At 68.7% G+C, this 888372-nt stretch carries 823 protein-coding genes, 27 tRNA genes, 6 rRNA genes, 1 other RNA gene, 9 pseudogenes and 2 riboswitches (2 of these 868 running past the window's edge); of the genes and pseudogenes, 474 read left to right on the top strand and 392 right to left on the bottom strand.

All coding sequences use genetic code 11. The annotated features are described in order from the left end of the window. From SK095_RS13950 to SK095_RS13890, 13 genes are all read left to right on the top strand, one after another. Nucleotides 1–568, top strand: partial view of an IclR family transcriptional regulator C-terminal domain-containing protein gene (locus SK095_RS13950; protein ID WP_136490328.1) — the 3' portion only. 281 nt of this gene lie to the left of the window's left edge; only the last 568 of its 849 coding nucleotides appear in the window; its start codon lies off the left edge, out of view; the stop codon is at nt 566–568. Nucleotides 569–778: 210 nt separating this feature from the next. After that, a complete protein-coding gene (locus SK095_RS13945) occupies nt 779–1732 on the top strand; it encodes an AraC family transcriptional regulator (RefSeq protein ID WP_136490329.1) in 954 nt (317 codons plus the stop codon). A 205-nt stretch (nt 1733–1937) separates the two neighbouring features. Beyond that, nucleotides 1938–3302, top strand: coding sequence for a benzoate 1,2-dioxygenase large subunit (gene benA, locus SK095_RS13940; RefSeq protein WP_136490330.1), 1365 nt, complete (start codon nt 1938–1940; stop codon nt 3300–3302). Beyond that, nucleotides 3299–3787, top strand: a complete 489-nt coding sequence (gene benB / locus SK095_RS13935; RefSeq protein WP_136490331.1) for a benzoate 1,2-dioxygenase small subunit — start codon at nt 3299–3301, stop codon at nt 3785–3787. Before benA ends, benB begins: the two co-directional genes overlap by 4 nt. 104 nt (nt 3788–3891) lie before the next feature. Then, on the top strand, nt 3892–4902 hold the full coding sequence (benC, locus tag SK095_RS13930) for a benzoate 1,2-dioxygenase electron transfer component BenC (RefSeq protein ID WP_136490332.1): 1011 nt from the start codon (nt 3892–3894) through the stop codon (nt 4900–4902). Nucleotides 4903–4965: 63 nt separating this feature from the next. Continuing rightward, a complete protein-coding gene (locus tag SK095_RS13925) occupies nt 4966–5745 on the top strand; it encodes a 1,6-dihydroxycyclohexa-2,4-diene-1-carboxylate dehydrogenase (protein WP_201485540.1) in 780 nt (259 codons plus the stop codon). Nucleotides 5746–5823: 78 nt separating this feature from the next. Next, complete coding sequence (locus tag SK095_RS13920) at nt 5824–7158, top strand: MFS transporter (RefSeq protein ID WP_136490334.1); 1335 nt, start codon at nt 5824–5826, stop codon at nt 7156–7158. Nucleotides 7159–7585: 427 nt separating this feature from the next. Beyond that, the gene (locus SK095_RS13915) at nt 7586–8851 is read left to right on the top strand and encodes an OprD family porin (RefSeq protein ID WP_414153851.1); all 1266 of its coding nucleotides are present in this window, start codon (nt 7586–7588) and stop codon (nt 8849–8851) included. A 254-nt stretch (nt 8852–9105) separates the two neighbouring features. Beyond that, nucleotides 9106–10329, top strand: a complete 1224-nt coding sequence (locus SK095_RS13910; RefSeq protein WP_320546619.1) for an ABC transporter substrate-binding protein — start codon at nt 9106–9108, stop codon at nt 10327–10329. 123 nt (nt 10330–10452) lie between these two features. Further along, nucleotides 10453–11313 carry a branched-chain amino acid ABC transporter permease gene (locus tag SK095_RS13905; protein ID WP_236574613.1) on the top strand — a complete coding sequence of 287 codons (861 nt, stop codon included), beginning with the start codon at nt 10453–10455 and terminating at the stop codon, nt 11311–11313. Nucleotides 11314–11326: 13 nt separating this feature from the next. Continuing rightward, entirely contained in the window at nt 11327–12358 is a 1032-nt protein-coding gene (locus SK095_RS13900; protein ID WP_320546618.1) for a branched-chain amino acid ABC transporter permease, read from the top strand. Beyond that, entirely contained in the window at nt 12355–13113 is a 759-nt protein-coding gene (locus tag SK095_RS13895; protein ID WP_320546617.1) for an ABC transporter ATP-binding protein, read from the top strand. Before SK095_RS13900 ends, SK095_RS13895 begins: the two co-directional genes overlap by 4 nt. Continuing rightward, a complete protein-coding gene (locus tag SK095_RS13890) occupies nt 13113–13862 on the top strand; it encodes an ABC transporter ATP-binding protein (protein WP_320546616.1) in 750 nt (249 codons plus the stop codon). The genes SK095_RS13895 and SK095_RS13890 overlap by 1 nt, the downstream gene beginning before the upstream one ends. A gap of 90 nt (nt 13863–13952) precedes the next feature. On the opposite strand, the gene SK095_RS13885 is transcribed toward SK095_RS13890, so the two are convergent. After that, a complete protein-coding gene (locus SK095_RS13885) occupies nt 13953–15008 on the bottom strand; it encodes a TRAP transporter substrate-binding protein (protein ID WP_320546615.1) in 1056 nt (351 codons plus the stop codon). 258 nt (nt 15009–15266) lie between these two features. On the opposite strand from SK095_RS13885, the gene SK095_RS13880 reads away from it, so the two are divergent. Further along, on the top strand, nt 15267–17624 hold the full coding sequence (locus tag SK095_RS13880) for a penicillin acylase family protein (protein WP_320548902.1): 2358 nt from the start codon (nt 15267–15269) through the stop codon (nt 17622–17624). 50 nt (nt 17625–17674) lie between these two features. Further along, nucleotides 17675–18211 (top strand): DUF3087 domain-containing protein, encoded by a 537-nt coding sequence (locus tag SK095_RS13875; protein WP_320546614.1) that lies wholly within the window; start codon nt 17675–17677, stop codon nt 18209–18211. Between the two features lie 10 nt (nt 18212–18221). On the opposite strand, the gene wrbA (SK095_RS13870) is transcribed toward SK095_RS13875, so the two are convergent. Together wrbA (SK095_RS13870) and SK095_RS13865 are read right to left on the bottom strand one after the other, a co-directional pair. Beyond that, on the bottom strand, nt 18222–18818 hold the full coding sequence (wrbA, locus tag SK095_RS13870; protein WP_136490785.1) for an NAD(P)H:quinone oxidoreductase: 597 nt from the start codon (nt 18816–18818) through the stop codon (nt 18222–18224). 47 nt (nt 18819–18865) lie between these two features. Next, nucleotides 18866–21532 (bottom strand): EAL domain-containing protein, encoded by a 2667-nt coding sequence (locus SK095_RS13865; protein ID WP_320546613.1) that lies wholly within the window; start codon nt 21530–21532, stop codon nt 18866–18868. Nucleotides 21533–21717: 185 nt separating this feature from the next. Here SK095_RS13865 and SK095_RS13860 point away from each other — a divergent pair, with 185 nt between their 5' ends. The 5 genes from SK095_RS13860 to SK095_RS13840 all read left to right on the top strand — a co-directional run bounded on the left by SK095_RS13860 (nt 21718) and on the right by SK095_RS13840 (nt 27237). Then, on the top strand, nt 21718–22947 hold the full coding sequence (locus SK095_RS13860; RefSeq protein ID WP_320546612.1) for a nucleoside recognition domain-containing protein: 1230 nt from the start codon (nt 21718–21720) through the stop codon (nt 22945–22947). Nucleotides 22948–23026: 79 nt separating this feature from the next. Beyond that, entirely contained in the window at nt 23027–24049 is a 1023-nt protein-coding gene (locus SK095_RS13855; protein WP_320546611.1) for an AraC family transcriptional regulator, read from the top strand. Nucleotides 24050–24182: 133 nt separating this feature from the next. Continuing rightward, the gene (locus SK095_RS13850; RefSeq protein WP_320546610.1) at nt 24183–25223 is read left to right on the top strand and encodes a TRAP transporter substrate-binding protein; all 1041 of its coding nucleotides are present in this window, start codon (nt 24183–24185) and stop codon (nt 25221–25223) included. Between the two features lie 34 nt (nt 25224–25257). Beyond that, a complete protein-coding gene (locus tag SK095_RS13845; RefSeq protein WP_320546609.1) occupies nt 25258–26022 on the top strand; it encodes a class II aldolase/adducin family protein in 765 nt (254 codons plus the stop codon). A 222-nt stretch (nt 26023–26244) separates the two neighbouring features. Further along, the gene (locus tag SK095_RS13840; protein ID WP_320546608.1) at nt 26245–27237 is read left to right on the top strand and encodes a 2-dehydropantoate 2-reductase; all 993 of its coding nucleotides are present in this window, start codon (nt 26245–26247) and stop codon (nt 27235–27237) included. Nucleotides 27238–27321: 84 nt separating this feature from the next. Here the strand turns inward: SK095_RS13840 and SK095_RS13835 are convergent, their stop codons facing one another. The 7 genes from SK095_RS13835 to SK095_RS13805 all read right to left on the bottom strand — a co-directional run bounded on the left by SK095_RS13835 (nt 27322) and on the right by SK095_RS13805 (nt 32420). Then, nucleotides 27322–28098: a MetQ/NlpA family ABC transporter substrate-binding protein gene (locus SK095_RS13835; protein ID WP_136490791.1), complete on the bottom strand. Its 777-nt coding sequence runs from the start codon at nt 28096–28098 to the stop codon at nt 27322–27324. Nucleotides 28099–28154: 56 nt separating this feature from the next. Continuing rightward, nucleotides 28155–28823 (bottom strand): methionine ABC transporter permease, encoded by a 669-nt coding sequence (locus SK095_RS13830; protein WP_201485551.1) that lies wholly within the window; start codon nt 28821–28823, stop codon nt 28155–28157. Then, nucleotides 28823–29830 (bottom strand): methionine ABC transporter ATP-binding protein, encoded by a 1008-nt coding sequence (locus tag SK095_RS13825; RefSeq protein WP_320546607.1) that lies wholly within the window; start codon nt 29828–29830, stop codon nt 28823–28825. The genes SK095_RS13830 and SK095_RS13825 overlap by 1 nt, the downstream gene beginning before the upstream one ends. A gap of 112 nt (nt 29831–29942) precedes the next feature. After that, the gene (locus tag SK095_RS13820; protein WP_136490794.1) at nt 29943–30338 is read right to left on the bottom strand and encodes a hypothetical protein; all 396 of its coding nucleotides are present in this window, start codon (nt 30336–30338) and stop codon (nt 29943–29945) included. A gap of 36 nt (nt 30339–30374) precedes the next feature. After that, nucleotides 30375–31163, bottom strand: a complete 789-nt coding sequence (gene znuB / locus SK095_RS13815) for a zinc ABC transporter permease subunit ZnuB (protein ID WP_136490795.1) — start codon at nt 31161–31163, stop codon at nt 30375–30377. A 1-nt stretch (nt 31164) separates the two neighbouring features. Continuing rightward, a complete protein-coding gene (gene znuC, locus SK095_RS13810; RefSeq protein ID WP_136490796.1) occupies nt 31165–31938 on the bottom strand; it encodes a zinc ABC transporter ATP-binding protein ZnuC in 774 nt (257 codons plus the stop codon). Beyond that, nucleotides 31935–32420 carry a Fur family transcriptional regulator gene (locus SK095_RS13805; protein WP_201485554.1) on the bottom strand — a complete coding sequence of 162 codons (486 nt, stop codon included), beginning with the start codon at nt 32418–32420 and terminating at the stop codon, nt 31935–31937. Before SK095_RS13805 ends, znuC begins: the two co-directional genes overlap by 4 nt. 65 nt (nt 32421–32485) lie before the next feature. On the opposite strand from SK095_RS13805, the gene znuA reads away from it, so the two are divergent. The 4 genes from znuA to SK095_RS13785 all read left to right on the top strand — a co-directional run bounded on the left by znuA (nt 32486) and on the right by SK095_RS13785 (nt 35409). After that, nucleotides 32486–33463 (top strand): zinc ABC transporter substrate-binding protein ZnuA, encoded by a 978-nt coding sequence (gene znuA, locus SK095_RS13800; RefSeq protein ID WP_320546606.1) that lies wholly within the window; start codon nt 32486–32488, stop codon nt 33461–33463. A 100-nt stretch (nt 33464–33563) separates the two neighbouring features. After that, a complete protein-coding gene (gene ribA, locus SK095_RS13795; RefSeq protein ID WP_136490799.1) occupies nt 33564–34181 on the top strand; it encodes a GTP cyclohydrolase II in 618 nt (205 codons plus the stop codon). Further along, nucleotides 34178–34600 (top strand): MFS transporter, encoded by a 423-nt coding sequence (locus tag SK095_RS13790; RefSeq protein ID WP_136490800.1) that lies wholly within the window; start codon nt 34178–34180, stop codon nt 34598–34600. Before ribA ends, SK095_RS13790 begins: the two co-directional genes overlap by 4 nt. Continuing rightward, the gene (locus tag SK095_RS13785) at nt 34600–35409 is read left to right on the top strand and encodes a cobalamin-binding protein (RefSeq protein ID WP_136490801.1); all 810 of its coding nucleotides are present in this window, start codon (nt 34600–34602) and stop codon (nt 35407–35409) included. Before SK095_RS13790 ends, SK095_RS13785 begins: the two co-directional genes overlap by 1 nt. 63 nt (nt 35410–35472) lie before the next feature. On the opposite strand, the gene SK095_RS13780 is transcribed toward SK095_RS13785, so the two are convergent. From SK095_RS13780 to SK095_RS13725, 12 genes are all read right to left on the bottom strand, one after another. Further along, nucleotides 35473–37371: a TonB-dependent receptor gene (locus tag SK095_RS13780; RefSeq protein ID WP_201485556.1), complete on the bottom strand. Its 1899-nt coding sequence runs from the start codon at nt 37369–37371 to the stop codon at nt 35473–35475. Nucleotides 37372–37471: 100 nt separating this feature from the next. Beyond that, nucleotides 37472–37679, bottom strand: a riboswitch (cobalamin riboswitch). Nucleotides 37680–37721: 42 nt separating this feature from the next. After that, nucleotides 37722–39632, bottom strand: a complete 1911-nt coding sequence (gene dxs, locus SK095_RS13775) for a 1-deoxy-D-xylulose-5-phosphate synthase (protein WP_201485557.1) — start codon at nt 39630–39632, stop codon at nt 37722–37724. A gap of 164 nt (nt 39633–39796) precedes the next feature. Beyond that, complete coding sequence (gene ispA, locus SK095_RS13770; protein ID WP_201485558.1) at nt 39797–40687, bottom strand: (2E,6E)-farnesyl diphosphate synthase; 891 nt, start codon at nt 40685–40687, stop codon at nt 39797–39799. Then, nucleotides 40684–40923 (bottom strand): exodeoxyribonuclease VII small subunit, encoded by a 240-nt coding sequence (locus SK095_RS13765; RefSeq protein ID WP_136490805.1) that lies wholly within the window; start codon nt 40921–40923, stop codon nt 40684–40686. Before SK095_RS13765 ends, ispA begins: the two co-directional genes overlap by 4 nt. A gap of 161 nt (nt 40924–41084) precedes the next feature. Then, nucleotides 41085–41855: a sulfite exporter TauE/SafE family protein gene (locus tag SK095_RS13760; protein WP_320546605.1), complete on the bottom strand. Its 771-nt coding sequence runs from the start codon at nt 41853–41855 to the stop codon at nt 41085–41087. A 70-nt stretch (nt 41856–41925) separates the two neighbouring features. Beyond that, complete coding sequence (locus tag SK095_RS13755) at nt 41926–43791, bottom strand: putative bifunctional diguanylate cyclase/phosphodiesterase (protein WP_320546604.1); 1866 nt, start codon at nt 43789–43791, stop codon at nt 41926–41928. Nucleotides 43792–43917: 126 nt separating this feature from the next. Continuing rightward, nucleotides 43918–44445, bottom strand: coding sequence for an inorganic diphosphatase (gene ppa / locus SK095_RS13750; protein ID WP_136491751.1), 528 nt, complete (start codon nt 44443–44445; stop codon nt 43918–43920). Nucleotides 44446–44533: 88 nt separating this feature from the next. Further along, nucleotides 44534–46441 carry a sensor domain-containing diguanylate cyclase gene (locus SK095_RS13745; protein ID WP_320546603.1) on the bottom strand — a complete coding sequence of 636 codons (1908 nt, stop codon included), beginning with the start codon at nt 46439–46441 and terminating at the stop codon, nt 44534–44536. Between the two features lie 63 nt (nt 46442–46504). Further along, nucleotides 46505–47353 (bottom strand): M90 family metallopeptidase, encoded by an 849-nt coding sequence (locus SK095_RS13740; RefSeq protein WP_320546602.1) that lies wholly within the window; start codon nt 47351–47353, stop codon nt 46505–46507. 94 nt (nt 47354–47447) lie between these two features. Continuing rightward, on the bottom strand, nt 47448–47792 hold the full coding sequence (locus tag SK095_RS13735; RefSeq protein ID WP_320546601.1) for a YdbL family protein: 345 nt from the start codon (nt 47790–47792) through the stop codon (nt 47448–47450). A gap of 10 nt (nt 47793–47802) precedes the next feature. Next, a complete protein-coding gene (locus SK095_RS13730; RefSeq protein WP_136491755.1) occupies nt 47803–48003 on the bottom strand; it encodes a YnbE family lipoprotein in 201 nt (66 codons plus the stop codon). A 16-nt stretch (nt 48004–48019) separates the two neighbouring features. Next, nucleotides 48020–50266, bottom strand: a complete 2247-nt coding sequence (locus SK095_RS13725; RefSeq protein ID WP_320546600.1) for a YdbH domain-containing protein — start codon at nt 50264–50266, stop codon at nt 48020–48022. Between the two features lie 168 nt (nt 50267–50434). Here SK095_RS13725 and mpl point away from each other — a divergent pair, with 168 nt between their 5' ends. Genes mpl through SK095_RS13710 form a run of 3 tightly spaced genes read left to right on the top strand, consistent with a single transcriptional unit; the run spans nt 50435 to nt 52766 of the window. Continuing rightward, complete coding sequence (mpl, locus tag SK095_RS13720) at nt 50435–51787, top strand: UDP-N-acetylmuramate:L-alanyl-gamma-D-glutamyl-meso-diaminopimelate ligase (RefSeq protein ID WP_320546599.1); 1353 nt, start codon at nt 50435–50437, stop codon at nt 51785–51787. Between the two features lie 12 nt (nt 51788–51799). Beyond that, nucleotides 51800–52432: a flavin prenyltransferase UbiX gene (ubiX, locus tag SK095_RS13715; protein WP_136491417.1), complete on the top strand. Its 633-nt coding sequence runs from the start codon at nt 51800–51802 to the stop codon at nt 52430–52432. Continuing rightward, entirely contained in the window at nt 52425–52766 is a 342-nt protein-coding gene (locus tag SK095_RS13710; RefSeq protein WP_320546598.1) for a YceK/YidQ family lipoprotein, read from the top strand. The genes ubiX and SK095_RS13710 overlap by 8 nt, the downstream gene beginning before the upstream one ends. Nucleotides 52767–52787: 21 nt before the next feature. Here the strand turns inward: SK095_RS13710 and SK095_RS13705 are convergent, their stop codons facing one another. The 5 genes from SK095_RS13705 to SK095_RS13685 all read right to left on the bottom strand — a co-directional run bounded on the left by SK095_RS13705 (nt 52788) and on the right by SK095_RS13685 (nt 59378). Beyond that, nucleotides 52788–53654, bottom strand: a complete 867-nt coding sequence (locus SK095_RS13705) for an MBL fold metallo-hydrolase (RefSeq protein WP_320546597.1) — start codon at nt 53652–53654, stop codon at nt 52788–52790. Between the two features lie 134 nt (nt 53655–53788). Next, on the bottom strand, nt 53789–55570 hold the full coding sequence (locus SK095_RS13700) for an acyl-CoA dehydrogenase C-terminal domain-containing protein (protein WP_320546596.1): 1782 nt from the start codon (nt 55568–55570) through the stop codon (nt 53789–53791). 92 nt (nt 55571–55662) lie between these two features. After that, entirely contained in the window at nt 55663–57330 is a 1668-nt protein-coding gene (locus SK095_RS13695; protein ID WP_136491421.1) for a cation acetate symporter, read from the bottom strand. Beyond that, entirely contained in the window at nt 57327–57656 is a 330-nt protein-coding gene (locus SK095_RS13690; protein WP_136491422.1) for a DUF485 domain-containing protein, read from the bottom strand. Before SK095_RS13690 ends, SK095_RS13695 begins: the two co-directional genes overlap by 4 nt. 102 nt (nt 57657–57758) lie before the next feature. Continuing rightward, nucleotides 57759–59378: an acyl-CoA synthetase gene (locus SK095_RS13685; protein ID WP_320546595.1), complete on the bottom strand. Its 1620-nt coding sequence runs from the start codon at nt 59376–59378 to the stop codon at nt 57759–57761. 197 nt (nt 59379–59575) lie between these two features. Here SK095_RS13685 and SK095_RS13680 point away from each other — a divergent pair, with 197 nt between their 5' ends. From SK095_RS13680 to azu, 3 genes are all read left to right on the top strand, one after another. Next, a complete protein-coding gene (locus tag SK095_RS13680; RefSeq protein ID WP_414153850.1) occupies nt 59576–61888 on the top strand; it encodes a PAS domain S-box protein in 2313 nt (770 codons plus the stop codon). A gap of 3 nt (nt 61889–61891) precedes the next feature. Further along, the gene (locus SK095_RS13675) at nt 61892–62575 is read left to right on the top strand and encodes a response regulator transcription factor (protein WP_136491729.1); all 684 of its coding nucleotides are present in this window, start codon (nt 61892–61894) and stop codon (nt 62573–62575) included. A gap of 230 nt (nt 62576–62805) precedes the next feature. Then, nucleotides 62806–63237, top strand: coding sequence for an azurin (gene azu / locus SK095_RS13670; protein ID WP_136491731.1), 432 nt, complete (start codon nt 62806–62808; stop codon nt 63235–63237). Nucleotides 63238–63259: 22 nt separating this feature from the next. On the opposite strand, the gene SK095_RS13665 is transcribed toward azu, so the two are convergent. The 11 genes from SK095_RS13665 to SK095_RS13615 form a co-directional block, all read right to left on the bottom strand. Continuing rightward, complete coding sequence (locus SK095_RS13665) at nt 63260–65275, bottom strand: response regulator (protein WP_414153849.1); 2016 nt, start codon at nt 65273–65275, stop codon at nt 63260–63262. Nucleotides 65276–65449: 174 nt separating this feature from the next. Continuing rightward, nucleotides 65450–66742, bottom strand: coding sequence for a phosphoribosylamine--glycine ligase (gene purD / locus SK095_RS13660; protein WP_201485567.1), 1293 nt, complete (start codon nt 66740–66742; stop codon nt 65450–65452). A gap of 137 nt (nt 66743–66879) precedes the next feature. Then, entirely contained in the window at nt 66880–68487 is a 1608-nt protein-coding gene (gene purH / locus SK095_RS13655) for a bifunctional phosphoribosylaminoimidazolecarboxamide formyltransferase/IMP cyclohydrolase (RefSeq protein WP_201485568.1), read from the bottom strand. A 73-nt stretch (nt 68488–68560) separates the two neighbouring features. Then, nucleotides 68561–68881, bottom strand: coding sequence for a DNA-binding transcriptional regulator Fis (gene fis / locus SK095_RS13650; RefSeq protein ID WP_136491717.1), 321 nt, complete (start codon nt 68879–68881; stop codon nt 68561–68563). Further along, entirely contained in the window at nt 68878–69876 is a 999-nt protein-coding gene (gene dusB / locus SK095_RS13645; RefSeq protein ID WP_201485569.1) for a tRNA dihydrouridine synthase DusB, read from the bottom strand. The genes fis and dusB overlap by 4 nt, the downstream gene beginning before the upstream one ends. Before the next feature lie 116 nt (nt 69877–69992). Next, nucleotides 69993–71435: a DUF3426 domain-containing protein gene (locus tag SK095_RS13640; protein WP_320546594.1), complete on the bottom strand. Its 1443-nt coding sequence runs from the start codon at nt 71433–71435 to the stop codon at nt 69993–69995. A 74-nt stretch (nt 71436–71509) separates the two neighbouring features. Continuing rightward, complete coding sequence (prmA, locus tag SK095_RS13635) at nt 71510–72388, bottom strand: 50S ribosomal protein L11 methyltransferase (protein ID WP_320546593.1); 879 nt, start codon at nt 72386–72388, stop codon at nt 71510–71512. A gap of 191 nt (nt 72389–72579) precedes the next feature. Beyond that, nucleotides 72580–73929 (bottom strand): acetyl-CoA carboxylase biotin carboxylase subunit, encoded by a 1350-nt coding sequence (accC, locus tag SK095_RS13630; protein WP_136491808.1) that lies wholly within the window; start codon nt 73927–73929, stop codon nt 72580–72582. A 17-nt stretch (nt 73930–73946) separates the two neighbouring features. Further along, on the bottom strand, nt 73947–74408 hold the full coding sequence (accB, locus tag SK095_RS13625) for an acetyl-CoA carboxylase biotin carboxyl carrier protein (RefSeq protein ID WP_201487424.1): 462 nt from the start codon (nt 74406–74408) through the stop codon (nt 73947–73949). A 22-nt stretch (nt 74409–74430) separates the two neighbouring features. Further along, nucleotides 74431–74874, bottom strand: coding sequence for a type II 3-dehydroquinate dehydratase (gene aroQ, locus SK095_RS13620; protein WP_136490963.1), 444 nt, complete (start codon nt 74872–74874; stop codon nt 74431–74433). Nucleotides 74875–75006: 132 nt separating this feature from the next. Further along, entirely contained in the window at nt 75007–76827 is a 1821-nt protein-coding gene (locus SK095_RS13615) for a protein-disulfide reductase DsbD (protein ID WP_320546592.1), read from the bottom strand. A gap of 181 nt (nt 76828–77008) precedes the next feature. Between SK095_RS13615 and SK095_RS13610 the strand changes: the two genes are divergently transcribed. The 3 genes from SK095_RS13610 to speA all read left to right on the top strand — a co-directional run bounded on the left by SK095_RS13610 (nt 77009) and on the right by speA (nt 80432). Further along, a complete protein-coding gene (locus tag SK095_RS13610; protein WP_136490965.1) occupies nt 77009–78058 on the top strand; it encodes a DUF2333 family protein in 1050 nt (349 codons plus the stop codon). A 10-nt stretch (nt 78059–78068) separates the two neighbouring features. Next, nucleotides 78069–78440, top strand: coding sequence for a translation initiation factor Sui1 (locus SK095_RS13605; RefSeq protein ID WP_136490966.1), 372 nt, complete (start codon nt 78069–78071; stop codon nt 78438–78440). 81 nt (nt 78441–78521) lie between these two features. Continuing rightward, complete coding sequence (gene speA / locus SK095_RS13600) at nt 78522–80432, top strand: arginine decarboxylase (protein WP_320546591.1); 1911 nt, start codon at nt 78522–78524, stop codon at nt 80430–80432. A 61-nt stretch (nt 80433–80493) separates the two neighbouring features. On the opposite strand, the gene ilvD is transcribed toward speA, so the two are convergent. Then, nucleotides 80494–82332 (bottom strand): dihydroxy-acid dehydratase, encoded by a 1839-nt coding sequence (gene ilvD / locus SK095_RS13595; RefSeq protein WP_320546590.1) that lies wholly within the window; start codon nt 82330–82332, stop codon nt 80494–80496. A gap of 148 nt (nt 82333–82480) precedes the next feature. Beyond that, a complete protein-coding gene (locus SK095_RS13590) occupies nt 82481–83674 on the bottom strand; it encodes a class I SAM-dependent rRNA methyltransferase (protein WP_320546589.1) in 1194 nt (397 codons plus the stop codon). A 133-nt stretch (nt 83675–83807) separates the two neighbouring features. Between SK095_RS13590 and mutM the strand changes: the two genes are divergently transcribed. The 3 genes from mutM to SK095_RS13575 all read left to right on the top strand — a co-directional run bounded on the left by mutM (nt 83808) and on the right by SK095_RS13575 (nt 87115). After that, nucleotides 83808–84620, top strand: a complete 813-nt coding sequence (gene mutM / locus SK095_RS13585) for a bifunctional DNA-formamidopyrimidine glycosylase/DNA-(apurinic or apyrimidinic site) lyase (RefSeq protein WP_320546588.1) — start codon at nt 83808–83810, stop codon at nt 84618–84620. Nucleotides 84621–84727: 107 nt separating this feature from the next. Further along, entirely contained in the window at nt 84728–85078 is a 351-nt protein-coding gene (locus SK095_RS13580; RefSeq protein WP_136490972.1) for a multidrug transporter, read from the top strand. Nucleotides 85079–85246: 168 nt separating this feature from the next. Then, on the top strand, nt 85247–87115 hold the full coding sequence (locus SK095_RS13575; protein ID WP_320546587.1) for a Na/Pi symporter: 1869 nt from the start codon (nt 85247–85249) through the stop codon (nt 87113–87115). Between the two features lie 52 nt (nt 87116–87167). Here SK095_RS13575 and SK095_RS13570 read toward each other — a convergent pair whose 3' ends face one another. The 6 genes from SK095_RS13570 to SK095_RS13545 form a co-directional block, all read right to left on the bottom strand. After that, nucleotides 87168–87419, bottom strand: a complete 252-nt coding sequence (locus SK095_RS13570) for a YfhL family 4Fe-4S dicluster ferredoxin (protein WP_136490974.1) — start codon at nt 87417–87419, stop codon at nt 87168–87170. A gap of 74 nt (nt 87420–87493) precedes the next feature. Beyond that, a complete protein-coding gene (gene coaD / locus SK095_RS13565; protein WP_136490975.1) occupies nt 87494–87973 on the bottom strand; it encodes a pantetheine-phosphate adenylyltransferase in 480 nt (159 codons plus the stop codon). A gap of 85 nt (nt 87974–88058) precedes the next feature. Then, nucleotides 88059–90860, bottom strand: a complete 2802-nt coding sequence (locus SK095_RS13560; protein ID WP_320546586.1) for a diguanylate cyclase — start codon at nt 90858–90860, stop codon at nt 88059–88061. A gap of 143 nt (nt 90861–91003) precedes the next feature. Then, a complete protein-coding gene (rsmD, locus tag SK095_RS13555; RefSeq protein WP_320546585.1) occupies nt 91004–91627 on the bottom strand; it encodes a 16S rRNA (guanine(966)-N(2))-methyltransferase RsmD in 624 nt (207 codons plus the stop codon). After that, nucleotides 91627–93120 carry a pitrilysin family protein gene (locus SK095_RS13550; protein WP_320546584.1) on the bottom strand — a complete coding sequence of 498 codons (1494 nt, stop codon included), beginning with the start codon at nt 93118–93120 and terminating at the stop codon, nt 91627–91629. The genes rsmD and SK095_RS13550 overlap by 1 nt, the downstream gene beginning before the upstream one ends. Next, on the bottom strand, nt 93113–94480 hold the full coding sequence (locus SK095_RS13545) for a pitrilysin family protein (RefSeq protein ID WP_320546583.1): 1368 nt from the start codon (nt 94478–94480) through the stop codon (nt 93113–93115). The genes SK095_RS13550 and SK095_RS13545 overlap by 8 nt, the downstream gene beginning before the upstream one ends. Nucleotides 94481–94605: 125 nt before the next feature. On the opposite strand from SK095_RS13545, the gene ftsY reads away from it, so the two are divergent. The 4 genes from ftsY to rpoH all read left to right on the top strand — a co-directional run bounded on the left by ftsY (nt 94606) and on the right by rpoH (nt 98552). Next, nucleotides 94606–95883: a signal recognition particle-docking protein FtsY gene (ftsY, locus tag SK095_RS13540; RefSeq protein ID WP_320546582.1), complete on the top strand. Its 1278-nt coding sequence runs from the start codon at nt 94606–94608 to the stop codon at nt 95881–95883. Beyond that, nucleotides 95880–96548, top strand: coding sequence for a cell division ATP-binding protein FtsE (gene ftsE / locus SK095_RS13535; protein WP_320546581.1), 669 nt, complete (start codon nt 95880–95882; stop codon nt 96546–96548). Before ftsY ends, ftsE begins: the two co-directional genes overlap by 4 nt. After that, on the top strand, nt 96548–97558 hold the full coding sequence (gene ftsX, locus SK095_RS13530; protein ID WP_136490438.1) for a permease-like cell division protein FtsX: 1011 nt from the start codon (nt 96548–96550) through the stop codon (nt 97556–97558). The genes ftsE and ftsX overlap by 1 nt, the downstream gene beginning before the upstream one ends. Nucleotides 97559–97697: 139 nt before the next feature. Beyond that, nucleotides 97698–98552, top strand: a complete 855-nt coding sequence (gene rpoH, locus SK095_RS13525) for an RNA polymerase sigma factor RpoH (protein WP_136490439.1) — start codon at nt 97698–97700, stop codon at nt 98550–98552. A 62-nt stretch (nt 98553–98614) separates the two neighbouring features. On the opposite strand, the gene mtgA is transcribed toward rpoH, so the two are convergent. Next, nucleotides 98615–99319 (bottom strand): monofunctional biosynthetic peptidoglycan transglycosylase, encoded by a 705-nt coding sequence (gene mtgA / locus SK095_RS13520; protein WP_136490440.1) that lies wholly within the window; start codon nt 99317–99319, stop codon nt 98615–98617. Between the two features lie 142 nt (nt 99320–99461). On the opposite strand from mtgA, the gene SK095_RS13515 reads away from it, so the two are divergent. From SK095_RS13515 to trmB, 4 genes are all read left to right on the top strand, one after another. After that, nucleotides 99462–99842, top strand: a complete 381-nt coding sequence (locus SK095_RS13515) for a DUF423 domain-containing protein (RefSeq protein ID WP_136490441.1) — start codon at nt 99462–99464, stop codon at nt 99840–99842. An 80-nt stretch (nt 99843–99922) separates the two neighbouring features. Next, nucleotides 99923–100123 carry a sulfur carrier protein ThiS gene (gene thiS, locus SK095_RS13510; protein WP_320546580.1) on the top strand — a complete coding sequence of 67 codons (201 nt, stop codon included), beginning with the start codon at nt 99923–99925 and terminating at the stop codon, nt 100121–100123. 51 nt (nt 100124–100174) lie between these two features. Further along, nucleotides 100175–100972, top strand: a complete 798-nt coding sequence (locus SK095_RS13505) for a thiazole synthase (RefSeq protein ID WP_320546579.1) — start codon at nt 100175–100177, stop codon at nt 100970–100972. 135 nt (nt 100973–101107) lie between these two features. Continuing rightward, the gene (gene trmB / locus SK095_RS13500) at nt 101108–101779 is read left to right on the top strand and encodes a tRNA (guanosine(46)-N7)-methyltransferase TrmB (RefSeq protein WP_218569059.1); all 672 of its coding nucleotides are present in this window, start codon (nt 101108–101110) and stop codon (nt 101777–101779) included. 63 nt (nt 101780–101842) lie between these two features. On the opposite strand, the gene SK095_RS13495 is transcribed toward trmB, so the two are convergent. From SK095_RS13495 to SK095_RS13450, 10 genes are all read right to left on the bottom strand, one after another. After that, nucleotides 101843–102166: a DUF3392 domain-containing protein gene (locus tag SK095_RS13495; RefSeq protein ID WP_136490445.1), complete on the bottom strand. Its 324-nt coding sequence runs from the start codon at nt 102164–102166 to the stop codon at nt 101843–101845. Nucleotides 102167–102283: 117 nt separating this feature from the next. Next, entirely contained in the window at nt 102284–103405 is a 1122-nt protein-coding gene (gene hemW, locus SK095_RS13490; protein WP_414153890.1) for a radical SAM family heme chaperone HemW, read from the bottom strand. A 20-nt stretch (nt 103406–103425) separates the two neighbouring features. After that, entirely contained in the window at nt 103426–104022 is a 597-nt protein-coding gene (rdgB, locus tag SK095_RS13485; protein ID WP_320546577.1) for an RdgB/HAM1 family non-canonical purine NTP pyrophosphatase, read from the bottom strand. Beyond that, a complete protein-coding gene (locus tag SK095_RS13480; protein ID WP_136490448.1) occupies nt 104019–104450 on the bottom strand; it encodes a DUF4426 domain-containing protein in 432 nt (143 codons plus the stop codon). Before SK095_RS13480 ends, rdgB begins: the two co-directional genes overlap by 4 nt. A 14-nt stretch (nt 104451–104464) precedes the next feature. Next, entirely contained in the window at nt 104465–105055 is a 591-nt protein-coding gene (metW, locus tag SK095_RS13475; protein WP_320546576.1) for a methionine biosynthesis protein MetW, read from the bottom strand. 15 nt (nt 105056–105070) lie between these two features. Then, complete coding sequence (metX, locus tag SK095_RS13470) at nt 105071–106210, bottom strand: homoserine O-succinyltransferase MetX (protein ID WP_320546575.1); 1140 nt, start codon at nt 106208–106210, stop codon at nt 105071–105073. 130 nt (nt 106211–106340) lie between these two features. Next, nucleotides 106341–106646, bottom strand: coding sequence for a DUF167 domain-containing protein (locus SK095_RS13465; protein WP_320546574.1), 306 nt, complete (start codon nt 106644–106646; stop codon nt 106341–106343). Then, the gene (locus tag SK095_RS13460) at nt 106646–107239 is read right to left on the bottom strand and encodes a YggT family protein (RefSeq protein WP_320546573.1); all 594 of its coding nucleotides are present in this window, start codon (nt 107237–107239) and stop codon (nt 106646–106648) included. Before SK095_RS13460 ends, SK095_RS13465 begins: the two co-directional genes overlap by 1 nt. Before the next feature lie 9 nt (nt 107240–107248). Continuing rightward, the gene (gene proC / locus SK095_RS13455) at nt 107249–108067 is read right to left on the bottom strand and encodes a pyrroline-5-carboxylate reductase (protein ID WP_320546572.1); all 819 of its coding nucleotides are present in this window, start codon (nt 108065–108067) and stop codon (nt 107249–107251) included. Nucleotides 108068–108102: 35 nt separating this feature from the next. After that, on the bottom strand, nt 108103–108810 hold the full coding sequence (locus SK095_RS13450; protein ID WP_320546571.1) for a YggS family pyridoxal phosphate-dependent enzyme: 708 nt from the start codon (nt 108808–108810) through the stop codon (nt 108103–108105). 71 nt (nt 108811–108881) lie between these two features. Between SK095_RS13450 and SK095_RS13445 the strand changes: the two genes are divergently transcribed. The 3 genes from SK095_RS13445 (at nt 108882) to SK095_RS13435 (ending at nt 111609) form a co-directional block, all read left to right on the top strand. Further along, nucleotides 108882–109916, top strand: coding sequence for a type IV pilus twitching motility protein PilT (locus SK095_RS13445; RefSeq protein WP_136490455.1), 1035 nt, complete (start codon nt 108882–108884; stop codon nt 109914–109916). A gap of 49 nt (nt 109917–109965) precedes the next feature. Then, complete coding sequence (locus SK095_RS13440; protein ID WP_136490456.1) at nt 109966–111114, top strand: PilT/PilU family type 4a pilus ATPase; 1149 nt, start codon at nt 109966–109968, stop codon at nt 111112–111114. Between the two features lie 90 nt (nt 111115–111204). Beyond that, nucleotides 111205–111609 carry an NINE protein gene (locus tag SK095_RS13435; RefSeq protein WP_136490457.1) on the top strand — a complete coding sequence of 135 codons (405 nt, stop codon included), beginning with the start codon at nt 111205–111207 and terminating at the stop codon, nt 111607–111609. 60 nt (nt 111610–111669) lie between these two features. Here the strand turns inward: SK095_RS13435 and SK095_RS13430 are convergent, their stop codons facing one another. The 7 genes from SK095_RS13430 to gshB all read right to left on the bottom strand — a co-directional run bounded on the left by SK095_RS13430 (nt 111670) and on the right by gshB (nt 117509). Then, the gene (locus tag SK095_RS13430) at nt 111670–112941 is read right to left on the bottom strand and encodes a dihydroorotase (protein WP_136490458.1); all 1272 of its coding nucleotides are present in this window, start codon (nt 112939–112941) and stop codon (nt 111670–111672) included. Continuing rightward, entirely contained in the window at nt 112938–113942 is a 1005-nt protein-coding gene (locus SK095_RS13425; protein WP_136490459.1) for an aspartate carbamoyltransferase catalytic subunit, read from the bottom strand. The genes SK095_RS13430 and SK095_RS13425 overlap by 4 nt, the downstream gene beginning before the upstream one ends. Before the next feature lie 11 nt (nt 113943–113953). Then, nucleotides 113954–114469, bottom strand: coding sequence for a bifunctional pyr operon transcriptional regulator/uracil phosphoribosyltransferase PyrR (pyrR, locus tag SK095_RS13420; protein ID WP_136490460.1), 516 nt, complete (start codon nt 114467–114469; stop codon nt 113954–113956). Nucleotides 114470–114486: 17 nt separating this feature from the next. Beyond that, the gene (ruvX, locus tag SK095_RS13415; RefSeq protein WP_136490461.1) at nt 114487–114921 is read right to left on the bottom strand and encodes a Holliday junction resolvase RuvX; all 435 of its coding nucleotides are present in this window, start codon (nt 114919–114921) and stop codon (nt 114487–114489) included. Then, nucleotides 114918–115484, bottom strand: a complete 567-nt coding sequence (locus SK095_RS13410; protein ID WP_320546570.1) for a YqgE/AlgH family protein — start codon at nt 115482–115484, stop codon at nt 114918–114920. Before SK095_RS13410 ends, ruvX begins: the two co-directional genes overlap by 4 nt. Before the next feature lie 63 nt (nt 115485–115547). Further along, entirely contained in the window at nt 115548–116441 is an 894-nt protein-coding gene (locus tag SK095_RS13405) for an energy transducer TonB (protein ID WP_201487409.1), read from the bottom strand. Nucleotides 116442–116549: 108 nt separating this feature from the next. Continuing rightward, entirely contained in the window at nt 116550–117509 is a 960-nt protein-coding gene (gene gshB, locus SK095_RS13400) for a glutathione synthase (RefSeq protein ID WP_136490464.1), read from the bottom strand. A 243-nt stretch (nt 117510–117752) separates the two neighbouring features. Here gshB and pilG point away from each other — a divergent pair, with 243 nt between their 5' ends. From pilG to SK095_RS13360, 8 genes are all read left to right on the top strand, one after another. Continuing rightward, nucleotides 117753–118163 carry a twitching motility response regulator PilG gene (gene pilG, locus SK095_RS13395; protein ID WP_136490465.1) on the top strand — a complete coding sequence of 137 codons (411 nt, stop codon included), beginning with the start codon at nt 117753–117755 and terminating at the stop codon, nt 118161–118163. Between the two features lie 47 nt (nt 118164–118210). Then, complete coding sequence (gene pilH, locus SK095_RS13390) at nt 118211–118576, top strand: twitching motility response regulator PilH (protein WP_136490466.1); 366 nt, start codon at nt 118211–118213, stop codon at nt 118574–118576. A gap of 46 nt (nt 118577–118622) precedes the next feature. Further along, a complete protein-coding gene (locus SK095_RS13385) occupies nt 118623–119159 on the top strand; it encodes a chemotaxis protein CheW (RefSeq protein ID WP_136490467.1) in 537 nt (178 codons plus the stop codon). A 94-nt stretch (nt 119160–119253) separates the two neighbouring features. Beyond that, nucleotides 119254–121302 (top strand): methyl-accepting chemotaxis protein, encoded by a 2049-nt coding sequence (locus tag SK095_RS13380; protein WP_136490468.1) that lies wholly within the window; start codon nt 119254–119256, stop codon nt 121300–121302. Between the two features lie 62 nt (nt 121303–121364). Then, nucleotides 121365–122231: a CheR family methyltransferase gene (locus SK095_RS13375; RefSeq protein WP_136490469.1), complete on the top strand. Its 867-nt coding sequence runs from the start codon at nt 121365–121367 to the stop codon at nt 122229–122231. Between the two features lie 24 nt (nt 122232–122255). Further along, entirely contained in the window at nt 122256–130130 is a 7875-nt protein-coding gene (locus tag SK095_RS13370) for an Hpt domain-containing protein (protein WP_320546569.1), read from the top strand. Then, entirely contained in the window at nt 130123–131145 is a 1023-nt protein-coding gene (locus SK095_RS13365; RefSeq protein ID WP_136491535.1) for a chemotaxis protein CheB, read from the top strand. Before SK095_RS13370 ends, SK095_RS13365 begins: the two co-directional genes overlap by 8 nt. A 13-nt stretch (nt 131146–131158) precedes the next feature. After that, nucleotides 131159–131641 carry a chemotaxis protein CheW gene (locus SK095_RS13360; RefSeq protein WP_320546568.1) on the top strand — a complete coding sequence of 161 codons (483 nt, stop codon included), beginning with the start codon at nt 131159–131161 and terminating at the stop codon, nt 131639–131641. Between the two features lie 63 nt (nt 131642–131704). Here SK095_RS13360 and SK095_RS13355 read toward each other — a convergent pair whose 3' ends face one another. Beyond that, entirely contained in the window at nt 131705–132424 is a 720-nt protein-coding gene (locus SK095_RS13355; RefSeq protein ID WP_320546567.1) for a 16S rRNA (uracil(1498)-N(3))-methyltransferase, read from the bottom strand. Nucleotides 132425–132490: 66 nt separating this feature from the next. Beyond that, entirely contained in the window at nt 132491–133897 is a 1407-nt protein-coding gene (locus SK095_RS13350) for an adenosylmethionine--8-amino-7-oxononanoate transaminase (protein ID WP_320546566.1), read from the bottom strand. 170 nt (nt 133898–134067) lie between these two features. On the opposite strand from SK095_RS13350, the gene SK095_RS13345 reads away from it, so the two are divergent. Then, nucleotides 134068–134619 (top strand): cytochrome b, encoded by a 552-nt coding sequence (locus SK095_RS13345; RefSeq protein WP_136491539.1) that lies wholly within the window; start codon nt 134068–134070, stop codon nt 134617–134619. A gap of 26 nt (nt 134620–134645) precedes the next feature. Then, a complete protein-coding gene (locus SK095_RS13340; RefSeq protein ID WP_136491540.1) occupies nt 134646–135221 on the top strand; it encodes a YceI family protein in 576 nt (191 codons plus the stop codon). Nucleotides 135222–135307: 86 nt separating this feature from the next. Here SK095_RS13340 and SK095_RS13335 read toward each other — a convergent pair whose 3' ends face one another. The 3 genes from SK095_RS13335 to ahcY all read right to left on the bottom strand — a co-directional run bounded on the left by SK095_RS13335 (nt 135308) and on the right by ahcY (nt 139828). Continuing rightward, entirely contained in the window at nt 135308–137236 is a 1929-nt protein-coding gene (locus tag SK095_RS13335; RefSeq protein WP_320546565.1) for a DEAD/DEAH box helicase, read from the bottom strand. A 238-nt stretch (nt 137237–137474) separates the two neighbouring features. Beyond that, nucleotides 137475–138320, bottom strand: a complete 846-nt coding sequence (metF, locus tag SK095_RS13330) for a methylenetetrahydrofolate reductase [NAD(P)H] (protein ID WP_136491722.1) — start codon at nt 138318–138320, stop codon at nt 137475–137477. A gap of 104 nt (nt 138321–138424) precedes the next feature. Further along, nucleotides 138425–139828 carry an adenosylhomocysteinase gene (ahcY, locus tag SK095_RS13325; RefSeq protein WP_320546564.1) on the bottom strand — a complete coding sequence of 468 codons (1404 nt, stop codon included), beginning with the start codon at nt 139826–139828 and terminating at the stop codon, nt 138425–138427. 8 nt (nt 139829–139836) lie between these two features. Continuing rightward, a riboswitch (S-adenosyl-L-homocysteine riboswitch) is annotated at nt 139837–139961 on the bottom strand. Between the two features lie 167 nt (nt 139962–140128). Between ahcY and SK095_RS13320 the strand changes: the two genes are divergently transcribed. After that, nucleotides 140129–140575 (top strand): cytochrome c, encoded by a 447-nt coding sequence (locus SK095_RS13320; protein ID WP_320546563.1) that lies wholly within the window; start codon nt 140129–140131, stop codon nt 140573–140575. On the opposite strand, the gene ligB is transcribed toward SK095_RS13320, so the two are convergent. The 9 genes from ligB to SK095_RS13275 form a co-directional block, all read right to left on the bottom strand. Continuing rightward, complete coding sequence (ligB, locus tag SK095_RS13315) at nt 140569–142263, bottom strand: NAD-dependent DNA ligase LigB (RefSeq protein WP_320546562.1); 1695 nt, start codon at nt 142261–142263, stop codon at nt 140569–140571. The genes SK095_RS13320 and ligB overlap by 7 nt on opposite strands. A 156-nt stretch (nt 142264–142419) precedes the next feature. Continuing rightward, nucleotides 142420–143703 carry a C4-dicarboxylate TRAP transporter large permease protein DctM gene (dctM, locus tag SK095_RS13310; protein WP_136491065.1) on the bottom strand — a complete coding sequence of 428 codons (1284 nt, stop codon included), beginning with the start codon at nt 143701–143703 and terminating at the stop codon, nt 142420–142422. Further along, nucleotides 143700–144332: a TRAP transporter small permease gene (locus tag SK095_RS13305; protein WP_136491064.1), complete on the bottom strand. Its 633-nt coding sequence runs from the start codon at nt 144330–144332 to the stop codon at nt 143700–143702. The genes dctM and SK095_RS13305 overlap by 4 nt, the downstream gene beginning before the upstream one ends. 102 nt (nt 144333–144434) lie before the next feature. Next, nucleotides 144435–145442, bottom strand: coding sequence for a C4-dicarboxylate TRAP substrate-binding protein DctP (gene dctP / locus SK095_RS13300; protein WP_136491063.1), 1008 nt, complete (start codon nt 145440–145442; stop codon nt 144435–144437). A gap of 318 nt (nt 145443–145760) precedes the next feature. After that, the gene (locus tag SK095_RS13295; RefSeq protein ID WP_136491062.1) at nt 145761–147143 is read right to left on the bottom strand and encodes a sigma-54-dependent transcriptional regulator; all 1383 of its coding nucleotides are present in this window, start codon (nt 147141–147143) and stop codon (nt 145761–145763) included. Then, a complete protein-coding gene (locus SK095_RS13290; protein WP_136491061.1) occupies nt 147140–148954 on the bottom strand; it encodes a sensor histidine kinase in 1815 nt (604 codons plus the stop codon). The genes SK095_RS13295 and SK095_RS13290 overlap by 4 nt, the downstream gene beginning before the upstream one ends. A 29-nt stretch (nt 148955–148983) precedes the next feature. Beyond that, nucleotides 148984–149853: a dTDP-4-dehydrorhamnose reductase gene (gene rfbD / locus SK095_RS13285; protein ID WP_320546561.1), complete on the bottom strand. Its 870-nt coding sequence runs from the start codon at nt 149851–149853 to the stop codon at nt 148984–148986. Continuing rightward, nucleotides 149850–150398: a dTDP-4-dehydrorhamnose 3,5-epimerase gene (rfbC, locus tag SK095_RS13280; RefSeq protein ID WP_136491059.1), complete on the bottom strand. Its 549-nt coding sequence runs from the start codon at nt 150396–150398 to the stop codon at nt 149850–149852. The genes rfbD and rfbC overlap by 4 nt, the downstream gene beginning before the upstream one ends. Further along, on the bottom strand, nt 150395–150571 hold the full coding sequence (locus SK095_RS13275; RefSeq protein WP_136491058.1) for an SDR family oxidoreductase: 177 nt from the start codon (nt 150569–150571) through the stop codon (nt 150395–150397). The genes rfbC and SK095_RS13275 overlap by 4 nt, the downstream gene beginning before the upstream one ends. Nucleotides 150572–150701: 130 nt before the next feature. Between SK095_RS13275 and SK095_RS13270 the strand changes: the two genes are divergently transcribed. Continuing rightward, nucleotides 150702–151529, top strand: coding sequence for a TlpA disulfide reductase family protein (locus SK095_RS13270; RefSeq protein ID WP_320546560.1), 828 nt, complete (start codon nt 150702–150704; stop codon nt 151527–151529). A 61-nt stretch (nt 151530–151590) separates the two neighbouring features. Beyond that, nucleotides 151591–151666: transfer RNA gene (locus SK095_RS13265), tRNA-Thr, on the top strand. A 134-nt stretch (nt 151667–151800) separates the two neighbouring features. Here SK095_RS13265 and SK095_RS13260 read toward each other — a convergent pair. From SK095_RS13260 to SK095_RS13245, 4 genes are all read right to left on the bottom strand, one after another. Continuing rightward, nucleotides 151801–152097, bottom strand: a complete 297-nt coding sequence (locus tag SK095_RS13260; protein WP_320546559.1) for a hypothetical protein — start codon at nt 152095–152097, stop codon at nt 151801–151803. 219 nt (nt 152098–152316) lie between these two features. After that, a complete protein-coding gene (locus tag SK095_RS13255) occupies nt 152317–154074 on the bottom strand; it encodes a DUF927 domain-containing protein (protein WP_320546558.1) in 1758 nt (585 codons plus the stop codon). Beyond that, nucleotides 154071–154949 carry a toprim domain-containing protein gene (locus SK095_RS13250; RefSeq protein WP_320546557.1) on the bottom strand — a complete coding sequence of 293 codons (879 nt, stop codon included), beginning with the start codon at nt 154947–154949 and terminating at the stop codon, nt 154071–154073. Before SK095_RS13250 ends, SK095_RS13255 begins: the two co-directional genes overlap by 4 nt. Beyond that, on the bottom strand, nt 154942–155199 hold the full coding sequence (locus SK095_RS13245) for a helix-turn-helix domain-containing protein (protein WP_320546556.1): 258 nt from the start codon (nt 155197–155199) through the stop codon (nt 154942–154944). Before SK095_RS13245 ends, SK095_RS13250 begins: the two co-directional genes overlap by 8 nt. Nucleotides 155200–155370: 171 nt before the next feature. Here SK095_RS13245 and SK095_RS13240 point away from each other — a divergent pair. Next, a pseudogene (locus SK095_RS13240) lies at nt 155371–155481 on the top strand (recombinase family protein); the annotation flags it as partial. Between the two features lie 407 nt (nt 155482–155888). Here SK095_RS13240 and SK095_RS13235 read toward each other — a convergent pair. From SK095_RS13235 to dcm, 4 genes are all read right to left on the bottom strand, one after another. Continuing rightward, nucleotides 155889–156281, bottom strand: a complete 393-nt coding sequence (locus tag SK095_RS13235) for a DNA mismatch endonuclease Vsr (protein WP_320546555.1) — start codon at nt 156279–156281, stop codon at nt 155889–155891. Continuing rightward, a complete protein-coding gene (locus SK095_RS13230) occupies nt 156278–158398 on the bottom strand; it encodes an MvaI/BcnI family restriction endonuclease (protein WP_320548900.1) in 2121 nt (706 codons plus the stop codon). Before SK095_RS13230 ends, SK095_RS13235 begins: the two co-directional genes overlap by 4 nt. Before the next feature lie 428 nt (nt 158399–158826). Next, the gene (locus SK095_RS13225) at nt 158827–159255 is read right to left on the bottom strand and encodes a very short patch repair endonuclease (protein ID WP_320546554.1); all 429 of its coding nucleotides are present in this window, start codon (nt 159253–159255) and stop codon (nt 158827–158829) included. Continuing rightward, nucleotides 159252–160547, bottom strand: a complete 1296-nt coding sequence (gene dcm, locus SK095_RS13220; protein WP_320546553.1) for a DNA (cytosine-5-)-methyltransferase — start codon at nt 160545–160547, stop codon at nt 159252–159254. The genes SK095_RS13225 and dcm overlap by 4 nt, the downstream gene beginning before the upstream one ends. Before the next feature lie 109 nt (nt 160548–160656). On the opposite strand from dcm, the gene SK095_RS13215 reads away from it, so the two are divergent. The 7 genes from SK095_RS13215 to SK095_RS13185 all read left to right on the top strand — a co-directional run bounded on the left by SK095_RS13215 (nt 160657) and on the right by SK095_RS13185 (nt 171120). Beyond that, complete coding sequence (locus SK095_RS13215; protein WP_320546552.1) at nt 160657–161208, top strand: hypothetical protein; 552 nt, start codon at nt 160657–160659, stop codon at nt 161206–161208. A 52-nt stretch (nt 161209–161260) separates the two neighbouring features. Continuing rightward, nucleotides 161261–162667 carry a type II restriction endonuclease gene (locus tag SK095_RS13210; RefSeq protein ID WP_320546551.1) on the top strand — a complete coding sequence of 469 codons (1407 nt, stop codon included), beginning with the start codon at nt 161261–161263 and terminating at the stop codon, nt 162665–162667. A 413-nt stretch (nt 162668–163080) separates the two neighbouring features. Continuing rightward, nucleotides 163081–164595 carry an ATP-binding protein gene (locus SK095_RS13205; protein WP_320546550.1) on the top strand — a complete coding sequence of 505 codons (1515 nt, stop codon included), beginning with the start codon at nt 163081–163083 and terminating at the stop codon, nt 164593–164595. Next, a complete protein-coding gene (locus SK095_RS13200) occupies nt 164592–167336 on the top strand; it encodes a Z1 domain-containing protein (protein WP_320546549.1) in 2745 nt (914 codons plus the stop codon). Before SK095_RS13205 ends, SK095_RS13200 begins: the two co-directional genes overlap by 4 nt. Continuing rightward, nucleotides 167326–168297, top strand: a complete 972-nt coding sequence (locus tag SK095_RS13195) for a PD-(D/E)XK motif protein (protein ID WP_320548899.1) — start codon at nt 167326–167328, stop codon at nt 168295–168297. The genes SK095_RS13200 and SK095_RS13195 overlap by 11 nt, the downstream gene beginning before the upstream one ends. After that, complete coding sequence (locus SK095_RS13190) at nt 168294–170390, top strand: AIPR family protein (protein ID WP_320546548.1); 2097 nt, start codon at nt 168294–168296, stop codon at nt 170388–170390. The genes SK095_RS13195 and SK095_RS13190 overlap by 4 nt, the downstream gene beginning before the upstream one ends. Before the next feature lie 517 nt (nt 170391–170907). Then, entirely contained in the window at nt 170908–171120 is a 213-nt protein-coding gene (locus tag SK095_RS13185; RefSeq protein ID WP_320546547.1) for a hypothetical protein, read from the top strand. A gap of 56 nt (nt 171121–171176) precedes the next feature. On the opposite strand, the gene mobI is transcribed toward SK095_RS13185, so the two are convergent. The 6 genes and pseudogenes from mobI to SK095_RS13155 all read right to left on the bottom strand — a co-directional run bounded on the left by mobI (nt 171177) and on the right by SK095_RS13155 (nt 179701). Further along, on the bottom strand, nt 171177–171761 hold the full coding sequence (gene mobI / locus SK095_RS13180; RefSeq protein WP_320546546.1) for a conjugative transfer protein MobI(A/C): 585 nt from the start codon (nt 171759–171761) through the stop codon (nt 171177–171179). Between the two features lie 135 nt (nt 171762–171896). Further along, on the bottom strand, nt 171897–173237 hold the full coding sequence (locus SK095_RS13175; RefSeq protein ID WP_320546545.1) for a tyrosine-type recombinase/integrase: 1341 nt from the start codon (nt 173235–173237) through the stop codon (nt 171897–171899). A 275-nt stretch (nt 173238–173512) separates the two neighbouring features. Beyond that, nucleotides 173513–173836: a DNA-binding protein gene (locus SK095_RS13170; protein WP_136490235.1), complete on the bottom strand. Its 324-nt coding sequence runs from the start codon at nt 173834–173836 to the stop codon at nt 173513–173515. A gap of 12 nt (nt 173837–173848) precedes the next feature. Then, nucleotides 173849–174181, bottom strand: a pseudogene (locus tag SK095_RS13165) (type II toxin-antitoxin system RelE/ParE family toxin). A 270-nt stretch (nt 174182–174451) separates the two neighbouring features. Beyond that, nucleotides 174452–175705, bottom strand: a complete 1254-nt coding sequence (locus tag SK095_RS13160; protein WP_320546544.1) for an MFS transporter — start codon at nt 175703–175705, stop codon at nt 174452–174454. Nucleotides 175706–175879: 174 nt separating this feature from the next. Further along, nucleotides 175880–179701, bottom strand: coding sequence for a DUF3427 domain-containing protein (locus SK095_RS13155; RefSeq protein WP_320546543.1), 3822 nt, complete (start codon nt 179699–179701; stop codon nt 175880–175882). Nucleotides 179702–180028: 327 nt separating this feature from the next. Here SK095_RS13155 and SK095_RS13150 point away from each other — a divergent pair, with 327 nt between their 5' ends. The 3 genes from SK095_RS13150 to SK095_RS13140 all read left to right on the top strand — a co-directional run bounded on the left by SK095_RS13150 (nt 180029) and on the right by SK095_RS13140 (nt 182687). Further along, on the top strand, nt 180029–181426 hold the full coding sequence (locus SK095_RS13150; protein ID WP_320546542.1) for a DUF3300 domain-containing protein: 1398 nt from the start codon (nt 180029–180031) through the stop codon (nt 181424–181426). Between the two features lie 14 nt (nt 181427–181440). After that, nucleotides 181441–182337 carry a DUF2950 domain-containing protein gene (locus SK095_RS13145; protein ID WP_320546541.1) on the top strand — a complete coding sequence of 299 codons (897 nt, stop codon included), beginning with the start codon at nt 181441–181443 and terminating at the stop codon, nt 182335–182337. Between the two features lie 65 nt (nt 182338–182402). Then, nucleotides 182403–182687: a hypothetical protein gene (locus tag SK095_RS13140; protein WP_320546540.1), complete on the top strand. Its 285-nt coding sequence runs from the start codon at nt 182403–182405 to the stop codon at nt 182685–182687. On the opposite strand, the gene SK095_RS13135 is transcribed toward SK095_RS13140, so the two are convergent. Together SK095_RS13135 and SK095_RS13130 are read right to left on the bottom strand one after the other, a co-directional pair. After that, the gene (locus tag SK095_RS13135) at nt 182684–183130 is read right to left on the bottom strand and encodes a hypothetical protein (RefSeq protein ID WP_320546539.1); all 447 of its coding nucleotides are present in this window, start codon (nt 183128–183130) and stop codon (nt 182684–182686) included. The genes SK095_RS13140 and SK095_RS13135 overlap by 4 nt on opposite strands. Before the next feature lie 67 nt (nt 183131–183197). Continuing rightward, nucleotides 183198–183797 carry a LysE family translocator gene (locus tag SK095_RS13130; RefSeq protein ID WP_136491764.1) on the bottom strand — a complete coding sequence of 200 codons (600 nt, stop codon included), beginning with the start codon at nt 183795–183797 and terminating at the stop codon, nt 183198–183200. 154 nt (nt 183798–183951) lie between these two features. Between SK095_RS13130 and SK095_RS13125 the strand changes: the two genes are divergently transcribed. Then, nucleotides 183952–185403 carry a PLP-dependent aminotransferase family protein gene (locus tag SK095_RS13125; RefSeq protein WP_320546538.1) on the top strand — a complete coding sequence of 484 codons (1452 nt, stop codon included), beginning with the start codon at nt 183952–183954 and terminating at the stop codon, nt 185401–185403. 33 nt (nt 185404–185436) lie between these two features. Here SK095_RS13125 and SK095_RS13120 read toward each other — a convergent pair whose 3' ends face one another. From SK095_RS13120 to SK095_RS13100, 5 genes are all read right to left on the bottom strand, one after another. Continuing rightward, nucleotides 185437–185697, bottom strand: a complete 261-nt coding sequence (locus SK095_RS13120; RefSeq protein ID WP_320546537.1) for a DUF2790 domain-containing protein — start codon at nt 185695–185697, stop codon at nt 185437–185439. 221 nt (nt 185698–185918) lie between these two features. Then, nucleotides 185919–186440 (bottom strand): hypothetical protein, encoded by a 522-nt coding sequence (locus tag SK095_RS13115; protein ID WP_320546536.1) that lies wholly within the window; start codon nt 186438–186440, stop codon nt 185919–185921. Between the two features lie 216 nt (nt 186441–186656). Further along, nucleotides 186657–187103 (bottom strand): thioesterase family protein, encoded by a 447-nt coding sequence (locus SK095_RS13110; RefSeq protein WP_320546535.1) that lies wholly within the window; start codon nt 187101–187103, stop codon nt 186657–186659. A gap of 85 nt (nt 187104–187188) precedes the next feature. Further along, on the bottom strand, nt 187189–187488 hold the full coding sequence (locus SK095_RS13105; protein WP_320546534.1) for a hypothetical protein: 300 nt from the start codon (nt 187486–187488) through the stop codon (nt 187189–187191). Between the two features lie 65 nt (nt 187489–187553). Next, entirely contained in the window at nt 187554–188537 is a 984-nt protein-coding gene (locus SK095_RS13100) for a LysR family transcriptional regulator (RefSeq protein ID WP_136491739.1), read from the bottom strand. A 236-nt stretch (nt 188538–188773) separates the two neighbouring features. Here SK095_RS13100 and SK095_RS13095 point away from each other — a divergent pair, with 236 nt between their 5' ends. The 4 genes from SK095_RS13095 to SK095_RS13080 are packed head-to-tail and all read left to right on the top strand — an operon-like array spanning nt 188774 to nt 193598. Continuing rightward, nucleotides 188774–190285, top strand: a complete 1512-nt coding sequence (locus tag SK095_RS13095; protein WP_320546533.1) for an efflux transporter outer membrane subunit — start codon at nt 188774–188776, stop codon at nt 190283–190285. 10 nt (nt 190286–190295) lie between these two features. After that, a complete protein-coding gene (locus SK095_RS13090; protein ID WP_320546532.1) occupies nt 190296–192452 on the top strand; it encodes an FUSC family protein in 2157 nt (718 codons plus the stop codon). 29 nt (nt 192453–192481) lie between these two features. Then, nucleotides 192482–192682, top strand: coding sequence for a DUF1656 domain-containing protein (locus SK095_RS13085; RefSeq protein WP_136491463.1), 201 nt, complete (start codon nt 192482–192484; stop codon nt 192680–192682). A 22-nt stretch (nt 192683–192704) separates the two neighbouring features. Continuing rightward, nucleotides 192705–193598: an HlyD family secretion protein gene (locus SK095_RS13080; RefSeq protein WP_320546531.1), complete on the top strand. Its 894-nt coding sequence runs from the start codon at nt 192705–192707 to the stop codon at nt 193596–193598. Nucleotides 193599–193611: 13 nt separating this feature from the next. On the opposite strand, the gene SK095_RS13075 is transcribed toward SK095_RS13080, so the two are convergent. Further along, nucleotides 193612–194856: an OprD family porin gene (locus tag SK095_RS13075; RefSeq protein ID WP_320546530.1), complete on the bottom strand. Its 1245-nt coding sequence runs from the start codon at nt 194854–194856 to the stop codon at nt 193612–193614. Between the two features lie 364 nt (nt 194857–195220). Between SK095_RS13075 and SK095_RS13070 the strand changes: the two genes are divergently transcribed. Then, nucleotides 195221–195469, top strand: a complete 249-nt coding sequence (locus tag SK095_RS13070; protein WP_320548898.1) for a DUF2790 domain-containing protein — start codon at nt 195221–195223, stop codon at nt 195467–195469. A 159-nt stretch (nt 195470–195628) separates the two neighbouring features. Here SK095_RS13070 and SK095_RS13065 read toward each other — a convergent pair whose 3' ends face one another. The 9 genes from SK095_RS13065 to SK095_RS13025 form a co-directional block, all read right to left on the bottom strand. Continuing rightward, on the bottom strand, nt 195629–196009 hold the full coding sequence (locus tag SK095_RS13065; RefSeq protein WP_320546529.1) for a carboxymuconolactone decarboxylase family protein: 381 nt from the start codon (nt 196007–196009) through the stop codon (nt 195629–195631). Between the two features lie 46 nt (nt 196010–196055). Then, on the bottom strand, nt 196056–196457 hold the full coding sequence (locus SK095_RS13060; protein ID WP_136491467.1) for a MerR family transcriptional regulator: 402 nt from the start codon (nt 196455–196457) through the stop codon (nt 196056–196058). Nucleotides 196458–196749: 292 nt separating this feature from the next. Then, the gene (locus SK095_RS13055; RefSeq protein WP_320546528.1) at nt 196750–197379 is read right to left on the bottom strand and encodes a CoA transferase subunit B; all 630 of its coding nucleotides are present in this window, start codon (nt 197377–197379) and stop codon (nt 196750–196752) included. A 3-nt stretch (nt 197380–197382) separates the two neighbouring features. Next, nucleotides 197383–198093: a CoA transferase subunit A gene (locus SK095_RS13050; protein WP_320546527.1), complete on the bottom strand. Its 711-nt coding sequence runs from the start codon at nt 198091–198093 to the stop codon at nt 197383–197385. 82 nt (nt 198094–198175) lie between these two features. Further along, nucleotides 198176–199075 (bottom strand): hydroxymethylglutaryl-CoA lyase, encoded by a 900-nt coding sequence (locus SK095_RS13045; RefSeq protein WP_320548897.1) that lies wholly within the window; start codon nt 199073–199075, stop codon nt 198176–198178. 147 nt (nt 199076–199222) lie between these two features. Beyond that, nucleotides 199223–201175, bottom strand: coding sequence for an acetyl/propionyl/methylcrotonyl-CoA carboxylase subunit alpha (locus SK095_RS13040; RefSeq protein WP_320546526.1), 1953 nt, complete (start codon nt 201173–201175; stop codon nt 199223–199225). Then, nucleotides 201172–201972 carry a gamma-carboxygeranoyl-CoA hydratase gene (locus tag SK095_RS13035; protein ID WP_320546525.1) on the bottom strand — a complete coding sequence of 267 codons (801 nt, stop codon included), beginning with the start codon at nt 201970–201972 and terminating at the stop codon, nt 201172–201174. Before SK095_RS13035 ends, SK095_RS13040 begins: the two co-directional genes overlap by 4 nt. Nucleotides 201973–201983: 11 nt before the next feature. Then, nucleotides 201984–203591, bottom strand: a complete 1608-nt coding sequence (locus tag SK095_RS13030; RefSeq protein WP_320546524.1) for a carboxyl transferase domain-containing protein — start codon at nt 203589–203591, stop codon at nt 201984–201986. A 112-nt stretch (nt 203592–203703) separates the two neighbouring features. Continuing rightward, a complete protein-coding gene (locus SK095_RS13025) occupies nt 203704–204867 on the bottom strand; it encodes an isovaleryl-CoA dehydrogenase (RefSeq protein ID WP_320546523.1) in 1164 nt (387 codons plus the stop codon). Nucleotides 204868–205107: 240 nt separating this feature from the next. Here SK095_RS13025 and SK095_RS13020 point away from each other — a divergent pair, with 240 nt between their 5' ends. From SK095_RS13020 to SK095_RS12975, 10 genes are all read left to right on the top strand, one after another. After that, nucleotides 205108–206787: an AMP-binding protein gene (locus SK095_RS13020; RefSeq protein ID WP_320546522.1), complete on the top strand. Its 1680-nt coding sequence runs from the start codon at nt 205108–205110 to the stop codon at nt 206785–206787. A gap of 182 nt (nt 206788–206969) precedes the next feature. Then, nucleotides 206970–207563 (top strand): peroxidase-related enzyme, encoded by a 594-nt coding sequence (locus SK095_RS13015; RefSeq protein WP_320546521.1) that lies wholly within the window; start codon nt 206970–206972, stop codon nt 207561–207563. 131 nt (nt 207564–207694) lie between these two features. After that, complete coding sequence (locus SK095_RS13010) at nt 207695–208468, top strand: ABC transporter ATP-binding protein (protein WP_136491042.1); 774 nt, start codon at nt 207695–207697, stop codon at nt 208466–208468. Next, nucleotides 208465–209190 carry an ABC transporter ATP-binding protein gene (locus SK095_RS13005; protein WP_201487332.1) on the top strand — a complete coding sequence of 242 codons (726 nt, stop codon included), beginning with the start codon at nt 208465–208467 and terminating at the stop codon, nt 209188–209190. The genes SK095_RS13010 and SK095_RS13005 overlap by 4 nt, the downstream gene beginning before the upstream one ends. A gap of 106 nt (nt 209191–209296) precedes the next feature. Continuing rightward, the gene (locus tag SK095_RS13000; RefSeq protein ID WP_320546520.1) at nt 209297–210523 is read left to right on the top strand and encodes an ABC transporter substrate-binding protein; all 1227 of its coding nucleotides are present in this window, start codon (nt 209297–209299) and stop codon (nt 210521–210523) included. Between the two features lie 98 nt (nt 210524–210621). After that, nucleotides 210622–211509, top strand: a complete 888-nt coding sequence (locus tag SK095_RS12995) for a branched-chain amino acid ABC transporter permease (RefSeq protein WP_201487330.1) — start codon at nt 210622–210624, stop codon at nt 211507–211509. A gap of 2 nt (nt 211510–211511) precedes the next feature. Next, nucleotides 211512–212522 (top strand): branched-chain amino acid ABC transporter permease, encoded by a 1011-nt coding sequence (locus SK095_RS12990; protein ID WP_136491051.1) that lies wholly within the window; start codon nt 211512–211514, stop codon nt 212520–212522. A gap of 16 nt (nt 212523–212538) precedes the next feature. Next, nucleotides 212539–213288, top strand: coding sequence for an electron transfer flavoprotein subunit beta/FixA family protein (locus SK095_RS12985; RefSeq protein WP_320546519.1), 750 nt, complete (start codon nt 212539–212541; stop codon nt 213286–213288). Further along, entirely contained in the window at nt 213288–214217 is a 930-nt protein-coding gene (locus SK095_RS12980; protein ID WP_320546518.1) for an electron transfer flavoprotein subunit alpha/FixB family protein, read from the top strand. Before SK095_RS12985 ends, SK095_RS12980 begins: the two co-directional genes overlap by 1 nt. 121 nt (nt 214218–214338) lie before the next feature. Continuing rightward, on the top strand, nt 214339–215757 hold the full coding sequence (locus SK095_RS12975; protein ID WP_320546517.1) for a homospermidine synthase: 1419 nt from the start codon (nt 214339–214341) through the stop codon (nt 215755–215757). Between the two features lie 52 nt (nt 215758–215809). Here the strand turns inward: SK095_RS12975 and SK095_RS12970 are convergent, their stop codons facing one another. From SK095_RS12970 to SK095_RS12940, 7 genes are all read right to left on the bottom strand, one after another. Then, nucleotides 215810–216523: an ABC transporter ATP-binding protein gene (locus SK095_RS12970; protein ID WP_320546516.1), complete on the bottom strand. Its 714-nt coding sequence runs from the start codon at nt 216521–216523 to the stop codon at nt 215810–215812. Beyond that, on the bottom strand, nt 216516–217736 hold the full coding sequence (locus SK095_RS12965) for an ABC transporter permease (protein WP_136491050.1): 1221 nt from the start codon (nt 217734–217736) through the stop codon (nt 216516–216518). The genes SK095_RS12970 and SK095_RS12965 overlap by 8 nt, the downstream gene beginning before the upstream one ends. 4 nt (nt 217737–217740) lie before the next feature. After that, entirely contained in the window at nt 217741–218925 is a 1185-nt protein-coding gene (locus SK095_RS12960; protein ID WP_320546515.1) for an efflux RND transporter periplasmic adaptor subunit, read from the bottom strand. A gap of 189 nt (nt 218926–219114) precedes the next feature. Further along, nucleotides 219115–219486 carry a histone-like nucleoid-structuring protein, MvaT/MvaU family gene (locus SK095_RS12955; RefSeq protein WP_136491227.1) on the bottom strand — a complete coding sequence of 124 codons (372 nt, stop codon included), beginning with the start codon at nt 219484–219486 and terminating at the stop codon, nt 219115–219117. A 270-nt stretch (nt 219487–219756) separates the two neighbouring features. After that, nucleotides 219757–220443 carry a UPF0149 family protein gene (locus SK095_RS12950; RefSeq protein ID WP_136491226.1) on the bottom strand — a complete coding sequence of 229 codons (687 nt, stop codon included), beginning with the start codon at nt 220441–220443 and terminating at the stop codon, nt 219757–219759. A 108-nt stretch (nt 220444–220551) separates the two neighbouring features. Beyond that, the gene (locus SK095_RS12945) at nt 220552–220902 is read right to left on the bottom strand and encodes a YajD family HNH nuclease (protein ID WP_136491225.1); all 351 of its coding nucleotides are present in this window, start codon (nt 220900–220902) and stop codon (nt 220552–220554) included. A gap of 115 nt (nt 220903–221017) precedes the next feature. Continuing rightward, nucleotides 221018–221887 carry a helix-turn-helix transcriptional regulator gene (locus SK095_RS12940; RefSeq protein WP_320546514.1) on the bottom strand — a complete coding sequence of 290 codons (870 nt, stop codon included), beginning with the start codon at nt 221885–221887 and terminating at the stop codon, nt 221018–221020. A 120-nt stretch (nt 221888–222007) separates the two neighbouring features. Here SK095_RS12940 and SK095_RS12935 point away from each other — a divergent pair, with 120 nt between their 5' ends. Then, nucleotides 222008–222679: an HD domain-containing protein gene (locus SK095_RS12935; protein WP_218569068.1), complete on the top strand. Its 672-nt coding sequence runs from the start codon at nt 222008–222010 to the stop codon at nt 222677–222679. Between the two features lie 6 nt (nt 222680–222685). On the opposite strand, the gene SK095_RS12930 is transcribed toward SK095_RS12935, so the two are convergent. Next, nucleotides 222686–223327: a TetR family transcriptional regulator gene (locus SK095_RS12930; RefSeq protein WP_136491223.1), complete on the bottom strand. Its 642-nt coding sequence runs from the start codon at nt 223325–223327 to the stop codon at nt 222686–222688. 244 nt (nt 223328–223571) lie between these two features. Between SK095_RS12930 and SK095_RS12925 the strand changes: the two genes are divergently transcribed. The 3 genes from SK095_RS12925 to adeC are packed head-to-tail and all read left to right on the top strand — an operon-like array spanning nt 223572 to nt 229285. Next, entirely contained in the window at nt 223572–224738 is a 1167-nt protein-coding gene (locus SK095_RS12925; RefSeq protein ID WP_320546513.1) for an efflux RND transporter periplasmic adaptor subunit, read from the top strand. Between the two features lie 12 nt (nt 224739–224750). Continuing rightward, nucleotides 224751–227891 carry an efflux RND transporter permease subunit gene (locus SK095_RS12920; protein ID WP_320546512.1) on the top strand — a complete coding sequence of 1047 codons (3141 nt, stop codon included), beginning with the start codon at nt 224751–224753 and terminating at the stop codon, nt 227889–227891. Then, nucleotides 227888–229285 (top strand): AdeC/AdeK/OprM family multidrug efflux complex outer membrane factor, encoded by a 1398-nt coding sequence (gene adeC / locus SK095_RS12915; protein WP_320546511.1) that lies wholly within the window; start codon nt 227888–227890, stop codon nt 229283–229285. The genes SK095_RS12920 and adeC overlap by 4 nt, the downstream gene beginning before the upstream one ends. A gap of 218 nt (nt 229286–229503) precedes the next feature. Here adeC and SK095_RS12910 read toward each other — a convergent pair whose 3' ends face one another. The 8 genes from SK095_RS12910 to SK095_RS12875 all read right to left on the bottom strand — a co-directional run bounded on the left by SK095_RS12910 (nt 229504) and on the right by SK095_RS12875 (nt 237650). Next, nucleotides 229504–230715, bottom strand: coding sequence for a methyltransferase (locus SK095_RS12910; protein ID WP_320546510.1), 1212 nt, complete (start codon nt 230713–230715; stop codon nt 229504–229506). Between the two features lie 122 nt (nt 230716–230837). After that, nucleotides 230838–231530, bottom strand: a complete 693-nt coding sequence (locus SK095_RS12905) for an ABC transporter permease (protein WP_136491219.1) — start codon at nt 231528–231530, stop codon at nt 230838–230840. Then, entirely contained in the window at nt 231527–232222 is a 696-nt protein-coding gene (locus SK095_RS12900; protein ID WP_136491218.1) for an ABC transporter permease, read from the bottom strand. The genes SK095_RS12905 and SK095_RS12900 overlap by 4 nt, the downstream gene beginning before the upstream one ends. Before the next feature lie 47 nt (nt 232223–232269). After that, nucleotides 232270–233022, bottom strand: a complete 753-nt coding sequence (locus tag SK095_RS12895) for an ABC transporter substrate-binding protein (RefSeq protein ID WP_136491217.1) — start codon at nt 233020–233022, stop codon at nt 232270–232272. 63 nt (nt 233023–233085) lie between these two features. After that, a complete protein-coding gene (locus SK095_RS12890; RefSeq protein WP_320546509.1) occupies nt 233086–233859 on the bottom strand; it encodes an ABC transporter ATP-binding protein in 774 nt (257 codons plus the stop codon). Between the two features lie 112 nt (nt 233860–233971). Further along, nucleotides 233972–235057, bottom strand: coding sequence for a tRNA (uridine(54)-C5)-methyltransferase TrmA (gene trmA, locus SK095_RS12885; RefSeq protein ID WP_320546508.1), 1086 nt, complete (start codon nt 235055–235057; stop codon nt 233972–233974). Nucleotides 235058–235087: 30 nt separating this feature from the next. Further along, nucleotides 235088–236380, bottom strand: coding sequence for an NCS2 family permease (locus SK095_RS12880; RefSeq protein WP_136489930.1), 1293 nt, complete (start codon nt 236378–236380; stop codon nt 235088–235090). A gap of 142 nt (nt 236381–236522) precedes the next feature. After that, entirely contained in the window at nt 236523–237650 is a 1128-nt protein-coding gene (locus SK095_RS12875) for a methyltransferase (RefSeq protein WP_136489931.1), read from the bottom strand. A 63-nt stretch (nt 237651–237713) separates the two neighbouring features. On the opposite strand from SK095_RS12875, the gene SK095_RS12870 reads away from it, so the two are divergent. Both SK095_RS12870 and SK095_RS12865 read left to right on the top strand, forming a co-directional pair. Continuing rightward, nucleotides 237714–238490: a ferredoxin--NADP reductase gene (locus SK095_RS12870; protein WP_136489932.1), complete on the top strand. Its 777-nt coding sequence runs from the start codon at nt 237714–237716 to the stop codon at nt 238488–238490. A gap of 270 nt (nt 238491–238760) precedes the next feature. Beyond that, a complete protein-coding gene (locus SK095_RS12865) occupies nt 238761–240329 on the top strand; it encodes a TerC family protein (RefSeq protein ID WP_136489933.1) in 1569 nt (522 codons plus the stop codon). 258 nt (nt 240330–240587) lie between these two features. Here the strand turns inward: SK095_RS12865 and mscL are convergent, their stop codons facing one another. The 3 genes from mscL to SK095_RS12850 all read right to left on the bottom strand — a co-directional run bounded on the left by mscL (nt 240588) and on the right by SK095_RS12850 (nt 241890). Next, nucleotides 240588–240998, bottom strand: coding sequence for a large-conductance mechanosensitive channel protein MscL (gene mscL / locus SK095_RS12860; RefSeq protein ID WP_136489934.1), 411 nt, complete (start codon nt 240996–240998; stop codon nt 240588–240590). 76 nt (nt 240999–241074) lie between these two features. Beyond that, nucleotides 241075–241326: a YdcH family protein gene (locus tag SK095_RS12855; protein WP_136489935.1), complete on the bottom strand. Its 252-nt coding sequence runs from the start codon at nt 241324–241326 to the stop codon at nt 241075–241077. Between the two features lie 69 nt (nt 241327–241395). Then, complete coding sequence (locus tag SK095_RS12850; protein ID WP_136489936.1) at nt 241396–241890, bottom strand: GNAT family N-acetyltransferase; 495 nt, start codon at nt 241888–241890, stop codon at nt 241396–241398. A 61-nt stretch (nt 241891–241951) separates the two neighbouring features. On the opposite strand from SK095_RS12850, the gene radA reads away from it, so the two are divergent. Then, complete coding sequence (gene radA, locus SK095_RS12845) at nt 241952–243313, top strand: DNA repair protein RadA (RefSeq protein ID WP_136489937.1); 1362 nt, start codon at nt 241952–241954, stop codon at nt 243311–243313. Between the two features lie 6 nt (nt 243314–243319). Here the strand turns inward: radA and SK095_RS12840 are convergent, their stop codons facing one another. Beyond that, nucleotides 243320–243688 carry a PilZ domain-containing protein gene (locus tag SK095_RS12840; protein ID WP_136489938.1) on the bottom strand — a complete coding sequence of 123 codons (369 nt, stop codon included), beginning with the start codon at nt 243686–243688 and terminating at the stop codon, nt 243320–243322. Between the two features lie 118 nt (nt 243689–243806). Further along, the gene (gene glyA / locus SK095_RS12835) at nt 243807–245063 is read right to left on the bottom strand and encodes a serine hydroxymethyltransferase (RefSeq protein WP_136489939.1); all 1257 of its coding nucleotides are present in this window, start codon (nt 245061–245063) and stop codon (nt 243807–243809) included. Nucleotides 245064–245314: 251 nt separating this feature from the next. On the opposite strand from glyA, the gene ettA reads away from it, so the two are divergent. Further along, nucleotides 245315–246979: an energy-dependent translational throttle protein EttA gene (ettA, locus tag SK095_RS12830; RefSeq protein WP_136489940.1), complete on the top strand. Its 1665-nt coding sequence runs from the start codon at nt 245315–245317 to the stop codon at nt 246977–246979. Between the two features lie 79 nt (nt 246980–247058). Here the strand turns inward: ettA and SK095_RS12825 are convergent, their stop codons facing one another. Then, nucleotides 247059–248726, bottom strand: a complete 1668-nt coding sequence (locus tag SK095_RS12825; RefSeq protein WP_320546507.1) for a diguanylate cyclase — start codon at nt 248724–248726, stop codon at nt 247059–247061. 463 nt (nt 248727–249189) lie between these two features. Here SK095_RS12825 and SK095_RS12820 point away from each other — a divergent pair, with 463 nt between their 5' ends. The 6 genes from SK095_RS12820 (at nt 249190) to SK095_RS12795 (ending at nt 255425) form a co-directional block, all read left to right on the top strand. Then, nucleotides 249190–251661, top strand: coding sequence for a Lon protease family protein (locus tag SK095_RS12820; protein ID WP_136489942.1), 2472 nt, complete (start codon nt 249190–249192; stop codon nt 251659–251661). 186 nt (nt 251662–251847) lie between these two features. Beyond that, nucleotides 251848–252183: a hypothetical protein gene (locus SK095_RS12815; protein ID WP_136489943.1), complete on the top strand. Its 336-nt coding sequence runs from the start codon at nt 251848–251850 to the stop codon at nt 252181–252183. A 173-nt stretch (nt 252184–252356) separates the two neighbouring features. Continuing rightward, nucleotides 252357–252845: a TIGR00645 family protein gene (locus SK095_RS12810; RefSeq protein WP_136489944.1), complete on the top strand. Its 489-nt coding sequence runs from the start codon at nt 252357–252359 to the stop codon at nt 252843–252845. A gap of 206 nt (nt 252846–253051) precedes the next feature. Then, nucleotides 253052–254587 (top strand): cryptochrome/photolyase family protein, encoded by a 1536-nt coding sequence (locus tag SK095_RS12805; protein WP_320546506.1) that lies wholly within the window; start codon nt 253052–253054, stop codon nt 254585–254587. Further along, entirely contained in the window at nt 254584–254727 is a 144-nt protein-coding gene (locus SK095_RS12800) for a DUF2256 domain-containing protein (protein ID WP_320546505.1), read from the top strand. The genes SK095_RS12805 and SK095_RS12800 overlap by 4 nt, the downstream gene beginning before the upstream one ends. An 80-nt stretch (nt 254728–254807) precedes the next feature. Beyond that, nucleotides 254808–255425 carry an FKBP-type peptidyl-prolyl cis-trans isomerase gene (locus SK095_RS12795; protein ID WP_201487310.1) on the top strand — a complete coding sequence of 206 codons (618 nt, stop codon included), beginning with the start codon at nt 254808–254810 and terminating at the stop codon, nt 255423–255425. Nucleotides 255426–255633: 208 nt separating this feature from the next. On the opposite strand, the gene SK095_RS12790 is transcribed toward SK095_RS12795, so the two are convergent. After that, entirely contained in the window at nt 255634–256602 is a 969-nt protein-coding gene (locus SK095_RS12790) for a polyprenyl synthetase family protein (RefSeq protein WP_136489948.1), read from the bottom strand. Nucleotides 256603–256842: 240 nt separating this feature from the next. Here SK095_RS12790 and rplU point away from each other — a divergent pair, with 240 nt between their 5' ends. The 5 genes from rplU to SK095_RS12765 all read left to right on the top strand — a co-directional run bounded on the left by rplU (nt 256843) and on the right by SK095_RS12765 (nt 260470). Then, nucleotides 256843–257154, top strand: a complete 312-nt coding sequence (gene rplU, locus SK095_RS12785; protein WP_136489950.1) for a 50S ribosomal protein L21 — start codon at nt 256843–256845, stop codon at nt 257152–257154. Nucleotides 257155–257182: 28 nt separating this feature from the next. Then, a complete protein-coding gene (gene rpmA, locus SK095_RS12780; RefSeq protein ID WP_136489951.1) occupies nt 257183–257440 on the top strand; it encodes a 50S ribosomal protein L27 in 258 nt (85 codons plus the stop codon). A gap of 96 nt (nt 257441–257536) precedes the next feature. After that, complete coding sequence (gene cgtA / locus SK095_RS12775) at nt 257537–258757, top strand: Obg family GTPase CgtA (RefSeq protein ID WP_320546504.1); 1221 nt, start codon at nt 257537–257539, stop codon at nt 258755–258757. 109 nt (nt 258758–258866) lie between these two features. After that, entirely contained in the window at nt 258867–259985 is a 1119-nt protein-coding gene (gene proB / locus SK095_RS12770; RefSeq protein WP_201487309.1) for a glutamate 5-kinase, read from the top strand. An 8-nt stretch (nt 259986–259993) separates the two neighbouring features. After that, a complete protein-coding gene (locus SK095_RS12765) occupies nt 259994–260470 on the top strand; it encodes a CreA family protein (RefSeq protein ID WP_320548896.1) in 477 nt (158 codons plus the stop codon). 30 nt (nt 260471–260500) lie between these two features. Here the strand turns inward: SK095_RS12765 and kdpE are convergent, their stop codons facing one another. The 24 genes from kdpE to SK095_RS12645 form a co-directional block, all read right to left on the bottom strand. Beyond that, nucleotides 260501–261193: a two-component system response regulator KdpE gene (gene kdpE / locus SK095_RS12760; RefSeq protein WP_320546503.1), complete on the bottom strand. Its 693-nt coding sequence runs from the start codon at nt 261191–261193 to the stop codon at nt 260501–260503. Then, nucleotides 261190–263919, bottom strand: a complete 2730-nt coding sequence (locus tag SK095_RS12755; protein ID WP_320546502.1) for a DUF4118 domain-containing protein — start codon at nt 263917–263919, stop codon at nt 261190–261192. The genes kdpE and SK095_RS12755 overlap by 4 nt, the downstream gene beginning before the upstream one ends. 4 nt (nt 263920–263923) lie before the next feature. Next, on the bottom strand, nt 263924–264562 hold the full coding sequence (gene kdpC, locus SK095_RS12750; protein ID WP_320546501.1) for a potassium-transporting ATPase subunit KdpC: 639 nt from the start codon (nt 264560–264562) through the stop codon (nt 263924–263926). Nucleotides 264563–264577: 15 nt separating this feature from the next. Continuing rightward, nucleotides 264578–266641, bottom strand: a complete 2064-nt coding sequence (gene kdpB / locus SK095_RS12745; RefSeq protein ID WP_320546500.1) for a potassium-transporting ATPase subunit KdpB — start codon at nt 266639–266641, stop codon at nt 264578–264580. Beyond that, nucleotides 266638–268434 carry a potassium-transporting ATPase subunit KdpA gene (gene kdpA / locus SK095_RS12740; RefSeq protein WP_320546499.1) on the bottom strand — a complete coding sequence of 599 codons (1797 nt, stop codon included), beginning with the start codon at nt 268432–268434 and terminating at the stop codon, nt 266638–266640. The genes kdpB and kdpA overlap by 4 nt, the downstream gene beginning before the upstream one ends. Then, nucleotides 268431–268523, bottom strand: a complete 93-nt coding sequence (kdpF, locus tag SK095_RS12735; RefSeq protein WP_320546498.1) for a K(+)-transporting ATPase subunit F — start codon at nt 268521–268523, stop codon at nt 268431–268433. Before kdpF ends, kdpA begins: the two co-directional genes overlap by 4 nt. A 347-nt stretch (nt 268524–268870) precedes the next feature. After that, on the bottom strand, nt 268871–270328 hold the full coding sequence (nuoN, locus tag SK095_RS12730; protein ID WP_320546497.1) for an NADH-quinone oxidoreductase subunit NuoN: 1458 nt from the start codon (nt 270326–270328) through the stop codon (nt 268871–268873). An 8-nt stretch (nt 270329–270336) separates the two neighbouring features. Beyond that, a complete protein-coding gene (gene nuoM, locus SK095_RS12725; RefSeq protein ID WP_320546496.1) occupies nt 270337–271866 on the bottom strand; it encodes an NADH-quinone oxidoreductase subunit M in 1530 nt (509 codons plus the stop codon). A 15-nt stretch (nt 271867–271881) separates the two neighbouring features. Beyond that, entirely contained in the window at nt 271882–273732 is a 1851-nt protein-coding gene (gene nuoL / locus SK095_RS12720; protein ID WP_136489957.1) for an NADH-quinone oxidoreductase subunit L, read from the bottom strand. Next, nucleotides 273729–274037: an NADH-quinone oxidoreductase subunit NuoK gene (gene nuoK, locus SK095_RS12715; protein WP_136489958.1), complete on the bottom strand. Its 309-nt coding sequence runs from the start codon at nt 274035–274037 to the stop codon at nt 273729–273731. The genes nuoL and nuoK overlap by 4 nt, the downstream gene beginning before the upstream one ends. Further along, entirely contained in the window at nt 274034–274543 is a 510-nt protein-coding gene (gene nuoJ, locus SK095_RS12710; protein ID WP_136489959.1) for an NADH-quinone oxidoreductase subunit J, read from the bottom strand. Before nuoJ ends, nuoK begins: the two co-directional genes overlap by 4 nt. Before the next feature lie 14 nt (nt 274544–274557). Further along, entirely contained in the window at nt 274558–275106 is a 549-nt protein-coding gene (nuoI, locus tag SK095_RS12705; protein ID WP_201487303.1) for an NADH-quinone oxidoreductase subunit NuoI, read from the bottom strand. A gap of 14 nt (nt 275107–275120) precedes the next feature. After that, nucleotides 275121–276110, bottom strand: coding sequence for an NADH-quinone oxidoreductase subunit NuoH (gene nuoH, locus SK095_RS12700; RefSeq protein ID WP_201487302.1), 990 nt, complete (start codon nt 276108–276110; stop codon nt 275121–275123). Further along, nucleotides 276107–278815 carry an NADH-quinone oxidoreductase subunit NuoG gene (gene nuoG, locus SK095_RS12695; RefSeq protein ID WP_320546495.1) on the bottom strand — a complete coding sequence of 903 codons (2709 nt, stop codon included), beginning with the start codon at nt 278813–278815 and terminating at the stop codon, nt 276107–276109. Before nuoG ends, nuoH begins: the two co-directional genes overlap by 4 nt. A gap of 149 nt (nt 278816–278964) precedes the next feature. Next, a complete protein-coding gene (nuoF, locus tag SK095_RS12690; RefSeq protein WP_320546494.1) occupies nt 278965–280317 on the bottom strand; it encodes an NADH-quinone oxidoreductase subunit NuoF in 1353 nt (450 codons plus the stop codon). Next, nucleotides 280314–280829, bottom strand: coding sequence for an NADH-quinone oxidoreductase subunit NuoE (nuoE, locus tag SK095_RS12685; protein ID WP_320546493.1), 516 nt, complete (start codon nt 280827–280829; stop codon nt 280314–280316). The genes nuoF and nuoE overlap by 4 nt, the downstream gene beginning before the upstream one ends. A 2-nt stretch (nt 280830–280831) precedes the next feature. Continuing rightward, on the bottom strand, nt 280832–282613 hold the full coding sequence (gene nuoC / locus SK095_RS12680) for an NADH-quinone oxidoreductase subunit C/D (protein WP_201487299.1): 1782 nt from the start codon (nt 282611–282613) through the stop codon (nt 280832–280834). A gap of 55 nt (nt 282614–282668) precedes the next feature. Continuing rightward, nucleotides 282669–283346: an NADH-quinone oxidoreductase subunit B gene (locus SK095_RS12675; RefSeq protein WP_090351601.1), complete on the bottom strand. Its 678-nt coding sequence runs from the start codon at nt 283344–283346 to the stop codon at nt 282669–282671. 10 nt (nt 283347–283356) lie between these two features. Further along, on the bottom strand, nt 283357–283770 hold the full coding sequence (locus tag SK095_RS12670) for an NADH-quinone oxidoreductase subunit A (RefSeq protein ID WP_090351603.1): 414 nt from the start codon (nt 283768–283770) through the stop codon (nt 283357–283359). A 261-nt stretch (nt 283771–284031) separates the two neighbouring features. Next, the gene (locus SK095_RS12665) at nt 284032–286854 is read right to left on the bottom strand and encodes an FAD-binding and (Fe-S)-binding domain-containing protein (RefSeq protein WP_320546492.1); all 2823 of its coding nucleotides are present in this window, start codon (nt 286852–286854) and stop codon (nt 284032–284034) included. Continuing rightward, nucleotides 286851–287522 (bottom strand): LutC/YkgG family protein, encoded by a 672-nt coding sequence (locus SK095_RS12660; RefSeq protein WP_320546491.1) that lies wholly within the window; start codon nt 287520–287522, stop codon nt 286851–286853. Before SK095_RS12660 ends, SK095_RS12665 begins: the two co-directional genes overlap by 4 nt. Continuing rightward, on the bottom strand, nt 287522–288970 hold the full coding sequence (locus SK095_RS12655; protein WP_320546490.1) for a LutB/LldF family L-lactate oxidation iron-sulfur protein: 1449 nt from the start codon (nt 288968–288970) through the stop codon (nt 287522–287524). Before SK095_RS12655 ends, SK095_RS12660 begins: the two co-directional genes overlap by 1 nt. After that, nucleotides 288967–289791, bottom strand: coding sequence for a (Fe-S)-binding protein (locus tag SK095_RS12650; protein WP_136490494.1), 825 nt, complete (start codon nt 289789–289791; stop codon nt 288967–288969). The genes SK095_RS12655 and SK095_RS12650 overlap by 4 nt, the downstream gene beginning before the upstream one ends. Before the next feature lie 103 nt (nt 289792–289894). After that, entirely contained in the window at nt 289895–291592 is a 1698-nt protein-coding gene (locus tag SK095_RS12645) for an L-lactate permease (protein WP_136490493.1), read from the bottom strand. 298 nt (nt 291593–291890) lie between these two features. Here SK095_RS12645 and SK095_RS12640 point away from each other — a divergent pair, with 298 nt between their 5' ends. Then, nucleotides 291891–292667, top strand: a complete 777-nt coding sequence (locus SK095_RS12640) for a GntR family transcriptional regulator (protein WP_136490492.1) — start codon at nt 291891–291893, stop codon at nt 292665–292667. Nucleotides 292668–292706: 39 nt separating this feature from the next. On the opposite strand, the gene smpB is transcribed toward SK095_RS12640, so the two are convergent. Then, a complete protein-coding gene (gene smpB, locus SK095_RS12635; protein ID WP_136490491.1) occupies nt 292707–293189 on the bottom strand; it encodes an SsrA-binding protein SmpB in 483 nt (160 codons plus the stop codon). Between the two features lie 116 nt (nt 293190–293305). Between smpB and SK095_RS12630 the strand changes: the two genes are divergently transcribed. Both SK095_RS12630 and SK095_RS12625 read left to right on the top strand, forming a co-directional pair. Continuing rightward, nucleotides 293306–293740, top strand: a complete 435-nt coding sequence (locus SK095_RS12630; protein WP_136490490.1) for a type II toxin-antitoxin system RatA family toxin — start codon at nt 293306–293308, stop codon at nt 293738–293740. Next, the gene (locus tag SK095_RS12625; protein WP_136490489.1) at nt 293733–294053 is read left to right on the top strand and encodes an RnfH family protein; all 321 of its coding nucleotides are present in this window, start codon (nt 293733–293735) and stop codon (nt 294051–294053) included. The genes SK095_RS12630 and SK095_RS12625 overlap by 8 nt, the downstream gene beginning before the upstream one ends. A gap of 61 nt (nt 294054–294114) precedes the next feature. Here SK095_RS12625 and SK095_RS12620 read toward each other — a convergent pair whose 3' ends face one another. Beyond that, nucleotides 294115–294657 carry an outer membrane protein assembly factor BamE gene (locus SK095_RS12620; protein ID WP_320546489.1) on the bottom strand — a complete coding sequence of 181 codons (543 nt, stop codon included), beginning with the start codon at nt 294655–294657 and terminating at the stop codon, nt 294115–294117. Between the two features lie 96 nt (nt 294658–294753). Here SK095_RS12620 and fur point away from each other — a divergent pair, with 96 nt between their 5' ends. Next, nucleotides 294754–295158, top strand: a complete 405-nt coding sequence (gene fur / locus SK095_RS12615) for a ferric iron uptake transcriptional regulator (RefSeq protein WP_136490487.1) — start codon at nt 294754–294756, stop codon at nt 295156–295158. A gap of 64 nt (nt 295159–295222) precedes the next feature. Here the strand turns inward: fur and recN are convergent, their stop codons facing one another. Further along, complete coding sequence (gene recN, locus SK095_RS12610; protein WP_320546488.1) at nt 295223–296896, bottom strand: DNA repair protein RecN; 1674 nt, start codon at nt 296894–296896, stop codon at nt 295223–295225. A 165-nt stretch (nt 296897–297061) separates the two neighbouring features. Between recN and grpE the strand changes: the two genes are divergently transcribed. The 8 genes from grpE to SK095_RS12570 all read left to right on the top strand — a co-directional run bounded on the left by grpE (nt 297062) and on the right by SK095_RS12570 (nt 307256). Continuing rightward, on the top strand, nt 297062–297607 hold the full coding sequence (grpE, locus tag SK095_RS12605; protein ID WP_320546487.1) for a nucleotide exchange factor GrpE: 546 nt from the start codon (nt 297062–297064) through the stop codon (nt 297605–297607). A gap of 120 nt (nt 297608–297727) precedes the next feature. Continuing rightward, nucleotides 297728–299647 carry a molecular chaperone DnaK gene (gene dnaK, locus SK095_RS12600; RefSeq protein WP_136490484.1) on the top strand — a complete coding sequence of 640 codons (1920 nt, stop codon included), beginning with the start codon at nt 297728–297730 and terminating at the stop codon, nt 299645–299647. Between the two features lie 118 nt (nt 299648–299765). Further along, nucleotides 299766–300893: a molecular chaperone DnaJ gene (gene dnaJ / locus SK095_RS12595; protein WP_320546486.1), complete on the top strand. Its 1128-nt coding sequence runs from the start codon at nt 299766–299768 to the stop codon at nt 300891–300893. 42 nt (nt 300894–300935) lie between these two features. Beyond that, on the top strand, nt 300936–301739 hold the full coding sequence (gene dapB / locus SK095_RS12590) for a 4-hydroxy-tetrahydrodipicolinate reductase (RefSeq protein ID WP_320546485.1): 804 nt from the start codon (nt 300936–300938) through the stop codon (nt 301737–301739). 231 nt (nt 301740–301970) lie between these two features. Beyond that, entirely contained in the window at nt 301971–303107 is a 1137-nt protein-coding gene (carA, locus tag SK095_RS12585; protein ID WP_320546484.1) for a glutamine-hydrolyzing carbamoyl-phosphate synthase small subunit, read from the top strand. Between the two features lie 36 nt (nt 303108–303143). Then, on the top strand, nt 303144–306365 hold the full coding sequence (gene carB / locus SK095_RS12580) for a carbamoyl-phosphate synthase large subunit (RefSeq protein ID WP_136490480.1): 3222 nt from the start codon (nt 303144–303146) through the stop codon (nt 306363–306365). Next, entirely contained in the window at nt 306362–306838 is a 477-nt protein-coding gene (gene greA / locus SK095_RS12575) for a transcription elongation factor GreA (protein WP_136490479.1), read from the top strand. Before carB ends, greA begins: the two co-directional genes overlap by 4 nt. 16 nt (nt 306839–306854) lie before the next feature. After that, complete coding sequence (locus SK095_RS12570; protein ID WP_136490478.1) at nt 306855–307256, top strand: DUF4149 domain-containing protein; 402 nt, start codon at nt 306855–306857, stop codon at nt 307254–307256. Nucleotides 307257–307293: 37 nt separating this feature from the next. On the opposite strand, the gene yhbY is transcribed toward SK095_RS12570, so the two are convergent. Further along, nucleotides 307294–307605, bottom strand: a complete 312-nt coding sequence (gene yhbY / locus SK095_RS12565) for a ribosome assembly RNA-binding protein YhbY (protein ID WP_136490477.1) — start codon at nt 307603–307605, stop codon at nt 307294–307296. A gap of 83 nt (nt 307606–307688) precedes the next feature. On the opposite strand from yhbY, the pseudogene SK095_RS12560 reads away from it, so the two are divergent. From SK095_RS12560 to pnp, 15 genes and pseudogenes are all read left to right on the top strand, one after another. Beyond that, a pseudogene (locus SK095_RS12560) lies at nt 307689–307796 on the top strand (23S rRNA methyltransferase); the annotation flags it as partial. Nucleotides 307797–307975: 179 nt separating this feature from the next. Next, nucleotides 307976–309889 (top strand): ATP-dependent zinc metalloprotease FtsH, encoded by a 1914-nt coding sequence (gene ftsH / locus SK095_RS12555; protein WP_168772529.1) that lies wholly within the window; start codon nt 307976–307978, stop codon nt 309887–309889. 7 nt (nt 309890–309896) lie between these two features. Beyond that, nucleotides 309897–310748 (top strand): dihydropteroate synthase, encoded by an 852-nt coding sequence (gene folP, locus SK095_RS12550; protein WP_136490475.1) that lies wholly within the window; start codon nt 309897–309899, stop codon nt 310746–310748. A 24-nt stretch (nt 310749–310772) separates the two neighbouring features. Continuing rightward, a complete protein-coding gene (glmM, locus tag SK095_RS12545; protein WP_136490474.1) occupies nt 310773–312116 on the top strand; it encodes a phosphoglucosamine mutase in 1344 nt (447 codons plus the stop codon). A gap of 65 nt (nt 312117–312181) precedes the next feature. Continuing rightward, a complete protein-coding gene (gene tpiA / locus SK095_RS12540) occupies nt 312182–312937 on the top strand; it encodes a triose-phosphate isomerase (RefSeq protein WP_201487289.1) in 756 nt (251 codons plus the stop codon). Nucleotides 312938–312939: 2 nt separating this feature from the next. Then, complete coding sequence (secG, locus tag SK095_RS12535; RefSeq protein ID WP_136490472.1) at nt 312940–313317, top strand: preprotein translocase subunit SecG; 378 nt, start codon at nt 312940–312942, stop codon at nt 313315–313317. Between the two features lie 25 nt (nt 313318–313342). Further along, nucleotides 313343–313428 (top strand) — tRNA-Leu (locus SK095_RS12530). Nucleotides 313429–313519: 91 nt separating this feature from the next. Continuing rightward, nucleotides 313520–313596, top strand: a tRNA-Met gene (locus SK095_RS12525). A 135-nt stretch (nt 313597–313731) separates the two neighbouring features. Next, nucleotides 313732–314190 (top strand): ribosome maturation factor RimP, encoded by a 459-nt coding sequence (gene rimP, locus SK095_RS12520; protein ID WP_136490471.1) that lies wholly within the window; start codon nt 313732–313734, stop codon nt 314188–314190. A 48-nt stretch (nt 314191–314238) separates the two neighbouring features. Continuing rightward, nucleotides 314239–315720, top strand: coding sequence for a transcription termination factor NusA (gene nusA / locus SK095_RS12515; RefSeq protein WP_136490470.1), 1482 nt, complete (start codon nt 314239–314241; stop codon nt 315718–315720). Between the two features lie 27 nt (nt 315721–315747). Continuing rightward, nucleotides 315748–318285: a translation initiation factor IF-2 gene (infB, locus tag SK095_RS12510; RefSeq protein ID WP_320546483.1), complete on the top strand. Its 2538-nt coding sequence runs from the start codon at nt 315748–315750 to the stop codon at nt 318283–318285. Between the two features lie 95 nt (nt 318286–318380). Beyond that, on the top strand, nt 318381–318770 hold the full coding sequence (rbfA, locus tag SK095_RS12505) for a 30S ribosome-binding factor RbfA (RefSeq protein WP_136489966.1): 390 nt from the start codon (nt 318381–318383) through the stop codon (nt 318768–318770). 3 nt (nt 318771–318773) lie between these two features. Beyond that, on the top strand, nt 318774–319688 hold the full coding sequence (gene truB, locus SK095_RS12500; RefSeq protein WP_136489967.1) for a tRNA pseudouridine(55) synthase TruB: 915 nt from the start codon (nt 318774–318776) through the stop codon (nt 319686–319688). Between the two features lie 96 nt (nt 319689–319784). Then, the gene (rpsO, locus tag SK095_RS12495) at nt 319785–320054 is read left to right on the top strand and encodes a 30S ribosomal protein S15 (protein ID WP_136489968.1); all 270 of its coding nucleotides are present in this window, start codon (nt 319785–319787) and stop codon (nt 320052–320054) included. Nucleotides 320055–320266: 212 nt separating this feature from the next. Next, nucleotides 320267–322372: a polyribonucleotide nucleotidyltransferase gene (gene pnp / locus SK095_RS12490; protein WP_136489969.1), complete on the top strand. Its 2106-nt coding sequence runs from the start codon at nt 320267–320269 to the stop codon at nt 322370–322372. 71 nt (nt 322373–322443) lie between these two features. Here the strand turns inward: pnp and SK095_RS12485 are convergent, their stop codons facing one another. The 15 genes from SK095_RS12485 to dksA form a co-directional block, all read right to left on the bottom strand. Further along, nucleotides 322444–322749, bottom strand: coding sequence for a DUF2845 domain-containing protein (locus SK095_RS12485; RefSeq protein WP_136489970.1), 306 nt, complete (start codon nt 322747–322749; stop codon nt 322444–322446). 70 nt (nt 322750–322819) lie between these two features. Next, nucleotides 322820–325954 carry a DUF748 domain-containing protein gene (locus tag SK095_RS12480; protein WP_320546482.1) on the bottom strand — a complete coding sequence of 1045 codons (3135 nt, stop codon included), beginning with the start codon at nt 325952–325954 and terminating at the stop codon, nt 322820–322822. A gap of 111 nt (nt 325955–326065) precedes the next feature. Further along, nucleotides 326066–327082 (bottom strand): class I SAM-dependent rRNA methyltransferase, encoded by a 1017-nt coding sequence (locus SK095_RS12475; RefSeq protein ID WP_320546481.1) that lies wholly within the window; start codon nt 327080–327082, stop codon nt 326066–326068. A gap of 84 nt (nt 327083–327166) precedes the next feature. Beyond that, the gene (gene acs, locus SK095_RS12470; RefSeq protein WP_320546480.1) at nt 327167–329104 is read right to left on the bottom strand and encodes an acetate--CoA ligase; all 1938 of its coding nucleotides are present in this window, start codon (nt 329102–329104) and stop codon (nt 327167–327169) included. A 99-nt stretch (nt 329105–329203) separates the two neighbouring features. Next, a complete protein-coding gene (pgi, locus tag SK095_RS12465; RefSeq protein ID WP_320546479.1) occupies nt 329204–330868 on the bottom strand; it encodes a glucose-6-phosphate isomerase in 1665 nt (554 codons plus the stop codon). 85 nt (nt 330869–330953) lie between these two features. Beyond that, nucleotides 330954–331334 carry an aspartate 1-decarboxylase gene (gene panD / locus SK095_RS12460; RefSeq protein ID WP_136489975.1) on the bottom strand — a complete coding sequence of 127 codons (381 nt, stop codon included), beginning with the start codon at nt 331332–331334 and terminating at the stop codon, nt 330954–330956. 13 nt (nt 331335–331347) lie between these two features. Then, on the bottom strand, nt 331348–332208 hold the full coding sequence (panC, locus tag SK095_RS12455; RefSeq protein ID WP_136489976.1) for a pantoate--beta-alanine ligase: 861 nt from the start codon (nt 332206–332208) through the stop codon (nt 331348–331350). Beyond that, a complete protein-coding gene (gene panB, locus SK095_RS12450; RefSeq protein WP_136489977.1) occupies nt 332205–332999 on the bottom strand; it encodes a 3-methyl-2-oxobutanoate hydroxymethyltransferase in 795 nt (264 codons plus the stop codon). Before panB ends, panC begins: the two co-directional genes overlap by 4 nt. 74 nt (nt 333000–333073) lie before the next feature. Continuing rightward, nucleotides 333074–333595, bottom strand: coding sequence for a 2-amino-4-hydroxy-6-hydroxymethyldihydropteridine diphosphokinase (gene folK, locus SK095_RS12445; RefSeq protein WP_320546478.1), 522 nt, complete (start codon nt 333593–333595; stop codon nt 333074–333076). A gap of 7 nt (nt 333596–333602) precedes the next feature. Next, the gene (locus tag SK095_RS12440) at nt 333603–335000 is read right to left on the bottom strand and encodes a polynucleotide adenylyltransferase PcnB (RefSeq protein ID WP_136489979.1); all 1398 of its coding nucleotides are present in this window, start codon (nt 334998–335000) and stop codon (nt 333603–333605) included. A gap of 136 nt (nt 335001–335136) precedes the next feature. Further along, complete coding sequence (locus SK095_RS12435; RefSeq protein ID WP_320546477.1) at nt 335137–336543, bottom strand: sigma-54 dependent transcriptional regulator; 1407 nt, start codon at nt 336541–336543, stop codon at nt 335137–335139. A gap of 137 nt (nt 336544–336680) precedes the next feature. Then, nucleotides 336681–339635 carry a sensor histidine kinase gene (locus SK095_RS12430; RefSeq protein ID WP_320546476.1) on the bottom strand — a complete coding sequence of 985 codons (2955 nt, stop codon included), beginning with the start codon at nt 339633–339635 and terminating at the stop codon, nt 336681–336683. Continuing rightward, nucleotides 339619–339795: a hypothetical protein gene (locus SK095_RS12425; protein ID WP_136489982.1), complete on the bottom strand. Its 177-nt coding sequence runs from the start codon at nt 339793–339795 to the stop codon at nt 339619–339621. The genes SK095_RS12430 and SK095_RS12425 overlap by 17 nt, the downstream gene beginning before the upstream one ends. A gap of 79 nt (nt 339796–339874) precedes the next feature. Beyond that, a complete protein-coding gene (gluQRS, locus tag SK095_RS12420; protein WP_320546475.1) occupies nt 339875–340762 on the bottom strand; it encodes a tRNA glutamyl-Q(34) synthetase GluQRS in 888 nt (295 codons plus the stop codon). Between the two features lie 101 nt (nt 340763–340863). Then, nucleotides 340864–341304, bottom strand: a complete 441-nt coding sequence (gene dksA, locus SK095_RS12415) for an RNA polymerase-binding protein DksA (RefSeq protein ID WP_136489984.1) — start codon at nt 341302–341304, stop codon at nt 340864–340866. Between the two features lie 194 nt (nt 341305–341498). On the opposite strand from dksA, the gene SK095_RS12410 reads away from it, so the two are divergent. Together SK095_RS12410 and sfsA are read left to right on the top strand one after the other, a co-directional pair. Then, nucleotides 341499–342680, top strand: coding sequence for a pyridoxal phosphate-dependent aminotransferase (locus tag SK095_RS12410; protein ID WP_320546474.1), 1182 nt, complete (start codon nt 341499–341501; stop codon nt 342678–342680). Continuing rightward, nucleotides 342670–343377, top strand: a complete 708-nt coding sequence (sfsA, locus tag SK095_RS12405) for a DNA/RNA nuclease SfsA (RefSeq protein WP_320546473.1) — start codon at nt 342670–342672, stop codon at nt 343375–343377. Before SK095_RS12410 ends, sfsA begins: the two co-directional genes overlap by 11 nt. 7 nt (nt 343378–343384) lie before the next feature. On the opposite strand, the gene SK095_RS12400 is transcribed toward sfsA, so the two are convergent. Further along, nucleotides 343385–343708 (bottom strand): Rieske (2Fe-2S) protein, encoded by a 324-nt coding sequence (locus SK095_RS12400; protein ID WP_320546472.1) that lies wholly within the window; start codon nt 343706–343708, stop codon nt 343385–343387. Between the two features lie 125 nt (nt 343709–343833). Between SK095_RS12400 and SK095_RS12395 the strand changes: the two genes are divergently transcribed. From SK095_RS12395 to SK095_RS12385, 3 genes are read left to right on the top strand one after another with little or no spacing between them, the layout of a single operon-like run. Beyond that, nucleotides 343834–344871, top strand: coding sequence for an iron ABC transporter permease (locus SK095_RS12395; protein ID WP_320546471.1), 1038 nt, complete (start codon nt 343834–343836; stop codon nt 344869–344871). Continuing rightward, the gene (locus tag SK095_RS12390; protein WP_320546470.1) at nt 344871–345638 is read left to right on the top strand and encodes a heme ABC transporter ATP-binding protein; all 768 of its coding nucleotides are present in this window, start codon (nt 344871–344873) and stop codon (nt 345636–345638) included. The genes SK095_RS12395 and SK095_RS12390 overlap by 1 nt, the downstream gene beginning before the upstream one ends. Before the next feature lie 12 nt (nt 345639–345650). Further along, complete coding sequence (locus tag SK095_RS12385; RefSeq protein ID WP_320546469.1) at nt 345651–346544, top strand: ChaN family lipoprotein; 894 nt, start codon at nt 345651–345653, stop codon at nt 346542–346544. Nucleotides 346545–346789: 245 nt separating this feature from the next. On the opposite strand, the gene SK095_RS12380 is transcribed toward SK095_RS12385, so the two are convergent. The 3 genes from SK095_RS12380 to SK095_RS12370 form a co-directional block, all read right to left on the bottom strand. Continuing rightward, complete coding sequence (locus SK095_RS12380; protein WP_320546468.1) at nt 346790–347587, bottom strand: cyclic nucleotide-binding domain-containing protein; 798 nt, start codon at nt 347585–347587, stop codon at nt 346790–346792. A gap of 103 nt (nt 347588–347690) precedes the next feature. Continuing rightward, on the bottom strand, nt 347691–347963 hold the full coding sequence (locus SK095_RS12375; RefSeq protein ID WP_136489992.1) for a TfoX/Sxy family protein: 273 nt from the start codon (nt 347961–347963) through the stop codon (nt 347691–347693). A 140-nt stretch (nt 347964–348103) separates the two neighbouring features. Beyond that, nucleotides 348104–349645, bottom strand: a complete 1542-nt coding sequence (locus SK095_RS12370; RefSeq protein ID WP_320546467.1) for an AAA family ATPase — start codon at nt 349643–349645, stop codon at nt 348104–348106. A 115-nt stretch (nt 349646–349760) separates the two neighbouring features. Here SK095_RS12370 and mrcB point away from each other — a divergent pair, with 115 nt between their 5' ends. The 3 genes from mrcB to SK095_RS12355 all read left to right on the top strand — a co-directional run bounded on the left by mrcB (nt 349761) and on the right by SK095_RS12355 (nt 353201). Beyond that, on the top strand, nt 349761–352112 hold the full coding sequence (gene mrcB / locus SK095_RS12365) for a penicillin-binding protein 1B (RefSeq protein ID WP_320546466.1): 2352 nt from the start codon (nt 349761–349763) through the stop codon (nt 352110–352112). An 88-nt stretch (nt 352113–352200) separates the two neighbouring features. Next, nucleotides 352201–352872, top strand: coding sequence for a tetratricopeptide repeat protein (locus SK095_RS12360; protein ID WP_320546465.1), 672 nt, complete (start codon nt 352201–352203; stop codon nt 352870–352872). Continuing rightward, nucleotides 352872–353201: a YqcC family protein gene (locus SK095_RS12355; protein WP_320546464.1), complete on the top strand. Its 330-nt coding sequence runs from the start codon at nt 352872–352874 to the stop codon at nt 353199–353201. Before SK095_RS12360 ends, SK095_RS12355 begins: the two co-directional genes overlap by 1 nt. A 4-nt stretch (nt 353202–353205) precedes the next feature. Here the strand turns inward: SK095_RS12355 and SK095_RS12350 are convergent, their stop codons facing one another. Continuing rightward, a complete protein-coding gene (locus tag SK095_RS12350) occupies nt 353206–353640 on the bottom strand; it encodes a DUF4124 domain-containing protein (RefSeq protein WP_320546463.1) in 435 nt (144 codons plus the stop codon). A 400-nt stretch (nt 353641–354040) separates the two neighbouring features. Here SK095_RS12350 and SK095_RS12345 point away from each other — a divergent pair, with 400 nt between their 5' ends. The 4 genes from SK095_RS12345 to pssA all read left to right on the top strand — a co-directional run bounded on the left by SK095_RS12345 (nt 354041) and on the right by pssA (nt 358287). Beyond that, the gene (locus SK095_RS12345) at nt 354041–355765 is read left to right on the top strand and encodes an acetolactate synthase 3 large subunit (RefSeq protein ID WP_201487268.1); all 1725 of its coding nucleotides are present in this window, start codon (nt 354041–354043) and stop codon (nt 355763–355765) included. Nucleotides 355766–355767: 2 nt separating this feature from the next. After that, nucleotides 355768–356259: an acetolactate synthase small subunit gene (gene ilvN, locus SK095_RS12340; RefSeq protein ID WP_136489999.1), complete on the top strand. Its 492-nt coding sequence runs from the start codon at nt 355768–355770 to the stop codon at nt 356257–356259. A gap of 44 nt (nt 356260–356303) precedes the next feature. Next, the gene (gene ilvC, locus SK095_RS12335) at nt 356304–357320 is read left to right on the top strand and encodes a ketol-acid reductoisomerase (RefSeq protein WP_136490000.1); all 1017 of its coding nucleotides are present in this window, start codon (nt 356304–356306) and stop codon (nt 357318–357320) included. A 139-nt stretch (nt 357321–357459) separates the two neighbouring features. Continuing rightward, nucleotides 357460–358287, top strand: a complete 828-nt coding sequence (gene pssA, locus SK095_RS12330) for a CDP-diacylglycerol--serine O-phosphatidyltransferase (protein ID WP_136490001.1) — start codon at nt 357460–357462, stop codon at nt 358285–358287. 76 nt (nt 358288–358363) lie between these two features. On the opposite strand, the gene SK095_RS12325 is transcribed toward pssA, so the two are convergent. Then, entirely contained in the window at nt 358364–359566 is a 1203-nt protein-coding gene (locus SK095_RS12325; protein ID WP_320546462.1) for an ISL3 family transposase, read from the bottom strand. Nucleotides 359567–360182: 616 nt separating this feature from the next. Here SK095_RS12325 and SK095_RS12320 point away from each other — a divergent pair. The 13 genes from SK095_RS12320 to SK095_RS12260 all read left to right on the top strand — a co-directional run bounded on the left by SK095_RS12320 (nt 360183) and on the right by SK095_RS12260 (nt 374402). After that, a 16S ribosomal RNA gene (locus SK095_RS12320) occupies nt 360183–361719 on the top strand. A 66-nt stretch (nt 361720–361785) separates the two neighbouring features. Continuing rightward, nucleotides 361786–361862 (top strand) — tRNA-Ile (locus SK095_RS12315). Nucleotides 361863–361893: 31 nt separating this feature from the next. After that, nucleotides 361894–361969: transfer RNA gene (locus tag SK095_RS12310), tRNA-Ala, on the top strand. A 247-nt stretch (nt 361970–362216) separates the two neighbouring features. Next, nucleotides 362217–365107: ribosomal RNA gene (locus SK095_RS12305) — 23S ribosomal RNA — on the top strand. Nucleotides 365108–365248: 141 nt separating this feature from the next. After that, nucleotides 365249–365364: ribosomal RNA gene (rrf, locus tag SK095_RS12300) — 5S ribosomal RNA — on the top strand. Together the 16S, 23S and 5S rRNA genes with 2 tRNA genes alongside form the textbook arrangement of a ribosomal RNA operon. A 119-nt stretch (nt 365365–365483) precedes the next feature. Further along, complete coding sequence (locus SK095_RS12295; protein ID WP_320546461.1) at nt 365484–366146, top strand: paraquat-inducible protein A; 663 nt, start codon at nt 365484–365486, stop codon at nt 366144–366146. Next, on the top strand, nt 366133–366753 hold the full coding sequence (locus tag SK095_RS12290) for a paraquat-inducible protein A (RefSeq protein WP_320546460.1): 621 nt from the start codon (nt 366133–366135) through the stop codon (nt 366751–366753). The genes SK095_RS12295 and SK095_RS12290 overlap by 14 nt, the downstream gene beginning before the upstream one ends. Then, nucleotides 366746–369028, top strand: coding sequence for a PqiB family protein (locus SK095_RS12285; protein ID WP_320546459.1), 2283 nt, complete (start codon nt 366746–366748; stop codon nt 369026–369028). The genes SK095_RS12290 and SK095_RS12285 overlap by 8 nt, the downstream gene beginning before the upstream one ends. A 113-nt stretch (nt 369029–369141) precedes the next feature. After that, entirely contained in the window at nt 369142–370689 is a 1548-nt protein-coding gene (locus tag SK095_RS12280; RefSeq protein WP_320546458.1) for a 2-isopropylmalate synthase, read from the top strand. Beyond that, nucleotides 370686–371483 carry a hypothetical protein gene (locus SK095_RS12275; protein ID WP_320546457.1) on the top strand — a complete coding sequence of 266 codons (798 nt, stop codon included), beginning with the start codon at nt 370686–370688 and terminating at the stop codon, nt 371481–371483. The genes SK095_RS12280 and SK095_RS12275 overlap by 4 nt, the downstream gene beginning before the upstream one ends. Then, nucleotides 371480–371932, top strand: a complete 453-nt coding sequence (rimI, locus tag SK095_RS12270) for a ribosomal protein S18-alanine N-acetyltransferase (RefSeq protein WP_320546456.1) — start codon at nt 371480–371482, stop codon at nt 371930–371932. The genes SK095_RS12275 and rimI overlap by 4 nt, the downstream gene beginning before the upstream one ends. Nucleotides 371933–371999: 67 nt before the next feature. Beyond that, nucleotides 372000–373325, top strand: a complete 1326-nt coding sequence (locus SK095_RS12265; protein WP_320546455.1) for an NAD(P)/FAD-dependent oxidoreductase — start codon at nt 372000–372002, stop codon at nt 373323–373325. A 159-nt stretch (nt 373326–373484) separates the two neighbouring features. Next, nucleotides 373485–374402, top strand: coding sequence for a DMT family transporter (locus SK095_RS12260; protein ID WP_320546454.1), 918 nt, complete (start codon nt 373485–373487; stop codon nt 374400–374402). Here the strand turns inward: SK095_RS12260 and SK095_RS12255 are convergent. From SK095_RS12255 to SK095_RS12140, 24 genes are all read right to left on the bottom strand, one after another. Further along, a complete protein-coding gene (locus SK095_RS12255; RefSeq protein ID WP_320546453.1) occupies nt 374384–374863 on the bottom strand; it encodes a hypothetical protein in 480 nt (159 codons plus the stop codon). The genes SK095_RS12260 and SK095_RS12255 overlap by 19 nt on opposite strands. Before the next feature lie 1814 nt (nt 374864–376677). Continuing rightward, complete coding sequence (locus tag SK095_RS12250) at nt 376678–377235, bottom strand: recombinase family protein (protein ID WP_201487819.1); 558 nt, start codon at nt 377233–377235, stop codon at nt 376678–376680. A gap of 556 nt (nt 377236–377791) precedes the next feature. After that, the gene (locus SK095_RS12245) at nt 377792–378448 is read right to left on the bottom strand and encodes a hypothetical protein (RefSeq protein ID WP_320546452.1); all 657 of its coding nucleotides are present in this window, start codon (nt 378446–378448) and stop codon (nt 377792–377794) included. A gap of 86 nt (nt 378449–378534) precedes the next feature. Next, on the bottom strand, nt 378535–381498 hold the full coding sequence (locus SK095_RS12240) for a DUF927 domain-containing protein (RefSeq protein WP_320546451.1): 2964 nt from the start codon (nt 381496–381498) through the stop codon (nt 378535–378537). Beyond that, complete coding sequence (locus SK095_RS12235) at nt 381495–381740, bottom strand: hypothetical protein (protein ID WP_320546450.1); 246 nt, start codon at nt 381738–381740, stop codon at nt 381495–381497. Before SK095_RS12235 ends, SK095_RS12240 begins: the two co-directional genes overlap by 4 nt. Next, a complete protein-coding gene (locus SK095_RS12230; RefSeq protein WP_320546449.1) occupies nt 381737–382156 on the bottom strand; it encodes a hypothetical protein in 420 nt (139 codons plus the stop codon). Before SK095_RS12230 ends, SK095_RS12235 begins: the two co-directional genes overlap by 4 nt. Further along, nucleotides 382153–382398 carry a hypothetical protein gene (locus tag SK095_RS12225; protein WP_201487824.1) on the bottom strand — a complete coding sequence of 82 codons (246 nt, stop codon included), beginning with the start codon at nt 382396–382398 and terminating at the stop codon, nt 382153–382155. Before SK095_RS12225 ends, SK095_RS12230 begins: the two co-directional genes overlap by 4 nt. Nucleotides 382399–382401: 3 nt before the next feature. Beyond that, on the bottom strand, nt 382402–382740 hold the full coding sequence (locus SK095_RS12220; RefSeq protein ID WP_320546448.1) for a hypothetical protein: 339 nt from the start codon (nt 382738–382740) through the stop codon (nt 382402–382404). Continuing rightward, nucleotides 382737–383003, bottom strand: a complete 267-nt coding sequence (locus tag SK095_RS12215) for a hypothetical protein (RefSeq protein WP_201487826.1) — start codon at nt 383001–383003, stop codon at nt 382737–382739. The genes SK095_RS12220 and SK095_RS12215 overlap by 4 nt, the downstream gene beginning before the upstream one ends. Then, nucleotides 383000–383230 carry a hypothetical protein gene (locus SK095_RS12210; RefSeq protein ID WP_320546447.1) on the bottom strand — a complete coding sequence of 77 codons (231 nt, stop codon included), beginning with the start codon at nt 383228–383230 and terminating at the stop codon, nt 383000–383002. Before SK095_RS12210 ends, SK095_RS12215 begins: the two co-directional genes overlap by 4 nt. Then, complete coding sequence (locus SK095_RS12205) at nt 383227–383544, bottom strand: hypothetical protein (RefSeq protein WP_320548940.1); 318 nt, start codon at nt 383542–383544, stop codon at nt 383227–383229. The genes SK095_RS12210 and SK095_RS12205 overlap by 4 nt, the downstream gene beginning before the upstream one ends. 386 nt (nt 383545–383930) lie before the next feature. After that, nucleotides 383931–384281 carry a hypothetical protein gene (locus SK095_RS12200; RefSeq protein ID WP_320548895.1) on the bottom strand — a complete coding sequence of 117 codons (351 nt, stop codon included), beginning with the start codon at nt 384279–384281 and terminating at the stop codon, nt 383931–383933. Continuing rightward, entirely contained in the window at nt 384281–384949 is a 669-nt protein-coding gene (locus SK095_RS12195) for a hypothetical protein (protein ID WP_320546446.1), read from the bottom strand. Before SK095_RS12195 ends, SK095_RS12200 begins: the two co-directional genes overlap by 1 nt. Further along, entirely contained in the window at nt 384946–385659 is a 714-nt protein-coding gene (locus tag SK095_RS12190) for a KilA-N domain-containing protein (protein ID WP_320546445.1), read from the bottom strand. Before SK095_RS12190 ends, SK095_RS12195 begins: the two co-directional genes overlap by 4 nt. After that, nucleotides 385656–385943, bottom strand: coding sequence for a helix-turn-helix transcriptional regulator (locus SK095_RS12185; protein ID WP_414153889.1), 288 nt, complete (start codon nt 385941–385943; stop codon nt 385656–385658). The genes SK095_RS12190 and SK095_RS12185 overlap by 4 nt, the downstream gene beginning before the upstream one ends. A 74-nt stretch (nt 385944–386017) precedes the next feature. After that, on the bottom strand, nt 386018–386290 hold the full coding sequence (locus tag SK095_RS12180; RefSeq protein WP_320546444.1) for a helix-turn-helix domain-containing protein: 273 nt from the start codon (nt 386288–386290) through the stop codon (nt 386018–386020). 1087 nt (nt 386291–387377) lie between these two features. Next, nucleotides 387378–388619 carry a tyrosine-type recombinase/integrase gene (locus SK095_RS12175; RefSeq protein WP_320546443.1) on the bottom strand — a complete coding sequence of 414 codons (1242 nt, stop codon included), beginning with the start codon at nt 388617–388619 and terminating at the stop codon, nt 387378–387380. A gap of 166 nt (nt 388620–388785) precedes the next feature. Continuing rightward, nucleotides 388786–388862 (bottom strand) — tRNA-Met (locus tag SK095_RS12170). A 139-nt stretch (nt 388863–389001) separates the two neighbouring features. Next, nucleotides 389002–389493: an Lrp/AsnC family transcriptional regulator gene (locus SK095_RS12165; RefSeq protein WP_320546442.1), complete on the bottom strand. Its 492-nt coding sequence runs from the start codon at nt 389491–389493 to the stop codon at nt 389002–389004. 4 nt (nt 389494–389497) lie between these two features. Continuing rightward, nucleotides 389498–390259: an ABC transporter ATP-binding protein gene (locus tag SK095_RS12160; protein ID WP_320548893.1), complete on the bottom strand. Its 762-nt coding sequence runs from the start codon at nt 390257–390259 to the stop codon at nt 389498–389500. Between the two features lie 92 nt (nt 390260–390351). Then, the gene (locus SK095_RS12155) at nt 390352–391071 is read right to left on the bottom strand and encodes an ABC transporter permease (RefSeq protein WP_320546441.1); all 720 of its coding nucleotides are present in this window, start codon (nt 391069–391071) and stop codon (nt 390352–390354) included. Next, nucleotides 391068–391796, bottom strand: coding sequence for an ABC transporter permease (locus SK095_RS12150; RefSeq protein WP_320548892.1), 729 nt, complete (start codon nt 391794–391796; stop codon nt 391068–391070). The genes SK095_RS12155 and SK095_RS12150 overlap by 4 nt, the downstream gene beginning before the upstream one ends. A gap of 69 nt (nt 391797–391865) precedes the next feature. Next, nucleotides 391866–392645, bottom strand: coding sequence for an ABC transporter substrate-binding protein (locus SK095_RS12145; RefSeq protein WP_201487833.1), 780 nt, complete (start codon nt 392643–392645; stop codon nt 391866–391868). A 245-nt stretch (nt 392646–392890) separates the two neighbouring features. Then, nucleotides 392891–393322, bottom strand: coding sequence for an Lrp/AsnC family transcriptional regulator (locus SK095_RS12140; RefSeq protein ID WP_136490203.1), 432 nt, complete (start codon nt 393320–393322; stop codon nt 392891–392893). Between the two features lie 160 nt (nt 393323–393482). Between SK095_RS12140 and rocF the strand changes: the two genes are divergently transcribed. Next, nucleotides 393483–394430 (top strand): arginase, encoded by a 948-nt coding sequence (gene rocF, locus SK095_RS12135; RefSeq protein ID WP_320546440.1) that lies wholly within the window; start codon nt 393483–393485, stop codon nt 394428–394430. Nucleotides 394431–394587: 157 nt separating this feature from the next. Here the strand turns inward: rocF and SK095_RS12130 are convergent, their stop codons facing one another. The 10 genes and pseudogenes from SK095_RS12130 to SK095_RS12085 form a co-directional block, all read right to left on the bottom strand. Continuing rightward, on the bottom strand, nt 394588–395634 hold the full coding sequence (locus SK095_RS12130; protein WP_136490202.1) for an ornithine cyclodeaminase: 1047 nt from the start codon (nt 395632–395634) through the stop codon (nt 394588–394590). Nucleotides 395635–395922: 288 nt separating this feature from the next. Continuing rightward, the gene (gene ychF, locus SK095_RS12125) at nt 395923–397023 is read right to left on the bottom strand and encodes a redox-regulated ATPase YchF (protein WP_320546439.1); all 1101 of its coding nucleotides are present in this window, start codon (nt 397021–397023) and stop codon (nt 395923–395925) included. A gap of 46 nt (nt 397024–397069) precedes the next feature. Beyond that, nucleotides 397070–397654, bottom strand: coding sequence for an aminoacyl-tRNA hydrolase (pth, locus tag SK095_RS12120; RefSeq protein WP_320546438.1), 585 nt, complete (start codon nt 397652–397654; stop codon nt 397070–397072). 38 nt (nt 397655–397692) lie between these two features. Continuing rightward, nucleotides 397693–397980, bottom strand: a pseudogene (rplY, locus tag SK095_RS12115) (50S ribosomal protein L25); the annotation flags it as partial. 105 nt (nt 397981–398085) lie between these two features. Then, a complete protein-coding gene (locus SK095_RS12110) occupies nt 398086–399027 on the bottom strand; it encodes a ribose-phosphate pyrophosphokinase (RefSeq protein ID WP_136490198.1) in 942 nt (313 codons plus the stop codon). Between the two features lie 97 nt (nt 399028–399124). After that, nucleotides 399125–399199 (bottom strand) — tRNA-Gln (locus tag SK095_RS12105). A gap of 49 nt (nt 399200–399248) precedes the next feature. Beyond that, nucleotides 399249–399323 (bottom strand) — tRNA-Gln (locus SK095_RS12100). A gap of 26 nt (nt 399324–399349) precedes the next feature. Continuing rightward, nucleotides 399350–400207, bottom strand: a complete 858-nt coding sequence (ispE, locus tag SK095_RS12095) for a 4-(cytidine 5'-diphospho)-2-C-methyl-D-erythritol kinase (RefSeq protein ID WP_320548891.1) — start codon at nt 400205–400207, stop codon at nt 399350–399352. 22 nt (nt 400208–400229) lie between these two features. Then, nucleotides 400230–400844 (bottom strand): lipoprotein insertase outer membrane protein LolB, encoded by a 615-nt coding sequence (gene lolB / locus SK095_RS12090; protein ID WP_320546437.1) that lies wholly within the window; start codon nt 400842–400844, stop codon nt 400230–400232. After that, the gene (locus tag SK095_RS12085; RefSeq protein ID WP_320546436.1) at nt 400841–402568 is read right to left on the bottom strand and encodes a tetratricopeptide repeat protein; all 1728 of its coding nucleotides are present in this window, start codon (nt 402566–402568) and stop codon (nt 400841–400843) included. The genes lolB and SK095_RS12085 overlap by 4 nt, the downstream gene beginning before the upstream one ends. Nucleotides 402569–402734: 166 nt before the next feature. On the opposite strand from SK095_RS12085, the gene hemA reads away from it, so the two are divergent. From hemA to SK095_RS12055, 6 genes are all read left to right on the top strand, one after another. Continuing rightward, complete coding sequence (hemA, locus tag SK095_RS12080) at nt 402735–404000, top strand: glutamyl-tRNA reductase (protein WP_320546435.1); 1266 nt, start codon at nt 402735–402737, stop codon at nt 403998–404000. A gap of 53 nt (nt 404001–404053) precedes the next feature. Further along, nucleotides 404054–405136: a peptide chain release factor 1 gene (gene prfA, locus SK095_RS12075; RefSeq protein ID WP_136490194.1), complete on the top strand. Its 1083-nt coding sequence runs from the start codon at nt 404054–404056 to the stop codon at nt 405134–405136. Between the two features lie 122 nt (nt 405137–405258). Then, on the top strand, nt 405259–406104 hold the full coding sequence (gene prmC / locus SK095_RS12070; protein ID WP_320546434.1) for a peptide chain release factor N(5)-glutamine methyltransferase: 846 nt from the start codon (nt 405259–405261) through the stop codon (nt 406102–406104). Beyond that, nucleotides 406094–406852, top strand: a complete 759-nt coding sequence (gene moeB / locus SK095_RS12065; RefSeq protein WP_320546433.1) for a molybdopterin-synthase adenylyltransferase MoeB — start codon at nt 406094–406096, stop codon at nt 406850–406852. The genes prmC and moeB overlap by 11 nt, the downstream gene beginning before the upstream one ends. After that, the gene (gene murI / locus SK095_RS12060) at nt 406842–407636 is read left to right on the top strand and encodes a glutamate racemase (RefSeq protein WP_320546432.1); all 795 of its coding nucleotides are present in this window, start codon (nt 406842–406844) and stop codon (nt 407634–407636) included. The genes moeB and murI overlap by 11 nt, the downstream gene beginning before the upstream one ends. A 134-nt stretch (nt 407637–407770) precedes the next feature. Then, complete coding sequence (locus tag SK095_RS12055; RefSeq protein WP_136490853.1) at nt 407771–408283, top strand: acyloxyacyl hydrolase; 513 nt, start codon at nt 407771–407773, stop codon at nt 408281–408283. Between the two features lie 33 nt (nt 408284–408316). On the opposite strand, the gene phrB is transcribed toward SK095_RS12055, so the two are convergent. From phrB to SK095_RS12040, 3 genes are all read right to left on the bottom strand, one after another. After that, a complete protein-coding gene (phrB, locus tag SK095_RS12050; protein WP_320546431.1) occupies nt 408317–409753 on the bottom strand; it encodes a deoxyribodipyrimidine photo-lyase in 1437 nt (478 codons plus the stop codon). A gap of 88 nt (nt 409754–409841) precedes the next feature. Beyond that, nucleotides 409842–410807, bottom strand: coding sequence for a YbgA family protein (locus SK095_RS12045; RefSeq protein ID WP_136490851.1), 966 nt, complete (start codon nt 410805–410807; stop codon nt 409842–409844). A 243-nt stretch (nt 410808–411050) separates the two neighbouring features. Continuing rightward, complete coding sequence (locus SK095_RS12040; RefSeq protein ID WP_320546430.1) at nt 411051–412040, bottom strand: NAD(P)/FAD-dependent oxidoreductase; 990 nt, start codon at nt 412038–412040, stop codon at nt 411051–411053. 195 nt (nt 412041–412235) lie between these two features. Between SK095_RS12040 and SK095_RS12035 the strand changes: the two genes are divergently transcribed. Further along, nucleotides 412236–413138, top strand: a complete 903-nt coding sequence (locus SK095_RS12035; protein ID WP_320546429.1) for a TIGR01777 family oxidoreductase — start codon at nt 412236–412238, stop codon at nt 413136–413138. 12 nt (nt 413139–413150) lie between these two features. Next, on the top strand, nt 413151–414176 hold the full coding sequence (gene hemH, locus SK095_RS12030) for a ferrochelatase (RefSeq protein WP_320546428.1): 1026 nt from the start codon (nt 413151–413153) through the stop codon (nt 414174–414176). 60 nt (nt 414177–414236) lie between these two features. On the opposite strand, the gene SK095_RS12025 is transcribed toward hemH, so the two are convergent. Then, entirely contained in the window at nt 414237–415562 is a 1326-nt protein-coding gene (locus SK095_RS12025) for a lytic murein transglycosylase (protein WP_320546427.1), read from the bottom strand. Between the two features lie 117 nt (nt 415563–415679). Next, entirely contained in the window at nt 415680–416087 is a 408-nt protein-coding gene (gene cueR / locus SK095_RS12020) for a Cu(I)-responsive transcriptional regulator (RefSeq protein WP_136490846.1), read from the bottom strand. A 162-nt stretch (nt 416088–416249) separates the two neighbouring features. On the opposite strand from cueR, the gene SK095_RS12015 reads away from it, so the two are divergent. Next, nucleotides 416250–416450 (top strand): heavy-metal-associated domain-containing protein, encoded by a 201-nt coding sequence (locus tag SK095_RS12015; RefSeq protein WP_136490845.1) that lies wholly within the window; start codon nt 416250–416252, stop codon nt 416448–416450. On the opposite strand, the gene SK095_RS12010 is transcribed toward SK095_RS12015, so the two are convergent. From SK095_RS12010 to SK095_RS11990, 5 genes are all read right to left on the bottom strand, one after another. Continuing rightward, nucleotides 416447–417304, bottom strand: coding sequence for a response regulator transcription factor (locus SK095_RS12010; RefSeq protein WP_320546426.1), 858 nt, complete (start codon nt 417302–417304; stop codon nt 416447–416449). The two genes, SK095_RS12015 and SK095_RS12010, sit on opposite strands and share 4 nt — an antisense overlap. Before the next feature lie 177 nt (nt 417305–417481). Continuing rightward, entirely contained in the window at nt 417482–418819 is a 1338-nt protein-coding gene (gdhA, locus tag SK095_RS12005) for an NADP-specific glutamate dehydrogenase (protein ID WP_136490843.1), read from the bottom strand. A 367-nt stretch (nt 418820–419186) separates the two neighbouring features. Continuing rightward, the gene (locus SK095_RS12000) at nt 419187–420536 is read right to left on the bottom strand and encodes a sigma-54-dependent transcriptional regulator (protein ID WP_136490842.1); all 1350 of its coding nucleotides are present in this window, start codon (nt 420534–420536) and stop codon (nt 419187–419189) included. 2 nt (nt 420537–420538) lie between these two features. Beyond that, a complete protein-coding gene (locus SK095_RS11995) occupies nt 420539–422134 on the bottom strand; it encodes a sensor histidine kinase (RefSeq protein ID WP_136490854.1) in 1596 nt (531 codons plus the stop codon). Continuing rightward, nucleotides 422121–422351 (bottom strand): PP0621 family protein, encoded by a 231-nt coding sequence (locus SK095_RS11990; protein WP_136490841.1) that lies wholly within the window; start codon nt 422349–422351, stop codon nt 422121–422123. Before SK095_RS11990 ends, SK095_RS11995 begins: the two co-directional genes overlap by 14 nt. A 183-nt stretch (nt 422352–422534) precedes the next feature. Here SK095_RS11990 and SK095_RS11985 point away from each other — a divergent pair, with 183 nt between their 5' ends. Further along, the gene (locus tag SK095_RS11985) at nt 422535–424169 is read left to right on the top strand and encodes an NAD+ synthase (protein ID WP_136490840.1); all 1635 of its coding nucleotides are present in this window, start codon (nt 422535–422537) and stop codon (nt 424167–424169) included. Between the two features lie 66 nt (nt 424170–424235). Here SK095_RS11985 and SK095_RS11980 read toward each other — a convergent pair whose 3' ends face one another. Continuing rightward, nucleotides 424236–425243 carry an outer membrane protein assembly factor BamD gene (locus tag SK095_RS11980; RefSeq protein WP_136490839.1) on the bottom strand — a complete coding sequence of 336 codons (1008 nt, stop codon included), beginning with the start codon at nt 425241–425243 and terminating at the stop codon, nt 424236–424238. 143 nt (nt 425244–425386) lie between these two features. Here SK095_RS11980 and rluD point away from each other — a divergent pair, with 143 nt between their 5' ends. The 3 genes from rluD to clpB all read left to right on the top strand — a co-directional run bounded on the left by rluD (nt 425387) and on the right by clpB (nt 429819). Next, entirely contained in the window at nt 425387–426349 is a 963-nt protein-coding gene (gene rluD / locus SK095_RS11975; RefSeq protein ID WP_136490838.1) for a 23S rRNA pseudouridine(1911/1915/1917) synthase RluD, read from the top strand. Beyond that, the gene (gene pgeF, locus SK095_RS11970) at nt 426346–427089 is read left to right on the top strand and encodes a peptidoglycan editing factor PgeF (protein WP_136490837.1); all 744 of its coding nucleotides are present in this window, start codon (nt 426346–426348) and stop codon (nt 427087–427089) included. The genes rluD and pgeF overlap by 4 nt, the downstream gene beginning before the upstream one ends. 165 nt (nt 427090–427254) lie before the next feature. Next, complete coding sequence (clpB, locus tag SK095_RS11965; protein ID WP_320546425.1) at nt 427255–429819, top strand: ATP-dependent chaperone ClpB; 2565 nt, start codon at nt 427255–427257, stop codon at nt 429817–429819. A 90-nt stretch (nt 429820–429909) separates the two neighbouring features. Here the strand turns inward: clpB and SK095_RS11960 are convergent, their stop codons facing one another. Then, nucleotides 429910–432186, bottom strand: a complete 2277-nt coding sequence (locus tag SK095_RS11960; RefSeq protein WP_201487850.1) for a DUF1631 domain-containing protein — start codon at nt 432184–432186, stop codon at nt 429910–429912. Nucleotides 432187–432378: 192 nt separating this feature from the next. Between SK095_RS11960 and SK095_RS11955 the strand changes: the two genes are divergently transcribed. The 3 genes from SK095_RS11955 (at nt 432379) to SK095_RS11945 (ending at nt 432620) form a co-directional block, all read left to right on the top strand. After that, nucleotides 432379–432454 (top strand) — tRNA-Asn (locus SK095_RS11955). Between the two features lie 9 nt (nt 432455–432463). Beyond that, nucleotides 432464–432540 (top strand) — tRNA-Pro (locus SK095_RS11950). Nucleotides 432541–432545: 5 nt separating this feature from the next. Beyond that, a tRNA-Lys gene (locus tag SK095_RS11945) sits at nt 432546–432620 on the top strand. Nucleotides 432621–432747: 127 nt separating this feature from the next. On the opposite strand, the gene SK095_RS11940 is transcribed toward SK095_RS11945, so the two are convergent. The 3 genes from SK095_RS11940 to SK095_RS11930 all read right to left on the bottom strand — a co-directional run bounded on the left by SK095_RS11940 (nt 432748) and on the right by SK095_RS11930 (nt 435007). After that, nucleotides 432748–434046 carry an NAD(P)/FAD-dependent oxidoreductase gene (locus SK095_RS11940; RefSeq protein ID WP_320546424.1) on the bottom strand — a complete coding sequence of 433 codons (1299 nt, stop codon included), beginning with the start codon at nt 434044–434046 and terminating at the stop codon, nt 432748–432750. A gap of 63 nt (nt 434047–434109) precedes the next feature. After that, on the bottom strand, nt 434110–434283 hold the full coding sequence (locus SK095_RS11935) for a DUF3094 family protein (RefSeq protein ID WP_136491394.1): 174 nt from the start codon (nt 434281–434283) through the stop codon (nt 434110–434112). 94 nt (nt 434284–434377) lie between these two features. After that, nucleotides 434378–435007 carry a DUF1780 domain-containing protein gene (locus SK095_RS11930; RefSeq protein ID WP_136491395.1) on the bottom strand — a complete coding sequence of 210 codons (630 nt, stop codon included), beginning with the start codon at nt 435005–435007 and terminating at the stop codon, nt 434378–434380. A 99-nt stretch (nt 435008–435106) separates the two neighbouring features. On the opposite strand from SK095_RS11930, the gene SK095_RS11925 reads away from it, so the two are divergent. The 3 genes from SK095_RS11925 to SK095_RS11915 are packed head-to-tail and all read left to right on the top strand — an operon-like array spanning nt 435107 to nt 436703. After that, nucleotides 435107–435532 (top strand): GNAT family N-acetyltransferase, encoded by a 426-nt coding sequence (locus SK095_RS11925; protein ID WP_320546423.1) that lies wholly within the window; start codon nt 435107–435109, stop codon nt 435530–435532. Continuing rightward, nucleotides 435529–435996 (top strand): FAD/FMN-containing dehydrogenase, encoded by a 468-nt coding sequence (locus tag SK095_RS11920; protein ID WP_136491397.1) that lies wholly within the window; start codon nt 435529–435531, stop codon nt 435994–435996. Before SK095_RS11925 ends, SK095_RS11920 begins: the two co-directional genes overlap by 4 nt. Continuing rightward, nucleotides 435993–436703 carry an energy-coupling factor ABC transporter permease gene (locus SK095_RS11915; RefSeq protein ID WP_320546422.1) on the top strand — a complete coding sequence of 237 codons (711 nt, stop codon included), beginning with the start codon at nt 435993–435995 and terminating at the stop codon, nt 436701–436703. The genes SK095_RS11920 and SK095_RS11915 overlap by 4 nt, the downstream gene beginning before the upstream one ends. 3 nt (nt 436704–436706) lie before the next feature. On the opposite strand, the gene arfA is transcribed toward SK095_RS11915, so the two are convergent. The 5 genes from arfA to SK095_RS11890 form a co-directional block, all read right to left on the bottom strand. Then, entirely contained in the window at nt 436707–436883 is a 177-nt protein-coding gene (gene arfA / locus SK095_RS11910; protein ID WP_136491399.1) for an alternative ribosome rescue factor ArfA, read from the bottom strand. 98 nt (nt 436884–436981) lie between these two features. After that, nucleotides 436982–438019 carry a DNA polymerase III subunit delta gene (holA, locus tag SK095_RS11905; RefSeq protein ID WP_320546421.1) on the bottom strand — a complete coding sequence of 346 codons (1038 nt, stop codon included), beginning with the start codon at nt 438017–438019 and terminating at the stop codon, nt 436982–436984. A 37-nt stretch (nt 438020–438056) separates the two neighbouring features. Further along, entirely contained in the window at nt 438057–438644 is a 588-nt protein-coding gene (gene lptE, locus SK095_RS11900; protein ID WP_320546420.1) for an LPS assembly lipoprotein LptE, read from the bottom strand. 61 nt (nt 438645–438705) lie between these two features. Then, nucleotides 438706–441324 carry a leucine--tRNA ligase gene (leuS, locus tag SK095_RS11895; RefSeq protein ID WP_320546419.1) on the bottom strand — a complete coding sequence of 873 codons (2619 nt, stop codon included), beginning with the start codon at nt 441322–441324 and terminating at the stop codon, nt 438706–438708. A 97-nt stretch (nt 441325–441421) separates the two neighbouring features. Further along, nucleotides 441422–441865 carry a thioesterase family protein gene (locus SK095_RS11890; protein WP_320546418.1) on the bottom strand — a complete coding sequence of 148 codons (444 nt, stop codon included), beginning with the start codon at nt 441863–441865 and terminating at the stop codon, nt 441422–441424. A gap of 110 nt (nt 441866–441975) precedes the next feature. Between SK095_RS11890 and SK095_RS11885 the strand changes: the two genes are divergently transcribed. Beyond that, on the top strand, nt 441976–442737 hold the full coding sequence (locus tag SK095_RS11885; RefSeq protein ID WP_320546417.1) for a YdcF family protein: 762 nt from the start codon (nt 441976–441978) through the stop codon (nt 442735–442737). Here the strand turns inward: SK095_RS11885 and queG are convergent, their stop codons facing one another. After that, a complete protein-coding gene (gene queG, locus SK095_RS11880; RefSeq protein WP_320546416.1) occupies nt 442738–443802 on the bottom strand; it encodes a tRNA epoxyqueuosine(34) reductase QueG in 1065 nt (354 codons plus the stop codon). A gap of 62 nt (nt 443803–443864) precedes the next feature. Between queG and SK095_RS11875 the strand changes: the two genes are divergently transcribed. The 12 genes from SK095_RS11875 to SK095_RS11820 all read left to right on the top strand — a co-directional run bounded on the left by SK095_RS11875 (nt 443865) and on the right by SK095_RS11820 (nt 456886). Beyond that, entirely contained in the window at nt 443865–445367 is a 1503-nt protein-coding gene (locus SK095_RS11875) for an NAD(P)H-hydrate dehydratase (RefSeq protein WP_320546415.1), read from the top strand. Continuing rightward, complete coding sequence (tsaE, locus tag SK095_RS11870; protein WP_320546414.1) at nt 445355–445828, top strand: tRNA (adenosine(37)-N6)-threonylcarbamoyltransferase complex ATPase subunit type 1 TsaE; 474 nt, start codon at nt 445355–445357, stop codon at nt 445826–445828. The genes SK095_RS11875 and tsaE overlap by 13 nt, the downstream gene beginning before the upstream one ends. Nucleotides 445829–445830: 2 nt before the next feature. Beyond that, nucleotides 445831–447321 carry an N-acetylmuramoyl-L-alanine amidase gene (locus SK095_RS11865; protein ID WP_320546413.1) on the top strand — a complete coding sequence of 497 codons (1491 nt, stop codon included), beginning with the start codon at nt 445831–445833 and terminating at the stop codon, nt 447319–447321. After that, nucleotides 447318–449213, top strand: a complete 1896-nt coding sequence (gene mutL / locus SK095_RS11860; RefSeq protein ID WP_320546412.1) for a DNA mismatch repair endonuclease MutL — start codon at nt 447318–447320, stop codon at nt 449211–449213. The genes SK095_RS11865 and mutL overlap by 4 nt, the downstream gene beginning before the upstream one ends. Before the next feature lie 38 nt (nt 449214–449251). Further along, nucleotides 449252–450226: a tRNA (adenosine(37)-N6)-dimethylallyltransferase MiaA gene (gene miaA, locus SK095_RS11855; RefSeq protein ID WP_320546411.1), complete on the top strand. Its 975-nt coding sequence runs from the start codon at nt 449252–449254 to the stop codon at nt 450224–450226. A 110-nt stretch (nt 450227–450336) separates the two neighbouring features. Next, on the top strand, nt 450337–450585 hold the full coding sequence (gene hfq, locus SK095_RS11850) for an RNA chaperone Hfq (RefSeq protein WP_136491409.1): 249 nt from the start codon (nt 450337–450339) through the stop codon (nt 450583–450585). Nucleotides 450586–450600: 15 nt separating this feature from the next. Then, nucleotides 450601–451902, top strand: a complete 1302-nt coding sequence (gene hflX / locus SK095_RS11845; protein ID WP_201487863.1) for a ribosome rescue GTPase HflX — start codon at nt 450601–450603, stop codon at nt 451900–451902. Between the two features lie 99 nt (nt 451903–452001). Continuing rightward, complete coding sequence (hflK, locus tag SK095_RS11840; protein ID WP_320546410.1) at nt 452002–453156, top strand: FtsH protease activity modulator HflK; 1155 nt, start codon at nt 452002–452004, stop codon at nt 453154–453156. Continuing rightward, nucleotides 453156–454025: a protease modulator HflC gene (hflC, locus tag SK095_RS11835; protein ID WP_136491406.1), complete on the top strand. Its 870-nt coding sequence runs from the start codon at nt 453156–453158 to the stop codon at nt 454023–454025. The genes hflK and hflC overlap by 1 nt, the downstream gene beginning before the upstream one ends. A 106-nt stretch (nt 454026–454131) precedes the next feature. Further along, nucleotides 454132–454317: a DUF2065 domain-containing protein gene (locus tag SK095_RS11830; protein WP_136491415.1), complete on the top strand. Its 186-nt coding sequence runs from the start codon at nt 454132–454134 to the stop codon at nt 454315–454317. Between the two features lie 32 nt (nt 454318–454349). Beyond that, nucleotides 454350–455537, top strand: a complete 1188-nt coding sequence (locus SK095_RS11825) for an ATP phosphoribosyltransferase regulatory subunit (protein ID WP_201487865.1) — start codon at nt 454350–454352, stop codon at nt 455535–455537. Nucleotides 455538–455590: 53 nt separating this feature from the next. After that, nucleotides 455591–456886 carry an adenylosuccinate synthase gene (locus tag SK095_RS11820; protein WP_320546409.1) on the top strand — a complete coding sequence of 432 codons (1296 nt, stop codon included), beginning with the start codon at nt 455591–455593 and terminating at the stop codon, nt 456884–456886. A gap of 145 nt (nt 456887–457031) precedes the next feature. Here the strand turns inward: SK095_RS11820 and SK095_RS11815 are convergent. From SK095_RS11815 to SK095_RS11805, 3 genes are all read right to left on the bottom strand, one after another. Continuing rightward, nucleotides 457032–457118: transfer RNA gene (locus SK095_RS11815), tRNA-Leu, on the bottom strand. A 74-nt stretch (nt 457119–457192) separates the two neighbouring features. Beyond that, a tRNA-Leu gene (locus SK095_RS11810) sits at nt 457193–457279 on the bottom strand. A gap of 74 nt (nt 457280–457353) precedes the next feature. Next, a tRNA-Leu gene (locus SK095_RS11805) sits at nt 457354–457440 on the bottom strand. A 210-nt stretch (nt 457441–457650) separates the two neighbouring features. Between SK095_RS11805 and rnr the strand changes: the two genes are divergently transcribed. The 9 genes from rnr to SK095_RS11760 all read left to right on the top strand — a co-directional run bounded on the left by rnr (nt 457651) and on the right by SK095_RS11760 (nt 468355). Continuing rightward, on the top strand, nt 457651–460350 hold the full coding sequence (rnr, locus tag SK095_RS11800) for a ribonuclease R (protein ID WP_320546408.1): 2700 nt from the start codon (nt 457651–457653) through the stop codon (nt 460348–460350). Continuing rightward, a complete protein-coding gene (gene rlmB / locus SK095_RS11795) occupies nt 460347–461099 on the top strand; it encodes a 23S rRNA (guanosine(2251)-2'-O)-methyltransferase RlmB (protein WP_136491143.1) in 753 nt (250 codons plus the stop codon). Before rnr ends, rlmB begins: the two co-directional genes overlap by 4 nt. A 167-nt stretch (nt 461100–461266) precedes the next feature. Further along, nucleotides 461267–461677, top strand: coding sequence for a 30S ribosomal protein S6 (rpsF, locus tag SK095_RS11790; protein ID WP_136491142.1), 411 nt, complete (start codon nt 461267–461269; stop codon nt 461675–461677). A gap of 30 nt (nt 461678–461707) precedes the next feature. Then, the gene (rpsR, locus tag SK095_RS11785; RefSeq protein WP_136491141.1) at nt 461708–461938 is read left to right on the top strand and encodes a 30S ribosomal protein S18; all 231 of its coding nucleotides are present in this window, start codon (nt 461708–461710) and stop codon (nt 461936–461938) included. Between the two features lie 34 nt (nt 461939–461972). Further along, on the top strand, nt 461973–462863 hold the full coding sequence (locus SK095_RS11780; RefSeq protein ID WP_320546407.1) for a hypothetical protein: 891 nt from the start codon (nt 461973–461975) through the stop codon (nt 462861–462863). Nucleotides 462864–462884: 21 nt separating this feature from the next. Further along, the gene (rplI, locus tag SK095_RS11775) at nt 462885–463331 is read left to right on the top strand and encodes a 50S ribosomal protein L9 (protein WP_090351833.1); all 447 of its coding nucleotides are present in this window, start codon (nt 462885–462887) and stop codon (nt 463329–463331) included. A gap of 115 nt (nt 463332–463446) precedes the next feature. Continuing rightward, complete coding sequence (gene dnaB / locus SK095_RS11770) at nt 463447–464841, top strand: replicative DNA helicase (RefSeq protein ID WP_136491139.1); 1395 nt, start codon at nt 463447–463449, stop codon at nt 464839–464841. Between the two features lie 81 nt (nt 464842–464922). Next, nucleotides 464923–465996: an alanine racemase gene (gene alr / locus SK095_RS11765; protein ID WP_320546406.1), complete on the top strand. Its 1074-nt coding sequence runs from the start codon at nt 464923–464925 to the stop codon at nt 465994–465996. Nucleotides 465997–466090: 94 nt separating this feature from the next. Continuing rightward, nucleotides 466091–468355, top strand: coding sequence for a YgiQ family radical SAM protein (locus SK095_RS11760; protein WP_320546405.1), 2265 nt, complete (start codon nt 466091–466093; stop codon nt 468353–468355). A gap of 87 nt (nt 468356–468442) precedes the next feature. Here SK095_RS11760 and SK095_RS11755 read toward each other — a convergent pair whose 3' ends face one another. Both SK095_RS11755 and SK095_RS11750 read right to left on the bottom strand, forming a co-directional pair. After that, a complete protein-coding gene (locus SK095_RS11755; RefSeq protein WP_320546404.1) occupies nt 468443–468826 on the bottom strand; it encodes a hypothetical protein in 384 nt (127 codons plus the stop codon). A 106-nt stretch (nt 468827–468932) separates the two neighbouring features. Next, entirely contained in the window at nt 468933–469580 is a 648-nt protein-coding gene (locus SK095_RS11750) for an oxidoreductase (RefSeq protein ID WP_136491135.1), read from the bottom strand. 156 nt (nt 469581–469736) lie between these two features. On the opposite strand from SK095_RS11750, the gene SK095_RS11745 reads away from it, so the two are divergent. Beyond that, nucleotides 469737–470099 carry a CidA/LrgA family protein gene (locus SK095_RS11745; protein ID WP_136491134.1) on the top strand — a complete coding sequence of 121 codons (363 nt, stop codon included), beginning with the start codon at nt 469737–469739 and terminating at the stop codon, nt 470097–470099. After that, nucleotides 470096–470812 (top strand): LrgB family protein, encoded by a 717-nt coding sequence (locus tag SK095_RS11740; protein ID WP_136491133.1) that lies wholly within the window; start codon nt 470096–470098, stop codon nt 470810–470812. Before SK095_RS11745 ends, SK095_RS11740 begins: the two co-directional genes overlap by 4 nt. A 1-nt stretch (nt 470813) precedes the next feature. Here the strand turns inward: SK095_RS11740 and SK095_RS11735 are convergent, their stop codons facing one another. After that, a complete protein-coding gene (locus tag SK095_RS11735; RefSeq protein WP_320546403.1) occupies nt 470814–472130 on the bottom strand; it encodes a bifunctional DedA family/phosphatase PAP2 family protein in 1317 nt (438 codons plus the stop codon). Then, nucleotides 472127–472846, bottom strand: coding sequence for a DNA-3-methyladenine glycosylase (locus SK095_RS11730; RefSeq protein ID WP_201487871.1), 720 nt, complete (start codon nt 472844–472846; stop codon nt 472127–472129). The genes SK095_RS11735 and SK095_RS11730 overlap by 4 nt, the downstream gene beginning before the upstream one ends. Nucleotides 472847–472992: 146 nt before the next feature. Here SK095_RS11730 and SK095_RS11725 point away from each other — a divergent pair, with 146 nt between their 5' ends. The 12 genes from SK095_RS11725 to lipA all read left to right on the top strand — a co-directional run bounded on the left by SK095_RS11725 (nt 472993) and on the right by lipA (nt 484106). After that, complete coding sequence (locus SK095_RS11725) at nt 472993–474258, top strand: glutamate-5-semialdehyde dehydrogenase (protein ID WP_201487872.1); 1266 nt, start codon at nt 472993–472995, stop codon at nt 474256–474258. Continuing rightward, complete coding sequence (gene nadD, locus SK095_RS11720) at nt 474258–474914, top strand: nicotinate-nucleotide adenylyltransferase (protein ID WP_201487873.1); 657 nt, start codon at nt 474258–474260, stop codon at nt 474912–474914. Before SK095_RS11725 ends, nadD begins: the two co-directional genes overlap by 1 nt. 10 nt (nt 474915–474924) lie before the next feature. Beyond that, nucleotides 474925–475278: a ribosome silencing factor gene (gene rsfS, locus SK095_RS11715; RefSeq protein WP_201487874.1), complete on the top strand. Its 354-nt coding sequence runs from the start codon at nt 474925–474927 to the stop codon at nt 475276–475278. A gap of 8 nt (nt 475279–475286) precedes the next feature. Then, entirely contained in the window at nt 475287–475754 is a 468-nt protein-coding gene (gene rlmH, locus SK095_RS11710; RefSeq protein ID WP_320546402.1) for a 23S rRNA (pseudouridine(1915)-N(3))-methyltransferase RlmH, read from the top strand. Nucleotides 475755–475764: 10 nt separating this feature from the next. Next, a complete protein-coding gene (gene mrdA, locus SK095_RS11705; RefSeq protein ID WP_136490743.1) occupies nt 475765–477684 on the top strand; it encodes a penicillin-binding protein 2 in 1920 nt (639 codons plus the stop codon). Nucleotides 477685–477721: 37 nt separating this feature from the next. After that, nucleotides 477722–478825 carry a rod shape-determining protein RodA gene (rodA, locus tag SK095_RS11700; RefSeq protein WP_168772539.1) on the top strand — a complete coding sequence of 368 codons (1104 nt, stop codon included), beginning with the start codon at nt 477722–477724 and terminating at the stop codon, nt 478823–478825. Nucleotides 478826–478845: 20 nt separating this feature from the next. Then, the gene (mltB, locus tag SK095_RS11695) at nt 478846–479856 is read left to right on the top strand and encodes a lytic murein transglycosylase B (protein ID WP_136490745.1); all 1011 of its coding nucleotides are present in this window, start codon (nt 478846–478848) and stop codon (nt 479854–479856) included. A 1-nt stretch (nt 479857) separates the two neighbouring features. Beyond that, complete coding sequence (locus SK095_RS11690; protein ID WP_136490746.1) at nt 479858–480889, top strand: septal ring lytic transglycosylase RlpA family protein; 1032 nt, start codon at nt 479858–479860, stop codon at nt 480887–480889. 66 nt (nt 480890–480955) lie between these two features. Then, on the top strand, nt 480956–482116 hold the full coding sequence (locus tag SK095_RS11685) for a D-alanyl-D-alanine carboxypeptidase family protein (RefSeq protein ID WP_201487876.1): 1161 nt from the start codon (nt 480956–480958) through the stop codon (nt 482114–482116). A 69-nt stretch (nt 482117–482185) separates the two neighbouring features. Beyond that, nucleotides 482186–482479, top strand: coding sequence for a DUF493 domain-containing protein (locus SK095_RS11680; protein WP_136490748.1), 294 nt, complete (start codon nt 482186–482188; stop codon nt 482477–482479). Continuing rightward, nucleotides 482479–483132 (top strand): lipoyl(octanoyl) transferase LipB, encoded by a 654-nt coding sequence (gene lipB / locus SK095_RS11675; protein ID WP_414153848.1) that lies wholly within the window; start codon nt 482479–482481, stop codon nt 483130–483132. The genes SK095_RS11680 and lipB overlap by 1 nt, the downstream gene beginning before the upstream one ends. After that, a complete protein-coding gene (gene lipA, locus SK095_RS11670; protein WP_090349475.1) occupies nt 483129–484106 on the top strand; it encodes a lipoyl synthase in 978 nt (325 codons plus the stop codon). The genes lipB and lipA overlap by 4 nt, the downstream gene beginning before the upstream one ends. Nucleotides 484107–484212: 106 nt before the next feature. Here lipA and lnt read toward each other — a convergent pair whose 3' ends face one another. The 5 genes from lnt to miaB all read right to left on the bottom strand — a co-directional run bounded on the left by lnt (nt 484213) and on the right by miaB (nt 489663). Next, on the bottom strand, nt 484213–485748 hold the full coding sequence (gene lnt, locus SK095_RS11665) for an apolipoprotein N-acyltransferase (protein WP_320546401.1): 1536 nt from the start codon (nt 485746–485748) through the stop codon (nt 484213–484215). 125 nt (nt 485749–485873) lie between these two features. Further along, nucleotides 485874–486713 (bottom strand): HlyC/CorC family transporter, encoded by an 840-nt coding sequence (locus tag SK095_RS11660; RefSeq protein WP_136490751.1) that lies wholly within the window; start codon nt 486711–486713, stop codon nt 485874–485876. 6 nt (nt 486714–486719) lie between these two features. Next, nucleotides 486720–487184, bottom strand: coding sequence for an rRNA maturation RNase YbeY (ybeY, locus tag SK095_RS11655; RefSeq protein WP_201487879.1), 465 nt, complete (start codon nt 487182–487184; stop codon nt 486720–486722). Then, the gene (locus SK095_RS11650) at nt 487174–488184 is read right to left on the bottom strand and encodes a PhoH family protein (RefSeq protein WP_320546400.1); all 1011 of its coding nucleotides are present in this window, start codon (nt 488182–488184) and stop codon (nt 487174–487176) included. The genes ybeY and SK095_RS11650 overlap by 11 nt, the downstream gene beginning before the upstream one ends. Nucleotides 488185–488322: 138 nt before the next feature. Then, a complete protein-coding gene (gene miaB / locus SK095_RS11645) occupies nt 488323–489663 on the bottom strand; it encodes a tRNA (N6-isopentenyl adenosine(37)-C2)-methylthiotransferase MiaB (RefSeq protein WP_320546399.1) in 1341 nt (446 codons plus the stop codon). A 124-nt stretch (nt 489664–489787) separates the two neighbouring features. Here miaB and SK095_RS11640 point away from each other — a divergent pair, with 124 nt between their 5' ends. After that, the gene (locus SK095_RS11640) at nt 489788–490114 is read left to right on the top strand and encodes a DUF1820 family protein (RefSeq protein WP_201487882.1); all 327 of its coding nucleotides are present in this window, start codon (nt 489788–489790) and stop codon (nt 490112–490114) included. 128 nt (nt 490115–490242) lie between these two features. Here the strand turns inward: SK095_RS11640 and SK095_RS11635 are convergent, their stop codons facing one another. From SK095_RS11635 to SK095_RS11620, 4 genes are all read right to left on the bottom strand, one after another. Beyond that, on the bottom strand, nt 490243–490788 hold the full coding sequence (locus SK095_RS11635; RefSeq protein WP_136490756.1) for a tetratricopeptide repeat protein: 546 nt from the start codon (nt 490786–490788) through the stop codon (nt 490243–490245). Between the two features lie 186 nt (nt 490789–490974). After that, a complete protein-coding gene (gene hemL, locus SK095_RS11630) occupies nt 490975–492261 on the bottom strand; it encodes a glutamate-1-semialdehyde 2,1-aminomutase (RefSeq protein ID WP_320546398.1) in 1287 nt (428 codons plus the stop codon). Between the two features lie 24 nt (nt 492262–492285). Then, nucleotides 492286–492918, bottom strand: coding sequence for a thiamine phosphate synthase (thiE, locus tag SK095_RS11625; RefSeq protein WP_320546397.1), 633 nt, complete (start codon nt 492916–492918; stop codon nt 492286–492288). Nucleotides 492919–492943: 25 nt separating this feature from the next. Next, nucleotides 492944–493741, bottom strand: a complete 798-nt coding sequence (locus SK095_RS11620; RefSeq protein ID WP_201487885.1) for a hydroxymethylpyrimidine/phosphomethylpyrimidine kinase — start codon at nt 493739–493741, stop codon at nt 492944–492946. 94 nt (nt 493742–493835) lie between these two features. On the opposite strand from SK095_RS11620, the gene SK095_RS11615 reads away from it, so the two are divergent. The 3 genes from SK095_RS11615 to SK095_RS11605 all read left to right on the top strand — a co-directional run bounded on the left by SK095_RS11615 (nt 493836) and on the right by SK095_RS11605 (nt 496790). After that, entirely contained in the window at nt 493836–495485 is a 1650-nt protein-coding gene (locus SK095_RS11615) for an acyl-CoA dehydrogenase family protein (protein WP_320546396.1), read from the top strand. Between the two features lie 94 nt (nt 495486–495579). Continuing rightward, nucleotides 495580–496146, top strand: coding sequence for an SEC-C domain-containing protein (locus tag SK095_RS11610; protein WP_320546395.1), 567 nt, complete (start codon nt 495580–495582; stop codon nt 496144–496146). After that, the gene (locus SK095_RS11605; RefSeq protein ID WP_320546394.1) at nt 496146–496790 is read left to right on the top strand and encodes a pseudouridine synthase; all 645 of its coding nucleotides are present in this window, start codon (nt 496146–496148) and stop codon (nt 496788–496790) included. The genes SK095_RS11610 and SK095_RS11605 overlap by 1 nt, the downstream gene beginning before the upstream one ends. A 66-nt stretch (nt 496791–496856) precedes the next feature. On the opposite strand, the gene SK095_RS11600 is transcribed toward SK095_RS11605, so the two are convergent. The 5 genes from SK095_RS11600 to SK095_RS11580 all read right to left on the bottom strand — a co-directional run bounded on the left by SK095_RS11600 (nt 496857) and on the right by SK095_RS11580 (nt 499808). Continuing rightward, nucleotides 496857–497249, bottom strand: a complete 393-nt coding sequence (locus tag SK095_RS11600; protein WP_136491737.1) for a globin — start codon at nt 497247–497249, stop codon at nt 496857–496859. Nucleotides 497250–497329: 80 nt separating this feature from the next. Continuing rightward, nucleotides 497330–497533 carry a DUF2788 domain-containing protein gene (locus SK095_RS11595; RefSeq protein ID WP_136491736.1) on the bottom strand — a complete coding sequence of 68 codons (204 nt, stop codon included), beginning with the start codon at nt 497531–497533 and terminating at the stop codon, nt 497330–497332. Between the two features lie 174 nt (nt 497534–497707). Further along, nucleotides 497708–498184 (bottom strand): Lrp/AsnC family transcriptional regulator, encoded by a 477-nt coding sequence (locus SK095_RS11590; RefSeq protein ID WP_136491735.1) that lies wholly within the window; start codon nt 498182–498184, stop codon nt 497708–497710. 323 nt (nt 498185–498507) lie between these two features. Further along, nucleotides 498508–499380 carry a cation diffusion facilitator family transporter gene (locus SK095_RS11585; protein ID WP_320546393.1) on the bottom strand — a complete coding sequence of 291 codons (873 nt, stop codon included), beginning with the start codon at nt 499378–499380 and terminating at the stop codon, nt 498508–498510. Between the two features lie 11 nt (nt 499381–499391). Further along, on the bottom strand, nt 499392–499808 hold the full coding sequence (locus tag SK095_RS11580; RefSeq protein WP_320546392.1) for a polyribonucleotide nucleotidyltransferase: 417 nt from the start codon (nt 499806–499808) through the stop codon (nt 499392–499394). 126 nt (nt 499809–499934) lie between these two features. Between SK095_RS11580 and hrpB the strand changes: the two genes are divergently transcribed. From hrpB to SK095_RS11550, 6 genes are all read left to right on the top strand, one after another. Next, a complete protein-coding gene (gene hrpB, locus SK095_RS11575) occupies nt 499935–502499 on the top strand; it encodes an ATP-dependent helicase HrpB (RefSeq protein ID WP_320546391.1) in 2565 nt (854 codons plus the stop codon). A gap of 200 nt (nt 502500–502699) precedes the next feature. Further along, nucleotides 502700–503446 carry a sulfite exporter TauE/SafE family protein gene (locus SK095_RS11570; protein ID WP_136489640.1) on the top strand — a complete coding sequence of 249 codons (747 nt, stop codon included), beginning with the start codon at nt 502700–502702 and terminating at the stop codon, nt 503444–503446. Nucleotides 503447–503558: 112 nt separating this feature from the next. Continuing rightward, complete coding sequence (locus tag SK095_RS11565; RefSeq protein WP_201487889.1) at nt 503559–503798, top strand: CDGSH iron-sulfur domain-containing protein; 240 nt, start codon at nt 503559–503561, stop codon at nt 503796–503798. 31 nt (nt 503799–503829) lie between these two features. After that, nucleotides 503830–504669, top strand: a complete 840-nt coding sequence (locus SK095_RS11560) for an SDR family oxidoreductase (protein WP_320546390.1) — start codon at nt 503830–503832, stop codon at nt 504667–504669. Nucleotides 504670–504775: 106 nt separating this feature from the next. Then, nucleotides 504776–505252, top strand: coding sequence for an NYN domain-containing protein (locus tag SK095_RS11555; RefSeq protein ID WP_236574830.1), 477 nt, complete (start codon nt 504776–504778; stop codon nt 505250–505252). 68 nt (nt 505253–505320) lie between these two features. Continuing rightward, entirely contained in the window at nt 505321–506655 is a 1335-nt protein-coding gene (locus SK095_RS11550) for a DEAD/DEAH box helicase (protein WP_320546389.1), read from the top strand. Between the two features lie 3 nt (nt 506656–506658). Here SK095_RS11550 and SK095_RS11545 read toward each other — a convergent pair whose 3' ends face one another. Continuing rightward, nucleotides 506659–507699, bottom strand: coding sequence for a double zinc ribbon domain-containing protein (locus SK095_RS11545; RefSeq protein WP_201487893.1), 1041 nt, complete (start codon nt 507697–507699; stop codon nt 506659–506661). A 158-nt stretch (nt 507700–507857) separates the two neighbouring features. Between SK095_RS11545 and SK095_RS11540 the strand changes: the two genes are divergently transcribed. Further along, a complete protein-coding gene (locus SK095_RS11540; protein WP_320546388.1) occupies nt 507858–509006 on the top strand; it encodes a pyridoxal phosphate-dependent aminotransferase in 1149 nt (382 codons plus the stop codon). Between the two features lie 89 nt (nt 509007–509095). Continuing rightward, a complete protein-coding gene (locus tag SK095_RS11535; protein ID WP_320546387.1) occupies nt 509096–509890 on the top strand; it encodes an amidohydrolase in 795 nt (264 codons plus the stop codon). A 113-nt stretch (nt 509891–510003) separates the two neighbouring features. On the opposite strand, the gene SK095_RS11530 is transcribed toward SK095_RS11535, so the two are convergent. Continuing rightward, entirely contained in the window at nt 510004–510192 is a 189-nt protein-coding gene (locus SK095_RS11530) for a hypothetical protein (protein ID WP_320546386.1), read from the bottom strand. A gap of 65 nt (nt 510193–510257) precedes the next feature. Here SK095_RS11530 and SK095_RS11525 point away from each other — a divergent pair, with 65 nt between their 5' ends. Then, nucleotides 510258–510791, top strand: coding sequence for a flavin reductase family protein (locus tag SK095_RS11525; RefSeq protein ID WP_320546385.1), 534 nt, complete (start codon nt 510258–510260; stop codon nt 510789–510791). On the opposite strand, the gene SK095_RS11520 is transcribed toward SK095_RS11525, so the two are convergent. From SK095_RS11520 to SK095_RS11510, 3 genes are all read right to left on the bottom strand, one after another. Next, entirely contained in the window at nt 510788–511156 is a 369-nt protein-coding gene (locus SK095_RS11520) for a DUF2784 domain-containing protein (protein ID WP_320546384.1), read from the bottom strand. The two genes, SK095_RS11525 and SK095_RS11520, sit on opposite strands and share 4 nt — an antisense overlap. A 2-nt stretch (nt 511157–511158) precedes the next feature. Continuing rightward, nucleotides 511159–511518 carry a cupin domain-containing protein gene (locus tag SK095_RS11515; RefSeq protein ID WP_136489629.1) on the bottom strand — a complete coding sequence of 120 codons (360 nt, stop codon included), beginning with the start codon at nt 511516–511518 and terminating at the stop codon, nt 511159–511161. A 112-nt stretch (nt 511519–511630) separates the two neighbouring features. After that, nucleotides 511631–512809, bottom strand: coding sequence for an MFS transporter (locus SK095_RS11510; RefSeq protein ID WP_320546383.1), 1179 nt, complete (start codon nt 512807–512809; stop codon nt 511631–511633). Between the two features lie 170 nt (nt 512810–512979). Here SK095_RS11510 and SK095_RS11505 point away from each other — a divergent pair, with 170 nt between their 5' ends. Further along, a complete protein-coding gene (locus tag SK095_RS11505) occupies nt 512980–514365 on the top strand; it encodes an IS4 family transposase (protein ID WP_320546382.1) in 1386 nt (461 codons plus the stop codon). A gap of 100 nt (nt 514366–514465) precedes the next feature. Here SK095_RS11505 and SK095_RS11500 read toward each other — a convergent pair whose 3' ends face one another. Continuing rightward, the gene (locus SK095_RS11500) at nt 514466–515077 is read right to left on the bottom strand and encodes a DUF2238 domain-containing protein (RefSeq protein ID WP_320546381.1); all 612 of its coding nucleotides are present in this window, start codon (nt 515075–515077) and stop codon (nt 514466–514468) included. An 83-nt stretch (nt 515078–515160) separates the two neighbouring features. After that, entirely contained in the window at nt 515161–515877 is a 717-nt protein-coding gene (locus tag SK095_RS11495; RefSeq protein WP_320546380.1) for an endonuclease I family protein, read from the bottom strand. 209 nt (nt 515878–516086) lie between these two features. On the opposite strand from SK095_RS11495, the gene arfB reads away from it, so the two are divergent. Continuing rightward, on the top strand, nt 516087–516500 hold the full coding sequence (gene arfB, locus SK095_RS11490) for an alternative ribosome rescue aminoacyl-tRNA hydrolase ArfB (protein ID WP_136489625.1): 414 nt from the start codon (nt 516087–516089) through the stop codon (nt 516498–516500). A gap of 70 nt (nt 516501–516570) precedes the next feature. Here arfB and leuA read toward each other — a convergent pair whose 3' ends face one another. Further along, nucleotides 516571–518241, bottom strand: coding sequence for a 2-isopropylmalate synthase (gene leuA / locus SK095_RS11485; RefSeq protein WP_201486681.1), 1671 nt, complete (start codon nt 518239–518241; stop codon nt 516571–516573). Between the two features lie 143 nt (nt 518242–518384). Beyond that, complete coding sequence (locus SK095_RS11480) at nt 518385–518663, bottom strand: hypothetical protein (RefSeq protein WP_320546379.1); 279 nt, start codon at nt 518661–518663, stop codon at nt 518385–518387. 3 nt (nt 518664–518666) lie between these two features. Here SK095_RS11480 and SK095_RS11475 point away from each other — a divergent pair, with 3 nt between their 5' ends. Together SK095_RS11475 and SK095_RS11470 are read left to right on the top strand one after the other, a co-directional pair. Continuing rightward, complete coding sequence (locus tag SK095_RS11475; RefSeq protein ID WP_136489622.1) at nt 518667–519044, top strand: DUF2946 domain-containing protein; 378 nt, start codon at nt 518667–518669, stop codon at nt 519042–519044. Between the two features lie 89 nt (nt 519045–519133). Beyond that, a complete protein-coding gene (locus SK095_RS11470) occupies nt 519134–521455 on the top strand; it encodes a TonB-dependent receptor (RefSeq protein ID WP_320546378.1) in 2322 nt (773 codons plus the stop codon). 123 nt (nt 521456–521578) lie between these two features. Here the strand turns inward: SK095_RS11470 and SK095_RS11465 are convergent, their stop codons facing one another. The 5 genes from SK095_RS11465 to SK095_RS11445 form a co-directional block, all read right to left on the bottom strand. Next, the gene (locus tag SK095_RS11465) at nt 521579–522835 is read right to left on the bottom strand and encodes a mechanosensitive ion channel family protein (RefSeq protein WP_201486678.1); all 1257 of its coding nucleotides are present in this window, start codon (nt 522833–522835) and stop codon (nt 521579–521581) included. Nucleotides 522836–522968: 133 nt separating this feature from the next. Further along, nucleotides 522969–524240 carry a mechanosensitive ion channel family protein gene (locus SK095_RS11460; protein WP_201486677.1) on the bottom strand — a complete coding sequence of 424 codons (1272 nt, stop codon included), beginning with the start codon at nt 524238–524240 and terminating at the stop codon, nt 522969–522971. 123 nt (nt 524241–524363) lie between these two features. After that, entirely contained in the window at nt 524364–525200 is an 837-nt protein-coding gene (locus SK095_RS11455; RefSeq protein ID WP_320546377.1) for a peptidoglycan DD-metalloendopeptidase family protein, read from the bottom strand. A gap of 52 nt (nt 525201–525252) precedes the next feature. After that, on the bottom strand, nt 525253–526761 hold the full coding sequence (rhlB, locus tag SK095_RS11450; RefSeq protein WP_136489643.1) for an ATP-dependent RNA helicase RhlB: 1509 nt from the start codon (nt 526759–526761) through the stop codon (nt 525253–525255). A 97-nt stretch (nt 526762–526858) separates the two neighbouring features. Next, the gene (locus tag SK095_RS11445) at nt 526859–527524 is read right to left on the bottom strand and encodes an alpha/beta hydrolase (RefSeq protein ID WP_320546376.1); all 666 of its coding nucleotides are present in this window, start codon (nt 527522–527524) and stop codon (nt 526859–526861) included. 146 nt (nt 527525–527670) lie between these two features. On the opposite strand from SK095_RS11445, the gene SK095_RS11440 reads away from it, so the two are divergent. Next, nucleotides 527671–527949, top strand: coding sequence for a GIY-YIG nuclease family protein (locus tag SK095_RS11440; RefSeq protein ID WP_320546375.1), 279 nt, complete (start codon nt 527671–527673; stop codon nt 527947–527949). A gap of 132 nt (nt 527950–528081) precedes the next feature. Here SK095_RS11440 and SK095_RS11435 read toward each other — a convergent pair whose 3' ends face one another. Continuing rightward, complete coding sequence (locus SK095_RS11435; protein ID WP_320546374.1) at nt 528082–528900, bottom strand: hypothetical protein; 819 nt, start codon at nt 528898–528900, stop codon at nt 528082–528084. 5 nt (nt 528901–528905) lie between these two features. Continuing rightward, nucleotides 528906–529913 carry a nucleoid-associated protein YejK gene (gene yejK / locus SK095_RS11430; RefSeq protein ID WP_320546373.1) on the bottom strand — a complete coding sequence of 336 codons (1008 nt, stop codon included), beginning with the start codon at nt 529911–529913 and terminating at the stop codon, nt 528906–528908. A gap of 113 nt (nt 529914–530026) precedes the next feature. Here yejK and SK095_RS11425 point away from each other — a divergent pair, with 113 nt between their 5' ends. Together SK095_RS11425 and SK095_RS11420 are read left to right on the top strand one after the other, a co-directional pair. Next, nucleotides 530027–531232, top strand: a complete 1206-nt coding sequence (locus tag SK095_RS11425) for an MFS transporter (protein ID WP_320546372.1) — start codon at nt 530027–530029, stop codon at nt 531230–531232. After that, nucleotides 531232–531354, top strand: a complete 123-nt coding sequence (locus tag SK095_RS11420; RefSeq protein ID WP_268932788.1) for a hypothetical protein — start codon at nt 531232–531234, stop codon at nt 531352–531354. Before SK095_RS11425 ends, SK095_RS11420 begins: the two co-directional genes overlap by 1 nt. Nucleotides 531355–531364: 10 nt before the next feature. Here SK095_RS11420 and SK095_RS11415 read toward each other — a convergent pair whose 3' ends face one another. The 4 genes from SK095_RS11415 to SK095_RS11400 are packed head-to-tail and all read right to left on the bottom strand — an operon-like array spanning nt 531365 to nt 535045. After that, on the bottom strand, nt 531365–532156 hold the full coding sequence (locus tag SK095_RS11415) for an ABC transporter permease (protein ID WP_250009368.1): 792 nt from the start codon (nt 532154–532156) through the stop codon (nt 531365–531367). Beyond that, the gene (locus tag SK095_RS11410; RefSeq protein ID WP_320546371.1) at nt 532153–532875 is read right to left on the bottom strand and encodes an ABC transporter ATP-binding protein; all 723 of its coding nucleotides are present in this window, start codon (nt 532873–532875) and stop codon (nt 532153–532155) included. Before SK095_RS11410 ends, SK095_RS11415 begins: the two co-directional genes overlap by 4 nt. Then, nucleotides 532872–533840, bottom strand: coding sequence for a YVTN family beta-propeller repeat protein (locus SK095_RS11405; RefSeq protein WP_320546370.1), 969 nt, complete (start codon nt 533838–533840; stop codon nt 532872–532874). The genes SK095_RS11410 and SK095_RS11405 overlap by 4 nt, the downstream gene beginning before the upstream one ends. Nucleotides 533841–533878: 38 nt before the next feature. Continuing rightward, nucleotides 533879–535045, bottom strand: coding sequence for an ABC transporter substrate-binding protein (locus SK095_RS11400; RefSeq protein WP_320546369.1), 1167 nt, complete (start codon nt 535043–535045; stop codon nt 533879–533881). Nucleotides 535046–535201: 156 nt separating this feature from the next. Here SK095_RS11400 and SK095_RS11395 point away from each other — a divergent pair, with 156 nt between their 5' ends. The 3 genes from SK095_RS11395 to SK095_RS11385 all read left to right on the top strand — a co-directional run bounded on the left by SK095_RS11395 (nt 535202) and on the right by SK095_RS11385 (nt 537708). Next, nucleotides 535202–535639, top strand: coding sequence for a copper-binding protein (locus tag SK095_RS11395; RefSeq protein WP_136489608.1), 438 nt, complete (start codon nt 535202–535204; stop codon nt 535637–535639). A gap of 162 nt (nt 535640–535801) precedes the next feature. Further along, nucleotides 535802–537076, top strand: coding sequence for a sensor histidine kinase (locus SK095_RS11390; RefSeq protein WP_201486665.1), 1275 nt, complete (start codon nt 535802–535804; stop codon nt 537074–537076). Next, nucleotides 537064–537708 carry a response regulator transcription factor gene (locus SK095_RS11385; protein WP_201486664.1) on the top strand — a complete coding sequence of 215 codons (645 nt, stop codon included), beginning with the start codon at nt 537064–537066 and terminating at the stop codon, nt 537706–537708. The genes SK095_RS11390 and SK095_RS11385 overlap by 13 nt, the downstream gene beginning before the upstream one ends. 140 nt (nt 537709–537848) lie before the next feature. On the opposite strand, the gene SK095_RS11380 is transcribed toward SK095_RS11385, so the two are convergent. After that, nucleotides 537849–538499, bottom strand: a complete 651-nt coding sequence (locus SK095_RS11380) for a pentapeptide repeat-containing protein (RefSeq protein WP_320546368.1) — start codon at nt 538497–538499, stop codon at nt 537849–537851. A gap of 157 nt (nt 538500–538656) precedes the next feature. Continuing rightward, a complete protein-coding gene (gene exaA, locus SK095_RS11375) occupies nt 538657–540531 on the bottom strand; it encodes a quinoprotein ethanol dehydrogenase (protein ID WP_320546367.1) in 1875 nt (624 codons plus the stop codon). Between the two features lie 322 nt (nt 540532–540853). Here exaA and pedF point away from each other — a divergent pair, with 322 nt between their 5' ends. The 18 genes from pedF to SK095_RS11285 all read left to right on the top strand — a co-directional run bounded on the left by pedF (nt 540854) and on the right by SK095_RS11285 (nt 562208). Continuing rightward, the gene (gene pedF, locus SK095_RS11370; RefSeq protein ID WP_136489603.1) at nt 540854–541291 is read left to right on the top strand and encodes a cytochrome c-550 PedF; all 438 of its coding nucleotides are present in this window, start codon (nt 540854–540856) and stop codon (nt 541289–541291) included. A gap of 6 nt (nt 541292–541297) precedes the next feature. Then, a complete protein-coding gene (locus SK095_RS11365; protein WP_320546366.1) occupies nt 541298–542203 on the top strand; it encodes a substrate-binding periplasmic protein in 906 nt (301 codons plus the stop codon). 148 nt (nt 542204–542351) lie between these two features. Then, on the top strand, nt 542352–543092 hold the full coding sequence (locus SK095_RS11360; protein ID WP_372239872.1) for a quinoprotein dehydrogenase-associated SoxYZ-like carrier: 741 nt from the start codon (nt 542352–542354) through the stop codon (nt 543090–543092). A gap of 108 nt (nt 543093–543200) precedes the next feature. Further along, nucleotides 543201–544139 (top strand): quinoprotein relay system zinc metallohydrolase 1, encoded by a 939-nt coding sequence (locus tag SK095_RS11355; RefSeq protein ID WP_320546365.1) that lies wholly within the window; start codon nt 543201–543203, stop codon nt 544137–544139. Between the two features lie 195 nt (nt 544140–544334). Further along, a complete protein-coding gene (locus SK095_RS11350; protein ID WP_320546364.1) occupies nt 544335–544634 on the top strand; it encodes a hypothetical protein in 300 nt (99 codons plus the stop codon). Nucleotides 544635–544782: 148 nt separating this feature from the next. Continuing rightward, nucleotides 544783–546672, top strand: a complete 1890-nt coding sequence (locus tag SK095_RS11345; protein WP_320546363.1) for an SLC13 family permease — start codon at nt 544783–544785, stop codon at nt 546670–546672. A 171-nt stretch (nt 546673–546843) separates the two neighbouring features. Next, the gene (locus SK095_RS11340; protein WP_136489597.1) at nt 546844–548628 is read left to right on the top strand and encodes a PQQ-dependent methanol/ethanol family dehydrogenase; all 1785 of its coding nucleotides are present in this window, start codon (nt 546844–546846) and stop codon (nt 548626–548628) included. Between the two features lie 189 nt (nt 548629–548817). Beyond that, nucleotides 548818–550473, top strand: a complete 1656-nt coding sequence (locus tag SK095_RS11335) for a methyl-accepting chemotaxis protein (RefSeq protein ID WP_414153847.1) — start codon at nt 548818–548820, stop codon at nt 550471–550473. A 196-nt stretch (nt 550474–550669) separates the two neighbouring features. Beyond that, nucleotides 550670–552190: an aldehyde dehydrogenase family protein gene (locus SK095_RS11330; protein ID WP_320548890.1), complete on the top strand. Its 1521-nt coding sequence runs from the start codon at nt 550670–550672 to the stop codon at nt 552188–552190. Nucleotides 552191–552513: 323 nt separating this feature from the next. Further along, nucleotides 552514–552585: a pyrroloquinoline quinone precursor peptide PqqA gene (gene pqqA / locus SK095_RS11325; RefSeq protein WP_003253598.1), complete on the top strand. Its 72-nt coding sequence runs from the start codon at nt 552514–552516 to the stop codon at nt 552583–552585. Nucleotides 552586–552633: 48 nt separating this feature from the next. Continuing rightward, nucleotides 552634–553545, top strand: a complete 912-nt coding sequence (gene pqqB, locus SK095_RS11320; RefSeq protein WP_136491773.1) for a pyrroloquinoline quinone biosynthesis protein PqqB — start codon at nt 552634–552636, stop codon at nt 553543–553545. 128 nt (nt 553546–553673) lie between these two features. Further along, a complete protein-coding gene (pqqC, locus tag SK095_RS11315; protein ID WP_090214703.1) occupies nt 553674–554426 on the top strand; it encodes a pyrroloquinoline-quinone synthase PqqC in 753 nt (250 codons plus the stop codon). 124 nt (nt 554427–554550) lie between these two features. Beyond that, nucleotides 554551–554829, top strand: a complete 279-nt coding sequence (gene pqqD, locus SK095_RS11310; protein WP_136491774.1) for a pyrroloquinoline quinone biosynthesis peptide chaperone PqqD — start codon at nt 554551–554553, stop codon at nt 554827–554829. Next, nucleotides 554801–555955: a pyrroloquinoline quinone biosynthesis protein PqqE gene (gene pqqE, locus SK095_RS11305; RefSeq protein WP_136491775.1), complete on the top strand. Its 1155-nt coding sequence runs from the start codon at nt 554801–554803 to the stop codon at nt 555953–555955. Before pqqD ends, pqqE begins: the two co-directional genes overlap by 29 nt. 106 nt (nt 555956–556061) lie before the next feature. Next, nucleotides 556062–558050, top strand: coding sequence for a S9 family peptidase (locus SK095_RS11300; protein ID WP_320546361.1), 1989 nt, complete (start codon nt 556062–556064; stop codon nt 558048–558050). 119 nt (nt 558051–558169) lie between these two features. Beyond that, complete coding sequence (gene ercA / locus SK095_RS11295; RefSeq protein ID WP_136491161.1) at nt 558170–559327, top strand: alcohol dehydrogenase-like regulatory protein ErcA; 1158 nt, start codon at nt 558170–558172, stop codon at nt 559325–559327. Further along, on the top strand, nt 559311–561032 hold the full coding sequence (locus tag SK095_RS11290) for a NahK/ErcS family hybrid sensor histidine kinase/response regulator (protein WP_320546360.1): 1722 nt from the start codon (nt 559311–559313) through the stop codon (nt 561030–561032). Before ercA ends, SK095_RS11290 begins: the two co-directional genes overlap by 17 nt. A 126-nt stretch (nt 561033–561158) precedes the next feature. Then, the gene (locus tag SK095_RS11285; protein WP_320546359.1) at nt 561159–562208 is read left to right on the top strand and encodes an extracellular solute-binding protein; all 1050 of its coding nucleotides are present in this window, start codon (nt 561159–561161) and stop codon (nt 562206–562208) included. On the opposite strand, the gene SK095_RS11280 is transcribed toward SK095_RS11285, so the two are convergent. Beyond that, nucleotides 562198–563139, bottom strand: coding sequence for an acyltransferase (locus tag SK095_RS11280; RefSeq protein ID WP_320546358.1), 942 nt, complete (start codon nt 563137–563139; stop codon nt 562198–562200). The genes SK095_RS11285 and SK095_RS11280 overlap by 11 nt on opposite strands. Before the next feature lie 200 nt (nt 563140–563339). On the opposite strand from SK095_RS11280, the gene SK095_RS11275 reads away from it, so the two are divergent. Both SK095_RS11275 and SK095_RS11270 read left to right on the top strand, forming a co-directional pair. After that, nucleotides 563340–563825: a peptidylprolyl isomerase gene (locus SK095_RS11275; protein WP_320546357.1), complete on the top strand. Its 486-nt coding sequence runs from the start codon at nt 563340–563342 to the stop codon at nt 563823–563825. A 113-nt stretch (nt 563826–563938) separates the two neighbouring features. Continuing rightward, nucleotides 563939–564433, top strand: a complete 495-nt coding sequence (locus SK095_RS11270) for a glutathione peroxidase (RefSeq protein WP_136491156.1) — start codon at nt 563939–563941, stop codon at nt 564431–564433. Between the two features lie 49 nt (nt 564434–564482). On the opposite strand, the gene cysZ is transcribed toward SK095_RS11270, so the two are convergent. The 6 genes from cysZ to folM form a co-directional block, all read right to left on the bottom strand. After that, on the bottom strand, nt 564483–565238 hold the full coding sequence (gene cysZ, locus SK095_RS11265) for a sulfate transporter CysZ (protein WP_136491155.1): 756 nt from the start codon (nt 565236–565238) through the stop codon (nt 564483–564485). Nucleotides 565239–565386: 148 nt separating this feature from the next. Then, complete coding sequence (locus tag SK095_RS11260) at nt 565387–565728, bottom strand: HopJ type III effector protein (RefSeq protein ID WP_320546356.1); 342 nt, start codon at nt 565726–565728, stop codon at nt 565387–565389. Continuing rightward, the gene (locus SK095_RS11255) at nt 565725–566018 is read right to left on the bottom strand and encodes a DUF1244 domain-containing protein (RefSeq protein WP_320546355.1); all 294 of its coding nucleotides are present in this window, start codon (nt 566016–566018) and stop codon (nt 565725–565727) included. The genes SK095_RS11260 and SK095_RS11255 overlap by 4 nt, the downstream gene beginning before the upstream one ends. An 82-nt stretch (nt 566019–566100) precedes the next feature. Beyond that, entirely contained in the window at nt 566101–566472 is a 372-nt protein-coding gene (gene folX / locus SK095_RS11250; protein WP_136491152.1) for a dihydroneopterin triphosphate 2'-epimerase, read from the bottom strand. After that, nucleotides 566473–567042 carry a GTP cyclohydrolase I FolE gene (folE, locus tag SK095_RS11245; RefSeq protein ID WP_136491151.1) on the bottom strand — a complete coding sequence of 190 codons (570 nt, stop codon included), beginning with the start codon at nt 567040–567042 and terminating at the stop codon, nt 566473–566475. 26 nt (nt 567043–567068) lie between these two features. Then, entirely contained in the window at nt 567069–567779 is a 711-nt protein-coding gene (gene folM, locus SK095_RS11240) for a dihydromonapterin reductase (protein WP_320546354.1), read from the bottom strand. A 376-nt stretch (nt 567780–568155) separates the two neighbouring features. On the opposite strand from folM, the gene SK095_RS11235 reads away from it, so the two are divergent. The 15 genes and pseudogenes from SK095_RS11235 to SK095_RS11165 all read left to right on the top strand — a co-directional run bounded on the left by SK095_RS11235 (nt 568156) and on the right by SK095_RS11165 (nt 579512). Next, complete coding sequence (locus SK095_RS11235; protein ID WP_201486653.1) at nt 568156–568608, top strand: flavodoxin domain-containing protein; 453 nt, start codon at nt 568156–568158, stop codon at nt 568606–568608. Nucleotides 568609–568802: 194 nt separating this feature from the next. Beyond that, nucleotides 568803–569825, top strand: a complete 1023-nt coding sequence (locus tag SK095_RS11230) for a Leu/Phe/Val dehydrogenase (RefSeq protein ID WP_201486652.1) — start codon at nt 568803–568805, stop codon at nt 569823–569825. 70 nt (nt 569826–569895) lie between these two features. After that, nucleotides 569896–570993 carry a pyruvate dehydrogenase (acetyl-transferring) E1 component subunit alpha gene (pdhA, locus tag SK095_RS11225; RefSeq protein WP_320546353.1) on the top strand — a complete coding sequence of 366 codons (1098 nt, stop codon included), beginning with the start codon at nt 569896–569898 and terminating at the stop codon, nt 570991–570993. Continuing rightward, nucleotides 570986–571972, top strand: coding sequence for an alpha-ketoacid dehydrogenase subunit beta (locus tag SK095_RS11220; protein ID WP_201486650.1), 987 nt, complete (start codon nt 570986–570988; stop codon nt 571970–571972). The genes pdhA and SK095_RS11220 overlap by 8 nt, the downstream gene beginning before the upstream one ends. A gap of 117 nt (nt 571973–572089) precedes the next feature. After that, the gene (locus SK095_RS11215; RefSeq protein ID WP_320546352.1) at nt 572090–573202 is read left to right on the top strand and encodes a dihydrolipoamide acetyltransferase family protein; all 1113 of its coding nucleotides are present in this window, start codon (nt 572090–572092) and stop codon (nt 573200–573202) included. Nucleotides 573203–573304: 102 nt separating this feature from the next. Continuing rightward, nucleotides 573305–573880 (top strand): annotated as a pseudogene (mobA, locus tag SK095_RS11210) (molybdenum cofactor guanylyltransferase MobA); the annotation flags it as partial. Nucleotides 573881–573937: 57 nt separating this feature from the next. Beyond that, nucleotides 573938–574414 (top strand): cyclic pyranopterin monophosphate synthase MoaC, encoded by a 477-nt coding sequence (gene moaC, locus SK095_RS11205; RefSeq protein WP_136491631.1) that lies wholly within the window; start codon nt 573938–573940, stop codon nt 574412–574414. Continuing rightward, nucleotides 574411–574659 (top strand): MoaD/ThiS family protein, encoded by a 249-nt coding sequence (locus tag SK095_RS11200; protein WP_136491628.1) that lies wholly within the window; start codon nt 574411–574413, stop codon nt 574657–574659. Before moaC ends, SK095_RS11200 begins: the two co-directional genes overlap by 4 nt. Nucleotide 574660: 1 nt before the next feature. Beyond that, a complete protein-coding gene (gene moaE, locus SK095_RS11195; RefSeq protein ID WP_136491627.1) occupies nt 574661–575110 on the top strand; it encodes a molybdopterin synthase catalytic subunit MoaE in 450 nt (149 codons plus the stop codon). A gap of 223 nt (nt 575111–575333) precedes the next feature. After that, a complete protein-coding gene (moaA, locus tag SK095_RS11190; RefSeq protein ID WP_414153888.1) occupies nt 575334–576317 on the top strand; it encodes a GTP 3',8-cyclase MoaA in 984 nt (327 codons plus the stop codon). Nucleotides 576318–576423: 106 nt separating this feature from the next. Further along, nucleotides 576424–576765, top strand: a complete 342-nt coding sequence (locus SK095_RS11185) for an ArsR/SmtB family transcription factor (RefSeq protein ID WP_136491626.1) — start codon at nt 576424–576426, stop codon at nt 576763–576765. 115 nt (nt 576766–576880) lie between these two features. Further along, on the top strand, nt 576881–578140 hold the full coding sequence (locus tag SK095_RS11180) for an OmpP1/FadL family transporter (RefSeq protein WP_320546350.1): 1260 nt from the start codon (nt 576881–576883) through the stop codon (nt 578138–578140). Nucleotides 578141–578246: 106 nt separating this feature from the next. Further along, nucleotides 578247–578720, top strand: a complete 474-nt coding sequence (locus SK095_RS11175) for a hypothetical protein (protein ID WP_201486644.1) — start codon at nt 578247–578249, stop codon at nt 578718–578720. Nucleotides 578721–578757: 37 nt separating this feature from the next. After that, nucleotides 578758–579195 (top strand): YqaA family protein, encoded by a 438-nt coding sequence (locus SK095_RS11170; protein WP_136491623.1) that lies wholly within the window; start codon nt 578758–578760, stop codon nt 579193–579195. Nucleotides 579196–579275: 80 nt separating this feature from the next. After that, nucleotides 579276–579512, top strand: a complete 237-nt coding sequence (locus SK095_RS11165; protein WP_136491622.1) for a DUF2789 domain-containing protein — start codon at nt 579276–579278, stop codon at nt 579510–579512. Nucleotides 579513–579575: 63 nt separating this feature from the next. On the opposite strand, the gene ahpF is transcribed toward SK095_RS11165, so the two are convergent. Both ahpF and ahpC read right to left on the bottom strand, forming a co-directional pair. After that, complete coding sequence (gene ahpF, locus SK095_RS11160; protein ID WP_320546349.1) at nt 579576–581132, bottom strand: alkyl hydroperoxide reductase subunit F; 1557 nt, start codon at nt 581130–581132, stop codon at nt 579576–579578. 122 nt (nt 581133–581254) lie between these two features. Further along, complete coding sequence (gene ahpC, locus SK095_RS11155) at nt 581255–581818, bottom strand: alkyl hydroperoxide reductase subunit C (protein ID WP_092432055.1); 564 nt, start codon at nt 581816–581818, stop codon at nt 581255–581257. 228 nt (nt 581819–582046) lie between these two features. Here ahpC and ssrA point away from each other — a divergent pair. Next, nucleotides 582047–582404: a transfer-messenger RNA gene (gene ssrA / locus SK095_RS11150) on the top strand. A 618-nt stretch (nt 582405–583022) separates the two neighbouring features. Here ssrA and SK095_RS11145 read toward each other — a convergent pair. From SK095_RS11145 to SK095_RS11125, 5 genes and pseudogenes are all read right to left on the bottom strand, one after another. Beyond that, nucleotides 583023–583215, bottom strand: a pseudogene (locus SK095_RS11145) (toxin-antitoxin system HicB family antitoxin); the annotation flags it as partial. Nucleotides 583216–583330: 115 nt separating this feature from the next. Then, nucleotides 583331–583846 (bottom strand): type II toxin-antitoxin system YhaV family toxin, encoded by a 516-nt coding sequence (locus SK095_RS11140; protein ID WP_320546348.1) that lies wholly within the window; start codon nt 583844–583846, stop codon nt 583331–583333. Further along, nucleotides 583843–584172: a type II toxin-antitoxin system PrlF family antitoxin gene (locus tag SK095_RS11135; RefSeq protein WP_320546347.1), complete on the bottom strand. Its 330-nt coding sequence runs from the start codon at nt 584170–584172 to the stop codon at nt 583843–583845. The genes SK095_RS11140 and SK095_RS11135 overlap by 4 nt, the downstream gene beginning before the upstream one ends. A 408-nt stretch (nt 584173–584580) precedes the next feature. Continuing rightward, nucleotides 584581–585585: an ArsJ-associated glyceraldehyde-3-phosphate dehydrogenase gene (locus SK095_RS11130; RefSeq protein ID WP_320546346.1), complete on the bottom strand. Its 1005-nt coding sequence runs from the start codon at nt 585583–585585 to the stop codon at nt 584581–584583. A 315-nt stretch (nt 585586–585900) separates the two neighbouring features. After that, entirely contained in the window at nt 585901–586350 is a 450-nt protein-coding gene (locus SK095_RS11125) for a bacteriohemerythrin (protein WP_136489127.1), read from the bottom strand. 288 nt (nt 586351–586638) lie between these two features. On the opposite strand from SK095_RS11125, the gene SK095_RS11120 reads away from it, so the two are divergent. Then, on the top strand, nt 586639–587118 hold the full coding sequence (locus tag SK095_RS11120; RefSeq protein WP_178084048.1) for an LEA type 2 family protein: 480 nt from the start codon (nt 586639–586641) through the stop codon (nt 587116–587118). A 4-nt stretch (nt 587119–587122) separates the two neighbouring features. On the opposite strand, the gene SK095_RS11115 is transcribed toward SK095_RS11120, so the two are convergent. Next, nucleotides 587123–587314, bottom strand: coding sequence for a hypothetical protein (locus SK095_RS11115; protein ID WP_136489129.1), 192 nt, complete (start codon nt 587312–587314; stop codon nt 587123–587125). A gap of 176 nt (nt 587315–587490) precedes the next feature. On the opposite strand from SK095_RS11115, the gene SK095_RS11110 reads away from it, so the two are divergent. After that, complete coding sequence (locus tag SK095_RS11110; RefSeq protein WP_136489130.1) at nt 587491–588693, top strand: multidrug effflux MFS transporter; 1203 nt, start codon at nt 587491–587493, stop codon at nt 588691–588693. Between the two features lie 91 nt (nt 588694–588784). On the opposite strand, the gene rpsT is transcribed toward SK095_RS11110, so the two are convergent. After that, entirely contained in the window at nt 588785–589054 is a 270-nt protein-coding gene (gene rpsT, locus SK095_RS11105; RefSeq protein ID WP_090211787.1) for a 30S ribosomal protein S20, read from the bottom strand. 161 nt (nt 589055–589215) lie between these two features. Here rpsT and murJ point away from each other — a divergent pair, with 161 nt between their 5' ends. The 6 genes from murJ to ispH all read left to right on the top strand — a co-directional run bounded on the left by murJ (nt 589216) and on the right by ispH (nt 596593). Further along, a complete protein-coding gene (gene murJ / locus SK095_RS11100; protein WP_320546345.1) occupies nt 589216–590763 on the top strand; it encodes a murein biosynthesis integral membrane protein MurJ in 1548 nt (515 codons plus the stop codon). A gap of 75 nt (nt 590764–590838) precedes the next feature. Then, nucleotides 590839–591786: a bifunctional riboflavin kinase/FAD synthetase gene (gene ribF / locus SK095_RS11095; protein WP_136489132.1), complete on the top strand. Its 948-nt coding sequence runs from the start codon at nt 590839–590841 to the stop codon at nt 591784–591786. Continuing rightward, nucleotides 591783–594614: an isoleucine--tRNA ligase gene (ileS, locus tag SK095_RS11090; RefSeq protein ID WP_320546344.1), complete on the top strand. Its 2832-nt coding sequence runs from the start codon at nt 591783–591785 to the stop codon at nt 594612–594614. The genes ribF and ileS overlap by 4 nt, the downstream gene beginning before the upstream one ends. After that, entirely contained in the window at nt 594607–595119 is a 513-nt protein-coding gene (lspA, locus tag SK095_RS11085) for a signal peptidase II (protein ID WP_136489134.1), read from the top strand. The genes ileS and lspA overlap by 8 nt, the downstream gene beginning before the upstream one ends. Then, entirely contained in the window at nt 595112–595549 is a 438-nt protein-coding gene (fkpB, locus tag SK095_RS11080; protein ID WP_320546343.1) for an FKBP-type peptidyl-prolyl cis-trans isomerase, read from the top strand. Before lspA ends, fkpB begins: the two co-directional genes overlap by 8 nt. Nucleotides 595550–595648: 99 nt before the next feature. Then, entirely contained in the window at nt 595649–596593 is a 945-nt protein-coding gene (ispH, locus tag SK095_RS11075) for a 4-hydroxy-3-methylbut-2-enyl diphosphate reductase (RefSeq protein ID WP_320546342.1), read from the top strand. Between the two features lie 47 nt (nt 596594–596640). Here the strand turns inward: ispH and SK095_RS11070 are convergent, their stop codons facing one another. From SK095_RS11070 to SK095_RS11040, 7 genes are all read right to left on the bottom strand, one after another. Beyond that, nucleotides 596641–597063, bottom strand: a complete 423-nt coding sequence (locus SK095_RS11070; protein WP_320546341.1) for a type IV pilin protein — start codon at nt 597061–597063, stop codon at nt 596641–596643. 58 nt (nt 597064–597121) lie between these two features. After that, nucleotides 597122–601870: a PilC/PilY family type IV pilus protein gene (locus tag SK095_RS11065; RefSeq protein ID WP_320546340.1), complete on the bottom strand. Its 4749-nt coding sequence runs from the start codon at nt 601868–601870 to the stop codon at nt 597122–597124. A gap of 20 nt (nt 601871–601890) precedes the next feature. Further along, a complete protein-coding gene (locus SK095_RS11060; protein ID WP_320546339.1) occupies nt 601891–602340 on the bottom strand; it encodes a pilus assembly PilX N-terminal domain-containing protein in 450 nt (149 codons plus the stop codon). Nucleotides 602341–602366: 26 nt separating this feature from the next. Then, complete coding sequence (locus SK095_RS11055) at nt 602367–603008, bottom strand: PilW family protein (protein WP_320546338.1); 642 nt, start codon at nt 603006–603008, stop codon at nt 602367–602369. Then, complete coding sequence (pilV, locus tag SK095_RS11050) at nt 603005–603487, bottom strand: type IV pilus modification protein PilV (protein ID WP_320546337.1); 483 nt, start codon at nt 603485–603487, stop codon at nt 603005–603007. Before pilV ends, SK095_RS11055 begins: the two co-directional genes overlap by 4 nt. Then, entirely contained in the window at nt 603484–603957 is a 474-nt protein-coding gene (locus tag SK095_RS11045) for a GspH/FimT family protein (protein WP_320546336.1), read from the bottom strand. Before SK095_RS11045 ends, pilV begins: the two co-directional genes overlap by 4 nt. Before the next feature lie 123 nt (nt 603958–604080). After that, nucleotides 604081–604596, bottom strand: coding sequence for a GspH/FimT family pseudopilin (locus SK095_RS11040; protein WP_320546335.1), 516 nt, complete (start codon nt 604594–604596; stop codon nt 604081–604083). 230 nt (nt 604597–604826) lie between these two features. On the opposite strand from SK095_RS11040, the gene thiO reads away from it, so the two are divergent. Continuing rightward, nucleotides 604827–605930: a glycine oxidase ThiO gene (thiO, locus tag SK095_RS11035; protein WP_320546334.1), complete on the top strand. Its 1104-nt coding sequence runs from the start codon at nt 604827–604829 to the stop codon at nt 605928–605930. Between the two features lie 22 nt (nt 605931–605952). Continuing rightward, a tRNA-Thr gene (locus tag SK095_RS11030) sits at nt 605953–606028 on the top strand. A 73-nt stretch (nt 606029–606101) separates the two neighbouring features. Here SK095_RS11030 and nadC read toward each other — a convergent pair. Further along, complete coding sequence (gene nadC / locus SK095_RS11025; protein ID WP_136489160.1) at nt 606102–606950, bottom strand: carboxylating nicotinate-nucleotide diphosphorylase; 849 nt, start codon at nt 606948–606950, stop codon at nt 606102–606104. A gap of 319 nt (nt 606951–607269) precedes the next feature. On the opposite strand from nadC, the gene SK095_RS11020 reads away from it, so the two are divergent. The 3 genes from SK095_RS11020 (at nt 607270) to ampE (ending at nt 611171) form a co-directional block, all read left to right on the top strand. Beyond that, nucleotides 607270–609723 (top strand): DUF1631 family protein, encoded by a 2454-nt coding sequence (locus tag SK095_RS11020; protein ID WP_320546333.1) that lies wholly within the window; start codon nt 607270–607272, stop codon nt 609721–609723. Between the two features lie 63 nt (nt 609724–609786). Beyond that, nucleotides 609787–610347, top strand: a complete 561-nt coding sequence (gene ampD / locus SK095_RS11015) for a 1,6-anhydro-N-acetylmuramyl-L-alanine amidase AmpD (protein ID WP_320546332.1) — start codon at nt 609787–609789, stop codon at nt 610345–610347. Then, the gene (gene ampE, locus SK095_RS11010) at nt 610344–611171 is read left to right on the top strand and encodes a regulatory signaling modulator protein AmpE (protein WP_320546331.1); all 828 of its coding nucleotides are present in this window, start codon (nt 610344–610346) and stop codon (nt 611169–611171) included. Before ampD ends, ampE begins: the two co-directional genes overlap by 4 nt. A gap of 4 nt (nt 611172–611175) precedes the next feature. On the opposite strand, the gene SK095_RS11005 is transcribed toward ampE, so the two are convergent. Both SK095_RS11005 and SK095_RS11000 read right to left on the bottom strand, forming a co-directional pair. Beyond that, nucleotides 611176–611955, bottom strand: coding sequence for a TatD family hydrolase (locus tag SK095_RS11005; protein WP_320546330.1), 780 nt, complete (start codon nt 611953–611955; stop codon nt 611176–611178). A 60-nt stretch (nt 611956–612015) separates the two neighbouring features. Beyond that, a complete protein-coding gene (locus SK095_RS11000; RefSeq protein WP_320546329.1) occupies nt 612016–613599 on the bottom strand; it encodes a peptide chain release factor 3 in 1584 nt (527 codons plus the stop codon). Between the two features lie 378 nt (nt 613600–613977). On the opposite strand from SK095_RS11000, the gene SK095_RS10995 reads away from it, so the two are divergent. From SK095_RS10995 to SK095_RS10975, 5 genes are all read left to right on the top strand, one after another. Continuing rightward, a complete protein-coding gene (locus SK095_RS10995) occupies nt 613978–615144 on the top strand; it encodes a type III PLP-dependent enzyme (RefSeq protein WP_136489166.1) in 1167 nt (388 codons plus the stop codon). Nucleotides 615145–615363: 219 nt separating this feature from the next. Next, nucleotides 615364–616476 (top strand): alpha-hydroxy acid oxidase, encoded by a 1113-nt coding sequence (locus tag SK095_RS10990; protein ID WP_320546328.1) that lies wholly within the window; start codon nt 615364–615366, stop codon nt 616474–616476. A 146-nt stretch (nt 616477–616622) separates the two neighbouring features. Then, nucleotides 616623–618827: a TonB-dependent siderophore receptor gene (locus tag SK095_RS10985; protein WP_320546327.1), complete on the top strand. Its 2205-nt coding sequence runs from the start codon at nt 616623–616625 to the stop codon at nt 618825–618827. Nucleotides 618828–618887: 60 nt separating this feature from the next. Next, a complete protein-coding gene (locus SK095_RS10980) occupies nt 618888–619568 on the top strand; it encodes a Fe2+-dependent dioxygenase (protein WP_201487922.1) in 681 nt (226 codons plus the stop codon). A gap of 168 nt (nt 619569–619736) precedes the next feature. After that, nucleotides 619737–622118, top strand: a complete 2382-nt coding sequence (locus SK095_RS10975) for a sulfite reductase flavoprotein subunit alpha (RefSeq protein ID WP_320546326.1) — start codon at nt 619737–619739, stop codon at nt 622116–622118. 93 nt (nt 622119–622211) lie between these two features. Here SK095_RS10975 and xseA read toward each other — a convergent pair whose 3' ends face one another. Both xseA and SK095_RS10965 read right to left on the bottom strand, forming a co-directional pair. Continuing rightward, complete coding sequence (gene xseA / locus SK095_RS10970) at nt 622212–623591, bottom strand: exodeoxyribonuclease VII large subunit (protein WP_320546325.1); 1380 nt, start codon at nt 623589–623591, stop codon at nt 622212–622214. A 43-nt stretch (nt 623592–623634) separates the two neighbouring features. Further along, complete coding sequence (locus tag SK095_RS10965) at nt 623635–624549, bottom strand: LysR family transcriptional regulator (protein WP_320546324.1); 915 nt, start codon at nt 624547–624549, stop codon at nt 623635–623637. A gap of 88 nt (nt 624550–624637) precedes the next feature. Between SK095_RS10965 and SK095_RS10960 the strand changes: the two genes are divergently transcribed. The 7 genes from SK095_RS10960 to SK095_RS10930 all read left to right on the top strand — a co-directional run bounded on the left by SK095_RS10960 (nt 624638) and on the right by SK095_RS10930 (nt 631331). After that, the gene (locus SK095_RS10960; RefSeq protein WP_320546323.1) at nt 624638–625105 is read left to right on the top strand and encodes a multidrug/biocide efflux PACE transporter; all 468 of its coding nucleotides are present in this window, start codon (nt 624638–624640) and stop codon (nt 625103–625105) included. A 54-nt stretch (nt 625106–625159) separates the two neighbouring features. Next, entirely contained in the window at nt 625160–625708 is a 549-nt protein-coding gene (locus SK095_RS10955) for a sugar ABC transporter ATPase (RefSeq protein WP_320546322.1), read from the top strand. Nucleotides 625709–625798: 90 nt separating this feature from the next. Further along, nucleotides 625799–626380, top strand: coding sequence for a DJ-1/PfpI family protein (locus SK095_RS10950; RefSeq protein WP_320546321.1), 582 nt, complete (start codon nt 625799–625801; stop codon nt 626378–626380). 58 nt (nt 626381–626438) lie between these two features. Further along, on the top strand, nt 626439–626762 hold the full coding sequence (locus tag SK095_RS10945) for a ribbon-helix-helix domain-containing protein (protein WP_201487926.1): 324 nt from the start codon (nt 626439–626441) through the stop codon (nt 626760–626762). 63 nt (nt 626763–626825) lie between these two features. Then, on the top strand, nt 626826–628295 hold the full coding sequence (guaB, locus tag SK095_RS10940) for an IMP dehydrogenase (RefSeq protein ID WP_136489181.1): 1470 nt from the start codon (nt 626826–626828) through the stop codon (nt 628293–628295). A gap of 79 nt (nt 628296–628374) precedes the next feature. Continuing rightward, complete coding sequence (guaA, locus tag SK095_RS10935; protein WP_201487927.1) at nt 628375–629955, top strand: glutamine-hydrolyzing GMP synthase; 1581 nt, start codon at nt 628375–628377, stop codon at nt 629953–629955. A gap of 104 nt (nt 629956–630059) precedes the next feature. Further along, a complete protein-coding gene (locus SK095_RS10930; RefSeq protein WP_320546320.1) occupies nt 630060–631331 on the top strand; it encodes a DUF445 domain-containing protein in 1272 nt (423 codons plus the stop codon). Nucleotides 631332–631337: 6 nt separating this feature from the next. On the opposite strand, the gene SK095_RS10925 is transcribed toward SK095_RS10930, so the two are convergent. Then, the gene (locus tag SK095_RS10925; protein ID WP_320546319.1) at nt 631338–632237 is read right to left on the bottom strand and encodes a c-type cytochrome domain-containing protein; all 900 of its coding nucleotides are present in this window, start codon (nt 632235–632237) and stop codon (nt 631338–631340) included. 183 nt (nt 632238–632420) lie between these two features. Between SK095_RS10925 and SK095_RS10920 the strand changes: the two genes are divergently transcribed. Then, nucleotides 632421–633794: a multicopper oxidase family protein gene (locus SK095_RS10920; protein WP_320546318.1), complete on the top strand. Its 1374-nt coding sequence runs from the start codon at nt 632421–632423 to the stop codon at nt 633792–633794. A 174-nt stretch (nt 633795–633968) separates the two neighbouring features. Continuing rightward, nucleotides 633969–634451 (top strand): tRNA adenosine(34) deaminase TadA, encoded by a 483-nt coding sequence (gene tadA / locus SK095_RS10915; protein WP_136489763.1) that lies wholly within the window; start codon nt 633969–633971, stop codon nt 634449–634451. 8 nt (nt 634452–634459) lie between these two features. Here the strand turns inward: tadA and mltF are convergent, their stop codons facing one another. Beyond that, nucleotides 634460–635917 (bottom strand): membrane-bound lytic murein transglycosylase MltF, encoded by a 1458-nt coding sequence (mltF, locus tag SK095_RS10910; protein WP_320546317.1) that lies wholly within the window; start codon nt 635915–635917, stop codon nt 634460–634462. Between the two features lie 147 nt (nt 635918–636064). On the opposite strand from mltF, the gene purL reads away from it, so the two are divergent. Together purL and SK095_RS10900 are read left to right on the top strand one after the other, a co-directional pair. Continuing rightward, nucleotides 636065–639961 (top strand): phosphoribosylformylglycinamidine synthase, encoded by a 3897-nt coding sequence (purL, locus tag SK095_RS10905; protein ID WP_320546316.1) that lies wholly within the window; start codon nt 636065–636067, stop codon nt 639959–639961. Between the two features lie 239 nt (nt 639962–640200). Continuing rightward, nucleotides 640201–640518, top strand: coding sequence for a YqfO family protein (locus SK095_RS10900; protein ID WP_136489766.1), 318 nt, complete (start codon nt 640201–640203; stop codon nt 640516–640518). A 64-nt stretch (nt 640519–640582) separates the two neighbouring features. On the opposite strand, the gene SK095_RS10895 is transcribed toward SK095_RS10900, so the two are convergent. Next, complete coding sequence (locus SK095_RS10895; RefSeq protein ID WP_320546315.1) at nt 640583–641089, bottom strand: L,D-transpeptidase family protein; 507 nt, start codon at nt 641087–641089, stop codon at nt 640583–640585. A 261-nt stretch (nt 641090–641350) separates the two neighbouring features. Here SK095_RS10895 and SK095_RS10890 point away from each other — a divergent pair, with 261 nt between their 5' ends. Genes SK095_RS10890 through purT form a run of 4 tightly spaced genes read left to right on the top strand, consistent with a single transcriptional unit; the run spans nt 641351 to nt 643891 of the window. Continuing rightward, nucleotides 641351–641953 (top strand): CoA pyrophosphatase, encoded by a 603-nt coding sequence (locus tag SK095_RS10890; protein WP_136489768.1) that lies wholly within the window; start codon nt 641351–641353, stop codon nt 641951–641953. 20 nt (nt 641954–641973) lie between these two features. After that, entirely contained in the window at nt 641974–642498 is a 525-nt protein-coding gene (locus SK095_RS10885) for a gamma carbonic anhydrase family protein (RefSeq protein WP_136489769.1), read from the top strand. Further along, nucleotides 642498–642698 (top strand): DUF1289 domain-containing protein, encoded by a 201-nt coding sequence (locus SK095_RS10880; RefSeq protein WP_136489770.1) that lies wholly within the window; start codon nt 642498–642500, stop codon nt 642696–642698. Before SK095_RS10885 ends, SK095_RS10880 begins: the two co-directional genes overlap by 1 nt. Before the next feature lie 11 nt (nt 642699–642709). Then, nucleotides 642710–643891 (top strand): formate-dependent phosphoribosylglycinamide formyltransferase, encoded by a 1182-nt coding sequence (gene purT / locus SK095_RS10875; protein ID WP_136489771.1) that lies wholly within the window; start codon nt 642710–642712, stop codon nt 643889–643891. 75 nt (nt 643892–643966) lie between these two features. Here purT and SK095_RS10870 read toward each other — a convergent pair whose 3' ends face one another. Then, nucleotides 643967–645244 (bottom strand): HlyC/CorC family transporter, encoded by a 1278-nt coding sequence (locus SK095_RS10870; RefSeq protein WP_136489772.1) that lies wholly within the window; start codon nt 645242–645244, stop codon nt 643967–643969. 13 nt (nt 645245–645257) lie between these two features. Continuing rightward, nucleotides 645258–646055, bottom strand: coding sequence for an inner membrane protein YpjD (locus tag SK095_RS10865; RefSeq protein WP_136489773.1), 798 nt, complete (start codon nt 646053–646055; stop codon nt 645258–645260). A gap of 143 nt (nt 646056–646198) precedes the next feature. On the opposite strand from SK095_RS10865, the gene ffh reads away from it, so the two are divergent. The 6 genes from ffh (at nt 646199) to SK095_RS10835 (ending at nt 650993) form a co-directional block, all read left to right on the top strand. Beyond that, the gene (ffh, locus tag SK095_RS10860; protein ID WP_136489774.1) at nt 646199–647572 is read left to right on the top strand and encodes a signal recognition particle protein; all 1374 of its coding nucleotides are present in this window, start codon (nt 646199–646201) and stop codon (nt 647570–647572) included. A gap of 222 nt (nt 647573–647794) precedes the next feature. Beyond that, complete coding sequence (gene rpsP / locus SK095_RS10855) at nt 647795–648043, top strand: 30S ribosomal protein S16 (RefSeq protein ID WP_136489775.1); 249 nt, start codon at nt 647795–647797, stop codon at nt 648041–648043. Nucleotides 648044–648053: 10 nt separating this feature from the next. Then, the gene (gene rimM / locus SK095_RS10850; RefSeq protein WP_136489799.1) at nt 648054–648590 is read left to right on the top strand and encodes a ribosome maturation factor RimM; all 537 of its coding nucleotides are present in this window, start codon (nt 648054–648056) and stop codon (nt 648588–648590) included. A gap of 3 nt (nt 648591–648593) precedes the next feature. Continuing rightward, the gene (trmD, locus tag SK095_RS10845; protein ID WP_320546314.1) at nt 648594–649337 is read left to right on the top strand and encodes a tRNA (guanosine(37)-N1)-methyltransferase TrmD; all 744 of its coding nucleotides are present in this window, start codon (nt 648594–648596) and stop codon (nt 649335–649337) included. Nucleotides 649338–649378: 41 nt separating this feature from the next. Beyond that, entirely contained in the window at nt 649379–649735 is a 357-nt protein-coding gene (gene rplS, locus SK095_RS10840) for a 50S ribosomal protein L19 (RefSeq protein WP_136489777.1), read from the top strand. Nucleotides 649736–649886: 151 nt separating this feature from the next. Further along, nucleotides 649887–650993: a glycoside hydrolase family 5 protein gene (locus SK095_RS10835; protein WP_320546313.1), complete on the top strand. Its 1107-nt coding sequence runs from the start codon at nt 649887–649889 to the stop codon at nt 650991–650993. On the opposite strand, the gene SK095_RS10830 is transcribed toward SK095_RS10835, so the two are convergent. Then, entirely contained in the window at nt 650979–652745 is a 1767-nt protein-coding gene (locus tag SK095_RS10830; protein WP_320546312.1) for an ABC transporter ATP-binding protein/permease, read from the bottom strand. The two genes, SK095_RS10835 and SK095_RS10830, sit on opposite strands and share 15 nt — an antisense overlap. A gap of 4 nt (nt 652746–652749) precedes the next feature. Continuing rightward, on the bottom strand, nt 652750–653709 hold the full coding sequence (locus SK095_RS10825) for a glucokinase (protein ID WP_168772507.1): 960 nt from the start codon (nt 653707–653709) through the stop codon (nt 652750–652752). A 353-nt stretch (nt 653710–654062) separates the two neighbouring features. On the opposite strand from SK095_RS10825, the gene oscA reads away from it, so the two are divergent. The 10 genes from oscA (at nt 654063) to rmuC (ending at nt 664808) form a co-directional block, all read left to right on the top strand. Next, entirely contained in the window at nt 654063–654248 is a 186-nt protein-coding gene (oscA, locus tag SK095_RS10820) for a sulfur starvation response protein OscA (RefSeq protein ID WP_136489781.1), read from the top strand. Nucleotides 654249–654445: 197 nt separating this feature from the next. Next, nucleotides 654446–655441 (top strand): sulfate ABC transporter substrate-binding protein, encoded by a 996-nt coding sequence (locus SK095_RS10815; protein ID WP_320546311.1) that lies wholly within the window; start codon nt 654446–654448, stop codon nt 655439–655441. 98 nt (nt 655442–655539) lie between these two features. Continuing rightward, entirely contained in the window at nt 655540–656358 is an 819-nt protein-coding gene (cysT, locus tag SK095_RS10810; RefSeq protein WP_320546310.1) for a sulfate ABC transporter permease subunit CysT, read from the top strand. A gap of 12 nt (nt 656359–656370) precedes the next feature. Next, complete coding sequence (gene cysW / locus SK095_RS10805; protein WP_320546309.1) at nt 656371–657240, top strand: sulfate ABC transporter permease subunit CysW; 870 nt, start codon at nt 656371–656373, stop codon at nt 657238–657240. A gap of 3 nt (nt 657241–657243) precedes the next feature. Continuing rightward, nucleotides 657244–658233, top strand: a complete 990-nt coding sequence (locus tag SK095_RS10800) for a sulfate ABC transporter ATP-binding protein (RefSeq protein WP_320546308.1) — start codon at nt 657244–657246, stop codon at nt 658231–658233. Nucleotides 658234–658322: 89 nt separating this feature from the next. Then, entirely contained in the window at nt 658323–659213 is an 891-nt protein-coding gene (gene xerD / locus SK095_RS10795) for a site-specific tyrosine recombinase XerD (protein ID WP_136489786.1), read from the top strand. A gap of 94 nt (nt 659214–659307) precedes the next feature. Continuing rightward, nucleotides 659308–660042, top strand: a complete 735-nt coding sequence (locus SK095_RS10790; protein ID WP_136489787.1) for a disulfide isomerase DsbC N-terminal domain-containing protein — start codon at nt 659308–659310, stop codon at nt 660040–660042. A 109-nt stretch (nt 660043–660151) separates the two neighbouring features. Further along, nucleotides 660152–661456: a homoserine dehydrogenase gene (locus SK095_RS10785; RefSeq protein WP_136489788.1), complete on the top strand. Its 1305-nt coding sequence runs from the start codon at nt 660152–660154 to the stop codon at nt 661454–661456. A gap of 54 nt (nt 661457–661510) precedes the next feature. Beyond that, nucleotides 661511–662920 carry a threonine synthase gene (gene thrC, locus SK095_RS10780; RefSeq protein ID WP_136489789.1) on the top strand — a complete coding sequence of 470 codons (1410 nt, stop codon included), beginning with the start codon at nt 661511–661513 and terminating at the stop codon, nt 662918–662920. 406 nt (nt 662921–663326) lie between these two features. Continuing rightward, nucleotides 663327–664808 carry a DNA recombination protein RmuC gene (gene rmuC, locus SK095_RS10775; RefSeq protein ID WP_136489790.1) on the top strand — a complete coding sequence of 494 codons (1482 nt, stop codon included), beginning with the start codon at nt 663327–663329 and terminating at the stop codon, nt 664806–664808. A 2-nt stretch (nt 664809–664810) separates the two neighbouring features. Here rmuC and SK095_RS10770 read toward each other — a convergent pair whose 3' ends face one another. The 4 genes and pseudogenes from SK095_RS10770 to SK095_RS21755 all read right to left on the bottom strand — a co-directional run. After that, nucleotides 664811–666916, bottom strand: coding sequence for a putative bifunctional diguanylate cyclase/phosphodiesterase (locus tag SK095_RS10770; protein WP_136489791.1), 2106 nt, complete (start codon nt 666914–666916; stop codon nt 664811–664813). 28 nt (nt 666917–666944) lie between these two features. After that, nucleotides 666945–670133, bottom strand: coding sequence for an MHYT domain-containing protein (locus SK095_RS10765; protein WP_320546307.1), 3189 nt, complete (start codon nt 670131–670133; stop codon nt 666945–666947). Nucleotides 670134–670344: 211 nt separating this feature from the next. After that, nucleotides 670345–671004: pseudogene (locus SK095_RS21760) on the bottom strand (methyl-accepting chemotaxis protein); the annotation flags it as partial. Nucleotides 671005–671265: 261 nt separating this feature from the next. After that, a pseudogene (locus tag SK095_RS21755) lies at nt 671266–672063 on the bottom strand (PAS domain-containing protein); the annotation flags it as partial. Nucleotides 672064–672182: 119 nt separating this feature from the next. Here SK095_RS21755 and SK095_RS10755 point away from each other — a divergent pair. After that, the gene (locus SK095_RS10755) at nt 672183–672371 is read left to right on the top strand and encodes a hypothetical protein (RefSeq protein WP_320546305.1); all 189 of its coding nucleotides are present in this window, start codon (nt 672183–672185) and stop codon (nt 672369–672371) included. A 771-nt stretch (nt 672372–673142) separates the two neighbouring features. On the opposite strand, the gene SK095_RS10750 is transcribed toward SK095_RS10755, so the two are convergent. The 8 genes from SK095_RS10750 to SK095_RS10715 all read right to left on the bottom strand — a co-directional run bounded on the left by SK095_RS10750 (nt 673143) and on the right by SK095_RS10715 (nt 684019). Further along, nucleotides 673143–673943 carry a response regulator gene (locus tag SK095_RS10750; protein WP_136489795.1) on the bottom strand — a complete coding sequence of 267 codons (801 nt, stop codon included), beginning with the start codon at nt 673941–673943 and terminating at the stop codon, nt 673143–673145. A 324-nt stretch (nt 673944–674267) separates the two neighbouring features. Next, complete coding sequence (locus SK095_RS10745; protein ID WP_136489796.1) at nt 674268–674921, bottom strand: protein phosphatase CheZ; 654 nt, start codon at nt 674919–674921, stop codon at nt 674268–674270. A gap of 271 nt (nt 674922–675192) precedes the next feature. Continuing rightward, complete coding sequence (locus SK095_RS10740; RefSeq protein WP_320548854.1) at nt 675193–676464, bottom strand: MgtC/SapB family protein; 1272 nt, start codon at nt 676462–676464, stop codon at nt 675193–675195. Nucleotides 676465–676558: 94 nt separating this feature from the next. Further along, complete coding sequence (locus tag SK095_RS10735; protein ID WP_320548853.1) at nt 676559–680041, bottom strand: PAS domain-containing hybrid sensor histidine kinase/response regulator; 3483 nt, start codon at nt 680039–680041, stop codon at nt 676559–676561. 186 nt (nt 680042–680227) lie between these two features. Beyond that, nucleotides 680228–680968, bottom strand: coding sequence for a YciK family oxidoreductase (locus tag SK095_RS10730; RefSeq protein WP_320548852.1), 741 nt, complete (start codon nt 680966–680968; stop codon nt 680228–680230). 210 nt (nt 680969–681178) lie between these two features. After that, complete coding sequence (mupP, locus tag SK095_RS10725) at nt 681179–681850, bottom strand: N-acetylmuramic acid 6-phosphate phosphatase MupP (protein WP_320548851.1); 672 nt, start codon at nt 681848–681850, stop codon at nt 681179–681181. Between the two features lie 4 nt (nt 681851–681854). Further along, nucleotides 681855–682553: a bifunctional 2-polyprenyl-6-hydroxyphenol methylase/3-demethylubiquinol 3-O-methyltransferase UbiG gene (gene ubiG, locus SK095_RS10720; protein WP_320548850.1), complete on the bottom strand. Its 699-nt coding sequence runs from the start codon at nt 682551–682553 to the stop codon at nt 681855–681857. A 140-nt stretch (nt 682554–682693) separates the two neighbouring features. Further along, the gene (locus SK095_RS10715) at nt 682694–684019 is read right to left on the bottom strand and encodes a TRZ/ATZ family hydrolase (protein ID WP_320548849.1); all 1326 of its coding nucleotides are present in this window, start codon (nt 684017–684019) and stop codon (nt 682694–682696) included. 126 nt (nt 684020–684145) lie between these two features. On the opposite strand from SK095_RS10715, the gene mtnA reads away from it, so the two are divergent. From mtnA to rpsA, 8 genes are all read left to right on the top strand, one after another. Next, nucleotides 684146–685222 (top strand): S-methyl-5-thioribose-1-phosphate isomerase, encoded by a 1077-nt coding sequence (gene mtnA / locus SK095_RS10710; protein ID WP_136490586.1) that lies wholly within the window; start codon nt 684146–684148, stop codon nt 685220–685222. Nucleotides 685223–685460: 238 nt separating this feature from the next. Then, nucleotides 685461–688178, top strand: coding sequence for a DNA gyrase subunit A (gyrA, locus tag SK095_RS10705; protein ID WP_320548848.1), 2718 nt, complete (start codon nt 685461–685463; stop codon nt 688176–688178). A gap of 108 nt (nt 688179–688286) precedes the next feature. Further along, the gene (serC, locus tag SK095_RS10700) at nt 688287–689372 is read left to right on the top strand and encodes a 3-phosphoserine/phosphohydroxythreonine transaminase (protein ID WP_201487947.1); all 1086 of its coding nucleotides are present in this window, start codon (nt 688287–688289) and stop codon (nt 689370–689372) included. Continuing rightward, on the top strand, nt 689372–690469 hold the full coding sequence (pheA, locus tag SK095_RS10695; protein ID WP_320548847.1) for a prephenate dehydratase: 1098 nt from the start codon (nt 689372–689374) through the stop codon (nt 690467–690469). Before serC ends, pheA begins: the two co-directional genes overlap by 1 nt. A gap of 67 nt (nt 690470–690536) precedes the next feature. Then, entirely contained in the window at nt 690537–691649 is a 1113-nt protein-coding gene (gene hisC / locus SK095_RS10690; RefSeq protein ID WP_320548846.1) for a histidinol-phosphate transaminase, read from the top strand. Beyond that, complete coding sequence (locus SK095_RS10685; RefSeq protein ID WP_320548845.1) at nt 691642–693873, top strand: bifunctional prephenate dehydrogenase/3-phosphoshikimate 1-carboxyvinyltransferase; 2232 nt, start codon at nt 691642–691644, stop codon at nt 693871–693873. Before hisC ends, SK095_RS10685 begins: the two co-directional genes overlap by 8 nt. Then, nucleotides 693870–694562: a (d)CMP kinase gene (cmk, locus tag SK095_RS10680; RefSeq protein WP_136490580.1), complete on the top strand. Its 693-nt coding sequence runs from the start codon at nt 693870–693872 to the stop codon at nt 694560–694562. The genes SK095_RS10685 and cmk overlap by 4 nt, the downstream gene beginning before the upstream one ends. Nucleotides 694563–694680: 118 nt before the next feature. Beyond that, nucleotides 694681–696357, top strand: coding sequence for a 30S ribosomal protein S1 (rpsA, locus tag SK095_RS10675; RefSeq protein WP_136490579.1), 1677 nt, complete (start codon nt 694681–694683; stop codon nt 696355–696357). 169 nt (nt 696358–696526) lie between these two features. Here rpsA and SK095_RS10670 read toward each other — a convergent pair whose 3' ends face one another. The 5 genes from SK095_RS10670 to SK095_RS10650 all read right to left on the bottom strand — a co-directional run bounded on the left by SK095_RS10670 (nt 696527) and on the right by SK095_RS10650 (nt 701512). Then, nucleotides 696527–697228 (bottom strand): ABC transporter ATP-binding protein, encoded by a 702-nt coding sequence (locus SK095_RS10670; RefSeq protein ID WP_320548844.1) that lies wholly within the window; start codon nt 697226–697228, stop codon nt 696527–696529. A gap of 3 nt (nt 697229–697231) precedes the next feature. After that, nucleotides 697232–697999, bottom strand: coding sequence for a high-affinity branched-chain amino acid ABC transporter ATP-binding protein LivG (gene livG, locus SK095_RS10665; RefSeq protein WP_320548843.1), 768 nt, complete (start codon nt 697997–697999; stop codon nt 697232–697234). Beyond that, nucleotides 697996–699252: a high-affinity branched-chain amino acid ABC transporter permease LivM gene (locus tag SK095_RS10660; protein ID WP_201487953.1), complete on the bottom strand. Its 1257-nt coding sequence runs from the start codon at nt 699250–699252 to the stop codon at nt 697996–697998. The genes livG and SK095_RS10660 overlap by 4 nt, the downstream gene beginning before the upstream one ends. After that, entirely contained in the window at nt 699249–700172 is a 924-nt protein-coding gene (livH, locus tag SK095_RS10655) for a high-affinity branched-chain amino acid ABC transporter permease LivH (RefSeq protein WP_320548842.1), read from the bottom strand. The genes SK095_RS10660 and livH overlap by 4 nt, the downstream gene beginning before the upstream one ends. A gap of 218 nt (nt 700173–700390) precedes the next feature. Then, complete coding sequence (locus SK095_RS10650; RefSeq protein ID WP_136490574.1) at nt 700391–701512, bottom strand: branched-chain amino acid ABC transporter substrate-binding protein; 1122 nt, start codon at nt 701510–701512, stop codon at nt 700391–700393. Between the two features lie 245 nt (nt 701513–701757). On the opposite strand from SK095_RS10650, the gene SK095_RS10645 reads away from it, so the two are divergent. Both SK095_RS10645 and SK095_RS10640 read left to right on the top strand, forming a co-directional pair. Then, complete coding sequence (locus SK095_RS10645) at nt 701758–702084, top strand: DUF2288 domain-containing protein (protein ID WP_320548841.1); 327 nt, start codon at nt 701758–701760, stop codon at nt 702082–702084. A gap of 68 nt (nt 702085–702152) precedes the next feature. Next, entirely contained in the window at nt 702153–702518 is a 366-nt protein-coding gene (locus SK095_RS10640; RefSeq protein ID WP_201487955.1) for a DUF5064 family protein, read from the top strand. A 6-nt stretch (nt 702519–702524) separates the two neighbouring features. Here the strand turns inward: SK095_RS10640 and phnE are convergent, their stop codons facing one another. Genes phnE through SK095_RS10620 form a run of 4 tightly spaced genes read right to left on the bottom strand, consistent with a single transcriptional unit; the run spans nt 702525 to nt 705788 of the window. Next, nucleotides 702525–703292, bottom strand: coding sequence for a phosphonate ABC transporter, permease protein PhnE (gene phnE, locus SK095_RS10635; protein WP_320548840.1), 768 nt, complete (start codon nt 703290–703292; stop codon nt 702525–702527). Further along, nucleotides 703289–704140 carry an ABC transporter permease gene (locus tag SK095_RS10630; RefSeq protein WP_320548839.1) on the bottom strand — a complete coding sequence of 284 codons (852 nt, stop codon included), beginning with the start codon at nt 704138–704140 and terminating at the stop codon, nt 703289–703291. The genes phnE and SK095_RS10630 overlap by 4 nt, the downstream gene beginning before the upstream one ends. Next, nucleotides 704134–704940: a phosphonate ABC transporter ATP-binding protein gene (locus SK095_RS10625; RefSeq protein ID WP_320548838.1), complete on the bottom strand. Its 807-nt coding sequence runs from the start codon at nt 704938–704940 to the stop codon at nt 704134–704136. Before SK095_RS10625 ends, SK095_RS10630 begins: the two co-directional genes overlap by 7 nt. Next, nucleotides 704937–705788 carry a putative selenate ABC transporter substrate-binding protein gene (locus SK095_RS10620; RefSeq protein ID WP_320548837.1) on the bottom strand — a complete coding sequence of 284 codons (852 nt, stop codon included), beginning with the start codon at nt 705786–705788 and terminating at the stop codon, nt 704937–704939. Before SK095_RS10620 ends, SK095_RS10625 begins: the two co-directional genes overlap by 4 nt. A 164-nt stretch (nt 705789–705952) precedes the next feature. Here SK095_RS10620 and SK095_RS10615 point away from each other — a divergent pair, with 164 nt between their 5' ends. Further along, nucleotides 705953–706846, top strand: a complete 894-nt coding sequence (locus tag SK095_RS10615) for an NAD(P)-dependent oxidoreductase (RefSeq protein ID WP_320548836.1) — start codon at nt 705953–705955, stop codon at nt 706844–706846. After that, nucleotides 706843–707625: a hydroxypyruvate isomerase family protein gene (locus tag SK095_RS10610; protein ID WP_320548835.1), complete on the top strand. Its 783-nt coding sequence runs from the start codon at nt 706843–706845 to the stop codon at nt 707623–707625. Before SK095_RS10615 ends, SK095_RS10610 begins: the two co-directional genes overlap by 4 nt. A gap of 77 nt (nt 707626–707702) precedes the next feature. Here SK095_RS10610 and rapA read toward each other — a convergent pair whose 3' ends face one another. Then, nucleotides 707703–710552, bottom strand: a complete 2850-nt coding sequence (gene rapA, locus SK095_RS10605; protein WP_320548834.1) for an RNA polymerase-associated protein RapA — start codon at nt 710550–710552, stop codon at nt 707703–707705. A 139-nt stretch (nt 710553–710691) separates the two neighbouring features. Here rapA and SK095_RS10600 point away from each other — a divergent pair, with 139 nt between their 5' ends. Both SK095_RS10600 and ccoM read left to right on the top strand, forming a co-directional pair. Further along, complete coding sequence (locus SK095_RS10600) at nt 710692–710853, top strand: hypothetical protein (RefSeq protein ID WP_168772537.1); 162 nt, start codon at nt 710692–710694, stop codon at nt 710851–710853. A 248-nt stretch (nt 710854–711101) separates the two neighbouring features. Continuing rightward, nucleotides 711102–711218 carry a cytochrome c oxidase subunit CcoM gene (gene ccoM, locus SK095_RS10595; protein WP_280142154.1) on the top strand — a complete coding sequence of 39 codons (117 nt, stop codon included), beginning with the start codon at nt 711102–711104 and terminating at the stop codon, nt 711216–711218. A 119-nt stretch (nt 711219–711337) separates the two neighbouring features. Here ccoM and SK095_RS10590 read toward each other — a convergent pair whose 3' ends face one another. Next, entirely contained in the window at nt 711338–711808 is a 471-nt protein-coding gene (locus SK095_RS10590; RefSeq protein ID WP_201487962.1) for a MaoC family dehydratase, read from the bottom strand. A 233-nt stretch (nt 711809–712041) separates the two neighbouring features. Here SK095_RS10590 and fadD1 point away from each other — a divergent pair, with 233 nt between their 5' ends. Continuing rightward, nucleotides 712042–713730 (top strand): long-chain-fatty-acid--CoA ligase FadD1, encoded by a 1689-nt coding sequence (gene fadD1 / locus SK095_RS10585; protein ID WP_320548833.1) that lies wholly within the window; start codon nt 712042–712044, stop codon nt 713728–713730. 1 nt (nt 713731) lies between these two features. On the opposite strand, the gene SK095_RS10580 is transcribed toward fadD1, so the two are convergent. After that, nucleotides 713732–714622: a LysR family transcriptional regulator gene (locus SK095_RS10580; protein ID WP_320548832.1), complete on the bottom strand. Its 891-nt coding sequence runs from the start codon at nt 714620–714622 to the stop codon at nt 713732–713734. Nucleotides 714623–714725: 103 nt separating this feature from the next. On the opposite strand from SK095_RS10580, the gene SK095_RS10575 reads away from it, so the two are divergent. From SK095_RS10575 to SK095_RS10565, 3 genes are all read left to right on the top strand, one after another. Then, nucleotides 714726–715928, top strand: a complete 1203-nt coding sequence (locus SK095_RS10575) for an MFS transporter (RefSeq protein WP_320548831.1) — start codon at nt 714726–714728, stop codon at nt 715926–715928. A gap of 60 nt (nt 715929–715988) precedes the next feature. Further along, nucleotides 715989–720014, top strand: a complete 4026-nt coding sequence (gene hrpA / locus SK095_RS10570) for an ATP-dependent RNA helicase HrpA (protein WP_320548830.1) — start codon at nt 715989–715991, stop codon at nt 720012–720014. A gap of 177 nt (nt 720015–720191) precedes the next feature. Then, on the top strand, nt 720192–720800 hold the full coding sequence (locus SK095_RS10565) for a lipid-binding SYLF domain-containing protein (protein WP_320548829.1): 609 nt from the start codon (nt 720192–720194) through the stop codon (nt 720798–720800). A 52-nt stretch (nt 720801–720852) separates the two neighbouring features. On the opposite strand, the gene SK095_RS10560 is transcribed toward SK095_RS10565, so the two are convergent. From SK095_RS10560 to SK095_RS10550, 3 genes are all read right to left on the bottom strand, one after another. Continuing rightward, nucleotides 720853–721380 (bottom strand): hypothetical protein, encoded by a 528-nt coding sequence (locus tag SK095_RS10560; RefSeq protein ID WP_320548828.1) that lies wholly within the window; start codon nt 721378–721380, stop codon nt 720853–720855. Nucleotides 721381–721447: 67 nt separating this feature from the next. Beyond that, complete coding sequence (locus tag SK095_RS10555) at nt 721448–723418, bottom strand: alkaline phosphatase D family protein (protein ID WP_320548827.1); 1971 nt, start codon at nt 723416–723418, stop codon at nt 721448–721450. A gap of 54 nt (nt 723419–723472) precedes the next feature. After that, on the bottom strand, nt 723473–723847 hold the full coding sequence (locus SK095_RS10550; RefSeq protein WP_136490730.1) for a hypothetical protein: 375 nt from the start codon (nt 723845–723847) through the stop codon (nt 723473–723475). A gap of 225 nt (nt 723848–724072) precedes the next feature. On the opposite strand from SK095_RS10550, the gene SK095_RS10545 reads away from it, so the two are divergent. Then, nucleotides 724073–725368: an OprO/OprP family phosphate-selective porin gene (locus SK095_RS10545; RefSeq protein ID WP_320548826.1), complete on the top strand. Its 1296-nt coding sequence runs from the start codon at nt 724073–724075 to the stop codon at nt 725366–725368. Nucleotides 725369–725456: 88 nt separating this feature from the next. Beyond that, nucleotides 725457–726584, top strand: coding sequence for a GNAT family N-acetyltransferase (locus tag SK095_RS10540; RefSeq protein ID WP_320548825.1), 1128 nt, complete (start codon nt 725457–725459; stop codon nt 726582–726584). A gap of 65 nt (nt 726585–726649) precedes the next feature. Here SK095_RS10540 and SK095_RS10535 read toward each other — a convergent pair whose 3' ends face one another. Next, nucleotides 726650–727204 carry a peptidylprolyl isomerase gene (locus SK095_RS10535; RefSeq protein ID WP_320548824.1) on the bottom strand — a complete coding sequence of 185 codons (555 nt, stop codon included), beginning with the start codon at nt 727202–727204 and terminating at the stop codon, nt 726650–726652. Nucleotides 727205–727262: 58 nt separating this feature from the next. Beyond that, nucleotides 727263–728162 carry a LysR family transcriptional regulator gene (locus SK095_RS10530; protein ID WP_320548823.1) on the bottom strand — a complete coding sequence of 300 codons (900 nt, stop codon included), beginning with the start codon at nt 728160–728162 and terminating at the stop codon, nt 727263–727265. A gap of 255 nt (nt 728163–728417) precedes the next feature. Between SK095_RS10530 and SK095_RS10525 the strand changes: the two genes are divergently transcribed. The 6 genes from SK095_RS10525 to rrf (SK095_RS10500) all read left to right on the top strand — a co-directional run bounded on the left by SK095_RS10525 (nt 728418) and on the right by rrf (SK095_RS10500) (nt 735463). Next, nucleotides 728418–729752: a DEAD/DEAH box helicase gene (locus SK095_RS10525; RefSeq protein WP_320548822.1), complete on the top strand. Its 1335-nt coding sequence runs from the start codon at nt 728418–728420 to the stop codon at nt 729750–729752. Between the two features lie 529 nt (nt 729753–730281). Further along, nucleotides 730282–731818, top strand: a 16S ribosomal RNA gene (locus SK095_RS10520). A 66-nt stretch (nt 731819–731884) separates the two neighbouring features. Beyond that, nucleotides 731885–731961, top strand: a tRNA-Ile gene (locus tag SK095_RS10515). A gap of 31 nt (nt 731962–731992) precedes the next feature. Next, nucleotides 731993–732068: transfer RNA gene (locus SK095_RS10510), tRNA-Ala, on the top strand. Nucleotides 732069–732315: 247 nt separating this feature from the next. Then, nucleotides 732316–735206, top strand: a 23S ribosomal RNA gene (locus tag SK095_RS10505). A gap of 141 nt (nt 735207–735347) precedes the next feature. Beyond that, nucleotides 735348–735463: ribosomal RNA gene (rrf, locus tag SK095_RS10500) — 5S ribosomal RNA — on the top strand. Between the two features lie 186 nt (nt 735464–735649). Here rrf (SK095_RS10500) and fdxA read toward each other — a convergent pair. Beyond that, nucleotides 735650–735973, bottom strand: a complete 324-nt coding sequence (fdxA, locus tag SK095_RS10495; RefSeq protein WP_136489457.1) for a ferredoxin FdxA — start codon at nt 735971–735973, stop codon at nt 735650–735652. Nucleotides 735974–736051: 78 nt separating this feature from the next. Continuing rightward, nucleotides 736052–738631 (bottom strand): DNA mismatch repair protein MutS, encoded by a 2580-nt coding sequence (gene mutS / locus SK095_RS10490; RefSeq protein ID WP_320548821.1) that lies wholly within the window; start codon nt 738629–738631, stop codon nt 736052–736054. Between the two features lie 74 nt (nt 738632–738705). Between mutS and SK095_RS10485 the strand changes: the two genes are divergently transcribed. The 3 genes from SK095_RS10485 to recX all read left to right on the top strand — a co-directional run bounded on the left by SK095_RS10485 (nt 738706) and on the right by recX (nt 740809). Then, nucleotides 738706–739206 carry a CinA family protein gene (locus SK095_RS10485; RefSeq protein ID WP_136489456.1) on the top strand — a complete coding sequence of 167 codons (501 nt, stop codon included), beginning with the start codon at nt 738706–738708 and terminating at the stop codon, nt 739204–739206. Between the two features lie 85 nt (nt 739207–739291). Next, nucleotides 739292–740341 (top strand): recombinase RecA, encoded by a 1050-nt coding sequence (gene recA, locus SK095_RS10480; protein ID WP_136489455.1) that lies wholly within the window; start codon nt 739292–739294, stop codon nt 740339–740341. A gap of 6 nt (nt 740342–740347) precedes the next feature. Next, entirely contained in the window at nt 740348–740809 is a 462-nt protein-coding gene (gene recX / locus SK095_RS10475) for a recombination regulator RecX (RefSeq protein ID WP_201487185.1), read from the top strand. A 70-nt stretch (nt 740810–740879) separates the two neighbouring features. Here recX and SK095_RS10470 read toward each other — a convergent pair whose 3' ends face one another. Together SK095_RS10470 and SK095_RS10465 are read right to left on the bottom strand one after the other, a co-directional pair. Beyond that, on the bottom strand, nt 740880–741974 hold the full coding sequence (locus tag SK095_RS10470) for an LOG family protein (RefSeq protein WP_136489453.1): 1095 nt from the start codon (nt 741972–741974) through the stop codon (nt 740880–740882). A 27-nt stretch (nt 741975–742001) separates the two neighbouring features. Beyond that, complete coding sequence (locus tag SK095_RS10465; protein ID WP_201487187.1) at nt 742002–743405, bottom strand: MBL fold metallo-hydrolase RNA specificity domain-containing protein; 1404 nt, start codon at nt 743403–743405, stop codon at nt 742002–742004. A gap of 122 nt (nt 743406–743527) precedes the next feature. On the opposite strand from SK095_RS10465, the gene SK095_RS10460 reads away from it, so the two are divergent. Then, nucleotides 743528–745933 carry a xylulose 5-phosphate 3-epimerase gene (locus SK095_RS10460; RefSeq protein WP_320548820.1) on the top strand — a complete coding sequence of 802 codons (2406 nt, stop codon included), beginning with the start codon at nt 743528–743530 and terminating at the stop codon, nt 745931–745933. Between the two features lie 52 nt (nt 745934–745985). Here the strand turns inward: SK095_RS10460 and SK095_RS10455 are convergent, their stop codons facing one another. Next, nucleotides 745986–746390 (bottom strand): quorum-sensing-regulated virulence factor family protein, encoded by a 405-nt coding sequence (locus tag SK095_RS10455; protein WP_201487191.1) that lies wholly within the window; start codon nt 746388–746390, stop codon nt 745986–745988. Nucleotides 746391–746585: 195 nt separating this feature from the next. On the opposite strand from SK095_RS10455, the gene SK095_RS10450 reads away from it, so the two are divergent. Then, nucleotides 746586–747299, top strand: a complete 714-nt coding sequence (locus tag SK095_RS10450) for a tRNA-uridine aminocarboxypropyltransferase (RefSeq protein ID WP_320548819.1) — start codon at nt 746586–746588, stop codon at nt 747297–747299. Here the strand turns inward: SK095_RS10450 and SK095_RS10445 are convergent. Next, on the bottom strand, nt 747272–748177 hold the full coding sequence (locus tag SK095_RS10445; RefSeq protein WP_320548818.1) for a DMT family transporter: 906 nt from the start codon (nt 748175–748177) through the stop codon (nt 747272–747274). The two genes, SK095_RS10450 and SK095_RS10445, sit on opposite strands and share 28 nt — an antisense overlap. Nucleotides 748178–748369: 192 nt before the next feature. Between SK095_RS10445 and erdR the strand changes: the two genes are divergently transcribed. Together erdR and SK095_RS10435 are read left to right on the top strand one after the other, a co-directional pair. After that, nucleotides 748370–749020, top strand: a complete 651-nt coding sequence (gene erdR, locus SK095_RS10440; protein ID WP_136489447.1) for a response regulator transcription factor ErdR — start codon at nt 748370–748372, stop codon at nt 749018–749020. Nucleotides 749021–749088: 68 nt separating this feature from the next. Continuing rightward, nucleotides 749089–749457 carry a diacylglycerol kinase gene (locus SK095_RS10435; RefSeq protein WP_201487197.1) on the top strand — a complete coding sequence of 123 codons (369 nt, stop codon included), beginning with the start codon at nt 749089–749091 and terminating at the stop codon, nt 749455–749457. A 16-nt stretch (nt 749458–749473) separates the two neighbouring features. On the opposite strand, the gene SK095_RS10430 is transcribed toward SK095_RS10435, so the two are convergent. Continuing rightward, nucleotides 749474–750400, bottom strand: a complete 927-nt coding sequence (locus SK095_RS10430) for a LysR family transcriptional regulator (protein WP_320548817.1) — start codon at nt 750398–750400, stop codon at nt 749474–749476. A gap of 122 nt (nt 750401–750522) precedes the next feature. Between SK095_RS10430 and fpr the strand changes: the two genes are divergently transcribed. After that, nucleotides 750523–751299 carry a ferredoxin-NADP reductase gene (gene fpr / locus SK095_RS10425; protein WP_320548816.1) on the top strand — a complete coding sequence of 259 codons (777 nt, stop codon included), beginning with the start codon at nt 750523–750525 and terminating at the stop codon, nt 751297–751299. A 129-nt stretch (nt 751300–751428) separates the two neighbouring features. On the opposite strand, the gene tsaA is transcribed toward fpr, so the two are convergent. The 4 genes from tsaA to rimO all read right to left on the bottom strand — a co-directional run bounded on the left by tsaA (nt 751429) and on the right by rimO (nt 755830). Then, complete coding sequence (gene tsaA, locus SK095_RS10420) at nt 751429–752127, bottom strand: tRNA (N6-threonylcarbamoyladenosine(37)-N6)-methyltransferase TrmO (protein WP_136489443.1); 699 nt, start codon at nt 752125–752127, stop codon at nt 751429–751431. Between the two features lie 98 nt (nt 752128–752225). After that, on the bottom strand, nt 752226–753434 hold the full coding sequence (gene trpB / locus SK095_RS10415) for a tryptophan synthase subunit beta (RefSeq protein ID WP_320548815.1): 1209 nt from the start codon (nt 753432–753434) through the stop codon (nt 752226–752228). Between the two features lie 250 nt (nt 753435–753684). Next, the gene (locus SK095_RS10410) at nt 753685–754398 is read right to left on the bottom strand and encodes a divalent cation transporter (RefSeq protein WP_320548814.1); all 714 of its coding nucleotides are present in this window, start codon (nt 754396–754398) and stop codon (nt 753685–753687) included. A gap of 106 nt (nt 754399–754504) precedes the next feature. Next, nucleotides 754505–755830, bottom strand: a complete 1326-nt coding sequence (gene rimO, locus SK095_RS10405; RefSeq protein ID WP_320548813.1) for a 30S ribosomal protein S12 methylthiotransferase RimO — start codon at nt 755828–755830, stop codon at nt 754505–754507. Nucleotides 755831–755847: 17 nt separating this feature from the next. Here rimO and SK095_RS10400 point away from each other — a divergent pair, with 17 nt between their 5' ends. The 12 genes from SK095_RS10400 (at nt 755848) to SK095_RS10345 (ending at nt 763744) form a co-directional block, all read left to right on the top strand. Next, nucleotides 755848–757476 carry a recombinase family protein gene (locus tag SK095_RS10400; RefSeq protein WP_320548812.1) on the top strand — a complete coding sequence of 543 codons (1629 nt, stop codon included), beginning with the start codon at nt 755848–755850 and terminating at the stop codon, nt 757474–757476. A gap of 185 nt (nt 757477–757661) precedes the next feature. Continuing rightward, complete coding sequence (locus SK095_RS10395) at nt 757662–757916, top strand: DUF1654 domain-containing protein (RefSeq protein WP_320548811.1); 255 nt, start codon at nt 757662–757664, stop codon at nt 757914–757916. A 136-nt stretch (nt 757917–758052) separates the two neighbouring features. Continuing rightward, nucleotides 758053–758586: a hypothetical protein gene (locus SK095_RS10390; RefSeq protein WP_320548810.1), complete on the top strand. Its 534-nt coding sequence runs from the start codon at nt 758053–758055 to the stop codon at nt 758584–758586. A 10-nt stretch (nt 758587–758596) separates the two neighbouring features. Next, on the top strand, nt 758597–759079 hold the full coding sequence (locus SK095_RS10385; protein WP_320548809.1) for a hypothetical protein: 483 nt from the start codon (nt 758597–758599) through the stop codon (nt 759077–759079). After that, nucleotides 759072–760091 (top strand): hypothetical protein, encoded by a 1020-nt coding sequence (locus tag SK095_RS10380; protein ID WP_320548808.1) that lies wholly within the window; start codon nt 759072–759074, stop codon nt 760089–760091. The genes SK095_RS10385 and SK095_RS10380 overlap by 8 nt, the downstream gene beginning before the upstream one ends. 15 nt (nt 760092–760106) lie before the next feature. Beyond that, nucleotides 760107–760325 carry a hypothetical protein gene (locus tag SK095_RS10375; RefSeq protein WP_320548807.1) on the top strand — a complete coding sequence of 73 codons (219 nt, stop codon included), beginning with the start codon at nt 760107–760109 and terminating at the stop codon, nt 760323–760325. After that, complete coding sequence (locus tag SK095_RS10370; RefSeq protein WP_320548889.1) at nt 760325–760621, top strand: hypothetical protein; 297 nt, start codon at nt 760325–760327, stop codon at nt 760619–760621. The genes SK095_RS10375 and SK095_RS10370 overlap by 1 nt, the downstream gene beginning before the upstream one ends. A gap of 49 nt (nt 760622–760670) precedes the next feature. After that, complete coding sequence (rdgC, locus tag SK095_RS10365) at nt 760671–761585, top strand: recombination-associated protein RdgC (RefSeq protein WP_320548806.1); 915 nt, start codon at nt 760671–760673, stop codon at nt 761583–761585. Between the two features lie 92 nt (nt 761586–761677). Next, the gene (locus tag SK095_RS10360) at nt 761678–761890 is read left to right on the top strand and encodes a hypothetical protein (RefSeq protein WP_320548805.1); all 213 of its coding nucleotides are present in this window, start codon (nt 761678–761680) and stop codon (nt 761888–761890) included. Nucleotides 761891–761901: 11 nt separating this feature from the next. Then, entirely contained in the window at nt 761902–762036 is a 135-nt protein-coding gene (locus SK095_RS10355) for a hypothetical protein (protein ID WP_320548804.1), read from the top strand. A 14-nt stretch (nt 762037–762050) separates the two neighbouring features. Then, nucleotides 762051–762959, top strand: a complete 909-nt coding sequence (locus tag SK095_RS10350; RefSeq protein WP_320548803.1) for a hypothetical protein — start codon at nt 762051–762053, stop codon at nt 762957–762959. Beyond that, nucleotides 762959–763744 carry a hypothetical protein gene (locus SK095_RS10345; RefSeq protein WP_320548802.1) on the top strand — a complete coding sequence of 262 codons (786 nt, stop codon included), beginning with the start codon at nt 762959–762961 and terminating at the stop codon, nt 763742–763744. Before SK095_RS10350 ends, SK095_RS10345 begins: the two co-directional genes overlap by 1 nt. Before the next feature lie 57 nt (nt 763745–763801). On the opposite strand, the gene SK095_RS10340 is transcribed toward SK095_RS10345, so the two are convergent. The 3 genes from SK095_RS10340 to SK095_RS10330 are packed head-to-tail and all read right to left on the bottom strand — an operon-like array spanning nt 763802 to nt 765206. Further along, complete coding sequence (locus SK095_RS10340; protein ID WP_320548801.1) at nt 763802–763981, bottom strand: hypothetical protein; 180 nt, start codon at nt 763979–763981, stop codon at nt 763802–763804. After that, nucleotides 763981–764472, bottom strand: a complete 492-nt coding sequence (locus SK095_RS10335) for a BRCT domain-containing protein (protein ID WP_320548800.1) — start codon at nt 764470–764472, stop codon at nt 763981–763983. Before SK095_RS10335 ends, SK095_RS10340 begins: the two co-directional genes overlap by 1 nt. A gap of 20 nt (nt 764473–764492) precedes the next feature. Beyond that, nucleotides 764493–765206 (bottom strand): XRE family transcriptional regulator, encoded by a 714-nt coding sequence (locus SK095_RS10330; RefSeq protein ID WP_320548799.1) that lies wholly within the window; start codon nt 765204–765206, stop codon nt 764493–764495. 104 nt (nt 765207–765310) lie between these two features. Here SK095_RS10330 and SK095_RS10325 point away from each other — a divergent pair, with 104 nt between their 5' ends. The 3 genes from SK095_RS10325 (at nt 765311) to SK095_RS10315 (ending at nt 767049) form a co-directional block, all read left to right on the top strand. Then, complete coding sequence (locus SK095_RS10325) at nt 765311–765511, top strand: Cro/CI family transcriptional regulator (protein ID WP_320548798.1); 201 nt, start codon at nt 765311–765313, stop codon at nt 765509–765511. A gap of 105 nt (nt 765512–765616) precedes the next feature. Continuing rightward, nucleotides 765617–766219, top strand: coding sequence for a hypothetical protein (locus tag SK095_RS10320; RefSeq protein ID WP_320548797.1), 603 nt, complete (start codon nt 765617–765619; stop codon nt 766217–766219). A 128-nt stretch (nt 766220–766347) separates the two neighbouring features. Further along, nucleotides 766348–767049 (top strand): hypothetical protein, encoded by a 702-nt coding sequence (locus SK095_RS10315; protein WP_320548796.1) that lies wholly within the window; start codon nt 766348–766350, stop codon nt 767047–767049. Nucleotides 767050–767961: 912 nt separating this feature from the next. Here the strand turns inward: SK095_RS10315 and SK095_RS10310 are convergent. Together SK095_RS10310 and SK095_RS10305 are read right to left on the bottom strand one after the other, a co-directional pair. After that, entirely contained in the window at nt 767962–769029 is a 1068-nt protein-coding gene (locus tag SK095_RS10310) for a phage portal protein (RefSeq protein WP_320548795.1), read from the bottom strand. Beyond that, nucleotides 769029–770795: a terminase ATPase subunit family protein gene (locus SK095_RS10305; RefSeq protein ID WP_320548794.1), complete on the bottom strand. Its 1767-nt coding sequence runs from the start codon at nt 770793–770795 to the stop codon at nt 769029–769031. Before SK095_RS10305 ends, SK095_RS10310 begins: the two co-directional genes overlap by 1 nt. A 153-nt stretch (nt 770796–770948) precedes the next feature. Between SK095_RS10305 and SK095_RS10300 the strand changes: the two genes are divergently transcribed. From SK095_RS10300 to SK095_RS10155, 30 genes are all read left to right on the top strand, one after another. Continuing rightward, the gene (locus SK095_RS10300; RefSeq protein WP_320548793.1) at nt 770949–771785 is read left to right on the top strand and encodes a GPO family capsid scaffolding protein; all 837 of its coding nucleotides are present in this window, start codon (nt 770949–770951) and stop codon (nt 771783–771785) included. A 16-nt stretch (nt 771786–771801) separates the two neighbouring features. Further along, entirely contained in the window at nt 771802–772809 is a 1008-nt protein-coding gene (locus SK095_RS10295; RefSeq protein WP_320548792.1) for a phage major capsid protein, P2 family, read from the top strand. Between the two features lie 8 nt (nt 772810–772817). Next, nucleotides 772818–773555, top strand: a complete 738-nt coding sequence (gpM, locus tag SK095_RS10290) for a phage terminase small subunit (RefSeq protein WP_320548791.1) — start codon at nt 772818–772820, stop codon at nt 773553–773555. 94 nt (nt 773556–773649) lie between these two features. Then, nucleotides 773650–774111 carry a head completion/stabilization protein gene (locus SK095_RS10285; protein WP_320548790.1) on the top strand — a complete coding sequence of 154 codons (462 nt, stop codon included), beginning with the start codon at nt 773650–773652 and terminating at the stop codon, nt 774109–774111. Then, a complete protein-coding gene (locus SK095_RS10280) occupies nt 774111–774320 on the top strand; it encodes a tail protein X (protein ID WP_320548789.1) in 210 nt (69 codons plus the stop codon). The genes SK095_RS10285 and SK095_RS10280 overlap by 1 nt, the downstream gene beginning before the upstream one ends. Before the next feature lie 17 nt (nt 774321–774337). Then, on the top strand, nt 774338–774550 hold the full coding sequence (locus SK095_RS10275; RefSeq protein WP_320548788.1) for a hypothetical protein: 213 nt from the start codon (nt 774338–774340) through the stop codon (nt 774548–774550). Next, on the top strand, nt 774547–775050 hold the full coding sequence (locus tag SK095_RS10270; RefSeq protein ID WP_320548787.1) for a hypothetical protein: 504 nt from the start codon (nt 774547–774549) through the stop codon (nt 775048–775050). Before SK095_RS10275 ends, SK095_RS10270 begins: the two co-directional genes overlap by 4 nt. Further along, nucleotides 775047–775220: a hypothetical protein gene (locus SK095_RS10265; RefSeq protein WP_320548786.1), complete on the top strand. Its 174-nt coding sequence runs from the start codon at nt 775047–775049 to the stop codon at nt 775218–775220. Before SK095_RS10270 ends, SK095_RS10265 begins: the two co-directional genes overlap by 4 nt. Beyond that, nucleotides 775217–776554 (top strand): DNA-methyltransferase, encoded by a 1338-nt coding sequence (locus SK095_RS10260; protein ID WP_320548785.1) that lies wholly within the window; start codon nt 775217–775219, stop codon nt 776552–776554. Before SK095_RS10265 ends, SK095_RS10260 begins: the two co-directional genes overlap by 4 nt. Further along, nucleotides 776551–777096 (top strand): phage tail protein, encoded by a 546-nt coding sequence (locus SK095_RS10255; protein WP_320548784.1) that lies wholly within the window; start codon nt 776551–776553, stop codon nt 777094–777096. Before SK095_RS10260 ends, SK095_RS10255 begins: the two co-directional genes overlap by 4 nt. Beyond that, entirely contained in the window at nt 777083–777544 is a 462-nt protein-coding gene (locus SK095_RS10250) for a phage virion morphogenesis protein (protein ID WP_320548783.1), read from the top strand. Before SK095_RS10255 ends, SK095_RS10250 begins: the two co-directional genes overlap by 14 nt. A 74-nt stretch (nt 777545–777618) precedes the next feature. After that, a complete protein-coding gene (locus SK095_RS10245) occupies nt 777619–778149 on the top strand; it encodes a phage baseplate assembly protein V (protein WP_320548782.1) in 531 nt (176 codons plus the stop codon). After that, nucleotides 778146–778496: a GPW/gp25 family protein gene (locus SK095_RS10240; protein WP_414153875.1), complete on the top strand. Its 351-nt coding sequence runs from the start codon at nt 778146–778148 to the stop codon at nt 778494–778496. Before SK095_RS10245 ends, SK095_RS10240 begins: the two co-directional genes overlap by 4 nt. Beyond that, entirely contained in the window at nt 778493–779413 is a 921-nt protein-coding gene (locus tag SK095_RS10235; protein ID WP_320548781.1) for a baseplate J/gp47 family protein, read from the top strand. The genes SK095_RS10240 and SK095_RS10235 overlap by 4 nt, the downstream gene beginning before the upstream one ends. Next, a complete protein-coding gene (locus SK095_RS10230; RefSeq protein ID WP_320548780.1) occupies nt 779406–780071 on the top strand; it encodes a phage tail protein I in 666 nt (221 codons plus the stop codon). The genes SK095_RS10235 and SK095_RS10230 overlap by 8 nt, the downstream gene beginning before the upstream one ends. A 4-nt stretch (nt 780072–780075) precedes the next feature. Then, entirely contained in the window at nt 780076–780639 is a 564-nt protein-coding gene (locus SK095_RS10225) for a hypothetical protein (protein WP_320548779.1), read from the top strand. A gap of 10 nt (nt 780640–780649) precedes the next feature. Then, entirely contained in the window at nt 780650–781513 is an 864-nt protein-coding gene (locus tag SK095_RS10220; protein WP_320548778.1) for a hypothetical protein, read from the top strand. A 10-nt stretch (nt 781514–781523) separates the two neighbouring features. Next, nucleotides 781524–783428: a ubiquitin-activating E1 FCCH domain-containing protein gene (locus SK095_RS10215; protein ID WP_320548777.1), complete on the top strand. Its 1905-nt coding sequence runs from the start codon at nt 781524–781526 to the stop codon at nt 783426–783428. 74 nt (nt 783429–783502) lie between these two features. After that, the gene (locus tag SK095_RS10210; RefSeq protein ID WP_320548776.1) at nt 783503–783898 is read left to right on the top strand and encodes a hypothetical protein; all 396 of its coding nucleotides are present in this window, start codon (nt 783503–783505) and stop codon (nt 783896–783898) included. Then, complete coding sequence (locus SK095_RS10205) at nt 783895–784023, top strand: hypothetical protein (RefSeq protein WP_320548775.1); 129 nt, start codon at nt 783895–783897, stop codon at nt 784021–784023. Before SK095_RS10210 ends, SK095_RS10205 begins: the two co-directional genes overlap by 4 nt. Next, nucleotides 784017–784355 carry a transglutaminase-like cysteine peptidase gene (locus SK095_RS10200; protein ID WP_320548774.1) on the top strand — a complete coding sequence of 113 codons (339 nt, stop codon included), beginning with the start codon at nt 784017–784019 and terminating at the stop codon, nt 784353–784355. The genes SK095_RS10205 and SK095_RS10200 overlap by 7 nt, the downstream gene beginning before the upstream one ends. 12 nt (nt 784356–784367) lie before the next feature. After that, complete coding sequence (locus SK095_RS10195; protein WP_320548773.1) at nt 784368–785903, top strand: phage tail protein; 1536 nt, start codon at nt 784368–784370, stop codon at nt 785901–785903. A 10-nt stretch (nt 785904–785913) separates the two neighbouring features. Beyond that, on the top strand, nt 785914–786189 hold the full coding sequence (locus SK095_RS10190; protein ID WP_320548772.1) for a phage tail protein: 276 nt from the start codon (nt 785914–785916) through the stop codon (nt 786187–786189). A 105-nt stretch (nt 786190–786294) separates the two neighbouring features. After that, entirely contained in the window at nt 786295–787467 is a 1173-nt protein-coding gene (locus SK095_RS10185; RefSeq protein ID WP_320548771.1) for a phage tail sheath protein, read from the top strand. Between the two features lie 12 nt (nt 787468–787479). Continuing rightward, on the top strand, nt 787480–787995 hold the full coding sequence (locus SK095_RS10180; RefSeq protein ID WP_320548770.1) for a phage major tail tube protein: 516 nt from the start codon (nt 787480–787482) through the stop codon (nt 787993–787995). 81 nt (nt 787996–788076) lie between these two features. Continuing rightward, nucleotides 788077–788373, top strand: coding sequence for a phage tail assembly protein (locus SK095_RS10175; protein WP_320548769.1), 297 nt, complete (start codon nt 788077–788079; stop codon nt 788371–788373). A gap of 8 nt (nt 788374–788381) precedes the next feature. Then, nucleotides 788382–788516 (top strand): GpE family phage tail protein, encoded by a 135-nt coding sequence (locus SK095_RS10170; RefSeq protein WP_320548768.1) that lies wholly within the window; start codon nt 788382–788384, stop codon nt 788514–788516. Then, nucleotides 788494–790986, top strand: a complete 2493-nt coding sequence (locus tag SK095_RS10165; protein ID WP_320548767.1) for a phage tail tape measure protein — start codon at nt 788494–788496, stop codon at nt 790984–790986. Before SK095_RS10170 ends, SK095_RS10165 begins: the two co-directional genes overlap by 23 nt. 19 nt (nt 790987–791005) lie before the next feature. Beyond that, nucleotides 791006–791413: a phage tail protein gene (locus tag SK095_RS10160; protein ID WP_320548766.1), complete on the top strand. Its 408-nt coding sequence runs from the start codon at nt 791006–791008 to the stop codon at nt 791411–791413. Continuing rightward, entirely contained in the window at nt 791410–792417 is a 1008-nt protein-coding gene (locus tag SK095_RS10155; protein ID WP_320548765.1) for a phage late control D family protein, read from the top strand. Before SK095_RS10160 ends, SK095_RS10155 begins: the two co-directional genes overlap by 4 nt. Nucleotides 792418–792468: 51 nt before the next feature. Here SK095_RS10155 and SK095_RS10150 read toward each other — a convergent pair whose 3' ends face one another. The 4 genes from SK095_RS10150 to SK095_RS10135 all read right to left on the bottom strand — a co-directional run bounded on the left by SK095_RS10150 (nt 792469) and on the right by SK095_RS10135 (nt 794053). Next, nucleotides 792469–792768: an ogr/Delta-like zinc finger family protein gene (locus SK095_RS10150; protein WP_320548764.1), complete on the bottom strand. Its 300-nt coding sequence runs from the start codon at nt 792766–792768 to the stop codon at nt 792469–792471. A gap of 311 nt (nt 792769–793079) precedes the next feature. Continuing rightward, nucleotides 793080–793622 carry a cytochrome b gene (locus SK095_RS10145; protein WP_136489439.1) on the bottom strand — a complete coding sequence of 181 codons (543 nt, stop codon included), beginning with the start codon at nt 793620–793622 and terminating at the stop codon, nt 793080–793082. Between the two features lie 144 nt (nt 793623–793766). Then, nucleotides 793767–793843, bottom strand: a tRNA-Met gene (locus tag SK095_RS10140). A gap of 133 nt (nt 793844–793976) precedes the next feature. Further along, nucleotides 793977–794053 (bottom strand) — tRNA-Met (locus SK095_RS10135). Between the two features lie 218 nt (nt 794054–794271). On the opposite strand from SK095_RS10135, the gene dinB reads away from it, so the two are divergent. Beyond that, nucleotides 794272–795324: a DNA polymerase IV gene (gene dinB / locus SK095_RS10130; protein ID WP_320548763.1), complete on the top strand. Its 1053-nt coding sequence runs from the start codon at nt 794272–794274 to the stop codon at nt 795322–795324. 1 nt (nt 795325) lies between these two features. Here dinB and SK095_RS10125 read toward each other — a convergent pair whose 3' ends face one another. Genes SK095_RS10125 through SK095_RS10110 form a run of 4 tightly spaced genes read right to left on the bottom strand, consistent with a single transcriptional unit; the run spans nt 795326 to nt 799997 of the window. After that, on the bottom strand, nt 795326–795730 hold the full coding sequence (locus SK095_RS10125; RefSeq protein WP_320548762.1) for an META domain-containing protein: 405 nt from the start codon (nt 795728–795730) through the stop codon (nt 795326–795328). Beyond that, the gene (locus tag SK095_RS10120; RefSeq protein ID WP_136489436.1) at nt 795730–796167 is read right to left on the bottom strand and encodes a hypothetical protein; all 438 of its coding nucleotides are present in this window, start codon (nt 796165–796167) and stop codon (nt 795730–795732) included. Before SK095_RS10120 ends, SK095_RS10125 begins: the two co-directional genes overlap by 1 nt. A 47-nt stretch (nt 796168–796214) precedes the next feature. After that, a complete protein-coding gene (locus SK095_RS10115; RefSeq protein WP_320548761.1) occupies nt 796215–797201 on the bottom strand; it encodes a 2-hydroxyacid dehydrogenase in 987 nt (328 codons plus the stop codon). A 12-nt stretch (nt 797202–797213) separates the two neighbouring features. Further along, nucleotides 797214–799997: a response regulator gene (locus SK095_RS10110; RefSeq protein ID WP_320548760.1), complete on the bottom strand. Its 2784-nt coding sequence runs from the start codon at nt 799995–799997 to the stop codon at nt 797214–797216. A 176-nt stretch (nt 799998–800173) separates the two neighbouring features. Here SK095_RS10110 and cysM point away from each other — a divergent pair, with 176 nt between their 5' ends. From cysM to SK095_RS10085, 5 genes are all read left to right on the top strand, one after another. Beyond that, on the top strand, nt 800174–801079 hold the full coding sequence (gene cysM / locus SK095_RS10105) for a cysteine synthase CysM (protein ID WP_136489433.1): 906 nt from the start codon (nt 800174–800176) through the stop codon (nt 801077–801079). Nucleotides 801080–801148: 69 nt separating this feature from the next. After that, nucleotides 801149–802513, top strand: a complete 1365-nt coding sequence (rlmD, locus tag SK095_RS10100; RefSeq protein ID WP_320548759.1) for a 23S rRNA (uracil(1939)-C(5))-methyltransferase RlmD — start codon at nt 801149–801151, stop codon at nt 802511–802513. Between the two features lie 100 nt (nt 802514–802613). Next, nucleotides 802614–804860, top strand: a complete 2247-nt coding sequence (relA, locus tag SK095_RS10095) for a GTP diphosphokinase (protein WP_136489431.1) — start codon at nt 802614–802616, stop codon at nt 804858–804860. Nucleotides 804861–804867: 7 nt separating this feature from the next. Then, nucleotides 804868–805701, top strand: a complete 834-nt coding sequence (gene mazG, locus SK095_RS10090; RefSeq protein ID WP_320548887.1) for a nucleoside triphosphate pyrophosphohydrolase — start codon at nt 804868–804870, stop codon at nt 805699–805701. Between the two features lie 79 nt (nt 805702–805780). Then, on the top strand, nt 805781–806323 hold the full coding sequence (locus tag SK095_RS10085; protein ID WP_136489430.1) for a DUF2058 domain-containing protein: 543 nt from the start codon (nt 805781–805783) through the stop codon (nt 806321–806323). A gap of 9 nt (nt 806324–806332) precedes the next feature. On the opposite strand, the gene SK095_RS10080 is transcribed toward SK095_RS10085, so the two are convergent. The 4 genes from SK095_RS10080 to purM form a co-directional block, all read right to left on the bottom strand. Beyond that, a complete protein-coding gene (locus SK095_RS10080; protein ID WP_320548758.1) occupies nt 806333–806599 on the bottom strand; it encodes a Rho-binding antiterminator in 267 nt (88 codons plus the stop codon). A 105-nt stretch (nt 806600–806704) separates the two neighbouring features. Continuing rightward, entirely contained in the window at nt 806705–807415 is a 711-nt protein-coding gene (locus tag SK095_RS10075) for a DUF3108 domain-containing protein (RefSeq protein ID WP_136489428.1), read from the bottom strand. Between the two features lie 36 nt (nt 807416–807451). Next, nucleotides 807452–808117, bottom strand: coding sequence for a phosphoribosylglycinamide formyltransferase (gene purN / locus SK095_RS10070; RefSeq protein ID WP_136489427.1), 666 nt, complete (start codon nt 808115–808117; stop codon nt 807452–807454). After that, a complete protein-coding gene (gene purM, locus SK095_RS10065) occupies nt 808117–809175 on the bottom strand; it encodes a phosphoribosylformylglycinamidine cyclo-ligase (RefSeq protein WP_136489426.1) in 1059 nt (352 codons plus the stop codon). Before purM ends, purN begins: the two co-directional genes overlap by 1 nt. 160 nt (nt 809176–809335) lie before the next feature. Between purM and SK095_RS10060 the strand changes: the two genes are divergently transcribed. The 3 genes from SK095_RS10060 to hda are packed head-to-tail and all read left to right on the top strand — an operon-like array spanning nt 809336 to nt 812213. Further along, nucleotides 809336–810379, top strand: a complete 1044-nt coding sequence (locus SK095_RS10060; protein WP_320548757.1) for a DUF2066 domain-containing protein — start codon at nt 809336–809338, stop codon at nt 810377–810379. A gap of 38 nt (nt 810380–810417) precedes the next feature. Further along, nucleotides 810418–811512, top strand: a complete 1095-nt coding sequence (locus SK095_RS10055) for an AI-2E family transporter (RefSeq protein ID WP_320548756.1) — start codon at nt 810418–810420, stop codon at nt 811510–811512. After that, a complete protein-coding gene (gene hda / locus SK095_RS10050) occupies nt 811509–812213 on the top strand; it encodes a DnaA regulatory inactivator Hda (RefSeq protein WP_136489423.1) in 705 nt (234 codons plus the stop codon). Before SK095_RS10055 ends, hda begins: the two co-directional genes overlap by 4 nt. A gap of 58 nt (nt 812214–812271) precedes the next feature. Here the strand turns inward: hda and SK095_RS10045 are convergent, their stop codons facing one another. Genes SK095_RS10045 through arsC form a run of 3 tightly spaced genes read right to left on the bottom strand, consistent with a single transcriptional unit; the run spans nt 812272 to nt 813627 of the window. After that, nucleotides 812272–812679, bottom strand: a complete 408-nt coding sequence (locus SK095_RS10045) for a DUF2069 domain-containing protein (protein WP_320548755.1) — start codon at nt 812677–812679, stop codon at nt 812272–812274. A gap of 1 nt (nt 812680) precedes the next feature. Next, the gene (gene wrbA, locus SK095_RS10040) at nt 812681–813277 is read right to left on the bottom strand and encodes an NAD(P)H:quinone oxidoreductase (RefSeq protein WP_136489421.1); all 597 of its coding nucleotides are present in this window, start codon (nt 813275–813277) and stop codon (nt 812681–812683) included. Next, nucleotides 813274–813627, bottom strand: a complete 354-nt coding sequence (arsC, locus tag SK095_RS10035; RefSeq protein ID WP_320548754.1) for an arsenate reductase (glutaredoxin) — start codon at nt 813625–813627, stop codon at nt 813274–813276. The genes wrbA (SK095_RS10040) and arsC overlap by 4 nt, the downstream gene beginning before the upstream one ends. Before the next feature lie 106 nt (nt 813628–813733). On the opposite strand from arsC, the gene SK095_RS10030 reads away from it, so the two are divergent. Next, a complete protein-coding gene (locus SK095_RS10030) occupies nt 813734–814969 on the top strand; it encodes a YihY family inner membrane protein (protein WP_136489419.1) in 1236 nt (411 codons plus the stop codon). Nucleotides 814970–814972: 3 nt separating this feature from the next. Here the strand turns inward: SK095_RS10030 and SK095_RS10025 are convergent, their stop codons facing one another. Then, nucleotides 814973–815344 carry a hypothetical protein gene (locus SK095_RS10025; RefSeq protein WP_320548753.1) on the bottom strand — a complete coding sequence of 124 codons (372 nt, stop codon included), beginning with the start codon at nt 815342–815344 and terminating at the stop codon, nt 814973–814975. A gap of 198 nt (nt 815345–815542) precedes the next feature. Between SK095_RS10025 and SK095_RS10020 the strand changes: the two genes are divergently transcribed. Beyond that, on the top strand, nt 815543–816016 hold the full coding sequence (locus SK095_RS10020) for a TlpA disulfide reductase family protein (protein WP_320548886.1): 474 nt from the start codon (nt 815543–815545) through the stop codon (nt 816014–816016). Nucleotides 816017–816145: 129 nt separating this feature from the next. Then, entirely contained in the window at nt 816146–817486 is a 1341-nt protein-coding gene (locus SK095_RS10015) for a diguanylate cyclase domain-containing protein (RefSeq protein WP_320548752.1), read from the top strand. Here the strand turns inward: SK095_RS10015 and SK095_RS10010 are convergent, their stop codons facing one another. The 3 genes from SK095_RS10010 to SK095_RS10000 all read right to left on the bottom strand — a co-directional run bounded on the left by SK095_RS10010 (nt 817487) and on the right by SK095_RS10000 (nt 821628). Continuing rightward, nucleotides 817487–818440: a hypothetical protein gene (locus tag SK095_RS10010; RefSeq protein WP_320548751.1), complete on the bottom strand. Its 954-nt coding sequence runs from the start codon at nt 818438–818440 to the stop codon at nt 817487–817489. An 8-nt stretch (nt 818441–818448) separates the two neighbouring features. Then, nucleotides 818449–820164, bottom strand: a complete 1716-nt coding sequence (locus tag SK095_RS10005) for a proline--tRNA ligase (protein ID WP_320548750.1) — start codon at nt 820162–820164, stop codon at nt 818449–818451. Between the two features lie 156 nt (nt 820165–820320). Next, complete coding sequence (locus SK095_RS10000) at nt 820321–821628, bottom strand: OprD family porin (RefSeq protein WP_320548749.1); 1308 nt, start codon at nt 821626–821628, stop codon at nt 820321–820323. 258 nt (nt 821629–821886) lie between these two features. Here SK095_RS10000 and SK095_RS09995 point away from each other — a divergent pair, with 258 nt between their 5' ends. From SK095_RS09995 to SK095_RS09955, 9 genes are all read left to right on the top strand, one after another. Continuing rightward, entirely contained in the window at nt 821887–822585 is a 699-nt protein-coding gene (locus SK095_RS09995) for a thermostable hemolysin (protein WP_178084051.1), read from the top strand. After that, nucleotides 822569–824050, top strand: a complete 1482-nt coding sequence (locus tag SK095_RS09990) for an AMP-binding protein (protein ID WP_320548748.1) — start codon at nt 822569–822571, stop codon at nt 824048–824050. Before SK095_RS09995 ends, SK095_RS09990 begins: the two co-directional genes overlap by 17 nt. Beyond that, entirely contained in the window at nt 824047–824721 is a 675-nt protein-coding gene (locus tag SK095_RS09985; RefSeq protein ID WP_320548747.1) for an iron-containing redox enzyme family protein, read from the top strand. The genes SK095_RS09990 and SK095_RS09985 overlap by 4 nt, the downstream gene beginning before the upstream one ends. Continuing rightward, nucleotides 824708–825499, top strand: a complete 792-nt coding sequence (locus SK095_RS09980; protein ID WP_320548746.1) for an SDR family oxidoreductase — start codon at nt 824708–824710, stop codon at nt 825497–825499. The genes SK095_RS09985 and SK095_RS09980 overlap by 14 nt, the downstream gene beginning before the upstream one ends. Nucleotides 825500–825615: 116 nt before the next feature. Next, on the top strand, nt 825616–826272 hold the full coding sequence (locus tag SK095_RS09975) for a TRAP transporter TatT component family protein (protein ID WP_136489410.1): 657 nt from the start codon (nt 825616–825618) through the stop codon (nt 826270–826272). A 100-nt stretch (nt 826273–826372) separates the two neighbouring features. Continuing rightward, the gene (locus tag SK095_RS09970) at nt 826373–827032 is read left to right on the top strand and encodes a response regulator (protein ID WP_136489409.1); all 660 of its coding nucleotides are present in this window, start codon (nt 826373–826375) and stop codon (nt 827030–827032) included. Next, complete coding sequence (locus tag SK095_RS09965) at nt 827029–828495, top strand: ATP-binding protein (protein WP_320548745.1); 1467 nt, start codon at nt 827029–827031, stop codon at nt 828493–828495. Before SK095_RS09970 ends, SK095_RS09965 begins: the two co-directional genes overlap by 4 nt. 57 nt (nt 828496–828552) lie before the next feature. Next, the gene (locus SK095_RS09960; protein WP_320548744.1) at nt 828553–828987 is read left to right on the top strand and encodes an HIT domain-containing protein; all 435 of its coding nucleotides are present in this window, start codon (nt 828553–828555) and stop codon (nt 828985–828987) included. Then, the gene (locus SK095_RS09955; protein WP_136489407.1) at nt 828984–829190 is read left to right on the top strand and encodes a SlyX family protein; all 207 of its coding nucleotides are present in this window, start codon (nt 828984–828986) and stop codon (nt 829188–829190) included. The genes SK095_RS09960 and SK095_RS09955 overlap by 4 nt, the downstream gene beginning before the upstream one ends. Nucleotides 829191–829292: 102 nt before the next feature. Here the strand turns inward: SK095_RS09955 and SK095_RS21750 are convergent, their stop codons facing one another. Then, nucleotides 829293–829484, bottom strand: a complete 192-nt coding sequence (locus SK095_RS21750) for a cold-shock protein (protein ID WP_136489458.1) — start codon at nt 829482–829484, stop codon at nt 829293–829295. Nucleotides 829485–829691: 207 nt separating this feature from the next. After that, nucleotides 829692–829967, bottom strand: a pseudogene (locus tag SK095_RS21745) (cold shock domain-containing protein membrane protein); the annotation flags it as partial. 542 nt (nt 829968–830509) lie between these two features. Here SK095_RS21745 and aspS point away from each other — a divergent pair. From aspS to nadA, 17 genes are all read left to right on the top strand, one after another. Then, complete coding sequence (aspS, locus tag SK095_RS09945) at nt 830510–832285, top strand: aspartate--tRNA ligase (RefSeq protein ID WP_320548743.1); 1776 nt, start codon at nt 830510–830512, stop codon at nt 832283–832285. An 88-nt stretch (nt 832286–832373) separates the two neighbouring features. After that, nucleotides 832374–833123 carry a YebC/PmpR family DNA-binding transcriptional regulator gene (locus SK095_RS09940; RefSeq protein WP_136489833.1) on the top strand — a complete coding sequence of 250 codons (750 nt, stop codon included), beginning with the start codon at nt 832374–832376 and terminating at the stop codon, nt 833121–833123. A 176-nt stretch (nt 833124–833299) separates the two neighbouring features. Then, nucleotides 833300–833824: a crossover junction endodeoxyribonuclease RuvC gene (ruvC, locus tag SK095_RS09935; RefSeq protein ID WP_320548742.1), complete on the top strand. Its 525-nt coding sequence runs from the start codon at nt 833300–833302 to the stop codon at nt 833822–833824. A 15-nt stretch (nt 833825–833839) separates the two neighbouring features. Further along, nucleotides 833840–834445 carry a Holliday junction branch migration protein RuvA gene (gene ruvA, locus SK095_RS09930; protein ID WP_201485603.1) on the top strand — a complete coding sequence of 202 codons (606 nt, stop codon included), beginning with the start codon at nt 833840–833842 and terminating at the stop codon, nt 834443–834445. 18 nt (nt 834446–834463) lie between these two features. Then, on the top strand, nt 834464–835513 hold the full coding sequence (ruvB, locus tag SK095_RS09925) for a Holliday junction branch migration DNA helicase RuvB (RefSeq protein WP_201485604.1): 1050 nt from the start codon (nt 834464–834466) through the stop codon (nt 835511–835513). Between the two features lie 53 nt (nt 835514–835566). Beyond that, the gene (gene ybgC / locus SK095_RS09920) at nt 835567–836010 is read left to right on the top strand and encodes a tol-pal system-associated acyl-CoA thioesterase (RefSeq protein ID WP_136489837.1); all 444 of its coding nucleotides are present in this window, start codon (nt 835567–835569) and stop codon (nt 836008–836010) included. 2 nt (nt 836011–836012) lie between these two features. Next, nucleotides 836013–836708: a protein TolQ gene (gene tolQ / locus SK095_RS09915; protein ID WP_136489838.1), complete on the top strand. Its 696-nt coding sequence runs from the start codon at nt 836013–836015 to the stop codon at nt 836706–836708. 67 nt (nt 836709–836775) lie between these two features. Next, nucleotides 836776–837228, top strand: coding sequence for a protein TolR (gene tolR / locus SK095_RS09910; RefSeq protein ID WP_136489839.1), 453 nt, complete (start codon nt 836776–836778; stop codon nt 837226–837228). Beyond that, nucleotides 837225–838304, top strand: a complete 1080-nt coding sequence (gene tolA / locus SK095_RS09905) for a cell envelope integrity protein TolA (RefSeq protein ID WP_414153887.1) — start codon at nt 837225–837227, stop codon at nt 838302–838304. The genes tolR and tolA overlap by 4 nt, the downstream gene beginning before the upstream one ends. Beyond that, the gene (gene tolB / locus SK095_RS09900) at nt 838301–839602 is read left to right on the top strand and encodes a Tol-Pal system beta propeller repeat protein TolB (protein WP_201485608.1); all 1302 of its coding nucleotides are present in this window, start codon (nt 838301–838303) and stop codon (nt 839600–839602) included. The genes tolA and tolB overlap by 4 nt, the downstream gene beginning before the upstream one ends. Nucleotides 839603–839676: 74 nt before the next feature. Beyond that, nucleotides 839677–840177 (top strand): peptidoglycan-associated lipoprotein Pal, encoded by a 501-nt coding sequence (gene pal / locus SK095_RS09895; protein ID WP_136489842.1) that lies wholly within the window; start codon nt 839677–839679, stop codon nt 840175–840177. Between the two features lie 6 nt (nt 840178–840183). Next, a complete protein-coding gene (ybgF, locus tag SK095_RS09890) occupies nt 840184–840978 on the top strand; it encodes a tol-pal system protein YbgF (protein WP_320548740.1) in 795 nt (264 codons plus the stop codon). 118 nt (nt 840979–841096) lie between these two features. Continuing rightward, nucleotides 841097–841744, top strand: coding sequence for a 7-carboxy-7-deazaguanine synthase QueE (gene queE, locus SK095_RS09885; protein ID WP_320548739.1), 648 nt, complete (start codon nt 841097–841099; stop codon nt 841742–841744). A gap of 2 nt (nt 841745–841746) precedes the next feature. After that, nucleotides 841747–842421, top strand: a complete 675-nt coding sequence (gene queC, locus SK095_RS09880) for a 7-cyano-7-deazaguanine synthase QueC (RefSeq protein ID WP_320548738.1) — start codon at nt 841747–841749, stop codon at nt 842419–842421. A gap of 57 nt (nt 842422–842478) precedes the next feature. Beyond that, nucleotides 842479–842553 (top strand) — tRNA-Lys (locus SK095_RS09875). A gap of 73 nt (nt 842554–842626) precedes the next feature. Then, nucleotides 842627–842701, top strand: a tRNA-Lys gene (locus tag SK095_RS09870). A gap of 106 nt (nt 842702–842807) precedes the next feature. Further along, a complete protein-coding gene (gene nadA / locus SK095_RS09865) occupies nt 842808–843866 on the top strand; it encodes a quinolinate synthase NadA (protein ID WP_320548737.1) in 1059 nt (352 codons plus the stop codon). A 62-nt stretch (nt 843867–843928) separates the two neighbouring features. Here the strand turns inward: nadA and SK095_RS09860 are convergent, their stop codons facing one another. After that, nucleotides 843929–845362, bottom strand: a complete 1434-nt coding sequence (locus SK095_RS09860) for a M48 family metalloprotease (RefSeq protein ID WP_201485613.1) — start codon at nt 845360–845362, stop codon at nt 843929–843931. A gap of 105 nt (nt 845363–845467) precedes the next feature. Here SK095_RS09860 and SK095_RS09855 point away from each other — a divergent pair, with 105 nt between their 5' ends. Next, nucleotides 845468–845719 (top strand): sulfurtransferase TusA family protein, encoded by a 252-nt coding sequence (locus SK095_RS09855; RefSeq protein WP_136489848.1) that lies wholly within the window; start codon nt 845468–845470, stop codon nt 845717–845719. A 22-nt stretch (nt 845720–845741) separates the two neighbouring features. Here SK095_RS09855 and SK095_RS09850 read toward each other — a convergent pair whose 3' ends face one another. Both SK095_RS09850 and SK095_RS09845 read right to left on the bottom strand, forming a co-directional pair. After that, nucleotides 845742–846215, bottom strand: coding sequence for a peroxiredoxin (locus SK095_RS09850; RefSeq protein ID WP_320548736.1), 474 nt, complete (start codon nt 846213–846215; stop codon nt 845742–845744). 24 nt (nt 846216–846239) lie between these two features. Further along, nucleotides 846240–846797, bottom strand: a complete 558-nt coding sequence (locus SK095_RS09845) for a glycine cleavage system protein R (RefSeq protein ID WP_136489850.1) — start codon at nt 846795–846797, stop codon at nt 846240–846242. A gap of 170 nt (nt 846798–846967) precedes the next feature. Here SK095_RS09845 and dapA point away from each other — a divergent pair, with 170 nt between their 5' ends. From dapA to SK095_RS09820, 5 genes are all read left to right on the top strand, one after another. Continuing rightward, complete coding sequence (dapA, locus tag SK095_RS09840) at nt 846968–847846, top strand: 4-hydroxy-tetrahydrodipicolinate synthase (protein ID WP_136489851.1); 879 nt, start codon at nt 846968–846970, stop codon at nt 847844–847846. A gap of 21 nt (nt 847847–847867) precedes the next feature. Then, nucleotides 847868–848584: an outer membrane protein assembly factor BamC gene (gene bamC / locus SK095_RS09835; protein WP_136489852.1), complete on the top strand. Its 717-nt coding sequence runs from the start codon at nt 847868–847870 to the stop codon at nt 848582–848584. Between the two features lie 89 nt (nt 848585–848673). After that, on the top strand, nt 848674–849543 hold the full coding sequence (locus SK095_RS09830; RefSeq protein ID WP_136489853.1) for a phosphoribosylaminoimidazolesuccinocarboxamide synthase: 870 nt from the start codon (nt 848674–848676) through the stop codon (nt 849541–849543). A gap of 98 nt (nt 849544–849641) precedes the next feature. Next, a tRNA-Ser gene (locus SK095_RS09825) sits at nt 849642–849731 on the top strand. Nucleotides 849732–849983: 252 nt separating this feature from the next. Continuing rightward, nucleotides 849984–851039: an extracellular solute-binding protein gene (locus tag SK095_RS09820; RefSeq protein ID WP_320548735.1), complete on the top strand. Its 1056-nt coding sequence runs from the start codon at nt 849984–849986 to the stop codon at nt 851037–851039. Nucleotides 851040–851133: 94 nt separating this feature from the next. Here SK095_RS09820 and SK095_RS09815 read toward each other — a convergent pair whose 3' ends face one another. Together SK095_RS09815 and SK095_RS09810 are read right to left on the bottom strand one after the other, a co-directional pair. Further along, nucleotides 851134–852717, bottom strand: coding sequence for a beta (1-6) glucans synthase (locus SK095_RS09815; RefSeq protein WP_320548734.1), 1584 nt, complete (start codon nt 852715–852717; stop codon nt 851134–851136). Between the two features lie 106 nt (nt 852718–852823). Beyond that, on the bottom strand, nt 852824–853048 hold the full coding sequence (locus tag SK095_RS09810) for a DUF2061 domain-containing protein (protein WP_136489856.1): 225 nt from the start codon (nt 853046–853048) through the stop codon (nt 852824–852826). Between the two features lie 272 nt (nt 853049–853320). On the opposite strand from SK095_RS09810, the gene SK095_RS09805 reads away from it, so the two are divergent. The 3 genes from SK095_RS09805 (at nt 853321) to SK095_RS09795 (ending at nt 855875) form a co-directional block, all read left to right on the top strand. Then, entirely contained in the window at nt 853321–853635 is a 315-nt protein-coding gene (locus SK095_RS09805; protein WP_168772511.1) for a DUF485 domain-containing protein, read from the top strand. Continuing rightward, nucleotides 853635–855293, top strand: coding sequence for a cation acetate symporter (locus SK095_RS09800; protein WP_136489857.1), 1659 nt, complete (start codon nt 853635–853637; stop codon nt 855291–855293). The genes SK095_RS09805 and SK095_RS09800 overlap by 1 nt, the downstream gene beginning before the upstream one ends. A 153-nt stretch (nt 855294–855446) precedes the next feature. After that, nucleotides 855447–855875, top strand: a complete 429-nt coding sequence (locus tag SK095_RS09795) for a hypothetical protein (RefSeq protein ID WP_136489858.1) — start codon at nt 855447–855449, stop codon at nt 855873–855875. 25 nt (nt 855876–855900) lie between these two features. Here the strand turns inward: SK095_RS09795 and SK095_RS09790 are convergent, their stop codons facing one another. The 4 genes from SK095_RS09790 to mnmC form a co-directional block, all read right to left on the bottom strand. Next, the gene (locus tag SK095_RS09790; protein ID WP_320548733.1) at nt 855901–856128 is read right to left on the bottom strand and encodes a YheU family protein; all 228 of its coding nucleotides are present in this window, start codon (nt 856126–856128) and stop codon (nt 855901–855903) included. A gap of 55 nt (nt 856129–856183) precedes the next feature. Beyond that, nucleotides 856184–856450, bottom strand: a complete 267-nt coding sequence (locus tag SK095_RS09785; protein WP_136489860.1) for a metal-sensing transcriptional repressor — start codon at nt 856448–856450, stop codon at nt 856184–856186. Beyond that, entirely contained in the window at nt 856443–857000 is a 558-nt protein-coding gene (locus SK095_RS09780) for a DUF3365 domain-containing protein (RefSeq protein WP_136489861.1), read from the bottom strand. The genes SK095_RS09785 and SK095_RS09780 overlap by 8 nt, the downstream gene beginning before the upstream one ends. 112 nt (nt 857001–857112) lie before the next feature. Continuing rightward, nucleotides 857113–859074 carry a bifunctional tRNA (5-methylaminomethyl-2-thiouridine)(34)-methyltransferase MnmD/FAD-dependent 5-carboxymethylaminomethyl-2-thiouridine(34) oxidoreductase MnmC gene (mnmC, locus tag SK095_RS09775; protein WP_320548732.1) on the bottom strand — a complete coding sequence of 654 codons (1962 nt, stop codon included), beginning with the start codon at nt 859072–859074 and terminating at the stop codon, nt 857113–857115. A 123-nt stretch (nt 859075–859197) separates the two neighbouring features. Between mnmC and pap the strand changes: the two genes are divergently transcribed. Beyond that, nucleotides 859198–860688: a polyphosphate:AMP phosphotransferase gene (gene pap, locus SK095_RS09770; RefSeq protein WP_320548731.1), complete on the top strand. Its 1491-nt coding sequence runs from the start codon at nt 859198–859200 to the stop codon at nt 860686–860688. 10 nt (nt 860689–860698) lie between these two features. On the opposite strand, the gene SK095_RS09765 is transcribed toward pap, so the two are convergent. Beyond that, nucleotides 860699–860893, bottom strand: coding sequence for a DUF6316 family protein (locus tag SK095_RS09765; protein WP_136489864.1), 195 nt, complete (start codon nt 860891–860893; stop codon nt 860699–860701). A gap of 153 nt (nt 860894–861046) precedes the next feature. On the opposite strand from SK095_RS09765, the gene SK095_RS09760 reads away from it, so the two are divergent. Next, the gene (locus SK095_RS09760; protein WP_320548730.1) at nt 861047–861985 is read left to right on the top strand and encodes a DMT family transporter; all 939 of its coding nucleotides are present in this window, start codon (nt 861047–861049) and stop codon (nt 861983–861985) included. Nucleotides 861986–861988: 3 nt separating this feature from the next. On the opposite strand, the gene SK095_RS09755 is transcribed toward SK095_RS09760, so the two are convergent. Next, on the bottom strand, nt 861989–863383 hold the full coding sequence (locus tag SK095_RS09755) for a class II fumarate hydratase (RefSeq protein WP_320548729.1): 1395 nt from the start codon (nt 863381–863383) through the stop codon (nt 861989–861991). A 167-nt stretch (nt 863384–863550) separates the two neighbouring features. Between SK095_RS09755 and SK095_RS09750 the strand changes: the two genes are divergently transcribed. The 21 genes from SK095_RS09750 to mgtE all read left to right on the top strand — a co-directional run bounded on the left by SK095_RS09750 (nt 863551) and on the right by mgtE (nt 884473). Further along, a complete protein-coding gene (locus SK095_RS09750; protein WP_136489867.1) occupies nt 863551–863862 on the top strand; it encodes a BolA family protein in 312 nt (103 codons plus the stop codon). Between the two features lie 187 nt (nt 863863–864049). After that, nucleotides 864050–864685 carry a DsbA family protein gene (locus tag SK095_RS09745; RefSeq protein WP_320548728.1) on the top strand — a complete coding sequence of 212 codons (636 nt, stop codon included), beginning with the start codon at nt 864050–864052 and terminating at the stop codon, nt 864683–864685. Then, nucleotides 864678–866471, top strand: a complete 1794-nt coding sequence (locus tag SK095_RS09740; protein ID WP_320548727.1) for an ABC transporter ATP-binding protein — start codon at nt 864678–864680, stop codon at nt 866469–866471. The genes SK095_RS09745 and SK095_RS09740 overlap by 8 nt, the downstream gene beginning before the upstream one ends. A gap of 41 nt (nt 866472–866512) precedes the next feature. Further along, complete coding sequence (locus SK095_RS09735; RefSeq protein WP_201485625.1) at nt 866513–866818, top strand: antibiotic biosynthesis monooxygenase family protein; 306 nt, start codon at nt 866513–866515, stop codon at nt 866816–866818. A 350-nt stretch (nt 866819–867168) separates the two neighbouring features. Continuing rightward, nucleotides 867169–868671, top strand: coding sequence for a malate dehydrogenase (quinone) (gene mqo, locus SK095_RS09730; RefSeq protein WP_320548726.1), 1503 nt, complete (start codon nt 867169–867171; stop codon nt 868669–868671). Between the two features lie 313 nt (nt 868672–868984). Beyond that, on the top strand, nt 868985–869959 hold the full coding sequence (locus SK095_RS09725; protein WP_136489872.1) for a GlxA family transcriptional regulator: 975 nt from the start codon (nt 868985–868987) through the stop codon (nt 869957–869959). A gap of 206 nt (nt 869960–870165) precedes the next feature. Next, nucleotides 870166–871386, top strand: coding sequence for an aspartate aminotransferase family protein (locus SK095_RS09720; protein WP_320548725.1), 1221 nt, complete (start codon nt 870166–870168; stop codon nt 871384–871386). Nucleotides 871387–871417: 31 nt separating this feature from the next. Continuing rightward, nucleotides 871418–872434 carry an arginine/ornithine succinyltransferase subunit alpha gene (aruF, locus tag SK095_RS09715; protein ID WP_320548724.1) on the top strand — a complete coding sequence of 339 codons (1017 nt, stop codon included), beginning with the start codon at nt 871418–871420 and terminating at the stop codon, nt 872432–872434. A 97-nt stretch (nt 872435–872531) separates the two neighbouring features. After that, entirely contained in the window at nt 872532–873560 is a 1029-nt protein-coding gene (gene astA, locus SK095_RS09710; protein ID WP_136489875.1) for an arginine N-succinyltransferase, read from the top strand. Beyond that, nucleotides 873557–875017 (top strand): succinylglutamate-semialdehyde dehydrogenase, encoded by a 1461-nt coding sequence (astD, locus tag SK095_RS09705; RefSeq protein ID WP_320548723.1) that lies wholly within the window; start codon nt 873557–873559, stop codon nt 875015–875017. Before astA ends, astD begins: the two co-directional genes overlap by 4 nt. After that, nucleotides 875014–876360 (top strand): N-succinylarginine dihydrolase, encoded by a 1347-nt coding sequence (gene astB, locus SK095_RS09700; protein ID WP_320548722.1) that lies wholly within the window; start codon nt 875014–875016, stop codon nt 876358–876360. The genes astD and astB overlap by 4 nt, the downstream gene beginning before the upstream one ends. Nucleotides 876361–876373: 13 nt before the next feature. Then, nucleotides 876374–876652 carry a GTPase gene (locus SK095_RS09695; protein WP_320548721.1) on the top strand — a complete coding sequence of 93 codons (279 nt, stop codon included), beginning with the start codon at nt 876374–876376 and terminating at the stop codon, nt 876650–876652. A gap of 59 nt (nt 876653–876711) precedes the next feature. Continuing rightward, nucleotides 876712–877716 (top strand): succinylglutamate desuccinylase, encoded by a 1005-nt coding sequence (astE, locus tag SK095_RS09690; protein ID WP_320548720.1) that lies wholly within the window; start codon nt 876712–876714, stop codon nt 877714–877716. Between the two features lie 144 nt (nt 877717–877860). Further along, nucleotides 877861–880485, top strand: a complete 2625-nt coding sequence (gene alaS, locus SK095_RS09685; RefSeq protein WP_320548719.1) for an alanine--tRNA ligase — start codon at nt 877861–877863, stop codon at nt 880483–880485. A gap of 100 nt (nt 880486–880585) precedes the next feature. Then, a complete protein-coding gene (locus tag SK095_RS09680; RefSeq protein WP_320548718.1) occupies nt 880586–881821 on the top strand; it encodes an aspartate kinase in 1236 nt (411 codons plus the stop codon). 180 nt (nt 881822–882001) lie between these two features. After that, nucleotides 882002–882187 carry a carbon storage regulator CsrA gene (gene csrA / locus SK095_RS09675; protein ID WP_090312814.1) on the top strand — a complete coding sequence of 62 codons (186 nt, stop codon included), beginning with the start codon at nt 882002–882004 and terminating at the stop codon, nt 882185–882187. Nucleotides 882188–882259: 72 nt separating this feature from the next. Continuing rightward, nucleotides 882260–882350, top strand: a tRNA-Ser gene (locus SK095_RS09670). Nucleotides 882351–882412: 62 nt separating this feature from the next. After that, a tRNA-Arg gene (locus SK095_RS09665) sits at nt 882413–882489 on the top strand. 65 nt (nt 882490–882554) lie between these two features. Beyond that, nucleotides 882555–882631, top strand: a tRNA-Arg gene (locus SK095_RS09660). Nucleotides 882632–882696: 65 nt separating this feature from the next. Continuing rightward, nucleotides 882697–882773 (top strand) — tRNA-Arg (locus SK095_RS09655). A 257-nt stretch (nt 882774–883030) separates the two neighbouring features. After that, entirely contained in the window at nt 883031–884473 is a 1443-nt protein-coding gene (gene mgtE / locus SK095_RS09650) for a magnesium transporter (RefSeq protein ID WP_136489294.1), read from the top strand. 75 nt (nt 884474–884548) lie between these two features. Here mgtE and SK095_RS09645 read toward each other — a convergent pair whose 3' ends face one another. Continuing rightward, nucleotides 884549–884857 carry an Arc family DNA-binding protein gene (locus SK095_RS09645; protein ID WP_320548717.1) on the bottom strand — a complete coding sequence of 103 codons (309 nt, stop codon included), beginning with the start codon at nt 884855–884857 and terminating at the stop codon, nt 884549–884551. A gap of 286 nt (nt 884858–885143) precedes the next feature. On the opposite strand from SK095_RS09645, the gene SK095_RS09640 reads away from it, so the two are divergent. Beyond that, nucleotides 885144–885220, top strand: a tRNA-Arg gene (locus SK095_RS09640). 216 nt (nt 885221–885436) lie between these two features. Further along, nucleotides 885437–888372, top strand: the 5' portion of a protein-coding gene (locus tag SK095_RS09635) for an EAL domain-containing protein (RefSeq protein WP_320548716.1). It continues 595 nt past the right edge of the window; the window shows 2936 of its 3531 coding nt (coding positions 1–2936); its start codon is at nt 885437–885439; its stop codon lies off the right edge, out of view.

Below are 888372 nucleotides of genomic sequence, written 5' to 3'. Positions count from 1 at the left end.
GCTGCCCAAGGTGCTCACCCTCGGCCACGCCTACCTGTCGTCGACGCCGCTGGCGGTCAGCGCCCAGCCGTTCCTCGACCGCCTCAGCGAGCAGCTGCGCGAGGCCTGCAGCCTGGCCACCCTGGAGGGCAGCGAGGTGCTCTACCTGGCCTGCACCGCCACCGCGCAGCGCTTCCTGTCGGTGGAGATCCGCGTCGGCACCCGCCTGCCGGCCTACTGCACCTCGCTGGGCCAGGTGCTGCTCGCCGCGCTGGACGAGGCCTGCCTGGACGAGTACCTGGCCGGCGCCACCCTGGCGGCGCGCACCAGCCGCACCCTCTGCGAGCCGCAGGCGCTGCGCGAACGGCTGGCCGAGGTGCGCGCGCAGGGCTGGTGCTTCATCGACCAGGAGCTGGAGGCCGGGCTGCGCTCGATCGCCGTGCCGGTGCACGACGGCGAGGGCCGGGTGCTGGCGGCGATGAGCGTCAGCGGCCATGCCTCGCGGGTGTCCCGCGCCGAGCTGGAGGGCCGCTACCTGCCGGCCCTGCAGGCGGCCAGCCGCGAGCTGGGAGCGCAGCTGCTGCGCTGAAAAGTGGGCGATTACCGCCCGCGGCTCTGTCCGGCGCCCGGGCAATCCCTTAGTGTGCGCGCGGTCTTTGCCGGTCGTCGCGCGCGACGCCATGCGACCTCCGTGGTGGTTGTCGCCGCGGCCGGCTTGTGGATCAATGCAGAATCAAGGGCGGCCCCGTGGTCCCAACCGCCCAGCGTCACCATAAAAACTACAAGAGCACCGTGAGCCATGGACTGTCGTCTGCTGAACGAGAAGAGTCTGGTTTTCGCCCAGGCCGATCCCCATGCGGTGTCGGACTACGTCAACCAGCATGTCGGTTCCCACCGCATCTGCCTGCCGCGCAGCGGTCACCCCGAGGCGAGTCTCAACCACCGTGCCTTCGGCAGTCTGGACCTGTGCCAGATCAGCTACGGCAGCCGCGTGCAGGTCACCTCGCCGGCGCTGGAGACCCTCTATCACCTGCAGATCCTCCTGCGCGGCCACTGCCTGTGGCGCGGGCGCGGCGAGGAGCACTACTTCACCCCCGGCGAGCTGCTGCTGATCAATCCCGACGATCCGGTCGACCTGACCTACTCGGACGACTGCGAGAAGTTCATCGTCAAGCTGCCGGCCACCTTCCTCGACAAGGCCTGCAGCGAGAACCAGTGGCACCACGGCGGCGCGGGCGTGCGCTTCACCCCGCGCCATCGCCTCGAGCAGCTCGACGGCTTCATCAACCTGCTGAGCCTGGTCTGCCAGGAGGCCGAGGCCGAGCAGAGCATCCCCCAGGTGCAGGAGCACTACGCCAAGATCATCGCCAGCAAGCTGCTCGGCCTGCCCGGCAGCAACGTCAGCCGCGAGCCGATCGCGGCCGGCTGCCCGTCGTTCGAGCGGCTGGTCGAGTTCATCGAGCGCAACCTCAAGCAGGACATCACCCTCGAGCAACTGGCCGAGCTGGCGCACATGAGCCAGCGCTCGCTGTACGCGCTGTTCGACCGCCATGCCGGCACCACGCCCAAGCACTTCATCCGCCAGCGCAAGCTGGAGCAGATCCACGCGCGGCTGAGCGACCCGCGTGCCGCGGTGCGCAACGTCACCGAGATCGCCCTCGACTACGGCTTCCTGCACCTCGGCCGCTTCTCCGAGTGCTACAAGAGCACCTTCGGCGAGCTGCCCTCCGACACCCTGCGCCGCCGCAACTGAGTCCCCGCCCCGCGGCGGGTGCCTGCCCGCCGCGTCCTCCTCCCGTCCTCCTGCTGCTGCGCCGCCCTGCGCGGCCCGCCGCCGTCCGTTTCCCGCACGCCGTGCAGAAAGCGGATAGCGATCATGCAGAAAGCGGATATTGCCCCGACCCGCCGGGGCTTAGCCTGCACTCCACAGTACAAAAACAACAACGGAGAGCGCAGACATGTCCGTGGGACCCGAGTACCTGAATTCCCTGCTGGAAGAAGACCAGGAAAAGGGCATCTACCGCTGCAAGCGGGAGATGTTCACCGATCCGGTGCTGTTCGAGATGGAGATGAAGCACATCTTCGAAGGCAACTGGATCTACCTGGCGCACGAGAGCCAGATTCCCGAGAAGAACGACTACTACACCGTGACCATGGGCCGTCAGCCCGTGTTCATCGCCCGCAACCGCGCCGGCGAACTCAACGCCTTCATCAACGCCTGCAGCCACCGCGGCGCCACCCTGTGCCGCTTCAAGAGCGGCAACAAGGCCACCTACACCTGCCCGTTCCACGGCTGGACCTTCGACACCAACGGCAAGCTGCTCAAGGTCAAGGATCCGATCGAGGCCGGCTACCCGGACAGCTTCAACTGCAGCGGCTCCCACGACCTGAAGAAGATCGCCCGCTTCGAGTCGTACCGCGGTTTCCTGTTCGGCAGCCTGAACGCCGACGTGGTGCCGCTGGTCGAGCACCTCGGCGAGTCGGCGAAGATCATCGACATGATCGTCGACCAGTCGCCGGAAGGCCTGGAAGTGCTGCGTGGCTCGAGCACCTACGTGTTCGAGGGCAACTGGAAGCTGCAGGCCGAGAACGGCGCCGACGGCTACCACGTCACCGCCACCCACTGGAACTACGCGGCCACCCAGGGCAACCGCAAGGAAAAGGATGCCGGCGACGACATCCGCGCCATGAGCGCCGGCGGCTGGGCCAAGAAGGGCGGCGGCTTCTACTCCTTCGAGAATGGCCACCTGCTGCTGTGGACCCGCTGGGACAACCCGGAAGACCGTCCGCTGTACGAGCGCCGCGAGCAGCTGGCCGCGGACGTCGGCCAGGCCCGCGCCGACTGGATGATCCAGAACTCGCGCAACCTGTGCCTGTACCCGAACCTGTACCTGATGGACCAGTTCAGCTCGCAGCTGCGCATCGCCCGGCCGATCGCCGTCGACAAGACCGAAGTCACCATCTACTGCATCGCGCCCAAGGGCGAGAGCGCCGAGGCCCGCGCCCACCGCATCCGCCAGTACGAGGACTTTTTCAACGTCAGCGGCATGGCCACCCCGGACGACCTCGAGGAATTCCGCGCCTGCCAGGAAGGCTTCAACGGCCGCGCCGCGCCGTGGAACGACATGTCCCGCGGGGCCAAGCACTGGATCGAGGGCGCCGACGAGGCCGCCAGGGAAATCCAGCTCAAGCCGCTGCTCAGCGGTGCGCGCGCCGAGGACGAAGGCCTGTTCGTGGTCCAGCACCGTCACTGGCTGGCCACCATGCAGAAAGCCGTCGAACAAGAACAACAGAACCTGATCCACGTGGAGGCCGGGCAATGAGCATCTCCTACGAAGCCGTACGCGATTTCCTCTACCAGGAAGCCCGCTTCCTCGACGACAAGGACTGGGACAGCTGGCTCGAGCTGTACGCCGAGGACGCCAGCTTCTGGGTGCCGGCCTGGGACGACAACGACCAGCTGACCGAGGATCCGCAGAAGGAAATCTCGCTGATCTGGTACGGCCGCCGCGCCGGCCTGGAAGACCGCATCTTCCGCATCCGTACCGAGCGTTCCAGCGCGAGCATCCCGGACACCCGCACCTCGCACAACATCAACAACATCGAGATCGTCGAGCAGGGCGAGGGCTACTGCAAGGTGCGCTTCAACTGGCACACCCTGAGCTTCCGCTACAAGACCGTGGACCAGTACTACGGCACCAGTTTCTACACCCTCGACACCCGCGGCCCGAACCCGCTGGTCAAGGAGAAGAAGGTGGTGCTGAAGAACGACTACGTCCGCCACGTGATGGACATCTACCACATCTAAGGAGAAGCGCGCGGGCCGCCCTCGCGGCCCGCAGCGCTCGGCAGCAACCTGCGTGCGCGCACGGCCGAGGCCGGCGCGGAATACCGCTCCAAGCGAGGTGCAGCATGTCGCACAAGATCGCACTGAATTTCGAAGACGGGGTCACCCGCTTCATCGACGCCAACGCCAGCGAAACCGTGGCCGACGCCGCCTACCGCCAGGGCATCAACATTCCGCTGGACTGCCGGGTCGGCGCCTGCGGCGCCTGCAAGTGCCAGGTCGAGTCCGGCAAGTACGAACTCGGCGAGGACTTCATCGACGACGCCCTCAGCGCCGAGGAGGCCGCCCAGGGCCTGGCGCTGACCTGCCAGATGCGCGCGCAGAGCGACTGCGTGGTGCGCGTGCCGATGTCCTCCAGCGCCTGCCGCATCAAGCAGGGCAGCTTCCGCGCGGCGATCCGCGAGGTGCGTGCGCTGTCCGACAGCACCCTCAGCCTGACCGTCGAGGGCGACGAGCTGGGCAAGCTGGCGTTCCTGCCCGGCCAGTACGTCAACCTGCAGGTGCCGGGCAGCGAGCAGACCCGCGCCTACTCGTTCAGCTCGATGCCGCAGGACGGCAAGGTGTCGTTCCTGATCCGCAACGTGCCGGGCGGGCTGATGAGCGGCTACCTCACCGGCGCGGCCAAGGCCGGCGACCTGATGACCATGACCGGTCCGCTGGGCAGCTTCTATCTGCGCGAGGTACAGCGTCCGCTGCTGCTGCTGGCCGGCGGCACCGGCCTGGCGCCGTTCCTGGCCATGCTCGAGAAGCTCGAGGCCGCTGCCAGCGAGCAGCCGGTGCACCTGATCTACGGCGTCACCAACGACTTCGACCTGGTCGAGCTGGACAAGCTGGAGGCCTTCGCCCGACGCCTGCCCAACTTCACCTACGGCGCCTGCGTGGCCAGTCCGGACAGCGCGTACCCCAACAAGGGCTACGTGACCCAGCACATCGCGCCGGGCCAGCTGAACGACGGCGACGTCGACATCTACCTCTGCGGTCCGCCGCCGATGGTCGAGGCGGTCAACCAGGATCTGCGCCAGCGCGGAATCCAGCCGGCGAACTTCTACTACGAGAAGTTCGCGGCCAGTGCCTGACAGTCCCTTGGGCCCGTGGTCCGGCCGAGCCGCACGGGCTATTTTTTTCACGGATGCCATGCCATGCACACGAAACGATTTGAACAGAAGGTGGCGGTGATCACCGGCGCCGCCCAGGGCATCGGTCGCCGGGTGGCCGAGCGGATGGCCGCCGAAGGCGGCCGCCTGCTGCTGGTCGACCGCTCCGAACTGGTCCACGAACTGGCCGACGAACTGGGGGGCAGCGCCGAGGTGCTGACCCTCACCGCCGACCTCGAGCAGGCCGCCGACTGCCGGCGGGTGATGGCCGCCGCGGTGGAGCGCTTCGGTCGCCTCGACATCCTCATCAACAACGTCGGCGGCACCATCTGGGCCAAGCCGTTCGAGCACTACCAGGAGCACGAGATCGAGGCCGAAGTGCGCCGCTCGCTGTTCCCCACCCTGTGGTGCTGCCACGCGGCGCTGCCGCAGATGCTCGAGCAGGGCAGCGGCGCCATCGTCAACGTCTCCTCGGTGGCCACCCGTGGCGTCAACCGGGTGCCCTACGGCGCGGCCAAGGGCGGCGTCAACGCGCTGACCGCCTGCCTGGCCTTCGAGAACGCCGAGCGCGGCATCCGCGTCAACGCCACCGCGCCGGGCGGCACCGAGGCGCCGCCGCGGCGCATCCCGCGCAACGCCGCCGAGCAGAGCGAGCAGGAGAAGGTCTGGTACCAGCAGATCGTCGACCAGACCATCGACAGCAGCCTGATGAAGCGCTACGGCAGCATCGACGAGCAGGCCGCGGCGATCCTGTTCCTCGCCTCCGACGAGGCCTCCTACATCACCGGCGTGACCCTGCCGGTCGGTGGTGGCGACCTCGGCTGATCGCGATCCTCCCCCCACCCGCTGCGGCCGCCCGCAGCGGGTTTTTTCCGTGCTGCAAATAAGAACAAGAGAAAAGCCATGAAAAAGATCGACGTCCACCAGATCATCGACAACGCGCCCTTCACCCGCTTCCACTGGATGGTGATGTGCCTGTGCGCCCTGCTGCTCATCTTCGACGGCTACGACCTGTTCATCTACGGTGTGGTGCTGCCGGTGCTGATGAAGGAGTGGGGGCTGACCCCGCTGCAGGCCGGCGCACTGGGCAGCTACGCGCTGTTCGGCATGATGTTCGGCGCCCTGGCCTTCGGCACCCTGGCCGACAAGATCGGCCGCAAGAAGGGCATCGCCATCTGCTTCGTGCTGTTCAGCGGCGCCACCGTGCTCAACGGCTTCGCCAGCGGACCGACCGAGTTCGGCATCCTGCGCTTCGTCGCCGGCCTCGGCTGCGGCGGGCTGATGCCCAACGCGGTGGCGCTGATGAACGAGTACGCGCCCAAGCGCCTGCGCAGCACCCTGGTCGCCATCATGTTCAGCGGCTATGCGGTGGGCGGCATGCTCTCCGCCGGCATCGGCATCTACATGCTGCCGGCCTTCGGCTGGCAGGCGATGTTCTTCGCCGCCGCCGTGCCGCTGCTGCTGCTGCCGGTGATCATGCTGTTCCTGCCCGAGTCGGTCGGCTTCCTGGTGCGCCAGGGCCGCAGCGCCGAAGCCCGCGCGCTGCTCGAGCGCGTCGATCCGGCGCGCAAGCTGCAAGGCGACGACGTGCTGGAAATGACCGACGTCAAGGGCAAGGGCGTCGCCGCGCTGGAGCTGTTCCGCGAGGGCCGCGCGGTGCGCACCCTGTCGATCTGGGTGGCGTTCTTCTGCTGCCTGCTGATGGTCTACGCGCTGAGCTCCTGGCTGCCCAAGCTGATGGCCAACGCCGGCTACAGCCTGGGCTCGAGCCTGTCGTTCCTGGTCGCGCTCAACTGCGGCTCGGTGTTCGGCGCCATCTTCGGCGGCTGGCTGGGCGACCGCATGAACCTGCCGCGCGTGCTGATCGCCTTCTTCGTGATCGCCGCGGTGTCGATCAGCCTGCTCGGCTTCAAGAGCCCGACGCCGGTGCTCTACGGGCTGATCGCCGTGGCCGGCGCCACCACCATCGGCACGCAGATCCTGCTCTACGCCCTGGCCGCGCAGTTCTATGGCCTGTCGATCCGCTCCACCGGCCTCGGCTGGGCCTCGGGCATCGGCCGCAACGGCGCCATCGTCGGCCCGCTGCTGGGCGGCGCGCTGCTCGGCATCAACCTGCCGCTGCAGCTCAACTTCATGGCCTTCGCCATCCCCGGCGCCATCGCCGCGATCGCCATGGTGGTCTTCTCCCTCGCTGGCCGCGAGCCGGCGGCGGCGCGCCTGGCCGATCCGGCCGTCTGACCGGCAGTGCCGGGTGGCGCGATCCGCGCCGCCCGGCCGCTGGCCGGACAGGACGGGAGACGACGCGCAACCGCGGATACCTGTCGTGGAGTGCTTTCCGGGCAATTGCCCGGAAAGGATTTCTGCTGCCCGTATTCCGCGCGTCAGTTTTCAATTCGCTATTTCCCGGTAGTTGGCAAGTGTGCGATTAGCGCACAGATAAGTCGCAGCGATGTTGTGTTATTCGGGAAAAGATAGAAGATTGATCGCAAGTTGTTGCGCGTTATCTTCAGGGTGGCGCGGCATTGATTGTCCGCGAGTTGTCGATTCGGAAATGGCTTGAACAAGGTCTTTTCGGCATTGCGCCGAAGTGGCATCGCCTGTCCGGTCGTTGCGTGGCGGCGGTGTTTACCGGCAATAGAATCCCAATAATAAAAAGAGTGAGCACATGAAGAAGAAAGCAGAGTTTCCCCTCCTGGTGATGGCCTGCAGCGGCCTGGCCCTGCCGACCCTGGCAGTCGCCGGCGGCTTCGTCGAGGACTCCACCGCGACCCTGACGGCGCGCAACTACTACTTCAGCCGCGACTTCCGCGACGTGCCGGCCGCCGCCCAGTCCAAGCAGGAGGAGTGGGCCCAGGGCTTCATCCTCAACGTCAAGTCCGGCTACACCCCGGGCCCGGTCGGCTTCGGCGTCGACGCCATCGGCCTGCTCGGCATCAAGCTCGACGGCAGCGCGGACCGCGCCGGCGCGCTGGGCACCGGCCTGATGCCGCGCCAGCAGGACGGCGAGCCGGCCGACGAGTACAGCCGCGCGGGGGCGGCGCTCAAGGTCAGGCTGTCGAAGACCGAGCTGAAGGTCGGCGAGCTGCAGCCCAACCTGCCGGTGCTGGTGTTCTCCGACATCCGCCTGCTGCCGCCGACCTTCCAGGGCGCCAGCATCGTCTCCCAGGAGTTCGCCGGGCTGACCCTGCAGGGCGGCCAGATGCGCTCGATGAGCCAGCGCGACGAGGCCGGCGACGGCCCGATGTCGCCGTGGATCGGCCGCCGCGCGGTGCTGGCGGTGACCAGCGACCGCTTCAACTACGCCGGCGCCGACTACGCCTTCAACCAGAACCGCACCAGCGTGGGCGCCTGGTACGCCCAGCTGGAGGACGTCTACAACCAGCGCTTCTTCAGCCTCAAGCACAGCGAGCCGGTGGGCAGCTGGACCCTGGGCGCCAACCTCGGCTATTTCGACTCCAGCGAGGACGGCGACGAGCTGGCCGGCGCCATCGACAACCAGACCTTCTACACCATGCTGTCGGCCAAGCGCGGCGGCCACACCTTCCAGGTCGGCTACCAGAACCTGTCCGGCGACCACGGCATGGTGCGCGTCTTCGGCAACGTGACGCCGCTGGCCAACGAGCTGCCGACCTTCGACTTCGCCTCCACCGACGAGCGTTCCTGGCAGGCGCGCTACGACTACGACTTCGCCGCCCTGGGCATTCCGGGCCTGGTCAGCACCGTGCGCTACGTGAAGGGCGACAACGTCGACACCGGCACCGCCGAGGAAGGCAAGGACTGGGAGCGCGACCTGGATCTCGGCTACACCGTGCAGAGCGGTCCGCTGAAGAACGTCAGCGTGCGCGTGCGCAACGTCACCGCGCGTTCCAACTATCGCGCCAGCATCGACGAGAACCGGCTGATCATCAGCTACAACCTGGCGATCTTCTGATTCGGCGCCGGTCCGGCGCACTACCGAGTTTTACGGGGCTTGCCCGCCGCAAGGCGGGCCTTTTTAGCCTGGAACATGAATGGCCTTGTTTGCAGTTCCGCCCGCTAATTGTCCGGGTCGCAGAATTCGGCACGGTCACGCCCGCAGAAAGACAAGTTGAAGTTTCATCTCGATTTAAAGCAAGGAATTAAGCAGCGCCTGATTTTCTGAAAGTAGTTTCATCCACTGTCATCTGGCTGGTTCTGGAGAACGCAATGCACAACAACAAGAAAGCATTTCCGATCCGCGCAACTTCCCCGCGCAAGCTGTTTGCCACCCGTGCCCTGACCCTGGCGCTGACCACGGCGCTCGCCGGCCTCGCCCAGGCCGCCGAGCCGGTCAAGGTCGGCATCCTGCTGCCGTTCACCGGCACCTTCGCCGCCCTCGGCGAGGCCACCCACAACGGCCTCAAGCTGGCCATCGAGCAGCAGGGCGGCAAGCTCGGCGGCCGCGAGGTCGAGTTCGTGGTGGTCGACAGCGAGGCCGACCCGGGCAAGGCGGTGCAGAACATGCAGAAGCTGGTGTCCGGCGCCAAGGTCGACGTGGTGGTCGGCCCGGTGCACTCCGGCGTCGGCATGGGCGCGGTCAAGGTCGCCCGCGAGACCGGCGTGCCGCTGATCATCCCCAACGCCGGCTTCAACGCCGCCACCGGCCAGCTGTGCGCGGCCAACGTCTTCCGCACCTCGTTCACCTCCTGGCAGACCGCCTTCCCGATGGGCAAGATCGCTGCCGCCAAGGGCTACAAGAACATCGTCACCGTGGCCTGGCGCTACGGCTTCGGCACCGAGTCGGTGGACGGCTTCAAGGAAGGCTTCGAGCAGGCCGGCGGCAAGGTGACCAAGGAAATCTACCTGCCGTTCCCCGAGGTCGAGTTCCAGTCGCAGCTGACCGAGATCGCCGCGCTCAAGCCCGATGCGGTGTTCGTGTTCTTCGCCGGCGGCGGCGCCGCCAAGTTCGTCCAGGACTACGCCGCGGCCGGCCTCAAGGGCAAGATCCCGCTGCTCGGCTCGGGCTTCCTCACCGAGGGCACCCTCGCCGCCCAGGGCCAGGCCGCCGAGGGCCTGCTGACCACCCTGCACTACGCCGACTCGCTGGAGACCGAGCAGAACGCCAAGTTCCGCGGCGACTACAAGCAGCAGTTCGGCAAGGAGGCCGACCTCTACGCGGTGCAGGGCTACGACACCGGCCTGCTGCTCGCCCAGTCGCTGGCCGCGGTGGCCGGCAACACCGGGGACCGCGCCGCCTGGATCCAGGCCATGGAGAACGCGCGCATCGCCAGCCCGCGCGGCGAGTGGACCTTCTCCAAGGCGCACAACCCGGTGCAGAACGTCTACCTGCGCGAGGTGCGCAACGGCGCCAACGTGGTGGTCGACGTCGCCAGCGCCGCGCTCAGCGACCCGGCGCCGGGCTGCAAGCTCGAGCAGGTCGCCAAGCGCTGAGTGACCGCGTCCCGGGCGGTCGGCGCCCGGGACGCCGGTGTTCGCCCCCGGGCGCCGGCGGCTCCTGTCCCCTGGCCGCCGGCGTCCGGGCCTCCCGCATTGCATCGCGTGGATCGCTATCCCATGGACTTCGCCAACATCCTCATCCAGACCATGAACGGTCTGCAGTACGGGCTGCTGCTGTTTCTGATCGCCAGCGGCCTGACCCTGATCTTCGGCATCATGCACATCATCAACCTGGCCCACGGCGCGCTGTACATGGTCGGCGCCTACCTGGCCTGGTGGCTGACCGCGCTGGTCGGCCAGCTGTTCCTCGCCATCCTCCTCGCCATCCCGCTGGCGGTCGCCATTGGCGTGCTCATCGAGCGCTTCCTGATGCAGGCGCTGTACAAGCGCAACCACCTCGACCAGGTGCTGCTGACCTTCGGCCTGATCCTGGTGTTCGACGCCCTGCAGGGCATCCTCTGGGGCAACGACGTGCACAGCGTGGCGATCCCGGCGTTCCTGTCCGGCTCCATCGCCCTCACCGACACCCTCGACTATCCGGTGTACCGGCTGTTCGTCTCGGCGCTGTGCGGCCTGATCGCCCTGGCCATGTACCTGATCCTGCAGCGCACCCGCTTAGGGATGATCATCCGCGGCGGCGCCAGCAACCGCGAGATGGTCCAGGGCCTGGGCATCGACATCCGCCGCATCTACACCCTGGTGTTCGCCGCCGGCGCGGCGCTGACCGCCTTCGCCGGGATGATCGCCGCGCCGCTGTCCTCGGTGTACCCGGGGATGGGCAACCAGGTGCTGATCATCGCCTTCGTGGTGGTGGTGATCGGCGGGCTCGGCTCGATCCGCGGCGCCTTCCTCGGCGCCCTGCTGGTCGGCCTGACCGCCACCTGGGGCGCCGTGCTGGTGCCCGACTTCGCCGGCATGGTGGTCTACGTGCTGATGGCCGCGGTGCTGCTGTTCAAGCCGCGCGGCCTGTTCGCCTGAGGAGAGTTTCGACATGCGTATCCTGCCCACGCCGATCCGCCTGCTGCTGGCGCTCGGCACCCTGCTGCTCGCCCTCTACCCGCTGCTGGGCGCCGCCCTGGCCGGCGAGCAGCACGACTTCTACCTGCAGAAGCTCACCAGCATCATGCTCCTCGCCATAGTCGCGCTGAGCCTCGACCTGCTGGTCGGCATCGGCGGCATGGTCAGCCTGGCCCAGGCGGCCTTCTTCGGCATCGCCGGCTACACCCTGGTGCTGGTCGCCCCCGAGTACGAGGCGATCAGCATCTGGGTCGCCCTGCCGCTGTGCCTGGGCGTCAGCGCGCTGGCCGCGCTGGTCATGGGCCTGCTGATCATCCGCACCTCGGGGATCTTCTTCATCATGGCGACCATCGCCTTCTCGCAGATGCTCTACTACCTGTTCCACGACAGCGCCTTCGCCGGCGGCTCGGACGGCGCCTACCTGTTCATGAAGCCCGCGGTGAGCATCGCCGGCGTGCAGCTGCTCGACCTGGACAACCGCCAGACCCTGTTCTACGTGGCGCTGGCCTCCCTGGTCGGGGTGTTCCTGCTGCTGCGCACCTTCCTGCGCGCGCCCTTCGGCCAGGTGCTGCTGGGCATCCGCGAGAACGAGTCGCGCATCCGCGCCATGGGCTACAACCCGCTGTACTACAAGCTCGCCGCCTTCGTCATCGCCGGCACCCTGGCCGGCTACGCCGGCATGCTGTCGGCCACCCAGTACGGCTTCGTCAGCCCCAGCCAGGTCGGCTGGGAACTGTCGGCGCACGCCCTGGTGATGGTCATCCTCGGCGGCATGGGCAGCCTGTTCGGCGCCATCCTCGGTGCCTTCGCCTTCGAGGGCCTGCACCACGGCTTCGCCGCGCTGACCCCGCACTGGGAGCTGCTGATGGGCCTGGTGGTGATCGGCATGGTGCTGCTGCTGCCGCGGGGCCTGGCCGGGCTGCTGCTGCAGCTGTGCGAACGCAAGCAGGCGAACGACAAGGCCGCTGCCGCGGCCGGCAAGATGCAAGAGGAGGCGGCACGATGAGCGCGATCATTCTGGAAACCCGCGGCCTGACCAAGACCTTCGGCGGTCTCACCGCGGTCAACGGCGTCAACCTGCAGGTCGGCGAGCGCGAGGTGCACGCCATCATCGGCCCCAACGGCGCCGGCAAGAGCACCATGGTCAACCTGCTGTCCGGGCACCTGCCGCCCTGCGACGGGCAGATCCTGTTCCGCGGCCAGGACATCACCGGCACGCCGCCGCAGCGCATCTCGCACCTGGGCATGGGCCGCAGCTTCCAGCGCACCAACATCTTCCCGACCTTCACCTGCCTGGACAACTGCTGGCTGGCGGCGCAGTCGCGGCTGAAGAACTCGTTCCGCTTCTTCCGCCGCAGCGAGAGCTACGCGGCGGTGCGCGAGCGCGCCGAGCGGGGCCTGGAGCTGTGCGGGCTGTCCGCCAAGCGCGACCGCATCGCCGGCACCATGAGCTACGGCGAGCAGCGCCAGCTGGAGATCGGCATGGTGCTGGCCACCGAGCCGAGCTTCCTGCTGCTCGACGAGCCGATGGCGGGGATGGGCAAGGACGAGTCGAGCCGGGTGGTCGAGCTGCTCGCCAGGCTGTCGAAGGAGTACTCGCTGGTGCTGGTCGAGCACGACATGGACGCGGTGTTCAGCATCGCCCACAAGCTCACCGTGATGGTCAACGGCCAGATGCTGGCCAGCGGCCCGCTGGAGGCGGTGCGCAACGACCCGGCGGTACAGGAAGCCTATCTGGGCGACGGCGAGGAGAACTTCTGATGAGCGCAGCACACGCCATGGCCACCCGCATCGAGCCGGCCACCCCGCTGGTCGAGGCCCGCGGACTGCACACCTACTACGGCAACAGCCACGTCCTGCACGGCGTCGACCTGCACATCGCGCCGGGCGAGACCCTGGCGCTGCTCGGCCGCAACGGTATGGGCAAGAGCACCACCATCCGCTCGATCCTCGGCCTCACCGCGCCACGCCGCGGCGAGGTGCGCATCAAGGGCGAGCTGATGACCGGCCAGCCGACCTGCCGGATCATCCGCCGCGGCATCGGCTTCGTCCCCGAGGGACGCGGCATGTTCCCCAACCTCACCGTGCGCGAGAGCCTGGTGATGGCCGCGCGGCCCGGCGTCGACGGCCGCCGCGACTGGACCCTGGAGCGGGTGCTGGCGACTTTCCCGCGCCTCACCGAGCGCTACGGCCACCTGACTGGCAACCTGTCCGGCGGCGAGCAGCAGATGGTCGCCATCGGCCGCGCGCTGATGACCAACCCCGAGCTGATGATCCTCGACGAGGCCACCGAGGGCCTGGCGCCGCTGATCCGCAAGGAGATCTGGCAGGTGATCCGCGCCATCAGGGACAGCGGCATCGCCACCCTGGTGGTCGACAAGAACGTCGGCGTGCTGCTCGACCTGACCGAGCGCAGCATGATCATGGTCAAGGGCCGGGTGGTCTACGACGGACCGAGCAGCGATCTCAAGCAGCGCCCCGAGCTGCTGCAGGAGCATATCGGCCTGTGAAGCATCCGCTCCGCTTCCCGCGTGCGGGAGCCGGAGCGGCGTCCCCCGGCGGCCGACGCAGGCGGAACCTGCGCCGGCCGCTGCATCGTTTCAGCGCACCGCCTGGCCGCTGTACTGGCTGACCCGCTGGCGCGCTTCCCGGAGCAGGCCGGCGCCGTCGCGGTAGCCCTGGCGCTCCAGCTCGCTCACCCACTCGCCGTCCAGGCTGCGCGCCGCGTCCATCCAGCGCTGCTGCTCCTCGGCGGCGAGGAAGTGGATCTGGTTACCGCGCTGGTGGGCCAGCTCGCGGCCGGTGTCCACCACCCGGGTATCCCACAGGCGGCCGGCATGCGCCGACAGCGCCCGCCCGCTGTTGGCGTCGATGATCCTGCGCAGGTCCTCCGGCAGGCTGTCGTAGCGCGCCTGGTTCATCGCCAGCACCAGCGCCGCGTGCATCAGCTTGGGCATGCCCTCGGCCGTCTCGGTGTGGTGCTGGACCCGCTCCTGCAGCTTCACCGAGGTGACCACGTCCCACGGCACCGCGGCGCCGTCGAGCAGGCCGCGGGCCAGCGCCGCCGGCACCGGATTGATCGGCATGGCCTGCGGCGCGCCGCCGAACAGCTCGATCAGCCGGCTCTGCACCGGGTTGGCGGTGCGCAGGCGCAGGCCGGCGAAGTCGGCCATGCTGCGGATCGGCTGCTTGCGGGTGTGCAGCAGCACGCTGTCGGTGAGGTGGGTGGCGAGCAGGTGGACGCCCTGGTACTCGCGCTGGCCGTGGGCCTGCAGGAAGTCCCACAGCGCCTGGCTGCCGGCCTCGGCGGAGCGGTTCATGAACGGCAGCTCGAACACCCCGGTCAGCGGGTAGCGGCCGCTGGCGTAGCCGGGCAGCGCCCAGACGATGTCCGCGGTGCCGTCGCGCGCCTGGTCGAGCAGTTGCGCCGGCTTGCCGCCGAGCTGCATCGCCGGGAAGAAGTGGAAGCGGATGCGCCCGCCGGACTCCTGGCTGATCCTGTCGGCCCAGGGCTGGATGAACTCGCGCTGGGTGAAGGAATCGTGCGGCATGAAGTGGTGCACCTTGAGGGTGACCTTGGTCTCCTGGGCGGCGAGCGCCGTCAGGCTGGCGCCCATGCAGAGCGCGGCGAGGGTGGTGCGTAGTGGTTTCACCATGACTGTCCTTGTTGTTGTTCGGGCTTGGACGGTCCGCGGGCTGCGGTCCGCGGCCTATGCTGGGCGGCGGCCGGGCGGCGGACAATCGGCGCCGGCGGCTTGTGGGCGATAGGCGCACACAAAGTGCGGGCAAGCCCGGCGCTCGGCCGGCGGTCTTCCGCTGGCGTTGCGCCGGCGCCCGAGGGCGTAGAATGGCCGCCCTTTGGTTGCCGGAGTCCCGCCGTGTCGAATGCCCAGCCGTCCCCCCCGCGCCGCCGCCTGCGCCGCGTCCTGGCCGCCCTGAGCGGGCTGCTGGTGCTGGGCGCGACCGGCGGCAGCTTCTACCTGAACGAGCAGCGGCCGCAGCGCGCCGGCGAGCTGGCGTTGCCCGGCCTCGCCGCGCCGGTGGCGGTGCGCTTCGACGCCCAGGGCGTGCCGCACGTCCGTGCGCAGAACGAGGCCGACCTGTATCGCGCGCTGGGCTACCTGCACGCCCAGGAGCGGCTGTTCCAGATGGAGCTGCTGCGCCGTCTGGCGCGCGGCGAGCTGGCCGAGGTGCTCGGCGCCGGGCTGGTCGACACCGACCGCCTGTTCCGCACCTTGCGCCTGGGCGAGCGGGCCGCCGCCATGGCCGCCGCCGAGGACAAGACGGCGCCGGCCTGGCAAGCGCTGCAGGCCTACCTCGCCGGCATCAACCACTACCAGGCCAGCCGCGCCCTGCCGCTGGAGTTCGACCTGCTCGGCATCCGCCCGCGGCCGTTCAGCGCCGAGGACAGCTTCGCGGTGATCGGCTACATGGCCTACAGCTTCGCCGCCGCCCTGCGCAGCGAGCCGCTGCTGACTCATATCCGCGACCGGCTCGGCGCCGGCTACCTGGACATCTTCGGCCTCGCCGGCGCCGCGGCCGGTCCCGCGCCGGTGCTGGCCGGCGCCGACTGGCGCGGCCTGCACGCGCTGGCGCAGCTGGCCGACGCCGCTCCGGGGCGCGGTCTCAGCCAGTTCGAGGGCAGCAACGCCTGGGCGCTGAGTGGCGCGCGCACCGCCAGCGGCAAGCCGCTGCTGGCCGGCGACCCGCACATCCGCTTCAGCGTGCCGCAGGTCTGGTACAGCGCCCACCTGTCGGCGCCCGGCTTCGAGCTGTACGGCCAGCACCACGCGCTGATCCCCTTCGCCCTGCTCGGCCACAACCGCGAGTTCGGCTGGTCGCTGACCATGTTCCAGAACGACGACCTCGACCTGATCGCCGAGCGGGTCGATCCGGCCCATCCCGGCCAGGTCCGCTTCCAGGGCCGCTGGGTGGATCTGGAGAACCGCCGCGAAGTCATCCGGGTGAAGGACGGCGCCGACGTCGAGCTGACCCTGCAGCGCTCGCCGCACGGGCCGATCGTCAACGCCGCCCTCGGCGAGCTGGCCGGGCCGACGCCGATCGCCCTGCGCTGGGTGTTCCACGAGGCGCACAATCCGATCCTCGGCGCCTTCCACCGCCTCAACCGCGCGGCCAGCCTGGCCGAGGCGCGTGCCGCCGCCGCCGGCATCGCGGCGCCGGGGCTGAACATCGTCTGGGCCTCGGCCTCCGGCGACATCGCCTGGTGGGCGGCCGGGCGCCTGCTCGAGCGGCCGGCCGGCGCCCATGCGGCCTTCGTCCTCGACGGCGGCAGCGCGCAGGCGGCGGCGCCGCGCTACCTGTCGTTCGCCGCCAACCCGCACGAGGAGAACCCGGCGCGCGGCTACGTGCTGTCGGCCAACCAGGCGCCGGCCGGCTTCGCCGTGCCCGGCTACTACAACCCGGACGGGCGCTACCGGCGCCTGCGCGAGCGTCTCGACGCCCCCGGGGTGCGCTGGGACGTGGACAACAGCCAGGCGCTGCAGCTCGACGGCGGCAGCGACCTGGCGCAGCGCCTGCTGGCGCCGCTGCTCGGCGAACTGCGCGCCGCGCTGCACGGCGAGGAACTGGCGCTGCTCGAGGAGCTGGCCGCCTGGGACGGCGAGCACCGCCTCGACTCGCGCCCGGCGGTGCTGTTCAACCAGCTGCTCTACCAGCTGGCCCGCGAGGCCATGGCCGACGAGCTGGGCGGGGACTTCTTCGCCGCGCTGCTCGGCACCCGGCGAGTCACCCCGGCGCTGGTGGCGCTGGCCGCCGACCCCGGCTCGCCCTGGTGGGACGACCGCGCCACGCCTGAGCGCGAGGGCCGCGCGCAGATCGCCGCGCGCGCCTGGCGCGCCGGCCTGGCGCACCTGCGCGGCGTGCTCGGCGCCGATCCGGCGCAGTGGCAGTGGGGACGGGCGCACACCCTGACCTTCGCCCATCCGCTGGGCCGCGTCGCGCCGCTGGACCGCCTGCTCAACGTCGGCGAGTTCGCCGCGCCGGGCAGCCACGAGGTGCCCAACAACCTGGCGCACAAGTTCGGCCCGGCGCCCTGGCCGGTGGAGTACGGGCCGTCGATCCGCCGCCTGGTCGACTTCGCCGCGCCGCAGCAGGGGCTGGCCAGCGCTCCGCTGGGACAGAGCGGGGTGCCCTTCGACGACCACTACGCCGACCAGGCGCAGGACTACCTGGCCGGCGCCTACCGGCCGATGGCGCTGGACGCGGAAGAGATCGCCGCCCAGACGCGCGGCGTGCTGTGGCTGCGGCCGTGAGCCGGCCGGGCGATAATGCGCCGCCTGCCATCCGTCCAACGAGGGAACCCATGTTCGAGATCAAGCCGATCGGCCCGGAAGCCTACCGCCGGCAGACCCGCCGCAGCACCCTGACCATCCTGCTGGTGTTCGCGCCGCTGGCCATGCTGCTGTCCGGCCTGGCGGTGCTGCTGTTCGGCGAGCCCGGCGGCGACAACTTCCGCTGGAACCTCGGCGGGGTGATCGCCGGCCTGCTGCTCACCGTGCTGCTGGTGCGCCGGGTGTTCTGGACCCAGCCGTGGATGGCCGCGGCGGTGTACGGCTGGCAGCTCAAGCGCAGCCTGATGAGCGTCACCAACGTCATGCACCACGTGCAGGCCGGGGTGGCGGCCGGCGACCCGACCGCCATGAAGCTGCTGCGCTTCTACCACCTGGGCGTGACGCAGATGCACCAGCTGGACGGCAACTCCAGCGGCCTCAGCCAGATGGTCCGCGAGATCGACGCGCACCAGGCGGCCATGGTGGCGCAGGGGCTGGACCCCGAGCAGCCGCGTCTCGACCCGGCCTGGCTCGAGGCGGTGAAGCGCCACGCCGCGCCGCGGCGCTAGGGCCCGCGGTCTACTGCAGGCGCACCGCCAGCCTGGCCACGTGCTCGCCCTGGAAGCGCGCCAGGGCCAGCTCCTTGGCGCTGGGCTGGCGCGAGCCGTCGCCGCCGGCGATGGTCGCCGCGCCGTAGGGCGAGCCGCCGCGCAGCTCGCTGACGTCGCTCAGCTCCGGGGCGCTGTAGGGCAGGCCGACGATCAGCATGCCGTGGTGGGCCAGGGTGTGCCAGAACGAGGTGATGGTGGTTTCCCCACCGCCGCCGGTGCCGGTGGAGGTGAACACGCTGGCCAGCTTGCCGATCAGCGCGCCCTTGACCCACAGGCCGCCGGTCTGGTCGAGGAAGTTGCGCATCTGCGCGGCCATGTTGCCGAAGCGGGTCGGCGTGCCGAACAGGATGGCGTCGTAGTCGGCCAGCTCCTGCGGCGTGGCCACCGCCGCCTGCTGGTCGAGCTTGGCGCCGGCCTTGCGCGCGAGGTCCTCGGGCATGGTCTCCGGCACGCGCTTGAGGGTCACCGCGACCCCCGGCACGCTGGCGGCGCCGGCCGCCACCGCCTCGGCCATCTGCTCGATGTGCCCGTACATCGAGTAGTACAGCACCAGGATCTTCTTCATCGGCCGCTCTCCAGGCAGGGGGAATGCCCGTTCAGCCTAGCAGGCGCTCAGGATTGCGCGACCAGGCGCCGCGAGGCGGCCTGGGCCTGCCAGTCGCGCAGCCAGGCGGGCAACTGCTCGGCCGGCATCGGCCGGGCGATGCCGTAACCCTGGGCGAGGCGGCAGCCGAGGCGCTGCAGGGCCAGGCCGTGCTCGATGGTTTCCACGCCCTCGGCGATCACGTGGCGGTTGAAGGCGGCGGCCAGGCGGATCACGCCGTCGACGATGGCGCGGTCGTCGGGGTCGACCAGCATGTCGCGCACGAAGCTCTGGTCGATCTTCAGGGTGTCCACCGGCAGCTTGCGCAGGTAGGTCAGCGAGGAGTAGCCGGTGCCGAAGTCGTCGAGGGCGAAGCGCACGCCCAGCGCGGCGCAGCGCTGCATGACGGCGATGGCGCGCGGCAGGTCGGTGAGCGCCGCGGTCTCGAGGATCTCCAGCTCCAGGCGCTCGCGCGGCACCTGCGGATGACGCTCGAGCAGGCGCTGGAGGTCGTCGACGAAATCGGCGTGCATCAGCTGGTGGGCGCTGATGTTGACGCTGACGCTGAACTGCAGGCCGGCGTGCAGCCACTGCTCGAGCTGCGCCAGGGCGCTGGCCAGCACCCAGTCGCCGAGCGCGCGCTCCATGGCCTCGACGGCCTCGATGTAGGGCAGGAAGGCGCCGGGGGCGAGCAGGCCGCGCTCGGGGTCCTGCCAGCGGATCAGCGCCTCGACGCCGATCACCCGGCCATCGCCGAGGTCGACCTTGGGCTGGTAGTGGAGGACGAACTCGCCGCGCGCCAGGGCCAGGCGCAGGCGCTCCAGCTGGCGGCGCTGGCACTGGGCCTTGCGGTCACTCTCCGGGTCGAACAGGTGGAAGCGGTTCTTGCCGGCTTCCTTGGCGAGGAACATCGCCTGGTCGGCATGGCGCAGCAGGGTGTCGCCGTCGGCGTTGTCCTCGGGGTACAGGCTGACGCCGATGCTCGCCGTGGCGTGCAACTGGCTGCCGGCGACGGTCAGCGGGGTGGCGATGGCCGCCTGCACGCGGTCGAGGAGCGCCGGGCAGCCCTGCGCGGCGTCGATGTCGGTGAGCAGCAGGGCGAAGCTGTCGCCGCCGAGATGGGCCAGGGTATCGTCGGCGCGCAGCGCCGCCTTCAGATTGTCGGCCACCGCGCGCAGCAGCTGGTCGCCGGCGGCGTGGCCGTGGCGCTCGTTGATCTGGCGGAAGTCGTCGAGGTCGAACTGGCAGACCGCCAGGGTCTTGCCGGAGCGCGCCGCGCGGGCGATGGCCTGCTCCAGGCGGTCGCCGAGCAGGCGGCGGTTGGGCAGGCCGGTCAGCGGGTCGTAGTGCGCCGCGCGGTCCAGCTCGGCCTGGTGGTTCTTCAGTGGGCTGATGTCGGAGAACAGCCCGACGTAGTGGCGCACGCTGCCGTCGTCGTCGCGCACCACCGACAGCGACAGCAGCTGGGCGTAGCGCTCGCCGTTCTTGCGCCGGCTCCACACCTCGCCGCTCCAGAAGCCCTGCGTCTGCAGGCTGCGCCACGGGGTGTCGTCGCTGCTGGTGGTGTCGGCGGCCAGCCACACCGGCTGCTGGCCGAGCGCCTCGGCCGGGCTGTAGCCGGTGATCCGGGTGAACGCCGGATTGACGCGGACGATGTGTCGCTCGCCGTCGAGGACCATGATGCCCTCGTAGCTGGACTCGAACAGCGCCGCCGCTTCGCGCTGGGCCAGCTCGATGCGCTGGCGCTCGGTGATGTCGCGGGCGATGCCGAACAGCCCGGAGACGGCGCCGGTCTCGTCGAGCAGCGGCCCCCTGCTGACCGAGAACACCAGGCGGCGGCCCTGCTCGCTTTCCAGCGCCTCGTCACAGGTGCGCACCTGGCCGCTGGCGATCACCTCGGCGTCGTGCCGGGCGATCAGTTCGGCGCTGACTGGCGAGAACAGCTCGGCATCGCGCTTGCCGACGAAGTCGTCGAGCGCGCGGCCGACGAAGGCGGCGGCGGCCCGGTTGCCGAGCAGGTAGCGGCCGGCGCGGTCCTTGACGAAGATGGCGTCGTCGCTGCCGGAGACGATGGCATCGAGCAGGCGGCGGTTGAAGTCCAGGCCCTCGCGGGTGCGTCTGAGCTGCTCGATGATCACGCTGAGCGCGGCGCCGATCAGCACGAAGAAGAACAGCTGCAGGCGCTCGGCCTGGGAGTCGACGGCCGGTTCGCCAGTCGGGGCGAGGAACAGGAAGGCCATGCCGAGCGCGGCAGTCAGGGTGGCCAGCAGGCCGGAGCGCAGGCCGCCGAGCAGGGCGCTGAGGGCGACCGGCAGGATGAACAGGATCATCAGCGGGCGGCCGTCGAGCAGGCCGTCGAGGCTCTGCCGCAGGCCCAGGGTGGCCAGGGTGAGGGCCACGGCGAACAGGCAGGCGACGCAGCCCCGCCGCCGTGGCGTCGCGGCGACGGCCAGGCGGTCGAGCTGCGCGGCGACGCCATCGGCCGTCGGCGATGGCACCGCGCGCAGGGCGAGGTACAGCAGCACTGTGGTGGTCAGCACGAACAGTCCGCCCTTCCAGCTCGAGGCGAGCAGGAGGGCGTCGCGGTCGGTGAACAGCGCCAGCAGGTTGTCGGACAGGAATATCCAGCCGAGTCCCAGCAGGCAGTAGGTCAGCGTCACCAGACGAATGAACGGCGTGCGCGCCAGCTTGGCCATGAGGGACTCTCCGCATCCAGTGGGGCGATGGTGCCACAGTGTCGGGGGACCGACCACGCACGGAACGCAAGGTCTTTGCGCCGGGGCGGCCGGACCCGCGCCCTGGCGCCGGGCTGGCGCTGGGCGGGTGACCCTGGCCGCTGCGGGCCGCTATCATCGGTCGCCTGATCCGGGGGAGATTCACCATGCTCAACGGCCTGTGGCTGGGCTTTTTCGTCATCGCGGCCGTCGCCGCCTTCGGTCGCTGGCTGGTCGGCGACGACGCCGGCGTGTTCGCCGCCATGGTCGAGAGCCTGTTCGCCATGGCCAAGCTGTCGGTCGAGGTGATGATCGTGCTGTTCGGCACCCTGACCCTGTGGCTGGGCTTCCTGCGCATCGCCGAGCGCGCCGGGCTGGTCGAGCGCCTCGCCGTGCTGCTGGCGCCGCTGTTCCGCCGGCTGATGCCGGAGGTGCCATCCGGCCATCCGGCGCTCGGCCTGATCACCCTCAACTTCACCGCCAACGCCCTGGGCCTGGACAACGCGGCGACGCCCATCGGCCTCAAGGCCATGCGCGCCCTGCAGGAGCTCAACCCCAGCCAGACCACGGCGAGCAACGCGCAGATCCTGTTCCTGGTGCTCAACGCCTCGTCGCTGACCCTGCTGCCGGTGTCGATCTTCATGTACCGCGTGCAGCAGGGCGCCGCGGACCCCACCCTGGTGTTCCTGCCAATCCTGCTGGCCACCAGCGCCTCGACCCTCGCCGGCCTGCTGTCGGTGGCCTTCATGCAGCGCCTGCGCCTGTTTGATCCGGTGGTGCTGGCCTGGCTGGGTGGCGCCGCCTTGGCGCTGGGCGCATTCATGACCTTCCTCGCCGGGCTGTCGGCCACGGCGCTGGCGTCGCTGTCCTCGCTGCTCGGCAACCTGACCCTGTTCGGCCTGATCCTCGCCTTCCTGCTGTTCGGCGCGTTCAAGCGGGTGCCGGTGTACGAGGCGTTCGTGGAAGGAGCGAAGGAAGGCTTCGAGGTGGCGAAAAACCTGCTGCCCTACCTGGTCGCCATGCTCTGCGCGGTGGGTGTGCTGCGCGCCTCCGGGGCGCTGGAGTTCGGCCTCGACGGCATCCGATGGCTGATCGAGGCGCTCGGCTGGGACACCCGCTTCGTCGATGCCCTGCCCACCGCGCTGGTCAAGCCGTTCTCCGGCAGCGCGGCGCGCGCCATGCTGATCGAGACCATGCAGAGCCACGGCGTCGACAGCTTCCCGGCGCTGGTCGCCGCCACCATGCAGGGCAGCACCGAGACCACCTTCTATGTGCTCGCCGTGTACTTCGGCGCGGTCGGCATCCAGCGCGCCCGCCATGCGGTGGGCTGCGCGCTGCTCGCCGACCTGGCCGGGGTGCTGGCGTCGATCGGCGTGTGCTACTGGTTCTTCGGTTGAGGGCACGACGGCCGGCGGCTTGGCGTGCGGCGGGCTGCGTGCTAGAGATGGCAGGCACGTTCGCCGGAGTTCGCCGCCCATGACGCCCCCTGCCACCCCCGCGCTGCCCCTCGCCGAGCTGGACAGCCTGAGCCAGCGCGCCGAGCAGCTGCGCCAGGCGGCGCAGTGGCGGCTGAGCACCCGCGACCTCGAGCAGGCCTCGAGCGGCCTGCACGAGAGTTACAGCCCGCACCGCATGCGCCTGCACGGCGACCCGGCGGCCTTCGAGATGCGCCTGGCGCGTCAGCCGCTGGGCAGCCTGGAACTGAGCTGCCTGTCGTTCGGCACCGAGGTCGAGCTGGAGCAGGCCTGGACCACCGACTTCGTGCTGGTGACCACCCAGCTGTGCGGCCACTCGCAGGTCCGCACCCGCGCCGACGAGGTGCAGGGCGCCGCCGGGCTGATCGTCGTCGACTCGCCGGAGGCGCCGGTCACCAAGCGCTTCAGCCCGGACAGCTGGCGTCTCAACCTGCGCATCGGCCGCCCGGCCATCGAACGCCTGTTCGAGCGCCTCTACGAGCGGCCCCTGCACGGGCCGATGCACTTCCATCCCGCCATCGCCCAGGACAGCGCCCTGCACGAGCGCTGGCTGGCACTGCTGCGCCTGGTGACCAGTCAGTTGGGCACGTCCTCGGCGCCGGCGCTGCTCGGCCCGCTGGAGGAGATGGCGATGCTCCTGCTGCTCACCGAGCAGCCGCACAACCACGCGAACCTGGCGCAGGCCGCCCCGCCGTTGCCGGCGCCCCGCCATGTGCGCCGCGCCGAGGAGTTCATGCGCGCCAATCTCGGCGAGCCGCTGACCCTCGCGGCCATCGCCGCGGCCAGCGGCACCAGCATCCGCAGCCTCACCGCGGGCTTCCGCCAGTTCCGCCAGACCACGCCGATGCGCTGGCTGCACGAGCAGCGCCTGCAGGCGGTGCGCCGCCACCTGCAGCAGGCCCGCGCCGACGAGAGCGTGTCGAGCATCGCCCTGCACTGGGGCTTCGGCCATCTCGGCCGCTTCGCCGGCGACTACCTGCGCCGCTTCGGCGAGGCGCCCTCGGCGACCCTGCGCCGCCCCTGAGCGATTCCCGCCCGATCCGGACAGCCCCGGCCGGATGCGGATAGTCCTGTTCGCACTCGTCGGCCAGGATAAGCCTGCCTGACCGCCGCGCCCCGCGCGGCGCCTACAAGAACAACAATCTGCGAGGTTCCCCATGAAGCCCGTGCTCACGCGCCTGGCCGTGTCCCTGGCGCTGTCCTGCGCGGCCGGTTCCGCCCTGGCCGCTCCCGTCACCCTCAAGGTCGCGCATTTCCTGCCCAGTACCTCCAGCGCCCAGCAGAAGGTCATCCAGCCCTGGTGCGACGAACTCGAGCAGGCCTCGGCCGGCCGCCTGGTCTGCCAGATCTATCCGTCCATGCAGCTGGGCGGCACCCCGGCCAAGCTGGCCGACCAGGTCCGCCAGGGGGTGGCCGACGTGGTGTGGACGGCGCCGGGCTATGCCGCCGGGCGCTTCCCGAAGACCGAGGCACTGGAGCTGCCGGGCGTGCTGCCGCAGGGCGGTCTGGCCGCCGGGCGGGTGATCTGGAATTTCTACCAGCAGCAGCTGACCGACGAGTACGCGGCCTACAAGGTGCTCGCCCTGCACGGCGACGGCGGCATGAACCTGCACACCACCAGCCGCCCGCTGCGCAGCTCGGCCGACCTGCAGGGCCTGCGCCTGCGCGCGCCCAACCGCACCATCTCGCGCACCCTCGAGGCGCTCGGCGTGGTGCCGGTGGCGATGCCGCCGGCGCTGGTCACCGAGTCGCTGTCCAAGGGCGTGGTGGATGGCGCCTCGGCGGTCTGGGAGGTGCTGGCGCCGACCAAGATGGACGAGATCACCCGTCACCACCTCGACACCCCTGCCGACCAGCCGGTGCTGGGCGCCACCGTGCTGGCGATGCTGATGAACCAGCGCACCTACGACCGCCTGCCGGCCGACCTGCGCGCGATCGTCGACCAGCACAGCGGGCTGGCCCTGGTCGAGCGCTTCGGCCGGGTGTGGGACGAGGCCGGCGAGGCGACGCGGCAGAAGGTCATCAAGGAGGGCCACGAGGTCCATCGCCTGGCCGAGGACGACTACCGCCAGGTGCTCGAGCGCCTGCGCCCGGTCGAGCAGCAGTGGGTCGCCGAGGCGGCGGCCAAGGGCATCGACGGCCAGGCGCTGCTCGACGCCGCGCGCGCCCTGACGGCGCAGGCCCAGGCTGCGCGCTGAACCCCCGACAAGACCCTTTCAGGAGGAGAGAAGCATGAGCAACAACTACTACGAGCGTCCGCAGCGCTTCAGTGAAGCGGAGTGGCAGGCGCGGGTCAAACTGGCCGCCGCCTACCGGATCTTCGACCATCTCGGCTGGTCCGAGTCGATCTACAACCACATCTCCCTGCGCGTGCCGGGCCCGGACAAGCACTTCCTGACCAATCCCTTCGGCCTGCACTACTCCGAGGTGTGCGCCTCGAACCTGGTCAAGGTCGACGTGCAGGGCAACGTCATCGGCCACTCGGACTGGCCGATCAACCCGGCCGGCTTCACCTTCCACGGGGTGATCCACGATCGGGTGGCCGATGGCCACTGCGTGATGCACGTGCACACCACGCCGACCATGGGCGTCTGCTGCCTGGAGGAAGGCCTGGAGTTCAGCAACTTCTACGCCGCGCAGCTGTTCGGCAAGATCGCCTACCACGAGTTCGAGGGCATCACCGTGCATGCCGGCGAGGGCGAACGCATCCTCGACAGTGCCCAGGGCAAGCCGGTGCTGCTGCTGCGCAACCACGGCCCGGTGGTCATCGGCGCGACCCTGGCGCAGGCCTTCTCGCTGATGTGGCTGGTGCAGCGCGCCTGCGAGGTGCAGCTGGCGACCCGCTCGATGGGCAAGGCGCGGATGATCCCCGAGCAGGTGCTGCGCAAGTGCGTGGCCGACTCGCTGAACTTCGATCCGAAGTACGGCGCCGGCGAGGATGCCTTCTGCGCGTTCACCCGGCTGATCGAGCGCGTCGATCCGAGCTATCGCCACTGAGCGGCGACGAGCCGCTCTTGTAGGGGCGAATTCATTCGCCAAGGGGCGCGAAGCACCCCCGGAGCCATCAAGGGCAGGCCATCGGCCTGCTTGGCGAATAAATTCGCCCCTACGCCACGCGATTGCTCCGGATTTTCGGCCAAGGTCTTGTCTGGACGCTTCGCGGAGTTCTTCAATGGGCGTTCAGATGAGCCCTCCCCGGGCCTCACAGGAGAATCGAGCATGAAGGTCTGTATTGTCGGCGCCGGCGCGATCGGCGGTTTCCTCGGCAGCAAGCTCGCCGCGGCGGGCGCCAGCGTCAGCGCCCTGGCGCGCGGCGCCACCCTGGAGGCGCTGCGCCGCCACGGCTGGCGCCTGCAAACCGGCGAGGGCCTGCTGCAGGCGCCGCTGGCGGCGGCCGAGGAGCAGGCCGAGGCGCTCGGCGTGCAGGATCTGCTGATCATCGCGGTCAAGGGTCAGGCACTGGCCGATCTGGCGCCGCGCCTCGCGCCGCTGATCGGGCCCGAGACGCTGGTGCTGCCGGCGATGAACGGTGTGCCCTGGTGGTTCTGCCAGGGCCTGCCGGGCTTCGAGGCGCCGCTGGCCAGCGTCGATCCGAGCGGCGCCATCGCGCGGACCATCCCGCTGGAGCGGGTCGTCGGCTGCGTGGTGCACGCCAGCTGCACCGCTCCGGAACCGGGGCTGGTGCGCCACGTGATGGGCAACGGGCTGATCGTCGGCGAGCCGGCCGGCGGCGCCTCCGCGCGGGTGCAGCAACTGGCCGGTTTGCTGGAAAGGGCCGGCTTCGCCGTCACCGTCAGTGCCGATATCCGCTACGACATCTGGTACAAGCTGTGGGGCAACCTGACCATGAATCCGGTCTCGGCGATCACCGGCGCCACCATCGATCGCCTGCTGGACGACGAGCTGGTGCGCCAGTTCTGCTCGGCGGCTATGCGCGAGGCGGCCGCCATCGGCCGGCTGATCGGCTGCGAGGTGACCCAGAGCCCCGACGAGCGCCATGCGGTGACCCGCAAGCTGGGCGCGTTCAAGACCTCGATGCTGCAGGACGCCGAGGCGGGACGCGCCATCGAGCTGGACGGCATCGTCGGCGCGGTGCAGGAGATCGGCCGGCGCGTGGGCGTCGAGACACCGAACATCGATGCCCTGCTCGGCCTGACGCGGCTGTTCGCGCGGGTGCATGGCCTGTATCCGCAGGCCGCGCCTCAGGGCTGAGGACTTCGGTCGGTTCAGGCCACAAACGCGAAGCCCCCGCAGGTGCGGGGGCTTCGTTCATTGCAGGGGCTGCCTAGGCGGCGCTCAGAACGCCGGCACCACCGCGCCCTTGTACTTGTCGGCGATGAAGGCCTTCACCTCGTCGCTGTGCAGGGCCTTGGCCAGCTTCTGCATGGCTTCGCTGTCCTTGTTGTCGGCACGGCTGACCAGGATGTTGACGTAGGGCGAGTCGTTGCCCTCGATGGCCAGGGCGTCCTTGGTCGGGGTCAGGCCGGCTTCCAGGGCGTAGTTGGTGTTGATCAGCGCCAGGTCGACCTGCTTGAGCACGCGCGGCAGGGTGGCCGCTTCCAGTTCGCGCACCTGGATCTGCTTCGGATTGGCGGCGATGTCCTTGGGCGTGGCGGTGATGCCGGCGCCGTCCTTGAGGGTGATCACCCCGGCCTTGGCCAGCAGCAGCAGGGCACGGCCGCCGTTGGTGGCGTCGTTGGGGATGGCCACGCTGGCGCCCTCGGGCAGCTCGTCGAGCTTCTTGAACTTGCTGGAGTAGGCGCCGAACGGCTCGATGTGCACGCCGGTCACGCTGACCAGCGAGGTCTTGCGGCTGGCGTTGAACTCGTCGAGGTAGGGCTGGTGCTGGAAGAAGTTGGCGTCGAGGTTGCCCTGCTGCACCTGCAGGTTGGGCTGCACGTAGTCGGTGAACACGCGCACCTTCAGTTCCACCCCCTGCTTGGCCAGCATCGGCTTGACCACTTCGAGGATCTCCGCGTGCGGCACCGGGGTGGCGGCGACGTTGAGGGTCTGCGCCTGGGCGGTGGCGGAGAAGGCGGCGAACAGGGTCGCGGCAGCCAGCAGTTTTTTCATTGTTGAGCTCCTTGTGGGATGGAACGCCGGGCCGGCGGATGGCCGGCCCGGTCGGATTACTTGCGCGAGAAGCGCATCACCAGGCGGTCGCCGGCGCTCTGCAGCACCTGCACCAGCACCAGCAGGAGGATCACGGTGACCGCCATGACGTCGGGCTGGTAGCGCTGGTAACCGTAGCGCACGGCGAGATCGCCGAGGCCGCCGCCGCCGATCAGGCCGGACATGGCGGTGTAGGACACCAGGGTGATGGCGGTGACGGTGACCGCGGCGAGCAGGCCGGGGCGCGCCTCGGGCAGCAGCGCGGCGAGGATGATCTGCCGGGTGCTGGCGCCCATCGCCTGGGTCGCCTCGATGATGCCGCGGTCGACCTCGCGCAACGCGGTCTCGGCCAGGCGGGCGAACAGCGGGGTGGCGCCGACCACCAGCGGCGGGATGGCGCCGACGGCGCCCAGCGAGGTGCCGACGATCAGCTCGGTCAGCGGGATCATCAGGATCAGCAGGATGACGAAGGGCACCGAGCGCAGCACGTTGACCACCAGCGACAGCAGGCGGTACAGCGGCGGGTTGTCGAACAGCTGGCGCGGGCCGCTGAGGAACAGCAGCACGCCGAGCGGCAGGCCGAGCAGCACGGTGAACAGCAAGGATCCGCCGAGCATCGCCAGGGTATCGAGGCTGGCCTGCCAGATCTCCGGCCAGAACACGTTGGGCAGCAGTTTCTCCAGCATCAGCGCAGTACCTCGACATGCACGTCGGCGGCATCGAGGCGCGCCAGGGCGGCGTCCAGGTCGCCGCCGGTGAGGGCCAGGGTCAGCTGGCCGTAGGGGGTCTCGCGGATGCGGTCGATGCGTCCGGCGAGGATGCTGTAGTCGACCCCGGTGTCGCGCGCGACCTGGCCGAGCAGCGGGGCGTAGGTGGCCTCGCCGCGGAAGGTCAGGCGCAGGATGCGCCCGGGCACGTGGGCGAAGTCGTCCTGCTGGGCGTCTGCGTCGACGTGCTCGTCCTCCAGCACGAAGCGCTTGGTGGTCGGGTGCTGCGGATGGAGGAACACGTCGGCCACCGCGCCCTGCTCGACGATCACCCCGCCGTCCATCACCGCCACGCGGTCGCAGACGCGGCGGATCACGTCCATCTCGTGGGTGATCAGCACGATGGTCAGCTTCAGCTCGCGGTTGATCTCGGCCAGCAGCTGCAGCACCTGGCCGGTGGTCTGCGGGTCGAGGGCGCTGGTGGCCTCGTCGCACAGCAGGATCTTCGGCTCCAGGGCCAGCGCGCGGGCGATGCCGACGCGCTGCTTCTGGCCGCCGGAGAGCTGCGCCGGGTACTTGTGCGCGTGCTCGGCGAGGCCGACGCGGGCCAGCAGCTCGGCGACGCGGGCGTCGATGGCCGCGGCCGGCAGCTCGCCGGCCAGCCTGAGCGGCAGGGCGACGTTGTCGGCGACGGTCTTCGAGGCCAGCAGGTTGAAGTGCTGGAAGATCATGCCGATGCGCTGGCGCAGGCGGCGCAGGTCGGCGGCGTCGAGGGCGGTGGCGTCGGTGCCGTCGATCAGGATGCGCCCGCCGGAGGGCTCCTCGAGGCGGTTGATCAGGCGCAGCAGGGTGCTCTTGCCGGCGCCGGAGTGGCCGATCAGGCCGAAGATCTCGCCGGCGCCGACCTGCAGGGAGGTGGGCTGCAGGGCGGGAATGTCGCGGCCATTGACCCGGTACGCCTTGTGGACGTTGTCGAAGTGGATCACGGGAAAACCTTGTGGGTGAGGGAACGGGCCCTGGCGGCAGAGTCTAGCGGCCCGCTTTTAGTGCGGAAAATGCTTTGAAAGACTATCGATATAGCTGATCGAACGGGAGTCTCTATTCGGCGATCTCGCCGCCGACATCCGCCGGCGGCGTCGGCTGCAGCGCGCCACCCAGGCCGTTGGTCAGCGCCGGCGCCTTGGGCATCAGCGCGCGGGCCCGCGCCAGGGCGGTGGTGGCGGCGTTCAGGTCGCCGCGCTCGAGGGCCTGCTGGCTGCGCTGCAGCCAGGCGTCGGCGAGCAGGCGCTGGTAGTGCTCGACCTGTGCCGCATCGCGGGCGCGCAGGTGGCCGAGGGTGACTCCGGCGGCCTCCAGTTCGCCGGCGCCGAGCAGGCGCTCGAACTGCTGGCGCTCGCGGGCCTGGGCGCGCGCGTCCTCGCTCCACGGCAGGCTCTGGCAGGCGCCGAGCAGCAGCAGGGCGAGCAGCGGCAGGCAGCGAAGGGCACGGGTCATGGCTCAGGCCTCGGACTGTTCAGAAAGTAGGCAATTCTACACCGCCCGGCGCGGCAGCAGGAAGCTCAGCAGGAACAGGCCGGCGGCGCTGACCACGATGGACGGTCCGGCCGGGGTGTCCTGGTACCAGGATAGCGCCAGGCCGGCGCACACCGCGAGCAGGCCGACCAGGCTGGCGCCGGCGGCCATCTGCTCGGGGCTGCGCGCATGACGCTGCGCCGCGGCGGCGGGGATGATCAGCAGCGAGGTGATCAGCAGCACGCCGACGATCTTCATCGCCACGGCGATCACCACGGCGATCAGCAGCATCAGTGCCAGGCGCAGGGCGCCGACCGGCAGGCCTTCGACCCGGGCCAGCTCCTCGTGCACGGTGAGCGCCAACAGCGGACGCCACAGCCAGGCCAGCACGCCGAGCACCAGCGCGCTGCCGGCGACCATCCACAGCAGGTCCGCCGTGCCCACCGCCAGCAGGTCGCCGAACAGGTAGGCCATCAGGTCGACGCGCACCTCGTCGAGCAGGCTGACGGTGACCAGGCCGAGCGACAGGGTGCTGTGGGCGAGGATGCCGAGCAGGGTGTCGGCGGCCAGCGGCTGGCGCTGCTGCAGGGCCACCAGCAGCACGGCGAGGACGATGCAGCCGACGGTCACCGCCAGGGTCGGGCTGATGTCGAGCAGGAAGCCCAGCGCCACGCCGAGCAGCGCGGCGTGGGCCAGGGTGTCGCCGAAGTAGGCCATGCGCCGCCAGACCACGAAGGAGCCGAGCGGGCCGGCGACCAGCGCCAGGGCGAGCCCGGCGAGCAGGGCGTTGAGCAGGAATTCGGGCATGTCAGTGCTTGCAGTGGGGGCCGTGGACGTGGGGTTGCCTGGGCAGCACCACGCTGCCGTGCAGGTCGTGCTGGTGGTCGTGCTGGTGGTGGTAGATCGCCAGGTTGCGCGCGTCGTTGCCGAACAGCTCGCGGAACACCGGGTCGCTGCTGACCTGCTCGGGATGCCCGGAGCAGCACACATGGTGGTTCAGGCAGACCACCCGGTCGGTGGCGCTCATCACCAGGTGCAGGTCGTGGGAGACCATCAGCACGCCGCAGCCGTAGCGCTGGCGCAGGCGGCCGATCAGGCGGTACAGCTCGCTCTGCCCGGCGATGTCGACGCCCTGCACCGGCTCGTCGAGCACCAGCAGCTCGGGCTTGCGCAGCAGGGCGCGGGCCAGCAGCACGCGCTGCAGTTCGCCGCCGGAGATCTTCTGCAGCGGGCTGTCGATCACCTTGGCCGCGCCCACCTCGCCGAGCGCCTCCAGGGCGCGGGCGCGGTCGACTCCCGGCACCAGGCGCAGGAAGCGCAGCACCGACAGCGGCAGGGTCGGCTCGACGTGCAGCTTCTGCGGCATGTAGCCGATGCGCAGCCGCTCGCGCCGCCACAGGCTGCCCGTGTGCGGGGCGAGCAGGCCGAGCACCACGCGCACCAGGGTGGTCTTGCCGGCGCCGTTGGGGCCGATCAGGGTGACGATCTCGCCGGACTTCAGCTCCAGCTGCACGTCCTGCAGCACGGCGTTGCCGGCGAACTCGACGCCGACCCCGTCGAGGCGGAGCAGCGCCTCGCTCATGCCGCCTCCCGGCAGCGCGCGCACAGGCCGACCACCTCGACCATCTGCCCCTCCACGGCGAAGCCCACCTCGGTGGCCGCGGCCTGGATGGCCGCGCCGATGGCCGGCTGCTCCACCTCGATGGCGGCGTTGCACTGGCGGCAGATCAGGAAGTGGCCTTGGTGGCTGTGCCCCGGATGGTTGCAGCCGATGTAGGCGTTGAGCGAGGCGAGGCGGTGGATCAGGCCGTGCTCGAGGAGGAAGTCCAGCGCGCGGTACACGGTGGGCGGCGCGGCGCGGCGGCCGTCCTCGGCGCTGAGCACGCCGAGGATGTCGTAGGCGCCGAGCGGCTGGTGGCTGGCCCAGACCAGCTCGAGCACACGGCGGCGCAGGGCGGTGAGGCGCGCGCCGCTGCGCGCGCACAGGGCGTCGGCGGCGGCCAGCGCCGCGCTCACGCAGTGGCTGTGGTCGTGGGGATGGCAGGCCAGCGGCGTGGAAGACATGGCGACACTCCCGGGCAAAGGGACGTTATTATATAACCATTCAGTTTCCCCGGAGAGAGCTTCCCGTGCCCCGTCTGTCTTCTTTGCTGCCCGCCGCCCTGCTGGCGGCCCTGCTGGCCAGCCCGGCGCTGGCCGAAGTGCGCGTGCTGACCAGCATCAAGCCGCTGCAGCTGATCGCCGCCGCCGTGCAGGACGGCGCCGGCACGCCCGAGGTGCTGCTGCCGCCGGGCGCCTCGCCACACCACTACGCGCTGCGTCCCTCGGATATCCGCCGGGTGCACGAGGCCGCGCTGGTCTACTGGATCGGCCCCGACCTCGAAGTGTTCCTGTCGCACGTGCTGGAAGGGCGCGAGGCGCCCAGCCTGGCCGTGCAGTCGCTGTCCGGCCTGCACCTGCGCCGTTTCGGCGAGGAGCACCGGCACGCGGACGAGGAGCACGCCGCGCACGGGGAACACGATGAGCACGGACACGACGGGCATGCCGCCCGTGATGACCAGGGCCACGACCACGCCCATCGCCCCGGCACGCTGGACGCCCACCTGTGGCTGCTGCCGGCCAACGCGCGGGTGATCGCCGCGCGCATGGCCGCCGACCTGGCCCGGGTCGACCCGGCCAACGCCGCGCGCTACCGGTCCAACCTGGCCGCCTTCGAGCAGCGCCTGGCCGCCACCGACGACAAGCTCAGGGCGCGGATGGCGCCGCTCAAGGGCAAGCCGTTCTTCGTCTTCCACGAGGCCTTCGACTACTTCGAGGAAGCCTACGGCCTGCAGCACGCCGGGGTGTTCGCGGTGAGCGCCGAGGTGCAGCCGGGCGCCCGCCACGTCGCCGCCATGCGCGAGCAGCTCAAGGCCGCCGGGCCGAGCTGCGTGTTCAGCGAGCCGCCGCTGCGTCCGCGCCTGGCGCAGACCCTCAGCGACGGCCTGCCGGTGCGTCTCGCCGAACTGGATGCGCTGGGCTTCGACCTCGAGGCCGGGGCCGGCGGCTACGAGCGCCTGCTGGAGAACCTCGGCGCCGGCCTGGCGGGCTGCCTGGAGCAGCTCTGAGCGCGGGCCGGGCGGGCGACGGCGGCGGCCAATCCCGACTGGCCGCCTCGGCCATGCTTGCTGCTACAATCGGTGCCCTACGTCCCGCAGGAGTGTCCCGGTGTCCGTCGTCTTTGTCGCCGCCTCGAAGCTGCCAACCCCGTTTGGCGTGTTCACCATGCATGGCTTTCTCGATGAGGCCACCGGCAAGGAGCACGTGGCCCTGACCTTGGGCGACGTCGCCGACGGTCGCCCGGTGCTCGGCCGCCTGCATTCCGAATGCCTGACCGGCGATGCGCTGTTCAGCCTGCGCTGCGACTGCGGCGCCCAGCTCGAGGCGGCGCTGCGCGCCATCGCCGCCGAAGGCCGCGGCGTGCTGCTCTACCTGCGCCAGGAAGGTCGCGGCATCGGCCTGCTCAACAAGATCCGCGCCTACGAGCTGCAGGACGCCGGCGCCGACACCGTCGAGGCCAACGAGCGCCTGGGCTTCGGCGCCGACCAGCGCGACTACGCCATGTGCCGGCCGATGCTCGACCACCTCGGCATCCACGAGCTCAAGCTGATGACCAACAACCCGCGCAAGCTCAAGGCGCTGGAAACCTACGGCATCCGCCTGGCCGAGCGCGTGCCGCTGCACAGCGGCCTCAACCCGCACAACAGGCACTATCTGGCGACCAAGGCCGGCAAGCTCGGCCACCTGCTCGGCAACCTGCACCAGGCCGAGAACGAAGGCGAATGAGTGCGGTGGCGCTGCAGCGGCCGGCGTTCGCCCGCCGCTGGTGGGGCATGCTGGCCCTGGCCTGGCTGCCGCTGATCCTGCTCGGCGCCTTCGGCCCGGAGCGTGCGCTGCTGCCGGACAGCCTGGCCATGCCGCTGTTCGTCGCCGCGCTGCTGTCGATGTTCGTCGGCCTGCCGCTGTTCCGCCGCTTCAAGCATGGCCTGATCGCCACCGCCCGCGCCCTCGACACTCCCGATGAGGATGCGGCCTGGGCCGTGTTCGCCCGGACCCAGCGCCACGGCCTGCTCGGCGCCCTGCTGCCGGCCTGGATCGCCGCTGTCGGCCGGCTGGCCGACCTGCACGCGGTGCCGGTGCTGCTGCTGGCGTTCGCCAGCCTGGTGATCGCGCTGCTCTATCGCCTGCCACGCCAGCTCGGCTGATGCGCCGCCTGCTGCTCGCCGTCCTGCTGCTCGGCGCCGCCCTGGCGCAGGCCACGGAGCCGGACGCGCGGCGGGTGGTGGCGCTGGCGCCCTCGCTCAGCGAGATCATGGTCGAGCTGGGCGCCGCCGAGCGTCTGGTCGGCGTGCTCGACGGCGGCCCGCGCCTGCCGGCGCTGGCCCACCTGCCATCCCTCGGCCGCCACGGCCAGCTCAACCTGGAGGTGCTGCTCAGCCTGCAGCCGGACCTGGTCCTGCTCTGGCCGGACAGCGTCGGCCCGGCCATGCATGCGCAGCTCAGGACCCTCGGCATCCCGCTGATCGAGGCGCAGCCGCACGACCTCGACGAGTTGGCCGGCCAACTGGCGGCGATCGGCGCCGCGGTCGGCCATGGCGCGGAGGGCGAGCGCCTCGCCGCGCGCATGCGCGCAGGCATCGCCGCGCTGCGGGCGCGCTACGCGGGCAGCGCGCCGCTGGCAGTGTTCTACCAAGTGTGGGACCGGCCCATGTACACCCTCGGCGGCCGGCAGATCATCAGCGACGCCCTGCGCCTGTGCGGCGCGCGCAACGTGTTCGAGGACCTTGCCCTGCCGGCGCCGCAGGTCGGCGTCGAGTCGGTGCTGGCCCGCGACCCGGCGGTGATCCTGGTCGGCGAGCCGGGCCAGGCCGGCGCCTGGCAGGCCTGGCCGCAACTGACCGCGGTGCGCCGTGGCCAGGTGTGGGAGGTGCCGGACGAGGGCATCGAGCGGCCCAGCTTCCAGATGCTCGCCGCCACGGCGAAGCTGTGCGAGCTGCTGGACAGGGCGCGCTGAGTCTGCGCGGCTGAAACGACGAGGCCCCGCTTAGGCGGGGCCTCGTCGTTTCCGGCGTCCGGATCAGAAGCGGTAGCCGACGCTCAGCTGCACGTCCTCTTCCGGCGCCGGGTAGCGGCCGAAGGGGTTGGCATAGGTGTCGTACTGCTTGCCGGTCAGGTTGTTGATCCGCAGCCTGGCGGTGAGCTGGCGGTAGTCGTAGCTCAGTGCGGCGTTGAGCAGGGTGTAGCCGCCCTCGCGCGGCTGGCTGTGGGCGTCGTCGCTGTACAGGTAGTAGCCGCCGGTGTACAGGGCCTCCAGGCGGCCGTTGAGTCCCGGCAGGAGCAGGTAGTCGAGGTGGGCGCTGGCGCTGTGGCGCGATACGCCGGGCACCTCGTTGCCCGCGAAGGGGCCGGTGCGGTACTCGGAGTCGGTGAAGCTGTACTGGCCGCCGAGGGCGAGGCGCTCGGTCAGCTGGCGGCGGGCCTCGAGCAGCAGGCCATCGCGGCGGGTCTTGTCCAGGTTGACGTTGGCGCCGGTGCCGGGACCGAAGGGGCCCGTGGCCGTGGCGTCGTACATCAGCTCGTCGTCCAGATCGAGGCGGTAGACGCTCAGCTGGTAGCGCTGCGCGCCGTCGTCCCATTCCACGCCGCCTTCCCAGGATGCGCCGGTCTGCGGCTTGAGGAACTCGACGCCGGGGCCGACGAAGCCGTTCTCGTCGACGTTGGCCCAGCGCAGCACGTCCTCGCGCTTGAGGAACACGCGGGTCTGCGCGTCGGCCTGCCAGGACAGGCCGACGCTGCTGCTGCCCTCGCGGTCGGTGTGGTTGCTGCCGGCGCTGTGGTCGCGGTCCTCGGCCTCGCTGGCGCGGTAGCCGAGGCTCAGCGTCAGGTCGTGGCCGAGCGGCTGGCTGAATTGGGTGTACCAGTCGCGCAGGGTCTGGCGGAAGTCGCTGCCCCAGGAGGCCTGGTAGTCGCTGGTGATGTGGTCGTGGCCCAGCAGCCATTCGCTGTGGCCGCGCGCCGTGTCCCAGCGGGCGGTCAGGCGCGGGCTGAAGCTTTCGATGCGAGTGCCTTGGCTGAAGCCGCCTCCGAAGAACGAGCCCACGCCATCCTGGTCGCTGTGGCTGTAGTCGAAGTTGGCGGTCCAGATCTCGTCGAGGCGCTGCTCGACGGCGAAGCGGTGCACCTGGGTATTGCTGTCGTTCCAGTCCGTGGACTGGCTCTGCTTGCGGTCGCTGCGGCGTTGGGCGAGGCTCAGCGCGCCCGGATAGAGCAGCTCGTCGTCCACCGTCTGGTACTCGTACAGCGCCCAGCCGCGGGCGTGGTCGTAGCGCAGGCGGCCGAAGGCGTTGCCGTAGTCGGCGGCGTTGTGGTCGCGGTAGTTGTCGGTGTGGCGGGCCTCGCCGCTGGCGTACACCGAGAAGCCGCCGCCGAGCTGCTGGAAGACATGGCCGCGATAGGCTTCCAGGTCGTGGCTGCCGCGGCTGGTCTCCACGTAGGCCTCGTTGCGCCGCGGCGTGCGGGTGACGATGTTGATCACCCCGCCGACCGCCTGGTCGCCGTACAGCACGGTGCCGGCGCCGCGCAGGATCTCGATGCGCTCGATGTTGGCCAGCGGCACGCTGTTGAGGTCGGCGCCGGCCATCGCCGGCTGGTTGAGGCGGCGGCCGTCGACCAGGATCAGCGTGTTGTTCACCGCGTTCTCGCCGAAGCCGCGCAGGCTGGGCGTGGCGCGGCTGCCGTCGCCGATGATGTCGCGCAGCTGCACGCCGGCCTGGCCGCGCAGCACGTCGATCAGGTTGTGGGCGCCGCTGCGCTCGATCTCGGCGCGCTTGATCACCCGCACGCTGGCCGGCGCCGGCTGCTCCAGCGGAGTGGCGCGGGTGATGACCAGGGGCGCGATGTCGTCGCTGGCCGGCTCGGCGGCCAGGGTCAGGCTCGGGGCGAGGGCCACGGCCAGCGCCAGACGGGAAAGCTTCATCAGGAAATCCTCAAAAGTGAAGGCAGACTTTCGAGGAGGGCAGAAGACAGAAACGCGCCCACAGGACGGGCGCGCGACTGACGGTGCGGCCCTCCGCAACACCTGTCGAATCCGTCGGGGCCGGTCTCCGGGCTGTCGACGCGCCGGTTCGCCTTCCCGGGACATTCCCAGTGGCTGTTGAACGGGCGTGCAGACCGAGGTCTGCGGTCGATTACCGTTGCGGGGGCAGCGCCGGCCTTGTCCGAGGACGCACCGGCTTCCCGTTTAACGCAGGCCCTAGCCTGCGCACCCTGACGAAAAGCAAAACGCCGCGCACCTTAGTGCGCGGCGTGGTGAAACTCAAGCAGCTTTCAGACGACTCGGGATGAGTTTTTCTCAAGCAGCGCCAGGCGCGCGCGCACCGCGGACTCGATGCCGGCGGCATCCAGGCCGCATTCGGCGAGCATCTCGGTCGGCTTGGCGTGCTCGACGTAGCGGTCGGGCAGGCCGAGCTGCAGCAGCGGCATGACGATGCCCTCGGCGGCGAGGAATTCGGCCACCGCGCTGCCGGCGCCGCCCATCACCGCGTTCTCCTCGACGCTCACCAGCAGCGCGTGGCTGGCGGCCAGCTCGCGTATCAGTGCGGCGTCGAGCGGCTTGACGAAGCGCATGTCGACCACCGTGGCATCGAGCTTCTCGGCCACCTCCAGCGCGGCGGCCAGCTGCACGCCGAACACCAGCAGGGCGACCTGGCCGGCGCCGTGACGACGGACCACGCCCTTGCCGATCTCGACTGCCTCCAGCGCCGGAGAGATCGGAGCGTTGGGGCCGCTGCCGCGCGGGTAGCGTACCGCCGCCGGGCCGACATGCCGGTAGCCGGTGGTCAGCAGCAGGCGCAGCTCGTTCTCGTCGCTGGGGGTCATGACGACCATGTCGGGGATGCAGCGCAGGTAGGAGAGGTCGAAGCTGCCGGCGTGGGTCGGGCCGTCCTCGCCGACCAGGCCGGCGCGGTCGATGGCGAACAGCACGTCGAGGTCCTGTACCGCGACGTCGTGGATCAGCTGGTCGTAGGCGCGCTGCAGGAAGGTCGAGTAGATCGCCACCACCGGCTTGGCGCCCTCGCAGGCCAGGCCGGCGGCGAGGGTCACCGCGTGCTGCTCGGCGATGGCGACGTCGAAGTAGCGTTCCGGGAAGCGCTCGGCGAAGGCCACCAGGTCGGAGCCTTCCTTCATCGCCGGGGTGATGCCGATCAGGCGCTCGTCGACGGCCGCCATGTCGCACAGCCACTGGCCGAACACCTCGCAGTATTTCGGTCCGCTGGCCTTGGGCGCGGCGCTGCTGCCGACCTCCAGCTTGCCGATGGCGTGATAGCCGATCGGGTCTTCCTCGGCCGGGGCGAAGCCCTTGCCCTTCTTGGTCACCACGTGGAGGAACTGCGGGCCCTTGAGTTCGCGCATCTTGCGCAGGGTGGCGATCAGGGTCGGCAGGTCGTGGCCGTCGATGGGGCCGATGTAGTTCCAGCCCAGCTCCTCGAACAGGGTGCCGGGCACCAGCATGCCCTTGGCGTGCTCCTCGGTGCGGCGGGCGATCTCCCAGGCGCCGGGGATGCGCGAGAGGATCTTCTTGCTGCCCTCGCGCATGCTGGCGTAGGTGCGGCTGGAGAGGATCTTGGTCAGGTAGTTGTTCAGGCCGCCGACGTTGCGCGAGATCGACATGTCGTTGTCGTTGAGCACCACCAGCATGTCGGCGGCGGTTTCCGAGGCGTGGTTGAGCGCCTCGAAGGCCATGCCGGCGGTCAGTGCGCCGTCGCCGATCACCGCCACGGTGCGCCGCTCGCTGCCCTGCAGACGGTTGGCCAGGGCCATGCCCAGCGCGGCGCTGATCGAGGTGCTGGAGTGGCCGACGCCGAAGGTGTCGTACGCGCTCTCACTGCGCCGCGGGAAGGCGGCCAGGCCGCCCTTCTGGCGCAGGGTCGCCATCCGCTCGCGGCGGCCGGTGAGGATCTTGTGCGGGTAGGCCTGGTGGCCGACGTCCCACACCAGACGGTCCTCGGGGGTGTGGTAGACGTGGTGCAGGGCGATGGTCAGCTCGACCACGCCCAGACCGGCGCCGAAGTGCCCGCCGGTACGCCCCACCGTGTAGAGCAGGTACTGGCGCAGCTCGTCGGCCAGGGTGTCCAGCTCGGCCTCGCTGAGGTCGCGCAGCGCGGCGGGGCTGTCGATGCGGTCGAGCAGGGGCGTGTCGGGCCGCTGGCGGGGAAACTCGTGCAGCGTCTTGGGCATCGGACGGGTTCGGCAGTCGGAAAAAGATGGGCGAGTTTACCCGAAGCGGCCGGGGTGCCCAAGCAAGCGAAGGTCGAGTGGAGCCGGCGCAGGGGGGATGGCCACCCCGTGGAAAATTCGCGCCGCGATTTTCCGCCGTGGCGGCCGGGTCCGGACCGGGGAACTCAGTGCGTGCGTGCGACTATGTAGCAGGCCAGCTGGCGCAGGGCGTCGGCGCGCTCGTCGAATGGCTGCAGGGCCGCCAGCGCCAGATCGCGCAGTTCCAGGGCGTAGGCCTTGGCGGCGTCGAGGCCGAGCAGCGCCGGGTAGGTCGGCTTGTCGTGGGCCTGGTCCTTGCCCTGGGTCTTGCCCAGGGTGGCGGTGTCGCTCTCCACGTCGAGGATGTCGTCCTGCACCTGGAAGGCCAGGCCGATGGCGCGGGCGTAGTCCTGCAGCGCGGCGAGGCTGCTGGCGTCGCTGCCGCCGCTGGCCAGGGCGCCGAGGCGCACGCTGGCCTCGATCAGCGCACCGGTCTTGTGCCGGTGCATGGTCTCCAGGGCGGTCTGGTCGAGCTGCACGCCGACCGAGCCGAGGTCGATGGCCTGGCCGCCGACCATGCCGGCCGGTCCGGCGGCGCGGGCCAGGCTGACGACCATGTCCAGGCGGGTGGCGGCATCGGCGGGGTTGCGCCCGGCGTCGGCGAGCACCTCGAAGGCCAGCGCCTGCAGGCCGTCGCCGGCGAGGATGGCGCAGGCCTCGTCGAAGGCGATGTGGGTGGTCGGCTGGCCGCGGCGCAGCTCGTCGTCGTCCATCGCCGGCAGGTCGTCGTGGACCAGCGAGTAGGCATGGATCAGCTCCACCGCGCAGGCCGCGCCGTCGGCCCGTTCGGCCGCGCCGCCGAGGGTCTCGCAGGCGGCGTAGGCGAGCAGCGGGCGCACGCGCTTGCCGCCGTTGATCACGCTGTAGCGCATGGCCCGGTAGAGGCGCTCGAGTTCGGGACGGGGAGCGACGAACAGGGCGTCGAGGGCGGCGTCGACGCGTGCCTGGCAGGCGGCCTGGTACTGCTGGAGACTCATTGCGCCTCGCCCTCCGCGTCGAAGGGGGCGGTCTGGCCGTCCTGGCCGAGGAGGATCTGCACCTTCTGCTCGGCCTGGCCCAGCGCACCCTGGCACTCGCGGGTCAGGCGGATGCCCTGCTCGAAGGCGGCCAGCGAGTCCTCGAGGGACAGCTCGCCGCTCTCCAGGCGCTCGACCAGGGTCTGCAGCTCGCTCAGCGACTGCTCGAAATCGGGGGCGGTTTTCTTGCGGGCCATGGCGGCGCTCTCGGACGGCGGAAAAACGGGCGCGACACTAGCAGAGCCGCGGCGTGTGGGCAAACGCCATCCAGGCGGCTGGGGCGCCTGTCCCGGTGCGCATGGCGCACCCTACGGAGACGGTGCGATGCGTAGGGTGCGCCGTGCGCACCATGGGCCGCTCAGCGCCCGTAGGTGGCCCAGAAGTAGTAGAGGGTCATGCCGCTGCCGACGACGATCACCAAGGCGCGCAGCCAGCGCGCCGGCAGGCGCTGGCCGAGCGCGCCGCCGGCGTAGCCGCCGAGGGTGGCGCCGGCGAGCAGCACGGCCAGTTCCGCCCAACTGACCCGGCCGGCGACGACGAAGGTCAGGCTGGCGACGCTGTAGATCACCGCCGAGATCAGGTTCTTCAGCGCGTTGGCGCGGGCCAGGGCGTGGCCCTCGATGGCGAAGGCGGCCAGCTGCAGGATGCCCATGCCGGCGCCGAAGTAGCCGCCGTAGATCGATACCAGCGAGTGGGCGCCGAGCGACAGCGGGCCGTGCGGCGGCACCGCGCTGGCGGTGCCGCGGCGGGCGGCGAGCAGGCGGCTCAGCCAGGGGCTGGCGGCGAACAGCGCAGTGGCGGCCAGCAGCAGCCAGGGAATCAGCACGCGGAATACCTCGTCGCCGCCGGCCAGCAGCAGCAGGCCGCCGCCCAGGCCGCCGGCGAGGCCGGCGGCGAGCAGCGGCCGCAGGTAGCTGCCCAGCGGGCGCAGCGAACCGCGCGCCGCCCAGGCCCCGGCGATGCTCGCTGGCCACAGGGCCACGGCGTTGGTGGCGTTGGCGGTGACCGGCGGCAGGCCGGCGGCCAGCAGTGCCGGGAAGGAGAAGAAGGTGCCGCCGCCGGCCAGGGCGTTCATGCCGCCGGCGGCCAGGCCGGCGAGCAGCAGCAGGATCAGGTCGGACAGGGGCATGGCGGGCTCCGCACAAAAATGGTGCACCAGCTTAGCAGGTAGCGGCGGTGCGGGGAGAGCGGCGCCGGGCTCAGGCGCGGGCCGGCGACTCCGCGGCGGCGCAGGCGTCGGCCGGCTGCGGGCGGCCGAACAGGTAGCCCTGCAGGCGGTGACAGCCGTTGCGGCGCAGGAAGTCGGCCTGGCGCTGGTTCTCCACGCCCTCGGCGACCACCTGCATGCCGAGCTGTTCGGCGATCACCAGGATGCCGCGCACCAGCGCCACCGACTGGCGGCAGTCGGGCAGACCGCTGACGAACTGGCGGTCGATCTTCACCCCGTCGAAGGGGAAGAACTGCAGGTAGGCCAGCGAGGCGTAGCCGGTGCCGAAGTCGTCGAGGAACAGGGTCAGGCCGGCCTGCTTGAGGGCATGCAGGGTGTCCTGCACCTGCTGGTCGGCATCCAGCAGGGTGGTCTCGGTGATCTCCAGCTCCAGGCGCTGCACCGGCGGGCGTTCCTCGGCGAGGATCGCCAGCAGCGTGCCGGCCAGGTCGGCCTGGCGGAAGTCCAGCGGCGACAGGTTGACCGCGATGCCCCAGTCGCGCCCCTCGTCCTGCCACTGGCGCAGTTGGCGGCAGGCCTGGCGGAAGATCCAGCGGGTGGCGTCGAGGATCAGCCCGGTCTCCTCCAGCACCGGCATGAACTGCGCCGAGCTGACCAGCCCGCGTTGCGGCGAGCGCCAGCGCAGCAGCGCCTCGAAGCTGTGCCGGCGGCCCTGGCGGTCGAGCTGCGGCTGGTAGTACAGCTCGAACTCGCCGCGCGTCAGGGCGTTGCGCAGCTCGGCCTCCAGCCGGTGGCGCTGCTCGGCCTCCTCGGCCAGGCGCCGGTCGAAGTGGGCCAGGCGGTTGCGGCCGCGGCCCTTGGCCTGGTAGAGGGCGAGGTCGGCTTCCTTGAGCAGCTGCGCGGCGCTGGCCTGGCCGCCGTGCTGGTGGGCGATGCCGATGCTCGGGCTGCTGAACAGCTCGTACTGGCGCACCTGGAACGGCTGGCGGAAGGCCTGCAGCAGGCGCTCGGCGAGGGTGTCGGCCTGGCCGGCGAGTTCGCCGGGCAGCAGCAGGATGAACTCGTCGCCGCCGAGGCGGGCGAGCATGGCGCCGGGCGGCGCGCACTGGCGCAGCCGCTCGGCCACTGCGCACAGCAGCTGGTCGCCGATCTCGTGGCCGAGGGTGTCGTTGATCCGCTTGAAGTGGTCGAGGTCGATGAACAGCAGGGCCTGCGCCTCGCCGCACTGCAGGCCGAGTTCGATGCGTGCCTGCAGCTGGGTGCGGTTGGCCGCGCCGGTCAGGGTGTCGAAGTGGGCCTGGTAGTGCAGGCGGTTCTCGGCGGCCTTGCGGTCGCCGATGTCGCGCGCCAGCAGCAGCTGCAGCGGCTGGCCGCCGCGCTGGAAGGGCGTGCAGGAAGCCTCCAGCGGGAAGCTGCCGGTGCCGCGGCGGGCGGCGAATTCGAGGTTGCGGTTGGGCTGGGCGAGCAGCCGGCTCCAGCCGTCGCCGATCAGCAGCTCGTCGATCCGGCGCCCGCACAGGGTCGCCGGCGGGCAGTCGAACAGCGCCCCGGCGGCCGGGTTGGCCGAGTCGACCCGGCCCTGGGCGTCGAGCACCAGCATGCCCACCGGGGCGGCCTCGATCAGGCTGCGCAGCTGCTGCTCGCTGCCCTGCAGGGCGCGGCGCTCGTCGGCGAGCTGGCCGAGCATGCGGTTGAGGTGCCGGGCCAACTGGCCGGCGCAATCCTCGCCGGGCGCGGCGCGGGCCAGGCTGTCGCCGGCGGTGAAGGCCTCGGCCACCGCACCGAGGGCGGCCAGGCGGCGGCGCAGGCGGCGCTGGCGGGCGATCAGCAGGATGCCGCCGACCGCCGGCAGCAGGCCGAGCAGCGCGAAGAGGCCGGGCAAGGGGTCGAGGGGCATGGCGCGGACGAGTCCTGCTGTGAAGCCCGACACATTAGCGGAAAGGGTCGCACAGGAAAATCCCGCTTAAAACGACAGGCAATAAAAAGCCCGCCTTGTGGGCGGGCTTTCCGAAGCGGGTCCGGCTTACTTCTGGTAAGCCGCCACCGCCTTGAGAATCAGCTGGCGGGCCTCTTCGGCGTCGCCCCAGCCTTCGACCTTCACCCACTTGCCCTTCTCGAGATCCTTGTAGTTCTCGAAGAAGTGCTTGACCTGCTCGATCAGCAGGGCCGGCAGGTCGGTGTAGTTCTGCACGTCCTTGTACAGGACGGTCAGCTTGTCGTGCGGTACGGCGATCAGCTTGGCGTCGCCGCCAGCCTCGTCGCTCATGTTCAGCACGCCGACCGGACGGGCGCGGATCACCGAGCCCGGCGCGACCGGGTAGGGGGTCACTACCAGCACGTCGAGGGGGTCGCCGTCGTCGGCCAGGGTGTGCGGGATGAAGCCGTAGTTGGCCGGGTAGAACATCGGGGTGGCCATGAAGCGGTCGACGAACAGGCAGTCGCTGTCGTGATCGATCTCGTACTTGATCGGCGCGTGATTGGCCGGGATCTCGATGGCGACGTAGATGTCGTTCGGCAGGTCCTTGCCGGCCGGGATCTTGCTGTAGCTCATGGGTGACTCCGAGGGTCAGGGCCAAAAATTGGCGCGGATTATAGGCGTATTCGGGCGGATGCGCCATGTTGCCGCAGCCTGCCGTGCGTCAGTCGGTCAGGGTCCGCTGTCGCTGGTCATGGAAGGCGTAGCGGTTGCGGCCGTTGTCCTTGGCCCGGTACATGGCGGCATCGGCCTTGCGTACCAGTTCGGCGGCGTCGCTGCCGTCGTCGGGATACAGGGCGATGCCGATGCTGGTGCCGATGTGCAGCATGTGGCCGTCGATCGGGAAGGGCTGCTGCAGCGCCTCGACCAGGCGGCCGGCGATCCGTTCGGCCATGGCGACGTCGTCGAGATCCTCGAGGACGATCAGGAACTCGTCGCCGCCCAGGCGCGCCACGGTGTCGCTGTCGCGCACGGTCTGCGCCAGGCGCTCGGCGACGGCGCGCAGCAGCAGGTCGCCGACGGCATGGCCGAAGGTGTCGTTGACCGGCTTGAAGCGGTCGAGGTCGAGGAACAGCACGGCCAGCAGGCTGCCCTGGCGCCTGGCCTGGCGCAGCGCCTGGGTCAGGCGGTCGCGAACCAGGCTGCGGTTGGGCAGCCCGGTGAGGCGGTCGTGGTAGGCCATCTGCAGGATGCGTTCCTGCTCCTCCTTGGCGGCGCTGATGTCGGTGAACAGGCCGGTGAAGTGGCTCGGCCGGCGCTGCTCGTCGTAGATCGCGGCCAGCGACAGCCAGGCGCTGAAGGCCTCGCCGTCGCCACGCAGCAGGGTGACCTCGCTCTGCCAGCTGCCGGTTCGGCTGACCTGGGCCCACATGGCGGCACAGTCCGCTTCGCTGGTGTCGAGCAGCAGGGCCTCGCAGGCGCGCCGGCCTTCCAGCTCGGCGAGCCGGCAGCGCAGCAGACGGCTGCCGGCGGGGTTGAGGCCGATGATGCGCTGTCGCTCGTCGAGCAGCAGGATGCCCTCGTTGCTGTGCTCGAACACGCTGGCCGCGAGGCCGAGGCTCTGCGACTGCTCGAGCATGCGCTGCAGCAGCGGGCGCGCCAGCATGAAGATCAGCCCGCCGCCGGCGAGGCCCAGCAGGAGGATGCCGAGCAGCGGCCAGAGCAGTTCCGCGCGGGCGCCGGCGTACAGCACGTCGCGCGGCGAGAGCAGGGCGATGGCCCAGTCGCCGTGCTCCGGCAGCGGGCGGGCGAAGGCGACCAGGGCGCCGAGGCGCTCGTGCTCGGGCAGCCGCACGGCATGCAGCGGCAGGTCGCTCGCCTGGCGCAGGGCCGCGAACAGCGGATGCCAGTCCGGCGTCGCCAGCAGCGCGGTGTCGGCATCGTGGACATGCACGGCGCGCCGTTCGGCCACGTTGATCAGGTGGATCTGCATGTCGCCGCTGTACCCGTCGGTCATCGGCAGCAGGTCGCGCAGCCTGTCCAGGGTGAAGGCGGCGATGTCGGTGCCGGCACGGCGGCCGTCGGGGGAGAGGATGGGGGCGCCGACCAGCAGCACCGGGGTGTCGCCGATCAGCAGCGGCCCCACCAGGCGGGGCAGCTGCTCATCGGCGGCGGGGATCGGCCAGTGCTCCCTGGGCACGGGCTGGCGCAGGGCGAGTACCGGCTGCCCGCGGGCGTCCAGGCGCACCAGGCCGAGCACGTCCGCCGCCTGCGCCAGGGGTTCGCGCAGGCGCGGTGCGGTGAACGCCTGCAGCTCGGCGAGCTCGATCTCGCCGGCGTTGTAGCGCTCGAGCATGCGGCGGATTTCCGAGCGCGAGGTGAGCTGCATGGCGGTATCGGCCATGTGTTCGAGCAGATGGCTGCTGGCCAGCGCGCGGACCTGCACGTCGAGTTCGGCGTGCAGGTCGATCTTGTTGCTCAGCTGGAGGTACATCGGCAGGCTGGTGGCCAGGCCGACCAGGCAGGTGGTGGCCGCCACCCCGATGGCGAGCAGGCGCTGCAGCCGGCGCTGCAGGCGGGGGATGGACTGGCCTTGTGGGCGAGCGAGTTGGTCTGCCGTGCGGTTGGGCAATCTGGGGCTCCTTCGGGCGGGCAGTCGCCGAACCCGCGTCGGCTGCTCGGGGTGGCGTGAGGGTCAGTGGCGCGGTGCCCGGCTGTCGGGCAGGCCGTGCGGGCAGGCGCTCCCGTTCGGCGCGGACAGATCCTGCAGGCGCTCGCCCAGGCGCGCCAGCGGATCCTGGCGATAGAACAGGCGCAACTGCGCGTAGACCGCCGGGAAGGCGGCGTCGAGCAGGTCGGGGGCGCTGAAGAAGTACTCGCTGGCCACGGCGAAGAACTCGGCCGGGCTCTCGGCGGCGTAGGGATCGATGGCGGTCTCGGCGTCGGGGTCGCGGTCCAGTTCGGCGTTCAGCGCATCGAAGGCCTGCTGCATGGCGTCGGCCCATTCGGCGATGCGCATGTCGGCGTGCAGCGGCGGCAGGCCGTTGGCGTCGCCGTTGAGCATGTCCAGCTTGTGCGCCAGCTCGTGGATCGGCAGGTTGTAGCCGTCCAGGGTGCCGCTGGCCTGCACCCCCGGCCAGGCGAGGATCACCGGCCCCTGCTGCCAGGCCTCGCCGCTGCGCTCGTCGTCCCAGACGTGCTCGACCCCGGCCTCGTCGCGGTGGCGCTGCGGGCTGAGGAAGTCGTCGGGATACAGCAGCAACTGGTGGAAGCCCTGGTACCAGTCGAGGTCGGGCAGGTGCAGCAGCGGCAGGCAGGCCTGGGCGGCCAGGCGCAGGCGCGCGGCATCGTCCAGCTCGACGCCGGGCAGGCAGGTCAGCTGCTTGTCGTGGAGCAGCAGCAGGCACAGCTCGCCGAGGCGCTGGCGCTCGCCGGCGTCGAGGCCGGCGAGCAGCGGCAGGTCGGCGCACACCGCGGCCCACAGTTGCGGGTCGAGGGGATGGCGGGCGAGCAGACGGCGGCGGCGCCAGTTGCGGAAGAACACGGCAGAGACTCCCTCGGGCGGCAGGCGATGGCCGATTGTAAGCCATCGCCGCCGGGGTGCGGGGCCCGGAGCCACCTCGCGGGAGGGGGGCGGGCTACTTGCGCCGCCACTGGCCGTCGAGGCGGATGAACTGGCCGGGCGGGGTCTTCTCCACCGCCTTCTTGCCGGCCATGACCTCGACGTCGCTCAGGCGGATGCCGTTCTGGGTGGCCAGGCGCTGGTACTCGGCGCGGCGCGCCTGGTTGATCAGGCGGGCGATCTCGGCCGCCTGGCCGCCGGGAGCGACCACGCCGAGATAGCCGTCGGTCTGCTCGCCGAGCTGGCCGGCGGCCTTGGCGGCGGGCAGCGCGGTCATCGCCCCGGGCAGGTCGAGGGCCAGGGCCGAGAGGCTGAAGCCGAAGGCGAGCAGCAGGGTGGCGATGCGCTTGGGAAGGGTCATGTCGGGCTCCTCAGAACAGGCCGCTGGATTCGTCGAGGATGTTGTCCAGCGCCTTGTCCACCTTGATGTAGATCTCGTGCTCGATCTTCACGTTGAGGTTGATGTTGATCGGCTCCTTGGGGGCGGCCAGTTGCACCGTGGGGGTGCAGGCGCCCAGCAGGCCGAGCAGCAGGCTCGCCGTCAGGAGGGTGGCGAGGTGGCGCAGGCGCATGGTGCGGTCTCCCGTGTCAGTCGCGCCGCTGCAGCTGTTGCTGCACGCGGCGCTGGATGGCTTCGTTGACCCGCCCGGAGAGCTGCAGGCTGGTCAGCAGGCTGGGCACGTTCTCTTCCAGGTTGATGGCGAGATTCACCGGCCGGCCGCCCTCCAGCGCCGGGTTCTGGCCGTGCAGGCGCAGGGCCAGCAGCAGCTGGCCGCGGGGCGCGTAGTCGACCTCGCTTTCCAGGCGATCGTAGCGGAAATCCTCCAGCGCCGTGGCGGCCAGTTGCAACGCGGGGTTGCTGCGGGCGAAGGCGCGGATGCGCTCCGAGCGCAGCTGCAGCGCGCCGCCCGGGGCGCGCGCGGCGATCCGTCCCTCGACGATGTGCAGGCCCTCGGCGTCGAGGCGCAGCGGCAGGCGGCCGTCCAGGGTGCCGCGGCCGGAGAGTCCCTCTGCGGGGTAGACCCGCAGCAGTTCGGCCAGTTCCAGGCCGCGGACCTGCACGGCGAGGCGCTGCGGCGGGCGGGCCAGGTCGAGGCGCGCCGGCTCGGCCGCCAGCTGGCCGCCGAGCAGCCCGGCCTCGGCCTGCCACAGCTGCAGGCGCCCGGCCAGCGGCGCCGCCTGCGCGGCCTGGTAGCTGGCGCGCAGCTGCAACGGGCCGAGGGGAATGCCCGGATTGAGGCGCTGCAGGCGCAGGGCGGGCAGCTCCACGGCGAGCTGCCGCTCGTGCAGTTCGGCGTGCAGGCGGCCGTCCAGGCCGAGCAGTTCGCTGCGCTCGAGGATGCCGCCGACGGCCTTCAGCTGCAGCTCGAGTTCGCCGCGCGGCGCGGCCTTGCCCGCGGGCAGCTGCAGGTCGGCGTGGGCGGCGAGGTGGCCGCTGGTCAGTTCCAGCGGCGCCGGCCAGGCGGCCAGGGTCGCGGCCAGCGGGTTGCCGGCGGCCAGGTCGAGTTCCGCCAGGCGGCCGCGCAGAGCCAGGCTGCCGTCGGCCGGGCGCTGCAGCTGCAGGTCGAGCACCAGGCCGGCGTCGTTGTCCAGGCGGCCGTCGAGACGCAGCGCCTGCGCGTTCGCCTCGACGCGGCCCTGCCAGCGCCAGCCCTGCGGCTGCAGGGCGGCCTGCTGCAGGCGGGCGCCGTGCAGGCTCAGCGGGCCGGCCAGCTGCACGCTGCCGTCCGCCTCGCGGCGCAGCTGCAGGCCGGCCAGCCCGAGGCGCGGGGCGTCGAGGCGCAGGCCGTCGGCGCCGCTCAGGCGGCGCGCGGCGAGGTGCGCATCCGCCGCGAACTCCAGTTGCAGCGCCTCCTCCTGCCACTGGCCGGCCAGCGCCAGGTCGGCGCGGACCTCGTGCAGTTCGAGCGACTCCAGGCGCAGGCGCGGCAGCCGGGCCTGCAGGCGCGCCTGCTGCAGGTTGGCCGCGGCCGGCAGGCCGTCCTGCGGGCGCCAGCCGGCCGGCAGCTGCAGGGTCCAGTCGGCGTCGAGCTGCAGGTCGTCCGGCAGGCGGGCCAGCGGCTCGGCGGCGGCGCCGAACATCGACGCCAGCCACTGCCGCAGCCAGGGCGCCGGGGGTCGCGGCGGCAGCTGCAGGCTGCCCTGCAGGCTGCGCTGGCCGGCCGCGTCGCCGAGCCGGGCGGCGAGGGCGAGGTGCGGCTGCCCGTCCAGTTCCAGCGCCAGCTGCAGGCGGGCGTCGTCCGCGCGGCCGTCCAGGCTGCCGGCCAGCCGCAGGCGGTGCTCGCCTTCCTCCAGGTCCAGCCGCAGGCTGGCCGGCAGCAGGACGGCGCCGGGCTGCTGCAGGGCGAGGCTGCCGCGCAGCCGGCAGGGAGCGGCGGGGCAGGGCAGGCGGGCATCGATGCGCTGCACCTGCAGCTCGCGCGGCAGCCAGGCGAGCAGGCCGGCCAGCGCGTCGGCGCTGGGCAGGCGGCTGGCCTCGCCGCCGGGCGCGGCCGGCGCCTGCCAGTCGAGCTGCAGATGCGCGACGTGCAGGCGTTCGAGGTATGACGCGGTGCGCTGCAGCCGCCAGTCGAGCTGCACGGTGTCGGCGGCGAGCTGCAGGCGGCGGCCGTCGGCGGCCAGCTGCTGCAGCTCCAGGCGTTCGAGGCGCAGGCCGTGGCGGGACACCTGCAGCCCGTGCCAGTCGAGGCCGACGATGCCCTGTTCCTGCTGCACCTGCAGCCACCACTGCCAGGCGTAGCCGGCCGCGGCCAGTGCGGCAGCCAGCGCGGCGAGCGGCAGGGCGAGCGCCATCCGGCGCAGGGTGCGGCGCCAGCGGGGCGGGCGTGCCGTCATCGGACGGTCCTCGGGTCGGTTGCGCATGCCGGCAAGGGTGGCCCGCCGGCGCCGCGGGGGCAAGGCAGTGGTTCGCGGAATTGCCGGCCGCGCCTGTGGTCCACCGGGGGCTGTGCTAACCTGCGCGACAGTTTTCCGGGCCCTGCCCGCCCGTATTCGAGGACACCCATGCATATCCACATTCTCGGCATCTGCGGCACCTTCATGGGCTCGCTGGCGGTGCTGGCCAAGGAACTCGGCCACCGCGTCACCGGCTCCGACGCCAACGTCTACCCGCCGATGAGCACCCAGCTCGAGGCCCAGGGCATCGAACTCATGCAGGGCTACGATCCGGCGCACCTCGACCCGGCGCCGGACCTGGTGGTGATCGGCAACGCCCTGTCGCGCGGCAACCCGGCGGTGGAGCACGTGCTCAACGCCGGCCTGCCCTACGTCAGCGGCCCGCAGTGGCTGGCCGACCACGTGCTGCAGGGGCGCTGGGTGCTGGCGGTGGCCGGCACCCACGGCAAGACCACCACCAGCAGCATGCTGGCCTGGGTGCTGGAGGACGCCGGGATGAGCCCGGGCTTCCTGATCGGCGGGGTGCCGCAGAACTTCGGCGTGTCGGCGCGCCTGGGCGGCACGCCGTTCTTCGTGGTCGAGGCCGACGAGTACGACAGCGCCTTCTTCGACAAGCGCAGCAAGTTCGTCCACTACCGGCCGCGCACCGCCATCCTCAACAACCTCGAATTCGACCACGCGGACATCTTCCCGGATCTGGCGGCCATCGAGCGGCAGTTCCACCACCTGGTGCGCACCGTGCCGGGCGAGGGCCTGATCATCCGTCCGGCCGCCGAGGAGGCGCTCGGCCGGGTGCTGGAGATGGGCTGCTGGACCCCGGTGCAGACCACCGGCCACGGCGGCCAGTGGCAGGCCCACCTGCTCGCCGAGGACGGCTCGCGCTTCGAGGTGCTGTTCGAGGGCGCCGTGCAGGGCACGGTGGAGTGGGAGCTGACCGGCCGCCACAACGTCGCCAATGCCCTGGCCACCCTGGCCGCGGCGCGCCACGTCGGCGTCACCCCGGCGCAGGGCTGCGCGGCGCTGTCGAGCTTCAGGAGCGTCAAGCGGCGCATGGAAAAGGTCGCCGAGGTCAGGGGCGTCACCCTCTATGACGACTTCGCCCACCATCCGACCGCCATCGCCACCACCCTCGACGGCCTGCGCAAGCGCGTCGGCAGCGCGCCGATCATCGCGGTGATCGAGCCGCGCTCCAACTCGATGAAGCTCGGCGCCCACCGCGAGGGGCTGGCGGACTCGGTGAGCCAGGCCGACCGCGCCATCTGGTACGCGCCGGCCAGCCTCGGCTGGGACCTGGCCGCCACGGTGGCCGGCTCCACGGTGCCGAGCACCGTGTGCGACTCGCTGGAGGGCATCATCGCCGCGGTCAAGGGCAGCGCCACCCCGGGCACCCAGGTGGTGATCATGAGCAACGGCGGCTTCGGCGGCCTGCACGGCAAGCTGGCCAAGGCGCTGGCCGAATAAGGAGAGACGGCGATGAGCGGCCCGGAACGCATCACCCTGGCGATGACTGGCGCGTCAGGTTCGCAGTACGGCCTGCGCCTGCTCGACTGCCTGGTGCAGGAGGAGCGCGAGGTGCACTTCCTGATCTCCAGGGCGGCGCAGCTGGTGATGGCCACCGAGACCGACGTCGCCCTGCCGCCGCGGCCGCGGGCGATGCAGGCGTTCCTCACCGAGTACACCGGTGCCGCACCCGGGCAGATCCGCGTGTTCGGCCAGGACGACTGGATGGCGCCGCCGGCCTCCGGCTCCAGCGCCCCGGCGGCCATGGTGGTGGTGCCCTGCTCCACCGGCAGCCTGTCGGCCATTGCCACGGGGGCCTGCAACAACCTGATCGAGCGCGCCGCCGACGTGGCGCTCAAGGAGCGCCGCCAGCTGATCCTGGTGCCGCGCGAGGCGCCGTTCTCCACCATCCACCTGGAGAACATGCTCAGGCTGTCCAACATGGGCGCGGTGATCCTGCCTGCCGCGCCGGGCTTCTACCACCAGCCGCAGACCATCGACGACCTGGTCGATTTCGTGGTGGCGCGCATCCTCAACCAGCTGAACATCCCCCAGGACATGCTGCCGCGCTGGGGCGAGCACCACCGGGTGAGCCCCGATGAGTGAACCTGTAGGGGCGAATTCATTCGCCGGCCTCGCCGCGAAGGCGAACAGATTCGCCCCCGCGCTCCTGCTGCTGGCGCCTTTGCTGCTGAGCGGCTGCGCCAGCGTGCGCACCCTCGATGCCGCCAAGCCTGGCGCGCCGCTGATCTATTCCGGCACCCGCCTGGACTGGTACGCCCTCAACGGCGGCTGCTGCCCGCTGGACCGCTTCGGCGCCGAGGCGCCGAAGCATCCCGGCCTCGACCTGCCGGCCAGCGCGCTGCTGGACACCCTGCTGCTGCCGCTGTCGATCGCGGCGGAGCTGGGTCTGGGGTTGCAGGTGGTTGGCGGCAACTGAGGCGGCGTCAGGCGCGATCGGTCACTCCACCAGCCCCACCACCTCCGCACAGCTCTCGCTCAACCCGTACTTGCCCTTTGAATCGCGCACCACCCGGCCCATCGCCACCTGGGGGTCGTGGGTGAACACCAGCCGGCCATTGCGCGCCAGCAGGTCCTCGAGCAGCGCGGTCTTCTCCTCGATCAGCCCTTCCGGGAAGCGGTCGTAGCCCATGGTGATCGGCAGGTGCACCCAGGGTGCGCCGGGGATCAGGTCACCGGCGAACACCACCGGGCCGCCGGGCATCTGCACCTCGGGGAGGAACTGGCCGGGGGTGTGGCCGTCGCTGACGTGGAAGCGCCAGTCCGCGCCGAGGGTCGGCGAGGTCTCGCCGTCGTCGAGCAGTTCCAGGCGGCCGCTGTTCTCCAGCAGTTCGAGCAGCTCGGGGATGTAGGAGGCGCGGTCGCGGGCGTGCGGCGCCACGGCGCGCTGCCACTGGCGGCGGCCGGTGACGAAGCGCGCGTGGGGGAACAGCAGGCGCGGCGGCTGGCCCTCGGCCCAGGGCGCGAGCAGGCCGCCGGCGTGGTCGAAGTGCAGGTGGGTGAGCACCACCACGTCGATGTCGGCGTCGGACAGGCCCAGCTTCGCCAGGTTGTCGAGCAGCACGTGGCGGCTTTCCTGCACGCCGAAGCGTTCCTTCAGTTCGGGGCTGAAGAAGGCGCCGATGCCGGTTTCCACCAGCACGTTGTGCTCGTCCTCGCGCACCAGCAGGGCGCGGCAGCCGAGATCGATGCGGTGCAGTGCGTCGGCCGGCATCCAGCGCTCCCACAGGGCGCGCGGGGCATTGCCGAACATGGCGCCGCCGTCGAGTTTCTGGCTGTTGCCGGACAGGGTGGTCAGGGTACGCATGGGGGCTCCTTGTTGTTGTTTTGCTGCGCGCAGCGGCGCGGCAGGCAGTCAGGCTGCCACGCGGAAGAAAAAAGCGCGACGGCCGCAGGACGGCACGCCGCGCAAAGTGGCTCACGGGAAAGCGGGAAGGCGGTTCAGAACTGCGCGTCGTCGAGTCCGTACAGCGGCGCGCTGCCGGCGCGGATGCTCGCCTCCAGGCTGTGGATGCGCGGCAGCAGCTTGCGGAAGTAGAACTGCGCGGTGGCCAGCTTGGCGGCGTAGAAGGCCTCGTCGGCGGCGCGGTTGGCCTGGGCCACCGCGGCCATGCGCGCCCACATGTAGGCGTAGGCGACGTAGCCGAACAGCTGCAGGTAGTCGACCGCGGCGGCGCCGACTTCCGCGGGGTTGGCCGCGGCCTGCTGGCGCAGCCAGTCGCCGCAGTGCTCCAGGCAGTCGAGGGCGGCGAGCAGTTCGCCGGAGAACGGCTGGGCGCTGCCGGCCGGGCTGTCGACGAAGGCGCGGATCTCGCCGGCGAACAGGCGCAGGCCGGCGCCGTCGCCGCCCAGCACCTTGCGGCCGAGCAGGTCGTGGGCCTGGATGCCGTTGGTGCCCTCGTAGATCTGCGCGATGCGCACGTCGCGCACCAGTTGCTCCTGGCCCCACTCGCGGATGTAGCCGTGGCCGCCGAACACCTGCTGGCCGTGCACGCAGCTCTCCAGGCCGGTGTCGGTGAAGAACGCCTTGGCCACCGGGGTGAGCAGGGCGACCAGCGCCTCGGCGTCGCGCCGCTCCTGCGCGTCGCTGGCGAACTTGGCCAGGTCGAGCTGCTGGCCGACCCAGCAGGCGAAGGCGCGGCCGCCCTCGGTGAGCGCCTTCATGGTCAGCAGCATGCGCCGCACGTCGGGCTGGGCGAGGATCGGGTCGGCGCTCTTCTCGGGCGCCACGGCGCCGCCCGGCGCGCGGCCCTGCAGGCGCTCGCGGGCGTAGGCCACGGCGCTCTGGTAGGAGGCCTCGGCGCAGCCGATGCCCTGGATGCCGATCGACAGGCGCTCGTAGTTCATCATGGTGAACATCGCCGCCAGACCGCGGTTCGGTTCGCCGACCAGCCAGCCGCGGGCGCCGTCGAAGTTCATCACGCAGGTGGCCGAGGCCTTGATGCCCATCTTGTGCTCGATGGAGCCGCAGCTCACCGGGTTGCGCGCGCCGAGGCTGCCGTCGGCTTCGACCAGGAACTTGGGCACCAGGAACAGCGAGATGCCGCGCGAACCGGCCGGGGCGTCGGGCAGGCGCGCCAGCACCAGGTGGACGATGTTGGCGGTGAGGTCCTGCTCGCCACCGGTGATGAAGATCTTGGTGCCGCTGATCGCGTAGCTGCCATCGGCCTGCGGCTCGGCGCGGGCGCGCAACAGGCCGAGGTCGCTGCCGGCATGGGGCTCGGTCAGGCACATGGTGCCGGCCCATTCGCCGCTGTACAGGCGCGGCAGGTAGGTCTGCTTGAGCTGCTCGCTGGCGTGGGCGTCGATGGCCAGACAGGCGCCGGAGGTCAGCGCCGAGTACAGGGCGAAGCTGGAGCCGGCGGCGTAGAGCATCTCCTCGAACTGCACGGCGAGCATCTTGGGCATGCCCAGGCCGCCGTACTCGGGGTTGCCGGACAGGCCGACCCAGCCGCCGTCGATGTAGGTGGCGTAGGCCTCGCGGAAGCCGGCCGGGGTGGCCACCGCGCCGTTGTCGAAGCGCGCGCCTTCCTCGTCGCCGCTGCGGTTGAGCGGGGCGAGCAACTGGCCGGTGACCTTGGCGGCCTCCTCGAGGATGGCGTCGGCGGTGTCGGCGTCGATGCTCTCGCTGAGCGCCGGCAGGCGAGCCCACAGGGCCGGGGCGGCGAAGACTTCATGGAGGACGAAGCGCATGTCGCGCAGGGGGGCGTTGAACTCGGGCATGTCGGAACCTCGATGGATCAGGGCGCGCGGGCGCCCGCTGATTCGTGCGCCCCGGCCCATCCGCGGACGGCCGGGGCGCTGTTGCTATGGGGTCAGTGGGCGACCGCGGCGGCCGAGCCGAGGCCGGTCTGCGCGCGCACGAACTGGTCGTCGAAGGCGGCGCGCTCGCGCATCGCGCGGGCGCTGCGGTCCAGCCTGGAGACCACCACGATGACCAGGAAGGCCAGCGGCATGGAGATCAGCGCCGGGTGGTCGTAGGGGAAGATCGCCTTGGCGTTGCCCAGCACGGTGACCCACACCGCCGGCGACAGGATCACCAGCAGCATGGCGCTGACCAGGCCGGCGATGCCGCCGCACAGGGCGCCGCGGGTGGTCAGGCCCTTCCAGTACATGGCCATGATCAGCACCGGGAAGTTGGTCGAGGCGGCGACGCCGAAGGTCAGGCCGACCAGGAAGGCGACGTTCTGCTTCTCGAACAGGATGCCCAGCAGGATGGCGACGATACCCAGGCCGACGGTGGCGATGCGGGTCACGCGCATCTCGTCCCGCTCGCTGGCCTGGCCCTTCTTCAGCACGGTGGCGTAGAGGTCGTGGGAGATCGCCGAGGCGCCGGCCAGGGCCAGGCCGGCGACCACGGCGAGGATGGTGGCGAAGGCCACGGCGGAGAGGAAGCCGAGGAACAGGTTGCCACCGACCGCCTTGGCCAGGTGCATGGCCACCATGTTGCCGCCGCCGACCAGCGCGCCCTTGGTGTCGCCGCCGACGAAGTACTGCGGGTCGCTGCCGACGATGACGATGGCGGAGAAGCCGAGGGTGGCGACCACCAGGAAGAAGAAACCGATGAAGCCGGTGGCGAAGAACACCGACTTGCGCGCTTCCTTGGCGTTGGGCACGGTGAAGAAGCGCATCAGGATGTGCGGCAGGCCGGCGATGCCGAACACCAGGCCGAGCGACATCGAGGCGGCGTTGAACGGGTCGGCGAGCATGCTGCCCGGGCCCATGATCGCCTTGCCGATGGCGTGGGTGTCGATGGCGCGCTCGGCCAGCGCCGAGTAGCTGAAGCCGAACTCGGCCATGGCCAGGAACGCCAGGGTGGTGCCGCCGGCGAGCAGCAGCACCGCCTTGATGATCTGCACCCAGGTGGTGGCGATCATGCCGCCGAAGATCACGTAGACCAGCATCAGCAGGCCGACCACCACCACCGCCACCGGGTAGTCGAGGCCGAACAGCAGCTTGATCAGCTGGCCGGCGCCGACCATCTGCACCACCAGGTAGCAGCACACCACGGTCAGCGAGCCGAACGCGGCGAAGGTGCGGATGCGCGTCTGGTCGAGGCGGTAGGAGACGATGTCGGCGAAGGTGAAGCGGCCGAGGTTGCGCAGGCGCTCGGCCATCAGGAAGGTGATCAGCGGCCAGCCGACGAAGAACGCCACGGTGTAGACGAAGCCGTCGTAGCCCTTGGCGAACATCAGGCTGGACAGGCCGAGCAGGGTGGCGGCGGACATGTAGTCGCCGGCGATCGCCAGGCCGTTCTGGAAGCCGCTGATGCCGCCGCCGGCGGTGTAGAAGTCGGACGTCGAGCGGGTCTGCCGCGCTGCCCACCAGGTGATCGCCAGGGTGCCGAGGACGAAGACGAAGAACATGCCGATGGCGTGCAGGTTGAGCGGCTGCTTCTCGGCCGCGGCGACGCCGGGGCCGGCGAGGGCGGCGGCGGGCAGCAGGGCGAGGGCGGCGAGGCCGAGGGTGCGCAGTGCGTTCATTGCCGGCTCTCCTCGATCAGTTCGGCGTTGAGGGCGTCGAAGCGGGTGTTGGCACAGCGCACGTACCAGCCGGTGAGCAGCCAGGACAGCACGATCACCGCGGCGCCGACCGGCAGGCCGACGGTCAGCGGGCTGCCCTCGGCCAGCGGCCGGTGCAGCAGTTCGGGGGCGAAGGCCACGGTGGCCATGAACAGGAAGTAGGTGCCGAGCACCGCGGCGCTCAGCGACCAGGCCAGGCGCGAACGGCTCTGCGCCAGCTGGCGGAACTTGGGGTTGTTGCGGATCTGGTCGTAACTCTGGGCATGACGGGTAACGCTGAGGTCCATGAGCGGGCTCCGAGTTGTTGTTGTAGCCGTACCCTGCACGGCGGCGCGCGAGGCGCCGCCGCGTGGTGATCCTGGGCGGGGAGGGGCGGGCCGGAGGGCGGGCTAGAGCGCCCGCGCCCAGTCGCGCAGCACGTACTTCTGGATCTTGCCGGTGGAGGTCTTCGGCAGGGCGTCGAACACCACGGTCTTCGGCACCTTGAAGTGCGCCAGGTGCTCGCGGCAGAAGGTGACGATTTCCGCCTGGCTGGCCGCGTGGCCCTGCTTGAGGGTGACGAAGGCGCAGGGCGTCTCGCCCCACTTCTCGTCCGGGCGGGCCACCACCGCGGCCTCCAGCACCGCCGGGTGGCGGTACAGCACGCCCTCCACCTCGATGGTGGAGATGTTCTCGCCGCCGGAGATGATGATGTCCTTGAGGCGGTCCTTGATCTCCACGTAGCCGTCCGGGTGGCACACGGCCAGGTCGCCGGTGTGGAACCAGCCGCCGGCGAAGGCTTCCTCGGTGGCGGTCGGGTTCTTCAGGTAGCCCTTCATCACCGTGTTGCCGCGCATGAAGATCTCGCCGAGGGTCTCGCCGTCGCGCGGTACCGGCTCGAGGGTCTTCGGGTCGCCGACCATCACCCCTTCCAGGGTCGGGTAGCGCACGCCCTGGCGCGCCTTGATGCGTGCCCGCTCGTCCAGCGACAGGGCGTCCCACTCCTCGTGCCAGGCGCACACGGTGACCGGGCCGTAGACCTCGGTGAGGCCGTAGACGTGGGTGACCTTGATGCCCATCTCCTCCACCGCGCCGATCACCTTGGCCGGCGGCGCGGCGCCGGCGACCATGGCGTTGACCGGGTGGTCGATGGCGGCCTTGGCCGAGTCGGGCATGTTGACCAGCGCGTTGAGGACGATGGGCGCGCCGCACAGGTGGGTGACGCGGTGCTCGCGGATCAGGGTGAGGATCTTCTGCGGGTCGACCCGGCGCAGGAGCACGTGGGTGCCGGCCAGCGCGGTGATGGTCCACGGGAAGCACCAGCCGTTGCAGTGGAACATCGGCAGGGTCCACAGGTAGACCGGGTGATGGCCCATCGCCCAGGTCATCTGGTTGCCCATGGCGTTGAGGAAGGCGCCGCGGTGATGGTAGACCACCCCCTTGGGATTGCCGGTGGTGCCGGAGGTGTAGTTGAGGCTGATCGCCTGCCACTCGTCGTCCGGGCCCTGCCAGGCGAACTGCGGGTCGCCCTCGGCGAGGAAGGCCTCGTAGTCGAGTTCGCTGGTCGGCTGGCCCTCGCCGTACTCGGGGTCGTCGACGTCGATCACCAGCAGCGGCCGGCCGAGCATGCCGACCGCGGCATGCACCACCTCGTGGAATTCGCGGTCGGCGATCAGCACCTTGGCCTCGCCGTGCTGCAGCATGAAGGCGATGGCCTCGGCGTCCAGGCGCACGTTGAGGGTGTTGAGCACCGCGCCGACCATCGGCACGCCGAAGTGCGCCTCGAGCATGGCCGGGATGTTGGGCAGCATCACCGCCACGGTGTCGCCCTGGCCGATGCCGCGCCCGGCCAGCGCCGAGGCCAGGCGCCGGCAGCGCCGGTAGGTCTCGCGCCAGTCGCGGCGGATGGCGCCGTGGATCACGGCGAGGCGGTCGGGGTAGATGCTGGCGGTGCGCTCGATGAAGCTGAGCGGGGAGAGGGCGACGTGGTTCACGGGGGCGGGCGCGAGGCCCTGCTCGTAGATCGACATGACAGTATCCGCTGGCTGATTGTTAGCTCTGTTCTTGTTCGTGCATCGACGCGGCGCGGCCGGATCGACGACCTGCGGCACCACGTCCCTGTGATGACTTGCCCCGAGCATAGATCGTATTTTCGGAAATGTGTATAGGTTTTTATCTGTAGGTATATAGTACAAATACCATATCAGGCGGGAGAGGCCCGGAGACCATGGCGTTGATCGACACTCAGGGGGGCGGGGTGCCGCGCGAAATGCGCGAGCTGCTGCGCCTGGCCGGCGAGAGCGTGGCGCGCGACGAGCTGGCCGACGCCCTGCTGCGCCTGGCGCAGGCGCGGCCCGAGGTGGCGCAGGCCTACTACCTGGCCTGGCAGCCGGCGGCCGGCACCTACGCCGAGCTGGGCAGCACGCGGCGCCTGCCGCCGGGGGCGGGCGATCCGGCGGGGGCCAGCGATGCCGAGCTGCTCGCCGCGCTGGCGGCGCGCCGCGAACTGGACGTCGCGACCCTGCGCGCGCTGCCCTGCTGGCTGGCCGGCCGCCTGCGCCGCGCCGGCATCCGCGATGGCGTGGCCCTGGCCCTGGAGCTGGCCCCTGGCGAGCCCGGCCTGCTGCTGCTGGTGCTCGCCGAGGGTGTCGCGCCGGGGCTGGCGGCCTGGCTCGGCGAGCTGCTCGCTGCGCTGCTCGGCCTGGCCCGCCAGCAGCTGCGTCCGGCGCCGCTGCTGCAGGCCGACGATGCGCCGGGCCTGCTGCTCGACGCCGAGGGTGGCGTGCTCGACCTCAACCGCGCCGCCCACCGCCTGCAGCAGGACTGTGCGGCCAACTCCACGGCGGCGCTGCTGCCGGTCAACCATCGCCAGCTGGTGCAGGCCTGTCGCGGCCAGCAGCGCGCGGTGGGGCCGGTGGCCGCCGAGGTCGGCGGGCGCAGCCTGCTCTGGCAGTTCGTCCCGGTGGACGGCGGCCGCGTGCTGGCGCGCGGCCGCGACGCCAGCGAGCAGCTGCGCGGCGAGCGCGAGGCGGCGCGGGCGCGCCGGCTGTACCGGGTGATCACCGAGAACACCACCGACCTGATCTCCCGGCACACCCCGGACGGCCGCTTCCTCGACGCCTCGCCGGCGTCCTGGACCCTGCTCGGCTACTGGCCGGAGCAGCTGCGTGGGCTGCGCGTGCGCGAGCTGCTGCATCCGGGCGACCTCGGCCAGATGCGCCAGGCCCGCGAGCAGCTCGAGCGCCTCGGCTACCACACCATGAGCTACCGCCTGCGCCACCGCGATGGCCGCTACCTGTGGTTCGAGACCGCCGCGCGGGCGATCCGCGAGACCTACACCGGCACGGTGGTGGAGATCGTCAGCGTGTCGCGCGACATCACCGCGCGGGTGCAGGGCGAGGAGGCGCGCCGGCGGCTGGCCGAGGTGATCGAGGCGACCACCGACCTGGTGCTGTTCATCGACCGCGGCGGCAATCTCACCTACCTCAACCAGTCGGCGCGGCGCACCCTGGGCCTCGCCGAGGGCGCGGCGGCGCCGCCGCTGGCCGCGCTGCTGGAGCCCGCCGAGCTGGCGCGCCTGCTCGACGACGGGCTGGCCTGCGCCGAGCAGCACGGCGTGTGGAAGAGCGACATGCGCCTGCACGCCCCGGACGGTACGGCGTCCCTGCCGGTGTCGCTGGTGCTGCTGGCGCATGCCGGCGCCGACGGCGGCCGCTACTTCTCGCTGGTGGCGCGCGACATGACCGAGCGCGAGCTGCGCGAGAGCCAGCTGCGCCGCCACCAGGACGAGCTGGCGCACACCGCGCGGCTGGTCACCCTCGGCGAGCTGGCCTCGGGGATCGCCCACGAGATCAACCAGCCGCTGGCCGCGGTGGTCAACTACGCCGGCGCCAGCCAGCGCTACCTGCGCAGCGTCGGCCAGGACCCGCAGGCGGTCGAGCGGGTGGCCCAGGGTCTGGAGCGGATCACCGCCCACGCCAACCACGCCGCCGAGGTGATCCGCCGCCTGCGCGCCTTCCTGCGCAAGGGCCAGCGGCGCATGCAGGCGCTCGACGCCGCGGCGGTGGCGCGCGAGGCGGTGCGCCTGTGCGCCTGGGAGGCGGCGCAGGCGCAGGTGGCGATCGACGAGGATCTGCCGGACAATCTGCCGCCGGTGTACGCCGACCGCGTGCTGCTCGAACAGGTGCTGCTCAACCTGCTGCGCAACGCCATCGAGGCCAACCGCGAGGCGCACCCCGGCACGCCCTCGCGCATCCGCCTGACGGCGGGCCTGGAGGACGGCGGCCAGCGCCTGTGCATCGGCGTCGAGGACCAGGGGCCGGGCGTCGGCGAGGCGGAGCTGGAGCACATCTTCACGCCCTTCTACACCAGCAAGGCCGAAGGCCTGGGCCTGGGGCTGTCGATGAGCCGCTCGATCGTCGAGGGCTTCGGCGGCGAGCTGGGCGCCAGCCGCCGGGCCGAGGGGCTGCGGCTGACCTGCAGCCTGCCGCTGGCCGGGCGCGGCGAGGGCGATGCGGGGCAACGGGAACGACAGGAGTGAGCGATGGCGGTGGTGCAGGAACAGGTGGTGTACGTGGTCGACGACGACCGGGGCATGCTCGACTCGACCGTGTGGCTGCTCGAGTCGGTGGGAATCAGTGCCCTGCCGTTCACCAACGGGCGGGACTTTCTGGCGGCCTGCGACCCGGCGCGACCGGGCTGCGTGCTGCTCGACGTGCGCATGCCGGGGATGGGCGGGCTGAACGTGCAGGAGGAGATGCGCGCGCGCGGCCTCGAGCTGCCGGTGATCTTCGTCAGCGGCCACGCCGACGTGCCCATCGTGGTGCGCGCCTTCAAGGCCGGCGCCTGCGATTTCCTCGAGAAGCCGTGCAACGAGCAGCAGCTGCTCGACAGCGTGCAGCAGGCGCTGCGTCGTCACGCCGAGCGGCTGGCCCGCGAGGGCGGCGCGGCGGCGCTGCGCGCGCGGCTGGACAGCCTGACGCCGCGCGAGCGCGACGTGCTGCTGCCGCTGGTGCAGGGCTACACCAGCCGCGAGATCGCCGAGCAGCTCGACATCAGCGTGAAGACCGTCGACCTGTACCGCGCGCGGGTGATGAAGCGCATGCAGGCCGAGCGCCTCAGCGACCTGGTCGGCATGGCCTGCGTCGCCGGGCTGATCGATCCGCTCGATCCGCGCGGCGACGCCGCCGGTCAGTCGGCGCAGCCGCCGCAGCAGCAGCCGGCGTAGGCGGCGTAGGCGTCAAGAATGCGCTCGAGCAGTGCGTGGATGTCCATGCTGGCGTCCTCCGTGGGGTGGGACCCATTGTCCGCCGCCGGCCGCGCGCCGGCTGCTTGAATCCCTCTATGGCAACGATAGCCGACCGCTGGCAGGAACTAGCGCGGCGAGGGCACGGTCTTCTGGCTTGAATTTCCGATGTTCCAAGCGAGGAGCTCCCTTTCGTGACCCGCCAATTCCTGATGGGGGGCCTGCTGGCCCTGCTCGCCATGCCGCTGTGGGCGGCGGAGTGCAGCGTCGACATCGAGGCCAGCGACCGCATCGCCTTCGACACCGACCTCATCGAGGTCGACCGCAGTTGTCGGGAGTTCACCGTCCACCTGCACCACACCGGGCGCCTGGAACACACCCGCATGGGCCACAACTGGGTGCTGGCGCGCGCCGGCGAGCAGCAGGCGGTGGCCAATGCCGGCCTGCTCGGCGGCCTCGGCCACAGCTTCGTGCGCCCCGGCGATGCGCGGGTGATCGCCAGCACCCGCCTGCTCGGCGGCGGCGAGTCGGACTCGGTGACCTTCCCGGTTAGCCTGCTCGAGGACGGCGAGGACTACCGGTTCTTCTGCTCCTTCCCCGGCCATGCGCCGTTGATGCGCGGCACCCTGCGCCTGGCCGACTGAGCCGTCCGGCGCCCGCCGCCGTTCAGAGCGAGCGCGCCGCGCGCTGGGCCTGCTGCTGCTCCTTGTGGGCGAGCCAGTGCTCGACCAGCTCGCGCAGCTGCGACAGCTCCACCGGCTTGGCCACGTGGCCGTCCATGCCGGCCTTGAGGGCGCGCTCCTTGTGCTCGCCGAGGATGTGCGCGGTCAGCGCCACCACCGGCGTGCGCGGCCGCTGGCGCGCGGCCTCCCAGGCGCGCAGCTGCTCGGTGGCGGCGAAGCCGTCGAGCACCGGCATCTCGCAGTCCATCAGCACCAGGTCGTACTGCTGGTTCTGCATGGCGCGCAGCGCGTCGCGGCCGTTGCTGACCAGGTCGGGCTCGAGGTCGAGCTTGCCGAGCATGCCCTGGATCACCTTGGTGGAGATGCTGTTGTCCTCGGCGACCAGCACGCGGAAGTCGGCCGGCATCTGGCGCGCCGCGGCGGGCCGGCTGCCCGGCGGCCCGGCCAGGCCGCGACGGACGCGGCCCAGCTCCTCGGCGAGGGTGGACTTGAGGGTATAGCCGGCCACCGGCTTGGCGAGGATGCGGCAGATCCCGGCGTTGCGCGCCACCAGCTTGCTCGGCGCCTGGTTCTGCCCGCCGAGCATGATCAGCAGCAGGTCGTGGTTGAGGTAGGCGTCGGCCTTGATCTTCGCCGCCAGCTGCAGGCCGTTCATGTCCGGCATGTCGTAGTCGAGGATCACCGCGTCGAAGTATTCGCCCAGGTTGGCCTTGCTGCGCAGCTGCGCCAGCGCCGCCTTGCCGTGGGCGGCGCCCTCGGCCAGCAGGCCCCAGCTGGTGCACTGCTGGATCAGCACCTTGCGGCAGGTCTCGTTGTCGTCGACCACCAGCACCCGCGCCTCGCGCAGCTGCAGGTCGGGGTCGAGGGCGGCCTGGGCGAGGCAGGCCGGGTCCAGCGGCAGGCTGAACCACAGGGTCGAGCCCTGCTGCTGGCCGCTCTCGATGCCGAACTCGCCGTGCATCAGGGCGATCAGCTGGCGGCTGATGGCCAGGCCGAAATGTCCCTCGCCATGGCGCGGCGGCATGTAGTCGCGGCTGTTCAGCGGCGTGCGCTCCAGCGCCTCGCGCTGCTCCGGACTCAGCGGCCGGCCGCTGTCCTGCACGGCGATGCGCAGGCGCGGCCTGTCGCTGTCGCGCTCCAGGGCGGCGACCAGCATCACCTCGCCCTCGTCGGTCTGCTGGAAGGCGTGGTCGAGCAGGTTGAGCAGGGTCTGGCGCAGGCGCGCCGGGTCGCCGCTGAGGGTGCGCGGCACCTGCGGCTGGACGAAGCCGATCAGCTCGAGGCCCTGGCGCTCGGCGCGGGCGCGGAAGATGTCGAGGCATTCCTCGATCAGCGCGTGCAGGTCGAACTGCACCTCCTCCAGCTCGATCTCCCCAGACTCCAGGGCGGACAGGTCGAGGATCTCGTTGATCAGCAGCAGCAGCTCGTTGCCCGAGTTGTGGATGGTCTGCACGTAGTCGCGCTGCTTGGCCGACAGCGGCGTGCCGAGCAGCAGCTCGGTCATGCCCAGCACGCCGTTCATCGGGGTGCGGATGTCGTGGCTGATGCGCGCCAGCAGCTGCGCCTTGGCTTCCTGTTCGGCGCGGCTGGTGGCCTCGGCGCGGCTGGCGCTGGCACGGGCGTGCAGCTGCGCGCGCTGGGTCAGGCGCAGGCGCACGCTGTAGAAGAACAGACCGAGGGTGGCGGCGCAGAGCAGGCCGGCATTGGCCAGCAGCGGCAGATCGGGCCACAGGCCAGCGATGCCGAGGCCCACCGGCAGCAGGCAGAGCGCCGACTGCAGGAGATTGCGCGGATCGCGGCCATGGGCGAAGCGGATCAGGTGGTAGGCGGCGAGCATCAGCAGCACGCCGCCCATGGCGCCGAGCAGCAGCGCCGGCTCGAGCGTCGCCGGCAGCCAGGAGGGCGGGCCTCCGGCCTCTTCCCGCGGCGCCAGCAGGAGCATGGGCAGCGCCAGCAGCAGGCTGGCGACCAGGGTGATGGCAATCCGAAGCCAGCGCACGATCAGGCGTCCCTTTCTGGGTGGGGTAGGCAGAGTATTACGGAAAAGCGGAGGGGCGTAACCCCGACCGGCAAGTATATGGCAGCCCGTTGCAGGCTGCGCTCCGGCCTGATGGGCGGGCCGCGCGGGCGGGTCCGGCCGCCGCGCCGGGCGGCGGCCGGAGGGGGAGCGGCATCAGCCCTCGCCGCGCTCGCGGGCGATGGCGCGGTAGCCGATGTCGTGGCGGTAGAACATGCCGTTCCAGCGGATCTGCTCGGCCAGGCGGTAGGCCTGCTGCTGGGCGTCGGACACGCTGGCACCGATGGCGGTGGCGCACAGCACGCGGCCGCCGGCGGTGACCACCTGGCCCTGGGCGTTCAGCGCGGTGCCGGCGTGGAACACCTTGCCGTCGATCTTCGCCGCCGCGTCGAGGCCCTCGATCACGTCGCCCTTGGCGTAGTCGCCCGGGTAGCCGCCGGCGGCCAGCACCACGCCCACGGTCGGCCGCGGGTCCCAGGTCGCCTCGACCTTGTCCAGCGCCTTGGCCAGCGCGGCCTCGACCAGCAGCACCAGCGAGGACTCCAGGCGGACCATGATCGGCTGGGTTTCCGGGTCGCCGAAGCGGCAGTTGAACTCGATGACCTTGGGCGCGCCGCTCTTGTCGATCATCAGGCCGGCGTACAGGAAGCCGGTGTAGACGTTGCCCTCGGCCGCCATGCCGCGCACGGTCGGGTAGATGATCTCGTCCATCACCCGCTGGTGCACCTCGGCGGTGACCACCGGAGCCGGCGAGTAGGCGCCCATGCCGCCGGTGTTCGGGCCGCTGTCGCCGTCGCCGACGCGCTTGTGGTCCTGGCTGGTGGCCATCGGCAGCACGTGCTCGCCGTCGACCATGACGATGAAGCTGGCCTCCTCGCCGTCGAGGAACTCCTCGATCACCACGCGCGCGCCGGCGTCGCCGAAGGCGTTGCCGGAGAGCATGTCGCGCACCGCTTCCTCGGCTTCTTCCAGGGTCATGGCGACGATCACGCCCTTGCCGGCGGCCAGGCCGTCGGCCTTGACCACGATCGGCGCGCCCTGCTCGCGCAGGTAGGCCAGCGCCGGCTCGACTTCGGTGAAGTTCTGGTAGGCGGCAGTGGGGATGTTCTGGCGCGCCAGGAAGTCCTTGGTGAAGGCCTTGGAGCCTTCCAGCTGGGCGGCGGCGGCGGTCGGGCCGAAGATGTCCAGGCCGCGGGCGCGGAACAGGTCGACCACGCCCTTCACCAGCGGCGCCTCGGGGCCGACGATGGTCAGCTGCACGTTGGCGGCGGCGAAGTCGGCCAACTGCTCGATGGCCAGCACGTCGATGGCGACGTTCTCGCACTTGGCCTCGGTGGCGGTGCCGGCGTTGCCGGGGGCGACGAAGACCTTCTCGACGCGCGGATCCTGTGCGACTTTCCAGGCCAGGGCGTGTTCGCGGCCGCCGCTGCCGATGATCAGTACGTTCATGTTTCAAGCCTCATGTTGATCGTTCCCACGCTCTGCGTGGGAGCGGTGCTGTGGACGCTCGGCGTCCGCGGCATGGGACGCCGAGCGTCCCGGGCTGCATCCCCACGCGGAGCGTGGGGACGATCGGCGATCGGTTCTCAGTGACGGAAGTGGCGCATGCCGGTGAACACCATGGCCATGCCGGCCTCGTCGGCGGCGGCGATCACCTCGGCGTCGCGCATCGAGCCACCCGGCTGGATCACCGCGGTGATGCCGGCCTTGGCGGCGTTGTCGATGCCGTCGCGGAACGGGAAGAAGGCGTCGCTCGCCATCACCGCGCCCTCGACCGCAAGGCCGGCGTGCTCGGCCTTGATCGCGGCGATGCGCGCGGAGTTGACGCGGCTCATCTGGCCGGCACCGACGCCGACGGTCTGGCGGTTCTTGGCGTAGACGATGGCGTTGGACTTGACGAACTTGGCCACCTTCCAGGCGAAGATCAGGTCGTGCAGCTCCTGCTCGCTCGGCGCGCGCTGGGTGACGACCTTGAGGTCGGCCTCGGTGATCATGCCGATGTCGCGGCTCTGCACCAGCAGGCCGCCGTTGACGCGCTTGTAGTCCAGGCCATTGATGCGCTCGGCCGGCCACTGGCCGCACTCGAGCAGGCGCACGTTGGCCTTGGCGGCCACCACTTCGCGGGCCTCGGCGGACACGCTCGGGGCGATGATCACCTCGACGAACTGGCGCTCGACGATGGCCTTGGCGGTCTCGCCGTCCAGCTCGCGGTTGAAGGCGATGATGCCGCCGAAGGCGGATTCGGTATCGGTGGCCCAGGCCAGGTCGTAGGCCTTGCGGATGCCGCCGTCGGCTTCCGGGACCACGGCCACGCCGCACGGGTTGGCGTGCTTGACGATCACGCAGGCCGGCTTGGTGAAGCTCTTCACGCACTCCAGCGCGGCGTCGGTGTCGGCCACGTTGTTGAACGACAGCTCCTTGCCCTGCAGCTGGCGGGCGGTGGCCACCGAAGCCTCGGCCGGGTTGGCCTCGACGTAGAAGGCCGCGCTCTGGTGCGGGTTCTCGCCGTAGCGCATGTCCTGGGCCTTGACGAACTGGCTGTTGAAGGTGCGCGGGAACGCGGCGCGGCCTTCGGTGGACAGGGTCTCGGCGGCCTGGTCGATGGTGCCCAGGTAGTTGGCGATCATGCCGTCGTAGGCAGCGGTGTGCTCGAAGGCCTTCAGCGCCAGGTCGAAGCGCTGGGCGTAGGTCAGGCCGCCGGCCTTGAGGCCCTCGACGATGCCGGCGTAGTCGCCGGCGTTGACCACGATGGCGACGTCCTTGTGGTTCTTGGCCGCCGAACGGACCATGGTCGGGCCGCCGATGTCGATGTTCTCGATGGCGTCGGGCAGGGTGCAGCCGGCCTTGGCCACGGTGGCGGCGAACGGGTAGAGGTTGACCGCGACCAGGTCGATCGGCTGGATGCCGTGCTCGACCATCACCGCGCCGTCGAGATCGCGACGGCCGAGGATGCCGCCGTGGATCTTCGGATGCAGGGTCTTCACCCGGCCGTCCATCATTTCCGGGAAGCCGGTGTAGTCGGCCACTTCCACGGCGGCGATGCCGTTGTCACGCAGCAGCTTGAAGGTGCCGCCGGTGGAGAGGATCTCGACGCCGAGGGCGGCGAGTTCGCGGGCGAAGTCGACGACGCCGGTCTTGTCGGACACGCTGATCAGCGCGCGGCGGACGGGAAGGCGGGTGGTCTGGTCGGTCATCTCGGATTCCATCAGGACAGGATTGGACTGAAGGGCGCGCGGCCGGACCGCGCGTCCCTCGGGCGAAATCGGGTTACAGCAGGTCGTACTGCTTGAGCTTCTTGCGCAGGGTGCCGCGGTTCAGGCCGAGCAGCTCGGAGGCCTTGGTCTGGTTGCCCTTGACGTAGCGCATCACGGTTTCCAGCAACGGCGCCTCCACTTCCGACAGCACCAGATTGTAGACGTCGGTCACCGGCTGGCCGTCGAGGTGGGCGAAGTAGTTGTGCAGCGCCTGTTCCACGCTGTCGCGCAGGGTCTGCCGCTCCACGCTGGGGGCGATCAGGTGCTGTTTCAGGTTGGCGTTGTCGCTCACGGCAGTCGTTCCACTCACAAAATGCTCGTTCAGGTTGGTCATGCGGCCGTCCCGCTGCAGGTGTCGTGCTGCCCGGCGAAGAAGCGGCGCACGTGCTCGTGCTGCGCGGCGGGGCAGTCCAGACGGTTGAATTCGCTACGGAAGGCGGTGGCGCCGGGCAGGGTCGCCAGGTACCAGCCGACGTGCTTGCGGGCGATGCGCACGCCCTGCTCGGCTCCGTAGAAGGCATGCAGTTCGGCCAGGTGGCCGAGGAGGATGCGCTCGACTTCGGCGAGCGCGGGGGCGGGCAGCAGCTCGCCGGTGCGCAGGAAATGCTCGATCTCGCGGAAGATCCACGGCCGGCCCTGGGCGGCGCGGCCGATCATCACCGCGTCGGCGCCGGTGGCCTCGAGCACGGCGCGGGCCTTCTCGGGCGAGTCGATGTCGCCGTTGGCGAACAGCGGCAGGTCCACCGCCTCGCGGATCGCGGCGATGGTGGCGTACTCGGCCTCGCCGGTGTACAGGTCGGCGCGGGTGCGGCCGTGCACCGAGAGGGCGGCGATGCCGGCCTGCTCGGCGATGCGCGCGATGGCCACCCCGTTGCGGTTGTCGCGGTCCCAGCCGGTGCGGATCTTCAGGGTCACCGGCACGTCGACGGCGGCGACCACCGCGTCGAGGATCTGCCCGACCAGCTGCTCGTCCTTCATCAGCGCCGAGCCGGCGGCCTTGTTGCACACCTTCTTGGCCGGGCAGCCCATGTTGATGTCGATGATCTGCGCGCCCAGCTCGACGTTGCGGCGCGCCGCCTCGGCGAGCATCTGCGGGTCGCCGCCGGCGATCTGCACCGAGCGCGGCTCGGGATCGCCGTCGTGGAGCATGCGCAGGCGCGACTTGCGGCTGTGCCACAGGCGCACGTCGCTGGTGAGCATTTCGGCCACCACCAGGCCGGCGCCGAGGCGGCGGCAGAGCTGGCGGAACGGGCGATCGGTGACGCCGGCCATGGGGGCCAGGATCACGCGATTGGGGAGGGTGTAGGGGCCGATGCGAACCACCGACATGGGGTATCCCTGCCGCAGGGGCAAATCAGCTGCTGGAAAAGGGTGGCGATGATACCCGCTCCCGCCGGATGGATAAAGGCTGTTCTGAGTATTTTTTGAACAGCCGGCGGCGCGGCTTAGTCCGGCGAGTGGAAGGCCAGCCGGTAGTTCACCGCCCGGGTGCCCGGGTCGATGATCTCCAGGGCGATGTGGATCGGCGTCTGCGGCGGCATGTCGCTCTGCCCGGCCAGCTCGCCGGCCAGGTACTCGCCGGGCTTGAAGCTGCGGCTGGCCAGCGGCTGGCCGTTGATGTCCTCGAAGCGCAGTTCGAGCAGCGGGAAGGGCTGGGCGAAGTCGGCGCGGTTGTAGAGGATGGCGTCGACGGTCAGCGCGCCGGGGTGGCTCGGATGGTTGCGCACGGTGAGGTTGCTGCTCTTCACCAGGCTGACGTCGACCCGCGGCGGCAGCTGGCAGCCGAGCAGCGGGCACAGCCGCTCGAACCAGGGGCGCAGCTGCTCCTGGCGGGCCAGCTGCTCGAAGTTGTAGTAGACGTACTGGCCGGCCAGGCCGCCGAGGGCCAGCAGGATCAGCAGCGACCACAGCAGGCGGCGCGCCCAGCTGGGCCGGGGCGGCTGCCAGTCGAGCTGCAGCGGCTCGTCGCTGAGGCTGAGCAGGCCCTCGTCGCGCAGGCGCGGTTCGCTGCGACGGGGACCGTCGGTGGCGGCCGCTGCGGCGGCACCGGCGGCGGCCAGGCTGGCGGCGGCGGCGCTGACCGAAATGGGCTCGTCGCGCTCGGCGACCAGGGCGCCGGGGGCGTGGCGCTCGGCTTCCTCGGCGTCGTCGTCGAGCTCGGGGAAGTCGGGGTCGACGTCCTCCAGCTCCAGCGGCGGCTCGTCGATCAGTCGCGGCGCGGCGCCGGCCGGCGGGGCGGCGGGAGCGGCCGGGACGACGGGCTCGTTGAGCAGGGCTTCCACCCAGCTCTCGTCGTGGGGATCGGGTTTGCTGTCCTGGGCCGGGCCGAAGGGGGCATGGGTGGGTTGCAGGTCGCGGAACTCGCTGCTCAGCTCGAGCCCGTCGAGCTCCAGCCTGGCCAGTTCCTCGTCGAGGTCGAGGTTGTCCAGGTCCAGGTCGTCGTGGATCCACAGGGTGTCGTCCGCCGCCTTGCCGGCGAGCGGTGCGGCGGGCGTCTCGGCTTCCCCGGCGGGCGCCAGCGGCGGGGCGGGCGTGTAGCCGGCCGGCTGCAGCGTGGCGGTGGTCGCCGCCGCGGCGCCGGTGTCAGGGCTGGCGAGCGTCGCCGGGGGCGTCTGCTCGGCGGCGGGGGCCGCCTGGACGGCCGCTGCCAGGCCGCCTGCCGCACCGGCGGCCAGCGCACCGCCGACGGCGGCGCGCAGCTGCTCGCGGTCGACCGCCGGCACCGGCGCGGCCTGCGGCGGCAGCTCGTCGGCCAGCTGTTCGGCGGCGTTGAACACCTGCAGGCAGGCGCCGCAGCGCACGGCGCCGCGGGCCATGCCGAGCTGCGCGCGGGAGACGCGGAAGCGGGTCTGGCAATGGGGGCACTGGGTGACGAACGACTCGGTCATGCTGGCGGCAATCCGGAACAGGTCAGATGGTCATTCTAGCGCAGCGCCGTGCGCCCCGGCAGCGGGCCGACCGTTCAGCGGCGCACGCCGCTGATGCGTACCCAGCCGTCCTTCTCGGCGGTGGGGTCGAGGTCGAAGGCGCCTGCGTAGGCGGCGCGCACTTCCTCGGCCTGCTCGGCGAGGATGCCGGACAGCGCCAGGCGCCCGCCGTTCTTGACCAGCGCGGTGATGGTCGGCGCCAGCTGCACCAGCGGGCCGGCGAGGATGTTGGCGACCACCACGTCGGCCGGCTGCGGCGGCAGGTCGGTCGGCAGGTAGACCGGGAAGCGCGCCGGGTCGATGCCGTTGCGGTCGGCGTTGTCGCGCGAGGCCTCCAGCGCCTGCGGGTCGATGTCGGTGCCCACCGCCTGCGGCGCGCCGAGCAGCAGCGCGGCGATGGCGAGGATGCCCGAGCCGCAGCCGAAGTCGAGCACGGTGCAGCCGGCGAGGTCCTGGCCGTCCAGCCACTCCAGGCACAGCGCGGTGGTCGGGTGGGTGCCGGTGCCGAAGGCCAGGCCGGGGTCGAGCAGCAGGTTGACCGCGTCGGGTTCGGGCGCCTCGTGCCAGCTCGGCACGATCCACAGGCGCTGGCCGAAGCGCATCGGCTGGAAGTTGTCCATCCAACTGCGCTCCCAGTCCTGGTCCTCGATGCGCTCGACCTGATGCTCGGGCAGCTCGCCGCCGCGCAGCAGCCTGAGGTGGGCGAGCACCGCGTCGCCGTCGGTGCCGTCCTCGAACAGGGCGAGCAGGTGGGTGTGGCTCCACAGCGGGGTGGTGCCGAGGTCCGGTTCGAAGATCGGCTGGTCCTCGGCGTCCATGAAGGTCACCGAGACGGCGCCCAGTTCCAGCAGCTGGTCTTCCAGCTCGGCGGCCTGGTCGGGGGTGATGGCGAGTCGGACTTGCAGCCAGGGCATGGGGGAGGCCTCTTCGGGAATGGGCGGGAAAGGCGGGCAAGCTTACTGGAGGGGCGGTTGCGCGGCCAGTGCGGGGTAGGGTGCGCCGGTGCGCACCGCCAGGCCACGGCGCCGTCACGGTGCGCTACGGAAAGCGCAAACGACAGGGGCCGCCCGAAGGCAGCCCCTGTGGTTCAGCGCCGAGCCGGGGCTCAGTGCTTGTCCATACCCAGTTTCTTTTCCAGGTAGTGGATGTTGACGCCGCCCTTGCAGAAGCCGGCATCGCGGGTCAGGTCGCGGTGCAGCGGGGCGTTGGTCTTGATGCCGTCGACGATCAGCTCGTCCAGGGCGTTGCGCATGCGGCCCATGGCTTCGTCGCGGCTGGCGCCGAAGGTGATCAGCTTGGCGATCAGCGAATCGTAGTACGGCGGTACCGCGTAGCCGTCGTACAGGTGCGAGTCGACGCGCACACCGTTGCCGCCCGGGGCATGGTAGTGCTTGACCTTGCCGGGGCTCGGCATGAAGGTGCGCGGGTCTTCGGCGTTGATCCGGCACTCGATGGCGTGACCGCGGATCACCACGTCTTCCTGCCTGATCGACAGCTTCTCGCCGCCGCCGATGCGCAGCATCTCCTTGACGATGTCGATGCCGGTGACCATCTCGGTGACCGGGTGCTCGACCTGCACGCGGGTGTTCATCTCGATGAAGTAGAAGTTGCCGTCTTCATAGAGGAACTCGAAGGTGCCGGCGCCGCGGTAGCCGATGTCGATGCACGCCTGCACGCAGTGGGCCTGGACCTTGCGGCGGGCGTCCTCGTCGATCAGCGGGGCGGGCGCTTCCTCGATCACCTTCTGGTGGCGGCGCTGCAGCGAGCAGTCGCGGTCGCCCAGGTGGATGGCGTTGCCCTGGCCGTCGGCCAGCACCTGGATCTCCACGTGGCGCGGGTTGACCAGGAACTTCTCCAGGTAAACCATCGGGTTGCCGAAGGCGGCGCCGGCCTCGGTGCGGGTCAGCTTGGCCGAGGCAATCAGGTCCTCTTCCTTGTGCACCACGCGCATGCCGCGACCACCGCCGCCGCCGGCGGCCTTGATGATCACCGGATAGCCCACTTCGCGGGCGATCTTCAGTGCTTCCTGCTCGTCTTCCGGCAGCGGGCCGTCGGAACCCGGCACGGTCGGCACGCCGGCCTTCTTCATGGCGTTCTTGGCCGAGACCTTGTCGCCCATCAGGCGGATCACGTCGGCGGTCGGACCGATGAAGGTGAAGCCGGATTTCTCCACCTGCTCGGCGAAGTCGGCGTTCTCGGCGAGGAAGCCGTAGCCCGGGTGGATGCCGTCGGCACCGGTGACCTCGGCGGCGGCGATGATCGCCGGGATGCTCAGGTAGGACTGGGCGGAAGCCGCCGGGCCGATGCACACGGACTCATCGGCCAGCGAGACATGCATCAGATCGCGGTCGGCAGTCGAGTGCACCGCCACGGTCTTGATGCCCAGTTCCTTGCACGCGCGCAGGACGCGCAGGGCGATCTCGCCGCGGTTGGCAATCAGGACTTTTTGCAACATCGCAGGTACTCCGCGTGTCAGACGATGGTGAACAGCGGCTGGTCGAATTCAACCGGATGGCCGTTCTCGACCAGGACCTGGCCGATGGTGCCGCTGGCTTCGGCCTCGATGTGGTTCATCATCTTCATCGCTTCGACGATGCACAGGATGTCGCCCTTCTTGACGCTCTGGCCGACTTCGACGAACGGCTTGGCGTCCGGCGAGGAGGCGCGGTAGAAGGTGCCGACCATCGGCGAGCGCACCACGTTGCCGGTCAGCGCCGGGGCGGCCGGAGCGGCGGCAGCGGCCGGAGCGGCCGCCGGGGCGGCGACCGGAGCCGGGGCCGGAGCGGCGGCGTAGACCGGCTGGGCGGCGTACTGCGGCTGCTTGTTGCTGTGGCGGCTGATGCGCACGGACTCTTCGCCTTCGCAGATTTCCAGCTCGTCGATACCGGACTCTTCCAGCAGCTCGATCAGTTTCTTGACTTTACGAATGTCCATCAGGGGCACTCCAGAAATGTGGTCAGGGTCGTTGCAGTTGTTCGATGGCGGCTTCGAGGGCCAGGCGGTAGCCGCTGGCGCCGAGGCCGCAGATCACCCCCACCGCCACGTCCGAGAAGTAGGAGTGGTGGCGGAAGGGTTCACGTTTGTGCACGTTCGACAGGTGAACTTCGATGAATGGGATGCTCACCGCCAGCAATGCGTCACGCAATGCGACGCTGGTATGGGTGAAAGCCGCCGGATTGATGATGATGAAGTCGATGCCCTCGCCGCGCGCGGCATGGATGCGCTCGATCAGCTCGTACTCGGCGTTGCTCTGCAGGTGCAGCAGGTGGTGGCCGGCGGCGCGGGCGCGCGCCTCCAGGTCGGCATCGATGTCGGCGAGGGTGGTGGCGCCGTAGACGCCCGGCTCGCGGGTGCCCAGCAGGTTCAGGTTGGGGCCGTGCAGCACCAGGAAGGTGGCCATGCGTGCAGTCCTGTCAGCGATGGGGGCAGAAAAGTTGCGGGAATATGCCGGAAAAACCGGGCGACTGTCCAGCGCCGCGGTTTTTTGCCGTAGATGGCCGCAAGATGGCTGACGATGGCCGGAATCGGCCGGTCAGAAGCGCGCTGCGGCCTGTTCCAGACGGGCGGCGAAGGCGGCGGCGTCGATTTCGCCGACCACCCGCAGGTCCTGCCACTCGCTGCCGTCGGCGGCGAACAGCAGGATGGCCGGCGGGCCGAACAGCCGGTAGCGGTCGAGCAGGGCGCGCTGCTCGGGGCGGCTTTCGGTGATGTCGAAGCGCACCAGCTGCCAGGCGGCCAGCTGCGGGGCGACCTGCGGCGCCTCGAGTACCTCGCGCTCGATCACCTTGCAGCTGATGCACCAGTCGGCGTACCAGTCGAGCAGCAGCGGCCGGCCGGCGGCTTTCGCCGCGGCGAAGGCGGCGTCCAGTTCGGCGGGCGTGCTGACGGTCTGCCAGTCGGCGTGGGCGGCCGGGACGGCCCCCGGAGCGACCTGGGCCAGCGCCGGACGACCGAGCGGGCGCAGCGGGTCGCTCTCGCCGCGCAGCGCGCCGACCCAGGCGGTCAGCGCGTAGACCAGCAGGAGCAGGCCGAACAGCTGGGCGACGCGTTGGCGGTGGGTCTTGGGCACCATCTCCAGGGCGCCGAGATTGAGCGCCACGCCGCCGGCCAGCAGGCCCCACAGCGCCAGGCTGAGCTGGCCCGGCAGCACGCGCTCGAGCAGCCAGATCGCCACGGCCAGCAGCAACACGCCGAAGGCGTTGCGCACGCTGGTCATCCACACCCCCGAGCGCGGCAGCAGGGCACCGCCGCCCACGGCGAACAGCACCAGCGGCGCGCCCATGCCCAGGCCCAGGGCGAACAGCTTGAGGCCGCCGCCGAGGGCGTCGCCGCTGGCGCTGATGTACAGCAGGGCGCCGGCCAGCGGCGCGGAGACACAGGGCGACACCAGCAGGCTGGAGAACACGCCGAGCAGCGCCGCGCCGAGAATCGAGCCGCCGCGCGCGTGGCCGGCCATGCGGTCGAGCGGCTCGCGGACGAAGGCCGGCAGGCGCAGCTCGTAGACGCCGAACATGGCCAGCGCGAAGGCGGCGAAGAACAGCGCGAAGGGTGCCAGCACCCAGGGCGACTGCAGGCGCGCCTGCAGGTTGAGCTCGGCGCCGAACAGCCCCATCAGTGCGCCGAGCACGGCGAAGCAGGCGGCCATCGGCAGCACGTAGGCCAGCGACAGCACCAGCCCGCGCATGCCGCCGACCTGGCCGCGCAGCACCACCCCGGAGAGGATCGGCAGCATCGGCAGCACGCAGGGGGTGAAGGTCAGGCCGAGGCCGGCGAGGAAGAACAGCGCCAGCTCGCGCCAGTTCCAGGCGGCCGGCGCGGCGCCCGCCGCAGCCACACCGGCAGCGGCGGTGGTCGCCGGCACGCTGGCGGCGCTCGCTGCGCCGCCGATCTGCAGGGTCGCGGTTTCCGGCGGGTAGCACAGGCCCTGGTCGGCGCAGCCCTGGTAGGTGACGCGCAGGGTGAAGGGCTGGCCGGACGGATTGGCCAGCGGCAGCTCGACGTCGGTCACCCCGTAGTACACCTCGACGTCGCCGAAGTACTCGTCGTGCTTGGCCTGGCCCGCCGGCAACCGTGCCTCGCCGGCGAGCAGGCCGTCCGGCTCGCTGCGGAACTGGAAACGGTGGCGGTACAGGTAGTAGCCCTCGGCATTGACGAAGCGCAGCTTCACCCGCCGGTCATCGGCCTCCACCAGACTGAGGCGGAAGGCCTCGGCTACCGGCAGGAAGTCGCTGCTGTTGTTCAGCGGTGCGCTCAGCGGCGCGCTGCCCGGCACGGGGGCGGGGCGGGCGTCGAACAGGCCGGCGCTGGCGGGCAGGGTGAACAGCAGCAGGAGCAGGAGCAGCAGACGAGGCATCACGGTCTCTCGTTCGGGGACGCCGGCATGATAGCGGAAAGGGGCTGCGGCGGGACTGCGGCAGATGGCCGTGCTTTTCTGCCGACGTGCGGCGCGGCCATGCTTTATAGTGCAAGGCAATCTGCGGCCCCGCGAGCGGGTCGCCGGCGCAAATCGTTTCTCGGGGAGTAAGGACCAAGCCATGCTGGACTGGAAGAACAAGGTCGGCGCCATGCGCGACAGCGTCGACGATTCGGTGGAGGGCGCGCGCAGCTACTTCGGCGGCATCTGGGCCAGCCGCGCGGTCGGCGGCGTGCTCGGCGTCTACCTGCTCGGCGCCCTTGTGGTGGGCTGGTACTGGAGCCTCGAGCCCGACCTGCTGCCGGTGCAGCAGCAGGCACAGGCCGCGGCGGAGAAGGCCCAGGTACAGCTGGTGCCCGGCTTCACCACGGTGGAGACCCTGAAGAACGTGACCGGCGTGCTGCTCGACAAGCCGGGCGGCTACCTGTCCAACGACGTCGCGCCGCCCGGCCTGTGGCTGGACAACATGCCCAACTGGGAATACGGCGTGCTGGTGCAGGTGCGCGACCTGGCCCGCGCCCTGCGCAAGGACTTCGCCCGCTCGCAGTCGCAGTCCACCGAGGATGCCGACCTGGCCAAGGCCGAGCCGAAGCTGCACTTCGACAGCAACAGCTGGGCACTGCCGGCCAGCGAGCAGGAATACCGCGACGCCATCCGTTCGCTGACCCGCTTCCAGAAGCGCCTGTCCGATCCGGCGCAGACCCAGGCGCAGTTCTATGCCCGCGCCGACAACCTGCGCAACTGGCTGACCGACGTCGAGACCCGCCTCGGCTCGTTGTCGCAGCGGCTGTCCGCCAGCGTCGGCCAGATGCGCCTGAACACCGACGTCAGCGGCGCCATCCCCGCCGGCAGCGAGGAAATCGTCAAGACCCCCTGGCTGCAGATCGACAACGTGTTCTACGAGGCGCGCGGTCAGGCCTGGGCGCTGTCGCACTTCCTGCGCGCCATCGAGGTCGACTTCGCCGACGTGCTGGCCAAGAAGAACGCCACGGTCAGCGTGCGGCAGATCATCCGCGAGCTGGAGGCGGCGCAGGAGCCGCTGTGGAGCCCGATGGTGCTCAACGGCGACGGCTTCGGCGTGCTGGCCAACCACTCGCTGGTGATGGCCAACTACATCTCGCGCGCCAACGCGGCGATCATCGACCTGCGCCAGCTGCTCGAGCAGGGTTGAGGGGGCGGGCGTGAGCAAGAAGATGTCCTCCTTCGCCGCCCTCGGCGGCCTGGTCTACTCCACCGACGCCGGCCGCCACTGCCCGGACTGCGGCCAGCCGGTGGCCGGGTGCATCTGCGGCCAGCCGCAGGTCCCGGCCGGCGACGGCATCGCCCGGGTGCGCCGCGAGAGCAAGGGGCGCGGCGGCAAGACGGTGACCACCATCAGCGGCGTGCCGCTGGCCGGCGAGCCGCTCAAGGAGCTGGCCAGCGCACTGAAGAAGCGCTGCGGCACCGGCGGCGCCCTCAAGGACGGGGTGATCGAGATCCAGGGCGAGCACGTCGAGCTGTTGATCGCCGAGCTGGAGAAGCGCGGCTTCAAGGCGAAGAAATCCGGCGGCTGAGCGCCGCCCCGCGCCCGCTCGGCGGGCGCCATCTTTCCAGCGCGGCCGGTGTGCCGGTCGCCAGCACAGGGAGAACCGCGCATGGCCCGAGCCCCCCGCAAGGACAACGAGAGCCCCTGGAGCGTCGCCGACAGCCGCCGCGTCTACGGCATCCGCCACTGGGGCGCCGGCTACTACGCGATCAGCGACGCCGGCACCGTCGAGGTGCGCCCGCAGGGCCCCGACGGTGCGCCCATCGACCTGCACGCGCTGGTCGGCCAGCTGCGCGCCTCCGGCCTGTCGCTGCCGCTGCTGGTGCGCTTCCCCGGCATCCTCCAGGACCGCGTGCGCCAGCTCACCGGCGCCTTCGACGCCAGCATCGCCCGCCAGGGCTATCAGAACCGCTACACCGCGCTGTACCCGATCAAGGTCAACCAGCAGGAGGCGGTGGTGGAGAACATCATCGCCACCGACGATGTCGCCATCGGCCTGGAGGCCGGCTCCAAGCCGGAGCTGATGGCGGTGCTGGCGCTGGCGCCCAGGGGCGGCACCATCGTCTGCAACGGCTACAAGGACCGCGAGTTCATCCACCTGGCGCTGATCGGCCAGAAGCTCGGCCACAACCTGTTCGTGGTGATCGAGAAGGAGTCCGAGGTGGCGCTGCTGATCGAGGAGGCCGCCGCCCTCGGCGTGCAGCCGCAGATCGGCCTGCGCGTGCGGCTGTCCTCGCTGGCCTCGAGCAAGTGGGCCGACACCGGCGGCGAGAAGTCCAAGTTCGGCCTGTCCGCCGCGCAGATCCTGCGCGTGGTCGAGCGCCTGCGCGCGGCGGGGCTCGACCAGGGCATCCGCCTGCTGCACTTCCACATGGGCTCGCAGATCGCCAACCTGGCCGACTACCGCAAGGGCTTCCGCGAGGCGATCCGCTACTACGGCGAGCTGCGCGGCCTCGGCCTGCCGGTCGACCACGTCGACGTCGGCGGCGGCCTGGGCGTCGACTACGACGGCACCCACTCGCGCAACGCCAGCTCGATCAACTACGACATGGCCGACTACGCCGCCACCGTGGTCGACATGCTCCGCGAGTTCTGCGACCGCCAGGAGCTGCCGCACCCGCACATCTTCTCCGAAAGCGGCCGGGCGATGACCGCGCACCACGCGGTGCTGGTGGTGCAGGTCACCGACGTCGAGCGCCACGACGACAGCGCACCGCAGTTCGATCCGGCGGCCGAGCGCCCGGAGACCCTGCAGGCGCTGTTCGACCTGCTCGGCGACAGCGACCCGGAGATGGTCGCCGAGAGCTACTGGCGCGCCACCCACCTGATCGGCGAGGTGGCCGGGCAGTACTCGGCCGGCAAGCTCGGCCTGCGCGACAAGGCGCTGGCCGAGCAGTGCTACTTCGCCATCTGCCGGCGCCTGTACGACCAGCTGCAGGCGCGCCAGCGCTCGCACCGCCAGCTGATCGACGAGCTCAACGACAAGCTGGCCGACAAGTACATCTGCAACTTCTCGGTGTTCCAGAGCCTGCCCGACACCTGGGCCATCGAGCAGATCCTGCCGATCGCGCCGCTGCAGCGCCTCGACGAGCAGCCGACCCGCCGCGCGGTGCTGCAGGACCTGACCTGCGACTCCGACGGCAAGATCCGCCAGTACGTCGACGAGCAGAGCATCGAGACCAGCCTGCCGGTGCATGCGCTGCGCGAGGGCGAGGACTACCTGCTCGGCGTGTTCCTGGTCGGCGCCTACCAGGAGATCCTCGGCGACATGCACAACCTGTTCGGCGACACCGACTCGGTGAACGTCTACCAGCGCCCGGATGGCAGCGTGTTCCACGCCGGCATCGAGACCCACGACACCATCGAGGACCTGCTGCGCTACGTGCACCTGGAGCCGGCCGAGCTGATGTCGCTGTACCGCGAGAAGGTCGCCGTGGCCAGCCTGTCCGCCGCCGAGCGCGCACGCTTCCTCGACGCCCTGCGCCTGGGGCTGACCCGCTCGTCGTACCTGGCGCCCTGAGCGGGCACGCAAAGAAGAACGCCCCGCAGGGCGGGGCGTTCGTCGTGGCTCCGGGGCGGACTCAGTCCTCCAGCAGCGCCTTGTTGCGCACCGCGCCCTTGTCGGCGCTGGTGGCGAGCAGGGCGTAGGCCTTCAGCGCGGTGCTGACCTTGCGCGCGCGCGGCGCGGCCGGCTTCCAGCCCTTGTGGTCCTGGTGCAGGCGGCGGGCCTTCAGTTCGTCGTCGCCGACCAGCAGGCTGATGCTGCGGTTGGGGATGTCGATGAGGATCTTGTCGCCTTCCTCGACCAGGCCGATGGCGCCGCCGGCGGCGGCTTCCGGCGAGACGTGGCCGATCGACAGGCCTGAGGTGCCGCCGGAGAAGCGGCCGTCGGTGAGCAGGGCGCACTGCTTGCCCAGGCCCTTGGACTTCAGGTAGCTGGTCGGGTAGAGCATTTCCTGCATGCCCGGACCGCCCTTCGGACCTTCGTAGCGGATCACCACGATGTCGCCCGGCTTCACCTCGTCGGCGAGGATGCCCTTCACCGCGGCGTCCTGGCTCTCGTAGATGCGCGCGGTGCCCTCGAACACGTGGATCGACTCGTCGACGCCGGCGGTCTTCACCACGCAGCCGTCCAGGGCGATGTTGCCGTACAGCACGGCCAGGCCGCCTTCCTGGGAGTAGGCGTTCGCCACGCTGCGGATGCAGCCCTCGAAGCGGTCGGTGTCCAGGCTCGGCCAGCGGGTGCTCTGGCTGAACGCGGTCTGGCTGGGGATGCCGGCCGGGCCCGCCTTGAAGAAGGTGTGCACGGCCTCGTCGTCGGTCTGGGTGATGTCCCAGGCGGCGATGGCGTCGGCCATGGTCGGGCTGTGCACGGTCGGCACGTCGGTGTGCAGCAGGCCGCCGCGGGCCAGCTCGCCGAGGATGCTGATGATGCCGCCGGCGCGGTGCACGTCCTCCATGTGGTACTTCTGGATGTTCGGTGCGACCTTGCACAGCTGCGGCACGCGACGCGACAGCTGGTCGATGTGGCGCAGGTTGAAGTCGACCTCGGCCTCCTGGGCGGCGGCCAAGAGGTGCAGGATGGTGTTGGTCGAGCCGCCCATGGCGATGTCCAGGGTCATGGCGTTCTCGAACGCCTTGAAGCTGGCGATCGAGCGCGGCAGCACCGACTCGTCGCCCTCGCCGTAGTAGCGCTGGCACAGCTCGACGATCAGGCGGCCGGCGCGCAGGAACAGCTGCTCGCGATCGCTGTGGGTGGCCAGGGTGGTGCCGTTGCCCGGCAGCGACAGGCCGAGGGCCTCGGTCAGGCAGTTCATCGAGTTGGCGGTGAACATGCCCGAGCAGCTGCCGCAGGTCGGGCAGGCGCTGCGCTCGTACTCGGCGACGGTCTCGTCGGAGCAGGAGTCGTCGGCGGCGGCGACCATGGCGTCGACCAGGTCGAGGCCGTGGCTGGCCAGCTTGGTCTTGCCGGCTTCCATCGGCCCGCCGGAGACGAACACCACCGGGATGTTCAGGCGCAGGGCGGCCATCAGCATGCCGGGGGTGATCTTGTCGCAGTTGGAGATGCACACCAGGGCGTCGGCGCAGTGGGCGTTGACCATGTACTCGACGGAGTCGGCGATGATCTCGCGGCTCGGCAGCGAGTAGAGCATGCCGTCGTGGCCCATGGCGATGCCGTCGTCGACGGCGATGGTGTCGAATTCCTTGGCCACGCCGCCGGCCTTCTCGATCTCGCGGGCGACCAACTGACCGAGGTCCTTCAGGTGCACGTGGCCGGGCACGAACTGGGTGAAGGAGTTGGCGACGGCGATGATCGGCTTCTTGAAGTCCTCGTCCTTCATCCCGGTGGCGCGCCACAGCGCGCGGGCGCCGGCCATGTTGCGGCCGAAGGTGGAGGTTTTCGAGCGATAGTCAGGCATGGCGGGTTCCCGGAATGCAGGCGGATACTGAGCTTTCCAGAATACCAGCGATTGGCGGGCGGGTGCAGCGGGGCGGATGGGGTGCGCGCGGCGCACCCTACGCAGGCCCGGGCGTAGGGTGCGCCGTGCGCACCAGAAGGATGCCGCCTCAGTTCGGCAGGATGCGGCAGGTCAGGCTCTTGATGTAGCGGGTCTCGTTGATCGCCGGGTGCACCGGGTGGTCCGGGCCCTGGCCGCCGCGCTCGAGCAGCTGGATGTGGCGGTCGAGGTGACGGGCGCTGGAGAGCAGGATGTTCTGCAGGTCGTCCTCGGGCAGGTGCATCGAGCAGCTGGCGCTGACCAGGATGCCGTCCTTGCTCAGCAGGCGCATGGCCTGTTCGTTGAGGCGGCGGTAGGCGGCTTCGCCGTTCTTGAGGTCCTTCTTGCGCTTGATGAAGGCGGGCGGGTCGGCGACGATCACGTCGAAGCGCTCCTCGGCGGCCTTCAGCTCCTTGAGCGCCTCGAACACGTCGCCCTCGACGCAGGCCATCTTCTCGCCCACGCCGTTCAGCGCGGCGTTGCGCTCGACGCCGTCCAGCGCCAGCGCCGAGCCGTCCACGCACATCACCTCGGAGGCGCCGAACACCGCGGCCTGCACGCCCCAGCCGCCGACGTAGCTGAACAGGTCGAGCACGCGCTTGCCCTTGACGTAGGGCGCCAGGCGCGCGCGGTTGAGGCGGTGGTCATAGAACCAGCCGGTCTTCTGGCCGCCCTGCACCGGCGCCTCGAACTTCACGCCGTTCTCCTCCAGGGCCACCCACTCCGGCATCACGCCGAAGGCGGTTTCCACGTAGCGTTGCAGGCCCTCGGCGTCGCGGGCGCTGGAGTCGTTCTTGAACAGGATGCCGGCCGGCTTGAGCACCTGCACCAGCGCCTCGACCACGGCGTCCTTGTGGCGCTCCATGGTCGCCGAGGCCAGCTGCACCACCAGGTGGTCGCCGAAGCGGTCGACCACCAGGCCCGGCAGCAGGTCGGAGTCGCCGTACACCAGGCGGTAGCAGGGCGCGTCGAACAGGCGCTCGCGCAGGGACAGGGCGACGTTGATGCGGTGCACCAGCAGCGACTTGTCCAGCACGTGCTTGGTGTCGCGGGAGATCAGCCGGGCGCAGATCAGGTTCTGCGGGCTGATCGCGACTATGCCCAGCGGCTTGCCGCCCGCCATCTCGAGGATGGCCTGGTCGCCCGGCTGGAACAGGCTGAGCGGGGTGGCCGCCACGTCCACCTCGTTGCTGTAGACCCACAGGTGGCCGGCGCGCAGGCGGCGCTCGGCGTTGGCTTTCAGTCGCAGGCTGGGCAGGGACATGGGGCACTCTCGCAAAAAGCGCGGAGTATAGCGGAAGGCAGGGCTTCAGGCGCCTGCCGGCGGGCGCGCGAGGGTGAGCGGGGCCGGCAATCCTGCTATGTTGGCGCCCCCTGTTTTGCCCGTGTCAGCCGCCATGCCCGAACTGCCCGAAGTCGAAACCACCCGCCGCGGCATCGCCCCGCATCTGGAGGGCCACCGCGTGACCCGCGTGATCGTCCGCGAGCGCCGCCTGCGCTGGCCGATCCCCGAGGATCTCGACGTGCGCCTGTCCGGCCAGCGCATCGAGCGGGTCGGCCGGCGCGCCAAGTACCTGCTGATCGAGGCCGAGTGCGGCACCCTGATCGGCCACCTGGGCATGTCCGGCAGCCTGCGCCTGATCGAGGCCGGCCTGCCGGCGGCCAGGCACGAGCACGTCGACATCGAGCTGGATTCGGGGCTGGCGCTGCGCTACACCGACCCGCGGCGCTTCGGCGCGCTGCTGTGGAGCCTCGACCCGCTCAATCACGAGCTGCTGCGCAAGCTCGGCCCGGAGCCGCTGGGCGACGAGTTCGACGGCGAGCGCCTGTACCAGCTGTCGCGCGGCAAGCAGGTGGCGGTCAAGCCGTTCATCATGGACAACGCGGTGGTGGTCGGCGTCGGCAACATCTACGCGACCGAGGCGCTGTTCGCCGCCGGCATCGACCCGCGGCGCGCGGCCGGCTCGATCTCGCGGGCGCGCTACCTGAAGCTGGCCGAGGAGATCAAGCGCATCCTCGCCCAGGCCATCGACTGCGGCGGCACCACCCTGCGCGATTTCGTCGGCGGCGACGGCAAGCCCGGCTACTTCCAGCAGACGCTGCTGGCCTACGGCCGCGGCGGCGAATTCTGCAAGGTCTGCGGCGCCACCCTGCGCGAGGTCAAGCTCGGCCAGCGTGCCAGCGTGTACTGTCCGCGCTGCCAGAGCTGAGCGCCGCTTGCGGTCCTGGTACGGGCGATTGACGGCGTTCACGCTGGCGCCGGACGATTGGCTGGTATAGTTATCCCCACGTGCAACGCGGCAAAAGGACCCTGCGCATGAAACTGTTCCGTTCCACCGCCCTAGGCCTGATCCTGACCACCGGACTGGCCGCCCTCCCGCTGTCCGCGTCGGCTACCCAGGACAATGTCAGCGGCGACCCGCACTACACCGTGGAGGCGCCCAAGGCCTTCTCCATGGTCGGCGACCTGCTGATCGCCCGTCCGCTGCTGATCGCCGGCACGGTGATCGGTGCGGGAGTCTTCGTGGTGACCCTGCCGTTCTCGGCGCTGGGCGGCAACGTCGAGGAAGCCGGCCAGGCGCTGGTGATCGAGCCGGGCCGCGAGGCCTTCGTGCGCTGCCTGGGCTGCACCAGCTCCTGGGCCGCGGACGAGCAGTACGCCCGCTAAGCCGGTCGCGGGCGCCTGCCGGGCGCCCGTTCGCTCTCCCCCCCGCCCCCTTTCCCCGCGCATTTCGGGCAGAATGCCCGACGGCCGCCATTGGCCGGTCTCGGGGCGCCTGCCGCCCCCCGTTCGCCGAGCATGCCGCCTTCGGCAAGCCGATTCCCGGGAGAAGCCTTGTCCATCAACAAGAACAACAAGCTCAACGCAGCCGCGCTGTGGCTGCTGGTGGCGGCGCTGGCCGTGTCGTTCTGGTTCAGCCCGGGGTGGACTCGCCTGGCCGGCGGCCTGGCGCTGTTCCTGTTCGGCATGCAGTGCCTGGAGGAAGGGCTGCGCCAGCTGGCCGGCAGCGAGCTGGAGCGCATCCTCGGCAAGGCCACCGACCGCGCCTGGAAAAGCCTCGGCTTCGGCATCTTCGCCACCGTCATGGTGCAGTCGAGCACCCTGGTGTCGCTGCTGGCCATCGCCTTCCTCGGCACCGGGCTGATCGGCCTGGCGGCCGGCCTGTGCATCGTCTTCGGCGCCAACCTGGGCACCACCAGCGGCATCTGGCTGCTGGCGATGATCGGACAGAGCGCCAGCCTCGGCAGCCTGGCCCTGCCGCTGGCGGTGTTCGGCATCCTGCTCGGTTTCAACGGGCCGAGATCCAGGGGCGCCGGGCGGGTGCTGCTGGGCGTGTGCTTCCTGTTCCTCGGCATCGACCTGATGAAGGGCGGCTTCAGCGATGCCACCGCCATGTTCGATCCGGCCCGCTTCAAGGTGGAGGGCGTGCTCGGCATCCTGCTGTTCACCGGCATCGGCGCGCTGGTCACCGCGGTGGTGCAGTCCAGCCACGCCAGCCTGATGCTGGTGCTGACCGCGCTGGCCTCGGGGCAGATCGACTCCAGCCAGGGCTTCGCCCTGGCCATCGGCACCAATGTCGGCGGCGTGCTGACCGCAGTCATCGGTTCGCTGGGCGGCGCCCGCGCCGGCCAGCGGCTGGCGCTGGCCAACGTGATCTTCAACTGGTCGCTCGCGCTGCTCGCCCTGCTGTTCCTGCAGCCGCTGACGGCGCTGGTACTGCTGCTGGCGGAGCGCCTGGGCTTCGCCGGCAATGCGCTGCTCGAGCTGGCGCTGTTCCACAGCCTGTTCAACGGCCTGGGCCTGCTGCTGTTCATACCCTGGCACGGCCGCCTGGCGCTCTGGCTGGAGCGCCTGCTGCCCGAGCCGGCCGAGCCGCACGTGCTGATCGCCGAGGTGGGCAACGGCCAGGCCCCGCAGGCGCTGCCGCAGACCCGCGCCCGCTATCTGGACGAGAACGCCCTGGGCTCGGCGGGGGCCGCGGTGCAGGCGGTGGCCCGCGAGCTGCAGCACCTGGCGCGCCTGAGCCTGGAAGTGATCTGCCACGCCCTGTACCTGCCGGTCGACCAGCTGAACAGCCGGCAGATCGACGACACGGTGTTGCGCAGTTCGGCGCAGATGGCCGGGCATGCGCTGGATGCCGAGCAGCTCTACCAGCGCCACATCAAGGGCGTGTATGCCGACCTGCTGAGCTACATGGGCCGCCTGGAGGCCAGCCTGGACGAAGCGCACAACCGCGCCTGGATCGCCAGCCAGCTGGTGGCGCTGCAGCTGGTGGATGCGGTGAAGGACGCCAAGCACCTGCAGAAGAACCTCAGCCGCCTGCTGGTCAACGGCGAGCCGGCGGTCAGCGCGGCCTACGCCGACCTGCGCCGCCACCTGCTCTGGGTGCTGCGCGAGATGCGCGCGATCAGCCTGCTGGACCTGCCGGCCGAGGCCCTGCGCTCGCGCCTGGATCTGTTCGACAATCAGGCGGCGAGCTTCGACACGGCCTTCCGCGAGCGGCTGTTCGCCGCGGTGCGCGAGCAGCGCCTGGACGGCCTGCGCGCCAGTTCGCTGATGAACGACCTGGGCTACGCCAGCCGCATCGGCCAGAGCCTGCGCAACGTGCTGCTGCTCGGCCTCGGCGACGGCCGCGAGGTGATGCCGCAGCTGCCGTTCCGCAGCGAGAGCGACGAGCCGCTGATCCAGCTGGAGAGCAAATGAAAACGCCGGCCCACAGGGGCCGGCGTCGGTCGACAGCGGGGGGGGCGGGGGATCAGGCCTTGCCGCTGATGATCAGGTACTTCTGCATCAGCTCGTCGCGGGTTTCCGCGTGGTTGGGGTCGAGCGGGATGCAGTCCACCGGGCAGACCTGCTGGCACTGCGGTTCGTCGTAGTGGCCGACGCATTCGGTGCACAGGTTGGGGTCGATCTCGTAGATCTCCTCCCCTTGGGAAATGGCGCCGTTCGGGCACTCCGGTTCGCAGACGTCGCAGTTGATGCAGTCGTCGGTGATCATAAGGGACATGGGGCAACTCCAGGAGCAGGTACAGTCAACGATCTTTATTGTGCCGCAAGCGCAGGCGCGCCGCACCCGCCGCGTCAGCCGGCGAAGCGCTCGCGCAGGGCCTGGGCGACCACCGGGTGGACGAACTTGCCGATGTCGCCGCCGAGCGCGGCGATTTCCCGCACCAGGGTCGAAGAGATGTAGGAGTACTGTTCCGAGGGGGTGAGGAACAGGCTCTCCACCTGCGGCGCCAGCTGGCGGTTCATGTTGGCCAGCTGGAACTCGTACTCGAAGTCCGACACCGCGCGCAGGCCGCGGATCAGGATGTTGGCCTGTTGCTGCTGGGCGAACTGGGCGAGCAGGTTGGAGAAGCCGATCACCCGCACGTTGGGTAGATGGGCGCTGACTGCCTCGGCCAGCTCGACGCGCTTGTCCAGGCTGAACAGCGGGTTCTTCTTCGGGCTGGCCGCCACGGCGATGATCACCTCGTCGAACAGCCGCGCGGCGCGCTCGAGCAGGTCGCTGTGACCTTTGGTGATGGGGTCGAAAGTGCCCGGGTAAAGCGCTCGGTTCATCCTGTTGTCCTGTTGGCAGGGAGCGTCGGAGGCCCGGATGGTAGCGCAGCGCCCACCGGGCGGCCAAGCCGAACCTGAAGCCGGCTCAGGCGGGCACCGCCTCGGCCTCGCTGCACACCCGGTTGCGACCGCCGTTCTTGGCCGCATACAGCGCCTGGTCGGCGCGCTGCAGCAGGCTCTCGCGGCTGTCGCCGGGGCGCGCGCTGCTGACCCCGAAACTGGCGGTGACCCGGCCGACTTCGGCGAAGGGGCTGTCCTGCAGCAGCCGGCGCAGGCTCTCGGCCAGGTGGCTCGCCTGGTCGGCGTCGGTCTCCGGGCAGATGACGATGAACTCCTCGCCGCCCAGGCGGCAGAGGCTGTCGATGCGCCGCAGGCGCGCGCCGATGCGCCGGCACAGTTCCTGGAGCACGCGATCGCCGGCGTCGTGGCCGAAGCCGTCGTTGATCCACTTGAAATGGTCGATGTCCAGCATGATCAGGCTGAGCGGGCGCCGGGTGCGGCTGCGCCGTTCCAGCTCGCCGGCGAGCTGGTCGAGGAAGTAGCGACGGTTGTGGATGCCGGTCAGCGGGTCGGTGATGGTCAGGGTGCGCAGCTCTTCCTCCACCTGCTTGAGGCTGCTGATGTCGGTGATGAAACCGTGCCAGAGCACCGAACCGTCGGCCAGCGGCTCCGGCATCGCCTCGCCGTGCAGCCAGCGCTGGCCGCGCTGCGGCAGCTGCACGCGGTAGTCCTGCTGCCAGCGGGTGAGGGTCAGTGCCGACTGGCGGATCGAGTCGATGACCCGCTCGCGGTCCTCGGGGTGGATGCGCTGGATCGCCGGGCCGGCCTCGCTGCGTACCTCCTCCGGCGTGACCTCGTAGACCTCGCGGATGCCGGCGCTGGCGTAGGGGAAGCAGCCGCGCCCGTCGGGGTACAGACGGTACTGGTAGATGGTGCCGGGGATCTGCGCGCCGAGCTTCTCCAGCAGGCGGCTGCGCTCCTCCAGGGCCTGGCGGGTGCGCAGGCGCTCGCCGATGTCGAGGGCGATCAGCAGGTAGCCGCCGAGCCGTCCGTCGGCTTCGAGGATGGCCGACAGCATCAGGGTGACGTGCAGCGGCTCGCGGTTGCGGTGCAGCAGCACGGTGTCCAGCTCGCGGTGCTGGCGGGGCGCGAGCAGGGCGGCGAGCAGCGCCGGGGCGCTGTCGGGGACCTCCGCCAGGCCGGCGGCGGCGGCCAGTCGCGGGGCGTCGAGCAGCGGGTCGAGGAGCTGGCCATGCAGGCTGCCGCGCTCGTGGCCCAGCAGGCGCTCGGCGCCGGTGTTGAAGGTGCGGATGCGGCCGTCGGCGGTGACGCCGATGATCGCCACCTGGGTAGCGGCCTCGAGCAGCCCCTGCAGGCGCGCGTGGCTCTGGCGCAGCTCCAGCTCCAGCGCCTTGCGTACCGAGATGTCGACGTGGGTGCCGATGATCCGTGCAGGCTGGCCGTCGGGCAGGCGTTCGACCACCTTGCCGCGCGCCAGCAGCCACAGCCAGCTGCCGTCCTTGCGGCGCAGGCGCTTCTCGCAGCGGTACATGGGCGTGCGCCCGGCCAGGTGCTCGTGCAGGGCCTGCTGGCAGCGCGCGGCGTCTTCCGGGTGCAGGCGGCCGCGCCATTCCTCGGGCGTGTCGCCGATCTCGTCCTCGGCGTGGCCGAGCAGGGACTTCCACATCGGCGAGAAGTAGATGCGGTCGCGGATCAGGTCCCAGTCCCACACCCCGTCGCCGATGCCGTCGAGGGCCAGGGTCCAGCGTTCCTCGCTGATGCGCAGCGCCTCGCGGCTTTCCTGCAGCTCGGTGGTGCGCCGCTCGACCAGCGCCAGGGCGCGCTGGCGCTGGCTGAGCAGGACGAACAGCAGGGTGCCGAGCAGCAGGCTGAGCGCTACGCCCGGCATGGCGACGCTCCAGACGGGCAGGAGCGGGTGCTGGGCCAGGAAGCTGGCGGTGGGGCGGAGCAGCAGGCGGTAGTGGTGGCGCGCGGCGCGCAGGTCGCGGCTGGCCTGCAGCGTGCTGTCCGGCGCCGGGGTGCCCAGGCGGTACAGCGGTGCGCTGCCGGGCTGGCCGAGGTCGTGCAGCTCCAGGGCCAGGTTGCTCAGGGTCTGTACGGTCTGCCCTTGCTCCAGCAGCTGGTGCAGGCTGATCGAGCTGAACAGTGCGCCGCGCAGCGGCGCTTCGTTCCGTCCGGCGTGCTGGAGGATGGCGGCGTCGCGTACCGGGGCGACCAGCAGCAGGCCGAGGCGGTCGCTTTCGGCGCCGCTGGTGAAGCGCAGGATGGCGCTGCGGCTGATGCGGTCGTCGCGCAGGGCCTGCTCCAGGGCTTCGCCGCGGGGGCCGGGCGAGGCCATGTCCTGGCCCAGCGGCAGATCGCTGACGCTGCGCGACAGGCTGAACAGCAGCGGGAGGTAGCGCTCGCGGGGCTGCAGCGGATGCAGCTGGCCGGCGGCATCGGCCTCGCGCAGCTGGAAGCGGCTGCCGACCTGGGTTTCGGCGCGGCGGGCGAAGGCTTCCAGCTGCTCCTCGCGCCGCTCGGCGTCGATCGGCAGTAGCGGCGCCCAGGACAGCACCAGATGGTCGTCCAGCAGCGGACGGACGAACTGCTCGAACTCGCTGCGGGTCACTTCGCCCGAGCTTTCGAAGAAGCGGCGCACGCTGTCGAGGTCGCGCTGGCGCACCTGCAGGCGTTCCTCCAGGCGGTTGAAGTGCTCCTCGGCCTGGTGCTCGAACTGCTGGCGGTGCAGGGCCTGGCTGTCGTGCCACAGCTGGCGGGTGAGCAGCGCGGTCAGGGCCAGGCCGGTCAGGGTCAGCAGGCCGCACAGCAGCAGCTGGCAGCGGCGTTGGCAGCGGCCGGACGTGGCATCGCGGGGGGCGGGCATGGGGCTCCTTGTCCGCCGCGGGAGGGCAGGGAGGCGGGCGGACGACGGTGCCTAGGATACCGTTCGGCTTGTCGGTTTTGCAGCAATGTGATGGGGTCGACAGTTTGCTGTGTGACGAAATCGACGGTTTTTCGCCGCGGGAGTCAGTCCGGCGTCGCTGGCTGGCGCTGCCACAGGGCGTAGTGCACCTGGCCGGTGTGCTTCTCGCGGTGCAGGCGCCAGTTGCCCGGCAGGCCGAGGGTCGAGGGCGCGCTCTCGCTTTCCGTGTAGATCCAGGCGTCGGCCGCCAGCCAGCCGCGGCCCTCCAGCTGGGCGCAGGCGGGGGCGAGCAGGTCCCTGTGGAATGGCGGATCGAGGAACACCAGATCGAAGGGCTCGGTGCTCGCGCCCTGCAGGTGCTGCAGGGCATCGGCCTGGCGCACCTCGGCGTTGCCGGCGCGCAGCAGCTCGAGGTTGCCGCGCAGGGCGCTGGCGGCGGCCGGGCTGAGCTCCAGCGCCAGGCCGCGGCTGGCGCCGCGCGACAGGGCCTCCAGCAGCAGGGCGCCGCTGCCGGCGAAGGGGTCGAGCACGCGGGCGCCTTCCACGTAGGGCGCCAGCCAGTTGAACAGGGTCTCGCGCACGCGATCCGGCGTCGGCCGCAGGCCGGGAGCGTCGGGGAAGCTCAGGCGCCGCGAGCGCCACTCGCCGCCGATGATGCGCAGCTGGCCCTGCCCCTGGGGCTGGCTGGCGGAGGGCTTGCGGGCGGGCTTGGTGCTGGGACGGGCCATCAGTGCTCCGGTACGCCGGCATTCTGCGCGGCGGGACGTTCGACGGGAGGCGGCAGCGGCTGCTGCGCGACGGTGGGGCCGCTGGAGACCACCACGAAGGCATCGGCATCGAGGTGGCGGGCCATGGCCGCGCGCACCTGCTCCACGCTGAGCTGCTGCACCTGGTTCATGAAGTCTTCCAGCTGGGTGCTCGGCAGGTCGTAGAAGCCGATGGCGGCCAGTTGGCCGACGATGTCGGCGTTGCTGGCCGTGGACAGCGGGAAGCTGCCGGCCAGCTCGCGCTTGGCCTGCTTGAGTTCCTCCTCGGTCGGCCCCTGGGCGACGAAGTCGCGCACCAGCGAGCGCACCAGCTCGAGGGTGGCCTCGCTCAGTTCGGCACGGGTCTGCACGTTGATCATGAACGGCCCGGCCACCTGCATCGGGGTGAAGCCGGAGTAGATGCCGTAGGTCAGGCCGCGCTTCTCGCGCACCTCCTCCATCAGCCGGGTGCCGAAGCCGCCGCCGCCGAGGATCTGGTTGCCGACGTAGAGCGCGGCGTGGTCCGGGTTGCGGCGGTCGATGCCGAGCTGGGCGAGCATCAGGTGGGTCTGCTGCGAGGGGAACTCGATGTGCTGGCGCTTGGCCGCGGGCGCCGCGGGCGCGGGCGGCGGCGGCAGCGCCGGCCCCTTGGGCAGGGCGGCGGACAGCCGGGCGGCGATCGCTTCGGCCTCGGCGCGGGAGAGGTCGCCGACCAGGGCGATCACCGCGTTGCCGGCGGCGTAGGCGCGGGCGTGGAAGGTGGCCAGCTGCGCGCGGTCGAGGGCGGGGATGCTCTCCAGGGTGCCGTCGCTCGGCCGGGCGTAGGGGTGCGCACCGTACAGCTGCTGGAACAGGGCGATGCTGGCCAGCTTGCCGGGGTTCTGCTTCTGCTGCTCGAGGCCGGCGAGGATCTGGTTCTTCAGCCGCGCCAGGGCGCCTTCCGGGAAGGTCGGCGCGCCGACCACCCGGGCGAACAGCGCCAGCGCCGGCTCGCGCTGCTCGGCGGCGGACAGGCTGCGCAGCGAGGCCACCGCCATGTCGCGGTAGGCGCCGTTGCCGAACTCGGCGCCGAGGCCCTCGAAGCCGGCGGCGATGGCGGTGGTGTCCTGGCCCTCGATGCCCTCGTTGAGCATGGCGTTGGTCAGCATGGCCAGGCCGGGATGCTCGCCGTCCTGGCTGCTGCCGGCGGCGAAGGTCAGGCGCAGGTCGAACATCGGCAGTTCGCGGGCCTCGACGAACAGCACGCGGGCGCCCTCGGCGGTGTTCCAGCGCTGGATGTCCAGGGCGCGGCGCGCCGGCGCCTGGCCGTTGAGCTTGGCCAGCGAGGCGATCGCCGGTGCCGCGGCCGGCGCGCTGCCGGTGGCGGGCGTCGCCGGGGCCGGGCTGTCCGGTCCGGCCGCCGGGCGGCTGATCAGCAGGAGCAGGCCGAGCAGGCCGAGCAGTGCGACTATCAGCAGCAGGTGGCGCTTATTCATGGCGGGTCTCCTTGGCCTGCTCCAGCGGCAGCACCAGGGCCAGGGTCAGTCGTTCGCGCTGGAACAGGCGCCGCGCGGCGGCCTGGATATCGGCGGGGGTGACCGCCCTGAGGGCTTCGAGATCCTGGTCGAGCAGTTGCCAGGACAGGCCGACGGTCTGCAGCTGGCCGATGCTGGTGGCCTGGCTGGCGATGGAGTCGCGCTCGTAGACCAGGCCGGCGATCACCTGGGCCTGCACGCGTGCCAGCTCCTCGGCGCTCGGCGCCTGGGTCTTGAGGGTCTCCAGCTCCTGCCACAGACCGACCTCGACCTGTTCGAGGGTCTTGCCCTGCTGCACGTTGGGCCGCGCCGACAGCACGAACAGGCTGTCGCCGCGGGTGAAGGGGTTGTACCAGGCCGAGGCGCCGGTCACCAGTTCCTGCTCGCGCTCCAGGCGGCTGGACAGGCGCGCGCTGTAGCCGCCGTCGAGCAGCGCGGCGATCAGGCGCAGGGCATGCACTTCGCGCGGGTTGTCGCTGCTGGCCAGGCCCGGCACGTTGAAGCCCATCAGCAGGCTGGGCAGCTGGGTCTTGACCCGCAGGGTCAGACGCCGCTCGCCGAGGGCCGGCAGTTCCAGCGGCGCCTTGGCGGCCGGCAGCGGGCGCGCCGGGATGGCGGCGAAGTGGCGCTGGGCGAGGGTCTTCACCTCGTCGGCGGTGACGTCGCCGACCACCACCAGGGTGGCGTTGTTCGGGCTGTACCAGTCGTTGTGCCAGGCGCGCAGGTCGTCCACCGACATGCGCTCGAGATCGCTCATCCAGCCGATGGTCGGGTTGCGGTAGCCAGTGGCCGGGTAGGCGGCGGTCTTGAAGCGCTCGAAGGCCAGCGAGGCGGGGTTGTCCTCGGTGCGCAGGCGGCGCTCCTCCTTGATCACCTCGATCTCGCGGGCGAACTCGTCGGCCGGCAGGCGCAGGCCAGCCAGGCGGTCGGCTTCCATTTCCAGGGCGACTTCCAGGCGGTCGCGCGCCAGTACCTGGTAGTAGGCGGTGTAGTCGTCGCTGGTGAAGGCGTTCTCCTCGGCGCCCAGCTCGCGCAGGATGCGCGAGGATTCGCCGGGGCCGAGCTTGCTGCTGCCCTTGAACATCATGTGCTCGAGGGCGTGGGACAGGCCGGTGAAACCGGGGCGCTCGTAGCTGGAGCCGACCTGGTACCACAGCTGGGACACCACCACCGGGGCGCGGTGGTCCTCGCGCACGATCACGGTCAGGCCGTTGTCCAGGCGGAACTGGTGGGTCGGCTGCGGCACGGCGGCCTGGGCGGCCGGCGGCAGGCCCAGGGCAACCAGCAACAAGCCGGCTAGGCGGCGTGTGAATGCGTTCATCATCAGTGACCTGTCAGACTGCCGGCCGGTTTTGGCGCCGGCGGGCGAGGAGGTGCTAGGATACCCAACCGATTTCCTGGCGGCCACGTCAGTGCGCAGCCGCCCACTTGAGATGCAAGCCGTCCATGTTTGGTTCCAAAGACGACAAGAAGACTCCGGATGCCGGAGAAAAGAAAGGCCTGTTCGGCTGGTTCCGCAAGAAGGCGCAACCTGAGGCCGTCGAGCAGCCGGTGGCCGAACTCGAGCCGGCTGCAGCTGAGCCGTCGGGGGCGGTGCCGGCGTCTGAGCCCGCAGCGGCAGTGACCGCAGCCGAGCCGGCCGCCTCCCCCAGCGTGGCTCCGGTCCAGGCCGAAGCCCCGGTCGCCGCCCCGTCCGCCCCGGTTGCCGTGCCGCCGCCGGCACCCGCTGCCAGGCCCGAGCCGCTGGCGGAGCCCGTGGCCGCGGCCCCGGTGGCCGCGGAGAAGCCTGCCAAGCTCGGCTTCTTCGCCCGTCTCAAGCAGGGCCTGGCCAAGACCAGCGCCAGCATCGGCGAGGGCATGGCCAGCCTGTTCCTCGGCAAGAAGGCCATCGACGACGACCTGCTCGACGAGCTGGAGACCCGCCTGCTGACCGCCGACGTCGGCGTCGAGGCGACCAGCGCGATCATGCAGAGCCTGACCAGGCGCGTGTCGCGCAAGGAGCTGGCCGACAGCGACGCGCTGTACCAGGCGCTGCAGGAGGAGCTGGCCGCCATCCTGCGCCCGGTCGAGCAGCCGCTGGCGATCGAGGCCGGCCGCAAGCCCTACGTGATCCTGGTGGTCGGCGTGAACGGCGCCGGCAAGACCACCACCATCGGCAAGCTGGCCAAGAAGCTGCAGGACGAGGGCAAGAAGGTCATGCTCGCCGCCGGCGACACCTTCCGCGCCGCCGCCGTCGAGCAGCTGCAGGTGTGGGGCGAGCGCAACGGCATCCCGGTGATCGCCCAGCACACCGGCGCCGATTCCGCCTCGGTGATCTTCGACGCGGTGCAGGCCGCCCAGGCGCGCGGCATCGACGTGCTGATCGCCGACACCGCCGGCCGCCTGCACACCAAGGACAACCTGATGGAGGAGCTGAAGAAGGTCCGTCGGGTGATCGGCAAGCTCGACGAGAGCGCGCCGCACGAGACCCTGCTGGTGCTGGATGCCGGCACCGGACAGAACGCCCTCAGCCAGGCGCGCCTGTTCCACCAGGCGGTCAGCCTCAGTGGCCTGGCGCTGACCAAGCTGGACGGCACCGCCAAGGGCGGGGTGATCTTCGCCCTGGCCAAGCAGATGGCGCTGCCGATCCGCTACGTTGGCGTCGGCGAGGGCATCGACGACCTGCGTCCGTTCGAGGCCGAGGCCTTCGTCAAGGCGCTGTTCGCAGGACAGGAGAGCGCATGATCCGTTTCGAGCAGGTGGGCAAGCGGTATCCCAACGGCCACGTCGGCCTGCACGAACTGAGCTTCCGCGCCCGGCGCGGCGAGTTCCTCTTCGTTACCGGGCACTCGGGAGCCGGCAAGAGCACCCTGCTGCGCCTGCTGCTGGCGCTGGAGCGGCCGACCAGCGGCAAGCTGCTGCTGGCCGGCCAGGACATCGGCGCCATCGGCAATTCCGAGATTCCCTTCCTGCGCCGGCAGATCGGCGTGGTGTTCCAGAACCACCACCTGCTGTTCGACCGCAGCGTGTTCGACAACGTCGCCCTGCCGCTGCAGATCCTCGGCCTGCCGCGCGCCGAGATCGAGCAGCGGGTCGGCGAGGCGCTGGAGCGGGTATCGCTGAAGGACATGGGCGAGGCGCTGCCCGCCGACCTGTCCAGCGGCCAGCAGCAGCGCGTCGGCATCGCCCGTGCGGTGGTGCACCAGCCGGCCCTGCTGCTCGCCGACGAGCCCACCGGCAACCTCGACCCGCGCCTGGCGGCCGAGATCATGGGCGTGTTCGAGGACATCAACCGTATGGGGACCACCGTGCTGATCGCCAGCCATGACCTTGCCCTGATCGCGCGCATGCGCCATCGCCTGCTGACCCTGCAACGCGGTCGCCTGATCGGCGACGGGGAGCCGGGCTGATGGGGGCCAGCAAGCAACTGCCGCGCGGCGCCGAGGAAGGCGCCCCGGAGCAGCGCCAGCGCCGCCTGCAGGAGGCCGAGACCACCGACTGGGGTGGCCTGCTGCGTGCCTACCTGGACAGTCATCGCGCCAGCCTGGCCGACAGCCTGCGTCGCCTGGCCCGCCAGCCGTTCGGCAGCTTCCTCACCTGCCTGGTGATGGGCATCGCCCTGGCGCTGCCGATGGGCCTGTCCCTGCTGCTGGACAGCGTCGAGCGCCTCGGCGGCTCCTGGCAGCGCGCCGCGCAGATCTCGGTGTTCCTCGACCTGGAGGTGGCCGACGTCGAAGGCCAGGCGCTGCGCGAGCAGATCGCCGGGATGGACGGCGTGCTCGCCGCCGAGTGGATCAGCCGCGAGCAGGGGCTCGAGCAGCTGCAGCAGCACTCCGGCCTCGGCGATGCGCTCAGGGAACTGCCGGACAACCCGCTGCCGGCGGTGGTGCTGGTCACCCCGCAGGAGGTCGACAAGGCCGGCCTGGAGGCACTGCGCGCGCGCCTGGCGGAGCTGCCCGGCGTCGAGCAGGCGCAGCTCGACCTGCTGTGGGTCGAGCGCTTGGGCGCCATCCTCCACCTCGGCGAGCGCTTCATCTTCGGTCTGGCCGTGGTGCTGATCCTCGCCCTGCTGCTGGTGATCGGCAACACCATCCGCCTGCACATCGAGAACCGCCGCGCCGAGATCGAGGTGATCAAGCTGGTCGGCGGCACCGACGGCTACGTGCGCCGGCCGTTCCTGTACACCGGCGCCTTCTACGGCATCGGCGCCGGCCTGCTGGCCTGGGGCGTGCTGGAGTACGGGCTGAACTGGCTGAACCAGTCGGTGGTCGGCCTGGCCGGGCTGTACGACAGCGACTTCGCCCTCGGCGGCGTGCCGGCCGAGGACGGCCTGTCGTTGCTGGTCGGTGCATTGCTGCTCGGCTGGGTCGGTGCCTGGCTGGCGGTGGCGCGCCACCTGCGCCAGCTCGCCCCGCAGTGAGACGAAGCGTCGTTACTCCGTTGTAAGTTATTGTTTTGTAAGGGTTTTCCGGCTTGTAAGGGAACTTTTCGCGGGCATTCACAGTCTTATCGGCACAGTGCTATAGTCACCAGCCGATTCGGTAACCTGGAGGATGTCCATGTCCACCTCTCTGCAGCCTGTCTATGCCCTGGCTCCCGGCGCCAACCTGGAGGCCTACGTGCATTCGGTCAACAGCATCCCGTTGCTGTCGGCCGAGCAGGAGCGCGAGCTGGCCGGGCGTCTGTACTACGAGCAGGATCTCGAGGCTGCGCGGCAGATGGTGCTCGCGCACCTGCGCTTCGTCGTGCACATCGCCCGCAGCTACTCCGGCTACGGCCTGGCCCAGGCCGACCTGATCCAGGAAGGCAACGTCGGCCTGATGAAGGCGGTCAAGCGCTTCAACCCGGAAATGGGCGTGCGCCTGGTGTCCTTCGCCGTGCACTGGATTCGCGCCGAGATCCACGAGTTCATCCTGCGCAACTGGCGCATCGTCAAGGTCGCCACCACCAAGGCGCAGCGCAAGCTGTTCTTCAACCTGCGCAGCCAGAAGAAGCGCCTGGCCTGGCTGAGCAACGCCGAGGTCGAGGCAGTGGCCGAGAGCCTCGGCGTCGAGGCGCGCGAAGTGCGCGAGATGGAGAGCCGGCTGACCGGTCAGGACATGGCCTTCGATCCGGCCAGCGACGCCGACGACGACACCGCCTTCCAGGCTCCGGCCCACTACCTGGAAGACAACCGCTACGACCCGGCCCGCCAGCTGGAGGAGGCCGACTGGAGCGACAGCGCCAACGCCAGCCTGCACGACGCGCTGGACGGTCTCGACGAGCGCAGCCGCGACATCCTCCACCAGCGCTGGCTGGCCGAGGAGAAGGCCACGCTGCACGAGCTGGCGGCCAAGTACAACGTCTCCGCCGAGCGCATCCGCCAGCTGGAGAAGAACGCCATGACCAAGCTCAAGGGGCGCCTGCTGGCCTGACCGGCAAGCGCCGCGCAACGCGAAAGCCGCATCCCCGGGTGCGGCTTTCGCGTTTCTGCGCGCTACAGACGCTGGAGGTAGTGGCTGCCGCCCAGCTGCCACATCTGCTGGCGGATCCAGTTCGCCCGGCGGCTGACGTAGGCGCTCGGCCGGCCGGCGCTCCAGGTGCGCGGGCTGGGCAGCACGGCGGCGAGCAGGCTGGCCTGCTGGCGCGACAGGTAGGGGGCGCCCCGGCCGAAGTGGTGGCGCGCCGCCGCCTCGGCGCCGAACACGCCGTTGCCCCACTCGGCGCTGTTGAGGTAGACCTCGAGGATGCGCTGCTTGGGCCACAGGGTCTCGATCAGCAGGGTGAACCAGGCCTCCAGGCCCTTGCGCAGCCAGCTGCGCCCGGACCACAGGAACAGGTTCTTGGCCACCTGCTGGCTGAGCGTGCTGGCGCCGCGCAGGCTGCCGCCGCGCTCGTTGTGCGCCAGGGCGGCGCGGATCGCGGCCGTGTCGAAGCCCCAGTGCTCGGCGAACTTCTGGTCCTCGGCGGCGATCACCGCCACCTTGAGGTCGTCCGGCAGCTCGGTCCACGGCCGCCAGGTGCGCTGCAGGTCGATCGGCTCGCCCGTGAACCACGATTCCAGCTTGCGCTCGACCATCAGCGCCGTGCCCGGCGGCGGCAGCCAGCGCAGCAGCAGCACGACGAGGACGCTGGCGAGCAGGGCGCCGAGCAGTGTGCGGGCGGCGAGGGCGGACAGGCGGCGGAGCGGGAGGCGACGCATGGCGGACCGGGGCAGGGCGGACGAAGGCGCCAGTATAGCGGCCCGCCCGCAGCGCTGCCGGCAGTCCGTCGCGCCGGCGGGTTTGCCAGCGCCGGCGGGGGCGGCGATCATGTGCCGCTGTCGCCCCCGCCGGAAGCCTGCCATGTCCCGCCTGTTCGTCCTGTTCGCCGCCGTCTTCGGTCTCGCCGGGGTCGGCCTCGGCGCCTTCGCCGCCCATGGCCTGCGTGGCCGTCTCAGCCCCGAGTACCTGGCGGTATTCCAGACCGGGGTGCTCTACCAGCTGGTCCACGCCCTGGCCCTGCTCGGCGTCGGCGCGCTCGCCCTGCACTGGCGCTCGCGCCTGCTGGCGGCGTCCGGCGGCCTGTTTGCCGCCGGCATCCTGCTGTTCTCCGGCAGCCTGTACCTGCTGACCCTGAGCGGCCTCAGGGTCGGCATGGTCACCCCGCTGGGCGGCGTCTGCTTCCTCGCCGGCTGGCTGTGCCTGGCGCTGGCCGCCTGGCGGGCCCGGCCGCAGGCCGGCTGAGCCGCCTGGCCGGCGCCTTGGTCATCCCCTGCGATCGGCGCTAGAATGCCGGCTTTCCCTGAGTTTGCGAGCGGATACCCATGCGCATTCAGCTGAATGGCGAAGCTCTCGATCTGCCCGACGGCCTGTCCGTCGCCGACCTGCTGAGCCACCTCGACCTGGCCGGCAAGCGCGTGGCGGTCGAGCTCAACCTCGATATCGTGCCGCGCAGCCAGCACGCCGTCACCCGGCTCGGCGACGGCGACCGGGTCGAGGTGGTGCATGCCATCGGCGGTGGCTAGCGTCCGGAGCCCGTCCGTCCCCCGTTTCCGCCCGTTCGAATGGAGCCTCCCATGACCCAGTCCTCCCGCACCGACAAGCCGCTGGTTCTCGCCGGCCGCACCTACAACTCGCGCCTGCTGGTCGGTACCGGCAAGTACAAGGATCTCGACGAGACCCGCCGCGCCATCGAGGCTTCCGGCGCGGAGATCGTCACCGTCGCCGTGCGCCGCACCAACATCGGCCAGAATCCCGGCGAGCCGAATCTGCTCGACGTGATCAGCCCGGACAAGTACACCATCCTGCCCAACACCGCTGGCTGCTACGACGCGGTGGAGGCGGTGCGCACCTGCCGCCTGGCCCGCGAGCTGCTCGACGGTCACAATCTGGTCAAGCTGGAAGTGCTGGCCGACCAGAAGACCCTGTTCCCCAACGTCATCGAGACCCTCAAGGCCGCCGAAGTGCTGGTCAGGGACGGTTTCGACGTGATGGTCTACACCAGCGACGATCCGATCATCGCCCGCCAGCTGGCCGAGATCGGCTGCATCGCGGTGATGCCGCTGGCCGGCCTGATCGGCACGGGCCTGGGCATCTGCAACCCGTACAACCTGCGCATCATCCTCGAGGAGGCCAGCGTGCCGGTGCTGGTGGATGCCGGCGTGGGCACCGCCTCCGACGCCACCATCGCCATGGAGCTGGGCTGCGAGGCGGTGCTGATGAACAGCGCCATCGCCCACGCCCAGGATCCGGTGCTGATGGCCGAGGCGATGAAGCACGCCATCGTCGCCGGCCGCCTGGCCTACCTGGCCGGGCGCATGCCGAAGAAGCTGTACGCCAGCGCCTCGTCGCCGCTGGAAGGCTTGATCCGTTAATCGTCCGGACGGCGCCCGGCGCCGTCCTCCCCACACGCGAGCCCTGCCCTGCGGCAGGGCTCGTTCGTCTTTCAGGAAGGGTTCATGACCGACGAAATCCAACAAGCGCCGGACACCGCCGGCGAAGCGCGGCGGATGCGCACCATCAAGAGCTTCGTGATGCGCGCCGGGCGCATGACGGAAGGGCAGCAGCGCGGCCTCGAGCTGGGCTGGCCGAAGTTCGGCCTGCAGCTGGAGGACGGCCTGCGCGACTTCGACCAGCTGTTCGGACGCACCGCGCCGCGCACCTTCGAGATCGGCTTCGGCATGGGCCACGCGACCCTGGAGATGGCCGCCGCGGCGCCGGAGCAGGACTTCATCGGCGTCGAGGTGCACAGGCCGGGCGTCGGCGCCCTGCTCAGCGGCGCCCTGGCGCAGGACCTGACCAACATCCGCGTGTACAGCTGCGATGCGCTGGACGTGCTGCGCCAGTGCGTGGCCGACGCCAGCCTGGATCGCGTGCTGCTGTTCTTCCCCGATCCCTGGCACAAGGCCAAGCACAACAAGCGCCGCATCGTGCAGCCGGCGTTCGCCGAGCTGGTGCGGCAGAAGCTCAGGGTCGGTGGCGTGCTGCACATGGCCACCGACTGGCAGCCCTATGCCGAGCACATGCTCGAGGTGATGAGCGCGGCGCCCGGCTACCGCAACCTGGCGGCGGACGGCGGCTACGTGCCGCGCCCGGAGGAGCGCCCGGTCACCAAGTTCGAGCGTCGCGGCGAGCGCCTCGGCCACGGCGTGTGGGACCTCAAGTTCCAGCGCGTCGACTGATCGAGATCGCGCAAGCCGGGCATCGCCCGGCTTGCGCGTTGCCGGCCACCCGGCAGGCGGGCCTCAGTTGCGCTCGGCCAGCATGCCGATGGCGACCAGGGTGGTGACCAGCACCGGCGCCAGGGTGTAGTTGTTCAGCTGCTCCAGCCCCCTGACCAGCCAGGGCGGCAGGTAGACGATGGCAGCGCCATACACTGCGGCGCAGAGGGCAACGAACATCAGGGTGCGCAGCACGAAGTTCATGCTGCCGACTCTCTGTTGCGTCCATGCCTTGAAGCTGGGGCCCAGTACGACCAGCAGGGCGGCCATCAGGCCCAGCGCGATCTCGTCGAGATGACCACGGCACCAGCGCGAAGCGGTGACGAAAAGCTCGAGCATGGCTTCCATGCAGACTCCTTGTCGGCGATCACAGAATTGACGCGCAGTCTATCAGGTTTTTGCGTGCTGCCAGCCGGGGGGCGGCAGCGGATGGTCGTAGCCCCGCGAACGGGGCTGGACGTCCTTTCAGGGCAGGAAGTGCTGCAGCAGGTCGTTGAGGAACAGCTGGCCGCGGGCGGTGGGCCTGAGCCACTGCGGATCGCTGTCCAGCAGCCCGGCCGCGCGCGCCGCGGCGCAGCCCTCGGCGAGGGTGGCCAGCGGCAGGCCGGTGCGCTGCTCGAACAGCGCGGCCGGCACGCCCGCGGTGAGGCGCAGGGCGTTCATCAGGAACTCGAAGGGCAGCTCGCTCGCCTCCAGTACCCGCTCGCCGGCCTGGAAGCGCTTGGCCGGGTCGAGATAGTCCCTGGGCAGGCGGGTCTTCCAGCTGCGGCGGATGCGCCCGTCCGGCTCGCTCAGCTTGGCGTGGGCGCCGGCGCCGATGCCGAGGAAGTCGCCGAAGGTCCAGTAGTTGAGGTTGTGCCGGGCGCGGCGACCATCGCGGGCGTAGGCCGAGGTCTCGTACTGGGCGAAGCCCTCGGCGGCGAGCAGCGCCTGGCCGGCCTCCTGGATGTCCCAGAGGATGTCGTCCTCGGGGATCTCCGGCGGCTGGCTCCAGAACAGCGTGTTCGGCTCCAGAGTCAGCTGGTACCAGGACAGGTGGGTCGGCCCCAGGTCGATGGCCTGGCGCAGGTCGGCCAGCGCGCCTTCGACGTCCTGGCCGGGCAGGCCGTGCATCAGGTCGAGGTTGAAGTTGTCGAAGCCGGCCGCGCGGGCCATCCCGGCGGCGCGCACCGCCTCGAGGCCGTCGTGGATGCGCCCCAGTGCCTTGAGCTGCTCGGTCTGGAAGCTCTGCACGCCGATCGACAGGCGGTTGATGCCGAGGCTGCGGTAGTCGCGGAACTTGGCCTGCTCGAAGGTGCCGGGATTGGCCTCGAGGGTGATCTCGATGTCGCGGGCGAAGCCCAGGCGCCGCTCGACACCCTGCAGCAGGCTGTCGAGGGCGCGCGCCGAGAACAGGCTGGGTGTGCCGCCGCCGAAGAAGATCGAGCCCAGCTCGCGGCCGTGGGCGGCGGGAAGGTCAAGGTCGAGGTCGGCGAGCAGGGCGTCGACGTAGGCCTCCTCCGGCAGCTCGGGGCCGGCGGCATGGGAGTTGAAGTCGCAGTACGGACACTTGCGCACGCACCACGGGATGTGCACGTACAGCGCCAGCGGCGGCAGCTGGAACAGGCTCAAGCGAGCCCCAGCCGCTGCTTGAGCTGGGCCATGGCACGGGCGCGGTGGCTCAGGCGGTTCTTCTCGGCGGCGGGCAGCTCGGCGCTGGCGCAGTCGCATTCGGGCACCCAGAACAGCGGGTCGTAGCCGAAGCCGTGCTCGCCGCGCGCCTCATGCAGGATGCGACCGTGCCAGAGGCCCTCGCAGAGGATCGGCAGCGGGTCGTCGGCATGGCGGACCAAGGCTAGGGCGCAGACGAACTGGGCGCCGCGCTCGGCGTCCGGCACGTCCGCCAGTTCGGCGAGCAGCTTGGCGTTGTTGGCCGCGTCGTCCTTGCCGCCGGCGTAGCGCGCCGAGTAGATGCCCGGCGCGCCGCCGAGGGCGTCCACGGCGAGGCCGGAGTCGTCGGCCAGCGCCGGCAGGCCTGACACCCGGGCGGCGTGGCGGGCCTTGAGAATGGCGTTCTCGACGAACGACAGGCCGGTCTCTTCCGGTTCGACGGTGCTGAACTCGGCGACCGAGCGCACGCGCACGGCGTCGCCCAGCATGGCCTGCAGTTCCTTGAGCTTGCCGGCGTTGTGGCTGGCCAGCACCAGTTCGGTCAGGGCTTTCATTCGTCGGGGAACACTTCCTGGTTGAAGGTGAGGTTGTGGGTGGCGCCGCCTTCCTGCACCTTGAGGTCGAAGGTCAGCACCTCGCGCTCGGTCACCGGGAACTGCGCCAGGTGGTAGACCGCCTGCTTGTCGCCTTCACCCTCGCTGACGCGCTGGAAGGCCAGCGGCTTGCTCTGGCCGAGCAGGTTCTTCACCGTGCCGCTGACCGCGGCGGCCGGCACCGCCTTGCCGGCGCGCATCACGGCGACGTTGACCACGCCCTGGGTCTTGCTGCGGGTCAGCCCGGAGGCGGCGGCGATGTCCGGCTGCAGGAAGCTGGAGTTGAACACGTTGTAGTGCACCTCGAGGTCGCCGAAGCGTTGCAGACGCTCGGCGGCGGCCGGCAGGGCCAGGCTCAGGGTGAGCAGCATGAGAGCTAGACGACGCATGGGCAGTTCTCCTTTCAGCGGGTAACGCGGTAGATGCCGATCTCACCCAACAGATTAGGCCACAGCCGGGCGAGCGCACGCAGGCGGTGGTCGCGGTCCACGGCCAGGCGGTCGAGCACGCGCAGCTGCTGCTCGCGGCACAGCGCCTCGAAGTCGCGGAAGGTGCAGAAGTGGATGTTCGGTGTGTTGTACCAGGTGTAGGGCAGGAAATCGGAGCGCGGCATCTCGCCGCGGCGCGCCAGGTACCAGCGGCAGCGCCAGTGGCCGAAGTTGGGGAAGGTGATGATGCAGGTCTTGCCCACGCGCAGCATGTCGCGCAGCAGGCGGTCGGGGTAGTGCACGGCCTGCAGGGTCTGGGTCATCACCACCACGTCGAAGCTGTCGTCGCCGAAGTGGTCGAGGCCCTGGTCCAGGTCCTGCTCGATGACGTTGACGCCGCGGTCCAGGCACTGGGCGATCTTGTCCGGATCGCGCTCCAGGCCGTAGCCGTGCACCTGCTTGTGGTCGCGGAGGAAGGCCAGCAGCTCGCCGCCGCCGCAGCCGAGGTCGAGGACCCGGCTGCCGGAGGGGATCCATTCCTGAATGATTTCCAGATCGGCACGCATGTCGGACAGACTTCCTTACACGGCAATACGGTTCATGTAGCGACCGAAGCCCTGGATGTAGCGCGGGCTCGGGATGAGGAAGGCGTCGTGGCCGTGGGCCGACTCGATCTCCAGGTAGCTGACGTTCTTCTTCGCCGCCACCAGGGCGTCGACGATCTCCCGCGAGCGCGCCGGCGAGAAGCGCCAGTCGGTGGAGAAGGAGACCACGCAGAAGTTGGCGCGGGCCGGTTCGAGGGTCTTCACCAGGTCGCCGTCGTGGGCGGCGGCCGGGTCGAAGTAGTCCAGCGCCTTGGTCATCAGCAGGTAGGTGTTGGCGTCGAAGCGCCCGGAGAACTCCTCGCCCTGGTAGCGCAGGTAGCTCTCCACCTGGAACTCGACGCTGTGGAAGTCGTAGTTGAGCTGGTCGGTCTTCAGCTCGCGGCCGAATTTCTCGCCCATGGCGTCATCGGACAGGTAGGTGATGTGGCCGACCATGCGCGCCAGCATCAGCCCGCGCTTGGGAATGGTGCCCTGTTCCTGGAAGTGGCCGCCGTGGAACTCCGGGTCGGTGAGGATCGCCTGGCGTGCCACCTCGTTGAAGGCGATGTTCTGCGCCGACAGCTTGGGCGCCGAGGCGATCACCACGCAGTGGCGCAGGCGCTCGGGGTAGCTGATGCTCCACTGCAGGGCCTGCATGCCGCCGAGGCTGCCGCCGACCACCGCAGCCCACTGATCGATGCCGAGGGCGTCGGCCAGGCGTGCCTGGCTGTGCACCCAGTCCTCCACGGTCAGCACCGGGAAGTCGGCGCCGTAGGCGCGGCCGGTCTCCGGATTGCGGCTGCCGGGGCCGGTGGAGCCGTTGCAGCCGCCGAGGTTGTTGAGGCTGACGACGAAGAACTTGCGGGTGTCGATCGGCTTGCCGGGGCCGATGCAGCTGTCCCACCAGCCCGGCTTGCGGTCCTCGGGGCTGTGGTAGCCGGCGGCGTGGTGATGGCCGGAGAGCGCATGGCAGATCAGCACGGCGTTGCTGCGCTCGGCGTTGAGCGTGCCGTAGGTTTCGTAGACCAGCTCGTAGTCGGCCAGCTGGCGGCCGCAGGCGAGCGGGAGGGGATCCTTGAAATGCAGGACCTGGGGACTGACCAGGCCGACGGAATCTTCCGCGAAGACGGTGGGCATCGACCCTGCTCTCGAAAAGTGAAGTCGGCAAGTCTAAAGAGCGCGTCCCCGGGGGGCAAGGGCGTGGCGGATGCGGGCGCAGGGTGCGCCGTGCGCACCACCACCACGGCGATGGTGCGCATGGCGCAGCCTACATCGGGCGGCCGCCTTCGAGTTCGCCGGCCAGCTCGGCCGGCAGCTTCTGCGGCGCGCGGATGCGCACGCGCTTCTGCCGGTTGAGCTCGCCGCTCTCCAGACTGACCTGGCTCTTGGCCACACCGAAGGCCTTGCCGAGGAAGGCCAGCAGGTGGGCGTTGGCCTTGCCCTCCACCGGCGGCGCGGTGAGGCGGATCTTCAGGCGCTCGCCGTGCAGCCCGGCGAACTCGTCCTTGCTCGCCTTGGGCTGCAGGTGGCAGTCGAGGACCAGGTCCGCGCCGTCCCAGCGGAACCAGGCCATCAGAGGAACGGGCTGAGCAGCTGCGGCATCTGGCTCATCGCCGCGAGGTTGCGGATCACCAGCATGTCGACCAGGTTCAGCGCGATGAAGGCGAAGATCGGCGAGATGTCCAGGCCGCCGAGATTGGGCAGCAGGCGGCGGATCGGCATCAGCAGCGGCTCGCAGATCTGGTTGATCAGTTGCGCCGCCGGGTTGTAGCTGCCCGGGGCGACCCAGGAGAGGATCACGCTGGCGATCAGGGCGAAGAAGAACACCTTGAGGAACAGCGCGGTGACGCCGATCACCGCCCAGATCAGCAGTTGCGGCAGCAGGGCGGCGATGCCTATGCCCATCAGCAGCAGGGTCAGCGCCATCAGCAGCAGCTGGATCAGGATCGCCAGCACCAGCGACGCCAGATCCAGCCCGCCGAAGCCGGGGATCACCTTGCGCAGCGGATTGAGCAGCGGCTTGGTGGCCTTGACCGCGAACTGGCTGAGCGGGTTGTAGAAGTCGGCGCGTACCAGCTGCAGGATGAAACGCAGCAGGACGATCAGCAGGTACAGGCTGCCGAGGGTCTGCAGCACGTAGATGGCCGCGGTATTGAGTCCGTTCATCGTGCCTCCTTACTGGCCGAGCTGCTCGGCGAGCTCCGCCGAGCGGTGGGCGGCGGCCTGCAGGGCCTGCTCGACCAGCGCCTCGAAGCCGCCGGCCTGGAAGGTCTTGATCGCCGCCTCGGTGGTGCCCTTGGGCGAGGTCACCCGGCGACGCAGCTCGGCCGGGTCGACGTCGCTGGCCAGGGCCATGCGCGCGGCACCCAGGGCGGTCTGCCGGGCCAGCAGGCTGGCGGTCTCGGCGGACAGGCCGAGGCGCTCGCCGGCGGCGGTCATCGCCTCCATCAGCAGGAAGAAGTAGGCCGGGCCGCTGCCGGATACCGCGGTGACCGCGTCGATCTGCGCCTCCTCGTCCAGCCACAGCGCCAGGCCGACCGCCTCCAGCAGCGCCTCGGCCTGCTCGCGTTGGGTGGCGCTGGTGTGCGCGTTGGCGTACAGACCGCTGGCGCCCTGGTGGAGCAGCGCCGGGGTGTTGGGCATGCAGCGCACGATGGCCTTGGCGCCCAGCCAGCGCTCCAGGCTGGCGCAGGGGATGCCGGCGGCGATGGAGACGATCAGCGCATGGGCCGGCAGCGCCGGGGCCAGCGCCAGGCAGACCTCCTTCATCACCTGCGGCTTGACCGCCAGCACCACGATGTCGGCGCCGGCCACCGCGGCGGCATTGTCTTCGAACACCGCAATGCCGTGTTCGCGGGCGACGCGCTCGCGCTGCTCGGCGAACGGTTCGCTGGCGCTGATGCGCGCGGCGGGCACGGCGCGGGCGATCAGGCCGCCGATCAGGCTGGTGGCCATGTTGCCGGCGCCGACGAAGGCGATACGCGGATGAGTCATGGTGGGATTCCTTGTCTGCTCGGGGGAGTCGCGCCTCAGGAGGCGGGGCTCGCGGATGATTTGTGAGGGTAGTCGCGGGCGCCGAACAGCGCGCTGCCGATGCGCACCCAGCTGGCGCCTTCGGCGATGGCCGCCTCGAGGTCGTCGCTCATGCCCATCGACAGGGTGTCGAGCGGCAGCGGCAGGCTGTCGCGCAGGGCGCGCAGGCGGGCGAAGGCGGCGCGCTGGGCGGCGACATCGGGGGTGGGTTCGGGGATGGCCATCAGGCCGCGCAGGCACAGGTTGGGCAGCGCCGCCACGGCGGCGGCCAGCGCCGGCAGTTCTTCGGGCGAGCAGCCGGACTTGCTGGTCTCGCCGCTGACGTTGACCTGCAGGCAGACGTTCAGCGGCGGCAGGTTGGCGGGGCGCTGGGCGGACAGGCGTTCGGCGATCTTCAGGCGGTCCACCGAGTGCACCCAGGCGAAGTGCTCGGCCAGCGGCCTGGTCTTGTTCGACTGGATCGGGCCGATGAAGTGCCAGGCGAGGTCGAGGTCGGCCAGCTCGGCCTGCTTGGCCAGGGCCTCCTGCAGGTAGTTCTCGCCGAAGTCGCGCTGGCCGCAGGCGAAGGCCTCGCGCAGCGCTGCGGGCGGCTTGGTCTTGCTCACCGCCAGCAGCTGCACGCTGCCGGCGGCACGGCCGCCGGCTTGCTCTGCCTCACGGATGCGTGTTCGGACCTTTGCAATATTGTCTGGGATCGTGGACATTTGGTTCCGCTTCCTGCCCGGCCGCTGGCTGTCGCGGCATTCTACCCGCTAGTTTGTGATTGGGGACCCCCATGGATATTACCGAGCTGCTGGCCTTCAGCGCCAAGCAGGGCGCATCCGACCTGCACCTCTCCGCCGGCCTGCCGCCGATGATCCGCGTCGACGGCGACGTGCGTCGCATCAACCTGCCGCCGATGGAGCACAAGCAGGTGCATGCGCTGATCTACGACATCATGAACGACAAGCAGCGCAAGGATTACGAGGAGTTCCTCGAGACCGACTTCTCCTTCGAGGTGCCCGGCGTGGCGCGCTTCCGGGTCAACGCCTTCAACCAGAACCGCGGCGCCGGCGCAGTGTTCCGGACCATTCCCTCGCGGGTGCTGAGCATGGAAGACCTCGGCATGGGCGAGGTGTTCAAGAAGGTCTCCGACGTACCGCGCGGCCTGGTGCTGGTCACCGGCCCGACCGGCTCGGGCAAGTCGACCACCCTGGCGGCGATGCTCGACTACATCAACAACACCAAGTACCACCACATCCTCACCATCGAGGATCCGATCGAATTCGTCCACGAGTCGAAGAAGTGCCTGGTCAACCAGCGCGAGGTGCACCGCGACACCCTCGGCTTCGCCGAGGCGCTGCGCTCGGCGCTGCGCGAGGACCCGGACATCATCCTGGTCGGCGAGATGCGCGACCTGGAAACCATCCGCCTGGCGCTGACCGCGGCGGAAACCGGCCACCTGGTGTTCGGCACCCTGCACACCACCTCGGCGGCCAAGACCATCGACCGTATCGTCGACGTGTTCCCCGCCGAGGAGAAGTCCATGGTCCGCTCCATGCTCTCCGAGTCGCTGCAGGCGGTGATCTCGCAGACCCTGCTGAAGAAGGTCGGCGGCGGCCGGGTGGCCGCCCACGAGATCATGATCGGCACCCCGGCGATCCGTAACCTGATCCGCGAGGACAAGGTGGCGCAGATGTACTCGGCGATCCAGACCGGCGGCGCGCTGGGCATGCAGACCCTCGACGCCTGTCTGAAGACGCTGGTGACCAAGGGGCTGGTCAGCCGCGAGGCCGCCCGCGAGAAGGCCAAGGCACCGGAAAGCATCTGATACAGTCTCCGGCGCGGCGGACGGCCGCGCCGGAACGTCGAGGAAATCCATGGAATTCGAGAAACTGCTGCGCCTGATGGTCGAGAAGGGCGGCTCCGACCTGTTCATCACCGCCGGCGTGCCGCCGTCGATGAAGGTCAACGGGCGCATCCTGCCGGTGACCAAGACCGCCATGTCGCCGGAGCAGACCCGCGAGACGGTGCTGGGCGTGATGAACGAGCACCAGCGCCGCGAGTTCGCCGGCAACCACGAGTGCAACTTCGCCATCAGCGCCCGCGGCATCGGCCGCTTCCGGGTCAGCGCCTTCTACCAGCGCAACCTGGTGGGCATGGTGCTGCGCCGCATCGAGACGCAGATCCCCACCTTCGACGAACTCCAGCTGCCCGAGGTGCTCAAGCAGCTGTCGATGACCAAGCGCGGCCTGGTGCTGTTCGTCGGCGCCACCGGCGCGGGCAAGTCCACCTCGCTGGCGGCGATGATCGGCTACCGCAACAAGAACTCGCAGGGGCACATCATCTCCATCGAGGACCCCATCGAGTTCATCCACCAGCACCAGGGCTGCATCGTCACCCAGCGCGAGGTGGGCATCGACACCGAGTCCTTCGAGGTGGCGCTGAAGAACACCCTGCGCCAGGCGCCGGACGTGATCATGATCGGCGAGGTGCGCACCCGCGAGACCATGGACTACGCGGTGGCCTTCGCCGAGACCGGTCACCTGTGCCTGGCCACCCTGCACGCCAACAACGCCAACCAGGCGCTCGACCGCATCATCCACTTCTTCCCGCCGGACCGTCACGAGCAGGTGTGGATGGACCTGTCGCTCAACCTCAAGGCCATCGTCGCCCAGCAGCTGGTGCCGACGCCCGATGGCAAGGGGCGCCGCGCGGTGATCGAGGTGCTGATCAACACGCCGCTGGCCGCCGACCTGATCCGCAAGGGCGAGGTGCACGAGCTGAAGAACCTGATGAAGCGCTCCACCGAGCAGGGCATGCAGACCTTCGACCAGGCGCTCTACCAGCTGTACAGCAATGCCGAGATCACCTACGAGGACGCCCTGGCCCACGCCGACTCGGCCAACGACCTGCGCCTGATGATCAAGCTCGGCTCGGAGACCGATGCCGAGCACCTGAGCAACCTGACCCGCAGTCTCAGCCTGGAAGGCAGCGACGAGCCGCAGAGCGGCCTGCGCCGGCGCTGAGGGGCCCGTCGGCGGAACGCCGCAGGCCGAGCGGGGTCAAACCGGGTGGCAGCCTCGGGCTGTCACCCCGTTTTCCGACTGGAGGGCAGCATGACGACACTGAACCGGGACACCCACAGCAAGACCATCGGCTACCTGCTGTGGATCTTCGGCTTTCTCGGCGCGCACCGCTTCTACTACGGGAGGCCGGTCACCGGCACCCTCTGGTTCTTCACCCTCGGCCTGCTCGGCATCGGCTGGCTGATCGACCTGTTGCTGATCCCCGGCATGGACCGCGAGGCCGACCTGCGCTATCACAGCGGGCGCACCAGCTACAACGTGGCCTGGGTCCTGCTGACCTTCCTCGGCGTGTTCGGCGTGCACCGCATGTACATGGGCAAGTGGATCACCGGCATCCTCTACCTGTGCACCGGCGGCTTCTTCCTCGTCGGCGTGCTCTACGACTTCTGGACGCTCAACGACCAGATCTCGATCCGCAACGCGCGCTGGTTCTGAGCGCGGCGCTGCAACGACAAGGCCCGCCGATCGGCGGGCCTTGTCGTTTGCGCTCGGTGCTCAGCCCTGGTGGCTGATGCGGCCGCCCTGCAGGGTGTGGCGCACCGCGCCGGGCAGGCAGTGGCCGAGGAACGGGCTGTTGCCGCCGCGCGACAGCCAGCGCTCGCCGGCCAGGGTCTGCGCCTTGGTGTCGAACAGCACCAGATCGGCATGCTCGCCGACGCCCAGCCGACCGACCGGCAGGCGCAGGGCAGCGGCGGGGCCGCAGGTCAGGCGGGCGAGCAGGGTCGGCAGGTCGAGCAGGCCGTCCTCGACCAGGGTCAGCGCCAGCGGCAGGAGAATCTCCACGCTGCTGATACCCGGCTCGGTGGCGCCGAACGGCGCCAGCTTGGCGTCCGGCTCGTGGGGCTGGTGGTGGCTGGCGATGGCCGACACCACGCCGGCCTTCACCGCCTCGCGCAGGGCGTCGCGGTCGGCGCGCGAGCGCAGCGGCGGCTGCACGTGATACAGGCTGGAGAAGCCGGTCAGCGCCTCGTCGGTGAGGATCAGCTGGTACAGCGCCACATCCGCGGTCACCGGCAGGCCGCGGGCCTGGGCCGCGGCGATCATCTCCACGCCGCGCGCGCTGGTCAGCTGGCTGAAGTGGGCGCGCACGCCGCTCTGCTCGACCAGCAGCAGGTCGCGGGCCAGGGCCACGGTCTCGGCGCTTTCCGGGATGCCCGGCAGGCCGAGGAAGCTGGCGGTGGGACCCTCGTGGGCCAGGCCACCCTCGGCCAGATCGGCATCCTGCGACTTGAACACCACGGTCAGATCGAAGGTGGCGGCGTATTCCAGGGCGCGGCGCAGCACGCGGTTGCCGGCCAGCGGCGCCAGGCCGTTGGTGAAGGCCACGCAGCCGGCGTCGCGCAGGGCGACCAGCTCGGCCAGCTGCTCGCCTTCCAGGCCCTTGGTCAGCGCGCCGATGGGGAACACGCGGGCGTGGCCGGCCGCTGCGGCGCGATCGAGGATCAGCTCGACCACCGCCGAGGTGTCCAGCACCGGCTTGGTGCGCGGCGGGCAGCACAGGCTGGTGACGCCGCCGGCGGCGGCGGCGCGGGTTTCGCTGGCGATGCTGCCCTTGCGGGTGTAGCCCGGCTCGCGCAGGCTCACCGCCAGGTCGACCAGCCCGGGTGCGGCGATCAGGCCGTGGGCGGAGATCTGCTGCTCGGCATCGAAGCCGGCCGGGGCCGCGCCGAGGGCGGCGATGCGGCCGCCTTCGATGTGGATGTCGCTGACCTGGTCGAGGCCGCTGGCCGGATCGATGACGCGGGCGCCGTGGATGCTGACTTTCACTGGCCGTCTCCCTGTGCGAGCTGGCGCTGGGCCTGCTGGCCGCTCATGGCCATGGACAGGACCGCCATGCGGATGGCAATGCCGTAGGTTACCTGGTTGAGAATCACCGACTGGGCGCCGTCGGCCACCGCCGACTCGATCTCCACGCCGCGGTTGATCGGCCCCGGGTGCATGACGATGGCGTCCGGCTTGGCCAGCGCCAGGCGCTGCTCGCTGAGGCCGTAGAGCTTGTAGAACTCGCCCTGGCTGGGCAGCAGGCCGCCCTGCATGCGCTCGCGCTGCAGGCGCAGCATGATCACCACGTCGACGTCCTTGAGGCCTTCGGCGAGGTCGGTGTAGGCGCGCACGCCGTACTGCTCGATGCCGACCGGCAGCAGGGTCTTCGGTGCGATCACGCGGATGTCCGGGCAGCCGAGGGTCTTCAGCGCCAGCATGTTGGAGCGCGCCACCCGCGAGTGCAGGATGTCGCCGACGATGGCCACCGAGAGGTTCTCGAAGCCGCCCTTGTGGCGGCGGATGGTCAGCATGTCGAGCATGCCCTGGGTCGGGTGGGCGTGGCGGCCGTCGCCGCCGTTGATGATGGCCACGTCGGGGCAGACGTGCTCGGCGATGAAGTGCGCGGCGCCCGAGTCGGCGTGGCGCACCACGAACATGTCGGCGGCCATCGCCTCGAGGTTGCGCAGGGTGTCGAACAGGGTCTCGCCTTTGCTGGTCGAGGAGGTCGACACGTTGAGGGTGATCACGTCGGCGGACAGGCGCTTGGCGGCCAGCTCGAAGGTGGTGCGGGTGCGCGTGGAGTTCTCGAAGAACACGTTGCACACGGTCTTGCCGCGCAGCAGCGGCACCTTCTTCACCGCGCGCGCACCGACCTCGAGGAAGGAGTCGGCGGTGTCGAGGATCTCGGTGAGCAGCTCGCGGGGCAGGCCGTCGAGCGAGAGGAAATGGCGCAGCTGGCCCTGGTCGTTGAGCTGCAACGGGCGCTTGGCGTCGGTTGGCGTCATCGCGGAAATTCTCAGTGGGAGGCGGCGAGGGTCTGCAGCTCGAGGGCGAGCGGTGCGGGACCGTGCAATTTTACCCGCTGGTCGGGGGCCAGCGACAGGGTGGCGCCGAGCACGTCGGCGCGGATCGGCAGCTCGCGGGCGTCCAGGTCGAGCAGGCAGGCCAGGGTCACGCTGGCCGGGCGGCCGTAGTCGAACAGGGCGTTGAGCGCCGCGCGCACGGTGCGCCCGCTCATCAGCACGTCGTCGATCAGTACCAGGTGGCGGTCCTCGACATCGAACGGCAGCGCCGAGGGCTGCACCTGCGGGTGCAGGCCGTGGCGGCTGAAGTCGTCGCGGTAGAAGGACACGTTGAGCACGCCCAGCGCGGTGTCGTCCTGGCCGAGCTCGGCGAGCAGGGCGCGGGCCACCCACACGCCGCCGGTGTGGATGCCGACGAACAGCGGGTCGCGGATGCCGCGGCGGTCGAGATGGGCGCGCAGGTCGGCAGCCATCTGCGACAGCAGGGCGGCGGGATCGGGCAGGGTCATGGGCACTCCTCGGGCAGTCAAAGCGGGTGGGCGGGCTGCTGTTCCAGCCAGCCCTCGAGCAGCAGGGCGGCGGCCAGGGCGTCCACCGGGCGTTCACGATAGCCGCCGCGCTGGCCCTCGGCCAGGCGCCGGCCCTTGGCCTCGAAGGTGGTCAGGCGCTCGTCGTGGGTGAACACCGGCAGGTTGAAGCGGCCGTGCAGGCGGCGGGCGAACTTCTCGGCGCGGGCGCTCATCTCGCTGGGCGTGCCGTCCATGTTCAGCGGCAGGCCGACGACGATGGCGTCCGGCTGCCACTCCTTGACCAGTCGTTCGATCTGGCTCCAGTCCGGCACGCCGTTCTGCGCCTTGAGCACGCACAGCTCGCGGGCCTGGCCGGTGATCGCCTGGCCGACGGCGACGCCGATCTGCCGGGTGCCGTAGTCGAAGCCGAGCAGCAGGCGCGGGGCGCTCATGCGTGGCCGGCCTGGCTGGTGAGCAGGCCGAGGTCGACGCCCAGCTCCGCGGCGGCGCGCTGCAGGCGCTGGTCGGCGGCGACGTCGAACAGCACCGTCGGCTCGGCCGGGCAGGTCAGCCAGGCGTTGTCGATCAGCTCGGCCTCCAGCTGGCCGGCTTCCCAGCCGGCGTAGCCGAGGGCGATCAGGTGGCGGTCCGGGCCGCTGCCGTCGGCGATGGCCAGCAGCACGTCCTGCGAGGTGGACAGTGCCAGCTCGCCCAGCTCGAGGGTGGCCTGGTAGTGCCAGCCGTGCGGATGGAGGACGAAGCCGCGGTCGGTATGCACCGGGCCGCCGGCGTAGATCGGTACCTGCCGGCAGTGTTCGGCCGGCTCGCTGCCGGGGCGCAGCTGTTCGAGCACGTCGGCCAGGTCGAGTTCGCCGGGGCGATTGACCACCAGACCCATGGCGCCGTGCTGGTTGTGCTCGACCAGGTAGATCAGCGTCTGGGCGAAGTTGGGATCGGTCATGTGCGGCATGGCGATCAGGAAGTGGTGCTTGAGGTAGCCGGAGTCTGTGTTCATGGGCCCTAGTTTCGGCGGTGGGGGCAGTCGCTGCAAGGGGCCGTACGCCTTGCTGGTGCGGTCTCAGTAGCTGCCGAGTCGGTCGCCGCGCTCGAAGCGCCAGGTGCGGATGATCTCCAGCACGTCGACGTCGCTGAGGTCGCCGCTGAACGGCGCGAACGGCGCGGACAGGCGCACGATGCGCAGGGCAGCCTGGTCGAGGATCGGCTGGCCGGAGGACTCCAGCACCTGCACCTCGCGCAGGGTGCCGTCGCGGTTGATCGCCACCAGCAGGCGCAGGTTGCCGTAGATGCGCTCGCGACGGGCGGCGTCGGGATAGTTGAGGTTGCCGACCCGCTCGACCTTGCGCCGCCATTCCTCCTTGTACCAGGCACCCTTGTCGCGCATGGTCGAGGCGGCGTTGAGGCGGTGGATGCGCGGGCGCTTGGCGTACAGCTGGCGCTCGTGGCTGAGCTGGGCTTCCAGGCTGGCGATCTCCGAGGACAGCTGGCTGCTGTCGAATTCCGGCGCCTTCTGTGCCGGCTGCGGCGGGCGCGGGGTTTCCGCCTTGGCCTGGGTCTTCTGCGGCTGCGGCGTGCGGGTGGCGACCGCGGCCTTGCTCGGCTGCGGCGGCTGGCTGGCCTTGGGCTGTGCCGGCGGCTCGATGCGGCGGATCTCGCTGTCCTGGAACGGCGCCAGCTCGGTGGTCTTCGGCGTGGCCTTGTGCTCCAGGCTGCCGCTGCCCTGCTGGTCGTGCTGGGCGAGGAAGTCGGCCTGCCTGGGCTTTTCCGCGCTCCTGAAGCTGGCCAGGGTGACGTCGAGAGTCTTGCTCACCAGGCTCGGTTCGGGCAGGGCGAAACTGACGCCGAGGATCAGCGCCAGGTGCACGGCGGCGGCGAGGAACAGGGTGAAGCCCAGACGGTCCGCCGGACGCACGCCGGCGGAGCTGGGGTAGGAGGTGTGGACGGCAGCGTTCATCGGTTGGCGCATGGCAGGGAGTCGGCGCAGTCTGCCGCCGGCTCCGGCAAAAGTCCATGAAGTGCTCCGCGCCTTGGCGCTTTGCCACGGCGTGCCGCCGTCTGCGGCTCAGCCCTGGCGAGCGGCCAGCTTGCCGGCGATCGCGTCCATCAGTTGGCCGGCGATGTCGGTGCCGAAGGCGGCGTCGATCTCGCGGATGCAGGTCGGGCTGGTCACGTTGATCTCGGTGAGGTGCTCGCCGATCACGTCGAGACCGACGAACAGCAGGCCCTTGTCGCGCAGGGTCGGGCCGACCTGGGCGGCGATCCAGCGGTCGCGCTCGGTCAGCGGGCGCGCCTCGCCGCGCCCGCCGGCGGCCAGGTTGCCGCGCGTCTCGCCCTGCGCCGGGATGCGCGCCAGGCAGTAGGGCACCGGCTCGCCGTCGATCATCAGGATGCGCTTGTCGCCGTCCTTGATCGCCGGCAGGTAGCGCTGCGCCATGATCTGCCGGCTGCCGTGGGCGGTCAGGGTCTCGAGGATCACCGACAGGTTGGGGTCGCCGTGGCGGTGGTGGAAGATCGACGAGCCGCCCATGCCGTCCAGGGGTTTGAGAATGATGTCACGCTGCTCGTCGGCGAACTCGCGCAGAATGTCGACGCGCCGGCTCACCAGGGTCGGCGGAGTGCACTGCGGGAAGCGGGTGGCGAACAGCTTCTCGTTGCAGTCGCGCAGGCTCTGCGGGCGGTTGACCACCAGCAGGCCCTCGCGCTCGGCCTGCTCGAGCAGGTGGGTGCAATAGAGGAACTCGTTGTCGAAGGGCGGATCCTTGCGCATCAGGACCACGTCCAGTTCGTGCAGGGCCAGATCCTGCTCGTCGTCGAGGTGGAACCAGTGCTTGGGGTCATGGATGACCTGCAGCGGCCGCGTGCGGGCGCGTACCTGGCCGTCGCGCAGATAGAGGTCGCTCTGCTCCATGTAGAACAGCGACCAGCCGCGGGCCTGGGCGGCGAACAGCATGGCCAGCGAGCTGTCCTTCTTGAAGGCGATGCGGGCGATGGGATCCATGACGATGCCCAGGCGAACGCTCATAAGGGAAGTCCTCCACAACGAAACCACGGCTTGGCAGCCGAACAAGGCGATTGACGGTAGCCCAAGGTGGCCGCGAGTTTGCCTTGAGTCAAGGAAAAACCTTGCACTTCCGGGGCTTATGGCTTTGCTTCGGAATAGTGTGCTAAAAAGCCCCGGCGATCAGGTTGCAGCCCGTGAGTGGCAGCGCTGCATGCGTATGGGCGATGGACAACAACGACTCACCGAGGCAATGGTAGGGCAGACATGGATCAACACTCCGAAGGCTTGAAAGTCATGGTGATCGACGATTCGAAGACGATTCGTCGGACCGCCGAAACGCTGCTGAAGAAAGTGGGTTGTGACGTCATCACTGCCGTCGACGGTTTCGATGCCCTGGCCAAGATCGCCGACTCGCATCCGAACATCATCTTCGTCGACATCATGATGCCGCGCCTGGATGGCTACCAAACCTGCGCCCTGATCAAGAATAATAGTGCGTTCAAATCCACGCCGGTGATCATGCTGTCCTCCAAGGACGGTCTGTTCGACAAGGCCAAGGGACGTATCGTCGGCTCCGACCAGTACCTGACCAAGCCCTTCAGCAAGGAGGAGCTGCTCGGTGCGATCAAGGCGCACGTTCCGGGCTTTGTGCCGGTGGAGCAAGCAACCACCTGACGTCCGGCCTTCCGGCTGCCGACGCGTGCCTTTTTTTGGGGGATTCCATGGCTCGTATTCTGATTGTTGATGACTCGCCGACCGAGATGTACAAGCTGACCGCCATGCTCGAAAAGCATGGCCATCAGGTACTCAAGGCGGAGAACGGCGCCGACGGTGTCGCCCTGGCGCGCCAGGAAAAGCCCGACGTGGTGCTGATGGACGTGGTCATGCCGGGTCTCAACGGTTTCCAGGCCACCCGTCAGCTGACCAAGGATCCGGAAACCGGTCACATTCCGGTCATCATCGTCACCACCAAGGATCAGGAAACCGATAAGGTCTGGGGCAAGCGCCAGGGCGCGCGCGACTACCTGACCAAGCCGGTCGAAGAAGACACCCTGCTCAAGACCATCGCCGCCGTCCAGGCTGGCTGAGGGGCGGAGCACGACAACCCCAGACAAGAAGAAGGCCAGGGCCGGCATGTCCGATGTCATCACACCTTTCCAGCGACTGCTCGGCATCGACCAGCTCTGCCGGCGCTATTCCGCGGGCCTGCCGGCCCAGCAGGAAGTGGCGCAGAGCTGGAGCGGCATCGGCTTTCGCATGGGCACGCGGCTGTTCGTCTCGCCGATGGGCGAGGTCACCGAAGTCCTGCACGAGCCGCGCTACACCCTGCTGCCCGGGGTCAAGAACTGGGTGAAGGGCGTCGCCAACGTGCGCGGACGCCTGCTGCCGATCATGGATCTGTGCGGCTTCCTGGGGGGCGAACTGTCGCCGCTGCGCAAGCAGCGCCGGGTGCTGGTGGTCGAGCACGACAAGGTGTTCGCCGGCCTGGTGGTCGACGAAGTGTTCGGCATGCAGCACTTCTCCGTGGAAGCCTTCACCGAGCAGCTGCCGCCGCTCGAGGCGGCTCTCCAGCCCCTGATTCATGGCGTGTTCCTGCGCGAGCGACCCTGGCTGGTATTCAGCCCGCATGCGCTGGCCAGGGAGCAGGCGTTTCTCGATGTTGCCGTATAGCTACAGCTAGATCTTTCGGGCGGGTCGGCGTTGCCGGCCCGCGGTGTTACTTGGGATCCGTTTCAGTGTGGAAGGTCCAGGCGGGGGCCAGACGATGAAAAAACTCAACGCAGGCAATCTGTTCACCGGCATGCGCAGCAGCACGCTGATCGGGGGGCTGTTCGCCATCCTGATCGTCTCCGTGGTGCTGCTGTTCGCCAACTTCGCGTACCTCAACCAGCAGGCCGAGCACGACAAACAGTACATCGGCCACGCCGGCGAGCTGCGACTGCTGTCGCAGGGGATCGCCAAGAACGCCATCGAGGCGGCGGCGGGCAAGGGCGAAGCCTTCGCCCTGCTGAAGAGCGAGCGCGACGACTTCCAGCAGCGCTGGGACTGGCTGGCCAAGGGTGACCCGGCCACCGGCCTGCCGGCCAGCCCGGAGGCGGTCGCCGCCGACATGGCCGCCCTGGAGGGCGAGTGGACGCGCCTGCGCGACAGCGCCGACGCCATCCTGGCCAGCCAGCAGACCGTGCTATCGCTGCACCAGGTGGCCGAGACCCTGGCCGAGACCATTCCGCAGCTGCAGGCCGAATACGAGGAAGTGGTGGACATCCTCCTCGAGAACGGCGCTTCGCCCGACCAGGTGGCTGTGGCCCAGCGCCAGACCCTGCTGGCCGAACGTATCCTCGCCTCGGTGAACAAGGTGCTCGCTGGCGCCGAGGACTCGGTGCAGGCCGCCGACAGCTTCGGCCGCGACGCCAGCCTGTTCGGCCGCGTACTGAAAGGCATGAACGAGGGCAACCCGGCGATGTCGATCACCAAGGTGACCGATGCCGAGGCGATCAGCCGCCTCAACGAGATTTCCGAACTGTTCGCCTTCGTTTCCGGTTCGGTGGACGAGATCCTCGAGACCTCGCCGCAGCTGTTCCAGGTGCGCGAGTCCGCCAACAACATCTTCGGCGTGTCGCAGAAGGTGCTGGAGCACACCACCCAACTGGCCGACGACTTCGAAGGCCTGGTCGAAGAGCGCGCCTTCAACACCCTGGCCGGCTACCTGCTGGGCCTGGTGGCGCTGGCCTCGATCATGCTGATGGCGTTGATCCTGGTACGCGATACCCGCGGCCGTCTGGCCGAGACCGCCGAGAAGAACGACCGCAACCAGACCGCGATCCTGCGTCTGCTCGACGAGATCGGCGACCTCGCCGACGGTGACCTGACCGTGCAGGCCACGGTGACCGAGGACTTCACCGGCGCCATCGCCGACTCGATCAACTACTCCATCGACCAGCTGCGCGACCTGGTGGAAACCATCAACCAGACCGCCGTGCAGGTGGCCGCCGCCGCCCAGGAAACCCAGGCCACCGCGATGCACCTGGCCGAGGCTTCCGAGCACCAGGCCCAGGAAATCGCCGGCGCCTCCGCGGCGATCAACGAGATGGCGGTCTCCATCGACCAGGTATCGGCCAACGCCGCCGAATCCTCCGCGGTGGCGGAGCGCTCTGTGGCCATCGCCAACAAGGGCAACGAGGTGGTGCAGAACACCATCGCCGGCATGGACAACATCCGCGAGCAGATCCAGGACACCTCCAAGCGGATCAAGCGTCTCGGTGAATCGTCCCAGGAGATCGGTGACATCGTCAGCCTGATCAACGACATTGCCGACCAGACCAACATCCTGGCACTCAACGCGGCGATCCAGGCATCCATGGCCGGTGACGCCGGTCGCGGCTTCGCCGTGGTTGCGGACGAAGTTCAGCGCCTCGCGGAACGCTCCTCGGCGGCGACCAAGCAGATCGAGGCACTGGTGAAGACCATCCAGACCGACACCAACGAGGCGGTCATCTCGATGGAGCAGACCACCACCGAGGTGGTGCGCGGTGCCCGTCTGGCACAGGACGCCGGTGTGGCCCTGGAAGAGATCGAGAAGGTATCGCGCAGCCTCGCGGCGCTGATCCAGAACATCTCCAACGCCGCCCGCCAGCAGTCCTCCTCGGCCGGCCACATCTCCAACACCATGTACGTGATTCAGGAAATCACCACGCAGACCTCGTCGGGTACCACCGCGACGGCGCGCAGCATCGGTACCCTGGCCAAGATGGCCAGCGACATGCGCAAGTCGGTATCCGGTTTCACCCTGCCGGAACGCCGGGAACAGGCCTGAAACCATGGAGCGCGGCAGCCTGAACGGGCTGCCGCCGGACGAGCATGAGCGAGGGGCGCGGCATGCAGCCAAGCGCGGTCTGGGCGATGAAGCCGCTGCCCGATATCACGGCAGCGGAATTCCGTGCCTGGCAGGAATTGCTGGAAACCCGCAGCGGCATGGTGCTCAACGAGCAGCGCCGCGCCTTCCTGCAGACCACCCTGGGCAAGCGTCTGCGCGAGCTGGGGCTGGACAGCTACGCCAGCTACTACCAGCAGGTGACCGACGGCCCGCGCGGTGCTGTGGAGTGGTCGCACCTGATGGACCGCCTGACCGTGCAGGAAACCCGTTTCTTCCGTCATCCCGCGTCCTACGAGCATCTCGCCGGTTACCTGCGTGAGCGGCTGGAGCAACTTGAGCGCGGACGTGCCTGGCAGCTGTGGAGCGTGGGCTGCTCCAGCGGTGAGGAGGCCTACTCGCTGGCCGTGGTGGCGGCGGAGGTGCAGCGCGAGGCCGGTCTGGAAGGGCGCCGCTTCGGCGTCACCGGCACCGACCTCAGCCTCAGCGCCCTGGCCCGGGCCCGCGAGGGGCGCTACGGCGCCCGGCGGGTCGGCGAGCTGCCTGCCGAGCTGCTGGAGCGCTACTTCCTGGACCAGTCCGACGGCAGCTACCAGGTCTGCGAGTCCCTGCGCGAACGTGTCTGCTTTGCCCGACTGAACGTGCTCGAACTCGAGCGTGCGCCGCAGCGCGGCATGGATGTCATCTTCTGTCAGAACCTGCTGATCTACTTTCGGCGCTGGCGCCGGCGCGAGATCCTGTCGCGCCTGGTCGAGCGTCTGGTACCGGGCGGGCTGCTTGTGATCGGCGTCGGCGAAGTGGCCGACTGGCGTCACCCGCAGCTGCAGCCGGTCGCCGATGAGCGGGTTCTGGCCTTTACCCGAAAGGGGTAACCATGATCAATGTGTGGAGTCGCTATGGGTGATCGGCACGACTATGTCGCCCTGGAGTGGGTCAAAGGCGAAATCGCGGAAACCCTCAAGCAGGCCCGCCAGGCGCTGGAGGCGTTCGTCGAGAGCCCGCAGGACCTGACGCGCCTGCGTTTCTGCCTGAACCACGTCCATCAGGTGCAAGGCACCCTGCAGATGGTCGAGTTCTATGGCGCCGCTCTGCTGGCCGAGGAAATGGAGCGGCTGCTGCAGGCCCTGATCGAGGGGCGCGGCAGCCGTGGCGAGGCGCTGGAAGTGCTGATGCAGGCGATCCTGCAGCTGCCGGTCTACCTCGAGCGAATCCAGAGCGCCCGCCGCGACCTGCCGCTGGTGGTTCTGCCGCTGCTCAACGACCTGCGCGCCGCCCGTGGCGAGAGCCTGCTGTCGGAAACCAGCCTGTTTTCCCCCGACCTGTCGGCCGCACGGCCCGCAGCGCTGGCTCCGGCTGCCCTCGAGCGACTGGAGCGTGCCGGCCTGCCGACCCTGCTGCGCAAGCTGCGGCAGATGCTGCAGGTGGCGCTGGCAGGCTACATCCGCAACCAGGAACCGGCGACCCAGCTGGGTTATCTGGTCAAGGTGTTCGCCAAGCTGGAAAGCCTGACCGCCACTGCCCCCGTCGGCCCGCTGTGGTCGGTGGCTGCCGGCGTGGTCGAGGGACTGCTCGACGGCAGCATCGCCGCCAGCAACACCCTGCGCACCCTGCTGCGCGAGGTCGATCACGAACTCAAGCGCCTGATCGACGACGGCATGCCGGCGCTCAACCAGCCGGCGCCCGACCAACTGCTGAAGAACCTGCTGTTCTACGTGGCCAAGAGCCCCAGCGAGGCGGGGCGTACCGCCGAGCTGAAGGCGCGCTTCCAGCTGGCCGAGGCGATGCCCGACAGCCGTCTGGTGGACGAGGAGCGCGCCCGCATGGCCGGCCCCGACCGCGACGCCATGCGCTCGGTGGTCGGGGCCCTGTGCGAGGAGCTGGTGCGGGTCAAGGACAGCCTCGACCTGTTCGTGCGCAGCGATCGGCGCCAGCTGAGCGATCTGGTCGGCCTGCAGGTGCCGCTCAAGCAGATCGGCGATACCCTGGCGGTGCTCGGCTTCGGCCAGCAGCGCAAGGTGATCGCCGACCAGCTGCTGACCATCGGCCAGCTGATCAGCGGTCAGTGCCAGCCCAACGACGCGGTGCTGATGGACATCGCCGGCGCGCTGCTGTTCGTCGAGGCCACCCTGTCCGGCATGGTCGGTCCGGCCGAAGGCGAGCGTGGCGAGGACAACCTGCTGCCGACCACCGATGTGGGGCAGATCCACCAGCTGGTGATCAAGGAAGCACGCAACGGCCTCGAGCAGTCCAAGGATGCCATCATCGAGTTCATCGGTTCCCAGTGGAATCACGAGCATCTGGCCCGCGTGCCCGAGCTGCTGACCCAGGTGCGCGGCGGTCTCGGCATGATCCCGCTGCCGCGTGCCGCGGCTCTGCTGGATGCCTGCTGCCGCTACATCCGCGAGCAGCTGCTGGTGCGCCAGGCGGTGCCGAGCTGGCAGAGCCTGGACACCCTGGCCGACGCCATCACCAGCGTCGAGTACTACCTCGAGCGGATCGCCGAGGATCATGTGACCCAGGGCGACCTGATCCTCGACGTCGCCGAGGAAAGCCTGACGACGCTGGGCTATGGCCTGCAGCCGACCCGCTCGATCCTCGACGAGCCGATGCCCGAGCTGGTGGAGCTGCGCGCCGAACCGGCCGTTGCGGTCATCGCCGAGCCCGAGCCGGACATTTCCGCGCCGCGGCTGGAGCCCCTGGCCGAGACACCGCCCGTGGCAACCCCGCTGGCGGTCGAAACTCCGGCGCCGGTCGAGGCCGCCGAAGCGGCGGTCGGGGTGGATCCCCAGGCCGCGGCTGTCGAAGCCGAGGCCCTGGTGGCCACGGAGCCGGTCGTAGTGCCCGCCGAGGTGCCGCAGCCGTCAGTACCGGTGTCCGAACCGGCGTCTGAACCGGCGTCCGAGCTGAGCCTGGCCGCCGTGCTGGCGACGCCGGTAGCGGCGATCAATCCGCCGGCCCAGGACGCCCCGCCGCAGCTGCTGCCGCCGCCCGCCGACGAGGAGCCGGTGGACGAGGACCTGCAGGAGGTGTTCATCGAGGAAGCCGGCGAGGTCCTCGACACCATCAACGAATTCCTGCCGCAGTGGGCCGCCGACACCGGCAACCGCGAAGCGCTCACCGAGGTGCGCCGCGCGTTCCACACCCTCAAGGGCAGTGGCCGGATGGTGCGCGCCCTGGTCATCGGCGAGCTGGCCTGGTCGATCGAGAACATGCTCAACCGGGTCATCGACCGCAGCATCCAGGTCGATGACCCGCTGCTGCAGGTGATCCGCGACGTGGTCGACCTGCTGCCGGCGCTGGTCGATGAATACGCCGCCAAGGCCCAGCGCCAGCGCGACGACGTCGACCGCCTGGCCGCCAGCGCCCATGCCCTGTCGCGCGGCGAGCCCCTGCCTGGCGCCGTACCGGCGATCGAGGCGGTCGCCGCCGGCCTGCCGGCAGAGTCCACCGTCGCATCCGCCGAGGCTGCGTCCGACGAGGAGTTGCTCGACCCGCAACTGCTGGAGGTGTTCCTCGCCGAGGCCGAAGCCCATCTGGAAGCCATCGTCCGCTTCCTCGGCGCCTGCGACCGCGAACTGCCGCAGGCGGTCACCGACGAACTGCAGCGTGCCCTGCACACCCTCAAGGGCAGCGCCTACATGGCCGGTATCCAGCCGATCGCCGAAGTGGCGGCGCCGCTGGAAAGACTGGCGAAAGAGTTCAAGACCAACCTGATACCCTTCGGCCTGGCCGCCGCCGAGCTGCTGCGCGATGCGGAAAAGCTCCTGCGCCGCGGCCTGGAGCGCCTCGGCAGCGAGCCGCTGGCACGCCTGCCGGGCAGCGAGGAGCTGCTGACCCGGGTGCAGCAGCTGCACCAGGAGCAGCTGGATGCCGCCGAGGCCGGCTGGCGCAGCCAGGACCGGCGCGATCCCAAGCTGATCAGCCAGTTCCTCGCCGAGGGCATGGACATCCTGCTGGATGCCGACGATCTGCTGGCGCGCTGGCGTCAGCATCCGGCCGAACGCGAGGAACTCGAGGCCCTGCGCAGCGAGCTGGCGACCCTGTCGCGCGGTGCGCAGCACGCCGAGCTGCCTCAGGTCGATCAGCTGTGCATCGCCCTGCTGGCGATCTATGCGGCCGTCGGCGAGTCGCGGCTGGTGGTGGACGGCCCGTTCTTCCGCGAGGTGGAGGCGGCCCACGAAGCCCTGATCGGCATGATGGATCAGGTTGCCGCCGGCCTCGAGGTCGCTCCGCAGCCGGCGCGCGTGCAGGCTCTGCAGCAACTGCTGGTTCAGGCCTGCAGCGTGGTCGAGGCCCCGGAGTTCGATCTGTTGGTGGAAGCCGAGCCGGTGGTCGATGCCGATATCGTCCCGCCAGTCGAGTTCGAGTCGCTGGCGGATGCCGAGCCGGTGGCCGAGGCCGATGCTGTCCCGCTGGCCGGATTCGAGCCGTCCCCGGCCGACGAACCGGAAGCGGAGTCCGAAGCCGCCGCGGTCCTGGAGTTCGAGTCGCTGGCGGATGCCGAGCCGGTGGCCGAGGCCGATGCCGTCCCGCTGGCCGGATTCGAGTTGTCCCTGGCCGAGGAGCCGGAAGCGGAGTCCGCAGCCGCCGCGGTCCTGGAGTTCGAGTCGCTGGCGGATGCCGAGCCGGTGGCCGAGGCCGAGGCCGTCCCGCCGCTCGGACTCGAGCCGTCCCCGGCCGAGGAGCCGGAAGCGGAGCTCGCAGCCGCCGCTGTCCTGGAGTTCGAGTCGCTGACGGATGCCGAGCCGGTGGCCGATGCCGAGGCCGCCCCGCTGGCCGGACTCGAGCCGTCGCCGGCCGATGAGCCGGCGGCGGAGTCCGATGCCGCCGCGGTCCTGGAGTTCGAGTCGCTGGCGGATGCCGAACCGGTGGTCGAGGCCGATGCGGATGTCGTCCCGCCGCTCGGGTTCGAGTTGTCCCTGGCCGACGAGCCGGTGGCGGAGCCCGCAGCCGCCGCGGGTCTGGAGTTCGACCTGCTCGCACAGACCGAGGTCGATGTTGTTCCGCTGCCCGGGATCGAGCTGGCGGCAGAAGCCGAGCCGATGGCCGAGCTCGATCCGCCGCTGGCCCATGGCGTTGCCGAACCGGCACCCCTGCCGGTGGTGCCCGAGGACGAGGCTCCCGATGCGGAGATGGTCGAGATCTTCCTCGAGGAGGCGGGCGATATCCTGGAGAGTGCCGGCGAGGCACTCGAGCGCTGGCTCGCCCAGCCCCAGGCCCGCTCCGCCCTGGCTTCGCTGCAGCGTGACCTGCACACCCTCAAGGGTGGTGCGCGCATGGCCGGGGTCCGTGCCATCGGCGATCTGGCCCACGAGCTGGAGTTCGTCTACGAAGGTCTCACCGATGGTCGTTTCGACCTCGCCGAGGGCGCTGTCGGCCTGCTGCACGAGGGCCACGACCTGCTGGCCCGGCAGGTGGAGGAGCTGCAGTCGGGCCTGCCGCTGACCGCAGCGGGCGCACTGCTCGAACAGATGCGCGCCCTGCGTCAGGGGGGGATGCCGGACTTGCCGGCAGGCGCCCTGCCTGCACATCCTGAAGCCGAAGCCGAAGCCGAAGCCGAAGCCGAAGCCGAAGCCGAAGCCGAAGCCGAAGCCGAAGCCGAAGCCGAAGCCGAAGCCGAAGCCGAAGCCGAAGCCGAAGCCGAAGCCGAAGCCGAAGCCGAAGCCGAAGCCGAAGCCGAAGCCGAAGCCGAAGCCGAAGCCGAAGCCGAAGCCGAAGCCGAAGCCGAAGCCGAAGCCGAAGTCGAAGCCGAAGTCGAAGCCGAAGTCGAAGCCGAAGCCACGGACCTGGACTTCCTGGCACTGTCGCTGGCCGAGGAGCGCGGATTCGCCGAGCCGATGGCCGCCGAGGCTCCGGCGCTGCCCGCTGCATCGCAGCATGCGGCGGCCCTGCAGGCCGACCTGCAGAGCAGCCTGGTGGTCGAGCGCGACCCGGAGCTGGTGGAGATCTTCCTCGAGGAAGGCTTCGACATCCTCGACTCCGCCGGCGAGGCCCTGCAGCGCTGGATCGAGGCAGGCGCCCGCGGTCCGGGCCTGGAAGCCCTGCAGCGCGATCTGCACACCCTCAAGGGCGGTGCGCGCATGGCCGAGGTCAGCGAGGTCGGCGACCTGGCTCACGAGCTGGAATACCTCTACGAAGGCCTCGGCGATGGCCGCCTGCAGGCGGAGTCGTCGCTGTTCGGTCTGCTGCACGACAGCCACGACCGCCTGGCCCTGATGCTCGAGGCCTTGCGCAGCGGCAAAGCGCTGCCCGATGGCGCACAACTGATCGAGGCGATCCGTCGCTTCCGCCGGCAAGGGCAGCAGGGCGGCGATACCCGCCAGCCTGCCGCTCCGGTCCTGCCCGAGGCTGCCGCGTCTTGCGCGGCGCCGCTCGATGCGCTGGCGCAGGCCGGGCAACCGCTCGACGACAGCGCGGCGGACGATGACGAGTCGGGCTTCCTCACTCCGGAGCTGAGCGACAACGATGTGCTGTCGCTGTTCCTCGAGGAGGCCGGCGACCTGCTGGAGGCGCTGGAGTCCGCACTCGGCAGCTGGGAAGGCCGTGGCGCCGCGCCGCTGGACGACCTGCTGCGCGTGCTGCACACCCTCAAGGGCGGTGCGCGCCTGGCCGGCCTGCGGCATCTGGGCGAGCTGGCCCTCGAACTCGAGCAGCACCTGAACGCGGCCGCGACCGACAGCAGCGCGCTGGCCTCGCTGTTCCCGGCCCTGCAGAGCGGTTACGAGCGCCTGCTGGCCGATGTCGAGCAGCTGCGCACGCGGCTGCCCAGCGAGGCGGCCGAAGGGCCGGAGCCGTCCGCTGCGCCGGTCGCGCCGCGTCTGGAGCCGCTGGTGCAGCGGCTCACCCCGGTGCGCGACGACGTTCCGCGCAAGGTGCTGCCCTTCGTCCAGCGCGCCCAGCAGGCGGCTGCCGAGGCCGCTGCGCGTCGCGCGCCGCAGGAGCTGGTCAAGGTGCCGGCGGAGCTGCTCGAGGCGCTGGTCAACCTGGCCGGCGAGACCTCGATCTTCCGGGGGCGCGTCGAGCAGCAGGTCAACGACACCGCCTTCACCCTCGGCGAGATGGAAGCAACCATCGAGCGGGTGCGCGACCAGTTGCGCCGCCTGGATACCGAAACCCAGGCGCAGATCCTCTCGCGCTACCAGGCCGAGAGCGAGCGGGCCGGCTACGAGGACTTCGACCCGCTGGAAATGGACCGCTACTCGCAGCTGCAGCAGCTCTCGCGCGCACTGTTCGAGTCGGCGTCCGACCTGCTCGACCTCAAGGAAACCCTGACCGCGCGCAACCGCGATGCGGAGACCCTGCTGCTGCAGCAGGCGCGGGTCAACACCGAGCTGCAGGAAGGCCTGATGCGCACCCGCATGGTGCCGTTCGACCGCCTGGTGCCGCGCCTGCGCCGTATCGTGCGCCAGGTCGCCGGCGAGCTGGGCAAGCAGGTCGAACTGGTGGTGCACAACGCCGAAGGCGAGATGGACCGCAGTGTGCTGGAAGGCATGGTGGCGCCGCTGGAGCACATGCTGCGCAATGCCGTCGACCACGGCATCGAGGCGCAGGAAGTGCGCCGCGCCGCCGGCAAGCCGGAGGCGGGCACCATCCGCCTGAGCCTGAGCCGCGAGGGCGGCGACATCCTGCTGACCCTGGCCGACGACGGCGCCGGGGTGAACATCGCTGCAGTGCGCCGCAAGGCCGTCGAGCGCGGCCTGATGGCCGCCGAGTCCGAACTGTCCGACTACGAGGTGCTGCAGTTCATCCTCGAGGCCGGCTTCTCCACCGCCGCCAAGGTCACCCAGATCTCCGGGCGTGGCGTGGGCATGGACGTGGTGGCCTCCGGGGTCAAGCAGCTCGGCGGCTCGGTCAGCATCGACTCGGTCGCCGGCCAGGGCACCCGCTTCCTGGTGCGCCTGCCGTTCACCGTGTCGGTCAACCGCGCGCTGATGGTGCACTCCGGCGAAGACCTGTACGCCATCCCGCTGAACACCGTGGAGGGCATCGTGCGCATCTCGCCCTACGAGCTGGAGGCCTACTACCAGCCGGGCGCACCGCGCTTCGAGTACGCCGGGCAGCAGTACCAGGTGAAGTATCTCGGCGAGCTGCTGAACAACGGCCAGCAGCCCAAGCTGGCGGCGCAGAGCCTGCCGCTGCCGGTGATCCTGGTGCGCTCGGCGGAATACGCCACCGCGGTGCAGGTGGACAGCCTGGCCGGCTCGCGCGAGATCGTGGTGAAGAGTCTCGGCGCGCAGTTCTCCGGCGTGCCGGGGATCTCCGGCGCAACCATCCTCGGCGACGGCCGGGTGGTGGTGATTCTCGACCTGCTGGCCACCCTGCGTGCCCGCCAGGCCCAGCAGCTGCCAAGGCAGGCCGGTGTGGCGCGCCTCGGCACGGAGAGCGCCGACAAGCAGCGCCCGCCGCTGGTCATGGTGGTCGACGACTCGGTGACCGTGCGCAAGGTGACCACGCGCCTGCTCGAGCGCAATGGCATGGAGGTGCTGACCGCCAAGGACGGCGTCGACGCCATCGCCCAGCTGCAGGACGTGGTGCCGGACGTGATGCTGCTCGACATCGAGATGCCGCGCATGGACGGCTTCGAGGTGGCCACCCTGGTGCGCCACGACGAGCGTCTCAAGGACCTGCCGATCATCATGATCACCTCGCGGACCGGCGAGAAGCACCGCGAGCGCGCGCTGGCCATCGGAGTCAACCAGTATCTCGGCAAGCCGTATCAGGAAGCGGCGCTGCTCGAGCAGATCCAGCAGTTGGTAGGTCGTCATGAGTGAACGTAGCAGCGGCCGCGTCGCGGTCATCGCCGACACCTCGCTGCAGCGCCACGTGCTGCAGCAGACCCTGCAGGCCAATGGCTACCAGGTGCTGCTCAACAGCGACCCGCTGCGTCTCGACGACGAGCAACTGAGCGCCTGCATGCCGGACCTGTGGCTGGTCGACCTGGCCCAGCTGGAGGATTCGCCGCTGATCGACCGGCTCCTCGAGCAGGCCAGCGCCCCGGTGCTGTTCGGCGAGGGACAGGCTCCGGAGCGCAGCTCCGAGCACTACCCCCGCTGGGAGCGGCGCCTGCTCGGCAAGCTCAAGCGCCTGGTCGGCGATCCGGCCCGCGCGGTCGGCCCGAGCCTGGAGGCGCTGCTCGCCAACGGCCAGCGCCCGCCGCGGCTCAACCTGCCGGAAGCGCTGGCCGAGACGGCGCTGGCCATCGGCGAGCCGGCCGAGCAGGTGTGGCTGCTGGCGGCCTCGCTGGGCGGCCCGGAGGCGGTCAAGGAGTTCCTCGACGCCCTGCCCGGCGGCCTGCCGCTGGGCTTCATCTACGCCCAGCACATCGATCCGTCGTTCGAGCAGCGCCTGCCCCAGGCGGTCGGCCGCCACAGCCAGTGGCCGGTCAACCTGGCCCGCGAGGGCGACCGGGTGCGCTGCGGCGAGGTGGTGGTGGCGCCGATCAGCCACGAGCTGGCCTTCGACGAGGATGGCTGCATGCGCATCCTCGACCGCTCCTGGCCGGAGCCCTACAGCCCGTCGATCGACCAGATGATGCTCAACCTGGCCCAGCAGTTCCCGTCCTGCTGCGGCGTGATCGCCTTCAGCGGCATGGGCAGCGACGGCAGCGCCGCCGCCGCCTATCTGCGCCGTCAGGGCGGCCTGATCTGGACCCAGAAGGCCGACAGCTGCGCCTGCCCGAGCATGCCGGACAGCCTGCGCGACGGCGGCCACAGCAGTTTCAGCGCGACCCCGCGCGAGCTGGCCGAGGCGCTGGTGGTGCGCCTGGCCGAGCAGTACGACCAGTGAGCAGGAGTCAGCCATGAGCCAAGCAGCCCCCGTCACCGCCGGCGCGGCACAACAAACCCTCAACACCCTGCTGTTGCCGCTCAGCGACCGCGTCCTGCTGCTGCCCAGCGTGGCGCTGGCCGAGCTGATCAACCAGCGTCCGGTCGAGGCGCATCCGGGGACTCCGGACTGGTATCTGGGCGACCTCATCTGGCGCGACCTGCGCCTGCCGCTGCTGTCCTTCGAGGCGGCGTCCAGCGGCAAGCCGCCGGCGCCGGTGGGCAGCGGGGCGCGCATCGCGGTGATCAACGCCATCGGCGGCCGGCCGCAACTGAAGTTCTACGCCCTGCTGGTGCAGGGCATCCCGCGGCCGCAGCGGCTCGATACCCAGCTGGCCAGCGCCGGCGCCCCGCTGGCCGCGCTGGAGCTGGATTCGGCGCTGGTCGAGGGCGAGCTGGCGCGCATCCCCGATCTGATCGCCCTGGAGCAGAAGCTGGCCGATATCGGCCTGATCTGAGCTGAACCGCCGCAACGCCACAGGCCCGCATCTGCGGGCCTGTGGCGTTTCAGGGCCAGGCGTTCAGAAGTCGCCCCACAGCTGCTGGGCCACGCTGAGCGCCACCACCGGCGCGGTCTCGGTGCGCAGCACCCGCGGGCCGAGGCGGGCGGCCTGGTAGCCGGCGCGCTGCGCCTGCGCCACCTCGGCGTCGCTCAGGCCGCCTTCCGGGCCGATCAGGAAGGCCAGCGAGGCCGGGCGGGCATGGCCGGTCAGCGGCTCGGCGACCGGATGCAGCACCAGCTTCAGCTCGGCGGCGGTCTGCTCCAGCCACTCGGCCAGGGACAGCGGCGCATGGATGATCGGCAGCACCGAGCGGCCGCACTGCTCGCAGGCGCTGATCGCCACCTGGCGCCAGTGGGCCAGGCGCTTGTCGGCGCGCTCGTCCTTCAGGCGTACCTCGCAGCGCTCGCTGACGATCGGGGTGATCTCGGCGACCCCCAGCTCGGTGGCCTTCTGGATCGCCCAGTCCATGCGCTCGCCGCGCGACAGGCCCTGGCCGAGGTGGATGTGCAGCGGCGACTCGGCGAGCCCGGCGAACTGCTCGCGCAGCTCCACCTGCACGTTCTTCTTGCCCACCTCGACCAGTTCGCCGACGAACTCGCGGCCGCTGCCGTCGAACAGCTGCACGGCGTCGCCGGCAGCGAGCCGCAGCACGCGGCCGATGTAGTGGGCCTGGGCCTCCGGCAGATCGAAACGGCCGAGGGACAGGGGGAGATCGATGAAGAAACGGGATAGACGCATGGTGGGCAGCGGCGGACGGCGACGGAAAGACGGCTAGCTTACCGGTTTCCGTGCGCCGCTTGCAGGTCAGCCCGGATCGTGGAAGGTCGCCGGGCCGCCGGCCGGCACGCTCATGCGGACCGCCTCGCGGGTGGCGATGTCGATGCCCTCGCTGGCCACCTCGGCGAGGAAGTCGATCTGCTCGGGGGTGATCACGTAGGGCGGCAGGAAGTACACCACGCTGCCCAGCGGGCGCAGCAGCGCGCCGCGCGCCAGCGCGTGCTGGTAGACGGCGAGGCCGCGGCGCTCCTGCCACGGATAGGGCGTCCTGGCGGCCTTGTCGGCGACCATCTCGATGGCCAGCGCCATGCCGGTCTGGCGCACCTCGGCGACGTGCGGGTGGTCCCCGAGGTGCGCGGTGGCGCTGGCCATGCGCGCGGCCAGGGCCTTGTTGCGCTCGATCACGTCGTCCTGCGCGAAGATGTCCAGGGTCGCCAGGGCGGCGGCGCAGGCCAGCGGGTTGCCGGTGTAGGTGTGCGAGTGGAGGAAGGCGCGCAGGGTGGCGTAGTCGGCGTAGAACGCCTGGTAGACGTCGTCGGTGGTCAGCACCGCGGCCATCGGCAGGTAGCCGCCGGTCAGCGCCTTGGACAGCACCAGGAAGTCGGGGGTGATGCCGGCCTGCTCGCAGGCGAACATGGTGCCGGTGCGGCCGAAGCCGACGGCGATCTCGTCGGCGATCAGGTGCACGCCGTAACGGTCGCAGGCCTCGCGCAGCAGCCGCAGGTACACCGGGTGGTACATGCGCATGCCGCCGGCGCCCTGGATCAGCGGCTCGACGATCACCGCGGCGATCTCGCCGTGATGTTCGGCCAGGGTCTGCTCCATGTGGGCGAACATCGCCTGCGAATGCTCCTCCCAGCTCACCCCCTCCGGGCGCAGGTAGCAGTCCGGGCTGGGCACCTTGAAGGTGTCCAGCAGCAGCGGCTTGTAGGTGTCGGTGAACAGCGCCACGTCGCCCACCGACATGGCCGCCACGGTTTCGCCGTGGTAGCTGTTGGTCAGGGTGACGAAGCGCTTCTTGCCGTCGCGGCCGGCGTTGCGCCAGTAGTGGAAGCTCATCTTCAGCGCCACCTCGATGCCCGAGGAGCCGTTGTCGGCGTAGAACACCCGGGAAAGGCCCGGCGGGGTGATCGCCACCAGGCGTTCGGACAGCTCGATTACCGGCTGGTGGCTGAAGCCGGCGAGCATCACGTGCTCGAGGCTCTCCAGCTGCTCCTTGATGCGCGCGTTGATTCGCGGGTTGGCGTGGCCGAACACGTTGACCCACCAGGAGCTGACCGCATCCAGGTAGCGCCGGCCGTCGAAGTCCTCCAGCCACACGCCCTCGCCCCGACGGATCGGGATCAGTGGCAGCTGCTCGTGGTCCTTCATCTGTGTGCAGGGGTGCCAGAGCACGGCCAGATCGCGCTCCATCCACTGTTGATTGCGGCTCATCGACGGCGCTCCTCGAACGGACAGGGCGCACAGTGTAGCCCCGGGGCCGCAGGGATGGGCAGAGGCGCGGATCCATCGGACATTCGAATTGTTTTGAACCAGAAATTCCGCTTTATATCGATGGGTTTGTTGCTAGTCTTGGCTTCTCGCTTTTAACGGGAATCCTTCTCATGCAATGGCGCAATTCCGCCCGCCGCTACGGGCTGGTCAGCATCCTCCTGCACTGGGGCATCGCCCTGGCGGTGTTCGGCCTGTTCGGCCTCGGCCTGTGGATGGTCGGCCTCGACTACTACAGCAGCTGGTACCGCCGCGCCCCCGACCTGCACAAGGGCATCGGCATCCTGCTGCTGCTGGCCATGCTGCTGCGCGTGGTCTGGCGGCTGGTCAGCCCGCCGCCGCCGGCGCTGGCCAGCTACAGCGCGCAGACCCGCGCCGGCGCCGCGCTGGCCCACGGCCTGCTGTATCTCGGGCTGTTCGCCCTGATGGTTTCCGGTTACCTGATCTCCACCGCCGACGGCCGCGCCATCGAGGTGTTCGGCTGGTTCAGCGTGCCGGCCACCCTCAGCGGCATCGACGGCCAGGAAGACATCGCCGGCCTCGTGCACCGCTGGCTGGCCTGGGGCCTGATCGGCCTGGCCGTGCTGCACGCCCTGGCCGCCCTCAAGCACCACTTCATCGACCGCGACGCGACCCTCAAGCGCATGCTGGGCCGCGCCGAATGACCCCTAGACTGCAACGGAGTCCCACCATGCTGAAGAAATCCCTGCTCGCCCTGAGCCTCGGTTCCCTGCTGTTCGGCGCCCAGGCCATGGCCGCCGACTACAAGATCGACAAGGAAGGCCAGCACGCCTTCGTCAACTTCAAGATCAGCCACCTCGGCTACAGCTGGCTGTACGGCACCTTCAAGGACTTCGACGGCAGCTTCAGCTTCGATGCCGCCAAGCCGGAGGAGAGCAAGGTCAAGGTCGAGCTGAAGACCGCCAGCGTCGACTCCAACCACGCCGAGCGCGACAAGCACCTGCGCAGCGCCGACTTCCTCAACGTGGCCAAGCACCCGACCGCCACCTTCGAGTCGACCGGCGTGAAGTCCACCGGCGAGGGCACCGCCGACATCGCCGGCAACCTGACCCTCAACGGCGTGACCAAGCCGGTGGTGATCGCCGCCAAGTTCATCGGCGAAGGCCAGGATCCGTGGGGCGGCTACCGCGCCGGCTTCGAGGGCAGTACCAGGCTCAAGCTCAAGGACTTCGACATCCAGAAGGATCTCGGCCCGGCTTCCCAGGAAGTCGAGCTGATCATCTCCGTCGAGGGCGTGCGCCAGTAACGCGCCGTTCCTGAACGACAACGCCGCCCGAATGGGCGGCGTTGTCGTTTCCGGCAGCGACTGCGCCGCAGGAGCGGCGCGGGCGCTTACTTGTTGCGGGTCAGCAGCGCCGGCTTCTCGCTGCGCGGGCGGTTTTCCTGCTCCAGCTGTTCCAGCTGCTCGGCGGTGGGCAGGCGGTCGCTGCGCGACGGCTTGCGCACGATCACCGGCTGGGTGTCGCGCGGGCTGCGCACGGCCGCCGGCTCGCGCAGCGGCGGCTCACGCAGCAGGCTGTCGCGGGCGCGCTGACCGAGGTCGCCGCGGCGCTGGCCGCCGCCGGCGTTCTGCCGGGCACCGCCCTGGCCACGCGGGGCATTGCCGCCGCCCTGCGGACGACCGCCGCGGCCCTGCTTCTTGCCCTGGTAGGGGCTGACGTACTCGACGCTGTTGCCGAAGTTGTCGTACTCGTCGTCGAGGAAGGCCTCCGGATCGCGGTCGGGGCGGGTCGGCAACGGCAGTTCGCCCGGCGCCAGCTGGACCGCCGCCGGCTGGCCGCCGCGGCGCTCGTTGCGGCCCTGTCCCTGCGCCTGGCCCTGACCGCCACGGCGGTTGCGCGACTTGTCGCCGCCCTGGGCGGCCTGGCCCTGCGGGCGATCGCCGCGAGCCGGCTTGGCCGACGGCTTGTCCGCCTTCTCGCCGCGGGCCGGTCTGGCGGCCTTGTCGGTCTTGTCGCCCCTCGGCTTGTCGCCCTTCTCGCTCTTCTCGCCCTTGGCGGCGCGCGGGGCGCGCTCCTTGCGCTCCTGCTGCGGCAGGTCCTTGCGACCGTGGCCACGGCCCTGGCGCGGCGGGCGCTCGTCGCTCTCGGCCGGCGCGGCGTCCACCACCTGGCTGGGGTCGAAGCCCTGCATGTCGCCTTCGGGGATGCGCTGCTTGGTCAGGCGCTCGATGGCCTTGAGCAGCTTGTCCTCGTCCGGGGACACCAGCGAGATCGCCTCGCCGCTGCGTCCGGCGCGGCCGGTGCGGCCGATGCGGTGGACGTAGTCCTCCTCGACGTTGGGCAGCTCGTAGTTGACCACGTGCGGCAGCTGGTCGATGTCCAGGCCGCGGGCGGCGATGTCGGTGGCCACCAGGATGCGCACGCTGTTGGCCTTGAAGTCGGCCAGCGCCTTGGTGCGCGCGTTCTGGCTCTTGTTGCCGTGGATCGCCGCGGCCGGCAGGCCCTGCTTGCACAGGTACTCGGCCAGGCGGTTGGCGCCATGCTTGGTGCGGGTGAACACCAGCACCTGCTCCCAGGCGCCGACGGTCACCAGGTGGGCGAGCAGGGCGCGCTTCTGGGTGGCGGCGATGCGGAACATGCGCTGCTCGATGCGCTCCACCGTGGTGTTCGGCGGGGTCACCTCGATGCGCTCGGGGTTGTGCAGCAGCTTGCCGGCCAGATCGGTGATGTCCTTGGAGAAGGTCGCCGAGAACAGCAGGTTCTGGCGCTTGGCCGGCAGCTTGGCGAGCACCTTCTTGACGTCGTGGATGAAGCCCATGTCGAGCATGCGGTCGGCCTCGTCGAGGACGAGGATCTCCACGTGGCCGAGGTCGATGGCCTTCTGGTTGGCCAGGTCGAGCAGGCGGCCGGGGCAGGCGACCAGCACGTCGAGGCCCCTGGCGACGGCCTGGACCTGCGGGTTCATGCCGACGCCGCCGAAGATGCACGCGCTTTTCAGCGGCAGGTCGCGGGCGTACAGCTTGAAGCTGTCGTGGACCTGGGCGGCCAGCTCGCGGGTCGGGGTCAGCACCAGCACGCGCGGCTGCTTGGCGGCATGGCGGTGTTCGCGGTCCGGGTGACCGCCCGGGAACAGCAGTTCGAGCACCGGCAGGGCGAAGCCGCCGGTCTTGCCGGTGCCGGTCTGCGCGGCGACCATCAGGTCGCGGCCCTGCAGGACGGCGGGAATGGCGCGCTGCTGCACCGGGGTGGGCTGGGTGTAGCCGGCGGCCTCGACGGCGCGGGCCAGGGCCTCGGAGAGACCGAGGGAAGTAAAGGACATGCGGGGTTCCTGTTTCACGTCGGCAACCCGCCGACTCGGGGGGGATCGACCCGGCCTCTGGCCGGTAGATCCCGCGCGCATCATCATCGACTGCGAACAGGGCATGGATTCGGACCATGCCCCCGCCCGACGGCCATCGCCCTGCGCCGGGCGGTGGTCTGGACGGAGGTCCGTAGCGTTGCGAGCCGCCGTCCGCGCCGATGGCGCGGACGGGCGCTCTGAGCCCGGGGGCTCGACCTCAGCGGGGCAGCTTGAGGTTGTTCCAGATCGCCAGGCTCGGTTCGGCCTGGTTCAGGGTGTAGAAGTGCAGGCCCGGGGCACCGCCGGCGAGGAGTTTCTCGCACATCTCGGTGATCACCTGTTCGCCGAACGCCTGGATGCTGGCGAGGTCGTCGCCGTAGGCTTCCAACTGCTTGCGGATCCAGCGCGGGATCTCGGCGCCGCAGGCGTCGGAGAAACGCGCCAGCTTGCTGTAGTTGGTGATCGGCATGATACCCGGAACGATCGGGATTTCGACACCCAGCTTGCGCACGCGTTCCACGAAATAGAAGTAGCAGTCGGCGTTGAAGAAGTACTGGGTGATCGCGCTGTCGGCGCCGGCCTGGGCCTTGCGCACGAAGTTACGCAGATCATCCTCGAAACTGCGCGCCTGCGGGTGGACTTCCGGATAGGCGGCAACCTCGATGTGGAAATGCTCGCCGGTTTCCGCGCGGATGAACTCGACCAGCTCGTTGGCGTAGCGCAGCTCGCCGCTGGCCATGCCCATGCCCGAGGGCAGGTCACCGCGCAGGGCGACGATGCGCTGGATGCCGGCGTCCTTGTAGGTGGCCAGCAGCTCGCGCAGCTCGGCCTTGCTGTCGCCGACGCAGGACAGGTGCGGCGCGGTCGGCACCTTCACCTCGCCGTCGAGCTGCAGCACGGTGTTCAGCGTGCGGTCGCGCGTCGAGCCGCCGGCGCCATAGGTGCAGGAGAAGAAATCGGGGTTGTAGCCGGCCAACTGGCGGGCCACGGTCAGCAGTTTTTCGTGCCCGGCTTCGGTCTTGGTCGGGAAGAACTCGAAGCTGTAGCGGCGTTCCTGGGACATGGAAGGGATTCCTTGGGCGTAGGGTGGAAGACGGCCGCAGGCCTCTTCCACCGTGTGCTGCCGGTGGTGGAAAACCGCTGTCGCGGGTTTTCCACCCTGCGGGATCAGTAGCGGTAGCTGTCCGGCTTGAACGGGCCTTCGACGGTCACGCCGATGTACTCGGCCTGCTTGCCGGTCAGGCGGGTGACCACGCCACCGAAGCCCTTGACCATCTCCAGCGCCACTTCCTCGTCGAGCTTCTTCGGCAGCACCTCGACGGTCAGGCGCTGGGCCTTCTCGGCGGCCGGCAGGTCGGCGAAGCGCGCGCCGTACAGGTGGATCTGCGCCAGCACCTGGTTGGCGAAGGAGCCGTCCATGATCCGGCTCGGGTGGCCGGTGGCGTTGCCCAGGTTCACCAGGCGGCCTTCGGCCAGCAGGATCAGGTAGTCGTCGTTGGTCGGGTCGATGTCCTTGCCGGTGCGGTGGATCTTGTGCACCTGCGGCTTGACCTCTTCCCAGCCCCAGTTGGCGCGCATGAAGGCGGTGTCGATCTCGTTGTCGAAGTGGCCGATGTTGCACACCACGGCGCGCTTCTTCAGCGTCTTGAGCATGTTGGCGTCGCAGACGTTGACGTTGCCGGTGGTGGTGACGATCAGGTCGATCTTGCCGAGCAGCGCCTTGTCGATGCTGGCCTCGCTGCCGTCGTTCTCGCCGTTCAGGTACGGGGAAACCACCTCGAAGCCGTCCATGCAGGCCTGCATGGCGCAGATCGGGTCGATCTCGGACACCTTGACGATCATGCCTTCCTGGCGCAGCGACTGCGCCGAGCCCTTGCCCACGTCGCCGTAGCCGATCACCAGCGCCTGCTTGCCGGACAGCAGGTGGTCGGTGCCGCGCTTGATGGCGTCGTTGAGGCTGTGGCGGCAGCCGTACTTGTTGTCGTTCTTGCTCTTGGTCACCGAGTCGTTGACGTTGATCGCCGGGACCTTGAGGGTGCCGGCCTTGAGCATGTCGAGCAGGCGGTGCACGCCGGTGGTGGTTTCCTCGGTGATGCCGTGGATCCGCTCCAGCATCGCCGGGTAGCGCTCGTGGAGGATCTGGGTCAGGTCACCGCCGTCGTCCAGCACCATGTTGGCGTCCCACGGCTGGCCGTCCTTGAGGATGGTCTGCTCGATGCACCACTCGTACTCCTCCTCGGTCTCGCCCTTCCAGGCGAACACCGGGATGCCGGCGGCGGCGATGGCGGCGGCGGCCTGGTCCTGGGTGGAGAAGATGTTGCAGGACGACCAGCGCACCTCGGCGCCGAGGGCCACCAGGGTCTCGATCAGCACCGCGGTCTGGATGGTCATGTGGATGCAGCCGAGGATCTTCGCGCCGGCCAGCGGCTTCTCCGCGGCGTACTTGCGGCGCAGGCCCATCAGCGCCGGCATCTCGGACTCGGCGATGATGATCTCGCGACGGCCCCAGTCGGCCAGGGCAATGTCGGCAACCTTGTAATCGGCAAAAGCAGCGCTCATGCGTATCTCCATTCGTGATTGGCGAATGGGCGCCGTTGAAGTCAGGAACGGACGCAGGCTGCGTGCCGTGGCGACAGCCCGTCCGAGCCTGACAGGTGCCGGTGCATCGACCGGCGGAAACCCTGCTGCAGCGCCCCTCGGACGGGAGGCGGGTGCGGCCGGAGGCCGCGGGGAGCCCGGATTATAGCGGCGCACGCGGCCGTGCCCAAGTTTTCCGTACGTGCGGCGCCCCGACGCGCCCGCAGGCCTTGGCCCGCAGGAGCGATGCGCGGATACTGTCGCGCGTTTTCGACCCGACCCCCGCGAGTAGCCATGATTGCCCGAACCCTGCTGTTGCTGGCCCTGAGCGGCCTGACCCTGACCGCCTGCGACCGTGTCGACCCCAATTCGCCGCTGGGCCAGCGCCAGGCGCTGTTCAAGCAGATGCTCAACACCAGCGAGGACCTCGGCGGCATGCTGCGCGGCCGCATCGGCTTCGATGAGCAGCGCTTCGCCGAGGGCGCCGCCAAGCTCGATGCGCTGTCGCGCCAGCCCTGGCAGCACTTCCCGCAGGTGCGCGAGGAGGACAGCAGCGCCCGCGACGAGGTGTGGCAGCGTCAGGAGCGCTTCCAGCAGCTGGCCCGCGACCTCGAGGCGAGCACCGCGGCGCTGGTCGCCGCCACCACCGCCCGGCCGCTCGAGGCCAAGGCGCTGGCCGCGCCGGTCGATCGCGTGGAGAAGGCCTGCAAGGCCTGCCACGAGGAATTCCGCATCTACTGAAAACCGCGCACGCCGGCGCCCTGCAGCCGGCGGCGCAGCTCGCCCACCTCGGGATGGGCGAAGAACGCCTGCAGCTGCGTGGCCTGACGGGTGCTGGCGCCGGCGGCCTGCCAGTCCGCGGCGCTGCGCGCCGCCAGCGTCGCCCAGTCCTCCGTCAGCCGGGCACGCCCGGCCGGCGGCAGGCCCAGCGCCTGCAGCCAGGTGGCGAACGGCCGTTGGCGGGCGGTCTGCAGACTGCGCCACACCGTTGCCGCGCGCCGCGGGCCGAACCCCGGCAGGGCCGCCAGTTGCGCCTCGTCCAGTAGCAGCCAGTCGAGCAGGCCGTCCAGCCGGCCGCTGTCCTGCAGCGCCTGCCAGGTGCCCGGGCCGAGGCCGCCCAGCGCCAGGCCCTGGCGTCCGCCGAGCCACACCAGCCGTGCATGGAACTGCCCGGCGCAGCCCGGCTCGCTGGCCCGCCAGCAGCTCAGTGGATGATGGCGCGCCGGGTCGGGCACGGCGAGCGGCGCCCGCTCGGCCGCCTGCCAGGCCACGCCGTCGAGGCGCGGAATGCTCAGCCCGGCCAGGCGCAGCGCCACCTGGTCGCCGGGGCGGATGTCCAGCTGCCGCCAGCGCCCGAGCGAGCCGGCGCTGACCCGGGCGATGCGCCGGTCGTCCAGCTGCAGCGGTTCGAGGTGCAGCAGCGGGGTGATGCGCCCGCGGCGGCCGATGCGGAACTCCACTGCGCGCACCTCGGCCAGCGCCTGCGCCGCCGGGTATTTCCAGGCCACCGCCCAGTGCGGCGGCTCGGCCTGCCAGCGCGTGGCCGGCGGGCGGCTGCCGTGGCGGATGACGATGCCGTCGCTGGCGAACGGTAGCGCCTGGCGATACCACTGCTCGCGCCAGCGGGCGATCTCGTCGGCACCGCGCACCGGCCGGGTGTAGTCCGGGCTGTCGAAGCCCAGGCGGCGCAGGCCGGCCAGGCGTTCGCCCATCTCCTGCGGCCCCTCCGGCCAGTCCCAGACGAACAGGCCGATGCCGCGGCCCTCGGCCTCGCTCAGCGCCGCGCGGGCGAGCAGGCCGGCGACCCGGGCGCGCGCCCCGGCGCCGCCGTGTTCGGCCTGCACGTGGCCGTCGAGCCGCCAGTACAGCTCGCCCTGCAGCAGCAGGTGCGCGGGCGCGCCGGGCAGCTCGGCGGGGATGGCGGGGATCCGCCGCGCGCTGGCGGTCCAGTCCTGGCCGTGGCGGCCGTCGCCGCGGCTGATCGCCCGCGCCAGCCGGCCGCCCTCGTAGATCAGGCTGACCGCCACGCCGTCGACCTTGGGCTGCACCCACAGGTCGTCCTGCCCGCCGACCCAGGCCGCCACCGCCGCGGCATCGGCGAGCTTGGCCAGGCCGGTGTGCGCCACCGGATGGGCGAGCGGCCCGGCGGCCGTGGCCAGCGCCGGCGGCGTGCGGGCCGCTGCGGGAAAACACTGGTTCCACTGGGCGAGGCGCGCGCGGGCCTGGTCGTAGAGGGCGTCGTCGACCGGCGACTGGCCGTCGCGGTGATAGGCGGTGTCCCAGGCGGCGATGCGCTCGGCGAGCGCCCGGACTTCGCGGGCGGCGCGTGCGGCCGGCCAGTCCGGACAGGCGGCGTGGACGAGGGGAGGCAGCAGCAGGGCCAGCGCCAGGGCGGCGCCCGGCAGCGTGCGCGGCAGGCGGCGGGGCATGGAGGTGAGCGTCCTTGCTCGAGGGAGATCGCAGCTTAGGGGTGGCGCTCCGTTCCGGCTGTGCGCCGCTGCGCACTCCGCGCCGCCTTTCGTCGGACAAAAAAAGACCCGGCAGAGCCGGGTCGAACGCCTTTCAAGCCAGAACGCGCAATGGGATCAGCTCATGCCCAGCCACTCGGGCAGGGCCAGGGAGATCGCCGGGATGTAGGTGATGAGGAGCAGGAAGCCGATCAGCATCATCAGCCAGGGCATGGCGGCGCGGATCACCGCGGACACCGGCATGCCGGTGACCGCCGAGGTGACGAACAGGTTGAGGCCCACCGGCGGGGTGATCAGGCCGATCTCCATGTTCACCACCATGATGATGCCGAGGTGGATCGGGTCGATGCCCAGCTGCACGGCGATCGGGAACAGGATGGGGGCGAGGATCAGGATGATCGCCGAGGGCTCCATGAAGGCGCCGGCGACCAGCAGCACGATGTTCACCACCAGCAGGAACATCCACGGCGACAGGCCCATCTCGACCACCCAGGCGGTGATCTGCTGGGGGATCTGCTCGGTGGTCAGCACGTGGGCGAACAGCATGGCGTTGGCGATGATGAACATCAGCATGATGCTCAGCTTGGCCGACTCGAGGATCACCGCCGGCGCCTCGGACAGCTTCATGTCCTTGTAGACGAACAGGGCGACGAAGGCCGAGTAGACCGCGGCCACCGCAGCCGCCTCGGTCGGCGTGAACATGCCCGAGTAGATGCCGCCGAGGATGATCACCATCAGCAGCAGGCCCCAGATCGCCTTGCGCGCGGCGCCCAGCCACTCGCGCACGCTGGCGCGCGGCAGGGCCGGCAGGTTCTTCTTCACCGCGATGATGTAGATCGCCACCATCAGCACCGCGCCGAGCAGGATGCCCGGCACCACGCCGGCCATGAACAGCTTGCCGACCGAGGTCTCGGTGGCCGCGGCGTACACCACCATCACCACCGACGGCGGGATGAGGATGCCCAGGGTGCCGGCGTTGCAGACGATGCCGGCGCCGAACGCCTGCGGGTAGCCCGAGCGCACCATGCCGGCGATGGCGATGGAGCCGACCGCGGCCACGGTGGCCGGGCTGGAGCCCGACAGCGCGGCGAACAGCATGCACGCCAGTACCGCGCCGATCGCCAGGCCGCCGCGGATGTGGCCGACGCAGGCGTTGGCGAAGTCGATCAGCCGGCGGGCCACGCCGCCGGTGGTCATGAAGGCGCCGGCGAGCAGGAAGAACGGGATGGCCAGCAGGGTGTAGTGCTCGGAGGTCTCGAACAGCTTGATCGCCAGCGAGCGTACCGAGTCCTCGCTGAAGATCATGATGGTCAGCGAGCCGGCCAGGCCGAGCGACACGGCGATCGGCACGCCCATGAACATCAGCACGAACAGGGCGAGGAACAGGAACAGGATGGTCATTTGGTGTGCTCCTCGTGCTCGGTCAGCTTGATCGCCTCGGCGGCCTCGTCGGCCAGGCCCAGGCCGGTCTGCCGGTTGGTGAGGATGCGCACGAAGATCTCGGCGAAGCGGATGAACACCATGGCGAAGCCCAGCGGCACGATCAGACCGATGTGCCACTGCATGACGCCGAAGTGGCCGAGGTCCTCGGCGCCGATGGCGGCGGTGAACAGGGTCTGCACCCACTCGAAGCTGGCCACGCTGAGCAGCCCGGCGTAGCCCAGGCAGGCGGCGCAGCCGACCAGGCCGATCAGGCGCTGCACCGGCTTGCTGGCCAGCTTGACCAGCGCGTCGACGCCGATGTGGCCGGCGGTGCGCACGCCGTAGGCCAGGCCGAAGAAGATCAGCCAGGCGAACAGCGCCTTGGTCAGCGCGTTGCTCCAGGTCATCGCCTGGGCCAGGTCGAGGATGAAGTCGCCGATGGCGAAGAAGAAGTCGCCGGCCGCCGCGAAGCGATCGCCGAGGTTGTAGAACAGCGTGTACAGGTTGTTGAGGATGACGTAGACGAACGTCACCAGGGTCATGGCCGCCAGCAGGAAGACGATGAAGCCTTCCTCGAAGCGATCCCAGACCAGGCGCAAGGCGTTCATGGCAGGTATCTCCGGTGGAAAGAACGGCGGGGCGGGCGGCGTGCAGCTCTGCGGCTGCCGGCGGCGCCCGCCCCGCGGGCGAACCAATCGCTCAGGTAGAACTCAGTTGGCGGTATTGGCGGCTTCGGCGGCCTTGATCAGGTCGGCGCCGATCTCGCCCTCGAACTTCTTCCACACCGGCTTCATCGCCTCGCGCCACTTGGCGCGCTGCTCGTCGTTGAGGGTGATGATCTCGGTGGTCTTGGCATCGAGGATGCGCTGCTTGTCGCCCTGGTTGAGGGCCTCGGCCTGCTTGTTCACCTCGACGGACACCTCGTCCATGATCTTGCGCAGCTCGCTGCGCACGTCATCCGGCAGGCCGTTCCAGAACTTGGTGTTGGTGATCACCATGTAGTCCAGCACGCCATGGTTGGACTCGGTGATGTACTTCTGCACCTCGTGCATCTTCTGCGAGTAGATGTTCGAGTAGGGGTTCTCGGCGCCGTTGACCACGCCGGTCTGCAGGCCCTGGTAGACCTCGGCGAAGCTCATCTTGCGCGGGTTGGCGCGCACCGCCTTGAACTGCTCCTCGAGCACCTGCGAGGCCTGCACGCGGAACTTCAGGCCGCGGGCGTCCTTGGGCTCGTACAGCGCCTTGTTGGCCGACAGCTGCTTCATGCCGTTGTGCCAGTAGCCCAGGCCGGTGATGCCCTTGCTCTCCATGGAGGTCAGCAGGCCCTGGCCGGCGGGGCTGGCCTGGAAGCGGTCGACCGCCGCCATGTCGTCGAACAGGAACGGCAGGTCGAAGACCTGGACGCCCTTGGAGTAGTGCTCGAACTTGGCCAGCGACGGGGCGATGAGCTGCACGTCGCCGAGCAGCAGCGCCTCCATCTCCTTGCCGTCGCCGAACAGCGAGGAGTTCGGGTAGACCTCGACCTTGACCTTGCCTGCCAGGCGCTCCTCGGCCAGCTTCTTGAACAGCACCGCGCCCTGGCCCTTGGGCGTGTTCTCCGCCACCACGTGGGAGAACTTGATGACGATGGGGGCGGTCGCAGACTCGGCGGCCTGGGCCAGACCGGCGACGGCGAGCGAGAGGGCGCAGGCGAGCGCCTTGGCAGTCAGCTTGAACATGCGGGTACTTCCTCGTTGTTGTGATGACGCAGCTTGAACGGCGTTACCCCGGCGGCCGGCCTGCCGCCGGCCCGAGCGGTGGAGAGAGGGGGAACCGCTCGGGCGCGGCGGACAGGCCGGCGCGGGATACCCTGAGCTTAGCAACCGCTATGCCAGCGGCCGGAAACGTGCGCCAGCGCCCGCCCGCATGGAGGCGCAAAGGCCTCTGGTGCGCGGCTTGCAGGGGTGGGTTCGACTTTGGTCGAGGGGTGGAATGCCGCGCCCGGCGCGGCCCGGAGTGGCCGGCGCGGGCGGGTGGGGTGGCGGGATTCCGCCAGATCAGTCGAGGTCGTCGTGCGGGTTTCCGCCACCCTCGCCGAGGCTCAGGCCGTGCTTGCGCAGCTTGTCGTGCAGGGTCTTGCGCGGTACGCCGAGCGCCTCGGCCAAGCTGCGCAGCGAGCCATGGCCGCGGGCCAGTTCGGCGGTGATCAGGCCGCGCTCGAAGGCCTCGACGCGGGCGGCCAGGTTGCCTTCGGTCGGCTGCCCGACGGGCGCCTCGCCGAGGCCCAGATCAAGACCGAGGGCGAAGCGCTCGGCGGCGTTCTGCAGCTCGCGCACGTTGCCCGGCCAGGCGTGGCCGAGCAGGGCTGCGCGCTCGCCGGCGTCCGGTTCGCGCAGCGGCAGGCCGTGGCGCTCGGCGGCCAGGGCGCCGAAGTGGCGGAACAGCAGCAGCACGTCGTCGCCGCGCTCGCGCAGCGGCGGGATGCGCAGCGGCGCGACGTTGAGGCGGTAGTACAGGTCGGCGCGGAAGCGGCCCTGGTCGGCGGCCACGCGCAGGTCCTCCTTGGTCGCCGCGATCACTCGGATGTCCAGCGGGATCAGCTGGTTGGAGCCGAGGCGCTCGACCGTGCGCTCCTGCAGCAGGCGCAGCAGCTTGACCTGCACGTCGAGGCTCATGCTCTCGATCTCGTCGAGGAACAGGGTGCCGCCGTTGGCGAACTCGAACTTGCCGATGCGCCGCTTGCTGGCGCCGGTGAAGGCGCCGACCTCGTGGCCGAACAGCTCGCTCTCCACCACCGACTCGGCCAGGGCGCCGGCGTTGATCGCCACGAACGGACCGTCGCGGCGCGCCGAGAGGTCGTGCAGGGCGCGCGCCACCACCTCCTTGCCGCTGCCGGTCTCGCCGAGGATCAGCACGTCGGCGCGGGTGCCGGCCAGCGCGGCGACCTGCTGGCGCAGGCGCACGATCTCCGCCGACAGGCCGATCAGGCGGCCCTCCAGCGCATCGCGGCCGGACAGGGTCTGGCGCAGCTGGCGGTTCTCCAGGGCCAGGCGGCGCATCGCCTGGGCGCGGCGCACGCTGTCGAGCAGCGCGTCGCTGGAGAACGGCTTCTCGAGGAAGTCCCAGGCGCCGGCGCGCATCGCCTGCACCGCCAGCGGCACGTCGCCGTGGCCGGTGATCAGGATCACCGGCAGCTCGGGATCGCGGCCGTGCAGTTGCCCGAGCAACTGCAGGCCGTCGATCCCCGGCATGCGGATGTCGCTGACCACCACCCCCGGCCAGTCCGCCGGCAGCGCTTCGGCCAGGCCGCGGGCGTCGCCGCGCGCCTCGACCCGCAGGCCGGCCAGGTCGAGGGTCTGCGCCAGCGCCTGGCGCAGGTGCGGGTCGTCGTCGACCAGCAGCACCTCGGTGGCGGCGGCGACGGTGGGCGCGGAACTCATGGGCGATCCTCCGGGGACTGGGTGCCGGGCCCGGCGCTGGCCGGCAGCAGGTTGAGGGTGACCAGCGCGCCGCCATCGTCGTGGTTGGCCAGCAGCAGCTCGCCGCCGAGGGCGCGGATCAGGCTGTCGCAGATGGCGAGGCCCAGGCCGAGGCCGCGGGCGGTGGTCTTGGTGGTGAAGAACGGCTCGCGGGCGCGCGCCAGCGCCTCGGCGGTGAAGCCCGGGCCGTTGTCGCGCAGGGTCAGGCTGATGCGGCCGTCGGCCAGGGTCTGCGCGCTGAGCCACAGGCGCCGCGGCGGCGCGCGCTCGGCGAGGGAGTCGAGGGCGTTGGCCAGCAGATTGCCGAGCACCTGGCGCAGGCGCGTCTCGCCGGCCTGCACCCACAGGGTGGCGTCGGGCAGGTCGCGCAGCAGCTCCACCTCCAGCGCCCGGCGTCGGCTGGCCAGCAGGGCCAGGGCGTCGTCGAGGGCCGGCTGCAGGGCCACGGTCTCCGGCGCCTTGCGGTCGCGGCGGGCGAAGGCCTTGAGGTGGCTGATGATCGAGGCCATGCGCGCGGTCAGCTCGCTGATCAGCCTGAGGTTGCCGCGGGCGTCGTCGATCCGGCCGTGGTCGAGCAGCACGCCGGCGTTGTCGGCGTAGCTGCGGATCGCCGCCAGCGGCTGGTTGAGCTCGTGGCTGATGCTGGCGCTCATGGTGCCCAGCGCGGAGAGCTTGCCGGCCTGCACCAGCTCGTCCTGGGCGCGCACCAGCTCCTGCTGGGCCTGCTCGCGCTCGAGCACCTCCTGCTTGAGGCGCTCGGTCAGTGCCACCAGGTCTTCGGTGCGCTCGGCCACCCGCTGCTCCAGTTCGCGGCGGGTGCGGGCGTCGAGGGCCAGGCGTTCGAGCAGGTGGCGGCGGCGCTGCAGCCACACGGCGAGCAGCAGCAGGATCGCCAGCAGGGTCGCCGTGGCGATGGCCATCACGCTCTGCACCGGGCGCTCGACCAGGCTGCGCGGGGCGAGGATGTTCACCGTCCAGCCGGTTTCGGCGAGCAGGTGGCTCTGGCGCAGCCAGTCGTGCTCGGCGAGCGCCAGCGGCTGCGGCTGCTGGGTCGGATAGGGCAGGTTGGCGGCGATGTCGGCGCGCTCGGCGGCGCTCAGCGCGCGGGTGGCGCGGAAGCGCCAGTCCGGGCGCGAGGTGAGGATCACCACGCCGTTGGCGTCGGTGACCAGCAGCTGCTCGGGGGTCGAGCCGAGCAGGGTCTCGGTGTGGTCGAGGTCGATCTTGACCACCAGCGCGCCGAGCACCTCGTGGCCGTCGCGCACCGCGGTGGCGAAGTAGTAGCCGCGCTTGCCGGAGGTGGTGCCGAGGCCGAAGAACTGGCCGAGGCGCCCGGCCAGCGCCTCGCGGAAGTACGGGCGGAAGGCGAAGTTGCGGCCGACGAAGGCGTCGTAGTCGCTCCAGTTGGACGCCGCCAGGGTCAGCCCGGCCGGGTTCATCAGGTAGATCACCTCGGCGCCGCTCTGCCGGCGCACCCGGTCCAGCAGCTGGTTGGCGGCGTTGATGCTGTCGGCGTCCTCCTGGGCGCGCAGGGCGGCGCGCAGTGCCGGCAGGTCGCCCATGATGTGCGGCAGCGCCTCGTAGCGGCGCAGGGTGCCGCGCAGGTTGGCCACGTACAGCTCGAGGGTCTGGCTGCTCTGCCCGGCCACCCGCTCGCGGTAGTAGCGGGTCGCCAGGTGCTCGATCGGCCACAGCAGCGGGGCGAGCAGGGCGGCGAGGACGAACAGGGTGCGCCAGCGCGGACGCTGCAGCAGGTCGAGGGGGCGGAGCATGGCGGCCTTCGGCGGTGGATCGGCCGGCATTATGCGGGGCCGGCCAGACAGGCCGCCAGCGCCGTGCGCCAGTCGGGCAGCGCCACGCCCCAGTCGCGCTGCAGGGCGCTGCAGTCCAGGCGAGAGTCGGCCGGGCGCGCCACCGAGCTGGGATAGTCGGCGGCGGCGATCGGCAGCAGGCGCGCACAGGGCTCGCCGCGGGCGCGCAGGTCGGCGGCGATCGCCTCGGCCAGCTCGTACCAGCTGGCGCCGCCGGTGCAGCTGGCGTGGTACAGGCCGCCGGGGCCGGGATTGCCGGCGGCGATGCGCGCCACCAGCGCGAGGCTGGCGGCGGCCAGCGCGGCGCAACTGGTCGGGTTGCCGAACTGGTCGGCGACCACCCGTACCTCGGCGCGCTCGCGCAGCAGGCGCTGCATGGTCAGCAGGAAGTTGCGGCCGTGGCGGCTGTACAGCCAACTGGTGCGCAGGATCAGGTGCCGCCCACCCGCCGCGGCGATGGCCTGCTCGCCGGCCCGCTTGCTCTGGCCGTAGACGTTGAGCGGCGCACAGGCGTCGGTTTCCCGGTAGGGCCGGCCTAGGCGGCCGTCGAACACGTAGTCGGTGGAGTAGTGCAGCAGCCAGGCGCCGAGCGCCGCCGCCTCCTCGGCCAGCGCGGCCGGCGCCGCGGCGTTGAGGGCGAAGGCCGCCTGCGGCTCGCCTTCGGCCTGTTCCACCGCGGTCCAGGCCGCGGCGTTGACCACCAGCTGCGGCCGTTCGCGGCGCAGGCACTGGCGCAGCGCGGGCAGGTCGTGCAGGTCCAGTTCGGCGCGGGTCAGCGCCTGCAGTTCACCGAAGCTGGCCAGCAGCGGGGCGAGGCTGCGGCCGAGCTGGCCGTGCGCGCCGAGCAGGAGGATCTTCACGGGAACACCTCGGCATCCGCCAGCGCCAGGCCCTCGGCATCGCGCGGCGACAGCAGCGGCGCGGCGGCCAGCGGCCAGGCGATCGCCAGGGCCGGGTCGTCCCAGCGGATGCAGCGCTCGTGCCGCGGACTGTAGCCGGCGGTGGTCTTGTACAGGGTGACGGTGTCGTCGGCCAGGCTGAGGAAGCCGTGCGCGCAGCCCGGCGGAATCCACAGCTCGCGGCGGTTGGCCGCGCTCAGCTCGATCCCCAGCCAGCGGCCGAAGGTGCTCGAACCGCGGCGCAGGTCGACCACCACGTCGAACACCGCGCCCTGTACCACGCGCACCAGCTTGCCCTGCGCGGCCGGCGGCAGCTGGTAGTGCAGGCCGCGCAGCACGCCGCGGTGCGACAGCGAATGGTTGTCCTGGACGAACTCGGCCGCGATGCCGGTCAGCTCGGCGAAGGTGTGCGCGTTCCAGCTCTCGAAGAAACAGCCGCGCGCGTCCTCGAACACCCTGGGTTCGAGGATCAGCACGCCGTCCAGGGCGGTGGCGATGGCCTTCACGGCAGTTCCTCCAGCAGGTGTTCCAAGCGCTGCGCCGGATCGCATTCGGCAAGCACCTCGGCATGTTGGCCGCGATTGCTCAGATACATCTCCGCTTCTCCGCACTGACGGATCAGCTGGGGCACCAGCGCCGAGCCGATGAAGCCGGCACCGCCGGTGAGCAGGATGCGCATGCGCGGTCTCCGCAGGTCATTTCCGGTAACGGCGCCGGGCTGGCTCCGCTGCGTGGTGCGGGCGAAGATGGCCGCCCGCCGCCCAGCCACAAGGATACCCGATGCCACCGCCTGCCGCCCCGGAGCACCGATGCTGACCCTCGACCTCGGCCCGCTGGCCCTGCCGGTGCGCTACCTGCTCCTGCTGCTGGCCTTCGCCGCCGCCTGGGCCGTCGGCTGGTGGGCCGGCCGACGGCAGCGCCTCGATCCCGAGCCGACCCTGTTCGCCATGCTGCTCGGCGGCCTCGTGCTGGCGCGGCTGGCCTTCGTGCTGCAGTACGCGGGCGACTACGCCGCCGCCCCCTGGCAGGCGCTGGACATCCGTGACGGCGGCTTCCTGCTCTGGCCCGGGGTGCTCGGCGCGCTGCTGATCGGCGCGATCCGGGCCTGGCGCCGCGCCGCGCTGCGCCGCCCGCTGGCGCTCGGAGTGCTGGCCGGCGCGCTGGTCTGGGGCGGGGCCAGCCTGGCCCTGCACCAGCTCGAACGCGCCGGCCGCCTGCCCGAACTGACCCTGCGCGATCTCGCCGGCCGGCCGGTGCTGCTCGACGAACTGCGCGGCCAGCCGCTGGTGATCAACCTGTGGGCCAGCTGGTGCCCGCCGTGCCGGCGCGAGATGCCGGTGCTGCTGGCCGCGCGGCAGAGCGAGCCCGGCGTGCGCTTCCTGCTGGTCAACCAGGGCGAGGGCGCCGCCGAGGTTGCCGCCTTCCTCGCCCGCCAGGGCATCGACGGTCAGGACGTGCTGCTGGATGGCGGCAACCAGCTCGGCCAACTGGCCGGCTCGCGCGCCCTGCCGACCACCCTGTTCTACGACGCCGCAGGCCGTCTGCGCCACAGCCACCTGGGCGAGCTGTCCCCCGCCAGCCTGCGCCACGCCCTGCAGTTCATCCGCCAGCCTCCGGGGGATGGCGCAAGACCCTGAAGATTCAGGCATTTTCCGGTTTACTCCGGCGCCTCAGTCGCTATAATCCGGACCCATTCTTGCCGGTATAGCTCAGCTGGTAGAGCAACTGACTTGTAATCAGTAGGTCCCGGGTTCGATTCCTGGTGCCGGCACCATATAAATCAAGGCCTGCAGCGATGCAGGCCTTTTTCGTTTTTGGCTCGGGGTTACGCCGGGGTTACGTTTCCAGTCTGTCTCATAGTGCCCAAGCACCGGGATCACGGGCACTGGCGATAACGCTCCAGTTGTTTCAATCCTCCAAAATGTCAGCCTCGGGCCAGCGCCAGCGAGCTGTCGCCAGTGCCTCCGAACGAGTCATGGGTTGGCCGACCATACGACAGATCAGCTTGCCGTGGAGAGTTACTGTCCAGGCGTTGTGCCGCGATTCGCTTGTGGGTTGTGTGGCTGGCAATGCAGCCTGAACTGCTCTTTGCGAGTCATTTGCTGCGGTGAGTGCTCGCAGCTCTTCAGGAGGAGGGAGAGGGGGCGGCTGCTGGGCGGGGATCTGGCGTACGGCCGCTTCGATCAGCTCGAACAGCTTGCTCATTCGCTGTGTCCTTGGGGGTTTTAGCGTGCCACAGGTGCCACAGCCAATAATGGCGCGGCCTGTAGCTGTGGCACGGGGTTTCTTGGTAGGTGCCACAAGTGCCACAGGTGTTGGTGTTGTGGCACTTGTGGCAGGTTTTCGCTTGCCGGGTGCCACAGCTGAAAGCCGCGTGGCTCTTGGCTGTGGCACCTGTGGCACGCTCGAAACGGTCAATCTCGCTCAGTCGTCAGGTGCCAGCCGGGCAGGGTCGATGAAGTACAACCAAGGCGTTGAGCCATCCGGCAGCCGGCGCTTCGCTTGGTACTTGCCGGGTGCTTGCTTCTTGGTGATGGCGCCCACATTGTCTAGGGCGCGCACTACGCGGGCCAGTTCAAAGCTCTTGGTGGCTTCCTCCAGGCCGCTGCGGTTGAACAGGTACAGACGCCCAGTGTTGGTGCTCTCCCAGTATCCGGCACGGTCGCGCACCTCGATGGCGTCAGCTTTGACAGACTGGAAGCGGCTCCCGCCGTGGCGATCGATGAAGTCGGCCACCGCCTTGAGAATCTGCCGGTCTTCACTCGGGCCTTCACCGCGCCCCGTCTGCCACTCATCGAACAGCCCCACCATGTTTTCGGTTCCCTGACCCTGTGCCAACGGCAGCAGGCCGAAGCCCGTAGCTAGCTCTAGGGCTAGAGCGGTGATGGCGAAGCGTTCGGCCACGCGGGCCGTTTGGCCGGTGCGGGCGGAGAAACGCTTACGGATGGTTTCCAGCAGGGCCGGCAGCCGCTCGAACTCGCCGTGCGCGATCAGTTGGCGGACAAACTCGGGACCTGCGTGACCGTAGTAGGTGGAGCTGGCGCGTGTGAGCGCGTCGGACAGGCTGGCGCCGCTTGGGTGGCCGTGGAGATCGTCCCAAGCGCCGAATTTTCGGCCAGCCGATACAGTGACCAAGCGCACATCCTGTCCAGCGCGGGTGCGCTTTCCGGCCTCAGCCATCTTGGTTTCCAAGGTGATCTCCCCACTCGACAGCAGCATGACGCGCCAGCGTTTGGTGGTGCGGGCTGCTCCGGTGCGCCCGGCACGTTGCTTGCCGATACCATCCGCCACGCTGTACACCACATCACCCACATAACGCGGGTCAGCCAGCCCCAGTTCGTCCAGGGCCAAAAGGGTGTCATTGCGAAGCGATGCGATCCCCTCCAAGCCGTTGGCGGTGGCTTTCCACTTCAGAGTGAAGCGCGCGCCATGCCCCCAGACAGAAGCTGCACACAGCACGGCGGTCGTTTTGCCGTTGGAGCTATCCGACAGCAGGTGGAAGCCTCCGCCCGTGTGGATGTCCAGTGGCGCCAGTAGCGGGCCAGCCAGCGCTGTGCCGATGGCCAGTTGCAGAATGGGATTGCCCGGCATCATGGCTGCGATATCCTCGCGCCAGCCGTCCAGGGTGCCGGCCTTACTGTAGTTGCCGTCGCCGTTGCTGTCGGCCTGGTAGAAGGCATCGCCCTGGCCGATTTTCTCCGAGGGGGTGATGAACAGCTCCGGACCCTGCCAGCCAGTAGTGGTGACGGCGGTGACGCGCCGCTTCGGTTTCTGGCTAGCAATGTAGCCCTGCACTTTCGCGCGGGACCGGTGATCGATTTCCAGCCCCATGTCGAGCAGCGCTGCCACAAGAGGGTCGGGCCTTCCGGCCAGCATTTCGCTAGGCATCACCCACTGCAACCATTTGCCGTCGATGTTTCGAAAATGGAGCAGGTAACCATAGCCCGAGGCTTGCGACACGTTACGGCTGATGGCCTCAACATGCAGCGGGCCGCACAGCCATGTATTCGCTGACATTTCTTCGTCTTCATCATCATCGCCCCTTTGCGCGATGTCATGAAACCAGACGCCAGGCCGCAGCTTCACACCATCGATGGTCACCTCGTGGTTATAGACGCACCAACAGGGCCGAACGGGGCTAGGGATGATGCTGCCGGGAATCAGATCAGCGTTGTTGCTCATTTTTTGGCCTTCCGCCACAGGTAGAGGTCATTGAAGTCGGACAGGCTCAACGGCTCGTCACCACGCCAGGGCGGGAAGATCAGCTCGCAGCCTAGGGCGCGGGCGGCGCGCTCTGCGGCGGTACGTCCGGGATTACCCTTGGTCTGACGGTCGTCGTCACCGGCGATGATCAACGGGTTGTCTGGGTATGCCAGGCGCAGGCGGTCGCCCACAGGCAGCAGGTTGCCGGCGTTCATAGCACAGGCGACGGCAGCGCCGGTGTACTCATGGATGGTCGCCCCGGTTGCCCAGCCCTCGCAGATGTAGATGTGCTGTCCGGGCTCCAGACGCACCCCAAGCGGGCTGTACGCACCCGTCACACGGCCGCCGCCCATGAACCGTTTGGTGCCGTCAGGGTGGATGCGTTGCAGGTTCACTAGCTGGCGTTCCAAGTACAGCGGTACCAGCAGAACGCCTCCCTGCTGGCGCAGGTTGTGCGGCTGGCAGTCCTTGCTGAGCAGGTAGGGGTGGGTGGTGGCAGCAGGGGCAGCCGTAGTCCACATTGCAGAGGCTTCGTCGGCGGTGGCCTGCTGGCGCTTATGCTGCTCGGCTTCGCGTTGGCGACGAGCCTGCTCAATGCGCTGAGAGACCAACTGCTCCTCTAGGTGATCAACGGGGCGCCGGCTGTTCCAGATCTGCCAGCTGCCCATCTTCCAGCTCCCGAACCAGCCCGACGCAATGCCATCCAGATACAAGGCATAGGCGCCATTGCGCGAGCCGGCGCGGTCGCCAGGGACGTGGAAGCGGTGAATCTCGCCATCAGGGATCGGCAGGAAGTCCAGCGGGCCGAAGGTGGCGGCCATTGCTTCGCGGAACAGAATCACGGGGTCAGTCATGACGGGTCACCTGGCCGGTGTGCAGCGCAGTGCGATGCGTCATGAAGTCCGTCAAGTCGCTGAGGCGGTAACGTACGCAGCGGCCGACCTTGATAAACGGCAGGTTGTAGCGCCCGGTCGAGCGCCAAACGGCCAAGGTGTTAGTACAGATGCCAAGCATTTGTGCGGCGTCAGCGCTAGTCAGGAGCAGTGTCGTGGTGTCAGCAGTGTTTGCCGCCGCCGTGGCCGCCTGATGATTCTTCGTTTGCATGGAGCAACTCCCTGTTAAATTGCATGGAGAGCATCCAAAAACGCTGCGCTGCCGTGTTCCGGCTAATTGCCGATTTTCTGTAGTTACTCGAGAAAATACTAAAAACTACGGTGATACACGGCTCATTACGGGTTAGCTGCTAGGTGTCCAGGGCTGTGCCTTAGTTGCTCGCGTCCCCAGCTTGACGGGGTGCTCATCTAGGTGTGTGAGAGCGATACCTTGGTGGTGCGCAGCATGGACCGCTTGGCCCGCAACCTGGACGATCTGCACCGCCTAGTGCAGTAGCTCACCAGTCGCGGCGTGCGCATGGCCCTGCTGGAGCAGCTCAAGTTGAAAGGTTTTTCCTAGGCGGTCGACCCGTTGCGGATTTCACGCCATTCGGACACTCAGCCCACACTGATCCGGACACATGTTCCACGCTCATTTGGACAGGTAGTCGGAGCGCTGCGACGCAGGGATGGCATTTTTAGAGCCGATAACAAAACCTCGTATGCGGTCGCTACAGACCGCACCGCCTCTGGCTCCCGTCGCGAGAGTCAGGTTTTTTTTAGCTGCTCTTAATCCGAGGTGTTCGGCTCGGGGCGGTTCAGGTATTTCGCTGCTACGCCGGTGAAGTGCTGCTGAAGACTTTCCATGTGCGCCACTTCCGTCGCTCGTAGACTAAGAGGATGGCTAGGCCGCAATCCGCTCTACAACGGGGCGTAGCCGTTCTTCCGGGCTGCCCTTGGCTCGCGCTCCCAGACTTCCAGAAGCCTCCAGCCAGGCGCACGAAGTGCTTTCCTTGCCTCCACATCGTGCTCGCGATTGCGCTCGATCTTGCCGAGCCAGAACTCTGTTCGGGTGCCGGGAACTTTGAACAGATGGCAATCGTGCCCGTTCCAGAAGCAGCCATGGACCATAGCCACGCTTCTGTAGCGAGGGAAAACGAGGTCAGGCTTTCCCGGCAGGTCTTTGACGTGAAGGCGGTAGCGGAAACCGCGGGCGTGCAGTGCACGCCGCACGATCATTTCTGGCCGGGTGTCCTTCGAGCGGATGCCGGGCATCATCTGACTCCGCTTTTCGGAGCCGACGACATCCGTCATGCAGTGGCCTTTTCAGCCTCGGACACCGGTTGTGCCTGTCCCCGCTGCTGGCCCGCCAGGATGGCCTCGACATGCGGGCGCATCAGCTGTGCGATGGCCTTCACCTTGGGCACCACCACCGCATTGCCGAACTGCTTGTACGCCTGTGTATCCGAAACCGGGATCTCGAAAAGCGGCTGGCCGGGCATGTCGAAACCCATCAGGCGCGCGCACTCGCGCGGCGTCAGCCGGCGCGGGCGGTTGCCCTGCTGGTGCACCAGGATTTCGGAGCCGTCCTTGTAGTACCGGGCTGACAGGGGCTGGGTCACGTCGTCCCTGCCGTTAATGACGAAGCCAAAGCCGTTGCCCGCTGCCTTGTGCTTGTCGGCGTAGGCCTGCAGGTAGTCCCAGAGCTTTGCGGTCAGGGTGTACTTCTCCGCGACCGTGGCCGCGTCACCCACGGTGAAGGGGGCTTCGGCCTCCTCGTCGCCGTTTTCCGGGTGCAGGATGTCGCCCAGTACCGGCGGTTTTTCCGGGAAAACCAGCTGGTCGAAGTCGAACGGCACGTCCTCGCGGAAGCCGACGATGAAGATGCGTTCGCGGTGCTGGGGCACCCAGTGCTGTGCGTCGATGATCCGGTGGTGGACGTGATAACCCAGCTCGTCCCGCAGGGTTTCCATGATGGTCTGGAAGGTGCGGCCCTTGTCGTGCCCCTTCAGGTTCTTCACGTTTTCCAGCAGGAAGGCTGCCGGGCGGTGGTAGGCCAGGATACGGGCTACGTCGAAGAACAGCGAGCCCTGCGTCTTGCCCTCGAAACCGTGGGTGCGGCCAAGCGAGTTCTTCTTGGATACGCCGGCAATCGAGAATGGCTGGCAGGGGAAGCCGGCCACCAGCACGTCGTGGGCCGGAATCTCGCTGGCCTCGATCTTGGTGATGTCGCCGGCCACCTCATGGTCGCACTCGTAGTTCGCCTGGTAGGTCATGCGTGCGTGGTTGTTCCACTCGCTGGTGAACACGCACTGCCCGCCCGCTGCGTCGAAGGCCTTGCGCATTCCGCCAATGCCGGCAAACAGGTCGATAAAGCGGAAAGCCGCGCGGTGCTTGTTCTCGTGGACCCTTGCTGTATGGGCAGTCCGCTCATTGATGGTATTGAGTATCCACTGGGACTGGGAAAGATCAAGTTTATCTGTGTGCTCATATAGGTTGCAGACGTTTTTCCACGCAACTCGGAATTGGTTTCTTTTCTTGGCGCGCCACTGCTCACCGTGAAGCTTTTGGTTTACACCCGGGTCATAGTAAATTGTCCCGTCATGTAAAGCTGAAAGGAATCGTTTGACTTCGGATCCTCGGCACAAAAGCACCTCTGGCCCATATTGGAAATACGGATATTCCTTGATTGAGGTCTTCGTGTAAGTAATATAGGCCGTCTGAGCATGTTTCCTTGACCAATGCGATATCAGTTTGCTGAAGCTCCATCCGGCGGCCAAGTTGCCGTCCTCGTCACGAAGCGTAAGGCCTCCATCCGGGTCGATTACCTCCCCACTGTTCGGGTCGTATCCCTCCATTCGAAGCGTAAGGGAGGATCTTTCGCAGGGGATATTGTTAAGATGCCTTCCTGTGAAGTCACGGCGAGAGCTGTCCGATCTCCCATAGTTTTCAAGGAAGATTCCTAGGTCATCTAGGTAGCTTCCGGAGTCTGGCTCTGGGGTCATTAGCGTCAGAGCACCGCTGCTGTGTGCCTTCAGTTCCCAGCCCATAAAGTCTGGTTCAGACGCCCCATTTGGAGTGATGTTAAAGAGGCTTTCTAACGTGTATCCGGCAGCGTTCTTGGCAGAATACTGGATTTTCTGCCCTGTCGCGTCCAAACGGCAGGAAGCAATGGGGCCACTGGCACTGATAGAGCAAAGCCTCCGCAGGAGCTCTTTGCGGCCGTCAGATTTCGGTGGTCGCAACTCATAGAAGACCGAGGCGACGCTGTTTGCGCGGTTACTCTGGATCCTCAAGATTGCATCTTGAGCAAGGACGCTCCCCCAAGCGCCTACATAAGCAAGGACCTCACCATTGGGGCAAATGCCGAGGACGAGGCATCTAGGTGTGTGCTCCCGCAGAATCCGCTCCTCTGGAGTCGGAGGTTGCATTAGGTGACTTGGCGCATGAGCGCACCCCCGTAGGAATCCTGACATACGAACTTCAGGATAACGGGGGTAGTAAATCAGCTGGGCACCAGGAGCAGGTGATGGCAGCCCGGTAAGGTCAGCTGGAAGCCAGCTAAGCGTGAGTGGCGCTTTAAAAATTACGCCGTCCCTTTCGCTGAACGTCCCTGTCAGCTCACCGTGCGGGATCATTCTGAGGACGTCAAAATCGCCACCGAAATAGATCTGTTGCTTGGAGTTGTCATTGTTCGCTAGCAGCTTGAACACGACATGGTGGGCCCCATGCCGATGCATGGCATCAGCAACATTTTCAAGTGGAGTTTTGAGACTGGCAGACATGGTTTCCCTTCCAAAGGCTGTCCTTGCTTGAGAGGTGCAGGGACATGGAGGGCGAGACTATTCCTCTGAATGGCTCAATTGGCAAGCGATAGCCAGGCCGCAATCCGCTCTACAACGGGCTGGTAGCCCGCTTTACGGGCGCCCCGCAACTCGCATTCCCAGACTTCAAGCACCCGCCACCCCAGTCCGGCCAGCGCCTGTCGCACTTCCGCATCCCGCTCCCGGTTGCGTCCGATCTTGGCCAGCCAGAACTCTGTCCGGGTGCCGGGCACTTTGAACAGGTGGCAGTTGTGCCCGTGCCAGAAACAGCCGTGGATCATGACCACGCTTCTGTAACGGGGGAAAACGAGGTCCGGCTTTCCCGGCAGGTCTTTGACGTGCAGTCGGTAACGGAAACCGCGGGCGTGCAGCGCACGCCTCACGATCATTTCTGGCCGGGTGTCCTTCGAACGGATCCCGGACATCATCTGGCTCCGCTTTTCGGAGCTGACGACATCCGTCATGCAGTGGCCTTTTCAGCCTCGAACAGGTCAGCAATGGCCAGTTGCGGGTCATGCCGCCGACTGCTTTCGAGAATGGCCTCGACATGCGGGCGCATCAGCTGTGCGATGGCCTTCACCTTGGGAACCACCACTGCATTGCCGAACTGCTTGTACGCCTGGGTATCCGAAACCGGAATCTCGAACAGCGGCTGGCCGGGCATGTCGAAGCCCATCAGGCGCGCGCACTCGCGCGGCGTCAGCCGGCGCGGGCGATTGCCCTGCTGGTGCACCAGGATTTCGGAGCCGTCCTTGTAGTACCGGGCCGACAGGGTACGTGTCACGTCGTCCTTGCCGTTGATGCCGAAGCCGAAACCGTTGCCGGCGGCCTTGTGCTTGTCGGCGTAGGCCTGCAGGTAGTTCCAGAGCTTTTCGGTCAGGGTGTACTTCTCCGCGACCGTGGCCGCGTCACCCTCGGTGAAGGGGGCTTCGGCCTCCTCGTCGCCGTTTTCAGGGTGCAGGATGTCGCCAAGTACCGGCGGTTTTCCCGGGAAAACCAGCTGGTCGAAGTCGAACGGCACGTCCTCGCGGAAACCAACGATGAATATGCGTTCGCGGTGCTGGGGCACCCAGTGCTGGGCGTCGACGATCCGGTGGTGGACGTGATAACCCAGCTCGTCCTGCAGGGTTTCCATGATGGTCTGGAAGGTACGGCCCTTGTCGTGCCCCTTCAGGTTCTTCACGTTTTCCAGCAGGAAGGCCGCCGGGCGGTGGTGCGCGATGATGCGGGCCACGTCGAAGAACAGCGTTCCCTGTGTCTTGTCCTCGAAACCGTGGGCGCGGCCCAGCGAGTTCTTCTTGGAGACGCCGGCAATCGAGAACGGCTGGCACGGGAATCCGGCCACCAGCACGTCATGGGCCGGAATATCGCTGGCCTCGATCTTGGTGATGTCGCCGGTCACCTCGTGGTCGCACTCGTAGTTCGCCTGGTAGGTCATGCGGGCGTACTTGTTCCACTCGCTGGTGAACACGCACTGCCCGCCCGCCGCGTCGAAGGCCTTGCGCATGCCGCCAATGCCGGCAAACAGGTCGATGAAGCGGAAAGCCGCGCCGGGCTTGCTCTCGTGGCCCCTGGCCGCGTGGGCAATCCGCTCGTTGATGACCTTGAGGGCCAGCTTGTCGGCCTGAATCTGCCCATTCTCCCAGCGGTAGACCGTGCTTTTCGATTTACCGGTCAGCTCCATCACGTCCTCGATGGTCATGCCTGCCTTTTCGCGCAGCAGGGCGAAGCTGGTCTGATGGTCATTGGGTGCCATTTTGTTTCCTCTGGGAACGTTTTTCGCATTTTGCGTATTCTGGGGATTGGAAAGACCTGTGGCAACAGGGCATCATGCGAAAAGTCGCAAAAACACTGGAAATTCATACATGGAAAATGATCTGGAGAGGGCGCGCATGGCGCGACTGCAGCAGCAGATGCAGGCGGCCGGCTGGAAAACGGACGCGGACGCCCTGTCCTGCAACCCGGTGAAGCTGTGGCTCTACAGCGTGAATCTCCACGGCGGGCCGCGTATGGTCACCCAGGCGGGCGCGCAGCTTTACCGGGACATGCAGTCAGGTGGCGGACTGATGGGCGACCTTGCCGCGCAGGTTCCCGTGCCTGGCGATGCGCTGTCGGACGCGCTGCGCTTCTACGACACGCTGCAGGCGCCGGACGCGGACGCCCGCCAGATGCTGACGATGTACCTTGCGCTCTATGCTCGCAGCACGCGCACATGGGGCATGGTGAAGCCGCTCAACCAGGTCGAGGGAGCGCACTTCTTCGTGTTCGACTGGCTCGCGCGGGACGGCAAGACCCGCGTGCTGCGCCCGGCCCATCACCACCAGCCGGGGCCGATGAGCGATGACGAGGTGGCCAGCCTGTTCCGCTTCGTGCTGGATGCCCACCTGCGAAATCACCCGGGCGACATGCCTGCGTAGTGGCCTCTACGGCTAGGTAGACCGGCGCTTGAGCCGTCAGTAGTATCCGCTTATGAAAAAAATCAAACGCTCGAATGGCCCTGTAATCGATACCTTCGCCGAGGCTGAAGCCTCGTGCTTTCTGACCTCCCTGCTGGACGAGAGCGATTCGCTCTACGTCAAGAAGCTGTCTGTGAACGATAGGGACTGGGCTCGTCGGCCAAACAAGCATCAGGGCGGAATCTACGTGCCTCCGGCCGAGAGGGATGGAGGCTTTTTCCCCCCGCTGGTGACGAAGGTGCGCAAGAAAGCCGACGCCGCCGTGATTCGCGAAGCTTATTTCGAGATCGAATGGCCAGCAGTCGGAGAGCCGAAGCGAGCTAGGCTTGTCAACTACACGAGTAAGGGGGTCGAAACCCATCTCACCGGCCTGCCGAAGCCGCCATTTCGCGATGCTTCTCCTGCCTCTCTGCTCGTCCTAGGGAGGAGTGGTAAACGATACAAGGCCTTGATCGTCGACTCCGAGAGCGACGAATACGACGTTGTCCATGACATCCTTTCTCTGCCTCCCGACTTCCGCTCGGGAATATTCATTACGACCGAGGTCCGACGGGAGCGGGAGGAGAAGACCGTCTCATTCATCGAGGAGGTCGTCAGGGCGTTTCGCGACGGAAGCTTCCCGGAACTCGCCTCGCGCTACGGTACGATGCCGACGACTTCGGAGCTCGCCGCCGCTGCGCGAAACCGCTATTTGGATGAGAACGGGCTGAGGAGCCTGGATCCATACGCTATGGGTAATCCCGGCGACGCTCTGTGGGCGATCAGTCGTGGTCTCGAATACGAGATTTTCAAGGACTATCAGATCAAAGCCAGGTCCATCGATCTGGCTCGGATGATTCTGGGGGATGACCCTGCTAAGGCGAGTCTCGAGAGGGTACTGCGGGCTGTCGTGCTCGACTTTCCCAAGATCGACGCTCTGTTGCTCTCTGCCGCTCAGCAGAGGAAGTCCCGCGCGGGCTACTCCTTCGAGCACCACATCGAGGCAATGCTGGCAGATGGCGGGATCCCGTTCGAGAAGCAGGTCGTGCTCGAAGCCAAGAAGCGTCCTGACTTCATTCTGCCGAGCAGAACTATATACGAGAGCTCTACCCGCCAGCACTGCGAGGCCCTCGTTCTAAGCGCGAAGACGACCCTTCGTGAGCGGTGGAAGCAGGTCAAAGGGGAGATGAGAGACTGCGATCTCTATCTTGCCACTCTGGACGAGAGTATCGCCGTAAACGCGATCAAAGATATGGCCTCTCAGGGCATCCACCTCGTTGTCCCCGAGAGCCTGAAGAACTCGGATACCACCGAATACAAAACTCAGGGCAGCGTGCTCTCGTTCAAGGATTTTTTCGAGAGGGACATTGTGGAGAGAAGAAAACTCTGGATTTCCAGCGGCATCGTCGCGGTCGGGCTGCAATCAAAGGTCAATCTCTGATCATGAGCCAGTTTGGACATGACTCACTCCTTTGGTTTCGTAAAAAACCAATAAAGCTCGGCTGGCTACTCATCTCTGGCGCACAGGTATTCGTGAATGGTGGTCCGACTGATCGCGGGCCAAGGTAGCCTTTGGCTCACGCCGCTCGGCACGACGTCGTGGTTCTGTTACTTGGGTGCTGCCCTGCTACGCCGCACTGCACAGCCAAGGGGGCTCCATCGCGCTGCCGCTTGGGAGTCAGCTTGCGTTGAAGCTCGGCGAAGGCCCCATCACCTGCAACAGCCCCCAGACCCTGTATGAAAAGTCGGCACCCCTCCCTCCGAGGGTAGAAGTTAAAGCTCTTACTTCGTGGCTTTATTTTTCGTATGATCAAGATTGATTAAAACGTAAGGTCAGTGGATGGTACCCTGTAAATGGACATTGTTTGTAAGGGAATTAATGCAAAATCCACCTCAAGACGAGCCGATGCTACGCCCCATGCAGCTTCTCTTATCGAGGGGCTGAGGGATATTGGGTATTCGCTAGAAACCGCCATATCCGACATCATCGACAACTCCATCACGGCGGGTGCGAAGCGGATTCGAATCATCACTGAAGCATTCGACGAAGCACCCCTGATCGCAGTCGTGGATGACGGCAAAGGGATGACCGAGGATGAGCTCATTGCTGCCATGCGCCCGGGGAGCCGGAATCCTCTAGCAGAGCGTGATGAGCCTGACTTGGGAAGGTTCGGACTTGGCTTGAAGAGTGCCAGCTTCTCGCAATGCCGACGGCTGACAGTTGTGTCTCGGAAAGATAGCAAGACTTCCGCAGCAGTCTGGGATCTCGATGACGTTGCGGAACGGAACGAGTGGGCAGTGCAGCTGCCTGATGACGTTTCTGGAATTCCGGGTGTGGACCAGCTTGGTGATACAGGTACTTTGGTTCTTTGGCAAAAGCTAGATCGACTGACGGGGGGGATTTCGCAAAATACTGCCAAGCGTGCAGAAATCATCAACCGAAGAATTGCCGAAGCCGAGCGACACCTGCGTCTGGTCTTTCACCGCTTCATGCAGGGTACTAAATCAATCCGCATTTTTCTGAACGGTCGTCAGCTTAAGCCACTGGATCCATTTGCAAGAAATAATCCAGCGACTATTTGCGATCCAGAAGAAAGGATTACTCTGGCTCACGGTGAAGTTGAAGTTCAGAGCTTTACACTTCCTCACCACAAGCAGATGAGCAATTCCGAATGGGATGATATTGCCGGCCCTGAGGGTCACCTGAAATCGCAAGGTTTCTACTTGTATAGGGGCGGGCGCCTTATTCTCTACGGAACCTGGTTTGGGCTCTGCCGACAGTCCGAGCTGACCAAGCTTTGCCGGGTCAGGATCGACATCCCTAACAGCATGGATGCTGACTGGAAGATCGACGTCAAGAAGTCCTCTGCCCAGCTGCCTCCAGTCGTCCGTGATCGCCTCCAGAAAGTTATCGAGCGTATTCAGAGCGGCTCGAAGCGGACCTATCTCAAGCGCGGGCAGAAGCTTGTTGACCACGAGCGGCTGCCTATGTGGAGTCGCATTCAGTCTGACGGGCAGATCCGGTATAGGCCGAACATCGAGCATCCCGCATTCTCAGATTTTGCCGATAATCTGCCACCTGACTTGCAACGTGGATTCTTCAACTGTATTGCCCTCGTAGGTGCTTCGTTACCCATCGAAGCCTTGCATGCCGACATGGCCGGTACAGCCGAGCAGATTGTTCCTGACCGCATCGATGAAGACACGCTCGCCCAAGCAGTGAAGGCGACACTGTCGGTTCTTACGGGGGCTAAAAAGGACATTAAGGAAATCATATCGCTGATGAAGGATGTCGATCCCTTCCGTTCGGCCTGGACGGATACTCAGCGTATTATCGCAGCGACGATAGAGATTAAGGAAGAAAAATGACTCCCCTCCTGAGCAGCCTCGAAGGCATGACAACAATGTATATGGCCTCGCAAAAAGGGCCTCACACTGCCCAGTCGATTCGGGACATCATCCGACAGTTGCGTGAAATGCCGATGTTCGCGGGAATGATTGAGGACGACGACGCGGAGGAACTCGCTCGGCTGATCGAGGAAAAGCACGGTATCAGCATGGGCCTTGGCGCCGTCGTTGATGCCGAGGACTTCCGTCCGTGGCTGCATGATGCGCGGATCAAGAATGAAGTCGGGGATTTTTACTGGAGTCGCTATCGGAAGCTCCTGAGCCTCAAGGGACTGCCGAAATCGGTGATTGACGCAACTGACGAGGTGACTGATCGTGTGCTGGATCGCCTCGGTGATCCGAAGAACATGACTCCGTGGAGTCGCCGCGGCATGGTCGTCGGGCACGTCCAGAGTGGCAAGACAGCTAACTATACCGGCTTGATATGCAAGGCAGCCGACGCTGGTTATCGCCTGATCGTAGTGATCGCCGGCATCCACAACAATCTGCGTAACCAGACTCAGGCCCGGATTGACGAAGGGTTCATTGGCCGTGATACAGGTCGGTTGGCTCATGCCAACAAGGCGCAACGTCAGAAGATCATTGGCGTTGGCCAGTTCGACCAGCGCGAATTCCCAGTTTCGCTGACCAATACCCTGCGCGATTTCAACAAGGCCACAGCCACCACTAACACCAGCCAGATCGGGCAATACAACGTTCCCGTTGTGCTGGTGATCAAGAAGAACTCCAGCACGCTGAAGAACCTGCTGGAGTGGTTGAAGGAGCACTCCGTTCATCAGGGAACCCAGATGGTCAGCCAGCCAATGCTGCTGATCGATGACGAGGCCGACAATGCCTCGATCAATACCGCCTATTCCCGCGAAGAGGTCACTCGTATCAATGGCCAGATCCGCGAACTGCTCTCTCTGTTCCACCGCAGCTGTTACGTCGGTTACACCGCCACCCCCTTTGCCAATATTTTCATCGACCCAGACACCGACGACGAGGCACTGAAGCAGGACCTCTTCCCGCGTCACTTCATCATCGGTCTTGACGCGCCATCTAACTATTTCGGCGCACAGAAGGTGTTCCTCGACGCCCGCGACCGGCACGTTCGCCTGATCGATGACAACAAAGACATCCTGCCGATGAAGCACAAGATTGATCATCCAGCCGATGTGCTGCCTGACAGCCTTGTTCGGGCCGTGCGCGCCTTCATCGTCGCCCGGGCAATCCGCAATGCACGGGGGCAGCAGGCGGCGCACGCCTCAATGCTGATCAATGCCTCGCGCTTCACGGATGTCCAGGGACGCCTGCGGTCAAGGGTTTCCGATATCGTCAGCCAGATCAGGGACGCGGTTGCGGTTGACGGCGGCAAGGGCCACGCCGCACTGCAGAGCCCGGAGATCGCGGCGCTCTATGCCGTCTGGGAAGCAGAGTACGCAGACGCTGAAGGCGCCGGCTGGCCTGAGGTCCAGGCTCGACTGCACGAGGTTCTGGTTGCAGCAAGGGTCGTCGAGGTCAACGCCTCGAAGCGGTCTCAGCCACTCGACTACGATCAAGGTGGCGAACATGGCGTGACCGTCATTGCCATCGGCGGCTTCTCCCTGTCGCGCGGGCTGACGCTGGAAGGGCTGACGGTCAGCTACTTCCTGCGGAACTCGATGATGTACGACACGCTCATGCAGATGGGGCGCTGGTTCGGCTATCGGCCGGGGTATGAAGACCTGTGCCGCGTGTGGATCCCCGCGGATGGCGTGGGCTGGTATACCCATATCCACGAGGCGATGGACGATCTGCAGGCCCAGTTGAAGCGCATGGAGCTGGCGAAGGCTACGCCGGAACAATTCGGACTGGCAGTTCGCAGTCACCCGGAATCCCTGATCGTGACTGCACGAAACAAGATGGGGACCGGTCGAGAGTTTCCCATGAAGGTCGGTCTGGCTGGCAAGCTGATCGAGACCACGCGGATTCGAGTGGATCGTGTCCAGCTGGATAGGAACCGGAAGGCCGGGCAGGACTTGGCGGCGGCCATCATGGCTACCGGAGAACTCACAGCAGATCATCTTTCAAAAGGCACACTTTACCGATCGGTTCCCGTCCATCTGGTGCAAGATTTCCTGCGGGTGTTCCGTGCCGATGCGGCCGATCCATTGACTGATCCCAGGCTGATGAACGACTACATCGACGCCCGTGCTGATAGCGAGTTGGAGAAATGGGACGTCCTGTTTGCCAGTGCCCAGAACGCAGATGCGCCAGAGGAGGAGCTGACAGCCGGTCTCACGATGAGAGCTTTCGCCAGATCGGTTGGCGAGCCCGATTTGCGCCAGGGTGTGCTTTCAATCAGTGGCACCAGCAGGAGGGTCGGCTCACCCGGTGACGAGCGCATCGGCCTGACGGCGGAACAGATCGAGGCTGCAACCCAGTCCTTTCGCGAGGAGTGCGACCGCCTAGGCAAGAAAACGCCGACGACTCTTCCGCCTCGCATTTTCTGCGAGGTGCCGGGGCGCCGCCCACTGATCATCCTTCGATTTGTGGCCCCCACCGTCTCAGCCGAATTGCTGAGCGAAAAGCCGCCACGTATCGTCCTTGCTTGGAGCATCTGTTTCCCGCCATCAGACGTTCAGGGCGGTACCGTCGAGTACGTCGTAAACACCATCCGCATGCGCGAGATCTTTGGCGAGGAGGAAGTAGAGGAGGAGGCGCGCGGTGATGCTGAATGACACACCATGGTCCGGTCTCGAGGCAGGCAAGGTCGACACACGACGGGCTTCTGCCTCTGCACGGTGGAACTGGTTCTGGGCGGTGATGTCACGAACCGATGTCGCGCTTGTTCTGCAACTGGGAAGTTTGCCGAAACTAACTCCAGACCTCCCAAAGCTCAGGAGCCTCGAGGTTCAGTTCCAGACGCTGCCGGGTGGTCCGATACTCTACATACGCCTCAAGGACCGTGCCCAACTCGAACTCTTCGAGACACTCTGCCGCGATGTTATAGCCGCGGGCGAGCTTGCGGACACCGAGGCCGAGGCGCTTGAACGAGCCATTGGGCGAACCTTCCGTTGGCACTACTTGCTGCGAGGCGGGAAGTTTGACGTGCTGTCGGAAGAGGCACAGAAAGGCCTGATCGGTGAAATTGAGGTTCTAAAGCTCCTGATAGCCAGCTTTGGTGCGAAGGCGGCTCTTGCAGCATGGACGGGGCCATCCGGTGCGCCTAAGGACTTCGAGCTCAAGGCAGGCTGCATCGAGGTCAAGGCAAGGCGCGGCGCCTCACAGCCGTTCGTGAAGATCGCCAATGAGCACCAGCTTGCCGACGTACCGGGTCGTCATCTCTGGCTAGGAGTACTAGCTGTGGACAAGGTCCAGCCACCCCATGGCCGGACACTGGCGGAGCATGTAACCGAGGTGACAGAGCTTCTCGAACGGACGGAACCTTCAACGATAATGAGCTGGGATCTGCTCCTTGCCGATGCTGGCTACGATGTACAGCACGACTACGCGCCCTGGCGCTGGATCGTCTCGCCTCCGGAGTTCCATTCCGTCGCAGAAGGCTTCCCCCGGATTACCGCTCCCGTCCCGCTTGGAGTTTCGGGGGTGACCTACGTGCTCGCCCTGTCAGCCTGCACTCCCTTCAAAACAGACTGGAACACCGTGCGTTCGACTCTCGTCAGGGAGGATCTGCTATGAGCGAGATTCATGAGTATCACCGGAGTCTTATGGCGGACATCCGCCGCGAAGCGGACGCAAGCGGCGTGCTGATGATCGAGGCGTTCTTCGACCAGATGACCGCCAGGCTGGCAGAGGCCGGCGAACTCGATACAGCAGACCGTGCTTTCTACGAGAACGGTGAGGGCGCCCAGAGGGTCAGGATCGACGGGTACGCGGGTGACCCTCGCGACAGCGAAGGGGTTCTTGGACTGATCGTCTGTGACTTCGCCGACAGCGACGCCCCCCTTACATTTGGTAAGGCCGACATCCTGCCTATTCTCAACCCGCTTATACGCTTCCTGAAGAAGGCCCGGACCGAGGCGTTTCGCGATGCTCTGAACGAGGTGAGCCCTGCATTCCAGGTCTCCGACCTGATCATCGCGACGTGGTCGCAGATCACCAAGGTAAAGCTAATTCTTGTCTCAAATCGCCGGTACATCAGCCGTGACGACTCCGTAAAGTTGCAGGATATAGATGACATTCCGGTCACCTGGTCCGTCTGGGATCTGGCTAGGTTTGAGCGATTCGACCGCTCCGGCCAAGCCCGTGAAGACATGACCATTGACTTTTCGGGTGACTTCGGAGCCCCGCTTACAGCACTCAAAGCTTCGCAGGCTGGTGCGGCTCTAGAAAGCTATCTGCTGATCATCCCCGGCCAGCTGCTTGCCGCCATCTATGATCGTTGGGGGGCTCGCCTTCTTGAGGCTAATGTCCGTACCTTCCTTCAGGCTAGGGCCAAGACTAACAAGGGAATCCAGAAGACCATCAAGGAAGAACCGGAACTCTTCTTTCCCTATAACAATGGTCTTTCGGCAACAGCCGAGCATGTGCAATGCGTCCAGACAGATTCCGGCCTGGCGATCTCGTCAATCAGTAACCTCCAGATCGTAAACGGTGCACAGACAACAGGCACGATCCATGCCGCGCTTAGAACTGCTCGTGAACAGCTGGAAAGTGTCTTCGTACAGATGAAGCTGACGGTCGTGCCTCCGGATCGCTCGGAGGAAATCGTCCCGAAGATTTCGGAGTATGCGAACACGCAGAATAAGGTCAACGCTGCTGATTTCTTCTCGAACCATCCTTTCCACATTCGGATAGAAAAATATTCGCGCAACGTGATTTTTGCTGCGCGTGAAGGAGAGCGACACGACAGCAAGTGGTTCTACGAGCGCTCCCGTGGGCAGTATATCAACGAGCGTGGGCGATGCTCGGGCAGCGACCAGAGAAAGTTCGATCTCGAGTTTCCGAAAAAGCAACTATTCAGCAAGACTGATCTAGCAAAATACGAAAACTCGGCGGCCGGTCAACCCCACATTGTTTCGCGTGGCGCGCAGAAGAACTTTGCACTATTCGCTAAGGAGATAGGTGAGAAGTGGTCAAAGAGCGAGTCAGCTTATGATGAGCTCTGGTATCGAAGGCTGATTGCGAAGGCGATCATTTTCCGGTATCTCGAAAGCGAGATCCCAAAACAAGCTTGGTATGAAGGTGGCTACCGCGCCAACATTGTAACCTACGCCATGGCAAAGATATTTCATGATGCGAACAGGGCCAATGAAGTGCTCGACCTCGACACAGTCGCTAAACGGCAAATGGTTTCCGATGATCTTGCTAGAGCTCTTATTCTGGCGGCAGAAGAGTCTCATAAAGTAATTACTCAGCCCGCTGCTGGCATGCGTAATTTCTCAGAATGGGCTAAACAACAGGCTTGTTGGGGCGTGCTTCAGTCGCGCAAAATTGACTATGGCCGAGGCTTTGAACGCTGTCTGGCATTGAAGGAAACCGCAAGGAAGAACGAGCGCGATGCGAGAGATGACCAGCGAGAGATCGCAGGAATAGAGGCTCAATCTCTGGTAGTAAAGCTAGGGGCGGAGTTCTGGCGTGGAGTATGGGAGAAAGGGAGATCTGCTGGCAGTTTGACAGCGAAGGACGAGCAGATCCTGAAAGTCTGTGCATCTATGCCGCGACAGGTTCCTACCGAAAGGCAGTCCAAGCATGTGCTCATGCTTCTGGAGCGGCTGAAATTGCATGGTGGGCTTTCAATTGATCGGCCTGAAACTCTAGGGAGTTTATGATGAGTGCGTGCGAGGGGGTTGTTGATTAGATAGTTTTGAAAAGGGGGGGCTGACCTTCGGCATCGGCGCGAGCGACCTGATTCTTCGTCGGTGCTTGTAAACCAAGGTAGGTATAGCCGCAGCTTACGCTGCTTGGCTGGGGGATAGGTGCCCCTGCTGAACTCAATTTTCGCGGGAGTGTGCTGCTCCCCATTACTATCTTGGGGGATCAAGCCCCCCTTGAGCCACTGTGGAGCCCAGTGGGTAGGAGGGGGCGCAAGCCTTGTACTCTCACAAACCAGGACTTGCTGAGCCGGGCCACTTGAGCTGGATCGATACGATGCAGGTATGAGTGATTTTTTTGTTGGTGCCTGAGCTTTCAGTGAACTCTATTTTTATGATTGGAGATTCCTCTGTCTGATGCGGACCGAGGAATTTTTCTTGGTGTGAAAAATTTTCTTGTGTTGTATGTTTTGTGCTGCGGGGTAAGGTTTTGGCTGGCAGATGTTTTGCCCTATAAGCTCAGGAGATTACGTCAATGAAGGAAATTATTGAGGGTGTTGAGGGGGTTGTGGCCCTAGCTGAGTCGATGGATGGGTTTTGCAGTGTTGAGGTATCAGTAGTTGTCCGGCGAAGTGGTGGTGAGCTGGTTGATCGTGTATTTATGAGTGTTGATGAGGATAATGGTGGCTTGGAGCGTAAGGAGATTTCTTCTCAAGGGGGTGGCGGGCAGCCGAAAGTCTGGTTTTGATTGAGGTTGGAAGATTTTTGGTTTTTTTGGCCGAGCCATGTTTGGCTCGGCTGATTTTATAGCTGGTATTTTGGGAGGTATGGAGAGGTATATCTGTAAGCTTCGCAAGGCTCTTGGCAGTCACACGTTGTGCACTGCTCTGGGGTTTCTATGTGTTCGTCTTCAAATGAACCTTGAGTAGTTGAATTTATTTTTATTTGGTTTATCGAGTTAAGGCTTTCTGCTGCTTTCGAAAGATGACTGGTTATTTGGCGTAGCTTTTCAAATCGATCTTCTGCTGTTCGGATTGCCGCTTTTTCTGTTGCAGAGCATTTGCGAAAGTTGCGCGCTGGAACTCTGTTGTTGCCGTCGAGGCGAATTCCTTCAGAGAAGCAGGTGTCACCGTACTTTCCAGTGTAGTGAATCCATTCGATAGAAACTCCGTTGCGCGTTGCTTTGATGCGAACGTCGTGTACCCATGCGCGACCGCGCTTGCTTCCCTCTTGATGTTTTTTGCGCTCATCTCTGAAATTCCGCTGAACTTCCAGAGCAGCATCGTGAACGCAGTAGGCAATCTGGTCTATTGATTTTCGGATGGCAATAGTGCCCTCCGGGATGATGGATTGAAGGGTGAATTCTTCGTTTCTATATTCGTTGTCCATTTTTATTGTGGCCGGCTAGTGGGTTGAACTCTGCCAATTTTATTTTTAGGCCAATGATTAGTGGTGGCTGTAATTGTGAAAAATCACAAATAAGCCGGTGCTGAAGCATTCGGCGGATGGTTAATGTATGGTGCGTTAGATTTTGTTTGGTTTTACTTTTGCGGCTTCGAGCATGGCCTGCGTTGCCGTCTCAACAGACTGCCGCACCGGGTCGAGGTCGAGGCGCGCATAGATCGCCGTGGCCTGATGGGACTTGTGGTTGAGCGACTTCCCGATGATCGCCATAGACGCGCCTGTCTTGGCCTGCCAGCTCCCGAGGGTGCGGCGCAGGTCGTGAATGCGTAGGTCGGTCATGTCATACAGCGCCGGGTCGATTTCCAGCGCGGCGGCGATGGCCTGATAACGCTTCGCTGCGGCTGCTGGCGATTCGGTGATCTGCTGGTTGGCCTGCTGGCGCTCCTCGGTAGTCAGCTTGCCGAGGCCTTCTAGGTGGTCGAGGAGACGGCGCAGGCTGGCGCGCAGCAGGACGGCGGCCCATGCCTTTTTCGGCTCGACCAGATGGCTGGTCTTGCCCTCTCCGGGAAACACGAAAGGCGAGGTGCCGGTCGTCGTGCCCTTGCGAGCGCGCAGGGCGGCCACGGCCTCGGGCGATAGGGTGACGTTCTGCGGCGTGCCGTTCTTGGTCATGCCGATGCGCCAGATGCCGCCGTCGAGGTCGAGGTCGCGCCAGGCCATCGCTTGCACGTTGGAGCGGCGCGCGCCAGTCAGCAGCGCCAGTAGGAAAAAATCGCTCAGACTCGATTCGCCGATGGCGGCGAACAGGTAGGGCAGTTCGGCAGCCTGGGCGAAACGGTCGCGCGTCACGACAGCGTTTTTCTTGATACGGACGGCGGGGTTTTCGCCCTTGAAGTGCTCGCAGTCGGCGGCGTAGTTGAAAACCGAGGAGATGATGGCAACGGCCTTGTCTGCTTGGCGCGCGCTTTTCTTGCTCACCTTGGTGTGAATCGCCTTCACCTCGGAACGGGTGATGCGTGACAGCTTGCTGCTGGCGATGGCGACCATGTGCAGTCGGGCGGTGTCGAGGTAGTCCTTTTTCGTCCGCTCGGTGATCGGTGATCCGTCGCGCTTGGTCTTGTGCGCCAGCATGTCGGCCAGCGCCTCGGCAAAGGTCGGTTCTTCACGGACTGCGCGCCGGACGGCAGCCGGGTTAGCGCCGGCTTCAATCTCGGCATTGATGGCGGTGGCCTGCTTGCGCGCCTGTTCGACAGTCATCGCCGGGAAGCGGCCAAGCGTGACCCGCTCGGGCTTGCCGCCCTTCATGCGGCGGTAGACGCAGAAAGTCTTGACCCCTGTTGTGGATACACGCAGTTGCAGCCCTGGGATTTTCGTGTCGTGATAGGTGGCGCGCTTGCCTCCTTCGGGGAGGGGGAGGGCCGTCAGCCGGTCCTTGCTGAATGCAATGCGTGTCGCGCTCATATCCTGTCCCTGCCACTCTGTGGGGTTACGCCGGGGTTACGGTTTCGGTCAAAAATGGTGTATTTCTATACGCCTTCGTAAAGCCAAGGATAGGCTGAAAGCCGCATTCTGTGTAGTTATGTGATGATCGGTGAATCACCGTAAATGAATGGGTCTTCTGACTTGTAATCAGTAGGTCCCGGGTTCGATTCCTGGTGCCGGCACCATATAAATCAACGACTTAGGCTCGCAGCGATGCGGGCCTTTTTCGTTTCTGGGGAATCTGTGCCCCGTTGTCAGGCTGCGCGCACGGCGTGGACCTGGATATCGACGCCGAGCTTGGCACGGATGACGGCAAATATGGCCGCCAGGTTGTCCATGCTGGGATTGCCGCTGGCGGAGAGCATGCGGTGCAGGCTTTTACTGGGTTTCGCAGTTTCGCGGGACAGCTCCTCAAATCCCACGGTAGCGTTGACCAGGTCACGCAGAATCACGCGAGCGGCTTCCGGCTCACCATTCAGGAACAGAGTGGCCGCCTCGTCCAGCAGGGCTTGGGCGAATGCGGGATCACGCTGCGCACGTTCTGCGACAGTTTGTTTGAAGCTGCGGGTGAGAGCCATGGTGGATTACCTCTATCGTTTGGCCGCGCTCTTGCGGCTTTTGTACTCGGCCAGCAGCTCCTTTGCTTGCTTGATATCGGCTTTCTGGCTGGCCTTGGTTCCGCCGCCGAACAGGATGATGAGGCGTTTCCCCTCTTGAACCAGGTAGATCCGGTAGCCCGGCCCCCAGTCAATCCGCTATTCGCCGAGTCCGTCGAGCCACTTGATGCTGGAGGTGTTGCCCATCTCCATGCGCACGATGGCCGTGGACACCTTGGCGGCGGCTTGGGCGTCCAAGGATGAGAACCAGCGTTCGAAAGGGCTGGAGTCATCGGAGCGGAGGTATTCTTCGACTGTGATCGTCATGACTCAAAAGGTAACTTATATGTTACCTCTGGGTAACTTGAATTCAGCTTTTAGGCAGTCTGACGTACTGCCGGGTAGTCGCTGGCAGACGCCATCGCGGCGGAAGCGCCGGTACAGGGTTCGGTAGAAAGTTCGGTACAGAGTTCGGAAGAAAAGGCGGAAGAAACACCGCTGCTGCGCCTGCTCAAGGCGCATCCCGGCCTGACGGCGAAGCAGGCGGTCGAGCAGCTGGGCCTGTTGCAGCGGGCGGTGGAGAAGCCTGCGAGAGGCTCACCCCCGCGTACCACAGGGTCGCCGATCCGGAATGCAGGCTGGCGGGCGTGAGCAGCGAGCTGGCCGCGCGGCAGGCAGCTGCGCCACCAGCAACAGGCCGAGCAGCGAGGCGCCGCCGGTGAGCAGCCAGGTGTAGTGCCAGCCGCCGACGCTGACGGCCAGCCAGCCGGCCAGCGGAGGTGCGCAGAACTGGCCGAGCGCCGACCATTGCTGCATCCAGCCGACGGTGGTGGCGATGCTGCGCTCGCTGGGAGCCAGGCGCACCGCCTGGGCGAACAGGGTGGCGGGGATCAGGCCGCCGACCGCGGAGAACAGCAGGACCGCCGCATAGCGCAGCTGCGGCAGTTCGGCGCTGGCCGGGGTGAAGGCGCCGAAGGTGCCCAGGCTCATGCAGAGGAAGCCGATGCCTAACAGCAGGCGGGCGGACAGGCCGCGCTGCAGCAGCAGCCCGGCTGCCAGGTTGCCGAGCACGTTGGCCGCCGAGGCCAGGGCGGTCAGCGCGCCGGCCAGGGCGGTGCCGATGCCGGCCTGGGCATAGATGGACGGCAGGAAGCCGATCACCGTCAGCCATTGGCTGGCATAGGCGGCGAAGAGCAGGGCGAGCAGCCAGGGGCCGCGCGCGGTGAGGGTCAGGCGCAGGCGTCCCAGCCATTCGGCGAGCGCGTCCGCGCCGGCATGGGCAGGGGCCTTGGGCGGGTCGGCCGGCACCCGCCGCCATACCCACAGCAGCATGCCGAGCGACAGCAGCGCCAGCGTCCACCACCAGCCTTGCCAGCCGAACGAGGCCATCACCCATGGCCCGCACAGCAGGGCCAGGGCGGTGCCGCTGCCCATGTAGCAGCCCCACAGGCCCAGCCTGAGGTTGAGCTGCGCCGGGGCGACCAGGCGGCGGATCAGACCCGGGGCGGGCAGGGCGACCAGCAGGAAGCCGCAGCCTTCCAGCGCGCGCAGCCAGAGCAGGTCGGACGCCTCGCGGGCCCAGCCGCCGAGGGCGCTGACGCTCGCCAGCAGCGCCAGGCCGCAGAGGATGCTGCGGCGCATGCCCAGGTTGTCGGCGGCCAGGCCGATCAGCAGGCCGAGGCTCATGCCGGCCAGTTGGACCAGCGAGAGCAGGAAACCGGCCTGGATCAGGCTGAGGCCCAGAGCCTCGCGCAGCACGGGCAGGGCGGGCGGCAGTTTGCCGACATGCATGGCGGCGACCATGCCTGCGGCGAGCACCACGAGATCGGGCGTGAGGATGACGCGCCTCATGGGAGGTCCTTCTTCTTGTTGTTCTGGGGGCTGCCGGGCAGGCAGCGCCGGACACGCTCCGGGAGCGTCCGGGTCCGCAGGACATGTACCACAAAGCGGCGCGGCAGGGCGATGACGGCCAGGGCGCGCAGCAGGTTGCCGCACAACGGAAGTGCGCACCCCGCCCGTCGACGGTCACGCGACGGTCAGCGCGTCCAGCTCAAACACCACGCTCATCGGCTTGCTGCCGCTATGGCTCTGGTAGTTCACCTTGCCGTAGTAACGGAACGGCGCCGCCTTGCCGTTTTCCAGTTTGTTGTCCCGCACAAACAGGTGCAGGTCGATGCCCAGTGCCGCGTGGTGGATGATTTCCTTGCCGCGCTTGTTGTCGGGCGCCGTCTGGTTCTGCGTCTGCCAGTGGAAATGCTGCTCGTCGATCCAGTGATCTCGATAGCGCAGGTCTTCGGCCTTGCCCTGCTTGTTCAGGGTGACCAGCAAAACATGGGCATTGCGCTCGCCGATCACCACATGCCCGCTGTTCCAGTTGCCAGCATTGAACTCGACGCCGAACAGCGGCGGGATTTCCTCGCGCATGAAGCGTTGGCCGACCTGCATTTGCAGCGGGTCGATGACCGCTTTCAGGCGGGCGAAGGTGCGCAGCTGTTCCCGTAGTTCGTCGCTGACCAGAATGTCGGCATAGTCGGGGTTGTTGGCGCGCAGGCGGTATTGGCCGTTGGCGTCCTTGAGGACTTTGCGCAGCAGGTATTGGTTGTCGCCGGATTCGTCCTGGCGCTCGATGGCCACGGTTTCACCGGTGATCTTGCCGGCGTTGTCGCTGCCGATCACTTCCAGCAGCAGGTAATCGCCGTCTCGGATTGGGCTCTTTCCACCGTTCATCGAGTTGCCGGAAGCGCGGGCGAGGAAGTGGCGGGACGGGTCGAGGTTGCCGTATTGCTGGTCGAGCGCGCGGTATTCCTCGTAGTCGGCGCGGCTGGTGCGGAAGTGGCCGCAGGCGATTTTCAGGCTGGGGAAATAGGCCAGTTCCACCTGCTGTGGGTGGCTCGGTAGCTGATGCACGTTGTCCGGGATTGGGGCCGTGCGTGCGGCGTAGGTGGTCAGGCGGTAGTCCACCAGTTCCTGCACCATATCTGTCAGCGGTGCGATGGCCGTTTCAGCGACGACGAGATTGCCGATAAACAGGCCTTCCTCGACGTTGAAATAGCGGCCGCCGGTCCAGGCGTCGATGGGGTTCTTTTTCCAGTATCTCAGCCAGTCTCCAGGCATCTGCTTCGCGCCTTGATATTCCTCGGGCAGATCGCCGAGCAACGGGCGGCGGCGTTGCAGCACTTGCCAGGAGCGCTCGGCCAGTTGTGCGAGTTCTACCGCTTCGCGCCAGCCGTCCAGCTCCTGGAAGGCTTCGAGCAGGACCATCTCGTAGCTCTTGGTCATCGCGGTGGTTTCCAGCTCGCGCAGGAAGTCGCCGTGTTTGGTGATGAGCTGACGCTCGATCTCCGGCAGTTCGGCTTCCTCGCTGGCGATCAGGGCGAACCAATGGCCATGCTGGCGGCGCATGTCCGGCAGGCTGGCGCCCGAACGGTAGAACTCGGTCAGGCTGGGGCGGCGGCCGAGCACTTCGCGCAGGCTGCGGTAGTCGCTTTGCACGCTGGCGCTGTCCAGCGACTTGAGGAAGTCGATGAACTGCAGGTCGTAATTGACGAAGCAGCCTTCCGGCAGCTCCAGTTGGCCCCGTTCCGCCTTTCGACCGAACTCGGCCAGTTGTCGGTGGTTCATGCTGCGGTTCATCAGCGCCATCGGCTTGTGCAGGAAGCTCTGGTGGTTGGCGACGAAGTCGAGCACCACCAGCTTGTTCTTGCCGTCCGCCTTACGCAGGCCTCGGCCGAGCTGCTGCAGGAAGAGGATCTTCGACTCGGTGGGGCGCAGCATCATCACCGTGTCGATGCTCGGCAGGTCGACGCCCTCGTTGAACAGGTCGACGGAGAACAGCACTTGCAACTGGCCGGCGCTCAGTTGCTCCAGCGCCTCGCCGCGCGACAGCTGGGAGTCGGCGTACACCGCCGCGGCCCGCACGCCCTGCTTGCGGAAGTAGTCGGCCATGAAGTCGGCGTGGCGGGTGGAGACGCAGAAGGCCAGGGTGCGCTGCTGGGCATGCAGGCGCCAGGTGCTCAGCGCATGGCGGGCGCGGCCGAGGGTGGCCAGCTTGTTGCCGAGCAGCTCGGGATCGAAGCGGCCATTGCGCCAGGGAATGGCCTGGTAATCCACGTCGCTGTCGAAGACGCCGTAGTAGTGGAAGGGCACCAGCAGCTTTTCCGTGACGCCGCAGAACAGGTCGCTTGCATAGACCAGATTGTCGTCGCACAGGGCGAGGATGTCGGCGTTGTCGGTACGGTCCGGGGTGGCGGTCAGGCCGAGAAGGAAGGCCGGGGCGAAATGCTGCAGCAGGCGGCGATAGGTCGGCGCCGAGGCGTGGTGGAATTCATCGACCACCAGGTAATCGAAGTGCTGCGGCTCGAAGCGCTCTAGGTGCTCGGCCTTGCCGAGGGTCTGCACCGAGGCGCAGAGGATGTTGACCTGGTTGTCGCGTTGCTGGCCGCGGTAGAAGCCGATGCTCGCCGAGGGTTGGATGCGCGCGAAGGTCGCCGCCGCCTGGTTGAGGATTTCCTCGCGGTGGGCGACGAACAGCACCCGCCGCGCGCCCATCTGCTTGACGTCGAAGGCGGCCAGCCAGGTCTTGCCGAGGCCGGTGGCCAGCACCACCAGCCCGCGCAGGTAGCCTTCGGCGCGGGTGGCGCTGAGCGCCTGCAGGGCTTCGCGCTGGATCTTGCTGGGCGTCGGTGGCGGCTCGCGCTCGGTGCTGCCCGGTTCGACGGCTTGTGTCGGCTGGATGCGGCGCTGCTCATAGGCGCCGATCCAGGCATGGCTCAAGGCCTCGGTACGCGGATGGGCAAATAGCTCGTCGAAACGCCGGCAGGCTTCCAGATAGCCGTGGTCGCCGGGGTAGTCGATCCGGTAGTTCCACTCCAGGCCCTGCTGCAGTGCCAGTCGACTGATATTGCTGGAGCCGATAAAGGCGCGTCCCCAATCCTGCCCGCTGAACAGATAGGCCTTGAGGTGGAAGCTGCTGCCGCTGCTCTGGTAGACGCGCACTTGGGCGCCTTGTTCGGCCAGCAGCATCAGCAGGCGCAGGGCCTCCGGATCGGTGACGTCCAGATAGTCGCTGGTCAGGATGCGCACCTGCGCCGGCGGCAGCTGGGATTCGCTGCGTTGCAGGGATTCCAGCAGGTCGGGCAACAGCAGGCGCAGGCCGGTGGTCTTGATGAAGGCGACCGCCATGTCGACGCGGTGTGCCTGATGGATGGCGGCGCACAGGTGCGGCAGGAACGGGTGCTCGTCGCCGCCGGTCACCAGCTTGCTGGGCGCCTTGTGCAGCAGGGCGTTCAGCCACTGCTCACTGCGGCCGGGGCGCTGGTCCGTGCTGGTCCAGCAGTGCGTGCGGGTCAGGCCGGGCAGCTGCTGGGTCCAGGCGGCGAGGCGCGCTTCGTCGGCATCGGTGAAGTGGCGTTCGTGGTGCAGGCGCTCGCCGCTGCCCAGCTTGAAGCTGCAGTACAGCACCCCGCCGGGCTTGAGCGCGCGCCACAGGCGGGCGAAGGCGTCCGGCAACTGGCTTGCCGGCACATGCAGCAGGCTGGCGCAGGCCCAGATGCCGTCGTAGCGCTCGACTTCGTCGACCTCGGCGAAGCGCCTGACCGGCACGGTCTGGCCGAGCAGTCGGCTGGCGTGCTCGGCCAGCGGCGCGCTGGCGTCGAAGGCGCTGACCTGATGGCCGAGTCGCTGGAAGGCTAGGGCATCGCGCCCTGCGCCGCAGCCGGCGTCGAGGATGTGGGCGCTGGCCGGCAGTTCGGCGAGGAAGGGCGCATGGAGCGCCTGCATGTCCACGTCCTGGGTGTCGGCGATGAACTGCTGGGCGTTGCGGGCGTAGTAGGCGTCGGTGCTACTCACTGAAGAACTCCGATTGCGGCCGGCTGGCCGAAAGGGGGCAGATCAGGAGTGCGCAGCGGTGCCGACGTCGAGCATCGGGAAGCTGAGGCGAAGGGACCATCCCTGAGGTACCACGGTCTGCCATGAGGAGCGCTACCTTATGCCAGCCCTCTCGCAGGGGTAAAGACGGTGTGGTCCTGGGGATTGAGGTAGCGGCGCCGAAACAGCGGCCAGTCGCGCGGCGTGCGGCGCTTTCCGGCGCGTCCGGCCCCCGGTCGGGCGAGCGGGCACGCAGCGGGGGCGCGGCCTATGCTTGCTGGGCCGCCGGCCTGCTCGAGGAGAGGCGCCATGCGTATCGATCGTCGTTTCAGCGCCATCCTGCTCGCCTGGCTGGCCCTTGGTGGCTGGCCGCAGCCGGGCGCTGCCCAGGTGGCCACGGAGGCCTCCAGCACAGCGCCTGCCGCCGCGCCGGCTGCCGCGGTGTTCCGCCAGGAGGAACTCGACCAGATGATGGCGCCGCTGGCGCTGTATCCGGACGCCCTGCTGGCCCAGGTGCTGATGGCCAGCACCTACCCGGGCGATGTCGCCGATGCGGTGGCCTGGTCGAAGGCGCATCCGAAGGCCAGCGGCGACGACGCGGTGCGTCAGGTCGCCGAGCAGCCCTGGGATCCCAGCGTGCAGTCGCTGGTGGCCTTCCCGGCGGTGCTGGTCACCCTCGGCCAGGATCCGGCCTGGGTGCAGCGGGTCGGCGATGCCTTCCTCGCCCAGCCCGGCGAGGTGATGGATTCGGTGCAGCGCCTGCGCCGCCAGGCGCAGGCCGCCGGCAACCTCGAGTCCAACGAGCAGCAGAAGGTCACCGTGCAGAGTGCGGCAGAGGGCGGCCCCACCACCGTGGTGCAGGCGCCGCCGGCCGGGCAGACCATCATCATCGAGCCGGCCGACCCGCAGGTGATCTACGTGCCCAGCTACAACCCGAGCGTGGTCTACGGCAGCTGGCCCTATCCGGCCTATCCGCCGGTGTACTACCCGCCGCCGCCCGGCTACTACTTCGGCTCGGCGCTGGTGGCCGGCCTGGGCTTCGCCGCCGGCGTGGCGATCATCGACTCGATCTGGGGCGACTGCGACTGGGGCCACGGCGACATCGACATCGACGTCAACCGCTACAACAACATCAACCGCAACAACCAGATCAACGCCAGGCAGAACAAGTGGCAGCACAACGCGGTCAACCGCGACGGCGTGCCCTACCGCGACAACGCCAGCCGCGAGCGCTACAGCCAGCGTCTGCCCGGTGCCGAGCAGCGCGACGCGCTGCGCGGCCGCGAACCGGCGCGGGGCGCCGAACGCGAGCGCGCCCGCCAGACCCTCAGCCAGCGCGGCATCGAGGCGCCGGCCACCAGCAACCGCGAGGCGCGCGAGCGGGCGCAGGTCGCCGACCGCGAGATGCGCAGCCAGGCGCAACGGCCCCAGCGCGCGGAGGCCGGCGCCCAGCCGCGCCAGCGCACGCAGAGCAGCACGCAGGCCCGCCAGCAGGCGCGCCAGCAGTACGCGAGCAGCCCGGGCACGCGCGACAACGCCTTCGCCGGGGCGCGCGAGCCGGCGCGCTCGCGGGCCGTCGCCAGCCGCGGCGAAGCCAGCCGTGCCTCGGCCAGCCGGCCGCGGATGGAGCGCGCCAGCCGTCCGGTGCAGCGCTCGGCACCCAGCAGGCCGGCCCGCAGTGGCGGTGGCGGCGGCTTCCGGCGTTGACCAGGAGACATCCCATGCATCCGCTCTTGCGTATCTGCCTGCCGGCGCTGCTGGCCCTGCTGACCTGGGAGGCGCGCGCCCAGCAGGCCTTCGCCACCCCCACCGCTGCCGTCGATGCGCTGATCGCCGCGCTGGGCACCGAGCACGCCGATCCCCAGCGCATGGCCGCGCTGCTCGGCGACGACTGGCAGACCTTCATCCCCACCGATGACATCGAGCGCAAGGACGTCGACGCCTTCCTCGCCCTCTACCGCGAGCAGCGCACCATCCGCCTGGCCGGCGAGGAGCGCGCCAGTCTGGTGGTCGGCAACACGCCCTGGACCTTTCCGCTGCCGCTGGTCCACGGCCGGGACGGCTGGCGCTTCGATCCCCGGGCCGGCGGCGAGGAAATCCGCGCGCGGCGCATCGGCCGCAACGAGCTGGCCGCCATGCAGGCGGTGCGCGCCTACCACGACGCACAGATGGACTACGCCGAAGCCGACCACGACGGCGACGGCGTGCTCGAGTACGCGCAGCAGTTCATGAGCAGCGACGGCCGGTACGACGGCCTGTACTGGCCCGACGAGCCGGGCGTGCCGCAGAGCCCGCTCGGCCCGCTGTTCGGCGACGAGCTGCCGGACGGCGAGTGGCAGGGCTACCGCTACCGCATACTCGACGCCCAGGGGCCGTCGGCGCCGGGCGGCGCCTATGCCTACAGGATCGGCGCCGACATGAGCCGCGGCTTCGCCCTGATCGCCTGGCCGGCGCGCTACGGCGACAGCGGGGTGATGAGCTTCATGATCAGCCATGACGGCCTGGTGTTCGAGAAGGACATGGGGCCGGACGGCGCCAAGCTCGCCCTGGCGATGCCGCGCTTCGATCCCGACAGCAGCTGGCACGAGGTGAAGGAGGCGGAGCTGGCGCAGCCTTGAGCGCGCTGTCCCGCGGTCGGCCCCAGGGGCGGTAGACTGCCTGTCTCCGCCTCGCGAGCCGCAGCATGTCCGACCACGACCACGACCACGACCACGACCACGACCACGACCACGACCACGACCACGACCACGACCACGACCACGACCACGGCGCGACTTCCCGCGCCGACTACCACCGCGCCCACCAGGCCCGCGCGCGGGCCGAGGCCGAGCGCCTGCTGGCGGCGCGCGAGCAGCTGGGCGCGCGCTGGCTGAGCTGGGTGGCCGGGGAGCTGTATGCGCTCAGTCCGCCGCACTACGCCGGCATGGTGCGCCGCGAGCTGCAGCGCCTGCAGGAGGGCGACGCCTAGTCGTCGCCGCCCTCGCAGAGGTCGCGCAGCAGGCGCGCATCGAGCAGCGCGTGGTGGGGAACCTCCTCGGGCGGCAGTACGGCCAGCGGGTCGTCGACCTGCCGGCAGCCCAGCACGTTGCCGGGCAGGCCGGGGGCGCCGAGCAGCTCGAGCAGCAGCGGCCAGTCCCAGGCCAGCGCGTCGCCGACGATCTCCACCGCGCCCAGGCCGGCGAGGAAGGCGTGCAGCGCCGCGCCGGCCTCGGCGCGCGGGCGGCCGTGGCGGGCGAGGTCGAGCTGCGGCAGGACGATCTCGACGACGAACTCCGAGCAGTCGGCCAGTTCCCAGCCGTCGCTGAGTTCGACGTAGAACTCGGCGCCGTCGGCCGCCACCAGGGCCAGGGAGATCAGCCGCCGTTCGGCGCTGAGCTGGGTGAACTCGGTGTCGATGTACAGCGTGCGCATGGTTGCCTCGTTCGTCCGTGTCTCGGGTTGGCAAGTCTGGACCGCTGCGGCGTCGCTGGCCAGCGCCTCAGCGCAGCAGTTCCTCCACCAGCAGCCACAGCGCGGTGGCGGCCAGCAGGCCGGCCATGCTCAGGTTGAACAGGCGCAGCGCCCAGTCCTGCTGCAGCCAGTGGCGCAGGCGCTCGCCGCCCCAGGCCCACACCGCGATGCACGGCAGGTTGACCATGAGCGCCAGCAGCGCCATGGCCGCGGCGGCCGGCAGCTGGCCGCCCTGCGGCAGGAACAGCACGCAGGCGTTGAGTACCATGATCCACGCCTTGGGGTTGACCCACTGGAACAGTGCGGCGGCGACGAAGCCCATCGGCCGCGCCGTCTCGCGGCGGCCCGGAGCGCCGGCGCGCGCCAGCTTGAGCGACAGCCACAGCAGGTAGGCGCAGCCGGCCACCGCCAGCGCCGGGCGCACCTCGCCGAGCCAGCCGGATACCTGGGCGAACAGCGCGGCGCACAGCAGCAGTTGCAGCGAGCAGCCGAAGGCGATGCCGAGCATGTGCGGCAGGGTGCGGCGGAAGCCGAAGTTCACCCCGGAGGCGGTGAGCATGATGTTGTTGGGGCCGGGGGTGATCGACATCACCCCCATGTAGCTGGCCAGGGCGAGGGCTTCGAGCATGGCGGGCTCCTGCGGTTGATCCATGGCAGTCCATGCTAGGCACTGGCGGCGGATGGTGACAGACTCACGAAATCGCTTTTGTCATGGTGACAGGATGGCCGTCAGGACAACTGTCACCATGCCTCGCCCATCCCGCTGTCACCGGTGATCCGCCATGAACGCACCAGCGTCCGCACCCGTCCGCTACCGCCTGCTCGCCGACCAGCTGGCCGAGGCCATCGACCGCGGCAGCCTGCCGGCCGGCGCCCGCCTGCCGTCGGTGCGCGCCTGCGCGGCGCAGCACGAGCTGAGCCTGAACACCGTCACCGCCGCCTACCGCCTGCTCGAGGACCGCGGCCTGATCGAGGCGCGCCCGCAGTCGGGCTACTACGTGCGCAGCAGCCTGCCGCCGCTGCAGCGGCCGCTGCGCGAGCAGCCGGCCGGGGTGCGCAAGGCCGGCGAGATCGAGGACCTGATGGCGGTGGTGCTGCACTGCCAGCAGCGCGCCGACCACGTCGACCTGGCGCTGGCCTGCCCGCGCGGCGAGGCGTTCTATCCCGGCGCCAAGCTGGCGCGGCTGACCGCCGGCCTGCTGCGCCGCCAGCCGCAGCTGGTGGCGCGCTACGCGCTGCCGCCGGGCTCGCAGCGCCTGCGCGAGCAGGTCGCCCGCCGCGCCGCGCTGCTCGGCATGACCCTGGCCGCCGACGACATCGTGCTCACCCACGGCGCCATGGAGGCGCTGCAGCTGGCGCTGCGCGCGGTGACCAAGGCCGGCGACACGGTGGGCATCGAGGCGCCGAGCTACTTCAACCTCTACCCGCTGCTGGCCAGCCTCGGCCTCAAGGTGCTGGAGATCCCCACCCATCCGCAGCACGGCCTGGCGCTGGACGCCCTCGAGCTGCTGCTGGAGGAGAAGCGCCTGGCGGCGATCATCGCCATGCCCACCGTGCACAATCCGCTGGGCTGCAGCATGCCGCTGGCCGCCAGGCAGCGCCTGGCCGAGCTGGCCAACCGCCACCGGGTGCCGCTGATCGAGGACGCCCTGTACGCCGAACTGCAGTTCGCCGAGCCGCTGCAGCCGACGGTCAAGGCCTTCGACCGCGACGGCTGGGTGATGACCTGCGCCAGCTACACCAAGACCCTGGCGCCGGACTACCGCATCGGCTGGCTGGAGGCGGGGCGCTTCCGCGATGCGGTGCGCCAGCTGAAGTTCAGCTCCAGCGTCGCCGAGTCGGTGCTGCTCGCCGAGACGGTCGGCCTGTTCCTCGAGAACGGCGGCTACGACCACCATCTGCGCGTCCTGCGCCGGCGCTATGCGGCGCAGGTGGATGCGGTGCGCGGGATCGTCGCCCGCCACTTCCCGGCCGGCACCCGCGCCACCCAGCCGGTCGGCGGCTTCCTGCTGTGGCTGGAGCTGCCGGAGACGGTGGACAGCCTGGAGCTGTTCCACGCCGCGCTGGCCGAGCGCATCGTCATCATCCCCGGCCAGCTGTACTCCAACGGCGCGCGCTTCCGTCACTGCCTGCGCCTGTCCTGCTGCCAGGAGCTGGACGAGCGGGTCACCGGCGCGCTGCGCCGCCTCGGCGAGCTGGCCACGGCGCTGGCCGCCGGAGCGTCCGCGCCCTGAGGTTCGGATGCTCCGGCCGCTGCGCGCCCAGGCTCAGAGGCTGCCCTCGATGTCGCTGCACACGCTGCTCATGCGCAGGTATTCGAGGGTCTGCAACTGGCCGGTGGAGTCCTCGTAGGTCATCCGCGCCGGCACCACGCGGCAGGTGCCGTACAGCTCGTAGGGTTCGACGATCTCCACCACCCGGGCGATGTCCAGGCGCATGCCGTAGGCATAGGGTTCGGCCGGCGGTTCGGCCGCCAGCGCCAGGCTCGAGCAGGCCAGCAGGGGCAGCAGGCAGTATTTGATGTTCATGGGGTACCTCAGCGATTCCGACAGGACATTTCCCTACTCGGGCGAGCCGACGGTTCCGTGCGGCCTACAGCGTCACGCCACGGACAAATTCTAGCCAGCTTCCGGACGCGTAAAGGCCGCGGGCGCTGCCCGCGGCCAATCGTTAGGAAGTAGCGGCGCGGGCGCTGATCGCCGGTGCTTCTGTGCGTCCGGCGCCCGGCGCCCGGCGCCCGGCGCCGCGGCTAGCCCTGGGCCGGCGGGCGCGAGCGCGCAGCCCTGGGGGCGCCGTCGGGGGTGCCGAAGCGGCAGCGCGCCACCTCGTTGTCCAGCACGTTGCTGCCGGGGCGCAGGCAATGGCGGAGTTCGCGGGGGGCGGCGGTCTTGGCCGGCGGCTGGGCGGCCGCGGCCTGCGGTGCGCCGTCGGGAGTGCCGAAGCGGCAGCGCGCCACTGCATTGTCGAGCGTGTGGCTGCCGCGCGGCAGGCACTCGGTCAGCTCCCTGGGCGTCGCCGGCCTGGCCGCCGGGGCAGGCTGTGGCTGCGCGGCCGGCGCGGGTTCCGGTGGCGGCGTTGGCGCTGGCGGCTCCGCTGGCGGATTGATCGCCACCAGCGGCGGCGCGGGCTGGGCCGGCGGCGGGGGCGGGGTGGGCCGCTGGGGATTCAGCACCAGCGCCAGAGCCAGGCCGAGGCCGAGCAGCAGGATGGGCGCGACGATCAGCTGGCGGCCGGCCTGGGCCGGGCGCGGACGTGCAGTCCGGCGGCTCATGGCCGTCTCCCGGTGCACGGATGGGGACGGCGGGGGCGGGCCAGCCGGGCTGGCCGCAGGGGTGGGAAGTACATGGCAACCTCGGGAGCCGAGAGGATTTCTCCTTACCGGGCCCAGCCGACGCTCCGCTGTACCGCCCAAGGCGCGCTGCCTCGCTGCAAGTCTAGCCAGTCTGCGCCGGCGGGCGCGGCCGGCGGTCTGATGCGGGGCGGGCCGTCAGACCGCCTGGCTGACGCCCGGGAAGCGCGCGCGGAACGCCTCGGGCATCGGCACCACCTTGCTGGCGCGGTAGTCGAAGAACACGAAGCCGTTCTTGGCCAGCGCGATCAGCGCGCCGTCGTCCGGGCGGCTGACCCGGTAGGTGATGTCGCCGCCGTACTTGTTGAAGTCCATCACGCCGACCTCGAACAGCAGCTCGTCGCGGGCGAAGGCCTCGGCCCTGTACAGGGTGGCGAGGTCGGTGACCACGATGCCGAGGCCGTCCTCGTCGCCGGCGTCGTCGATGCCCTCGGCGAACAGGAAGCGCGAGCGCGCCTCGGAGAGCATGGAGACCAGCGCGTTGTTGCCGAGGTGCTGGCCGGCGTTGATGTCGGTGCTGCGCACGGTCATGCGCGTGGAGAAGCGGAAGCCGTCTTCGGGCAGGTCGAGTTGCAGGCGGGCCATGGGCGATCCTCGCGGGATGGACGATGGCCCGAGTCTAAGCTCCGCTGCGGCGCGGCGTCATGTCGGCGCCGCGCCGCCGTCAGCGCTACCAGCGCCGGTCGCTGTAGTAGTGGTCGCGGTGATGGCGACGGTAGTGGTCGTGTCGATGGGCATGGCGGTGGCGCTCGTGGCGGTAGCGGGGCGCCGGGCGGTAGGCCGGGGCGGGCCGGTAGTAGCGGTCGCGGTAGACCGGGCGCGGCTCGTGGTAGTACGCCGGCGCGCGCCGGACTTCGTCGTAGCGGTCGTAGCGGTAGTGGTCGTCACGGTCGGAGGCCTGGGCCGGCGCCTGGATGAGCAGCGCCAGGCCGGCGAGCAGGGCGGTGACGAGGACAAGACGCGAAAGCATGAACGGGGCTCCTGTGGCGCCGGCAGATCCGGCCTCCCACTAGGACCGCCGCGCGCGCGGATGGCTCAATCCGGGGCTGTAAGACTTTGTGTCGGCGCGGCCGCGCGCCTGCTCCCGGGGCTGCAGTCGAGCAGCAGCTGCTCGTCGGCGGCCAGGCGCGCCGGCAGGCGCTCGCGCAGGAATTCCACCCAGGTGCGGATCTTGGCGTCCAGGTACTGGCGCGACGGATAGAGCGCATAGACCCCCAGCGGATACAGGGTGTGCCCGGGCAGCACGCGCACCAGGCTGCCGTCCTGCAGGCTGCGCAGCGCCGAGTACACCGGCAGCGCGCCGATGCCCATGCCGGCGCGCAGCGCCACGGTCATGGCCTCGACGGTATTGACCTGGAAGTGGCTGCGGCCGACGGTGACCAGCTCCTGGCCGTCGGGGCCGTCGAGCAGCCACTTGTCGAGGCTCATCACCGGGTAGACCAGGCGCAGGCAGCGGTGGCGCTGCAAGTCGGCGGGCTGTGCGGGCACGCCGTGCCGGGCCAGGTAGTCGGGCGCGGCGCACAGCACGCTGTAGATGGTGCCCAGCTGCTTGGAGATCAGCCCGGAATCGGGCAGCTCGCGCGCGGTGATCACCGAGACGTCGTAGCCCTCGTCGAGGATGTCGGGGGTGCGGTTGTTGAGGGTCAGGTCGAAGCTGACCTCGGGGAACTGCTCGCTGTAGGCGGCCGCCGCCGGGATCAGGTAGTGCTGGCCGATGCCCGGCATGGCGTGCAGGCGGAGGTTGCCGGCCGGCAGCGCATGGGCGTCGCCGGCCTCGGCCTCAGCCTCGGCGATCTCGCCGAGGATCTGCTGGCAGCGGCGCAGGTAGCGCTGGCCGGCCTCGGTGAGGGCGATGCGCCGCGTGGTGCGGTGCAGCAGGCGGGTGCGCAGGTGGGTTTCCAGGGCGGCGACCGCGCGCGACACGTAGGAGGTGGTCAGGTCCAGGCGTGCAGCGGCGGCGGTGAAGCTGCCGGTCTCCGCCACGCAGACGAAGGCGCGCATGTTGAAGAGGATGTCCATCGGGCTCCAGTGGGGCAGGCAACGGGCTGGGATCCCGGCAGTTCCTGGGTGGGGGCGCGTCCTGCGAAAACCGGAGTCCTCGGCGGGTAGACAGCGATTGTGTCACAAAGTTTGTCAGCCGATTATGAACCAACAGGACACAATCCATCACCTATCCGGGCGCTTATCCTGCTCCGGGCCGGCTCTTAGAATCGCCGCTCCTTCCGGCTCCCCGCCTCCTTCCAGGATCCGTCGCAGTGCCCGCCATCGTTCGGCCCGGTCCGCTTCTCGTCAGTCTGCTGGTTACCGTCATCTCCTCGCTCCCCGGCTGCATTCCCAGCGGCGACCTGGTTCCGCAGGCCGAGCTGGCCGACGACGCGGCGCTGCCCGCCGGCGCGGCGATCCGCCATGCCGCGCGCGAGGCCGGCTGGCCGCAGGCGCAGTGGTGGCGCGCCTACGGCGACGTCCAGCTGGACGCCTGGGTCGAGCGCGCGCTGGCCGGCAGTCCCGACCTGGCGATGGCCGCCGCGCGCCTGCGCCAGGCCGAGGCGCTGGCCGGCGTCGCGGCGGCCGCGCAGGCGCCGCAGGTCGGCCTGGATGCCGCCCTGCAGCGCAAGCGCTGGCCGACCGACAACTTCTACGGCCCCGGCCCGCTGGCGGACGCCAGCACCTGGAACAACACCGCCGCCTTCGCCCTGAGCTACGACCTCGACCTCTGGGGCCGCCTGCGCAGCCAGCGCGAGCAGGCGCTGAGCCGGGCGCGGCTCGCCGCCACCGAGCAGCGCGCCGCCGCGCTGGCGCTGCAGGGCAGCGTGGTGCGCGCCTACATCCGCCTGGCCCGCCAGCATGCCGAGCTGGACATCGCCCGGGCCGAGCTGCACCAGCGCGAGGAGCTGCTGGCGCTGGCCCGCGAGCGCAAGCGCATCGGCCTGGGCACCGAGCAGGAGATCGCCGAGGCCGAGGCGCCGCTGCCGGAGGCGCACCGCCAGCTCGACCTGGCGCACGAGGCCATCGCCCTCAGCCGCCACCAGCTGGCCGCCCTGGCCGGCGCCGGGCCGGCTGCCGCCGCCGAGCTCGAGCGCCCGCGCCTGGCCCTGCACGCGGCGGCGCAGCTGCCCAGCGCGCTGCCGCTGGAGCTGCTCGGCCGGCGCCCCGACGTGGTCGCCAGCCGCTGGCAGGTGGCGGCGGCGGCGCGCGGCATCGAGGTGGCCAGGGCCGACTTCTATCCCAACGTCGACCTGCTCGGCAGTTTCGGCCGCGCCGCCACCCAGGGCGGCGCGCTGGATTTCCTGCGCCACGACAAGCTGAGCTGGGGACTCGGCCCGGCGCTCAGCCTGCCGATCTTCGACGGCGGCGCACGGCGCGGCCGGCTCGGCGCCGAGACGGCCGGCTACGACCTCGCCGTCGAGCAGTACAACCGCACCCTGGTGCAGGCGCTCAAGGGGGTCGCCGACCTGCTGGTGCGCCTGCACTCGCTGCACGAGCAGGAGGGCTTCGTCGCCCGGGGGCTGACCACCGCCGAGCGGCGCGTCGAGCTGGCGCGCGAGGCCCACGAGCGCGGGCTGAGCGATGCCCGCGAGGCGCTGGCCGCGCAGGGCGGGGTGTTCGCCCAGCGGCGCCTGCAGCAGCAGGTGCTGGCCGAGCGGCTGGCCGCCCAGGCCGAGCTGTGGGTGGCGCTCGGCGGCGGCGTGCTGGAGGCCGGCAGCGCGCCGGCGGACGAGCGGCTGCAGCCGCGCGCGGTGCGCCTGCAACTGCCGGGGCGGCGCTGAGGTGCCCGGCATGAACGGCCCGGCCACGCCCGCACTGCCCGGCGCCCTGCGCCGCGGCTTCGACGAGTGGCTGCAGGACGAGTGGCCGGTCTGGGCGTTCGTCTTCAAGGCCCTGCTCAGCGCCTTCCTCGCCCTGTGGCTGGCCTACCGGCTGGAGCTGCCGCAGCCGAGCACGGTGCTGGCCACGGTGTTCATCGTCATGCAGCCGGAAAGCGGCCAAGTGCTGGCCAAGAGCTTCTACCGGATCATCGGCACCCTGCTCGGGCTGACGGTGATGATCCCGCTGCTCGCCCTGTTCGCCCAGGAGCGCGTGCTGTTCCTGCTCTGCCTGGCGCTGTGGATCGGCCTGTGCACGGTCGGCGCGGCGCGCTACCGCGACTTCCGCGGCTATGCCTGCGTGCTGGCCGGCTACACCGCGGCGCTGATCGGCCTGCCGGCCATCGCCGATCCGCAGGGGGCGTTCATGCAGGCGCTGTGGCGGGTGCTGGAGATCAGCCTGGGCATCCTCTGCTCGGGACTGGTCAGCGCGCTGCTGCTGCCGCAGAACAGCAGCGCCAGCCTGCGCCGCCTGCTGGCCACGCGCTTTCGCGACTTCGCCGCCTTCGCCGCCGCCGGCCTGTACGGCCAGCCCGACACCGCGCGCCTGGAGCAGCTCAACGCGCGCTTCGCCGGCGAGGCGGTGCTGCTCGACAACCTGCGCAACGCCAGCGCCTTCGAGGACCCGCACATGCGCCTGCGCAGCGGCCGGCTGGGACGCCTCAACCACGAGTTCATGGTGCTCTCGACCCGTTTCCACGGTCTGCACCAGCTGCTGCAGCGCCTGCAGGGCGAGGCCGGCGCGCAGGTGTGCACGGCGCTGGCGCCCTGCCTGGCCGAGGTCGGCGCGGTGCTGGCGCCGCTCGGCCAGCACCTGTGCAGCGAGGCCGACGCGACGGTGCTGGCCGCGCGCCTGGAAGGCAGCCGGCGGGTGCTGATGCAGCGGATCCGCGATGCGCGCGCGGCGCTGCTGGCGCAGGCTCCCGACGAGCAGCAGCTGCTCGACTTCAACACCGCCGCCGAGCAGCTCTACCGCTTCAGCGGCGACCTGCACGACTACGCGCTGACCCACGCCTCGCTGCTCGAGCACCACCACGCCCGCGAGCAGTGGCGGGACAGCTTCACCCCGCGCGCCAACGGCATGGCCGCGGCGGTGGCGGGGATGCGCTGCGCGCTGCTGATCCTCGGCCTCGGCGCCTTCTGGATCGCCAGCGCCTGGCCGAGCGGCGGCACCTTCGTACTCACCGCGGCGATGGTCTCGGCGCTGGTCAGCACCGCGCCCAATCCGCGGCGCCTGGCCTGGCAGCTGCTGGTCGGCGCCGCGGGCAGCGCCGTGCTCGGCGGCCTGCTGCAGTTCCGGGTGCTGCCCTGGCTGGACGGCTTCGCCCTGCTGTGCTGCGCGCTGGCGCCGGTGTTCGCCCTCGGCGCCTGGCTGCTGGCGCGCCGCCAGAGCATGGGCTACGGCGCCGGCCTGCTGCTGTGGTTCTGCATCGTCGCCCTGCCGGCCAACCTGCCGTCCTACGACTTCAACCGGCTGCTCAACGAATACCTCGCCGCCCTGCTGGCGATGGGCGTGACCGCGCTGGCCAACGCGCTGATCCTGCCACCGGACCGCCCCTGGCTGTGGCGGCGCCTGGAACACGACCTGCGCATGCGCGTGGTGTTCGCCGTCGGCGGTAGGCTCCGGGGACTGGCCGCCGGCTTCGAGAGCGGCACCCGCGACCTGCTCAGTCAGGCCCACGGTCTGGCCGCCGGGCGCCCCGAGGTGCAGCGCCGCCTGCTGCGCTGGATGTTCGCCGTGCTGGAGATCGGCCACGCGGTGATCGAGCTGCGCCAGGAGCAGGCGCGTCTGCCCGGCGAACCCTGCTACGGCGAGGGCATGCCCTGGCAGGCCAGCGTGCGCGCCCTCGGCCGCGCCCTGGTGCGCCTGTTCATCCAGCCCGACGAGGGCAATCGCCAGCGCGCCCTGGCGGCGGTGGAGCAGGCCATCGCCACCGTGCGACAGACCCCGGAACGGCGCCCGCCACAGTTCGACAGCTCGCCGCTGCGCCGGGTGCTGAGCTACCTGCACTTGATCCGCAGCTCGCTGCTCGACCCCCATTCGCCGCTGGCGGCCGGGCGCCGGAGCTGAGCATGCGAACCCACCGGAAAGGCCTCTAGATGCCGCGCGAGATCGCCCTGTTCGGCGTCTACCTGCCGAACCTGACCCTGCTGTTCGTCATCACCCTGGCCGTCGGCTGGGCCATCGACCGCCTGGTGGCCTGGAGCGGGCTGTACCGCCACGCCTGGCACCCGACCCTGCTGCGCGCCAGCCTGTTCACCTGCCTGTACGGCGCCCTGATGCTGTACGTCTACCAATGATTTGCCGCGAACGAGCCTGGATATGCCCTGGAAAAGAATCATCAGCGTCGTCTTCACCCTGCTGGTCTTCGCCGCCGCCGTGCTGCTGGTGCGCAGCCTCTGGCTGCACTACATGGATGCGGCCTGGACCCGTGACGGCCGGGTGCGCGCCGAGGTGATCAACATCGCTCCGGACGTCGCCGGGCTGGTGATCGAGGTGGCAGTGCACGACAACCAGCTGGTGCGCAAGGGCGACCTGCTGCTGCGCATCGACCCCGCGCACTATCGCACCGCGCTGCGCCAGGCCGAGGCGCTGGTGGCGGCGCGGCGCGCCGAACTGGCGATGCGCGAGGACAACGCGGCGCGGCGCGCCGACATCGACGAGCGGGTGGTGTCGCGGGAGAGCCGCAGCGATGCCGGGCACCTGGCCGCGGCGGCGCGCGCCGACCTGCTGGAGGCGCAGGCCCGTCTCGACGAGGCGCGCCTGCAGCTGGCGCGCACCGAGGTGCGTGCCCCGGCGGACGGCTACATCACCAACCTCAACCTGTTCGAGGGCGACTTCGCCGAGCGCGGCGAGGCGGCGCTGGCTCTGGTCGACCGGCATTCCTTCTACGTCTACGGCTACTTCGAGGAGACCCGTCTGCCGCTGATCCGCACCGGCGACCGCGCCGAGCTGCGCCTGATGAGCGGCGAGCGGTTCAGCGGCCGGGTGGAAGGCATCGCCCGCGGCATCTATGACCGCGACAACCCGGAAAGCCGCGAGCTGACCGCCGACGTCAACCCGACCTTCAACTGGGTGCGCCTGGCCCAGCGCGTGCCGGTGCGCATCCGCCTCGACGAGCTGCCCGAAGGGCTGGAGCTGGCCGCGGGGATGACCTGCACGGTGATCGTCAGCCCGCCCAGCGGCGAGCCGCGGGCGGTGCCCGACCGCTGGTGAGGGGGAGGAGGGCTCAGAACCTGAAGGTGTAGCTGGTGATCAGGCGCAGCTCGTCGTAGTCCCTGGCGAAGCTGGTGCGCACCGTGGAGTTGCGCAGCTGCACCGACAGGTCGCGCAGGCGGCCGCTCTGCACGGTGTACTTGAGGTCGGTGTCGCGCTCGTATTCGCTCTCGTGCGAACTGGCGCCGCGGACGATGTCGCTGCCGCTGGTGTAGCGGGTCATGAAGACCAGTCCGGGCAGGCCGAATCCGGCGAAGCTGTAGTCGTAGCGCAGTTGCCAGGAGCGCTCGCCGGCATTGACGAAGCCGCCGTTGGTGACCCAGTTGACCAGGGTGAGCTGCGGGGTGTAGCCGCCGAGCAGCGGGTGGGCGTCGGCGCCGAGCATGCGCTGGTAGCTGGCGCTGAAGGTGTGCACGCTCCGCTGCAGGCTGACCTTCAGTCCGTAGCTGTGGTTGTCGATGCTTCCGGACAGCGCTTCGCCCGATTCGTCGTGCTGGTAATAGCGCAGCGTGGTACTCAGCAGCGTGTCGTCGGCCAGCGGCAGGCGATGTTCCAGGGAAAGATAGTGCTGGTCGTAGATGTCTTTCAGATTGGAAAACCAGTAGCTGGTCTTCAGTCGTTCCGTCCATTGGTAGTCGGCGCCGAAGAAGTTCATTTCGTCGCTGCCCAGTGCTTCGCTGTCGCCTTCCAGATACAACTTGTCGCGGTTGCTGGATGCGCGCGTGCTCATGTTCCAGAGTTGCCCGGCGGTCAACTTTAGTCTGTCGATGTCGTTGGATTCGAGCAGTACGCCTTCGAATGTCTGCGGCAATACGCGCACGTCGTCCTGGAATGCCACCGGCAATTGCGGTTCGAGCAGGCCGATCCGCAGCAGGGACTTGGCATGGCGCATCTTCAGGGTGGCGCCGCCGCGGCCGAACTGGTCGGCCGGATCGAGGCTGTCGTGGTCGTAGGGCAGGCTGCCGTCGCGGCTGGTGCCGCTGCCGCCGTCCAGTTTCAGGGCGTGGAAACTGGTGGCATCGACACCGAAACCAAGGTCACCTTCGGTGAAACCGGAGCGAAAGCGCAGATACAGGGCCTGGGCCCAGCTGCCCGCGCGGGACTGCTCGGCGCCTTCCTGGCGGTAGTCGCGGTGCAGGTAGAAGTTGCGCAGGGTGGCGTCGAGCTGGCTGTCCCTGACCAGCTCGGCGTGGGCGAAAAACGGCAATAGCAATCCGGCAAAACCGGCCAGTCTTGCAGTGTGGCTGAGTGCGGGCATCGGGGAATTTCTTCGATCAGGTGGATTCTGCACGGGGCAGCGGGACGGGTTCGGCCGCCTCTGGAGTGCGGCCGGCGGCGAATTCTGCCATGCACTTCGGAGATGTTTTTGCCGGATAGACCAAAGTCGGAATTATTGTCAATTTGGTAAAAGGTGTTTTATCCGATCGCCGGTTAAATGCCTGCGCCGTCCCGCGTAGAATTGGCGCGTCTCCCACGAAGAGACAACTTTCTACCCAGGCTAATTTCGATTGCGCAATCGCTCCGGCGATTCTCCGCAAGAGTTCCGGCCGGTCATCCCCGGCGGGAACTTCCACATTGTGCGCCCGGTACAACGGCGCCGTCTTGAACATGGTAAACAGCAGATGAAAGCGTTGGCTTTATTGCTCTTGTCGGGAATCTCGTGCGTCGCCCTGGCCGGCGAAACTGTCGACAATGGTCCGGTGGAGAAGTACCACTACGGGATGGATCTGGATGTCGCCCGGGTGATCAGCCGCAGCGAGATTCCCGATGTGTGTGGCACCGTCCCGGTGCAGATGGTCTACGAAGACCACCAGGGCCAGCGGCATACCCTGGAGTATCTGGTCATGGGCAACGGCTGCCGGGACGGCTGATTCCTCCCCATTCGGCCTGGATCCGGGGCCGACCGGACATGGCGCGCGGCCGGCGGATTCGCCTCGTTGCGCAGGTCGTGCGCCATCCCTTGCCTGCGCCGGGCGTTCGTCGCCCGGCGCCCGCCCCGTCACCGCGGCCCTTGGCGGGCGCCGGCGGGATCAGTCTTCCTGCTGCCAGGCGTCGATCACTTCCTGGGCGGCGCGAAAGGCGTCGATGGCCGCCGGCACGCCGGCGTACACCGCGCAGTGCAGCAGCGCCTCGCGGATCTCCTCCACCGTGCAGCCGTTGTTCAGCGCGCCGCGCACGTGGCCCTTGAGTTCCTGCGGGCATTTCAGCGCGGTGAGCGCGGCGAGGGTGATCAGGCTGCGGGTCTTGCGCGGCAGGCCCTCGCGGGTCCACACCCCGCCCCAGGCGTGGGCGTTGACGAACTCCTGCAGCGGGGCAGTGAACTCGGTGGCGTTGCCCAGGGCGCGGTCGACGAAGGCGTCGCCCATCACCTCGCGGCGGACCCTGAGGCCCTGCTCGTGGCTGTCGGTCATCGGGGATTTCCTGAAGGAAGGGCGCCTGCGCGCAGGCGCCGGCGGGTTACTCGGGAAGGATGGTGTCGTCGTCGATTTGCAGCAGGGCGGCGCGGCAGCGCTCCTCGGCGGTGTCCAGCTCCAGCTGCATCTGGCGGATGTCGAGCAGCTGCTGCTCCAGCTGCAGGCGGCGCTCGGCGATCAGCGCCAGCATGCTGTGCAGCTGCTTCTTGTTGCCGGCCTGCGGGTCGTACAGGCCGATCAGGGTCTTGCACTCGGCCAGCGAGAAGCCGAGGCGCTTGCCGCGCAGGATCAGCTTGAGGGCCACGCGGTCCTTGGGGCTGTAGATGCGCTCCTGGCCGCGGCGCTGCGGCGTGAGCATGCCCTGCTCCTCGTAGAAGCGGATGGCCCGGGTGGTCACGTCCAGCTCCTGGGCCAGGTCGGAGATGCTGTAGGTCTGCTTCGCCATTGGGTTTTCCACATCGGTCGGCGTGCGCGCCCGGCGCCGCACGGGGGCCGGAGTTGCGCTGTTCATGGGCGTTCGACGGACAAGGCTACACCTTGGCCATCGCCGATGCACCGGGTCGACTGGCCCGGATGGTGGTCGTGGTGGCTCGGCAGAGCGCTGGGGAAGACGACGTCGTGCATGTTGTTGTTCTCGTAGGCGTCGTGAATGGAGCAGGGCAGGGTGGGAAACTCGCGCAGCGATTTCCCACCATGGCGGTGGACAAGGCTGCGCCGTTGTCCACCCTGCGCAAGCCTTAGCGCTGGACCAGGCAGCCGGTGGCGGCCTGCAGCTCGTCGAAGCTGACGCCCTCGGCCAGCTCGACCAGCCTGAGGCCCTCTGCGGTGACGTCGAGCACGGCCAGGTCGGTGATGATGCGGTCGACCACGCCGACGCCGGTCAGCGGCAGGTCGCAGTGCTCGAGGATCTTGTGCGCGCCGCCCTTGGCGGTGTGCTCCATCAGCACCACCACGCGCTTGACCCCGGCCACCAGGTCCATCGCCCCGCCCATGCCCTTGACCATCTTGCCGGGGATCATCCAGTTGGCCAGGTCGCCCTGGGCCGACACCTGCATGGCGCCGAGGATCGACAGGTTGATGTGGCCGCCGCGGATCATCGCGAAGCTTGCCGCGCTGTCGAAGAAGCTGCTGCCGGGCAGGGTGGTGATGGTCTGCTTGCCGGCGTTGATCAGGTCCGGGTCGACCTCGTCCTCGGTGGGGAACGGGCCGATGCCGAGCAGGCCGTTCTCGCTCTGCAGCCAGACGTCCATGCCTTCGGGGATGTAGTTGGCCACCAGGGTCGGCAGGCCGATGCCGAGGTTGACGTAGAAGCCGTCCTGCAGCTCCTGGGCGGCGCGCTGCGCCATCTGTTCGCGGGTCCAGGCCATGGTTCAGCTCCTCCCTGCTTTTGTAGAAAGTGTGCGTTGCTCGATGCGTTTCTCGGGCGTGGCGTTGACCACGATGCGCTGCACGTAGATGCCCGGCAGGTGGATCTGGTCGGCGTCCAGCGCGCCGGTCTCGACCAGCTCCTCGACCTCGACCACGCAGACCTTGCCGGCCATCGCCGCCAGCGGGTTGAAGTTGCGCGCGGTCTTGCGGAACAGCAGGTTGCCGGCCTTGTCGGCCTTCCACGCCTTGACCAGCGCCACGTCGGCGGTCAGCGAACGCTCCATGACGTACCACTCGCCGTCGAACTGGCGGGTCTCCTTGCCCTCGGCGACCAGGGTGCCGTAGCCGGTCTTGGTGAAGAACGCCGGGATGCCGGCGCCGCCGGCGCGCAGCTTCTCGGCCAGGGTGCCCTGCGGGGTGAACTCCAGCTCCAGCTCGCCGGCCAGGTACTGGCGCTCGAACTCCTTGTTCTCGCCGACGTAGGAGGAAATCATCTTCTTGATCTGCCGGGTGGCGAGCAGCTGGCCGAGGCCGAAGCCGTCGACGCCGGCGTTGTTGCTGATGGCGGTGAGGTTCTTGCGGCCGCTGTCGCGCAGGGCGGCGATCAGCGCCTCGGGGATGCCGCACAGGCCGAAGCCGCCGACGGCGATGGTCATGCCGTCCTCCACCAGCCCGTCGAGGGCGGCGTGGGCGTTGGGGTAGAGCTTGTTCATCGGGATGCCTCGCTTGTTGTTCTGTTCGTGGCGTCGGGTGTTGTGCTGCCTCTCCCGCTGGCGGGAGAGGGGGAGAAGAGCGTCAGGCGCCGCGCCGGGCGCGCGCCACCCGCGAGCCGTTGTCGCGGCCGAGCACGGCGCAGATGCGCTCGCCGGCGGCGATCAGCGCGTCGATGTCGATGCCGGTGTGGATGCCCAGGCCGTTGAGCAGATAGAGCACGTCCTCGCTGGCCACGTTGCCGCTCGCCCCCTTGGCGTAGGGGCAGCCGCCGAGGCCTGCCACCGAGCTGTCGAACACGTGGATGCCTTCCAGCAGGCTGGCGTAGATGTTCGCCAGCGCCTGGCCGTAGGTGTCGTGGAAGTGCCCGGCCAGCTTGTCGCGCGGGATGTCGCGGCCGACCGTCTCGAACAGGGTGCGGGTCTTGCCGGCGGTGCCGGTGCCGATGGTGTCGCCCAAGGAGATCTCGTAGCAGCCCATCTCGAACAGCTCGCGGGCCACCGCGGCGACCTGCTGCGGGGCGACCTCGCCCTCGTAGGGGCAGCCGAGCACGCAGGACACGTAGCCGCGCACGCGGATGCCCTGCTCGCGGGCGGCGTCCATCACCGGCACGAAGCGCTGCAGGCTCTCGCTGATCGAGCAGTTGATGTTCTTCTGCGAGAAGGCCTCGCTGGCGGCGGCGAACACCGCGACCTCCTTCACCCCGGCGAGCATGGCCGCCTCGAAGCCCTGCATGTTGGGGGTCAGTGCGGCGTAGGTGACGCCGGATTTCTGCCGGATCTGGGCGAACACCTCGGCGGAGCCGGCCATCTGCGGCACCCACTTGGGCGAGACGAAGCTGCCGACCTCGACGTATTCGACGCCGGCGGCGCTCAGGTCGTCGACCAGGCGCACCTTGTCGGCGACGCTGATCGGCTGTTTCTCGTTCTGCAGGCCGTCGCGCGGGCCGACTTCGACCAGGCGGACGTGCTGGGGCAGGGCAATGGTGGTTGTCTTCATCTGCGGTTTCCGTGTCGGGCGGTGGGCTCTGTGACGCCGGTTGGTGATGGGCTTGACCGTAGGGGCGAATTCATTCGCCCTTGCACCATACATGGCGAATGAATTCGCCCCTACAGGGACTGGCGTCTGCTTTCAGGCCTCTTCCAGCTCCACCAGCGCGGCGCCTTCGCTGACCAGTTCGCCCTCGCTGCAGTACAGGCCCTTGACCACCCCGGCCTGCGGCGCGCGGATGCTGTGCTCCATCTTCATCGCTTCCAGTACCACCAGGGCGGTGCCGGCCTCGACGTGCTGGCCGGCCTCGACCAGCACGCGGACGATGCTGCCGTTCATCGGCGCGGTCAGCCCGCCGTGGTGGGCGTGGCTGGCCTCGGCCTCGGCGATCGGGTCGACGCGCTGCACGCCGCGCAGCTCGCTGCCCCACTGCAGGTACAGGCTGTCGCCGCGGCGGATCGCCAGGTGCTGGCGGCGCAGGCCGTCCTGCTCGACCAGCAGATGCTCGCCGACCAGCCGCGCCTGCGGCGCGCTGCCGGCGCGCAGGCGCACCACGCGCTGGGTGTCGCCGCAGCTCAGGGCGAGGTCGGTTTCCGCCGGCAGGCCGGCGCGCCAGCCGCAGTTGCCCTGCCAGGGCGAGTGCGGATCGTCGCCGCGCACGCGCTCGGCCTCGCCCTGCACGAAGGCGCTGGCGGCCAGCTGCCAGAAGCTTTCCGGCAGCTCGCCCGGAGGCGGCAGCAGCTGCGCCTGGTGGCGCGGGATGAAGCCGGTGTCCAGCTCGGCATTGGCGAACGCCGGGTGGGCCAGCACGCGGCGCAGGAAGGCCAGGTTGGTCCTGACCCCGCCCACCGCGGTCTCGGCGAGCATGGCCAGGAGGCGCTGGCGCGCCTCCTCGCGGTTCTCGCCCCAGGCGATCAGCTTGCCGAGCATCGGGTCGTAGAAGGGGGAGACGGTGTCGCCCTCGGCCACGCCGCTGTCGACCCGGCGGCCGGGGCCGGCGCTCGGCTCGCGGTACAGCTCCAAGGTGCCGGTGGCCGGCAGGAAGTCGTGGTCCGGATCCTCGGCGTACAGGCGCACCTCGATGGCGTGGCCGATCAGCGGCACCTGCTCCTGGCTGATCGGCAGCGGCTCGCCGCGGGCGACGCGGATCTGCCAGGCGACCAGGTCGAGGCCGGTGATCGCCTCGGTGACCGGGTGTTCTACTTGGAGCCTGGTATTCATCTCCATGAAGAAGAACTCGCCGCGCGCATCCAGCAGGAACTCCACGGTGCCGGCGCCGACGTAGCCGATGGCCTGGGCCGCCTTGACCGCCGCCTCGCCCATGGCGCGGCGCAGCGCCGGCGACAGGCCCGGGGCCGGGGCTTCCTCGACCACCTTCTGGTGGCGGCGCTGGATCGAGCAGTCGCGCTCGTTGAGGTACAGGCAGTTGCCGTGCTGGTCGGCGAACACCTGGATCTCCACGTGGCGCGGCTTGAGCACGTACTTTTCCACCAGCATGCGCGAGTCGCCGAAGGCGGCCTGCGCCTCGCGCTGGGCGGAGGCCAGCGCCTCGGCCAGCTCGCTCTCGCGCTCGACCACCTTCATGCCCTTGCCGCCGCCGCCGGCGGCGGCCTTGAGCAGCACCGGGTAGCCGATCACCTCGGCGGCGGTGCGGAAGGTTTCGTAGTCCTGGGCCTCGCCGTGGTAGCCGGGCACCAGCGGCACGCCGGCGGTTTCCATCAGCGCCTTGGCCGCCGACTTGCTGCCCATGGCGTCGATGGCGCTGGCCGGCGGGCCGAGGAAGATCAGCCCGGCCGCCTCGATGGCGCGGGCGAAGCCGGCGTTCTCGGAGAGGAAGCCGTAGCCGGGGTGGATGGCCTGGGCGCCGCTGGCCTTGGCGGCGGCGATCAGCTTGTCGACCAGCAGGTAGCTGTCGGCCGGCTTGGCGCCGCCGAGGTCGACGCGGATGTCGGCCTCGCGGGCGTGGCGGGCGTCGGCGTCGATGGCGCTGTGCACGGCCACGGTGGTCAGGCCCAGGGCCTTGGCGGTGCGCATCACCCGGCAGGCGATCTCGCCGCGGTTGGCCACCAGCAGGGTGTCGATGTGTCGGGTCATGCGTGCTTCTCCTGCCAGGCGGGGCTGCGTTTCTCGAGGAAGGCGCGCAGGCCCTCCTGGCCTTCCTGGCTGACGCGCAGGCGGGCGATGGCGCTTTCGGTGTGGCGGCGCAGGGCCGGCGACAGCTCGGCGCTGCCGACCTCGCCGAGCAGGTCCTTGGTCGCCTTCATCGCCTGCGGGCTGTTCAGCTGCAGGTCGGCGATCCAGCGCTCCAGCGCGGCGTCCAGCTCGGCGGCCGGGTAGCACTCGGCGAGCAGGCCCAGTTCGCGGGCGCGGGGGCCATTGAAGCGCTCGGCGGACAGCGCGTAGCGGCGCGCGGCGCGCTCGCCGATGGCCTTGACCACGAACGGGCTGATCACCGCCGGGGCCAGGCCGATGCGCACCTCAGACAGCGAGAACAGCGCGTCCTCGGCGCCGATGGCGATGTCGCAGCAGGCGGCGAGGCCCACCGCGCCGCCGAAGGCGGCGCCCTGCACCACGGCCAGGGTCGGCAGGGGCAGGTGGTAGAGGTTGTACATCAGCTCGCCCAGCTCGTGGGCGTCCGTCAGGTTGGCGTCGTAGTCCAGCTCGGCGGCCTCGCGCATCCAGGCGAGATCGGCGCCGGCGGAAAAGTGCTTGCCGCGCCCGCGCAGGATCAGGAAGCGCAGTTCGGGGTGGTCCTTGACCCGGTCGAGGGCGTCGATCAGCTCGCGGATCATGGTGGCGTTGAAGGCGTTGTTCTTGTCGGCGCGGTCCAGCCACAGGGTGGCGAAGCCGCGCGGATCGAAGTCGAGCTGGATGGTCTGGAAGTCGCTCATCTCGGGGCCTCTTACATCCGGAACACGCCGAACGGGGTCGGCTCGATGGGGGCGTTCAGGCTGGCCGACAGCGCCAGCGCCAGTACCTGCCGAGTCTGCGCCGGGTCGATCACGCCGTCATCCCACAGCCGCGCGCTGGAGTAGTAGGGGTGGCCCTGGCGCTCGTACTGCTCGAGGATCGGCTGGCGGATGGCTTCCTCCTCGGCGGCGGAGAAGGTCTTGCCGCTGCGCTCGACCTGCTCGCGCTTGACCTGGGTGAGCACGCCGGCGGCCTGGGCCGCGCCCATCACGCCGATCCGCGCGTTCGGCCACATCCACAGGAAGCGCGGGTCGTAGGCGCGCCCGCACATGCCGTAGTTGCCGGCGCCGAAGCTGCCGCCGATGATCACTGTGAACTTCGGCACCTTGGCGCAGGCCACCGCGGTAACCAGCTTGGCGCCGTGCTTGGCGATGCCGCCGGCCTCGTACTTCTGGCCGACCATGAAGCCGGTGATGTTCTGCAGGAACAGCAGGGGGATGCCGCGCTGGCAGGCCAGCTCGATGAAGTGCGCGCCCTTCTGCGCCGCTTCGGCGAACAGGATGCCGTTGTTGGCGAGGATGGCTACGGGATAGCCGTGCAGGCGGGCGAAGCCGCACACCAGGGTGGTGCCGAACAGCGCCTTGAACTCGTCGAAATCGCTGCCGTCGACCAGGCGGGCGATCACCTCGCGCACGTCGAACGGCTGCTTGGCGTCGGCCGGGATCACCCCGTACAGCTCCTCGCCGGCGTACAGCGGTGCGCGCGGGGCGACGCTTTCCAGCTGGCCCTGCTTGCGCCAGTTGAGGTTGGCCACGCAGCGGCGGGCGATGGCCAGCGCATGGGCGTCGTTCTCGGCGTAGTGGTCGGCCACCCCGGAGGTCTTGCAGTGCACGTCGGCGCCGCCCAGTTCCTCGGCGGTGACCACCTCGCCGGTGGCGGCCTTCACCAGCGGCGGGCCGGCGAGGAAGATGGTCGCCTGGTTGCGCACCATGATGGTCTCGTCGGCCATCGCCGGCACGTAGGCGCCGCCGGCGGTGCACGAGCCCATCACCACGGCGATCTGCGGGATGCCCTGGGCGCTCATGTTGGCCTGGTTGAAGAAGATGCGGCCGAAGTGCTCGCGGTCGGGGAACACCTCGTCCTGGCGCGGCAGGTTGGCGCCGCCGGAGTCGACCAGGTAGATGCACGGCAGGCGGTTCTGCTGGGCGATGGTCTGCGCGCGCAGGTGCTTCTTGACGGTCAGCGGGTAGTAGCTGCCGCCCTTCACGGTGGCGTCGTTGCCGATGATCATGCACTCGACGCCCTCGACCCGGCCGATGCCGGCGACCACGCCGGCGGCCGGCACGTCCTCGCCGTACACCTCGTGGGCGGCCAGCGCGGAAACCTCGAGGAAGGCCGAGCCCGGGTCGAGCAGGGCGTTGATGCGCTCGCGCACCAGCAGCTTGCCGCGCGCGGTGTGACGCTGCTGGGCGGCGACGCCGCCGCCCTCGCTGATGCGCCCGAGCAGGGCGCGCAGGTTGTTCACCTGTTCGAGCATGGCCGCGCTGTTGGCGGCGAACTCCGGCGAACGGGTATTGATCTGGGTGTGCAGGATGGCCATGGGGCTCACTCCGTCGGGATCGATCGCTCCCACGCTCCGGCGTGGGAGTGCCGCTTGAGGACGCTGAGCGTCCGTTCGGGGTGCCCACGCCGGAGCGTGGGCACCATCATGCTCATTTCGACTCGTTGAACAGCTCGCGGCCGATCAGCATGCGGCGGATCTCGCTGGTGCCGGCGCCGATCTCGTAGAGCTTGGCGTCGCGCAGCAGGCGTCCGGTGGGGAACTCGTTGATGTAGCCGTTGCCGCCGAGGATCTGGATCGCCTGCAGGGCCATCTGGGTGGCATTCTCGGCGGTGTAGAGGATCACCCCGGCGGCGTCCTTGCGGGTGGTCTCGCCGCGGTCGCAGGCCTGCGCCACGGTGTACAGGTAGGCGCGGCTGGCGTTGAGCTGGGTGTACATGTCGGCGACCTTGCCCTGGATGAACTGGAACTCGCCGATGGCCTGGCCGAACTGCTTGCGGTCGTGGATGTAGGGCACCACCACGTCCAGGCAGGACTGCATGATGCCGACCGGGCCGCCGGCCAGCACCACGCGCTCGTAGTCGAGGCCGCTCATCAGCACGCGCACGCCGCCGTTGAGCTGGCCGAGGACGTTCTCCTCCGGCACCTCGACGTCGTCGAAGAACAGCTCGCAGGTGTTGGAGCCGCGCATGCCCAGCTTGTCGAACTTGCTGCCGCGGGTGAAACCCTTCCAGTCGCGCTCGACGATGAACGCGGTGATGCCGTGCGCGCCCTTGTCCAGGTCGGTCTTGGCGTAGATCACGTAGGTGTTGGCGTCCGGGCCGTTGGTGATCCAGGTCTTGCTGCCGTTGAGGACGAAGCGGTCGCCGCGCTTCTCGGCGCGCAGCTTCATCGAGACCACGTCGGAGCCGGCGTTCGGCTCGCTCATCGCCAGCGCGCCGACGTGCTCGCCGCTGATCAGCTTGGGCAGGTACTTCTGCTTCTGCGCCTCGCTGCCGTTGCGCTTGATCTGGTTGACGCACAGGTTGGAGTGCGCGCCGTAGGACAGCGCCACCGAGGCCGAGGCGCGGCTGATCTCCTCCATGGCCACCACGTGGGCCAGGTAGCCCATGCCCGCGCCGCCGTACTCCTCCGGCACGGTGATGCCGAGCAGGCCCATCTCGCCGAACTTCTTCCACATGTCCATGGGGAAGGTGTTGGTGGCGTCGATCTCGGCGGCACGCGGCGCCAGCTCGGCGTCCACGAAGGCGCGCACCTGGTCGCGCAGCATGTCGACGGTTTCACCGAGGGCGAAGTTGAGGCTGGAGTAAGTCATGGAACCACCTTTTGTCTGTCTTGTAGTTGTGCGGTTTGCAGGTTAGTACGGTAACCGGTGCGCTGCTCCCGGAGCCCCCGTTCCAGTCCGGCGCCTGCCGTTCCGGGGTGGGTTGTCAGTCGGTAACCTTTACGTTAACGTAAACAAACCCCGCGGCGACTGTCAACAACCCCGGTCGCCCCGGGACAGCAAGTCTCAGAAGTGGCAAACCTCATAACAAACATAAGACTGAGGGATTCTATGAATCTTCCGAGCTACACCTGCGGACCGCAGGAGAAACCGCTGCTGGCCATGACCATCGGTGCAGCCTTCGATCAGACGGTTTCCCGTTTCCCCGAGCGCGAGGCGCTGGTGGTGCGCGACCAGGGCCTGCGCTACAGCTGGGCCCAGCTGGGCGAGGCGGTCGACCGCTGCGCGCGTGCCTTCATCGCCCTCGGCCTGCAGCCGGGCGAGCGCCTGGGCATCTGGTCGCCGAACCGTGCCGAGTGGACCATCGCCCAGTTCGCCAGCGCCAAGGCCGGCGTCATCCTGGTCAACATCAACCCCGCCTACCGGCTCAACGAGCTGGAGTACGCGCTCAAACAGTCCGGCTGCCGCTGGCTGATCTGCGCCGACACCTTCAAGACCTCCGACTACCACGCCATGCTCGGCGAGCTGCTGCCCGAGCTGGCCACCAGCGCCACCGGCGCGCTGCACAGCCACATGCTGCCGGAGCTGCGCGGGGTTATCAGCCTCGGCGCGCAACCGGCCGACGGCATGCTCGGCTGGCAGCAGCTGCAGGCCATGGCCGAGCAGGTCGGCCCCGAGCAGCTGCGCCAGTGCGGCGAGCAGCTGCAGTTCGACGAGCCGATCAACATCCAGTACACCTCCGGCACCACCGGCTTCCCCAAGGGCGCCACCCTCAGCCACTACAACATCCTCAACAACGGCTACATGGTCGGCGAGAGCCTCGGCCTCACCGAGCAGGACCGTCTGGTCATCCCGGTGCCGCTGTACCACTGCTTCGGCATGGTGATGGGCAACATCGGCTGCCTGACCCACGGCAGCACCATGATCTACCCGAGCGCCGCCTTCGAGCCGCTGGCCGCCCTGCAGGCGGTGGCCGAGGAGCGCGCCACCGCGCTGTACGGCGTGCCGACCATGTTCATCGCCATGCTCGACCACCCCGAGCGTGCCGGCATGGACCTGTCCAGCCTGCGCACCGGCATCATGGCCGGCGCCACCTGCCCGATCGAGGTGATGAAGCGGGTGATCGCCGAGATGCACATGAGCGAGGTGCAGATCGCCTACGGCATGACCGAGACCAGCCCGGTATCGACCCAGACCGGCCCGGCCGACGATCTGGAGCGCCGCGTCACCAGCGTCGGCCGCACCCAGCCGCACCTGGAGAGCAAGATCGTCGACGAGCACGGTCGCGTGGTGCCGCGCGGGCAGATCGGCGAGCTGTGCACCCGCGGCTACAGCGTGATGCTCGGCTACTGGAACAACCCCGAGGCCACCCGCGAGGCCATCGACGGCGCGCGCTGGATGCACACCGGCGACCTGGCGGTGATGGACGACGAGGGCTACATCCGCATCGTCGGCCGCAACAAGGACATGATCATCCGCGGCGGCGAGAACGTGTACCCGCGCGAGATCGAGGAGTTCCTGTTCACCCACGCGGCGGTGGCCGACGTGCAGGTGATCGGCGTGCCGGACAGCAAGTACGGCGAGGAGATCGTCGCCTGGGTCAAGCTGCATCCGGGGCACGCGGTCGAGGCCGAGGCGCTGCGCGAGTACTGCAAGGGCCGCATCGCCCACTTCAAGATCCCGCGGCACATCAAGTTCGTCAGCGACTTCCCGATGACCATCAGCGGCAAGGTGCAGAAGTTCCGCATGCGCGAGATCAGCGTGGTGGAGCTGGGCATCAACCCGCACTGAGCGGCGCTGCGCCGATCGTTCCTGCGCTCCGCGTGGGAACGCCGCCGCGGAGCGCCGCCCGACGGTACGCCGCCCGGACGCTCCGCGTGCCCCCGCGTGAGCACGGGCGCAGGAGCGCCCGCATGCCGGGTGCCCACGCGGGAGCGTGGGCACCATCAACCCGACCGATGAAGGACCATTGCATGACCGCTTCGATCAGCCGCTTCCCCGTTCCCGAGTCCCTCGACGAGCTGCCGCAGGACCTGCGCGAGCGCATCCTCGCCGTGCAGGACAAGGCCGGCTTCGTGCCCAACGTGTTCCTCATGCTGGCGCACCGCCCCGACGAGTTCCGCGCCTTCTTCGCCTGGCACGACGCGCTGATGGAGCGCGAATCCGACAGCCTGACGGTGGCCGAGAAGGAGATGATCGTGGTGGCCACCAGCGCCCGCCACGGCTGTCTGTACTGCGTGGTGGCGCACGGCGCGGTGCTGCGCATCCGCAGCAAGGATCCGCAGCTGGCCGACCAGCTCGCCATCAACCACCGCACGGCCGCCATCGGCGAACGCCAGCGGGTGATGCTCGACTTCGCCATGCACCTGAGCTTCGAGCACGGCGTGCTCGACGATGCCTGGCAGGCGCGCCTGCAGGCGGTCGGTTTCAGCCGGAACGACATCTGGGACATCGGCGCCGTCGCCGCCTTCTTCAGCCTGTCCAACCGCCTGGTGTCGCTGGCCGGCACGCCGCCCAACGACGAGTTCTACCTGATGGGCCGTCTGCCGCGCGAATCGCGCAGCTGATCACGTTGCACTGCACTAAAGGCGTACGAATGGCGCTTGCCGCCCGCCGCTCCATGCTGTTAACGTTTACGTAAAGGCCACCAAGGCCTGCGCCTCATCCAACAAAAACAATCAAGGTTAGAGGGCACCCCATGGCACCAGAGTTCGTGCTGGAAACACGCGGCCTGACCAAGGAATTCCGCGGCTTCACCGCGGTGGACTCGGTCGATCTGCGTGTGCAGAAGGGCCATATCCACGCGCTGATCGGTCCCAACGGGGCCGGCAAGACCACCGTGTTCAACCTGCTCACCAAGTTCCTCACCCCGACCCGCGGCGAGATCCTCTACTACGGCCAGCCGATCACCGGCATGAAGCCCAACGAGATCGCCCGCCTGGGCCTGGTGCGCTCGTTCCAGATCTCCGCCGTGTTCGGCCACATGAGCGTGCGCGACAACGTGCGCGTGGCCCTGCAGCAGCGCGAGGGCAACTCCTTCCATTTCTGGAAGCCGGCGCGCTGCCTGGATGCGCTCAACGAACGCGCCGAGCAACTGCTCGCCGAGGTCGACCTGCTGTCCTTCGCCGATACCCTGACCATCGAGCTGCCCTACGGCCGCAAGCGCGCCCTCGAGCTGGCCACCACCCTGGCCCTGGAGCCCAAGGTGCTGCTGCTCGACGAGCCGACCCAGGGCATGGGCCACGAGGACGTCGACATGGTGGTCGGCCTGGTGCGCCGCGCCGCGGTCGGCCGCACCGTGGTGATGGTCGAGCACAACCTCAGCGTGGTCAGCCGCCTGTGCGACCGCCTCACCGTGCTGGCGCGCGGCTCGATCCTCGCCGAGGGCGACTACGCCACCGTTTCCGCCAACCCGCAGGTGCGCGAGGCGTACCTGGGCAGCGAGGCCGCCGCCGAGGAGGCCCACGCATGACCAGCCTGCACACCAATCCGGATTTTGAACAGCTGCGCCTCAGCGACCTGCACGCCTTCTACGGCGAGTCGCACATCCTCCACGGCATCGATCTCTTGGTGCGCCGCGGCGAGCTGGTGACCCTGCTCGGGCGCAACGGCGCCGGGCGCACCACCACCCTGCGCGCGATCATGAACCTGGTCGGCCGGCGCACCGGCTCGATCATGATCAACGGCAACGAGACCATCGGCGTCGCCGCGCACATGATCCCGCGCCTGGGCGTCGGCTACTGCCCCGAGGAGCGCGGCATCTTCGCCAGCCTCAACGTCGAGGAGAACCTGCTGCTGCCGCCCACCGTGCGCAGCGGCGGCATGAGCCTCGACGAGATCTACGAGATGTTCCCCAACCTCTACGAGCGCCGCTTCAGCCAGGGCACCCGGCTGTCCGGCGGCGAGCAGCAGATGCTGGCCATGGCGCGCATCCTGCGCACCGGCGCCAACCTGCTGCTGCTCGACGAGATCACCGAGGGCCTCGCCCCGGTGATCGTGCAGAAGCTCGGCGAGGTGCTGCTCAAGCTCAAGGACAAGGGCCTGACCATCGTCCTGGTCGAACAGAACTTCCGCTTCGCCGCGCCGCTGGCCGACCGCCACTACCTGATGGAGCACGGCCAGATCGTCGAGGAGATCAGCGCCGCCGAACTGCCGGCGAAGAAGGAACTGCTCAACACCTGTCTGGGCGTCTGAACCCCGTAATACCCCGCGGCACCTGCCCGGCGCGCACGCGCCGGCGGGCTTCCGTCGGTCTGCTCGTCTGTACCACAACAATAACCATGGAACAGTGGGTGAACACATGAAGGTATTCCAGAAGACCGCAACCGCTCTGCTCGTCTCCAGCCTGATCGCCGGCAGCGCGCAGGCGGCGGTCAGCGACGACGAGATCCGCATCGGCTACCTCGCCGACATGTCCGGCACCTACCGCGACCTCGCCGGTCCCGGTGGCCTGGAGGCGCTGAAGATGGCGGTGGAGGATTTCGGCGGCAACGTCGACGGCAAGAAGATCGTCATCTTCAACGCCGACGACCTCAACAAGCCGGACGTCGGCGCCAACACCGTGCGCCAGTGGGTCGACGAGCGCAACGTCGACATGGTGACCGGCCTGGTCGCCTCCTCGGTGGTGCTGGCGGCGGTCAAGGTGGTCGAGCAGGCCGACAAGCTGGCGCTGATCTCCGGCGCCGCCTCCTCGGGCATCACCAACGAATCCTGCTCGCCCAACCATATCCACTGGACCTACGACACCTACGCGCTGGCCAACGGCACCGCCAAGGCGGTGCTCGAATCCGGCGGCAAGAGCTGGTACATGCTGACCGCCGACTATGCCTTCGGGCATGCCCTCGAGGCGGACATCACCAAGGTGGTGACCGGTGGCGGCGGCAGCGTGGTCGGCACCGTGCGCCATCCGTTCCCCAGCCAGGACTTCTCCTCCTACATCCTCCAGGCCCAGGGCTCCGGCGCCCAGGTGGTGGCGCTGGCCAACGCCGGCGCCGACACCGTCAACGCGCTGAAGACCGCCAGCCAGTTCGGCGTCACCCAGTCCGGGCAGACGCTGGCCGGCATGCTGGTGTTCCTCAACGACATCCACGCCATGGGCCTGGACGTCACCCAGGGCCTGATGCTGACCACCGGCTGGTACTGGGACATGAACGACGAGACCCGCGCCTGGGCCAAGCGCTACTTCGAGCGCGTCGGCAGCATGCCGACCATGTCCCAGGCCGGCGTCTACTCGGCGACCATGCACTACCTCAACGCGGTCAAGGAAACCGGCAGCGACGACACCACCACCGTGCGCGCCAAGATGGCCGCCACCCCGGTCAACGACATGTTCGCCAAGGGCGGCAAGATCCGCGAGGACGGCCGCATGGTCCACGACATGTACCTGGCCCAGGTGAAGACCCCGGCCGAGTCGAAGGGCGAGTGGGACCTGTACAAGATCGTCAGCACCATCCCCGGCGACCAGGCTTTCCGCCCGCTGAGCGAGAGCCAGTGCAAGCTGGTCAAGGATCGGGTGGCGAAGAACTGATCGACCGCCGGCTCCCGCGCGCCTGAGTGCGTGCGGGAGCGAGCCATCCACCCGGCCCGCGCGGCCGGGTGTCGCGGACTTCCTGTGGGTGGTGACTCATGACTCTCGTATTCGGTATTCCCCTGGGCGTGCTGCTCGGCCAGCTGCTGCTCGGCCTGATCAACGGCGCCTTCTACGCGCTGCTCAGCCTCGGCCTGGCGATCATCTTCGGCCTGCTGCGCATCATCAACTTCGCCCACGGTGCGCTGTACATGCTCGGCGCCTTCGCCGCGCTGCTCGGCCTCAACTACCTGGGCGTCAACTACTGGGTGGCGCTGGTGCTGTCGCCGCTCTTGGTCGGTGCCATCGGCATGGCCGTCGAGCGCCACCTGCTGCGGCGCATCGCCGGCGAGGACCACCTCTACGGCCTGCTGCTGACCTTCGGCCTGGCGCTGATCGTCGAGGGCAGCTTCGTCAAGCTGTTCGGCGTGTCCGGGGCCTCCTACCCGATGCCCGAGCTGCTCAAGGGCGGCGTCAACCTCGGCTTCATGTTCCTGCCCACCTACCGCGCCTGGGTGGTGGTGGCCGCGCTGGTGGTGTGCATTGCCACCTGGTACATGATCGAGCGCACGCGCCTCGGCTCCTACCTGCGCGCCGGCACCGAGAACCCCAAGCTGATGCAGGCCTTCGGCATCAACGTGCCGCTGTTGATCACCCTGACCTACGGCTACGGCGTGGCGCTGGCCGCCTTCGCCGGGGTGCTCGCCGCGCCGATCTACCCGGTCAGCCCGACCATGGGCGCCAACCTGCTGATCGTGGTGTTCGCCGTGGTGGTGATCGGCGGCATGGGCTCGATCATGGGCGCCATCGTCACCGGTCTGGCCATGGGCCTGATCGAGGGCCTGACCAAGGTGTTCTATCCGCAGGCGGCCAGCACCGTGGTGTTCCTGGTGATGGTGATCGTCCTGCTGTTCCGCCCGGCGGGACTGTTCGGGAAGGAGGCATGAGCATGTCGAGTCTGGAAAACATTCAGGCGGCCGCGGCCGTCGCCCATCCGCAGGTCGAGCTGGAGCGCCGTCGCGCGCAGCAGCGGCGCAAGCTGGTCGGCTACCTGGTGCTGCTCGGCGTGGCGCTGGTCGCCCCGCTGGCGGTGTACCCGGTGTTCCTGATGAAGCTGCTGTGCTTCGCCCTGTTCGCCTGCGCCTTCAACCTGCTGCTCGGCTACGCGGGGCTGCTGTCCTTCGGCCACGCCGCCTTCCTCGCCACCGGCGGCTACGTCACCGGCTACCTGCTCAGCCAGTACTCGGGGCTGTCCACCGAGCTGGGCATCCTTGCCGGCACGGTGGCCTCGGGCGTGCTCGGCCTGGGCTTCGGCCTGCTGGCGATCCGCCGCCAGGGCATCTATTTCGCCATGATCACCCTGGCGCTGGCGCAGCTGGTGTTCTTCCTGTTCGTCCAGGCGCCGTTCACCGGCGGCGAGAACGGCCTGCAGGGCGTGCCGCGCGGCGAGCTGTTCGGCCTGATCGACCTGAAGAGCAACCTGGCGATGTACTACTTCGTGCTGGCGGTGTTCGTGTTCGGCTTCGCGGTGATCCAGCGCACTATCCACTCGCCCTACGGCCAGGTGCTCAAGGCGATCCGCGACAACGAGCCGCGCGCCATCTCCCTCGGCTACAACGTCGCCGCCCACAAGCTGCTGGCCTTCGTCATCTCCGCCACCCTCACCGGCCTGGCCGGGGCGACCAAGACCGTGGTGTTCCAGCTGGCCTCGCTGACCGACGCCCACTGGCACATGTCCGGCGAGGTGATCCTGATGACCCTGCTCGGCGGCGTCGGCACCGTGCTCGGCCCGCTGGTCGGCGCCGGCGTGGTGGTGACCCTGCAGAGCTACCTGTCCAACGGCCCGCTGGGCGACTGGGTGCACGTCATCCTCGGGGTGATCTTCGTGCTCTGCGTGCTGCTGTTCCGCGCCGGCATCGTCGGCTGGGTGCAGAAGCTGATTCGCCGCAACTTCAAGTGACAACAAGAGGCAACCGATGAAGATCCTCGTGACCGTGAAACGCGTGGTGGACTACAACGTCAAGGTCCGCGTCAAGGCCGACGGCTCCGGCGTCGACCTGGCCAACGTCAAGATGGCGATGAATCCGTTCTGCGAGATCGCCGTGGAAGAGGCGGTGCGCCTCAAGGAAAGGGGCATCGCCAGCGAGGTGGTGGTGGTCTCGGTCGGCCCGAACGCCGCCCAGGAGCAGCTGCGCACCGCCCTGGCCCTCGGCGCCGACCGCGCCGTGCTGGTCGAGAGTGCTGCCGAGCTCGGCTCGCTGGCGGTGGCCAAGCTGCTCAAGGCGGTGGTCGACAAGGAGCAGCCGCAGCTGGTGATCCTCGGCAAGCAGGCCATCGACAGCGACAACAACCAGACCGGGCAGATGCTCGCTGCGCTGACCGGCTTCGCCCAGGGCACCTTCGCCTCCAGGCTGGAGATCGCCGGCGAACAGGCCCGCGTCACCCGCGAGATCGACGGCGGCCTGCAGACCGTTGCGCTGAAACTGCCGGCCATCGTCACCACCGACCTGCGCCTCAACGAGCCGCGCTATGCCTCGCTGCCCAACATCATGAAGGCCAAGAAGAAGCCGCTGGACGTGCTGACGCCCGAGGCGCTCGGCGTGTCCACCGCCTCCACGGTGAAGGTGCTCAAGGTCGAGGCCCCGGCCGCGCGCAAGGCCGGGATCAAGGTCGGCTCGGTGGCCGAGCTGGTCGACAAACTGAAGAACGAAGCGAAGGTGATCTGATGGCTATCCTGGTACTCGCCGAGCACAACAATGCCGCGCTGGCCGCGGCCACCCTCAACACCCTCGCGGCCGCCAGTCAGATCGGCGGCGACATCCACCTGCTGGTCGCCGGCCAGGGCTGCGGCGCGGTGGCCGCCGCCGCGGCCCAGCTCGCCGGGGTGAGCAAGGTGCTGGTCGCCGATGCCCCGGCCTATGCCCACCAGCTGCCGGAGAACCTCGCGCCGCTGCTGGCCGAGCTGGGCCGCGCCTACAGCCACGTGCTGGCGCCGGCCACCAGCAACGGCAAGAACGTCCTGCCGCGGGTCGCCGCGCTGCTCGACGTCGAGCAGATCTCCGAGATCATCAAGGTCGTCAGTGCCGACACCTTCCAGCGGCCGATCTACGCCGGCAACGCCATCGCCACCGTGCAGTCCAGCGCGGCGGTCAAGGTCATCAGCGTGCGCGCCACCGGCTTCGACGCGGTGGCCGCCACGGGCGGCAGCGCCGCGATCGAGACCCTGGCCTGTGGCGAGGACTACGGGATTTCCTGCTTCGTCGGCGCGGAGCTGGCGCAGTCCGAGCGTCCCGAGCTGACCGCGGCGAAGATCGTCGTCTCCGGCGGTCGCGGCCTGCAGAACGGCGACAACTTCCAGCTGCTGTATCGGGTGGCCGACCAGCTCGGCGCCGCGGTGGGCGCCTCGCGCGCGGCGGTCGATGCCGGTTTCGTACCCAACGACATGCAGGTGGGGCAGACCGGCAAGATAGTCGCCCCCGAGCTGTACATCGCCGTCGGCATCTCCGGTGCCATCCAGCACCTGGCGGGGATGAAGGACTCCAAGGTGATCGTGGCGATCAACAAGGACGAGGAAGCGCCGATCTTCCAGGTCGCCGACTACGGCCTGGTCGCCGACCTGTTCGAGGCGGTGCCGGAGCTCGGCCGCGCGCTCTGAGCCCGGCCATGCCGGTCGCCCGCAGGGCGGCCGGCACACCCCAGGGCCGTCTTCCCTCCCGCTCGCGTCCCGCTTCCTATACTGAGGCCTATGCTAGGAATGCCAGGAAGGGGGACGGCCATTGGACACTTCGCATCAGCGTCAGGCGTTCGCCGGGCGCATCGTCCTGCTCGGCTTCGGCTGCATCGGCCAGGGGGTGCTGCCGCTGCTGCTGCGCCACATCGCCCTGCGCCCGGCGCAGCTGGTGATTCTCGCCGCCGACGCCGAGGGTTTCGCCGCGGCCGAGCAGGCCGGCATCGCCCATCGCCAGCTGGCGCTCACCCCGGCCAACTACCGCACGGCGCTCGAGCCGCTGCTCGATCCGGGCGACTTCCTGCTCAACCTGTCGGTGGACGTCAGCAGCGTGGCGCTGATCGCGCTGTGCCGCGAGCGCGGCGCCCTCTATCTGGACGCCTGCATCGAGCCCTGGGCCGGCGGTTACGTCGACCGCCGCCTGCCGGCGGCGCAGCGCAGCAACTACGCCCTGCGCGAGGCGGCGCTGGCGCTGCGCCGGAGCGATGTGCCCGGGCCGACCGCGGTGCTGGCCCACGGTGCCAATCCGGGGCTGGTATCGCACCTGGTGAAGATGGCGCTGCTCGAACTGGCCGCCGGCAACGGCATGGCGCAGCCGGCGCCGGCCAGCCGCACGGAGTGGGCGCGCCTGGCGCAGCGCCTGGGCGTGCGCGTCATCCACGTCGCCGAGCGCGACTGGCAGGTGGACCGCCAGCGCAAGGTGCCGGACGAGTTCGTCAACACCTGGTCGGTGCCCGGCTTCGTCAGCGAGCTGCTGCAGCCGGTCGAGCTGGGCTGGGGCAGCCACGAGCGTCACCTGCCCGCCGACGGCCGTCGCCACGCCGGGGGCAGCCAGGCGGCCATCTACCTGGAGCGTCCGGGCGCGGCCACCCGGGTGCGCAGCTGGACGCCGCTGGCCGGTCCTTACCACGGCTTCCTGATCAGCCACGGCGAGGCGATCTCCATCGCCGACTACTTCACCCTGGGCACGGACGATGCCCCCGAGTACCGGCCGACCGTGCTCTATGCCTATCACCCCTGCGACGACACCGTGCTGTCGCTGGACGAACTGGCCGGGCGCAACTGGCAGCTGCAGCCGCGGCTACGCGTGCTGCGCGACGGTATCGTCTCCGGCGTCGACGAGCTGGGCGTGCTGCTGCTCGGTCACGACGACGGAGCCTACTGGTACGGCTCGCGGCTGTCCGTCGAGCAGGCCCGTGCGCTGTGTCCGGCCAACGGCCCGACCAGCCTGCAGGTGACGGTGGGCGTTGTCGCCGGGGTGCTCTGGGCGATGCGCAACCCGGCCTGCGGGGTGGTCGAGCCCGACGAGATGCCCTTCGAGGAGATCCTCGACTTCTGCCGGCCCTACCTCGGCGAGCTGGTCGGCGCGTTCAGCGACTGGACGCCGCTGGAGGGGCGCGGCTGGCTGTTCGACGAGGACCTCGACACGGACGATCCCTGGCAGTTCAAGAATTTCCGCGTGCAGTAGGGTGCGCCGTGTGCACCATGGGTAGCGCCTTGGTGCGCACGGCGCACCCTACTCAGCCATTCAGCTGGTCGCTGACGATGCGCCCGTCGACCAACTGCACGGTGCGCGCGCAGCTGGCCGCCAGGCGCGGGTCGTGGGTGACCACCAGCACCGCGCAGCCGAACTCGCGGTTGAAGCGGCGGAACAGGGCGAACACGCTTTCCGCGGTCCTGGTGTCGAGGTTGCCGGTCGGCTCGTCGGCCAGCAGCAGCGCCGGGCGGGTCACCAGCGCGCGGGCGATGGCCACCCGCTGCTGCTGGCCGCCGGAGATGCGGTTGGCCTTGCTGGCGGCGAAGCCGGCCAGGCCGACCGCGTGCAGCAGCTCGAGGGCCAGCTCGCGGTCCTCGGCGCGCGGCTTGCCGTGGCGGATCATCAGCGGCATCAGCACGTTGTCCAGCACGCTGAACGCCGGGATCAGGTGGTGGAACTGGAACACGAAGCCGATCGCCTCGTTGCGCAGGCGGGTGCGCGCGCCGTCGTCCAGCTCGCGGGTCGGCTGGCCGAGCAGGTACAGCTCGCCGGCGGTGGGCGAATCGAGCAGGCCGATGAGGTTGAGCAGGGTGCTCTTGCCCGAGCCGGACGGGCCGATCAGCGCGGTCAGCTCGCCGCGCACCAGACGCAGGTCGATGTCGTGCAGCACCTGCTGCTCCAGCGGCGTGCCGGGGTTGTAGGCCTTGCACAGACCGGCCAGGCGCAGCACTTCCTGGTCGCGTTCGAATTCAGACATAGCGGATCGCCACTGCCGGGTCGTAACGGGCCGCGCGGCGCGCCGGCATGGCCGCGGCCAGCACCCCGGTGACGGTGGCCACCGCCATGGCCGTGGGAATCAGCGTCGGGTCGACCGGGATGAAGAACAGCCCGGGGCCGAACACGTTGAACACCTGCACCAGCGACCAGCCGACCAGTCCGCCGAGGCCGGAGCCGGCCAGGCCGAGCAGACCGCCCTGCAGGAGGAACACGCGCAGGATCTGCCCGCGCGGGCTGCCCATGGCGCGCAGGATGCCGATCTCGCGGGTGCGCTGCACCACGCTGACCGCCAGCACGCTGGCGATGCCGAAGGCCACCGACAGGCCGACGAACAGGCGGATCATCTGGGTGGTCATGGTCTGCGAGCGCAGCGCGTTGAGCAGCTGGCCGTTGGTGGCCATCCAGCTTTCCGCCTTGAGCCCGGTGAGGCGCGCCAGGCGCGTGGCGATGGCCTCGGCCTGGAAGATCTGCTGCACCGCGGTCTCGATCACAGTCACCCCGCCGGGCAGGTCGAGCAGGGTCTGCGCCTGCTTGAGGTCGAGGTAGACGTAGCGCGCGTCCAGCTCGCGCACTTCCAGCTCGAAGATGCCGGAAACGTCGACCACCGCCTCGCGGCCCTCGCCGGCGTCCAGGCGCAGCTTGTCGCCGATGCCCAGGCCGAGATCCTCGGCCAGCTCCTTGCCGATCACCGCATGGCCGGCCTCGACCCGGAAGCGTCCGGCGATCAGGTGCGGCTCGATGGGGATGATGCGCTGGTAGCGCGCGGGGTCGATGCCGAGCAGGGCCACCGAGGCGCGCGCCACGCCGCGGCGGGCGATGGCCGGGCCGCTGATCAGCGGCGACACCGCGCGCAGCTGCGGCTGCTGGTCGAGGACGTCGCGCACGTCGGGCCAGTTGACGATGGTGCGCAGGCGCTGGGCGCGCGGGCTTTCCAGGGTCAGCGCCACGGCACCGTCTTGCGGCGGCGGCACGCGGTTGACCTCGTCCGGCGGCAGGATGCGGATGTGCGCCTGGGTGCCGAGGGTGCGTTCGATGACGTTGGCCTGCAGGCCGGTGATCAGCGCGGTGATGAACACGATCACCGCCGAGCCGACGGCGATGCCGACGATGATCAGCAGGCTCTGCAGGCGGTTGTCGGCGAGGAAGCGCAGGGCGATCTTCCATTCGACCCACTGGGTGTCGATCAGGCGCATGGCCTCACTCCGCCACGCCGGCCGGCAGCGGCTGCTTGCGCACGCGCACGCGCTGGCCGGGCTCGGCGTCGGCGGCGAGCACCGCATCGCCCTCGGCCAGGCCCTCGACCACCTCGCTGAGCGCGGTGCCGCGCAGGCCGAGGGTCACCGCGACCCGCTCGACCTCGCCGCCGCGCACGCGCAGCACCTCGGCGCGCCCGCCGGCGACCGCGCGCAGGGCGTCGTTGGCGATCACCAGGGCGCGCTCGCGGCGTGCGGTCTCGATGCTCACCGAGACGGTCATGCCCTGGCGCAGGAAGCCGGCCGGCTCGGCCAGGTCGAGGTGCACGTCGAGGGTGCCGCGCGCCGGGTCGACCGCCGGGGCCAGCCAGGCGACCCGCGCGGCCAGCACCCGCTCGGGAAAGGCGTCGGCGATCACCTGCGCGCTCTGGCCGAGGGCGAGCGGGGCGAGGCTCTTCTCGTCCAGCGGCAGGAGGATCTCCTGGCTGCCCTGGCGGGCGATTTCCAGCAGGGTATCGCCCGGGCGCACCAGGTCGCCGGGCTCGACGTTGCGGGTCTGCACGCTGCCTTCGACCTGAGCGTGGATCTTCGTCCTGGCCAGCGCGCTGCGCGCCTGTTCCACGCGCTGGCGTGCCTGCTGCTCGGCGCTGCCGCCCTCGGCCAGGGCGGCGGCGGCCAGCTGCGCGCGGTCGCGGGCGGCGCGCGCGGCCACCTCGGCGTGGCGGGCCTGGTCGCGGGCCTCGGCGGACAGCAGCTGGCGGGCGAACAGCGTCTCGCGCCGCTGGCGCTCGCTGCCGGCGCGCTGCAGCTGGCTCTCGGCCTCGCGCAGCGCCGCGCGCGCCTGCGGGCGCTCGGCGTCGATCAGCTGGCGCAGCGCCGCCTCGGCCTCGCCCAGGCGGGCCCGCTGCTCGCGGTCGTCCAGCTCCAGCAGCAGGTCGCCGGGCTTGACCGCATCGCCCTCGCGCACATGGCGGGCCCTGACCACGCCGGTCAGCTCGCTGCCGATGCGCGCCAGCGACTGGCTGCTGACCTCGCCGCTGGCCACCACGCGCTGCACCAGCGGGCGCGTCTCCAGCCGGTAGCCGGGCAGCGGCGGCCCCTGCCAGTGGCGCCAGGCGAGCAACAGCAGCAGGGCGAGCGGCAGCAGGAGCAGGAGGAGAACGGGACGGGGGCGGAGGGCGGACGACACGGATCACTCCCTGACAGGGCCGTAGGGCGGCAGCTATGGCGGGCAGTGTGCGAGAAAAGCGGGCGGGAGGCTACAGGTCGAGCGTCGCAGGGGCGCCCGGAGCGGGCATCGCCGGGGCGCGCAGCGTCCAGCGCTTGCGCCCCCACGCAGGTGCATGGGAGCGATCATGCCGTGCGGCAGGGCCGGACCTCAGTCCTTCTGCAGCCAGGTCGAGACGAACTTCTCGCCGTACTCTTCCTTCCAGGCCTTGAGCTTCTTGTTGTTGCCGCTCTTGGTTTCCAGCACTTCGCCGGTGACCGGGTTCTTCCACACCTGCAGCTTGCGCACGCGGCGGCCGCCCTGCTGCTCCAGGAGTTCCAGCTCGGGAATATGGATCGGTTGCGGATCGAGGATGTCGACGATGTTCTGCAGTTTGAAACCGTACTCCTGCAGCAGCGCCTTGAGTTTTTCCTCGAATTCCATTTCGTGCTTGAGTTCCTGGTCGTGCTTGAGCGATTCCAGGCGCGCCAGTTGCTCCCTGAGCGCCTGTTCGGCCTTGCGGAATTCCAACAGTTTGGACATCGAGTTTCTCCGGGAAAGGGAATGGGTCGGCAATAGGAAAATCCGCACACGCGAATTACCTGCACTCCCTGCACCTGTTCCCGTTGCGGACAAGAGGCTGCTTTTTATAGAGGCGGCTGCCTGCCGTCAATAGTTTCAATAATAGCGGAGGGAATTGGCGGCAGTGCGGGGGAACTGACGGAATTCCCACACTGCGGCTCTGGACCCGGTGCGGGAGGGCGGAATGCCGGCCGCCAAGCGCGGCCGACATTCGCGGCGTTCAGGGACGCCTCAGTGCAGGCAGCACTGCTTGTATTTCTTGCCGCTGCCGCACGGGCACAGATCGTTGCGGCCGATCTTCGGCGCCTTGGGCTTTTCCGCCTCGGCCATCCAGAAGTCGCGGATGGCGAACACCAGGTCGGGCAGGCTCTCGCGCATTTCCTCCAGTTCCTCCTCGGTCACCTCCTCGCCGTCGTCCAGCGAGAAGGCGCCGCTGAGCAGCATGAACGGCAGCAGCAGCTCCGGCTGGGCGTCGCGCAGGGCCTGCCAGTCCTTGTCGCGCAGCTCGACGCCGCGCATGTAGCCGTAGCACCACTCGTCCACCAGCACTTCTTCGCTGCCGTCCTCGTCGCCGATCTCGTAGATGGGCGCGAAACTTTCCGGGTCCTCGAACAGGCTGTGGGCCAGGGCATTCATGTGGCGCATCAGCAGGTCGGTGAGCTGCTGCAGTTCGGCTTCGGTCTCGAACTTCGGCAACTTGCCGCGCCACAGCGCCGGCAGCCACTCCGCCGGCGAAATCGGATTGAGGCCGGTGAGCACCGCGGTGAGGAAGCCGTCCAGCTCGGAAACGCTGAACACGCAATCCACTTCCTCGCCGTCCTTGCCATGCTCCTGCTCGGCCTTTTCCGAATAGCTGAACAGCAGTTCGTTCAGCTGGTCGATTTCCGCCTCGTCGAGGGGCTTTTCATAGTCTTGCATGGGATTTTCCTGGGTATGGATGGGCGCGGCGGAAACTGGCGATCCGCCGCGCCGGGAGATGCGTCGCGCGCATCGGTTGCGGTCGTGGCCGGCGGCCCTGTCCGGCAACTACTTCTGCTGCTTGTCCATCAGCGACTTGAGGTTGGCGAACGGATTGTGCTTCACCTGTGGCGACTTCTCGCCGGGAATCACCGCGCTGCCATTCTCGCCGTTGTAGATGGAGTACTTGGAGTGTTCGTGGTCGTGGCAATACAGGCAGAGCAACTCCCAGTTGCTGCCGTCGGCCGGATTGTTGTCGTGGTTGTGGTCGATATGGTGGACGGTCAGCTGGCTCAGGTTGGAATAGGTGAATTCCCGCGCGCAGCGGCCGCAGACCCACGGATACATCTTCAGCGCCTTGTCGCGATAACCCGCCTCGCGCTGCCTGTAGCTGGCACTGCTGCCCGTTCTGTCCGACATGGTGATAACCCGCACTTTCTTTCTGGAGATGGATGAGGCGGCGCCGTGCGGCGCCACCGCCTGCGCCGAGTGTTGGCCATGTGCGCCGCCCAGGCAAGAGGGGCCGATGCCCGGCTCAGTACAGCCAGGGCTTGAGCGCCTCCAGGTTGGCTACCTGCAGCTGCTGCGCCGCCGGATTGGGGTGCAGCTTGGTCGGATCGAGCTGGTAGCGCTGCAGCACGTACTGCACCAGCGCGCCGCGGGTCGGCAGCACCAGACGGCCGCCCTGCATGGCGTAGTCGCTCTCGGTGATCGCCTTCTGCTCCGCCAGCAGGCGAGCATCCGGCTCGAGGATCACGTCGACCCGGGTGTTCCAGCCCGGATCGTAGTCGCGGCCCTGCGCCGTGCGGTCGAGCAGCTCCGGCGTGCCGCGGAAGCGGCTGAGCACGAAGTCGCGCCAGTCGCGGTTCTTCTCGCAGTAGGCGCGCACGTGCCAGCGCATGCCGGTGAACACCAGGGTGTGCGGGGCGATCACCCGCACCTCGACCCGCGGGGTGTTGAACGACACGTACTCGGCCTCCAGGCGCAGCCCCTCGCGGCAGGCGCGCAGCAGCGGGCGCAGCACTTCCGGGCGCACGCTGCGGTCGGGCAGCTCGACCACCTCGCTGTGCGCATAGCTGCGTTCCAGGCCCTCGATGTGCGGGGCACGCTCGCGGCTCTGGTTGAGCAGGTGCAGGTAGGCGCTGGCGCTGGTGTCGATGAAGCGCGGGCGGAACTGGCGGGTCGGCGCGTAGCCCTTCAGGCTGGCGTCATATGTCAAGTTTCTTGGCGCATGTTCCCGGATGTAGCTGTTGATGTCCTTGCTCGCCTGCTGGCGGGAAATGCCGAAGCCCTGCATCAGGTGCTGGGTGGTCAGCCGCCCTTCCCACAGGGCGATGGTCTCGATCAGCCGGTAGCGCATGGCCAGATCCCAGTGGATCTCGTCCAGCGCGGGTCGTCCCTTCATCTTGCCTCCATGTGCGCCAAAACTTTACCTGTGTACTTCTACAGGATGGACCTGTCGCCTGAAGCTACATAGGGTGGCGGCGTCAGGCAAGCACAAGCGGGCGCGGCAGGAGATGACGACATGCGCAGGATTCCCACACTGGTCACCGCCATGCAGCGGCTCGGCGCCCCCGCCCAGGCCGCCGCGGCGACCGCCCAGCCACCCATCCGCCAGCATCGGGAGCCGTCCGCGATGAAGCACAGCGAGCGGCTGTCCCGCGCCTTCGGCTATGCCGCCCACGTGCACGCCGGCCAGCTGCGCAAGGGCACCGCGGTGCCCTACATCTCCCACCCGCTGGCGGTCAGCGCCCTGGTGCTGGAGTACGGCGGCGACGAGGACCAGGCCATCGCCGCCCTGCTGCACGACGTGGTCGAGGACGGCGGCCACCAGCACGCCTCGCAGATCAACCAGTACTTCGGCGAACGGGTGCTGCGCATGGTGCTCGACTGCACCGATGCCCTCGACCAGGGCGAGCCCGAGTGGCGGGCGCGCAAGCAGCGCTACCTGGCCCATCTCGCCGAGGTCGGTGCCGACTCGCTGCTGGTCAACGCCTGCGACAAGCTGCACAACGCCCGCTGCATCCTGCACGACCTGGAGCGGTTCGGCCCCGCGAGCCTCGAGCGCTTCAGCGGCGGACGCGAAGGCGTGCTGTGGTACTACCGCAGCCTGGGCGAGCTGTTCGCCCGCCGCGAGGCGCTGCCGGCTGCGGCGCTGGGCGCGGTGGTGGCGGGAATCGTCGCTCTGGCCGGCTGAGCGCGGTCAGCCGGCCGGCAGGCGCAGTGCCGGGCTGTAGCGCAGCATGTCGAGCAGCGCGTCGACCAGCGCGCCGGCTTCCTGGTCGAGGGCGAAGCTGTCCGGGCGCAGCAGCCAGTTGTTGATCAGGCCGTGGATGTAGGCATGCATGCCGATGGCGGCGCGGGTCAGGTCGAGGTCGGCGGGCAGCTGGCCGCGGCTGATGGCGTTGCGCAGCGACAGGGCGATGTCGCGGTCGATCTCGTCGCCGGTGGCCTGCAGCAGCTCGCGCAGGCTTTCCTGGTCGCCGGCCAGTTCGCACTTGTGGTGGAAGATCTCGTTGACCCGGCGCTGCTGGGGGTCGTGCACCGTCTTGCACAGGAAGTGCACGAGAATGTTGCGGATCTGGCCGAGCGGGTCGGCCTCGTCGGGATTGCGGGCGGCGGAGCAGACCACCTTGTTGGCGTCATGCTGGCGGGTGAGCAGGGCGTTGAACACGTCGGCCTTGCTGGTGAAGTGCCAGTACACCGCGCCACGGGACACCCCGGCGTCGGCGGCGATGTCGGCCATGGTGGTGTGGGCGACCCCCTTGGCGGCGAACACGCGTTCGGCGCTGTCGAGGATCTGTTGCCGAGTGGCTTCGGCTTCTTCTTTGGTTCTGCGAGCCATGCGGAGGTCTCTGGGCCTGTGGCGGATTGTGACTTCCCTGTGGTGTCGAGGGCGCGCAGTCTCACAAAAAACGCTGCTGGCGGCGAGCGGGGTTCTGGCGCGATCTTCCGGGCGTGCGAGTGGATACTTGCAATTCTGCGAATTTACAAACAGACGCGAATGTAAGTATAGTGTCTGGCACTGGAGATGCAATCTCCTCCCCGATTCCAACCTTGCTTGTGCACAACGAATTCGAGGCTTTCCGATGAATAGCTCCTCCGCACGCGCGACGCTGGGCGCCTCCGCCCTGCTGTCGCTTTTGCTGTTGGCCGGCTGCCAGAAGGAGGCGGCGCCGCAGCAGGCCCGCCCGGCGCCGCAGGTAGGCGTGGTGACCCTCGAGGCGCAGCCGTTCACCCTGACCAGCGAGCTGCCGGGACGCACCGCGGCCTACCGGATCGCCGAGGTGCGTCCGCAGGTCGACGGCATCGTGCTCAAGCGCCTGTTCGCCGAGGGCCGCGAGGTCAAGGCCGGCCAGCAGCTGTACCAGATCGACCCGGCGACCTACGAGGCGACCCTGAAGAGCGCCGAGGCCACCCTGCTGTCGAGCCGTTCGCTGGCCGAGCGCTACAAGGTGCTGGTGGCCGACCAGGCGGTCAGCCGCCAGCAGTACGACGAGGCGCGCGCCGCCCAGCTGCAGGCCGAGGCGGCGCTGGAGAAGGCGCGCATCGACCTGCGCTACACCAAGGTGCTGGCGCCGATCGGCGGGCGCATTGGCCGCTCGGCGGTGACCGAGGGCGCGCTGGTCAGCAGCGGGCAGGCACAGGAACTGGCGGTGATCCAGCAGCTCGATCCGATCTACGTCGACGTCACCCAGCCGGCCACCGAGCTGCTGCGCCTGCGTCGCGAGCTGGCCGCCGGCCAGCTGGAGAAGGCCGGCGACACCGCCGCCAGGGTGAGCCTGAGCCTGCCCGACGGCAGCGCCTACGCCCACGACGGACGCCTGGAGTTCTCCGAGGTGTCGGTAGATCCGGGCACCGGCTCGGTGACCCTGCGCGCGGTGTTCCCCAACCCGCAGCACGAGCTGCTGCCGGGGATGTTCGTCCAGGCGCGGCTGCAGACCGGCAGCAAGAGCGCGGCGATCCTCGCCCCGCAGCAGGGCGTGACGCGCAACGCCAAGGGCGAGGCGGTGGCCATGGTGGTCAATGCCGAGAACAAGGTCGAGGTGCGCACCCTCAAGGCCGAGCGCACCGCCGGCAGCTTCTGGCTGGTCAGCGAGGGCCTCGAGGCCGGCGACCGGCTGATCACCGAGGGCCTGCAGTTCATCAAGCCGGGCGTCGAGGTCAAGGTGCAGGCGGCGAGCAACGTGCCGGCGCTGGGCAAGCCTGCCGAGAGCCAGCCGGCCGCCCAGCAGCAGCCGGCCCAGGGCCGTTAAGGGGATAGCGCCATGTCCAGATTCTTCATCGACCGGCCGATCTTCGCCTGGGTGATCGCCCTGGTGATCATGCTGGCCGGCGGCCTGTCGATCCTCAAGCTGCCGATCAACCAGTACCCGAGCATCGCCCCGCCGGCGGTGGGCATTTCCGTGCGCTACCCGGGCGCCTCGGCGCAGACGGTGCAGGACACCGTGGTGCAGGTGATCGAGCAGCAGCTCAACGGCATCGACGGCCTGCGCTACATCTCTTCGGAGAGCAACTCCGACGGCAGCATGACCATCACCGCCACCTTCAACCAGGGCGTCGATCCCGACATCGCCCAGGTGCAGGTGCAGAACAAGCTGCAGCTGGCCACCCCGCTGCTGCCGCAGGAGGTCCAGCAGCAGGGCATCCGCGTCACCAAGGCGGTGCGCAACTTCCTGCTGGTGATCGGCCTGGTATCCGAAGACGGCAGCATGGACCGCAACGACCTGGCCGACTACATCGTCTCCAACATCCAGGACCCGCTGTCGCGGACCCGCGGCGTTGGCGACTTCCAGGTGTTCGGCGCCCAGTACGCCATGCGCATCTGGCTCGATCCGGCCCGGCTGAACAACTACGCGCTGACTCCGGTGGACGTGAAGAGCGCCATCCAGGCGCAGAACGTGCAGGTGTCCTCCGGCCAGCTCGGCGGCCTGCCGGCCTCGCCGGGCCAGCAGCTGACCGCCACCATCATCGGCAAGACCCGCCTGCAGACCCCCGAGCAGTTCCGCGACATCCTCCTCAAGGTCAACGCCGACGGCTCGCAGGTGCGCCTGAAGGACGTCGCCCGCGTCGAGCTGGGCGGCGAGAACTACAGCATCAGCGCCGAGTACAACGGCCTGCCGGCCACCGGCATCGCGGTCAAGCTGGCCACCGGCGCCAACGCGCTGGACACCGTGGCCGCGGTGCGCCAGACCCTCGACGAGCTGGAGCCGTTCTTCCCGCCGGGGATGAAGGCGGTCTATCCGTACGACACCACGCCGGTGATCTCGGCGTCGATCATGGGGGTGGTGACCACCCTGTTCGAGGCCATCGGCCTGGTGTTCCTGGTGATGTACCTGTTCCTGCAGAACTTCCGCGCCACCCTGATCCCGACCCTGGCGGTGCCGGTGGTGCTGCTCGGCACCTTCGGCATCCTCGCGGCGTTCGGCTTCAGCATCAACACCCTGACCATGTTCGCCATGATCCTCGCCATCGGCCTGCTGGTCGACGACGCCATCGTGGTGGTCGAGAACGTCGAGCGGGTGATGAGCGAGGAGGGGCTGTCGCCGCTGGAGGCCACCCGCAAGTCGATGGGGCAGATCCAGGGCGCGCTGGTCGGCATCGGCCTGGTGCTGTCGGCGGTGTTCGTGCCGATGGCGTTCTTCCCCGGCTCCACCGGGGTGATCTACCAGCAGTTCTCCATCACCATCGTCTCGGCCATGGCGCTGTCGGTGCTGGTGGCGCTGGTGTTCACTCCGGCGCTGTGCGCCACCCTGCTCAAGCCGATCGCCAAGGGTGCGCACCACGAGAAGAAGGGCTTCTTCGGCTGGTTCAACCGCAGCTTCCAGCGTGGCGTGCAGGGCTACGAGCGCGGCGTCAAGGCGGTTCTGCGGCGCAAGGCGCCCTACCTGCTGATGTACCTGGTGATCGTCGGCGTGATGGCCTGGATGTTCACCCGCATCCCCACCTCGTTCCTGCCGGAGGAGGACCAGGGCGTGCTGTTCGCCCAGGTGCAGACCCCGGCCGGCTCCAGCGCCGAACGTACCTACGAGATGGTCCGCCAGATGCGCGAGTACCTGCTCGAGGAGGAGGGCGAGGTGGTCAAGTCGGTGTTCACCGTCAACGGCTTCAACTTCGCCGGCCGCGGGCAGAGCTCGGGCATGGCGTTCATCAACCTCAAGCCGTGGAGCGAGCGCACCGAGCCGGGCCAGGGCGTGTTCGAGCTGGCGCAGCGCGCCCAGCAGCGCTTCTTCGGCTTCCGCGACGCCATGGTGTTCGCCTTCGCCCCGCCGGCGGTGATGGAGCTGGGCAATGCCACCGGCTTCAACGTGTTCCTCCAGGACCGCGCCGGCGTCGGCCACCAGGTGCTCAGCCAGGCGCGCGACCAGTTCCTCCAACTGGCCGGGCAGAACCCCAAGCTGGCCGGCGTGCGCCCCAACGGCCTGCGCGACGAGCCGCAGTACCAGTTGCTGATCGATGACGAGAAGGCGCGCGCCCAGGGCGTGTCGCTGGCCGAGATCGACCAGACCCTGTCGATCGCCTGGGGCGGCAGCTACGTCAACGACTTCATCGACCGCGGCCGGGTGAAGAAGGTCTACCTGCAGGGCGAGGCCTCCGCGCGGATGAATCCCGAGGACCTCGACAAGTGGTTCGTGCGCAACGCCGAGGGCCAGATGGTGCCGTTCAGCGCCTTCGCCAGCGGCCAGTGGATCTACGGACCGCCCAAGCTGTCGCGCTACAACGGCGTGTCGGCGATGGAGATCCTCGGCGCCGCCGCCCCGGGCTACAGCTCGGGCGAGGCGATGGCCGAAGTGGAGAAGATCGCCGCCCAGCTGCCGCCGGGCGTCGGCCTGGCCTGGACCGGGCTGTCCTACGAGGAGCGTCTGGCCGGCGACCAGGCTACCGCGCTGTACGCCCTGTCGCTGCTGGTGGTGTTCCTCTGCCTGGCGGCGCTGTACGAGAGCTGGTCGATCCCGTTCTCGGTGATGCTGGTGGTGCCGCTGGGGGTGATCGGCGCGTTGCTGGCCACCTACGGTCGCGGCCTGTCCAACGACGTGTACTTCCAGATCGGCCTGCTCACCACCATCGGCCTGTCGGCGCGCAACGCGATCCTCATCGTCGAGTTCGCCAAGTCGCTGCACGAGCAGGGCATGAGCCTGGTCGACGCCGCGGCGGAGGCCTGCCGCATGCGTCTGCGGCCGATCGTGATGACCTCGCTGGCGTTCATCCTCGGCGTGGTGCCGCTGGCCGTCTCCAGCGGCGCCGGCGCCGGCAGCAAGCACGCCATCGGCACCGGGGTGATCGGCGGCATGCTCTCCGCGCTGGTGCTGGCGATCTTCTGGATCCCGCTGTTCTACGTACTGGTCTGCTCGCTGACCGAGCGCAAGCGCAAGCCGGGCGTGCAGGCCGAGAAGGAGTCCGCGCTGTGAACAAGTCGATCCTGACCCTGAGCCTCCTGCTGGGCCTCGGCGGCTGCTCGCTGATCCCCGACTACCAGCGCCCCGAGGCGCCGGTGGCCGCCGCCTGGCCGTCCGAGGGCGTGTATGCCGGTGCGGCGGACAGCGCGGCGAGCGCGCTGCCCGCCTGGCGCGGCTTCTTCCGCGACCCGGCGCTGCAGCGCCTGATCGAGGTGGCGCTGGACAACAACCGCGACCTGCGCGTGGCGGCGCTCAACGTGCAGGCCTACCAGGCGCTGTACCGCATCCAGCGCGCCGAGCTGTTCCCGCAGCTCGACGCCCGCGGCAGCGGCACCCGCCAGCGCCTGCCGGCCGACCTGACCCGCACCGGCTCCGCCGCGACCAACGGCGAGTACGGCGCCACCGTCGGCGTCACCGACTGGGAACTGGACCTGTTCGGTCGCCTGCGCAGCCTCAACCAGGCGGCGCTGGAGCAGTACTTCGCCACCGAGCAGGCGCGGCGCAGCACGCAGATCGGCCTGGTGGCCAGCGTCGCCGACGCCTGGCTGCGTCTGCAGGCCGACCGCGAGCTGCTGGCGCTCAGCGAGGAGACCCTGAAGACCTACGAGCAGAGCCTGGCGCTGACCCAGCGCAGCTTCGACGTCGGCGTCGCCTCGGCGCTGGAGCTGAGCCAGTCGCGCAGCGCGGTGGAGGGCGCGCGGGTCAACGTCGCCCAGTACCAGCGCCTGCTCGCCCAGGACCACAACGCCCTGCAGCTGCTGCTCGGCAGTGCGCTGCCGGCCGACCTGCCGGCGGCCGCGCCGCTGGAGCAGGTGCAGCTGGCCGAGCTGCCGGTGGGCCTGCCCTCCGACCTGCTGCAGCGGCGCCCGGACATCCTCGCCGCCGAGCACCAGCTCAGGGCGGCCAACGCCGACATCGGTGCGGCGCGCGCGGCGTTCTTCCCGAGCATCGGCCTGACCGCCCGCGCCGGCAGCGCCAGCACCGAGCTGTCCGGACTGTTCAAGGGCGGCAGCGGCACCTGGCTGTTCCAGCCGTCGATCAACCTGCCGATCTTCACCGCCGGCAGCCTCAAGGGCAGCCTGGACTACGCCAAGCTGCAGAAGCAGGTCGAGGTGGCGCAGTACGAGCAGGCGATCCAGACCGCGTTCAGCGAGGTCGCCGACGGCCTCGCCGCGCGCAGCACCTACGTCGCGCAGCTCGCGGCGCAGCGCCAGCTGGTGGCGGCCAACGCCGAGTACCGGCGCCTGGCCGAGCGCCGCTACCGCACCGGGGTCGACAGCCAGCTGACCCTGCTCGACGCCCAGCGCCAGCTGTTCGGCTCGCAGCAGCAGCTGATCGGCGACCGCCTGGCCCAGCTGTCCAGCGAGATCGCCCTGTTCAAGGCGCTCGGCGGCGGGGTGGAGTAGGGACAGACCGTGATGGCTCCCACGCTCGCGCGTGGGAGGCCGCCCGCGCACTGTGCCCATGGTGCGCGCGGCGCACCCTACGGCGGTTTTGCTCAGGCTGGTTCGTAGGGTGCGCCATGCGCACCAGCAGTCCAGCCAGGCGCAGGGAAGCCTCGCGCAGCGATCTTCCCGGCAGGTGGTAGATAATCGCTGCGCGAGTTACCTCCCCGGCATCCGCTTCAGACGCGCTCGGCCAGCAGCAGGATGTTGCGCGGGGTCAGGCGGTAGTCGCAGAAGGCGCCGAGGCGCACCCGATAGCCCTGCTCCTCCAGGTACAGCGCCCGGTCCAGCAGCAGCCACAGCTCCAGCGGCCGGCGGAACAGGCCGCGCACCAGCTCGAGGTTGCGCACCGCGGCCAGGCGCTGCCAGCCGGCGGCCTCCAGCGCCGCCCAGTCGCGCTCGCCGGGTGCCTGCAGCTCCTTCAGTTCGGCCAGCTCGCGGCAGTATTCGGCGAACGGCTTGTCCAGCCAGGCCGGCGCCAGCGAGGGCACCGGCAGGTAGTCGTCCACCCCGCGCAGCTCGCGCTGCAGCAGGTCGAAGGCCAGCCGGCGGGCCATCGACTGGTCGCGCTGGCGGCGCACCCGCGCCCCGGCGGTGACCGTCTCGGCCAGCGGCAGGCGCAGGTCGTCGCGGCTCAGGTGCAGCGCCGAGGCCTGCGCCGGCTGCGACAGCGGCCGGTAGGCGTCGGTGGCGATACGGTTGTAGCAGCAGGGCGCCACCGCCAGCTGGCGGCAGCCCTTGGCGCTGGCCAGCTCCAGCAGGCGCACGTGCAGCTCGCCGCAGGCGTGCAGGGCCACCGGGGTGTGCCCGGCCTGCAGGCGTTCGCTGGCGCCGGCAGCCAGCACGTCCTGTTCGAGGTGCCGCGCCGGCAGGGCGAGGCGATCGCTGAGGCGCTGGCCGTCCGCGACCAGCGCGGCGTCGTATTCCAGGCAGGTCAGCGGCGTGCCGGCGTGGGCCAGGCGGCGGCCCAGGTGGCCCTTGCCGGAGCACCAGTCCAGCCAGTGGCGCGGCGGCTCGCGGAACTGCAGGCGGCTGGCGAAGGCGTCGATCTGCTGCCACTTGCGTCCCGGCACGTCGACGCTGAACTGCGCCGGCAACGGCGCCACGGCGCCAGCCGGCAGGTCGCCGACCGCGGCCAGCTGCGCGGCGTGCGCGGCCAGCTGCGGGAAGGGCGCCGGGGCGTCCAGTTGCTCGGGGTGGTTGTGCACCGCGTCGGCCTGCTCCAGCGTGCGTCCGCGCAGCCAGGCGGCCAGCGCGGGGTAGTCGCGCTCCCAGCCGAGGGTCAGGGCGGTGAACGGCTTGTCGCGCCACAGCATCTGGTGTTCGCGCAGGAAGGCGTCCAGCGCGGCGAAGCGCTGGCGCAGCAGGGGGCCTTGGAGGATGTCGGACACGGCGGGCGGCGGCGGGCAGTGGGCGGGCGGCGATTATAGCGGCGACGTGGTGCGCATGGCGCACCCTACGGTTCGGCGGTGGTCGCCGGTAGGGTGCGCCGCGCGCACCAGGGCACCGCTTCTCAGCGGGCGCGCGCCGCGTCGATGCGCAGCCAGCGCTCGATGCCGCGGAAGATCCAGGTCAGGCCGATGGTGATGACCAGGTACAGCGCCCCGGCGTAGACGAAGAAGAACATCTGCTCGTAGGTGCGCGAGCTGATGGTGCGCGCCATGCCCATGATGTCGTAGAGGGTCACGGTGTAGACCACCGCGCTGGCCTTGAGCATCAGGATCACTTCGTTGGTGTAGGCCGGCAGGCCGATGCGTGCGGCGCGCGGCAGGATGATGTGCCACAGCGCCTGGCGCTGCGACATGCCCAGCGCGCGCGCCGCCTCCACCTCGCCGACCGGCACGGCGTGGATCGCGCCGCGCATGATCTCGGCGATGTAGGCCGCGGTGTGCAGGGTCATGGTCGCCAGCGCGCACCAGTACGGGTCGCGCAGGAACGGCCACAGCGCGCTCTTGCGCACCTCCGGGAACTGCGCCAGGCCGTAGTAGACGATGAACAGCTGCAGCAGCAGCGGGGTGCCGCGGAAGAAGAAGATGTACGCCGAGGGCAGCGCGCGCACATGCCAGTGGCGCGAGGCGCGGGCGATGCCCAGCGGCAGGGCGACGATCAGCCCGGCGACCACGGCGATCGCCACCAGCTCGAGGGTCAGGGCGACGCCGTCGAGCATCTTCGGGGTCCATTTGACCAGCAGTTCCCAGCCGCTCATAGCTCGTTCCTCGCGATGCCGCGGCCGGCGCGTTTTTCCAGCTGGTGCAGGACCAGCATGACGATCACGGTGAGGCCGAGGTAGATGGCCGCGGCGCTCATGTAGAAGGTGAAGGGGGCCTTGGTGGCGTTGGAGGCGACGCTCGCCTTGCGCATGATCTCCTCCAGCGAGATCAGCGACACCAGCGCGGTGTCCTTGAGCAGGATCATGTACAGGTTGCCGAGGCCGGGCAGCGCGGTGCGCCACAGCTGCGGCAGGATGATGCGCCAGAAGATCCGCAGGCCGGACAGGCCGAGCGCCTGGCCTGCCTCGCGCTGGCCCTTGGGAATGGCCAGCAGCGCGCCGCGGAACACCTCGGTGGCGTAGGCGCCGAAGCACAGGCCCAGCGCCAGGGTGCCGGCGGCGAACGGGTTCAGCGCCAGCTCGGGGTAGCCGAACGCCGCGCCGACGGCATTCAGGCCGCTCACCGTGCCGTAGTAGATCATCAGCACCCACAGGGTTTCCGGCACGCCGCGCACCAGCGTGGTGTAGCCGCCGCCGAGCAGGCGCAGGGGCAGGCTGGCCGAGGTCTTGGCGAGGGCGCCGAGCAGGCCGAGGAGCAGCCCGACGCCGACGGCGGCGACGGACAGCTTGATGGTCATCCAGGTGCCGGCGGCCAGCGCCGGCCCGAAGCCTTGAAGGTCAGGAATCATGGTTTGTCGGCGGCGCGCCAGCGTGAGGATGGCGCGCCGCTAGCGGCTCAGTAGATGCTGAAGGGGAAGTACTTGTCGTTGATCTGCTTGTAGGTGCCGTCCTCGACGATCGCCTTGAGGGCGGCGTTGAGCTTGTCGCGCAGGGCGTCGTCGCCCTTGCGCACGGCGAGGCCGATCTTGTCGTCGTCGTACACCGGCTCGCCCTTGAACTCGAAGTCCTTGCCGGCGTCGCTCTTCAGCCATTCCCAGTTGACCAGCTTGTCGGCCAGCACGCCGTCGACGCGGCCGGCGGCCAGGTCGAGGTAGGCGTTTTCCTGGGTGTCGTAGAGCTTCACCTCGACCACGTCGCCGAGGTTGTCCTCCAGCCAGGTGCCGGCGATGGTGGCGCGCTGTGCGCCGATCACCTTGCCGTCGAGGCTGGCCTCGTCGGTCTTGAAGTCGACCGACTTGGGCGCGATGAACTGCAGCTTGTTGGTGTAGTACGGGTCGCTGAAGTCGACCGCCTGCTTGCGCTCGTCGGTGATCGACATGGAAGCGGCGATGAAGTCGAACTTCCTGGCGTTGAGCGCCGGGATGATGCCGTCCCAGTCGGAGGTGACGATCTCGCACTCGGCCTGCATCTTCACGCACAGCGCCTTGGCGATCTCCACGTCGAAGCCGACCACGTTGCCGCTGGCGTCGATCTGGTTGAAGGGCGGGTAGGCGCCTTCGGTGCCGATGCGCAGCTTGTCGGCGGCCAGCGCCGGGGTGGCGAGGACCAGGGCTGCGGCCATGGCCAGCAGCGAGTTGCGGATTTTCATGGGTAGGGCTCCTTGTTTGGCTGTCCGTCGCCCGGCCGCGGCGCGGGCGCGTCGGCCGAGTTGTTATTTGAGGCTAGACATGAACTGGCGGCAGCGCTCCGAGCTCGGGTTGCCGAACACCCGGTCCGGCGGCCCCTGCTCCTCGACCAGGCCCTGGTGGAGGAACACCACCTCGCTGGACACCTGGCGGGCGAAGTTCATCTCGTGGGTGACCAGCAGCATGGTGCGGCCTTCCTCGGCCAGCGCACGGATCACGTTGAGCACTTCCTGGACCATCTCCGGATCGAGCGCCGAGGTCGGCTCGTCGAACAGGATCACCTTGGGCTCCATGCACAGGGTGCGGGCGATGGCCGCGCGCTGCTGCTGGCCGCCGGACAGTTGGGTCGGGTAGCTGTCGCGCTTGGCGGCGATGCCGACCTTGGCCAGCAGCGCCTCGGCGCGCTCGGTGGCCTCGGCCCTGGACAGGCCGAGCACGCGGCGCGGCGCCTCGATCACGTTGTCGAGGATGGTCATGTGCGGCCACAGGTTGAAGTTCTGGAACACGAAGCCGAGCTGGCTGCGCAGACGGTTGATCTGCCGGCTGTCGGCGGCGACCAGCGCGCCGTCCTTGCCCGGCTTGAGCCTGAGCTCCTCGCCGGCGACGAAGATCTGCCCCGCGTGCGGGCTTTCCAGCAGGTTGATGCAGCGCAGGAAGGTGGACTTGCCGGAACCGGAGGAGCCGAGGATGGAAATGACGTCGCCGTCGCGCGCGGTCAGCGAGATGCCCTTGAGCACCTCGAGGTCGCCGTAGCGTTTGTGCAGGTTGCGGATTTCCAGTGCCGGAGTGGCTGCGGCCATGGGGGGGATTCCTGATGTCGTTGTGCGGATCAAGCTAGCACAGCGGCCGGCGCCGTCGCCATGGGCGCCCGGGCGGCCTGCTGCGGTTTTCTGCGCGCGTTGCCGGGGCGCCTCAGCGCCGCTGCAGCAGCACGCCGCTCTCCATGTGGTGGGTCCAGGGGAACTGGTCGAACAGCGCGCAGCGCACGATGCGGTGGGTGTCGTGCAGCTGGGCGAGGTTGGCGGCCAGGGTCTCGGGGTTGCAGGAGATGTACAGGATGCTGTCGAAGCGCCGGGTCAGCTCGCAGGTGTCCGGGTCCATGCCGGCGCGCGGCGGATCGACGAACACGCTGCCGAACTGGTAGCTCTTGAGGTCGATGCCGGCCAGGCGGCGGAACGGGCGCACCTCGTTGAGCGCCTGGGTCAGCTCCTCGGCGGACAGGCGCACCAGCTCGATGTTGCCGATGCCGTTGCCTTCGATGTTGGCCAGCGCGGCGTTGACCGAGGTCTTGCTGATCTCGGTGGCCAGCACGCGGCGCACGCGGGTGGCCAGCGGCAGGGTGAAGTTGCCGTTGCCGCAGTACAGCTCCAGCAGATCGTCGCTGCGCTCGCCGAGGGCGTCGTAGGCCCAGTTGAGCATCTTCTGGCAGACCACGCCGTTGGGCTGGGTGAAGGCGCCTTCCGGCTGGCGATAGCGGAAACTCCGCCCGGCCACGCTCAGCTCCTCTTCCACGTAGTCCTTGCCGATGACGATGCGCTTGCCGCGCGAGCGGCCGATCAGGCTGACGCCGAGCTGCGCGGCGACCTGTTCGGCCTCGGCCTGCCAGGCCGCGTCCAGCGGGCGGTGGTAGCACAGGGTGATCAGCGCGTCGCCGGCCAGGGTGGTGAGGAACTCGACCTGGAACAGCTTGTGCGACAGCACCTCGCTGGCCTGCCAGGCGGCCTTCAGCTGCGGCATCAGCTGGTTGATCCGCTGGCTGGCCACCGGGAACTGCTCGATCAGCACCGGGGTGTGCTTGTCGCCCTCGAACATCGCGTAGTGGCGGCCGTCGGCCTCGCGCCACAGGCGGAACTCGGCGCGCAGGCGGTAGTGCTCGGCCGGCGAGTCGAACACCTCGGGCTCGGGGGCATCGAACGGCGCCAGCAGCTCCTGCAGGCGGGCCTTCTTCGCGGCGAGCTGGGCGGCGTACTGGGTCGGGTCGAGGGAGGGACTGTGCATGGCGGACTCGTGTGCGAAAGGGGAAACCGGTCAGGCGAAGAAGCCCAGCTTGACCACGAACAGGATCGACAGCACCCACATGGCGCTGTTCAGCTCGCGGGCGCGCCCGCAGCACAGCTTGATCGCCGTCCAGCTGATGAAGCCGAGGGCGATGCCGTTGGCGATGGAGAAGGTCAGCGGCATGGCCAGCGCGGCGATCAGCACCGGCGCGGCCTCGCTGAGGTCGTCCCAGGCGATGTCGGCCAGGCCGCCGGCCATCAGCACGGCGACGAAGAACAGCGCCGGGGCGGTGGCGTAGTCGGGCACCGCGGCGGCCAGCGGCGAGAAGAACAGGCTGAGCAGGAACAGCGCGGCGACCACGCAGGCGGTCAGCCCGGTGCGCCCGCCGGCGCTGATGCCGGCGGCCGACTCGATGAAGCTGGTGGTGGTCGAGGTGCCCAGCGCGGCGCCGGCCATGGTCGCCGTGCTGTCGGCCAGCAGGGCGCGGCCCAGGCGCGGCAGCCTGCCGTCCGGGCCGACCAGGCCGGCCTTCTGCGCCACGCCGATCAGGGTGCCGGAGGTGTCGAACAGGTCGACGAACAGGAAGGCGAAGATCACGCTGACCAGGCCGACGTCCAGCGCGCCGGCGATGTCCAGTTGCAGCAGGGTCGGCATCAGGCTCGGCGGCGGCGCCACCACGCGGTCCAGCTCGGTCAGGCCGAGGGCCAGCGCCGCGGCGGTGACGGCGAGGATGCCGATCATCACCGCCCCGGTGACGCGGTGGTGGACCAGCGCGACGGTGAGCAGGAAGCCGAGGCCGGCGAGCAGCGGGCCGGGCTGGCCGAGGTCGCCGAGGGCGACCAGGGTGGCCGGGTGGTCGACGACGATGCCGGTGTTCTTCAGGGCGATCAGCGCGAGGAACAGGCCGATGCCGGCGCTGATCGCCGTGCGCAGCGGCAGCGGGATGCTGTGGATGATCCACTCGCGGATGCGGAAGATCGACAGGGCGAAGAACAGCACGCCGGAGAGGAACACCGCGCCGAGCGCCACCTGCCACGTGTAGCCCATGGTCAGCACCACGGTGTAGGTGAAGAAGGCGTTGAGGCCCATGCCGGGGGCGAGGGCGATCGGGTAGTTGGCCAAGAGGCCCATGACCAGCGAGCCGATCGCGGCGGCCAGGCAGGTGGCGACGAACACCGCGCCCTGGTCCATGCCGGTCTTGGCGAGGATGCTCGGGTTGACGAACAGCACGTAGGCCATGGTCAGGAAGGTGGTGATCCCGGCGAGGATCTCGGTGCGCACCGTGGTCTGGTGGGCCTTGAGGTGGAACAGTCTTTCCAGCATGGGGTTCTCCGGTGCTCGGCCTGCGCGAGCGGAACGCCGGGGTCGGCGCCAACGGCGCCCCCGCTGCCTTGTGGGCGGCAGGGGCGGGAAAAAAGGCGCGCATCATACCAGCGCCGCGGCGCCTGGTGAAATTCTGCCCAGCTCAGCCCTTGCGCGCGCGCAGGATGACGAACTTGGGCGTGGCGCCGACCTGGCTGACCTCGCGGAACAGGCGCTTGAGCTTGGCGTGGTAGCCGAGGTGGCGGTTGCCGACGATCCACAGCTCGCCGCCGCGCCCCAGCGCGGCGTGGGCCTGCTGGAACATGCGCCAGGCGAGGAAGTCGCCGACCACCTGCTGCTGGTGGAACGGCGGGTTGCACAGCACCAGGTCCAGCGACGCCGGCGGCTGGCCGGCCAGGCCGTCGGCGGCGCGGATGGTGACGGGGCGCCCGCCCAGCGCGGCGCGCCAGTTCTCTTCTGCGGATTGGATGGCCATGAACGACTCGTCGACCAGGGTGTACTCGGCCTCGGGGTTGGCCAGCGCGCTGGCGATGGCCAGCACGCCGTTGCCGCAGCCGAGATCGGCGACCCGCGCGCGGCCGAGGCCGCTGGGCAGCAAGGGCAGGAAGGCGCGGGTGCCGATGTCCAGGCCCTCGCGGCAGAACACGTTGGCGTGGTTGACCAGCTCCAGCCGCGGCTCGTCCAGGCGGTAGCGGGTCGGGTAGGGCGACAGCGGCGCCGGCCGGGCTTCGGGCGTGCACAGCAGCAGGCGCGCCTTCTTCACCGCCAGCGAGGCCTGCACCGGGCCGAGGTACTGCTCCAGCAGGTCGCCGGCGGCGCGCGGCAGGTGCTTGAGCATGCCGGCGGCCACCACCCGCGCGCCCGCGGCGAGCTGGCCGTGCAGGCGGATCAGCTGCTCCTCGAGCAGCGCCAGGGTCTTCGGCACGCGCAGCAGTACCCAGTCGAACGGACCCTGCGGTGTCTGGCTGGCCGGCACGAACTGCACCGCCTCCGCCGCCAGGCCGTTGCGCGCCAGGTTCTTCTGCAGCGCCAGGGCGCCGAGGAAGGAGTCGCCGCTGCTGACCACCCGGGCGTGCGGCGCCAGGGCGCAGGCCAGCGCGCCGAAGCCGTCGTTGAGCAGCAGCACGCGGCTGCCTTGGGCCAGGCCCTGCGCGTGCAGGTGCGCCAGCAGGTACTCGTCGGCGGCGTCGAAGGCCTGCAGCGGGTCGTGGCGCTGCTCGGGCTGGCGCAGCAGGTCGAGTTGGGCGAAGGGGGAGACGAACAGGGGCATGGGCGGGGGATTTGCGCTATATGAAGGAAGCCGCCGCGCCGGCGGCAGCGGAGGGAGGCAAGTATGACGGCCAGCGCAGAGAAGTTCACCCGCCAGCACCTGCTCGAGGTGTGGCGCTGGTCGCCGAGCCTGTTCAGCCTGCGCTGCACGCGCGATCCGGGCTTCCGCTTCCGCGCCGGCCAGTTCGCCCGCCTCGGCGTGCGCAAGGCCGACGGCGGCATCGTCTGGCGTGCCTACTCGATGGTCTCGGCGCCGCACGACGAGTTCCTCGAGTTCTTCTCCATCGAGGTGCCGGACGGCGAGTTCACCGGCGAGCTGAAGCAGCTGGCGGTCGGCGCCGAGCTGCTCATCGAGCGCCAGGCCTACGGCTATCTCACCCTCGACCGCTTCGTCGACGGTCGCGACCTCTGGCTGCTGGCCAGCGGCACCGGCGTGGCGCCCTTCCTGTCGATCCTCCAGGACCCCGAGGTATGGCAGCGCTTCGAGCGCATCGTGCTGGCCTACAGCGTGCGCAGCGCCGCCGAGCTGGCCTACCAGGCGCTGATCGCCGACCTGGCACGCCGCGAGTGGCTGGAGGGCGTGGCGCACAAGCTGGTCTTCCTGCCGGTGGTGACCCGCGAAGCCGTGCCCGGCTGCCTGCAGGCCCGCCTCACCGCACTGCTCGACAGCGGCGAGCTGGAGCGTGCCGCGGGGCTGCCCATCACCCCCGGGGATTCGCGGCTGATGCTGTGCGGCAACCCGGCGATGGTCGAGGAGCTGCATGCGCGGCTCAAGGCGCGCGGCCTGCAGCTCAGCCTCAGCCGGCGGCCGGGGCAGCTGGCGCTGGAGAACTATTGGTAAAGAACTACTGGTAAAAGGCTGGTTACGTTTTTCTCGCCGGACTGTCACACGCTGGCCTTATGATGGCGGCCTTGTTTCCGACCGAATGGTTCCGATGGACAGCGACAGTAGTTGCAGGCCGCCCGTGGCATCCGCACCGCGGGTGGCCTTCCCTCCGCTCTACCCCGTCTCCTGGCGTGCTTCCTGCATCGCCGTCATCCCGTATTGCGTATGCCCGCCTGCCCCCGGTAGCGCGGGCTGCCTTCGTTCTGCCGAGAGAGTCTGACCGCTATGGAATGGATCGCCGATCCGACGGCCTGGATGGGCCTGCTGACCCTGATCGTCCTGGAAATCGTGCTGGGCATCGACAACCTGGTGTTCATCGCCATCCTCGCCGACAAGCTGCCGCCGCAGCAGCGCGACCGGGCGCGGCTGATCGGCCTGTCGCTGGCGCTGCTGATGCGCCTGGGCCTGCTGGCCAGCATGGCCTGGCTGGTCACCCTCACCGCGCCGCTGTTCGAGGTGCTGGGCCAGAGCTTCTCCGGGCGCGACCTGATCATGCTGTTCGGCGGCGTGTTCCTGCTGTTCAAGGCCACCATGGAGCTGCACGAGCGTCTCGAGGGGCATGCCCAGCACAGCACCGGCAGTCGGACCTATGCGCAGTTCTGGCCGATCGTCGCGCAGATCGTGGTGCTCGATGCGGTGTTCTCCCTGGATGCGGTGATCACCGCGGTGGGCATGGTCGAGCAGCTGTCGGTGATGATGGTCGCGGTGATCATCTCCATCGGCCTGATGATGGTGGCCAGCAAGCCGCTGACCGCCTTCGTCAACGCTCGCCCGACGGTGATCATGCTGTGCCTGGGCTTCTTGATGATGATCGGCTTCAGCCTGACCGCCGAGGGCTTCGGTTTCCACATTCCCAAGGGCTACCTGTACGCGGCGATCGGCTTCTCGATCCTCATCGAGGTGTTCAACCAGCTGGCCCGCCACCGCCGCAAGCGCAGCCTGCAGGAGGGCGCGCGCAGCCACCGCGAGCGCACCGCCCATGCCGTGCTGCGCCTGCTCGGCGGCAAGCCGGTGGCCGCCGACGAGGTCGGCGAGGAGATCGCCGACCTGCTGGAGGGCAGCGATGCCGGCGCGGCCGAGCCGTTCGACCGCCGCGAGCGGGTGATGATCAGCGGCGTGCTGCACCTGGCCGAGCGTTCGATCCGCACGGCGATGACCGAGCGCCACGCGGTCGACCACATCGACCTGGAAGCCGGCGCGGCGCAGATCCAGCAGGCCCTGCTCGAATCGCCGCACTCGCGCCTGCTGGTGCTGCGTGGTGGTGCGGTGGACGAGCCGCTCGGCTACGTGCACAAGAAGGAACTGCTCAGGGAGCTGCTGCGCGGTGCGCAGCCGGACATCGAAGGCCTGCTGCGCGCGCCGCTCAACCTGCCGGACAGCTGCACGGTGCTCGGCGCGCTGGAGCAGATGCGCGAGGCCCAGGCCCACGTGGCCTTCGTGGTCAACGAGTTCGGCGAGTTCCAGGGCCTGTTGACTCTCACCGACATCCTCGAGGCGATCGCCGGCGAGCTGCCGGATGCCAGCGAGGTGGCGGGCCCGGACATCGAGCCGTGCGCCGAGGGCTACCGGGTCAGCGGCGCCATCAACCTCAGCCTGCTGCGCGAGCGCCTGGGCTTCCAGGCGCGGCCGACCGAGGACTACCAGACCCTCGCCGGCCTGGCGCTGAGCCTGCTCGACCGCCTGCCGGCGATCGGCGACGCGCTGGAGTTCGCCGGCTGGCAGCTGCGGGTGATCGAGGTGCGGGAGCGAAGGGTCAGTCGCCTGCTGCTCAAGCCGCCGGCCCAGATGGCGTGAAAGCTGCTGCGCTTGCTCATGCTGCGTTGAAATCGGCTTCGGACAGTGGCTTGCCACTGAACGCCCGCAAGGGCGGCCCCGAAGGGGCGAGCGCAGCGAGTCATGCTCATTTGCAACCAGCAAACTCCGCTTCCTCAGCCGATTTCGCCTTGCCTGACCTGCGCTCGCGACGCTTTCACACCATCTGGGGGTATGGCTCAACAAGGCCAGAAACGACAACGGCGCCCATCGGGCGCCGTTGTGCGTTGTGCGGAAGGGCTATTTGTTCTGCTGCGCCTTGAGCAGGTCGCGGATCTCGCAGAGCAGCTCCTGGTCCTTGGTCGGTGCCGGCGGCGCGGCGGGGGCGGCCTCCTCCTCGCGCTTGAGCTTGTTGATCGCCTTGATGCCGATGAAGATGGCGAAGGCGATGATGGTGAAGTCGATGATGGTCTGGATGAACTTGCCGTAGGCCAGCAGCACCGCCGGCGTCTCGCCCTCGGCGGCCTTGAGGGTGATCGCCAGATCGCTGAAGTCGACCCCGCCGATGATCATGCCCAGCGGCGGCATGATCACGTCGCCGACCAGCGACGAGACGATCTTGCCGAAGGCGGCGCCGATGATGATGCCGACCGCCATGTCGATCATGTTGCCCTTGACGGCGAAGGCCTTGAATTCTTGCAGCAGGCTCATGGTTCACTCCCTGAGGTTTGGATTGCGGCTAGTATAGTCCGAGCGTGGCGGTTGGACATGCGCTGCGCTGGGTGGTTCAGCCGCCGCTGGTGGCCTGGCGCAGGCGCTCGGCGATCTGCTCGGTGAGGGTCACCCGCTGGTTCTTCAGGGTCTGCAGGGCCACGTCGTCGAGCGGCTCGCGGCCGTCCTCGACGGCGTAGATGCGCTTGTCCAGCGCCTCGTAGCGTTCGGCCAGCTGGCCGAAATGGCTGTCGCTGGCCAGCAGCGCGCGCAACTGCTCCTGATGCTCGGGGAATTCGCGGTGCAGTGGATGACGTGCGTGGGGCATGACGATCACTCCCGGCTGGATGAGGTCCCTTGAGCCTAGCTCATCGGCCGCCGGCGTCATGGCATCGGCTCAGTGGGTCGGCGGGTTGATCAGGTAGCTCAGCAGCTCGTCCTCGCCATCGGCCGGGAAGATCGGCACGGCGCGCAGCGGCAGCTGCGCCAGCAGGGCCTGCCAGAACGCGCAGGCCTGGGCGTCCTGGCGGTAGAAGCGCACCACCCAGGGCGTGCCGTCGCCCATCAGCTGGGCGACCAGGGCGCGGCCGATGCCGTGGCGGCGGTAGCGGCGCAGGATGAACAGGTCGGCGAACTCGGCCGCGTCGATGCCCGGCAGCTCGCAGCGCTCGATCAGCAGGAAGCCAGCGATGAAGCCGTCGGCGAGGATCAGCCGGGCGCTCCAGCCCGGCTCCTGCCAGTAGCGCGCCAGGTGCTCCTCGTGGATGTAGAAGCGCCCGTCGGTCTCGACGTCCTCGCCTTCCCAGTCCGACGAGTCGTAGGCGTAGAACTGGTAGAGGTTGCGGATCAGCGGCAGTTGCGCGGCGCTGGCGGGGACGAGCTGGATCTGCATGGCGGGGCGACTCGGGCGCGGACGGAGCGCTATTATCGCGCTTTTCCGGACGGAGACCGCCATGGCCAAGGCCAAGCGCATGTACGGCTGCAGCGAGTGCGGCGCCACCTTCCCCAAGTGGGCCGGGCAGTGCGGCGAGTGCGGGGCGTGGAACACCCTGATCGAGACCGTGCTGGAGGGGACGGCGACGCCCAGTGGCCGCGGCGGCTGGGCCGGCCAGCAGGCCAACGTCAGGACCCTCGCCGAGGTCAGCGTCGAGGAGACGCCGCGCTTCTCCACCGCCTCCAGCGAGCTGGACCGCGTGCTCGGCGGCGGCCTGGTCGACGGCTCGGTGGTGCTGATCGGCGGCGACCCGGGCATCGGCAAGTCGACCATCCTGCTGCAGACCCTGTGCCGCATCGCCGAGCGCATGCCGGCGCTGTACGTCACCGGCGAGGAGTCGCAGCAGCAGGTGGCGATGCGCGCGCGGCGTCTCGGCCTGCCCGAGGACAAGCTCAAGGTGATGACCGAGACCAACATCGAGACCATCATCGCCACCGCGCGCCAGGAGAAGCCGCGGGTGATGGTGATCGACTCGATCCAGACCATCTTCACCGAGCAGCTGCAGTCGGCGCCGGGCGGCGTCGCCCAGGTGCGCGAGAGCGCGGCGCTCTTGGTGCGCTTCGCCAAGCAGAGCGGCACCGCGGTGTTCCTGGTCGGCCACGTCACCAAGGAAGGTGCGCTGGCCGGCCCGCGGGTGCTCGAGCACATGGTCGACACCGTGCTGTACTTCGAGGGCGAGTCGGACGGCCGCCTGCGCCTGCTGCGCGCGGTGAAGAACCGCTTCGGCGCGGTCAACGAGCTGGGCGTGTTCGCCATGACCGACCGCGGCCTCAAGGAGGTCAGCAACCCCTCGGCGATCTTCCTCACCCGCGCCCAGGAGGAGGTGCCGGGCAGCGTGGTGATGGCCACCTGGGAGGGCTCGCGGCCGATGCTGGTGGAGGTGCAGGCGCTGGTCGACACCAGCCACATGGCCAACCCGCGCCGGGTGACCCTCGGCCTCGACCCCAACCGCCTGGCCATGCTGCTGGCCGTGCTGCACCGCCACGGCAGCATTCCCACCTACGACCAGGACGTGTTCCTCAACGTGGTCGGCGGGGTCAAGGTGCTGGAGACCGCCTCGGACCTGGCGCTGCTCGCCGCGGTGATCTCCAGCCTGCGCAACAAGCCGCTGCCGCACGACCTGCTGGTGTTCGGCGAGATCGGCCTGTCCGGCGAGATCCGCCCGGTGCCCAGCGGCCAGGAGCGCTTGAAGGAAGCCGCCAAGCACGGCTTCAAGCGCGCCATCGTGCCCAGGGGCAACGCGCCCAAGGAGTCGCCGGCGGGGCTGGAGGTGGTGGCGGTGACGCGCCTGGAGCAGGCGCTGGATGCGCTGTTCGAGTAGCGCCGGCTAGCCGCGCAGCAGGGCGCTCAGCTCGCGCTCGAGCAGCTCTCGGCTGCCCAGGTTGAGCTCGATGAGGCGGCGCAGGTGGGTGATCGAGTCGAGGTCGATCTCCCGGCAGTAGAAGCCGAGCAGGTCGTCGCTCTGGTGGGCCAGGCTCACCGTCATGCGCACCTCGACCTGCGGGGCGAGCTGGAGGCTGGCGTGGATCGCGGTGTCGGGCTGCATTGCCCAGCCGGCCGGGCGGCTGACCAGCAGGCCCTTCAGGGACAGGTCATGCAGCTGCACGGTCCAGCGCTGCGCGCCGTGCCGCAGTTCGGCGTCGGCCTCGAAGGGGATGCGCTGGAAACGGCGACGCTCGTGGGACTGCTCGGGCATGACGGGGCTCCTCGATGGTTTGCGGCGGCACTATAAGCCATGTCGGGTCGGTGCGGCTGGGGTGCGGGCAAAAAGAAACCCGGCCGGGGCCGGGTTTCTTCAGTGCGCAGCGTGAGCCTTACTTGCCGTACACCGGCAGGCGGGCGCAGACGGCCTTGACCTTCTCGCGCACGGCGTCGATCACCGACTCGTCGCCCATGTTCTGCAGGATGTCGCAGATCCAGCCGGCCAGCTCGCGGCACTCGGCTTCGCCGAAACCGCGGGTGGTCACCGCCGGGGTGCCGATGCGCAGGCCGGAGGTGACGAAGGGCGAACGCGGGTCGTTCGGCACGGCGTTCTTGTTGACGGTGATGAAGGCGCGACCCAGGGCGGCGTCCGCGTCCTTGCCGGTGATGTCCTGCTTGATCAGGCTGAGCAGGAACAGGTGGTTCTGGGTGCCGCCGGAAACCACGTCGAAGCCGCGCTCGACGAACACCTCGGCCATGGCCTGGGCGTTCTTCACCACCTGCTGCTGGTAGGCCTTGAACTCGGGGCTCAGCGCTTCCTTGAAGCACACCGCCTTGGCGGCGATCACGTGCATCAGCGGGCCGCCCTGGCCGCCCGGGAACACGGCGGAGTTCAGCTTCTTCTCGATCTCCTCGTTGGCCTTGGCGAGGATCAGGCCGCCGCGCGGGCCGCGCAGGGTCTTGTGGGTGGTGGTGGTGACCACGTCGGCGAACGGCACCGGGTTCGGGTACACGCCGGCGGCGACCAGACCGGCCACGTGGGCCATGTCGACGAACAGGTAGGCACCGACCTTGTCGGCGATCTCGCGGAAGCGGGCGAAGTCCAGCACCTGCGAGTAGGCGGAGAAGCCGGCGATGATCATCTTCGGCTGGTGCTCGACGGCCAGGCGCTCGACCTCGTCGTAGTCGATCAGGCCGGTTTCCGGGTTCAGGCCGTACTGCACGGCGTTGTAGATCTTGCCGGAGAAGTTGACGCTGGCGCCGTGGGTCAGGTGGCCGCCGTGGGCCAGGCTCATGCCCAGCACGGTGTCGCCCGGCTTGACCAGCGCCTGGAACACCGCGGCGTTGGCCTGGGAGCCGGCGTGCGGCTGGACGTTGGCGTAGTCGGCGCCGAACAGCTCTTTGGCGCGGTCGATGGCCAGCTGCTCGACGATGTCGACGTATTCGCAACCGCCGTAGTAGCGCTTGTGCGGGTAGCCTTCGGCGTACTTGTTGGTCAGCACGCTGCCCTGGGCTTCCATCACCGCCGGGCTGGTGTAGTTTTCAGAGGCGATCAGCTCGATGTGCTCTTCCTGGCGCTGGGCTTCTTGCTCCATGGCGGCAAACAGGTCGGCGTCATAGCGGGCGAGGGTCAAATCACGGCTGAACATGGCGGTCCTCTGGGGATCGGGGCGAATAGGGAGATAAGAGCGGTATTCTACCCGAATGCCGCCGGGCTGGCACATGAATGGGCGTCACGCGTCAGACAAGCGGCCCTCATGCGCCCGCCGCGGCCCGCCAGTCCCGCTGGTTTGCCCTGTCCGGCGCATTCGGGTAGCTTTGCGCCACGCGTGCGAGGCCCCTGCGGCGCGGAGTTCGCCGCCGGCCTTGCCCCCACCGTCGTCAACCATTCAGGTCCGTCATGGCTCAATACGTTTTCACCATGCATCGGCTCGGCAAGGTCGTGCCGCCGAAGCGTCAGATTCTCAAGGACATCTCCCTGTCGTTCTTCCCCGGCGCCAAGATCGGCGTGCTCGGCCTGAACGGCGCGGGCAAGTCGACCCTGCTGCGCATCATGGCCGGCGTCGATACCGAGTTCGAAGGCGAGGCCCGGCCGATGCCCGGGATCAAGATCGGCTACCTGCCACAGGAGCCGCAGCTCGATCCGGAGAAGAGCGTGCGCGAGATCGTCGAGGAGGCGGTGGGCGAGATCAAGCAGGCCCAGGCCCGCCTCGACGAGGTGTACGCCGCCTACGCCGAGCCGGACGCCGACTTCGACGCGCTGGCCGCCGAGCAGGCCAAGCTGGAAGCCATCCTGCAGGCCGCCGACGGCCACAACCTCGAGCGCCAGCTGGAAGTCGCCGCCGACGCCCTGCGCCTGCCGGCCTGGGACGCCAGGATCGAGCACCTCTCCGGTGGCGAGAAGCGCCGCGTGGCGCTGTGCCGCCTGCTGCTGTCGGCTCCCGACATGCTGCTGCTGGACGAACCGACCAACCACCTGGACGCCGACTCGGTGGCCTGGCTGGAGCGCTTCCTCCACGACTTCCCCGGCACCGTGGTGGCGATCACCCACGACCGCTACTTCCTCGACAACGTCGCCGGCTGGATCCTCGAACTGGACCGTGGCGAGGGCATCCCCTTCGAGGGCAACTACTCGCAGTGGCTGGAATCCAAGGCCGCCCGTCTGGCCCAGGAGGCCAAGCAGGAAGCCGCCCATGCCAAGGCGATGAAGGCCGAGCTGGAGTGGGTGCGCCAGGGGGCCAAGGCCCGCCAGGCCAAGTCCAAGGCGCGCCTGCAGCGTTTCGAGGAGATGCAGTCGCAGGAATTCCAGAAGCGCAGCGAGACCAACGAGATCTACATTCCGGCCGGTCCGCGCCTGGGCGACAAGGTCATCGAGTTCAACGGCGTGAGCAAGGGCTACGGCGATCGCCAGCTGATCGACAACCTGACCTTCAGCGTGCCCAAGGGCGCCATCGTCGGGGTGATCGGCGGCAACGGCGCGGGCAAGTCGACCCTGTTCCGCATGATCCTCGGCAAGGAGCAGCCGGACGCCGGCAGCATCGACATCGGCGAGACCGTGCAGATCGCCAGCGTCGACCAGAGCCGCGAGCACCTCGACGGCAGCAAGACCGTGTGGGAGCAGGTCTCCGACGGCTTCGACATGATCAAGGTGGGCAACTACGAGGTGCCCTCGCGCGGCTACGTTGGTCGCTTCAACTTCAAGGGCGCCGACCAGCAGAAGTTCGTCAAGGACCTCTCCGGCGGTGAGCGCGGGCGCCTGCACCTGGCGCTGACCCTCAAGCAGGGCGGCAACGTGCTGCTGCTCGACGAACCGTCCAACGACCTCGACGTGGAAACCCTGCGCGCCCTGGAAGAGGCGCTGCTCGACTTCCCCGGCGCGGCCATCGTGATCTCCCACGACCGCTGGTTCCTCGACCGCATCGCCACCCACATCCTCTCCTACGAGGACGATGCCCAGGTGTACTTCTTCGAAGGCAACTACACCGAGTTCGAGGCCGACCGCAAGAAGCGCCTCGGCGACGCGGCGGCCCAGCCGCACCGGGTGCGCTACAAGAAGCTGGCCTGAACGGCCGCCGGATGAAGAAACGGAGCCTCAGGGCTCCGTTTTTTCTTGCCGGCCTCTGGCTGCACGCCAGCCGAGCATGTCAGCCGAGCATCTCCAGCTCCGGCGTCGTGGCCGCCTTGGGCTGTTCCCCGGCGCCATCGTGCAGCATCACCCGGTTGCGCCCGGCGTGCTTGGCGCGGTACAGCGCGGCGTCGGCGTCGCTGGCCAGCGCCTTGGCCTCCTGTTCGCCGTGCAGCTCGGCGATGCCGCAGCTGAAGCTGCAGCTCAGATCCTGCGCCTGGGTGGGGAACTTGATCTCGGCGAAGCGCCGGCGGATCTCGTCGAGCACCCGCGCCGCGGTGGCCGCGTCGGTGTCCGGCAGCACCACGGCGAACTCCTCGCCGCCGTAGCGGCCGATGTGGTCGGTCTTGCGCAGGCGCTGCTTGAGGAACAGCGCCAGGCTCTTGATCACCCGGTCGCCCATCGGGTGGCCGTAGCGGTCGTTGACCTGCTTGAAGTGGTCGATGTCGAGCATGGCGAAGGCCAGCGGCCGCTGCTCGCGGCGGGCGCGCACCCGGGCGTCCTCGAGCAGCTGGAGGATGTGGGTGTGGTTGTACAGCCCGGTCAGGCTGTCGCGCACCATGCGCGCCTTGAGGTTGCGCGCACGGGCGGCGCGGTTGCGCACGGTGGCGATCAGGTGGCGGGCCTTGATCGGCTTGGTCAGGAAGTCGTCGCCGCCCTCGCTCATGGCGTCGAGCTGCTTGTCGATGTCGCCCTCGGCCGACAGGTAGATGATCGGCACGCTGACGTAGCGCTCGTGGTGGCGGATCACCTTGGCCAGCTCGGTTCCCAGGCACTCGGGCATGTACATGTCGAGGATGATCAGGTCGGGCTGGAACTCGCCGAGTTCGGCCATCACGCGGATCGGGTCGGTCAGGCTGCGGGTGATGATCCCGGCGCTGTTGAGCATGCGCTCGGTGAAGATGGTCTGCGCCCGCGAGTCGTCGACGATCAGCACCTTGTAGGGTTCGTGCTGGGTCAGCCGGGTCAGGTCCTCGAGGCGTTCGAGCAGGGCCGAGGCATCCAGGCTGCCGCAGAAGAAGTCCTCGCCGCCGGCGCGCACCGCCGCCAGGCGGGTGCGGGTGTCGGCCTCGTGCTCGCTGAAGAACAGCACCGGCAGCTTTTCGCCCAGGCCCTGCTGGGCTTCCTCGATCAGCAGCAGGCCGCCGCCGGCTCCGGCGAAGTCGATCTCCATGACGATGGCCGCCGGGTGGCGCTGGCGCATGGTCAGGCGGAAGTCGTCGGCGCCGTCCAGCGGCAGCGCGGTGAAGCCGAAGAACTCCAGCTGGCGGGCCAGGCGCTCGCTGCGCTCGGCGTCGCACAGCCCCAGGTAGATCGGCTTGCGCAGGCGGCTGAGGATGCCCGCGTCGCAGTCGTCGCCCTGGCGCAGGCCGGTGCGCGCCAGGCGCTGCATCAGGCTGTCGAGCTCGCTGATCAGGTGGCTGCTCAGGCGGCCGCGGTTGGCGTCGACGGCCTGCAGGCACTGCTCGATGGCGGCGACCAGCTGGACGTGGCGCGGCTGCTGGAAGCGCTCGGCGAAATGGCCGAGGCGCCGGGTGGCGGCGCTCAGCTGGGCCATGTAGGTGGTGTTCCACTCGCTGCGCTGCAGGCTCAGCCACAGCTCGAGCACTTCGCGCGCCTGGTGGATCACCCGCTGGGCGAAGTGCTGCTTGAGGCGATCGCTGCTGTGCTCTTCGTGCTCGTTCATGCTGCCGGGTTCCGTGGCTGAGTGTCGGCGTGCAGGGTTTCCGCTGACTGCGGTCACCGGTCCTTTGAACGGCTCAGTATAACCTCGCAGTGTTGCCGGAATGCGTCGATTGTCGCATTCCGATGGTGCCTTGTGGTGGCGGCGCTGCCGTTGATCGGCGTCAGTGCAAACCGGCGGCGGGCCGTCCAATTGAAGACGATGCCGATCCTGCGGAGCAGCCGGGATGGCCGCCATTGCCGCCCCCCATGCCGCCCTCGATGCCCTGGCCTCCGAGCGGCGCAGGGCTGAGCCGCTCGAGACTGGCCCCGGCCGCCGGTTGCAGCCGTTCTTGTCATTCCCTGGCTGCGGGTCAACAATCGGCGGCAGTCCGCCCGTCGTCGCGCTGCGCTTGCCCGCCGCCCGGCCGGGTCGCCCGGCGCGGCCGCTCGCCGCGCCTGCCCGTCACCTGTGTGGAACCCCCTCGATGGCCGATTTCCAGCAATCCCTGCGCCTGCTGCCCGAGCAGCTGGGCAGCCAGTTCAGCGCCGAGCTGCTCAACTTCAACAGTACCGACGAACTCGAGCCGTTCCGCGGCGTGCTCGGCCAGGAGCGCGCGGTGGCCGCCCTGCAGTTCGGCGTGGCCATGCCGCGCCCCGGCTACAACGTGTTCGTCATGGGCGAGCCGGGCACCGGGCGCTTCTCCTTCGTGCGCCGCTACCTCAAGGCCGAGGCCAAGCGCCAGGTCACCCCGTGCGACTGGGTCTACGTCAACAACTTCGACGAGCCGCGCGAGCCGCGTGCGCTGCGCCTCGACCAGGGCAGCGCCCAGGGGCTGATGGCCGACATCGACCAGTTGATCGACAATCTGCTGGCCACCTTCCCGGCGGTGTTCGAGACGCCCACCTACCAGCAGAAGAAGAGCGCCATCGACCGCGCCTTCAACCAGCGCTACGACCGCGCCCTGGATATCATCGAGAAGCAGGCCCTGGAGCGCGGCATCGCCCTGTACCGCGACAGCGCCAACATCGCCTTCACCCCGATGCAGGACGGCAAGGCGCTGGACGAGGCCGAGTTCGCCCAGCTGCCGGAAGCCGAGCGCGAGCGCTTCCACGACGACATCGCCGAGCTGGAGGAGCGCCTCAACGAGGAGCTGGTCGGCCTGCCGCAATGGAAGCGCGAGTCGAGCAACCAGCTGCGCCAGCTCAACGAGGAGACCATCACCCTGGCCCTGCAGCCGCTGCTGGCGCCGCTGTCGGCCAAGTATGCGGAGAACGTCGGCGTCTGCACCTGGCTGCAGGCCCTGCAGCTCAACCTGCTGAAGACCGTGGTCGACCAGCTGGTCGAGGACAACCGTCCGGATGCGCAGAAGCGCCAGGGGCTGGTGGAGTTCTATGCGCCCAGCCTGGTGGTCGGCCATGTCCACAACGGCGGCGCGCCGGTGGTGTTCGAGCCGCACCCGACCTACGACAACCTGTTCGGCCGCATCGAGTACAGCTCCGACCAGGGCGCGCTGTACACCAGCTATCGCCAGCTGCGCCCCGGTGCGCTGCACCGCGCCAACGGCGGCTTCCTGATCCTCGAGGCCGAGCGGCTGCTCTCCGAGCCGTTCGTCTGGGACGCGCTCAAGCGCGCCCTGCACTCGCGCCAGCTGAAGATGGAGTCGCCGCTGGCCGAACTCGGCCGCATCGCCACCGTCACCCTCACCCCGCAGGTGATCCCGCTGCAGGTCAAGGTGGTGATCGTCGGCTCGCGCGAGGTCTACTACGCCTTGCAGGACCTCGACCCGGACTTCCAGGAACTGTTCCGCGTGCTCGCCGACTTCGACGAGGACATCCCGCTGCTCGAGGACAGCCTCGAGCAGTTCGCCCAGCTGCTGAAGACGCGCACCTCCGAGGAGGGCCTGGCGCCGCTGACCAACGATGCCGTGGCGCGCCTGGCGACCTACAGCGCGCGCCTGGCCGAGCACCAGGGGCGGCTGTCGGCGCGCATCGGCGACCTGTTCCAGCTGGTCAGCGAGGCCGACTTCATCCGCCAACTGGCCGGCGAGGCGCTCACCGACGTCGGCCACATCGAGCGCGCGCTCAAGGCCAAGGCCACCCGCACCGGCCGGGTATCGGCGCGCATCCTCGACGACATGCTGGCCGGGGTGATCCTGATCGACACCGCCGGCGCCGCCATGGGCAAGTGCAACGGCCTGACCGTGCTGGAAGTCGGCGACTCGGCGTTCGGCGTGCCGGCGCGCATCTCCGCCACCGTCTATCCCGGCAGCTCGGGCATCGTCGACATCGAGCGCGAGGTCAGCCTCGGCCAGCCGATCCACTCCAAGGGGGTGATGATCCTCACCGGCTATCTCGGCAGCCGCTACGCCCAGGAGTTCCCCCTGGAGATCTCGGCGAGCATCGCCCTCGAGCAGTCCTATGGCTACGTCGACGGCGACAGCGCCTCGCTCGGCGAGGTGTGCACGCTGATCTCGGCCCTGTCGCGGGTGCCGCTCAAGCAGTGCTTCGCCATCACCGGCTCGATCAACCAGTTCGGCGAGGTGCAGGCGGTCGGCGGAGTCAACGAGAAGATCGAGGGCTTCTTCCGCCTGTGCGAGGCGCGCGGCCTCACCGGCGAGCAGGGGGTGATCATTCCCCACGCCAACGTGTGCAACCTGATGCTCGACGAGCGGGTGATCCAGGCGGTGCGCGCCGGGCAGTTCAGCGTCTACGCCGTGCGCACGGTGGACGAGGCGCTGAGCCTGCTGGTCGGCGAGCTGGCCGGCAGCGCCGACGAGTGCGGCATGTTCCCCGCCGGCTGCGTCAACGCGCGGGTGGTCGAGCGCCTGCGCGAGATCGCCGAGATCGAGGAGGAAACGGAAGCGGAGGAGGGCGAGAGCGCCGCCAGGGACGAGCCCCAGGCCAGGAGCCCGGCCGCCGCGCAGCCGCCGCGCCAGGCCCGTCGTCGCCGCTACTGAGACGCCCCGGGCGCGTTCTGGCGGTTTTCTGTACAGCCGGCCGCGGGCTGCCGCGGCTGGCCGGTTGCGCCCATCTGCCCCCGTCTCATGCACAAGGTTATCCACAGATCGCGGGGATAACTGGCGACTTTCCAGCAGGGCCCCGGGCGACTAGGATCAAGTCAGGACCCTGCGAGGAGAGTCGCCATGTCGCGTCACTTCTGTCTGACCCGGCGCAGCCCGGGCATCGTCACGCGCATCGAATGCACGATCCGCCCGCTGGCCGGTGGCCAGGGCCTGTGGACGCTGCTCTGCGCTGCCGGCCTGAATGCCTGCCAGCCCTCGGCGGTCAAGGCGCAAGGCCCGTTCCACGGCCTCGCCGAGGCGCAGGAGGTGCTCGCCGAAATCGTCGAGAATCTGCACAACCAGGGCTATCAGACGGTCGCCGAACCGCCGATCTGGTGCCTGCACCTGCAGGCCGAACTGCGCCGGCAGAATGCCGGGCGCGGCCATCCGGCCGGCGGCTTCCGCCTGGTGCCCTAGGACGGCAGCTGCTTCTCGGGCCAGCTACGCACGGCCTGCCGTTGGTCGCCGTGCGCCATTCATCCAGAATCCTTCCACACAATTATCCACAGCCTGCGGCGCTGCCCGGGCTGCAGGAAGGAGCGGACGGACGGTATACTCGCCGCTCCCTTGTTCACCGCCGTGCCCCTTTCATGGAACGACTCATCGAAAACACCATGTACGCCGCGCGCTGGCTGCTGGCGCCGATCTATTTCGGCCTGTCGCTGGCGCTGCTGGCCCTGGCCCTGAAGTTCTTCCAGGAAATCTTCCACGTCCTGCCCCACGTGTTCGAGCTGGCCGAGGCCGAGCTGATCCTGGTGCTGCTGTCGCTGATCGACATGGCGCTGGTCGGCGGCCTGCTGGTGATGGTGATGTTCTCCGGCTACGAGAACTTCGTTTCCCAGCTCGACATCGCCGACGGCAGGGAGAAGCTCGAGTGGCTGGGCAAGATGGACGCCGGCTCGCTCAAGCTCAAGGTGGCCTCGTCCATCGTGGCGATCTCCTCGATCCACCTGCTGCGCATGTTCATGGACGCGCAGAAGATCCCCAACGACAAGCTGCTGTGGTACGTGATCATCCACATGACCTTCGTGGTCTCGGCCTTCGCCATGGCCTACGTGGACAAGCTGACCAAGCACTGACCCGGCCTTGCGTGCTTCCCGCCACCGCCCGTCTCGCCTCCGGCAGACGGGCGGTGGCGTTTTTGCCTTGCAGAAGCGTTTTTCTGTACAAATGCTGTGCATCATATGTTTTGTGTACAGTAATGCTGTGAGGTAACCGTCATGAACCTGCACCACCTCCCCATCCCGGCCCTGCCCGGCTGTCCGCACCGCCTGGCCGCCGAACCGTGAGCATCGCCGCCCTGCGCCTGGTCCTCGGCGACCAGCTGTCCTTCGACCTGGCTGCGCTGGACGGCCTCGATCCGGCGCGCGACCGCGTACTGCTCGCCGAGGTGGCCGAGGAAGCCGGCCACGTGCCGCACCATCCGCAGAAGATCGCCTTCCTGTTCAGCGCCATGCGCCACTTCGCGGAAGGCCTGCTCGAGCGCGGCGTGGCGGTGGACTACGTGACCCTCGACGACCCGGCCAACAGCGGCTCGCTGGTCGGCGAGCTGGCGCGCTTTGCGGCCCGGCACCGGCCCGAGAGCATCCACGTCACCGAGGCCGGCGACTGGCGGGTCGAGCAGGCGCTCAAGGCCAGCGGCCTGCCGATCGTCTGGCATGCCGACACCCGCTTTCTTTGCGCGCGCGCCGAGTTCGCCCGCTGGGCGCAGGGCAAGAAGCAGCTGCGCATGGAGTTCTTCTATCGCGAGATGCGCAAGCGGACCGGCCTGCTGCTGCACCCGGACGGCACGCCCGAGGGCGGCGCCTGGAACTTCGACGCCGACAACCGCAAGGCGCTGCCCCGCGGCCTGCGCGGCCCCCTGCCGCTGCGCTGCGCGCCGGACGCCATCAGCCGCGAGGTGCTGGCGCTGGTGGCCGAACGCTTCGCCCACCACTACGGACGCCTCGACGGCTTCGACTATCCGGTGACCCACGCCGAGGCCGAGCAGCTCTGGGCGCATTTCCTCGATTTCGGCCTGGCCGCCTTCGGCGACTACCAGGACGCCATGGCCGAGGGCGAGCCATTTCTGTTCCATGCCAGGATCGGCGCCGCGCTCAACGTCGGCCTGCTCGACGTGCGCCGGCTGTGCGCCGACGTGGAAACGGCCTACCGGCAGGGGCGGGTGGCGCTGAACGCCGCCGAGGGCTTCATCCGCCAGCTGATCGGCTGGCGCGAGTACGTGCGCGGCATCTACTGGCTGCAGATGCCGGACTACGCGCAGCGCAACGCCTTCGCCAGCACGCGGGCGCTGCCGGAGTTCTACTGGAGCGGGCAGACGCGGATGAACTGCCTGCGCCAGGTGATCGGCCAGACCCTCGAGCACGCCTACGCCCACCATATCCAGCGGCTGATGGTCACCGGCAACTTCGCCCTGCTCGCCGGCATCGCGCCGCCGGCGCTGTGCGGCTGGTACCTGGCGGTGTACATGGATGCCTTCGACTGGGTGGAGCTGCCCAACGTGCTGGGCATGGTGCTGCACGCCGACGGCGGCTACCTGGGTTCCAAGCCCTACTGCGCCAGCGGCCAGTACATCAGGCGCATGTCCGACTACTGCCAGGGCTGCGCCTACAAGGTGAGCGAAAGCACCACGGACGACGCCTGCCCGTTCAACGCGCTGTACTGGCACTTCCTGATCCGCCACCGCGACCGGCTGGAGGGCAATCCACGGATGGGCATGGTCTACCGGAACCTGGCGCGCATGGACGAAGCCAGGCGCCAGGCACTGTGGCAGCGCGGCGAGGCGCTGCTGGCGCGGCTGGATGGCGGGGAGGCGCTGTGAGGAAGAAGGCCGATCTGCCGGTGAAGGTCTGCGCGGTGTGCGGCCTGCCGTTCGCCTGGCGCAGGAAGTGGGCGCGCTACTGGGACGAGGTGCGCTACTGCTCGGAGCGCTGCCGGCGCGGGCGCGGCAGGACGGGGTAGCCGGCGCCAGCCTGCGCTGCCCGGGCGCCGGGCGTCTGTGCTAGTCTGCCCGGCCTTTTCACCCCTTGCGTGGAGTTCCCATGTCCCAACTCGACCTTTCCACCGACGAAGCCCGGGTCAGCTACGGCATCGGCCGTCAGCTCGGCGGCCAGCTGCGCGACAACCCGCCGCCCGGCGTCAGCCTGGACGCCATCCTCGCCGGCCTGGCCGACGCCTTCAGCGGCGCCGACAGCCGCGTGGCCAACGACGCGCTGACCGCCAGCTTCCAGGTGATCCGCGAGCGCATGCAGGCCGAGCAGGCGGCCAAGGCCGAGGCTGCCGCCGCCGCCGGTCGCGACTACCTGGCCGAGAACGCCAAGCGCGAGGGCGTCACCGTGCTGGCCTCCGGCCTGCAGTTCGAGGTGCTGGTGCAGGGCGAGGGCGCCAAGCCGAGCGCCGACGATCACGTGCGCACCCACTACCACGGCACCCTGATCGACGGCACCGTGTTCGACAGCTCCTACGAGCGCGGCCAGCCGGCGGAATTCCCGGTCGGCGGCGTGATCCCGGGCTGGGTTGAGGCCCTGCAGCTGATGAACGCCGGCAGCAAGTGGCGCCTGCACGTGCCGAGCGAACTGGCCTACGGCGCCCAGGCGGTCGGCAGCATCCCGCCGCACAGCGTGCTGGTGTTCGACGTCGAGCTGCTGGACATCCTGTAAGGTCGTTCACGATCTGCTGCGCGTCGGCCATGCTGCGTTGCGATCGGCTTCGGACTGCTCATTTACAACTCGTAAACTCCGCGTCCTCAGCCGCTCGCGCCTTGCCTGGCTCTAGCTCGCGAGATCGTGAGCTTCCCGCGCCTAGCTGGGAAAGCGAAAACGCCCGTCGCGGCCAGGCCGGACGGGCGTTCTGTCGTGTGCGGGAAGCTCAGTGGGTGCGCGCGACGGCGAATTCGGTCAGCTCCACCAGGGCGTCGCGGTACTCGCTGGCCGGCAGCACGTCGAGGCTGGCGATGGCCCGGGCTGCGTAGTCGCGGGCCTTCTGCGCGGTGTAGTCGAGGGCGCCGGCGGCTTCCACGGCGGCGCGGATGCTTTCCAGGTCTTCGATGCCGCCCTGCTGGATGGCCTTGCGCACCAGCGCGGCCTGCTCGGGACTGCCTGCGCGCATGGTGTGGATCAGCGGCAGGGTCGGCTTGCCCTCGGCCAGATCGTCGCCGACGTTCTTGCCCAGGGTGGCGGCGTCGCCGCGGTAGTCGAGCAGGTCGTCGACCAGTTGGAAGGCGACGCCGAGGGCGTCACCGAAGGTGCGCAGCGCATCGACCTGCGCGGCGCTGGCGCCGGCCAGCAGCGCGGCGCTGTGGGTGGAGGCCTCGAACAGCATCGCGGTCTTGCCGCGGATGACCTCCATGTAGATCTCCTCGGTGGTGCTGGCGTCGCGGATCTTCGACAGCTGCAGCACCTCGCCCTCGGCGATCACCCGGGTGGCGTTGGCCAGCACCTGCATCACCGGCAGCTCGCCGAGCTCGACCAGCATCTCGAAGGAGCGCGCGTAGAGGAAATCGCCGACCAGCACGCTGGGCGCGTTGCCCCACAGCGCGTTGGCGGTGGAGCGGCCGCGGCGCATGCCGGACTTGTCGACCACGTCGTCGTGCAGCAGGGTGGCGGTGTGCAGGAACTCGATGGTGGCGGCCAGCAGCTCGAGGCGCTCGCCGCGGGCGCCGAGGGCGTTGCCGGCCAGCAGCACCAGCAGCGGACGCAGGCGCTTGCCGCCGGCGGAGGTGATGTAGTCGCCGATCTTCTCCACCAGCGGCACGCGCGAGGCGAGCTGGCGACGGATGATGCCGTCGACGGCGGTGAAATCGTCCGCCACCACGCGGTAAAAGGCCTGGGGTTGCATCGGCTGACAGGGCTCCTCTTTAATTGCGCGGCATGCTAGGTGTCGGGTCCGGCACTGTCAAGGCGAGCCGGAGGCGCACTTGCCAGGCCGCGCGGCCTTGCGTACAATCGCCGGCCCGAACATCCCTGGCATTCCCTGCCTTACGCAATGCAGTGGCGACCCTTCCGGCGCCATGCAGCCATGCTGGCCAATAACTCCTCCACCAAAGCGCCAGGTGAGCAGGTCTAACGGAGACATCCCATGTACGCAGTAATTGTTACCGGCGGCAAGCAATACAAGGTCGCTGAAGGCGAATTCCTCAAGATCGAAAAGCTCGACGTGGCGACCGGCGAAAGCGTGGCTTTCGAACAGGTCCTGCTGGTCGGCAACGGTGACGACGTCAAGATCGGTGCTCCGGTCGTCGAAGGCGCCAAGGTGACCGCCGAAGTGATCGCCCAGGGCCGTCACGACAAGGTGCGCATCATCAAGTTCCGTCGCCGCAAGCACCACATGAAGCGTCAGGGCCACCGTCAGTGGTTCACCGAAATCAAGATCACCGGCATCCAGGCCTGATCCCCCTCTTTTTCCGGAGTATTGACTCATGGCACACAAAAAAGCTGGCGGTTCTACCCGTAACGGCCGCGATTCCGAAAGTAAACGCCTTGGCGTGAAGATGTACGGCAGCCAGGCCGTCGTTGCCGGCAACATCCTCGTGCGTCAGCGCGGCACCAAGTTCCACGCCGGCGTCGGCGTCGGCATGGGCAAGGACCACACCCTGTTCGCCAAGGTGAACGGCGTGGTGAAGTTCGAGACCAAGGGTGCCTTCGGTCGCAAATACGTGAGCATCGTGACCAACTGATCGCGCGCTTGCCGAAAAAGCCCTGTCTGCCGACAGGGCTTTTTTATTTGTACTTCCCTTGCTCTAATGACCCGCCGATGGTGGGAGGCGTTACCCATGAAATTCGTCGATGAAGTGTCCATCCATGTGCAGGCCGGTGACGGTGGCAACGGCTGCATGAGTTTTCGCCGCGAAAAATTCGTGCCATTTGGTGGTCCGGATGGCGGCGATGGCGGTGACGGCGGCTCGATCTTTCTCGAGGCCGACAGCAACCTCAATACCCTGGTCGATTACCGCTACACCCGCCGCTTCGATGCCCAGCGCGGCAAGAACGGCGGCAGCAAGGACTGCACCGGGCACAAGGGCGAGGACCTGGTCCTGCCGGTGCCGGTCGGCACCACGGTGATCGATGCCTCCACCCAGGAGATCATCGGCGACCTGACCCAGCCCGGCCAGCGTCTGCTGGTGGCCAAGGGTGGCTGGCATGGCCTGGGCAACACCCGCTTCAAGTCGAGCACCAACCGGGCGCCGCGGCAGACCAGCCATGGCAAGCCGGGCGAGGCGCGCGACCTCAAGCTGGAACTCAAGGTGCTGGCCGACGTCGGCCTGCTCGGCATGCCCAATGCCGGCAAGAGCACCCTGATCCGCGCGGTGTCCGCCGCCAAGCCCAAGGTCGCCGACTACCCGTTCACCACCCTGGTGCCCAACCTCGGCGTGGTCAGCGTGGGCCGCCTGAAGAGCTTCGTGATCGCCGACATTCCCGGCCTGATCGAGGGTGCTTCCGAAGGCGCCGGTCTCGGCATCCGCTTCCTCAAGCACCTGGCGCGCACCCGTCTGCTGCTGCATCTCGTCGACATGGCGCCGCTGGACAACTCCGATCCGGCCGAAGCCGCCGCGGCGATCATCAACGAGCTGGGCCGCTTCAGTCCGGCGCTGACCCAGCGCGACCGCTGGCTGGTGCTGAACAAGGCCGACCAGCTGCTCGACGAGGAGCGCGAGGAGCGCATGCGCGAGGTGATCGCGCGTCTCGACTGGCAGGGCCCGGTCTACGTGATCTCCGCGCTGGAGCGCGAGGGCACCGACAAGCTGTGCGGCGACATCATGAACTACATCGACGAGCGCACCCGGCGCATCGCCGAGGAGCCGGAGTTCGCCGAGGCGATCGCCGCACTGGACCAGCAGATCGAGGACGAGGCCCGCGCCCGCCTGCAGGCGCTCGACGATGCCCGCGCCCTGCGCCGCGCCGGCGTGCGCAGTGCCGACGAGGAGGTCGAGGAGGAAGACGACTTCGACGACGAGGACGACGAGGACGGTCCGGAGATCTTCTACGTCCGTTAAGAGCCTGTCGCGATCCCCGGCCCGGCGCAGCCGCCCGGGCGCCGGGATCGCATGACCGACGCGGGGCCGCCTGCGGCTCCGCTCAAGCTGAATTGCAAGGTTGCAGAACATGCGTGAGAAGGTGAGCAAGGCCCGCCGCTGGGTGGTGAAGATCGGCAGTGCGCTGCTGACCGCCGACGGCCGCGGCCTCGACCGCGGCGCCATGGCGGTGTGGGTCGAGCAGATGGTGGCGCTGCGCCGCGCCGGCGTGGAGCTGGTGCTGGTGTCCTCCGGCGCCGTGGCGGCGGGGATGAGCCGGCTGGGCTGGAATGCCCGACCGAGCACCATCCACGAGCTGCAGGCCGCCGCCGCGGTGGGCCAGATGGGCCTGGTGCAGGCCTGGGAATCCAGCTTCGCCGAGCACGGCCTGCAGACCGCCCAGGTGCTGCTGACCCACGACGACCTCTCCGACCGCAAGCGCTACCTCAACGCGCGCAGCACCCTGCGCACCCTGGTCGACCTCGGCGTGATCCCGGTGATCAACGAGAACGACACCGTGGTCACCGACGAGATCCGCTTCGGCGACAACGACACCCTGGCCGCGCTGGTCGCCAACCTGGTCGAGGCCGACCTGCTGGTGATCCTCACCGACCGCGACGGCATGTTCGACGCCGACCCGCGCCACAACCCCGACGCCCAGCTGATCTACGAGGCGCGCGCCGACGACCCCAGCCTCGACGCGGTGGCCGGTGGCACCGGCGGTGCCCTCGGCCGCGGCGGCATGCAGACCAAGCTGCGCGCCGCGCGCCTGGCGGCGCGTTCCGGGGCCAACAGCATCATCGTCGGCGGGCGCATCGAGCGCGTGCTCGACCGCCTCAAGGGCGGCGAGCGCCTCGGCACCCTGCTGACCCCCGAGCGCGGCCGCCATGCCGCGCGCAAGCAGTGGCTGGCCGGCCACCTGCAGATGCGCGGCGCCCTGACCCTCGACGCCGGCGCGGTGCGCGCGCTGGTCGAGCAGCGCAAGAGCCTGCTGCCGGTGGGCGTCACCGCGGTGGAGGGCAACTTCCGCCGCGGCGAGATGGTCGCCTGCCTCGGTCCGGACGGCCGCGAAGTGGCCCGCGGACTGGTCAACTACAGCGCCAGCGATGCCCAGCGCATCGCCGGCCTGGGCACCGAAGCCATCGAGCAGGTGCTCGGCTACATCGACGAGCCGGAGCTGGTGCACCGCGACAACCTGGTACTGGTGTGAGGACGATGATGACCGCTAGCAAGCTGCTCAGGCCGCTGGCCGCCGCCCTGGCGCTGCTCGCCGCTGGCGCGCAGGCCGAGACCATCGGCGAAGTGTCGACGGTGTTCAAGCTGCTCGGCCCCAACCACAAGATCGTGATCGAGGCGTTCGACGATCCCAAGGTGGAAGGGGTGACCTGCTACCTGTCGCGGGCCAAGACCGGCGGCATCAAGGGCGGCCTGGGCCTGGCCGAGGACCGCGCCGAGGCGTCGATCGCCTGCCGCCAGGTCGGGCCGATCCGCTTCCGGGAGAAGCTGGAGGAGGGCGAGGAGGTGTTCCAGGAACGCACCTCGCTGGTGTTCAAGACCATGCAGGTGGTGCGCTTCTTCGACGCGAAGCGCAACACGCTGGTGTACATGGTCTACAGCGACCGGGTCATCGAGGGCAGCCCGCAGAACTCGGTCACCGCCATCCCGATCCTGCCCTGGCCGAAGGCGGCCGACTGAGGCGGGCGCCCGGCCGCGCCGGGCCTGCCTTCAGACCACGAAGCGGTAGCCGACGCCGGTCTCGGTGAGCAGGTGGCGGGGTTGCGAGGGCACCGCTTCCAGCTTCTTGCGCAAATTGTTCATGTGCACCCGCACGTAGTGCTGGTCCTCGGCATGCCCCGGTCCCCACACCGCCTTGAGCAACGTCTGGTAGGTCATGACCCGGTCGGGCTGGCCGAGCAGCACGGTCAGCAGGCGGTACTCCAGCGGGGTCAGGTGGACCCGCTGGCCCTCGCGTTCGACGACCCGGCGCGCCAGATCCACGCAGACAGCGCCGAAGCGGATTTCCGCATCGTCGGCGGCGATCTGCCGGGTCTTGCGGCGCAGCTGGGCGCGCACGCGGGCCAGCAGCTCGCCGGCGCCGAACGGCTTGACCAGGAAGTCGTCCGCGCCGGCATCCAGCGCGGCGATCTTGTCGGCCTCGCTGCTGCGCGCCGACAGCACGATCACCGGCACCGCCGACCAGTTGCGTAGGTCGCGGATCAGCTCGACGCCGTCGCCGTCCGGCAGGCCGAGGTCGAGCACGACCAGTTCCGGCCGGCGCGTGCCGGCCTCGATCAGGCCGCGGCGGACGCCATCGGCCTCGTGGACTTCGTAGCCCTCGGCTTCGAGGGCCAGACGAACGAAGCGGCGGATCTCGGCCTCGTCCTCGATGAGCAGAATCGGGCTGGGCAGCTCGCTCATGGCGCAGCATCCTGGATGGGGAGTGTCAGCGCTTCGGTACCATCATCCTGCGGCGGGCGGCCCCGGGGCAGGGTGATGATGAAGCGGGCGCCGTCGATCTTGCCATGGCTTTCGCGGTTCTCGCCACGGATGGTGCCGCCATGCGCGCGGACGATGGCCCGGCAGATGGCCAGGCCGAGCCCCACCCCGAAGGTGGCGGTCTCCTTGCTGCCGCGCACGAACTTCTCGAACAGGGCTTCCTCGCGACCTTTCGGCAGGCCGGCGCCGTGGTCGTCGACATGGATCACCACCTGATCGCTTTCGGCACGGGCGCCGATGTCGATGCCGCTGCCGGCGGGGGTGTACTTGGCGGCGTTCTCCAGCAGGTTGACCAGCACCCGCTCGATGAGTACCGCATCCAGGCTGAGCAGCGGCAGGTCGTCGGCCAGGTTGATGGTGAACGGCCGGCCGGCGAGCGTCGGCGCGCAGCTGGCCAGGGCGCTGCCCACCACTTCCTCCAGCGGCAGCCAGGCGCGGTTCAGCTGCACGGCGCCGGCCTCCAGGCGGGCCATGTCCAGCAGGTTGTTGACCAGAGCATGCATGCGCTGCGCGGACTGTCTGATCGCGGCGGCGATCTCGCGCTGTTGGGCGCTCGGCGGCGGTTTGGTCAGCTCCAGGGTGTCGGCGAGCCCGACCAGTGCAGTCAGCGGCGTACGCAGGTCGTGGGAGATGGCAGCGAGCAGCGAGTTGCGCAGGCGCTCCGACTCGATCTGCACGATGCTCTTCTGCGCCACCTCGATGTAGTGGATGCGCTCCAGGGAGATCGCCAGCAGCGAGGCGCAGGTGTCCAGCAGCCGGCGCTGCTCGGGGCCCAGCATGCGGGTCTGGCCAGGCTCCACCGCCAGCACGCCGCGCAGGCGCATCGGCGCCTTCAGCGGCAGCACCAGGCACGGGCTGGCCGGCAGGGTGTCGGTGCCATGGCCGGCGGCTTCGCCATGATCGAACGCCCACCGCGCCACGCCCATGTCCACGCTGGCCGTGCCGCCGGGCAGGGCATGCAGCTGGTCGTCGGTGTCGGTCGCCAGCAGCGTCGACCGGGCGCCGAACTCCGTGGCGAGGAAGCGCGCGCCGATATCGGCCACCTGCTCGGCCAGCAGCGCCGCCGACAGGTCGCGCGACATCTCGTACAGGCCGCGCACTCGCCGCTCGCGCTCGCTGGAGGTTTCGGCCTGCACCTTGAGCCCGGCCATCAGCTGGCCGATCACCAGCGCCACCACCAGCATCACCACGAAGGTCACCAGATACTGCACGTCGCTGACGGCGAAGGTGAAGCGCGGGGGAACGAAGAAGAAGTCGAACAGGCCGACGGCGAGGAAGCTGGCCAGCACCGCCGGGCCGCGGCCGTGGCGCAGGGCCACGCCGACCACGGCGAGGAGGAACAGCATGAGGATGTTGGACAGTTCCAACACCGGCAGCAGCGGCGTGGCGAGCAGCGCGGTGAGGGCGCAGGTGACGACGGCGAACAGATAACCGGGCCAGGGCTGGTCCTGCAAGGTGGTTTCGCGGCGCGCCGTGCCGGCTGGCGCGCGTCCTGCCGGCGGCAGGGCGACCTGCAGCACGTCCAGTTCGTCGGCCAGGGCGACGATGCGGTCGGCCAGCGAGTGCTGCCACGGCCAGCGCCGCTCCTGGCGACCCACCACCAGGCGCACCAGGTTGTGCTCGCGGGCATAGCTCACCAGTGCCGTGGCGGCCTCGGCGGCGGCCAGGGTGGCGGTGCTCGCGCCCAGCTCCTCGGCGAGCCTGAGCACCTGCAGCGGATGCTGGCGGCGCGCCTCGGGCAGGCGCTGCAGCGCCGGCGTCTCCACGTGCACGGCGTGCCAGGCGATGCCCTGCTGGGCGGCCAGGCGGGCGCAGCTGCGCACCACCTTCTCACCCTGCTCGCCGGGGCCGACGCAGGCGAGCAGCGCCTCGCGGTTGGGCCACACCGCCTGCACGGCGCTGTTGCGGCGGTAGGCCTGCATCTCCTCGTCGATGCGGTCGGCAGTGCGGCGCAGGGTCAGTTCGCGCAGCGCTAGCAGGTTGCCCTTGCGGAAGAAGTTCGCCGCGGCGCGCTCGGCCTGGGGTGGCAGGTAGACCTTGCCGGCCTTCAGGCGCTCGAGCAGCTCGTCGGGCGGCAGGTCGACCACCACCACTTCGTCCGCCGCGTCGAACAGGCGGTCGGGCACCGTTTCCCAGACGCGGATGCCGGTGATGCCGCTGACGATGTCGTTGAGGCTTTCCAGATGCTGCACGTTCATCGTCGTCCACACGTCGACGCCGGCGGCGAGCAGCTCCTCGACGTCCTGCCAGCGCTTGGGATGGCGCGAGCCGGGCGCGTTGCTGTGGGCCAACTCGTCGACCAGCAGCAGGGCGCCGGGATGCGCGGAACCGAAGGCCAGCGCGGCGTCGAGGTCGAACTCCTGCAGGATACGCTCGCGGTAGTGCACCTTCTTCAGCGGCAGGCGCGGCAGGCCGTGCACCAGGGCCTCGGTCTCGGCGCGGCCGTGGGTCTCCACCAGGCCGACGACCAGCGGCGTGCCCTGGGCCAGGGCGGCCTGCGCGGCCGCCAGCATCGCGTAGGTCTTGCCTACCCCGGCCGAGGCGCCGAAGAAGATCTTCAGCCGCCCGCGGCGAGCCTCGGCCTCCTCCTCGCGCAGGCGTTGCAGCAGAGCGTCCGGGTCGGGGCGCTGGTCGTCGGGCATCGGCATGCGCTCAGTTCCCCGTCTGGGCATCGAGCGCCAGGTTCAGCAGCAGCACGTTGACCCGCGGCTCGCCGAGAAAGCCCAGCCAGCGGCCCTCGGTATGCTGCTCCAGCAGCGTGCGCACCAACTCCTCCGACAGGCCGCGCGCCCTGGCGACGCGGGCCAGTTGATAGTCGGCCGCGGCGCGGCTGATGTGTGGGTCGAGGCCGCTGGCCGAGGCGGTGACCAGGTCCACCGGCACCGGCGCGTTGTTGCCGGGGTCGGCGGCGCGCAGGGCGGAAACGCGCGCGGCGACGGCTTCGGCCAGCGCTGGATTGAGTGGGCCGAGGTTGGAGCCGCCGGAGGCGCTGGCGTTGTAGGCCGTCGGCGCGGTCGCCGAGGGGCGGCCCCAGAAGTAGCGGGGGGCGCTGAAGGCCTGGCCGATCAGCGGCGAGCCGAGCACCTTGCCGTCGCGCACGATCAGGCTGCCGTTGGCGGCCGCCGGGAACGCCTGCTGGGCGATGCCGGTGACGGCCAGCGGGTAGAGCAGCCCGGTCAGCAGCGTGAGCAGGATGAACAGGGTCAGCGCCGGGCGCAGCAGGCCCTCGCTCGCCGCGGCCTGGGTGCCGGTCGTGAGCTCGGGTTGGGAGGCGAGATGCGGATGGGACATGGTGGACTCCTTTGGTCAGGCCAGGCCGACGGCGGTCAGGGCCAGGTCGATGACCTTGATGCCGACGAAGGGCACGAGCACTCCGCCGAGGCCGTAGATCAGCAGGTTGCGGCGCAGCAGGGCGGCGGCGCCCACCGCGCGATAGGGCACGCCCTTGAGGGCCAGCGGGATCAGCGCGACTATGATCAGCGCGTTGAAGATCACCGCCGAGAGGATCGCCGAGGTCGGCGTGCTCAGGCCCATCACGTTGAGCGCCGCCAACTGCGGGTAGGTGCCGACGAAGGCGGCCGGGATGATGGCGAAGTACTTGGCCAGGTCGTTGGCGACGCTGAAGGTGGTCAGCGAGCCGCGGGTCATCAGCATCTGCTTGCCGGTTTCGACGATCTCGATCAGCTTGGTCGGGTTGCTGTCCAGGTCGACCATGTTGCCCGCCTCCTTGGCGGCCTGGGTGCCGGTGTTCATCGCCACCGCCACGTCGGCCTGAGCCAGCGCCGGCGCGTCGTTGGTGCCGTCGCCGGTCATCGCCACCAGCTTGCCCTGGCCCTGGTGGCTGCGGATCAGCTTGAGCTTGGCCTCCGGGGTGGCTTCGGCGAGGAAGTCGTCGACCCCTGCCTCGGCGGCGATGGCGGCGGCGGTCAGCGGATTGTCGCCGGTCACCATCACCGTCTTGATGCCCATGCGGCGCAGCTCGGCGAAGCGCTCCTTGATGCCGCCCTTGACGATGTCCTTGAGCTCGACGACGCCGAGCGGGCGGGTGCCGTCGGCGACCACCAGCGGCGTGCTGCCGCGCCGCGACACCTCGTCCACCGTGGCCTGCAGGGCCGCGGGAAAGCTGCCGCCCAGCGCCTCGACGTGGCGGCGGATGGCCTCGGCGGCGCCCTTGCGCAGCGTGCGCTGCTGCGGCAGGTCGACGCCGCTCATGCGGGTCTGCGCGGTGAAGTGCACGAACTGCGCGCCGAGCGCGGTGAGGTCGCGCTCGCGCAGGTTGAACTTGTGCTTGGCCAGCACGACTATGCTGCGCCCCTCGGGGGTCTCGTCGGCCAGCGAGGCCAGCTGCGCGGCGTCCGCCAGTTCGGCCTCCTTCACCCCTGGCGCGGGGAGGAAGGCGCTGGCCTGGCGGTTGCCGAGGGTGATGGTGCCGGTCTTGTCGAGCAGCAGGACGTCGACGTCGCCGGCCGCCTCGACCGCGCGTCCGGAGGTGGCGATCACGTTGGCCTGCATCATCCGGCTCATGCCGGCCACGCCGATGGCGCTGAGCAGGCCGGCGATTGTGGTCGGGATCAGGCACACCAGCAGGGCCACCAGCACCACCAGGCCGACCGGCTGGCCGGCGCCGGCGGTCTGCACGCCGAACATCGAGAACGGCAGCAGGGTCGCCACCACGCCGAGGAACACGATGGTCAGCGCCACCAGCAGGATGGTCAGGGCGATCTCGTTGGGGGTCTTCTGCCGCTTGGCGTTCTCCACCATGGCGATCATGCGGTCGACGAAGGTCTCGCCGGGGTTCACCGTCACGCGCACCACGATCCAGTCGGAGAGCACGCGGGTGCCGCCGGTCACCGCGGAGAAGTCGCCGCCGGACTCGCGGATCACCGGGGCGGATTCGCCGGTGATGGCGCTCTCGTCCACCGAGGCGACGCCGTCGATCACCTCGCCGTCGGCGGCGATGGTGTCGCCGGCCTCGATCAGGATCAGGTCGCCCTTGCGCAGGCTGTCCGCCTCCACCGACTGCCAGCGCAGCGGGCTGCGCTCATCGCCGGGGCGGTAGTCGCCAAACTTCTTGGCCAGGGTCTTCTTCTTCAGACCGCGCAGCGAGGCGGCTTGCGCCTTGCTGCGGCCTTCGGCCAGCGCCTCGGCGAAGTTGGCGAACAGCACGGTGAACCACAGCCACAGCGCCACGGCGATGCCGAACGGCTCGCGCTCGGTCAGCGCCAGGAGAGTGCAGAACAGGCTGCCGACGTAGACGACGAACATCACCGGGTTGCGCCACTGCACGCGCGGGTCCAGCTTGCCGAAGGCGTCGAGCAGGGCCGGCCGGATCAGCGCCGGATCGAACAGGGACAGGGATTGGCGACTCATTGCACGCTCCACAGCGTCAGGTGCTCGATCACCGGGCCAAGGGCCAGGGCGGGCACGTAGTTGAGCAGGCCGACCAGCAGCACGGTACCGATCAGCAGGGTCACGAACAGCGGGCCATGGGTGGGCAGGGTGCCGCCGGTGGCGGCGATGCGCTTCTTGGCCGCCAGCGAGCCGGCCATGGCCAGCACCGCGACGATCACGGCGAAGCGGCCGAACCACATGGCCAGGCCGAGGGCCACGTTGTAGAAGGGGCTGTTCGCCGACAGGCCGGCGAAGGCGCTGCCGTTGTTGTTGGCGGCCGAGGAGAAGGCGTAGAGGATTTCCGAGAAGCCGTGCGCCCCGGGGTTGAGGATGCCGGCGCGACCGGGTTCGGCGAGCACCGCCACGGCGGTGCCGGCCAGCACCAGCAGGGGTGTCGCCAGGATGGCGATGGACACCATCTTCATCTCGTGCGCCTCGATCTTCTTGCCGAGGTACTCGGGGGTGCGGCCGATCATCAGGCCGGCGATGAACACCGCCATGACGGCGAACACCAGCATGCCGTACAGGCCGGAGCCGACCCCGCCGAACACCACCTCGCCCAGTTGCATCAGCACCAGCGGCACCGCGCCGCCCAGCGGGGTGTAGCTGTCGTGCATCGAGTTCACCGCACCGCAGGAGGCGGCGGTGGTGACGGTGGCGAACAGCGTGGAGGCGTGGATGCCGAAACGGGTCTCCTTGCCCTCCATGTTGCCGCCGGACTGCGTGGCACTGGCGGCCTGGTCGACGCCGAAGGCGGCGAACGCCGGGTTGCCCTGCTGCTCGAAGACGGTGGCGGGGATGGCGAAGGCGACGAACAACGCGGTCATCGCCGCCAGCACCGCCCAGCCCTGGCGTGCGTCGCCGACCATGCGGCCGAACAGGAAGCACAGCGCCGTGGGAATCAGGAAGATCGCCAGCATCTGCAGGAAGTTGCTCAGCGGGGTGGGGTTCTCGTAGGGATGCGCCGAGTTGGCGTTGAAGAAGCCGCCGCCGTTGGTGCCGAGCATCTTGATCGCCAGTTGCGAGGCCACCGGGCCCATGGCCAGGGTCTGGGTCCGGCTGGTCTGCTCTTCCAGCAGCGGCTGGCCCTGGGCGTCCATGAGCGGCTGGCCGTCGGCGTCGAGTCTGGGGTGCTGCCAGTGCTGCGCCTCGACCGTTTGCGCCTCGACGTAGGGCGCGAAGTTCTGGATCACCCCCTGGCCGGCGAGGACCAGCGCCAGCAGGAAGGACAGCGGCAGCAGCACCCACAGGGTGATGCGGGTCAGGTCCACCCAGACGTTGCCGATGGCCTGCGCCGAGTGGCGCGCGAAGCCGCGCACCAGCGCCACCACCACGGCGATGCCGGTGGCGGCAGAGAGGAAGTTCTGCACCGCCAGCCCGAGCATCTGGGTCAGGTAGCTCATGGTGGTCTCGCCGCCGTAGCCCTGCCAGTTGGTGTTGGTGACGAAGCTGATCGCCGTGTTAAAGGCCGAGTCGGGTGTCACCGCGGCCATGTCCTGCGGGTTGAGCGGCAGCACGCCCTGCAGGCGCTGCAGGGCGTAGACGGCCAGCACGCCGAGGCCGTTGAAGATCAGCAGGCCGACGGTATAGCGCAGCCAGCCGGCCTCCTGTTCGGCGCGCACCCCGGCGAGGCGGAACAATGGCGCCTCCAGGCGGCGCAGTGGTGCGTAGCGGCCCTCCAGCACGCCATCGAGCAGACGCGCCAGCGGCCAGGCGAGGACCAGCAGCACGGCCAGGAAGGCCGCCAGTTGCAGCCAGGCGGAGGCAGTCATGAGAAATCCTCCGGGCGCAGCAGCGCGGCGACGAGATAGATCAGCAGCCCCGCGGCGAGCAGGGCGGCCAGCATTTCCCAGCCATTCATGGGCGGCCTCCCGGCTGCAGCCGTCGGCAGCCCCTGGCCAGGGCGTAGATCGCCAGCCAGCACAGCCCGGCGAGCGTCAGATACACAGCGTCCATCACCTTCTCCTTCGCGGATACGGAACCGATGGCGTAAGTGTCGGCAGATGCGCCTCAAGACGGTCTAAAGACTGCGGCGCGCCGTATCAAGAAAGCATCAAGATGGAGAAAAGAAGAGGATCGCGGATCGCGCAAGGCGGGGGCCGGAGGGGGCGGGTCCGGGGGAGGGAGGGGCGTGACGGGCGTATCTTTGCGTAAACAAAAAAGCCGGTCGGGTTGCCCCGACCGGCTTTTTCACGTCCGCAGTTCCCGTCAGAAGCCGACGTTCTGCACCAGCGCCAGCAGCGGCTGCGGGTAGACGCCGAGCAGCAGGGTCAGGCCGGCCACCGCCAGCAGCATGACGCCGCCGGTCTGCTGGGCCCAGTGCTGCGGCGCATCGCGGCGCTGCAGGCTGGGCTCGACCAGGAACAGGCTGACCATCACCCGCAGGTAGTAGTACACGGCGATGGCGCTGCCGAGGATCAGCGCGCCGAGCAGCCACCACTGCTGGTTCTCGACGCCGGCGGCGACCACGTAGAACTTGCCGATGAAGCCGGCGGTCAGCGGGATGCCGGCCAGCGACAGCATCATCACCGCCAGCACCGCGGTCAGGTACGGGCGGCGCCAGAACAGGCCGCGGTACTCGAACAGCGCGTCGGTGTCGCGGCCCTGGTAGGGGGTGGACATCAGGGTGATCACCCCGAAGGCGCCCAGGCTGGTCAGCACGTAGGTGAACAGGTAGACGCCGATGGCCTCGCTGGCGATGCCCTTGCTGGCGATCAGGGCGATCAGCAGGTAGCCGAAGTGGGCGATCGACGAGTAGCCGAGCAGGCGCTTGAGGTTGCTCTGCAGCAGCGCCAGCAGGTTGCCGACCAGGATCGAGGCGATCGCCAGCAGGCTGAGCAGCTGGCCCAGCCAGCCGTCGGCGAAGGCCGGCGACACCTGGTACAGACGCAGCAGCACGGCGAACACGGCGACCTTGCTGGCGGTGGCGAGGAACGCCGACACCGGCGCCGGGGCGCCCTCGTAGACGTCCGGAGTCCACAGGTGGAAGGGCGCCAGCGACAGCTTGAACGCCAGGCCGATCAGCATCATGCCGACGCCGATCTGCACCAGCTGGCCGAGGCCATCGGCGGCCAGCGAGGCGCCGATGCCGGCGAAGCTCAGGCTGCCGGACTCGGCGTACAGCAGGGCCATGCCGAACAGCAGGAAGGCCGAGCCCGCGGCCGACAGCACCATGTACTTGATGCCGGCTTCCAGCGAGCGGCGGTTGAAGAAGGCGTAGGCGATCAGGCCGTAGGTCGGCACCGACAGCAGCTCCAGGCCGATGAACAGGCCGGCCAGGTGCTGAGCGCTGACCAGCACGATGCCGCCGGCGCAGGCCAGCAGCATCAGCAGGTACAGCTCCTCGCGGTTGCCCGGGTAGCCCTTGCCCGACGCGCCGCCGAGGTAGGCGTGGGTCAGGGTCAGGCAGGCCAGGGTGGCGGCGATGATCAGTGCGCTGTAGTAGAGGGCGAAGCTGTCGACGCGCAGCAGCGGAGTGACTTCCAGCGGCGTCACGCCGAGGGCGGGGAGGATCGCCAGCAGGGCCAGGTTGAGGCCGGCCACCGAGAGCAGGAAGGTCTGCCCGTGGTGGCGCTTCCAGGCGATCGCCAGCATGACGATGACGGCGGTGGCGCCGGTGACCAGCAGCGGCAGCAGGGCGGTCAGGTGTTGAGTGGTGAATTCCATGACGTGACTTACCGGGCCGATTCGAGTTGGGAAGAGGCGGCGCCCAGCCAGTGCTGCACGCCCTGCATGCTGGCGGCCGAGGTATCGAGCACCGGCTGCGGGTAGACGCCGAGCAGGATCAGCAGCACCGCCAGGCCCAGCACCATGACCAGTTCGCGCAGGTTCAGGCCGGGCAGGGCGCTCTCGGCCTTGGCCGGGCCGAAGTAGGCGCGGTGGATCATGCACAGCGAGTAGACCGAGCCCAGCACCAGGCCGGTGGTGGCCAGCACGGCGATCCACGGCTGTACCTGGAAGGTGCCGAGCAGGATCAGGATCTCGCCGACGAAGTTGCCGGTGCCGGGCAGGCCCAGCGCCGCGGCGGCGAAGAACAGGCTGATCGCCGGCAGCCAGGGCATGCGCCCCCACAGGCCGCCCATGGCGCGGAAGTCGCGGGTGTGCAGGCGCTCGTAGAGCTGGCCGCAGAGGATGAACAGCGCCGCGGCGGACAGGCCGTGGGCGATCATCTGCACCACCGCGCCCTGCAGCGCCAGCTGGCTGCCGGAGTAGATGGCGATCAGCACGAAGCCCATGTGCGACACGCTGGAGTAGGCCACCAGGCGCTTGATGTCGCTCTGGCCGAAGGCCAGCAGCGCACCGTAGCCGATGGCGAACACGCCGAGGCCCATGGCGATCGGCGCGAACTCCGCCGAGGCGTTGGGGAACAGCGGCAGGCAGAAGCGGATCAGGCCGTAGGCGGCGGTCTTCAGCAGGATGCCGGCCAGATCCACGGAGCCTGCGGTCGGCGCCTGGGCGTGGGCGTCCGGCAGCCAGGAGTGCACCGGCACCACCGGGAACTTCACCGCGAAGGCGGCGAAGAAGCCGAGCATCAGCAGGTACTCGGTGCCCGGGGCCAGCTCGGTCTGCAGCAGTTCGCCGTAGCTGAAGGTCAGCACGCCGCTCTGGCTGTAGTGGACGAAGGCCAGGGCGAGGATCGCCACCAGCATGATCAGGCCGCTGGCCTGGGTGTAGATGAAGAACTTGGTGGCGGCGGTGATGCGGCTCTTGCCGCTGCTGCCGCTATGACCCCAGAGCGCGATGAGGAAGTACATCGGCACCAGCATCATTTCCCAGAAGAAGAAGAACAGGAACAGGTCGATGGCGAGGAACACGCCGACCACCGCGCCGAGGATCCACAGCAGGTTGAGGTGGAAGAAGCCGACGCGCTTGGTGATCTCCTTCCACGAGCAGAGTACCGAGAGCACGCCGAGCAGGCCGGTGAGCACGATCATCAGCACCGACAGGCCGTCCAGCGCCAGGTGGATGGAGATGCCGAAGCGCTCGATCCACGGGATCTGGAACTCGCTGGCCCAGGCCAGTTCGCCGCCGGGCGCCGGGGCCAGGCTGAAGTCGGCGCTGCCCCACAGCCACAGGCCGAGGACCAGCAGCAGGGTCATGCTCAGCAGCGCGATCCAGCGCGGCAGGACGGCGCCGAAGCGCTCGGCCTGCCAGCACAGCAGGCCGCCGATGAAGGGAATCAGGATTAGCCAGGGCAGAATCATGACGGGCCGTTTTCCTTAATTCAGAAGCAGAAGGGCAGCGAGCACGAACACGGCCCCGCCGACGATGGAGGTGGCGTACCAGCGCAGGTTGCCGGTCTGGCTCTGGCGCAGGGCGAAGTGGCCGCCGCGGGCGAGCAGCGGCAGCAGGCCGATGCTGAGGTCGACCGGGTCGCGGTTGAGCAGGCGGCAGAGCAGCAGGTAGGGCTGCACGAACAGCTTGTCGTACAGCCAGTCGAAGCCCCAGGCCGCATACCACCAGGCGCCGAGCAGGCGGCCCGGCGCGCTCTGCGCCACGCTGGTCACCAGGCGGCGCTGGCCGAGGAACAGCAGCGCGGCGATGCCGATGCCGAGCACCGCGATGGCGCCGGACAGCAGCTCCAGACCGTGCTTGGCCTCGCCGCCGGCATGGCCGACGCTCTGCGGCAGCACGCCGGCCAGCGGCGGGGTGATCAGCGCGCCGACGAAGGTCGACAGCACGATCAGCGCCGCCAGCGGCAGGTTGTGGGCGATGCCATGGCCGGCGTGCGCCTCGGTCTTCGCCTCGCCGTGGAAGGCGATGAAGATCAGCCGGAAGGTGTAGATCGAGGTCAGGAAGGCACCGGCGAGACCCGCGTAGAGCAGGCCGCTGTGGCCGCTGGCGAAGGCTTCCCAGAGGATCTCGTCCTTGGAGTAGAAGCCGGCGGTCAAGAGCGGCAGGGCGGCCAGCGCCGCGCCGCCGACGATGAAGCTGGCATAGGCCAGCGGCAGCTTCTTCCACAGGCCGCCCATCCGGAAGATGTTCTGCTCGTGGTGGCAGGCGTGGATCACCGCGCCGGAGGCGAGGAACAGCAGGGCCTTGAAGAACGCGTGGGTCATCAGGTGGAAGATCGCCGCGTCCCAGGCGCCGACGCCGAGGGCGAGGAACATGTAGCCGATCTGGCTCATGGTCGAGTAGGCGAGGATGCGCTTGATGTCGGTCTGCACCAGGGCGGCGAAGCCGGCCAGCACCAGGGTCACGCCGCCGACGATGCCGACCAGCTCGAGGATCTCCGGGGTGAGCAGGAACAGGCCGTGGGTGCGGGCGATCAGGTAGACGCCGGCGGTGACCATGGTCGCCGCGTGGATCAGCGCCGAGACCGGGGTCGGGCCGGCCATGGCGTCGGCCAGCCAGGTCTGCAGCGGCAGCTGGGCGGACTTGCCGACCGCGCCGCCGAGCAGCATCAGGGTGGCCAGCCACAGCCAGGTGTCACCGGCCGCGTACTTCTGCGGCGCCAGCACCAGCAGCTCCTGGATGTTCAGGGTGCCGAGGTTGAGCAGCAGGATGAACAGGCCGATGGCCATGAACACGTCGCCGATGCGGGTGACGATGAACGCCTTGAGCGCCGCGTTGCCGTTCTTCACTTCCTTGAAGTAGAAGCCGATCAGCAGGTACGAGCACAGGCCCACGCCTTCCCAGCCGAAGTAGAGGAACAGTAGGTTGTCGCCGAGCACCAGGAACAGCATGCTGGCGATGAACAGGTTGGTGTAGGCGAAGAAGCGCGAGTAGCCCTCCTCGCCGCGCATGTACCAGCTGGCGAACAGGTGGATCAGGAAGCCGACGCCGGTGACCACGCCGAGCATGGTGACCGACAGACCGTCCAGGTACAGGGTGAAGTTCGGCGCGAAGCCGGCGACGTTCATCCACTGCCACAGCAGCTGGGTGTAGACGCCGCCTTCCGGCGGCGCGACGTTGAACTGCCAGATGACCCAGGCGGCGGTCAGCGCCGACAGGCCCACCGAGCCGACGCCGATCAGCGCGGCGAGGTTCTCGGACAGACGGCCGCGGGAGAAGGCCAGCAGCAGCCAGCCGAGCAGCGGGAACAGACAGGTGAGGAATAGTAGGTTCATCCGCGCATCTCGCTGGCAGCGTCGATATCGAGGGTATGGAAGCGGCGATGCAGCTGCAGCAGGATCGCCAGGCCGATGCTGGCCTCGGCGGCGGCCAGGGTGATCACCAGAATGAACAGGATCTGCCCGTCGGGCTGGATCCAGCGGCTGCCGGCGACCACGAAGGCCAGCGCGCAGGCGTTCATCATCACTTCCAGGCTCATCAGCACGAACAGGATGTTGCGCCGCACCATCAGGCCGACCAGGCCCAGGCTGAACAGCACGGCGGCCAGGGCCAGGCCGTGCTCCATGGGAATCGCATTCATGCGGTGGGCTCCTTGGCTTCGGGGCGGCCGAGGTGGTAGGCGGCGACCAGCGCTGCCAGCAGCAGCATGGAGGCCAGCTCTACCGCCAGCAGGTAGGGGCCGTACAGGTGGACGCCGACCGCCTTGGCGTCGACGGTCGCGGTGCCGATGGCGGCGCCGCCGGCATCGCCCAGCAGCACGTACAGCAGCAGGGCGAGCAGGGCGCCGGAGAGCAGGCCGGGGCCGACCCAGGCGCCGGGCGTCAGCCACGCGCGCTCCTGCTCGGCGGTGGCCGGGCCGAGGTTGAGCATCATCACCACGAAGACGAACAGCACCATGATGGCGCCGGCGTAGACGATGATCTCCAGCACGCCGGCGAAGGGCGCGCCGAGGGCGAAGAAGGTCATCGACACGGCGAGCAGCGAGACCACCAGGTAGAGCAGCGCGTGCACCGGGTTGGTGTGGGTGATCACCCGCAGGGTGGCCGCCACGGCCACCCCGGCGGCGAAGTAGAAGGCGAATTCCATCTTTCTTCCGTCCTTTAAGGCAGCAGGCCTTTCACGTTGATCGGCTCGGCCTCGTTCTGGTGCGAGCCTTTCGGCTTGCCCGCGGTGGCCATGCCGGAGACGCGGTAGAAGTTGTAGTCCGGGTTCTTGCCCGGGCCCGAGATCAGCAGGTCTTCCTTCTCGTAGACGAGGTCCTGGCGCTTGTACTCGGCCATCTCGAAGTCCGGGGTGAGCTGGATCGCGGTGGTCGGGCAGGCCTCCTCGCACAGGCCGCAGAAGATGCAGCGCGAGAAGTTGATGCGGAAGAACTCGGGGTACCAGCGGCCGTCCTCGCGCTCGGCCTTCTGCAGGCTGATGCAGCCCACCGGGCAGGCCACCGCGCACAGGTTGCAGGCCACGCAGCGCTCGTCGCCGTCGGGGTCGCGGGTCAGCACGATGCGGCCGCGGTAGCGCGGCGGCAGGTACACCGGCTCCTCGGGGTACTGCAGGGTGTCGCGCTTGCGGAAGGCGTGGGAGAACACCATCACCAGGCTGCGCAGCTGGGTCCAGGTACCGCAGAGGACGTCCAGAATGTATTTGAACATGGCGTGTTTTCTCCTTACTGGGCAGCCAGCACCAGGGCGCCGGTCACCAGCAGGTTGAGCAGGGTCAGCGGCAGGCAGAACTTCCAGCCGAAGGCCATCACCTGGTCATAGCGCGGGCGCGGGATGGACGCGCGCAGCAGGATGAACAGCATGATGAAGAAGCAGGTCTTCAGGGCGAACCAGACGAACGACAGCTGCGGCAGGATGCCGAACGGGCCGTGCCAGCCGCCGAAGAACAGGGTCACCAGCAGCGCCGAGACCAGCACGATGCCGATGTACTCGCCGACGAAGAACATGCCCCACTTCATCCCCGCGTACTCGATGTGGTAGCCGTCGGCCAGTTCCTGCTCGGCCTCCGGCTGGTCGAACGGGTGACGGTGGGTCACCGCCACGCCGGCGATGAAGAAGGTGCAGAAGCCGAGGAACTGCGGGATCACGAACCACAGGTTCTGCGCCTGGTAGTCGACGATGTCGCGCATGTTGAACGAGCCCACCTGCGCGACGATGCCCATCAGCGACAGGCCCATGAACACCTCGTAGGACAGCGTCTGCGCCGAGGCGCGCAGCGAGCCGAGCAGGGCGAACTTGTTGTTGCTCGACCAGCCGGCGAACAGCACCGCGTAGACGGTCAGGCCGGCCATGGCGAAGAAGAACAAGAGGCCGATGTTCAGGTCCGCCACGCCCCAGGTCTCGGTCACCGGGATCACCGCGAAGGCGATCAGCAGCGCACTCATGGCGACGATCGGCGCCAGGGTGAAGATCAGCCTGTCGGCGAACGGCGGGGTCCAGTCTTCCTTGAAGAACATCTTCAGCATGTCGGCGGCCAGCTGGAACAGGCCGAACGGACCGACCCGGTTGGGGCCGTGGCGGTCCTGCCAGAGGCCGAGCAGGCGGCGCTCGACGAAGCTGAGGAAGGCGCCGCAGACCACCACGGCGAGCAGGATGACGATGGCCTTGAGCACGCCGACGATCACGGCGAGCACTTCCGGAGTGAGCCAGCTCATTGCGCCACCTCCTGCACGGCTTCGGCGAACAGCGTGCCGGCCAGCGGCGGGATGCCGTCGAAGCCGGCGGGCAGGCCGAGCAGGCCGTCGGCCAGCTCGTCGATCACCCTGAGCGGCAGGCGCAGCTCGCGGCCGCCGACCTTGAGGCTGAGCAGGGCGCCGTCCTGGAGGCCGAGACGCGCGGCGGCGTCGCTGCCGAGGGCGGCGTAGGCGGCCGGGATGCGCTCCTGCACCGGCGCGGCGCGCGAGGAGGTCTCGTCGCTGCCGAACAGGTGGTGCAGGGCGACCACCTGCCAGCGGCCGGCGGCGCTGAGCGGTGCGGCCGGGGCGCTGAACCACTCGGTGCGGTTGGCCGGGGCGTCGAACAGGCGCACGCCCGGATCGCCGGCGCGCAGGTGGCCGCCGACCTCGTCCTGGAACTTGTTCCAGGCCTGCGGCGAGTTCCAGCCCGGCGACCAGGCGAAGGGGATCTGCTGGCGGGCCTCGGCGCTGCCGGCGTAGCCCTCCATGGAGAAGGCGAACGGCGAATCGGCATCCTGCGGCTGGCGCGGCTCGTGCACGCTGATATTGGCGCGCATCGAGGTGCGACCGCTGTAGCGGTGCGGCTCGCGGGCCAGCTTGAGGCCCTTGATGCGGAACGCGGCCTTGGGCGCGGCAGCGACGATGCCGGCCAGCTGCGGCTGCACGGCGGCGCAGGCAGCGGTGACCTGGTCCAGCTGGGTCCAGTCGACGGCCTTGCCCTGCACGGTGCTGTGCAGCGCGTGCAGCCAGCGCCAGCCCTCGCGCACCAGGATCGCGCCGTCGTAGTAGCTCGGCTCGAACACCTGGAAGAAGCGCTGGGCGCGGCCTTCCTGGCTGACCAGGGTGCCGTCGCCCTCGGCGAAGCTGGCTACCGGCAGCAGCAGGTCGGCGCGGGCGGCGGTGGCGGTGTGCTGGTGGTCGGCGACGATCAGCACGCGGGCCTTCGCCAGCGCAGCGTCCACCTTGTCGGCGGCGGCGCGGCGGTACAGGTCGTTCTCCAGCACCACCACAGCGTCGGCCTGGCCGCAGGTCAGGACGTCCAGCGCGGCGTCCACCGACTCGCCACCCAGCAGGGTGACGCCCAGGCTGTTGGCCTCGGCGGCGACCAGGCTGATGCCGGCGTTCTTCTCGCGGTTCTTCAGTGCCCGGGCGATGTTGCCGGCGGCCTCGAGCAGCGCCTGGGAGCCCAGCGAGGCGCCGGCGACGATCAGCGGGCGCTGGCCGGCCAGCAGGGCGGCAGCGATGCGCGCGGCCAGGGCGGCGGCCTCGGCATCCAGGCCGGTCACGGCCGGGGCGCTCGGGTCGATGGCATGGGCCACGGCGAAGCCGAGGCGGGCCAGGTCGTCCGGCGCAGCGTGCACGCACTCCTCGGCAACGTCGTCGAGGCGGGTGCTGGTGACGCTGGCGATGAACAGCGGGTTCAGCGCGTGCTGGGCGACGTTCTGCACCGCCAGCTGGTGCCACTCGGGGATCTTCGCCGCGGCGGCGATCTCGGTGGCCTTGCCGCGGGCGGCCTGGCGCAGGGCCAGGGCGATGCGCGGCGCGGTCTGGGTGAGGTCCTCGCCGAGCACGAACACGGCGTCGAACTCTTCCAGCTCGCGCAGCGACGGCGTCGGCAGCGGGCCGTTGTCCAGCAGCTGGCGGATCAGGCGCAGGTTGGCCAGCTCGGCGGCGGCGATGCCGCTGTAGAAGTTGCCGGCGCCGACCAGCTCGCGCAGGGCGAAGTTGCTTTCCAGGCTGGCGCGCGGCGAACCGATGCCGATCACCTTGAGGCCCTTGAGCAGTTCGGCGGCCTTATCCAGCGCGGCGTCGATGCCGAGCTTCTGGGTACCGAACAGGGGCTGGCGCGGACGGTCCTCGCGGTTGACGTAGCCGTAGCCGAAGCGGCCGCGGTCGCACAGGAAGTAGTGGTTCACCGAGCCGTTGAAGCGGTTCTCGATGCGACGGATCTCGCCGTAGCGTTCGCCGGGGCTGGTGTTGCAGCCGACGCTGCACTGCTGGCAGATGCTCGGCGCGAACTGCATGTCCCACTTGCGGTTGTAGCGCTCGGAGTGGGTCTTGTCGGTGAACACCCCGGTCGGGCACACCTCGACCAGGTTGCCGGAGAACTCGCTCTCCAGCACGCCGTCCTCGACGCGGCCGAAGTAGACGTTGTCGTGGGCGCCGTAGACGCCCAGGTCCTCGCCACCGGCGTAGTCCTTGTAATAGCGCACGCAGCGGTAGCAGGCGATGCAGCGGTTCATCTCGTGGGCGATGAACGGGCCGAGGTCCTGGTTCTGGTGGGTGCGCTTGGTGAAGCGGTAGCGGCGCTTGTTGTGGCCGGTCATCACCGTCATGTCCTGCAGGTGGCAGTGACCGCCTTCCTCGCACACCGGGCAGTCGTGCGGGTGGTTGGTCATCAGCCATTCGACGACGCTTTCGCGGAAGTGCTTGGCTTCCTCGTCGTCGATGGAGATCCAGGTCTTGTCGCTGGCGGGAGTCATGCAGGACATGACGATGCGCCCGCGCTTGTCGTTCTCGTCGTTGTACTGCTTCACCGCGCACTGGCGGCAGGCGCCGACGCTGCCCAGCGCCGGGTGCCAGCAGAAGTAGGGAATGTCGAGACCGAGGGACAGACAGGCCTGCAACAGGTTGTCTGCGCCGTCGACGTCGTACGAATTGCCGTCTACGTGGATGGTGGCCATGGTTCAGGTTTCTTCTTTGCCCGCTCGCGCGGACTGGCTAATGGAATTCCGTGGTGCCGCACGCCCTCTGGGCACGCAGCGCCGGGGGCGGGGAAATGCGCCATGCGCAACGTCCCGCCTCCCGGCTTGCATCCTCTTGTGCCGACGCTTCAGGCGCCGGCGATCTGTACCGCTTCGCCGCGTGCCTCGCTGCCCTTGGCCACGCCGGCCTCGAACTCCTCGCGGAAGTACTTGATCGCGCTGCCCAGCGGCTCCACCGCACCGGGTGCGTGGGCGCAGAAGGTCTTGCCCGGGCCGAGGAAGTTGACCAGGCCGAGGAGGATCTCGATGTCCTCGGCGCTGCCCTGGCCGCGCTCCAGGGCGCGCAGGGTCTTCACGCTCCACGGCAGGCCGTCGCGGCACGGGGTGCACCAGCCGCACGACTCGCGGGCGAAGAACTCCTCCATGTTGCGCAGCAGCGAGACCATGTTGACGGTGTGGTCGACCGCCAGCGCCAGGCCGGTGCCCATGCGGGTGCCGACCTGACCGATGCCGGCGCTGTGCATCGGCGCGGACAGGTGCTCGGGAAGCAGGAAGCCGGTGCCGGCGCCGCCGGGCTGCCAGCATTTCAGCCGGTAGCCGTCGCGCATGCCGCCGGCGTAGTCCTCGAACAGCTCCTGGGCGGTGATGCCGAACGGCAGCTCCCAGATGCCGGGGTTCTTCACCTTGCCGGAGAAGCCCATCAGCTTGGTGCCGTGGTCGGTGCTGCCCGCCCTGGCCAGCGAGTGGTACCACTTGACGCCGTTGCCGATGATCGCCGGCACGTTGCACAGCGACTCGACGTTGTTGACGCAGGTCGGTTTGCCCCACACGCCGACCGCGGCGGGGAACGGCGGCTTGGCGCGCGGGTTGGCGCGGCGGCCTTCCAGCGAGTTGATCAGCGCGGTTTCCTCGCCGCAGATGTAGCGGCCGGCGCCGGTGTGGACGAACAGCTCGAAGTCGAAGCCGCTGCCGAGGATATTCTTGCCGAGCAGGCCGGCGGCCTTGGCTTCCTCGATGGCGCGGTTGAGGTTGGCGGCGGCGTCGACGTACTCGCCACGCAGGAAGATGTAGCCGCGGTAGGCCTTGAGCGCGCGCGCGCTGATCAGCATGCCCTCGATCAGCAGGTGCGGCAGCTGCTCCATGAGCAGGCGGTCCTTCCAGGTGTTGGGCTCCATCTCGTCCGCGTTGCACAGCAGGTAGCGGGTCTTGATGGACTCGTCGGCCGGCATCAGGCTCCACTTCACCCCGGTGGGGAAGCCGGCGCCGCCGCGGCCCTTGAGCCCGGACTCCTTGACCTCGTTGACGATGTCCGCCTCGGCCATGTCCCTGAGCGCCTTGCGCGCGGCCGTGTAGCCGTCCTTGCGCTGGTACTCGTCGAGCCACACCGGCTGGGCGTCGTCGCGCAGGCGCCAGGTCAGCGGGTGGGTTTCCGGGCTGCGCGCGACGGTGTTGAGCGGACCGATGGAAGTGAGGGTCTTCATGCGTAGTCCTCCAGCAGCTTGGCGACGCCGTCGGCAGTCACGTTGCCGAAGGTGTCGTCGTCGATCATCAGCGCGGGGGCCTTGTCGCAGTTGCCCAGGCAGCACACCGGCAGCAGGGTGAAGCGGCCGTCGGCGCTGGTCTGGCCGGGGGCGATGCCCAGCTGCTGCTGGATCGCGCCGAGTACCGATTCATGCCCGCCGATGAAGCAGGTCATGCTGTCGCACACGCGGATGATGTGGCGGCCGACCGGCTGGCGGAAGATCTGGCTGTAGAAGGTGGCCACGCCCTCGACGTCGCTGGCCGGGATGCCGAGCACCGCGGCGATGGCGTGGATGGCGCCGTCCGGCACCCAGCCGCGCTGCTTCTGGACGATCTTCAGCGCCTCGATGGACGCCGCGCGCGGGTCCTCGTAGTGGTGCATCTCGTGCTCGATGGCCGCGCGCTCGGTCTCGCTGAGGGCGAAACGGTCGGTCTGGATCAGGTTCTGCGAAGAAACAGGGGTCTGGCTCATTGTCAGCGGTCCACGTCAGCCATCACGAAGTCGATACTGCCCAGATAGGCGATCAGGTCCGGCACCATGCTGCCGCGGATCACCGCGGGAATCTGCTGCAGGTGGGCGAAGCTGGGGGTGCGGATCCGCGTGCGGTAGCTCATGGTGCTGCCGTCGCTGGTCAGGTAGTAGCTGTTGATGCCCTTGGTCGCCTCGATCATCTGGAAGGCCTCGTTGGCCGGCATCACCGGACCCCAGGAAACCTGCAGGAAGTGGGTGATCAGGGTCTCGATGTGCTGCAGCGTGCGTTCCTTCGGCGGCGGCGTGGTCAGCGGGTGGTCCGCCTTGTACGGGCCTTCCGGCATGTTGTTCAGGCACTGCTCGATGATCCGCAGGCTCTCGCGCATCTCGCCCATCTTGACCATGCAACGGGCATAGGCGTCGCCTTCGTGGGCCAGCGGCACCTCGAATTCGAAGTTCTCGTAGCCGGAGTACGGGCGCGCCTTGCGCAGGTCGAAGTCGAAGCCGGTGGCGCGCAGGCCGGCGCCGGTGACGCCCCACTCCAGCGCTTCCTTGGTGTTGTACTGGGCGACGCCCCTGGTGCGGCCGATCAGGATGCTGTTCTTCAGCGCGGCCTTCTCGTACTCGACCAGGCGCTTGGGCATCCAGTCGAGGAATTCGCGCACCAGGCGATCCCAGCCGCGCGGCAGGTCGTGGGCGACGCCGCCGATGCGGTACCAGGCCGGGTGCAGGCGGAAGCCGGTGATGGCCTCGACCACCTTGTAGGCGCGCTGGCGGTCGGTGAAGGTGAAGAACACCGGGGTCATGGCGCCGACGTCCTGGATGTAGGTGCCCAGGTACAGCAGGTGGTTCAGGATGCGGAAGAACTCCGCCATCATGATGCGGATGACGTCGACGCGCTGCGGCACCTTGATGCCGGCGAGCTTCTCCACCGCCAGCACGTAGGGCAGGTTGTTCATCACCCCGCCGAGGTAGTCGATGCGGTCGGTGTAGGGGATGAAGCTGTGCCAGCTCTGCCGCTCGGCCATCTTCTCGGCGCCGCGGTGGTGGTAGCCGATCTCCGGCACGCAGTCGACGATCTCCTCGCCGTCCAGCTGCAGGATGATACGGAAGGCGCCGTGGGCCGACGGGTGGTTGGGGCCCAGGTTGAGGAACATGAAGTCGGTGTGCTCGCCGCCGCGCTTCATGCCCCAGTCCTCGGGCCTGAAGCGCAGGGCTTCCTGCTCCAGGTCCTGCTTGGCGGCGGACAGGCTGAACGGGTCGAACTCGGTGGCGCGCGCCGGGTAGTCCTTGCGCAGCGGGTGACCTTCCCAGGTCGGCGGCATCAGCAGGCGGGTCAGGTGCGGGTGGCCGCTGAAGGTGATGCCGTAGAGGTCCCAGACCTCGCGCTCGTACCAGTTGGCGTTGGGCCAGATGCCGGTGGCGGTCGGCACGTTGAGGTCGCCCTCGCTCAGGGCGACCTTGATCATCACGTCGCTGTTCCGCTCCATCGAGATCAGGTGGTAGAACACGCTGAAGTCGGCGGCGGGCAGGCCGCGGCGCTGGGTGCGCAGGCGCTCGTCGACGCCGTGCAGGTCGTAGAGCATGACGTAGGGCTTGCTCACGTCACGCAGGAAGCGCAGCACCTCGATCAGGCGCGCGCGCGGCACCCAGATTACCGGCATGCCGGTGCGGGTGGGCTGGAGGGTGAAGGTGTCGGCGCCGAAACGCGCCTGCAGTTCGATGACGATATCCTGGTCGTCGGCCTTGTACGGCGGGACGGCCAGCAGGGTGTCTGCTGTCATGGTTCTCGATCGCTCGGTCAACGGATGGGCACGCCCGCACCTGGCGGGCGGGGGCTCATACTTCGTCGGGGCTGCGCAGGTTGGTTACCTGGATGCGTTGTTCACGGCGCACGTCGCGCTGCGCCGGCATTTCGGCGCGGTAGATGCCCTGGTCGCCAACCACCCAGGACAGCGGACGGCGCTCCTCGCCGATGGAGTCCTGCAGCAGCATCAGCGCCTGCAGGAACGCCTCGGGGCGGGGCGGACAGCCGGGAACGTAGACGTCGACGGGGAGGAACTTGTCCACCCCCTGGACGACCGAGTAGATGTCGTACATGCCGCCGGAGTTGGCGCATGCACCCATGGAGATGACCCACTTGGGTTCCAGCATCTGTTCGTACAGGCGCTGGATGACCGGCGCCATCTTCACGAAGCAGGTGCCGGCGACGACCATGAAGTCGGCCTGGCGCGGTGAGGCGCGGATCACTTCGGCGCCGAAGCGGGCGATGTCGTGGGGCGCGGTGAACGCCGTGGTCATCTCCACGTAGCAGCAGGACAGGCCGAAGTTGTACGGCCACAGGGAGTTCTTGCGCCCCCAGTTGACCGCCTTGTGCAGGACGTCTTCCAGTTTGCCCATGAAGACGCTCTTGTGCACCTGGTCTTCTAGCTGGGAGTCGGAAACGGTTTCCCGCTGGCCGATCGGATACTGGTCATTGACCGCATCCGGATCGATCCGGGTAAGTTCATATCGCATTGCCAAAGCCTCATTGTTTCAGCTTCGCCTGCCGCTTGCGGCGTGCTTCGGGCGCCCAGTCGAGCGCGCCGATACGCCAAAGGTAGACAAGACCCGCCAACAGAATTGCTATGAAAACGGTAGCTTCGATGAGGCCCGCCCAGCCGCTTTCGCGCACCGAGACGGCCCAGGCAAAGAGGAAGAGGGCTTCGACGTCGAAGATCACGAAGAGCATCGCGACCAGATAGAATTTGGCGGAGAGGCGCAGGCGCGCGCTGCCGGTGGGCACCACGCCGGCTTCGAACGGTTCGTTCTTGCTGCGCCCCCAGGCGCGGCTGCCGAGCAGGCTGGAGACGCCGAGCATGAAGGCGATCAGGCCGAAGACGCCGAGCAGGAAGACGGCGAAACTCCAGTTGTGGGCGAGCAGAGCGGTCGATTCGGTCATGCCGGAGACTCTTCGAGGGCTTTGGGCGGGCTGCGGGACGCTCTGGCGCGCCACAAGCGCGCGAAGAATGCGGCACTGTGTCGCAGCTTGCAATAAATTTTTGCAATTCTATGCCGGTTATCCGGACAAGTAAATTCATCCCTTGGAAGGGTCTCTTGCGGGGCTGGCAATAATGCGACCTGGTGTCGCAGGCAGGGTAAAAAAAGACCCCGCCGAAGCGGGGTCGAACGTGCCATGGTACGAGCTTGAAGCGTGTCGGGCTCAGACCGCCTGTCCGGGGACTCTGGCCCGGGTGACCCGGTCCACCAGATAGACCAGGCCGTGGTAGTCGATGCCGGAATGCTGCGACAGGCCGATCTCGCAGGTGCGGCTGGTGGACACCCCTTCACCGCACTGCTGCACGGCGTCCTGCAGCGAGCGCAGCGCGTGGGCATTGAGCTCCGGCTGGTTGAAGCCCTTGTCGCCGGCGAAGCCGCAGCAGTGGATGCCTTCCGGCACCACCACCTGGCGGGTGCAGCGGCCGACGATGTCGATCAGCCCCTGCGCCTCGCCCAGGTGCTGGGTGCTGCAGGTGACGTGCACCGCCACCGGCTCGGCCTGCGGGACGAACTCCAGGCGGTCGAGCAGCTGCTCGCGGATGAACTTCACCGGATCGAAGATCTGCAGGCGCTCGTCGGCAAGATCCTGCACCAGGCGCAGGGTGCACGGGCTGGTGTCGCAGTAGATCGGGTCCAGGCCGCCGCGACTGGCCTCGAGCAGCGCGTCGAGCAGCTCGCGGCGCTTGGCCTCGGCCTGCTCGGGATAGCCCTTGGAGGCGAACGGCTGGCCGCAGCACAGGTTGTCCAGTTCGGCTGGGAACACCACGGCGAAGCCGGCCTTCTCCAGCAGGGCGCGGGTCTTGTCGAGCAGCGGCGTCTGCTCGGCGTCGGCGAACGCCGGACCCATGGCGCGCGACACGCAGGCGGCCAGATACACCACCCGCGGCTTTTCCGTCTGTTGCGGCGCGGCCGGCAACTGCAGGCGCACCGGCTGCGGCATGGCGGCGGTCCACTGCGGCAGGCGCTCGCCGGACAGCCGGCGCAGGCCGGCGCTGAGCGCGGCCAGGCGCGGCGCGCCGAGCAGGCGGCGCGCGCCGTCGGCGGCGGCCAGAGTCAGGCGGGTGCCCTTGAGCGCGCTGGCGAAGTGTCCGGCCAGCCAGGTCGCGGTGCCCGGGTGATCCGCCTCGGCGGCACGCAGCTTGCGCACCAGGTCGCCGGTGTTGATCCCCACCGGGCAGCGCTGCGCGCACAGGCCGGTGGCGGCGCAGGTGTCGAGGCCGTGGTAGCGGTAGGCGCGCTCCAGCTCGCTGGTGTCGATGCCGGCGCGCTTCCTGGCCTGGATGTCGCGCCAGATGACGATGCGCTGGCGCGGGGTCAGGGTCAGGCCGCGCGACGGGCAGACCGGCTCGCAGAAGCCGCACTCGATGCACTTGTCGACGATCTCGTCGGCGGCCGGCAGCGGCTTGAGGTTCTTCAGGTGGATCTCGGGATCCTCCGAGAGCACCACGTCGGGGTTGAGGATGCCGCGCGGGTCGAGCAGGCGCTTGATCTTCCACATCAGCTGGTAGGCTTCTGCGCCCCACTCCAGCTCGACGAAGGGCGCCATGTTGCGCCCGGTGCCATGCTCGGCCTTCAGCGCGCCGCCGAACTCCACCGCCACCAGTTGGGCGACGTCCTGCATGAACGCCTCGTAGCGGGCCTTCTCCGCGTCGCTGTCGAAGCCCTGGGTGAACACGAAGTGCAGGTTGCCCTCCAGGGCATGGCCGAAGATGATCGCCTCGTCGTAGCGGTGCTTGTCCAGCAGCGCCAGCAGGCGGTTGACGCCCTCGGCCAGCTGTTCGACCGGGAAGGTGACGTCCTCGATGATCACCGTGGTGCCGGTACGGCGCACCGCGCCGACCGCCGGGAAGGTGTCCTTGCGGATCTTCCACAGCTGGTTGTAGACCACCGGGTCCTCGCTGAAGTCGACCTGCTTTTCCACCGGGAAGCCGGCGATGGACGCCATGATTTGCGCGATCTGCTCGTGCAGCAGGCTCTGGCTGGCGGCGCGCGACTCGATCAGCAGCGCGCAGGCGCCGGCGGACAGCTCCCTGACCCACGCCGGCATGCCCTTCATGTTCTCCACCGAGCGCAGGCTGCGCCGGTCGAGCAGCTCGACGGCGGACACCGGCTGCTGGCGCAGCACCGGCACGGCGCGGCAGCAGTTCGCCACGTCGGGGAACACGATCAGCGCGCTGGCCTTGTGCGGGTAGTCCGGCACGGTGTCGTAGGTCACCGCGCTGATGAAGCCCAGGGTGCCCTCCGAGCCGACCATCAGGTGGTTGAGGATGTCCAGCGGGTCGTCGTAGTCGATGAGCGCGTTGAGCGAGAAGCCGGTGGTGTTCTTCAGCCGGTACTTGTGACGGATCCTGTCGGCCAGCGCCGTGTTGGCACGGGTCTGCCGGCCCAGCTCGGCCAGCTCGGCCAGCAGCGTGGCGTGGCTCTGCCTGAAGGCGCGCACGCTGGCCGCATCCTCGCTGTCCACCACGGTGCCGTCGGCCAGCACCAGGCGCAGGCCGGCGAGGGTCTTGTAGCTGTTCTGCGCGGTGCCGCAGCACATGCCGCTGGAATTGTTGGCGACGATGCCGCCGATCTTCGCCGCGTTGATCGACGCCGGGTCCGGACCGATCTTGCGCTGCAGCGGCGCCAGCACGGCGTTGGCCTGGGCGCCGATCACCCCCGGCTGCAGGCGGATCTGCGCGCCGCCGCCGCGGATCTCGCGGCCGTTCCAGTTGTCGCCGAGCACGATCAGCACCGAATCGCTGATCGCCTGGCCGGACAGGCTGGTGCCGGCGGCGCGGAAGGTCACCGCCACGCGCTCGGCATGGGCCAGTCTGAGCAGCTCGACCACCTCGGCTTCGGATTCGACGCGCAGCACCAGCTGGGGGATCAGCCGGTAGAAGCTGGCGTCGGTGCCGAAGGCCAGGGTGGACAGCGGGTCGTCGAAGCGCCGTTCGCGCGGGATCAGCCGTTCGACGGCACTAATAAAGGCGGCCGGCAGACTCATGCGTCCTCCAGGATCAGCACGATCAGGTCCTTGGGTCCGTGGGCGCCGTAGGCCAGCACCTGCTCGATGTCGGCGGTCTTCGACGGCCCGGACACCAGCAGGGCGTTGGTCGGCAGGCCGGCGGCCCACTGCTGTTCCTGCATCACCTCGTAGAGGTTGTCGCGGATCGTGCTGGCCCTGAGCAGGGCGAAGTGCACCGGTGGCACCAGGCTCATCAGGCGCGGCTCGTGGCGGTCCGGCCAGAGGATCAGGGTGCCGGTGGCGGCGATGGCGCCGAGGGTGCCGGTCAGACTGGCCGGGGTGTCATCGAACAGCTCGGCCTTCCACGCCTCCACCGGGCGGTCGTAGGCCTTGAGCGCCGGCAGCCCGTCGCGGCCTGCGAAGTGCGCGGCCAGCTGGGCGCCGTGGGCGGTGCCCGGGGCGATCAGCAGGCTGGGCAGTTGTTTGTCGGCGAGCAGCCGCTCGACCAGCGCCGGCCACTCGGTCGTGGTGGTCAGGTGGGTCTCGGTGTGCACCGCTTCCATCAGTTGGCGCAGGCGGTTGACGCGCTCGCCGGCCGGGTAGCGCCACGGCTCGGTCACCAGGCTCACGTCGTAGTCGTCGGCGAGCGGGCGGGTGCCTTCGAGGCTCCTGCGCAGCTTGGCGAGGATATTGGCTTTGGCAGACATCACTTGCCCTCCAGGTGCTCGCGGGCCAGCTCGTGCAGCGAGCGGGCGGCGGGTTTCGGTGCGCTGTGGTTCTGCGTCCACGGGCCGAGCTGGTTCGGCGTCAGGCCGCGCAGGCGGGTGGCGAAGAAGCCGAAGGTGCGGTACAGCAGCGGCGAGGTGTTGAGCAGCCGCCAGCCCTTCCACAGCAGGCGTTCGCCGGCCGAGTACTTGCTGCCCTGGCCGCGCATCACCTTGTGCGGATCGTCCGGACTCTTGACGTTCTCCTCGCGCAGGCGGCGCAGCAGCGCGGGGATCGGGATCTTCACCGGGCAGACCTCGCCGCAGGCGCCGCACAGTGAGGACGCCGACGGGTGGTCCGGAGTGTTCTCCAGGCCCATCAGGTGCGGCGAGATGATCTTGCCGATCGGCCCCGGATACACGGTGCCGTAGGCCTGGCCGCCGATGCGGGTGTACACCGGGCAGTGGTTCATGCAGGCGCCGCAGCGGATGCAGTTGAGGGTCTGGCGCAGTTCGCCGTCGGCGAAGGCCTGGCTGCGGCCGTTGTCGAGCAGCACCAGGTGGACTTCCTGCGGGCCGTCCAGCTCGTCGGCCTTGCGCGGCCCGGAGATCATGTTGACGTAGGTGGTGATGCCCTGGCCGAGCGCCGAGCGGGTCAAGAGCGACAGCAGCGGCACCACGTCGCGCAGGTTCTCGACGACTTTTTCTATCCCGGTGACGGCGATATGCACCGGCGGCACGGTGGTCGACATGCGGCCGTTGCCCTCGTTCTCCACCAGCAGCAGGGTGCCGGTCTCGGCCACCGCGAAGTTGACCCCGGAGACGCCGATGTCGGCCTCGAAGAACTTCTTGCGCAGCACACGCCGACCGGTCTGGATCAACTGGTCGACGTCTTCGGTATAGGGTTCGCCGAGCCGGTCGTGGAACAGGTCGGCGACCTGCCGGGCGTTCTTGTGGATCGCCGGCATGATGATGTGGGTGGGCTTCTCGTGATCGAGCTGGATGATGTACTCGCCCATGTCGGACTCCAGGGCCTCGATGCCCTCGGCTTCCAGCACATGGTTCATGTCCATCTCTTCGCTGACCATCGACTTGCCCTTGATCACTTGCCGCGCCTCGTGGGCGCGGATGATCGACAGGACGATGGCGTTGGCCTCGTCCACCGTCTCCGCCCAGTGCACCTTCACACCGTTGCGGGTCAGGTTGGCTTCCAGCCGCTCGAGCAGCTCGGGCAGCTGCGACAGCGCGCGGGCACGCACGTGGTTGCCCATCTCGCGCAGGTGCTCGCGCTCGTGCTCGTCGGGCATCGACGCCAGGCGCTTGGCCATCAGCGAGTCCATGGCCTTGCGCATGTTGCCGCGCAACTGGGCGTCGCCGAGGGCGGCGTGGGCGTTGTGCTTGAGTTCGCGGCTGGGAATCTCCACCGCGGGGATGCGGACCTGGCTGTTCATCGGGCACCTCCGGTGCGCTGCCAGAGGAAGCTGGCCAGGTGCTGGCCGCGCAGCGATGCGTTCTGCTTCTCGAAGGCGCCGTTGATGTTGAGCAGGCAGCCGCAGTCGGCGCTGACCACCTGGGCGGCGCCGGTTTCCTGCAGGGCGCGGGTCTTGTCGGCGACCATGGCGCCGGAGATGTCCGGCATGCGCACGCTGAAGGTGCCGCCGAAGCCGCAGCACTCGCTCTCGTGGTCGTGGTCGACGCGCTCGACCCTGGTCAGCTGGGCGAGCAGGGCGCGGCCGTGCAGGTGGGTGTTCATCTCGCGGCGCGCCGAGCAGGAGGTGTGCAGGGCGATCCTGGTCGGCGCGCCCTGGTCCTGCAGCTCGACCTTGCAGATATAGAGGAGGAACTCGGCCAGTTCGAAGGTGCGCTCGGCCAGCGCCTGGGCGCGGGCGAGGGTGGCCGGCTCGTCCTTGAACAGCTCGGCGTAGTGGTGGCGGATCATCCCGGCGCAGGAGCCTGACGGCACCACCAGCGGCCAGTCCTGTTCGAACAGGGCGAGCTGGGCGCGCGCCACCTCGCGGGCCTCGTCGGTGTAGCCGGAGGTGTAGGCCGGCTGGCCGCAGCAGCTCTGCCCCTGCGGGAAGTGCACGCGGATGCCCTCGCGCTCGAGCAGGCGGATGGCGTCCATCCCGGCCTCGGGGAAGAACAGGTCGAGCACGCAGGTGCCGAACAGGTAGACGTTGGCCGGCTTGTGCGCCGGGTACTGGCGCGGCGTCGGCAGCGGCGGCGCCACGCGGGTGGCGTTGGGCGCGGCGTTGTAGAACAGGTCGCTCATGGCGGGGCTCCGGTTGGGCCGGTTGTCCATCCAGCTTATATACAGGGGGCGGCAACGGCGAAATCCGCGCGCAGGCGGATTTCGCACGATCGGCGGTTGCCGGTCAGCGGGCGACCACCAGCGGGTCGCTGACGCCGAGCACGTAGATCGCGAACAGGGCGATCAGGCCGGTGAACAGCACGTAGTAGAAGGTCGGCCACACGGTCTTGCGCAGGGTGGTGCCCTCGCGGCCGAGCAGGCCGACGGTGGCCGAGGCGGCCACCACGTTGTGGATCGCCACCATGTTGCCGGCGGCGGCGCCGATGGCTTGCACGGCGACGATCAGCGCGCCGGAGATGCCGAGGGTCTCGGCCACGCCGAACTGGAACTGGCTGAGCATCATGTTGCTCACCGTGTTGGAGCCGGCGATGAAGGCGCCCAGGGCGCCGACGCTCGGCGCCAGCAGCGGGTAGATGCCGCCGACGCTGTCGGCCACCCACTGCGCCATGGCGATCGGCATGCTCGGCAGGTCGGCGGCGTTGACCCCGGAGTTGATCAGGATGCGCACCATCGGCACGGTGAACAGCAGCACGAAGCCGGCGCCGAGCAGCACCTTGCTCGACTCGCCGACCGCGGCGGTCAGCTCGCGCAGCTTCATGCCGTGCAGGAAGAAGGTGGCGATGACCACGGCGACCAGGATGCCGCCCGGCAGGTACAGCGGCATGAAGTCGGCCTTGATGCCCTTCTCGCCGAGCAGGTCGGGGAACACCAGCACTACCGACTTGAGCGCGGCACCGACTTCCGGGAACACCCGGCTGATCACCAGCAGGGCGCCGACCAGCACGTAGGGCAGCCAGGCGCGCAGGGTGCTCATCGGGCGCTGGGTGAGGCTGTCGAGCTTCATCTCCACGCTGCCCAGCCACTCGCTCGGCCAGTCCTTGGCATCGGCGAAGTCCCAGGTCTTCTTCGGTACCAGGAAGCCGAAGTGGGCGGCGGTGGTGACAATGGCCAGACCAATCAGCCCGCCGGCCAGCGAGGGGAACTCCGGACCGAGGAGCACGCCGGTGGCGACGTAGGGCAGGGTGAAGGCCAGGCCGCCGAAGATGGCGAACGGCAGCACCTCGAAGCCGGCCTTCCAGCTCTTCTCCTTGCCGAAGAAGCGGGTCAGCATCAGCACCATGATCAGCGGCATCAGGGTGCCGACGGTGGCGTGGATGATCGCCACGTTGCTGGTGATGATCTGCAGGAACTGCTCCCAGCTGGAGCCCTGCTCGACCAGGCGCGCGCCGAGGCTGGCGGTGTCCAGGCCGCTGTTGACGCCGATGATGATCGGCGTGCCGACCGCGCCGAAGGACACCGGGGTGCTCTGCACCAGCATGCCGAGCAGCACCGCGGCCAGCGCCGGGAAGCCGATGGCCACCAGCAGCGGCGCGGCGATGGCCGCCGGGGTGCCGAAGCCGGAGGCGCCCTCGATGAAGCAGCCGAACAGCCAGGCGATGATGATGGCCTGGATGCGGCGGTCGGGGCTGATGGTGGCGAAGCCGGCGCGGATCGCGGTGATGCCGCCGGAGTGCTTGAGGGTGTTGAGCAGCAGGATGGCGCCGAAGATGATCCACAGCACGCCGATGGTGATGATCAGGCCCTGCACGGTGGAGGCGAGCACGCGGTTGAGGCTCATGTCCCACACGTACAGGCCGATGCCGGCGGTGAGCAGGTAGACCAGCGGCATGGCGCGCTTGGCCGGCCAGCGCAGGCCGACCAGCAGGATGGCGGCGAGCAGGATCGGGGAGAAGGCGAGCAGCGCAAGGATTCCGGGTTGCATGGCGATACCTCGGATCAGCGCGCGGTGCGCAGGCAGGTGGACAGGGTGTAACGGGCGAGCGGAGCAGACATGGCTGGACCTCGTTGGCCGGTTCTTGGACTTGTTGGCCTGAATTGGTAATACCAATTTACAGGCGGCGCCGGTCAGGTTAAAAAGTCAGCGGGGATGCTGTCAATTCACCCCGCTACGACTTTCGTCGGGCGGCGCCGCTCTGTAAGGTTGACGCCGACGGCGCTAGGCTTGCCGGCCGCCCCGATGGGGCGGGCGTTTGGTGGTCAAACCAGTGGAGAGGGGAGCAATGGGATTCGGTCCGGTTCGGCAGCGCCGTCTGTCGGATGACATCGTCGAGCGCCTCGAGGCGATGATCCTCGAGGGCTCGCTCAAGTCCGGCGAGCGCCTGCCGCCGGAGCGCGCGCTGGCCGAGCAGTTCGGCGTGTCGCGGCCCTCGCTGCGCGAGGCGATCCAGAAGCTGGCGGCACGTGGTCTGCTGGTCAGCCGCCAGGGTGGTGGCACCTTTGTTGCCGAGGCGCTCGGCGCGACCTTCAGCGATCCGCTGCTGCAGCTGCTGGAGACCAGCAGCGAGGCGCAGCGCGACCTGCTGGAGTTCCGCCACACCCTGGAGGGCGCCTGCGCCTACTACGCCGCGCAGCGCGCCACGCCGGTCGACCACGCGCGCCTGCGCGAGGCCTTCGAGCGCCTGCAGGCCTGCTATGCGGCGTCGCGGCCGGGCGGTGGGGCGGAGGAGGGGCTGGCCGATGCCAGCTTCCACCTGGCGATCGCCGAGGCCAGCCACAACGCGGTGCTGCTGCACACCATCAAGGGGCTGTTCGACCTGCTCAAGCGCAACGTGGTGACCAATATCGGCGGCATGTACGCGCAGCGCGGCGAGACCCGCGAGATGCTGATGCGTCAGCACCGCGAGCTGTACGAGGCGATCGTCGAGGGGCGCGCCGAGGACGCGCGGGCGATTTCCAGCCGGCACATCCACTACGTGCAGGAGGTGCTGGCCGAGGTGCAGCAGGAGGCACGGCGCGAGGCGCGGGCGCGGCGCCGGCAGGGCTTGCCGGAAGGCTAGGCAGGGGGCGCCGACCGCGGAGGACGGCGCCGGGCAGACTCAGTCGTCCTTGCCCTTGCTGCGGATAGCGCGCTGGATCTCGCGGTCGGAGTCGCGCTCCTTCGCCACGGCGCGCTTGTCGAACTCCTTCTTGCCCTTGGCCAGGGCGATCTCGCACTTGACCAGGTGCTTCTTCCAGTACAGGGCGAGGGCAACGCAGGCGTAGCCCTTCTGCTGCACGGCGCCGAACAGCTTGCCCAGTTCCTGCTTGTGCAGCAGCAGCTTGCGGGTGCGCGTCGGGTCGGCGATGACATGGGTGCTGGCGGCGTTCAGCGGAGTGATGTGGCTGCCGAACAGCCAGGCCTCGCCGTCCTTGAGCAGCACGTAGCTGTCGGTGAGCTGGCCCTTGCCGGCGCGCAGGCTCTTGATCTCCCAGCCCGCGAGGGCGATGCCCGCCTCGAAGCGCTGGTCGATGTGATAGTCGTGCAGCGCCTTCTTGTTGAGGGCGATGGTGCCGGCGGGGTGTTTTTTCTGTTTAGCCATAGGCCGCGCATTATAGGGACTTGCCGCGCGCAGCGCCATGCGTCTCGCGCGGTGTGGCGCTTGAGCCGTGCCGGCGAAATCCGGACAATGCGCGGATATTTTCCGGCGAGTCCTGCATGAGCACGCACATCCAACGTTCGGCCCTGCTGCCCTATCCGGCGCAGGCGCTGTATGACCTGGTCAACGACGTGGCCAGCTATCCGCAGTTCCTGCCCTGGTGCTCGGCGACCGAGGTGCTGGAGAGCGGCCCGACGCGCATGCGCGCCACCCTCAAGGTGGGGCGTGCCGGGATCAGCCAGCAGTTCACCACCTGCAATACCCTGGTGCCGGGCGAGTCGATCGAGATGAAGCTGGAGCAGGGGCCGTTCAGCGCCCTGTACGGCCTGTGGCAGTTCCAGGCGCTGAGCGACAGCGCCTGCAAGATCACCCTTGACCTGACCTTCGACTACTCCGGGGCGCTGGTCAAGGCCACCCTCGGGCCGTTGTTCAACCAGGCGGCGACCACCATGGTCGACGCCTTCTGCCAGAGAGCCAGGCAGCTGTATGGATAAGCCGGACAGCATCGCGGTGGAGGTGGTCTACGCCCTCGCCGACAGGCAGAAACTGCTGCGCCTCAGCGTGCCGCGTGGTACCAGCATGCGCGAGGCCGCCGAGCGCTCGGGGATCGCCGCGTTCTTTCCCGGCCTGGATGTGGCCAGCGCGCCCATGGGCATCTTCGGCAAGGCGGTGCCCAGGCCGGAGGAGCGGGTGCTGGAGGAAGGCGAGCGGGTGGAAATCTACCGGCCGCTGATCGCCGATCCCAAGGAGGCGCGCAAGCAGCGCGCGGCCAAGGTGGCCAGGGCCAAGGGCGGCGAGGACGCCTGACGCCCGTAAACGCAAACGCCCGAGACAGGTCTCGGGCGTTCTGCTATCTGCGCCGGGGGGTTCACTCGGCGTCGACATCCAGCGGCGCGGGCGTCGGCACCGGCACTGCCTTGGTCTCGTCGACTTCGCGCTGGATCTGCTCGAGCAGCGAGCCGGCTGCCGGGGCGGGTTCGACGACTTCGGGCGCTGCGGGGCGAGTGCCTTCGGCCGGAGCCTGCTCGACCACTTGGGTATCGCTGTCGCTGCCGAGAATGGCCTCGTCGCGGCTCTGGCCGGGCATGAAGTCGCCGGACAGGCCGACCAGCTGGTCGTTGCCGTCGAACATCAGGCTGATGCGCTCCTGCTGGCGCGCGCCGCCGCCGGGCTGGATGCTGTACAGGTAGTCCCAGCGGTTGGCGTGGAAGGTATCTGTGATCAGCGGGTTGCCCATGATAAACCGCACCTGGCGCCGGGTCATTCCGGGGCGCAACTGGTCTATCATGTCCTGAGTAACCACGTTGCCCTGCTGGATATCGATCTTGTACACCCCCGGAAACGAACAGCCGGCGAGTGCTGCAAGTCCCAGGAAGGTGAGGCCGGTCAGCATGAGCTTGGCTTTTTGCATCGGTGGGTCTCTTCCACTATCTTGGCGGGCAACAGAAACGGGATCATACCCGCATTGAGGGGGGCTGCGAAGCGCTCCCCCGCGAGAAAGCTGAACATGGTTGAAAACAACGAACTGCGCAAAGTCGGCCTCAAGGTCACCCTGCCCCGGATCAAGATCCTGCAGATGCTGGACTCTTCCGATAACCGTCACATGAGCGCCGAGGACGTGTACAAGGCGCTGATGGAGGCTGGCGAGGACGTCGGTCTGGCCACCGTCTACCGGGTGCTGACCCAGTTCGAGGCTGCCGGACTGGTGGAGCGCCACAACTTCGACGGTGGCCATGCGGTGTTCGAGCTGTCCGACGGTGCCCACCACGACCACATGATCAACGTCGACAGCGGTGAGGTGATCGAATTCATAGATCCGCAGATCGAGAAGCTGCAGCGCGAGATCGCCGCCCAGCACGGCTACGAGCTGGTCGACCACAATCTGGTGCTCTACGTGCGCAAGAAGGACTGAGGTCCGGGCCAGACAACAAGGGCGACCCCGCGGGGTCGCCCTTGTCGTTTGTGGGGACGCCGTTTCAGGTCCGGGCGCTGGCGATCATCTTGCGGGCGTGGGCCAGCGACTCGCGGGTCAGATCGAGGCCGCCGAGCATGCGCGCCACTTCCTCGATGCGCTGGTGCGGGCCGAGCACCGCCACTGCGGTGCGCGTCGCGTCGCTGCCGCGCTGCTTGTGCACGAACAGGTGCTGATGGCCCTGGGCGGCGACCTGCGGCAGGTGGGTGACGGTGATCACCTGGCCGCGCTCGCCCAGACGGCGCAGCAGCTGGCCGACCACTTCGGCGGTGGGGCCGCCGATGCCGACGTCGACTTCGTCGAACACCAGGGTCGGGGTGCGCGAGGTCTGCGCGGTGATCACCTGGATGGCCAGGCTGATGCGCGACAGCTCGCCGCCGGAGGCGACCCTGGCGATGTTCTTCAGCGGCTGGCCGGGGTTGGCGCTGACCTGGAACTCCACCTGCTCCTGGCCGTGCGGCTGCGGTTCCTCGCCGGCCTGCGGCTGCAGGGCGATGGCGAAGCGCCCGCCGGGCATGCCCAGGCGCTGCATTTCCGTTTCCACCGCAGCGGCCAGGCGGCCGGCGGCGTCGCGGCGCCGTGCGCTCAGTTCGCCGGCCCGTTCCTGGTAGTGGCGGGCGTACGCCGCCAGCTCCTCGCCGAGTCGCTCGATGGCTTCGTCGCCGGCATGCAGTCCGGCCAGCTCGTCGCGCAGGCGCTGCTGCAGTTCGGCCAGTTCGGCCGGCTGCACGCGGTGCTTGCGCGCCAGGCTGTAGATGCTGTCCAGGCGCTCCTCGACCTGCTGCAGGCGGCGCGGGTCGGCGTCGAAGTGGTCGATGAAGCGGTTGAGGCTGCTCACCGCCTCCTCGACCTGGATCTGCGCGCTGGCCAGCAGGGCGACCGCTTCCTCTAGTGCCGCCGGCTGACCCTGGCCGGCGGAGAGACGCTGCACGCTGCAGCGCAGGCTGCCCAGCACGCTGCCGCCGTCGTTCTCGCTGCAGATGTCGATGACCTGGCGGCAGGCGCCGAGCAGCATCTCGGCGTTGCCCAGGGTGCGCTGCTCCTGTTCCAGCGCTTCCAACTCGCCGGCGCCGAGGGCGAGGTTGTCCAGCTCCTCGAGCTGGTAGCTGAGCAACTGCTGGCGGGCGTGCTGCTCCTCGCTGCTCTGGCTCAGGCGCTGCAGTTCGCTGCGCGTCTGCCGCCAGCGCTGGGCGGCCAGCTGCACCTGGCGCGCCAGCTCGCCGGCGCCGGCGTAGGCGTCGAGCAGGCGGCGGTGGGTGTCGGGCTTGAGCAGCGACTGGTGCTCGTGCTGGCTGTGGATGTCGATCAGCAGTTCGCCGAGGCTCTTCAGGTCGCCGAGCGGGCAGGGCGTGCCGTTGATGTAGGCGCGCGAGCGGCCTTCGGGGGTGATCACCCGGCGCAGGATGCACGGGCCGTCGTTGTCCAGGTCGCGTTCGGCCAGCCACTGGCGGGCCTCGGCGATCTCGCCGAGCTCGAAGCTGGCGAGGATGTCGGCCTTGTCGGCGCCGGGGCGCACCACGCCGCTGTCGGCGCGATCGCCCAGCGCCAGGCCGAGGGCGTCGAGCATGATCGACTTGCCGGCGCCGGTCTCGCCGGTGATGACGCTCATGCCGGGGCGCAGCTCGAGATCGAGCTGCTCGACGATGGCGTAGTTGCGGATCGACAGGTGCGCGAGCATGGCGCGGGACCTCGCGGATGGTTGTCTGTGTATTTGTACAGTATGTGTTGATTTATACAGTAGTCCACTTTGCGACGGCAATCCCCCTTGAAGCCGGCGCGGGCGCCCCCATATAGCGGGCTGAATCGCGGGCAGCGCCCGACCGTTGTTTTCAAGGAGACATCCATGGCTGACGAACAGAAGCTTGATCCGCAGGGCCCCGAGGCCGAGGCCGAGGTGCAGGGCGAGGCAACCGCCGCCGGCGAAGACCTGGCGCAGCGCGTGCAGGCGCTCGAGGAGCAGCTGGCCGAGGCCCGTGACCAGGCCCTGCGCGCCGTTGCCGAACTGCAGAACGTGCGCCGCCGCGCCGAGCAGGACGTCGAGAAGGCGCACAAGTTCGCCCTGGAGAAGTTCGCCGGCGACCTGCTGCTGGTGGTCGACAGCCTGGAGCGCGGTCTCGAGCTGTCCGATCCGGCCGACGAGGCCATCCGTCCGATGCGCGAGGGCATGGAACTGACCCTCAAGGCCTTCCACGACACCCTCAAGCGCTACCAGGTCGAGGCGCTCGACCCGCACGGCGAGCCGTTCAACCCCGAGCACCACCAGGCGATGGCCATGCAGCCGAGCGACAGCGTCGAGCCGGGCAGCGTGCTCAAGGTGTTCCAGAAGGGCTACCTGCTCAACGGTCGCCTGCTGCGCCCGGCCATGGTGGTGGTCAGCAAGGCCGAGTGAACCAATCGCCGGGAATGCCCTTGAAAGCCGTCAGGGCATCCCCATCTGTAGTGCCAAGCATCTGAGTCATCCGGGCAGCCGCCGTGCGGCTGCCGGAATCCAAGTTTCGGGAGAGTGAATATGGGCAAAATCATCGGTATCGACCTGGGCACCACCAACTCCTGCGTGTCCGTTCTGGAGAACGGCGTCGCCAAGGTGATCGAGAACGCCGAAGGTGCGCGCACCACCCCGTCGATCATCGCCTACACCAACGACGGCGAGATCCTGGTCGGTCAGAGCGCCAAGCGCCAGGCCGTCACCAACCCGCACAACACCCTGTTCGCGGTGAAGCGCCTGATCGGCCGTCGCTTCGAAGAGGACGTGGTGCAGAAGGACATCAAGCTGGTGCCCTACAAGATCGCCAAGGCCGACAACGGCGACGCCTGGGTGGAAGTGAAGGGCCAGAAGATGGCGCCGCCGCAGATCAGCGCCGAAGTGCTGAAGAAGATGAAGAAGACCGCCGAGGACTACCTCGGCGAGGCGGTCACCGAAGCGGTGATCACCGTGCCGGCCTACTTCAACGACAGCCAGCGCCAGGCCACCAAGGATGCCGGCCGCATCGCCGGCCTCGACGTCAAGCGCATCATCAACGAACCGACCGCCGCGGCGCTGGCCTACGGCATGGACAAGGCCAAGGGCGACCACACCATCATCGTCTACGACCTGGGCGGCGGCACCTTCGACGTGTCGGTGATCGAGATCGCCGAGGTCGACGGCGAGCACCAGTTCGAGGTGCTGGCCACCAACGGCGACACCTTCCTCGGTGGCGAAGACTTCGACATGCGCCTGATCGACTACCTCGTCGACGAGTTCAGGAAGGAAAGCGGCATCGACCTCAAGGGCGACCCGCTGGCCATGCAGCGCCTGAAGGAAGCCGCCGAGAAGGCCAAGATCGAGCTGTCCTCCAGCCAGCAGACCGACGTCAACCTGCCGTACATCACCGCCGACGCCACCGGTCCCAAGCACCTCAACGTGAAGATCTCCCGCGCCAAGCTGGAAGCGCTGGTCGAGGACCTGGTTGCGCGCACCATCGAGCCGTGCCGCATAGCGCTGAAGGACGCCGGCATCGACGCCGGCAAGATCGACGAGGTGATCCTGGTCGGCGGCCAGACCCGCATGCCGATGGTGCAGCAGAAGGTCGCCGAGTTCTTCGGCAAGGAGCCGCGCAAGGACGTCAACCCGGACGAGGCCGTGGCCATGGGCGCCGCCATCCAGGGCGCCGTGCTGGCCGGCGACGTCAAGGACGTGCTGCTGCTCGACGTCTCCCCGCTGACCCTGGGCATCGAGACCCTGGGCGGGGTGATGACCGCGCTGATCGAGAAGAACACCACTATCCCGACCAAGAAGTCGCAGGTGTTCTCCACCGCCGACGACAACCAGAGCGCGGTGACCATCCACGTGCTGCAGGGCGAGCGCAAGCAGGCCGGGCAGAACAAGTCGCTGGGCCGCTTCGACCTCGCCGACATCCCGCCGGCGCCGCGCGGCGTGCCGCAGATCGAGGTCACCTTCGACATCGACGCCAACGGCATCCTGCACGTGTCCGCCAAGGACAAGGCCACCGGCAAGCAGCAGTCCATCGTGATCAAGGCCAACTCCGGCCTGTCCGAGGAAGAGATCCAGCAGATGGTCCGCGACGCCGAGGCCAACGCCGAGGAGGACCGCAAGTTCGAGGAGCTGGTCGCCGCGCGCAACCAGGGTGACCAGTTGGTGCACGCCACCCGCAAGATGGTCACCGAGGCCGGCGACAAGGCGACCGCCGAGGAGAAGGCGGCCATCGAGACCGCGCTGGGCGAGCTGGAAGCGGCCGTGAAGGGCGACGACAAGGCGACCATCGAGGCCAAGATCAATGCCCTGTCCGCCGCGTCCGCGCCGCTGGCGCAGAAGCTGTACGCCGAGCAGGCCCAGGACGCCACCCAGCAGGGCGGCGGCGCCAAGCAGGACAAGGCGCCCGGCGACGACGTGGTCGACGCCGAGTTCGAAGAGGTCAAGGACAACAAGTAAGCGTCACGCTTGCTTCCGCCCCGGCCTGCCGCCCCTGCGGCGGGCCTGAACCGCCGCGCGGGAGCTTGCTCCCGCGTCGGCGTGTCTGGGGAAGATGAAACCGGAGTGCACGAGATCCATGGCAAAACGTGACTATTACGAGGTGCTCGGCGTCGAGCGCGGCGCCAGCGAGGCAGAGCTGAAGAAGGCCTACCGTCGCCTGGCGATGAAGTATCACCCCGACCGCAATCCCGACGACAAGGCGGCCGAGGAGAAATTCAAGGAGGCCAACGAGGCCTACGAGGTGCTCTCCGACGCCAGCAAGCGTGCGGCCTACGACCAGTACGGCCATGCCGGGGTTGATCCGAGCATGGGTGGCGGTGCCGGCTTCGGCGCCGGTGGCGCCAACTTCTCCGACATCTTCGGCGACGTGTTCAGCGACTTCTTCGGTGGTGGCCGCGGCGGTGCGCGCGGTGGCCCGCAGCGCGGCAGCGACCTGCGCTACACCCTCGAGCTGGACCTCGAGGAGGCGGTGCGCGGCACCACGGTGACCATCCGCGTGCCGACCCTGGTGGCGTGCAAGACCTGCGACGGCAGCGGCGCCAAGAAGGGCAGCTCGCCGGTGACCTGCACCACCTGTGGTGGCGTCGGCCAGGTGCGCATGCAGCAGGGCTTCTTCTCGGTGCAGCAGGCCTGCCCGCGCTGCCACGGCAGCGGCAAGATGATTTCCGATCCCTGCGGCAGCTGCCACGGTCAGGGTCGCGTCGAGGAGCACAAGACCCTGTCGGTCAAGGTGCCGGCCGGCGTCGACAGTGGCGACCGCATCCGTCTGTCCGGCGAGGGCGAGGCCGGAACCCTGGGCGGCCCGTCCGGCGACCTGTACGTCGTGGTCAATGTGCGCGAACATGCGATCTTCCAGCGCGACGGCAAGCACCTGTACTGCGAAGTGCCGATCAGCTTCGCCGATGCGGCGCTGGGCGGCGAGCTCGAGGTGCCGACCCTCGACGGCCGGGTCAAGCTGAAGATCCCCGAGGCGACCCAGACCGGCAAGCTGTTCCGCCTGCGCGGCAAGGGGGTGACCCCGGTGCGTGGCGGCGGGGCCGGCGACCTGATGTGCCGGGTGGTGGTGGAGACCCCGGTCAACCTGGACAAGCGCCAGCGCGAACTGCTCGAGGAGTTCCGCAGTACCCTGCAGGGCGACAGCTCGCACTCGCCCAAGGCCAGTGGCTGGTTCGAGGGTGTGAAGCGCTTCTTCGACGATCTTTAACCGAACAGGACGGCGGCGCGGGCCGCCCTCCGGAGCAGATTTATGCGACGTATTGCAGTGATGGGCGCCGCCGGGCGCATGGGCAAGACGCTGGTCGAGGCGGTGCAGCAGGCGCCCGGCGCGGTGCTGAGCGCGGCGGTGGATCGTCCGGACAGCAGCCTGATCGGCGCCGATGCCGGCGAGCTGGCTGGTGTCGGCCGCCTTGGCGTGGCCCTGGCCGGCGATCTCGCCCAGGTGCTGGATGACTTCGACGTGCTGATCGACTTCACCCATCCGAGCGTCACCCTGAAGAATCTCGAAGTCTGCCGCGCGGCCAGCAAGGCCATGGTCATCGGCACCACCGGCTTCACGCCGGAGGAAAAGCAGCAGCTGGCCGAGGCGGCGCGCGAGATTCCCATCGTGTTCGCCGCCAACTTCAGCGTCGGCGTCAACCTGTGCCTGAAGCTGCTGGATACCGCGGCGCGCGTGCTGGGCGACGAGGTGGACATCGAGATCATCGAGGCCCATCACCGTCACAAGGTCGACGCGCCGTCCGGCACCGCCCTGCGCATGGGCGAGGTGGTGGCCAGCGCCCTGGGGCGTGACCTGCGCAAGGTCGCGGTCTATGGCCGCGAGGGTCAGACCGGTGCGCGCGAGCGCGAGACCATCGGCTTCGCCACTGTGCGTGCCGGCGACGTGGTCGGCGACCACACCGTGCTGTTCGCCGCCGACGGCGAGCGGGTCGAGATCACCCACAAGGCCTCCAGCCGGATGACCTTCGCCAAGGGCGCGGTGCGCTCGGCGCTGTGGCTGGAAGGGCGTGCGCCGGCGCTGTACGACATGCAGGATGTGCTCGATCTGCGCTGAACGGCCCGCGGCGGCCGGCGGTCGTCTGCACTGCAAGGGTGCATGGGCTGCGGTCGCCCGGCCGACCGGCCCTTTCCGTTGGCTGATTTTTGCTCTAAAATGCCGCTTTAGTGTGTCCACTACGAGCATGCAAGCAATATGACAAAGAAGCGGGGTGATGTGGTTCTCACGTCATTCCGCTTTTTTGCAACCTGAATTTGCATGAACCGCTTCAATCTACGGGAGGTCTTCTTGACTAAGCCAGCCATACTCGCGCTTGCCGACGGCAGCATTTTCCGCGGTGAAGCCATCGGCGCTGACGGCCAGACCGTCGGCGAGGTGGTCTTCAACACCGCCATGACCGGCTATCAGGAAATTCTCACCGATCCTTCCTACTGCCAGCAGATCGTCACTCTGACCTACCCGCACATCGGCAACACCGGCACCACGCCGGAGGACGCCGAGTCGAACAAGGTGTGGGCCGCCGGCCTGATCATCCGCGACCTGCCGCTGCTGGCCAGCAGCTGGCGCAACCGGCAGTCGCTGCCGGACTACCTGAAGGAGCACGGTACCGTCGCCATCGCCGGCATCGACACCCGCCGCCTGACCCGCATCCTGCGCGAGAAGGGCTCGCAGAACGGCTGCATCCTCGCCGGCGACGACGCCACCGAGGAGAAGGCGCTGGAACTGGCGCGCAGCTTCCCCGGCCTCAAGGGCATGGACCTGGCCAAGGTGGTCAGCTGCAGCGAGACCTACGAGTGGCGCTCCAGCGTGTGGAGCCTGGAAAGCGACAGCCACCCGGAAATCCCCGCCAGCGAGCTGCCCTACCACGTGGTGGCCTACGACTTCGGCGTCAAGCTGAACATCCTGCGCATGCTGGTGGCGCGCGGCTGCCGCGTGACCGTGGTGCCGGCGCAGACCCCGGCCAGCACCGTGCTGGCGATGAATCCGGACGGCGTGTTCCTGTCCAACGGCCCGGGCGACCCCGAGCCGTGCGACTACGCCATCCAGGCGATCAAGGACGTGCTGGAGACCGAGATCCCGGTGTTCGGCATCTGCCTCGGCCACCAGCTGCTGGCCCTGGCCTCCGGCGCCAGGACCATGAAGATGGGCCACGGCCACCACGGCGCCAACCACCCGGTGCAGGATCTGGACAGCGGCGTGGTGATGATCACCAGCCAGAACCACGGCTTCTGCGCCGACGAGACCAGCCTGCCGGGCAACCTGCGCGCCACCCACAAATCGCTGTTCGACGGCACTCTGCAAGGCATCGAGCGTACCGACAAGGTCGCCTTCAGCTTCCAGGGCCACCCGGAAGCCAGCCCGGGCCCGCACGACGTGGCCCCGCTGTTCGACCGCTTCATCGCCGAAATGGCCAAGCGTCGCTGAGTTTGCCGACAGATCAACGGATTCGTGTGAGAGACCATGCCAAAACGTACAGACATTAAAAGTATCCTGATCCTCGGCGCCGGCCCCATCGTCATCGGCCAGGCCTGTGAGTTCGACTATTCCGGCGCCCAGGCCTGCAAGGCCCTGCGCGAGGAAGGCTTCCGCGTCATCCTGGTGAACTCCAACCCGGCCACCATCATGACCGACCCGGCCATGGCCGACGCCACCTACATCGAGCCGATCAAGTGGCAGACCGTGGCCAAGATCATCGAGAAGGAGCGTCCCGACGCCCTGTTGCCGACCATGGGCGGCCAGACCGCGCTGAACTGCGCGCTGGACCTCGAGAAGCACGGCGTGCTGGCCAAGTTCGGCGTCGAGATGATCGGCGCCAACGCCGACACCATCGACAAGGCCGAGGACCGCTCGCGCTTCGACAAGGCCATGCGCGACATCGGCCTGGCCTGCCCGCGCTCCGGCATCGCCCACAACATGGACGAAGCCTACGGTGTGCTCGACAAGGTCGGCTTCCCCTGCATCATCCGTCCGTCGTTCACCATGGGCGGCACCGGTGGCGGCATCGCCTACAACCGTGAAGAGTTCGAGGAAATCTGCACCCGCGGTCTCGACCTGTCGCCGACCAGCGAGCTGCTGATCGACGAGTCGCTGATCGGCTGGAAGGAATACGAGATGGAGGTGGTCCGCGACAAGAAGGACAACTGCATCATCGTCTGTGCCATCGAGAACTTCGATCCGATGGGCGTGCACACCGGCGACTCGATCACCGTCGCGCCGGCGCAGACCCTGACCGACAAGGAATACCAGATCATGCGCAACGCCTCCCTGGCGGTGCTGCGCGAGATCGGCGTGGAAACCGGCGGCTCCAACGTCCAGTTCGGCATCAACCCGAAGGACGGCCGCATGGTGGTGATCGAGATGAATCCGCGCGTGTCGCGGTCCTCGGCACTGGCCTCCAAGGCCACCGGCTTCCCGATCGCCAAGATCGCCGCCAAGCTGGCGGTCGGCTACACCCTCGACGAGCTGTCCAACGACATCACCGGCGGCCGCACCCCGGCTTCCTTCGAGCCGTCGATCGACTACGTGGTCACCAAGATCCCGCGCTTCGCCTTCGAGAAGTTCCCCAAGGCCGATGCCCGCCTGACCACCCAGATGAAGTCGGTCGGTGAAGTGATGGCCATCGGCCGCACCTTCCAGGAGTCGGTGCAGAAGGCCCTGCGCGGCCTGGAAGTCGGCGCCACCGGCTTCGATCCGAAGCTGGAACTGACCGATCCGGATGCCCAGAGCATCCTCAGGCGCGAGCTGACCGTGCCGGGCGCCGAGCGCATCTGGTACGTCGCCGACGCCTTCCGCGCCGGCCTGAGCATCGACGACGTCTATGCGCTGACCAAGATCGACCACTGGTTCCTGGTGCAGATCGAGGACCTGGTCAAGGACGAGGAACAGGTCAAGACCCTCGGCCTGTCCAGTCTCGACCGCGACCTGATGTGGAAGCTCAAGCGCAAGGGCTTCTCCGACGCCCGTCTGGCCAAGCTGCTCGGCGTCACCGAGAAGAACCTGCGCAGCCACCGCCAGAAGCTCAAGGTCGTGCCGGTGTACAAGCGCGTCGATACCTGCGCCGCCGAGTTCGCCACCGACACCGCCTACATGTACTCGACCTACGAGGAAGAGTGCGAGGCCAACCCGTCGTCGCGCGACAAGATCATGATCCTCGGCGGTGGTCCGAACCGCATCGGCCAGGGCATCGAGTTCGACTACTGCTGCGTCCATGCCGCCCTCGCCATGCGCGAAGACGGCTACGAGACCATCATGGTCAACTGCAACCCGGAAACCGTCTCCACCGACTACGACACCTCCGACCGCCTGTACTTCGAGCCGGTGACCCTGGAGGACGTGCTGGAGATCGTCCGCGTCGAGCAGCCCAAGGGCGTCATCGTGCAGTTCGGCGGCCAGACCCCGCTGAAGATCTGCCGTGCCCTGGAAGAGGCCGGCGTGCCGATCATCGGCACCACCCCGGACGCCATCGACCGCGCCGAGGACCGCGAGCGCTTCCAGCAGATGGTCCAGCGCCTCGGCCTGCGCCAGCCGGCCAACGCCACCGCGCGCAGCGAGGACGAGGCCCTGGCCCACTCCAAGGTCATCGGCTATCCGCTGGTGGTGCGTCCGTCCTACGTGCTGGGCGGCCGGGCGATGGAGATCGTCTACCAGGAAGAAGAACTCAAGCGCTACATGCGCGAAGCGGTGAAGGTGTCCAACGACAGCCCGGTGCTGCTCGACCACTTCCTCAACTGCGCCATCGAGGTCGACATCGACGCGGTGTGCGACGGCCAGACCGTGGTGATCGGCGCGATCATGCAGCACATCGAGCAGGCCGGCGTGCACTCCGGCGACTCCGCCTGCTCGCTGCCGCCGTACTCGCTGCCCAAGCACATCCAGGACGAGATCCGCAGCCAGGTCAAGAAGATGGCCCTGGAACTCGGCGTGGTCGGCCTGATGAACGTGCAGATGGCCGTGCAGGGCGAGGACATCTACGTCATCGAGGTCAACCCGCGCGCCTCGCGTACCGTGCCGTTCGTCTCCAAGTGCGTCGGCGAGTCGCTGGCCAAGGTCGCCGCCCGCGTGATGGCCGGCAAGAGCCTCGAGGAAGTCGGCTTCACCGCCGAGGTGATCCCGCCGTACTACAGCGTCAAGGAAGCGGTGTTCCCGTTCGCCAAGTTCCCCGGCGTCGACCCGATCCTCGGCCCGGAGATGAAGTCCACCGGCGAGGTGATGGGCGTGGGCGACAGCTTCGCCGAGGCCTTCGCCAAGGCCCAGCTCGGCGCCAGCGAGATCCTGCCGACCGGCGGCACTGCGTTCATCAGCGTGCGCGAGGACGACAAGCGCTTCGTCGCCCAGGTCGCCCGCGACCTGATCGACCTCGGCTTCGAAGTGGTGGCCACCGCCGGTACCGCCAAGGTGATCGAGGCCGAAGGCCTGCCGGTGCGCCGCGTCAACAAGGTGACCGAGGGCCGTCCGCACGTGGTCGACATGATCAAGAACGACGAGGTCAATCTGATCATCAACACCACCGAAGGCCGTCAGTCGATCGCCGACTCCTTCTCCATCCGTCGCAACGCCCTGCAGCACAAGATCTGCATCACCACCACCATCGCCGGTGGCCAGGCGATCTGTGAAGCGCTCAAGTTCGGTCCCGAGAAGACCGTGCGCCGTCTGCAGGATCTCCATGCAGGAATCAAGGCATGAGCAAGTTCCCGATGACCGTCCAGGGCGCGCGCGCCCTGGAGGACGAGCTGAAGCATCTGAAGACCGTGCTGCGCCCGCAGATCACCCAGGCCATCGCCGAAGCGCGCGAACTGGGTGACCTGAAGGAAAACGCCGAATACCATGCCGCCCGCGAACAGCAGGGCATGGTCGAGGCGCGCATCCGCGACATCGAAGGTCGCCTGCAGAACGCCCAGATCATCGACGTGACGGCCATCCCCCACACCGGCAAGGTGATCTTCGGCACCACCGTGGAGATCGCCAACTGCGACACCGACGAGAGCGTGACCTACCAGATCGTCGGCGACGACGAGGCTGACATCAAGGCCGGCAAGCTCTCGGTCAGCTCGCCCATCGCCCGCGCCCTGGTGGGCAAGGAGGAGGGTGACGTGGTGGTGGTGCAGACCCCGAGCGGCAAGGTCGAGTACGAGATTGTCGAGGTGCGCCATCTCTGACGCGCTCCGCTCCCGCATGCCGCCGCGCGCCGGCGCCATCAGCTGGCGTCTGGCGCAGACCTTCTGGGTCGGCGGCCTGTGGCTGCTGTATTTCGTGCTGCTGCCGGCGCTGGAGCATTACGGTCTGGCGCCGCTGCTGCTGGAGGATATCGCCGCCAGCCTGATTCCGCTGCTGCTGGCCTTCGCCGGTTTCTGCGCGCTGCTGCAGAAGCTGGTGCTGGCCCAGGTACAGGGGATGCGCGGGTTGTGGGCGGATTTTCGCGGCCAGCTGCTGCTGGCGGTGCTGCTGCTGGTGGGTGGCTACTTCGTCGGGCCCTGGCTGGGCCTGGCGGGAGGCAGCTGGCAGTCGTTCTGCTACATGGCGGTGGCGGCCTGCGGCCTGGTGCTGGTATTGCAGCCGGTGCCCGGCGAGCAGTGAAGGGACGGGCCTGCCGGTGGCAGCGCCCGTTTGCGTCTTACAGCGCGTGGCGCACGATGTTGGACAGCTGGCGGTTCTGCTTGGCCGCCTTGCGGTAGACCAGCGCCATCTTGCCGATGACCTGTACCAGTTCGCAGCGTGCCTGCTGGCACAGCTCGTCGATCAGGGCGCGGCGATCATCGCGCTCGGTGAGGGCGAACTTGATCTTGATCAGCTCGTGATCGTTGAGCGCGCGCTCCAGTTCGGCCAGCACGCCTTCGGTCAGCCCGTTTTCCGCCACGATCAATACCGGATTCAGGTGGTGGCCGATAGATTTGTACTGTTTCTTCTGCTCGTTGGTGAGCGGCATAATCTGACCCTTGCGTCTGATCCAGTTGAAAGCGGCGGCTAGTGTACCCGAGTGTCCCCTGAGCCGCACAGATGAGGTACCCCGTGGCCCGTTCCAAGACCAGCCCGCGTTGGCTGAAAGAGCATTTCGACGATCCCTGCGTGAAGATGGCGCAGAAGGACGGCTACCGTTCGCGCGATCAGTATCTGCTCGCACGCGGGTTCTGCGGCGCCTAGACTGCAGGCAATGGCCCGGTGCCGGGTCAAACGACGTTACAACCCGCTCTGCCAGCAATCGGGCGGCTGTAGTAAGTTAGGTCGGTAGAGAACCGGCCGTCATGTGAAGCGGTTTCCAGGCGGGGCCGGTCAGCGAGGGTAGTCAATTGAACGACATGGCAAAGAACCTGATCCTGTGGCTGATCATCGCAGCCGTGCTGGTGACGGTGATGAACAACTTCTCCACTCCGAACGAGCCGCAGTCGCTCAACTATTCGGAGTTCATCCAGGAGGTCAAGGACGGCAAGGTCGAGCGTGTGACCGTCGACGGTTACATCATCACCGGCCGCCGTGTCGACGGCGAACCCTTCCGCACCGTGCGCCCGGCGATCCAGGACAACGGCCTGATCGGCGACCTGATCGACAGCAAGGTGGTGATCGAGGGCAAGCAGCCCGAGCAGCAGAGCATCTGGAGCCAGCTGCTGGTGGCCAGCTTCCCGATCCTGGTGATCATCGCCGTGTTCATGTTCTTCATGCGCCAGATGCAGGGCGGCGGCGGCGGTCGCGGCGGCCCGATGAGCTTCGGCAAGAGCAAGGCGCGCCTGCTCTCCGAGGACCAGGTGAAGACCACCCTGGCCGACGTCGCCGGCTGCGACGAGGCCAAGGAGGAGGTCGGCGAGCTGGTCGAGTTCCTTCGTGATCCGGGCAAGTTCCAGCGCCTTGGCGGGCGTATCCCGCGCGGCGTGCTGATGGTCGGTCCGCCCGGTACCGGCAAGACCCTGCTGGCCAAGGCCATCGCCGGCGAGGCCAAGGTGCCGTTCTTCACCATCTCCGGTTCCGACTTCGTCGAAATGTTCGTCGGCGTCGGTGCCTCGCGCGTGCGCGACATGTTCGAGCAGGCCAAGAAGCATGCGCCCTGCATCATCTTCATCGACGAGATCGACGCGGTCGGCCGCCATCGCGGCGCCGGTCTCGGCGGCGGGCACGACGAGCGCGAGCAGACCCTCAACCAGCTGCTGGTGGAGATGGACGGCTTCGAGATGAACGACGGCATCATCGTCATCGCCGCCACCAACCGCCCGGACGTGCTCGACCCGGCGCTGCTGCGCCCGGGCCGCTTCGACCGCCAGGTGGTGGTCGGCCTGCCGGACGTGCGCGGTCGCGAGCAGATCCTCAAGGTGCACATGCGCAAGGTGCCGCTGGGCGACGACGTCGAGCCTTCGGTGATCGCCCGCGGCACCCCCGGCTTCTCCGGCGCCGACCTGGCCAACCTGGTCAACGAGGCCTCGCTGTTCGCCGCGCGCAACGGCAAGCGCCTGGTCGAGATGAAGGAGTTCGAGCTGGCCAAGGACAAGATCATGATGGGCGCCGAGCGCCGCTCCATGGTCATGACCGAGGACGAGAAGCTGATGACCGCCTACCACGAGTCCGGCCACGCCATCCTCGGCTGCCTGTTCCCCTCCGACCCGGTGCACAAGGTCACCATCATCCCGCGCGGCCGCGCCCTGGGTGTGACCATTTCCCTGCCCGAGCGCGACCACCACGGCTACAGCCGCATCTGGCTGCACAACAAGCTGAAGATGATCTTCGGTGGGCGCATCGCCGAGGAGATCATCTTCGGTCACGACAAGGTCACCAACGGCGCTACCGGCGATATCGGCCAGGCCACCCGCATCGCGCGGACCATGGTCACCCAGTGGGGCATGTCCGACAAGCTGGGCTTCCTGTCCTACGCCGACGAGGAGGAAGAGGTGTTCCTCGGCCGCTCGGCCGGACGCGGCAGCAACGTTTCCGCGGAAACTGCGCGGCTGATCGACGAGGAGGTGCGTGCGGTGATCGACGGCAACTACACCCAGGCCGAGCAGGCCCTGCGCGACAACCTCGACAAGCTGCACGCCATGGCCGATGCGCTGATGAAGTACGAGACCATCGATGCCGAGCAGGTCGCCGACATCATGGACGGCCGCGAGCCGCGCGAACCCAAGGGCTGGGGCGACTCCGGCAGCGGCTCCGCGGGAGGCAGCCGGCCGCAGGCCGAGGCCGGTCCGCGGGCCGACAAGCCGATCGGCGGCCCGGCCGGAGAACACTGATCCTTCGATGAGCAAGCATCCCCACCTCGACCGGCTGCCCTGTGGCAGCCGGTTTCTCGATCTGTCCCGTCCGCAGGTGATGGGCATCCTCAACGTCACCCCCGACTCCTTCTCCGACGGTGGCCGCTTCAGCCGCCTGGATGCCGCGTTGCGGCACGCCGAGGCGATGGTGCGCGCCGGCGCCACGCTGATCGATATCGGCGGCGAGTCGACACGTCCGGGAGCACCACCGGTTTCCGAGCAGGAAGAGCTGGAGCGGGTCTGTCCGGCGGTCGAGGCCATCGCCCGCGAGCTGGACGTGATCATTTCCGTCGACACCTCCACCGCCGCGGTGATGCGCGATTCGGCGCGCCTCGGCGCCGGCCTGCTCAACGACGTGCGCTCGCTGCAGCGCCCCGGTGCCCTCGCCGCGGCGGCCGAAAGCGGCCTGCCGGTGTGCCTGATGCACATGCGCGGCGAGCCGGGCAACATGCAGGACGATCCGCAGTACCCGGACATTCATGCCGAGGTGCGCGACTTCCTCGCCGAGCGCATCGCCGCCTGCGAGGGCGCCGGCATCGCTCGCGAGCGCGTCGTGCTGGATCCCGGGTTTGGCTTCGCCAAGACCCTGGAGCACAATCTGCGCCTGTTCCAGCATCTGGAGCGGCTGCATGCCTTCGGCCTGCCGCTGCTGGTCGGCGTGTCGCGCAAGAGCATGATCGGCAAGGTGCTGGACAGGCCGGTGGGCGAGCGCCTGTACGGCAGTCTGGCTCTGGCCGCCCTGGCGGTGGCCAAGGGAGCGCAGATCATCCGCGTGCACGATGTCGCCGAGACCGTGGACGTGGTCCGCATGATTGCCGCCGTGGAATGGGCGGAGTGACGAGAACAGAAGCAGGAAGACAGGATGGCTAGAAAATATTTCGGTACCGACGGTATCCGCGGTCGCGTGGGCGAGTTTCCCATCACCCCCGAGTTCATGCTCAAGCTGGGCTGGGCCGCCGGCATGGCGTTTCGTCGCCAGGGCCACTGCAAGGTGCTGATCGGCAAGGACACGCGCATCTCCGGCTACATGTTCGAGTCCGCCCTGCAGGCCGGTCTGATCGCCGCCGGGGCCGACGTTATGCTGCTCGGGCCGATGCCCACTCCCGCGGTGGCCTACCTGACCCGCACCTTCCATGCCGACGCCGGCATCGTCATCAGCGCTTCGCACAATCCCCACGACGACAACGGCATCAAGTTCTTTTCCGGCAAGGGCACCAAGCTGCCGGACGAAGTGGAGCTGATGATCGAGGAACTGCTCGATGCGCCGATGCACGTGGTCGAGTCGGCGCAGCTGGGTAAGGCCTCGCGGATCAACGACGCCGCCGGCCGCTACATCGAGTTCTGCAAGAGCAGCGTGCCGACCAGCACCGATTTCTCCGGCCTCAAGCTGGTGCTCGACTGCGCCCACGGCGCCACCTACAAGGTCGCGCCCAGCGTGTTCCGCGAGCTGGGCGCCGAGGTGGCGGTGATCGCCGCGCAGCCGGACGGCGTCAACATCAACGCGGGAGTCGGCTCCACGCACATGGGGGCGCTGCAGCAGGCGGTACTCGAGCAGGGGGCCGACATGGGCATCGCCTTCGACGGCGACGGCGACCGTGTGCTGATGGTCGACCATACCGGTGCCGTGGTCGATGGCGACGAGCTGCTGTACATCGTCGCCAGCGACCTCCAGGAGCGCGACCGCCTGCCGGAAGGCACCGGCGTCGTCGGCACCCTGATGAGCAACCTGGGGCTCGAACTGGCCCTTGCGGCGCGCAACATCCCGTTCGTGCGCGCCAAGGTCGGCGACCGCTACGTGATGGCCGAGATGCTCGAGCGCGGCTGGGTGCTGGGCGGCGAGAACTCCGGACACATCGTCTGCAAGCAGCACGTCACCACCGGCGACGCGATTGTTGCCGCGTTGCAGGTCCTGCTGGCCCTGCGTCGACGCGAGCAGAGCCTGGCCGAGGCGCGCCACGGCCTGCACAAGTGCCCGCAGGTACTCATCAACGTGCGCTTCGGCGGTGGTCAGGACCCGGTGGCGCACCCGCAGGTGCAGGAAGCCTGTGCGCGGGTGACCGAGGCCATGGCCGGTCGCGGCCGCGTGCTGTTGCGCAAGTCGGGTACCGAGCCGCTGGTGCGGGTGATGGTCGAGGGCGACGACGAGGCAATGGTGCGTGCCCATGCGGAAACCCTCGCTGCCCTCGTGAAAGAGGTATGTGCTTGATTTCGCTTGCCAGTTTGCCTGCGCTTGAGTAACATCTGCGCCCACTTTGGACGACGAGGTTTAGCATGCGCCGCCCCCTGGTCGCTGGTAACTGGAAGATGCATGGCACACAGGCCAGCGTTTCCGAGCTGATCAAAGGTTTGCGCATGCTGGCCCTGCCGGCGGGTGTCGATGTGGCGGTGATGCCGCCCTGTCTGTACGTGACCCAGGCAATTGCCGGGCTGTCGGGCAAGCAGATCGCCGTCGGTGCGCAGAATTGCGCGGTCGAGCCGATGCAGGGTGCGCTGACTGGCGAAATTTCCGCCAGTCAGTTGGCCGATGCGGGTTGCAGCTATGTGCTGGTGGGGCATTCCGAGCGCCGCCAGTTGCTGGGCGAGGGCGATGCGATTGTCTGTCGCAAGTTCTCCGCGGCGCAGATGCATGGGCTGGTCCCGGTGCTGTGCGTCGGCGAGACGCGCGAGCAGCGCGAGGCCGGCCAGACTCTGGCGGTGGTGATGCAGCAGCTCGGCGCGGTGATCGATGAGCTCGGAGTCGGAGCCTTCGCCAGGGCGGTGGTCGCCTACGAGCCGGTCTGGGCCATTGGCACCGGGCTGACGGCGACTCCGCAGCAGGCCCAGGAGGTGCACGCTGCGATTCGTGCCCACTTGGCGGCGGAGAATGCCAGCGTGGCGGCAGGTGTCAGGATTGTTTATGGCGGCAGCGTGAAGGCCGCCAGCGCGGCCGAGTTGTTCGGCATGCCGGATATCGATGGGGGGCTGATCGGTGGGGCCTCCCTCAATGCGGACGAGTTCGGCGCGATCTGTCGTGCCGCGGGAAGCTGAAGATGCTTGAGACTGTGGTGATCGTTGTGCATTTGCTGGTGGCGCTGGGGCTGGTTGGCCTGGTGCTGGTGCAGCAGGGCAAGGGTGCCGATGCCGGCGCTTCGTTCGGTGCGGGGGCTTCGGCAACCGTGTTCGGTAGTCAGGGTTCGGCTACCTTCCTGAGTCGTTTTACTGCTATACTTGCTGCTGTTTTTTTTGCTACCAGCCTCGGTTTGGCCTTTTTTGCCAAAGACAAAGCTGATATGCTTAATCAAAGCGGTCTGCCGGATCCGGCAGTGCTAGAAGTTCCAAGCAAGCCTGCTGCAGATGATGTGCCAGTGCTTGAAGCGCAAAAGCCCCAGTCCTCGGATGTTCCGGCAACTGAAGGACAGAAGCAGTAACGGGTAGTTTGCGACAAAAGAGTTTGCCGAGGTGGTGGAATTGGTAGACACGCTACCTTGAGGTGGTAGTGGCCATAGGCTGTAGGGGTTCGAGTCCCCTCCTCGGTACCAAACACGACGAAGCCCGCTGATGCGGGCTTCGTCGTTACCGGAACTTCAGTTGACCGCCAGGGGCGGGCGCTGTATAGTTCATCATCTTTGGCGCGGGGTGGAGCAGTCTGGTAGCTCGTCGGGCTCATAACCCGAAGGTCGTAGGTTCAAATCCTGCCCCCGCAACCAGTTTTTCAAAAGGCCCCTTTTAAGGGGCCTTTTGCTAGTTGGACAGTCTGTACCACTCTCCATTCTGGCGAGTGGTCACCTACGGGATGGGCGCTTCGCCCATTTTTTGTTTGCACAGCATGCGGAGGCGATCAGGTGTCGAGCAAGCTAGAACAGTTGCAGGCCTTGCTGGCCCCGGTAGTCGAGGCCCTCGGCTACCAGTGCTGGGGCATCGAATTCATTTCCCAGGGGCGGCACTCCCTGCTGCGGGTCTACATCGATAATCCCGATGGCATCCTGATCGACGACTGCGAAAAGGTCAGTCGCCAGATCAGCGGTGTGCTGGATGTCGAGGACCCGATCAGCGGCGAGTACACCCTGGAAGTTTCTTCACCGGGAATGGATCGCCCCTTGTTCACCCTCGAGCAGTTCGCTGCCCATGCCGGCGCGCAGGTGAAGATCAGGCTGCGCTCGCCCTACGAGGGTCGACGCAATTTCCAGGGCGTGCTGTGTGGCGTCGAGGAGCAGGATGTGGTGGTCCAGGTCGACAACCATGAATACCTGCTGCCGATCGAGTCGATCGACAAGGCCAACATCATTCCCCGTTTTGACTGAGGCGCGGATCCGGCGGATCCCAATGGATTGCGAAAGGCGAGGCGTACGATGAGCAAAGAAGTACTGCTGGTAGTAGAGTCGGTGTCCAATGAAAAGGGCGTACCGGCCGGCGTGATTTTCGAAGCGCTGGAACTGGCTCTGGCCACTGCCACCAAGAAACGTTACGAGGACGAGGTCGACGTGCGCGTGTCGATCAATCGTCACAATGGCAACTATGAAACCTTCCGCCGCTGGACCGTGGTCGAGGAAGAAGCCCTGGAGAATCCGGCGGCCGAGCTGACCCTCGCCGAGGCGCAGGAGAAGCAGGAAGGCGCCAAGGTCGGCGACCTGATCGAGGAGAAGATCGAGTCGATCGAGTTCGGCCGCATCGCCGCGCAGACCGCCAAGCAGGTCATCGTCCAGAAGGTCCGCGAGGCCGAGCGCGCCCAAGTGGTCGACGCCTACCGCGAGCGGGTCGGCGAGATCATCTCCGGAACCGTGAAGAAGGCCTCCCGCGACAGCGTGATCGTCGATCTGGGCAACAATGCCGAGGCCCTGCTGGCCCGCGAGCACATCATCCCGCGCGAGTCGTTCCGCGTCGGTACCCGCGTGCGCGCCCTGCTCAAGGAAATCCGCAGCGAGAACCGCGGCCCGCAGCTGATCCTGTCGCGCACCGCGCCGGAAATGATCATCGAGCTGTTCAGCATCGAGGTGCCGGAGATCGCCGAAGGGCTGATCGAGATCATGGCTGCCGCCCGTGACCCGGGTTCGCGCGCCAAGATCGCCGTGCGCTCCAAGGACAAGCGCATCGACCCGCAGGGTGCCTGCATCGGCATGCGCGGTTCGCGCGTGCAGGCCGTGTCCGGCGAGCTGGGCGGCGAGCGCGTCGACATCGTGCTGTGGGACGACAACCCGGCGCAGTTCGTGATCAATGCCATGGCTCCGGCCGAAGTGGCGGCGATCATCGTCGACGAGGACACCCACACCATGGACATCGCCGTGGCGGCCGACAACCTGGCCCAGGCCATCGGCCGCAGCGGGCAGAACGTGCGCCTGGCCAGCCAGCTGACCGGCTGGACCCTCAACGTGATGACCGAGGCCGACATCCAGGCCAAGCAGCAGGCCGAGACCGGCGACATCCTGCAGCGCTTCATCGACGAGCTGGAGGTGGACGAGGAACTGGCAGAGGTGCTGGTGGAGGAGGGTTTCACCACCCTGGAAGAGATTGCCTACGTGCCCATGGAAGAGATGCTCAGCATCGAGGGCTTTGATGAAGAGATCGTCAATGAGCTGCGCGCCCGTGCTAAGGATCGCCTGCTGACCAAGGCGATCGCCACTGAAGAGAAGCTCGCGGACGCCCATCCGGCAGATGACTTGCTGGAACTGGACGGCATGACCAAGGAGCTGGCTGTCGAGCTGGCCCTGCGTGGCGTGCCCACCCGCGAAGACCTGGCCGAGCAGTCGATTGACGACCTGCTCGAGATCGACGGCATGACTGAAGAGCGTGCCGGCAAGCTGATCATGGCCGCCCGAGCCCATTGGTTCGAGTAAGTGGTCGCGGCCTGAGGAGAGAAGTGCATGACGCAAGTCACGGTGAAAGAACTGGCCCAGGTGGTCGATACACCGGTAGAGCGCCTGCTGCAGCAAATGCGTGAGGCAGGTCTGCCGCACAACCGCGCCGAGCAAGTAGTGACCGACGAAGAGAAGCAGAAGCTATTGGCGCACCTGAAGAGCAGCCACGGTGAAAAGCTGGAAGAGCCCAGCAAGATCACCCTGAAGCGCAAGACCACCAGCACCCTGCGGGTGGCTGGCAGCAAGACCATCAGCGTCGAAGTGCGCAAGAAGAAGACCTTCGTCAAGCCGGAAGCGGCCGAAGCGGTGGTCGCGCCCAAGCGCGAGGTGGACGACAAGCGTGTTGCCGAGGAGCGTGCGGCAGCCGACCGCGCCGCCGCCGAGGCGGCGCGCCAGAAGGCCGAGGCCCCGGCCCCCGCGCCGGCCCGGCCGGAGTCGCGCCGGCGTGTCGACGACGCCGAGGAAGCCCGCCTGCGTGCAGTGGCCGCCCGCCAGGCTGCCGCCGAAGCTGCCGCTGTGGCGGCAGCCCAGGTCGAGGCCGCCAAGCCGGCCACTACCGAGCGCGCCAAGGAAGAGGCTCGCCGCGCGGCACCCAAGCGCAACGAGGACGACGAGCGTCGCGATCGCAAGCAGGCCCAGCATCGCCCGTCGCTGAAGGAAAAGGCGCCGACTCCGCGCGTCGCTCCGCGCAGCGATGACGAGGACGGTTTTGCCCGTCGTGGCGGCCGTGGCGGCAAGGGCAAGCTGAAGAAGCGCAACCAGCATGGCTTCCAGAGCCCGACCGGCCCGATCGTACGTGAAGTGAGCATCGGCGAGACCATCACCGTGGCCGAACTGGCCGCGCAGATGTCGGTCAAGGGCGCCGAAGTGGTCAAGTTCATGTTCAAGATGGGCTCTCCGGTGACCATCAACCAGGTGCTCGACCAGGAAACCGCGCAGCTGGTGGCCGAAGAGATGGGCCACAAGGTCAAGCTGGTCAGCGAGAACGCCCTGGAAGAGCAACTGGCCGAATCCCTCAAGTTCGAGGGCGAGGCCGCGTCGCGCGCACCGGTGGTCACCGTCATGGGTCACGTCGACCATGGCAAGACCTCGCTGCTCGACTACATCCGCCGCACCAAGGTGGCGACCGGCGAGGCGGGTGGCATCACCCAGCACATCGGCGCCTACCACGTGGAAACCGATCGCGGCATGATCACCTTCCTCGACACCCCCGGCCACGCCGCGTTCACCCAGATGCGTGCCCGTGGTGCCCAGGCGACCGACGTGGTCATCCTGGTGGTGGCGGCCGACGACGGCGTGATGCCGCAGACCCAGGAAGCCGTGCAGCACGCGAAAGCGGCTGGCGTGCCGATCGTGGTCGCGGTCAACAAGATCGACAAGCCGGACGCCAATCCGGACAACATCAAGAACGGCCTGGCCGCGCTGGATGTGATCCCGGAAGAGTGGGGCGGCGATGCGCCGTTCGTGCACGTATCGGCCAAGGTCGGTACCGGCATCGACGAGCTGCTCGAAGCCGTGCTGCTGCAGGCCGAAGTCCTCGAGCTGAAGGCCACGCCGTCGGCCCCGGGCCGTGGCGTGGTGGTCGAGTCGCGCCTGGACAAGGGCCGCGGTCCGGTGGCTACCGTGCTGGTCCAGGACGGTACCCTGCGCCAGGGCGATATGGTGCTGGTCGGCGTCAACTATGGCCGCGTGCGCGCCATGCTCGACGAGAACGGCAAGCCGATCAAGGAAGCCGGTCCGTCCATCCCGGTCGAGATCCTCGGCCTCGATGGCACCCCGGATGCCGGCGACGAGCTGACCGTGGTCGCCGACGAGAAGAAGGCCCGCGAAGTCGCGCTGTTCCGTCAGGGCAAGTTCCGCGAGGTCAAGCTGGCCCGCGCCCACGCCGGCAAGCTGGAAAACATCTTCGAGACTATGGGTCAGGAAGAGAAGAAGACCCTCAACGTGGTCCTCAAGACCGACGTGCGCGGCTCCCTGGAGGCCCTGCAGGGCTCGCTGGAAGGCCTCGGCAACGAGGAGGTCCAGGTGCGCGTGGTCGGCGGCGGCGTCGGTGGCATCACCGAGAGCGACGCCAACCTGGCGCTGGCTTCCAGCGCGGTGATCTTCGGCTTCAACGTGCGTGCCGACGCCGGCGCGCGCAAGATCGTCGAGCAGGAAGGCCTGGACCTGCGCTACTACAACGTCATCTACGACATCATCGAGGACGTCAAGAAGGCGCTCACCGGTATGCTCGGCAGCGACGTGCGCGAGAACATCCTCGGCATCGCCGAAGTGCGTGACGTGTTCCGTTCGCCGAAGTTCGGCGCCATCGCCGGCTGCATGGTGCTGGAAGGTACCGTCCATCGCAACCGTCCGATCCGCGTGCTGCGCGACGACGTGGTGGTCTTCGAGGGCGAGCTGGAATCGCTGCGCCGCTTCAAGGACGACGTCGCCGAAGTGCGTAACGGCATGGAGTGCGGTATCGGCGTGAAGAGCTACAACGACGTCCGCGTCGGCGACAAGATCGAAGTCTTCGAGAAGGTCCAGGTAGCGCGCAGCCTCTAAGCGCCAGCGAGTGCTGCAAGCGCCAAGCCGGAAGCTCCTGTAGGATGCTTCCGGCTTGTGCGTTTCGGCTTCAGGGTTTTTTACGGATTACAGTCATGGCCAAAGAATACAGCCGCACCCAGCGGATCGGTGACCAGATGCAGCGCGAACTCGCGCAGCTGATCCAGCGCGAGATCAAGGATCCGCGTCTGGGCCTGGTGACCCTGACCGGCATCGACGTCAGCCGCGACCTGGCCCACGCCAAGGTGTTTTTCACCGTGATGGGGCAGGACGACAACGCCGAGAAGATCGCCCTCAACCAGGAGATCCTCAAGGATGCCGCCGGTTACCTGCGCATGCTGCTCGGTCGCGCGATCAAGCTGCGTACCATCCCGCAGCTGCATTTCCTCTACGACGAGAGCGTGCGCCGCGGCGCCCAGCTGTCGGCGCTGATCGAGCGCGCGGTGGCCGAGGACCGTCGTCACCAGGACACGGACAAGGAGTAAGGCGTGGCCCAGGTCAAACGCATCCGCCGCGCGGTCAGCGGTATCCTGATCCTCGACAAGCCGCGCGGCTTCAGCTCCAACGCCGCCCTGCAGAAGGTGCGCTGGCTGCTCAACGCCGAGAAGGCCGGCCACACCGGTAGCCTCGACCCGCTGGCCACCGGGGTGCTGCCGCTGTGCTTCGGCGAGGCGACCAAGTTCTCCCAGTACCTGCTGGACGCCGAGAAGGGCTACGCCACGGTCATGCACCTCGGCGTCACCACCACCACCGGCGATGCCGAGGGCGAGGTGCTCGAGCGCCGCGAGGTGAACTTCGACCGCGAACAGCTGGAGGCCCTGCTGCCGCGTTTCCGCGGTGCCATCCAGCAGGTGCCGCCGATGTACTCGGCGCTGAAGAAGGATGGCCAGCCGCTGTACAAGCTGGCGCGCGCCGGCGAGGTGGTGGAGCGCGAGGCGCGTTCTGTTACTATTGACCGGCTCGAGCTGACCCGCTTCGCGCCGCCGTTCGCCGATCTGGAAGTCAGCTGCAGCAAGGGCACCTACATCCGCACCCTGGTCGAGGATCTCGGCCAGGCGCTGGGCTGCGGGGCACATGTCGCCGAGCTGCGCCGCACCCAGGCCGGTCCGTTCAGCCTGGCGCAGGCGATCAGCCTCGACGAGCTGATCGCCGCCCACGAGCAGGGTGGCGCCGAGGCACTGGATCGCTTCCTCCTCCCGGTGGACTGCGGTCTGGAGCACTGGCCGGCAGTGCAGCTGTCGGAGCACAGCGCCTACTACTGGCTGCACGGGCAGCCGGTGCGGGCTCCCGAAGCGCCGAAGTTCGGCATGCTGCGGGTACGCGATCACCAAGGTCGCTTCATCGGTATCGGTGAGGCGACCGACGACGGGCGCATTGCGCCGCGTCGACTGATTCGGTCCTGAGGACCGGACGAGGGTGGCTGTCAGCAGGCACGGTCACTCCTCCATTCATGAAAACGGGGTACTTCCCCGGCCTGTTACCTCAGAGGAAAGTCCATCATGGCACTGAGCGTCCAAGAGAAAGCCCAGATCGTTAACGAGTATCAGCAAGCTGCTGGCGATACCGGTTCCCCGGAAGTGCAGGTTGCCCTGCTGACCGCCAACATCAACAAGCTGCAGGATCACTTCAAGGCCAACGCCAAGGACCACCACAGCCGTCGTGGTCTGATCCGCATGGTCAACCAGCGCCGCAAGCTGCTGGACTACCTGAAGGGTAAGGACACCACTCGTTACAGCGCCCTGATCGCGCGCCTGGGCCTGCGTCGCTAAGACGTGGCTCGCCGAAGCCGGGAGCTGGCGGTTCGGAGCGACAGGTGGGCCTTGGCCCGCCTCCGCCCCGGGGCGCCAGCTCCCGGTTTTCCCAGGGCATCCACGAAAGGCCGTGGCAGTCGCCTTTCGTAGATGACTTGCCGAGCGCGCCAGCGGGCGCGACTCCAGAGCTCCAGCGATTTCCCCAAGGCAACACAGAGAAGGAAAACACCGTGAATCCGGTTATCAAGCAGTTCCAGTTCGGTCAGACGACCTTCACCCTCGAGACCGGGCGCATCGCCCGGCAGGCCAGCGGCGCGGTGCTGGTCAGCACCGACGATGTCAGCGTGCTGGTCACCGTGGTCGGCGCCAAGCAGGCCGATCCGGGCAAGGGCTTCTTCCCGCTGTCCGTGCACTACCAGGAAAAGACCTACGCCGCCGGCCGCATCCCGGGTGGCTTCTTCAAGCGTGAAGGCCGTCCGAGCGAGAAGGAAACCCTGACCTCGCGCCTGATCGACCGCCCGATCCGCCCGCTGTTCCCCGAAGGCTTCATGAACGAAGTGCAGGTCGTCTGCACCGTCGTGTCGACCAACAAGAAGTCCGATCCGGACATCGCCGCGATGATCGGCACCTCCGCCGCCCTGGCCGTCTCCGGCATCCCGTTCGACGGTCCGATCGGCGCCGCCCGCGTCGGCTACCATGACGAACTGGGCTACATCCTCAACCCGAGCTACGAGCAGCTGCAGAGCTCGCGCCTGGACATGGTGGTGGCCGGTACCGAAGACGCCGTGCTGATGGTCGAGTCGGAAGCCGAAGAGCTGACCGAAGACCAGATGCTGGGCGCCGTGCTGTTCGCCCACGAGGAATTCCAGAACGCCATCCGCGCCATCAAGGAATTCGCCGCCGAAGCCGGCAAGCCGCGCTGGGACTGGCAGGCTCCGCAGGCCAACACCGTGCTGATCGACGCCATCAAGGCCGAGTTCGGCGAGGCGATCTCCAACGCCTACACCATCACCGTCAAGCAGCAGCGCTACGCCGCCCTCGACGCCCTGCGCGAGCAGGTGATCGCCAAGTTCGCCGGTGACGGCGAAGGCCAGTTCCCGGCCGGCGAAGTCAAGGAAGTGTTCGGCCTGCTCGAATACCGCACCGTGCGCGAGAACATCGTCAACGGCAAGCCGCGCATCGACGGCCGCGATACCCGCACCGTGCGCCCGCTGGCCATCGAGGTCGGCGTGCTGGGCAAGACCCACGGCTCCGCGCTGTTCACCCGTGGCGAGACTCAGGCCCTGGTGGTCGCCACCCTCGGCACCGCCCGCGACGCCCAGCTGCTGGACACCCTGGAAGGCGAGCGCAAGGACGCCTTCATGCTGCACTACAACTTCCCGCCGTTCTCGGTCGGCGAGTGCGGCCGCATGGGCAGCCCGGGCCGTCGCGAGATCGGCCACGGCCGTCTGGCCCGTCGTGGCGTCGCCGCCATGCTGCCGAGCCAGGCCGACTTCCCCTACACCATCCGCGTGGTGTCGGAAATCACCGAGTCCAACGGCTCCAGCTCGATGGCCTCGGTGTGCGGCGCTTCCCTGGCGCTGATGGACGCCGGTGTGCCGGTCAAGGCGCCGGTGGCCGGCATCGCCATGGGTCTGGTCAAGGAAGGCGACAAGTTCGCCGTGCTGACCGACATCCTCGGCGACGAGGACCACCTCGGCGACATGGACTTCAAGGTGGCCGGTACCGACAAGGGCGTCACCGCCCTGCAGATGGACATCAAGATCCAGGGCATCACCGAAGAGATCATGGAGATCGCGCTGAACCAGGCTCTGGAAGCGCGTCTGAACATCCTCGGCCAGATGAACCAGGTGATCGCCAAGCCGCGCGCCGAGCTGTCGGAAAACGCCCCGACCATGCTGCAGATGCGCATCGACACCGACAAGATCCGCGACGTCATCGGCAAGGGCGGCGCCACCATCCGCAGCATCTGCGAAGAGACCAAGGCCTCGATCGACATCGAGGACGACGGCAGCGTGAAGATCTACGGCGAGACCAAGGAAGCCGCCGAGGCTGCCCGTCAGCGCGTGCTGGGCATCACCGCCGAGGCCGAGATCGGCAAGATCTACGTCGGCAAGGTCGAGCGCATCGTCGACTTCGGCGCCTTCGTCAACATCCTGCCGGGCAAGGACGGTCTGGTGCACATCTCGCAGATCAGCGACAAGCGCATCGAGAAGGTCACCGACGTGCTCAAGGAAGGCGAGGAAGTGAAGGTGCTGGTGCTGGACGTGGACAACCGCGGTCGCATCAAGCTGTCGATCAAGGACGTGGCGGCTGCCGAAGCCTCCGGCGTCTGATCGAGCTGAGCGCATGACAGAAAAGGCCCTTCGGGGCCTTTTCTGTTTTCCGGGATCGGCGAGGGCGAGGCTCAGTAGCGGCGCTGGCTGCGGATCTCGGTGAGGCGGTTGCCCTCGAAGCGCAGGAAGTAGTACATGCCGCTGCGCGGTCCGTAGATCCACTCGTCGATGCGGACCTCCTCGTAGTTGCCCCAGTCGTCGCCGCGCTGGCGGTAGCCGATGATGCTGCGGCTGGCCGGCTCGCCGCACTTCTCCTGGACCTCGAGGGCGTGATCGCCGGTGCTGATCAGGGCGCTGCCACAGCGCAGGGTGGCGGCTCCGGCCGGAACGGCGAGCAGCAGCAGGGTCAGGGGCAGGAAGGCTTTCACTGGAATCATCCCGATGGTGGCTGGGGGGCATTCTGCGGGCCGAGGCGGCCGCTGTCGATTGGACCGCGCAGTCGCATGCTCATTCGCTGTCCAGATGCAGAGGCACGACGATGCGGCCGCCGGTGCCGGCGCCCTCGACGCTACCGACATCCAGCAGGTAGATGCGCTCGTCGGCCAGGCCGCCCTGCTCGACCAGCCAGGCCTTGATCGTGCGGGCGCGGTCCTGGGCCAGCTGGCGCTGCAGCAGCGCGCTCTGCGCCCAGGAGTCGAGCACGGCCTGGCGCAGGCGGACGGCGCGCTCGGGCTTCTTCAGCTCGCGCCATTCGGCCGGTGGCTGCTGGCCGAGGCGGGCGCGGTAGATGCCCTCGAGCAGGATCGCCTGCATGTCTTCCGGCACCTGGAGCTGGCTGGCCTCGGCCGGCACCTTGTCGCCGCGCCGCTGCAGCATGCGGTACCAGGTCTCCTGGTATTCGCGGGCCAGGCGCTGTTCGGCCAGCGGCGGGCCGTCGAGCGCGGCCACGCTCATGCCCTCGACCTCCAGGCGCAGGGCCGGGCGCTGTCCCAGCGCCTTGGCCAGCTTGCCGAGGCTGGCGCGGGCCTGCTCGTCCAGTTCGCTGGAGCCGGCGGCGAAGGGCACGCTGTCGAGCGGCTCCTCGCCGCCGTCGAGCAGGCCGGCGATCAGCTTGAACGGTGCCTGCACCGCACGCAGCATCAGGTTGCGCAGGGTCTGCCAGACGATCGGCACCACGCTGAACTCGGGATTGTTGAGGTCGCCCTGCACCGGCAGGGCGATGGCGATGTTGCCGTCGGTGTCCTTGAGCAGCGCCACCGCCAGGCGCACCGGCAGGTCGGTGGCGCTGGGGCTGTCGACCCGCTCGCCGAGCTGCAGGTCCTCCAGCAGTACCTTGTTGTCGGCGTTCAACTGGCCCTTGGTGACCCGGTAGTGCAGGTCGAGATTGAGACGGCCCTTGCGGATCTTGTAGCCGGCGAACTTGCCGGCGTAGGGCGTCAGGGTGGTCAGCTCGACGCGCTGGAAGCGGGTGGCGATGTCCAGCTGCTCCAGCGGTGCGAAGGGCGTCAGCTGACCCTTGATGCTCACCGGCGCGTAGCGGTCGACCTTGCCGCGGATGTCCACGCTGGCCGGCTTGCGCGACTGGTTGTCCAGGGTGCCGATGCGCCCGTTGAGTTGCTGGATGGCGGTGGCGAAGTTGGGGGTGAGCGAGAAGTCGGCGAAGTTGGCCGAGCCGTCGGCGATGTCGATGCCGCCCACCACCAGGTGCAGCGGCGGCTCCGGGCGGGTCGGTGCCGCCTTGGGCGGCTGCGGGATCAGCAGCTCCTTGACGTTGGTGCTGAGATCCTCGTTGATGATGAAGCGCGCGTAGGGCTGCTGCAGGCGCACGCGGTCGATGCGCAGCTGCTCGCCGTGGCGGTAGTCGAGGCCGTCGAGGTCGAGGGTCTGCCACCTGACGAAGTCGCGCCCCTTGAGGGTGTCCAGGGTGTGCAGCTGGCTGACCCTGGCCTTGCCGGCGAGGCGCAACGCCAGCGGCGCGGCGTTCTGCAGGTCGACCGCCAGTTCGGCGCCGAGCAGGCCGCTGCGCAGCTCCAGGTGGATGAACGGGCTGAGGTAGGCCTGCGCCAGGCGCAGGTCGAGGTCGCTCGCCTGCACCTTGAGCTGGCTGGCGAGCGGCCTGAGGCGCACCTGGCCGCTGGCCGCCAGCTGGCCATGGGCGCCGATGCCGCTGGCCAGCCTGAGGGTGAAGGGCTGCTCGCCAGTGCTGGTGGCATCCTGCAGGTCGAGATCCAGCGGGCCGATGTCCAGCGCCACGGCGGGGCTGGGCACGCGGTCCGCGAGGTGGGCGCGCCAGTCGCGCAGCTGGATGTCCCTGAGCTGCACCTGCCAGGGGCCGGCCGATGGCGCCGAGGCGTCCGTGCCGGCAGTCTGTTCCGTGGCCGTGGCCGTGGCCGGCGCGGCAGGCGTTGCACTGGCGTTGGCCGCTTCGCCGGCCGCGACCGGCTGCTCCGCCGTGCCGACGGGGCGCTCGCTGCTGCCGGCGGCCGCGGCGTGGCGCTGGAGCTGCGCCAGCTGCTGCTCGACCAGCGTCTGCCAGTCGAGGCGGCCATCCGCTTCGCGCGCGGCCCAGGCCTCCAGGCCCTGGCTGCGCAGCTGGCCGATCACCAGCTGGCGGGCGCCCAGGTCCAGGCTGGCATTGCCGGCTTCCAGGCTGGCCAGCCTGAGCAGCGGCTGCTCGCCCGGACGGTGCAGCTGCAGCGCCGCCAGGTGCGCCTGGCCGTCGCTCAGGATCAGCTGCGGTCCCGGGCTCAGACGCAGCTGGGCGCTGGCGAGGTCGAGGCGTTCGGCATCGAGCAGGGGCTGGCCATCGGCCTGCTGCAGGCGCAGGCCGCTGAGCTGCAGCTGGCTGTTGTCCAGCTGCAGATGCAGGCCCTCGCGCAGCTCGAGGCGGAAGTCGCTGGCCACGCTGGCCTGCCCTTGGGTCAGCTCCAGCGGCAGCGCGCGGCGCACGTAGGGCCACCAGGTGGTCAGGCCGATCTCGGCCACCTGCAGCCGCCCTTCGGCGCGCACGGGCTGCAGGCCCAGGCGGCCCTGCAGGTCGAGGTTGGCGCCGCTCGAGCCGCTGGCCTTGAGGCTGAACTCGCCGTTGTCCTCCGCGCGGGTGCCGATGTGGCGCAGTTCGAGGTCGAGGGCCTCGTAGCGCAGTTCGACCGGCGGCTGCGGGCGCTCGTCGAGCAGATGCAGGCTGCCGCCGCTCAGGGCCAGGCGGTCGACCAGCAGCGGGAAGGGCTCGCCGGCCGGCTTTTCTTCCGCGGCGCCCTTCGCCGGCAACCTGAACAGGCGCAGCAGGTTGAACGGCCGGTCGGCGGCGAACAGCAGCTCGACGTGCGGCCGCTCCAGCAGCAGTTCGCGCAGGTGCAGGGCGCCCTGCCACAGGCTGTCGACCTGCAGGTCGGCGTACAGGCGGGCGAAGGCCAGCTGTTCCGCCCCGGCCTCGCCCACACGCAGGCCGTGCAGGGTCAGCTCGAGGCTGAACGGGTTGAGCTCGATGCGCTCGAGGCGGGCCGGCACGGTGGCGTACTCGGCCAGCTTCTGGTTGGCCAGCTTGAGGCCGGCCCAGGGCAGCACGAGGAAGCCGAGCAGGGCGTATAGCAGGGGGGCGAGAACCAGCGCGGCGAGACCGCGTTTCAATCCTTTGGACATGGCCGGGCGCTTCTATCGGGCGTGAGCTGCCTTGGAGTATGGCATGCCCGGCCGGTTCCGATCCTTGCCGGCGCCGGCAGTTTGCCGCGGCAGGCCGGCGCCCGGCACGGTTCAGAGATGGAGGATCAGGGTCTTCAGCGGCGGGCGGCCGTCGAAGGAGGGGAAGTCGGCGGCCGGTGCCAGCACCTCGACCTCGCGTACCGGGCGGCCGTTCTTCGCCGCGCAGCGCAGCACCTGTTCGCGCCAGTCGTCCAGCTCGACCCTGGCGAGGTTGTTGCAGCACACCAGGGTGCCGCCCGCGGCGGTGGCCAGCAGCGCCGGCTTGAGCAGGCTCTGGTAGTCACGCAGCAGGTCGACGGTGCCGAAGGCGCTGCGCGCCCAGGCCGGCGGATCGAGGAACACCAGGTCGAACTGCTCGGCGGCCAGGCGCGGGTAGCTCGGCAGGCGCTGGCCGCGGCGGTGCGCCACCGGCAGACCGGCCAGCTGGCGGATCGCCGGGAAGTAGTCGGACTGGATGAAGTGCATTTCCGGCAGGGCCGGATTGAGCGCGCCATTCTCGCGGCCGACCGCCAGGTTGCCCTCGGCGAAGTCGAGGTTGACCACGCGGCGTGCGCCGCCGGCCGCGGCGCACAGGCCGACGCCGCAGGTGTAGGCGAACAGGTTGAGCACCGACCTGCCGGCGCTGTGGCGCCTGACCCAGCCGCGGGCGTTGCGCAGGTCGAGGAACAGCAACGGGTCCTGGCCCGGGTGGCGGGCGCGCACCCGGTAGTTCAGCCCCCACTCGTGGCCGACCAGATCGCTCAGCGCCTCGGGGGTGGGCTGGCAGACCGGGTCCGTGCGGTCGATGCGCGAGTTGGGCTGCGAGCGGTCGTTGTACACCGCCAGCAGCTCGGTGCCGAGAAAGGCCTGGCAGGCGGCGAACAGCTCGAGCAGGGCATCGCGCTCGAGCGGCTGGTGGAAGCTCTGCACCAGCAGCTGCGGGCCGTAGCGGTCGACGGTCAGGCCCGGCGCGCCCTCCTGGCTGCCGTGGAACAGGCGGTAGCAGTCGGTGCCCTGGCCGTGCAGTTCGGCGATCAGGGCCTGACGGCGCTCGAAGGCGGCGCGCAGCGCCTGGTTCAAGGCGGACATGGCGCGTCTCCTCGGGTATGGGGAGCGGCAGTTTACCAGCGCCCGTTCGGGCTGCCGTCGCTTTTCCACGCGCCGGCGCGATGTTCAGCGATGGATGCGCTGCTCGATCAGGTTGTCCACCACGGTCGGGTCGGCCAGGGTCGACAGGTCGCCGAGGTTGTCCAGCTCGTTGCCGGCGATCTTGCGCAGGATGCGCCGCAGGATCTTGCCCGAGCGGGTCTTCGGCAGGCCCGGCGCCCACTGGATCAGATCCGGGCGGGCGAAGTGGCCGACCTCGCGGGCGACCAGCTCGGCGAGCTCCTGGCGCAGGCCCTCGCTGGGCTGGCTGTCCGTCATCAGGGTGACGAAGGCGTAGATGCCCTGGCCCTTGAGGTCGTGCGGGTAGCCGACCACCGCGGCCTCGGCCACCGCGTCGTGCAGCACCAGCGCGCTCTCCACCTCGGCGCTGCCCAGGCGGTGGCCGGAGACGTTGAGCACGTCGTCGACCCGCCCGGTGATCCACCAGTCGCCGTCCTCGTCGCGGCGCGCGCCGTCGCCGGTGAAGTAGTAGCCGGGGTAGGGCCTGAAGTAGGTGTCGAGCAGGCGCTGGTGGTCGCCGAAGACCGTGCGGATCTGGCTCGGCCAGCTGGCCTTGATCGCCAGCAGTCCCGCTCCGGGCCCGTCGATCTCGCAGCCCTGCTCGTCGAGCAGCACCGGCTGCACGCCGAAGAACGGCCGGGTCGCCGAGCCGGGCTTGAGGGTGGTGGCGCCGGGCAGCGGGGCGATCATGATGGCGCCGGTCTCGGTCTGCCACCAGGTGTCGACGATCGGGCAGCGGCTGTCGCCGACCACGTGGTAGTACCACTCCCAGGCCTCCGGGTTGATCGGCTCGCCCACCGAGCCGAGCAGGCGCAGGCTCGCGCGCGAGGTCCGGCGCACCGGCTCCTCGCCCTCGCGCATCAGCGCGCGCAGGGCGGTGGGCGCGGTGTAGAAGATGTTCACGCTGTGCCTGTCGACGATCTGCCAGGGCCGCGCGGCGTCCGGGTAGGCGGGCACGCCCTCGTACAGCAGGGTGATCGCGCCATTGGCCAGCGGCCCGTACACCCCGTAGCTGTGCCCGGTGACCCAGCCGACGTCGGCGGTGCACCAGAACACCTCGCCGTCGCGGTAGTCGAACACGTAGCGGTGGGTCATGGCCGCGGCCAGCAGGTAGCCGCCGGTGCAGTGCAGCACGCCCTTGGGCTTGCCGGTCGAGCCCGAGGTGTAGAGGATGAACAGCGGGTCCTCGGCGTCCATCGGCTCGGCCGGGCAGTCGCCGTCGACCTGGCCGAGCAGCTCGTGGTACCAGTGGTCGCGCCCGGCCAGCCAGTCGATGCCGGCGTGGCGGTGGGCGACCACGATCACGCCGGTCACGTTCGGGCAGTCCCGCAGGGCGTGGTCGACGTTGGCCTTCAGCGGGATGCGCTTGCCGCCGCGCACGCCCTCGTCGGCGGTGATCACCAGCCGGCAGTCGGCGTCCTGGATGCGGTCGCGCAGGGCGTCGGGGGCGAAGCCGCCGAAAACCACCGAGTGCACCGCGCCGATCCGCGCGCAGGCGAGCATGGCGCAGGCCGCCGCCGGGATCATCGGCAGGTAGATGCACACCCGGTCGCCCTTCCTCACCCCCAGCAGCTTCAGCGCATTGGCCAGCCGGCAGACCTGCTCATGCAGCTCGCGGTAGCTGAGGTGGCGGGACTGTCCCGGTTCGTCGCCTTCCCAGATGATCGCGGTCTGCTCGCCGCGGCTGGCCAGGTGGCGGTCCAGGCAGTTGTAGGCGGCGTTGAGCTGGCCGCCCTTGAACCAGCTGGCCTGGCCGCGGGCGAAGTCGCCGTGGTGCACGCTGCGCCAGGGCCTGAACCAGTCGAGGAACTGGCGGGCCTGCTCGCTCCAGAACTGCTCGGGGTGGTCGATGGACTGCCGGTACAGGCGCCGGTAGTCCTCGGCGTGCAGCCAGGCATGGCGGTAGGCGGCGGCATCGACCGGGTGGGGGCGGATGTCGAACATGGCGCAGCTCCTGGAAGGCTGTCCGCGATGTCCTTCAGCGTGGACCCGGATGGGGAGCGTCGCAAGGGCGGCCCGCCGCACGGGCGGGCCGCCCCGGGCTCAGCCGCGGTGGCGGGAGCGGAAGTGGTCGATCAGGCCCTGGGTCGAGCCGTCCTCGGCGGGGCTGGAGTCCTCGCCGGTGAGGCGGGCGTAGAGGGTCTTGCCCAGCTCCTTGCCCAGCTCGACGCCCCACTGGTCGAAGGCGTTGATGCCCCAGATCACGCTCTGGGCGAACACCTTGTGCTCGTAGAGGGCGATCAGCGCGCCGAGACGCTGCGGGCTGACCCGCTCGAGGACGATGGTGTTGCTCGGCCGGTTGCCGGGGATCACCTTGTGCGGCGCCAGGCGCTGCACCTCGCTCTCGGCCAGGCCGGCGGCGCGCAGCTCGGCCTCGGCCTCGGCGAGGGTCTTGCCGCACATCAGCGCCTGGCTCTGCGACAGGCAGTTGGCGAACAGCCACTGGTGGTGGTCGGCCAGCGGATGGTAGCTGGTCACCGGCACGATGAAGTCGGCCGGGATCATCAGGGTGCCCTGGTGCAGCAGCTGGTGGTAGGCGTGCTGGCCGTTGCAGCCGACCCCGCCCCAGATCACCGGGCCGGTGCCGCAGCTCACCGGGCTGCCGTCCTGGCGCACGCGCTTGCCGTTGGATTCCATGTCCAGCTGCTGCAGGTGCTGGTTGAAATTGCGCAGGTTGTGGTCGTAGGGCAGGATCGCGTGGCTCTGCGCGCCCCAGAAGTCGCCGTACCAGACGCCGAGCAGGGCCAGCAGCACCGGCATGTTGGCTTCGAAGGGCGCGGTGAGGAAGTGGCGGTCCATCTTGTAGGCGCCGGCCAGCAGTTCCTTGAAGTTGCCCATGCCGATGGCCAGGGCGATCGGCAGGCCGATCGCCGACCACAGCGAGTAGCGCCCGCCCACCCAGTCCCACATCGGGAAGATGTTCTCTTCGGCGATGCCGAACTCGACCGCCGCCTTGCGGTTGCTGGACACGGCGATGAAGTGGCGGTGCAGGTCGGCCTCGCCGGCGCCCTGGGCGAGCACCCAGCGCCGCGCGGCCTGGGCGTTCTTCAGCGTCTCCAGGGTGCCGAAGGACTTCGAGGAGACGATGAACAGGGTGGTTTCCGCGCGCAGCCTGGCGGTCACCTCGTGGAACTCGCTGCCGTCGACGTTGGCCAGGTAGTGGCAGCGCACGCCGCGCTGGGCGAACGGCAGCAGCGCCTCGGAGACCAGCTGCGGGCCGAGGAAGGAGCCACCGATGCCGATGTTGACCACGTCGGTGATCGGCTTCTCGGTCCAGCCGCGCCACAGGCCGTTGTGGATGCGCTGCACCAGCTCGGTCATCTGCCCGAGCACCCGGTGCACCCCCGGCATCACGTCGACGCCATCGACCAGCACCCGGTCGCCCACCGGGCGGCGCAGGGCGGTGTGCAGCGCCGGGCGGTTCTCCGAGGCGTTCACCGCGGCGCCGTCGAACAGCGCCTCGATCGCCGGGCGCAGCTTCACCTGCTCGGCCAGTGCCAGCAGGGCGGCCAGGCTGTCCTCGTCGATCAGGTTCTTCGAGTAGTCGAGGAACAGGCCGGCCTGGCTCAGCGAGTAGCGCTGGAAGCGCTGCGGATCGGCGGCGAAGGCCTGGCGCAGGCTGAAGTCGTGCATGCGCTCGCGCTCTGCGCGCAGCGCCTGCCAGGCGGGTTGACGAGTGGCATCCAGCGGCTTGAGGTAGTGTTCCATCGACTGACTCGGGTTTCGTTCGGCTAGGGGCGAATGCGACAAGCCCGGAGCGGGTCCGGGCTTGTCGGGACTGCACGGCAGGCGGTCAGGCCACCTGCACGGGGATCGCGTGGCTGGTGTGGCTGAGCTCGTTGCCCGGGTTGAAGTACAGCATGTACGGCTTGTGCTGGCTCAGCTCGGCCTCGCTGTACTGGGCGTAGGTGCAGATGATCAGGCGGTGGCCGACGCCGGCCTTGTGCGCGGCGGCGCCGTTGACCGAGATCACCTTGGAGCCGTCCTCGGCGCGGATCGCGTAGGTGGTGAAGCGCTCGCCGTTGTCGACGTTGTAGATCTGGATCTGCTCGTATTCGCGGATGCCGGCCAGGTCCAGCCATTCGCCGTCGATGGCGCAGGAGCCTTCGTAGTCCAGGACGGCGTGGGTCACCTGGACACGGTGCAGCTTGGCTTTGAGCATGATGGAGTGCATGGCGGGTTCCTCGTCAGGCCGTGGCGTCGAGATCCACGAGCAGGTTGTCGATCAGCCGGGTGGTGCCCAGGCGGGCGGCGGCCAGAATCACCAGCTGGCGGTCGGCGGAGGTGGCCGGGCGCAGGGTGAGCGGATTGCGGATTTCCAGGTAGTCCGGAACGAAGCCGGCATTCTGCAGCTGGGCGCCGGCCTCGGCCAGCAGGGCGGCGTGGTCGGTCTGCCCGCCACGCAGGGCCGCGGCCAGCTCGCTGAGGGTACGGTACAGCTGCGGCGCCACGGCGCGCTGCTCGTCGTCGAGATAGCCGTTGCGCGATGACAGCGCCAGGCCGTCGGCGCCGCGCACGGTCGGCTCGCCGAAGATCTGGATCGGCAGGTTGAGGTCGCGCACCAGCTTGCGGATCACCGCCAGCTGCTGGAAGTCCTTCTCGCCGAAGATCGCCAGGTCGGGCTGGACCATATGGAACAGCTTGGTCACCACCGTGGCCACGCCGTCGAAGTGGCCGGGCCGGCTGGCGCCGCACAGGCCCTCGCTGACGCCCGGCACGCTGACGATGGTCTGCCCGCTCATGCCGTCGGGGTACATCTCCTCGGCGGTCGGCGCGAACAGCAGGTTGCAGCCGGCCTCGAGCAGCTTCTCCTGGTCGGCGGCGAGGGTGCGCGGGTATTTGTCGAGGTCCTCGCCGGCGCCGAATTGCAGCGGGTTGACGAAGATGCTGGCGACCACGAAGTCGGCGCGCTGGGCGGCCTTGGTCACCAGCGCGGCGTGGCCGGCGTGCAGGTTGCCCATGGTCGGCACCAGGCCGATACGCTTGCCTTCGCTGCGCGCGCGCGCGACGGCGGCGCGCAGTTCGCGGACGGTCTTGACGGTGATCATGCGGAGAAACCGTGTTCGGGGGCGGGGAACTGGCCGCTCTTGACGGCCTGGGTGTAGGCGGTCAGGGCGTCCTGGATGCTGGCCTGGCCGGCCATGAAGTTGCGCACGAACTTGGCCGGGCGCGGATTGAGGCCGAGCATGTCGTGGATGACCAGTACCTGGCCGTCGGTGTCGACGCCGGCGCCGATGCCGATCACCGGGATGTTCGCCGCGCGGCTGATCTCGGCGGCCAGCGCGCTGGGCACGCATTCGAGCAGCAGCATGGCGGCGCCGGCCTGCTCGAGGGCCCGGGCGGCCTCGCGCATCTCGCGGGCGCGAGCCTCGTCGCGGCCCTGCACCTTGTAGCCGCCGAACACGTTGACCGACTGCGGGGTGAGGCCCAGGTGCACGCAGGCCGGAATACCGTTCTCGGCCAGGCGCTGCACGGTCTCGCACAGCCAGGCGCCGCCTTCCAGCTTGACCATGTGCGCGCCGGCGCGCATCAGCGCCGCGCTGCTCTCCAGCGCCTGCTCGAGGGTGGCGTAGCTCATGAACGGCAGGTCGCTGAGGATCAGCGCCCCCCGGTTGCCGCGCTTGACGCAGGCAGTGTGGTAGGCCATGTCGGCGACGCTGACCGGCAGGGTACTGTCGTGACCCTGCAGGACGTTGCCGAGCGAGTCGCCGACCAGCAGCACCTCGACCCCGGCGGCGCAGGCGGCGGTGGCGAAGGTGGCGTCGTAGCTGGTCAGCATGACGATCTTCTCGCCGTTCTGCTTGAGCGTACGCAGAGTGGTGAGGGTGACATCAGCCATCAAGAAATCCTCGTGGTGCACCGCAAAAGGGCGCGGGCAAACGGTGCCTATAGTCCCGATGGGGGGCGGTGAAGTCAATCGGCGCCATTTTCCGCCGCTCTCGGCCCGTTGGCCCGTTCGAGGCGCTCCAGCCCGACGAACGGACAGTCGGCGAGCAGCGCCTGCAGCGGCTGGCCGTCGGGCAGGCGCAGATCCGGGGCGATCTCCGCCAGCGGATAGAGGACGAAGGCGCGGGCGTGCATATGGTAGTGCGGCACGCTCAGGCGTTCCTCGTCCAGTTGCAGGTCGCCGAACAGCAGGATGTCCAGGTCCAGAGTGCGCGGCCCCCAGCGCTCGGCCTTGCGCTCGCGGCCCTGCTCGCGCTCGATGGCCTGCAGGGCGTCGAGCAGCTCCAGCGGGGCGAGGCCGCAGTCCAGCGCCGCCACCGCGTTGACGTAGCGCGGCTGATCGGCCGGGCCGAGCGGGTCGCTGGCGTACAGCGAGGACACCGCGGCCAGGCGGCACTGCGGCAGGCGGCCGAGGGCTTCGAGGGCGGCCTCGAGTTGCTGCACCGGCTCGGCCAGGTTGCTGCCCAGGCCGATGTAGACGCGGGTCATCGCCGGCTCACTCCTGCCCGTGGCCGCTCGGCGCGTCGCTGCGGCGCTTGCGCGGGCTGCGCCGGCGCTTGCGCGGCGCAGCCTTGTCGCGGCCCTCGCCCTCGCTGAGGGCGCGGATCATGCCGCGGCGCTCGCTGTCGCTGGCGTCCTGGTAGCGGGTCCACCAGTCGCCGAGGCCGCCGGTTTCCTCGCCGGCCTCCTCGCGCAGCAGCAGGAAGTCGTAGCCGGCGCGGAAGCGCGGATTCTCCAGCAGCAGGTCGGCGCGCTTGCCGTGGCGGCGCGGCAGGCGCTCCTGCATGTCCCAGATCTCGCGCAGCGGCAGGGTGAAGCGCTTGGGGATGGCGGTGCGCCGGCACTGCTCGCTGATCACCTCGTGGGCGGCTTCCTGCAGGGCCGGCAGCGCCGGCATGCCGCGCGCCTGCAGCGCCGCGGCGCGTGCCGGCAGGGCCGGCCAGAGCAGGGCGGCGAACAGGAACGCCGGGGTCACCGGCTTGCCCAAGCGGATGCGCTCGTCGGTGTTGGCCAGCGCCTGGCGGATCAGCGCGCCGGCGTACTCCGGTTCGGCCTTCAGCGCGGCGGCGCTGGCCGGGAACAGCGGGGCGAACAGGCCGTAGTCGCAGAGCATCTCGAAGGTGCGCTCGCCCTGGCCGGACAGCAGCAGCTTGAGCACCTCGTCGAACAGGCGCGCCGAGGGAATGTCGTTGAGCAGCGGCGCCAGGCGGCGGATAGGCGCGGCGCTGTGCTTCTCGATGTCGAAGTCGAGCTTGGCGGCGAAGCGCACCGCGCGCAGCATGCGCACCGGGTCCTCGAGGTAGCGCTGCTCGGGATCGCCGATCAGGCGCACCAGGCGGCTGCGGATGTCGTGCACGCCGCGGGCGTAGTCGAGGATGCGCTCGCTGGCCGGGTCGTAGTACAGGGCGTTGATGGTGAAGTCGCGGCGCTGGGCGTCGTCTTCCTGGCTGCCGTAGACGTTGTCGCGCAGGATGCGCCCGCTCTCGTGGCGCGCAGCCTGGGCGCTGTCCTCATCGTCTTCGCCCTGCGGGTGGTGGGCGCGGAAGGTGGCCACCTCGATGATCTCGCGGCCGAAGTGCACGTGCACCAGCTTGAAGCGGCGGCCGATGACCCGTGCGTTGCGGAACTCGGCGCGCACCTGCTCGGGAGTGGCGCTGGTGGCCACGTCGAAGTCCTTGGGCGTGATGCCCAGCAGCAGGTCGCGCACGCAGCCGCCGACCAGGAAGGCCTGGTAGCCGGCCTGCTGCAGGCGCTCGACCACGTTCACCGCGTTGCGGCTGATCTGCTCGCGCTGCAGCGCGTGCTGGCTGCTGCCGAGCACCTCCGGCGTGGTGCGAACGGCGCGGGCGCGGCGCAGGGGAGAACGGATGGACTGGAACAGCTTCTTCAGCATGGGCGACAGGGTACCGGGATAGGGCGGGAGCGGGGACGGCCCCGCGCGATGGTGGCGGATTCTAGCACTGGCTGGCGGCGATGGTGAACGCGGGGGCGGTAGCGGCCACCCCGGCAGGCGGCAGTGGGGCAACGCCTCAGCCGTCGGTGGCGGCGCCCGACTTGCGGCGCGGGATGCCCAGGCGCTGGCGGCGCTCCCACAGGCACTTGCGGCTGATGCCGAGCTTGCGTGCCAGCTCGGTCTCGGTCATGTGGTCCTGGTGCTCGAGGACGAAGTGCTGGAAGTAGTCCTCCAGCGACAGGTTCTCCGCCGGCTCGCTGCCGCTGCTGGTCGGCAGGCTGTGCAGCTCGCCGGCGAAGTCGTCCTCCAGCTCCAGCTCGACGTCGATGCCCAGCAGGTCGAGCGGGATGCTGTTGCCCTCGCAGAGGATCACCGCGCGCTCGATGGCGTTCTCCAGCTCGCGCACGTTGCCCGGCCAGTTGTAGTGGCGGATCGCCCGCAGCGCCTCGGGCGAGAACTGCAGGGCCTCGCGGCCCATGCGTGCGCACTGGCGCGCGAGGAACACGCGGGCGATGTCCAGCACGTCGTCCTCGCGCTCGCGCAGCGCCGGCAGGCGCAGCGAGATGACGTGCAGGCGGTAGTAGAGGTCCTCGCGGAACTGGCCGTTCTTGGCCAGGTTCTTCAGGTCGCGGTGGGTGGCGGCGATCAGGCGCACGTCGACCTTCTGCGACTGCACCGAGCCGACCCGGCGGATCTCGCCCTCCTGCAGCACGCGCAGCAGGCGCGCCTGGGCCTCCAGCGGCAGCTCGCCGATCTCGTCGAGGAACAGGGTGCCGCCGTCGGCGGCCTCGACCAGGCCGGTGCGCCCGGCGGTGGCGCCGGTGAAGGCGCCCTTCTCGTGGCCGAACAGCTCCGACTCGATCAGGGTCTCGGGGATCGCCGCGCAGTTCACCGAGATCAGCGGCGCCTTGGCGCGGCGCGACAGGTTGTGCAGGGCGCGCGCCACCAGCTCCTTGCCGGTGCCGGACTCGCCCTGGATCAGCACGGTGGAGTCGGTCGGCGCGACCTTGCGGATCTTGCCGAACAGGTCCTGCATCGCCGCGCAGCGGCCGATGATGCCGATCTCGCCGGCGGTCTCGGCGCTGTCGCCGGCGGGCGCCGGGGCGCTGGCGCCCGGTGCGGCAGCCGGCTGCTGGCGCTCGCGGAGGATGCGCGCCACCGCCTGGAGCATCTCGTCGTGGTCGAACGGCTTGGCGATGTAGTCGATGGCGCCGAGCTTCATCGAGTCGACGGCCGAGCGCAGGCTGGCATAGCTGGTCATGATCAGTACCGGCGTGCCGCCGGCCAGGCCGATCAGCTCGGTGCCGGGGGCGCCGGGCAGGCGCAGGTCGCTGACCACCAGGTCGAAGGCGGGGATGCTGTAGCGCTCCTGGGCTTCCTGCACCGAGCCGGCCTCGCTGACCTGGTACTGGTTGCGCTCCAGCAGGCGGCGCAGCGCCGAGCGGATGATGGTTTCGTCTTCGACGATGAGAATATGTGCCATGTCTGTTCAGCTCTCGCGACGTGCTCGGAAGCGTCTGGATCCTGTCGGTGCCGGTCTCTGCAGACGGCTTGGCGAGGGCGCGCCGGGCTTCCGGCGGGGTGGCCGCCCGGGCTTTGCGCGTGCAGTGTCCATCGGCTTCACGGGGTGTCGGCAGCCAGCGGGCCGCCATAGCGCGGCAGGCTGATCCGGATGCGCGTGCCGCGCTGGCGTTCCGGGTCTGCCGGGCTGTCGATGGTTATCTGTCCATAATGCTCCTCGACGATCGAATAGACCAGTGCGAGGCCCAGGCCGGTCCCTTTGCCGGGGTCCTTGGTGGTGAAGAAGGGTTCGAACAGGCGCTCGACGATCGACTGCGGGATGCCCGGTCCCTCGTCCTCGACCATCAGCTCGACGCTGTCGGCGCCGGCCTCGCTGCGCACGCGGATGGCGCCGCCGGGCGGCGAGGCGTCGCGGGCGTTGGACAGCAGGTTGATCAGCACCTGGGCCAGGCGCTGCGGGTCGCCCTCGACCCAGTGCTGCGGGTCGCACAGGTTGAAGTAGTGCACGTCGTAGTCGCGGTTGAGCGACAGCAGGCCGATCGCCTCGCGCGCCACGTCGGCCAGGCACACCGGCTCGCTGGCCTGCTGGCGGCCGCCGGCGTGGGCGAAGCTCATCAGCGACTGGACGATGCGGGTGATGCGCTTGGTCTGCTCGATGATCTGCGCGCAGGTCTCGCTGATCTCGGCATCGCCTTCGCGCTCCTCCCGCAGGTTCTGCGCCAGGCAGGCGATGCCGGTGACCGGATTGCCGATCTCGTGGGCCACGCCGGCGGCGAGGCGGCCGATCGAGGCCAGGCGCTCGGAGTGGATCAGGCGATCCTCCAGCAGCTGGGTCTCGGTGAGGTCCTCGACCAGCAGCACCAGGCCGCTGGTGCCGGGGGCCAGCGGCTCGTCGATGGCCGCCTTGTGCAGGTTGAGCCAGCGGGTCTGGCCGTCGAGCGCCAGGCGCTGCTTGTGCAGGTGCTCGTCGGGCGCTTCGCTGAAGGCGGTGAGCAGGCCGCACCAGGGCTCGGGCAGGGTGGCCAGGCGCGAGCCGACCACGCGCTGCGCCTCGATGCCGGTGAGTTCCTCCATGGCGCGGTTCCACTTGAGGATCTCCTGGTCCTGGGCCAGCGAGCAGACCCCCATCGGCAGCTCCTGCAGGGTCTGCCGGTGGTAGCGGCGCAGGGCGTCGAGTTCGGCGGCCAGGCCGGTCAGGCGCGACTGGTAGTCCTCCAGGCGGCTCTCGATGAAATGGATGTCCTCGGTGACATAGGTGTCGTCGGCGGCCTTGTAGGGCAGGAAGCTCTCGACGATGTCCTGGGCCACGCTCGGCCCCATCAGCCCGGACAGGTTGGCCTCGATGCGGTCGCGCAGGCGGCGCAGGGCATAGGGGCGCTGCTCGTCGAAGGGCAGGCCGAGGTCGCGCAGGGCCTGCTCCACCTCGCGCTGGGCGGTGCGCGCGCCGAGCGGCTTGGCCAGCTCGGCGGCGAATTCCTGCGGCGAGGCGGCGACCAGCTCGCGGCGCTGCGGGCGGCGCACGTTGTCCACCGCGCAGGTCTCGGCGGCGCCCTGTTCCTCGGCGCTCGGCTCGCTGAACAGCGAGACCAGGGTGAACACCAGCACGTTGACCGCCAGCGAGGCGATCGCCGCCAGGTGCCAGCTGGTGTCGTCGAGCACGTAGACCAAGTCCAGCAGCGGCAGGTAGAAGCCGGGCAGGTTGCCGATCAGCGGCAGCAGCATGCTGACGATCCACACGCTGGCGCCGGCCAGCAGCCCGGCGATGAAGCCGCGGCGGTTGGCCGCCGGCCAGTACAGCACCGACAGCGCGCCGGGGAGGAACTGCAGGGTGGCGACGAAGGACACGGTGCCCAGGTGCGACAGCTCCTGGCCCGACTCGATCAGCAGGTAGAAGCCGTAGCTGGCGGCGATGATCGCGACGATCAGGCCACGGCGGGTCCACTTCAGCCAGCGGTAGATGTTGCCCTCGGCCGGGGGCTGGTACAGCGGCAGCACCACGTGGTTGAGCACCATGCCCGACAGCGCCAGGGTGACCACGATGAGCAGTCCGCTGGAGGCGGACAGCCCGCCGATGTAGGCGGCGAGCACCAGCCAGGGGTTGCCGACGTCGATGCCGATGCCGAGGGTGAAGTATTCCGGGCTGGTGGCGACGCCGAGCTTGAGGCCGGCCCACAGGATCGGCGGCACCGCCAGGCTCATCAGCAGCAGGAACAGCGGCAGCGCCCAGCTGGCGCTGACCAGCGCGCGCGGGTTGAGGTTCTCGGCGAAGGCCATGTGGAACATGTGCGGCATGACGATGGCGGCGGCGAAGAACACCAGCAGCAGGGTGCGCCAGGGGCCTTCCTGCAGCGGCGTGTGCAGGGTGGTCAGCGCCTGCTGGTTCTGCAGCAGCCACTGCTCGAGGCCGGCCGGGCCGCCGAACACGCCGAACAGGGCGTACAGGCCGATGGCGGTCATCGCGCACAGCTTGACCAGCGACTCGAAGGCGATGGCCAGCACCAGGCCCTCGTGGCGCTCGCGGGTGGCGATGCGGCGCGAGCCGAAGAGGATGGTGAACAGCGTGATCAATGCGCAGAAGCCCAGCGCCACGCGGGTCTGCACGCGCTCGCCGGTGATGATGCCGATGCTGTCGGCGACCGCCTGGATCTGCAGGGCGAGGAGGGGCAGCACGGCCACCAGCATGAACAGGGTGGTCAGGGTGCCGGCCCAGGTGCTGCGGAAGCGGAAGGCGAACAGGTCGGCCAGCGAGGACAGCTGGTAGGTGCGGGTCAGGCGCAGGATCGGGTAGAGCAGCACCGGGGCGAGCAGGAAGGCGCCGGACAGGCCCAGGTAGATGGCCAGGAAGCCGTAGCCGTACTGGTAGGCCAGGCCCACCGCGCCGTAGAACGCCCAGGCGCTGGCGTACACGCCCAGCGACAGGGTGTAGACCAGCGGGTGGCGTACCAGCGCGCGCGGCAAGGGGCTGCGTTCGGTCAGCCAGGCGAGGCCGAACAGCACCACCAGATAGACCGAGCTGATCAGCAGCAGATGGGAAACGTCAAAGCTCGTCGGCATCGCGCTGGCTCTGGAGGATGAAGGTGACGACGATCAGGATCAGCCAGAGCATGTACGGCCGGTACCAGGCGCCGTTGGGGTCGATCCACCAGTCCATGATGGCCGGGGAGAACAGGTAGATCCCCACCACCAGGAGCAGGACCAGCCGGTAGATATACATGAGGTGCCTCGTCTTGGGATGCCCGGATGGTAACGGAGGTGCGGGAGAAGCAGAAGCCGGTAACGGTCGGGTTGCGCCGTCAGTGCAGCTGTGCTTCGGCGAGGCCGGTCCGGCGCGGGATGGCGTCAGGCCGCCAGTGGCGTACGCCCCAGGCCAGCACCTCGGCGGCGCTGCCCTGCTCCAGTCCTGCCGGCGGCTGCTGGCCGAGGGCGCGCAGGGCGCGGGCGAGCAGGGCGGGCGCCTGGTCGGCGGGCAGCGGTGGCGAGCGGTAGGACTTGCCGAGCTTGTGGCCGTCGGGCTGCAGCAGCAGGGGGATGTGCAGGTAGCGCGGCTGCGGCAGGCCGAGCAGTTCCTGCAGGTACAGCTGGCGCGGGGTGGAGTCGAGCAGGTCGGCGCCGCGCACGATGTCGGTGACGCCCTGCCAGGCGTCGTCGAGCACCACCGCCAGCTGGTAGGCGTACAGGCCGTCGCGGCGGCGGATGATGAAGTCGCCGACCTCGCGGGCCAGGTTCTGCGCATATGCGCCCTGCACGCGGTCGACGAAGCGGTACTCGGCATCCGGCACGCGCAGGCGGATCGCGGCGTCCGCCAGCGGCCGAGCGGCATCGCGGCAGGTGCCGGGGTAGATGGCGTGGCCTTCGAGCTGCTTGCGCGAGCAGTTGCACGGATAGGCCAGGCCGCGGTCCAGCAGGTCGGCCACCGCGGCGGCGTAGGCGCCGTGGCGGTCGCTCTGCCGTTCCACCGGACCGTCCCATTCGAAGCCGTAGGTCTCCAGGGTGCGCAGGATGGCGTCCTGGGCGCCGGGCACCTCGCGCGGCGGATCGAGGTCCTCCATGCGCAGCAGCCAGCGGCCGCCGGCGGCGCGGGCGTCGAGCCAGGAGGCGAGGGCGGCGACCAGCGAGCCGAAGTGCAGGTAGCCGCTGGGCGTGGGGGCGAAGCGGCCGGTGTAGGCGGTGGCTGGGCTCATCGGCGGGCATTCGGCTGGCAGGGCGGAGCGACAGCGGCCCGTGCCGCGCGGGTCGGCAGGGGCCGGAAACAGCACGGGGCGCCGTGGCGCCCCGTCGCGGGTCAGGAACCCAGCTGCTTTTCCTTGATCTCGGCGAGGGTCTTGCAGTCGATGCACAGGGTGGCGGTCGGCCGCGCCTCGAGACGGCGGATACCGATCTCGACACCGCAGGAGTCGCACCAGCCGTACTCGTTGTCCTCGATCAGCTGCAGGGTCTCGTCGATCTTCTTGATCAGCTTGCGCTCGCGGTCGCGGGTGCGCAGCTCCAGGCTGAACTCCTCTTCCTGGCTGGCGCGGTCGGCCGGATCGGGGAAGTTGGCGGCCTCGTCCTGCATGTGGTGCACGGTGCGGTCGACTTCCTCCATCAGCTGCTTCTTCCAGCCGTTGAGGATGCCGACGAAGTGGGCGCGCATCTTGTCGCCCATGTACTCCTCGCCGGGAGTCTCCTGGTAGGGCTCGAAGCTGCGGATCTGGGTGCTTTTGTCTTGGGTATTGGTCGGCATGATCTGTCCGCCTCTCACGTTCGCTGATCCCGTGCGCAGGTTGTGTCCATCAGCGGCATTTTAGCCGTCCCTGCGGTTGCAAGCGGGCGAACCTACCAGAATCGCCGGGTGGATGCCAGTCCGGGGCGCACACGCTCTGCCACGGCGTGTGACAGTTGGCTAGAATCCGCTTTTGCCCTATCGAGGAGGGCCGCATGGCTCCGTCCTACAGCGCGCGCAGTCGCGCCATCGAACCCTTCCACGTCATGGCCCTGCTGGCGCGCGCCAACGAGCTGCAGGCCGCCGGCCACGACGTCATCCACCTGGAGATCGGCGAGCCGGACTTCGCCACCGCCGAGCCCATCGTGCGCGCCGGCCAGGCGGCGCTGGCCGCCGGGCAGACCCGCTACACCGCGGCGCGCGGCCTGCCGGCGCTGCGCGAGGCGCTGGCCGGCTTCTACGCCAGCCGCTACGGGGTGAGCGTGAGTCCCGAGCGCATCCTGATCACCCCCGGCGGCAGCGGCGCGCTGCTGCTGGCCAGCGCCCTGCTGGTCGATCCGGGCAAGCACTGGCTGCTCGCCGATCCCGGCTATCCGTGCAACCGCCACTTCCTGCGCCTGGTCGAGGGCGATGCCCGGCTGGTGCCGGTGGGGCCCGAGGACAACTACCAGCTGAGCCCCGCGCTGATCGAGCGCCACTGGGACGTCGACAGCGTCGGCGCGCTGGTCGCCTCGCCGGCCAACCCGACCGGCACCGTGCTGTCGCGCGTCGAGCTGGCCGCGCTGTCCGCGGCGCTGCGCGCGCGCGGCGGCCATCTGGTGGTCGACGAGATCTACCACGGCCTGACCTACGGCCTCGACGCGCCCAGCGTGCTGGAGGTGGACGATGGCGCCTTCGTGCTCAACAGCTTCTCCAAGTACTTCGGCATGACCGGCTGGCGCCTCGGCTGGCTGGTGGCGCCGCAGGACGCGGTGCCCGAGCTGGAGAAGCTGGCGCAGAACCTCTACATCAGCGCGCCGACCGTGGCCCAGCACGCCGCGCTGGCCTGCTTCGAGGCGGAGACCCTGGCGATCCTCGAGGCGCGCCGCGCCGAGTTCGCCCGCCGCCGCGACTACCTGCTGCCGGCCCTGCGCGCGCTGGGCTTTCGCATCGCCGTCGAACCGCAGGGCGCCTTCTACCTGTACGCCGACGTCTCGGCGTTCGGTGGCGATTCCTACGCGCTGTGCCGGCATCTGCTGGAGACCGAGCACGTGGCCATCACCCCGGGGCTGGACTTCGGCCGCCACCTGGCCGACCGCCATGTGCGCTTCGCCTACACCCAGGGCGTGCCGCGCCTGGAGCAGGCGGTCGAGCGCATCGCCCGCGGCCTGAGGACCTGGCGGCCCGATGCGCTTTGACCCGCCGCTGGAGGAGGGGCGCCTGCTGCGTCGCTACAAGCGCTTCCTCGCCGACATCGAGACCGCGGCCGGCGAGACGCTGACCATCCACTGCCCGAACACCGGCTCGATGCTCAACTGCATGGCCGAGGGCGGGCGGGTCTGGTTCAGCCGCTCGAATGATCCGAAGCGCAAGCTGCCCGGCACCTGGGAGCTGAGCGAGACGCCGCAGGGCCGCCTGGCCTGCGTCAACACCGCCAGGGCCAATGCGCTGGTCGAGGAGGCGCTGCGCGCCGGCGTCATCGCCGAACTGGCCGGGTTCGCCGGGCTGCGTCGCGAGGTGCGCTACGGCGTGGAGAACAGCCGCGCCGACTTCCGCCTCGACTATGCCGAAGGCGTCGCCTTCGTCGAGGTGAAGAGCGTCACCCTGGGCTTTCCCGGCACGCCGGTGGCGGCCTTCCCCGATGCGCGCACCGAGCGCGGCAGCAAGCACCTGCGCGAGCTGGCCGCCCTGGCGCGCCAGGGCGTGCGGGCGGTGCAGCTGTACTGCGTCAACCTGGCGGGCGCCCGGGCGGTGCGGCCGGCGCAGGAGATCGACCCGCACTACGCCGCGGCGCTGCGCGAGGCGCTGGCGGCCGGGGTGGAGGTGCTGGCCTACGGCGCCGAGCTGTCGCCGCAGGAGATCCGTCTGACCCGGCGCCTGGAGGTGCTGCTCTAGCCAGCGGCTACAGGGTGACCCAGACACCGCCGTCCTGCTCGCGGCAGGCCAGCGCCGCGAGGCTTTCCCCGGCGCAGGGCCCGGCCACGCACTCGCCGCTCTCGATGAGGAACAGCGCGCCATGGGTGGCGCACTGGATCAGGCTGGCGCTGTCGTCGAGGAACTGGTCGGGCTGCCACTCCAGCGGAATGCCGCGGTGCGGGCAGCGGTTGCGGTAGGCGTACACCCGGCCCTCGCGGCGCACCAGCAGCAGGCTGGTACCGGCAATGCTGGCGCCCCGGCTGGCGCCTTCGGGTAGTTGCTGGCTGTCGCACAGGCGCTGCTGATCCATTCCGATTCCCCCCTCGTGTCTGCCGATTATCCCCAGCGTCGTGCATTCCTGCCAGGTCGGGGCTGGCCGCGGCCGCTGCGGGCTCTTATCCTGCAGCGCTGATTTCCCCGGCAGAGCCTTGCGCCATGCATTCCCCCGTCCCCGGCCGCGTGCTGATCCCCGCCCTGCTGCTGCTGCTGGCGCTGGCCTTCTGGCTGGCGCTGGCGCTCGGCCCGGTCAGCCTGTCGCTGGGCGACAGCCTGCGCGCCCTGCTGCGCCTGGCCGGCCTGCCGCTGGCGGGCGCGGGGCTGGAGCAGGCCGAGCTGATCGTCGGCCAGATCCGCCTGCCGCGCGCCCTGCTCGGCCTCGCCGTGGGCGCGGTGCTGGCGCTGTGCGGGGTGGCGATGCAGGGACTGTTCCGCAACCCGCTGGCCGACCCCGGCCTGGTCGGCGTGTCCAGCGGTGCGGCCCTCGGTGCGGCGCTGGCCATCGTCGGCGCTGCGCTGCTCGGTGGCGCGCCGGCCTGGCTGGCGCCCTGGCTGCTGTCGGTCTGCGCCTTCGCCGGCGGCCTCGGTGTCACCGCGCTGGTCTATCGTCTCGGCCGCCACGACGGCGAGACGCGGGTGGCGACCATGCTGCTGGCCGGTGTCGCCGTCACCGCGCTGGCGGGGGCCGGCATCGGCCTGTTCAGCTACCTGGCCGACGACGCCACCCTGCGCAGCCTGACCTTCTGGAACCTCGGCAGCCTCAACGGCGCCAGCTACGCGCGGCTGTGGCCGCTGCTGCCGGTGGTGGTGGTGGTGGCGCTGTGGCTGCCGCGCCGCGCCGCGGCGCTGAACGCCCTGCTGCTCGGCGAGTCGGAGGCCCGCCACCTCGGCTTCGAGGTCGAGCGGCTCAAGCGCGAGCTGGTGCTGTGCACCGCGCTGGGCGTCGGCGCGGCGGTGGCGGCGGCGGGGATGATCGGCTTCGTCGGCCTGGTGGTGCCGCACCTGGTGCGCCTGCTCAGTGGCCCCGACCATCGCCTGCTGCTGCCGGCCGCTGCACTGGCCGGCGCCGCCCTGCTGCTGCTCGCCGACCTTGCCGCGCGCCTGCTGCTGGCGCCGGCCGAGCTGCCGCTGGGCACCCTCACCGCGCTGCTCGGCGCGCCCTTCTTCCTCTACCTGCTGCGCCGGGAGCGGTTCTGATGCTGTGCGCCGAAGGCCTGCAGGTGTGCCGTGGCGGCTGCCCGGTGCTGAGCGGGATCGACCTGCAGCTGCGCCCCGGCGAGCTGTTCGGCGTGCTCGGCCCCAACGGCGCCGGCAAGAGCACCCTGCTCGGCGCGCTGTGCGGCGAACTGGCGCCTTCCGCCGGGCGGGTGCTGCTGGACGGGCGCCCGCTGGCCGCCTGGGGCGGGCGCGAGCAGGCGCAACGGCTCGCCGTGCTGCCGCAGAGTTCGACGCTGAGCTTCGCCTTCCGTGTCGACGAGGTGGTGGCCATGGGCCGCCTGCCCCATGCCAGCGGCCGCCAGCGCGATGGCGAGATCGTCGCCGCCGCGCTGGCGGCGGCGGACATCGCCCATCTGGGCGGACGCAGCTACCTGGCGCTGTCCGGCGGCGAGCGCCAGCGCGTGCACCTGGCGCGGGTGCTCGCCCAGCTGTGGCCGGGCGCGGCAGGCCAGGTGCTGCTGCTCGACGAGCCGACCGCGATGCTCGACCCGCTGCACCAGCACGCCATCCTGCAGGCGGTGCAGGCGCTGGCCGCGCGCGGCGTGGCGGTGCTGGTGATCCTCCATGATCTCAACCTGGCGGCGCGCTACTGCGACCGCCTGCTGCTGCTCGCCGGCGGCCGCGTGCAGGCCCTGGGCACCCCGGGCGAGGTGCTGCAGCCCGAGCCCATCCGCGCCGTGTTCGGTCTCGAGGTGCTGGTGCAGCGCCACCCCGAACGCGGCCATCCGCTGATCATCGCCCGCTGAGGAAGAACGTCGATGCGCATCCTGCTGCTGCTCTGCCTGACCCTGCTGGCCGCCTGCCAGTCCTCTCCGCCGTTGCCGCCGCTGCCGCAATGGCAGGGCCCCGAGGGGCGCGGGCATGCCGAGCTGGGGGCGATCGTCGACCTGCGCAGCGGCGAGCGGCTGACCCCGGCGCAACTGGTCGAGCGCCTGGCGCCGGCCAGGCGCCTGCTGGTCGGCGAGCGGCACGACAATGCCGACCACCACGCCCTGCAGCTGTGGCTGCTGCGGGCGCTGGAGCGCCGCCGCGCACCGGGCAGCCTGCTGCTGGAGATGCTCGAGCCCGGCCAGCAGGCGTCGGTCGACGCCGTGCGCGCCCGGGTGGCGCGCAGCCAGTGGCCGGCCGACCTGCCGGCGGCGCTGGCCTGGCAGAAGGGCTGGGACTGGCAGCAGTACGGTGCGCTGGTGCGCCATGCCCTGGCCCGGCCGGAGCCGCTGCTGGCCGCCAACCTGACCCGCGCCGAGGTGATGCGGGTCTATCGCGAGGGTGCGCCGCTGCCGGGAGCGTCCGCGGGTGCAGCGGCGGTGCGCGAGGCGCTGCTTGGGCAGATCCGCGAGGCGCACTGCGATCTGCTGCCGCCGGGTCAGCTGCCGGCCATGCTGGCGGTGCAGCAGCAGCGCGACCGGCGCATGGCCGAGCGCCTGCTGGCGGCACCGGCCCCGGCGGTCCTGCTCGCCGGGGCCTATCACGTGCGTCGCGATCTCGGCGTGCCGCTGCACCTGGCCGATCTGGGCGCGGGCGACGGTGTGCAGGTGCTGCAGCTGGCGGAAGTCGGCCAGCCGGTCGGTGCCGACCAGGCCGACTTCGTCTGGTACACCCCGGCGCCGCCGCCGCAGGATCATTGCGCCGGCCTGCGTCCGGCGCGCTGAGGCGGGGACATTCGCCAGGCAAAAAAAGACCCGGCGCGTGCCGGGTCGAAACCGTGATTAGCCTGATGAGGAGATAAACCGGAGAAACGGCTGCCATCTCTCGTTTATCGGCCGGTCTCGCGACCAGCTGAGTTGATGATAATTGTTTTCATTTAAGAGTCAAGCGCATCTGAGCTGTTTTTTCTGGCATGAAAAAAGGCGAGCGGATTGCTCCGTTCGCCTTGGGCTCGGTAACCGTCTGCGCTTCAGGCGGGCTGCTCGTCGCGCAGCTGGGTGACCTCCTGATTGAGCAGGCGCACGCGACGGGCCAGGCTCTCGATCAGGCTGTGGGCGATGCGCGGATTGCTGTGCATCAGGCTGACGAACTGTTCCTTGGGGATCGCCATCACCGTGCAGGGCTCGCTGGCGATCACCGTGGCGCTGCGCTGTTCGCCGGTGAACACGGCCATGGCGCCGAAGATCTCGTCCTTCTGCACGTCGCCGACCCGATGGCCGTCGACGAACGCCTCGGCATGCCCCTCGACGATGATGAACACGTTGTCGGCTTCGTCGCCCTGGTGGATCAGCTCCTCGCCGGCGGCGAAGTGCAGGAAGCCGGTGCTCGGCCGCAGTTCGGGCTGGCGCAGGCGGGCGAGGGCATCGGAGAGCAGGGCGATCTGGCCGCTGAGATACTGGGTGAGCAGTTCCTGGCGCCGCGGGTCGGCATGGATGTGGGCGAAGGCGGCGGCGCGCGCGTAGGGGCGCAGGCGCACCGGGTCTTCGCAGCCGATGCGGCAGGCGGGCAGTTCGAGCCCCTGGCGCAGGCCGAGCAGGTCGCCCTCGCAGAGGTAGAACACCGGGCGCTCGTCGATGCTGGCCTGCAGCAGGCCGCTCTCGACGAGGAACAGCTGGTCGCCCGGCAGGGCGCCGAGCACGTCCGGCAGGTCGGCGATCTCCAGCGCTGGCCCGGCAGGCTCGAGGCCCTCCAGCATCTGGGCGGGCAGGCTCTGCAGGTGGTTGATCAGTTGATCGGCGTAGGCCGGTTGCTCGCCGGTGAGATACATGGGCGCGATTCCTTGAAGGGCAGTTCGAACGATGGCGCCAGGCGCCTGTAGACAATAGGGCTTTCGCCGCGCCAGGTAAATTCGCTGCTGTGGAGGTTGTGAGCTAGCTCTTGTTGCGTGGTTCCTGGACATCGAGCTGGGCCAGCAGGCGGGCCTTGTGCTCGTCGCTCAGCTCGCTCCAGTGGCGGTCGAGCAGGGCGCCCTCGATCGAGTAGAGCAGCACCCGCGAGGCGTTGAAGCCGCGGGCCAGCACCGCGCGGTAGGCGGCGACCGCTCCGCGACGGCGCAGTTCGCTGGCGCTGTGGATGCCGACGGCATGCAGCCAGAGTGCCGAGGTCTTGCCGAGGTTCTTCATCTGCAGCAGCTCGTCGTTCATTCCTTCCCCCTTGCTCGCCGGCGCTACCGGAGGACGCCCTGCAACTCCGCATTTTCGGCGTCTTGCAGGGAAGTCTAGTCGGCACCGGAAAGCCCGCGACTACCGTCAGTCGCGGGCTGCAGGGGCAGTGGTGACGCGCTTCAGATGCCTGGCAGGTGGCGACGGATGCGCTCGACCAGGCCGTCGAGGCTGGCGGCCTCGTGGGTGTCGATGCGCCCGCTGTGGGCCTGCTCGTCGGCGTCGAGCGGTTCGCGCCCGGTTTCCTGGTCCTTGATTACCGCCAGGGTCGCGTCGGAAGGATCGCGCCCCTCGCTCTGCCGTTCGGCCAGCCAGGCGGCGATCACCGCCTCGGGGGCGTGGCAGTCGAGGATCAGGAAGGGCACGCCGGTCTGCTCGGCCACGGCCTGGGCGGCCTGGCGCTGGCTGCGCTTGAGGTAGGTGGCGTCCAGTGCCACCGGGAAGCCGGCCAGGAGGATGTCGCCGGCCAGCGCGTGCAGGCGGGCGTAGGTGGCCTCGCTGGCGCTGGTCGAGTACAGCTCGGCTTGCGCGGCGTCGGGGTACAGGCGCTTGCGCTCGACGTCCGAGCGCAGGCGGATCGCGCCGAAGGCTTCGACCAGGCGCAGCGCCACGTGGCTCTTGCCGACTGCGGAGACGCCATGGGTGATGGCCAGGAAGCGTGCCGGGATGGCGGCGTAGCTCTCCGCCAGGGCGGCATAGTTGCGGTACTGGCGCAGGATCACTGCACGCTCGACCGGGTCCTGCTCCTGGGCCAGGCGGAACAGGCTGATCTTGGCGCGTACCATGGCGCGGTAGGCCTTGTAGAACGGCAGCAGGGTCAGGCCCCGGTAGTCGCCGGTGTGCTCCAGGTAGGCATTGATGAAGCGCCGGGCCAGCGCCTTGAGGCCGCGGTCCTCGAGGTCCATGGCGAGGAAGGCGGCGTCGCTGATCACGTCGATCAGGCGGAACGGCTCGTTGAACTCGATGCAGTCGAACAGCACCGGACGCTCGTCCAGCAGGGTGACGTTGGCCAGGTGGATGTCGCCGTGGCACTCGCGGATGAAGCCGTCGGCCTTGCGCTGCTCGAGCAGCGGCTGCAGGCGGGTGAAGGTGTCCTCGGCCCAGGCCTCGAGGTGGCGCAGTTGCTCGAGATCGGCGGCCTCCTCGAGCAGCGGGCGGATCTGCTCGAAGTTCTGCCGCACCGGCGCCATCACCGCCTCGGCGCTGCCCAGCGGATGCTCCAGCGGCACGCGGGCGGCCTCGGCGTGCAGGGCGGCGATGCCCTCGGCGAGGGTGTCGATGTGCGCGGGCGTCAGCTCGCCGCGGGCCAGCACGTTGGACAGCAGGCCGCTCTGCGGGAACTGGCGCATCTTCAGCACGTGGTCGAGGATCGGGCCGTCGCCGCCGAGCTGCGGGGCATCGAGGCTGCCGGTGACCGGCAGCACCTCGAGGTAGAGGTCCGGGGCGGTGCGCTGGTTGAGGCGCAGCTCCTCGCGGCAGAAGTGCGCGCGGGCCTCGGCGCTGCTGAAATCGAGGAAGCCGAAGTCGACCGGCTTCTTCAGCTTGTAGGCGTAGGGGCCGGTGAGCAGAACCCAGGAGATGTGCGTCTCGATGACGTCGAAGCCCTCCACCGGGTGCGGATACAGGGCAGGATTCTGCAGGGCCTCGATCAGGGACTGGGGCACAGGGCGTCCTTTTCGTCGGAAAAATGGCTGGGCCCGCATTATGGCGGCTGCAGTCGGTCGTGCAAACCGCCGGGCGTCTCATCCGTCCGCCGCCAAGTGCGTATAATGCCGCGCCATGAGCAGATCCCGTACCCCCGCCCCACGCAACTCCCGCAATCCCCGTTCCCGCCGGAAACCGGCCAGCACCGGCCGGCCGTGGCTGCGCTGGCTGGTCAGGCTCGGCCTGGTCGGCCTGGCGCTGTTCGCCGTGCTGATGGTCTATCTGGACGGGGTGGTCCGGGAGAAGTTTTCCGGTCAGCGCTGGACGGTGCCGGCCAAGGTCTATGCCCGTCCGCTGGAGCTGTTCACCGGCCTCAAGCTGAGTCGCGAGGACTTCCTCGCCGAACTGCAGGCGCTCGGCTACCGGCGCGCCAGCAAGGTGCAGGGCCCCGGCGAGCTGGCGGTGAGCGGCAACCAGGTCGAGCTGCATACCCGCGGCTTCCAGTTCTACGAGGGCGCCGAGCCGGCCCAGGTGCTGCGCGTGCGCTTCTCCGGCAACCAGGTGGCCGGCCTCGGTCAGGCCGGCGGCGAGCTGGCGGTGGCGCGCCTCGAGCCGCTGCTGATCGGCGGGCTGTACCCGGCGCACAACGAGGACCGCATCCTCATCCAGCTCGGTGAGGTGCCGCCGTATCTGGTGGAGACCCTGATCGCCGTCGAGGATCGCGAGTTCTACAACCATTTCGGCGTGTCGCCCAAGTCGATCGCCCGCGCCATGTGGGTCAACGCCAGCTCCGGCGCGCTGGTGCAGGGCGGCAGCACCCTGACCCAGCAACTGGTGAAGAACTTCTTCCTCAGCAACGAGCGCAGCCTGACCCGCAAGGCCACCGAGGCGCTGATGGCGCCGCTGCTGGAACTGCACTATGACAAGCAGCAGATTCTCGAGGCCTACCTCAACGAGGTGTTCCTCGGTCAGGACGGCCAGCGCGCGATCCACGGCTTCGGTCTGGCCAGCCAGTACTTCTTCGGCCAGCCGCTGTCCGAGCTGCGCCTGCATCAGGTGGCGCTGCTGGTCGGCATGGTCAAGGGGCCGTCCTACTACAATCCGCGGCGCTATCCGGAGCGCGCCCTCGAGCGGCGCAACCTGGTGCTCGACCTGCTCGCCGAGCAGGGCGTGGCCAGCGCCGAAGAGGTGGCCAAGGCCAAGCAGGCGCCGCTGGAGGTCAGCAGCCGCGGCAGTCTGGCCAACAGCTCCTATCCGGCCTTCCTCGACATGGTCAAGCGTCAGCTGCGCCAGGACTACCGCGAGCAGGATCTCACCGAGGAAGGACTGCGCATCTTCACCAGCCTCGATCCGATCCTCCAGCTCAAGGCCGAGACGGCGATGGCCGACACCCTCAAGCGCCTAGGCAACCGCAAGGGCGTCGACGAGGTCGAGGCCGCCATGGTGGTGACCAATCCGCAGACCGGCGAGGTGCAGGCGCTGCTCGGCAGCCGCCAGCCGCGCTTCGCCGGTTTCAACAGGGCGCTGGACGCGCAGCGGCCGATCGGTTCGCTGATCAAGCCGGCGGTGTACCTGACCGCCCTGGAGAAGCCCAGCCAGTACACCCTGACCAGCCTGCTGGCCGACGAGCCGTTCTCGATCAAGACCGCCGACGGTCAGGTCTGGCAGCCGAAGAACTACGACCGCCGGGCCCACGGCACCATCTTCCTCTACCAGGGGCTGGCGCAGTCGTACAATCTGTCGACCGCCAAGCTGGGTCTCGAACTGGGCGTGCCCAGCGTGCTGAAGACCGTCAACCGCCTCGGCGTCGAGCAGGACTGGCCGGCCTATCCGTCGATGCTGCTGGGCGCCGGCTCGCTCAGCCCGATGCAGGTGGCGACCATGTACCAGACCCTGGCCAACGGCGGCTTCAACACTCCGCTGCGCGCCATCCGCAGCGTGCTGAACGCCACCGGCGAGCCGCTCAAGGGCTACCCCTACGAGGTGCAGCAGCGCTTCGATCCGGGCGCCATCCACCTGGTGCAGGAGGCGATGTACCGGGTGATGCGCGAGGGCACCGGGCGCTCGGTGTACAACCAGCTGCCGTCCTCGCTGATCGTGGCCGGTAAGACCGGCACCAGCAACGACTCGCGCGACAGCTGGTTCGCCGGTTTCGGCCAGGATCTGCTGGCGGTGGTGTGGATGGGCCGCGACGACAACGGCAAGACGCCGCTGACCGGTGCCACCGGCGCGCTGCAGGTGTGGACCGGTTTCATGCGCCGCGCCGTGCCGGCCCCGCTGGATACCACGCCGCCGGACAACGTGACCCGCGCCTGGGTCGACCCCTACAGCGGTCAGGGCTCCGATCCGAGCTGCCCGGGCGCGGTGCAGATGCCGTATATTCGCGGCAGCGAGCCGCCGGCGGGGCCGCCGTGCGGCCTGCCGCAGGAGCTGCAGCAGCCGGCGCAGCAGGTCATGGACTGGGTGCGTGGCTGGCTGGAGCAGTGAGGGCACTTCGTTCCGCTGCGCAGTGTCCAACCGGGGGAGCGGCAGCAGGGCTGCCCGTGACGCAAACTTCTTGGCAAGGGGACTGGATGTGAACAAGGTTTGGTTGGTGCCGCTGGCGCTGCTGCTTCTGGCGGGTTGTGCGACGCCGGTGCAGCGCGGCTCGATTCCGGTGGTGGAGGCAGGGCGTCCGGTGGGGCAGGGAGGCGTGGCCGTAGCCCGGCCGCAGACCAGCATGCCGCAGGCGGCTCCGCGCGCGCAGCCGCGGGACTCCGGGGTGACAGTGGTGCCGCAGGCCGTTGGTGCGCCGATCCAGACCTATCCGGCGGCAGTTGGCAGTGCCCCGCTGAGCACCGGGGGCGGCTTCGTCGCTCAGCCGCCGGTGAGCAATGTGCCTCCGGCCGGGGCGTCCTCGGTCACCCTGGCGGCGGACGAGCGTCTCGATGGGCCGGTGCTGGCCCTGCTGACTTCAGCACAGCAGATGGAACGCAGCGGTAACCTCACCGGCGCTTCGGCCAGCCTGGAGCGCGCCCAGCGCATCGCGCCGCGTGAGCCGCAGGTGCTCTATCGCCTGGCCGAGGTGCGCTTGGCCCAGGGCAATCCGGCCCAGGCCGAACAGCTGGCTCGCCGCGGCCTGACCTATGCGGGCGGCCGGCCGGCGCTGCAGGCCAGCCTGTGGGAGGTGATCGCGCGGGCGCGCGAGCAGCAGGGTGATGCCGCGGGCGCGGCGCAGGCCCGTCAGCGCGCCAAGGTCCAGTTGTGATGGATGCGCGCATCCCCGTCGTCGCCGACCAGCTGCTGCTGATCGAGCGCGAGCTGCGCCGGCTGGGCTGGTGGGCGGCGGTGGCGCCCGAGGCCGAGCGCTTGGCCAGCATCGAGCCGTTCTGCGTGGATACCCTGGCTTTCGAGGAATGGCTGCAGTGGATCTTCCTGCCGCGGATGAAGATGCTCATCGAGCAGCAGGCGCCGCTGCCCGGTGCCTGCGCGCTCCTGCCGATGGCGGAGGTGGTATGGGCGGCGCGTGGCGAGCAGGTGGCCGTGCTGCGGCACCTGCTCGACGAGTTCGACCGCCTGCTGGCAGCGGGCGCCTGACGGCCTATTCGCAGTGCTCGCCGATGGCCTTCTCGGCCTCGGTGATCTTCGCCTGGCGCTCCTCCTCGGTGAGCCGCCGGGTTTCCCCGTCAATCTTCATGAGCAGGCGCGGGCTGTTGCGCAGCTGGGCCAGATTGGTGCGCTGGGCGGTGCAATATTCTCGGCGCTCCTTTTCCTTCTGCGCGACCTCGCGGCGTACCCGCTCGTCGATCTCCGCCTGCGTGGGCGGGGCGTCTTCGCTGGCCGTCGCGCTGGCGGCGACCGGGGCGGGATGCGGAGGCTGCTTGGCGGGCGGCACCAGGCTGGCGTCACCGCCCTGCGGTGGCTGGGCGGTGAAATGGGTGATGCCCTGGGCATCGACCCACTTGTAGATCTGTCCGGCGCTGGCGGCGCCAGCGCAACCGAGCAGCAGGGTGGCTAGGAGAAGGTGGCGGCGCATGCAGGGGTCCTTGTTATCGCGGAAAAACCGGCGACAACTATACCCAAAAGCCCCGCGCTGCCATTCTGCGCTGGGTCACAGGCGGGCTGGCGCGGCGCCGTGAACTTCGGCTTGACTTGCCGGTGGCGAATCCGAACAATCTGCGATTCGCTGTAGCGAGCCCATCCTGTGGCTCCTCGGCAGACCATGAGGTGCACACCCGCGCCGCCCAAGCCAGGCCCTGTCACGCGTTACCTCGCGCCGGGGTGGGAGTTTTCCGTAACACCAGGAGCGCTCCCGATACTTGCTAAGTCAGCAGCTGACGTCGCCGGCGACTACCGTCGCCCATGCTCTGCCTGGCAGTTAACCGAACTTCGGTCGCCCTCTCGAGGGTGTTTCTCAGGCGTTCTAGAGGTGAAACGTGGAGCTTTTATCAGGCGCTGAAATGATCGTCCGCTTCCTGCGCGACGAGGGCGTGAAGTACATCTACGGGTACCCGGGTGGTGCCGTTCTGCATATCTACGATGCGCTTTTCAAGGAAAAGTCCATCGAACACATCCTGGTCCGTCACGAGCAGGCCGCCACCCACATGGCCGACGGCTATGCCCGCGCGACCGGCAAGGCCGGCGTGGTGCTGGTGACTTCCGGCCCGGGGGCGACCAACGCCATCACCGGCATCGCCACCGCCTACATGGACTCGATCCCCATGGTGGTGCTGTCCGGCCAGGTGCCGAGCAACATGGTCGGTACCGACGCCTTCCAGGAAACCGACATGGTCGGCATTTCCCGGCCGATCGTGAAGCACAGCTTCATCATCAAGCACCCGTCGGAAATCCCCGAGGTGCTGAAGAAGGCCTTCTACATCGCCGAGTCCGGTCGTCCCGGCCCGGTGGTCGTCGACTTCCCCAAGGACATGACCAACCCGGCGGAGAAGTACGAGTACGTCTACCCGAAGAAGGTCAAGCTGCGCTCCTACGGTCCGGCCGTGCGCGGCCACTCCGGGCAGATCCGCAAGGCGGCCGAGATGCTGCTGGCGGCCAAGCGCCCGGTGCTCTACTCCGGCGGCGGCGTGATCATGGGCAATGCCTCGGCGCCGCTGACCGAGCTGGCGCGCATGCTCAACCTGCCGGTGACCAACACCCTGATGGGCCTCGGCGGCTATCCGGGCAGCGACCGCCAGTTCCTCGGCATGCTCGGCATGCACGGCAGCTACACCGCCAACCTGACCATGCACCACGCCGACGTGATCCTCGCCGTCGGCGCGCGCTTCGATGACCGGGTGATCAACGGCGCGCCGAAGTTCTGCCCGAACGCCAAGATCATCCACATCGATATCGACCCGGCGTCGATCTCCAAGACCATCAAGGCCGATGTGCCGATCGTCGGCCCGGTCGACAGCGTGCTCACCGAGATGGTGGCCATCCTCAAGGAAATCGGCCAGAAGCCGAACCAGGAGGCCCTGGCCAGCTGGTGGAAGCAGATCGAGGAGTGGCGCGGCAACCGCGGCCTGTTCCCCTACGACAAGGGCGACGGCAGCATCATCAAGCCGCAGACCGTGATCGAGACCCTCTACGAGGTCACCCGCGGCGATGCCTTCGTCGCCTCGGACGTCGGCCAGCACCAGATGTTCGCCGCCCAGTACTACAGGTTCGACAAGCCCAACCGCTGGCTGAATTCCGGCGGCCTGGGCACCATGGGCTTCGGCCTGCCGGCGGCCATGGGCGCCAAGCTGAACTTCCCGGATGTCGACGTGGCCTGCGTCACCGGCGAGGGCAGCATCCAGATGAACATCCAGGAGCTGTCGACCTGCCTGCAGTACGACCTGCCAGTGAAGATCGTCACCCTCAACAACCAGGCCCTCGGCATGGTCAAGCAGTGGCAGGACATGGTCTACAGCGGCCGTCACTCGCACTCCTACATGGATTCGCTGCCGGACTTCGTCAAGCTGGTCGAGGCCTACGGCCACGTCGGCATGAAGATCACCCGGCTCGAGGACCTCAAGCCGAAGATGGAAGAGGCCTTCGCGCTCAAGGATCGCCTGGTGTTCCTGGACATCCAGGTGGATGCCAGCGAGCACGTTTACCCGATGCAGATTCGTGACGGCTCCATGCGCGACATGTGGCTGAGCAAGACGGAGCGCACCTGAACATGCGACACATCATTTCCCTGCTCCTGGAAAACGAACCCGGCGCGCTGTCGCGTGTGGTCGGCCTGTTCTCCCAGCGCAACTACAACATCGAAAGCCTGACCGTGGCGCCGACCGAGGACCCGACCCTGTCGCGTCTGACGCTGACCACCGTCGGCCAGGATGAGGTGATCGAGCAGATCACCAAGAACCTCAACAAGCTGATCGAAGTGGTCAAGCTGGTGAACCTGTCGGAAAGCGCCCACATCGAGCGCGAGCTGATGCTGGTCAAGGTCAAGGCCACCGGTGCCCAGCGCGCCGAGATCAAGCGTACCGCCGACATCTTCCGCGGCCAGATCGTCGACGTCACCAGCAGCGTGTACACCGTGCAGCTGGCCGGCACCAGCGACAAGCTCGACAGCTTCATCCAGGCCATCGGCACCACGTCGATCCTGGAAGTGGTCCGCAGCGGCGTCACCGGCATCGCCCGCGGCGACAAGACACTCAGCATCTGATTTTGAACCAGGCCCGTGAGGCCGCACTGAACCGAGGGTTTTCCATGCACGTTTACTACGACAAAGACTGCGATCTGTCGATCATCCAGGGCAAGAAGGTGGCCATCATCGGTTACGGCTCCCAGGGCCACGCCCATGCCTGCAACCTGAAGGACTCCGGTGTCGACGTGACCGTCGGCCTGCGCGCCGGATCGGCCAGCGTCGCCAAGGCCCAGGCTCACGGCCTGAAGGTTTCCGAAGTCGCCGAAGCCGTCGCTGCCGCCGACCTGGTGATGATCCTGACCCCGGACGAGTTCCAGGGCCGCCTGTACAAGGACGAGATCGAGCCGAACCTGAAGAAGGGCGCCACCCTGGCCTTCGCCCACGGCTTCTCCATCCACTACAACCAGGTGGTGCCGCGTGCTGACCTCGACGTGATCATGATCGCGCCGAAGGCCCCGGGTCACACCGTGCGCTCCGAGTTCGTCCGTGGCGGCGGCATCCCGGACCTGGTCGCCATCTACCAGGACGCTTCCGGCAACGCCAAGAACGTCGCCCTGTCCTACGCCTGCGGCGTCGGCGGCGGTCGTACCGGCATCATCGAAACCACCTTCAAGGACGAGACCGAAACCGACCTGTTCGGCGAGCAGGCCGTGCTGTGCGGTGGCTGCGTCGAGCTTGTCAAGGCCGGCTTCGAGACCCTGGTCGAAGCCGGTTACGCGCCGGAAATGGCCTACTTCGAGTGCCTGCACGAGCTGAAGCTGATCGTCGACCTCATGTTCGAAGGCGGCATCGCCAACATGAACTACTCGATCTCCAACAACGCCGAGTACGGCGAGTACGTCACCGGCCCGGAAGTGATCAACGCCGAATCCCGTGCTGCCATGCGCAATGCCCTGAAGCGCATCCAGAACGGCGAATACGCCAAGATGTTCATCACCGAGGGTGCGGCCAACTACCCGTCGATGACCGCCTACCGCCGCAACAACGCTGCCCATGGCATCGAAGTGGTTGGCGAGAAGCTGCGCGCCATGATGCCGTGGATCGCTGCCAACAAGATCGTCGACAAGACCAAGAACTAAGGTCTGCGATGAGGAAAAGACGCGGCTACGGCCGCGTTTTTTCTGTCCGTCGTTCTGCTATAAACCGTGGGTGGCCGGCCTGCGGCGTGAATCCGTTGCCGGCCGGTCGAAATGTCATTGCGATCTAAGGTGTGTACCCATGAGTGAACAACCCGGTGAGCCGAACAAGGCGCCTGAAAGCGAGAGCCTGCTGCCGATCGACGAGCACGTCGAGGAGGGGCAGGATGCCGAGGGGCGCAAGGTCAGGCATCGTGGTGTCTACCTGCTGCCCAACCTGTTCACCACCGCCAACCTGTTTGCCGGTTTCTTCTCCATCGTCAGCGCCATGAACGGCAAGTTCGAGGTCGCTGCCATCACCATCTTCGTGGCCATGGTGCTGGACGGTCTGGACGGGCGCGTGGCGCGCCTGACCAATACCCAGAGCGCCTTCGGCGCCGAGTACGACTCGCTGTCGGACATGGTCGCCTTCGGCCTGGCTCCGGCGCTGCTGGCCTACAAGTGGGCGCTGTCCGGCCTGGGCAATGTCGGCCTGACCGTCGCCTTCATCTATGCGGCCTGCGCCGCCCTGCGCCTGGCGCGCTTCAACACCCAGATCGGCAAGGTCGACAAGCGCTACTTCATCGGTCTGGCTAGTCCTGCTGCGGCGGGAGTCGTGGCCGGTACGGTGTGGGCACTGAAGGACTTCGGCGTCGATGGCGTCGACATGCCAGTACTGGTAGTGCTGCTGTTCGCCCTGCTGGTGGCGGCGGCCGGAGCGCTGATGGTCAGCAACATCAAGTACCACAGCTTCAAGGACTTCGACCTCAAGGGGCGCGTACCTTTCGTGGCCATCCTGGTCGTGGTTCTGGTGTTCGCGGTGATCTTCAGCGACCCGCCGCGGATCCTGCTGCTGATCTTCCTCGCCTATGCAGCCTCCGGGCCGGTGCAGCGTCTGCTGCAGGTGCGTCGCCGTCGCCAGGCAGAGTAGGGCTGGAAGGGATGGTGCTGACTGCCTGTCGGCGCCATTCTTGATGGGCTGTGTAATGGTTCTGCAAAAAAGTGGTTCATCGCATTTTCCCGGGGAAGGCGGCCTTGATTTTCAGGAAGAAGTAATCGGCGTCCCTGAAGCCATAGGCCATGCGCTTGATCACCTTGATCCGGTTGTTCACCCCCTCCAGCAGGCTGGTGTGCATGTGGAATCGTGCACTGGCGAGGATGCCCCGGGCATAGCGCTGGAGGTTGCGGGCAAAGCGTTGTAGCGGCGCCAAGCCGCTCTCCCGGACATGCCTCAGCCAGGTTCGCCAGCGCCGCCAGCCCTCCCGCACGCTGGGTGCGTACCAGACCTCCTTCAACGCATCCTTGAGCACATAGACCGTGGCCAGTGGCTGGTTGGCTGCCAACAACTCCTGCAGTCGAACGGCATGATCCTCCTTCAGGTTCTCCCGGTTGCGCAGCAGCAGCCAACGGCTCTGCTTGACCACTTGGCGAGCGGGCTTGTCATGGCGCAGGGCATTGGCCTGGTCTACCCGGATGCGGTCGATCACGTCACGTCCGTAGCGGGCGACCACATGGAACAAGTCGTACACAACCTCGGCCTGAGGGCAGTGCTGTTTCACTTCCAGGTCGAAGGCCGTATTCATGTCCATCGCCACAGCCTCGATCTGCTGGCAGCGCTCACCGAGTTGCTCGAAGAACGGGCGTATGGCCTTGCGGCTGTTACCCAGGCCAACCCACAGAACGCGGGTACGCTCGGCATCCATGATCACCGTCGCGTAACGATGGCCTTTGTGCAGGGCGAACTCGTCCATCACCAGACGGCGCACATCGCCCGGCTCGAAGGTGCCGAATGCGGCCTGGAGACGCCGCTTGTCCAGCGTCTTGATGGTGTGCCAGTGCAGCCCGGTGAGCTGGCTGACATGGCTGATGGGCATGAACCGCAGCAGGGTTTCGACCCAGGAACACAGCCGGCGGGTCAGCCGCGAGGCCGGGGCCAACCAGGAAATGTGCTCGGTAACTCGCCCACACGTCAGGCAGTCCACTCGGCGTATGGGGAGTCGCAACTGGACGCGCTGATCGAACAGATCCCGGTCGCGAACGAGGCGAATGCGTCGGTCATGGATCAGGGGGCTGGGCTGCTGACAGCGACCACAGCGTGGAAGGTCGGCCGCTCGGGGTTCGAGGGTCAGCGTGAGGTTTTTTTCGACGGAATGGCTGCAGGCTACAACGTCGTAGCCTGGCCAGAAAGCAGCAAGATCAATAGGATGCACGGTGACAGCAGGGGGCAGGCGTTGGTGTGTTTGGCGACTGCCAATTTACCTGCTTCCCTGTCTGTCAATCCGCTCTTCCCCACGATCCCGCGAAGAACCAAAAAAGTCGTTGACGTCGTCGCCGATGTCTCTATAATGCGCCCCACTTCCAGCGGCAATCTGATCGAAAAGCCTTGTAAATCAAGTGCTTGGATCGGGTGGTGGTGGAAGTGCAGGGTTGCTTTCCTGCGGTGTCGTCAGTCTCCGGGTTGAAGGCGCGTTGTTCGGAGATGTTGACAGCGGCTCTGGTTGCTGTATGATCCATCTCCCTCGCTTCGGTGGTCGAGTTCTTCGCTGAAGCGCAAGCGGTTGATTCGAAAAGAAAACTTTCGAAAAACGCTTGACAGGTTGAAAGGCTGCTGTAGAATACGCGGCCTCGGTTGAGACTCAGCGAAAGCGCTGAGTAAATCGATCGAAACGCTCTTTAACAAGTTGAATCAAGCAATTCGTGTGGGTGCTTGTGAGGTAAGACTGACAGTCGCAAGATTATCAGCATCACAAGTAACACTCGTGAATTCGAGAGTTTTTTGCGATTGCTGAGCCAAGTTTAGGGTTTTCTCAAAACCCGAATTGATTTGAACTGAAGAGTTTGATCATGGCTCAGATTGAACGCTGGCGGCAGGCCTAACACATGCAAGTCGAGCGGATGACGGGTGCTTGCACTCTGATTCAGCGGCGGACGGGTGAGTAATGCCTAGGAATCTGCCCGATAGTGGGGGACAACGTTTCGAAAGGAACGCTAATACCGCATACGTCCTACGGGAGAAAGTGGGGGATCTTCGGACCTCACGCTATCGGATGAGCCTAGGTCGGATTAGCTAGTTGGTGAGGTAATGGCTCACCAAGGCGACGATCCGTAACTGGTCTGAGAGGATGATCAGTCACACTGGAACTGAGACACGGTCCAGACTCCTACGGGAGGCAGCAGTGGGGAATATTGGACAATGGGCGAAAGCCTGATCCAGCCATGCCGCGTGTGTGAAGAAGGTCTTCGGATTGTAAAGCACTTTAAGTTGGGAGGAAGGGCTGTCGGCTAATACCCTGCAGTTTTGACGTTACCAACAGAATAAGCACCGGCTAACTTCGTGCCAGCAGCCGCGGTAATACGAAGGGTGCAAGCGTTAATCGGAATTACTGGGCGTAAAGCGCGCGTAGGTGGTTCAGCAAGTTGGATGTGAAAGCCCCGGGCTCAACCTGGGAACTGCATCCAAAACTACTGAGCTAGAGTACGGTAGAGGGTGGTGGAATTTCCTGTGTAGCGGTGAAATGCGTAGATATAGGAAGGAACACCAGTGGCGAAGGCGACCACCTGGACTGATACTGACACTGAGGTGCGAAAGCGTGGGGAGCAAACAGGATTAGATACCCTGGTAGTCCACGCCGTAAACGATGTCAACTAGCTGTTGGGTTCCTTGAGAACTTAGTAGCGAAGCTAACGCGATAAGTTGACCGCCTGGGGAGTACGGCCGCAAGGTTAAAACTCAAATGAATTGACGGGGGCCCGCACAAGCGGTGGAGCATGTGGTTTAATTCGAAGCAACGCGAAGAACCTTACCTGGCCTTGACATGCTGAGAACTTTCCAGAGATGGATTGGTGCCTTCGGGAACTCAGACACAGGTGCTGCATGGCTGTCGTCAGCTCGTGTCGTGAGATGTTGGGTTAAGTCCCGTAACGAGCGCAACCCTTGTCCTTAGTTACCAGCACGTTATGGTGGGCACTCTAAGGAGACTGCCGGTGACAAACCGGAGGAAGGTGGGGATGACGTCAAGTCATCATGGCCCTTACGGCCAGGGCTACACACGTGCTACAATGGTCGGTACAGAGGGTTGCCAAGCCGCGAGGTGGAGCTAATCTCACAAAACCGATCGTAGTCCGGATCGCAGTCTGCAACTCGACTGCGTGAAGTCGGAATCGCTAGTAATCGTGAATCAGAATGTCACGGTGAATACGTTCCCGGGCCTTGTACACACCGCCCGTCACACCATGGGAGTGGGTTGCTCCAGAAGTAGCTAGTCTAACCTTCGGGGGGACGGTTACCACGGAGTGATTCATGACTGGGGTGAAGTCGTAACAAGGTAGCCGTAGGGGAACCTGCGGCTGGATCACCTCCTTAATCGAAGACTTCAGCTTCTTCATAAGCTCCCACACGAATTGCTTGATTCACTCGCGAAAGGCGATTGGGTCTGTAGCTCAGTTGGTTAGAGCGCACCCCTGATAAGGGTGAGGTCGGCAGTTCGAATCTGCCCAGACCCACCAATTGTCGTGGTGCGCAGGCCGATCGAAAGATGGGGCCATAGCTCAGCTGGGAGAGCGCCTGCTTTGCACGCAGGAGGTCAGGAGTTCGATCCTCCTTGGCTCCACCATTATCGCCGAAAGCTCAGAAATGAGTGTTTACCCCTGTCGTCCGGTGGACGATTTCGAGGATGAAACATTGATTTCTGGTCTTTGCGCCAGAATCGTTCTTTAAAAATTTGGGTAAGTGATAGAAGTATTGAACTGGAGAGTGTTTTCACTGCACTTTTCAGGTCAAGGTAAAATTTGCGAGTTCAAGCGCAAGTTTTCGGCGAATGTCGTAATTCACGATTATAACCAGATTGCTTGGGGTTATATGGTCAAGTGAATAAGCGCATACGGTGGATGCCTTGGCAGTCAGAGGCGATGAAAGACGTGGTAGCCTGCGATAAGCTTCGGGGAGTCGGCAAACAGACTTTGATCCGGAGATCTCTGAATGGGGAAACCCACCCGGGATAACCCGGGTATCTTGTACTGAATACATAGGTGCAAGAGGCGAACCAGGGGAACTGAAACATCTAAGTACCCTGAGGAACAGAAATCAACCGAGATTCCCTTAGTAGTGGCGAGCGAACGGGGATTAGCCCTTAAGCTTCTTGGATTTTAGCGGAACGCTCTGGAAAGTGCGGCCATAGTGGGTGATAGCCCCGTACGCGAAAGGATCCTTGAAGTGAAATCGAGTAGGACGGAGCACGAGAAACTTTGTCTGAATATGGGGGGACCATCCTCCAAGGCTAAATACTACTGACTGACCGATAGTGAACCAGTACCGTGAGGGAAAGGCGAAAAGAACCCCGGAGAGGGGAGTGAAATAGAACCTGAAACCGTATGCGTACAAGCAGTGGGAGCCTACTTTGTTAGGTGACTGCGTACCTTTTGTATAATGGGTCAGCGACTTATATTCAGTGGCGAGCTTAACCGATTAGGGGAGGCGTAGCGAAAGCGAGTCTTAATAGGGCGTTTAGTCGCTGGGTATAGACCCGAAACCGGGCGATCTATCCATGAGCAGGTTGAAGGTTAGGTAACACTGACTGGAGGACCGAACCCACTCCCGTTGAAAAGGTAGGGGATGACTTGTGGATAGGAGTGAAAGGCTAATCAAGCTCGGAGATAGCTGGTTCTCCTCGAAAGCTATTTAGGTAGCGCCTCACGTATCACTCCAGGGGGTAGAGCACTGTTTCGGCTAGGGGGTCATCCCGACTTACCAAACCGATGCAAACTCCGAATACCTGGAAGTGTCAGCGTGGGAGACACACGGCGGGTGCTAACGTCCGTCGTGAAAAGGGAAACAACCCAGACCGCCAGCTAAGGTCCCAAAGTTGTGGTTAAGTGGTAAACGATGTGGGAAGGCTTAGACAGCTAGGAGGTTGGCTTAGAAGCAGCCACCCTTTAAAGAAAGCGTAATAGCTCACTAGTCGAGTCGGCCTGCGCGGAAGATGTAACGGGGCTCAAACCACACACCGAAGCTGCGGGTGCATCGCAAGATGCGCGGTAGAGGAGCGTTCTGTAAGCCTGTGAAGGTGAGTTGAGAAGCTCGCTGGAGGTATCAGAAGTGCGAATGCTGACATGAGTAACGACAATGGGTGTGAAAAACACCCACGCCGAAAGACCAAGGGTTCCTGCGCAACGTTAATCGACGCAGGGTTAGTCGGTCCCTAAGGCGAGGCTGAAGAGCGTAGTCGATGGGAAACAGGTTAATATTCCTGTACTTCTGGTTACTGCGATGGAGGGACGGAGAAGGCTAGGCCAGCTTGGCGTTGGTTGTCCAAGTTTAAGGTGGTAGGCTGGGATCTTAGGTAAATCCGGGATCCTAAGGCCGAGAGCTGATGACGAGTTATCTTTCAGATGACGAAGTGGTTGATGCCATGCTTCCAGGAAAAGCTTCTAAGCTTCAGGTAACCAGGAACCGTACCCCAAACCGACACAGGTGGTTGGGTAGAGAATACCAAGGCGCTTGAGAGAACTCGGGTGAAGGAACTAGGCAAAATGGCACCGTAACTTCGGGAGAAGGTGCGCCGGTGAGGGTGAATGATTTACTCAGTAAGCCCATGCCGGTCGAAGATACCAGGCCGCTGCGACTGTTTATTAAAAACACAGCACTCTGCAAACACGAAAGTGGACGTATAGGGTGTGACGCCTGCCCGGTGCCGGAAGGTTAATTGATGGGGTTAGCGCAAGCGAAGCTCTTGATCGAAGCCCCGGTAAACGGCGGCCGTAACTATAACGGTCCTAAGGTAGCGAAATTCCTTGTCGGGTAAGTTCCGACCTGCACGAATGGCGTAACGATGGCGGCGCTGTCTCCACCCGAGACTCAGTGAAATTGAAATCGCTGTGAAGATGCAGTGTATCCGCGGCTAGACGGAAAGACCCCGTGAACCTTTACTATAGCTTTGCACTGGACTTTGAGCTTGCTTGTGTAGGATAGGTGGGAGGCTTTGAAGCGTGGACGCCAGTTCGCGTGGAGCCATCCTTGAAATACCACCCTGGCAATCTTGAGGTTCTAACTCTGGTCCGTCATCCGGATCGAGGACAGTGTATGGTGGGTAGTTTGACTGGGGCGGTCTCCTCCCAAAGAGTAACGGAGGAGTACGAAGGTGCGCTCAGACCGGTCGGAAATCGGTCGTAGAGTATAAAGGCAAAAGCGCGCTTGACTGCGAGACAGACACGTCGAGCAGGTACGAAAGTAGGTCTTAGTGATCCGGTGGTTCTGTATGGAAGGGCCATCGCTCAACGGATAAAAGGTACTCCGGGGATAACAGGCTGATACCGCCCAAGAGTTCATATCGACGGCGGTGTTTGGCACCTCGATGTCGGCTCATCACATCCTGGGGCTGAAGCCGGTCCCAAGGGTATGGCTGTTCGCCATTTAAAGTGGTACGCGAGCTGGGTTTAGAACGTCGTGAGACAGTTCGGTCCCTATCTGCCGTGGACGTTTGAGATTTGAGAGGGGCTGCTCCTAGTACGAGAGGACCGGAGTGGACGAACCTCTGGTGTTCCGGTTGTCACGCCAGTGGCATTGCCGGGTAGCTATGTTCGGAAGAGATAACCGCTGAAAGCATCTAAGCGGGAAACTCGCCTCAAGATGAGATCTCACTGGGGACTCGATCCCCCTGAAGGGCCGTCGAAGACTACGACGTTGATAGGCTGGGTGTGTAAGCGTTGTGAGGCGTTGAGCTAACCAGTACTAATTGCCCGTGAGGCTTGACCATATAACACCCAAACAATCTGCGATCCCAGGATCACAGTGGGTGCGACAGGCCGAAAGCTTGCAGAACCGCAAATTACCGAATCTGATACACTATCACTTGCCCAATTCGGGGTAGCGCCATGGCGATGCCCCAACCGAATTGCTTGACGACCATAGAGCGTTGGAACCACCTGATCCCATCCCGAACTCAGCAGTGAAACGACGCATCGCCGATGGTAGTGTGGGGCTTCCCCATGTGAGAGTAGGTCATCGTCAAGCACCTATACAGAAACCCCGATCAGCCACGCTGGTCGGGGTTTCGTTTTTGCCTTGAAAACTTCGATGCCTGAGGGATCAGCTCGGATAAGATGGCCCTGATTGCCTCGCGAGTGACGTGCATGCCCGATCCGGCGCCCCCATCCTCCGTTCCCCTGCAGCAGCTGCCGCTGGAGCAGCTCGTGGCCTGCCACGAGTGCGACCTGCTGATGCGCAAGCCTGACCTGCCCCTGGAGCAGAAGGCCTCCTGCCCGCGCTGTGGTTATGAGCTGTTCGCGTGTCGCGCGCAGGTCGAGCGGCGCAGTCTGGCGCTGGTACTGACCGCTCTGGCGCTGTTCCTGCCGGCCAATTTCCTGCCGATCATGCAGCTCAACCTGCTCGGCCAGACCACCCAGGACACCATCTGGAGCGGCGTGGTCAGCCTTTACCGCAGCGGGATGGTCGCGGTGGCGCTGGTGGTGTTCCTGTGCAGCATGGTGGTGCCCCTGCTCAAGCTGCTCTGCCAGCTGCTGGTGCTGCTGTGCATCCGCTGGCGGAAGGGGCTGCGGCTGGGGCGTGGCGTCTATCGTTCCTATCATCACCTGCGCGAGTGGGGGATGCTCGAGGTCTATCTGATCGGCATCCTGGTTTCCATCGTCAAGCTGGTCGACATGGCCGATCTCAGCCTCGGCACGGGACTGTTCTGCTTCGTCGGTCTGCTGCTTGCGCAGGTCTGGCTGGAGGTGACCATGTCGCCCCAGCAGATCTGGGACGCTCTGGAGGAGGAGAACGATGCGCGCGCTTGATGCCGGTATCCTGGTCTGTGACGAGTGCCACCAGCTCAGCCACCATGTGCCCGGCGAGCTGCAGCGCTGCCGCCGCTGCGGGGCGCCCCTGCATGCCCGTCGCCCCAACAGCATTGCGCGTACCTGGGCGCTGCTGCTGGCGGCCGCGCTGCTCTACATTCCGGCCAACCTGCTGCCGATCATGACCGTCAACCTGTTCGGCCAGGGCAGCCCGGCGACCATCATGGAAGGCGTGCTGGAGCTGATCCATGCCGGCATGCTGCCCATCGCCCTGGTGGTGTTCGTCGCCAGCATCCTGGTGCCGACCTTCAAGCTGGTCGGCATCGCCCTGCTGCTTTACTCGGTGCAGCGCCACCTGCCGCTGTCGCCGCGCCAGCGCATCTTCATGTTCCGCTTCATCGAGTGGATCGGCCGCTGGTCGATGCTGGACATCTTCGTCATCGCCATCCTGGTTGCCCTGGTCAGCTTCGGCAACCTGGCCAGCATCGAGGCCGGCGCCGGCGCCATGGCCTTCGCCGCGGTGGTGATACTCACCATGCTGGCGGCGATCACCTTCGATCCCCGGCTGATCTGGGACAACACCGACGCAGACCTTCCCCATGAGTGAACTCGCCCAACCCGAAATCCGCAGGACCAGCAGCTGGTCCGCCATCTGGGTGCTGCCGCTGCTCGCCCTGGCCATCGGCCTGTGGCTGCTGTGGCGTGCCTTCAGCGAAGCCGGCATCGAGATCCGCGTGCACTTCGCCGACGGTGACGGTATCCAGGTCAGCAAGACCCAGGTCATCTACAAGGGCATCCCGGTCGGCAAGGTCGTCGACCTGCAGGTCAGCCCGGACATGCAGGGCGTCGATGCGACCATCGAGATCAATCGCGAGGCCGAGGACTACCTGAGCGAGAACACCCGCTTCTGGCTGGTGCGGCCACGGGTATCGCTGGCCGGGGTGACCGGGCTGGAAACCCTGGTGTCCGGCATCTACATCGCCATCGAGCCGGTTAAGGGCGAGCCGGCTCGCACCTTCAAGGCGCTGAGCGAACCGCCGGCGCTATCCGATGCGCTGCCCGGTCTGCACATCACCCTCAAGGCCGATCGCCTCGGCTCGCTGGACCAGGGCAGTCCGGTGTTCTACCGGCAGATCCAGGTCGGTCAGGTCAAGAGCTACCGCCTCGGCGAGGACCAGCGCACCGTCGAGATCCAGATCTTCATCCAGCCGGCCTATGCCCACCTGGTGCGCAAGCACACCCGTTTCTGGAACGCCAGCGGCATCAGCTTCAGCGGCGGCCTGTCCGGCTTCAAGCTGCGCACCGAGTCGCTGGTCAGCCTGGCCACCGGTGGCATCGCCTTCGCCACCCCGGAACATCGTCAGGACAGCCCGCCGACCGATCCGGCCTTCCCCTTCCGCCTGTACGAGGACTTCGAGGCAGCCGAGGCCGGTTTCCGGGTCCAGCTGCAACTGGACGACGTCAGCGGCCTGCAGCCCGGACGCACGCCGGTGATCTTCAATGGCGTACAGGTCGGCACGCTGCGCAAGATCGACATGGGCCGCGACTTTTCCCGGCCGATCGCCGAGCTGACCATGGACCCGCGCACCGAGGAGCTGCTGCTCGGCAGCAGCGAGTTCTGGGTGGTCAAGCCGTCGATCTCGCTGGCCGGGATCACCGGCCTCGAGGCGCTGGTACAGGGCAATTTCATCGCCGTGCGCTTCGGCAGGGAAGGCAGCATGGCCCGCGAGTTCAGCATCCGGCCCAAGGCGCCGCCACTGGACGTGAACGCCCCGGGCCTGCACCTGGTACTGAGCACCGATCGTCTCGGCTCGCTGGACGTCGGCAGCCCGCTGCTCTATCGGCAGATGCGCGTGGGCAGCGTGCAGAACTACCAGCTCGCCCCCGACCGTCGCACTGTACTGCTGGACGTGCACATCGAGCCCGACTATGCCGGACTGGTGAATGCCTCGACGCGTTTCTGGAACGCCAGCGGCATCACCCTCAAGGGCGGCCTGTCCGGCGTCGAGGTGAAGAGCGAGTCGCTGCAGACCCTGGTGCTGGGGGGCATCGCCTTCGACACCCCCAATCTACAGGCGCCGCCGGTACCCCGCTCGCGGCGTTTTGCGCTGTTCGCCGACGAGGGGCAGGCGCGCGAGCGCGGCCGCTTGATCGAGCTACGCACCGCGCGCGCCGATGGCCTGGGCGAGGGAACCCCGCTGCGCTATCGCGGCCTGCAGGTCGGCCGGGTGGAGCGGGTTCGCCTCAGCGACGACCTGGCCGCAGTGCTGGTCGATGTGCGTGTCAGCCAGGCCGAGGAGCGCATCGCCCGCGCCGGCAGCCGCTTCTGGGTGGTGCGCCCCGAGCTGGGCCTGGCGCGCACCGCCAACCTCGATACCCTGGTCAGCGGTCCCTATCTGGAAGTGCAGCCGTCGCCGGGTGACGGCGCGCCGCGGCGCAGCTTCGAACTGCTGGCCCAGGCGCCGCAGGCGGCCGTCGATGCCGACGGCTTGGCACTGGTCCTGAGTGCGGAGCGCAGCGGCTCGGTCGAGGCCGGCGATCCGGTGACCTACCGACAGGTGCCGGTGGGCCAGGTCGCCCGCCTGGAGCTGGGGCCTACCGCCGACCGCGTGCTGATCCACATCCTCATCGAGCCGCGCTATGCGCCGCTGGTGCGCGGCGGCAGCCGGTTCTGGAACGCCAGCGGCGTCGATGTCGACTTCGGCCTGCTCAAGGGCATGCAGGTACGCACCGAGTCGGTCGAGGCGATCGTCACCGGTGGCATCGCCTTTGCCTCCCCCGACGAGCAGCGTCCGGTGCAACCGGGACAGACCTTCGTGCTGTTCGACGAACCGCAGGCAGAATGGCTGCAGTGGGCACCGAAGATCCCGCTGCGCCAGTGACCTCTCGGGCGAGGCGCTTTCCCGGCCGCGGGATTCGCGCCACAATCTGCGGATAACCAGAACGGCGTGCAGCGCCACGCCCGCGCCGGCGACGGGATCGCCAGGAGACCGACATGAGCAACGACCGCGTCATCATATTCGACACCACGCTGCGCGACGGCGAGCAGAGCCCCGGCGCGTCCATGACCAGGGAAGAGAAGCTGCGCATCGCCAAGGCGCTGGAGCGCATGCGCGTCGACGTGATCGAAGCGGGCTTCGCCATCGCCAGCCCGGGTGACTTCGAGTCGGTCAAGGCGGTCGCCGAGGCGGTCAAGGACAGCACCGTGTGCAGCCTGGCGCGTGCCCTCGACGCCGACATCGAGCGCGCCGCCGAGGCGCTGAAGAACGCCAACTCCGGACGCATCCACACCTTCATCGCCACCAGCCCGATCCACATGCAGTACAAGCTGCGCATGCAGCCGGATCAGGTGGTCGAGCAGGCGGTGCGCGCGGTGAAGAAGGCGCGCAGCCTGTGCGGCGACGTGGAGTTCTCCTGCGAGGATGCCGGCCGTTCGGAGATCGACTTCCTCTGCCGGATCATCGAGGCGGCCATCGACGCCGGCGCGCGCACCATCAACATCCCGGACACCGTCGGTTACGCGATCCCGCACCAGTACGCCGACACCATCCGCCAGTTGCTCGAGCGCATCCCCAACGCCGACAAGGCGGTGTTCTCGGTGCACTGCCACAACGACCTCGGCCTGGCCGTGGCCAACTCGCTGGCCGCGGTGGTCGCCGGTGCGCGCCAGGTGGAGTGCACCATCAACGGTCTCGGCGAGCGCGCCGGCAACGCCGCGCTGGAAGAGATCGTCATGGCGATCAAGACCCGCAAGGACCTGCTCGACGTCTACACCAGCATCGAGACCGAGCACATCCTCAGCACCTCGCGGCTGGTCTCCGGCATCACCGGCTTCCCGGTGCAGCCGAACAAGGCCATCGTCGGCGCCAACGCCTTCGCCCACGAGTCGGGCATCCACCAGGACGGCGTGCTCAAGCACCGCGAGACCTACGAGATCATGCGCGCCCAGGACGTCGGCTGGAACGCCAACAAGATGGTCATGGGCAAGCACTCCGGGCGCAACGCCTTCCGCGCGCGCCTCGAGGAGCTGGGCATCGTCCTGCCCGGCGAGGCCGAGCTGAACGCCGCCTTCGCCCGCTTCAAGGAACTGGCCGACAAGAAGCACGAGATCTTCGACGAGGACCTGCAGGCGCTGGTGACCGACAGCCTGGCCGAGGAGGCGCCGGAGCACTTCAAGCTGGTCTGCCTCGGCGTCACCAGCCGCACCGGCGAGGTGCCGCACGCCGAGCTGGTGCTCAGCGTCGACGGCGTCGAGCACAAGGTCGCAGCCTCCGGTGCCGGCCCGGTGGACGCCACCTTCCAGGCCATCGAGGCGATCGCCCAGTCGCAGGCCAACCTGCAGCTGTATTCGGTCAACGCCATCACCCAGGGCACCGACTCCCAGGGCGAGGTGACCGTGCGCCTGGAGAAGGGTGGGCGCATCGTCAACGGCAACGGCGCCGACACCGACATCCTCGCCGCCTCGGCCAAGGCCTACCTCAACGCGCTGAACCTGATGCAGGCCGGCGTCCATCGCACCCACCCGCAGGCGGACGGCGTTTGATCGACGAACAGCGCCGCCGCGCCTACCTCGGCGCCATGCAGGTGACCAGCTGGTTGCCGCGCATGGCGCTGCCGTTCGCCGCGCCCTCGCGCCCCGAACTGCTGGTGGTGACGCCGCAGGCCGAGCCGCCGCGTCCGCAGGCAGCGCCGGGCGCTCGCCCGGTCCCGGTCGTCCGGCCGCAGACGGATACGCCGGCCGCCAAGCCGCCGGTCATGCCGCGCAAGGCCCCGGTGGTGCCGCTCCGGCCGGCGGCCCACAAGGCGGTTGCGCCCCCGGTCGAGCTCGCCCCGCCGCCTGCGCCGCGGCGCGAGCCGCCACCGCGTTTCGCCCTGCAGCTGCTGCGCGCCGGCAACTGCCTGCTGCTGGCCGAGCTGCCCACCGGCGAGCCCTTCGCCAGCCGCGATCCGGCCTACCGCCTGCTCAAGGATCTGCTGCGCGCCGCCGGCCTGCCGGACAGCCCGCGGCCGCTCGGCGAGCCGATCCGCTGGCCGCTGATCCGCAACAACCCCGAGTTCGACCAGGGCCCGGCGGCGGCGCGCGACTACGTGCGCACCGTGCTGCAGGGCCAGCTGGAGCAGGAGCCGGCCGCCTGCGTGTGGCTGATCGGCACGCCGGCCGCGCGTTTCGCCGGCGAGGAAGAGGCGCCTGCGGCGTGTCGGGAAATCGACCTGGCAGGCCTGGGCCATGTCTGGACCCTGCCGGGACTGGAACAACTGATGGAAGCTCCGCCGCTGAAGGCCGAGCTGTGGCACAGCATGCGGCGCGCCATGCGTCGCTGGACGAACGAAGCATGACTGATGCGGTAAGTTTCCGGCGCATGACCGCCGACGACCTGGATGCGGTACTCAAGATCGAATACGCCGCCTTCAGCCATCCCTGGACCCGCGGCATCTTCACCGATGCCCTCAACTCCTACGAATGCTGGCTGATGTTCGAGGGCAGCCAGCAGGTCGGCCACGGGGTGATCCAGCTGATCGCCGACGAGGCCCACCTGCTCAACATCACCGTCAAGCCGGAGAGCCAGGGCCGCGGCCTCGGCCTGCGCCTGCTCACCCACCTGATGCAGCGTGCCCGCGAGCGCGGCGGCAACGAGTGCTTCCTCGAGGTGCGCGCCTCCAACCAGTCGGCCTACCGCCTGTACGAGCGCTTCGGCTTCAACGAGATCGGCCGTCGCCGCGACTACTACCCGGCGGTCGGCGGGCGGGAGGATGCGCTGGTGATGGCCTGCCCGCTGTTCGACTGATCCCGCGCAGCGAGCCCGTCGCGCCACAGCGGCGGGGCCGCTGTGCTGTTTTCCGGAAAGTATTCCCATGCCCCAGCCATGTGCCGAGGTGATCGTGGTCGGTGCCGGCCTGTCCGGGCTGACGGCTGCCTGGCGTCTGGGCTGGGCCGGCAAGGACGTGCGCGTGCTGGAGGCGGCGCCGCGCATTGGCGGGCGCATCCTGACCGGCAGTTTCGCAGCTGGCCGGCTCGTCGAGCTGGGCGCCGGCGGTATCGCCCCGGGGCAGGCACGCCTGCGCCAGCTGGTCGACGAGTTGGGCCTGGTGCTGCAGGCGCCCGATCCCGCCGCCGCCAGCGCAGCGTTGCACGACGCGGCGCTGGACGCCTTGCCCTGGCAGCGTCGCTGGCAGCTGCAGCGCCTCTGGCGCCGGCTGGAGCGGCAGGCCGCCCAGCTGCCGCCCGAGCCGGCCGCCCAGCATGCGCTGGCGCGGGAGCTGGATCAGTGCAGCCTGGCCGACGCCCTGCGCCAATCTTGGCTGGGCCTGGCGGCCCGGCAGTGCTTCGCGGCGACGGCCGAGCAACTGTTCGGCGCCGGGCCGCAACAGCTGTCCCTGCTGCAGGCGCTGCTGCAGCTGCGTCGCCATGGTGGCAGCGCGGGACTGCTCGAGCTGCGTCTCGGCCTGAACCACTGGCGTCCGGCGGCCGGCATGCAGGCGATCTGTCAGGGGCTGACCGCACGACTGGGCGACGACCTGATCCTCGACGCGCCGCTGCTGGCGTTGCGCCAGGATGCCCGCGGGGTCGAGCTGGTCACCTCCGGCGGCAGCTACCGCGCGCGGCGGGTGGTGCTGGCGCTGCCGGCGCTGCAGCTGGCGCGCCTCGACTTCTTTCCGGCCCTGGCCGGCCGACACGACCATGCCCTGCGCCACCTGCTGCCGCAGGCGACGCTGGAGGTTCGCCTGCGCTATGAGCGGCCGTTCTGGCGCGAGCGTCTGCCGCGGATCGAGTTGCCTGCCCGTCACGCCGGATGGCTGATCGTCGAGATGCCGCCCGTGCGCGCAGGCGAGGGCGCCCTGCGGGTGCACCTGAGCGGCGAGTGGGCGCGGCGACTGGCCGCCCTGACAGAGCCGGCGCGCGGCGTACGCCTGCTGGAGGGCCTGGCCGGGCTGCTTGGCGAGGCGGCCCGCACGCCTCTGGAGTGCCTGCTGCAGGACTGGGGCGAGGAGCCTTTCCTGCGCAGCGCCGCAGCGAACTGGCCCGCCGGCGGCTGGAGCCTGCAGGCCGCCCTGCTGCGGCGTCCGCTGGGGCGGGTGCACTTCGCCGGTGCCGATCTTGCCGCGCGCTGGCCCGGCAGTCTCGAGGGGGCGGTGGAAGCCGGCGAACGGGCGGCCGAGGAGGTCCTCGCCCTAGGCTGATCTCGCCGGCGATGGTCCGGCGCCTGGCAGCGGCTCTGGCACAGGCTTGCCAAGCGGGGCCGGGGCTACGTATGGTGCCGCGCTGGCCTGCAAGGAGTTGCCCATGTCCATCGCCCGTTCGCCCATCGCGTCGCCGTTTTCCTGCGGGAAGGGCCGGCGATGAATCTGCGTCACGGCTGGGCGGCCGGCGGGCTGGTGCTGTCCTGCCTGTGCTGGGCCGGCAATGCGCTGGTGGCGCGTGCGGTGGCCGACAGCATCCCGCCGATGGCGCTGGCGTTCTGGCGCTGGTCGCTGGCGCTGGCCATCCTGCTGCCCTTCGTCGCCCCCGCCCTGTGGCGGCAGCGGGCCGTGGTGCGCGCGGCTGGCTGGCGGCTGTGGCTGGTCGCCGGGCTGGGCATCGCCAGCTACAACTCGCTGCTCTACCACGCCGCGCACAGCACCTCGGCGATCAACATCACCCTGCTCAACACCTGCCTGCCGCTGGCCACCTTCCTCGGCGCCGGCCTGCTGCTCGGCGAATGGCCGGCGCGGCGCGCTTGGTTCGGCATGGCGGTGGCCGCCGGCGGCCTGCTGCTGCTGATCGGCCGCGGCGAGCTGGCGACCTTCCGCGCCCTCGACTTCTACCGCGGCGACCTGATCATGCTGCTGGCGGTGGCCGCCTGGGCGCTGTATTCGCTGCTGATGCGCCTGTGGGGCGCACGCCTGGGGCTGGCGCCGCTGCCGCTGCTCGGGGTGATGATCCTGTTCGGTTTGGTGCTGATGCTGCCGTTCTACCTGGCCGAGCTGGTCCGTGTCGGCGGCTTCGCGCCGACGCCGGCGACCCTCGGCGCCATCGGCTATACCGCGTTGTTCGCCTCGCTGCTCGCCTACCTGACCTGGAACCACGGCCTCAAGGTGCTCGGTGCGGCGCGCGCCTCGCTGTTCAGCTACCTGATGCCGGTGTTCGCCGCACTGCTGGCCTGGCTGCTGCTCGACGAGCGGCTGGCCTTCTACCACTGGCTGGGCGGGGCGCTGATCTTCGCCGGCCTGCTGCTGGCCACCCGTCCGGCGCCGAGCGTTCAGCGCAGCGGCGAGTAGTTGTTCTGCGCGTGGCAGGCGGCCGGATCGCGGCGCTCCCGGCACAGTCTGGCGAAGGCCACCTTGGCCCCGCGCCGGCAGTCGCGGTAGCGCAGCGAGCCGGGCTTCTCGTTCATGCACACGCTGGCGTTGTCGATGCGCCCGTTGCGCTCGCGCCACTTGAAGGTGCCACGCTCGACGGTCTGCCGGCTCTTCCACGTCCACTTGGCCGAGCGGGTGACCGCCTTGGCCGGTGCCGGGCTGCGCTTGGGCTTCGCGATGGACGGCGGTGGAGGCAGGCGGTTGACGATTTCCCGCGGGCGGTAGTTGTTCTCGTTGAACTCGGTCTGGCGCGCCGGCACTTCGCCGGCGGGCGTCGTGGCTCCAGCGGCCGCCGGTCCGGCGATGAGGAGCAGGGCGAGCAGAGGTCCCAGGCTGTACCTGCAGGGGACGGTGAACGGTGGGGTGCGGTCAGTGTGCATGCGGCCTCCTGGCCTGTACGGTACCCCCGGGTCCTTCGGGGTCCGCCCAGCGTAGCCGGCAGGGCATGGCGCAGACAAACGAAAAAAGGGCCTGCATCGCTGCAGGCCCTTTTCGGAATTTGGTGGTACGCAGTCGTTTGAACCTGCCCCTGTTGGCCAGCTGTTGCAAGGGGTTCGGCTTGGTCATGTGTCGCAGGCATACACAGAGGCATACATAGCCGAGGGCAGGCCGGAAGCGGAACCCCCTATGTGCTGGCGCGTCTGCAAAAATTTTGCGGTCCACGTCGCCGTAGGTGCTGGCCAAGCCGGGAAGGACCCGCACCAGGGGGCCGGCAGGTGGGCAACTGGGCGGGCTGCTGGCCGGATGGAAAGACGGACATGCCAGGCGCCACCACAGCTAGAGGAAAAACGAGGCTCGAATTACCCGTGTAGGGGTGGGGGTAGCCGGGAGGACCCGCCTTGGTGCATGAGCTGGGTTCATGACAGGCGTCTGGATTTCACCAGTTAACCGACTTCACCAGTTCACTAACTTCCAGGTTCAGCCGCTGCCGCGCGGGCGGGGCTCGAATTACCCGTGCAGGTGCCAAGTTCCCAGGGTCCCCGGTGCACTTTCGACCCCCCCCTATATGAAATTTCGTCGCGTGGGGGCGCATGGCTCCCTACGTCGTTCGGGACCTCCAACGGCCCGAGGTTTTACACCCCCCTACCTGCTGGCAGCCAATCACAGGCCGCTGCTCATGGCTTGGGCGCGGCATCGCACGGAATGGAATCAGTTCGCTGTCGGCCTGCCCCCTGCCGGGGTGCTGGGGTGTCCTTATCCGTACCGGCTGGTTTTTGCATGTTCCACGTGTTCCGGTGTTCCGCCTTTACGTAAGTCATTGATTTATAATGGTTTCACGGCAGGCGCCAGCCGGAACACCGATTCTGTTCCTGCGTGTTCCAAGGTGTTCCAGGTGTTCCGCTTTCGGGGGGCTCAACGGATCGGCGAACAGGCCGCAAACCCGCGCCAGCCGTGGGATACAGCGTGTTTGGCTGTGCGCGTGCTCGCAGGCGGCAGGCATGATGCCCAGCACTGGCGGCAGGTATCGAGTAGCGGCGCCAGCTGTTCCGCCTGCTGGCCAGGCGCAGGGCGCCCAGGCCGGGCAACCGGTGCGCGGCCTGGCCTCGGGGCGCGCGCCAGCTGGTCGGGCTGGCGCCAGCAGCAGGAGCGCCCAGGCAGCCCCAGGCCATCAGGCAAGGGCAGGCGCTGGCCCGCTGGTGCCGTTGCTCGGGGCTGGCGCTCCAGGTGCTGGCCGGCATCGAGCAGGCCGGGCGCCAGCTGGTCCGCCTGCTGGCCAGGCTCAGCAGATCGCCAGGGCGGCAACGGGGAGCAGGCGCAGGGCGCCCAGGCCGGGCAACCGGTGCGCGGGCTGGCCTCGGGGCGCGCGCCAGCTGGTCGGGCTGGCGCCAGCAGCAGGAACGCCCAGGCAGCCCCAGGCCATCAGGCAAGGGCAGGCGCTGGCCCGCTGGTGCCGTTGCTCGGGGCTGGCGCTCCAGGTGCTGGCCGGCATCGAGCAGGCCGGGTGCCAGCTGGTCCGCCTGCTGGCCAGGCTCAGCAGATCGCCAGGCCGGGCAACCGGTGCGCGGGCTAGCCTCGGGGCGCGCGCCAGCTGGTCGGGCTGGCGCCAGCAGCAGGAACGCCCACGACAACCCCAGGCCAGCAGGCGAAAGGCGGGGCGCTGCTGTGTTGAGCCGAGGGGCGGCGGGGAGTGTGACGGCGGGCGGCTGCTGGTCTGGTCAGGCGCCAGCCCGGCGGCGGGGCTGGCGCTGGTCGCCTACTTGTTCCAGTGGCGCTTGATGGTGGGCAGGCTCATGCCCAGCTCGGCGGCGGCTTGGCTCTGGGTCAGGCCCTTGGCCCTGCAGGCCTGCACCGCCTTGGTGGTTTCCAGCGCCTCGGGGCGTCCGCCTTTCTTCGAGGTGCGGGCCAAGCCTTCTTTGGTGCGCTCCCTGATCCGGTCACGCTCGAAGGCGGCCACGGCAGCCAGCACTGTGAGCTGCAGCTTGCCGGCGGCGCTGGTCAGGTCCACGCCATCGAGGTCGAGGCTGCGGACGTGGATCTTGCGCGCGGCCAGTTCCTCGATGGTGGCCAGCACGTCTTGCACGTCGCGGCCCAGGCGGTCGAGCTTGAGCACCACGAGCACGTCGCCGGCTTCCATCCGGTCGGCCATGCGGGAGAACTCCGGGCGCTGCAGAGCCGGAACCCCGCCAGACACCTGCTCGGCGAACCAGCGGTGCGGCTGAATATCGAAGCCCTTCTGTTGCAGGGCAACCAGCTGGTTGTCCGTGGACTGCTCCAGGGTGGAAACGCGCCCGTATGCGAAGACTCGATTCATGGTTGCCGCCTGCTGGTATCAACTAAGGTGGGATCATTGTGCATTGGTATCAACAGCCTGTAAACCCATATTTGTTGATACCTTTTCGGGCCTGATTTTTTCGGTATCGAAAAACGGTCGTTTGTTGATACCGGCGCCAGCGGCAGAGGCGGTGCCAGGTCGTCAGGGTGGGCGTGGGATCGGCGGGCACGGGATGGCCGGCAGGTGAACGGTTGGGGCTGGAAGGCGCGGCGTTGTATTACAAATGGCACCACCAGACCTATCCTGCACTCGGCGTTGTGCCACAAGTGGCGCCACGAAACCTATCCTGCACTAGTCAACAGACCCGGCCGGCGACAGGGCAACTTGTTGCGCTGGCGATGGCTGGGAGGCAAGCGCAGCGCGGCAGGACTGTTGCCAGGTTGTTGCCCTTCTGTTGCCTGCCTGTCCTTCTCCCGTTGCCCGACTGTTGCCCGCCTGTCGCTTTCCCGTTGCCGGGCTGTTGCCGCGTTGTTGCCAGTGGATGAGGGAAGGTGAAGGGGCGCCGCCGGCCAGGGCCAGCGGTAGGCTGGGAGGGCTACCGCTTCACCACTCTGGCGCCGTTGCTGTCGTGTACCGTCAGGTCTGGGCGCTTGACGGTCACGGAGCCGTCAGAGTTGAGCACCTGCACCGGGCAACTGTACAGCGGGCCACCAGGTGCGAACGGATCGGGCAGCTGTTCGGCTGGTGCGGTACGGATGAACTCCATCATGGCGGCCCGGTACGCCTCGAACAGCGGGCCGCCCTTGCAGTCTTCCCCCCGGCGGCTGGCGCTGTCTTCCAGGGCATGGATGAATGCCACGTCGCGGAAGCTGGTGGCCCCGTCCCGGCGGGCCTGTTCGCGCTCCACGGTGTTGACGTTGAGCAGATCGCACAGCTCGTCGAAGCTCAGGGCGCCAGCGTCGCCGGCCGGGTCGCGGAGCAACAACACGCCGTACATCGTCAGCACATGGCGGCCGGTGGCTAGGTGGTCGGCACGGTGTTCGGCGGCCAGTTGCTCCAGTCGCTCGATAGCGGTCTTGGTGAATGGCAGCCCGCCACGCAGGCAGGCCGCTTGCCGGCGCAGGGCGCGGCGTTCGGCGCGGATGCTCTGGAGCAGGGTGCAGAGGTGGCGGCAGACGCGGCGGGTTATCAGCAGCCGCGTGCGTGCTGTGGTGGTGGGCTTCTGCTCGATGGCGCTCAAGGCTCTGAGCATGTCCGGTGTCATGGTGGGGTTCCTCGCAGTGTCGGCGCCAGCAGTTGGCGCAGCAGCCACCGGCCAGGCCGGTGGCCGGTCGGGTGTCAGGCCGCTTCGGCCAGTTGTTCGGCGGGGCTGTCGGCGTTCAGCGCGGCAGCACTCACCAGGTAACAGCGCGTCTTGCCCATCCCCGGCAGGCGTTCGGAGCGGGCGGCCTTGCCGTCCGTGCCGGGCGTGAGGATGCCCCGCGCCAGCAGCACCTTGTTGACGTTGGCCACGTTGTAGCCCTTCCAGACTTCCGAGGCCCACACGGCGGACAGCACGTAGTAATCCGTCGTGGTGTACAGCTCATCGCCCACGCCGTGCTCCACGGTGCGACGGAAGCCCAGGCGGTCGGTAGTGCGCGGCCCGTGCTCGTCGGTACGCACTGCCACGTTATCCCAGCGGGTGAAGCGGCCTTCCCCGAAGCGTTCAATGATCGTCCGCAGGTGGGTGACGATGGCCTGCTCTTCGAGGTTGCCGGCGCCGCCTCGGGCGTCGAGCCAGGCGCTGAAGCAGGTGCGCGCGGCGTTGTAGGCCGTGAGTTCGGGCCAGCCGGTGACGCCCAGGCGGGTGGCCAGCTCGCCGGCCGTGGCGACCAGGGCGAAGCGCGCAGCCACCCGGCGAACCTGCCCGGCAGCGTCAGCAGGCAGCAGCTTGCCGGCGAAGTGATCCGTCACCCGCGCCAGCTCCTCGGATACCTTGGGCAGTGGCTTGGATTCGAGCATGGCCCGCAGGTATGCGACCAGGGCCGTTCCGTGGTGCTTGCCGGCGTTGCTGGTCAGGGTATCGGCCAGCTCGCCGGCCTCGGCGAAGCCGTGCAGCTCCTCGAACAGCCCCAGGCCTTTGCCGGCATCGGCTGGGATGCCGACCATGCGCACCTCCATCCCGGCTTTCAGCTCCTTGCCGCCTTCGGCCATGTGCTGGGCGAGGGTCTTTTCCCCGGTGGACAGGAACAGCAGGCGCCAGCTGTAGGCCTGTTTGGCGACGGCTCCCCGGTCGTTCGCTCGGGTCTTGCCGGTGCCGTTGCCGAGCATGTACACGGTGTCGCCAATCACGCGGGCGTCGCACTGGTGGATTTCATCGAGCACCAGCAGCCCGTCCGAGTGGGCGGCGGCGGTGCCTTCCAGGGCGTTGTCCGTGCTGCGCCAGGTGCGCAGCATGCGCGGCCCGCCGTAGACCGAGGCGGCGGCCTTCAGGTGGGTGGTCTTGCCGCCCGAGCTGTCGCCGTAGAGGTGGAAGCCGCCCGACTCGGCGCCCAGCAGGTGCAGCAGCGGGCCGGCAAAGGCCGTGCTCACCACGAAGGCCAGGCGGTTGTTGCCGACGCAGTAGCGGGCGACGCCCTGTTGCCACTCCTCCAGGGTGCCGGCCTGCTCGATAGGCGGCAGGGCGGCGCCGCCTTCGTAGAAGTGCAGGTGTTCGGCGCTGTTGCCCAGTTGCTCGCCGGGCAGCAGATAGGCGTCATCGTGCCAGCCCAGGCGGTTGACCAGGCGCGCACGCTCGTGGCTGTCGTAGGACTGCAGGTAGCTCTGCAGATCGTTGCGGCAGTTGCGGGCGTTGCGGCCGATGGCCAGGCGCAGGCCCATGCTCACCAGCGGCCCGACCACTTCCTTGCCGAACTCGCCGGCCATGGCTTGCGAGGGGATGTTGAGGCGCTTCTTTGCCCCGTCCGGGTCGTCGAACTCCACCAGCAGCCCCCAGTTGTGGCCCTTGTCGTCGCGGGTGCGCGCCAGAATGTCGAGCCGCGAACACACAGGGCGTTCGCCTTCGTCGCTGTAGTAGACCACCCCGGCATCCGTCACCCGGAAGCCCGACAGCTGCTCGCTGCTGTCGCTGTTGGCGCTCGCCGCATGGGTGCGTGCAGGCTGGCGCTTGGCGCGGCTGCTGGGCTTGCTGGCGGCCTTCGTCGGGGCATCGCTGGCGCCAGCCTCGGGTGCCGCTTCGGCGGCCTGTGCCGGCGCCGCTGGGGCGGCGTACAGCTCGCCGGCCTGCGCCAGCGCGGCCAGGTGCTCGGGTGTCCAGCCCTTGGCCAGCGCGTCGGCGGCATCGTCGCCGTCTGCCCACTCGCCGCCGGCCTCGAAGGTGGCGGCGGCGTCCACCACTACCGGGCGCCGGGTGAACACGTCGAGCGCCACGGTACGCACGGACGCGGCGCCCAGCTGGCGCAGGTGATCGGCAATCGAGCGCATGCAGGCCAGGCCGTTGCGGTCGTTATCCGGCCACAGCAGCACGTCGCGCCCGGCCAGCGGGGCGAAGTCGGCCTTCTGCCAGGACTGCGCGCCATTGGGCCAGCAGGTGGCCACGTGGTCGGGCAGCAGCTGGGCGGCAGCGTCGGCGGACTTCTCGCCCTCGCAGAGCACCACGGGCGCCTCGAGGCGCTGCGCCAGTTCATCGAGGCGCAGCAGCGGGCGCGGCTCGGGCAGGCTCGCCCAGCGCCATTGCCCGGCGCCGCTGGCGTTGCGGCACCAGGTCAGCGGGGCAAAGACCTTTTCCCGCTTGCCGTCAGCGTCCGGGGCCTTGTCGAAGCGGTAGAGCACCATCAGCGGCTGTCCCTGCGCATCCTTGTAGACCCACACCTTGGACGGCTTGCCGTGCTGGCGGTGGGTCTTGTGGACCTTGGCCATGGCCTCGGCGGGGATCGGCAGCACAGGTGCCCACTCGGGCGCGGCGGGCTTGCTGGCGCTGCTGGTGGCCGGCGCCGGGCTGGCGCCAGCGGTCACGCCCAGGAAGTCGGCCAGCTTGTTGCAGGCGTCCACGTGGCTGCAGCGGTTGAGGTACTGCACCAGGTCTATCAGGTCGCCGCCCTTGTCCCCGGTGGCGAAGTCGGACCAGGTGCCCCGGCGCATGTTCACCTTGAGCGAGCCGGTGTGCTTGTCGGCCCGCGTGGGGTTGGGCGCGGTGTACTCCTTGTTGGCGTCCACCAGCTTGCCGCCGGGCAGCCAGTGCGCCAGCACGCGGTCAATCGAGCGCAGGGCGGCGGCCTTCACCTCGGCGAAGCTGGGGAACTCTGATTTGCGTTGTTCGGTCATGCGTCACCTCGCTGGTGGTACTGCCGCAGGGCAGCGCGCACGCTGGCCAGTTCTTCGGAGAGGGCGACGAAGGTGCAGCCCAGTGCCTTGGCGGAAAGGTTCTGCTGCGCCCCGGTCCCATCGAGGGCCACCAGCAGGGCGACCAGCGTTTCCGCTTTCTCCAGGTGCAGGGTTGCAGTGTCGTAGGCGTCCGAGTCGCTGGTGCTGCTTGGAATGCGTTCGAGCGGAATGTGGATGGTCATGCGACACCCCCAGCACAGCGGGCGCCAGCGGCCGACGCCTGCCCACCGATAGGCTCTTGCCAGTCACCGAGGATGCAGGCGCGGGTGGCGTCGCCCAGCTCATGAGCCAGGCCAAGGGCTGCGACTTCCGCCCGTGCCCTGTTGCGCACGATCATGTGCACGCGGAACACGCCCCAGCAGCTGGCGCCGCTGCTGTCGAGCATCTGAGAGGTGCCGATGGCATCCACGCCCACGGCCAGGGTGACGGCCAGCAGTTGCGCCAGCTCAAGCGGCAGCGGTTCGGGGAGCACCCCCAGCAGCTCGGCGATGTAGTAGGCCTGTGGCATGGCGTGCTCCTCCTTGGGCCGCTCGAAGGCGCCGGGCTGGCGCAGGTGGTGGACGGTGGCGGTGGGCCGGCAGGAATGAAGGGCAGTCATTGGCGGGCCTCCCGCTCTGCTTGGTGGATGATGGCGACCGCCAGCGATTCGGCAGCGTTGAGCCATGCGCTGTGCGCGGCCTGCCAGTCCGGGCCGATGGCGCGCGTGTTCAGCACGCGGCGATGGGCTTCGTTGGCGGCGCGGATCAGCTCCAGGTGGTACGGGATCAGATGCAGGACGGTGGCTTTCTTCGGGCAAGCCGGGGCCGTCGCCGCCTTCTGGCAGCGTTGTTGTTCGGTCATGGGTTATTCCCCCAGCAGGTCGCGCAGCAGGTGGACGGGTACGGCGTCGATACAGCTGGCGCCGATGCGCTCGGCATGCGGCAGGGCGGCGCGCAGTTGCGCCAGCGCCTCGCCGTGCTGCTCCAGGCGCCCGGCGGCAGCGGCTACCCGGTCACGGCTGGCGCAGGCGATGCGCAGCAGGTCGGACGCCAGATAGTCCAGGGTGTAGGGATCGACGGGGCGGCGCAGGCCGGTGGCCGGGTCGCGCTCCTTCGTCACGGTCACGATGCGCTGCAGGCCGGCGCACAGCTCCGGCAGCTCGGCGCCCAGTTGGGCCAGCAGGTAAGGGGCGGGCTGTTTCATGCGTGGCACTCCCCGTTGCGCTCGAAGGCACTCCTTTCCGTGATGCTGGCCAAGTCGTGACCAGCGGCTTTTGCCAGGCGGCCCAGGGCGATGATGGCGTGATGCAGCCCGTTGACCTGATCGGTGGTCATCCGGTCCTCGCCGCCCTCCATCAGCAGCTCAGCAAGGGCCTCCAAGCCCAGCCCGACGCACACCAGGCTATCGGCATGCTCTCGGGCGGCGCCCTCCAGAACACGAGCGGTGGTAATGGCTGGGAGGTTCATTGCGCACCCCCTTCCAGCAGCGCGCGGCGGCTGTCGGCCAGGGCGTCGAACTCGTTGCGCAGGGTGCGCCAGGTGTCCATGTCGATCAGGCGCAGGTCTTCCAGGGCGCCGAGCATGCCGACGGCGGTGCACTCCTCGAAACGGATGCTCTCGGCAGTCTTGGCCTTCGCCAGCCGCGTGCGGGCGGCTTCGATGATCTGGGCAGGGGTCAGGGCCGGGCGACTCATTGCACACCCCCACGGGCTTCCAGGGCGGCCAGGGCGCGCACGTGGCGCAGGTGGTCGCGCAGGTTGAGCGAGTCGATACGCAGCGCCTTGCCGGCCTTGAGCCAGGCCAGGGCGGCGCGCGGGTCGCGGGTGCTGGTAGTCTGCTGCTGCGCGGCCTCGCCTTCCAGGGCGCGGGCGATGCCCATGTGGTGGTTGTAGCGGCGCAGCCGGTTGGAGAGGGAAGAGTCGGAGTGCAGGGCGGCGACGGCCATGGCGCGGTGGGCGCTGGCGCGTGCGCAGAGTGCGGACGGATTGCGGGCGGGGTCGTGCTTCATGGGGTGGTGCTCCTTTTGCTGAGGAGCTGCCACAGTTCGCCGTCAAACGAATTGGGGTGGCAGCTGTACGCGGGTTGACGGACCGGGGCAAAAGGAACCCGGCGCACCCGAAGGTGCCCCACGCACAGCCGCCATAGAGCGACATTGCAGGCGAAAAAATAGCGCCGGCAATGGTCTTGGGGCGCTTGTGCGCCTTTTGCTTGATCGGGCCGTCAAACCCGGCCACGGGATTGACCGTGACGGGCGAACGATAGCGCGGACGAATGGCCGGCGCAAGCCGGCGCGGCGCCATCGATGCTTGCGTGAGCACCGGGCACGGGGTAAGTTGCGTTTGCACAGCAGAAGTACCTCCACGCCCCCAGGTTGCAGCCGGGGGCGTTTTCGTTTCAATGCAGGGTGGCGGCAGGCCGTTGCAGGGCCAGCCATACCAGATGATCGCCAGCGGCTGCCCGCTGGTGCATCTGCTCCAGGGCCTCGGGGTTGGCCAGCAGGTTAGGGACCAGCTCCAGGGCGTCGCCCACGGCCACATCGGCGGGCGGCTCAACGGCGAGCAACGTCCAGGCCGCGCCGGGCCACAGCAGAATCAACACCTGTGCGCCATCGGCCAGCGCGCGGTCACGTAGGACGCGCAGCTGGGCGCGTGCCTTGGCTTCACCGGGTGTCAGCGCCAGCAGCTGGCCGGGTGCGTTGCCGTGCGGCAGGTCGAGGCAGGCGTGGGACAGGAATACCGGCAGCATCACGCGACACTCCGCAGCAGGGGCGGCGCGGGCAGCTCGCCACGCAGCCAGGCGCCAAGCTGGCGGTCTTGCTCCAGGGCTTGGCGGCGATGTTCCCGCAGGTCGGCCAGGCGCTCGGCGATAGCCTTCTGGCGGCGCTCCTCCAGTTCCGCAGGCGTGGGCAGGTCGGGCAGGGCCTGCGGGCTGTCGGCAATCTCGCTGGCCAGCCGTTGGCGCCTCTGCAGCCGACGCTCAAGCTCGGCCATTTCCAGAAAGTACGCCGGGGTCAGGTCGGCGGTTTCGGCCTGCTCATGGGCGGCCCAGGCGGCGGCATCATCATAGAACCAGCAGTCGCACAGGCCGAAGCGGTACAGCACCCACTTGCACAGCGTGCCGGCGCCCTCCTTGGCCTTGAGCACATGCGGTTTCATGGCGAATTGACCGTCGCCGATGATCGCCCCGAACTCCCGGTGGCTGGCGCTGGTCAGTTGGCGGCGCAGCAGGTCGCCCGGCCTGCAGGGCACCGCCAGGCCGGCGGCATTGACGAATTGCGCTTCGTCGCCATCCCAGCACACGGCAACGATGGTGCCGTTACGCAGCAGCGGGCCTTGCGAGCCCGGCCAGGGGAAGCGAAATCCCAGGCTGTAGGTGTCGATCAGCGTGACGGGCTGATAGGTCTTCCTGCTCATGCGGCGCTCCCATGGTTGGCGATGCGTGCCCGTGGCGTCAGGCGCCCGGCCTGCAGCCGCTTCGCGTAGTCCTGCAGGCTGGCCTTGCGCTCGGCGTAGGTCATGCCTGCAGCGAGCAGGGAGGCGGCGCGCAGTTCGACCAGGGTGACGATTTCCAGCTCGGCGGCGTTCAGCTGGTCGCGGCTGCGGCCGGCGAAGGCGCCGGTAGCTACCTCGTTGATGAGGCGGTTTTCGTTGATGAAGTGGTGCCGCTGGGCGGTCTTGCCGCGCGCCTCGCAGTTGAGCGCCACGGCATCGCAGACGGCGCGGTGCCCGAGGGTGGCCTCGTGCCGGGCCGTGGCCCAGTGGCTGCCGTCGCCGCGTAGCAGGGTGTCGATTTGCATGTCGCACCAGACGGCGAACTTCGCATCGAGCCAGCGGGCGAACATGACCGCCAGCTTCGGGTGCAGCCAGGTGCCGCCGCCACGGTCTGCACGGGCGCGGCTGGTTTTTACATACCCGGATTTCCGGGTATCTAGAATCCCAGTCTGCTGCCCAGTCAGCACTTCATCGAGGGCGCGGATATAGGTCAGCGTCTCGGCGTTTTCCAGCCAGTGGTCCAGGCGCTTGCCGAAGCGTTCTGCAATCTCGGTTGCATGCAGCCAGCCATCGGCGTTGAAGCGCACCGGGTGGCCTTGGTAGTCGCGGGGGATGATTGCCTTGGCTGTCATGCAGCACTCCCACGGGCGGCGATGCGCGTCCGAATCCATTCTTGAACCTCCCCCAGAACCCAGGCCACCGGGGCGCTTCGGGCGGTGCTGGCGCTCAGTGGCACCGGCCGGGGGAATGTCGGGTCATCCTTGAGCACGCGATACACAGTCGCCCGGCCACCAAGGCCAGTCAGGGCGAGCAGCTCGGGCATGCGGATAAGCGTGGTGGCCGGATCGAACGGGAGCGCCCCGGCAGCGACCTTGCTGGCGCCAGCAGCGCGCAGCGGGTGGACGTTGGCGGCCATCGGTGCCGGGTCGGCAGGAAGGCCCGCAGGGGACGCGCTGGGGGCTTTGGTGGGGGTGGTCTTGGTCTGGTGCATCAGGCCGCCCCCTGTGCCGGGCTGGCGGTGCTGGTGCGCTGGCGCGACTGAAACCAGGCAGTCAACGCGGCCTTGCTGTAGCGGATGCGGCCCCCTACGCGAATGTACGGGAGGCCATGGCGGCCGGTGCTGCGCCAGGTGGCCAAGGTGCGGTCAGACAGCCCGAGCAGTTGGGCGGCCTGTTCGGGCGTCAGCAGATCGGCAGGGTCGAGAATGGCCGGCATAGCCGGGCGGAAGGCGGGCGCCGCGTGGGCGGCAGGGGTGGGGTTCATCAGGTAGGCCCTCGGGTTGAGACGAGGGCGCATAGTAGAAAACGACAAAAGTCGCACTTTGGCAAGCCCTCGCGGTTGTTGGTGAGGGCTATCTATTTACAGTGTTTTTCGAGCGAGCTGTACACCGTATCGCGTTCATTTGGGGAGCCTTCGACGCACCCCAACCTATGCGAACGTATACGAACGTATACGAACGCAACCGCCTGAATAAATCCGACGAACGGCACCCCGCGCCCCGTTATCGCTCGCCTTGCCCGCGCGCTCGCACCGGCTTTATTCGTTGGTGTTTGTCGGCGAACGGCTGGCCAGCAGGCAAGGGCAGGGGCCTTGCCGCCTCGGGTGCCGGTTTTCTGGCGGTCGTGCCGGGTGCAGGTGTCGTGCTGGTGATCGCCAGCGGCGCAGGGCGGTTAACCGCTGGCCGGTGCTGCTAGGTTAACCGCGTGGTGCTCGCTCGGCGCAGGCTGGGCGGCGTTGGGCGCCAACTGCTCGGGGTGAGCGTCTGCCCCGGCGGCAGGACAGCCGAGCGGCTGCACCAGGTGCGGGCGGGCATCGAGGCCAGCGGTCCCCCAGCTGTTGGCGCAGGTGGTGCGGATCGTCGCCGGTTCCAGCGCCAGCCCGAGCAGCACCAGGGCGGCGCGGCGCTCGATGCTGGCGGGCTGTGCCCGGCGGCGAGCCCCAGTTGCTCGGGCCTGTTCGGTGGCTGGCGCAGGTGCGGCGGATCGCCGTGGCGACCATGGGCCAGCAGGCGAAGGGCTGCCCGTTGTCGTGCCGAATCGAGCGCGGCCGGGCCGGGGCTGTGGTGCCTTTCGGCGGGCTGGTGCGTTGAGCCGGGCGCCAGCCGCTGGCGCCGACGTTGAGCACCGCGAATCGGCTGCAGGCCACGGCTGGCGCGGGTTTGCGGCCATTTCGCCGGCCCGGTGGATGCGCCGAAAGCGGAACACGTGGAACACCTTGGAACACGCCGGAACAGAATCGGTGTTCCAGCTGGGCGCGTCAGATAAACCCTTATAAATCAATGGCTTGCGAAATAGCGGAACACCGGAACACGTGGAACACGCAAAAAGCAGGGGGTACGGGAAACGCATGCTCAAACCACCCTGCCGAACTGGCCTTGCACCACGTTGCCGGCGGCGAGTTTGTCCAGGTGGTCGGCGTACCACTGCACCATGGTGCGGCGCTGCTCCAGGTACTTGGCCTTGTTGTAGATGCCGCGCACGCCGGGGGCCTTGTGACTCAACTGGGCCTCGATGTGGTCAGCGTCGAAGCCGTGTTCGTTGAGGATGGTGCTGGCCAGGTGGCGGAAGCCGTGGCCGGTCTGCCGGCCTTCGTAGCCGAGGCGGCGCAAGGCCATCAGGAATACGGTGTCGCTGCGGGGCTTGGTGCGGTCGCTGCGCCCAGGGAACAGCAGGGGATAGGCTCCGGTGATGGTGCGCAGCTCCTCCAGTGCCTCGACGGCTTGGCGAGGGAGCGGCACCAGGTGTTCGCGGCCACCCTTGCGGCCCTTGCGCTGCTCGGGGATGGTCCATAGCTGGCGCTCGAAGTCGAATTCCGACCACTCGGCTTCGCGCAGCTCGGACGGGCGGACGGCCAGCAGGGACAGCAGGTGAAGCCCGAGGCGCACATCATGGGCATGGGGATAGGCCCGGATGGCGCGCAGCAGGGCCGGCAGCTCATCGAGGGAGACGTGGGCGTAGTTGTCGGCGGTCGGGGCTTGGATGAACTTGTGCAGCCCTTCCAGCGGGTTGTAGCTGGCGCGGCCGGTCACTCGGGCCAGGTCGTAGGCATCCTTGCAGTAGGCTCGGACCCTGCTCAGTTGTTCGAGGATGCCTTTGCGCTCCATCCCGCGCAGCAGTTCCAACCATTCCATGGTGGTGATCTCGGCGAAGGCCCGCTTCCCGAAGGTGGGGAACACGTGCAGCTCCAGTGCGCCGAGGATGCGCTTTGCCGTGCCGGGGTCCCAACTGGCCAGGCGGGAGCTGTGCCACTCCCTCGCCAGGGCCTCGAACGTGCTGTTGGTGGCAGCCAGCTCGGCGGCCTTGCGGGCCTGCCTGCTCGCCATGGGGTTCTTGCCTGCAGCCTGATCGGCGCGCAGCTCTGCGGCCTTCTGGCGGGCGAGGGCGCCGCCAACCTCGGGATACCCGCCCAGCCCCAGCCAGGACCACTTGCCGTCCGGTTTCTTGTAGCGGAGTTCCCAGGACTTTTGCCCGTTGGGCTTTACCCGGAAGTACAGGCCGGCGCCGTCCAGCTCCCGGTAGGTGCTGGCCTCGGGTTCGAGGCTGGCCAGGGTGGTATCCGCCAGCGGGCGGCGCTTGATGTCTGCTCGCTTCATCCGTGTACGCCTCGGGTTCAAGTAATCACGAAGCATACACAGGGGCATACACCGCGCCCAGTGCTATAGCGAGACAAAACGAGACAAGCAGAAACAAGAAAGCCCGCACGGGGCGGGCTTCTTGGGGCGTTTCAGATACATCATGAGACAACCTGAAACTAGTATTTGGTGGCTACGCAGGGACTTGAACCCCGGACCCCAGCATTATGAATGCCGTGCTCTAACCAGCTGAGCTACGTAGCCAACGGCGCGCATTATTCTCTCCGGCGGGGCGCCTGTCAACCCCTCGATGCAGAAAAAATTCCAGTGCGATCAAACGCTTGCCGCCGTCCCATGCTTGCCGGTGAGCAGCCGTCCGGCATGGCGGCCGCAGTGCCGCTCCTCAGCCCGGCATGGGCGCGGGGTTCTTCACCGTGGCCAGCTCGGGGTGGGCGACCAGCTTGTCGATGTGCAGCTCGGGATTGTCCAGCCAGGCCTCGGTCAGTACCCGGTAGTGCTCCATGTCGCGGCAGCGCATGCGCAGGCTGTAGTCGAAGGTGCCGCTGATCAGGCGGCACTCGAGCACCTGCGGGCAGGCGCGCATGCAGGCCTCGAAGGCCTTCTGCGCGGCGCGCCCGCTCTGGTTGGACAGCGCCACCAGCACCAGCAGCGACAGGCCGGGGGAGACCTGCTGCAGGTCGACGATGGCGCCGTAGCCGAGGATCACCCCCATGCGCTCCAGCTTGCGCACCCGCTCGAGGCAGGGCCGCGGGGTCAGGTGCACCAGCTCGGAGAGCTTCTGGTAGGTGATCCGCCCGTTGTGGCGCAGCACCTCGATGATCGCCTGGTCGATGCGGTCGAGGGGCAGGTTGTGGTCTGGGCTGGCGTCGGGCATGGCTTCACTTCAACCGGTTGGAGAGGAACTGTTGCAGGCGTTCGCTGGCCGGGTGGTCGAGGATCTGGGCGCTGCCCTGCTCCTCGACGCGGCCCTGGTGGAGGAACAGCACCTGGCTGGAGACCTGGCGGGCGAAGCCCATCTCGTGGGTGACCATGATCATGGTGCGACCCTCCTCGGCGAGAGTCTGGATCACCTTGAGCACTTCGCCAACCAGTTCCGGGTCGAGGGCCGAGGTCGGCTCGTCGAACAGGATGATCTCCGGCTCCATGGCCAGCGCGCGGGCGATGGCCACGCGCTGCTGCTGGCCACCGGAGAGGAAGGCCGGGTACTGCCCGGCGACCCGCGCCGGCAGGCCGACCTTGTCCAGATAGGCGCGGGCGCGCTCCTCGGCCTCGCGGGCCGGGACGCCGAGCACCTGGCGCGGCGCCATGGTGATGTTGTCCAGCACGCTCAGGTGGCTCCACAGGTTGAAGTGCTGGAACACCATGGCCAGGCGGGTGCGCAGGCTCTGCAGCTGGGCCTTGTCGGCGACGCTGCTGCCGTTGCGCCCCTGGCGCATGGCGATGGTCTGGCCGTCGAGGGTGATGCTGCCGGAGTCGGGCTGCTCGAGGAAGTTGATGCAGCGCAGCATGGTGCTCTTGCCCGAGCCGCTGGTGCCGATCAGGCTGATCACGTCGCCGCTGCGGGCGTCGAGCGAGACGCCCTTGAGCACCTCGTTGTCGCCGTAGCGCTTGTGCAGGTCGGCCACCTGCAGCTTGTGCAGGGTGGTGCCGGCGACGCTGCGCGGCTGGGCAGCGGCGCGGGCGGAGAGGAGGCCGGCCGGGCTGGCGGGCATGGCGTAGGCGGTCTGGTTCATCACGAGTTACCCCGGGTTGGGCCGAGAAAGGTCATCCAGTGGCGTTCGGCGAGACGGAACAGGCCGACCAGCAGGAAGGACAGCAGCATGTAGAGCAGGGCGGCGATGCCGAAGGCCTGGAAGGTCATGAAGGTGGCGGCGTTGGCGTCGCGGGCGACCTTGAGGATGTCCGGCACGGTGGCGGTGAACGCCAGCGAGGTGGCGTGCAGCATGAGGATCACCTCGTTGCCGTAGTAGGGCAGGGCGCGGCGCAGCGCCGAGGGGATGATCAGGTGCAGGTACAGGCGCCAGCCGGTGAGGCCGTAGGCGCGGGCGGCCTCGATCTCGCCGTGGGGAATGTTGCGGATCGCCCCGGCGAAGATCTCCACCGTGTAGGCGCAGGTGTTCAGCGCGAAGGCCAGGATGGTGCAGTTGATCGCCTCGCGGAAGAAGGCGTCCAGCAGCGGCTGGGAACGCACCGCCTCCAGGCTGTACAGGCCGGTGTAGCAGATCAGCAGCTGGATATACAGCGGCGTGCCGCGGAACAGCCAGGTGTAGAACTGCACCGGCCAGCGCAGCAGGCGGTTGCGCGACACGCGGGCGATGGCCAGCGGCAGGGCGAGGACGAAGCCCAGGCCGATGGAGGCGACCAGCAGCCAGAGGGTCATGGCCAGGCCGGAGAGGTTGTAGCCGTCGTTCCACAGGAAGGCCAGGCCGTACTGTTGCAGCAGCTCGATCATGGCGCCAGCTCCTTGATGCCGGTGTTGTAGTGGCGCTCCAGGCGGCGGAACACCAGGTTGGACAGGCTGGTGATCAGCAGGTAGACCAGGCCGGCGATGATCAGGAACTGGAACGGCTCGCCGCTGCTCTTGCCGGCGTTCTGCACCGCCTTGACCAGGTCGGAGAGGCCGATGATCGACACCAGCGCGGTGGCCTTGAGCAGCACCAGCCAGTTGTTGCCCAGGCCCGGCAGGGCGAAGCGCATCATCTGCGGGAACAGCACCAGGCGGAAGCGCTTGAGCGCGCCGAGGCCGTAGGCGGTGGCCGCCTCCAGCTGGCCGCGCGGCACGCTGAGGATGGCGCCGCGGAAGGTCTCGGTGAAGTAGGCGCCGTAGATGAAGCCGAGGGTGGCCACGCCGGCGCTGAACGGGTCGATCTCGATGTAGTCCCAGCCCAGCGCGTCGGTCAGCTCGTTGAGCCAGGTCTGCAGGCTGTAGAAGATCAGCAGGATCAGCACCAGGTCGGGCACGCCGCGGATCAGCGTGGTGTAGCCGGTGGCCAGCAGGCGCAGCCAGCGCAGCGGGGCGAGCTTGGCGCTGGCGCCGAGCAGGCCGAGGGCCACGCTGAGCAGCAGCGACAGCGCCGCCAGTTTCAGCGTCATCCAGGTGCCCTGCAGCAACAGGGGGCCGAAGCCGTGCAGGTCGAGGACCGGCAGGCCGAGGGAGAGCAGGAGGTCATTCACGATGGAATACCTGTTCGGAATGGCGAGGGCGGGGCCCGGCCGCCGGGTCAGGCGGGCCGGGCGGTGGCGCGCTTACTCGTGGTAGATGTCCTGCGGACCGAAGTACTTGCGCTCGATTGCCTTGTAGGTGCCGTCGGCGTGCAGGGCGGCGATGCCCTTGTTGAGCAGCGCCTTCAGCTCGGCGTCGTTCTTGCGCAGGCCGATGGCGATCACCGAGGGCAGGCCCGGATCGAGGATCGCCGGGCCGCTGTGGAAGGCCTGGCCCTTGGGCAGGGAGAGGAAGTTCAGCTCGGCTTCCAGCTTGTCGGTGACGATGGCGTCGAGGCGGCCGTTGGCCAGGTCGGCGTAGTTCTGGTCCATCGACTGGTAGGCCTTGATCTGCGCGCCGGCCGGGGCCAGCTTGGCGCGGGCGTAGACTTCCTGGATGGAGCCCTGCAGCACGCCGACCTGCTTGCCCGCCAGCGATTCCGGGGTTTCGCCGAAGCCGGCGTCCTTGCGGGTGACCACCGAGGTGGGGCTGAGGAACAGCTTGTCGGAGAAGTCGATCTGCTTCTCGCGGGCCGGGGTGACGGCCATCGACGACATGATGCCGTCGAACTTGCGGGCGCGCAGGGCGGGGATCAGGCCGTCGAAGTCATTGGTCACCCAGGTGCACTTGACCTCCAGCTTGGCGCAGATGGCGTTGCCCAGCTCGATGTCGAAGCCCTTGAGGCTGCCGTCGGCGGCCACCGACTCGAAGGGCGGATAGTCGGGGAATACCCCGAAGCGGATTTCCTTCCACTCCTTGGCCTGGGCCAGTCCGGCGGACAGGGGGAGGACGACTGCGGCTACCAGCGTGCAGAATTTTTTCATGGAGGTGTTCCACTGTAGGTCTTGTTTTTGTTGTGCCACGGGCCTGGACCGGGCGGTGTGGACCGCCGGGCCGGCATCGGCTGGGCACAGAGAATGACCTGTGGCGTGCCGCCATTGGTGTCGTAAAGGGCTGTCCGCCGGGCAAGAAATCGTTGTTAAAAAACCGAAAACAGCAGAATCGGCTGTCGACTGCTGCTTTTATGTTCCCGGGGCGCCGGCGGTGTCGCAAATCTGTACGAGCGCCCTCACTTGTAGGCCGCCAGCAGCAGGTTGCTCTCCGAGTTGGCGACGCCCTTGATCGCGCGCAGCTCGCGCAGCACCCGGTCGAATTCGACCAGGGTGCCGGTATGGATCTCCGCCACCAGATCCCAGCGGCCATTGGTGGTATGCACCTGCACCACCTCGGGGATCTGGCGCAGGGCGGCGATCACCGCGTCGCTGGCGCCGCCGCGCAGCTCGATCAGGGTGATGGCGCGCACGCCGCTGCTTTCCAGCTCGTTGCGCAGCTTGATGGTGAAGCCGACCAGCAGGCCGGAGCGCTGCAGGCGGTCGATGCGGTTCTGCACCGTGCCGCGCGAGACCTTGAGGCGTTCGGCCAGGGCGGCGGTGGAGGCGCGACCGTCCTCGCGCAGCAGGGCGAGCAGGCGGCGGTCGAGGTCATCGGGTTGGTCATGCATGGGCGTCACCGGGCTGGGCGGGAAGGGTTTTTGACAAAACGTCAGACTAGTCTGTCTTTTTGCTTCGTCATTGTACGAAAAATGTAATTTATCTATCTATCTGCTAGGCGGCCTCTTTCCTAGAATTTTCCCACCATTTCACTCAACCGGAGCCGCCATCGTGTCTGCCTTTCATGCCCCGTCCCCCCTGCCCAAGACCGTCAGCCTGGTCGGGGCGCCCACCGATGTCGGCGCCGGCGCCCGCGGTGCCTCCATGGGGCCGGAGGCCCTGCGCGTCGCCGGCCTGGAGAGCGCGCTGCGCGAGCGCGGCTTCCACGTGCTCGACCGCGGTAACCTGAGCGGCCCGGCAAATCCCTGGCTGCCGCCGCAGCAGGGCTACCGCCATCTGGCGGAAGTGATCGCCTGGAACCAGGCGGTGCACGATGCTATCTACGCTGAGCTGCGCGAGGAACGCCTGCCGATCCTGCTCGGCGGCGACCACTGCCTGGGCGTCGGCTCGATCAGTGCGGTGGCCCGCCACTGCCGTGATACCGGCAAGAAGCTGAGGATCATCTGGCTGGACGCCCACGCCGACTTCAACACCTCGCAGCTCACCCCGTCGGGCAACCTCCACGGCATGCCGGTGGCCTGCCTGTGCGGCGACGGCCCGCGCGAACTGGTCGAGATGGCCGGCCAGGTTCCGGCGATCCAGCCGCAGTGGATCCGTCAGATCGGCATCCGCAGCGTCGACGAGGGCGAGCGCGTGCGCGTCCACGAGGCCGGCCTCGAGGTGATGGACATGCGCTACCTCGACGAGGTGGGCATGCGCGCCGCCATGCAGCAGGCGCTGGCCGACCTCGACGACGACACCCACCTGCACGTCAGCTTCGACGTCGACTTCCTCGACCCGGAGATCGCCCCCGGGGTCGGCACCACGGTGCCCGGCGGGCCGAGCTACCGCGAGGCGCAGCTGTGCATGGAGATGATCGCCGACACCGGCCTGCTGCGCTCGCTGGACATCGTCGAGCTGAATCCGGCGCTGGACCAGTGCAACCGCACCGCCCGGGTGGCGGTGGAGCTGACCGAGAGCCTGTTCGGCAAATCGACGCTGATGCGCGCCGCGCGCTGACGCGATCCTTCCCCACGGCATGACGACCGGGGCCGCCGCAGGGCGGCCCCGCTCGTTTGCTTTGCAGTCTCGGTCTGCGGCCAGCGCCCTGACCACGGAGACGGCAAAACGCCCCGGGCCTGATGGCGCGGGGCGTTCGGTGTTGCGCGTTGGCCGATCAGGCGCGCTTGAGCAGCGGCTGCTCGACGCCCTCGCCGAGCAGGGCGAACAGGTTCTTCGGATCGCGCGGGCTGGGCACCAGCTCGATCAGGCTGCCGATGTCCAGGCGCTCGGCGACGTCGCGCACGTAGCGCAGGGCCGAGTAGTCCTCAAGGGCGAAGCCCACCGAGTCGAACAGGGTGACTTCCGCCTCGCTGCGCCGGCCGGCGGCGGCGCCGCTCAGCACCTGCCACAGCTCGGTGGTAGGCGAGCCGGCCGGCAGCTGCTGGATCTCGCCCTCGATGCGGCTCTGCGGCTCGTACTCGACGAACACGCTGGCCGCCTCGACGATGCTGCGGTGCAGCTCGGTCTTGCCCGGGCAGTCGCCGCCCACGCCGTTGAGGTGCATGCCCGGCTCGATCATCTCCGGGGTGAGGATGGTGGCGTTGGTCTTGTCGGCGGTCACCGTGGTGACGATGTCGGCGCCGCGCACCGCCGCAGCGGTGGACTCGGCGATGATCACCTTGATGCCCGGGAAGCCGGCCAGGTTGCGTGCCAGCTTGCGGGTGGCCTGCGGGTCGACGTCGTACAGGCGGATCTCGTCGATGCCGAGGATGTGGTGGAAGGCGATGGCCTGGAACTCGCTCTGCGAGCCGTTGCCGATCAGCGCCATGCTGCGCGCGTTCTTGCGTGCCAGCACGCTGGCGGCCAGCACCGAGGTGGCGGCGGTGCGCAGGGCGGTGGTCAGGGTCAGCTCGCTGAGCAGCACCGGCTTGCCGGTGGCGACGTCGCCGAGGGCGCCGAAGGCCATCACGGTGAGCATGCCGTCGCGGGTGTTCTTCGGATGGCCGTTGACGTACTTGAACGCGTACAGAGCGGCGTCGGACACCGGCATCAGCTCGATCACGCCGTCGGCCGAGTGGTTGGCCACCCGGGCGCACTTCTCGAACTCCGGCCAGCGCAGGTAGTCCTGGCGCAGGTACTCGGTCATCTCGGCCAGGCAGGTGGTCAGGCCCTGGCGGGCCACCAGGCGGCTCAGGTCGTTGACGTCGATATAGCGGGTCATCTTGTTGTTCCTCTTGGCTATCGGCTCGGGCGGCCAGCGGCGCGGGGCCTGGTCCTGGCTGCGGCCAGTCCGCGGTACGCGTCTGGCGATGGGGCTATTGTCGGCCGGCAGGGCCGACAATCCCGGCTGATCTGCTGTCGCCGCCCAGCCTGGAAAGCTGAAAGGCAAGGCGCGACAGCCGATTCGGCTGTGCTGGCGAGCGCCTGGAGGAAGAGGAGGGGGCGGAAGGAGGAAGGGCAGAAAGCACAAGCCCCGCACGGGGCGGGGCTTGTCGGCAGGCGGAGAGGCTCAGACGTTGAAGCGGAAGTGCATCACGTCGCCGTCCTTGACGATGTAGTCCTTGCCTTCCAGGCGCCACTTGCCGGCTTCCTTGGCGCCGGCTTCGCCGCGGTACTGGATGAAGTCGTCGTAGGCGATGACCTCGGCGCGGATGAAGCCCTTCTCGAAGTCGGTGTGGATCACCGCGGCGGCCTGCGGGGCGGTGGCGCCGATCTTCACGGTCCAGGCGCGCACTTCCTTCACCCCGGCGGTGAAGTAGGTCTGCAGGCCGAGCAGCTGGTAGCCGGCGCGGATCACCCGGTTGAGGCCCGGTTCCTCCATGCCCATCGACTCGAGGAACATCTGCTTCTCCTCGTCGTCGTCGAGCTCGGCGATCTCCGCCTCGATCTTGTTGCACACCGGCACCACGATGGCGCCTTCTTCCTCGGCGATGGCGCGCACCACGTCGAGGTGGGGGTTGGCGTCGAAGCCGTCCTCGGCGACGTTGGCGATGTACATCACCGGCTTGCTGGTCAGCAGGTGGAAGCCGCGGATGACGCGCTTCTGCTCCTCGTCCATGTGCTTCATCAGCGAGCGTGCCGGCTTGCCTTCGCTGAAGTGGGGGATCAGATGCTCGAGGATGGCCTTCTGCGCCAGGGCTTCCTTGTCGCCGCCCTTGGCGTTGCGCTGCACCTTCTGCAGCTGCTTCTCGCAGCTGTCGAGGTCGGCGAAGATCAGCTCGAGGTCGATGATCTCGATGTCGCGCCGGGGATCGACCGAGTTGGACACGTGGATCACGTTGTCGTCCTCGAAGCAGCGCACCACGTGGGCGATGGCGTCGGTCTCGCGGATGTTGGCGAGGAACTTGTTGCCCAGGCCCTCACCCTTGGAGGCGCCGGCGACCAGGCCGGCGATGTCGACGAACTCCATGGTGGTCGGCAGCACGCGCTCGGGCTTGACGATCTCGGCCAGCGCGTCGAGGCGCGGGTCGGGCATCGGTACGATGCCGCTGTTCGGCTCGATGGTGCAGAACGGGAAGTTCTCCGCGGCGATGCCGGACTTGGTCAGGGCGTTGAACAGGGTGGACTTGCCGACGTTGGGCAGGCCGACGATGCCGCAGTTGAATCCCATGGTGTATCCCTCGCGGAGATGAATTCGGTCGAAAAGGGGGGGGGCGTCAGGCTTTCTGGCTGTGCAGCTGCTGCATGGCCTTGGTCCAGTCGCCGGCGAGCATTTCCGGCAGCACGTCGAGGGCGAAGTCGATGCTCGCCTCGAGCTTTTCCTGTTCGCTGCGCGGAGCCCGGCCGAGGACGAAGCCGGAGACGAGGTTCTTGTCGCCGGGGTGGCCGATGCCGAGCCGCAGGCGATAGAAGGAATTCTGGTTGCCGAGCTGGGCGATGATGTCGCGCAGCCCGTTGTGGCCGCCGTGGCCGCCGCCCTGCTTGAGCTTGGCGGTGCCGGGGGGCATGTCGAGTTCGTCGTGGGCCACCAGGATGGCCGCCGGCGGAATGCGGAAGAAGTTCGCCAGCGCCGCCACGGACTGGCCGCTGCGGTTCATGTAGGTGGTGGGGATGAGCAGACGAACGTCGCGGCCCTGATGGCTGAACTTGCCGACCAGGCCGAAGTACTTCTTGTCGGTGGCGAGGTTGACGCCCAGCTTGCGGGCCAGCTCCTCGACGAAAAGAGCCCCTGCGTTGTGCCGGGTCTGCTCGTATTCCGGACCGGGGTTACCGAGGCCGACGATCAGTTGGATGGCAGTCACGACAGGGGCTCTCTCAGACGTGCAGGCGATTATCAGGCGCGCACGAAGTCCATGTGCAGGGCGAAGCCCTTGGACGGATGACGCTGGATGGCCTTGATCACCACGTTCTGCACGACGCCGTCGATGTTCAGGGCGACGGTGTTGGCGAACACGGCCTGGTCTTCCAGCAGCTTGACGACTTCGCGGGCTTCCATGCAGATGGACTGCGGGGCCTGCTCGCCGCCGTAGACGACGGCCGGAACCAGGTTGGCGTTACGACGCAGGCGGCGGCTCGCACCTTTCCCCAGGTCGGAACGCGCTTGGGCATTCAGGGTGAAGTTGGTCATTGCAGTTCTCCAGAATGACAACAACGCCCGAAACGCTTGCGACCAGCGTTCGGGCGGTTGCTTGTAGGCCCCGCAAGGCGGGGCGGTTATATCGGCGCCCGTTCCTCAGCGGAACATGGCGCTGATGGATTCCTCGTTGCTGATGCGGCGCACGGCCTCGGCGACCACCGGACCGATGTCCAGCTGGCGGATGCGCTCGCAGGCCTGGGCAGCGGCGGACAGCGGGATGGTGTTGGTCACCACCAGCTCGTCCAGCGTCGAATTCTCGATGTTCTCGATGGCGCGGCCGGACAGCACCGGGTGGGTGCAGTAGGCGTAGACCTTGGCGGCACCGTGCTTCTTCAGCGCGGTGGCGGCATGGCACAGGGTGCCGGCGGTGTCGACCATGTCGTCGACCAGCACGCAGGTGCGCCCCTCGACGTCGCCGATGATGTGCATCACCTCGGAGACGTTGGCCTTCGGCCGGCGCTTGTCGATGATCGCCAGGTCGACGCCCAGGCTCTTGGCCACGGCGCGGGCACGCACCACGCCGCCGATGTCCGGGGAGACGATCATCAGGTTCTCGAAGCGCTGGGCCTGGATGTCGTCGACCAGGGTCGGCGAGCCGTAGATGTTGTCCACCGGCACGTCGAAGAAGCCCTGGATCTGGTCGGCGTGCAGGTCGACGGTGAGCACGCGGTCGATGCCGACCACGGTCAGCATGTCGGCCACCACCTTGGCGCTGATCGCCACGCGGGCGGAGCGCGGGCGGCGGTCCTGGCGGGCATAGCCGAAGTAGGGGATGACCGCGGTGATGCGGCTGGCCGAGGAACGACGGAAGGCGTCGGCCATCACGATCAGTTCCATCAGGTTGTCGTTGGTCGGCGCGCAGGTCGGCTGGATCAGGAACACATCCTTGCCGCGCACGTTCTCGTTGATTTCGACACTGCTTTCGCCGTCGGAGAACTTGCCTACGGAAACGTCACCGAGGGGGATGTGCAGCTGACGCACGACACGGCGGGCGAGATCGGGGTTGGCGTTCCCCGTGAAGACCATCATCTTGGACACGCGCAGTACCTGCCGGCTGAGGGTGGGCCTGGATGAACAAAAAACCTTTGTGACCTCGCGGTCATGACCGCAAAACCACAAAGGTTTTTCAGGAATATGGCAGGGGCGGCTGGATTCGAACCAACGCATGGCAGGATCAAAACCTGCTGCCTTACCGCTTGGCGACGCCCCTGTGGCGTAAATCGAATGTGGAACCGGAAACACGACCCTCGGAGAGGTTATGGCAGGGGCGGCTGGATTCGAACCAACGCATGGCAGGATCAAAACCTGCTGCCTTACCGCTTGGCGACGCCCCTGTATCGTATAACCGAATGCCTGGCATTCACTTCCCGCGCACTGCCTCGAGACTGCGGTGCAACATCGAGATGTTGCTACCCCGTGCCACGAAGCTTGGCAGAGTGCCCGGAAGCTGGCGCGAGATTTTATCAGCATCGTCGCGGTTTGGGAAGCTCCCAAACACACAAGCTCCGGTGCCGGTCATTCTTGCGGGAACAAAATTGTTCAGCAAGTTCAAGGCGTTACGTACTTCTGGGTAACGCTGCTCGACCACCGGCTGGCAGTCGTTACGACCGCCCCCTGCGGGAAGGCCGCAAACTCTAATGGCAGGGGTGTCACGTGTCAACTCCGGCGCGGAGAAAATTTCTGCTGTGCTGACAGACACTTGCGGCACTGCAACGAGAAACCAGGGCTCTTCCAGCTCGACCGGCACCAGCTGCTCGCCGACGCCGCCGGCGAAGGCGGCGCGGCCGCGGACGAACACCGGGACGTCGGCGCCCAGCGACAGGCCGAGTTCGGCCAGGCGGTCGAGGCCGAGCTCGGTCCGCCACAGGTGGTCGAGGCCGAGCAGGGTGGTGGCGGCATCCGAGCTGCCGCCGCCGATGCCGCCGCCCATCGGCAGGCGCTTGTCCAGCCAGATGTCGGCGCCCAGCGGCGTGCCGGATGCCTGCTGGAGCAGGCGCGCGGCGCGCACGATCAGGTTGCTGTCGTGGGGCACCCCGGCGATCTCGCTGTGCAGGCGGATCTCGCCGTCCTCGCGCCGGCGGAAACCCAGTTCGTCGCCGTGGTCGAGGAACTGGAACACCGTCTGCAGCTCGTGATAGCCGTCGGCGCGGCGGCCGAGGATGTGCAGGAACAGGTTGAGCTTGGCCGGGGCCGGCAGGATCAGGGTGGCGTCGTGCATGTCGGTCATGGGCGGTGGGCGGTCACAGGCCGAGGCGGCGCGGCTGCCAGTCCTTGATCACCAGGGTGATGTCGAGGTTCTCGCCCAGCAGCTTGAGGCGTTGCGGCAGCCAGAAGCCGGCCTGCTGGCGGTAGTCGGCGTATTCGATCCGCCAGCCGTCCTGCTCCAGGCGCGCCAGGCGGCTGTCGGCGTCGAGGGTCAGCCGGCTCTTGCTGTCCGGCGCCGGCAGGCCGCGGATCCACCACAGCAGGTGGGAGACCGGCAGGCGCCAGCCGATCTGCTCCTCGAGCAGCGCCTCGGGTGATGCGGCCTGGTAGCGCCCCTGGTTGGCCACCTCGAGGAGGATGTCGCCCTCGCGGCCGGTCAGGCGGGTGGCGCCGCGGCCGAGCGGGCCGGACAGGCGGATGTCGTAGTAGTCGCGGCGCTGCAGCCAGAACAGCACGCCGCTGCCGGAGTCCTGCGGCGCGCGGATGCCGACCTTGCCGCTGATCTGCCAGCCGTCGATGGCGGCGACCTGGGTCTTGTGCTGGCGCCAGGCGGCGGGGCTGCCCTGGCCGCCGAGATCCTCGCGCGGGCCGATGCCGGCGCAACCGGCGAGCAGCAGCAGGCCGGCGAACAGCAGGTGGTGCAGTCTCACGGCTTCACCTTGCCGGTCAGGCGCTTGAGGGTGTCGCGCAGGATGTCGCTGTCCGGCGTGTCGGCCAGGGCCTTGCGCCAGACTTCGCGGGCCTCGGCCTGCTTGCCGCTGGCCCACAGCACCTCGCCGAGGTGGGCGGCGACCTCATGGTCGGGCATGCGCGCCAGGGCCTGGCGCAGCAGCTTCTCGGCTTCGGCCAGATTGCCCAGGCGGTAGTTGACCCAGCCGAGGCTGTCGAGGATCGCCGGGTCGTCCGGGTTCAGCGCGTAGGCCTTCTCGATCAGCGCGTGGGCCTCGGCGTAGCGGGTGGTGCGGTCGGCCAGGGTGTAGCCGAGGGCGTTGAGGGCCATGGCGTTTTCCGGCTCGCGCCCGATGATGAAGCGCAGGTCGCGCTCCAGCCCGGCCAGGTCGCCGCGCTTCTCGGCCAGCATGGCGCGGGTGTAGAGCAGGTTGAGATCCTCGGGGAACTGCTCGAGCGCTTCGGCAGTGCGCTGCCAGGCATCGTCGAGGCGATCCTGGTTGGTCAGGCTCTCGATCTCGATCAGGTACAGCTGCAGGGCGTAGTCCGGCTGGCTGTCGCGGGCGCCGGCCAGCAGGCGCTGGGCCTCGGCGACGCGCCCGTTCTTGACCAGTAGCTCGGTGCGGCGCACCTGCGCCGCCAGGTAGTCGTTGCCCGGGCCGACCGCGGCGTATTCGCGCAGCGCGGTGGCGCGATCGCCGTCCTGCTCGGCGATGCGGCCGAGGTTGAGGTGGGCGGCGTCGACGTGGGCGTCGCGCTCGATCAGCTCCTGCAGCAGCGGGCGGGCCTCGTCCCAGGCCTCGGCCTCGAGGCTGACCAGGGCCAGCGACAGGCGCAGGTCGTCGTCCTCGGGGAAGCGCCTGAGCAGTTCGCGGAACTGCTGGTGGGCATCCTCCAGGCGCTCGTCCTCGAGCAACTGGCGGGCGTAGGTCAGGCGCAGGCGCTTGTCGTCGGGGTGCAGGCGGATGCCGCCCTCGAGCACCCTGAGGGCCTCGTCGCCGCGGCCGAGCGAGCGCAGCAGGCGGGCGCGCAGCAGCAGCGGGGCGACCTCGCGGCTGCCGGCCGGGTGCGCCTCCAGGCTGGCAAGCGCCTCCTCGCTGCGGCCGTCCTGCTGCAGCAGCACGGCGCGGCCGAACAGCAGCTGGGCGTTGTCCGGATGGCGCTCGAGCAGGCGCTCGAAGCTCTGCCGCAGGCCGGCGCGGGCCTCGGGGTCGAGCTGGGCGGCGCTGAGGGCGAGGAAGTCGAAGTGGGTGTCGCCCTTGGCCTTGAGCACCTGCTCCATGTAGCCCATGGCCTCGTCGTGGCGGCCGGCGCGGGCCAGCTGGATGGCGGCGATGCGCTGGGCGTCGAGGTTGTCCGGGGCGCTGTCGGCCCACAGCAGGGCGGTCTCCAGGGCGGCCTCGTCGGCGCCCAAGTATTCGGCGATGCGGAAGGCGCGCTCGGCCACCGCCGGATCGCCGGTGGCGCGGGCCTGCTCCATGTAGTTGGCCAGGGCGATGTCGAAGCGGTCGCGCTGGCCGGCCAGCTCGGCCACCAGCAGGCTGTACAGGGTGTCCTGGCTGAACGAGGCGCTGGGCGCGGCGGGCTTGGCCGGCGCCGCGGTCGACTCGGACGCAGGCGGGTTGCCGTCGGGGCTAGTGGAGGGCAGGAACTGGCAACCGCCCAGCAACGCCAGGGCAGTCAGCAGCGCGAGGGATTTGTTCATGGCAGGCATACGCGGGCTCACCGGCAGGTCGGGCAATCATGACACAAGCGGGGGGGCAATCCCATGGCTGCAGGTGGCCATCGTCGCCTGCGGCGGCTAGGCAGTTGTCCTGTATCGCGCCAAGTAGGACAATTGTCGGCTTTCCAGGTCACCTCAGCGTCCCCGCATGGCTTTTCTCGCCCTCGGCATCAACCACAAAACCGCATCGGTGGCGGTCCGCGAGCGCGTGGCCTTCGGCCCCGAGCAACTGGTCGACGCCCTGCAGCAGCTGTGCCGAGTGACGCCGTGCCGCGAGGCGGCGATCCTCTCCACCTGCAACCGCAGCGAGCTGTACCTGGCGCTGGACGAGGCGCGTGCGGAGGAAATCCTCGCCTGGCTGGCCGGCTACCACGGCCTCAGCCTCGACGAGCTGCGTGCCTGCGCCTACATCCACCAGGGCAACGAGGCGGTGCGCCACATGATGCGCGTGGCCTGCGGCCTGGACTCGATGATCCTCGGCGAGCCGCAGATCCTCGGCCAGATGAAGGACGCCTACGCCAGCGCGCAGCAGGCCGGCACCCTCGGCCCGCTGCTCGGCCGGCTGTTCCAGGCCACCTTCAGCACCGCCAAGACGGTGCGCACCGATACCCGCATCGGCGAGAACCCGGTGTCGGTGGCCTTCGCCGCGGTGAGCCTGGCCAAGCAGATCTTCAGCGACCTCGGCCGCAGCCAGGCGCTGCTGATCGGCGCCGGCGAGACCATCGCCCTGGTCGCCCGCCACCTGCACGAGCAGGGGGTCAAGCGCATCGTGGTGGCCAACCGCACCCTCGAGCGCGCCAGTGCGCTGGCCGGCGAGGTCGGCGGCCAGGCCGTGCTGCTCGCCGACATTCCCGAGCAGCTGGTGGGCAGCGACATCGTCATCAGCTCCACCGCCAGCCCGCTGCCGATCCTCGGCAAGGGCGCCGTCGAGCGCGCACTGAAGAAGCGCAAGCACCGCCCGGTGTTCATGGTCGACATCGCCGTGCCGCGCGACATCGAGCCGGAGGTCGGCGAGCTGGACGACGTCTACCTGTACACCGTCGACGACCTGCACGAGGTGATCGCCGAGAACCTGCGCAACCGCCAGGACGCCGCGCGCGCCGCCGAGGAGCTGGTGGTGGCCGGGGTCGGCGCCTTCATTGAGCGCCTGCGCGAGCGCGACAGCGTCGACCTGCTGCGCGCCTACCGCACCCGCGCCGAGCAGCTGCGCGACGAGGAGCTGACCAAGGCCCTGCGCCTGCTCGGCAACGGCAGCCCGGCCGAGGAGGTGCTGGCCCAGCTGGCGCGCGGCCTGACCAACAAGCTGCTGCACGCGCCCAGCGTGCAGCTGAAGAAGTTTTCCGCCGCCGGCCGCCACGATGCGCTGGCCGTGGCCCAGGAACTGCTCGACCTTTCCGGCGAGCAGCATCGCTAACGCCCTGCGCGCCCGCCGAGCGGCGCGGCGCCAGCCATGGTGAACACGCCCCGATGAAAGCCTCGCTGCTGAACAAGCTCGATACCCTGCAGGACCGCTTCGAGGAGCTGACCGCGCTGCTCGGCGACGCCGAGGTGATCGGCGACCAGACCAAGTTCCGCGCCTACTCCCGCGAATACGCCGAGATCGAGCCGGTGATCGAAGCCTTCCGCGCCTTCCGCAAGGTGCAGGGCGACCTCGAGGGTGCCCAGGCGCTGCTCAAGGACAGCGACCCGGACCTGCGCGAGATGGCCGAGGAGGAGGTCGCCGCGGCCCGCGCGCAGCTCGAGGTGCTCGAGGCCAGCCTGCAGCGCATGCTGCTGCCGAAAGACCCCAACGACGGCCGCAACGTGTTCCTCGAGATCCGCGCCGGCACCGGCGGCGACGAGGCGGCGATCTTCTCCGGCGACCTGTTCCGCATGTACTCGCGCTACGCCGAGAAGCAGGGCTGGCGCGTCGAGATCCTCTCCGAGAGCGAGGGCGAGCACGGCGGCTACAAGGAGGTGATCGCCCGCGTCGAGGGCGACAACGTCTACGCCAAGCTCAAGTTCGAGTCCGGCGCCCACCGCGTGCAGCGCGTGCCGGAAACCGAATCCCAGGGCCGCATCCACACCTCGGCCTGCACCGTGGCGGTGCTGCCGGAGCCGGACGAGCAGGCGGCCATCGAGATCAACCCGGCCGATCTGCGCATCGACACCTACCGCGCTTCCGGCGCCGGCGGCCAGCACATCAACAAGACCGACTCGGCGGTGCGCATCACCCACCTGCCGACCGGGATGGTGGTCGAGTGCCAGGAAGAGCGCTCGCAGCACAAGAACCGCGCGCGGGCCATGGCCTGGCTGGCGGCCAAGCTGCAGGACCAGCAGGACGCCGCCGCGCACAGGGAGATGTCCGAGACGCGCAAGCTGCTGGTCGGCTCCGGCGACCGCTCCGAGCGCATCCGCACCTACAACTTCCCGCAGGGCCGGGTCACCGACCACCGCATCAACCTGACCCTGTACTCGCTGGGCGAGGTGCTGGGCGGTTCGGTGGAGCAGGTGATCGAGCCGCTGCTGCAGGAATACCAGGCCGACCAGCTGGCGGCGCTGGGCGATTGATTCCGTAGGGTGGACAACCGCGCAGCGTTGTCCACCGCTGGCTCTATGGTGGAAAACCGCTGCGCGGGTTTTCCACCCTACGTCCCCACATGCGAACGCGCCTCCCCCGGAGAACGCTGCTGATGCCCACCATCGAATCCCTGCTGAACGGCGCCGAGCTGCCCGACTCGCCGAGCGCCCGCCTGGACGCCGAGCTGCTGCTCGCCCATGTGCTCGGCAAGCCGCGCAGCTACCTGCGCACCTGGCCGGAGCGCGAGCCCGACGCCGCGCAGTGCGCTGCCTTCGCCGCCCTGCTGGAACGCCGCCGTGCCGGCGAGCCGGTGGCCTACCTGCTCGGCCGCCAGGGCTTCTGGAGCCTGGAGCTGGAGGTGGCGCCGCACACCCTGATCCCCCGTCCGGACACCGAGCTGCTGGTGGAGACCGCGCTGGCGCTGGGCCCGGGCGGACCGGCGCGGGTGCTCGATCTCGGCACCGGCACCGGCGCCATCGCCCTGGCCCTGGCCTGCGAGCGCCCGGCCTGGCAGGTGCTCGGCGTCGACCGGGTGGCCGAGGCGGTGCTGCTGGCCGAGCGCAACGGCGCGCGGCTCGGGCTGGCCAACGCCCGCTTCGTCGAAAGCCGCTGGTTTTCCGCGCTGACCGGCGAACGCTTCGCGATGATCGTCGGTAATCCGCCGTATATCGCCGCGGACGACCGCCATCTGAGCGAGGGCGACGTGCGCTTCGAGCCGGCCAGCGCGCTGGTCGCCGGTCAGGACGGACTCGACGATATCCGCTTGATCGTCCATGAGGCGCCGGAGCATCTCGAAGCCGGCGGCTGGCTGCTGCTCGAGCACGGCTATGACCAGGCCGAGGCGGTGCGCGCGCTGTTCGCCGCGCGCGGCTTCACTGACGTCGAGAGCCGCCGTGACCTCGGCGGCCACCAGCGCATCACCCTCGGCCGCTGGAACGGAGAGACTCATGCTCAGTGACGACGAGCTGCTGCGCTACAGCCGGCAGATCCTGCTCAGGCAGGTCGACATAGACGGCCAGCTGAAGATCCGGGCCGGCAGGGTGCTGGTGGTCGGCCTCGGCGGCCTCGGCTCGCCGGTGGCGCTGTACCTGGCCGCGGCCGGGGTCGGCGAGCTGCACCTGGCTGACTTCGACACGGTCGACCTGACCAACCTGCAGCGCCAGGTGATCCACGACACGGCCAGCGTCGGCCAGGCCAAGGTCGACTCGGCGATGGCGCGCCTGGCGGCCATCAACCCGCATGTGCGGCTGCTGCCGCTGCGCCAGGCGCTGGACGCCGACAGCCTGGCGGCCGCGGTGGCGGCGGTCGACGTGGTGGTCGACTGCTGCGACAACTTCACCACCCGCGCCGCGGTCAACGCCGCCTGCGTCGCCGCCGGCCGGCCGCTGGTGTCCGGTGCGGCGATCCGCCTCGAGGGCCAGCTGTCGGTGTTCGATCCGCGCAATGCCGCCAGCCCCTGCTACCACTGCCTGTATGGCGCGGGCAGCGAGGACGAGCTGACCTGCAGCGAGGCCGGCGTGCTCGGCCCGCTGGTCGGCCTGGTCGGCAGCCTGCAGGCGCTGGAGACGCTCAAGCTGCTGGCCGGCTTCGGCGAGCCGCTGGTCGGCCGCCTGCTGCTGGTCGATGCACTGGGCAGCCGCTTCCGCGAGCTGCGCGTCAGGCGCGATCCGCAGTGCGCTGTCTGCGGGGAAAGCCATGGCCAGTGAGGCGCCGGTCGGCGTGTTCGACTCCGGGGTCGGCGGCCTGTCGGTGCTTGGCGAGATCCGCGCGCGGCTGCCCCACGAGTCGCTGCTCTACGTCGCCGACAGCGGCCACGTGCCCTACGGCGAGAAGAGTCCCGAGTACATCCGCGAGCGCTGCCGGCGCATCGCCGACTTCCTGCTGGAGCAGGGCGCCAAGGCGCTGGTGGTGGCCTGCAACACCGCCACCGTGGCGGCGGTGGCCGAGCTGCGCGAGCGCCATCCCGGCCTGCCTATCGTCGGCATGGAGCCGGCGGTCAAGCCGGCGGCGGCGGCCACCCGCAGCGGCACGGTCGGCGTGCTGGCCACCACCGGCACGCTGAAGAGCGCACGCTTCGCCGCGCTGCTCGACCGTTTCGCCCACGACGTGACCGTGGTCACCCAGCCCTGTCCGGGGCTGGTGGAGTGCGTCGAGCAGGGCGCGCTGGCTGCGCCGGCGACCCGCGCGCTGCTGGCCTCCTACGTGCAGCCGCTGCTCGACGCCGGCTGCGACACCCTGATCCTCGGCTGCACCCACTATCCCTTCCTTAAGCCGCTGCTGCGCGAGCTGGTACCGGCGGACGTGCAGCTGATCGACACCGGCGCGGCGGTGGCGCGCCAGCTCGGGCGCCTGCTCGGCGAGCGCGAGCTGCTGGCGGCCGGGCCGGCGCAGCCGGCGCGCTTCTGGTCCAGCGGCGATCCGGCCGCTCTGGCGCGGGTGCTGCCGGTGCTGTGGGGCGAGGCCGCGGCGGTCGAGCGGCTGGAGGACTGAGCCCGCGCGCTTTCCTGGCGACGAGCGGCTCCTATACTTGCAACAAGGGCGTCATGCGGGGCGGTGTCCGGTGCGCTGGTCGTTGCCGTGCAGTCCACGACATCCACGGAAGCTCATTGCAAGGAATCGTCATCATGAAGCGATTGCTGACTGTCGGTGCTGTGCTGGCGGCCCTGGGCGCGAGCGTCCCGGCCAGCGCCTGGGATGCGACCCTGGCCGCCGGGGTGACCCGCGAGTCCACCCAGGTGGTGCGCCTGGCCCTGCAGCGCGACTTCGAGCGCAGCTGGTGGCAGAGCTCGAGCGGGCGCCTGACCGGCTACTGGGATGCCGGCTACACCTACTGGTTCGGCGACAAGGCCGCCAGCAACCACAGCCTGTCGTTCGCCCCGGTGTTCGTCTACGAGTTCGCCGGCGAGCGCGTGCGCCCCTATGTCGAGGCCGGCATAGGCGTAGCGCTGTTCTCCAGCACCGAGTTCGAGCAGCACGATCTGAGCACCGCGTTCCAGTTCGAGGACCGTCTCGGCTTCGGCCTGCGCTTCGCCGGCCAGGAGATCGGCGTGCGCGCCATCCACTACTCCAACGCCAGCCTCAAGCAGCCCAACGACGGCGCCGAGACCTATACGCTGCACTATCGCACCGCGTTCTGAGCGAAGCGAGGTCGCCCTGGCTGCCCACTCGCCTCAGGCGCTGGCCTTGTCCAGCGCCTTGAAAGCCGCCAGCGCACGCTCGCGCGAGCGCGCCAGGTCGACGATCGGGCGCGGATAGTCGGGCGCGCCGAACAGCCCGCCGAGCGCCGCCGGGTCGTGGATGTCGCGCCTGTTCAGGCCGGCCAGTTCCGGCACCCACTGGCGGATGAAGGCGCCGTCCGGATCGAACTTCTCCGACTGGGTCAGCGGGTTGAAGATGCGGAAGTAGGGCGCCGCGTCGGTGCCGGTGGAGGCGCTCCACTGCCAGCCGCCGTTGTTGGCGGCCAGGTCGCCGTCGATCAGTTGCTGCATGAACCAGCGCTCGCCGTGGCGCCAGTCGATCAAGAGGTTCTTGGTCAGGAACATGGCGACGATCATGCGCAGGCGGTTGTGCATCCAGCCGGTGGCAAGCAGCTGGCGCATGGCGGCGTCGACTATGGGGATGCCGGTGCGGCCCTGCTGCCAGGCTTCGAGGTCTGCCGGTGCGTCGCGCCAGGCCAGCGCCTCGGTCTCGACGCGGAAGGCGCGGCCCATGGATACCCGCGGGTAGCCGACCAGGATGTGCTTGTAGAACTCGCGCCAGAGCAGCTCGCTGATCCAGGTCACCACCCCGGGATTGCCGTCGGCGAACTCGCCGGCGTTGACCGCCAGCGCGGCGTGCAGGCACTGGCGCGGCGACAGCACGCCGGCGGCCAGCCAGGGCGACAGGGCGCTGGTGCCGGGCCTGGCCGGGAAGTCGCGCTCGGCGGCGTACCAGGCCAGGTGTCCGTCGACGAAGTCTTCCAGCTGGCGGTGCGCAGCCGCCTCGCCGGCCGGCCACAGCCGGCGCAGTTCGTCGCCGGGCGTGGCGAAACCGTCGATCGCCACCGGCAGCGGATCGCCGGCGATTCCGCTCGGCGGCTGGATGCACGGCAGCGGCTGCAGCGCCGGCAGGGCTTCGTCGAGGCGTGCGTAGCAGAGCTTGCGGAACTGGCTGAACACCTGGAAGTAGCCGCCGCTGCGGGTCAGCAGGCTGCCGGGAGCGAACAGCACCTGGTCGGTATGGCTGTGCCAGGCGATGCCGGCGTCCTGCAGGGTCGCGGCCACCGCGCGGTCGCGACGCTGTTCGTTGACGCCGTACTCGGCGTTGACGTGGACGCTGCGCACGCCGTGCTCGCGGCACAGCGCCAGCAGCACGGCGGGGGCGTCGTCCCAGCGCTCGGCGGTGCGCAGCAGCAGCGGGATGTTCAGCGCGGCGAGGCTCTTCGACAGCTCGGCGAGGTTGCGCAGCCAGAAGTCGACCTTGCAGGCTGCGTCGTCGTGCGCGCGCCACTGCGCCGGGCTGAGCAGCCAGACGGCCAGCAGCGGGCCGTCGCCGCGGGCTGCCGCGGCGGCCAGGGCGGTGTTGTCGCGCACGCGCAGGTCGCTGCGCAGCCAGACCAGACGGGACATCGGGATCTCCTCAGGGGGCGGCGAGCAGGCCGCGTCGTGGCGGGCACCGGCCGGGGCCGTCGGCCAGTCGCGCAGCACCGCTTGCCGTTCAGATGGCGTTGCGCAGGCCGAGCTCCTGCGGGTGGGGCTGCAGGTAGGCCTGCAGGGCGACGTAGCGGTCCGGATGGCGGCGGAAGTGGTGCTTGAGCAGGGTCAGCGGCACCACCAGTGGCACCATGCCTTCGCGGTACTGCTCGATCAGCTGCTGGATCTCGCGGCGCTCCTCGCCGGGCAGGGCGCGGCGCAGGTAGCCGGACAGGTGCTGCAGGACGTTGGCGTGGGTGCCGCGGGTGGCGCAGCGCTTCAGCGCGGCCATCAGCTCGGCGAAGTAGCGCGGGCCGAACTCGGCCGGGTCGTGCGCGCCGATGCCGGCCAGCAGGCGGCCCAGCTCGCGGTACTTGAGCGGGTGGTGGGCCATCAGCAGGTACTTGTGGCGGGAGTGGAAGGCGATGATGCCCTTGCGGGTCAGGCCCTCGGCGCACAGGCGCTGCCAGTCGCCGTAGGCGAACACCCGGGCGATGAAGTTCTCGCGCAGCACCGGATCGTGGAGACGGCCGTCCTCCTCGATCGGCAGCTCGGGGCGCAGGCGCGCCAGGGTGGCGGTGAATATGCCCGCGCCCTGCTCGGCGGGGCGGCCATCGTCCTGATAGACCTTGACCCGCTCCATGCCGCAGGAGGGCGACTTCTGCATGACGATCAGGCCGCTGACGTCGTGCAGGCGCGCGGCGACGCCTTCGGCGTAGCCGGCCAGCGCCTCGGTGACGTCGCGCTCGCGGGTCACCGTGCCCACCGCGCGCGGCGCGCCGGGGTCGCCGACCAGGCGGATCGGCTCGCGCGGGGCGCCCAGGCCGATGGCCATCTCCGGGCACAGCGGCTGGAAGTCGAAGTGCTTGCCGAGCACCTCGCGGCACAGCAGCGACTGCTTGTGGCCGCCGTTGTAGCGCACCTCGTTGCCGAGCAGGCAGGCGCTGATGGCGAGCTTGAGGCGGGGGGATTGGGACTGTGCGTGGATCATGGCGTGTACCTTGGCGGTCGGGTGCAGGCGGCACCGGCGGCTGCGGCCTGTACAGGGAAACGGACTTGTACAGCTCTTCTACAGGGTCGGATATTTTGTTGTACAGGTCAAGCCAATTGTACAGGTTTTGGCGTTCTCCTGCGGCCGAGCGGCTGCACCGCCATCCTTTCGGCAGGTGCAGGCTGAGCGAGGGGGAGTGGCGGGTGCCTGCCCGCGCCCGGCGTGGCGCAGGCGGCGGCCGGTCTAGGCGGCGGCGTGTTCGAGCAGGCGGCGAGCCGCTTCCTGGCCGCTCAGCCAGGCGCCCTCGACGCGGCCGGACAGGCACCAGTCGCCGCAGGCGTACAGGCCGAGGTCGGGGTCGGCCAGCGCGCCCCACTGGTGAGCCTGCGCCGGACGGGCGTACAGCCAGCGATGGGCCAGACTGAAGTCGGCCTCCGGCACGGCGCAGCCGATCAGCTCGGCGAAGGCGCAGCGCAGTTGCTCGATCACCGCCTCGCGCGGCAGGTCGAGGTGCTGGCGGCTCCACGCGCTGGTGGCGTGCAGCACCCAGGTGTCCGGGCTCTGGCTGCGGGCGGGCTTGCTGCGGTTGCGCGCCAGCCAGTCGAGCGGGCTGTCCTGCACGAAGCAGCCTTCGACCGGGGTGTCGAGCGCCTTGCCGAAGGACAGGGCCACCGCCCAGACCGGCTCCATCACCACGCTGGCCACGGTGGCGGCCAGCTTGGGCGCGGAGGAGAGCAGCGCGGTGGCCTGCGGGGCGGGGGCGGCGATGATCACCTTGCTGAACGGGCCGTGGCTCTGGCCGTCGGCGTCCAGCAGGTGCCAGTGCTGCTCGCCGCGGAACACCTCGGTGATGCGGCAGGCGAAGGTCGCCGGCAGTTCGCCGAGCAGGTTGCGGGTCAGCGCGCTCATCCGCGGGACGCCGACGAAGCGCAGCTGGGTGTCCGCCGAGAGGCTCAGCTGGCCACCCTGCGACTGGTACAGCACCGGCTTCCATTCGGTCAGCCAGCCCTGCTCCTGCCACTGCTGCACGGCTTCGACGAAGCGCCGGTCGCGCGCGGTGAAGTACTGGGCGCCCAGGTCGAGGTCGCCGACATCGCAGCGCCTGCTCGACATGCGCCCGCCGCTACCGCGTCCCTTGTCGAACAGCTGCACCTCGAGCTCCGCCGCCGTGAGCGCTTGGGCTGCCGACAGGCCGGCCATGCCGCTGCCGATGATGGCGATGGGAGTGTTCATGTTTCACCTCTGTCACTGAGAATTCAGGCTAATCCTTGGACTCTACTTATACAATATGCTCATTCATGTACAGAATGATATGCTGCGGTCCAGCCTTGAACCCGGTCCGCCGCCAGCGTGTTGCGGCCTGGCCGGTGTTTTCAGTGTGGACCAGACTCAGGACTGACGCATGCGAGCAGACGAGGAGATACGGCGATGCGCATTCTGCTGACCGGCGGTACCGGCCTGATCGGCCGGGCGCTCTGTCGCCTGTGGGCGGGGCAGGGGCACGAACTGGTGGTGTGGAGCCGCCGCCCGCAGGAGGTCGCCGGCCTGTGCAGCGGCGCGCGCGGCATCGCCCGGCTCGACGAGCTGGCCCCCGACCTGCCGCTGGATGCGGTGGTCAACCTGGCCGGGGCGCCGATCGCCGACCGGCCGTGGACCGCCGCGCGCCGCCGGCAGCTGTGGGACAGCCGCATCGCCTTGACCGGGCAACTGGTCGACTGGCTGGCCCGGCGCCCGCTCAGGCCGGGGGTGCTGCTGTCCGGCTCGGCGGTGGGCTGGTACGGCGACGGCGGCGAGCGGCGGCTCAACGAGGACAGCCCGGCCGGCAGCGAGGACTTCGCCAGCGAGCTGTGCTTCGCCTGGGAGGCGGCGGCGCTGCGCGCCGAGGAGCTGGGCATCCGCGTGGTGCTGGTGCGCACCGCGCCGGTGCTGGCGGCGCGCGGCGGCATGCTGGCGCGCCTGCTGCCGCCGTTCCGCCTCGGCCTCGGCGGACGCATGGGCAGCGGCCGGCAGTGGATGCCGTGGATCCACCTGGAGGACGAGGTGGGGCTGATCGACTTTCTCCTCCACCATGAGGAATGCCGCGGTCCCTATAATGCCTGCGCGCCGAATCCGGTGCGCAACGCCGAGTTCGCCCGCACCCTCGGCCGCGTGCTGCATCGCCCGGCGCTGCTGCCGGCGCCGGCCTGCGTGCTGCGCCTGGCGCTGGGCGAGATGGCCGGCCTGCTGCTCGGCGGCCAGCACCTGCAGCCGCAGCGTACCCTAGACGCCGGCTACCGCTTCCGTTTTCCCGATCTCGAGGCGGCGCTGGCCGACCTCCTCGCTCGACACTGACAAGGACACTGCATGACCGATCACGCCCTGCTGCTGGTCAACCTGGGCTCGCCGGCCTCCACCGAGGTGGCCGACGTGCGGCGCTACCTCAACCAGTTCCTCATGGATCCCCACGTCATCGACCTGCCCTGGCCGCTGCGCCGGCTGATCGTGGCGATGATCCTGATTAGGCGGCCGGCGGCCTCGGCCGAGGCCTACCGCTCGATCTGGTGGGAGGAGGGCTCGCCGCTGATGGTGCTCAGCCGCCGCCTGCAGGCGAAGGTCGCCGAGCGCTGGGCGCACGGCCCGGTGGAGCTAGCGATGCGCTACGGCGAGCCGTCGATCGACAGTGGCCTGCAGCGCCTGGCTGCGCAGGGCGTCCGGCGGGTGACCCTGGTGCCGCTGTATCCGCAGTTCGCCGACAGCACGGTGACCACGGTGGTCGAGGAGACGCGGCGGGCGATGGCGGCGCGCGGACATGCCTTCGCCGTGGACGTGCTGCCGCCGTTCTACGACCAGCCGGAATACCTCGAGGCGCTGGCCGCGAGCGTGCGCCCCCATCTGGAGCAGGGCTTCGACCACCTGCTGCTCAGCTACCACGGCCTGCCCGAGCGCCACCTGCACAAGAGCGACCCCACCGGCAGCCACTGCCTGAAGGATGCCGACTGCTGCCGGCGCGCCAGCGGCGCGGTACTGGCCAGCTGCTACCGGGCGCAGTGCCTGGGCACCAGCGAAGGCCTGGTCGCCCGGCTCGGCCTGGGCGAGGAGCAGTGGTCGATGTCCTTCCAGTCGCGGCTGGGCCGCGCCAAGTGGATCGAGCCCTACACCGACGCGACCCTCGAGAGGCTGGCCCGCGAGGGGGTGAAGAAGCTGCTGGTGATGTGCCCGGCGTTCGTCGCCGACTGCATCGAGACCCTCGAGGAGATCGGCGACGAGGGTCGCACCGCGTTCCGCGCCGCCGGCGGCGACGACCTGGTGCTGGTGCCCTGCCTGAACGACCATCCGCAGTGGGTCGAGGCGCTGGTCGGCTTGTGCGAGCGCATGCCGGTCGCGCTGTAGGACGCCGGCAACGCAAAAGGGCGACCCACGGGTCGCCCTTTTGCGTTGCCAGGGATCGCTTCACGGCAGCTGGCGCAGCCGCTCCAGCAACTGGTGGTTCGGGTGGCCGTCGGCCGGCCAGCCGAGCTGCTGCTGGGTGGCGCGCACCGCGCGGCGGGTGTTGGCGCCGATGATGCCGTCGGCCGTGCCGGGATCGAAGCCGCTGCGCGCCAGGCGCTCCTGCAGTTCGATGCGCTCGCTGCGCGACAGCGGGCGCTCGCCGCGCGGCCAGGCGGCGACGACCTGGCCGCCGCCGGCGAAGCGCTCGCCGAGCAGGCCGATGGCCAGGGCATAGGCGGTGGAGTTGTTGTACTTGAGGATGGCGCGGAAGTTGTCCTGCACCAGGAAGGCCGGGCCGCGGTAGCCTGCCGGCAGCACCAGGCTGGCCAGCTGGCTGTCGTCGCGCACTACGTTGTAGGGATGCTGCGGGCGCACGCCCAAGCGCAGCCATTCGCCCAGCGGCTTGCGCTGCTCCGGGTCGGCCAGGGCGTAGTCGAAGCCGGCCGGCAGGCGCACTTCCATGCCCCAGCTCTTGCCGCTCTGCCAGCCCGAGGCGCTCAGGTAGTTGGCGGTGGAGGCCAGCGCATCGGCGGTGGAGTCCCAGATGTCGCGGCGGCCGTCGCCGTCGAAATCCACCGCATGGCGCTGGTAGGTGGTGGGGATGAACTGGGTCTGGCCCATGGCCCCGGCCCAGGAGCCCAGCATGCGCTGCGGCTGCACGTCGCCGTGCTCGAGGATCTGCAGCGCGGCGAGCAGCTGGTCGTGGGCGAACTGCGGCCGGCGGCCCTCGTAGGCGAGGGTGGCCAGCGAGCGGATCACGCTCAGGTTGCCGGTGTTGCTGCCGAAGTTGCTCTCCATGCCCCAGATCGCCACCAGCACGTTGCGCTCGACGCCGTAGCGCTGCTCGATGGCGCGCAGGGTGGAGGCGTGCTCGGCGAGCAGGCGCTGGCCGCGGTGCACGCGTTGCGGCGACACGGCACTGTCGAGGTATTCCCAGATCGGCCGGCTGAACTCCGGCTGGCTGCGGTCGGCGCGGATCACCGCCGGGTCGACGGTGACCTCGGCGAAGGCGCGCGCGAAGGTGGCCGGCGCGATGCCGGCGGCCAGCGCCTCGCGGCGGAAGGCGTCGCGCCAGGCGGCAAAGCTCTGCTGCGGCGCCGCGGCGGCGGGCACTGCGGCGCTGGACAGGGCGGGCGCCACCACGCTTGCGCTGGCCAGCGGCAGGCTGGCGGCGGGGCCCTGGGCGGGAGGCTCGGCACAGGCGCTGAGCTGGGTCAGCGCCAGCAGCAACGCGCTGCCGCTGAACAGACGGCGGCGCAACGCTCGCCCGGCGGTCGGGTTGGACATGGAGGACTTCCACGGCAATGCTGAACAGGCGGCAACCTTACCATGCCCCCGCCCGGTTTGACTCCGCCGGGTCGTCGCAGGGCGGGTCGCCCGTCGGTTCGCCGGGCCGGCCGCACCTCAGTCGCCGGCGGGCGGCGTGCCGCACTCCAGGCTGTGCAGGATCGGGCAGTCGGGGCGCTGGTCGCCCTGGCAGTGCTCGACCAGATCGCTCAGGGTGTCGCGCAGGCTGGCCAGTTCGGCGATCTTGCGCTCGAGGGCGGCGATATGGCCGAGGGCCAGCGCCTTGACGTCGGCGCTGGCGCGCTGGCGGTCCTGCCACAGCTCGAGCAGGCGCCCGATTTCCTCCAGAGAAAAGCCCAGGTCGCGGGCGCGGCGGATGAAGGTCAGACGGTGCAGGTCCTGCTCTCCGTAGCGGCGATAGCCGTTGTCGCCGCGTCCGGCCGGCTGCAGCAGGCCGATGCTTTCGTAGTGGCGGATCATCTTGGCGCTGAGGCCGGAGCGGCTGGCGGCTTGGCCGATGTTCATGGCGGGCTCCCCGCGAGTAGAGAAGGGCGATGGCGGTCAAGGATCGACCTTGCCATGGGGGCAAGGTCAAGGTCGCGCGCGGCGCAGCGCCGCAGGCGCTTGACCTGGCCGGGGCGCAGCGGTCAAAACTGGTCGCCTCCATTGTTAAGCGAGGAAGGCATCATGCAGGTTTTCAAGGTCCAGGGCATGTCCTGTGCGCACTGCGTCCGCGCCATCACCCAGGCTCTCCAGGCGCTCGACGGCAGCGCACGGGTCGAGGTCGACCTGGCGAGCGCCGAGGTGCGGGTCGACAGCGGCCTGAGCGCCGAGCAGGTGCTGGCGGCGCTGCGCGAGGAAGGCTACGAGGCCTGCCGGGCGGCCTAGCCCGGCGGCGCGGCCGCGGCGCTGGCCCGCTCGATGGCGGGCGGGAGGTGGTCGGCCTGCTGGCGGGCCTGCCGGCAACTGCTCGGGCTGTGGCCGAAGTGCTGGCGGAAGGCACGGGCGAAGTAGGACGGATCCTTGAAGCCGACCTTGCCGGCGATGCCGGCGATCGGCGTATCGCTGTTGAGCAGCAGGTCCTCGGCGGCCTGCATGCGCTTGCCCATCACGTATTCCTGGAAGCCGATGCCGCAGCTCTGCTTGAACAGCCGGCTGAAGCGCACCACCGACATGCGGCACAGTTCGGCCATCTCGCGTTCCTCGATGCGCTCGCGGAAGTGGCTGTCGATGTGGGCCAGGGCGGCATGCAGCGGCTGCCGGGCCTCGGCGCCGCGGTTGAGGCGCACGCACTCGGGCAGTCGCTCGACGCGGGCGAGGCGCTGGCGCGGGGCGGGGCCGGCCGGTTGCAGGCGCAGCTCGTGCAGGGCATGCAGGGCCTTGAGGTAGCGCAGGCGTTCGGCGCTGGACAGCGGCAGCACCAGGTAGTCCCAGACGCCGGCACGGAAGGCCCACACCGCCAGCTCCTCGGAGTGCTGCAGGGTGAGCATGGTGATCGGCAGGGCGGCAAAGCGCCGCTTGATCTCCAGCAGCAGGTGCAGGCCGTGGTCGTCGGGGCGGTCGAACTGCAGGCAGAGCATGTCCGCGTGCGTCTGCACCGCGGCGTCCGCCAGGCTGTCGAGGCCGTCGGCGCGGACGATCCGGCACTGTGCGGCGAACTGCTCGATGCACTGCTCGGCGACCTGGTCGCAGCTCAGGTCGATCCAGAGGAGAAGGGGCTTGCCCGCGGCCTTGGTACTCATTCCCGTGACTACTCGGCTGACTTGCTTTGCTAGCAAGTGAAGATCAGTCGAGCGCGGGACATGAGACCCAATCGAAGTAGGTTGATGGCCTTCTGCCAGCCTTTCGGAATAAACCGGCAGACGAGGAAAAGCCGGCGCTAGGCCGGCTTTTCGGGTACTGCGGGAGCGCGGTGGAACTCAGACCACGCCCTGGGCCAGCATGGCGTCGGCGACCTTGACGAAGCCGGCGATGTTGGCGCCCTTGACGTAGTTGATGCGGCCGTTCTCTTCGCCGTAGTTGACGCAGGCGTGGTGGATGTTCTGCATGATGCTGTGCAGCTTGGCGTCCACTTCACCGTCGGTCCACAGCAGGCGCATGGCGTTCTGGCTCATTTCCAGACCCGACACGGCCACGCCGCCGGCGTTGGAGGCCTTGCCCGGGGCGTAGAGGATGCCGGCCTCGATGAACAGGTCCACCGCTTCCAGGGTCGACGGCATGTTGGCGCCTTCGGCGACGCAGAAGCAGCCGTTCTTCATCAGGGTGCGTGCGTCCTCGGCGTCCAGCTCGTTCTGGGTGGCGCACGGCAGGGCGATGTCGCACGCGATGCCCCACGGACGCTGGCCTTCCAGGTACTGCAGGCCGAAGTGGGCCGCCATTTCCTCGATGCGACCGCGACGGACGTTCTTCAGGTCCATCAGGTAGTCGAACTGCTCCTTGTTCAGGCCCGCCTCGATGTACAGGGTGCCGGCGGAGTCGGACAGGGAGATGACCTTGCCGCCCAGTTCCATGACCTTCAGCGCGGCGTACTGGGCCACGTTGCCCGAGCCGGAGATGGCCACGCGCTTGCCGTCGAAGCCTTCGTGACGGCTCTTGAGCATTTCCTGGGCGAAGTACACGCAGCCGTAGCCGGTGGCTTCCGGACGGATCAGGCTGCCGCCGTAGCTCATGCCCTTGCCGGTCAGCACGGAGGTGAACTCGTTGGCCAGGCGCTTGTACTGGCCGTACATGAAGCCGATCTCGCGGGCGCCCACGCCGATGTCGCCGGCCGGCACGTCGAGGTCGGCGCCGATGTGGCGGTACAGCTCGCTCATGAACGACTGGCAGAAGCGCATCACTTCGTTGTCGCTCTTGCCCTTCGGATCGAAGTCGGAGCCGCCCTTGCCGCCGCCCATGGGCAGGGAGGTCAGCGAGTTCTTGAACACCTGCTCGAAGGCCAGGAACTTCAGCACGCCCAGGTTCACCGACGGGTGGAAGCGCAGGCCGCCCTTGTACGGGCCGATGGCGCTGCTCATCTGCACGCGGAAGCCGCGGTTGACGCGCACGTTGCCCTGGTCGTCGATCCACGGTACCCGGAACATGATCACGCGCTCGGGCTCGACGATGCGCTCGAGGATGTTGGCCTTCAGGTAGCGCGGCTCGCTCTGCAGGAACGGCCACAGGCTGCGCACCACCTCTTCCACGGCCTGGTGGAATTCCGGCTGGTCGGGGTCGCGGCGCTTGATCTGCGCCAGGAATGCGTCAAGGGTCTGGGGCATGGGGAGGCCTCGATAGTTTGTTTCGAAATCGGCTGTAGTCGTTGGATGGGCGGGAATTTAGCAGCCGAGCGTGCTTTGTGATAGTGCAAAATGACGCTTGAGTGAAACTTTTTGGTGCTTTTATGTAAATGCGGCCTTGCATATGCCGATTTTGAAGGGTTGTTCGTGCTGCTTATGTGCACGGAATTGGGGCTTTCAGGGTTCGAAAATGGTGCGTCGATGGGCCGCTGGGAGGCGGTCGCGGGCGGGTTCGCGCCGGGGCGCCGCGGCCATCGGCTCGCGGTGCGAGCAGGCGCGGGCCTGCCCCGTGCGGGGTTGCGGAGGCGTGGGCGAGGAGCCGGCGCCCCGGCGAGGGGCGCGGCGGGGATCAGTCGATGCCGAGCTTCTTAAGCCGGTAGCGCATCGAGCGGAACGACAGGCCGAGGCGCTGGGCGGCGGCGGTGCGGTTCCAGCGGGTTTCCTCGAGCGCCTGCATGATCGCCTGGCGCTCGATGTTCTCGAGGAAGTCCTCGAGGTCGTCGATCTGCGTCAGCTGGCCGGCGGCTTCGCCGCTGGCGCTGGCGGCGGGGGCGTCGCCCAGGCGCAGGTCGCTGGCCTGGATCAGGTCGTCCTCGCAGAGGGTGTAGGCGCGCTCGAGCATGTTCTCCAGCTCGCGCACGTTGCCGGGGAAGCGGTAGCTCTTGAGCTTCTCCAGCGCCTCGGCGGAGAGGCGCGCCGGTTCCAGGCCGCAGTCGGCGGCCAGGCGGGCGAGGGCGCGCTCGGCGAGCAGCGGGATGTCCTCGCGGCGCTCGCGCAGCGGCGGCACGCCCAGTTCGATGACGTTGAGGCGGTAGTAGAGATCCTGGCGGAAGCGCCCGGCGGCGACCTCGGCGGCCAGGTCCTTGTGGGTGGCGCTGAGGATGCGCACGTCCACCGCCAGCTCCTGCTGGCCGCCGACCGCGCGCACGGCCTTCTCCTGGATGGCGCGCAGCAGCTTGACCTGCATCGGCAGCGGCAGGTCGGCCACCTCGTCGAGGAACAGGGTGCCGCCGTCGGCGGCCTTGAACAGGCCGGGCTTGTCCTCCACTGCGCCGGTGAAGCTGCCCTTGCGGTGGCCGAAGAACTCGCTCTCCATCAGCTCCGAGGGGATGGCGCCGCAGTTGACCGGCACGAACGGCTTGTCGGCGCGCGGGCCGAGTTCGTGGATCAGCCGCGCCACCAGCTCCTTGCCGCTGCCCGACTCGCCGCTGATGTACACCGGCGCCTGGCTGCGCGACAGCTTGGCGATCTGCTTGCGCAGGGCGCGCATCGGCGGCGAGTCGCCGAGCAGGCGGCTGTCCACCGAGCCTCCGGCTTCCGCCGCCGACTGCGGGGCGCGCAGGCGCAGGGCGGTGGCCACCAGCTCGCGCAGGCGGCCGAGGTCGACCGGCTTGGTGAGGAAGTCGAAGGCGCCGGCCTTGAGCGCGTCGATCGCGGTGTCGACGCTGCCGTAGGCGGTGATCATCGCCACCGGCGTCTGCGGGTAGCGCTGCTGGATCAGCTGCACCAGTTCCTGGCCGGTGCCGTCGGGCAGGCGCATGTCGGTCAGGCACAGGTCGAACGGCTCGCGCGCCAGCCACTCGCGCGCTTCCTTGACGTTGCGCGCGCAGCGGGTGTCCAGCTTCATGCGGCCGAGGGTGATTTCCAGCAGTTCGCGGATGTCGGGTTCGTCGTCGACGATCAGGGCTCGTTGCGCCATGGTCAGCTCGCGGTCTTCGGATGGGCAAAGGTGATGCGGAAGCAGGCGCCGCTGCCTTCGCGGGGCACGTAGTCGAGGCGGGCGCGGTTGCTCTCGCACAGCTCGCGGGAGATGTACAGGCCGAGGCCGGTGCCCTTGCTCTCGGTGCTGAAGAAGGGTTCGAACAGGTTGCCGCGCTGCTCCGGCGGGATGCCGTCGCCGTCGTCGACCACCTCGAGCACCGGCAGCTGGGTCTGCTCGTCGCGGAACAGGCGCAGCCAGACCTGCCCCTTGTCGTGCTTGCGCGCGCTGTGGCGCAGGCCGTTCTGCACCAGGTTGGTGAGGATCTGGGTCAGCTGCTGCGGGTCCATGCGCGTCTGGATCGAGCCGGTCGCGCACTCCAGGTGCAGCACCGCGTCGCCGCGCCGGCTTTCGCGCAGCTCGCCGGCGAAGCGGTGCAGCCAGTAGCGCAGGTCGAGCAGCTGCGGCTCGGCCTCGCGGCGGCGCGACAGCTGCAGGACGTTCTCGATCACCAGGTTCATGCGCCGCGAGTGGTCGAGGATGATCTGGGTCAGGCGGCGGTCCGCCGGGCCGAGATCCTCGGCTTCCTGCAGCAGCTGGGCGGCGTGGCTGATGGCGCCCAGCGGGTTGCGGATCTCGTGGGCGATGCCGGCGCTGAGGCGGCCGAGGGCGGCCAGCTTGAGCTGCTGCGCCTGCTGGGCGATCTGCGAGACGTCCTCGAGGAAGATCAGCAGGTTGCGCTCGCCCTTGCGCTGCAGCGGGACGAAGCTCGGCTGCAGCGCCGGGCCTTCGGCGAAGCCCTGCAGGGTCTGCGGACGCAGCGCGGGGTTTTCCTGCCACTGGTGCAGGCACTCGAGCAGGGCCGGGCAGTGTTCGTCGAGCGACTGGGTCACCAGCTGGCGCTGGCCGAGCAGGGTCAGGCTGCTGGGGTTGGCCAGCAGCACGCGGCGCTGCGGGTCGAGGACCAGGATGCCGGTGCGCATGCGCTGCAGGATCAGCGCGTTGAGCGCCTGCAGGTCGGCGACGTCGGCGGCGTGGCGGCGGGCCAGGCTCTCGCTCTGCTGCAGGCGGCGGCCGAGGGCCTGGATGATCAGCGCGGCGGCGAAGCACAGCGCGCCGAGGGCGCCGGCCTGCACGTACTGGCTGGCGGCGGCCGACTTGCTGAGGCTGAGGTAGAAGGTCAGGTAGATCAGCCCGCTGCTGGCCAGCGCGGCGATCACCAGGCCCAGGCGCCCGCGCAGCATGCTGTTGGCGATCGCCACCGAGATCACCAGCAGCGGCGCCAGGCCGCTGGACAGGCCGCCGCCGGCGTAGAACAGGGTGCTGAGCAGGGTCACGTCGAACAGCGCCAGGGCGAACAGCGCCAGCGAGCGGCAGGTCTGCTGCAGCAGCACGCCGAGCACCACGTTGATCGCCAGGTAGGCCCAACTGCCGAAGCGGAACAGCTGGGGATCGGCCATCTCCAGCAGCTCGCGGTGCATGTCGCTGGAGATCAGCAGCACCAGGGCCAGGCCGACGCTCAGCCGGTACAGGTGGTACAGACGCAGGATGCGCTGGCCCTGCTCGGCGCTCGGCGCCCAGAGTTCAGCGCTGTTCAGGGGGATTGTCCTGTTCGAGGTGGGCACGGCTGCAGTACCAGCGGTTGTCGTGGGCGAGGGCCTCGGCGCGGGGCACGTGCACGCCGCACTGGGCGCAGCGCACCATCGGCTGGGCCTTGGGGGCGGCGGGCGGCTGCGGGCGCTGCGGCCGGGTGAAGCGCCGCCACAGCCACCAGGCGATGGCCAGCAGGGCGATCAGGGACAGTAGGCGAGCCATGGTGCTCTCGTGGCTGGACGGAAACGGGCGCCAGTGTAGCGTCGCCGGCGGGGCGAGCCCAGCACCGTCCGCCGCGACTGTGCGTTGTGTCGGCTGTGGCCGTTGCGGGACAATGCTGCCCTCGCATCAGGCGCGGCGGGCGGGGTAGACGACCCCGGCGCGCGCCATCAACTGGAGAGCAGCATGAGTCAAGTCCTGCGGGTCGCCATGGCCCAGCTCAACCTGCGCGTCGGCGATGTCCACGGCAACGTCGAGCGCATCATCGAGGCGGCCGGGCGCGCCCGGGCGCAGTGGCAGGCCGACGTGATCGTGTTCCCCGAGCTGTCGCTGTGCGGCTATCCGCCGGAGGACCTGCTGCTGCGCGCCAGCATGCAGCTGCGCATCGAGGCGGCGCTGGAGCGCCTGTGCCGCGAAGTGCGCGGCATCCGCCTGCTGGTCGGCTTCCCGTGGGTCGACGGCGAGCGGCGCTACAACGCCTGCGCCCTGCTCGACGACGGCGCCGTGGTGGCGCGCTACTGCAAGCAGAAACTGCCCAACTACCAGGTGTTCGACGAGAAGCGCTACTTCGACGCCGGCGAGGCGCCCTGCGTGGTGGACATCGCCGGCGTGCCGGTGGCGCTGAGCATCTGCGAGGACATCTGGCACCCCGAGCCGATGGCCGCGGCGCGCGATGCCGGTGCGCGGCTGATGCTGAACATGAATGCCTCGCCGTTCCACCTCGGCAAGCAGGCCGAGCGCGAGGCGACCCTGGCGGCACGCGCTGCCGAAGGCGGCATGCCGGTGGTCTACGTCAATCAGGTCGGTGGCCAGGACGAGCTGGTGTTCGACGGCGGCTCCTGCGTGGTGGCCCCCGGCGGCCACGTGCTGCAGCGTGCGCCGGCCTGCGAGGAGGGGCTGTTCCTCGCCGAGCTGCGGGTCGACGACGAGCTGGTGCAGCCGCAGCCCGGCGCCTGCGCGGCGCTGGCCGGCGAGGAGGCCAGCGTGTACGGCGCGCTGGTGCTCGGCGTGCGCGACTACGTGCACAAGAACGGCTTCAAGGGCGTGGTGCTCGGCCTGTCCGGCGGCGTCGACTCGGCGCTGACCCTGGCCATCGCCGTGGATGCCCTCGGCGCCGACAAGGTGGAGGCGGTGATGATGCCCTACCGCTACACCGCGCAGATGAGCCTCGAGGACGCCGAGGCCGAGGCGCGCACCTTGGGCGTGAGCTACCAGGTGCTGCCGATCGCGCCGATGGTCGAGGCGTTCATGGACACCCTGGCGCCGGTGTTCGCCGGTCTCGGCCGCGACACCACCGAGGAGAACCTGCAGGCGCGCTGCCGCGGCACCCTGCTGATGGCGATCTCCAACAAGAAGGGCTACCTGGTGCTGACCACCGGCAACAAGAGCGAGGTGGCGGTGGGCTACTGCACCCTGTACGGCGACATGGCCGGCGGCTTCGACGTGCTCAAGGACGTGCCCAAGACCCTGGTGTTCCGCCTCTGCCAGTACCGCAACAGCCTGGCCGGCGAGGTGATCCCGCAGCGGGTGATCGACCGTCCGCCATCGGCCGAGCTGGCGCCGGACCAGAAGGACGAGGATTCGCTGGCGCCCTATCCGGTGCTCGACGAGATCCTGCGTCTGTACGTCGAGGAGGACCTGTCGGCCGACGCCATCATCGCCCGCGGCTTCGCCGCCGATACCGTGCGCAAGATCCTGCGCCTGGTCGATCTCAACGAGTACAAGCGCCGCCAGGCCGCGGTCGGCCCGCGCATCACCCAGCGCGGCTTCGGTCGCGACCGCCGCTACCCGATCACCTCGGGCTGGCGCCTCGGCGAGTGACAGGCAGTCGCCAATGAAAAAGGGAGACTCGAACGAGTCTCCCTTTTTTGTGGTCGCGCTTCGGGTTCAGTCGAACAGGCCGAAGGTCAGGCGGCTGCGCCAGGAACGCCTGGGTGCTTCGGCTTCCTCGGCGGCGGGGGCCTCGGCGGCGTCTTCCGGCTCCAGCTCCGCGGGCAGGGCGTCCAGCGCTTCCTGGTACTGGCGCTCCATGTCCTGGCTGGCGCGGGTCTGGCCGGGCGGCAGCGGCGCCTCGCTCTCGATCAGGCCGAGGGTCGCCTTGCTCAGCCAGGAGCGGGTGTCGGCTTCCTGCTCGGTCGGCACGAACTCGCCGCTTTCCAGGGTCGGGTGCTCCGGATAGTTGAGCTTGAGGGTGGCCAGGCTGGTGGCCGCCAGGTCGTCGAGGCCGAGGCGCTGGTAGGACTCGGTCATCACCGCCAGGCCGTCGCCGACCGCCGGGGTTTCCTGGAAGTTCTCCACCACGTAGCGGCCGCGGTTGGCGGCGGCGACGTAGGCCTGGCGCTTGAGGTAGTAGTGCGCCACGTGCATCTCGTAGGCGGCCAGCAGGTTGCGCAGGTAGATCATGCGCGCCTTGGCGTCCGGGGCGTAGCGGCTGTTCGGGTAGCGGGCGACCAGTTGGGCGAACTCGTTGAACGAGTCGCGCGCCGCGCCCGGGTCGCGCTTGGTCATGTCCAGCGGCAGGAAGCGGGCCAGCAGGCCGCGGTCCTTGTCGAACGACGACAGGCCCTTGAGGTACCAGGCGTAGTCGGCGTCCGGGTGCTGCGGATGCAGGCGGATGAAGCGCTCGGCGGCGGCCTTGGCGGCTTCCGGCTCCTGGTTCTGGTAGTAGGCGTAGATCAGTTCGAGCTGGGCCTGTTCGGCGTAGCGGCCGAACGGGTAGCGCGATTCCAGGGCCTTGAGGGTGTCGACGGCACTGGTGTAGCTATCGTTGCCCAGGTGTTCCTGCGCCTGCTGGTACAGCTCGGTCTCGCTGAGGTTCTCGTCGATCACCTGCTTGGAGGAGCAGGCCGCGGTGAGGGCGAGGGTGGCGATCAGCAGCAGGTGTTTCACTTGCATGGCGCTTGGGTTCCCTGGGGCCGGGTGCGTGACGGGGACCGGCCTGATATGATTGGCAGCCCAGAATCCTCTGGGCAAAAGACGCCGTATTTAACCACAAGCCTGTGGCCAACCAAAGCCGCACGGCCCTCCCGATGTCCGCCATGTCCGAACTCATCCAATTGCGTGCCGAGGTGCCGTCCGAGCTGGGCGGGCAACGCCTCGACCAGATCGCCGCCCAGCTCTTCCCCGAACATTCGCGCTCGCGCCTGGCCGGGTGGATCAAGGACGGCCGCCTCACCGTCGACGGCGCCGTGCTGCGCCCGCGCGACATCGTCCACGGCGGTGCCGTGCTGCAGCTCGAGGCCGAGCGCGAGGCCCAGGTCGAGCATCTGGCCCAGGACATCGCCCTCAACATCGTCTACGAGGACGAGCAGTTGCTGGTGATCGACAAGCCGGCCGGCCTGGTGGTGCATCCGGCCGCCGGGCATGCCGACGGCACCCTGCTCAACGCCCTGCTGCACCATGTGCCGGGCCTGGCCAGCGTGCCGCGCGCCGGCATCGTCCACCGCCTGGACAAGGACACCACCGGCCTGATGGTGGTGGCCAAGACCCTCGAGGCGCACACCCAGCTGGTCGCCCAGCTGCAGGCGCGCAGCGTCAGCCGCATCTACGAGGCCATCGTGGTCGGCGTGGTCACCTCCGGCGGCAAGGTCGATGCCCCCATCGGACGCCATCCGCAGCAGCGCCAGAAGATGGCGGTGACCAGCACCGGCAAGCCGGCGGTCAGCCACTACCGGGTGCTCGAGCGCTTCCGCGCGCACACCCACGTGCGGGTCAAGCTGGAGACCGGGCGTACCCACCAGATCCGCGTGCACATGGCCTACGTGCATTTCCCGCTGGTCGGCGATCCGGTCTACGGCGGTCGCTTCCGCATTCCGCCGGCGGCCAACCCGCTGCTGGTGCAGTCGTTGCGCGACTACCCGCGCCAGGCCCTGCATGCGCGCTTCCTCGAACTGGATCACCCGGTCACTGGCGAGCGCATGGGCTGGGAGTCGGAGCTTCCGGACGACTTCGTCGAGCTGCTCAACCTGCTGCGCGGCGACCGCGAGGCCTTCATCGGATGAGCCTGAGCCTCGGTGATCTGCTGATCCCCGACTGGCCGGCACCGGCCAGGGTGCGCGCCTGCGTGACCACGCGGGCCGGCGGCGTCAGCCCGGCACCGTTCGCTGCGCTCAACCTCGGCGACCATGTCGGCGACGAGCCGGCCGCGGTGGCCGAGAACCGTCGCCGCCTGCAGGCGCTGCTCGGCTGCCGCGCCGCCTGGCTCAGCCAGGTGCATGGCGTGAGCGTGGTCGAGGCCGACCCGGCGCAGGTGGCCGAGGCCGACGCCTGCTGGAGCGCCACCCCCGGGGTGGCCTGCACCAGCATGACCGCCGACTGCCTGCCGGTGCTGTTCTGCGACCGTGACGGCACGCGGGTCGCCGCGGCCCATGCCGGCTGGCGCGGGCTGGCCGCCGGGGTGCTGGAGGCCACCGTCGCCGCGCTGGGCTGCCCGGCCGATCAGGTGCTGGCCTGGCTGGGCCCGGCCATCGGCCCGCAGGCCTTCGAGGTCGGCGCCGAGGTGCGCGAGGCCTTCGTCGCGCAGCATGCCGAGGCCGCCGCGGCCTTTGTGCCCAGCGCCAGCGCCGGGCGCTACATGGCCGACCTCTACCGGCTGGCGCGCCTCCGCCTGGCCGCCGTCGGCGTCACCACGGTGTACGGCGGCGGGCTGTGCACCTTCACCGACGCCGAACGCTTCTACTCCTACCGCCGCGCGCCGCGCACCGGGCGCCAGGCCAGCCTGATCTGGCTGGAGCCGGCCTGATGCGCCGCCGGGACGCGTTGCGCCCCGCTTGATCCCGGTCAAATGCCCGCCCCTTGAATCGCCTGTAATCGTCCTCATCTATCCTGCAACCCAATTCCCCTGGCGGATCGGGTTGTAGCCGGGTGCCGGCCGCTCGTTCCGCCGCTGCTTGCGAAGGACGACCCCATGCGTATCGACCGTTTGACCAGCAAACTGCAACTGGCCTTGTCCGATGCCCAGTCGCTGGCCGTGGGCCGCGACCACAGCGCCATCGAGCCGCTGCACCTGATGTCCGCCCTGCTCGAGCAGCAGGGCGGCTCGATCCGCCCGCTGCTGATGCAGGTCGGCTTCGACATCGCCGCCCTGCGCCAGGCGCTGGCCAAGGCGCTCGACGACCTGCCGAAGATCCAGAACCCCACCGGCGACGTGAACATGTCGCAGGATCTCGCCCGCCTGCTCAACCTGGCCGACAAGCTGGCCCAGCAGAAAGGCGACCAGTACATCTCCAGCGAGCTGGTGCTGCTCGCCGCGCTGGACAACGCCACCCGCCTCGGCAAGCTGCTGCTGGCCCAGGGGGTGAGCAAGCAGGCGCTGGAGAACGCCATCGCCAACCTGCGTGGCGGCGAGGCGGTCAACGACCCCAACGCCGAGGAGTCGCGCCAGGCGCTGGACAAGTACACCATCGACATGACCAAGCGCGCCGAGGACGGCAAGCTCGATCCGGTGATCGGCCGCGACGACGAGATCCGTCGCACCATCCAGGTCCTGCAGCGCCGGACCAAGAACAACCCGGTGCTGATCGGCGAGCCGGGCGTCGGCAAGACCGCCATCGTCGAGGGGCTGGCCCAGCGCATCGTCAACGGCGAGGTGCCCGACGGCCTCAAGGACAAGCGCCTGCTGTCGCTGGACATGGGCGCGCTGATCGCCGGTGCCAAGTTCCGCGGCGAGTTCGAGGAGCGCCTCAAGGCGGTGCTCAACGAACTGGGCAAGCAGGAAGGCCGGGTGATCCTGTTCATCGACGAGCTGCATACGATGGTGGGGGCCGGCAAGGCCGAGGGCTCGATGGACGCCGGCAACATGCTCAAGCCGGCGCTGGCGCGCGGCGAGCTGCACTGCGTGGGCGCCACCACCCTCGACGAGTACCGCCAGTACGTGGAGAAGGACGCCGCGCTGGAGCGCCGCTTCCAGAAGGTGCTGGTCGACGAGCCGAGCGAGGAGGACACCATCGCCATCCTGCGTGGCCTCAAGGAGCGCTACGAGGTGCACCACGGGGTGACCATCACCGACGGCGCGATCATCGCCGCCGCGAAACTGAGCCACCGCTACATCACCGACCGCCAACTGCCGGACAAGGCCATCGACCTGATCGACGAGGCGGCCAGCCGCATCCGCATGGAGATCGACTCCAAGCCCGAGGAGCTGGACCGCCTGGATCGCCGGCTGATCCAGCTGAAGATCGAGCGCGAGGCGCTGAAGAAGGAAACCGACGAGGCCACCCGCAAGCGTCTGGCCAAGCTCGAGGAGGACATCGCCAAGCTGGAGCGCGAGTACGCCGACCTCGAGGAAATCTGGAAGTCGGAGAAGGCCGAGGTACAGGGCTCGGCGCAGGTCCAGCAGCAGCTCGAGCAGGCCAAGGCAGACATGGAGGCCGCCCGCCGCCAGGGCAATCTGCAGCGCATGGCCGAGCTGCAGTACGGCGTGATTCCCGAGCTGGAGCGCAAGCTGGCCAGCGTCGACAGCGGCGAGCAGAGGGAGAAGCAGCTGCTGCGCAACCGCGTGACCGACGAGGAGATCGCCGAGGTGGTGTCCAAGTGGACCGGCATCCCGGTGGCCAAGATGATGGAGGGCGAGCGCGACAAGCTGCTGCGCATGGAGGCCGAGCTGCACAGGCGGGTGATCGGCCAGCACGAGGCGGTGGTCGCGGTGTCCAACGCGGTGCGCCGCTCGCGCGCCGGCCTGGCCGACCCGAATCGACCCAGCGGCTCGTTCCTGTTCCTCGGCCCGACCGGGGTGGGCAAGACCGAGCTGTGCAAGGCGCTGGCCGAGTTCCTCTTCGACACCGAGGAGGCGATGGTGCGCATCGACATGTCCGAGTTCATGGAGAAGCACTCGGTGGCCCGTCTGATCGGCGCGCCGCCCGGCTACGTCGGCTACGAGGAGGGCGGCTATCTGACCGAGGCGGTGCGTCGCAAGCCGTACTCGGTGATCCTCATGGACGAGGTGGAGAAGGCCCACCCGGACGTGTTCAACGTGCTGCTGCAGGTGCTCGAAGACGGCCGACTGACCGACAGCCAGGGCCGCACCGTGGACTTCAAGAACACCGTGGTGGTGATGACCTCCAACCTCGGCTCGGCGCAGATCCAGGAGCTGGTCGGCGATCCGGAGGCGCAGCGCGCCGCGGTGATGGATGCGGTCAGCCACCACTTCCGCCCGGAGTTCATCAACCGCATCGACGAGGTGGTGGTGTTCGATCCGCTGGGCAAGGAGCAGATCGGCGGCATCGCCGAGATCCAGCTGTCGCGCCTGCGTAGCCGGCTGGCCGAGCGCGAGCTGAGCCTGGAGCTGACCCCGGAGGCGCTGGAGAAGCTGATCGCCGTCGGCTACGACCCGGTGTATGGCGCGCGTCCGCTCAAGCGTGCGATCCAGCGCTGGATCGAGAACCCGCTGGCGCAGCAGATCCTCGCCGGCGAGTTCGCCCCCGGGGCGACCATCCACGCGCGGGTCGAGGGCGAGCAGATCGTCTTCGCCTGAGAATGCGCCGCGTCGCGGGGCGCCCCGCCCCGCGGCGGGTTCATGGAAAACGACGACGGCGCCGCAGGGCGCCGTCGTCGTCTGCAGGGCTCAGTCGCCGGCCGGCCGGGGCTCTTCCAGGCGCTGCAGCACCCGGTAGATCGCCTGCAGGGCGCGCTCCATCAGCGGGGTGTCGCTCGGTTCGCCGAGCAGGCGCACGCTGCCGTCCTGCAGGGCGCGGGCCAGGCGCGCCGCCGGCCAGGTGCGGCTGTGCTCGCCGCAGGGGTCGATGAACAGATAGTGGCGGGTCGCCGGGCTGACCCAGGACAGGCGCAGGCGGTGTACCTGACCGTCCTCGTGGAAGGCGAACAGGCTGCCGAACGGCAGGGCCCGCAGCTGCTCCAGCTGGGCTTCCAGCTCCGCCGACAGTTGTCCCTCGCCGGCCGCGGCCTCGGCGTTCTCGCCCTGCTCGTGCAGCAGCGCGCCGAGCGGGCTGTCGGGCAGCCGGGCCAGCAGGCGGGCGGCCAGTTCGGGCTGGCGGGCCTGCACGGCGTGCTGGCAGGTGACCACGTCCTGCAGCAGGCGGCGGATCTCCTCGTCGCTCAGGCAGCCCAGCTGCATCAGGCCGCCGCGCAGCGCTTCCAGCAGTTCCAGGCGCTCGCGCTGCAGACGCTCGCGACCGCTGCGGTCGAGCGGCGTGACGCTCCAGGCCAGCTGTTCGCCGGTCAGGCAGGCGCGCCGCCATTCCTCGCTCTGCTCGCCCTGACGCAGGTGGATCAGCGCCAGCAGGTCGTGCCAGCTGTTCTCCAGCAGTGCCTGGATCAGCGGTGGCAGCGAGCGACCGATCAGGGTCTGGCGGATCTGCTCGCCGGCCCGGCGGCGGGCGGCGTACAGGCGATCGCGGCCGCGGGCGGCGCTCAGGGTGCGGTGCTCGCGCAGCTCGACGCGCTGCTGCAGACGGCGCAGGTGCGTCTCGAACTCCTCGAGCAGGCGCTCGAAGCCGGCGCGCTCGCCGCCGAGGTCCTGGATGATGTGCTCGACGATGTCCTGCATCTTCGCCAGCAGCCCGGAGGCGTCGCTGTCCTCGACGAAGCGGGCGCCGGCCCGGGCCATGCTGTCGAGCAGGCGCCGCGCCGGATGGTCGTCGCGGGTGAACAGCTCGCGGTCGCGCAGCGCCAGCTTCAGATAGGGCGTGTGCAGGTGCGACAGCACCGTCTTGCAGCGGTCCGGCAGGCCGGGGTCGTCGAGGATGAAGGCGAACAGCATGCCGACCAGGTCGATGATGTCGGCATCGTCGGCGCGCAGCTGCTGGCCGGGCAGGGTGCAGGCCGCCTCCAGCTCGGCCTGCAGGCGTGCCCGCAGTTGCGTCACGTCCTGAGGCTGCTGCAGCTGGCTATCGATGTCGCGCGCGCTGATCTGCTGCAGGCGGTTGAGTGCCGCCAGCAGTTCGGACTCGCTGTAGGTGCCGGCCCGGGGCAGCTCGGGGAGCGGCAGCGCGGCGCGGGGCGGCGCCTCCGCTGTGGCGGCCGGCGGTCCCTGGTGGCGCCGGCCGAGCAGGCGGGTGACGCCCTGGAACAGCTGGGCGCTCTCGCTGGCGGGCTGCGCCGTCGTCGCGGTGGCGACCGGCGCCAGCTGGGCGGCCGGGCGCTCGCTGCGCTGCACGGGCGGCGCCGGGTGGCGAGGCCGGGTCGGCCGCTCTTCCTGGCGGGGCAGGATGCCGGCCTCGCGCAGGCGCCGGTCGAGGGCCGTGTACAGCTCGTCCAGCGAGGCCATGACCTGCTGCTCGAACAGCGCATAGAGGACGCGGCGGATCGCCAGCGGCAGGCCTTCGCCAGGCAGGGCCAGGCGGAAGGCCCCGGCGACGGCCTCGGGAGAGAAGGGGCTGTCCTCGTGCAGGGCGGCCTGCGGGTCCGGGCACAGCTGGGCCAGGCGCTCCTCCAGCGCGGGCAGCAGCGCCTGGCAGTGGTGTCGGCAGCGCTTGACCATGTTGGTCAGCAGCACGTTCTCCTCGAGCTCCTCGTGGGCCAGCAGCGACAGCGGCTGGCGCTCCTCGGGCGGCGGAGTGGCGCTGTTGGGATTGAGGCCCTCGAGGTAGGCGGCGAAGCCGCCGGCGAGCTGCTGGTGGAAGCGGCGCACGATCTGCGTGCGCTGCTGGCGCACCGCGCGCATGCCGTCGAAGTACAGCGCCTGCTCGAGGTTGTTGGCGGCCTTTTCGGCCTGGGCGAACAGGGCGTCGTCGACCTGTTCGAAGGCGCATGCCAGCTGCTGGTCGAGGTGGTTCATCACCAGTTGGCGGCAGCCCTGCTCCAGCTGGCCGAAGCGTGGGCGGATGCTGCGCCCGGCAAGGGCGAGGGGAACGGGAGAATCTGGCGGTGGCGTGTGGCTCATGGAGGATCTGGCGGGCCCGCGCCCTGTACTCTCGAAAGGAGTGCACATATAACAAGTGCCGGGGGCTCTGCCAAGCATGGAAAAAAAATGCCGCAGGGGGTTGACGGAGAATTATAAATCCGTAGAATGCCGCGCCACTGACACGGGAAATCGGTAACACCGATCACCGTAGAGGGTTGGAAGTCTCGACGTTCCGCGATAGCTCAGTCGGTAGAGCAAGTGACTGTTAATCACTGGGTCCCTGGTTCGAGTCCAGGTCGCGGAGCCAACTTCCAGGCGGGGTATAGCGCAGTCCGGTAGCGCGCCTGCTTTGGGAGCAGGATGTCGGGAGTTCGAATCTCTCTACCCCGACCAGTTTTGGGTCGTTAGCTCAGTGGTAGAGCAGTTGGCTTTTAACCAATTGGTCGTAGGTTCGACCCCTACACGACCCACCACATTCCCTTCCTCGGAAGGACAAGAAGCTGGAAGCGCCGCGAGGCCTTCCGGCTTTTTTGTTTGCGCGCGTTTTTTGCCGATCTGAGCGGGTCGACCGGCGGTTGTGCCGCCGGTCGGGTACTGCCGTCAGTGCAGCTTGAGACGCGGCTCGGTGCTGCGGCCGAGGCGGTCGCTGAGCATCAGCAGCAGGGTGCGGAACGGGCCGTACAGCGCCATCTGGTGCAGGCGATACAGCGAGATGTAGAACCAGCGGGCCAGACGTCCCTCCAGCATCACGTCGCCGGTCAGGTTGCCCATCAGGTTGCCCACCGCGCTGAAGCTCGACAGCGAGATCAGCGAGCCGTAGTCGCGGTAGCGGTACTCCAGCAGCGGTTCGCCCTGCAGGCGGCGCGCCAGCGACTTGGCCAGCAGCGAGGCCTGCTGGTGCGCCGCCTGGGCGCGCGGCGGCACGTTCTTGCCGTCCGCCATCGGACAGGCAGCGCAGTCGCCGAGGGCGAAGATGTTCTCGTCGCGGCTGGTCTGCAGGGTCGGGAGCACCACCAGCTGGTCGATGCGGTTGCTTTCCAGGCCGTCCAGCTCGCGCAGGAAGCCCGGGGCGCGGATGCCGGCGGCCCAGACCTTGAGGCTGGCCGGCACGAACTGGCCGTCGGCGGTATGCAGGCCCTCGGCGGTGACTTCCCGGACCGGCGAGTTGACCAGCACCTTGATGCCGAGCTTCTCCAGGGTGCCGTGGACGATGCCGCTGAGCCGCTCGGGCAGCGCCGGCACCACCCGCGGGCCGGCCTCGATCAGGGTCAGGCTGAGGTTTTCCGGGCGGATGCCATCCAGGCCGTAGTCGGCCAGCAGCAGGGCGGCATGGTGCAGTTCGGCGGCCAGCTCCACGCCGGTGGCGCCGGCGCCGACGATGGCCAGGTTGATCTGCGCGCTGCCGTGCTGGCGCGCCTGGGCGTGGGCGCACAGGTACTGGTCGAGGAGCAGGTCGTGGAAGCGTTCGGCCTGGTCGCGCGAGTCGAGGAACAGGCAGTGCTCGGCGGCGCCTTGGGTGCCGAAGTCGTTGGTCTTGCTGCCGACCGCCAGCACCAGGGTGTCGTAGGCGATCTCGCGCGCAGGCACCTGCTCGACGCCGTTCTGGTCATGCTTGGCGGCCAGCAGGATGGTCTTGCGCGCGCGGTCGAGGCCGCACATGCGCCCGGGCTGGAACTTGAAGTGGTTCCACTTGGCCTGGGCCACGTAGTTCAGCTCGTCCTCCGAGGAGTTCAGCGAGCCGGCGGCCACCTCGTGCAGCAGCGGTTTCCAGATGTGGGTGAGGTTGGCGTCAACCAGGGTGATGCGCGCCTGGCCGCGCTTGCCCAGGCTGCGGCCCAGGCGGGTGGCGAGTTCGATCCCGCCGGCGCCGCCGCCGACGATCACGATGTGATGGGTCATGGGGATGTCTCACAAGGCTTGGAAAAACCGGGAGCGACTGGCGGCAGCCTGCGGGGCGAGGGGTCATGTGACCAGCGAGCTCAGCAGGCGGCTCAGCAGGCCCAGGCCGACGACCACGGCCAGCAGGGCGAGCATCAGGCGCCAGGGCCGGAACGGCTGGCGCTTGACCTGATGCTGCGGGGAGCTGAGATAGTGCTCGACCCGGCGCTGGTCCTCGGGGTTCAGACGGCTGGACATGGCAGTCTCGAAAAAAGGCAATGCGACCATTCTAGGCGTTGCGTCATGTGCGGCTCAATGCCGCATTGGGAGGAAAGACTCCGGGAGGAGAGGCTCACAGCCCCATCTCCACGTCGAACAGCAGGGTGCGCGCTTGGTTGTCGCGCAGGAAAGCCGGGGCGTCGGCGTGGGCGAACAGCACGCGGGCGTAGTTGGGACCGACGATCGACAGCGAGCGCCAGCCCTGGCGCAGGTACTCGCTGGGGGGCGGGAAGGCGCTGTTGAAGTCGGGGATCTCGCGCTTGAAGCTGATGTAGGCGAGGAGGTCCAGTTCGCCGAGGTCGATGCCGCGCTCGTCGTAGTTGTGCGCCTTCTTGCGCAGGGTCGGGCCGAGACGCTGCTGCACCTCGCTCAGTGGGATGCGCCGCGGCCGGGGTTCGTGGCGCTGCAGCTGGGCCAGGGTGCGGGCGGCGCGGCGGCGCTCCAGCTCCTCGCGCCATTCGTCGTTGAGGCGCCGGCCCTCGTCGATGACGAAGAACACCTCGAAGCAGGCGTCGCGGTACAGCACGTCCGGCGGCTGCTGGGCCGGTGCGGCGAAGTCCTCGGTGCGGTGGGCGATGTTCAGCGCCTGCAGCAGGCGCTGGCAGACCCAGCGTTCGCGCTCCCACTTGCGGCCGTTGGAGAGAAAGTCGGTGGCCGCCTCGGCCTGGCGCACCAGATGGTGCAGGTAGTCGCGTTCGTCCATGCCGCAAGTGTAGTCGCCGGCGGCCCCGCCAGGTTGTCGCAGCCGCTCTGGCCGCTGCGGCTGCGGTGTAAACTCGGCATAGCGACCCCCGGAGTAGCCATGCAGCTGCGCGAAGCCACCCCCGCCGATCACGCCGTCCTCCACGCCCTGTGGGCGCGCACGCCGGGCATCCAGCTGCGCGCCGAGGACGCCCTGGAACCCTACTGCGCCTACCTGGCGCGCAATCCCGGCCTCAGCCTGGTGGCCGAGGCGGATGGCGCCATCGTCGGCAGCCTGCTGGCCGGCCACGACGGCCGGCGCGGCTACCTGCAGCATCTGGCGGTCGATCCGTACTACCGGCGCCGCGGCATCGCCTCGGCGCTGATCGCCGCGGTGCTGGCGCGCCTGGCGGCGCAGGGCATCGCCAAGAGCCACGTGTTCGTCCTCGATGGCGAGCCCGCGGCGCTGGCCTTCTGGCGCGCCCGCCGCGGCTGGGGCGAGCGCCACGACATCCGCGTCTTTTCCACCCTGGAGCAACCACGATGAAACCCTGGATATGGCTGGGCCTGGCCCTGCTGGCCGGCAGCGCGCAGGCGCTGGAGAGCGGCGAGCGGCTGGCGCCCTGGACCCTGAGCGATCAGTTCGACGCGCCCTACACCCTGAACGACGACCTGCGCATCCTGCTGGTGGCGCGCAGCATGGATGGCGCCAAGCTGCTCGACGCCGCACTGGAAGGGCGGCCCAAGGGCTACCTGGAGGCGCGCCGGGCGCTGTTCGTCGCCGACATCAGCCGCATGCCCGGGCTGATCGGCAAGCTGTTCGCCATTCCGGCCATGCGCGACTACAGCTACCGCGTGCTGCTCGACCGCGAGGCGCAGGTGGTGCCGCAGTACGCCGCGCCCGAGGGCGGCGTGCTCTGGCTGCAGCTGGAGCAGGGCGTGCTGCGCGAGCGGCGCACCTTCAGCGACGCGCTCGCGCTGCGCGCGGCGCTGGAGCAGGTCGCGCCGTGATCGCCGCCGCGCTGCTCAGCGAATCCAGCCTGTGGCTGGGCGCCCTGCTGTTCCTGCCGCTGCTGCTGGCGGCGCTGTGGCATGCGCCCTGGGTCGAGCTGTTCAGCGACTTCCGCCGCCAGCACCTGCTGTTCGGCACCATGCTGGCGCTGTTCCTGCTGTGGCTGGTGCGCCGCGACTTCGCCTCCGGGCTGTCCTTCCACTTCATCGGCATGACCGCGGTGACCCTGCTGCTCGACTGGCCGCTGGCGGTGCTGTCGGCCTTCGTCGCGCAGCTGGCGCTGGTCGGCCTGGGCCGCCAGGATGCCGCGGCGCTGGGGGTCAACGCGGTGCTGCTGATCCTCATCCCGGTGCTGGTCACCGAGGCTTGCGCGCGCGGCGTCGAGCGCCTGCAGCCGCGCAACCTGTTCGTCTACATCTTCTTCAGCGGCTTCTTCCCGGCGGCGCTGGTGGCCGTGCTGGTGCTGCTGGCCGGCCTCGGCGTGCTGCTGGTGGACGGCATCTACCAGATGCCGCCCTGGCTGGACGACTTCGCCGGCTACCTGTGGCTGATCATGTTCCCCGAGGCGTTCATCAACGGCACGGTGGTCACCGCGCTGGTGGTGTACTACCCGGAGTGGCTGGAGACCTTCAACCGCACCCGCTACCTGCAGGCGCCGTGGAAGGAGGAGGACAAGGACAGGAAGGAGGAGGACGGTGGGAGCTGAGGCTCAGGCTGCGCGCTTTTCCGGGCCCGCATAGCAAGAAGCCTCCCGGTCGGTGAACCGGAAGGCTTCGCGGCGGTAGCTGCCCTTGCCCTTGGCGGGTCGTTCCTGGCGGCAGCGGAACAGGGGCTGGGCGACCAGGGATTTGGCCTTGTTCGGGCCGGCTTTGCGTGGCTTGGCCATGACCTTTCCTCGTGCGGAGCCGGCGAGCGTGCCGGCGCGCGCATCATCGGCCGCTGTACGAAAAATGTCCAGTGATGTCGTGCGCAAATCGAGCGGAACTATTCGCTGGGCAGGTTGAGGCGCACGCCGGCGATCGCCAGGGTCAGTTGCGCCAGGCCGTTCCAGGCGTTACCGGGCGCCTGGCCCTTGATCTGCTCGTCGATGCGCTGGGCGTCGCGCAGCAGCTGGTTCCAGCGGCTGGCCGGATGGCGCTGCACGGCGCGGCCGACCAGGCCCTGGCGCTTGCCGAAGATCGGCGGCCTGGCCTGGGCGATCAGCCGCTCCAGCGGCAGGCCCTGGCCATGCTGCTGGGCCAGGCCGGCGAGCAGGCGCAGCTCGCGCGCCAGGCCCCAGAGGATCACCGGCGCCTCCACGCCTTCGCCGCGCAGGCCCTCGAGCATGCGCAGGGCGTGCGCCGCCTCGCCGGCCAGCGCCGCGTCGAGCAGGCCGAACAAGTCGAAGCGCGCGCTGTCGGCGACGCTGGCCTGCACGGTGGCGGCATCCAGCTGGTTGCCCTCGACCAGCAGCTTGAGCTTCTCGATCTCCTGCACCGCGGCCAGCAGGTTGCCTTCGATGCGCGCCACCAGCAGGTCGATGGCCTCGGCACTCGCCGACAGGCCGGCCTGGGCCAGGCGCTGGCGGATCCACTGCGGCAGCTGCGCGGCATCCACCGGCCAGACCTGCACGAACTGGCAGTGCTCGCCGTCGATCAGCGCCTTGGCCCACTTGCTCTTCTGCGTCTTGCCGTCGAGCCTGGGCAGGCTGAGCAGCAGCACGGTGTCCTCGGCAGGGCGGGCGAGGTAGTCGAGCAGCACGGCGACGCCGTCGTCGCCCGGCTTGCCGGAAGGCAGGCGCAGCTCGAGCAGGCGTTTCTCGGCGAACAGCGACAGGCTGGCGCCGGCCTCGCGCAGCAGGTTCCAGTCGAAGCCGGCGTCGGCGTGGAACACCTGGCGTTCGCTGAAGTCGCGGGCGCGGCAGGCGGCGCGGATGGCGTCGCAGGCCTCCTGGCACAGCAGCGGGTCGTCGCCGCTGACCGCGTAGACCGGGGCGAGCGGACCCTGCAGGTGCTTGGCCAGTTGGGCGGGGTTGAGTTTCATCGGCAGGAAAAACGGGGCCCGCAGGCCCCGTGTCCGATCAGCGGGCCGGAGCCGTCGGCGCGCTCTGCCGCTCGGCTTCCGCGGCGGCGCGGGCCTCGGCTTCGGCCTTGGCGCGGGCGGTTTCCTCCAGCTTGGCGAGGCGCGCCGGGTTCAGTTGCTGCAGGCGCATGGCCAGTTGCTGGACCAGCTCGCGGCGCATCTCGACGCGCAGCTGCTGGGCCTCCTGGTCGGAGCCGATCAGGTTGTTGGCGTCGTGCACGTAGACCTTCTGCTCCTCGAGGCGGTCGGCGAGCAGCAGCAGGTTGCCGCTGCGCACCTCGTAGTCGAGGCTGGCGCTCAGCTCGTTCTCGGCGCTGCGCGCCGCACTGGTGTAGCTGGCGGCGCGCTGGCGCTGGTCCTCGCGCACCAGCACCAGTTGGTAGGGCGCGCCGCCGTGCACGCGCACGCCGCTGCTTTCCAGCATGCGGCGCACGTCCTTGACCGTCTCGCCGTAGGCGTCGCGGGCGCTCAGGCCGAGCTCCTGCAGGGCGAAGTCGTCGCTGCCGGTGCCGCGCAACTGGAAGCCGCAGGCCGTGAGCAGGGTGGTCAGCATCACCAGCAGCAGGCCGGACAGGCTACGTTTCATCAGGCATCCCTCGTGTGAAACGCCGCCCGCGCGGGGCGGGCGGCAGGTTGGACGGTGTCGGTCAGTTGGCGACGATGTTGACCAGCTTGCCGGGGACTACGATCACCTTGCGGATGGTCGCGCCTTCGGTGAAGCGCAGCACGTTCTCGTTGGCGCGCGCGGCGGCCTCGACCTCCTCGCGGCTGGCGGCGGCGGCGACCTGGATCTCGCCGCGCAGCTTGCCGTTGACCTGCACCACCAGGGTCAGGGTGTCCTGCACCAGGGCGGACTCGTCGACCGCCGGCCAGGCGGCGTCGATCACCGCGTCGCCGTGGCCGAGCGCCTGCCACAGGGCATGGCTGATATGCGGGGTGATCGGCGCCAGCAGCAGGGTCACGGCCTCCAGGCCTTCCTGCAGCAGGGCGCGGTCCTGCGCGCTCTCGGTCGATGCCTTCTCCAGCACGTTCATCAGGGTCATCACCTGAGCGATGGCGGTGTTGAACTTGCGGAACTGGCCGATATCGGTACTTGCCTGTTTGATGGCCAGGTGGATGGCGCGGCGGATCTCCTTCTGCGCGTCATTCAGCGCGGCGGTGTCCAGCGCGCCCGGCAGGCCGGCGGCGACGTGGGCCTGGGCCAGGCGCCAGACGCGACGCAGGAAGCGCGAGGCGCCCTCGACGCCGGAGTCGGACCACTCCAGGCTCATTTCCGGCGGAGCGGCGAACATCATGAACAGGCGGCAGGTGTCGGCGCCGTACTGTTCGATCATGGTCTGCGGGTCGACGCCGTTGTTCTTCGACTTGGACATCTTCTCGGTGCCGCCGATTTCCACCGGCAGGCCGTCGCTCTTCAGGCGCGCGGCGATCGCCTTGCCTTTGGCGTCGGTGTCGACCTCGACGTCGGCCGGGTTGAACCACAGCTTGCTGCCGTTCTCCTGCAGGCGGTAGTAGGTCTCGGCGATCACCATGCCCTGGGTCAGCAGGTTGGTGAACGGCTCGTCGCTGTCGACCAGGCCCTCGTCGCGCATCAGCTTGTGGAAGAAGCGCGCGTAGAGCAGGTGCAGGATGGCGTGCTCGATGCCGCCGATGTACTGGTCGACCGGCAGCCAGTGGTTGGCCGCGGCCTTGTCGACCATGCCGCCCGCGAACTGCGGCGAGGCGTAGCGCGCGTAGTACCAGGACGACTCGACGAAGGTGTCCATGGTGTCGGTTTCGCGCTTGGCCGGCGCGCCGCATTTCGGGCAGCTGCAGCTGTAGAACTCGGGCATGCGTGCCAGCGGGCTGCCGGCGCCGTCCGGCACCACGTCCTCGGGCAGCACCACCGGCAGCTGGTCTTCCGGCACCGGCACGTCGCCGCAGGCGTCGCAGTGGATGATCGGGATCGGGCAGCCCCAGTAGCGCTGGCGGCTGATGCCCCAGTCGCGCAGGCGGAAGCGGGTCTGCTTCTCGCCGTGGTTGGCGGCTTCCAGGTCGGCGACGATGGCGTCGAAGGCGGCCTGGAACTCCAGGTTGTCGTACTTGCCGCTGTTGACGGTGAGCAGGTTCGCCTTGTCGGCGTACCAGTCCTGCCACTGGGCAGCGTCGAAGGCGGCGTCGCCCTCGGCCTGGCGGTAGACCTGCACGATCGGCAGGCCGTACTTGTTGGCGAACTCGAAGTCGCGCTCGTCGTGGGCCGGCACTGCCATCACTGCGCCTTCGCCGTAGCCGGCCAGCACGTAGTTGGCGACGAACACCGGCAGCTTGTCGCCGGTCAGCGGATGGACGACGAACTGGCCGGTGGCCATGCCCTTCTTCTCCATGGTCGCCACGTCGGCCTCGGCCACCGAGCCGGACTTGCATTCGGCGATGAAGGCGGCCAGCTCGGCGTTGCCCTCGGCGGCGCGCTGGGCCAGCGCGTGCTCGGCGGCCACGGCCACGTAGGTGGCGCCCATCAGGGTGTCCGGGCGGGTCGAGTAGACCTTCAGGCGGCCCTCGCCACCGCAGGTCGCGGCGTCGTAGTCGAACTCGATGTCGGCGCCGAAGCTCTTGCCGATCCAGTTGCGCTGCATGGTCTTGACCTGCTCGGGCCAGCCGTCGAGCTTGTCGAGGTCGGCGAGCAGCTCCTCCGCATAGGCGGTGATGCGGAAGTAGTACATGGGGATCTCGCGCTTCTCGATCAGCGCACCCGAGCGCCAGCCGCGGCCGTCGATCACCTGCTCGTTGGCCAGCACGGTCTGGTCCACCGGGTCCCAGTTGACGGTGCCGTTCTTGCGGTAGATCACGCCCTTCTCGAACAGGCGGGTGAACAGCCACTGCTCCCAGCGGTAGTAGTCCGGCTTGCAGGTGGTGACCTCGCGCGACCAGTCGACGGCCAGGCCCAGGCTCTTCAGCTGGGTCTTCATGTAGTCGATGTTGGCGTAGGTCCAGGCCGCCGGCGCCACCTGGTTCTGCATCGCGGCGTTCTCCGCCGGCATGCCGAAGGCGTCCCAGCCCATCGGCTGCAGCACGTTCTTGCCCAGCATGCGCTGGTAGCGCGCGATCACGTCGCCGATGGTGTAGTTGCGCACGTGGCCCATGTGCAGCTTGCCGCTCGGGTAGGGGAACATCGACAGGCAGTAGTAGGTGTCCTTGCCGGGCTGCTCACTCACCTCAAAGGACTGGTGCGCGTCCCAGTGGGACTGCGCGGCGGCTTCGATCTCGCGGGGCTGATACTGTTCGTGCATGGCTCTGCCGGACTGGAAAAGAGGGGGGTAACGAAAGCCCCTAAGCATACATGACCCCCGCGGATCTGGGGAAACCCTGATCCGCGGGGCGCGGGCGTCATGCCCGGGCTTCGCGGGCGGCCTGCAGGCGTTTCTCGGTGCTCTTCAGCAGACGCTCGGTGGCGACGATGGCGCGGGTATGGCGGCCCTCGCCGACCTTGCCGCCGGCATCGAGCAGCTCGACGCGGAAGGCGTACAGCTTGCCCTCCATGCCGAGGAAGGTGGCACGGGCGCGCACCGTCTCGAACAGCGGGGTGGCGGCCAGGTGGGTGACGTCGACGCCGACGCCGACCGACAGCTCGCCGTCCCCGAGCAGCGGGCGCATCAGGCGGGCGGCGGCCAGCTCCATCAGGCCGACCATGCGCGCGGTGGCCAGCACGTCGGGGAAGTCGTCGCCGGGCTCGCTGCACAGGGTGCGCGGCGAGTCGCTGCCGGCCACGCGGTAGTCGAGTTCGTAGTGGCTGTCGACGGCCAGGGCCGGGGCATCGGGTCGGGTGGTCATGGCGGGATTCCTGCGAAGTGGCGAATGGAGCGCCATGCTAAGGGGGAGGGTCGGAACGAATCCACTCTATGATGCCGCGACCGTCGCCGGTCGGGACAAGGAGGATTGCGGTGCCGTTGCGCTATCTGTTCAAGCAGCTGCTGCTGCCGCCGGGCGGCCTGTTGCTGCTCCTGCTGCTCGCCTTCTGGTGGCGGGCGCGCCGTCCGCGCCGGGCGCTGGCCTGCGCCGTGCTGGGGCTGGGCGGCCTGTGGCTGATGAGCCTGCCGGCGGTGGTCGAGCTGGGCGCGCGCCTGCTCGAGCACGAGCCGGCGCTGGAGCGGGCGGCGTGGCCGACGCTGGCGCAGCGCGCCGAGGCCATCGTGGTGCTCGGCGGCGGCCGCGAGCGCGGCGATCCGGGCTGGGGCGGCGACCAGCCGAGCCTGCTGGCGCTGGAGCGCGCCCGCCTGGCGGCGCGCCTGCACTGGGCCAGCGGCCTGCCGATCCTCGCCAGCGGCGGCCTGCACCGGGGCGAACCGCCCAGCGAGGCCGAGCTGCTGGCTGCGGTGCTCAGCGAGGACTTCAGCGTCGCGCTGCGCTGGCAGGAGGGGCGCAGCCGCACCACCTGGGAGAACGCCACGCTGAGCGCGCCGCTGCTGCGCGACGCCGGGGTCAGGCGCATCGTGCTGGTCACCCAGGCCTGGCACATGCCGCGGGCGCGCTGGTGCTTCGAGCGCCAGGGCTTCGAGGTGATTCCCGCGCCCATGGGTTTTCTCGGCGTGGCCAATGGCCGGCCGCTGGGCGGCTGGCTGCCGGAGGCCGTGGCGATCTGGCAGAGCAGCCTGCTGCTCAACGAGGCGGCGGGGCGCCTGCTCTATCCGCTGCTCTATCGCTGATCAGGTCGCGCCGTGGCGCGCCAGCGCCCATTCGACGTGCTCGCGGACCAGTTCGCTGGGGTACTCGCGGCGCAGGCGCAGCGCCTCGAGCACCGGGATGCTGGCGGGCGCGTTGCCCAGGCCGACCGCCAGGTTGCGCAGGAAGCGCTCGTAGCCGGCGCGGCGCAGTGGCGAGCCCTCGGTGCGGGCGAGGAACTCCTCCTCGCTCCAGCGGAACAGTTCGGCCAGCTCGCTGTTGTCCAGGCCGTGGCGCGGGCGGAAGTCGTCCTGCTGCGTCGGCCGGGCGAAGCGGTTCCACGGGCATACCAGCTGGCAGTCGTCGCAGCCGAACACCCGGTTGCCGATCGGCGCGCGCAGCTCCTCGGGGATGCTGCCCTTGAGCTCGATGGTCAGGTAGGAGATGCAGCGCCGCGCGTCCAGCAGCTGCGGGCCGACGAAGGCGGCGGTCGGGCAGACGTCCAGGCAGGCCTGGCAGCGCCCGCAGTGCTCGCGCTCGTGCGCTGCGTCGACCGGCAGCGGCAGGTCGACGAACAGCTCGCCGAGGAAGAACCAGCTGCCGGCCTGCTTGTTCAGCAGTAGGGTGTTCTTGCCGATCCAGCCGAGTCCGGCCTGCTGCGCCAGGGCCTTCTCCAGCACCGGCGCGCTGTCGACGAAGGCGCGGTAGCCGAACGGGCCGATCGCCGCCTGGATGCGTTCGGCCAGCTGCTGCAGGCGCTTGCGCACCAGCTTGTGGTAGTCGCGGCCCAGCGCGTAGCGCGACACGTAGGCCTTGTCCGGGCTGGCCAGCACCTCGGCCATGCGCGTGTCGCCGGGCAGGTAGTCCATGCGCAGCGAGACCACCCGCAGGGTGCCGGGGACCAGCTCGGCCGGCCGCGAGCGCTTGCTGCCGTGGGCGGCCATGTAGTCCATCTCGCCCTGGTAGCCGGCGGCCAGCCAGCGCGCGAGGTGCGCCTCGTGCTCGCCCAGTTCGACGCCGGCGATGCCGACCTGCTGGAAGCCCAGTTCGCGGCCCCAGGTCTTGATCGCCTGGGCGAGGGCGGCGGGATCGGGGGCGCTGGTCGACATGGCTGGCGGTGCTCGGGGGCAGGGTGGGTATAATTGTGCCAGAGCCTCGAGTCGAATGGTCCATGCCGCTGACTGCCCCCGCCTTGCCCCTCGCCCTCCATCGCGCCGCCCAGGTCCGCGAGCTGGACGCGCGCCTGATCGCCGCCGGCACCCCCGGCAGCGAGCTGATGCAGCGCGCCGCCCATGCCCTCTGGCGCGCGCTGCGCCGCCGCTGGCCGGACGCCGGCGAGATCACCGTGCTGGCCGGGCGCGGCAATAATGCCGGCGACGGCTACCTGGTCGCCGCGCTGGCCCGGCGCGCCGGCTGGCGCGCGCGGGTGCTGGCGGTCGCCGATCCGGCGCAGCTGGGCGGCGATGCCGCCGCCGCCCATGCCGCGGCGCAGGCCGCCGGGGTGGCCGTCGAGCCGTGGTGCGAGTGCGCGCCGCTGACCGGCGTGCTGGTCGACGCCCTGCTCGGCACCGGTCTGGCGGGCGAGGTGCGCGAGCCCTACGCCCAGGCCATCCGCCTGGCCAACGCCAGCGGCCGGCCGCTGCTGGCGGTCGACCTGCCGTCGGGACTGTGCGGCGACAGCGGGCGGGTGCTCGGCGTGGCGATCCGCGCCGAACTGACGGTCACCCTGCTGGCGCTCAAGCTCGGCCTGTTCTGCCTGGACGGCCCTGACCACTGCGGCGAGCTGGCCTTCGACGACCTGCGCGCCGACCCGGCGCTGGTCGCCGAGCTGCCGCCGGCGGCGCGGCGCCTGACGGCGGACAGCGTGCCGCGCCTGCCGCCGCGGCTGCTCAACGCCCACAAGGGCCAGTTCGGCCACGTCCTGCTGGTCGGCGGCGACCTCGGCTACGGCGGCGCTGCGCTGCTCGCCGCCGAGAGCTGCCTGCGCGGTGGTGCCGGGCTGGTCAGCCTGGCCACCCGCGCCGAGCACGTGCCGGCCATGCTGGTCCGACGCCCGGAAGTGATGGCCCGCGCCGTGCAGTCGTCCTTCGAACTGCACGCGCTGCTCGCCCAGGCCGACGTGCTGGTGCTCGGCCCCGGCTGCGGCCAGGGCCCCTGGGCGCGCACCCTGCTGGCCGGCCTCGGCGCGCAGGGCAAGCCGCAGGTATGGGACGCCGACGCGCTCAACCTGCTGGCCGCCGGGCTGCTGGCGCCGCCGGCCGGCGACTGGCTGGTCACTCCGCATCCGGGCGAGGCGGCGCGCCTGCTCGGCTGCAGTAGCGCCCAGGTGCAGGCCGATCGCCCGGCGGCGGCGCTGGAGCTGGCGCGCCGGCTGAATGCGGTGGTGGTCCTGAAGGGACTCGGCAGCCTGGTGGCGACTCCGGGCGGGGAACTGCACCTGTGCGACCGAGGTCATCCGGCGATGGCCGGGGCCGGCCTCGGCGACGTGCTCGCCGGCCTGCTCGGCGCCCTGCTGGCGCAGGGCCTGGAAGTGGGCGCCGCGGCGCGGCTGGGCGTCTGGCTGCATGCCTGTGCCGGCGAGCGCCTGGGCCGCGGCGGACGCGGCCTGGCGGCCGCCGACCTGATCGAGACCATCCGTGAACTGCTGGAGGAGCACAGTCCGTGCCTGAAGTGACGCTGTACGCCGCCGACGAGGCGGCCATGCTGGCCCTGGGCGCGCGCCTGGCCGAGGTGACCGGCGGGCGCGGAGTGATCTGCCTGCATGGCGACCTGGGCATGGGCAAGACCACCCTGTCGCGCGGTATCCTGCGCGGCCTGGGCCATGCGGGGCCGGTGAAGAGCCCGACCTTCACCCTGGTCGAGCCCTACGAGCTGGGCGAGCGGCGGGTCTACCATTTCGACCTGTATCGCCTGGCAGATCCCGAGGAGCTGGAATTCTTCGGCATCCGCGACTATTTCCAAGGCGACGCGCTGTGCCTGATCGAGTGGCCCGAGCGCGGCGCCGGCATTCTGCCGAAGGCGGACCTGGACATCAGCATCGACGTGCATGGCGAGGGGCGGGTGTTGCGCCTGCTGCCCCACGGCGCGCGGGGCGAGTCCTGGTGCGCCGCCCTGACGACTGTGGGAGTCCAATGAACATGGGATGGGCCCTTCGCCCCCGGGCGCTGCTTGCCGTACTGGGCACCCTGCTGGCCATGCTGGCCGCCGAGGTGGTGCATGCGGCCAGCGAGATTCGTGGCGTACGCCTGTGGCGTGCGCCGGACAACACCCGCCTGGTGTTCGACCTCAGCGGGCCGGTGCAGCACAAGGTGTTCTCCCTGAGCGCGCCGGAGCGCATCGTCATCGACGTCGAGGGGGCCCAGCTGGGGACCCGTCTCGAGCAACTGGCCACGGCCAACACGCCGATCACCGGCCTGCGCGCCGCCGAGCAGGCCCCCGGCAAGCTGCGCATCGTCATCGACACCGCCGCGATGGTGGAGGCGAAGAGCTTCAGCCTGGCGCCCAACCAGCAGTACGGCCATCGCCTGGTGGTCGACCTGTTCGATCAGGGCGAGGCGCCGCCGGCTGTGGCGCCCAAGGCGCCCGCGGCAGTGCCCGCGGTGGCCCAGGGGAGCGCTGCGCCGCCAGCGGCCGACAACCCGCCGCCGGTCGCGCCCGAAGCGCCGAAGACCGTGGTTCGCGAGGCGGCGGCCCGCCCGGCGCCGCTGCCCAGCGGCAAGCGCAACATCGTCATCGCCATCGACGCCGGCCACGGCGGCGAGGATCCGGGCGCCATCGGCCCGCGCGGCCTGCGCGAGAAGGTCGTGGTACTGGAGATCGCCCGCGAACTGCAGCGCCTGATCAACCAGGAGAAAGGCTTCCGCGCCGAACTGGTGCGTACCGGCGATTACTTCATCCCGCTGCGCAAGCGCACCGAGATCGCCCGCAAGAAGGGCGCCGACCTGTTCGTCTCCATCCACGCCGACGCCGCACCGCGCGCGGCGGCCTTCGGCGCCTCGGTGTTCGCCCTCTCCGAAGGCGGCGCCACCTCGGAGACCGCGCGCTGGCTGGCCGACAGCGAGAACCGCTCGGATCTGGTCGGCGGCGTCGGCAGCGTCAGCCTCGACGACAAGGACCGCATGCTCGCCGGGGTGCTGCTCGATCTGTCGATGACCGCCACCCTGTCCTCCAGCCTGGACGTCGGCCACAAGGTGCTGGCGAACATGGGGCGCATCACCCCGCTGCACAAGCGCCGGGTCGAGCAGGCCGGCTTCATGGTGCTGAAGTCGCCGGACATCCCGTCGATCCTGGTGGAAACCGGGTTCATCTCCAACCCCGGCGAATCGCAGAAGCTGGCCACCAAGAGCCACCAGCAGGCGCTGGCGCGCTCGATCCAGAGCGGCGTGCGCCAGTTCTTCCACGAGAACCCGCCGCCTGGCACCTACATCGCCTGGCTGCGCGACCAGGGCAAGATCAAGGTGGGCGAGCGCGCCCACCGGGTGGCCCCGGGTGAGAGCCTGGCGCTGATCGCCCAGCGCTACCAGGTCAGCCAGGCCGCGCTGCGCAGCGCCAACCGTCTGGCCAGCGACAATCTTAAGGCCGGCCAGATGCTGACCATCCCGGCGCCGACCCTGGCGGCCCAGCCATGAGCGCACCGGCGCGCATCCAGCTGCTCACTCCGCGGCTGGCCAACCAGATCGCCGCCGGCGAGGTGGTCGAGCGGCCGGCTTCGGTGGCCAAGGAGCTGCTGGAGAACAGCCTGGACGCCGGCGCCACGCGCATCGACGTCGAGGTCGAGCAGGGCGGCATCAAGCTGCTGCGCGTGCGCGACGACGGCGCCGGCATCGAGCCGGACGACCTGCCGCTGGCCCTGGCGCGCCACGCCACCAGCAAGATCCGCGAGCTGGAGGACCTCGAGCGGGTGCTCAGCCTCGGCTTTCGCGGCGAGGCGCTGGCCTCGATCAGCTCGGTGGCGCGCCTGACCCTGACCTCGCGCCGGCGCGGCGCCCCGCAGGCCTGGCAGGTCGAGGTCGAGGGCAGCGACATGGCGCCGCGGGTGCAGCCGGCGGCGCATCCCGACGGCACCAGCGTCGAGGTGCGCGACCTGTTCTTCAACACCCCGGCGCGGCGCAAGTTCCTGCGCGCCGAGAAGACCGAGTTCGACCACCTGCAGGAGGTGATCAAGCGCCTGGCGCTGACCCACTTCGAGGTCGGCTTCCACCTGCGCCACAACGGCAAGGGCGTGCTCGGCCTGCATCCGGCGAAGGACGAAGTCAGCCGCGCGCGGCGGGTGGCCAGCGTCTGCGGTCCGGCCTTCCTCGAGCAGGCGCTGCCGCTCGACCTCGAGCGCAACGGCCTGCGTCTGTGGGGCTGGGTCGGCCTGCCGACCTTCTCGCGCAGCCAGGCCGACCTGCAGTACTTCTACGTCAACGGCCGCATGGTGCGCGACAAGCTGGTCGCCCACGCGGTGCGCCAGGCCTACCGCGACGTGCTGTACAACGGCCGCCACCCGGCCTTCGTGCTGTTCCTCGAGATCGACCCCGCGGTGGTCGACGTCAACGTGCACCCGACCAAGCACGAGGTGCGCTTCCGCGACAGCCGCATGGTCCACGACTTCCTCTACGGCACCCTGCACCGCGCGCTGGCCGACGTGCGCCCGGAGAGCCAGCTGGCTCCCGCCGCGGCGCCGCGCGGCGAGCCGCAGGTCACTGGCCTGGCCGCCGGCGAGTTCGCCGGGCAGAACGAGATGGTGCTGGCCGAGCATGTGCCGGCTGCCACGCCGGCGGAGCCGGCCTGGCAGGCGCCGCTCGGCGGGCAGAGCCGTCCGGGCGGTGGAGGCGGCTATCGGCCGGTGCAGGCGCCGGCGGCCCAGCCGCAGGCCGAGCTACAGGGCGCCTACCGCGAGTTCTTCGCTCCGCTGGCCGGGCCGGCGGCGCTGCCCGAGGGGCAGGGCGACGTGCCGCCGCTGGGCTACGCGCTGGCCCAGCTCAAGGGCATCTACATCCTCGCCGAGAACGCCCACGGCCTGGTACTGGTGGACATGCACGCGGCCCACGAGCGCATCACCTACGAGCGGCTGAAGAGCGCCATGGCCAGCGAGGGCCTGCGCGGCCAGCCGCTGCTGGTGCCCGAGTCCATCGCCCTCAGCCAGCGCGAGGCCGACTGCGCCGAGGAGCACGCCGCCTGGTTCGCCCGCCTTGGTTTCGAGCTGCAGCGCCTGGGGCCGGAGACCCTGGCGATCCGCCAGATTCCCGCGCTGCTCAAGCAGGCGCAGGCCAGCCAGCTGGTGCGCGACGTGCTCAGCGACCTGCTCGAATACGGCTCCAGCGACCGCATCCAGGCCCATCTCAACGAGCTGCTGGCGACCATGGCCTGCCATGGCGCGGTGCGTGCCAACCGCCGCCTGACCCTGCCCGAGATGAACGCCCTGCTGCGCGACATGGAGAGCACCGAGCGCAGCGGCCAGTGCAACCACGGCCGGCCGACCTGGACCCAACTGGGCATGGACGAGCTGGACAAGCTGTTCCTGCGCGGGCGCTGAGCGCCCCGCCTTCCCTCATCCCTACACCGAGTTCGCCGATGTCCGCGCTGCCCCCCGCCATCTTCCTCATGGGTCCGACCGCCTCGGGCAAGACCGACCTGGCCATCGAGCTGGCGCGGGTGCTGCCCTGCGAGATCGTCAGCGTCGACTCGGCGCTGGTCTACCGCGGCATGGACATCGGCACCGCCAAGCCGCCGCGCGAGCTGCTCGCCGAGTTCCCGCACCGGCTGATCGACATCCGCGACCCGGCCGAGAGCTACTCGGCCGCCGAGTTCCGCAGCGATGCGCTGGCAGCCATGGCCGAGATCACCGCCGCCGGGCGCATCCCGCTGCTGGTCGGCGGCACCATGCTGTACTTCAAGGCGCTGCTCGAGGGCCTGGCCGACATGCCTTCGGCCGATCCGCAGGTCCGCGCCCAGCTGGAGGCGCAGGCCGTCGCCGAGGGGCTCGCCGCGCTGCATGCCGAGCTGGCGCGGGTCGACCCGGAGTCGGCGGCGCGCATCCATCCCAACGACCCGCAACGCCTGGTCCGTGCCCTGGAGGTGTACCGGGTCAGCGGCCTGAACATGAGCGAGCATCGCCGCCGCCAGCAGGTGTTGCAAAATCTGCACGGCGGCGCGCCGCACGCACAGGCTTTCCCTTATACTGTCGCCCACCTGGCCATCGCCCCGGCGCAGCGCGCGCTGCTGCACGAGCGCATCGCCCGGCGTTTTCACCTGATGCTGGAACAGGGCTTCGTGGCCGAGGTCGAAGCGCTGCATGCGCGCGGCGACCTGCACCCGGGGCTGCCGTCGATCCGCTCGGTGGGCTACCGGCAGGTATGGGAATATCTCGAGGGCCGTCTGACCCGGGAGGAGATGGCCGAACGCGGCATCATCGCCACCCGCCAGCTGGCCAAGCGACAGTTCACCTGGCTGCGCAGTTGGTCGTCGCTGCACTGGCTCGACAGCCTGGCCGCAGACAATCTCGCGCGCACCTTGAAATACCTGCAGACTGTCGCCATTAATGGCTGAGTTTCGGCCCGCAGCCGGCTATCCTGTGGGGAAAGCGCCGTCGCAAGCCATGACTTCGTCGAATTCGACCTGATTAATACAATTACTTATCCCCTGAAGGAGTGTGGAAAATGTCAAAAGGGCATTCGCTACAAGACCCTTACCTGAATACCCTGCGTAAGGAACGCGTTCCGGTTTCCATCTATCTGGTCAACGGCATCAAGCTGCAGGGCCAGATCGAGTCGTTCGACCAGTTCGTCATCCTGCTGAAGAACACCGTCAGCCAGATGGTCTACAAGCACGCGATCTCCACCGTGGTTCCCAGCCGTCCGGTCCGTCTGCCCAGCAGCGAGTCGGGTGAGCCGGGCAACGCCGAATAAGCGGAGCCGCCGGTCTTGTTCTTTGAGCGCCACGAGGGTGGCGAGCGGGCCATCCTGATTCATCTGGACGGCCAGGCGCCCGAGGCGCGTGAAGATCCCGACGAGTTTCTCGAACTGGCCCGTTCGGCGGGTGCCGAGGTCGCTGGCTTCATCAGCGTACCCCGGCACCAGCCCACGGCACGCTTCCTGATCGGCAGCGGCAAGGTCGACGAGATCCGCGAGCAGGTCAGGGCCGAGCAGGCCGAACTGGTCATCTTCAACCACACCCTGACTCCCAGTCAGGAACGCAACCTCGAGCGCGAGTTCGAATGCCGGGTACTCGACCGTACCGGCCTGATTCTCGACATCTTCGCCCAGCGTGCGCGCACCCATGAAGGCAAGCTGCAGGTCGAACTGGCCCAGCTCGAGCACATGAGCACGCGCCTGGTGCGCGGCTGGACCCACCTCGAGCGGCAGAAGGGCGGCATCGGCCTGCGCGGCCCGGGCGAGACCCAGCTGGAAACTGACCGTCGCCTGCTGCGCGTGCGCATCCGCCAGATCAAGCAGCGCCTGGAGAAGGTGCGCAGCCAGCGCGAGCTGGCGCGCCGCGGGCGCAAGCGCGCCGAGGTGCCGGTGGTCTCGCTGGTCGGCTACACCAACGCCGGCAAGTCGACGCTGTTCAACGCGCTGACCGAGGCCGACGTCTACGCCGCCAACCAGCTGTTCGCCACCCTCGATCCCACCCTGCGTCGTCTCGAGTTCGCCGACGTCGGTCCGGTGATCCTCGCCGATACCGTGGGCTTCATCCGCCACCTGCCGCACAAGCTGGTCGAGGCGTTCCGCGCCACCCTTGAGGAGTCGAGCAACGCCGACCTGCTGCTGCACGTGATCGACGCCCACGAGCCCGAGCGCCAGCTGCAGATCGAGCAGGTCTACTCGGTGCTCAAGGAGATCGGTGCCGACCAGCTGCCGACCCTCGAGGTGTACAACAAGCTCGACCTGTTGCCCGGCGTGGCGCCGCAGATCCAGCGCGACGACAGCGGCAAGCCGGTGCGTGTCTGGCTGTCGGCCCGCGAGGGGCAGGGCCTGGACCTGCTGCGCCAGGCGATCACCGAACTGCTCGGCGATGACCTGTTCGTCGGCATCCTGCGCCTGCCGCAGCAGCTCGGCCGCCTGCGTGCCCAGTTGTTCGCGCTCGGTGCGGTGCAGGACGAGCAGCATGACGAGGAAGGTGCCATCCTGTTGAAGGTACGCCTGCCGCGGGTCGAGCTGAACAAGCTGGTCAGTCGCGAGGGCTGGAAGTCCGACGACTTTCTCGCGCAACACACTTTGCAATAAAGCCCGGGCGCCCGGCTTTGCCGCCGCTCGGAGGCTTTCGGTAGCATGGACGGATGTGCCCTGTGGGCACGTCTACGCGTTATCAGTGGGGAGAACGCTATGGCCTGGAATGAGCCGGGTGGCAACTCGAACGACAACGATCCCTGGGGCGGCCGCCGTGGCGGCGGTCGGCAGGGGCCACCGGATCTGGACGAAGCCTTGCGCAAGCTGCAGGACAACCTGAACAGCCTGTTCGGTGGTCGCAAGCGCAGCGGCGACAGCGGCGCGGGCGGCAAGGGCGGCGGTCTCGGCCTCGTGGCCATCGGCTTCGGCGTGCTCGCCGCGCTCTGGCTGTACAGCGCCGTCTACGTGGTGGACGAACAGGAGCAGGCGGTGATCCTGCGCTTCGGCAAGTACTACGAGACCGTCGGGCCGGGCCTGAACCTCTATCTGCCGCCGATCGACCGCAAGTTCCAGGAAAACGTCACCCGCGAGCGTGCCTACAGCAAGCAGGGCCAGATGCTCACCGAGGACGAGAACATCATCGAGGTGCCGCTGACCGTGCAGTACCGGGTCAGCAACCTGCAGGAGTTCGTGCTCAACGTCGACCAGCCGGAAGTCAGCCTGCAGCACGCCACCGACAGCGCCCTGCGCCACGTGGTCGGCTCGACCTCGATGGACCAGGTGCTGACCGAGGGCCGCGAGCAGATGGCCGCCGACGTCAAGGAGCGCCTGCAGCGTTTCCTCGACACCTACAAGACCGGCATCACCGTCACCCAGGTCAACATCCAGAGCGCCGCCGCCCCGCGCGAGGTGCAGGAAGCCTTCGACGACGTGATCCGGGCCCGTGAGGACGAGCAGCGCGAGAAGAACCAGGCCGAGGCCTACGCCAACGGCGTGATCCCCGAGGCGCGCGGCCAGGCCCAGCGCATCGTCGAGGACGCCAACGGCTATCGCGAGGAAGTGGTCTCCCGCGCCCAGGGCGAGGCCGACCGCTTCAGCAAGCTGCTGGTCGAATATCGCAAGGCCCCGGAGGTGACCCGCCAGCGCCTGTACCTGGAGACCATGCAGGAGTTGCTGGGCAATACCAGCAAGGTGCTGATGAGCAGCGAGCAGGGGCAGAACAGCCTGCTCTATCTGCCGCTGGACAAGATGATGGAAGGCCGTGCGCCGCTGTCGACGCCGGTGATGCCGAGCATCCAGTCCGGTGCGGTGGAGGCGCCACGGGTGGGTTCGGATGCGCAGCGTGACCTGCGTTCGAGGGAGAGCCGCTGATGAGCAACAAGTCGCTGATCGCCCTGATCGCCGCCGCCGTGCTGGCGCTGGTGGGCTGGAACTGCTTCTACATCGTCCTGCAGACCGAGAAGGCGGTGCTGCTGCAGTTCGGTCGCATCGTCCAGGCCGACGTGCCGCCGGGCCTGCATGTGAAGATTCCCTACGTCAACCAGGTGCGCAAGTTCGATGCCCGCCTGCTGACTCTGGACTCGCCGACCCAGCGCTTCCTCACCCTGGAGAAGAAGGCGGTGATGGTGGACGCCTACGCCAAGTGGCGGGTGGCCGATGCCGAGCGCTTCTACACCGCCACCTCGGGCATGAAGCAGATCGCCGACGAGCGCCTGTCGCGCCGCCTGGAGTCTGGTCTGCGTGACCAGTTCGGCAAGCGCTCCCTGCATGAGGTGGTGTCCGGCGAGCGCGATGCGCTGATGGCCGACATTACCCAGCTGCTCGACCGCATGGCGCGCCGCGAGCTGGGCATCGAGGTGCTCGACGTGCGGGTCAAGGCCATCGATCTGCCCAAGGAAGTCAACCGCAGCGTGTTCGAGCGGATGAGCACCGAGCGCGAGCGCGAGGCCCGCGAGCACCGTGCCAAGGGTCGCGAGCTGGCCGAGGGCATTCGTGCCGACGCCGACCGCCAGCGCCGCGTGCTGCTGGCCGAGGCCTACCGCGAGGCGGAGGAGCTGCGCGGCCAGGGCGATGCCCAGGCGGCGGCGATCTATGCCAAGGCCTACAGCCAGGACCCGGAGTTCTACGCCTTCCATCGCAGCCTGCAGGCCTACCGCGAGAGCTTCGCCGGCAAGCGCGACGTGATGGTGCTGGATCCCAAGGGCGACTTCTTCCGCTATCTGGAGCAGGTCAAGCCCTGACCGGTCCGCCCGGCGGCTGCCCGTGCAGCCGCCGGCGTGATCGCGGGGAAAACGTGTTATCATGAGTCAGCCGGGATTTCCCGGCTTTTTTGCGTCTGCGGGAACCATGTGGCAAGAACTCGGCATCGCTTTCTGTCTGCTGCTGGTGCTGGAGGGCATCCTGCCCTTCCTCTGTCCGCGGCGCTGGCGCGAGGCTGTCATCAGTCTGGCCGGGCTGGAGGATCGCCAGCTGCGGCTGATCGGACTGGGCAGCATGCTGCTGGGAACGGCGCTGCTCTACTGGCTCCGTTGAACACCACGCCCGGCCGAAAGGGGAGAGGCAATATGGCAACGCTGGACCGCTGGCTGCTGCCGGACGGAATCGAGGAAGTGCTGCCGGCAGAAGCGGCACGCATAGAGACGGCTCGCCGTCAGGTGCTGGACCTGTTCCGCAACTGGGGCTACGAGCTGGTCATCACCCCGCACATCGAGTACCTGGAGTCGCTGCTCACCGGCGCCGGCCAGGATCTCGACCTGCGCACCTTCAAGGTCACCGACCCGCTGTCCGGACGGCAGATGGGCTTCCGTGCCGACATCACCCCGCAGGTGGCGCGCCTCGATGCGCACACCCATCGCCAGGAGGGCCCGAGCCGCCTGTGCTACGCCGGCAGCGTGCTGCATGCGCGGCCGCGGGCGCTGTCCACCTCGCGCAGCCCGATCCAGATCGGCGCCGAGCTGTACGGCGATGCCAGCACCGCCAGCGACCGCGAGGTCATCGGCCTGATGCTCGAGGTGCTCGAGCTGGCCGGTGTCGCCGACGTGCACATGGATCTCGGCCATGTCGGTATCTACCGCGGCCTGGCCCGCGCCGCCGGCCTGTCCGGCGAGGCCGAGCAGCAGCTGTTCGACGCCCTGCAGCGCAAGGCCATCGACGAGATCGCCGAGCTGACCGCCGGCCTGCCGGCCGAGCAGGGCGCCATGCTGCGCGCCCTGGCCGAGCTGTGCGGCGGCCGCGAGGTGCTGGGCCAGGCGCGCGCGCAGCTGGCCGCGGCGCCGGCCGCCGTGCTGGCGGCGCTGGCCGAGCTGGAGGCGGTGGCCGACGAGCTGGCCGCCCACTACCCGGCGCTGCCGCTGTACTTCGATCTCGGCGAGCTGCGCGGCTACCACTACCACACCGGCATGGTGTTCGCCGCCTTCGTGCCCGGCGTCGGTCAGGCCATCGCCCAGGGCGGGCGCTACGACGACATCGGCGCCGACTTCGGGCGCGCGCGGCCGGCCACCGGCTTCTCCACCGACCTCAAGACCCTGGTCAGCCTCGGTCAGGCGATCCAGGCCGAGGCGCCGGGCGGCGTCTGGGCGCCGCAGGGCGGCGAGGCCGGCCTGTGGCAGGCCGTGCTCGAACTGCGCCGCAGCGGTCGGCGGGTGGTGCAGGCGCTGCCGGGGCAGAGCCTGGTCGATGCACGCGCCGCCGGCTGCGACAGCGAATTGCGTTTACAGGAGGGTGGCTGGCAGGTTTCGCCGCTGGCTTCCTGAGTACTTTCACCGGCTTCGCGCCGGTACCGACCTTCCACGAGGGGACAAGTGTTATGGGTAAGAATGTCGTGGTCCTGGGCACCCAGTGGGGTGATGAGGGCAAGGGCAAGATCGTCGACCTGCTGACCGACCAGGCTGCCGCCGTGGTGCGCTACCAGGGTGGCCACAACGCCGGCCACACCCTGGTGATCGACGGCGAGAAGACCGTCCTGCACCTGATTCCGTCCGGCATCCTGCGCGACAACGTGCAGTGCCTGATCGGCAACGGTGTGGTGGTGGCGCCGGATGCGCTGCTCAAGGAAATCACCAAGCTGGAAGAGAAGGGCGTACCGGTGCGCGAGCGCCTGCGCATCAGCCCGGCCTGCACCCTGATCCTGCCGTACCACGTGGCTCTCGACCAGGCCCGCGAGGCGGCCCGCTCGGAAGGCAAGATCGGCACCACCGGTCGCGGCATCGGTCCGGCCTACGAGGACAAGGTCGCCCGCCGCGGCCTGCGCATCGGCGACCTGTTCAACCCCGAGCGCTTCGCGGTCAAGCTCAAGGAGCTGCTGACCTACCACAACTTCGTTCTCGAGAACTTCTACAAGGTCGATCCGGTCGACTACCAGAAGACCCTGGACGAGGCGCTGGCCTACGCCGAGATCCTCAAGCCGCTGGTCACCGACGTGGCCGCCCGCCTGCACGAGCTGCGCAAGGCCGGCGCCTACATCATGTTCGAGGGTGCCCAGGGCTCGCTGCTGGACATCGACCACGGCACCTACCCGTACGTGACCAGCTCCAGCACCACCGCCGGCGGCACCGCTACCGGTTCCGGCTTCGGCCCGCTGTACCTGGACTACATCCTCGGCATCACCAAGGCCTACACCACCCGCGTCGGTTCCGGTCCGTTCCCCACCGAGCTGTTCGACGAGGTCGGTGCCCGTCTGGCCAAGGTCGGTCACGAGTTCGGCTCGACCACCGGTCGCGCCCGCCGCTGCGGCTGGTTCGACGCGGTGATCCTGCGTCGTGCCATCGAGATCAACTCGATCTCCGGCCTGTGCCTGACCAAGCTGGACGTGCTCGACGGCCTCGAGACCGTCAAGCTGTGCGTGGCCTACAAGAACGCCGCCGGTGAGATCATGGGCGAGGCGCCGACCGACGCCGACAGCTACGTCGGCCTCGAGCCGGTGTACGAGGAGATGCCGGGCTGGAGCGAATCCACCGTCGGCGCCAAGTCCATCGACGACCTGCCGGCCAACGCCCGCGCCTACATCAGGCGCGTGGAGGAGCTGGTCGGTGCGCCGATCGACATCATCTCCACCGGCCCGGACCGCAACGAGACCATCGTGCTGCGTCATCCGTACGCCTGAGGGGCGCGCTGTCGAGGAAAAGGCCGCTGATGCGGCCTTTTTCTTTTTTGCGGGTGATGGGTTTGCCGGGGTGTGCCGGCAGGGTGGGGTGCGACTTTTCTGCAGGCGAAAAAAAACCGGATCTTGCGATCCGGTTTTTTGGAATTGGTGCCCAGGAGAAGACTCGAACTTCCACGATATTGCTATCACTGATACCTGAAACCAGCGCGTCTACCAATTCCGCCACCTGGGCGTGCCATGTCTGCCGTTGCCGGCGAAGCCTGACTGCTTCTTTCGTCAGCATCCGCTTGCGCGTCTGCTTGGAATTGGTGCCCAGGAGAAGACTCGAACTTCCACGGTATTTCTACCACTGATACCTGAAACCAGCGCGTCTACCAATTCCGCCACCTGGGCGTGCCATGTCTGCCGTTGCCGGCGAAGCCTGACTGCTTCTTTCGTCAGCATCCGCTTGCGCGTCTGCTTGGAATTGGTGCCCAGGAGAAGACTCGAACTTCCACGGTGTTGCCACCACTGATACCTGAAACCAGCGCGTCTACCAATTCCGCCACCTGGGCTAATAGTGCGATGATTGCTCATCTGCTCTATCGTTACAGCTGCAGTTGTTGCTGCTGCTGTGGGCGCGCATCATAAGGGTGGCCTCGACGGCTTGTAAACCCCTGATGCGAAAAAAATTTATTGTGCTGACGAAGCTGCCCCGCAGGGCGCTTTCGCGCTTCAATATAGGCATGACCAAGAGCAAGACAACCAAGGGTGAAAACCGACACATGGCCGATTGGCAAAGCCTCGATCCCGAGGCCGCCCGCGAGGCGGAGAAATACGACAACCCCATTCCCAGCCGCGAGCTTATCCTCGCCCACCTGGCCGAGCGCGGTGCGCCGGCGAGCCGGGCGCAGCTGTTCGAGGAACTGGGGCTGGCTGGCGAGGAGGCCGAGGAGGCCCTGCGCCGCCGGCTGCGCGCCATGGAGCGCGACGGCCAGCTGATCTATACCCGCCGCGGCGCCTATGCCCCGGTGGACAAGCTCGACCTGATCCGCGGGCGCGTCAGCGGCCACCGCGACGGCTTCGGCTTCCTGATTCCCGACGACGGCAGCGACGACCTGTTCCTCAGCCCGGCGCAGATGCGCCTGGTGTTCGACGGCGATACCGCGCTGGCCCGCGTCTCCGGCGTCGACCGCCGCGGTCGCCGCGAGGGCGCGCTGGTCGAGGTGCTCAGTCGCGCCCACGAGACCCTGGTCGGCCGCTTCTTCGAGGAGAGCGGCGTCTCGGTGGTGGTCGCCGACAACCCGAAGATCCAGCAGCAGGTGCTGGTGCTGCCCGGCAAGCAGGGGGCGGCGCGGCATGGCCAGTTCGTCCAGGTGCGCATCGACGTCTGGCCGACGACCTTCCGCCAGGCCCAGGGCGAGGTGGTCGAGGTGCTCGGCGACTACATGGCGCCGGGCATGGAGATCGAGGTGGCGCTGCGCAGCTACGACCTGCCGCACGTCTGGCCGGAGGCCGTACTGGCCGAGGCGAAGAAGCTCAAGCCCGAGGTGGACGAGAAGGACAAGGAAAAGCGCGTCGATCTGCGCAAGCTGTCGTTCGTCACCATCGACGGCGAGGACGCCCGCGACTTCGACGATGCTGTGTATGCCGAGGCGCTGAAGGGCGGTGGCTGGCGGCTGTTCGTCGCCATCGCCGACGTGTCCCACTATGTGAAGGTCGAATCGGCGCTGGACGCCGAGGCCATCGAGCGCGGCAACTCGGTGTACTTCCCCGAGCGGGTGATTCCGATGCTGCCGGAGGAGCTGTCTAACGGCCTGTGCTCGCTCAATCCGCTGGTCGACCGTCTGGCCATGGTCTGCGACATGACCGTGTCGAAGCGCGGCGAGCTGACCGGCTACCAGTTCTACGAGGCGGTGATCCATTCCCATGCGCGGCTGACCTACACCAAGGTCAGTCAGTTGCTGGAGAAGCCCAACTCGACCGAGGCCCGGTTCCTCCGCCAGCAGATGCCGCACCTGGTGCCGCACCTGCGCCAGCTGTATGCGCTGTACAAGGCGCTGCTGGCGGCGCGCCAGGTGCGCGGCGCCATCGACTTCGAGACCCAGGAGACGCGCATCGTCTTCGGCGCCGACCGCAAGATCACTGAGATCCGCCCGACCCAGCGCAACGACGCGCACCGGCTGATCGAGGAATGCATGCTGTGCGCCAACGTCGCCACCGCGCGCTTCCTCGAGGAGCACGAGATCCCGGCGCTGTACCGGGTGCACGACGTGCCGCCGGCGGAGAAGCTGGAGAAGCTGCGCAGCTTCCTCGCCGAGCTGGGGCTGACCCTGTATCGCGGCAAGGGCGAGCCGACGCCCAAGGACTACCTCAACCTGCTCGAGGCGGTGCGCGAGCGTCCCGACTACCACCTGATCCAGACGGTGATGCTGCGTTCACTCAGCCAGGCGGTGTACAGCCCGGAGAACGCCGGCCACTTCGGTCTCAACTACGAGGCCTACGCCCACTTCACCTCGCCGATCCGCCGCTACCCGGACCTGCTGGTGCACCGGGCGATTCGCAGCGTGATCCGTTCCAAGCGGCAGACCGACAAGGTGGTGCGGGTCGGTGCGGCCAGCCTGCCCAAGGCGCGCATCTATCCCTACGACGAGGAGCGCCTGGCCTGGTTCGGCGAGCAGTGCTCGATGACCGAGCGGCGTGCCGACGAGGCGACCCGCGACGTGGTCAACTGGCTGAAGTGCGAGTACATGCGCGACCGCGTCGGCGAGACCTTCCCCGGCGTGGTCACCGCGGTGACCGGCTTCGGCCTGTTCGTCGAGCTGACCGACATCTACGTGGAAGGCCTGGTGCACGTCACCGCGCTGCCGGCCGACTACTACCACTTCGACCCGGTGCACCATCGTCTGTCCGGCGAGCGCTCCGGGCGCAGCTTCCGTCTCGGCGACAGCGTCGGGGTGCTGGTGGCGCGCGTCGATCTCGACGAGCGCAAGATCGACTTCGAGCTCAGCGACAACCCGCTCACCGCGCTGCCGGCGCGCAAGCGGCAGGCGAAGGCAGGCCGGGAGGCGGCCGGCAAGGCGCCGGAGCGCAAGCGCGGCGCGCCGCGCGAGCTGGAGGCGACCGGCTCGCCTGCGCCTTCGCGCCGCGAGGCGGGCAAGACCGGCCGGGTGCAGGCGCTGCCGGAGGTGGCTCCGGAGCTGCTCGAGCAGGCCGACCTGCTGCTCGGCAACATCGATGTCGAGAAGAGCCGGGCGGTGAAGAAGAAACTGCTCGATGAGGCCAAGGCGTCGACGAAACCGTCGGCCAAGGGCGACAAGGGCAAGACCAAGGCCAAGACGGCGGCGGACAAGAAGAAGGCCGTTCCCCGGCCGCACCGGGTTTCCGGGGCGGCCAAGGGCAAGGGCAAGAGCAAGGCCAGCAAGAAGCCCGCGACCGACGCATCGGCCGGGCGAGCCATACGTAAACGCAAGGTCGAAGAATGAGTCAGTGGGAACGGGTTTACGGCGTGCATGCCGTGGAGGCATTGCTGCGCCATCACCCCAAGCGGGTCAAGCAGCTGTGGCTGGCCGAGGGGCGCCAGGATCCGCGGGTGCAGGCGCTGGTGCAGCTGGCCAGCGAGGCGCGCGTGCCGGTCGGCCAGCGCGAGCGGCGCGAGTTGGACGAGTGGGCCGAGGGCGTGCACCAGGGCGTGGTCGCCGAGGTCAGCCCCAGCCAGGTGTGGGGGGAGAACTACCTCGAGGAGCTGCTGGCGCGCGGCGAGTCGGTGCCGCTGCTGCTGGTGCTCGACGGGGTGACCGACCCGCACAACCTCGGCGCCTGCCTGCGCACCGCCGACGCCGCCGGCGTGCAGGCGGTGATCGTGCCCAAGGACAAGTCGGCGACCCTCAACGCCACGGTGCGCAAGGTCGCCTGCGGCGCCGCCGAGGTGGTGCCGCTGGTGGCGGTGACCAACCTGGCGCGCACCCTCGAGAAGCTGCAGCAGCAGGGCCTGTGGATCGTCGGCACCGCCGGCGAGGCGACCCAGGAGATCTTTGATCTCGACCTGCGCGGGCCGACCGTGCTGGTGATGGGCGCCGAGGGCAAGGGCATGCGCCGGCTGACCCGCGAGCACTGCGACTACCTGGCCAAGCTGCCGATGGGCGGCAGCGTCAGCAGCCTCAACGTCTCGGTGGCCACCGGCGTCTGCCTGTTCGAGGCGGTGCGCCAGCGCCGCCCGCTCCCGGGCGTCTGAAATCCCGCCCCGCCTGGTTGCGGGGCGGTCCTGCCCTCCGTACAATGCTGCCCCTTGTCGTCCCGGCAGGCGCATGCGCGTCCGCCCAGCGGCAAGCACACACGAAACATTCACTCCTTGCCTGACCGCTATCCTGGCGGCAGGCTGCATACCCGTAAGGAGCATTTATGCGTCATTACGAAATCGTCTTCCTGGTTCACCCGGATCAGAGTGAGCAGGTTGGCGGCATGGTCGAGCGTTACACCAAGACCATCGAAGAAGACGGTGGCAAGGTTCACCGCCTGGAAGACTGGGGCCGTCGTCAGCTGGCTTACGCCATCGACAACGTGCACAAGGCCCACTACGTGCTGATGAACGTCGAGTGCAGCGCCGCTGCCCTGGCCGAGCTGGAAGACAACTTCCGCTACAACGACGCCGTCATCCGCAACCTGGTGATCCGTCGTGACGCCGCCGTCACCGAGCAGTCCGAGATGCTCAAGGCCGAAGAAAGCCGCAACGAGCGCCGCGAGCGTCGTGACCGCAGCGAAAGCGCCGAAGGCGCCGCTGAAGGCAGCGACGGCGACAGCGCCGACGAGTAATCTTCGTAACCAGTATTGAGGAGCCACTTCATGGCACGTTTCTTCCGTCGTCGCAAGTTCTGCCGTTTCACCGCTGAAGGCGTTGTCGAGATCGATTACAAGGATCTCAACACCCTGAAGGCCTACGTCTCCGAAACCGGCAAGATCGTTCCGAGCCGTATCACCGGCACCAAAGCCAAGTATCAGCGTCAGCTGGCCACCGCCATCAAGCGTGCCCGCTACCTGGCCCTGCTGCCCTACACCGACAGCCACGGCCGCTGAGGCCAGGCCCGTCGACAGGTCAACGGATTAACCCATGCGGGCACTGGCTGACTTCGTCATGCGTGGACGCCTGCAGGCCACCCTAGCGGTGGTCGTCGCGGCAGCCCTGCCCATGCTGTTCTGGGTGGGCGCGGCAGCCGGCGCGCTGGTCCTGCTGCGCCGCGGCCTGAACGACGCCCTGGGCGTCGTGCTGTGGGCGCTGCTGCCGACCCTGCTGTGGTGGCATTTCGGCGAGCCGCGGCCGCTGCTGGTGCTGTTCGGCAGTCTGGCCCTGGCCGTGGTGCTGCGCGCCAGCGTCTCGTGGACGCGGGTGCTGCTGGCCAGCGTGGTGCTTGGCGTGCTGTATGGCGTGGTCATCGACGCGGTGTTCGGCGAGACGGTCGAGCGCAACGCCGCCGAGCTGCTCGAGCTGATGCCGCAGATGCTTGGCGACGCCTACCAGCAGATGGGCGCGGACGACAGGGCCCGCATCGGCGCGCTGCTGGCGCCGGTGCTGACCGGGCTGATGGCCGCGCTGCTGCAGCTGCTCAGCCTGTTGTGCCTGCTGCTGGGGCGTTACTGGCAGGCCCTGCTGTACAACCCCGGCGGTTTCGGTCGCGAGTTCCGCGCCATCCGCCTGCCGGCACCGCTGGCCGTGACCCTGCTGGTGGGCGTGTTCCTGCTGCCGGGGCTGGGCATCGAGCTGGCCATGCTGACGCCGCTGTGCAGCGTGCCGCTGGCCTTCGCCGGCGCCGCGCTGGTGCACGGGCTGGTGGCCCAGCAGCGCCTCGGGCGCTTCTGGCTGGTGGGGATGTACGTGTCGCTGCTGTTGTTCATGCAGCTGGTGTATCCGTTGTTGGTCGTGTTGGCCGTGGTCGACAGTCTGTTTGATTTCCGTGGGCGCACCGGGCGCGATGCGCCGGGGCCCACGGACGGTGAAGGTTAAAAGTTAAGAGGTTAAAGCCAAATGGAAGTTATCCTGCTGGAAAAAGTCGCCAACCTGGGCAACCTGGGCGACAAGGTGAACGTCAAGGCCGGTTACGGTCGCAACTACCTGCTGCCGCAGGGCAAGGCCACCGCCGCTACCGCCGAGAACGTTGCCGCGTTCGAAGCCCGTCGCGCCGAGCTGGAGAAGCTGGCTGCCGAGAAGAAGGCCTACGCCGAATCCCGCGCCGCTCAGTTGGCCGAGCTGGAAGTCACCATCACCGCCACCGCTGGCGATGAAGGCAAGCTGTTCGGCTCCATCGGCACCCACGACATCGCCGACGCCCTGACTGCCTCCGGCGTGGAAGTGGCCAAGAGCGAAATCCGCCTGCCCAACGGTGCCATCCGTCTGGTCGGCGAGTACGACGTTGCCGTGCACCTGCACAGCGACGTCGACGCCACCGTTCGCGTGGTGGTGGTGGCCGCCTAAGGCTGCCATCGATGCCCGTGCATCTCTGATGCCGGGCCGCTAACATCGGGCACGCCCTGCATCCGCAGGCGTGCCCTTTGTCTTTCTGCAGTACGGTGAACAGGGTAGCGAAGCGATGAACGAGATCAGCGTCCCCGCGCAATACGACCTGGAGACCGCCGCCCTCAAGGTGCCGCCGCACTCCATTGAGGCCGAGCAGGCGGTGATCGGCGGCCTGATGCTGGACAACAACGCCTGGGAGCGGGTGCTCGATCTGGTCTCCGACGGCGATTTCTATCGCCACGACCATCGGCTGATCTTCCGGGCCATCTACAAGCTGGCCGAGCGCAACCAGCCGTTCGACGTGGTCACCCTGTCCGAGCAGCTCGACAAGGAAGGCCAACTGGCCCAGGTCGGCGGCCTGGCCTACCTCGGCGAGCTGGCCAAGAACACCCCGTCGGTGGCCAACATCAAGGCCTACGCGCAGATCATCCGCGAGCGCGCCACCCTGCGCCAGCTGATCGGCATCAGCAACGAGATCGGCGACAGCGCCTACAACCCGCAGGGTCGCGGCGCCGACGAGATCCTCGACGAGGCCGAGCGCAAGATCTTCGAGATCGCCGAGGCGCGGCCGAAGACCGGCGGTCCGGTCGGTCTCAACGAGCTGCTGACCAAGGCCATCGACCGCATCGATACCCTGTTCAACACCCACGAGGCGATCACCGGCATCTCCACCGGCTTCGCCGACCTGGACGAGAAGACCAGCGGCCTGCAGCCGGCCGACCTGATCATCGTCGCCGGCCGCCCGTCGATGGGCAAGACCACCTTCGCCATGAACCTGGTGGAGAACGCCGTGCTGCGCAGCGACAAGGCGGTGCTGGTGTACTCGTTGGAGATGCCCGGCGAGTCGCTGGTGATGCGTATGCTGTCCTCGCTGGGGCGCATCGACCAGACCAAGGTGCGTTCCGGTCGCCTCGACGACGACGACTGGCCGCGCCTGACCTCGGCGGTCAACCTGCTCAACGAGCGCAAGCTGTTCATCGACGACACCGCCGGCATCAGCCCCTCGGAGATGCGCGCGCGCACCCGCCGTCTGGTGCGCGAGCACGGTGACCTGGCGCTGATCATGGTCGACTACCTGCAGCTGATGCAGATCGGCGGCTCGGGCGGCGAGAACCGCACCAACGAGATTTCCGAGATCTCCCGCTCGCTGAAGGCGCTGGCCAAGGAATTCAACTGCCCGGTGATCGCCCTGTCGCAGCTCAACCGCTCGCTGGAGCAGCGGCCCAACAAGCGCCCGGTCAACTCGGACCTGCGCGAATCGGGCGCCATCGAGCAGGACGCCGACGTGATCATGTTCGTCTACCGCGACGAGGTGTACCACCCGGAGACCGAGCACAAGGGCGTCGCCGAGATCATCATCGGCAAGCAGCGGAACGGCCCGATCGGTACCGTGCGTCTGGCCTTCCTCGGCAAGTACACGCGCTTCGAGAACCTCGCGCCGGGGATGTACAACTTCGAGGACGAATGATCGCCGGACTGTGGCCGATCAAGGAAAACGGGCGTCCAGCGGGTAAGATGGACGCCCGTTTTCCGTTTCGAGGCCCCGCCCATGCGCCCCCTGGTTGCCACCATCGATCTGTCCGCCATCCGCCACAACTACGCGCGGGCCAGGGCCTGCGCGCCGGGTCGGCAGGTGTTCGCGGTGGTCAAGGCCAACGCCTACGGCCACGGTGCGCGCGAGGTGGTCAGCGCCCTGCCGGAGGCCGACGGCTTCGTGGTCGCCTGCCTGGAGGAGGCCGGCGAGGTGCGCGGCCTGCACGGCCGGGCGCGGGTGTTGCTGCTGCAGGGCTGCTTCGAGGCCAAGGAATACCTGATGGCCGCCCAGCTCGGCCTCGACGTGGTGGTGCAGAGCCGCGAGCAGGCCGAGGCGCTGCTCGCCAGCAACCTGGTGCGCCCGCTCAACGTCTGGCTCAAGCTGGATTCCGGCATGCACCGTCTGGGCTTCGCTGCCGACGAACTGCGCGCCTGGCATGCGCGCCTGGCCGGCGCCGAGCAGGTGGCCGAACTCAACCTGCTCAGCCACTTCGCCTGCGCCGACCTGCCCGGGCATCCGCTCAACCAGATTCAGCTGGACTGCTACCGCGGCCTCGACGACCTGGCCTTCGCCAACCGCTCGCTGGCCAACTCGGCGGCCATCCTCACCCGCCCGGAAGCGCACCTGGACTGGCTGCGCCCCGGCATCATGCTCTACGGCGCCAGCCCGTTCGCCGAGCGCCCGGCCGCCGAGTTCGACCTGCGCCCGGCGATGACCCTGAGCGGGGCGCTGACCGCCGTGCGCGAGGTGCCGGCCGGGGAGAGCGTCGGCTACGGCGCCGGCTGGGTGGCGCAGCGGCCGACGCGCATCGGCACCATCAGCTGCGGCTATGCCGACGGCTACCCGCGCTGTGCGCCGGCCGGCACCCCGGTGCTGGTCGGCGGCCAGCGCGTGCCGCTGGTGGGACGGGTGTCGATGGACCTGCTGACCGTGGATATCACCGCCGTGCCCGAGGCGCAGGTCGGCACGCCGGTGGAGCTGTGGGGGGAGCAGTTGCCGGTCGACGAGGTGGCCGCCACCTGCGGCACCATCGGCTACGAGCTGCTCAGCAAGGTCACCGCGCGGGTGGCGCGCCGGCACCGCTACTGAGGCACCAATCCCGACTCCGGGCGTCGGACTTGTACACTTTTTGTGCTATCCTCCGCGCCCGCGCAATTCCCGCCGAGAGTTCCTGGTCACCGCCATGCAAGCCGTCAAGCCGCTGTTCGACTATCCCAAGTACTGGGCCGAATGTTTCGGGCCCGCGCCCTTCCTGCCGATGAGCCGGGAGGAGATGGACCTGCTGGGCTGGGATTCCTGCGACGTGATCATCGTCACCGGCGACGCCTACGTCGACCATCCGTCGTTCGGCATGGCGATCATCGGCCGCCTGCTCGAGGCGCAGGGCTTCCGCGTCGGCATCATCAGTCAGCCGGACTGGCAGTCGAAGGACGACTTCATGAAGCTCGGCCAGCCGAACCTGTTCTTCGGCGTGGCGGCGGGCAACATGGACTCGATGATCAACCGCTACACCGCCGACCGCAAGATCCGCTCCGACGACGCCTACACCCCCGGCGGCGTGGCCGGCAAGCGCCCGGACCGCGCCAGCATGGTCTACAGCCAGCGCTGCCGCGAGGCCTACAAGGGCGTGCCCATCGTGCTCGGCGGCATCGAGGCCTCCTTGCGGCGCATCGCCCACTACGACTACTGGCAGGACAAGGTGCGCCACTCGATCCTGATGGACGCCAAGGCCGACATCCTGCTCTACGGCAACGCCGAGCGCGCCATCGTCGAGGTCGCCCAGCGGCTGGCCGCCGGCGAGCCGGTCCAGTCGATCGACGACGTGCGCGGCACCGCCTTCGTGCGCCGCGGCACCCCCGAGGGCTGGTTCGAGATCGACTCCACGCGCATCGACCGCCCGGGGCGCATCGACAAGATCATCAACCCCTACGTCAACACCCAGGATCTCGAGGCCTGCGCCATCGAGCAGGGCAAAGGCGGCGTGGAAGATCCCAACGAGGCCAGGCCGGTCGAGCTGCTGCCGCATCCGAAACTGACCCGCGAGCGCACGGTGATCCGCCTGCCGTCCTACGAGAAGGTGAAGAGCGATGCGGTGCTCTACGCCCACGCCAACCGCGTGCTGCACCTGGAGACCAATCCGGGCAACGCCCGCGCGCTGGTGCAGCGCCACGGCGAGCAGGACGTCTGGCTGAATCCGCCGCCGATCCCGCTGACCACCGAGGAGATGGACTACGTCTTCGGCCTGCCCTACGCCCGCGTGCCGCACCCGGTCTACCAGGGCGAGAAGATCCCGGCCTACGAGATGATCCGCTTCTCGGTGAACATCATGCGCGGCTGCTTCGGCGGCTGCACCTTCTGCTCGATCACCGAGCACGAGGGGCGGATCATCCAGAACCGCTCGGAGGAGTCGATCCTGCGCGAGATCGAGGAGATCCGCGACAAGGTGCCGGGCTTCACCGGGGTGATCTCCGATCTGGGCGGTCCCACCGCCAACATGTACCGCATCGCCTGCAAGAGCCGTGAGATCGAGGCGGCCTGCCGCAAGCCGTCGTGCGTGTATCCGGGCATCTGCGACAACCTCAACACCGACCACTCGGCGCTGATCCAGCTGTACCGCGACGCCCGCGCCCTGCCCGGGGTGAAGAAGATACTGATCGCCTCCGGCCTGCGCTACGACCTCGCCGTGGAGTCGCCGGAGTACGTGCGCGAGCTGGTCACCCACCACGTCGGCGGCTACCTGAAGATCGCTCCGGAGCACACCGAGCGCGGCCCGCTGGACAAGATGATGAAGCCGGGCATCGGCACCTACGACCGCTTCAAGAAGATGTTCGAGAAGTTCTCGAAGGAGGCGGGCAAGGAGCAGTACCTGATCCCCTACTTCATCGCCGCGCACCCGGGCACCACCGACGAGGACATGATGAACCTCGCCCTGTGGCTCAAGCGCAACGGTTTCCGCGCCGACCAGGTGCAGGCCTTCTACCCGTCGCCGATGGCCACCGCCACCGCCATGTACCATTCGCGGCGCAATCCGCTGCGCAAGGTCACCTACAAGAGCGACGAGGTGTACATCGTCAAGGGCGAGCGCCAGCGCCGCCTGCACAAGGCCTTCCTGCGCTACCACGACCCGAAGAACTGGCCGATGCTGCGCGAGGCGCTCAAGGAAATGGGCCGCGCCGACCTGATCGGTCCGGCCAAGCACCAGCTGATCCCGGCCACCCAGCCAGCGGGCGACGGCGGCTACCAGAGCGCGCGGCGCAAGAACTCCACCCCGGCCGGCAGCCGCAAGGTCGGCGCCGCCGCGGGCAAGCCGCTGCTCACCCAGCACAGCGGTCTGCCGCCGCGCGCCAGCGACGGCAGCAAGGCGTGGAACAAGGGCGAGGAGGGCAAGGCGCAGACCTTCGCCCGCGGCAAGAAGAAGCCTGGCGGCAAGCGTCCGGGCGCACGCTGACCGACGCGGGGCCCTGCTGGTCGCAGGGCGCCGCGGCAAGGGGATTCGCTGGGCGCGCCGTCCGTTCGGGCGGCGCCGGGCTGGCTGTCAGTGCAGGGCGAGGCGGTCGCTCTGCGCGCAGTGGCGCTCCAGCCAGCCCTGCAGCAGCTGCAGCAGCTGCAGGCCGACCGGCTCGCCGCGCTCGTGGCGCTTGATCAGCTCGAGCACGTCCATGCACAGCTGGTTGTGGGCGTCGACATGGGCCGCGTCGGCCGGCTGGCCGAGTTCCAGATAGGCCTCTTCCTCGCTGACCAGCGACTGCAGCAGGCCGCTCATCAGGCGCTCCAGGCATTCGCCGATCGCCGGATGCGAGCAGTCCTGCTGCAGGCGGGCGCTGAGGGCTTCCGCCAGCTGGCCCAGCCAGCAGCGCTGCGCCTCGATGACGGCGCGGCCGTGAAGTCCTTGTTCCTGCCAGGGGTTGAAAGCGGTCATCTCGAGTCCCTCGGGTCGTTTTGCGGTTGTGCCGCTGTTCTCGCGGCTTTTCGTACGGCGTTTGCCCAGCCTACCGGCCGGTTGTGACAGCTCGGTGATGCGTCGCTCAGCGTCCCAGCCGGCGCAGCTCGTCCGACTCGATCACCCGGACGCCTCGCCCTTCCTCGAGGGCCAGGCGCCAGAGGGCGCGGGCGAGTACGCATACCGAAATGGCGCGCCACTTTCCAAGCAACAGGCGTGCCATGGGTGCGAAGGCCTGTTCCAGCGGGCGCTGTTCGCGGCGCGGGCCGAGCAGCAGGGAGGGGCGGGCGATGGTCAGCTGCGGCCAGTCCTGGGCCTTCAGCGCCTCCTCCATCTCGCCCTTGATGCGGCTGTAGAACACCTTGGAATGCGGGTCGGCGCCCAGCGAGCTGAGCACCAGCAAGTGGCGCGCGCCCAGTTCGCGGGCACGCCGGGCGCAGGCGATCACCAGGTCGTGGTCGATGGCGCGGAACGCGGATTCGGAGCCGGCCTGGCGCAGGGTGGTGCCCAGGCAGCAGAAGGCGGTATCGACGGGACCGGCGAGGCGAGGGAGGATTTCCAGCAGATTGCCGCGCGGGTTCTCCAGATGGGGGTGAACCGACAGCGGCCGCCGGCTGGGGGCCAGCACGCGCTGCACGGTCGGCTCGCAGAGGGTGCGGTCGAGCAGGTGCTCGCCGGCCAGGCCGCTGGCGCCGAAGATCAGCAGGTGGTGGGGACTGTTGGAGTGCGGCATTGGCTGCTCGTTCTGTTTGTTATTCTGCGTCGGCGCGCCCGGTGCCGGCGGCTATGGCCCTAGATCACCATGGCGGTCGGCGCAGGGTCAAGTACATCCAAAGTGTAGTTGCTGGGCGAGGCCCTATAATGCGGTCGAGTTCATGGAGGGGTTGCGATGCTGTTGCGGGGGATTAGCTGGCTGGTGCTGTTCCAGCTGCTGGGTACGGGGCTGAACGTGCTGCTGTTGCCGATGCTGCCGGGGCCGATCATCGGCATGCTGCTGCTGTTCGGTTTCCTGGTCTGGCGCGGCGAGGTGCCGGCGCCGGTTGGCGAGGCGGGCGGCGCCCTGCTGCGCTACCTGCCGCTGCTGCTGGTGCCGCCGGCGGTGGGGGTGATGGCCTACGCCGAGGCGATCGCCGCCGACTTCTGGGCGCTGGCCGGCACCCTGGTGCTGTCGCTGCTGATCGCCATGCTGTTCGCCGGCTGGCTGATGCAGCGCCTGATCGACCGTCAGCAGCGCCGGGAGCCCGAGGCATGAGTGGCTCCCTGAGCGCCGCCGCGCAGGCGATTCTCCAGCATCCGCTGTTCGGCTTCGGCATCACCCTCGGCGCCTACCAGCTGGCCCTGGCGCTGTTCGAGCGCACCCGCTGGGTGTTCCTGCAGCCGGTGCTGCTGTCGATGACCCTGGTGATCGGCGTGCTGCTGCTGTGCGGCATCGACTACGCCGAGTACCGCGCCAGCGTCAGCATGCTCAGCGTGTTCCTCGGCCCGGCCACCGTGGCCCTGGCCATCCCGTTGTTCCTCAATCTCAAGCGCATCCGCCAGCTGCTCTGGCCGATCCTGATCACCCTGGCGCTGGCCGGCAGCCTGGCCACCGCGCTGGGCATCGGCTTCGCCTGGCTGTTCGGTGCCGACCACGTGATGCAGATGACCCTGCTGCCCAAGTCGGTGACCTCGCCGATCGCCATGCTGGTCGCCGAGCAGCTCGGCGGCATCGCCGCGCTGGCGGCGGTGTTCGTGCTGATCACCGGGGTGATCGGGGCGATCTGCGGCCCGGCCCTGCTGACCCGTATCGGCGTGCGCAATCCGGCGGCGCGCGGCATGGCCCTCGGCCTCACCGCCCATGCGGTGGGGACCGCCCAGGCGCTGCAGGAGGGCGAGGAAACCGGCGCCTTCTCGGCGCTGGCGATGAGCCTGATGGGCGGTGCCACCGCCATCCTGCTGCCGCTGGTGGTGGCCACGGTCGCCTGATTCAGCGGTGGTACAGCGCCATTTCCGCGCCGGGCAGCCAGCCGAGCAGGCTGGTCAGCACCAGCAGGGCCGGGGGCAGCAGCAGCCAGCCGCGCAGGTGACCGCTGGCCGGCAGCGGCTGGCGCCACTGCACCAGCAACAGGGCGAGGGCGCAGAGGCTGCCGGCGAGCAGTGCGCCGGCCAGCACGTCGGTCGGCCAGTGCACGCCGAGATAGACCCGCGAGACGGCGATCGCCGTGGCCGGCAGGCTGGCGAGCAGCAGCCAGGCCAGGCGGATGCGTGCCGGCGCGCCGCGCCCGGCCAGCACGCCGAGCGCCAGGCAGAGGGCGAAGGCCGCCGAGCTGTGCCCGCTGGGCAGGCTGAAGCTGTCCAGCGGCTGCAGCAGGATCTCCGGGCGGGCGCGGGCGAACAGCAGCTTGAGCCCCTGGTTGGCCAGCGCAGTGCCGGCCAGGGCCAGCGTGGCGAACAGCAGGGCGCGCCACTGGCGCTGTAGCGCCAGCAGCAGGAGCAGCGCCGCGCCGGCGGCCAGCTGCACGGCGGAGTCGCCCAGCCGGGTCAGCTCCACCATCCATTGGTCCAGCTCCGGGGTGCGCAGGCGCTGCGCCAGCTCCAGCAGCGCCTGGTCGAAGGCGGCGAACAGCCGCCAGCCGGCGAACAGGGCCAGCAGCAGCGCGGCGCCCAGCGCCGCGGCCAGCGGCGCCGCCGCGCGCCGTTCGCGCAGGCTGGCCTGGGCGGCCAGCACCAGCAGCGCGGCCAGACCGCCGGCCAGCACGCCGGCCTGCCACCAGAAGCCTTCCGGCAGCGGCAGGCGCAGGGCCGCGCCGGTCATCCAGCCGGGCAGCAGGTAGGCCGTCGCCCAGCCGGCGGCGGCCACCAGGCTGACCGCGGCGAAGCGCGGCAGCGGCATGTCGAGCATGCCGGCGACGGTCGGCAGCATCGGCCGCAGCGGGCCGATGAAGCGGCCGAGCAGCAGGCTGATCACCCCGTAGCGCTGGAAGTAGAACTCGGCCTGGGCCAGCCATTCCGGATGGCGGCGCAGCAGCGGCAGGCGGCGGATGTCCTCGTGGAAGCGCCGGCCGAGGGCATAGGACAGCGCGTCGCCGAGCAGGCCGCCGGCATAGCCGAGCAGCAGGGTCTGCCACAGCGTCAGCGCGCCGCCGCCGGCGAGGGCGGCGACGGCGAACAGCAGCACGGTGCCCGGCACCACGATGCCGGCGATGGTCAGGCATTCGATGCAGGCGATCAGGAAGATGGCCAGGCCCAGCCACTCGGGATGGGCGCCCAGCCAGGCGGTGAGGGTGTCGAGCCACTGGCTCATGCGTCTTGCTCCTTGACGTCGATCAGATGGAAGTCGCTGCCTTCGCGCTGGCCGCGGCGCAGCGGGTTGCGCGTGCAGTGGCGGGCCCAGGCGGCATCGACGAAGCGGTATTCGAGGTGCTCGTCGCGCCCGCGGGGGATGCCCAGACGGGTGGTCTGCACGATCCGCGCCGGCCGCTCGCCGACGTCCTCGACGAACAGGCGCTGCCAGTCGAAGCGCGCACCGTCCCAGTCCGGCACCTTGAGGCCGAGGGCGCGGCACAGCAGGGTCTGCCCGGCGCACAGCTTTTCCGGCGGGCGCGGCCGGCCTTGGCGGTCGGGGTTGTTGGCCTGCATCCGTGCCAGCGAATCCGCGCCGCTCAGTGCATCCTGCCAGGGGGCGCCGGACTTGATCAGCACCGCGTTGCCGGCGCCGTGGGCGCTGAAGTTCAGCGAGTCGCCGCCGCGCGCGTAGTACATGTAGATGTGCCCGCCGTCCATGAACAGTGCGCGGCGCTTGTGGGTGTAGCCGAGCGAGGCGTGGCTGCCCCGGTCGGTCAGGTAGTAGGCCTCGGTCTCGATGATCCGCGCGCTCAGCCACAGGCCGTCGACCCGGTGGCGGATCACCTTGCCGAGCAGTTCGCGCGCCACCAGGCAGGCGTCGCGGTCGAAGAAGGCGTCGGCCAGCGGGCGGGCGCCGGGCCAGGGCAGGGTGGCGGGGGCAGGCGAGGCGGTCATCTGGCGCGGGCGGGTGACGGAAGGGCGGCCATGATAGCAACACCCGGCAACGAGCGGCTCCTGCCGTCCGCCCGTTGCTGCTGGGCGCGGCCCGGCTGGCAGGGCTATAATCGACGACTTTTTCCAGCCGTCGGATCGCCGAGACCATGACCGAGTCCGTACTCGATTACATGACCCGCCTGGGTCGCGCCGCGCGCGAGGCCTCGCGCGTCACCGCTCGCGCCACCACCGCGCAGAAGAACAACGCCCTGCTGGCCGCCGCGCGCGCCCTCGACGCCGCACGCGAGGAGCTGATCCGCGCCAACGCGCAGGATCTGGACAACGGCCGCGCCAACGGCCTGGACGAGGCCATGCTCGACCGCCTGGCGCTGACCCCGGCACGCATCGACGACATGATCGAGGGCCTGCGCCAGGTCGCCGGCCTGCCCGATCCGATCGGCACCATCCGCGACATGCGCTACCTGCCCTCGGGCATCCAGGTCGGCAAGATGCGCGTGCCGCTGGGGGTGATCGGCATCATCTACGAGTCGCGCCCCAACGTGACCATCGACGCCGCCAGCCTGTGCCTGAAGTCCGGCAACGCCACCATCCTGCGCGGCGGCTCCGAGGCGATCCACTCCAATCGCGCCATCGCTGCCTGCATCCAGCAGGGCCTGGCCGAGGCCGGCCTGCCGGCGGCCTGCGTGCAGGTGGTGGAGACCACCGACCGCGCGGCGGTGGGCCAACTGATCGCCATGCCCGAGTTCGTCGACGTCATCGTGCCGCGCGGCGGCAAGGGCCTGATCGAGCGCATCAGCCGCGACGCCCGCGTGCCGGTGATCAAGCACCTGGACGGCATCTGCCACGTCTACATCGACGTCGCCGCCGACGAGGGCAAGGCGATCCGCGTCGCCGACAACGCCAAGACCCAGCGCTATGCGCCGTGCAACACCATGGAGACCCTGCTGGTGCACGAGGCCATCGCCGCGCGCGTGCTGCCGCCGCTGGCCGAGATCTACCGTGCCAAGGGCGTCGAGCTGCGCGGCTGCGCGGCGACCCGCGCGCTGCTCGGCGCCGACGTGCTGGAGGCGACCGAGGAGGACTGGCACACCGAGTACAACGCGGCGATCCTGTCGATCCGCGTGGTCGACTCGCTGGAGCAGGCCATCGAGCACATCAACCACTACGGCTCGCACCACACCGACGCGATCATCACCGAGAGCTTCACCGACGCGCGGCGTTTCCTCACCGAGGTGGATTCCAGCTCGGTGATGGTCAACGCCTCGACCCGCTTCGCCGACGGCTTCGAGTACGGCCTGGGCGCCGAGATCGGCATCTCCACCGACAAGCTGCACGCCCGCGGCCCGGTCGGCCTGGAGGGGCTGACCAGCGAGAAGTACGTGGTGTTCGGCGACGGTCACGTGCGCGGCTGATGATCCGGCGCATCGGTCTGCTCGGCGGCACCTTCGACCCCATCCACATCGGCCACCTGCGTGCCGCGCTCGAGGTGGCCGAGCAGTTCGCCGTCGACGAGTTGCGCCTGATCCCCAGCGCCCGCCCGCCGCACCGCGGCACGCCGCAGGTGAGCGCGCAGCAGCGCCTGGACATGGTGCGCCTGGCGGTGGCCGACGTGCCGCCGCTGGCGGTCGACGACCGCGAGCTGTGGCGCGACAAGCCGTCGTGGACCATCGACACCCTGGAGTCGCTGCGCGCCGAGCTGGGCGGCGAGGTCCAGCTGCTGCTGCTGGTCGGCTGGGACGCCTTCTGCGGCCTGCCGACCTGGCACCGCTGGCAGGAGTTGCTCGACCACTGCCACATCGTCGTGCTGCAGCGCCCGGACGCCGACAGCGAGGCGCCGGAAGCCCTGCGCGACTTGCTGGCCGCGCGCAGCGCCAGCGATCCGCAGGCGCTCAGGGGGCCGGCGGGGCAGATCGCCTTCGTCTGGCAGATGCCGCTGGCGATCTCCGCCACCGGCATCCGCGAGCGCCTGGCCGCCGGCCGCTCGATCCGCTTCCTGGTACCCGACGCGGTGCTGGCCTACATCCACACGCACGGTCTGTACCGTGCCACCCCATCTACCCAAGAGTGAACATCCGACAATGCAAGCCGAACAACTGGTCCAGGTGGTGATCGCCGCCCTGGAAGAACTGAAAGGTCAGGACATCCTCACCATCGACGTGCGCGAGAAGACCAGCATCACCGACTTCATGGTGATCGCCACCGGCAGCTCCAGCCGCCACGTCAAGTCGCTGGCCGAAACCGTGCTGGAAAAGACCAAGGAGCAGGGCGTGCGACCGATCGGCAGCGAAGGCCTGGACTCCGGCGAGTGGGGCCTGATCGACCTCGGCAACGTGGTGGTGCACGTGATGCAGGCTGCCACCCGCCAGTTCTACGACCTCGAGCGCCTGTGGCAGGGCGCCGAGCAGAGCCGCGCCCAGCAGTCGCAGGAGTAACGCCCGGCATGCGCATCCGACTGATCGCCGTCGGCTCGCGGATGCCGCGCTGGGTCGAGGAGGGCTGGCAGGAGTACGTCAAGCGCCTGCCGCCCGAGCTGGCCCTCGAGCTGGTGGAGATCCCGCTGAGCACCCGCGGCAAGAATGCCGACGTTGCCCGCCTGATCCGCCAGGAGGGCGAGGCGATGCTGGCGCGGGTGCAGCCCGGGGAGCGCGTGGTCACTCTCGAGGTCCATGGCAAGCCGTGGAGCACCGAGCAGCTGGCCGCCGAGCTGGACCGCTGGCGCCTCGACGCGCGCACCGTCAACCTGATGGTCGGCGGCCCGGAAGGGCTGGCGCCGGAGGTGTGCGCGCGCAGCGAGCAGCGCTGGTCGCTGTCGCCGCTGACCCTGCCGCACCCGCTGGTGCGGGTGCTGCTCGGCGAGCAGATCTACCGCGCCTGGACCGTGCTGTCCGGCCATCCGTACCACAAGTAACCGCGCCTCCATGCCGCAGCCGATCCAGCTCAAGGACCACGAACGCGATGCCCGCCTGGTGCGCAGCCGGGCGATCGTCGGCGCGATCTTCGTCCTGCTGCTCACCGGCGTGCTGGTGGCGCGCATGTACTACCTGCAGGTGATCCAGTACGAGCACCACTCGACGCTGGCGGAGAACAACCGCATCCACGTGCAGCCGCTGCCGCCGACCCGCGGGCTGATCTACGACCGCAACGGGGTGATCATCGCCGACAACCGGCCGAGCTTCAGCCTGACGGTGAGCCGCGAGCGCGCCGACGACTGGCGTCAGGTGCTCGACACCATCGTCGAGGTGCTCGAGCTGGGCGAGGAAGAGCGCGCGCTGTTCGAGAAGCGCGTGCGCCAGGGGCGGCGGCCGTTCGAGCCGGTGCCGATCCTCTTCGAGCTGACCGAGGAGCAGATCGCCCGCATCGCGGTCAACCAGTTCCGCCTGCCCGGCGTCGACGTGGTCGCCCAGCTGGTGCGCCACTACCCGCAGGGCGAGCACTTCGCCCACTCGGTGGGCTACGTCGGGCGGATCAACGAACAGGAGCTGAAGAGGCTCGACCCGGTGGACTACAGCGGCACCCACCACATCGGCAAGACCGGCGCGGAGAAGTTCTACGAGAACGTGCTGCACGGCCAGGTCGGCTACGAGGAGGTCGAGACCAACGCCCGCGGTCGCGTGCTGCGCGTGCTCAAGCACACCGACCCGATCCCCGGCAAGGACATCCGCCTGCACCTCGATCTCAAGCTGCAGGAGGCCGCCGAGGCGGCGCTGGGCGGCCGCCGTGGCGCGGTGATCGCCATCGAGCCGGCCACCGGCGGCGTGCTGGCGATGGTCAGCCAGCCGAGCTTCAATCCCAACCTGTTCGTCACCGGCATCGGTTTCAAGGACTATGCGGCGCTGCGCGACTCCATCGACCGGCCGCTGTACAACCGCGTGCTGCGCGGCCTGTATCCGCCGGGCTCGACGGTCAAGCCGCAGGTGGCGCTGGCCGGCCTGGACGCCGGGGTGGTCAATTCGGCGAGCCGCGTCTACGACCCGGGCTACTACCAGCTGCCGGGCAACAGCCACAAGTACCGCAACTGGAACCGCAGCGGCGACGGCTGGGTCGACCTCAACCTGGCCCTGGCGCGCTCCAACGACACCTATTTCTACGACCTGGCGATCAAGCTCGGCATCGACCGCCTGCACCAGTACATGAGCGCCTTCGGTCTCGGTCAGCGGGTGTCCCTCGACCTGTCCGAGGAAGCCGCCGGGCTGATGCCCTCGCGCGAATGGAAGCGCGCCAACCGCCGCCAGGGCTGGTTCCCCGGCGAGACGGTGATCACCGGCATCGGCCAGGGCTACATGCTGACCACCCCGCTGCAGCTGGCCCAGGCCACCGCGCTGATCGCCAATCGCGGCCGCTGGGTGCGCCCGCGCCTGCTCAGGGACGCCGACGGCATGAGCGCCGAGCAGCTGATGGCCTCCGGCCTGCTGGAGGAGCGCGACACGCCGCCGAACATCGTCGCCAGCAACCCGCGCTACTGGGACCAGGTCACCCGCGGCATGGTCGAGGTGGTGCACGGCGCGCGCGGCACCGCGCACAAGCTCGGCCTCGGCTCGCCCTACCTGATCGCCGGCAAGAGCGGCACGGCGCAGGTGGTGGCGATCCGCCAGGGCGAGAAGTACGACCGCAACAAGGTGCGCGAGCGCCATCGCGACCACGCGCTGTTCGTCGCCTTCGCGCCCGCCAACGACCCGAAGATCGCCGTGGCGGTGATGGTGGAGAACGGCGAGTCCGGCTCCGGCGTGGCCGGCCCGGTGGCCAAGCAGGTGCTGGACGCCTGGCTGCTCGACGAGCATCGTCGGCTCAAGCCCGAATTCGCGCCGCCGCCGGCGGCAGAGGTGGCCCGTGAACACTAGCCCGAGCTTCGACCGCACCCTGTCCGGGGAGGACGTGCTGCGCCGCCGCGCCAGCCTGCTGCAGCGCCTGCACATCGACGGCCCGCTGCTGCTGCTGCTGGTGACCCTCGGCGTGGTCGGCCTGTTCGTGCTGTGGTCGGCCGGCGGCAAGCACTGGGAGCTGCTGCTCAAGCAGACCACCTCGTTCGGCATCGGCCTGGTGGCGATGTGCACCATCGCCCAGCTGGAGCCGCGCTTCATGGCGCGCTGGGCGCCGCTGGCCTATGGTTGCGGCGTGCTGCTGCTGCTGGCGGTGGAGTTCGTCGGCTACACGGCGATGGGCGCCACGCGCTGGATCAACATTCCCGGGGTGATCCGCTTCCAGCCCTCGGAGTTCATGAAGCTGATCATGCCGGCGACCATCGCCTGGTACCTGTCCAGCCGCAGCCTGCCCCCCAGCTTCAAGCACCTGCTGATCGCCCTGGCGCTGATCGGCGTGCCCTTCGTGCTGATCCTCAAGCAGCCCGACCTCGGCACCGCCATGCTGATCCTCGCCTCCGGCGCCTTCGTGCTGTACATCGGCGGTCTGCGCTGGTGGTGGATCGGCGGGGCGATCGCCGCGGCGGTGCCGGTCGCGGTGGCCATGTGGTACTTCGTGCTGCACGACTACCAGAAGCAGCGCGTGCACACTTTCCTCGATCCGGAGAGCGACCCGCTGGGCACCGGCTGGAACATCATCCAGTCCAAGGCGGCCATCGGCTCGGGGGGGGTGTTCGGCAAGGGCTGGCTGCTGGGCACCCAGTCGCACCTGGATTTTTTGCCGGAAAGCCATACGGACTTTATCATTGCCGTGCTCAGCGAAGAGTTCGGCATGGTCGGCGTGTGCCTGCTGCTGGTGGTCTACCTGCTGCTGATCGCCCGGGGGCTGGTGATCACGGTGCAGGCGCAGACCCTGTTCGGCAAGCTGCTGGCGGGGAGCATCACCCTGACCTTCTTCGTCTACGTTTTCGTCAACATCGGCATGGTCAGCGGCTTGCTGCCGGTGGTGGGGGTGCCGCTGCCTTTCATCAGCTACGGCGGAACTTCGCTGGTGACGCTGATGTCAGGATTCGGCATTTTGATGGCGATCCATACGCACCGCAAATGGATCGCCCAGGTTTGAGACTCGGAGTGAAAAGCACAATGCACAGAGTGCGCGCATGGGTTCGGCAGGGCGTGTGCCGGATCGGCCTGGCCGGTCTGCTCGGCATCGCCGCGCCGGCCATGGCTGGGGACTACCAGAGTTCACCCGCGGTCGATGCCTTCATCGGCGAGATGGTGCGCGAGCACGGTTTCACCGCACCGCAGCTGCAGGCGCTGCTCGGCGCCGCCGAGCGCAAGCAGCCGATCCTCGACGCCATCTCGCGGCCGGCCGAGCGGGTCAAGCCGTGGAAGGAGTACCGGCCGATCTTCATCACCCAGGCGCGCATCGACCAGGGCGTGGCGTTCTGGAACCAGCACGCCGAGTCGCTGGCGCGCGCCGAGCGCGAGTACGGCGTGCCGGCCCAGGTGATCGTGGCGATCATCGGCGTGGAAACCTTCTTCGGCCGCAACACCGGCAACTGGCGGGTGCTCGACGCCCTGGCCACCCTCGGCTTCGACTATCCGCCGCGCGCCGACTTCTTCCGCAAGGAGCTGCGCGAGTTCCTCCTGCTGACCCGCGAGCAGCAGGTCGATCCGCTCAGCCTCAAGGGCTCCTACGCCGGCGCCATGGGCCTGCCGCAGTTCATGCCGAGCAGCTTCCGCGCCTATGCGGTGGACTTCGACCACGACGGCCACATCGACATCTGGGGCAATCCGGTGGACGCCATCGGCAGCGTGGCCAGCTACTTCCACCGCCACGGCTGGGTGGCCGGCGACCCGGTGGTGACCCGCGCGCGCGTCGCCGGCACCCGCTTCGCCGACGGCCTGACCCAGGGCCTGGAGCCGGTCAAGTCGGTGGGCGACCTGCGCCAGCTCGGCTGGACCCCGCTGGATGCGGTGGAGGACAACTACGCGGTGACCGCCTTCCGCCTCGAGGGCGAACAGGGCGACGAGTTCTGGATGGGCCTGCCCAACTTCTACGTGATCACCCGCTACAACCGCAGCGTGATGTACGCCATGGCCGTGCACCAGCTCTCCAGCGCGCTGCATGCGCAGCGCCAGGAGTTCTGACATGCGCCCATCCCTGCCGCGGCTGCCGCTGGCCGTACTGTGCAGCCTGGCCCTGCTGAGCAGCTGCACCACCTCGCGCGCGCCGGTCGACAGCGACCAGGCCGTTTCCGGCCCGGGCAGCTACGCCCGCCCGCACCGCGACGGCGCGCCCTGGTGGGACGTCGACGTGTCGCGCATCCCCGACGCCGTGCCGATGCCGCACAACGGCCCGGTCAAGGCCAGTCCCTACACGGTGTTCGGCAAGCCCTACTATCCGATCCAGGATGCGCGCAACTACCGCGCCACCGGCACCGCCTCCTGGTACGGCACCAAGTTCCACGGCCAGGCCACCGCCAACGGCGAGACCTACGACCTGTACGGCATGACCGCCGCGCACAAGACCCTGCCGCTGCCCAGCTACGTGCGGGTCACCAACTTGGACAACGGCCGGAGCGTGATCCTGCGGGTCAACGACCGCGGGCCGTTCTACTCCGACCGCATCATCGACCTGTCCTTCGCCGCGGCGAAGAAGCTCGGCTATGCCGAGACCGGCACCGCGCGGGTCAAGGTCGAGGGCATCGACCCGCAGCAGTGGTGGGCCCAGCAGGGCCGGCCGGTGCCGATGGTGCTGGCCAGCAATGCCGGCGCCCCGCGCAGCAACAAGCTGATGAGCCTGCCGGCGCCCAGCGAGGTGCGCAGCGTGCCGCAGCCGGTGGCCGCGCCCATCGAGACCTGGACGCCGCCGCCGGAGCAGCATGCCGCCGCCGTCCTGCCGGTCGAGGTGGCGGTAAAAAAAAACGCTTCTGCCCCAGCCGCTGGGCTGTATCTCCAGGTGGGCGCCTTCGCCAACCCGGACGCTGCGGAACTCCTCAAGGCCAAGCTGAGCTCGGTGGTGGGGACTGCGCCGGTGTTTATCAGCTCGGTCGTGCGCAACCAGCAGGTCCTGCACCGGGTGCGCCTGGGGCCGATCGACACTCAGGATGAGGCCCTGCAGCTGCAGGACTCCCTGCGGCTGGCCAGCCTCGGCCAGCCGACGCTGGTGCGGCCGGACTGACGCCGCCCGGCACCGTAGCAATGCCCGCAAGGGCCTGATTCACCTACCTAGCTATTCGAGAGACGGATGAACATCACCACCTTAGTGCACCGCTTGTTCCTGCTGGTCCTGCTCGCCGCGGCACCTGCCGCCTGGGCCGCCGAGCAGGTCGTTCCGGCGCCGCCGCAACTGGCGGCCAAGGCCTGGCTGCTGATGGATGCCGACAGCGGCAACGTGCTGGTCCAGCAGAACGCCGACGAGCGCCTGCCGCCGGCCAGCCTGACCAAGCTGATGACCGCCTACATCGCCACCCTGGAGATCAACCGCGGCCAGGTCGGCGAGAAGGATCTGGTGACCATCAGCGAACACGCCTGGCGCACCGGCGGCTCGCGCATGTTCGTCCAGGTCGGCACCCAGGTGACCATGGGCGACCTGCTGCACGGCATCATCATCCAGTCCGGCAACGACGCCAGCGTGGCGGTGGCCGAGCACATCGCCGGCAGCGAGGACGCCTTCGCCGACCTGATGAACACCACCGCCGGCAAGCTCGGCATGGTCAACAGCCACTTCATGAACGCCACCGGCCTGCCGCACCCGGAGCACTACTCCTCGGCCCACGACATGGCCAGGCTGGCGCGCGCGATCATCAAGGAAGACCCGGCGCACTACGCCATCTACGCGCAGAAGGAGTTCCTCTGGAACAACATCAAACAGCCCAACCGCAACCTGCTGCTGTGGCGCGACAAGACTGTCGACGGCCTGAAGACCGGCCACACCGAGGAAGCCGGCTACTGCCTGGTGGCTTCCGCCGTGCGTGACGGCCAGCGCCTGATCGCCGTGGTGTTCGGCACCAACAGCGAGCAGGCCCGCGCCGCCGAGACCCAGAAGCTGCTGACCTACGGCTTCCGCTTCTTCGAGACCCGCCAGTTCTACGCCAAGGGCGCCGAGCTGACCCAGGCCCCGGTGTGGAAGGGCGCCGAGCGCCAGCTCAAGGCCGGCCTGGCCGAGGACCTGACCCTGACCCTGCCGCGTGGCCAGATGGACAAGCTGCAGGCCAGCATGACCCTGCAGCCGATGATCGAGGCGCCGGTGGCCGCCGGCCAGGAAGTCGGCAAGGTCGAGGTGCGCCTCGGCGAGCAGGTGCTGCACAGCGCGCCGCTGGTGGCCCTCGAGGCGGTCGAGGAGGGTGGTATCTTCCGCCGCCTGTGGGATAGTATCCGACTGTTTTTCTACGGATTGTTCAACTGATCCATTGACCTGAGCGCGGCGCCCCGACCCCGGGGCGCCGGCATTGCGGGCCACAAGCCCGTCGAGACCATGACCGATACCAAGACCTCCGCTACCGAAGTCCAGGCGCCGAAGATCGAATTTCCCTGCCACGGCTACCCGATCAAGGTGATCGGCGACGCCGGCGAGGGCTTCGCCGACCTGGTGATCGACATCGTCCGCCGTCATGCGCCGGACCTCGACGTCACCACCCTGACCCTGCGCGACAGCAGCAACGGCCGTTTCGTCTCGGTGCAGCTGGCGATCCGCGCCACCGGCGTCGAGCAGCTGCAGGCGATCCACGTCGACCTGCGCGCCACCGGCCGCGTGCACATGGTGCTGTGATGGGCCCCCTGCGGGTGCGCGAGCTGGGCCGGCTGCCCTACCTGCCGGCCTGGCAGGCGATGCAGCGCTTCACCAACGAGCGCGGCCCCGACACCCCGGACGAGATCTGGCTGCTCGAGCACGAACCGGTGTTCACCCAGGGCCAGGCCGGCAAGGCCGAGCACCTGCTGATGCCCGGCGACATCCCGGTGGTGCAGGCCGACCGCGGCGGCCAGGTGACCTACCACGGCCCGGGCCAGCTGATCGCCTACCTGCTGCTCGATGTGCGCCGCTCGAATCTGGGCGTGCGCGAACTGGTCAGCCGCATGGAGGCCAGCCTGGTCGCCCTGCTCGAAGGCTACGGCGTCGAGGCCCATGCCAAGCCGGACGCCCCCGGCGTCTACGTCGGCGCGGCGAAGATCGCCTCGCTCGGCCTGCGCATCCGCCACGGCCGCTCCTTCCATGGCCTGGCGCTCAACGTCGACATGGACCTGGAACCGTTCGGCCGCATCAATCCCTGTGGCTATGCCGGCATGGCCATGACCCAACTCAAGGATCTGGCCCAGGGCCCGATCGAACTCGCCGAAGTGCGTGCCGCGCTGGTGCGCCAGCTGGTCGGCCAGCTTGGCTACGCTGAATACGAGACCCTCGCGGGAGGGCTGGAGCTGACATGAGTACCGTGGACAACACCACCAAGGGCCCGGCCAAGGTCGAGGCCGGGGTCAAGCTGCGCGGCGCCGAGAAGGTCGCGCGCATTCCGGTGAAGATCATTCCCACCGAGGAGCTGCCGCGCAAGCCGGACTGGATCCGCGTGCGCATCCCGGTCACCCCCGAGGTCGAGCGCATCAAGCAGCTGCTGCGCCAGCACAAGCTGCACAGCGTGTGCGAAGAAGCTTCCTGCCCGAACCTCGGCGAGTGCTTCAGCGGCGGCACCGCCACCTTCATGATCATGGGCGACATCTGCACCCGCCGCTGCCCGTTCTGCGACGTCGGCCACGGCCGGCCCAACGCGCTGGATCCGGACGAGCCGAAGAACCTGGCGCTGGCCATCGCCGACCTGCGCCTGAAGTACGTGGTGATCACCTCGGTGGACCGCGACGACCTGCGCGACGGCGGCGCCCAGCACTTCGCCGACTGCCTGCGCGAGATCCGCGCGCTGTCGCCCAGCGTGCAGCTGGAGACCCTGGTGCCGGACTACCGCGGGCGCATGGAGATTGCCCTCGACATAACCGCCACCGAGCCGCCGGATGTTTTCAACCATAACCTGGAAACCGTGCCGCGCCTGTACAAGTCGTCGCGCCCGGGCTCGGACTTCGAGTGGTCGCTGGACCTGCTGCAGGAGTTCAAGAAGCGCGTGCCGGGCGTGCCGACCAAGTCGGGCCTGATGCTCGGCCTCGGCGAGACCGACGAGGAGGTGATCGAGACCATGCAGCGCATGCGCGAGCACGACATCGACATGCTCACCCTCGGCCAGTATCTGCAGCCGTCGCGCAGCCACCTGCCGGTGCAGCGTTTCGTCCATCCGGACACCTTCGCCTGGTTCGCCGAGGAAGGTGAGAAGATGGGCTTCAAGAACGTCGCCTCCGGTCCGCTGGTGCGCTCGTCCTATCACGCCGACCAGCAGGCCCACGGCCACAAGATCGGCTGAGTCCTGTGTAGGGTGGGTAAGGCCGCAGGCCGTAACCCACCCTACAGTCAGCGCTGGAATGCAAAGGGCGACCCGCGGGTCGCCCTTTTTGTTGCTGGCTGGCGCCTCAGTTCAAGGCAGTGAACAGCCGGCGCTGGCGCCGCGCGGTGAGCGCGGTCCAGCCCAGCAGCAGGGCGCAGACGCCGGCCAGCGGCCAGGCGCGCCACTGCAGGTAGGGCGTCAGGCCCTGCATCGGCACCACCTCGCCGCGCAGCACGGCGCGCTGGAACTGCGGCACCTGCGCCTGCACCCGGCCGAACGGGTCGATCAGCGCGGTGACGCCGTTGTTGGTGGCGCGGATCATCCAGCGGCCGCTCTCCAGAGCGCGCATCTGCGCCATCTGCAGGTGCTGCAGCGGGCCGATCGAGGTGCCGAACCAGGCGTCGTTGCTCACCGTCAGCAGCAGCTCGCTCCGCGCGGCGAGACTCGCGGCGAACTCCGGATAGACCACCTCGTAGCAGATGTAGGGGGCGATGCGGTAGCCGCGCGCCGTCAGCAGCGCCTGGTCGGCCGGGCCGCGGGCGAAGTCGGACATCGGCAGGTCGAAGAAGGCGATCAGCCCGCGCAGCACGTCCTGCAGCGGCACGTACTCGCCGAACGGCACCAGCTTCTGCTTGAGGTAGGTGCCGCCACCCTGGCCGACCACCTGCAGGGCGTTGTAGTAGCGCGCCCGGCCGGCGTCGTCCTTCTCGCGCAGCGGCACGCCGGTGACCAGTGCGGCATTGCGCTCGCTGGCGAAGCGGCCCATCACCGCCAGGTAGCCCTCGGCGTATTCCTTGAGCACCGGCACCGCGGTCTCCGGCCAGACGTAGAGGTCGGCCGGCGCCTCGGCGAAGGTCAGGTCGCGGTACAGGGCGAGCTGGGCGTTGAGCTGCTCGGGGTCCCACTTGAGGTTCTGCGCGACATTGCCCTGCATGGCGGCGACCTTCAGCGCCGGGCCGGCCGGGGTGGTCCAGGGGTGGTCCTTGAACCACAGGCTACTGCCCCACAGGCCGGCGAGCAGCGCGGCGGCGCCCAGCAGGCAGCGCCCGCGCGGCAGCAGCGCCGGCAGGTTGGCCAGCAGGGCGGCGGTCAGCGCCATGGCGAAGGACAGCAGCCAGACGCCGCCGAGCGGCGCCAGGCCGGCCAGCGGGCCGTCGAGCTGGGCGTAGCCGACGTACAGCCACGGGAAACCGGTGAACAGCCAGCCGCGAAGGGCCTCCTGGGCCAGCCACAGGGCGGCGAAGGCCAGCGCGTCGGCCAGCGGCGCGCGTTCGCGGCGCAGCCACTTCGCCCAGGCCCAGGCCGGCAGGGCGAAGAACAGCGCAAGGCCGGCGCAGAACGCCAGGGTCAGCAGCGCGGCCAGCGCCGGCGAGGCGGCGCCGTAGTCGTGGATGCTGACGTACACCCAGCTGGTGCCGGCGGCGAAGGCGCCGAAGCCGTACAGCCAGCCGCGGCCGGCGGCGGCGCCGGGGGCCAGGCAGCGCAGGCCGAGATAGAACAGCGCCAGCGACAGCAGGCCGAGCGGCCACAGGTTCCAGGGGGCGAGGGCCAGCGGGGTGAGGGCGCCGGCGGCCAGGGCCAGCAGGTGGCCGGGCCAGCCGGGACGGGAGATCCAGCGCATGAAGATTCCTTGGCGAAAGACAGGCGCGGGCAGCTTAGCGGAGCCGGGCGCGGGCGGGTAGCTGGACGCGGAGCGTCCAGGGTGGCATCCCCACGCGGAGCGTGGGGACGATCAGCGTCCGCGCCTCAGCGCGCCCGCGGGGTCAGGCGCAGCAGGTGGATGCGCCGGCTGTCGGCGTTGAGCACGCGGAAGCGGAAGTCGCCCAGCTCGATGGTCTCGCCGCGCTTGGGCAGGTGGCCGAAGGCGCTCATCACCACGCCGCCGAGGGTGTCGAACTCCTCCTCGGAGAAGCCGGCCTCGAAGAACTCGTTGAACTCGTCCACCGGGGTCAGCGCCTTGACGATGAAGTCGCCGCTGGGCAGCGCCTTGATGAAGCTGTCTTCCTCGACGTCGTGCTCGTCCTCGATCTCGCCGACGATCTGCTCGAGCACGTCCTCGATGGTCACCAGACCGGCGACGCCGCCGTATTCGTCGATGACGATGGCCATGTGGTTGTGGGTGCTGCGGAACTCGCGCAGCAGCACGTTGAGGCGCTTGGATTCGGGCACGTAGGTGGCCGGGCGCAGCAGCTTCTGCAGGTCGAAGGACTGCTCGTTGCCGTGCAGCAGCAGCGGCAGCAGGTCTTTGGCCAGCAGGATGCCGAGCACCTCGTCGAGGTTCTCGCCGATCACCGGGTAGCGCGAGTGGGCCGCCTCGATCACCGCCGGGAGGAACTCCTGCGGGTTCTGGCAGGCCTTGATGCTGATGATCTGCGAGCGCGGGATCATGATGTCGCGCACCTGCAGGTCGGCGACCTGGATGGCGCCCTCGACGATCGCCAGCGCCTCGGTGTCGAGCAGTTTGTTGTCATGGGCGTCGCGCAGGACCTCGATCAGCTCCTCGCGGTTCTTCGGCTCATGGGCAAAAGCCTGGGTGATTCTTTCCAGCCAGGACTTCTGCCCCTGGCTCGATCGGTCGTCGCTCATGTGTCCTTACTCTTCGTCGCTCGCGTAGGGATCGGGGTAGCCGAGTTCGGCCAGCAGCTGGCGTTCCAGGGCTTCCATCTCCTCGGCTTCGTCGTCGTCGATGTGGTCGTAGCCCAGCAGGTGCAGGCAGCCGTGGATGGTCAGGTGCGCCCAGTGAGCGTCCGCCGCCTTGCCCTGTTCAGCCGCCTCGCGTGCCACCACCTGGGCGCAGATCACCAGGTCGCCGAGCAGCGGGATATCCAGGATGCCTTCGGGGACCTCGGCGGGAAAGGACAGCACGTTGGTGGCGTAGTCCTTGCCGCGCCAGGTGCGGTTGAGCTCGCGGCCCTCCGCCTCGTCGACGATGCGGATGGTCAGCTCCGAGGGCGCCGTACGCTGGCGCAGGGCCAGTTCGCACCAGCGGCGCAGCTGCGCCTCGCCGGGCAGCTCGGCGGCCGTGCTGGCCAGTTGCAGATCCAGTTCAACCTGCATGGCGGCTGTCCTCGGTGCGCTCGGCGGCCTTGCCCTGCAGGCGCTGCTCGTGGCGGTCGTAGGCCTCGACGATGCGCTGCACCAGCGGATGGCGCACCACATCCTTGGCCTTGAAGTGGGTGAAGCTGATCCCCGGCACGTCGCGCAGCACCTCGATGACGTGGGCCAGACCCGACTTGGTGCCGCGCGGCAGGTCGACCTGGGTGACGTCGCCGGTGATCACCGCGGTCGAGCCGAAGCCGATCCGGGTGAGGAACATCTTCATCTGCTCCAGGGTGGTGTTCTGGCTCTCGTCGAGGATGATGAAGCTGTTGTTCAGGGTGCGCCCGCGCATGTAGGCCAGCGGGGCGATCTCGATCACCTGCTTCTCGATCAGCTTGGCCACCTGCTCGAAGCCCATCATTTCGTAGAGAGCGTCGTACAGCGGGCGCAGGTAGGGGTCGATCTTCTGCGCCAGGTCGCCGGGCAGGAAGCCGAGCTTCTCGCCGGCTTCCACCGCCGGACGCACCAGCAGGATGCGCCGCACCTGCTCGCGCTCCAGGGCATCCACCGCGCAGGCCACGGCGAGGTAGGTCTTGCCGGTGCCGGCCGGGCCAATGCCGAAGTTGATGTCGTTGTCGAGGATCGCCTTGACGTAGCGCTGCTGGTTGGCGCCGCGCGGGGTGATGTGCGCCTTGCGGGTCTTCAGGGTGACGCTCGGCGTCTGGCCGGGCACGGCCAGATCCTCGAGACCGGACTCCTGGAGGAACAGGTGGACCAGTTCCGGGGTCAGCTCGGTAGCGTGGGTCTCGCGGTACAGGCGGCGCAGCAGGTTCTCGGCGGTGTGGCTGCGCTGGGCGTCGCCGACCAGTTCGAACTGGTTGCCACGGTTGCGGATCTCGATGCCCAGGCGCTGTTCGATCAGGCGCAGGTGCTCGTCGAATTGGCCGCAGAGGTTGGCGAAGCGTCGGGCATCGAGGGGGTCGAGGATGAAGCGGTGGTGTTCCAGGGGAGCGTTCAAGGTCGTCTGTTGGCCGCCGTTCGGCTGGGGGGGATGGACGAAGAATAACCGCAGCGCCCCGAGGGGGAAAGCGCCGCGGCATTGGCGGATGGTGGACTGGCCAGGAGGCGCCCGCCGCGCTCGCGCGGCGGGCGGGGATCAGTAGCTGGCCTCGTCGACCAGGCTGCCGCGCAGCGAGTGCGGCAGCGCCTCGTCGATGTGCACGTCGACGAACTGGCCGATCAGCCGCGGGTTGTCGGCACGGAAGTTGACGATGCGGTTGTTCTCGGTGCGGCCCTGCAGCATGCCCGGGTCCTTCTTCGAGTAGTCGCTGACCAGGATGCGCTGGGTGGTCCCGACCATGCGCTGGCTGATCTCGAAGCCCTGCTGGTGGATGCGCGCCTGGAGGATCTGCAGGCGCTGCTTCTTGATCTCCTCGGGAGTGTCGTCGGCGAGGTCCGCGGCCGGGGTGCCGGGGCGTGCGCTGTAGACGAAGGAGAAGGAGAAGTCGAAGCCGACCTCCTCGATCAGCTTCATGGTCTGCTCGAAGTCCCTGTCGGTCTCGCCGGGGAAGCCGACGATGAAGTCCGAGCTGATGCACATGTCCGGCACCGCGGCCTTGAGCTTGCGGATGCGCGACTTGTACTCCAGAGCGGTGTGGTTGCGCTTCATCGCCGCGAGGATGCGGTCGGAGCCCGCCTGCACCGGCAGGTGGACGAACTTGACCAGCTTGGCAATCTCGGCGTGGGCCTGGATCAGCGCGTCGGAGAACTCCAGCGGGTGGCTGGTGGTGTAGCGGATGCGGTCGATGCCGTCGATCGCCGCCACCGCGTAGAGCAGCTCGGCGAAGTCGGCGATGCGGCCGTCGCCGGTGTCGCCGCGGTAGCCGTTGACGTTCTGGCCGAGCAGAGTCACCTCGCGCACGCCGTGCTCGGCCAGGTGGACGATCTCGGCGAGCACGTCGGCCAGCGGTCGGCTGACCTCCTCGCCGCGGGTGTAGGGCACCACGCAGAAGGTGCAGTACTTGCTGCAGCCTTCCATCACCGAAACGAAGGCGCTGGGGCCGTCGACGCGCGGCTCGGGCAGGCGGTCGAACTTCTCGATCTCCGGGAAGGAGATGTCCACCTGCGGCTTCCTGGTGGTGCGCGCGGCGTCGATCATCTCCGGCAGGCGGTGCAGGGTCTGCGGGCCGAACACCACGTCGACGTAGGGCGCGCGTTCGCGGATCGCCGCGCCTTCCTGGCTGGCCACGCAGCCGCCGACGCCGATCACCAGCTCGGGGTTCTGCCGCTTCAGTTCGCGCCAGCCGCCGAGCTTGGAGAACACCTTCTCCTGGGCCTTCTCGCGGATCGAGCAGGTATTGAGCAGGATCACGTCGGCTTCGGCCGGGTTCTCGGTGAGTTCGAGGGCCTGGTGTTCGCCCAGCAGGTCGGCCATGCGCGAGCTGTCGTACTCGTTCATCTGGCAGCCGTGGGTTTCGATGAAAAGCTTCTTGGCCATGGGTGCTCGTCGGGAAAGTCCAAGGACCGCGCATTATAGGTGGCAGGGACTGGGCTTCCTAGGCTTCGCGGTCCGGCGGGTGTGCTAGGATTCGCGCCCCGCAGTTCCGTCGGTCCGGAGAGTCATGAGCAAGCCCGCCCCCATCTTCAAGGTGATCTTCCTCAACCAGGGTCAGGTGTACGAGATGTACGCCAAGGCCATCTACCAGAGCGACCTGTGGGGCTTCCTGGAGATCGAGGAATTCGTCTTCGGCGAACGCACCCAGGTGGTGGTCGATCCCAGCGAGGAGAAGCTCAAGGCGCAGTTCGAGGGCGTGGTGCGCAGCTTCGTGCCGATGCACGCGATCATCCGCATCGACGAGGTGGAGCGCCTGGGCACGGCGAAGATCAGCGAGGCCAAGGGCGGCGGCAACGTGATGCCGTTCCCCATGCCGCCGATGCCGGAGCGTTGAGTGGTCGAGGATTGCCTGTAGTCGGGTAGGGTGGAAAACTCGCGAAGCGATTTTCTACCGTTCCTGTCTGGCCAGTCCTAGCGGTGGATAAGCGCCGAGGCGAGGCGTCCACCTTGCGCACCTAGCGCTTAGCGCAGCGGAGCGAACGGCGGGCCGAGGTCGCTGGCCTGCAGCTCCTGCAGGTAGTTGCGGAAGATCTCGCCGAGCACGCGGTTGGCCTGCTCGAGCTGCTCGGGGCTCATGCCCTCGGCCACCTCGTCGGCACTGTCCAGCGCCTCTTCGGCGCCGTTGACCGCCGCCATCTTCAGCACCACGTAGGCCTGCACGTTGTTGGCCGGCACGCCCTCGCCATGCCAGAACAGGGTGCCGAGGCGCAGCTGGGCCTGGGCATGGCCCTGCAGCGAGGCCTGCTCGTACCAGCGCAGCGCCTCCGGCAGGTCGCGTGGCGGCTGGCCGGCATGGAAGAATTCGCCGAGTTCGAACTGGGCCTGGGCGTCGCCGCCCTCGGCGAGGCTGCGGCACTGGGCCAGCGCCTGATCGAGATCCTGGGGTTGGGTGTCGAGCACGCAGCGACTGGTCGCCGGAATCAGCAGGGAGTTGCTCTCGGCATGGCCGAGCAGCGGATTGATCGACAACAGGCAGCCCATCAGCAGGGTGCAGCCAGCACGGTTCATGGCGATCCGGACTTCTCCTGGTTCGGCGGGCGGAGGCACGGTCGGCTCTGGGCCGACGTTCTCCATTATGGAATAACCCGCCGGGTCATGACAGGGGGCCGGCGGCTTTTCCTGCCGGCCATTGGCCAGTATCCGCCGGCTGGCGCTGTCCGCCGACCCGCAGGGGGGTGGCGGACAGCGCGACGCTCAGCCCCTGAGGGCGGCGAAGGCGCGCTCGGCGGCGTCGAGGGTGATCGCCAGCTCGGCCTCGCCGTGGGCGATGGAGGTGAAGCCGGCCTCGAAGGCGCTCGGTGCCAGGTACACGCCGCCGTCCAGCATCAGGTGGAAGAAGCGCTTGAAGCGCTCGGCATCGCTGGTCATCACGTCGTCGAAGGTGACGATGTCGGCGGCTTCGCTGAAGTACAGGCCGAACATGCCGCCCACCTGGGTGGTGACGAAGGGGATGCCGGCGGCAGCGGCGCGCTGCTGCAGGCCGTCGAGCATGCGTGCAGTGTAGTCGCTCAGTTCGGCATGGAAGCCCGGACGGCTGATCAGCCTGAGGGTGGTCAGGCCAGCGGCCATGGCCAGCGGGTTGCCGGACAGGGTGCCGGCCTGGTAGACCGGGCCGAGCGGGGCGATGCATTCCATGATCGCGCGCTTGCCGCCGAAGGCGCCGACCGGCATGCCGCCGCCGACGATCTTGCCGAAGGTCGACAGGTCCGGGTTGATGCCGTAGTGGCCCTGGGCGCCGCCGAGGGCGACGCGGAAGCCGGTCATCACCTCGTCGAAGATCAGCACCACGCCGTGCGCGTCGCACAGCGCGCGCAGGCCCTCGAGGAAGCCCGGTGCCGGCGGCACGCAGTTCATGTTGCCGGCCACCGGCTCGACGATGATGCACGCCACGTCCTTGCCGACTTCGGCCAGGGTCTTCTCGACGGCCTGGATGTCGTTGTAGGGCAGGGTCAGGGTGTGCCTGGCGAAGTCGGCCGGCACGCCCGCCGAGCTGGGCACGCCCTGGGTCAGCGCGCCGGAGCCGGCCTTGACCAGCAGGCTGTCGGAGTGGCCGTGGTAGCAGCCCTCGAACTTGATGATGGCGTCGCGGCCGGTGTAGCCACGGGCCAGGCGGATGGCGCTCATGGTCGCCTCGGTGCCGGAGCTGACCATGCGCACCAGCTCCATGGACGGCACCAGCTGGCAGACCAGCTCGGCCATCTCCACTTCCAGCGCGGTCGGCGCGCCGTAGGACAGGCCGTGCTCGAGCTGCCTGCGCACCGCGTCGAGCACTTCCGGATGGCCGTGGCCGAGGATCATCGGGCCCCAGGAGCCGACGTAGTCGACGTAGCGCTTGTCGTCCTCGTCGATGACGTAGGCGCCTTCGGCGTGCTTGAAGAACAGCGGAGTGCCGCCGACGCTGCGGAAGGCGCGCACCGGCGAGTTGACGCCGCCGGGGATGTGCTTCTGGGCGTTGCTGAACAGGATTTCGGAGCGGGACATGGAAAGGGTCTCTCGAAAGGAAGGTCAGATGTCGGCGAACAGTTGGCTGAAGGCGTGCGCGCGGCGCTCGACTTCGGCGGCATTCGGGGCGGCGAACAGGGCGTGGATCACCGCGACCAGGCTGGCGCCGCGGGCGATCAGCTCGGGGGCGCTGTCCAGGGTCACGCCGCCGATGGCCACCAGCGGCAGGCGGAAGCGCGCGCGCGCCTCGTCGAGCAGTTCGGGGGTGGCGGCCGGCGCGCCGGGCTTGGTCTGCGAATTGAAGAAGCGGCCGAAGGCCAGGTAGCTGGCGCCGTCCCGGCGGGCCTGCTCGGCCAGCTCCAGGCGCGCATGGCAGGTGGCGCCGATGATCGCCTCGCGGCCGAGCAGGGCGCGCGCGGCGGACAGCGAGCCGTCCTCCTGGCCCAGGTGCAGGCCGACGCCCAGGCGGGTGGCCAGCTCCAGGTCGTCGTTGATGATCAGCCGGGCGCCGTGGCGCAGGCACAGCTCGGCCAGCGCCTCGGCCTCGCGCAGGCGCCGCGCGGCGTCGCCGGACTTGTCGCGGTACTGCAGCAGCCGGGCGCCGCCGCGCAGGGCGGCCTCGACGTAGGGCAGCAGGCGGCCATCGGCCAGCAGCTGGCTGTCGGTGATGGCGTAGAGTCCGCGCAGCGGCTTCATCGGCGGGCTTTCCTCGGGCAGGGGATCAGGAGCAGAAATCCAGCGGCAGGCGGCGCGGCACGTACTGGCCGCGGCCGGGCTGCTCGGCGTCGCGCAGGGTGCGCCAGGTGTAGGCGAGGGCCGAGCGCACCGCGCTGACCAGCTCCTCGCCCAGCGCCAGGCGGCCGGCCAGGGTGCTGGCCAGGGTGCAGCCGGAGCCGTGGTAGCTGCCCGGCAGGCGCGCGCAGGTGAAGTCGTGGCGGCTGCCGTCGCGCGAGTACAGGCGGTTGTGCACCTCGCGCTCGTCGCCGTGGCCGCCGGTGATCAGCAGGTGCTCGCACAGCGGCAGCAGCTTTTCGGCGCACTCGTCGGCGCTGCCCTCCGGCAGCTCGGCGAGGATGCGCGCTTCCGGCAGGTTGGGCGTGGCGATGCGGCACAGCGGCAGCAGGCGCTCGCGGATCGCGTAGCCGACCTCGTCCTTGCCCAGTGCACCGCCGCCGCCGGCGCGCAGCACCGGGTCGCAGACCAGCGGCACGCCGGGCAGGCGGGCCATGATCTCGACCACGGTGTCGACCATCTCCAGCGAGCCGAGCATGCCCAGCTTGACCGCGGCGACCGGCAGATCGTCGATCACCGCGTTGGCCTGGGCCAGCACCCAGGCACGGTCGAGGACGCGGAAGTCGCTGACGTCTACGGTGTCCTGCACGGTCAGCGCGGTGACCGCCGGAGCGGCGTGGCAGCCCTGGGCGAGCAGGGCCTCGATGTCCGCCTGCAGGCCGGCGCCGCCACTGGGATCGTGGCCGGACAGGCAGAGGACGACGGGACGGGAAGGGTATCGGTTCATGGCTGCCGAGCTTACCACCAAAGTCGACCGCCTGCCCGGGCGGCGCGCCGCGCTTCTGCTTCACTGCAAGGCATGCAACGGCAGGAGGTGGACGATGACTCCCGAGCACTGCGTGGAAACCCATACCGTGACCAACCAGCCGACGCCGCTGGACGGCGCCAACCTGTACCGCGGCGACCGCCCGCTGCAGGAGTGGCTGCAGCGCTTCGGCGCCGACTGGGGGGCGGCGCGGCTGGCCGAATACGGCGAGCTGAGCGGCGGGGAGTTGCTGGTGGCCGGCTTCGCCGCCAACCGCCATGCTCCCGAGCTGCACAGCCACGACCGCTATGGCCACCGCCTCGACCAGGTGGAGTTCCATCCCGCCTGGCACCGGCTGATGCAGGCCGGCATCGCCCACGGCCTGCATGCGCTGCCCTGGCGCGAGCCGCGCCCCGGCGCCCAGGTGCTGCGCGCCGGGCTGTTCTACCTGCACAACCAGGCCGAGGCCGGCAGCGCCTGCCCGCTGACCATGACCCACGCCGGCATCGCCGTGCTGCGTCGTCAGGGCGAACTGGGCGAGGCCTGGCTGCCCGGCCTGCTCAGCCTCGACTACGATCCGCGGCCGCTGCCGGTCGCCGACAAGCGCGGCCTGACCCTCGGCATGGCGCTGACCGAGAAGCAGGGCGGCTCGGATCTGCGTGCCAACAGCACGCGCGCCTTCGCCGTCGGTGCGCGCGGCCCGGGGCAGGCCTACGAGCTGCTCGGCCACAAGTGGTTCTGCTCGGCGCCGATGTCCGACGGCTTCCTCACCCTGGCGCAGGCCGAAGGCGGGCTGAGTTGCTTCCTGCTGCCGCGCCTGCGCCCGGACGGCAGCCACAACCGCATCCACATCCAGCGCCTCAAGGACAAGCTGGGCAACCGCAGCAACGCTTCGGCGGAACTCGAGTTCCACGGCGCGCAGGCCTGGATGGTCGGCGCGGAGGGCCGCGGCATCGCCACCGTGCTGGAGATGGTGGCGCTGACCCGCTTCGACTGCATGACCGGCTCGGCGGCGCTGATGCGCCAGGCGCTCAGCCAGGCCCTGCACCACTGCGCGCAGCGCCAGGTCGGCGGCCGCGTGCTGGCGGCGCAGCCGCTGATGCAGAACGTGCTGGCCGACCTGGCGCTGGAGTCCGAGGCGGCGCTGGCGCTGAGCCTGCGCCTGGGCCACGCCCTGGAGCGTCCGGAGGACGAGCAGGAGCGCCACTTCGCCCGCCTGCTCACTGCGGTGGGCAAGTACTGGGTGTGCAAGCGCGCGCCGGCCTTCGTCCACGAGGCGCAGGAATGCCTGGGCGGCGCCGGCTACGTCGAGGAGAGCATCCTGCCGCGGCTGTACCGCGAAGCGCCGGTCAACTCGATCTGGGAGGGTTCGGGCAACGTGCAGTGCCTCGACGTGCTGCGCGCGCTGAAGACGCCCGGGGTGGCCGAGGCGCTGTTCGCCGAGCTGGCCGACGGCCACGGCGAGGCGCGCCTCAGGGCGCTGGTGCTGCGCCTCAAGCACGCCCTGCAGGATCGCGACGGCCTCGAGTACCGCGCCCGCCAGCTGGCCGGCGAGATCGCCGTGGCGCTGCAGGCCGGCCTGCTGCTGCAGGGCGCGCCGCAGGTGGTCGGCGACGCCTTCCTCGCCGCGCGCCTGGACGCCCCGGCGCTGACCTACGGCTGCCTGCCGCGCGGCGTGGCGGTGGCCGCGCTGCTGGCGCGCAGCCGGCTGCAGGCGCTCGACTGAGGGGCCGGCGCTGCTAGAATGCGCCCCTCAGCCCGCACCGCCCGTCGGCGGCGGCTCCTGTGCGAGCCGTGGGGCGCCGTCCTGCGAACCCGTCATGGCCTTTGTCGATCCCGCCCGTTACAGCAACCCCCTGCGCCGCTTCGCCCGCACCCTGGTGCCCGGCGCCGACCCCCTGGTGGCGGCGCCGCTGCCGCTGCCGGAAAGCCTCGCCGGCGAGCCCTGGTACTCGGTCGGTCGCGCGGTGAGCGCGCTCGGTGGTGCGCGGGTCGATGGCTGGTGTCTGGAGGAGTGGTCGGGCAAGGCGCTGCGTGCCTGCTTCACGGCCTGCTGGCGCGCGGCCGACGGCCGGCTGTGGAACGTGCTGCCCGACCGCCGCACCCTGTTGTTCCTGCCCGATCCGGCGCGCCGCTACGAAGGCGTGCCGGTGGCCCCGCGCTACCAGAGCCTGGAGCGCGACGCCCTGCTGGGCGACTACCTGAAGGTCTGCGCCGCCCTCGGGCGGCCGGGGCTGGACGAGGCGAGCTGGGACACCCTGCAGCAGACCCGCGAGCGCCTGGAGGGCTGGCTGGAGCTGGGCGGCAGCGGCAACAGCCCGTGCCCGTGCCGGAGCGGCAGGCGCTACCAGAACTGCTGCAGCCGCCGGCTGCGTGACAGCCTGTGATGGCCCGTCCGCCGCGCAAGCCGTCCGCTGCGGGACGTAGCGGGCCGCGTCAGGTCCCCGCCAAGCCGCAGCGCCGTCAGGCCAAGGCGCCGCCGCTCGAGCCGAGACTGATCCTGCTCAACAAGCCGTTCGACGTGCTGACCCAGTTCGCCGACGCCGACGGCCGCGCCACCCTCAAGGACTTCGTTCCGGTGCCCGGCGTCTATCCGGCCGGGCGCCTGGACCGCGACAGCGAGGGCCTGCTGCTGCTGACCAACGACGGCCGCCTGCAGGCGCGCATCGCCGATCCGAAGCACAAGCTGGCGAAGACCTACTGGGTGCAGGTGGAGGGCGAGGCGAGCGAGGAGCAACTGGCGCGCCTGCGCGCCGGGGTCGAGCTCAACGACGGGCCGACCCTGCCGGCCGAGGCGCGGCGCATCGACACGCCGGCGCTGTGGGAGCGCGATCCGCCGGTGCGTTTTCGCAAGAGCGTGCCGACCTGCTGGCTGGAGCTGGTGATCCGCGAGGGGCGCAACCGCCAGGTGCGGCGCATGACCGCCGCGGTGGGGCTGCCGACCCTGCGTCTGGTGCGGGTGCGCATCGGGCCGTGGAGCCTGGACGGCCTGGCGCCAGGAGAGTGGCGGGAGGTGCCGGCGCAGCTGTGAGGGCTGCGCCGCGGGAGGCGGGTGGGGCGGTCGCTGCACGACCCGCGCCACCCGCGAGGACATCGATCAGTAGAACGACTTGATCAGGTTGATGCCCTTGCCCAGCACTTCGCGCCAGGCGATCAGGTCTTCCTGGGCGGCTTGGGCGTCATGCTGCTTGACCGCCAGCAGCAGCGAGTCCAGCCACAGGTCGTAGAGTTCCGGGCGGATGTCGAAGCCTTCGCGCGAATGGCTCTGGCCGAGGGCGCGCAGCTTGGTGTCGGACATGCCGCGGGCGTACAGCACCAGGTTGAGGATGCCCGCGCGCAGCAGGTGCTTCTGCGCGGTCATGTCGGTGTTGGTGAACTTTTCGCGAATCGCCGGCGAACTGGAAAGGAAGTGCTGGTAGAAGGTATCGAAGAAGTTCGGGCTGGCGCAGCAGCGTCCGTAACTCTGCATCACACGGTTGGCGGGGGTCATGATTATCCTTCGGGGCAATAGGCGCTCACCCCGTCGCGTCATCCTGGCGACAGGGGAAGGCCTTGCGGGTGCTTCGGGGGTTACATGCCTTCGAGGCTGCCGATCACCAGGCTCTTGATGACGAAGCCGAGTACGCCCAAACCGAGGGCAAAGAAGAGAATCGCGGTGCCGAACTTGCCGGCATTGGATTTTTTCGCCAGATCCCAGACGATGAAAGCCATGAAACCGACCAGAGCCACGATGAGGCCGGTCATCATCCAGTGTTCGAATACTTCGGGGTCCATCATCCCTCCTGCAGGATTGTCTGAAAGCGATCAGGGGGTGGGCGATGTTGTTATATCTATCAGGCCACGCAGGCATGCGTACAAAAACGCGGGCGGATTATAGACCCTCCGCTGGTGCGGGCAAATTCAAAAATGCGACAGCGTCACAAAACCGTCGGCCGGTAGCGCCGCTGGTCAGCGCAGGTGCTCCAGCGGCAGCTCGGTGCCGGCCAGCACCTGGTTGAGCACGAAGCTCGAACGCACGCTGGATACCCCCTCGATGCGGGTCAGGGTGCCGAGCAGGAACTGCTGGTAGTGATCCATGTCCGGCACCACCACCTTGAGCTGATAGTCCGCCTCCATGCCGGTGACCAGGCTGCACTCCAGCACCTGCGGGCACTGGCGGATCACCGACTCGAAGTGGGCGAAGCGCTCCGGGGTGTGACGGTCCATGCCGACCAGCACGTAGACGGTGAGGGTCAGGCCGAGCTTCTTGCGGTCGAGCAGGGCGACCTGGCGCAGGATGTAGCCGTCGTCCTCCAGTTGTCTGACTCGCCGCGAACAGGGCGAGGGCGACAGGCCGATGCGCTCGGCCAGCTCCTGGTTGGAGATGCGTGCATCGCGCTGCAGTTCGGCGAGGATGCGCAGGTCGTAGCGGTCGAGCTTGCTCATGGTGATGGTTCGTTGTGTAAATATTGCGCTGATCTTTTACTGATTGGCGGATACTTGCGCAAGGGCTGGGATTCTGTGCAATTTTCGCAAGCACCTGCTGCATCGGCGAGCGTACAGTTTGAATCAGTTTCACGGCCCGGACGCTCACCCCGCGCAGAGCCCAATCAGGCACCGCGCCACCGCCGCCGACCCACGAGGTCGCGGTCCCAGGCCCGCACCGCCCACCAGGCGCTGCGCAGAGCAGGCAGCCACCCGCCGCCGCACTCCGGAAGAAACCACCTTGAAGGGGCCGTCAGGCCCCTTCTTCTTGTCCGCGCGCAGGCTCAGTGCTGCGGGTCGGCGTGCACCAGCACCTCGGCGCGCGGGAACTCGGCGCGGATGGCCAGCTCGGCCGCCTCGCAGAGGTCGTGGGCCTGCTGCAGGGTCAGGCTGGCCGGCAGGTCGAGGTGCAGTTGGACGAACCAGTGGGTGCCGGACATGCGCGTGCGCAGGTCGTGGGCGCCGAGCACGCCGGGCACGCTCTGCGCCAGCAGCAGCATGCGCTCGCTGGTTTCCAGCGGCAGCTCCTCGTCCATCAGCACCGATGCTGACTCGCGGACGATGCCCAGCGCGCTCCACAGGATGTACAGGGCGATGCCGATGCCGAACAGCGCGTCGGCGCGCTGCCAGCCCCAGGCGGCGAGCAGCAGGGCGGCGAGGATGCTGGCGTTGAGCAGCAGGTCCGAGGCGTAGTGCAGCGAGTCGGCGCGGATCGCCGTGGAGCCGGTGACCTTGACCACGTGGCGCTGGAACAGCAGCAGGCCGAAGGTCATCGCCAGCGACAGCAGGATCACCGCCACGCCGACCCCGGTCGCCTCGACCGGCTGCGGCTCCTGCAGACGCTCGAAGCCGCGGATGCCGACCAGCACCGCGCTGATGGCGATGAACACCGCCTGGCCGAGACCGGCCAGCGCCTCGGCCTTGCCGTGGCCGTAGCGGTGGTTTTCGTCGGCCGGCTGCAGCGCGTAGTGCACCGCGATCAGGTTGACCAGCGAGGCGGCGCCGTCGAGCAGGGAGTCGGTAAGACCGGCGAGCAGGCTGACCGAGCCGCTCAGCCACCAAGCGACGGCCTTGGCGGCCACCAGGGTCAGGGCGGTGGCCAGGGCGGCAGCCGAGGCCAGGCGCATCAGGCGGCCGTGTTCGCGGCTCAGACTCATAGTGGGACTCCTCAGGCGGCCGGGGGCAGGCCGTAGGCGGCCAGCTGTTCGACGCTGCCGCCATGGCGGATCAGGCGCGGGTCGTCCAGCGGCAGGTCGCGGGCCAGCTCCTGTTGGAGGATGGCGCGCAGGCGGACAGGATCGACGCGGCCATCGCTGCCGACGGCTTCCTGCAGGCGCTCCGGCGCCACCGAGTAGCGCCCTTCCGGCAGGTAGATGGCGCCGGTGCCGAAGTCGATGGCGAAGGCGATCAGTCCAGGAATCACGAAGAACAGGATGCCGATGGCGTCCAGTGCGGCGATGGCCGGGTCGATCTGGCCTTTCAGCTGGCCGCGGCGATCGGGATAGAACAGGGTGCCGCAGCCGCTCAGCTGGGCGAGCAGGGTGGCGGCGAGCACGCCGCTGACGATCCGCTGCGAAGTACGCATGCATCTTCTCCTTGGGGGACGGCTCCTGAAAACGGCGCACAGTGTACGCGCTTGCCGATGACACCCGGAAGGCTGGCGCTTCGCCGCTATAATCGCCGCCCTTGCCGTCAGCCGTTGCGAGTGCCCATGAGCCTGTCCTCCGCCCTGCCCATCGATGCCGTGCTGCCCGAACTGCGCGCCGCGCTCGCCGAGCGCCACGAGGCGGTGCTGGAGGCGCCGCCCGGCGCCGGCAAGACCACCCGCGTGCCGCTGGCGCTGCTCGACGAGCCGTGGCTGGCCGGGCAGACCATCGTCATGCTCGAACCGCGCCGGCTGGCCGCGCGCGCCGCCGCCGAGCGTCTGGCCAGCGAGCTGGGCGAGAAGGTCGGCGAGACGGTCGGCTATCGCATCCGCCTGGACAGCAAGGTCGGCCCGCGCACGCGCATCGAGGTGGTCACCGAGGGCATCCTCGCCCGCCGCCTGCAGGACGATCCGGGCCTGGAGGGCGTCGGCCTGGTGATATTCGACGAATTCCACGAGCGCAGCCTCGATGCCGACCTGGCCCTGGCGCTGACCCTCAGCGGCCGCGAGCTGCTGCGCGAGGGGCCGCCGCTGCGGGTGCTGCCGATGTCGGCGACCCTCGAGGGCGAGCGTCTGGCCGCGCTGCTCGGCGACGCGCCGGTGGTGCGCAGCGAGGGGCGCATGTTCCCGGTGGACATCCAGTGGGGCCGCGCCGCCCAGCCCGGCGAGGCGCTGGAGCCGCGGGTGGTGCAGACCGTGCTGCAGGCGCTGGCCGAGCAGGGCGGCAGCCTGCTGGTGTTCCTGCCCGGCCAGGCCGAGATCCGCCGCGTGCAGGCGGCGCTGGAGGAGGCGCTCGGCACGCGTGCCGACATCCTGCTCTGCCCGCTGCACAGCGAGCTGGAGCTGGCCGCCCAGCGCGCCGCCATCGAGCCGGCGCCGGCCGGTACGCGCAAGGTGGTGCTGGCCACCAACATCGCCGAGACCAGCCTGACCATCGACGGCGTGCGCGTGGTGGTCGACGCCGGCCTGGAGCGGGTGCCGCGTTTCGACCCGGCCAGCGGCATGACCCGCCTGGACACCCAGCGCATCGCGCGCGCCTCGGCGACCCAGCGCGCCGGCCGCGCCGGCCGCCTGGAGCCGGGGGTGTGCTACCGCCTGTGGTCGCAGACCCAGCACGAGCAGCTGGCCGCCCACGGCAGCGCCGAGATCCTCCAGGCCGACCTGGCCGGCCTGGCCCTGCAGCTGGCGCGCTGGGGCGTCGACGACGCCAGCGAGCTGGTCTGGCTCGACCCGCCGCCGGCCGCCGCGCTGGCCCAGGCCCGCGAGCTGCTGCAGCGCCTCGGCGCGCTGGAGCCGCGCGGCAAGGGCTGGGCGCTGACCGCCCACGGCCAGGCGATGGCCACGCTGCCGACCCATCCGCGCCTCGCCCACCTGCTGCTGCGCGGGCAGGTGCTCGGCCTCGGCGCGCTGGCCGCCGACCTCGCCGCGCTGCTGTCCGAGCGGGACATCCTGCGTAGCAGCGGTGGCGCCGACCTGCACACTCGCATCGCCCTGCTCGCCGGCGATTCGCGCGCGGCGCGTGGCGCCCAGCGGGGTGCCGCCCAAGGCGGCGTGCAGCGCGCGCGCCAGCTGGCCCGCCAGTTCCGCAGCCTCCTGCCGAGAAAGGTCGAACAGGCGGTGGCCGATCCCGAACATCCGCGCTGGCTCGGCTGCCTGCTGGCCTTCGCCTATCCCGACCGCATCGCCCGCCAGCGCCGCGCAGGCTCAGCCGACTACCGCCTGGCCAACGGCCGCGCGGCGCAGTTCGGTGAGCCCGATGCGCTGATGAAGCACGAGTGGCTGGTGATCGCCGACCTGGGCAGCCGCCAGGGCCAGCGCGAGGAGCGCATCTACCTGGCGACCGACCTCGACCCGGCGCTGTTCGACGGCCCACTGGCCGAGCAGGTCAGCGCCAGCGAGGTGCTCGACTGGGACGAGCGCGAGGGCGTGCTGCGCGCCGAGCGCCAGCGCAAGGTCGGCGAGCTGGTGCTGTCCAGCGAGGCGCTCGCCGGGCTGGACGAGGCCGCCCGCGGCCGCGCGCTGATCAATCTGGTGCGGCGCAAGGGCCTGGAGCTGCTGGCGTGGACGCCGGAGCTGCGCCAGTGGCAGGCGCGGGTGGCGCTGCTGCGTCGCCTCGACCTGGCGGACAGGGGCGCCAGCGAATGGCCGGACGTCTCCGACAGCGCCCTGCTGGCGACGCTGGAGGACTGGCTGCTGCCGTACCTGGGCAGGGTCAGCCGCCTCAGCCACTTCGCCGCCCTGGACCTTTCGGCGATCCTCCACGGCCTGCTGCCCTGGCCGCTGCCGCAGCGCCTCGACGAGCTGGCGCCCAGGACCCTCGAGGTGCCGTCCGGATCGAAGGTCCGTCTCGACTACGCCGAGGAGCCGCCGGTGCTGGCGGTGCGCCTGCAGGAGCTGTTCGGCCTGGCCGCCACGCCGCGCATCGCCGGCGGGCGCCTCGGCGTCAAGCTGCACCTGCTGTCGCCGGCGCAGCGCCCGGTGCAGGTCACCCAGGATCTGGCCAGCTTCTGGGCCAACACCTACGCCGAGGTGAAGAAGGACCTCAAGGGCAGGTATCCCAAGCACTACTGGCCGGACGATCCGCTGGTCGCCGAGCCCACCGCGCGGGCCAAGCCGCGCAAGGCGACCTGAGGAGGGGTGATCGTGCCCACGCTCCGCGTGGGCATGCACGCCGGAGCCGCACCTGCGGCTGGACGCGGAGCGTCCATGGCTCGGGCTCCCACGCAGAGCGTAGGAGCCATCAATCGGGAGCGGGGAGGCAGGCGCTCTCGCTATCCCCTTTCCCGGCAGCTTCCTACAATGCCCGCTCCTTTCCTGTCTCGAGCCATGCCATGGACCTGCTGCCCGCATCCCTCTCCCTGCTCGACGCCGGCATCCTGATCGCCACCGCCGGCTTCACCTCGCTGCTCACCGGCGCCATGGGCATCGGCGGCGGGGTGCTGCTGCTGGCGATCATGGCCGGCATCGTCCCGGCCGCGGCGCTGATCCCGGTGCACGGCCTGGTGCAGCTCGGCTCCAACGGCAACCGCGCCTGGATGACCCGCCGGCACATCGACCGCGGCCTGCTCGGGCGCTTCGCCCTCGGCGCGCTGGGTGGCGCGCTGCTGGCCTCGCTGATCGTCGTCCAGCTGCCGCTGCAGTGGATCCAGTTCAGCGTCGCCGCCTTCATCCTCTACCTGGTCTGGGGGCCCAAGCCGGGGCAGCGCAGCCTGGGTGCCGGCGGGCAGTTGCTGGCCGGCGGCTTCACCACCCTGGTGTCGATGTTCGTCGGCGCCACCGGGCCGCTGGTGGCCGGTTTCCTCCACCGCCACGACATGGACAAGCTGGCCACCACCGCGACCTTCGCCGCCTGCATGAGCGCCCAGCACCTGCTGAAGATGGCGGTGTTCTCGGCGGTCGGCTTCGCCTTCTGGGACTGGCTGCCGCTGGTGGCGGCGATGATCCTCGCCGGCATGGCCGGCACCTGGCTCGGCCTGAAGCTGCTCGACCGCATGCCGGCGGCACAGTTCAAGCGCATCTTCGCCTGGGTCGTGACCCTGATGGCGCTGCGCCTGCTGTGGCAGGCGAGCGGATTCTGAGGACGGCGCGCCCGGGTGGCGTATCCACCGGGTGGCGATCCACCGGGTGGCGTACCCACCGCTCGTCGGGCGGCTATGCTGGAAGGGCACAGCAGCCCGAGGGAGGTGCAGCATGTCCGAACCCCATATCGCCCAGCGCGGCCCCTATGCGGTGGAGGTCGAGGCCGGCAAGGAATACTGGTGGTGCCGCTGCGGCCGCAGCCAGAGCCAGCCGTTCTGCGACGGCTCGCACAAGGTCGGGCCCTTCCGCCCGCTGCGCTACCTCGCTCCGCGCAGCGAGACCCTGTACTTCTGCGGCTGCAAGCACAGCGCCACGCCGCCGCTGTGCGACGGCAGCCACAAGCTGTTGTAGGCTGAAGTTCCGGACACGCCAGGAGGGCCCCATGCGCCGAGTCATCCGCAAGGTATTCCGCAGCAAGGTATTCGACCGCAAGGTGGTGCTGATCACCGGCGCCTGCGCCGGCATCGGCCGCGCGCTGGCGCTGCGCTTCGCCCAGGGCGGCGCGCGCCTGGTGCTGCTCGATCTCGACCAGGCGGCGCTGGACAGCCTGGCCCAGCACCTGGCCGACCACCACAACGCCGAGACCCTGGCGCTGCGCTGCGACGTCGCCGACGCCCAGGCGGTGCAGGCGGCGGTGGCCCTGGCGGTGGAGCGCTTCGGCGGCATCGACGTGCTGGTCAACAACGCCGCCATCGCCCAGAGCAGCCCGTTCGCCCGGACCGATCTGGCCGTGTTCGAGCGGGTCATGGCGGTCAATTTCTTCGGCGCGCTGCACTGCACCCAGGCGGCGCTGCCGAGCATCCTCGCCCGTCGCGGGCAGATCATCGTGATGAGCTCGCTGTCCGGTTTCGCCCCGATGCTGCACCGCAGCGCCTACAACGCCAGCAAGCACGCCCTGCACGGCCTGTTCGACACCCTGCGCCTGGAGCTGGACGGCAGCGGCGTCAACGTCATGCTGGTGTGCCCCGGCTTCACCGCCACCGACCTGCGCAGGCACGCGCTGGTCGGCGACGGCTCGGTGACGCCGTCGCCGCTGCCCTTCGTCGGCAAGGTCTATGCGCCGCAGGACACCGCCGAGGCCATCTACCGCGGCGCGGTGCGCCGCAGGCGCCTGCTGGTGCTGTCCAACGTCAACTGGGTCGCCCGCCTGCTGGCGCGCCTCGCCCCGCGGCTGTTCGAGCGGCTGCTGGTGCCGCGCTTGTCGGGGCTGAAACCCTCGTAGGGACGAATCGATTCGCCGGACCTGGCCGCGCTGGCGAATGAATTCGCCCCTGCAGGCTGCGGATTGGCCGGATAATGGTTGGGCCGCCACGCCACAAGGAATCCCGTTGAAGACCATCGCCCTGTTCGCCGACGTGCAGAACCTCTACTACACCGTGCGCCAGGCCCACGGCTGCCACTTCGACTACGCCGCGCTGTGGCGCGAAGTGGCGGCGCGCGGGCAGGTCGTCGAGGCCTACGCCTACGCCATCGAGCGCGGCGACCCGCGCCAGCAGCAGTTCCAGCAGACCCTGCGCCGGCTCGGCTTCACCGTGAAGCTCAAGCCGTACATCCAGCGCAGCGACGGCAGCGCCAAGGGCGACTGGGACGTCGGCATCACCATCGACGTGCTCGACGCCGCGGCGCGGGTCGACGAGGTGGTGCTGGCCTCCGGCGACGGCGACTTCGACCTGCTGCTCGAGCGCGTGCGCCGTGGCGGCACCGAGGCCACCGTCTACGGCGTGCCGGGCCTCACCGCGCAGTCGCTGCTGCGCGCCGCCGACCGCTACGTGCCGATCGAGGGCAGCCTGCTGCTGCGCGGCTGATCGACGCCGTACGAACGAGCGATTGCAGGTAAACTGGCGCCCTGTTTTCCCTGCCGGTTGCCCCTGCCATGACCTTCGCCTCCCTCGGCCTGATCGAGCCGCTGCTGCGCGCCCTCGACGCCCTCGACTACAAAACGCCCACGCCGGTGCAGAGCCAGGCGATCCCCGCCGTGCTCAAGGGCCGCGACCTGATGGCGGCGGCGCAGACCGGCACCGGCAAGACCGCCGGCTTCGCCCTGCCGCTGCTGCAGCGCCTGAGCATGGCAGGGCAGGTGGCGCCCAACTCGGTGCGCGCGCTGGTGCTGGTGCCGACCCGCGAGCTGGCCGAGCAGGTCCACGAGAGCTTCCGCGTCTACGGCCAGCACCTGCCGCTGCGCACCCTGGCGGCCTACGGAGGGGTGAGCATCAACCCGCAGATGATGCGCCTGCGCAAGGGCGTCGACGTGCTGGTGGCCACCCCCGGCCGCCTGCTCGACCTGTTTCGCCAGAATGCGGTGCGCTTCGAGCAGGTAGAGACCCTGGTGCTCGACGAGGCCGACCGCATGCTCGACCTGGGTTTTTCCCGCGAGCTCAACGAGCTGTTCGCCATGCTGCCGCGGCGCCGGCAGACCCTGCTGTTCTCGGCGACCTTCTCGGAGACCATCCGCGAGCTGGCCCGCGTGCTGCTGCGCGACCCGCTGAGCATCGAGGTCAGCCCACGCAACGCCGCGGCGCAGTCGGTCAGGCAGTGGCTGATCCCGGTGGACAAGAAGCGCAAGAGCGAGCTGTTCTGCCACCTGCTCAAGGCGCGGCGCTGGGGCCAGGTGCTGGTGTTCGTCAAGACCCGCAAGGGCGTCGACGAGCTGGTCGGCGAGCTGCAGCATCTGGGCGTCAGCGCCGATGCGATCCACGGCGACAAGCCGCAGCCGGCGCGCCTGCGCGCGCTGGAGCGCTTCAAGGCCGGCGAGGTGCAGGTGCTGGTGGCCACCGACGTGGCGGCGCGCGGCCTGGACATCGACGACCTGCCGCTGGTGGTCAACTTCGACCTGCCGATCGTCGCCGAGGATTACGTGCACCGCATCGGCCGCACCGGCCGCGCCGGCGCCAGCGGCGAGGCGCTCTCGCTGGTGTGCGCCGACGAGGTGCAGCTGCTCGCCGCCATCGAGCTGCTGATCCGCCAGGTGCTGCCGCGCCGCGACGAGCCGGACTTCATCCCCGACCACCGCGTGCCGCAGACCACCATCGACGGCCAGGTGGTGAAGAAGCCGAAGAAGCCCAAGAAACCCAAGATCGAACTGGGCAAGCCGGGCAAGGCCGGCAAGCCGCTGGGCAACTGGATCGACAGCAGCGAACCCAGGGTCAAGGCGGTGCGCAAGATGCCCAGCCTGGGCGGCGGCGCCAAGCGTCCGGCGAAGAAGAAGTAGCGGCTACGGCCGCTGCGCGCTGCTGCCGCAGGCGAAGCAGAAGCGCGCGAAGGCGCTCTTGCGCGTCTGGCACTGCGTGCAGTGGTCGAACAGGCTGAGACCGCAGTGCTGGCAGAAGTCGATCTGCGGGTTGTCCAGCTCGACCGGCCGCTCGCAGCCGGGGCAGACCTTCTTGGCCAGGCGCAGCAGCGAGGTGTCGTAGGAGATCTCCTGGCGCCGCTCGGCATCGGGCTTGGCCTCGGCCTCCAGCTGGCGCTGGCGGTAGCGGTTGAACGCGACTATCGCCTGGCGGCCGACCAGCACGGTGATCGCCACGCCGACGATGTTGCGCACATAGCCGCCGTAGCTCGGCAGGTAGGGCACCAGTTCGACGAAGAACACGAACAGCGCGAAGTAGATGTAGCCCCACACGAAGGGCCACCAGGTGCTCTTGCGCTGGCGGGCGAACAGCCAGCCGGCGACCAGCAGCAGCGGCAGGGTGATCGCCAGGCGGATCAGGAACACCCTGAGTTCCTGCGCGCTCTGCTGGCTGCTCATCTGATCGAAGGCGGCGCTGCGCAGCGCGTCGAGCTGGCGCTGCGCGCGCTGTTGCGCCTGCTGGGCGTCGAGCAGGTGCTGCTGCTCGGCCTCCACCGTGCTGCGCACCTGGCGCTCGGCCAGGCGCAGGTGCTCCAGCGCCTCGGTGCGCTTGAGCAGCTCGTCGTCGCGGTCCGCCTGCTGGGTCACCTGGCGGCTGGCCAGCCAGGCGCTCAGGCTGTCGCGGGCGGTCTGGCTGTTCTGCCGCGCCGCCTCCAGCCTGAGGCGGCTCTGCTCCAGGGCGTCCTGGGCATCCTGGGCCAGCTCGTGCTGGCGCCTGATCTCCTGCTCGATGCGCTGGCTCGCCTCGTCGTCGAGGAAGTCCTCGACCGTGAAGCGCTGCTCGACCAGCGGCAGGTTCTTCACCACCGCGCCGCCGAGGTTGACCAGGAAGCCGGCGAACACCACGGCCACCGCCCACAGGATGAGGCGGAAGAACTTCTCGGAGCGGCGCTGGGCCTTGTTCATGGGGAGCATCCTTCCTTGCTGGACCGGGTCACAGCATAGCGCAGCGCTTTGGCGGGGCACCGGACGCAGCCGGCAGTTCCGCGCGCTGCGCAGCGGCTGCCCCGGGGCGGCGGATCGGCTATCCTCGCCGCTTGCGCTCCATGCCTTCAGGAACTGCGATGATCGTCAGCAAGCTGCCCAACGTCGGCACCACCATCTTCACCACCATGTCCCAGCTCGCCGCGCAGACCGGCGCTCTCAACCTGTCCCAGGGCTTTCCCGACTTCGACGGCCCGCAGGCGCTGCGCGAGGCGGTCGGCCGCCACGTGATGGCCGGGCACAACCAGTACGCGCCGATGACCGGCCTGCCGGCCCTGCGCGAGCAGGTGGCGGCGAAGATCTCCCGCAGCTACGGCCGCAGCGTGGACATGGACAGCGAGGTGACCATCACCCCCGGCGCCACCGAGGCGATCTTCTGCGCGGTGCAGGCGCTGGTACGCCCGGGCGACGAGGTGATCGTCTTCGACCCCTGCTACGACAGCTACGAGCCCTCGGTGGAGCTGGCCGGCGGGCGCTGCGTGCACGTGCCGCTGGCGCTGCCGGACTTCGCCATCGACTGGCAGCGTCTCAGCGATGCGATCAGCCCGCGCACCCGCCTGATCATCATCAACAGCCCGCACAACCCCAGCGGCGCGCTGATCTCCCGCGCCGAGCTGGACCAGTTGGCCGCGCTGATCCGCGACCGCGAGATCTACCTGATCAGCGACGAGGTCTACGAGCACCTGGTGTTCGACGGCGTGCAGCACGCCAGCGTGCTGGCCCACGAGGAGCTGTATGCGCGCGCCTTCGTGGTCAGCTCGTTCGGCAAGACCTACCACGTCACCGGCTGGAAGACCGGCTACGTGGTCGCGCCGCCGGCGCTCTCCGCCGAGCTGCGCAAGGTCCACCAGTTCGTCACCTTCTGCGGCATCACCCCGCTGCAGTGGGCGCTGGCCGACTACATGACCGCCCATCCCGAGCACGTCGACGAGCTGCCGGCCTTCTACCAGGCCAAGCGCGACCTGTTCTGCGACCTGCTGCAGGGTTCGCGCTTCACCTTCAAGCGCACCCCCGGCACCTACTTCCAGCTGGCCGACTACTCGGCGATCCGCGACGACCTGAACGACGTGGAGATGTCGCTGTGGCTGACCCGCGAGCACGGCGTGGCGACCATCCCGGTGTCGGTGTTCTACCAGACCCCGCCCGAGGGCCTGCGGCTGGTGCGCTTCTGCTTCGCCAAGCGCGAGGAAACCCTGCGCCAGGCCGCCGACAAGCTGTGCCGGGTTTGACCGGTAGGGTGCGCCATGCGCACCACGGATGAATGGTGCGCATGGCGCACCCTACGTCAGCCGACGATCAAGGATTTACGGAGATTCCCATGCGTGACCTGACCGCCTTGCCCGACCTCAAGCTGGCCCTGGTGCAGACCGCCCCGGTCTGGCAGGACCCGGCCGCCAACCATGCCCATTTCGCCCGCCTGCTCGACCAGGCTGAAGGCGCCGACCTGGTGATCCTGCCGGAGATGTTCTCCACCGGCTTCTCGATGGACGCCGCCGCGCTGGCCGAGGCCGAGGACGGCCCGAGCCGCGCCTGGCTGCTGGCGCAGGCCGCACGGCTGAACGCGGTGGTGGTCGGCAGCGTGATCACCCGCGCCAGCGACGGCAGCTACCGCAACCGCCTGTACTGGGCGCGCCCGGACGGCAGCTGCGCGCACTACGACAAGCGCCACCTGTTCCGCATGGCCGGCGAGCACGAACACTATGCGGCGGGCGAGCAGCGCGTGCTGCTGGAGCTGAAGGGCTGGAATGTGCGTCCGCTGGTCTGCTACGACCTGCGCTTCCCGGTGTGGAGCCGCGACCCGCACGACACCGATCTGCTGCTGTACATCGCCAGCTGGCCGGCGGCGCGGCGCAATCCGTGGAACCGCCTGCTGCCGGCGCGCGGCATCGAGAACCTGTGCTACGTGGCGGCGGTCAACCGCATCGGCGCCGACGGCAACGGCTATCCGCACGCCGGCGACAGCCAGGTGCTCGACTTCATGGGCGACAGCCTGCTGGATGCCGGCGAGGCCGAGGGGGTGTTCCACGTCACCCTGTCGGCTCAGGCGCTGGCCAAGTTCCGCACGCGCTTCCCGGCGTACCGGGATGCCGACGAGTTCGAGCTGAAGGGCTGAAGCCGGGCTTGCGCAGGGCGGGTTAGCCGCAACGCGGCGTAACCCGCCATGGCGGCCGGCAGGTCGTCTGTTGTGGGCGGGTCGTCGGGTCACTGCCTGCAGCCTGACCCGAACTACGCCTCCCTCTGCTCCTCGCGTACCAGATACGCCTGCTTGTGCCCGCGCGCCTCGTATTCGCGCATCGCTGCCTCGGCTGCGTCGCGGGTGGCGAAGCGGCGCATCGCCACCTCGTTGCCGTTGTCGTCGATGCGGTAGAGCAGCCAGCGCTCTCGCTCCGGGGCTGCTTCTGTCGAATCGTCCACGCGCCATGCCTCCCGCCGGGCTATGGTTGATCGGGCCAGTATCCTCCCCTGCCCGGAGCTGCCCGATGAAAGAATTCCTGCCCCTGGCCGAAGTCTACGCCATCCTCGAACCCGGCCCGGTGGTGCTGCTCAGCACCGCGCAGGCGGGGCGGGCCAACCTGATGCCGATGTCCTGGCACACGATGATGGAGTTCGAGCCGCCGCTGGTCGGCTGCGTGGTCAGCGCGGCCAACCATTCCTTCAAGGCGCTGGAGGCGACCGGCGAGTGCGTGCTCAACGTACCGACCGCCGAGCTGCTCGACCAGCTGGTGGCCTGCGGCAACAGCCATGGCGACCAGGTCGACAAGTTCGCCAGGTACGGCCTCACCGCGCTGCCCTCGGCGCAGGTGGCGGTGCCGCGGGTGGAGGAGTGCTGGGCGAACCTCGAATGCCGGGTGATCGATCGCCAGCTGGTCGGCAGCTACGACTTCTTCGTCCTCGAGGTGGTGCAGGCCTGGCACGACCCGGCGGTGAGCGCGCCGTGTACCCTGCACCACCGCGGCTACGGCCGCTTCATGATCGCCGGCGAGGAAGTGCAGACCGCCTCGAAGATGCGCTAGCTGCGGGCGCGCCGGCGGCGCCACACCCAGGCGTACACCGCCAGGTTCACCGCCAGCACGAAGGCCGCCAGCACGTACTGCACCGGCAGGGTCAGCCAGTCGGGGTAGAGCAGCGGCAGCAGGTAGTGTTCGACGAAGCCCTCGCTGTAGCCGGCCTCGCCGGCGCGCAGGCGCAGCTGCTGCTCCCAGGCGGTGAGCGGGCAGCCGCGGCCGGTCAGTTCGACGAAGATCGCCCAGGCCGCCGCCGGCGGGTGCAGCAGCAGGAGGCCGCGCCAGCAGGCCACCAGCAGGCCGCCGAGCAGGGCGAACAGCACGAAGGCCAGGTGCACGACCAGGATGGCGTCGGCGGCCAGGCCCCAGAGCATGGCTAGTGCGCCTTGGCGTAGTCGAGCATGCCCTGGAAGTCGACCACCACCGCCGGCTCGTCGCCGACCACCCAGGCATCGTGGCCCGAGGGCAGCAGCGACAGGTCGCCCGGCCCGCAGTCGAACTCGCTGCCGTCGTCCATCAGGATGTGCAGCACGCCGGAGACGTGGTACTGGAAGTGCGGCGCCTCGCAGCTTTTGGTCTTGGCGATCGGCTGCAGCGAGGTCGACCAGCGCCAGCCGGGCTCGAAGATGGCGCGGCCGACCGTGGCGCCGCCGATGGTGACCAGCTCCAGCCGGCCCTTGGGAAATTCCCGGACCTCGTCCGGTTTGCCGAAGTGCTTGAGTGCCGCCCTGTCCATGATCCACCTCCCGTTTGCAGGTGTCCTGGTGCCGGCTGCCCGTTGCAGTCGGGTCAACAGTTCAAGGTTAGGTCAGCCATGGTGGCGCCCGCGGCTGGTCGGACGCGCGGCGTCAGTGCAGTCCCAGCCGCTCGCGCGCCGGGCGCAGGTGCGGCAGCGGCCAGGCGGCGGCGATGGTCGCCAGCAGCAGGGCGACGCCGAGCAGCGGCAGCTGTGCCAGTGCGAGCTGGGCGCCCAGCCACAGGCCGCCGAACCAGGCGCCGCTGGCGTTGCCGAGGTTGAAGGCGGCGTGGCTGAGGGTGGCGGCCAGGCCCGCGGAGTCGCCGGCCTGTTCCACCAGCAGCAGCTGCAGCGGCGATGAGATGGCGAAGCTGGCCATGCCCCAGCACAGCAGCAGGGCCATGGTCGCCGGCGTGCTGTCGATGAGGACGAGCAGGCCAAGCAGGGCCAGGGCGCTTGCGCCCAGCGCCAGCGGCACGGCATGGCGCAGGCCGCGGTCGGCCAGGCGGCCGCCGAGCAGGTTGCCGAGGGTCAGGCCGACGCCGAACACCAGGAGGCCGGTGTTGCTCAGATTGGCCGACAGGCCGCCGGCCTCGCGCAGCAGCGGGCTGATGTAGGTGAACACGCTGAACAGCGCCACCGAGGACAGGCAGCAGATGGCCAAGGCGTGCAGCACCGGCCGGCGCAGCACGCCGCTCCAGGCGCCGCCGCCGTGGCCGGGTGCGCTCTGGCCGCGCGGCAGCCACGCCCACTGGGCGAGCAGGGTGCAGACGCCGCAGCCGGCCACGGCGAAGAAGGTCATCCGCCAGTTGCTGGCCTGGCCGAACCAGGCGCCCAGCGGTACGCCGAGCACGTTGGCGATGGTCAGGCCGCTGAGCACCAGGGCCATCGCCGAGGCGCGCCGCTGCGGCGGCGCCAGTTCGGCGGCGAGCAGGGTGGCGCAGCCGAAGAAGCCGGCGTGGCTGATGGCGGTGAACAGCCGCGCGGCGACCAGCCAGGCGTAGTCCGGCGCCAGCGCGCAGCCCAGGTTGCCGAGGGTGTAGGCGCCCATCAGCCACAGCAGCGCCCGCCGGCGCGGCAGGCGGCCGAGCAGCGGGCCGAGCAGCGGCGCGCCGACCACCACGCCCATGGCGTAGGCGCTGACCAGGAGGCCGGCGTCGGCCAGGCTGACGCCGAGGTCGCCGGCCACCTCGGGCAGCAGGCCCATGATGATGTATTCGCTGCTGCCGACCACGAAGCCGCCGAGGGCGAGGGCCAGCAGGGGCAGGGACAGCAGGGCTGGAGCGGACATGGGGCGGGGGATTCTCGGGAGTAGTGCCGAGGCGGCAGGTGACGCGGGAGGCGCATTCTAGCGCGGTACGCCGTGGCTGGGGCGTGTGGGTATGATCGTCCCCACGCTCCTGCGCTCGTCGTTATACACAAGTTCAGTCACCATCTTAGGTTTTCCGAGGGAGTACAGGGATGTCATCCGCGAGCTGGGCTGAGGAAGAGATGCGCACGGCAAACCTGGGCGATGAGCGATTGAATGCGCGTGTCGCCAAGCTGCTGGAGCAGTTGGGTGCAGATCCACGCAACAGCATTCCTACCGCTTGCCGGAGCTGGGCGGAGACGATGGCGGCCTACCGTTTCTTCGATAACGAGAAGGCCACTTTCGAAACAGTTTTGGCCCCCCATCGGGATGCCACCTTGCAGCGCATGGAGTGCTGCCCCGTGGTGCTGTTAGCCCAGGACACGACCGAGCTAGACAAGTGGGTGAATCTGGGCCCCAAGGGAGTGGGCACCATCAAGGAGAGGCAGAAGCATCCCCGCCGACTCCATCCGACCGTGGCATTCACACCGGAGCGGGTTTGTCTGGGCGTGGTGGCGGCCGAGTGGTGGCAGCGTGATGAGCCAAGCCCACGCAAGGAGCGGCGCGGAAAAGGAGTGGACGAGAAGGAAAGTCGACGCTGGATCGACAGCTACCAGAGCAGTTGTGCGCTACAGGGGCAGCTCCCGCAAAGCCAGGTCGTCAATCTCGCCGACGCCGAAGGTGATCTGTACGAGTGGTTCGTCGAGTATGAAGACGTCGCTGCGACGACACGGGCGCAATGGATTGTGCGCGCAGCACAGGATCGCCGCGTGCTGGGCGGTGCTGCCGACAAGCTGTGGGCCTCTGTGGCGGCGACGCCAAGCCTGGGGCAAGTCGAGGTTGAGGTACGGGCGCGCCCGAAACGTCCCGCCCGCCTGGCGCAGGTCACTCTGCGCTCTGCCAGTCTCACGCTGCAACCACCGTCCCGCGTCGGGCATCGCTTGCCTGAGGTCATGATCAATGCCGTCCTGGCTTGCGAGGAGCACCCGCCGGAGGGCGTCGAGCCGTTGGAGTGGTTGCTGCTGACAAGCCTGCCGGTGGAAGGCCTGGCCCAAGCCGTTACAGTCGTCGAATGGTATGCCGTGCGCTGGTGTATCGAGGTTTACTTCCACGTTCTGAAGAATGGTTGCCAGATCAATCGACTGCAGCTGGAGACCGAAGAGCGACTACTGCCCTGCATCGGGCTTTACCTGGTCGTGACATGGCGGGTGCTGTACAGCCTGATGTTGGGGCGAAGCTGTCCAGGTCTGAGCTGCGAGCTGGTGTTCGAGGCTCGGGAGTGGCGGGCCGCCTACATGGTGGCCAAGCGTTGCATGCCGCCACAGACTCCCCCCTCGCTGGGTGAGGTCGTGATGCTGATAGCCAGCCTGGGCGGCTATTTGGGGCGCAAGCACGATGGGCCACCCGGGCCCAAGGCAATGTGGACCGGGCTGCAGCGGTTGCGGGACTTTGTCATCGCTTTTGAGGCCCGCGACGCGCTCACCGGGACTTGTGTATAACGACGAGCGCTCCTGCGTGGGGATGCCGCAGGGGACGCTCCGCGTCCCATCGGCGCGGGAGCGCCGCGGGCTTGGCTCCCACGCGGGAGCGTGGGAGCGATCAAGGGCGCAACTGGGCGATCTGCCGGTCCTGCAGACGGGCGAGGCCGAGCAGGCCGGTGCTGGCGCCGATCAGCGCCCAGAACATGTCGGCCTGGGTGTCCCAGGGGTCGCCCTGGGTACCGAGGAAGTCGACGGCGCCGCCACCGGCGATCAGCGCCACCGCCCATTCGATCAGCTCGTAGACGGCGCTGATGGCCATCGCCACGCACAGCGAGAGGAAGGCCAGCATGCGCCCGGCGGCGAGGAAGCCCCCGCGCAGGAGGATCTCGCGGGCGATCAGCGCCGGCACGAAGCCCTGCATGAAGTGGCCGAGCTTGTCGTAGGGGTTGCGCGCAAGATCCAGCAGTTCCTGCACCCAGAAGCCGGCCGGCACCCGCGCGTAGGTGTAGGCGCCGCCGAGGATCAGCACCAGGCAGTGCAGGGCGATCAGCCAGTAGAGCAGGTCGGTGAGCGGGAAGCGCCGGTAGCTGGCCAGCAGCAGCGGCGCGGCGATCAGCACCGGCGAGACCTCCAGCCACCAGGTGGGGCGGTCGTAGGGCGAGATGCCGGAGACGATCAGCGCGGCCAGTACCGTCAGGCCCAGTGCCGCGTGCAAAGATCCGTGTCGCATCGCCGTCTCCTTCAGCCAGCTCGTCGTCACCTTAGCCCGCAGTGCCCGGCGTCGTCCATCGCCGTCCCGCGGGAGCAGCCGGCTCAGTTGTAGGCCAGTCGCTTCTCGCGCGGTGCGCAGCGCTTGAGGTCCACCTCGCCGACATGCGGGTTGGCGTTGCCCTGCACGCAGGCGATGCGCTGGTTGCGCCAGCGTTCCCACTCGCTGACCGGGTACTGGCGGTTCCAGATGTCGTACAGGCGGCGGTCCTGCTTCGACAGGCGCAGCTGGTAGCGCTCGCTCATGTACAGGTAGATGCGCGCGATGGCGCCGCGGCTGTATTCCGCCGGCATGGCGGTGCGCTGCTTGAAGTCGACCACGAAGGGGCAGGCGCCGTACTGGGTGGGCTTGGCGCTGAGCATGCCGAAGCCGAAGTTGCTGCGGTCGCCGTTGACCTCGCCGACGGCCGGCACCAGGTTGTGCAGGTCGGCCTCGGCCTGGCTGAACAGCGGGTCGTTGGCCGTGCAGTTCTTGCGTCCGCCCTGTTGCCAGCACTGGCGCTGGTGGCCGATCACCCAGGCCGGCACCACGTGCTCCCACTCGATGCGCCCGGCGCGGTTGGCGTTCTTGCGCGGTTCATAGCCGCAGCTGTCCAGATCGACGCGGTTGCCGCGGTATTCGCAGCCGCAGTAGAAGTCCACCGGACGGTCGGCGTACAGCTTCCAGGCGATCTTCTTGGCTTCGCGGAAGGTGCGCGGGGCTTCGGCATGGCTGGAGGCGAAGGGGATTACGGCGAGCAGCAGGAGCAGCAGGAAACGCATGGCAGTCTCGACAACGGGCTGAGAGGAGCGTCCATGCGGTTGCCGGGGATTCTACCGCGGCTGATCGAAAAGTCAGTCAAAACAAATGCTTGCGAAGGATTGGCAAGGCGCTGCAGGGGCGAATTCATTCGCCTTGCGCGGCGTCCGGGCGAATGGATTCGCCCCTGCAGGTATCCTGTCCGGGTCCTCTTCGTGCCGAGCCCTCCGCCATGCTGGAAATCTCCAACGCCGTCCACCTGCCCGACAGCGAGATCGAACTCACCGCGATCCGCGCCCAGGGCGCCGGCGGGCAGAACGTCAACAAGGTGTCCAGCGCGGTGCATCTGCGCTTCGACATCCACGCCTCGTCGTTGCCGGAGTTCTACAAGGAACGTCTGCTGGCGCTGCGCGACAGCCGCATCACCGGCGAGGGGGTGATCGTGATCAAGGCGCAGCAGTACCGCACCCAGGAGCAGAACCGCGCCGATGCGCTGGCGCGCCTGGCCGAGCTGATCCGCAGCGTGGCCAAGGTCGAGAAGGCGCGCCGGCCGACCAGGCCGACGCTCGGCTCGAAGCAGCGGCGGCTGGAGGGCAAGAGCAAGCGCGGGGCGATCAAGGCCGGGCGGGGCAAGGTGGATTTCTGAGCGCAAACGCTCAAATGAAAACGCCCCGGACCTGGCGGTCGGGGCGCTCGGGGTAGCGCAAAGCTCAGACTCAGGCCGCCTGCGCCTCGCTCTGGCGCAGGGCGCGGTTCAGCGCGCTGAACAGGGCGCGGAAGCTCGCCGTGGTCAGGTTGCCGTCGATGCCGGCGCCGTGCAGCGGGCGGCCGCCGTCGACGCGCAGCTCGATGTAGGCCGCGGCCTTGGCGTTGCTGCCGCCGCCGATGGCGTGCTCGCTGTAGTCCATCACCTCGACGGCGACCGGCAGGGCGGCGACCAGCGCCTCCAGCGGGCCGTTGCCGGTGCCCTTCAGGGTCTGGCTGCGGCCGTCGTGCTCGACTTCCACCTCGACGCTGGTGATGCCGTCCGCTTCCTGCAGGCGATGGCCTTTGAGGCTGTAGGTCGCCGGGCCGTCGAGGTATTCGGCGACCAGCAGCTCGTGGATCTGCCGCGCGCTCATCTCCAGGCCGTGGCGGTCGGTCTCGCGCTGCACCACCTGGCTGAACTCGATCTGCATGCGCCGCGGCAGGCTGATGCCGTACTCCTGCTCGAGCAGGAAGGTGATGCCGCCCTTGCCGGACTGGCTGTTGACGCGGATCACCGCCTCGTAGCTGCGGCCGATGTCGGCCGGGTCGATCGGCAGGTAGGGCACTTCCCAGACGCCGTCCGGGTCCTGCTGGGCGAAGCCCTTGCGGATCGCGTCCTGGTGCGAGCCGGAGAAGGCGGTGTGCACCAGGTCGCCGACGTAGGGATGGCGCGGGTGCACCGGCAGCTGGTTGCACTCCTCGACCACCTTGCGCACGCCGTCGATGTCGGAGAAGTCCAGCTCGGGGTCGACGCCCTGGGTGTACATGTTCAGCGCCACGGTGACGATGTCGACGTTGCCGGTGCGCTCGCCGTTGCCGAACAGGCAGCCTTCCACGCGGTCGGCGCCGGCCAGCAGGCCCAGTTCGGTGGCGGCCACGCCGGTGCCGCGGTCGTTGTGGGTGTGCAGGCTGACCAGCACGCTGTCGCGGCGGTCGATGTGGCGGCAGAACCACTCGATCTGGTCGGCGTAGACGTTCGGGGTGGCCGCCTCGACGGTCGCCGGCAGGTTGAGGATCAGCTTCTGCTCGGGAGTCGGCTGGAACACCTCGATCACCGCGTTGCACACCTCGACGGCGAATTCCGGCTCGGTGGAGCTGAAGATCTCCGGCGAGTACTCGAAGCGCCACTCGGTGTCCGGGTTCTGCTCGGCCAGGCGCTTGATGATCTGCCCGGCGTTGACGGCGATCTGGATCACCCCGGCCTTGTCCTGGTTGAAGACGATGCGGCGGAAGCTCGGCGCGGTGGCGTTGTAGTAGTGGACGATGGCCTTCTTCGCGCCCTTGAGCGATTCGAAGGTGCGGGTGATCAGGTCTTCGCGGGCCTGGGTCAGCACCTGGATGGTCACGTCGTCGGGAATGTGGCCGCCTTCGATCAGGGTGCGCACGAAGTCGAAGTCGGTCTGCGAGGCGGACGGGAAGCCCACCTCGATTTCCTTGATGCCCACCGCCACCAGGCACTGGAAGAAGCGCAGTTTCTTGTCGGCGTCCATCGGCTCGATCAGCGACTGGTTGCCGTCGCGCAGGTCGGAGCTCAGCCAGATCGGTGCCTTGTCGATCACCTTGCCCGGCCAGGTGCGGTCGGGGATGTCGATCTGCGGGAACGGACGGTACTTGGTCGACGGGTTCTTCAGCATGGGCATGACGGATTTCCTGAAAACGGGGCCGCGGGGGCGGCGGGCAATACGGAATCGGAGCGGGCGATGCGGTATTCAGCTGCGCAGTCGGGGGCTGACCAGGTGCAGGCTGAGGTATTGCCGCTGCAGGATGAGGGTGTGGGATGCGTTCATGGCGGCAACCCTAGCGCCGGCTGCGCGCTGATGGCAAGCATTGCCGGAAAATTGGTGGTTTTCACCACTTGGCTCCTGATGGCGATATTCTGTGCCGGTTTCTGCGGGTTTAGTTCGCTCGCCTTGCGTGACGGTTTTTCCGCCTGGCGCCCTGCGCCGGCGGGCTGGATCCGTGCGTCGCCGTGTCGCACTAGGTGGGCGGCATGGCCCTGTGCGATCATCCCGGCCGCTGACTGCGGCGACTGGCCGCGCAACTTTTCGTAGGGAGACGTCATCGGGTGATTCGGCAAGGGCGCAAGCGCATTGCAGCCTGGCTCGGTCTGTTCGCCATGTTCATGGCGTTCGCCGGCCCGCTGTACTCGCAGCTGCGGGCACTCGACAGCCTGCAGGTGGCGCTCGCCATCGACCTGGACGCGCTGCACTGCGGCGAGGGCCAGAGCCTGCCCGACGACGGCCCGCCCGAGTGGGTCAAGTGCCTCGACCAGTGCGGCTACTGCGGCCTGCTGGCCGGCAGCCCGGCACTGCCGCCGGCCGTGCAGCTGGCCTTGCCGGCGCCGTCCAGCCTGGTCCACCAGTTCCTCCCGCCGATCCAGAGTCTGCCCCAGGCGCCGCCGGCGACCAGCCAGCCACGCGCACCTCCCTTCCGCCACGCCTGAAACCGTTCCCAACCGGTCGTCCGTCTGCCGGCGCGCTGCTGCGCGCCGGCCGCGACCTGCAGTTCGCTGATATTGCGTGGAATCCATACATGTCCGTTTTCGCTCGTCCGTCCCTGGCGCAGTCGCGCCTGTCCCGTCCGTTCGCCCTGAATCCGTTCCAGCGTCGCTGGTGGCCGGCGCATGCCGCGCTGCTCGGCGCCCTGGCCCTGCCGCTGCAGGCCGCCGAACCGGAAAGTACCGAGAGTGCCGAAGAGGAGGTTGCGCCGCTGATGGTGACCTTCAAGCCGGCGGAGGTGCGCGAGCGCCCCGCGGCCGCGACCCTGGGCGCCACCGAGATCGACGTGAAGGCCCGCTCCGCTGCCGGCGCGAGCACCTCGGACAGCGCCGCTCTGCTGCGCGGTGCGGCGGGGGTCAGCCTGAACAATGCGGGCGGCATTTCCAGCCTGCCGTCGATCCGCGGCCTGGCCGACGACCGTCTGCGCATCAAGGTGGACGGCATGGATCTGGTGGCCTCCTGCCCGAACCACATGAACCCGGCGCTTTCCTACATCGACCCCAGCAACCTGGGCAAGCTGCAGGTCTTCGCCGGCATCACGCCGGTGAGTCTGGGCGGTGACAGCATCGGTGGCACCATCGTCGCCGAGAGTCTGGCGCCTGAGTTCGCCGCCGCGGGCGAAACCCTGGACAAGGGCTCGGTGGGAGCCTTCCTGCGCAGCAACAACGATGCGCGCGGCGGCAACGTGTCGCTGATGCACGCCAACGACGCGTTCAACATCCGCTACGCCGGCAGCTACAGCAAGGCCAACAACTACATGGCCGGCGACGACTTCAAGACCAGCACCGCCACCGGCCGTCCCGGCGAGAGCAGCGCGCTGGACGAGGTCGCTTCCACGGCCTACGAAACGCGCAGCCATCAACTGACCATGGCCTACAAGCTCGGAGAGGATCTGCTGGAGCTGTCCCTGGGCCAGCACGAGGTGCCGCAGGAGCTGTTCCCCAACCAGCGCATGGACCTGACCGACAACACCCAGCAGCGCATCAACCTGCGTTACCTGAGCCGCTTCGCCTGGGGCAGCCTGGAAACCCGGGTGTACCGCGAGACCGTCGACCACGAGATGGACTTCGGTCCGGACAAGCGCTTCTGGTACGGTAGTGCTTCAGGGGCTGGCACAGCCTGCGGCCCGATCGGCGCGACCTGCGCCGCCGGCATGCCGATGAACAGCGAAAGCACCACCCTCGGCGCCAGCGCCAAGGCCAGCATCGAGCTGAACGAGCGCGACCTGCTGCGCGTGGGCAGCGAGTACCAGCGCTATCGGCTCGACGACTACTGGCCGGCTTCCGGCGGCGGCATGTGGCCGGGCACCTTCGAGAACATCAACGACGGTAAGCGTGATCGGCTGGCGCTGTTCGGCGAGTGGGAGCGCGAGATCGATCCGGCCTGGCTGACGCTGGTCGGCCTGCGTTACGAGCACGTGTCCAGCAGCGCCGGCGTGGTGCACGGCTACGGCAATGCCATGGGCAGCCAGATCCCCGATGCGGCGGCCTTCAATGCCAGCGATCGCAGCCAGAGCGATGACAACTGGGACTTCACTGCGCTGGCCCGCTACAACCATGACGCGAACCTGGACGTCGAGTTCGGCTACGCGCGCAAGGTGCGCTCGCCCAACCTGTACGAGCGCTACACCTGGTCGACCTGGCCGATGGCGGCGGTGATGAACAACTTCGTCGGCGACGGCAATGGCTATGTCGGCGACATCGGCCTCGAGCCGGAAACCGCCCACACGGTGTCCGCCACCCTCGACTGGCACAGCGCCGACCGGCGCCACGAGCTGAAGGTCACGCCGTTCTACACCCATGTCGACGACTACATCGATGCCGTGGCGCGGCCGGGCTGGACCGCCGGCCAGTTCAACGTGCTGCAGTACGCCAACCAGACCGCACGCATCTACGGCGTGGATGTCTCGGGGCGCATGCCGCTGACGCGCAACGCACTCGGCCAGTGGGGGCTGGAAGCGCTGGTCAACTACAGCGACGGCAAGAACCGCGACAGCGGTGACGAGCTGTACAACATCATGCCCCTCAACACGACCGTGGCCCTGACCCAGCAGCTGGGTGGCTGGAGCAACAGCCTGGAGATGCTCAGCGTGACGGCCAAGAACGACGGCTCGGACGTGCGCAACGAAATCGAAACCGCCGGCTACACGCTGTTCAACCTGCGTCTGAGCCACAGCTGGGACCAGGTGCGGGTGGATGCGGGCGTCGAGAACCTGGCGGACAAGTTCTACTACCTGCCGACCGGGGGCGCCTACACGGCGCAGGGCCGCACCATGAGCATCAACGGCATCCCTTCGGGCATCGGTGTGCCGGGCATGGGCCGCACCTTCTACACCGGGGTGACGGTGAGCTTCTGATCTCGGCGGAGGCTGAGCGTGCCCGCGCTCCGGCGTGGGCACGCATCCCGTGCCGCGCCGGCGGCCGGACGCGGGGCGGCCATCGACTGGCCGGCGTCTGGCCGTGCCTCGGGCGTGCCCGGCCTAGCGCTCGCGCCGCTCGGCCGCCGGCAGCCGCCACTCGCGCAGGTCGGCGCCGCTCGGATACTGGAACACGCGCAGGCCGAACTCCGGGAGGATCGCCAGCAGGTGGTCGAAGATGTCCGCCTGGATGCGCTCGTAGTCGGCCCACACGGTGGTGGCGGTGAAGCAGTACAGCTCCAGAGGCAGGCCGGTGGCGGTGGGGGCGAGCTGGCGCACCAGCAGGGTCATGTCCTGGCGGATGTACGGGGCGTGGCGCAGGTAGTTCTCCACGTAGGCGCGGAAGGTGCCGAGGTTGGTCAGGCGCAGTTGGTTGAGCGGCGCGGCCCCCTGGACGAGCAGCTGGCGGTTCCACTCGTCCAGTTCGGCGCGCTTGCCGCTCAGGTAGTCGCGCAGCAGGGTGAAGTGGCGCAATTGCTCGATCTGCGCGGCGTCGATGAAGCGCACGCTGTCCTGGTCCAGGTACAGGCTGCGCTTGATCCGCCGCCCGCCCGACTCGTGCATGCCGCGCCAGTTCTTGAACGGGTCGCTGATGAAGCGCTTGGTGGGGATGCAGGTGATGGTCTTGTCCCAGTTCTGCACCTTGACCGTGTGCAGGGCGATGTCGATCACGTCGCCGTCGGCATTCAGCGCCGGCATCTCCACCCAGTCGCCGACGCGGAGGATGTCGTTGGAGGAGATCTGCACGCTGGCCACCACGGAGAGCAGGGTGTGCTGGAAGATCAGCATCAGCACCGCCGCCATGGCGCCGAGGCCGGAGAGCAGGATCAGCGGCGAGCGGTCGACCAGCGTGGCGACCATCAGGATGGCCGCGAGGGCGTAGACCGCGAACTCCAGCACCTGCAGGTAGCCCTTGATCGGCTTGAGGTGGGCGTCCGGGCGCTGTTCGTAGAGACGGTTGGCCTGGCGCAGTGCGCCGCCGATGGCCAGGGCGATGGTCAGCACGACGAAGGCGCGGCAGACGTTCTCCACCACGGTCACCACCGCCGGGTGCAGGCCGGGGATCAGCGTCACCCCGCTGGAGAGGATCAGCGCCGGCACGATGTTGGACAGGCGGCGGACGACGCTGTGCTCGTAGCTGGGCAGGTGGCGCCCCAGTGGCGTGGCGCTCAGGGTGCGGTGCAGGGCGCGCGCCAGCAGGTGCTTGACGGTCCAGTTGGCCAGCCAGGCGGTGCCCAGCAGCAGGGCGGCGCTCAGCGCGGTGAACAGGTAGGGCCGGGTCTGCAGCCAGTCGAGGGTGGAGGAGAGTGCGTCGAGCATGAGCTTCTCCTTGGCGCGTGGCCGGGGAGACGCCGCGCGCGGCGGCGCGGCCGCGTGCGGCGTCGGGCTGATCTTCCAGTGTAGATGCGGCGGTCGATCGGCGGGCCCCCGCGCGCGGGGCTCGCCGTGCGGCTCAGGCGTGCGCGGTCTGGCGCTCGCGTGGCTCCACGGCCGGCGCGCGCCACTCGCGCATATCGGCGCCGCTGGGGTGCTGGAACACGCGCAGGCCGAACTCCGGGAGGATCGCCAGCAGGTGGTCGAACAGGTCGGCCTGGATGGCCTCGTACTCGGCCCAGGCGGTGGTCGCGGTGAAGCAGTAGAGCTGCAGCGGCAGGCCGTCGGCGCCGGGGGCGAGCTGGCGCACCAGCAGGGTCATGTCCTGGCGGATGCGCGGGTTGTGGCGCAGGTAGCTCTCCACGTAGACGCGGAAGGTGCCGAGGTTGGTCAGCCGGCGCTGGTTGAGCGGCGCCAGGCCCTTCTCGCCGAGGCGACGGTTCCATTCGCCCAGCTCGTCCTGCTTGTGCTCCAGATAGTCGTGCAGCAGGGCGAAGCGGCCGAGCCGGGCGATTTCCTCGCTGTCCAGGAAGCGCACGCTGTTCTGGTCCAGGCACAGGTTGCGCATGATCCGCCGGCCGCCCGATTCCTGCATGCCGCGCCAGTTCTTGAACGGGTCGCTGATGAAGCGCTTGGTCGGGATGCAGGTGATGGTCTTGTCCCAGTTCTGCACTTTCACGGTGTGCAGGGCGATGTCGATCACGTCGCCGTCGGCGTTCAGCGCCGGCATCTCCACCCAGTCGCCGACCCGGACGATGTCGCTGGAGCTGATCTGCACGCTGGCCACCAGCGACAGCAGGGTGTCCTGGAAGATCAGCATCAGCACCGCGGCCATGGCGCCGAGGCCGGAGAGCAGGATCAGCGGCGAGCGGTCGATCAGGCTGGCGACGATCAGGATGCTGGCGATGGCGTAGACGACGATCTGCACCACCTGCAGGTAGCCCTTGATCGGCTTGAGATGGGCGTCCGGGCGCTGCTGGTAGAGCGCGTTGGCGACCTTGAGCAGCCCGCCGATGGCCAGCGCCACGGTCAGCACGACGAACGCCTGGCAGACGTTCTCCACCACGGTCACCGCGGCCTGCGGCAGGTGCGGGATCAGCTTGATGCCGCTGGACAGCACCAGCGACGGGACGATGTTGGACAGGCGGCGGACAATGCTCTGCTCGCCGGTGACGATGTGCCGGCCGATGGCGGTGGCGCCGAGGGCGCGGTGGATGCCGCGTACCAGCAGGCGCTTGACGATCCAGTTGGCCAGCCAGGCGACGCTGGCCAGCAGGGCCACGCAGACGGCGGCGAACAGCTGCGGCTGCGCCTGCAGCCAGTCGAGGGTTGGGGTGAGTTCGCTGGGCATGGGCTTCTCCTTGTCGCGAGCGGGGGAGCGCTCGGGCTCCCGGTGAGTGCCTCTCGGGCAGGGGGCTGCGGGTGCGGCGCGGCCCGGATGGCGGGGCGGGCCCGCCGATCGAGAACATCCGCCTCAGGGGCGGAAGGCACCGATGAAGATGCTCGGGTCGACCCGGGCATCGTTGAGGCTGACGTTCCAGTGCAGGTGCGCTCCGGTGGCGCGGCCGGTGGCGCCGACCTTGCCGAGCACGGCGCCGCGCGCCAGTTCGTCGCCGACTCTGACATCGATCCGTGACAGATGGCAGAACATGCTGATCAGGCCCTGGCCGTGGTCGACGAACACGGTGCGGCCGTTGAAGAAGTAGTCGCCGACCAGGATCACCCTGCCGGCCGCCGGCGCCTTCACCGGGGTGCCGGCCGGCACGGCGAAGTCGAGGCCCGAGTGCGGGTTGCGCTCCTCGCCGTTGAAGAAGCGGCGCAGGCCGAACGGGCTGGACAGCGGCCCGGCGACCGGCTTGTCGAACAGCAGGTTGCTCGGCTGGCGCGGGCTGAACTGGCGATAGGCGTCGGTCTGCTCGGCCAGCTCGCGCTCGATGCGCCTGAGGCTGGCGGGGCTCGGGTTGACCTGTTCCTTGTTCTTCAGGGTGATGTGCTGCTGCTTGTAGTCGCGGGCGCCGACGGTGAAGCCCAGGCGGCGGCCGTCGTCCACGTCGATGCGCTGCGGCCCCGACTGGACGCTCAGCGGCACGCCGACCACGGCGAGCCAGCGCCTGCCGTCCTCGCGCACCACCAGCACCGGCTTGCCCTGGTAGCGGGCGCCCGGCCGCGCCGGGCCGTCGCCCAGGTCGACCACCGCCACGCCGCCGGGCACCGGCTTGTCGAGCAGGCGCGACAGGAAACCCTCGGCCAGCGCCACGGGCGCGGACAGGGCGAGGAGCAGGGCGGACAGCAGGGCGTACGGTCGGAGCATGGCGGCGGGAAACGGGGAAACGGGCGCCCCCCGGAGCGAGGGGCGCGGGTGGTCAGTGCTGCTTGCGCGGCACCGGCTTGAGCAGCTCGGCCGGCGGCATCTCGCACTGGATCTTGCGGCCGATCAGCGCCTCGATCGGCGGCAGGGCGAAGGCGTCGTCCTCGCCGGCGAAGCTGATCGAGGTGCCGCTGGTGCCGGCACGGCCGGTGCGGCCGATGCGGTGCACGTAGTCGTCGGGATCTTCCGGCAGGGTGAAGTTGATCACGTGGCTGATGGCGTCGACGTGGATGCCGCGGCCGGCCACGTCGGTGGCCACCAGCACGCGGATCTTGCCCTCGCGGAAGCCTTCCAGCACCTTGATGCGCTTGACCTGCGGCACGTCGCCGGACATCTGCGCGGCGCTGATGCCGTCGCGGGTCAGGCGCTCCTCGATGCGGCGCACCTGGTCCTTGCGGTTGGCGAACACCATCACCCGGGTCCAGTCGTTCTGCGCGATCAGGTTGAACAGCAGCTTGTACTTGTCGGCCTCGGCCACCGCGTAGACGTGCTGCTCGACGGTGTCGCTGGCGACGTTCTCCGGCTCGATCTCGACGATGGCCGGGTTGACCGTCCACTGCTTGGCCAGGTTCATCACGTCGTCGGTGAAGGTGGCGGAGAACAGCAGGGTCTGGCGCTCGCCCTTCATCGGGGTCTGGCGGATGATCTGCCGTACCTGCGGGATGAAGCCCATGTCGAGCATGCGGTCGGCCTCGTCGAGGACCATCACCTCGACCATGTCCAGGTGCACCTCGCCGCGCTGGTTGAAGTCCAGCAGGCGGCCGGGGGTGGCGACCAGAATGTCGCAGTAGCGCGCTTCCAGCTGCTTGAGCTGCTTGTCGAAGTCCATGCCGCCGACGAAGCTCATCACGTTGAGGCCGGTGTACTTGGTCAGGTCGCGGGCGTCGTTGGCGATCTGCACCACCAGCTCGCGGGTCGGCGCGATGATCAGCGCGCGCGGCTCGCCCATGTAGCGTTCCTTCGGCGGCGGCGTGATCAGCAGCTGGGTGATGGTGGAGATCAGGAAGGCGGCGGTCTTGCCGGTGCCGGTCTGCGCCCGGCCGATGGCATCACGGCCGCGCAGGGTATGGCCGAGCACCTGGGCCTGGATCGGCGTGCAGTAGGGGAAGCCGAGGTCGTGGATGGCGTGCATCAGGCGCGCATCCAGCTTGAAGTCGTGGAAGCGGGTCTTGCCTTCGGCCGGCTCGACCACGAAGTCTTCCAGCTTCCAGTTGTCCACCGCCGGCTTGCGCGGGGTGCGTTCGCGGCGCGGGCGATCGGCCTTCGGCTTGCTGTCGCGCGGCTGGCCTTCGCCGTTCTTCTCGGCGCGCGGCTTGTCGCCACGCGGCTTGCGGGCGCGCTCGCCGTCCTGCGGGGCCGGCTGCTGCTCGGCGCGGGGGGTGGTGTTCTCGGTGTGCTGGGCGGCGTCGGCCAGGCTTTCGCCCTGGCCGCTGGCCGGGCTGGTGTTCTGGGGCAACTGGGCCTCCGGGTCTTTGCTGAAGATTTGCGTGAGTGCCTTGAGCACGGTGATCTCGATCTGCATGAGATAGATACAGACTGCAGTGTAAAGCAAGATCGGGGCCTGGCGAAGCCGCGTGGCGGCGGCGCCAGGCCCGCCGGACTCAGCCGGCCAGGCGCTCGCGCAGCCACAGGGCGATGTCGCGCAGCTCCTCGTTGACCACCTCGTGGCCCATCGGGTAGTCGTGCCAGGCCACGGTCACGCCGCGCGCGGCCAGCCAGTCGTGGGCGCGGCGGCCGAGCTCGGGGGCCACCACCTGGTCGTCGCGGCCGTGCAGGCACAGCACCGGGTGGGCCTGCTGGATGGCGCCGAGCTGCTGGGCGTCCTCGAAGGTCGGCGCATAGGTGGACAGCGCCAGCACCCCGCCCAGCTCGCCGGCCCAGCGGCGGAAGGCGGTGTGCAGCACCACCGCGCCGCCCTGGGAGAAGCCGGCGAGGAAGATGCGCGCGGCGGGAATGCCGGCGGCGCGCTGCGCCTCGATCAGCGCCAGCACCGTGCTGGCGGACTCCTCCAGCTGCTCGCGGTCGATGGCGCGCTCCGGGCCGGTGGCGAGGATGTCGTACCAGGACGGCATGCTCCAGCCGCCGTTGATGGTCACCGGGCGGCTCGGCGCCTGCGGCAGCACGAAGCGCACGCCAGGCAGCACGCTCTGCAGCGCCTCGGCCACCGGCTGGAAGTCGAAGCGGTCGGCGCCGAGGCCGTGCAGCCAGATCACGCAGGCGCGGGCCGGCTCGGCGGGTTCGAGGATCAGGGGCGGGGTGTCGTGCATGGGCATTCCGTGAAAGGGCGATGGGGCCGCGCAGTGCGGCGGGGCAGGGGGGATTATCGCCGCGCCCTGCGCCCCGGCGAAAGGCACCGGCGTTTGCTCCGGCGGCCGCCCCTATAATCGCGGCTTTTCCTGCCGGGAGTGGCGCGATGACGGTCGCCGACAAGCCGTGGTTCGTCTATCTGGTGCGCGCCGAGAACGGTGCGCTGTACTGCGGGGTCAGCGACGACCCGCAGCGGCGCTTCGCCGCGCACCGCAGCGGCAAGGGCGCGCGCTTCTTCCACAGCAGCCCGGCGCAGGCGCTGGTCTACGTCGAGGCCTGCGCCGGCAAGGGCGCGGCGCTGTCGCGCGAACGGGCGATCAAGCGCCTGGCCAAGCCGGCCAAGGAGCGGCTGGTGGCGGAGTGGATGGCGGGGGAACCCTCGTAGGGTGGGGCAGGCCGCAGGCCGTAACCCACCAACCAGTCCGCAGGGCTGGCAGGCTCGAGTAGTGCGACCTGTGGTCGCGATGGTGGGTTACGCCGCGGTGCGGCTAACCCACCCTACGGGACGGGGGCTGCCTTAGGCCCGCTCCAGCTCGTCGAGGCCGAACGGCAGCGGCGGGGTCGGCCAGTGCTGGTCGAGGCGCTCGAACTCGCGGGCAACCAGGCTGGCCAGCAGCAGGTCGCGCAGCCACTTGTGGTTGGCCGGGATCAGCCGCCAGGGCGCCTGCGGGCGGTGGCTGGCAGCGAGGATGGCGGCCCAGTGCGCCTCGCGCCGATCGAACTGGCGGTGCGCCTCGAGGTCTTCGGCGCCGACCTTCCAGTGCTTGCGCGGGTCGAGCAGGCGCTTGCGCAGGCGCGCCTTCTGCTCGACGCGGGAGATCTGCAGGTAGACCTTGAGCAGGCGGATGCCGCGCCCGGCCAGCTCGTCCTCGAAGGCGGCCAGCTGCGCCAGCCGCGCGGGGATGTCCGCGGCGGCGATGAAGCCGTCGAACAGGTCGCAGGCCACGCCCTCGTAGGGGCTGCGGTTGAACAGCACGACCTCGCCCGGCGCCGGCAGGCAGCGCCGGTAGCGTTCGAGGAAACCCTCGGCGCGCTCGGCCGCCGTCGGCTGACGGAAGCCGTGCACGGCGAGCCCCTGCGGGCCGAGGCCGGCGAACACCTGGCGGATGGCGCCGTCCTTGCCGGCGCAGTCGGGGCCCTGCAGCCAGACCAGCAGCGCCTCCTGGCGGCGCGCGCGCAGCAGCGTCTGCTGCTCGGCCAGCCACGGCCTGAGCGTCTCCAGTCGTACCCGCGCGCCGTCGCGGTCGAGGCCGCACAGCCGCTCGGCGTCGACGGGCGCCGCCGCGTGCGGGTCGCCCAGGCAGGCGTCGAGCAGGCTGTCGGGCAGGCGCGGCATGGCGTTCAGTCCTTGCGCCGCTTGAGCTGGTCCTTCAGCTTGCTCGGCAGCTGGCGGATGATCAGGGTGTCGCTGCTCTCGTCGTACTCGATCTGCGAACCCAGCAGGTGCGCCTCGAAGCTGATCGACAGGCCCTCGGCGCGGCCGGTGAAGCGGCGGAACTGGTTGAGGGTGCGCTTGTCCGCCGGGATCTCCGGGGCCAGGCCGTAGTCCTGGTTGCGGATGTGCTCGAAGAAGGCGCGCGGGTGCTCCTCGTCGATCAGCTCGGACAGCTCCTCGAGGGCGATCGGCTCGCCGCGCCGGGCCTGGCTGCTGGCGTAGTCGACCAGCGCCTCGGTCTTCTCGCGGGCCTGCTCCTCGGCCAGGTCCTCGCTCTCGACGAAGTCGCTGAACGCCTTGAGCAGGGTGCGCGTCTCGCTCGGCGCGTCGACGCCCTCCTGGCAGCCGATGAACTCGCGGAAGTACTCGGAGACCTTCTTGCCGCCCTTGCCCTTGATGAAGGAGATGTACTGCCGGGAGGTCTTGTTGTTGCGCCACTCGGAGAGGTTGATGCGCGCGGCCAGATGCAGCTGGCCGAGGTCCAGATGCCTCGACGGGGTGACCTCGAGGCTGTCGGTGACCGCCACGCCCTCGCTGTGGTGCAGCAGGGCGATGGCCAGGTAGTCGGTCATGCCCTGCTGGTAGTGGGCCAGCAGCACGTGGCCGCCAGTGGACAGGTTGGACTCTTCCATCAGCTGCTTGAGGTGCTCGACCGCCTGGCGGCTGAAGGCGACGAAGTCGCGGCCGCCGTCGAGGTAGTCGGCCAGCCAGCCGCTGAACGGGTAGGCGCCGGACTCCTCGTGGAACAGGCCCCAGACCTTGTTGGGCTTGGCGTTGTAGCTGTCGTTGAGGTCGGCCAGCAGGTTGTCGATGGCCTGCGATTCGCCCAGCTCGCTGTCGCGGGCGTGCAGCGTGGCGGGGTTGCCGTCGGGCTTCTTGTCGATCAGGTGGACGATGGCGTGACGGATCGGCATGGCGGTCTCGTGGCGGGAAATTCGGATGCGTCAGTGTAACCGATGGGTGGCGCCGGACGGTCCGCCAGGCATATCCGAGTGTTATCCTCGTCTTTTGCCTGCTGGAGACCCCCATGACCTCGCTTTGGCGCCACTGCGGCTGGATGCTGCTGGGCAGTTCGCTGATCCTCGCCCTGTCGCTGGGCGTGCGCCACGGCTTCGGCCTGTTCCTGCCGCCGATGAGCGCCGAGTTCGGCTGGGGCCGCGAGGTGTTCGCCTTCGCCATCGCCCTGCAGAACCTGATCTGGGGCCTGATCCAGCCGTTCACCGGCGCCTTCGCCGACCGCTTCGGGGTCAGGCGCACCGTGCTGATCGGCGGCGTGCTCTACGTCGCCGGCCTGGCGCTGATGGCCTTCAGCGACTCGCCGGCCTCGCTGTCGCTGAGCGCCGGCCTGCTGATCGGCCTCGGGCTGTCCGGCACCTCGTTCTCGGTGCTGCTCGGCGCCGTCGGCCAGGCCGCGCCGGTGGAGAAGCGCAGCATGGCCATGGGCGTCGCCGCCGCGGCCGGCTCGTTCGGCCAGTTCGTCATGCTGCCGGGCAGCCTCGGGCTGATTTCCTGGCTCGGCTGGTCGGGAGCGCTGCTGGCGCTGGCCGCGCTGATCGCCCTGATCCTGCCGCTGGCGAGCCTGCTGCGCGCGCCGGCGCAGGCCGTCGCGCACGGCCCGGTGCAGACCCTCGGCGAGGCCTTGCGCGAGGCGGCCGGGCATTCCGGCTTCTGGCTGCTGGCACTGGGCTTCTTCGTCTGCGGCTTCCAGGTGGTGTTCATCGGCGTGCACCTGCCGGCCTATCTGGTCGACCAGCACCTGCCGGCGCAGGTCGGCACCACGGTGCTGGCGCTGGTCGGCCTGTTCAACGTGTTCGGCACCTACACCGCCGGCTGGTTGGGCAGCTGCTACGCGAAACCGAAGCTGCTCGCCGCGCTGTACCTGATCCGCGGGGTGGTGATCGTCGCCTTCCTGTGGGCGCCGCTGTCGGAGTGGACGGCCTATGCCTTCGGCATGGCCATGGGCTTCCTGTGGCTGTCGACGGTGCCGCTGACCAACGGCACGGTGGCGACCCTGTTCGGTGTGCGCAACCTGTCGATGCTCGGCGGCATCGTCTTCCTGTTCCACCAGCTCGGCTCCTTCCTCGGCGGCTGGCTGGGCGGCTACCTGTTCGACCGCACCGGCAGCTACCAGCTGGTCTGGCAGATCTGCATCGGTCTCAGCCTGATGGCCGCGCTGCTCAACTGGCCGGTGCGCGAGCAGCCGGTGGCGCGGCTGCAGGCGGAGACCGCCTGATGCGCCGCGCGCTGCCCTGGCTGGCCGGCGGCCTGCTGCTGGCGGCGCTGCTCGCCCTGGCCTGGTGGGGCTGGCAGCAGGGCGGGCTGGCGCTGCTGATGCAGGGGCTGGGCGCGTGCTGAGGGCGCGGGGTCAGGCGTTGCGCCGCAGCGCCGCGTGCTGCGGGTTGAAGGTCAGCACGGCGAGCAGGCTGCACAGCGCGGTGACGCCCAGGCAGACCAGCAGGGCGGTGACGCTCAGGCGCTGGTAGAGGGCGAAGCGCACCAGCTCCACCGCGTGGCTGAACGGGTTGAGCGCGCACAGCCAGTACAGCCATTCGCTGGCCTCGCGCATCTTCCACAGCGGGTAGAGCGCCGAGGACAGGAAGAACAGCGGGAAGATCACGAAGTTCATCACCCCGGCGAAGTTCTCCAGCTGGCGGATGCCGTTGGACAGCAAGAGGCCCAGCGCGGCGAGCATCAGCGCGGCGAGCAGCAGCGCCGGCAGCGCGCAGAGCAGTCCCCAGGCCGGCGGCTGCACGCCGTACAGCCAGGCGATGGCGAGGAAGGCGTAGACCTGCAAGAGCGACAGCAGGCTGGTGGCCAGCAGTTTGGCGGCGAGCAGGAAGGGGCGCGGCAGCGGGCTCATCAGCAGCACGCGCATGCTGCCCATCTCGCGGTCGTAGACCATCGACAGCGAGCCCTGCATGCCGTTGAACAGCAGGATCATGCAGGCCAGCCCCGGGACGATGTAGGTCTCGTAGGTGATGTAGGTGTCGTAGGGCTCGATGATCGAGATGCCCAGCGCGGCGCGGAAGCCGGCGGCGAACACCAGCAGCCAGAGCAGCGGGCGCACCAGCGCGCTGAGAAAGCGCGAGCGCTGCTGGACGAAGCGCAGCCATTCGCGCAGCACGATGCCGCGCAGGCATTCCAGGTAGGCGGTCATGCGGCAACCTCCGTCAGGCGGGCGAAGCTGGCGGACAGGTCCTCGCCGCCTTCGGCCAGGCTCGCCGCCGTGCCGCGCGCCACCAGGCGGCCGCGATGGAGGATCAGCAGCGGGTCGTCGGCCTGCACCTCGTCGAACAGGTGGGTGGTCCACAGCACGGTCAGGCCGTCCTCGGCGCAGAGCTGGCGCACGTGCGCATTCAGCGCCCGGCGGCTGGCCGGGTCGAGGCCGGCGCTGGCCTCGTCGAGCAGCAGCAGCTGCGGGCGGTGCAGCAGCGCGCGGGCGATCTCCACCCGCCGCCGATGGCCGCCGTTGAGCGCGCGCACCGGCTCGCGGCGGCGTTCGGCGAGCTGCTGGCGGTCCAGCTCCAGCTCGATGCGCTCGGCCGCCACGCCACGCGGCAGGCCGTGCAGGGCGGCGTGGTAGCGCAGGTTCTGCTCCACCGAGAGGTCGAGGTCGAGGGTGCTCTGCTGGAACACCACGCCGATCTGCGCCAGCGCGCGGCGCGGCTGCTGGCGGATCGAGCAGTCGCCGATGCGGATGTCGCCCTCCTGCAGGTCGTAGAGGCGGGTGAGCAGGGCGATCAGGGTCGACTTGCCGGCGCCGTTGGGGCCGAGCAGGGCGTTGAAGCGCCCAGGCGCCAGGGCGAAATCCAGCCCGGCCAGCGCCTGGCGCGCGCCGTAGGCGAAGCCGACCCCGGACACCTCGAGGCCGATCATGGCGTCACCACCACGCCCCACGGGTAGCGGCCGACCTTGATCGACTTGGTGACCTTGAGGCTGTCCAGGTCGATCACCGAGACATCGCCGCTGACCCCGTTGGTGGTCAAGAGCTGCTTCTCGCCGGGGGTGAAGGCCATGTGCCAGACGCGGCGGCCGACCAGCAGGTAGTCGAGCACCTCGTAGGTCCTGGCGTCGACCACCGCCACGTGGTTGGCCGGGCCGAGGGCGACGAAGGCGTACCTGCCGTCGGCGGTCAGCTTGACGCCCACCGGCTGCACCTTGTCCGGGTGCACGCCCTTGATGGCGAAGTTCAGGGTCTTCACCGGCTGGCGGCTGGCGACGTCGATCACCGTGACGGTGCCGCCGATCTCCGCCGAGGCCCATAGCAGCTTGCCGTCCTGGCTGAACTCGACGTGGCGCGGGCGCTGGTCGACCTGGGTGTTGTCGACCAGCTCGTGGGTGGTGGTGTCGATCCAGTGCAGCATGCTGGTGGTTTCGCTGGTGTTCACCGCCCACTTGCCGTCCGGGCTGACCGCCATGCCTTCCGGCTCGACGCCGACGTCGATCTGCGCCTTGACCTGCTCGCTGTCGACGTCGACCACGGTGACCAGCGCGTCGTCCTCGTTGGAGATGTACAACCACTGGTTGTTGGGGTGCAGGGCGAACTGCTCGGGGTCGGCGCCGGAGGGCAGTTCCTTGACGATCTTGCGGCTGGCCAGGTCCATCACCTGCACGCGGTCGGAGTCGCTGGCGCAGATGTACAGCAGCTTGTTGTCGCTGGACAGGGTCAGGCCGCGCGGGCGCATGCCGACCTCGAGGGTCGCCACCGTCTCCAGCTTGTCGAGATCGATCACGCTGATGCTGTTGTCCTTCTCGTTGGAGACGTAGGCAGTGGCGGCGAGAGCGCCGTGCCCGGCGAGCAGGAAGCCGGCGGCGCTGGCGGCGAGGAGCAGGTGGCGCATGGCAGTTCTCCGAATACTTGTTGTTGTCGTGGGGCCGCTCAGGACTCGGCGAGGCGGCAGCGGCTTTCCGGGCGGTCGTAGCCCAGGCTGTCGAGGTCGGTGACCGGGTGCAGGAAGCCGTCCTGCGGCGAGGTGGTGACCAGCGCGCGCGGCTGCACCACCGGGATCGGCTGGCGCAACTGGCCGTTCCAGTCGCGGAAGCTCAGCTTGCGGCCCTTGAAGCCGTCCAGCGGCAGCTCGGCGGACAGCGCCAGCTGGCGGATCGCCGCGGGATCGCTGCTCTTCAGCTTGTTCGCCGCGGTGGCGATGCTGCGCACGGCGATCCAGGCGGCGAAGTCGCGGTCGTTCATCCAGCGTTTCGCGTGTTCCTCGAAGCGCTTCTGCAACTGGGCTGCGCCGTAGGTTTCCACGGTCTTGTGCCAGCCGGTCGGGGTCAGGCCCTGGGTGCCGGCCACCGGGCGCGGGTACCAGGTGTGGTAGGGCACGTACTCGCCGAAGTCGCCGCGTTCGTCGGCGACCAGCACCACGTCGTACTCGGCGGTCTGGGTGAACAGCGGCATCTCGGCCTGGGCGCTGCGGCGCTGGTCGTTGTCGAAGGTCCACGGCTTCTCGGCGACGATCTTCACGCCGAAGCGCCTGGCGGCGCGGCGCAGGGCGTCGGCGTAGGCCGCATCGTCGGCGGTCGGGCCGGGGATCAGCAGGGCGCGCTGCCACTTGCGCGCGGCGAGGAACTGGCCGAGGGCGTCGGCGAGCATGGCGCGGCTGGGCAGGGTGTGCAGCACGTTGGGCGCGCACTGCTCGAGGCGCAGGCTGTCGTCGGCGCTGCCGGCGTTGAGCAGCAGGCTGTCCGGCATGGCCGCGGCGAGCTGGCGCAGGCTGTCGGCCGGGGCGTTGACCACGAACAGGCGCAGGCCGGACTCGTGCAGGGCGCGCGCCTGCTCCAGCAGCGCTGCGCCGCTGGCGGCCTCGGCGCTTTCCAGCCGGTAGCTGTGCTTGAGGAAGCGCCCGGTGCTGTTGCTGTCCTCGATGGCCAGCTCGGCGCCGCGCAGGCCGGCGTCGGTCGGCTCGGGGATGACGTTGGACAGCACCGGGCCGCGCTCCGGGGTGTAGCCGAGGTAGCCGATGCGCACTTCCAGCGCGGCGCTGGCCGGGCCGGCCGCGAGCAGGCCGAGGGTGGTGATCAGGCAGGGCAGCAGGGTACGCATGGCAGCCTCCGATGGGGTTGCTGCCAGCTTAGGAAGGGAGTGGGGGCAGGCAAATATGCAGAAAGTACCGCCGGACCGGTACCAAGGTACTGATTCGGCGGCGGGATGCTGCTCTTAGCATGGACTCCGACAACAACAAGTACAGGAGCCTTGCCCATGTCCCCGCTCAGAACCCTGGCCCTGCCTGCCGTGCTGATCCTCTCCATGCTCGGCTTCGATGGCGCCCACGCCGCCGGCGACCTGACCCGCCGCACCGAAGCCTTGCCCGACCTGGTGATGGGCTCGGAAGCCAGCGACTACAGCCTGTCGCAGACCGAGTACCGCCTGGAAACCGGCAAGGCCTACCAGCTGAAGATCATCGCCAGCGGGCGCAAGGAGTACGCCTTCCAGGCGCCGGAGTTCGCCGGCGCCATCTACCTGCGCAAGGTCGAGGCCGGCGGCGTCGAGGTCAAGGCGACCACCCTCAACGAGCTGGAGTTCGAGGACGCCGGCGAGGCGGAGATCTTCTTCGTGCCGATCAAGCCGGGCAAGTACCGCTTCTACGCCAAGGGTCTGGAAGGCAAGGGCATGCTCGGCGTGTTCGTGGTGCGCTGAGAGCCAGTCCACGATCAGCTGCGCGTCGGCCATGCTGCGTTGAAATCGGGTTCGGACTGCTCATTTACAACTCGTAAACTCCGCGTCCTCACCCGATTTCGCCTTGCCTGGCCTTAGCTCGCAAGATCGTGAACAGGCTCTTCGAGCTCAGAGAGTCCGATCATGACCGCGCCGCTTTCCGCCCTCGGCCGCGCCAGCCTGCTGGTCAGCGGCCTGTTCCTCGCCGTGCTGCTGGTATGCCTGGCGCTGCTGCTGCGCCAGGCCGAGCTGGACATCCGCCGCGAGCTGCAGGCCGCCGACAGCGTGGCGCGCTTTCTCGCCCTGCGCGCGGCGGACGATCCGGCGCTGCTCGACGCCAGCCTGACCGCCAACCTGCGCCACCTCGAACTGGACTGGGGCGACGGCGCCAGCAGCGACACGGCGGACAACCCCCTTGCCTTGTGGGCTGCCGGGCGCTTCGCCGACCTGCCGGTGTACCGGGTGGCGCTGGCCGACGGCCGCAGCCTGAGCATCCGCGTCAGTCCCGTCGACGAGCTGGACGAGGTGTGGGAGTCGCTGCTGCAGCTGCTGGCGCTGTTTCTGGTCGCCTGGCTGCTGTGCCTGGGCGCCAGCGCCTGGCTGGTGCGCCGCGGGCTGACGCTGCTCACCGACATCCTGCGCGCCCTGCAGGCGATCGCCGGCGGTGCGCTGGACACCCGCCTGCCGGCCTACGCCCAGCCCGAGGCGCGCCGGCTGGCCGGGCAGGTCAACGCCATGGCCCAGGCCCTGCAGCAGGCCGGCGCCGACAACCAGGCGCTGACCGCCGCGCTGCTGGAGACCCAGGAGCGCGAGCGCACCCGCCTGGCCCAGGCGCTGCACGACGACCTCGGCCAGATCCTCGCCGGCATGCGCGCCCAGCTCTACCTGCTCGACGCCTGCCGCGAGTCGCCGCAGCAGGTCGCGGCGATCAGCCGGCGCCTGCAGGACAACGGCGAGCAGATGCAGCAGAGCTTCCGCAGCCTGGTGCGCGACCTCTATCCGGTGGTGCTGGAGCGCCTCGGTCTCGGCGAGGCGGTGCGCCAGCACGTCGAGCAGTGGCAGGCGCAGCAGGGCATCGCCTGCGAACTGGAGCTGGACGCGGCGCTGCCGCGGCTGCGCGACGAGGCGCGCGCGCACGTCTATCGCCTGCTGCAGGAGGCGCTGACCAATGTCGCCCGGCATGCCGGCGCGCGCGGGGTGCGGGTCGGCCTGACCTGCCGCGGCGCGCTGCTGCGCCTGGAGGTATGCGACGACGGCCGCGGCCTGCCGGCCGAACTGCGCGAGGGCGTCGGTCTGCGCTCGATGCGCGAGAGGGCGCGCTGCCTCGGCGGCGCCCTGCAACTGCACGGCGCCGCGCCCCGCGGCCTGCGCCTGTGCGTGGATATTCCGTGGCGGGAGTGGACGACATGCACATCCTGATAGTCGACGACCATGCGGTGGTGCGCCAGGGCTACGCCAGCCTGCTGGCGACCCTGCTCGAGGACGTTTCCGTGAGCGAGGCGGCCAGCGGCGAGGAAGCCCTGCAGCGGGTGGCCCAGGGCTGCCCGGACCTCTTGATCCTTGATGTCGGCCTGCCCGGCATCAGCGGCCTGGAGACCGCGCGGCGCCTGCTGGCGCGCCACGCCGGGCTGCGCGTGCTGTTCTTCAGCATGCACGACGAGCTGCCGGTGGTGCGCAAGGCGCTGGAGGCCGGCGCCAGCGGCTACCTGACCAAGAGCGCGCCGCCGCAGGTGCTGCTGGAGGCGGTGCGCAAGGTGCTGGCCGGGCACACCTACCTCGAGCACGGCCTGGCCACCGCGCTGGCCTGCTCCGGCCAGGAGGACCAGGACCCGCGCCTGCGCGGCATGACCCAGCGCGAGCTGGAGATCTTCGTGATGCTCGCCCGCGGCGTCGGCCTGCGGCAGATCGCCGAGAAGCTGTGCATCAGCGCCAAGACCGTGTCCAACTACCAGACCCTGCTGAAGAACAAGCTGCAGGTCGCCAGCCAGGGCGAACTGGTGCACCTGGCCATCGACACCGGCCTGCTGCGGGTGGGGCAGGCGGGGGCCTGACTTTCACGCTACCGATGGCTCCCACGCTCCCGCGTGGGAGCCGGACTCCGGGCATCTCTGCACCAGACGCGGAGCGTCTGCGGATGGCGTGCCCACGCAGGAGCGTGGGCACGATCAGAGTTGCCGACCCTACACCTCTCTCAGCGTTCCCAATCCAGCGGGCACTCCCTGCAGCCTTCCATGTTGGTGCCCTGGAAGGTGGCGTAGTGGCGCCGGGCGCCGGCGAGGTCGACGGCCTCCAGGTTGGCGTCGTTGATCTTGGCTTCCTGCAGGTTGGCGTCGCGCAGCGTGGCGCCCTTGAAGTCGGCCTTGCTCAGCCAGGCCATCTCCAGGTTGGCGGCCGTCAGGTTGGCGTCGTGCAGGCGCGCCGCGGACAGGCGGGCGAATTCCAGGTTGGCGCCGGTCAGGTCGGCGCCGGTGAAGCGTGCGGCCTGGCCGTGCGCTGCCCAGCCGTTGATCGCCACCAGCCGTGCGCCGGAGAAGTCGGCCAGGCGCAGGTTGGCCTGCTGCAGGCTGGCGCGGGTCAGGTCGGCCTTGTGCAGCCGGGCCTTCTCCAGGTTGGCCAGGTCGAGCCGGGCATGGCGCAGGTCGGCGCCGCTCAGGTCGGCGCCGGACAGGTCGATCCGGCGCAGGTCCAGATGACGCAGGTCGGCGCCGCGCAGGTCGGCGCCGGGGCAGCGGCTTTCCGCCTCCAGGCGGCAGCCGTTGATCACGGTGGCGCCCTCGTCGTCGGCGTGGGCATGGCTGGCGAGGGACAGCAGGGCGAGCGGCAGAAGCAGAAGTGGGCTCATGGCAGCATTCCTGTAGGGTGCGCCGTGCGCACCATGAAGAGGGGAGGTGCGCACGGCGCACCCTACGGGCGGTGAGCGGAAAAAGGACGGGGACGCACCGGGCGCCCCCGCCAGAAGCCGGGCGGCGGAGAGACGCCCGGTTTTTCCTGCCAGCTCCTCAGCGCTTGGCGGTCTTGGCGTCCCAGCTCGGCAGCTTGAACACCCAGAACGAGCCGCCCTGGGCGACCGGCTTGGTCAGCTCGGCCATGTCGCCGCCCCACAGCGGCACCGCGCCGCCGTAGCCGGCGGTCACGCCGATGTACTGCTCGCCGTCCTGCTCCCAGGTGATCGGCGGCGAGATGATCCCGGTGCCGACGTTGAACTGCCACAGCTCCTTGCCGGTCTTGGCGTCGAAGGCCTTCAGGAAGCCGTCGCCGGTGCCGGTGAACACCAGGTTGCCCTTGGTGGCCAGCACGCCGGCCCACAGCGGCAGCTTCTCCTTGTGCTCCCAGGCCACCTTGCCGGTGGTCGGGTTCATCGCGCGCAGGATGCCGACGTGGTCGTCGTACATGCGCTTGATGCGGAAGCCCTGGCCGAGGTAGGCGGAGCCCTTCTTGTAGGCGACCTCCTCGGTCCAGTAGTCCTCCTTCCAGTGGTTGGCCGGCACGTAGAACAGCCCGGTGTCCTGGCTGTAGGCCATCGGGTTCCAGTTCTTGCCGCCGAGGAACGGCGGCGACACCTCCACCGCCTTGCCGTGCTTCTCGCCCGGCTCGGGCTTGGCCGGGCGCTGGCCTTCGTTCTCCACCGGGCGGCCGGTCTTGAGGTCGATGTGGCTGGCCCAGGTGATGCCGTCGACGAACGGGAAGGCGTTCTGCAGCTTGCCGTTGGCGCGGTCGACCACGTAGAAGAAGCCGTTGCGGTCGGCGTGGGCGGTGGCCTTGACGGTCTTGCCGTCCTTGTCCTTGTAGTCGAACAGCACCAGCTCGTTGTTGCCGGAGAAGTCCCAGGCGTCGTTGGGGGTGTGCTGGTAGAACCACTTCACCTCGCCGGTGCTCGGGTCGACGCCGACCTGGCCGGAGGTGTACAGGCTGTCGTAGTCCTTGGGATCGCCGCCCTCGCTGGTGCGCGCCCAGCCGTTCCACGGCGCCGGGTTGCCGGCGCCGATGATGATGGTGTTGGTCGCCGGGTCGAAGCTGGCGCTCTGCCAGGGCGCGCCGCCGCCGTGGCTCCAGGCTTCCTTCTTGCCGGTCGGCGACTTGGGATCGTCCGGCCAGGACGGCGCCTTGACGTCGCCGGTCGGGGTGCTCTCCTTGCCGTTCAGACGGCCCATGTGGCCCTCGACGAACGGGCGCATCCACACTTCCTCGCCGGTGTCCGGGTCGCGGGCGAACAGCTGGCCGACCACGCCGAACTCGTCGCCGGAGCTGCCGTGGATCAGCAGCACCTTGCCGGTCTTCTGGTCCTTCACGATGGTCGGCGCGCCGGTCATGGTGTAGCCGGCGCCGTGGTCGCCGAACTTCTTCTTCCACACCACCTTGCCGGTGTCCTTGTTCAGCGCGACCACGGCGGCATCGAGGGTGCCGAAGTAGATCTTGTCGCCGTAGATGGCGGCGCCGCGGTTGACCACGTCGCAGCACGGGCGGATGTCGTCGGGCAGGCGGTGGCTGTAGGTCCACAGGCGCTTGCCGGTCTTGGCGTCGATGGCGAACACCCGCGAGTAGGAGCCGGTGACGTAGATCACCCCGTCGTGGACGATGGCCTGGGATTCCTGGCCGCGCTGCTTCTCGTCGCCGAAGGAGTAGGACCAGGCCGGGGTCAGCTTGAACACGTTGTCGGTGTTGATCTGCGCCAGCGGGCTGTAGCGCTGGGCGCTGGTGCCCATGCCGTACTGCAGCACGTCGGCGGTGGTGACGTGGTCGTTGGCGATGTCTTCCCAGCTGACCGTCTTGGCCAGCGCCGGCAGGCCGAGGCCGAGGCCGGCGGCCAGCACCAGGCAGTGGATGGTGCGGCTCAGCGGGCGCGGAGCGGAGGGCAGGATCTCTCTTGTTGTCATGGGGGCGGTATCCCTGGTCGGTGGTGGAAGGCTGCGCGGGGCAGCCGCTCACCCCGATAGTGGCCCCCGGACGATGTGCCGGATAGGGAAGACTTCCCGCTGTCTTCGGGAAAAAATCCCTTTTGAAACAACGACTTGTTCTGCTACCAAGGGTCTGCTCCGAAGGGCCCCAGGTACTGCTTCCAAGGTCTCATACCAAGGGAGTAGGGCGCGGGCACCAAAGCAGAATACTGGCTCTGGCCGTCGTCTCCCTAAGATGCGATCAACGCATTCCGCGTCCTGGAATGCACCGCCTTGCACCGCATCGAAACGAGGTATCGCCATGAACAACAAGAAATTCCTGCCGGCCCTTCTGGCTACCCTGGCCCTCGGCGCCGCCACCCAGGTCCTGGCCCATGGCGACGTGACGCCGCAGGCCGTCAACACCGCCGGCCTGGAGCAGCTGGGTAGCGAGTGGCGTGACGAGAACCCCTATCGCGCGCCCTACGAGAACAATGCCCATGCCGTGGAAATCGGCAAGTCCGCCTATACCCAGAACTGCGCGCGCTGCCACGGCCTGGATGCCATCTCCGGCGGCATCGCCCCCGACCTGCGCATGCTGGATGCCGGCATCGAGGGCGACGAGTGGTTCAAGGAGCGGGTGATCAACGGCGCGGTGCGCGACGGTCGCGTGTACATGCCGAAGATGGCCGACTTCCTCAGCCAGGAAGCCCTGTGGGCCATCCGCAGCTACCTGGAAAGCGTCGCCATCACGGAGTAAGCCGCCATGCGCCTGCTCGCCCTGCTGTTCGCCAGCCTGCTGCTGCTCGCCCAGGGCGCGCAGGCGCAGGTCCGGCCGTTCGACGACATCGTCGCCTCGGGAGTGCTCAAGGTGGCGGTATACGAGAACTTCCCTCCCTACAGCTACCAGCAGGACGGCCAGGCGCGCGGCGTCGACGTCGAGCTGGCGCAGAAGCTCGCCGACAGCCAGGAGCTGCGCCTGGAGCTGATGTGGATCACGCCAGGCGAGAAGCTCGACGACGACCTGCGCAACTTCGTCTGGAAGGGCCACTACCTGCGCCCCGACGAACTCGCCGACGTCATGCTGCGGGTGCCCTACGACCGCAACTACGCGTTCAAGCGCAACGAGCTGGGCGAGCTGGTCAACGAGCTGGTGGTGATGTTCGGCCCCTACCAGCGCGAGCGCTGGCAGGTCGCCCACGACACCCGCCGCCTCAAGGAAGTGCCCAGCGTCGCGGTGTTCGGCTACCACCCCATCGGCGTCGAGCTGGAGAGCGTGCCGTCGTTCTACATGAGCTCGGTGTTCGGCGGGCGCATGAGCGGCAACACCCGCCACTATCCGAGCCCGCCGCTGGCCTTCGCCGCCATGCGCGAGGGCAAGGTGGATGCGGTGATGGCCATGCGCGGCGAGATCGACTGGCTGCTCCACGAAGCCGGGGATTCGCAGCTCAAGGCCGCCGACAACGCCTATCCGGAGATGGGCCGCCAGCAGTGGGACATCGGCATGGCGGTGCACGAGAGCAACCGCCAGCTGGCCTATGCCCTGGAGGGCGCCCTGGTGGAGCTGATCGGCTCCGGCGAGCTGGCAAAGGTCTACGCGCGCTACGGCCTGCGCTACGAGGTGCCCGAGCTGTACGAGGGCGAGGTGCAGGCGCAGACCCACGGCGAGTGAGCGTCGCTCCCGCGCCTGATCGCTCCCACGCTCCGGCGTGGGAGCGTCTGCCGGGACGCTCCGCGTCCCGGGTTGCAGGCGCAGGAGCGCTATCGGTGCGCATGGCGCACCCTACACGGGAAGGAGGCAGGGAATGACCATCCGGAGCATGGGGCTGGCGCTGGGCTGGCTGTTGCTGAGCAATCCGCTGTGGGCGGCGGAGTCCGATCCGCTGCAGTCGCCGATGTGGAGCTTCCACCAGACGCGCTTCCTCGGCGAGGCGCCCTACGAGTTCGACGAGCGGGTGCGCCTCAGCGCGCCACCGTTCGCCGAGGATTCGCGCCAGGTGCCGATCAGCATCGACGCCTCGGCGCTGGGCAGCGAGGTGGTGCGCATCGTCGCCTGGGCCGAGCTCAACCCGATCCCGCACATCTTCACCTTCTTCCCCAGCGGGCCGGTGGCGCCGCGCATCGCCCTCAACATCCGCGTCGAGCAGGCCACGCCGATCCGCGCCGCGGTGCTGACCCGCGACGGCACCTGGCACGTCGGCTCGACCCGCGTCGACGCCGCCGGCGGCGGCTGCACCGCGCCCAGCGCGGTGCGCGCCCAGGCCGGCTGGGAGGAACACCTCGGCGAGATCTTCGGCGCCCGCTTCCCGCAGGGCGACGGCAGCCGCCTGCGCCTGCGCATCGCCCACCCGATGGACAACGGCCTGTCCGGCGGCATCCCCGAGTTCTTCGTCGAGCGCGCCGAGCTGCGTGGCGCGGGCGGCGCGGTGCTGGCCAGCCTGGAGCTGCACCCCTCGGTCAGCGAGAACCCGACCCTGACCCTGCAGCTGGACGGCCAGGACGCCGACCAGCAGCTGTGGCTGCGCGACAACAACGGCAACGAGTTCGAGGCGGCGTTCTGAGTGTCCAGCCAGGTGCGCGTGGCGCACCCCACGGTTCAGGGCGCGCGAATGCGCGTCGGCGTGGGTAGGGTGCGCCGTGCGCACCGATCACATTGCAAAGGAGGCAGCATGCGTTTGGTTACCTTGCTCGTGGCGATCTTCCTCAGCCTGCCGCTGATGGCGGCCGAGCTGGCCTACGACCTCGAGCCCCGGCAGATCGCCGCGGACACCTGGCTGCTGGAAGGCAGCACCGGCAACTTCGAGATGGCCAACGGCGGCAACATCGTCAACGTGGCGTTCATCGTCACCGAGGCCGGGGTGGTGCTGATCGACACCGGCATCTCGAAGCGCTACGGCGAGGCGCTGCGCGCCGCCATCGGCCGGGTCACCGACCGGCCGATCGCCCTGGTGATCAACACCCACCACCATCCCGACCACGTGTTCGGCAACCAGGCCTTCAGCGATGTGCCCATCGCCAGCCTGGCGAAGACCCGCGAGCTGCTGGCCGAGCAGGGTGGCGCCTTCGCCGACAACATGTACCGCCTGCTCGGCGACTGGATGCGCGGCACCGAGGTGCTGCTGCCCGGCGAGACGCTGGAGCCCGGCGTGCGCGAGATCGGCGGCCACCGCCTGCAGCTGCTGGCCTTCAGCGGCCACACCGGCGCCGACCTGGCGGTGTTCGACCAGACCACCGGCGTGCTGTTCGCCGCCGACCTGGTGTTCTACCAGCGCGCCCTGACCACCCCGCAGACGCCGGGGCTGGAGGTCTGGCTGGGCGACCTGGCGGAGCTGGAGAAGCTGCCCTACAAGCTGCTGGTGCCCGGCCACGGCCCGGTCGCCACGGGGCGCGAGCCCTTCGTGCAGATGCGCGACTACCTCGGCTGGCTCGACGGTCTGCTGCGCGAGGCGGCGGTCGCCGGCCTGGACATGAACGAGGCGATGCAGGCGCCGATCCCCGAGCGTTTCGCCGCCATCAGCCTGACCCGCTTCGAGCTGATCCGCACGGTCAGCCACCTCTACCCCAGGTACGAGGCGCAGGTGTTCCGGCGGGTGGATGCGGGGCAGTAGGGGCGCCGGAACCGCCCGATCCGCGCGCCATCCGGCCCACTTCCCGGCTGGAACGCCTGGCATTGCTCTGGATCAATGTCCGGGGCAGCGGTCGATTTCATAAATGTTAAACAGTGCCGGGGCAGGCCCCTGGCGTCGGAGGAAACTGTACGGGCGAGTGAGCTCGAGACCGAGCGACGACATAGAGGGATTTTGATGAACTGCAAGACCAGTGGGACCCCGGACGGCCAGCCTGAGTGCTGTGGCCATTGCGATAGCGAGCAGCGCGAAGCCCCGGATGGCCGGATGCTGCAGATGGAGCTGGAGTGGCGCGCCCAGGAGCGCATCGCCATCGCCGAACTGGTGGACCAGGCGCATCATCTGATCCAGGAGATCATCCGCGGCGAGCACGGCATCGATGTACTGCCGGCGGCCAGCAGCCAGCTGGCCAAGGCGAGCCAGCTGCTCAACTGGCCGATGCCGTTCGACCCGGCCCGGCACGCCAGGAACGCCTGACCGCCCGCTCCGTCCGGTCGCCGGCGCGCCCTGCCGCCGGTCCTGCGCCCCGCCTGCGTGCGGGGCGTTGCGTTTCCGGGACCGGGCTTGTCGCCCGGCCCGCCGCTGGCTAGGGTTCAACTCAGTCGGACCGGGCGAGGCGGTGGGCATGACGGGCTCCCAGATGGCGATAGTCGCGGTGCTGCTGGTCACCCTGGCGCTGTTCCTCTGGGGCCGCTGGCGGCACGACCTGGTGGCGCTGGCCGCGCTGCTGGCCTGCGTGCTGCTCGGCCTGGTGCCGGCCGAGGAGGCCTTCGCCGGCTTCGGCCATCCGGCGGTGATCACCGTCGCCTGCGTGCTGGTGCTCGGCCAGGGCCTGCAGCAGAGCGGTGCGGTGGACATCCTCGCGCAGCGCCTGCTGCCCGGCAGCGGCGGGCCGACCAGCAGCCTGCTGGCGCTGCTGGGGCTGGCCGCGCTGCTGTCGGGGTTCATGAACAACGTCGGCGCCCTGGCCCTGCTGATGCCGATCGCCCTGCAGCTGGCGGCGAAGCACCAGCTGGCGCCGGGCCAGGTGCTGATGCCGCTGTCGTTCGCCTCGATCCTCGGCGGCATGACCACCCTGATCGGCACGCCCCCCAACCTGATCGTCTCCGGCTACCGTGCCTCCAGCGGCCTGGGCGGCTACGCCATGTTCGACTTCACCCCGGTGGGGCTGGCGGTGGCGCTGCTCGGCGTGCTGTTCGTCGGTCTGCTCGGCTGGCGCTGGGTACCGGCGCAGCGCCCGGCCGGCACCGCGCACTTCGAGAGCGACAGCTATCTCAGCGAGGTGCGCATCGAGGAGGGCGGCAAGGCGGCCGACAAGATGCTGCGCGAGGTCGAGCAACTGCTCGACGACTGCGACGCGCAGATCGTCGGCCTGGTCCGCCACGACGTGCGCATCGCCTCGCCGGCACCGCGCCGGCGCCTGCAGGCCGGCGACATCCTGATCATCGAGGTCGAGCCGGAGTCGCTGTCCCCGGCGCTGGCCAGCCTGGGCGCCAAGCTGGTGGAGGACGTGCCGCCGCCGGCCCCGGAGCCGCTGCCCGCAGAGGATGGTGGCGATCTGCCGGCCGCGGCGGCGGACCAGGCACCCGGCGCGGGGCAGGCGCCGGAGCCGGGTGGGGAGGTCGCGGATGCGGCGCCGAGGAGCCGGGCCGGCAGCGAGGAGCTGGTGATCCGCGAGCTGGTGGTGATGCCGGGCTCCAGCCTGATCCGCCGCTCGGCCAGGGATCTGGAGCTGCGCAGCCGCTACGGCATCAACCTGCTGGCGATCTCGCGCCAGGGCCTGCGGGTGATCCGTCGCCTGCGCTCGACGCCGCTGAGCGCCGGCGACATGCTGCTGCTGCAGGGCGGCGAGGAGGCGCTGGCCGGCTTCGCCGGGCTGTTCGGCTGCCTGCCGCTGGCGCCGCGCGACATCCGCGTGCCGAGGCCGGGCCAGGCGCTGCTCGCCGGGGTGCTGATGCTGGCGGCGGTGGCGCTGGCGGCCTTCGGCGTGCTGCCGGCGGCGGTGGCCTTAGCCGGCGGCGCGCTGGCCTTCGCGCTGACCAATCTGGTGCCGCCGCGCGCCCTGTACACGGCGATCGACTGGCCGGTGATCGTGCTGCTCGGCGCCATGCTGCCGGTGGCCGACGCCATGTTCTCCACCGGCGCGGCCGGCGTCATCGCCCGTTTCCTGCTCGAGCACCTGGCGCGTGGCGAGGCGCTGCTGGCGCTGGTGCTGCTGCTGGTGGTGACCATGTTCCTCTCCGACCTGATGAACAACGCCGCCACCGCCGCGGTGATGAGCCCGATCGCCCTGAGCAGCGCGGCGCAGCTCGGAGTCAACGCCGACGCCTTCCTGATGGCCATCGCGGTGGGCGCCTCCTGCGCCTTCCTCACCCCCATCGGCCACCAGAACAACACCCTGATCCTCGGCCCCGGCGGGCTGCGCTTCGGCGACTTCTGGCGCCTGGGACTGGCGCTGGAGCTGGTCGTGCTGGCGGTGGGGGTGCCCATGCTGCTGTGGGTCTGGCCACTCTGAGAGCCCGCTCCGAACCCGCGCCGCGCGCGGCTTGCGGGCGGGTATTGCTACCAAGGAAGCATGTCTTTGCTCCCCGCGATCAATTGTTGCGCCACCCCCTGCGGCGAAGAATTCGCTACAGACCGGGAAAAATTCCCGGCACATAACAATGAACCCGCAGAGGTAGCCGCAATGAAGCACTCCGGTCTCACCCATTCCTTTGCCAGGACCACGCTGGGCCTTGCGCTGGCGCTGTCCGGCCTGTCCGCCTGGGCCGTCACCGACGACGACATCCTCAAGGATGCGCAGACCCCCGGCGAGGTCGTCACCAACGGTCTCGGCCTGCAGGGCCAGCGCTACAGCACCCTGAACACCCTCAACGCCGACAACGTCACCCAGCTGCGTCCGGTGTGGGCGTTCTCCTTCGGTGGCGAGAAGCAGCGCGGCCAGCAGGCCCAGCCGCTGGTCAAGGATGGCGTGATGTACATGACCGCCTCCTACTCGCGGGTGTTCGCCGTCGACGCGCGCACCGGCAAGGAACTCTGGCAGTACGACGCCCGCCTGCCCGACGGCATCATGCCGTGCTGCGACGTGATCAACCGCGGTGTCGCCCTGTACGGCGACCTGGTGATCTTCGGCACCCTCGACGCCAAGCTGGTCGCCCTCAACAAGGACACCGGCAAGGTGGTCTGGAAGAAGACCGTGGCCGACTACAAGGCCGGCTACTCGATCACCGCCGCACCGCTGGTGGTCAATGGCAAGCTGATCACCGGCGTGTCCGGTGGCGAGTTCGGCGTGGTCGGCAAGATCGAGGCCTACAACCCGAAGAACGGCGAGCTGCTGTGGACCCGTCCGACCGTGGAAGGCCACATGGGCTACGTCTGGAAGGACGGCAAGAAGGTCGAGAACGGCATCACCGGCGGCGAGGCCGGCAAGTCCTGGCCGGGCGACCTGTGGAAGACCGGCGGCGCGGCGCCGTGGCTGGGCGGCTACTACGACCCGGAAACCAACCAGCTGCTGTTCGGCACCGGCAACCCGGCGCCGTGGAACTCGCACCTGCGCCCCGGCGACAACCTCTACTCGTCCTCGCGCCTGGCGCTGAACCCGGACGACGGCACCATCAAGTGGCACTTCCAGACCACCCCGCACGACGGCTGGGACTTCGACGGCGTCAACGAGCTGGTGTCGTTCAACTACCAGGACGGCGGCAAGACCGTGAAGGCGGCGGCCACCGCCGACCGCAACGGCTTCTTCTACGTGCTCGACCGCACCAACGGCAAGTTCATCCGCGGCTTCCCGTTCGTCGACAAGATCACCTGGGCCAAGGGCCTGGACAAGAACGGCCGGCCGATCTACGACGACGCCAACCGTCCGGGCTCGCCGGGCGACGCCGGTGCGCAGGGCAAGACCGTCACCGTGGCGCCGTCCTTCCTCGGCGGCAAGAACTGGATGCCGATGGCCTACAGCCAGGACACCGGGCTGTTCTACGTGCCGTCCAACGAGTGGAGCATGGACATCTGGAACGAGGGCACCGCCTACAAGAAGGGCGCGGCCTACCTCGGCGCCGGCTTCACCATCCACCCGCTCAACGAGGACTACATCGGCGTGCTGCGCGCCATCGACCCGAAGACCGGCAAGGAAGTCTGGCGCTACAAGAACTACGCGCCGCTGTGGGGCGGCGTGCTGGCCACCAAGGGCAACCTGGTGTTCACCGGCAACCCGGAAGGCTTCCTGATGGCCTTCGACGCCAAGACCGGCAAGAAGCTCTACGAGTTCAACACCGGCTCGGGCGTGATCGGCTCGCCGATCACCTGGGAGATGGACGGCGAGCAGTACGTCTCCGTGCTGTCCGGCTGGGGCGGCGCCGTGCCGCTGTGGGGCGGCGAGGTGGCCAAGCGCATCAAGGACTTCAACCAGGGCGGCATGGTGTGGACCTTCAAGCTGCCCAAGGAAGTGGCGGCGGTCGCCAAGCGCTGATCCGTCCGCTGTAGCAGTGCACGAGGCCGGCGACTTGCCGGCCTCGTCGCGTCTGCCGGTCGCTCAAGTTTGCGGTGCGGCGGCCGATATACAGGCGATGTCCCGCGCAAGGCGACCGCCGCCATGTTCCCCGACGGTCTGCCGTGCTTCCAACAAGAACAAGGCCGGCAAGCCCGGCGGCAGTAGCGGATGGCCACAGGCCGCCCTGCCTGCCGGCGCCGGCGCCTCCAGCGAGGAGCCCCCATGACATCCATCCGTTTCCGCACGCTCGCCGAACGCCTGTTGCCGGGCGGCGTGGCGGCCCTGTTGCTGCTCGCCCAGGCGCAGGGCTGGCTGCCGTTCTGGCTGTGCCTGGCCCTGCTGCTGGCGGCGCTGCCCGCCGTGGCGCTGCTCGTGCGCCGAAGCTCGCGGGGGGGCAGCACGGCCGGTGTCGATGTCGACCAACTGGCCCGCGGCCTGTCCCGCTCGATCAGTCACAACGCCCTGTCGGCCGCCGGCGTCGCCTACTCGGCGCAGCAGCTGGCCGAGCGGGTCGAGTCGCAGGTCACCGCCGCGGCGCAGATCGTCGGCAGCGCCGAGGTGATGATCGCCACCGAGGCGCAGACCTCGGCGCTCAGCAAGCAGGCGGTGGAGGCCGCCATCGAGGCGCGGCAGAGCAGCGATGCCGGCCGCCGCGTGCTGGTCGACACCATCGGCCGCATGCAGCAGCTGCGCCAGCAGGCCGGCGCCAGCCGCGAGCTGATCGAGGAGCTGAACCGGCGCAGCGCGGATATCCAGCGGGTCACCGGGGTGATCGAGGAGATCGCCAGCCAGACCAACCTGCTGGCGCTCAACGCGGCCATCGAGGCGGCGCGCGCCGGCGAGCACGGCCGCGGCTTCGCCGTGGTGGCCGGCGAGGTGCGCAGCCTGGCCGGGCGTACCGCGACGGCGACCGCCGAGGTGGGACAGATGATCGGCGAGATCCAGCGCCGTACCCGCGAGGTGGTCGAGCAGATCCGCAGTCTGTCCGCCGAGCTGGTCACCGGGGTCAACGAGGTGGAGCGCGCCGGCCAGCACCTGGAGAGCATCGCCGCGCTGTCGGTGGATGTCGAACGGCAGATCAGCGAGATCGCCGTCGGCTCCGACGACAACCGGCGCCAGCTCGGCAGCCTGTTCGCCGCGGTCGACCAGATGCGCAGCGACCTGGCGGTCAGCGACGAGCAGACCCGCCGCCTGGAGGGCGAGGCGATGAAGCTGGAGGAGCTGACCGAGCACATCAGCGAGCAGCTCGCCGCGGTGGCCCTCGACGACTACCACCAGCGCGTCTACGACCTGGCCCGCGAGGGCGCGCAGGCGATCACCCGGCAGTTCGAGGCGGCGATCAAGGCCGGACGGATCAGCCTCGACGACCTGTTCGACCGCCACTACCGGCCGGTGCCCGGCACCCATCCGCAGAAGTTCGCCAGCCGCTTCGACCGTTTCACCGACGAGGTGCTGCCGGCCATCCAGGAGCCGCTGCTGGGGCGCCACGAGGGCGTGGTGTTCGCCATCGCCTGCACGCCGGACGGCTACGTGCCGACCCACAACCTGGCGTTCAGCCAGCCGCTCACCGGCGACCTGCAGGCGGACATGGCGCACAGCCGCAGCAAGCGCATCTTCACCGACCGTACCGGCATCCGCTGCGGCAGCCACCAGCAGCCGCTGCTGATGCAGACCTACACCCGCGACACCGGCGAGCTGATGCACGACCTGTCGGTGCCGATCCTCGTCCACGGCCGCCACTGGGGCGGGCTGCGCCTGGGCTACCGGCCGGAGGCCGCAGCGGCGCCCGAGCCGGCGCGCCAGCGCCAGCACGCCGCGGCGTGACGGGCGGCGCAAGGCGTCTGCGCGGCACCTTGCGCTTTGCCGGCGCGCATGCAACCTTTCTTGCGGCCGTTACTACCAAATAACGAGCTTCTGCCTTCCATCGGCGCATACCTGCGCCGCGTGCGGACTGCCACCATCAACGCACAGTCCGCGCAGAACCAGATCGGACCGCAACAATAAAAGAGAGGCCATGAGCATGATCTACGCACAACCGGGTACCGCTGGCGCCGTCGTTTCCTTCAAGCCGCGTTACGGCAACTTCATCAATGGTGAGTTCGTGGCTCCGGTGAAGGGCCAGTACTTCACCAACACCACGCCGGTCACCGGCGAGGCCATCGCCGAATTCCCGCGCTCCACCGCCGAAGACATCGAGCTGGCGCTGGACGCCGCCCACGCCGCCGCCGACGCCTGGGGCCGCACCTCGGTGCAGGACCGCGCCAACATCCTGCTGAAGATCGCCGACCGCATCGAGCAGAACCTGGAAGTGCTCGCCGTCGCCGAGACCTGGGACAACGGCAAGGCCGTGCGCGAGACCCTCAACGCCGACGTACCGCTGTCCGCCGACCACTTCCGCTACTTCGCCGGCTGCATCCGCGCCCAGGAAGGCGCCGCCGCCGAGATCAACGACACCACCGCCGCCTACCACTTCCACGAGCCGCTGGGCGTGGTCGGCCAGATCATCCCGTGGAACTTCCCGCTGCTGATGGCGGCCTGGAAGCTGGCCCCGGCGCTGGCCGCCGGCAACTGCATCGTGCTGAAACCGGCCGAGCAGACCCCGCTGTCGATCATGGTGCTGGCCGAGATCATCGCCGACCTGCTGCCGCCGGGCGTGCTGAACATCGTCCAGGGCTTCGGCCGCGAGGCCGGCGAGGCGCTGGCCACCAGCAAGCGCATCGCCAAGATCGCCTTCACCGGCTCCACCCCGGTTGGCTCGCACATCCTCAAGTGCGCCGCCGAGAACATCATCCCCAGCACCGTCGAGCTGGGCGGCAAGTCGCCGAACATCTTCTTCGAAGACATCATGCGCGCCGAGCCGGAGTTCATCGAGAAGGCCGCCGAGGGCCTGGTGCTGGCGTTCTTCAACCAGGGCGAGGTGTGCACCTGCCCGTCGCGCGCGCTGATCCAAGAGTCGATCTACGACGAGTTCATGGCCGAGGTCATGAAGAAGGTCAAGCAGATCAAGCGCGGCAACCCGCTGGACACCGAGACCATGGTCGGCGCCCAGGCGTCCAACCAGCAGTTCGAGAAGATCCTCTCCTACATGGACATCGCCCGCGAGGAAGGTGCCGAGATCCTCACCGGCGGCGCCGCCGAGAAGCTCGAAGGCAGCCTGGCCAGCGGCTACTACGTGCAGCCGACCCTGATCAAGGGCACCAACGACATGCGCGTGTTCCAGGAGGAGATCTTCGGCCCGGTGGTCGGCGTGACCACCTTCAAGGACGAGGCCGAGGCGCTGGCGATCGCCAACGACACCGAGTTCGGCCTGGGCGCCGGCGTGTGGACCCGCGACATCAACCGCGCCTACCGCATGGGCCGCGGCATCAAGGCCGGCCGCGTGTGGACCAACTGCTACCACCTGTACCCGGCGCACGCCGCCTTCGGTGGCTACAAGAAGTCCGGCGTGGGCCGTGAGACCCACAAGATGATGCTCGACCACTACCAGCAGACCAAGAACCTGCTGGTCAGCTACGACATCAAGCCGCTGGGCTTCTTCTGAGCACTGCCGGAGGGCGGGACGGCAGCCCCGCCCTCCGGTCTGCGGGGTTCTCCACGGGCGCGTTGCCCCGACGCGCCATCCCTTGCTGTGTTGCTTGTCGATGCGCTCCCCGGGCGCGGTTGCCAAGGGGTTTCCCATGGCTCCAGGCAACCTTTCATCGAGCGCGGCTTCGGCCGCGTTTTTTTATGCCCGCCGGTCGGTCCGCCGGCAGGACTACCAAGGATCGCCGAAACTCCTTCCAAAGTACCATTTGGCGCGCCTGCAGAAGGGCGCATAACTGTCTTGCCGGAATTCACCGGTTTCGACAACAAGAGGACTGCGCCATGTGGACCAAGCCCGCCTTCACCGATCTGCGTATTGGCTTCGAAGTGACCATGTACTTCGCCAACCGTTGATCCACACAGCCCCGGCCCGTCCGGGGCTTCCCGTCCGGGGACTCCCCCATGCATATCCGCATTCTCGGTTCCGCCGCCGGCGGCGGCTTTCCCCAGTGGAACTGCAACTGCCGCAACTGCCGCGGCCTGCGCGAAGGCACCCTGAGCGCCACGCCGCGCACCCAGTCTTCCATCGCCCTGTCCGATGACGGGGTCAACTGGATCGTCTGCAACGCCTCGCCCGACATCCGCGCGCAGATCGAATCCTTCCCGGCCCTGCAGCCGGCGCGCGCGGTGCGCGACACCGCGATCCGCGCGCTGATCCTGCTGGACAGCCAGATCGACCACACCACCGGCCTGCTCACCCTGCGCGAGGGCTGCCCGCACGAGGTGTGGTGCAGCGAGATGGTCCACCAGGACCTGACCAGCGGTTTCCCGCTGTTCAACATGCTCAGCCACTGGCACGGCGGCCTGAGCTGGCGGCGCATCGAGCTGGACCGCGGCTTCACCGTCGAGGCCTGCCCGGCGCTGCGCTTCACGCCGATCCCGCTGCGCAGCGCGGCGCCGCCCTATTCGCCGCACCGCAACGACCCGCATCCGGGCGACAACCTCGGCCTCTTGGTCGAGGACACCCGCACCGGCGGCAAGCTGTTCTACGCCCCCGGCCTCGGCCAGGTGGACGGTGCGCTGCTGGAGTGGATGGACCGCGCCGACTGCCTGCTGGTCGACGGCACCCTGTGGCGTGACGACGAGATGATCCACGCCGGCTGCGGCACCAAGCTGGGCAGCGAGATGGGCCACCTGCCGCAGAGCGGCGCCGGCGGCATGCTCGAGGTGCTCGAGCGCCTGCCGCGTCAGCGCAAGGTGCTCATCCACATCAACAACACCAACCCGATCCTCGACGAGGAGTCGCCCGAGCGCGCCGAGCTGAAGGCGCGCGGCGTCGAGGTCGCCTGGGACGGCATGCAGATCGCGTTGTAAGCCACGGCTGATGGTGCGCATGGCGCACCCTACGCCAGCCGTACCGCCCAGTAGGGTGCGCCATGCGCACCGCACGCCAAGAACAACAACGAGCCGCGCCAGCAGGCGTGGCCACCCGAGGAGCCGTGATGACCCAGACTGCCATGAGCCCCGCCGAATTCGAGCAGGCGCTGCGCGCCAAGGGCGCCTACTACCACATCCACCACCCGTTCCACGTCGCCATGTACGAGGGCCGCGCCACGCGCGAGCAGATCCAGGGCTGGGTGGCCAACCGCTTCTACTACCAGGTGTGCATCCCGGTGAAGGACGCGGCGATCATGGCCAACTGCCCGGACCGCGACACCCGCCGCGAGTGGATCCAGCGCATCGTCGACCACGACGGCGCGCCGGGCGAGGAGGGCGGCATCGAGGCCTGGCTGCGCCTCGGCGAGGCGGTCGGCCTGGATCGCGCGCAACTGCTGTCCCAGGAACTGGTGCTGCCCGGGGTGCGCTTCGCGGTGGACGCCTACGTCAACTTCGCCCGCCGCGCGTCCTGGCAGGAAGCGGCCAGCAGCTCGCTGACCGAGCTGTTCGCCCCGCACATCCACCAGTCGCGCCTGGACGCCTGGCCGGCGCACTACCCGTGGATCGACCCGACCGGCTACGACTACTTCCGCAAGCGCCTCAAGGAAGCGCGCCGCGACGTCGAGCACGGCCTGCGCATCACCCTGGCGCACTACACCACCTGGCAGGCCCAGCAGCGCATGCTGGAGATCCTGCAGTTCAAGCTCGACGTGCTGTGGAGCATGCTCGACGCCATGAGCATGGCCTACGAGCTGGAGCGCCCGCCGTACCACACGGTGACCGCCGAGCGGGTCTGGCACCGGGGGATCGCGCTGTGAGCCGCAAGCCCCTGGTACGCACGGCGCCCCCAGCGGACGACGCGCTTCGCGTAGGGCGCGCTGTGCGCACCATCACCACTCCGCTGTTTCCGGTGCGCATGGCGCACCCTACGGAGGTTCGCCCATGAGCGACGACATCCAGCTCAAGATTCCGGCGCTGCGCCGCGGCTTCCGCTTCCAGTGGGAGCCGGCGCAGGGCTGCCACGTGCTGCTCTATCCCGAGGGCATGATCAAGCTCAACGACAGCGCCGGGGCGATCCTCGCCGAGGTCGACGGCGTGCGCAGCGTCGCTGCCATCATCGATGACCTCTGCGCGCGCTTCCCGGAGGTGCCGGGCATCGACGAGGACATCCTGGCATTCCTGGAGGTGGCCCGTGAACGGTTCTGGATCGAGCTTCGCTAAGCCGGGGCACGTGCCCGGCCCGCCGCTGTGGCTGCTGGCCGAGCTGACCTACCGCTGCCCGCTGCAGTGCCCGTACTGCTCCAACCCGCTGGACTTCGCCCAGCACAAGGAGGAGCTGAGCACCGAGCAGTGGATCGAGGTGTTCCGCCAGGCCAGAGAGCTGGGCGCCGCCCAGCTCGGCTTCTCCGGCGGCGAGCCGCTGGTGCGCCAGGATCTCGCCGAGCTGATTCGTGCCGCGCGCGAACTGGGCTACTACACCAACCTGATCACCTCGGGGATCGGCCTGACCGAGGCGCGCATCGCCGAGTTCGCCGAGGCCGGCCTCGACCATATCCAGATCAGCTTCCAGGCCGCCGACGAGGAGGTGAACAACCTGCTGGCCGGCTCGCAGAAGGCCTTCGCCCACAAGCTGGAGATGGCCCGCGCGGTGAAGAAGCACGGCTACCCGATGGTGCTCAACTTCGTCACCCACCGGCACAACATCGACAACATCGAGCGGATCATCGAGCTGTGCATCGAGCTGGAGGCCGACTTCGTCGAGCTGGCCACCTGCCAGTTCTACGGCTGGGCCGAGCTCAACCGCGCCGGGCTGTTGCCGACCCGCGCCCAGCTGGAGCGCGCCGAGCGCATCACCAACGAGTGGCGCGACAGGCTGGCGGCGCAGGGCCACCCGTGCAAGCTGATCTTCGTCACCCCCGACTACTACGAGGAGCGCCCCAAGGCGTGCATGAACGGCTGGGGCAGCCTGTTCCTCGACATCACCCCGGACGGCACCGCGCTGCCCTGCCACAGCGCGCGGATGCTGCCGGTGCAGTTCCCCAAGGTCACCGAGCACAGCCTCAAGCACATCTGGTACGACTCCTTCGGCTTCAACCGCTACCGCGGCGACGACTGGATGCCCGAGCCGTGCCGCTCCTGCGACGAGAAGGACCGCGACTTCGGCGGCTGCCGCTGCCAGGCGTTCCTGCTCACCGGCGACGCCGACAACGCCGACCCGGTGTGCAGCAAGTCGGCGCACCACGGCATGATCCTCGACGCCCGCCGCGAGGCGGAGGAAGCGCCCTGGAGCCTGGAACAACTGACCCACCGCAACGTGCATGCCTCGCAGATCATCTGCAAGGGCTGAGGGCGGGCAGATGAGCCGTGCCAGGGGGCTGATCGTTCCCACGCTCCCGCGTGGGAACGCCGCCGTCGCCGCTCCGGCGGCCGGGGGGCAGCCGACTCCCGCGGCGATGGCTGCCGAGCCGCTGCCCTGCGGCGCCTGGCCCAGCGCCTGGAGCGCCGAACGGGCCGCCGCGGCCAGCCGCGACTTCGCCGAGCTGCGCGCCGGCCTCGGCGGCCTGCTGTGGCTGCAGTTCGACCCGGCGGAGGCGGCCTGCAGCCTGTGGCTGTGGCGCGCCGGGCGGGCGCGGCGGCTGACCCCGCCGGGCTTCTCGGTGCGCAGCCGGGTCTACGAGTACGGTGGCGGCGCCTTCTGCCTGACCGGCGCCGGCGTGGCGCTGGTCGGCGAGGCCGACCAGCAGCTCTGGTGGCTGAGCGTCGGTGCCGACGGCAGCCCCGGCGAGCTGCACGGGGTGACCGCCAATCCCGACTGCCGCTACGGCGACCTGCAGCATGCACCGGCCTGGCAGGCGGTGCTGGCAGTGGAGGAGCGCCGCGAGGGCGACGCCGTGGTGCACCGCCTGGTCAGCCTGGCGCTGCACGACGGCGCGCGCCGCGTGCTGGCCGAGGGCGCCGACTTCTATTGCGCGCCGCGGCTGTCCGCCGATGGCCGCTGGCTGGCCTGGATCGAGTGGGACCGCCCCGAGCTGCCATGGACGGCGACCCGCCTGTGCCGGATGGCGCTGCACGCCGACGGCTCGCTCGGCGCGCGCGAGGTGCTGGCCGGCGACGCGGACGATCAGTCGCTGCAGCAGCCGTGCTTCGCCGCCGACGGCAGCCTGACCTGCCTGAGCGACCGCGACGGCTGGTGGCGGCCGTGGCACGAGTATGGCGGGCGCTGGCAGCCTGTCGGGACAGGTGGTGCGCATGGCGCACCCTACGGCAAGGCGGCATCGTCCGTAGGGTGCGCCGCGCGCACCAACATCTCCACCGAAAGCGAAGGCTGGAGCGAACCGCGGCCCATGGCGGAAGCCGACCACGCCCCGGCGCCCTGGCAGCTGGGCACCGTCAGCCACCTGCCGCTGGCCGGCGGCGGCTGGCTGCTGGCGCGCCTGGAGGAGGGCTGGGGCCTGCTGGTCGAGCGCGACGCGGCCGGCCGCGAGCGCCGACTGGCGGCGGAGTTCAGCCGCTTCCGCCAGCTCGCCGCCGACGCGCGGCACTTCTACTGCATCGCCGCCGCGCCGGACCGGCTGCCGGCGCTGCTGGCCATCGCCCGCGACTCGGGCGCGGTCGAGATCCTCGCCGGCGGCGAGCAGCCGCTGGCCGAGGCCGAGCTGTCGCGCCCGCAGGCGATCCGCTTCGCCACGGGGGACGGCGAGAGCGCCCAGGCGTTCTTCCATGCGCCGCGCAACGCCGCCTGCCGCGTGCCGGCCGGCGAGCGGCCGCCGCTGGTGCTGTTCCTGCATGGCGGGCCGACCTCGGCCTGCTATCCGGTGTTCGACCCGCGCATCCAGTTCTGGACCCAGCGCGGCTTCGCCGTCGCCGACCTCAACTACCGCGGCTCCAGCGGCTTCGGCCGCGCCTGCCGGCTGCGCCTCGCGGGGGCCTGGGGCGATATCGAGGTGGCGGACGCCGTGGCGCTGGTGCGCCACCTCGGCGCGCAGGGGCTGATCGACCCGGCGCGCGCCTTCATCCGCGGCGCCAGCGCCGGCGGCTACACCGCGCTGTGCGCGCTGGCCTTCCACGACGTGTTCCGCGGCGGCGCCAGCCTGTACGGGGTCAGCGACCCGCTGGCCCTGCGCCGCGTCACCCACAAGTTCGAGGGCGACTACCTGGACTGGCTGATCGGCGATCCCGTGCGCGACGCCGAACGCTACGCGGCGCGCACCCCGCTCAACCATGCCGGGAACATCCGTGCGCCGCTGATCTTCTTCCAGGGCGGGCTGGACGCCGTGGTGGTGCCGCAGCAGACCGAGGCGATGGTCGCCGCGCTGCAGGCCGGCGGCGTGGCGGTCGAGTACCGCCTGTACCCGGACGAGCGCCACGGCTTCCGCCAGGCCGCCCATCTCGCCGATGCCCTCGAGCGCGAATGGCAGTTCTATTGCCGCCTGCTCGGCTGAGGCCGGATGGCGACCGCACGGCGGGCGGATTGCCATCGGTTGATTGCAAAGACCGAGCAATGCAGTAGGCTGTCGCCTTGAAACATTCCATAACAACAACGATGCCGTCAGGTTCCTGCATGTCCCTCTCGCCGCTCCGCAAGTTCGTCAGCCCGGAAATCATCTTCGGCGCCGGTTCCCGCCATTCGGTCGGCAACTACGCCGCGACCTTCGGCGCCCGCAAGGTGCTGGTGGTGTCCGACCCCGGCGTGCTGGCGGCCGGCTGGGTCACCGACGTGCAGGCCAGTCTCGACCAGCAGGGCATCGCCCACGTGCTGTTCACCGGCGTGTCGCCCAACCCGCGGGTGGAGGAGGTGATGGCCGGCGCCGAGCTGTACCGCGCCAGCGGCTGCGACGTGATAGTCGCGGTGGGCGGCGGCAGCCCGATGGACTGCGCCAAGGCCATCGGCATCGTCGCCGCGCACGGGCGCAGCATCCTCGAGTTCGAGGGCGTCGACACCATCCGTGTGCCCAGCCCGCCGCTGATCCTGATCCCGACCACCGCCGGCACCTCGGCCGACGTGTCGCAGTTCGTGATCATCTCCAACCAGGTCGAGCGGATGAAGTTCTCCATCGTCAGCAAGGCGGTGGTGCCCGACGTGTCGCTGATCGACCCGGAAACCACGCTGAGCATGGATCCGTTCCTCTCCGCCTGCACCGGCATCGACGCCCTGGTGCACGCCATCGAGGCGTTCGTCTCCACCGGCGCCGGCCCGCTCACCGACCCCCACGCGCTGGAGGCCATGCGGCTGATCGGCGGCAACCTGGTGGCGATGATCGCCGATCCCAACGATATCGCCCTGCGCGAGAAGATCATGCTCGGCAGCATGCAGGCCGGCCTGGCCTTCTCCAATGCCATCCTCGGCGCGGTGCACGCCATGAGCCACAGCCTCGGCGGTTTCCTCGACCTGCCGCACGGCCTGTGCAACGCGGCGCTGGTCGAGCACGTGGTGGCGTTCAACTTCGATGCCGCGCCTGAGCGCTTCCGCCTGGTCGCCGAGACCCTCGGCATCGACTGCCGCGGGCTGACCCCACCGCAGGTGCGCGCGCGGCTGGTCGAGCACCTGATCGCCTTCAAGCAGGCGGTCGGTTTCGAGGAGACCCTGCGCCGCCACGGCGTCGGCAGCTCGGACATCCCCTTCCTGTCGCGCCACGCCATGCGCGACCCGTGCATCCTGACCAACCCCAGGCAGTCGACCCAGCGCGACGTCGAGGTGGTGTATGGCGAAGCCCTCTGACGCGCGGCCCAACGTCGCCGACCTGCTCGGCCTCGGCAGCCACTCGGCGCGCAAGAGCTACTACCCGGAGCTGTCGGCGCGCCTCGACGAGCTGGAGCGCGAGCGCAACCGCTACAAGTGGCTGTTCGAGCACGCCGTGCACGGCATCTTCCAGGCCAGCCTGCACGACGGCATCCGCGCCGCCAACCCGGCGCTGGCGCACATGCTCGGCTACGACGATCCGCAGCAGGTGCTGTGGTCGCAGCGCGACCTGGCCGAGCAGCTGTTCGTCGGCGGCGCCGCCGAGCTGGCGCGCATCGGCGCGGTACTACGCGAGGGCAAGGGCCTGTTCGGCTACGAAACCCGCTTGCGCCGGCGCGACGGCAGCCATATCGACGTGCTGATGAACCTGCTGCTCAAGCCCGATGCGGAAGGGCTGGTCGAGGGCTTCGTCGCCGACATCACCGAGCGCAAGCAGGCCCAGCTGCGCCAGCAGCAGCTCAACGTCGAGCTGGAGCAGCGCGTCGCCGCGCGCACCGCCGAGCTGCTCGAGGCCAACCGCCACCTGCAGCAGGAGATCCGCGAGCGCGAGCGCATCCAGTGCGAGCTGCGCGAGGCGCGCGACGCCGCCGAGGCGGCCAACCAGAGCAAGGACAAGTACCTGGCGGCGGCCAGCCACGACCTGCTGCAGCCGCTCAACGCCGCGCGCCTGCTGATCGCCACCCTGCGCGAGCGGCGCCTGCCGGACAGCGAGGCCAACCTGGTGGAGCGCACCCACCAGGCTCTGGAGGGCGCCGAGGACCTGCTCGCCGACCTGCTCGACATCGCCCGTCTGGACAGCCGGGCGATCCGTCCGGACCTCGCCGTGTACCGTCTCGACGAGCTGCTGGCGCCGCTGGCCTCGGAATTCCAGCCGGTGGCGGAGGCCGCCGGCCTGGGCCTGCGCGTGCGCATCCCGCGGCTGGCGGTGCGCACCGACTTCCGCCTGCTCACCCGCATCCTGCGCAACTTCCTCAGCAACGCCTGCCGCTACACCGGCCAGGGTCGCGTGCTGCTCGGCTGCCGCCGGCGCGGCGCGCACCTGCTGATCCAGGTCGCCGACACCGGCCGCGGCATCCCGGCCGACAAGCTCGAGGAGATCTTCCTCGAGTTCAACCAGCTCGATGCTGGCCGCGCCGCCGAGCGCAAGGGCGTCGGCCTGGGTCTGGCCATCGTCGAGCGCATCGCACGCATGCTCGACTACCGCATCGCCGTGCGCTCGCAGCCGGGGCGCGGCTCGCTGTTCAGCATCGAGGTGCCGCTGGCCGACTACGTGGCGCCGGCACCGCTGGCGCGCCCGCAGGAGAGCCTCGGCGATCCGCTGCCGGGGCGCCGCGTGCTGGTGGTCGACAACGAGCCGGACATCCAGCAGAGCATGCAGGCGCTGCTCGCCCAGTGGGGCTGCGAGGTGCGCCTGGCCGGCGGCCTGGCGGAGGCGCGCGCGCAGCTGCAGGGCTGGGATGCCGAGCTGCTGCTGGTGGACTACCACCTCGATCAGGGTGCCAACGGCTGCGAACTGATCGCCAGTCTGCGCGAGGAGACGGCGCGGCTGTTGCCGGCGGTGATGATCACCGCCGAGCGCAGCGAACAGTGCCGCCGCCAGTTGCACGAGCAGGGCATCCCGCTGCTCAACAAGCCGGTCAAGCCGGGCAAGCTGCGCGCTGCGCTGAGCCAGTTCCTCTCCTGAAGTGTGATGCGGGTCACCTTTGGCGTAGAGCCTCGCGACAAAGGTCGTATGGCCCGTTTAAATCCCCCCGACGCGGAGCCGCTGTCATGGGGGCGCGGTCCGCTCATAACTATAAGGAGTGTGGGGATGTTGAAGCGGATGCTGTTGACCGTGAGCCTCGGCCTGGGGGCGGGTCTGGTGCATGCACAGGAGGTGCTCAGGGTGCATGGCTGGGAAGGACGCCTGGCCCCCAGCGTGATCGAGGCGTTCGAGAAGCAGAGCGGGATCAAGGTGGAGTACTCCACCGCCGCTTCGGCCGAGGACGTGCTGAACGATGGCGGCCAGAGCTACGACGTGGTGTTCCCGGCGCATTTCCACCTGCCGGCGCTGATCGACGCGCAGCGCCTGCAGCCGCTGGATCCGGCCAGGCTGCCCAACCTGAAGGAGGTCGATCCCGACCTGCTGGCCATGCTCAGCGGCTTCGACGGCAAGTCCCGCCACGCCGTGCCCTACCTGTGGGGCACCGTCGGCCTGGCGCTGAACGTCTCCAAGGTGGTCGACACCCTGGGTGCCATGCCCGAGGACACCTGGGGCCTGCTGTTCGATGCGCAGAACAGCGATCGCCTGAAGCAGTGCGGCATCGGCATGCTCGATGCGCGCGAGGAAACCCTGTCGCTGCTGCTCAACTACAAGGGCCGCGCCCTGGGCCGCAGCGGTCCGCGGCAGATCCAGCAGGCCGGTGCGGAGCTGGCGGCGCTGCGCGGCAAGGCCGCCAGCTTCGGCAACAACTCCTACGTCGAGCAACTGGCCAGCGGCAAGCTGTGCATGGCCATGGCCTGGAGCGGCCACGTGCTCAAGGCGGCCGACGCCGGCGCGCCGCTGCGCTTCGTCATGCCGCGCGAGGGTGCGCTGATGTTCATCGATACCATGGCGATTCCGCGCAACGCCGGCAACGTCGCCGCGGCACATCGCTTCATCGACTACCTGGCCAGTGCCGAGGCCAACACCCTCAACGCCCGCGACACCCTGTTCTACCCGGTGACCCGCATCGACGCACCGGCGATGACCAAGCTGGCCGGCGAGCGCCTGGAGCTGGTGGTCACCGGCGACCAGCGCCGCAGCTTCTACTACCTGGAGGCGCTGAGCGCCAAGCAGAAGAGCGCGGTGGACGCCTCCTGGGCCCAGGTCAGCCGCTGACCCTGGCCCGGCCGCGCGCGTGCCCCGGCCCGCGCGGTGGCCACTGCTGCTGCAGGCGCTCCAGACGGGCATCCTTGTCGCTCCACAGCCCGTTGACCCACTGCTGGAACTGCAGGCGGTAGGTCTCGTCCTCGGCGTAGCTGCGGCCGAGGAACTGCGCGGGAATCTCACGCTCCGCGAAATGCACCACCACCCGCTGCAGGCGTCCGCACAGCAGGTCGCGAAAGCGCGGCCGGCCGTCCGGGTAGTGGATGGTCACGTCGACCAGTGCCCCGAGCTGCTCGCCCATGGCGTCGATGGCCAGGGCGATGCCGCCGGCGCGCGGCCTGAGCAGGTGGCGGTAGGGCGACTGCTGCTGCTCGTGCTTGGCCTCGGTGAAGCGCGTGCCTTCGAGAAAGTTGAACAGCGCCACCGGAATGCCGCGCAGGCGCGCGCAGGCCTGGCGCGTGGTCGCCAGGTCGGCGCCGCGCTGCTCGGGGTGGCGCTCCAGGTAGGCCCTGGAGTGGCGCTTCATGAACGGGAAGTCCAGCGCCCAGCAGCACAGGCCGAACAGCGGAATCCAGATCAGCTCCTGCTTGAGGAAGAAGCGCAGCAGCGGCAGGCGGCGGTTGAGATGGCGCTGCAGGACGAAGATGTCCACCCAGCTCTGGTGGTTGCAGATCACCAGGCAGGAGCCGCGCACCCGCACGTCCTCGAGGCCCTCGACCTGCCAGCGGATGTCGCCGAGCAGCTCCATCCAGGCCCGGTTGCCGTCGGCCCAGCACTCGGCGACGTGCCCCATCAGGCGCCGGCTCCATGCCCGGCTGGCGGGCAGCGGCAGCAGCTTGAGCAGCGCCAGGGCCAGCAGCGGCCAGCACCACAGCAGGGTGTTGAGCACCAGCAGCAGGCCGGAGAGGAGGCCGCGCAGCGGCGCGGGCAGGAGTCGGAGCATGGCGGGCTTCCAGGGATGGCGGGGCGCTGGATGATAGCCCAGTGCCGGGCTCTGGCGCAGGATCGCTGGCGTTGGCGGCCATTGCCGGACAATCGGAGCCATCCATGCCGAGGCTGGCCATCTGTCCAGCGGCGGGTCGCTTTCAGCCCCCGGGCGACGTAAAATCAGCGTTCATACTCCATTCGCAAAGGTTTCCAACCATGCAGATCGCGGCCAACAAGGCGGTATCCATCGACTACACCCTGACCAACGAAGGCGGTGAAGTCATCGACAGTTCCGTCGGCGGCGCGCCGCTGGTCTACCTGCATGGCGCCGGCAACATCATCGTCGGTCTGGAGAAGGCCCTCGAGGGCAAGCAGGCCGGCGACGAGCTGGAAGTGACCATCGAGCCGGAAGAAGCCTACGGCGACTACAGCGTCGAGCTGGTGGCCGTGCTCAACCGCGCCATGTTCGAAGGCGTCGACGAGCTGGAAGTCGGCATGCAGTTCCACGCCTCCGCGCCGAACGGCGGCATGCAGATCGTCACCATCCGCGACATCGAAGGCGACGATGTCACCGTCGACGGCAACCACCCGCTGGCCGGCCAGCGCCTGAACTTCAAGGTCAAGGTGGTCGAGGTGCGCGACGCCCAGCCCGAGGAAATCGCCCACGGTCACATTCACGGCGAAGGCGGTCATCACCACTGAGAACCGCTCGGCAGGCGGCAGCCGATCTGCTGCTAAGCTGAATCCAGGAAGGCGCTGTTGCGGCTCGCGATAGCGCCTTTTTGATGGCCCGATGATTGGCATGGAGCTATGTGATGAGCCTTTTCCACGATCTGACCCTCAAGGCCCTGGACGGCGGCGACCTGCCGCTGGCCCCGCTCAAGGGCAAGGTGGTGCTGGTGGTCAACGTCGCCTCGAAGTGTGGTCTGACCCCGCAGTACGCCGGCCTGGAGCATCTCCACCAGCAATACCGCGAGCGCGGCTTCAGCGTGCTCGGCCTGCCGTGCAACCAGTTCGCCGGCCAGGAGCCGGGCAGCGAGGCGCAGATCCGCGAGTTCTGCACGCTGAACTACGGCGTCAGCTTCCCGATGAGCGCCAGGATCGAGGTCAACGGTCCCGGCCGTCATCCGCTGTACCTGCTGCTGGCCGGCGAGGGCGCGGAGTTCCCCGGCGACATCACCTGGAACTTCGAGAAATTCCTGGTCGGCCCGGACGGCCGCGTGCTGGAGCGCTTCTCGCCGCGCATCGCCCCCGAGGATCCGCAGGTGATCCAGGCGATCGAGAAGGCGCTGGCCGGCGTGGCGGCCTGACGCCCCGCCCGTGATACGGCGCCCCGCAGGGCGCGGCATCCCCATCGTCTCAGCGGCTGGCGACGACCAGTCGTGAGGCGCCGTCCTCGCGCACCCAGAACACCGTCGCCCCGGCCACCGCCGCCGGCATCAGCAGGATGTTCAGCCCCGGCACCAGCAGCGCCGCGTAGGTGGCGGCACCGAAGCCCAGGCTCTGCCAGCGCTTGGCGCGCAGCCAGGCGAGCATGTCGTCCCAGCCCATCTTGTGGTTGTCCGCTGGGTAGTCGATGTACTGCACCGCCATCATCCACACGCCGAACAGCAGCCACAGCGGCGCGGCGAGCAGGTTCAGCCCCGGAATCAGCGACAGCACCAGCAGCGCCAGCGCCCGCGGCAGCAGGTAGGCCAGCTTGCGCAGCTCGCGGCCGAGGGTGCGCGGGATCATCGCCAGCAGCTCGCCCCAGCTGAACGGCGGCGCGACGTCGCGGCCGCGCACCACCGCCTCGACCTTCTCGGCGAGGAAGCCGTTGAACGGTGCGGCGATCAGGTTGGCCAGCAGGGTGAAGCCGAAGAACAGGATCAGCAGCACCAGCGCCACGAACAGCGGCCACAACAGGTATTCGAGGAAGGCCAGCCACTGCGGCAGGGTCGGCATCAGCGCCTCGACCCAGAAGCCGAACTGCTGCACCGCCAGCACGATCAGGGCGACGAACAGCAGCAGGTTGACGGTCAGCGGCAGCAGGACGAAGCGGCGCAGGCCGGGGCTGAGGATCAGGCGCAGGCCGGCGGCGAGGTAGCCGGGGCCGGAGAGGGTCTGGATAGGCATGGGGCACTCCGTGGGGAACACGGCGCCAACCTTAGCACGCGGGGGAGGGTACCTAGCGACAGGTGCGCATTGCGAGGCAGGCTGCGGTGTGCGCGGCGCACCCTACGGCGCTGGGCAGCGTAGGGTGCGCTATGCGCACCGGCCCTGATCAGGCCTTGCGCTTGAGCGGCAGCTCGGCGAAGCGCACGCCGGCCAGGCCACTGGCCTGCAGGGCGCGGATGTTGGCGTGGTCGCTGCCCGCGGGGGTGGCCAGCACGCTGCGGTAGTGCTCGCCGAAGGCCAGCAGGGTCTCCTCGTCGCTCAGGTCCTCGAGCAGGGCGAGGCCGAGCAGCTTGCAGGAGCCCTCGTTCTGCCCGGCGGCGCTTGCGGTGCTGCCGTTGACGAAGGCCTGCGGCTGGTAGTCGTAGTGCGCGGCGATGAACGCCAGGGTGTCGGCGAAGGGATGGTCGTCGCGGCACAGGGCGGCGCGGAAGTCGTTCAGTGCGGTCATTTCTTGCTCGCTTGTTCGAAGGCGGCCAGCTGCTGCGGCGTGGCCTCTTGCTGGTACCGGGCCTTCCACTCGGCGTAGGGCATGCCGTAGATGGCGTCGCGCGCGTCCTCGGCGGACAGCTCGATGCCGCGCTCGTCGGCGGCGGCCTTGTACCACTTGCCCAGGCAGTTGCGGCAGAAGCCGGCCAGGTTCATCAGCTCGATGTTCTGCACGTCGCTGCGCTCGCCCAGGTGCTTGAGCAGGCGGCGGAAGGCGGCGGCTTCCAGTTCGAGGCGCTGTTGTTCGGTCATGGCGGCTTCTCGCGCGGTCGGTGGGGGAGGTCGATCATAAGAGCCGTGGCCGCGGCGGACAATGCCGGGCGGCCGCGGGCGTTCAGCGATGGCCGGCGAGGGTGATCGACACCGACTCGGCGAAGCGCAGGGCATGCGGCTTGTCCACCTCGACCTCGGCGTAGCGCACCGCCGGGTGAGCCATGACCAGGTCGAGGATCTCCTGGGTCAGCCGCTCGAGCAGGGCGAAGCGGTTCTCCTCGACGTGGCGGATGATCGCCTTGGTGATGGTGCGGTAGTTCAGCGCCTGGTCGATGTCGTTGCCCTGCACGGCGTCGCGGGCCGGGTAGAGGATGGTCAGGTTGATCAGCACGTCCTGCTTGTTGAGGATCTCCTCCTCCTTGATGCCGATGAAGGTGCGCAGGCGCAGGTCCTTGACGCGGATGCGCGCCATGCCGGGTTCCAGTCGAGGCATCTACTTGCTCCGTCCGATCAGCTGGAGGAATTCCTGGCGGGTGTTGGTCGACTGGCGGAAGGCGCCGAGCATCACCGAGGAGGACATCACCGAGTTCTGCTTCTCCACGCCGCGCATCATCATGCACATGTGCTGGGCCTCGATCACCACGGCCACGCCGGCGGCGTTGGTCACCTGCTGGACCGCCTCGGCGATCTGCCGGGTGAGGTTTTCCTGGATCTGCAGGCGGCGGGCGAACATGTCGACGATGCGCGCCACCTTGGACAGGCCGAGCACCTTGCCGGTGGGGATGTAGGCGACGTGGGCCTTGCCGATGAACGGCAGCAGGTGGTGTTCGCACAGCGAGTACAGCTCGATGTCGCGGACGATCACCATCTCGTCGTTGTCGGAGGCGAACAGCGCGCCGTTGACGATCTCCTCCAGCGACTGCTCGTAGCCGCGGCACAGGTACTGCATGGCCTTGGCGGCGCGCTTGGGCGTGTCGCGCAGGCCTTCGCGCTCGGGGTTCTCGCCGAGGCCGACGAGAATCTCATGGTAGTGCTGGGTGAGTTGCGACAGTTGATCGCTCATGTTCGATTCCTCGTGGCGGCCCGGGCTCATTTCAGGTGGCGGCCGCCGTTGACGCACAGGCTGGTGCCGGTGACGTAGGGGTTGTCCAGAAGATAGCGCAGGCTCTGGTAGATGACCTCCGGCCCCGGCTCGATGCCGAGGGCCGACTTGGCCAGGGTTTTCTCGCGGTAGCTCGCGTCGTCGTGGTCGTTGAACATCACCAGCGCCGGGGCGATGGCGTTGACCTTGATCCGCGGGGCGAACTGCGCGGCGAACGACAGGGTCAGGTTCTCCAGGCCGGCCTTGCTGGCGCAGTAGGCGACCCGGTTGGCGCTGCCGCGGCGGGCGACGTCGTCGGTGATGTGCACGATGTCGGCCGTCTCGCTGCGTTCGAGCAGGGCGCGGCAGCGCAGGTTGATCAGGTAGGGCGCCAGCATGTGCACGCTGACCATGCGCGCGAAGGCCTCGGCCTCGTGGCCCGGCTCCTCGCGCAGCCAGTCCGAGGCGTTGTGCACGATGGCGCGCAGGCGGTCGGTGTGCCGCTGCAGCAGCTCGATGAAGGCGAGGATGCCGGGCTCGCTGGAGAAGTCGGCCGGCAGGGTCAGCGCCCCGCGCCGGCGCAGATCGTCCAGCGCCGGCCGCTCGCTGCGGTAGCTGACGATCAGCGGCTGGCCATCGTCGAGCAGGCGCAGGGCGCAGTGCAGCCCGACTCGCTGGCTGGCGCCGGTGATCAGGATGGGGGCGGGTGACTGGCTCATGCATGCCTCGCGCAAAAGGGTGGTTCAGCGGCACAGCCGCCGGGTACCTGACAAGTGCGGGACGGAGTACCGGCTGAACCAGGCACAAAGTTATACCAGCGACTCGCTCTGTACAACCCTGCGAGATGTGTGGGCTAGGGTCGTGACCGCGCGGAGGCGGCGGAAAGCCTCCTGAACCGCAGTTTCTCGGGCTCTGCCCTCCTCGTGGGGTGATGTGATGTTGTACGCGTGATTGCTTGTTGTATAACTGCGTGGAAGATTTTGCTCGCCTCAGGCCCCCAGGCCGGCGCCGTCCGCTTGCGATGCCGGTACGGGCGCCGCCATGCGGCGATCGGGCATAATGCCCGGCCTTGTCAGAACGCCCGGGAGGGCCGCCATGCTCCAGCTCGCCATCGTTTCCGGTTCCGCCTTCGGCACCGCCGAGGAGGTCGCCCGCCATGCCGAGCAGTTCCTGCAGGACGCCGGCATCGAAGCCCGCCACCTGCCGCGCGTCGCCCTCGAGGAGCTGCTGGCCCTGGACCCGCAGGCGCTGCTGGTGGTGACCTCGACCACCGGCATGGGCGAGGTGCCGGACAACCTGCAGGGGCTGCTCGACGAGATCGAGGCCTGGCAGCCCGACTGGCGCGGCCGGCCCGTGGCGGTGATCGGCCTGGGCGATACCGCCTATGGCGAGCAGTTCTGCGCCGGCGCGCTGCAGGCGCACATGCTGCTGCTGCGCCTGGGCATGCGCGATCTGCAGTCGCAGCTGCAGCTGGACGCCAGCGAGACGGTGACCCCGGCCGAGGACGCCGAGCCCTGGCTGGCGCGCCTGGCCGCCAACCTGGGCTGATCGCGCGGCGCGGCCGGCTTTCCGTACAGCGCTCGGCGGACAGCCCGCCGTGCGGGGCCTATACTCGAGGCAGAAGAAACAGAAGCGTCACGCGGCCTGCGGGTCGCGATGCCAACTGCTCCGGGGCGTCGCCATGGGGACCGCCGCCGGGTATCGGCATAGGCGCCAGACACCGACCAGTCAGGAGTACGCCCATGTTCGCGATCATGGAAAACGCGCGTCTCGAGGAACTGCACCTGGCCAGCGACCCGGCGACGGGTCTGCAGGCGATCGTCGCCATCCACAACACCCACCTCGGTCCGGCCCTCGGCGGCTGCCGCTATCTCGGCTATGCCGATGTGGACAGCGCCGTGCGCGATGCCGCGCGGCTGGCCCGCGGCATGAGCTACAAGGCCGCGCTGGCGGGCCTCGCGCAGGGCGGCGGCAAGGCGGTGATCATCCGCCCGCCGCACGTCGCCGACCGCGCCGCGCTGTTCGAGGCTTTCGGCCGCTTCATCGACAAGCTCGGCGGCCGCTACATCACCGCCGTCGACAGCGGCACCTCGGGCGTCGACATGGACTGCATCGCCCGCCACACCCCGCACGTCACCAGCACCACCGCCGGCGGCGATCCCTCGCCGCACACCGCGCTCGGCGTGTTCGCCGGCATCCGTGCCACCGCCAGGGCGCGCCTGGGCAGCGATTCGCTGGAGGGCCTGACCGTCGCCGTGCAGGGCCTCGGCCACGTCGGCTTCGCCCTCGCCGAGCACCTGGCCGCGGCCGGGGCGCGGCTGATCGTCAGCGACATCGACGAGGGACGCCTGGCGCTGGCGGTCGAGCAGCTCGGCGCGCAGCCGGTGGCCGCCGACGCCCTGCTCGGCGTGCCCTGCGACATCCTCGCGCCCTGCGGCCTGGGCGGGGCGATCAATGCGCAGAGCATCGCCAAGCTGCGTTGCGCCGCGGTGGCCGGGGCGGCCAACAACCAGCTGGACAGCCCGGAGATGGGCGACGAGCTGACCGCGCGTGGCATCCTCTACGCCCCCGACTACGTGATCAACTCCGGCGGGCTGATCTTCGTCGCCCTGCAGCACCAGGGGCGCAGCCCGGCGGAAATCACCGCCCACCTGGCGCAGATCGGCCACCGCCTGGAGGAGATCTACGCCGAGGCGCAGGCCGAGCGACGCTCGCCGGCGCGGGTCGCCGACAGCCTGGCCGAACGGCTGATCTACGGTTCCTGAATGCGCTGTCCCACGCCTGCCGCCCAGGCGGCAGGCCGCCACGCACCGGCAAGGTGCCAGGGAGGAAGCCATGCCCCACAGCTCCATCGAACTGCCCTACACCCGCTACCTCGACGCCGACGGCCGCCCGCTCGGACCGCTGCCCGACTGGGCGCTGGACGGCGAGCGGCTGCTGCCGCTGTACCGCGCCATGGTCCGCACCCGCCTGTTCGATCAGAAGGTGATCGCCCTGCAGCGCACCGGGCGCATCGGCACCTACGCCTCCAGCCTCGGCCAGGAGGCGGTCGGCACCGCCATCGGCAGCCTGCTGCGCGCCGACGACGTGCTGGTGCCCTACTACCGCGACACCGCCAGCCAGCTGCTGCGCGGGGTGAGCATGAGCGAGATGCTGCTGTACTGGGGCGGCGACGAGCGCGGCAGCGACTACCGCGGCGAGGTGGCGCGCGGCGACTTCCCGCTGTGCGTGCCGATCGCCACCCAGGCGCTGCACGCCTGCGGGGTGGCCAGCGCCTTCAAGATCCGCGGCGAGCACCGCGTGGCGCTGACCACCTGCGGCGACGGCGCCACCAGCAAGGGCGACTTCCTCGAGGCGCTCAACGTCGCCGGCACCTGGCAGCTGCCGGTGGTGTTCGTGGTCAACAACAACCAGTGGGCCATCTCGGTTCCGCGGCGCATCCAGTGCGGCGCGCCGACCCTGGCGCAGAAGGCGCTCGGCGCCGGCTTCGCCGGCGAGCAGGTGGACGGCAACGACGTGATCGCGGTGGTCGAGCGCCTGCGCCTGGCCATCGAGCGCGCCCGCCACGGCAAGGGGCCGACCCTGCTGGAATGCGTCACCTACCGCCTGTGCGACCACACCACCGCCGACGACGCCACCCGCTACCGCAGTGCCGAGGAGGTCAACCAGGCCTGGCACGAGGAGCCGGTCAAGCGCCTGCAGAGCTACCTGGTCGGCCAGGGCCTGTGGGACGAGAGCCGCGAGCAGGCGCTGGTGGCCGAGTGCCAGGCCGAGCTGCAGCGGGCCATCGACGCCTACGAGGGGCTGGCGGCGCAGGACCCGCAGTCGGTGTTCGCCCACGTCTACGCCAGCTGGCCGCCGGCGCTGGCCGAGCAGCGCGAGCAGTTCGCCGAGCGCATCGCCCGCCGCACGCAAGGAGCCGACCATGAGTGAGAAAAAGTACAGCCTGCTGGAGGCGGTCAACCTGGCCCTGCACCGCGCCATGCACGAGGACGAGAACGTGGTGGTGCTCGGCGAGGACATCGGCGTCAACGGCGGCGTGTTCCGCGCCACCCTCGGCCTGCGCGAGCAGTTCGGCCTCAAGCGGGTGATCGACACGCCGCTGGCGGAGAACATGATCGCCGGCCTGTCCATCGGCATGGCCACCCAGGGGCTGCGGCCGGTGATGGAGATCCAGTTCCTCGGCTTCATCTACGCCGCCATGGAGCAGCTGGTGTCGCACGCCGCGCGGCTGCGCAACCGCACCCGCGGCCGGCTGACCTGCCCGCTGGTGGTGCGCTCGCCGATGGGCGCCGGCATCCGCGCCCCCGAGCACCACAGCGAATCCACCGAGGCGCTGTTCGCCCACGTTCCCGGCCTGCGCGTGGTGGTGCCGTCGTCGCCGGCGCGCGCCTACGGCCTGCTGCTGGCGGCCATCGACGACCCCGACCCGGTGGTCTTCCTCGAGCCGACCCGCCTGTACCGGATGAACCCGCAGCCGCTGGAGGACGACGGCCGCCGCCTGCCGCTGGACAGCTGTTTCACCCTGCGCGAGGGCAGCGACCTGACCCTGGTCAGCTGGGGCGCCAGCGTGCACGAGACCCTGCAGGCGGCGAGCGCGCTGGCCGAGCGCGGGGTCAGCGCCGAGGTGATCGACGTCGCCTGCCTCAAGCCGCTGGACCTCGACACCCTCGAGGCCTCGGTGCGCAAGACCGGGCGCTGCGTGATCGTCCACGAGGCGCCGAAGAGCGGCGGGGTGGGCGCGGAGATCGCCGCCAGCCTCTACGAGCGCGCGCTGCTCGACCTGCACGCGCCGATCCAGCGCGTCGCCGCGCCGGACATCCCGCCGCCGCTGTACCGCCTGGAGCCGTACTACATCCCGGACGTCGGCGACATCCTCGCCGCCTGCGAGGCGGTGCTGGAGTACGCCTGAGCCGGTAGGGTGCGCCGTGCGCACCGACATGGACTCATCCGGCCGGTGCGCACGGCGCACCCTACGGCCGAACCCTCCCGGGCCGTCCAGGCCGGGGAGAAACTGGGGGAACGGAACATGAAACACTTCAAGCTGCCCGACCTCGGCGAAGGCCTGCAGGAGGCGGAAATCGTCCAGTGGCACGTCAAGGCCGGCGACAGCGTCAAGGCCGACCAGCTGCTGGTCTCGGTGGAGACCGCCAAGGCCATCGTCGACATTCCCGCGCCCTACGACGGCGTGGTGGCCAGGACCTACGGCGCCGAAGGCGACATCCTCCACGTCGGCGAACCGCTGCTGGCCTACGAGGGCGAGGGCGAGGACACCGGCACCGTGGTCGGCAAGCTGGAGGCCGGCGAGGGTGGCGGGGGCGACAGCTTCTTCGTCGGCGCCGCGCCCTCGACCCGCGAGCACCTGGCGCCGCGCGCCACCCCGGCGGTGCGCCAGCTGGCCCGCCAGTTGGGCGTCGAGCTGGCCGGGCTGTCCGGCTCCGGCGCCGACGGCCTGATCACCCGCGCCGACGTCGAGGCGGCCGCCGAGAGCGCGCGCACCAGCTTCGGCGGCGAGCGCCTGCGCGGCGTGCGCCGCAGCATGGCGCTGAACATGGCCCGCGCCCACGCCGAGGTGGTGCCGGTGATGCTGGTGGAGGACGCCGACCTCAGCCGCTGGCCGTCCGCTCGCGATCCGCTGGTGCGCCTGGCCCAGGCCATCGCCGCGGCCTGCCGCGCCGAGCCGGGGCTCAACGTATGGTTCGACGGCAAGGCCATGGCGGTCCGCCAGCACGACCACCTCGACCTGGGCATCGCCGTGGACACCCCGGACGGGCTGTTCGTGCCGGTGCTGCACAATGTCGGCGGGCGCACGGCCGACGACCTGCGCGAGGGCATGCGGCGCATGCGCGAGGCGGTCAAGGCGCGCTCGATCCCGCCCAAGGACATGATGGGCGCGACCCTGACCCTGTCCAACTTCGGCACCCTGTTCGGCCGCTACGCCAGCCCGGTGGTGGTGCCGCCGCAGGTGGCGATCATCGGCGCCGGCAAGATCCGCGACGAGCCGGTGGCGGTCGACGGCAGGGTCGAGGTGCACCCGATCATGCCGCTGTCGCTGACCTTCGACCACCGCGTGGTCACCGGCGGCGAGGCAGCGCGCTTCTTCAAGGTGCTGGTGGAGGCGCTGGAGCAGCCGGAGGGCTGACGCGGTCCGCACCCATGCCCCTCCCCGGTGCGCGGAATCCCTTGGGGAGCGAATGCCTGGCGGGCGGTGTACCATCGGGCCATGTCCACCCGGAGTCCCGCCATGTCCGCCGCCGACCTGCCGCCCTGTTCCATCCTGCTGCTCGCCGGCGGGCGCGGGCAGCGCATGGGCGGAGCGGACAAGGGCCTGCTGGAGTTCGCCGGCCGGCCGCTGATCGCCTGGCTGGCCGAGACGGTCAGGCCGCTGAGCGACGACCTGCTGATCTCCTGCAACCGCAACGCCGGGCGCTACGCGCCCTTCGCCGACCGCCTGGTGGCGGACGCGGAGGGCGGTTTCCCCGGTCCGCTGGCCGGCATCCGCGCCGGCCTCGCCGCCATGCGTCACGACTGGCTGCTGGTGCTGCCCTGCGACGCCCCGCTGGTCGATGCGCCGCTGCTCGAGGTCATGCGCCGCGAGGCCCTCGGCGGGTCGGAGCGGCCGCTGCTGCTGCGCCAGGCCGGGCACTGGCAGCCGCTGTTCGCCCTGATTCCGCGCCGTCTGCTGGGCGAGCTGGAGCGTGCCTGGCAGGCCGGCGAGCGCAGCCCGCTGCGCTTCCTGCTGGCCCATGGCGCCCGTGCGCTGGACTGCGCGGCGGACGATCCGCGGCTGGCCAACCTGAACACCCCCCAGGCGCTGGCGGCGGCTGGCATGGCGCTTGCTGAATCCGATTCCTCATCCACTGCCGGGAGCACCGCGATGCTGACCCATCTCGACGCCGCGGGGCGCGCCAACATGGTCGACGTCACCGCCAAGGCCGTCACCGCCCGCGAGGCCTGCGCCGAGGCGCTGGTGCGCATGCAGCCGCACACCCTCGGGCTGATCCTCGACGGCAGCCATCCCAAGGGCGACGTGTTCGCCGTCGCCCGCGTCGCCGGCATCATGGCGGCGAAGAAGACCCACGAGCTGATCCCGCTGTGCCACCCGCTGCTGCTCACCGGCATCCGTGTCGAACTGGAGCCGGAGGGGCTGGACGCGGTGCGCATCGTCGCGCGCTGCAGGCTGGCCGGACAGACCGGGGTGGAGATGGAGGCGCTGACCGCCGCCAGCGTCGCCGCGCTGACCCTCTACGACATGTGCAAGGCGGTCGACCGCGGCATGACCATCGAGCGCGTGCGCCTGCTGGAGAAGAGCGGCGGCAAGAGCGGCGACTACCGTGCGGAGGAGCCGGCATGATCGAGGTGCGTTATTTCGCCCGCTACCGCGAGGAGCTGGACTGCGACGGCGAGCGCCTGCCCTGGTCGGCCGAGCTGGACAGCCTGGAGGCCCTGCGCCAGCGCCTGCTGGCGCGCGGCGGCGCCTGGCAGGTGCTGGCCGAGCAGTGCCTGATGTGCGCGCGCAACCAGGAGCTGTGCAGCCTCGCCGAGCCGCTGGCCGACGGCGACGAGGTGGCCTTCTTCCCGCCGGTGACCGGAGGCTGAGATGACGATTCGGGTACAGGTGGAAGCCTTCCTGCCGGGCGTCGAACTGGAGGCGCTGCACGCCGCCAACGCCGGCATCGGTGCGCTGGCCTCCTTCGTCGGCTACGTGCGCGACTACAACGACGGCCGGGAAGTCGCCGGCATGACCCTCGAGCACTATCCGGGGATGACCGAGAAGGCCCTGGCCGGCATCGTCGAACAGGCGCGCTCGCGCTGGCCGCTGCTCGGCGTGACCATCGTCCACCGTGTCGGTCGCCTGCTGCCCGGCGAGCCGATCGTCTTCGTCGGCACGGCCAGCGCCCATCGCCAGGCCGCCTTCGCGGCCTGCGAGTTCATCATGGACTACCTGAAGACCCGCGCGCCGTTCTGGAAGCGCGAGGACACCCCGGACGGTGCGCGCTGGGTCGACGGCCGTGCCAGCGACCGGGCGGCGGCCGAGCGCTGGGAGTAGCGGGGCAGGGATGCTTCGCCATGGTGCGCCGGCAGTGTCCCGCCGCATGGCATGCCCTGCATCGGTGCGCGTCGGTGCGGCCCAGATCCCGAGCAGCGTGCTTAACTATTGAGCGAGGTGTGCCGGCGATCGCCCGGTGCCGCACTGGTGCAGTCCTTGCATCCGGGCGGCACACCTGACCGCTGCGGCGGCAACCGAGGAGAGTCCCGTGATGAACGACGCCATGCTGCTCGACGGCCATGGCCGCAGGATCGACTACCTGCGCCTGTCGGTGACCGATCGCTGCGATTTCCGCTGCGTCTACTGCATGGCCGAGGACATGACCTTCCTGCCGCGCCAGCAGGTGCTCGGTTTCGAGGAGATCGTGCGCATCGCCCGGCTGTTCGTCGGCCTGGGGGTGCGGAAGATCCGCCTGACTGGCGGCGAGCCGCTGGTCAGGCGCGGCATCGTCGACCTGTGCCGGCAGATCGCCGCGCTGCCCGGTCTGCGCGAGCTGGTGATGACCAGCAACGGCTCGCAGCTGGGCAAGCTCGCCGCACCGCTGGCCGAGGCTGGGGTCAGGCGCCTGAACATCAGCCTCGACAGCCTGGATGCGGCCAGATTCCACGCCATCACCCGCACCGGCCAGCTCGACCTGGTGCTGGCCGGCATCGAGGCGGCGCGCGCGGCGGGCTTCGCCCGCATCAAGCTCAACAGCGTGATCATGAAGGGGCGCAACGACGACGAGGTGCCGGCGCTGGTCGACTTCGCCGTGGCCAACGGCCTGGACATCAGCTTCATCGAGGAGATGCCGCTGGGCCAGGTCGGCCGCGACCGCGGCGAGGCGTTCTGCTCCAGCGACGAGGTGCGCGCGCGCATCGCCGAGCGCTACCGGCTGTTCGACAGCCCCGAGCAGAGCGGCGGGCCGGCGCGCTACGTGCGCCTGGAGGGCCATCCGCAGACCCGCGTCGGCTTCATCTCGCCGCATTCGCACAACTTCTGCGCCAGCTGCAACCGCCTGCGCCTGACCGCCGAGGGGCGCCTGCTGCTGTGCCTCGGCCACGAGAACGCCCTGGACCTGCGCGGCCTGGTGCGCCGCCATCCCACCGAGGACCGGCCGCTGATCGAGGCCATAGGTGCGGCGCTGCAGCGCAAGCCGCTGCGTCACGAGTTCGCCAGCTCCGGCGAGGTGCAGGTGCTGCGCTTCATGAACGCCACCGGGGGCTGACTTCCTCCTCAAGTACGACAGTTGCGGCCGTGACGCTGATACGGGTTCGGGTGATAATGTTTCGCTTTCCGCATCTGCAGGTCAGCGTCACAAGGAGCTCCCACCCATGACCGAAGCCCAAGCCGATCTCGACATGCAGCTGATGCGTGCCGCCGCTGCGGAGGCGGCCGGCGTGCTGCGCACCCTCGGCAATCCGGACCGACTGCTGCTGCTCTGCCAGCTCAGCCAGGGCGAACGCTCGGTCGGCGAGCTGGAGGAGATCCTCGGCCTGCGCCAGCCGAGCCTGTCGCAGCAGCTGGCGGTGCTGCGCAACGAGGGCCTGGTGCAGACCCGCCGCGACGGCAAGCGCATGTTCTACTCGATCGCCGAGCCGAAGATGCTGGTGCTGCTCGGCACGCTCTACCAGCTGTACTGCCCGCAGGGTGACGAAGCGAACGAACCTGAATAGAACTTTCAGGAATTAAAATATCAGCTAATATTATAATTGCACGTTATGTATTTTATTTAATATTGCCCCCGTTCCGGCCAGCCTGTGGCGGCCACGCGTTTTCGGGGGAGTTTCCGTGTCGTTCCACAAGCCGCTTCTCGCTGCCCTGCTCGTCGGCAGCGCCGCCATCAGCCCGCTGGCCTGCGCCACCAACGGCTATTTCGCCCACGGTTACGGCATCAAGTCCCTCGGCATGGCCGGCGTCGGCTATGCCCTGCCGCAGGACGCCCTGGCCGCCGCGACCAATCCGGCCGGCACCGCGCTGGTCGGCAACCGCCTCGATCTGGGCGTCACCTGGTTCAAGCCCGAGCGCAGCGTGGAAATCAGCGGCTCTCCCGTGCCGGGCGCCAACGGCCACTACGACGGCAACGACACCGAGTCCTTCCTGATCCCCGAATTCGGCTACACCCGCCAGCTCGGCGAGCGCTTGGCATTCGGCCTGGCGGTGTACGGCAACGGCGGCATGAACACCGACTACGGCCGCAATCCGTTTGCTGCACTCACTGGCGTGCAAGGCGAGGCCGGCGTCGACCTGAGCCAGGTGTTCGTCACCCCGTCGCTGGCCTGGCGTTTCAGTGAGCGCCACAGCTTCGGCATCGGCCTCAACTATGCCTGGCAGCGCTTCGAGGCGCGTGGCATCGGCGGCTTCGCCGCCATGTCCGAGTCGCCTGCCAAGGTCAGCGACAACGGCCACGACCACTCCGACGGCTGGGGTCTGCGCCTGGGCTGGACTGGCCGGCTCGCCGACAGCCTGACCCTCGGCGTGGCCTGGTCGTCGAAGATCAAGACCGGCAAGTTCGAGCGCTACGAGGGCCTGTTCGCCGACCACGGCAGCTTCGACATCCCGGAGAACTACGGCATCGGCCTGGCCTGGCAGGCCACCGACCGCCTGACCCTGGCCGCCGACGTGCAGCAGATCGACTACAGCGACGTGAAGGCCATCTCCAATCCGGTCAGCGTGCTGTTCCAGGGCCACCTGCTCGGCTCCGAGGACGGCCCGAACTTCGGCTGGGAAGACATCCGCGTCTACAAGCTCGGCGCCAGCTATGCGGTCAGCCCGCAGCTGACCCTGCGCGGCGGCTACAGCTGGGCCGACCAGGCGCTGGACAAGGGCGAGACCTTCTTCAACACCCTGGCCCCCGGCGTGGTGCGCGAGCACCTGACCCTCGGCGCCACCTGGGCGCCCGAAGCCGACCACGAGGTCAGCCTGTTCTACGCCCATGCCTTCAGCGAGGAGCTCAAGGGACGCCACTCGATGCAGAACTTCGGCGGCGGCGAGGTGGACCTGAAGATGCAGCAGGACAGCGTCGGCATCGCCTACGCCTGGAAGCTCTGAGACGATTTTTCGCCCGGATTCTGGCGCGACACCGTAAACTTGCCGCACCCGCGGGGCGACCGATCGGTCGCCCCGTTTCGTTCCGGGTTGATTCAGCGAGGATTTCATGCAGGACAACGCTTCCCCGGCAGTCGCCGGCCAGGTCGGTTACGTCGCCATCGAGCAGCCCTTCGGCCTGCAGCCGCCCCGGGTGCATTGCCCGATCTGCGGCCAGCAGCAGTTCGTCGAGCAGGACGACGAGTACCTGGAAACGCCCTGCGAACATCTGGCCTTCGTGTTCGGCGGCGAGGAGGACGAGTTCGTCTACGCCTCGGCCGACTTCGCCGAGCGTTTCGAGCGCTTCGATGCCGAGCTGGACGCGCGCTTTCCCGACGAGGAGGCCCGCGCCAGCGCCGAGTACGAGGAAGCCAGCAGCTTCTACCGCGACCTGTTCGCCCGGCGTCTGGCCGATCTCGGCTATGGCGCCAGCCTGCTGGCCCTGCGCATCACCTACGGCGGCATGGCCGAGGGAAACCCGGTGTGGTTCAGCGATGTCTACGGTTTCGACTATGCGTCGATCCGCGAGGATGACGCGCCGTAATCCTTTCGCCACAGCCTTCGGCAGGTAGCCCCCAGCCATGCTCGATCTCGGCGCCTATCTCGGCCTGTTCTTCGCCGCCTTCGGTGCGGCCAGCCTGCTGCCGCTGCAGTCCGAGGCGCTGCTGGTCGGCCTGCTGCTGGCCGAGCAGCATCCGGTGCTCACCCTGCTGGCGGTGGCCACCGCCGGCAACGTGCTCGGCTCGCTGCTCAACTGGCTGCTGGGGCTGTACCTCGAGCGCTTCCGCCACAAGCGCTGGTTCCCGGTGCGCGAGCAGCATCTGCAGCGCGCGCAGGGCTGGTACCAGCGCCACGGGCGCTGGTCGCTGCTGCTCAGCTGGCTGCCGGTGGTCGGCGATCCGCTGACCGTGGTCGCCGGGGTGATGCGCGAGTCGTTCTGGATCGTGCTGCTCTGCGTCACCCTGGCCAAGGGCGCGCGCTACGCAGTGCTGACCGCGGCCACCCTGGGCCTGGCCTGAGGAGCGGTCCGGCAGGCTCCGGCCGGGTAGGCAATACTCTGTGCTGTTCTCAACCACGCCGCATGCAGCGGGAGGATGTCATGGAACAGCCGGTCCACGCCTTTCACCACCTGTTCGAGCAGCTCGGCCTGCCCAACGACAACGACTCGATCCGCCGCTTCATCGAGCGCCACGCGCCGCTACCGCCCGAGGTGCAACTGGCCGACGCCAGTTTCTGGACGCCCGCCCAGGCGGCCTTCCTGCGCGAGGAGATCCTCGAGGACGCCGACTGGGCCGAGGTGGTCGACAACCTCAACGCCGCCCTGCGCGCCCGATAGCGCGTGTGAACGAAAACGCCGCGCCCTCCTGAAGAAGGGCGCGGCGCTGATGGTGCAGGGCGATCAGCCCTGGCGGATCAGGTGGTCGAAGGCGCTCAGCGAGGCCTTGGCGCCCTCGCCGACGGCGATGACGATCTGCTTGTACGGCACGGTGGTCACGTCACCGGCGGCGAACACGCCGGGGATGTTGGTCTGGCCCTTGGCGTCGACCATGATCTCGCCGAAGCGGGTCAGCTCCACGGTGCCCTTCAGCCAGTCGCTGTTGGGCAGCAGGCCGATCTGCACGAAGATGCCCTCCAGTTCGACCTCGTGCACCTGGTCATTGTGGCGGTCCTTGTAGATCAGGCCGTTGACCTTCTGGCCGTCGCCGGTCACCTCGGTGGTCTGCGCCATGGTGATCACGGTCACGTTGGGCAGGCTGTGCAGCTTCTTCTGCAGCACCGCATCGGCGCGCAGCTGCTCGCCGAACTCCAGCAGGGTCACGTGGGCGACGATGCCGGCCAGGTCGATGGCCGCCTCGACGCCGGAGTTGCCGCCGCCGATCACCGCCACGCGCTTGCCCTTGAACAGCGGGCCGTCGCAGTGCGGGCAGTAGGCCACGCCGCGGCCGCGGTATTCCTGCTCGCCCGGCACGTTCATCTCGCGCCAGCGCGCGCCGGTGGCGAGGATCACCGTCTTCGCTTTCAGCTCGCCGCCGTTGTCGAACTGCACGGTGTGCAGGCCATCGCCGGTCTCGGCCGGGATCAGCTTGCTGGCGCGCTGCAGGTTGATGATGTCGACCTCGTACTGGCGCACGTGCTCTTCCAGCGCGCGGGCCAGTTTCGGGCCTTCGGTCTCCGGCACCGAGATGAAGTTCTCGATGGCCATGGTGTCCATCACCTGGCCGCCGAAGCGCTCGGCGGCGACGCCGGTGCGGATGCCCTTGCGCGCGGCGTAGATGGCCGCCGCGGCGCCGGCCGGGCCGCCGCCGACCACCAGCACGTCGAAGGCGGTCTTCGCGTTGAGCTTGTCGGCCTCGCGGGCGCCGCTGTTGGTATCCAGCTTGGCGAGGATCTCCTCGACGCCCATGCGGCCGTTGCCGAACGGCTCGCCGTTGAGGTAGATGCTCGGCACCGCCATGATCTGGCGCCGCTCCACCTCGTCCTGGAACAGCGCGCCGTCGATGGCCACGTGCTTGATGTTGGGGTTGAGCACCGCCATCAGGTTGAGCGCCTGCACCACGTCCGGGCAGTTGTGGCAGGACAGCGAGAAGTAGGTCTCGAAGCGGAACTCGCCCTCGATGCCCTTGATCTGCGCGATCACCTCGTCGGAGACCTTCGGCGGGTAACCGCCCACCTGCAGCAGGGCCAGCACCAGCGAGGTGAACTCGTGGCCCATGGGCAGGCCGGCGAAGCGCGGGCCGATCTCCACGCCGTCGCGGCGGAAGCCGAACGAGGGCTTGCGGGCGTCCTGGCCTGCGGTATCCAGGGCGATCTTGTCGCTCAGGGCGTCGATGTCCTCGAGCAGGGCGAGCATTTCCCGGGATTTTTCGCCGTCGTCCAGGGACGCGACTATCTCGTACGGTTCGGTGACCCTCTCGAGGTAGGCCTGCAACTGGGTTTTCAGATTGGCATCCAACATGGCGACGGTATCCCTTTTGCGAAATTCGGATATGAAAATGCCCGGGCGGAACCCACCCGGGCATTCGGGAGTCGCGGGAGCCGGGTGACAGCTCCCGCGAGGCGACGACCTGGAAAGGCTGCTTAGATCTTGCCGACCAGGTCCAGCGACGGGGTCAGGGTCTCGGCGCCTTCCTTCCACTTGGCCGGGCAGACCTGGCCCGGGTGGGCGGCGGTGTACTGGGCGGCCTTCAGCTTGCGCAGGGTCTCGCTGACGTCACGGGCGATCTCGTTGGAGTGGATCTCCAGGGTCTTGATCACGCCTTCCGGGTTGATGATGAAGGTGCCGCGCAGGGCCAGGCCTTCTTCCGGAATGTGCACGCCGAAGGCGTTGGTCAGCACGTGGGTCGGGTCGCCGATCAGCGGGAACTTGGCCTTGCCGACGGCCGGGGAAGTTTCGTGCCAGACCTTGTGGGAGAAGTGGGTGTCGGTGGTGACGATGTACACCTCGGCGCCGGCCTTCTGGAATTCGGCGTAGTTTTCGGCGGCGTCTTCGATCTCGGTCGGGCAGTTGAAGGTGAAGGCTGCCGGCATGAAGATCAGCACCGACCACTTGCCTTTCAGGTCGGCTTCGGTGACCTCGATGAACTTGCCGTTGTGGAAAGCGTTGACCTTGAACGGCTGGACCTGGGTGTTGATGAGGGACATTCGCTGAACTCCTTCAGGGTTGAAAACTGGTTGACGGGGAGTATCCTACCCCGGGCGGGGGCTTAGGCGTAATTGATTGAGGGAATCGCCCCAATCGCTTCGCTCTATGGCTCCCCGGGGCCGTCCGTCCGGCTGGCCGGACGCTGGCCAGCGGCTACTCTACATCAGACTTGGCCGCAGGGAAGCTTTGCCGTACACTTCATCCGACCTTGCAAGCAGAAGTACCCAGGGGCCGATCAGGATTCGACGCCGGTAACAAAACTTGAGGGGCATGCCGAGCTGGTAACAGAACTCGTAAATTCGCTGTTACAAACTCATAGTTGCCAACGACGACAACTACGCTCTAGCCGCCTAAGGGCCGCTAGCTGACCCTAGGGGATGCCTGTAAACCCGAAGATTTGGTCAGTCATATAGAACAGGATCGCCGCCAAGTTCGCTGCAGGCGTAACGGCTAAAACTCATGCAGCTCGCTCCAAGCACCCTGCCACTCGGGTCGCGAGGAGTTAACTCAGTAGAGATGGCTAAGCATGTAGAACCAATAGCGGAGAGCTGGCGGACGGGGGTTCAAATCCCCCCGGCTCCACCAATTCAAGCCTGGAACCCGTCTAGAACGCGGGTTTCAGGCCAGATTTGATGGCATTGGATTTCTCACAGTCCGACTGTGAATCCAAAAAGGTATGCCATCATGCCCAAAGCGACACCTCGCAAGACCGGTCAGCTGCACCTGATCTTCAGTGCCAAGACCGGCTTCCAGTACTACTACACCCTTCCCACGCACTTCGCCGCCTACCCTCAGCTGCCCAGACAGGTCCGCTGGTCGCTAGGCCATGACGAAGCCCTGGCCCGTGAGCTGGCGCAGTACCTCAACGAGCGCTTCAGCTTCCTGCGCAGCGCGTTCACTGAGCGCGCTCTTGAGCACAGTGTTGCGCAGGTTCTGAATTTTCTGACGATCTATCAGGCTGAAGTCGGCGAGGCCGTCCAGCGGGCCGGGAAATCCTGGCAAGGCCTGCCCACGCCGGCCGAACTGGCCCGGCGGGATCTGACCGCCGGCTACGAGCGGCTGCTCAGGGAAGGGCGCCAGCGCCCGTTGCTCTACACCACCGAGCCCGGCGGCGAGATCATCTTCGCGCTCACGCCGAGCGTCCAGCTGGCTCGCGCCTTGGGCATGAACTTCACGCGTTTCGACTGGCCGCTCGGCACCAGAGCGCAGGCTGAGCTTGCCAGGGTAAGGCTTCTGGGGCGCGCGTCCCCGGCTTGGCGCAGGTATCCAGGTAGTCGTCCACCGCTTCAACGGATGCTGCTCGCCGCTCCGTCACCGAGCTGTCATGGAAGCCGACCACATCGCGGATGCCGGCGATATGGCCCACGAGAAGGCTGTCCTCTTCGCTGTACTCTAGCTAGCCGAGCAGCGTAGCCCTTGTATTCATGGTTGTACTCCTGCTTGTTCCAAGACGGCCCCGGATTGTGGGGGGCGCGTACGGGATGCTTCAAGCGCAAGTCGGGTTCATGCTATCAGTGTGGGGGAGCAGAAAGCTGCCGTTCGAGATCACTCAGTCTGGTTGATCCGCCATGTGCTTCCGATAGCAGTGCGGCCCAGTCCCCCGGTGGGTGGCCATTTTCCAGCATCTTGCGGAATACACGGTACGCATCGTCCCCGCTCTCGTACGCCCGCTTGGTATCTTCGTCATTGACCCACGCATAGACGATGATTTTGCTTTGGGCGTGGTAGCGGAAAAACAGGCGGTACTGTTGGAAAAACTTGGCGCGGAACCAGTGCTTGTGCTCCTCGCCCAAGGTTCCACCCTGGCGATACTCTGCACGACCCGGATCCTGAGGGATGACCTCGAATGCCAGTTTCAGAATGGCAGCAAGGCGCTTGCTGGCATTCTTCCGCAGGTAACCTTCCGGATCCTTCCGGCGCAGGGCTTCCACCTGTTGGGTCAGCCGCTCGACTTGCTCAAGAAACAGAGGGTGGGCAAATACAGTCCAGCCGTTGATGACTAGCGGTGTGTGTGTCGGCTGGATCATTCGTCGTCAGCCGAGAGTGGCGCGTCCAGATCAATCTCGACATGTCCGACCACGGACTGGATACGCTTTACCAGGCTGGCATCTACAGCTTTCAGGTGTTCAGGATGGCGAGCGATGTCGTTCGCCAGGAAGTTGAGGAACTGGCCGAGCACGGGATCATTGACCTCGGGCGCCTTGGCGCGAGTCAGGACTACCTCGCCATCCTGGCGGATTGTGTAGTGGATCTTGTCCCGCTTGCCCAGCTTGAGAGCGCGACGAACGGTCTCGGGCACAGTGGTCTGATACCGGTCAGTAAGCGTGGACTCGACTTCAAGCGTGGCAGTCATGTTGATCTCCAATGTGGGAGGGTGCACTGACATGGTAATGCGCATGCATTGTCTGCTCAATGTGCGCTTGGCCTTGGGCGATGAATGGACACGTGGGAGCGTTTTTGGGTTCAAATCTGTGGATTCCACGCTGACTCGGACACCCATTCCACGGCAATCCGGACCCTTCCCGGCTCCACCAGCGCAGACACAAAGCCCCGGATTCCGGGGCTTTGTGCTTTCTGGGCCTGCCGTTTCCAAGGCGGGCTAAGGGGCGCGCCGCGGTCCGTGGTCCGTGGTCATGGGGCGCCGTTGATGCGCGCTTCAGGCGGATCGCCCGGCCGCCGCCCTCGGGCTGCCGCTATCCAGCGGAGCCGTCGGCCCGCTTGGGCAAGCCTGTCTCCGGGACCAAGCCAGGCCATGCCGGGTCTAGCGGGCCTCGCCCACCAGCCGCGCCAGCTCCACGGTGCGGTTGGCATAGCCCCACTCGTTGTCGTACCAGGCGTACAGCTTCACCTGGGTGCCGTTGACCACCAGGGTCGACAGCGCATCGACGATCGACGAGCGCGGGTCGCTGCGGTAGTCGATGGACACCAGCGGGCGCTCCTCGTAGCCGAGGATGCCCCTGAGCTCGCCTTCGGCGGCAGCCTTGAGCAACTGGTTCACTTCCTCTGCCGTGGTGGCGCGCTTGACCTCGAACACGCAGTCGGTCAGCGAGGCGTTGGCCAGCGGCACGCGCACCGCGTGGCCGTTCAGCTTGCCGCGCAGCTCGGGGAAGATCTCGGCGATGGCGGTGGCCGAGCCGGTGGTGGTCGGGATCATGCTCATGCCGCAGGCGCGGGCGCGGCGCAGGTCCTTGTGCGGCTGGTCGATGACGACCTGATCGTTGGTCAGCGCATGGATGGTGGTGATCGAGCCATGGCGGATGCCGAGCGCCTCGTGGATCACCTTGACCAGCGGCGCCAGGCAGTTGGTGGTGCAGGAGGCGGCGGTGACGATGCGATGCCGCTGCGGGTCGAAGCGCTGGTGGTTGACCCCCAGCACCACGTTGAGCACCTCCGGCTCCTTGACCGGCGCACTGACCACCACGCGCCTGACGCCCTGGTCGAGGTAGGCCTGCAGCAGGGCCGCCCTGGTCATCTTGCCGCTGGCCTCGATCACCAGGTCGCAGCCCGACCAGTCGGTATCGGCGATGGTCTTGTTGTGGGTGACCCGGATGCGCCGGTCTCCGATGACGAGGCTGTCGCCGTCGCTGCCTGCGTCGAACCGCCAGCGGCCGTGCACCGAGTCGAAGTTGAGCAGATGGGCGTGGGTGGCCGCGTCGGCGGCCGGGTCGTTGATCTGCACGAATTCCAGCTCTGGCCAGCCCCAGGCGGCGCGCAGGGCCAGACGTCCGATACGGCCGAAGCCGTTGATGCCTACCTTGATGGTCATGGTCTTGTTCTCTTTATTATTGTCGTGGTGGGCGTTCGGCGGCGAGCGGCGAACGCGCCTGACGCCCGCCCAGCGCCGCCGGGCACGGGTGACCTGACCCGGCCGGAGGCATTGGCGTCGCGCCTCATCTTGAGCATATCGCGCGCCGGCGCGGATGGGAGCAGGAGGCGGGCATATTCGCGGCCCTCGGTGCTGGGGCCGGGGCGGTGCCGGAAGGGCGCTCGGAGCCTGCGCGGCGAGCGGTCGGTGCGGCTCCGGGGAATGGTCGGCAGTCGTGGGGCGGGCGGCGCGCAGTGGCCGCCCGGCAGGCGGGGCTCAGCCGAAGATCTTGTTGAGCATGCGGCCGACGAAGCTGCCCTCGAGATCACGCTTGACGTAGTTGACGTAGTGCTTGTCGTCGCGCTTGATGTGGTTGGTCAGCCACAGGCCGATGTCGCTGCGCACCTCGCGGGCCAGGCGGATCGGGTCCTCGCCGTTGCCGAAGCGGTCGCGGTAGGAGTGGGCGCGCTCCTTGAACCGCTCGTGCACCTCATGGTGGGCCTCGAGCATCGGATAGCCGGCCTTCTCCATCAGGGTTTCCTCGAAGGTGTTGTGCGAGATCGCGTAGTCGATCAGCGACTTGATGACGTGCTCGATCTGCTCGACGGACTTGCTGGAGATGGCCTCGTCGATTTCCTTCAGGTATTCGAAGATGCGCTTGTGCTGCTCGTCGATGATGTCGATGCCGGTTTCGAACTCGGCAGTCCAGTTGATCGCAATGGCCATGGCTCTTCCTCGTTGAGTGCTTGCTGGGGCTTGGGGAGGGTCCCGTCTTCCACGTAGCAAGTCTAATGCCACACTGTTTCCGTGGTTTTACCGCGCCGTGACGGCCGTGATCGTGTTGAGGGCGGCTTGCTGGTGTGCGCGGGCCGGTGCGTGAATGCGCACTGTTGGTGCGCTGTTGGTGCGCGCGCGGTAGGGCAGGATCGGCCGGCTGGGTGAATACTTGCCTTGCCGGCTTCCTTCTCGCCCTCTCCTTTCCGGAGGCATGCCATGTCCGCTCCCGCCTTTCCGCTGTTCGCCCGCGCGGTGCGCCTGCTGCTGGTGCTGCTGTTGATGCCGGGGCTGCTGTCCTGCGCCACGTTCGGCGGTCGCGACCCGCTGAGCTTCCAGGTGGTCGGCATCGAGCCGCTGCGCGGGGAGGGGCTGGAGGTGCGCCTGGCGGTGAAGCTGCGGGTGCAGAACCCGAATGCCGGGGGGATCGACTACAGCGGTGTTGCTCTGGAGCTGAAGGTCAACGGCAGGCTGCTGGCGCGCGGGGTGAGCGCTCAGCACGGCCGCTTGCCGGGGTTCGGCGAGAGCGTGATCGAGGTGCCGGTGAGTATCTCGGCCTTTGCTGCCCTGCGTCAGGCGCTGGGGATGGTCGACAGTGCCCGGCTGGACAATGTGCCCTATGTGCTGCGTGGCAAGCTCGGCGGCGGCTGGTTCGGCAGCCGGCGCTTCAGCGATGCGGGAGTGGTCGACCTGTCCAGGCTGGCCTCCGGGCGTGAGTGAGAGGTCAGCCGGCCAGGTCCCACAGCTTGTCGTCCTGCAGGACGCGGGTCGGCACGTAGCGCGGCCGGCCGCCGACCTCCTCCAGCTCGGTGAGGCCGGCCAGCTGGTTGACGATGCGATAGCGCTTGCCGGCGGTCTTGTCCCGGAGTGGATACAGCTCGGCAATCTGTTTGGCCAGTTCGGTGAGGGTGGACATAGCTCTGCTCCGTGAATCCATGGCAGCTATTTACCGGGTGCGGGTTACAGTTGCGCGAAGGCGGGAGCAAGAAGCATGCCGCGCCCCGACGGTTTGCAAACATTCTTGAACGTATGTAAAACGGACGGTCTTGCAGCTGCCCTCCGCCGGCACGCCGCGTCCTGTCCGGAGTTCCGATGTCCCTGCGTATCCTGCTGATTCTCGGCGCGCTGACGGCCTTCGCGCCGCTGGCGATCGACTTCTACCTGCCCGCTTTCCCGGCCCTGGCCGACAGCTTCGCCACCGACGTCGAGCACGTGCAGTACAGCCTGGCGGCGTATTTCGTCGGCCTGGCCATCGGCCAGCTGCTCTACGGGCCGCTGGCCGACCGCTTCGGGCGCCGCGTGCCGCTGCTGTTCGGCGTCGCGCTGTTCGGCGTGGCGACCTTTGCCTGCATGCTGGCGCCGAGCCTCGAGTGGCTGGTCGCCGCGCGCTTCATTCAGGCGTTGGGCGGCTGCGCCGGGATGGTGGTGTCGCGTGCGGTGGTGCGCGACCTGTGCGATCCGGTCGCCTCGGCGCGGGTGTTCTCGCGGCTGATGCTGGTGATGGGGCTGGCGCCGATCCTCGCGCCGGCCGCCGGCGGGCTGCTGCTGGAGCTGGCCGGCTGGCGGGCGATCTTCGCCGCCCTTGGCCTGTTCGCCGCGCTGTGCCTGCTGCTGGTGCTGCGCTGGCTGCCGGAGACGCGCTCGCCGGAGCTGCCGCCGGCGCCGCTGGGCGGGGCGCTGCGCCAGTACCGGCTGCTGCTGGCCGATCGGGCCTTCCTGGGGCATGCGCTGACCGGCGGTCTGGCCATCGCGGCGATGTTCGCCTATATCGCCGGCTCGCCCTTCGTGTTCATCGAGCTCTATCAGGTGCCGACCCAGCAGTACGGCTGGCTGTTCGGCAGCAACGCCGCCGGCTTCATCCTGCTCGCCCAGTTCAACACGCGGCTGCTGGCCCGGCGCGGTCCGGCGTTCTGGGTGCCGCGCGGGGTGGCCTTCTATCTGGGCTGTGCGCTGGCGCTGCTGGGCGTGGCCTGGCTGCAGCCGGCCACCCTGTGGCCGCTGCTGGTGCCGCTGTTCGGTTGCATCGCGACCCTGGGGGTGGTGATGCCCAATACTTCGGCCTGCGCCATGGCTGGGCAGGGCGCCCATGCCGGCAGCGCCTCGGCGCTGCTCGGCAGCCTGCAGTTCTCCATCGCCGCGCTGGCGGCCTCGCTGGTCGGCGTGCTGCACGACGGCACGGCGCGGCCGATGGCGCTGGTGATGCTGTGCTGTGCCGGCGGGGCCATGCTGGTGGCCTGGCGCACCGCGCAGCACCGGCCGGATCGGTGCGCGGCTATCGCGGCGGAGAAGCTGTAGCGGGCCGGGCGTTCGCCTCGCGCGAGCGCCCGTCACCTTTCTGCGGGCAACAAAAAACCGGCCGAAGCCGGTTTCTTGTCGGAACAGAAGCTTACGCCTGGGCGAGGGCCTTGATATGGCCGTTCAGGCGGCTCTTGTGACGAGCAGCTTTGTTCTTGTGGATGATGCCCTTGTCGGCCATACGGTCGATCACCGGCACAGCCAGGGTGTAGGCGGTCTGAGCCTTGGCCAGGTCTTTGGCGTCGATAGCCTTGACTACGTTCTTGATGTAGGTACGCACCATCGAGCGCAGGCTGGCGTTGTGGCTGCGGCGCTTCTCAGCCTGTTTGGCACGTTTTTTGGCGGAGGGGGAGTTGGCCACCGTCGAGCTCCTCGAAAACTGGGGATACCAAGTAAATAAGGCCGCGAATCATGCCGGCGCCGAAAGGCGTTGTCAAGGGGCAATGGCGGCTGTCGGGTGCTGGTCGGGCGGGCGGGCGCTGGCTTACACTCGCCGACCTTTGCAGGGGCGGGGATTAAAGCATGTCCGGCGAGTCGGCCAAAAGCAGTTTGTTGCGATCCAGTGCGGTGGTCAGCGTGATGACCCTGCTGTCGAGGGTGCTGGGCATGGTGCGCGACATGGTGGTGGCGGCCTACTTCGGCTCCAGTCCGGCGGCGGATGCCTTCTTCATCGCCTTCAAGATTCCCAACTTCATGCGCCGGCTGTTCGCCGAGGGCGCCTTCGCCCAGGCCTTCGTCCCGGTGCTCTCCGAGTACCGCGCGCAGCGCAGCCTGGCCGAGGTCAAGCAACTGGTCGACCGGGTCGCCGGCACCCTCGGTCTGACGCTCACCGCGCTCACCGCCCTCGGCGTGGTCGCCTCGCCCTACCTGATCATGCTGTTCGCCCCGGGCTTTCGCGGCGAGCCGGAAAAGCTGGCGCTGGCCGGCGACCTGCTGCGCATCACCTTTCCCTACCTGCTGCTGATCTCGCTGACCGCCTTCTGCGGCGGCATCCTCAACAGCTACGGGCGTTTCGCCGTGCCGGCCTTCACCCCCGTGCTGCTCAACATCTGCATGATCGGCGCGACCCTGTTCTTCACTCCCTACTTCGACCAGCCGGTGATGGCGCTGGCCTGGGGCGTGTTCGTCGCGGGCCTGGCCCAGCTGCTGTTCCAGCTGCCGTTCCTCGCGCGCATCCGGCTGCTGCCGATCCCGCGGCCTGATCGCAAGGACGAGGGCGTCAAGCGGATCATGACGCTGATGGTGCCGGCGCTGTTCGGCGTGTCGGTCAGCCAGATCAACCTGCTGCTGGACACCGTGCTGGCGTCCTTCCTGCAGACCGGCAGCGTGTCCTGGCTGTACTACGCCGACCGCCTGTCGGAGCTGCCGCTGGGCGCCTTCGGCATCGCCATCGGCACGGTGATCCTGCCCAGCCTGTCGCGCCAGCATGCCGGCGGCGACCCCAAGGCCTTCTCGGCGACCATCGACTGGGCGCTGCGCATGGTGCTGCTGGTCGGCGTGCCGGCGGCGCTGGCCCTGGCGATCCTCTCCGAACCGCTGATCGCCAGCCTGTTCCACTACGGCAAGATGACCGAGCGCGACGTGGTGCAGGCGGCCAACGCCCTGGAGGCCTATTCGCTGGGCGTGCTCACCTTCATGCTGATCAAGGTGCTGGCGCCGGGCTTCTTCGCCCGCCAGGACCTGAGGACCCCGGTGCGCATCGCCGTGCAGTGCATGGTGGCGAACATGGCGTTCAACCTGGTGCTGATCTGGCCGCTGCAGCACGTCGGCCTGGCGCTGTCCACCTCGCTGTCGTCGATGCTCAATACCGGCCTGCTGCTCTGGGGGCTGCGCAAGGCCGGCGTCTACCAGCCAGCGCCGGGCTGGGGGCTGTTCGCCCTGCGCCTGCTGGCCGGCTGCGCGGCCATGGTGGCGCTGGTCTGGTGGCTGAACGCGCCCTCCGCGGCATGGTTCGCCTGGGGCTGGCAGCGCCGAGCGCTGGAGCTGAGCCTGCTGGTCGGCGGCGGCATCGCCGTCTACGTTGCCGCGATGGTCCTGTTCGGCCTGCGCCTGCGCCATCTGCGCCATTGAGCAGGTGGTCACGGGGCCTACGCCTGATGCCCGATGCATGGGTATAATCGGCCAATTTGCACACAAGACGCGTCTATGCAACTGGTCCGAGGTCTCCATAATCTGCGCTCCTGCCAGCGGGGCTGCGTTGCCACCATCGGCAACTTCGACGGCGTGCATCGCGGCCACCAGGGCGTGCTGGCGCGTCTGCGCGAGCGCGCGGCGCAGGCCGGCCTGCCCAGCTGCGTGGTGATCTTCGAGCCGCAGCCGCGCGAATTCTTCGCTCCGGACAAGGCCCCGCCGCGCATCAGCAGCCTGCGCGAGAAGCTCGAGCTGCTGCGCGCCTGCGGAGTCGACCGGGTGCTGTGCCTGACCTTCAACCGCCGCCTGCGCGAGCTGTCCGCCAACGCCTTCGTCCACCAGATCCTGGTCGAGGGCCTGGGGGTCAGGCACCTCGAGGTCGGCGACGACTTCCGCTTCGGCTGCGACCGCGCCGGCGACTTCGCCCTGTTGCAGGAGGCCGGGGCGCGCGAGGGCTTCACCGTCGAGTCGGCGGACACCATCGAGCTGGACGGCGAGCGCATCAGCAGCACGCGGGTGCGCGAGGAACTGGCCGCCGGCGACTTCGCCGAGGTCGAGCGCCTGCTCGGTCGTCCCTACGCCATCAGCGGCCGGGTGCTGCACGGCCAGAAGCTCGGCCGCCAGCTGGGCACGCCGACCGCCAACCTGCAGCTCAATCGCCTGCGCCCGGCGCTGAGCGGCGTCTATCTGGTGAGCGTCGCGCTGGACGGCCGGCGCTGGCCGGGAGTGGCCAACATCGGTACCCGGCCCAGCGTCGCCGGCGACGGCCGTGCCCATCTGGAAGTTCATCTGCTGGATTTCAGCGGCGATCTCTATGGCCGCCGCCTGGTGGTGCAGTTCCACCGCAAGCTGCGCGACGAACAGCGTTTCGCCTCCCTGGAGGCACTGAAGTCGGCGATCGACGCGGACATCGCCGCCGCCCGTGCCCACTGGCAGGGTCAACCGTTAGAGAACCTGAAATGACCGACTACAAAGCGACCCTGAACCTGCCGGAAACGGCATTCCCGATGAAGGCCGGGCTGCCGCAGCGCGAGCCGGAAACCCTCAAGTACTGGGACGAGATCGACCTGTACGGCAAGCTGCGCGCGCTCGGCGCCAGCCGACCGAAGTTCGTGCTGCACGACGGCCCGCCCTACGCCAACGGCAACATCCACATCGGCCACGCGGTCAACAAGGTTCTCAAGGACATCATCGTCCGCTCCAAGACCCTCGCCGGCTTCGACGCACCCTACGTGCCGGGCTGGGACTGCCACGGCCTGCCGATCGAGCACAAGGTCGAGGTGACCCACGGCAAGAACCTGCCGGCGGACAAGACCCGCGAACTGTGCCGCAGCTACGCCAGCGAGCAGATCGACGGCCAGAAGGCCGACTTCGTCCGCCTCGGCGTGCTCGGCGACTTCGCCAACCCGTACAAGACCATGAACTTCGCCAACGAGGCCGGCGAGATCCGCGCCCTGGCCGAGATGGTCAAGGGCGGCTTCGTGTTCAAGGGCCTCAAGCCGGTCAACTGGTGCTTCGACTGCGGCTCGGCGCTGGCCGAGGCCGAGGTCGAGTACCAGGACAAGAAGTCCGACGCCATCGACGTGGCCTTCGCCGTCGAGGACGCCGCCCAGCTGGCCGCGGCCTTCGGCCTGCCCGCCCTGGAGAAGACCGCCTGCGCGGTGATCTGGACCACCACGCCGTGGACCATCCCGGCCAACCAGGCGCTCAACCTGCACCCCGAGTTCGAGTACGCGCTGGTTGACGTCGGCGACCGGCTGCTGCTGCTGGCCGCCGAGCTGGTCGAGTCCTGCCTCAAGCGCTACGGCCTGGAGGGCGAGGCGATCGCCAGCGCCCCGGGCGCGGCGCTGGAGAACATCCGCTTTCGCCATCCGCTCTACGAGCGCTTCTCGCCGGTGTATCTCGCCGAGTACGTCGAGCTGGGCGCCGGTACCGGCATCGTCCACTCGGCGCCGGCCTACGGCGAGGACGACTTCCGCACCTGCAAGCACTACGGGATGAGCAACGACGACATCCTCAACCCGGTGCAGAGCAACGGCGTGTATGTCGCCGACCTGCCGTTCTTCGGCGGCCAGTTCATCTGGAAGGCCAACCCGCAGATCGTCGCCAAGCTCGAGGAAGTCGGCGCGCTGCTCAAGCACGAGAGCATCAGCCACAGTTACATGCACTGCTGGCGCCACAAGACCCCGCTGATCTACCGCGCCACCGCGCAGTGGTTCGTCGGCATGGATCGCGAGCCGGCGCAGGGCGCCACCCTGCGCGAGCGCGCGCTCAACGCCATCGAGCAGACCGAGTTCTACCCGGGCTGGGGCAAGCCGCGCCTGCACGCGATGATCGCCAACCGCCCCGACTGGTGCATCTCGCGCCAGCGCAACTGGGGCGTGCCGATCCCGTTCTTCCTGCACAAGGCGACCGGCGAGCTGCACCCGCGCACCGTCGAGCTGATGGAGCAGGTCGCCCAGCGCGTCGAGCAGGAAGGCATCGAGGCCTGGTTCAAGCTGGACGCCGCCGAGCTGCTCGGCAGCGAGGCCGCCGACTACGACAAGATCAGCGACACCCTCGACGTCTGGTTCGACTCCGGCACCACCCACTGGCACGTGATGCGCGGCTCGCACCCGATGGGCCACGACCAGGGCCCGCGCGCCGACCTCTACCTGGAAGGCTCCGACCAGCACCGCGGCTGGTTCCACAGCTCGCTGCTGACCGGCGCCGCCATCGACGGCCACGCGCCGTACCGCGGCCTGCTGACCCACGGCTTCGTGGTCGACGAGAACGGCCGCAAGATGTCCAAGTCGCTGGGCAACGTCATCGCCCCGCAGGAAGTCACCGACAGCATGGGCGCCGACATCCTGCGCCTGTGGGTCTCGGCCACCGACTACTCCGGTGAGATGGCGGTGTCCAAGCAGATACTGCAGCGCAGCGCCGACGCCTACCGGCGCATCCGCAACACCATGCGCTTCCTGCTCTCCAACCTCAGCGGCTTCAACCCGGCCACCGACCTGCTCGAGCCGCAGCAGATGCTGGCCCTCGACCGCTGGGCGGTGGACGCCGCCGCGCGCCTGCAGGCCGAGCTGAGCGAGGCCTACGAGCAGTACCGCTTCTGGAACGTCTACCAGAAGGTGCACAACTTCTGCGTGCAGGAGCTGGGCGGCTTCTACCTCGACATCATCAAGGACCGCCAGTACACCACCGCGGCCGACAGCCAGGCGCGGCGCTCCTGCCAGACTGCGCTGTTCCACATCGCCGAGGCGCTGGTGCGCTGGATCGCACCGATCCTCGCCTTCACCGCCGAGGAGATCTGGCAGTACCTGCCGGGCCAGCGCAATGAGTCGGTGTTCCTCAACACCTGGTACGACGGCCTGTTCGAGCTGGACGCCGACGCCGCGCTGGGGCGCGAGTTCTGGACCGAGGTGATGGCGGTCAAGGCTGCGGTGAACAAGGAGCTGGAGAACCAGCGCAACGCCAAGACCATCGGCGGCAACCTGCAGGCCGAGGTCACCCTGTACGCCGAGGAGGCGCTGGCCGCCAAGCTGGCCAAGCTGGGCGACGAGCTGCGCTTCGTGCTGATCACCTCGTACGCCAGCCTGGCGCCGCTGGCCGAAGCTCCGGCCGAGGCGGTCGACAGCGAGGTCGCTGGTCTGAAGCTGCAGGTGCTCAAGTCGGGGCATGCCAAGTGCTCCCGCTGCTGGCACTTCCGCGCGGACGTCGGCCAGCATGCCGAGCATCCGGAGCTGTGCGGCCGCTGCGTGGACAACGTCAGCGGCAGCGGCGAGGTGCGCCTGCATGCCTGAGACCGCCGGGCGCTTCGGCGCCCTGCCGTGGCTGTGGCTGAGCGCGATCGTCTTCGTGCTCGACCAGGTCACCAAGCTGTACTTCGAGGGCAGCCTGCAGATGTACCAGCAGATCGTGGTCATTCCCGACTACTTCAGCTGGACCCTGGCCTACAATACCGGCGCCGCCTTCAGCTTCCTCGCCGACCACGGCGGCTGGCAGCGCTGGCTGTTCGCCGTCATCGCCATCGGCGTCAGCGCCGTGCTGGTGGTCTGGCTCAGGCGCCTGCCGCGCCGCGGCCAGGGCTGGCTGGCGCTGGGCCTGGCGCTGGTGCTGGGCGGTGCGCTGGGCAACCTGTTCGATCGCGTGGCCTACGGCCACGTGATCGACTTCATCCTGGTCCACTGGCAGAACCGCTGGTATTTCCCGGCCTTCAACATCGCCGACTGCGCCATCAGCGTCGGCGCCGTGCTGCTGGCCCTGGACATGTTCAAATCCGAGAAAAGCGGAGACCGCAATGACTGAACAGCGCATCGGCCCCGAGCGCCAGGTAACCCTGCACTTCGCCATCAAGCTCGAGTCGGGCGACGTGGTCGACAGCACCTTCGACAAGAGCCCGGCCGTGTTCAAGGTCGGCGACGGCAACCTGCTGCCCGGCTTCGAGCAGGCCCTCTACGGCCTCAAGGCCGGCGACAAGCGTTCGATCGCCATCGAGCCGGAGCACGGCTTCGGTCAGCCCAACCCGCAGAACGTGCAGGTCATGCCGCGCGGCAACTTCGAGGGCATGGAGCTGTCCGAAGGGCTGCTGATCATCTTCAACGATGCCGCCAACGCCGAGCTGCCGGGCGTGGTCAGGCAGTTCGACGATGCCCAGGTGACCATCGACTTCAACCACCCGCTGGCCGGCAAGCGCCTGACCTTCGACGTGGAAATCGTCGACGTGCAGCCGGCCTGAGCCTGTAGTAGGGCGGGTTAGGCCGCAGGCCGTAACCCGCCAACCACGCCGTAGGCCTGGCGTGCGCCCCCCTTGAATTTCCGCGTGCCGAGACCAGCCATGCAAATCACCCTCGCCAACCCCCGCGGCTTCTGCGCCGGTGTCGACCGCGCCATCGAGATCGTCAACCGCGCCCTCGACGTGTTCGGCCCGCCGATCTACGTGCGCCACGAAGTGGTACACAACAAGTTCGTCGTCGAGGGCCTGCGCGCGCGCGGCGCCGTCTTTGTCGAGGAGCTCGACCAGGTGCCCGACGATGTCATCGTCATCTTCAGTGCCCACGGCGTGTCCCAGGCGGTGCGCGACGAGGCGGCCCGCCGCGGCCTACGCGTGTTCGACGCCACCTGCCCGCTGGTCACCAAGGTGCACCTGGAAGTCGCCCGCTACAGCCGCGACGGCCAGGAGTGCATCCTCATCGGCCACGCCGGCCACCCCGAGGTGGAGGGCACCATGGGCCAGTACGACAACCGCAACGGCGGCGCCATCTACCTGGTCGAGGACGAGGACGACGTCGCCCGTCTCGAGGTGGGCAACCCCGCGGCGCTGGCCTACGTCACCCAGACCACCCTGTCGATGGACGACACCTCGAAGGTCATCGACGCCCTGCGCGAGCGCTTCCCGGCCATCCAGGGGCCGCGCAAGAGTGACATCTGCTACGCCACCCAGAACCGCCAGGATGCGGTCAAGCAGCTCGCCGAGGACTGCGACCTGCTGCTGGTGGTCGGCAGCCCCAACAGCTCCAACTCCAACCGCCTGCGCGAACTGGCCGAACGCATGGGCACCCCGGCCTACCTGATCGACGGCGCCGACGACCTCCGGCGCGAATGGTTCGACGGCAAGCTGAAGATCGGCATCACCGCCGGCGCCTCGGCGCCGGAGGTGCTGGTCCAGGGCGTCATCGCCCGCCTGCGCGAATGGGGTGCCGACGAGGTGTGCGAGCTGGACGGCGAGCCGGAGAACGTGACCTTCGCCATGCCGAAGGAGTTGCGGGTGAAGGAGTTGTAACCGATCAGCTCAATGCAGAACGGGGCGCCATGCGCCCCGTTTTTCTTTCAGAGGCCGTTGCAGCTCCCCCAGGCATTGGCCAGCGCCCCGCTGCCACCGCGCGCCCCGCTGGAGTCCAGGGTCAGGGTGCCCTTGCCGGCCAGCCGACCCGTACCCGTGGCGGTCAGGGTATAGCTCGTCGCGGTAACCGCACTGACGGCGACGGTGGCGTGTTTGCTGGCCCCATCCACCGGGGCAGCCGAGTAGATGCCCAAGGGAGCCGCGTTGCCATCAGCATCGGTGTAACGGTTGTTCTGCGCTCGATAGCGCTCCAGCACGTTCGCCGCCCCGGCGAGTACGGACTTGGTGTTCTCGCAGGAGGCGCGGAGCAGATAGCCCTGGTAGCTGGGTAGGGCAATGGCGGCAAGAATGCCGATGATCGCCACGACTATCATCAGCTCAATCAGTGTGAAGCCTTGCTGTGCTTTCATTCTGTAATGCTCTCGACGGTAAAGGGCCGGGGCACCCTGAGGTGCCCCGGATCCATGTTTAGTCGCTGGTCTCGTCTATCCAGTAGGTCTTGCCGAGCGGCGGCGTGGTGACAGCTGTGGGGGCCACCGAGGGGTCGGGCAGGATAAAGCAGTTGTCGCCCTGGCAGAACAGCTGCGGGTCGCTGGAGATGCCGCCGCTGTTGCTGTCCTGATAGCGATCCTCGTAGCTGCCGTTGCCATCCAGCGGCACGGACGTCGGGGTGGCATTGGCCAGGCGTACCGAGTAGGCGCGGTTCTTGCCGATCGAGGCGCTGCAGACCCCTCTGCCGGCGGTCGGCTCGTAGGTGTTGAAGTACACCGAGCCCCCGGCGGTCAGGGCGCGGGAGAGTACCTTTTCGCCATCGCCCTTCAGGGTGATATACCAGCCGCCATGGGTCTCGGCGAAGGCCGCCTGGGCGGTCGCCTGCTGCCCTGCGTTGCCAGCCTGGACCAGGTTTTGCGTCGCATCGTACATGTCGCCTTCGGTCAGGGTGCCTTCGTTGCCGTTCTTGAACAGGATGTCGGTACGGAAGGAGTAGAAGCGATCGTCGATGAACTTGTTGAGCGGGTGGCCACGGTAGCCGCTGCCGATGTTGACGGTCAGGGTCGGCGTGCTGCCGACCTTCAGCAAGGATACATCCGGCTCGTGATAGAAGCGCCGGGCAGAGGCCGGGGTATCGCCTCCGACGCTGGCGAACACGCCATTGCCGCTGCTACCCCCGGCGGTGACAAGGTTCGCACCACTGCTGCCGTGGTTGATGAAAAAGCGCCAGATCTGGCCGCCCATGTCGCCGACGAATATCTGATCGGCCAGCTTCTCCGTGTCATGGACCAGCACCCCGCCGGACTCGAGGCGACCGCTATCCTCATCCACCTGGGTGGTAGCCTGTGCCTGTATGTCGATCACGCGCACCTTGCTGGGGATGCTGTATTGCATCTTGGCCAGTTGCAGGTCGTGACTGTCGTCGCTGCCGGCGGACCAGATCTTTGCGCCTGTCTTGGCGTCGACGATGTAGATGGCATTGCCCATGCCATCGGCAGTCCGGGTGCTGTCCGAACTGTTGAGATCGTCCTGGCTGGCATCGTAGCCGCCGCCGAAGATCAGTACGTCGCGGACTGTGCTGCCCACCTGGATCCGGGCCTTGACCGGTGCCGACCAGGTCTGTCCCAGATGCTCGAAGCCACTGGTGCTGCCGCCGATGATCTGCCACAGCAGCTTGGGGCTGTCTCGGTCGGTGATGTCCAGTGCGTAGATGTTGCGTCCGCCGCGGCCCATGGTGGCGTAGGCATAGACGAACTCGCCGGAGTTCTTTCCGGAGATCGTGGCACCGGTTTCCGGGTTCTTGCCGCCATAGATGACGCCATTGTTGTTGGCATCGTTGACCCACAGGGCAACGGTATTGTCCATCCCGTAGCGACGAGGTTTCTGTGAGGAAGACTTGGCGTTGTCCTGCAGGTACTTGATGTTCGGCAGCAGGGCCTCGGGCATGAAGGCGAAGTGCTCCTTGCCGGTATCGGTATCGAACAGGTGGATGAAGCCTTCGTTGGTACCCATGATGGCCGCCTGGTCCTCGTCGACACATTCGTCGCCCGAGTAGGACTCGCACTTGTAAGTCACCAGGCGCGGGCTGGAGTGGATGGGGTCGCCCAGTCCCTTGCGCGGGTTGCCCTCGCTGTCGAGGCCGCGAATGTAGTCGAGGAGTTCTTCTTTGTCCTCTTCGCTGACCCCCAGAAGTTCAGGGGTCAGCCGGGAGTTGCTGGTGCTGATCGGGTAGTTGCTCAGGGCGACGGGCGAAACCGGCGAGTCGCCGTGGTAGGTGTACAGCTTGCGGTTGTCCGGAGTCGGCAGTTTGTGGGCGGCTCCGCCGAGCGTGACGTCGCTGCCATCGCGCTCGCTGGTCCAGAAGCTGCGGGCATTATCGCGGAAGAAGCCGGTATTCGGATCGATGGCCGAGACCCCATCGGCATCGACGATGGTGGCCACTCCGTCCTCGATCTTCATGCGGTAGCGCTTCAGATTGCCTGCCCAGCGGTCCCGATCGGAGGGGCGGAACAGGGCAAAGTACAGCTGGTCCTTGTTGTCCTGACGGTTGAAGCTGTTGATGGGAGCGCTGGCGTTGACGAAGGTGGTGTTGGTGGCGAGCACCTCCTGGATGATGCGGTTGAAGGCGGCGCTTAGCTCGCCGGCGCTTTCGGCAGTGTAGGCGGCCCCCCCCCCGTTGGTGGCAAGATCGCTAAGGAACTTCTTGACCTGGGCGCTGGTCTTGGTGCCGCTTGCATCGAGGGCGAAGCCCACGGTGTGGGTGGTGATGAGGTTGTCGCCTTCGATGGTGGCGGATTGGTCGTTATCCGCCAGCCATTTCGTCAGGCTGCGGGCGCACTGTTCATCGCTGTCAGTGGCGTCGCCGTTACAGTCGCTGCCTATCAGCTTGGCAACGTCGCTTCTGGGATCATCATAGGGGCTGTAGGCCTGGCCATCGGTCAGCAGCACCAGGTGGTTCGCCTGGCAGGCGCTGTCGATCGGGCTGGTGCGCCCGGCAACGTCGCCACGGTAGTATCGGGCTGCGTCATACAGGGTCCGCACGATAGGGGTATTGTTATTGGCCGTCATGCTCTGCACCAGGGAGTTCAGGTGCTGGCGGACGGTCACCGAAGATCCGCCGTCGCGCAACTTGAGGCGCAGCTTGATCGATTGGGCCGGGTTGGCTTCGTAGGAGGCGACCTTGAGATCGCTGTCGGCGCTCTGGACGAGGAACAGGTTGAGGGGGTTGCCACGGTACCAGCTGCTTTTGGCGAAGATGTTGGTCAGTACCGTGCTGCTGACATCGCATATGACTGGTACGCCTGCACGCCAGCTGCTGCTGATCGAACAGTAGGTTGTGGAGGTCAGGTCCCGGTTGCTGCTCAGGTTGGAGGAGTTGGCGCTGAAGGCGCTGCCGTTGGCACTGTCCTGGAATCTGAGCCCTATGCTCTGGGTAGGATTGGCCACGGTGTTGGCTGGGGTGATGATCACCTTGGCTTCGACGACTTCTGCATCCCGGCTGACCGGCAGGTCCTCGAAGCGGGCACCGATTCGGTTACGGCTCAATGGCAGTTGCAGATCGCCGAGCGTCACCTGGCCGGAGGAGTTCTGGTAGGCGTCGTTCTTCTGGTCGGTGATGCGGACCTCGACGATATCCTGCATGCACCCCTCGCTGCCGCCGGTATAGCTGACGTTCAGGATCGGCTGCAGGCCCCCGGCGCCATCGAAACTGTGGGCGCTGCGCAGGCCGCTACCGGAGGTGGGGGTGATATGGAAGGCCATCGTATTGTTGCCGCACCAGGTGGAGAGGTTCACCACCTCCTGCACCAACTGGGTGACGTCCGGCCCCTGCACCGGCACGGGTGGGTTTTCTGTTATCCATGGCTCGGCTGCCCAGGTGGTCACGGCGGTAGTCTTGCTGCGTCCTGCGAGGTTGCTGCCGGCGACGAACTGGCTGGCATCTCCGGTCCTTTCGGCGCGCACCTCGAAGGTGACCGGCTCGCTGTTGCTGGCAGCCGGTACGAAGCTGATATGGGCCGAGCTGATGGTGGCGCCTTGGGGGATGCTGACCTCCTGGAAGCGCAGGGCGGCCATGCGCTGCTCGGTCTCAGTGCCATTGCCCGGCGCGCTGTATTCGATGACCAGGGTGGGCGCCTCGCCGCTCGGGCAGTCGTTGGCGCAGAAGGTGTATTGCTGGCTTTTGTTGTTGGCCGAGTTGCCGGAGAAGCGTACGAACAGCCCCTGGACCGGGTCTGCCGCCGGGGTGGCTGCTAGCAGAGCCTTGACCTGGTCGAGCAGGTCGATGGCGACGCGTGCCCCGTCGCTCCAGCCGTTGACCTGGACGACCGCGGTGTCCTGGTAGGTCCGCCCGCCAAACGTGCTGTTGTCGTTGAGGCGCCCAGGGGTCTTGCTGTTTTCCACCATCACGTCGAGCTTCAGGCTTTTTCGGTTGCCGCTTGGCGTGTTGGTAGGGGTGATGTCGATGTAGGCGCTGGTGACGATCGCATTGGCAGGCAGATTCAGGCCCTCGAAGCGGAACAGGGCCTGGGAGGAGGTGTCGCGCTGCAGGTTGATTTCGCTCAGTTCGTCGTTGTCGCAGTAGTCGTCGTTGCTGCGCAAGGGCGGGTCCATTCGGCAGGCATACTCGGTGGTGACCTGGTTTTTCCCCTTACCAGTCGTATGCAGGTGGCGAAAGAAGCTGTTGGCAGAGGTCAGCGCGCTGCTGATCCTGCCCGGTATATTTCCGGTCATGGCGGTGCTGCCCATCAGCAGCGTCGGGTCATCGATCACGGCATCGCCGGCCGGGCTGATGCGCTGCGAGGCGTCGTCGGAGGACTGCAGGATGCCGGCGTTGCCGCCACTCAGTTCTGCACTGCCACCCAGGGTGTCATCAATGTTGCGTACGGGGAACATGTAGCGAGAGCTGCCGTACTCGGTGCGGGCGTTCAGCACCATGACGCCGATGTTGATGTCGCTGGTATTGTTGAGAATGTCGGCGAAGGATTCCTTCAATACCATTAGCCGGGACTTCTGGCCGGAGCTGGCGGGGTCGTTACGGTCCAGACGCCAGGCCATCGAGCCGGAGTTGTCCAGAATGAATAGCACGTTGGGGCGGGTGTTGTTGTCGATGGTCGGGCCGCCGAAGAAGATCTCCGTGTCGTCGGCTTGGCTGAGGCCAGCCTGCAGGATCAGGCTGGAAAGCAGGGCGGAAGCCAGGAATGGTTTGAGGGCGTGGCAGAGGTTCATGACATTCATTCCTTGTCCTGTCAGTAGCGGACCAGATGACCCTGAAGATGTTCGGCCTGTGCCAACTGGCTGTCGTCAGGGCAGTTGGCGTTCTCGGTGGCATCAGCGCAGGCCTTGCCGGTGCTCTGGATGTTGAAGCAGGCGTACTGGAAGCTGGTGTTGTCCTCCGAGGCGTCCAGCGAATAGGCGGGGATCACGTCCCAGCAGGTGCCAGGGGTTGCTGCGCTGGCCTGGTACGGTACGGTCTTTGCTGTAGCCTGCAGGTTGCCAGTGACCGTCAGGGCTTCGATTGCAGGGTCTTCCGCAAAGTCGGCCAGCCATTCGCGGATGCCACTCTCGGCAGCCTGGAAGGCGACGTTCTGTTGCTTGCTGTTGGCGGCGATGCGCACCTGCAGGGAGGACGTGTTGGCAGCGGTGATGGCGATGATGGTGAGCACCAGCAGCAATACCAGGCTGACCAGCAGGACCATGCCTCCTTGTCGGTTATGTGTGTTCATCAGATCCGGTTCCTCAGTTCGTAGGTGCCGCTGAAGGTGCGTGTTACTCCGGTGCGTGCGTCGTTGAGGGTGAGCTGGATGCGTACGGCCTGGGCGCTGGCCAGTTGCGTGGCGCTGACATTGGCGCTTTCGACCCAGCGGGTGGCGTTGCCCTCGGGAATGCCGAAGAAGATGCTGTCGAGCACTGCATTGTCGAGAATCGGGTCGGCAGAGCCGCCGTTCAGCGTCATGCACAGGGACGTGCCGTTGGTGCACTGGGCATAGGTGACTGCCCGCAGGTGCAGGGCGGCGCCGTCGCAGGCGTTGCTGGCGCTGAAATCGGTTCCTGTGTCCTCCCTCGTCGCGTAGCGGAAGGTCACGCTCTTGGTAGCCGCAGCCAGGGCGTCGTCGGGAAAGGTGACGCTGCCGACTGTGGTCTTGTTGGCAATCGAGCTGCAGCCTTGGTAACCGGCACGCCGCGCATCGGTACCTATTATCTCGAGGATGGCGTGGCCGCCCTCCTGGACACGGGCTAGGGCGTTGACCGTGCGATCGGACTCGGTGCTGTTGCCGAACAGCTGCAGTACGCCGAGCAGCAGGAGGGAGCTGATCAGGATTGCCACCATCAGCTCGACAAGAGAAAGGCCGTGTTGCCGCTTCATAGGTTGACTCTCAGCTCGAAGGTAGCAGGGACGCGTGTCCTGGGGGTGTCGGGGTCGTTGTCGACATCCTCGCTGGCGTTCTCCTCCCAGGCGATGGTGATGGTGTACTCGTTGTTATTGGCTCGGTCGACGCTGGCTGTGGCACCCGGGATTCCAGCCTCCAGCGCGGCCCGCCAGTCGTGGAGGTCCTGTTGCGCCTGGGCGCTCGGCGAGCAGCCGCTACTGCTGCATCCCGGACTCGTGGTGGCGCTGGCGCTTGCTGTTAGCGTGTAGTTGTTGGAGCTGATGGCCTGGTTGCGATTTGCGCGCATGCGCTCGACCAAGTCCTGGGCCAGCAGGCTGGCTTGGCTGCGCAGGTAGGCGCTCTGGCTCGATTGCAGGCTGGTCATCATCAGGCTGGCCATGCCCAGCAGGCCGACTGCCAGCACGAGCAGGGCAATGAGTACCTCGATCAAGGTGAAGCCGCGCTCCTTCTTCATGGACAGGCGCTCCCGCTGCAGGCCTGACCGATGGCATTCACCTTTACCGCGTGACTCTTGGAGCGTTCGGTTTCGCCGATGGTCAGCACCAGAGACGAGGGGCTGAGGGTGCCGTTGGCGCGGAAGGCTGCGCTGCCGTGCGAACTCGTGATGGTCAGCCCGCTCGCTGCCGCAGGGATGACACGTATCACTTCGGCCCCGTTCAGCAGCAGCATGCCGTCAGTCCAGTTGGTGCCGTTCGCACAGGCACTGTTGCTCTCATTTGCTGCGCAGACCGTGATGTTGGTGCGCAGCGTGATCGCCTCGCTACGGGCGAGGCGCAGGGCGCCAAGGAGATGGTTGGCTGTGCTGTTCAGGCGGCTGTCCAGCGTGAGGTTGCGGAAGCTGGGGACGCCGATGCCGGCGATGATGGCGATGATGGCGATGACCACCATCAGTTCGATCAGCGAAAAGCCGTTATGTGAGTGCATCTGCTCTTGCTCGTGGTTTTCCGGGGTGTGATGGCTTTTTCTGCAGGTAAAGCATCCTGAATGGGGCGATCGAAGGCCAGTTGCCCGGGATGGGCGCAACAAACGGGCGACGAACGGTATGGGCTATCCGCAGGAGGCACCGGCGGCAGCTGGCTGGCTGCGTATGCGGCCGGAAAGGCTGATGACCAGTTGGTGTTGGGGTTGGTTGTTCATGCACAGTGTCAGAGTCCCATTGGCTGCACGAGTGGTTCCATTGGCCTCGAAGTGCAGGTGCGCCTGTTGCCCGAAGCGGGACCAGCGCCATGTGACATCGTCGGGTAGCCTGATCTGGCGGATCAGGCGTTCGCCTGTCTCGAATCGCCCATTCCGGTTGCTGTCCTCGAACACCAGCAGGTTGCGGCTCCAGGTTCGGGAGCCATCGCAGGCGGAGCTGCCGGAGCAGATGCCGATGGTCGTTCGTTCCAGCACGGCTGAGGCGCGGGCATGGTTTAGCTCTCCCAGGAGCTGGTTGACGGCTTGGGTCTGGCGGTTTTTGCGCAGCATCTCGCTAAAGGAGGGAGCTGCAATGCCCAGCAGGATGCCTGCGATGAGCAGGCATGCCATGAGTTCGAGCAATGTTTGTCCACGCATCGCTTTCATGGATTCGACGTCCGTGTCGGAACCTGGATGAGGCTGCAACGGATTCTAGGGGGATTCCGCGCGGCGGATTGTGATCGCCAGCCGGTTGTGAAGCCTGTACCGGTGGTGGATCGGATTTTTGCTGGCATGGCTGTGCCCGGCTGCGAAGCGTAGACTCTGCAAGCAGATCGGTAGCGTGCTGGACCAGCCTTTTCCCGAGTACCCTCACAATCTGTCTGCCTGGAATCTTCATGCACAACATCCTCATCATCGGCGCCGGGGCCATCGGCCTGCAGTCGGCGCGTCTGCTGGCCCAGGCCGGCTGTACCGTCACCCTGCTCGATCAGTCCGCCGTGGGCGGCGAGGCTTCCTGGGCCGGTGGCGGCATCGTCTCGCCGCTCTATCCGTGGCGTTACAGCCCGGCGGTGACGGCGCTGGCGCACTGGTCGCAGGACTTCTATCCGCGCCTGGCCGACAGGCTGATCGAGGAGGGCGGGGTCGATCCCGAGGTGCACGTCACCGGGCTATACTGGCTGGATCTGGAGGACGAGGCCGAGGCGCTGGCCTGGGCCGCGCGCGAGGGGCGGCCGCTGCGCTCGGTGCCGATGGCCGAGGTCGAGGCGGCGGTGCCGGTGCTGCGCCACGGCTACCGGCACGCGATCCACATGGCCGGGGTGGCCAACGTGCGCAATCCGCGCCTGCTCAGGTCGCTGCGTGCGGCGCTGGCGCAGCTGCCCAACGTCGAGATCCGCGAGCACTGTGCCGTCGAGGGCTTCCTGCGCGAGGATGGTCGGGTGGTCGGTGTGCAGACCAGGCAGGGCGAGCTGCTTGCCGATGCCGTGGTGGTCGCCGCTGGCGCCTGGAGCGGCGAGCTGCTCAAGAGTCTCGGCCTCGCGCTGCCGGTGGAGCCGGTCAAGGGGCAGATGATCCTGTTCAAGTGCGCGGCGGATTTCCTGCCGAGCATGGTGATGGCCAATGGGCGCTACGCGATCCCGCGCCGCGACGGCCATATCCTGGTCGGCAGTACCCTGGAGTACGAGGGCTTCGACAAGACGCCGACCGCCGAGGCGCTGGGCAGCCTGCGCGCCTCGGCCATCGAGCTGCTGCCGGCGCTGGCCGACGCCGAGGTGGTCAGGCACTGGGCTGGCCTGCGTCCGGGCTCGCCGGACGGTATCCCGTTCATCGGTCCGGTGCCGGAGCACGACGGGCTGTGGCTGAACTGCGGGCACTTCCGCAACGGTCTGGTGCTGGCGCCGGCCTCCTGTCAGCTGCTGAGCAACCTGCTGCTGGGCCAGGCGCCGATTGTCGACCCGGCGCCCTACGCGCCCGCCTTGCGCCTGCGCCGGGCTCAGTGATAGCCTTCGCGCCACGTTTTTCGCCGGTGTAGCTCAGTCGGTAGAGCGGCTCATTCGTAATGAGAAGGTCGAGGGTTCGATTCCTTTCACCGGCACCACTGCTTCAGACCAGACAGCCCGTTGCGCTTCGATGCGCAACGGGCTGTTTTGCTTTGCGCGGTCGCAAAGCGCTTACAGGCTCAGACGCATCGACAGGTCGATGGCCTTGACGTCCTTGGTCAGGGTGCCGATGGAGATGTAGTCGACGCCGGTTTCCGCGTAGCTGCGCAGGTTGTCGCGATTGATGCCGCCGGAAGCCTCCAGCTTGGCGCGGCCGGCGGTGAGGGCGACGGCGGTGCGCATGTCGTCGTGGTCGAGTTCGTCGAGCATGATGATGTCGGCACCGGCTTCCAGGGCCTCGCGCAGTTCGTCGAGGTTCTCCACCTCCACCTCCACCGGGCGGCCCGGGGCGATCCGATGGGCGGCGGCGACGGCCTGGGCGATGCCGCCGCAGGCGGCGATGTGGTTCTCCTTGATCAGGAAGGCGTCGTACAGGCCGATGCGGTGGTTGTGGCAGCCGCCGCAGGTGACCGCGTACTTCTGTGCCAGGCGCAGGCCGGGCAGGGTCTTGCGGGTGTCGAGCAGCTTGACCGCGGTGCCTTCGACCAGGTCGGCGTACTCGCGGCAGCGCGAGGCCACGCCGGAGAGCAGCTGCAGGAAGTTCAGTGCGCTGCGCTCGCCGCTGAGCAGGGCGCGCGCCGGGCCTTCGAGGGTGAACAGGGTCTGGTCCTGCATGGCCCGCTCGCCGTCGGCGATGTTCCACTGCACCTGCACCCGCGGGTCGAGCTGGCGGAACACCTCGTCGACCCAGGCGGTGCCGCAGATGGTGGCCGCCTCGCGGGTGATGATGCGCGCCCGCGCCTGGCGTTCGGCGGGGATCAGCTGGGCGGTGATGTCGCCGCTGCCGACGTCCTCGGCAAGCGCGGCGCGCACGTTGGCGGTGATTTCGGCGCCGAGATCGGCAAGGCGAAGGTTGGGCATGACGGGCTCCCTGTGCATTTTCGGCGGATTATAGGCTTTTCGCCGCAGGCCGGCTTTTTCGCGAAAGGCAAAGACGGTCATGGTGCTTGTGTGATCTGCCGCAGGATCCTGCAATCGGCCTGCTCTGCTGGCACCTTGCCCTCCCTATAATCGGGCCATCGCCTGTCGCAACGCGGGACGTTGTGCAGGCCCAAGCTACGAATAGTCGCGTCGGCCCTGCCCGGGTCGCCGGCCCGAGGGAAGTACCATGTCCATTGGAGCGAAAGTCGTCCCGCTGCAAGTCGGGGCCGCCATGCGCTCGCCGACAGCGGAGCGTTCTATGCCTGCCGGTCTACAGCCGCTGCGCGAGCAGGCGCGGCAGTTTCTCAAGCAGGGCTTGCAGCGCGTACTCGATGCGGCGGACGACAGCCTGTTCGAGATGTGCGGGCGGGTCGCCAGCAACGCCGATCAGCAGGAGCTGTTCGATGCCATGCGCACGCTGCGGCTCAAGCGCGAAAGCATGGAAAAGTCCGTGCTGGACGGGCTGGACAAGGCATTTCGCGAGGTCGGCGCCCAGCACCACCAAGCCGTCATGGACGTCCTGCCGGCCGGCCTGCTGTCGCTGGTGAGTCATGACGAACTCGAGGAGTCGGTCGCCATCAAGACGATGGTGATGCGCTCGCTGAGCGAGCATGGTGCCGAGTTCAATCCGTTGCAGCAGCGCCTGCAGGCCCTGGTCGGCGTACCGGTCACCGAGGACAACAATCCGCTGTCGGCCCGCACCCTGTGCACCCTGATGCTCGACGCCCTGCGCCCGCTGGAACTGAAGATCCAGGTGCGCCTGCTGTTGCTCAAGCTGTTCGAGAAGCACCTGCTCAAGTCCGTCGGCGAGCTGTATGCCGCCGTCAACGATCAACTGATCGCCGCCGGAGTCCTGCCCGACCTGCAGCTGCACACCCCGCGTCCGTCGCGTGCAGCCGCTGGCGAGCGGGCGGCGGTGGCCGAGGGCCGGGAGGCCGGGGCGCAGGTGGCGCTCGGCGAGCTGCGCGAACTGCTGGGCCAGGTGCGGGGCGCGGCGTCGACCGCGCCGGCCGATGCGGTGCCGATCACCCAGGGCGACCTGACCCGCCTGCTGTCGGTCCTCCAGCGCCAGCCGTCGGGGGGCGCTGCGAACCTGCGCCAGCAGCTGGATGGCCTGCTTGCGCGCGCCAGCGCCAACAGCCCGCGTCCGCGGGTGATCGGCAAGCTGGACGAGGACGTGATCACCCTGGTCTCCATGCTGTTCGAGCAGGTGCTCGGCGATGCGGAGTTGCCCGAGCCGCTGCGTGGCCCCATCGGCGACATGCAGGTTCCGCTGCTCAAGGCGGCGATCCTCGACCAGGGCGTGTTTGCCGAGCAGAGCCATCCGGCGCGCCAGCTGCTCAACGAGGTGACCGTCGCCGCGCGCGACAGCGAGGATCTGGCCGATATCCACCGCGACCGCCTGCGCAGCAAGATCGAGCAGGTGTCGCAACGGCTGCGCGAGGACTTCACCGATGATCCGGGGGTATTCGCCAGGCTGCTCGAGGATTTCAGCCGCTTCAGCGCCAGCGAGCGCAAGCGTGCGGTCCTGCTCGAACAGCGCCTGCTGGAGGCGGAGGAGGCGCGGGCGCTGCGGGAAAATGCCCGTCAGCAGGTCGACCGGCTGCTCAGCGAGCGTCTGCACGGGCTGACCCTGCCGGCCGCCATCGTCCAGGGACTGGAGCGTGGCTGGGGCGGCTTGCTGCAGCTGATCCTGCTGCGCGAGGGCGATGCTTCTGCAGAGTGGAGCGGGGCGTTGGCCACGCTCGACGAGCTGCTGGCCCGGGTGGCGCCGCTGCGCAGCCGCGAGGATGCCCGCCTGCTGCAGGAGCCGCGGCGCAGCGAGTTGCTCGCCGAGCTGAAGCGCGGTCTGGAGCGGGTGGCCTACGAGCCCTTCGAGCAGCAGCGCTTCTTCCAGGAGCTGACCCAGTGGCAGCGCAAGCTGCTCGCCGATTTCCGCGATGGCCTGGTCGAGCCCGTGGCGCCGCCGGCAGTGCTGGATTCGCCCGAGCCGTTGCGGGAGCCTTCGGTCGAGTCGGTCGAGTCGGTCGAGTCGGTCGAGTCGGTCGAGTCGGTCGAGCCGGCTGCCGAACTTGTGCCGGGTGGCGAGCCGCTCGTGCCGGGTGTGGCGGTCGAACTCGCGGCCGAGGAGCCGGTTGCGTCGGCGACCATGCCCGAGATTCCGCTGCTGGACGCCGGTGAGGCGCTGCGGGAAACGGTTGTGGTTGCCCTGCGTCAGGGCGCGCACGATGACGCGCAGTTCGACTGCTGGGAGCGTGCGGTAGCCGAGGTGGTCGAGAGGCTGCCGGAGCCTGTCTGCGAGGAAGCGGTTGCATCGGTCACGGAGCTTCCGGGCCAGGCGCTCGACGTGGTTGAAGTCGATCCGCCCGTTCAGACAGAGGCGTCGGCGCAGGCGGAAGCTCCGGCGGCGGTCGAGGCCGTGGTGATCGATGAGGCGCACTGGGCGCTGGTCGATGGCCTGGGAGCCGGCAGCTGGGTCGAGTTCTGCGCCGACGATGGCAGCCGGCAGCGCTGCAAGCTGGCGGCCTTCATCCGCGTCAGCGGGGAGTACATCTTCGTCAATCGCGGCGGCGCCAAGGTCGCCACCTACGATCGTGCCGGCCTGGCCCGGGTCTTTGCCTGCGGCGCGGCGCGGCTGATGGACAACGCCCAGCCCTTCGATCGCGCGCTGCAGGCGATCATCGGCAACCTGCGCGAGATGCGCGAAGCCTGACGGCGCACCGGCTTGGCGGGGGCGGCGGGCTGCTCTAGAGTGGCTGCAACCAAGGAGCCGCCCATGCAGATCGACCCCCGGACCGGCTGGTGCGCCAGCGCCCAGCACTGTCCCTCGCCCAACTTCAACATGCGACCGAGCGGCGAGGTGTCGCTGCTGGTCATCCACAACATCAGCCTGCCGCCGGGGCAGTTCGGCACCGGCCAGGTGCATGCGCTGTTCCGCAACGAGCTGGATCCGCAGGCCCATCCCTATTTCGCCGGCATCGCCCACCTGCAGGTGTCGGCGCACTTCCTCATCGAGCGCGACGGCAGCCTGATCCAGTTCGTCTCCTGCAACGAGCGCGCCTGGCATGCCGGGGTGTCCTGCTTCGCCGGCCGCGAGCAGTGCAACGACTTCTCCCTCGGCATCGAGCTGGAGGGCACCGACGAACTGCCCTACAGCGACGCCCAGTACGCCACCCTGCGTGACTTGACCCGCGAGCTGATGCGCGTCTATCCGGACATCACCCGCGAGCGCATCTGCGGCCACAGCGACATCGCGCCGGGACGCAAGAGCGACCCCGGCCCGGCCTTCGACTGGCCGCGCTACCTGGATTCCCTGGCCACGGAGCGGCAGGCATGAGCTTTCTGGTGTTGCTGCTGGTCGTGCTGCTGGAGCGGATCGGCCACTGGCGCGAGCGGGTGCAGCAGGATGGGCCTTTGCGCGCCGCCCTGGCGCGCGTCGAGGCCGAGCCCCGGCTGGCCGGGCGTCCGCTGCGCCAGCTGGCGCTGCTGTTCGGCATGCCGTTGCTGCTGCTCGGCCTGCTGCTGTGGATGCTGGCGCCGCTGGCCTACGGCATCCTGCTGCTGCCGGTGCATGTGCTGGTGCTGTTGTGGAGTCTCGGTCGTGGCGATCCGCAGCTCAGCCTGGCACCGTTTCGCGACAGCTGGCAGCGCGGCGATGTCGAGGCGGCCTATCTGGATGCCCGTCGCGACCTCGGCGTGCAGGCCGAGGATGCGCCGAAGCTGCTGGCCGAGGCGCAGGGTTTCCTGCTCTGGCAGGCGTATCAGGGGTTCTTCGCGGTGGTGTTCTGGTATGCCGTGCTCGGTCCGCTGGCGGCGCTGGCCTATCGCCTGCTGGCGCTGCTGGTCGAGCATGCCGGCGACGCCGGGCTGCGCCGCTGGGCGGCGCGCCTGCGCCATGGCCTGGACTGGCTGCCGGCTCGCCTGCTGGTGCTGAGTCTGGCGCTGGCCGGCAACTTCGTCGCGGCCAACCGGGTGTTCTGGGCGTACCTGTTCGACCTGCGCGCGAGCGCCACGCAGCTGGTGGCCGAGGCCGGACGGGCCGCGGCCGATGCCCTGCCGGGGCGGGGCGGCGTGGAAACTCTCGACGAGCTGTGGCAGCTGCTGCGCCGAACCGGCCTGCTCTGGTACAGCGCCCTGGCGCTGGCAATCCTGCTGCCCTGAGGGCTCAGCACCAGCCGAACAGCTCGTACGCGTTGCGGCTGCTGGCGGCGGCCAGCTCCTCCGCGGCGATGCCGCGCAGCCCGGCCAGCGCGGCGCAGATCTCGGGCAGGTATTCCGGGCTGTTGCGTCGACCGGCGTGCATGCTCGGCGCCATGTCCGGTGCGTCGGTCTCCAGCACTATGGCCTCCAGTGGCAGCTGCGCCACCACCTTGCGCAGGCGGTTGGCCTGCGGCCAGGTGGCGGCGCCGCCGAGGCCCAGCCGGAAGCCGAGCTTCAGGTACTCCCTGGCCTCCTCGGCGCTGCCGGCGAAGGCGTGCACGATGCCGCCGCACGGGAGACGGTAGCGTTTGAGGGTGGCGATGGTGGCGGCGTGGGCGCGGCGCACGTGCAGCAGCGCCGGCAGCGCGAACTCCGCCGCCAGCGCGAGCTGGGCCTCGAACAGCGCCTGCTGGCCTTCGCGGTCGAGTCCCTCGATGTACCAGTCGAGGCCGAACTCGCCGAGAGCGCACAGCTTTTCGTGGCCGGCGAGCCGCTCCAGCCAACTGCGCAGCTCGGTCAGATGCTCCGGACGGTGCCGGTCGAGATAGATCGGATGCAGGCCGAAGGCGGCATGCAGGCCGTCCTCGCGCTCGACCAGATCCCACAGGCGCTGCCAGTTGGCCTGGTAGACGCCGAGCACCACCAGCTTCTCCACGCCCAGCGCGCGGCAGCGCTCCAGCACGGCGTCGCGGTCGGCGTCGAAGTCGGGGAAGTCGAGGTGGGTGTGGGTGTCGACCAGCTGCATGGGGGCCTCCAGGCATCTGTCGCAAGTGTAGCGGGCGCCTTGAGGGCGCCCGCCCGGGGCTCAGTGATGCTCGCGGGTGGCGCGGAACTTCACGTCCGGCCAGCGCTCTTCCATCAGGCTGAGGTTGACGCGGGTCGGCGCCAGGTAGGTGAGGTGGCCGCCGCCGTCGATGGCGAGGTTCTCGTAGGCCTTGTCCTTGAACTCCTTGAGCTTCTTCTCGTCGCTGCACTCGATCCAGCGCGCCGACCAGACGTTGATCGCCTCGTAGGCGCACTCGACCTTGTATTCCTCCTTCAGGCGGCTGGCCACCACGTCGAACTGCAGCACGCCGACCGCGCCGAGGATGATGTCGTTGTTGCGCTCGGGGAAGAACACCTGGGTGGCGCCTTCCTCGGCCAGCTCCTGCAGGCCCTGGCGCAGTTGCTTGGACTTCAGCGGGTCCTTGAGGCGCACGCGGCGGAACAGCTCCGGGGCGAAGTGCGGAATGCCGGTGAAGCCGAGCATCTCGCCTTCGCTGAAGGTGTCGCCGATCTGGATGGTGCCGTGGTTGTGCAGGCCGATGATGTCGCCGGCATAGGCTTCCTCGAGCATCTCGCGCTCGCTGGAGAAGAAGGTCAGCGCGTCGGCGATCTTCAGGTCCTTCTTGATCCGCACGTGGCGCATCTTCATGCCCTTCTCGTACTTGCCCGAGCAGATGCGCATGAAGGCGATGCGGTCGCGGTGCTTGGGATCCATGTTCGCCTGGATCTTGAACACGAAGCCGGAGAACTTCTCCTCGGTCGGCTCCACCACGCGCTCGTGGGCGGCGCGCGACAGCGGCTGCGGCGCCCAGTCGACCACCGCGTCGAGCACCTGGTCGACGCCGAAGTTGCCCAGCGCGGTGCCGAAGAACACCGGGGTCATCTGGCCGCGCAGGAAGGCGTCCTGGTCGAATTCGTGGCAGGCGCCCTGCACCAGCTCCAGCTGCTCGACGAAGTCGTCGTACTGGTCGCCCAGATGCGCGCGCGCCTCGGCCGAGTCGAGGCCGTCGATGACGATCTGCTCGATGCGCTCGTGGCCGTGGCCCGGCTGGTAGACGATGACCTTGTCTGCGCTGAGGTGGTAGACGCCCTTGAAGTCCTTGTAGCAGCCGATCGGCCAGGTGATCGGCGCCGCCTTGATCTTCAGCACCGCCTCGATCTCGTCGAGCAGCTCGATCGGGTCGCGGATGTCGCGGTCGAGCTTGTTGATGAAGCTGACGATCGGGGTGTCGCGCAGCCGGCAGACTTCCATCAGGGCGATGGTGCGCGGCTCGACGCCCTTGCCGCCGTCGAGGACCATCAGCGCGCTGTCCACAGCGGTCAGGGTGCGGTAGGTGTCTTCCGAGAAGTCCTCGTGGCCGGGGGTGTCGAGCAGGTTGATCATGTGCTCGCGGTAGGGGAACTGCATCACCGAGGTGGTGATCGAGATGCCGCGCTGCTTCTCCATCTCCATCCAGTCGGAGGTGGCGTGGCGGTCGGACTTGCGCGATTTCACCGTGCCGGCGACGGCGATCGCCTTGCCCATCAGCAGCAGCTTCTCGGTGATGGTGGTCTTGCCCGCATCGGGGTGGGAAATGATGGCGAAGGTGCGGCGCTTCGCGACTTCGGCGGCCTGAGTGGTCATCGGAAAGGGAACCCGTCGACGGATAGTCGGTCTGTCAGAAAAGGCGGCGATTATAGCGGATGAGCCCCCCCGCTGACCGGTGAGTGATGAATGGGGGCGGTTTGGGGAAATTTCTGGTTGATCTTGACCCCCCATGGTCCTAAAGTTCGCGCCCGAACGTCCATGCTGGAAACGATCCATCCGGCTCAAGTACTGACGACGAGACAGCAAGGTCAACCCGCCATCGAGCACGACGCGCGGTTGACCTTTTTGCTTTCGGCGACATGCCTTGGGAAGTAGGCGAACCAAAGTGGGGAAACTGATCAGGCGTTCGCGGCCCTAGCTGGGCCACTCCACCACATTCATTTGTCGTTTGTTTTGCCATTTTGGAGCCCATGCATGTCCATCAAGGTTGAAGACTATTTCGATCGCGACACCTTCAAGAAGATGAAGGCGCTCGCTGACCAGAAGGAAACTCCCTTCGTGGTGATCGATCTGCCCACCATCTCCCGTGCCTACGATCAGTTGGGCAGCTGCTTCCCGTTCGCCAAGACCTACTACGCGGTCAAGGCCAACCCTGCGGTGGAGATCATCGACCTGCTGAAGGAAAAGGGCTCCAACTTCGACATCGCCTCGATCTACGAGCTGGACAAGGTCCTGGCCCAGGGCGTCGGCCCAGAGCGCATCAGCTACGGCAACACCATCAAGAAGGCGCGCGACGTGCGCTACTTCTACGAGAAGGGCGTGCGCCTGTTCGCCACCGACTCGGAAGCCGACCTGCGCAACATCGCCAAGGCCGCGCCGGGCGCCAAGGTCTACGTGCGCATCCTCACCGAAGGCTCCACCACCGCCGACTGGCCGCTGTCGCGCAAGTTCGGCTGCCAGAGCGACATGGCCATGGACCTGCTGATCCTCGCCCGTGACCTCGGCCTGGTGCCCTACGGCGTGTCCTTCCACGTCGGCAGCCAGCAGCGCGACATCTCCGTGTGGGACGCCGCCATCGCCAAGGTCAAGGTGATCTTCGAGCGCCTCAAGGAAGAGGACGGCATCGAGCTGAAGATGATCAACATGGGCGGCGGCTTCCCGGCCAACTACATCGCCAAGACCAACAGCCTGGAAACCTACGCGGAAGAGATCATCCGCTTCCTCAAGGAAGACTTCGGCGACGACCTGCCGGAAATCATCCTCGAGCCGGGCCGCTCGCTGATCGCCAACGCCGGCATCCTGGTCAGCGAAGTGGTGCTGGTGGCGCGCAAGTCGCGCACCGCCGTGGAGCGCTGGGTGTTCACCGACGTGGGCAAGTTCTCCGGCCTGATCGAAACCATGGACGAGTCCATCAAGTTCCCGATCTGGACCGAGAAGAAGGGCGAGATGGAAGAGGTGGTGATCGCCGGCCCGACCTGCGACAGCGCCGACATCATGTACGAGCACTACAAGTACGGCCTGCCGCTGAACCTGGCCAGCGGTGACCGCCTGTACTGGCTGTCCACCGGTGCCTACACCACCAGCTACAGCGCGGTGGAGTTCAACGGCTTCCCGCCGCTGAAGGCCTTCTACCTGGCGTGAGCCGGGTGATGTAGCCCGCATGGAAAACGCCGCGACCTGTCGCGGCGTTTTCGTTTGTGGCGCACCTGCCGGCACCCCGGCATTGCCATGGCTTGTGCTGGATCAAGGAAGCGGCCGATGGGCCTGTCGCGGGGGCTGGCGCCAACTTAGAATCATTCTCGAATGTGCGGGTGCAGCTTCGTTGTCCCGCGTCCCGCCCTGCGTTCGAGGAACCCGCCGATGCACCAGCCCCTGCCCAAGTTGCCGCAGATTCCTGCCGAGATCGCCGCGCTGGCCGACTACGAGCCCTTCGCCCGCGCCCGCATGAGCGAGCAGGCCTGGGCCTACATGGCCGGCGGCGCGGCGGACGAACTCACCCTGCGCGACAACTGCGCGGCTTTCCAGCGCCTGCGCCTGCGCAACCGGGTGCTGGCCGATCTGCGCGGCGGCGACACCCGGGTCACGCTGTTCGGCCAGACCTTCGATCACCCGATCTTCCTCGCGCCGGTCGCCTACCACAGGCTCGCCCATCCCGAGGGCGAGTTGGCCACCGTGCTGGGGGCCTCGGCGCTGCGTGCCGGCATGGTGGTCAGTACCCAGGCCAGCGTCGCGCTGGAGGAAATAGCCCGCCAGGCGCAGACGCCGCTGTGGTTCCAGCTGTACATCCAGCCCGACCGCGGCTTCACCCGCGAACTGGTACAGCGCGCCGAGGCGGCCGGCTACCAGGCACTGGTGCTCACCGTGGACGCCCCGGTCGGCGGCATGCGCAACCGCGAGCAACGCGCCGGCTTCGTGCTGCCGCCGGGTGTCGAGGCGGTCAACCTGCGCGGCATGCGCCCGCTGCAGGCCAGCGCCGATCCCGCCGCCGGCAGCCTGCTGCTCGGCAGCCCGCTGCTGGCGGCGGCGCCGACCTGGGTGGACCTGGACTGGCTGCGCGGCCTGACCCGCCTGCCGATCCTGCTCAAGGGAGTGATGAGCGGCGCGGACGCCGGCCGGGCGCTGGCCGCCGGCGTCGACGGGCTGATCGTCTCCAACCACGGCGGGCGCACCCTGGATGGCCTGCCGGCGACCATCGATGTGCTCGCCGAGGTGGCCGCCGCGGTAGAGGGGCGCCTGCCGCTGCTGCTCGATGGCGGTATCCGTCGTGGCAGCGACGTGCTCAAGGCGCTGGCGCTGGGCGCGCGGGCGGTGCTGATCGGCCGTCCCTACATCTTCGGCCTGGCCACTGCCGGTGCGGTCGGCGTGGCCCATGTGCTGCAGCTGCTGCGCGCCGAACTGGAGGTCGCCATGGCACTGACCGGCTGCAGCGACCTGGCCGGCATCGGTCCCGAGGTGCTGTGGTACCCGCGTTGACGGCGGCGAGACGGCCTGGGATTGAGGCGGCGGGCAGGGGAGTTCCGCCGTTTTTGTAAAGTTAATGTAAAGATGACGCTGGCGGTCTTTACTGATAATTCTTCTCAAATAGAATCGCATCCCATTAAATCCAGGGAGTGATTCTCATGCGTGCCTTCGTCAAAGCCTCATCCCGTCAACCCCAGCGCCTGCTGGCCTCGGCCGTCGGCCTGGCCGTGGCCTCCCTGGCCGTTCCGGCCCTGGCTGCGGAGCAGGGCGCCCTGCAGCTCGACAACGTCACCGTGCAGGGTGAGCAGGAGGCCAGCAGCTCCAAGACCGAGTCGGTCTCCTCGCCGAAATACACCGCGCCGCTGCTGGACACTCCGCAGACCATCAGCGTGGTGCCGCAGAAGGTGATCGAGGAGCAGCAGGCGCTGAGCCTGCGCCAGGTGCTGGCCAACGTCTCCGGCATCACCTTCAGCGCCGGCGAAGGCGGCGGCGGTTCCGGCGACAGCATCAACATCCGTGGCTTCGGCGCCAACGCCAACATGCAGATCGACGGCCTGCGCGACAGCGCGCAGACCAACCGCACCGACACCTTCAACATCGAGGCGGTCGAGGTCATCAAGGGCCCCAACTCGGTGTTCGGCGGCAGCGGCACCACCGGCGGCAGCATCAACCAGGTCACCAAGCAGCCGGTCGGCCGCGACTTCACCCGCCTCGGCGGCAGCCTGGGCACCGACAACTACCACCGCCTGACCCTGGACACCAACCAGACCCTCGACGGGGTCGGCACCGACAGCGCCTTCCGTCTCAACCTGATGGCCCACGAGAACGACGTGCCGGGCCGCGACGAGGTCGACCGCGAGCGCTGGGGCATCGCCCCGTCCCTGGCCCTGGGCCTGAGCGAGGACACCCGCCTGACCCTGAGCTACTTCCACCAGACCGACGACATCCTGCCCGACTACGGCGTGCCGGCCCTCGACGGCAAGAAGCTCGCCGGCGTCGACCGCGAGGCCTACTTCGGCTTCAGCAACATCGACAAGGACGAGATCGAGACCGACTCCTTCACCGTCAAGCTGGAGCATGCCTTCAGCGACAGCCTCAGCCTGCAGAACCTGACCCGCTACAGCCGCATCGACCGCGACGTGGTGATTTCCGCCTCCCACGTCAACACCACCGGCGTGCCGGCGGGCAGCTACGTGCCGGCCGGTCCGCAGGGCTACGGCCGCGACGTCAGCAGCGACCTGTGGATCAACCAGACCAACCTGCGCGCCGACTTCGACACCTTCGGCCTCGTTCACAGCCTGGCGACCGGCGTCGAGGTGTCCCGCGAGACCTACGATCGCACCACCTACAGCTATGGGCTGGATTTCACCGGTCGCAGCTTCGACCTGGCCAACCCGCCGGGCCACTACACCGGCCCGATCAACAAGGCGGACTCGGCGGATACCTCGACCGAGCTGACCAATCAGGCGGTCTACGTCTTCGACACCATCGCCCTCGCCCCCCAGTGGGATCTGAACCTGGGACTGCGCTACGACTGGGTCGACGGCGAGTACAAGAACGTCGCGCTGCCGGCCGGCACCCTCACCAGGCTGGACACCAGCGACGAGATGCTCAGCGGCCGTGCCGGCCTGGTCTACAAGCCGGCCGACAACGGGCGCATCTACGTCGCCTATGGCACCTCGTTCAACCCCTCGGCAGAGTTCCTCGCCTCCAGCGGCACTGGCGTGAGCGCTGCGACCACCGACCTCGAGCCGGAGGAGAACGAGACCTGGGAGCTGGGCACCAAGTGGGAGCTGTTCGACCGTCGCCTGGAGCTGGACGCCGCGGTGTTCCGCGTCGAGAAGACCAATGCCCGCGAAACCATGGCTGACGGCAGCACCCAGCTGGCCGGCGAGCAGCGCGTGCAGGGTGTCGAGCTGGGCGTGACCGGCCACATCACCGAGCAGTGGGACGTCTTCGCCAACTACACCTTCCTTGACAGCGAGACCCTCAAGGCGGCCGACACCGCCGCCGGTCGCGCCCGGGAAGGCCAGGCGCTGGCCAACACCCCGCCGCGCTCGTTCAACCTGTGGACCTCTTACGAGCTGCCGGCCGGCTGGACCCTGGGCTACGGCGCCCGCTACGTCAGCGAGCGCAATGTCGCGACCAGCGGCACCGCCAAGCTGGACGACTACTGGCTGCACAACGCCATGGTCGGCTACCAGGTCAACAGGAGCCTCGACCTGCAGCTGAACCTCAACAACCTGTTCGACGAGGACTACGTGGCCCAGGTGCGGCAGACCCCGGGTACCGCTGCCCGTTCGGCCGCCATCGAGTACGGCGACGGCCGCTCGGCGATCCTCTCGGCCAACTATTCCTTCTGACCGTAACCGTCCAGGCAAGCCCCGCTCCGCGGGGCTTCGCCGCTTCAGGAGAGCGATGCCATGATGCTGCACATTCCCGGGGTGCTCAGCCCCGAACAGGTTCTCGACTGCCGGCGCCTGCTGCAGCAGGCGCCGTGGGTGGATGGCAAGACCACCGCCGGATTCCAGTCGGCGATGGCCAAGAACAACCTGCAGCTGCCGGAGGACTGCGCCGAGGCGCGGCAGATCGGCGCGCTGATCCTGCAGGCGCTGGAGCGCAACCCGCTGTTCATCGCTGCGGCGTTGCCGGACAAGGTGTATCCGCCGCTGTTCAACTGCTACCAGGGCGGTCAGGACTTCGGCCTGCATGTGGACAACGCGGTGCGCCTGGACCGCTCGACTGGCGGGCGGGTGCGCACCGACCTGTCGGCCACCCTGTTCTTCACCGGCCCCGACGAGTACGACGGCGGCGAGCTGGTGGTGGAGGACACCTACGGCGCGCACAGCGTCAGGCTGCCGGCCGGCGATCTGCTCCTCTATCCCTCCACCAGCCTGCACCGGGTCACCCCGGTCACCCGCGGCGCGCGGGTCTGCTCGTTCTTCTGGATCCAGAGCATGGTGCGCGACGACGGCCAGCGCAGCCTGCTGTTCGACCTGGACACCGGCATCCAGCGCATCAACCAGGAGCTGGGGGCCGATCACGCGGCCAGCGTGCAGCTCACCGGCGTGTACCACAACCTGCTGCGCCGCTGGGCGCTGTGACGGCCGGTGCCGCGGGCGGGTAAAGGTTGGGTAAAGCCGATTTGTTGCAAATTATTCTCGAATAAAATCGTTTCGCACCGCTGCATCCGCCGGCGGTGCGCTGCGGCTTCCTGCCGCCTCCGAGTTCAACTTCGCCGCAGCCGCGGCATAGCGATCAGGTGATCCCAGGTGGTCAAGAAAATCCTCTTCCAGCTGCACTGGCTGCTGGGCATCAGCGCTGGCCTGGTGCTGGCGTTGATGGGCGTGACCGGCGCCAGCCTGTCCTACCAGGACGAGCTGCTGCGCCTCCTCAATCCCGGCGTGATGAGCGTCGAGCCGGCCGTCGGCGCACGGCCGCTGAGTCCGGACGAGCTGGTGGCCCGCGCCGGCGAGCAACTGCCCGGGCGCGCGGTGCTCGGCCTGACCTTCTCCGCCGACGCCCTGGACGCGGCCAAGGTCAACGTCAGCGGTGGCGGGCCGCGCGGCGAGACGCTGTACGCCGATCCCTACAGTGGCGAGGTGCTCGGCGCGGCGCGTGGCGCCGGCTTCTTCCAGTTCATGATGCAACTGCACCGTTGGCTGGCCATGGGCGATGCCGGCAAGCCGGTCACCGGCGCGGCGACCCTGGCGCTGGTGTTCCTCTGCCTGTCCGGCCTGTACCTGCGCTGGCCGCGCCGGGCCGGCAGCTGGCGCGCCTGGCTGAGCCTCGACTGGCGGCGCACGGGGCGCGGCTTCCTCTGGGACCTGCACGCGGTGGCCGGCACCTGGGTGCTGCTGGCCTACCTGCTGGCTTCGCTGACCGGCCTGTACTGGTCCTACGAGTGGTACCGCAACGGCGTGCACGCGCTGGCCGGCGAGCCGGCCCCGCAGCACGGCGGGCCGGGCAAGCGCCGCGGCCCGCCGCAGGGCCAGGCGCAGGCCGAGGCGCCGCGTGCGCCGGTGAGCATCGACGCCCAGTGGGATGCCTTCCGCCACACCGTGCAGGACGACTACCGGCTGGCCAACCTGCGCCTGCCCGAGCGCGCCGGCCAGCCGCTGCAGGTGATGTACCTGCCGGAGGCCGCCGGGCACAACCGCGCCTTCAACCGCATCAGCCTCGATGCCGGCGGCAAGGTGCTGCAGCACGAGCGCTACACCGACAAGAGCGGCGTGCAGCAGCTACTGGCCAGCGTCTATCCGCTGCACACCGGCGACTACTTCGGCCAGCCCGGGCGCATCCTCATGCTGCTGGCCAGCCTGGCCATGCCGCTGTTCTTCGTCACCGGCTGGCAGCTCTACCTCGGCCGTCGTCGTCAGCGTCACGCCGCCCGCGTCGGGCGCCAGGCGCTGGAGGCCGCGCGTGGCGATGGCCAGCCCTGGCTGATCGGTTTCGCCAGCCAGAACGGCTTCGCCGAACAGCTGGCCTGGCAGACCGCCGGCCAGCTGCAGGCGGCCGGCGCTACCGTCCAGGTGCGCCCGCTGGCCCAGCTCGACGCGCAGGCCCTGCGCGGCGCCGGGCGGGCGCTGTTCGTGGTCAGCACCTTCGGCGACGGCGAGGCGCCGGACAGTGCGCGCGGCTTCGTGCGCCGGGTGCTGGGCGGCGAGTTCGACCTCGGCCACCTCGAATACGCCCTGCTCGGTCTCGGCGACCGCCAGTACCAGCGCTTCTGCGGCTTCGCCCGCCAGTTGCACGACTGGCTGCAGGGTCAGGGCGCACGCAGCCTGTTCGCCCCGGTGGAAGTGGACAACGGCGACCACTCGGCGCTGCAGCGCTGGCGCGCCCTGCTCGGCGAGCTGACCGGCAGTGCGCCGCCGAGCGAGGCCGAGCCGGCCGCCCGTGACGGCTTCGCCGAATGGACGCTGCGCGAGAAGCAGTGGCTCAACCCCGGCAGCAGTGCCGCGCCGGTCTGGCGCCTGGCGTTCGAGGTGCCGGCCGGACAGCGCTGGCAGGCCGGCGACCTGGTGGAGATCCTGCCGCCGCAGGCCGGTGCGCGGCCGCGCAGCTATTCGATCGCCTCGCTGGCCGACGACGGGGCGCTGGAGCTGATCGTCCGCCTGCACCTGCACGCCGATGGTACGCCGGGGCTGTGCTCCGGCTGGCTGTGCGTGCAGCTGGTAGAGGGCGCCACGGCGCCGCTGCGGCTGCGCCGCAACACCGGCTTCCACCTGCCCGAGGACGACCGTCCGCTGCTGCTGATCGGCAACGGCACCGGCCTGGCCAGCCTGCGCGCCTTGCTGCGCGAGCGCGCCTGGCGCGGGCAGCCGCGCAACTGGCTGCTGTTCGGCGAGCGTACGGCGGCGCACGACTTCCTGTGCCGCGACGAGCTGCTGGCCTGGCAGGCCGAGCGCCATCTGCAGCGCCTCGACCTGGCGTTCTCCCGCGACCAGGCGGACAAGGTCTACGTGCAGGACCGCCTGCGCGCGGCGGCCGACGAACTGCGTGCCTGGCTGGCGGACGGCGCGGCCATCTACGTGTGCGGCAGCCTCGAGGGCATGGGCGAGGGCGTCGATGCGGTGCTGCGCGAGCTGCTCGGCGCGGCGGCGCTGGCCGAGCTGCAGGAGACCGGGCGCTACCGGCGCGACCTGTACTGAGGTGATGAATGGCGGGGCTGCCCCGGGCCTGGCGGCTGAGTGACGTAGGGTGCGCCGTGCGCACCATGCGGTTTGTGGGGCGCGCAGCGCACCCTACAACGGCAGTTCCAGCGTGCCAGACATCGCCGGGCTGTCCTCGACGCGCAGCGCCAGCTCGCCCTCGTGCAGCCGGGCGGTCAGGCGCTGGCCGGGAACGGTGTCGGCGGCGCGGCACACGGCGCGGCCACGCTCGTCGAGGAGGATGCTGTAGCCGCGGCCGAGGGTGGCCAGCGGGCTGACCACCTGCAGGGTCTGGGCGATGCCCCCGAGCTTCTGGCGGCGCTCGCGCAGGCCGGCGTGCATGGCGCGCGGCAGGCGCTGGGCGAGGTGGTCGAGGCGCTGGCGCAGCAGTTCGAGCAGGCGCTCGGGATGCTGGGCGGCCAGGCGGGTGTCCAGGCGCGCCAGACGCTCGTGGCCGGTGCGCAGGCGCTGGTCCATCGCCCGGCGCAGGCGCAGCTCCAAGTCGTCGAGGCGCTGGGCCTGCTGGCGCAGCCGTTCGCCGGGATGGCGCAGGCGCCGGCGCAGGCCGTCGAGCTGCAGCTGGCGGGCGGCCAGCAGGTGCTGCATGCGCAGGGTCAGGCGGCGCTGCAGGCCGTCGAGGCGGCGCTGCAGGTCGCTGGAGTCGGGGGCGAGCAGTTCGGCGGCGGCCGAGGGCGTCGGCGCGCGCACGTCGGCGACGAAGTCGGCGATGGTCACGTCGGTCTCGTGGCCCACGGCGCTGACGATCGGTGTCGCGCAGGCGGCGATGGCGCGCGCCACCGCCTCCTCGTTGAAGCACCACAGGTCCTCCAGCGAGCCGCCGCCTCGGGCCAGGATCAGCGCGTCGAAGCCCTGGCGGTCGGCCAGCTGCAGCGCGCGGACGATCTGCGCGCTGGCATCGACGCCCTGCACCGCGGTGGGCACCAGGGTCAGCTCCACCTGCGGCGCGCGGCGGCGGAACACGCTGATGATGTCGCGGATCACCGCCCCTGACGGCGAGCTGACGATACCGACGCGCTGCGGATGGGCGGGCAGGGCGCGCTTGCCCGCGGCGGCGAACAGCCCCTCGGCGGCCAGCTTGTCCTTGAGCGCCTCGAAAGCCAGGCGCAGCGCGCCGTCGCCGGCCGGCTCCACCGCGTCGAGGATCATCTGGTAGTCGCCGCGGCCCTCGAACAGCGAGACCTTGCCGCGCACCTTCACCGCCAGGCCGTCGCGCAGCGCCTGGCGCACCCGCGCGGCGCTGGAGCGGAACAGCGCGCAGCGCACCTGGGCGCCGGCGTCCTTGAGGGTGAAGTAGACGTGCCCGGAGGAGGGCCGCGCCAGGTTGGAGATCTCGCCCTCGACCCACACCTGCGGGAACACGTCCTCGAGCAGGTGGCGGGCGCGCTGGTTGAGCTGGCTGACGGTCAGGACCTCGCGATCGAGGCCGAGCCGCTGGAAGGGATCGGTGAGCATGGCCGGCATGATAAGCCGAGCGTGCGGCGGGAGCGACAGGGATTCAGTCGTCGGCGAGCAGACGGTCGAGCAGCCAGGCGGCGACCGGGCCGAGTTCGCGCCGGCGCGACCACACCGCGTCCACCGCCACGCGCCTGGGCCAGCCGTCGAGCGCCAGCTCATGCAGGCGGCCTCTGCCGTAGTCGGCGACCAGCTGGCGCGGCAGCGCCGCCCAGCCGCAGCCGAGCCCGGCCATTTCCAGCAGCAGCAGGTAGTCTGGCGCCGACCAGCAGCGAGCGCCGCTACGCACGTCGCTGCGCACGCCGCTACGCACGTCGCTGCCCGGCAGGTCGTCGGCCGGCGTCTCGCTGGCGGTCACGCTGCTCAGGCGCAGCGCGCGCCACTGCGCCAGGTCCGCGGGACCGACCCGCGCCAGGGTGGCCAGCGGATGGTCGACGGCGACGAACAGGCCGAATTCGGCGCTGACCGCCACCCCGGCGTGGGCGATGTCCGGCGGGTAGGCGGGCTGCGCGGCGAGCAGGCCGAGCTGGGCGCGGCCCTGACCGATCAGGTCGAGCACGTCGGCGTGCTCGGCGATCAGGCACTCGAACTCCAGGTCGGGGAAGCGCCGGTCGAGCTCCAGCAGACGCGCCTCGTACTGGCGGGGCTGGTAGGCGTCGGACAGGACCAGGGTCAGGCGCGCTTCCTGGCCCTGCGCCAGGCGGGCGGCGTGCAGTGCCAGGCGGTCGCCGGCAGCCAGCACGGCTTCGGCGTGGGCGAGCAGGCTGGCGCCGGCTTCGGTCAGTTCGAGGCGGCGCGGCCCGCGGCGGAACAGCTCGACGCCGAGGTCGAGCTCCAGGCGCGCCACCGCTTCGCTGACGGTCGACTGGCTCTTGCCCAGCCGCCGCGCGGCGGCGCTGAGCGAGCCGCAGGCGGCCGCCTGGGCGAAGGCCTGGAGTGATTCGGCAGACAGGTTCATATCGGCTTCACCGATGGTAGCTGGTTTGTTCGTGGCTGGATGACCGATGAGAATAGCGCCCGCTGCTTTCGATCGCGAGGTCCCTGCCATGAGCCTGAACGCCAATCCCCTGCAACGCTCGCTGGGCGAACGCATCGGCCATGCGCTGGCCTTCGAGCTGATTGCCCTGCTGATCTGCGCACCGGCGCTGGCCTGGCTGCTGGGCAAGCCGCTGCTGCAGCTGGGGCTGCTGACCCTGATGTTCTCGACCGTCGCCATGCTCTGGAACATGCTGTTCAACTGGCTGTTCGACCGCGCCCAGCAGCGCCTGGGCTTCCGCCGCGACCTGCGGGTGCGGCTGTGCCACGCGCTGCTGTTCGAGACGGGGCTGATCGTCGTGCTGGTGCCGCTGGCGGCCTGGTGGCTGTCGATCGGCCTGCTCGAGGCGCTGCTGCTCGACATCGGCCTGATCCTGTTCTTCCTGCCCTACACCGTGGCCTTCAACTGGGGCTGGGATGTGCTGCGCGAGCGCTGGCTGGCGCGCCGGGCTGCGGTGCCGGCCGTCCAGCGGACTTGATTTGTCCGCGCCAGCGCCTAAGCTGCGCGGCTTTCTTCTTGCCGGCCAGCCGCCATGACCGCACAGCTCATCCTCGTCCCGCAGATTTCCAGCGTCCCCGCCCACGAGGCCAAGGCGCGCCAGTTGCTCAACTGGCTGGTCAGGCGCGAGATAGTCGCGGCGCTGCCGACCACCTGCGGGCAGGGCGGCAACGGCATGGCCTACGCCATCGCCCCCGGCGCGCTGCGGGTGGCCCTGCATCCCGAGCGCTTGCCGTTCGGCCAGCCGCACAACGGCCTGGAGATCGTCACCCGGCGCTGCATCTATACGCCGACCCGCGATTTTCGCGAGGAAGCCGGCTGCCCGCAGTGCCGCCAGGAGATCGGCGAGCCGCTGTTCGACAGCCTGGAGGTCTGGTGGCCGGGGGAGGCCGACAACTTCACCTGCCCGGAATGCGGCTTCGAGGACGACATCAACGGCTTCCTGTTCCTGCAGCCGTGCGGCTTCTCCGACCTGGGCTTCATCTTCAACGGCTGGGCGGAGGCGGGGTTGCGTCAGGACTTCCTCGACGCTTTCGCCGAGCGGCTGGGCTTTGCCGTGCGCGTGGTGCAGGTCGATCCCTGAGGCGCGCCCTGTAGTAGGCGGCTGTTACCCACTTGCCGCGCCATGGTCGATACTGCTGGCTCCTTCACCACCCGGAACAGGGAGAGAACCATGGCTGCGAAGAAGATCCTCATGCTGGTCGGCGATTACGTCGAGGACTACGAAGTGATGGTGCCGTTCCAGGCGCTGTCGATGGTTGGCCACACCGTGCACGCGGTGTGTCCGGGCAAGGCCGCCGGGCAGAGCGTGCGCACCGCGATCCATGACTTCGAGGGCGACCAGACCTACAGCGAGAAGCCGGGGCACAACTTCGCCCTCAACTTCGACTTCGCTGCCGTGCAGGCCGCCGACTACGACGCCCTGGTGGTGCCGGGCGGCCGCGCGCCGGAGTACCTGCGCCTGAACGCCGAGGTGATCGAACTGGTGCAGGCCATCGCCCGGGCCGGCAAGCCGATCGCCGCGATCTGCCACGGCGCCCAGCTGCTGGCTGCCGCCGGCGTGCTCAAGGACCGCGAGTGCAGCGCCTACCCGGCCTGCGCCCCGGAGGTCGCCCTGGCCGGCGGGCGCTACGTGGAAATCCCGGTCGACCAGGCGCACAGCGACGGCAACCTGGTCACCGCCCCGGCCTGGCCGGCGCATCCGGCCTGGCTGGCGGCGTTCCTCAAGGTGCTGGGTACCCGCATCGAGCTTTGATCCATGCACCAGAGCGGTAGGGGGCGCGCGGCGCACCCTACGGTTCGAGGAGACACTCATGTGCGAGCTGTACGTCAAGGCCGACCCGATCCTCTACGAGTCGCGCTCGCGCTCCCTGCGCATCCGCGGCGTGGTCACCACCCTGCGCCTGGAGAATCAGTTCTGGGACATCCTGCGCGAGATCGCCGAGGTCGACGGCATGACCACCAACCAGCTGATCGCCAAGCTGTACGAGGAGGTCATGGACTACCGCGGCGAGGTGGTCAACTTCGCCTCCTTCCTGCGCGTCAGCTGCACCCGCTACCTGGCCCAGCGCCGCGAGCGGGGCACGGAACTGAGCCTGGTCGCTGGCCGTGCACGCGCAGGCGACCAGCCGCGTTGAGCCCGAGCCCCGTGCCGGGTATAATGCCGCGCTTCCATTTTTTCCCGTCCGGGAGCCCCCGCCATGCTGCGTATCAGCCAAGAAGCCCTGACCTTCGACGACGTTCTCCTGATCCCCGGTTATTCCGAGGTTCTGCCCAAGGATGTTTCCCTCAAGACCCGCCTGACCCGTGGCATCGAGCTGAACATCCCGCTGGTTTCCGCGGCCATGGACACCGTCACCGAATCGCGCCTGGCCATCGCCATGGCGCAGGAAGGCGGCATCGGCATCATCCACAAGAACATGACCATCGAGCAGCAGGCTGCCGAGGTGCGCAAGGTCAAGCGTCACGAGACCGCCATCGTGCGCGATCCGGTGACCGTGACCCCGGACACCAAGATCATCGACCTGCTGGCCCGCGTGCGCGAGTACGGCTTCTCCGGCTTCCCGGTGGTGGCCAACAACGAGCTGGTCGGCATCGTCACCGGCCGCGACCTGCGCGTGAAGCCGAACGCCGGCGACACCGTGGCGGCGATCATGACGCCCAAGGAGCGCCTGATCACCGTCGAGGAAGGCACCGGTCTCGAGGAGATCAAGGCCAAGCTGTACGAGCACCGCATCGAGAAGATGCTGGTGGTCGACAAGCAGTTCCATCTGCGCGGGCTGGTCACCTTCCGTGACATCGAGAAGGCCAAGAGCTACCCGCTGGCGTCCAAGGACGAGCAGGGCCGCCTGCGCGTCGGCGCCGCCGTCGGCACCGGTGCCGACACCGGCGAGCGCATCGCTGCGCTGGCCGCCGCGGGCGTCGACGTGGTGGTGGTCGACACCGCCCACGGCCACTCCAAGGGCGTGATCGACCGCGTGCGCTGGGTCAAGCAGAACTTCCCCGAAGTGCAGGTGATCGGCGGCAACATCGCCACCGCCGAGGCCGCCCTGGCGCTGGTCGAGGCTGGCGCCGACGCCGTCAAGGTCGGCATCGGCCCGGGCTCGATCTGCACCACCCGCATCGTCGCCGGCGTCGGCGTGCCGCAGATCAGCGCCATCGCCAACGTCTCCGCCGCCCTGGCCGCGGTCGGCGTGCCGATGATCGCCGACGGCGGCATCCGCTTCTCCGGCGACCTGTCCAAGGCCATCGTCGCCGGCGCCAACGCGGTGATGATGGGCTCGATGTTCGCCGGCACCGAAGAGGCGCCGGGCGAGGTCGAGCTGTTCCAGGGCCGCTCCTACAAGTCCTACCGCGGCATGGGCTCGCTGGGCGCCATGGCCCAGGCCCAGGGTTCCTCGGACCGCTACTTCCAGGACTCCGCCGCCGGCGCCGAGAAACTGGTGCCGGAAGGCATCGAAGGCCGCGTGCCGTACAAGGGCGCCCTGGCCGCCATCGTCCACCAACTGATGGGCGGCCTGCGCGCCTCCATGGGTTACACCGGCTGCGCCACCATCGAGGAGATGCGCACCCGCCCGCAGTTCGTGCGCATCACCGGCGCCGGCATGGCCGAGTCGCACGTGCACGACGTGCAGATCACCAAGGAAGCTCCCAACTACCGCGTTGGTTGATTGCTGAGCTTTTGAACTGGCGACACGGGGCTGCTTTTCAGCCCCGTGTCGTTTGTGCATTCCGCTACGAGAGATGGCCATGGCCCACCACGACATTCACGCTCACCGGATCCTGATCCTCGACTTCGGTTCCCAGTACACCCAGCTGATCGCCCGCCGCGTGCGCGAGATCGGCGTGTACTGCGAGATCCATCCGTTCGACATGGACGACGAGGCGATCCGCGCCTTCGACCCGCGCGGCATCATCCTCGCCGGCGGTCCGGAGTCGGTGCACGAGGAGAACAGCCCGCGCGCGCCGCAGGCGGTGTTCGACCTGGGCGTGCCGCTGTTCGGCATCTGCTACGGCATGCAGACCATGTCCGAGCAGCTCGGCGGCAAGGTGCAGGGCTCCGACCTGCGCGAGTTCGGCTACGCCCGCGTCGACCTGGTCGGCAAGAGCCGCCTGCTCGACGGCATCGAGGACCACATGGACGACGACGGCCTGCTCAGCCTCGACGTGTGGATGAGTCACGGCGACAAGGTCACCACGCTGCCGGAAGGCTTCCACATCGTCGCCAGCACCCCGAGCTGCCCGATCGCCGCCATCGCCGACGACAACCGCTGCTACTACGGCGTGCAGTTCCATCCGGAAGTGACCCACACCAAGCAGGGCGGCCGCATCCTGTCGCGCTTCATCCTCGAGATCTGCGGCTGCGAGGCGCTGTGGACCCCGGCCAACATCGTCGAGGACGCCATCGCCACCGTGCGCAAGCAGGTCGGTGACCGCAAGGTGCTGCTCGGCCTGTCCGGTGGCGTCGACTCCTCGGTGGTCGCCGCGCTGCTGCACCGCGCCATCGGCGAGCAGCTGACCTGCGTGTTCGTCGACAACGGCCTGCTGCGCCTGCACGAGGGCGACCAGGTGATGGCCATGTTCGCCGAGAACATGGGCGTCAAGGTGATCCGCGCCAACGCCGAGGAGCTGTTCCTCGGCCGCCTGGCCGGCGTCAGCGATCCGGAGCAGAAGCGCAAGATCATCGGCCGCAGCTTCATCGAGGTGTTCGACCAGGAGGCCAAGAAGCTCGAGGGCATCGACTTCCTCGCCCAGGGCACCATCTACCCGGACGTGATCGAGTCGGCCGGCGCCAAGACCGGCAAGGCCCACGTGATCAAGTCGCACCACAACGTCGGCGGCCTGCCGGAAGACATGCAGTTCCAGCTGGTCGAGCCGCTGCGCGAGCTGTTCAAGGACGAGGTGCGCAAGATCGGCCTCGAACTCGGCCTGCCCTACGACATGGTCTACCGCCACCCGTTCCCGGGCCCGGGCCTGGGCGTGCGCATCCTCGGCGAGGTGAAGAAGGAGTACGCCGACCTGCTGCGTCGCGCCGACCACATCTTCATCGAGGAGCTGCGCAACTTCGACTGGTACCACAAGACCAGCCAGGCCTTCGTGGTGTTCCAGCCGGTCAAGTCGGTCGGCGTGGTCGGCGACGGCCGCCGCTACGCCTGGGTGGTGGCCCTGCGTGCGGTGGAAACCATCGACTTCATGACCGCACGCTGGGCGCACCTGCCCTACGAGCTGCTGGAGAAGGTCTCCAACCGCATCATCAACGAGATCGAAGGCATCTCGCGCGTCACCTACGACGTGTCGAGCAAGCCGCCGGCGACCATCGAGTGGGAATGATCCGGTCGCTCCGGTGATCTGACAGGCAAAAGGGCAGCGTGAGCTGCCCTTTTGCTTTTCCGCCTCGCTATGCTGCAGCCAATACGTCGACAAGGAGTCGCCCGATGTCGCTGTGGAGCTCCCCCCTGGCCCGCATGAAGGCCATCGCCCTCGGCCTGCTGCTGCTGGCGGCGGCGCTGTACGCGCTGGCCACCGCCCTGCTGCCGGGGCATCCCGGCTGGGGTTACCTGCAGGCCTTCGCCGAGGCGGCGATGGTCGGCGCGATCGCCGACTGGTTCGCGGTCACCGCGCTGTTCCGTCACCCGCTGGGCCTGCCGATCCCGCACACGGCGATCATCCCGCGCAAGCAGGCGCGTCTCGGGCGCAACCTGGCCGACTTCATCTGCACCCACTTCCTCGCCACCCCGCAGGTGATGGCCAAGCTCGAGGCCTTCGACGCCGCCGGGCGGCTGGCCGAATGGCTGCGTCGCCCGGCCAGCGCCGCGGCGCTGGCCCGCCAACTGGTCGGCGTGGCGCGCTACGGCCTCAATGCCCTGCGCGACGAGCGGGTGATCCAGTTCGTCCAGCGCAGCGCCACCCGCCGCCTGCGCGAACTGGACCTGGCCCGTCTCGGCGGCCAGCTGCTCGACCTGCTGACCCACGAGCGCCGCCACCAGGCGATGCTCGACGAGCTGCTGGCCCAGCTCGACCTGCTGCTGCAGGACGAGGCGGTGCAGCGGCGCATCGCCGCCGGGCTGTCCGGCGAGTTCAGCGCGCTGCGCTTTCGCCTGTTCGGCAAGGACATCCCGCTCGACGAGAAGGCCGGCCAGTGGTCGGCGGACAAGGTGGTGCGCCGGGTTTCCGAGCTGATCGGCGAGATCAGCCGTGACCCGCAGCACGAGCTGCGCGGCCACTTCGATGGCTGCGTGGCGCGTTTCGTCGCCCGCCTCAAGGAGGATCCGGCGTTCCGCCTCAAGGGCGAGCAGATCCGCGAGCAGCTGCTCGCCCACCCGGCGCTGGCCGGCTACCTGCGCCAGCTGTGGGACGATCTGGTCGACTGGCTGCAGGCCGACCTGGGCGACGCCGATTCGACCATCCGCCGCCGTCTGGAGAGCCTGTGCCTGCGCCTGGGCGAGGCGCTGGCGACGGATGCGGCGATGCGCCGCTGGATCAACGACCAGTTGCTCGAGGTGGCGCCGGCGCTGGTCGAGCGGCATCGCGAGGACATCCGCCGCTACATCGCCGAGCGGGTCGAGCGCTGGGACAGCGCCGAGCTGGTCGAGCAGCTGGAGCGCAACGTCGGCCGCGATCTGCAGTTCATCCGCATCAACGGCACCCTGGTCGGCGGCCTGGTCGGCCTCGGCCTGCATGCGCTGACCCGCCTGCTGGCGGGCTGAAGGCGCTCAGCGTCGGCGCAGGCGTTCCACCTCGACGTCCTGGCCCGACCAGCGGCCGCGCACCTGTACGTAGTCGCCGGGTCGCGGGCTCTTGTCGATCCGCGTGCCGGTGCCGACCCGCAGCGGCAGGCCGTCCAGCGTCCAGCCGGCGCCGAGGGTGCCGTGCAGACGCAGGCGGGCGCCGGCCGGCGTGGCGGCTGGGCGGCCCTCGGCGTCGCGCGCGCCCTGTTCGATCCAGGCGGCGATCAGCGCGATCTCCGCCTCGTCCAGCCAGGGCGGGCCGTCGTAGGGCATGCGCGGTCGCGCCTGGCCGCGGATGCGGCGCAGCAGCTCGCTGGCCTCGGGCGCGCCGGGGATCACCCGCGCGCGCTCGCCGCTGGCCAGGGCCTCGGCGTGGGAGGTCAGGCGCAGGCCTTCCGGCGGCGGGCCCATCAGGCCCTGGGTGGCGTGGCACTTGCTGCAGCGGCGGGCGAGGATCGGCGCGACCTGGGTCCAGGTGACCGGGCCGTCGACAGTCTGGGCGGGCGGAGCGGGGGCTGTGGCGGCGGGGTCGGCGCCGGCCGGCAGGCCGTCGGCGATCCAGCGCTCGAACAGGGACATCTCGGCCGCGGACAGCCAGGGCGGGCCGGTCATCGGCATGCGCGGCTGGCGTGCGCCGCTCAGGCGCAGCAGCAGCTCGCTGTCCTGCGGCTTGCCGGCGAGCGCCACCGGGCCGCGCTGGCTGCCGGCGCGCAGTCCTTCCAGGCTGTCCAGGCGCAGCCCCAGCGGTGCGCTGGCTCCGGAGTGGCAGAGCACGCAGCGCGCCTGCAGGATCGGCGCGATCTCGGTGTAGGTGACGGCTTGCTGGGCCAGGGCGGCGGCCGGTCCGAGCAGGAGCGGCAGCAGCAGGCGCTGGACGATGGACATGGCGACTCCACAATTCCCTGCGTGGGCGTGTCCTGCAAGCCTAGACCAGCGCGGTCTGTGCCGATGTGTCGCGGATGGGCTCGCCGGCGCAGCATGGATAATGAGAAACTCTGTCATCCGCGTCCTGCTCGCGGCACTTCGCCGGGGCAGGGCTGATTCCGTTTTCGCCCGCGAGGTGTCCCGATGTCCTTCACCCGCCGACAAGTCCTCGCCGGCCTGGCCGGTCTCGGCGCCCTCGGCCTGGCCGGCGGCGGCGCCCGCTACTGGCTGGGCCGCCCAGCCGACCCGGCCGGCCACGACTACGAGCTGATCGCCGCGCCGCTGGACGTCGAGCTGGTGCCCGGCCACAGGACCGGTGCCTGGGCCTACGGCGGCCAGGCGCCGGGCCTGGAGCTGCGCGCCCGCCAGGGCGAGCGCCTGCGGGTGCGCTTCGTCAACCGCCTGCCCGAGCCGAGCACCATCCACTGGCACGGCATCCGCCTGCCGCTGGAGATGGACGGCGTACCCTACCTGTCGCAGCTGCCGGTGCTGCCCGGCGAGTTCTTCGACTACGACTTCGTGGTGCCGGACGCCGGCAGCTTCTGGTACCACCCGCACACTGCCAGCGGCGAGCAACTCGGCCGCGGCCTGGTCGGCCCGCTGATCGTCGAGGAGCGCGAGCCGAGCGGCTTCCGCCACGAGCGCACGCTGAGCCTGAAGAGCTGGCACGTGGACGGACAGGGCGCCTTCACCGATTTCAGCCTGCCGCGCGAGGCGGCCCGCGGCGGCACGCCGGGGCGGCTGTCGACGGTCAACGGCGCGCATGCGCCGACCCTCGACCTGCCGGCCGGGCAGATCGTCCGCCTGCGCATCCTCAACCTCGACAACACCCTGACCTACCGGCTCAACCTGCCGGGCGCCGAGGCACGCATCTACGCCCTCGACGGCAACCCGGTGGCGCCGCGGCCGCTGGGCAGGGAGTACTGGCTGGGGCCGGGCATGCGCATCGAGCTGGCCCTGCGCGTGCCGGCGGTCGGTGCCGAACTGGCCCTGCGCAACGGCCCGCTGCGCCTGGCGACGCTGAAGGGCGTGGCCAGCAGCGAGCCGGCCGGCGACTGGCCGCCGGCGCTGCCGGCCAACCCGGTCGCCGAGCCGGATCTGGCGGCGGCCGAGACCCTGCGCTTCAACTTCGAGTGGACCGGCGCGGTGTCGGCCAACCTGGAGCAGGGCGCGGCGCACAGCTTCTGGCAGGTCAACGGCCAGGCCTGGGACATCGGCGACAAGAGCTGCGTCGAGCGGCCGATCGCCACCCTCAAGCAGGGGCGCAGCTACATCCTCGAGCTGCGCAACCTCAGCCAGTACCAGCACCCGATCCACCTGCACGGCATGAGCTTCAAGGTGCTGTCCTCCAACCGCCGGCGCATCGAGGCGCCCTGGTTCACCGACACCTACCTGCTGGGCAAGCAGGAGACGGCGCGGGTCGCACTGGTGGCCGACAATCCGGGTACCTGGATGTTCCACTGCCACGTGATCGACCACATGGAGACCGGGCTGATGGCGGCGATCGCGGTGGTCTAGGCCTGGGGCGGTCTTCGGCGTTACCTCCTGTAGGGGCGAATTCATTCGCCAACGCGGCCCTGTCAGGCGAATGAATTCGCCCCTACACGGATCGCGGGGAATGGAACGCCCCGGGCTTGACTCGCCGCCGGCTTTGCCCAAACTGGCGGGCTTTCCTCCAGCTGCAGCCTTCCCATGAAAAGACCCGTGATCATCGACCGCAGCCAGGACGAGCGCTTCATGCGCGAGGCGCTGGCGCTCGCCGCCGAAGGCGCGGTGCGCGGCGAGGTGCCGGTGGGCGCGGTGCTGGTGGTCGCTGGCGAGGTGGTCGGCCGCGGCTTCAACTGCCCGATCTCCACCCACGATCCCAGCGCCCACGCCGAGATGGTGGCGATCCGCGATGCGGCGCGCAACCTCGAGAACTACCGCCTGGTCGGCAGCACCCTGTACGTGACCCTCGAGCCGTGCAGCATGTGCGCCGGGCTGATCATCCATTCGCGCGTGGCCCGCGTGGTCTACGGCGCCACCGAGCCCAAGGCCGGAGTGGTGGAGAGTCGCGGGCGTTTCTTCGAACAGGCCTTCCTCAATCACCGTCTGCTGGTCGAGGGCGGCGTGCTGGCCGCCGAGTGCGGCGCCATCCTCAGCGAGTTCTTCCGCCTGCGCCGGCAGAAGGGGTAGGCGACGGCCTACAGCTGCGGCTCGACCTTGGGCGGGGTCTTGTCGACGCCGGGGCGGTGCAGGCCGCGGTCGGCCACCTGGCTGCCCTCCAGCTGCGGCTGGGTGACCCAGGTAAGGATGTCGTAGTAGCGGCGGATGTTGTTGACGAAGTGCACCGGCTCGCCGCCGCGGGCGTAGCCGTAGCGGGTCTTGCGGTACCACTGCTTCTGCGAAAGGCGCGGCAGCATCTTCTTCACGTGCAGCCACTTGTTGGGGTTCAGGCCCTCGGCCTGGGCCAGCTTGCGCGCGTCCTCCAGGTGGCCGCCGCCGACGTTGTAGGCGGCCAGGGCGAACCAGCTGCGGTCCGGCTCCTTGATGCTGTCCGGCAGCGCGGCGTGCACCTCGGTGAAGTAGCGCGCGCCGCCCTGGATGCTCTGCCGGGCGTCGAGGCGGTTGGCCACGCCCATCGCCGTGGCGGTGCGCTGGGTCAGCATCATCAGACCGCGCACGCCGGTCTTGGACACCGCGTCGGGCTGCCACATCGACTCCTGATAGCCGATCGCGGCAAGCAGGCGCCAGTCGATCTTGTACTGCTCGGCGGCCTTGCGAAAGTGCTGCTCGTAGCGCGGCAGGCGCTGCTGCAGGTGCTTACCGAAGGTGACGGTGCCGACGTAGCCGAGCACCTCGATGTGTCCGTAGTAGCGTTCCTTGAGCTGCTGCAGGGTCTTGTCCTGCTGCGCCCTGGCGAGGAAGGCGTTGATCTCCTTGAGCAGGCTGTCGTCCTTGCCCGGCGGCACCGCCCAGGCCAGGTGCCGGTCGCTGTCGAGATCGAAGGCCACGCGCACGTTGGGGTAGCCGAACTGGCTCATTGCCAGCTCGTTGGAGCCGACCAGGGTCAGGTCGATCTGCCCCTCGTCGACCATGCCCAGCAGGTCGGCGATCTCGACCTCGTCGGACTCGCTGTAGTTCAGTCCGGGCAGGCGCTGCTTGAGTTCGGCCAGGCGCTCGGCCTGGATGCTGCCCTTGATCACGGTGATGCGCTTGCCGACCAGTTGCTCGGGCTTGGTCGGCCGCGGCTGGCCGTTGCGGTAGACCACCTGCAGGGTGACATCCAGGTAGCCCCGACTGAAGCGCGCCTGCGACTGGCGCGCGGCGGATTCGACCAGGCCGGCGGCGGCCAGGTCGGGGCCGTCCGGCGCATTGAGGCGCGCGAACAGCTCGTCGATGGTGTTGGCGGTCTCGAGCTCCAGCCTGACGCCCAGGCGCTTGGCGAACTGCTCGGCCAGCTCGTACTCGAAGCCGGTTTCGCCGTTGCGGTCCTGGTAGTAGGTGGTCGGGCTGTTGCGGGTGATCACGCGCAACACGCCGTCCTCCCGGACCCGCTCGAGGGCGGTGGGCGGTTCGCCACACGCGCTGAGCAGCAGGATCAGTACGGTCGTCAGCAGCCAGGCGCTGTGACGCAGGCGAAGGGCATTGAGACTGAACATGGATGGAGTATACGCAAAGCGTGGCGGGGTCCATACCTCGACGGTCGGATGGTGGGGCGGGCGGCGACGGCTGCGGGTGCCCGGCTGGGCGCTTTGCGCTAGAATGCCCAGTCTTTCGCACTCCTTGCCCAAGAGGCTGTTCCGACAATGCTGATCCTGCGCGGCACCCCCGCCCTTTCTGCCTTCCGTCACGGCAAACTGCTCGAGCAACTGACCCAGAAAGTGCCGGCGGTCGCCGGCCTGTACGCCGAGTTCGCCCATTTCGCCGAAGTGTCCAGCGCACTGGACGGCAACGAGGAACAGGTGCTGGCGCGCCTGCTGCAGTACGGCCCGAGCGTCCCGGTGCAGGAGCCCAGCGGCCGCCTGTTCCTGGTGGTGCCGCGTTTCGGCACCATCTCGCCGTGGTCGAGCAAGGCCACCGACATCGCCCACAACTGCGGCCTGGGCAAGATCCAGCGCCTGGAGCGCGGCATCGCCTACTACGTGGCCGGCGAGCTGAGCGAGGCCGACGCCGCGGCCGTCGCCAGCGCGCTGCACGACCGCATGACCCAGCTGGTGCTGGGCCGCCTGGAGGAGGCTGAGGCGCTGTTCAGCCACGCCCAGCCCAAGCCGCTGACCGTGGTCGACGTGCTCGGCGGCGGTCGCGCCGCCCTCGAGGCCGCCAACGTCCAGCTGGGCCTGGCCCTGGCCGAGGACGAGATCGACTACCTGGTGAAGAGCTTCAATGATCTGGGGCGCAACCCCCACGACATCGAGCTGATGATGTTCGCCCAGGCCAACTCCGAGCACTGCCGCCACAAGATCTTCAACGCCAGCTGGGACATCGACGGCGAGAGCCAGGAGAAGTCGCTGTTCGGCATGATCAAGAACACCTACGAGATGCACCGCGAAGGCGTGCTGTCCGCCTACAAGGACAACGCCTCGGTGATCGAGGGCTTCACCGCCGGGCGCTTCTTCCCGCAGCCGGACAGCCACGAGTACGCCGCCCATCAGGAGCCGGTGCACATCCTGATGAAGGTGGAGACCCACAACCACCCGACCGCCATCGCCCCGTTCCCCGGCGCCTCCACCGGCTCCGGCGGCGAGATCCGTGACGAGGGCGCCACCGGTCGCGGTTCCAAGCCCAAGGCCGGCCTGGTCGGCTTCACCGTCTCCAACCTGCAGATCCCCGGCTTCGAGCAGCCCTGGGAGAAGCCCTACGGCAAGCCCGAGCGCATCGTCAGCGCGCTGGACATCATGATCGAGGGCCCGCTGGGCGGCGCCGCGTTCAACAACGAGTTCGGCCGTCCCAACCTGACCGGCTATTTCCGCACCTTCGAGCAGAGCATCGACACCCCGCGCGGTGAAGAGGTGCGCGGCTACCACAAGCCGATCATGCTGGCCGGCGGCCTCGGCAACATCCGCGAGGAGCACGTGCAGAAGGGCGAGATCTCGGTCGGCGGCAAGCTGATCGTGCTCGGCGGCCCGGCCATGCTGATCGGCCTGGGCGGCGGCGCCGCTTCGTCGATGGCCACCGGCGCCAGCTCGGCCGATCTGGACTTCGCCTCGGTGCAGCGCGAGAACCCGGAAATGGAACGTCGCTGCCAGGAGGTCATCGACCGCTGCTGGCAGATGGGCGACAAGAACCCGATCAAGTTCATCCACGACGTCGGCGCCGGTGGCCTGTCCAACGCCCTGCCGGAGCTGATCAACGACGCCGGCCGCGGCGGCCGCTTCGAGCTGCGCAACGTGCCCAACGACGAGCCGGGCATGAGCCCGCTGGAAATCTGGTGCAACGAGTCGCAGGAACGCTACGTCCTCTCCGTCGACGCCGCCGACCTGGAGACCTTCAAGGCCATCTGCGAGCGCGAGCGCTGCCCGTTCGCGGTGGTCGGCGAGGCCACCGAGGAGCGCCAGCTGACCGTCCACGACGAGCACTTCGGCAACAACCCGGTGGACATGCCGCTCGAGGTGCTGCTCGGCAAGCCGCCGCGCATGCACCGCTCGGTGAGCCGCGAGGCCGAGCTGGGCGACGACTTCTCCACCGCCGGCCTCGAGCTGGATGATGCGGTCGAGCGCGTTCTGCGCCACCCGGCCGTCGCCTCCAAGAGCTTCCTGATCACCATCGGCGACCGCTCGATCACCGGCCTGGTGGCCCGCGACCAGTTCGTCGGTCCGTGGCAGGTGCCGGTGGCCGACTGCGCCGTCACCGCCACCGCCTTCGACGTCTACACCGGCGAAGCCATGGCCATGGGCGAGCGCACCCCGCTGGCCCTGCTCGACGCTCCGGCCTCGGGCCGCATGGCGATCGGCGAGACCCTCACCAATCTGGCCGCCGCGCGCATCGGCAAGATCTCCGACGTCAAGCTGTCGGCCAACTGGATGGCCGCCGCCGGCCACCCGGGCGAGGACGCCCGCCTGTACGACACCGTCAAGGCGGTGGGCATGGAGCTGTGCCCGGCGCTGGGCATCACCATCCCGGTGGGCAAGGACTCCATGTCCATGAAGACCCGCTGGCAGGACGCGGGCGAGGACAAGAGCGTCACCGCGCCGATGTCGCTGATCGTTTCCGGCTTCGCTCCGGTGCAGGACATCCGCCTGACCCTGACCCCGCAGCTGCGCCTGGACAAGGGCGAGACCGAGCTGCTGCTGGTCGACCTCGGCCGCGGCCAGAACCGCCTCGGTGGCTCGATCATCGCCCAGGTGTACAGCCGGATCGGTCGCCAGGCGCCGGACGTCGACAGCGCCGCCGACCTCAAGGCGTTCTTCGATACCGTGCAGGCGCTGAACGCCGACGGCAAGCTGCTGGCCTATCACGACCGCTCCGACGGCGGCCTGCTGGCCACCGTCACCGAGATGGCCTTCGCCGGCCACTGCGGCCTCGACCTGCAGCTCGACGCCATCGCCGCCAGCCGCGAGGCGCTGGGCGCCGCGCTGTTCAGCGAAGAGCTGGGCGCGGTGGTCCAGGTGCGTGCCGCCGATTCCGCCGAGGTACTCGCCCGCTTCGCCGCCGCCGGTCTGGCCGACTGCGTACAGGTCATCGGCCGTCCGGTCGCCGGTGGCGACATCCGCCTGAACCTGGGCGGCGAGATCGTCTACCACGCCGAGCGGCGCATCCTGCAGCGCATCTGGAGCGAGACCAGCTACCGCATCCAGCGCCTGCGCGACAACGCCCAGTGCGCCGAGCAGGAGTACGACCTGCTGCTCGACGAGAGCAACCCGGGCCTGTCGGCCAAGCTCAGCTTCGACGTCAACGACAACGTCGCCGCGCCCTACATCAACACCGGCGTGCGCCCGCGCATGGCGATCCTGCGCGAGCAGGGCGTCAACGGCCAGACCGAGATGGCGGCCGCCTTCCACCGCGCCGGGTTCGCCGTGGTCGACGTGCACATGAGCGACATCATCGCCGGCCGCGTCAGCCTGGAGGACTTCAAGGGCCTGGTGGCCTGCGGCGGCTTCTCCTACGGCGACGTGCTCGGCGCCGGTGGCGGCTGGGCCAAGTCGGTGCTGTTCAACGCCCGTGCCCGCGACAACTTCAGCGCCTTCTTCGCGCGCAAGGACAGCTTCGCCCTCGGCGTGTGCAACGGCTGCCAGATGCTCTCCAACCTGGTCGAGCTGATCCCCGGCAGCGAGCACTGGCCGCGCTTCGTGCGCAACCGTTCCGAGCAGTTCGAGGCACGGGTGGCCATGGTCCAGGTGCAGGAGTCGCCGTCGATCTTCCTGCGCGGCATGGCCGGCTCGCGCCTGCCGATCGCCATCGCCCACGGCGAGGGCCACGCCGAGTTCGCCAGCGAGGAAGCCCTGCTGCAGACTGACCTGTCCGGCTTCGTGGCGCTGCGCTACGTCGACAACCACGGCAAGGTCACCGAGAGCTACCCGGCCAACCCTAACGGTTCGCCGCGCGGCATCACCGGCCTGACCACTCGCGACGGTCGCGTCACCATCATGATGCCGCACCCGGAGCGGGTGTTCCGCGCCGTGCAGAACTCCTGGCGTCCGGACGAGTGGCAGGAAGACGCCGGCTGGATGCGCATGTTCCGCAACGCGCGGGTCTGGGTCGACTGACCCGGCTGCGCCCCTGCGCCTGCCTTGGCAGGTGCAGGGGAGGTGGAGTTCGTCGGGGCGCCTTCGGAGGGCGCCCTTTTTCTGCGTGGAGCGTGCTCCCGTTCACGGATTTGCTGTGGACGGGCCGTTAATTTCGCCGAGATGTCAGGGACGAAGTGCACGGCCGTCATGGGGTCGTGGCACGATCGGTGGCCAAGGGCCACTACCGCCGTAACCCTCTTCGCCCCGGAGTCCTCTGGATGTACAAACTCTGCTTCTTCGTTCCCGAATCCCACCTCGATGCGGTCAAGGCCGCGATCTTCGCCACCGGCGCCGGACGTATCGGCAGCTACGACAGCTGCTGCTGGCAGACCCTCGGTCAGGGCCAGTTCCATCCGCTGCCGGGCAGCCAGCCCTACGAGGGAGCCCAGGGCGAGTTGGCCAGGGTGGCGGAATGGAAGGTGGAAATGGTGGTGGCGGACGAGCTGATCCATGCCGCGGTCAAGGCTCTCAAGCAGAGCCATCCCTACGAGACGCCGGCCTTCGACGTCTGGCGGCTGTCGGACATGGTGTTCTGATCCGCCGGAGGCATGAAAAAGGCGCCGCATCCCTCGATGCCGGCGCCTTTTTCGTTTCCGCGGATCAGGGGCGGATTTCGATCAGCGTGCCGTCCTTGACCAGGCTCCACACCTCGCGCATGTCGCGGTTGCGCAGGGCGATGCAGCCTTCGGTCCAGTCGAGGGTGTGGAAGTACCACTCGGGGTACTCCTCGTCCAGTGGCGTGCCGTGGATCATGATCATGTCGCCCGGCGGCAGGCCCTTCTGCTCGGCGTGCTGGCGATCCTGTGCGTTGGGGTAGGAGATGTGCATGGACAGGTTGTACTTGTCGCTGGGCTTGCGCCAGTCGATCCAGTAGAAGCCTTCGGGGGTGCGCTTGTCGCCCTGGTAGCGCTTGGGGCCATCCGGGCGCTTGCCCAGCGAGACGCGATAGCTCTTGAGGATCTCGCCGCGGCTGAGCAGGTGCAGCTTGCGCTCGGACTTGACCACCAGCACCTTGTCGACCTTGGTGTTCGAGTCCAGGCCCGGGGTGCTCATCGCCAGGGCCTGGGAGGCGAAGAGGAAACTGCAGAGTACGATCAACCAGCGCATGAAAGGCATTCCAGTGCAAACCAGGGTGGCCGTCAGCCCGGCGGCCGGTTGTTCATGCAGCGCGCCACGGGGGCTGATTGGTCGCGCTGTACCACGGGGAGGCCGGACTGCTGCCGGCTGTGGCGATGGGTGAATTTTAGGCCAGTGGCGGGGGTGGGGGAAGGGTGCTCAGCGGCGGCTGGTCGGCGCCGGCGGCGAGGGCTTGGGCGTGTTGCGTCTTTCATGCCATGATTCATGCATTTCCCATGACGAGAGTGCTCCATGCTGGACGTGCTGCGCCAACGCGTACAGGCCCACACGCCGGGTTCCCTGCCCAGTGACCGCGACTTTCCTGAGGCGGCGGTGCTGGTGCCGGTCACCCGCAGCGCCGAGCCGCAACTGGTACTGACCCTGCGCGCCAGCGGCTTGTCGACCCATGGCGGCGAGGTGGCCTTTCCCGGCGGGCGCCGCGACCCGGACGACGAGTCGCTGGTGTTCACCGCCCTGCGCGAGGCGCACGAGGAGGTGGGGCTGGCGCCGGGACTGGTGGAGGTGGTCGGCCCGCTGAGCACGCAGATCTCCCGTCACGGCATCAAGGTCGTTCCCTACGTCGGCTTCATTCCCGACCATGTCGACTTCCAGGCCAATCGCGACGAGATCGATGCGGTGTTCAGCGTGCCACTGGAGTTCTTCCGCGAGGACCCGCGCGAGATCACCCACCGCATCGACTACCTCGGCCACAGCTGGTACGTGCCGAGCTACCGCTACGCCGGCTTCAAGATCTGGGGACTGACCGCGATCATGGTGGTCGAGCTGGTCAACCTGGTGTACGACGCCGGCATCCAGCTGCGCGAGCCGCCGCCCCACTACATTCATTACCGTTGAGCGTGCCGAGGAGGCTGCCGATGAAATACCGCCTGGGCGATGCCCGAGTTGAAGCCCATCCCGACAGCTGGGTGGCCCCCGGCGCCAGCCTGGTCGGCAAGGTGCGCCTGGATGCCGGTGCCAGCGTGTGGTTCGGCGCCGTGCTGCGCGGCGACAACGAGCTGATCCACGTCGGCGAAGACAGCAACGTGCAGGACGGCAGCGTGCTGCACACCGACATGGGCTGGCCGCTGACCATCGGCAAGGGCGTGACCATCGGCCACAAGGTCACCCTGCATGGCTGCACCATCGGTGACCACAGCCTGGTCGGCATCGGCGCCGTGGTGCTCAACGGCGCCAGGATCGGCCGCAACTGCCTGATCGGCGCCGGCGCGCTGATCCCCGAGGGCAAGGAGATTCCCGACGGCAGCCTGGTGATGGGCGTGCCGGGCAGGGTGGTGCGCCAGCTGAGCGAGGAACAGATCCGCGGACTGCAGGCCAACGCCGCCCACTACGTCGACAACGCCCGCCGCTACGCCCGCGAACTGGCCGAGCAGGACGACTGATGGTCGAGCTGCAGGACAAGCCGGTCGCCTCGCCCTGCGTGTACGTCTGCGCGCTGGACGACAACGACCTCTGCGTCGGCTGCCAGCGCAGCGGCGACGAAATCACCCGCTGGGGCCGCATGGACAACGCCGAGCGCCGTGCCGTGCTCGCGCGCTGCCGCGAGCGCGCCCTGGCCGCAGGACTGTTGACCCCCCTCTGAGGAAAGCCTTAGTGACCATGATCGGAACCCCGCTGTCGCCGAGCGCGACCCGTGTACTGCTGTGCGGCTCTGGCGAGCTGGGCAAGGAAGTCGTCATCGAGCTGCAGCGCCTGGGCTGCGAGGTGATCGCCGTCGACCGCTACGCCAACGCTCCGGCCATGCAGGTGGCGCACCGCAGCCACGTGATCAGCATGCTCGACGGCGCCGCGCTGCGCGCGGTGATCGAGCAGGAGCAGCCGCACTACATCGTCCCCGAGATCGAGGCCATCGCCACCGATACCCTGGTCGAGCTGGAGGCCGAGGGCTTCACCGTGGTGCCCACCGCGCGCGCGGCGAAGCTGACCATGAACCGAGAGGGCATCCGCCGCCTGGCCGCCGAGGAGCTGGGCCTGCCGACCTCGCCGTACCGCTTCGCCGACAGCTTCGAGGACTACGCCGCGGCGGTCGCCGAGCTGGGCTTCCCCTGCGTGGTCAAGCCGATCATGAGCTCTTCCGGCAAGGGTCAGAGCCTGCTGCGCGGTGCGGACGACGTGCGCAAGGCCTGGGACTACGCCCAGGAAGGCGGCCGCGCCGGCAAGGGCCGGGTGATCGTCGAGGGCTTCATCGACTTCGACTACGAGATCACCCTGCTCACCGTGCGCCACATCGGCGGCACCACCTTCTGCGCGCCGGTCGGCCACCGCCAGGAGAAGGGCGACTACCAGGAGTCCTGGCAGCCGCAGGCGATGAGTCCTGCTGCGCTGGCCGAGTCCGAACGCATCGCCCGTGCGGTGACCGAGGCCCTCGGCGGCCGCGGCCTGTTCGGCGTCGAGCTGTTCATCAAGGGCGACCAGGTGTGGTTCAGCGAGGTGTCGCCGCGCCCGCACGACACCGGCCTGGTGACGCTGATCTCCCAGGACCTCTCCGAGTTCGCCCTGCACGCGCGGGCCATCCTCGGCCTGCCGATCCCGGCGATCCGCCAGTTCGGCCCTTCGGCCTCGGCGGTGATCCTGGTCGAGGGCGAGTCGCAGCAGGTCGCCTTCGGCAACCTCGGCGCCGCGCTGGCCGAGGCGGATACCGCGCTGCGCCTGTTCGGCAAGCCGGAAGTCAGCGGCCAGCGGCGCATGGGCGTGGCGCTGGCGCGCGACGAGTCGATCGAGGCGGCGCGCGCCAAGGCGCTGCGCGCGGCGCAGGCGGTCACTGTCGAGCTGTAAGCGGCCCGGGCAGCGAAAAGGCCGGCCACCCTCGCGGGTGCCGGCCTTTCTTTTGATCTGTGGGACGGCGACGGCTCATTCGTCCTCGTGCCGGCCGGGCTCGGCCCGCCAGGCGCGTACGCGCTTCACGCGGTTTTCCTCGGCCTGGAGGATCTCCAGGCGATAGGGGCCGATCTTCAGGCATACGCTGCTGTCGGGGATGGTTTCCAGCGCCTCGGTGACCAGGCCGTTGATGGTGCGCGGGCCGTCGCAGGGCAGGTGCCAGCCCAGTTCGCGGTTGACCTCGCGGATGTTGGCGCTGCCGTCGACCACGAAGCTGCCGTCGTCCTGGGGGTGGACGGACGGCTCGCGCAGGCCGGGCTGGGTGGTGAACTCACCGACGATCTCCTCGAGGATGTCCTCGAGGGTGACCAGGCCGATCACCTCGCCGTACTCGTCGACCACCATGCCCATGCGCCGCTTGAACTTCTGGAAGTTGATCAGCTGGGTCGACAGCGGGGTGTTTTCCGGCACGAAGTAGGGCTCCACGCAGGCGCTGCGCAGCGCCTCGTGGGTCAGCTGGCTGTGGGTCAGCAGGCGGGCGATGCGGCGCATGTGGATCACCCCCTCGACCTGGTTGAGGTCGTGGCGGTACACCGGCAGGCGGGTGTGGCTGGTGCTGCGCAGCTGGGCGACGATCTGCCCGATGTCCTCCTCGAGATCGATGCCGATGACCTCGTTGCGCGGGATCATGATGTCGTTGACCGAGACCCGCTCCAGGTCGAGGATGCCCAGCAGCATGTTCTGCCGGTCGAGCGGCAGGCCGCCGCCGGCCTCGCGCACCACGCTGCGCAGCTCCTCGGCGGACAGGCCTTCCTGGCGGTGCTGTGCCGGGTCGATGCCGAGCAGGCGCAGCAGGCCATTGCTGATCGCGCCGGTGACCCACACCAGCGGGTGGAGCAGGCGCATCAGCAGCAGCAGCACGCGGCTGGCCGGGTAGGCGACCTGTTCCGGGCGCAGGGCGGCCAGGGTCTTGGGGGTGATCTCGCCGAAGATCAGGATGACGATGGTCAGCACCACGGTGGAGATGGCGATGCCGGCCTCGCCCCACAGGTCCACGGCGATCACCGTGGCGATGGAGGCGGCGAGGATGTTGACCACGTTGTTGCCGACCAGGATGGTGCCGAGCAGGCGGTCGGGGCGGCTGAGCAGCTCGCTGGCGCGCCGGGCGCCCTTGTGCCCCTCGCGCGCCAGGTGGCGCAGGCGGTAGCGGTTGAGGCTGAGCATGCCGGTCTCGGAGCTGGAGAAGAACGCCGAGCAGGCGATCAGGAATACCAGCAGTCCGAACAACAAACCCGAATGGAGATCGCCCACGGCGTCGGCAGTCCTAGATGTGCAGGATGAATTCGCGGACCAGCTTGCTGCCGAAGTAGGCCAGCATCAGCAGCAGGAAGCCGGCCAGGGTCCAACGGATCGCCTTGCCGCCGCGCCAGCCGAGCTGGTGGCGGCCCCACAGCAGTACGCCGAACACCACCCAGGCCAGGCAGGCGAGCAGGGTCTTGTGTACCAGGTGCTGGGCGAACAGGTCGTCGAGGAACAGCCAGCCGGACAGCAGCGACAGCGACAGCAGGCTCCAGCCGCCCCACAGGAAGCCGAACAGCAGGCTCTCCATGGTCTGCAGCGGCGGGAAGTTGCGGATGATCCCCGAGGGGTGCTTGTGCTTGAGCTGGTGGTTCTGCAGCAGCAGGAGCAGGGCCTGCACCACGGCGATGGTGAACAGGCCGTAGGCGAGGATCGACAGCAGGATGTGGGCGAGGATGCCGGGCGCCTCGACGATCGGCCGGGTGGTGCCGCCGGGCAGCAGTGCCAGCAGGGCGGTCAGGCTGCCGAGCGGGAACAGCAGCACCAGCAGGTTCTCCACCGGGATGCGCAGGCTGGCCAGCAGGGTCAGGGCGATCACCGCGGCGGCCAGCAGGCTGGCGGCGTTGAAGAAATCGAGCAGCAGGGCGCCGTTGTCGAGCAGCAGCAGGCGCAGGCCGAATGCGTGGGCCAGCAGGGCCAGCGCACCGAGCAGGCCGAGCAGGCGCTTGTCCGGCACCGCGCGGCGGGAGAGCAGCAGGGCCTGGTACAGGGCCGCGCCGGCGTACAGGCCGGCCGCCGCCAGGCTGGGCAGCAAAGGCGTCATAAGTCCTTGTGGGGGAAGCCTCGAAGTTGCCGAGTTTGGCACAGAACCGGCTATCCACGAAAGCCTGGGGGACGGTGTCGGTGGTCGTCGCACTCGGCTATAATCCGCCGCCTGCCGCAAGCTCCCTCTTCAAAGGAACGTGCATGTTCGAGAATTTGACCGACCGCCTCTCGCAGACGCTGCGCAATGTCACCGGCCGCGCCAAGCTGACCGAGGACAACATCAAGGACACCCTGCGCGAGGTGCGCATGGCCCTGCTCGAGGCCGACGTCGCCCTGCCGGTGGTCAAGGACTTCGTCAACAAGGTCAAGGAGCGTGCGGTCGGCACCGAGGTGTCGAAGAGTCTGACCCCGGGCCAGGCGTTCGTGAAGATCGTCCGCGCCGAGCTGGAAGCGCTGATGGGCGCGGCCAACGAGGACCTGAGCCTCAACGCCGCGCCGCCGGCGGTGATCCTGATGGCCGGCCTGCAGGGCGCGGGCAAGACCACAACGGTCGGCAAGCTCGCGCGCTTCCTCAAGGAGCGCAAGAAGAAGTCGGTGCTGGTGGTGTCCGCCGACGTCTACCGCCCGGCGGCGATCAAGCAGCTGGAGACCCTGGCCAATGAGGTGGGGGTAACCTTCTTCCCCTCCGATCTGAGCCAGAAGCCGGTGGACATCGCCCGCGCGGCCATCGCCGAGGGCCGGCTGAAGTTCATCGACGTGGTGATCGTCGACACCGCCGGCCGTCTGCACGTCGACGCCGAGATGATGGCGGAGATCCAGCAGGTCCACGCCGCGATCAACCCGGTCGAGACCCTGTTCGTGGTCGACGCCATGACCGGTCAGGATGCGGCCAACACCGCCAAGGCCTTCAATGACGCCCTGCCGCTGACCGGCGTGGTGCTGACCAAGGTCGACGGCGATGCCCGTGGCGGCGCCGCGCTGTCGGTACGCGCGATCACCGGCAAGCCGATCAAGTTCCTCGGCATGGGCGAGAAGAGCGAGGCGCTCGATCCGTTCCATCCCGACCGCGTGGCCTCGCGTATCCTCGGCATGGGCGACGTGCTCAGCCTGATCGAGCAGGCCGAGCAGACCATGGACCGCGAGAAGGCGGCCAAGCTCACCCAGAAGCTGAAGAAGGGCAAGGGCTTCGACCTCGAGGACTTCCGCGACCAGCTGCAGCAGATGAAGAACATGGGCGGCCTCGGCAGCCTGATGGACAAGCTGCCGATGCTCGGCGGCGTCAACCTCGGCCAGATGGGCAATGCCCAGCAGGCGGCGGAGAAGCAGTTCCGCCAGATGGAGGCGATCATCAACTCGATGACCCCCGCCGAGCGGCGCGACCCGGAAATGATCAGCGGCTCGCGCAAGCGCCGCATCGCCCTGGGTTCCGGCACCCAGGTGCAGGATGTCGGGCGGCTGATCAAGCAGCACAAGCAGATGCAGAAGATGATGAAGAAGGTCACCGCCAAGGGCGGCATGGCCAAGATGATGCGCGGCATGAGCGGCCTGATGGGCGGCGGCATGCCGAAGATGTGAGGATCGATCGGCGGCGTCGCGCAGGCGATGCCGCCGGACGTAGTGCGCGGCGAAGACCGCGCGCGACAATGAGGAAGACCCCGGGAACGGTGCCCGCCATGGCGGGCGCCGCAAAATGGCTTTGCATTTCTCCGGATAATCCTTAAAATGTGCGGCCTTTCGGGCCGTGGGCCCTAGTGTGCATACAGCTTTTGCAAGCACCTACTACAGGAACGAAGTTCAATGGTAACCATCCGTCTTGCTCGTGGCGGCTCCAAGAAGCGCCCTTTCTACCACCTGACCGTGACCAACAGCCGCTCCGCCCGTGACGGCCGTTTCGTCGAGCGCATCGGTTTCTTCAACCCGGTCGCCACCGGTGGTGAAGTGCGTCTCTCCGTGAACGCCGAGCGTGCCCAGTACTGGCTGAGCCAGGGCGCCCAGCCGTCCGAGCGCGCTGCCCAGCTGCTCAAGGAAGCGGCTGCTCAGGCCTGAGTGCTCGATGATGCAAAATTCGCCGGCACCCGCCGAGGATCTGGTCGTCCTTGGCAAAATCGTCTCGGTGTACGGCATCCGCGGTGAGGTCAAGATCTACTCCTACACCGATCCGCTGGATAACCTGCTGGACTACCGCCACTGGACGCTCAAGCGTGATGGCGAGGTCCGTCAGGTCGAACTGGCCAGTGGGCGCCTGCACAACAAGGTGCTGACCGCCAAGATCAAGGGACTCGACGATCGCGAAGAGGCCCGCGGCTATGCCGGATTCCTCATCTGTGTACCGCGCAGCTTGCTGCCGGCGCTGGAAGAGGACGAGTTCTACTGGTATCAGCTGGAAGGTCTGAAGGTCATCAATCAGGACGGGCAACTGCTCGGAAAGGTCGACCACTTGCTGGAAACCGGCGCCAACGACGTGCTGGTGGTGAAGCCCTGTGCGGGCAGTCTGGACGATCGCGAGCGCCTGTTGCCCTACACGGAGCAATGCGTGCAGAAGGTCGATCTGGCTGCCGGTGAGCTGCGGGTGGACTGGGATGCGGATTTCTGACCCATGCGGGTAGACGTTCTCAGCCTGTTCCCCGAGATGTTCGCCGCCATCAGCGAGTACGGCATCACCAGCCGTGCGGTGAAGCAGGGTCTCCTGCAGCTGCAATGCTGGAATCCGCGGGATTACACCGAGGACCGCCACCAGACGGTGGACGATCGGCCCTTCGGCGGTGGCCCGGGGATGGTGATGAAGATAAAGCCGCTGGAGCGGGCCCTGGCCGATGCCAGGCAAGCTGCAGGCGGTGCGGCCAAGGTGATCTACCTGTCGCCGCAGGGGCGTCGTCTCGATCAGGCGGCGGTCCGCGAACTGGCGAACGAGGAGCGTCTGATCCTCATCGCCGGGCGTTACGAAGGCATCGACGAGCGTTTCATCGAGACGCACGTGGATGAAGAATGGTCGATCGGCGATTATGTCCTGTCCGGCGGTGAGCTGCCGGCCATGGTGCTGATCGATGCGGTGACGCGGCTGTTGCCCGGAGCATTGGGACACGCCGATTCCGCCGAGGAGGACTCGTTTACCGACGGCCTGCTCGACTGTCCGCACTACACCCGACCCGAGGTGTACGAGGGCAAAAGTGTTCCGCCGGTGCTGCTCAGCGGCAACCACGAACACATCCGGCGCTGGCGTTTGCAGCAGTCCCTGGGACGTACCTGGGAACGACGTGCCGATCTTCTGGATAGTCGCTCGCTTTCTGGAGAAGAGAAAAAGCTGCTGGACGAATATATCCGCCAGCAGAACGATAGTTAACGTATCGATGGCAGGCCGCAGGCTTGTCTATGGAGCACAGCATGAGCAACAAGAACCCGATCATTCAGCAGATCGAAGCTGAACAGATGAACAAAGAGATCCCGGCGTTCGCCCCCGGCGACACCGTGATCGTGCAAGTGAAGGTGAAGGAAGGCGACCGTCAGCGTCTGCAGGCCTTCGAAGGCGTGGTGATCGGCAAGCGTAACCGCGGCCTGAACAGCGCCTTCACCGTGCGCAAGATCTCCAGCGGCTTTGGCGTCGAGCGTACCTTCCAGACCTACAGCCCGCTGGTCGACAGCATCACCGTCAAGCGTCGCGGCGACGTGCGCAAGGCCAAGCTGTACTACCTCCGCGACCTGTCCGGCAAGGCCGCTCGCATCAAGGAGAAGCTGGTCTGAGACCCGCTTCCCTGCAGCAAGAAAAGCAGCCCTTGGGCTGCTTTTTTTGTGTCCGCGATTTGGGGCAGTGGTGCGCGGTCTCGGCTGCGTCTGGCGTCTGCTAGCCTGACAGTCAGGTGGGCTGGACGCGCCAGGCGCGGGGGAGACGGCGATGAAGCAGGCAGGCATGAAGCTGCGCGGGGTCAATCTGGGCAGCTGGCTGGTGCTGGAGAAATGGATGGTGCCGAGTCTGTTCGAAGGGCTGGCGGCCACCGACGAGACCACCTGGTGCGCCGAACTGGGCGAGGCTGCGGGCGAGCGCCTGTGCCGGCACTGGGACAGCTTCGTCACCCGCGACGACTTCGCCTGGATCGCCGGCCATGGCCTGAACGCCGTGCGCATTCCGCTGGGCCACTGGATCTTCGGCCCCGACTATCCCTGGCACCCGAGCTACGGCGCGCACCGCCATCCCTTCGTCGAAGGCGGCATCGAGGTGCTCGACCGCGCCATGGACTGGGCGCAGGAGTTCGGTCTGCGCGTGGTGCTCGACCTGCATGCCGCCCCGGGCTGTCAGAACGGTTTCGACAACGGCGGAATCAAGGACGTCTGCGAATGGCACACCCGCCCGGAATACCTCGAGCATTCGCTGGCGGTGCTGGAGCGCCTGGCCGAGCGCTATCGCGACCATCCGGCGCTGCACGCCATCGAAGCGCTCAACGAACCGCGCTGGGACGTGCCCACCGACTACCTCAAGGCCTACTACCTGGCCGCCTACGCGCGCATCCGCAAGCATTGCCCGGCCGAGCGGGTGGCGGTGGTGTTCCATGACGGTTTCCGCGATTTCCGCGAGTATCTGGGCTTCATGCAGGGGCCGGAGTTCCGTAACGTGATCTTCGACATCCACCGCTACCAGTGCTTCGAGCGCGGCGACATCGACATGGACATCTACGGCCACCTGCGCAAGGCCGCCGGCGAGTGGAAGCAGGAGGCCGATGCCGTCATCACCGAGCTGGGCCTGCCGACCTTCTGCGGCGAGTGGAGTCTGGGCCTGGACCTCCGGGTGGTCTCGCTGTGGGCCGAGGGGCCGTTCAATCACGCGCTGGAGTACATGGACGCCTTCCAGGAGGATGTGGCCTACCGCGGCTACGCCGCCGCCCAACTGGCCACCTGGGAGAAGTACCTGGGCTGGTTCTTCTGGAGCTACAAGACCGAGACCACTCCGGCCTGGTGTTTCCGCGACTGCGTCGAGCGCGGCTGGCTGCCGTCAGGGTTCGCGTAGGGCGCAGGGGGCCGGCTCCGGCGAGCAGCTCAGGTACTTGTCTTCGCACAGCCGGTCGAGCACCAACCGGCGCGTGTAGAAGTGTTCCAGGGTGCGGTGGAAGCTGATGGTCAGCAGCGTCGAGCCGAGCAGTTCGCGGTGCAGCACCTCGGTCATGCATTCCTCGCCCTGCACGTCGAAGGCGTCGGTGGCCTCCTCGATGAACACCCAGGCCGGATGGTGCAGCAGCAGGCGGGCGATGCCGATGCGCTGCTGGGCGCGCAGCGGCAGCACGCGGTCCCAGTCGTCGCTGTCCTCCAGGCGCGGCGCCAGCCAGGGGATGCCGGCGCAGTCCAGGGCGTGGAGAATCTGCGCGTGGCCGAAGTGGCCGGCGGGGTGCGGGTAGCTGAGCGCCGCCTGCAGGGTGCCGTCGGGCAGGAACGGCCGCTGCGGCAGGAACACGATGCTCTGTCCGGCGGGCAGCTCGATTTCGCCATGGCCCCAGGGCCACAGCCCGGCGACTGCCTTGAACAGGGCGATGGTCACCGTCGGGTCGCCGCTGATCAGCACCCGTTCGCCGCGCTGGATGCTCAGGTCCAGAGGCTCCAGCAGCACCCGTCCGTCCGGATTGGCCAGGCTGAGGTTGCGCAGGGTCAGTGTGTCGCCCTGGCTGCGGCGCAGGTCGATGCGGTGCTCCACCGGATTGTCGGCGCGCTCCTCGAGCAGCAGCATGTCGTTGTACAGGCTCACCACCCGGTCGACCGAGGCGCGGCACTTGGCCAGCTCGCCGAGGTTGTCGATCGGCCAGGACAGCGCCGAGGTCAGGCGCTGGAAGGCCTGCGCCGCCTGCATCAGCACGCCCAGGGTCATGCCCCCGGCGATGAACTGCGGCGCGGCGACCAGGATCGGGAACACCGGCAGCAGGGTGCCGTAGCCGGTGGAGAAGGAGACGATGCCCAGGTAGCCGAGCGTCTGGCGGTTCCAGCCCTGGCCGACGTCGGCGAACAGCCGATCGGCCTGGCGGTGCTCGATCTCCTCGCCGTGCATCAGGGCGATCGCCTCGGAGTTCTCGCGGGCACGGGCCAGGCCGAAGCGCAGGTTGGCCTCCACCGTCTGCAGGCGGTTGGTAGCGCGGATCAGCGGCCGGCCCAGCAGCAGGCCGAACACGGTGCCGCCGCCGGCATACAGGAAGGCCAGCAGCACCAGATAGCCGGGCACCACCAGGGAGGTGCCGGGGATCGGCAGGCTGCCGGAGACGTCGAGGAGGATGTCGATGAAGCTGCCGAGGATCAGCAGCGAATAGAGCAGCGACAGCGCCAGGGCGATGGCCGTCTCGGTGGCGATGCGGATGTCCTCGGCGATGCGCCCGTCGGGGTTGTCGTGCTCGCCGCTGGTGAACTGCAGCTGGTAGTGGCGGGCGTGGGCCATCCACTGGTCGAGCAGGCGGTCGGTCAGCCAGCGCCGCCAGTCCAGTTGCAGCCAGCGCTTGACGTGCAGGTGCAGGGCGGTGACCAGCATGGTCAGCACGAAGATCAGCAGGAAGGTGGCGATCAGCCAGACCAGATCGCGCAGCGAGCGCGCCTCGAGGACGTCGAACAGCTCGCGATGCCAGTAGCTGATCCAGATCGCCAGGCCCACCTGCGCCTGGGTCAGCGCCACCAGCAGCAGCACCGCCGCGCGCACCGTCCAGCGGCGCTCGCAGTTCCAGTAGGCGCCGGCCAGGCGCAGGAACTGCCAGGTCAGCCGGGGCGGGGGCGGGCTGGCCGGTGCCATGGCGTCACTCCGCCTGCAGCGCCAGGCGCGCGGCGATCTGCGCGGCGCCGCGCAGGCCCAGCTGCTCGTCGAGCACCACCTGCAGCGGGATGCCTTCCAGCAGCGCACGCATCGGCGGCCTGGCGACGAACGCCTCGCGCACCGCCGGCAGGCGCAGGCAGGGCAGGATCTTCGGCGCGATGCCGCCGCCCAGGTACACGCCGCCGCGGGCCAGGCCGGTCAGCGCCAGGTTGCCGGCGGCGCCGGCCAGCAGGCGGGCGAACAGCTCGAGGGTCGCCGTCGCCCGGGCGTCGCCGGCCGCGGCGGCGGCGCCGATCTGCGCGGGACCGGGCAGGTCGTCGGCATCCTCGTCGCGGCCGGCGAGAAAGGCGAAGAGGCGCACCAGCCCCGCACCGGACAGCAGCAGCTCGAGGCTGACCCGGCCGTGGCGCGGCAACAGGTGGCGCAGCAGGGCGAGCTGCTGCTCGTCCTGCGCGGCGAAGTCGGCATGGCCGCCCTCGCTGGGCAGGACCAGCGGCTGCGCCGGCGTGCCGGCGAGCAGCGCCATGCCCAGGCCGGTGCCGACGGCGAGCAGGGCGCGCACGCCGCCGGGCTGCGGCCTGCCGCTCTGCAAGGGGTACAGTTGCTCGTCGTGCAGCAGGGGCAGGCCCTGGGCCTGGGCGGCTAGGTCGTTGACCAGCTCGATCCGGCGCAGAGCGAGTTGCCCGGCCAGTTCGTCGGCGTCCAGGTCCCAGGGCAGGTTGGTCAGTCGCACCTGCCGGCCATCGACCGGCCCGGCCACGGCCAGGCAGGCGACCTGCGGCTGTTCGCCCGGGCGCAGGAAGGCGCGCAGCAGGCTCAGGCCGTCGGCATGTTCCTGGCTGGCCAGGGTCTGCTGACGCAGGGGCTGCCAGGTGTCGCCGCGGCTCTCGCCCAGCAGCAGGCGCGCCCGGGTACCGCCGATGTCTGCCGCCAGAATGAGCATGCCTACCTCGTCGTGCGCTCGGACGCCGGCCGGCGCACCTCGTGCGCGGGCTGTTCGGCAGGCCGGGCGAGGGCGCCCGGTGGATCGGGGTAGCGGCAGCGGCGCATGGAGCCCGCTGCGCATGTGTCCTGCAGTATAGGCGGCCAGGTGGCGCAGCCGGGAGCCAGGCTGCGCTGCGGCGGTGGGCGGCGATTCGAGGCGCGCCGGCCGCGCCCGGGCCTGCCTGGTTTTTATGTCATTAAATTATAGAAGAATTCTTAAACAATATTTTTAAGAATATAAATGGTGTGCCTAATATGCGCTCCATCGCCGGGGCACGGCCCGCGGGCGATCCATAGCCAAGGAGCATCCCCATGAGCGCCAACCTACGCAGTGTCGCCGGCCAGGACGAAGCCGGTCTGTTGCGCGAGATCCACAATGCCCTGCACGGCCTGCGCTACGGCGCGGTGGAAATCACCGTGCACAACGGCCAGGTGGTGCAGATCGAGCGCAAGGAAAAGTTCCGCCTGCAGCCGCCGAGCGGCAGCAAGCAACCCTGATTTCGCACAGGCCCGACTGGACCACCGGAGGGCGTGAGCATGCCACCTGACATCGACCAGACCATGAGCACGCACATGAGCATCCGAGCCCTCCGCCGCTGTTGCTGGCGAATGTGACGCCAACCGTCGTTCCCGACCCGATTGCCACATTCCGCCGTTATCCGGCGTGCCGCCGAGCACGCCCAAGGAGCACCAGCATGTCCATTCGTCGTTTCGCTCTGGCCGCCATCGTCGGCCTGTCCCTCAGCGCCGCCGTACAGGCGCAGACCCTGCTCAACGTGTCCTACGATCCGACCCGCGAGCTGTACCAGGAATACAACGCGGCCTTCAACCAGCACTGGCAGGCCCAGGGCCACGAGCCTGTGACCATCCAGCAGTCCCACGGTGGCTCGGGCAAGCAGGCCCGCGCGGTGATCGACGGTCTCAAGGCCGACGTGGTGACCCTGGCTCTGGCCGGCGACATCGACGAGCTGAACAAGATCGGCAAGCTGATTCCCGAGGACTGGCAGAAACGCCTGCCGCAGGCCAGCACCCCCTACACCTCGACCATCGTGTTCCTGGTGCGCAAGGGCAATCCCAAGCAGATCAAGGACTGGGACGATCTGGTCAAGCCGGGCGTGGAAGTGATCACCCCCAACCCGAAGACCTCCGGCGGCGCGCGCTGGAACTTCCTCGCCGCCTGGGCCTACGCCCAGCAGAAGTACGCCAGCGAGGACAAGGCCAAGGCCTTCGTCGAGCAGCTGTACAAGAACGTTCCGGTGCTCGACACCGGCGCGCGCGGCTCGACCATCACCTTCGTCAACAACCAGATCGGCGACGTGCTGCTGGCCTGGGAGAACGAGGCGTTCCTGGCGCTCAAGGAGGAGGGCGGCGAGAACTTCGAGATCGTCGCGCCCAGCCTGTCGATCCTTGCCGAGCCGCCGGTGGCGGTGGTCGACAAGAACGTCGACCGGAAGGGCACCCGCGAAGTGGCCACCGCCTACCTCGAGTACCTGTACAGCGAGGAAGGCCAGCGCATCGCCGCCAGGCACTTCTACCGACCGCGCAACGAGAAGGTCGCCGCCGAGTTCGCCCAGCAGTTCCCGGCGCTCAAGCTGGTCACCATCGATGGAGACTTCGGCGGCTGGAAGAGCGCGCAGCCGAAGTTCTTCAACGATGGCGGCGTATTCGACCAGATCTACCAGGTGCAGTGATCTCCGCCTGCCGATCGAGCCCCCGGTGTCCGCCACCGGGGGTTCTTGCTTGACCACAACCCGGATGGCCTCCGGGCCAAGAAACTTGCGAGGAACCTATGTCCCGCCGCATTTCCCCCGTCATACCCGGCTTCGGGCTGACGCTGGGCTACACCCTGGTGTATCTCAGCCTCCTGGTGCTGATCCCCCTGGGTGCCATGTTCGTCCACGCCGCCCAGCTCAGCTGGAGCGAGTTCTGGGCCATCGTCAGCGCACCGCGGGTGCTGGCCGCCCTCAAGCTGAGCTTCGGCGTGGCCCTGGCCGCCGCCCTGCTCAACGGCGTGATCGGCACCCTGCTGGCCTGGGTGCTGGTGCGCTACCGCTTTCCCGGACGCCGGATCATCGACGCGATGATCGACCTGCCGTTCGCCCTGCCCACCGCGGTGGCCGGCATCGCCCTGACCGCGCTGTACACGCCCAACGGCCTGATCGGCCAGTTGGCCAGCGATCTCGGCTTCAAGATCGCCTTCACCCCGCTGGGCATCAGCCTGGCGCTGGTATTCGTCACCCTGCCGTTCGTGGTGCGCACCGTGCAGCCGGTGCTGGCCGACATCCCGCGCGAGGTCGAGGAGGCCGCCGCCTGCCTGGGCGCCAAGCCGCTGCAGGTGTTCCGCCACGTGCTGCTGCCGGCGCTGCTGCCGGCCTGGCTGACCGGCTTCGCCCTGGCCTTCGCCCGCGGCGTCGGCGAGTACGGCTCGGTGATCTTCATCGCCGGCAACATGCCGATGAAGACCGAGATCCTGCCGCTGCTGATCATGGTCAAGCTCGACCAGTACGACTACACCGGCGCCACCGCCATCGGCGTGCTGATGCTGGTGGTGTCCTTCGTCCTGCTGCTGCTGATCAACCTGCTGCAGCGCCGTATCGAAACGCCCTGAGGAGGAGCCGCCATGTCATCCATCACCGCTGTCTCCGCCTCCGCCAACGCCGCCCGCCGCGGCCACGCGCTGGGGCGCAACCTGCTGATCGTCGGCGCCTGGCTGGTGTTCGTCCTGTTCCTGTTGCTGCCGCTCTACGTGGTGCTCAGCGAGGCGCTCAAGCAGGGGCTGGGGGTGTTCTTCACCGCCATCCTCGAGCCGGACGCCCTCGCCGCGCTCAAGCTGACCCTGATCGCCGTGGCCATCGCCGTGCCGCTCAACCTGCTGTTCGGCGTCGCCGCCGCCTGGTGCGTGAGCAAGTACGAGTTCGCCGGCAAGAGCCTGCTGGTCACCCTGATCGACCTGCCGTTCTCGGTGTCGCCGGTGATCGCCGGCCTGATCTACGTGCTGCTGTTCGGCGCCCAGGGCTTCTTCGGCGAGTGGCTCGGCGAGCGCGATATCCAGATCGTCTTCGCCGTGCCCGGCATCGTGCTGGCGACCCTGTTCGTCACCGTGCCCTTCGTCGCCCGCGAACTGATCCCGCTGATGCAGGAGCAGGGTAGCCAGGAGGAGGAGGCCGCGCGCCTGCTCGGCGCCAACGGCTGGCAGATGTTCCGGCACGTCACCCTGCCCAACATCAAGTGGGGCCTGATCTACGGCGTGGTGCTGTGCACCGCGCGGGCGATGGGCGAGTTCGGCGCGGTGTCGGTGGTGTCGGGGCATATCCGCGGCGTCACCAACACCCTGCCGCTGCACGTCGAGATACTCTACAACGAATACAACCACGTCGCCGCCTTCAGCGTCGCCAGCCTGCTGCTGGCGCTGGCGCTGTTCATCCTTCTGCTCAAGCAGTGGAGCGAGGCCCGTCTGACCCGCCTCAAGTCGAATGCTGCCGAGGAATAAGCCATGTCCATCGAAATCCGCAACGTCAGCAAGCGCTTCGGCGCCTTCCAGGCCCTGAACGACATCGACCTGGACATCCACAGCGGCGAGCTGGTGGCCCTGCTCGGCCCCTCCGGCTGCGGCAAGACCACCCTGCTGCGCATCATCGCCGGCCTGGAGACCCCGGACGCCGGCAGCATCGCCTTCCACGGCGAGGACGTCTCCGGCTACGACGTGCGCGACCGCAACGTCGGTTTCGTGTTCCAGCACTACGCGCTGTTCCGCCACATGACGGTGTTCGACAACGTCGCCTTCGGCCTGCGCATGAAGCCGAAGAAAGAGCGGCCGAGCGAGGCGCAGATCGCCGCCAAGGTCCACGAACTGCTCGGCATGGTGCAGCTCGACTGGCTGGCCGACCGCTACCCCGAGCAGCTCTCCGGCGGCCAGCGCCAGCGCATCGCCCTGGCCCGTGCCCTGGCGGTGGAGCCGAAGATCCTCCTGCTCGACGAGCCGTTCGGCGCGCTGGACGCCAAGGTGCGCAAGGAGCTGCGCCGCTGGCTGGCGCGCCTGCACGAGGAGATCAACCTGACCTCGGTGTTCGTCACCCACGACCAGGAGGAGGCCATGGAGGTCGCCGACCGCATCGTGGTGATGAACAAGGGGGTGATCGAGCAGATCGGCGCGCCCGGCGAGGTCTACGAGCAGCCGGCCAGCGACTTCGTCTACCACTTCCTCGGCGACTCCAACCGCCTGCAGCTGGGCGAGGAGGGGCACATCCTGTTCCGTCCGCACGAGGTGTCGCTGTCACGCGAGGCGCTGGCCGGCCATCTGGGCGCAGAGGTGCGCGACATCCGTCCGCTCGGCGCCATCACCCGGGTGACCCTCAAGGTCGAGGGGCAGGGCGAGCTGGTCGAGGCCGAGGTGGTGAAGAGCCATGCCAGCCTGGTCGGTCTGGCGCGCGGCGACCGCCTGTATTTCCGGCCCGCCACCGACGGCCAGCGCTCGGCGTCCTGACCGACCCCGGCCCGCCCTGGCGGGGCGGGCTGGCCGCTGGCCGGGCGGGCGTGCCAGACTGGCGTTCCCGTCGTCATCGCGCCCTGCCCATGTCCGAGCACGCCCATCCCCTGATCGACCGCTTTCTCGATGCCCTCTGGCTGGAGAAGGGCCTGTCGCGCCACACCCGGGAAGCCTACGGCACCGACCTGGCGCTGTTCCGCGCCTGGCTGGCCGAGCGCGGTTTCGACCTGCTGCGGGTCGACCGCGAACTGGTCCGCGAGTACCTCGGCTGGCGCCAGGAGCGCGGCTACCACGCGCGCTCCACGGCGCGCCTGCTGTCCTGCCTGCGCGGCTTCTACCACTACTGCCAGTTCACCGGGCTGATCGCCGAGGACCCCACCCTGCAGGTGGTCCTGCCGAGCCAGTCGCGCGCCGTGCCGCACAGCCTCGGCGAGGCCGAGGTCGAGGCGCTGCTGGCCGCGCCGGACACCGGCGCGGCGCTCGGCCTGCGCGACCGCGCCATGCTCGAGGTGCTGTATGCCTGCGGCCTGCGGGTCAGCGAACTGGTGGCGCTGACCCTCGAACAGGTCGATCTGCGCCAGGGCGTGGTACGGGTGAACGGCCCTGGGGGGCGCGAGCGCCTGGTGCCGCTCGGCGAGGAAGCCATCGACTGGCTGCTGCGCTACCTGCGCGCGGCGCGCGGCGAGCTGCTGCTCGGGCGGCCCAGCGAGGTGCTGTTTCCCAGCCTGCGCGGCGAACAGATGACCCGGCAGACCTTCTGGCACCGCATCAAGCGCCACGCGCGCAGCGCCGGCATCGATCAGCCGCTGTCGCCGCACACCCTGCGCCACGCCTTCGCCACCCACCTGCTCAACCATGGCGCCGACCTGCGGGTGGTGCAGATGCTGCTCGGGCATCGCGACCTGTCGACCACGCAGATCTACATCCACATCGCCGATGCTCGCCTGCAGGCCCTGCAGGGCAGCTCGTCCGCTTGATCGTCGGCAGCGTGCGCCGTTGCCGCGGCCGGCCCGGGTGGCTGTGGTAGGCTTGGCCATCAACCAAGCCGCTTCGCCGCTTCAAGGAGTCTTCATGCGTCCGTTCCGCTTCCTCGCTGCCGTCACTCTCGGCCTGGCCAGCGCCATCGCCCAGGCTGCCGACCCCGATCAGACGATCCGCCAGTCCCTCAAGGCGCTGCAGCCGGACCTGCCGATCGAGGCGATCAGCGAGAGCCCGATGCCCGGCCTGTACCAGGTGCAGCTCAAGGGCGGCCGCCTGCTCTACACCAGCGCCGACGCCCAGTTCGTCATGCAGGGCTTCCTGTACCAGGTCAAGGACGGCAAGGCCGTCAACCTCACCGAGCAGGCCGAAAGCAAGGCGGTTGCCAAGGAGATCAATGCCATCCCTGTCAAGGAGATGGTGGTGTTCCCGGCCGACGCCAAGGCAGCGCAGAAGACCCACATCACCGTGTTCACCGACACCGACTGCGGCTACTGCCAGAAGCTGCACAGCGAGGTGGCCGAGCTCAACCGCCGCGGCGTCGAGGTGCGCTATGTGGCCTTCCCGCGCCAGGGCGTCGGCAGCCACGGCTACAACACCCTGGTCAGCGTGTGGTGCGCCAAGGACCCGCGCGAGGCGATGAACCTGGCCAAGGCGCGCAAGGACGTGCCGCAGGCCGAGTGCGACAACCCGGTGAGCAAGCAGTACGCGCTGGGCCAGATGATCGGCGTGCAGGGCACCCCGGCCATCGTGCTGGCCAACGGCCAGCTGATCCCCGGCTACCAGCCGGCGCCGCAGCTGGCCGAGGCGGCGCTGGCGGCGAAGTGATCGGCGTTCAGCTGCCGATTGACTAACAATCCACCGCTTCGTAATGTGCGGATCTTTTCATCGGCCGGAATTTCCGGCCGTACTGCGTCGTAAAGATGGGGAACTGATAGTGAAACCGGTGAAAGTAGGTATCTGTGGGTTGGGGACCGTCGGTGGCGGTACCTTCAATGTGCTCAAACGCAATGCCGAGGAGATCGCCCGCCGTGCCGGGCGCGGCATCGAAGTGGCGCAGATTGCCGCGCGTGACGCCAACCCGCAATGCGATACCACCGGTACCCCCATCACCGGTGACGTGTTCGAGCTGGTCGACAACCCGGAAATCGACATCGTCATCGAGCTGATCGGCGGCTACACCGTGGCCCGCGAGCTGGTGCTCAAGGCCATCGACAACGGCAAGCACGTGGTCACCGCCAACAAGGCGCTGATCGCCGTGCACGGCAACGAGATCTTCGCCAAGGCGCGCGAGAAGGGCGTGATCGTCGCCTTCGAGGCCGCCGTGGCCGGCGGCATCCCGGTGATCAAGGCGATCCGCGAGGGCCTGGCCGGCAACCGCATCAACTGGCTGGCCGGCATCATCAACGGCACCGGCAACTTCATCCTCACCGAGATGCGCGAGAAGGGCCGCACCTTCGACGACGTGCTCAAGGAAGCCCAGGCGCTGGGCTACGCCGAGGCCGATCCGACCTTCGACGTGGAAGGCATCGACGCCGCGCACAAGCTGACCATCCTCGCCTCCATCGCCTTCGGCATTCCGCTGCAGTTCGACAAGGCCTACACCGAAGGCATCACCGCGCTGACCACCGCCGACGTCAACTACGCCGAGGCGCTGGGCTACCGCATCAAGCACCTCGGCGTGGCCCGCCGCACCGAGGCCGGCATCGAGCTGCGCGTGCACCCGACCCTGATCCCCGCCGACCGCCTGATCGCCAACGTCAACGGCGTGATGAACGCGGTGATGGTCAACGGCGACGCCGTCGGCAGCACCCTGTACTACGGCGCCGGCGCCGGCATGGAGCCGACCGCCTCGGCGGTGGTGGCCGACGTGGTCGACGTGGTCCGCGCGCTGACCACCGACCCGGAGAACCGCGTGCCGCACCTGGCGTTCCAGCCGGACGCGCTGTCCGACCACCCGATCCTGCCGATCGAGGCCTGCGAGAGCGCCTACTACCTGCGCATCCAGGCCAAGGACCATCCGGGCGTGCTGGCCCAGGTGGCGAGCATCCTCTCCGCGCGCGGCATCAACATCGAGTCGATCATGCAGAAGGAAGCCGAGGAGCACGACGGCCTGGTGCCGATGATCCTGGTCACCCACCGCGTGCGCGAGGCGCAGATCGACGACGCCATCGCCGCCCTGGAGGCCCTCGAGGGCGTGGCCGGCAAGGTCGTGCGCATCCGCGTCGAGCAGCTCAACTAATCCGTCAACGGCTGCCGGCCGCGCGCCGGCAGCCCGCACCGAAGGTTTTTCCCCATGCGCTACATCAGTACCCGCGGCCAGGCGCCGGCCCTCAACTTCGAAGACGTGCTGCTCGCCGGCCTGGCCAGCGACGGCGGCCTCTACGTGCCGGAAAACCTGCCGCGCTTCACCGTCGAGGAGATCGCCTCCTGGGCCGGCCTGCCGTACCACGAGCTGGCCTTCCGTGTGATGCGCCCGTTCGTCGCCGGCTCCATCGCCGACGCCGACTTCAAGCGGATCCTGGAAGAGACCTACGGCGTGTTCGCCCACCAGGCGGTAGCGCCGCTGACCCAGCTGGGCGCCAACGAGTGGGTGCTCGAGCTGTTCCAGGGCCCGACCCTGGCGTTCAAGGACTTCGCCCTGCAGCTGCTCGGCCGCCTGCTCGACCACGTGCTGGCCAAGCGCAACGAGCGCGTGGTGATCATGGGCGCCACCTCCGGCGACACCGGCTCGGCCGCCATCGAGGGCTGCAAGGCCTGCGACAACGTCGACATCTTCATCATGCACCCGCACAACCGCGTGTCCGAGGTGCAGCGCAGGCAGATGACCACCATCCTCGGCGACAACATCCACAACATCGCCATCGAAGGCAACTTCGACGACTGCCAGGAGATGGTCAAGGCCAGCTTCGCCGACCAGGGCTTCCTCAAGGGCACCCGGCTGGTGGCGGTCAACTCGATCAACTGGGCGCGGATCATGGCCCAGATCGTCTACTACTTCCACGCCGCCCTGCAGCTCGGCGCGCCGCACCGCTCGGTGGCCTTCTCGGTGCCGACCGGCAACTTCGGCGACATCTTCGCCGGCTACCTGGCGCGCAACATGGGCCTGCCGATCAACCAGCTGATCGTCGCCACCAACCGCAACGACATCCTGCACCGCTTCATGTCCGGCAACCGCTACGACAAGGACACCCTGCATCCGTCGCTGTCGCCGTCGATGGACATCATGGTCTCCTCCAACTTCGAGCGCCTGCTGTTCGACCTGCACGGACGCAACGGCGCCGCCGTCAGCGCGCTGATGGACGAGTTCAAGGCCACCGGCAAGCTGTCGGTCGAGGACGACCGCTGGACCGAGGCCCGCCGCCTGTTCGACTCGCTGGCGGTGGACGACGAGCAGACCTGCGCCACCATCGCCGAGGTGCATGGCCAGACCGGCTACCTGCTCGACCCGCACACCGCGATCGGCGTCAAGGCCGCCCGCGAGTGCCGCCGCAGCCTGGCGCTGCCGATGGTGGTGCTCGGAACCGCGCATCCGGTCAAGTTCCCGGAAGCGGTGGAGAAGGCCGGCATCGCTGCCGTACCGCAGCTGCCGCCGCACCTGGCCGACCTGTTCCAGCGCGAGGAGCGCTGCAGCGTGCTGGCCAACGACCTGAAGGCGGTGCAGGACTTCGTCAGCCAGCACGGCAACCGCGGCAAGCCGCTGTAAGGCGACGCTGCGGGTTGTCCACACAAGGGCCGGCTGCGCGAGCAGCCGGCCCTTTCGTTTGGGCGCCCGCCGGGGTTCTGCCCGCTCGCTGCCGGTGCGTGCTCTGCCGCCATCGTCAAGTGCGCCTGTGCACAAAACCCGAGGCCTGCGACGCGCCGTCGCATCCGGGAGCAGGGCCGGGACGGCTGCTGCCCTAATAACTAATTCTTTGAAAATCAAGCAGAAAAACTTCTGAACAAAAAACAGCCAATCTGTCTGCAGGCCCTGCCGCGCCGGGGGCGGGGCGATCTGTCCGGTATTTGTCCACCCAGTTATCCACAGCAATTGTGGATTGAACCGGGGCGGCGCGACGCTGCCCGCAGCGCCTGACCGTTATACTCGGTGCTATCAGCCAGGGAGTCCGTTCATGCCTTTCGATCTGTCCAGCCTGTTGCTCGGTATCGTCGCTGCCGCCCTCCCTCTGGCGGGGCTGCTCTGGCGCCTGCAGCAGCAGCGCGGCGAGGCGCGCCAGCAGGCCGGCCTGCTGGAGGAGCGTCTGGCCGCCGGCGAACAGGCGCGCGAGGCGCTGGCCGGGCAACTGGCCCAGGTCCGTGGCGAGGCGCAGGGCCAGCAGCGCCTGCTGGCGACCCTGCAGGGCGAGAACGCCGCCCTGCGCCGCGAGGTCCAGCTGCTCGGCGCCGAGCGCCAGCAGGCCGCCGAGGCGGCCCGCCAGTGGCAGGATGAGCGCCAGCAGCGCGAGGAGGAGCTGCGCGACCTCGCCGCCGAGCGCGCCGCGCTGGCCAGCGCCCTGCGCGAGCAGCAGCAGGGCCATCGCCAGCGCCTCGAGGAGGTGCAGGCGGCGCGCGACGAGCTGCGCGCGCAGTTCGCCGAGCTGGCCGGGCGGATCTTCGAGGAGCGCGAGCAGCGCTTCGCCGAGAACAGCCAGCAGCGGCTGAGCCAGCTGCTCGATCCGCTGCGCGAGCGCATCCACAGCTTCGAGCAGCGCGTCGAACAGAGCTACCAGCAGGAGGCGCGCGAGCGCTTCTCGCTGGGCAAGGAGCTGGAGCGCCTGCAGCAGCTCAACCAGCGCCTGGGCGAGGAGGCGCACAACCTGACTCGCGCGCTCAAGGGTCAGAAGACCCAAGGCAACTGGGGCGAGCTGGTGCTGGAGCGGGTGCTCGAGCACGCCGGCCTGGAGAAGGGCCGCGAGTACGACACCCAGGTCAGCCTGCGTGGCGAAGGCGGCCAGCGCTACCAGCCCGACGTGCTGGTGCGCCTGCCCGGCGAGCGCCAGGTGGTGGTCGACGCCAAGGTCAGCCTGACCGCGTACCAGCAGTACGTCGCCGCCGAGGACGAGGGCGCCCGGTCGCAGGCCCTGAAGCTGCACGTGCAGTCGCTGCGCAGCCATCTCAAGGGCCTGTCGGCCAAGGACTACCAGCGCCTGGAGGGCCTGCACAGCCTCGATTTCGTGCTGCTGTTCGTGCCGCTGGAAGGCGCCTTCGCCGCCGCGCTGCAGGCCGAACCCGGGCTGTTCGAGGAGTCCTTCGCGCAGAACATCGTGATCGTCGGGCCGACCACCCTGCTGGCCACCCTGCGCCTGATCGACAGCCTGTGGCGCCAGGAGCGGCAGAACCTCAACGCCCGCGAGATCGCCGAGCGCGCCGGCTGGCTGTATGACAAGTTCGTGCTGTTCGTCCAGGACCTCGACGAGATCGGCAGCCGCCTGCAGCAGCTCGACAAGGCCTACGCCAATGCGCGCAACAAGCTCGGCGAGGGGCGCGGCAACCTGATCGGCCGCGCCGAGCAGCTCAAGGCGCTCGGCGCCCGCGCCAGCAAGAGCCTGCCGGCCGACTGGCTGGTACGTGCCGGGGCGCCGCCGCTGGTGGCGGCCGATGACGACGGAGCCTAGGACTAGAGCGCCTGCGCCAGTCGTGTCGCGGCGCCGGTAGTGGTCGAGCGCCCCTGATGGGTCAGGTAGAAGCGTGCTAAATCGTCGGCGCGCATTGGCTTGCCGAACAAGTAGCCCTGGATTTGGCTGATGCCGATGGCATCCAGGTAGTCCTGCTGGCGTTGGGTTTCGACGCCTTCGGCGACTGTGCTCAGGCCCATGCTCTGGGCCATGACGGTGACTGCGCGGACGATGGCGCGGTCGCTGGGCGAGGCGACGATGTCCTTGATGAAGGCGCGGTCGATCTTGATGGTGTCGAGCGGGAAGCGCAGTAGGTATTCCAGCGACGAGTAGCCGATACCGAAGTCGTCGATGGCTATCTGGAAGCCCTGGGCGCGCCAGCCGCGCAACTGCTCGATGGTGCCCTGTGGGTCCTGCATGGCGATGCTCTCGGTGATCTCCAGCTTGATCTGCGTCGGTGGCACGCCAGCATCGCGCACCGCCGCGACGAGCACTTCCGTCAGCCGGTTGTCTTGGAACTGGCGCGGCGACAGGTTGATGCTCATCTGCAGCTGGATGCCGAGGTTCTGCCAGGCGCGTAGCTGTCGGCAGGCGCTGCGCAGGATCCATTCGCCCAAGGCATTGATCAGGCCCAGCTCCTCCATGATCGGGATGAAGCGCGGCGGCGGCACCGGACCGACCTCCGGATGCTCCCAGCGTATCAGCGCCTCGACGCCGACGATGCGGTTGTCGCGCAGCTGCAGCTGCGGCTGGTAGACCAGATGGAATTGACGGAAGTTCTCCTCGAGCGCAGTGCGCAGGGCAAGCTCCAGTTTCAGCTCGGTGCCCCTGTCGGTGTCGGACGGACGGGCGATGCCCAGTGGTCTGCCTTGCAGGCGGGCGAGCTTGCGGGCATCCCGGGCGGCCTGGATCATCTCCTCTGCATCGCCGGCGTGGTCGGGAAACAAGGCGATGCCGGCGGTCAGCGACACGAACAGCGCTTGGCCGTCGACGTCGAGTGGCTGGCTGGTGCGCGCCAGCGCCGCCTCGGTCTTGGCGCGCAGGCGGGACAGGTCGTTGTGCGGGACCAGCAGGGCGAACTCGTCGCCGGCCAGGCGGGCGGCATGCACCTCACTGGGCATCCCCTGTTGCAGGGCATGGGCGACGCGCGCCAGCACCAGGTCGCCGACTTTCATGCCGAGGGCATCGTTGATGCGTCCCAGGCGACTGATGTCGAACAGCACCATGGCGATGCCGTACCCCGCGCGGCGGGCGCCCTCTATCGCGGTTTCCAGCAGGCGCAGGAACAGCTTGCTGTTGGGCAGGCCGGTGAGCGTGTCATGCAGGGCCAGATGCTGGACCATCCGCTCGGCTTCGCGTGTCTGGGTGACGTCCTGCCAGGCGCCCTCGAACAACCGCGCGGGACCTTGCGTCGGGCTGTGCTCGGCGACCAGATGCAGCACGCGCATGCCGCCTCCAGCCTGCGGCAAGCGGACCTCTTGGTCGAGCCGGCTCAGCGCCGTGCGCGAGACATTCATGGCCTGGGCGAGACGCGTCCGGTCGTCGGGATGGACACGGGTGAGCAGCTTGTCGAGATGATCGACCTCCGCGGCGGCGATCCCGGCCATCTCGGCCAGATCCACCGACCACTCTAGGCAGTCGCTGTCGGTGTGCCAGGCCCAGAAGCCGAGGCGGGCGATCTTCTGGGCGTGGCTCTGGCGCAGCCGGGTGCGCTGTAGTTCCAGGCTGGTGCGCCGGGCGCGCAGGGCATAGCGCAGCCGCGAGGCGAGCAGCGGCCAGTTGATCGGCTTGGTGATGAAGTCGGTGGCGCCGGACTCGAAGGCCCGCTCCACGTCAGTGGTGGCATCGGCGGCGGTGAGCATGATCACCGGCGTGCCCGGCACGGCCTCGGACTCGCGCATCGCCCGGCAGGCGGCGAAGCCATCGAGACGCGGCATCATCACGTCCATCAGCACTAGATCGGGGCTGTCGCGCAGGAAAACCTCCAGGCCTTCTTGGCCGTCGGTGGCCTCCAGCAGTCGATAGCCCTGCTTGCCGAGGATCGACTTGATCAGCATTCGGGTGGACTGGTCGTCCTCGATGACGAGGATGGATTGCTCGGTATGCATGGTCGTAGTGCCGCTCCTTGCCGGATCGTCAGTGGGCGTTCTGTTGCTGGGGGGGGGGCGCGGCGCCGTGCTCCGGGTCGGGATAGCGTTGCTGAAGTCTGCGCACGCTGGCTTCGGCCAGTTGCGCCAAGCGTTCGGCGCTGTCTGCCGGGACCGCCTGCCTGGTCGCGGCGTACTGCTCGATGTCGCACGCCAGCGCTGCCAGCGCCAGAGCACCGAGGTTGCCGGCACTGCCCTTGAGCCGGTGAGCCTCCTTGCGAACCTCGTCGTGGTCGCTCTTGGCGAGAGCGCTTTGCAAACGTGCGATATGTCCCGGGAGATTGGTGCAGAAGAAGCTCACGACCGTGTGCAGGTCGGTGCCCAGCGCCTCGTGCAGGGTGTCGAGCATGGCGTCGTCGAGTAACGTCGGCAGTGGCGGCAAGGCGGCGGGAGCCGTCAGTGCAGACGGCGGGGGAGCGAGCAGGGCAAGCATGCAGTCGAGCAGCTGTCGCACGTTGTAGGGCTTGCTGAGGATGTCGTCCATGCCCGCGTGTCGGCATTCGGCGACTTCCGGGGTGTTGGCATGGGCGGTGAGGGCGAGGATCGGTGTGCGTGGTTGGCCGCGCTTGTGTTCCAGGCGGCGGATCTCACGGGTGGCGGTGGGGCCGTCCATCACCGGCATCTGGCAGTCCATGAGAATGATGTCGAAGCGTTCGCCGGACTCGATGCGGGCGACTGCCTGGGCGCCGTCCTCCGCCTCGTCGATCAGCGCGCCATGCTTGTCGAGCAGGCGCTGGGCGAGCATGCGGTTGACCGGGTGGTCCTCGACCAGCAGCACACGGCAGCCGCTAAGGCAGGGCTCAACGTCGGCGGCCGCCGCGCCAGTGGCGCGCGGGCTGTGCAGCGCACTGATCAGGGCATAGGCCAGCGCATCGGGGCCAGCCGGTTTGCTCAGGCACTGGTCGAGCACCTGGTGTTCGCGGGCCTCGATCTCCAGTTGATCGCTGGCCGAGGAGAGCATCACCAGACGCAGGCGTGGGTGCTGCTCGCGCAGCCGGTGCGCCAGCTCCAGACCGTCCAGTTCGGGCATCATGCGGTCGAGTACCGCCAGCTGCACGCTGGCTGCGTGTTGCGGGTCCTGCACCCAGGCCAGCGCATCGAGCGGGTTGCAGAAACCGTGCGGCTGCATGCCCCAGGCGATGGCATGACGCTCGACGATCAGCCGGTTGGCCAGCACGTCGTCGACGATCAGCAGGCCGCGACCGGCAAGTTGTTCGGCGGCACGTTCGCTGGCGCTGCGTTCGCCGCAGGGGCTGTCCTGCAATGGCAGCTGCAGCTCGAAGAAGAAGCGACTGCCCTGGCCGGGCGTCGACTCCAGATGGATTTCGCCACCCATCAGCTCGACCAGGCGGCGGCTGAGCGACAGGCCCAGACCGGTGCCGCCGTACTTGCGGGTAGTTGATTCGTCGGCCTGGCGGAAGGAGTCGAAGATCAGCGGTTGCACCTCCGGGGCGATGCCGATACCTGTGTCGCGCACGGCGAAGCACAGCGCCCCCGGCGTGCGGGGTGAGCGACCGACGCAGAGTGCGACTTCGCCTCGCTCGGTGAACTTGATCGCGTTGCTGAGCAGGTTGAGCAGCACCTGGCGCAGGCGCAGCGGATCGCCAAGCACCTGCCGCGGTAGGCTGGGCTCGATCTCGATGATCAGTTCGAGCTGCTTCTGGTGGGCGCGGGCGGCCAGCAGCTTGGCAGTGTGCTCGACGATTTCACTGAGGTCGAAGGCGACGCTTTCCAGCTCCAGATGCCCGGCGTCGACCTTGGACACGTCAAGGATGTCGTTGAGCAGCGCCAGCAGCGTCTCGCCGGAGCGCTGGGCGATCTGCAAGTATTCGCGCTGCTCGGGGTTGAGCGGGGTTTCCAGCGCCAGGTCGAGCATGCCGATCACCCCGTTCATCGGCGTGCGGATTTCATGGCTCATGTTGGCGAGGAACAGGCTGCGCGCCTTCGAGGCCTGTTCGGCATGGTCACGGGCGCGCCGCAGTTCCTGTTCCAGGGCATGGCGTTCGCTGATGTCGAAGATCATGCCGTCGAGCAGCACTACCTCGCCCTCGCCCTCGAGCGAGCGCTGGGTTTCGGTGACGATGTGGCCGAGCGACCAGACCCGCAGCAGGCGTCCGTCCTTGCAGCGCAGGCGGTATTCGGCCGAATAGCTGCCGCCCTCGGCAACGGCCCGGTGGCGGGCCTCGGCCAGGCGCGGCAGGTCTTCGGCGGGGATCAGTGGACGCAGGCCGCCGCTGTCGAGCAGTTCGCGACTGCTCCAGCCGGTGAGCTGCTCGATACCGTCGCTGAGAAACAGCAGGCTCCAGGCGTCGTCCAGCCGGGAGCGGAAGACGATGCCGGGGAGGTTGCCGATCAGCGACTGGATGAAGCGCTCCTGGCTGCGCAGGGTCCAGCGCATCCGCTCCCGGTAGTGTAGGAAGGTATTGCTGAGCAGTACGGCAACGATCAGCAGCAGGGTGCCGAACAGCACGGCATTGGCGATCAGCCCGCTCTGCAGCGCCGGCAGCGGATTGTCCGAGCTTGCGGTGCCAATGAAGCGTGCTGCCGCCATGCCGGCGTAATGCATGGCGGCGATGGCCGAGCCCATCACCAGGCCACCGAGCAGCAGTCTGTGCAGCGGGCGCAGGCGGGCGTTGTGCTCCAGGCCGAAACGGACCCACAGCGCCAGCATGGCCAGACCGGCGGCGAGCAGGATCGACAGGGCGAACCACCACGGGTCGTAGCGCAGCAGCGGTGCCATCCGCATGGCGGCCATCCCGCTGTAGTGCATGGTGCCGATGCCGGCGCCGACCAGCACGCCGCCGAGCACCAACTGGCGCCCCCGCAGGTGCGGGCGGGTGAGCAGCGACAGGGCGACCCACGAGGCCGCCAGGCTGGGCAGCACCGACAGCAGGGTGGTCAGCGGGTCGTAGCTGACCGGGCTGCACAGGCGGAAGGCCAGCATGCCGAGAAAATGCATCGCCCAGATGCCGCCGCCCAGCGCCAGGGCGCCAGAGAGCAGCGCCACCTGGCGTTGCAGCGCCGTGTTGCTGGTGCGGGCGATCCCGGCCACCTGCAGGCCCATGGTCGCGGCGCCGACCGAGAGCAGGATCGACAGGGCGACCAGCCAGAGATCGAAGGTGCCGTACAGGTACAGGCTGGGGACGACGGGGTCGAGCAGGAAAAACAGGTCGAGCATGGCTGGGGAACATTGCCGGTAAGGTGAAAGAAGCCGCGCGGGAAAAGCGTGGGGAGTCGCCCCTCGGCACGCTGCGGGGGCCTGCGGGGGAGGGAACAGGTGCCGCGTGGCTGCCGCAGTCCCCGTCCCCTTCATTAACTGCCGCTGGGCGGTGGCCCATCTTGATGGGCGTCAACGCCCCTCGGGGGCTCCGCCGACTGTCGGGCCGGGCTCAGAATGCCTCCCAGCTTTCCTCCGCCGTGGCGGCTTTGCCGTTGCGCAGCCGCGGGGCGAGCGCGTTCACCGGCCCCCGTGGCGGGAGCACCTCGTCGAATGCCGCCCGCATGTGCTGCAGATCGGGCTCAAGCAGCTGGCGGCTGTCGACCTTGAAGATCGAGATCGCCTGAACCAGCTCGCGCACCTGCGCCTGCAGGCTGCCCGAGACCTGCTGGGCGTGGTTGACCATGCCGGCGTTCTTCTGCGTCACGCCGTCGAGCTGAACGATGGCCTGGCTCACCTGGGCGATACCGGCGCTCTGCTCCGAGGACGCGGAAGATATTTCGCCCATGATGTCGCTGACCTTGACGACCGACGCGATGACCTCGTCGATTGACGACTCCGCCGCCTTGACCAGGGCGACGCCTTCGCCGATTTCGCTGGTCGAGTGGTCGATGAGCTGGCGGATGTCCCTTGCCGCTTCTGCCGAGCGGCCGGCCAGCAGACGCACCTCGGTGGCCACCACGGCAAAGCCGCGCCCATGCTCGCCGGCGCGGGCCGCCTCGATAGAGGCGTTCAGCGCGAGGATGTTGGTCTGGAAGGCAATCGAGTCGATCAACTCGATGATCTCGCCCATTTTCTGTGCGGCCTCGGAGATCGCCGACATCTTGCGCACAACCTTGTGCATCACCTCGCCGCTGTCCTTGACCAGGCTGGAGGCGTGCTCGGACAACTGGTTGGCATGCTGGGCATTGCTGGCGTTCTGATCGACCGTGGTGGTGATCTCTTCCATGCTGCTGGCCGTCTGCTGCAGCGCGGCGGCCTGGTCCTCGGTGCGTGCGGCGAGGGCGTCGTTGCCCGTGGCGATGTTGTGGGTGGCGGACGATACGCTGTGGATGCTGCGGTTCACATCGAGGGCAATGCTCGACAGACTCTTGCGCATGGTGTCCATCATGGCTGCCAGTTGGCCGATTTCCGTGCGGCCGAAGTTGGGGATCTGCACGCTCAGGTTACCGGCGGCGATCTGCGAGTTGAACTTCATAGCCGCGGCGATCGGGGCCTTGATCGAGCGCAGCGTGCGATAGCCGATGTAGGCGAGCACGGCGGACAGGCCGCCGAGCACGGCCAGCGAGGAACCGTCCAGCGCCTCCCAGACGGGGACCGCCGCGGCCTGCGCGCCAACCGCGAAGCCGGCGCCGGTGCAGAGGATGGCGGTGACCGACATGGCCGGCAGGCGGAACTGCATGGACGAGGGGTTGAGCCGGGCGAGCTGCCCGAGCACGCCCTTGCGGCACAACACGCCATCCCTCAGGTAGAAGGCGCTGCGCCTGCCGGCAGCGATGTCGCCATAGACCTCACGGGCCTGCGCCACGGCCTGGGCGTCGGCCTTGATGCGCACCGAGGCGTAGCCGACCAGGGTGTTGCCTTCGAAGTAGGGGGTGACGTGGGCCTCGACCCAGTAGTAGTCGCCGTTCTTGCGCCGGTTCATGACCAGTCCGTTCCATTCCCGCCCAGCCTTGAGGGTTTCCCAAAGGTTGGCGAAGGCGGCCTTCGGCATGTCCGGATGGCGGACTATGTTGTGGTCTGCGCCATTGAGCTCATCCCAAGAGAAGCCGCTCACCGCGATGAACGCCGGATTGGCGTAGGTGATCCTTCCGGACAGGTCGGTACGCGAAATCAGGAAGTCGTCACTGTTGAGCAAGTATTCATGGGAGCCAATGGTTCCGAACAGCATTGGTTATTTCCTCATTTTTCAGACATGGGAATCCCCTGCGCGAGCCGAATGCTAATTCAGGCGCTTTGAGCGGGGATTTCCGGCAGATATATATCTACCCGAGACCAATGGATGTATGCATGCCTCTGCGCATCAGGCAGAAACATGCTGGCGAACGCCTAGAGGCTGGCGAAGATGACGGTGCATCAGACTATGCGCAGGCTTTCATTACCCTTGATTGTTATAAGGTTTTTAGTCTTACCTTTCGCAAGTACGCCAATACCGTGAAAATAAAAAGCCAACGCTTGCCTCGCGATGCGAGGTTTTGACGTTGTATTTCTGGCGCCTTTACGGCGGATTAGATGATAATTATTATTTGGTGAAGGCTCTAATGGCCGCTTATTTTGTGTGACATTATTGTTTCTGGCTTGTTTAAAGGTTACGGTTGGGATGATTTATCGTCAATTGCGTGCCGGCGAGTGTGCCGGCCAGCAAAATCGAAAGAGCCGAGAAGCAAAGGCGCGGTCCGGATGCGTGTCCTCCGGCAACCCAGGTCTCTGCAGTCTATTCGGGAGGCCTGGGTGGGGCATCCAGTTCAGAAGGCCTCCCCTTGCCTCGTGGGGCCTGTGCCGGTTGCTGGCGAGCTGCGCCGACCGGTTTTGCCGACGCGGCTGGCCAGCGTCGCGCCGCCCCGATCCACCGACCAGCGCTTGATCTCGCATGCCACGTCGGCACTATGACGGGCCAGCTTGCATACTTCGCCGATGACCACCGCGAGGCCGCGCCCTTGTCGCCTGTCCTGGATCAGTTCGGTGCTCGCCTCGCCAGCCTTGCAGAAATTGGCGAACCGAGGGGTGCCTGCAGAAGTTACGCTTGCCTTCGACCGAAAGCAGCCACTACTCGTAAGGATTTACGGTGACTCCCGTCTGTCGATGCTTATCGGCAATGTCGTTCAGGGTGTATTTAGCTTTTCAAGGCGGGATTAATGGTGTCTATCTTTGCTTGGTCTTGAGTGCTCGTGAGCGACAGGCAGTCACTCGTTTGCGGTAAAGGTAAAGGTAAAGGTAAAGGTAAAGGTAAAGTCTGGGATGGGATTCCTGTTACTCGCCGCCGACTGTGTGCTCCTCGCCCTGCCTCTGGCGGAACTCCCGCGGGGTGACGCCGAAGCGTTCCTTGAAAGCGGTGGCGAAGTTGGCGCCACTGGTAAAGCCCAGCTCCAGAGCGATGGCCTGCACTTCCAGCACCGTATCGCTGAGCAGTGTGCGGGCCTGGCGCATGCGCTCCTCGCGCAGGTAGCTGAACACGGTGGCCCCGACGCACTGCTTGAATGCCTCGTTGAGGCGTTTGGGGTTGGTGCGCAGGATGCGCGCCAGACATTCGAGGTTGGGTGTCTCGGCCAGGTTACGCAGCAGGTGCTGGCGGGCCGACTGGAACAAGATGCTGTCGAGGTTGGAAACGCTCGGCGCCGGCTCGCCGGCGTCTGCGCCGCGGCTCTGCGCGCGCAGGTGCATGCTCAGGCGGATACGTACTTCTTCGAAGTTGTACGGCTTGGTGACGTAGTCCACGGCGCCGGCCAGCAGGCCTTCCAGGCGTTCGTCGGGCATCACCGCGCCGGACAGGAAAATCACCGGAATGTTGCTGGTGCGGGCGTCGGCCTGCAGTTGCCGGCAGGCGCTCAGGCCGTCGCAGACCGGCATGTGTACGTCCATCAAGATCATGTCCGGGCGGATCAGAAGGGCCTTGCGGATGCCTTCCAGGCCATTGGTGGCCAGGTGGACGAGGGCGCCTTTCTGGCGCAGATAGGCTTCCAGCAGCATGCGGTCAACGTCGGCGTCTTCCACAATCAGAATGTGACGGTCTTGCAGGTTGTTGTTGCCGAAAAGGCGGTTGCTCGTTGTCATTGGTTCTGTGCCTGCCTCCCTGCGTGCTACCACTTGGTGGCGTCAAAAAAACGTGATGCATATCACGTTTTTGTGTCTGGCGCACATAATGCTACAGAGGGTTGGCGTTGTCATGACTTGAGCAGGATTTGCCGCGTCGGTGCCCTTCTGGTCCAAGCATCCTGGTGGGCGATCAGCTTGCCAGCTTCGTCGGTGGGGCGCGCAGGAGCAGGCGTACCACCTTGTCGAGGTCGTGCTGCGCGGGGGCTGCGGTCGATGGCGAGCAGGTGCTCGTCGATCCTGCGTTCCTATTTAGGGGATATATGTGTGAGCGCCTGCCGCTGTTCAGAGGCCGAGCTGGGCGAGCAGAGCGTCGACCTGGGCCTGGTCGGTCACTGCTTCGCCGTCGGTCGGTTTGATCTGCGGGCCTTTGCGGTCGGCCCGTTCGCTGCCGGCCAGACGCTGTAGCGTACGCTGTTCGGCGGTGGCCGGAGCGCTGTCGATCAGCACCTTGAGCAGTTGTTGTTCGATCTCGCGGGTCACCTCGATCATCTTCTTGAGGGTCTGGCCGGTGAGATCCTGGAAGTCTTGGGTCATGAGTATTTCCTGCAGCTCGCTCTGCGTCGCCCGGGTATGGTCAGGCACCGCTCCGATGTAGCGGCGGGTTTCCTCCACTAGGCGGCGCGCTTCGTCGCTCTGCTGCGGCGCGGCGAGCCAGGACTGCCAGCGTGCCTCCAGATCGCGGGCGCCCTCGATCAGCATGGTCTGGCGCGGCTGGGCCCGTTCCAGGGCATTGAGCACACGCTCGGCGGCCTGTTCGGTCATCGCAGCGACGTAGTCCAGGCGCTCGCGAGCATCGGGGATGGCCTGCGCGGCCTGCTCGATGGCCTTGTTCAGTCCCAGTTCTTGCAGGCTGACGTGCAGCAGGCGTGCCATCTGGACGATGCGCTGGATCAGTTCCTGCGGGGTGATGGAAGCCGCTGGGGGGTGGTCGATCATGCGGATTCTCCTGCGGGCCTGGCCGGGGCCTGTGCTTGCGGTGTCTGACGCCTAGTGTGCGGGGCGGATGTAGGCACCCGATGCCATCTGCTGGATGTTACGCGGCGGCCAGTAGCTGCTTGATGTGGAGCCGCCGCAGCCCAGTGGGGTGGGGCCGGGCGGTTGTATCGCCAGTCTGCCAAGTTTTCCCGCGCAGGGGGCGCTGTGACGGCGCAATCAGCCGTGCGGCAAAGACGGAAAGGCCGTGTGGCAAAGGTGTCGGGTGCGCCGCTCAGCTCAGAGTCGCGCCGGCGAATACCAGCGCCAGCCCTAGTCCCAGACCGCCTGCCATCACCGGCAGGGTGAATAGCGCCAGGCGCCTGCCGCCGAACATGGCGATCAGCACGCCCTTGATCAGGCTGTTGCTGACCACGGCCAGGGCGATGCCGCGCACCGCCACCTGCGGGTCCAGCTCGCCCAGGGCGCTGCGCGACAGCGACAGGGTGATGGCGTCGGCGTCGGTGAGCCCGGACAGCACGGCGACCAGGTACACGCCGACGTCGCCCAGTTCGCGGCGGGCGATTTCCACCAGCAGCAGGATCAGCGCCAGCAGCAGGGCGAAGCGCACGGCCGGGCCGAACTCGAAGGGGTTCTTCAGCGGCGGCTCGGCCTGGGCGCCGAGTTCCGTCGCCTTGGCCCGCTGCCACCAGTACAGGGCGCCGAGGGCGTAGACCAGCGCCGCGGCGGCCAGCGGCCACAGCAGCCCCTGCACCAGCGGCGGGTTGATCACCGCCACCTCGAGCAGCACGCGCGGGAACACCAGCGCCGAGGTGCCCAGCAGGCCGCAGGCCAGCAGGGCGTGCAGCTCGCGCTGGCCATGCAGGCGGGCGAGGGTGAGGGTCATGGCGGTGGAGGACACCACGCTGCCGAGCAGGGCGGTCAGCAGCAGGCCATGGCGGGTGCCGATCAGGCGGACGGCCACGTAGGCGGCAAAGCCCAGGCCGGCGATCAGCACCACCATCCACCAGGTGACGTAGGGGTTGAACACCTGCCAGGGGCCGTAGCCGCGGTCGGGCAGCACCGGCAGCAGCACCAGCGAGATGAACAGCAGCTTCAGCGCGCCGGACAGCTCCTCGGCGGACAGCCGCCGGAGCGCCGCATGCATCGGTTCCTTGAGGCGCAGCAGCAGGGCCACCACCACCGCGCAGCCGGCGGCCAGCAGGCGCTCGTCGGCCAGCGCCAGGCTGCCGAGCAGGAAGGTCAGCAGCAGGGCGATCTCGCTGGTCTGGCCCTGGTCGGGGTCGTGGCGCAGGCCGATCACGTAGGCGGTGGTGCTGAGCAGGGCCAGGGCCAGCAGCATGCCGACCCAGACCAGCACGCCGAGATGGCCGGCGAGCAGGGCGGCGAGGCCGCCGAGCAGGCCGACCAGGCCGTAGGTGCGCACCCCGGCGGCCAGCCGGTCGTCGTCGCTGGCGCGGGCGCTCCAGCCGCGCTCGGTGCCGATCAGCAGGCCGATGGCCAGCGCGCTGGCCAGGTCGAGCAGGACGTCGAACTCGGGCGTCATGGGCAATCCTTTGGCGGGTGGGGCTGGTCAGTCTAGCAAGCCGTCCCGCGGCAAATCCCGCCGCGCCGCACCCGCGCGCGGCACGGCGGGCGGCTCAGTGCAGCTTGAGATGGCGGCTGAGCAGGGCGCGCAGGGCGGCCGGCTTGACCGGCTTGCTCAGGTAGTCGAGGCCGGCGGCGTGCACCTCGGCGATCAGCTCGGGGCGGCCGTCGGCGCTGATCACCACGCCGGGCACCGGCTGGCCCAGGTGGGCGCGCAGCCAGCCCATCAGCGCCTGGCCGGTCTCGCCGTCGTCGAGGTGGTAGTCGACCAGCACCAGCTCCGGCGGGCCGTCCTGGCCGAGCAGCTGCTCGCACTCGGCGCGCGAGCGCGCGGTCTGCACCTGGCAGCCCCAGCGGGTCAGCAGGCTGCGCATGCCGGTGAGGATGCTGTCCTCGTTGTCGATGCACCACACCTGGGCGCCGTTCATCGGCTGCGGCGCGCTGGCCGGTGCCGCCTGCCGCGCCTGCGGCACGGCGCGGCCGCGGGCCAGCGGCACGCGCACGCTGAACACGCTGCCCTTGCCGACCCAGGAGCGCACCTCGATGCGGTGCTCGAGCACCTGGCAGAAGCCGTCGGCGATCGCCAGGCCCAGGCCCAGGCCCTTCTCGGCGCGGGTCTGGTGGCTGTCGAGGCGCTTGAACTCCTCGAAGATCACCTTGAGCTTGTCGGCCGGGATGCCGGGGCCGTGGTCCCACACCTCCAGACGCAGGTGGCGGCCGTCGCGGCGCACGCCGAGCAGCACCTTGCCCTTGGCGTAGCGGAAGGCGTTGGTCAGGAAGTTCTGCAGTACCCGGCGCAGCAGCTTCGGATCGCTGTCGATGCGCTGCTTGCTGGCGCGGATGCGCAGGTCGATGCCCTGTTCCTGGGCCAGGGCGCGGAACTCCACGCCGAGGGCGTCGTACAGGGTGTCGAGGGCGAAGGCGCTGCGCTCGGGAGTGAAGCGGCCGCTCTCCAGGCGCGAGATGTCCAGCAGGTCGGCGATCAGGTCCTCGGCCGAGCGCAGCGAGGAGTCGAGGTGCTGCACCAGTTCGCGCACCTCGCCGGGCAGCGCTTCCTGGTGGGACAGCGCGGCGGAGAACAGCCGCGCGGCGTTGAGCGGCTGCATCAGGTCGTGGCTGACCGCGGCGAGGAAACGGGTCTTCGACTGGTTGGCGACCTCGGCGCGGGCCTTGGCCTCGGACAGCTGCTCGTTGAGCGCGGACAGCTCCTGGGTGCGCTCGGCGACGCGCTGCTCGAGGCTCTCGTTGGCCTCCTTGAGCGCGTCCTCGGCCTGGCGGTGGGCGGTGATGTCGGTGAACGACATGACGAAGCCGCCGCCGGGCATCGGGTTGCCGACCAGTTCGATCACCCGGCCGTTGGGGAAGGTGCGCTCGGAGGTGTGTGCGGTGCCCTGGCGCATCCAGTACAGGCGCTTGGCGACGTGGATGTCCGGGTCGCCCTTGCCGCACAGGCCGCGCTCGGCGTTGTAGCGGATGATGTCGGCGATCGGCCGGCCGATGCTGATCAGCCCCTCGGGGTACTCGAACAGTTCCAGGTAGCGACGGTTCCAGGCCACCAGACGCAGCGACTGGTCGACCACGCTGATGCCCTGGGAGATGTTCTCGATCGCGCCCTGCAGCAGGGCGCGGTTGAACTGCAGGACCTCGGAGGCCTCGTCGACGATGCGCACCACGTCCTCGACCTGCATCTCGCGGCCTTCGATGGCCGCCTTGACCACCGCGCGCGCCGAGGAGGCGCCGAGCACGCCGGCGAGCAGGCGCTCGGTGTGGGCGATCCATTCGCCGCTGGCGGTCTGGTTGGGGCTGAAGCCCTTGCCCTGGCGGTAGGCGAAGCGGATGAAGCTCTGCCGCGCGCGCTCCTCGCCGACGAAGCGCGCCGCCAGCATCAGCAGGTCCTGGACCTGCACCGCCAGCAGCAGGCGCGGGATCGGCCGTACCGAGGCCTCCTGGCCGACGAAGCGGCTGGCCTGCCAGTGTTCGGAGACGCGGGTGCGCGAGAACAGCGAGACCAGCACGAACACCAGGAAGTTGCTGAGCAGCGACAGCAGGGTGCCCTGGGTCACCGCATCCATCGGCAGGCCCAGCGGATTGCCGGCCAGCCAGCGCTGGCCGGGGAACATGTCCAGCGACCAGCCCATGCCGTCGGCCACCAGCGGCAGCAGCAGGGTGTAGCACCACAGCAGCGCGCCGACCGCCAGGCCGGCGAACACGCCGCGGCTGTTGGCCTGCTTCCAGTACAGCGCGCCGAACATCGCCGGGCCGAGCTGGGTGACGGCGGCGAAGGCGATCTGGCCGATGCTGGCCAGGCTGATGTTGGGGCCGATCAGCCGGTAGATCACGTAGGCCAGCAGCAGCAGGACGATGATCGCGATGCGCCGCACCGACAGCAGCCAGTGGCGGAACTCCTCGAACGGCCGCTCGGCGCTGTGCCGGCGCAGCAGCCAGGGCAGCAGCATGTCGTTGGAGATCATGGTCGACAGCGCCACCGAGGCGACAATGACCATGCCGGTGGCCGCCGAGGCGCCGCCGATGAAGGCCAGCAGCGCGAGGCTCGGATGCTGCTCGGCCAGCGGCAAGCTGATGACGAAGGAGTCGGGCTCGACCCCGGCCGGCAGCAGTATCTGCCCGGCGAGGGCGATCGGCACCACGAACAGCGCCGCCAGCACCAGGTACAGGGGAAATACCCAGCGCGCCAGGTTGAGGTCGCGCGGCTCGATGTTCTCCACCACGGTGACGTGGAACTGCCGCGGCAGGCAGATGATCGCCATCATCGCCACCCCGGTCTGTACCACCATGGCGGTCCAGTCCACCGGGCGTCGCCAGTACTCCTCCAGCTCGGGAGCCGCCTGCGCCCGCTCGAGCAGGTCGCCGACGCCGCCGAACAGGCCCCAGGTGACGAACACGCCGACGGCGAGGAAGGCCAGCAGCTTGACCAGCGACTCGAAGGCCACCGCCATCACCATGCCGCGGTGGTGCTCGGTGGCGTCGAGGTTGCGCGTGCCGAACAGGATGGTGAACAGGGCCAGCACCAGCGAGACGATCAGCGCGGTGTCCTGGGCGCCGATGCCGTTGGCGTTGGGCGCTGCGCCGGTGAGCAGGTTGACGCCGAGGACGATGCCCTTGAGCTGCAGGGCGATGTAGGGCAGCACGCCGACCAGGCAGATCAGGGCGACGATGATCGCCAGCGAGCGCGACTTGCCGTAGCGCGCGGCGATGAAGTCGGCGATCGAGGTGATGTTCTCCTGCTTGCTGATCAGGATCATCTTGGCCAGCATCTGCGGCATGAACAGCAGCAGCAGCAGCGGGCCGAGGTAGATTGGTACGAACGACCACAGCTGGCCGGTGGCCTGGCCGACCGCGCCGAAGAAGGTCCAACTGGTGCAGTACACCGCCAGCGACAGGCTGTAGACCCAGGCGCGCAGGCGTGGGCGGGTCACCCCGTTGGTCTGCCGGCGGTCGCCGTAGAAGGCGATGGCGAACAGGATGGCCATGTAGAGGAGGGCGACCGCGGCGATCAGCCCGCTGGACAGCGACATGGGAACTGGCGGCTCCGGAAAAGTGCAGGATGGCCAGAGTGTGGCAGCAAAGCGCTGCGCCGTCAGTCACTTGCGACCAAGGTCGCGGTAGGCGGGAGGCGTCTGGCGCGCGGCTTGCGGCGGACTGCGCCTTGCCGGGATGGCGGAGAGGGAAGGCTGCGGCCGTAGCGGCCGCAGCCGGAGGCGCTACTGGGCGTCGAAGGCCTGGCCGTTGACCCCGGCGCTGTCCGGTCCCATCAGGTACAGGTAGACCGGCAGGATCTCCTCGGGCGCCGGGTTCTGCTGCGGGTTCTCGCCCGGGTAGGCCTGGGCGCGCATGCCGGTGCGGGTGGCGCCGGGGTTGACGCTGTTGGCGCGTACCGCGCTGGTGCCGTCGACCTCGTCGGCGAGTACCTGCATCATGCCCTCGACGGCGAACTTGGACACCGCATAGGCGCCCCAGTAGGCGCGGCCCTTGCGCCCGACGCTGCTGGAGGTGAACACCACCGAGGCGTCGCTGGACAGCTTGAGCAGCGGCAGCAGCACGCTGGTGAGCATGAAGGTGGCGTTGACGTTGACCTGCATGACGCGCATGAAGTTGTCGCCGCTGAACTGCTCGATCGGCGTGCGCGGGCCGAGGATCGCGGCGTTGTGCAGCAGGCCGTCGAGACGGCCGAACTCGCGCTCGATGGTCGCCGCCAGCTCGTCGTACTGGTGCGGCTGGGCGGTTTCCAGGTTGAACGGGAAGATCGCCGGCTGCGGGCCGCCGGCCTGCTCGATCTGGTCGTAGACCTCCTCGAGGTGCTCGATGGTCTTGCCCAGCAGGATCACGGTGGCGCCGTGGGCGGCGAAGCTGCGCGCGGCGGCGGCGCCGATGCCGCGGCCGGCGCCGGTGACCAGGATCACCCGATCCTTGAGCAGGTCGGGACGGGCGGAATATTGGAACATGGGTAGAGCCTCGTTGAATCGAAATCGCGCTGGGCCGGGCACAGGGTGGGTTAGCCGCTTGCGGCGTAACCCACCATCGGCACCGGCAGGTGCCGCCTGGCGCGGCAATGGTGGGTTACGCTGCGCCAACCGACCCTGGGTTTGCATTCGAGTGTCGCGCAGCGCCGCGGCAGCGGCTATGCGCCGGAAGTCGAACGCGCGCCGGGCGGTTCAGCAGCCGCACAGTGCCCGGTCGAGCGCCGCGCGCAGCTCGCGTGGATGGTCGACCACCAGGTCGGCGCCCCAGTGCCCGGGGTTGTCGTCGGGATGGATGTAGCCGTAGCGCACCGCCACCGTGCGGGTGCCGGCGGCGCGGCCGGCCTCGATGTCGCGCTGGTCGTCACCGACGTAGAGCACCTCGCGCGGGTCGAGGCCGAGCTGCTGGCAGGCCAGCAGGAGCATTTCCGGATCGGGCTTGCTGCGCTTGACGTGCTCGGGGCAGACCAGCACCGCGGCGCGCTCGGCCAGCTGCAGCTGGCGCATGATCGGCTCGGCGTAGTGCAGCGGCTTGTTGGTCGCCACGCCCCAGCGCAGGCGCGCGCGCTCGAGGTCGGCGAGCAGCTCGGGGATGCCGTCGAACGGACGGGTCAGCACCGCGCAGTGCTCCTGGTAGCGCTCGAGGAACTCGCGGCGCAGGGCGTCGAACTCGGGGTGCTCCGGGTCCAGCGCGAAGGTGGTGCAGACCATGGCCCGCGCGCCGCCGGACACCTGGTCGCGGATGCGCTGCGGTTCCAGGGCGGGCAGGCCGCGCACGGCGCGCATGGCCTGGCACACGGCGATGAAGTCCGGCGCGCTGTCGACCAGCGTGCCGTCCATGTCGAAGAGGACCGCTCGCAACCGCATCGGCTCACTCCTCGCGCAGGGTCTGGATCATGTAGTTGACGTCCACGTCGCTGCCCAGCTTGTAGGTCTTGGACAGCGGGTTGTAGGTCAGGCCGACGATGTCCTTGACCGCCAGGCCCGTCTCGCGGCACCAGGCGCCCAGCTCGGAGGGGCGGATGAACTTGCGGAAGTCGTGGGTGCCGCGCGGCAGCAGCTTGAGCAGGTACTCGGCGCCGACGATGGCCAGCAGGTAGGCCTTGGGGTTGCGGTTGATGGTCGAGAAGAACACCTGGCCGCCGGGCTTGACCAGGCGCTGGCAGGCGGCGATCACCGAGGCCGGGTCGGGCACGTGCTCGAGCATCTCCAGGCAGGTGACCACGTCGAACTGGCCGGGCAGCTCGGCGGCCAGCGCCTCGGCGGTGCTCTGCCGGTAGTCGACCTGCACGCCGGATTCGAGCTGGTGCAGGCGCGCCACGGCCAGCGGCGCCTCGCCCATGTCGATGGCGGTGACGGTCGCGCCGCGCAGGGCCATCGACTCGCTGAGGATGCCGCCGCCGCAGCCGACGTCGAGCACGCGCTTGCCGGCCAGGCCGACGCGCTCGTCGATCCAGTTGACCCGCAGCGGGTTGATCTCGTGCAGCGGCTTGAACTCGCTCTCGCGGTCCCACCAGCGATGGGCGAGGGCCTCGAACTTGGCGATTTCGGCGTGGTCGACGTTGCTCATGACGTGGTTCCGTTGGCAAGGCTGGATGCTCAGCCGTCTATCTTGCCAGTTTTTGGGCGGATTGGGGGCGGGTGGCCTTGCGTAGGGTGCGCCGTGCGCACCACAAGAGGAGGCGCGCTGCGTATGGCGCACCCTGTTCCTCACGCCCCGGCGATGCGCCGGCCCCAGGCGCGCGCCTTGGCGTGCAGCTCGTCCTCGTCGAGGCGGGTCAGGCGGCCGTCCTCGAGCAGCGCCTTGCCGCCGACCCAGACGTGGCGCACGCAGTCGCGGCCGCTGGCGTAGACCAGCTGCGACACCGGATCGTAGACCGGCTGCTGGGCCAGGCGGGAGAGGTCGAAGGCCACCAGGTCAGCGCTCTTGCCGGCCTGCAGCGAGCCGCACTCGTCGTCGATGCCCAGCGCCCGGGCGCCGTTGAGGGTGGCCATGCGCAGGGCGCGGTGGGCGTCCAGCGCGGTGGCCGAGCCGGCCACCGCCTTGGCCAGCAGCGCCGCGGTGCGCGTCTCGCCGAGCAGGTCGAGGTCGTTGTTGCTGGCCGCGCCGTCGGTGCCGACGGCGACGTTGACGCCGGCCTGCCACAGGCGCTCGACCGGGCAGAAGCCGCTGGCCAGCTTGAGGTTGGACTCCGGGCAGTGGATCACGCTGGCATTGTGTTGCACCAGCAGGGCGAGGTCGGCGTCGTCGATCTGGGTCATGTGCACGGCCTGGAAGCGCGGGCCGAGCAGGCCGAGGCGCGCCAAGCGGGCCATGGGCCGCTCGCCGGACAGCTCGAGGGCCTGCTGCACCTCGAAGGCGGTCTCGTGGACGTGCATGTGGATGCCGGCGTCGAGCTGCTCGGCGAGCACGCGCACCCGCTCCAGGCGGTCGTCGCTGACCGTGTAGGGCGCGTGCGGGCCGAAGGCCACCTTGATCCGCGGGTGGTGGCGCAGGTCGGCGAACAGCTCGAGGCCGCGGCGCAGCGCCTCGTCGGTGTCGTGGGCGCCGGGCACCGGGAAGTTGAGCACCGGGATGGTGATCTGCGCGCGCACACCGGCGCGGTGCACCACCTCGCTGGCCACCTCAGGGAAGAAGTACATATCGGAGAAGGCGGTGACGCCGCCCTGCAGCTGCTCGGCGATGGCCAGCTCGCTGCCGTCGCGGACGAACTCCTCGCTGACCCATTTCGCCTCGGCCGGCCAGATGTGCTCCTGCAGCCAGGTCATCAGCGGCAGGTCGTCGGCCAGGCCGCGGAACAGGCTCATCGCCGCGTGGCCGTGGGCGTTGACCAGGCCGGGGGCGAGCAGCATGCCGGGCAGCTCGCGGCGCTCGCGGGCCGGCACGGCCAGGGCCTGCTGGCGCGGGGCGAGCAGGGCGATGCGCCCGTCGCGGATGCCCAGCGCATGCTCGCGCAGCACCACGCCGGCCGGCTCCACCGGGACTATCCATTCGGGGAGCAGGAGCAGGTCCAGGGGGGCGGTGGGGCTGGGCATGGGCAGGGCTTCCGGTGCGTCTGTTGAACGGCCTGCGAGTGTAGCGGCTGTGCCGGCGGTCTTGAAGCGGGCGCGCGGCCGGGCGGGTATACTGCGCGGCTTTTCATGACTGGTTGAGGAATCTCCATGCGCGAGCAACTGCTGGCAGCGGAAAAGGTCACGGCAATCGACTGGCGGGACGGCGTCCTGCATCTGCTCGACCAGCGCGTGCTGCCGTTCGAGGAAACCTGGCACGCCTACGACAGCGCCGCCGGGGTGGCCGAGGCGATCCGTCTGATGGTGGTGCGCGGCGCCCCGGCGATCGGCATCGCCGCCGCCTACGGGGTGGTGCTCGGCGCCCGCGCGCGGCTGGCCGCCGGCGGCGACTGGCAGGCGGCGCTGGAGGAGGACTTCCGCGTGCTGGCCGAGTCGCGCCCGACCGCGGTCAACCTGTTCTGGGCGCTGGACCGCATGCGCGAGCGCCTCAACCGCCTGGCCGACTGCGAGGACGTGCTCGCTGCGCTGGAGGCCGAGGCGGTCGGCATCCACGACAGCGACCGCGAGGCCAACCTGACCATGGCCCAGCTCGGCGTCGAGCTGATCCGCCGCCACGACGCGCGGCCGCAGAAGCTCTTGACCCACTGCAACACCGGCGCCCTGGCCACCGGCGGTTTCGGCACCGCGCTGGGGGTGATCCGCGCCGCCCACCTGGCCGGGCTGGTCGAGCGGGTGTTCGCCGACGAGACCCGTCCGTGGCTGCAGGGCGCGCGCCTGACCGCCTGGGAGCTGGCCAACGAGCACGTGCCGGTGAGCCTCAACGCCGACGCCGCCGCCGCCCACCTGATGAAGACCGAAGGCATCAGCTGGGTGATCGTTGGCGCCGACCGCATCACCGCCAACGGCGACGTGGCCAACAAGATCGGCACCTACCAGCTGGCGGTCAACGCCATGCACCACGGCGTGCGCTTCATGGTGGTGGCGCCCAGCTCGACCATCGACATGAGCCTGGAAAGCGGCGACGACATCCCGATCGAGGAGCGCGACGGCCGCGAGCTGCTCGAGGTCGGCGGCAAGCGCGTGGCCGCCGCGGTGGAGGCGGTCAACCCGGTGTTCGACGTCACCCCCGCCGACCTGATCGACGCCATCGTCACCGAGAAGGGCGTGGTCGAGCGGCCGGACGCGGCCAAGATGGCCCAGCTGATGTGCCGCAAGCGACTGCACTGAGTGGGGCGATTCCTGGGCGGTTTGGCGGGCAGGCGGGTGGCAGACCCGTCCTCGAGGGGGTGTTTGCGTCACCGCGGATGCCAAGGCTGCTCGCCACGCCGGTGGCCTCTGCAGTGCCGCCAGCCGCACCGCCTGTGGTAAGCTCACGCGTTATTTCAAGCGGCCTGCAAGGGCTGTCCAGATTGCGCAGGAGGCTGGCCCGCCGGCCCCTGCTTAGAACAAAGGAATCCGGCTTCTCATGGGCGAACTGGCCAAAGAAATCCTCCCGGTCAATATCGAAGACGAGCTGAAACAGTCGTACCTCGACTACGCGATGAGCGTGATCGTCGGACGTGCCCTGCCGGATGCGCGCGACGGCCTGAAGCCGGTGCACCGGCGCGTGCTGTTCGCCATGAGCGAGCTGGGCAACGACTGGAACAAGCCGTACAAGAAATCCGCCCGTGTGGTCGGCGACGTCATCGGTAAGTACCACCCGCACGGCGACACCGCGGTGTACGACACCATCGTGCGCATGGCCCAGCCGTTCTCGCTGCGCTACATGCTGGTCGACGGCCAGGGCAACTTCGGCTCGGTGGACGGCGACAACGCCGCGGCCATGCGTTACACCGAAGTGCGCATGGCCAAGCTGGCCCACGAGCTGCTCGCCGACCTCGACAAGGAAACCGTCGACTGGGTGCCCAACTACGACGGCACCGAACAGATCCCGGCGGTCATGCCGACCAAGATCCCCAACCTGCTGGTCAACGGCTCCAGCGGCATCGCCGTGGGCATGGCCACCAACATCCCGCCGCACAACCTCGGCGAGGTGATCGACGGCTGCCTGGCGCTGATCGACAACCCCGAGCTGAGCGTCGACGAACTGATGCAGTACATCCCCGGCCCGGACTTCCCCACCGCGGGGATCATCAACGGCCGTGCCGGCATCATCGAGGCCTACCGCACCGGCCGCGGGCGCGTCTACATCCGTGCCCGCGCCGAGATCGAGGAGATGGAGAAGGGCGGCGGCCGCCAGCAGATCATCATCACCGAGCTGCCCTATCAGCTGAACAAGGCGCGGCTGATCGAGAAGATCGCCGAGCTGGTCAAGGAAAAGAAGATCGAGGGCATCAGCGAGCTGCGCGACGAGTCCGACAAGGACGGCATGCGCGTGGTCATCGAGCTGCGCCGCGGCGAGGTGGGCGAGGTGGTGCTCAACAACCTCTACGCGCAGACCCAGATGCAGAGCGTGTTCGGCATCAACGTGGTGGCGCTGGTCGACGGCCAGCCGCGCACGCTGAACCTCAAGGACATGCTCGAGGTGTTCGTCCGTCACCGCCGCGAAGTGGTGACCCGCCGCACCGTGTTCGAGCTGCGCAAGGCCCGCGAGCGCGGCCACATCCTCGAAGGCCAGGCGGTGGCGCTGTCCAACATCGACCCGGTGATCGAGCTGATCAAGACCTCGCCGACCCCGGCCGAGGCCAAGGAGCGCCTGATCGCCACCGCCTGGGAGTCCAGCGCGGTGGAGGCGATGGTCGAGCGCGCCGGTGCCGATGCCTGCCGCCCCGACGACCTCGATCCGCAGTACGGCCTGCGCGACGGCAGGTACCATCTGTCGCCCGAGCAGGCCCAGGCCATCCTCGAGCTGCGTCTGCACCGCCTGACCGGGCTCGAGCACGAGAAGCTGCTCGCCGAGTACCAGGAGATCCTCCTGCAGATCGGCGAGCTGATCCGCATCCTCACCAGCCCCGAGCGGCTGATGGAAGTGATCCGCGAGGAGCTGGAGAAGGTCAAGGCCGAGTTCGGCGACGCCCGCCGCACCGAGATCCGCGCCAGCCAGGAAGACCTGACCATCGCCGACCTGATCCCCGAGGAAGAGCGCGTGGTGACCATCTCCCACGGCGGCTACGCCAAGAGCCAGCCGCTGGACGCCTACCAGGCGCAGCGCCGCGGCGGCAAGGGCAAGTCGGCCACCGGGGTGAAGGACGAGGACTACGTCGAGCACCTCTTGGTCGCCAACAGCCACGCCACCCTGCTGCTGTTCTCCAGCAAGGGCAAGGTCTACTGGCTGCGCACCTTCGAGATTCCCGAGGCGTCGCGCACCGCGCGCGGCCGCCCGCTGGTCAACCTGCTGCCGCTGGACGAGGGCGAGCGCATCACCGCCATGCTCCAGGTCGACCTGGAGGCCCTGCAGCAGTCGGGTGGCGAGGACGACCTGGACAACGAGACTGCGCTGATCGAGGGCGAAGTGGTCGAGGCCGCCGAGGCCGCCGAGGAGGCCGAGGGCGAGACCGCCGAGCTGGTCGCCGAGCCGACCGGCGCCTACATCTTCATGGCCACCGCCTTCGGTACCGTGAAGAAGGTGCCGCTGGTGCAGTTCAGCCGCCCGCGCAAGGCCGGCCTGATCGCCCTGGACCTGGTCGAGGGCGACACCCTGATCGCCGCGGCGATCACCGACGGCGCCCGCGAGGTCATGCTGTTCTCCAGCGCCGGCAAGGTGATCCGCTTCGCCGAGAGCGTGGTGCGCACCATGGGCCGCAACGCCCGCGGCGTGCGCGGCATGAAGCTGGGCAGCGGCCAGCAGCTGATCTCCATGCTGATCCCCGAGTCCGGCGCGCAGATCCTCACCGCCTCCGAGCGCGGCTACGGCAAGCGCACCCCGTTGTCCAAGTTCCCGCGCCGCGGCCGCGGCGGCCAGGGGGTGATCGCCATGGTCACCAACGAGCGCAACGGCCCGCTGATCGGCGCCATCCAGGTGCAGGAAGGCGAGGAGATCATGCTGATCTCCGACCAGGGAACCCTGGTGCGCACCCGCGTCGACGAGGTATCCCTGCTCGGCCGCAACACCCAGGGCGTGACCCTGATCAAGCTGGTCGAGGGCGAGACCCTGGTCGGCCTGGAGCGGGTGCAGGAGCCGTCGGACAATGGCGAGGAGCTGGTCGGCGACGAGGTTGGCGAACTCGCCGGCAGCGAGGAGTGAGCAGTGGCGGGGCGGGCGCGAGCCCGCTTCGCCGGCGGAACGGCCTTACAAGATTGACAGCGCACCGTCGCCCCGGGCGGCGGTCATCGGTGAATGAGAGAGAAAGACGTGAGCAAGCGAGCCTATAACTTCTGCGCCGGCCCGGCCGCGCTTCCCACTGCGGTGCTCGAGCGCGCCCAGGCCGAACTCCTCGACTGGCACGGCAAGGGCCTGTCGGTGATGGAGATGAGCCACCGCAGCGACGAGTACGTCGCCATCGCCGAGAAGGCCGAGCAGGACCTGCGCGACCTGCTGGCCATTCCGTCGAACTACAAGGTGCTGTTCCTGCAGGGCGGCGCCAGCCAGCAGTTCGCCCAGATCCCGCTCAACCTGCTGCCCGAGGACGGCGTCGCCGACTACGTCGAGACCGGCATCTGGTCGAAGAAGGCCATCGAGGAAGCGCGCCGCTTCGGCGCCATCAACGTCGCCGCCAGCGCCAAGGCCTACGACTACTTCGCCATCCCCGGGCAGAACGACTGGCAGCTGAGCCAGAACGCCGCCTACCTGCACTACTGCAGCAACGAGACCATCGGCGGCCTGCAGTTCGACTGGGTGCCGGATCTGGGCGACGTGCCGCTGGTGGTGGACATGTCCTCGGACATCCTGTCCCGGCCGATCGACGTGTCGCAGTTCGGCATGATCTACGCCGGCGCGCAGAAGAACATCGGCCCCAGCGGCCTGGTGGTGGTGATCATCCGCGAGGACCTGCTCGGTCGCGCCCGCTCGATCTGCCCGACCATGCTCGACTACAAGGTCGCCGCCGACAACGGCTCGATGTACAACACCCCGGCGACCTTCTCCTGGTACCTGTCCGGCCTGATCTTCGAGTGGGTCAAGGAGCAGGGCGGCGTCGAGGAGATGGAGCGCCGCAACCGCGCCAAGCAGGAGCTGCTGTACGGCGCCATCGACGCCAGCGACTTCTACACCAACCCGATCGCCAAGAACGCCCGTTCGTGGATGAACGTGCCGTTCCGCCTGGCCGACGAGAAGCTCGACAAGGCCTTCCTCGCCGGCGCCGAGGCGCGCGGCCTGCTCAACCTCAAGGGCCACCGCTCGGTGGGCGGCATGCGCGCCTCGATCTACAACGCCGTCGGCCTCGACGCGGTGCAGGCGCTGGTCGCCTACATGGCCGAGTTCGAGAAGGAGCACGGCTGATGAGCGAGAAGGAACAGCTGCAAGCCCTGCGCGTGCGCATCGACAGCCTCGACGAGAAGATCCTCGAGCTGATCAGCGAGCGCGCGCGCTGCGCCGAGGAAGTGGCGCGGGTGAAGATGGCATCCCTGCCGGCCGGCGAGAAGCCGGTGTTCTACCGCCCCGAGCGCGAGGCCTGGGTGCTCAAGCACATCATGGAGCTGAACAAGGGCCCGCTGCACAACGAGGAAGTGGCGCGGCTGTTCCGCGAGATCATGTCGTCCTGCCTGGCCCTCGAGCAGCCGCTCAAGGTCGCCTACCTCGGCCCGGAAGGCACCTTCACCCAGGCCGCGGCGCTCAAGCACTTCGGCAATGCGGTGATCAGCCAGCCGATGGCGGCGATCGACGAGGTGTTCCGCGAAGTGGCCGCCGGCGCGGTCAACTTCGGCGTGGTGCCGGTGGAGAACTCCACCGAGGGCGCGGTCAACCACACCCTCGACAGCTTCCTCGAACACGACCTGGTGATCTGCGGCGAGGTGGAGCTGCGCATCCACCACCACCTGCTGGTCGGCGAGAACACCAAGACCGACAAGATCTCGCGCATCTACTCGCACGCCCAGTCGCTGGCCCAGTGCCGCAAGTGGCTGGACGCCCACTACCCGAACGTCGAGCGCGTCGCGGTGTCGAGCAACGCCGACGCCGCGAAAAGGGTGAAGAGCGAGTGGAACAGCGCGGCGATCGCCGGCGACATGGCCGCCCAGCTGTACGGCCTGAGCAAGCTGTACGAGAAGATCGAGGACCGCCCGGACAACTCCACGCGCTTTTTGATCATCGGCAACCAGGAAGTGCCGCCGACCGGCGACGACAAGACCTCGATCATCGTCTCCACCAACAACAAGCCGGGGGCGCTGCACGACCTGCTGGCGCCGTTCCAGCAGAACGGCATCGACCTGACCCGCATCGAGACCCGCCCCTCGCGCAGCGGCAAGTGGACCTACGTGTTCTTCATCGACTTCGTCGGCCACCAGCACGACCCGCTGGTCAGGGGCGTGCTCGAGAAGATCAGCCAGGACACCGTGGCCGTGAAGGTGCTCGGCTCCTATCCCAAGGCGGTACTGTAAAACGCGTCTGCGCCGGCCCGGGTCGCCCTGTGCCCCGTGGCCGGCGATCCTTGCCGGAGGCAAACCGATGAGCTGTGACTTCCTCGCCCTGGCCGTGCCGGGTGTGCAGAAACTGTCCCCCTACGTCCCGGGCAAGCCGGTCGACGAACTGGCCCGCGAGCTGAACCTCGACCCGGCCGGCATCGTCAAGCTGGCCAGCAACGAGAACCCGCTGGGCCCCTCGCCGAAGGCGCTGGAGGCGATCCGCGCCGAGCTGGGCGACATCACCCGCTATCCCGACGGCAGTGGCTACGCGCTGAAGGCCAAGCTGAGCGAGCGCTTCGGCCTGGCTCCCGAGCAGATCACCCTGGGCAACGGCTCCAACGACGTGCTCGACCTGATCGCCCGCGCCTGGCTGGCGCCGGGGCTGAACGCGGTGTTCAGCCAGTACGCCTTCGCCGTCTACCCGATCTCCACCCAGGCCACCGGTGCCGAGGGCCGCGCCGTGCCGGCCAAGGACCATGGCCACGACCTGGAGGCCATGCTGGCGGCCATCGACGCCAACACCCGCGTGGTGTTCGTCGCCAACCCGAACAACCCGACCGGCACCTGGTTCGGCCCGGACGCGCTGGAGTCGTTCCTGGCGCGCGTGCCGCAGAATGTGCTGGTGGTACTCGACGAGGCCTACATCGAGTTCGCCGAGGGCGGCGAGCTGCCCAACGGCCTCGAATATCTGGCGCGCTACCCGAACCTGATCGTCACCCGCACCCTGTGCAAGGCCTACGGCCTGGCCGGCCTGCGCGTCGGCTATGCCGCATCCAGCCCGCAGGTGGCCGACGTGCTCAACCGCGTGCGCCAGCCGTTCAACGTCAACAGCCTGGCCTTGGTCGCCGCCTGCGCCGCGCTGGACGACGCCGAGTACCTGGCCGAAGGCCGCCGGGTCAACGCCGCCGGCATGGCTCAGCTGGAGGCCGGTCTGGCCGCGCTGGATCTTGCGTGGATTCCCAGCAAGGGCAACTTCCTCGCCGTCGACTTCGGTAGCGACGCTGCGCCGATCAACCAGGGCCTGCTGGAGCGCGGGGTGATCGTCCGCCCGGTGGCCGGCTATGGCATGCCGACCTTCCTGCGCGTGTCCATCGGCACCGAGGCGGAGAACGCCCGCTTCCTCGCGGCGCTCGCCCAGGTGCTCGGCCGTGGCTGATCGCCGCCCCGCGCCCCTGGTCGGCCGCCTGGTGGTGGTCGGCCTCGGCCTGATCGGCGGCTCCTTCGCCAAGGGCCTGCGCCAGCAGGGCCTGTGCCGCGAGGTGGTCGGCGTCGACCTGGACGCCGAGTCGCGCCGCCTGGCGGTGCAGCTCGGCGTGGTCGACCGCTGCGAGAGCGAACTGGCCGCGGCCTGCGTCGGCGCCGACGCGATCATGCTGGCGGTGCCGATCATCGCCATGGAGAAGGTGCTGGCCCAACTGGCCACCTTCGACCTTGGCGATGCCGTGCTCACCGACGTCGGCAGCGCCAAGGGCAACGTGGTGCGCGCCGCGCGCGCCGCCTTCGGTTCCCGCGTGGCGCGCTTCGTGCCGGGTCACCCGATCGCCGGCTCGGAGAAGAGCGGCGTGGAGGCAGCCAACGGCAAGCTGTACCGCCGTCACAAGGTGATCCTCACCCCGCTGGCCGAGACCGATCCACAGGCGCTGGCGCTGGTCGATGGCCTGTGGCGCGCGCTGGACGCCGACGTCGAGCACATGAGCGTCGAGCACCACGACGAGGTGCTTGCCGCCACCAGCCACCTGCCGCACCTGCTGGCCTTCGGCCTGGTCGACTCGCTGGCCCACCAGAGCGAGAACCTGGAAATCTTCCGCTACGCCGCCGGCGGCTTCCGCGACTTCACCCGCATCGCCGGCAGCGATCCTTTGATGTGGCACGACATCTTCCTCGCCAACCGCGAGGCGGTGTTGCGTATCCTCGACCGCTTCCGCAGCGATCTCGACGTGCTGCGCGAGGCGATCGATCATGGGGACGGGCATCACCTGCTGGGCGTGTTCACCCGCGCCCGCGTCGCCCGCGAGCATTTCAGCAAAATCCTGGCCCAACGGGCCTATGTGGACGCCATGCATTCCAACGACCTGATCTTCCTGGCCCAACCGGGCGGCAGCCTGAGCGGACGGATTCGCGTCCCGGGCGACAAGTCCATCTCCCACCGCTCGATCATGCTCGGCTCGCTGGCCGAGGGCACCACCGAGGTGGAAGGCTTCCTCGAGGGCGAGGACGCCCTGGCCACCATCCAGGCGTTCCGCGACATGGGCGTGGTCATCGAGGGCCCGCACCACGGCCGCGTCACCGTGCACGGCGTGGGCCTGCACGGTCTCAAGGCGCCGGCAGGCCCGCTGTACATGGGCAACTCCGGCACCTCCATGCGCCTGCTCTCCGGCCTGCTCGCCGCCCAGCCGTTCGACACCGAGCTGACCGGCGACCCGTCGCTGTCCAAGCGGCCGATGAACCGCGTGGCCAAGCCGCTGCGCGAGATGGGCGCGCTGATCGAGACCGGCCCGGAAGGCCGCCCGCCGCTGCGCATCAAGGGTGGCCAGAAGCTGACCGGCATGCACTACGAGATGCCGATGGCCAGCGCCCAAGTCAAGTCCTGCCTGCTGCTGGCCGGCCTGTACGCGGCCGGCGAGACCTCGGTGACCGAGCCGGCGCCGACCCGCGACCACACCGAGCGCATGCTGCGCGGCTTCGGCTACCCGGTGAACGTCGAGGGCGCCACTGCCAGGGTGGAGAGCGGTCACAAGCTCAGCGCCACCCACATCGAGGTGCCGGCCGACATCTCCTCGGCGGCCTTCTTCCTGGTCGCGGCGAGCATCGCCGAGGGCTCCGAGCTGGTCCTCGAGCACGTCGGCATCAACCCGACCCGCACCGGGGTGATCGACATCCTCAAGCTGATGGGCGGCGACATCACCCTGGAGAACCAGCGCGAAGTCGGCGGCGAGCCGGTGGCCGACATCCGCGTGCGCTCGGCCAAGCTCAAGGGTATCGAGATCCCCGAGGACCTGGTGCCGCTGGCCATCGACGAGTTCCCGGTGCTGTTCGTCGCCGCCGCCTGCGCCGAAGGGCGCACCGTGCTGCGCGGCGCCGAGGAGCTGCGCGTCAAGGAGTCCGACCGCATCCAGGTGATGGCCGACGGCCTCCAGGCCTGCGGCGTCAAGGCCGAGCCGACTCCGGACGGCATCGTCATCGACGGCGGCCCGATCGGCGGCGGCGAGCTGTGGGCGCACGGCGACCACCGCATCGCCATGTCGTTCAGCATCGCCTCGCTGCGCGCCAGCGCGCCGATCCGCATCCACGACTGCGCCAACGTGGCCACCTCCTTCCCCAACTTCCTCGCCCTGTGCGCCGAGGTCGGGGTGCGCGTGGCCCGGGAAGGCGAGCAATGATCGGCCTGGCCCCGGTCGTCGCCATCGACGGGCCGAGCGGCTCGGGCAAGGGCACGGTGTGCAGCCGGCTGGCCCGCCAGCTCGGCTGGCACCTGCTCGATTCCGGCGCGCTGTATCGCCTGCTGGCGCTGGCCGCCGGCCGCCACGGCATCGCCCTGGACAACGAGGCGGCGCTGGAGACCCTGGCCGCCAACCTCGACGTGCAGTTCGTCGCCGCCGCGGAAGGCCTGCACGGCCAGCGCATCCTGCTGGAAGGCGAGGAGGTCGGCGACGAGCTGCGCACCGAGCAGGCCGGCGCGGGCGCCTCGCAGGTCGCCGCGCTGCCCGGCGTGCGCAGCGCGCTGCTGCAGCGCCAGCGCGATTTCCGCGTGGCGCCGGGGCTGATCGCCGACGGTCGCGACATGGGCACCGTGGTGTTTCCCGACGCGCCGCTGAAGATCTTCCTCACCGCCAGCGCCGAGGAACGCGCCCGCCGGCGCTACCTGCAGTTGAAGGACAAGGTGCCTGGTGCTAATCTGTCCAGTCTGCTGGAAGAGATCCGTGCGCGTGACGAACGCGACACGCAGCGTGCTGTGGCTCCACTGAAGCCGGCGTCTGACGCCATCCTGCTGGATTCCACTGAACTCTCGATCGAGCAGGTACTGGAGCGCATCCTCGCCGAAGTCGCCGCGCGCGATCTGGCCGGATGATCCAGCGAGGCGGACGGAACCCAGTCCAATTCCTCCGCCTCTTTATGACAAACGAACCCGTGCCGGCTGGGGTGCGGATCGGGCACATTTCCTGTGCCCTTGATCAACAGGTATGAACATGAGCGAAAGCTTCGCAGAACTTTTTGAAGAAAGCCTGAAATCCCTCGACATGCAGCCGGGTGCCATCATCACCGGCATCGTGGTCGACATCGACGGTGACTGGGTCACCGTGCATGCCGGCCTCAAGTCCGAGGGCGTCATCCCGGTCGAGCAGTTCTACAACGAGCAGGGCGAGCTGACCATCAAGGTCGGTGACGAAGTCCACGTGGCGCTGGACGCCGTGGAAGACGGTTTCGGCGAAACCAAGCTGTCCCGCGAGAAGGCCAAGCGCGCCGAGTCCTGGATCGTTCTGGAAGCTGCGTTCGCTGCCGAAGAAGTGGTCAAGGGCATCATCAACGGCAAGGTCAAGGGCGGCTTCACCGTCGACATCAACGGCATCCGCGCGTTCCTGCCGGGTTCGCTGGTTGACGTCCGTCCGGTGCGTGACACCACCCACCTGGAAAACAAAGAGCTCGAGTTCAAGGTCATCAAGCTCGACCAGAAGCGCAACAACGTTGTCGTTTCCCGTCGCAGCGTGCTGGAAGCCGAGAACAGCGCCGAGCGCGAAGCCCTGCTGGAATCCCTGCAGGAAGGCCAGCAGGTCAAGGGTATCGTCAAGAACCTCACCGACTACGGTGCGTTCGTTGACCTGGGCGGCGTCGATGGTCTGCTGCACATCACCGACATGGCCTGGAAGCGCATCAAGCACCCGTCCGAGATCGTCAACGTCGGCGACGAGATCGAAGTCAAGGTCCTCAAGTTCGACCGCGAGCGCAACCGCGTCTCCCTGGGTCTGAAGCAGCTGGGCGAAGATCCGTGGGTCGCCATCAAGGCGCGCTACCCGGAAGGCACCCGCGTGCAGGCCCGCGTCACCAACCTGACCGACTACGGCTGCTTCGCCGAGCTGGAAGAAGGCGTCGAAGGTCTGGTGCACGTGTCCGAAATGGACTGGACCAACAAGAACATCCACCCGTCGAAGGTCGTCAACGTCGGCGACGAAGTGGAAGTCATGGTCCTGGACATCGACGAAGAGCGTCGTCGTATCTCCCTCGGCATCAAGCAGTGCAAGCCGAACCCGTGGGAAGAGTTCTCCGGCCACTTCAACAAGGGCGACCGCATCTCCGGCACCATCAAGTCGATCACCGATTTCGGTATCTTCATCGGTCTGGAAGGCGGCATCGACGGTCTGGTTCACCTGTCCGACATCTCCTGGAACGAGCCGGGTGAAGAAGCCGTGCGTCGCTTCAAGAAGGGCGACGAGCTGGACACCGTCATCCTGTCGGTCGATCCGGAGCGCGAGCGCATCTCCCTGGGCATCAAGCAGCTGGAAGACGATCCGTTCTCCAACTACGCCGCCCTGAACGAGAAAGGCGCCATCGTCCGTGGCACCGTCAAGGAAGTCGACGCCAAGGGCGCCGTCATCACCCTGGCCACCGAAGTGGAAGGCGTGCTGAAGGCTTCCGAAATCAGCCGTGACCGCGTCGAAGACGCCCGCAACGTGCTGAAGGAAGGCGACGAAGTCGAAGCCAAGATCATCAGCATCGACCGCAAGAGCCGCGTCATCAGCCTGTCCGTGAAGTCCAAGGACGTCGATGACGAGAAGGAAGCCATGAAGGAACTGCGCAAGCAAGACGTGAGCGCCGGTCCGACCACCATCGGCGACCTGATCAAGGCTCAGATGAGCAACCAGAACTAAGTTCTGCTTGATCGAGAAAAAGGGCGACTTCGGTCGCCCTTTTTCATGGCCGCGATTTGCCGCTGGCTGGCGGCGGCTTCAGGAGATTGCCGTCCGGCCCGCTGGCGCCGCGCGCATGAAAAAGGCCCCGGCGCGGTTGCGCGGGGGCCTCGGTGCTGCGGGGCGGGCGTCAGCCGCCCAGGTAGGCCTTGCGCACCTCCGGGTTGGCCAGCAGCGCCGCGCCGCTGTCCTGCAGGACGATGCGGCCGTTCTCCAGCACGTAGCCGCGGTCGGCCAGCCTGAGCGCCTGGTTGGCGTTCTGCTCGACCAGGAACACGGTGACGCCGTCCTCGCGCAGCTGCTCGATGATCTCGAAGATCTGCTGGATGATGATCGGCGCCAGCCCCAGCGACGGCTCGTCGAGCAGCAGCAGGCGCGGCTTGCTCATCAACGCGCGGCCGATGGCGAGCATCTGCTGCTCGCCGCCGGACATGGTGCCGGCGCGCTGGGCGTAGCGTTCCTTGAGGCGCGGGAACAGCGCGAGAACCTTGTCCATCTGTTCCTGGTAGTCGCCCTTGGCGGTGAAGAAGCCGCCCATGGCCAGGTTCTCCTCCACCGTCAGGCGGGCGAACACCCGCCGGCCCTCGGGGACGATGGCGATGCTCTTGCGCATGATGTCGCAGGAGTCCTGGCCGACCAGCTCCTCGCCTAGGTAGCGGATGCTGCCGCTGGCGGCGCGCGGCGAGCCGCACAGGGTCATCAGCAGGGTGGACTTGCCGGCGCCGTTGGCGCCGATCAGGGTGACGATCTCGCCCTTCTGCACCTCGAGGCTGACCCCGTGCAGCGCCTGGATCTTGCCGTAGAAGGTGGAGACATTCTCGAATCTCAGCATGGTTCAGGCTTCCCCCAGGTAGGCCTTGATCACGTCCGGATTGCTGCGGATCTGCTCCGGCGTGCCGTCCGCCAGGGGGGTGCCCTGGTTGATCACGTAGATGTGGTCGGAAATGCTCATCACCAGGTGCATGTCGTGCTCGATCAGCAGCACGGTGACGCCATGCTCGGTGCGCAGCATGCCGATCAGCTGCTTGAGCTCCTCTGTCTCGCGTGGGTTGAGGCCGGCGGCCGGCTCGTCGAGCATCAGCAGCCGCGGGCGGGTCATCATGCAGCGGGCGATCTCCAGGCGTCGCTGCTGGCCGTAGGCCAGGGTGCCGGCGGGGCGGTTGGCCACCTCGAGCAGGTCGACGCGGTCCAGCCAGTGGGCGGCGTACTCCATGGCGTCCTGCTCGCTGCGGCGGAACGCCGGGGTCTTCAGCAGGCCGCCGAGGAAGTTGGTGTTGAGATGGCGATGCTGGGCCACCAGCAGGTTCTCCACCGCGGTCATGTCCTTGAACAGGCGGACGTTCTGGAAGGTGCGGACCACGCCCTTGCGGGCGATCTGGTGGCCGGGCAGGCCGTGGATCGCCTCGCCCTTGAGGACGATGCTGCCGCCGGTGGGCTGGTAGAAGCCGGTCAGGCAGTTGAACACCGTGGTCTTGCCGGCGCCGTTGGGACCGATCATCGACACCACCTGTTTCTCCTCGACGTCGAGGCGGACGCCGTTGACCGCCAGCAGGCCGCCGAAGCGCATGGAGAGGTCGCGGACCTCGAGCAGGGGACGGCTCATCGACGCACCTCCAGATGCGGGCGCTGCATCGGCAGCAGGCCTTGCGGACGCCAGATCATCATCAGCACCATCAGGGCGCCGAACATCAGCATGCGGTATTCGTTGAACTCGCGGGCCAGCTCGGGCAGCAGGATCATCACCACCGCGGCGAGGATCACGCCGAGCTGCGAGCCCATGCCGCCGAGCACGACGATGGCGAGGATGATCGCCGACTCGATGAAGGTGAACGACTCGGGGCTGACCAGGCCCTGGCGCGCGGCGAAGAAGCTGCCGGCGAAACCGGCGAAGCAGGCGCCGAGGGTGAAGGCCGACAGCTTGATCAGCGTCGGGTTGAGGCCCAGCGCGCGACAGGCGATCTCGTCCTCGCGCAGCGCTTCCCAGGCGCGCCCCAGCGGCATGCGCAGCAGGCGGTTGATCACGAACAGGGCCAGCAGCACCAGCAGCAGGGCGATCAGGTAGAGGAAGATCACCTTGTGGTTGGAGTTGTAGGCGATGCCGAGGAACTCGTGGAAGGTCTGCATGCCCTCCGGTGCGCGGCGCTCGAAGGTCAGGCCGAACAGGGTCGGCTTGTCGATGCCGCTGATGCCGTTGGGGCCGCCGGTCAGCCAGGTCATGTTGCGCAGCAGGATGCGGATGATCTCGCCGAAGCCCAGGGTGACGATGGCCAGGTAGTCGCCGCGCAGGCGCAGCACCGGGAAGCCGAGTAGGAAGCCGAACAGCGCGGCCATGGCCCCGGCGATCGGCAGGCAGGTCCAGAAGCCCAGCCCGTAGTAGTGCGACAGCAGGGCGTAGCTGTAGGCGCCGACCGCGTAGAAGCCGACGTAGCCCAGATCGAGCAGGCCGGCCAGACCGACCACGATGTTCAGGCCGAGGCCGAGCATCACGTAGATCAGGATCAGGGTGGCGATGTCCACCGCGCCGCGCGAGCCGAAGAACGGCCAGACCAGGCCGACCACGATCAGCGCCAGCACGCCCCAGCGCTGGGTCGAGGGCAGGGTGAGGAAATTGCCGGCGCCGCCGGACAGGCTGGGCAGGCGCGGGAGGCCGGCGCAGGCCGAGGCGACGCGCTCGCGGCTCAGTTGCCAGACGAACATGGCCAGCGCGCAGGCGGCGATGGTCCACAGGGTGAGCGGGCTGGCGCCATGCACCTCGACGCGGATGCCCACGGTGGTCAGCTTGAGGCCGAGCACCGGGTAGGCCACGGCGAGCACCAGCAGGGCGCTGAAGAAGGCGGTCTTGAGGTTCCTGTTCATACCTTTTCCACCTCCGGGCGGCCGAGGATGCCGGTCGGGCGGAACAGCAGCACCAGGACCAGCAGGCCGAAGGCCACCACGTCCTTGTACTGGTCGCCGAACAGGTCGGCGCCGAACGCCTCGGCGACGCCGAGCAGCAGGCCGCCGAGCATGGCGCCGGGGATGCTGCCGATGCCGCCGAGCACCGCGGCGGTGAACGCCTTGATGCCGGCGAGGAAGCCGATGTGCGGGTTGATCACGCCGTACTGCATGCCGAGCAGCACCGCCGCCACGGCGGCCAGCGCGGCGCCGATGACGAAGGTCAGGGCGATGATGCGGTTGCTGTCGATGCCCAGCAGGTTGGTCATCTTGATGTCCTCGGCGCAGGCGCGGCAGGCGCGGCCGAGGCGCGAGCGGGAGATGAACAGGGTCAGGCCGAGCATGGTCGCCAGGGTGACGACGAAGATCAGCACCTGCATGTAGGAAAGCACCACGCCGTTCATGGCGCTTTCGCCGAACACGAAGTTGCCCGGCAGCAGGCTGGGGATGGCCTTGTCCTTGGAGTCCTGAGCCAGCAGCACCTGGTTCTGCAGGAAGATCGACATGCCGATCGCCGAGATCAGCGGGATCAGCCGGTTGCTGCCGCGCAGCGGGCGGTAGGCGACCCGCTCGATGCTGTAGCCGTAGGCGCTGGTGACGACGATGCTGGCGGCGAAGGCGGCGAACATCACCAGCGGCAGGCTGTCCAGCCCCATCAGACTGAGGCCGGCGATGGCGATGAAGGCCACGTAGGAGCCGATCATGTACACCTCGCCGTGGGCGAAGTTGATCATGCCGATGATGCCGTAGACCATGGTGTAGCCGATGGCGATCAGCGCGTAGGTGCTGCCGACCGTGAGGCCGTTCACCAGCTGTTGCAGGTAGTGGTAGAGCTCGGGCATGACGCCTCTCCTGAGGATCCCGGCGGCGCTGACGGGTGCGCAAGCCTCGGCCGCTGGCCGGTCCGGTGGTCCATGCGTCCGGAGCTTTGCCTGCACCTGTGTCGTACGGGCCGGTCGCCCGGGCGCGCAGGGATCGAATCCGCCAGCGCCGGCGGGATCCTCCGCCGGCGCTGCCTGGTCGTGTCACGGCCGGATAGATGACCGGCCGGGCGGTTGCGTTACTTGGCGAGAGTCTTGGTGCCGTCGGCGTGCCACTCGTAGACCACGAAGCTGAAGTCCTTGAGGTCACCCTTCTCGTCGAAGGCCAGGGCGCCGGTGGGCGTCTCGAAGGTGTTGCTGCGCAGGGCTTCGGCGACCTTGACCGGATCGGTGCTGTCGGTCTTGTCGATGCTTTCGGCGATCACCTGCACGGCGGCGTAGGAGGGGAACACGAAGGGACCGGACGGATCCTGCTTCTTGGCCTTGAACGCCTCGACCAGCGCCTGGTTCTTCGGATCCTGGTCGAAGGACTTGGGCAGGGTCACCAGCATGCCTTCGGAGGCCGGGCCGGCGAGGGCGGAGATTTCCGAGTTGCCGACGCCTTCCGGGCCCATGAAGCGCACCTTCAGGCCCTTCTCGGCGCTCTGGCGCATCAGCAGGGCGAGTTCCGGGTGGTAGCCGCCGTAGTAGACGAAGTCGACGCCGGCCTGCTTGAGCTTGGCGATCAGCGAGGAGAAGTCCTTGTCGCCGCTGTTGATGCCTTCGAACATCGCGACCTTGACGCCGGCCTGCTCCAGGGTCTGCTTGACCGCGGTGGCGATGCCTTCGCCGTACTGCTGCTTGTCGTGGATCACTGCGACGTTGCTCGGCTTGATCGTCTCGGCGATGAACTTGCCGGCGGTCGGGCCCTGCAGGCTGTCCAGGCCGATGGTGCGGAAGATCATCTGGTAGCCGCGCGCGGTGATGTCCGGGCTGGTGGCGGCCGGGCTGATCATCAGGATGCCTTCGTCCTCGTAGATGTCGGACGCCGGCTGGGTGGAGCTGGAGCAGAGGTGGCCGACGACGAAGGAGATGCCGTCGTTGACCACCTTGTTGGCGACCGCCACGGCCTGCTTGGGATCGCAGGCATCGTCGTAGTGCACGCCCTCGAGCATCTGGCCGTTGACCCCGCCGGCCTTGTTGATCTGCTCGATGGCCATTTCCGCACCGACGAACTGCATCTCGCCGTATTGCGCCACCGGACCGGTGATCGGGCCGGCGATGGCGATCTTGATGGTGTCGGCGGCCAGGCTGTGGCTGGCGACCCCGGCCAGGGCGAGGGCGGCGAACAGCCGGGAAAGCTTCCCTGTGACTTTGCTCATATGTGCTCCACTGTTGTCATCGTTTTATGTGGTGCAGATCGGGGCTCAGCCGCCAATCTGCAACAAGCTTCTGATCCCGCATCTAAGTTGCCGTGTCGGCAAGCAAAAAGCCAGTGCCCGAGAGTCTGGCGACACGCCGTGCCGCGTCCTGGCCGTGGCGTAATCTTTACGCTGCCGCCGGGGCGCGGACTTGTCTGGCGGACTCCGGGCGCTATCATGGCGCCCCCCGATCGAAGGTACCTTCCATGTCTGCACCCAATTCAGAACCTAGCACTCTCTATACCAAGCTGCTCGGTGAGACCGCGGCGATTTCCTGGCAGGAACTGCAACCCTTCTTCGCCCGCGGCGCGGTGCTGCGCGTGGAGGGCACTCAGGACCTGGTGGCGGTGGCCGAGGCGCTGGCTTGCGACGACAAGGACAAGGTCACCCGCTGGCTGACCTCGGGCGACCTGCGCAAGCTGGGCGTGCTGGATGCCGAGGACTACCTGGCCCGCGATCCGCAGCTGTGGGCGGTGGTGGTGGCCCCCTGGGTGCTGGTGCAGGAGCGCCTGGCGGCGCCGGCCCTGCACTGATCCGGTGCGGCGTGGCGCGCCGGCAAAGCCGAACTAGACTGACGGAGTTCCGACACAGGAGTTCTGCCATGTTCGAGCCCGGTCACGTGCACGTCTCCAACCCGGTGGCTGCCTTAGGCTTGCCGACCTACAACGTGGACCTCTATTACGAAGTGCGCCCGGGCTCCAAGGCGGGCCCGGTGGTGCACTTCCGCATGGTTGGCGAGATCGCCGAGAAGCCTTTCGAGGAAGAGTTCGAGATGTCCCACGACACCGCATTCAACTTCGCCGGCACCATCGGCAAGGTCGCGGCCCGGCACGGGATGCCGATCAACCACAGCCCGGTCGTGCGCCATCACAAGGAATTCGACGCCACCTTCGCGGATCTGCGCACCAAGCTCAGGGCGGCGGTCGGTGGGCCGCTGAGCGCCCACGACCCGAACGCGGAAAGCTGACGGCCGTCAGTGGCTGACCCAGCGCTGGCGCGCCCAGCCGCTCAGCGCGTCCACTGCCAGCACCAGCAGCAGCATGGCGAGGATCACCGTGGCGGCCTGGGCCTGCTGGAACAGGCTGAGGCTGACGTAGAGCATCTGCCCGAGGCCGCCGGCGCCGACGAAGCCGAGCACGCTGGCCATGCGGATGTTGTTCTCCCAGCGGTACAGCATGTAGGCGATCAGCTGCGGCCATACCCCCGGCAGGGTGCCGTAGACGAAGGCCGCCACGCGCCCGCCGCCGGCCAGGCGGATCGCCTCGCCCGGCTCGGCCGGGGTGTTCTCCAGCGCCTCGGCGAACAGCCGGCCGAGCACGCCGGCGGTGTGCAGGGCCAGTGCCAGGGTGCCGGCGTTAGGACCGAGGCCGGCGGCCAGCACCATCAGCGCCGCCCACACCAGTTCCGGAATCGAGCGCAGCGCGTTGAGCATCAGGCGCGCCAGCGCTCCGGCGGCGCGGCCGAAGCGCCCGGCCGCGGGCAGCGCCAGCAGCAGGCCGAGCAGGGCGGCGAGCAGGGTGCCGAGCGCCGACATGGCCAGGGTCTCCAGGCTGGCGCGGCCGATGGCGGCGAGGTGCGCGCCGGAGAAGTCGGCGGGGAAGAAACCGGTGGCGTAGTCGGCCATCAGCGCTAGGCTGCGCGGGCTGGTAAGTCCGGAGAAGTCCAGGCCGAGGCCGGTGAAGGACGCGGCGACGGCCAGCATGATCGCCAGCAGCAGGCCGTAGTTGAGGGCGCGCTTCATGTCAGCCGGCTCCGCAGCAGGCGGCTGAGCTGGTCGGCCAGCAGCACCAGGGCGAAGAAGGTCAGCAGCATGCTGGCCACCTCGCCGCCGGCGAACATGCGCATCGACAGGTCGATCTGCTGGCCGAGGCCGCCGGCGCCGACGAAGCCCATCACCACCGAGGCGCGGATCGCGCATTCCCAGCGGTACACGGTGTAGGAGAGCATCTCCGCCGCCGCGTTGGGCAGCACGCCGTAGGCGAACGCCGCCAGCCGGGGGCTGCCGGCGGCGAGCAGGGCGCGCGCCGGGCGTGGGTCCACCGATTCGCAGATTTCCGCGTAGACCTTGCCGAGCATGCCGCCGTAGGTGATGGCGATGGCCAGCACCCCGGCGGTCGGGCCGAGGCCGACGGCGCGCACGAACAGCAGCGCCCAGACGATCTCCGGGATACTGCGCAGCACGATCAGCAGGGCGCGCACCGGCCAGCGCAGCGCGCTGCTCCACCAGCGCGGGCGGCCGCCGCGCGCCAGCGCCGATACCGACAGCACGCGGGTGGCGGCGAGCGCGCAGGGCACGGCGATCAGCCAGGCCAGGGCCATGCCGGCGGTGGCGATGGCCAGGGTTTCCAGGGTGGCGCGGCCGAGCAGGGCGAGGAACTCGGCATCGTGTGCCGGTGGCCAGAAGGCGGCGACGAAGCTGCCCATGGTGGCGGCGTTGCCTGAGTCCAGCAGCACGGCGAGGTTCAGCTCGCTGAGCGACAGCCCCGGCCACAGCAGGGCCAGGGCCAGGATGGTCAGCAGCAGGCGCGGCAGGGCGGCGGGGTCGCGCAGGGTGGCCGCGCCGGCGGCAGGCGGTGAACTGGTCAGCATCGCGGGATGGTCACGATCTGCGGCGCAGGGGTCGGCGAGGCGGGCGATGGCTGGTCGAGCTGCTCGTTGGCGTACAGGGCGTCCAGCGCCTGCGGGGTCACCTCGTGAGTCGGCAGGTCGAAGGCGATGCGCCCGTCGCGCACGCCGACGATGCGCGGGAAGTGGTTGAGTGCCAGCTCCACCGCATGCAGGCTGGCCAGCAGGGTGACGCCGCGCGCTTCGGCCTCGCGGGTCAGCACGCCGAGGGTATGGCTGGCCAGCACCGGATCCATGGCCGACACCGGCTCGTCGGCGAGGATCAGCTCGGCCTGCTGGTACAGCACGCGGGCGATGCCGACGCGCTGCAGCTGGCCGCCGGAGAGCTGGTCGCAGCGCTCGAACAGCTTGTCTGCCAGGTCGAGGCGCGCGAGGGCGTCGCGCACGCCGCTGGCATCCAGTGGATGGACGAGGTTGAGCAGGCCCTTCCACAGCGGCCACTGGCCGAGGCGGCCGGCGCCCACCGCGGTGACCACGCGCTGGCGCGGCGGCAGCGGCGGGCTCTGGTGGACCAGGCCGAGGCGCGCGCGCAGGCGCCTGCGCGCCGCGCCGGCCAGGCGCCACGGCTGTTCGCCGAGCAGTTCCAGGCGGCCTTCGGACGGCTGCAGGCTGGTGGCCAGCAGACGCAGCAGGGTGGTCTTGCCGGCGCCGGACGGGCCGATGATGGCCAGCCGCTCGCCGCGGTCGACCGTCAGATTCACATCCTGCAGGGCGCGCCGACCGTTGGCGTGGGTCAGGCCCACGCCGGTCAGGCGCACGGTCACTTCAGCAGGCCGGCGGCGCGGGCGGCTTCCTCGATGCCGGCGTAGTTTTCCGGCTTGGTTTCGATGAAGCGGCTGGCGGCCTGCAGGTCGAGGATCGCCTTGTGCTCCGGGTTGGCCGGGTCGAGGGCGAGGAACGCCTGCTTGATCTTCGCGGTCAGCGCGGGATCCAGGGTGCCGCGCACGGTCCAGTTGTAGTCGTAGTAGGTCGGGGTGGTGGCGAACACGTGTACCTTGGCGGTGTCGACCTTGCCGGCGGCGACCAGCTTGTCCCACACCGAGGCGTTCAGCACGCCGGCGTCGACCTTGCCGGCCTGCACCCAGGCCACGGTGGCGTCGTGGGCGCCGGAGAAGGCCACGCGGGAGAAGAACTGCTCGGGCACGATGCCGTCCTTCTGCATGAAGTAGCGCGGCATCAGGCTGCCGGAGGTGGAGGACACCGAGCCGAAGGCGAAGGTCTTGCCCTTGAGGTCCTGCAGCGACTTCACGTTGGCGTCGGCGCTGATGAACTTGCTGGTGAACTTCTCGTCCTGCTCGCGCTGCACCAGCGGAATGGCGTTGCCGGTCTTCAGGCGGGTCTGCACGAAGGTGAAGCCGCCCAGCCAGGCCAGGTCGACGCGGTCGGCGGCGATGCCCTCGACCACCGCAGCGTAGTCGGCCACCGGGACGAACTCGACCGGCATGCCCAGCTCCTTCTCCAGGTAGGCGCCCAGCGGCTTGAACTTGCGCAGCAGCTCGGTGGGCGCCTCGTCGGGGATGGCGGAAACCTTGAGGGCATCGGCGGCCTGGGCGGCCAGGGCGGAAACGGACAGGGCGATGGCGGCGGCGAGCGCCAGGGTGCGCTTGAGCATATGAATCTCCGGTTCAATAGCGGAAACGTTCGGGCGCGAATTATAGGAGGCCGCGCGTGCTTTTGCGCGGCTTTTGCCGGCCGGCGCGCCGGGTTGGCCGGAAGGCCAATCGGTAGGCCGGCGCGCGACTGCTAAGATGGAGTTTTTCCGCTGCGGAGATGGACATGAGCGATACCTTGCCGGCCCTGGCCTTTGCCGGCATCGGCCTGATGGGCCTGCCGATGAGCCGCCGCCTGCTGGCCGCAGGCTTTCCCCTGAGCGTATGGAACCGCAACCCGGCCAAGTGCGAGGCGCTGGTGGACGCCGGCGCGCAGGTGGTGGTGCATCCGGGCGACCTGTGCCACGAGGCGGACGTCGTCATGCTCTGCCTGGCCGACACCGCCGCAGTGCGTGAGGTGGTGTTCAGCCCCGGCGGCATCGTCGAGACCGGCCTGCCGGGGCAACTGCTGGTGGACTTTTCCAGCTGCGATCCGGCGGCGACCCGCGAGATGGCCATCGAGCTGGAGGAGCGCTGCGGCATGCGCTGGGTGGATGCGCCGGTGTCCGGCGGCACCCCGGGTGCCGAGGCCGGCAGCCTGGCGATCATGGCCGGCGGCGCGGCGGACGACATCGAGCGGCTGCGACCGGTCCTCGCCCACCTCGGCCAGCGCGTGACGCGCATGGGCGAGGTCGGCGCCGGGCAGGTGACCAAGGTGTGCAACCAGATGATCGTCGCCTGCAACGCCCTGGTGATCGCCGAGGTGGTGGCGCTGGCCGAGCAGGCCGGGGTGGACGCCAGCCTGCTGGCGCCGGCGCTGGCCGGCGGTTTCGCCGACTCGAAGCCTTTGCAGATCCTCGCCCCGCAGATGGCCGAGAGCCGCTTCGAGCCGGTCAAGTGGCACGTGCGCACCCTGCTCAAGGACCTCGACACCGCGGTCAAGCTGTCCCGCGAGCAGGGCTCGGCCACGCCGATGAGCGGCCTTGCCGCGCAGCTGATGCGCCTGCACGGCAGCCAGGGCAATCTGGAGCGCGATCCGGCGACCCTGGTCGAGCTGTATCGCCGGGAGGACGAGGCATGAAGCTCGCCGCCAACCTGAGCATGCTGTTCACCGAGCTGCCGCTGGCGGAGCGCATCCGGGCGGCGACCGAAGCCGGCTTCGCCGGGGTGGAGATCCAGTTTCCCTACGAGGTTCCGGCCCACGAGCTCAAGGCCGCGCTGCAGGCGGCGGGGCTGCCGCTGGTGCTGATCAACCTGCCTGCCGGCGACCTGATGACCGGTGGTCCGGGGCTGGCGGCGGTGCCCGAGCGCCAGGCCGAGTTCGATGCGGCGCTGGCCCAGGCGCTGGTCTATGCCGCCGGCGTGCGTCCGCGGTTCGTCAACGTGCTGCCTGGCCGGCTGGCCGAGGGCGTGAGCCGCGAGGCGGCTCTGGAAACCCTGGTCGGCAACCTGCGCCGATCGGCCGAGGCCTTTGCGCCGCTGGGCATCCGGGTGCTGGCCGAGGCGATCAACCCCCTCGACATGCCGGGCTTCCTGATCAATACGCCGGATGATCTGATCGGGCTGGTGGAGGCGGTGGACCACCCCAACTTCGCCGCCCAGCTCGACCTCTACCACATGGCCCGCCAGGGCCTGGACCTGCCGGCGAGCGTCGCCGCGCTGGGCGGACGCATCGGCCACGTGCAGTTCGCCGACTGCCCGGGGCGCGGCGCGCCGGGCTCCGGCTCGGTGGATTTCGCGGCGGCGCTGGCGGCGCTGCGCGAGGCGGGTTACGACGGCTGGCTGGCGGCCGAGTACCGGCCGGGGGAGGCGGGCACCGCCGCCAGCCTGGAGTGGCTGGGGCAGTGGCGGTCACGCTGAGCGTGTAGGGTGCGCACGGCCCTACGACGGGACGGCGGGCAATCGCGCAGCGTTGCCCACCTCGTCCTGCGTAGCATTTAGCCGGCGACCAGCACGCGGATCGCCTCCAGGCGCAGGGCGGCCTTGTCGAACAGGGCGATGCCCTGCTCGCGCTGCCGGCGCAGGCTGTCCAGCTCGCTGTCGCGCACGCTGGGGTTGACCGCGCGCAGCGCCTCCATGCGGGCGACCTCTTCCTCCAGCTCGGCGGCGAAGCGGCGGGCGGCCTCGCTGACCCGCTCGGCGTGCTGCGGGGCGACCTTGGCCTCGCCCTTGGCGATCAGCTTGGCCAGCACGTCGCGCTGGGCCTGGACGAACTTGTTGGAGCTGATCCGCGGCACGCTTTCCAGCTGGTCGTGCAGGGCCTCGAAGCTGACCCGCGCGGCCAGGTCGTTGCCGTTGGCGTCGAGCAGGCAGCGCAGCGCCGCCGGCGGCAGGTAGCGGCCGAGCTGCAGGGCGCGCGGGGCCACCACCTCGCTGACGTAGAGCAGCTCGAGCAGCAGGGTGCCGGGCTTGAGCGCCTTGTTCTTGATGATCGCCACCGAGGTGTTGCCCATGGTGCCGGACAGCACCAGGTCCATGCCGCCCTGCACCATCGGGTGCTCCCAGGTGAGGAACTGCATGTCCTCGCGGGCCAGCGCCTGGTTGCGGTCGTAGGTGACGGTCACGCCCTCGTCGTCGCCGAGCGGGAAGCCGGCGTCGAGCATCTTCTCGCTCGGCTTGAGGATCAGCGCGTTCTCCGAGTGGTCCTCGCTGTCGATGCCGAAGGCGTTGAACAGCTCCTCCATGTAGATCGGCAGGGCGAAGTCCTCGTCCTGTTCGAGGATCTCGGCGGCCAAGGCCTCGCCCTCGCCGGCGCCGCCGGAGTTGAGCTCCAGCAGGCGGTCGCGGCCCTTGTGCAGCTCGGCCTCCAAGCTCTCGCGGGCGGCGCGGCCTTCGGCCAGCAACTGCTCCCATTCGCCGTCGTCGCCGCCTTCCAGCAGCGGCAGCAGGCGCGCGCCGAACTGCTGCTGCAGGGCGTTGCCGGTCGGGCAGGTGTTGAGGAAGGCGTTGAGGCCCTGGTGGTACCAGTGGAACAGGCGCTCCTGGGCGCTGTTCTCCAGGTAGGGCACGTGCAGCTGGATGGTGTGCTGCTGGCCGATGCGGTCGAGGCGGCCGATGCGCTGCTCGAGCAGGTCGGGGTGGGCCGGCAGGTCGAACAGCGCCAGGTGGTGGGCGAACTGGAAGTTGCGGCCCTCGCTGCCGATCTCCGAGCAGATCAGCACCTGGGCGCCGAACTCCTCGTCGGCGAAGAAGGCGGCGGCGCGGTCGCGCTCGAGGATGCTCATGCCCTCGTGGAATACCGTGGCCGGGATGCCGGAGCGCACGCGCAGGGCTTCCTCGAGATCGAGGGCGGTCTCGGCGTGGGCGCAGATCACCAGCACCTTGGTCTTCTTCAGCATCTTCAGGGTGTCGATCAGCCACTCGACGCGCGGATCGAAGCGCCACCAGTGCTGGCTGTCGTCGCCGCCGTCGTCCAGCTGCGCCTGGTAGCCGACTTCCGGATAGAGGTCGGCGTGCTCGTCGACCGGCAGCTCCAGGTACTCGGCCGGGCTCGGCAGCGGGTAGGGATGCAGCTGGCGCTCGGGGAAGCCCTGCACTGCGGCGCGGGTGTTACGGAACAGCACGCGGCCGGTGCCGTGACGGTCGAGCAGCTCGCGGATCAGCCGCGCGCGGGCTTCCTCGTCGCCGCCCTCGACACTGGCCAGCAGGGCATCGCCCTCGCTGCCGAGGAAGCCGTGGATGGCGGCGCGCGCCTCCTGGGACAGCTTGCCGTGGTCGAGCAGCTCCTGCACCGCGGCAGCCACCGGCTGGTACTGGGCGCTCTCGGCGCGGAACGCCTCGAGGTCGTGGAAGCGGTCCGGGTCGAGCAGGCGCAGGCGGGCGAAGTGGCTTTCCAGGCCGAGCTGCTCGGGGGTGGCGGTGAGCAGCAGCACGCCGGGGATCTGGCTGGCCAGGTCCTCGACCAGGCGGTATTCGGCGCTGGCGCCTTCCGGGTGCCAGACCAGGTGGTGCGCCTCGTCGACCACCAGCAGGTCCCAGCCGGCGTCGCGCACGGCCTGCTGGGCGCGACCGTCGTCACGCAGCCAGTCGAGGGCGACCAGCGCCAACTGGCAGTCCTCGAAGGGATTGTCGGCGTCGCTGGCGAGGAAGCGCTCGGCGTCGAACAGGGCGACTTCCAGATTGAAGCGCCGGCGCATCTCCACCAGCCACTGGTGCTGCAGGTTCTCCGGCACCAGGATCAGCGCGCGGCGGGCGCGGCCGGAGAGCAGCTGGCGATGCAGGATCAGGCCGGCCTCGATGGTCTTGCCCAGACCCACTTCGTCGGCCAGCAGCACGCGCGGGCTGGCGCGGTCGGCCACCTCGCGGGCGATGTGCAGCTGGTGGGCGATCGGCTGGGCGCGCGCGCCGGACAGGCCCCACAGCGCCGACTGCTGCAGGCGGCTGGCGTGCTGCAGGCTCTGGTAGCGCAGGGCGAACCAGGGCAGCGGATCGATCTGCCCGGCGAACAGGCGGTCGCTGGCCAGGCGGAACTGGATGAAGTTGGACAGCTGGGTTTCCGGCAGCGAGCGGCTTTCGTTGTCGGCGTTGATGCCGTGGTAGACCAGCAGGCCGTCGACGTCCTCGACCTCCTGCACGGTCAGCTTCCAGCCCTCGAAGTGGGTGATCTCGTCGCCCGGCGAGAAGCGCACGCGGGTCAGCGGCGCGTTGCGCAGCGCGTACTGCCGGGTATCGCCGGTCGCCGGATAGAGGACGGTGAGCAGGCGGCCGTCCTGCGCGAGGATGGTTCCCAGCCCCAGTTCCGCCTCGCTGTCACTGATCCAGCGTTGCCCCGGTTGATACTGCGCCATGCATGTCTCCAGACACGAAAGAGGAAAGGCGGCATTTTAGCGGAAGGGCGCAGGGCAGGCCAAAGCGATCGCGAGCTGGCGGCAGGCGGACAACTGCCGCATCATGCAGGCATCCCCATCCACTGCGCCGGAAGACGCCATGAGTGACGAGACCCTGATCGACTTCGCCGCCGAGCGCGAGCGGCGCATCCACGACCTGCACGAGAAGCGCCTGCAGGACGTCCGCCAGCTGTTCGAGCAGGCCCTGCCGCTGACCGCGAAGAAGAAGGCCAAGAGCCGCGGCAAGCCGAAGAAGCGCTGAAGCCGCATCCTCGCGCGCCAGGGCGCGCCGTTTTTCCCAGGTCGGGCGCCACAGATGGCGCCCGCGGTGTTTCTGGTGCGCCGTTTTTCGCGCAGGGCGTCCTGCCCGGGTGCCGCTCCGTTGATCTGCGTCAGGATTAGCCCGCCTTCACCGGCAGGGTCGTTGGTGCCAGTTGATCCGGGTCAATTTCCCCTGCCCGGGTATGGGTAATCTGGCTTCAACAGCAGGACATGAGCGGAGAACGAGCCATGTTTATGGACGAGGTAGTAATCGCCGGCATCGTGATCGTCGTACTGACGGCCGGCTTCCTGGGTGGATTTGGATATTTCGTCTGGAAGGACGCACAGAAAGGCAGCAAGAAGTAGAGATCCTTCCCGACTCACGAGCACGCAAGGCATTTGGGGCGACTTCGGTCGCCCGTTTTTTTTGCCTGCAGAAAAGCACAGCGCCCGCACGAATGCGGGCGCTGGCGTTTCCGAGGGGCTCAGCCGACGGTGATCGGCGGCAGCTCGGTCAGGGCGATGCGCAGCTTGTCCTGCGGCGCCATCACCTCGGCCTCGCCTTCCACCACCGCCTTGCCCTGCTGGTTGAGCACGCGGGTGGCGATGCGCACGCGGTTCTTCGGCAGCTTCTCCAGCACCTCCAGCTCGACGCTGAGCTCGTCGCCCAGCTTCACCGGACGAGTGAAGCGCAGGTTCTGGCCGAGGTAGATGGTCCCCGGGCCGGGCAGGGTGGTGGCGATGGCCGCGCTGATCAACGCGCCGGTGAGCATGCCGTGGGCGATGCGCTCCTTGAACTGGGTGGTGGCGGCGTACTCGGCGTCCAGGTGCACCGGGTTGCGGTCGCCGGAGACTTCGGCGAACAGCTGCACGTCGCGCTCCGCGACGCGGTGCGGATAGCTGGCCTTCTGGCCGACCTGCAGTTCGTCGTAGGGGGTGTTCTCTACCAGGCTCATGCGTTCTCCTTGAGCGAGAGGGGCTAGGGGGCTGGCGCACGCCGGCCCTGAGCCTTCAGGTTACCGCGTCGCCGCGACGCTGTTCAGCCCCGTGGCCCAGTGCTGCTGTTATCCTCGGGGGTGTCCGCTTGCAGCGCATGCTGCTGCGGGCCATACATAACAAGAGCGCCAGGGCAGGCAGCCGCGTCAGCGGGGCTGGCGACCGGTGCAGCCACACGCGGGGGAGAGGCGCGATGAGCGAGAACTTCTGGACGGACAAGTACCCGGCAGGCATTGCCAGCGAGATCGATCCCGACCGCTACCCGAACATCCAGGCGGTGCTGCGCGAATCCTGCCAGCGCTTCGCCGACAAGCCGGCGTTCAGCAACCTCGGCCGCAGCCTCAGCTATGGCGAGCTGTACCAGCTGTCCGGCGCCTTCGCCGCCTGGCTGCAGGAGCACACCGACCTGGTGCCCGGCGACCGCATCGCCATCCAGCTGCCCAACCTGCTGCAGTTCCCGGTCGCGGTGTTCGGCGCGCTGCGCGCCGGGCTGGTGGTGGTCAACACCAACCCGCTGTACACCGCGCGGGAGATGCAGCACCAGTTCAACGACTCCGGCGCCAAGGCGCTGGTCTGCCTGGCCAACCTCGCCCATCTGGCCGAGCAGGTGCTGCCGCACACCGCCATCCGCCACGTGGTGGTCACCGAGGTCGGCGATCTGCTGCCGGCGCCCAGGCGCTGGTTGGTCAACGCCGCGGTGCGCTACGTGAAGAGGATGGTGCCGCACTACCACCTGCCGCAGGCGGTGAAGTTCACCGAGGTGCTGGCACGCGGGCGCGGCCGGCCGCTGCGCGAGGCGCAGCCCAAGGCCGACGAGGTGGCGGTGCTGCAGTACACCGGCGGCACCACCGGGGTGGCCAAGGGCGCCATGCTCAGCCACCGCAACCTGATCGCCAACATGCTGCAGTGCCAGGCGCTGATGGCCGCCAACCTCGGCGAGGGCTGCGAGACCCTGGTCACCCCGCTGCCGCTGTACCACATCTACGCCTTCACCTTTCACTGCATGGCGATGATGCTGCTCGGCAACCACAACCTGCTGATCACCAATCCGCGCGACCTGCCGGCGATGGTCAAGGAACTGGGCCGCTGGAAGTTCAGCGGCTTCGTCGGCCTCAACACCCTGTTCGTCGCCCTATGCAACAGCGAGGACTTCCGCCGCCTCGACTTCTCCGCGCTGAAGCTGACCATCTCCGGCGGCATGGCCCTGCAGCAGGCGGTGGCCGAGCGCTGGAAGGAGGTCACCGGCTGTGCCATCTGCGAGGGCTACGGGCTGACCGAGACCAGCCCGGTGGTATCGGTCAATCCGCGCCAGCACAACCAGCCCGGCACCATCGGCATTCCCATGCCCTCGACCCAGTGCAAGGTGATCGACGAGGCCGGCAACGACCTCGGTCTCGGCGTGCCCGGCGAGCTGTGCGTCAAGGGTCCGCAGGTGATGAAGGGCTACTGGCAGCGCCCGGAGGCCACCGCCGAGGTGCTCGGCGCCGACGGCTGGCTGAAGACCGGCGACATCGCGGTGATCCAGGCGGACGGCTACATACGCATCGTCGACCGCAAGAAGGACATGATCCTGGTGTCCGGCTTCAACGTGTACCCCAACGAGCTGGAGGAGGTGCTGGCCAGCCTGCCGGGGGTGCAGATGGGCGCGGCCATCGGCGTGCCGGACGAGCGCAGCGGCGAGGCGATCAAGCTGTTCGTGGTGCGCAAGCCCGGCGCCGAGCTGAGCGAGGAGCAGGTGCTGGCGCACATGCGCGCCAACCTGACCCGCTACAAGGTGCCGCACCACGTGGAGTTCCGCGACTCGCTGCCGACCAGCAACGTCGGCAAGATCCTGCGCCGCGAGCTGCGCGAGGAGGAGCTGAAGAAGCGCGCGGCGGCCTGAGTCAGGCGCCCGCCGGACCGGCCGCGAGCAGCGTGTCCAGCTCTGCGAGCAGCTCGCGGGTGGCTGGGGTCGGATGGCTCGACCAGATGGCGTACACCCGGCGCTTGGGCGCGTCGGCGACCGGGATGCGCGGCAGGCCGACGAAGGTGGCGGCGCTGCTGGCCGGTGCCAGACCGACCGCCAGGCCGCCGCGGGCCAGGCGCTCCAGCAGGAGCAGGTGGCTGATCTCGAAACTCACCCGATGTGCCAGGCCGAGGGCGGCGAAGGCCTCGTCAGTCTGCTGGCGCGCGCTGCTGCCGGCGGGGAAGTCCACCAGCGGCAGGTCCTGTAATTCCTCCAGACGCAGACGCGCGCGGTCGGCCAGCGGGTGTCCGGGGGGCAACACCGCGACCAGTTCCTCCTCGACCAGCAGGCGCTTCTCCACGCCCGGTAGCGGCTTGCTGGTCGCCACGCCGACGAACGCCAGATCGATGCTGCCCTTGCGCACCTCCTCCAGCAGCAGGTCGCTGTGCTCCTGGCGCAGGCCGATGTCGATGTGCGGGAACCGGCGGTGGAAGGCAGCCAGCAGCTCGACGATGTCGAACAGGTCGAGCGAGGAGATCGCTCCGACGGTCAGGCAGCCGCGCACCTCGCCGGCCACCGCGGCCACCTGGGCGGGAATCCGCCGGGTCGTCTCCACCACCTGGCGCGCCTCGCGGAGCAGCGCCTCGCCGGCCGGGGTCGTCACCACCCGGCGCGGCCGACGCTCGAACAGGGGCGCGCCCAGCTCCTCCTCCAGGCGGGCGATCTGGTGGCTGAGCGCGGACTGCACCACGTTGCAGCGCTGCGCCGCGCGGGTGAAGTGGCCTTCCTCGGCGAGGGCGATGGCGAATTCGAGCTGCTTGAGGTTCATGGCTTTCAATCCTTTTTATAGATTTCAGCAATCTTAACAATTCATTTCTGTCATCGCCTGGTCGGCCGGATACTGCGCCCCCCTTCCTGGCGAGGACGAGACCATGCACGAACACCCAACCCCTCCCTTGAGCCGCTGGCTAGTGCTGCTGATGGCTTTCGCCACCGGCGTGGCGGTGGCCAGCAACTACTACAACCAGCCGCTGCTGCAGACCCTGGCCGACGAATTCGGCCTGTCCTATGCCCGCGCCGGCACCCTGGTCACCACCGCCCAGGTCAGCTACGCGCTGGGCCTGATCCTGCTGGTGCCGCTCGACGATCTGCTGGAGCGCCGCGGGCTGATCGTCGGCATGACCCTGCTGGTCGCCGCCGGCCTGCTGCTCAGCGCCTGTGCACCGAGTTTCGCCGTGCTGCTGCTGGGCACCGCCCTGGCCGGGGCCTTTTCGTCCGTCGCCCAGGTGCTGGTGCCCTTCGCCGCGACCCTGGCCGCGCCCGCCGAGCGCGGCCGGGTGATCGGCACCCTGATGAGCGGCCTGCTGCTCGGCATCCTGCTGGCGCGCACCGTGGCCGGCAGCCTGTCCGAGCTGGGCAGTTGGCGCGGCGTGTACTTCCTCGCCGCGGCGGCCATGACGGCCACCGCGCTGGCGCTGTGGTTCGCCCTGCCGTGCTACCGCCACCCGGAGCGCCTCGGTTATCCCCGGCTTCTCGCCTCGGTCTTCGTCCTGTTCCGCGAGGAGCCGGAGTTGCGCCTGTATACCCTGCTCGGCGGTCTGACGTTCGCCCTGTTCGCCATGCTCTGGACGCCGCTGGCCTTCCTGCTGTCGGCCGAGCCCTACGGCTACTCCGACGGGGTGATCGGCCTGTTCGGCATCGTCGGCGCGGTCGGCGCGCTGGCCGCCAGCCTGGCCGGGCGGCTGGCCGACCGCGGGCGCGCCGCGCAGGCCATCACCCTGGGGCTGGCGCTGCTCGCGCTGTCCTGGCTGCCGCTGGGCTTCGCCGGCGGCTCCCTGGCGGCGCTGCTGGTCGGCGTGGTGCTGCTCGACCTGGCGGTGCAGCTGACCCACGTCAGCAACATGAACCAGGTCTACCGGCTGCGTCCCGAGGCGCGCAGCCGGATCAACGCCGGCTACATGGCCGGCTACTTCGTCGGCGGCGCGCTGGGTTCGCTGAGTTCGGCGGCGCTGTACGAGGCGTTCGGCTGGCGTGGCGTGTGCGCAGCCGGCGCGGCGCTGGGCGTTGTGGCGCTGGGCATTTGGCTGGCGCTCGGCCGGCGTGGCGCGGCACCGGCGGCGGTGGTACGGGACTGACCCGCTGGCGGGCAAATCTGCGACAATCGGCGCCCCGAATTGCCTGCCGATGCCCGCCCGATGAGTGCCGTACCCGCCTTCGACCAGCTGCTGAACAACCTCGACCAGGCGCTCAACGCCGACCGCCACCGCCTGCGCCGCCAGCTCCTCGAGCTGCGCAAGCAGGCCGGCACGCCGGCGTGGGACGAGGGCCGGCTGGCGCAGTGGCTGGAGCGCTTCCAGGCATCCATGGCCAAGGTCGCGGCGCGCCGCGCCAGCGTGCCGCGCATCCGCTACGACGACGCCCTGCCGATCGCCGCCCGCCGCGAGGAGATCCGTGCGGCCATCGAGAAGCACCAGGTGGTGGTGATCGCCGGCGAGACCGGCTCGGGCAAGACCACCCAGCTGCCGAAGATCTGCCTGGAAGCCGGGCGCGGCGTGGCCGGGCTGATCGGCCACACCCAGCCGCGCCGCCTGGCCGCGCGCAGCGTCGCCACCCGGGTCGCCGAGGAGCTGGGCACGCCGCTCGGCGAGCTGGTCGGCTACCAGGTGCGCTTCGAGGACCACAGCGGCGAGCAGTCGCTGGTCAAGCTGATGACCGACGGCATCCTGCTCGCCGAGACCCAGCACGACCGCTTCCTCGAGAAGTACGACACCCTGATCGTCGACGAAGCCCATGAGCGCAGCCTGAACATCGACTTCCTGCTCGGCTACCTGAAGAACCTGCTGCCGCGCCGCCCCGACCTCAAGGTGATCATCACCTCGGCGACCATCGACCTGGAACGCTTCTCCAGGCACTTCAATGATGCGCCGATCATCGAGGTGTCCGGGCGCACCTACCCGGTGGAGACCTGGTACCGGCCGCTGGCCGCCGAGCTGGACGAGAACGGCGAGCCGCTGTTCGACGACCTGTCGGTGGACCAGGGCATCCTGCGCGCCCTCGAGGAGATCGAGGCGCATGAGCGCGCGATTGGCAAGCGCCCGGGCGACGTGCTGGTGTTCCTCCCCGGTGAGCGCGAGATCCGCGAGGCCGCCGAGGTGCTGCGCAAGGCCAACCTCAGGCACACCGAGGTGCTGCCGCTGTACGCGCGGCTGACCCCGGCCGAGCAGCAGAAGATCTTCAAGCCGGCCGGCGGGCGCAAGATCGTGCTGGCCACCAACGTCGCCGAGACCTCGCTGACCGTGCCGGGCATCCGCTACGTGATCGACTCGGGCACCGCGCGGATCAGCCGCTACAGCTACCGCGCCAAGGTGCAGCGCCTGCCGGTGGAGGCGGTGTCGCAGGCCAGCGCCAACCAGCGCAAGGGCCGTTGCGGCCGGGTCGAGCCGGGCATCTGCATCCGCCTGTACAGCGAGGAGGACTTCCTCGGCCGCCCCGAATTCACCGATCCGGAGATCCTGCGCACCAACCTGGCCGCGGTGATCCTGCAGATGCTGCATCTGCGCCTCGGCGACATCCAGGACTTCCCGTTCATCGAGCCGCCGGAAGGCAAGGCGATCAGCGACGGCTTCAACCTGCTGCAGGAACTGTCCGCGGTCGGCCGCGACAACCAGCTGACCCCGCTGGGTCGCCAGCTGGCGCGCCTGCCGATCGACCCGCGCCTGGGCCGCATGCTGCTGGAAGGCGCCCAGCAGGGCAGCCTCGCCGAGGTGCTGGTCATCGCCAGCGCGCTGTCGGTGCAGGACCCGCGCGAGCGGCCGATGGAGCGCCAGCAGGCCGCCGATCAGGCCCATGCGCAGTGGAAGAATCCCGATTCCGACTTCGCCGCGCTGATCAACCTGTGGCACGGCTTCGAGGCGCAGCGCCAGGCGCTGGGCGCCAACGCGCTGCGCAACTGGTGCCGCCGCAACTTCCTCAACTACCTGCGCCTGCGCGAGTGGCGCGACGCCCACCGCCAGCTGCTGCTCACCTGCCGCGACCTCAAGCTGCCGCTCAACCAGCTGGAAGCGCCGGAGCCGGTCGCCGCGCCCGTGGTGACGGGCGAGCTGGACCAGCGCGCCCGTCACGCCGTCGCCGCCCAGGACGAGCGCCAGCAGGCCGCGCAGACCCTGAAGAACTACGCCGCCGTGCACAAGGCGCTGCTCGCCGGCCTGCTCAGCCAGATCGGCCAGAAGACCGAGGAAGGCGACTACAACGGCGCCCGCCAGCGGCGCTTCTGGCTGCACCCCGGAAGCAGCATCGGCCGCAAGCGCCCGCAGTGGGTGATGGCCGCCGAGCTGGTGGAAACCACCAAGCTGTTCGCGCGCATGGTGGCGAAGATCGACCCCGACTGGATCGAACCCTTGGCGCCGCACCTGCTCAAGCGCAACCACCTGGAACCGCACTGGGAGAAGAAGCGCGGCCAGGTGGTGGCCTTCGAGCAGGTCACCCTCTACGGGCTGATCATCGTCGGCCGCCGGCCGGTGCACTACGGGCCGGTCGACCCGGCGGCCTCGCGCGAGCTGTTCATCCGCGAGGGCCTGGTGCGCGGCGAGATCAACAGCCGCGCCAGGTGCCTCGCCGCCAACCGCCAGTTGCTGGACAAGCTCGACGAGCTGGAAGCCAAGGCGCGCCGCCGCGACATCCTCGCCGACGAGGAAACCCTGTTCGCCTTCTACGACGCGCGCCTGCCGGCGGACGTCTACCAGACCGCCAGCTTCGAGAGCTGGTACAAGCGCGAGAGCGCGAAAGACCCGCAGCTGCTGATCATGCGCGAGGAGGACGTGCTGGCCCGCGAGGCCCGCGAGGTCACCGCGCAGCAGTACCCGGACAGCCTGAGCATCGGCCGCCTGCAGCTGCCGCTGTCCTACCATTTCGAGCCCAACCACCCGCGCGACGGCGTCACCGTGCGCGTGCCGGCGCCGCTGCTGCCGCAGCTGCCGGCCGAGCGCCTCGACTGGCTGGTGCCGGGCCTGCTGGAGGCCAAGTGCGTGGCGCTGGTGCGCGGCCTGCCCAAGGCGCTGCGCAAGAACTTCGTGCCGGTGCCGGACTTCGTCGGCGCCGCGCTGACCAAGCTGGCCTTCGGCGAGGGCGCCTTGCCCGAGGCGCTCGGCCGCGAACTGCAGCGCATGACCGGCGCCCGGGTGCCCGAGGAGGCCTGGGCGGACGCCGCCGCCCAGCTGGAAAGCCACCTGAAGATGAACATCGAGGTGGTCGATGCGCGCGGCAAGTTCCTCGGCGAGGGCCGCGACCTGGCCGAGCTGACCGCGCGCTTCGCCGAGGCCAGCCAGGCCGCGCTGGCCCTCCCCGAGAGCAAGGCCGAGGCCAAACCGGTGGAGGCCAAGGCTTTCAGCGTGGCGCAGAGCACCCAGCAGAAGATCGCCGGGCTGTCGCTGACCGTCTATCCGGCGCTGGTCGAGGACAACGGTGCGGTCAAGGAAGGGCGCTTCCCGACCCAGGCCGAGGCCGAGTTCCAGCACCGCCGCGCCCTGCAGCGGCTGCTGCTGCAACAGCTGGCCGAGCCGGCCAAGTACCTGCGCGGCAAGCTGCCGGGGATCACCGAGATGGGCCTGCTGTACCGCGAGCTGGGCCGCGTCGAGGCGCTGGTCGAGGACATCCTGCTGGCCAGCCTGGACAGCTGCATCCTCGAAGGCGAAAGCCCGCTGCCGCGCGACGGCGCCGCGCTGGCCGCGCTGGCCGAGCGCAAGCGCGGCAGCTGGAGCGAGCACGCCGAGCGCCTGGCGAAGCTGGTGCTGGAGATACTCAAGCTCTGGCACGGCCTGCAGAAGCGCTTCAAGGGGCGCATCGACCTGGCCATGGCGGTGGCGCTCAACGACATCAAGGCCCAGCTGGCCAACCTGGTCTACCCCGGCTTCGTGCGCCAGACCCCGGCCGAGTGGCTCAGGGAATATCCGCGCTACCTCAAGGCCATCGAGCAGCGCCTGGACAAGGTCGGCAGCCAGCTGCAGCGCGACCGGGTGTGGAGCGGCGAGCTGGCCGGCTACTGGGAGCAGTACCAGGCGCGTGCCGCCAAGCACGCCCAGGAAGGCAAGCGCGATCCCGAGCTGACCCTGTATCGCTGGATGCTCGAGGAATACCGGGTGTCGCTGTTCGCCCAGCAGCTGGGCACCCGCATGGCGGTGTCGGACAAGCGCCTGAACAAGCAGTGGGCGGCGGTGGAGGCCTGAAGCGGGCCGCTGGCGCGGCGCGGTATCCAGGGTCGGAGGAGCGGAATTGACCACCCTTGCGGCACGAACTAGCGTTTTTCTGGCGTGCATCCGCGCGCCGCGTCCAGCGTGGGCAGGCGTCATCTCCTGACTTGCAGTGGCTGGACCACGCCGAGTTTTCCCCTGCGGAGGTGAATCATGAAACTTGTCCAGTCCGTCTCGCGCGCCGAGCCGGTCGCTGTGCCCCAGGTGGCCGTGAGCAAGGCCTGGCAGATGCTGCTCGCCGCGATCATCAGCGTCTTGCTCGTGCTTGCGGCCAGCCCGGCCCGCGCCGCCGATGCGGCGCAGCTCGACAAGGAGGCGCATGCCGCCCTGCAGGACCTGTATGCGAAGGTACCGGCGGCCAAGGTGCTGGGCGAGAAGGCCCGGGCGATCCTGGTGTTTCCCAGCATCACCAAGGCCGGTCTGGTAATCGGTGGCCAGTACGGCGAGGGCGCGCTGATCCGCGGCGGCAAGGCCGTCGCCTACTACAGCACCGCCGGGGCCTCCTACGGCCTGCAGGCCGGGGTGCAGAAGTACGGCTACGCGATGATGTTCATGACCGACGAGGCCTTCCAGGCGCTCGACAAGGTGGACGGCTTCGAGGTCGGCGTCGGCCCGACCGTGGTGGTGGTCGACGAGGGCGTGGCCAGGAACGCCACCACCGCGACCATGAAGGACGACATCTATGCCTTCGTCTTCGACCAGAAGGGGCTGATGGCCGGGATCGGCATCCAGGGCACCAAGATCACCAAGCTGCAGAAGTAGCTCGCCAGCGCCGCCTCACCCGGCAGGCCGCGCCCGCCGGGTGGGCAGGGCGTCAGGGGCGGGCGACCTCGACCATCTCCGGGGTCACCTCGATCACCCGGATCTGCTCCGGCTCCTGTGCCAGCAGGGCCTGCCTGGCCACCTTGTAGCAGTCCTCGACGTGGGCATTGCCGAGCAGCTTCATCGCGCCGAAGCTGATCGAGGCGGCCAGTGCCTGGCCGAGGATGGGCACGAACTTGGCAGCGGTCTTGGTGGCGACGCGGATGCCGAGGCGCTGCAGCATCTGCATGACCAGTTGCTGGGTCACCCACTTGCCGATCAGGTTGTTGCCCAGGCTGGTGGCGCCGACCAGCACGATGCGCTGGAGCTTCGGGTCGAGTCCGCGGACCTGTTCGGCGCCGAGGCCGAACTTCTGGTTGATCGCCGGGATCAGCTCGATCAGCAGGGCGATGTCGGTGCCCAGGTCGAGGCCGGGGATCGGCAGCACCGCGGCGCCGGCGGAGAGGCCTGCGCGCCTGGTCACCATGGCCTTGCACTCGTCGCGCAGGGCATCCAGTTCTTCGAGGGTGCGGGGCAGCATGGGGTCTCCGGAGCTGGCTGCTGTGTATCCAGTATGCGCCAAATCGGCGCGCGGGTGAGCCCCGGGCTCAGCCGTCCATTTCCTGCCGCGCGATGGCCTCGAAGCACGTCGGCTCCGCGCCGTCGGCGTTCAGCTGGCGGATCTCGCAGGGCCGGCCCTGTTCGTCCAGGCGCACCTGGCCCAGGCCGGCGCCGTTCCACAGGCGCTCGCCGCGCTGGCTGCGGCTGGGGATGCGCGGGGTGATCTGCATGCGGCGGCGCTTGGTGAACCAGTTGAGCAGCGAATGCGGGGCGTACAGCCAGCGGTTGAGGCGGTCGAACCAGTCGAGCAGGCGGCGCGGGAATTCGTTCTTGATGCCGCTGCTGGTGATCTGCCAGATGCGCGGACCGCTGTCGCGGTGGCGGATGTGCACCTCGTAGGCGAAGGAGTAGTGCACGTCGCCGGAGAGGATCACGTAGTTCGCCGGCGTGCGCGAGTGGCGGAAGATGTTGAGCATCACCTTGGCCGCGCCGCGGTGGGCCATCCAGTTTTCCGCGTCGACCAGCAGCGGGTAGCCGGCCCAGGTGAACAGGCGCTGGACGATCTCGATCAGCTTGACGCCGAACATCGGCGCGGGCGAGACGATGACCACCGCCGGCTCGTCGAGCAGGGCGTGCTGCAGCTCGCAGAGGGCTTCCCAGTCCATCAGGCCGGAGGGGCGGCTCAGGTAGCTTTCGCTGCGCCAGCGGCGGGTGCGGGTGTCGAGCACCAGCAAGAGTGGCTGGCCGGGCAGGCTGTAGTGCCAGTGGTCGAAGGTCAGCAGGCGGTCGATGACGGCGTCCTGCGCTTCGGCGCTCAGCCGCTGCTGCCGGTCCGGGGTGGCGAGCAACTCGCGGATCGCCGGCAGCTCGCCAGCGAAGGCCTCCGGGCAGTTGCCCCAGCCCTGGCACAGCAGGTAGCCGAGCAGGGCGTTGCCGACGATGCGTCGCGAGAACGGGTGGCCGTAGGCACTCTGCTCCCAGCGCGCGGAGAGGTTCCAGTCGTCGGTGATGTCGTGGTCGTCGAAGATCATCAGGCACGGCAGCTGGGCCAGGGCCCGCGCGGCCTGCGGCAGGTCGGCGACGAAGGCGCGGATCAGGGGCTCCTCCGCACGGTAGCGAGTCGCCAGGTGCTCGGGCAGCTCCGGCATGCGCGGAGCGATCAACTGCCAGGGAGTGGGCGACCAGACCAGCAGGTACATGGCCAGCACCTCGGCGAAGGTGACCAGGTGGTTGTGCGCGTTGGCGCTGGTGAACACCGGCTTCTTCACGCCGCCGAAGAAGCGCTCGCGCAGTTCCTCGTTGGCGGTGTAGGCGGGCAGCAGGTCTTCGCGCCGGTAGTAGCCGGCCGGGTGCGCGTAGAGGGCCTCGCTGGTACTGACCGTGGCGCCGTCGAGGTGCTCGCCGTACAGGCCGAGGCGTTCGATCAGGCGGTGGACGGCCACCAGCATCGGGCCGGCGACATCGTCGGCGTAGACCTGGTCGCCGCTGAGCATCAGCAGCGCCGGCCGCTCGGCCGGCTGCGAGCGAGTGGCGGCGAGCAGCGCGTCGGCCTGCAGCAGACCGTCCTTGCTGGGGTGATGCGGCTTGCGGCAGGAGCCGTGCAGCAGGTGATCGAGGCGGCCGCGGCGCACGAAATCCGGCCGCGCTTGTCCCGGGTACAACAGATGAGGGGCCCAGTCGGCGATCGCCCGGGTGCCGCCGTCCTCTTCTTCTATATGCAGGTCGTAATAGATGAAGGTGTCGACCGGCAGCGGTTCATCCAGGCGGACGTCGATCAGGTGCAGCCAGGCATGGCGGCCGACGGCCAGGCGCTGGCAGCGGGAGTCGCCCAGCGGCAGGTCGAGCTCGACCAGGCCGCGCTGCGCGTCGTCCCAGGCGAGCTGCAGGCGGGCTTCCAGCGGCCGCGAGGCGACCAGCCACAGCACCAGGCGGCGGGCTTCGAGGCGGCGCAGCAGCGGGCCGGCAAGGACGGCGGGCAGGTCGTTGCGGTGGGCGTCAGGCAAGGGTAGGGCGTTCATGTTTCACGCGTGCGACGAATGACCTCGTCTTGGTCAGTGCGGCGAGCGTTCGGTTCATTCCCCGTCGCGCTCCGGCGCCAGGGCGATCCAGGCCAGCAGCGGGTAGGCCAGGTAGTGGGCGGCGAACAGCAACTGGCCGGGCAGGCCGGGCTCCTCCTTGAGATACATCAGCGCCAGCAGGCCGGCATACAGCAGGCCGAGACCGAGCGCATAGAGACCGACCAGCGCGCGCCGCTCGACCGGATAGGGGCGACGCCCGGTGCGCCAGCGGAACACCCCGGCCAGGCCGAAGGCCACCACGCTGGCGGCCAGCAGGGTGGCTAACGGGCCTCCGACCTTGAGCACGCTGCGGACCAGCAGGTTGACCAGAAAGCAGGCCGCGATGGCGCCGAGAGCGTAATGGCCGAGCCGGGGAGATGGAGTGGACATGTTGCGCCTCCAGATTGCGCCAAGGCGCGTCCTTGACGCTCCGCGTGGGGGCCGTCAAGCGCGCCGCCGTACCTGTGCGAATTCGAACGGGAAAAGTTCCGGTGTAATAAAACTTTTACATTAGAGCAACTTGGTTGACACAGTCTGCCACGAATATTCCCCCCAGAACGAGACGGGCCAGGCCCGCGTGTTTACCAACGTCAAATCGTATAAGGGGAATACTTGATGATCCGCAAGCACTTCGCCGGCATCGCCGCCAGCGCCCTGGCCCTGGCCGTTTCCGCTCAAGCCGTTGCCGGTACCGTGACCACCGACGGCGCCGATATCGTCCTCAAGACCAAGGGTGGTCTGGAAGTCGCTACCGCGGACAAGGAATTCGCCTTCAAGGTCGGCGGTCGTCTGCAGGCAGACTACAGCAGCTTCGATGGCTTCTACACTGTTAATGGCAACACCGCCGATGCTGCCTATTTCCGCCGTGCCTTCCTGGAAATTTCCGGCGTGGCCTACAAGGACTGGGCCTACACCATCAACTACGACTTCTCCCACAACGCCGGCAGCCAGGAAGACGGCTACTTCGACGAGGCCTCCATCGCCTACACCGGCTTCAAGCCGGTAACCATCAAGGTCGGTCGCTTCGACCCGGCCTTCGGTCTGGAGAAGGCCACCAGCTCCAAGTGGGTGACCGCCCAGGAGCGCAACGCTGCCTATGATCTGGTCGACTGGGCCAACGGCCACCAGAATGGTCTGGGCATCGAGGTTTCCGCCACTCCCACCGAGTCGCTGTTCGGCTCCGTCGGTGTGAGCGCCAAGGACCAGAACGACGTCGACGGCGAAAGCGTCAAGCAGGTCAACCTGCGCGGCGTGTTCGCTCCGTTGCACGAGTCCGGCAACGTCCTGCACCTGGGTGCCAACTTCGCCCAGCGCGACCTTTCCGACACCGCGGTCGACACCCGTATCCGCAGCCGCCTGGGCATGCGCGGCGTGAGCACCGGCGGTGGCAACGACGCCGGCCCCAACGGCAACCGCCTGCTGCTCGGTGGCGCCAACAGTGCGGCCGGCACCTACGGCGACGACAGCGCCTGGGGTCTGGAAGCCGCCTTCGCCATGGGCCCGTTCTCGGTGCAGGGCGAATACATCCAGCGTGACCTGGAAGGCGACGCCGCCGGCGTCCAGGACATCGAGGCTACCGGCTATTACGCTCAGCTCGCTTACACCCTCACTGGCGAGGCCCGCGAGTACAAGCTCGGCAAGTTCGACAAGATCAAGCCGGAGAACAAGCAGGTCGGTGCCTGGGAAGTGTTCTACCGCTACGACAACATCAGCGTGGAAGACGACAACGGCGTCTTTGCCGCCATCGACGATGTCGAAGGCAAGGTGCACAACCTGGGCGTGAACTGGTACGCCAACGAAGCGGTCAAGCTGAGCGGTGTATATGTCAAGGCCAAGACCGACAACGCCGCCAACACTGTCGGCGACGACGACGGCGACGGTTTCGTGGTCCGCGCCCAGTACGTGTTCTAAGCAGTCCGTTTCATCCGCAACAGCCCCATTCCAGCCCCGCCCTCCGGCGGGGCTTTTTTTCGTCCGCAGGCCGGGCCAGACTGTGCCGATGATCATCCAGACCCTTGAGCGTATCGGTGAACTGCCCGCCGCGCAGTGGGATGCCCTGTTGGCCGACGGCCAGCCCTTCCTGCGCCACGCCTTCCTCGCCGCCCTGGAGGACAGCGGCAGCGTCGGCACGCGTACCGGCTGGCAGCCGGCCCATCGTCTGCTGCGCGCTGCCGATGGCCGGCTGCTGGCGGCCATGCCGGCCTACGTGAAGAGTCATTCGCGTGGCGAATACGTGTTCGACTGGGCCTGGGCCGATGCCTGCCAGCGTGCCGGCATCGCCTACTACCCCAAGCTGCTGGCGGCGGTGCCCTTTTCCCCGGTGAGCGGCACGCGCCTGCTGGCGCGCGATGCGCCGGCGGCCGGTGGACTGCTCGATGCCGTGAGCGCGCAGCTTCCCGGGCTGAGGCTGTCCGGGCTGCATGTGAACTTCACTGACGCCTTTGCCGATGGCGTGCTGGCGGGGCGTGAGGGCTGGCTGGAGCGTCTTGGCTGCCAGTTCCACTGGTTCAATCGTGGCTATCGCGATTTCCAGGACTTCCTCGATGCCCTGAGTTCGCGCAAGCGCAAGCAACTGCGCAGGGAGCGCGAGCAAGTGAAGGCGCAGGGCCTCGACTTCGACTGGCGCGAAGGTGGTCAACTGACCGAGGCGGAATGGGATTTCGTGTATGCCTGCTACGCCAACACCTACGCCGTACGCGGGCAACATCCCTATCTGACCCGCGCCTTCTTCAGCCTGCTGGCCGCGCGAATGCCGGAAGCGATCCGCGTGGTGCTGGCGCGCCAGGGCAGTCGCCCGGTGGCCATGGCCTTCTTCCTGGTGGATGGCGATTGCCTGTACGGTCGCTACTGGGGCTGTCTGGCGGAGTTCGATCGCCTGCACTTCGAGGCCTGCCTCTACCAGGGACTGGACATGGCCATCGGTGAGAGACTGGCGCGCTTCGACGCGGGGGCGCAGGGCGAGCACAAGCTGGTCCGCGGCTTCGAGCCGGTGCTGACCCGCTCCTGGCATTACCTGTGCCATCCCGGCTTGCGGGCGGCAGTGGCGGACTTTCTGCATGAGGAGTGTGCGGCAGTGCGGCGCTATGCCGAGCAGGCATGCGAGGCGCTGCCCTATCGTCAGGAGTAGGTCCTGTGCAGGGCAATGCGCCGGGGGCGAGACCGTGGCCTCGCCCCCGGGAGCAGAGCCGGGACTTACAGGCGCTTGGCCGACTCGATCAGTACCGGCTCGACCGGCACGTTCTGGTGCATGCCGCGGTTGCCGGTACGCACGCGGGCGATCCGGTCGACCACCTCCATGCCGCGCACCACCTTGCCGAATACCGCATAGCCGAAGTCGCGGCCGCCGTGATCGAGGAAGGCGTTGTCGGTCAGGTTGATGAAGAACTGGCTGGTGGCGCTGTCGACCATGTTGGTGCGGGCCATGGCCAGTGTGCCGCGCACGTTGTGCAGGCCGTTGTCGGCCTCGTTCTTGATCGGCGCGCGGGTGTCCTTCTGCTGCATGTCGGCGGTGAAGCCGCCGGTCTGGATCATGAAGCCGGGGATGACCCGGTGGAACTGCACGCCGTTGTAGAAGCCGCTGTCGACGTAGCCGAGGAAGTTCTTCACGCTGATCGGCGCCTTTTCCTCGTTCAGTTCGACCTCGATGTCGCCGAGGCTGGTGGTGAGCAGTACACGCGGTGCCTCGGCGGCCAGCGCACTGGCGGAGAGGAAAAGGGCGCAGGCGGTCATGGCGAGTTTCTTCAGCATGGAGGGGCTTCCTGTGGTGGGGGGATCGAAATCGGTTGCTCGGGGGATCGGCAGCGGGTCAGGCATTGTTGCTTGCGAGGGCACTCTGGCGCAGCAGTTCGCTGAGGATGCGGGTAGCGGGACCCATCTGCCGGTCCTTGTTCGGGTAGAGGAAGAAGCGCATCTCGCGTCGGGCCCCGTTGCCCAGTGGCAGCGGTTTGAGCTTGCCTTCTGCCAGTTCGCGCTGGATCAGGTGGCTGGGCAGCCAGGCGAAGCCGAGACCGCTGCTGACGAAGGTGGCAGCGGTGGCCAGGCTGCCAACGGTCCAGCGCTGTTCCGCGCCGAGCCAGCCGACGTCACGCTGCTGGCGACGGCCGGAGTCGCGAGTGACGATTTGTAGCTGGGCTTCCAGATCCTGGAAAGTCAGCTCGCGCTGCAGGCGATGCAGTGCGTGATCGGGGTGAGCGACGGCGACGAACTCGACGTTGGCCAGGTCGGTACCCAGTTGGCCGGGCAGGATCAGGCCGCTGATGGCCAGATCGGCCTCGCCCTCGGTGAGCGCCTCCTCGACGCCGGACAGCACCTCCTCGCGCAGCAGCACGCGGCAACCGCGGCTTTGCGGCATGAAGGCGGAGAGGGCTTCGACCACCTGGCGGGTCGGATAGGCGGCGTCCAGGACCAGGCGTACCTCGGCTTCCCAGCCCTGCTCCATGTGATGAGCAAGCTCCTCGAGCTGGCTGGCCTGCTTGACCAGTTGCCGCGAGCGCCGCAGGAGCAGGGCGCCTGCTTCGGTGAGCACTGCCTTGCGTCCGTCGATGCGCAGCAGCGGTACGCCGAGCTGCTCCTGCATGCGGGCGACCGTGTAGCTGATCGACGACTGCGAGCGGTGCAGTGCTTCGGCCGCCTGAGCGAAGCCGCCGTGGTCGACGACCGCCTGCAGGGTACGCCATTGCTCGAGAGTTACGCGGGGGGCTTTCATCGACCGTGCTCATGATGAATTGGGCTGTTGATTCGAGGGTATATCAATCAACTCGATGCCTTGTAGTGGTTTTCGGTGATCATTTATCGAATATCCCTGGCGTTGATCCGTTTTCCCACGGACAGAGCAGTGACGGTCGAGCGGCCAGGGCGATGCGCGGCGCGCTCATCCGCGCTGTCCTGCAAACAACGCCTGAGTGATGGCGCGCATTGGGGTAGTCTATGCGCCAGCGATTTTCATCATTCGAGGTAGGCTGTGTTTGCTGATTACGGTTTGCATGAGCGACTGCTCAAGGCGTTGTCGTCCCTGTCCTTCACCGAGCCGACTGCGGTTCAGGCGGCAGCCATCCCGCCGGCCTTGGCGGGGCGCGACCTGCGGGTGACCGCCAAGACCGGCAGCGGCAAGACGGCAGCCTTTGTCCTGCCGCTGCTGCACCATCTGCTCCAGAACAGCAAGCCGCAGGCTGGCGCGCGCGCCCTGATCCTGCTGCCGACCCGCGAACTGGCCCTGCAGACGCTCAAGGAGGTCGAGCGCTTCGCTCAGTTTACCTTCATCAAGGCCGGCCTGGTTACCGGCGGCGAAGGCTTCAAGGAACAGGCGGCCGCGCTGCGCAAGAATCCCGAGATCGTGATCGGTACCCCGGGGCGGGTACTCAACCACCTGGAGACCGGCAGCCTGACGCTGGGCGATGTCGAGGTACTGGTACTCGACGAGGCCGACCGCATGCTCGACATGGGGCTCAGCGAAGACGTGCTGAAGATCGCCAGTGCCTGCCCGCAAGAGCGGCAGACCCTGCTGTTCTCGGCCACTGCCGGTGAACGGGCGCTGGGGCAGGTGGTCAGCGCGGTACTGCGTGATCCGGAGGTGCTGTTGCTCAATCGTCGGGACGAGCTGAACGAAAACCTCCGCCAGCAGATCATCACGGCCGACGATGTGCCGCACAAGGAGCGCCTGCTGCAGTGGCTGCTGGCTCACGAGTCCTTCGCCCAGGCCATCGTCTTCACCAATACCCGAGCCCAAGCCGATCGCCTGTCCGGCGTGCTGCGTGCCTCGGCGGTGAGATCCTACGTGTTGCACGGCGAGAAGACCCAGGAGGAGCGCCGGGAGGCGGTCGAGCGCCTGCGTCAGGGCAACATCAATGTGCTGATCGCCACCGACGTGGCCGCACGTGGCCTGGACATCGAAGGGATCGACCTGGTGATCAACTTCGACATGCCGCGTAGCGGCGACGAGTATGTCCACCGCATCGGTCGCGCTGGTCGCGTCGGGCAGGCGGGCCAGGCGATCTCGCTGATCTGCCACAACGACTGGAACCTGATGTCCAGTATCGAGCGCTACCTCAGGCAGTCCTTCGAGCGTCGCCAGATCAAGGAACTGCTGGGCAGTTACCTTGGGCCGAAGAAGCTCAAGGCATCCGGCAAGGCGGCGGGCAGCAAGAAGAAAAAGCTGGCCAAGAAGTCTGGGACTGCGGCCAAGGGCAGCAGCAGCAAGTCGCCGACCCGCAAGGGCGAGAAGAAAAGCCCGGCCCCGGCTCTCGGTGATGGTTTCGTGGCCCCCAGGCGCAAGAAGCCGGGGGCAGTCGAGGGCTGAGTAGGAAAACTGAAAAAAGCCGTTGACGTCGCCGCCGATGTCTCTATAATACGCCCACTTCCAGCGGCAAGCTGATCGAAAAGCCTTGTAAATCAAGTGCTTGGGTCAGAGTGGTGGTGGGGGTGCAGGGTTGCTTTCCTGCGGTGTCGTCAGTCTCCGGGCTGAAGGCGCGTTGTTCGGAGATGTTGACAGCGGCTCTGGTTGCTGTATGATCCATCTCCCTCGCTTCGGTGGTCGAGTTCTTCGCTGAAGCGCAAGCGGTTGATTCGAAAAGAAAACTTTCGAAAAACGCTTGACAGGTTGAAAGGCTGCTGTAGAATACGCGGCCTCGGTTGAGACTCAGCGAAAGCGCTGAGTAAATCGATCGAAACGCTCTTTAACAAGTTGAATCAAGCAATTCGTGTGGGTGCTTGTGAGGTAAGACTGACAGTCGCAAGATTATCAGCATCACAAGTAACACTCGTGAATTCGAGAGTTTTTTGCGATTGCTGAGCCAAGTTTAGGGTTTTCTCAAAACCCGAATTGATTTGAACTGAAGAGTTTGATCATGGCTCAGATTGAACGCTGGCGGCAGGCCTAACACATGCAAGTCGAGCGGATGACGGGTGCTTGCACTCTGATTCAGCGGCGGACGGGTGAGTAATGCCTAGGAATCTGCCCGATAGTGGGGGACAACGTTTCGAAAGGAACGCTAATACCGCATACGTCCTACGGGAGAAAGTGGGGGATCTTCGGACCTCACGCTATCGGATGAGCCTAGGTCGGATTAGCTAGTTGGTGAGGTAATGGCTCACCAAGGCGACGATCCGTAACTGGTCTGAGAGGATGATCAGTCACACTGGAACTGAGACACGGTCCAGACTCCTACGGGAGGCAGCAGTGGGGAATATTGGACAATGGGCGAAAGCCTGATCCAGCCATGCCGCGTGTGTGAAGAAGGTCTTCGGATTGTAAAGCACTTTAAGTTGGGAGGAAGGGCTGTCGGCTAATACCCTGCAGTTTTGACGTTACCAACAGAATAAGCACCGGCTAACTTCGTGCCAGCAGCCGCGGTAATACGAAGGGTGCAAGCGTTAATCGGAATTACTGGGCGTAAAGCGCGCGTAGGTGGTTCAGCAAGTTGGATGTGAAAGCCCCGGGCTCAACCTGGGAACTGCATCCAAAACTACTGAGCTAGAGTACGGTAGAGGGTGGTGGAATTTCCTGTGTAGCGGTGAAATGCGTAGATATAGGAAGGAACACCAGTGGCGAAGGCGACCACCTGGACTGATACTGACACTGAGGTGCGAAAGCGTGGGGAGCAAACAGGATTAGATACCCTGGTAGTCCACGCCGTAAACGATGTCAACTAGCTGTTGGGTTCCTTGAGAACTTAGTAGCGAAGCTAACGCGATAAGTTGACCGCCTGGGGAGTACGGCCGCAAGGTTAAAACTCAAATGAATTGACGGGGGCCCGCACAAGCGGTGGAGCATGTGGTTTAATTCGAAGCAACGCGAAGAACCTTACCTGGCCTTGACATGCTGAGAACTTTCCAGAGATGGATTGGTGCCTTCGGGAACTCAGACACAGGTGCTGCATGGCTGTCGTCAGCTCGTGTCGTGAGATGTTGGGTTAAGTCCCGTAACGAGCGCAACCCTTGTCCTTAGTTACCAGCACGTTATGGTGGGCACTCTAAGGAGACTGCCGGTGACAAACCGGAGGAAGGTGGGGATGACGTCAAGTCATCATGGCCCTTACGGCCAGGGCTACACACGTGCTACAATGGTCGGTACAGAGGGTTGCCAAGCCGCGAGGTGGAGCTAATCTCACAAAACCGATCGTAGTCCGGATCGCAGTCTGCAACTCGACTGCGTGAAGTCGGAATCGCTAGTAATCGTGAATCAGAATGTCACGGTGAATACGTTCCCGGGCCTTGTACACACCGCCCGTCACACCATGGGAGTGGGTTGCTCCAGAAGTAGCTAGTCTAACCTTCGGGGGGACGGTTACCACGGAGTGATTCATGACTGGGGTGAAGTCGTAACAAGGTAGCCGTAGGGGAACCTGCGGCTGGATCACCTCCTTAATCGAAGACTTCAGCTTCTTCATAAGCTCCCACACGAATTGCTTGATTCACTCGCGAAAGGCGATTGGGTCTGTAGCTCAGTTGGTTAGAGCGCACCCCTGATAAGGGTGAGGTCGGCAGTTCGAATCTGCCCAGACCCACCAATTGTCGTGGTGCGCAGGCCGATCGAAAGATGGGGCCATAGCTCAGCTGGGAGAGCGCCTGCTTTGCACGCAGGAGGTCAGGAGTTCGATCCTCCTTGGCTCCACCATTATCGCCGAAAGCTCAGAAATGAGTGTTTACCCCTGTCGTCCGGTGGACGATTTCGAGGATGAAACATTGATTTCTGGTCTTTGCGCCAGAATCGTTCTTTAAAAATTTGGGTAAGTGATAGAAGTATTGAACTGGAGAGTGTTTTCACTGCACTTTTCAGGTCAAGGTAAAATTTGCGAGTTCAAGCGCAAGTTTTCGGCGAATGTCGTAATTCACGATTATAACCAGATTGCTTGGGGTTATATGGTCAAGTGAATAAGCGCATACGGTGGATGCCTTGGCAGTCAGAGGCGATGAAAGACGTGGTAGCCTGCGATAAGCTTCGGGGAGTCGGCAAACAGACTTTGATCCGGAGATCTCTGAATGGGGAAACCCACCCGGGATAACCCGGGTATCTTGTACTGAATACATAGGTGCAAGAGGCGAACCAGGGGAACTGAAACATCTAAGTACCCTGAGGAACAGAAATCAACCGAGATTCCCTTAGTAGTGGCGAGCGAACGGGGATTAGCCCTTAAGCTTCTTGGATTTTAGCGGAACGCTCTGGAAAGTGCGGCCATAGTGGGTGATAGCCCCGTACGCGAAAGGATCCTTGAAGTGAAATCGAGTAGGACGGAGCACGAGAAACTTTGTCTGAATATGGGGGGACCATCCTCCAAGGCTAAATACTACTGACTGACCGATAGTGAACCAGTACCGTGAGGGAAAGGCGAAAAGAACCCCGGAGAGGGGAGTGAAATAGAACCTGAAACCGTATGCGTACAAGCAGTGGGAGCCTACTTTGTTAGGTGACTGCGTACCTTTTGTATAATGGGTCAGCGACTTATATTCAGTGGCGAGCTTAACCGATTAGGGGAGGCGTAGCGAAAGCGAGTCTTAATAGGGCGTTTAGTCGCTGGGTATAGACCCGAAACCGGGCGATCTATCCATGAGCAGGTTGAAGGTTAGGTAACACTGACTGGAGGACCGAACCCACTCCCGTTGAAAAGGTAGGGGATGACTTGTGGATAGGAGTGAAAGGCTAATCAAGCTCGGAGATAGCTGGTTCTCCTCGAAAGCTATTTAGGTAGCGCCTCACGTATCACTCCAGGGGGTAGAGCACTGTTTCGGCTAGGGGGTCATCCCGACTTACCAAACCGATGCAAACTCCGAATACCTGGAAGTGTCAGCGTGGGAGACACACGGCGGGTGCTAACGTCCGTCGTGAAAAGGGAAACAACCCAGACCGCCAGCTAAGGTCCCAAAGTTGTGGTTAAGTGGTAAACGATGTGGGAAGGCTTAGACAGCTAGGAGGTTGGCTTAGAAGCAGCCACCCTTTAAAGAAAGCGTAATAGCTCACTAGTCGAGTCGGCCTGCGCGGAAGATGTAACGGGGCTCAAACCACACACCGAAGCTGCGGGTGCATCGCAAGATGCGCGGTAGAGGAGCGTTCTGTAAGCCTGTGAAGGTGAGTTGAGAAGCTCGCTGGAGGTATCAGAAGTGCGAATGCTGACATGAGTAACGACAATGGGTGTGAAAAACACCCACGCCGAAAGACCAAGGGTTCCTGCGCAACGTTAATCGACGCAGGGTTAGTCGGTCCCTAAGGCGAGGCTGAAGAGCGTAGTCGATGGGAAACAGGTTAATATTCCTGTACTTCTGGTTACTGCGATGGAGGGACGGAGAAGGCTAGGCCAGCTTGGCGTTGGTTGTCCAAGTTTAAGGTGGTAGGCTGGGATCTTAGGTAAATCCGGGATCCTAAGGCCGAGAGCTGATGACGAGTTATCTTTCAGATGACGAAGTGGTTGATGCCATGCTTCCAGGAAAAGCTTCTAAGCTTCAGGTAACCAGGAACCGTACCCCAAACCGACACAGGTGGTTGGGTAGAGAATACCAAGGCGCTTGAGAGAACTCGGGTGAAGGAACTAGGCAAAATGGCACCGTAACTTCGGGAGAAGGTGCGCCGGTGAGGGTGAATGATTTACTCAGTAAGCCCATGCCGGTCGAAGATACCAGGCCGCTGCGACTGTTTATTAAAAACACAGCACTCTGCAAACACGAAAGTGGACGTATAGGGTGTGACGCCTGCCCGGTGCCGGAAGGTTAATTGATGGGGTTAGCGCAAGCGAAGCTCTTGATCGAAGCCCCGGTAAACGGCGGCCGTAACTATAACGGTCCTAAGGTAGCGAAATTCCTTGTCGGGTAAGTTCCGACCTGCACGAATGGCGTAACGATGGCGGCGCTGTCTCCACCCGAGACTCAGTGAAATTGAAATCGCTGTGAAGATGCAGTGTATCCGCGGCTAGACGGAAAGACCCCGTGAACCTTTACTATAGCTTTGCACTGGACTTTGAGCTTGCTTGTGTAGGATAGGTGGGAGGCTTTGAAGCGTGGACGCCAGTTCGCGTGGAGCCATCCTTGAAATACCACCCTGGCAATCTTGAGGTTCTAACTCTGGTCCGTCATCCGGATCGAGGACAGTGTATGGTGGGTAGTTTGACTGGGGCGGTCTCCTCCCAAAGAGTAACGGAGGAGTACGAAGGTGCGCTCAGACCGGTCGGAAATCGGTCGTAGAGTATAAAGGCAAAAGCGCGCTTGACTGCGAGACAGACACGTCGAGCAGGTACGAAAGTAGGTCTTAGTGATCCGGTGGTTCTGTATGGAAGGGCCATCGCTCAACGGATAAAAGGTACTCCGGGGATAACAGGCTGATACCGCCCAAGAGTTCATATCGACGGCGGTGTTTGGCACCTCGATGTCGGCTCATCACATCCTGGGGCTGAAGCCGGTCCCAAGGGTATGGCTGTTCGCCATTTAAAGTGGTACGCGAGCTGGGTTTAGAACGTCGTGAGACAGTTCGGTCCCTATCTGCCGTGGACGTTTGAGATTTGAGAGGGGCTGCTCCTAGTACGAGAGGACCGGAGTGGACGAACCTCTGGTGTTCCGGTTGTCACGCCAGTGGCATTGCCGGGTAGCTATGTTCGGAAGAGATAACCGCTGAAAGCATCTAAGCGGGAAACTCGCCTCAAGATGAGATCTCACTGGGGACTCGATCCCCCTGAAGGGCCGTCGAAGACTACGACGTTGATAGGCTGGGTGTGTAAGCGTTGTGAGGCGTTGAGCTAACCAGTACTAATTGCCCGTGAGGCTTGACCATATAACACCCAAACAATCTGCGATCCCAGGATCACAGTGGGTGCGACAGGCCGAAAGCTTGCAGAACCGCAAATTACCGAATCTGATACACTATCACTTGCCCAATTCGGGGTAGCGCCATGGCGATGCCCCAACCGAATTGCTTGACGACCATAGAGCGTTGGAACCACCTGATCCCATCCCGAACTCAGCAGTGAAACGACGCATCGCCGATGGTAGTGTGGGGCTTCCCCATGTGAGAGTAGGTCATCGTCAAGCACCTACACAGAAACCCCGACCAGCAGAAGCTGGTCGGGGTTTCGTCCTTTCGGCTGGAAAAAGTCGAGTCGCTCAAGCACTTGAGGTTTCCGGCCTGCTCGGCCAGGAAGGTGCGACGACCTTTCCTGCAGGCGTAAAAAAGCCCCGAACAGGTCGGGGCTTGGCTGGCAGCGGAGGGCTGGCGACTCAGCGCTCCAGATACTGCAGCTTGTCCTTCACGCCATCCCACTCTTCGGCATCGGACAGGGCGTCCTTCTTCTCGGTGATGTTCGGCCAGACTTCCGCCAGGTCGCGGTTCAGTTCGATGAACTCCTGCTGGTCTTCCGGCACCTCGTCTTCGGAGAAGATGGCCTGGGCCGGGCACTCTGGCTCACACAGGGCGCAATCGATGCACTCGTCCGGGTGGATCACCAGGAAGTTCGGGCCTTCGTAGAAGCAGTCCACCGGGCAGACTTCCACGCAGTCGGTGTACTTGCACTTGATGCAGTTGTCGGTAACGACGAAGGTCATGTTCTTTTATCTCCTCAGACGGGCAGGCGCCAGCCACGGCATGGCGCGCGGGATTCTAGCAGCTCGGAATCTGCTTCGTTATATCTGGGTCTTCCAAGCATATATCAGCTCGAGTGCCTGACGCGGGGTCAGCTCGTCCGGGTTGAGCTGTTCGAGTCTTTCCAGCAGCGGATGGGGCTGCATAGCGAACAGGTCGGGCTGGATAGGCACATCCTTGCGCGCCTTCTTGCTGGGAGCGGCTACCGGCTCGTGGGGCAGACTGGCCTGCTCGAGGCGGGCCAGGTGTTCGCGGGCGCGGGTGATCACCGGGTCCGGTACTCCAGCCAGCTGTGCTACCGCCAGGCCGTAGCTCTGGCTGGCCGGCCCGGGCAGCACGTGGTGGAGAAAGACGATGCGCTCCTTGTGCTCTGCCGCATCCAGATGCACGTTGGCCACCACTGGCTCGCTTTCCGGCAGCACGGTCAGCTCGAAATAGTGGGTGGCGAACAGGGTGAAGGCGCGCAGGCGGGCCAGATGTTCGGCTGCGGCCCAGGCCAGCGACAGACCGTCGAAGGTGCTGGTGCCGCGGCCGACCTCGTCCATCAGCACCAGGCTGCGGTCGCTGGCGTTGTGCAGGATGCTGGCGGTCTCGCTCATCTCGACCATGAAGGTCGAGCGTCCGCCGGCGAGGTCGTCGCTGGAGCCGATGCGGGTGAAGATGCGGTCGACCAGTGACAGCTCGCAGGCCTGTGCCGGCACGTAGCTGCCGATATGGGCGAGCAGCACGATCAAGGCGGTCTGGCGCATGTAGGTGGATTTGCCGCCCATGTTCGGACCGGTGATGACCAGCATGCGGGTGGCGTCGTCGAGGCTGACGTCGTTGGCGACGAAGGGGGTGCTGAGCACCTGCTCGACCACCGGATGGCGGCCCTGGATAATGTGCAGGCAGGGCTCTTCGACGAAGACCGGGCAGTTGAGATCGAGGTTCAGCGCGCGCTCGGCCAAGTTGCTCAGTACGTCGAGTTCGGCCAGCGCTGCGGCGGTGTCCTGCAGCGGCGCCAACTGGCCGATGAGGGTTTCGATCAACTCGTCGTAGAGCAGCTTCTCGCGGGCCAGGGCGCGGCTCTTGGCCGACAGCGCCTTGTCCTCGAAGGCCTTGAGCTCGGGAGTGATGAAGCGTTCGGCGCCCTTGAGGGTCTGGCGGCGGATGTAGTCGGCCGGTGCCTGCTCGGCCTGCACCCGCGGCAGCTCGATGTAGTAGCCGTGGATGCGGTTGTAGCCGACCTTGAGGTTGGGCAGGCCGGTGCGCGCCTTCTCGCGCGCCTCCAGGTCCATCAGGTACTGGCCGGCGTTCTCGCTGAGCAACTGCAGCTCGTCCAGTTCGGCGTCGTAGCCGCGCTTGATCACCCCGCCGTCGCGAATCACCGCTGGCGGGTTGTCGATGATCGCCCTGGCCAGCAGTTCGGCCAGTTCGGGGTAGGTGCGGATGCTGCCGGCCAGCTCCTGCAGGCGTGCCGCTGCCAGCTCCGCCATGTGCTGCTGCAGGTCGGGAAGGGCGGCCAGGGCGTCGCGCAGGCGCGCCAGGTCTCGTGGGCGGGCGCTGCGCAGGCCGATGCGGGCGAGGATGCGCTCGACGTCGCCGATGTCCTTGAGGCGCGGCTGCAGGTTCTCGTAGCGGTAGTTGTCGAGCAGGCAGCCGATGGCCTGCTGGCGGCCTTCGAGGATGGCCCGACCGCGCAGCGGACGGTTCAGCCAGCGGCACAGCAGGCGGCTGCCCATGGCGGTCATGCAGCGATCGACCACGCTCTGCAGGGTGTTGTCGCGCCCGCCGGCCAGATTGGTGTCCAGCTCGAGGTTGCGTCGACTGGCGGCGTCGAGGATCACCGCATCGTCGAGGCGTTCGTGGCGCAGGCTGCGCAGGTGCGGCAGGGCGCTGCGCTGGGTCTCGCGCGCATACAGCAGCAGGCAGCCGGCCGCGCCTATGGCCAGGGTCAGTCCTTGGCAGCCGAAACCGTTGAGATCCTGGGTGCCGAACTGCTGGCACAGTGCCTTGAGGCCGGTGGCGCGGTCGAAGTCCCAGGGTGCGCGGCGGCGCACGCCCGGGCGCTTCTCCGCCGGCAGGCCGCTCGGCCAGTCGTCGGGGATCAGCAGCTCGGCGGGGTTGAGGCGCTCCAGCTCGGCGAGCAGCGCTTCCCACCCCTTGATCTCCTGCACGCTGAAGCGTCCGCTGGTGATGTCCAGCACGGCGAGGCCGAACAGGCGCTCGTCGCCGAGCAGGGCGCCCAGCAGGTTGTCGCGGCGTTCGTCGAGCAGGGCCTCGTCGCTGACCGTGCCGGGGGTGATGATGCGTACCACCTGGCGCTCCACGGGGCCCTTGCTGGTAGCCGGATCGCCGATCTGTTCACAGATCGCCACCGACTCGCCCAGCTTGACCAGGCGGGCCAGGTATCCTTCGGCGGAATGGAAGGGAATGCCGGCCATCGGTATCGGCTGGCCCGCCGACTGGCCGCGCGCGGTCAGGGTGATGTCGAGCAGCCTGGCGGCCTTCTGTGCATCGGCGTAGAAGAGCTCGTAGAAGTCGCCCATGCGGTAGAACAGCAACTGCTCGGGATGCTGCTGCTTGATCTTCAGGTACTGCTGCATCATCGGCGTGTGGGCGGAAAAATCGCTGTTGCTCATCGCTGTCCGGCTTCAGGTCGAAAAAGCGTCTAGTGTACGGTATCGCCCCGACAGGCTTAACCCCGGAGACATCCATGGATCGCATCACCGCTCTGGCCGGTGAGCTGGGCGAGGCGCTGCGCCAGCGCCAGCTGCAGGTCACCACCGCAGAGTCGTGCACCGGCGGCGGCATCGCCGAGGCCATCACCCGCATCGCCGGCAGTTCGCAGTGGTTCGAGGTCGGCTATGTCACCTACTCCAACCGGCAGAAGAACCTGCTGCTGGGCGTGCCGGAAGCACTGTTCGCCATGCAGGGTGCGGTCAGTCGCGAGGTGGTCGAGGCCATGGCCCGTGGTGCCTGCGCGCGCAGCGGCGCCTCGCTGGCGGTGGCGGTCAGCGGCATCGCCGGCCCCGACGGCGGCACGCCGGACAAGCCCGTGGGTACCGTGTGGCTGGCATGGCTGGCGGGCGGCGAGGTATTCAGCTGTCGTCGCTGCTTCGCCGGCGACCGCCTGTCGGTGCGCGAGCAGACCGTGCTGCTGGCCCTGCAGGGCTTGTTGCGACTGGCGGCAGGGGAAAATCCCGTCGAGGGGTAGGCGGGTGCCTTACCCTATGGAATAATACTGGCTAATTATACAGTTTATCGTGGCCGGCTGGCCGCTCCGAAACGAGAGGACTTCAATGGACGAGAACAAGAAGCGTGCCCTGGCCGCGGCCCTGGGACAGATCGAGCGCCAGTTCGGCAAGGGCGCGGTCATGCGCATGGGCGACCACGAGCGGCTGGCGGTGCCGGCCATCTCCACCGGCTCGCTGGGCCTCGACATCGCCCTCGGCATCGGCGGCCTGCCCAAGGGGCGGATCGTCGAGATCTACGGCCCGGAATCCTCGGGCAAGACCACCCTGACCCTGTCGGTGATCGCCGAGGCGCAGAAGCAGGGCGCCACCTGTGCCTTCGTCGACGCCGAGCACGCACTGGATCCCGACTACGCCGCCAAGCTCGGCGTCAACGTCGACGACCTGCTGGTTTCGCAGCCGGACACCGGCGAGCAGGCCCTGGAGATCACCGACATGCTGGTGCGCTCCAATGCGGTCGACGTGGTCATCGTCGACTCCGTGGCCGCCCTGGTGCCCAAGGCGGAGATCGAGGGCGAGATGGGTGACCAGCACGTCGGCCTGCAGGCCCGCCTGATGTCCCAGGCCCTGCGCAAGATCACCGGCAACATCAAGAACGCCAACTGCCTGGTGATCTTCATCAACCAGATCCGCATGAAGATCGGGGTGATGTTCGGCAACCCGGAAACCACCACCGGCGGCAACGCGCTGAAGTTCTACGCCTCGGTACGTCTGGACATCCGCCGTACCGGCTCGGTCAAGGAAGGCGACGAAGTGATCGGCAACGAGACCCGCGTCAAGGTGGTGAAGAACAAGATGGCCCCGCCGTTCCGCCAGGCCGAGTTCCAGATCCTCTACGGCAAGGGCATCTATCGCACCGGCGAGATCATCGATCTCGGCGTGCAGCAGGGCCTGATCGAGAAGTCCGGTGCCTGGTACAGCTACCAGGGCAACAAGATCGGCCAGGGCAAGGCCAACGCCGCGCGCTTCCTCGAGGACAATGCCGAGGTGCGCGAGACCATCGAGAGCACCATTCGCGCGCAGTTGCTCAGCCAGCCGGGGGCGCTCAAGGCAGCCACGGCCAGCGAGGCAGACGCCGACGCGGAAGTGGACATCTAAGGCGGCATGCCGGTGGTGCTCGATACTTCCGCCGCAGTAAGGCGGGCGGCCATGGATCTGCTGGCCCGCCGCGAGCACGGCCGCGCTGAACTGGCCCGCAAGCTGCGTCAGCGCGGCGCGGCTGGCGAGATGATCGACGCCGAACTCGAGCGATTGGCCGAGGAGGGCCTGCTCAGCGACCAGCGTTTCCTCGAGTGCTTCATCCGCAGCCGGGCGAACGCTGGTTATGGGCCGCTGCGCATCCGCGATGAGCTGGGCCAGCGCGGCTTGCCGCGCTCAGCCGTGGAGCGTGCGCTGGCCGACAGCGGCATCGACTGGGCGGACAACCTGCGCCAGCTGTGGCGACGGCGCTTCGCCGGCCTGCCGCAGGATGCCCGCGAGCGGGCCAAGCAGGGGCGCTTCCTGCTGCAGCGGGGGTTTGCCCTGGAGGGGGTTAATCGCCTGCTGCGCGGCGGTGGCGACGAGTAGGTCGGACCGGACCAAAGACAACGCCCGCACCGGGTAACCGGTGCGGGCGTTGTCGTTTGCAGGGGCGGGCTCAGTCGTTGTAACGCGGCAGCTCGCGCTGCCAGTTCTCCGGCTGGTTGATGAAGTTGATCAGTTCGCGCAGGCGGCCGTGGTCGCGGCCGTTGAAGCGGAAGGCCAGGCGGATCAGCTTGCAGAACTCCGGCTCGTCCTGCTCCAGCTCGCAGTAGGGCTGCTGATGGAAGCCACCCTCCAGGCACAGGTCGCTGAACTCGTCGTGCAGGTAGGCCAGGGCATGGGCGTTGAGCGGGCGGTTCATGCGGATGGCGAACAGCCCCTTGAGCCAGCGGCTGGAGTGGTAGTTGCGGTAGAAGTGGGTGATCTCCACCACCGCCTCCTCGGCGCTGGTGACCAGCTTCAGCAGGTGCATGTCGCTGGGTAGGATGTAGCCGTTCTCCTCCAGTTGCTCGCGGATGAAGTGCAGGGCGTCCTTCCAGTAGCGACCCTCCGGCACGTCCAGCAAGACCACCGGCACGATCGGGCTCTTGCCGGTCTGGATCAGGGTCAGCACCTCCAGCGCCTCGTCGAGGGTGCCGAAGCCGCCGGGGCAGAGCACCAGGGCGTCGGCCTCCTTGACGAAGAACAGCTTGCGCAGGAAGAAGAAGTGGAACGGCAGCAGGTTGCCGGTGTCGTGCACCACATCGTTGGCCCGCTGTTCGAACGGCAGGCTGATGTTGAAGCCGAGGCTGTGCTCGAGTCCCGCGCCCTCGTGGGCGGCGGCCATGATGCCGCCGCCGGCGCCGGTCACGGTCATCAGCTCGTGGTGGGCCAGCAGACGGCCGAGGTCGCGGGCCAGCAGATAGAGCGGGTGGTCCGGCTGGGTGCGGGCCGAGCCGAACACCGTGACCTTGCGCCGCCGCTTGAACTGCTCAAGGACGCTGAAGGCGTTCTCCATCTCGCGCAGCGTCTGCATCATGATCTTGGCGTCCCAGCGATTGCGGTCGGCCTCGGCCATGCGCACCACGGTCATCAGCATCTCGCGGTACAGCGACTGGTTGGGACTTCCGGGGGGCACGCTGAGGCTGACGAGTTCGTCGACCTTCAGGCCGACATCGATGCCGCTGGTCTGGAAGTGTCTCGACAGGTAGTCATCCGACTCATAAGGCATGTGATTACTCCTTGTTGTTGTGGACCGCTACAGCGCGATCTGCTCACCCGGTTCCGGGATGTTGGCAGTCCACTGCAGGCGATCGTGCAGTGCCTGTTGCAGCACCTTCATCTTTTCCAGTTCGCCATGGACCAAATATAGCTCCGGTCGGTGATCGAAGTGTTTTACCCAGTCGAGCAGCTGCGATTGTCCGGCATGGGCCGAGAAGCCACCCAGGGTGTGCACCTGGGCCTTGACCGCGATGCGCTGGCGCAGCACGCGCACGGTGGGTGCGCCGTCGACGATGGTCCGGCCCAGGGTGCCCTTGGCCTGGAAGCCGGGGAACACGATATGGCACTCCTTGCGCCACAGGTTGTGCTTGAGATGGTGGACGATGCGTCCGCCGTTGCACATGCCGCTGCCGGCGATGATGATCGCGCCGCTCTGGATACGGTTGATCGCCATCGAGTCCTCCGCCCGCGGCGTGCAGCGCAGGATCGGCAGCCAGTCCTCGACCTTGGTCACGTCGTGGCTGCGCAGCAGTTCGCGGTCCTTGGGGTCGAACTGCGCGTGGAAGCGGTGGTAGATGGCATTGGCCTGGATCGCCATCGGGCTGTCGAGGAACACCGCCTGCTGCGGCAGGCGGCCCTGCTGGTAGAAGCGGCCGAGGTGGAAGATCAGGTCCTGGGTGCGGCCGACGGCGAAGGCGGGGATCAGCACGTTGCCGCCGTCGCGGTGGGCCTGCTGGAGGATGTCGGCCAGCTCGTCGAGGGTGGCCTCGTCGCAGCGGTGGTCTCGGTCGCCGTAGGTCGACTCCATCAGCACCACGTCGGCCTCGCCGAGCGGGGTCGGGTCGCGCATCAGCGGCGTGCAGGTGTTGCCCAGGTCGCCGGAGAACACCAGGCGGCGGGTCAACTGGTGGTCATGGACCTCCATCTCGACGATGGCCGAGCCGAGGATGTGCCCGGCGTCGTGGAAGGTCACCGCGATGCCGCGCGCCACCTCCACCCGCTGGCCGTAGACCACCGGGCGGCGCAGCTTGAGCGCCAGCTCGGCGTCGGCCTCGGTGTACAGCGGCACCACCGGCTCGCGGCCGAGGCGCGCCCGCCACTTGTTCTCCCACTCGGCGTCGCTTTCCTGGATGTGCGCCGAGTCCATCAGCATCAGCTGTAGCAGCTCGCAGGTCGCGTCGGTGGCGTAGATCGGCCCGCGGTAGCCCTTGGCCGCCAGACGCGGCAGCAGGCCGCTGTGGTCGATGTGGGCGTGGGAGATCACCACGGCATCGAGGCTCTTCGGGTCGAAGGCGAAGGGCTCGCTGTTGCGCGACTCCTCCTCGCGGCGGCCCTGGTGCATGCCGCACTCCAGCAGCACCCGGGCACCGTCGCGGGTCTCGATCAGGTAGCAGGATCCGGTGACTTCCTGGATGGCGCCGATGAAGGTGAGAAGGGCCATGTGATCTCCTGGTTCCGATTGTCGCGCCCGCCTGCCGGCGCGGGCGGGTCCTTGATGCAGGTCAGCCGCTAGGGGGCTTGTGGTTCTAGACTACTCCCAACCCCATCCCGGAGTCTTGCCCCATGAGTCAGCTTTTGCCCTGCGCCGAGGAGCTGCAGGCCCATGCCCTGGCGGAGCCGAGCTTCGCCGAGTGGGCTCGGGGCTGTGGCCCGCTGCAGCACACCGCGGCCACCCAGGCAGCGGTGTTCCGCCTGGCCCATCGCCTCGTGCAGTCCGGCTGCCAGCCGGACCTCGCCAGCGTCTATCGCCTGCTGCAGGCGCTCGACCGCCTGACCTGCACCGGCCTGTGGCTGGTGGCGCACATGACCTACGCACGCCGGGTGCGCCTGGATGGCGCCGAACTCGAGGCCGACGACTTCAAGGCCCGCCCGGAGGGGCACACCGGTGGGGCGCTGAACATGGTGCCGGCCTATGCCGGCTACCTGGCGTTGAATGCGCTGACCGGTGAGACCCGCGCCTGGGCCATGGGCCAGGGCCACTGCGTGGCGGCCATCGAGGCGCTCAACGTGCTCACCGGTAACCTGCACCCGGAACAGGCGGCGCGCTACGGTCACGACGAGGCCGGACTGAGTCGCCTGGTCGCCGACTTCTACAGCTACGCCCAGGCTCCCGACGGCCTGCCCGGCGTGCCGCTGGGCAGCCACGTCACCCCGCACACCGCCGGCGGCATCGCCGAGGGCGGCTATCTCGGCTTTGCCGAGTTGCAGTATGCCCACCAGCCGCTGCCGGGCGAGACCCTGGTGGCCTTCCTCTCCGACGGCGCCGCCGAGGAGCAGCGCGGCAGCGACTGGATGCCGCGCTGGTGGCGTGCCGAGGACTGCGGCGTGGCCCTGCCGGTGCTGATCGCCAACGGCCGGCGCATCGAGCAGCGCACCGAGCTGGGCACCGCCGAGGGACTGGCCGCCTTCGTCGAGCACCTGCGCCGCTGCGGCTTCGATCCGCTGCGCTTCGATGGCCGCGATCCGGCCGCCTTCGTCTGCACCCTGCACGAGATGGAGCGCCATCTGGGGAACCGGGTCGAGGAGCTGCAGCGCGGCATCCTCCAGTACCCCTTGCCGATCCCTTTCGCCATCGCCGAGACGGTCAAGGGGTTCGGCTTCCACGGCGCCGGCGAGAATGCCGCGCACAATCTGCCGCTGCCGGGCAACCCGCATACCGATGCCGAGGCGCGCCGCTTGTTCAACGCCAGCGCCGCGGCCCTGTGGGTGGCGCCGGACGAGCTGCGCCGGGCGCTGGACTGTTTCGCCGCCCTGCGTCCGGGACGCGCGCTGGAGCGCGATCACCCGCTGGCGGTACGCCGGCCGGCGCTGCCGCAGCTCCCCGAGCTGCATTTCCACGACCGGGACTGCTCGCCGATGAGCGCCATCGATCGCTTCTTCGTCGACCTGACGGCGGCCAACCCGCAGCTGCGCCCGCGCGTCGGCAATCCCGACGAGCTGGCCAGCAATCGCCTGCACGGCGTGCTGCAGGCGCTCAGGCACCGGGTCTGCGTGCCGGAGGCCGACGACGAGGCGGTGGACGGCCGGATCATCACCGTGCTCAACGAGGAAGCCGTGGTGTCGGCCTGCCTGGCCAACCAGGGCGGCCTGAACCTGGTGGCCAGCTACGAGGCGTTCTGCGTGAAGATGCTCGGCGCAGTGCGCCAGACCCTGATCTTCGCCCGCCAGCAGACGGAGGCCGGTCGCCCCGCCGGCTGGCTGGGCTGGCCGCTGGTGGCCACCTCGCATACCTGGGAGAACGGCAAGAACCAGCAGTCGCACCAGGACACCACCTTCTGCGAGGCACTGCTGGGGGAGATGGGCGACACGGTGCGCGTGCTGTTCCCGGCCGACCACAACAGCACCCTGGCGCTGCTGCCGCAGATCTACCAGACGCGCGGCCGGCTGGCCTGCCTGGTGGTGCCCAAGCGCGAGCGGCCCTGCGTGTTCGACGCCGCCCAGGCGCAGCGACTGGCTCGCGACGGGGCCTGCGTGGTGGCCGAGCGGGCGGGCAGCGAGCCACTGCTGCTGATCGCCAACGGCAGCTACCAGCTCGCCGAGATGCGCCGCGCCGCCGCCCGGCTGGCCGAGGCCGGCTATGCCTACCGGCTGGTCTACCTGCAGGAACCGGGGCGCTTCCGTGCCCCCCGTGACCTGCTGGAGCAGCAGACGGTCGCCGACGAGGCGCTGCGCGAGCGGCTGTTCCCTGCCGCCATGGCGCGCCGCGTGCTGCTCACCCACATGCGCCCGGAGGTGGCCCGCGGCCACCTGTGGCTGCTGCTGCCGGACGCCTGCCGGAGCGCGGTACTGGGCTACCGCAACCGCGGCGGCACCCTCGACGAAGCGGGCATGCTGTTCGCCAACCGCGCCTGCTGGGCCAACGTGGTGGCCGCCTGTGCGCAGCTGATGGACGTACCGCGCACTGCGCTGCTGACCGCCGACGAGGCGGCCGCGCTGGCCGGCAAGGGCGATCCTGCCGTGCTGCGCTGACGAGAAAGACCCGCCGCGGGAGCCGGGGCGGGTCTTTCTCGGTGGTGCCGGATTACTTCTTCAGTCCGCAGTCGGCGGCGCGGAAGCGCTCGGTGGTCACCGGGCGATTGCTCCTGTGCTCGCTGAAGTCATAGATCAGCACTGCGCCCTTGCCGAGCAACTGGCGGTAGCCGGGGTTCCGGCAGACGCTGGCGCGCAGCTGCTGGCGGACGGCGTCGGGATTGCTGCGCATCTCGGCGGCGTGGCTGGGGCGCACGCTGAGGTGGTTGATCAGCTGGTTGCCCTCGGTGGTGTAGCCCTGGTCGAGGATGTCGGCGTTGATCGCCCGCGGAGTGCCGACGCTGCTCTGCCGGGCGACGTCCTCGAGCAGCTTGCCTAGTTCGTGGTCCTGCAGCGAGGCGGCGTGGGCGGCGGAGGCGGCCAGCAGGCCGGCCAGCAGGACGTGAATACGGCGCATGGGGATTCTCCTGGGAAACTGAGCCTTCGACCCGTGCTGGCGCAGCGGGTTCGCAGGGCGTCCATCATACGCCCTGCGCTGGAGCCGGCGGGCGCGTCTGCTAGACTGCCGCGCCCGTTGGAACGCTGCCCCTGGAGTTGCCATGCCGTCATCCGCCCGTCGCGCCCCGACCACCGCCGTCTGCCGGGGTGCTCGATGAGCAACAGCGTCGCCCGCCTGCGCGCCGAGCGCCTCGCCCGCAGCGCCAAGCCCTTCGTCGCCCGCGGCTCGCGCATGCCGCGCTGTCCCGCCTGCCGCCTGGCGCAGAGCCACTGCATGTGCGCCTGGCGCCCGCAGGTGGCCACGCGCAGCGGGGTGTGCCTGCTGATGCACGACATCGAGGCGCTCAAGCCGAGCAACACCGGCTGGCTGATCGCCGACGTGCTGGCCGACAACAGCGCCTTCGGCTGGTCGCGCATCGAGGTGGATCCGCGTCTGCTGGCGCTGCTCGACGATCCGCAGTGGCAGCCCTACGTGGTGTTTCCCGGCGAGTACGCCGCACCCGAGCGGGTGGTGCAGACGGTCGAGCCACAGTCCGGCCGGCGCCCGCTGTTCATCCTGCTCGACGCGACCTGGACCGAGGCGCGCAAGATGTTCCGCAAGAGTCCCTACCTGGACCGCTTCCCGGTGCTCAGCCTGACCCCGGAGCAGCAGTCGCGCTATCGGCTGCGCCGCTCGACCCGCGGCGAGCACCTGTGCACCGCCGAGGTGGCGGCGCTCTGCCTGGAACTGGCTGGCGACCGCGAGGCCGCCGAGGCGCTGGATGCCTATCTCGACGTGTTCAGCGAACGCTACCTGAGCTTCAAGCGCCACCTGCCGCTGGACGAGGGGAGTGCGGCGCATCAGCGCCTGCTGCCGTTCCGCTCCTGAACGACCGGCAGGCGCCGTGGCCACAGCTGGGCGACCAGCATGCCGGCGAGCATCAGCGCGCAGCCCAGATAGCCGCGCGGCGCCAGCGCCTCGTCGAGCAGCAGGGCGCCGGCGATGGCGGCGAACACCGCCTCCAGGGAGAGGATGATCGCCGCATGGGAGGCGATGGCGTGCTTCTGCGCCACCACCTGCAGGGTGTAGCCGATGCCCACCGAGACCAGGCCGCCGTAGAGGATCGCCGGCCCGGCGCGGCCGATGGCCTCGAGGTCGATGTCCTCGAACAGCACGGCCAGCAGCAGGCTGAGCAGCGCGCAGGTGAGGAACTGCAGGAAGGCGATGCGCACCGGGTCGTGGCGACCGGCCAGGGCGCCGACCAGCAGCACGTGCGCGCCCCACACCAGGGCGCCGGCCAGCTGCAGCCAGTCGCCGGCGGCGATCCGGAAATCCGGGCCGATGCTCAGCAGCGCCATGCCGGCCACCGCCAGGCTGGCGCCCAGCCAGATGCCCAGGCCCGCGCGCTGGCCGAGCAGCAGGCCGAGCAGTGGCACGATGATCACGTACAGGCCGGTGATGAAGCCGGAGTTGGTCACGCTGGTGAACAGCAGGCCGACCTGCTGCAGGTTGATGCCGGCGGTCAGCGCCAGGCCGAGCAGCAGGCCGCCGAGCAACAGGCTGCGATTCAGCGGCTCGCCGCCACCGTCCGCGGGGCGGCGCAGCAGCAGCGGCAGCAGCACCAGGGCGCCGAGGGCGAAGCGCAGGCCGGAATAGAGGAAGGGACCGATGGCGTCCATGCCCAGGCGCTGGGCAACGAAGGCGCTGCCCCAGATCAGGGCGGTCAGCAGCATCAGCAGATCGGCACGCAGGGCCTGGCCAGGCATGGGGTTCACCTCAGAAAAAAGGCGAAATTCTGCCCTGAAAGGGTAGAATTGGGGAACCTGCATGAACTCGGCTTGTCGTGCGAGCAAGTCCCTGAGGCTTTTCCGGGTATTTTTCTTGACCGTGCGGGGTGTGCTCGGCATCCTGAGCGCCGCTCGAGCCCCCGCCCGCTCAGAACAACAACAGGACTTATCATGGCCGCCTACGAAATACTGATTGCCGACGACCACCCGTTGTTCCGCAGCGCCCTGCAGCAGGCGTTGAGCATGGGACTGGGGGCCGAGGCGCATCTGGTGGAGGTGGCCAGCATCGCCGAACTGGAAGCGCGCCTGAACGAGAAGCGCGACTGGGATCTGGTCCTGCTCGACCTCAACATGCCCGGCGCCTACGGCTTCTCCGGGCTGGTCCTGCTGCGCGGCCAGTACCCGCACATCCCGGTGGTGATGGTCTCCGCTCAGGAGGAGGCCGCCGTGGTGCAGCGCTCGCGCGAGTTCGGTGCCAGCGGCTTCATTCCCAAGTCCAGCCCGCTGGAAACCATCCAGCAGGCCGTCCGCGCGGTGCTCGACGGCGACGCCTGGTGGCCGCCGCAGGTCGAGGAAGCCGCCGCCCTCTCCGACGAGGTGCGCGCCGCCAGCGAAGGTCTGGCCAGCCTCACCCCGCAGCAGTTCCGTGTGCTGACCATGGTCTGCGAAGGCCTGCTCAACAAGCAGATCGCCTACGAACTGAGCGTCTCCGAGGCCACGGTCAAGGCCCACGTCACCGCCATCTTCCGCAAGCTCGGCGTGCGCACCCGTACCCAGGCGGCGCTGCTGCTGCAGCAGATGGAGTCGATGCCGTCGAGCTGAGGCCGCTCTTAAGCTTCCGCCAAGGCGGGAATGACAGACTGGCGTCTTTTGCAACGGAACGCTCCATCATGCAGTCACCCTTCAAGGGCCGCACCGGCCTCAAGCGCATCCTCAACGCCGCCGGCTATTCCTGGGACGGCCTGTGTACCGCTTTCGCCGGCGAGGCGGCGTTCCGCCAGCTGGTGCTGCTCAACGCCGTGCTGGTGCCGCTGGCCTTCTTTCTCGACGTCAGCCGTGGCGAGCGCGCCGTGCTGGTGGCGGTGTGCCTGCTGGCGCTGATCGTCGAGCTGCTCAACTCGGCGGTGGAAGCCGCCATCGACCGCATCTCCCTCGAGCGCCATCCGCTGTCGAAGAACGCCAAGGACATGGGCAGCGCCGCCCAGTCGGTGGTGCTGGCCATGATCGCCCTGGTGTGGGGCATCGTCCTGCTCGGCTGAGCGTCGGGCGCGTAGCTCAGGGAATTTCCTGCAGGCGGATCTGATCGCTGCGCTGCGCGCCGGCGGTGAAGCTGCGGCACAGTTCGACGAACTCGCGCATGGCGCTGCTCTGGTATTTCTGCTTGTGCCAGATGAAGCTGAACTGGCGGCGCAGGTCCAGCTCCGGGGTTTCCACCGCCACCAGGCTGCCGCGGCGGAAGGCGTCGCGCAGCGCCAGGCGCGAGATGCAGCCGATGCCCAGGCCCGACTCCACGGCGCGCTTGATCGCCTCGGTATGCTCCAGCTCCAGGCGGATGTTCAGCGGCGTGGGGTGATGGCGCATGCCCTGGTCGAAGGTCAGCCGCGTGCCCGAGCCCTGCTCGCGGAGGATCCAGGCCTCGCGCACCAGCTCGTCCAGGCTCGCCGTGCGCCGCCGGGCCAGCGGATGCTGCGGCGCGCAGAACACCACCAGTTCGTCCTCGACCCAGGGCTGCACCTCGATGTCCGGATGCTGGCAGTCGCCCTCGATCAGACCGAGATCGAGGCCGTGCTGGGCCACGCCCTGCACCACGTGGCTGGTGTTCTGCACATGCAGGCGTACCCGGCACTCGGGGTGCGCCTGCATGAAGCGGCCGATCAGCAGGGTGGCCAGGTAGTTGCCGATGGTCAGGGTGGCGCCCAGCTGCAGCGAGCCGAAGCCGATCTTGCCCTGCAGCAGCTGCTCGATCTCCTCGGCGCGGTCGAGCAGGGCCACTGCCTTGGGCAGCAACTGGCTGCCCAGCGCGCTGAGGGTCAGGCGCTTGCCGATGCGGTCGAACAGCGGGCTGTCATAGTGGCGCTCCAGTTCGGCGAGCGAGGTGCTGGCCGCCGACTGCGACAGGGCCAGCGACTCGGCGGCGCGCGACACGCTTTCCAGACGGGCGATGGCGACGAAGACCTGCAGTTGCCTGAGGGTGAAACGCATATCGATATAACCGATTAACAATATATTGATTATTCATTTAACGGATATCTTGCGCGACTATAGAATGCAGCGCAACACGGCCAGCCGGCCGTACTTACTTTCGCATCTGCAAGGAGTCATCCATGAGCAACCTGGTGAGCGAGCGCGTGATCAGCGTGCATCACTGGAACGATACCCTGTTCAGCTTCAAGACCACCCGCAATCAGGGACTGCGCTTCGAGAACGGCCAGTTCGTGATGATCGGTCTGGAAGTGGAGGGGCGTCCGCTCATGCGTGCCTACAGCATCGCCAGCCCCAACTACGAGGAGCACCTGGAGTTCTTCAGCATCAAGGTGCCGAACGGCCCGCTGACCTCGCGCCTGCAGCACCTGCAGCCGGGCGACGAGCTGATGGTCAGCCGCAAGCCCACCGGCACCCTGATCCTCGGCGACCTGCTGCCGGGCAAGCACCTGTACCTGTTCGGTACCGGCACCGGCCTGGCGCCGTTCATGAGCGTGATCCAGGATCCGGAAACCTACGAACGCTTCGACAAGGTGATCCTGGTCCACGGCGTGCGCTGGGTCAGCGAGCTGGCCTATGCCGACTTCATCACCCAGGAGCTGCCGCAGCACGAGTACTTCGGCGAGATGGTCCGCGACAAGCTGATCTACTACCCGACCGTCACCCGCGAGCCGTTCCGCAACCAGGGCCGCATGACCGACCTGATGCGCAGCGGCAAGCTGTTCGCCGACATCGGCCTGCCGCCGATCAACCCGCAGGACGACCGCGCCATGCTCTGCGGCAGCCCGAGCATGCTCGACGAGACCAGCCAGGTGCTGGACAGCTTCGGCCTCAAGGTTTCCCCGCGCATGGGCGACCCGGGCGACTACCTGATCGAGCGCGCCTTCGTCGAAAAATAAGACGAACCGTGCAACGGAAAACGGCGGAGTCCCGGTGAGGGACTCCGCCGTTTTCGCTTATGGACGGCCGCTCAAGCGTAGGGTGCGCTGCGCGCACCGAGCAGCCAACGGTGCTGCGCATAGCGCACCCTAAGCTTCGGCGCGCACCACCTCCAGCACGCGGATGCGCTCGGGGGCGGGGTAGTGCCAGCGCACCTGCAGGTCCCAGAAGCGCACCCCGTAGCGGCGCTCCGGCGTAGGCACCTGGTAGGCCGGACGCGGGTCCTGGGCCAGGCACTGCTCGATCAGCTCGACCACCGGTTCGCCCAGACGCAGCGCCTGCTCGCGGGCCTGGGCCAGGGCGCTAGCGCACCAGTCGACCGGGATCGCCGGCGGCGGCGCGTCGGCGATGGCGTTGCGGGCCTCGTCGACGATGTCGGCGTAGGGCACGTAGGGCTTGATGTCCAGCACCGGGGTGCCGTCCAGCAGGTCGATGCCGGACAGGTGCAGGCGGCCCGCCTCGACCCGCTCCAGTTTCACCACCGACTGGCCGATGCCGTTGGGGCGGTGGGTGGCGCGGGTGGCGAACACGCCCAGCGAGCGGTTGCCGCCCAGGCGTGGCGGGCGGACCTTGAGCCGCGGGCGGTCCTCCAGCGCCTGGTGGAAGAGGAACAGCAGCCAGACATGGCTGACCTGCTCCAGCCCGGCCACCGCGGAGCCATCGTCGAACGGCGGCACGAGTTCCAGCACGCCGCGGGCGGCCGGGGCCAGTTGCGGCTGGCGCGGGATGGCGAACTTTTCCTTGAAGCAGGAACGCAGGTAGCCGACGGGGCTGACGCTGTAGGACATGGCGGGGAGACCGGGGAGGCGACGGGGCAGCGGGGATGATACGCGCCGGACGGCGGGAGAGCACCCCGCGTCCCGGGGGACGCGGGGTGTGCGAGCGGTTACAGGCCGAGCAGCTTGGCCACGTAATCGGCGTCCTTGTCGCCACGGCCGGACAGGTTGACCAGGATGTGCGCATCCTTCGGCAGGGTCGGTGCCACGCGCATGGCCCAGGCCACCGCGTGGGCGCTTTCCAGGGCGGGGATGATGCCCTCGACGCGCGACAGGGTCATGAAGGCGTCCAGGCATTCCTGGTCGCTGGCGGTCTGGTAGCTGACCCGGCCGATGTCCTTCAGGTAGCTGTGCTGCGGGCCGACGCCGGGGTAGTCGAGGCCGGAGGCGATCGAGTGCACCGCGGCCGGGTTGCCTTCGGCGTCTTCCAGCACGTAGCAGGCCATGCCGTGCAGCTCGCCGGGCTTGCCCATCGACAGGGTGGCCGAGTGGCGGCCGGGCTTGTCCAGACCTTCGCCGGCCGGCTCGACGCCGACCAGGTTGACGCTCTCGTCGTCGAGGAAGGCGGTGAACATGCCCATGGCGTTGGAGCCGCCGCCGACGCAGGCGGCGACGTGGTCGGGCAGGCGGCCGTGCTTGCCGAGGAACTGCGCACGCGCCTCGGTGCCGATGATCGACTGGAAGTCGCGGACCATCTTCGGGAACGGGTGCGGGCCGACCACCGAGCCGATGGCGTAGATGAAGTTGTGCGGGTCCTTGAGGTATTCCTCGAAGGCGCTGTCCACCGCCTCCTTGAGGGTCGCCGCGCCGCGGGTCACCGGCACCAGTTTGCATCCGAGGATCTTCATCTTGGTGACGTTGGGATGTTCCTTCTCGATGTCCACCTGGCCCATGTGGATCTCGCAGGGGATGCCCACCAGCGCGCAGGCGGTGGCCAGCGCCACGCCGTGCTGGCCGGCGCCGGTCTCGGCGATCACCTTGGTCTTGCCCATGAACTTGGCCAGCAGCGCCTCGCCCAGGCAGTGGTTGATCTTGTGCGCGCCGGTGTGGTTGAGGTCCTCGCGCTTGAGGTGGATCTGCGCGCCGCCGAGCTGCTCGGAGAGGCGGCGGGCATGGAAGATCGGGCTGGGACGGCCGACGTAGTCGGCGAACAGGCTGGCCAGCTCCTGCTGGAAGTCCTCGCGCTGGCGGATCTCCTCGTAGGCGGCGTCGATCTCGTCCATCACCTGCTTGAGTTCCGGTGGCACCAGCTGGCCGCCGTAGGGGCCGAAGTAGCCGCGGGCATCGGGCATGGGGGCGAAGCGGGAGGTGGAACTCATCGTGGGCACTCTTCCTGAAGTGGGCGCAAGGGGACGGGGCGGGCAGGGCGCCCCGCTGGGTCGTGATGATCTTAACGAGTCGCGCCCCGCAGCGGAACTCGCAGGCAGTCGTCCGCGGCGGCGAGCGGCCACCGGGCGGCGGCAGTCGCATCCCGGGATGCCGGCCAGTTCGCCGGCCCGCTCGCCGTCGCGGTGACGAAGATCGCAAGGTGTTTCCGTCGCGGGGCGGTTGGCCGGCCGAACCGGCCCCTCAGGCCCCCAGGGGCTGGCCGATCATCCCCAGCAGGAAGCCGGCCACCGCGCCCAGCGGCGGAGCCCAGTGGCGGCGCAGCGGGATCTGCGGAGCGATGTCCTGGAACACCGAGTAGAGGATGCCGCCGGAGGCGCTCAGCATGATGGCGCCGACGACCTCGGGGTAGGGCGCCAGCCACAGGTAGCCGCAGAGGCCGGCGAACGGGCCGAGCAGGGCGATCAGGGTGAACAGGCCGAGAATCTGCCGGTTGTCGAGGCGCGAGGAGCGGCGCAGTTCGCGGTAGGCGTTGAAGCCTTCCGGCAGGTTCTGCAGGGCCATCAGCAGGGCCAGCAGCAGGCCGGCGTGGCTGCCGAGCGCCATGGCCGCGCCGAGGGCGAGGGTTTCGGGGATGTAGTCGAACAGCATGTCGACCGCCTGGCTGGCCGAGGTGCGATAGGCGGCAAGGTAGCGGTCGATCAGCATGAACAGCACGCCGCCGGCGGCGAAGCACAGCGCACCGAGCCAGACCGGCAGGGTGCGCATGCCCTCGGGGACCAGCACCAGGGCCACGGCGGCGAGCAGGGCGCCGGCGCCGAAGGCGAGAATGGTGTGGCGCAGTTCGGTTTCCAGCCAGCGCGGGTGGATGTGTTCGCGGATGGCGAGCAAGGCGCCGGCCGGCATGGCCAGTCCGGCGAACAGGGTGAGGGCGAGTATCTGCAGCCAGGGATTCATCGGCGGTCTCCATCCATGCCGGACGAGCAGACATTACACCCCATTCCCTGCGCCGGGCCCAGAGACGACGAGCCCGGCACTGGGCCGGGCTCGTCGGGGGAGGGGCTTAAATCACTTCGGCCCAGAGGTCGTACTCGTCGGCGTCGGTGACGCGCACCCACACCTTGTCGCCCGGCTGCAGGTCGCGGTCGCTGTCGACGTAGACGTTGCCGTCGATCTCCGGGGCGTCGGCGGCGGAGCGGCCGATGGCGCCCTGCTCGTCGACTTCGTCGATCAGCACCTCGATCTCCTTGCCGATCTTCAGCTGCAGGCGCGCCGCGCTGATCGCCTGCTGGTGGGCCATGAAGCGCTCCCAGCGCTCCTGCTTGACCTCGTCCGGCACAGCCTCCAGGCCCAGCTCCTCGGCCGGGGCGCCCTCGACCGGCGAGTACTGGAAGCAGCCGACGCGATCGAGCTGCGCCTCGGTCAGCCAGTCGAGCAGGTACTGGAAGTCCTCCTCGGTCTCGCCGGGGAAGCCGACGATGAAGGTCGAGCGGATGGTCAGCTCCGGGCAGATCTCGCGCCACTTCTTGATCCGCGCCAGGGTCTGGTCCTCGAAGGCCGGGCGCTTCATCGCCTTGAGCACCTTGGGGCTGGCGTGCTGGAAGGGGATGTCCAGGTACGGCAGGAGCTTGCCGGCGGCCATCAGCGGGATGACGTCGTCGACGTTGGGGTAGGGGTAGACGTAGTGCAGGCGCACCCACACGCCCATGCCGGAGAGCGCCTCGCACAGCTCGAGCATGCGGGTCTTCACCGGCTGGCCGTTCCAGAAGTCCAGCTTGTACTTGAGGTCGACGCCGTAGGCGCTGGTGTCCTGGCTGATCACCAGCAGCTCCTTGACCCCGGCCTTGACCAGGCGCTCGGCCTCGGACAGCACGTCGCCGACCGGACGGCTGACCAGCTTGCCGCGCATCGACGGGATGATGCAGAAGCTGCAGCTGTGGTTGCAGCCCTCGGAAATCTTCAGGTAGGCGTAGTGGCGCGGGGTCAGCTTGATGCCCTGCGGCGGCACCAGGTCGACGAACGGGTCGTGGTCGACCTTGGGCGGCACCACCTCGTGCACCGCGTTGACCACCTGCTCGTACTGCTGCGGGCCGGTGACCGCCAGCACGCTGGGGTGGACGTTGCGGATGCTGTCCTCGGAGACGCCCATGCAGCCGGTGACGATCACCTTGCCGTTTTCGGCCAGCGCCTCGCCGATGGCGTCGAGCGACTCGGCCTTGGCGCTGTCGATGAAGCCGCAGGTGTTGACCACCACCACGTCGGCATCCTCGTAGGAGGGGACGATCTGGTAGCCCTCCATGCGCAGCTGGGTGAGGATGCGTTCGCTATCGACGGTCGCTTTCGGGCACCCAAGCGACACCCAACCTATACTAGGATTCTTTTCAGACACGAGAGATTCCAGGGAAGATGAAGAACAGCGGGCGAGTATACAGCTACATGCGTTTTTCCGATCCTCGGCAGGCGACGGGGAGTAGTGCGGATCGTCAGCTGCAGTATGCCCGGAGCTGGGCTGCGGAGCGGGGGTTGGTGCTGGATGAGTCGCTGTCGCTGCGCGACGAGGGGTTGTCGGCGTACCACCAGCAGCACGTCAAGCAGGGGGCGCTGGGGGCGTTCCTGGTGGCAGTGGATGAGGGGCGGATTCCGTGTGGATCGGTGCTGATCGTCGAGGGGCTGGACAGGCTCAGCCGGGCGGAGCCGATCCAGGCGCAGGCGCAGCTCGCGCAGATCATCAACGCGGGCATCACGGTGGTCACCGCCAGCGATGGGCGGGAGTACAACCGCGCCGGCCTCAAGGCTCAGCCGATGGACCTGGTGTACTCGCTCCTGGTGATGATCCGCGCGCACGAGGAGAGCGACACCAAGTCCAAGCGGGTGCGTGCGTCGATCCGCCGGCTGTGCGAGGGGTGGGTGGCCGGCACCTACCGCGGACTGATCCGCAACGGCAAGGACCCGCAGTGGCTGCGCTGGACCGGCGAGGCCTGGGAGCTGATTCCCGAGCGGGTGGTTGCGGTGCGCCGCGCGCTGGAGCTGTACCGTCAGGGGCTGGGCGCGGTGCGGGCGTACCGGGTGATGCTCGACGAGGGGCATGTGCTGAGCGACTGGGGGATCAGCGGCCAGCAAATCTACCGGCTGGTGCAGTTGCCGGCGCTGCGTGGGGCGAAGCGCATCGCGGTGGACGGCGAGCAGTACATGCTCGAGGACTACTACCCGCGGTTGCTGAGCGATGCCGAGTTCGCCGAGCTGCAGCAGCTGTTCGGCCAGCGGCACCGGCGGCGGGGCAAGGGCGAGATTCCCGGCATCGTCACCGGCATCGGCATCACCTGGTGCGGCTACTGCGGCACCGCCATCGTCGGGCAGAACATGATGGGCCGGGTGCGGGCCAACGGAACGGTGGCCGACGGGCATCGCCGGCTGATGTGCACATCCTACGCGCGCAATGCCGGCTGCAAGGCCGGGGGCAGCTGCAGCGTGGCGCCCATCGAGCGCGCGCTGATGGCCTACTGCGCGGACCAGATGAACCTGGATCGCCTGCACGAGCCGACGCAGGACGGCCGGTCGCTGCGCGAGCGGGTGGTGGCAGCACGGCAGGCCGTCGAGGCGGTGGAGCAGCAGTTGTCGCGGGTGACGGATGCCCTGCTGGCCGACGATGGCGGCGCCGCGCCGCTGGTGTTCGTTCGCAAGGCGCGGGAGCTGGAGACGCTGCTGGCCGAGCGGCAGGCCGAGCTGCAGCAGGCCGAGCGGGACATGACGGCGCGCTCGCGCGGGCCGGCGCCGGCGGCGGCCGAGCGCTGGGCGGCGCTGGCTGATGGGGTCGAGGCGCTGGACGCGGAAGCGCGCGACCAGGTTCGCCAGCTGGTGATGGACACCTTCGCGCGCATCGTGGTGTACATGCGCGGTGCCGGTATGCCCGACCGCTCATGCCCGCATGTCGACGTGCTGCTGATCTCGCGCGCCGGCCAGGCACGCATGCTCCGCATCGACCGGCGCAGTGGCGCCTGGCTGGGCAGCGAGGACTGGCATGGTCTGCCTGGTTGACAGATTGCGGAATCAGCAAGAAGCGACTGGTTGACAGATCGCGGAATCAGCAAGGAACACCCCGGCCCGGGGTGTTCCCTTTTTTCGACATGATTCGAGGCCGTTACGACGGCGCATCGGCGGGTCTTGCGCTCCTGCACTCCGCAAAATACTGTATGCACATACAGCAAAGGAGAGCCCAACCCATGGCCCGCAAACCTACCCCTGCAGCACCTGCCCAGCCCACTCCCTACCAGCTGCTCGCCAGCCGCATCCAGAAGCAGATCCTCAACCCGCGGGCGCAGTTGGAGCGGCGGGCGGTGATCGTTCGCCAGGAGGGCGAGCGCGAGGAGGACTGGGAGCTGCTGCTCGAGCAGATCGGCGAGGACGAGAACGTGACCATCGCCCGGCAGGAGGATGGCGGTGTGCTGCTGACCTGGGAGCTGCTGCGGCTGGATTGATCTGTATCGGCGAGAATTAGCCGGCGGAATATCTCTGAGACTGGGATTTCGCCATAAAATTAGCCGGCGGCATTGACTTGAAGTGAGCCTGCGGCTAATTTGTCTCCGAAGACTACAGCACCTCGGAGACCGCCGCATGAAAACCCTGACCCTTTCCCCTGCCGGCCGGCCCTACCTGGCCAAGCAGGCCACCAAGAACGGCACCTTCATCCACCTGCTGCGCGACGCGAATGGCGATGTTCACTGCATGGTCAACATCAGCATCGAGCAGTGCGATCAGGCCATCAGCGTGCGCGTCGAGATCGGCGACAGCTGCCACAGCACCACCCTTCCCCGTGGCGACGATGCCGGCGAGCGCATCGCGCGCTTCGTCGAGTTCATCGCCAACGGCGAGCAGGACTATGGCCTGGTCGATGCTGACGACGATCTTGCTGGGATTCTGCACACGGCCATACGCCTTGGCTTCGGTGATTTCCTCCTGGACGCCGACCTCGAACTTACCCTCAAGGTCTGGAATGCGACGCCGAGGCCAGGGTTCCGCTTCGAAATGCGGGGTGAATGGCTGACGCTGCCCCTGCAACTGCCTGCTGATAGCCAGCGTGCCTATGAGCTGCTGCGCTCCTACGCACAGGATCTGATCTCCAACTACCGCTCCGGCGCAGCGGCCTGAGGTGGCGATCATGGATGCAACCCAGATTTCCATCCTGCTGGGCCTCACCGCCGCACAAGTCGTCGCGGTGGCGCTGCCCTACTGGGTCGGCCGCCAACTCGGCCGCCGCTCCGGCTTCGAGCAGGCAGGCCAGCAACTGAGATCCGAGATCGACGATGCCCGCGATGGCGTGGACAAGACGCAGCGCGAGCTGCGTGCGCTGACCACCTACATGGCATCCCTGCGCGGCCGGCAGGCGCTGGAGCTGCGCCGCCACCTGGAGGAGATCGCTGCGCTCAAGATCGAACTGAGCGAAGCCCGAGCGCTGTCGACCCAGCACGCGCACCTGCTGCGCGATGCTGCCAAGACCATCCGCCTGGCGTGCAGCGGCTGGGAGGCCATGGGCGCGACCCACAAGGCCCGCGAGTGCCGGCCGCTGGCTGCCGACATTTCCCGTCTCGCCGACTGGTTGCACGGCGACGCCATGACCAGCAAGGAGGCTCTCCATGCATAAGCTCGAACTCGGCCGCCGTCCTGCCCTGGTGCTGACGGCCATGGCTGTCACCCTGTCCAGCGTCACCGCCCTGTCGGTGGCCATGAAGATGGACGCACTGATCGACGACGCCCTGCTGGCGGCGGTGTTCGCCACGGCGGCGGTGCTGCTGGATCTGTTCAAGTACCTGGCCTGGCCGCTCGCCTTCGGGCTGATCGCCGCGCGCCGGCTGGGCTATGCGGCGCTGATGATCGGCTGTGCGCTGATCCTCGGTGGCGTGTCGGCCTGGGCGACCTACGACCGCATGCTGACCTCGATCGTCACCGGCCAGGCGCGCCAGGCGGCCATCGTCGAGCAGCGCATGGCCGACCTGCAGGCGGTGCACCAGGACGCGCTGCGCCGGCTGGAGACGCTTGACGCCGAGGGACGATCGGTTGGCGAGCAGGCCCGCCAGCTGCGCGAGCGCGGCATGGTGACCAAGGCGCAGGAGCTGGAGGCCGCGGCGCTGCCGCGCATCGCCGAGCAGCGCGAACGTGCCCTGGTGCGACTGGACGATGTGTCCCAGGAGCTGACGGCGCTGCGCTCGCAGCCGGTGGATGCTGCTGCCCTGCCCGAGCTGCTGGCCGTGCTGCTCTGCGCCGGATTCGCGGTGGCTCTGGAGGTGGTGCCGGCGCTGATCCTGTCGGTGGTGCGCATGGGCCGCAGCCCTGCCGCTGCTGCACCGGCGCCGGTTGCCGCTGTCGAGCAGCGCGCGCAGCCGGAAGCGGCAGCAGCAGCGACCGCTGTCGCACCGACAGCAGCGGTTGTCGCGCCGGCAGCGGGCCAGCAGCAGGAGCTGTTCGGCTCGCCGGATGACGCGCTGTTCGAGCGGCTGCGCAGCATCGCGCGGGAAGCGAAGCCGGGAACGCCGATCCCGCTGCGCGACATCACGGCAGCGCTGCGTGTCGGCAACCGCCGGGCGCAGAGGCTGATCAGCAACGCGCTGGATCTCGGGCTGATGCGCAAGACCGGCGCCGGCTACGTGGCGGCGTGAGGGGAGGGAAGGACCATGACCAAGGCAATCACCATCACCATCGACAGCCATCTGGCTGAGCTGCTGCGCGATTATCGGCTGGCGAAGAACGACGTCGAGGCCGCCATGGATATCGACGACTACGAGTCCGCGGCCAAGCTGATCGACAAGCGCAACGACCTGGCCGGCCGGATCGCCATCTGCCTGGAGGCCCGGGCGGGGCTGGCTGGCTCGGCACAGCGGAGGGCAGCGTGATGATCGGCATCCCCGAGACCGGCACCCTGCAGCACGGTTGCATCAGCGCAAACGTGATCAGCGGCTACCAGCTGACCACCGCCGATGGTCGGCCGGCGCGGCTGGCGATCGTCGACGCCGACGGCAACGTGATCGAGGCCGGCGACAGCGTGGCCCGCGAGGCCTGGAACGTGTGCATCGCGGTGCAGAAGAACTTCTGGATCGGCCAGGGCCACCTGGTGGTGCACAGCGCACCGCCGGGGCTGGCCAGCGGCCAGAAAGCCCCGACCAAGGCCGGACGCCGCGCGCGGGCCTGAGTGCCCGCCGCCAGGACAAGCACTCACGAATCGAGACAAGGACCATCCCATGTTCTTCCGCAACCTGATGATCTACCGCCTGACCCAGCAGATCGACCTGTCCGGCCTCGAGGCCGCGCTGGGCGGCAGGCGTGCCCGCCCGTGCGCGAGCCAGGAGCTGGCCACCTACGGCTTCGTCGCGCCCATCGGCAAGGGCGAGAACGCCCCGCTGGCCCACGCCAGCCAGGGCTGCTACCTGATCGCTGCCCGCAAGGAGGAGCGCATGCTGCCGGGCATGGTGGTGCGCGAGGCGCTCCAGGAGAAGGTCGAGGAGATCGAGGCGCAGCAGTGCCGCAAGGTCTACAAGAAGGAGCGCGACCAGCTCAAGGACGAGATCGTGCAGGCCTTCCTGCCGCGTGCCTTCGTGCGCCGGCGGCAGACCCGCGCAGCGATCGACAGCCAGTCCGGGCTGATCTTCGTCGACGCCTCGTCCTGGAGCGTGGCCGAGGATCTGCTGAGCACCCTGCGCGAGTGCCTGGGCAGCCTGCCGGTGCGGCCGCTGGGCGTGAAGGTTGCGCCGTCGGCCACCTTCACCGAGTGGATGAAGAGCCAGCATGCGAGCAACGGCCTGCAGCTGCTCGACCGTGCGGTGATGCGCGATACCCATGAGGACGGCGGCAAGATCGCCGCAACCCGGCAGGACCTGGGAAGCGACGAGATCCAGGGCCACCTGGCCGCTGGCAAGCTGGTGACGATGCTCAGCCTGGCCTGGAGCGACAAGCTGTCGTTCGTCCTGGACGAGAAGCTGGCGATCAAGCAGCTGCGCTTCGAAGACCTGCTGCACGAGCAGGCCGAGCATGACGGTGGCGACGACGCGCTGGCCCAGCAGGATGCCAGCTTCGTGCTGATGATGCTGACCTTCCGGGAGTTCGTGCCGGCGCTGATCGAGGCGCTTGGCGGCGAGGAAGTGCCGCAGGGCATCTGACCCCCAATCCCTACCCGTTGATACCCACCCGCTGCCGGCCATGGCCGGCGGCAGGGCAGAGCCTTGCCCGAATTCACGAAAGGAGACGTGCCATGCAGCAGCTCTATGCCGAGATCAAGAAGTCCAGCCATTACGCCCACCAGGCGAACTACCACAAGGCCCGCGGCGATTACCCGTTCCGGGTGAGCATTGAGGTGTGCTCCGAAGGCTACGTCGTCAAGGGCGGCGTCGGCGGCCGGTACCGCCTGGCCGACGTGAACCTGTACGTCATCGACAGCCAGGGCCGCAAGGTCCGCATCAAGTGAGGGAGTCAGCCATGCAGAACGATTCGACCAGCGCGCCGGTGCTGCGCGAGTTCATCGCCAAGGTGACCTTCAACCTGTCCGCCCTGATCGCCATGGTTGCCGGCGCAGTGAACCTGCCGGACCTGGTCATGCTGCTGATGCCCTGAGGAGGAATACCACGATGCACGCTGAAACCATCATCTCCGTCCGCTACGTCAGCGGCACCTGGCTGGCTCGCGCGAAGGGCTGCAAGAAGACCGCGAGCTGTGTCTACGATGCCGAGAAGGCTGCCCAGGCACTGGCTCGCAAGCTGGGGCTGGATGCCGATCACCTGGTGAAGAAGGTCGACGGGCGTGATTACCTGGAGTTCAGTTCCACTCCGTCCGCCGCCGAGCAGCCGTACAGCACCACCAGCGACAAGTACCGCGCCGAGCTGTACGACGAGGTATGGGATAAGGCCCGCGCTATGGGATTCAGCAACGTGACCGAGGCGCTGGCGGAGCTGGAGCGCATCAAGGCGATGACCCGCCACCTGTTGGATAGCGTCTTCAAGGCCGACGAGGAGTTCAAGGGCGAGCTGCAGCGCCGTCTGCCGGCGAAGTGGAAGATGGTGCCGGAGCTGCCGACCATCGCCATGGCCGAGGCTGGCAAGCGTGCCATGGCGGCGGGTGGCGACGCCGATGCTGTGTTCGCGGCGATGCTGGAACAGGCGCCGTGCCCGGAGGCGTGGCCGCAGCAGGGGGCTCAGGAAGTACAGCTGGAGGCGCTCCGCAAGTCCGATGCGCTGTGGGAGCTGGAGTCCTCGATCAAGGATCTGGCCCGGCAGGTCGAGGGGGAGTACCGCGCACGCTACTACGCCGGCGCGGTGGGCTTCCTGCGCGCGCTGCACATGATGCGGGTAGTGGATGCCGAGGAGCGGAACCGCTGGAAGGTGAAGATCCTGGAGGCGCACCTGCAGGCCATCGCCCAGTGCGAGGCGGCGGGGGAGGTGGTGCCGGAGGAGATCAAGCGGCGGGAGGCTTTCAAGCTGGAGAACCTGCGGCGGATCGAGCGGGTGACAGAGGCGTTGCAGGGCAAGGAGGACGTCTGATGGTTGCCAACAATCCGAACCTGCCGACTCCGCCGCGCCCCGGCACGAAGGCAGACAACGAACTGGCCCAGCTGCGCGCTCAGGTCGAGCGGCTGACCGAGCATGTGCAGAAGGCCCAGCAGCACGCGCTGGAGATGGGCAACCGGGCGCTGGAGCTGGCGGCGCAGGAGGTGCGGCTGCAGCGCAAGGTTGAGTGCCTGGAGTCGCTAGCGGTCGCGCGCTACATCAGGACGGTGATGACGAAGAGGCGAAGCGTCGGGCCGTCATGGGTAGCGCCGGCTCAGACGAAGCTGAAGCTGCGCCATCTCCTTGTGTGCTTTCCAGTATTCGCGCTCGGCGCGGGGCGGAAGCTGGATTTCGCCATGCTGGTCGGCCAGGTCTCCCTTGTTCGTTATCTGGAACAGTTTCCCGGCCAGGTGGAGGAAGCGGACTACGTCCAGGTCGTCCACCAGCGGGCGGCGGATGTTGTCGACCTGTCGGCCGCGATATTCACGGCTCGGGTCGGGAAGGAAGAGGATGCTATCCAGGGGGATGGGGCGCGGGGTCAGGTCGACCATGTTGCCCTGCGGATCCTGCCAGACAGCGTGGAATTCGGCTTCGATGAAGAGGCCGGGGGTTTCCCAGATGGCCCAGCCTACCAGCTGTTTTCCACCCTGAGCGACGACATGCTCTGGAACGATGCTGAAGCATTCCTGCATTGGCTTGCCGATCAGGGGCTGGTATGGGACGAGGGTGGGGGCCGCATCAGGTGTGACGTGGCGGCAGAAGTCGACAACGTGTGCTGATTCTGGGTTACCAGCGTGAGGTAGGCGCATAGCTTCTCCTTGACTGAGTAGGCGTGATCAGCCGCCCATGCAGCTGACCACGCCGAAGCTGGCCAGGCCGATCAGGCCGAAAAACAGGAAGAGGTTGAAGACCTTTAGGCTGAAGGTCATGGCCGGGTCTGCAGCGCCACAGTGCGGGCAGGCCTTGGCGCTGGCGGCGACTTCCTGTTTGCATTCCTTGCACTTGATCATGGCCATCAGGCGATTTGCTCCTCTTCGGCGGTCAGTTCGGGGATCTCGCCGGTTTCGAACAGGTGCAGCAGCTGCTCCTCGCTGAGGATGAACGCGCCTTTCTCGCGTGCGGCCAGGACCTTGGTAGGGCCGGCGTTGTAGCCGCCGCACAGGTAGGCGAGCTGAGCTGTTGCGGTCTTGACGACGCGCAGCCCTTGCTCGGCCGCCAGTTGCTCAAGGCGGGAACGGTCGGCCTGCTTGAAGCCGGTGAATAGGATTTGCGGGCGGTCGTCGGTCGCTGCGCGTGGTGACGGTAGCGGGGCGGGCGGGGCCAGTTCGCCCTGCAGTTGTTCGGCGCCGGCGAGGTATTCCTGGACTCGATCCTTGCGGAAGGTACGCGGAGTGGTGTCGTGCTCGCTGCGGCCCTGGATGTGGGTGGCGTGTTCATGCCAGCGGGTGAGCGTCCACTCTCGGACATTGCCCTGGGCGTCGCGGTAGACGAAGCGTAGCGGTTGCATGCGGCCTCCTTGCCGTCGTTTCACATCCCGGTGATCTTCGCGTCGATCGCCCGGCCGATGATGTCCCAGGTGCCGTCGAGGGGGACGGTCTGGTAGTCCTTGTTGAGCGGCACCAGGTAGCCGATGCCGGCGTCGAGGACGTATTGCTTGAAGGTGGTTTCGCCGCTGGCCTTGTGGCGGGCGATGTAGAACTTGCCGCTGATGAGGTCGAAGCCCTCGGGGCGGATCAGGATCGGCGTGCCCTCGGGGAAGCTGGGGTAGCTGCTCGAGGTCATCGAGTTGCCGCGCACGCGCAGCCAGTAGCCGCGGGAGCCGGCGTTCTCGGTTGACGACAGCCACTCGTCGGCGACGGCGTAGCACACATTCGATTCGGCCCGCTCTCCTGCGGCGACCCAGCTGATCACGGGGTAGTCCTTAGCCTCCCGGTGCGGCTGCACCATGGGGGCGACGTTGCTGTGTTCGGTTGCCGCGGCCAGGCTGGCGATCTCGGCGGCCAAGCGCGGGCTGAAGCTCTCGACCGGCTCCTCAATGAGCTTCGCCAGGATTGCGGCGAACCGTGCATTCAGCGCATTGGTGCCATTCAGGTACTGAGTGACAGATGGCGGCGCGATTCCGGCGGCATCCGCAAGCATCCTTTGGGTGAGCTTGAGCGCGTTCTTCTTCTTAAGAAAAAGATCGTGCGCTGCTTTGCACTCAGCGAGGAGCTCGGGAGAGAGGGTCTTCTTTCTAGGCATCACTCAACTATAAGCCGTTGGCTAACGAATATGGTTAGCCGCGGCTTTACTCTTAGTTAGCCGTCGGCTACCATTCCTGCGTGTAACGGTCTGAGGCGTAGGAAATGGAAAAAATCTCGCTGCCCGAGTTTGTCAGGAGAGTCGGCCAGGCAGAGGCGGCCAGAATTCTTGGCCTTAAGCCGCCATCGATCGCCAAGGCCATCAAGGCCAAGCGCAACATCATCATCTCCGTGCTCAAAGACGGGGCCTATTCCGCCGAAGAAGTGCGCCCATTCCCCTCCTCAAACGGCAAGAAAGCCGCCTGACCCGCTCGCCACGCATCGAGCGGGCGAGCTCCAGACTAGGAGCAGTGATCCAGTATGGATACGTCTATTTTCGGACAGTCCCCCCTCGCACGCGACCAGGTCCTGATGGCCTATGCAGCCGAGATGATCGCGCGCACCTCGCTAACCCAGGAGGACTTCGCCCAGGCCCTGAGCTGCGCTCTGCACAGGCTGATCCCTGCCAAGGCGGCAGCGAAGGATGTGCCGGATCTCGTTGCTCTGCATGGGCAGGGTGACACTGCGGCATTCCTGCGTGCTTCTGGGGCCTGGCTGCGTCGGGTGCGGCGCTGGCTGTCCGGCGAGATAGATCTGCCGTGCTGGCTGGAGGAGGCCTGGGTGCAGGCTCTCGCCAGCGAGTACCAGGAGCGCTGCATCAACGAGCTGGCCGGCCGCTACGGGCTGAGCGGAGCCCGCGCGCTGGACGCGGCGGCCTGCCCGGTCGGGGTGTTCGGGCAGTTGGTTGCGAGGCTGGGGCAGTCTGTGGAGCTGGGCAGCGAGATCCTGGCCGACGGGAAGATCGGCGCTGAGGATGCGCCGCTGCTGCCGGAGTTCATCGCGCGGCTGGCTTCGACCGAGGCGCGCTGCGGCGAGCTGCGGGCGAAGGCCGCGGCGGTGCTGGCCGAGCGCACGGCGGGGATTCAGGGCGCGGTCAGGGCGGTTTCGTCTGCAGCCCGTAGGGTTAGTGCCTGACGATGCGTGTGTCTCCTCCCGCCCATTCGCCAGAGGCCGGCGCCTATGCCGGCCTGCAGGCTCCGGCGTTCGCCGGGCCTGCGGCTGGGCGGCGTCCGCGTGCTCTGTCGGAGAAGCAGCGCGCCGGTGTGCTCGGCCTGGCTGCGGCGCGGGTGGCGGAGGAGGCGAAGGAGCGCGGCCGGCGGTGGCTGCGCCGGCTGGATACCATTCATGCGTCCGGCTGCCGGACGAAGCGGCAGCGCTGGGAGGCGCTGGCGGCGCTGGCCGAGCCGCTGCTGGCTCGCCTCGATCTGGCCACCCTGGCCCTGGGCTGGCTGGACAACAACGGGGCGTTCCGCCTCAACCGTCAGCGCGGCCTGGCGGATGACAGCGGGCTGAGCGAGTCGTGCGTGTCGCGCACGCTGTCGGCTCTGGAGGCGGCGCAGTACGTGCGGCGCAAGGTGCGGCGGATCTATCACAACGGCCAGCGCTGGATCACGCGGGTGACGATTCATCTGCGGCCGCGCTTCTTCATCGATCTGGGGCTGGGACATCAGCTGGCTGAGGAGCGCTCCAGGAAGAAGGCCCGCCGCGAGGTGCATCTGCGCGATGTGAAGGCCCGCCAGCAGCGCGAGGCCATCCAGGAGCTGGGCGATGCGGCGATGCGCAAGCAGTCGCACCGCAAGGCGCAGGCGGTGCGCCAGGCGAAGGTGGTGAAGATCGAGGAGGCGCGTGCGCTCGATCGCAATCGGCTGATGGCCGAGGCCTTCCACCAACTGGCTGTGGATAACCCTGAGTTGTCCCCAGCCGAGATCCGCGCCGAGCTCGAGCGGCGCTTCCCTCCCGCCTGACTCTCCCTCTCTTCAAGCCGCTCAGCGGCCTTCCGGCGTTGCTGGTGCCCCGTCTCGGGCGCTGGCAGGGGCTGTTGCGCCCGATTTTCCGTCTCTCTCTCGCCCTGGTGCGGCGCTGCGGCCGGCTCCGGCCGTCACCAGCGCGCCGCGGCCGCGCCCGCGTTATAGCGTTCTGCAATTTTTGATGTGTTGTGGTACCAGCCTACGGCTATAAAGCAGAGCCCTTACGGCCGTGCACTCTGCAGCGTAGGCGTCTGACCGCCCCCATGTCAGATGATGCCTGGCCACTTCGTGCCTGACGGCACGGGCCAGTGGGTCGAGGCCGCCTGCGAGCGAGTCGCCATCCTGAAGCCGGGCCCCTTCCAGTCGCTGCGCGCCGAGAGACACCGAGCCAGCGCAGCATCGTGCCCCGGCGCATCGCTCCTTCACGGGCCAGCCTGCGGCTACCTGCGCTGACGCGCAGGGGGCGAACTCAGCATGAAGCGTGGGATTCGGCCGAGTGCAAGGCGCGCACGCGCGCCCCGGGCCGCCGGCGCCGACAGGGCAGGGCGGGCGGACGGTGAACGGGCCGGGCATGGGCGCGCGGGGGCCCCGGAGAGCGCGCCGCGGAAAAGGGGTACCTGTGAGGGGATCCGAAGAATTTCGCGCCCCTGCGGCCGCCCCCGAGCCCCCAGCACTGGCGCGGCCGGCAGCCCGGTGAAGGGGTGAAGAAAAAGCCACAGGTTTAGCGCGGAGGCGTGGCGGGGGGACGATTGCGCGCGCCGGGTGCAGCTGGGGGTGGCCGGGCGTGGGCGGGCAGGGTGGCGGTCGGCTGGGCGGGCCGCGCGGGCGGGGGCGGTTGCCGGGTGGCGGCCGGCGTGCGGGCATGAAAAAGCCCGCCGAGTGGCGGGCTCCTGGTGCTGCTGGCCGACGTCAGCCGGTGGCGCCGGGCAGCTCGTACGGCTTGAAGCGGATCACCTCCTCACCGATCCACTCGTTGACCTGCAGCATGCGCGCCTGGATCGGCTCCAGCTCGTTGGCGGCGTAGACCAGCGCCGCGTCGCGGATCGAGCCGAAGCCGCCGGCGTTCTGCGGCACGATCCCCATCAGCTGCGGCGGGATGCGCAGGCCGGCGAGCATGTCGTCGCGGGTGATGTTCTTGATCCCGCTGAACTCATCCTTGGCCGCCACCTCGCTGATCGGGATCACCTGGATCCCGTCCTTCTTGCCGTTCGGGCTGTAGAGGAACAGGTTCTTGAAGTTGCCGACACCCTTCGACTCCTTCAGCGCCTTGCGGATGTCGGCGATGTCGTCCTGGTCCTGCGCCGGGTCGGAGATGTACATGATGAACCCGGCGTGCGAGCCGTTGAGGTAGTAGCGCCGGCGGAACAGGGTGGCCGACTCGTTGAGCAGCGCCGACTGCAGCGCCGCCATCCATTCCGGCAGTCCGTAGATCTCCTGGTCGATCGCCGCCTCGCGCAGGTGCAGCACCGTGCCCTGCTCGAACTCATGTTCCTGCTGCCAGCCCATCACCTGGAAGAACTGCCCCGGCTCGCGGCCGCGGCGCATGTACTTGGCCAGCGGCGGCTGCAGGCTCAGCGGTTGGCCGAGGCGATTGCGGCGTACCTCCAGGTAGGCGTTGCCGCACCACAGCCAGTCCAGGGCGAACTGCTCGAATGCCGCCCGCGAGAGCAGCCGGTGCGGAATGAAGGTCTTCGCCAGCATGTTGCGCTTGAACTTCAGCCCAGACTCCAGGTACGTGCTCGCCCGGGTCGAGCGGGCCAGGCCGTCCAGGTTGACCGGCGGCTCGTACCAGCGGCCGTTGAACCATGCCTCCAGGTAGTCGAGGATCTCGCTGCCATCGAGCACCGGCGTCGGGTCGCCAAAGGTGAATGCCTCCATGCTGCCGCCGGCACCATCCTTGGTCAGCAGCTCGCCCTCGATGGCCGGATTGACCGTCGCGGCGAGTTGTTGGCTTCGGCGGTTGCGTCTTTTGCTCATCAGAAGATCTCCATGACGCTGGTGTTCTGGGCGGTCTGGCCCTCCAGCGGTTCGTTGTGCAGGGCGTGCATCAGCGCCCAGGCCAAGTCGGCGTGGCCGGTCTCGTCGTTGCGCCCGGCTGTGTAGGTGAGCTGGCGGCCGGAGGCGGTGACCGTCTTGCGGATGGCCATCAGCGAGCTGGCCATGTCCGTCCAGCCGGCGTCGAACTCCAGGCGGCCCTTGTGGATCACGTCCCAGGCCTTCATCACCAGCCGACCCTTGACCTCGGACGAGTAGCTGAAGGTGGTCACGTTGGGGAAGAACTGGCGCACCAGCTGCGCCACGCCGCTGCCCATGCCGGTGGCGTCGATGCCGATGTATGTGACCCAGTAGCGCTGCGTCACCTGGCGGATGAACTCGGCCTGCGCCGCGAAGTCCATGCCGCGGAACTGGTGGCGCTCGAGGACGCGGAACTTGCCGCCCGGCACCAGCGGCGGCGCCACCACCACCAGGCCGGCGCTGTCGCCGGTCTCGGCCGGGTCGTAGCCGATCCACACCTGGCGATCGCCGAACGGCCGGGCCGCGAACGGCTTGTAGTCCTCGGCCCACTCGACCCAGCTGTCGACCATGCACGGCTGCAGCATCGCCAGCGGGAAGATCGAGGCCCCGTCGTCGACGAACTCGCACATCAGCAGGTTGGCGAACTGCTCGGCGTTGTACTCGAAGCGCAGCTCGTCCAGGTCGAACAGATCGCAGCCGCGCGCCTCGGCGTCCATGATCGTGACGATCTGCCGCCAGATCTTGTCCTCCTGGCACAGCCGACCGGGCCCCAGCGCGTCATGGCTCAGATCGATCTTCACGTGCTGCGCGGCCGGCTTGCCCTTGTTCACCCGCTCGCCGGTCCACCACTTGTAGGCCGGGTGGCCCTTCGAGCTCGGCGTGCTGAAGTAGGTCTTGCGCCACTTCTTGTGCAGCGCCATGCCCGAGGCGACCTTGTTCAGCTCGTCGAAGCCGTGGACCCAGAAGAACTCGTCGAAGTAGAAGTTGCCCGAGCGGCCCTGCGCTGTGCGGAAGTTGGTGCCCAGGAAGTGCAGCTCGGCGCCGTTCCACAGCACGATCGGGTCGCCGGTCAGCTGCACGCCCAGCACCTCCTGGACGAACGCCTGCATGTAGTTCTTGAACTGGTGCGCCTGCGCCTTGCTGGCCGACAGGAAGATCTGGTTGCGCCCGGTCAGGATCGCGTCGATCAGCGCTTCGCGGGCGAAGTAGAACGTGGCGCCGATCTGGCGCGACTTCAGCACCATCCGCGTCCGCTGGTTCATCGCCCGGTACCAGTCCAGCTGGTATTCGAAGCAGCTGTCGCGGAAGGCCTCCTCGAGCTTCTCGATCTCCTCCTCGCCGAACTCGTTGCGCTTGGGTGCCTTCTTCGGCCCCTCGTTGCGCTTGGCCAGGTTCGGGTTCAGCTCGGTCTCGGTGCCGCCGCCCTGGTAGCGCTGGATGCGCGCCTGCCGCTCCAGCTGGCGGTGCAGCAGGTCGATTTCCTTGAAGTCGCCGCCGGTCTTCTGGTCCTTGAGGATCAGCTGCACCAGCCGCGCCTCCAGGGCGCCGCCGATGCGCTCGACGTTGTCCGCCCGGTCCCACTCGTCGCGGGCCTTCCAGGTGTGGACGGTCTTTTCCTTCTCGCCGAGGTGCTCGGCGATCTCGGTCACACGCCAGCCCATCCAGTACAGGAATTTGGCCTGCCGGCGGTTGTCGCGCTGTGCGGGTAGTTCGGTGATGGCGTTCATGGCGCCGATGCTGCCCGCGCGCGCGCGGCGCTGCCGCTGCGGCGAGTTGTCGGGCAGGCGCCGACAACCCCGCGTCGTTGCCGCTGGTCGCCGGCCTGCCGACCATGCCCCTCACAGAACCGCCGCCCAGCGGCAGCCCAGAGGACCCCAGGCATGAAAAAGAAATTCCGCTCCCGCTGGTTCCGCGTCGCCGTCGAGGGCGCGACCACCGACGGCCGACAGATCGAACGCCAGTGGCTGCTCGACGCCGCCGAGACCTACGACCCGAAGACCTACGGCGCGCGCGTCTGGCTGGAGCACTTCCGCAGCCTCTACGCCGACGGCCCGTTCAAGGCCTACGGCGACGTGCTGGCCCTGAAGACCGAAGAGGTCGAGATCGCCGGCACCAAGAAGCTCGCCCTGTTTGCCCAGATCGAGCCGACCGACGAGCTGGTGGCCATGGTCAACAAGGCCAAGCAGAAGATCTTCACAAGCATCGAGATCAGCCCCAAGTTCGCCGACAGCGGCCGCGCTTACCTGTCCGGCCTGGCCGTCACCGACACCCCGGCCAGCCTCGGCACCGAGATGCTGACCTTCGCCGCCCAGAACCCGGACGCCTCGCCGCTCAAGGCCCGCAAGCAGCACGCGGACAACCTGTTCACCGCCGCCGAAGAGACCGCCCTGGAGTTCGATGAGGTCGACGACAAGCCCGGCATCGGCGCCGTGCTGCTCTCCAAGGTCCATGGCCTGCTCAAGCGCAACAAGGATCAGGCGGACACCGACTTCGCCAACGTCGCCCAAGCCGTCGAGGACATCGCCGAGCACGTCAAGGACCTGCCCGAGCAGTACGCCCAGTCCGAGCAGCGCGTGACCCAGCTGAGCAACCAGGTGCAGACCCTGCAGACCGAGCTGGCCGACCTCAAGACCAAGCTCGGCAACACCGCCGACCACCACCAACAGCAGCGCCCGCCGGTCACCGGCGGCGGCGATCGCATCAAGACCGACTGCTGATCACCAGGAGCACAGCATGCGCAACCAAACCCGCGAACTCTTCGACGCCTACCTGGCGCAGGTCGCCCTGCTCAACGGCGTGGCCTCGGCCGTCCGCACCTTCACCACCGCGCCGACCGTCGCCCAGCGTCTGGAAACCCGCATCCAGGAGTCCAGCGAATTCCTCGGCCGCATCAACATGATTGGTGTTCCCGAGCAGAGTGGGCAGAAGGTCGGCCTCGGCGTCTCCGGCCCGGTGGCCGGCACCACCAACACCGCCACCACCGACCGCGCGACCACCGACCTGACCGCGCTGGACGACCGCAGCTACACCTGCACCCAGACCAACTTCGACACCCACCTGACCTATGCGCAGCTGGATGCCTGGGCCAAGTTCACCGACTTCCAGGCGCGCATCCGCGACGCTATCGTCAAGCGCCAGGCCCTCGACCGCATCATGATCGGCTGGAACGGCGTCTCGCGCGCCACCACCTCCAACCCGAGCACCAACCCGTTGCGCCAGGACGTCAACATCGGCTGGCTGCAGAAGATGCGCACCGAGAACGCCGCCCGCGTCATCAAGGAAGTGGTCGCCGCCAGCAACAAGATCAACATCGGCGCTACCGGCGACTACAAGAACCTCGACGCCCTGGTCTTCGACATGGTCAACGACCTGCTGCAGCCCTGGTATCAGGACGACACCGAGCTGGTGGTCATCTGCGGCCGCACCCTGCTGTCGGACAAGTATTTCCCGATCATCAACAAGACCCAGGACCCATCCGAGCAACTGGCCGCCGACGTGGTGATGAGCCAGAAGCGCATCGGCGGCCTGCCGGCCGTGCGCGTGCCGTACTTCCCCGACGGCAAGCTGCTGATCACCCGCCTCGACAACCTGTCGCTGTACTGGCAGGAAGGCACCCGCCGCCGCACCGTCGTCGACAACGCCAAGCGCGACCGCATCGAGAACTACGAGTCGGTCAACGACGCCTACGTCATCGAAGACCTCGGCTGCGCCGCCATGGCCGAAAACATCACCCTGGTCTGAGGTCAGCCATGAGCAGCCCCTGCCGCCGCCATTTCGAACAGGTCACTGCCGCGCAAGCGGCGGCGACCGTCGACCCCGGCCAAACCATGGAAGGCGCCACCGCCTACGAGCTGCAGCTCGCCCAGCTCGCCCAGGACCGCGCGCGCCTCAAGCAGATCCAGAGTGCCCAGGGCAAGGCCGAGCTCAAGCGGCAACTGCTGCCGGCCTACCAGCCCTACGTCGACGGCGTGCTCGCTGCCGGCCGCGGCGCCCAGGACGAGGTGCTGACCACCATCATGGTCTGGCGCATCGACGCCGGCGACTACGCCGGCGCCCTGGAGATCGCCGCCTACGTGCTGCAGCACAACCTGATCATGCCGGATCGTTTCGCCCGCACGACCGGCTGCCTGATCGCCGAGGAAGTGGCCGAGGCCGCCCTCAAGGCGCTCAAGGCCGGCGAAACCTTCGACGTCGAGATCATCAGCCGTGCCGGCTCGCTGACCAAGGACCAGGACATGCCAGACGAGGCCCGCGCCAAGCTGCATCTGGCCTACGGCCGCGCGGTCATGGTCGGGCTCGATGAGCAGGATCCGGATGCGGCTGACTTGATGCGTGCGGCCATCAACCTCCGCCGCGCCATCGACCTGCACAGCAACTGCGGAGCCAAAAAGGACCTGGAGCGCGCCGAGCGCCTCCTCAAGAAACACGCCCCGGCCGATGCCGCACCCGCCCAGGAAGGGCAGGGCGAGCAGCAGGCCCAGGGCTGACCGAGCGTACCCCGCGACCCCGGCGGCCCGGGGCCGATCGCAGCGCTTGCCGCCCGCGTGACGCCCCGGCCACCGCCGACTCAAGGACAAGGCCATGAGCGGATTCTTCGCCGGCGGCACCACCGCCGCCCTCACCATCAGCAACGACGGCTGGTGGCCAGACATCGACGCCCACCACCTGGCCGGCAGCCTGCGCCTCGGCGACACAGTCAGCGAGGAGCGCCTCGAGGTCGCCACCATCAACGCCGTGCTCAGCGTCAACCGCGAGCTGGTGCGCTTCCGCGACAGTCAGATCCTCGCAGGCATCGCCAGCGCCGCCGACGTGCCGGGCGAGCAGGTCGCCGGCGAGACCCTGCTGATCCACCGCTACCGCCGGGCCGTCTACAGCACCGCCGGCGCCGAGCTGGCCGAGCGCTACCGCGGCCTCGATACCACCGGCACCGGGCAGAGCGCGGCCGACCAGCTCACCCCGGTCATCGATGAGTACCGCCGCGACGCCCGCTGGGCGATCAGCGACATCCTCGGCCTGACCCGTACCACGGTGGAGCTGATCTGATGGCCTCCACCGTCCACGCCGCCCAGGGCGACACCCTCGACGCCATCTGCTGGCGTCACTACGGGCGCACCGCCGGCGTGGTCGAGCAGGTCCTCGACGCCAACCCAGGGCTGGCCAGCCTGGGGCCGATCCTCCCTCACGGCACCGCAGTGCAACTACCCGACATCACCACTCAGCAGCAGCGCCAGACAGTGCAGCTATGGGACTGACACACAAGGACAGACGCATGGCAGACCACAACCTGCTCCAGGACGCCGCCATCGAGGCGGCCAAGTCCGCCCCGCCCGTGGCCGTCACCGGCGCGATGATCGCCGGCATGAGCATCAGCGACTGGGTGGCCATCCTCACCGGCCTCTACGTGCTGCTGCAGATCGCCATCCTGCTGCGCAAGGAGTGGCGCGATAAGCGCGCCCGCGCGACCGGGGAGGGCGAGCGATGAACGTCATCAACCGCACCCGCGATGGCGCCCTGGCTGGTGCCTTTGACCTGCTGCCCGAGCGCATGGCAGGCGCCCGCGCCGAGGCCATGCTGCTCGCCATCGGCCTGCAGGAATCGCTGCTGATCCACCGCCGCCAGCTAGGCGGCCCGGCCCGCGGCCTGCTGCAGTTCGAGACAGGCGGCGTGCGCGGCGTGCTCGAGCACCCGGCCAGCCGCCAGCTTGCCCGCGCGGTCTGCATCGACCGAGGCATCGTTCCGACCACAACCGCCGTCTACGCCGCCCTCGAGCACGACGACGTGCTGGCCATGGCCATAGGCCGCCTGCTGCTGTGGACCGACCCCAAGCCCCTGCCCGAGCTCGGCGACGGCAACGCCGCGTGGCAGCTCTACCTGCGCACCTGGCGCCCCGGTGCCGCCGAGCGCGATCACGACAACCTGCAGAAGAAATTCCACGGCAACTACGCCCGCGCCTGCGCGGCCGTCACGGAGAACGCCCCATGAAACAGCTGATCCTCCAGTACCTCCGCCAGCCCAGCACCTGGCGCGGCCTCGCCCTGATCCTCGCCGCCGCCGGCATCACCATCGACCCGGCCCTGCTCGAGCAGATCGGCGTCGGCGTGGTCGGCGCCATCGGCCTGATCGAAACCCTGCGCAACGAGCGCAAGGCATGAACATGCAGAATGTGGCAGGGGGGGGCTACGCGATCCACGTAGGCGACTGCCTGGAGTCCATGCGCGCGCTGCCCGACAGCTCGGTCGACAGCATCGTCACCGACCCGCCCTACGGCCTTTCGTTCATGGGCAAGAAGTGGGATTGCGACGTGCCGAGCGTTGAGGTGTGGGCCGAGTGCCTGCGCGTGCTCAAGCCAGGCGGCCACCTGCTGGCCTTCGCCGGCACCCGCACGCAGCACCGCATGGCCTGTCGCATCGAGGACGCCGGCTTCGAGATCCGCGACATGATCGCCTGGGCCTACGGATCTGGCTTCCCCAAGTCGCGCGATGCGTCAGAGGCAATGGCCCGCCATCTGGCAGGCGAGGCGCCCGTGACTTGCGAGCGCGGCGTCCGCGCCGGCGTCTACGAAGTCACCGCGTTTTTGCGCGCAGCCCGCGACCGCGCGCAATGGACCAACCGCAGGATCGACGAGCTGTTCGCCACCAATGGCATGGCCGGGCACTGGACAACGGCAGGGTCGCAGCCGGCCGTTCCGAGCGTCAGGCAATGGGCCGTCCTTAAGGACGCGCTCGGTTTCGGCGATGACCTCGACACCCTGATTGCCGAACTGGCAGCGACCGAGCGCCCGGATGGCTGGGGACAAGGCGACAGCGAGCGCGCCGGGCGATTCCTGGAAACGCTCCGCACCGGCCGCGAGCAGCGCAATGCCGTTGGCTGGGGCACTGCCTTGAAGCCCGCGCTTGAACCGATCACCGTGGCCCGCAAGCCCATGCATGGCACGGTCGCTGCAAACGTCACCAGGTACGGCACCGGCGCGCTGAATATCGACGGGTGCCGCATCGGCTTTGCCGGCGATGCTGACATGGCAGCAGCAGCAGCAGCAGCACAGCGCCTGGTGCGCGACCAAAACGCCGGCCGCAACGCCTTCGGGCAGTTCAACAATGGCGAGGCAAGTCTTGCTCCATACCTGGAAAAGATGAACCAAGGCCGCTGGCCAGCCAACCTGGTCCACGACGGCAGCGCAGAAGTCGCCGAGCAGTTTGGCGATGCAGCGCGCTTCTTCTACTGCGCCAAGGCCAGCAAGAAAGACCGCGGCGAAGGCAACAGCCACCCCACCGTCAAGCCGACCGACCTGATGCGCTACCTGTGCCGGCTGGTCACGCCGCCCGGCGGCCTGGTGCTCGATCCGTTCACCGGCAGCGGCTCGACCGGCAAGGCCGCCATGCTCGAAGGCTTCCGCTTCATCGGCTGCGAACTGCTGCCGGAGTACGCCGAGATCGCCCTTAACCGCATCCAGCGGGCCGCCGCCCAGCGTGCCGAGGCAACCCGATGATCAAGCCCACCGCCCTGCGCGACCACCTGCTCGCCGCGGTTCCCGGCCTGCGCCGCAACCGCGACCAGCTCAGCGTGTTCGTCGACCAGGGCAACATCCGCTGCACCGCGGCCCACGGCCTGTCGTTCGAGTACGGCTACACCGTCGAGCTGCTGCTCACCAACTATCCTGGCAGCGCCGATGCCGTGGCCATCCCGCTGCTCGCCTGGCTGCGCGAGCACCAGTGCGAGCTGCTTGAGAACCTGGAGCGTGGCAAGGACGCCATCCAGTTCCAGGTCGAGATCCTCAACAACGATTTGATCGACATGTCGATCCGCCTGCCGCTCACCGAGCGGGTCATCGTCAAGCCGGCCGCCGACGGTAGCGGGCGGCTCGATGCCAGCCACCCGGCCGAGCCGCAGCTCACCGAGCAGTTGCCCGCCGGCCCCTGGCAGCTCTACGCCGGCGACGAGCTGATCGCCGAGTGGACCAGCGCCGCGCCGACCGGCAGCGAGATCGAAACCCCGTTCCCACCGGCGCCGACCTGCCATGGCTGCAAGTGACCTCTCCGCCCTGGAGGACTGGGCCGGCGCCCTGCTGGCCAAGCTCAACGCCACCGAGCGGCGCAAGCTCAACCAGGACATCGCCCGCGAGCTGCGCAAGGGCCAGCAGCAGCGCATCGCCGAGCAGCGCAACCCCGACGGCAGCGCCTACGCCCCGCGCAAGCCGCGCAAGAACCTGCGCGGCAAGCAGGGCCACCTCAAGCGTCGCAAGATGTTCATGAAGCTGCGCCAGGCCAAGCACCTCAAGCTGCAGAGCACGGCCGACAGCATCGCCATCGGCTTCGGCGGCCGCTCGGCGCAGCTGGCCCGCGTCCACCAGTACGGCCTGCGCGACCGACCGGCGCGCGGCATGGCCGACGTCCAGTACGACCGTCGCGAGCTGCTCGGCCTCAGCGCAGACGACCTCGACCTGATCCGCGACCGCCTCATCGAGCACCTCACCGACTGACCTCGCGTTGTCGGCAGCCCGCCGACAACCCGCGCCCGATGCGAGCCCCGCGCGCGCGCGGCAGCATCCACGGCATGACCGACATCGCCGACATCCTCCGCCGCCTCGAAAACCTGATCCGCCTCGGCACCATCGCCGCCGTGGAGGGCAAGCGCTGCCGCGTGCAGACCGGCGGCCTGGAAACTGAATGGCTGCCATGGTTCGCCCTGCGCGCCGGCGAAGACCGCGACTGGGACCCGCCCAGCGAGGGCGAGCAGTGCATGCTGTTCAGCCCGTCCGGCGAGCCCGCCCTCGGCGTCGCCCTGGTCGGCCTCTACAGCGACCAGTTCGACGCCCCCGACGACAACCCCAACCGCCGCCGCCGCACATACCGCGATGGCGCCGTGGTCGAGTACGACACCGAGACCCACACCCTGCGTGCCATCCTGCCGGCAGCAGGCCGCGTCGAGATCGTTGCCCCCGGCGGATTCGCCCTGACCGGCGACGTGGCCATCGACGGCACTGTCACCGTCAGCCGGGACGTGGTGGCCAGCGGCATCAGCCTGCTCGAGCACGTGCATGGCGGCGTCATGCCGGGCGGTGGCACCACCGGAGGCCCGCAATGACCATCTCGCGCACCACCGGCCGCGCCATCGGCGAGCGCGAGCACATCCGCCAATCGATCGCCGACATCCTCACCACCCCGATCGGCAGCCGAGTGATGCGCCGCGAGTACGGCAGCCTGCTGCCCGAGCTGATCGACCAGCCGCTCAACGGCGCCACCATCGTCCGCCTGTACGCCGCCACCGCCGCCGCGCTGCTGCGCTGGGAACGTCGCGTGCGCCTGTCGCGCGTGCAGCTGCAGCTCGGCGGCGCGCCCGGCAGCGCCACCCTCGACCTCGAGGGCAGCTTCGTCGACAGCAACGAGCCGCTCGCCCTGAGCGTGCCCCTGCGCCTGGGAGCCAGCGCATGACCACCGCCATCGACCTCAGCCAACTGCCGGCGCCGCAGGTCATCGAGACCATCGACTACGAGACCATCCTCGTCGAGCGCCGCGCCTACCTGGTGTCGCTGTGGCCGGAGGAGCAGCGCGCCGAGATCGCCGCGCGCCTCGAGCTGGAGTCCGACCCGCTGCACAAGATCCTCCAGGAGAGCGCCTACCGCGAGCTGGTGCTCCGCCAGCGTATCAACGACAGCGCCCGGTCGCTGCTGCTGGCCCACGCCACCGGCGCCGACCTGGACAACCTCGGCGCCAATCCGCCTTACCGCGTCGCCCGCCGGGTGATCGACCCGGGCGACAGCAGCGCCGTGCCGCCGCGCGCCCGCGTGCTCGAGCCGGACAGCGAGTACCGCCGGCGCATCGCCCTGGCCCCCGAGGGCTACACCACCGCCGGCAGCCAGATGTCCTACCTGTTCCACGCCCTGGGCGCCGACCCCGACGTGCTCGACGCCAGCCCGGTCAGCCCGCTGCCCGGCGTGGTCACCGTCTACGTGCTGTCGCGCACCGGCGACGGCACCGCCGACGAGGCCCTGCTCGCCGCCGTCACCGCCGCGCTCAACGCCGAGCACGTCCGGCCGATGACCGACCAGGTCAACGTCCAGTCGGCCAGCATCGTCAGCTACAGCATCGAGGCCGAGCTGGTCATCTACCCAGGCCCCGACGCCAGCGTCGTGCTCGCTGCCGCCCAGGCCGCGGCCGAGGCCTACTCCGCCGAGCAGCACGCCATGCGCCGCGACGTCACCCTGTCCGGCATCTACGCCGCCCTGCACCAGCCCGGCGTCATGCGCGTCGACCTCGTCCAGCCGACCGCCAACCTGGTGATCGGCGACGGCGAGGCCAGCCACTGCACTGCCATCGCCCTGACCATCGCGGGGGCCACCGATGTCTGACCTGCTGCCGCCCAACGCCACCCACATCGAGCGCATCGCCGCCCAGGTCGGTGCCAAGGCCACCGACCTCCCGGTGATCCTGCGCACCCTGTGGGATCCCGAGGAGTGCCCGCTCGAGCTGCTCCCCTGGCTCGCCTGGGCATGGTCGGCTGATGAGTGGTCGACCGAGTGGACCGAGCGCCAGATGCGCGACAGCGTCAAGGCCAGCATCGACGTACAGGCCATCAAGGGCACCATCGGCGCCGTACGCACCGCCGTCGGCGCCCTCGGCTACCCGGTGCGCGTCCAGGAATGGCACGCCCAGACCCCGCCCGGCGATCCCTACACCTTCCGCCTGCTGCTCGACGTCGACCAGGAGCTGCTCACCCAGGCCAGCCTGCAGCGCATCCTCGCCGTGGTCGGCGCAACCAAGAACCTGCGCTCGCACCTGGAGACCGCGCTGCTCACCGTCACCAGCGTCGCCGCGCCCAGCGTGGCCGTGGTGACCGGCATTGGCCTCGACCTCGGTTTGACCTACAGCGCCCCGGCCTACGCCGACGGCAGGCCGGCGCTCGACCTGCTGACCGACGCCGCCGAGCACGGCGAGGCATCGACCGTCGACGCCATCGACGACCTGCACCGCCTGCTGCACAGCACCATGACCCCGAGCTACTGGTGATCCCATGACCGCATCCCTCAACAGTCGCGTAGCCCAGTTCGAGGCCGACGTCACCCTCACCCACCAGCTGGTGCACGCCGCCGAAGGATCGGTGCAGACCGACTCCGGGCCGCTGCGCACCTTCGCCCAGCTGCAGGCCGACATCGAGGCCGAGCTCAACGCCGAAGTCGTCATGACCTCCGCCGTACAGAGCAAACTGGACGCCGAGCAGGCCGCTGCCAGCGCCGCAGCTGACGCCGTCACCGCCGAGGCCGCGCGCGATGCCGCGCTGCTGTCTGTCGGCGTGTATCCGGACATCGCCGCTGGCCAGGCCGCGACGACAGCGGGCCAGTATTTCAGCGTGCCATCGCCGGACAGCGCGGAGCACCTGATCCTCTACCGCCGCAGCGCTGTCGGCGCGGATGAAGTCAAGCGCTACCCCAGCGCAGCCGCCTTGGCCGCCGCCCAGGCAACGGCCAGCTCCGTGCAGTTGGCAATGGTCTCCATGGCGGCCTCGATGGTCAGCACCCAGGCCGAAGTAGTCGAGATGCGCAACGACCTGGACGCCGCCATCGGCGCCGGGCTGTAAGGAGCAGGCCATGACCCATCCGACCTGCAACGTGCGCTGCGCGATCCGCGATCAGGCCGGCAATCCGGCGGCCGGCGCGGAGATCACCGCCATCCTCAACCGCGCCGAGGTGCACGACGGCTACCTGATCCCGGCCCGCGTCAGTGCGGTGGCCGATGCCGCAGGCATTGCCGTGCTCGCGCTGTGGCCCAACGTGCTGGGCGCGACCGCGTCCGCCTACCAGGTGCTGATCAAGCATCCGGGCGGCGCCGTGCTGCGCACCACCGCTGTGGTGCCCGACCTCGAGCACGCCGACCTGCACCTGATCGCAGAGCTGCCGCCGCATCCGGGCCGCCTCGACGGCCAGCTGCTGATCGACTCGGCCATCAGCGCCTCGCAAGAAACCCTGCAGCAGATCCAGCAGACCCAGGCCGAGGTCGCCGAGGCCATGGCGGGTGCCGATGCGGCGATCCAGCAGATGACCGGCCACGCCGCCACCGCTGAGGCCGCCGCCGAGGCCGCCCAGGCCGCAGCCGCCGAGGCAGCAGGCGCGCAGGCTGCTGCCACCGCTGAGGCCGCTGCTGCTGCGCAGTCGGCGATTGCCGCCGCGGCCAGCGAGAACGATGCAGGTACCAGTGCCGCCGAGGCCGCCGACTCGGCCAGCGCCTCAGGCCAGTCCGCCACCGCCGCGAGCGCCTCTGCCAGCGCTGCCGCCGCCAGCCAGGCCGCCGCCGCGGATAGCGCCACGGTCGCAGCAGGATCTGCCGCCTCCGCCAGTGCCTCGGCTGCCGCTGCCGATCTGGCTGTCACCGAGACGCAAAGCGCCCTGACTCGCATTGCCGCGGATCTGATCCGCACCCAGACCCTCGTAACCGAACACCACGCTTTCAGCTGAGGAAGCCCGCATGACCCTCGAAACAGAAGTCGCCAACCTGGTCGCCGCCACCACCGACCTGACCGCCGCAGTCAACGTCAAGAAGGCTGCCTTGGACGCTTCCGTCTCAGCCTCCGCGGCCAGCCAAGCTGCCGCGGCAGGCTCCGCCAGCGCGGCACAGGACAAGGCCATCGAAGCCGGCAGCAAGGCCACCGCCTCGGCGGCCAGCGCCACGGCCGCCGCCGCCAGCGCAGCCGCCGCGCAGACCCACGCCAACAACGCCGCCGCCGTGGTCACCGGCGGTACCGCCGCCCTGGCCCCGGCCGGCGGCAAGATCCCGCTGGCCGACGCCACCGGCAAGATCGACCTGCAGTGGCTCGGTCAGGACGCCGCCGCACGCATCAGCATGATCGCCCAGCAGATCAACCACATCGGCACCCCTGGCGCCGTCGGCTTCGGCGTCGGCATCTGCCCGACGCTGACCGCCGGCTTCACTGCCCTGGCCGGCACCTACGCCCTGGGCTCCGACGAGTACGGCAACTACCGCTACCAGGACGGCAGCATCATGGTCTGGGTGCCGGCGTTCTACTACCGCATCGGTCATGCCGACGCGCCGAACTACGCTCGCGACGGCGTCAACGCGGTGGAGATCAAGCCCATCCAGGCCTTCGCGGATCGCGCCGCAGCTGCCGCCGCCGGCTTCGCCCTGCACCGCGCCTTCATCGACGGTGGCGAGATCGTCCCGGGCTTCATGTACGACAAGTACCGCTGCAGCAACAACGGCGGCATCGCCAGCTCGGTCAAGAACGCCGCCCCGCTGTCCAGCGCTGCGGCGCACAACCCGTTCAGCGGCCTCAACGGCGCGCCGTCGAACACCTACGGCGGCGCCTTCGTCGCTGCCAAGACCCGTGGCGGCCAGTTCTTCCCGGCCTCGCGCTTCATGCGCGCGGCCCTGGCCCTGCTCGCCCTGGCACACGGCCAGGCGGCCAACACCTCCGCCAGCTGCGCCTGGTTCGATGCGGCGCGCGTGACCAACTTCCCCAAGGGCAACAACAACAACGCCTTCAAGGACGCCAACGACACCAGCGTCACCTACACCCACGACGGCTACGTCAGCGGCAACAGCGGCCTGACTGGCTCCGGCGTGCCGTTCGCCAAGACCACCCACAACGGCCAGGCCTGCGGCATCGCCGACCTCAACGGCAACATGTACACCATCGAGCCGGGCCTCACCTGCGTCGCCACCAGCAAGAGCATCACCGCCGCCACCCAGGCCAACCCGGTCGCCCTGACCATCGCCGGCCATGGCCTGATCACCGGCGCCGTGGTGATGATCACCGGCGTGGTCGGCATGACCCAGCTCAACGACCGACTGTTCACTGCCACCGTGGTCGATGCCAACACCCTTACCCTGGATGGCGTGGACGGCACCGCGTTCACCGCCTACACCTCCGGCGGCAGCCTGACCAGCGGCCAGTTCTACATCGCCAAGGAAGCCACCAAGTTCAAGAACTTCACCGGCGGCGCCACCCTGGCCACCGACCACTTTGGCGCCACCGGCGTGGCGGCGATGATGGAGCCGTTCGCCTTCCCGTTCCGGACCGACTACCCGAACAACGGCGTCGCGCAGAAACTCGGCAACGCCGCCAACCAGGTGCTCGCCCCGGCCACTTCCGGCGCCGGCTGGCAGCTCGCCGGCCTGGGCCTGCCGAAGGCCATGGGAGCCTCGACCGCTGGAAGCTCGATGTTCGGCCAGGACTACTTCTACCAGTACATCCGCAATGAGCTCTGTCCGATCTCTGGCATGCACTGGGACCGCGGGGCGAATGCTGGCCCCTGGGCCGTCTACTTGAACGGCCACCGCTCGAACTCGGACGGCTACGCGGGGTTCTGTGCCGCCTCGTATCCTGTGCGGCCGAGTGGTAACGAGGCATAACCATGGGGCTGCATAGCATGTCGACGCTCGATAGCCGCCCGCTCCACGCCATTACTATTTTCGAGGAATGATCGATGCCGACCATCGTTTCCTGGAAGGCCGCCGCCGACCAATACACCGTCTACCGACTCAACGCCCCCGAGGGTGCGACCGAGCTGTGCACCCTGGATGGGGTGACCTATACCGCCCTGCCTGAAGGCGCCGAGCTGGGCGAGCAGCCAGAGCAGATCGCCGCCAGCGTCGAGGTGGTCACCCTGGACGAAGTGCTGCGCGAACGCATCTGCGCCGCTTCGCCGCATGTCGCGCTGATCCGCGCGCGCGTCGCCGACAAGATCGCCGAGCGCTACAGCATCACCGACGAGGTCAAGCTGCTGCGCACCGCGCCCAGCGCCGAGTTCGAGGCCTACAACGAGTACGCCGAGAGCTGCCGCCAGTGGGGCCGCGATCGCAAGGCGGAGCTGGGGCTGTGAGGCTCGCGGCCATCCTGCTGCTGGCCGCCATCGGCGGCTGCGCGGCCACCCCGTTCCAGCTGGGCGAGCCGGTACCGCCGCCGCCCGGCTGCATCGACCTGCGCGCACGAGGCGGCCAATGCTGAGCGCCCTGCAGCAGGTCCTCGACCTAGCTCACCGCGGCCACCGCTACGTCACCGACCGCGAGCTGCACGGTGTGCTCGAGCACTGGGATGTCGCCCTGATCGGCGACTGCGACAGCTTCGCGCTGTGGTGTCGGCAGGAGCTGTCCCAGCGTGGTATCGCCGCCGATCTGGTGCTGTGCCGCACCGAGACCGGCGAAGGCCACCTGGTCTGCAGCGTGCAGGGCCACATCCTCGACAACCGCCACAAATGGGTCATGCGCCGCGATGACCTGCCCTACACCTGGATCTCGCTGGGCGCCCCCGACGGCACCTGGCGCGCGATCACCGGATAACGAGCGCACACCATGGCCTTCTCGACCATCCACACCAAGTACGGCCTCACCGCCATGTCCCGCGCCGAGTCCACCGGCGTGCCGATCAACCTGACCCACATGGCCGTCGGCGACGGCAACGGCGCCCCGGTGACGCCTGACTGGGAGCAGACCCAGCTGGCTCGCGAGCGCTTCCGCGCCGCGGTCAGTCGCGTCTACCAGGACCCAGACGACCCGACCCGCTTCACCGTTGAGTTGGTGGTGCCGGCAACCGAGGGCGGCTGGGTCATGCGCGAGATCGGCGTGTTCGACGCCGCCGGGGCGCTGTTCGCAGTCGGCAACCTGCCGGAGACCTACAAGCCGCTGCCCGAGGAGGGCAGTTTCGGCGACGCCGTGCTGCGCCTGAGCTTCGTTGTCACCAACGCCAGCGTGGTCACCGTCATGGTCGACCCCAACGTCGCCGTGGCCAGTCAGGCGTGGATCATCAACAACATCACCGCCGCCACCCTAATCCCCGGCGGCACCGTCGGCCAGTTGCTCGGCAAGGCCAGCAACGCAGACGGCGACTACGAGTGGCAGGATCCGGACGCTATCAACGTCACCGTCGATACCATCGCCGAGAGGCAGCTGCTGGCAGCGGACCAGACCATCGTCGACCTCGCCGGCACCACCACCTACGGCCTGGCCGTGTACATCGACGGCCTGCGCATCGACCTGGGCAGCGGAGCAGGGGAGTGGCAGCCCGACGAGAGCCTGAGCACCCGTCTGCACCTTGGCCAGAGCTACCCGGCCGGAACCCGGATCACCCTGGTGCAGAACGAGCCGGCTGGCAGCGCCGGCGCGCCGCTGGAGCGCAGCAAGAACCTCAGCGACGTGCAGGACAAGGCCACCGCCCGCAGCAACCTGGACATCTTCAGCAAGGACGAAACACGGCAGATGGCCCCGCCGGGCATGGTCGCCCACTTCGCCCGCAGCACTGCCCCTGCGGGATGGCTCAAGGCCAACGGCGCCGCGGTCAGCCGCGAGGCCTACGCCGGGCTTTTCGCCGCCATCGGCACGACCTTCGGCACCGGCGACGGCTTCACCACCTTCAACCTGCCCGACCTGCGCGGCGAGTTCGTCCGCGGCTGGGACGATGGTCGGGGTGTGGATGGCGGTCGAGAGTTGGGGGCTGTGCAGTCCGGTGCGATCCAGAGCCACACCCATGCCGGCAGCTCTGCGGATGCCGGCAGTCACGCGCACAGCGGATCGGCGCAGCAGGGTGGGGCGCACAGCCACCAGGCGAGCAGTGGAGCGGCCGGCGCGCACTCGCACACGCTGCGAAACTACGACTACGGCGGATTCGGCTCCGGGCTGCTGACTGCGTCCGATGCTCCCGCGCAGACCATCAACACCAGCTCCGCCGGCGAGCACACTCACCCCATCTCCGTCGGCAATGCCGGCGACCACACCCACACCCTGTCGATCAACTCCGCCGGTACCCACAAGCACGCCGTCACTATCGACGCCGCCGGCGGCGCCGAAACCCGCCCGCGCAACGTCGCCCTGCTGGCCTGCATCAAGTTCTGAGGAGTGCCCCATGATCGCCTACCAGTTCGACCGCGCCGGCCTCTACCAAGGCGAGACACTCGCCGACGAGTCGCCCCTCGAGCCCGGCGTCTGGCTGCTGCCGGCGCGCTGCACGCTCAAGGCGCCGCCGGCCGAGATCCCCGACGACCGCTGGCCGCGCTGGAACGGCGTGGCCTGGGACCTGGTCAACCGCCCGCGGCCGTCGGCGCCGGCCGATGATGACCCGGTCGTCAAGCTGCAGCAGTTCCTCGCCGCAAACCCCGACGTGGCCGCGCTGCTCGGCTGATCGCTGCGCGTAGTTGTCGGCGCCGTCCTGACAACCGCAGCCGCTGGCCAGCCACGCGCGCGCGCGACACCCTGCGCAGGACTCAACCCTGCGCAGGATTCCCAGATGTCCGACATCTACCATCACGGCGTGCGCGTCCTCGAGATCAACGAGGGCAGCCGCCCGATCCGCACCGTGGCCACCGCCGTGATCGGCCTGGTCGCCACCGCCAGCGACGCCGACGCCACCGCATTCCCCCTCGACACCCCGGTGCTGATCACCGACGTGCTCACCGCCATCGGCAAGGCCGGCACCGAGGGAACCCTGGCCGCCGCGCTGGACGCCATCGCCGACCAGGCCAGTCCGGTGGTGGTCGTGGTGCGCGTCGCCGAAGGCCTCGACGAGGCTGCCACCACCACCAACGTCATCGGCACCGTCACCGCCGGCGGGCAGAAGACCGGCATGCAGGCCCTGCTCGCCGCCGAGGCGCAGATCGGCGTCAAGCCGCGCATCCTCGGCTGCCCGGGCATCGACACCCAGGCCGTCACCACCGCCTTGGTCACCATCGCCCAGAAGCTGCGGGCCTTCATCTACGCCAGCGCCTGGGACTGCGCGACCGTACAGGAGGCCATGGCCTACCGCCTCAACTTCAGCGCCCGCGAGCTGATGCTGATCTGGCCCGACTTCGTGTCCTGGGACACCGTCACCAGCAGCAACCAGACCGCCCACGCCGTGGCCCGCGCCATGGGCCTGCGCGCCAAGATCGACCAGCAGGTGGGCTGGCACAAGACGCTCAGCAACGTCGGCGTCAACGGCGTCACCGGCCTCTCCAAGGACGTGTTCTTCGACCTGCAGTCGCCCGACACCGATGCCGGCCTGCTCAACGCCGCCGAGGTCACCACCCTGGTGCGGCAGAACGGCTTCCGCTTCTGGGGCTCGCGTACCTGCAGCGATGACCCGCTGTTCGCCTTCGAGAACTACACCCGCACCGCCCAGGTGCTGGCCGACACCATCGCCGAGGCGCACATGTGGGCGGTGGACAAGCCCATGCACCCCAGCCTGGTGCGCGACATCCTGGAAGGCATCAACGCCAAGTTCCGCGAGTTCAAGGCGCTGGGCTACATCGTCGACGGCCAGGCCTGGTACGACGAGGCGCTCAACGACAAGGACACCCTCAAGGCCGGCAGGCTGCGCATCAGCTACGACTACTGCCCGGTGCCGCCGCTCGAGGACCTGACCTTCCGCCAGCACATCACCGACAGCTACCTGGTGGACTTCGCCAGCCGCATCAACGCCTGATAGGAGCGCGCCATGGCACTGCCCCGCAAACTGAAGAACATGAACCTGTTCAACGACGGCAACAGCTACCTCGGGCTGTCCAAGACCGTCACCCTGCCCGTGCTCGGCCGCAAGATGGAGAGCTACCGCGGCGGCGGCATGAACGGCCCGGTGAAGATCGACCACGGCATGAGCGACGACGGCATCCAGCTGGAGTGGACCCTCGGCGGCCTCGACCTGACCGTGCTGCACCAGTACGGCATCCCCCGCGCCGACGGCGTGCTGCTGCGCTGGGCCGGCGCCTGCCAGCAGGACGACACCGGCGAGGTGGTACCCGTCGAAGTCGTGGTGCGCGGCCGTCACGAAGAGATCGACATGGGCGACGCCGAGCCCGGCGAAGACACCGAGCACTCCATCACCACCACCTGCACCTACTACAAGCTGAGCGTCAACGGCGTCACCGTAATCGAGATCGACCTGCTCAACATGGTCGAGATCGTCGGCGGCGAAGACCGCCTCGCCCAGCAGCGCGCGGCCATCGGGCTGTAACTACGCACCTGCGGAGCAGCTCCATAGGTTCGGAGCTGCTCCTCACATAGCCCGCCACCTCCGCACATCCAGGAGCACCCCATGAGCCGTACCGAAACCGTCATCCTCGACAACCCGATCGCCCGTGGCGAGCAGACCATCGCCGAGATCGTCGTGCGCAAGCCCGACTCCGGCAGCCTGCGCGGCACCTCGCTCAACGACCTGCTGACCATGGACGTCAACGCCCTGATCATCGTGCTGCCGCGCATCACTTCGCCGGCGCTCACCGCCATCGAGCTGCGCCGCATGGAGCCCGAAGACCTGCTGCAGCTCGGCCAGGTGGTGTCCGGTTTTTTGCTGCCGAAGTCGGTGAGGGTGGAAGCCTCCCGCGACGAGTAGAGGACGCCATGGCGGACATCGCCCTGGTATTCCACTGGGGGCCGGCGGACATGGAGCCGCTGAGCCTCACCGAACTGGCCGAGTGGCGCGAGCGCGCCCGCGAGCGATGGGAGCTGATGCATGGCGCGCGATCTAAAACTTGAGGTGCTGCTGAGCGCGGTGGACAAGATCACCGCGCCACTGCGCAACATCACCCGCGGCAGCAGCGCCACCGCCCAGGCGCTGAAGGCCAGCCGCGACCAGCTCAAGCAGCTGCAGGCGCAACAGCGCGACATCTCCAGCTTCCGCACGCTCAAGACCGCGACCCAGCAGACCGAGGCGGCCATGGCCGCCAGCCAGGCCAAGGTGCGCGAGCTGGCTCAGGCCATGGCCGCGACATCCACGCCAACCAAGGCCATGGCGGCCGACTTCAAGCGCGCCCAGCGCGAGGCCCAGGCGCTCAAGCAGAAGCACGGCGAGCAGCAGCGCGAGCTGCAGGAGCTGCGCGGCAAGCTCTCCGCTGCCGGCATCAGCACGCGCAACCTCGGCGAGCACGAGCGCGCCCTGCGCCAAAGGGTTGCCGAAACCAGCGGCGCCATAGACCGCCAGACCGCGAGCCTCAAGCGCGCAACCAAGCAGCAGGAGCTGCTGGCCAAGGCCAAGGAGCAATACGAGCGCACCCAGGGTGTGGCCGGCAGCATGGCCGGCAGCGGTGCCGCAGGCCTGGCCACCGGTACCGGCATCCTCTACGGCGCTGCGCGCATGGCCGCGCCGCAGGTCGCCGCCGAGCAGCAGGGCGCGCTGATCGCCGCGCAGGGCGGCAAGGGCGCTGCCGAGGCGGCTCAGTACGCCAAGGTCATCCGCGACATCCGCGCCGCCGGCATCGGCGAAGACATGGCCGCGGTCGGCAATGCCGTGGCCGCCGTCAACAGCACCCTGCAGACCTTCGGCGCCGTCAGCGCCGCCGAGCTGGACAGCGCGACGCGCAAGGCCATCAACCTCGCCACCGCCATGGGCGGCGACGTGGCCGAACACGCGCAGATGGCCGGCATCCTCATGCAGAACGGCCTGGCCAAGAACAGCGACCAGGCTTTCGACCTGATCACCGCCGGCATGCAGAAGGTCTCCGCGCAGATGCGCGGCGAGCTGCCGGAGATCATCCACGAGTACAGCACCCACTTCCGCGGCATGGGCTTCAGCGGCCAGGAGGCCATGAACCTGCTGGTCGCCATGGCCAAGCAGGGCAAGTTCGCCCTGGACAAGACCGGCGACGCCATCAAGGAGTTCTCGATCCGCGGATCGGACATGTCCAAGAAGAGCGTCGAGGCCTACGAGGCGATCGGCCTCAACGCCGAGAAGATGTCCTCGGCCATCGCCGGCGGCGGCGATGGCGCGCGCAAGGCCCTGCAGCAGACCGCCAAGGGCCTGCTGGCGATCAAGGACCCGGCCGAGCGGGCCAACACCGCCATCGCCCTGTTCGGCACCCCGGTCGAGGATCTCGCCGTCGACCAGATCCCAGCCTTCCTGCAGGCGCTCAGCGGCTCGACCGACAACCTTGGCAACGTCGCCGGCGCCGCTGACCAGCTCGGCAAGACCCTCAACGACAACCTGGCCGGCGACCTGTCGAGCCTCTCCGGCGCCTGGGGCGAGCTCAACGCCACCCTGACCGACGGCCACAGCTCGGCCCTGCGCCAGGTGACCAAGGGACTCACCGAGACGATCGGCAGCGTACGCGCCTGGGCTCAGGCCAACCCGGCGCTGGCCAGCGGCCTGGTCAAGCTGGCCGTCGGCTTCGGCATGCTGGTCGCCGCCGGTGGCGCGCTGACCCTGGTGCTCGCCAGCGTGCTCGGCCCGTTCGCCATGGTGCGCTATGGCCTGGCGATGATCGGCATCAAGACCCTGCCGCTGATCAGCCTGATCCCCAAGGTCATGCTGGCCGTGAAGGCACTCGGCGGCGCGCTGTGGGCGCTGGCGGCCAACCCGGTGGTGCTGACCATCGCCGCCATCGCCGCCGGCGCGTACCTGCTGTGGCGCAACTGGGGCACCCTCGGCCCGAAGTTCGCGGCGCTGTGGGCTGGGATCAAGGCCACCTTCGAGCAAACCATGGGCTGGTTCGCCACCCTGCCGACGCGCTTCTTCCAGTTCGGCGCCGACATCCTCACCGGCCTGGCCAACGGCATCACCAGCGCGCTGGGCAGCGTCAAGACCGCAGTCACCGGCGCCGGCGAGCAGACCATCGGCTGGTTCAAGGAGAAGCTCGGCATCCACAGCCCGTCGCGCGTGTTCGCCGAGCTGGGCGGCTACACCATGCAGGGCCTCGACCAGGGCCTGACAGCCGGGCAGGCCGGGCCGCTCAAGACCATCGCCGGCATGGGCAAGCAGCTCGCCGCCGCCGGCGCGCTGAGCGTGGGCATGGGCGCCGGTAGCGCCCTGGCGATCGACAACCGTCCGCCGTTGGCAGCAGCCGGGCAGGGCGGTGGGCAGATCGTCGTCCAGGGCGACACCATCACCATCCAGATCAGTGGCGCCGGAGGGCAGAGCGACGCCCTGGCCCGGGAGATCAACCGCATCCTCGACGAGCGCGAACGGGGCAAGGCCGCACGGGTCCGCTCGCTGCTGGGCGACCGGGACTGATCAACCAGGAGCACCGACCATGATGATGTGCCTCGGCCAGTTCGTGTTTTCCCTCAGCACCCTGGCCTACCAGGACTTCCAGCGGCAGACCCAGTGGCGCCACCCCAGCAACAGTCGGGTGGGCGCCAGGCCGGCGCGGCAGTTCGCCGGCCCTGGCGACGACACCATCACCCTGCAGGGCCTGCTCGCCCCCGAGCTGACCGGCAGCATCGAGAGCCTCGACAAGCTGCGCGAGATGGCCGACACCGGCTCGGCCTGGCCGTTGGTGGAGGGCACCGGGCGGGTCTACGGCCTGTACGCGATCGAGGGGCTCAACGAGGGCCGCACGCTGTTCTTCCAGGACGGCGCCGCCCGCCGCATTGAGTTCACCGTCAACCTTGTGCGCGTCGACGACGATCGCGTCGACCGCATGGGCACCCTCGCATGAGCGGCTACAGCCACCCGGCGCCGCGCTACCGCATCAGCCTCGGCGGCGCCGACATCACCGACCGCCTGCGCGGCCGCCTGATCAGCCTGACCCTCACCGACAACCGCGGCACCGAGGCCGACCAGCTCGACCTGGTGCTCAACGACCACGACGGCCTGCTCGACATCCCGCGCCACGGCGCCAAGCTGCACGTGGCCATCGGCTGGAGCGACACCGGCTTGGTCGACAAGGGCCTGTTCACCGTCGACGAGACGGTGCACAGCGGCACGCCCGACCAGCTCACCATCCGCGCCCGCAGCGCCGACCTGCGCGACGGCCTGGCCGCCAAGAAGGAGCGCAGCTGGCACGCCACCACCCTGGGCGCCATCGCCGAAAGCATCGCCGCCAGCCACGGCCTCACCCCCAGCATCGCCGAGGGCCTGGCCGGCATCGCCATCGCCCACGTCGACCAGAGCAACGAGAGCGACCTCAACCTGCTGACCCGCCTGGCCAAGCAGCACGACGCCATCGCCACCATCAAGGCCGACCGCCTGCTGCTGCTCAAGGCCGGCAGCGCCAAGACCGGCAGCGGCAAGGCCATGCCGCACCTGGTGCTCACCCGCGCCGACGGCGACAGCCACAGCTACCAGGTGGCCGACCGCGACAGCTACAGCGGCGTGATCGCCCGATTCCACGCCTTCGAGGCCGCGCAGACCGGTGAGGTGACGGTGGGCGAGAGCAGCAACGCCAAGCGACTGCGCCACATCCACCCCAGCAAGGCCGAGGCCGAGGCCGCCGCCAAGGCCGAGTGGCAACGCATCCAGCGCGGCAACGCCACCCTGACATACACCCTGGCCCGCGGCCGCCCCGACCTGCTGCCCGAGTGCACTTTCAGCCTGCTCGGCATCAAGCCGCAGATCGCCGCCGTGCGCTGGCTGGGCGTGAAGGTGACGCACCAGATGAGCGACAGCGGGTACACCACCGGCATCGAGGCGGAGAGCAAGTTGTCGGAGAGTGGGGACTGAGGAAACGACAAGGGCGCCCGAAGGCGCCCTTGCTGTATCTGGTGGATGCCGTCACGCCTCGAGCGCGTCGACCAGATCGAGTTGTCCAGATGGGCTGGATCCGAAGTAGGAGCGATGCGCCTCCCGGCGCTGCTGCTGGCTGGCGATCCTGACCTGAGCTGTGAGGTCTGGCCGGTGGACCGACGACAGCGTGAGCACATGATCAATCTCGAAGCGGTAGGCCGCGGAGAAGCCGCAGGCCTCGTTCTGACAACGCACATAGGAGCGGTGCATGAAATCGTGCAACTGCTCACTGGCGCGGATCTTCAGCTGGCCGCCACAGTACGGGCACCGGTTGCGGAACTTGGCCATGTCATCCTCCCTGGCTGCTCAAATCGCTTCAAGACTGGAAGGTTATACAGTAACACGGCGCGTCCGCTGGTTCAGCGGGGAGGTGGTGGTTTTCTGAGAATTTGTTTAGATCAGAATTCGCTGGGGCAACCGAGACTTACGAAGCCGACTTTGGGGGTGGAGCTGGACATGCAGGCTGACCTCTGGGTGACGCCGCGCGGGCGCTTGATCAAAAAGTGCGCAATTCTAGCGGTGCCGGGCGCGCTTGGCCAGTGCTGCAGGGAGGAACGCAGGCCCCGCGACAGTGCGGGCGGGGCCTGCTGCGGAGGATTTCAGTCGCGGCCCGGCAGCATGCGGGTCAGGGTGTTGTCGCGGCTGACATAGTGGTGGAACAGGCCGGCAGCGGCGTGCAGGGCGATCAGCCAGTAGCCCGCCTGGCCGCCGAACTCGTGCAGTTCCTCGATGTTTTCCGCCAGGCTGTGGTTCTGCGGCACCAGCATGGGCAGCTCGATGCCGAAGAAGGGCGCCGGCTTGCCCTCGGCGTTGAGCAGCAGCCAGCCCAGCAGCGGCATGCCGATCATCAGGGCGTAGAGGGCGAGGTGCATCAGGTGGGCCATGCCGGTCTGCCAGGCCGGCGGTGCCGGCTGGATCGCCGGCGTCCTGCCCGCCAGGCGGCCGAGCAGGCGCAGCCAGACCAGGGCGAAGATGCACAGGCCGAGGACGAAGTGCCAGTACTTGAGGCCTTCGCGGATGTCGCTGCCCTTGGGGAAGTTGCCCTTGAGTTCGATGCAGGCATAGACCGCCGCGATCAGCAGCAGCATGACCCAGTGCAGGGCGATGGACAGGGGACTGTAGCGTGAGGGGGAAGAGGCCATGCTGACTCCGGACAGGCGATTCGAATCGATGCCGGTAGTCTAGGGCGCCAACCTTAAGCCAAGCTGAGGGGGGGGGGAGGGGGCGGCTGTGCTTTTCGCGCCGCAACGAAAAAGGCCATTCCGGAGAATGGCCTTTTCGAGATTTGGTTGCGGGGGCAGGATTTGAACCTACGACCTTCGGGTTATGAGCCCGACGAGCTACCAGACTGCTCCACCCCGCGTCTGATGTCGGCCATTCTACTCGCAAATGGCTGGCAGTCAACCAATAGTTTTTCTGAATCAATGGCTTGCCGCGAAAAACGGCTGCGGGCAGAAACGAAAAAGGCCATTCCGGAGAATGGCCTTTTCGAGATTTGGTTGCGGGGGCAGGATTTGAACCTACGACCTTCGGGTTATGAGCCCGACGAGCTACCAGACTGCTCCACCCCGCGTCTGTGGTTGGCGATTCTACGCAAAAGCGCCGCGGTGTCAAGCGCCATCTTGAAAAACGTTTGCCGGATCAAGCAGTTATGCGCCAGGACAGAGCGCCTGGCAGCCACCAGGCCCGTCCGGCGCGGCCGCCAGAGGGCTGCGCCCTTTGCTGGCGCCAGGCGTTACACTGGCGGTCCGCCTGTATCGTTCCGGAGTCCGGCCTCTGCCGTCCCGCGCCGTGCGCAAGATCATCCACATCGACTGCGACTGCTTCTTCGCCGCCATCGAGATGCGCGACGACCCGCGTCTGGCCGGCCGGCCGATGGCGGTGGGCGGTGCGCCGGACCGCCGCGGGGTGATCGCCACCTGCAACTACGAGGCGCGCGCCTTCGGCGTGCACTCGGCGATGGCCTCGCGCCAGGCGCTGGCGCTGTGCCCGCAGCTGCTGATCGTGCGGCCGCGCTTCGAGGCCTACAAGGCGGCCTCGCGGCAGATCCACGTCATCCTGCAGGACTACACCGAGCTGATCGAGCCGCTGTCGCTGGACGAGGCCTACCTCGACGTTTCCGACTCGGCGCATTTCTCCGGCAGCGCCACGCGCATCGCCCAGGACATCCGCCGGCGGGTGCGCGAGCAGCTGGACATCACCGTATCGGCCGGGGTGGCGCCGAACAAGTTCCTCGCCAAGATCGCCAGCGACTGGCACAAGCCCGACGGCCTGTGCGTGATCACGCCGCAGGAGGTCGATGCCTTCGTCGCCGCGTTGCCGGTGGCGCGCCTGCACGGAGTGGGCAAGGTCACCGCCGAGCGTCTGGCGCGGCTCGGTATCCAGCGCTGCAGCGACCTGCGCGAGTGGCAGCGGCTGGCGCTGGTGCGCGAGTTCGGCAGCTTCGGCGAGCGCCTGTGGCAGCTGGCCCGTGGCATCGACGAGCGCCCGGTACGGGTCGAGCGGCGCCGGCAGACGCTGAGCGTCGAGCACACCTTCGATCGCGACCTGCCGGACCTGGCCGCCTGCGTGGCCGAGCTGCCGGCGCTGCTCGAGCAACTGGAGCACCGCCTGGCGCGCCTGGACAGCGGTTACCGGGCGGACAAGCCGCTGGTCAAGCTGAAGTTCCACGACTTCACCCAGACCACCCTGGAGCAGGCCGGCGCCGGGCGCGATGGCGGCAGCTACCAGCGTCTGCTGGCGGCAGCCTTCGCCCGCGGCGGCAGGCCGGTGCGGCTGATCGGCGTGGGCGTGCGCCTGGTCGACCTGCGCGAGGGGGGCGAGCAGCTGGTGCTGTTCGAATAGCTCAGCCTTCGTCCGGCCACAGGCGGATCGGCTTGCCCTGTTCCGGCCACAGGCGCAGCTGCTCGAGCGGCGAGATGTCCCAGCGGCGCACCTGCTGCAACGCCCGGAAGAAGCGCGCTTCCTGCTCCATCAGGCTCGGCGAGCAGAGCTTGCGGGTGCTGCCGACCTGGCTGAAGCGCAGGATCTCGCCTTCCAGGCCGTAGCCGGCGAACCAGTGGTTGCAGCCGCCGGTGCCGTAGGCGCGGTCGTCGGCGCCGAAGGTGATGGTCAGGTGGCTGCCCTCGAGCAGCGGGCGCTCGTCGATCCACTCGACGCGGTAGGTGCGCTCCTGCTCCAGGGCCGGTGGCGTGGCGGCGCAGCCGGCGAGCGCGGCGGCTGCGGCGAGCAAGACGGTACGCGGCAACATCAGGCCTCCTTGGCGCTGCACTGCGGACAGAGATGGCGGCCGGCGCGGTTGGCCCAGCCCAGTTCGGCAAGGCGCGCCTCGGCTGCCGGAGCGCGGGCCTTGTCGCCCAGCGCGCCGTCGACGGCGAACTCGAGGTCGAGCTGCACGCCGCAGCCGTCGCAGGCCACCTGCCAGGTGTGGATGTTCAGCTCGCGGAACGCCGGGCCGCGGGCCACCGCCAGCCACTGGCCGGGCGGGGTGATCAGGTGGCGGACCTTTTCCACGGCGAGGCGCATGGACAGGTCGCGGCTGCCCTTGAGGGTCACCAGCAGGATGTCGCCGACCTTGATCGAGCCGCCGTTGCCGGTGACCTGATAGCGGCCGGGCGCCAGCGCGCGGCACTCGGTGAGGGTGTGTTGCGGGTTGAGCAGGGTGTAGCGGAAATCGTGTTCGGTCATGGAGCCTCCGGGCAAGGCGGGCATGCTAGCACGCTGTCCGTGACGGTTCAGGCCTGCACCAGGTTGCTCGGCCGTCCGGCCTGCCAGGCGACGACGTTGTCCAGGGTGGTGCCGGCGATCGCCGCCAGCGCCTCGCGGGTGAGGAAGGCCTGGTGGGCGGTGACTATCACGTTGGGGAAGGTCAGCAGGCGCGCCAGCACGTCGTCCTGCAGCGGCTGGTCGGAGCGGTCCTCGAAGAACAGGTCGGCCTCTTCCTCGTAGACGTCCAGGCCCAGGTAGCCGAGCTGGCCGCTCTTCAGCGCGCCGATCAGCGCCGGGGTGTCGACCAGGGCGCCGCGCCCGGTGTTGATCAGCATGGCGCCGTGCTTCATCCGCGCCAGGCTGTGGCGGTCGATCAGGTGGCGGGTGGCGGCGGTCAGCGGGCAGTGCAGGCTGAGGATGTCGCTGCTCGCCAGCAGTTCGTCGAGCGCCGCGTAGCGCGCGCCGAGGGCGACCAGACCGGCGTCGGGCTGCGGGTCGAACAGCCGCACCTGACAACCGAAGCCCAGCATGATGCGGGCGAACACCGCACCGATCTGGCCTGTGCCGACCACCCCGACGGTCTTGCCGTGCAGGTCGAAGCCGGTCAGGCCGTGCAGGGAGAAATCGCCCTCGCGGGTGCGGTTGAAGGCGCGGTGCAGGCGTCGGTTGAGCGCCAGCACCAGCGCCACGGCATGTTCGGCCACCGCGTGCGGCGAGTAGGCTGGCACGCGCACCACCGGCAGGCCGAGGCGTGCGGCGGCGTGCAGGTCGACGTGGTTGTAGCCGGCCGAGCGCAGGGCGATCAGCCGTGTGCCGGCCTGCGCCAGCCGCTCCAGCACTGGCGCGGACAGGTCGTCGTTGACGAAGGCGCAGACCACCGTGCTGCCGGCGGCCAGGGCGGCGGTGTCGACGTCTAGGCGCGCGTCGAGGAAGTGCAGGTCGAAGCCGCCGGCGTTGGCGGCGGCGAAGCTGTCGCGGTCGTAGGACTTGCTGCTGAACAGGGTGATGCGCACGGGGACTCCTCGTTACGACGCCGTATCCGGGGCGGGGCGGGCGGCCTGTTCGGCCAGGCGGGTGATGGCGGCATCCAGCTCGTCGAGGGCGACGCTGGCCGGGGCGTTCTGCTTGAGCAGGCTCTCGCTGCGCTGGCAGGCGGCGCGCAGCTGCGGCACGCCGCAGTAGCGCGTGGCGCCGTGCAGGCGGTGGATGCGCTCGAGCAGCGCAGTGGTGTCGTTGGCAGCGCGCGCCTGGCGGATCGCCGCCTGGTCGGACTCCAGCGAGTCGAGCAGCATGGCCAGCATGTCGGCGGCCAGCTCGGCCTTGCCGGCGGCCAGACGCAGGCCCTCCTCGGGATCGAGCACGCGCAGCTCCGGGGCGGCACTGCCGCGCTCGGGCAGGTGGCTGGCCGCCGGCTCGCTGCCACGCAGCGACAGGCCGGTCCACTTGAGCACCACCTGGGCCAGTTGGCGCTCGCTGATCGGCTTGGTCAGGTAGTCGTCCATGCCGCACTGCAGCAGGGCGCGCTTCTCGCTGGCCAGGGCGTGGGCGGTCAGGGCGACGATCGGCAGGGGCGACTGGCGCTGCTCGAGCTCCCACTGGCGGATCGCCTCGGTGGTCTCGCGGCCGTTCATGCCGGGCATCTGCACGTCCATGAACACCAGGTCGAAGTTGTCCTGCTGCACCGCGCACAGTGCGGCGTAGCCGTTGTCGACGGCGGTGACCTGGGCGCCCATGTCGCCGAGCAGGGTCTTGACCAGCATCAGGTTGGCCGGGTTGTCGTCGACGCACAGCAGGCGCGGCGCGCGGCTGGCGCCGGTGGCGTGGTTGCCGCCGCTCGGTTCGCTGCGCTGCGCGCGCGGGCTGAGCATGTCGATCAGGGTGCGCTGCAGCTTGCGCGTGCACACCGGCTTGGCCTGCAACTGGCCGTGGTCGGCCGGCAGGCTGGCGTGATACAGCATCAGCTCGGTGGTCGGGCACAGCAGCAGGCTCTGGCAGCCCTGCTGGTTGAGCTCCCACAGCTGGCGGCTGAGGCGCTCGGGCGGATGCTCGCTGGTGTCGATGCCGATCAGGGCGATGGCCAGCGGCGCGCTGCCGTGCTGGCGCAGGGCCGCCTCCTCGATCAGCGCGTCGAGGTTGCCGAACTCGATCACCTGCAGGCCGCAGTCCTCGAGCTGGTGGCGCAGCGACTGGCGGGCCAGTTCGTGGCTTTCCAGCAGCGCGGCGCAGCGTCCGCCGAGCAGGGCGCGCGGCAGTTCGTCGCTTTCCTCGGCGGCCTTGGGCAGGTCGAGCAGCAGCCAGAACTCGGCGCCATGGCCGCTCTCGCTGGTCACGCCGATCTCGCCGCCCATCTGTTCGATCAGGCGCTTGGAGATCACCAGGCCGAGGCCGGTGCCGCCGGCCTGTCGCGAACTGGAGTTGTCGACCTGGTTGAACGGCTGGAACAGGCTGCGCTGCTCGGCCTCGGACAGGCCGACGCCGCTGTCCTGCACGCTGATGCGCAGGTGGGCGCGGTCGCCGAGGTCCTCCTCGAGCATGGCGCGCACCACGATGCTGCCGCTGCGGGTGAACTTGATGGCATTGCTGACCAGGTTGGTGATCACCTGCTTGAGGCGCAGCGGGTCGCCGACCAGCGCCTGCGGCGTGTCGCGGTAGATCAGGCTGACCAGTTCGAGGCGCTTTTCGTGGGCGGCGGGGGCGAGGATGGTGAGGACGTCCTGGATCAGGTCGCGCAGGTTGAACGGCACCTGTTCGAGGAGCAGCTTGCCGGCCTCGATCTTCGAGAAGTCGAGGATCTCGTTGATGATCGCCAGCAGGTTGTCGGCGGACTTCTCGATGGTCGCCAGGTGGTCCTGCTGGCGGCTGTCCAGGCCACTCTTGCGCAGCAGGTTGGTGAAGCCGAGGATGCCGTTGAGCGGGGTGCGGATCTCGTGGCTCATGTTGGCGAGGAACTCGGACTTCATGCGATTGGCCTCCACCGCCTCCTTGCGCGCCAGGTTGAGTTCGATGTTCTGCACCTCGATGTTTTCCAGGGTGCTGCGCAGGTCCTCGGTGGCCTGCTCGACGCTCTGCTGCAGCTCGTCGTGGGCGCTCTCCAGCGCCTCGGCCATGCGGTTGATGCCGGCGGCCAGCTCGTTCAGCTCGCGGCTGTCGAGGCTCGGCAGGCGGGTGTGCAGCTGGCCGTCGCGGATCTGCGCCACGCCCTGGCTGATCTGCGCCAGCGGCTGGTTGATCGAGCGGCTCAGGCGCAGGCCGAGCAGGGCACTCAGGCCCAGGGTGGTGAGGGTCAGCAGCAGGCTGGCGAGCAGGCTGCGGTAGCTCTGCAGCAGGGTGTTCTGGTGCGACAGCTCGACCTCGATCCAGCCGAGCAGGTTGTCGTCCTCGTTCTGCGGCGCCTGCCCGCCGAGCTGGCGGTGGTGGCCGTAGACCGGCAGGCGGAAGCGCGTGGCGCTGAGGCTGCGTGCCTGGCTGAGCAGCCCGGGCTGCGCCGCGGGAGGCTCGCCGCGCATGCGCGGGCCGGCGTGGGCCAGGGGTCTGCCCTCGGCGTCGAGCAGGCTGATGGCGCGTACGTCGCTCTGTTCGAGGCTGCGGGTCGCCAGGCGCTCGAGCAGCTGCCGGTCGCCGGCGGCCAGCGGACGGGCGCTGAGCGGTGCCAGGTGTTCGGCCAGCAGTTGGCCGCGGTCGTCGAGCTGGTGCTGCATCTGCGCCAGCTGGGTGTAGGTGAAGTAGCTGCCGAGCACCAGCGCCAGCAGGCTGGTGGGCAGCAGGGACAGCAGCAGGATGCGGCCCTTGATCCCGAGTTTGTCGAACACGCAGATTCTCCGCTGCACTACTGGGTTGGCGGCAGTGTAGCGCCTCGCCAGAGGTCGGCAAGCGCGCGAACCTTATATCGTGAGGTTATAAGGTTCGATCGTGCCGTGTTATCGGCCCGCCCGGTTTGCCGTTATCATAGCGCTCCCCCTGGCCGCTGCGATGACCGAGCGCTTCCATGACCGTGCAGTATCCCACCATCGCCGACTGCGTCGGCAACACTCCGCTGGTGCGCCTGCAGCGCCTGCCGGGCCCGACCACGAACACCCTCCTGGTCAAGCTGGAGGGCAACAACCCGGCCGGCTCGGTGAAGGACCGTCCGGCGCTGTCGATGATCACCCGCGCCGAGCTGCGCGGCGACATCCAGCCCGGCGACACCCTGATCGAGGCCACCTCCGGCAACACCGGCATCGCCCTGGCGATGGCAGCGGCGATCAAGGGCTACCGGATGGTGCTGATCATGCCGGACAACATGAGCGCCGAGCGCAAGGCGGCGATGACCGCCTACGGCGCCGAGCTGGTGCTGGTCAGCAAGGCCGAGGGCATGGAGGGCGCCCGCGACCTGGCGCTGAGGATGCAGACCGAGGGCCGCGGCAAGGTGCTCGACCAGTTCGGCAACCTCGACAACCCGCAGGCCCACTACGAGAGCACCGGCCCGGAGATCTGGCGGCAGACCCAGGGCAGCATCACCCACTTCATCAGCTCGATGGGCACCACCGGCACCATCATGGGCGTGTCGCGCTATCTCAAGGAGCAGAACCCGGCGGTGCAGATCGTCGGCCTGCAGCCGCAGGAGGGCTCGGCCATCCCCGGCATCCGCCGCTGGCCGCAGGAGTACCTGCCGAAGATCTTCGACGCCAGCCGCGTCGACCGGGTGATCGACATGGCGCAGGGCGAGGCCGAGGACACCATGCGTCGTCTGGCGCGCGAGGAAGGCATCTTCTGCGGCGTGTCCTCGGGCGGCGCGGTGGCGGCCATGCTGCGCCTGTCGCGCGAGGTGGAGAACGCGGTGATGGTGGCGATCATCTGCGACCGCGGCGACCGCTACCTGTCCACCGGCGTCTACGACGAGCCGCAGGCCTGAGCCCGCGGTCGAGCACGCTTTCCCTGCGGTGCGCCCGGCGCACCCTACACTGAATCTGCAGGTCGCCTGATGGCCAAACGCAATACCGGGCTGCGCTTCCAGCCGAGCGGCGGCGCACGCGCCGCACAACTGCCGGTCGGCAAGAAGCAACGCCTCTGCATCGAACGCCTGGCCCACGACGGCCGCGGCATCGCCCACGAGGGCGGCCGCACCTGGTTCGTCGCCGGGGCCCTGGCCGGGGAAACGGTCGAGGCCCGCGTGCTGGCCGCGCGCAGCCAGGTGGTGGACGCGCGGGTCGAGCGGCTGCTCGAGCCCAGCGCCCTGCGCCGCGAGCCGCCCTGTCCGCTGGCGGGACGCTGCGGCGGTTGCACCCTGCAGCACCTGCCGCACGCCGAGCAGCTGGCGCTCAAGCAGCGCACCCTGGCCGAGCAGCTGCAGCGTCTGGCCGGTCTGGCGCCCGAGGAGTGGGCGCCGCCGCTGGTCGGGCCGGAGTTCGGCTACCGGCGCCGCGCGCGCCTGGCGGTGCGCTGGGATGCCAAGGGCCGGCGGCTGGAGGTCGGCTTCCGCGCCGCGGCAAGTCAGGCGATAGTCGATCTGGACCGCTGCGCGGTACTGGTACAGGCTTTGCAATCGCTGCTCGCCGAACTGCCGGCGGTGCTGCGCGGCCTGCGCAAGCCGCAGGCCATCGGCCACGCCGAGCTGTTCCAGGGCACCGCCAGTGCGCTGCTGGTGCGCCACACCCAGCCGCTGGCGGAGGAGGATCGCGCCGCGCTGCGTGCCTTTTGCGCCGCGCACGGCGCCCAGCTGTGGTGGCAGGGCGAGGGCGAGCCGCAGGCGGACGAGCCGACGCAGGAGCTGGGCTATCGGCTGGAGGGCGAGGAGCTGACCCTGGCCTGGCGGCCGGGCGACTTCGTCCAGGTCAACGCCCCGGTCAACGAGGCGATGCTCGCCCAGGCCATGGCCTGGCTGGCGCCGCAGGCTGACGAGCGGGTGCTCGACCTGTTCTGCGGCCTGGGCAACTTCGCCCTGCCGCTGGCCCGGCGCGCCGCCGAGGTGGTGGGGGTGGAAGGCGTGCAGGCGATGGTCGAGCGGGCCGCGGCGAATGCCGCGGCCAATGGCCTGGGCAATGCGCACTTTTTCCGCGCCGACCTGTCCCAGCCGCTGGGCCAGGCGGGCTGGGCGCGTGGCGGTTTCGCCGCGGTGCTGCTGGACCCGCCGCGTGACGGCGCGGCGGCGGTGGTCGGCCAGCTGCGTGCCCTGGGCGCGCGGCGCGTGCTCTACGTGTCGTGCAACCCGGCCACGCTGGCGCGCGACGCGGCAGCGCTGGCGCAGCAGGGCTATCGCCTGAAGCGCGCCGGCATCCTCGACATGTTCCCGCAGACGGCGCATGTGGAGGCGATGGCATTGTTCGAGGCGGACGCCGAGCGTCCGTAGGCGCACCGGTCCGCAGAAGGCCGGCGCAGGCAGGACCCGCGGAGGCGGGCCCTTGACCGGGCACGGCTGTTCCGTGCCCTGGCAGGAAAGGTGAAAGACGATGGTACAGGTAAGAGCGCAACAGCCGGTCAACACCGACGGCAGCATCAACCTCGAGGCCTGGCTGGATCACATCCTCGATGTCGACCCGGCCCTCGATCGCGACAGCCTGCGCAAGGCCTGCGAGTTCGCCCGCGAGGTCGAGCAGCAGGCGATCGCCGCGCAGAACATCTGGGCCGAGGGCATGTCGAGCTTCCGTACCGGCCTTGAGATCGCCGAGATCCTCGCCGACCTCAAGCTCGACCAGGAGTCGCTGGTCGCCGCCGTGCTCTACCGTGCGGTGCGCGAGGGCAAGACCAGCCTGGAGGCGGTCGGCCAGCGCTTCGGCGCCCAGGTCGCCAAGCTGATCGAGGGCGTGCTGCGCATGGCCGCGATCAGTGCCAGTCTCAATCCGCGCCAGTCCATGGTGCTCGGCGCCCAGGCGCAGGTGGAGAACCTGCGCAAGATGCTGGTGGCGATGATCGACGACGTGCGCGTGGCGCTGATCAAGCTGGCCGAGCGCACCTGTGCCATCCGTGCGGTGAAGAACGCCCCCGACGACAAGCGCTACCGGGTGGCCCGCGAGGTGTTCGACATCTATGCGCCGCTGGCCCATCGCCTGGGCATCGGCCACATCAAGTGGGAACTCGAGGACCTGTCGTTCCGCTACCTCGAGCCCGAGCAGTACAAGCAGATCGCCAAGCTGCTGCATGAGCGCCGTCTCGATCGCGAGCAGTACATCAACAGCGTGATGAGCCAGTTGCGCGAGGAACTCGACGCCACCGGCATCGAGGCCGACATCAGCGGCCGGGTCAAGCACATCTATTCGATCTGGCGCAAGATGCAGCGCAAGGGCCTGGAGTTCAGCCAGATCTACGACGTGCGCGCCGTGCGCATCCTGGTGCCCGAGGTGCGCGACTGCTACACCGCCCTCGGCATCGTGCACACCCTGTGGCGGCACATTCCCAAGGAGTTCGACGACTACATCGCCAACCCCAAGGAGAACGGCTACCGCTCGCTGCACACCGCGGTGATCGGCCCCGAGGGCAAGGTGCTGGAGGTGCAGATCCGCACCCACGCCATGCACGAGGAGGCCGAGCTGGGCGTGTGCGCCCACTGGCTGTACAAGGGCACCGACGTCAACTCCGGCTCCAGCCACTACGAGGAGAAGATCGCCTGGCTGCGCCAGGTGCTCGAATGGCACGAGGAGCTGGGCGACATCGGCGGCCTGGCGGAGCAGCTGCGCGTCGACATCGAGCCCGACCGCGTCTACGTGTTCACTCCCGACGGCCACGCCATCGACCTGCCGACCGGCGCCACGCCGCTGGACTTCGCCTACCGGGTGCACACCGAGATCGGCCACAACTGCCGCGGCGCCAAGGTCAACGGGCGCATCGTGCCGCTCACCTACAGCCTGCAGACCGGCGAGCAGGTGGAGATCATCACCGGCAAGCACGGTGCGCCGAGCCGCGACTGGCTCAACCCCAACCTCGGCTACGTGACCACCTCGCGGGCGCGGGCGAAGATCGTCCACTGGTTCAAGACCCAGGCACGCGACCAGAACGTGATCGCCGGCAAGAACTACCTGGAGCGCGAGCTGGTGCGCCTGGCGCTGACCGCGGTCGATCCCGAGCGCCTCGCCGAGAAATGCAACCTGAAGACCGCCGAGGACCTCTACGCCGCCCTCGGCGCCGGCGACCTGCGCCTGTCGCAGGTGGTCAACGCCGCCCAGCAGCTGGTCGAGCCCGAGCGCAGCTTCGAGGTGGTCGACCTGATCGGCCGCCGTGGCCCCAGTGGCCCGCGCGGCGGACGCGACGAGATCCAGATCCTCGGCGTCGGCAACCTGCTCACCCAGATGGCCGGCTGCTGCCAGCCGGTGCCGGGTGAGCCGATCGTCGGCTACATCACCCAGGGCCGCGGGGTGAGCATCCACCGCCAGGACTGCCCGAGCGCCCTGCAGCTGCGCGAGCGCGAGCCCGAGCGGATCATCCAGGTCAGCTGGGGCCAGGCGCCGGCCAAGACCTACCCGGTGGACATCCAGATCCGCGCCTACGACCGCTCCGGTCTGCTGCGCGACGTGTCGCAGATGCTGCTCAACGAGAAGATCAACGTGCTGGCGGTCAACACCCAGTCGGACAAGAGCGACAACACCGCCAACATGCGCCTGACCATCGAGATTCCCGGCATGGAGGCGCTGGGCCGCCTGCTGGCGCGCATCTCGCAGCTGCCCAACATCATCGAAGCGCGGCGCAGCCGCTCGGGGGCCTGAGATGGACATGTACCGGCTGGACGACCTGCTGCACCTGATGGCCCGCCTGCGCGACCCGCAATACGGCTGCCCCTGGGACCTCAAGCAGGACTACGCCAGCATCGTGCCGCACACCCTGGAGGAGGCCTACGAGGTGGCCGATGCCATCGAGCGCGGCGACTTCGCCCACCTGCCGGGCGAGCTGGGCGACCTGCTGTTCCAGGTGATCTACTACAGCCAGCTGGGCCGCGAGGAGGGGCGCTTCGACTTCGCCCGGGTGGTCGACGGCATCACCCGCAAGCTGATCCGCCGCCATCCCCACGTGTTCCCCGACGGCGACCTGTACGGCGCCCCCGACCTGCCCAGGCTCGCCGAGGCGGCGATCCGGCAGCGCTGGGAGGAGATCAAGGCCGAGGAGCGCGCCGAGCAGGCGGCCGCGCCGGAGCAGCTGTCGCTGCTCGACGACATCCCCCAGGCGCTGCCGGCGCTGTCGCGGGCGGCCAAGCTGCAGAAGCGCGCCGCCCAGGTCGGCTTCGACTGGCCGGCGCCGCTGCCGGTGCTGGACAAGCTGCAGGAGGAGCTCGACGAGGTGCTCGAGGCGATGGCCGAGGGCGACCAGGTGCACATCGCCGAGGAGGTCGGCGACCTGCTGTTCGTCGCGGTCAACCTGGCCCGCCATCTCAAGGTCGAGCCGGAGGCGGCGCTGCGCGCGGCCAACCGCAAGTTCGAGCGCCGCTTCCGGTTCATCGAGCAGGCCTTGCGCGCCGCCGGCAAGGCCATGGATGATTGCCCCCTCGAAGAGCTGGACGCCCTGTGGGGCGAGGCCAAGCGCCAGGAGCGGGAAGGCCCGGCCTGCGGCTAGCCGCTCCCGCGCTCCATTCGCGACGGCGCGCCCGGGTGGCGTGCCGTCCCTGTCAGATTCCCCGGCAACAAGGTAAGTCATGAGTCTTTCCCTACGCGACCAGCTGCTCAAGGCGGGTCTGGTCAACGAGAAGCAGGCCAAGCAGGCGGCCAAGCAGAAGCAGAAGCAGCAGCGTCTGGAGCACAAGGGCCAGGCGGAGAAGGACGACTCGCAGCGCGAGGCGGCACTCAAGGCGCAGGCCGAGAAGCTGGCCCGCGACCAGGAGCTGAACCGCCAGCAGCAGGAGAAGGCGCAGAAGAAGGCGCTGGCAGCCCAGGTCAGGCAACTGATCGAGGGCAGCCGCCTGCCGCGACTGGATGGCGACGACTACTACAACTTCGTCGACGACAAGAAGGTCAAGCGCATCGCGGTCAACCCGATGCTGCGCGACAAGCTCAGCCGCGGCACCCTGGCCATCGTGCGTCTGGAAGGCAAGTACGAGCTGATCCCGCGCGAGGCGGCGCTCAAGGTGCAGGAGCGCGAGCCGCAGCGCATCGTCCTGCTCAACGTCGCCAGCGAGGTGCCGGACGCCGAGGACGATCCGTACAAGGATTACGTGATCCCCGACGACCTGATGTGGTGATCTTGCGCGTCAGGACTGCAGTTCGATGCGCCCGAAGCGTGCGCCGGGCGTCAGCGACGTGATGGCGCGCAGGCGGTCCTGGCGCAGCTGGCGGGTGGCCCCGGCCACCTGCACCAGCAGCACTTCCTCCTTGTTCGGCAGGGTGCGGGTGTCCAGTGCGCGCCCTTCCAGCCAGCTGCCGTCGGTCAGCTCGATGCGCAGGCGGTAGCCGTACAGGCAGGCGATCTCCAGGTAGTCGTGGCGGTCGCAGGCCAGCGGCCGGTAGCTGTCGGACATGATGGCGGCCTCGCGGCAGGATGGTTTCTGCCAGCATACGCGCGCGCTCCGCACAGCAAAACGCCCGGCATGGACCGGGCGTTTTGCTGTGCGGGGACGAGGGCTTCAGCTGCCCTTGACGGCGCGGCCGTCGACCGTGCCCTGCTTGAGCATGATCTGGTATTCCTTGCCGTCCTTCTCCACCTGGTGCAGGCGCACCAGCAGGTGGCCCCAGTCCCTGGCGAACCACAGCACCGTCTTGCGGTTGGACTTGGTGGGGTCGCGCACCCGCTCGACCTTGAGGGCGGTGATCTGGCCGGCCTCGGTCTGCACCTGCTCCTCGCCGAGCACGCGGAAGTCGTAGGTCTCGATCTCGTCGCCGTCGAGCACCTGGTAGCTCATGCTCTTCTTGCCGGCGGCGACGTCTTCCTGCAGGGCCAGCTGGTAGGTGGACTTGTCGAGCAGGCCGCTCTTGAGTACCAGTTTCACCGGATGATCGCGGTCGTGGCCGGTGACCATCTTGGCCTGCCAGTCGAAGTCGTGGGCGATGCTCTTGCTCTTGCCCAGGCCGCTGCGTTCGAAACGGTAGCTGAGCGGCACGAAGCGCTGCTTGTCGTAGCGGAAGCGGCTTTCCTCGCTCAGTCCGGCCACCAGCATCGAGGCCTTGAACTGCAGGGTCCAGCTGCCGTCGGCGGCCTTCGCCAGGTGGCGCTCGGCGCTGCCGCTGACCGGCACCTGTTGCCAGTCGGCGGTGTACTGGGCGCTGAAGGGTTCCAGGGCCAGGGCGGCGGTGGGCAGGCCGCAGAGGGCCAGGGCAAGCGTGAGCGCGCGGCGCATGACGATCTCCTTGATGGCGGATGCTTGCCCGCTGCCTCAGTGCGGCAGCGGCAAGTCGCGTATCTGCTGGCCGCTGGCCGGCAGGGGGGTGCCGTCCAGTTCGGCGCCCTGGTGGCCGAGACGCAGGCGCCCCTCGGCGAACCAGCGCACGGCCAGCGGATAGATGTGATGCTCGCCGATCTGCACGCGCTTGGCCAGCCGCTCGGGGCTATCGCCTGCCTGCACCGGCACCACGGCCTGTACGACCAGCGGTCCGCCGTCGAGTTCCTCGGTGACGAAGTGCACGCTGCAGCCATGCTCGGCATCCCCGGCCTCCAGCGCGCGCTGGTGGGTGTGCAGGCCCTTGTACCTGGGCAGCAGCGAGGGATGGATGTTGAGCAGGCGGCCGGCATAGTGGCGCACGAAGCCCGGGGAAAGGATGCGCATGAAGCCGGCCAGCACCACCAGGTCGGGCTGGTGGGCGTCGATGGCCTCGATCAGTGCGGCATCGAAGGCCTCGCGGCCTTCGAACGCCTTGTGGTCCAGCACGGCGGTGGCGATCCCGGCGTTCTGCGCGCGGACCAGGCCGTAGGCATCGGCGCGGTTGGAGATCACCGCACCGATGCGGGCCGGGATGCCGCCTTCGGCGATGCCGTCGATCAGCGCCTGCAGGTTGCTGCCGGAGCCGGAGATCAGCACCACCACGTTGCAGGTGTTGCCCATCAGTGCGCCTTCAGGTTGTTCAGCACCACGCGCTCGGCGTCTTCGCCGCAGGCGGCGATGCTGCCGATCACCCACGGGGCTTCGCCCGCGGTGCGCAGGCTGGCCAGGGCGGTGTCGACCTGCTCCTGCGCCACGCAGATGACCATGCCGACGCCGCAGTTGAGCACGCGGTGCATCTCGTGCTCGTCGACGTTGCCCTTCTCCTGCAGCCAGTCGAACACCGCCGGACGGGTCCAGCTGGCCACGTCGATCACCGCCTGGGCGCCTTCCGGCAGCACGCGGGGGATGTTGTCGAGCAGGCCGCCACCGGTGATGTGGGCCATGGCCTTGACCGCGCCGGTGTCCCTGATCAGCTGGAGCAGCGGCTTGACGTAGATGCGGGTCGGCGCCATCAGCAGGTCGGCCAGCTTGGAGCCGTCCAGCTCGGTGGCCTCGATGTCGGTGCCGGACACCTCGAGGATCTTGCGGATCAGCGAGTAGCCGTTGGAGTGCGGGCCGGAGGAGGGCAGGGCGATCAGCGCGTCGCCGGTCTGCACCTTCGAGCCGTCGATGATCTCGCTCTTCTCCACCACGCCGACGCAGAAGCCGGCCAGGTCGTAGTCCTCGCCCTCGTACATGCCGGGCATCTCGGCGGTCTCGCCGCCGACCAGCGAGCAGCCGGCCAGTTCGCAGCCGGCGCCGATGCCGGTGACCACGGTGGCGGCCACGTCGACGTTGAGCTTGCCGGTGGCGTAGTAGTCGAGGAAGAACAGCGGCTCGGCGCCGCACACCACCAGGTCGTTGACGCACATGGCGACCAGGTCCTGGCCGATGCTGTCGTGCTTGTTCAGGTTCAGCGCCAGGCGCAGCTTGGTGCCGACGCCGTCGGTGCCGGACACCAGCACCGGCTGCTTGTAGCCGGCGGGGATCTCGCACAGGGCGCCGAAGCCGCCCAGCCCGCCCATCACTTCCGGGCGCGCGGTGCGCTTGGCCACGCCTTTGATGCGTTCGACCAGGGCTTCGCCGGCGTCGATGTCTACACCGGCGTCCTTGTAGCTGATGGAGGGTTGCTTGCTCATGAATGCGGGCCTTTGCGGGAAGTGCGGGAAAGCGCGCGATTCTAGCATCCTTGCCCGGGAGCGGCCATCACGGGCGGTTGCCGCCGTCCGGGCGGCTGTTTAAGGTATAGGCCTTGTCTGGCGCGCATCTGGCGCGTCCGTTGCCCTGTCGAGATGCCCCATGCGCCTGATCGCCCGCTGGTTCGCCTGCTGCCTGTTGTTCGCCACCCTGTCGGCCACCGCCGCGCAGGTCGAGGGATTGTACGAGGTGCACGAACCGGTGGCCTCGCAGGACCCGGCCGAGCGTGCCGCGGCGATGAGCCGCGCGCTGCAGACCCTGGTGGTGCGCCTGACCGGTAAGCGCGAGTCGGCCCAGGACAGCCGCCTGCAGCCGCTGCTGGCCGATCCGCAGCAGCTGGTGCAGCAGTACGTCTACGAGTCCGGCACGCCGGTGACCCTGTCGGTGGTGTTCGATCCGGTACTCACCCAGCGCGCCCTGCGCGAGGCCGGTCTGAGCCTGCTGAACGCCGAGCGCGCCAGCGTGCTGGCCTGGTGGCTGAACGAGGGCGAGACCGGCAGCAGCCTGCTGGCCGGGGACCAGGAGGGCGCGGCCGCCCTGCGCGATGCCGCGCGCAATCGCGGTGTGCCGCTGAGCCTGCCGCTGGGCGATCTCGACGAGCAGCTGCTGGCCAATGCGCAGACCCTGCGCGGCAGCGACGGCCAGGCCCTGCAGGGCGCCTCGGCGCGCTACGCCGCCGACGCCCTGCTCGCGGTGGTGGCCAAGGGCGCCGCTGACAGCTGGCAGGCCGACTGGCAGCTGTGGATGGGCGACAAGCGCGCCGCAGGCTCCAGCAGCGCCGCCAGCCAGGCCGCCCTGGCCGACGCCGTGCTGCTGGAGGTCGGCGAGCAACTGGCCGGCCGTTTCGCCGCCAGCGCCGCGGCACAGAGCCTGACCCTCGAGGTGCAGGGCAGCGACCTCGGCCGCTATGTCGCCCTGCAGCGCCTGCTCGAACCCTTCGCGCCGCGCCTGCAGGCGGTGGTCGGCAGCAGCCTGGTCTATCAGGTCAAGGCCAGCCCCGAGCAACTGCGCGCCCAGCTGCAGCTCGGTCGCCTGCACGAGGTGCCGGCGCAGGCCGTCGACGCCCAGGCCGCGCCGCAGCCGCCCCAGCAGCTGCCGCTGCAGGTGCCGGGGCCGTCGGCCGATCGCCTGCGCTTCGCCTGGTAAGGCGACGTCTTCCTCCGGGGCTGGCAAGGAGTGCGCCCATGTTGAGCAATTCGCGCAGTTGGCTGGGGCTGGCGGCCCTGGTCCTGCTCGGCTGGCTGATCCACCAGCTGCAGCCGGTGCTGATGCCCTTCCTGGTCGGCACCCTGCTGGCCTACCTGGGCGACCCGCTGGTCGACCGCCTCGAGGCGCGCGGCCTGTCGCGCACCTGGGGCGTGGTGGCGGTGTTCACCCTGTTCAGCCTGATCCTGCTGGCCATGCTGCTGGTGCTGGTGCCGCTGCTCGGCCGCCAGCTGCTGCGCCTCTACGAGCTGGCGCCGCTGATGCTCGACTGGCTGCAGGGCACCGCGCTGCCGTGGGGGCAGCAGCAGTTCGGCCTGCGCGCCGACTTCTGGCGCCTGGACCGCCTCAAGGCCCTGTTCACCGAACACCTAGGCCAGGCCACCGACTTCGCCGGCCTGCTGCTGAGCCAGGTCACCTCGTCGAGCCTGGCGCTGCTGGCCTGGCTCGGCAACCTGCTGCTGATCCCGGTGGTGAGCTTCTACCTGCTGCGCGACTGGGACCTGATGCTGGCCCACCTGCGCAACCTGCTGCCGCGCCGCCGCGAGGGCCTGGTGGTGCGCCTGGCCGGCGAATGCCACGAGGTGCTCGGCGCCTTCCTGCGCGGCCAGCTGCTGGTGATGCTGGCGCTGGCGCTGGTCTACGCGGCGGGGCTGATGCTGCTCGGCCTCGAGCTGGGCCTGCTGATCGGCGTGCTCGCCGGCCTGGCCAGCCTGGTGCCGTACATGGGCTTCGTGGTCGGCATCGCCGCGGCGCTGGTGGCGGCGCTGTTCCAGTTCGGCCTCGACTGGTATCCGCTGCTCGGCGTGCTGGTGGTGTTCACCGTCGGCCAGCTGCTCGAGGGCATGTGGCTGACCCCGATGCTGGTCGGCGACCGCATCGGCCTGCACCCGGTGGCGGTGATCTTCGCCGTGCTCGCCGGCGGCCAGTTGTTCGGCTTCACCGGCGTGCTGCTGGCGCTGCCGGTGGCGGCGGTGATCATGGTGCTGCTGCGCCATGTGCACGACTTCTATAAACTGTCAGCACTTTACGGAGAGTCAGGCGATGGCTCGCAGGAGCCGTCGGAGTCCCCATGAAACCCATCCAGCTGCCTCTGGGTGTGCGTCTGCGCGATGACGCCACCTTCGCCAACTACTATCCCGGGGCCAACGCGGCCGCACTGGGGTACGTCGAGCGCATGTGCGAGACCGATGTCGGCTGGGCGGAAAACCTGATCTACCTGTGGGGTGCCGAGGGCGTCGGGCGCAGCCACCTGCTGCAGGCCGCCTGCCTGCGCATGGAGCAGTTCGGCGGCCGCGCGGTGTACCTGCCGCTGGATACGGTGGCCATGTACGGTCCACAGCTGCTCGACAACCTCGAGCAGTGCGACCTGGTGTGCATCGACGAGGTCGACCTGGTGGCCGGCCACCCGACCTGGGAAGAGGCGCTGTTCCACCTGTTCAACCGCCTGCGCGACGCCGGCCGGCGCCTGCTGCTGTCGGCCTCGGCGCCGCCGCGCGAGGTGCCGATCAAGCTGCCCGACCTCAAGTCGCGGCTGACCCTGGCGCTGGTGTTCCAGCTGCATGGCCTGTCCGACGAGGACAAGCTGCGCGCCCTGCAGCTGCGCGCCTCGCGCCGCGGCCTGCACCTGACCGATGAGGTCGGCCGCTTCATCCTCACCCGCGGCTCGCGCAGCATGAACTCGCTGTTCGACCTGCTCGAGCAGCTCGACCACGCCTCGCTGCAGGCGCAGCGCAAGCTGACCATCCCCTTCCTCAAGGAAACCCTCGGCTGGTGAGGCTGGCGTAGGGTGGGTTACGCCGCGGTGCGGCTGACCCACCCTGCGCATCCCCGCATCATTCCCCGGCCAGCTTGCGCTGGTACTGGAAGCTCCAGCGCGTGTACAGGGTGGCGCTGCAGAACAGCAGCACGCTGAGCGCCGCCTCCAGGCTGCCGTAGACCAGGCGGCCCGGCTCGAAGGCGGTGACCACTCCCTGGATGAAGTACAGGTTGACCACGTAGCAGGCCCAGGCGTGCACGCGCACGTTGCCGAGCAGGATGCCGGGGGCGAGGATCGCCAGCGGCAGCAGGTGCACGCCGAGGATCACCCAGGGGCGTGCGCCGTGCAGGTCGACGACCAGCAGGTACCAGACGCCGAGCAGCGCGATCAGGGCGAGGAAGGTGGCCAGGCTGGCCCAGCGCGCCAGGCGGCGGCGCGGCTCCAGCCATTCCAGCGCCGGCAACGGTTTGTTCTTGCGCGCCATCTCAGCTCCCCAGTTTCAGCGCGGTCTGCGCCAGGCGTTGGCCCAGTGCGCGGCACAGGGCGGTCTCGTGTTCGTCGAGGGCGCGCTTGCCGTCGGCGCCGGCGTGGTGGCTGGCGCCGTAGGGCGTGCCGCCGCCACGGGTCTCCAGCAGCGCGGTCTCGCTGTAGGGCAGGCCGCAGACCAGCATGCCGTGGTGCAGCAGCGGCAGCATCATCGACAGCTGGGTGCTCTCCTGGCCGCCGTGCAGGCTGGCGGTGGAGGTGAACACCCCGGCCGGCTTGCCGACCAGCTCGCCGGTCAGCCACAGGCTGCTGGTGCTGTCGAGGAAGTGCTTGAGCGGCGCGGCCATGTTGCCGAAGCGGGTCGGGCTGCCCAGCACCAGGCCGGAGCAGTGCTTGAGGTCGTCGAGGGTGGCGTAGATCGCGCCTTCCTCGGGGATCTCCGGGGCCACCGCCGCGCACTCGGGGGAGACCGCCGGCACGCAGCGCAGGCGCGCCGCCAGGCCGCCCTGCTCGATGCCGCGGGCGATCTGCCGCGCCATCTCGGCGGTGGCGCCGTGGCGGCTGTAGTAGAGCACCAGGATGTAGGGCTGGCTCACGGCAGCAGCTCCAGAACGCGCTCCGGCGGCCGGCCGACCACCGCCCGGTCGCCGGCCACCAGGATCGGCCGCTCGATCAGTCGCGGGTGGGCGACCATGGCGGCGATCAGCGCCTCGTCGTCCAGCGCCGGGTCGGCCAGGTTGAGCTCCTGGTAGACTTCCTCGCCGCTGCGCAGCAGCTGGCGGGGCGTGTAGCCGAGCTTGGCGAGCAGCACGCGCAACTCCGCGGCCGACGGCGGGGTGTCCAGGTAGCGCACCACGTGCGGGGCGAGGCCGCGGGCCTCGAGCAGTTCCAGCGCGCCACGGGATTTCGAGCAGCGCGGGTTGTGATACAGGGTCAGGTCGGTCATCTCGGTTGGCCCGTGACTGGAGGAGGGCGCTATTCTAACCGGGCCGACCCCCGGCCCTGAACCTTCCCGAGCGAGACGGGACGATGCCGCCTACAAAGGAGTGTCGATGCATCCTCACCTGCAGCAGGCCTGGCGCTTCGCCGAGCGGCTGGTGCGCCGCTTCTTCGCCGACCGCGTGCCGCAGAGCGCCGCGGCCCTGACCTACACCACCCTGTTCGCTGTGGTGCCGATGATGACCGTGACCTTCGTCATGCTCGCCGCCGTGCCGGCCTTCCGCGATCTCGGCGAGCCGATCCAGGCGTTCATCTTCCACAACTTCGTGCCCTCGGCGGGCGAGCAGGTGCAGCAGTACCTGCGCGGCTTCAGCAGCCAGGCGCGCGAGCTGACCTGGATCGGCGTGGCGCTGCTGGGAGCGACCGCGCTGCTGACCCTGAGCACCATCGAGGGCGCCTTCAACCAGATCTGGCGGGTGCGTCGGGCACGTCGCGGCCTGTCGAGTTTCCTGCTGTACTGGGCGATCCTCAGTCTCGGCCCGCTGCTGCTCGGCGCCGGTTTCGCCGCCAGCACCTATGTCACCTCGCTGAAGTTCCTCTCCGGCCCCGAGGCGTTGCCCGGCGCGGCGACCCTGCTCGGCCTCACTCCGCTGCTGAGCGGCATCGCCGCCTTCACCCTGCTCTACGTGGCCGTGCCCAACACCCGGGTGCGCCTGCGCCACGCGCTGGTCGGCGGCGTGTTCACCGCCCTGCTGTTCGAGGCGGCCAAGGCGCTTTTCGCCCTCTACGTCAGTCTGTTCCCCGGTTACCAGCTGATCTACGGCGCCTTCGCCGCTGTGCCGCTGTTCCTGCTGTGGATCTACCTGGGCTGGCTGATCGTGCTGGCCGGTGCCGAGCTGGTCTGCCATCTCGGCTCGCCGGACAGTTGGGAGGGACGCGCACGCCCGGCGCTGCTCAACCTGCTCGGCGTGCTGGCGCAGTTCCACGAGGCCCAGCAGAGCGGTCGCGCCCTTTCCCGCGAGGCGCTGGCGCAGCGGGGCTGGGGGGTGGACGACGAGGAGTGGTTGGCGCTGATCGACTTCCTTGAGGGGGAGCGCCTGGTCAGCACCACCGGCGGCGGCGACTGGGTGCTGTGCCGCGACCTGTCGCGGCTGTCGCTGGCCGAGCTGCTGGGGCGCAGTCCCTGGCCGCTGCCGGCGCTGTCCGGCCTGCCGGAGCGTCTGCCGCAGACGCTGCCGGCACCCTGGTATCCGCGCCTGCGCGAGGCCCTGCAGGCCCTGGAGCAGGCGCGCGCGGAACGGTTCGGCGACAGCCTGGCGCAGTGGCTGGCGGGGAAGGGCGGGAGCTGAGTCTCAGATGAGCACGCTGGTCACGGGCTGCACGAAGATGTCCTCGATGCGCACGCTGCGCGGCGCGACGGCACTGCGCAGGCGCAGCTCGACGGCGGCGAGCTGCTGCCGCACCGGCAGGCGCGCCACGCCGGAGAGCAGGATGCGCTGGCGCATGTCGAGGCGACCGTGGTCGATCGGTACCTCGTGTGACTGGTTGCCGTCGAGGTAGCTGACCAGCAGCGACACCGGCAGCTCGCTGAGACCGGGCAGGTGCAGCCAGGCGGCGATCTCCAGCTCCAGGACGCGGCCGTTGCCCAGGCTGCCCTGGCGGCTTGCGGCGGCCAGTTGGGCGGCGGTCAGGGTGTGCAGCAGCTGGTCGTGGTGGGATGCCATGGTAGTCTCCGCTGAATGATCTCGAGCGGCGGCATTATAGGTAGTCGTATTCGGCGGTTTTGTGGCGCCGTTCGGGTGTTGCGATTCGCGCTCTTGCTGATTGGTCGGTTTTTTGTCGTTTTGTGGGGCGACCGTGAGGGTGGTCGGGGAGCACCGATGTGCTCGCGGTGGCTCGGGAAGCGAGGGGGCAGTGAGATGATGCTGAAGACATGGCGGAGACTGCTGCCGTTGGCGGTCGGCCTGCTGCTGGCCGCCTGTGGCGGGGAGGACTGGGGCCCGGACCAGCACGGTCGGCCGGTGGCTGCGGAGCAGTTGGCGGGCCGCTGGCTGGTGGTCAACTACTGGGCTGAATGGTGCGGCCCCTGTCGCAGGGAGATACCGGAGCTCAATCGCCTGGCCGAGGAGCTGCAGAGCGCTCCGGTGCGGGTGGTGGGGGTGAACTTCGATGCCCTGCAGGGCGAGGAGCTGGCCCGCGCCGTCGAGGCGCTGGGCATCCGCTACGCCAACCTGGCGCAGGATCCGGCGCCGCGCCTGGGGCTGGCGCCCAGCCAGGTGCTGCCGGTGACCTGGCTGGTCGATCCGCAGGGCCGGGCGCGCGAGCAACTGAGCGGCGAGCAGACGGCGTCGGGCCTGCGCGAGCGGCTGCGCGCGCTGGGGGCTACGCTGCCATGACGGCGGCGCGTGCGACCTGGTTGGCGCACGTTCACGGATATGTGATATTCGTCACGCCGAACGCCCCGTCCGGTTCGGCGCCTGCGCTGCACCGCGGCGGGTACCTTCGGCACTTCTCCGGGCCTTGCGATGAACAACGGCAACCACCCCCCGCTGGTCAAGATCGTCGACCTGTTGATGGACGCCATCTGCGTGGTCGATGTCGAGGGGCGCTTTCTCGCCGTCAGCGCCGCCTGCGAGCGCATCTTCGGCTACCGGCCGGAGGAGCTGATCGGCCGGCCGATGATCGAGCTGGTCGCCGACGAGGATCGCGCGCGCACCCTGCAGGCGGCCCGCGAGATCATGGCCGGCGAGCCCAAGCTCAATTTCGAGAACCGCTACCGGCGCAAGGACGGCCGCTATGCCGATATCCAGTGGTCGGCCTGCTGGCTGGAGAGCGACGGCGTGCGGATCGCGGTGGCGCGGGACGTCAGTGCGCGCCGGCGCGCCGAAAGGCTGCAGGCGGCGCTCTACGCCATCTCCGAGGCGGCCCATGCTGCCAGCGATCTGCTGGCGCTGTTCGAGCAGATCCGACGGATCATCGGCGAGCTGCTGCCGGTGCGCGGCTTCTTCGTTGCCCTGCGCGATGAGCGCGGCGAGCGTCTGACGCTCGCTTATCCATCCTCCGCCGAGTCCGCCGCTGCCGTCGAGTTGTGCGCGCAGATCGTTCGCAGTCGGCAGGCGCTGTTGCAGGCCGGCGTGCAGCCGGACGATGGCTGCTGGCTCGGTGTCCCGCTCGACTGCCAGCAGGGCGTCATCGGCGCGCTGCTGCTGGAAAGCCCGGCCGGCGGTGCCGGCTACGGCGAGCAGGAGCGCGAACTGCTGCAGTTCGTTTCGGCGCAGGTCGCCACCGCCATCGAGCGCAAGCGCCTCTACGCGCGCCTCGCGCACGCCGCGCAGCATGATGCCCTGACCGGCCTGGCCAATCGGGAGCTGCTCTCCGAGCGCTTGCAGGGAGCGCTGGCCCGTGCGCGGCGCAGCGGGCAGCTGCTGGCGCTGCTCTACCTCGACCTTGACGACTTCAAGCGGGTCAACGACACCTTGGGGCACGCCGCCGGCGACCGTCTGCTCCAGGAGACGGCGCGCCGGCTGCTGCAGACGGTGCGCGCCAGCGACACGGTGGCGCGCATCGGCGGCGACGAGTTCGTGGTGCTGCTCGAGGGCATCCTGCACGCGGAGCAGGCCCCGCAGGTGGCGGAGAAGATTCGCGCGGCCCTGGGGCGGCCGCTTGAGCTGGCGGGGGGCGCGCCATGCATGCTGCCGAGCATCGGCATCGCGCTCTATCCCGGAGATGGAGAGAACGAGTTCGAGCTGCTCCGTCAGGCGGATGCCGCCATGTATGTGGCCAAGCAGCAGCGTGCGGCGCAGCGAGCGGCGGCCCTCGGCGCGGCCGCTCCCGGCAGGACGGCGGGGGAAAGCGCCGGAGGCTGATCAGTCGCCGCGGGGCGTGTCGCTGGCCACCCGGCCGGCATCCTCGAGCAGCGCCTGGACCAGTTCCTGCTGCAGCTCGGGGTCGTTGCGGGTCAGCTCGATCAGGCTCTGCTCCAGCTCGCTGGCTTCCTCTTCCAGTCCCAGTTCGGACAGGCGCTTGACCCGGTGCACCCAGTGGGCCACGTCGTCGCCCTCCAGGTCGGCGTAGATCAGCTCGTGGGCTTCCCGCAGGCGGCCGCGCAGGCTGTGGCTGAGCCGCAGGGTGACTTCGGTGCGGGCCTGTCCCTGGGGATCCTCGGCGCGCAGTTGCAGCCTGGCGATGTGGCCCAGATCCTGCTCGGCGAACGGGCTGTCGAGCAGGTTGAGACGCAGCACGCCGTTGCGGCTGGTGGTCAGCTCGTAGGTCTGCTCGCCGACCTGCACCTGCACCGGACGCTCGGCCCAGGGCAGGCTGGAGTATTCCAGACGGGGCTCGCCCTGCTGCTCGTCGAGCGCGGCGAGGTTCTGCTGGGCGCGGCCGTTGGACTCGACGTTCATCAGCGGGTTGAGGCCGGCGAAGCCGTAGCTGATCCAGTCGCGGGTGGCGCTTTCCGGCAGGTGGCCGAGCAGGGGCACGTTGAGCACGTTGGCGCCGATGCCGGCGACCACCGCCAGCGCGCCCAGCGGGATCTCGTAGAGTTCGCGCCAGGGCTGGTAGGGGGTGTAGCGCTGGTAGCGGCGCGTCACCTCGAACGGGGTGACCTCGAAGGTCTTCTGCTCCTGGATGCGCACCCGCCGCTGCGGCAGCTCGAGCACCGGCGAGCTGCCGGCGTCGATCTGCAGGCTGTGGTCGAGCAGCTTGCGCTCGACCCGCTCCTCGAGTTCGCTGCGCTGGGGCAGCTGGTTGGCACAGCCGGTGAGGAGCACGGCGCCGCACAGGGCGGCGCCGGCAAGGCGATGGTGGCGTCTGGGCATGATCTCGGTTAGCGGTTGATACGGGCGGCGAGGAACGCCTGGATCTCGGCGAGCGGCACGTTCTGCGCCTCGCTGTCGCGGCGGCCCTTGTATTCGAGAACCGATTCGGCCAGGCCGCGCTCGCTGACCACGATGCGGTGCGGGATGCCGATCAGTTCCATGTCGGCGAATTTGACGCCCGGACTGGTCTTCTTGTCACGGTCATCGAACAGCACTTCGTAGCCGGCAGCGGTCAGCTCGGCGTACAGGCGGTCGGCAGCTTCCTTGACCGCGGCGTTCTCGTACTTCATCGGCACGATGGCGATCTGGAACGGCGCCAGCGCCTGCGGCCAGAGGATGCCGCGCTCGTCCCAGTTCTGCTCGATGGCGGCGGCCACCACGCGCGACACGCCGATACCGTAGCAACCCATGATCAGGGTCACCGGCTTGCCGTTCTCGCCGAGCACCGAGACGTTGAGCGCCTGGCTGTACTTGGTGCCGAGCTGGAAGATGTGGCCGACCTCGATGCCGCGCTTGATCACCAGGGTGCCCTGGCCGTCCGGGCTGGGGTCGCCCTCGACCACGTTGCGCAGGTCGGCGACCGCCGGCAGCGGCAGGTCGCGCTCCCAGTTGAGGCCGAAATAGTGCTTGCCGTCGACGTTGGCGCCGGCGGCGAAGTCGCTGATCAGCGCCACCGAGCGGTCGATCACGCAGGGGATCGGCAGGTTCAGCGGGCCGAGCGAGCCGGGACCGGCACCGATGGCGGCGCGGATCTCGGCTTCGGAGGCGAACACCAGCGGGCTGGCGACCAGCTCGTGGTTGGCGGCCTTGATCTCGTTCAGTTCGTGGTCGCCGCGCACGATCAGGGCGATCAGCTTGCCTTCCTCGGCGGCGTGCACCACCAGGGTCTTCACGGTCTTGTCGATGGCCAGGCCGAACTGGGCGACCAGCTCGTCGATGGTCCTGGCGTCCGGGGTGTCGACCAGGCGCAGTTCCTCGGTCGCCGCACCACGCGCCTTCTCGCGCGGGATGGCCTCGGCCTTCTCGATGTTGGCCGCGTAGTCGGAGCTGTCGCTGAAGGCGATGTCGTCCTCGCCGGACTCGGCCAGCACGTGGAACTCGTGGGAGCCGGTGCCGCCGATCGAGCCGGTGTCGGCCTGCACCGGGCGGAAGTTCAGGCCCAGGCGGGTGAACACGTTGCAGTACGCCTGGTGCATGCGGTCGTAGGTTTCCTGCAGCGACTCCTGGGTCATGTGGAAGGAGTAGGCGTCCTTCATCAGGAATTCGCGGCCGCGCATCAGGCCGAAGCGCGGGCGGATCTCGTCGCGGAACTTGGTCTGGATCTGGTAGAAGTTGATCGGCAGCTGCTTGTAGCTGTTCAGCTCGTTGCGCGCCAGGTCGGTGATCACTTCCTCGTGGGTCGGGCCGACGCAGAACTCGCGCTGGTGGCGGTCCTTGATGCGCAGCAGCTCGGGGCCGTACTGCTCCCAGCGCCCGGACTCCTGCCACAGCTCGGCCGGCTGGATGGCCGGCATCAGCACTTCCAGGGCACCGGCGGCGTTCATCTCCTCGCGGACGATGTTCTCCACCTTGCGCAGCACGCGCAGGCCCATCGGCAGCCAGGTGTACAGGCCGGAAGCGAGCTTGCGGATCATGCCGGCGCGCAGCAGCAGCTGGTGGCTGATGACCACGGCGTCGGTGGGGGTTTCCTTGAGGGTCGAGATCAGATACTGGCTGGTACGCATGGGCAGGATGATCCGGTTTCGCTGAACGGAAAAATGCCCGCATTGTACGGCGCGGGTCTGGTGGCGTACAGGGCGGGGGCGGGCCGTGCCGGGCCGGAAAAGCGGAAGCCCGGCGCGAGGGCCGGGCTTCCGTTTCAGCGAGCGAGCAGCTGGGTGTTACAGGATGTCCAGCGGGTACTCGGTGATCACGCGAATTTCGTCCAGGTCGCTGTCGAAGGCGGTGGCGCGGTGGGTGGCGTGACGGATGCGGAAGGACAGATCCTTGGCGGCGCCTTCCTGGACCACGTACTTGGCTTCCAGGTTGCGCTCCCAGTGCTTCTGGTTGTCGCCATACACGCCAGCGTAGGCGCCAGTCGGGTCGGCCTTGGTGCCGTCGATGTCATCGCCGGTGATGTAGCGGGCCATGAAGCTCAGACCCGGCACGCCGTAGCTGGCCATGTCGAGGTCGTAGCGCACCTGCCAGGACTTCTCGTTCGGGCCGTTGAAGTCGGAGTACTGCACCGAGTTGGCGAGGAAGATCGAGTCGCCGGACTGGCCTTCGCCCAGGGCCAGGAAGTCGAACGGCTCGTCGCCGTTGACGCGCTGGTGGGCCAGGGTGAACTTGTGCGCGCCCATGCTGTAGGCGGCGGCCAGAGACCAGGTGGTGTTGTCGATCTTGCCGACCAGCTCGTCGCCGGTTTCGCTGGTCTTGTAGATGTTGAAGTCGAAGTTCAGCGCGCGCTCGGTTCCCAGCGGAATGTTGTAGTTGAGGTTGCCGTAGTACTGGCGCCACACGTCTTCGAACTCGGAGCCGTACAGGGACACGCTGACGTCGTCGTTGATGCTGTAGGAGCCGCCGACGTAGTCGGCCGAGTCCGCGGCGACGCCGGCATAGGCGGCGAGGATCTCGCCATCGTGGTTGGACGAGTTGACGTCATTGGTCGAGGTGAAGTGGCCGGCGTCGAGGTTCAGGCCGTCGATCTCGTTGCTCAGCAGCTGGAAGCCTTCGGCGGTGCCCGGCAGCAGGCGCGCGGTACCGGTGGCGAACACCGGGCCGGTCGGCATCAGGTTGCCGTATTTCAGGGTGGTGCTGGAGACGCGAACCTTGATGGCGCCACCGGCCTCGGAATAGTCGTCGTCGGCCTTGCCGTCGTCACCGACCGGCAGCAGGCCGGTACCGTTGGTGCCGCCGCCGCTGTTGAGCTTGAGGCCGAGCATGGCGTGGGCGTCGACGCCGAAGCCGACGGTGCCCTGGGTGAAGCCCGACTCGTAGGTTGCCAGGATGCCGTGCGCCCACTCGTTGCGGTAGTTCTGGCCGCCCGGGTTGTTGTGGAAGTCACGGTAGAAGGCGAAGTTCTTGTTCAGCAGGACCAGGTTGCTGTCCTCGACGAAGCCCTTGGACTCCGACTGCTCGCTGGCCTGGGCCAGTTGCGCGAAAGCGGCCGCGACGGCCAGTGCGATGATGCTCAACTTCTTGAATTGCATAACGAATTGCCCCTGATTTTTGCGAAGTGCTTGTGGCCCCGTGATTGGTGCTGACAGGACCGTTACTTTCTTTTTGTCGGCAAGAGCTTATATCACGATGCTCAAGTCCCGCGGAAGTTCAGTGCCGCTGCGCTCGTCGCCTGCGTGGCGGCAGTCACGGTGTCTGGCCTGCCGGTTGCGCCTCTCGTCGCACTTAAGACTGCGTTAAGTCTGACCTACCAGAATTGCTTCAGTACCCTAGAGGGGGAGGCCCCATTCATGGCACCGCTTCAGGCTGGTCGGGACGATTTTCTGGCGACGGTCGGTACGAACGCCGAGCTGGCCTTGCATGTCGCCATGCAAGAGCCGTGCACAAGCCGTCGCAGACAGCTGGAAAACTTCATCGGCGAGCGCTTCGCCGAACATTACGGCGCACGGGTGCGCCATTTCATGCCCTGCCTGCTGGGGCTCTACGATCAGGAGCAGCAGTTGCAGGCCGCCCTCGGCGTGCGCTGCGGCCAGTCCGCCCCGCTGTTTCTCGAGCGCTATCTGGACGCGCCGGTCGAGCAGCGCATCGCCGAACTGGGCGGCGGTGGCCTGCCGCCGCGCGGGCGGATCGCCGAGGTCGGCAACCTGGCCGCCCTGGGCGGCGGGCATGCGCGCCTGCTGATCGTTTCGCTCACCGAGCTGCTGGCCACCGCGGGCTTTCGCTGGGTGGCCTTCACCGGCACGCCGCTGCTGCTCAACAGCTTCCAGCGCCTGGGGCTGAGCCTGCTGCACCTGGGGCCGGCCGACGGCCAGCGCCTGGGGGCGGAGCTGGCCGACTGGGGCAGCTACTACGCCACCCAGCCGCAGGTGATGGTCGGCGACGTGCTGGCCGCCCACCAGCGCCTGCAGGCGCTGGGCATCTACCGGCGGCTGGGCTACCAGCCGCGTCATGGCCTGGACGGGGAGCTTGCCCATGTCGCCTGTGGTTGAAGGTTTTCGCCAGCGACTGCTCGCCCATGGTGCGCGCCCTGCACTGAATGATGGCACTCGCCGCTGGAGCTACGCCGAGCTGCTCGATGAGGTCGGCGAGCGCCGGGCGCTCCTCGAGCGCCACGGTGTACGCCGTCTGGCCCTGGCGCTGGACAATGGTCCCGAGTGGCTGTTCTGGGATCTGGCGGCGCTGTTCGCCGGCCTGCCCTGCGTGCCGGTGCCGGGGTTCTTCTCGCCGTCGCAGCAGCGCCACGTGCTGGAAAGTGCCGGCGTCGATGCGCTGATCGCCAGCGAGCCGCAGGCGTTCGCCGCCCTGGGCTTCGTTCCCCGCGGCGTGCTGCACTGGCGCGAGCCGGCTGTACAGGCCGAGCTACCGGCCGGCACGGCGAAGATCACCTACACATCGGGCACCACCGGCCAGCCCAAGGGGGTGTGCCTGTCGGCCGAAGCCATGCTGGGCGTGGCGCAGAGCATCGCCGGGGCCACCGCCGGCAGCGGTATCGAGCGCCATCTGTGCGTGCTGCCGCTGGCGGTGCTGCTGGAGAACCTGGCCGGCAACTATGCGCCGCTGCTGCTCGGCGCCTGCCTGGAGATCCCGTCGCTGGCCGCGGTCGGCATGCGTGGCGCCAGCCAGTTCGAGCTGCCGGCGTTCCTCGCCACCTTGGCGCGGGTGCGGCCGAGCAGCCTGATCCTGCTGCCGCAGTTGCTGCTGGCGCTGGTCGCCGCCGCCGAGGGTGGCCAGGCGCTACCGGATTCGCTGCACTTCATCGCCGTCGGCGGCGGGCGGGTGGCGCCGCAGCTGCTGGAGCGCGCCGAGGCGCTGGGCCTGCCGGTGTTCGAGGGCTACGGCCTGTCCGAGTGTGCCTCGGTGGTCTGCCTGAACACCCCCGGGCAGCGCCGCATCGGCAGCGTCGGCCGGCCGCTGCCGCACGCCGAGGTGCGTCTGGCCGACGACGGCGAGGTACTGGTGCGCGGGGCGACCTTCCTCGGCTATCTCGGCGAGCCGGCGCAGACCGATGCCTGGCTGGGCACCGGCGACCTGGGGCACTGGGAAGATGGCTTCCTCGTCCTGCACGGGCGCAAGAAGCACCAGTTCGTCACCGCCTTCGGCCGCAACGTCAACCCCGAGTGGGTCGAGGCCGAGCTGGTCCAGCAGTTGCCGATCGCCCAGGCCTGGCTGCACGGCGAGGCGCTGCCGGCCAACGTTGCGGTGCTGGTGCCGCGCTCGGCACAGGTGAGCGATGCCCAGCTGCAGGCGGCGCTGGACGCGGTCAACGCCGGCCTGCCCGACTATGCCCGTGCGCACCGCTGGCTGCGCGCCGATCAGCCCTTCGGCGAGGCCAACGGCCTGGCCACCAGCAACGGCCGGCTGCGCCGCGCCGCGCTCTTTCAGCACTATCGCAGCGCCATCGCCAGTCTGATGGCCGAATCGAGCGTCCCAGTTCAAGAGGAACAGCACCCATGAGTTTCTACGAGTCCCTGCAGCAGCAGACCCAGGCCGAACGCGAGTACCTGCTGGCGGCGCCCATCTTCGGTGAGGTGCTGGCGGGGCGGATCAGTCTCGACACCTACGTGGCCTTCCTCGGTCAGGCCTACCATCACGTCAAGCACACCGTGCCGCTGCTGATGGCCTGTGGCGCACGCCTGCCGGAGCGCCTGGAGTGGCTGCGGGGTGCGATCGCCGAGTACATCGAGGAGGAGTACGGCCACCAGGAGTGGATCCTCAACGACATCCGCGCCTGCGGGGCGGATGCCGAGGCGGTGCGCCGGGCCACCCCCAACCTGCCCACCGAGCTGATGGTCAGCTACGTCTACGACCGCATCGCCCGCTGCAACCCGGTGAGCTTCTTCGGCATGGTCAACGTGCTGGAGGGCACCAGCATCGCCCTGGCCACCCAGGCGGCGGAGATCATCCAGGAGCGCCTGCAGCTGCCGGCGCAGGCGTTCAGCTACCTGACCTCCCATGGCAGCCTGGACATCAGCCACGTGGCGTTCTTCGAGAAACTGATGAACCGTCTCGACGACGCCGACGACCAGGCCGCCGTGGTGCACACCGCCAAGGTGGTCTACCGTCTCTACGGCGACATGTTCCGCAGCCTGCCGCTGCCGATGGAGAGCCCGCATGCAACTCGCTGAGTGCCGTATCCTGCTGACCGGTGCCACCGGCGGCATCGGCCAGCAACTGGCCGAACACCTCTGCGCCGGTGGCGCGCGGCTGCTGCTGGTCGGCCGCCAGCCCGAACGCCTGGCTCAACTGGTGGAGCGCTGCCGCGGACGCGCCGAGAGCGTGTGCGCCGACATCACCCAGAGCGCCGGACGCGATGCGGTGCTGCAGGCCGCGCGCCGCATCGGCGGCGTCAACCTGCTGATCAACGCGGCCGGGGTCAACCACTTCAGCCTGCTCGAGCAGCACGACGAGGAGGCCATCGCCGCCCTGGTCCAGCTCAACGTCACGGCCACCCTGCAGCTGACCCACCGCCTGCTGCCCATGCTGCGCCAGCAGGAGCGGGCGCTGGTGGTGAACATCGGCTCGACCTTCGGTTCGATCGGCTATCCGGGCTTCGCGGCCTACTGCGCCAGCAAGTTCGCCCTGCGCGGTTTTTCCGAGGCGCTGCGTCGCGAACTGGCCGACACCCGGGTCAAGGTCATGTACGTCGCTCCGCGCGCCACCCGCACCGGCATGAACGAGCAGAGCGTGGTGGCGATGAACGACGAGCTGAAGGTGGCGATGGACGACCCGGCCTGGGTGGCCGAGGCGGTGGTCGCCGCCATCGGTCGCGAAAGCGAGGAGCTCTACCTCGGCTGGCCGGAAAAGCTCTTCGTGCGTCTCAACAGCCTGCTGCCGCGGGTTGTCGACCAGGCGCTGCGCAAGCAGCTGCCGATCATCCAGCGCTTCGCGCGCGGCAAGTCGTGAGCGGCGCAGCCCCTGCTGGCTGTGTGTCGTCGATGCTGAGCTGGTGCGGTCCGGGGGCGCGGCGACTGCGCCCGAGTCCGGCCAGCGGGCACGTATCCCGGGAATGGAGTGGAACCATGTCGAAATCCTTCGTGCGCAATCTGGTCCTCGGCGGCGCCCTGCTGCTCAGCCTGCCGAGCTTCGCCCTCACCGCTGCCGGCGAGCAGAGCCTGAAGCAGTTGCAGGGGCGCTGGGCCGAGATCAACTACCAGTTGCCCGAGGCGCAGCGCGAGGCTGCCTTCGCCAGGCTGGCGGGCGAGGCCGAGGCCGTCGTCAAGGCCGAGCCGCAGGCCCCCGAGCTGCTGATCTGGAACGGCATCATCCTCAGCACCTGGGCCGGCGCCAAGGGCGGGCTGGGCGCCCTGGACCTGGTCAAGCAGGCGCGCAGCCAGTTCGAGCGGGCGATCGAGCTCGATCCCAAGGCCCTCGATGGTTCGGCCTACACCAGCCTGGGCTCGCTCTACTATCAGGTGCCGGGCTGGCCGGTCGGCTTCGGCGACGACGAGCGCGCCGAGCAGTTGCTCAAGCAGGCGCTGACCCTCAATCCCGATGGCATCGACCCCAACTACTTCTACGGCGACTTCCTGCTGCGCGAGAAGCGCTATGCCGAAGCCGAGAAGGTGCTGGAGCAGGCGCTGGCCGCACCGCCGCGCCCGGGGCGCGAGGTGGCCGACGCCGGCCGCCGCAAGGAGGCCCAGGCACTGCTGGAGAAGGCGCGGGCCAAGCTGCGCTGAGTCGCCGGCGACGATTCGAGCGCCGGGTCGGCGAGGGTGCGATACTCTCGCCCGCCCGGCGTTTTCGTGCCGGTCAGGGTCCCGAATCGAGGAGGCGTGGATGCGGATTTTGCTGGTGGAGGACGACAGGGGGCTGGGCGAGGGTATCCGCACTGCGCTCAAGCCCGAGGGCTATACCGTTGATTGGGTGCAGGACGGCGCCAGCGCCTGGCATGCCCTCAGTCACGAGGATTTCGATCTGTGCGTGCTGGATCTCGGCCTGCCGCGCATGGATGGCCTGGAGGTGCTGCGCCGCCTGCGCGGCGCCGGCAATGCGATGCCGGTGCTGGTGCTCACCGCACGCGACGCCACCAGCGACCGCATCGCCGGCCTCGATGCCGGCGCCGACGATTACCTGGTCAAGCCCTTCGACGTCGCCGAACTCAAGGCGCGCTTGCGCGCCCTGCTGCGGCGCAGTTTCGGTCGCGCCCAGCCGGCGCTGGAGTATCGCGGCATCCGTCTGGAGCCGGACAGCCAGCAGGTGACCTTCCAGGGCGTGGCGGTCAACCTGCCGCGCAAGGAGTTTCTCCTCCTCCACGAGCTGCTCGCCCAGCCCGGGCGGGTGCTGACCCGCGACCGGCTGCAGCAGGTGCTCTACGGCTGGGACGAGGAGGTGGAGAGCAACGCCCTCGAGGTGCACGTGCACCACCTGCGCAAGAAGTTCTTCCCCGAGCTGATCCGCACCGTGCGCGGCGTCGGCTATCTGGTGGACAAGGCGTGAGGCTGCGCTCGATCCGCTCGCGCACCCTGGCGCGGGTGCTGGGGGTGCTGATCCTGGCGCTGACGGTGATCTCCTGGCTCAGCTACAGCGACGCCAAGCACGAGATCGAGGAGCTGTTCGATGCCCAGCTGGCGCAGAGTGCGCGTCTGCTCGAGGGCATGGTCGGCGGCGAGCTGTCGCCGGCGCTGCGTACGACCCTGCAGCAGGCGCTGGATGCCGCCCTGCGCGTGCGGGACGAGCCGGATGGTGGCCCGGCGCTCGTCGAGGGACACCGCTACGAAACCAAGCTGGCCTTCCAGGTGCTCGACGGGCGGGGACAGGTGCTGCTGCAGTCGGCCAGCGCACCCCCCGGGCTGCTGGCCAGCCTGCTGCAGCAGACCGGCGCGCAGGCGCCGGCAGGCGTGTCGCTGGCCGCCCGGGCCGAGCGGCTGGTCGGCTACCACACGCTGAGCCTGGCAGATGCGAAGTGGCGGCTGTTCGTGCGCCAGGACCTGGCCGACCGCCACTGGATCCTGGTCGCCGAGCGCGAGGATGTGCGTGGCGAACTGGTCGGCAGCATCACCCTGCGCAGCCTGCTGCCCGACCTTGTCGGCCTGCCGCTGCTGGCGCTGCTGGTATGGTCGGCGGTCGGCCTCGGCCTGCGGCCGCTGCAGCAGGTGGTCGGGCTGATCAAGGCACGTGATGCGGAAAACCTCGCCCCGCTGACCCTGGCGCCGTTGCCCCAGGAGCTGGAGCCGATGGTCGCCGCACTCAACCGCCTGCTCCTCCAGGTCACCACCCTGCTGGAGCGGGAGAAGCGCTTCCTCGCCGACGCCGCCCACGAGCTGCGCACGCCGCTGGCGGTGCTGCGCATCCACGCGCAGAACGCTCTGGAGGCGCCGGAAGCCGCCGACCGCGAGGCGGCCCTGCGCCAGCTGGTGGCCGGGGTCGAGCGCGCCACCCGCGTGGTGACCCAGTTGCTGACCCTGGCGCGCCTGGAGCCGGCTGCCCGCCAGCTGGGCATGGCCGAGCTGGACCTGGCGAGCTACGTGCGCGGCGAGCTGGCCGAGCTGATCCCGCTGGCGCTGGAGCGCGACCAGGAGCTGAGCTTCGACTGCGACGACATGGCGGACCACCGCCTGCTGGGCGATGCGCCGAGCCTCGGCACCCTGCTGCAGAATCTGGTCGGCAATGCCGTGCAGTACACGCCGCCGGGCGGGCGCATCGCCGTCAGCCTGCAGGTCGAGGCGCAGCGCGTCGGTCTGCGGGTGGCCGACAGCGGCCCGGGTGTGCCGGCCGAGCAGCGCGAGCTGCTGTTCCGCCGCTTCTATCGCCAGGGCGAGGGGCAGGGCGCCGGCCTGGGGCTGTCCATCGTGCAGCGCATCGTCGAGCTGCATCGCGGCGAGATCCAGCTGGCGGAGTCGCCCCTCGGCGGGCTGCAGGTCGAGGTGTGGCTGCCGCGCGGCCTGTCGCCGGCCAGTTGAGGAGGCAGCTGTGGCACACTGGCGCGCATCGCCACCCCATCCCAAGGAGATGCAGCCATGTTTGCCCTCGATCCGCGCCTGGAGCAGGACACCCTGCACATGGGCGACTTCCCCCTGTGCCGCCTGCTGCTGATGAACGACGCCAGCTATCCCTGGTTCATCCTGGTGCCGCGCCGCGAGGAGGTCAGCGAGCTGTTCCAGCTCGACGCGGCCGACCAGCGTTCGCTGTGGCGCGAGACCCTGCTGCTCGCCGAGCTGCTCAAGGACACCTTCAAGGCCGACAAGATGAACGTCGCCACTCTCGGCAACGTGGTCAGCCAGCTGCACATGCACGTGATCGTGCGGCGGCGCAACGACGCCGCCTGGCCCGCGCCGGTGTGGGGGCGCCAGCCGGCGCACCCCTACACCGCGGAGCAGGTCCGCGAGGTGCGCGCCAAGCTGCGCCTGGTGCTCGATCCCGAGGACTTCCGCTTCGCCCCGGAGGCCGCATGAGTCTGGAGCTGCGCGTCACCGAACTGGAAACCCGCCTGGCCTTCCAGGACGACACCCTGCAGCAGCTCAGCGACGAGCTGCTCGCCCAGGGCCGGCTGATCGATCTGCTGCAGCGCCAGATCGCCGCGCTGGCCGCGCGCCAGGCCGAGCTGGTCGGCCAGATCGGTCCCGCCGAGGACGAGGCGCCGCCGCCGCACTACTGAGCGGGTCACGAATGACCGGGTCACGAATGACCGGGTCACGAATGATCGGGTCCGCAAACGACAGCGCCCGCCGGTTGGCGGGCGCTGTCGTTGCGAAGGGGCTCAGTCCTCGAGGATCTGCACGTCCTCGGCCTGCAGGCCCTTGTCGCGCTGGACCACGGTGAACTCCACGCGCTGGCCCTCGACCAGCACCCGGTGGCCGTCGCCGCGGATGGCGCGGAAGTGCACGAAGATGTCGTCGCCGCTGTCGCGGGAGATGAAGCCGAAGCCCTTGGAAGTGTTGAACCACTTCACCGTGCCGGCTTCGCGCGGGCTTCTCGCCTCGCCGCGACTGGCGGCGGCGGCCGGCCTGGCGCTCGGCGCCGGGCGCTGCGGGGCGCGCTGGGCGGTCTGTGCCGCCGGCGCGGCGGCGGCCTCGGAGGCGGCCGCACGCGGCTGCGGCAGCAGTTGCACCAGCGCCGCGAGGGCCAGGGCGAGCAGGCACAGCAGCACCGCCGGCTGGCCGCCTAGGCTGTCCAGCGGCACCAGCAGGGTCAGGCTCTGCAGGATCACGGCAAGCAGCAGCAGGGCGCTGGCCAGGCGCTGCAGGCGCACGCGCGTGGTATCGGCCAGGGGGGCGACCAGCAGGTTGGCCAGGCCGGTGAAGGCCAGGTACAGGGCGTCGGGCTGCTGCAGCCAGGGCAGGGCGTCGGCGCGCAGACTGGGGACGAACGACAGCAGCAGGGCGGCCGCGCCCGATAGGAGATGGACGGTTTTCAATATGCTCAAAGAACTCACCTTGGTAACGACGGATACTGACGATGGCGTCCGGGCGTGACGGGGGCGAAGCGGGAAGGGGAACGCCCGGAGAGGGGCGTACAGGTCAGGCCGGACGGCGCCGCGACGGCCTCGGCGAGAAATTGACGCGAGCGGTGCGGACGCGGCGGCTATTTAACCGTAAAGGCAGGCAGCGCTCAATTGCGCCGTTGGGCAAAGGCGCTCGCCTGGCGGGGTGGGGACCTGCAGGTGCGCTGTGCGGAGCGGCTGCCGGTGCGCCGAGGGTGGCAGCCTTCCGGCGGGCTGCGGCCAGGCGGCATTCTCGCGCGCCAGCATGATGCGTGGGCCGGGAAAAGCGCCGCCGGCGATGGCGCCAGCGGCGGGCCGCAGGGCCTGCGCCGCGTGATTGTTTCAGGCTATAATCCCCGCCCTTTATCACGGCAAGGCCTGCTGCCCGCGTGCCTGCGTCGCGCCGGCGGCCGTGGCGGCAGCGGTTGCCCACGGCAACCGCGGAGCGACCGCCGCCGGCAATCCACGACTGACCTTTGAGAAGCGAACCGACCATGATGCGCAGCCACTATTGCGGCCAACTCAACGAAAGCCTGGACGGCCAGGAAGTCACCCTGTGCGGCTGGGTCCATCGCCGTCGCGACCACGGCGGAGTGATCTTCCTCGACATCCGCGACCGCGAGGGGCTGGCCCAGGTGGTGTTCGACCCGGATCGCGCCGAGACCTTCGCCAAGGCCGACCGCGTGCGCAGCGAGTACGTGGTGAAGATCACCGGCAAGGTGCGCCTGCGCCCGGCTGGTGCGGTCAACCCGAACATGGCCTCCGGCGCCATCGAGGTGCTGGGCTACGAGCTGGAAGTGCTCAACCAGGCCGAGACCCCGCCGTTCCCGCTGGACGAGTACAGCGACGTCGGCGAGGAGACCCGTCTGCGCTACCGCTTCATCGACCTGCGTCGCCCGGAGATGGCCGCCAAGCTGAAGCTGCGCTCGCGCATCACCAGCAGCATCCGCCGCTACCTGGACGACAACGGCTTCCTCGACGTCGAGACGCCGATCCTCACCCGCGCCACCCCGGAAGGCGCGCGCGACTACCTGGTGCCGAGCCGCACCCACGCCGGCAGCTTCTTCGCCCTGCCGCAGTCGCCGCAGCTGTTCAAGCAGCTCCTGATGGTCGCCGGCTTCGACCGCTACTACCAGATCGCCAAGTGCTTCCGCGACGAGGACCTGCGCGCCGACCGCCAGCCGGAATTCACCCAGATCGACATCGAGACCAGCTTCCTCGACGAGCAGGACATCATGGGCCTGACCGAGACCATGATCCGCAACCTGTTCAAGGAAGTGCTGGACGTCGAGTTCGGCGAGCTGCCGCACATGACCCTGGCCGAAGCCATGCGCCGCTACGGCTCGGACAAGCCGGACCTGCGCATCCCGCTGGAGCTGGTGGATGTCGAGGACCAGCTCAAGGACGTCGAGTTCAAGGTGTTCGCCGGCCCGGCCAACGATCCCAAGTGCCGCGTCACCGCCCTGCGCGTGCCGGGCGGCGCGAGCATGCCGCGCAAGCAGATCGACGACTACACCAAGTTCGTCGGCATCTACGGCGCCAAGGGCCTGGCCTACATCAAGGTCAACGAGCGCGCTGCCGGTGTCGAAGGTCTGCAGTCGCCGATCGTCAAGAACATCCCGCTGGACAACATCAACGTGATCCTCGATCGCGTCGGTGCGGTGGATGGCGACATCGTGTTCTTCGGCGCCGACAAGGCGAAGATCGTTTCCGAAGCCCTCGGCGCCCTGCGCGTCAAGCTGGGCCACGACCTGAACCTGCTGACCTGCGAATGGGCCCCGCTGTGGGTGGTCGACTTCCCGATGTTCGAGGAAAACGATGACGGCAGCCTGACCGCCATGCACCACCCGTTCACCGCGCCGAAGTGCAGCCCGGAGGAGCTGGAGGCCAACCCGGGTGCCGCGCTGTCGCGCGCCTACGACATGGTGCTCAACGGTACCGAGCTGGGCGGCGGCTCGATCCGTATCCACAGCAAGGAAATGCAGCAGGCCGTGTTCCGCGTGCTCGGCATCAGCGAGGAGGAGCAGCAGGAGAAGTTCGGCTTCCTGCTCGACGCCCTGAAGTTCGGCGCGCCGCCGCACGGTGGCCTGGCCTTCGGCCTGGATCGCCTGGTGATGCTGATGACCGGCGCCAGCTCGATCCGCGAAGTGATTGCCTTCCCGAAGACCCAGAGCGCCGCCTGCGTGATGACCCAGGCGCCGGGCGTGGTCGACGCCAAGCAGCTGCGCGAACTGAACATCCGCCTGCGTGAGCAGCCCAAGGCCGAATAAGCCGACACGGGAGCCTGGTTAAGCCAGGCTCCTTCAGTTTCGGCGCGGCAAAAGTACAAGATCCACCAGCAACACGACGGAGAGAGTCATGGCAGGTCATTCCAAATGGGCCAACATCAAGCACCGCAAGGAACGTCAGGACGCCAAGCGCGGCAAGATCTTCACCAAGCTGATCCGCGAACTGACCGTCGCGGCCAAACACGGTGGCGGCAACCCGGCTGACAATCCGCGCCTGCGCCTGGCGGTGGACAAGGCCCTGACTGCCAACATGTCGCGTGACGTCATCGAGCGCGCCATCGCCCGCGGCGCCGGCACCAACGAAGCCGACAACATGGTCGAGCTGAGCTACGAGGGCTACGCGCCGAGCGGCGTGGCGATCATCATTGAGGCCATGACCGACAACCGCAACCGCACCGCGGCCGAAGTGCGCCATGCCTTCAGCAAGTGCGGCGGCAACCTCGGCACCGACGGTTCGGTGGCCTACATGTTCGACCGCAAGGGGCAGATCAGCTTCGCCCCGGGCGTCGACGAGGACGCCCTGATGGAGGCGGCGCTGGAAGCCGGCGCCGACGACGTGGTCGCCGAGGAGGACGGTTCGGTCGAGGTGTACACCTCCTTCGCCGACTTCCTGTCGGTCAACGAGGCGCTGACCGCCGCCGGCTTCAAGGGCGACGAGGCCGAGGTGGCGATGATCCCGTCGATCACCGCGCCGATCACCGACCTGGAGACCGCGCAGAAGGTGCTCAAGCTGATCGACATGCTGGAAGACCTCGACGACGTGCAGAACGTCTACCACAACGCCGAGATCCCCGACGAGATCATGGAGCAGCTCGGCTGAGGCCAGGTGTCGGTGTGACCCGAGCCGGAAGGAGCCCCGTCCCTTCCGGCTTTGTTTTTGGGCGCGTCGTCATGCCCCGGCGTATCGGGAGTGACGACACGGCAGGGGGCACCTATACTCGCGGCTGGATAAATAGCCAGTGAGTGACGCTGGCGGACAAGGCGGATGACCCCTGCATGACCCTGATCCTCGGCATCGACCCCGGTTCGCGCATCACCGGTTACGGCGTGGTGCGCGACACCGGGCGCGGCTGCGAGTACGTCGCCTCCGGCTGCATCCGCACCGGCGACGGCCCGCTGCCCGAGCGCCTGCAGAAGGTCTACCGTGGCGTGCGCGAGGTGATCCGCCTGCACGGGCCGGTGATGCTCGGCATCGAGCAGGTGTTCATGGCGCGCAACGCCGACTCCGCGCTCAAGCTCGGCCAGGCGCGCGGCGCGGCGATAGTCGCGGCGGTGGAGGAGGGGCTGAGCGTCGCCGAGTACACCGCCAGCCAGGTCAAGCAGGCGGTGGTCGGCAGCGGCGCGGCGGACAAGCAGCAGGTTCAGCTGATGGTCATGCACCTGCTGGGCCTGCTGCAGAAGCCGCAGATCGACGCCTCCGACGCCCTGGCCATCGCCCTCTGTCACGCCCACCACCGGCAGAGCCTGATTCCCCATGGCCTGGCCACCGCCCGCCGGCGCGGCGGGCGCCTGCGCCTGTAACCCGAGGAACCCATCTTGATCGGACGTTTGCGCGGTACCCTGGCGGAGAAGCAGCCGCCGCACCTGCTGGTCGACGTCAATGGCGTCGGCTACGAGCTGGAGGTGCCGATGACCACCCTGTACCGCCTGCCGGGCGTCGGCGAGGCGCTGACCCTGCACACCCACCTGGTGGTGCGCGAGGACGCCCAGCTGCTCTACGGCTTTGCCGAGAAGCGCGAGCGCGAGCTGTTCCGCGAGCTGATCCGCCTCAACGGCGTCGGTCCCAAGCTGGCCCTGGCGCTGATGTCCGGCCTCGAGGTGGACGAGCTGGTGCGCTGCGTGCAGGCCGGCGACACCAAGGCGCTGACGCGGGTGCCGGGGGTCGGCAAGAAGACCGCCGAGCGTCTGCTGGTGGAACTCAAGGACCGTTTCCAGGTCTGGGAAAGCATGCCGGCCATCGCCCCGCTGGTGGTGGAGCCGGCGCGTGCACCGGCGGTTTCCAGCGCCGAGGCCGATGCGGTCAGCGCCCTGGTGGCGCTGGGCTTCAAGCCGGCCGAGGCCAGTCGCGCCGTCAGTCTGGTGGACGCTGCCGACCTGTCCAGCGAAGAACTGATCCGCCGTGCCCTCAAGGGCATGGCCTGAACCCGTGGGTGAATCCCGATGATCGAAGCCGACCGCCTGGTCACCGCCAGCCCGCGCGAGCGCGAGGAGCAGCAGGATCGCGCCATCCGCCCGCTCAAGCTGGCCGAGTACATCGGCCAGCCGGTGGTGCGCGAGCAGATGGAGCTGTTCATCCGCGCCGCGCGCGGACGCAGCGAGGCGCTGGATCACACCCTGATCTTCGGCCCGCCGGGGCTGGGCAAGACCACCCTGGCCAACATCATCGCCCAGGAAATGGGTGTGTCGATCAAGAGCACCTCGGGGCCGGTGCTGGAGCGCCCGGGCGACCTGGCCGCGCTGCTCACCAACCTCGAGCCGGGCGACGTGCTGTTCGTCGACGAGATCCATCGGCTGTCGCCGGTGGTCGAGGAGGTGCTGTACCCGGCGATGGAGGACTACCAGCTCGACATCATGATCGGCGAGGGGCCGGCGGCGCGCTCGATCAAGCTCGATCTGCCACCGTTCACCCTGATCGGCGCCACCACCCGCGCCGGCATGCTGACCAACCCGCTGCGCGACCGCTTCGGCATCGTCCAGCGCCTGGAGTTCTACGGCGTCGCCGACCTGGCGACCATCGTCGGCCGCTCGGCCGGCATCCTCGGCCTGCCCATCGACGCCGAAGGCGCCTACGAGATCGCCCGCCGCGCGCGCGGCACGCCGCGTATCGCCAACCGCCTGCTGCGCCGGGTGCGCGACTTCGCCGAGGTGCGCGGCCAGGGTGCGATCAGCCGCAGCATCGCCGACCGTGCGCTGGACATGCTGGACATCGACGCCCACGGCTTCGACCACCAGGACCGCCGCCTGCTGCTGACCATGATCGACAAGTTCGACGGCGGCCCGGTGGGCATCGACAATCTGTCGGCGGCCATCGGCGAGGAACGCCATACCATCGAGGACGTGCTCGAGCCCTACCTGATCCAGCAGGGCTACATCATGCGCACGCCGCGCGGGCGGGTGGTGACCCGTCACGCCTACCTGCACTTCGGTCTCGATGTGCCGGGGCGTCTCGGCGAGGGCCGTGGCGCCGCAGCGGCCGCAGGCGACGACTGACGGAAAAAATAGTTGCCACGACCGTTGGCAACCGGGGGAGCCGGGACTAGAGTATGCGCGCGCAAAACAAGAGCCAGCCGTTCAGCCACCGTTGTCGGGTCTATTACGAGGACACCGATGCCGGTGGCGTTGTCTATTACGTCAACTACCTCAAGTTCATGGAGCGGGCCCGCACCGAGCGGTTGCGTGCGTCGGGCCTTGCCCAGTCGCAGCTGGTCGGCGAGAACCTGCTGTTCGTCGTGCATTCGGCCGAGGCCCGCTACCTGGCGCCGGCCCGGCTCGACGACGAGCTGTCGGTCAGTGCCGAGGTGGTGGAACTCAATCGTGCCAGTCTGGTCTTTCGCCAGCAGGTGCGCCGCATGTGCGACGATGCACTGCTCTGTGAAGGGCGTATCACGGTGGCCTGCGTGCGCGCCGACAGTTTCAAACCCCGGGCCATTCCCGAAGCGCTGCGAGCAGCCTTCGCCGGGCCGGGTCCAATCCCTGCAGGAGAGTAAGCGTGGAAGCCAACGCCGTTGACCATATGTCGATGTGGAGCCTGATCAGCAATGCCAGTTTCGTGGTGCAACTGGTGATGCTGGCCCTGGTCGCCGCCTCGGTCACCTCGTGGATCATGATCTTCCAGCGCAGCAGCATGCTGCGTGCCGCCAAGAAGGGGCTGGACACTTTCGAGGAGCGCTTCTGGTCGGGCATCGATCTGTCCAAGCTGTACCGCCAGGCCGGCAGCAACCCTGACCCGGACTCCGGCGTCGAGCAGATCTTCCGCGCCGGCTTCAAGGAGTTCTCCCGCCTGCGCCAGCAGCCCGGCGTCGACCCGGATGCGGTGATGGACGGCGTCAACCGTGCCATGCGCGTGGCCATCTCCCGCGAGGAGGAGAAGCTCGAGCAGAGCCTGCCGTTCCTCGCCACCGTCGGCTCGACCAGCCCGTACGTCGGTCTGTTCGGCACCGTGTGGGGCATCATGAACTCGTTCCGCGGTCTGGCCCAGGTGCAGCAGGCCACCCTGGCCACCGTGGCGCCGGGCATCGCCGAGGCGCTGATCGCCACCGCCATCGGCCTGTTCGCCGCGATTCCGGCGGTGATCGCCTACAACCGCTTCTCCGCCCGCGGCGAGATGCTGATCAACCGCTACTACACCTTCGCCGACGAGTTCCAGGCCATCCTGCACCGCAAGGTGCACACCAGCGACGATTGACGCCGTCTCCGGCCGCGCCCAGTACGGCGCCGCCGGATCCGCTTTTCCGACAGGTTCGATTCAAGACATGGCCAGAATTCGCAACAGACGCAAGCCGGTCGCCGAGATGAACGTCGTGCCCTACATCGACGTCATGCTGGTGCTGCTGGTGATCTTCATGGTGACCGCGCCGATGCTCAACCAGGGGGTCAAGGTCGACCTGCCCAAGGTGAGCAGCGAGGCGCTGCCGCAGGACAACAACGCCCAGGTGCTGACGATCTCGATCAAGGCCGACAAGACCTACTACTGGAACATGGGCAGCGAGGTCGACGTCGACACCGTGCAGGACACCGCACTGACCCTCGAGCAGATGACCCAGGCGGTCACCGCGATCATGAACCAGAACCGCAGCCAGGGTAAGCCGGTGCAGGTGTTCGTGCGTGCCGACAAGGCGGTCGACTACGGCGCGGTGATGGCGGCCATGGGCGGTCTGCAGCAGGCCGGCGTGGGCAACGTCGGGCTGATTACCGAGGCGCCCTGATGCAGCAGCGTGAGCGCTCTCCTTCGGAAAGCTACTTCTGGCCGAGCATCTGGGCGGTCGGCCTGCATGTGCTGATCTTCGCCATGCTGTTCGTCAGCTTCGCCATGACCCCGGAGCTGCCGCCGTCGCGGCCGATCGTCCAGGCCACCCTGTACCAGCTCAAGTCGCAGAGTCAGGCGAAGGTGCAGACCAACCAGCGCATCGCCGGCGAGTCGCAGAAGACGGCGGCGCCGCAGTACGAAACCGAGCAGATGGAGCAGAAGAAGGCCGAGCAGCAGAAGATCGCGGCGGCCAAGGCTGCGGAACAAAAGCGCGCCGAGGAGGCTCGAAAGGCGGAGCAGGCCAAGGCTGCCGAGGCGCAGAAGCAGAAGGAAGCTGCCGCGGCCAAGGCCGAGGCGCAGAAGAAAGAGGCTGCCGCCAAGGCCGAGGCCGAGAAGAAGGCTGCCGAGCAGAAGCAGCAGGCCGACATCGCCAAGAAGAAGGCCGCCGAAGAGGCAGCGAAGAAGAAGGCTGCCGAGGAACTCGCCAAGAAGAAGGCGCAGGAGGAGGCCGCGAAGAAGAAAGCCGCCGAGGAGGCCAAGAAGAAGGCCGCCGAGGAGCAGGCGAAGAAGGCTGCCGAAGAAGCCAGGAAGAAGGCTGCCGCCGAGGAGGCGAAGAAGAAAGCCGCCGCCGAGGCCGCCCGCAAGGCGCAGGAGGACAAGAAGGCCGCCGCGCTGGCCGAGCTGCTCGCCGACGACGTGCAGCATCAGCAGGCGCTGGCCGACGAGGTCGGCGACAAGGTGGCCGGCAACCTCGATGACCTGATCATCAACCTGGTCAGCCAGCAGTGGCGGCGTCCGCCGTCGGCGCGCCAGGGGATGAGCGTGACGGTGACCATCCAGATGCTGCCCGACGGCACCATCACCAACGCCAGCGTGACCCGCTCCAGCGGGGACGTGGCCTTCGACAATTCGGCGGTAGCCGCGGTGCGCAACGTCGGCCGCATACCGGAAATGCAGCAACTGGACCGGGCGACCTTCGACCGCATGTATCGAAAGCGCGCCATGATATTCAAACCGGAGGACTTGAGCCTGTGAACACCCTGATCCGCATGGCCCTGCTGGGCCTGGCGCTGCTCGCCGGTGTGGCGAGGGCAGCCGACCCGCTGGTGATCTCCAGCGGTACCGACCGGGCCATCCCGATCGCCGTGGTGCCGTTCGCCTCGCAGGGCGGCGCCGTGCTGCCCGAGGACATGGCCGAGATCGTCGGCAACGACCTGCGCAACTCCGGCTACTTCGAGCCGATTCCGCGGCAGAACATGATCAGCCTGCCGAGCCAGGCCGGCGAAGTGATCTACCGCGACTGGAAGGCCCTCGGCGCGCAGTACGTGCTGACCGGCAGCATCGTGCCCGGCGGCGCCGGCGTGCAGATCCAGTACGCGCTGTTCAACGTCACCACCGAGCAGCAGATGCTGACCGGCAGCGTCGGCGGCAGCACCGCCCAGTTGCGCGACATGGCGCACTACATCGCCGACCAGTCGTTCGAGAAGCTCACCGGCATCAAGGGCGCCTTCTCCACCAAGCTGCTGTTCGTCACTGCCGAACGCTTCTCGGCCAACAACACCCGCTACACCCTGCAGCGCGCCGACTACGACGGCGCCCGCGCGGTGACCCTGCTGCAGTCGCGCGAGCCGATCCTGTCGCCGAGCTTCGCCCCGGACGGCCGGCGCATCGCCTACGTGTCGTTCGAGCAGCAGCGCCCGCGCATCTTCGTGCAGCACATCGACACCGGCCGCCGCGAGCAGGTCACCAACTTCGAGGGCCTCAACGGCGCGCCGGCCTGGTCGCCGGACGGCAGCCGCCTGGCCTTCACCCTGTCGCGCGACGGCAACCCGGAGATCTACGTGATGGACATGGGCAGCCGCCAGGTGCGCCGCGTGACCAACAGCCCGGCGATCGACACCGAGCCGTTCTGGGGCAAGGATGGCCAGACCATCTACTTCACCTCCGACCGGGGCGGCAAGCCGCAGATCTACAAGACCAGCATCGGTTCGGGCGGCGCGGAGCGGGTGACCTTCATCGGCAACTACAATGCCAACCCGAAACTGTCCGCCGACGAGAAGACCCTGGTGATGGTCCATCGCCAGGACGGCTTCACCGTGTTCCGCGTGGCGGCCCAGGACCTGCAGCGCGGCACCCTGCGCGTGCTCTCCGCGCAGACCAGTCTGGACGAGTCGCCCACTGTCGCGCCCAACGGCACCATGCTAATCTACGCCACCCGTCAGCAGGGCCGTGGAGTGCTGATGCTCGTCTCCACCAACGGACGCGTTCGTCTGCCGTTGCCTGCAGCTCAGGGTGAAATCCGCGAGCCTTCCTGGTCGCCCTACATTCAGTGAGGGCGCGCTGCTGCTCGTTTTAATGCGTTGTCCTGAACAAGTTGTTTTTGAACACACCACTGGGGTTTTGAAAGATGGAAATGCTGAAATTCGGCAAGTTTGCTGCGCTGGCTCTGGCTATGGCAGTTGCCGTGGGTTGCTCGTCCAAGGGTGGCGACGCCGCTGGCGAAGGCGCTGTTGATCCGAACGCCGGCTACGGTGCCAACGCCGGTGCCGTCGATGGCAGCATGAACGGTGAAGAAGCCGCTCTGCGCGCCATCACCACCTTCTACTTCGAGTACGACAGCTCCGACCTGAAGCCGGAAGCCATGCGCGCCCTGGACGTCCATGCTCGCGACCTGCAGGCCAACGGCGCCCGCGTCGTCCTGGAAGGCCACGCCGACGAGCGCGGCACCCGCGAGTACAACATGGCTCTGGGCGAGCGTCGCGCCAAGGCCGTGCAGCGCTACCTGGTCCTGCAGGGCGTTTCCCCGGCCCAGCTGGAGCTGGTGTCCTACGGTGAAGAGCGTCCGCTGGCCGCTGGCAGCGGCGAAGAGAGCTGGGCGCAGAACCGTCGCGTCGAGCTGAAGAAGTAAGAAGCCATGCGCAAGCACTCCCGTCTCCTGACCCTGCTGGCCCTGGCCGCGCCCCTCTCGACCTGGGCCCAGGTGCCCGTCATGGAGGGCAGCAGCGGTTATCCGCCGTCCGGTTACGGGGCGACGGGGGCTGCTTACGCCGGTGGCGCGGCGCCTGCCGCGACCACCTCGGCGCAAGGCGAGCTCTTCCTGCAGCTGCAGCAGCTGCAGGAAGAGGTTGCCCGCCTGCGCGGCACCCTGGAAGAGCAGCAGTACGAGATCCAGCAGCTCAAGCAGCAGAGCCTCGAGCGCTATCAGGACCTCGACAGCCGGCTGTCCGCCGCACCCCAGGCTCCCGCCCAGGCACCGGTGGCACCTGCCGTCGGCGCATCGGGCGCCGCTCCTGCCGCCCAGGCTCCGGCTGCCAATGCCGCACCGGGGGATCCGGCCAAGGAGAAGCTGTTCTACGACGCCGCCTTCGACCTGATCAAGGCGAAGGACTTTGCCAAGGCCGATCAGGCCTTCACCGCATTCCTGCGCAAGTATCCGAGCAGCCAGTACGCCGGCAACGCCCAGTACTGGCTGGGTGAGGTCAAGCTCGCCCAGGGCGACCTGCAGGGCGCCGGCCGCGCCTTCGCCCAGGTCAGCCAGAGCTATCCGCAGCACCAGAAGGTCGCGGACTCGCTGTACAAGCTGGCCGATGTCGAGCAGCGCCTCGGCAACGCCGGCAAGGCCAAGGGCATCCTCCAGCAGGTGGTCGCCCAGTATCCGGGCACCTCGGCCGCCCAGCTTGCCCAGCGCGACCTGGCCCGCCTGCCCTGACGGCAGGCGTTGTCGATGAAACCCGCGCCTGGCGCGGGTTTTTTCGTTAAAATCACTGTCCTTTTCCACATCCTGCAACGGAGGCGGTTGGCCTGTTTCGCCAGCACGCCCGGGGCTTATGAACCAGACTCTGCGTATCACCGAAATCTTCTATTCGCTGCAGGGCGAAGCGCGTACCGTCGGCCTGCCGACCGTGTTCGTCCGCCTCACCGGCTGTCCCCTGCGCTGTGGCTACTGCGATACCGCCTACGCCTTCAGCGGCGGCGAGCTGATGACCCTCGAGGAAATCCTCGCCCGGGTCGCCAGCTACCGGCCGCGCCATGTCTGCGTGACCGGCGGCGAGCCGCTGGCGCAGCCCAACTGCATCCCGCTGCTCGCGGCGCTGTGCGATGCCGGCTACCAGGTGTCGCTGGAAACCAGCGGCGCGCTGGACATCGCCCCAGTGGATACCCGGGTCAGCCGGGTGGTGGACCTGAAGACCCCGGGCTCGGGCGAGGTCGGCCGCAACCGCTACGAGAACCTGGCCGAACTGACCCGCAACGACCAGGTCAAGTTCGTGATCTGCTCGCGCGAGGACTACGACTGGGCGGTGTCGAAGCTGATCGAGTACCGCCTCGACCAGCGCGCCGGCGAGGTGCTGCTGTCGCCCAGCCACCAGCAGCTGGAGCCGCGCACTCTGGCCGAGTGGATCATCGCCGACAACCTGCCGGTGCGCCTGCAGCTGCAGCTGCACAAGTACCTGTGGAACGACGAGCCGGGGCACTGAACATGAGCGACAAGAAAGCGGTCATCCTGCTGTCCGGCGGCCTCGACTCCGCCACCGTGCTGGCCATGGCCCGCGCCGAGGGCTACGCCTGCTACACCATGAGCTTCGACTACGGCCAGCGCCACCGCGCCGAGCTGCAGGCCGCCGAGCGGGTGGCGCGCCAGCTGGGCGCCGTGGAGCACAAGGTGGTCGGCATCGACCTCAACGGCATCGGCGGCTCGGCGCTGACCGACGCCAGCATCGCCGTGCCGGAGACCCCGGGCGAGGGCATTCCGGTGACCTACGTGCCGGCGCGCAACACCCTGTTCCTGTCGCTGGCGCTGGGCTGGGCCGAGGTGTTGGGCGCGCGCGACATCTTCATCGGCGTCAACGCGGTGGATTACTCGGGCTACCCGGACTGCCGCCCCGAGTTCATCGACGCCTTCGAGCGCCTGGCCAACCTGGCGACCAAGGCCGGGGTGGAGGGCGAGGGCTTCCGCATCCGCGCGCCGCTGCAGTACCTGTCGAAGGCCGAGATCATCCAGGCCGGTCTGGCCCGCGGGGTGGATTTCGCCCTGACCGTGTCCTGCTACCAGGCCGATGCCGACGGCCGCGCCTGCGGGCGTTGCGACAGCTGCCGGTTGCGCGCCGAGGGCTTCGCCAGCGCCGGGGTCGCCGATCCGACCCGCTACGTTTGAACTTTTTTTCGGAAAAAGTTGAAATTCCGAATTAAATCAGTATGATGCGCAGGCGTTGGGTCGTTAGCTCAGTGGTAGAGCAGTTGGCTTTTAACCAATTGGTCGTAGGTTCGACCCCTACACGACCCACCACTTTTTCCACAAGCCCCGAGTTGGCCGGCAGGCATGGCTGTTTGGGGTGAAGCAACAAGATGTAGATCTTCCTGGGTCGTTAGCTCAGTGGTAGAGCAGTTGGCTTTTAACCAATTGGTCGTAGGTTCGACCCCTACACGACCCACCACTTTCCCCGCTGTTCCCCGTTCCACCTCCCGCTTGTTATCCCGTCTGGTGCTCTGGATCGGGTGTATACTCCGGTTCCCGCACCCTAACCTTCAGGTGCAGCGAACATGACGCAGATCTCCGAACGACTCCTCGTCCAGGCCCATCTCGACGCCAAGCAGCCGCGCGCGCTGACCGCCGAGGAAGTCGCCGACTACCGCCAGGCCATCGCCGCCGAGCTCAAGGCGCGTGAGGCCGTGCTGGTCGCCCACTACTACACCGACCCGATCCTCCAGGCGCTCGCCGAGGAAACCGGCGGCTGCGTGGCCGACTCGCTGGAGATGGCCCGCTTCGGCAGCCAGCACCCGGCCTCGACCATCGTGGTCGCTGGCGTGCGCTTCATGGGGGAGACGGCGAAGATCCTCAATCCGGAAAAGCGCATCCTGATGCCGACCCTGGAGGCGACCTGCTCGCTGGACCTGGGCTGTCCGGTGGAGGAGTTCTCCGCCTACTGCGACCAGCATCCCGAGCGGACCGTGGTGGTCTACGCCAACACCTCGGCGGCGGTGAAGGCGCGCGCCGACTGGGTGGTGACCTCCAGCTGTGCGCTGGAGATCGTCGAGAGCCTGATGGACAACGGCGAGAAGATCCTCTGGGCGCCGGACCAGCACCTGGGTCGCTACATCCAGCGCGAGACCGGCGCCGACATGCTGCTGTGGGAAGGCGCGTGCATCGTCCACGAGGAGTTCAAGACCAAGCAGCTGCAGGACCTCAAGGCGCTGTATCCCGAGGCAGCGGTGCTGGTGCATCCGGAGTCGCCGGAGTCGGTGGTGGAGCTGGCCGATGCGGTGGGTTCCACCAGCCAGCTGATCAAGGCGGCGCAGACCCTGACCAACCAGATCTTCATCGTCGCCACCGACCGCGGCATCCTCTACAAGATGCAGCAGCTGTGCCCGGGCAAGTCGTTCATCGAGGCGCCCACCGCCGGCCAGGGTGCAACCTGCCGCAGCTGCGCGCACTGCCCGTGGATGGCGATGAACACCCTGGAGCGCACCCTGCAGTGCCTGCGCGAGGGCAGCAACGAGATCCACGTCGATCCGGTGCTGATCCCCAGGGCGGTCAAGCCGCTCAAGCGCATGCTCGACTTCACCCAGGCGGCGCGCCTGAAGGCGACCGGCAACGCCTGAGGGTGTCCCCCTGAATGCAGAAGGCCCGGCTTGCGCCGGGCCTTCGCGTTTCTGCGCGGCGCTCAGCGCAGCAGCTTGTCGATCATCCGCTTCTCCTCGGCCAGCTCCTGATGGCGCGCATCGATGCGCGCAGCCAGCTGGAAGTTGTCGCTGGCGCGGCGGCGGGCGAAGTCGAGCTGTTCCAGCGCCTGGTCGTAGTCGCCGGTCAGGGCGAAGTATTCGGCGCGGGCCTGATGCACGCCGACGATGTTGCCGGACAGGCCGCGGGTCTCAGCCTGCTGGTACCACAGCTCGGCATCGCCGGGGCGCTCGGCGAGCAGGCGATCGAGCAGGCGCTCGGCATCGGCCGGACGGTTCTGCTTGCGCAGCAGTTCGCTCTGGTACTGGCGCAGCGGGTAGCTGGACGGGTACAGGCCGAGCAGGCGCTGCAGGCGCTGGCCGGCGGCGTCCAGGCGGTTGGCGGCGAGGTCGAGGTCGACCTGGGCGAGGTTGTAGGTGATGTCGTTGGGCGCCTTGGCCAGCAGCGGCTGCAGGGTCTTGGCGGCCGCCTCCAGCTGGCCGCTGCGGGTCTGCGCCAGCGTCAGGCCGTAGCGCGCTGCATCCAGCTGCGGATTTTCCTCGAGCAGGGCGCGGAAGCGCTTGGCGGCCAGCCCCGGCGAGTTCTCGTAGTTCAGTTGCACGCGGGCGCGCATCAGCTGGTAGCGCAGGCTGTCGCGGTTTCCGCCGTTGCTGAACTGCTCGGCACGGTTGCGCGTGTCGGCCACCCGCGATTCGCTGAGCGGGTGGGTGAGCAGGAATTCCGGCGGCGCCTGGGTGTAGCGGTACTGGCGCATCAGGCGCTCGAACATGCTCGGCATGGCGCTCGGGTCGTAGCCGGCCTGCTTGAGGTTGAGAATGCCGATGCGGTCGGCTTCCTGCTCGTTCTGCCGCGAGAAGCGTCGCTGCGCCTGGATGGCGGCGGCCTGGGTCGAGGCGATGGCGGCGATGCCGGCGTCGCCGGCGCCGGCCGCGGCGGCCACCACGCCGGCGAGCATGGCCGCCATCAGCGGCACCTGCATGCGCTGCTGCTCCTCGAGGCCGCGGGCGAAGTGGCGCTGCGACAGGTGCGCCAGTTCGTGGGCGAGCACCGAGGCGTATTCGGCCTCGCTCTGCGCGTGCAGGAACAGGCCGGCATTGACCCCGATCACCCCGCCGGGGGCGGCGAAGGCGTTGAGCTGCGGGCTGTCGAGCAGGACGAAGACCAGGCGGCGATCCTCGAGCTGGCTGGTTTCCGCCAGGCGGTAGACGCTGCTCTCGACGAAGTCCTTGAGCTGCGGGTCGGACAGACTCTTCACCTGGCCGCGCAGCACGCTGAGCCAGGCGCGGCCGAGCTGGTGCTCCTGGTCGGCGGAGACGATCGCCGAGCTGGCGTCGCCCAGCGACGGCAGCTCGCTGGCGAGGACCGGGGGCGCCAGCAGGCAGGCCAGCGTCAGCAGGGTGGGGCGCAGGATCTTCATTGCTCGGGCTCGTTGCGGCAAAGTCCTACTCTAGCCGCTGCCCGGCCCGGCTGGCCAGTGATGCGCCGGCTTGGGTATGCTGCGTGGCATTTGCGGAGAGTGACGATGAGCGAACCCTGCGGGCCGGTGCCGGCTCATGACGCCGAGCTGGACGCCAGCGGCCTGAGCTGCCCGCTGCCGCTGCTCAAGGCCAAGCTGGAACTCAACCGCCTGCCCAGCGGCGCGGTGCTCAAGGTGACCGCCACCGATGCCGGCTCGCAGCGCGATTTCCGTGCCTTCGCGCGGCTGGCCGGTCACGCGCTGCTGCGCGAGGAAGAGGAGGGCGGCTGCTTCCGTTACTGGCTGCGCAAGGCCTGACGGCCCCGGCCGGCCCGCTGCGTCAGCCGGCGTTCAGCGCCCGGGCGGCGGCCAGCACGGTGTCGACGTGGCCCGGCACTTTCACGCCGCGCCATTCCTGGCGCAGCACGCCATCGCGGTCGATGAGGAAGGTGCTGCGCTCGATGCCCAGGTACTCCTTACCGTACAGCTTCTTCGGCTTGATCACCTCGAACAGCTGGCACAGCTGCTCGTCGGCATCGGAGATCAGCTCGAAGGGGAACTCCTGCTTGCACTTGAAGTTCTCGTGCGACCTCAGGCCGTCACGCGATACGCCGAACACCAGCGTGCCGGCGGTGGCGAACTCGGCGTGGCGGTCGCGGAAGTTCTGCCCTTCGGTGGTGCAGCCCGGGGTGCTGTCCTTGGGGTAGAAGTACAGCACCACCTGCTTGCCGCGCAGCGCGCTGAGCACGACCTGCTGGCCGCTGGTGGCCTGGACCTGGAAGTCGGCGACGGGCGAATCGATGGCTACGGGCATGGGGCTCTCCTTGGACGCATGGGGTTACGGGTTCTGCGGGCGCCACGGCTCGATCAGGGCGTCGAGGTTGAGGGCGTCGGCGAAGTCGAGGAACTGGTCGCGCAGCCAGCTGATCTGGGTGCCCGGCGGCAGGGTCACGGTGATGGTGGCGTTGAGCAGCAGGGCGCCGGTCTGCGGTGCCTGGTAGGTGTCGCAGGTGATGTTTTCCAGCTCGACGCGGTGGTCGCTGAAGAACTGGCACAGCTCGCCGAGGATGTCCGGACGATAGGCGGCGCTGACGTAGACCACGTAGGGCAGGGCGTTGGGCCGCTCCACGGCGGCGGCGCTGCGGATCACGTTGAGGCTGAACTTGTGGCGCTTGGCCAGGGCGCCGAGGCCGGCTTCCAGGCGCGCCAGGCCGTCCCAGCTGCCGCTGAGCTGCAGCACCAGGGCGCTGTACTCGCCGTGGCGGGTCAGGCGGCTGCTGACCACGTTGCAGCGGCTTTCCTGGGCGGCGCGACAGAGTACGCTGGTGAGCTCCATGGGCGAGGCTCCCAGGGCGCTGATCACGAGAAACTGTTCACGGGGTGGAATGGTCGACATGCAGGATTCCTGGAGCAAAGAAGTGGCGGCAGAACGGCTGCCGGCAAAGGCGGGAAGGGTAGCGAAAAGCGCCGACCAGGGGAATGGCCGGCCCGCCGCCGCCAGCTTGTGCAAGGCCGGTGGCGCCAGTAACATTACGCCTTTCTTTATATAGCGGCAGGAGTGGTTGCATGATTGCGGGCAGTATGGTGGCACTGGTCACGCCCATGGATGCACAGGGCCGTCTGGATTGGGACAGCCTGACCCAGCTGGTCGATTTTCAACTCCGGGAAGGCACCAACGCCATAGTCGCGGTCGGCACCACGGGTGAGTCCGCGACGCTGGACGTCGAGGAGCACGTGGCGGTGATCCGTCATGTGGTCAAGCAGGTCGCCGGGCGCATCCCGGTGATCGCCGGCACCGGCGCCAACTCCACCCGCGAGGCCATCGAGCTGACCGCCGCCGCCAAGGAGGCCGGTGCCGACGCCTGCCTGCTGGTGACCCCGTACTACAACAAGCCGACCCAGGAAGGCCTGTACCTGCACCACAAGGCCATCGCCGAAGCGGTGGCCATCCCGCAGATCCTCTACAACGTGCCGGGGCGTACCGCCTGCGACATGCTGCCGGACACCATCGCCCGTCTCTCCGAAGTGCCGAACATCATCGGCGTCAAGGAAGCCACCGGCGACCTGGTCCGCGGCAAGGAAGTGCTGGACAAGGTCGCCTCCGGCTTCCTGACCTTCTCCGGTGACGACGCCACCGCCGTCGAGCTGATGCTGATGGGCGCCAAGGGCAACATCTCGGTGACCGCCAACGTCGCCCCGCGCGCGATGAGCGAGCTGTGCGCCCTGGCCATGCGTGGCGAGGCCGAAGCCGCCCGTGCCATCAACGAACGCCTGATGCCGCTGCACCAGAAGCTGTTCTGCGAGGCCAACCCGATTCCGGTGAAGTTCGCCCTGCACGAAATGGGCCTGATTCCCGAAGGCATCCGCCTGCCCCTGACCTGGCTCAGCCAGGGCTGCCAGGAGCCGCTGCGCCAGGCCATGCGCCAGGCCGGCGTGCTGGCCTGACCCGACGGAGAGAGAACACGCATGAAGCGACTGGCCGGATTTTCCGCGCTCGCCCTGAGTATCGCTGCCAGCAGCGGATGCGGCTGGATCTGGGGCGACAACGGCTACTTCCGTGATCGCGGCAGCGATTACCTGACGGCCCGCGAGGCGGCGCCGATGCAGCTGCCGCCGGATGTCCAGGCGCGCCCCCTCGAGCCGCTGTTGCCGGTGCCGGCCGCGGTGCCGACGCCGAGCGCCGAGGGCAAGTTCGAGGTGCCGCGTCCGCGCGCCCTGCGTGCCGGCGAGATCGCCTCCGCCGGCGATGCGCCGGGTGGCAGCGTATCGCTGCTGGCCGATCGCAGCTTCGACGCCCCTGCGCGCGTCAGTCTGGGACAGGACGGCAGCGGCAACCCGCTGCTGACCCTGGCCAGCGACTTCGATCGCGCCTGGTCGGCCGTCGGCCGGGCGCTGCAGGATGCCGACGTGCGCGTCGACGACATGAACCGCAGTCTCGGCGTCTACTACATCAACCTTGCGGAGGAAGCGAAGCAGCCGGACGAGGAGCCGGGCTTCTTCTCTCGTCTGCTCGGCGGCAAGGACGAGGCCGAGGACATCGAGGCGCGTGCCGAGCGCTATCAGGTACGCCTGACCAGCGTCGGCGGCAGCGTGCAGGTGTCGGTAGACAAGGGCATCGACGCCGTGGCACCGGCCGACGTGGCGCGCCGCGTGCTGGAGCTGATCCAGGATAAACTCGGCTGAGCAGGGCCTTCGGGCTCCAGCCATCCACCGCGACAGGCGAAACCCCTCGGGTTTCGCCTGTCTTGCTTACCAGAAACGGAAATGCCGCTATGAGCACACCCACCACTCTGAGCCTGAAGAAGATCTACTCGGGCAAGGTCCGCGACCTCTACGAAATCGACGACAAGCGCATGCTGATGGTGGCCACCGATCGTCTCTCGGCCTTCGACGTCATCCTCGAGCAGCCGATCCCGGAGAAGGGCAAGATCCTCACCGCCATCTCCAACTTCTGGTTCGACAAGCTCAAGGGCCTGGTGCCCAACCACTTCACCGGCGACCGGGTCGAGGACGTGGTGCCGGCGGCCGAGCTGCCGCTGGTGGAGGGCCGCGCGGTGGTCGCCAAGCGCCTCAAGCCGGTGCCGGTGGAGGCCATCGTGCGCGGCTACCTGGTCGGCTCCGGCTGGAAGGAGTACCAGAAGAGCGGCACCGTCTGCGGCATCGCCCTGCCGGCCGGCCTCAAGGAGGCGGCCAAGCTGCCGCAGCCGATCTTCACCCCCTCGACCAAGGCCGCCGTCGGCGATCACGACGAGAACATCTCCTTCGCCCAGTGCGAGGCGATCATCGGCGCCGAGCTGGCCGCCAAGGTGCGCGACACCGCCATCGCCCTGTACAGCGCGGCGGTCGAGTACGCCGCGACCCGCGGCATCATCATCGCCGACACCAAGTTCGAGTTCGGCCTCGACGAGGACGGCACCCTGACCCTGATGGACGAGGCGCTGACCCCCGACTCCAGCCGCTTCTGGCCGGCCGACAGCTACGCCGAAGGCAGCAATCCGCCGAGCTTCGACAAGCAGTTCGTGCGCGACTGGCTGGAGTCCACCGGCTGGAACAAGCAGCCGCCGGCCCCGGCGGTGCCCGTCGAGGTGGCGCAGAAGACCGCCGACAAGTACCGCGAGGCGCTGACCCGGCTGACCCGCTGAGCATCGCCGCGGCGCGCAAGTTGCTGATCCGGCGCGAAAAAAACTCTCGAGGGGGCTTCGCCAAACGGATTCTAGCTGGTATCATGTGCGCCGACTTGGGGGAGATGCCGGAGTGGTCGAACGGGACGGATTCGAAATCCGTTGTATCCGCGAGGGTACCTAGGGTTCAAATCCCTATCTCCCCGCCATATTCAGGCCCCGGAAGCTTCGGCTTCCGGGGCTTTTTCATTTTGCGGGGAAAGCTTTCCTCCCCGGTCGTGGGCGGCCTGTCCTTTCCGTGCTTTTCGTCCGTCGGCGGGAGCGCGTGCACGCTGGCTTTCGCGAGAAAAGGCCCTGTGATTCGCGCGCTCTTCTGAGGGCCGTCCATGGCTGTCGCTGCGCCAGGGGAAACCGCGGCGGGCGACCACAACGCTATCTACCCACCGAATGGATCTCGCACCGTGAAGAAATGGATCATGGCGCCGCTGCTGGCGTTCGCGCTGTCCCCCGTCCACGCCCAGCCCCTGAATGTCGCCAACTGGAACGACTACATCGATCCTGCGGTGCTGGCGGATTTCACCCGGGAAACGGGGATCGAAGTCAATTACCGGACCTACGACAGCGATCAGGAAGTCTACGCGCTGCTGAAGCAGGGCGAGGCCCTGGATGTCGTGGTGCCCTCCACGGACAACTTCGGCAAGCTGATCAGGGAGGGATTGCTGCGGCCCTACGCGGCGGCCAGTCTGCCGGGGTTCGAGGCGCTCGAGCCGCTGATCATGGCGCGCGTGGCCGGCCATGATCCGACCCACGAGTACGGCGTGCCCTACCTGTGGGGCAGCATCGGCCTGGCGGTGAACGTGCCGCAGGCCGAGGCCGCGCTGGGCGGCCCGGTGCCCAATACCTGGGGGCTGGTCTTCGACAAGGCCCTGCTGGCCAGGTTGTCCGCCTGCGGGGTGACCCTGCTTGATTCGGCCAACGACGTGACCAGCCTGCTGGCCAACTACCAGGGGCGCAGCCTCGGAACGGCCGGCGAGGCCTATGTCTCGCGGGTGCTGGAGCAGCTCGGGCGGTTGCGCCCGCATTACCGCTACATCGACAGCAGCCGCTACGTCGACGATCTGGGCAGCGGCAAGCTCTGTGTGAGCATGGCCTGGACCGGCGATGCCCTGGCCGCTGCGGCCAAGGGGCTGCCGGTGAAGTTCATGGTGCCGGAGGAGGGCAGCCTGGTGTTCGTCGACATCCTGGCGATTCCTGCCGCCGCAAAGAACCCCGAGGAGGCGCAGGCCTTCATCCGCTACATGCTGCGCCCCGAGGTTTCCGCCCGCATTGCCCGGGCCACCTACTACCAGACGCCGAACGCCAGGGCGCGTCAGGCGCTGGAGGCGGAGGGCGGCAGCGTGCAGGCGGCGCGACTGAGTGCCGACATGTTCGGCTACCAGGCGCCGCGCGAGGAGGTCGGCAAGCTGATCGACGACTTCTGGCCGCGCCTGCTGGAGAATCGGGTAGGCAGCCGCTGACGCCTTCGCCGCCCCAGCCCAGCCCGGCACAGTCCGGGCTGGGCATGTCCTGCCGGACCGAGCGGCCGGGCTTTCCGCGGCGCGGGCGGGCGACTCAGGCGCGCGCCGGCAGTTCCGGCAGGCTGGGCATGCCCGACGGCTGGCGGCTGCGCCACAGCACGGCGACCAGCAGCAGGCCGACCAGTCCCCAGCCCGCGGCCTGGATGTTGAGCAGGGTTTCCTGCCAGAGCATGATCGGCAGGCCGATGCCGATCAGCACGGCGAGCAGGCCGAGTTCGTCGCGCGGTCCGCGCGATGGCCAGAGGAAGAAGCTCAATGCCGGCAGCAGCATGGCGAAGGTGGGGAAGCTGCGATAGCGGGGGTCGAACACCTGGGCCATCATCAGCCAGGCGCCGGCCAGCGCAATGGCCAGCAGCAGCGTGCTGGAGCGGCTCGCCAGCCAGGTGGCCAATCGTGCGCGCCAGCCTGCCGCCGGCGGGTTGAGGTGCAGCAGCCCGCGCGCGGCGCTCAGCAGGCTCAGCAGGAGCAGGGCTCCGTGCCACAGCCACTCGCCCGGATGGCGGCTGTCCAGGCGCATCTGCTCGGCCCACAGGGTGATGACGGCGGCGGCGATGCCGGTGGCCAGCGGCAGTTGCCAGGCGGATGGCCGGGCGAGCGGAGCGCCGCCCAGCAGCAGGCCGCCGCCCAGCAGCAGGATGCTCAGGCCCAGCCAGTACTGCCAGTCCGGCAGGTTGGATACCGGTCCGGCCAGCACGCCCTTGTCGTTGCGGTGGGCGTCGAACAGTCCCCAGTAGCCGCCGACGGTCCCTTCGCTGATGCGCTTCCAGGGCTGGTCGAAGGCCTCGATCAGGTTGTACTGCCAGCCGTTCTGCTCGGCCATGTCGATCACGCCGCGCATGAATCGCGCCTCGTTGACCCGGCTGGGGCGTGCATCCTCGCGCTGGCGGCCTTCGCTCGGCCAGCCGGTCTCGCCGATGAAGATCGGCTTGGGCGCATATCTTTCCTCGAACTCGTCGTGTATGCGCCTGACCTGCGCCAGTGCGCCGTCGATACCGGTGGGATCGTCCTCCCAGTAGGGCAGCAGGTGGATGGTGATGAAATCCACCGCCGGGGCGATCTCCGGGTGGCGCTCCCAGAACTCCCAGACGTCGGCGTAGGTCACCGGCTGCTCGACGCGCGACTTCACCTCCTCGATCAGCGCGGTCAGGCGGCTGGCGCTGATCTCGCGGCGCAGCAGCGCCTCGTTGCCGACGATCACCGCGCTCACCACGTCCGGGTGGGCGTTGGCCATGCGGATCACCCGCTCGATCTCGCGGCGGGTCGCCTTGGGTTCGCGGCTGACCCAGGCGCCGATCATCAGCTTGAGGCCATGTTGGCGGGCCAGGTCGGGCAGGTAGTCGAGGCCGGTCACCGAGTAGGTGCGCAGGCAGTCGAAGCGCTCGGCGAGCAGGGCGACGTCGGCCTCGACGCGCTCGCGGCGGATGTTCAGCGGCTTGTTGAACGGCGACTGGTCGTGGTCGAACGGGCTGTAGGACGCGCATTGCAGCTTGCCGCTGGCCAGTTGCGGGTCGGGCAGCGGCTGCTCGCGGCCAAGGCCGTACCACAGGCCGGCGAGGGCGATCAGGGTGAACAGCAGGGACAGGCAGTACAGCGGGAGGCAGCGCGATCGGGCGGTCATGGTGGCACGGGGCGATAGGCGAAGCCGCGGATATTAAAGATCGCCCCGCCCGTGCGCCAGAGGCGTGCACGTTCTGTAACAGGCTGCGCGGAACATGCAGCGCTGCTCAGGCGTGCCGGTGCTGCCAGCGCGCTGCGGAGGATTGCTGCCTGTCGGTCTGCCGATGCTCCACGCGCTGCCAGATCTTCTCGTGCAGGAAGAAGCCGACCGAGTTGCACAGCGGTTCGACGATGGCCAGCAGGCTGCCGACGGCCAGGCTGCCGGTCAGGGCATAGGCCACGCCGAAGGCGATGCAGAAGTGCATCAGGGTGAAGGTCATGGTCTTGAGCATGGTGCACCTCCGCGTGGTTGAAGGAGATCGGTTGTCGCCTGGTAGCAAGCATGGCTCGCGGCGGGAGGTCTGGGAAATGGCTGTCGTCGATGGATCAAATAGGTGATCTCAATCAAAAGTCGAATTGTCACCAGTTTTTTCCGTCAAGGCCGCAGGCGCTCAAGATCAAGGGTTTGGGGCACGACTAAAGTCGTCTGGTGTTCGTCGGTGGGGGTCATAAAGTAGCGTACATGCCACCCAGTGGGAGGCTCGACAGACGTTGGAGACTAATAATGAACAATGAAAACGTGTACCGGCAGATCTATGCCAACCCACGCTTCCAGGAACTGGTCGCCAAGCGCGGTCGTTTCGCGTGGATCCTTTCGACGATCATGCTGGTGGCCTACTTCGCCTTCATCCTCGTGATCGCCTTCGATCCGAAGGTGTTCGGCATTCCGCTCGGCCCGGATACCGTCACGACCTGGGGCATCCCGGCTGGCCTGGGCCTGATCTTCCTGGCCATCGCCCTGACCGGTGTCTACGTGCAGCGTGCCAACGGCGAGTTCGATCGCATCAACCAGGAAATCCTCAACGAGGCCCAAAAATAATGATTGCTCGTTTCCTGAGCGCTGCAGCCCTGCTGGCAGCCTCCCCGATGCTGCTGGCGGGCGAAGCCCTGACCGGCGAAGTCCAGAAGCAGGCGACCAACTGGACCGCCATTTCCATGTTCGTGATCTTCATCGTCCTGACGATGGGCATCACCAAGTGGGCGGCCAAGCGCAACACCTCCACCGCCGACTACTACACCGCCGGCGGCAGCATCACCGGCTTCCAGAACGGCCTGGCGATCGCCGGTGACTACATGTCCGCGGCGTCCTTCCTGGGTATTTCCGCCCTGGTGTTCACCAGCGGCTTCGACGGCCTGATCTACTCCATCGGCTTCCTGGTCGGCTGGCCGCTGATCCTGTTCCTGATGGCCGAACGCCTGCGCAACCTGGGCAAGTTCACCTTCTCCGACGTGGCGTCCTACCGTCTCGGCCAGACCCAGATCCGCGTCCTGTCGGCCCTGGGCTCGCTGACCGTGGTCGCCTTCTACCTGATCGCCCAGATGGTCGGTGCCGGCAAGCTGATCCAGCTGCTGTTCGGTCTCGACTACTACGTCGCGGTGATCCTGGTCGGCGTGCTGATGGTCTGCTACGTGCTGTTCGGCGGCATGCTGGCCACCACCTGGGTGCAGATCATCAAGGCGGTCCTGCTGCTGTCCGGTGCCAGCTTCATGGCGCTGATGGTGATGAAGCACGTGGGCTTCGACTTCGGCTCCCTGTTCTCCGAAGCCGTGAAGATCCACACCAAGGGCGAGGCCATCATGAGCCCCGGCGGCCTGGTGACCGATCCGGTTTCCGCGATCTCCCTGGGTCTGGCCCTGATGTTCGGTACCGCCGGTCTGCCGCACATCCTGATGCGCTTCTTCACCGTGTCTGACGCCAAGGAAGCCCGCAAGAGCGTGTTCTACGCTACCGGCTTCATCGGCTACTTCTACATCCTGACCTTCATCATCGGCTTCGGCGCGATCCTGCTGGTCAGCACCAACCCCGAGTACAAGGACGCCACTGGCGCCATCATCGGCGGCACCAACATGGTGGCCATCCACCTGGCCAACGCCGTCGGCGGCAACCTGTTCCTCGGCTTCATCTCCGCCGTGGCCTTCGCCACCATCCTGGCGGTGGTTGCCGGTCTGACCCTGGCTGGCGCCTCGGCCGTGTCCCACGACCTGTACGCCTGCGTGATCAAGAAGGGCAAGGCCAAGGAAGAGGACGAGATGAAGGTGACCAAGCGCACCACCCTGGCTCTGGGTGTGGTCGCGATCCTGCTGGGTATCGCCTTCGAGAAGCAGAACATCGCCTTCATGGTGGGTCTGGCCTTCTCCATCGCCGCCAGCTGCAACTTCCCGGTCCTGTTCCTCTCCATGTACTGGAAGAACCTGACCACCCGCGGCGCGCTGATCGGTGGTGCACTGGGTCTGTTCACTGCGCTGGTCCTGACCATCCTCAGCCCGACCGTCTGGGTGCAGGTGCTGGGCAACGCCGAGGCGATCTTCCCGTACTCCTACCCGGCGCTGTTCTCGGTGGCTGTTGCCTTCATCGGCATCTGGTTCTTCTCGATCACCGACAAGTCCAAGATGGCCAGCGACGAGCGCGAGCGTTTCTTCCCGCAGTTCGTGCGTTCGCAGACCGGCCTGGGTGCCACTGGTGCGGTAGCGCACTAAGCGGCACGCTCAACCGAGCCAAGCAAGAAGGGGCAGCCTGCGGGCTGCCCCTTTTTGTTTGTTGGCGGCTTTTCTCCGCCGCCATGGCGCAGTTCCTTTCCTGCCGCCGGTCGCTGTGATAGAAGGCGGGCCTGTCATTTCAGGAGTGTCCGTGTGGATCCGGAATCCATCGTTTACGGTTGCATCCGCGACTGTCCGGACGGCGATCCGCAGGAGCGGCGCGTTCGCCGGCTGCACAACCGGCGCATGCTCGACGAGCTGCCGGATATCGGCGCGCTGGCGCTGCTCAGCCGGCCGATGTTCTCCTTCTGTCGCTTCGAGGGCGATGGCCTGTACCAGACCCAGGTGATCCATTTCGGCGCCAGTTACCGTGCCGTGGAATACGAGTGGGTGGCCTGGCTGAAGCAGTTCGAGGCCCTGCTCGGGCGACTGTACTGGTCCAGTGCGGTGGTGCACCTGGATACCGAGCTGCGCGGTTTCCACACCTTCCGCTGGGAAAGCGAACAGGGCTGCCATCATCCGGGCGAGGGCGTGCTGCGCATGCGCTGCGCCTGGGAGCACGAGGGTGGCGTGCGCGGCTGAGGCGGGGAGGGGCTGGGCGCGGCGCTCAGTCCAGCCATTCGACCGGGGCGGCGCGGCGCAGCATCAACTGGCACTGCTGGCTGTCCGGGTCGAAGGCGATGATCGCCTCGCCGCGCTGCAGGGCCTGGCGCACCCGCGCGACGCGGGTGTCCAGCGGCGTGTCGTCGCCGTTGTCGGTGCCCTCGCGGGTGACGAAGTCCTCGATCAGGCGGGTCAGGGTGGCGGGCTCGAGCAGGTCGTGGGGAATCAGCATGGGGCATCTCGGCGACGCAGCGTCCCTGCTGCTCACGGGCGATCCTGGCGGGCGTTCAGGTGTATTTGGTGAAGATCGCGCGCACCCGGCTGAGGGTCGCGCGGCTGTCCTGTTCGGGATCGAGCACCGCCTCCTCCAGCAGGCACGCGAGCATTTCCTGGTAGGCGCGGTCCAGTGCCTTGCGCGCCGCGGCGAATTGCTGGGCGATCGCCTCGCAGTCCTCGCCGCGGCGGATCATCGCCTGCAGGCCGCGGACTTGACCCTCGATACGGGCCAGGCGCTTGAGCATGGCGTCCTGCTGGTGGGGGGGCGTGTCACTCATTCGGGGTATCCAGGGTTCGACGCAGGGTGAAGGCGCCGCGCAGCTCGCCGAGGGCGAAGCCGCGGGCCTGGTCCTGCGGATAGCGTTGATCGATCACTGCGGCCAGTTCCGGCTTGAGCTTGCTGCCGTGGCAGGCCAGGCAGGGCTCGCCGGTGGGGATGGCCTTCATCAGGCGGAATTCGCCATCGACCACCTCGGCATGCCTGAGTTCGGCCACCGGCTCGCCGGCGGCGGCACGCGCGGCGAACTGTTCCAGCACCTGGCGCTCCCAGGCGTCCGGCGCGTTGTTCGGGTTGCGCACCTTCAGCGCGGTACGGCCGACCCGCCATGGCGCCTGGCTGTGCTGGGCGGCGATCTGCGGTGCGAGCAGCTGGCAGGCTTCCACGGCCTTGACCGGGCCACCATCCTGCATGGCTGCCTTCACGGTGTCCAGCAGCTGCTGCTGGAACGGCGGAATCAGTGCGGCGCCCTCGGCGGCGAGCTGCTGGGTGTCGGCGGCCATGGCCGGAGCGGCGAGGGTGGCGAGCAGGGCGAGACTGGCAATGCGCATGGAGAACTCCTGTAGGTGGCGCTTTCAAGGTACTGTGGGGAGTATCTTGGGGCGGCCGGCCAAAAGCAATCGCCGGGAGTCGCTCCGGCGATGTATGGCGCTGGCGCGGCCGTCAGCGGCCGCGGATCAGTTCGCGCAGCAGGAAGCGGCTGGGGTGGCAGGCTTCGGCGACCGGGCGCGGCAGCGGCAGCGGTTCGTCGTCCAGCCAGGCGGCGATCAGCTCGCCGGACAGCGGCGCACTGATCAGGCCGCGTGAGCCGTGGCCGCAATTGACGTACAGGCCTTCCAGCCAGGGCGCCGGCGTATCGATGGGGCGGCTGGCGTCCTTGCCCAGGGCCGCGTAGGCGGCGCGGAACGCGCTGGCGTCGACCAGCGGGCCGATCAGCGGCAGGTAGTCGGCGCTGGTGCTGCGGAAGGCCGCGCGCCCGCCGAGGGCCGCCGGGTCGAGCCGGTCGCAGTGCAGGGCCTCGCTCAGGACGGGGGAGATCTGCCTGAGCATGCCGAGGTTGTCGAGGTGCTCCTCGGTCGACAACGCCAGGTCGTCGCGCTGGAAGTTGAAGCTGGCGCCCAGGGTATGCTCGCCGCCGCGTACCGGTGCGACGTAGCCCTCGGCGCACAGCACGGTCTTCAGCGCGCGGCTGGCTGCGGTGGCCGGCAGGCGGCTGATCTGCCCGCGGATGCGCTTGAGCCTGAGGTGGGCGGCGGCGGCGAAGCGGCTGACCTCGCTGGCGGTGCACAGCACCGCGACCGGCGCCTCGGCCAGCAGGCACTCGCCCTGCAAGGCCTGCCAGCGGCCGTCGATCCGGCGCAGTTCGAGGGCCTCGAGGTGGGGCTGCACGCGGATCGCGGGATGGTCGGCGAGCAGGCGGCACAGTGCGGGCGGATGCACCCAGCCGGCCTCGGCGAACCACAGGCCGCCCTGCGCCAGCGGCAGGCCGGCAAGTTGGCTGGCCTCGGTGGCATCCACCGCGCGCAGCAGGTCCGGCGGGAAGGCGGCGGCCAGGCGCTGCTGGCGCTCGGCTTCCTTGCCGTCGAAGGCCAGCTGCAGCACGCCGCAGGCGCTCCAGTCGTCGCCTGCCTGCAGGCGCTCGAGCAGGCGGCGGGTATGGCCGAAGCCGCCGACCACCAGCTGCGACAGGGCGGTGCCGTGGGCGGAAAGCTTGAGGTAGAGCACGCCCTGGGGGTTGCCCGAGGCCTCCTCGGCCAGTGCGCCGTGGCGCTCCAGCAGGGTGACCTGCCAGCCGCGCATGGCCAGGCTGGCCGCGGTGGCGCAGCCGGCCAGGCCGCCGCCGACCACCAGCACCTGACGGCTGCCCGGCGGCTGCGGCGGGCGGGCGTACCAGGGCTTGCCGGCTGCGGCGGGGGAACCCCGGAAGTCGCCGGCGAGCATCTCGCGCTTGTGGCCGAAGCCCTGGACCTTGCGCATGGCGAAACCGGCCTCGTTGAGGCCGCGGCGCACGAAACCGGCGCAGGTGAAGGTGGCCAGGCTGGCGCCGGGGGCGGACAGCCGGGCGAGCTGGGCGAACAGCGCCGGCGTCCACATCTCGGGATTCCTGGCCGGCGAGAAGCCGTCGAGGAACCAGGCGTCGACCCGCGCATCCAGCTGCGGCAGGCAGTCGAGCACATCGCCCACCAGCAGGGTCAGGATCACCCGGCCGCCGGCGAAGGCCAGACGCTGGAAGCCCGGGTGCAGCGCGAGGTACTGCGCCTGCAGCTGGCTGCTCCAGGGCGCCAGCTCCGGCCACAGGGCCAGGGCGCGCTCGAGGTCGCTGCGGGTCAGCGGATACTTCTCGACGCTGACGAAGTGCAGGCGGGCATCGGCCGGTGCCGTCTGCTCGAACAGCTGCCAGGCGCAGAGGAAGTTGAGGCCGGTGCCGAAGCCGGTCTCGCCGATCACCAGGCGCCCGCCGGCCGGCAGGGCGGCGAAGCGCTCGGCCAGCCGGTTGTGGGCGAGGAACACGTGGCGGGTCTCCTCCAGCCCCGAGGCGCGGGAGAAGTAGACGTCGCCGAAGGTGCGCGAGTGCGGCTGGCCCTGTTCGTCCCAGTCGAGCTGGGCATGCGGTTGGTCGGTCATCGGTGTGGTGCGCGGAAAAGTGGGGCGCGTATTCTAGCCGATCGGCGGGAAGCGGCCGACAAACCCCTTGCGCGACTCCCCCGCCCATCGGCTAGTCTGCGCGCATCGCCAGGGAGAGCTTGCATGTTCGAATCCGCCGAAATCGGCCACCAGATCGACAAGGAAACCTACGACGCCGCCGTGCCCGAGCTGCGCGAGGCGCTGCTCGAGGCGCAGCTCGAGCTGCGCCAGCAGGCGCGCTTTCCGGTGATCATCCTGCTCAATGGCATCGAGGGCGCCGGCAAGGGCGAGACGGTCAAGCTGCTCAACGAGTGGATGGACCCGCGGCTGATCCAGGTCGAGACCTTCGACCAGCAGACCGACGAGGAGCTGGCGCGTCCGCCGTTCTGGCGCTACTGGCGGCGCCTGCCGCCCAAGGGGCGCACCGGCGTGTTCTTCGGCAACTGGTACAGCCAGATGCTGCAGGGGCGGGTGCACGGGCGCATCGACGATGCCCGGCTCGACCAGGCCATCGGCACGGCGGTGCGCTTCGAGCGCATGCTCTGCGACGAGGGTGCGCTGATCTTCAAGTTCTGGCTGCACCTGTCGAAGAAGCAGATGAAGGCGCGCCTGAAGACCCTGCAGGACGATCCGCTGCACAGCTGGCGGATCAGCCCGCTGGACTGGCAGCAGTCGAAGACCTACGACGACTTCGTGCGCTACGGCGAGCGGGTGCTGCGCCGCACCAGCCGCGACTACGCGCCCTGGTATGTGGTCGAGGGCAGCGACGAGCGCTACCGCAGCCTGACCATCGGCCGCATCCTCCTTGAAGGGCTGCAGGCGGCGCTGCAACTGCAGGAGCGCCCCAAGCGCCAGCCGCATGCCGCCCCGGTCGCCGCCAGCATCGACAATCGCGGGCTGGTCGACAGCCTGGACATGACCCAGAGCCTGGACAAGGACAGCTACCAGCAGCAGCTGGAGGCCGAACAGGCGCGCCTGGCGCGGCTGCTGCGCGACAAGCGCATGCGCCGCCATGCACTGGTGGCGGTGTTCGAGGGCAACGATGCGGCGGGCAAGGGCGGGGCGATCCGCCGGGTGACCGGCGCGCTGGACCCGCGCCAGTACCACATAGTGCCGGTGGCGGCGCCGACCGAGGAGGAGCGGGCGCAGCCCTACCTGTGGCGCTTCTGGCGGCACATCCCGGCGCGCGGCCGCTTCACCATGTTCGACCGCTCCTGGTACGGCCGCGTGCTGGTCGAGCGGGTCGAAGGCTACTGCTCGTCGGCCGACTGGCTGCGTGCCTACAACGAGATCAACGACTTCGAGGAGCAGCTCACCGATGCTGGCGTGGTGCTGGTGAAGTTCTGGATGGCGATCGATCAGCAGACCCAGCTCGAGCGCTTCAAGGAGCGCGAGCAGACCGCGTTCAAGCGTTTCAAGATCACCGAAGACGACTGGCGCAACCGCGACAAGTGGGCGCACTACATCGATGCGGTGAACGACATGGTCGACCGCACCAGTACCGAGATCGCGCCCTGGACCCTGGTCGAGGCCAACGACAAGCGCTTCGCCCGGGTCAAGGTGCTGCGCACCCTCAACGAGGCGCTGGAGGCGGCCTTCGCGCGCAAGCGCTGAGCCGCCGGCCTCAGTGCCTGCGCTGCAGGTTGCTCATGTGGACTACGTAGCGGTTGGCTGCCTGCTGAGCGTCGACGCGGGTGTAGAAGGGGCCTTCCAGCGTACCTTCGCGGGTGGCGAAGAAATACTGACCGTTGACAGCGCTGATGCGATCCGTGCGGTAGTAGCTGCCGGGGGCCATATCCTGCTGTCGCTTGCCGATCATCACGAACTCTCCCGCAGGGGTGTGGACTCGTTAAGTCTAGTCGCTGCAGGCGGCGTGGCGCCCGCAGGCGACCGGTGGCGCCGCCGGCTGTCGCCCGGAGCGCGCCAGGTCTAGAATGCGGCGCCTCCCCATCCTGCCCGGCGTGACTCTCCCATGCATGTTTCCAGTGGCCGCTGGCTGTACGGCCTGTTCCTGTCCCTGATCACCGTGGTGCTCTGGGGCATCCTGCCGATCCAGCTCAAGCAGGTGCTGCAGGCGATGGACCCGGTCACCGTCACCTGGTACCGCCTGGCCAGCTCGGGGCTGATCCTGCTGGCCTGGCTCGGCGCCACGCGCCGGCTGCCGTCGCTGCGCCCGCTGGGGCGGCGTGGCGGCGCCCTGCTGGCGCTGGCCATCGGCGGGCTGACCGCCAACTACGTGCTCTACCTGCTGGGCCTCGAGCGCCTCAGCGCCGGCACCACCCAGCTGCTGATCCAGACCGCGCCGATCATGCTGCTGCTGGCCAGCCTGCTGGTGTTCCGCGAGTCCTTCGGCCGCGTCCAGGGCGTGGGGCTGGCCGTGCTGCTGCTGGGCTTCGGGCTGTTCTTCAACCAGCGCCTGGGCGAGCTGTTCGGCTCCCTCGGCGACTACACCCTCGGCGTGCTCACCGTGCTGGCCGCGGCGCTGGTCTGGGTGTTCTACGGTCTGGCGCAGAAGCAGCTGCTGACCCAGTGGAGTTCGGCGCAGATCATGATGGTCATCTACCTGGCCTGCGCGGCGCTGCTGACGCCCTGGGCCCAGCCGGCCCAGCTGCTGGCGCTGAGCCCGCTGCAGGCCTGGCTGCTGCTGGCCTGCTGCCTGAACACCCTGGTGGCCTACGGCGCCTTCGCCGAGGCGCTGGCCCACTGGGAGGCGTCGCGGGTCAGCGCCACCCTGTCGCTGACCCCGCTGGTCACCCTCGGCGCGGTAGCCGCGGCCGCCAGCCTGTGGCCGGCGCTGGTGCCGGCCGAGAAGCTCAACCTGCTGGCCTACGGCGGCGCGCTGCTGGTGGCCGGCGGCTCGGCGCTGGTGGCGCTGGCGCCGTCGCTGCTCGCCGGGCGCCGCCGGGGCTGAGCCTCAGCCTTCCTCGCCGGCCTGCAGCATGCGCTCGGGGCGCACCCAGGCGTCGAACTCGGCGTTGCTGAGGTAGCCCAGCGCCAGCGCCGCCTCGCGCAGGCTGGTGTTCTCCGCGTAGGCCTTCTTGGCGATCTGCGCGGCCTTGTCGTAGCCGATGTGCGGGTTGAGCGCGGTGACCAGCATCAGGCCGCGCTCGAGCTGCTCGGCCATGCGCGCGGCATCCGGCTCCAGGCCCCGGATGCAGTGCTCGTTGAAGTTGCGGCAGCCGTCGCCGAGCAGGCGGATCGACTGCAGCAGGTTGTGCACGATCACCGGCTTGAACACGTTGAGCTGCAGGTGGCCCTGGCTGGCGGCGAAGCACACGGTGGCGTCGTTGCCGAGCACCTGGCAGGCGAGCATCGACAGCGCCTCGCACTGGGTCGGGTTGACCTTGCCGGGCATGATCGAGCTGCCCGGCTCGTTGGCCGGCAGGCGCACCTCGGCCAGGCCCGCGCGCGGGCCGGAGCCGAGCAGGCGCAGGTCGTTGGCCAGCTTCATCAGGGTCACCGCCAGGGTCTTCAGCGCGCCGGAGAGGCTGACCAGCGGTTCGTGGCCGGCGAGGGCGGCGAACTTGTTGGGTGCGCTGACGAACAGCTGCTCGGACAGCTCGCTGATCTCGCGGGCGATGGCCTCGGCGAAGCCCTGCGGCGCGTTCAGCCCGGTGCCCACCGCGGTGCCGCCCTGGGCCAGCTCGCCGACCGCCGGCAGTGCCGCGTGGATGGCGCGGTCGGCGTGCTCGAGCTGGGCGACGAAGGCCGACAGTTCCTGGCCGAAGGTGATCGGCGTGGCGTCCATCAGGTGCGTGCGGCCGGTCTTGACCAGCTCGCGGTGGCGCTGCGCCTGCTCGACGATGCCGTCGCGCAGCTCGTGCAGCGCCGGCAGCAGCTGCGCGTGCACCGCCAGCAGCACGGCGATGTGCATGGCGGTGGGGAAGCAGTCGTTGGAGCTCTGCGCGCGGTTGACGTGGTCGTTGGGGTGCACCGGCTGCTTGCCGCCGCGGCCCTGGCCGGCCAGCTCGTTGGCGCGCCCGGCGATCACCTCGTTGACGTTCATGTTGCTCTGCGTGCCGCTGCCGGTCTGCCACACCACCAGCGGGAACTGGCCGTCGTGCTGGCCGGCCAGCACCTCGTCGGCGGCCTGCTCGATCAGCGCGGCGATGTCCGCCGGCAGGGCGCCGCTGCGCGCGTTGACCCGCGCGGCGGCCTTCTTGATCAGCGCCAGGGCGTGGATCACCGCCAGCGGCATGCGTTCGCTGCCGATGGCGAAGTTGATCAGCGAGCGCTGGGTCTGCGCGCCCCAGTAGGCGTCGTCCGGGACCTCGATCGGGCCCAGGCTGTCGGTTTCGGTGCGGCTCATCGGCTGGTCTCCGCGGTGGCTCGGCTCCCTCAGTCTAGGCGGCCACTGTCCGCGGGGCGCTCCGTCCGTCCAGCCGCTGCGACAGTCCTGCGCTTGAGCGGGCCGGGCGATGCGCGGAAAATGGCGGCATTCCCGGGCGTCGCCCGAAACCATTGCGGAGCATTCCCATGTCGATGCAGGAACAGATCAGCCAGGCGCTCGCCGCCGCCTTCGCACCGCAGCACCTGGAGGTGGTCAACGAGAGCCACATGCACAGCCGCGGCCAGGAGAGCCACTTCAAGGCGGTGGTGGTCAGCGACGCCTTCACCGGCCTGCGCCCGGTGCAGCGCCACCAGAAGGTGTATGCCGCGCTCGCCGAGCTGATGCCGCAGTTCCACGCGCTGGCCCAGCATACCTACACCCCCGAGGAGTGGGCCGCGCTGGGCGTGGCGCCGGACTCGCCGGCCTGCCTGGGCGGCAGCAAGCACGACCGCCACTGAGTCGCCGGCCCGCCGCGCCGCCGGCTGTTCGACAAGCCCGGCGGACTGCGCCAACCTCTGAGCAAGGGAGTCTGCCGGGGGCCGGGTCGTGCCCGTCGAATCCCCCGGGCCGCAGGGCCCGTATTTGACCCCGGTGCGCAGGGCGCACCCCCACCGGCCGGCGCCTGCCCGGCCAACAGGAGCCCGGATGAACGCCCGCCTGCTCTATGTGATGGACCCCATGTGTTCCTGGTGCTGGGGCTTCGCCCCGGTGTTCGACGCCCTGGCCGCCCAGGCCCAGAAAGCCGGCATGGCCCTGCACCTGGTCGCCGGCGGCCTGCGCCCGGGCAACGCGCAGGCGCTGGACGGCGGCACCCGCGACTACATCCTTCGGCACTGGCGCGCGGTGGCCGAGCGTACCGGCCAGGCGTTCCGCTTCGAGGATGCCCTGCCGGATGGCTTCGTCTACGACACCGAGCCGGCCAGCCGCGCCCTGGTGGCGGTGCGCAGCCTGGCGCCGGACAAGGTCTGGCCGCTGGTGCGGGCGATCCAGCAGGCGTTCTACGTCGAGGGCCGCGACGTCACCCGGCCGGCGCTGCTGGTCGAGCTGGCCGAGGCGGTCGGCGTGCCGCGGTCCGCCTTCGCCGCGGCCTTCGACAGCCCGGCCCAGCGTGCGGCGACCCAGGCCGATTTCGAGCGGGTGCAGAACCTCGGCATCGCCGGCTTTCCCACCCTGCTGGCCGAGCGCAACGGCCAGCTGGCGCTGCTGACCAACGGCTACCAGCCGCTGGACGCCCTGGCGCCGCTGCTCGGCCGCTGGCTGGAGCGTCGCGCCCGTGGCTGAGCCGGCCGGCGGCGACCGGCTGGGCTGGGCGGAGATCCGCCGCCTGGCCCTGCGCCATCGCCGTCCCCTGCTGCTCGCCAACCTGCTGGCGGTGCTGGCCACCCTGTGCAGCGTGCCCATCCCGCTGCTGCTGCCGCTGCTGGTCGACGAGGTGCTGCTGGGGCAGGGCGATGCCGCGCTGCGGGTGATGGACCGTTTCCTGCCGGCGGCCTGGCAGCAGGCGGCCGGCTACATCGGCCTGATGCTGCTGGTGACCCTGCTGCTGCGCGGCGCCGCGCTGGCGCTCAACGTGCTGCAGGCCCGGCTGTTCGCCGGGCTGTCCAAGGACGTGGTGTACCGCCTGCGCCTGCGCCTGATCGAGCGCCTCAAGCGCATCTCCCTCGGCGAGTACGAGAGCCTCGGCAGCGGCACGGTGACCGCGCACCTGGTCACCGACCTGGACACCCTCGACAAGTTCGTCGGCGACACCCTGAGCCGCTTCCTGGTGGCGCTGCTGAGCCTGGCCGGCACCTCGGCGATCCTGATCTGGATGCACTGGCAGCTGGCGCTGCTGATCCTGCTGTTCAACCCGCTGGTGATCTACGCCACCGTGCTGCTCGGCAAGAAGGTCAAGCACCTGAAGAAGCTGGAGAACGACAGCACCGCGCGCTTCACCCAGGCGCTCGGCGAGACCCTCGAGGCGATCCAGGAGATCCGCGCCGGCAACCGCCAGGGCTTCTTCCTCGGCCGCCTCGGCGGCCGCGCCCGCGAGGTGCGCGACTACGCGGTGGCCTCGCTGTGGAAGAGCGACGCCGCCAGCCGCGCCAGCGGCCTGCTGTTCCAGTTCGGCATCGACGTGTTCCGCGCCGCCGCTATGCTCACCGTGCTGTTCTCCGACCTGTCGATTGGCCAGATGCTCGCGGTGTTCAGCTACCTGTGGTTCATGATCGGCCCGGTCGAGCAGCTGCTCGGCCTGCAGTACGCCTACTACGCCGCCGGCGGCGCGCTGAGCCGGATCAACGAGCTGCTCGCCCGCGCCGACGAGCCGCAGCATCCCGGCGGCGTCGATCCCTTCGCCGGGCAGACCACGCTGGGCATCGAGGTGCGCGGCCTGCGCTTCGCCTACCGCGACGAGCCGGTGCTCGACGGCCTCGACCTCTCCATCGCGGCGGGCGAGAAGGTGGCCATCGTCGGCGCCTCGGGCGGTGGCAAGAGCACCCTGGTGCAGTTGCTGCTCGGCCTCTACACGCCGCAGGCCGGGAGCATCCGCTTCGGCGGCGCGACCCTCGAGGAGATCGGCCTGGAGCGGGTGCGCGAGCAGGTGGCGGTGGTGCTGCAGCATCCGGCGCTGTTCAACGACACGGTGCGCGCCAACCTGAGCATGGGCCGCGACTGCAGCGAGGCCGACTGCTGGCGCGCCCTGGGGATCGCCCAACTGGCCGACACGGTGCGCGCCCTGCCGCAGGGCCTGGACAGCGTGGTCGGCCGCTCCGGCGTGCGCCTCTCCGGCGGCCAGCGCCAGCGCCTGGCCATCGCGCGGATGATCCTCGCCGAACCCAAGGTGGTGATCCTCGACGAGGCCACCTCGGCGCTGGACGCCGCCACCGAGTACGCCCTGCACCAGGCGCTGGGCAGCTTCCTCAAGGGGCGCACCACGCTGATCATCGCCCACCGCCTGTCGGCGGTGAAGCAGGCCGACCGCGTGCTGGTGTTCGACGGCGGGCGCATCGCCGAGCAGGGCGAGCACCAGCAACTGATCGCCGAGGGCGGCCTGTATGCGCGCCTGTACGGCCATCTGCAGCACTAGCCGGCTAGAATGGCCGCTTCCCGACCACCGGAGTGCCACCCATGTTCCTTGCCATGAACCGCTTCAAGATCGCCCGCGGCCACGAGGAGACCTTCGTCGAGCACTGGCGCCAGCGCGAGAGCTACCTCGACGAGGTGCCCGGCTTCCTGCGCTTCCACCTGCTCAAGGGGCCGCAGACCGAGGAGTACACCCTGTTCTCCTCCTATTCCGAGTGGGAGTCGGCCGCGGCCTTCGAGGCCTGGACCCACTCCGAGTCGTTCCGCAAGGCCCACGCCAACGCCGGCAAGAGCCCGCGCGAGATCTACCTCGGCCCGCCGCAGCTGGAACTGTTCGAGTCGGTGCTGTAACCGCCGGCGGGCGCGGCGGGGCAGGGTGTCGACAATCCGCGTCGGCGCCGCCTGCCCGGCCTGCCGTCCGTCCGCCTGCTGTAGTGCCCGGGCGGCGTGTCCTACCGCCAGTGCCGGGGCGGCGCCTGTTGGTGCCGCGTTGACGCAAATCCCTGCCTCAGACGGATTTTTGGCGTAAACCAAAGCTGCCACTGGCGCTGCGCGACGCACATCGTTAGCATTGCGCCGCCTTCGCCTGCCCCCTTGCCCGGGGTCTTCCGGGGAGCGTGTAGTACTTTTGTCGGACGGGCTACAGTACGTTCTGTAGACGATCCGCGGTAAAATGCGGAACCTGTGTCTCAGGAGCATGAATGATGCAAACTGGTGGTGATCAGCCGGATCTGGTATTCGTCGGGGCAGGCGTCATGAGCGCGACCCTCGCGGTACTGCTGAAAGAGCTCGACCCGAGCCTCAAGATCGAAGTCCTGGAGCAACTCGAATCCGGGGCCGCCGAGAGTTCCTTCCCGTGGAACAACGCGGGAACCGGCCATGCCGCACTCTGCGAACTGAACTATACCCCCGAAGGTCCGGACGGCTCGGTCGGCATCGCCAAGGCCGTGAGCATCAACGCGATGTTCGAGGTGTCCCGCCAGCTGTGGGCCTACCTGGTCGAGCAGGGTTACTTCAAGTCGCCGAAGGACTTCATCAACCCGGTTCCGCACATGAGCTTCGTGCGCGGCGAGAAGGGCGTCGCCTTCCTGCGCAAGCGCTTCGAGGCGATGAAGGCCCATCACTGCTTCCGTGACGACCTCGAGTACACCGAGGACCGCAAGGTCATCGGCGAGTGGGCGCCGCTGCTGATGCAGGGCCGCACCAGTGACGAGCCGCTGGCGGCCACCCGCGCCATGGGCGGCACCGACGTCAACTTCGGTGCGCTGACCCGCAAGCTCCTCCAGCACCTCGAGCAGAGCCAGGGCTGCAAGGTCCTCTACAACCAGAAGGTCAGCGACGTGCGTCGCGACGCCGACGGCCGCTGGCGCCTGTCGGTCGACGACCTGGCCCGTGGCGGCAGCCGCGAGGTGACCGCGCGCTTCGTGTTCCTCGGCGCCGGCGGCGCCGCGCTGACCCTGCTGCAGAAGTCCGGCATCGAGGAAGGCAAGGGCTTCGGCGGCTTCCCGGTCAGCGGCCAGTGGCTGCGCTGCGACAATCCGGAAATCGTCAGGCAGCACCAGGCCAAGGTCTACAGCCAGGCCGACATCGGCGCGCCGCCCATGTCCGTGCCGCACCTGGACACCCGCGTGGTCGACGGCGGCAAGTCGCTGCTGTTCGGACCGTTCGCCGGCTTCTCCACCAAGTTCCTCAAGACCGGCTCGTTCCTCGACCTGCCGCTGTCGATCCGCCCGAACAACATCGGTCCGATGCTGGCCGTGGCGCGCGACAACATGGACCTGACCAAGTACCTGATCAAGGAAGTGCTGCAGTCCGAGGATCAGCGCCTCGACGCCCTGCGCAAGTTCTTCCCGGACGCCAAGAAGGAAGACTGGCGCCTGGAGATCGCCGGCCAGCGCGTGCAGATCATCAAGAAGGACGCCAAGAAGGGCGGCATCCTGCAGTTCGGTACCGAGATCGTCGCCGCTGCCGACGGCTCCATCGCCGCGCTGCTGGGCGCCTCGCCGGGCGCCTCGGTGTCGGTGTCGGTCATGCTGGAAGTGATTGAGCGCTGCTTCCCCGAGCAGTACAAGAGCGCCGCCTGGCAGGAGCGCCTGGGCAAGATCTTCGAGGCCAGCGAGAAGGCCCTGGAGACCGATGGCGAGCTGCTGCGCCGCGTGCGCGCGCGCACCAGCGACGTCCTCGAGCTGCAGCAGCCGAGCTGATCCGCGCCCGGTCCCGCCGCACGCGCTGCGGCGGGCGACAACGCCGCGTCAGAAGCCCCGCAAGGGGCGTTCTGCCGCGGCGTTTGCGTTTGGTGGCCTGCCACGGGCGCAGGGCGACGGCCGCCGCTGGGGCGCCCCCGTGGCCGGCGGCGGTGCCGGTCCGGGGCTGGCGGGGAGGATGGAGGCGGGCGGCTCCGTCCGGACGAGTTTTGTGCTCCTTTTTGGTGCATTTTTCGGCGATAGCGGTTAAATTGCCGGCCCGCCCACAACGTCCGCCTAGCCTTGCGCCTGCAATCCGGCCAGACTGCCGTCCATGACTCCCATACAGCTCGCCTTTCTCTACTGGCCGGACGTCCGTCCGCTCACCCTGACCCTGGTCGACGAGGTCCTGCAGCTGGCCGCCCGCCTGCATCCCGAGGCGGGCTACCAGGTCAGCTACCTGCAGGCCGCGCCGCCGGTGGCCGGCGCCTGGCCGCTGCCCGGCCAGCCCTGGCGCGGCCAGCTGCAGGCCGGACAGCGCCTGTTCCTGCTCGCCGAAGAGGTTCCCGCTCCGGATGACGAGCTGGACGCCGCCCTGCGCCAGGCCGGACGCAACGCCAGTCTGCTCGGCGCGGTGGGCGCCGGCCTGTATCCGCTGGCCCGGCTCGGCCTGCTCGACGGCCATCGCGCGGCGCTGCACTGGCGCTGGCAGGACGACTTCGCCGAACGCTTCCCCCAGGTGGCGGCCAGCAACCACCTGTTCGAGTGGGACGGCGAGCGGCTGACCGCCTGCGGCGGCCTGGCCGTGCTGGACATGCTGCTGGCGATGCTGGCGCGCGATCACGGCGCCGAGCTGGCCGGGGCGATCGCCGAGGAGCTGGTGCTCGAACGCATCCGCGACGGCAGCGAGCGCCAGCGCGTGCCGCTGCGCAACCGCCTGGGCGCCACCCACCCCAAGCTGACCCAGGCGGTGCTGCTGATGGAGGCCAACATCGAGGAGCCGCTGACCACCGACGAGATCGCCCAGCAGGTCTGCGTGTCGCGTCGCCAGCTGGAGCGCATCTTCAAGCAGTTCCTCAATCGCGTGCCCAGCCAGTACTACCTGGAGCTGCGCCTGAACCGTGCGCGCCAGCTGCTGCAGCAGACCAGCACCTCGATCATCCAGATCGGCCTGTCCTGCGGCTTTTCCTCCGGGCCGCACTTCTCCAGCGCCTACCGCAACTTCTTCGGCGTCACCCCGCGCGAGGACCGCAACCTGCGCCGCAGCGCCGCCGCCGAGATGCCCGCGGGCGCCGGCGAGCGCGAGTGACCGGGTCGCCCGGCAAGGGGGCTTTGGCGTAGCCGCGCCGAGCCTTTACACTGCGCGCTTCACCGCGCCGCCATCCGGCGGGCGCGGATCCGCTTCCCGGGGTCTCGGCTGTACGAAGATGTCGCATGGCTGCAATCCCGGCGCGGAGTTTGTCTCTACAATCCCGTTCAGTTCCATCCGATCAGCCGCCCAGGCAGGAGAGTTCGATGTCCGTTCCGCACGCGCCGGTGCAACGCGCCGATTTTGACCAGCTGATGGTCCCCGTTTTCGCCCCCGCCGCCTTCATCCCGGTGCGAGGCGAGGGCAGCCGCGTCTGGGATCAGAGCGGTCGCGAGCTGGTCGACTTCACCGGCGGCATCGCCGTCAACGTGCTCGGCCATGCCCACCCGGCGCTGGTCGAGGCGCTGAGCGAGCAGGCGGGCAAGCTCTGGCACGTGTCCAACGTGTTCACCAACGAGCCGGCCCTGCGCCTGGCCAAGCTGCTCACCGACGCCACCTTCGCCGACCGCGTGTTCTTCGCCAACTCCGGCGCCGAGGCCAACGAGGCCGCGTTCAAGCTGGCGCGTCGCTACGGCCACGACACCGGCGGCGCGCAGAAGTGCGAGATCATCTCCGCGGTCAATAGCTTCCACGGCCGCACCCTGTTCACCGTCAGCGTCGCCGGCCAGCCCAAGTATTCCGCAGGCTTCGGCCCGCAGATCGAGGGCATCAGCCATGTGCCGTACAACGACCTGGAGGCGCTCAAGGCGCAGATCTCCGGCAACACCTGCGCGGTGGTGCTGGAGCCGATCCAGGGCGAGAGCGGCATCCTGCCGGCCGACCGCGCCTACCTGGAGGGCGTACGCCAGCTGTGCGACGAGCACAACGCGCTGCTGATCTTCGATGAGGTGCAGACCGGCGTCGGCCGCACCGGCCAGTTGTACGCCTACATGCACTACGGCGTGACCCCGGACATCCTCACCAGTGCCAAGAGCCTGGGCGGCGGCTTCCCGATCGGCGCCATGCTGACCACCGACGCGGTGGCCAGGCACTTCGGTGTCGGCGTGCACGGCACCACCTACGGCGGCAACCCGCTGGCCTGCGCGGTGGGCGAGGCGGTGATCAGCATCGTCAACACCCCCGAGGTGCTCGAAGGCGTCGCCGTGCGCAGTGCGCGCTTCACCCGCGAGCTGACCCGCATGGGCGAGCAGTACGGCGTGTTCAGCCACGTGCGCGGCATGGGCCTGCTGCTCGGCGCGGTGCTCACCGACGCCTGGAAGGGCCGCGCCGGCGAGGTGATGGCCGCCGCCCAGCAGCAGGACCTGATGATCCTGCAGGCCGGCCCGGACGTGGTGCGCTTCGCGCCCAGCCTGGTGATCAGTGATGCCGACATCGACGAGGGCCTGGCCCGCCTCGAGCGCGCGCTGGCCAGCCTGACCGCCGCCTGACGACAACCGCGACAACCAAGGAGAGACACCGATGCTGATCATGCGCCCCGCCCGGATGGGCGACCTGCCGGAGGTCCAGCGCCTGGCCAAGGACAGTCCCATCGGTGTCACCTCCCTGCCGGACGACCGCGAGCGGCTGGCCGAGAAGATCCGCGCCTCGGAGGCCTCGTTCGCCGCCGAGGTGAGCTTCAACGGCGAGGAGAGCTACTTCTTCGTCCTCGAGGATACTGGCAGCGGCCGCCTGGTCGGCTGCTCGGGCATCGTCGCCACCGCCGGCTTCTCCGAGCCGTTCTACAGCTTCCGCAACGAGACCTTCGTGCACGCCTCGCGCGAGCTGAACATCCTCAACCGCATCCACGTGCTGTCGCTGTGTCACGACCTGACCGGCAACAGCCTGCTGACCAGCTTCTACATGCAGCCCGAGCTGGAGAACTCCCAGTGGGCCGAACTCAACTCGCGCGGCCGCCTGCTGTTCGTCGCCAGCCATCCCGAGCGCTTCGCCGAGGCCATGGTGGTCGAGGTGGTCGGCTACAGCGACGAGCAGGGCGACGCGCCGTTCTGGGACGCGATCGGCCGCAACTTCCTCGCCGTCAACTACGCCGAGGCCGAGCGCCTGTGCGGGCTGAAGAGCCGCACCATGCTCGCCGAGCTGATGCCCAGCTACCCGATCTACGTGCCGCTGCTGCCCGACAGCGCCCAGGAGGCCATGGGCCAGGTGCACCCGCGCTCGCAGGTGTCCTTCGCCATCCTGATGCGCGAGGGCTTCGAGACCGAGCACTACGTCGACATCTTCGACGGCGGGCCCACCGTGCACGCGCGCACCTCGGGGATCCGCTCGATCGCCCAGAGCCGTCTGGTGCCGGTGCGCCTCGGCGCGCCGGCGCAGGTCGGCCGGCCCTACCTGGTGGCCAACAACCAGGCCCTGGACTTCCGCGCGCTGATCGCCGAGCTGGACTGGGAACCCGGCCAGCCGCTGACCCTCACCCCGGCGGTGGCCGAGGCGCTCGGCGTCGGCGAGGGCGGCAGCGTGCGGGTGGTGGCGGTCTGATCCCGTCCGACCCGATTGGAGCAAGCCGCCGGCCTGCGGCGGCGCCATGCCGCGCCAGCCGGCGCTCCGGCCCTCGCGGCCGTCAACAGGAGGCACCATGATCGTTCGTCCCGTTCGCAGCACCGACATGCCCGCGCTGATCGCCATGGCGCGCAGCACCGGTGCCGGCCTCACCTCGCTGCCGGCCAACGAGGAACGCCTGGCCCAGCGCGTGGCCTGGGCGGAGAAGTCCTTCCACGGCGAGGCCGAACGCGCCGACGCCGACTACCAGTTCGTGCTGGAGACCGACGACGGCCAGGTGGTCGGCATCAGCGCCATCAACGGCGCGGTCGGCCTGCGCGAGCCCTGGTACAACTACCGGGTCGGCCTGACCGTCAGCGCCTCGCGCGAGCTGGGCATCCACCGCGAGAACCCGACCCTGTTCCTGGCCAACGACCTGACCGGCAACACCGAGGTCTGTTCGCTGTTCCTCGACGCCCGCTACCGCCACAGCGGGCTCAGCGGGCGCCTGCTGTCCAAGGCGCGCTTCCTGTTCATCGCCGAGTTCCGCGAGCTGTTCGCCGACAAGGTGATCGCCGAGATGCGCGGCATCTCCGACGACAACGCCCGCGCGCCGTTCTGGGAAAGCCTCGGCCGGCACTTCTTCAAGATGGAGTTCTCCCAGGCCGACTACCTGACCGGGGTCGGCAACAAGGCCTTCATCGCCAAGCTGATGCCCAAGTTCCCGCTGTACACCTGCTTCCTCAGCGAGGAGGCGCGCGCGGTGATCGGCCGCGTGCACCGCGACACCGAGCCGGCGCTGACCATGCTGCGCGCCGAGGGCTTCAGCTACCAGGGCTACATCGACATCTTCGATGGCGGCCCGGCGCTGGAGTGCGAGACCGGCAACATCCGCGCGGTGCGCGACAGCCAGACCCTGGTGCTGGCCATCGGCACCCCGGGCGAGGAGGCGCCGCAGTTCCTCATTCACAACCGCAAGCGCGAGGACTGCCGGATCACCGTCGGCCAGGCGCGCCCGGCCTCCGGCACCCTGGTGGTGGATGCCGTCACCGCCAAGCGCCTGCGCCTTTCCGCCGGCGCCCAGGTGCGCGCGGTGCCGTTGTCGGCGCAGGTCGGCTGGCGATGAGCCTGTACCTCGGCGGCCAGTGGCTGGCCGGGGAGGGCGAGGCACTGGTCTCGCTTGATCCCTGCGACCGCCAGCTGCTCTGGCAGGGCCGCGCGGCCAGCGCCGCGCAGGTCGCCGCCGCCGCCCGCGCCGCGCGCCGCGCCTTCCCGGCCTGGGCCGCGCGGCCGCTGGCCGAGCGCATCGCGGTGCTGGAACGCTTCGCCGAGGTGCTCAGGGCGCGCAGCGACGAGCTGGCCCGGCTGATCGGCCGCGAGACCGGCAAGCCGCTGTGGGAGGCGAGCACCGAGGTCGCCAGCATGGTCGGCAAGGTGGCCATCTCGATCCGCGCCCAGGCCGAGCGCGCCGGCGAGCGCCGCGCGCCGCTGGGCGACGCCCACAGCGTGCTGCGCCATCGTCCGCACGGGGTGCTGGCGGTGTTCGGCCCCTACAACTTCCCCGGCCACCTGCCCAACGGCCACATCGTCCCGGCGCTGCTGGCCGGCAACTGCGTGCTGTTCAAGCCCAGCGAGCTGACCCCGGCGGTGGCCGAGCTGACCGTGCACTGCTGGATCGAGGCCGGCCTGCCAGACGGGGTGCTCAGCCTGCTGCCGGGCGGCCGTGACACTGGCGCCGCACTGGCCGCCGAGGCCGAGCTGGACGGCCTGCTGTTCACCGGTTCCAGCGCCACCGGGCGCCTGCTGCACCGCCAGTTCGCCGAGCAGCCGCAGAAGATCCTCGCCCTGGAGATGGGCGGCAACAACCCGCTGTTGGTCGAGGAGGTCGCCGATCTCGACGCCGCGGTGCTGTGCATCGTGCAGAGCGCCTTCCTCTCTGCCGGCCAGCGCTGCACCTGCGCGCGGCGCCTGCTGGTGCCGGCCGGGGCGTGGGGCGAACGCCTGCTGGCGCGGCTGGTCGAGGTCGTTTCCCGCCTGCGCGTCGGCCGCTTCGATGCCGATCCGCAACCCTTCATGGGCGCGCTGATCTCGCCCGAGGCCGCCGCCCGTCTGCTCGCGGCCCAGGATGACCTGCTCGCCCGCGGCGCCACGCCGCTGCTGGCGATGCGCCAGCTGGAGCCGGGCACGGCGCTGCTGAGCCCGGGCATCCTCGACGTCGGCGCAGTGGCCGAGCGTCCCGACGAGGAACACTTCGGTCCGTTGCTGCAGGTGCTCCGCTATGCCGACTTCGAAACGGCGCTGGGCGAGGCCAACGCCACCCGTTTCGGCCTGGCCGCCGGGCTGATCTCCGACTCGCCCGAGCGTTACGAGCAGTTCCTCCTGCAGGCCCGCGCCGGCATCGTCAACTGGAACCGCCCGCTGACCGGGGCCGCCAGCACGGCGCCGTTCGGCGGCATCGGCGCCTCCGGCAATCACCGGCCGAGCGCCTGGTACGCAGCCGACTACTGCGCCTACCCGGTGGCCTCGCTGGAGAGCGCGCAGCTCGCCGTGCTGGCCAGTCTGCCGCCGGGACTGGCGCTGTGAGCGCCGTCGAGGTCAACTTCGACGGCCTGGTCGGCTCGACCCACAACTACGCCGGCCTGTCGCCCGGCAACCTGGCCTCGATGGGCAACCGCGAGCAGCCGGCCGATCCGCGTGGCGCGGCGCTGCAGGGGCTGGCGAAGATGCGCCGCCTGCTGGAGCTGGGCTTCGTCCAGGGCGTGCTGCCGCCGCAGGAGCGCCCCGACCTGGCCACCCTGCGCGCGCTGGGCTTTGCCGGCAGCGACGCCCAGGTGCTGGCGCGCGCCGCCGGCGAGGCGCCGGCGCTGCTGACCGCGCTCGGCTCGGCGGCCAGCATGTGGACGGCCAACGCCGCCACCGTCAGCCCCGGCGCCGACACCGCCGACGGCCGCGTGCACTTCACCGCCGCCAACCTCCACGCCCAGCTGCACCGCTCGATCGAGCACCCGGCCACCAGCCGCGTGCTGCAGACGATCTTCAGCGATCCGCGGCATTTCGCCCATCACCCGGCGCTGCCGGCCCATGCCAGCTTCGGCGACGAGGGGGCGGCCAACCACACGCGGCTGTGCCGCAGCCACGGCGAGCCCGGGGTGGAACTGTTCGTCTACGGGCGCAGTGCCTTCGATCCGCAGGCGCCGCAGCCCCAGCGCTATCCGGCGCGGCAGAGTCGCGAGGCCAGTGCGGCGGTGGCGCGCCTGCACGGCCTGGACGCGGGTGCCGTGGTGTTCGCCCAGCAGCAGCCGGCGGCGATCGACGCCGGGGTGTTCCACAACGACGTGATCGCCGTCGGCAACGGCGAGCTGCTGCTGTATCACGAGGACGCCTTTCTCGACGGCGAGCGGGTGCTGGCCGAACTGGCCGATCAGCTAGCCCGCCGCGGCGGCCGCCTGCAGGCCCTGTGCGTGTCGCGCGCTGCCCTCAGCCTGGAGCAGGCGGTGCACAGCTACCTGTTCAACAGCCAGCTGCTGACCCGCGCCGACGGCTCCATGCTGCTGCTGGTGCCCGAGGAGTGCCGCGAGCAGGCGCAAGTCTGGGCCTGGCTGCAGGCGCTGCTGGCTGCCGACAACCCGATCCGCGCCGTCGAGGTGGTCGACCTCAGGCAGAGCATGCGCAACGGCGGCGGGCCGGCCTGCCTGCGCCTGCGCGTGGTGCTCACCCCGGAGCAGCTGGCGGCGACCCATGCCGGCGTGCTGCTGACCCCGGCGCTGTGCGATAGCCTCGAGCGCTGGGTCGCCCGCCACTACCGCGACCGCCTGGTGAGCCGTGATCTGGCCGACCCGCAACTGCTCGACGAGTCGCGCGCGGCACTGGACGAACTGACGCAAATCCTTAAGCTGGGAGCCCTCTATTCCTTCCAGCGTGTCTGAGCGAGAAATTTCCATGAGCGAGAGCCTGCCCCTGATCCTCGAAGATGCCTACGGCGAACGTCGGGAAACCCACAGCGCGCGCGTGGCGGTGCGCCTCGAAGGCCGCGAGCTGTGGCTGGAGGCCGACGGCAAGGGCGGGGTGATCGTCTACGCCGAGTCGGTCGAGGGCGAGACCGACATCCCGCTGCTGGTGGTGCGCCCGCAGGCGGTCAACCAGCTGTCGCTGAGCGTCGAGCTGTATGCCGCCGAGGCCCACGAGCATGGCCCCGACTGCGGCTGCGACCACCACTGAGTCGCCGGCGGCCTCGCCGGCTATGCTGGGAGTACCGCCAGCCGTAAGGAGCGCCTGCCATGCTTGCCCTCGGCAAACTGCTTGAGCTGACCCTGGCCGGACGCGAGCCCTCGGAGAAGATCCAGGTCTGCGCCTCCGGCGCCCGCCTGCAGTGGAAGGCCGAGGGCGTGCTGCTGGTCGAGCCGCCGGCCGGCGGCGACAGCGGTGTCGATCTGCTGCTGTCGGCGGGCATCCACGGCGACGAGACCGCGCCGGTCGAGCTGCTCGAGCGCCTGCTCCACGACATCGCCTCCTGCCGCCTGCAGCCGGCCGTGCGCCTGCTGCTGGTGCTCGGCAATCCCGCCGGGCTGCGCCGCGGCGAGCGCTTCGTCGGCTACGACCTCAACCGTCTGTTCGGCGGCGGCGATCCCTCGGTCAGCGGTCCCGAAGCCCTGCGCGCGGTGGAGCTGGAGCTGCAGGCCGAGCTGTTCTTCGCCAGCCCCGGGCGCCGGCGCCTGCACTACGACCTGCACACCGCGATCCGCGGCTCGCAGATCGAGCAGTTCGCCCTGCGCCCGGCCAGCGCGCAGCCGCCGACCCGCGAGCAGTTGGCCTGCCTGCAGGCCGCGGGACTGCAGGCGCTGCTGCTGCAGAGCGGCACCTCGACCACCTTCAGCGCCTTCACCAGCCAGCGCTTCGGCGCCGAGTCCTTCACCCTCGAGCTGGGCCAGGCGCGGCCGTTCGGGCAGAACCAGAGCATCGACCTCGGTCGCCTGGAGTCGCTGCTACGCGCGTTGATCGAGGGCCGCGAGCTGCCCCCCGGCGACCCTGCGGCGCTGCAGCTGTTCAGCATCGCCCGCGAGATCATCAAGCACAGCCACGACTTCCGTCTGTACCTGGACGATGCGGTGGAGAACTTCACCGCGCTGGAGGCGGGCAGCCTGCTGGCGGAGGATGCCGGCGGCCGGCGCTGGCAGGTGGTGGAGCGCGGTGCGCGCATCGTGTTTCCCAACCCCAGGGTGAAGAACGGCCTGCGTGCCGGCCTGATCGTGGTGCCGGTCAGCCTGGCCGACGTCTGTCCCTGAACTTCCCCGCGTTCATTCCTATCGGGCCGATAGCCTGCGCCGATGCAAGTTGGCGCGGGTTGTTTATATAATGCCCGTCTTTGCCGGTTATCCGTGCGGCAGTCAGGCAATGGCCGCAGCGATCCAGTTTCCCGAGAAAAATCCATGAAAAGCGCAGAAATCCGTGAAGCCTTCCTCCGCTTCTTCGAAGAGAAGGGGCATACCCGCGTCGCATCCAGTTCGCTGATTCCGGCCAACGACCCGACCCTGCTGTTCACCAACGCCGGCATGAACCAGTTCAAGGACTGCTTCCTCGGCCTGGAGAAGCGCGCCTACACCCGCGCCACCACCAGCCAGAAGTGCGTGCGTGCCGGCGGCAAGCACAACGACCTGGAGAACGTCGGCTACACCGCGCGCCACCACACCTTCTTCGAGATGCTGGGCAACTTCAGCTTCGGCGACTACTTCAAGCGCGACGCCATCACCTACGCCTGGGAATTCCTCACCTCGCCCAAGTGGCTGAACCTGCCGGCCGAGAAGCTGTGGGTCACCGTCTACGCCAGCGACGACGAGGCCTACGACATCTGGACCCAGGAAGTCGGCGTGCCGGCCGAGCGCATGGTGCGCATCGGCGACAACAAGGGCGCGCCCTACGCGTCCGACAACTTCTGGGCGATGGGCGACACCGGTCCGTGCGGCCCGTGCACCGAGATATTCTTCGACCACGGCGAGCACATCTGGGGCGGCCCGCCCGGCTCGCCCGAGGAAGACGGTGACCGCTACATCGAGATCTGGAACAACGTGTTCATGCAGTTCAACCGCACCGCGGACGGCGTGCTGCACCCGCTGCCGGCGCCGAGCGTGGACACCGGCATGGGCCTGGAGCGCATCAGCGCCGTGCTGCAGCACGTCAACTCGAACTACGAGATCGACCTGTTCCAGAGCCTGCTCAACGCCTCCGCCGCGGCCATCGGCTGCGCCAACGAGGGACAGGCCTCGCTGAAGGTGGTCGCCGACCACATCCGCTCCTGCGGCTTCCTGGTCGCCGACGGCGTCACCCCGTCCAACGAGGGCCGCGGCTACGTGCTGCGCCGCATCGTCCGTCGCGCCTGCCGTCACGGCAACAAGCTGGGTGCCAAGGGCGCCTTCTTCCACAGGATCGTCGCCGCCCTGGTGGCCGAGATGGGCGAGGCCTATCCGGAGCTCAAGGCGCAGCAGGCGCACATCGAGCGCGTGCTGAAGACCGAGGAAGAGCAGTTCGCCAAGACCCTGGAGCAGGGCCTGAAGATCCTCGAGCAGGACCTGGCCGGCCTCGAGGGCAAGGTGATCCCCGGCGACGTGGTGTTCAAGCTGTACGACACCTACGGCTTCCCGGTCGACCTGACCGGCGACATCGCCCGCGAGCGCGAGCTGTCCATCGACGAGGAAGGCTTCGAGCGCGAGATGCAGGCCCAGCGCGAGCGCGCCCGCTCGGCCAGCGCCTTCGACATGGACTACAACAGCCTGATCAAGGTGGAAGGCGAGACCCGCTTCACCGGCTACGCGGGCACCAGCGGCAGCGGCAAGGTCGTCGCCCTGTTCAAGGAAGGCATGAGCGTCGACAGCCTGAGCGCCGGCGAGGAGGGCGTGGTGGTACTCGACCAGACGCCGTTCTACGCCGAGTCCGGCGGCCAGGCCGGCGACTGCGGCTACCTGAGCCTGGACGGCATGCGCTTCGACGTGCGCGACACCCGCAAGGCCGGTGGCGCCTTCCTGCACCACGGCATCCTCGACGCCGGCAGCCTGAAGCTCGGCGATAGTGTCGAGGCCATCGTTGACGCCAGCGTGCGCGGCGCCACCGCGCTCAACCACTCGGCCACCCACCTGCTGCACGCCGCGCTGCGCCAGATCCTCGGCGAGCACGTGCAGCAGAAGGGCTCGCTGGTCGACAGCCAGCGCCTGCGCTTCGACTTCAGCCACTTCGAGGCGATCAAGCCCGAGCAGCTCAAGGCCCTCGAGGACCTGGTCAACGCCGAGATCCGCAGGAACAGCGAGGTCGAGACCGAGGAAACCGATATCGACACCGCCAAGGCCAAGGGCGCCATGGCGCTGTTCGGCGAGAAGTACGGCGACAGCGTGCGCGTGCTGAGCATGGGCGGTGGCTTCTCCGTCGAGCTGTGCGGCGGCACCCACGTGCAGCGCACCGGCGACATCGGCCTGTTCAAGATCGTCAGCGAGGGCGGCGTGGCCGCCGGCGTGCGCCGCATCGAGGCGGTGACCGGCGAGCAGGCGCTCGCCTACCTCAACGGCGCCGAGGAGCAGCTCAAGGAAGCCGCCGCGCTGGTCAAGGGCTCGCGCGACAACCTGCTGGACAAGCTGGCCGGTCTGCTCGAGCGCAACCGCCAGCTGGAGAAGGAGCTGGAGCAGCTCAAGGCCAAGGCCGCCAGCGCCGCCGGCGATGATCTGGCCGGTTCCGCGGTCGACGTCCATGGGGTCAAGGTGCTGGCCGCGCGTCTCGACGGCCTGGACGGCAAGGCGCTGCTGGCGTTGGTCGATCAGCTGAAGAACAAGCTGGGCCGCGCGGTGATCCTGCTCGGCGGCGAGTTCGACGGCAAGGTGGTGCTGGTCGCCGGCGTGACCCAGGACCTCACCGCCAGGCTCAAGGCCGGCGAGCTGATGAAGCAGGCCGCCGCGCTGGTCGGCGGCAAGGGCGGCGGCCGCCCGGACATGGCCCAGGGCGGCGGCGTGGACGCCGGCAAGCTGGGCGAGGCGCTGGCGCTGGTCGAGCCGTTCGTCGCCGCCGCGTTCTGACCGGATGCGAGAGCCCGCCCCGCGCCCGGCGGGCTCTTGGCAGGCCCCGGCCTGGCGGTTTTAATGGGCGACTTTTTCTTCGCGGTTGGGCAGCATCGAAATGGCATTGATCGTACAGAAATTCGGCGGCACCTCGGTCGGCAGCGTCGAGCGCATCGAGCAGGTGGCCGAGAAGGTGAAGAAGTTCCGCGAGGCGGGACATGACCTCGTGGTGGTGGTCTCGGCCATGAGCGGCGAGACCAACCGTCTGATCGAACTGGCCAAGCAGGTCATGCCGCAGCCCGATCCGCGCGAGCTGGACGCCATCATCTCCACCGGCGAGCAGGTCACCATCGGCCTGCTCAGCATGGCGCTGATCAAGCGCGGCGTGCCGGCGGTGTCCTTCACCGGCAACCAGGTGCGCATCCTTACCGACAGCGCCCACACCAAGGCGCGCATCCTCGAGATCGACGACGCCCGCATCCGTGCCGAGCTGGACGCCGGTCGCGTGGTGGTGGTCGCCGGTTTCCAGGGCGTCGACGCGCAGGGCAACATCACCACCCTCGGCCGTGGCGGCTCCGACACCACCGGCGTGGCCCTGGCCGCGGCGCTCAAGGCCGCCGAGTGCCAGATCTATACCGACGTGGACGGCGTCTACACCACCGACCCGCGCGTGGTGGCCAAGGCCCAGCGGCTGGAGAAGATCACCTTCGAGGAGATGCTGGAAATGGCCAGCCTCGGCTCCAAGGTGCTGCAGATCCGCTCGGTGGAGTTCGCCGGCAAGTACAACGTCCCGCTGCGCGTGCTGCACAGCTTCCAGGAGGGTCCGGGCACCCTCATCACCATCGACGAAGAGGAATCCATGGAACAGCCGATCATCTCCGGCATCGCCTTCAACCGCGACGAAGCCAAGCTGACCATTCGCGGCGTACCGGACATTCCCGGCGTGGCGTTCAAGATCCTCGGCCCGATCAGCGCCGCCAACATCGAGGTGGACATGATCGTGCAGAACGTGGCGCACGATAACACCACCGACTTCACCTTCACCGTGCACCGCAACGACTACGACAAGGCGCTGGCGATCCTCGGCCAGACCGCCCAGGCGCTCGGCGCCCGCGAGGTGTCCGGCGACACCGACATCGCCAAGGTGTCGCTGGTCGGCGTCGGCATGCGCTCCCACGCCGGCGTGGCCAGCCGCATGTTCGAGGCGCTGGCCAAGGAGAACATCAACATCCAGATGATCTCCACCTCGGAAATCAAGATCAGCGTGGTGGTCGAGGAGAAGTACCTCGAGCTGGCCGTGCGCGCGCTGCACACCGCTTTCGATCTGGACGCGCCGACCCGTCAGGGCGAGTGACGCCTCCCGAGCAAAAGGCGCGGCTTTCCGCGCCTTTTGTCGTTTTTGGCCGGGATGGAGGATTTCATTCCGCCGGCTCTGGTCAATACTTGGGCGATAGCTGGGGGGAGTTTTTCCCTCCGGTGTTTAGCCATTTTTCTTGCAGACAGCTGTCCTGATACAGGCAAAAGGAGAAAAGGAATGCTTATTCTGACTCGCCGCGTGGGAGAGACCCTGATGGTCGGTGATGATGTCACCGTGACCGTGCTGGGCGTGAAGGGCAATCAGGTGCGCATTGGCGTCAATGCACCCAAGGAAGTCGCAGTACATCGCGAGGAAATCTACCAGCGCATCCAGAAGGAGAAGGACGAAGAACCAAGCCATTGATTTTTTTTCGATTTTTATCGAATCAAGGCTTTGCAAACGGGGTTTGCTTGGGTATAGTACGCCCCGTGTTGCGGAGAGGTGGCCGAGTGGCCGAAGGCGCTCCCCTGCTAAGGGAGTACACCTCAAAAGGGTGTCGGGGGTTCGAATCCCCCCCTCTCCGCCATTTTTCTCCAGAGAGTCGCATGGCTCGACGGAGTGACAGCCTGGCAAGACAGGCAGCCCTGCGCACTCGTAGCTCAGCTGGATAGAGTACCCGGCTACGAACCGGGCGGTCGGAGGTTCGAATCCTCCCGAGTGCGCCATATTCAGGGTCGCCGGCATTGCCGGTGATTCCGAACCAGCGGTGATCTGGCTAAACATCACATGTGCACTCATAGCTCAGCTGGATAGAGTACCCGGCTACGAACCGGGCGGTCGGAGGTTCGAATCCTCCTGAGTGCGCCATATTCAGGGTCGTCGGCATTGTCGGCGATTCCGGACCAGCGGTGATCTGGCTAAACATCACATGTGCACTCATAGCTCAGCTGGATAGAGTACCCGGCTACGAACCGGGCGGTCGGAGGTTCGAATCCTCCTGAGTGCGCCATACCGAAAGGGCCTGCAGCGATGCAGGCCCTTTTTTCATTTCCCGCGTTTCGTTCCCGCAGCCGCTCTGCCGCGGGCCGATTCGACGCGCCCAAGGGCGCCGCGGATGTTATCATTGACACGTCTGCCCCCAGCGGGTCGTGTGGAAATCCAGCCATGGACTTACCCAGTTATCCCGAACCTCGATTGTTCGTCTGCATCTTGAAAGATTGATTGCCTCCGGGGCGCGTCCTGCCACTGGGGGACAGGGAGTGCGCAATGACCGAAGCAGAAGCCAAGAAGCCCCAGGAAAGCCTGCAGGATCGTCTGGCCCAGGTGGTCGAGCTGCTGCACCGGCACAGGCTGGTGGAGGGGCTGACCCAGCGTCAGGAAGGTGAGCACCAGGAACTGGTCGAGAGCCTGGTGCACCGCCAGAACCTGGCCGAGCTGCAGCGCCGGCTCGACGATCTCCATCCCGCCGACATCGCCCATATCCTCGAAGCCCTGCCGCTCGACGACCGCCTGACGGTCTGGCAGCTGGTCAAGGCCGAGCGCGACGGCGACATCCTCCTCGAAGTCTCCGACGCGGTGCGCGAGACGCTGATCGCCGACATGGACGATCACGAGATCCTCGCCGCGACCCGCGACCTCGACGCCGACGAGCTGGCCGACCTGGCTCCCGAGCTGCCGCGCGACGTGGTCCACGAGCTGATGGAGACGCTCGATGCGCAGCAGCGCGAGCGGGTGCGTTCGGCATTGTCCTACGAGGAGGACCAGGTCGGCGCGCTGATGGACTTCGAGATGGTCACCATCCGCGACGACGTGACCCTCGAGGTGGTGCTGCGCTACCTGCGCCGGCTCAAGGAGCTGCCGGGGCACACCGACAAGCTGTTCGTGGTCGACTACGACGGCATCCTGCAGGGCGTGCTGCCGATCAAGCGCCTGCTGGTCAACGACCCCGACAAGAAAGTCGCCGAGGTGATGGCCACCGACCCGGTGAGTTTCCATCCCGAGGAGGACGCCCACGACGCCGCCCAGGCCTTCGAGCGCTACGACCTGATTTCCGCGCCGGTGGTGGACAAGAGCGACAAGCTGATCGGCCGTCTGACCATCGACGAGATGGTCGACCTGATCCGCGAGGAAAGCGAGAGCGAAGTGCTCAACATGGCCGGTCTGCGCGAGGAGGAGGACATCTTCGCCTCGGTGTGGAAATCGGTGCGCAACCGCTGGGCCTGGCTGGCGATCAATCTGGTCACCGCCTTTCTCGCCTCGCGGGTGATCGGCCTGTTCGAGGGTTCCATCGAGAAGCTGGTGGCGCTGGCGGCATTGATGCCGATCGTCGCCGGCATCGGCGGCAACTCCGGCAACCAGACCATCACCATGATCGTCCGCGCCATGGCGCTGGATCAGGTGGGGACGGGCAACACCATGCGCCTGCTGCGCAAGGAGCTGGGTGTCGGCCTGATCAACGGGCTGGTCTGGGGGGGGGTGATCGGCGGGGTGGCCTGGTATCTCTACGGCAGCTGGTCGCTGGGTGCGGTGATGACCGGGGCGATGACCCTCAACCTGCTGCTCGCCGCGCTGATGGGGGTGCTGATCCCCATGACCCTGGCGCGCCTGGGGCGCGATCCGGCGATGGGCGCCAGCGTGATGATCACTGCCATGACCGACAGTGGCGGCTTCTTCATCTTCCTCGGCCTGGCCACCCTGTTCCTCATGTAGCGGGTGGGGCGCGCCGCTCGTGCCGCCACAAGGGCCGCCCGGCAGACGCCTGGCGGCCCTTGTGCGTTCGATGGGTCAGTTGTTCGCCGCGCTGTTGAGCAGGGCGATCAGCGCGCTCTGCTGCGGTTGCGGCAACTGGCGGAAGCGCTGCAGCAGCTGATGCTCGTGCGGGGGCAGTTCGCCGGAGGCAGCGGCGCTGCTGCCGGCGCTGGGCAGGCTGCCCTCGGCGAGCAGGGTCTTTTCCAGGCGCGCGATGATCTCGGAGTTCATGCTGCGGTGGTAGTGGCGGGCCACTTCGGCGATGCGGGCACGCATGCCCTCCGGCAGGCGGACGACAAACTTGTCGGCGCTCCGACTGGAGCGGGAGGGGAGGCTCTGTTTCATGGGCTGTCTAACCGCGTTATCAGGTGATCGCAGATGGGAATGTGCAGGTAGCAGTGATATGACCATGCCCGGTTGCTTCCGTTCATCAGTTGCCCGCGCCGGCACCGTTTCCATCCATAGTCGCGCCCCGCGCATGCGGCGGGGAGGGAGGGGCAGTGTGACCGCTGGAGCCGGGGCTGGCCAGTCGGTGGTGGCGGAATTGCGATTGGTTGGGCATTGCCGGGCGGCGGATTTGGCTTTCGGGCATGACAAGTCGCCGCGCCTCGTTTAACATCGCCGGCCATTAGCGCCTGTAGCTCAGCTGGATAGAGCAACCGCCTCCTAAGCGGTAGGTCGGGGGTTCGAATCCCCCCTCGCGCACCAGAATCTTGATACATATCAACGGGTTACGTTTTTGCGAGTAACCCTTTTGCTTTTCTGCCGCGGGTGCATGCAAAGTGTGCCGTTGGGAGCGGTCGGGCAACAAGCGAGAAACCCTGCACCCATCCCTGCGGCAGCTGTACTGCGGGCGCGCCTCGTCCTGCCCACCGGGAGGTTCCGCCGCTTTCGTGACAGAGTCCCGCCCTGGAGAGATCGCGCATGAGTCGCCTGTTCACCCTGCGTGCCTTGTTGCTGAGCGCCTTTCTCTGCTTCGGACTGCTGGTCTCCGCCTATCAGGTACTCTCGGTCTATCGCCACTCGCTGCAGGAGACGATGGGCGAGCTGGAAACCACCACCGACTTCATCGGTCACTTCATCGCCAGCGGCCTGGTGCAGAACGGATCCGCCAGCGCCGAGCGCCTCGGACACCTGTTCAGCGAACATCTCAGCCATCCGGCCCTGGTCTACGCGGCCGTGCTCGATGGCAGCGGTCGCCTGCGCGCCCTGAGCCTGCCCCAGGGGGCGTCGCGCATGCCGCTGAACATGCCGGCCGTCGAACACCTGCTGGCGGATCCCGAGCGCTGGGAGCGTCAGCACCTGCACTGGCTGGAGGGCGACGAACTGCTGCTGGGCGGCTATCCGCTGGGCGAGGAGGCGAGCGTACCCGGCGGGGGCATGGTGGTGCTGGTCATGCGTACCGATACGCTGCGCGACAAGGCCTGGGTGCGCACCGGCCAGCAGCTGCTCATGCTGCTGGTGCCGCTGCTGCTTCTGGCCCTGCTGCTGGCCTGGCTGCTCAAGCGCCTGCTCACCGATCGCATCGAGGAGCTGCTGGACGACGTGCGCCGGCTCAGCACCGGGCGCATCGACAGCCTGCCGGTGCTCGGCGGCGACGAGGTCGGCCAGCTGGCCGCCGAGTTCGGTGCCCTGATGCAGCGGGTGATCAGCGCCCGCGACTACAACGAATACCTGCTCAACTGCATTCCTAGCCCGGTGTGGCAGGTCGACCGCCAGCAGCGCTGCGTCTACGTCAACGCCGCCTGGATGCAGCTCACCGGGATGGGCGACGAGGACAGCCAGGGCGAGGGCTGGTGGCAGGCGCTGCATCCCGATGATCGCCGCCTGCTCGAGCCGCTGCTGACCGAGGGCGGCACCGGCTGCGGGGTGGACTTCGCCGTGCGCCTGCGCCTGCGCGCGCGGACCGGGCGCTACCACTGGGTGCAGCTGCATGGCGAGCCGCTGATGGGACGCGATGGCCAGTTCAACGGCTACCTGGGCAGCGCCTTCGACATCCAGTCCGAGCTGGATGCCGGCAGCGAGCTGCAGGCCAACGAGGCGCGTTTCCGCGGACTGGTCGAGCAGTCGCTGGTCGGTGTCTACGTGCTGCGCGACGGCCACTTCGAGTACGCCAACCCGCGTCTGGCCGAATGGTTCGGCTACCAGCCGCAGGAGCTGGTGGCGCGCTCGCTGCTGGACCTGGTCTGCGAGGCCGACCGGCCGCGGGTGCGCGACATGCTCGACCGGCGCGAACGCGGCGAGCTGGTTTCGGCCCACTATGAGTTTCGCGCGCTGACCCGCGACGGTCGCGAGTTCATGGCCGAGGCCTTCGGCACCCGCATCGAACTGGACGGCCTGCCGGCGATCATCGGCACCCTGCTCGACGTCACCCAGCGCTACAAGGACCGCGAGACGGTGCAGGCGGTGGTGGATGCGGTGGTCGCCAGCCCGATGGTGATGCTGCGGCGCAAGGCGCAGACCGGCTGGCCGGTGCAGTTCGTGTCCAGCAACGTCGAGCGCTGGGGCTATTCGGCGTCCAGCCTGCTCGACGGCCAGCGCTGGTTCACCACCCTGATCCATGCGGACGACCTGCCGCTGGTGCTGGCCGAGGTGCAGCGCAGCATCGACGAGGCGCGCCCGGAATTCGTCCTCGAATACCGCATCCGCACCGGCGTCGGCGGCTACATCTGGATCGAGGACTATACCCGCGTGCACCGCGATGCGGCGGGCGAACCGCTGTGCCTGGAGAGCCTGCTGCTGGACATCTCGGCGCGCAAGGCGGCGGACGAGAAACTGCGCCATGCCGCCGCGGTGTTCACCAACGCCCGCGAGGGGGTGGTGATCACCGATACCACGCCGAAGATCATCGCGGTCAACCGTGCCTTCTGCGACATCACCGGCTACGAGGAGCACGAGGTGCTCGGTCGCAACCCGAGCATGGTCAGCTCCGGCCGGCAGAGCAAGGAGTTCTACCAGAGCATGTGGACCGCCCTGCTCGATGAGGGCCACTGGCAGGGCGAGGTGTGGAACCGCCGCAAGTCCGGCGAGGTGTTCCCGCAGTGGCACAGCATCAGCGCGGTGCGCGACGACAAGGGCAAGCTGACCAACTATGTGGCGGTGTTCAGCGACATCTCCCAGCTCAAGGAGTCCGAGGCGCAGCTCGAGCGCCTGGCCCACTACGACCCGCTCACCGAGCTGCCCAACCGCATCCTCGTGCAGTCGCACCTCAACGGCGCCATCGAGCGGGCACGCCGCCTGCACTGCAAGGTGGCGGTGCTGTTCCTCGATCTCGACGGCTTCAAGCGGGTCAACGACAGCCTCGGCCACGGCGTCGGCGACGAGCTGCTGGTACTGATCGCCGGGCGCCTGCGCCAGCGCATCCGCGCCGAGGACATGTTCGCCCGTCTGGGCGGCGACGAGTTCCTGCTGGTCCTCGAGGGCATCCATCACCCCGAGGAGGCGGCGCTGGTCGCCCAGGACCTGATCGACCTTCTGCAGCAGCCGTTCCGCGTCGGCAGCGGTCACGAGCTGTTCGTCGGCGCCAGCATCGGCATCAGCCTGTACCCCGACGACGGCCTGGAAATGTCCGAGCTGATCCGCTGCGCCGACGTGGCCATGTACCAGGCCAAGGAAAACGGCCGCAACAACTACCAGTTCCACACCGAGGAGCTGACCCGCGCCGCGGAGAATCGTCAGGCCCTGGAAAGCCGCCTGCATCGGGCGATCACCGCCCAGGAGTTCCAGCTCTACTATCAGCCGCAGGTGGACATCGCCAGCGGCCGCATCCTCGGCTTCGAGGCGCTGGTGCGCTGGTGCCCGATCCAGGGCGAGCCGGTGTCGCCGGCGGTGTTCATCCCGCTGCTCGAGGAGACCGGGCT

Origin of the sequence: Pseudomonas sp. AN-1, assembly GCF_034057115.1 — a bacterium.
Taxonomy (GTDB): Bacteria; Pseudomonadota; Gammaproteobacteria; order Pseudomonadales; family Pseudomonadaceae; genus Geopseudomonas.
Note: the sequence above shows the minus strand (reverse complement) of the source record. Positions and strands in the feature narration are given on the sequence as shown.

What these genes read in the sequence shown, in the direction of transcription:
- SK095_RS13945 (WP_136490329.1), top strand. Translation starts at nt 779, where the DNA reads ATGGACTGTCGTCTGCTGAACGAGAAGAGTCTGGTTTTCGCCCAGGCC.
- benA (WP_136490330.1), top strand. Translation starts at nt 1,938, where the DNA reads ATGTCCGTGGGACCCGAGTACCTGAATTCCCTGCTGGAAGAAGACCAG.
- benB (WP_136490331.1), top strand. Translation starts at nt 3,299, where the DNA reads ATGAGCATCTCCTACGAAGCCGTACGCGATTTCCTCTACCAGGAAGCC.
- benC (WP_136490332.1), top strand. Translation starts at nt 3,892, where the DNA reads ATGTCGCACAAGATCGCACTGAATTTCGAAGACGGGGTCACCCGCTTC.
- SK095_RS13925 (WP_201485540.1), top strand. Translation starts at nt 4,966, where the DNA reads ATGCACACGAAACGATTTGAACAGAAGGTGGCGGTGATCACCGGCGCC.
- SK095_RS13920 (WP_136490334.1), top strand. Translation starts at nt 5,824, where the DNA reads ATGAAAAAGATCGACGTCCACCAGATCATCGACAACGCGCCCTTCACC.
- SK095_RS13915 (WP_414153851.1), top strand. Translation starts at nt 7,586, where the DNA reads ATGAAGAAGAAAGCAGAGTTTCCCCTCCTGGTGATGGCCTGCAGCGGC.
- SK095_RS13910 (WP_320546619.1), top strand. Translation starts at nt 9,106, where the DNA reads ATGCACAACAACAAGAAAGCATTTCCGATCCGCGCAACTTCCCCGCGC.
- SK095_RS13905 (WP_236574613.1), top strand. Translation starts at nt 10,453, where the DNA reads ATGGACTTCGCCAACATCCTCATCCAGACCATGAACGGTCTGCAGTAC.
- SK095_RS13900 (WP_320546618.1), top strand. Translation starts at nt 11,327, where the DNA reads ATGCGTATCCTGCCCACGCCGATCCGCCTGCTGCTGGCGCTCGGCACC.
- SK095_RS13895 (WP_320546617.1), top strand. Translation starts at nt 12,355, where the DNA reads ATGAGCGCGATCATTCTGGAAACCCGCGGCCTGACCAAGACCTTCGGC.
- SK095_RS13890 (WP_320546616.1), top strand. Translation starts at nt 13,113, where the DNA reads ATGAGCGCAGCACACGCCATGGCCACCCGCATCGAGCCGGCCACCCCG.
- SK095_RS13885 (WP_320546615.1), bottom strand. Translation starts at nt 15,008, where the DNA reads ATGGTGAAACCACTACGCACCACCCTCGCCGCGCTCTGCATGGGCGCC.
- SK095_RS13875 (WP_320546614.1), top strand. Translation starts at nt 17,675, where the DNA reads ATGTTCGAGATCAAGCCGATCGGCCCGGAAGCCTACCGCCGGCAGACC.
- wrbA (WP_136490785.1), bottom strand. Translation starts at nt 18,818, where the DNA reads ATGAAGAAGATCCTGGTGCTGTACTACTCGATGTACGGGCACATCGAG.
- SK095_RS13865 (WP_320546613.1), bottom strand. Translation starts at nt 21,532, where the DNA reads ATGGCCAAGCTGGCGCGCACGCCGTTCATTCGTCTGGTGACGCTGACC.
- SK095_RS13860 (WP_320546612.1), top strand. Translation starts at nt 21,718, where the DNA reads ATGCTCAACGGCCTGTGGCTGGGCTTTTTCGTCATCGCGGCCGTCGCC.
- SK095_RS13855 (WP_320546611.1), top strand. Translation starts at nt 23,027, where the DNA reads ATGACGCCCCCTGCCACCCCCGCGCTGCCCCTCGCCGAGCTGGACAGC.
- SK095_RS13850 (WP_320546610.1), top strand. Translation starts at nt 24,183, where the DNA reads ATGAAGCCCGTGCTCACGCGCCTGGCCGTGTCCCTGGCGCTGTCCTGC.
- SK095_RS13845 (WP_320546609.1), top strand. Translation starts at nt 25,258, where the DNA reads ATGAGCAACAACTACTACGAGCGTCCGCAGCGCTTCAGTGAAGCGGAG.
- SK095_RS13840 (WP_320546608.1), top strand. Translation starts at nt 26,245, where the DNA reads ATGAAGGTCTGTATTGTCGGCGCCGGCGCGATCGGCGGTTTCCTCGGC.
- SK095_RS13835 (WP_136490791.1), bottom strand. Translation starts at nt 28,098, where the DNA reads ATGAAAAAACTGCTGGCTGCCGCGACCCTGTTCGCCGCCTTCTCCGCC.
- SK095_RS13830 (WP_201485551.1), bottom strand. Translation starts at nt 28,823, where the DNA reads ATGCTGGAGAAACTGCTGCCCAACGTGTTCTGGCCGGAGATCTGGCAG.
- SK095_RS13820 (WP_136490794.1), bottom strand. Translation starts at nt 30,338, where the DNA reads ATGACCCGTGCCCTTCGCTGCCTGCCGCTGCTCGCCCTGCTGCTGCTC.
- znuB (WP_136490795.1), bottom strand. Translation starts at nt 31,163, where the DNA reads ATGCCCGAATTCCTGCTCAACGCCCTGCTCGCCGGGCTCGCCCTGGCG.
- znuC (WP_136490796.1), bottom strand. Translation starts at nt 31,938, where the DNA reads ATGAGCGAGGCGCTGCTCCGCCTCGACGGGGTCGGCGTCGAGTTCGCC.
- SK095_RS13805 (WP_201485554.1), bottom strand. Translation starts at nt 32,420, where the DNA reads ATGTCTTCCACGCCGCTGGCCTGCCATCCCCACGACCACAGCCACTGC.
- SK095_RS13790 (WP_136490800.1), top strand. Translation starts at nt 34,178, where the DNA reads ATGAGTGCGGTGGCGCTGCAGCGGCCGGCGTTCGCCCGCCGCTGGTGG.
- SK095_RS13785 (WP_136490801.1), top strand. Translation starts at nt 34,600, where the DNA reads ATGCGCCGCCTGCTGCTCGCCGTCCTGCTGCTCGGCGCCGCCCTGGCG.
- SK095_RS13780 (WP_201485556.1), bottom strand. Translation starts at nt 37,371, where the DNA reads ATGAAGCTTTCCCGTCTGGCGCTGGCCGTGGCCCTCGCCCCGAGCCTG.
- dxs (WP_201485557.1), bottom strand. Translation starts at nt 39,632, where the DNA reads ATGCCCAAGACGCTGCACGAGTTTCCCCGCCAGCGGCCCGACACGCCC.
- ispA (WP_201485558.1), bottom strand. Translation starts at nt 40,687, where the DNA reads ATGAGTCTCCAGCAGTACCAGGCCGCCTGCCAGGCACGCGTCGACGCC.
- SK095_RS13765 (WP_136490805.1), bottom strand. Translation starts at nt 40,923, where the DNA reads ATGGCCCGCAAGAAAACCGCCCCCGATTTCGAGCAGTCGCTGAGCGAG.
- SK095_RS13760 (WP_320546605.1), bottom strand. Translation starts at nt 41,855, where the DNA reads ATGCCCCTGTCCGACCTGATCCTGCTGCTGCTCGCCGGCCTGGCCGCC.
- SK095_RS13755 (WP_320546604.1), bottom strand. Translation starts at nt 43,791, where the DNA reads ATGCCCCTCGACCCCTTGCCCGGCCTCTTCGCGCTGCTCGGCCTGCTG.
- ppa (WP_136491751.1), bottom strand. Translation starts at nt 44,445, where the DNA reads ATGAGCTACAGCAAGATCCCGGCCGGCAAGGACCTGCCGAACGACATC.
- SK095_RS13735 (WP_320546601.1), bottom strand. Translation starts at nt 47,792, where the DNA reads ATGACCCTTCCCAAGCGCATCGCCACCCTGCTGCTCGCCTTCGGCTTC.
- SK095_RS13730 (WP_136491755.1), bottom strand. Translation starts at nt 48,003, where the DNA reads ATGCGCCTGCGCCACCTCGCCACCCTCCTGACGGCGAGCCTGCTGCTC.
- SK095_RS13725 (WP_320546600.1), bottom strand. Translation starts at nt 50,266, where the DNA reads ATGACGGCACGCCCGCCCCGCTGGCGCCGCACCCTGCGCCGGATGGCG.
- mpl (WP_320546599.1), top strand. Translation starts at nt 50,435, where the DNA reads ATGCATATCCACATTCTCGGCATCTGCGGCACCTTCATGGGCTCGCTG.
- ubiX (WP_136491417.1), top strand. Translation starts at nt 51,800, where the DNA reads ATGAGCGGCCCGGAACGCATCACCCTGGCGATGACTGGCGCGTCAGGT.
- SK095_RS13710 (WP_320546598.1), top strand. Translation starts at nt 52,425, where the DNA reads ATGAGTGAACCTGTAGGGGCGAATTCATTCGCCGGCCTCGCCGCGAAG.
- SK095_RS13705 (WP_320546597.1), bottom strand. Translation starts at nt 53,654, where the DNA reads ATGCGTACCCTGACCACCCTGTCCGGCAACAGCCAGAAACTCGACGGC.
- SK095_RS13700 (WP_320546596.1), bottom strand. Translation starts at nt 55,570, where the DNA reads ATGCCCGAGTTCAACGCCCCCCTGCGCGACATGCGCTTCGTCCTCCAT.
- SK095_RS13695 (WP_136491421.1), bottom strand. Translation starts at nt 57,330, where the DNA reads ATGAACGCACTGCGCACCCTCGGCCTCGCCGCCCTCGCCCTGCTGCCC.
- SK095_RS13690 (WP_136491422.1), bottom strand. Translation starts at nt 57,656, where the DNA reads ATGGACCTCAGCGTTACCCGTCATGCCCAGAGTTACGACCAGATCCGC.
- SK095_RS13685 (WP_320546595.1), bottom strand. Translation starts at nt 59,378, where the DNA reads ATGTCGATCTACGAGCAGGGCCTCGCGCCCGCCCCCGTGAACCACGTC.
- SK095_RS13680 (WP_414153850.1), top strand. Translation starts at nt 59,576, where the DNA reads ATGGCGTTGATCGACACTCAGGGGGGCGGGGTGCCGCGCGAAATGCGC.
- SK095_RS13675 (WP_136491729.1), top strand. Translation starts at nt 61,892, where the DNA reads ATGGCGGTGGTGCAGGAACAGGTGGTGTACGTGGTCGACGACGACCGG.
- azu (WP_136491731.1), top strand. Translation starts at nt 62,806, where the DNA reads ATGGGGGGCCTGCTGGCCCTGCTCGCCATGCCGCTGTGGGCGGCGGAG.
- purD (WP_201485567.1), bottom strand. Translation starts at nt 66,742, where the DNA reads ATGAACGTACTGATCATCGGCAGCGGCGGCCGCGAACACGCCCTGGCC.
- purH (WP_201485568.1), bottom strand. Translation starts at nt 68,487, where the DNA reads ATGACCGACCAGACCACCCGCCTTCCCGTCCGCCGCGCGCTGATCAGC.
- fis (WP_136491717.1), bottom strand. Translation starts at nt 68,881, where the DNA reads ATGACCAACCTGAACGAGCATTTTGTGAGTGGAACGACTGCCGTGAGC.
- dusB (WP_201485569.1), bottom strand. Translation starts at nt 69,876, where the DNA reads ATGTCGGTGGTTCGCATCGGCCCCTACACCCTCCCCAATCGCGTGATC.
- SK095_RS13640 (WP_320546594.1), bottom strand. Translation starts at nt 71,435, where the DNA reads ATGACCGAGTCGTTCGTCACCCAGTGCCCCCATTGCCAGACCCGCTTC.
- prmA (WP_320546593.1), bottom strand. Translation starts at nt 72,388, where the DNA reads ATGCCCTGGCTGCAAGTCCGACTCGCCATCACCCCCGACCAGGCCGCC.
- accC (WP_136491808.1), bottom strand. Translation starts at nt 73,929, where the DNA reads ATGTTGCAAAAAGTCCTGATTGCCAACCGCGGCGAGATCGCCCTGCGC.
- accB (WP_201487424.1), bottom strand. Translation starts at nt 74,408, where the DNA reads ATGGACATTCGTAAAGTCAAGAAACTGATCGAGCTGCTGGAAGAGTCC.
- aroQ (WP_136490963.1), bottom strand. Translation starts at nt 74,874, where the DNA reads ATGGCCACCTTCCTGGTGCTGCACGGCCCCAACCTGAACCTGCTGGGC.
- SK095_RS13615 (WP_320546592.1), bottom strand. Translation starts at nt 76,827, where the DNA reads ATGCCTCGTCTGCTGCTCCTGCTCCTGCTGCTGTTCACCCTGCCCGCC.
- SK095_RS13610 (WP_136490965.1), top strand. Translation starts at nt 77,009, where the DNA reads ATGCTGGACTGGAAGAACAAGGTCGGCGCCATGCGCGACAGCGTCGAC.
- speA (WP_320546591.1), top strand. Translation starts at nt 78,522, where the DNA reads ATGGCCCGAGCCCCCCGCAAGGACAACGAGAGCCCCTGGAGCGTCGCC.
- ilvD (WP_320546590.1), bottom strand. Translation starts at nt 82,332, where the DNA reads ATGCCTGACTATCGCTCGAAAACCTCCACCTTCGGCCGCAACATGGCC.
- SK095_RS13590 (WP_320546589.1), bottom strand. Translation starts at nt 83,674, where the DNA reads ATGTCCCTGCCCAGCCTGCGACTGAAAGCCAACGCCGAGCGCCGCCTG.
- mutM (WP_320546588.1), top strand. Translation starts at nt 83,808, where the DNA reads ATGCCCGAACTGCCCGAAGTCGAAACCACCCGCCGCGGCATCGCCCCG.
- SK095_RS13580 (WP_136490972.1), top strand. Translation starts at nt 84,728, where the DNA reads ATGAAACTGTTCCGTTCCACCGCCCTAGGCCTGATCCTGACCACCGGA.
- SK095_RS13570 (WP_136490974.1), bottom strand. Translation starts at nt 87,419, where the DNA reads ATGTCCCTTATGATCACCGACGACTGCATCAACTGCGACGTCTGCGAA.
- coaD (WP_136490975.1), bottom strand. Translation starts at nt 87,973, where the DNA reads ATGAACCGAGCGCTTTACCCGGGCACTTTCGACCCCATCACCAAAGGT.
- SK095_RS13560 (WP_320546586.1), bottom strand. Translation starts at nt 90,860, where the DNA reads ATGCCCGCCCCCCGCGATGCCACGTCCGGCCGCTGCCAACGCCGCTGC.
- rsmD (WP_320546585.1), bottom strand. Translation starts at nt 91,627, where the DNA reads ATGGCCCGTCCCAGCACCAAGCCCGCCCGCAAGCCCTCCGCCAGCCAG.
- SK095_RS13550 (WP_320546584.1), bottom strand. Translation starts at nt 93,120, where the DNA reads ATGAATAAGCGCCACCTGCTGCTGATAGTCGCACTGCTCGGCCTGCTC.
- SK095_RS13545 (WP_320546583.1), bottom strand. Translation starts at nt 94,480, where the DNA reads ATGAACGCATTCACACGCCGCCTAGCCGGCTTGTTGCTGGTTGCCCTG.
- ftsY (WP_320546582.1), top strand. Translation starts at nt 94,606, where the DNA reads ATGTTTGGTTCCAAAGACGACAAGAAGACTCCGGATGCCGGAGAAAAG.
- ftsE (WP_320546581.1), top strand. Translation starts at nt 95,880, where the DNA reads ATGATCCGTTTCGAGCAGGTGGGCAAGCGGTATCCCAACGGCCACGTC.
- ftsX (WP_136490438.1), top strand. Translation starts at nt 96,548, where the DNA reads ATGGGGGCCAGCAAGCAACTGCCGCGCGGCGCCGAGGAAGGCGCCCCG.
- rpoH (WP_136490439.1), top strand. Translation starts at nt 97,698, where the DNA reads ATGTCCACCTCTCTGCAGCCTGTCTATGCCCTGGCTCCCGGCGCCAAC.
- mtgA (WP_136490440.1), bottom strand. Translation starts at nt 99,319, where the DNA reads ATGCGTCGCCTCCCGCTCCGCCGCCTGTCCGCCCTCGCCGCCCGCACA.
- SK095_RS13515 (WP_136490441.1), top strand. Translation starts at nt 99,462, where the DNA reads ATGTCCCGCCTGTTCGTCCTGTTCGCCGCCGTCTTCGGTCTCGCCGGG.
- thiS (WP_320546580.1), top strand. Translation starts at nt 99,923, where the DNA reads ATGCGCATTCAGCTGAATGGCGAAGCTCTCGATCTGCCCGACGGCCTG.
- SK095_RS13505 (WP_320546579.1), top strand. Translation starts at nt 100,175, where the DNA reads ATGACCCAGTCCTCCCGCACCGACAAGCCGCTGGTTCTCGCCGGCCGC.
- trmB (WP_218569059.1), top strand. Translation starts at nt 101,108, where the DNA reads ATGCGCACCATCAAGAGCTTCGTGATGCGCGCCGGGCGCATGACGGAA.
- SK095_RS13495 (WP_136490445.1), bottom strand. Translation starts at nt 102,166, where the DNA reads ATGGAAGCCATGCTCGAGCTTTTCGTCACCGCTTCGCGCTGGTGCCGT.
- rdgB (WP_320546577.1), bottom strand. Translation starts at nt 104,022, where the DNA reads ATGAAAGCCCTGACCGAACTGGTGCTGGCCAGCCACAACGCCGGCAAG.
- SK095_RS13480 (WP_136490448.1), bottom strand. Translation starts at nt 104,450, where the DNA reads ATGCGTCGTCTAGCTCTCATGCTGCTCACCCTGAGCCTGGCCCTGCCG.
- metW (WP_320546576.1), bottom strand. Translation starts at nt 105,055, where the DNA reads ATGCGTGCCGATCTGGAAATCATTCAGGAATGGATCCCCTCCGGCAGC.
- metX (WP_320546575.1), bottom strand. Translation starts at nt 106,210, where the DNA reads ATGCCCACCGTCTTCGCGGAAGATTCCGTCGGCCTGGTCAGTCCCCAG.
- SK095_RS13465 (WP_320546574.1), bottom strand. Translation starts at nt 106,646, where the DNA reads ATGGCCTGGTTCCGCTGGGACGGCGCGGACCTGGTCCTCGACTGCCAC.
- SK095_RS13460 (WP_320546573.1), bottom strand. Translation starts at nt 107,239, where the DNA reads ATGAACGGACTCAATACCGCGGCCATCTACGTGCTGCAGACCCTCGGC.
- proC (WP_320546572.1), bottom strand. Translation starts at nt 108,067, where the DNA reads ATGACTCATCCGCGTATCGCCTTCGTCGGCGCCGGCAACATGGCCACC.
- SK095_RS13450 (WP_320546571.1), bottom strand. Translation starts at nt 108,810, where the DNA reads ATGTCCACGATCCCAGACAATATTGCAAAGGTCCGAACACGCATCCGT.
- SK095_RS13445 (WP_136490455.1), top strand. Translation starts at nt 108,882, where the DNA reads ATGGATATTACCGAGCTGCTGGCCTTCAGCGCCAAGCAGGGCGCATCC.
- SK095_RS13440 (WP_136490456.1), top strand. Translation starts at nt 109,966, where the DNA reads ATGGAATTCGAGAAACTGCTGCGCCTGATGGTCGAGAAGGGCGGCTCC.
- SK095_RS13435 (WP_136490457.1), top strand. Translation starts at nt 111,205, where the DNA reads ATGACGACACTGAACCGGGACACCCACAGCAAGACCATCGGCTACCTG.
- SK095_RS13425 (WP_136490459.1), bottom strand. Translation starts at nt 113,942, where the DNA reads ATGACGCCAACCGACGCCAAGCGCCCGTTGCAGCTCAACGACCAGGGC.
- pyrR (WP_136490460.1), bottom strand. Translation starts at nt 114,469, where the DNA reads ATGACCCTGCCCGATCCCGCCGCCCTGCTGTCGCAGATGGCTGCCGAC.
- ruvX (WP_136490461.1), bottom strand. Translation starts at nt 114,921, where the DNA reads ATGAGCGCCCCGCGCCTGCTGCTCGGCTTCGACTACGGCACCCGGCAG.
- SK095_RS13410 (WP_320546570.1), bottom strand. Translation starts at nt 115,484, where the DNA reads ATGAACACAGACTCCGGCTACCTCAAGCACCACTTCCTGATCGCCATG.
- SK095_RS13405 (WP_201487409.1), bottom strand. Translation starts at nt 116,441, where the DNA reads ATGAACGCTGCCGTCCACACCTCCTACCCCAGCTCCGCCGGCGTGCGT.
- gshB (WP_136490464.1), bottom strand. Translation starts at nt 117,509, where the DNA reads ATGAGCGTTCGCCTGGGCATCGTCATGGATCCCATCGCCCGCATCGCC.
- pilG (WP_136490465.1), top strand. Translation starts at nt 117,753, where the DNA reads ATGGATCAACACTCCGAAGGCTTGAAAGTCATGGTGATCGACGATTCG.
- pilH (WP_136490466.1), top strand. Translation starts at nt 118,211, where the DNA reads ATGGCTCGTATTCTGATTGTTGATGACTCGCCGACCGAGATGTACAAG.
- SK095_RS13385 (WP_136490467.1), top strand. Translation starts at nt 118,623, where the DNA reads ATGTCCGATGTCATCACACCTTTCCAGCGACTGCTCGGCATCGACCAG.
- SK095_RS13380 (WP_136490468.1), top strand. Translation starts at nt 119,254, where the DNA reads ATGAAAAAACTCAACGCAGGCAATCTGTTCACCGGCATGCGCAGCAGC.
- SK095_RS13375 (WP_136490469.1), top strand. Translation starts at nt 121,365, where the DNA reads ATGCAGCCAAGCGCGGTCTGGGCGATGAAGCCGCTGCCCGATATCACG.
- SK095_RS13370 (WP_320546569.1), top strand. Translation starts at nt 122,256, where the DNA reads ATGGGTGATCGGCACGACTATGTCGCCCTGGAGTGGGTCAAAGGCGAA.
- SK095_RS13365 (WP_136491535.1), top strand. Translation starts at nt 130,123, where the DNA reads ATGAGTGAACGTAGCAGCGGCCGCGTCGCGGTCATCGCCGACACCTCG.
- SK095_RS13360 (WP_320546568.1), top strand. Translation starts at nt 131,159, where the DNA reads ATGAGCCAAGCAGCCCCCGTCACCGCCGGCGCGGCACAACAAACCCTC.
- SK095_RS13355 (WP_320546567.1), bottom strand. Translation starts at nt 132,424, where the DNA reads ATGCGTCTATCCCGTTTCTTCATCGATCTCCCCCTGTCCCTCGGCCGT.
- SK095_RS13350 (WP_320546566.1), bottom strand. Translation starts at nt 133,897, where the DNA reads ATGAGCCGCAATCAACAGTGGATGGAGCGCGATCTGGCCGTGCTCTGG.
- SK095_RS13345 (WP_136491539.1), top strand. Translation starts at nt 134,068, where the DNA reads ATGCAATGGCGCAATTCCGCCCGCCGCTACGGGCTGGTCAGCATCCTC.
- SK095_RS13340 (WP_136491540.1), top strand. Translation starts at nt 134,646, where the DNA reads ATGCTGAAGAAATCCCTGCTCGCCCTGAGCCTCGGTTCCCTGCTGTTC.
- SK095_RS13335 (WP_320546565.1), bottom strand. Translation starts at nt 137,236, where the DNA reads ATGTCCTTTACTTCCCTCGGTCTCTCCGAGGCCCTGGCCCGCGCCGTC.
- metF (WP_136491722.1), bottom strand. Translation starts at nt 138,320, where the DNA reads ATGTCCCAGGAACGCCGCTACAGCTTCGAGTTCTTCCCGACCAAGACC.
- ahcY (WP_320546564.1), bottom strand. Translation starts at nt 139,828, where the DNA reads ATGGAGATACGCATGAGCGCTGCTTTTGCCGATTACAAGGTTGCCGAC.
- SK095_RS13320 (WP_320546563.1), top strand. Translation starts at nt 140,129, where the DNA reads ATGATTGCCCGAACCCTGCTGTTGCTGGCCCTGAGCGGCCTGACCCTG.
- ligB (WP_320546562.1), bottom strand. Translation starts at nt 142,263, where the DNA reads ATGCCCCGCCGCCTGCCGCGCACGCTGCCGGGCGCCGCCCTGGCGCTG.
- dctM (WP_136491065.1), bottom strand. Translation starts at nt 143,703, where the DNA reads ATGACCATCCTGTTCCTGTTCCTCGCCCTGTTCGTGCTGATGTTCATG.
- SK095_RS13305 (WP_136491064.1), bottom strand. Translation starts at nt 144,332, where the DNA reads ATGAACGCCTTGCGCCTGGTCTGGGATCGCTTCGAGGAAGGCTTCATC.
- dctP (WP_136491063.1), bottom strand. Translation starts at nt 145,442, where the DNA reads ATGTTCAAGCTGACTGCCAAGGCGCTCGCCTGCGCCCTCTCGCTCGCC.
- SK095_RS13295 (WP_136491062.1), bottom strand. Translation starts at nt 147,143, where the DNA reads ATGAGTTCCGCGCCCACCGTCGCCGCCGCCACCGAGGTGCTGCTGGTC.
- SK095_RS13290 (WP_136491061.1), bottom strand. Translation starts at nt 148,954, where the DNA reads ATGCTCCGCCCCCTCGACCTGCTGCAGCGTCCGCGCTGGCGCACCCTG.
- SK095_RS13275 (WP_136491058.1), bottom strand. Translation starts at nt 150,571, where the DNA reads ATGCGCATCCTGCTCACCGGCGGTGCCGGCTTCATCGGCTCGGCGCTG.
- SK095_RS13270 (WP_320546560.1), top strand. Translation starts at nt 150,702, where the DNA reads ATGCTGACCCTCGACCTCGGCCCGCTGGCCCTGCCGGTGCGCTACCTG.
- SK095_RS13260 (WP_320546559.1), bottom strand. Translation starts at nt 152,097, where the DNA reads ATGAGCAAGCTGTTCGAGCTGATCGAAGCGGCCGTACGCCAGATCCCC.
- SK095_RS13255 (WP_320546558.1), bottom strand. Translation starts at nt 154,074, where the DNA reads ATGAGCAACAACGCTGATCTGATTCCCGGCAGCATCATCCCTAGCCCC.
- SK095_RS13250 (WP_320546557.1), bottom strand. Translation starts at nt 154,949, where the DNA reads ATGACTGACCCCGTGATTCTGTTCCGCGAAGCAATGGCCGCCACCTTC.
- SK095_RS13245 (WP_320546556.1), bottom strand. Translation starts at nt 155,199, where the DNA reads ATGCAAACGAAGAATCATCAGGCGGCCACGGCGGCGGCAAACACTGCT.
- SK095_RS13235 (WP_320546555.1), bottom strand. Translation starts at nt 156,281, where the DNA reads ATGACGGATGTCGTCGGCTCCGAAAAGCGGAGTCAGATGATGCCCGGC.
- SK095_RS13230 (WP_320548900.1), bottom strand. Translation starts at nt 158,398, where the DNA reads ATGCAACCTCCGACTCCAGAGGAGCGGATTCTGCGGGAGCACACACCT.
- SK095_RS13225 (WP_320546554.1), bottom strand. Translation starts at nt 159,255, where the DNA reads ATGACGGATGTCGTCAGCTCCGAAAAGCGGAGCCAGATGATGTCCGGG.
- dcm (WP_320546553.1), bottom strand. Translation starts at nt 160,547, where the DNA reads ATGGCACCCAATGACCATCAGACCAGCTTCGCCCTGCTGCGCGAAAAG.
- SK095_RS13215 (WP_320546552.1), top strand. Translation starts at nt 160,657, where the DNA reads ATGGAAAATGATCTGGAGAGGGCGCGCATGGCGCGACTGCAGCAGCAG.
- SK095_RS13210 (WP_320546551.1), top strand. Translation starts at nt 161,261, where the DNA reads ATGAAAAAAATCAAACGCTCGAATGGCCCTGTAATCGATACCTTCGCC.
- SK095_RS13205 (WP_320546550.1), top strand. Translation starts at nt 163,081, where the DNA reads ATGGACATTGTTTGTAAGGGAATTAATGCAAAATCCACCTCAAGACGA.
- SK095_RS13200 (WP_320546549.1), top strand. Translation starts at nt 164,592, where the DNA reads ATGACTCCCCTCCTGAGCAGCCTCGAAGGCATGACAACAATGTATATG.
- SK095_RS13195 (WP_320548899.1), top strand. Translation starts at nt 167,326, where the DNA reads ATGCTGAATGACACACCATGGTCCGGTCTCGAGGCAGGCAAGGTCGAC.
- SK095_RS13190 (WP_320546548.1), top strand. Translation starts at nt 168,294, where the DNA reads ATGAGCGAGATTCATGAGTATCACCGGAGTCTTATGGCGGACATCCGC.
- SK095_RS13185 (WP_320546547.1), top strand. Translation starts at nt 170,908, where the DNA reads ATGAAGGAAATTATTGAGGGTGTTGAGGGGGTTGTGGCCCTAGCTGAG.
- mobI (WP_320546546.1), bottom strand. Translation starts at nt 171,761, where the DNA reads ATGGACAACGAATATAGAAACGAAGAATTCACCCTTCAATCCATCATC.
- SK095_RS13175 (WP_320546545.1), bottom strand. Translation starts at nt 173,237, where the DNA reads ATGAGCGCGACACGCATTGCATTCAGCAAGGACCGGCTGACGGCCCTC.
- SK095_RS13170 (WP_136490235.1), bottom strand. Translation starts at nt 173,836, where the DNA reads ATGGCTCTCACCCGCAGCTTCAAACAAACTGTCGCAGAACGTGCGCAG.
- SK095_RS13160 (WP_320546544.1), bottom strand. Translation starts at nt 175,705, where the DNA reads ATGAGGCGCGTCATCCTCACGCCCGATCTCGTGGTGCTCGCCGCAGGC.
- SK095_RS13150 (WP_320546542.1), top strand. Translation starts at nt 180,029, where the DNA reads ATGCGTATCGATCGTCGTTTCAGCGCCATCCTGCTCGCCTGGCTGGCC.
- SK095_RS13145 (WP_320546541.1), top strand. Translation starts at nt 181,441, where the DNA reads ATGCATCCGCTCTTGCGTATCTGCCTGCCGGCGCTGCTGGCCCTGCTG.
- SK095_RS13140 (WP_320546540.1), top strand. Translation starts at nt 182,403, where the DNA reads ATGTCCGACCACGACCACGACCACGACCACGACCACGACCACGACCAC.
- SK095_RS13135 (WP_320546539.1), bottom strand. Translation starts at nt 183,130, where the DNA reads ATGCGCACGCTGTACATCGACACCGAGTTCACCCAGCTCAGCGCCGAA.
- SK095_RS13130 (WP_136491764.1), bottom strand. Translation starts at nt 183,797, where the DNA reads ATGCTCGAAGCCCTCGCCCTGGCCAGCTACATGGGGGTGATGTCGATC.
- SK095_RS13125 (WP_320546538.1), top strand. Translation starts at nt 183,952, where the DNA reads ATGAACGCACCAGCGTCCGCACCCGTCCGCTACCGCCTGCTCGCCGAC.
- SK095_RS13120 (WP_320546537.1), bottom strand. Translation starts at nt 185,697, where the DNA reads ATGAACATCAAATACTGCCTGCTGCCCCTGCTGGCCTGCTCGAGCCTG.
- SK095_RS13115 (WP_320546536.1), bottom strand. Translation starts at nt 186,440, where the DNA reads ATGAGCCGCCGGACTGCACGTCCGCGCCCGGCCCAGGCCGGCCGCCAG.
- SK095_RS13110 (WP_320546535.1), bottom strand. Translation starts at nt 187,103, where the DNA reads ATGGCCCGCCTGCAACTCGACCTGCCCGAAGACGGCTTCCGCTTCTCC.
- SK095_RS13105 (WP_320546534.1), bottom strand. Translation starts at nt 187,488, where the DNA reads ATGCTTTCGCGTCTTGTCCTCGTCACCGCCCTGCTCGCCGGCCTGGCG.
- SK095_RS13100 (WP_136491739.1), bottom strand. Translation starts at nt 188,537, where the DNA reads ATGGACATCCTCTTCAACATGCGCGCCTTCGTCTGCGTGGCGGAGACC.
- SK095_RS13090 (WP_320546532.1), top strand. Translation starts at nt 190,296, where the DNA reads ATGAACGGCCCGGCCACGCCCGCACTGCCCGGCGCCCTGCGCCGCGGC.
- SK095_RS13085 (WP_136491463.1), top strand. Translation starts at nt 192,482, where the DNA reads ATGCCGCGCGAGATCGCCCTGTTCGGCGTCTACCTGCCGAACCTGACC.
- SK095_RS13080 (WP_320546531.1), top strand. Translation starts at nt 192,705, where the DNA reads ATGCCCTGGAAAAGAATCATCAGCGTCGTCTTCACCCTGCTGGTCTTC.
- SK095_RS13075 (WP_320546530.1), bottom strand. Translation starts at nt 194,856, where the DNA reads ATGCCCGCACTCAGCCACACTGCAAGACTGGCCGGTTTTGCCGGATTG.
- SK095_RS13070 (WP_320548898.1), top strand. Translation starts at nt 195,221, where the DNA reads ATGAAAGCGTTGGCTTTATTGCTCTTGTCGGGAATCTCGTGCGTCGCC.
- SK095_RS13065 (WP_320546529.1), bottom strand. Translation starts at nt 196,009, where the DNA reads ATGACCGACAGCCACGAGCAGGGCCTCAGGGTCCGCCGCGAGGTGATG.
- SK095_RS13060 (WP_136491467.1), bottom strand. Translation starts at nt 196,457, where the DNA reads ATGGCGAAGCAGACCTACAGCATCTCCGACCTGGCCCAGGAGCTGGAC.
- SK095_RS13055 (WP_320546528.1), bottom strand. Translation starts at nt 197,379, where the DNA reads ATGGCCTGGACCCGCGAACAGATGGCGCAGCGCGCCGCCCAGGAGCTG.
- SK095_RS13050 (WP_320546527.1), bottom strand. Translation starts at nt 198,093, where the DNA reads ATGAACAAGCTCTACCCCAACGCCCACGCCGCCCTCGACGGGCTGGTG.
- SK095_RS13040 (WP_320546526.1), bottom strand. Translation starts at nt 201,175, where the DNA reads ATGACCCGACACATCGACACCCTGCTGGTGGCCAACCGCGGCGAGATC.
- SK095_RS13035 (WP_320546525.1), bottom strand. Translation starts at nt 201,972, where the DNA reads ATGAGCGACTTCCAGACCATCCAGCTCGACTTCGATCCGCGCGGCTTC.
- SK095_RS13030 (WP_320546524.1), bottom strand. Translation starts at nt 203,591, where the DNA reads ATGGCCATCCTGCACACCCAGATCAATACCCGTTCGCCGGAGTTCGCC.
- SK095_RS13025 (WP_320546523.1), bottom strand. Translation starts at nt 204,867, where the DNA reads ATGACTTACTCCAGCCTCAACTTCGCCCTCGGTGAAACCGTCGACATG.
- SK095_RS13020 (WP_320546522.1), top strand. Translation starts at nt 205,108, where the DNA reads ATGAATCTTCCGAGCTACACCTGCGGACCGCAGGAGAAACCGCTGCTG.
- SK095_RS13015 (WP_320546521.1), top strand. Translation starts at nt 206,970, where the DNA reads ATGACCGCTTCGATCAGCCGCTTCCCCGTTCCCGAGTCCCTCGACGAG.
- SK095_RS13010 (WP_136491042.1), top strand. Translation starts at nt 207,695, where the DNA reads ATGGCACCAGAGTTCGTGCTGGAAACACGCGGCCTGACCAAGGAATTC.
- SK095_RS13005 (WP_201487332.1), top strand. Translation starts at nt 208,465, where the DNA reads ATGACCAGCCTGCACACCAATCCGGATTTTGAACAGCTGCGCCTCAGC.
- SK095_RS13000 (WP_320546520.1), top strand. Translation starts at nt 209,297, where the DNA reads ATGAAGGTATTCCAGAAGACCGCAACCGCTCTGCTCGTCTCCAGCCTG.
- SK095_RS12995 (WP_201487330.1), top strand. Translation starts at nt 210,622, where the DNA reads ATGACTCTCGTATTCGGTATTCCCCTGGGCGTGCTGCTCGGCCAGCTG.
- SK095_RS12990 (WP_136491051.1), top strand. Translation starts at nt 211,512, where the DNA reads ATGTCGAGTCTGGAAAACATTCAGGCGGCCGCGGCCGTCGCCCATCCG.
- SK095_RS12985 (WP_320546519.1), top strand. Translation starts at nt 212,539, where the DNA reads ATGAAGATCCTCGTGACCGTGAAACGCGTGGTGGACTACAACGTCAAG.
- SK095_RS12980 (WP_320546518.1), top strand. Translation starts at nt 213,288, where the DNA reads ATGGCTATCCTGGTACTCGCCGAGCACAACAATGCCGCGCTGGCCGCG.
- SK095_RS12970 (WP_320546516.1), bottom strand. Translation starts at nt 216,523, where the DNA reads ATGTCTGAATTCGAACGCGACCAGGAAGTGCTGCGCCTGGCCGGTCTG.
- SK095_RS12965 (WP_136491050.1), bottom strand. Translation starts at nt 217,736, where the DNA reads ATGCGCCTGATCGACACCCAGTGGGTCGAATGGAAGATCGCCCTGCGC.
- SK095_RS12955 (WP_136491227.1), bottom strand. Translation starts at nt 219,486, where the DNA reads ATGTCCAAACTGTTGGAATTCCGCAAGGCCGAACAGGCGCTCAGGGAG.
- SK095_RS12950 (WP_136491226.1), bottom strand. Translation starts at nt 220,443, where the DNA reads ATGCAAGACTATGAAAAGCCCCTCGACGAGGCGGAAATCGACCAGCTG.
- SK095_RS12945 (WP_136491225.1), bottom strand. Translation starts at nt 220,902, where the DNA reads ATGTCGGACAGAACGGGCAGCAGTGCCAGCTACAGGCAGCGCGAGGCG.
- SK095_RS12940 (WP_320546514.1), bottom strand. Translation starts at nt 221,887, where the DNA reads ATGAAGGGACGACCCGCGCTGGACGAGATCCACTGGGATCTGGCCATG.
- SK095_RS12935 (WP_218569068.1), top strand. Translation starts at nt 222,008, where the DNA reads ATGCGCAGGATTCCCACACTGGTCACCGCCATGCAGCGGCTCGGCGCC.
- SK095_RS12930 (WP_136491223.1), bottom strand. Translation starts at nt 223,327, where the DNA reads ATGGCTCGCAGAACCAAAGAAGAAGCCGAAGCCACTCGGCAACAGATC.
- SK095_RS12925 (WP_320546513.1), top strand. Translation starts at nt 223,572, where the DNA reads ATGAATAGCTCCTCCGCACGCGCGACGCTGGGCGCCTCCGCCCTGCTG.
- SK095_RS12920 (WP_320546512.1), top strand. Translation starts at nt 224,751, where the DNA reads ATGTCCAGATTCTTCATCGACCGGCCGATCTTCGCCTGGGTGATCGCC.
- SK095_RS12905 (WP_136491219.1), bottom strand. Translation starts at nt 231,530, where the DNA reads ATGAGCGGCTGGGAACTGCTGGTCAAATGGACCCCGAAGATGCTCGAC.
- SK095_RS12900 (WP_136491218.1), bottom strand. Translation starts at nt 232,222, where the DNA reads ATGATTCCTGACCTTCAAGGCTTCGGGCCGGCGCTGGCCGCCGGCACC.
- SK095_RS12895 (WP_136491217.1), bottom strand. Translation starts at nt 233,022, where the DNA reads ATGAAAATCCGCAACTCGCTGCTGGCCATGGCCGCAGCCCTGGTCCTC.
- SK095_RS12890 (WP_320546509.1), bottom strand. Translation starts at nt 233,859, where the DNA reads ATGGCCGCAGCCACTCCGGCACTGGAAATCCGCAACCTGCACAAACGC.
- trmA (WP_320546508.1), bottom strand. Translation starts at nt 235,057, where the DNA reads ATGCACAGTCCCTCCCTCGACCCGACCCAGTACGCCGCCCAGCTCGCC.
- SK095_RS12880 (WP_136489930.1), bottom strand. Translation starts at nt 236,380, where the DNA reads ATGCTGGAAAGACTGTTCCACCTCAAGGCCCACCAGACCACGGTGCGC.
- SK095_RS12875 (WP_136489931.1), bottom strand. Translation starts at nt 237,650, where the DNA reads ATGCCCCTGTTCGTCTCCCCCTTCGCCCAACTCGACCTGCTGCGCCAG.
- SK095_RS12870 (WP_136489932.1), top strand. Translation starts at nt 237,714, where the DNA reads ATGACGGCCAGCGCAGAGAAGTTCACCCGCCAGCACCTGCTCGAGGTG.
- SK095_RS12865 (WP_136489933.1), top strand. Translation starts at nt 238,761, where the DNA reads ATGGAATGGATCGCCGATCCGACGGCCTGGATGGGCCTGCTGACCCTG.
- mscL (WP_136489934.1), bottom strand. Translation starts at nt 240,998, where the DNA reads ATGAGCCTGCTGCAAGAATTCAAGGCCTTCGCCGTCAAGGGCAACATG.
- SK095_RS12855 (WP_136489935.1), bottom strand. Translation starts at nt 241,326, where the DNA reads ATGCCCCACGCACGTCATCCACTGCACCGCGAATTCCCCGAGCATCAG.
- SK095_RS12850 (WP_136489936.1), bottom strand. Translation starts at nt 241,890, where the DNA reads ATGCAGATCCAGCTCGTCCCCGCCAGCGCCGCGCAACTGCCGCTGATC.
- radA (WP_136489937.1), top strand. Translation starts at nt 241,952, where the DNA reads ATGGCCAAGGCCAAGCGCATGTACGGCTGCAGCGAGTGCGGCGCCACC.
- SK095_RS12840 (WP_136489938.1), bottom strand. Translation starts at nt 243,688, where the DNA reads ATGCCCGAGCAGTCCCACGAGCGTCGCCGTTTCCAGCGCATCCCCTTC.
- glyA (WP_136489939.1), bottom strand. Translation starts at nt 245,063, where the DNA reads ATGTTCAGCCGTGATTTGACCCTCGCCCGCTATGACGCCGACCTGTTT.
- ettA (WP_136489940.1), top strand. Translation starts at nt 245,315, where the DNA reads ATGGCTCAATACGTTTTCACCATGCATCGGCTCGGCAAGGTCGTGCCG.
- SK095_RS12825 (WP_320546507.1), bottom strand. Translation starts at nt 248,726, where the DNA reads ATGAACGAGCACGAAGAGCACAGCAGCGATCGCCTCAAGCAGCACTTC.
- SK095_RS12820 (WP_136489942.1), top strand. Translation starts at nt 249,190, where the DNA reads ATGGCCGATTTCCAGCAATCCCTGCGCCTGCTGCCCGAGCAGCTGGGC.
- SK095_RS12815 (WP_136489943.1), top strand. Translation starts at nt 251,848, where the DNA reads ATGTCGCGTCACTTCTGTCTGACCCGGCGCAGCCCGGGCATCGTCACG.
- SK095_RS12810 (WP_136489944.1), top strand. Translation starts at nt 252,357, where the DNA reads ATGGAACGACTCATCGAAAACACCATGTACGCCGCGCGCTGGCTGCTG.
- SK095_RS12795 (WP_201487310.1), top strand. Translation starts at nt 254,808, where the DNA reads ATGTCCCAACTCGACCTTTCCACCGACGAAGCCCGGGTCAGCTACGGC.
- SK095_RS12790 (WP_136489948.1), bottom strand. Translation starts at nt 256,602, where the DNA reads ATGCAACCCCAGGCCTTTTACCGCGTGGTGGCGGACGATTTCACCGCC.
- rplU (WP_136489950.1), top strand. Translation starts at nt 256,843, where the DNA reads ATGTACGCAGTAATTGTTACCGGCGGCAAGCAATACAAGGTCGCTGAA.
- rpmA (WP_136489951.1), top strand. Translation starts at nt 257,183, where the DNA reads ATGGCACACAAAAAAGCTGGCGGTTCTACCCGTAACGGCCGCGATTCC.
- cgtA (WP_320546504.1), top strand. Translation starts at nt 257,537, where the DNA reads ATGAAATTCGTCGATGAAGTGTCCATCCATGTGCAGGCCGGTGACGGT.
- proB (WP_201487309.1), top strand. Translation starts at nt 258,867, where the DNA reads ATGCGTGAGAAGGTGAGCAAGGCCCGCCGCTGGGTGGTGAAGATCGGC.
- SK095_RS12765 (WP_320548896.1), top strand. Translation starts at nt 259,994, where the DNA reads ATGACCGCTAGCAAGCTGCTCAGGCCGCTGGCCGCCGCCCTGGCGCTG.
- kdpE (WP_320546503.1), bottom strand. Translation starts at nt 261,193, where the DNA reads ATGAGCGAGCTGCCCAGCCCGATTCTGCTCATCGAGGACGAGGCCGAG.
- SK095_RS12755 (WP_320546502.1), bottom strand. Translation starts at nt 263,919, where the DNA reads ATGCCGATGCCCGACGACCAGCGCCCCGACCCGGACGCTCTGCTGCAA.
- kdpC (WP_320546501.1), bottom strand. Translation starts at nt 264,562, where the DNA reads ATGTCCCATCCGCATCTCGCCTCCCAACCCGAGCTCACGACCGGCACC.
- kdpB (WP_320546500.1), bottom strand. Translation starts at nt 266,641, where the DNA reads ATGAGTCGCCAATCCCTGTCCCTGTTCGATCCGGCGCTGATCCGGCCG.
- kdpA (WP_320546499.1), bottom strand. Translation starts at nt 268,434, where the DNA reads ATGACTGCCTCCGCCTGGCTGCAACTGGCGGCCTTCCTGGCCGTGCTG.
- kdpF (WP_320546498.1), bottom strand. Translation starts at nt 268,523, where the DNA reads ATGAATGGCTGGGAAATGCTGGCCGCCCTGCTCGCCGCGGGGCTGCTG.
- nuoN (WP_320546497.1), bottom strand. Translation starts at nt 270,328, where the DNA reads ATGGAATTCACCACTCAACACCTGACCGCCCTGCTGCCGCTGCTGGTC.
- nuoM (WP_320546496.1), bottom strand. Translation starts at nt 271,866, where the DNA reads ATGATTCTGCCCTGGCTAATCCTGATTCCCTTCATCGGCGGCCTGCTG.
- nuoL (WP_136489957.1), bottom strand. Translation starts at nt 273,732, where the DNA reads ATGAACCTACTATTCCTCACCTGTCTGTTCCCGCTGCTCGGCTGGCTG.
- nuoK (WP_136489958.1), bottom strand. Translation starts at nt 274,037, where the DNA reads ATGAATGCGATTCCCATGGAGCACGGCCTGGCCCTGGCCGCCGTGCTG.
- nuoJ (WP_136489959.1), bottom strand. Translation starts at nt 274,543, where the DNA reads ATGGAATTCGCCTTCTACTTCGCCGCCGGGGTGGCCGTGGCGGCCACC.
- nuoI (WP_201487303.1), bottom strand. Translation starts at nt 275,106, where the DNA reads ATGTTCAAATACATTCTGGACGTCCTCTGCGGTACCTGGACCCAGCTG.
- nuoH (WP_201487302.1), bottom strand. Translation starts at nt 276,110, where the DNA reads ATGAGCTGGCTCACTCCGGAAGTGCTCGCCGTGATCGTCGGCGTGCTC.
- nuoG (WP_320546495.1), bottom strand. Translation starts at nt 278,815, where the DNA reads ATGGCCACCATCCACGTAGACGGCAATTCGTACGACGTCGACGGCGCA.
- nuoF (WP_320546494.1), bottom strand. Translation starts at nt 280,317, where the DNA reads ATGAAGACCCTCACTTCCATCGGTCCGCTCAACACCGTCGCGCGCAGC.
- nuoE (WP_320546493.1), bottom strand. Translation starts at nt 280,829, where the DNA reads ATGAGCCAGACCCCTGTTTCTTCGCAGAACCTGATCCAGACCGACCGT.
- nuoC (WP_201487299.1), bottom strand. Translation starts at nt 282,613, where the DNA reads ATGACAGCAGACACCCTGCTGGCCGTCCCGCCGTACAAGGCCGACGAC.
- SK095_RS12675 (WP_090351601.1), bottom strand. Translation starts at nt 283,346, where the DNA reads ATGCGATATGAACTTACCCGGATCGATCCGGATGCGGTCAATGACCAG.
- SK095_RS12670 (WP_090351603.1), bottom strand. Translation starts at nt 283,770, where the DNA reads ATGACCGAATCGACCGCTCTGCTCGCCCACAACTGGAGTTTCGCCGTC.
- SK095_RS12665 (WP_320546492.1), bottom strand. Translation starts at nt 286,854, where the DNA reads ATGAGTCTGCCGGCCGCCTTTATTAGTGCCGTCGAACGGCTGATCCCG.
- SK095_RS12660 (WP_320546491.1), bottom strand. Translation starts at nt 287,522, where the DNA reads ATGTCTGCCAAAGCCAATATCCTCGCCAAGCTGCGCAGGAGCCTCGAA.
- SK095_RS12655 (WP_320546490.1), bottom strand. Translation starts at nt 288,970, where the DNA reads ATGAACAGCCAGGTCCGCATCCCCGCGGTGGAGATTCCCAGCCGCGAA.
- SK095_RS12650 (WP_136490494.1), bottom strand. Translation starts at nt 289,791, where the DNA reads ATGAGCGACCTGTTCTACAACGCCGCGCCCAACGCCACCCGCGTGGCG.
- SK095_RS12645 (WP_136490493.1), bottom strand. Translation starts at nt 291,592, where the DNA reads ATGCAACCCGGAATCCTTGCGCTGCTCGCCTTCTCCCCGATCCTGCTC.
- SK095_RS12640 (WP_136490492.1), top strand. Translation starts at nt 291,891, where the DNA reads ATGGGATTCGGTCCGGTTCGGCAGCGCCGTCTGTCGGATGACATCGTC.
- smpB (WP_136490491.1), bottom strand. Translation starts at nt 293,189, where the DNA reads ATGGCTAAACAGAAAAAACACCCCGCCGGCACCATCGCCCTCAACAAG.
- SK095_RS12630 (WP_136490490.1), top strand. Translation starts at nt 293,306, where the DNA reads ATGAGCACGCACATCCAACGTTCGGCCCTGCTGCCCTATCCGGCGCAG.
- SK095_RS12625 (WP_136490489.1), top strand. Translation starts at nt 293,733, where the DNA reads ATGGATAAGCCGGACAGCATCGCGGTGGAGGTGGTCTACGCCCTCGCC.
- SK095_RS12620 (WP_320546489.1), bottom strand. Translation starts at nt 294,657, where the DNA reads ATGCAAAAAGCCAAGCTCATGCTGACCGGCCTCACCTTCCTGGGACTT.
- fur (WP_136490487.1), top strand. Translation starts at nt 294,754, where the DNA reads ATGGTTGAAAACAACGAACTGCGCAAAGTCGGCCTCAAGGTCACCCTG.
- recN (WP_320546488.1), bottom strand. Translation starts at nt 296,896, where the DNA reads ATGCTCGCGCACCTGTCGATCCGCAACTACGCCATCGTCGAGCAGCTC.
- grpE (WP_320546487.1), top strand. Translation starts at nt 297,062, where the DNA reads ATGGCTGACGAACAGAAGCTTGATCCGCAGGGCCCCGAGGCCGAGGCC.
- dnaK (WP_136490484.1), top strand. Translation starts at nt 297,728, where the DNA reads ATGGGCAAAATCATCGGTATCGACCTGGGCACCACCAACTCCTGCGTG.
- dnaJ (WP_320546486.1), top strand. Translation starts at nt 299,766, where the DNA reads ATGGCAAAACGTGACTATTACGAGGTGCTCGGCGTCGAGCGCGGCGCC.
- dapB (WP_320546485.1), top strand. Translation starts at nt 300,936, where the DNA reads ATGCGACGTATTGCAGTGATGGGCGCCGCCGGGCGCATGGGCAAGACG.
- carB (WP_136490480.1), top strand. Translation starts at nt 303,144, where the DNA reads ATGCCAAAACGTACAGACATTAAAAGTATCCTGATCCTCGGCGCCGGC.
- greA (WP_136490479.1), top strand. Translation starts at nt 306,362, where the DNA reads ATGAGCAAGTTCCCGATGACCGTCCAGGGCGCGCGCGCCCTGGAGGAC.
- SK095_RS12570 (WP_136490478.1), top strand. Translation starts at nt 306,855, where the DNA reads ATGCCGCCGCGCGCCGGCGCCATCAGCTGGCGTCTGGCGCAGACCTTC.
- yhbY (WP_136490477.1), bottom strand. Translation starts at nt 307,605, where the DNA reads ATGCCGCTCACCAACGAGCAGAAGAAACAGTACAAATCTATCGGCCAC.
- ftsH (WP_168772529.1), top strand. Translation starts at nt 307,976, where the DNA reads ATGGCAAAGAACCTGATCCTGTGGCTGATCATCGCAGCCGTGCTGGTG.
- folP (WP_136490475.1), top strand. Translation starts at nt 309,897, where the DNA reads ATGAGCAAGCATCCCCACCTCGACCGGCTGCCCTGTGGCAGCCGGTTT.
- glmM (WP_136490474.1), top strand. Translation starts at nt 310,773, where the DNA reads ATGGCTAGAAAATATTTCGGTACCGACGGTATCCGCGGTCGCGTGGGC.
- tpiA (WP_201487289.1), top strand. Translation starts at nt 312,182, where the DNA reads ATGCGCCGCCCCCTGGTCGCTGGTAACTGGAAGATGCATGGCACACAG.
- secG (WP_136490472.1), top strand. Translation starts at nt 312,940, where the DNA reads ATGCTTGAGACTGTGGTGATCGTTGTGCATTTGCTGGTGGCGCTGGGG.
- nusA (WP_136490470.1), top strand. Translation starts at nt 314,239, where the DNA reads ATGAGCAAAGAAGTACTGCTGGTAGTAGAGTCGGTGTCCAATGAAAAG.
- infB (WP_320546483.1), top strand. Translation starts at nt 315,748, where the DNA reads ATGACGCAAGTCACGGTGAAAGAACTGGCCCAGGTGGTCGATACACCG.
- rbfA (WP_136489966.1), top strand. Translation starts at nt 318,381, where the DNA reads ATGGCCAAAGAATACAGCCGCACCCAGCGGATCGGTGACCAGATGCAG.
- rpsO (WP_136489968.1), top strand. Translation starts at nt 319,785, where the DNA reads ATGGCACTGAGCGTCCAAGAGAAAGCCCAGATCGTTAACGAGTATCAG.
- SK095_RS12485 (WP_136489970.1), bottom strand. Translation starts at nt 322,749, where the DNA reads ATGATTCCAGTGAAAGCCTTCCTGCCCCTGACCCTGCTGCTGCTCGCC.
- SK095_RS12480 (WP_320546482.1), bottom strand. Translation starts at nt 325,954, where the DNA reads ATGTCCAAAGGATTGAAACGCGGTCTCGCCGCGCTGGTTCTCGCCCCC.
- SK095_RS12475 (WP_320546481.1), bottom strand. Translation starts at nt 327,082, where the DNA reads ATGTCCGCCTTGAACCAGGCGCTGCGCGCCGCCTTCGAGCGCCGTCAG.
- acs (WP_320546480.1), bottom strand. Translation starts at nt 329,104, where the DNA reads ATGTTCGACATCCGCCCCCACCCGGTCGATGCCGCCGCCTACCGCCAT.
- pgi (WP_320546479.1), bottom strand. Translation starts at nt 330,868, where the DNA reads ATGGAACACTACCTCAAGCCGCTGGATGCCACTCGTCAACCCGCCTGG.
- panD (WP_136489975.1), bottom strand. Translation starts at nt 331,334, where the DNA reads ATGCACTCCATCATGCTCAAAGCCAAGCTGCACCGTGTCCAGGTGACC.
- panC (WP_136489976.1), bottom strand. Translation starts at nt 332,208, where the DNA reads ATGATCACCGTCAAGACCGTCCGCGAACTGCGCGCCGCCGTCGCGCGC.
- panB (WP_136489977.1), bottom strand. Translation starts at nt 332,999, where the DNA reads ATGGCTGATGTCACCCTCACCACTCTGCGTACGCTCAAGCAGAACGGC.
- folK (WP_320546478.1), bottom strand. Translation starts at nt 333,595, where the DNA reads ATGACCCGCGTCTACATCGGCCTGGGCAGCAACCTGGCCGAGCCGGTG.
- SK095_RS12440 (WP_136489979.1), bottom strand. Translation starts at nt 335,000, where the DNA reads ATGCTGAAGAAGCTGTTCCAGTCCATCCGTTCTCCCCTGCGCCGCGCC.
- SK095_RS12435 (WP_320546477.1), bottom strand. Translation starts at nt 336,543, where the DNA reads ATGGCACATATTCTCATCGTCGAAGACGAAACCATCATCCGCTCGGCG.
- SK095_RS12430 (WP_320546476.1), bottom strand. Translation starts at nt 339,635, where the DNA reads ATGCCGACGAGCTTTGACGTTTCCCATCTGCTGCTGATCAGCTCGGTC.
- SK095_RS12425 (WP_136489982.1), bottom strand. Translation starts at nt 339,795, where the DNA reads ATGTATATCTACCGGCTGGTCCTGCTCCTGGTGGTGGGGATCTACCTG.
- gluQRS (WP_320546475.1), bottom strand. Translation starts at nt 340,762, where the DNA reads ATGAGCCCAGCCACCGCCTACACCGGCCGCTTCGCCCCCACGCCCAGC.
- dksA (WP_136489984.1), bottom strand. Translation starts at nt 341,304, where the DNA reads ATGCCGACCAATACCCAAGACAAAAGCACCCAGATCCGCAGCTTCGAG.
- SK095_RS12410 (WP_320546474.1), top strand. Translation starts at nt 341,499, where the DNA reads ATGGCTCCGTCCTACAGCGCGCGCAGTCGCGCCATCGAACCCTTCCAC.
- sfsA (WP_320546473.1), top strand. Translation starts at nt 342,670, where the DNA reads ATGCGCTTTGACCCGCCGCTGGAGGAGGGGCGCCTGCTGCGTCGCTAC.
- SK095_RS12400 (WP_320546472.1), bottom strand. Translation starts at nt 343,708, where the DNA reads ATGGATCAGCAGCGCCTGTGCGACAGCCAGCAACTACCCGAAGGCGCC.
- SK095_RS12395 (WP_320546471.1), top strand. Translation starts at nt 343,834, where the DNA reads ATGCATTCCCCCGTCCCCGGCCGCGTGCTGATCCCCGCCCTGCTGCTG.
- SK095_RS12390 (WP_320546470.1), top strand. Translation starts at nt 344,871, where the DNA reads ATGCTGTGCGCCGAAGGCCTGCAGGTGTGCCGTGGCGGCTGCCCGGTG.
- SK095_RS12385 (WP_320546469.1), top strand. Translation starts at nt 345,651, where the DNA reads ATGCGCATCCTGCTGCTGCTCTGCCTGACCCTGCTGGCCGCCTGCCAG.
- SK095_RS12380 (WP_320546468.1), bottom strand. Translation starts at nt 347,587, where the DNA reads ATGTATCTCACCGGCGAGCAACCGGCCTACGCCGATCAACTGATCAAC.
- SK095_RS12375 (WP_136489992.1), bottom strand. Translation starts at nt 347,963, where the DNA reads ATGAACGACGAGCTGCTGCAGATGAAGAACCTCGGCAAGACCTCGGCA.
- mrcB (WP_320546466.1), top strand. Translation starts at nt 349,761, where the DNA reads ATGAGCAGATCCCGTACCCCCGCCCCACGCAACTCCCGCAATCCCCGT.
- SK095_RS12355 (WP_320546464.1), top strand. Translation starts at nt 352,872, where the DNA reads ATGGATGCGCGCATCCCCGTCGTCGCCGACCAGCTGCTGCTGATCGAG.
- SK095_RS12350 (WP_320546463.1), bottom strand. Translation starts at nt 353,640, where the DNA reads ATGCGCCGCCACCTTCTCCTAGCCACCCTGCTGCTCGGTTGCGCTGGC.
- ilvN (WP_136489999.1), top strand. Translation starts at nt 355,768, where the DNA reads ATGCGACACATCATTTCCCTGCTCCTGGAAAACGAACCCGGCGCGCTG.
- ilvC (WP_136490000.1), top strand. Translation starts at nt 356,304, where the DNA reads ATGCACGTTTACTACGACAAAGACTGCGATCTGTCGATCATCCAGGGC.
- pssA (WP_136490001.1), top strand. Translation starts at nt 357,460, where the DNA reads ATGAGTGAACAACCCGGTGAGCCGAACAAGGCGCCTGAAAGCGAGAGC.
- SK095_RS12295 (WP_320546461.1), top strand. Translation starts at nt 365,484, where the DNA reads ATGCCCGATCCGGCGCCCCCATCCTCCGTTCCCCTGCAGCAGCTGCCG.
- SK095_RS12290 (WP_320546460.1), top strand. Translation starts at nt 366,133, where the DNA reads ATGCGCGCGCTTGATGCCGGTATCCTGGTCTGTGACGAGTGCCACCAG.
- SK095_RS12285 (WP_320546459.1), top strand. Translation starts at nt 366,746, where the DNA reads ATGAGTGAACTCGCCCAACCCGAAATCCGCAGGACCAGCAGCTGGTCC.
- SK095_RS12280 (WP_320546458.1), top strand. Translation starts at nt 369,142, where the DNA reads ATGAGCAACGACCGCGTCATCATATTCGACACCACGCTGCGCGACGGC.
- rimI (WP_320546456.1), top strand. Translation starts at nt 371,480, where the DNA reads ATGACTGATGCGGTAAGTTTCCGGCGCATGACCGCCGACGACCTGGAT.
- SK095_RS12265 (WP_320546455.1), top strand. Translation starts at nt 372,000, where the DNA reads ATGCCCCAGCCATGTGCCGAGGTGATCGTGGTCGGTGCCGGCCTGTCC.
- SK095_RS12260 (WP_320546454.1), top strand. Translation starts at nt 373,485, where the DNA reads ATGAATCTGCGTCACGGCTGGGCGGCCGGCGGGCTGGTGCTGTCCTGC.
- SK095_RS12255 (WP_320546453.1), bottom strand. Translation starts at nt 374,863, where the DNA reads ATGCACACTGACCGCACCCCACCGTTCACCGTCCCCTGCAGGTACAGC.
- SK095_RS12250 (WP_201487819.1), bottom strand. Translation starts at nt 377,235, where the DNA reads ATGAATCGAGTCTTCGCATACGGGCGCGTTTCCACCCTGGAGCAGTCC.
- SK095_RS12245 (WP_320546452.1), bottom strand. Translation starts at nt 378,448, where the DNA reads ATGCTCAGAGCCTTGAGCGCCATCGAGCAGAAGCCCACCACCACAGCA.
- SK095_RS12240 (WP_320546451.1), bottom strand. Translation starts at nt 381,498, where the DNA reads ATGACCGAACAACGCAAATCAGAGTTCCCCAGCTTCGCCGAGGTGAAG.
- SK095_RS12235 (WP_320546450.1), bottom strand. Translation starts at nt 381,740, where the DNA reads ATGACCATCCACATTCCGCTCGAACGCATTCCAAGCAGCACCAGCGAC.
- SK095_RS12230 (WP_320546449.1), bottom strand. Translation starts at nt 382,156, where the DNA reads ATGACTGCCCTTCATTCCTGCCGGCCCACCGCCACCGTCCACCACCTG.
- SK095_RS12225 (WP_201487824.1), bottom strand. Translation starts at nt 382,398, where the DNA reads ATGACCGAACAACAACGCTGCCAGAAGGCGGCGACGGCCCCGGCTTGC.
- SK095_RS12220 (WP_320546448.1), bottom strand. Translation starts at nt 382,740, where the DNA reads ATGAAACAGCCCGCCCCTTACCTGCTGGCCCAACTGGGCGCCGAGCTG.
- SK095_RS12215 (WP_201487826.1), bottom strand. Translation starts at nt 383,003, where the DNA reads ATGAACCTCCCAGCCATTACCACCGCTCGTGTTCTGGAGGGCGCCGCC.
- SK095_RS12210 (WP_320546447.1), bottom strand. Translation starts at nt 383,230, where the DNA reads ATGAGTCGCCCGGCCCTGACCCCTGCCCAGATCATCGAAGCCGCCCGC.
- SK095_RS12205 (WP_320548940.1), bottom strand. Translation starts at nt 383,544, where the DNA reads ATGAAGCACGACCCCGCCCGCAATCCGTCCGCACTCTGCGCACGCGCC.
- SK095_RS12200 (WP_320548895.1), bottom strand. Translation starts at nt 384,281, where the DNA reads ATGCTGCCGGTATTCCTGTCCCACGCCTGCCTCGACCTGCCGCACGGC.
- SK095_RS12195 (WP_320546446.1), bottom strand. Translation starts at nt 384,949, where the DNA reads ATGAGCAGGAAGACCTATCAGCCCGTCACGCTGATCGACACCTACAGC.
- SK095_RS12190 (WP_320546445.1), bottom strand. Translation starts at nt 385,659, where the DNA reads ATGACAGCCAAGGCAATCATCCCCCGCGACTACCAAGGCCACCCGGTG.
- SK095_RS12185 (WP_414153889.1), bottom strand. Translation starts at nt 385,943, where the DNA reads ATGGCCGCCAACGTCCACCCGCTGCGCGCTGCTGGCGCCAGCAAGGTC.
- SK095_RS12180 (WP_320546444.1), bottom strand. Translation starts at nt 386,290, where the DNA reads ATGAACCCCACCCCTGCCGCCCACGCGGCGCCCGCCTTCCGCCCGGCT.
- SK095_RS12175 (WP_320546443.1), bottom strand. Translation starts at nt 388,619, where the DNA reads ATGAAGCGAGCAGACATCAAGCGCCGCCCGCTGGCGGATACCACCCTG.
- SK095_RS12165 (WP_320546442.1), bottom strand. Translation starts at nt 389,493, where the DNA reads ATGCCCGACGCCAGCCCAGACCACAACCTGCCCCTCGACCGCATCGAC.
- SK095_RS12155 (WP_320546441.1), bottom strand. Translation starts at nt 391,071, where the DNA reads ATGATCGAGCTGCTGCAACAGTACGGCCTGGCCTTCCTGTGGAACGAC.
- SK095_RS12145 (WP_201487833.1), bottom strand. Translation starts at nt 392,645, where the DNA reads ATGAAAAAATTCTGCACGCTGGTAGCCGCAGTCGTCCTCCCCCTGTCC.
- SK095_RS12140 (WP_136490203.1), bottom strand. Translation starts at nt 393,322, where the DNA reads ATGCATGACCAACCCGATGACCTCGACCGCCGCCTGCTCGCCCTGCTG.
- SK095_RS12130 (WP_136490202.1), bottom strand. Translation starts at nt 395,634, where the DNA reads ATGACCCGCTATATCGACGTCAACGACCTGAGCCGCCTGGTGGCCCGC.
- ychF (WP_320546439.1), bottom strand. Translation starts at nt 397,023, where the DNA reads ATGGGATTCAACTGCGGCATCGTCGGCCTGCCCAACGTCGGCAAGTCC.
- ispE (WP_320548891.1), bottom strand. Translation starts at nt 400,207, where the DNA reads ATGCACGACGCCACCCTGATCCTGCCGGCCCCGGCCAAGCTCAACCTG.
- SK095_RS12085 (WP_320546436.1), bottom strand. Translation starts at nt 402,568, where the DNA reads ATGAACAAATCCCTCGCGCTGCTGACTGCCCTGGCGTTGCTGGGCGGT.
- hemA (WP_320546435.1), top strand. Translation starts at nt 402,735, where the DNA reads ATGGCTTTTCTCGCCCTCGGCATCAACCACAAAACCGCATCGGTGGCG.
- prfA (WP_136490194.1), top strand. Translation starts at nt 404,054, where the DNA reads ATGAAAGCCTCGCTGCTGAACAAGCTCGATACCCTGCAGGACCGCTTC.
- prmC (WP_320546434.1), top strand. Translation starts at nt 405,259, where the DNA reads ATGCCCACCATCGAATCCCTGCTGAACGGCGCCGAGCTGCCCGACTCG.
- moeB (WP_320546433.1), top strand. Translation starts at nt 406,094, where the DNA reads ATGCTCAGTGACGACGAGCTGCTGCGCTACAGCCGGCAGATCCTGCTC.
- murI (WP_320546432.1), top strand. Translation starts at nt 406,842, where the DNA reads ATGGCCAGTGAGGCGCCGGTCGGCGTGTTCGACTCCGGGGTCGGCGGC.
- SK095_RS12055 (WP_136490853.1), top strand. Translation starts at nt 407,771, where the DNA reads ATGAAGCGATTGCTGACTGTCGGTGCTGTGCTGGCGGCCCTGGGCGCG.
- phrB (WP_320546431.1), bottom strand. Translation starts at nt 409,753, where the DNA reads ATGTCCCGTCTGGTCTGGCTGCGCAGCGACCTGCGCGTGCGCGACAAC.
- SK095_RS12045 (WP_136490851.1), bottom strand. Translation starts at nt 410,807, where the DNA reads ATGATCCACGCACAGTCCCAATCCCCCCGCCTCAAGCTCGCCATCAGC.
- SK095_RS12040 (WP_320546430.1), bottom strand. Translation starts at nt 412,040, where the DNA reads ATGAACACTCCCATCGCCATCATCGGCAGCGGCATGGCCGGCCTGTCG.
- SK095_RS12035 (WP_320546429.1), top strand. Translation starts at nt 412,236, where the DNA reads ATGCGCATTCTGCTGACCGGCGGTACCGGCCTGATCGGCCGGGCGCTC.
- hemH (WP_320546428.1), top strand. Translation starts at nt 413,151, where the DNA reads ATGACCGATCACGCCCTGCTGCTGGTCAACCTGGGCTCGCCGGCCTCC.
- SK095_RS12025 (WP_320546427.1), bottom strand. Translation starts at nt 415,562, where the DNA reads ATGTCCAACCCGACCGCCGGGCGAGCGTTGCGCCGCCGTCTGTTCAGC.
- cueR (WP_136490846.1), bottom strand. Translation starts at nt 416,087, where the DNA reads ATGAACATCGGCCAAGCCGCCAGCCGCTCCGGCCTCAGCGCCAAGATG.
- SK095_RS12015 (WP_136490845.1), top strand. Translation starts at nt 416,250, where the DNA reads ATGCAGGTTTTCAAGGTCCAGGGCATGTCCTGTGCGCACTGCGTCCGC.
- SK095_RS12010 (WP_320546426.1), bottom strand. Translation starts at nt 417,304, where the DNA reads ATGAGTACCAAGGCCGCGGGCAAGCCCCTTCTCCTCTGGATCGACCTG.
- gdhA (WP_136490843.1), bottom strand. Translation starts at nt 418,819, where the DNA reads ATGCCCCAGACCCTTGACGCATTCCTGGCGCAGATCAAGCGCCGCGAC.
- SK095_RS12000 (WP_136490842.1), bottom strand. Translation starts at nt 420,536, where the DNA reads ATGGCGCAACGAGCCCTGATCGTCGACGACGAACCCGACATCCGCGAA.
- SK095_RS11990 (WP_136490841.1), bottom strand. Translation starts at nt 422,351, where the DNA reads ATGGCTCGCCTACTGTCCCTGATCGCCCTGCTGGCCATCGCCTGGTGG.
- SK095_RS11985 (WP_136490840.1), top strand. Translation starts at nt 422,535, where the DNA reads ATGAGTCAAGTCCTGCGGGTCGCCATGGCCCAGCTCAACCTGCGCGTC.
- SK095_RS11980 (WP_136490839.1), bottom strand. Translation starts at nt 425,243, where the DNA reads ATGCAAGTGAAACACCTGCTGCTGATCGCCACCCTCGCCCTCACCGCG.
- rluD (WP_136490838.1), top strand. Translation starts at nt 425,387, where the DNA reads ATGTCCGAACTCATCCAATTGCGTGCCGAGGTGCCGTCCGAGCTGGGC.
- pgeF (WP_136490837.1), top strand. Translation starts at nt 426,346, where the DNA reads ATGAGCCTGAGCCTCGGTGATCTGCTGATCCCCGACTGGCCGGCACCG.
- clpB (WP_320546425.1), top strand. Translation starts at nt 427,255, where the DNA reads ATGCGTATCGACCGTTTGACCAGCAAACTGCAACTGGCCTTGTCCGAT.
- SK095_RS11960 (WP_201487850.1), bottom strand. Translation starts at nt 432,186, where the DNA reads ATGAGCCACACGCCACCGCCAGATTCTCCCGTTCCCCTCGCCCTTGCC.
- SK095_RS11940 (WP_320546424.1), bottom strand. Translation starts at nt 434,046, where the DNA reads ATGACCCATCACATCGTGATCGTCGGCGGCGGCGCCGGCGGGATCGAA.
- SK095_RS11935 (WP_136491394.1), bottom strand. Translation starts at nt 434,283, where the DNA reads ATGTCCAGCCGTCTGAACCCCGAGGACCAGCGCCGGGTCGAGCACTAT.
- SK095_RS11930 (WP_136491395.1), bottom strand. Translation starts at nt 435,007, where the DNA reads ATGGACGAACGCGACTACCTGCACCATCTGGTGCGCCAGGCCGAGGCG.
- SK095_RS11925 (WP_320546423.1), top strand. Translation starts at nt 435,107, where the DNA reads ATGCAGCTGCGCGAAGCCACCCCCGCCGATCACGCCGTCCTCCACGCC.
- SK095_RS11920 (WP_136491397.1), top strand. Translation starts at nt 435,529, where the DNA reads ATGAAACCCTGGATATGGCTGGGCCTGGCCCTGCTGGCCGGCAGCGCG.
- arfA (WP_136491399.1), bottom strand. Translation starts at nt 436,883, where the DNA reads ATGGCCAAGCCACGCAAAGCCGGCCCGAACAAGGCCAAATCCCTGGTC.
- holA (WP_320546421.1), bottom strand. Translation starts at nt 438,019, where the DNA reads ATGAAACTCAACCCCGCCCAACTGGCCAAGCACCTGCAGGGTCCGCTC.
- lptE (WP_320546420.1), bottom strand. Translation starts at nt 438,644, where the DNA reads ATGAAACGTAGCCTGTCCGGCCTGCTGCTGGTGATGCTGACCACCCTG.
- leuS (WP_320546419.1), bottom strand. Translation starts at nt 441,324, where the DNA reads ATGCACGAACAGTATCAGCCCCGCGAGATCGAAGCCGCCGCGCAGTCC.
- SK095_RS11890 (WP_320546418.1), bottom strand. Translation starts at nt 441,865, where the DNA reads ATGACCACCCGACCCGATGCCCCGGCCCTGGCCGTCGACAGCCACTAC.
- queG (WP_320546416.1), bottom strand. Translation starts at nt 443,802, where the DNA reads ATGTCGACCAGCGCCCCCGATCCCGCCGCCCTCGCCCAGGCGATCAAG.
- SK095_RS11875 (WP_320546415.1), top strand. Translation starts at nt 443,865, where the DNA reads ATGCCGCTGACTGCCCCCGCCTTGCCCCTCGCCCTCCATCGCGCCGCC.
- SK095_RS11865 (WP_320546413.1), top strand. Translation starts at nt 445,831, where the DNA reads ATGGGATGGGCCCTTCGCCCCCGGGCGCTGCTTGCCGTACTGGGCACC.
- mutL (WP_320546412.1), top strand. Translation starts at nt 447,318, where the DNA reads ATGAGCGCACCGGCGCGCATCCAGCTGCTCACTCCGCGGCTGGCCAAC.
- miaA (WP_320546411.1), top strand. Translation starts at nt 449,252, where the DNA reads ATGTCCGCGCTGCCCCCCGCCATCTTCCTCATGGGTCCGACCGCCTCG.
- hfq (WP_136491409.1), top strand. Translation starts at nt 450,337, where the DNA reads ATGTCAAAAGGGCATTCGCTACAAGACCCTTACCTGAATACCCTGCGT.
- hflK (WP_320546410.1), top strand. Translation starts at nt 452,002, where the DNA reads ATGGCCTGGAATGAGCCGGGTGGCAACTCGAACGACAACGATCCCTGG.
- hflC (WP_136491406.1), top strand. Translation starts at nt 453,156, where the DNA reads ATGAGCAACAAGTCGCTGATCGCCCTGATCGCCGCCGCCGTGCTGGCG.
- SK095_RS11830 (WP_136491415.1), top strand. Translation starts at nt 454,132, where the DNA reads ATGTGGCAAGAACTCGGCATCGCTTTCTGTCTGCTGCTGGTGCTGGAG.
- SK095_RS11825 (WP_201487865.1), top strand. Translation starts at nt 454,350, where the DNA reads ATGGCAACGCTGGACCGCTGGCTGCTGCCGGACGGAATCGAGGAAGTG.
- SK095_RS11820 (WP_320546409.1), top strand. Translation starts at nt 455,591, where the DNA reads ATGGGTAAGAATGTCGTGGTCCTGGGCACCCAGTGGGGTGATGAGGGC.
- rnr (WP_320546408.1), top strand. Translation starts at nt 457,651, where the DNA reads ATGGCCGATTGGCAAAGCCTCGATCCCGAGGCCGCCCGCGAGGCGGAG.
- rlmB (WP_136491143.1), top strand. Translation starts at nt 460,347, where the DNA reads ATGAGTCAGTGGGAACGGGTTTACGGCGTGCATGCCGTGGAGGCATTG.
- rpsF (WP_136491142.1), top strand. Translation starts at nt 461,267, where the DNA reads ATGCGTCATTACGAAATCGTCTTCCTGGTTCACCCGGATCAGAGTGAG.
- rpsR (WP_136491141.1), top strand. Translation starts at nt 461,708, where the DNA reads ATGGCACGTTTCTTCCGTCGTCGCAAGTTCTGCCGTTTCACCGCTGAA.
- SK095_RS11780 (WP_320546407.1), top strand. Translation starts at nt 461,973, where the DNA reads ATGCGGGCACTGGCTGACTTCGTCATGCGTGGACGCCTGCAGGCCACC.
- rplI (WP_090351833.1), top strand. Translation starts at nt 462,885, where the DNA reads ATGGAAGTTATCCTGCTGGAAAAAGTCGCCAACCTGGGCAACCTGGGC.
- dnaB (WP_136491139.1), top strand. Translation starts at nt 463,447, where the DNA reads ATGAACGAGATCAGCGTCCCCGCGCAATACGACCTGGAGACCGCCGCC.
- alr (WP_320546406.1), top strand. Translation starts at nt 464,923, where the DNA reads ATGCGCCCCCTGGTTGCCACCATCGATCTGTCCGCCATCCGCCACAAC.
- SK095_RS11760 (WP_320546405.1), top strand. Translation starts at nt 466,091, where the DNA reads ATGCAAGCCGTCAAGCCGCTGTTCGACTATCCCAAGTACTGGGCCGAA.
- SK095_RS11755 (WP_320546404.1), bottom strand. Translation starts at nt 468,826, where the DNA reads ATGACCGCTTTCAACCCCTGGCAGGAACAAGGACTTCACGGCCGCGCC.
- SK095_RS11750 (WP_136491135.1), bottom strand. Translation starts at nt 469,580, where the DNA reads ATGCCGCACTCCAACAGTCCCCACCACCTGCTGATCTTCGGCGCCAGC.
- SK095_RS11745 (WP_136491134.1), top strand. Translation starts at nt 469,737, where the DNA reads ATGCTGTTGCGGGGGATTAGCTGGCTGGTGCTGTTCCAGCTGCTGGGT.
- SK095_RS11740 (WP_136491133.1), top strand. Translation starts at nt 470,096, where the DNA reads ATGAGTGGCTCCCTGAGCGCCGCCGCGCAGGCGATTCTCCAGCATCCG.
- SK095_RS11735 (WP_320546403.1), bottom strand. Translation starts at nt 472,130, where the DNA reads ATGAGCCAGTGGCTCGACACCCTCACCGCCTGGCTGGGCGCCCATCCC.
- SK095_RS11730 (WP_201487871.1), bottom strand. Translation starts at nt 472,846, where the DNA reads ATGACCGCCTCGCCTGCCCCCGCCACCCTGCCCTGGCCCGGCGCCCGC.
- SK095_RS11725 (WP_201487872.1), top strand. Translation starts at nt 472,993, where the DNA reads ATGACCGAGTCCGTACTCGATTACATGACCCGCCTGGGTCGCGCCGCG.
- nadD (WP_201487873.1), top strand. Translation starts at nt 474,258, where the DNA reads ATGATCCGGCGCATCGGTCTGCTCGGCGGCACCTTCGACCCCATCCAC.
- rsfS (WP_201487874.1), top strand. Translation starts at nt 474,925, where the DNA reads ATGCAAGCCGAACAACTGGTCCAGGTGGTGATCGCCGCCCTGGAAGAA.
- rlmH (WP_320546402.1), top strand. Translation starts at nt 475,287, where the DNA reads ATGCGCATCCGACTGATCGCCGTCGGCTCGCGGATGCCGCGCTGGGTC.
- mrdA (WP_136490743.1), top strand. Translation starts at nt 475,765, where the DNA reads ATGCCGCAGCCGATCCAGCTCAAGGACCACGAACGCGATGCCCGCCTG.
- mltB (WP_136490745.1), top strand. Translation starts at nt 478,846, where the DNA reads ATGCACAGAGTGCGCGCATGGGTTCGGCAGGGCGTGTGCCGGATCGGC.
- SK095_RS11690 (WP_136490746.1), top strand. Translation starts at nt 479,858, where the DNA reads ATGCGCCCATCCCTGCCGCGGCTGCCGCTGGCCGTACTGTGCAGCCTG.
- SK095_RS11685 (WP_201487876.1), top strand. Translation starts at nt 480,956, where the DNA reads ATGAACATCACCACCTTAGTGCACCGCTTGTTCCTGCTGGTCCTGCTC.
- SK095_RS11680 (WP_136490748.1), top strand. Translation starts at nt 482,186, where the DNA reads ATGACCGATACCAAGACCTCCGCTACCGAAGTCCAGGCGCCGAAGATC.
- lipB (WP_414153848.1), top strand. Translation starts at nt 482,479, where the DNA reads ATGGGCCCCCTGCGGGTGCGCGAGCTGGGCCGGCTGCCCTACCTGCCG.
- lipA (WP_090349475.1), top strand. Translation starts at nt 483,129, where the DNA reads ATGAGTACCGTGGACAACACCACCAAGGGCCCGGCCAAGGTCGAGGCC.
- lnt (WP_320546401.1), bottom strand. Translation starts at nt 485,748, where the DNA reads ATGCGCTGGATCTCCCGTCCCGGCTGGCCCGGCCACCTGCTGGCCCTG.
- SK095_RS11660 (WP_136490751.1), bottom strand. Translation starts at nt 486,713, where the DNA reads ATGAGCGACGACCGATCGAGCCAGGGGCAGAAGTCCTGGCTGGAAAGA.
- ybeY (WP_201487879.1), bottom strand. Translation starts at nt 487,184, where the DNA reads ATGCAGGTTGAACTGGATCTGCAACTGGCCAGCACGGCCGCCGAGCTG.
- miaB (WP_320546399.1), bottom strand. Translation starts at nt 489,663, where the DNA reads ATGGCCAAGAAGCTTTTCATCGAAACCCACGGCTGCCAGATGAACGAG.
- SK095_RS11640 (WP_201487882.1), top strand. Translation starts at nt 489,788, where the DNA reads ATGAGCAAGCCCGCCCCCATCTTCAAGGTGATCTTCCTCAACCAGGGT.
- SK095_RS11635 (WP_136490756.1), bottom strand. Translation starts at nt 490,788, where the DNA reads ATGAACCGTGCTGGCTGCACCCTGCTGATGGGCTGCCTGTTGTCGATC.
- hemL (WP_320546398.1), bottom strand. Translation starts at nt 492,261, where the DNA reads ATGTCCCGCTCCGAAATCCTGTTCAGCAACGCCCAGAAGCACATCCCC.
- thiE (WP_320546397.1), bottom strand. Translation starts at nt 492,918, where the DNA reads ATGAAGCCGCTGCGCGGACTCTACGCCATCACCGACAGCCAGCTGCTG.
- SK095_RS11620 (WP_201487885.1), bottom strand. Translation starts at nt 493,741, where the DNA reads ATGAACCGATACCCTTCCCGTCCCGTCGTCCTCTGCCTGTCCGGCCAC.
- SK095_RS11615 (WP_320546396.1), top strand. Translation starts at nt 493,836, where the DNA reads ATGACTCCCGAGCACTGCGTGGAAACCCATACCGTGACCAACCAGCCG.
- SK095_RS11610 (WP_320546395.1), top strand. Translation starts at nt 495,580, where the DNA reads ATGGCCTTTGTCGATCCCGCCCGTTACAGCAACCCCCTGCGCCGCTTC.
- SK095_RS11605 (WP_320546394.1), top strand. Translation starts at nt 496,146, where the DNA reads ATGGCCCGTCCGCCGCGCAAGCCGTCCGCTGCGGGACGTAGCGGGCCG.
- SK095_RS11600 (WP_136491737.1), bottom strand. Translation starts at nt 497,249, where the DNA reads ATGACCCCCGCCAACCGTGTGATGCAGAGTTACGGACGCTGCTGCGCC.
- SK095_RS11595 (WP_136491736.1), bottom strand. Translation starts at nt 497,533, where the DNA reads ATGGACCCCGAAGTATTCGAACACTGGATGATGACCGGCCTCATCGTG.
- SK095_RS11590 (WP_136491735.1), bottom strand. Translation starts at nt 498,184, where the DNA reads ATGAGCAAGCTCGACCGCTACGACCTGCGCATCCTCGCCGAACTGCAG.
- SK095_RS11585 (WP_320546393.1), bottom strand. Translation starts at nt 499,380, where the DNA reads ATGAGTCTGAGCCGCGAACACGGCCGCCTGATGCGCCTGGCCTCGGCT.
- SK095_RS11580 (WP_320546392.1), bottom strand. Translation starts at nt 499,808, where the DNA reads ATGCGTACTTCGCAGCGGATCGTCAGCGGCGTGCTCGCCGCCACCCTG.
- hrpB (WP_320546391.1), top strand. Translation starts at nt 499,935, where the DNA reads ATGAGCCTGTCCTCCGCCCTGCCCATCGATGCCGTGCTGCCCGAACTG.
- SK095_RS11570 (WP_136489640.1), top strand. Translation starts at nt 502,700, where the DNA reads ATGGACCTGCTGCCCGCATCCCTCTCCCTGCTCGACGCCGGCATCCTG.
- SK095_RS11565 (WP_201487889.1), top strand. Translation starts at nt 503,559, where the DNA reads ATGTCCGAACCCCATATCGCCCAGCGCGGCCCCTATGCGGTGGAGGTC.
- SK095_RS11560 (WP_320546390.1), top strand. Translation starts at nt 503,830, where the DNA reads ATGCGCCGAGTCATCCGCAAGGTATTCCGCAGCAAGGTATTCGACCGC.
- SK095_RS11550 (WP_320546389.1), top strand. Translation starts at nt 505,321, where the DNA reads ATGACCTTCGCCTCCCTCGGCCTGATCGAGCCGCTGCTGCGCGCCCTC.
- SK095_RS11545 (WP_201487893.1), bottom strand. Translation starts at nt 507,699, where the DNA reads ATGAACAAGGCCCAGCGCCGCTCCGAGAAGTTCTTCCGCCTCATCCTG.
- SK095_RS11540 (WP_320546388.1), top strand. Translation starts at nt 507,858, where the DNA reads ATGATCGTCAGCAAGCTGCCCAACGTCGGCACCACCATCTTCACCACC.
- SK095_RS11535 (WP_320546387.1), top strand. Translation starts at nt 509,096, where the DNA reads ATGCGTGACCTGACCGCCTTGCCCGACCTCAAGCTGGCCCTGGTGCAG.
- SK095_RS11525 (WP_320546385.1), top strand. Translation starts at nt 510,258, where the DNA reads ATGAAAGAATTCCTGCCCCTGGCCGAAGTCTACGCCATCCTCGAACCC.
- SK095_RS11520 (WP_320546384.1), bottom strand. Translation starts at nt 511,156, where the DNA reads ATGCTCTGGGGCCTGGCCGCCGACGCCATCCTGGTCGTGCACCTGGCC.
- SK095_RS11515 (WP_136489629.1), bottom strand. Translation starts at nt 511,518, where the DNA reads ATGGACAGGGCGGCACTCAAGCACTTCGGCAAACCGGACGAGGTCCGG.
- SK095_RS11510 (WP_320546383.1), bottom strand. Translation starts at nt 512,809, where the DNA reads ATGTCCGCTCCAGCCCTGCTGTCCCTGCCCCTGCTGGCCCTCGCCCTC.
- SK095_RS11505 (WP_320546382.1), top strand. Translation starts at nt 512,980, where the DNA reads ATGTCATCCGCGAGCTGGGCTGAGGAAGAGATGCGCACGGCAAACCTG.
- SK095_RS11500 (WP_320546381.1), bottom strand. Translation starts at nt 515,077, where the DNA reads ATGCGACACGGATCTTTGCACGCGGCACTGGGCCTGACGGTACTGGCC.
- SK095_RS11495 (WP_320546380.1), bottom strand. Translation starts at nt 515,877, where the DNA reads ATGCGTTTCCTGCTGCTCCTGCTGCTCGCCGTAATCCCCTTCGCCTCC.
- arfB (WP_136489625.1), top strand. Translation starts at nt 516,087, where the DNA reads ATGCTGGAAATCTCCAACGCCGTCCACCTGCCCGACAGCGAGATCGAA.
- leuA (WP_201486681.1), bottom strand. Translation starts at nt 518,241, where the DNA reads ATGCCCATGCTGAAGAACCCGTCGACCAAGTACCGTCCGTTCCCGCAG.
- SK095_RS11480 (WP_320546379.1), bottom strand. Translation starts at nt 518,663, where the DNA reads ATGACGTCTCCCTACGAAAAGTTGCGCGGCCAGTCGCCGCAGTCAGCG.
- SK095_RS11470 (WP_320546378.1), top strand. Translation starts at nt 519,134, where the DNA reads ATGTCCGTTTTCGCTCGTCCGTCCCTGGCGCAGTCGCGCCTGTCCCGT.
- SK095_RS11465 (WP_201486678.1), bottom strand. Translation starts at nt 522,835, where the DNA reads ATGCTCGACGCACTCTCCTCCACCCTCGACTGGCTGCAGACCCGGCCC.
- SK095_RS11460 (WP_201486677.1), bottom strand. Translation starts at nt 524,240, where the DNA reads ATGCCCAGCGAACTCACCCCAACCCTCGACTGGCTGCAGGCGCAGCCG.
- SK095_RS11455 (WP_320546377.1), bottom strand. Translation starts at nt 525,200, where the DNA reads ATGCTCCGACCGTACGCCCTGCTGTCCGCCCTGCTCCTCGCCCTGTCC.
- SK095_RS11445 (WP_320546376.1), bottom strand. Translation starts at nt 527,524, where the DNA reads ATGCACGACACCCCGCCCCTGATCCTCGAACCCGCCGAGCCGGCCCGC.
- SK095_RS11440 (WP_320546375.1), top strand. Translation starts at nt 527,671, where the DNA reads ATGACGGTCGCCGACAAGCCGTGGTTCGTCTATCTGGTGCGCGCCGAG.
- SK095_RS11435 (WP_320546374.1), bottom strand. Translation starts at nt 528,900, where the DNA reads ATGCCGCGCCTGCCCGACAGCCTGCTCGACGCCTGCCTGGGCGACCCG.
- yejK (WP_320546373.1), bottom strand. Translation starts at nt 529,913, where the DNA reads ATGCCGATCCGTCACGCCATCGTCCACCTGATCGACAAGAAGCCCGAC.
- SK095_RS11425 (WP_320546372.1), top strand. Translation starts at nt 530,027, where the DNA reads ATGACCTCGCTTTGGCGCCACTGCGGCTGGATGCTGCTGGGCAGTTCG.
- SK095_RS11420 (WP_268932788.1), top strand. Translation starts at nt 531,232, where the DNA reads ATGCGCCGCGCGCTGCCCTGGCTGGCCGGCGGCCTGCTGCTGGCGGCG.
- SK095_RS11415 (WP_250009368.1), bottom strand. Translation starts at nt 532,156, where the DNA reads ATGACCGCCTACCTGGAATGCCTGCGCGGCATCGTGCTGCGCGAATGG.
- SK095_RS11410 (WP_320546371.1), bottom strand. Translation starts at nt 532,875, where the DNA reads ATGATCGGCCTCGAGGTGTCCGGGGTCGGCTTCGCCTACGGCGCGCGC.
- SK095_RS11405 (WP_320546370.1), bottom strand. Translation starts at nt 533,840, where the DNA reads ATGCGCCACCTGCTCCTCGCCGCCAGCGCCGCCGGCTTCCTGCTCGCC.
- SK095_RS11400 (WP_320546369.1), bottom strand. Translation starts at nt 535,045, where the DNA reads ATGCGTACCCTGCTGCCCTGCCTGATCACCACCCTCGGCCTGCTCGCG.
- SK095_RS11395 (WP_136489608.1), top strand. Translation starts at nt 535,202, where the DNA reads ATGTCCCCGCTCAGAACCCTGGCCCTGCCTGCCGTGCTGATCCTCTCC.
- SK095_RS11390 (WP_201486665.1), top strand. Translation starts at nt 535,802, where the DNA reads ATGACCGCGCCGCTTTCCGCCCTCGGCCGCGCCAGCCTGCTGGTCAGC.
- SK095_RS11385 (WP_201486664.1), top strand. Translation starts at nt 537,064, where the DNA reads ATGCACATCCTGATAGTCGACGACCATGCGGTGGTGCGCCAGGGCTAC.
- SK095_RS11380 (WP_320546368.1), bottom strand. Translation starts at nt 538,499, where the DNA reads ATGAGCCCACTTCTGCTTCTGCCGCTCGCCCTGCTGTCCCTCGCCAGC.
- exaA (WP_320546367.1), bottom strand. Translation starts at nt 540,531, where the DNA reads ATGACAACAAGAGAGATCCTGCCCTCCGCTCCGCGCCCGCTGAGCCGC.
- pedF (WP_136489603.1), top strand. Translation starts at nt 540,854, where the DNA reads ATGAACAACAAGAAATTCCTGCCGGCCCTTCTGGCTACCCTGGCCCTC.
- SK095_RS11365 (WP_320546366.1), top strand. Translation starts at nt 541,298, where the DNA reads ATGCGCCTGCTCGCCCTGCTGTTCGCCAGCCTGCTGCTGCTCGCCCAG.
- SK095_RS11360 (WP_372239872.1), top strand. Translation starts at nt 542,352, where the DNA reads ATGGGGCTGGCGCTGGGCTGGCTGTTGCTGAGCAATCCGCTGTGGGCG.
- SK095_RS11355 (WP_320546365.1), top strand. Translation starts at nt 543,201, where the DNA reads ATGCGTTTGGTTACCTTGCTCGTGGCGATCTTCCTCAGCCTGCCGCTG.
- SK095_RS11350 (WP_320546364.1), top strand. Translation starts at nt 544,335, where the DNA reads ATGAACTGCAAGACCAGTGGGACCCCGGACGGCCAGCCTGAGTGCTGT.
- SK095_RS11345 (WP_320546363.1), top strand. Translation starts at nt 544,783, where the DNA reads ATGACGGGCTCCCAGATGGCGATAGTCGCGGTGCTGCTGGTCACCCTG.
- SK095_RS11340 (WP_136489597.1), top strand. Translation starts at nt 546,844, where the DNA reads ATGAAGCACTCCGGTCTCACCCATTCCTTTGCCAGGACCACGCTGGGC.
- SK095_RS11335 (WP_414153847.1), top strand. Translation starts at nt 548,818, where the DNA reads ATGGCCACAGGCCGCCCTGCCTGCCGGCGCCGGCGCCTCCAGCGAGGA.
- SK095_RS11330 (WP_320548890.1), top strand. Translation starts at nt 550,670, where the DNA reads ATGATCTACGCACAACCGGGTACCGCTGGCGCCGTCGTTTCCTTCAAG.
- pqqB (WP_136491773.1), top strand. Translation starts at nt 552,634, where the DNA reads ATGCATATCCGCATTCTCGGTTCCGCCGCCGGCGGCGGCTTTCCCCAG.
- pqqC (WP_090214703.1), top strand. Translation starts at nt 553,674, where the DNA reads ATGACCCAGACTGCCATGAGCCCCGCCGAATTCGAGCAGGCGCTGCGC.
- pqqD (WP_136491774.1), top strand. Translation starts at nt 554,551, where the DNA reads ATGAGCGACGACATCCAGCTCAAGATTCCGGCGCTGCGCCGCGGCTTC.
- SK095_RS11300 (WP_320546361.1), top strand. Translation starts at nt 556,062, where the DNA reads ATGGCTGCCGAGCCGCTGCCCTGCGGCGCCTGGCCCAGCGCCTGGAGC.
- ercA (WP_136491161.1), top strand. Translation starts at nt 558,170, where the DNA reads ATGTCCCTCTCGCCGCTCCGCAAGTTCGTCAGCCCGGAAATCATCTTC.
- SK095_RS11290 (WP_320546360.1), top strand. Translation starts at nt 559,311, where the DNA reads ATGGCGAAGCCCTCTGACGCGCGGCCCAACGTCGCCGACCTGCTCGGC.
- SK095_RS11285 (WP_320546359.1), top strand. Translation starts at nt 561,159, where the DNA reads ATGTTGAAGCGGATGCTGTTGACCGTGAGCCTCGGCCTGGGGGCGGGT.
- SK095_RS11280 (WP_320546358.1), bottom strand. Translation starts at nt 563,139, where the DNA reads ATGCTCCGACTCCTGCCCGCGCCGCTGCGCGGCCTCCTCTCCGGCCTG.
- SK095_RS11275 (WP_320546357.1), top strand. Translation starts at nt 563,340, where the DNA reads ATGCAGATCGCGGCCAACAAGGCGGTATCCATCGACTACACCCTGACC.
- SK095_RS11270 (WP_136491156.1), top strand. Translation starts at nt 563,939, where the DNA reads ATGAGCCTTTTCCACGATCTGACCCTCAAGGCCCTGGACGGCGGCGAC.
- cysZ (WP_136491155.1), bottom strand. Translation starts at nt 565,238, where the DNA reads ATGCCTATCCAGACCCTCTCCGGCCCCGGCTACCTCGCCGCCGGCCTG.
- SK095_RS11260 (WP_320546356.1), bottom strand. Translation starts at nt 565,728, where the DNA reads ATGACCGCACTGAACGACTTCCGCGCCGCCCTGTGCCGCGACGACCAT.
- SK095_RS11255 (WP_320546355.1), bottom strand. Translation starts at nt 566,018, where the DNA reads ATGACCGAACAACAGCGCCTCGAACTGGAAGCCGCCGCCTTCCGCCGC.
- folX (WP_136491152.1), bottom strand. Translation starts at nt 566,472, where the DNA reads ATGCCTCGACTGGAACCCGGCATGGCGCGCATCCGCGTCAAGGACCTG.
- folE (WP_136491151.1), bottom strand. Translation starts at nt 567,042, where the DNA reads ATGAGCGATCAACTGTCGCAACTCACCCAGCACTACCATGAGATTCTC.
- folM (WP_320546354.1), bottom strand. Translation starts at nt 567,779, where the DNA reads ATGAGCCAGTCACCCGCCCCCATCCTGATCACCGGCGCCAGCCAGCGA.
- SK095_RS11235 (WP_201486653.1), top strand. Translation starts at nt 568,156, where the DNA reads ATGCTCCAGCTCGCCATCGTTTCCGGTTCCGCCTTCGGCACCGCCGAG.
- SK095_RS11230 (WP_201486652.1), top strand. Translation starts at nt 568,803, where the DNA reads ATGTTCGCGATCATGGAAAACGCGCGTCTCGAGGAACTGCACCTGGCC.
- pdhA (WP_320546353.1), top strand. Translation starts at nt 569,896, where the DNA reads ATGCCCCACAGCTCCATCGAACTGCCCTACACCCGCTACCTCGACGCC.
- SK095_RS11220 (WP_201486650.1), top strand. Translation starts at nt 570,986, where the DNA reads ATGAGTGAGAAAAAGTACAGCCTGCTGGAGGCGGTCAACCTGGCCCTG.
- SK095_RS11215 (WP_320546352.1), top strand. Translation starts at nt 572,090, where the DNA reads ATGAAACACTTCAAGCTGCCCGACCTCGGCGAAGGCCTGCAGGAGGCG.
- moaC (WP_136491631.1), top strand. Translation starts at nt 573,938, where the DNA reads ATGCTGACCCATCTCGACGCCGCGGGGCGCGCCAACATGGTCGACGTC.
- SK095_RS11200 (WP_136491628.1), top strand. Translation starts at nt 574,411, where the DNA reads ATGATCGAGGTGCGTTATTTCGCCCGCTACCGCGAGGAGCTGGACTGC.
- moaE (WP_136491627.1), top strand. Translation starts at nt 574,661, where the DNA reads ATGACGATTCGGGTACAGGTGGAAGCCTTCCTGCCGGGCGTCGAACTG.
- moaA (WP_414153888.1), top strand. Translation starts at nt 575,334, where the DNA reads ATGCTGCTCGACGGCCATGGCCGCAGGATCGACTACCTGCGCCTGTCG.
- SK095_RS11185 (WP_136491626.1), top strand. Translation starts at nt 576,424, where the DNA reads ATGACCGAAGCCCAAGCCGATCTCGACATGCAGCTGATGCGTGCCGCC.
- SK095_RS11175 (WP_201486644.1), top strand. Translation starts at nt 578,247, where the DNA reads ATGCAGGACAACGCTTCCCCGGCAGTCGCCGGCCAGGTCGGTTACGTC.
- SK095_RS11170 (WP_136491623.1), top strand. Translation starts at nt 578,758, where the DNA reads ATGCTCGATCTCGGCGCCTATCTCGGCCTGTTCTTCGCCGCCTTCGGT.
- SK095_RS11165 (WP_136491622.1), top strand. Translation starts at nt 579,276, where the DNA reads ATGGAACAGCCGGTCCACGCCTTTCACCACCTGTTCGAGCAGCTCGGC.
- ahpF (WP_320546349.1), bottom strand. Translation starts at nt 581,132, where the DNA reads ATGTTGGATGCCAATCTGAAAACCCAGTTGCAGGCCTACCTCGAGAGG.
- ahpC (WP_092432055.1), bottom strand. Translation starts at nt 581,818, where the DNA reads ATGTCCCTCATCAACACCCAGGTCCAGCCGTTCAAGGTCAACGCTTTC.
- SK095_RS11140 (WP_320546348.1), bottom strand. Translation starts at nt 583,846, where the DNA reads ATGATCCAGCCGACACACACACCGCTAGTCATCAACGGCTGGACTGTA.
- SK095_RS11135 (WP_320546347.1), bottom strand. Translation starts at nt 584,172, where the DNA reads ATGACTGCCACGCTTGAAGTCGAGTCCACGCTTACTGACCGGTATCAG.
- SK095_RS11130 (WP_320546346.1), bottom strand. Translation starts at nt 585,585, where the DNA reads ATGACCATCAAGGTAGGCATCAACGGCTTCGGCCGTATCGGACGTCTG.
- SK095_RS11125 (WP_136489127.1), bottom strand. Translation starts at nt 586,350, where the DNA reads ATGGCCATTGCGATCAACTGGACTGCCGAGTTCGAAACCGGCATCGAC.
- SK095_RS11115 (WP_136489129.1), bottom strand. Translation starts at nt 587,314, where the DNA reads ATGTCCACCCTCACCGAACTGGCCAAACAGATTGCCGAGCTGTATCCA.
- SK095_RS11110 (WP_136489130.1), top strand. Translation starts at nt 587,491, where the DNA reads ATGTCCCTGCGTATCCTGCTGATTCTCGGCGCGCTGACGGCCTTCGCG.
- murJ (WP_320546345.1), top strand. Translation starts at nt 589,216, where the DNA reads ATGTCCGGCGAGTCGGCCAAAAGCAGTTTGTTGCGATCCAGTGCGGTG.
- ribF (WP_136489132.1), top strand. Translation starts at nt 590,839, where the DNA reads ATGCAACTGGTCCGAGGTCTCCATAATCTGCGCTCCTGCCAGCGGGGC.
- ileS (WP_320546344.1), top strand. Translation starts at nt 591,783, where the DNA reads ATGACCGACTACAAAGCGACCCTGAACCTGCCGGAAACGGCATTCCCG.
- lspA (WP_136489134.1), top strand. Translation starts at nt 594,607, where the DNA reads ATGCCTGAGACCGCCGGGCGCTTCGGCGCCCTGCCGTGGCTGTGGCTG.
- fkpB (WP_320546343.1), top strand. Translation starts at nt 595,112, where the DNA reads ATGACTGAACAGCGCATCGGCCCCGAGCGCCAGGTAACCCTGCACTTC.
- ispH (WP_320546342.1), top strand. Translation starts at nt 595,649, where the DNA reads ATGCAAATCACCCTCGCCAACCCCCGCGGCTTCTGCGCCGGTGTCGAC.
- SK095_RS11070 (WP_320546341.1), bottom strand. Translation starts at nt 597,063, where the DNA reads ATGAAAGCACAGCAAGGCTTCACACTGATTGAGCTGATGATAGTCGTG.
- SK095_RS11065 (WP_320546340.1), bottom strand. Translation starts at nt 601,870, where the DNA reads ATGAACCTCTGCCACGCCCTCAAACCATTCCTGGCTTCCGCCCTGCTT.
- SK095_RS11060 (WP_320546339.1), bottom strand. Translation starts at nt 602,340, where the DNA reads ATGGTCCTGCTGGTCAGCCTGGTATTGCTGCTGGTGCTCACCATCATC.
- SK095_RS11055 (WP_320546338.1), bottom strand. Translation starts at nt 603,008, where the DNA reads ATGAAGCGGCAACACGGCCTTTCTCTTGTCGAGCTGATGGTGGCAATC.
- pilV (WP_320546337.1), bottom strand. Translation starts at nt 603,487, where the DNA reads ATGAAGAAGGAGCGCGGCTTCACCTTGATCGAGGTACTCATTGCCCTG.
- SK095_RS11045 (WP_320546336.1), bottom strand. Translation starts at nt 603,957, where the DNA reads ATGCACTCACATAACGGCTTTTCGCTGATCGAACTGATGGTGGTCATC.
- SK095_RS11040 (WP_320546335.1), bottom strand. Translation starts at nt 604,596, where the DNA reads ATGAAAGCGATGCGTGGACAAACATTGCTCGAACTCATGGCATGCCTG.
- thiO (WP_320546334.1), top strand. Translation starts at nt 604,827, where the DNA reads ATGCACAACATCCTCATCATCGGCGCCGGGGCCATCGGCCTGCAGTCG.
- nadC (WP_136489160.1), bottom strand. Translation starts at nt 606,950, where the DNA reads ATGCCCAACCTTCGCCTTGCCGATCTCGGCGCCGAAATCACCGCCAAC.
- SK095_RS11020 (WP_320546333.1), top strand. Translation starts at nt 607,270, where the DNA reads ATGCCTGCCGGTCTACAGCCGCTGCGCGAGCAGGCGCGGCAGTTTCTC.
- ampD (WP_320546332.1), top strand. Translation starts at nt 609,787, where the DNA reads ATGCAGATCGACCCCCGGACCGGCTGGTGCGCCAGCGCCCAGCACTGT.
- ampE (WP_320546331.1), top strand. Translation starts at nt 610,344, where the DNA reads ATGAGCTTTCTGGTGTTGCTGCTGGTCGTGCTGCTGGAGCGGATCGGC.
- SK095_RS11005 (WP_320546330.1), bottom strand. Translation starts at nt 611,955, where the DNA reads ATGCAGCTGGTCGACACCCACACCCACCTCGACTTCCCCGACTTCGAC.
- SK095_RS11000 (WP_320546329.1), bottom strand. Translation starts at nt 613,599, where the DNA reads ATGACCACTCAGGCCGCCGAAGTCGCGAAGCGCCGCACCTTCGCCATC.
- SK095_RS10995 (WP_136489166.1), top strand. Translation starts at nt 613,978, where the DNA reads ATGTCCATCAAGGTTGAAGACTATTTCGATCGCGACACCTTCAAGAAG.
- SK095_RS10990 (WP_320546328.1), top strand. Translation starts at nt 615,364, where the DNA reads ATGCACCAGCCCCTGCCCAAGTTGCCGCAGATTCCTGCCGAGATCGCC.
- SK095_RS10985 (WP_320546327.1), top strand. Translation starts at nt 616,623, where the DNA reads ATGCGTGCCTTCGTCAAAGCCTCATCCCGTCAACCCCAGCGCCTGCTG.
- SK095_RS10980 (WP_201487922.1), top strand. Translation starts at nt 618,888, where the DNA reads ATGATGCTGCACATTCCCGGGGTGCTCAGCCCCGAACAGGTTCTCGAC.
- xseA (WP_320546325.1), bottom strand. Translation starts at nt 623,591, where the DNA reads ATGCTCACCGATCCCTTCCAGCGGCTCGGCCTCGATCGCGAGGTCCTG.
- SK095_RS10965 (WP_320546324.1), bottom strand. Translation starts at nt 624,549, where the DNA reads ATGAACCTGTCTGCCGAATCACTCCAGGCCTTCGCCCAGGCGGCCGCC.
- SK095_RS10960 (WP_320546323.1), top strand. Translation starts at nt 624,638, where the DNA reads ATGAGCCTGAACGCCAATCCCCTGCAACGCTCGCTGGGCGAACGCATC.
- SK095_RS10955 (WP_320546322.1), top strand. Translation starts at nt 625,160, where the DNA reads ATGACCGCACAGCTCATCCTCGTCCCGCAGATTTCCAGCGTCCCCGCC.
- SK095_RS10950 (WP_320546321.1), top strand. Translation starts at nt 625,799, where the DNA reads ATGGCTGCGAAGAAGATCCTCATGCTGGTCGGCGATTACGTCGAGGAC.
- SK095_RS10945 (WP_201487926.1), top strand. Translation starts at nt 626,439, where the DNA reads ATGTGCGAGCTGTACGTCAAGGCCGACCCGATCCTCTACGAGTCGCGC.
- guaB (WP_136489181.1), top strand. Translation starts at nt 626,826, where the DNA reads ATGCTGCGTATCAGCCAAGAAGCCCTGACCTTCGACGACGTTCTCCTG.
- guaA (WP_201487927.1), top strand. Translation starts at nt 628,375, where the DNA reads ATGGCCCACCACGACATTCACGCTCACCGGATCCTGATCCTCGACTTC.
- SK095_RS10930 (WP_320546320.1), top strand. Translation starts at nt 630,060, where the DNA reads ATGTCGCTGTGGAGCTCCCCCCTGGCCCGCATGAAGGCCATCGCCCTC.
- SK095_RS10925 (WP_320546319.1), bottom strand. Translation starts at nt 632,237, where the DNA reads ATGTCCATCGTCCAGCGCCTGCTGCTGCCGCTCCTGCTCGGACCGGCC.
- SK095_RS10920 (WP_320546318.1), top strand. Translation starts at nt 632,421, where the DNA reads ATGTCCTTCACCCGCCGACAAGTCCTCGCCGGCCTGGCCGGTCTCGGC.
- tadA (WP_136489763.1), top strand. Translation starts at nt 633,969, where the DNA reads ATGAAAAGACCCGTGATCATCGACCGCAGCCAGGACGAGCGCTTCATG.
- mltF (WP_320546317.1), bottom strand. Translation starts at nt 635,917, where the DNA reads ATGTTCAGTCTCAATGCCCTTCGCCTGCGTCACAGCGCCTGGCTGCTG.
- purL (WP_320546316.1), top strand. Translation starts at nt 636,065, where the DNA reads ATGCTGATCCTGCGCGGCACCCCCGCCCTTTCTGCCTTCCGTCACGGC.
- SK095_RS10900 (WP_136489766.1), top strand. Translation starts at nt 640,201, where the DNA reads ATGTACAAACTCTGCTTCTTCGTTCCCGAATCCCACCTCGATGCGGTC.
- SK095_RS10895 (WP_320546315.1), bottom strand. Translation starts at nt 641,089, where the DNA reads ATGCGCTGGTTGATCGTACTCTGCAGTTTCCTCTTCGCCTCCCAGGCC.
- SK095_RS10890 (WP_136489768.1), top strand. Translation starts at nt 641,351, where the DNA reads ATGCTGGACGTGCTGCGCCAACGCGTACAGGCCCACACGCCGGGTTCC.
- SK095_RS10885 (WP_136489769.1), top strand. Translation starts at nt 641,974, where the DNA reads ATGAAATACCGCCTGGGCGATGCCCGAGTTGAAGCCCATCCCGACAGC.
- SK095_RS10880 (WP_136489770.1), top strand. Translation starts at nt 642,498, where the DNA reads ATGGTCGAGCTGCAGGACAAGCCGGTCGCCTCGCCCTGCGTGTACGTC.
- SK095_RS10865 (WP_136489773.1), bottom strand. Translation starts at nt 646,055, where the DNA reads ATGACGCCTTTGCTGCCCAGCCTGGCGGCGGCCGGCCTGTACGCCGGC.
- ffh (WP_136489774.1), top strand. Translation starts at nt 646,199, where the DNA reads ATGTTCGAGAATTTGACCGACCGCCTCTCGCAGACGCTGCGCAATGTC.
- rpsP (WP_136489775.1), top strand. Translation starts at nt 647,795, where the DNA reads ATGGTAACCATCCGTCTTGCTCGTGGCGGCTCCAAGAAGCGCCCTTTC.
- rimM (WP_136489799.1), top strand. Translation starts at nt 648,054, where the DNA reads ATGCAAAATTCGCCGGCACCCGCCGAGGATCTGGTCGTCCTTGGCAAA.
- trmD (WP_320546314.1), top strand. Translation starts at nt 648,594, where the DNA reads ATGCGGGTAGACGTTCTCAGCCTGTTCCCCGAGATGTTCGCCGCCATC.
- rplS (WP_136489777.1), top strand. Translation starts at nt 649,379, where the DNA reads ATGAGCAACAAGAACCCGATCATTCAGCAGATCGAAGCTGAACAGATG.
- SK095_RS10835 (WP_320546313.1), top strand. Translation starts at nt 649,887, where the DNA reads ATGAAGCAGGCAGGCATGAAGCTGCGCGGGGTCAATCTGGGCAGCTGG.
- SK095_RS10830 (WP_320546312.1), bottom strand. Translation starts at nt 652,745, where the DNA reads ATGGCACCGGCCAGCCCGCCCCCGCCCCGGCTGACCTGGCAGTTCCTG.
- SK095_RS10825 (WP_168772507.1), bottom strand. Translation starts at nt 653,709, where the DNA reads ATGCTCATTCTGGCGGCAGACATCGGCGGTACCCGGGCGCGCCTGCTG.
- oscA (WP_136489781.1), top strand. Translation starts at nt 654,063, where the DNA reads ATGAGCGCCAACCTACGCAGTGTCGCCGGCCAGGACGAAGCCGGTCTG.
- SK095_RS10815 (WP_320546311.1), top strand. Translation starts at nt 654,446, where the DNA reads ATGTCCATTCGTCGTTTCGCTCTGGCCGCCATCGTCGGCCTGTCCCTC.
- cysT (WP_320546310.1), top strand. Translation starts at nt 655,540, where the DNA reads ATGTCCCGCCGCATTTCCCCCGTCATACCCGGCTTCGGGCTGACGCTG.
- cysW (WP_320546309.1), top strand. Translation starts at nt 656,371, where the DNA reads ATGTCATCCATCACCGCTGTCTCCGCCTCCGCCAACGCCGCCCGCCGC.
- SK095_RS10800 (WP_320546308.1), top strand. Translation starts at nt 657,244, where the DNA reads ATGTCCATCGAAATCCGCAACGTCAGCAAGCGCTTCGGCGCCTTCCAG.
- xerD (WP_136489786.1), top strand. Translation starts at nt 658,323, where the DNA reads ATGTCCGAGCACGCCCATCCCCTGATCGACCGCTTTCTCGATGCCCTC.
- SK095_RS10790 (WP_136489787.1), top strand. Translation starts at nt 659,308, where the DNA reads ATGCGTCCGTTCCGCTTCCTCGCTGCCGTCACTCTCGGCCTGGCCAGC.
- thrC (WP_136489789.1), top strand. Translation starts at nt 661,511, where the DNA reads ATGCGCTACATCAGTACCCGCGGCCAGGCGCCGGCCCTCAACTTCGAA.
- rmuC (WP_136489790.1), top strand. Translation starts at nt 663,327, where the DNA reads ATGCCTTTCGATCTGTCCAGCCTGTTGCTCGGTATCGTCGCTGCCGCC.
- SK095_RS10770 (WP_136489791.1), bottom strand. Translation starts at nt 666,916, where the DNA reads ATGCATACCGAGCAATCCATCCTCGTCATCGAGGACGACCAGTCCACC.
- SK095_RS10765 (WP_320546307.1), bottom strand. Translation starts at nt 670,133, where the DNA reads ATGCTCGACCTGTTTTTCCTGCTCGACCCCGTCGTCCCCAGCCTGTAC.
- SK095_RS10755 (WP_320546305.1), top strand. Translation starts at nt 672,183, where the DNA reads ATGCCTCTGCGCATCAGGCAGAAACATGCTGGCGAACGCCTAGAGGCT.
- SK095_RS10750 (WP_136489795.1), bottom strand. Translation starts at nt 673,943, where the DNA reads ATGACAACGAGCAACCGCCTTTTCGGCAACAACAACCTGCAAGACCGT.
- SK095_RS10745 (WP_136489796.1), bottom strand. Translation starts at nt 674,921, where the DNA reads ATGATCGACCACCCCCCAGCGGCTTCCATCACCCCGCAGGAACTGATC.
- SK095_RS10740 (WP_320548854.1), bottom strand. Translation starts at nt 676,464, where the DNA reads ATGACGCCCGAGTTCGACGTCCTGCTCGACCTGGCCAGCGCGCTGGCC.
- SK095_RS10735 (WP_320548853.1), bottom strand. Translation starts at nt 680,041, where the DNA reads ATGTCGCTGTCCAGCGGGCTGATCGCCGCGGTCGCCCTCCTCTACATG.
- SK095_RS10730 (WP_320548852.1), bottom strand. Translation starts at nt 680,968, where the DNA reads ATGTTCCAATATTCCGCCCGTCCCGACCTGCTCAAGGATCGGGTGATC.
- mupP (WP_320548851.1), bottom strand. Translation starts at nt 681,850, where the DNA reads ATGCGGTTGCGAGCGGTCCTCTTCGACATGGACGGCACGCTGGTCGAC.
- ubiG (WP_320548850.1), bottom strand. Translation starts at nt 682,553, where the DNA reads ATGAGCAACGTCGACCACGCCGAAATCGCCAAGTTCGAGGCCCTCGCC.
- SK095_RS10715 (WP_320548849.1), bottom strand. Translation starts at nt 684,019, where the DNA reads ATGCCCAGCCCCACCGCCCCCCTGGACCTGCTCCTGCTCCCCGAATGG.
- mtnA (WP_136490586.1), top strand. Translation starts at nt 684,146, where the DNA reads ATGCGCGAGCAACTGCTGGCAGCGGAAAAGGTCACGGCAATCGACTGG.
- gyrA (WP_320548848.1), top strand. Translation starts at nt 685,461, where the DNA reads ATGGGCGAACTGGCCAAAGAAATCCTCCCGGTCAATATCGAAGACGAG.
- pheA (WP_320548847.1), top strand. Translation starts at nt 689,372, where the DNA reads ATGAGCGAGAAGGAACAGCTGCAAGCCCTGCGCGTGCGCATCGACAGC.
- hisC (WP_320548846.1), top strand. Translation starts at nt 690,537, where the DNA reads ATGAGCTGTGACTTCCTCGCCCTGGCCGTGCCGGGTGTGCAGAAACTG.
- cmk (WP_136490580.1), top strand. Translation starts at nt 693,870, where the DNA reads ATGATCGGCCTGGCCCCGGTCGTCGCCATCGACGGGCCGAGCGGCTCG.
- rpsA (WP_136490579.1), top strand. Translation starts at nt 694,681, where the DNA reads ATGAGCGAAAGCTTCGCAGAACTTTTTGAAGAAAGCCTGAAATCCCTC.
- SK095_RS10670 (WP_320548844.1), bottom strand. Translation starts at nt 697,228, where the DNA reads ATGCTGAGATTCGAGAATGTCTCCACCTTCTACGGCAAGATCCAGGCG.
- livG (WP_320548843.1), bottom strand. Translation starts at nt 697,999, where the DNA reads ATGAGCCGTCCCCTGCTCGAGGTCCGCGACCTCTCCATGCGCTTCGGC.
- SK095_RS10660 (WP_201487953.1), bottom strand. Translation starts at nt 699,252, where the DNA reads ATGAACAGGAACCTCAAGACCGCCTTCTTCAGCGCCCTGCTGGTGCTC.
- livH (WP_320548842.1), bottom strand. Translation starts at nt 700,172, where the DNA reads ATGCCCGAGCTCTACCACTACCTGCAACAGCTGGTGAACGGCCTCACG.
- SK095_RS10650 (WP_136490574.1), bottom strand. Translation starts at nt 701,512, where the DNA reads ATGAGCAAAGTCACAGGGAAGCTTTCCCGGCTGTTCGCCGCCCTCGCC.
- SK095_RS10645 (WP_320548841.1), top strand. Translation starts at nt 701,758, where the DNA reads ATGTCTGCACCCAATTCAGAACCTAGCACTCTCTATACCAAGCTGCTC.
- SK095_RS10640 (WP_201487955.1), top strand. Translation starts at nt 702,153, where the DNA reads ATGTTCGAGCCCGGTCACGTGCACGTCTCCAACCCGGTGGCTGCCTTA.
- phnE (WP_320548840.1), bottom strand. Translation starts at nt 703,292, where the DNA reads ATGAAGCGCGCCCTCAACTACGGCCTGCTGCTGGCGATCATGCTGGCC.
- SK095_RS10630 (WP_320548839.1), bottom strand. Translation starts at nt 704,140, where the DNA reads ATGCTGACCAGTTCACCGCCTGCCGCCGGCGCGGCCACCCTGCGCGAC.
- SK095_RS10620 (WP_320548837.1), bottom strand. Translation starts at nt 705,788, where the DNA reads ATGCTCAAGCGCACCCTGGCGCTCGCCGCCGCCATCGCCCTGTCCGTT.
- SK095_RS10615 (WP_320548836.1), top strand. Translation starts at nt 705,953, where the DNA reads ATGAGCGATACCTTGCCGGCCCTGGCCTTTGCCGGCATCGGCCTGATG.
- SK095_RS10610 (WP_320548835.1), top strand. Translation starts at nt 706,843, where the DNA reads ATGAAGCTCGCCGCCAACCTGAGCATGCTGTTCACCGAGCTGCCGCTG.
- rapA (WP_320548834.1), bottom strand. Translation starts at nt 710,552, where the DNA reads ATGGCGCAGTATCAACCGGGGCAACGCTGGATCAGTGACAGCGAGGCG.
- SK095_RS10600 (WP_168772537.1), top strand. Translation starts at nt 710,692, where the DNA reads ATGAGTGACGAGACCCTGATCGACTTCGCCGCCGAGCGCGAGCGGCGC.
- ccoM (WP_280142154.1), top strand. Translation starts at nt 711,102, where the DNA reads ATGTTTATGGACGAGGTAGTAATCGCCGGCATCGTGATCGTCGTACTG.
- SK095_RS10590 (WP_201487962.1), bottom strand. Translation starts at nt 711,808, where the DNA reads ATGAGCCTGGTAGAGAACACCCCCTACGACGAACTGCAGGTCGGCCAG.
- fadD1 (WP_320548833.1), top strand. Translation starts at nt 712,042, where the DNA reads ATGAGCGAGAACTTCTGGACGGACAAGTACCCGGCAGGCATTGCCAGC.
- SK095_RS10580 (WP_320548832.1), bottom strand. Translation starts at nt 714,622, where the DNA reads ATGAACCTCAAGCAGCTCGAATTCGCCATCGCCCTCGCCGAGGAAGGC.
- SK095_RS10575 (WP_320548831.1), top strand. Translation starts at nt 714,726, where the DNA reads ATGCACGAACACCCAACCCCTCCCTTGAGCCGCTGGCTAGTGCTGCTG.
- hrpA (WP_320548830.1), top strand. Translation starts at nt 715,989, where the DNA reads ATGAGTGCCGTACCCGCCTTCGACCAGCTGCTGAACAACCTCGACCAG.
- SK095_RS10565 (WP_320548829.1), top strand. Translation starts at nt 720,192, where the DNA reads ATGAAACTTGTCCAGTCCGTCTCGCGCGCCGAGCCGGTCGCTGTGCCC.
- SK095_RS10560 (WP_320548828.1), bottom strand. Translation starts at nt 721,380, where the DNA reads ATGCTGCCCCGCACCCTCGAAGAACTGGATGCCCTGCGCGACGAGTGC.
- SK095_RS10555 (WP_320548827.1), bottom strand. Translation starts at nt 723,418, where the DNA reads ATGAACGCCCTACCCTTGCCTGACGCCCACCGCAACGACCTGCCCGCC.
- SK095_RS10550 (WP_136490730.1), bottom strand. Translation starts at nt 723,847, where the DNA reads ATGTCCACTCCATCTCCCCGGCTCGGCCATTACGCTCTCGGCGCCATC.
- SK095_RS10545 (WP_320548826.1), top strand. Translation starts at nt 724,073, where the DNA reads ATGATCCGCAAGCACTTCGCCGGCATCGCCGCCAGCGCCCTGGCCCTG.
- SK095_RS10540 (WP_320548825.1), top strand. Translation starts at nt 725,457, where the DNA reads ATGATCATCCAGACCCTTGAGCGTATCGGTGAACTGCCCGCCGCGCAG.
- SK095_RS10535 (WP_320548824.1), bottom strand. Translation starts at nt 727,204, where the DNA reads ATGCTGAAGAAACTCGCCATGACCGCCTGCGCCCTTTTCCTCTCCGCC.
- SK095_RS10530 (WP_320548823.1), bottom strand. Translation starts at nt 728,162, where the DNA reads ATGAAAGCCCCCCGCGTAACTCTCGAGCAATGGCGTACCCTGCAGGCG.
- fdxA (WP_136489457.1), bottom strand. Translation starts at nt 735,973, where the DNA reads ATGACCTTCGTCGTTACCGACAACTGCATCAAGTGCAAGTACACCGAC.
- mutS (WP_320548821.1), bottom strand. Translation starts at nt 738,631, where the DNA reads ATGAGCAACAGCGATTTTTCCGCCCACACGCCGATGATGCAGCAGTAC.
- SK095_RS10485 (WP_136489456.1), top strand. Translation starts at nt 738,706, where the DNA reads ATGGATCGCATCACCGCTCTGGCCGGTGAGCTGGGCGAGGCGCTGCGC.
- recA (WP_136489455.1), top strand. Translation starts at nt 739,292, where the DNA reads ATGGACGAGAACAAGAAGCGTGCCCTGGCCGCGGCCCTGGGACAGATC.
- recX (WP_201487185.1), top strand. Translation starts at nt 740,348, where the DNA reads ATGCCGGTGGTGCTCGATACTTCCGCCGCAGTAAGGCGGGCGGCCATG.
- SK095_RS10470 (WP_136489453.1), bottom strand. Translation starts at nt 741,974, where the DNA reads ATGCCTTATGAGTCGGATGACTACCTGTCGAGACACTTCCAGACCAGC.
- SK095_RS10465 (WP_201487187.1), bottom strand. Translation starts at nt 743,405, where the DNA reads ATGGCCCTTCTCACCTTCATCGGCGCCATCCAGGAAGTCACCGGATCC.
- SK095_RS10460 (WP_320548820.1), top strand. Translation starts at nt 743,528, where the DNA reads ATGAGTCAGCTTTTGCCCTGCGCCGAGGAGCTGCAGGCCCATGCCCTG.
- SK095_RS10455 (WP_201487191.1), bottom strand. Translation starts at nt 746,390, where the DNA reads ATGCGCCGTATTCACGTCCTGCTGGCCGGCCTGCTGGCCGCCTCCGCC.
- SK095_RS10450 (WP_320548819.1), top strand. Translation starts at nt 746,586, where the DNA reads ATGAGCAACAGCGTCGCCCGCCTGCGCGCCGAGCGCCTCGCCCGCAGC.
- SK095_RS10445 (WP_320548818.1), bottom strand. Translation starts at nt 748,177, where the DNA reads ATGCCTGGCCAGGCCCTGCGTGCCGATCTGCTGATGCTGCTGACCGCC.
- erdR (WP_136489447.1), top strand. Translation starts at nt 748,370, where the DNA reads ATGGCCGCCTACGAAATACTGATTGCCGACGACCACCCGTTGTTCCGC.
- SK095_RS10435 (WP_201487197.1), top strand. Translation starts at nt 749,089, where the DNA reads ATGCAGTCACCCTTCAAGGGCCGCACCGGCCTCAAGCGCATCCTCAAC.
- SK095_RS10430 (WP_320548817.1), bottom strand. Translation starts at nt 750,400, where the DNA reads ATGCGTTTCACCCTCAGGCAACTGCAGGTCTTCGTCGCCATCGCCCGT.
- fpr (WP_320548816.1), top strand. Translation starts at nt 750,523, where the DNA reads ATGAGCAACCTGGTGAGCGAGCGCGTGATCAGCGTGCATCACTGGAAC.
- tsaA (WP_136489443.1), bottom strand. Translation starts at nt 752,127, where the DNA reads ATGTCCTACAGCGTCAGCCCCGTCGGCTACCTGCGTTCCTGCTTCAAG.
- trpB (WP_320548815.1), bottom strand. Translation starts at nt 753,434, where the DNA reads ATGAGTTCCACCTCCCGCTTCGCCCCCATGCCCGATGCCCGCGGCTAC.
- SK095_RS10410 (WP_320548814.1), bottom strand. Translation starts at nt 754,398, where the DNA reads ATGAATCCCTGGCTGCAGATACTCGCCCTCACCCTGTTCGCCGGACTG.
- SK095_RS10400 (WP_320548812.1), top strand. Translation starts at nt 755,848, where the DNA reads ATGAAGAACAGCGGGCGAGTATACAGCTACATGCGTTTTTCCGATCCT.
- SK095_RS10395 (WP_320548811.1), top strand. Translation starts at nt 757,662, where the DNA reads ATGGCCCGCAAACCTACCCCTGCAGCACCTGCCCAGCCCACTCCCTAC.
- SK095_RS10390 (WP_320548810.1), top strand. Translation starts at nt 758,053, where the DNA reads ATGAAAACCCTGACCCTTTCCCCTGCCGGCCGGCCCTACCTGGCCAAG.
- SK095_RS10385 (WP_320548809.1), top strand. Translation starts at nt 758,597, where the DNA reads ATGGATGCAACCCAGATTTCCATCCTGCTGGGCCTCACCGCCGCACAA.
- SK095_RS10380 (WP_320548808.1), top strand. Translation starts at nt 759,072, where the DNA reads ATGCATAAGCTCGAACTCGGCCGCCGTCCTGCCCTGGTGCTGACGGCC.
- SK095_RS10375 (WP_320548807.1), top strand. Translation starts at nt 760,107, where the DNA reads ATGACCAAGGCAATCACCATCACCATCGACAGCCATCTGGCTGAGCTG.
- SK095_RS10370 (WP_320548889.1), top strand. Translation starts at nt 760,325, where the DNA reads ATGATCGGCATCCCCGAGACCGGCACCCTGCAGCACGGTTGCATCAGC.
- rdgC (WP_320548806.1), top strand. Translation starts at nt 760,671, where the DNA reads ATGTTCTTCCGCAACCTGATGATCTACCGCCTGACCCAGCAGATCGAC.
- SK095_RS10360 (WP_320548805.1), top strand. Translation starts at nt 761,678, where the DNA reads ATGCAGCAGCTCTATGCCGAGATCAAGAAGTCCAGCCATTACGCCCAC.
- SK095_RS10355 (WP_320548804.1), top strand. Translation starts at nt 761,902, where the DNA reads ATGCAGAACGATTCGACCAGCGCGCCGGTGCTGCGCGAGTTCATCGCC.
- SK095_RS10350 (WP_320548803.1), top strand. Translation starts at nt 762,051, where the DNA reads ATGCACGCTGAAACCATCATCTCCGTCCGCTACGTCAGCGGCACCTGG.
- SK095_RS10345 (WP_320548802.1), top strand. Translation starts at nt 762,959, where the DNA reads ATGGTTGCCAACAATCCGAACCTGCCGACTCCGCCGCGCCCCGGCACG.
- SK095_RS10340 (WP_320548801.1), bottom strand. Translation starts at nt 763,981, where the DNA reads ATGGCCATGATCAAGTGCAAGGAATGCAAACAGGAAGTCGCCGCCAGC.
- SK095_RS10335 (WP_320548800.1), bottom strand. Translation starts at nt 764,472, where the DNA reads ATGCAACCGCTACGCTTCGTCTACCGCGACGCCCAGGGCAATGTCCGA.
- SK095_RS10330 (WP_320548799.1), bottom strand. Translation starts at nt 765,206, where the DNA reads ATGCCTAGAAAGAAGACCCTCTCTCCCGAGCTCCTCGCTGAGTGCAAA.
- SK095_RS10325 (WP_320548798.1), top strand. Translation starts at nt 765,311, where the DNA reads ATGGAAAAAATCTCGCTGCCCGAGTTTGTCAGGAGAGTCGGCCAGGCA.
- SK095_RS10320 (WP_320548797.1), top strand. Translation starts at nt 765,617, where the DNA reads ATGGCCTATGCAGCCGAGATGATCGCGCGCACCTCGCTAACCCAGGAG.
- SK095_RS10310 (WP_320548795.1), bottom strand. Translation starts at nt 769,029, where the DNA reads ATGAGCAAAAGACGCAACCGCCGAAGCCAACAACTCGCCGCGACGGTC.
- SK095_RS10305 (WP_320548794.1), bottom strand. Translation starts at nt 770,795, where the DNA reads ATGAACGCCATCACCGAACTACCCGCACAGCGCGACAACCGCCGGCAG.
- SK095_RS10300 (WP_320548793.1), top strand. Translation starts at nt 770,949, where the DNA reads ATGAAAAAGAAATTCCGCTCCCGCTGGTTCCGCGTCGCCGTCGAGGGC.
- SK095_RS10295 (WP_320548792.1), top strand. Translation starts at nt 771,802, where the DNA reads ATGCGCAACCAAACCCGCGAACTCTTCGACGCCTACCTGGCGCAGGTC.
- gpM (WP_320548791.1), top strand. Translation starts at nt 772,818, where the DNA reads ATGAGCAGCCCCTGCCGCCGCCATTTCGAACAGGTCACTGCCGCGCAA.
- SK095_RS10285 (WP_320548790.1), top strand. Translation starts at nt 773,650, where the DNA reads ATGAGCGGATTCTTCGCCGGCGGCACCACCGCCGCCCTCACCATCAGC.
- SK095_RS10280 (WP_320548789.1), top strand. Translation starts at nt 774,111, where the DNA reads ATGGCCTCCACCGTCCACGCCGCCCAGGGCGACACCCTCGACGCCATC.
- SK095_RS10275 (WP_320548788.1), top strand. Translation starts at nt 774,338, where the DNA reads ATGGCAGACCACAACCTGCTCCAGGACGCCGCCATCGAGGCGGCCAAG.
- SK095_RS10270 (WP_320548787.1), top strand. Translation starts at nt 774,547, where the DNA reads ATGAACGTCATCAACCGCACCCGCGATGGCGCCCTGGCTGGTGCCTTT.
- SK095_RS10265 (WP_320548786.1), top strand. Translation starts at nt 775,047, where the DNA reads ATGAAACAGCTGATCCTCCAGTACCTCCGCCAGCCCAGCACCTGGCGC.
- SK095_RS10260 (WP_320548785.1), top strand. Translation starts at nt 775,217, where the DNA reads ATGAACATGCAGAATGTGGCAGGGGGGGGCTACGCGATCCACGTAGGC.
- SK095_RS10255 (WP_320548784.1), top strand. Translation starts at nt 776,551, where the DNA reads ATGATCAAGCCCACCGCCCTGCGCGACCACCTGCTCGCCGCGGTTCCC.
- SK095_RS10250 (WP_320548783.1), top strand. Translation starts at nt 777,083, where the DNA reads ATGGCTGCAAGTGACCTCTCCGCCCTGGAGGACTGGGCCGGCGCCCTG.
- SK095_RS10245 (WP_320548782.1), top strand. Translation starts at nt 777,619, where the DNA reads ATGACCGACATCGCCGACATCCTCCGCCGCCTCGAAAACCTGATCCGC.
- SK095_RS10240 (WP_414153875.1), top strand. Translation starts at nt 778,146, where the DNA reads ATGACCATCTCGCGCACCACCGGCCGCGCCATCGGCGAGCGCGAGCAC.
- SK095_RS10235 (WP_320548781.1), top strand. Translation starts at nt 778,493, where the DNA reads ATGACCACCGCCATCGACCTCAGCCAACTGCCGGCGCCGCAGGTCATC.
- SK095_RS10230 (WP_320548780.1), top strand. Translation starts at nt 779,406, where the DNA reads ATGTCTGACCTGCTGCCGCCCAACGCCACCCACATCGAGCGCATCGCC.
- SK095_RS10225 (WP_320548779.1), top strand. Translation starts at nt 780,076, where the DNA reads ATGACCGCATCCCTCAACAGTCGCGTAGCCCAGTTCGAGGCCGACGTC.
- SK095_RS10220 (WP_320548778.1), top strand. Translation starts at nt 780,650, where the DNA reads ATGACCCATCCGACCTGCAACGTGCGCTGCGCGATCCGCGATCAGGCC.
- SK095_RS10215 (WP_320548777.1), top strand. Translation starts at nt 781,524, where the DNA reads ATGACCCTCGAAACAGAAGTCGCCAACCTGGTCGCCGCCACCACCGAC.
- SK095_RS10210 (WP_320548776.1), top strand. Translation starts at nt 783,503, where the DNA reads ATGCCGACCATCGTTTCCTGGAAGGCCGCCGCCGACCAATACACCGTC.
- SK095_RS10200 (WP_320548774.1), top strand. Translation starts at nt 784,017, where the DNA reads ATGCTGAGCGCCCTGCAGCAGGTCCTCGACCTAGCTCACCGCGGCCAC.
- SK095_RS10195 (WP_320548773.1), top strand. Translation starts at nt 784,368, where the DNA reads ATGGCCTTCTCGACCATCCACACCAAGTACGGCCTCACCGCCATGTCC.
- SK095_RS10190 (WP_320548772.1), top strand. Translation starts at nt 785,914, where the DNA reads ATGATCGCCTACCAGTTCGACCGCGCCGGCCTCTACCAAGGCGAGACA.
- SK095_RS10185 (WP_320548771.1), top strand. Translation starts at nt 786,295, where the DNA reads ATGTCCGACATCTACCATCACGGCGTGCGCGTCCTCGAGATCAACGAG.
- SK095_RS10180 (WP_320548770.1), top strand. Translation starts at nt 787,480, where the DNA reads ATGGCACTGCCCCGCAAACTGAAGAACATGAACCTGTTCAACGACGGC.
- SK095_RS10175 (WP_320548769.1), top strand. Translation starts at nt 788,077, where the DNA reads ATGAGCCGTACCGAAACCGTCATCCTCGACAACCCGATCGCCCGTGGC.
- SK095_RS10170 (WP_320548768.1), top strand. Translation starts at nt 788,382, where the DNA reads ATGGCGGACATCGCCCTGGTATTCCACTGGGGGCCGGCGGACATGGAG.
- SK095_RS10165 (WP_320548767.1), top strand. Translation starts at nt 788,494, where the DNA reads ATGGCGCGCGATCTAAAACTTGAGGTGCTGCTGAGCGCGGTGGACAAG.
- SK095_RS10160 (WP_320548766.1), top strand. Translation starts at nt 791,006, where the DNA reads ATGATGATGTGCCTCGGCCAGTTCGTGTTTTCCCTCAGCACCCTGGCC.
- SK095_RS10155 (WP_320548765.1), top strand. Translation starts at nt 791,410, where the DNA reads ATGAGCGGCTACAGCCACCCGGCGCCGCGCTACCGCATCAGCCTCGGC.
- SK095_RS10150 (WP_320548764.1), bottom strand. Translation starts at nt 792,768, where the DNA reads ATGGCCAAGTTCCGCAACCGGTGCCCGTACTGTGGCGGCCAGCTGAAG.
- SK095_RS10145 (WP_136489439.1), bottom strand. Translation starts at nt 793,622, where the DNA reads ATGGCCTCTTCCCCCTCACGCTACAGTCCCCTGTCCATCGCCCTGCAC.
- SK095_RS10125 (WP_320548762.1), bottom strand. Translation starts at nt 795,730, where the DNA reads ATGTTGCCGCGTACCGTCTTGCTCGCCGCAGCCGCCGCGCTCGCCGGC.
- SK095_RS10120 (WP_136489436.1), bottom strand. Translation starts at nt 796,167, where the DNA reads ATGACCGAACACGATTTCCGCTACACCCTGCTCAACCCGCAACACACC.
- cysM (WP_136489433.1), top strand. Translation starts at nt 800,174, where the DNA reads ATGACCGTGCAGTATCCCACCATCGCCGACTGCGTCGGCAACACTCCG.
- rlmD (WP_320548759.1), top strand. Translation starts at nt 801,149, where the DNA reads ATGGCCAAACGCAATACCGGGCTGCGCTTCCAGCCGAGCGGCGGCGCA.
- relA (WP_136489431.1), top strand. Translation starts at nt 802,614, where the DNA reads ATGGTACAGGTAAGAGCGCAACAGCCGGTCAACACCGACGGCAGCATC.
- mazG (WP_320548887.1), top strand. Translation starts at nt 804,868, where the DNA reads ATGTACCGGCTGGACGACCTGCTGCACCTGATGGCCCGCCTGCGCGAC.
- SK095_RS10085 (WP_136489430.1), top strand. Translation starts at nt 805,781, where the DNA reads ATGAGTCTTTCCCTACGCGACCAGCTGCTCAAGGCGGGTCTGGTCAAC.
- SK095_RS10080 (WP_320548758.1), bottom strand. Translation starts at nt 806,599, where the DNA reads ATGTCCGACAGCTACCGGCCGCTGGCCTGCGACCGCCACGACTACCTG.
- SK095_RS10075 (WP_136489428.1), bottom strand. Translation starts at nt 807,415, where the DNA reads ATGCGCCGCGCGCTCACGCTTGCCCTGGCCCTCTGCGGCCTGCCCACC.
- purN (WP_136489427.1), bottom strand. Translation starts at nt 808,117, where the DNA reads ATGGGCAACACCTGCAACGTGGTGGTGCTGATCTCCGGCTCCGGCAGC.
- purM (WP_136489426.1), bottom strand. Translation starts at nt 809,175, where the DNA reads ATGAGCAAGCAACCCTCCATCAGCTACAAGGACGCCGGTGTAGACATC.
- SK095_RS10060 (WP_320548757.1), top strand. Translation starts at nt 809,336, where the DNA reads ATGCGCCTGATCGCCCGCTGGTTCGCCTGCTGCCTGTTGTTCGCCACC.
- SK095_RS10055 (WP_320548756.1), top strand. Translation starts at nt 810,418, where the DNA reads ATGTTGAGCAATTCGCGCAGTTGGCTGGGGCTGGCGGCCCTGGTCCTG.
- hda (WP_136489423.1), top strand. Translation starts at nt 811,509, where the DNA reads ATGAAACCCATCCAGCTGCCTCTGGGTGTGCGTCTGCGCGATGACGCC.
- SK095_RS10045 (WP_320548755.1), bottom strand. Translation starts at nt 812,679, where the DNA reads ATGGCGCGCAAGAACAAACCGTTGCCGGCGCTGGAATGGCTGGAGCCG.
- arsC (WP_320548754.1), bottom strand. Translation starts at nt 813,627, where the DNA reads ATGACCGACCTGACCCTGTATCACAACCCGCGCTGCTCGAAATCCCGT.
- SK095_RS10030 (WP_136489419.1), top strand. Translation starts at nt 813,734, where the DNA reads ATGCATCCTCACCTGCAGCAGGCCTGGCGCTTCGCCGAGCGGCTGGTG.
- SK095_RS10025 (WP_320548753.1), bottom strand. Translation starts at nt 815,344, where the DNA reads ATGGCATCCCACCACGACCAGCTGCTGCACACCCTGACCGCCGCCCAA.
- SK095_RS10020 (WP_320548886.1), top strand. Translation starts at nt 815,543, where the DNA reads ATGCTGAAGACATGGCGGAGACTGCTGCCGTTGGCGGTCGGCCTGCTG.
- SK095_RS10015 (WP_320548752.1), top strand. Translation starts at nt 816,146, where the DNA reads ATGAACAACGGCAACCACCCCCCGCTGGTCAAGATCGTCGACCTGTTG.
- SK095_RS10010 (WP_320548751.1), bottom strand. Translation starts at nt 818,440, where the DNA reads ATGCCCAGACGCCACCATCGCCTTGCCGGCGCCGCCCTGTGCGGCGCC.
- SK095_RS10005 (WP_320548750.1), bottom strand. Translation starts at nt 820,164, where the DNA reads ATGCGTACCAGCCAGTATCTGATCTCGACCCTCAAGGAAACCCCCACC.
- SK095_RS10000 (WP_320548749.1), bottom strand. Translation starts at nt 821,628, where the DNA reads ATGCAATTCAAGAAGTTGAGCATCATCGCACTGGCCGTCGCGGCCGCT.
- SK095_RS09995 (WP_178084051.1), top strand. Translation starts at nt 821,887, where the DNA reads ATGGCACCGCTTCAGGCTGGTCGGGACGATTTTCTGGCGACGGTCGGT.
- SK095_RS09990 (WP_320548748.1), top strand. Translation starts at nt 822,569, where the DNA reads ATGTCGCCTGTGGTTGAAGGTTTTCGCCAGCGACTGCTCGCCCATGGT.
- SK095_RS09985 (WP_320548747.1), top strand. Translation starts at nt 824,047, where the DNA reads ATGAGTTTCTACGAGTCCCTGCAGCAGCAGACCCAGGCCGAACGCGAG.
- SK095_RS09980 (WP_320548746.1), top strand. Translation starts at nt 824,708, where the DNA reads ATGCAACTCGCTGAGTGCCGTATCCTGCTGACCGGTGCCACCGGCGGC.
- SK095_RS09975 (WP_136489410.1), top strand. Translation starts at nt 825,616, where the DNA reads ATGTCGAAATCCTTCGTGCGCAATCTGGTCCTCGGCGGCGCCCTGCTG.
- SK095_RS09970 (WP_136489409.1), top strand. Translation starts at nt 826,373, where the DNA reads ATGCGGATTTTGCTGGTGGAGGACGACAGGGGGCTGGGCGAGGGTATC.
- SK095_RS09960 (WP_320548744.1), top strand. Translation starts at nt 828,553, where the DNA reads ATGTTTGCCCTCGATCCGCGCCTGGAGCAGGACACCCTGCACATGGGC.
- SK095_RS09955 (WP_136489407.1), top strand. Translation starts at nt 828,984, where the DNA reads ATGAGTCTGGAGCTGCGCGTCACCGAACTGGAAACCCGCCTGGCCTTC.
- aspS (WP_320548743.1), top strand. Translation starts at nt 830,510, where the DNA reads ATGATGCGCAGCCACTATTGCGGCCAACTCAACGAAAGCCTGGACGGC.
- SK095_RS09940 (WP_136489833.1), top strand. Translation starts at nt 832,374, where the DNA reads ATGGCAGGTCATTCCAAATGGGCCAACATCAAGCACCGCAAGGAACGT.
- ruvC (WP_320548742.1), top strand. Translation starts at nt 833,300, where the DNA reads ATGACCCTGATCCTCGGCATCGACCCCGGTTCGCGCATCACCGGTTAC.
- ruvB (WP_201485604.1), top strand. Translation starts at nt 834,464, where the DNA reads ATGATCGAAGCCGACCGCCTGGTCACCGCCAGCCCGCGCGAGCGCGAG.
- ybgC (WP_136489837.1), top strand. Translation starts at nt 835,567, where the DNA reads ATGCGCGCGCAAAACAAGAGCCAGCCGTTCAGCCACCGTTGTCGGGTC.
- tolR (WP_136489839.1), top strand. Translation starts at nt 836,776, where the DNA reads ATGGCCAGAATTCGCAACAGACGCAAGCCGGTCGCCGAGATGAACGTC.
- pal (WP_136489842.1), top strand. Translation starts at nt 839,677, where the DNA reads ATGGAAATGCTGAAATTCGGCAAGTTTGCTGCGCTGGCTCTGGCTATG.
- ybgF (WP_320548740.1), top strand. Translation starts at nt 840,184, where the DNA reads ATGCGCAAGCACTCCCGTCTCCTGACCCTGCTGGCCCTGGCCGCGCCC.
- queE (WP_320548739.1), top strand. Translation starts at nt 841,097, where the DNA reads ATGAACCAGACTCTGCGTATCACCGAAATCTTCTATTCGCTGCAGGGC.
- queC (WP_320548738.1), top strand. Translation starts at nt 841,747, where the DNA reads ATGAGCGACAAGAAAGCGGTCATCCTGCTGTCCGGCGGCCTCGACTCC.
- nadA (WP_320548737.1), top strand. Translation starts at nt 842,808, where the DNA reads ATGACGCAGATCTCCGAACGACTCCTCGTCCAGGCCCATCTCGACGCC.
- SK095_RS09860 (WP_201485613.1), bottom strand. Translation starts at nt 845,362, where the DNA reads ATGAAGATCCTGCGCCCCACCCTGCTGACGCTGGCCTGCCTGCTGGCG.
- SK095_RS09855 (WP_136489848.1), top strand. Translation starts at nt 845,468, where the DNA reads ATGAGCGAACCCTGCGGGCCGGTGCCGGCTCATGACGCCGAGCTGGAC.
- SK095_RS09850 (WP_320548736.1), bottom strand. Translation starts at nt 846,215, where the DNA reads ATGCCCGTAGCCATCGATTCGCCCGTCGCCGACTTCCAGGTCCAGGCC.
- SK095_RS09845 (WP_136489850.1), bottom strand. Translation starts at nt 846,797, where the DNA reads ATGTCGACCATTCCACCCCGTGAACAGTTTCTCGTGATCAGCGCCCTG.
- dapA (WP_136489851.1), top strand. Translation starts at nt 846,968, where the DNA reads ATGATTGCGGGCAGTATGGTGGCACTGGTCACGCCCATGGATGCACAG.
- bamC (WP_136489852.1), top strand. Translation starts at nt 847,868, where the DNA reads ATGAAGCGACTGGCCGGATTTTCCGCGCTCGCCCTGAGTATCGCTGCC.
- SK095_RS09830 (WP_136489853.1), top strand. Translation starts at nt 848,674, where the DNA reads ATGAGCACACCCACCACTCTGAGCCTGAAGAAGATCTACTCGGGCAAG.
- SK095_RS09815 (WP_320548734.1), bottom strand. Translation starts at nt 852,717, where the DNA reads ATGACCGCCCGATCGCGCTGCCTCCCGCTGTACTGCCTGTCCCTGCTG.
- SK095_RS09810 (WP_136489856.1), bottom strand. Translation starts at nt 853,048, where the DNA reads ATGCTCAAGACCATGACCTTCACCCTGATGCACTTCTGCATCGCCTTC.
- SK095_RS09805 (WP_168772511.1), top strand. Translation starts at nt 853,321, where the DNA reads ATGAACAATGAAAACGTGTACCGGCAGATCTATGCCAACCCACGCTTC.
- SK095_RS09800 (WP_136489857.1), top strand. Translation starts at nt 853,635, where the DNA reads ATGATTGCTCGTTTCCTGAGCGCTGCAGCCCTGCTGGCAGCCTCCCCG.
- SK095_RS09790 (WP_320548733.1), bottom strand. Translation starts at nt 856,128, where the DNA reads ATGCTGATTCCCCACGACCTGCTCGAGCCCGCCACCCTGACCCGCCTG.
- SK095_RS09785 (WP_136489860.1), bottom strand. Translation starts at nt 856,450, where the DNA reads ATGAGTGACACGCCCCCCCACCAGCAGGACGCCATGCTCAAGCGCCTG.
- SK095_RS09780 (WP_136489861.1), bottom strand. Translation starts at nt 857,000, where the DNA reads ATGCGCATTGCCAGTCTCGCCCTGCTCGCCACCCTCGCCGCTCCGGCC.
- mnmC (WP_320548732.1), bottom strand. Translation starts at nt 859,074, where the DNA reads ATGACCGACCAACCGCATGCCCAGCTCGACTGGGACGAACAGGGCCAG.
- pap (WP_320548731.1), top strand. Translation starts at nt 859,198, where the DNA reads ATGTTCGAATCCGCCGAAATCGGCCACCAGATCGACAAGGAAACCTAC.
- SK095_RS09765 (WP_136489864.1), bottom strand. Translation starts at nt 860,893, where the DNA reads ATGATCGGCAAGCGACAGCAGGATATGGCCCCCGGCAGCTACTACCGC.
- SK095_RS09760 (WP_320548730.1), top strand. Translation starts at nt 861,047, where the DNA reads ATGCATGTTTCCAGTGGCCGCTGGCTGTACGGCCTGTTCCTGTCCCTG.
- SK095_RS09755 (WP_320548729.1), bottom strand. Translation starts at nt 863,383, where the DNA reads ATGAGCCGCACCGAAACCGACAGCCTGGGCCCGATCGAGGTCCCGGAC.
- SK095_RS09750 (WP_136489867.1), top strand. Translation starts at nt 863,551, where the DNA reads ATGTCGATGCAGGAACAGATCAGCCAGGCGCTCGCCGCCGCCTTCGCA.
- SK095_RS09745 (WP_320548728.1), top strand. Translation starts at nt 864,050, where the DNA reads ATGAACGCCCGCCTGCTCTATGTGATGGACCCCATGTGTTCCTGGTGC.
- SK095_RS09735 (WP_201485625.1), top strand. Translation starts at nt 866,513, where the DNA reads ATGTTCCTTGCCATGAACCGCTTCAAGATCGCCCGCGGCCACGAGGAG.
- mqo (WP_320548726.1), top strand. Translation starts at nt 867,169, where the DNA reads ATGATGCAAACTGGTGGTGATCAGCCGGATCTGGTATTCGTCGGGGCA.
- SK095_RS09725 (WP_136489872.1), top strand. Translation starts at nt 868,985, where the DNA reads ATGACTCCCATACAGCTCGCCTTTCTCTACTGGCCGGACGTCCGTCCG.
- SK095_RS09720 (WP_320548725.1), top strand. Translation starts at nt 870,166, where the DNA reads ATGTCCGTTCCGCACGCGCCGGTGCAACGCGCCGATTTTGACCAGCTG.
- aruF (WP_320548724.1), top strand. Translation starts at nt 871,418, where the DNA reads ATGCTGATCATGCGCCCCGCCCGGATGGGCGACCTGCCGGAGGTCCAG.
- astA (WP_136489875.1), top strand. Translation starts at nt 872,532, where the DNA reads ATGATCGTTCGTCCCGTTCGCAGCACCGACATGCCCGCGCTGATCGCC.
- astD (WP_320548723.1), top strand. Translation starts at nt 873,557, where the DNA reads ATGAGCCTGTACCTCGGCGGCCAGTGGCTGGCCGGGGAGGGCGAGGCA.
- SK095_RS09695 (WP_320548721.1), top strand. Translation starts at nt 876,374, where the DNA reads ATGAGCGAGAGCCTGCCCCTGATCCTCGAAGATGCCTACGGCGAACGT.
- astE (WP_320548720.1), top strand. Translation starts at nt 876,712, where the DNA reads ATGCTTGCCCTCGGCAAACTGCTTGAGCTGACCCTGGCCGGACGCGAG.
- alaS (WP_320548719.1), top strand. Translation starts at nt 877,861, where the DNA reads ATGAAAAGCGCAGAAATCCGTGAAGCCTTCCTCCGCTTCTTCGAAGAG.
- SK095_RS09680 (WP_320548718.1), top strand. Translation starts at nt 880,586, where the DNA reads ATGGCATTGATCGTACAGAAATTCGGCGGCACCTCGGTCGGCAGCGTC.
- csrA (WP_090312814.1), top strand. Translation starts at nt 882,002, where the DNA reads ATGCTTATTCTGACTCGCCGCGTGGGAGAGACCCTGATGGTCGGTGAT.
- mgtE (WP_136489294.1), top strand. Translation starts at nt 883,031, where the DNA reads ATGACCGAAGCAGAAGCCAAGAAGCCCCAGGAAAGCCTGCAGGATCGT.
- SK095_RS09645 (WP_320548717.1), bottom strand. Translation starts at nt 884,857, where the DNA reads ATGAAACAGAGCCTCCCCTCCCGCTCCAGTCGGAGCGCCGACAAGTTT.